Raw genomic sequence first — 922,746 nt, 5'->3', positions numbered from 1 at the left:
GAAAGAGCATTTAAATAAACAGGCATTGTTGATGTCAGCGTTTTACCTTCACCTGTTTTCATTTCAGAGATGTTGCCTTCGTGAAGTGCGATCCCCCCCATGAGCTGCACCTTAAATGGGTACATTCCTGTCACGCGGCGGGATGCCTCGCGAACCGTAGCAAATGCTTCCACCAACAGGTCATCCACAGATTGTCCTTTTTCAAGTTTTTCTTTAAATTCAATCGTTTTATTTCGTAAAGCCTCGTCAGATAATTTTTCAAAATCTTGAGCGAGAGCTTCGATTTCATTTGCCTTTTTTTCATATCGGCTGATCGTACGTTTCGTAGGATCAAACACTTTATTTAAGATTCCAAGCATATAATAACGCTCCTCTATTTCATGCAATTTTTCGGCATGTCCAAAAGTTTGACAGGTCCATATTTACCTGCATTTATCATACCATACCTTCTTTCATTTCCAAAGAATTTGCCATAATTTCGCACAAAAAACCCGCCCCTTTTGAAAGGAACGGGTTTACTTTATTTAGGTTGTTTTTGAATCAGCATCAACTGATGTTTAGGCGTTTGGCTCAATAAGTCCATATTTACCGTCATTTCGGCGATACACCACATTGGTCAAATTTGTCTCAGCATTTGTGAAAACGAAGAAACTATGACCTAACATGTTCATTTGGAGAATAGCCTCTTCACTATCCATCGGTTTTAAGTTGAAACGCTTTTGTCTGACGATTTCTGTTTCATCAATCTCTTCGTCATCTTGAACTGCTACTTCAGCCGTACCATTTCCTCCAGCAAATAAGTGCTTTTTGGCACCTTGCTCGCGGAATTTACGGTTTACTTTTGTTTTGTGCTTTCTAATTTGACGTTCTAATTTACTAGCTGCTAGGTCTACTGCATTGTACATATCCTCATTATGCACCTCAGCTCGAAGTGCTAGATCAGTCATTGGAATGGTAACCTCAACTTTAGATTCTTGATCGTTGTAAAACTTCAAGTTCACGTTGACTGAAGCATCGACGTCTGTCTCAAAATAACGCTCCAGCTTTCCAATTTTTTTCTCGACATGATCTCTTAGTGCAGGTGTTACATCGATGTTTTCTCCTCTGACATTGTAATTCATGTAAAGAACGCCTCCTTTAAAATTAAGGATATGTAAACCTATTTCTACTTTTCCCTCCTTTTCTCCTGCTCAAACGTAAAAAAAATGTGAATATTTATTGAAATTTGTCGAATTTTGCGGTGCTTCAACTGTTGCTTGATAGGTGATGAATATATATTCGGCTGATTCTTGAAAAAGACCAGCGCACGTTAAATGGTAAAAGATGAAATCGATGTTTTCAACGATTGAGATAAGGATTTTAAATCCTCCGCAGCGGCTTTCATCTCTTCATTGGCCGCTAACGATTCCTCAACAGCAGCAGACATGTACTCTGTCTCTTCTGAGTTTCGTTTGGCACCCTCTTCAATGACACCAACCGTTTGAGAAATTTCCTCTGTACTAGCAGAAATTTGTTCTGCAGTGGCTGACAGCTCTTCTGCTTTCATTGAAATATCACGAATAGATTCCAGGATTTCATGGAAGCTCTGTTCAGATAATTGTGATACTTTTACACCCTCTGCTACATCACGCTCAACCTTCGTCATCGATTGTGATGACTTTTCTGTATCTTTGTTCACGTTCTCGAGTAATTGACTAATTTGATCTGTCAGCTGACTAGATTCTTCTGCCAGCTTCCTCACTTCATCTGCTACAACTGCAAAGCCTCTTCCATGTTCTCCCGCCCTTGCTGCTTCTATGGCTGCGTTTAAAGCAAGCAAATTCGTCTGGTCAGCGATGGCATGGATGTGACCTAACAGGTCTTGAATGCCTGTAAACTGCGCTTGTACATGGGTCATTGTGGAATGGTGTTCATTCACAGACTCTTTAATAGAACTCATTTGTTTCACAAACTGTTGAATAAGGGCCGCGCCCTCTTCAGCCTTTTCAGTCACTGAAATTGAGTGACCCGAAACATCGGACGTGTGTACAGCTGCATTTTGCATGCCAGTCGACACTTCTTGAATCGCAGATGCAACTTTTCCGACCGCACCTGATTGTTCACGTGAAGCTTCACTGACCTGTTCAATCGAGCTAGATGTCTGTTCACTAGCCGATATCGTTTGACTGATGGTTTCCTCAAATTGAGCAGCAGAATCTGCAAGCTGTCTTGATCCACTTTGCACCTGCAAAATAAGCTGACGCAAATGAGCTGTCATTTGGTTAAAGGCTGTGCCGAGTTGACCAATCTCATTTTTAGAGGTCACTTCAATCTCTTCAAGGGTAAGGTCACCATCTGCCATCCTTCTTGCGGCATTTGTGACAGAAACAATTGGTTTTGTCATGCGATGAACGAATCTGATCCCAATCACCAAAAGGCCAACAATAATCGCTGCACTGACCAAAATAAGTGTAAGCAATAATTGATTACTATCTTGATTGAGCTGATTGATTTTTTGATCACGTTGTTTAAGCTGGTTTTGAGCGAATTCTTTTGTTAAGGTATGTATTTCTTGTTCGATAGGTTGTAATTCTTGACTGAGGCGGGTGTTGAATTCTTTTTGATTGTTAGTATTTAATGATATAAATAACCTTTTTGTGGATTCATAGTAGAGTTCATTCTTTTGAGATATCTTTTCTAATAATTGTTTTGCCCGTTTGACTGTACTAAGTTTTAAAGCATCTCCTGTTTTTTTATTAATATCAACATAAGTATCTTCAATTTTTTGTGAGATTTCCCTGTCTTGCATGACGACATATGTTTTGATCTGTGCTTCCTGTTTTTGCAGAAGCGTCTCTAATTCCAGCGAGGTCTGATAAAGCTTTACTTCCTTGCTTAATAGCGCTTTATAGGATTGATCTGTTTTGTAATAGAGATAGCTTGAGAATCCTAACATACTGATAAACAATACACATATGACAATAAGCCCAAATAAAAATTGATTTTTTAGTCTCATAATTTCCTCCGAATAGTCTGAATTGGACAAAAATTAATGAATGACATACGGCCTCATACAGGCATGTATTTCATCCATCCACTTTCTATATTCAGGTATAAAATATGATTTCAGGAATGATTGGAAATGATTTGAAGGGAATGTATAGAAAGCTAATATATCAAAACTTAAAAATAATTGATCAAACGAACGAATCGTTTTGGTAAAGTGTTCATTTTCAATAATTGAAAGCAGAAGAGGATGTGTTGTGTCTAAGTGAAAGAAGGCATGGATCAGATCATTAAAGATCCGATCCCCTTCTGTTTTGTCAAAATCCTTCTCAATTTCATCTAAATATTTTAGACCCTCTTCTATCGTATATAGAAGTTCATAATATGTGGTTAATAAAATATAGTCATTTGAACGATATGCCACAGGTCTCACCTATTTATTTCCGTTTATCGTAGTATACGCCGTCACTCGTTATGGGCTGGTATGGATTTTGATAATTCAGCTGTTTTGTTTTCTTTTTTTGAATGGCTTGAATATCTGCTTTTATCCCATTTTGGATAACCGTTAATTGTTGCGCCATCTGTTGATCTGTTTGTATGATTTCTCGGATTTTCTCTTTTTCTTGATCCGTCAATTCATGCTGTATATCTCTCATTAATTCATCTCTCTCAATTAAAAAGGCTTCAAAGTCTTCAACCAGTGTCTCACTTTGCGGATTTTCCGATATTGCGGCTGCCATTTTTAATGTTTGATCATGCAGCTGGTCCACAATACTCATAGAGAGCCCCCGATAGAGTGGTGACGGCCTTTTCGATCGGTTTGAATGACTTCCTTCCATGCATCACGGAAATCAGTTACGTACTCTTCTACTTCATTTAATATCTCTTCGTCATTTTGAAGATTGGCTTCTATCAGTCTGCGATAAATGTAATCATACATACTTGCCATACTCTTTGATACGTCATAGGAACGATTTAAGGTGACATTTAATTCTTGAATGATGTTTTGAGCCTTTTTCAGGTTCAAGTTTCTCGTTTCTGCATCTTCTTTTTGAATGGCATGCTTCGCTAGTCTGATGAACTTTAAGCAGCCTTCATAAAGCATAAGCGTCAACTCGGCAGGTGTTGCGGTCTCAATAGAATTTTTCTGATAGGCGGCATAAGGGTTCTGTATTGCCATATGTTATAAACCTCCAATTATTGTCCAAGCAGTTGAGAAAGGTAGCCAGATTGGTTGTTTAGCTTTTGAATTGCACTATCCATGGCGTTAAACTTTTTGTAGTAACGGGCTTCAACCATTTTTAAACGATCTTGGAATGTACTCATTCGTTTTGTCAAAGAATCAAGGTCCTTACCAAGTCCGTATTCCTTTAATTCCATTGTTGTGCTGCCAGCCTTTTTTTGAATGCTTTTCGAAAAGTCTGATAAGGAATTTTTGACACGATAGATGATTCCTTGTTCTTGATATTGCTGCTGTGCTTTGTCTTTATCTTTTGAATCCACATTTAAACTACCCGAGATAAACATTTGTCTGACTTTCTCCGGGTCTTCTTCAATGGCTTTTCTTAATTTCTCTACTCCATTACTATCCTTACTAAATTCCAGCTTTCCGCCATCTTTATACTTGGATGATGTCTCAATACCGATTTGTGTGAGTTGGATTTTATTCGCATCACTTGTCGTAATATTAGCATACAAATCATTTCTTATTTTAGAGGCACCAGATCGTAAAATGGAATCACTTCTCAGCAAGCCAGACTTCGCAGTCGTTTCCCATAGCTCTATTTCTTTTTCAGACATCCCTTTTTTCTCTTCAGCCGTTAATGGCTGATAGTCTCTGTTTTTCTTTTCATTGACTTTACCATTAATCTGCTCAACGAGCTCATTGTATTTATCAACAAATTGTTTAATTTTATCAAAGATTGCATCTACATCTGTTGAAACGTTTAAGCTGACAGGCTGATCCGTTGTTCCTTTAAGTTCGTACGTAATATCAGCCTGTGTGAATGTATTGTTGTTATTTTCCATTTTCAGGCCATTAATCTCGTATTGCGCCTTCTGTCCTTGAGTGGTCGCAACTAATTTGTTATCTCCATCTACTTGGAAACCTAATTGCGTTAAAAATGAAGCTGAATTGCCATCAGCTGCTTTAATACTGACACCCTCACCAGTTGTCCGAGAAGTAAGAGCAATTGTATCCACGTAGTTAGTGCCATCAGAGATTTGGCCTTTGTAAGCCGTCACACCTAATTGCGCGTTGTTTAGCTTTTTCACGATGTCATCGATTGTATCGGAATCAGAGGTATTGATCGTCACCATTTTCGGTTTTGTTGCATCTGGTGTCGTCACTTCAAACGTAAACGTGCCATTTGCTGGTGTAAATCCAGATGTACCAGAGGATTTGAAGACAGAAGCTGTCGCTAGTTGAGTGACATGAATAGAGCCAGAGGTCGCATTTGTTGATCCAGTTGCTGTGACAGCAGATTCATTAGAACTTGTCACTTTTTTTGCGCCATATGTACTTGGGCGCGTTAAGTTTAAACTGTTGATCAAATCATCTAATTCTTTGATTTTCGAGTTAACCTCGCGATAGCTGTCTCTTTGCCATTCAAGTGTTTGTTTTCGGCGCGTCATTGTATCAAGTGGTGCTTGCTCCGTTTTCATCAGCTTTGATACGATTTCATCAATATCGAACACATTTGAAAATCCAGTAATACGATTGACCATTATTTATGTTCTCCCTTCATTTACATTCTTTTATCTACAAACAAACCGACAATCTCTGTCATTGCCGCATAAAAATCAAGCCATTCCTTGGAAGGAATTTCTCTAATGACTTCTTCTGTTTGGTTATCTACGACTTTGACATAATATTCATTGAGTTTTTCATGTAATTCGAATTGAAGATGAAATTGAGTAGGCTCAATGAGCTTGTTTGCCCCTTGAAGCGTTTTTTCAATTTCTTCTTTTGAAATAACCTTGCCATTTGCTTGTGAGTCAGAGTTTACATTGTCATTCTGGTTATTAGAAACACGGGTTTGAAATGCATCGATAATTGGCTCTAGCGATGTCAACTTACCAACAGACATAATTATTCAGCTCCTGTGCTTTAATCTATCTTTTATATCGGCTTTGAATTTGCAAATTAAATATAGATGGACCGATTTGTTAAAGTTTCCTATAGATCATGAACATCTGTATAGTAACGCTTTCACACGGAGAAGGACAGCTGAATGCGATAAAAAAATCCTCACTTTTTTTGTGAGGATAATTGAGAGAGGAGATCTAAGGATAAACTCGCAGCACGATTGTTCTCTTCTTGGATAGACAGGTACACTTCTTTCCTGTGAATATCGATGTGCTTAGGAGCCTCAATCCCGACTTTCACTTGATCGCCTTCAATTGAAATAATCTTGACTTCAATATCATCGCCTATTTGAATCGACTGGTTTAATTTACGTGACAGCACTAACATGAGGATGCCACCTCTAACAAATGTTTTGTATGATAGGCTGAATCATGCAGAATCACCTGCTTGGCTTTCATGTTTTTCCGGTTCACAATAATAGGCGCTCTTAAATTGGCTGTTGTTTTTTCAATAGATGATTCCATTGTTAAAATAACCATTACTTCCACATCATTGGCATCTTCTACTTCCAGAATGTCTACAACCGTTTCGTCTAAATCAAATTCGTATTGATTGAAGAATAAAAATGGGCTGCTGACAATAAAGCCTAATGCCGAGTTTTTCAATGATTGAAGAACTAAAAATGGAGACTCTTCTGATAAAGGCAAAATGACAAACTGTTTTTGATCCAGAAATCCTGGTATCCCGTTAGAGAAGTTAATGATTTGCTCCTCTTTGATTGTCACTTCACCATGGTATTTTGTTTGAATGATCATAATTCACGACCTTTTTCGTTTTTCTTAACTATACCTTATCACCATTTTGGCCCGTTTCGTCAACTTCTATTTTTAACTCTGGGTATTGTAACATATCAATATTGACCTTACCTGGCTGGTAGTTAACGATTGGTTTATGAGGTGTTGCCTCTATGATAGCTTTTTGTGGCTCCACATCTATTTGAAGCTCAGAAGGCTGATAGTGAATTTTCACACTAAAGAATGAAGGTATCACACCAATGGTGAATTGTTTTGCTGGAGGACTGCCATTGATTTTGGCAAACTCAGCAATCGCATTCCCACCATTCTCGATCTTGATGAGTTCACTTCCTTCTTCCGCTCTTCGCCCCATTCCTTCTCCAACAGCACGCTTCCCCTCAGCTGCCCATTCCTCAGAACGTCTAAAAATCGACTTAATGTCCATATCGGCAAAAGCCTCGGTTTGATCAATGGTTAATTTCGAAGGTGTCCTTTTGATATCCATGACAGCTCGTGGCTGCTGAATCTCAAGGTCCGCTCGTGGCTGCTCTACTTCTTGCCGGGAAGGAGTTGTCGACATTTGAAGCTTTGCATAGGTTTGCTGCATTAACAATCTCGGGATTTGCATATGTTCACCTCCATGATGCAAAAAAGCACCCATCGGATGCTTTTTATTATCTTAAGAAATCAACAAGGGATGGCTGAATGACTTTAGCTGTTGTCGCTAAAGCTGCTCTATTCACCGTCTCTTGTTGAAGAAGATCAAGAATTGCCTTTTCACTTTCAACATCTTCATTATCTGATTTAGCATTTTTCAGTACTTCGAATTGTGAAGTCAAACGACTTCCTACTAAGTCAACACGATTCGAACGCGCTCCTAGATCAGATCGTTCAGCACTCATCACTTCTTTAAACTGATCGATACTTCCTAATGCATCATCAGAATTCGCGAACGTTCCATTTTTCAATGAGTTTTCTAAATCAGTCAGCATTTCAATGACATTTTGACCGCTGGCCTGTCCACCAAACGCTGAGATTGGATTTGAGTTTACATTTAAAGTGATACCATCAGAAATATTCGCTTGAACAGCATTCGCATCTGTATAATTTTCGAAGTTAAATGTATACGTACCGTCTGCATTCTCAACAACTGGTTTGACATTTGTATTCGTCCCATTAAATACGAACTTACCTAGCATTTGAGTGTTCATTGCATCAATGATTTGATTCTTCATCTGACCAATTTCTACTCCAATAGCTGCTAAATCTTCGGGCTGCTTTGTTCCGTTTGCCGCATCAAGCACTTTATCTCGTATATTTGACATAATATCAATGATTTCAGTGACACTTGTTTCAGATGTATCAATCCAGTTTTGTGCTTCATTTAAGTTATTTTTATATTGTTCATTTCGAAACAGAGCTGTGCTATATTGAAGGCTTTTTACTGCTGCAACAGGATCATCAGACGTTTTCGTGAAACGTTTGCCTGTTTGTGCCTGCTCATTAATTTTAGAAAGTTTTTCATAACTTTTACTAATATTTCGAAGTGAGTTTTGAGAAATCATACCTTGTGTGACTCGCATCCGTTATCCCTACCTTCCTACGACACCCATGCCGTTTATTACCTTATCCAATACTTCATCTTGTAATGTCATAATTCTCGCAGCCGCATTATATGCATGCTGAAATTGAATCATATTCGTCATTTCTTCATCAATGGAGACAGCGCTAGTCGACATTCTACGTTCATTGGCTGAATTGACAAGAGCAGCTGAACTGCTTTCAAGCGTCATGTTCTTTTTCCCTTGTACTCCCATCTCAGCAATGACATTTTGGTAATAATCCTGAATTGTCGTTGTATTGCCGCCGATTGGCAACTTTAAGTCTTGTATATTAGCTAACTTCGTAGCATTCGAACCGTCACCTTGTGTTTGATTGAGAGATGCTGCAATATTATCTGTTGATGCTAAAATGACATCGCTCACTTTAATACGAGCTGCCAAACCTTTATTCAACTCATTGTTATTCTCGATATCAAAAAAGTCTTGTCCACTTGCACCAGTTAACGTGTACCCCTGCTTATGTACATCGTTAAATGTATCCATGAAGACTTTTGCTACTTCATCCAGCTCTGCAAGCATATCTGGGTACATGCCTTTTTCTGCACCATTTGACATGTATCCGTAAGCTTCAACAAGTGCTTTTACTTTTCCGTTCACTTGTAATTGATCCGCTGCAATGGTTGTTGTTCCGAATTGAAGAGAATTAACAAGTCCCGTTGTATTATCGTAAGAGATTTGCAGTTCAGACTTTTCGTTCGTAATACCATTCAAAATGTTTCCTGCGGATTGTCCATTGGCACCGATAATGTCGATGTTGACAGTTCCTTCAGCAATTTTGAGCGCATTACCGCCAGGTGGATTGTAGCTGACCTTAATATCAACAAGTGAGGATAATTGATCTACCAAAGTATCACGTGTATCATAAAGATCATTTGGAAGATAACCATTTGGCTCAACTGCTGCAATCTGTTTGTTCACTTCATCTATTTGAGATAAAAGAGTGTTTACATCTTTGGCCGTTGAATCGAGTTCGGTTTTCAAATTCTTTTGTATCGTTGTTAAAGAAGAATTGAGCAGACGGAATTGATCAACTAAAGCCTGTGCACTTGTTTTAACAACTGTACGTGCAGAAGCCGTATCAGCATTCTTTGATTCCGATAAGACCTGTAATGATTTCCAAAGGTTATCAAAGGCTCTGTTCAAGCCTTCATCCGTCAAATCATTCATAACCCCTTCCATCTGTGAAAGAGCATCTGACTTCGTTGCGTAGTAAGATAAGTTATTATTATGATCTCTATATTGTAGATCTAAAAAGCTGTCTCGAATTCTTTCAACCGTTCCAACTTGTACACCTGTCCCCATTTGACCATACGTCTTGCCATCATAAACAGAAATGACTGGATAAGGATTTTCTGCTTTAAAGGTCACTCTTTGTCTTGAGTAGCCCTCCGTATTGGCATTGGAGACGTTGTTTGATGTGACATAAAGCCCTGCACGCTGGGCTGTAATTCCTCTTTTTGCCGTTTCTAATCCCATGAATGTAGAACCCATTGGTATCCTCCTTGTTTACGCCTTTGAATCAAACAAAGCCCTTTGCTGTTTAGGCTTTGAACTCTCAAGACCATTTTGTCCGTAATTCATATTTTCTTTATTAGGGTTAACCAACTCGAATGTCAGTGAAATAAATTGAAGTGACTGCTGAATAAGCTGCTTGTTCAGTTCATTTACATCTTTTAGTTCCACCATGATGTCATTTAGTTTCTCATATAATGAAATGAGCTCTTCTTGATCTGTACCTTCAGCCTTTTCGATACATGCAGTGATGGTTGGCGATTGATCACTTTGTAAAAATTGAACGGTCGCTTCAATTCGTTTTTCTTCTAATTGAGAAATGGCCTGAATATACTTTTGCTCTAAATTCAGAACCTCTGAAAGAGCATCAATCTCATTGCTTTTCAGCATTTCTGTTTTATCCTTAGACAGCTTTAAAAGCTGTTCATGCAAACCATAGAGACGATGCAGTTCTTCAATAATTATTTTAACTGACATTCACGCTGCTCCCTTTTGTTATTGTTGTTTATAAAAATTCAGCATTTTATCTGCAATGCCTTTTGTATCTACTTGATATGTTCCGGCTTCAATGCTTTTTTTAAGTTGGTCTATTTTATCTTGGCGTTCTCTCATAATATTCGGCACCTTTTGCATTTCGATTGCCTTTTTAGAAATTTCGACTTTATCAGTTGATTTTGCTTGATTCGATTGCAACGTTTGTTTCTCATATGTTTTCTTGTAAGGATTTACTGGTTGTGTTCCATATCGATTAATTTTCACGGGATTCCTCTCGCTTTCCGTTACAGTCTGTCTTGATTCTATCCATTTTATCGACCAAACTGCAACTTAGTTTAGGGAATCAGTCGTTTTTAGGATTAATGGCATAATAGGTGTCTTTTTTCCTAGATTCAATCTCCCTTTTACGCTCCTCTTCCTGGTTCATTTGGCTGATTTGCGAATGAATATCCTGTTCACATTGGCTGCATAGCTTGTTTTTCCTGATCGCTTTGCCACATCTTTCACAAGGGTAATTAATATTCGGAAATTGACTAATTTGCAGTCTTTTCAAACGAATAAATTTCAAGATTAATTCTTCATCAACTTCTGTTGCATCTACTATTTCAGCAATGGTTGATTGTCTATTACTTTGCTTCCTCAAGAATTTATATACGATATCAAAAGAACGTTCTTCTTCTTCATAGCATTTGTTACAAACCGTTTGGATGGTGGTTTTTAAAAATAGCTGATTACATTGTGGACAGTTTGCCAATTGATTCATAACCAAAACCCCTTACGTTATTTTCTTTACTTATTATCGGTTAATTATCATGATTTTTAACTACGTATCAACGTAAAAGAAGAAACACTTTTGGCACCTGCGTCTTTCAAAATTCTTGCCGCATCATAAATGGTTGCTCCCGTTGTATAGATATCATCAACTAATATAATATCTCTTTGAACAATCACATTTGTTTGCTTTATTTGAAACAAACCTTTTTGATCTAGGCGTTCATTTTTCTTTTTTTTGGACTGCTTACTTTGATGTATTTTCACGAGTGGCTGCAATATCGGCTTACCTATCAAGGAAGCGATGATAACGGACTGATTAAACCCTCTTTCTTTTAGTCTTTCATTACTTAAAGGGATCGGGATCAGCAATGGGTCTTTTATGCAGAAGGAACGTTTAAATGCTGCTTGTACATCTCGTTTAAACAGCTCAACTAAAGCCGTATCACCCCGAAATTTAAAGCGGGCAAAGACATCTTTCATCAACTCGTTGTAGATATAAACTGACCTATTTTTTATAAGGACTTTAGTAGAATCAATGCGTTCATTCCATCTATCACAGTCTTGGCACATTTGATCATTTGACTGCGCTCTTCCGCAGGTTGGACAAATAGGACGCTCAATCTTTACTAATTGATTCTTACATGCTACACAAAGACGCTCATCATTTAATAGAAGTAATGATTTCCATGTAAAAGCATGCACAAAATGTCCATCGCAAATCGGGCAAATCAATTGGTTTCCTTGTTCAGCAGCAGGCGATTTTCACATCTTGGAAATGCGGAGACTTTGGAAGCTGCTTCTGTCAGAATGACCAGCATAGCAGTATTCTTCTGTTTATCCACCATCTCAGATTTACTGTAAGATATTTTATCGATATCTGTTATATATTGTGGTTTCACTTGATTCAGTGAAATTGCTAATACATCTTCCATACACTTTTCACAATGACAAATCATGTTTAATTGGTTGAGATATTGATAGAGAATTTCCTTGAGTAGTATTTCTTTTGCATTGAGTAGCATATTTTGTCTCTCCTGCCATTTGTGTATTGTGAATATAATGTACCATGATTTAGTTGAAGCCACACTGTTTTTCAGTAAACTCTTTTGCAGCCGTATCATTCATTTTTACGATATGATTCTTTGCTTGTTTCATACTTCTCGTTAAACCAAAATGAAAAAGGAAAACATCTCCTGTACAATAATCGGGATGTCTGCCCACTCTTCCAGAAATCTGAACAAGTGCACTCTCTGTAAAAATAGTAGATTCCGAACCTAGTACCCCTACTTGAACATTTGGTATGGTTACGCCTCTTTCTAAAATAGTGGTTGTAACTAGTACATCGTATGCGTAATCTCTAAAGTGCTGAACCTTTTGTTTCCTATCTGGATCATCGGCAGATACTCCCTCTACGTTTAAGGAGTGTTCTCGAAGAATCTTCGTTGCCTTCTTCATGACAGCAATAGAAGGAACAAAAAGTAATACTCTTCTCTTATTGGCAATATGTCTCTGCATCCAATTCATCACTTTAGAAGGAAGCTGCTTCTTTTTTAATTTCTTTTTCCAATGTCCGATCCATTGAAAGGTCGGGACGGGTAATGGTTGCTGGTGAAAACGCAGAGGAATTTTTATCGCTTCCAGTTTTCCACGAGAAACCTCTATCGTCATTTTTTTAGAGGGTGTCGCACTTAAATATATCCTAACCCCTCCGTTCTTTCTCATCGCCTTTAGAACAGCAAATTGGAGACGTTCATCCATTGAATAAGGGAAGGCATCGACTTCATCTACAATAAGCACATCAAATGCATTTTTGTATCTCATCAGCTGATGGGTTGTAGCGATTACAAGCGGTGCTATTTGAAACCTTTGTGAACTGCCTCCATAAAGTACGGCTATTGTTATCCCTTGAAATGCTTTTCTAAGCCGTGGTTCAAGTTCAAGCACAACATCTGTTCTAGGTGTCGCAATACAGACACTCATTCCTTGGTTTAACGCATATTCAATTCCATGAAAAAGCACTTCCGTTTTCCCTGCCCCACAAACCGCCCAGACGAGTAGATCAAATTTGTTTTTAATAGCTTCGATCATTCTTTCTGATGCTCTTTTTTGTCCTTTAGACAACTCTCCCTGCCATGTTAATTCGGCTCGATATGCTTCTACCATTTTTGGACCCGTCCATTCATAAAGAAATCCACATTCAGTTGCTTTTCCCATCATGATGCATGACCTACAGTACACACAATCCTTTTGACACTCTTCACATGGAGAGTGAGCAAAGTACCGCTTGTGTGATACACCACACCGGTAGCATGTAAAACCATCTGCTTTCCTCTCAATGGCAGGTGTTCGATTAACTAAGCCTTTCTCCTCCAGCCAATCTAAATTGGACTGTGCGCACCTTGTTTCAACAGTGAGCAGATGGCGTGAATACAGATGCCGCTTTAGTTCCATTGCTTTGTCCATGTTCAACTTCACCAAACACCTTTCAATTGATGTTTGCCTATTATGCGCAAAGACATGACCTTTCGTCCAACAGGTAAAATAAAAAAACAAAACCCCTTTTCCATAAGAAAAGAGGTTTTTTAGGATTTATCTAATCACCCAGCCAAGAGCTAAAGAGCCTTCGCCTAGGTGGGTGCCGATCACGGCTCCAAAGTAGCTTTTATAAAATTCAACATGAGGATATTTTTCTGATAAGTGCGCAATTAATTCTTCTGCTTCTTCTTCTCTATTACCATGTATCAGTGTTGCTCTCATCGGAACACCACGTGATGCATCTTCATCAAATAATTCAAAAATACGTGAAATGGCTTTTTTACGTGTGCGAATCTTCTCAAAAGGAACAATTAGCTTGTTGTCAAAATGCAGAATAGGCTTTACCTTTAAGAGGCTTCCAATAAAAGCCTGAGCACCATTTAATCTGCCGCCCCTTTGCAAATGAGTTAAATCATCTACCATAAAATACGCCCGCTGACTTTCTTTCAGGTAGTTTAGATGGGCTAACACTTCTTCTAAAGAAGCACCCTCTTGGATTTTTTCAGCAGCTTCTAACACATAAAAACCTTGTGCCATACAGCTTGTTTCTGTATCAAACGGATAAATGTCGATCCCGTCAACTAGATCATTCGCTGAGACAACACTATTATATGTTCCACTAATTCCACTTGAAAGGTGAATACTAATCACGGCATCGTATGTTTCCCTTAGTTTTTCATATAAGGCTATTAATTCACCGAAAGCAGGTTGAGAGGTTGTTGGAAGATCTTTGTGTTTTTTGATTTCTTCATAATATGTCTTCCAGTCCATTTCTATTTCTTCACGGTATGATTCGTTGCCAAAGATGACGTTGAGGGGGATCATATGAATATCATGTTTATCACGCAGCTCTTGTGGTAAATAAGCAGTACTGTCTGTTACAACGGCTATTTTCATTCTTAAATACCTTCCTTATTTGTTAAGATACTCTTTTTTATTTTAAAAGAATGATCATTTTTTCATTAGGTTTATAATAGTAATCAAAAAAGCCTGCCTAATCAATAGGCAAGCCCGCTATATCCGAAAAAGACTCCTTATACCCCTGCCTATTATTTCTCTCCAGCTAAAATGTGAGAGAACAAAAATAGGCGAAAAAGGCATACTTGTCCGGAACATTATCTCATTTCTACCCAACCGTTTTTAATAGCTACAACAACAGCTTGTGTACGGTCGTTTACATTCATTTTTTGCAAAATGTTACTCACGTGGTTTTTGACTGTTTTCTCACTAATAAAGAGCGATTCACCGATTCCTCTGTTGCTCTTTCCGTCAGCTAACATTTGAAGAACTTCACATTCACGTCTAGTTAAGATATGAAGTGGTCTGCGAATTTCAGGATATACCTCGTGCTGTGGATGTGCTGAAACGCCACTAGTCGCTAGGCGTCGGAATTCATTTACTAAGTTATGAGTGACTTTCGGATGTAAATAAGAGCCTCCGTCAGCTACAACTTTCACTGCTTCGATGAGTGTGTCTGCATCCATTTCTTTTAACAGGTAGCCTCTCGCCCCTGTTTTCAATGCATGTGTTACATAGTTTTCATCGTCATGAATAGATAGAATAATGACTTTTGATTCGGGATAAAGCTCAACAAGCTGCTTTGTAGCCTCAACACCATTTACATTCGGCATATTAATGTCCATAATGACAACATCCGGATGATAGTGTTCTACGATACGTGCAGCTTCGTCACCGTCGTCTCCTTCTGCAACTACTTCAAAAGTAGGTTCAAAATCTAAAATCCGTTTTACACCTTCACGGAATAATTGGTGGTCATCAATAATTACAATATTTACTTTAGTCACAAGCTACGCCTCCCCATGTTTATTGTTCTACACCTGAACTTTATGGTCAATATGTCTTTTGACTCTATTTTACAATTTTATTTTGCAATGTTAATGGCACGCGAATCATGATGAATGTCCCTAGACCTATTTTTGAGTCTATGGTCATTTTACCTTCCAGTAAGTCTACGCGTTCTTTCATACCAAGTAAACCGAAGGATTTGTTTTTGTTTGTTTTCACATCTTTCATATCAAAGCCTTTTCCATCGTCTTTAATAATTAAGGTCACAAAGTCTTTCGTTACTTCTACTTTGACAGAGATTTCTTCAGCTTCAGAATGCTTTAATGAATTTGTGACAGCTTCTTGGGCTAGTCTAAACAGTGCCACTTCAAATTGAGAAGCAATTCTTTCGCTTTCTGTATCACCTAGGCATTGGAACGTAATTTTGGTTTTCCCATCATATTCTTCAATTGTGTTTAAGTATTTTCTCAGTGTCGGAATCAGACCCAAATCATCTAAAGCCATCGGTCTTAAATCATAAATGATTCTTCTCACTTCGTACAGTGCATTTCGCACATTCTGTCTGAGACTTCTAATTTCTTTAAAGCCTTCTTCTGTACCGCGGTCTCTAAAAATTCGTTCAATTAATTCGGAACGCATCATCACGTTTGCCAGCATTTGAGCAGGGCCGTCATGAATTTCCCGAGACACTCTTTTGCGTTCTTCTTCTTGGGCTTCAATAATTCTGAGACCAAAATCTTGTTTTGCCTGAGCATCTTCAAGTAAAACGCCGACCTGGCGTAAATCCTGATTGAGATAGTTGAGAACCACTGTAATCTGACTCACAAGCGTTTCAGAACGTTCAATGACGTCTTGTAAGCTTAATAATCGTCTTTCCAGATCGTCTCTTCTTTCTCTCAGCTGCTTCTCACGCTGCTGGATCATGGTGAGTTCCACTTGCAAGTTATGTGCTTTTTCGTAGGCCTCACGGATTTCTTCTTCGCTAAATTTGTTGAAGTTTCTGCTAACCTCAGATAAGCGATTTCTAGCATGTCTTGTATGGACTTCCAGCTTGTCCCCAAAATCAATTACTTCGTTTACTTGCTGCTTGATTTGCTTGAGCTCTTCTACTAGGCTTTCATATTGTTGACGGGACTGTTCGCCTATTCTAAATACTTCGTCCTTGCTGCCATCAACTGTACTTAGCATTTTCATGATGATTGAATCCAATAATTTCGGATCCATTTTGGGTGTTGTCATGGCTTTTCCCTCCCGTAACAGTGATGTCATCTTTTTTTATTATAAATGTCATTGATCTGCATTTTATGTCGAATTATAATGAAAGAATGCGTATAAATCATGAAGTTTTTATGACGACCCTTTTTCCGCTCCTATCATCATAACAAAATACGCTGTAAAATTCTAAAACCATTGCAAATTTTCACTAGTCTTACAATTTGCTTCAGGAGGGTATGTCTTTTGCTGAATCGCTATCTTACAGTAAAAAGTCGTGGCGAGCATGAGATCGTCATTGAAAAATCACGTTTTATTTGTCATATACAGCGTGCTGTCTCAGAAGAAGAAGCACAAGCATTTATACAATCCATTAAAAAACAACATTGGAATGCCACACATAATTGTTCAGCCTATCTCATTGGTGAACATGACCTGATTCAAAAGGCGAATGATGATGGTGAACCAAGCGGTACAGCAGGTGTGCCAATGCTTGAAGTGCTAAAAAAACGGAAGCTGAAAGATACAGTCGTTGTGGTCACTCGTTATTTCGGCGGTATTAAGCTTGGTGCCGGTGGATTGATTCGTGCCTACGGAAAATCTGTATCAGAAGCTATCAACCATGTTGGTATGGTAGAGCGCTGTTTAATGCGTACAATGCACACAACAATAGATTATACATGGCTTGGAAAGGTAGAGAATGAGCTTAGAGCCTCATCTTTTCAGCTAAAAGAAATCCATTATGCAGAAGATGTTATTTTTGAGACATATGTCGAAGAAACACAAACAGAGCAGTTCATTGAGTGGATGACTGAACTGACAAATGGAAAGAGCGTTACAAAAGAAGGCGAACTGATTTATTTAGAAAAGGACATTGGTCCGATAAAGGAGACAGATGAATGGCACAACGAGTAAAAGTGCGTGTACGAAAGAAAAAGAGTAAGAAGAAGAGAATTATCAAACGTATTCTGGTCTTATTTTTGCTTCTTATCATCTGCATGGGCGGATTTGCAGTATATAAAATCGTCAATACTCTTCAAGCTGCTGACAAAACATATGATGAACTAGACCGCGGAGAGAAATCGAAGCTTCGTGATGCTGTCATTGATATTAAGAAAAAACCTTTCTCTGTACTATTTGTCGGAATTGAGGATTATGCCACAAAGGGTGATCATGGCCGTTCAGATTCACTCATTGTCGCAACGATTAATCCCCAAGACAAAACGATGAAAATGGTTAGTATCCCTCGTGACACACGCGTACAGCTTGCAAGTGATACGACAGGCAGTAAAGAAAAGATCAATGCAGCCTTTGCTAAAGGTGGTAAAGACGAAACGATTGAAACTGTCGAACAATTCTTGCATATTCCGATCGATAAGTATGCAACTGTTGATTTTGACGGATTCAAGGATGTCATTGATGAAGTTGGCGGAATTGATATTGATGTTCCATTTGACTTCAATGAAAAAAGTGATGTTAAAAAATCGAAAAAGATTTACTTCAAAAAAGGCAATATGCATTTAAACGGAGAAGAAGCTCTTGCTTACGCACGGATGAGAAAACAAGATCCACGCGGTGATTTTGGACGGAACGATCGTCAGAAACAAATTTTACGTGCAATGATTGATCAAATGGCGAAGCCAAATAACATTGCGAACGTCGATAACATTGCTAAAGAAGTCAGTGATCACATTACGACCAATTTCCGTATCACAGAAGGTCTTGCGCTTCAGCAAATCTACAGCGGATTTAAAGGAGACGACACAGAAACGCTTTCTATTAAAGGATCAGACCTTTATTTAGGGCCAAATCGCACGTATTACTTTGAACCAGATCCAACCAATCTAGCTAACGTACAAAATGAATTACGGACGCATTTAAAGCTTCCTGCTGAATCTTCAACTGAAACAGATTCACAAACCAATCCGTCCTCTGGTGAAACAGGGTCAAATGATACAACTAACTCTACGACCAGCACACCTGGACAATAATAAAAACAGCCCAGTTCCTAGGAACGGGCTGTTTTTTACTGTCTTTTGACCATTCGTTTATAAAATTTCGTAAATGGTTTGAACTCTTCATTCACCAAGCCTGTGACTTCCGCAATCACTTGCATGAACATGACCAGTAAAAAGATAATGATCAATGATAACCAAATGGTGGCGCTTGTCAGCAAAATCGCGCTTAAGCTAAAGATTAAGCCAATCATGTAAATCACGATGACAGCCATGCGATGAGACAAGCCAAAAGCCATTAGTCTATGATGAATATGAGATTTGTCAGGTGCTGAGATCGGCTGTTTGTTTAATATTCGTCTAATGATGGCAAAGGTAGTATCGAAAATAGGGACACCTAAGATGATCACTGGGACAACAACACTAAACAAAGTGACACTTTTGTATAGCCCTAATAGTGACAGTACCGAAATCATATAACCTAAAAAAAGCGAACCGGTGTCACCCATAAAAATCTTCGCCGGATGAAAGTTGTAAAAGAGAAAGCCGATGGTACTGCCAATGACAACAAGTGATAAAGAAAGAATCAGAACTTTATCAGCTGAAAATGCCATCACGGCAATTGTTGATAAACCGATGACAGAAATACCGGCAGCCAGTCCATCAAGGCCGTCAATTAAATTAATGGCATTCGTAATTCCAACAATCCATAACACGGTTAGGGGATATGCCATCCAGCCTAACTCAATTCGATCTGTTAAGAAAGGAACAGAGAAAAAGTCCATTTTTAAGCCTGTGCTTACAATCAGGCAAGCAACAAGAACTTGTACGAGAAATTTAAATTTTGCACTCAAATTATATTTATCATCAAATATACCTAGAATGACGATGAGTACGGCACCAACTGAAATTGCTGTAATTTTATTATGTAGAAACAGCCCGCCTGCTAATGCTCCAGCCGCTACCCCAATAAAAATTGCCAAACCGCCCATTCGAGGCATTACTTTATCATGAACTTTTCGTTTATTCGGCTGGTCCACTGCACCAATCTTAATTGCAAACTTTTTGACGATTGGTGTCACAATTAAAACTGTAGCCAGAGAGACAAAAAACGCTAATAAGGCGCGTTCGTAATCCATAGGTCAGTCTCCTTCTAAATTGAAATCTGTATTTTGTATATTGGCCGCTCTTTCCATTATACAATTGAATAGAGGATGATCACAAGCTCCCCCTGTGAAGAAGAAACAAATAAAAACGCACAATCCCTGATGAATTATGCGTTTTCTTTAATATTCGTTAGTTCTACCATGTTTGTGAACAGCGTGTGCCAATCTTTTTTCTTCGCACGGCTTTGTCTTAGATGTCTATAAGTCATGTCGTCTTTTTTGCTGATCACTTTTTGGCAGGCTTCTACGAAGAGCGCAGGATCCTCGCCCTCTAAATATTCATACACATCATTCTCTTTTAGCCTCTCCGTTGACGGAAGATTTAAACCGACAACCGGTATTCCTGCGGCTAAAAATTCATACAGCTTAAGCGGGAACACGGCTTGATTGTAAGGAGATTGTTTATACGGCATCATGCCTACATCAATCAGCTTCATATACGCAGGCACTTCTTCCGGTGCAACAGCACCTGTCCAAATCACATTCGGCAGTTTAAGTGCATGCTGAAAAGATGGATCGCCATTTGTTCCATCCGGACCGACAAATAAAAATGTCCAATCAGGCTGCATGCGAGCAGCTTCTGCTATCATGTCAAAATCGAGCTTCGGCTTGATGCCTCCAATAAAACCTAGAACGGTTCCGCCTCTTCCTTGCAGCACATCCTCCTTACACGGAAGATTGCTTTTCGCAAACACATCATACTCGACGCCATTTTCCACTGTAAACACATCTTTCGGTTCACCCATAAGACGTTTTTTGATTTGGTCGTGTAAGTATTGAGAAGAGCATGTAATGCTGTGTGCGTATTTGATGATTCGATTTTCTGCTTTGACAATGACACGCTGCCTCATATAAGAAAGCAAATTATTTTTGCCGCTTATAGGCTCTCCCCACAGGTCACTGCAATCATAGACAATATGTTTCCATTCAAATAAAGAAGATAAGAGCGGAAAGCCCGGAAACGTATACCATAAGCAAACAGCGATTCCCTTCTTTTCCTCCTGCCGCAAATGCTCAAGAAGAGGGGACAATTTATGAATATAGAACATGTCTTGATATCGGCCAAAGCGGAAAAATTTGCTCTTGAGCACATCAGGAATGGTCATTTGCTTCATTCGATCGGTTATGGGCTGAAAGGGAGCTGTATGACGGGATGCAGATGGGCATACCCAGATGACCTCTTTCGTTTCTGGATCAGATGCTAGAAACTCCGCCAGTCGATGCCGTCTGTACCTCAGACCGTCCTGTCCCCATTCTCCCGTCGCTACGATAACATGTATGATCGAGTCTGCTTTCACCTTTATCACCTTTTTTCCCTTCTGTTTATAAGCGCTTCTTCACAGCATTTGTCGCATAGTGCATAAAACACCAAGATGCTTTGACAAAATGAAGCTGCTCAATTTCTCTGTAGACGAACCACGTTTTCTTCGCTGCTTTCCACTTGTTACTAGAGATCGAGTTTCCAACGATCCGGTATTCACTGAGCGGTTCACTCATCCCATAGGCTGTAAATCCTCTTTTTAATATGGACAGCCACGTAGCTAAATCCTGTCTCGTGCGGATATTCGGCATTTCTACATGTCCTATCTTCTGTACATCAAGCATCACCGTTAAACAGCCGATAATGGTGTTTTTCAAGGCTTCATCATAGGTTAATCTCGCTGGTGCAGTGACGGTTTTTTCTAACGGTTCTCCATTTTCTGCAATGATGTCATATGCCGTGAATGTAAAGGCATAATCGTTTGTCAGCATGAAGTCTACCTGCTTTTCGAGCTTCGTCTCTTTCCACTTATCATCACTGTCTAAAAAAGCAATGAAGCGGCCTTTTGCCTGTTTGATGGCTGCGTTTCTAGCGATGGCGGCTCCCCCATTTTGCTCTAAATAAATGACGTTGATTCTGTCGTCTGCTTCACTTAAGTCCCCAAGCAGCTTCCTTGTTCCATCTGTTGAACAATCATCTGCGATGATCAGTTCCCAATTAGAATAGGTTTGGGCAAGGACGGAATGAACTGTATCCGTTAAATAACGTTCCGCATTATAGGCCGGTGTAATGATTGATACTAACGGTTGATTGTTCACCTAAGACTCATCTCCAGTTCATCATTAAGATTCTTTGAACACTTCGGGTAAGACCACAAACATGAGCGAGATGCTAAAGCCAATGACAAGTCCAAGCAGTGCCCGCTTTTTCGCTGACATGCCTTTATTGCCTTCATCAAGAACTTGAGTAGGATCAACAATCTTCGCCTGCTTCATTCCAAGCTTTGTAGACTCCAATTCATATAAAAATCGTTCTTTATCGACTTTGGAATCGTTGCTGACAGATTCATCTTCTAGAGCAGATAATCTACTTTCAATCACCTGCTGCCTTTTTGTAAATAATGCTTTGTCTTGCTTTAGAAATGTATCCGACACCTGCTTCACGACAGCTAAAGCATGATCCTTATCAGCATCTGTGAAAGACAGCTGTAATTGTGTATCTGATTGATTTGTGAGGATGAGGCGGCTTTTCACATCCTGTCTTTCTTCTTCTTTCACATCACTGAGTGCTTCATTCAGAAATGCATCGCTTTTTAATAGAGATGTCACTTCTGCGATATTGTTATACACTCCGTCATCATATTTACCAAGTGTTAGGGTAACGGCAGCTGTGTAACTAGACTGCTGCGCAGTTCCTTTGGCAAAAAAGAATCCAAAAGCGCCTAATACGACAGGCAGCAGCACAAGCCATACGATATACTTTTTGATTCGCTTCCCTATTCTAGATATGAAACCAGACATGTTCATTCTCCCAACATTGACGTATTTGCTTTTTCACTAGTGTAGCCATACCAGCGCAGCATCACACACGGTTTACCAAGTCTTAAATCGTTGTTTATTTTTCAACATATTCACCGCTGCGATTACGAGTCCTAAAAAGACCCAGTGGAAATATAAATTCGAGACAGAACTAGGACTAATACTTGAAACGAGAAAGCTCAGCATGGCAGCAAACAAACCTTCAATGATCATTTTTGCTGATCTTGTTTCAGCCCATTGGTATTGTTTATATAGCGTGAACATGAGATAAGCGTAGACTGAAATATAGCCCAGCATGACCGCAAACCCAAAGTTCGTCATCACTTCCAGCAGCCAATTGTGCACTTCAACGACTTGATCTGTATCAAAGATCGAAAAGTGGGCTAAGTAGTAAGATACATTCCCCGCTCCGACACCGAACCCGTATGAATCCGTAAAGAAATGCCATGCATTTTTGATCAAATTCGCTCTCGCAATGTTGGATGGGAGTGGTTCACTAAAAGAATGCGCGACCTGAGAAGCGAGAAACAAGTCATAAAAGACTGAATAAATCTTGGCTGAAAAAACAGCGATACAGATAACACCAAGTCCGCTTGCTGCGATGAGTGACCACTTTTTGAGAAAGCGCGGCATTAGCAGCCACACATAAATGGCCACTCCTGCAAATATACCAAGCAGGCTGGCGCGGGATTCTGTTAACAAAATGAGATACAGTGCTGCGATGGCACCAAATAATCCAAATGCTTTGATATAACCATTTTTCATTTGCCTCATACACGCTAAATACAAGAAAAAGCTAATGGATAAAAACGTCGCAAAGTCATTTTGATTAAAAAAGACAGCTGTAGGATAGTGCTGTTTATACGCGGGCCCAAGATACAATGAAGTATTCGGTAAATGGTTCAAAGTAAAGTGATTATAAAACCCTATCCCCATGACAAATACAGTCATGATGAGCCAAATGCTATAAAAGGTGACCACTTGATCCATTCGCTGAATGTACATGACCACAAGAAAGACAAATCCCATCCCCATTGCAAGCAGGGACATATATTTGAGACCGTCTGTGACCGAATGAGCCCACAGCAGTGAGATGAGCCCGTAAAGAAACCATGCAGCGAAAAAACCAAGAATCCCTTTTACACGAATCTGCTGCCACTGCGATATGTACGTCCCCTTATCTCTCATCCGCCATATAAATAAAGCAAAGGCAGCAATGAGCATAATACGGTAGAGAAAAAGACTAAAGAACCCGGCACTAATTGAAAAGAAAGCGTTGTTGAGAAAGGTCAATGCAATTAAAAGATAAATGGCTGACATGAACACTTGCTCACCGTTCATATATAGCTTCATCAACACGAGAAAAGCTGTCAGGACCAAAAGCAGGACCGGAATGGCGACGATCTTTTTTAACCCGGCGGGCTGCGCAGACGCCATTTGTACAAGCCCTAGCCCTGCTGCAAATAATATACATCCGATCATGATTTGCCATGCTGTTTGTTTCACACTCATACCCATTTTCCTCCTAAGCAACCCATCCGATTTGAGGGATTAAGCCTTGACTTCCTGTTTATAGTAGGAAATGGTACGAGCCAAACCTTCCTGTAAACTCACAACAGGCTCCCATGCTAAGACTTGTTTCGTTTCCTCATTTGCCAATGTACTATGCACGATATCTCCTACACGCTGCGGCTTGTAAATCGGTTCAAGCTGTGAACTCGTTACCCGTTTCATCGTTTGAAACAGTTCATTTACAGTAATGGAATCACCACACGAGATATTTAAACAAACGTTTGATTGGGCTGTTAAAGCCGCAACATTCGCTGCCGCTAGATCACCCACATAGATAAAGTCTCTTGTTTGTTCCCCATCTCCAAAGATAAAAGGGGCCTCATCCTTTGCAAACTTATCAGAGAAAATAGAGACAACTCCGCCTTCGCCAAGTGCGTCTTGGCGCGGACCATATACATTGCTGTACCTGAGAATACAATAGTCCACATCATAGAGTGATTTTGCCATTTCTAAATACCGCTCTACTGTCAGTTTTGCTAAGCCATATGGTGAACCAGGTTTCAGCCGGTGAGCGGTGTCTACTGGCAGATACACCGGGTCTCCATAGACAGCTGCTGATGAGGCAAAGATGACTTTTTCCACCCCTGCTTCAGCCGCAGCTTTCATGACGTGCAGAGATCCTTTGATATTGACCTCTTCGTCATAAACAAAATCCTGAACGGAAACAGCTACACTTACTTGTGCTGCTAGATGAATGATATAATCCGGTGCGATTTGTTTGATCAAATCAATCGTCGCTGGCTTTGTGACATCTGCCTCTATGCATTGCACGGAAAGATGGGCAATATTTTCTCGAGATCCAGTTGAAAAGTTATCAAGAACGATGGGCTCATAGCCTTTTTCTAGTAAAGCCTCTACCGTATGTGATCCAATAAATCCGCTTCCCCCAGTAACCAATACTTTCTTCATCCAAGCTCCCCCTGTTATTGTGCCTTCGATACCAATTCTGCTTCCCATACACTTGGGCGGCCAATAGACTGGTAAATAAATCCTCTCTCTTTCATTTCTGCTGGATCAAACAAATTCCTTCCATCAATTACAATCGGTGAACGAAGCAGCTGCTTGATCTGGTCTTTATCCATCTTCTGTACGTCGTCCCATTCTGTTAGGATGAGACAGGCATCTGTGTCTTTTACTGTGTCATACAGGTCCTTGCTGAAGACCGCCTGCGGGCCAAGCTCCCGTTCAGCTTCTACATAAGCAATCGGATCATAGGCTTTCACAAAAGCACCTAGCTCTCTCAGCATTGGGATAATATCTAATGCAGGCGCTGAACGCATATCATTCGTATTCGGTTTGAATGCGAGGCCTAAGACAGAAATGGTTTTTCCTTTAATATCACCGAACACACTCATCAATTTGCTGACAAGGTGGGCTCTTTGGTTGTTGTTCGTTTCAATGACAGATTCGATCAGCTTGAACCGGTACCCGGATGTTTCGGCAATTTTGAGAAGAGCCATCGTGTCTTTCGGGAAACAAGATCCCCCAAATCCAATGCCTGCTTTTAAAAATTTATGCCCGATGCGGCTGTCTAATCCAACTCCTTCACTGACTTTTTCAACGTCAGCGCCTACCCGCTCGCAAATATTTGCAATGTCATTAATAAATGAGATTTTTGTGGCAAGCATGGCATTTGCAGCATACTTAATCATTTCAGCACTTTCTAAGTTGGTCTCCACAACCTCTGTTTGAAACGGATCATGCAGCCTTTTGATGATGGTAGAGGCATGAGTGCTTGTCGAACCAATGACCGCCCGCTCCATATTCATCGTGTCTTGAATTGCAGAACCTTCCCTGAGAAACTCTGGATTGGATACGACGTCAAAAGGATATTTGCTGCGCGATGCCTTTTCAACAATGGCTTGAACGAGACGGCCTGTTCCAACGGGCACTGTGCTTTTATTGACGATGATTTTATAGCCATTCAGATGTTCACCGATCGTTTGAGCGACGGCTTTCACGTACGTTAAATCTGCTTCCCCCTGTGGTGTCATCGGTGTCCCTACGGCAATATAGATAATCTCTGATTCCCTAATAGCGGCAGGAATATTCGTTGTAAAAAACAGTCTTCCTTCTTCTGTATTCTTTTCAATCAATTCCTTTAAACCTGGTTCATAAATGGGAACGACACCACTTTTTAAGCTGTTGATTTTTGATTCATCGATGTCACAGCAGATGACACGATTTCCGATATCAGCAAAACAAGTACCCGATACTAACCCGACATACCCTGTTCCAATCACAGCAATTTTCTTCAACATTTTTCATCCTCTCAGTAAAAGCATATTGTCCGTTCCAAGCTGTTTATCTATCTATCATTCTTTGCACATTTCATCTTGTTTAAACGATCGATGTTGATTGATTGAGCACCTTCTCATATTGCTGAATGAGATGCTTCGCGTTATGTTCTGATGAATATTCTGTATGAACCATTTCATAAAGATCGTTCTTCACTTCTTCATTCCATCTGTTTTCATAAAGGCAGGCGTGAATCGCCTCTTTCAGCTGACTCGTCGAACGTGGTTCAACAAGCAGATGTTGATAGGTAGAAAATAAGGATGGGAGACCACCAACCCGTGTTGCAATGACAGGTACTTTTAAAGCGAGCGCCTCTAGAACGACGGTTGGCATTCCTTCACTGTAGGACGGGAGTGCAAACAGATCAGCTGCCATTAAGTAGTCTCTCACCTGCTCATTCGGCACCTGCCCTGGGAGTATAATAGATGCTCCAGCTCGTTCTGAGAGCTCCTTTGCAAGAGGGCCTTTTCCAACAAAGACTGCTTTCACACCATTCATGCTGCTGACAGCATCAGCCAATTCAAGCAAACCCTTCTCTTTCACTAAACGCCCGACGAAAACAACGAGCTTATCTTGAAGCGGTAAACCTAAGTGCTTTCTAATGCCTTCTTGATCTTCTTCTGTTATGGAAAATGATTGGAGCGGAATACCAAGCGGAAGACATTTTGCTTCTACCTTCGTCATCTCATTTGTCTTTTTAGCCAGCTCCTCACTCACTGTCAGAACAGCAGATGCCTGCTTCACCGCCGTTTCAAAAGCTGCCTGTGCCCCTTTGCTATAGCTCGGATATACGTTCACATCACTGCCGTGCAAGGTCAGAAGATAAGGGATTTGCGTTTCTTTCTGAATAACAGCCGCAGCTCCGCCAGACGGCATGGCAAAGTGCGCATGGATAAAATCTGGTGACAGCTGATGACGCTGCATTGCTCGGAGAACGGAAGCCGCTATTCGTTTACTCGGCTGCGCCCATTTCAGCTGTCCAGGGAGCGCTGGATAAGGCGGTCTATATACCGTTACTCCGTTCCTCACTTCCTGTTCAGGCAGATCTCTTCTCTGCCGATAGGATGCCTTCAGCATCCGTAATACCGGCGGATTCACTGGATTCGGACAAATAACAGTCACTTTTATTCCTTGTTTGAGCAGCTCCTGCACTTGCGTTTCATGAAATACGCCCTCACTCGGATGTTTTTCACTAGGATATACACTTGTCAGCCATAGCACCTTCATGACGAACGACCTCTTCTCAATAATTTGCCTGCAGACTGCGGATACATTTTGATGAGCAGCAAGCCATACAATGCAGCACTGACACAAACAGTCAGTAGTAATTGAAGTGAAATATCTGCTGATGTCAGCTTCATCCCTTGATGTAAAGCTACCGCACAGACAGCCATGAGCAGCGTCATGACAGCGGGCTTTCCAAGTGATTTTAAATACACCTTCATATCAAGCTGAATGACATATGCCATGAGCCATCTGCCGACAATAAAGTTGAGCAGGCTGACACCTGAATAGATCCAAGCTACTGTGAGCAGACTGCCTGTGCTGACGCCTGCATATAATGCGCAGCCATACACGATAAGCATCCCCGTATCCCAATAAAAGGCTAAGTCCGCTCTCCCTTTTGCAAGAAGTATTGAACCATTTGGATTCATCAGCACTCGCAGAAGGCCGACAATGCACAATATATTTAGAACCGGAACCGCTACTAGCCATTTCTCTCCAAACACGACTTCTATAAAGCTATCTGATACAGCAGCAAGGCCGATTAATAATGGAAAACTAACCAATGCGAGCATATTCGTCATACTTAGGAAGCCCTCTCGCAGCATGGAGTGATCACGCTGACTTTTTGCGAAAACTGGGAAAGCCACCCTCGTCACAATCGGATTTATCTTCAGCACGGGAATCGTCACAATTTGATACGCCAAGCTGTAAATACCTAACGCTTCCGCTCCAAGAAACCGGCCAATTAAAATCATGTCGATGTTCGATCCTGCTCGGTTGACCAGTCTGGATGCGAGCTGGAATGCACCGAATGAGAAAAATTCCTTCACTTCTCCTAATGCAAAAACAGGTGCTGGGCGCCATTTCCTCCAATAAGCCGCTGCATACATGAGACCTTTTCCTGATTGCAGCAGCACTTGAGAAATGACATAGGCGACAATCGGATTCATGAAGAAGGCGAAAACGAGTAAAACGAGCAGTGATATGATGGTTGCAATGGTTTCAATTGTGCTTAATGTTTTAAAGGCTAAGTCTTTTTGCATCATATACTGGTACTGCTGGCCAATCGGTGCGATCAGAAACATGATCGATAATAGCTTGAGCAGACCCTCTAGCTCTGGCCGGTTATAAAAAGCGGCTATCATTGGGCTTAGCAGGATGAGCAGACAAAACAAGATAATCCCTGTGAGCAGGTTGATCCAATATAATGTAGATAATTGACGTTCTGTCGTTTGTTCCTTTTGAATGATCGCTGCCCCAATTCCTAGATCAAGTAAAATCTGCGTAAATATTGTGACAGTTGTGATCATGCCAACGAGTCCAAACTCCTTGAGTGACATCACGTTCCCTAAAAAGGCGAACTGTGCAATTTGGATGATGGTGATGATCAATGCGGACAAGCTTGTCCATTTTGCCCCGCCTAGCATGCGTTTTTTCATACTTGCCATTTCTCTTCCCTACTTTACTTATCTGGCTCCGTCACCAGTCATGATGACTTTTAACGTTTTTACCATAATCTTCGTGTCGAGAGAAAATGTCAAGTTTTGAATATACTGTAAGTCGTGTGTTAATTTTTCACTTGGACTCATTTCATATCCGCCATTTACTTGAGCAAGACCTGTCAGCCCCGGCTTTACCGTCAATCTTTTTGTGAAGCCTGGAATCGTCCGATTAAATTCTGCGGTAAACATCGGTCTTTCTGGACGAGGACCTACGATACTCATTTCTCCTTTTAACACGTTGATAAATTGCGGAAGTTCATCAATTCTTGTTTTACGGATGAATGCCCCCACTTTGGTGATACGCGGGTCATTTTTTTGAGCCCATTTCGCTCCTCCGCTTTCTGCGTCAGTTCTCATCGATCTGAGCTTCCATAATTTAAAGTAAACACCGTCTTTCCCGACCCTTTCCTGCATATAAAAGGCTGGCCCTGGTGTTTCCAACTTAATCAAAAGAGCAAACAGCAAAATGATTGGCGTACTCAACATCAATCCGATGAACGAGAACATTAAATCTATGAAACGTTTTGCAAATAAATAACGAACCATATGTTCTGTTAAGGCAAAAGAGTGATTTCGTCTCACTTCATATTCTCTGTAAAGATTCATCGCTTTTTCTGCACTCACTGACTTGCACCTCACCATTCAAAGTAGTTGTTGTGTAAAGAGATGTTCTATGAAAGTCAGTTTAGCAGAGCAACATTAAGCAAATGTAAATGCGCTGTTAAGTCTTGTAAAACTATGTTAAGAATGTGCACTTATATCAAGTTATGCCCTTTTCAACGTAAAAAAGACCCGCAATTCTGCGGGTCTCCAGGTCTTTTCTTTATTTTGCTTTTACAGATTCGATCGTTTTCAATCGAAGTGTTCCGTTTGCATCTTTTGTATAGGTTACTTTTACTTTTGATTCTTCTTTTAAGCTGTTCACTTGTTTAGAAAATGTATTTCCGAATTGAATAGCTACTTCTTTTCCATCAATGTTGACAGCAATTGTATGTCCATCAGCCAAACCGACATATGTGCCTTCTTTGGTGACTTCATTTTTCTTACTAGTCGTTGATTCTTTCTTTGTTTTAGAGTCACCTTTTGAGTCAGCTTTTGATTGGTCTTTAGCAGGTTCTTCTTTTGTGATTTCTTTGCTTGAGCTGTCTTTTGCCTCTTCATCAGATTGACTTGCTGGCTCTTCTGTTTGAGCAGCTGTTTCTTTGCTTTGATCATCTGATTTTTCATTTTTTGATGATTGATCTTCTGATTTTTCGTCCGCAGCCTTATCTTTGTTTTGATCGGCTGCTTCGGTTGTTTCTTTTTTGCTGTCTTCCTTTTTGTTATCGCTTGATTGATTTGTTGTGCCGCACGCTGTGAGCATTACACCTAGAAGCAATACTAGAAACGGCATTGTGATTAATTTTTTCAAAATCGTCACCTCTTCATGATTTGTCGGTTTGCTGTCGTTTGAAGATTTATGTGTAAACCATTCACCTTCTATGTTTCAATTATAACAAACATAACCAAAAATGAAATGTATTTTTAACTTGACACTTCTTTTATCGGTTCATTTTGCGTCAAAGTAATTGGACACACCAGTCGCAATTCCAGAAGCCAGCCGATCCTTTGCAGCAGATGATTTTAAAATACTCGCATCAATTGGGCTTGTCACAAAGCCGGTTTCTAGCAAAATACTCGGCATTTTGGAATATTTGATGACGTAGAACCCTGCTGTTTTCACTCCGCGATCTCTTGTTCCAAGGGCGCTGACCATTCGAGGCTGAACCTTTTGTGCCAGCTTGATACTATTAGCAGCCGCATATGTCGTATCATAATACGCCTCTGTCCCATTCGCACGGCTGTTATCATTTGCGTTGGCGTGGATACTGATGAATATATCTGCACTTGCCTGCGCTCCTTTACTGACACGTGTCTGCAAGGAGTCAAATGTATCAGATGTTCTCGACATGACAGTAAGGGCACCCGCTTGATGAAGCCTCGACTGAAGCTTTAATGCGACTTCTAAATTAATGTTCTTTTCAAGCAGGCCATTCCCTATAGCTCCAGCATCCTGCGCACCATGACCCGGATCAATAAAAATCGTTTCGCCTAAGACCGCATTTTTCAACTGCATGATGACATTCGTTTGAATGGTTGATATTCCGCCTACCACAGTAAATGCTGATATCTGTTTTGTTCCAATGACTTTTCTGATAGCATTCGGCACCGTTTGGGCGTCTGTGAGCAGAAGAGTTTGTCCCTGTTTCGCTGCTATACTTGCCGCAGCTGCTGCATCTGCATAGGCATACCCTTGACTCATAAATGTTTGACTTGTCTTCATTGGATACGTTTTAGCAATTTGGGCAGCCGCCTCATACCGATTGGCTCCGCTTATTCTGACTGGTGATGGAAGCTTTTGAAAAGTGGGTTTATTAACACTCGCTTCTCCGCCGATCACAATGGTCCGCTTGACCGCTTTGTTTTTTAATAGATTGGCTGTTTCTTGGCGCAGCCCTTTCGCATCTGTTAATAAAATGGGATAGCCTTGTTTGGCAGCGTAAGGAGCAATCGCGACAGCATCAGCATAAGCAGAACCATTCACGACGACAGCCGCACTAGCACTCTTCATGTGCTTAGCCACATTTGCCGCCAATTCATAGCGGTTCTTTCCTTGAATACGGGATACGGATAGATTCATCGCTTTTAACTGCTTCACGACTTTTTCAGAAATACTCGCAGTCCCGCCAAGAATCGTTACCCGCTTCGTTTTCAGCTGCTGCAACACTGTCTTTACTGCACCTGAAAGACTGCCAGCATTCGTTAACAGGACTGGGGCCCCTTGCTGATAGGCATAAGGCACAGCACTCAGGGCATCTGCATAAGCATCACCGCCCACAAGCACAACGGCAGGCGCTTCCTGCCAGCCCCTTTTTGCGGCATTTACCGCGACCTCATACCGATTGCTTCCTTCTATCCTCGATACAGTGTGCTGAGCAAAAACGGATGGTGTATATAAACATAGTGAAATAGCAATCAGTAAAATACATTTGATATCCACACGCATGAAGTCAACCTCCTTGGTTTGAACCCTTCACCCAAGAACTTCATGAACTTTTAAAAAAGGCTGCCGAGTACGTTCTCGAGCAGCCTAAGAGGAGTATCTGAGGCACCCCTCAGGTTTGTGTTTTCTTATCTAAAATAACCTGACACACCGCTTGAAATACCTGACGCTAATCGATCTTTATACGTAGCAGATTTCAAGATGTTTGAATCAACTGGACTGGAAACAAAACCAGTTTCCAAAAGAACGCTCGGCATCTTAGAATATTTAATGACGTAGAAGCCAGCTGTTTTCACACCACGGTCTCTTGTGCCTAGTGCACTAACCATTTTAGGCTGGATGTTTTGCGCCAGCTTCAGGCTGTTTGCAGCCGCATAGGTTTTGTCATAATACGTTTCTGTTCCATTTGCACTGCTGTTATCATTTGAGTTCGCATGGACACTGATGAAGATATCTGCATTTGCTGACGCACCTTTGCTCACTCGTGTTTGAAGACTATCAAATGTGTCTGATGTTCTTGACATGGTCACAAGTGCACCAGCGTTGTTTAATTTCGTATTTAAACGCTTTGCTACATCTAAATTCAAATTCTTTTCATATAATCCGTATCCTACAGCTCCTGAATCATGCGCGCCATGACCTGGATCAATGAATACTTTTTTACCAACAGCTGGGTTTTTCAACTGGTTCACAACAGTTGGTGTCACTGTATTTGTACTGCCTACGACAGTAAATTTGGTGATTTTTTTGCTGCTCACTGTTGCTCTTGTTACTTTTGGCAGCGTCTTTTCATTTGTTAGAAGCAAAGCTTTGTTTTGTTTCGCTGCAATTCCTGCAGCAGAAGAAGAAGTGGCATAACCAAATCCTCTTCCTACATAGGTATTATTGACGCTCATATTATACTTTTTCACAATATTTGCCGCGACATCATAACGAGTCGAGCCTTTGATTCGTGTTGGAGATTTCAATTGGTTATAAGCGGCTTTTGTGACGTAATTCTCTCCGCCGACTACAATGGTTTGTTTCACATTGCTTGCTTTTGCAACAGAAGCGATTTCAGAGCGAAGTCCCTTTTTATCTGTGTATAGAATTGGGAATCCTTTTTGAGCTGCTACAGGTGCAATCGCAATCCCATGTGCATAGAAAGAACCCTCAACGACAACGACGCCTGCTGGCTTGTTCATTTTTTTCGCGATATTGGCAGATAGCTCATATCGGTTTTTCCCTGAGATACGCTGTGTGGAGATGCCCATTTTCTTCACTTGGTTGACCACGTTGTTTGACACACTTGATGTGCTGCCTAAAACGATCACCGTCTTTGTTTTTAATGAAGTTAAGGCTTTCTTTGTATCACCAGAAAGGCTTTTACTGTTAGTGTAAAGAACTGGTCCATTTTTTTGGTGTGCAAGTGGAATTCCTGCTGTTGCATCTGCATACGCAGTTTTCCCTACTAAAACGACTGTACTTGCAGTTCCCCATCCTTTTTTCGCTACGTTTGCCGCTACAGCATATCTGCTCCCGCCATCAATTCGTGAGACTGAATTGTCTGCCAAAGCTGTTGGAACGATAACGAAAATAGCGATGAGGCTGAGGATGGCTGTTTTCATCAATGAGCGCATCTTCTATGTCCTCCTTTTACCCTTTAATAGTTTGTTAGTTTTGTTCCTGGATAGTAGAACGAGAGTATGGAAGAATATGAGTTTCCAGATTCAGCTCTCGCTTTGGCTCCGTATTGGCTCATACCAATGCCGTGGCCATACCCTTTTCCTGAAATCGTGAAATCATTTGTATTGTTTTTGACTGACGCAAACGTGCTTTTCACCTTTGTTGCGCCCATAACGGATCTAAACTCGGTCATTTTCATACTTGCCGTTGTGCTTTTGTTTACCGAATATGTGCCTGTTTTGTTTTTCAGATGGTATGTCAGTTTGATCGATACCGTCTTCGCTCGTTGGCCTTTTGTTTTCCCTGAGAACGTCAGGCTTGAGATCGATGCGATTTTCATATCAGATGCAGCGGTTTCTTTGTTTTTGAGCAGCCATGATTTAAGGCCTGCAAGGTCAGCTGCATTTGTCTCTTTTGCTTTAGACCATTGAGATGCTGCTGTGCTAGCAGTCAATGTCGTGCCTAGTTGTTTCTTAGAGAGTTTCAGTGTCCATGGATTGACTGGATCTTTTGGATCCTTTTTGGCCACTAAGTATGGCAGTGCATTTCCCCATACTTCTTCACTTGCCTCTGTATAACCGCCATTGCTAGAGTAATAGGTTGCTGAAATGAGCTGATTGTTATATTTCAGAACCTTTCCTTTTGTAGCATCGACAGCTTTTGTCGAATTTGTGTACCAGTTATATCCCCCATATACTTGGAAGGCTGTTGTATCAGGGACGACTTTGCCAATACTTTTCACCGAATACGTTCTAGCGGCAACCGCCTGTGCTTTTAACGCTTCAACATTCCAGCTTGCAGGCATTTCATTTGGTACTACACCTTTTAGATAGTCTTCAAATGGAATATTTTCGAGAGTCGGCCTGATATACCCTGATTCAATTGCAAAGTTTACACTGCCTAAGTACGGCTTTCCTGCAATTTGAAGGACATTTTTTGTTGAATATTTCTCAGGAACAACTCTTACTGTGTTATACGTCTTTATGCCTTTTAATGAAATTTTTCCGTTAGAAATATTCAATTGGTAGTTTTGATTTTTTTTCAGATAGACTTGTTTGGCTAATGAATTTTTCAAGCTATCTTTAATTGCACTTGTGCTGCCAGCAAGATGATAAGCATATGTACCTTTTTCCTTCAACAGTGCTTTTAAAGATGCTGTGACAGAATCGGGTTTCACATACACAACGGTACTGTTAGATTTTGCAGCCAATTGCGACAGCGGCATAGCATAAATATAGCTAGAGGCTTTTGCCAAATAAACTTTATCTGCATTAATATTTAATTTTTTTATAATATTCACAGATAATTCATAGCGATTGGCACCGCTGATTCTTGTCACCTGTGAGGTTTTTTTGATTTGATTTTCCACTTTTTGACCAGTGCTTTTCGTACTGCCGATGATGATCACTTTACTTGGCATTCTATAAGACGGAATGGAATCTTTTTTTGTTAACAGGATAGGGTATCCCTTTCTCGATGCGTAGGATGCAATGGCAATCCCATTCATAAATGAGTTCCCGCCGACAACGACAGCTTGCTTATAGTTACCCATTTCTTTAGCGATTTTTTGGGAGATTTCAAACTTGTCTTTTCCACTAATACGTCTGACTTTGCCATACTTTTTAATAGATTTCTCAGCAGCTGTTGAAATACTTTTCGTATTTCCGATAATCAGGATGTTATCCGGCTTCATTTTCTTCAGCTGGTTTTCTGTTGTTTTCGTCAGCTTTTCAATATTCGTATACAAAATAGGTGCGCCCAGTTTGTATGCTAACGGTGATACAGAAATCGCATGATCAAATGCATCTCTGCTCACAATGACAACAGTTGATGGATTTTTCCAGCCAGCAGATGCAATACTGTTGGCTACTTCGTATCTATTTTTGCCGTCATATCTTTTCGTTACAGCAACATTTGATCCTGATAGCTTGTATTCTCCAGTTGTTGAAATATCCATGCTTGTTTTGTTTCCGATATAATTAGATAATTTCACCGAAATTGCCGAGCTGGCCATGGCAGACTGAAGGGGTGCAATTAGTAGAGTCAGTGTTATTAGGACAATAAGTGTAATGCCTGTTTTCTTCAATTTTGTTCATCCCGCCCATCTTTTTTACTTCTGTTTTTCAATCTTCTGGATTTCCTTTTGACCACTGTCATTAATAAAGTAAGAGATTTCTACTGTGTCTCCTGGTTTAAATTCATTTAACACATCTTTAAAATTATCCGTAAATTCATAGCTTAAGGTCGTGTTCACTTTTTTCACTTCGACTGTATGTGCATCAGCCATTCCAATAAATTCAGCTTTCTCTTCCAGTACCTGAGGAGTTGAACTGCTTGTCTTGTTTTCTCCTGAGGACTGCTCAGCCGTTCCACATGCTGTGAGCACGATACCTAGTAGCAGTATTAAGAACGGTAAAACGACGATTTTCTTCATTTTTTTCACCTCATGTCTTTGTATCGTCTTATAACTTATTATTTTAAGGTAAATTTAAGGTTTTTTGAAACCTTTTTTTTGTTACAACGTCTATATCTAGGTTCAGAGTAAAAAAATAACTTGTTTATCAAGATTCGTAAACCTATAATCATGGAAGAATCATAGAAAAGGTGAGGGACATTATGAGAGCTGAAAGAAAAAGAAAGAAGAAAAAGGTTCTTTGGATTGTTTTATCGATTATTGGCTTATTCGTATTAGCAACTGGCGGATACGCATATCATCTTTGGAACACAGCAGCATCGACCGTCGCAGGCATTCAAGAGAATTTAAAGAAGTCAGATAAGCGTGACAAAGATGTCGATTTAAGTAAGAAAGACCCGATTTCTATTTTAGTCATGGGTGTCGATGAACGAAAAAATGACCGAGGTCGTGCAGATACATTAATATACATGACAGTAAATCCGAAAACGAAAACGACCGAGATGGTGAGCATCCCGCGTGATACGTATACGAAAATTGTCGGAAAAGGCACAATGGATAAAATCAACCATTCCTATGCATTCGGCGGTACACAAATGGCAGCAGATACTGTAGAGGAACTTCTTGATGTACCTGTTGATTACTTCGTTAAAGTCAATATGGAAAGCTTCAAGGATATTGTTGATACACTTGGCGGTATTACAGTAAATAGCACGTTTGCATTTAGCTATGACGGCCATTCATTTGGTACCGGAGAAATTAACCTGAATGGGGATCAAGCCCTTGCCTACACAAGAATGAGAAAGCAAGATCCAAAAGGTGATTTCGGACGTCAGCAAAGACAGCGTCAGGTCATTGAAGGCATCATTGCAAAAGGTGCAAACATTTCATCTATTACGAAATTCGGCGATATGTTCAAAGTCGTGGAAAACAATATGAAGACAAATATGTCATTTGACGATATGTGGACGATGATGAATGATTATCGTGATGCAAGACAGCATGTGGAGCAGCACGAACTGAAAGGATCAGGCACACGTATCAATAACATTTATTACTACCAGCTTGATGACAGCAGTCTTGCGGATGTGAAGAAGGAATTGAAGGAAAGTTTGGAGCAGTAAAAAAGAAGACTACATTTCTGTAGTCTTCTTTTTTTATGATTGAAATGGAACTGGTTTTTCTTCACTTAATCCAAAACGATGGAGGAGCTCTTCGACAATTCGTTTTGACGCTTGTCCATCACCATATGGATTAGACGCCTTCGACATGTTGTCGTACTCTTTCTGATCGACTAGCAGCTGTTTTGCCATGTTGTAAATGGTCTCTTCATCTGTACCTGCGAGTTTAAGCGTGCCAGCTTTCACACCTTCAGGGCGTTCTGTTGTATCGCGCAGCACTAATACTGGCTTCCCTAGAGAAGGCGCCTCCTCTTGAACACCGCCAGAATCCGTTAATATAAAGTGTGAGGCAGCAGCAAAGTTATGGAAATCAACGACTTCAAGCGGCTCAATTAAATGCACACGATCAAGATCACTGAATTCTGTCTGAGCCGCATCACGAACAGCAGGGTTTAAATGTACAGGGTAGACAACCTGAACATCTTCAAACTCTTCAACAATACGTCTAATTGCTCTAAACATGTTTTTCATCGGCTGGCCGAGATTCTCCCTGCGATGAGCCGTTAACAAGATCATTTTATCTGTGCCTATCTTCTCTAAAATAGGGTGCTGATACTGATCTGTAACCGTTGTTTGCAACGCATCAATCGCAGTATTCCCCGTCACACAAATCGTCTCTTCTTTTTTATTTTCAATTAAAAGATTCTGCTTCGCCTCATTTGTAGGAGCAAAATGAATATCGGCAATTGTGCCTGTCATTTGCCGGTTCAATTCCTCAGGGAACGGCGAGTATTTATTGTGTGTTCTTAAACCCGCTTCAACGTGACCGACTGAAATTTGGTGGTAAAATGCGGCCAAGCTTCCTGCAAAGGTTGTTGTTGTGTCTCCATGAACAAGGACAATATCAGGTTTTTCCTCTTGGAATAATTGATCTAGCTTCAATAGCGCATTTGATGTGATTTCAGATAATGTCTGGCGCTGCTTCATGATGTTTAAATCATGATCTGGCGTAATAGAAAAAGCCTCAAGGACTTGATCAAGCATTTCTCTATGCTGAGCTGTTACAGTAACAATCGAATTTATCTGTGGATGTTTATTCAGTTCAAGGACAAGTGGTGCCATTTTGATTGCTTCAGGTCTAGTACCGAAAATAGTCATTACATTTAGTTTTTTCACTTGTTTATGCCTCTTTCCAACAATACATATTGTTTTTATTATACAAAAGATCTCTTCGAATGATAAACTAACAATGCTAAAATTAATAAAATTTTCACAGATCTGATTGTTTATATTTACGATTTTCTATTAAAATTACTTTAAACATCATAAAATTATTTGATTACTTTTAAAAGTAAGGTAGAATTTAGTGGTATTCTCTTAATTTTCACATCAGTATTTAAGGACGGTGCAAAATACATTGAAAAAAGTACGTAAAGCCATTATACCAGCTGCAGGTCTCGGGACACGTTTCCTTCCTGCAACAAAAGCCATGCCTAAAGAGATGCTCCCAATCGTTGATAAACCAACCATTCAATATATTATTGAAGAAGCAGTTGAATCAGGAATCGAAGACATTATTATCGTCACTGGAAAAGGAAAAAGAGCAATTGAAGATCATTTTGATTTTGCTCCAGAACTTGAGCGTAACCTAGAGGAAAAAGGGAAAAAGGAACTGTTAGAAAAAGTAAGAAAATCTTCTAACATTGCTGATATTCACTACATTCGTCAAAAAGAACCAAAAGGTCTTGGACATGCTGTTTGGTGCGCACGCAATTTTATTGGTGATGAGCCTTTTGCTGTTTTATTAGGTGATGACATTGTTCAAGCCGAAACACCTGGGCTTCGCCAGCTGATGGATGAATATGAAAAAACTCTATCATCTGTCATTGGTGTTCAGCAAGTAGCAGACAGCGATACGCATCGCTACGGGATCATTGACCCTCTTACTCAAGAAGGACGCCGCTACCAAGTCAAAAACTTTGTTGAAAAGCCGCCGCAAGGAACAGCACCATCGAACCTAGCAATCTTAGGGCGCTACATTTTCACGCCAGAGATCTTTATGTACCTTGAACAGCAAGAGATTGGTGCAGGCGGAGAAATTCAACTGACAGATGCCATTCAAAAGCTAAATGACATCCAGCGCGTATTCGCCTATGATTTCGAAGGAAAACGATACGATGTCGGCGAGAAGCAAGGCTTCATTGAAACAACGCTTGAGTTTGCTCTTCAGGATGAAGAATTAAAAAAGAAACTCATTCCATTTATGAAACAGCTTCTCGAAAAAGAAGAAGTGAATTAAAGAAGCTGCCGACATCGGCAGCTTTCAGATTATTGGCAAAGGGCTAAAATGATCTTAATTTTAGCCCTTTGTCTTCTTTTCAGCGTGATAGAAAACCTTTGCAGTCTAGGAAGGGCGAGTACCGGAGCGGAGCGAATTGAAACATTCGTGAGCACCGGAGCGCAGACCTGACACCGAATGCGAGGGTTTGCCTACACGCTGAAAGCTGCCGGCATCGGCAGCTTTTTTATTTAATCACTGAAATAGTCAGTGTATGCTGTTCATTATCAATGACAAACAGGTTATTTTCGCCCTTCACTGCGAATTTCGTTCGTTTCTCATTCATCCAGACATTCTGTTCTGTCAGCCCAAGTGTGGAAGGTGAGATTGGCATAATGTCGCGAAACACAATGGTGTTTGCCTGCCCCTTTTGAATGACATAGTCGGTTTTCTCTGTGGTCAATCTCTCAATCGTATCACCTTGATCATTTTTGACTGAACTCAGCGTTTGCATTCTCTGTTTAAGCACAGATTCTTCTTTTCCAAGGAAAGAAAGTAAATACTCATACGAACCTGCCGATGCAGGCGATACATAGGAATTAAATTGTACTGGTCCAATAGATAATGACTTTAATTCCTCTGCATTTTGAAGCGCAGCAGATTTAACAAAATACGTTTCTGACGCTGTTTTAATTTGAACGATTTGTTTATTTTCAGCCACAGCCTGTACTTCTTGTCCAAATGGCAAAGTGACATCGGCCTTTTTTTTCATGGCTTGGTCTTTGTAAACCTTGAGTGGATCAGCCGTGACAATCACCTGCTGATCCACCTTTTTCATATCAGGCGATCCCTTGGTCTGCGGGTTCTTCGACTGGGGAGCTTCTGCCTTATGCGATGGGATTGCACCAAATGTCGCCAGTGTACGTAGCGGGCGATCTGAAAACATTGATAAGGCTAGCAATATCGTTAAGACCGCTAAAACTGTCACTTGAAATGCGGGTCCGAACAGTGAACGACGTTTTCCGTTCTCTTGATAGCGAGACACCTTTTCTGTCTTTTGTACGCCTTTTCTGCCTTCCTTATGTTCCATTTGGTATTTTTGTTTTTCTTTCTTAGAAAGCTTGTTAAACCAGTCAACAAACTCCTTATATTCCTTCACGACCTTTTTCGTATCATCAAACATGCGAAGCTCACCATAATGCATCCAAGCTACCCGATCACAGATTTTTTGAATTTGGCTAATGGAGTGACTGACAAAAAAGATCGTCTTTCCTTGTTCCTTGAATTCTGTAATGCGGTCCACACATTTTTGATAGAAGGTTTGGTCTCCAACAGACAGTGCTTCATCAATAATGAGGATATCTGGATCAATATGCGCTGAAATGGCAAAACCAAGACGTGATTTCATTCCGCTTGAATAGCTCTTAACCGGTTGGTCAATAAAGTCGCCAATATCCGCAAACTCAACGATTTTTTCATAAAGCTCGTCTATCTCTTTATTCGTCAATCCCATCATTAAGCACTTTAAGCGAATGTTGTCTTTCCCGCTTAATTGGTTGTTCAGCCCTGCTGCAATGGCGATTAACGAAGGCTGGCCGTCCATATCAATTTCACCACTTGTCGGTGGAATGATTTTCGCTAGAAGGTTCGACATTGTCGATTTTCCAGAGCCGTTAATCCCTACAAAACCAATTGTCTCGCCTTCATATACATCAAAGGACACATCACGTACAGCAAAAAAACCTTTTTCATTTTTATTAGGCAAAAACAGTCCTTTGATCTTATCCGACTGTTTTTTATATAGGACGTATTGCTTGGATACGTTTCGAAACGAAACCTTTAGTTTCATCGTATAATCTCCTTACTTTTTAAAGAAAATCGACAAATTTATCCCTAAATTTCATATGAAGCAATGAACCGACTGTTAAAAGAAGAAGCGTGATCAGCCAAAAATAAAGTGTGTATTTGACATCATGGAAGAACCATTCTCCCTTTAACAAACTATTTCTGAAACCATCAATAATGTAGAAAAGAGGATTCAGTCTTAAAATATCTCCAATCCACGCCTTATCTCCAGTAAGTTTCTCTGAAATATTCCAAAAAATCGGCAGCAAAAAGAAAAGTAATCGTGTCACGGATTGTAAAAGAAATTGATAGTCTCTCACGAGTACGCTAATCGTGGAATTAAACAAACTAAACGAAAACATAAACGCGATCATACAAATAAGATAGTATATATATTGTAGCCAATGCGTGTCAGGATAGATGCCATTGGAAATCAGCACAATCAGATAGACACCCATCATAACAAAGTAGCTGAACAAGTTGGACATAATCACCACAGACGGCAGCGCACTAATCGGAAAATTCATTTTTGATACCATATTAATGCGTTTAAACACACTGTTTGATCCATCAAGAATCGTGGGACTAATGAAGAACCAAGGGATTAATCCGGCAAGCATCCAGATGATAAATGGCACCTCCATGCCGCCAATGACAATCGGCTCTCCTCCGCGAATGCCCATACCAAAAACAAACCAGTAAGCCAGCATTTGAATCAATGGATTTAAAAACTGCCATAAAACACCTAAATAATTCATCTGATATTTTGATTTTGTTTCATAAACAGCAAGTCGCATAATCAGCGGAAATGAGCTGATTTGCTCCTTTAGTATCGTCAACATTGCGTTCATTCTAATCTTCCTTAGATATAAGTTTTTGGAATTACTTTTTTAAAAAGCACCGCTCATAATTGTAACAGATGTTGAGGAATATTTCACTTGTGGACAAAGTGAGTATAGCAAAGAAATGAAAAAAGGAGGCAACTACTCCCTCCTAGCTAGATTCAACCCTTGAGCTTTGACAACAAGCGAGTTAAGAAAGTTGAACTTTTTAATGAAATATTTCCTTTATCCGTCTCATAGAACTCTATCTGAAAAGGCTCTAATCTATACATATGATATAATTTTTCTGTCAATAAACTTTTTCTCAATCTAAAATGACGCTCCTGGGAATAATAAAATAAGTCATATGTTTTAAATCCTTCAAAGAAATGTTTCCAATTAATCTTGAATTCTGTGCTTGAAACCCTTTCCATAAAGATCTTTTCTTGTGTTATTCGATTTTTAAAATAAAATGCACCTGATTCTATTATTGGCCATTCTGTTAATATAAAAATACCTACTTCATTTAAAATCAACTGTTCTAACTTTACATCAATATTTTCAAGAGATAACTTTCCGTTACTAGTGAAAAATAGGTTGAACTTTGAATCTTTAAAGTTATTGAGTTTGTTCCTATACATTTTGTTAGAGATTCTAAATTTATCTTCCTTATTATTTCTTTTTACAATAATGTAAATATCGTATGTCGCAACTTGATTAAAATCTTTTAACGAAAGTTCTGCTTTTATTTTACCTGTATGATCTACAAACGCACTAACTACAGTCTTTTCAGTTAAATTATGCCTAGATTCAAATGAAATAAAGACACATGCATCATCAAATGATTTCGGAATGTCTATACCTTCGAATAAGACCTTTCCATCTTCAACGCCTATTTTATTTATTTTTATAAATTCTTCTTTTAACACTTTTATCTCAAATAATTCATCTGGTATGTCAAGTGTTTTATTTCTAAAAAACGGAAGAGACCAGTAGAATTTTCCATTATCTTTTATTACGTTTCCTTTTGGGTTACCAGCTAGATAATAAATCAATTCTTCATGCAAATCATTCAAAATAAAGTAAATATAAAGGTTACTTGTAATTCCTAAATCATTATCGAAAATATGATCAACTTTTTGTAAAATAGGCTTAATTTCTTTATAAAAAACGTGTCTGAATTTTTTGTCCAATACGATATTTTTAATTGGAAAGAATAAGCGTTCAATATTTCTTTTTAAAAACTCATTTTCAAGCTCTTTATCTCCATAAGCTTCAAAATATTGCATTTGGTATTTAAGAGATTCTATTCGATCTTGGAAATTACGTAAATCACCATTTAGCTGGGTTATTGATTTCTGAGTTGCTTCTTCTCCTCTTTTTCTCCAAAGATACACAACATCTGTGATGATGGCTATTTTCTTTGCATATAAAAATGCCTTGTGAACCATCGGACGATCCGCATATAGCATACCTGGAGGCATAAAACACTGATGTTCAAAGATCAATTCTCTGCGGAAAATTTTGTTCCAATAAAATCCATCATAAAAAATATCAGGGTAATCTTTCACGTGTTCGATTAACCTGTTTGTTTGCCAAACTTCTCTCTCTTTTTTATAAATAATTTCTTTTTGAACACCATTTATTAAAATATTCGGCCTTCCTATGACAATATCCGCTTCACTTCTTTTGGCTTCTAAATATAACTTTTCATATGCATCTAGTGGCAGTATATCATCTGAATCCATCAAGGTAATGTATTCCCCAGTTGCATATTTCAGCCCGTGATTTCCTGCATTAGCCCCACCACTATTTTTTTGATGAATTACCGTTATATTAGGGTATTTCTTTTCATATTCATTTAAAATTTCCGCACTATTATCGGGACTTTCATCATTCACTGCAATAATCTGCAAGTCAGGCAAGGATTGATTGACAAGTGAATCAAGGCACTCCTTCAAATAGTACTCTGTATTATAAACCAACACTACTACGCTTAGTTTATACTGGCTCATTCGATAGCTCCCCTCCTTGATTCGTTATTCTTTTTTTGTCTTGAACAGGATAATCCTCTAAAACTATTTTAATAATGGTACAAATTTGTTCTACTTCATCAGAGGTTAGTTCAGAATACATTGGTAATGCCAAAATACGATCACTCACATAACCTGCTACCGGTGTTTCATTTGAATTAAATGAATAACATCCAAAATCATTACATAGTGGATAGAAATATTTTCTAGTAAATAAATTATATTCTTTTAATACTTCATTTAAATAGTCTCTCATTTTTATATTTTCTAGTAAAATTGGAAAGTAAGAATAGTTATGCTGGACATTTCTATTAATTTGAACAAGGTTAATCCCTGGTATTTCTGAAAGATGTCTTTCATAAATATGATAAACTTCTTTTCTCTTTAAGATATCTTGATCAATTTCTCTTAGATTAACCAATCCCATTGCAGCTTGAAATTCATTCATTTTTGCATTAATCCCGATGTAATCTACCGTTTCACTGGAAGTAATACCAAAATTTTTAAAAGCTTTAAGTAGTTTTGTTAAGTCTTTTCGTTTATAGCACAACACTCCACCTTCTATAGAATGGAAAACTTTTGTGGCATGCATACTAAACATAGAAACATCACCATATTCTCCAATAAAGTTTCCATTCACTTTTACTCCGAAAGCATGTGCAGCATCATAAATAAGGGATATCCCATAATCCCTTGAGATTCTTTCTAATTCAACTACATCACAAGGATTCCCAAAAACATGTACCGCAACTATTGCTCTTGTTTTTTCTGTAATGAGGTGTTCAATTTGTTTAACATCAATATTAAATGTATTTGATTCAATATCACAAAAAACTGGTTGGAAACCAGTATTTTTTATTGCATGAATCGTAGAAGCAAAAGTAAAAGGGGTAGTAATAATTTCCCCATTTCCTTCTAATGTTTTCAGGGCTATTTCTAAAGCTAAATGACCATTAGTGAACAGTTCAAGTTCTGAAGCTCCTAAATAATTTTTAAGTTTAGTTTTAAACTCTTCATGTAAGGGACCGTCATTTGTTAACCAGTTATTCTCCCAAATATCTTTTATTTTATCAGTATACTCCTCAAATTTAGGAAGTTTTGGTTTTGTAACATGTATTGGTTTTGGAAATTTAAGTTGTTCTCCCATCTAACTTCTCCAATCAATTAAAGATTCTATTGAATCTACATCAAATACAGGGATGCCAGCAGCCTTAATTTGGTCCCTTTCACTAAAGGAATCATCGATAAATATAGAAGATATTTGGTTATCTATATATTTTGATTTTATATCCTCTTTTTCTAAATGAATGATACGATTAAATAGGTTTGCATTGATTCGAAGTTTTTCTAGGGTTTCTTTGATATTATGAATATGCTTTGTAATTAAAATAATTTCTTTATTACTATTAAAACACTGATATAAAAATAACATTAACAGTGGATTAACTTTGTCTTTATACGTTATCGTATCATCAAAATCAACATACACTCTTTGATAAGAGTACCGAATAGTAAACCGGTTAATTAGGGCTCGGTCTACTTCAAGGTCTACACCATTATCTTCTACTTTTATATCAAAATCCATCCGGTCATATAAACTAAGTAGTGGGAAATTAACACCTTTGTTACGATATAAAGCCATAGTTCCTGCAATACGTGGAGCCACTTCTAACAATTTGTAATTCCCATTCACATCTTCTTTAATTTGAAAAAACCACGCTCCTCTAAATTGAAGATGTTTGTTAATCTCATGAGCAATTTGTTTTGTCTGTTCATCCATTTGCAACGTAGCCGAATTCACGCTTATGCCACTCTTAATTCGTTTTCTTTCTCGTCTGCCAGCGTATTTAAGTTCTCCACTTTTATTCGTAAAACAATCTATCGTATATTCTTTACCTGGAAGATATTCTAGTATTAATAAATCAGATTGGTTATTTTTATAGAATTCTAACTCTTTTTTATCTCTTGCAAGAGCTATCCCTTTTGATCCTTGACCAACATCAGGCTTTAAAAAGACAGGAAAAATTTCAACTTCCTCTATTGTTTCGTACATTTTGGGCACAAAAGGTTGCTTTTTAAAAAACTCATATGTTTTCTTTTTAGATCTAGCAACCTCGCATGTCAATTGGTCAGATGTTACAACTAATGCTTTTATTTGTTTTTGATTTTGTGCTAATTTCAACACAACACTATCATGAGCTGGTAAAATAAAATCAATTTTATTTTCATCAATTAAATGATTCAATTTAACAATAAAGTCTTCATCATGTATATCCGGGACATTCTCTATATAATTTTTATATACATATTTACCATGATCAGCGACACTGGAAGCACCTATCAACTCAAAATCCTTAGAGAACTTAAGTGAATTGTGAATTTCTAAACCAATCTCTGAACCGCATGGGAACACTAGTACATTTTTCATCGTTACCTCCAATTATTGATTTCCAAACACTGTTTCGCTAACTAATTTGGCTGAATCTCCTTTTTCAAGGCTACAGTATTTTTGGTAAAACTCATTATATTTTTCTCTGTATTCATCTTCAATGTAATGTATATTTCTTATAGCATTGAACAACTGCTGCTGCTTTTCTAACACAGGACCAGGTAAATCCTTGTACATATCTAAGTAAAAGCCTCTAATTTCTTCTTTATAAAGTTGATAATCATATGCATAGAACAAAATTGGTTTTTTACTGTTTGCAAATTCAAAAAACACAGATGAATAATCAGTAATTAACATGTCAGAAATTAAATACAACTCTTGAATATCATCATATTTAGATAAATCAATGATTGATGAATGTTTATCTGGACTAAGAACTAAATAATCAGAGATTAAATGATGCATGCGTAAGATTAGTATATAATCATCACCAAACTCTCTTTGGAACTGCTCTAAATCGAATTTCATCTCAAATGAATGGTTCCAAGACCCGCTCAATTCATTGTCTCTCCATGTTGGTGCATACAATATTATTTGTTTATTTTTTGGGATGTTCAATTTTGTTTTTATTGATTCAATTCTTTCTTGTTTACTATTTTTATAAAAAATATCATTAGATGGATAGCCATTTAATATTATTTCTTTCTCAAACTTAAAAGCCCGCTGGAAGATATCTTTAGAGTATTCGTTTGCTGCTAATAAGTAATCCCAATTACGAGATTCTAAATAAAAATTTTCTCTAGCCATTTTTTCAGGCCCATCTACTTCTATGTCATACCCCAATCGTTTTAAGGGAGTTCCGTGCCATGTCTGGATATACACATTACCTTCCCTTTTTCGATGGACCGGAAAAATAATGTTATTAACCCAGTACTTAGAAAGCGCCAGATACCGATAATAATCTTCCTCTTCTCTATTTACTATAAGAGGATTTCCTGGAATTTCAGATTTTCCTTGATAGGACCATATAAACTGATACTCTTTATCATATCCATTTTCTAATAAGTATTCATAAATATATTTTGGATTTCCTGAATAACTTTTTCCTAAAAAACTTTCAAAGAAAATCATTTTTTTATTCATTGGCTGACTCTCACAAACGTTATTAAAAACAGTTTTGCCTCTAGCGATATTGTAAGTTTTCAGATATTGTTCATTATCGGTAAACCAAATTGCCAAACTTTCCTTTCCCATAGTTACATAAACAATGAGTTTATACTCATCTTTATAATCATTTTCAAGTAGATATCTATCTTCCTCTTTTGAGAAATCAGAGTAGCCTGTCATATCTATTAGCTCTTTATAACAAATTCGTCGACTACTATCTCTGATTTGTAAAAACAAATCCCATCTGCTATTGAGATCTAAATCTTGCTTTAATTTATCTATCATGATAATTTGTTTGAAATTATATTTATTTCCTTCTTGTGAAAAATTTATTGAGTAACCGAATGATTTATTATTATCTCTTCTTACTGCTATTAGTTCTAATTGGTTTACTTGATATTCATTTGAAAATTGAGTAACTTCACCTTCAATATAGAAATTAGAACCTACACTTTTTAAAGTGTTTATATACTGTGAAAAATTATTTTTTTTGAAATCGAAAGATAAATAACCGTTTTTCGTCTTAAAACTTTTAAATTTCAAATTTAAATCTTCCGAATATGAGATAAACCCCTGATTATTCAAACTAAAGGGAGTTCTTTTCCGTAAATATTTACTGTGTAATCTAAGACTAATATACACATCAAAAATTCCATTTTTACCAAAATCGGCTATATCCTCAAGATTGAAAATAGCTGTTCTATTTTTAATCTGACTATTCAAAAATCTACCAGTTTCTCTATCTTTCAGAATTATATACTTATGGGCTGGGAAAAGGCCTAAATTTTTAACAGAAAAAAGGAGTCTACCTTCTTTTATTTGAAGTTCTACTTTATGTTTATTTATTGTTGACTTAAATATTTTTATAAATAATTTTTTAATATCCATATTTAATCATCATAACCCCATCTCAATTTACATTTATCATCATTTAAAAAAGTAAAATTCCCCATCCAAACTACTGAATAGGGCACACCAATTAATTTATTAATTTACTTTCCCATAATTTTTTTGATAGTATTTTTTATATTCATCATCTAAAATATTCTGAAACCATTTAGAGTTATTTAAATACCAATCAATTGTTTTTATAATACCAGATTCAAAATGATACTTCGGTTGCCATTGAAGCTCCTTTTCAATCTTCGTTGGATCAATAGCATAACGTCTATCATGACCTTTTCGATCTTTCACAAAGGTGATCAATTCTTTGGTTATTTTTTTATCTACCTTTTCATTTAAGTAACCTATAATTTTATTCACAAGATCAATATTTGTTTTTTCATTATGTCCACCAATATTATACACTTCTCCAAGCTGACCATTTTTTATAACTAAGTCTACTGCACTGCAATGGTCTTCTACAAAGAGCCAATCTCTTACATTCAATCCGTCACCATAAACCGGAATTTGTTTTTTTTCAATACATTGATGTATAACAAGTGGTATTAATTTTTCTGGAAATTGAAATGGCCCATAATTGTTAGAACATCTAGTAATGTTTACAGGAAATTTATACGTATCAAAAAATGACTGAACCAATAAATCTGCTGAGGCTTTACTAGCTGAATAAGGGCTGTGTGGGTCTAAAGGTGTCTCTTCTGTAAAATAACCTTCATTACTTAATGAACCATATACTTCATCCGTTGAAATTTGAATAAACTTTTTTCCTTCTATATATGTATCTTCACCATTTTGCCAAAACTTTTTAGCTGTATTCAACAAATTCAGTGTACCAAGCACATTAGTTTCAACAAAAATGGTAGGATTTTCAATGCTCCTATCCACATGAGATTCTGCTGCAAAATTCACTACATAGTCAATTTCATTATTTTCAAAAATTTCATGCAATAAAGCCGAGTCATTAATATCACCTTTAATAAATTTATAATTTTCAACACCATCATAGTCTGTTAAGTTTTCGAGATTTCCTGCATACGTTAATTTATCTAAGTTGATAATTTTAATATCTATATATGTATCTAACAAAAATGCAATGAAGTTAGATCCTATAAAACCTGCTCCACCTGTAACGAGATAAGTTTTCATTATACTCTCCTTCATCATCTTATTTAAAAATGACTTCTTTATTTTCAGCTAGATCTAATAAGTAACTTCCATATTCAGTTTTTGATAAAGGTAATGCTAAGCGATAAAGTTGCTCTTCGTTTATGTACCCTTTACGGTAAGCAATTTCCTCCAATGATGCCACATATAGCCCTTGTCTATTTTGAACAGCTTCAATATAATTACTCGCTTCAAGTAAACTTTTATGTGTTCCAGTATCAAGCCAAGCCATTCCTCGACCCATAATTTCAACCTTCAGTTTACCCTGTTGCAAATAATACTCATTAATAGAGCTGATTTCAATCTCACCTCTCGCAGAAGGCTTCACATTTTTTGCTATATCTATCACTTTATTATCATAAAAGTAGAGACCCGGTACAGCATAGTTTGATTTAGGTTGTTTAGGCTTTTCTTCTATACCTAGAACATTACCGTCATTGTCAAATTGTACGACTCCATAATCTTCTGGATTTTTTACATAATATCCAAAAATAAGCGCACCTGTCTTTAAGTTCACTGCTTTATTTAATATTTCAGTCAACCCTTGACCATAAAATATATTGTCTCCTAGCACTAGACATACACTATCTTCACCAATAAATTCTTCTCCAATGATGAATGCATCTGCAAGACCTTTAGGCTCACTTTGCACCTGATAACTCAAGTGTATCCCCAAGTTTTCTCCAGTTCCTAAAAGACGTTTAAATTGTTCTAAATCACTTGGAGTAGTGATGATAAGAACTTCTTTAATTCCACTAAGCATAAGAACAGATAATGGATAATAAATCATTGGTTTGTCGTATATTGGAACTAGCTGTTTAGAAATACCTTTTGTAATAGGGTATAGCCTTGAGCCTGTACCACCAGCTAAAATTATTCCTTTCAAGATAATCCTCCTATAAAAAATTACTTAGAAATGTCAAAAGTTCTAGTAAAATAGCTTTCTTTAACTTGAATATCAGCTTTATAATAACATATACCTAATACAAAGTTAACATTATCTTGGAGGATAAATTACAATTTTAAATAATCAAACCAAAAAAAGCACTATTAAGGTGGTTTACATTTTGATTGATTCCCCTTAATAGTGCTTATCATTATTTATTATTCAAACACCACTTCCACGACCCGCTTCGAAGATTCTCCAGTCTCTAAGTAGCAGAATTTCTCATAAAACGGTGCGAATGATTCTGGTAGTGTAAAGGTCGGCTGTTCTGTTTCTCTTACCCAGTCAATGACACTTGCTGTCTCTTTCACAAGTGGTCCAGGTGCTTCTTGTTCAAAGTCGAAGTAGAAGCCTCTGAGCTTGTCTCGATATGTTTCAATGTCTGGCACATAGAACAACATCGGACGTTTGAGGTTTGCATAATCAAAGAACACAGATGAGTAATCTGTGATGAGCAGATCAGAAATCATATAAAGGTCTCTAATGTCTTCGTAATGGGAGAAGTCATAGGCAAAGCCTTCATATGGTCCTAAATCAAAGTTTTCAGCAACTAGATAGTGCATACGCAGAATGATGATATATTCATCTCCGATTGCAGCTCTCAGCTCATGCAGATCAAGGTCTAAATCAAATTTGTACTGCCCTTTTTTATAAAATTGGTCGTCTCTCCATGTCGGTGCGTATAAGATCAATTTTTTATCCAGCGGCAGGTTCATTTTTTGTTTCAGTGCTCTCATCGTTTCTTCATTGTTTTGATTGTGAAGGAAGTCATTTCTCGGATATCCTGACTCAATCATAGTCTTTTGGAATTGGAACGCACGTGTAAAAATTTCAGTCGAGTAGGCATTAGGAGAAATGAGATAATCCCAATTCGATGCTTCTTTCGTGAAATTCTTTTTGTATTTCTTCGTGTTTGTTCCAGGCATATGCACCTCGTCCATGTCCATTGCCAATCGTTTTAACGGCGTACCATGCCAAGTCTGCAAGTATGTTGTGTGATCTGGCTTTGGAACCCATAGCGGCAAACGGCTGTTTACGACCCAGTACTCAGCTCTTGCCATCGCAAAGATCCATTTCAATGACAGACGATTGATATAGTAGATTCCTTTTTCCTTAAACGGTGCTTCATGACCCTTTTTAACGCTCCAGATCAGCGTATATTCAGGGTGATTTTCTTTCATATACTCATAAATCCCACGCGGGTTACAACTGAATTGTTTTCCATTAAAGCTTTCAAATACAACGGTTTTCTTTTTCACAGACAGCTTACTCGCCAGCTTAAAGGTCGTTTTAAACGTTCTTGTCACAAGGCGGTTACGGACTTTTTTGATTTTGCCGATCTGCTTTTTGAATTTCTTCCATTTGCTTTTAACGTAATACTTCGCACGTGTCTTCATTGTGTAATCATTAATTCGTATGCCAAGCGTTTGTCTCTTTTTCTTTCGGTACACTTCATATCGAATCGGTACATCGTTTCTTTTATGGATTTGAACAAGTCCTTTGAGTTTGTTCGAGCGGTCTCCAAGCACTAAAGAAGTGGTTGTTAATGTTTCCTCTGCTCCGTTCACATCGCAGATAAATTCAAGATAGAAGCGATATACAAGGCGTTTGTTCAAGGAATAGGTCAATTCCTCTAAAGGAACTTCTGCTAAAAATTGATAAAGCTGTGGTACACGTTGATCTTCACGGTATTCGATCACTTCATCTTTTATATGGGTGATATTTACCGGAAAACGATGCTCAATTGGTTCTTCACCATTTTTCTTCAATAGAAGCTTTGCTTCTTTGATCTCATACGGATGTTCTGCACTTAGAACGCCTGCATAACCGGATAAAGATAACATACATCCTTTGTTGAGCTCGATATGATTGAATTTTACAACCTTCAGCTCACGTTTGATTTTCAAAGAAGCATTCCCTTTGTCTGTGCGGTATGGAATGATATACAGCATGGCGTCTTTATTTTCTAAAAAAGTCAGCTCAGGCTTTTCTATTTCCATTTTTAAACGGCGTTTATAGTATGACGTTTTCTCTTCAGATTCAATATCTGTATTGAGATCCGCTTCTTTTACTTCGTCTTCCTCTTCTTCTGAATCAGAATCATAGGCTGAGTCCTCAAGCTCGTCTTCATCCTCTTCTTTGTTAGTGCTCAGATAGTCCGTGACATACAAGTTATATGTCTGGCCTTGCTCTAACGCAAGCGGAAGCGATGTATCACTCAATACCAATTTGAATAGATTCTCTTCTTGATGAACAAGCGGAAGAAAAAGTTCTTGTTTTGACACTCTCTCCCTTATAAACAAATAAAATTTTCTTTCTGTTAATGGCATGTCATCGTCGATGCGAATGAGCATTTCTAGTTTATCATGTTGATTTTTTAACCCTTCAACGACACTCTTCTTATGAATTCCCTCTTCAATCATTAATCGTTAATCTCCTCTGTTTCAGAAATCTTACTGTTAGTGTATCGCTACTTCACTTTCCAAGAATAGTTTCCTTGTTTCGTTTGATACGACCATCCATCTAGCGATGAAGGTTTGTTGGTGAGCAACTCTTCATCTACCTTTAGGCGATGCAGGACTTCTTGCCGGTCTTCTGTCTTAAACCGGATGTAAAAATCAACATATTTCGTTTGGTTAATTTCAATGTTTTTCTTTGTTTGAAAATGGCCAATTGGAAAGCTGACTAAAAGGTTTTCATCGATTGTTTGAGAAATGATTTCAGCCCCATTCACTCGATCATATCCTGCAAAATCGATTTGTACATGATCCGCATGACTCATTTCATCTTTTAACTCAAGCTGAAGATGAAGAACATGGTTCTCAGAGCTTAGATCACGCAAGATCCATTTTGTACAATCTACAATCCTTCTTAGTTCGTCTTTACGCTCACGATTTTCGAGCATATGATAAAGTGCTGTATTCCAAACAGACATTTTACCAGAAGACATAATATAAAAACAGGCTTGTTCTCCTAAAACCTTCTCGACATCTTCTTTATGCTTAGTATCTCCAAAGAATACGGCATCCACTTGCTGTTTTCTTATTTGTTTAAACAATTCCTCATATTGGGGTTTCAGCTGATGCTGCTCTTCCTCATAATGTGCGTCATGCACAAATGTAGCATAATAAGTTGTTTCAGGCTGCTCAATTTTAAACAAATGGCGGTCTTGATCACGGTCTTCTGTGATCATCAATTTCAAACGGTCATTTTGTGATTGAATGCTGGACAGCCATAATTGTTTAATATCCGTCTTCTTTGTAAATGTTTGAATCCCTGTTTTTTTATACCAATTAATATGTCGAACCGGATTCTTTTTTACATCTCCATTGTAGATGAACTCCATATAAATACTGCCATCGTCATTGATCAGTTCCTCTAAGTATAGTGCACCTGTATGGGGAACAAAGCTTTGAACTCTGCATAAAACGCCCTGCCAATTATATTCTTCCCTTTTCACCAATTGCTGCTCTTCATTATATTGTTCAATATAACAAATGGGAGAAGAAGATCGTTCATATCTCGTCACTTGAATCGTGGATTCATCTGCAGGAATCACTGCTTCATTGATCGAATGCGATGATTCACCAACAATAAATTCCGAGTAACGTCTTTTACTACCGCTTTCCGGTAGAATATAGTGTTCATACACATTCAAGATGTCAACCTCAGGAGAAAAGATCTCTTCCATGCTGTGAATACGTTCCTTCACATTTGCATCATAATTCAAAGTTAAAATTGCAGTACGTTTATGTTGATCAGCTAATGGCTTTATTCTTGTCTTTAAAGACTTCGTTAAGCTCTCATCCTGTTTTGGTACATCACCCATAATAAAGTAGTAGTCCATATCAGGCATGTCAACTGATGTCATTGTTTCAAGTTGTTCAGGTTGATCTAATGTGTGTTCAACTTTTTTCTTCATCCAATTTTGAAACAAAGGAAGCTCTCCTTCATAATATTGTTGACTTACTCATTGTATTTTACATGAAAAAGTACTTCTTACCAAAAGATAAGAAGTACTTTTTTGATCTATTAAAGTCCAGCAATTTCTTCTTTAATTTGTGTTGTCGAAATGCCTTCGGTTCTCTTCAAGTACACGACATCGCAATGTTCTTTTAAGAAATCGAACTTGCCTTCCCAGTCATCTCCCATAACAAACACATCAATATCATGCTCTTGCACATCATGGACTTTTTGATCCCAGCTGTTTTCTGGAATGACTTCGTCAACATAACGAATGGTTTCAAGAATCAGCTTTCTATGCTCGTAACTATGATAAGCTTTTTTTGATTTTTGCAAATTAAACTCGTCTGTAGAAATGGCCACCACTAAGTAATCTCCAAGCTGCTTTGCACGTTCTAGCAGCTTAATGTGCCCCCAGTGTAATAAATCAAATGTACCGTAAGTAATAACTTTCTTCATTGCAAACATAAACTCCTTTCTTTCATCCTTATTCGTCTGCTTCAAGCAGTAATGTTATCCGTAATCCTATTATCATCGATCATTTTTTCGCTCTTCGGAAGTTCATTATATCACAACGCCTATGAAAGGTTAAGAAAATGTAAAGACAAACTATTTCCAATTTATTGGGCACAGAAGGGAAAGTCCGAAGAATCAATGTTTCACAAAGGATCGTCCATATGAATTGCTGAAAATGTCATGAAATTTAAAGGTTTGTAAAGTTATTGTTAATATTTCATGGAGCATCTATGATAAAATGATGAGTAGACAAAGATTGAATTTACAATGAACGTTCATAGATAACAAGATAAAAAGGAGGTCTAAACAATGCAAACAGAAGTGGTCTCTAACCTTTCTTATGTAAACGGCGACTTAGATGAATTTATCAGTTATATGAATCAGCACCATATTTCTCAGAGAAGAGGCGCCATGATTGCGACTGTCAATCCAGAGATAGGCTATGCCGTCATGAAGGATCATGCGTACCATCAAGTCGTCTCATCTGCGGATTATGTACTGCCGGATGGTATAGGCGTCGTATTGATGTCTCGCATGACCCAAAGTCCGCTTAAGTCAAGAATTGCCGGCTTTGATGTCTTCATGTCTATGCTTGATCTAGCAAACAAACAGTCTAAAAGAATCTTTTTATATGGTGCGAAAAAAGAAGTGCTTGAGGCTGTGAAACAGCGAATTGATACGGAATATCCAAATGTGGTCCTTGCAGGAAGCTGTGACGGATATCAAGCCGATAAACGTTTCGTAGCGAAGCAAATCGCGCGCTCGAAACCTGATATGGTGTTCGTTGCTTTAGGTTATCCAAACCAAGAGAACTTTATTTATGAATACCGCCATTTATTCCCGCAGGCTGTTTGCATCGGTTTAGGCGGAAGCTTTGATGTATTTAGCGGAACAGTGAAGCGTGCACCACGCTGGATGATTAAGACAAATACAGAATGGCTGTACAGATTGATTGTGAATCCATGGAGATGGAAACGAATGCTGAATATTCCTAAGTACGCTTTTGCCGTCTTAAAGGAAAGCAAAGGAAAAAAACGTTACTATCCTGAGCAGGTAAAGGATCAGACGAAGCAGCTGTGAGAGACTGATAAATGATGAATATACGCTCAATGATGATTTCATGTTACGCAGCTTTTATTTCTTTCATTGGATGGCTGATGAGCGGCGTGAAACCTCGTGAAAACCAGGTGACGCTGCTTGTTTCATTCCAAGAGAATGCTGCTGCTCTCATTCATACTTATCAACAACAGGCGAACATGACAATGAAGCTCACTGTCCTCTATACGAAGCATGCTTCTGCGATAGAAAAGGACGGGCCTCATCTGTCATTTCGCTATTTTCATGAAAAAAACCCTCTCCATCTCATTCAATGTATGTATACGATGTTTAAAAGCAAGGTTGTTGTGACGGATAATTACTTTCTCATGACGAGTGTGCTCAGAAAACGGCCTTCTACCACCTGTATTCAAGTTTGGCATGCCAATGGCGCTTTGAAAAAGTTCGGGCTTGAAGATGCTTCAAATTCTGGCCGGAGTCCACGTGACATCGAACGCTTCAAACGTGTTTATGCGTCTTTTGATTACATCGTGACAGGCTCAGATCACATGCGTGAGATTTTCAAGACCTCGTTTGGATTCAATGATGAACGCTTTTTACCAACTGGTGTACCACTGACGGATGTGTACTATGAACAGCCCCATCCTTCCTTGAAGCTGAAGGATGTTCCAAAAGGGAAAAAGATTCTGCTCTATGCACCGACTTATCGAGACTTTGCAATGGACGGTCTTGTCCTGCCTTTTTCAAAAGAGCAGTTGAAAACTGAGCTGAATGGCGAGTACATTCTGCTCGTCAAACTTCATCCTGCTGTCAAACATTTAGCGAAAGCAGAAACAGACGGTGAATGGATATTTGATGTGTCCGATCAGCCGCTCTATCCATTGCTTTGTGCTTGTGATGTCCTAGTGACAGATTATTCGTCGATTGTGTTTGAGTATGCACTGCTCGAAAAGCCTGTCTTGTTCTTCACTTATGACTTAGACACTTATCGGGAGAAACGCGGCTTAGTCGATCGGTATGAAGACCTCATTCCTGGAAAGGCCTGCGTCACTCAAGACATGCTCTTGCAGGAGTTTTTGCACCTAAACAGATCAACAAATAAAGAACGAATCAAAACCTTTGCTGAGGAATGGAACCAATATTCAAAGGGACAATCCAGTCAGCAGCTCCTCTCATTTATTGAACAGCAGCTGCTCTTACACAAAAAACGTCCGGCTTCTCATTAGGAAGCACGGACGTTTTTTTATTTGTTATACACCGGGATATCGTAATAAAGCGTATAGTCATCAAGCAGGTTATACAAACTAAACATGCGAGTCACTTGCTTTGAAGCCCAGCCAATATCTGTTGCATATTGATGAGTTGCTGCAGCTGACCAGCGCATTTTATAAATTGTATCTTGCTTGTATGTGGCATTATTGATATAACTGTTGCCAATGAATTTTGCTCCGCCAATAATGGCCGCCTCTGGCGTGAACCATTGTTGTTCATACGCATACTTTGCACCAAGATAATTCGGATTGCTGTCATATGCGCCAATGCCATACATGTTATATACTTTCTTTCCATTAAACATTGTACCATTCGCTAAAATGGAACTTCCGTTACCCGTTTCAAGCAGCGCATGAGAAATAAGATAAATTTCGTTGATATGGTACGTTTTTGCTGCTGTAATAAAGGCTTGTCCTTTACCCGCAAGAATCCCTTTTCCTGCTAAAATCTTTGAATTGACCTCTGCCGGATTGAGATTCGCAGTTTCAGAGAGTTTCAGAAATTGAAAATAAGATTGCGTGCCTTCGGCAATATTAGCTGGATCTACATATTTTTGCACCTCTGCTGCACTTGCATTTCTCCAGCCGAGGTTGATCCTGATCCAGTTTCCTTCTTTTCCAAGCTGTTTCACTTTTGCTCCTTTATTGAGCTGTGCCACAATGTTGCTTGCAGAGCTCGAATCAGGTGTAGAACGGACATTTAAACCGTCCGTATTCACTGTCGATGTTGCTTGGTCTACATATGGCGCATAAACATAGGCCGCACCATCTGTCTGTGGTGATACCTTCATTTGTTTATTTACCATCTCATTGACAGTAAGGTTGTAATTCGTTTGCATGACCATTGGACCATTTTTAATTTTTACAGCTGTGGCTGTCCAGCCATATTGGCTTTTCACAAAAGCAATGGCTTCATTTACAGTTGGTAACCCTGTAAATTGCTGCGTAATGTTGATTTTGTAAGTTGGTTTCGTTGTTGTTGTATACGCAGCAGTTTCATTCCGTTTTTTGAAAAATGCCATGCCTTGGTCACGAAGTGCAGTGGTTGAGATGACACCTGTTTTGATCTGAAATTGAGCATAATCGGCTGCGCCTGTTTTTTGAGCAGCTGCCTTCATTTTTTGTTTCGTCAAATAGCTAAGTGCTTGATTCAGTTTTGTCTGATTCACTGTCGGCTCTGTCGTGATACGGTATTGCTTGACCGCTTCTGTCAGCGTTTTTGTACTGCTGGCAATGCCATTTTTCTTGATGATCTCTTGAGCCTGCTTCACTTTACTTTGTTCAAATACAGGCGTTGTCTTGAGACTATACGTTTTGCTGACAGCTTGTCCCTTACTTGTCTTGATGCTGCTTGTCAGCTTCTGCGTTTTTAAGTATGCGGCACCTTTATTCACTTTCGCTTGGTCCACTGCTTGATTGACCACGAGTCGGTACGTGCTGTCTGATACCTTGCCTGTTTTTTTTGTTGTCGCAGATACTTTTTTCTTTTGGAAGAAAGCCGCTGCTTTTTTCGCTTGGTCATCTCCTAAAAGATTCCCCGTCACTACTTGATATGGCTGTGTAGAAGAAATCTTTTTGGACGTGTAGCGCCATTTCTTTTTCTTGAAAAAGGCCACCGTTTTTGCGTAAGCTGTATCGTTTAATTGATTGAGCTTCACGATATAATTTTTTGTTTTTCCCACTCGCTGCACAGTACCTGCAGCACCGGTTTGCTTCTTAATTTGAGCCGCAGCTGAAGCTGCTTGTTTGTTGTCTTTGAAATAGCCTGATTCCAAGCTGTAGACATTTTTTAAGGCACCTGTCTTTTGAATCTTCCCGCTAATCTTTGTTTCTTTTTGCAGCTGGGTAAGGAGCGTCTGTGCTTTAGACTGGCTTGCTTGTGCACCGGATGTGACGATGTAATACGGCTTACCCGCTGTCACCGTTTGAAGCACTGCATTTAAGCCTGATTCCTTTTGAAAACCTTGCAGAATGGTATTCGCCTTACTTTGTCCAACAATACCGCTTGAAATCAGCTGATACACAGTGCCAGCTTGCGTTTCGGTTTGGTATGTACTGGTGACGCCTGCCTGTTTTTGCAGCTCAGTTTGAATATTTTTCACTTTCGTTTCAGAATCGATGGTTCCTGATATGACCTGATAAGAAGGTCTGCTTTGATTGATGACTTCATAGGAGCTATTGAGCCCTGATGTTTTCGTTAATTCAAGTGAGAGCTTTTTCGCCTGACTTTCATCATTGACTGGGTCAGATACGACCTTTTGTAAAGGAAGTCGGTCACCTACTGGAGAGACCGTACCACTCATGCCCACTTCTTTTTTTAATGCAGCTGTGCTTGCATTCGCTGCTGCTTGCGACTCATATCCTGAAGCAGTGAGCTGATAGGTCGACGTATTTCCTGAGGTTTGATAAGTGGCTGTCCACTTTTTGTCTTTCTTCAGTGTTTCCACTGCTTTTTTCACTTCTGCTTCTGTTGTAAATACCTTTGAGGTGTTCATCGTATAAATGGATTGATCGACATAGGAGGCTGCTTGCGCTTCTTTACCCGTGTGTAATGTCATACTAAAGGCAGCTGCGAGTAACATAATCTTGATAGTTTTTTTCATGTTCCCTGTCCCTCTCTTAAATTTGCATAATAGCTTACTAATCTCTTTATCGACAGAATCACCTAATTATTTTAACAACTAAAGACTCAATATATTTATATCTATCTATGAAAAATGACATTTTCAGGATGTTTTTCCCCTAAATATCATTTCATCATCTTAACTTTCCATTAAAGATTCAGTATTTTATTAATTTCTCTTTAAAGATATGGTATCATATAGCATCATTTGTATTTTTTTATCGAATTTTTAAATTCCCTTGTCTGTATATTACAACAAATTCTTGACTTTTTAAAAAGGAATATTAAAAGGAGTCACAATCATGATTAAGAAGATCCTAAAACGGAACAAAAAGATTTTAAAAAGAAAAATAAACTTTCTAAAAGACCCTTTAAGAAATTTTATTAAAGATAAGAGACACCAAAGGAACAACCTATATGCATACTATTATCAACATCTTGATGTTGTTGATAAAACCGTACTTTATGAATCTAGAGATGGAAAAAGCATGACTGATAGTCCTTTAGCCATTTTTGAATATTTGCTTCATCAGCCTAATTTTAAAGACTATACTCACATTTGGTCTATTGAAGACTTTGAAACATTAAAACCAATTTTAAATAAGTATAGAGATGACAAAAACGTGATTTTTGTCAAAAGAAATTCTAAAGACTATTTGAAATATTTAGCCACTGCAAAATATTTAATCAATAACTCTACTTTCCAACCATTTTTTATATGTAAAGAAGAGCAAGTCTATATTAATACGTGGCATGGTACACCATTAAAGTATATGGGCTTTGATATTCCAGGAAATCCCGCACATTCTCAGAACGTATTAAGAAATTTTTTAAGCTCAGACTATCTTATTAGCCCAAATGAACATACAACAAGTATGTTCTTAAATAGCTATAAGCTAAAACACATTTTTTCAGGGAAAATAATAGAAGAAGGATATCCAAGAATTGATCTAACGTTAAATACTGACCCTCTCGCATTTAAAAAAAATCTTCAATCTTTTGGAGTTAGCCTATCTTTAGAGAAAAAAACTATTGTATATGCACCAACATGGAAAGGGACGAATGTTGGTAAGGTTAAAAATAATTTAACTCAGATCACTTCTGACCTGAATTACTTACAAGAACGATGCGGTCAAGAATATAATATTCTTCTTAAGCTTCATCCATTTCTTTATCACCAAGCAAGTCGATCAACGGAATTACAAGGCCGGCTTATACCGGATTTTATTGATACAAATGTGCTTTTAAGTGCGACCGATTTATTGATCACTGACTATTCGAGTATATTCTTTGATTTTTTAGTTACAAATAAACCAGTCCTATTTTATATGTGGGACGCAGATGAATATAACGAAGAACGGGGAATGTATTTTAATCTTGAAGACCTTCCAGGACCTCGTGTCTATAATATAAGAGATTTGGCAGAATCAATTGGTCGAATAAAGGAAATAAGTTTAGAATTCAAAACCAAGTATGAGCGGTTTAAACATGACTTCACAAAGTACGACGATGGTAAAGTGACTGAAAGAGTAGTTGAGGCTATCTTCAATAATGAGACTGAAACCGTTCGCTGCATCAATACTCATAATAAAGTGAAAGAAAAGATATTGATATATCCAGGAGGTATGAAAAATAATGGTATTACTTCCTCTTTCATTAACTTAACTCAAAATATTGATTATGATAAATATGATGTGAGTTGTTATATGAGTACACCAAACTCAAAAGAAGTATTAAATAATATTGCAAAAGTCAATAAAAATGTCAGATTTATCTTCAAGCCGGGCTTACCTGTATATACTCTGCAAGAAGTTTATAAAGATAAATTAATTCATAATCGCGGAGCAAAAGGGAAACTAGAAAAAAGACTCTATCCACAAGAAGCTTATTCCAGAGAATTCAAGCGCCTATTCGGAAAATCCACTTTTGATCATGTGATTGATTTTAGTGGCTATAGTTTATACTGGGCTAAATATCTTGTTTCTGCAGATGCGAAAACAAAAATATGTTTTATGCATAATGATCTTCTCTCAGATAGCGAAAGAACGATTAACGGTAAGAAACCTCATAGAATTAATCTGAGAGGTTTATTCACAATATATGATAAATTCGATAAGTTAGTGAGTGTCTCTAAAGGGACAATGGAGTTAAACAAACAGAATTTATCTCAATATGCAGAAGAAAGTAAATTTGATTATGTAATGAACTCCATTAACCCAGACAAAATTTTAGGAACAGAATTAACTTCTAGCGAAGAAGACGATAACAGCCTAATCATATCGAATAAACCTTTTAAATCCAGGGCTAAAATTTTAAGCAGTAAACACGATAAAATACTCCCTACATTAATAGAAAATAATTCCCACACTTTTTCAGCTAAAGAATTTGAAAATAAAGTGGTCATGATTACAAGAAAAGCTGTAACAAAACAAAACGAAGTTTTATACAAATTCACTTATGAAGATCATGTGGTGGGATGGTTGAATAAAGAAGCGTTTAAGATTCTACCAGATAGCATTATATGTGAAGAAGAAGTTCATAAACTAGCAGTGATTGCATCTCCTAAGCGCAATGATATTTGGTCAAAACCCTTTAAAACGAAGGGAATTAAAAAGGTTTCTTCTAGCCATCCATATAAGAACATTATGGTGGAAATAGATAGAGAAGCTAGAACTGAACGTTCCGTTTATAGCAGATTTTATATTAATAAACAACTAATAGGCTGGATAGATTCCTCAGCACTAAAAATACTGAAAAATTACGAAGTAAATGCTGATCTCCCTGAAGATAAACAAGCATTGATCGAAAAAGAAAAGCACACATTATTAACTGAAAATTACCATAAACATGAAGAATTTATTCACTCTTTGAATAATAGAACACTTTTAGAAAGAAATTTAAACAAGCAAATGAAGATTGTTCATACAGAAAATCATAAAGTATGGTCTAAAGCATATCCAAATTTCGGTTATGCTGAAGTCTGCAGCGCTGATCTCTATAAAGATGCGATCGTAGCTGTAACCAAGAGCCATAAAACCAACTCATCTACCTATTATCAATTTTCTTATGATGGAAAAGTGATTGGGTGGTTAAACGTAAAAGCATTTAAACAATTAGACCCTCAATCTATTTTAAATCGTAAAGAAGTGAGTTATTCTGCCTTGCTTCATTTGAATGAGTTTAAAATTTATAATAAAACAAATGAAAATACACGGTTTCAAGTCGTGGAAGATTATTATCTATATAATCAAAAAGAAGTTGATGTCACTGAAGAGGTCACCACACCTATATCAACATACTGTGCAATAGAGCTCAATAATGAAGAAATAGGCTGGGTAGATAAAAAAGCACTTGAAATCATCGAAATTCGCGGGTTCCAGATAAGAAATGAGTTTGTTCCTTATCCATCAAAACATCACTATAATTTTGTTAATATGGGACGCTTATCTCCAGAGAAAGGGCAAGATAATTTAATCACTGCGTTTAAGCAACATGTCGAAACAAACGCAAATAGCAGGCTATATATTCTCGGTGACGGTCCACTAAAGAATGACCTTCAAATGTTAATAGAACAATTTGAATTGCAAAACCATGTGTTCTTAGTAGGCCAAGTTGAAAACCCATTTACCATCCTAAAAATGTGTAATTGCTTTGTTTTATCTTCACATTATGAAGGGCAGCCAATGGTCCTTTTAGAAGCAATGACACTAGGAATGGATATTTTAGCGACAGATATCGTTGCCAATAGGACTGTTTTAGAGAATGGTAAATACGGAGCTCTAGTCAATAACAGTATTGATGGGCTTATAGAAGGTTTAAACAACTTTAGCTCTCAGACACACACGTCTTATGCTCCATTCAATTATAAAGAGTATAATAAAAAAGCAATGGACACTTTTTATAAAGTTCTAAACTAACCTTTCTATATTTGTAATAAAAAAGACTTTCAAGCTGACATGACAGCTTGAAAGTCTTTTCATTTTTATATATGCGACACAATCAGTTCACAAGATCCTTCAATTGAGAAGTTTCCTGTTTCAGCCGGTAGAATAAAATGAGCGCCCTTTGGCAGTGGATATGTGTTTCCATCATGCTCTAAAGACCCTTCTCCATGAATCACACTGCATAGCAAAAATGGATAATCCTGCGAAAGCTCTACTTTTTGATCAACTTCCCATTTATACACAGAGAAATATTCTGCTTCGACAAATGTACGAATGGTCACTCCCCGGCGCGTTTCAACTGATTCATCTGCATACCCGTCTACATGAGGAACCGTTGTGACATCAATCGCTTGCGCAAAATGAAGTTCACGTTCGTTGCCATCCTGGTCTTTTCGTTCATAATCATATACACGATAGGTTGTATCTGAGCTTTGCTGCGTTTCAAGGACAAGCGTTCCTTCGCAAAGCGCATGGATAGTACCGCTTGGCACATAATAAAAATCACCAGGCTTAATCTTCACCCGCCGCAAAAGACCTTCCCAATCTCCACTATTCATCATGGTGACAAGCTCAGTTCTTGTTCTTGCATTGTGCCCATAGATCATTTCTGCTCCTTCTTCGCAGTCAATGATATACCAGCACTCTGTTTTTCCAAGCTCGCCATTTTCATGTCTTTCCGCATAATCATCATCTGGATGAACTTGCACGGACAAGTCTTGGTTTGCATCTAATATTTTGGTTAACAGCGGGAAGCGGTCGCCTTCTATCCCCCCGAACAATTCTCTATGATTGTCCCAAAGTTCGATCAGCGTTTTCCCTTTATATGGACCGTCTTTCACGACACTTGGCCCGTTTGGATGAGCAGAAATTGCCCAGCATTCTCCCGTTTGATCAGAAGGAATATCATAGCCAAATTGATCCCTTAAGGCTGTACCTCCCCATATTCTCTCCTTCAATTCAGGCAGTAAAAAAATTGGTGACTGCTTCATTCAGGATGACTCCTCCCTTTGCTACCCTTTGATAATCTTTACCTAGCTTGATGAAAACTAGTAAGTCTCAACTTTTATTATGACGCTATCTAAAGAGAAGTCAATCCTTTCAGTACACCGAATGAAAACGATAACACAAAAAATGTTTTACCCTTTGACAGAGCCTGCGAGTAGCCCTTTGACAAAGTATTTTCCAAGAAGAATATAAACGAGTAGTGTCGGCAGCGCAGCCAATATCGCCCCTGCCATTTGGACGTTCCATTGCACAATTTGACTGCCTGATAGATTTTGCAAGGCAACCATGACCGGCTGATGCTCCGCAGTGGTCATCGTGACTGCAAATAAAAATTCATTCCACACATTTGTGAACTGCCAAATCGCCACCACAACAAATCCTGTGATCGAAAGCGGGAGAATCATATGTCTGAAAATCCCGATAAAACCTGCGCCATCCATTTTCGCCGATTCAATCATTTCATCGGGGATGCTCACATAGAAATTTCGGAACATGAGCGTTGTGATCGGAAGTCCGTATACGACATGGACAAGCACAAGCCCTGGAATTGAATTATACAATCCGACTTCACGCAAAAATTGAATGAGTGGGATCAGGATACTTTGATATGGAATAAACATCCCAAACAGCATCAGCGTAAAGACGATTTCTGATCCTTTGAAACGCCATTTTGATAATACATAGCCATTCATTGCACCTAAAACAGCGGACAATAAAGTAGCAGGAATGACAAGATAAAGAGAATTCATTAAATTGGGTGCCAGCTTTTCAAACGCGATTTGATAGCTTGAAAAATCGATAGTAGATGGAAGCGACCACATTCGCTCAAGGGTGACTTCACCTAATGGCTTCAAGCTTGTGACGAGCATGACATAAACAGGCATCAGAAAAAAGAGACTGCACAAAATCAATAAAGCATAAAGGACTGGACGGACAAACCATCTGGCTGTCATGATGAAGCCTCCTTCCGGCTCGACAGGAGATATGGCACGATAAAGACCGCAACAGAGATCAGCATGACAACCGCAATGGCGGCACCTCCTGCATAATGGTTTCCTCTAAAGGTCATTTCAAACATATACACGCCCGGAACATCCGTGACAAAGTTCGCACCCGGTCCTGTCATCGAGTAAATCAAATCGAAGATCTTTAAAGAAATATGAGCCATGATGATAACGACACTTGCAGTAATCGGTTTTAAAAGAGGGAAGATGATTTTCCAGTAAATCTGCCACTCCGTTGCGCCATCCATTCTAGCAGCCTCTCTTACTTCCTCTGGAATTCCTCGCAGACCCGCCAAATACATCGCCAGAGAGAAGCCTGTCATTTGCCAAACAGCTGCAATCACAACAGCAATCATGGCCGCAGGTACACCAAACTCAATTTTCCCCCAGACAAATCCGGCCAATATGTTCGTATCCGTATACCACTTAGGCTGGATACCAAGCGTTTTCAAAAATAAATTCACCCCAGTTGACGGGTTTAAAATCCATTGCCATACGACTCCTGTGACAACGAAGGATAGGGCCATCGGAAAGAAGAATAAATTTCGAAAAAGAGATTCCCCCTTGATCTTCTGGTCTAGTAAAATCGCAAGTGCGAGACCAGAGACAATGACCGCTCCAATAAAAAACAAAGTGAAAAAGACCGTGTTTCGAAGATCTGATTGAAAGCGGAAATCTTGAAACAGCATGACATAATTGCGAAGACCAGCGAAAGAGAAATCAGGAACAAGCGTGGTCCAGTTTGATAATGACACATATCCTGTCCAGCCAATAAAACCGTAAACAAAGATGAATAATAAAACCGCTGACGGGGCTAAAAAGAGCAGCGCCAGCAGCTGGTCTCCATTCCATTTTTTCCGCATACGTTTGACTTTGGGCACTGGTGTTTTTGTCATCGGCGGTGTGTCTATGCGCATGAAGCTACACTCCTTTTTAAAAAAGAGGCGGTGCCTAGCCGCCTCCTCCTTCGTCTTTATTTCATTGCATCTTTTAAAGATGAAACAAACTGACTGCTGTCTTTTTGTGTCACGAAGATATTGACGGCTTGATTCGCTTTTGTCACAAACCCTTCTTCAGCAGCTGAGCCATGAGCAAGAGACGGCGCCAGTTTTGACTCTTTAAATGCCTTCATCGCCGATTTTCCGTATTCATCATATTTTGATACATCTGCATCCACACGTGCTGGAATCGATCCTTTTAGCGGATTAAACGCATCCTGTCCTTCCACAGATCCTAAAACAGATAAGAATTTCTTCACGTTTTCTGGCTGTTTCACACCCTTTGGCAGTCCGAATGTATCGGTGATCACCATAAAGCTTCCTTCCGTTCCAGGAGTCGCCGTGTATCCAAAGTCTTGATTCACCTTCAAATCAAGATCATTCACAAAGTACCCCTTCGCCCAGTCACCCATGACATTCATTGCCGCTTCTCCTTTTGCCACGAGCTGTGAGGCATCTTGCCAGTTACGTGAGCTGTGATCATCATTGACGTATTCGAGCATACGTCCAAAGATGTCTGCCGCTTCCTTCACTTTTGCGTCATCCATTTTCATATCGCCAGCCCAAAGTTTTTGATAACCATCTGCACCTAATACACCCAGCAAAACACTTTCAAACAAATGAGTCGCTGCCCAAGGCTCCTTATCTCCAAGTGCAAGTGGTGTAATTCCTTTTTTCTTTAATGCATCTGCTGTTTTGAAAAATTCATCAAATGTCGTTGGCGGCTCTAAGCCTGCATCATCAAATACCTTCTTGTTGTACCAAAGCACATTGCCCCTGTGAATGTTTACTGGCACGGAATAGATTTTCCCATCTTTACTGACAAGGTCAATCAGTGATTCTGGAAATTTGTCTTTCCAGTCTTCTTTTTCATATAAATCATCCAGCGGCTCCATTTTGCCTGCCGCGACCCAGCTCTCATTCAGCTCCGCCCCGCCATGCACTTGAAACGTAGCAGGCGGGTCATTTCCTTGCATCCGGCTAGTCAGAACAGCCTTTGCATTCGTACCAGCACCACCTGCGACAGCTGCATTTTCAATTGGAATGTCTTTATTCTCCTCTTCAAACAATTGAATGAGTGCCTTCAGTCCGTCCTCCTCACCTGCTCCTGTCCACCAAGAGAAAATTTCAAGCTTCTCCGCTCCACCTTCTTTTTTTGCATCTGAGTTCGTCGATGAACTGCAGGCAGTGACGACAAGCATACAGAGTGCCAGCAGCGTAAATCCTAATTTGAGCTTCATAATTATCCCCCATCCCCATTTTGTAAGCGTTATCAAAATAAGTATAATGGCAGATCCTTGCTTTTTTTCAGGCAAATTTCTTCACTTTTTTATGAAATTCTTCATTTTTTTACGGCCTGATTTCGATATTCCTTCGGTGAACAGCCGACCATCTTCTTAAACACTCGGCTGACGTAATTAGGATCTGTATATCCTGCCTGATAGGTAATTTCTTTTAAGCTAAGCGAGCTGTCTATGAGAAGCCTTTTGATTTTATCCAGCCTGCAGGCTGTCACATACTCTTTAAATGTCAGACCAGTCTCGTCTTTAAATCGTTTTGTGAAATAGGTTGGACTTAAATCAACATAAGCGGCCGTTTGCTCAAGCGTGATCTGTTCACAATAATGCGTTTTGATGTAACGTTTTGCCCGTTCGATGTCATTTATGGTCTGGGTTCTCGCTTCATACACGTCAAATAGGTGTTCACAGCACTGGCGGCATTCAGCTGCGGTGCTGATTGTCAATATCGCTAGATCTGTACGGAGACGCGATTTGAAGAGAATCAACAGTTCTTTTACTTGTGACATCGTCGCGCCCTCTAATTGAAAGGCATCAAATAAAGCCAGCGCATCCTCTCTTCTCCCTTCTTCCAGCGCCTGCATCATGCTGTCTGCAAGCTCCGGCAAATGAATCAATGGACCGGGCTTCACCTCTGTTTGATAAAAACCATAACGAACAACGCCGCCACTCTTTTTTCGCTGATAATAGGAAAGCTTCGCCTCTGCTGCACTTTTCTGAAGGTGAAGCGGGTTTGAGACTGGATGCCCTATGCCAACGACAGGTGAAGGCTGACCGTTTGTCATGGCAGCTCGAATGGCTTGCAGCACCTCTGCCTTTAGTTGACCTGGTCCTTGCTGACTATAAATGAGGCATGTAAACAGTTCACTTCCCATCTGAATCGGTAACGTATGAAATCGTGCAGATTTCTGCAAATGAATGATTAGCTGATCTCCGCCTGTCCGCTGAACAGCGATGATCAGACCTGCTTCATATTCGGAAAATAGTTGTTGAAACTCCATGTCGGTATAAGATTGACCGTTCATGACATGGGCTTCAAGCCATTTTGACCGCTGATCGGCCGCTGCCGCCTGCCGCTGAGACGTCTCCTGCTGAATCTCTGCTGCTACAAATCGAATGGCTGCGATGGTTTCGTCTTTGTCAGCTGGTTTGACGAGGTATTGTTTCACCCCTTCCTGCATCGCTTGCTTGGCATAATCGAATGTATCGTAGGCTGTCAGCATAATGAATTTTGTATGAGGACTGATTACTTTGATCTGTTTGATCGCTGTCAGTCCATCCATTCCAGGCATCTGAATATCCATGAGCACAAGATGAATGGGCTCAGATCGCACAAATTCAACCGCCTTCTTTCCATTTTCCGCTTCTCCTGCTATATGACACTCTGGAAGCCATTCGGTTAAGAACTTCCGCATCGCTAGCCGTTCTATTTTTTCATCATCGACAATCAGCACGTTCAGCATGCCGGTCCCTCCTTCATCGGAATAGCCAATTGTATGGTGGTGCCTTCGTTTGGCTTTGAATCAATTTGAAGGGCATCTTGCACCCCGTAAAACAAGCGCAGTCTTGACATCACATTTCGAAGACCGATTCCTGTCGAGTGGCCTTTACTCAATATGTTCGGATCTTCCTCTTCTTTTTCTGACAGCAACCTTCTTTTCTCTTGTTCATTGATGCCCATCCCATTGTCCCGAATCCGAATCATCACATAGCCGCCTTCTTGATAGATCGAGAGCTCGACAAGTCCCTCTTCCTCCTTTGGCTCGACGCCATGAATAAAGGCATTTTCAACAAGCGGCTGTAAGGTGAGACTTGGGATATGTACAGATAAACACGATTCATCGATGGACGTTTTGCACGTAATACGATCGGCAAATCTCGTTTCTTGTATATGAAAATATTCTTTCACCACTTTCACTTCTTGATCCAATGTAACGGATGTACTGAGAGCAGACAGCGAATACCGCATCAGCGTGGAAACAGATTGAATCAACCTCGATGTGGCTTCCGCTGATTCTAAGTAAGCCATACGTGAAACGATATTTAATGTGTTAAATAAAAAATGTGGATTCATTTGATTTTGCAGCGTTTTTAGCTTCATGTCTTTGATTTTTTGATCCAATGCTGCCTTTTGTTTGATCTCTTCAATCATCATTTTCATCTCTTGCCGCATTCGCTGAAAGGCTTCATTTAAAACAGATATTTCATCCTTTGAGGTAACATGCAAATTCATTCCATCAAAATTTCCTTCTGAAACTTCTTTTACGCTTCGGGACAGATGAACGATTGGTCTTGATATCCCGCCAGCAATCATATACGCCATCCATAAGGCGACCCCGATTGATAACGTAAACAGGCACAAGGTAAAGAGCGCATAGGTTTGATGCCTTTTTTGAAGAGATTGATAGAGTACTTGATACTCAGATAATTCATCATCAAGCAAGGTCATCGTCTGCTCTTGTATATAGGAGGAGACGGTTCTCACTTCCTTCACACTTGCAGCATATTCTTCAATTTTCCCTTCTCTCACATGTGTCATGGTTGCATCACTTTCATTGATAAGCGTCCGCATCATATATTGATATTTTTCAATAGAAGGAATCGCCGCATGAAGACCGGCATCCTTTCGCAGCGCTTGATCGTATGATTTCATTTTCTGTTTTGACGTAAGGTATTCTTTGGCAAACTTCCGATCCTTTTCAATGGCATAGGCATTGACCTTTTCATACATCGTTTTCGCCTCTGTCGATATATCATTGAGCAGGAGAAAAGAACGGAAACTCCGGCTATATTCTGATGTGATTTTTGAACTGCTCCAGTAGACAAAAAAAGCGGCTATGTTGCCAAGAAGCACAAGGATTAAAAATGCCAATAACAGCTTACTTCGAATCCTTCTCATGGCTGCATCCCCTGCTTTCTGTCTGTTTGCTGAAGAGGCAGATCCCCGCGCCGGATCACACTCGTTCCCGTGTACTGAAGCGGTTCTTCTTTTTCACCTTTCTGCAAACGAACAAGCGATTCAACCGCTTGATAACCCATTTCATAAGGATGCTGCACGACCACGGCATCAATTGTCCCATCATCAAGCGCCTGAATCGTATCAGGCAATGTGTCAAATGCAAGCACATAAAAATCAGTGGACGATCGATACTGTGCGATTGCTTGAATGATGCCTGCACCATCTAATGCACTTGTACCATAAAATGCAGTGAGCTTCGCATGATCGTTTAATAGTTTATAAGCGGCACCTGAGGCACCTGACTTCGTAATGGCTGATTCTTCTATTCCAGCAATATGAATGCGTTTTTCAGCAGCAACGGCATCTCGAAAGCCCTTGACGCGCAGCTTTTGATGAATGGCATCCAGCCTGCCTGTGACAATTCCTACATACTGTTCACCTTTTGTATCTGCGATGAGTGCCTGCCCTGCGATAAATCCTGAATAGTAATTGTCCGTTCCTACATACACTTGACGTTTGCTCCCTTCTGCATCCGTATCGACGGTGACGACATCAATTCCTTTTTCCCTCGCCTTCTGAAAAAGCGGTTTGTATTTTTTCGCATCAAGTCCCTGCGTCATAATGCCATCAACATGCCCAGCGATGGCCATATCAATGGTTTTCAGATGATCGTCTACATCCGCTTGCTTTGGGCCCAAATATTCTAGATACACGTGATGAACGTCTGCCGCATCAGCCGCTCCTTTTTGTACAAGCTGCCAATATTCGTTATCAAGTTCCTCCGGTACAAGAACAAAATGATATTGATACGTTGACGCCGCTTTTTCGGAAGCGCTTTCAATTTTAAATAAATCTTGACCTAATAACGTTAAGAAGATGACAGATACCACACAAAATGTGAGAAATGCGCCCATTCCAATCCACTTAGATAATTTCACCGTATCCTCCTCCTTTCACTATTTCCGCATAAAAAAAAGAGCTGCTTATAAGCATACTCTCTCGACCTCTATAATTCCTTTGTCATAAATAAACTGTTTGGATCTTCTTGATATGTACCAAAAGGCGGACAATACTGAAATCCAGCGCTCTCATATAGTTTTCTTGCTGGTTCAAAGAAAGCCATTGCCCCTGTCTCTAAGCTGACACGTGTGTAGCCACGCCGTTTTGCCTCTTGGAGAAGATGATTCAGCATATACCTCGCTACACCTTTTCGCATATGAAGGGCGGCGGTTCTCATCGATTTGATTTCCCCATGTTCACTTGACAGTTCTTTTAACGCTCCGCAGCCAAGAAGCTCCTCTCCATCTCGCACACTCCACACGGTGACATCCTGTTTTTTCAAATCAGTTAATGGAAGAGCATGAATGCTTTCTGGCGGCGAATGCTCCTTCATTTCTTCTAGATGTGCGGTAATCAGCTGGTCAATTCGTCCATCCGTGAGTTCATCTTGTAGAATGTACATTTCCATCACTCCTTCACGCTCATTGTACGTGAAGAGTTGAAATTTCATCTGCTGTTATGTCAGATAAACGAACAAACAACCAGCATCCACGAGCCAATTGTTTGTTCGTTTGACAAGTATTTATGAGGAAAGAACGGCTTGTAATTCCTCTGCTGTACTGCTTTCAAGCTGACTTCCGACACCGACAGCCACCGCGCCTGCTTTGAGCCACTTTGGAACATCAGCTGGATGAATGCCGCCCGTAGGAATAAATTCAATCTCTGGAAATGGACCTTGCAGGTTTTTCATATAGGATAAACCGAAGGAGCCGCTTGGAAAAAGCTTGAGCAAGCAGTAACCATCCGCTTTCGCCTGCATAATTTCACTTGGGGTGAGAACCCCTGGTACATAGAGTGTGTCGTAAAATGAAAGATGTTCTCCAATCATAGGATGATATCCTGGACTAACGATAAACTGTGAGCCTGCCTCAATGGCTGATTGTGCCTGCTCCAGCGTCGTAATTGTTCCCGCTCCTACAATGAGATCCTGCTCCTCTTGGAAGGATGCGATGATGCGTTCAGCATTTGGCGTGGTATATGTCACTTCAATGGCACGGACTCCTTTTTTCTTTAAACGCTCAATCATTTCAATGCCTTCTGCTTCACTACCCGCTCTCACCACTGCAATCAATTTACAAGACGCTAGCTGCTTTTTAACGTTCAAACTTGCTGACTTTCCCATATCTCTCATCCCCTTTCATGTACTCCCGCCTTTGATATCGCTTGGCTTCTTTCATAAAAGCCTGAAGCTCCTCCCGGGAAGGCAGTCCTTCCTTATCGCCAGGTGACATCACTGCAAGTGCCCCGACCGCATTGCCTCTTGTCACGGATTTTTCATCTGATAAGCCGTCAAGCAAGCCGCTGATGACCCCCACTGCAAATCCATCACCAGCTCCAACTGTGTCTACGACATCCTGCACATAAAATCCATTCACAATTCCCTGACCGGCTGCACTTTTATAAAAGGCACCTTCTGCTCCTAGCTTAATGACCACTAGTTTCACACCTTTTTGCAAATAAACATCTGCAATCTCTTCTGGCTCGTGACAACCCGTGAGCCTTTGCCCTTCTGCAAGCCCTGGAAAAAACCAATCCACTTGCGAGGCGATATGATTCACCGTATGAATCATATCTTCCTCCTCTTTCCATAGCTGAAGCCGAAGGTTTGGATCAAATGAAATGGTTTTACCCGCTTCTTTCATTTCTTGAAGAGCATAAAAAGAAAACGCTCTCATTTCACTAGATAAGGCAGGCGGAATACCAGTCATATGAAGGTGGCCTGCCTGTTTGAAATAGGCGGCGGGAAAATCCCTTGGACTCATTGTGCTCGCAGCAGAGCCTTTCCGATAATACGTGACGTCAGGGTCTCCATCCAGCACTTTTGATTTAAGTAAGATACCGGATTGAGACCCATCATCTGAACGGAGCACTGCACTTGTATCGACCCCTTCTTTTTGAAGTTCTTCTAAAATAAATGTGCCAAGTGAATCTGCTCCGACTTTGCTCATCCATCCCACATGAAAGCCCAGCCGCGCCAAGCCGACAGCCACGTTACTCTCTGCACCAGCAAGCGCCTTTTGGAATGTATGCACTTGATGAAGCTCTCCGACTTCTTTTGCATAAAACATCGCCATTGATTCCCCAAATGTGACTGCATCCAATGCTTTCACTCATTTCTCCCCTTTCTCGGTACCGGTTTCAAGTTAGTTAAAAAAGAGAGAGCATGCACGTATGTATACTCTTCTCTGCCTATCCGATTATAAAGATTTCCTCACAATGATTTCTCCATCAAGCTGAATGGTTTGGGGCGCACTTTCATCCCCTTCTAGCCGCGTCTTGATTTTTTGCATGGCTGCTTTCCCCATTTCATGAGATGGCTGGGCGACCGTTGTGATTCCAGGGCCAATCAGCTTATACCATTCTGTATCATCAAACCCTGCAATGCCTATCTCTTTAGGAATCTTCATCCCAAGCTCTACAAGTTCACTAATCAGCTTCAGCATGAGTAATCCATTACCGGCTAAAATCGCTTTTTTCTGTTCGTTTGATTGTAAAAAACGAACAATCTCTTCGCGCATTTGTTCCTTTTGCTTTAAATCAATTTCTGCAATGATCGGCTTCTTATGTTTACTCAAGGCTGTCTGTTCATATGCTTCCTTTCGTTCTTCACGAGGGCTGATTCCATCGACAGGCTCAGTAAAGAAAGCGATGTGATCATAGCCTTTCTCATACATTTGTTGAAGCAGCCGGATTGTGATATCACGGTTGTTCGTGGTCACTGTGTCAACTTTCAGTTCAGGCAGTTTCCGGTCCACAAGAACAATCGGTACACCGTTTTTCTTAAAATCCTCAAGAATGTCATTGTTCTGTCCTGTCGTATTGATGATGAGCCCTTCAATATAATGTGCATTCAGCTTAAGAAGCATTTCCCGTTCTTTTTCTGGACGATTATCTGTGTTGCACACCATGATGCTGTATCCATATTCATCACAAATCTCTTCGACCCCGCGAAGTGTTGCCACTGAGAATGGATTCGTAATGTCGGCTACAATAAACCCAATGACCTTACTTTTTCTGACTTTCAGTCCTTGAGCGAGCTGACTCGGACGGTAATGGAGTTCCTCAATGGCTTTCTTGATTTTCTTTACCTTTTCTGAAGAAATTTCATTTGTTCTGCCATTGATATATCTGGATACAGTTGATTTCGAGACCCCTGCATAAGCTGCAACTTCGTTAATGGTCACTTTCGTTTGCTTTTTCTCTTTCATTCAAAAAACTCCCACAATTGATCTTCTCATTTGGTTCGAAACCGATTTCAAATAAACTTAAAAAGAGCATATCATAATTAAATGCATTTCAGAAGATTTTTTTGCATGATGAGGACAAAAATTCATCCAATTATATAAAAAGAAAGCGATTTCAAATTTACGGTTGACGGCGCACTCTTTTTCCTCTAAAATTTTCCTTGAAACCGATACCAAATAAATATCAATATTTGTTTCAGATGGAAAGGGAGGCTTATCCAAATGGAAAATCGTTATGCTGTACATCCTGAGCAGGTCAAACGTTTTACAACAGAGGAACTTCGTCGTCATTTTCATATTCCTACGCTTTTTGTTAGTGGTGAGTTAAAGCTCTATTACTCACATGAGGACCGCGTGGTGATTGGCGGAGCGATGCCGTCAGCAGAGCCGATCACACTAGATGCTGGAGACTTTTTACGGACGGAGTATTTTCTTGAAAGACGAGAAATCGGGATTGTGAATGTCGGCGGACAAGGAACGGTCACTGTTGATGGTGAGGCCTTTGTTCTGGAGCATAAAGATTTCTTATATATTGGTCTTGGTCACGAAGATGTACAGTTTGCTAGTTCATCAGGCGAGCAGGCCAAATTCTATTTAGTATCAGCCACGGCTCATAGAGCGTACCCTACGCAAAAAGCAGCTATCGCTGAATTAACACCCAACCACTTAGGAGAAGCAGCTGCCTCCAACGTACGAAACCTGTATCAAGTCATCCATGCAGACGGCATTCAAAGCTGTCAGCTTATGATGGGCATCACTCAGCTTGAAACCAATAACACATGGAATACGATGCCTGCTCATATTCATGATCGCCGGATGGAAGTGTACTTATATCTTGATATCGAAGAAGATGCACGTGTCTTTCATTTTATGGGAGAGCCATCTGAAACAAGACATCTTGTTGTGGCCAATGAGGAAGCAGTCATTTCACCTGCTTGGTCTATTCATTCAGGCTCAGGTACAGCGAATTATTCATTTATTTGGGCAATGGCAGGCGAAAACTATACGTTCAAAGATATGGACTTTGTCCCAATGGATCAGCTGAGGTAACGAGGGTGATGACAACTTCATATGTAGCGTCCCTCTTTTCCCTTGAAGGAAAAACAGCCCTTGTGACAGGTCCTGGAACCGGTATTGGGCAAGGCATTGCCGTGGCGCTTGCCAAATCAGGCGCAAATATCATTGGTACGTACCATCACACACCGCTTGAAGAAACAAAGGCACTTGTCGAACAGGCAGGCCGAACATTTCATGCGGTTCAGGTTGACTTTTCTAACCCTCAGTCTGCAAAGCAGGATGTCGACGCCATATTAAAGAAGCATACGATTGATATTTTAATCAATAATGCTGGAACGATCAAAAGAGAGCAGGCGGCTCACTATTCAGAGGAAGATTGGCATACGGTCATGGATGTGAATATCAACAGTCTCTTTTTCCTCACGCAAAAGGTTGGACAGCAGATGCTGAAAAACGGGCAAGGGAAAATCGTCAATATCGCCTCCCTTCTATCGTTTCAAGGCGGCGTCTTTGTTCCCGCCTATACAGCAAGTAAACATGCTGTCGCAGGGCTGACGAAAGCTTTTGCCAACGAATGGGCGCATCAGCATATTCAAGTGAATGCGATTGCACCTGGGTATATTGCGACCAATAACACACAAGCCCTTCGTGACGATGAAAATCGAAATGAAGAGATTCTCAAACGAATCCCCGCCGGGAGCTGGGGAAAGCCTGAGGATCTAGCCGGTGCGGCTGTTTTCCTTAGCTCACCAGCATCTGATTATATGAACGGCCACATTTTAGCCGTTGATGGAGGCTGGCTTGCAAGATAAACAGACGAGAGAATTCCTATTCGGGGATTCTCTTTTTTCTATTTGCATAATTCCCCACCTTCCGAGTCACTCTATAAAAAACATGTGATGAGGGTGAGGTATTATGAAAAGTCGTATTGAACAAGATATAGCGTCCGTCATTAAGCGTGTCAAAAGCTTTGCCGGAAGAAGTGATGATATCGTGTTCCACTCTTTTTCATTTGGTCCTTCCACTATTTCTGCATGTCTCGTGTACGTTGAAGGACTCACAGAATTTGAGATGCTTTCTAAGCAAATCATTTCACCAATGCAAAAGGAACTGGACATCACCGAGGTTGGTTCTACTACACTTTCCTCCCTTTCAAAAACGTTCTTTGGCATTCAAAATGATGTGCTGGATGATATGAACCTTGCCATCGAGCAGTTATATAGCGGCAGGGCTATTTTATTTGTAGATGGAGCGGCTCAAGCACTTGCACTCCATACAAATCTTTTTCAATTTAGGGAAGTAGAAGAGCCGCAATCTGAAGTTCTTGTAAGAGGACCACGGATCGGATTTATTGAGAATCTTGAAAAAAACACGGCTTTACTCCGTGAACGGGCAAACGACCCAAATCTTGTGATTCAAAAGGTGAGTATCGGTACTCGAAATAAAAAATCCGCTGCTCTTGTGTATGTTCGTGATATTGCTGATCCTAAACTAGTAGAAGATGTTCTATCACGCATGGCCGAAATCAAAATGGATGACATCCCTGAAACCGGCTATATTGAACAGCTGATTGAGGACAGTCACATCTCCATTTTTCCACAGATCCAAAACACAGAACGTCCTGACCGGGTGATTGCATCTGTGCTTGAAGGCAAAGTCTCGATTTTACTCGATGGGACTCCTTTTGCTCTCATTTTACCTATGACGCTTACAGCTTTGATGCAATCTCCAGAGGATTATTATCAGAGGTGGACAAGCGCGACTCTTTTGCGTTTACTTCGTTATATTGCCGTGCTGCTCACGATTTTTTTACCCGGCCTTTACATTGCACTTGTCTCTTATCATCCCGGTTTATTACCGACAAGAATGGCACTCACCATCGCAGGGAGCCGGCAGAATGTTCCCTTCCCTCCTGTTGTCGAAGCCATTCTCATGTCTTTTACGATAGAGCTGCTGCGGGAAGCTGGACTCCGGCTTCCAAGAGCCATCGGACAGACAATTGGGCTCATTGGCGGCGTTATTATTGGTCAGGCAGCTGTCCAAGCCAATATCGTCAGTGCCTTAATGGTGATTATTGTGTCGCTGACCGCACTGGCTGATTTCACGGCACCGTCATATGACTTTAGTTTCCCGCTGCGTATTTTGCGGTTTATGGCCATTTTTAGTTCAGCATTGTTTGGATTATATGGCTTAATCATGTGTTATTTATTTGTGCTTTGTCACCTGATGCAGCTAAAGACCTTTGGTTTTGACTATTTCACACCAGTGCTTTCTTCACCGTTTTCAGATTTAAAGGATACGTACGTTCGTTTACCAATCGGGCTATTTAAATCCAGACCGAAAACAGCAAAAATAAAAAATCTCAAAAGACAAGGAGATTAAACGATGTACAGACCTGAAAAGCTATCATTGTTACAAGTCACCATTCTGTGCAGCTCTACAATGATAGGCGCTGGAATTTTAACCATTCCACGCAGTTCTGCCAATTCAGGATACCCTGATGGCTGGATCATTGTATTAATACAGGGCGTCATCTTTGCTTTCGTTGCTTTTTTGTTGGGCTGGATTGCCGAAAAGAATGCACCAGACACCATTTTCGAGTCAAATACAAAAGGAGCGGGCGCATTCTTTGGCACAATCTTTAATTTAATGCTGATCGCCTATTTACTAGGCATTGTCGGCTTTGAGGCACGTGTCCTTGGGGAAGTGGTTCAGTTTTTCCTGCTGCAATCGACTCCCATGACCGTGATTGTGATGATTTTTTTACTCGTGGCGATCTATCATTTGAAAAGCGGTATCTTTCCAGTCGTCAAAATGGTGACCTATATTTATCCGATCACCATGGTCATTTACATAGCGCTCATGCTGTTTTGTTTAAAAATATTTGATTTTGATTATTTGCGCCCTGTGATGGCGCATGGTTTTAAAGATTTTAGTAACCTGTTCTCTCAAACCTTTATTCAATTTACAGGCTTTGAAGTCATTTTGTTTGTTGTCCCGCTCATTTATAAAGACAAATGGTCTAAGGCAAAATGGGCGGCTGCGATCGGGGTTGGGATTACTTCTCTTGTATATTCCCTCACACTCTTTATAGTGATTGGCTCCATGACCGTTGGTGAAACGAAATCTCTCACTTGGCCGACAGTTTCCCTCATTCAAGCGCTTGAACTTGAAGGGGTGTTTATCGAACGTTTTGATATTTTCTTACTGACGATCTGGACGTGCCAGCAGTTCATTTGTATGCTGGGCTTTTTCCAATTTGCGATTAAAGGCTGCTTCACCGTTTTTAAAACAACCAATATAACGAGACTGTTATGGCTGTTATTTTTGATTACATCAGCACTCTCACTTTTCCCTAGAAATATCAATGAAGTCTTTTACTACTCTACTTTACTCGGCTACGCATTGTTCGCAGTTTTAGCCATTCCTTTTATTACAGCTATCCTGCTGATGATTCGCAAAAAATGGGGAGGTCGTTCCGCATGAGAGGAAGGCGTGTAATGTTATTCTTTATTTCCTGCTGCCTTTTCCTTCTATCAGCAGGCTGCTGGGACTTAAAGGATATTGAAAAACTATCGTTTGTACGCGGTGTTGGCATTGATGAACAAGATGAGAATGGAGTTAAGCTGACCTACCAAAACCTTGTACCGAAAACGGGCGGAACACAAGAAGCCGATTCTCCCGGCTATGTGAATGTTGTCTCGAAGGGAAAAAATGTGCTGGAGGCTGTCAGTAATGTCGCCTTGAAGGACCCGCCGATCTATAGTGATCACCTGAAAATATTCTTGTTTGGCAGAAATCAAGCGGAGCATCACGATATTCAAGGAACACTCAATCATTTTATTCGTGATGATGAGGTTCGGCGCAGCAGCTATCTCCTCGTGTCACGAGGTGATGCGTCAAAAGTCATTAACCAAAAATTGAAATCACAGCAAAAGGTACCAGTTGAACATATCTTCGAAACATCAAAAAACCGAGACTTTAACGGAAAGATCGCACCGCCAACACGTATTGGACGGTCGTCTGATTACTTTCAGATGGGCGTTAGCTTCCTTGTGCAAAGTGTAGATGTGATCGACAGTGAAATTATTTATGATGGGGCAGGAATCATACATGGGAAAACGCGAAAGCTGATCGGTTTTATCCCAGCAAAAGATGTCCAATCTTTAAACTGGGTAATGGGCCGTATCACTGGCGGCGTTGTACCTGCCACCTACAAGGGTTATCCGATCACGTTTGAAATAAAAAAAGCAAAGACGAAGGTCGAGCCCTACCTGAAAGATGGAAAAGTTTCCTTTAAAATTAGCGTAAAAACAAATGGAAAATTGTCTGAGGATCAATATCCTCCTGAAAACTCATTCGATGAGCAATACATCAAACGATTTGAGCGGATCTTTGCTCGTAAAATTAAAGAACGCATTCAAAAAGCAGTTCATCATGTGCAAAAAGAAGTGGGTGTTGATCCCATATTTTTTAACCAGCAATTTCGTATGAAATATCCTGACTATTGGGATCAGCATGGTACCGAGTGGGATAGGCTATTCCAAGAAGCAGACATTGATTATGATGTCAAAGTCAGCATCTTGAATTTTGGTGCAGAAGGTGCAACGAAAAGCTTCAAATGGTAATGCAAAAAGGCGTCCGAAGGGCAGCTGCCCTCAGACTGTTGACAAAGGGCTAAAATGATCTTGATTTTAGCCCTTTCTCTTCTTTTTAGCGTGATAGAAAACCTTTGCATTCTTGGAAGGTCGAGCACCGGAACGGACCGAATTTGACATTCGTGAGTACCGGAGCGCAGACCTGACACCGAATGCGAGGGTTTGGCTACACGCTAAGGCGGTTATCCCGAAGGGGAGCCGCCTTTTTTACGCACGACAATGAGAAGCTGATACAAGGTCACATGGTCAGACAACGCTTTTGTTTGAAAGCCAAGTGACACTCCTATTCTTGCCACTTCGTCAAAAAACAATTGGACGTTTTGATCAATCTGTACATTGATCCGCTGCTCGATCACGCGTTCAAACAGATGGTCTGGGAAAAGCGCACGCATGGTGTTTGGTGTGAAGAACCGCATATGGGTTCGATCTAAAATTCCTACATCTTGATACGTAAAATCCCCTGTCATTAAAGGTAGAAGCACTTCTGCATGCATCATGTTAGGCAGGCAGCAAATAATGACACCGCCTGGCTTTAAAGATGCGTGCGCTTGTTCAATGATGTGCCAAGGATCTGACACGTGCTCTAAAACATCTGAAAAAATGACCGCATCAAAAAAGGCCTTTTTTTCTGACCATGGGTATTCATCCGCATTTGCCTCGATGACTTCTTCGTAATACGCCTTTGCGACTGCTGCTTTTAATGTATCCGCCTCTACCCCGTACATGTCAACAGACTGACGATTCATTAGTTCAAGCCCGGTAGCCCCTGCGCCGCACCCAACATCCAGCACGCGTGCAGCGTCCTCAGGGAGTAATTCCGCAAAATATGGATGAGGGGTGATCAAATTTAGATCTATGCCCCACTTATTTAAAAACCGAAGTCTGTTCTCAGTAAACAGTGCAGAGATGTTCGTTTCTTGATTGGCATTGAAGGTAGCATGACCATGATGATGCACAAAGGAATCATGCACAATTTGCAGCTGATATCCTTTCAGTAATGAACGTAAGCAAAGATCGTCATCCTCAAATGATCCATAAACGAACCGCTCATCAAATAACCCCACATCCTCGATCAGCTCTCTTTTCACGAGCAAGCAAAACCCTACAAGCCGGTGCACATATGTTCTCTGACCTTTTCTCTTAGACGTATACTCCTTAGCAAAGTCTGGGAGCTCCTTCACATCTGTATACGACGGCTGGACCATCTGGGGGCCGCTCACATAATTAGAGACTGGCCCAACCATCCCAATACGTTCTGATGCGAATAACGCCTCTTTTAATGGAGTAAGCCAGTTTTCCGTCACGATCGTGTCATTATTTAAAAAGAGAATGCTGTCTCCTGAAGCTTCTTTTGCCCCTTGATTACATCCCTTTGCAAAACCTTGATTCTCTTCATTATCAATGAATATCACATCTTCCAGCTCTCTTACATATTCCTTCGTGCCATCAGTTGACGCATTATCGACGATGATGAGTTCATATTGGTCGCTGCTCGTATGATGTTTAATGCTTTCGATACATGTTTTCGTTAAATGCAGTTCGTTGTACGTCAGCATGACAATGCTTGTTTTCCCTTTCATCTCATTTCCACCTTTCACCCGCCTGTTCCATATGTATGTTGTAGGCAGCACGTTCAGAAGATGAGGGAATGTCCTTTCTTGATTAAACGTTTGTTTAACATAGGAAAACCAGCTGCATACAGCAGCTGGCCATTGTTCACACCGTTTTTCCTTCGTCACCTGCGACGGCTCGATTTCTCTTTTTTAAATCTTCTTCAATTTCTTCAAGACTTTTCCCCTTCGTTTCGGTCACTAAGTATTTCACAAATAAGAAGGCGCCTACGCCGATGACCGCATAGATGAGGAAAAGATTACTGATGCCAATCGCGCTTAATAAAGCTGGGAATGTAAGCGAGATGATTAAATTTCCTGTATGAAGGAGGAAGGTCGAGACACCTGTACCGATTCCCCGGACATGTACTGGGAACAGCTCTGGGAGCATCACCCAAACGACAGGACCCCAGCTGACAGCAAAGATGACGATAAAGAGACCTAAACAAATAACGGTTGTCCACCCTGCAGCACTTGACCCCTCGAAAAATCGGTTGACCACTGACAGGACAATTAAACTAAGAACCATTCCCGCATTCCCAAATAGGAGCAGCGCTTTACGTCCTACACGGTCAATGATTTTGATGGCGACAAACGTCATGATGACATTCACTGCACCAATTCCGACAGTTCCTAAAATTGCCGCTGAATTCCCAAAGCCAACGCTTGTGAATGTTTTTGGTGCATAGTAAATGATCGTATTTGTACCGATAAACTGCTGTAGAAAGGCTAGGCCGACACCGGCGATCAATGCTGGGCGTACCCATGGCTCAAATAATTCCTTAAAACCGCCTTTTTCTTCACTTTCCGCCTTTTGAATATCTGAAATTTCTTCTTCAACTTCTTGCTTACTTTTTCTGAGTTTAGATAATATCTCCTTTGCACGGTCAGCCTGTCCGTGGACAAACAGCCAGCGGGGACTTTCCGGCATAAACAAAATCCCACCTAATAAAAGAACAGAAGGAACAACCGCAATTCCAAGCATCAAGCGCCATGCCTCTGCATCCGCTAAAGCGTAGTTCACAATATAGGCAAGAAGAATACCAAATGTGATCATGAGCTGGTTTAAAGAGGACAGTGCCCCTCGTGATTCCTTTGGCGCAAGTTCAGATAAATATAATGGAACAATCGTAGTCGAACACCCGACAGCAAGCCCTAGTACAATTCGGAATAAGACCATCACTTCCGTATTCGGGGCAAAGGCTGTACCAAATCCGCCAATAATAAACAAAATAGCTGCGGCGATGATTGCTTTTTTCCGCCCAAATTGGTCTGTCAATTTTCCAGAAAGAGAAGAACCAAGCATCGCCCCGATTAAAATCGAGCTGACGACAAGCCCCTCTGTGAACGCATTTAAACCTAAATCCTCTTTCATAAATAAGATGGCGCCAGAGATGACACCTGTATCATAGCCATATAAAGCACCGCCAAGGGCGCCGAAGAAATAAAGCCATCCATTCCGATTTTTCATATACATAACCCCACTTTTGTCTCTGTACTCTATGAAAAGTCATTTTCCTCACTTCCTGTCATTTCAAACATTTCGATGTTTTATGACAAATATATTTCATTTGTGTATATTTGAAACTTTTCACGAGAAGGAAACGTCAATTAAGCGTTAATGAAAAAAATGTCGCACTATATCCCGTTTTAAGGTATATTTGTTTTAGTTTGTAAGCAGAAAGAAGGACATCTTTACTATAAAATCATAGCGAGGGTTTAAAATATATGGATCAATCACGAAGTAAACGCAAAGGGAAAAAGCGTTTAAAACCATGGGTGAAAGTCACTCTATTTATATTTGGTATTCTTTTACTGACGACCGCTTCTGTTACTGGCTATGCCTACTACAAAGTAACAAATGCTGCCAAAAAGGCACAAGTATCTCTAGATCGCGGTGCACAATCTGTGAAACGGATTGAAGCATTCGATCCAGGAAAAGACAGCTTTTCTGTCTTGCTGCTTGGAATTGACAGCAGACCGGGCGAAACAGTGAAACAAGCACGAAGCGACGCAATGGTGTTAGCAACCATTAACCGCACAAATAAAACCGTTAAATTATTAAGCATTCCTAGGGACTCATACGTTAATATTCCAGGCCACGGTTTTGATAAAATTACTCACGCACACGCATTTGGCGGTGCAGATTTAACAGTGAGTACCGTTGAAGATTTACTAGATATTCCGGTTGATTTTGTCATCCAAAGTAATTTCGTAGCATTTAAAGAAATCGTCAACGAATTAAACGGTGTTCCTATTAACATCAAGGATGAGTACCTTGTGAAACAGATTAAAAAGGATACAAAAGGCAAGGTTGTGCTTCAAACTGGAACTCATACACTAGATGGTGATCAAGCGCTCGCTTATGTGAGAACGAGAAAAGCAGATAGTGACTTAATGCGTGGACAGCGACAAATGGAAGTGTTAAAAGCCATTTTCGATAAATCAAAATCATTAACATCTATTCCGTCATACGACAATATCATTGATACACTCGGTGATAATGTGTCAACCACGCTTTCTATGAAGGAGTTAGTCGGTCTTTTCCCTCTTCTGACTTCATTGAAATCGGTTGATACCATTCAGCTTAAAGGATCTGATTACCAGCCAAACGGAGTTTATTATTTCCAATTGGATCAAAACCAGCTGAACGAAGTAAAAACTGAATTGAAGAAGCAGCTTGAATTATCATAAATAGAAGCCTCCCCAAGGGGCGCTTTCAGATTGCTGACAAAGGGGTAAAATGAAGTTTATTTTACCCCTTTGTCTTCTTTTCAGCGTGATAGAAAACCTTTGCAGCCCTAGGAAGGGCGAGCACCGGAACAGAGCGAATTTGACATTCGTGAGTACCGGAGCGCAGACCTGACATCGAATGCGAGGGTTTGCCTACACGCTGGAAGCGTCCCTTTGGGGCGCTTTTTCTTATTTCCTTGATCATTCGCTCATTTTTGTTTAGCCTTGATAGTGAGGAATCAACCATCCTTTTTTTATGAGATTGAAGGAATTCGTACATACTTTGAAGAGGCTGTTGCATGAATGAAGGAGGATTTGACAGCGATGAAAAAAATGATTGCTATTGATTTAGACGGTACACTCTTAAATACAAAAAGTGAAATATCCGCTCAAAACCGAGAGGCATTGATTCGTGCGAAGAATGCTGGATATATTGTGACCATCTGTACAGGGCGGGCAACTTTTGATGTAAAGGAGCTGCTTGGCGATTTGGACATCCCCATTATTGCGGCAAACGGCGGGACTGTTCATACAGAGGGATACGAGCTCTTCAGCCGAATCACACTGGATCAAGAAGCAGGCAAGCGGGCCGCAAAGGCATTAGTGGAACGTAACATTTACTTTGAAGTCTATACAGATGATGCCCTCCTCTCTCCTTTTGATGGAAAAGAGAAGCTGAAAGCAGAATTTGATCTGATCGAAAGCGCAAACCCAAATGAGGATCTCGCTCATCTATGGGAAGGTGCCATGACGCAATTTAAACAATTCGGCATCAAACCAGTGGATGATATCCGTCAGATTTTTGAGTCGAATGAACCGACCTATAAATTACTCTGCTTCTCGTTTGATATGAACAAACTGCATGAAGCTCGAAGTCTTTTGGCAGATATGCCTGAGCTTTCATTGACCTCGTCTGGAAAACATATTATTGAGGTGCTGCCAAAAGAGTCTGGAAAAGGACATGCCCTGAAAAAGCTCGCAGCCCATTATGGTGTAGACCGCTCACATATTTATGCAATTGGCGACAGCCCAAACGATCTTTCTATGTTTGAAGAAGCAGGCCACCGCATTGCAATGGGGAATGCAGTAGATGTCATTAAAGAAAAGAGCACCTACATCACAAAAGGGAATCATGAAGATGGTGTCGCTTATTTTATTGATCTTCTTTTACAAAATCAATTCCATGAAAAAAAGACGCTTGTCTGATCAGCGCCTAGAGAGAAGTCCAGAAGTCCGATACAAGTACTGATCGGGCTTTTTCTTTATTTTTTGATTCTAACAGCCGTTTCGTATTTGTCCTTCCAGTACGTACTTGTTTTCATATTGGTCAAGACAACACCGTTTGAGACAGTGACATGAATGACTTGATTAGATCCTGCATATATCGCCGGCATCAATGATGTTCCGCTGAAGAAGACAAGATCTCCTGGCTTAAGCTCAGAACGTTTCACAGGTGTACCTGCTTTGACTTGACCTGATGCATAGCGAGGCAGCTCAATGCCAAGCACTTCTCGATACACATACTGTGTGAACCCTGCTGTATCAAATCCTTGCTTTGGGTTCGTACCGCCTTTGACATAAGGGACTTCGCCGATATACGTAGCGGCTTTTGATACGATAGGATCCTCTTTCGCAAGCTCCAGATCTGTTAATCGTTTCGCACCTGTCCATTTCTCGCGCCAATACGATTCAGACAAATAAGAAATTGTCACACTTTCAGAACGGCTTGCATGAATAAAGCGGTCGCCTCCAATATACATACCTACATGAGAAATTCCGGGCTTATATGTGTTGCTAAAAAAGACAAAATCCCCAGGGCGAATATCGCCTAATGCCACTTTTTCTCCAACGATCCACTGCTGTTCAGCACTTCGAGGTAAATAGATCCCAAGTGATTTTTCAAATAAATACTGTAAAAATCCTGAGCAGTCGAATCCAGTCTTTGGATCTGCTCCTCCAAATACGTAAGGAATACCTAAATAGGTCATCGCATCTTTCACAAGTGGATCATCAGAAATTTCTTGTGTGCCAGGCAGTCGTTTGACCGCATAAAATCGATCAGTCCAATATTTGCTTTTGCTGACATCTGTTTTCACCACACCTTGACTAAGCGTGATGTGGATGACCTGATTGTTACCAGCGTACATCGCCACATGTGTCGGGATATCCTTTGTTTCTTCAAGGCTTCGGAAATACACAAGGTCACCAGGCTGGGCTTTTTCCCATGATACCTTTTTTCCAATCTGGTATTGGTCGATTACCTTTCGCGGCAAATCAAATGTTTCTGATGTCTTGTACACGTATTGAATAAACCCAGATGCATCAAAGCCCGTTTTTGGATCGGTTCCTCCTTTATGATAAGGTGTTCCAATCAGCTTTTCCGCTTGCTCCAAAAGAGATGGTGTTTGAGCAGATACTGCTGATTGGGACATGAACATCAGCCCTACGAGCGCACACCCTCCAATCAACATTTCTTTCCATTTCATGATCCTTTCCCTCCTTTCTTCTATAGTTTCGGCATGACACCTTTCATTTTACACTCTATTTCGACAAAAAAAGAGCACGCGATATGCGTGCCCTTTATCCTTTTTAGGTTATTTACCTGCTTCCGCTTTTGACTGCTTTTGCTGTTCAATTTTCTGCATTTCAACCGAAATCTTTTGTTTTTCGTGATCTGTCAGACTATCACTAAATTTAAAAGCAGACATAAAGACAAAGACTAAAATTAACGCAACAAACGGCCAGCTTGCTTTTAGGAATTTCATTTCTTCTCTTTCCCTCCGTTTTCTTTTAAGTTTTTAACTTTATCAGCGTGATCTACTTCAAAGAAAATGTGTCCGTCTTTTTCTTTCCAATCCGCATTCGTCCCATTGGTCAGCATACGGATAATGGCTTTTGATTCTAGAGATCCTGCTTTTACTGGAGCAGGTGTTGCTTCTTTGATGTACATTGGGACAACTTCAAATGTCGCTTTTCCATCTTCATTCAGATGATACTGAACAAGTGCAGAATCACGTGTTCTTGACCAGCCTTGGTCAAAAATAAAGTTTCCTAGGCTATAGAAAATCGCCGTTCCATTATAGACTTCCATCGGTTCAAGAACGTGCGGGTGAGCACCGATAATGATATCAGCACCGGCCTTAGACATCGCTCTTGCCAATTCTCTTTGTCTGTCGTTTACTTCATTGTTGTACTCCTGTCCCCAGTGAGCATGAACAACGACAATATCTGCCTTTTCAGCAGCCTGCGAAATCATCGGAATAAAGATAGATGGATCGGCTGGCAGAATACCCGCCTGGCGATTCGTTGCTTTGAAATCTTTCCCATACACATCTGTAAAACCAAGTGTAGCAATTTTGACACCATTTACTTCTTTGTACGAAATGTTCTGCTTCGCATCTTGGAGGTTACGACCTGCACCTGTATAATCCATGCCAGTTTGTTCAAAGGCATTGATCGTGTTGTTCAGCCCTTTTTCACCATAATCTGCCGCATGGTTATTCGCAAAGTTTAAGACAGAGAAATTTAAATCCTTCAACGCTTGGACAGAATCTTCATCTGTTTTTAAATGAATATTCTTTTGGGCAGCCTGCTCCTTATCTGATGCGACTGGATGCTCAAAGTTTCCTGTCACATAATCTGACACATCAAAATATGGCTTGGCATAGCGAAAAAGATGCTGTTTTCCATAGCGTTCTGTTACTTTCTCTACGTTTCTACCAAACATAATGTCACCGACAAACGAAGCGGTCAGGATGTTTTCTGGATTCTTTTGTACAGTTGGCACTTGTGCTTTCCCGATAAACGTAAATAGAAATGTACAAGCAATAACGATCGGTAAAGCAATCAGTACATGTTTATTCGTCTTTTTCTTTTGGTTCTTTGTGATTTTCAGCAGCTTTTCCTGAAAGCTCAATTTTTTATTCATCATTGGACACACCTTATCTTAAAATAGATAGTAAACATACATGATGGCAAATGTTGCACCACTTAGAAGTAACGTGCTTCCAAGGGTAATCGTAAGACCTTGCTTTTGAATCGTATTCGCAATCAATCCAGGGACGATGATTCCGATTCCGCGGAATTCTGCTATTTCAAATGGGACCACTGGATAGAAGAAATCAAATATCAGTTTTAAGGCAATCCCTGTAATCAGCATCGCAGCAAACTTTCTGCGTCCGTATAAAATCATAAATTTTGATAGGCCAAAGCGAACGATCACATACGTAAGCAAGCTGACAGATAAGACGACTAAAATGAAGACTGGCTGGTTAAATACGAGCGCTAGATAACCTGGAACAACTAGCCCAGCTGGTACGATTCCTGTTTTTTCTGCAAAGATTAAACTAAGTAGAACACCTAAAATTAACGAGATATAAAGATCTGATCCGAACATTTTCTATATTTCCTCCTAGCTGACAAGCTGCTTAATTTTGTATTCTTGAATTTTTTCGATTAACGGTTCAGCGGCACCATGGATATTGCCGACTCCATAAACCACTCGATTATGAAGCTTTTTCTCAAGCATATTCATAATTTGTTCTGTAGATTGATATTCAAGGTTGTGTAAGTGGTCAGCCGGAATTTTCCCTTCCTCATATGCCTTCACAATTGGATCTGTTGTTTCACCAATTAAGACAAGGTCACTTGCTTCAATATAAGGAAGTACATCCTCCGCAAACTGGATCGTTCTATCTACACGATCCGCACGGCAGTTCATAATAATAATCGGTTCATCTGTTGGATATCCAATTTCTTTCACACGCTTCCAAATGTTCAATGTAGAGGATGCGTCATTTGCCGCGAATCCATTTACAAAGTGTCCAGGCGTTTTCGCGTCCATTAATGGAAGAATTCTCATCGCTCCTGGATCAGGCGGTGCATTTAACATTCCTCTGAATGCCGTATCTTCATCAATCCCTAATGCTTGGGCAACACCAAGTGCCAGTGAAGCATTATCTGGGAAAACCATGTACTCAAATTTCCGTAAAAACTCATCGGAAAACTTGGAATTATCTGCAACAATGACTTCTGTGTTGCGTTTTTTCGCAATCTCTTTAAAGAAATCCGTATATTCACTATCCGTAATAACCAAGTGTCCATTGTAAGGAATTGTCGCTGTAAAGGCTTCTGCTATTTCATCAAGTGTCGGCCCCATGACGTCCATATGGTCTTCAAGAACGTTTACGATCACGCCAATGTTTGCTTGAAGCAGCTCTTCCTGAAAGATAATTTGGTAATCTGGATTTACCGCCATACATTCACTGACGATGGCATTCGCTCCTCTTTCAACTGTTTCTCTCATAACTTCCTTCTGCTCTCCGATATTCGGTCCTTGCGGTTTCCTTTTAATCGGTTTCTCCTCTGGCGTATCCCAATAAATCATTCTTGCATCCGTTCCCGTTGTTTTACCGACAGTTTTATAACCTGCCTCCATTAAGATACCGGTTGTCAATCTTGTGACGGTAGACTTTCCGCGAATACCATTAATATTGACGCGCACCGGCAGGGCATCGATATTTTTCTGATGACGCTTCTTTTCAATAAAGCCAATCCCTAACATGATGACACAGGCTATAACGATTAACCACATCGCTTATCTACATCTCCTTTTTTTATGAGTGTGATATGTAAATTCAATCAACAGTATATCTGTTCAGCATAAAATCACAATCGGTATTATGTAACATAATCTTTCACTTCCTCGTATGCCAAATTCCTCTAATCAGAAGGCTTATTTGCCTACCCATCCTTTAAATGAAAAGGCCAAAAGGCGGACAAAAATCACTCTGAATTTCTACTGAATTTAAGAGAAAGCGTTACCATCAATGATCCGAAAATCTTTTGTCCTTTTCTCCCTAAATTTTTCGACAATTATTAAGATGTATTTTGAATCAATGTTTTAAAGCCCTCTCTTCTCTATAACATCAGTCATATCAGCACTTTAAATGAATAGTGCGTGTTTTGGAATGTTTTATATTTTTGAACGAACAGGTTAGAAAGTCATTCTCATTGGTCAGTTTGCTGCGTGTTGACCTATGACAAAGGTCACCTCTAAAAAAATCAAGTCATCTGCTTATTTTTAGGTCACAAAAAATTGGGATAAGATGTAAAATTTTGATCATTTCGGTGTACCTTCTTTTTACGATATTCGCACCTTATGACCTAAACAATGAAACATTATTCATTTGTTTTTATCAAGATTCATCATTTCTTAACATTTTTAATGTGAATTTAGTTGAAAGTTGTCAGCTCATGTCATGCTTTCCCCAAAGGAGACGAATAAAATTCGCTTCTCCGCTTACACTATGGTTAAAAAATCTGTGAGAGGAGGCTAAAGATGCCAAACACCAATGAGCAGACACGCCTGCATTTTTTATCAGGAAGCTTTGACGAGAAAATCCGTATCCTTAAAAAAACATTTCAGCAAAGCGGCGATTTTGAATACCGAGAGTTGATGGTGAATGAAACGAAATGTGCGCTGTTTTTTATTAAAACAAGAATAGATGAAGGAAAACTAAATGATTTCATTATCGGCAACTTGTTAGGCCCTCCTGGAAAGCAGGATTATACAAAATCTCTAAGCACACTTGAAACAGGCGACTTGACACTGATCACAGACAGTATTATTGCAGGAAGTATTGCCTTTCTTGATGAAAACTCCTCGCAAATCAAGCTGTTTGCTGTCGGTCAGCCGCCGTTGCGCTCTATTTCTGAACCTTCTTCTGAAAGTATTATCGCGGGCGCACATGACGGGTTTGTTGAAAGTCTTGATACCAATATCTACTTACTTCGTTCGCATTTAAATGATCGGAAGCTCGCTATTCAATATCATAAGGTCGGTACAAAATCGGAAACAAAGCTTGCAACGGTGTATATATCTGATATTGCCAATCAAGAAAAGGTCGAAGAAGTCAACAGACGGATTTCTTCTATTAAAGTAGACACACTGATAAGTCCTGGCTCTATCGTTGAAGCAATTGAGGAAGATTCATTTTCTATTTTCCCTCAGCTGATTGATACAGAACGTCCGGACAAGGTAAGATCTGCGATTCTTGAAGGCAGAATAGTCGTACTCATGGATGGCAGTCCAATGGCCATCATTCTGCCTATCACGTTCTTTAGTTTTTTTCAGTCGCCAGATGATTATAACAGCCGCTGGATTCCTGCCACGTTTATTCGTATTCTTCGTTATCTTGCCTGCATCATCGCAGTCATATTGCCATCTTTTTATATTGCTGTTATTGCGTTTCATTATGAGGTTGTCCCAGATGAACTAGCTATTACGATGAAGAACTCTATTATTGGCATTCCCTTTCCTCCATTGATAGAGGCTATGCTGATGGAGATCACAATTGAACTTATACGTGAGGCTGGGGTGCGTCTGCCTAAACCAATCGGGCAGACCATTGGCATCGTAGGAGGTTTGGTTATTGGGGATGCGGTTGTACAAGCAGGACTTATTTCGAATGTCCAAGTGATTGTAGTCGCTGTGACGGCTGTCGCTTCATTTGTACTTCCGTCGTTTGAAATGACGTCCACCATCAGGATGCTTCGTTTCCCGCTCATGTTTATGGCATCGATGTTTGGATTTGTTGGCATTTCATTTGGGCTCGCCATTATACTTATGAATTTATGCCGCTTAGAATCACTAGGGGTGCCATATTTATCACCTGTCGCTCCATTTAACTGGCAGGACTTAAAAGATACTGTGGTTCGACTCCCAATGTGGATGTACAAAAACCGCCCTGTTTATTTAAATCCGCAAAAGAACAAACAAATTGAACAACTGAGAGGGTGGGAAAAGAAAAATGAAAAATAAAATATCTCCACCTCAAGCTGTTTTTTTCATCATCCAGTCTCAAATTGGTGTTGGTATTTTAGCGCTCCCCCATTTACTGATGAAAGACATGGGACACGATGGCTGGATGGCGATAATTGTCGCGTGTTTTTTTATCCAGCTCATCAATACCATTTTTATTTATATCATCTACAAGTATCCAGAAACGTCATTTTTCCAAGTGCTGATTGAGGTCTTTGGAAAATGGATTGGACGCGCCTTGACCGTGCTCTATACGGTATACTTTGCCTCGGTCTGCATCGTAGTCCTTTCTATATTCACAAGGATTCTTGGCATATGGGTGCTCCCGCTCACACCAAACTGGGTGATTAACCTATTACTGATGATATGCATTATCTATATTGCAAAGGAGCAAATTACAGCCATTGTCAGGTTTAACTTTATCTTAACTCCCTTTTTGCTCACGCTCTCTCTATTGATGTTCTATTCATTGAAAGGAACCAATATTGATTACCTCCTGCCTTTCTTCCAAACGGATATCTCTCAATTTCAGCTTGGATTGAAGGATGTGGTGCTGTCAATGAATGGATTTGAGATGATTTTGATCATCTCTCCACTGATGAAGGGCTCCATTAAGGAACGATATAAAGTGATGACCATTTCAAATATATGCACGACGCTTTACTACCTATTTATTACTATAATTTGTTTTATGTTTTTCAGCCCGGCTGAGCTTGATGTGATTCCAAATCCTGTTTTGTATCTATTAAAAACCATTACATTCGGTGTCATTGAGCGGACGGATTTAATCTTTCTAAGCTTTTGGGTCTTTATCATTCTCGTCACACTGAGTAATTATCTGTACTTTTGTGCAAATGGTGTGTCCAGTATGCTGAAGAAAAAAAATCACAAAAAATATGTCTACTATTTCGCCATTTTGATTTATGCTGCAAGCTGTTTTCTTTCAACTGATAACTTTAGAATTCAGCGATTCAATGACTTTACCACCGTTGCACAATATTCATTTATTTACACACTTCCGATCATGATGGCCGTTATCATCTTGATCAAACACCGCAAAAAGAAGGTGAAATCACATGCATCATAGGTACATGTTGACGCTGCTTATGTGTGTTTCCCTCATTTTCATGCCTGGCTGCTGGGATCAAAACCTATTAAAAGACATCTCTCTCATATTAACTTCAGCTGTTGATCAAGGAGAGGATGACAATGCTAGGTATTCGATTACCTATCGAAAGGTGCAGCAGTCTCAAAGTATGCAGCAAGGGAATACTGGCAGTTATTTAACCACTGTTCTCACAACCGAGGCGCCTACTTTAAGAAAAGCAAGAAGCAACTTTAGCCGGAGTGTAGACCAAAAAATTGATATGTCGAAAATGAGGGTGCTGCTGGTCGGTGATGAATTTGCCCAAAACCGGCTGCTCCCTTACTTAGATATGTTTTATCGCGATCCCAAAAGCCCTTTGCTCGCAAACTTAGCAGTGGTGCAAGGAGGAAGCTGTGTAGAATTAATCAATTCTCTGCTCAAGGAGAAGCTCATTGTAAGCGACTATTTAAACAACCTGATCACTTCTGCATCACACTCCTCCCAAGTTGCACCTAAAAACATTCAAAATGTCCGGTCTAAAATGCTGCAAACCGGCGAGGACTTCACACTTCCGTTGCTCTACTACGATAAATCAAAAAAGTTAACGAGTGTGAGAGGGGTTGCCTTATTTGATAATGAGAAAAAAAAAGGTGAACTCTATGCTCAGGATGCCATTCTGCTCACTGTTATGGATGGTAAAATGGGCAAATATGCAAACTTCACGAAAAAAGTAAGAAGTGATATGAAATCAAAGGAAAACAATTACATCACCATTCAAGTAACCGATTCAAAGAGAGACATTAAAATTGTCAATCCTGATCACCGAAACGTAACCTTCTCTCTTGAGTTTGAATTCAACACCTCTGTTCTTGAATATCCGAAAGATAATTTAGATACAGATAAGAAAATCGAAATGTTAAATAAGAGGCTGTCAGCTATTTTGACAAAAGACGCTGAAAAAGTCATTGCAGCCCTGCAAGAAGCGAATTCTGACGTGCTAAGCCTTGGCAGAAAATATCGGGTAAAACACTATGATGAATATATGAAAATGAACTGGGTCACCGATTATCCGAAGGTGAAAATCATTCCAAAAATCAAAGTGAATATTACACAAACAGGTATTATTAGTTAAAGAAAAGGAAGAAGACATCTTTCTTTTCTTTTTTTATTTTTTTTAGATTGTCATTTCGATGCTTTCGTGATAATCTATGTGTGTAAACGGTTACACATTCATGAAGGGAGGCTCTCCATTGGCTACAATTAAAGATGTCGCAAAAGCTGCACAAGTGTCTGTTGCCACTGTTTCACGCGTGCTCAATGACACTGGATATGTTCATTCAGATACGAAAACCCGCGTGACACAAGCGATGCAGGAGTTGAACTACTTTCCCAATGAAGTGGCTAGATCCCTTTTCAAAAGAGAATCACGCTTAATCGGCTTAATCTTGCCTGATATCACAAACCCCTTCTTTCCTCAGCTGGCTAGAGGCGTTGAGGACGAAATTCATGCGCACGGTTTTCGGTTATTATTCGGGAACAGTGATGAAGATCGAGAGAAGGAGATGGCCTACTTACAAACCTTTAAACAAAATCAAGTGGTCGGTGTCATCGCAATCACAAATGAACCTGAATCAGATATATACAATGATGATGATCTACCTGTTGTGTTCTTAGATCGAACCGTTCCACATGCACCTTCTGTTTTTGCAGATGCTGCAGCTGGCGGGAAAATGGCCGCAATGGAATTAATTAGACGGGGCAGCCGGCAGATCACACTGTTAAAAGGACCTGCCCATCTGCAAACTGCGCGGCAGCGATTCAAAGGCGCACTCGATGTTCTCACGGATACAGGTGTCGACTTTCATGTGATGTCTAATGCTTCCTTTTCCTTTCAAGAAGCCCGAAAAAGCGCCAAAGCCCTGTTCCAGCTGTACCCTGAAACAGATGGGATCATTGCCAGCAATGACATCGTCGCAACAGCGGTCATACACGAAGCGCTTCGGATCGGAAAAGCCATTCCAGGAGACGTTCAAATCATTGGATTTGATGATATTCCGCAAAGTGAACTGCTCTTCCCTTCCTTATCAACCATTAGGCAGCCCGCCTATGAGATGGGAAAAGAAGCGGCACAGCTATTAATCAAAGCGATTCAGAAACAACCGATAGATCAACCAGTTATTCAAATGCCCGTCTCTTTTATTGAACGAGAGACCACAAGAAAGGTGGATTCACAATGAGTCATATTGTTGTAGTAGGAAGCTGTTCAATGGATTTAGTCGTCACATCAGATAAACGGCCAAATGCCGGTGAAACGGTGTTAGGCGAATCGTTTAAAACCGTCCCAGGCGGAAAAGGTGCCAATCAGGCGGTCGCAAGTGCCAGACTCGGTGCAGATGTATATATGGTCGGCCGAGTTGGTGATGACACTTATGGTCAGGATATTCTCAGCAATTTAGAAACACAAGGTGTCCGCATCTCATATATGAAACCGGTTACCGAAATGGAGAGCGGCACAGCTCATATCATTTTAGCGGAAGGTGATAACAGCATTGTCGTGGTCAAAGGGGCAAATAATGAGGTCACTCCTGACTATGTAAGTGATGCTCTTTCTACAATTGATGATATTGGGATGGTTCTCATTCAGCAGGAAATACCTGAAGAAACGGTCGAAGCGGTCTGCGCCCTTTGCAGTGAAAAAGAAATCCCTGTGATATTAAACCCTGCACCAGCCCGCAAAGTATCGCAGCAGGTTTTAAAGCAGGCTGCTTACATTACACCGAATGAACACGAAGCTGTTCTGATGTTTGATGGTCTGCCAATTGAAGATGCCTTGCGTCAATACCCTAACAAATTACTGATCACAGAAGGGAAAAATGGGGTTCGATATTTTGACGGATCGAAAGAAGTGTTAGTTCCAGGTGTACCTGTCGAAGCGGTCGATACAACAGGAGCTGGCGATACCTTTAACGGAGCCTTAGCTGTCGCCCTAACAGAAGGCAAATCCCTCTATGACGCGCTTGCCTTTGCCAACCTTGCAGCATCTATGTCCGTCACAAAGTTTGGCGCACAAGGCGGCATGCCAACAAGAAAAGAATTGGAGAAAAAGAAATGAAAAAAAACGGCATCCTAAACAGCCATATCGCCAAGGTGCTTGCTGACCTTGGCCACACAGATACAATCGTCATCGCAGACTGTGGTCTCCCTATCCCAGAAGGTCCAGTCAAAATCGACCTGGCGTTATCGATCGGCACACCATCTTTTCAGGAGGTCACCTCCCTCCTTCTTCAGGAAATGGCCGTTGAAAACATCACTGTAGCTAGTGAAATCAAAGCAGCCAATGAACGAGATCATTCATTTCTTAAGAAAGCGCTCTCAAATCCATTACATGAAGTAGACCACGAGACGTTCAAAGACATGACCAAACAGGCAAAAGCAGTCATACGAACGGGTGAAGCCACCCCATACGCAAACTGCATTCTTCATGCCGGTGTCATCTTTTAAAGGAGGAGCCAGATATGAACATTGAGATGCATAACATCCATAAGGCTTTTGGCAAAAATACCGTTCTCTCCGGGGTCTCCTTTGACCTCGTCACAGGAGAAGTCCACGCCCTCATGGGTGAAAATGGTGCGGGAAAATCAACTTTAATGAATCTGCTTACAGGTCTTTATTCTTTAGATCAAGGAACGATTCAAATCGACGGAAAAGAAACCGCTTTCAAAAATCCGAAGGAAGCGGAACAGCACGGCATTGCCTTCATTCATCAGGAGCTCAACATATGGCCGGATATGACCGTCTTGGAGAATCTATTCATCGGGAAAGAAATCTATACGAAGCTCGGACTGCTAGACACGAAAAAAATGAAGGTCCTCGCCCAGGCGCAGCTGGACAGGTTGTCTGTGAATCTCTCGCTTGATCAAGAGGCTGGCAGCTGTTCTGTTGGACAAAAACAGATGATTGAGATTGCAAAGGCATTAATGACCGATGCGAAGGTCATCATCATGGATGAGCCGACAGCAGCTCTAACGGAACGGGAAATTGAAAAGCTCTTCCAGGTCATTGAATCTCTCAAAAAAGAAGGAGTTTCGATCGTCTATATTTCTCATCGTATGGAGGAAATCTTTGCAATCTGTGACCGGATTACGATCATGCGTGATGGGAAAACGGTCGATACGAAAGCCATACCTGAAACGAATTTCCATGAAGTCGTCAAAAAAATGGTCGGCCGGGAATTGACAGATCGATATCCCGAGCGAACGCCTTCTACAGGAGACATTGTCCTTGAGGTGAAACAAGCGTCGAGAAAAGGACAATTTCACGATATCAATTTCTCAGTTAAAGCTGGAGAAATCGTCGGTGTTGCAGGCTTAATGGGTGCTGGCCGGACCGAAATGATGCGGTCACTGTTTGGCCTCGATCCTCTTGACCAAGGAGAAATATGGGTTCATGGGAAAAAAGCTTTGATTAAAAAACCAAGTGATGCCGTCAAGCTCGGCATCGGCTTTATCACAGAGGATCGCAAGGATGAAGGGCTGATGCTTGATGCATCCATCCGAGAAAACATCGGTCTGCCAAACTTAAAAAGCTTCTCTCCAAAGGGACTGATAGATAAGAAAACTGAACAGGATTTTGTCGATCTGCTCATCAAAAGACTAACGATTAAAACGGCTTCCTCTGACATTTCTGCCCGAAGCCTGTCTGGCGGAAATCAGCAAAAAGTTGTCATCGCCAAATGGATCGGCATACAGCCAAAAGTGTTGATTTTAGATGAACCGACACGAGGTGTTGACGTCGGAGCGAAACGAGAAATCTATCAGTTAATGAATGAATTGACCGATCGAGGGGTTGCCATTTTAATGGTCTCCTCTGAACTCCCAGAGATACTCGGGATGAGCGATCGAGTACTCGTCATTCATGAAGGAACCATCAGCGGGGAATTAGATAAAACAGAAGCTACACAGGAACGAATTATGACACTAGCTACAGGAGGGAAGTAACATGAAACCACTTACTTCAAATGGACGATTTGACCACATCATGCAAAAGCTTGGGCCATTCTTAGGACTCATCATCCTTGCCGCCATTGTTTCTATTTTAAATCCGGCCTTTTTAGAGCCATTAAACATCTTAAACTTACTGAGACAAATCTCCATTAATGCCCTCATTGCTTTTGGGATGACATTTGTTATTTTAACTGGAGGCATTGATTTATCTGTCGGTGCCATTCTCGCACTATCCAGTGCCTTGACTGCCGGCTTTATCGTGTCTGGCATGGACCCGATTTTAGCCATTATCGTCGGCTGTATCATCGGTGCCGTTCTTGGGATGATCAACGGTCTTTTAATTACAAAAGGAAAAATGGCTCCTTTTATCGCAACGCTTGCCACGATGACGATTTTCAGAGGTTTGACACTCGTTTATACAGACGGAAACCCGATTACTGGGCTTGGTTCTAACTATGCCTTTCAGTTATTCGGCCGCGGATATTTCTTAGGCATTCCTGTTCCAGCGATCACGATGCTTCTCACCTTTATCGTACTATGGGTACTGCTTCATAAAACGCCTTTCGGCAGAAGAACATATGCCATCGGCGGGAATGAAAAAGCGGCTCTCATCTCAGGCATCAAAGTACCGCGCGTGAAAATTATGATCTATTCATTAGCAGGCTTCATGTCTGCCTTAGCAGGTGCGATCTTAACATCTCGTCTGAATTCTGCACAGCCAACAGCTGGTACGTCCTATGAGCTTGATGCCATTGCTGCCGTGGTACTTGGCGGGACAAGCCTGTCCGGCGGAAGAGGACGAATTGTCGGTACACTCATCGGGGTGCTCATTATCGGTGTCCTGAACAATGGTATGAACTTACTTGGTGTTTCATCATTCTATCAATCTGTTGTGAAAGGGATTGTCATCTTGATTGCAGTCCTGCTAGACAGAAAGAAATCTGCTTAAGGAGGCAGCCGCTATGAAAAAATATCTGATTCTCATCCTGACTCTCTCATTGTTCATGCTTTCTGCCTGCTCACTTGAACCGCCGGAGTGGGCCAAGTCATCTAAGGATGGCAAGAAAAAAGACATCAAAATTGGGCTGTCGATCTCGACGTTAAATAACCCATTCTTCGTTTCTCTGAAAAACGGTGTGACAAAAGAAGCGAAAAAGCTTGGCATTGAAGTCGTGATTGCAGATGCACAAAATGATTCAGCTAAACAAACAAGTGATGTTGAAGACCTTATTCAGCAAGGCGTCGACGCATTGCTCATCAACCCAGCGGATTCATCTGCCATATCAACCGCTGTCGAATCAGCAAACGCTTCAGATATACCTGTCATCACATTAGACCGCTCAGCCGAAAGTGGAAAGGTAGAAGCACTTGTCGCCTCAGATAACGTCAAAGGCGGAGAAATGGCAGCTAAATTTATCATTGACAAGGTTGGCAAAGGAGCAAAAGTCGCTGAATTAGAAGGCGTACCAGGCGCTTCCGCTACACGTGAGCGTGGAAAAGGATTCCATCAAATAGCGGATAAAGATCTAAAAGTGACAGCAAAACAAGCAGCTGACTTCGACCGGACAAAAGGACTGAATGTCATGGAAAATCTCCTTCAAGGAAACCCTGACATCAAAGCCGTTTTTGCCCACAATGATGAAATGGCTCTTGGCGCACTAGAAGCGATTCAAAGTTCTGGGAAAGACATTCTTGTCGTTGGCTTTGACGGAAACGAAGATGCACTCAGCTCAATCAAAGCAGGAAAGCTCTCTGCAACAGTCGCGCAGCAGCCTGAGCTGATCGGTCAACTGGCAGTCGGCGCTGCAAACGACGTATTAAAAGGGAAAAAAGTACAAAAGAACATCGCAGCTCCACTCAAACTAGAACAGAAGAAATAAACAGAAAACCCCCGATTTCCCTTGGGGGTTTTTCCTATTACTGTGGTCTTTTCAGCACAAATGGCGTGCCTAAATGGGCATAATCATTACCTGCTAGGCGTGCGACTGGCTTCAGTTCATTAGTAGAAACATATCCTTTTTCTGCATCATAAACAGCCTCATCTAAATGTGCACATACAACCCGGCCAATGATATGATCGACCGTGATCTCCCCTTCATCATTTTGAAAAGTGAGATGCTTTTCCAGCTGACATTCAAATCGAATACGTGCTTCCTTGATCCCCGGCACTGAAATGACATGACTTTCTACTTGATGAAGACCGGTTCGTTCCAGCTCACTCTCTTCCCGCGGCAGCGTAGCAGCTGTTTCATTAATATCTTCTATGATGGCTTCATCACTCACATGAACAACAAACTGTTCCCTATCGATGATATGCTGCGCAGTATCTTTCATCTGACCTTCACGTCGTCCGATAGAAACCGCAATAAGCGGCGGGTGTCCGCTGATGACATTAAAGAAACTAAATGGTGCTGCATTGACGACATTTTCTTTAGATAGACTTGTAATAAACGCAATCGGTCTTGGAACGATAGATCCAGATAATAATTTATATGCCTCTTTTCGTGACAGCTGATCCATTAGCAATGTAATCAATTCAGGTACGCCTCCTTTTAATGTAACGACATCATACCATAACCCTTTCTCTATACCTCTTATTCCAGCTCGGTGCGATGCAGGATATGGTGGACCAGATGAAATAAAGCAGGATTATGATTTTCACGTCTATAGGAAATCGTCCATTCCGCCAGAAGCTGTTCATCCTCAATGGACCGATAGACAACATCCAGATTAAATAAACGCCGGGCTGATTTTGGAATCACTGCAATACCGATCCCTGCTGTGACAAGGCCAATGATCATTTGATATTCCGCCGCTTCCTGCACAATATTTGGAGAAAACCCGTACTTTTCACATAGCAGAACAAAGTGCTGATAGAGGGACGGCCACGATTCCTGTGATAAAGAAATAATCGGTTCATGACGGATATCTTCAATTGTGACCGTCTCTTGTTGAGCCAACCGATGATTTTTTGGAATCGCAAAAATACATTCACTCTGCTTCATCAAACGACTGACTAGCTCTTCATGCGGCGATGTAGGATGTAAAAAACCGATATCAATCTCACCATTTAACAGTGCCTCTAGCTGCTGCGGAACAGAAAGCTGCTGCAACTCGATACTGACAGAGGGATACAGCTCCCTGAATTCACGTACAACGGGCGGCAGAATATCATACGTCGCCGTTCCAACAAAACCTATGATGATTTTCCCCAGCTCTCCTCTTGCTGTGTGACGGGCATGATCAACGGCTTTATCAAGCTGTTGCAGCACTCCCCGAATCTCATGTAAAAAGACCTTTCCAGCTGCTGTTAACTCCACCACCCGCTTCGACCGGTGAAATAAAGGAAAACCCAATTCTTCTTCAAACTGCTTTATTTGCTGACTAAGTGGAGGCTGTGTCATATTCAACCGTGCGGCTGCTCTGCCAAAATGCAGCTCCTCCGCTACTGTGACAAAATACTGCAAATGTCTCAGTTCCATCCTTTCACTCCTCACACACTTATTCGTGAAACATATTAAAACCACGTTAAACATATATTGGAAAATTCATTTTATGAAATGTATAGTAAATCATATCATGAAAATATATTTTCATAAAAAATTTTACTTGCCGAAAGGAGTGCGGGGTAAATGAAATCTCAAGCACAACCCCTAACAAGACGAGGAGCAGAGTTGATTGTCGATACGCTGATTGCTCAAGGTGTGACCCATGTTTTTGCGATTCCAGGTGCAAAAATTGACGCTGTATTTGATGTATTAAAAGACAGAGGTCCAGAGCTTGTCCTATGCAGACACGAACAAAATGCAGCCTTTATGGCAGCTGCTGTCGGACGTTTAACCGGCAAACCAGGTGTTTGTCTCGTCACATCAGGTCCTGGTGCATCTAATTTAGCAACAGGTCTATTAACAGCCAATACAGAAGGTGATCCCGTTGTCGCAATCGCTGGAAACGTCATTCGTGCAGATCGGCTAAAACGAACTCACCAATCACTCGACAATGCGGCATTATTCAAACCAGTCACAAAATACAGCGTTGAAGTACAAGACGTAAACAATATACCAGAAGCATTAACAAATGCTTTTCGAGCGGCACAAAAAGGGCAGGCTGGAGCAGCATTTATCAGCTTTCCACAAGATGTCGTGACAGAACACACCACACAAACACCAGTGTCTGCTCACCCTTCTCCAGAATTAGGTCCTGCACCAGATGCTCTCATCAGTTCGGCTATCGCCAAAATTCAAAATGCACACTTACCTATTGCGATTGTGGGAATGAAAGCTAGTCGTCCAGCTGCTGCAAATGCCACAAGAGCATTATTAAAAACACTTGGTATCCCATTTGTTGAAACGTACCAAGGAGCCGGCGTTCTCTCAAGAGAGCTCGAGTCTCAATATGTAGGCAGAATCGGCTTATTCCGTAATCAGCCGGGTGACCTTCTCATTGAACAAGCAGATGTTCTTTTGACCATTGGCTTTGATCCAATCGAATATGATCCGAAGCTTTGGAATCTTCAGCCGCAGCAGCGTCAGATCATCCATGTAGATGACATGCAGGCAGATATTGACCATTTTTATGAGCCAGCGCTTGAGCTTGTAGGCAATATTTCTGAAACCGCCAAACATCTAGCGCATGACAGTGTTCCCCTTTCTCTAAGCAAAGAGAACATAGAATTAGTCACTGAATTACAGGAGCTATTAAGCGACATCGAAAAGACACCAGAAAGAGAAAGTCATCGATCTCACCCGCTGGATGTCATTCATACATTGAGACGTCTGATTCCTGATGACACGAAGGTCACGTGTGATATCGGATCTCACGCGATTTGGATGTCCCGTCACTTCCGCGTCTATGAACCGAACTCCTTCCTGGTGAGTAACGGCATGCAAACATTAGGCGTCGCATTACCATGGGCAATTGCGGCTTCTATAATGAATCCAGATGAAAAGATTATCTCGGTCTCAGGTGATGGTGGTTTTCTCTTCTCCGCAATGGAGCTAGAAACAGCAGTGCGGAAGAAAACAAACCTCGTTCACCTTGTTTGGAACGACAGCACATACGACATGGTCGCGTTCCAGCAGGAAATGAAATATGACCGCACATCCTGCGTTGAATTTGGGCAGATCGATTTAGTGAAATATGCGGAAAGCTTTGGAGCGACTGGACTAAGGGTCAACTCACCTGAGGAGCTTTCAACCGTCCTTCAAAAGGGTATAAACATAGAAGGACCCGTGATTATTGATATTCCGATTGACTATCAAGACAACCCTGACCTCGCCAGTCAAAAATGGCCAGAAGTCTTTCGCAAAAAACACGCAATGAACGTCAGATAAGACTTTGATACATTACATTAAAGGAGTGAGCGGATATGGGTATGATGCACCCAATGAATCAACAGAATGACACAAGACAGCATGGCAAACAGCAAGAGGTCTATCAAGTATCGACAATGACCTCCCTGCTGGAAGCCGTATACGATGGGGATTTCTCCCTCGCACATATTCCTGAACACGGTGATTTCGGCATCGGTACATTCAATCAATTAGATGGAGAGCTGATTGGCTTTGACGGCGCATTCTACCGGCTGCGCTCGGATGGAACAGCCACACCTGTCACCGATCAAGATTATTCACCATTCTGCTCTTTAGCATTCTTTGAAACAGATATCGTTCATCGAATTGATGCACCTATGACATCCAAAGAGCTGGAAGAAGAAATTGACCGCATTTTGCCAAGTAAAAATATCTTTTATGCGGTCCGCATTGATGGATCATTCAAAAAGGTTCAAACACGTACGGTTGAAAAACAGGAAAAACCTTACGTTCCGATGGTAGAAGCAGTTAAGTCACAGCCTATTTTCGACTTCGAGGATATTCAAGGTACGATCGCAGGTTTCCGTACACCGCAATACGCACACGGTATTGCGGTGAGTGGATATCATCTTCATTTCATTGATGAAGATCGAAGTGTTGGCGGACACGTATTTGATTACACCGTTGATCAAGTCACCATCCGCATTTCTCAAAAACGCCATATGAATTTACACCTGCCAAATACGCAGGAATTCTTCCAAGCAGACATTGATCGTGCTGATCTTGCACAGCAAATTGCCAGTGCAGAAAGCAGCCCGGATCAATAAATGAAGACACCCCGATGATTCCGGGGTGTTTTTTTATGCATAAAGATGATTTCTTACACGAAATGTTTTCGTTTCGATAGTAAATGATAAATCATCCATTCTATTCGCAATAAAATATGATAGAATATCAACAGAAGAAAGGTGGTTATACGGTGTCAAAAGACTATAGCATTCCAAACCTAACATTAGACGAAAGAGATAAACAAATTTTATCCCTATTACACGAGGACGGGCGCATGTCTTATACAGATCTCGGCAAACAGGTCGGTCTGTCACGTGTTGCCGTACAAGCCCGCATTCAGCAGCTCATTGAAGCAGGAGTCATTGAACGATTCACCGCTGTAATTAACCCCGCGAAGGTCGGCATTCATGTCTCTGTCTTCTTTAATGTAGAGGTAGAGCCGAAATTTTTAGAAGCGGTTGCCCTTCAGCTTGAAAAGGAAACAGCTGTCACAAGTCTTTATCACATGACAGGACCAAGTAAGCTGCATATGCATGGCATTTTTCAACATGAACAGGAAATGGAGACATTCCTGACAAAAAAGCTATACCCGCTAGAAGGCGTTGTCAGTGTGGACTGCCAAATGCTCATTAAACGATACAAAAGCCGCATGGGCATGAAATTGTAGACAGGAGTTGAACCACTTGCAATCATATATCGAACTCATTATCGCTATGGTACGAACCGGTATTCTCGGTTTTGGCGGAGGCCCTTCTGTGATACCGCTTATTCGCCATGAAGCGGTGGTGAAATACCAATGGATCAACGATGACGAATTCGGAGAAACACTCGCCATCGCCAATGCATTACCAGGCCCAATCGCAACGAAAATGTCAGCATACCTCGGCTATCGATTAAAGGGCGTATCTGGTGCAATTGTCGCCACAGCTGCTCATATTTTACCAACATGTCTCGCCATGGTAGCCCTTGTCACACTTGTCAGCGTCTTAAGCTCCTCACAAATCATTCAAAATATGATTGGCGCTGTGACACCTGTCATTGCTGTTCTGCTCGGGATCATGGCATATGAGTTTGGACAAAAAGCGCTGAAAGGCTTCGGCATGATCTTCGGAATCGCTCTATTCCTTCTTGCCTTTATTGGGCTGCAGGTGCTATCCATTCATCCAGGAATTATTGTCATGATCTTTTTACTTTATGGCGCCTTTCATTTTAAATTGAAAAATCGCTGGAATCGGCCAAATAAAGAGAAAGGAGTGTCTTCATGATGCTGATTCTCTTTTTATTCTGGGCATTCTTTTTATCCAATCTATTAGGATATGGCGGTGGCCCCGCATCCATCCCACTCAATTATGAAGAAATCGTCAATCATTTTCATTGGATGACGAACGAAGGATTCTCCAATATGCTGGCTTTAGCCAATGCACTGCCGGGGCCAATTGCTACGAAGATTGCAGCATATGTCGGCTATGACGTCATGGGCTGGCCAGGCTTTATCGTGGCACTGCTTGCAACTGTCCTGCCGTCTGCTGTTGGGCTGATTTTATTGCTCAAGCTGATTGACCGCTTTCGTCAATCTCCCGTCGTAAAAGGCATGACCTTATCCGTTCAGCCTGTTATTGCGATGATGATGCTTTTATTAACATGGGAAATCGGCGGAGATGCAGTGAAAGCCATCGGCTGGACGCAATCGCTCACCATTGCCGCGATCTCCTTTTTCTTCATGACCAAATTCAAGCTGCACCCTGCTTTTCTGATTGTGGCTGCATTTTTATATGGCGGATTCATTCTGCCGCATTCATAAAAACCGATAACATTCACTGTTATCGGTTTTCTTTTACATATAAATTGGAGAAACCGGCCTGCGCCCAATCGAATGATACTCGACCCCTGCTTGTTCTGCCGCTTCAAGTGTATGACAGTTTCGCCCATCGAAAATAAGCGGCCGCTTCATCCATTTCTTATAGGACGCAAGTGGAAACGACTGAATATCCGCCCACTCTGTTAATAGACAGACCGCATCGGCATCCTTGATCGCTTCTTCAATCGTCTGAGCAAATAAGACTTGATCCGGCAGCTCGCGAGCTGCACGCCGGGCAGCAACAGGATCATATGCCACTAGCTTCGCACCTAATTGATGGAGCTCATGAGCGATCGGAATAGACGGTGCCTCCCTCATATCGTCTGTATTCGGTTTAAAGGACAGACCAAGAAGCGCAATTCGCTTCCCTCCAAGAGCTGCCCCCAGCCGCTCCTGAATATTGCGGATAAAACCTGCCCGCTGCTCATTATTTACTTTGATGACAGCCTTTAACAGCTCAAAATCATGGGACACATGCCCTGCAATTTGGACAAGTGCATTTGTATCCTTTGGAAAACAAGAACCTCCATAGCCGATGCCCGCTCTTAGAAAGGAAGAACCGATCCGCTGATCAAGCCCCATTCCCTGCGCCACCCATTCAACATCAGCACCTGTTTTTTCACAAATGGAAGCAATCTCATTCATAAAGCTGATTTTTGTCGCAAGAAACGCATTTGATGCATACTTGATCATTTCAGCACTTTTACGGTCTGTTTTCACCAATGGAAGGTGGAAATCAGCATACATCTCCTCCAGCTGATCTAATACGGCTTTTGTTTCAGCCCCAATCACAAGCCGATCCGCCCGCAATGTATCTGAAATGGCAGAGCCTTCCCGTAAAAATTCTGGGTTAGATGCAATCGCTAGTGGCTCCTTCCGTCCTAATTCTTGATGGATCAACTGATCGATTTGATCTCCCGTTCCGACAGGCACTGTACTTTTCACCACAAGAATCGCACCTGACTTTGCTTTTAAGCCCATCTCTTTCGCAGCCTGAAACACATACTGTAAATCAGCTTGGCCATCTGCCTGCTGCGGGGTGCCGACCGCAATCATTAACACATCAGCCCGCGGGTAGGCTTCCGCTCCATTTATGTGAAAATGAATTCGTCCCTTCTCAAGGTTGCGTTTCAATAGCTCTTTTAACCCGGGCTCATACATTGGGGGAGTTCCCTGTTTCAGCTGCATGACCTTTCGGCGGTCAATATCAATACACGAGACATCATGTCCTGCCTCCGCTAAACACACACCTGTCACAAGCCCCACATACCCACAGCCTGCAATCGCAATATTCATGACACCATCAGCTCCCCATACTCCTTATGCTTGTAATGACATCGTATGCCGGGAGCTTTCATTCCATTCTTAAAAGCATACAAAAACCCCCTGCCATCACTAGCAGGGGGTTACTTTTATGAAACAAGACCATTTCGAATATGAGCAATCAGATTTTCAAGCATTTCTTTTGTTGTGACATCATTTGAATTTTCACCAATATCATGAGCGTACATCAAAATCTTTAAAAATTCTTCTTGATTTAAACCCTTATTATCCATGTCTGTATCCTTTCGAATCCACTAATTTCATTATTATATGCTGTAAGGTTGGTTTATGCAATACTCTAATACATCATTCGACAGCTTTTGAAATTTATGACCATTTTCATGAAAAACTTTTTTATAAATCCCCATTGAGCTATAATAAAAGAATTGGAATCTTTTACTTGGTTAGGAGCGGATCAAATGCTTCAGCACAACATCAATGAAGAAGAAATCAAACAAACTGCCGAACAGATTAAAGAACTTCTTCCTGCAACAGATGAAAACAAACAACTCATCAAAAAAGCATTGATTACTTATAGACAGGACAGCGTATATCGGCTCAAGCAAGAGTCTGATACCGAATGGTCAGCTTATGTACATGACGTCGTGGCAGCAAAAGTCCACCTTCATGTGCTGTTTCCTGTGAGAAGCAGCTGCTCATGTCCAGCAGATGGACTTTGCAAACACATTCTTGCTGTCTTCTTTTCGCTATACGCTCAAGTAGAGAGTGTGACCGGATTTACAGAAAATTGGTCAGAAAAGGATGAATTACAGCGCAGCAAAGAACTGATTCGCCAGCACTTCCAAGTGAAGCGCCCAGACGAACAATCCCTCCAAAGCTGGCTGACTTTTTTCCAAGAGGAATTTAACCTCTGGCTGAAACGGACAACGAAGCACCAGCAAACACCGCAGCATTTGTATTACGGCTATTTATCGATCCTAAAAAAACATGCACCTGCTTCACCTGAATTCAAGAGCTTGTATGCGATTCATACGTCTATCGATGTATGGCTTAGGCTTCATGAACTCATCGACCTCGGCCGGCTTGATGCCGAAAAAGACTTTTATTCCATGAATCCATATGTGGAACAGCTCATGAACACCATTTTCGATTCAGTGGATCATTTGAAGACATACGCCCTTTCCTTTTCCCTCGATCCGTTTCTTGAAAACACACCAACCGCCGTTCGCACACTTCTTCAAATCAATGGACCTTTCCAGCATGAACGAGTAGCGGTCTTTATGGAGATTTGGGGCACCATATTAAATAGAGGGAAATGGGTCAAAAAAGAAACAGAATTACTAAAGAATGCCCAGAAGAAAGAACAAACGGTTGAACGTACCATCGGGCTGATGCACATGGATTATTTACTGAAAGAAGACGACAGCCTCTTTCAGCAATTACAGCTGCTCAATGCTGATATGCTGCCAAATGTGCTCAATTGGCTGAAGGATCTCACCAACCGAAAGGACTGGAAGCGGCTTAAGCTCTGGTATCATGAAATCACCTATATATTAGAGGAATATTGCCAGCTCGACATTTCCTACAGAGAACTGCGGGGAGCCGTCAGTGATTTCTTCTTTTATTTAGATGCATACTTTAAGCAGACGAAGGATCATCATTTATATGAACGTTATCTTCAAATCTGTATGCCCTATGCGTTTACAGAATACAGTCAGCTATTGTATGCACAGCAGCGTTATGCGGAATGGATTGAGATTCACAGCCTTGTTGGTTTCTCCATTAGTGAACTGGAGAAGGATCTCATCAAACAGATTGCAAAAGAGGAGCCGGAAGCCCTCATTCCATCGTACCACCGTGAAATCTCACTGCTTCTCGATCAAAAGAATCGAAGTGCTTATCGAGAGTCTGTGAAAATGCTGAAGAAACTGCGCACGCTTTATCATAAAACGAAAAAAACCGCGATCTGGGAAAGGTATGTAAAGCAGCTGCAAGATTCAACAAAACGGCTGCGTGCGTTCCAAGAGGAAATGAAGAAAGGAAAATTGATTGATGACACGCCATAAACAAATTGTCATTCATGCAGAACAAACAGAAGATTTCTCTTTCACCATTTCAGCGCAAGCAGAGGACGGACACCCTGTTCCGCTTAATGAAATGAAGAGGCAGCTTTTCCAATGGCACGAATCTTCTTTCTACGGAACATTTTTAGAAGATGTCAGCTTTATTGGCACTCCTGCCTTCCTGTTAAGCCCTTGGATGACCGTTGAATTGCTAGGAAAAAATTCATTTAATACGTTTAGTCATGTGACATTAACGGATGAAACGGAACCACTGATGAAGACAGCCTCGACCATTTACGAATTCATCGAGGACGAAGATTTCGTTCCCGATTACGAGGCGTGGACAAAAGGCGAGCTTCGATTTAAAGATAAAGAAGGCCTATTAGATGGCTATACGGCTGATTGGTTCTCCTTTGCTGTACAGGATTACATTCAATATAATGATGCCTTGCAGCACAAATGGAACCGCATGACAGCACAATCGCCTGCGCTCTCATCCTTCCAAGGACATTTTTTAGATGAGCAGGATTTCCTGGAGACGATTGGCTGGATTGATGACGAGACGCCGTTCACTGTCGGCTTGCGCTTAAATGAGCCGGATTTTGACGGAGATGAATGGAAAATCGAATTGTTTTTGCGTGATAAGAAAAACAGCGACCTTCACTTTTTTGAAGGCATTCGTTCATTGAAAAGGTCTTGGCATCCGTATCAAGATAAAATTTCAAGAGAGATGGAACGATTCAGTCAAATTGTGCCTTGGCTTTCTTTCACATCCGGCACCACACTCATGTCAGAAGAAGAAGCGTGGCTCTTCCTATCTGAAGCAAGTGAAACACTTGTCAATATGGGCATTGAGATTCTGCTCCCATCATGGTGGCAAATTGTTAAAGACAGCACGATGATGTTAAAAGCAAGGATTTCTTCTACACCGCGAGGCGAATCGCATGTCGGAATGGAAGCATTAATGGACTTTAATTGGCGTTTTGCTACAAACGGCATTGAACTGACAGAAGATGAGTTCAACGAGCTTGTCCAAAGCAAACGACGGCTTGTTAATATTCGAGGACAATGGATCAAAATAGACCCTACCTTCATCCAGCAAATGAAAAAGTGGATGGAGCGTGCCGAAAATGAAGGACTTCACATGTCGGATATTTTGGCACGCGAACTGGCAGATCAAGAAGCATCCTCTGAATCGATTCCAGAGCTATTGGACAGTTCAGCATTTGCCCATATTCAATTTGAACTTTCATCGCAATTAAGAGGGCTTGTCCACCAATTAAATGATACGCACGAGCTGCCTTCCTACGAAATGAGTGAGTCCTTTAAAGGCACACTGCGTCCGTATCAGCAGCATGGTGTGAACTGGCTTTTATTTTTAAGATCTCATGGATTTGGGGCTTGTTTAGCAGATGATATGGGCCTTGGAAAAACGATTCAAATGATCGCGTATTTCACGTATTTGAAGGAGCAGGAGCAAAATGCCGCTCCGTCTCTCATCATTGCGCCGACCTCTGTTTTAGGAAACTGGCAGCGAGAGCTCGAAACATTCGCACCACATTTGAATGTTGCCCTGCATTACGGCCCAGCACGTCCACAGGGAGAGAACTTCACAAAAGCATACGAATCAACAGATATTGTCCTGACGTCTTACGGACTCTCACATTCTGATCGTGATGAATTAACGGCAGCAAAGTGGAATACCATTTGCTTAGACGAAGCCCAAAACATCAAGAACGCCCATACGAAACAATCGAGAGCGATTAGACAGCTCAAGGGACAGCATCACATTGCCCTCAGCGGGACTCCAATGGAAAACCGTTTGACAGAGCTTTGGTCCATATTCGACTTCGTTAACAAAGGATATCTCGGCAGCCTGACCAGCTTCCATAAAAAGTTCGTCCTTCCGATTGAAAAAGACCGTGAAGAAAAAAGAATTGAACAGCTGCAGCAGCTGATCAAGCCATTTTTATTAAGACGAACAAAACAAGATGAAGAGGTCGCCCTAAACCTGCCTGAGAAACTCGAAGAAAAAGAATTCATTCCGCTATCTGCTGAGCAGGCATCTTTATATGAACAGCTCGTGAAGGATACATTTGAACACATGGCATCATTAACAGGGATGCAGCGAAAAGCCATTATTTTAAGTATGCTTGGCAGACTCAAACAGATTTGCGATCACCCTGCGCTCTATTTAAAAGAGAGTGGAACAGATGTGAAACTGCTGAAACGTTCATTAAAAATGGATAAACTCGCAGAGCTGTTAAAAGCGATACATGAGCAAGGAGAAAGCTGCCTCATCTTTACGCAGTATATCGAAATGGGCAACATGATCAAGCAGCTGGCAGAAAAGATGTTTGGAGAACCGGTCCAATTTTTAAATGGCAGCCTCTCAAAACAAGAGCGGGACAAAATGGTGGACCGCTTCCAGAAGAAAGAATTCAACATCTTAATTCTCTCTTTAAAGGCAGGAGGAACAGGACTCAATCTAACCGCCGCAAATCATGTCATTCACTACGATAGATGGTGGAACCCTGCTGTAGAGAATCAAGCGACAGACCGAGCTTATCGGATAGGACAAAAACGATTTGTTCACGTTCATAAGATGATCACAACGGGCACCATCGAGGAAAAAATTGATCAAATGCTCGAAACAAAACAAACATTAAATGATCAAATTATCCAAAGCGAAAGCTGGATTACAGAGCTATCGACAAACGAACTAGAAGATTTATTTACCTTAAGTGCCGCCGCTCAATCATCTTAATCACAGCAAAAAGAGGACTTTTCTCAAGCTTAATGAAAAGTCCTCTTTTTTCATTTCATATAAACGTATGCTAAATGTTTAATTTTTTCAATGCAGATTTCACATTCATATACGTATTTAATTCACGGAAGTCCTCTCTCATTTCTCCCATTTTCATTGCAAGATTCGGTTTAATTCCTGTCACAATCAGCTCAGTACCCGTCATTAAAATCAAATCGTTCAGCTTAAAGATCGCATCTGCCACAAATGAATCCACTTCTAATAATCCGGACAGATCAACAATAAAATAATCATCCTTGGATTGAGAGATATAGGTGGAGACCGTTGAAATGATCTTATCAAATCTTGGCGCTGTTAACGTACCAATGATCGGTAACACAGAGATACCATCTTTCACCGGAACGATGGGGACAGAAATATTCAGCACTTCATCAATTGATTGCTCAAGAAGCTCCTGCTGTTCTTTCTCTTTCGTGACATCCTTTTGCAGACCAACGAAATAAAGACGTTTTCCTTCATTTTCATCAATCCAAAGAGGAGCGACACTTAACTCGTTCCAAAACATTTGTCCAGATTTTTTATAATTTTTCAGCTGAACAGTGACAGCCTCTTTGTTCTCAATGGCTGTTCTAATTTGTTTGAGAGCGATTTGCTCAGTTTCATCTCCTTGAAGGAAACGACAATTCTTCCCCAATACTTCGGGTTCTTGATAGCCTGTCATATCTAAAAAGCCCTTGTTCACATATATTAAAGGATTATCAGGTAAAGACGGGTCCGTCACCGTCAGGCCAACCTGAGTATAGTCCAAGGCTTCCTTGATTAAATGCAGATTTTCGGACTTATAAGATTCCAGCGCCATTCGTTTACTCTCCTTAATTTCCTTACAAGCGGGTTTTATTCATAATTAAATTATATGATGTTCCACATCAGGTGTAAATAGAAGTGGTTCTGAATTCCTCTTTTGTAGAATGCGCTTCTTCCTATGTGATTTATACTATGACATCTGATTCATCTATTTCAAAAGGTGCCGGATCATATGCGCCACACCATGTTCATCGTTTGATAACGTGACATGATCAGCGATTTCTTTTATATCCTGTCTCGCATTTCCCATCGCAACCCCAACACCAGCTGCTTGAAGCATCGATTCATCATTTAAACTGTCTCCTACAGCCGCTGCCCTACTTAAAGGAATACCTAGTCTTTCTGCCAGCCTTGTTAAAGCCTGCCCTTTAGACGCGTCCTTTGAACCAATTTCAAAGTTATGATCAGCTGAACTGACCAATGTTAAATCTGAATCATCACCAAACATATCCCATCCGGCTTTCAATCTGTCTTGAAAGAAAGAAAAACCTAAGATGTTGTAAAATGAAAGCTTTCGATCCTCATGAAACAATTCTTTATATGTATCAATATAAGAAAAACCCGACTGGCTGTATTGAACTTCTGCCGCTTGTTTTAAGACATTTTGATCCGTTTCTGGATTTGCACTTTTTAAGCGGTCCATTTCAATCGCAAGAAGCTCTCTGCCGCGATTCGGTGTGAAAATGGCTTCGTTTGTAAAGACTTCATAATAATAATCACGTTCTTCAAGCCATGATAATATGTGTTTAGCCTTTTCTTCTTGTAAAGCAGCTGAATGGTACACCTTTCCCGTTGGATCATGAATCACAGCTCCATTGGCACTAATCACCCAAGTATTCATACCAAGCTGATCAAAAATAAACTTCACATCAAAATACGCTCTCCCTGTTGAAACGACAACCTCAATTCCATTCGCAGCTGCTTCCTTTAATGCCTGCTCGTTTTCCTGACTCACTTTGTGTTCACTATTCAATAAAGTTCCATCTAAATCCGTTGCGATTAATTGAATGTTTGTCATTGTTCTCTCCTTTTTTTCTTTATTTTCAACCGACATACCGTTAACAAAATCCATCATCATTATGAAATGAGTATCCACTATTTGCAAGAGATGATCGGTTAAACAGTGAATAAAAGGGTATCCGGCCACGCGATATGACCGGATACACACAAAGGGGATTCACAAGGGGACACATGACCTATACAAAGAAGCATTGGGTTCTATTACGCAGTGTTCATATGCACAAGGCAGCATCTATCAGCTTTAGCTAGAGGGGGGCTTTCAGATGATAGACGTTACCTTTTGATTCTGGACTTGCCTCCTTTCCTTTCAGCTACCCCTAGTCTACGGAGAAAGGCCGTATCTGACAAAACATGAAAATGGCAAAATAGACCTTCAAATTGTCTATATCCTCGTTACTTTCTGTTATTTACCGCTTGCGTATAAAACATCATTTTGTTTTGTTTGATGAAATACTTATTTTTCATAAATTGATAAAAAATATCTGAATGAATCCAATTACTAGAAGGCATGTGAATATAATCAGATCCGTCCCACGCAAACCAATAAAAACAAAGCCGGCCATCATGAACCGACAGCTGAAACTCAAAGCAGTCCATTTGATCCTCGGTGACGTATTGAAACGTGAGTGACTCCCCTTCTTCCATATACACATCACAAAATGAAAGAATGTCTCCCCACGAATAAACACGTATATTACTCTCTGCCTTATCATCGCCTATATGTATGTTTCGCAATTGATAGGACTCCATAAAACATCTCCTTTCACTCATGTGCAGCTAGTTCTAAGCAGGCAGCGGTTTCATTTATACAGATGTTGTATGCTATAATGATACTTACGAATAATGAACGCTTGTGAGGTGATAAATATGAAAACCTTTAGGCTGATTGATTTAAAAATTGAACTTGATCCACAGCAAGATAAAATGTCCAGCATTCCCCTTCGTGACGGTTTAATCATTAATAAAGAAGACGGTGAAAATCACTGGATGATCGAGGCACTCATTCCAAAGAAACATAGACAGGTGTTTGAGGTGCTCTTTCAGCAGCACACAGAAGTGAAGATTCTTGTGACGATCACAAAAGAAAACAACCGCCCTGTTCATCTATCTGTCCAAGTCAAAAACATCGTTGCCTTAGAAGAAAACATTTCTGTATTACTCGATGGTAAAATGATTACAAATCGTTACAGAACAGAAACTGAAGAAGTATTAAAAGACCTCGTCAAAGAGGGGCTGTCAGGAGAAAAGCTGCTGGATGCTTTTAAACAAAACACATAAAAAAAGAGCGGGATCAGCCGCTCTTAGATTGTTGACAAAGGGCTAAAATGATCTTGATTTTAGCCCTTTTGTCTTCTTTTCAGCGTGTTTGAAAACCTTTGAAGTCTAGCAAGGGCGAGCACTGGAACGGAGCGAATTTCACATTCGTGAGTACCGGAGCGCAGACCTGACACCGAATGCAAGGGTTTGTCTACACGCTGAGAGCGGGGTCAGCCGCTCATTTTCTATTGCACATCTTTAGATTGGCTTTGATTTTTCAATAAATCTCTGATTTCAGTTAGCAGAACTTCCGTTTGATCCGGCGTTTCCACAACCTCTTCTTCCTCAACCTTTTTCCGTTTTAACTTATTCAAATAACGAATAAAGATAAAAATGGAAAACGAGATAATTAAGAAATCAACCACTGTTTGAATAAAGTTCCCATATAAAATTTGAGCAGCTCCGATTTTAATGGATAATCCGCTAAAATCATGCCCTCCAATAATAATACCGACAAGCGGCATAATTAAATCATTCACAAGAGAAGTGACAATTTTGCCAAATGCTCCCCCAATGATGACACCTACAGCCAAGTCAATGACATTTCCCTTGACGGCAAATTCTCTAAATTCTTTCAGCATCCTTTATCACCTTCATCTTTTTTTGTCTAATATGACGTTTTTTTGTCAAAATTGCAAGTCCTTGTCCGTTCTAACTGAACGTTTTTAAATAAAAAAGCGATTCATGCTTGATGAACCGCCAGGAAAATCATGATACTTTAGGACCGATAGAAAATGTCAGTTCTGCTTCACATGCCACTTCGCCATCTACTGTCGCTACTGCTTTTCCTTTTGCAACTGGTCCGCGGAGACGCGTCACTTCAACCTCTAAACGAAGCTGATCACCAGGCTTGACCTGTCTTTTGAAGCGGCAGCCGTCAATCCCTGCAAACAAACCAATTTTCCCTTTGTTTTCTTCCTTGCCTAACATAATCACACCAAAAACCTGTGCGAGTGCTTCTACAATAAGCACACCTGGCATGACTGGGTATCCTGGGAAATGGCCATTAAAAAATTCTTCATTCACTGTGACATTTTTAATTCCAACCGCTCTTTTTTCTCCATCAACCTCTAAAATACGGTCGACCAATAAGAATGGATAACGGTGTGGAATAATGTCTTGAATTTGCTGAGCATCAAGCATATCTTGATCTCTCCTTCTTTTCTATATCGCTGATCTTCATTTGATTCCTATAGAAGTATATTATGAATGCTGGCATTTTTCAATATTCGCCTTACGTATATGGTAAAAAATAGAATCTATCATTACCAATTGTCATCAAATATAATCCACACTACACTCATTGTTTTTTCACAAATATGGTAATATATATTACATCATTGATTGAATAAGAGGGTAAAAATGAATTTTATGAGCGATAAATCCATAAAAAAACTTCTCCATTCCTGGTATACAATGCTAAAGCATCGACATTTTTCGAAGGCTGAAGAAATCAAAAAAACACTGCTAAAATATAAACGTAAATTATCAAAAAAACAGGAGCTCTATCTTCATTATCAGCTGATGCTTTTCCGTCATCAGCTCTGGATGAATCAGACAGAGGACTTAGAAAAACTCAAACATGAACTGCTGCCTCACAAAGATGAAATGAACGAAGAACTGCAATATTATTTTTATTTCTTTCTCGGATTATATGAATCTTTAAAAAGTGATCAAAATGATGCGATTCATTATCTCGAAAAGGCAGAGGAACGGCTGCCATTACTTAAAGATGAGCTTGAGGAAGCAGAGTTCCATTTCCGTACAAGCGGTGTTTATTATAACAACCGTTACTCGTTGTTATCGATTCGTCATGTTCAAAAAGCCATGGATATTTTTGCAAAACACGAAGACATCCATAGCATCTATCGGTGTAAAATTGTGCTCGCTCTTAACTATAGCGACCAAAAGAAATATGAGGAAGCGGAAGATATTTTCATTGAGATTATTGATTACGTGAAAAAGATTGATGATCAAGAGCTGCTTGGTATCGTTTATTATGACGCTGGCTTTATTCAGTCGAGACAAAACCGTCACAAGGAAGCGCTAGAATACTTCAAAAAAGCGCTTCGTCTCCCAGCATACCGAAAGTCAGCACACTCCTATGTATCGTGCCTATACGAAACTGTGCGTTCCTGTTTTAAAGAAAATTTAACTGATGAAGGGATGAAGTATATTCAAAAAGGGCTGAAAGAAGCTGTTGCTTCCCAGTTTGATATATTAAGAATGAAGTTTCAAATCTTATCTCTTCTCTACAGCCAAACGCCAAAGGCAGATGAGCAAATCGCCACGCTCGTCACATGTCTTGAACGAAAAGAAGCCTGGATTGATCTTGAGGATCTGCTTGCTGATGTCTCAGATTATTATAAAAAAAAGGGCGACTTTGAGCGAGCCGCCTTTTTTATCATGAGAGGCTGATAACAGCCTGCTAATTATCGAATTGTATTAATTAATCCCAGCATTTGATCGCCCATCGTGATCGTTCTTGAGTTCATCTGATAGGAACGCTGAGTTGTCATGAGGTCTGTTAATTCTTTCGACATGTCCACATTTGACGTTTCCAGTGCACCTTGCTGAAGCTGAATCGCCTCTCGGTTTGCTCCATTTAGTGCTGTTAATGCGCCTTGATAAGTTCCGTCGACCGAGAACAAATTATCTCCTTCAGAGACAAGTGCTGAAGAATTATTGACTTGTACAACGCCTAGATTCACTTGCTGGTTCGGTTGATTATCTCTTGAAATCGCCGTAAGCCGTCCATTTTTATCGATTGAAATATCACGGAAATTCGCATTTAAGACGATCGCATTTCCGTTTTCATCAAGAATCGGATAGCCTTCGCTCGTGACAAGCTGCACTTGGTTACGGTTATTGCCCGGCTGTAAGTAAAGTGAACCATCTCTTGTATAACGGATATTACCGCCGGCGTTGACCTGCAAATACTGCGACGGCGCTCCGAATGCAACATCAAGATCACGTCCTGTTTCTTTAATAGAGCCTTGCAGCGAGTTAATGGACGCATTGACCATTGTCCCCGTTCCAAGCCTTAACCCAGCAGGTGTCAGACGACTGTTTGCCACCTGCTCATTTTTTTCATCTACCTGATTAAACTGCTGTCTGATCAGCTCTGAGAAACGGGTGTTTTTCGCGCGGTATCCTGTTGTTTCACTGTTCGCGATGTTGTTGCTGATGATATCAAGCTGCTTTTGCACTTCATTCATCGATACAGCTGCGTTTATCATCGTTCTAAGCATAAGAATCCTCCTTTCTTTTTCATTTCTTTATTAGTACACTCTGCCAATTTCATTCACTGCTTTTTCTAAGCTTTTATCATACGCCTGAACCACTTTTTGATTTGTTTCAAATGCTCGGTAGGCAGTTGTCATATCTGTATATGATTTCGTCACATCCACGTTTGACAGCTCCGATACGCCTTGGCTTAACGTATAAGACATTTGACCGTTATTGACTGCACTTGGCAGTGGCTGGTTATCAGCTGTACGGTATAAATCATTTCCTTCACGCGCTAGGTTTCTTGTATCCATCGCAACACGTACATCGATTTGACCAAGATTTTGGCCATTTTCAGACACAGTACCATCTGCATTCACTTTGAAATTCTCACTCTGAACCGTAATCGGCTGACCCGTCACGGAAAGAAGAGCGCGGCCATTAATGGTCAGCTGTTTTTGTGCGTTCAATGTAATGGAGCTGCTTTTCGTATAACGAACGCCTTCTGGTGTGTTGACCGCATAAAATAGCGCTGATTTCTGATTGGTCTCCGGATTGATCGGCACATTATTTTCAACTAGTGCTACATCTGTTGTTTGATCTGTTGTTTTTAAAGTTCCCTGTGTAAATTGAGGGATTAATTCCTGCATATATGTCCCAGTATTGATTCCACCAATCGGCGATTGCAGCGGAACACTAAAGCCTTTGCCTGAGGATGTTTGGAAACGTCCTGATTCCATTCGGTTCAGCAGCATTTCTGGAAATGCACGCATTGCCCCTTCATCCGCTTTATAGCCTGGCGTATTCGCATTTGCGATATTATTTGAAAGCATTTCTGTCCGCCGCTCTTGAGCGATCATGGCAGATGTTGCGGTATATAGTCCTTTTAACACGTGCTCACCTCATTCAAATTCTTTCACATGACCTAAACACAATCTTCTATGAAATATATCGGCTGATTAGCAGGGTTCTTTAATAAAAATCCCCCATTCTTTCTAAAAAGAATGAGGGAAATCATTAGCTGAGTTTACGCTTTGGCAGCTTGTCCATATTATCAAGCATCACACCAGTACCAACTGCTACACAGTCCATTGGATTTTCAGCAACGAAAACTGGTACTTTCAGCTCTTCTGCAAGCAATTGATCAAGCCCGTTTAGAAGAGCTCCGCCACCTGTAATGATGACGCCGCGATCGATAATATCAGCTGATAATTCAGGCGGTGTTCTCTCAAGAACTTGCTTCGCAGCCTGAACAATCGCAGATACAGATTCACGCAATGCTTCTTCTACTTCTTTGCTTGTGACGGTAATCGTTCTTGGTAATCCTGTCACCATGTCTCGTCCACGAATCGAAATCTCTTCGTGACGTGCGTCTGGGAATACCGTTGCAACTTGGATCTTAATATCCTCAGCTGTGCGCTCACCGATCAACAGCTTGTACTCTTTTTTAATGTAGTTAAGAATTTCCAGATCAAATTTGTCTCCAGCCATTTTAATAGAAGAGGCGGTTACAATGTCACCCATTGAGATGACAGCGATATCTGTCGTTCCGCCTCCAATATCTACGACCATGTTTCCACTTGGCTGAAAAATATCCATGCCAGCACCGATTGCTGCTACTTTTGGCTCTTCTTCAAGAAATACATGCTTACCACCGCTTTTTTCAGCAGCTTCTTTGATCGCCTTCTGCTCAACAGATGTAATGTTTGTCGGGCAGCAGATGAGCATACGCGGCTTAGAGAACAGCCCTTTCACATTTAATTTGTTAATAAAATGCTTGAGCATCGCTTCAGTTACTTCAAAATCAGCGATTACGCCGTCTTTTAATGGACGAATCGCAACAATATTCCCAGGCGTACGTCCAACCATACGTCTAGCCTCTTCTCCAACAGCCAAAACTTTCCCGCTGTTTTTGTCAAGAGCTACAACAGATGGTTCATTTAACACAATTCCTTTTCCTTTGACATGAATCAGTACATTTGCAGTACCAAGATCAATTCCAATATCCCTAGCAAACATCTATATATATCCTCCTTGAAAATCTGTTTCCATAGCAAATACCACATTCTGCCCTAATTATATATTCTATCATAATTTGCAGAAAAAAAGATATTTCTTTACAAAAGTCTTTACAAAATTTGTGGTTAGAAACTACCGATATGAGGAAGATATATATATCATGTTTATGAACAAAGAACTAAGCTTACTGTTTCACAGGCTCGCCTTCTAGAATTTCTTCTTTTTTATACTTTAACTTGGTGGCTTCTCCTCCTCGCAAGTGGCGGATTGATTTATGATAATCCAGTATCTCCTTCACTTCATTAGCCAGATCTGGATTAATTTCTGGCAGTCTTTCTGTTAGATCCTTGTGTACAGTACTTTTAGAGACTCCAAATTCTTTCGCAATAACACGAACGGTTTTCTTTGTCTCCACGATATACTTTCCTATCTTGATTGTTCGCTCTTTGATGTAATCGTGCACACCACTCGACCTCCCTAAAATGGATGTGAGAAGTGTGAAATGAGATCCGTATGAAGATTATCCATTTTCAGCGGCGCTTGTTCGTCGTAATTTCTCATCCATTAGGTAGTAAATGCCAAACACGATCCCTCACCTCAAACACTCTCTTTGTCAGGTTTGTAACAGTGTATTAGCTTTGAATAGGGAATATGCTAAAAATGAAGATGGGACAAGGGATTTATCAGAAAAGGCAAAACAAAAAATCATTTCGGGGCGCGAAAATTTTCACTTTACAAGAAAGGATTCAGCACGTAAAATAGAAAAGGTGAATTTATTTACCTAGCTAAATATTTAAAAAAGGTGAGCATATGGATACGTTAAATAGAGAGTGTTTACATCAAATACATCAAGGCGCACGACTGCTGTCTAAAAAGGCGAACGAAGCGCTTGCTGCTTATGACTTGTACATGTCCCAGTGGACTGTGCTTTTTTGTTTGGATACATTCGGCCCGAAAACCCAAAAAGACATCTGGACATATTTGAACGTCGAAGCACCGACCATCACCAGAACCGTCACCCGTTTAGAAGCAAACGGCTGGGTGAAACGCGTACAAGGAAAAGACAAACGCGAAAATCTGATCATAATGACAGATGATGCAAAAGCCCGTTTTGAAGAAATCAAACGCACGATGGAACAATTTGAAGAAGAATGTCTTTCAGATTTTACCTACGAAGAAAAACAACTCCTCCATACACTTTTACACAAATTATCAACTGAATAGGAAGTGACATACATCATGAACGAACGCATATGGACAAAAGACTTTATCATGATTGTCCTGGTGAATCTATTTACGTTCACCTCTTTTTATGCCCTTTTAACATTACTGCCCATTTACACAATGGATGAACTAAATGGAACAGAATCACAGGGCGGTCTCCTTGTGACGGTCTTCTTATTGTCTGCTATTGTGACAAGACCGTTTTCTGGAGCCATTATTGAGAAATTCGGCAAAAAACGGATGGCGATTTTCTCTTCTACAGCCTTTGCCTTACTCACTTATTTATACATCCCGATTGATCAATTCCAAACGCTTCTTATACTGCGTTTCGTACAAGGGATCTTTTTTAGTATTTTGACGACAGTCGCCAGTGCCATTGCGGCTGATATGATCCCGAAACATAAACGCGGGGAAGGACTCGGATACTTTGTGATGTCCATGAACCTCGCTGTTGTCATCGGTCCGTTTATCGCACTGAATCAAGTAGGAAAAATAGGATTTCATTCCTTATTTCTTCTCTTTTCCATTATCGTGACAATCGGAGCCGCTTTTACAATGCTGATTAGACAGCCAGAGCCTGAAAACGGCGGAAGCATCGTCTTCCGATTCACGTTTTCGCACCTGTTTGAAAAAGGCGCATTAAAAACAGCGGCCGTCGGTATTATTATTTCATTCTGTTATTCACCGATTATTTCATTTATTTCAGTATATGCAAATTCACTCCATTTGATGGGTGCAAGCAGTTATTTCTTTATTGTGTTTGCGGCTGCAATGCTTGGATCACGTCCATTTACAGGCAGACTTTTTGACCGAGTTGGAGCTCACGTTGTGATCTATCCTTCGATTGCCCTTTTTGCCATTGGTTTATGGATGCTGACAGCGACACATTCAGCCACAATGCTTCTTCTATCAGGCGCTGTGATTGGACTTGGCTACGGTTCGCTCGTGCCATGTTTACAAACACTTGCGATTCAGCACTCACCAGCTCACCGTACGGGGTATGCGACGGCAACTTTCTTTACTCTGTATGATACAGGTATTGCTGCTGGCTCATTTGTCTTTGGACTCCTTGTCAGTTTCACAGACTTTTCAAATGTGTACCTTATTGCGGGTATTGTTGTCTTACTGAGTATGGGCGTTTTTTATTGGAGCGAACGAAAACCTCAGGAAGCAAAAGCACAAAAGGTCTCCCTTTCAGAATAGAAGGAAAAGGATACTATTTTAAACTTCGCCGGAAACATGCTAAAATATAGGATATTTCAAATAGAGCATACAGGCTTTTTTGAAAAATAGTTGGCATTAAGCGAAAGTATAGGTGATGTTTTGAATTACGAATTGTTTAAAGTCATACACGGGATGGCTCACCATTCTGAGTTTTTAGATCAGGCCATGATCTTTATTACGAAAAAGGCCATTCTTGTGTACGCCCTTGTCTTATTGATTTGCTGGTTTTTAGGGAATCACAAATTTAAGAAGCATGTCTTCTTTTCCGGTGTAACAGGCATTGCAGCACTTATCGTCAACTTTGCCATTACATTGTTTCATTATGAAGAGCGGCCGTTTGTGGCGCATAAAGTCGACACACTCATCCCGCACTCAGCAGACGCTTCCTTCCCAAGTGACCATACAACAGGTGCACTGGCTCTTTCATTAGCCATTCGATCCCGTAATAAAAAGCTCGGCAACATCTTGCTCGTCTTTGGATTACTTACAGGATTCTCCCGCATCTGGGTCGGTCATCATTATCCATTTGATGTTTTAGGCAGCTTGGTCGTATCGATTGTGGTTGTCTTTATCATGAATAAATTATGGAAGTTCTTTGACTCTCCAATTGATCGCATCGTGACATTTTACGAGACAATTGTTGGGAAAATTTTCAGAAGGAAGACAAAGGATCAGGGCTCAGACCTGTCCAACCCTTAAGCGGCTTTGCGATAACGTGATGAAGATTCTTCTCTCACTTATCGCGCCGCTTTTTTTATTGGCTGTCTCCCTCTAACCATACTTGAAAAATAAAGACTGACACCTATGCCAATAAGAGAAATGATGATCAACGTCCAGCCTAATTGTGCAAAATGAGCACCAGCAATTTCATCCCCAAACAGCATACCAAGTACAGCAGACGACAGAATAGAGCCAAGGTAGCGGCATGTTTGAAAAAGTCCAGAGGACGTGCCAATCATTTGCTGAGGACTAGCCTTGAGCATCGCAGCTTGAAGTGCAACATTCCCAATCCCATAACTGAGCCCAAGCAGCGCCAGAACCAATCCTTTTCCCCATAATGGCGCAGGAATAAAAAAGAAAGTCATGGCAGACGCTCCAGCCAGCATCAATACAGCACTCGCTAAAACTGGATGGCGTTCATCCCCGCGATCCACCCACTTTCCAGTCAGCGGTGACACAATAATGCTCACCCCTGACATACACAGCATAAAAAGACCCGTCATCTCCACACGCCAGCCTAACTCATCCTGGAAATAACTCGGCAAACCAAAAAAGAGACAATAGAAAAAGATATTTAAGATGATAAATTGCACATATACAAGTGACAGCCGCTGCTCCTCCCTGAACATCCGTATTTGAATAAACGGTTCATCCACCTGATACTCCCACCAGATAAAAGCGCCTGCACTCAGGAGACAAAGAATGCCTTGAACATATTGAATGCCATCACTCAGTGATAATAAAAATGAAAGCAGGAGAACAATGCAAACGGTAAAAAGAAGCATCCCTGGTAAATCGAGCTTTCGCACGGTTTCGCCTATGCGCAGCTTTCTCTTCTTCTGCTCCTTCGGAAACAAAAATAGGCCGAGAAAGAAACTGATTAAAATAAATGGCAGATTCACTAAAAAGATAGCCGGCCAGCCGCCAATGGTCATCAGAAATCCGCCAAGCGTTGGCCCAAGTGCCGTCATCGCTGAAGCAAAAATGGATAATACCGCTAACGCCGAAGCCTGTCTTTCTTGAATATGATCCCGAATGAGTCCGACTCCAGAAGGATAAATGGCACTGCTTCCAATCGCCTGTAACAGACGGATCACAATCAGCACCGCAAACGTTGGGGCAAACGGCGCGCAAATGGCTGAGAGTGCGACAAGAACGAGACCGAATAAAAATAAGGTTCTCCGGCTCATCACATGATCCCCAATCCGGCCGCTCACCGGCTGTGTTACTGCACTAGCTAAATAAAAAGAAGAAATAAGCCAAGATACGGTCGTAAATGACAAACCGAATTCATGCTGAATTTGATGCAAGGCCAAAGAAATCATTGATGAATTCAGCGGATTCAACATCGTTCCAAAGGCAATAGCGGTTAAAAAAACTTTTCGATTGTCTCTCCACTTGTTCATACACTGACCTCCTTTTTGTGATCTGGCATGTTTTTTTCCAATCCTTTCGTTATTATGAGATTCATTTCCCTTTTTTACCCTAATCAATTCAAGTTCTCTCTTAGAAAAGCAAGACATACATTCTAAAAAGGACGATTGTTGGAATAACACATATAAAATTGAGAATATGAGGAACAAATGGTAAGATGCTACACATATTTAAAAGCCTACTTTCTCCTTATATGGAGAACGGCTGAAAAGGAGGAGAAGCTTATTATTAAAAAAAGACGGTTTTGGGTCCCAGCCCTTTTCTCAGTTGCAGTATTACTTCTGTCTTCGTGTGGTTCAAATGAAACAAATGGGAACGGAGATAAACGTAATTCTACAGCGAAAGGGTCGCCAATTTTGGAGGATGGAAAATTTATTTTTGCAGCTTCAGGTGAATTTCATCCGTTTAGTTATATGGATGGAAATCAGATGTCCGGCTTTGATATCGACGTAGGCAATGCGATTAGTGACAGACTAGGTCTCGAACCTATACAGAAGAAATATAAATTCGCAGGCATCGTCGAAGGCGTGAAAGCAGGTAAATTTGATGCGGCAGTTGCAAGTCATACCATCAATGAGGAACGAAAAAAACACGTCCTTTTTTCTAAGCCCTATTACTACTCTGGTCCGCAAATTTTCACAAGACCTGGAGCAGACATTCAACATGCTGATGACTTAAAAGAAAAAGAAATTGCTGTATCAAAAGGATCGTCCTACGCTGACATTGCAAAGGAACATAGCGGGCAAGAACCAAAATATTATGATAGTGATGTCGTCGCCTTAGAAGCACTGGCCAACGGAAAACACGATGCAGTCGTGACAGATTTCGCCACAGGTGCAGAAGCGATGAAGAAAAAATTGAAAATCACAGCGCAGGAAAGACTCGGACAAAGTGAGCAGGCAATTGCTGTATCAAAAGAAAATGAACAGCTCATAGAAGAGATCAACGATGCAATTGATGCACTAAAAAAAGACGGAACATTAAAACAAATTAGCGAAAAGTACTTCGATGAAGACATCACGGTCAAACAAGATTAAAACCACGATTGTGCGCCCTTTTTATAGGCGCACTTTCTTCAAATGGAGATGATTGTTTTGCCTACCCTATCACATTTTTTTCAGACGCTGATTGATTCTAAAGGTATTTTTTTAGAAGGAATGCTGATCACCTTACAGCTGACGGTGATCAGTATCTTCATCGGTATGTTCATCGGGCTCTTCTTTGCTTTATTGAAAATATCCCGCGTAGCCGTTTTCGGTTATATCGCCAATGCCTATATCTTTCTTGTGCGCGGAACACCACTGATTGTTCAAATTTTCATCCTATATTTTGGTCTCACAGAATTGAATATACCCGACTTCTGGGCTGCTTCCATTGCGCTTGCCTTTCATAATGGCGCCTATATAGCAGAAATATTTAGAGGGGCCATCCAATCCATCGATCAGGGGCAAAAAGAGGCAGGACGCTCTCTTGGCATGGGTCGTTTTTTAACAATGAGGCGCATCATTCTCCCGCAAGCGATGCGGCGTGCCCTTCCCCCTCTTGGCAACCAGTTCATTATCGGCTTAAAAGACTCATCACTCGCCGCCTTTATCAGTGTCAATGAACTATTTAACGTCGCCACCACGCAAGGCTCCAACAGCTTTGACAATATGACATATTTACTTGTTGTAGCCGTCTATTACTTAGTTCTTGTCCTGCTGTTAACATTCGCTGTCCAAACCTTTGAGAAGAAACTATCAGCCAGTGACCAATAGGAGGAGAAGCATGACAGAATCAAAGGAAATCATTCGTGTTGAAAAACTCAATAAATACTTTGGAGAGCTTCATGTTTTAAAAGATATCGATCTCACCGTATATGAAAATGATGTGGTCGTCTTAATTGGGGCAAGCGGTTCTGGAAAAAGCACCTTGCTCCGCTGTATGAACTTTTTAGAAATAAAAAATGACGGAGATATCATCATTGATGGCAGTCCTGTTCATCCAAAGCGCCATCAATTTAACGAAATGAGACAAAAAATAGGAATGGTGTTTCAGCATTTTAATCTTTTCCCGCACAAAACTGTGCTTGAAAATATCATCGAAGCGCCTGTTATGGTGAAAAAAACAAAGAAAGCGCAAGCCATCACTGAAGCCAGCGCATTGCTAGAAAAAGTAGGACTTGCGGATAAAGCCAACGTATATCCATCTAAACTATCAGGCGGCCAAAAACAGCGTGTAGCCATAGCCAGATCTCTCGCTATGAAGCCTGATGTCATGTTATTTGACGAACCTACGTCTGCCCTTGACCCAGAGCTTGTAGGTGAGGTGCTGCAAACGATGAAAAGCCTTGCAAAAGAAGGCATGACCATGGTCATTGTTACACATGAAATGGGCTTTGCGAAAGAAGTTGCCGATCGTGTCGTCTACATGCACGAAGGCCGCATCGTCGAAGAAGGTATCCCTTCAGAATTGTTTGATTCTCCTAGGGAGGAACGTACAAAACTGTTTCTCAGCTCCATTTTATAGGTCAAACGCCCTTTATTTTTAGTGCTTAACTTACGTTTTTGCTCATTTTTTACGAACTTTTCATCCATTTATATTGAACTTAACCAAAAAACCATGTCAGATAAACTTACATGTATATGTTATATATGACTTTTCTCTCTATAATGAAGAATTAAGAAAACAATTAATTCTGAATGATTCGGGGGAATGCAGCATGCAAATGGGTGATACAGTATTTATGTTCTTCTGCGCACTACTCGTGTGGTTAATGACACCGGGTTTAGCTTTATTCTACGGAGGACTCGTGAGAAGTAAAAACGTGTTAAGCACGACCATGCACAGCTTAACATCACTAGCGATCGTTTCAATCGTATGGATCGTATTCGGCTATTCCTTGGCATTTGCACCAGGCAATGCATGGATCGGAGGCTTAGACTGGGTGGGCCTGAAAGGCGTAGGCTTTGCGCCTGGGTCCTATAGTGAGACCATTCCACATTCATTGTTCATGATGTTCCAAATGACCTTTGCCGTCTTAACAACAGCCATCATTTCAGGTGCCTTTGCTGAACGGATTCGCTACTCAGCAGTCGTTGTATTTACACTTCTTTGGGTCACATTTGTATACGCTCCAGTCGCACACTGGGTATGGGGTGGCGGTTGGATTGGCGAGATGGGTGCGCTTGACTTCGCTGGCGGAAACGTGGTTCACATCTCGTCCGGTGTTGCGGGTCTTGTCGTGGCAATTGTGCTCGGGAAGCGTAAAGAAGCAGCAAGCTCTTCTCCGCATAACTTGATCTACACCCTTCTCGGCGGAGCTGTCATCTGGTTTGGCTGGTTTGGTTTTAACGTGGGTAGTGCCCTTACATTAGACAGCGTGGCCATGTATGCCTTTATTAACACCAATACAGCTGCTGCTGCAGGAATCATCGGCTGGCTGTTAGTAGAGTGGATGATCAACAAAAAACCGACCATGCTCGGCGCGATCTCTGGAGCCATCGCAGGGCTTGTCGCCATTACACCTGCCGCAGGCTTTGTTACACCGTTTGCTTCTATTATCATAGGAATCATTGGTGGGATCGTCTGTTTCTGGGGAGTCTTTTCACTCAAAGCCAAATTTGGCTATGATGACGCACTGGACGCATTCGGCCTTCACGGAATTGGTGGTACTTGGGGAGGAATTGCAACAGGACTTTTCGCCACAACTTCTGTCAATGACGGCGGAGCCAATGGCTTATTTTACGGAGATCCCAGCTTACTTTGGAAGCAAGTGGTCGCGATTGTTGCCACGTACGCTTTTGTTGCCGTTGTCACATACGTGATCATCAAAGTGGTCAATGTCTTCTTCAAAATTCGTGCAACCGAAGAAGAAGAATCAGTGGGTCTTGATTTAACCATGCACGGTGAAAAAGCTTATCAAGATTAAAGAAAAAGGGGTGTCTCTATGAGCAAAATGTATAAAGTGGAGATTGTCACACGTCCAGCTAATTTTGAAACATTAAAGGTGGAGCTTGGAAAGATTGGTGTCACCTCGATTACTTTTTCAAATGTACATGGCTGCGGCTTACAAAAGGGACATACAGAGCTATACCGCGGCGTCAAAAAGGAAAGCAACGTGTACGAACGATTAAAGATCGAAATCGTCCTAAGTAAAGTACCTGTCGAACAGGTCGTTGAAACAGCTCAAAAGGTACTTCGTACAGGCGAACCAGGGGATGGGAAAATTTTTATATATGAGGTAGCGAATACAATCAACATCCGGACAGGTGAAGAAGGACCTGCCGCCCTATAGTGTATCCTCCGCCGAGTGGCGGAGGATCTTTTTAAGCAGAAAAAAACCTCTGCGTATTTATATACACAGAGGACCTTGTAAGACATTAAGATTGTTTTGTTTCTTCTGACTGACTGCTGTCTTTAGAGGAATCAGAAGATTTTTCTTGATCAGAGGATTTCCCCTTCTCATCAGACTTTTCTTCAGATTTTTCTCCAGCTGGCTCTTTGGTCTTATCTTCAGCAGCAGGTTCCTTCGTTTTGTCCTCAGTCTTTGGCTGAGCAGGTTCTTTTGCTTGTTCCGTCACTTCTTGCGCTGCTTTTTCAATCGTAGAAACAGGCTTGTCAATGAAGCTAAGCGGATTAAGCGCTAAACCTTCCATACGAATTTCAAAATGTACATGGTTACCACTTTCAGCACCATATAGATTTTTACCAGAAGCACCAATGACATCATTCTGCTTCACTTCATCGCCTTCTTTGACACTCACTTGTGACAACGATTGATAAACAGTCGATAATCCATCTTCATGTTCAATTTCAACAACGTGACCGAGAACTGGATCTTTTTTCGCTTGAACCACTGTTCCACTAAGAGCAGCTGTGACATCAAACACTTTGCCATCTTTATCTGCAAGATCAATACCTTTGCTCAAGGTATAGGTGTTATTATAGTTTACAAGTGCTGCTTCTTTTTCTTTTTGATCAGCATCTGCTTCATAGAACTTTTTCACGACAGAAACATTATCAGAATTCTTGACCGGCATGGCAACATTTTCAATTGGCTTTCCAACTTCAACGGCATCATCACGCTGTTCTTGCCCTGTTTGATTTCCATCAGATAGTTGGTCTTTCACATCTTTTGACACAGCTTGATACCAAAGAACGGCTGTTAACACGACCGCTGCGCTGACCAAGTAAATAGCAGGGAATACCCAGCGCTTACGGAAAAATTGCTGAACTTTTGTGATTTTGGAAGTACGTTTCTTTTCTTCCTCTCTCATTTTTCATCACCTCAGCAACATTCTGAACACTTTTCAAAAAATATATACACACGAAATCATTTTTCTTTTTATTTTGCGCAAACACATCAATAATATGTATGATAAATGAAAAAAAGATGGGGGACTTAATTGTGAACACTTTCAACCGCATAGCAACAGAAGATGACCTCAAAGCGATTGTTGATATCTACAATTCAACCATTGCTTCTAGAGAAGTGACCGCTGATACAGAACCTGTATCTGTCGAAGACCGCCGGCAATGGTTTTTGAATCATTCCGATAAAAGACCTCTCTATGTGAAAACAGATGAGGATGGAAATATCTACGGCTGGCTGAGTTTTGAAACGTTTTACGGAAGACCTGCATACAACGGGACCGTTGAAATGAGTATCTATTTGAACCAAGACTATCGAGGAAAAGGCTTAGGCTCACTTTTCTTACAAGAAGCCATTGAGTTAGCACCCTCATTAGGCATTCGAACGTTACTCGCCTTTATTTTCGGGCACAACGAAGCCAGCATTCGACTGTTTAAAAAGCATGGCTTTGAGACATGGGGCCACCTGCCACGCATCGCAGAAATGGATGGCAGCAGGTACGATTTAGATATCCTAGGAAAAGAATTATAAAACGAGCGTCTCCCTGGCAAAGAGACGCTTTTTTATGACGCATGTAACAACTGTTCAAACTGTTTCGCATTTTGAAGAGATTTTCTTTGCAGAATGATACCATGTTCATCAATGTGAATCGCTTGTGGAACAACCGTTACTCCGTACAGCTCCATGATTTGTGAAGAACGAGTATACACAGCCTGGGACGGCAGCAATTCAAGGATCTGCGTATCATCCGCCTGCTCATCTCCATTAATAAAAATGAATTGAGTATCATCGCCAGCGATTTGCTGCTGCAGGTCTGCTAAAATACTTTTGCACGTCATACAAGTAGAGTTCACAAATAACAGCATCACAGCACTCCCGCTTTGAAAATATTCCTTCAAAATGACCTTCTCCCCTAAATGGGAATAGCTTCGAAATAACGGTGCAGGATCCCCCACATCCGCTTCCTTTAATTCAATTCCATCAAGGGTTTTGATTTTATTCATAAATTTTCCGATAAAACGGGCGAGCAAAAATATCACAGCAAGCTGAGCAATGACAATGAATAACACAATAATCAATAGAATATCTGTCATTTCACATCATCTCCTTCTATAAATAATTCAAATTGATTGATCCATTTTCGTTTAAACATTAAGATTTCTTGACCCACCGCTATCATGAAAGAGACAGCCACGGCAATGAGAAAACAAATAATGTTATATTGCCATGGAATGGTTTCTACATAGGGATGCACATAAAACAACCCGATCACAAGAGTCAGCATCGACACATTGCGAATCACAATTCCCCAATGAAGGCGTTCATTATCAAGCAGTCCACCACAGCCACAAGAAATATCACGATGTCCTCTCAATAAATTGAAGGTCACCGCTCCAGTATAAATACATAAAAGTGCTGTAAGACCAATCGCAGGTACAAGGGTCATGTGCCATACGAACAAAAAACCAGTACAAACCAATTCAACAGTTAAAAACAAATAAAACATGGGTGCCGTGAAAGAAGGAGGCAGCAGCCGATAAGCATTCATCTGCTGCATATGCGCCGTCTGTTTTTTTACTTTATCAAGCCATGCACCTGCAAAAATAATACCTAATAAATAGACACCTATGTAATAAAAGACACTCACCTTACGCCATCTCCTTTTGTTGAAATAATTGAGATTGTGCCTCGTAAAGCCTTTTGTACTCTCCGTTTAACACCATCAGTTCATCATGGTTCCCCTCTTCAACGAAAGCACCATCTTTCATTACGATTATACGGTCTGCTAAACGGGCAGCTCCCATTCGATGTGTGATAAACAAGACACCCTGATCCTGCGTGTGATCGAATAGCTTTCGAATGAGTGAAATTTCCGATAGTGGATCAAGAGCAGATGTCGGTTCATCTAAAATGATAAAATCACTCTCTCTAAAGAAGGTTCTAGCCATCGCGAGCTTTTGCCATTGTCCGCCAGAAAGTTCATGGCCTTCTTCAAAAAAACGGCCAAGCTGTGCATCATACATTTCTTCCATTTGATGAATTCTTTTCTCTATGCCTGCTTGCCGTGCAGCTGAGATCATCCGCTCTTCCTCGTCCATATGATCAATCCGGCCAAACCCGATGTTTTCTTTCACAGTGAACTCGTACTTCATAAAATCTTGAAAAAGAACAGCCATTCTCGCATGGTATGATTTTTTATGAATAGTAAGAATGGACTCACCATTGACTTTTTGCATATTCGGCTGATCTGGATCATATAAACCAGTCAAACATTTAATCAAGGTGGTTTTACCTGATCCGTTATCCCCCACCAATGCAATACGTTCCCCTTTATTGATATGAAAATGTATATGCTCAATGGCAGGTGTTTTCATATTCGGATAAGTAAAAGAGAGATTTTCAAGTGTAATGGACTGAATACACTCGATCTTTCGAAGCGATGCCCCTTCTTCTGTCTGTTCATGAATTTCTTCTTCTCTCTTTTGAAAAGCTCTCATTTCATCAACATAAAGACTTGTTTCATATAAACTAGAACATTCTCTTGTTAAGTCCTGAAAACCACTTTGGATGTTTTGCACCGCTTGCAGCACAGCGACAAATGTCCCGGCAGCTAATTTTTTTTGAAAAATAAGAAAGACAATGAAAAGACCGCAACATACATAGGCAAATGTCATAAGCAATCCACCCGCCATCTCCCAGCGAACTTGCCGTTTAAGCAGTTTATATTTTTCATCTGCACTTTTTACATAATGATCTTTCCATTTCTGAAGAAGGTAATTTCCGATTCCATATAAACGGATTTCCTTCAATGAATCTCTTTGTGCGACAAGATCGGACACATACATTTCTCTTCTGTCATTGGCAGTTAACATACGGTTTAATTGATAACGCGCTCCTCCAAAGAAAAGCTCAATCCACAAGACAGGCAGGGTAAACACGATCAGAATGACCGCCAAGCCCCAATGGATACCGATCATATAGATAAGAAGTGATACAACAGTAATCAATGCGCTCATGATGGTAAAGATGCTTCTAACCATACTCAGAACATGCTGATGACTGTTCATCACACGTTGACTTTCATTGTAAAAAGACGGGTGTTCAAATGTAATAAACGGCAGCCTGATCGCTTTTTGAAGCAATTCACCCTTCAAATGCAGACCAATCAAATTTGTCGCTTTCTGCTGGCTAAGCTGAAGAATGAATTGAAGCCCATATCCTAAAACCACAATGGCCATTTGCAGCCCAAATAACCACAAAACCTTTTGAATGTCTCCTGAAGACGTCATGAATAAAATAATTTCATTAATCAAAGTTTGAATAATCCAGACACTAGCCAAAGGCATAAAACCAACGATCACTTGGATCAACAAGGTTAAAAGAAGATAAGATCGGCTTCTTTTCCAAGTATAGGAGATTGCATATAAACAATGGTTCACTGTACTCATCAAACGCTCCACCTTACACCATTTAGTATAATTGACATATTTTTGATATTTGTATTATGATAGCTTTGCGTAACTTTACTCTGAGAGGACGATATACGATGAATTCAATCTTATTTTTACAGCTCACTCTTATTCTTTGCAGCCTGTTATTAACGATCGGAGTCATCATCTATTTAAAACAACAAATGGAACTGATCATCTTACCGATACAGCATGTTGGACAAAAACTTGTGCATCCGCTGCTTGAAAAACCATCACCTATTCCAGTGAATGATTTACTGCAAACCAACAGCAAGAAGCAGCTGCTTATTTTCACTGATACATCATGTCCGCATTGCATCCCATCACTTGAACAATTCCTAGAAACGAAAAAGCAGCGTAAATTAGACGTTTCATTTAGTATTTTGCTAAAGAATGGGCAAAAAGAGGATCAAGAATTATATCGTGATAATAAAACCAACATGCGAATTATCCCAGTGGACGAGCAAATGATAGACGCATTCCAAATTGAAGAATTTCCGTATTACATCATGATAGAAGAAGATGAAATCATCTCATATGCAGCACCTTTTCCAGATGGTCTTTATTCAAGGATACCGGCAAATAAAGATAAATGAGGCATGTGAAGACTATCAAACACATGCCTCTTTTTTTATTGTGGATCTGATTGAACATCTTGATCTTTTTCCCCTGCAGCAGCTTCACTCGCTTCACCTGAAGCCTGTTCCTCAGCTTGTTCAAACTCACTCCGAGCCTCGTTTGAAATGTCTACTTGGTCACCATGCTGATTCACAGTAACAGACGAAGAAGACGTCTCTTTTTGAGACTCTTTCTCTAGTTCCTTTAATTTAGAAACATGAAGTTCTAAATCTTTTCCTTGCTGAACTAAAGTAAGTTGTTGAAATAATGCCTTTCTCTCTTCTGGAGAATGGTCACCTTGAACAATTTGGGCCGCTTGGGTTAAAAAAGAATTTGATGTTTGACCCGCTTGACGCCTATTTGACGTCTGCATAGCATTTGTTAAGAATGAAATTGAAGATATGCTCATGCGCTCACATCCTATTAAATAAGATCCTTAGATTTAGCAGCCACATCTAACGCGTTCTTGACTAGTACAAATCTCACCTGTATCACGATCCACATAGTAACGGAAAGTTCCAACACCTTGAAGGAAACAAGTAGGTGCTGATTTGCATGAAGTGACTAATTTTTGCAAAATACATCTTGCAGCTGCAGGTTGAACATTGGTCATTTTGTTTAAGAAACGATCTAACATATGAATTCCACCTTCCAATTTTTATGTTAATACAACACAATAATAACCAATTACTAGACAACTAACAACATATTTTGATAAATTTACTAATTATTTTTTACTATCAATCTTATTTATGACATAATTTGTCGATATTTTTTATAGTAAATGTTACTTTTTTCTTATTCGAAAATAATTTATTTATCTGTAAATAATGAAGTGAAGATAGAAACATTTTAATTAAACAACATTCACTCTTCCTAAAGCACTACTTACTCAAGTATGATAAAGAGTGAATACATAAAGGAGTGAACACCATTGCAACAAACTGAGAAAATCATTCAATCTCTTCATTCAATCGTAAAGTGGGGAAAGGTTGGTAGTATCTTTCTCTATATTTCAGGCGGTCTTGCTATTCTTATTGGTTTTTGGCTTGTTCTTCCTGCAGCCCTTGGCGTCTTCCTCATTATGATGGGAGTCCATGTACAAAAATCTGTAAAAGCAGCTGAACAATTGATTCAGGCTCCTGATACTTCTTACGAAGAATTATTAGAACAATATGCTAAGATGATGAAAATGCAGACGCTATTTGCCATTTCAAGTATTGCCGCAGTTATTCTTTCATTCATTGCCATCGTTTTGATTCTTATATTAGGCGGGTTAGCCTTCCTCCAAGAAATTCCTTATGATGTCCAGCAGTATGAAGGTGATTACGAACAAGAACTCGGTGACTTTTATTAATGGAGAGGGGTATCAATGGTCGTTCGATACCCCTTTTGTTTATCATTTGGCTTTGATTATCCTCCTATGCTTGACATTCAGTCTTGATCACTTTAAAATACAAATCGTAACTATTACGAATTAAAGGAGGACCCTATTACGTATGCGCGTTAAAATTACCTTGGCCTGTACTGAAACAGGTGACAGAAACTATATCACAACAAAAAATAAAAGAACGAATCCTGACCGATTGGAGTTAAAAAAATATTCTCCTCGATTAAAGAAATACACCCTTCATAGAGAAACAAAATAAATTTTTAGATCATAAATCGTAATGATTACTTTTTAAGTGAGGCGGAAAACAAAATGATCGTTTTCAAAAGGACAAAAACAAATGAATAAGCTTATACCTGTTACAGTATTAAGCGGCTTTTTAGGAGCAGGAAAAACAACGATATTAAATCATGTACTTCAAAATCGTAAAGGGTTAAAAGTCGCTGTGATCGTCAATGACATGAGCGAAATTAATATTGATGCAGAACTAGTCAAACAAGGCGGCGAGCTTTCTCGATCAGATGAGAAACTAGTTGAATTATCTAACGGCTGTATTTGCTGCACTTTGAGAGAAGACCTGTTAATCGAAGTAGAACGCCTTTGTAAGGCGGGTAATATCGATTATATTGTCATTGAATCAACCGGAATTAGTGAACCAATTCCCGTCGCTCAAACGTTTTCTTATATTGATGAAGAAATGGGCATAGATTTGACCCGCTTTTGCCGGCTAGACACGATGGTCACAGTAGTAGATGCAAATCGTTTCTGGACTGATTTCCAGTCAGGAGAGAGTTTATTAGATCGTAAAGAAGCTGTTTCCGATGACGACGAACGAGAAATTTCAGATTTACTCATTGATCAAATTGAATTTTGTGACGTGCTGATTATCAATAAATGCGATCTAGTCTCACCCTCAGAATTAGATCGGCTTGAGCATGTGCTGAACAAACTGCAACCAGAAGCATCTATCATCAGAACCTCCAAAGGTAAAGTAAATCCAGATGACATTTTGAATACTGGTTTATTCGACTTTGAAAAATCAAGTGCTTCTGCTGGATGGATCAAAGAGATCAACGCAGGACATGCTCAGCATACGCCGGAAACAGAGGAATACCAAATTTCATCCTTTGTTTATGAAAGAAGACTTCCTTTTCATACAGGCAGGCTGAATAATTGGTTGGATCAAATGCCTGAGCAGATCGTTCGGGCGAAAGGTTTTACTTGGCTTGCCACACATCATGATTTAACCATTTTAATTTCACAAGCTGGAAAATCTGTTGCGATTGAACCAATTGCATACTGGATTGCTGCTTTGCCTGAGCAAGAAAAAGCACGGATATTAAATCAGGAACCAGAGCTTCTTGATGAGTGGGACGCAGAGTTTGGTGATCGCCATACAAAACTTGTGTTTATCGGTGTGGATTTGCCTAAAGCAGATATCATTCGCACACTTGATCAATGCTTGCTCACACCTGAAGAATTTGATCAAGATTGGACTACGTTTGAAGACCCCTTTCAATGGAAAATACAAAATTAGGCCAGGAGGGTTTTAATTGGCAAAGAAATCTAAGATTGCTAAAGAAAAAAAACGACAGCAGCTTGTATTGAAATATGCAGAATTAAGGAAAGAGTTAAAAGAAAAAGGGGACTATGAAGCTTTACGGAAATTACCTAGAGACTCTTCCCCTTCCCGCTTAAAAAACCGCTGTGAATTAACAGGCCGTCCCAGAGGTTATTTACGAAAATTTAAAATGTCTAGGATTGCTTTTCGTGAGCTTGCCTATAAGGGTCATATCCCCGGAGTGAAAAAATCGAGCTGGTAAAGAATGATTTGATCTTATCACAGCACTCGTAAAAGTAAAGCAGCACACAATGATGAAAAATCTATTTTCCAATCTTATCTCAATCTTTTCGAGGTGCAAAATAGCAAATTAAAAACCAGCAGAGATTCTGCTGGTTTTTTATAATCACTGAGTTCATAAGATAAAATGACCTGTTTCAAAAAAGAATTTTCAGCAACAATTATGACATTTTCTCTTCTTTTCAAAAATACATGATCATGATACTTTGTTGTCATTAACCACCGATGTATGACATCTCAACCTTTTTCTGATCTTTTTTCTGCTCTCTCTCAGCTGAATATTGGTCATGTCTATTCGACCATAATTCCTTTAACCTATTCGTTAATTCTTCATTATTTTTTGTCGTACGAATCATCTGTTTCAGATCAAAACCCGATGATGCAAACAGACATGTAAACAATTCCCCGCGTGCAGACAGCCTTGCTCTGTTACATGTTCCACAAAAAGCATCTGAAACGGAAGAAATAATGCCTATCTCTCCTGAACCATCTTTATAAAAAAATCGGTTGGCTACTTCACCTGTATATTGAGGAGGTTCTGGTTTGATAGGATATGTTGAATCAATTAATTCAATTATTTCTTTCTTTGTCATGACATGTTCTAGATTCCATTTATTCGTATTACCGACATCCATAAATTCAATAAATCTGAGAACGTGTCCTTCTTTTTTAAAGTAAGCTGCCATTGGTAAGACATCCTGATCATTCACACCTTTTTGAACAACCATATTAATCTTGATAGCAAGTCCAGCCTTTTTTGCAGCCTCAATGCCATCAAACACTTTTTGGATAGAAATATGCCTACCATTCATTTGCTTAAAACGGTCGGGATTTAATGAATCCAAACTAATGGTAACTCTATTAAGACCTGCTTTCTTTAACTGATCAGCATATAAAGGTAAAAGCGTTCCATTGGTTGTCATCGCAATGTCTTCAATCCCTGGAATTTTTGCGAGCTTTTCTATTAAGACAGGCAGATCCTTCCGCATTAAAGGTTCCCCGCCCGTAATGCGTATTTTTACCACACCTAGGTTCTTTGCAAAAAGGGTAGCAAGTCGTTCAATTTCTTCGAAACTAAGGAGTTCTTCTTTTTTCAAGAAAGGATAATCTGGTCCAAAAATTTCAGCAGGCATACAGTACGTACATCTAAAGTTACAGCGATCAGTTACTGATATTCTTAAATCGCGCAATGGTCGATGTCTTTTATCCAAAATACTGACCATACTTTGCCTCCTATTCTGTAATACGCTGAGGATGAGTGTAAATATTAAAGGACTTTCCTCTCACGAACCCAACTGTCGTAATATTTAATTCTTCTGCCATTTTAAGTGCTAGCTCAGTAGGTGCTGATTTTGAAATGACAATAGATACTCCTAGTTTTGCTGCCTTCAATAGAACTTCCGACGATATCCGGCCGCTAAACACAAGAATTTTATCTCTAAGTGGGATTCGCTGAAGTAAACAATATCCATAAATTTTATCTAAAGCATTATGTCTTCCTATATCAGTTCTAGTGATAAACAGCTTTTCCGTATCACACAGTCCAGCATTATGCACTCCACCAGTATGTTGAAATAATTGGCTTTCTTCTTGCAAACACTTCATGAGATGCATACAGGTTGCAGCAGAAACACTGATTCGATCAATGGCTGTTTTTGCCGTCTTTACATCTTGTAGAAAATAAAAGTGTCTTCCTTTCCCGCAGCATGAACCAATCACTCGCTTTGTAAAATCTGATGTATGAAATCCACTTGAGTGAACTAAATCAACATAGGCAAAGCCCATACTTTCATCTATTGTAAACCTTTTAATCTCATTTTCAAATCGAATGACCCCTTCTGAAGCCAAAAAGCCGATAACCAATTCTTTCAGATGTTCTGGTGAACAAACAAGTGTCACAAATTCTTCTCCATTCACCAACACAGTTAAAGGAAATTCTTCTACAATTTCATCAGTTTTGCAGGTAAATTGACCTTCACGGTATTGGTGTATGACTCGTTTCGTTTTAACAGAAGGATTCATTGTATGATCTTCCTTTCAACGCAAATTTAGTTATATGATCCAATGAAATTGTGATATTATTTTAAAAAGTCATAAAAATGTAACATATTTCTATCTTATCAAACTTCTTGATTGCTTTATATGGGGGGAACAAAATGAACAAATCGAAAAATCGCTGGCTCATCGCAGCAAGTGCTGTAGGAATTCATTTATCTATTGGGTCTGTTTATGCTTGGAGTGTTTTTACGAATCCTTTACATGAAGCCTTTCAGTGGTCATTAACAGAAATAAGTCTGACCTTCAGTATTGCTATTTTATTTTTAGGTTTATCTGCTGCTTTCATGGGACATTTCGTTGAAAGATATGGTCCAAGAGCATCCGGGCTCTTCTCAGCTATTTTCTTCGGCATCGGAATGACTGGGTCAGGATTCGCTGTCCACATGTCCTCACTGCCTCTCCTCTATTTATTTTATGGTGTTCTCACTGGAATAGGTTTAGGCGTAGGCTATATTGCACCTGTATCAACATTAGTTAAATGGTTTCCAGATCGCAGAGGACTTGCAACAGGTTTAGCTATTATGGGATTTGGGTTTGCTTCTCTTATTTGCAGCCCAATTATTCAATTTCTCATTGAAAAAGTAAATATCGCAAATACTTTTTATATTCTTGGAATCTCCTATTTTATCATCATGGTGATCTCATCTCTTTATTTATCTCCACCAACACCTGATGACGTCAAACAATTTGAAGTATTCAACACAAAGCAAAGAAAAATCCCTCAAGATTTATCACAGCTTACAGCAAATGAAGCGATCAAAACAAGACGTTTTTATTATTTGTGGCTTATGCTTTTTATTAATATCACATGCGGAATTGCTATTATTTCAGTAGCGTCACCTCTTGCTCAAGAAAGTGTTGGGTTCACTGCAGGTGCTGCAGCTACTCTTGTTGGCATTTTAGGTGCTTTTAATGGTTTAGGACGGATTGGCTGGGCATCGTTCTCAGATTATATAGGAAGGCCGAATACGTATACGATTTTTTTCAGTATACAGCTCATTGCATTTCCTTTACTTCCCTATTTAAAAGAACCGCTCATCTTTTCAATCGTCATGGCGATCATTTATACGTGCTATGGAGGAGGATTTGCTTCAATTCCAGCCTATATTGGGGATTTGTTTGGTACAAAGCAGCTTGGTGCCATACACGGTTATATTTTGACTGCTTGGGCCGCTGCTGGTTTAGCAGGACCACTATTTTCATCCTTCATCCGAGATATAACAGGTAATTACACACAAAGTCTTATGGTGTTTTCTGGCTTATTTTTCATCGCTTTTATCATATCACTTCTTATTCGGAAGGATATTCAGCAGCTGAGAGAAAAAAACCTACCAGCTTCTCCCTCTGTCTCAGCCCGACCTTAATTTGAATTTGACAGAATCACAATCTAAAGGTAATTTTTAGATATGAAAACGCTTTACAAAGTAATAGGAGGGTGATGATCTCATGGGGAAAACAAAACATAAGGGGCCTGTTAAACTCAATAAAAAACCCTCACCAAAGCTATGGGCCTCTTTTGCACCAATGGGGCTTGGCAAAGTAAAACCAAAACACATTCGAGATACGATGAAAGTGGCATGGGAGAACAAAGATAACCTTCCCTACGCGTACCGTATTTTAACGCAGGGCGTTTGTGACGGCTGTGCCCTTGGTGTCTCAGGACTGTATGATCAAACGCTCGCAGGACCTCATATATGCACCACAAGACTAAATGTGCTTCGTCTTAACACAATGCCAGCTATTGATCCAAAATGGTTTAAAGATATTCATCAGCTAAAGCAAATGGACAGCACCTCTCTTCGCAAGCTTGGGCGAATTCCTTATCCATTGATCCGAAAAAAGGGGGACAATGCCTTTACACGTATTTCTTGGGATGATGCATTAGATCAAATTGCAGCTAAAATCCAATCAATTGATAAACGGCAGCTTGCTTTCTATTTAACCGCCAGAGGAATTACAAATGAAGTTTATTATACCGCTGCAAAGGCAGCTCGATTTATGGGGACAAATCATATTGATAATGCTTCTCGCATTTGCCATTCACCGAGTAAAACCGCTCTTAAACGGTCCCTTGGCATCGGTGCCTCAAGCTGTAATTACAGTGATTGGATTGGAACGGATGTATTAATTTTTTGGGGATCTGTCGCAGCAAACAATCAGCCTGTCTCCACTAAATATATGTACGCTGCTAAAAAGAAAGGGACAAAAATTATCGTCATCAATCCGTATAAAGAGCCAGCCATGGAAAAATACTGGGTTCCTTCTATTCCAGAAAGTGCTTTATTCGGCACAAAAATCGCAGATGATTTTTACCAAGTCAATATAGGCGGCGATATTGCGTTTATGAATGGCGTCATCAAGCATTGGTTTGACATGGAGCAGCATGCTCCCCATTCGGCTCTTGATCACGAATTTATTCAAAACCACACAACAGGCATACAGGATTTAAAGCAGCATGTCGCACAGTTGAAGTGGGAAGACCTAGAAGCATCATCAGGTTTATCAAAAGAAAGAATGAAGGAATTTGCGATACTCCTGGCCAATGCTAATTCAGGCGTTTTTATTTGGAGTATGGGCCTTACACAGCACCGCTTTGCAACTGATAATATATCACAGGTTGCCAACCTTGCCATGCTGCGAGGATTCATTGGCAGAAAACATTGTGGTGTCATGCCAATCCGTGGGCATAGCGGCGTCCAAGGTTCCGGTGAGATGGGTGCTGATCCATTCGTTTTACCGGGTAGTGATTTTGATGAAGAGAATATTGAAAGAATTGAACATATATGGGGTTTTGATATTCCTAAATGGCATGGTGACACCATTGGGCAATCCTTTGAGAAGATGGCTCTCCCAAAAGACCATCCACAAAAACTCAAAATGCTGTTTACGAGTGGCGGAAACTTTTTAGAAACGATGCCAAATCCAGAAGCGATCGAAAAAGCATTATCTGAACTTGAACTCCGTGTCCACCAAGATATCATTTTGAATACATCTACGCTGGTAGAAGCTGAAGAAGCGGTGATTGTTCTGCCTGCTATGACAAGGTATGAACAACCAGGCGGCGGCACATCAACCAGTACGGAACGCATGGTATATTTCAGTCCAGAAATTGAAGGACCTCGTATTGAGGAAGCAAGAGCAGAATGGGATATTTATATTGATCTTGCGAAAAGAGTCCGGCCAGAAGATGCCGAGCTAATTCATTTTGAAACAGCTGAAGACATTCGTCGTGAGATTGCGATCGCCAATCGAAACTATGATGGCATCCAGCATTTACGTCATAAAGGAGACTTATTTCAATGGGGAGGCGCTTGGCTATGTGAAGATGGAGTGTGTCCAACACCAGACGGCAAGGGACATCTTCTGCCTGCCCAGCTGCCTCAATACCGAAAAACCGAGGGGCATTTCAATATCACGACAAGAAGAGGAAAGCAATTCAACTCTATGATCTATAGTGAAAAGGATGCCTTTAATGGTGGAAAACGTCATTCTATCCTAATGAATGAAGAAGATGCAAAAGAGCTTTACGTCCAAGAAGGTGATCCAGTTGTTCTCTTTAATCAATATGGGTCCTATCAAGGAGTGGCTCAATTCGGAGAGTTGAGACGTGGCAATATCGCTGTTTATTGGCCTGAAGGAAACGTTTTAATTCCTAAAGGTGTGTATGAGAGCTACTCACAGATTCCCGAATATAATACGGCTGCCATATTAGAAAAAGCTGAAACCTTCCATGCAAGAAAGGATCAGCATTACGTGGAGAAACGAATTGATGAATTAGAAACGACTTTGAATTGATCGTCAACTTAAAAAACAGCTGGGGTGTTTCCCCCAGCTGCTATTTCATTCTCTACCGACCAAAAGCGCTCGCTTCTTGTTGAAGAATGCGGTTCAATTCTTCAGCATTTGCAGCCGGTTGATATTGTCCTCCACCCGCTTTTGCAACAGATTTTAGACTTTTTGCTTCTTTTTCATTCACGTCAAAGCCAATGATATTGACGATTGTATCAATTCCGTCTTCATGTAATTCCTTTGCTGCTTGTGAAGGGCTTCCACCACAAGTTTCTTCACCATCACTGACCACATAAACAATATTTTTCCCTTCAGCCTGGTGATCTTCAAAATCTTGTTTCGTATCAGTTAATGCTTTTGCAAGTGGTGTCCAGCCAGTTGGCTTATACACATTTAGTGCTTGCTGAAATGTTGATGGCTCATATGAACCAAATCCGTAAACGGCTTCAGAACTTGAACAAGAAATGGCTTTCCCTGCATTTTTATTGGTTCCTTCATGACCAAAAACGCGAAGCAGAACTTGTGTATCTTCTGATAAAATGCTCGCAAAGCTTTGAATAGATCGTTTGGCAATATTGATTTTCTTTTCACCTTCAACTGATTGTGCCATGCTGCCGCTTAAATCGAGTAATATCACCACATGAGCAGGCGGCTCTTGTTTTGTTACAGCATGAGCTGGTGAAGAAAGAAGCAGGACAAGACTAGCCAAAATGGTTAATATGATATTTCTTTTCATCAATAAAAACCTCCATTTTTTACTTTTGTACAGAAAAAGAGAAACGAAAGCATGAATCAATCGTTTCCCTTTTGTTCAGCAAGTTATTCGTGTAGTTTTAATGATTCTGCTGATAAGATAGAACCCATTTCTTTACCAGTGCTTGCTTGGTAGTAATGGCCTTTACCAGCTTTGGCTACTTGCTTCAATTGACCTTCATAGCCATCGTTAAAGTCTAACCCGATCACATTTACAACAGTTGATCCTTTTGAGTTATGCAATTCTTTTGCAACTTTTACTGGATCTCCGCCACAAGTTTCTTCACCATCAGTGATTAAGTACACAATATGCTTTGTTCCTTCAGTAAGCTGCTCATCCGCTTGCTTTGCATTTTCAAGTGCACGTGCAATCGGTGTCCAGCCATTTGGCCCAAGTCCGTTTAAAGAGTTTTCGAAGCTGTCTTTTTCATAAGGCTGTACGCCATAAACACCTCTAATGACTTCACATGATTGAGCTTTACCTGAATTTTTGTTGTTTCCTTCAGAACCAAACAAGCTCATACGAATTTTAGCGTCTTTTGGAAGTGACTGAGCAAATTTAAATACCTCTTGTTTGGCGAGATCAAATTTGCGCTCTCCCTCAACTTTTCTTGCCATGCTTCCACTTGCATCAAGCAAGATTGTGACTCTTACATCTTTATTATGTTTTTTGACTGTAGATGCTTCTGCAAATACTGGTGAAGAGATTGACATAGATAATGTCAATACAGCTAAGGTTACGAGTGAGAATACTTTTTTCAACATAATTTTCCTTCCTCCTTATGTATTTAATTGAAGCATCTTAATCGTAAAATATTCTGTCTTGGAATGGTATAGGACTCGGTCCCTTTTTCTCTTTCATCAAAATCACTAAAATTCTGTCAGATGTCTAGATATTTTCACCTAACGTGCCAATTATCCTCTCGATTTCTCCTCCTTTTGAGGGGCTTTGTATCGGCCATCAGTTCTTATCGGGACGTAAATGTTTAAGTTTTCCTTCGGTGCGTCTTAAGTCGCAATTTGTCACATTCTGTTCAAACCTCTTTGAACACAAAAAAAATACCTCATTTCTGAGGCACCTTTGCTTTATTATTTTTTAGCCATATACGTGTTGAGAAAACGATCGGCCGATTCGATTTGAATTCCTTTATAATAATGTTTCACGATAGCATCTACTTTCTTGCCTGCCTGCGCCATATAATGCGCACCATATTGACTCATGCCTACACCATGACCATATCCTTTTGTTGTAATCACAATCTGCTGGCCTTGGCGTTCCCATGTGAAATCCGCTGAATGAAGGCCTAGTGATTCCCGAATGTCTCGGCCTGACAGCGTTTTACCATTGATCACGGCTTTCGCTACCTGGTTTCCTGGTGTCCGTTCTACAATCTGTCCGACCTGAGACTGCTGAGTGAGTGTCACACCTAATTTTTGTTGAAATTCACTCACCGAGATGGTTTTCTTGTTTTGAAATTTTGGCGATTTTTCGTCCCATTTACTTGAGACACTTTTCAAATAGGGGATTTCGTTTTTCCAATAGGCTTCGGCGTTTTCCGTTTTTCCGTTACTTGTTGAAAAGAATGAAGCATCAATTGGTTTCTCGTCATAAGTCAGCACTTTTCCTTGTGTGCTGGCGACCGCTTCCGTGACCTTTTTTAATTTCCAATTGTACGCTTTCCCCCAAATTTTCTTGAGTTCCTGTTTGTTTTTGTAAACTTGGAACATTTGGGTATCATCTACAAGAGAGCCCTTAGGTGATTTGACAGTCTTATCACTGATCATTTGTCTGACGATATACGTTCTTGCTGCGAGCGCCTGTGCCTTGAGTGCTTCCATTTCAAAATCAGCTGGCATTTCAGATGCTACGACACCGATCACATACTCTTCTAAGGGGATGTTTTCTACCTGCTGATGAGCTGAGCGATAGACGGGGATAGCGACGGGTGATTGCTTCAATTTGACTGAACTCTTCACTTCTTTTTTAACTGATGGTTCTGCTGCTACGTGCTGGCTGGCCGCCGGCTTCCCTTGGAACGTCGGCAACACAAGTAATGTTGGAATCATTAAAATGATGATGCATATTCCTGCGATTGTCCATATCATTGGTTTCATATTTGGCTGCCCCCATTTGTCATTGAATCTCTTTTATACTATGGGCAGGGACAAGCTAATATGACAGCTTCTTTCATTTAGTGGACAAGTCTTTTATGAAGGTATGGAGCTTGTTCTTCGATGGATTTTACTGTTCGTCTGTATGAATAAAATTTAAGATGGTTGGATACACTAATGATAAGCTTCGTGAAATGAAGCATTCTATGATTCTAAAAAAAATCAGCATGCCCAATGGACACACTGATTTCTTTCATGATTAAGCGTTCAGATCTGATACAACTTGTTCTTGTGTCACATCTGCTGATTCATCGTTGACTCTTTCAATATCTGCACCGATTGCTGCAAGCTTTTGGTGGAAGTTCACATAACCACGGTCAATATGCTTCAACTCAGTGACGCGTGTGTGACCTTCTGCCACTAATCCAGCAAGTACAAGTGCTGCTCCTGCTCTTAAATCAGTCGCTGCCACTTCAGCACCTTGAAGTTGAACCGGCCCATTGATAATGACAGAGCGACCCTCAATTTTAATATCGCCATTCATGCGGCGGAATTCTTCAGCATGCATAAAGCGGTTTTCAAACACCGTTTCTGTGATCATGCTTGTTCCGTTCGCACGAAGCAATAGCGCCATCATCTGAGATTGCATATCCGTTGGGAACCCAGGATGCGGCATTGTTTTTAGATCGATTGGCTTGAGCTCAGATGGTCCAATGACTCTTAAACCTTCTTCTTCTTCAATGATCTGAATACCCATTTCTTCCATTTTTGCGACAAGTGATGTCATGTGCTCTGGCACTGCGCCTTTTACAAGAACATTTCCTTCTGTAATGGCTGCTGCCACCATAAAAGTACCTGCTTCAATTCTATCAGGGATGATGTTGTGTTTTGCACCGTGAAGTGTTTCCACACCTTCAATTTTGATTGTACCAGTACCAGCACCGCGAACCTTACCGCCCATGGCATTGATGTAGTTTGCTAAATCAACAATTTCAGGTTCTTTTGCTACGTTTTCTAAAATTGTTGTGCCTTCAGCTAATGCTGCTGCCATGATGATGTTTTCAGTTGCCCCTACACTTGGGAAATCCAAATAGATTTTTGCACCTTTTAAACGGCCATTTACTTCAGCCTCGATGAAACCATTACCTACTTGAATTTTAGCTCCCATTGCTTCAAAGCCTTTTAAATGCTGATCAATTGGTCTTGAACCAATCGCACAGCCTCCAGGTAATGCAACTCTTGCATGACCTGTTCTTGCTAAAAGTGGTCCCATGACAAGCACGGATGCTCGCATTTTACGGACATACTCAAACGGAGCCTCAGTTTCTAGTGCATGAGATGCATCAACTGATACTTCGTTATTTTCAAAATGTACTTCTGCTCCTAAATGACGTAACACTTCATTGATTGTATATACATCGGAGAGCGTAGGTACATCACAAATTACGCTTTTTTCTGTACTTGCTAACAAAGATGCAGCGATAACTGGTAAAACGGCATTTTTTGCGCCTTCTACTTTAACTGTGCCGTTTAACTTTTGACCGCCGCGGACGATGATTTTTTCCAAGGTCTTCCCCTCCGCGTCCCAAATTCTCTATATTAATATTCAGTCGTTACGATTGGTGTGCCAACCGTAATCGTATGATTTTCGTTCATTTCCGAACTTCTGATGGCAATTTGAACATTCATTTTATCATTTGAAGTCATAATGAACTGTTCCCACTTATCTGTGTAAGCGGAAAGCGACACAAAATTAGACTCAACGAGATACTCAACTGGTTTTGCTTGAAATTCATTTGCTAACGTTTCAGCTTTTTTTTGCAAAACAACATCCATCATACCATTTACATGACCATCGAGACAAGTAAAAATTACAATTTTCTCTTGTAATATGCTTTTTGCATGACGTACGAACTGATCATATGTATGCTCCCAGGTATTCAGTGGGCGAGCACCTTTTTGCTCATATAATAAATACGACTTTTGATTGGATTTTGTGTCGGTCTTCACGAGTAAAATTTTCGATTCTGTATCATTTTTTTCATCTTTGTAAATTCCTGTGACTTTGGTGACATGTTTCTCTTTTTTTTCGGTCCACTCATATTGTCGTAGTTCGTCTTTCAAACGTTTCACTTTTTTTGAAAATTGTTCGGATGAAATATCTACATTTGTTTTGGCATGAAGGGTCCACCCATCGACTTCAATTTGCTGGTTTTTCAGACCTTCTGCTATTTGAGCGAGCGGAGAAGATTCTTCCGCACGAACTCCTTGAATCATCAGAACAAAAAAAAGAATAAACGCAAATAATGGCCAACCTTTCAAATACTTTCTCACTTGTCATTCCCCCTTGCTACAAGTGTTGCCGCAAGGAGGTCAATGCATACGTGGAAAAGTCAACAAAAGGCGAGCCTTTTGACCCTTCCTTTTACGTTCCCGCAGAAGGCCCTGACCAAACCTTTTATGTTAGAACATATAAGGAATTTGTCTAGAGAAGTTTAAGTAATCAAGGAAGAAATTGCTGACCGCAGATGCGATGGCAATGGTAATGAGCATCATCAGCAGCCTTGCTTGAACAATTTTCCCTTTTTTAATGAGTGGATCAATATTTACAGCAAGCAGTGCCCACCATGTAACCGCGATAAAAAATAGGTGGATCACAATGCCCACGATTGCTTGTTGTCCTACGTCTTCCATACAGTTGAATCCTCCTTTTATTTATTTCTGTAAAGGAAAACTCCCTTTCATTATATCCTCGAAAATCGGAAAGATGAATCATTTGGAAAAAAGAGCTACATTTAGTGTGAATCCCCTCTTATCCTGATGCTAAGGAGATGATATACTGCGTGTGGAAGGAGCTGAACACATTGAAAGATTCTTTTCCTGACTTTGTTGATTTGTACGGAGAACTGGTTCCCTCATTTGATCATGAATGGGAGGCCATTGCTTTCTACTTTGATTATAGACAGACACAGCTAGAAGAATTAGCACAATTGTGTCATTTTCATAACATTTCTTTGGATCACTCTGAGGAAAGCCTGTATCAGTTAGAATCACTATACTTCGATGCATTGACTAAGCAGCTGTTCGCTGAGTGGAAAATGCCAATAGATGCATTAGAAGCGATGATGAGTGTGTATTTAGGAGAGGTTGTCATTCGTCATCATTCAGATGCTGACTGGGTGGTGCGGCCTTATATGGACTCTCCGCACAAATATACGCTTGGTTTACGCAGAAACAATAAAACCTGGCATTGCAGTACGCAATTTTGCGAGAACTTATATCTAGAAAAGCAAGCATCTCATCCTTATGTGTCGATGTATCAATCTCTCATGTCATCCTAAAAAAACCTTCTTATCATTGTGATAAGAAGGTTTTTCTGTTTTATTTCCCTGCTACATTTAAACGGTTTAACGCCCGTTTTAATGCGAGTTCCGCCCGGCGTACATCACTTTCATTCGGGTGGTTCAAATGCTCTTCAGCACGCTGTTTCGCTGATTTAGCACGATCGACATCAACTTTATCTGATGTTTCAGCGGCCTGAGCAAGAATCGTTACTTGTTCAGGGCGGACTTCAACAAATCCGCCACTTACTGCAACCAATTCAGTTGATCCACTATGTTTTAAGCGAACTGCACCGATTTTTAGCGGAGCAACCATTGGAACGTGGCCAGCTAAAATACCAAGCTCACCGCTTTCTGCTCTTACACTGACCATTTCCACATCCGCTTGATACACTGGGCCGTCGGGAGTAACGATATTGACTTGAACGGTCTTCATGCTTTTACCCTCCTAAGGACCAGATTAGGCCTCTACACCCATCTCTTTGGCTTTTTCAATCACTTCTTCAATGCGTCCAACTAAGCGGAATGCATCTTCTGGAAGGTGATCGTATTTACCAGACAAGATTTCCTTGAAGCCTTTAACAGTTTCTTTCAATGGCACATAAGAACCCTTTTGGCCAGTGAACTGCTCTGCTACGTGGAAGTTTTGAGATAGGAAGAATTGAATACGACGCGCTCTGTGTACCACAAGCTTATCGTCCTCAGATAATTCATCCATACCTAAAATGGCAATAATATCTTGAAGCTCTTTATAACGCTGCAATGTTTGCTGCACTTCACGCGCAATCGCATAATGCTCTTCACCAACAATCTCAGGTGCAAGTGCACGAGATGTTGAAGCAAGAGGATCAACTGCTGGGTAAATACCCATTTCAGTCAGCTTACGCTCAAGGTTTGTCGTTGCATCAAGGTGAGCGAACGTAGTTGCTGGAGCTGGATCCGTGTAGTCATCCGCAGGTACATAGATCGCTTGAATCGATGTAACCGATCCTACGTTTGTAGACGTGATACGCTCTTGCAGCTGACCCATTTCTGTTGCAAGTGTCGGCTGATAACCTACCGCTGAAGGCATACGTCCAAGAAGGGCTGATACTTCAGAACCTGCTTGTGTAAAACGATAGATGTTATCGATGAAGAACAATACGTCTTGACCTTGTTCATCACGGAAATGCTCTGCCATTGTCAAACCAGTAAGGGCAACACGCATACGTGCACCTGGCGGCTCGTTCATTTGGCCGAAGACCATGGCTGTTTTCTCGATAACGCCAGAATCTTTCATTTCGTAGTAAAGGTCGTTTCCTTCACGTGTACGCTCTCCAACACCAGCGAATACAGAAATACCACCGTGTTCTTGTGCGATGTTGTTGATCAATTCTTGAATCAGAACGGTTTTACCTACACCGGCTCCACCGAATAGACCGATCTTTCCACCTTTGATGTAAGGAGCAAGCAAGTCAACAACTTTGATACCTGTTTCAAGAATTTCAACTTCTGTAGAAAGTTGATCAAAAGAAGGCGCTTGTCTGTGGATTGGATCTCTTTGAGCTTCCACACCAAGTGGCTCATCTAAGTCAATGTTATCTCCCAGTACGTTGAATACACGTCCAAGTGTTACGTTACCAACTGGTACTGAAATTGGTTTTCCAAGGTCTACAGCTTCCATACCGCGCTTCACACCGTCTGTTGATGCCATCGCGATGGTTCTCACTGTATCATCACCTAAATGTAGTGCTACTTCTAAAGTTAAGTCGATATCAACTTCACTTTCGCTTTCCGCTTTATGCGAAACTTTGATCGCATTATAAATCTCAGGCAAGTGACCGTCTTCAAAACGAACGTCTACGACTGGTCCCATGATCTGACTGATGCGTCCTGTTTTCATTGCATTCCCTCCTGACAATTATTTCTATTCTAAGGCAGCTGCTCCGCCGACAATTTCTGTAATCTCTTGTGTAATCGCTGCTTGACGAGCACGGTTGTAAGAGAGTGTCAGGCTGTCGATCAATTCTTTTGCGTTGTCTGATGCACTCTTCATTGCTGTCATTCTTGCAGCATGTTCACTTGCTTTGCTGTCAAGAAGCGCACCGAAAATCAAACTCTCTGCATATTGAGGAAGGAGAACTTCAAGAATCTCTTCTTCAGAAGGCTCAAACTCATAAGATGCGGAACGTTTATTTGGTGTCGCTGCGGCCGAAAGGTCCGTTAGCGGCAATAATTTCTTCTCTGTTACTTCTTGTGAAATCGCACTGACAAAGTGGTTGTAGAACATGTAAAGTTCATCAAACGCTTCATCAGAGAACATTTGAACGGTACTGCTTGCTAATTCTTTAATATCAGCAAACGCTACTTCGTCTCCAAGCCCTGTTACTTCAGAAATAACTGGAATACCACGCTTTTTGAAGAAGTCGCGTCCGATTTTACCAATGACAATCACCGCATATTCATCAGCGGATTGATGACGAGATTGAATGGTTTGGTAAGCGGCACGCAAAATCGAGCTGTTAAAAGGTCCTGCAAGCCCTCGATCAGATGTAATGACGAGATACCCTGTTTTCTTGACGGGTCTTGAAAGAAGCATTGGGTGCTTAGCACTTGTTCCAGTTGCGATTGCAGCAACCACTTCCTGGATTTTCTCCATGTAAGGAACAAAAGACTTCGCATTGTTTTCAGCACGATTCAGTTTCGCAGCTGATACCATTTGCATCGCTTTTGTGATCTGACTCGATTTTTTCGTTGACGTGATCCTTGACTTTATATCGCGTAATGAGGCCAAAGATTTCACCACCTTTTTTCAGGAATCCGTGTTCATTTACGTGAAAAGAGAGAAAAAGAGAATCTTTTTCTCTCGGAAAGATTACTAATTAGTTGCTTGGTGCAAACGTACGTTTAAAGCCTTCGATTGCTGTATTCCACTCTTCATCAGCAGGCATATTTCCTGTTTGAGAGATTGTATCAAACAAGCCTTTATGGTTTTCTTCAATGTACAAGAATAACTCAGCTTCAAAACGTTTAACATCAGCAATGGCAACATCGTCTAAGTATCCTCTTGTTAGTGCGTAAAGAATCGCTACTTGTTTTTCAACTTTAAGCGGTTTGTTCAAGTCTTGTTTTAAGACTTCAACTGTTCTTGCACCACGGTTTAATTTCGCTTGAGTTGCTTGGTCTAGATCAGATCCAAACTGAGCGAATGCTTCAAGCTCACGATAAGAAGCAAGATCCAAACGAAGTGTACCTGCTACCTTTTTCATCGCTTTGATTTGTGCAGAACCACCTACACGGGATACAGACAATCCTGCGTTTACCGCTGGACGTACGCCTGAGAAGAAGAGGTCAGATTGTAAGAAAATCTGTCCATCTGTGATGGAAATAACGTTTGTTGGGATATATGCAGAGATATCGCCAGCTTGCGTTTCTACGAAAGGCAATGCTGTGATAGAACCGCCACCCTTTTCATCACTAAGCTTCGCTGCACGCTCTAATAAACGAGAGTGAAGATAGAAAACATCACCAGGGAATGCCTCACGACCTGGAGGACGACGAAGCAATAATGAAAGCTCACGGTAAGCTGCCGCTTGTTTAGAAAGGTCATCATAGACAACAAGTACGTGCTTGCCGTTATACATGAATTCCTCACCCATCGTTACACCTGCATAAGGAGCAAGGTAAAGAAGTGGAGCTGGCTGTGATGCAGAAGCTGTGACAACGATTGTGTAGTCAAGCGCACCATGCTTACGAAGTGTTTCAACAACACCACGAACCGTAGATTCTTTTTGTCCGATGGCTACATAAATACAGATCATGTCTTGATCTTTTTGGTTTAGAATCGTATCGATGGCAACAGATGTTTTACCTGTTTGACGGTCACCAATGATCAATTCACGCTGTCCGCGGCCGATTGGAATCAAGGCATCAATTGCTTTAATTCCTGTTTGAAGCGGCTCATGTACAGATTTACGATCCATAACACCAGGTGCTTCACTTTCGATTGGACGTGTTTTGCTTGTTAAAATTGGACCTAGTCCATCAACAGGCTGACCAAGCGGGTTCACAATACGTCCGATTAATTCTTCACCTACTGGAACCTCCATGATACGACCTGTACGTTTTACGTCATCACCTTCACGGATATCTTTGTAAGGTCCTAAAATAACGATACCTACGTTAGACTCCTCAAGGTTTTGAGCCATACCCATTACACCGTTAGAGAACTCAACCAGCTCTCCTGCCATAATGTTGTCAAGGCCATGTACACGCGCGATACCGTCCCCTACTTGAATGACTGTACCGACATCTTTTACTTCAATTTCTGATTGATAGTTTTGGATTTGCTGCTTTATCAGCGCGCTAATCTCTTCAGCTTTGATACTCACTAAGGTTTCACCCCTTCTAACGATTTTCGCCTGCAAGCTGACGTTCAATGCGGGAAAGCTTTCCGCTCACACTGCCGTCATAAATGCGGTTTCCGATACGGATTTTCACTCCGCCTATTAGATCCTTGTCAATCACATTTTCTACACGCAGTGATGTGACTCCGGCTTTTTTGGCAAATACTTCAGATAAAGATTGAATTTCAGCACCGCTTAGCGGTTTCACTGAATACACGATCGCATCGTCTATTTGTTTCGTGCGGTTTGCTAGTTTCACAAACTCAGACGTCATTTCAGAAAAAATATTCGTGCGTCCACGGTCAATCAGTAAATACATTGTGTGCAATACATAAGTAGAAACACCTTTGAAAGCTTCGGCAATCAAATGTTTCTTTTTGTCTGCCGTAATCTTTGGATGAACAAGGAAGTCATTTAGCTCTTGATCAGCCTTTAGAACTTTTTTGATCTCATTCAGCTCTTTTTCAGTTTCGTCTACTGCCGAAGAAGCAAGAACGATGTCAAAAAGAGCAGAAGCGTAACGCTTAGAGACAATAGTTACGCTCATCGGCTTTCGCCTGCCTCTTTAAGGTACTCTTGAATCAATTTCTCTTGTGCCTGCTCATCAAGTTCTTTTTCAATCACTTTAGATGCAATCAGCACAGATAGTGATGCAACCTGCTCACGCAGTGCAGCCACAGCTTGTTCTTTTTCTTTCACGATTTCAGTTCTAGCAGACTCTTTCAAGCGCTCTGATTCTTGACGTGCTGCTTGAATGATCTCTTCTTTTTGCTTCTCACCAATCTTTTTCGCATTTTCGATGAGTGTATGTGATTCTTCGCGTGCTTCTTTCAATAAGACACGTTGTTCTTCAAGAAGCTTTTCAGCTTGAACGTGCTTTTGTTCAGCACTTGAAATTTCATTTCCTATATAATCTTCACGCTGTTTCATAATACCTAATAAAGGTTTAAGCGCAAATTTCTTTAAAAGTGCAAGCAAGATGAGCATAGCGATAAGCTGGAATAACATATCACCGGCGTTGAAGCTTAAGCCCCCTGCTCCTAAAACCACTGGTAACTGAGACATTTAGTACGGCAACTCCCTTCTTTAAATAATATGTTAAGAAACAAAACATAAAGGAATGGCGAAGTTTCGAACTAATCTGATCTTCGCCATTAAAATTCATATTAGAACGCTTCTCACATATTAACCAAAGAATGCCAAGAATGCGATAACGACAGCGATAATTGGAAGTGCCTCAACTAAAGCGACCCCGATGAACATAAGTGTTCTTAGTTCTCTACCAGCTTCTGGCTGACGAGCGATTCCTTCAACTGTTTTAGATACGATTAGACCGTTACCAATACCTGCTCCTAGTGCTCCTAAACCGATTGCAATTGCTGCTGCTATTAAATTCATTAAAAAGCTCCTCCTTTAAAATAACGTCCTTTTTGGACTCTCAATTTTTTAGTGTTCGTCGCTGACTTTATGGGAAATGTACACCATTGTCAGCATGGTGAAGATAAATGCCTGGATTGTTCCGACAAACAAACTGAATGCCTGCCATACAATCATCGGCACGATGGCACCTAATGTACCAACGATACCAAGCGCAATGTTTTGCGTGTAGAAATTAGTCGCAAGTCCTGCAAGTAAACCAAGAAGAATCTCTCCAGCGAAAATATTTCCATAAAGACGCAAACCAAGTGTTAACGTGTTTGCAAATTCTTCAATGATTTTCAGCGGCACTAAATATGGGATTGGCTTGAAGAAGTCTTTCGTATATTCCTTGACTCCTTTTGCCTTGACACCGTAGAAGTGTGTAAGTCCCATGACCATAATTGCTAGTGTCATTGTGATTGCAGGATCAGCAGTTGGTGATTTCCACCACAAGTTGTGATCGACCGTAATCGAGAATGGCAGTCCAAGCATGTTTGAAACAAATATGTACATGAGTAATGTAACGCCAAGCGCTAGAAATGGGGCTCCTGTTTTCATGTCCATCGAACTACCTATGATATTTCGAACAAAATCAACGATCCATTCCATGAAGTTCTGCGCCTTAGTCGGACGAATAGACAGAACACGAGTAGTCAGCACCGCTATGAGAAGAACGATGATACTAGCAATCGTAATCATGAGAACATTGGATAAGTTGAACGTTAACCCTAAAAATTCTGTAGTTTTTGAACTGTGACCCAAAGAGTATTCACCTCTCTTCCATAGTAGAACGTTTAAGTTGAATGAAGGAATCTATCATAATGACAGGATATATTGTCATTAATCCTATAACAACACCTGCCAGATGAACTTCATTAGGGTAACGCCAAGCAATCGCTACTGCGAGAATCGCGTTGGCCCACCTGGCTGTACTTCCCATTGAACGAATGGATTTTCCTTTTTTAACCGCTCGATCAAAAGCGTGCATTCTCCGTATAAGTAGGAATAAATTAAAGAAAGCAAAAATTGTGCCGATAATGAAACCAAGAAACAGTGGTTTAAAACCAGGCATGGCATAGCCAAACACAAAAATTGCCAATAGATAGAACATGTATTTACTCTGTCTGCGGAAAATCGCGTTTGGATCGTTCATTCATCTGACTCCCGATGAAAAGTATTGTAAAAAAGGTGATAAATGGTGATGAAAACTGCGTAGAAGACGCTGATGATAAGCCGTCCTATTCGAAAAAAATCAATCACCCATCGGTCTAATTGCACAATCAGACTTGAAATCTTTAGATCTATGGGATGCTGCTTCATTCGTTGATACAAACCCTGATTATTAAAGGGTTCACAATGAGGATTAGTAGAGTGCTATAGGCTATGAAAACCTTACCATAATACCCTCGTTTAGCATACAATAGCGTCTATGATGTGTCAATCGGTTGAAAGTTAAAAAACTTTTCTATAGTGATAGAGCACACAAAATGTTCACAATTTCATCAAACTTTAGGAGAGATGTGACATTCATTGAAAAAAACAGCCAATGTTCAGTATACATTGATTTTTCTAAGAACGGTATCAACCGTTTGTCATATATTTCAAAAAGCCCACATGCACGTTTGCATGTGGGCTTTTATTAAGACTTTCTTATTTCGTTCCGTACATACGGTCACCAGCATCACCAAGACCTGGGATGATGTAACCTTTTTCGTTTAGTTTCTCATCTAATGCTGCAATGTAGATATCAACATCTGGATGATGCTTTTGCATTTCTTCTACACCTTCAGGGGCAGCAATCAGACACATGAAGCGAATGTTTTTCGCACCGCGTTTTTTCAAGCTGTTTAACGCTTCGACTGCTGAGCCGCCAGTTGCAAGCATTGGGTCTACTACGATAAATTCACGCTCTTCCACATCAGATGGAAGCTTCACATAATATTCAACAGGCTTTAATGTTTTCGGATCGCGGTATAAACCGACATGTCCCACTTTAGCAGCTGGAATGAGTTTCAAAATCCCGTCTACCATTCCAAGACCTGCTCTTAAAATTGGCACAACACCGAGTTTCTTCCCTGAGATCACGTTTGATTTCGCTACTTGTACAGGTGTTTCTACATCTACCTCTTCAAGCGGTAAATCTCTTGTAATTTCAAATGCCATTAATGTTGCGACTTCATCCACTAGCTCTCTAAATTCTTTTGTTCCTGTATGAACGTCACGAATATATGTAAGTTTGTGCTGAATAAGCGGGTGATCAAATACATAAACCTTTGCCATTGCTTGCTACAACTCCTTTTCTGTCATCTTCCGGTGAACTTTGCACACTTCCTACAATTCTACATAAAAAGACATCATCTTTCAATATGATTCGCAAATCCTACAAAAAAAACCCACATGCCAAAAATAGGCAAATGGGTCTGTTTTTTAATAATCTAATTCGTTATATAGAGGGAAACGGGCAGTAAGATCAGATACACGCTTTTTCGCCTCTTCTAATTTCGCTTCATCTTCATGATGTTTTAGCGCAAGCGCAATAATGGAACCGACTTCTTTCATCGCTTCTTGATCGAAACCGCGGCTTGTTACTGCTGCTGTCCCTACACGTACACCACTTGTGACAAATGGTTTCTCTGGATCATAAGGAATTGCATTTTTGTTCACTGTAATACCAATTTCGTCAAGAACGTTTTCTGCAATTTTTCCTGTGATGCCAAGAGAACGCAAGTCGATAAGAACAAGATGGTTATCTGTTCCGCCAGATACAAGCTGAATATCTTCAGATAAAAGAGTTTCAGCTAGTTGTTTTGCATTATCAATAACGTTTTGTGCATATGTTTTGAAATCTCCGTTCAATACTTCACCGAAAGAAACAGCTTTTGCAGAGATGACATGCATCAGTGGTCCACCTTGAATACCAGGGAAGATTGATTTGTCGATCTTTTTACCAAACTCTTCACGGCATAGGATCATTCCGCCGCGAGGTCCGCGTAATGTTTTGTGAGTTGTCGTTGTCACAAAATCTGCGTAAGGAACTGGATTTGGATGAAGACCTGCTGCAACAAGACCAGCAATGTGAGCCATGTCGACCATAAAGTAAGCACCGACTTCATCAGCAATCTCACGGAACTTTTTGAAATCAATTTGTCGTGGGTATGCACTTGCACCCGCAACGATCAATTTCGGCTTATGTTCACGTGCTTTTTCAAGTACATCTTGATAGTCGATATGCTGAGTTTCTTTATCTACACCATATTCTACAAAGTTGTACTGTACACCACTAAAGTTTACAGGGCTTCCGTGTGTTAAATGCCCGCCATGTGATAAGTTCATGCCCAGCACTGTATCGCCATGCTCAAGAATTGTAAAGTATACGGCCATGTTCGCTTGAGCACCTGAGTGAGGCTGTACGTTCACATACTCAGCGCCAAAAATTTCTTTTGCGCGGTCACGTGCGATATCTTCTACAACGTCTACATGTTCACAGCCGCCATAGTAGCGTTTACCAGGATAGCCCTCAGCGTATTTGTTTGTTAATACAGAGCCCTGTGCTTCCATGACTGCTTCGCTTACGAAGTTTTCTGATGCAATTAATTCGATTTTGTCCTGCTGGCGTTTCCGCTCTAGTTGAATTGCTTTGAATACTTGTGCGTCTTGCTCAGGTAAATGTTTCATCAGCGAAATCCTCTCCAATCTATTTCCATTCGATGTTTTCACCATCTCATTGTACACGGTTTTTGAGTAAAATGTAAAAGTTTTTTTTGGAAAATCGACTTCTTTTTTATGAAAACCCGAATATTTAAGTGGTAAAGCGTCTTCATCATTCAACATTATATTAGAAATATATCGAAGCTATGATCTTGTATAAACGGCTCGTTCTCCGCCAATCAGCTTCGGACGCGTTTTCGCAAAAGTCACATGTGCATGTCCTAATTGATGACGACTGAGGCGGACAGGTACAGCGACTCTCTTTAAGTGCATCCCAATCAATGTATCGCCGATATCTATTCCAGCATGTGCCTCAATAGATTCGACTAATACAGGATGTTCCATTTGCTGATACGCATGAGCCGCCATCGAACCACCTGCCTTACGGACAGGGACTGCAGCTACAATCTCCAGGTTAAAACGGAAAGCCACTTCTTCTTCAACAACAAGGGCACGATTCAGATGCTCACAGCATTGAAAAGCGAGCTCAATGCCGGTCTCTCGTCTTAACTGATCCAATTCTTGATAGATGGACGCAGCAATTTGCTCACTTCCTGCAGTACCAATATGCTCACCAGCCACTTCTGACGTACTGCAGCCAATGACTAAGATTTGCCCGGCACGCAATTCAACTGTTTGATGAAACTCTTTTAACATTTCAAGCCAATCTTGACCAATGTTCATGTTAAGCGCTCCTTATAGGTGCTTTTCTTCGTAATCAGCAATTTTGCCAATCCGCACAGCATGGCGTCCTGCTGTAAACTCTGTCGTCAGCCAAATGTGCGCAATCTCACGTGCTAATCCCGGTCCAATCACTCGCTCTCCCATCGCAAGAACGTTCGTATCGTTATGTTCCCTCGTTGCTTTTGCACTAAATGTATCATGTGCTAATGCACAGCGAATTCCTTTTACTTTATTTGCCGAGATACTCATGCCGATGCCTGTCCCGCAAATTAAAATGCCGCGGTCGACTTCTCCATTTGCCACCATATTGGCTACAGGGAAAGCATAATCTGGATAGTCTACAGAACCTGATCCACATTCACAACCCATATCAATGTATTCAATCTTCAATTCATCCATCAGTTGTTTGATTTCTTCACGAATATTCGTTCCACCGTGATCGGATGCAATGGCTACTTTCATCGGGCAATTCCTCCTAAGGGTGAGTTGATCTGTTAAGTCTTACTTTCATTCTTTATTCACAGTTATATTTTAACCTCTGCCTAGTCATTTGCAAACAAAAGCAGAAAAACCGTTGACGCAACGGTTTTACATGTTATCTATGATGATGATCTTTTTTCAACTTCTCAGCGAGCTGATACAGCAAGACTTCAAGTTCATCACGAGTTTCCTGATAAACAGAAAGACTTCCTCCAAACGGGTCGGATACATCGCCTTCTGTTCCTGTCGCAAATTCCTTTAAAGTGAAGACCTTGCCTTGTGCATGCGCATATTGCTCTGCAATCAACTGTTTATGCTGCATCGTCATCGTGAAGACGTAATGAGCTTCGCGCAGAAGATCCTCTGTCAATTTTGATGATGAGTGATTCAGTGGAATGCTTTTCTCAAATAATGCTTCGACCGCTTGAGGAGAAGCCTTCCCTTCATCAGAGGCAAAAATGCCCGCTGATTTCACAGTGACCTCTAAACCTTTTTCATCTGCAATTGAAGCAAAAAGGGCTTGAGCCATTGGACTTCTGCATGTATTTCCCGTACAAACAAATAAGATTTTCATCTTTCGCCCTCCTTTTCTTCTATTATATAGCATTTCATTCTACATGTTATGTAAGGAGACTGGCTAGAGCGGAAATAATAATTTGATACCAAAGGCTAGTAAAATGATTCCGCCAAGCGCGCCGCTATATGAACCAACCCATGACCGAACCTGTTTACCGAGTAATAAGCCGAGCCATGTGAGGAGCATACTAAAAAAACCAAACAATAAAATAGTCATCCACACTCGAGAACCGTAAATTCCGAGGCTTAAACCAACGGAGAAGCTGTCTAAACTTACACTTGTGGCAAAAAGAACGAGACCAGCCCCAACAGGTGCGATAAAGGGCTTATCCTCTTTGCGGATAGAAGCAACGATCATTTGCAGTCCCAGCACCAAAAGCAGCGCCCCGCCGATATAGGTGGCAAGAAGACCGAGCCATCCAGATAAGAGCTGACCTGTCAGCATGCCAAAAAGCGGCATAAACATATGAAATATTCCAATAACAAGTCCAATATAAATGATCTGGCGGAACCTCAGCTGAATCATCCCCATACCAAGTCCAACCGAAAAAGCATCCATCCCAAGTGCAAAAGCCATGATGCTGAGTGTCAGCAATTCACCAGCTAGTTCGTTCATGTAAATCCCCCTTGGACACACATTCTTCTTTAACCTATGTTTGTCCAAGAAAGGTTAGAACTATTGGAACGATGGGAGTGTACGCCCTCCTGCGGCTTTTTGCAGACGGTTCATAATGGCAGAACCGACTCCCTGCTCCGAAAAGGCTTCTGAAATGATCAAGTCTACATCTGTTTCATCAAATTGTCTCAGTACTCGATAAAGGTTTGCAGCAACCGTTTCAGGTCTTTCTCTCCATCCACAGCTGTACACAACATCTGCCGCAAACAGCGATTTCTTTTCTTCTGTTGTGAGCACTCCGACTTTTAAACCTTCAGCTCTGTATTTCTGAATGTGACGCTGCATGTCTTCATCACTTCCATGAAAGATATACATCTGGGCTTCAGGTGCATAATGTGTGTATTTCATTCCCGGCGATACAGGCGCCTCGTCCTTTTTTGTCAGCCCCGGGTCCACACTCACCGTTCCGACTACCTCTTCTAATGCTTCTTTTGTAATCCCGCCTGGTCTTAAAATCACCGGGGTCTCACCGACACAGGATACAACCGTTGACTCAACGCCAATTCCAGTTGAACCGCCATCCACAATCCCAGCGATTCTCCCTTGGAGATCACTCGCTACATGGTCAGCTTGTGTTGGTGAAGGTTTTCCCGAACGGTTGGCACTTGGTGCAGCAATTGGCAGACCAGCTGCTCGGATGAGCTCAAGCGCAATGGGATGGTCAGGCATTCTCACTCCTACTGTGGATAAACCTGCTGTAACCTGCTTTGATAAAGTGCCTGGCTTACACGGAAGAACGATGGTTAAGGCGCCCGGCCAAAAGGCATCCATCAGCGCCTTCGCTTTTTCGCTTTCTATTTGTGCAAATTCGTGAAGCTGCTGAACCTCCGCAATGTGAACAATCAACGGATTATCACTCGGACGCCCTTTCGCTTCATAAATTTTCATCACGGCTTCTGTCTCTTTTGCATTTGCCCCGAGTCCGTAAACGGTCTCTGTCGGGAAAGCAACCACTTCATTTTGCTGCAGCAGATCGGCCGCCTGTTTAATTTGTGGATAGTATGTGGATAAATCCTTTTCTAAATCCACAGACCACCTTTTTGTATTTAACATCATACAAACTCCTTTTAAAAAAGATAAAACTGTTGATATATCTCAATTATCCTTTTGAAAGTATAAAAGATGATGATCAATAAAACAAGCGTTGTCCACAATTTGTGGACAACGCTTGTTTTGTAGTGGATAAGTATGTGTATAAGTCCATCATTTTGTGATTAACTGCCTTTTTTTTGCAGGACCACAGCCTGTTCTTTCCCCAATGTCTCTTTTGCATGCGCGGAGCTCCACATGCTTTCTGGAATTTCCTCTAAAGGTGCGAAACCCATTAGTGCCAAAAAATCATGGGAGGAGGAATGGTTTGCGACGACATAAAAAGTATCCACACCCATTTTTTCTCCGAGCGTTTGAACACTTTGGAACAAAGAGACAATGTGTCCCTGACCAAGCTTATCTGATATGACAAGAGACCGCAGCAATCCCTCTTGTTCATTGAGCTGTTCAAGACCTAAGCAGCCTGCCAGCTGACCGTCCGCATCTTCCATCACAACAAATGTCGTACGATCCGTAAGCGTTACTCCGCCTTTCGCTTGTCCTTTTTCAAGAAAAGCATTGATCGCCGGGATATCTTCTTCTGTGGCTATTCTTAATTGATAATACATGCTTTCACCTCTTTTTGATCCTCTTACTTCAACTCTATGAGGCAAAAACCGATTTATACCTTTTTTAAGAGAAAAGACTAGAGACCCATTCGAACAAAAAGAACTTCACTTCACCTGTCTCTTCTTCCTCTTCTTTCACCACTTCATTGACAGACTCTTTCGTTTGCTGCGCTGTCACTTGTTTATCATCATCCCCTTCTGGTGAGGCGATGGCTTCTCCGTTTGAAAAATCAATAAAGCAGAGCGGCGGAAATAACACACACCACCAGTTGGCTCCATCCCCTTCTCCAAGCGTAATTAAAATGGCTTCATATTTCCCAGCAGGGTAAACGAAATTTCCATAGAGCTTTGTTGGAAATGAAGCTTTTTGAAAACTGACCGATACGGATTGATCAATATGCTGTTCCTTCAATTTCGCTTTGGCGATACGATTGATTTCTGGCAGCTTTGATCGAATAACACGTCTTGCTTCTTCAATGGATGTGAGGTCTTTGACCCACTCCGTCATATTGGCATTGACCTCGTCACGAATACTTCTTTTCACATCCTGATCGGCTGAACGATCACTATTTGCTAAAATGCGTAATCGAATCGCTTCATCTGGTATGACAACAGGCTGATTTGCAGAAGCAGCCGCTGTCTCCTCCTTGCCAAGGTTTGCAAAAGCACCGCATAATAATAGAAACATATAAAGACAAATCATCGTTTTACTTTTCAACATTGTGTGTTCCCCCCACTTTTTCTCTTCGCTACAAACATTGTGTCCAGGAAACTCATCTCATAAACAGTCAACATGATTTTTTTAATAGATTATGAGTCAAAACAAAAAAGTCGTTCTCATTAAGAACGACTTTTCAGTGAGGATTGGTAGTCAGAAGGGTACAGTCTCCCATCCCAATCTCGGCTGATTTTTAAACCAGATTCAGTTTTGATGACAGTCATGGCCCCTTTTTTCTCGATTTCTTTTTTGACCTTTTCTTTTTGATCGATAAATTGAATCACCATTTCATAGTTAAATTCAATTCTGTCATCGCTTTCATCTGAAGGCGTAAACATAATTTTCTTCAGCTTAATTTGACAATCTTGATCCTTTGCCGCTTCTAATATGCTCGGGAACATGCTGTCTTGTGTATATTCTTGATATTCATGTTCGGTTAAATAAACCTTCAGCTTCTCTTTCATGTCAGATAGGTCATCCGTTCGATTCACTGTGTATTGTGCTTTTTTATAGCTTTCTCCAAATGCTGCTGCCTCTTTTTTAAAGCTCGGTTTACCACAAGCACTCACAATCAATAGTACACTGACGATGACCAACACCATCGCATACCTTTTGTTCACACCATTCGCTCCTTCAAAACAAATTTATGTAAAAAATCATGATCAGAATGTTCATTCTTCTATATTATACGTTTCTCTTTTACCATAAGTTTCATCTTTACATAATAAAATAGTCCGGCTTTATTCAGCCGGACTTTCCGTTTTGAATGTGCGCGCAAACAGCTCGATCTTTTCCATTAATATCTTTGACGATGCGAACATTTGCTTTAGGAAATGCCTGCACGAGAAGCGCTGTGACATCTTGACCTTGCGTATGTCCAATTTCAAAGACAACAACTGCCTGCTCACTCAGCACACTGTGAAGATCACGAACGAGACGCTGATAAAACCACAAGCCATCACGGCCGTCAGTCAGCGCATTGACCGGCTCATGTTTCGTCACAACCTCAGACAGACTGTCCATTTCTTCCGCCGCAATATAGGGTGGATTGGAAATAAACACATCCACTTTGATGCCTTGAGCTATAACCGGCTCAAGTAAATCTCCATGTAAAAATTGAACGTCTGCACCGAGTGCTTTTTGATTCCGCTTTGCTACCGCAAGAGCTTCATATGAAATATCAGTCGCTGTGACAGATAGTGATTTTTTTTCAAGAGCCAGCGTAATCGCAATTGCTCCGCTTCCTGTGCCAACGTCAACTGCTTTGAGCGGCTGATCGGGCGGGAAGACGTCACCTACCAAATTGAGCGCCGCCAAAACAACTTCTTCCGTTTCAGGACGAGGAATAAGGACATGCTTGTTCACCTCGAAAGGACGTCCGTAAAAAAATTCAAGACCCGTTAAATGCTGAACAGGAACACCCGCTTTATGCTGTGTAACAAACTTACTGAACAATTGATCTTGCTCTTCAGGCAGCGAATCATGAAAACGTGCAAGAAGCTCACTTCTGCTCCAGCCCAGCACATGCATCAAAAGAAGCTCTGCTGCATTTTGATCTCTACCGGCTTCCGTTAACAAAGAAGAAGCCCATTTAAGGGCTTCAAAAATTGTTCGTTGTTTATTTTGCATTTTGAAGCTTTCTTGCTTGGTCTTCCATAATTAATGCATCAATGACCTCGTCAAGTTTTCCTTCTAAAATTTGATCAAGCTTTTGAATCGTCAACCCGATACGGTGATCTGTTACACGGTTTTGCGGGAAGTTGTACGTACGGATACGCTCTGAACGATCCCCTGTTCCAACCGCAGATTTACGCGTTTGATCATATTCAGCCTGTGCTTCACGCTGGAATTTATCATAAATTCTCGCACGCAGTACTTTCATGGCTTTTTCTTTGTTTTTGATTTGCGACTTCTCATCCTGACAGGATACAACTACACCTGTTGGAAGGTGAGTTAATCGAACTGCAGACATGGTCGTATTGACACTTTGTCCGCCAGGTCCGCTAGATGTGAAAGTATCTACACGGATGTCTTTTTCATGGATATCAATTTCAACTTCTTCAGCCTCAGGCAGTACAGCAACTGTTGCTGTTGATGTATGAATTCGTCCGCCTGATTCCGTTTCCGGAACACGCTGCACGCGGTGTGCGCCGTTTTCAAACTTTAGTTTGGAGTAAGCGCCTTTCCCGCTGATCATAAAGATAATCTCTTTATAACCGCCTGTGCCTGTGACACTCGCTTCCATCACTTCCGTTTTCCAGCCTTGCATTTCAGCATAACGGCTGTACATGCGGTAAAGGTTTCCGGCAAAAAGAGCAGCCTCTTCTCCACCTGCTGCACCACGAACCTCTACAATAACGTTTTTGTTGTCATTCGGATCTTTCGGGATCAGCAAGATTTTCAGCTCGTCTTCTAAACGTTCCGTTTCCTCTGTGAGCTCTGAAATTTCTTCTTTGACCATGTCGCGCATCTCGGCATCCAGCTTCTCTTCCAGCATTGCTTTCGCATCATTCAGCTGGTCGTATGCCGCACGATATTGTCTATATACCTCAACAGTTTCTTGAATATCGGATTGCTCCTTTGAATATTCACGAAGCTTCGTAGTGTCGTTCACCACTTCAGGGTCACTTAAATATTCATTTAGTTTTTCATAACGTTCTTCAATTGATTTTAAACGGTCTAACATGGTCTTCACCTCTGTTTTGTGCGTAACAGTCTAATTATAGTATAGCGGGGTATGACAGTCAAAAAAATTTCCAAAACATTTGATTTTCTGCAATTTTTCACTAGAAAACACGATCTTTGGCGATTGGTTACTTGTTTTGTCTAACGTGAAGGAACAGGTCCTCCTTAAAGAGAATGGTACTTGTAATTGAAAAAAGGGAGGGCATTTGGTTTGAATACAAATGAGGTTGCAAAAGAAATTGGTGTTTCTTCAAAAACGATTCAGCGTTGGGTCAAACAGCTCAACATCCCTGTCGCCCGGAATGAACTTGGACATTATGAATTTCATGAAGATATTCTGCAGCTGCTCAAAGAGGTCAAACACCAAATGAGTGAAGGCGTGATCCTCCAAGACATTCAACTGCCAATCCATAAGGAAACCGTTCGTCAATCAGCACCTGCTGTCGAAACTGATGTCTCCATACAGCGGATTGAAGCATTAGAAAAGCAAGTGAAAGAGCTTATTCAGCAGCAATTACACGTCACTGATGTAGAAGACCGCCTGCAAGAGCTTGAACGGAAACTGGCTAAAAAAGCAGATGAAGGTGTATCGTATCAGCTGCTCCAGCACCGCAGGGAAATTGAAGATTTATCCACTAAATTTGACCGCCTCGCCGCAACCTTGAAACAACCGTCACAAGTAGAAGAAAAAAAGGAAATCGCACACCCTGACATCAAAAAAAAGCGTGTACTCTTCCCTCTGTTTCATTCATTTCGTTAAGAAAGGCTGCCTCGATAGGCAGCCTTTTTACTATATTATACGGTAAGTGCAATAATGATCGGTAATGTGATGAGTGACATGATGGCACTGATGACAAATGCGGATGCAGTTTCCGCCTCTTGTTTTTCAAATCGTGTTGCGATCATCGCTGCAACAGCTGAACCTGGGAAGGCTACAAGTAATACAGCTTTTGTAATTTCATCCGCCGAAAGACCCATAAGAACAGCAATAAAATACATAAGTATTGGTTGTACAGCTACTTTTAGCAATGCAATGCTGAAGGCTGGCAAGCTTAATTTAATTTTGCGGATACCAACAGTAACACCGACTGCGAATAGTGCAACCCCTGATGTAACGCTGCCAATTTCCTCTAACATTTCATGTCCGATTGCAGGAAGTTTAAATCCTAAAAGAACAAGAATGATACTGGCTAACGGTGCTAGTGCAAGCGGCTCTGATAAACCGTGCAAAATTGCTTTTGTCGTCATTTTTAGGAAGCTTTCGCCGTCTTTTGTTTTTCCTTTTGTTTTTTCACCGACAGTTGACACAATAATTGCAATTGGATCAAGCATTGCATTTACAACTATTCCGGTAATCGCAATCGGAATTGCAACTTCTTGAGCCCCAAATAAACTGCCCAAGACCGGAATCCCCATAAATGCAAAGGTCGGTTGTGCTGAGTTTAACGAGAAAACAGAAGAATCTGTTAAATCATATTTAAAAGCAAATTTCGTAACTAAAAGGATAATGATATAAAAACCTACAATTCCGAAAATCAATGCAACGAAAAATGGAATTTGACTATAGAATTTATCTTTTGGTGTTGACAGAATACTGGCGATAAAGTGCGCTGGTAAAGCATACTTTGTAACAAGTGTACTTACACCTTTTGCAGATTTAGCGTCATAGCTGCCGAAGTGTCCTGCGAACCAACCCAGCGCGATAACGAAAAAAATCGGTGCTAGGAGGATCAAAATATTTAAAAAGTCCATCTTACTATTCCTCCTTAAATCCTTTACATGTTTCTTTTTTTATAGCGGCATTGCTTAGATTACCCGAAGCAATGCCGCGTTACACATTTTATTATGCTCTTACAATTTTTTTATATTCAGGAATCCACATTGCATCTTTCACAGCTTGTTCGATGTTGTCAGGCGTTCTTCTTGCGACACCATCTTTAATTGCTGCTTTCGCTACTTCAACAGCCACATGAATTGACACTTCTTGCAATTTATCAATACTTGGCAGTAGACCAGCACCTGGTTTCTCATGATCAACCATTTCAGCAATTGCATTTGCAGAAGCAACGAACATGCCTTTTGTGATGATTTTTGATTCTGTTACGATTGAGCCAAGACCAAGTCCAGGGAAAACGAACGCATTGTTTGATTGTCCGATTTCATGTTCAATTCCGTTATACTCAACGTTTTCGAACGGGCTGCCAGTTGCAACAAGTACACGGCCATCAGTCCATTTGAATAAATCCTCTGGCACTGCTTCAGCAAGCGGTGTTGGGTTAGACATCGGCATGATCACTGGACGCTCTGTATGAGCTGCCATTTCTTTAATGATTTCTTCAGTGAATGCGCCGCCTTGACCTGATGTACCAATAAGAATTGTCGGCTTCGCTTGGCGAACAGTTTCAGCAAATGAGATTTGTCCTTTTTCATCGCGTGCCCAGCCTTCTACTTCATCAGAAGTACGAAGGTATGGTTTTTGGAAATCAAGCACTTCATCTTCAAATTGATCTGTTAGCAATCCTCTGTAGTCTAATGTCCAAAATGCATTGTTTGCTTCTTCTTCTGTTAGACCTTCAAGAACCATTGTGTCACGCATTTGGTCTGCAATTCCGATACCAGCTGATCCAGCTCCGAAGATGACAACACGGTGATCTTTCAATTGAGTACCAGTTTTCTTGACAGCTGCAAGAACACCCGCTAAAGTAATGGCACCAGTACCTTGAATATCATCGTTGAACGTTAAGATGTTATCGTTGTATTTTTTCATGATGTTACGCGCATTTTTGTTTCCAAGGTCTTCCCAGTGAAGCAATGCTTTCGGGAAGAATTTAAGTGCTGCTTTCACATAAGCATCAATGAACTCTTCGTATTTCTCACCTTGTACACGTTTGTGATGGTTCCCGATGTATAATGGATCATTCAATAATTTTTCATTGTTTGTTCCAACATCTAATACAACTGGAATCACGCGGCTAGGATCAATACCTGCTGCAGCTGTGTAAACAGCTAATTTACCGATTGCGATGTTGATACCACCAACACCCCAGTCACCAATTCCAAGAATACTCTCAGAGTCAGTTGCAACGATGAGATCAATATCTCCAGCAGTTGCGTGCAAGTTTTCAAATGCTTTCTCGATGCCGTCAATGTCGTCGATTGAAAGATAGACACCATGAGGTCTTCTGTATTCATGGCTGTATTCTTGAATCGCTTCACCAACAGTTGGTGTGTACACAACCGGAAGCATTTCACGAAGCTTTTCTGTTAGAAGCTTGTAGAACAATACTTCGTTACGGTTTTGTAAATCACTTAAGTATACGTTTTGACGAAGACGATCCGGCTGTGCTAGAAATTGCTTGTACGCTCTTTCCGCTTGCTGTTCTAAAGTCAGAACCGTTGGAGGAAGTAAGCCTTCTAGTCCAAGCTCTTGTCTTTCTTCTTCAGAGAAAGCAACGCCTTTGTTCAACGTTGGAATCGATAATACATCTTTACCTGTCAAAGTGGTTTCGAGGTACCCTTCTTTTGTTTTCTTCACGTTGTTCATCAAAAACTACCCTCTTTCTAAAATATAAATAAAGTGAACTATTAATTCAAAGAACGATTAAGGAGAAAAATCCTTAATCAAAAAAAATATGACAAGAAATCGAACTTTTCGTTTAAATGCTTTACACTACAGTTAGTCATTTTATGCCTGCTTATGACAAAACGCAAGCGTTGAAAATTAGATAATTTAATCGTAGTGTTATTTAATTTATTTAAGTACAAATGATGGGTGTTCATCCAAAATCTCGAAAAACGAAACACAGCGGCATTTGCTATTTTTTTAATTGTCAAGTGTTGTACCAACATCAAGTTTTGGTACTTCATGGTGATGTCTGCATCGTGCTTCGTATGATTCCTGCGCACCTACTAAAATAATAGGATCATCATAGGATGCGGGTTTACCGTCGATCAAGCGTTGTGTTCTACTCGCTGGGGAGCCGCATACCGAACAAACTGCTTGAAGTTTTGTTACAAGCTCTGCACATGCCATTAAATGCGGAACAACACCAAATGGCTCTCCTCTGAAGTCTTGATCCAGGCCTGCAACAATGACTCGGTAGCCTTGGTCAGCCAATTGAGTGACAATGTCAATGATTGTCTCATCAAAAAATTGCACCTCATCAATGCCAATGACATCGGTTCTTTCTGATATGTGCGTTATTATGTCTTTTGGTGAGGCTACTGCAATCCCATCTAATGATGAACCGTTATGTGACACAACTGAGCTTGTACTATATCGGTTATCAATCGCTGGTTTGAATATTTTTACTTCTTGTTTGGCAAAGGTGGCCCTTTTGGCTCTCCGAATCAATTCTTCCGACTTTCCAGAAAACATACTGCCGCAGATGACTTCAAGCCAACCGCTTTGTTTCATCACATACATAAGGTCTTCTCCCCCGTTTTAAAGTTCCATCAATCCACGTAAAAAAACAGGCAAGAACGGATTCCTGCCTGTTTATTGTATCTATTATTACTTAAGACCGTATTTTTTGTTAAAGCGGTCAACACGTCCATCAGCAGAAGCGAATTTTTGACGGCCTGTATAGAAAGGATGGCACTCAGAGCAAATCTCGATGCGTACCTCTTCTTTTACTGATCCAGTTTCAAACTCATTTCCACAAGCGCATTTGACTGTAGCTTTTTTGTAGTTAGGATGAATTCCTGTTTTCATCTACTGTCATCTCCTTCCGCCCTGAATCCAATTCGGAAACAGAGTTAATATCTCAGAAATAAATTCTGAAACGCACATGATAAAATTATAACAGTGAGAGTCTATGATTGCAAATGTATTTTTTCAAGGAAGCTATCTTCTTGATGCAGACATATTGGCTTGTTTCCATTCTTGCGTTAAAATATCGAAAAATTCTTGGTTTGTCTTTGTTTTTCTCATTTTGCGCATGAACTTCTCAGCGAAGTCAGGTGTATCTGACATCGATTTTCTCATCGCCCATAGACGATCAAGATGCTCTTTTGGCACAAGAAGTTCTTCTTTTCTCGTACCAGAACGGCGAATGTCGATCGCAGGGAAGATTCTTCTTTCGGCCAAAGAACGGTCCAAATGAAGCTCCATGTTCCCAGTTCCTTTAAACTCCTCATAAATCACGTCATCCATACGTGACCCTGTATCAACAAGTGCAGTGGCTAAAATCGTCAAGCTTCCGCCTTCTTCAATGTTACGCGCAGCACCAAAGAAGCGTTTTGGACGATGGAATGCCGCCGGATCAATACCGCCTGAAAGCGTTCGGCCGCTTGGCGGAATCACAAGGTTGTATGCACGAGCAAGCCTTGTGATGCTGTCCATTAAGATAATGACATCTTTTTTATGTTCAACAAGACGCATCGCACGCTCTAAGACAAGCTCTGCTACTTTAATGTGGTTTTCTGGTACTTCGTCAAAGGTTGAACTAACAACATCCCCTGCAACAGAACGTTCGATATCTGTTACTTCTTCTGGTCGTTCGTCAATCAAAAGGACAATCAGCTCTGCCTCTGGGTGATTTTCAGAAATGCTGTTGGCAATTTCTTTAAGCAAAATGGTTTTCCCAGCCTTAGGCGGTGCAACGATTAAACCACGCTGTCCAAATCCAACTGGCGCCATCATGTCCATAATTCTAGTAGACAGGTGATTAGGCTGTGTTTCAAGAATCATTTGGCGGTCAGGAAATAGCGGTGTGAGAGCAGGAAAGTGAACACGTTCCTTTGCTGATTCTGGGTCGTCCCCATTTACCGCTTCTACATGAAGGAGGCCATAGTAGCGTTCATTTTCTTTTGGAGGTCGTACCTTTCCAGACACTTTATCTCCATTTCGTAAATCAAAGCGTCTGATTTGTGAAGCTGAAATATAAATGTCTTCAGAACTTGGGGAGTAGTTAATCGGTCTTAAGAAACCAAATCCCTCAGACTGAATAATTTCAAGAACACCTTCCATAAATAAGAGATCCTCTTGCTCAGCGTTCGCCTTTAAGATGGCAAAAATTAATTCTTTTTTTGTTAGTTTGCTGTAATAAGAGATTTTGTATCGCTTTGCTAACTCATACAGCTCTTTTAATTTCATATTTTCCAAAGATGAAATCGAAACATCTTTCAATATGGACACCACACTTTTCTAGTCAATGTATTTCTTACAAATGCATGACCATTGTATTTGATTAGCTTTTAATTCCGTTGTTGTTGGAATGACCTCGCTCTGATGGTAACGCTCCCACTCGTTTTATCGTGAAAGATAGGAACAATGTGAAATAGAGCTTTGTCAACATAGAGAAGGATAATGAGTATATCGTCATGATGCGGCAGTATTTAAACTTTGTTGAAGCTTAAAAGAAGTAAATTCGCAGAAAATTTCGCAGCACTCTTTAGTTTTACCTCATTTGCAGAGAATATTCAACTTTAAAAAGAAAATGATATACATTTGACACCTATATGAAAAGCGGGTAATGAATACCCGCTTTCAGATTACGGACGAATGACAAGATTCGGTTTTTTCTTTAAGCTGTGTCTGCCGTCTACGAAACGAACCGTACCTGATTTCGCACGCATGACAACACTATGTGTTGTTCCAACAGAGCCTTTGAATTGAACACCTTTAAGTAATTCGCCGTCTGTTACACCTGTCGCTGCAAAAATGGCGTCATCTCCTTTTACGAGATCTTCCATTCTGAGGACTTTACCAACATCCAGCCCCATTTTCTCACAGCGTCTTAGTTCTTCTTCACTTTGAGGAAGAAGCTTACCATGAATTTCACCACCAAGTGCCTTTAATGCAACAGCAGAAAGGACACCCTCAGGCGCTCCACCTGAACCAAATAGAATATCAACACCTGTGTGATCAAATGCTGTATTAATGGCTCCTGCAACGTCACCATCATCGATCAGTTTAATTCTTGCTCCTGCTTCTCTCAGTTCAGCAATAATTTTCTCATGTCGATCTCTGTTTAAAATCGTTGCTACCACATCTTCAATATCTTTGTTTTTCGCTTTTGCAACAGCGCGAAGATTATCAATGACAGGCGCTTCAATGTCGATGCAGCCTACCGCTTCTGGACCTACTGCGATCTTATCCATGTACATATCAGGTGCATTCAGCAAGTTGCCATGATCTGCAACTGCAATGACAGCTAAGGCATTCCAGCCGCCGCTTGCCACAATGTTTGTTCCTTCTAATGGATCAACAGCGACATCCACGCGAGGTCCATATCCGTTCCCAAGCTTTTCCCCAATATAAAGCATTGGTGCTTCGTCCATTTCTCCTTCGCCAATGACCACTGTTCCCTTCATCGGAATGGTGTCAAATACATCACGCATTGCACTTGTTGCAGCATCATCCGCTTCGTCTTTTAATCCTCTTCCCATCCAACGGGCAGATTTTAATGCGGCTGCTTCTGTCACCCGTACTAGTTCCATCGATAAACTTCTTTCCATTTTTGTCCAAATCTCCTCTCACAGTCAAAGCCTTATGAATTTTGAAGTTCTTCTATTTCTTGGTCATTCAGCTTTTCACGCCAGATGGTTGCACCCAAGCCTTCAAGCTTCTTCTCAAGCAAACTATATCCTCTGTCTATATGTTCAAGCCCTGTGATTTCGGTCACACCGTCTGCCATTAACCCTGCGACAACAAGGCAAGCCCCTGCACGCAGATCACTTGCTTTGACCTTTGCTCCTTGGAGCTGCGTTTGTCCGGTAATAATAGCAGATCTTCCTTCGACCTTCATGTTTGCACCCATTCGACGCAATTCGTCAATGTGCTTAAAGCGGGCTGAGTAGATCGTATCTGTGACCACACTCGTGCCTTTCGCTTTTGTTAACAGCGCCGTCATCGGCTGCTGAAGGTCAGTCGGAAAGCCCGGATACACAAGGGTTTTGATATCGACAGGCTTGAGTCCTTCGTTTCTGCCAACGATCAGCATCTGATCGTTGCTCGTTTCAATGGTGAACCCCATTTCTCTAAGTTTCGCCGTAATTGATTCTAAATGAGTTGGGATCACATTATCAAGTACAACTTCATCTCCCATCGCTGCACCAGCTATTAAAAATGTTCCTGCTTCGATGCGGTCAGGGATGATTGAATGCTTACAGCCATGAAGAGATTCTACACCTTCGATTCGAATGACATCGGTACCTGCACCCTTGATTTTGGCTCCCATGCTTGCAAGCAGTGTCGCTACATCAATAATTTCGGGTTCCTTTGCAGCATTTTCAATCACCGTTTTTCCTTCAGCCAGTACGGCTGCCAGCATGATGTTGATCGTCGCACCTACACTGACAACATCAAGATAAATACGGGCTCCAACTAATTTTTCAGCGCGCAAATAAATCGCACCCTGCTCGTTTGTCACCTCGGCTCCAAGTGCTTCAAAACCTTTGATATGCTGATCAATCGGCCGAGGTCCTAAGTGGCATCCTCCTGGCAGTCCGATGACAGCCTGCTTGAATCTGCCCAGCATGGCCCCCATTAAATAATAGGATGCACGCAGTTTTTTCACTTTTCCATTAGGAAGCGGCATACTGATCATGGAAACAGGATTGACGACCATTTCACCTTTTTCAAAAGTGACCTTTCCGCCAATTTCTTCTAACAGATCTCGTAATGTGTCGATATCTGATATATGCGGAAGGCCTTCAATGGTTACTGGAGAATCAGCGAGAATCGTGGCAGGAATCAGTGCAACTGCACTATTTTTCGCACCACTAATATGTACGGTCCCGCGCAAGGGGTCACCGCCGGCAATGTTTAACTTTTCCATATTTGTCTCCCTTCTTAAAGAAGATCACTGTTGGAGTTATACTGTTTGTGGATGTCGCGCTTTAAAAGGTCTTGTCCAAAATTTAGCCAATATCAAGAGAAAGAATACAGGTTAAACGAAATTTGTCGGAAGAAAAATAATCGAAGCTTTGCGAGGCTGTGATGTTCTCTTCTTTGCACAAAACATTTCTTAGCGTTTATAAGGAAAACTGCGGCAAACGAGAGACAATCCCGCCTGCCACAATCACTTATTTATTCCAGTCTGCTAAAAATTGCTCAATGCCTGCATCCGTTAATGGGTGTTTCGTCAGCTGCTTGATGACTTTCAGCGGCATTGTGCCGATATGAGCACCTCTAAGCGCAGCTTCTGTCACATGCTGCGGGTGACGAATGGATGCAGCAATAATTTGTGTATCTAATCCATGAACATCAAAAATAGTTTTCACTTCGCTGATGAGATCAAGACCATTTTGGCCAATGTCATCTAAGCGGCCGAGGAATGGAGAGACATACGTCGCACCAGCTCTAGCTGCAAGAAGTGCCTGGTTTGCACTAAAAATCAATGTGACGTTTGTTTTAATTCCAAGGTCTGTTAATGCTTTGACAGCTTTAAGACCATCTGTAGTCATTGGAATTTTAACCGTGATATTTGGTGCGATGGCAGCAAGCTCTTTTCCTTCTTCAATCATTTCCTCTGCTTTTAGGGAAATCACTTCTGCACTGACAGAACCCGATACGACGTCAGTGATTTCACGAAGGCGGTCGTGGAATGATACGTCCTTTTCTTTCGCTACTAAACTAGGGTTTGTTGTGACGCCTGCTAAAATGCCAAGCTCGTGCGCCTCTTTGATGTCTGCAATATTTGCTGTATCTACGAAAAATAACATAACTGTGCCACTCTCCTATCAATAAATTGTCTGAAATGTAAATTTGATTGCGCTTTCTCAAGATATGGAGAAAACCGCCTGTGACTCAGGCGGCTTTCGGTTCTCATCAAATTATGCTTGGTTAGAAGAACCAAATTCGCGCATTTTGCCGATAACAGTCGCTTTAATTGCGTCACGAGCTGGTCCAAGATATTTACGTGGATCATACTCTTCTGTTTTTGCAGCAAGTGTTTCGCGTACTGCTTTCGCAGAAGCAATTTGGTTTTCAGTGTTTACATTGATTTTTGCTGTACCAAGTGAAATTGCACGCTTGATGTCAGCAGTTGGGATACCTGTTCCACCGTGAAGAACAAGTGGAAGACCAGTTGTTTTACCTATTTCTTCCATTTCAGCGAAACCAAGGTTTGGTTCACCTTTGTATGGACCATGTACTGAACCTAGTGCAGGTGCAAGGCAGTCAATACCAGTTCGTTCTACAAGCTCTTGGCACTCTTTTGGATCAGCATAAATAACGCCCTCAGCGATGACGTCATCTTCTTGCCCACCAACAGTTCCAAGTTCAGCTTCTACAGACACACCATGGAAATGTGCAAGTTCAACGACTTTCGCAGTTGTTTCCACATTCTCATCGAATGGGTGGTGAGAAGCATCGATCATGACAGAAGTAAATCCTGCATGAATCGCTTTTGCACAAGATTCAAAGCTTGAACCGTGATCTAAATGAATCGCAACAGGAACTGTTACATTATATTCTTCGATTAACGCTTTAACCATTGCGACAACTGTTTTGAAGCCGCCCATGTAGCGTCCTGCTCCTTCAGATACTCCTAAAATAACAGGAGATTTCTCTTCTTCAGCAGCTTGTAAAATCGCTTGCGTGAATTCTAAGTTATTTAAGTTAAACTGTCCAACAGCGTAACCTTTTTCCTTTGCGTCTTTCAACATTTCTGTCATTGAAACTAAAGGCATGATGAAAAATCCTCCCTATGTAGCTAATTTGCTTGCTAAAAAAAGCTCTCCACCCTAGCATGACCAGAATTTCTCGCCATATGTAAACTTTCAAAGTCAGATCGCTTTCTTCTTCTTTTCTAGAATACCAATTATTCGACAAATCGGCAACAGAATGACTCGATTCAATCATTTCCATCTAGCCATTTGTTTCAAGCGGCAGGTATTCTTTGACAGCATCTCGGATTTCATCAATATCAAAAGGCTTAGCGAAGTGCGTCAAGGCACCGAGTTCTTTGGATTCTTGGATCATATCTAATTCACCATAAGCTGTCATAATGATGACACGGATGTCTTCATCAATTAATTTCATTCGTTTTAAAATTTCGATACCATCCATTCCGGGAATTTTCATATCAAGCAGGACAAGGTTCGGTCTATGGTTTTTCACAATATCTAATGCCTGAAGTCCATTGGCAGCTTGAAAGGTTTGATAGCCTTCTTTATGAAACACTTCATTCAATAATATTCTAATACCGTACTGATCATCGACAATTAAAATTTTCTCATTCATCTGTTACACCCCATTGCTTTCATTTTTCGCCATAAAAAGAGCTGTTGTTAAATAATTCTGTTTGATTTTCACATTTCCTTTAATTATAATAGTTTACTTTACGACATTTTCTGAGCATTTTTCCTAATATTCTCTTTATATTCTATTATAAAATGATCTGACCGAAGGAGGAAATGAGTCTTGTTAAAAATTTTTACGACCCAGTTATCAGGTATTTTTTCACGTATTGGAGAAAAGCAGGCTGAAGCGATTGAGGACGGTGCACGCCTTCTTGCACAGGCCGTTGTCAGTGGACATGCCGTTTATTTTCACGGGAAGAATGAGCTGGCTGCTGTCGCCTTAGAGGCATCTGAAAGCAAGGAGCCGTTTCCCGGTGCGAAAGTACTCCCGCTCGATCAAAAGGAGCGCAGCTTACTTCATCCAAGTGACAGAGTGCTGTTATTTTATTCAGACCCAGAAGATCAAGAAATTCAATCTCTTGTAAAAGAACTGCACGAACAAGGTATGCCCATTGTTGGTGTAGGGCCGGCACAAAAGGAGCCTTCCACGATTGAAGAGCATTGTGATGTCCACATTGATTTTCAGCTCAAGAAACCGCTTGTGCCCGCTGAAGATGGGACAAGGTTTGGTTATCCGGCTTTAATGACCTGCTTATACGTCTACCACGCTCTATCGTTTACTGTGAAAGAAATCGTAGAGGAATATGAATAAAAAAACTGCCGAGAAGTGATATTCTCGGCAGTTTTTTGTTTTATTTTGATTCAGATGCTTGAAGTGAAGCACCAACGAAATCTCTAAATAATGGCTGTGGTCTTGTCGGTCTTGAGACGAATTCTGGGTGGAACTGAGAAGCTAGGAACCAAGGGTGATCCTTCAGCTCGATAATTTCAACAAGACGTCCATCTGGGCTTGTACCAGAGAAGACAAAGCCTGCTGCTTCCATTTGCTGTCTGAATTCGTTATTAAACTCGTAGCGATGACGGTGGCGTTCGTAGACCACTTCGTCATTGTATGCTGCAAATGCTTTTGAATCTTCATTTAATTTACAAGGATATAGACCGAGACGAAGTGTTCCGCCTAGATCATCTACATCCTTCTGTTCTGGAAGAAGGTCAATGATTGGGAATGCTGTTTCAGGATCAATTTCCGCTGAATGAGCTCCCTCAAGCCCTAATACGTTTCTTGCGTATTCGATAGATGCCACTTGCATTCCTAAGCAGATTCCGAAGAATGGCACTTTGTTTTCACGAGCATATTGTGTGGCAATGATTTTCCCTTCTACTCCGCGGTCTCCGAAGCCTCCAGGAACAATAATACCGTCAACATCTTGTACGAAATCAGCGATATTCTCTGCTGTCACTTCTTCTGCATTGATCCATTTAATTTGAACATCTGCATCAAACGCATAACCAGCATGACGAAGTGATTCAACGACAGAAATATAAGCATCTTGCAGCTCAACATATTTCCCTACAAGACCAATTGTGACTTGTTTCGAAAGGTTTTGCACTTTATCAACAAGCGCTGTCCACTCCGTCATGTCCGCATCTTGGCAGTCAAGTTTCATATGTTCACATACTAGCTTGTCCAGCCCTTGTTTTTGTAAATCAAGCGGAATGGAGTATAGCGTATCTGCATCCTGACATTCGATAACAGCTTTTGTATCAATATCACAAAATAGCGCAATTTTGTCCTTCATATCTTGTGCCAGAGGCATTTCCGTTCTGACCACGATGACGTTTGGCTGAATACCAAGACTGCGAAGTTCTTTTACACTATGCTGTGTTGGTTTTGTTTTCAATTCACCCGCTGCACGGATGTAAGGAACGAGGGTACAATGAATGTACATCACGTTTTCACGTCCGATGTCACTCTTCATTTGACGAATGGCTTCAAGGAATGGAAGGGATTCGATATCTCCTACTGTTCCGCCGATTTCTGTAATGACCACATCTGCACCCGTTTCTTTTCCGGCACGGTACACGCGGTCTTTGATTTCATTTGTAATGTGGGGAATGACCTGTACTGTTCCACCTAAGTAGTCACCGCGGCGCTCTTTCTTCAGAACAGTAGAGTAGATTTTACCAGTTGTGACGTTGCTGTACTTATTTAAGTTAATATCAATGAAACGCTCGTAGTGACCTAAGTCAAGGTCTGTTTCAGCACCATCATCTGTGACAAAAACCTCACCGTGCTGGTATGGACTCATTGTCCCTGGGTCTACGTTGATGTATGGATCGAATTTTTGAATGGTGACATCCATCCCTCTATTTTTCAGAAGGCGGCCTAACGATGCTGCCGTGATTCCTTTTCCAAGTGAGGAAACAACTCCTCCTGTTACAAAAATATACTTTGTCATTTCGTATGCTCCTCTCTTTTTTACCCTTGCATGTCTACACATGCACAGCTTCATCCTTTTTAGAGTGTATCCCTAAATCTCTTGAAAAATAAGAAAGCTCCCTTTCAAATAAATGAAAGGGAGCGTAAATGAACGTATCTTTACGTACTCTTTTTTAGAGAGCCCAAAATACATACTACATAGTTCGCTCTCGAAAGTCAAGACGGTTTTGTCCTGTTTTGAGGACCGGTTTGAGAGGGTTATTTGTCTTCCTCATCATCGTCTAAATCGTCTTCATCAATCTCCGTTAAGCCGTCATCATCTTCATCATCATCTTCGTCGAAGTCTTCAATATCTTCATCAATTTCTTCATCATCGTCTAGGTCGAGATCATCGTCGTCTTCAACAAGATCAAGGTCTTCTTCAAGCTCGTCGATTTCTTCTTCCTCTTCGATCTCATCGAAGTCTTCTTCAACGACAGCTGCTTTTGCTTTTTTCTTTTTCGCTTTTGTTTTCACAGCTGGCTGAACTTCTTCTTCGATTTGATCAACTGGATACCAGCTGCGAAGTCCCCATCTCTGATCACCTAACGAAATAAAGCGGCCATCTATATTTAAGTCTGTATAGAATTGAGCAAGTCGATCATCAAGATCGGATTTTTGTATTCCTTGCAAACGGATAATTTCATCTATTAACTCGGAAAACGTAATTGGTGTTTTGCTGTCTCTGAAAATTTCATAAGCAAGTTCAACTAAAGACATTTGTTTGAGCTGTTCCTGTGAGTATTCTTTCAAACTCAAGGTCAGACACTCCCTTTCTATTACATGTATGTATCCATTTATCAGTGAAATAATAAGTATTTATACCTTATTCTTACGACAAACCATACCTCTCATTATAAACAAATTAGGGGAGTTTATGCCACCTTTATTGATGTTAATTTTTGATTTTTCTCAAGGGGAGCGCCTAGAGCTTCATCATCCGCGTTAAATTGGACTAGATCTTGTGTACGGCATGCTTTTTGTCGTTCCGTTTTTTCTCGTCTATTTTAAAATGGGATGTTCTGAATGAGTGAGATAACGACAGGAATCGTGAATAACATTCCAGCAGACATGAGTACGATTAGTTTTCTGCGTCTGTTTTCTTTTTCTTCCTGCTTTTTTGGAGATTTCGAAAGCTCCGCGGACACCATGATCCAAATAACCATCGTGACGATTGCCAAAATGGCCATAAATGTTGAGTTCATCATCATAACCTCCATATCGATATTTTCCCTAATTTTAACATAACGCGATGGTGATATGGATGAACATTGAAAATTTGAAAACTGCATGACGAACGAAAACAGACCACCTCACGTTCAGGCGGTCTTTGCTTGTTTTCTACATATCTAGCAGTTTCCTTGAGATGACCAAACGCTGGATTTCCTGAGTTCCTTCATAAATTTGAGTGATTTTTGCATCACGCATGTATCGTTCGACTGGGTAATCCTTTGTGTAGCCGTACCCGCCGAAGATTTGAACTGCTTCTGTCGTTACTTTCATCGCTGTATCACCAGCAAAGAGCTTGGACATGGCTGATTCCTTTCCATACGGGAGGCTTTTCGTTTCGAGCCATGCCGCTTGGTAAGTAAGCAGCCTTGATGCTTCAATCGCTGTTGCCATATCAGCCAGCTTAAAGGCGATCCCTTGCTGCTGAATAATTGGTTTGCCAAATTGTTTACGCTCCTTGGCATACTGAACCGCCGCATCAAGAGCGCCTTGAGCAATCCCAACTGCCTGTGCAGCAATGCCGTTTCTGCCGCCATCGAGCGTCATCATCGCTATTTTGAACCCTTCTCCTTCTGCACCGAGCCGGTTCCTTTCATGGATTCGGCAATCTTCAAAACGAATTTCAGTTGTTGGCGATGAGCGTATGCCCAGTTTGCTTTCCTTTTTGCCAACGGAAAAACCAGGTGTCTCTTTTTCTATAATAAAAGCGGTTGTATTTCGAGATGCAGCTTCTTGGTCTGTTACGGCAAACACAATATAATAATCTGCTATGCCTCCATTTGTAATAAAGATTTTCGCCCCGTTCAGGACGTATTCACTGCCTGCCTTTACAGCCGTTGTCTTCATTCCGCCAGCATCTGAACCAGAACCGCTCTCAGTAAGTGCGTATGCTCCTATCTTCTGCCCTTCTGCAAGCGGCTTTAAATAGGTCTCTTTTTGTTCATCTGTTCCGAAAGTATAGATTGGCCATGAAGCAAGAGATGTATGAGCGGACAGCGTGACACCTGTAGACGCGCACACTCTTGAAAGCTCCTCAACTGCTATGACGTAGGCTAAATAGTCACTGCCGATTCCGCCCACGTCTTCCGGCCAAGGGATACCCGTTAAACCGAGCTCTGCCATTTTGCGAAAAATAGATGGATCATATGTCTCTGTTTCATCTCGCTCTGCTGCTGTTGGCTCCACTTCATTTTTCGCAAAGTCTCTCACCATTTTTTGAATCATTTCATGTTCGTCACTTAATTGGAACTGCATCTTGAGCCACCTCGTTTCATATTAGCTGTTTACAGATGACCAGCCTTTGAATTTCACTTGTTCCTTCATAGATTTCACAAATTTTCGCATCACGAAAGTAACGTTCTGCTTGATAACGATTCGTATAACCATCCATGCCTAGCAAATGGAGCGCTTCTGTACTGATCTCCACCGCCGTTTTTGACGCAAACAGCTTTGCCATTGATGCTTCCTTTGTGACTGGACGATTTGCCTCTTTGAAAGAAGCCGCTTGATAGACGAGCAGTTTGGCCGCCTCAAGCTTCGCCGCCAAATCACCCAGCCGAATGGTCGTTTCAAGACCTGCTGGATGCTTCTTTAAATAGGTCACTGCCTCGGTTAAAGCGGCTTCTGCAATGCCAAGGCTTTGAGCCGCAATTCCAATTCTCCCTGCATTTAGGCTGGACATAGCAATTTGAAAGCCTTCTCCTTCTGCACCGAGCAGCTGATCTTTTGGAATCCGCACGCCATCAAAATGAAGCGTGACTGTTTTTGAACCGTGCAGTCCCATCTTTTCCTCATCTTTTCCAATCGTAAATCCCGGCGTATCTTTCTCGACAATGAACGCCGATATATTTTTTCTCGCAGATGCCGGATCGGTCACCGCAAAGACAAGATATAGCTCTGCTTCTCCGCCGTTTGTGATAAAGATTTTCGTCCCATTTAATACATAACCGCCGCCTATCTGCTCTGCTCTTAACTGAATACTGGAGGCATCTGATCCAGCCTTTGGTTCAGTCAGACAAAAGGCACCCAGCTTCTCTCCTGATGCAAGCAGCGGGACATAAGTTTCTTTTTGTTCTTTCGTTCCAAAAGTCAAAATAGGCATCGTCACAACAGATGTATGAACGGACACAATGACACCGATGGTCGCACTCACTTTCGATAATTCATGGATCGCGATGATATACGTTGTAAAATCTGCACCTAAGCCTTGATACGAAGCTGGTATTGGAATTCCTAGATAGCCTTGCCGTCCCATTTCACTTAAAATTTTTTTTGGAAACCGGCCTTGTTCCATCGCTTCTACTTCAGGGAATATACGCTGGCGTGCAAATTCTGCTGTCTGTTCTCTCCAGAGACGCTGTTTATCCGTAAGCAAAACATCCATCTTGACTCCCCCTATGAGTGGTCGTGGTATGTGTAAAAACCTCTCTTTGTCTTTTTGCCCAGCCAGCCTGCATTCACGTATTTTTTCAAAAGAGGACAAGGTCGATATTTGCTGTCTCCAAGTCCCTCGTGAAGGGTATTCATAATAAATAAACATGTATCAAGTCCGATGAAATCAGCTAGACGAAGCGGCCCCATTGGGTGATTCATCCCAAGTGTCATCACACCATCAATGCTTTCTGCATCTGCCACACCTTCATATAGGGTGTAAATGGCTTCATTGATCATTGGCATCAATATTCGGTTTGATACAAACCCTGGGAAGTCTTCCACTTCAATTGGGGTTTTGTTTAATGTCTTCGCTGTTTCATAAATAACTTGATATGTGTCATCACTCGTTTGCAGCGCTCGAATGACTTCAACCAGTTGCATGACAGGAACTGGATTCATAAAATGCATGCCAATCACTTTCTCCGGTCTGCTCGTCACAGCTGCTAATTCTGTGATCGACAAGGAAGACGTGTTTGTCGCAAATATGGCCTCCGCCTCTGCAAATTGATCAAGTGTTTCAAAGATTTGTTTTTTGACACTCATTTGTTCTGATGCAGCTTCTATGACTAAATGAGCCTGTTGTACGTCTTGTAAATCTGTGGAAACGGCAAGCCGCTGCGTAATATCTCGGACTGCCTGATGTGCCAGCTTTCCTTTTTCTGCGCGCTTCGTCAGTTGTTTGGTCATGGAGGAGATCGCTCGATGAATCTGCTTTTCTGATGCATCATGGAGCAGGACTGTATAGCCTGACTGAGCAAACACTTGGGCAATGCCTGATCCCATTTGACCGGCTCCAACGACCATAACGGTCTCTTCTATACTCATCAAAAAGCGCCTCCCTTTTCATCTACCTTTATCATGATCGCATCTCCTTGACCGCCTCCACTGCAAATCGCCGCAATGCCAATGCCTCCGCCTCTTTGTCTTAACGCATGAATCAATGTCAATATGATACGTGTTCCGCTTGCCCCAATCGGATGACCGAGTGCGACAGCCCCTCCGTTGATATTCATTTTCCGCCGGTCGATCCCGGTTATTTTTTCACATGCCAGAGCCACAGCTGAAAAGGCCTCATTGATTTCAAATAAATCGATATCCTCTAGACGTTTTCCTGTTTTCTTCAAAAGCTTCTCGATGGCAAAGGCTGGTGTTTTCGGGAAATCCTTCGCCTCTACAGCAACTTGAGTATGACCGAAAACGACTGCCATTGGCTTTACGCCATGCTGCACAGCATACGTGTCTTTCATTAGAAGAAGTGCACTTGCACCATCATTGACACCTGGTGCATTTCCAGCGGTGATGGTACCTTTCTGATCAAAAACAGGCATGAGCTTTGACAGCCGTTCATATGACGTATCACGCCGCGGAGATTCATCTTCTGTGATCAGCCGTTCTCCCGTTTTTGTTTTGACGGTGACGGGGGTGATTTCATGTTGAAAAAAGCCACTTTTTTGCGCTTCGATGGCCCGTTCGTGACTTCTGAGTGCCCACAGATCCTGCTCTTCCCGCGTGATGCCAAGCTCCTTTGCAGCCATACTTCCATACTCACCCATATGAACGCCTGTAAATGAACAGGTTAACCCATCTAAAATCATCGCATCTTGTACTGCACCATCTCCCATTTTGTAGCCCCATCGCGCTTTTTTTAGCAGATAAGGAGCGTGAGACATGGATTCCATACCGCCCGCCGCGATGACCTCAGCATCACCGGCTCGAATGATTTGATCTGCCGTGCTCACACTGCGCATGCCTGATGCACAGACTTTATTGATGGTTTGTGTTGGAACAGACCAAGGAAGATCAGCATATCTTGCTGCTTGCCTTGAAGGAATCTGCCCTTGCCCTCCTTGTAAAACACTTCCCATAATGACCTCATCTATTTCATGAGAACCCGAAACTCTTTCCAGTGCAGCCTTGATCGCTATACCGCCTAGTTCTGCGGCAGTCAAACCACTGAGAGTGCCGCCTAGTTTTCCAAATGGTGTTCTTGCTCCAGATACAATGACCGTCGTACTCATGTATGCCCCTCCCTGTTTGTTACCGCTTACATATCGTTTAGGCAGCCGATGAAACAGTGCCATGGATAAGCCGATGAACATCCTATTCATCGGCCTGTCATGTTTACGACACCTGCTTTCCAGCCTCACCAAACACTGATTTTTCAAGAAGTTCTGCGACATCAAATGTGCCTACCTGCTCCTCTACTTCCTTCGCCTTCGTCCCATCTCCCAGCATCGTTAAGCAATAAGGACACCCTGAGCTGATGATGGACGGCTGGACCTGTAACGCCTGCTCCGTTCGTGCAGTGTTAATCCGGGTACCCGTCTCTTCTTCCATCCACATTAAGCCCCCGCCTGCACCGCAGCACATACCAGTTTCACGGTTGCGCTCCATTTCTTTCAGCGTCACACCTGGAATGGCTTTTAAAATGTCTCTTGGCGGGTCGTACACTTCGTTATATCTGCCTAGGTAGCAAGAGTCGTGGAAGGTAATCACTTCGTTCACTTCATGTACAGGTGTTATTTTCCCTTCTTTCACTAACTCTGCCAGTAATTCAGTATGATGGTACACTTCTGCCTCAAGTCCGAAGTCTGGATATTCATTTTTAAATAAGTTATAGGCGTGTGGATCAATTGTGACGATCTTTGTGACGCCGTTTTTCTGAAATTCTTCAATGTTTTTTGCAGCAAGCTCTTGGAATAAAAATTCGTTTCCGAGTCTTCTTGGCGTATCGCCTGAGTTTTTCTCTTTATTGCCTAGGATGGCAAAGGATACTCCCGCTTCATTGAGGAGCTTTGCAAAAGCAAGTGCAATCTTTTGGCTTCGATTGTCATATGCCCCCATTGAACCAACCCAGAATAAATAATCAAAGGTTTGCTCTGCTTTTTTCAGCTCTTTCACTGTCGGCACATGCACATCTTCTCTCAGTTCACGCCAATTTTCTCTTTCTTTTCGGTTCAACCCCCACGGGTTCCCTTGGCGCTCAATGCTTGTCATGGCACGCTGTGCATCTGCGTCCATTTTTCCTTCTGTTAGCACAAGATATCTGCGCATATCAATAATCTTATCAACGTGTTCATTCATGACAGGGCATTGGTCTTCACAGTTTCGGCACGTCGTACATGCCCAGATTTCTTCTTCTGTAATGACCTCTCCAATAAGAGAAGGATGATATATAGAGCTGGCAGCCGATTCTTCGGCACCTGCTCCTCTCGCCTGCAGTGCCAGCTGGTTTCCTGTTGTCTGCTTGAAGGCAAGCTGCGGGACCCAAGGTGTCTTTGATGTAATAGCGGCCCCTTTATTGGTTAAATGATCTCTTAACCTTAAAATCAAATCCATCGGAGACAGCATCTTCCCTGTCCCTGTAGCCGGGCACATATTCGTGCAGCGCCCGCATTCCACACAGGCGTAAAGATCGATGAGCTGAGACTGACGGAAGTCTTCAATTTTTCCCACACCGAAGGTCTCTTGTGTCTCATCTTCAAAATCGATTTTTTGCAGCTTGCCTGGCGGGTCTAATCTGCTGACAAATACGTTCACAGGCCCTGCAATCAGATGAGCGTGCTTTGACTGAGGAACATAAACTAAGAATGTCAGCAAAATAAGAAGATGCACCCACCATGCGGCATAAAAAACAATGGCAGCCGCCAGAGGTGAAATTCCGCCCAGCAAGAAAGCAATACTAGAAGCGATTGGCTCAGTTGGTGATAGAGAGTGTCCATGCCAGATGATGTTCATGCCGTTCCCAAGTAACACTGTCAGCATTAAGCCGCCAATAAATAAAAGCACTAGACCCGATTTGAAGCCTCGTTTTAAACGGACAAGCTTCTCCACGTATCTTCTATGGAACGCCCATACAACCGCCACTAAAATGAGAAGTGTGACAATCTCTTGGAAAAACGTAAAGACGCCGTACACCGGACCTAAAGGAAGCCCGCTGTCTGGAATAAGCCCCTTCAGAATAAAATCAAGGGCTCCGAACTGTACAAGGATAAATCCGTAGAAAAACAGCACATGAATGATGCCGCTCTTCTTGTCCTTTAATAGCTTCTTTTGCCCAAATACGTTGACCCAAACACGCTCTAAACGTTTCTTCATGTCTTGTTGAAACTCTTCTTTTTTACCAAGACGAATATAAGCCGCTCGTGTTCGAATGAGATAAACAAACAAATACAGAGCGTAAGCGGTCACCGCCGCAAATGCGATCAAGTTGATGATTAAAAGGCTATTCATCTTGCTCCCCCTTTCATTCCCCAAAACCCACTTTGTTCCGTTTCCATGTTGTACCTCTATCATAAATAATGAATGAGTATTCAGTCAATATTTTTTACATGTTTGGGTACACTATTGAAATATGCAAAAAAGGAGGAAGTTTCATGATCGCATTAATCATCCTACTCGTACTCATTGCCATCGTTTTGCTCGTCATGTTAGACCTTTATATGGGAAAGAAATATTTTTCTACTCACGCATTTGAACGATCTTTTGACCAAACAAGCGGCGATGCCGTCTTTTATCATGATGGGGAACCATTTTTCGATCAGCTGCTTACCGATATACAGCAAGCCTCTTCTTCTATTCATATGATGTTCTTTATTGTAAAGAACGACAAGATTGGTCAAAGGGTCTTACAAGCATTGAAAGCCAAAGCGGAGCAAGGAGTTTCCGTCTTTTTGCTGACCGACCGATTAGGCTCCTACTCGTTTGATCAAAAGTCGATTGACATGCTAGAAAGAAGCGGCATTCAATTTTACTTTTTAAATAAGCCTCGTTTTCCTTTTTTGATTTACCGTTTAAACATGAGAAATCACCGTAAAATCACAGTGATTGATGGAAAGATTGGCTATATTGGCGGATTTAATATAGGTGATGAATATGTTGGGAAGAAAGGCCGGTTTGGCATTTGGAAGGATTATCATTTGCGGATGACTGGACAGGTTGTCGCAGATCTCCAGCATGTGTTTCTGAATGATTTGTACCGGTCGTCTGGTATTCATCAGCTGCAATATGAGGTTTTCCCTGCATTGGAACCGGGAACATTACAATGCACAACACGTGCGACTGCTGGTTTTTCTTTAGAAGCTCTATTTCTCCAAGATATTCAGCAGGCGAGGAAACAGATCATCATCTGTACGCCTTATTTTATTCCATCAGCTCCTCTTCTGGAGGCGCTACTTGATGCACGAAAGCGGGGCGTCACAGTTGAAATCATCATTCCAATGAAAGCGGATCATCCACTTGTCAAAGAGGCTGGCTTTCATTATTTGAAGGACCTGATTGCCTCTGGATGCCTTGTTTATCGTTTTTATAAAGGATTTTATCATTCGAAAGCCATTTTGATTGATCACAGCCGCTGTATGATCAGTACTGCGAATTTTGATAAACGCAGCTTGTTTTTTAACGAAGAAGTAGACGTGGCCATTGATGATCCCACCTTTACTGCACACGTAGAGGAAAAGATTCGGGAGCATATGGAAGTTTCTGAGATCCTGACAGAAGAAACATTGTCAAAGCGCCCGCTTTTCACACGGCCGCTTGAGTGGGTTGCCGCCATGTTCTCGTATTTTTTATAAAGGAGATGACGTATGCGTTATCGATTTGGTTATGTATCCAATGCCGTCACCTTGTGGGAAGCTTCTCCTGCCAAGTCGCTGACGTTTGCTAGATACAGCAAGCTCTCTAAGGAAGAAAGAAAAGAGGCTTTATTGCGAACAACGAAGGCCAATCTCGTGAATACATTAAGAACGCTTTATTTCGCCATTGCTCATGATATCCCGCTTTACCGTTTTTCAAGCTCGATCGTTCCTCTCGCGACCCATCCCGAGGTGTGCTGGGACTTTGTGACACCTTTTCGCAAAGAATTTCTTGAGATAGGCAAGTTGGTGAAACGGCACGGGTTACGGGTGAGCTTTCACCCCAATCAATTTACCTTGTTTACCAGCCCAAAACCTTCGATTACAGAAAATGCCGTCATCGATATGACGTACCATTATCAGATGCTTGAGGCAATGAGGCTCGAAAAGGAAGGCTACATGAACATTCATGTAGGCGGGGCTTATGGCGATAAAGAATCGGCTCTTCAACGCTTTGATGAAAATATCAAACAGCTTCCGGCTCATATCAAGGCGAGAATGACACTTGAGAACGATGACAAAACATATACGTCGCTGGAAACGCTTGGTGTATGTGAAAAGCATGACATTCCATTTGTTTTTGATTACCATCATCACGTGGCAAATAAAGATGATGATGCCGCACTCGATGACATCCTGCCAAGAATGTTTGACACTTGGACAAAGACTGGCATTCCGCCCAAAATCCATTTGTCTTCACCTAAATCAGAAAAAACTATACGCAGTCATGCAGATGGAGTAGATACGAACTTTGTCTTACCGCTTTTTCAAGGATTAAAACCGTATGGTCGTGATGTAGATTTCATGATTGAAGCAAAATTAAAGGATCAGGCTCTTCTCCGTCTAGTCGAAGAGCTGTCTGCAATAAGAGGCAATAAACGAACGGGCGGGGGAACCATTGAGTGGAAATCATAGAGAAAGGTTTACCTTTGTGCAAATGGGGGTAACAAAGCTATTGTGAGAAAGTAATTAACAGGAGGATATGAAGATGTCTCAAATCTATTCAATCCGAATCGCTGCAAAAGCGTTGAATTTACATAAGCTTATTTCTCTTTATGAAAAGTGCCAGCAGGCTCAGCATCGTTTATATGTGTATTCTAAAAAAACAATGTGCAGCATTAAGAACATCGTAGAGCTTGAAACCTTCAGGCTCACTCATTTAGAATCTGACTACTTAATTGTCGTAGAGGGGAAAAAAGCGCAAGACCTCCTACAGCCATTTGAAAAAGAGAAGGTTTCATAAAGAAGAGCAGCCGGCGGCTGCTCTTTTGCTATATCCACTCTTTTGTTAACCAAACTTGTTTGGAATCTGCATCCATTTTCACTTTTGCCCCGATTGGCATCGTAAGCATCGGGTGCGTATGGGCACAGTCAAAATCAGCGATGAGCGGTCTTTTTATCTCCCCGAGCACCTCAAGTAAAATCTCGTAAGGTTCTTTGCCCGTCCCTTCGTCATCAAACAGCTCATGTTTTCCTAAGAGAATCCCAGATACCCGTTCAAACACTCCATTTACTTTCAATAAAGAGAAGTTCTTTTCTACAACCGAAGCGGTTTTCATACAATCTTCAATGAGAAGGATGTCTCCTTTTTGGATGGCTGGCATGAACTCACTTCCCCAAATGCCGTACATCGCATTCAAGTTCCCGCCGATCAATCTGCCTTCTGCCTGTCCCTCTATGACGCACAGCCAATCATTTGGACGCTGCTTTTTATCACCCGTCTTTTCTTCCCAATTGATTCGTTCATCTGTCCAAAAAGGCGGTTTTTCAATCTGATAAGGAATGGTTTGATGGGACATCAGGATGTCCTCAAACGACTGATATGTATAAGTGACAAACGGTTCAAACTCGCCAAAAGAAGGAACAAGCGCCGGCCCGTAGAAAACAGGCAGTCCCGTTTTTTCGTACGCCGCTAGTAGAATCGCTGTCGCATCTGAATAACCGATCATGATTTTTGGATGTTGTTTCAGCAGGTCAAAGTCAAGATAAGGCAGCAAACTATTTGAATTCGTCCCGCCAATCATTGACATGATGCACGCCAAGTCCTCTCTAGCCATCAGCTCATTCAGCTCATCTGCTCGTTCTTGAATTGTACCTGAACGGTAGTGATCCTTTTTCCTTGTTAATGATCCTGGTACCACAATGAATCCTTTTTGCTCAAGCCACTTCTTCGCCCGCTGATACCTAAGAGGCGAGGTCGCTGAAGCAGGACTGGAAGGTGAAAAAATACCGATCTTATCGCCCTTTTGTAATCGCTGAAGCCCCTTCATTCCATCAGATCCTTCCTACACGCATTTTTTCTATCCTAACAAAAAAAGCCCTTTATCAAAAGGGCTTTCTCTTTAATGACCAAACTGCGCTTCATGCAGTCTGCTGTATACGCCGCCCATTTGAATCAGGTCTTGGTGGCGGCCTTGTTCTTGGATGCCTTCCTCTGTTACGACGATGATACGGTCAGCGTGTTTAATTGTTGCCAGGCGGTGGGCAATGACGAGTGATGTCCTGCCGACAGCCAGTTCGCTCAGTGCATCTTGTATGGCTTTTTCTGTTTCTGTATCGAGTGCTGATGTGGCTTCATCTAAAATAAGAATCGAAGGATTTTTTAGAAACATCCTCGCAATCGACAGGCGCTGCTTTTGACCTCCCGACAATTTGACGCCGCGCTCGCCTATGACTGTATTTAATCCTTCTGGGAAACGCTGAACGAGTTCCTCTAAATGCGCACGACGTACAGCCTCCCAAATCTCTGCATCGCTGGCTTCTAGATTGCCGTACGCAATGTTTTCACGAATGGTGCCTGAGAATAAAAAGACATCCTGCTGCACAATGCCGATCTGCTGTCTTAAAGAAGACAGGGTCATCGATTTTGTACTCACACCATCAATTGTAATCTCCCCTTCATCCACATCATAAAAACGTGGCAGCAGGCTGCAAATCGTCGATTTCCCGGCTCCTGAAGGCCCGACAAACGCAACAGTTTCTCCTTGTTTAATCTTCAAATCGATGTCCTTTAACACCTTGCTGTGCTCATCGTAGCCAAATGTCACGTTTCGATATTCAATTTCACCTTTCAATCCGAATACATCACGAGCTCCTTCTGTATCCTTCACATCTGGCTCTGTTTCAAGTAAGTCGACATAGCTTTTAAAGCCCGCAATTCCTTTTGGATACATTTCAATCACCGTGTTGATCTTATCAATCGGTCTGAATAAGACGTTTGTAATCAGAACAAACGCGATAAATCCACCTGCCGTCAATTGCCCCTGCAGAACAAACCATGTCCCTGCTAGAAGGACAAACAGTGTCACAAGACGTGTGAGTATATAACTGATTGACCCGTTAACCGACATGATTTTATATGAAAGAAGCTTCGCTTTCCGAAAACGGTTGTTGTTTTCAGCAAAACGCTTTTTCTCGAAATGTTCGTTGGCAAAGGCTTGAACAAGACGAATACCGCCAATATTGTTTTCAACCCTTGCATGAAAATCTCCAATGTCATTGTTCAGCTGTGTAATCGCCTTCGTCATCTTCTTATTAAAATGAAGGGCAAGCCAGATGATGACTGGCATGATCAGGAAGGTTAAAATAGCAAGCTGCCAGTTAATCATCAGCATGACAGCAAAGGCGCCAAGAATCGTCATAATCGCAATAAACAAATCCTCAGGTCCGTGATGAGCTACCTCACCAATGTACATGAGGTCATTTGTCATTCGAGACATAAGCTTACCCGTTTTGTTGTTATCAAAGAACTTAAATGAGAGACGCTGAAAATGATCAAACAGCTTCTTCCTCATATCTGTTTCAATATTGATGCCAAGCATGTGTCCCCAATACGACACAATAAATTGCATAACCGAGCTGAGTGCATAAATGATAAACAGAGCAAGTGCGGTCCAGGCAATAACCGTCCAGTTCCCTGTTGGTAATAAGGTATCAATGAAGTAGTTCACGATCAGCGGGAAACCTAGTTCCATCAGTCCAACTGCGACAGCGCAAAAGAAATCTAAAAAGAACAGACCGCGATAGGGCCTGTAATAGGCGAAAAAGCGTTTTAGCATATGTAAAAGAACCTCATTTCCTCTATAATTGATAATCATTTTCAATTATAGAGGAATCCTCTTCAAAATACTAGATCAGGAAATGATTTCTTTGACTGGAAATCCTCATAATACGCCAGAAAACAACCGAGCAAATGATTCCTTCAACCGCTCTTTTAAGCCTCTTTTATAAAAATGAACAGGACCCATTTGCTCACATTCCTTCATATCTTCCTCATAGTGGGCCATCAATTGCTCAATTGGCTTTTTCGCGGCTGTAAAGACATTGACCTCAAAATTGAGCTGAAAGCTTCTCATATCGACATTCGCGGTGCCGACAGAGGCGAGTTCTCCATCTGCGATCATCACCTTTTGATGCATAAACCCTTTTTGATAGTGATACACCTTGATTCCCTCTTTTAGAAGCTCAGAAAAATAGGATCGTGTGGCATATTGCGTGAGAAAGCCGTCATTGATCTCCGGTACCATCACCCGCACATCCACCCCTCTGGTGGCAGCGATTTTGAGCGCAGTGCGAATCGATTCGTTTGGTACAAAGTAAGGTGTGGCAATCCAGACAAATTGTTTCGCATTAGAAATGAGGGCATCATATAAATCACTCATACTTTCTTTCATATCAGGTCCAGTTGGTACCACCTGAATGACATCCTCGCCTGTCACAGAATGCGGCGTATGATACCTCGGATCATCAATTAACACTTCATCTGATACATACTCCCAGTCCAGCATAAAAACGGAGTGAAGGGTCTGCACAGCCTCCCCCTTTAACATGGCATGCGTATCACGCCAAAAGCCGATCTTTTCATCCCGTCCTACGTATTCCTTGCCGACATTTAATCCTCCGACAAATCCTGTCTCTCCATCAATAATGACGATTTTTCGGTGATTTCGGAAATTGAATTTTTGATTAAAGAATCCATATTTTAAAGGCAGAAAAGGAGCGACCTTGACCCCTGCCTGCTTCAAGCGTTTAATATCTTTTCGGGAGAAGCGGATGCTGCCTGCCGCATCATATATGAAGCGGACCTCTACGCCTTCTTTCACTTTTTCAATCAAAATCTCCATCATCCGATGGCCAAGGAAATCAGATTTAAACATGTAATATTCAATATGAATGAATGATTTTGCCTTTTTTAGCTCTTCAAAAATTCGGGGAAACGTCTCCTCTCCATTTTTTAAAATGTCCATATCACTATTTGTGTTCACATGCATGCCTGTGGCTTTTTCTGTGTAATGAAAAAAAGCACGCTGATTATCGGTTAAACGTGATTCATCCGGCTTGCTCTCAAGCTCAGAGATTCTTCGTAATTTCTCGCGGTTATACATTCTCTTTGATTTAAATAAATGGCCTTTTACATAGAGCTGTCCTGAGAACAGATAGAACATATAGCCAATGATCGGGAAAAAAATCAGCACATACATCCATAACAGCGTGTGCTGTGATGTACGGTTCTCCAGCATAAGTGAGATGATACTAAATAAAATAATGGCGATATAAATCGCTGCGTACAGCTGAACGCTCCATGCCGGTACAGGCCACCAATACACCACATATGCCCCGAATATCATAAAATATAAAAATAAAAATTCCAGTCTTCTCTTTTTCACATTCTCCGCCCTCATTCTGTCTTTTTCTCTTCCATACCCTTTGCACAGCTTGTATGAAACGCACGCCCCATTCCTTTCTCCTAGCCTTTACAGACTTTCGCTATTTGATCCGATATAATGGAGAAATATGTGATGGAAAGGAAGATTTGTTTATGCATACACCCTCACCTTTAAAAAAAGGCGGCCATATTCGTGTCATTGCCCCAAGCCGAAGTGCCAGCATTTTATCAAAAGAAGGAATTTCTCAAGCGAAAAAACGTTTAGAGTCTTTAGGTTTCACTGTCTCTTTTGGACAGCACGTATTTGAATGTGACATTCATTCCTCATCGTCTATTGAACACCGTTTGTCTGATCTGCATGAGGCGTTCGCAGATGATGAGGTCGATGGTATTTTGACATCAATCGGAGGCTTTAACTGCAATGAGCTTCTGCCTTATATTGATTACGACTTGATCCGTCAGCATCCTAAAGTCCTTTGCGGCTATAGTGACATCACTGCACTTGCCAGCGCCATTACAGCGAAATGTGATATGGTGACATATTCTGGTCCCCATTTCTCAAGCTTTCAAATGAAGCAGGGACAGGAGGAGCAGACCGCTATGTTTCAAGCTTGCTTGATGAACGGCGGCGAACCGTTTGATGTGATTCCTTCGACAAAATGGAGTGATGACGCGTGGTATCTAGATCAAGCGAACAGGCAGTTTCATCCGACGAAATGGAAAATATATCAGGAAGGAACAGCTGAAGGCACCTTGTTTGGCGGAAACCTTTGTACACTAAACTTACTGCAAGGGACATCGTTTATGCCGAATGTAAAGGATGCGATCTTATTTGTCGAAGATGATGAGTTGGTGTTCCCTGAAACGTTCGCCAGAGACCTTACCTCCCTCTTGCAGCATGCAGAAACAATCAAAGGGTTGATCATCGGGCGCTTTCAGAAGAAATCCAACATGACAGAGGATCACTTAAGATTCATCCTAGATAAGCATCCAATGCTCAAACACATCCCAGTGATTTACGACGTCGATTTCGGACATACACAGCCAGTCTTCACCTTCCCGATTGGCGGAAACGTTCAGCTAGCGTGTACAAATGGAGACGTGAAGCTGCGCATTCATTCATAACGAAAGGCAAAAGCACCGAATATGCGGTGCTTTTTTCTATGCCACCATCTTTTTTAAAATTTTTTTAGAAAAAGTGATCCAACCTTCCATCCCCTTCGTTAAGTAGATGTAAAAAGAAAAGAGAGGAGGCAAAAATATGTTTTCTGATGTACTTAGCCAATTATTCGATTCTATTTCTAACATCATAAACACACTTGGATAATTTCATTTGACGCACACATACTACATGCTTACCGAAGGGAGGCACACTCTATGTTCTCTGATGTACTTAGCCAATTATTTGATTCTATTTCTAACATAATTAATACACTTGGATAATTTTCAAAACCCGCTGTCTCTTGAGGATAGCGGGTTTTTTATGTAAAAAAGCCCCACTCATACAATAGAGTGGGGCTTTCTTTCATTTCATTACATCTTCTCCGGAGCCGATACACCAATTAATTTTAATGCATTAGCAAGCGTGATTTGTGTTGCTTTCATGAGTGAAAGACGTGCTGTTGTTTTTGTTTCATTTTCTACATCAATGACCTTCTCGGCGTTGTAGAAGCTGTGAAGGGCTGATGCTAGATCATAGATATAGTTTGTGACGCGGTGTGGAATACGCTTTTCTGCTGCTTCTGCTACAACTTCTGGGAAGCTGCCAATGATTTTCAGAAGATCGTATTCTTTTTCCGATTGAATGTGAGAGAAATCGGCTTTTTCAAGGTTCGGTTCATAGCCTTTTTCTTCACCTTGACGCAGCATGCTGCAAATTCTCGCATGTGCATATTGTGCATAGTACACAGGGTTTTCGTTAGACGTAGAAATCGCTAAGTCTAGGTCAAAGTCCATATGTGTCGCCGCACTTCTCATCGCAAAGAAATAACGAGTCGCATCTAAGCCGACTTCTTCAATCAGATCACGCATTGTGACGGCTTTTCCTGTACGCTTACTCATCTTCATCTTTTCACCGTTTTTGTAAAGATGCACAAGCTGAATAATTTCTACTTCAAGCTTGCCAGCTGGATATCCAAGTGCTTGGATCGCCGCTTTCATTCGAGGAATATAGCCGTGATGGTCAGCTCCCCAAATGTTAATGAGCTGATCAAAGCCTCTGTCCAATTTGTCTTTATGATATGCGATGTCTGGAAGCAGGTAAGTGAAGCTGCCGTCTTTTTTAATCAGCACACGGTCCTTGTCATCGCCAAAATCAGTTGAACGCAGCCATGTTGCGCCGTCTTCTTCAAAGACATAGCCTTTTTCACGAAGTGTTTCCAGCGCTGGTTCGATTTTTCCGTTTTCATATAAAGAGGTTTCTGAATACCATACATCAAATGGAACACGGAAATTCTCAAGGTCTACACGTAATTTCTCTAATTCGTATTTCAAGCCGTATTCACGGAAGAACTTCATACGCTCTTCTTCCGGTTCATGCACGAAACGGTCACCAAATTCATCCGCAAGCTTTTGTCCAATGCCTTTGATGTCTTCTCCTCTGTAGCCGTCTTCAGGCATTTCTTTTTCAAGACCGAGTGCCTCAAAATAACGTACTTCTACAGATAAAGCGAGGTTATTGATTTGATTCCCTGCATCGTTGATATAGTATTCACGGCTCACATCAAACCCTGCTTTATCAAGGATGTTGCAAAGAGAATCTCCTACAGCTGCTCCGCGAGCATGTCCAAGGTGAAGGTCACCTGTTGGGTTGGCTGAGACGAATTCGACTTGCACCTTTTGACCGCCGCCTGTATTCGTTTCGCCATAAGCTTCTTTTGCCTCAAGGACAGCTGGTATGAGCTTTGTTAAATACTGATTGTTCATATAAAAGTTAATGAACCCTGGACCTGCGATATCCAGTTTTTCAATGGAAGCTTTCCCTTTATCAAACGCATTGACGATGTCTTCTGCGATTTGACGAGGTGCTTTTTTCGCAATGCGGGCAAGCTGCATCGCCATGTTGGTAGAGTAATCACCGTGAGTTTTGTCTTTCGGCACCTCTAAAAGGACATCTGGCACCTGGCTTTCATCGGCAAGTCCTGCTTTGACGACTGCCGCTATGATTTCTTCTTTTAACGCATCTTTGACCTGTTCTGCGATATTCATGAACGTAAATCCTCCTTATACGAAATCGATAATGTATGTAAATGCTTTTGATCTTCTCCTGTCAGCATATCGTACGTAATGTGCAGCAGTCCCTTGTCCACATCGAGATCAATACCATGTGTGTGCACATCTAACTGAAGTGTACCGAATGGCATCGTGTAATGTGTGACGGTCGTTTCTCCAATAAGAAAGCGCTGCTTCATTTGAATAGCCCCTGATCTCATGACAAAAATTTCTTTTTCACTCATTTTCACAACGGTTTTTACTTGACCCATTTCATGTTCTTCATGGTAAGTGAGATACGTTTTGTCATTCTTCTCTTGGTACGTTCCAGTCGTGCGGAATTCGATCGTTTCAGCCGGCTCCGTCTCTGGTTTCATCACTGACTTTACATGAATTGAAATTTGGTTTTGTGTCATTTTGCACTTCCTTTGCTAAGACCCGTTTAACTAAAATAGTATACCATAATCATGATCGCCTATCATACCATCATTTCTCTTCTTCACGGCGATTAAACTTCGTTTTTGATCTTCAGCCATGCCTTTAGAAAAAAAGAAAAATGAAACTGACCAATAAGACAAGTCCAGCCTTTACGCCTAAGTCTTTTCTTTTCATTAAGTAAAAAAGAGCCTGTATGCCTGAACTTGCCAAAAATGCCTGAAAAAAATCAAATGGTGCGATTTGATCCTTTTTAAATACCACCTGCATGAATAACGCAATGGCTGTCAGATAGAAAAAGCCTCGATCGTGAAACAGCCCCAGCATCTCTTCCTTTGCTTCCTTTTTCGAAGCAAAAACAGGCGGATCAGCTGCGAGCTCTCGTTTCAGCGTGAGAAAACCTGCCCCTAACACACATAAAGCGAGGACCACCATCAATATGGACGAAAACATGAGCTGCCTCCTTTATTTTTTGACCAATGTAAAAAAAGAGCTTGTCCCTGAGATGACAAGCTCCTCTATCAACTGATTATTTCACAAACCCAAGCAGCATTTCGCGTAAAAGCTTACTCGCTGTATTCGCTGTTTGGTCAGAGTGATCATATACAGGTGCTACTTCGACAAGGTCTGCCCCGACGACTTGGACGTCAGATCCTGCAATTGCATGAATGGATGCAAGCAGCTCTTTTGATGTAATACCGCCAGCATCTACCGTTCCTGTACCAGGTGCATGAGCTGGGTCAAGTACATCAATGTCGATCGTCACATACACTGGACGCCCTTTTAGCTTTGGCAATACTTGCTTCAATGGCTCCAATACTTCAAATTTAGAAATGTGCATCCCCGCTTCTTTTGCCCATTCAAATTCTTCTTTCATTCCAGAACGGATACCGAAAGAGAATACATTTTCAGGTCCAATCAGTCCTGCAACTTTACGAATCGGTGTTGAATGTGAAAGCGGCTCACCCTCATATTCCTCACGAAGATCCGTATGTGCGTCCATATGGATGATGGCCAAATCAGGATATTTCTTATACATCGCACGGAAAACCGGCCAAGACACGAGATGCTCGCCGCCCATTCCTAATGGAAACTTTCCTTTTTCTAAAATGCTGTCGACATACTCTTCAATTAAATCTAAGCTCTTTTGTGCATTCCCAAAAGGAAGTGGGATGTCACCCGCATCAAAGAATGGCACCTCATGCAGCTCACGATCTAAATAAGGGCTGTATTCCTCTAAACCGATCGATACTTCACGAATGCGGTTCGGACCGAAACGTGAACCTGGGCGGTAGCTGACTGTCCAGTCCATCGGCATGCCGTATAAAATGACCTTTGCATCTTCCCATGTCGGATGACTTCCAATAAACACTTTTCCTGAATAAGCCTCGTCGAATCTCATACAAGATTCCTCCTTTTACGCTTCAAAAAATGCGCAAACCGTCATTTGCGCATGTCCATTTCGCTTGATTTATTTGATTAAGTCGCTCACAAATTTCGGCAGAACGAATGCCGCTTTGTGCAATTCTTTTGTGTAATATTTCGTCTCAATATCAAAGAAACGGCTGTCTTCTACAGCAAGTGGATCATATTTTTTAGAACCGATGGTGAATGTCCAAAGACCGCTTGGATACGTTGGAATATTCGCTGTGTAAAGCTTCGTAATTGGGAAAATTTCTTTTACATCACGCTGCACATTTGTAATCAGCTCAGGTGTGAACCAAGGGTTGTCCGTTTGTGCAACGAAAATACCGTCTTCTTTCAGTGCTTTTGCGATTCCTGCGTAAAATCCTTTAGAGAACAGGTTCACAGCTGGTCCAACTGGCTCAGTAGAGTCAACCATGATCACATCATACTCGTTGTCAGCTTCAGCAATGTGCATAAAACCGTCTCCGACTTTGACATCTACACGAGGATCGTCTAGTTTTCCAGCAATAGAAGGAAGGAATTTCTTCGAGTATTCGATGACCTTTCCGTCAATATCAACAAGTGTCGCTTTTTTCACACTTGGGTGTTTGAGGATCTCACGAATGACACCGCCGTCTCCTCCGCCTACGACAAGAACATTTTCCGGGTTTGGATGAGTGAAAAGAGGAACATGTGCCACCATTTCGTGGTATACAAACTCATCTTTCTCAGATGTCATCACCATGCCGTCTAAAAACAGCATATTGCCAAACTCTTCTGTTTCCACCATTTCTAAATGCTGAAAGTCTGTTTGTTCTGTGTGAAGGGTTTTGTTCACCTTCAATGTAATACCAAAATTCTTCGTTTGCTTCTCTGTATACCAAAGTTCACTCATTGTTCATCTTCCTCTCATCCAATAATAAAAAAAATCTATTGTTAGCGCCTTTTATCGGCTATGACTATATCGATTGTCCAAGAAAAAAGTATAGTGGATTCATATCAAATTGTAAAGAACCGCATGAGTTCTCTTTATTTTTAAAGCACGCTCCCTGCAATCGCTTGTTTAAAACGGTTTTCTTTGTTCCATACTGATAAAAAACCGTCAAAATGGGGGCTTTGCATGGACACAATCATGAGTAATAAAAAAATCCGCATGACCGTGAAAACGATTCGAGCCTGTTTTTTTATCGGCTTGCTCGCTTTTCTATTTGCAGGCACTGTCTTTTTGACGATTCTGTTACTTGCCAAATGGCAAGGTGCCCCTTCTGTACAAGTTCCCCAATCCACGACCATTTATGCAGCCGATGGCTCAAAGCTTGGAGAATCCAGCTTTGGAGAAAAGAGATATTGGGTGCCCTTAAAGGAGATGTCCCCTCATATCAGACAGGCAGTTGTCGCTGTTGAGGATAAAACCTTTTATGAGCATCATGGCTTTGATATAAAACGGATGGCGGGTGCTGCGGTGGCCGATATTCGTGCCATGGCAAAGGTACAAGGTGCCAGCACGATCACCCAGCAATATGCACGAAATTTGTATTTAGATCATGATAAAACGTGGAAGCGGAAGTGGAATGAAGCCTTTTACACGATTCGTTTAGAGCAAAACTATACAAAAGATGAGATTTTAGAAGGATACTTGAACACCATTTATTATGGTCACGGAGCGTACGGCGTGGAAGCAGCGTCACGTCTGTATTTCGGGAAAAAGGCGAAAAATTTAACCCTCGCTGAATCTGCCCTTCTTGCCGGTATCCCAAAAGGGCCTTCTCTCTATTCCCCTTATGTGAATGAGGAGAAAGCCAGCGCAAGAAAGAATATGATTCTGAAGCAAATGCAAGAGGATGGCATGATTACGAAAAAAGCAGCCGATGACGCTGCGAAAGAAAAACTGTCCTACCGCCCTTTGCAAGAGAAGCAGCTGCAAGCAAAGCAAGCCCCGTATTTTTATGACGATGTGATTCGAGAGTTGAAACAAAGCTTGGGGTTAACAGAGGAACAGATTGAAACCTATGGGCTTCATATCCAGACTACCCTCAATCCAGAATTACAGAAAATCGCAGAAAAGACGTTAAAAAACACGATGAATTCCAAATCAGATATCCAAATCGGCTTTGCTGCCATCCATCCCCAAACAGGGCATGTACTCGCCCTCATAGGCGGGAGAGATTATGAGAAAAGTCCATTCAATCGGGTGACACAAGCAAAAAGACAGCCCGGTTCAACCATGAAACCCCTTCTCTATTACATTGCCTTACAAAACGGGTTTACACCCGCAACCGTCATGCGCAGTGAGGAAACGGTTTTTGAACTGGACGATCAAGGCAGCGGTGCCGCTTATTCACCAAGCAATTATCACGGCTATTACGCCAATGACGGCATTACAATGCTTCAAGCTTTAGCGCTGTCTGATAATATTTACGCTGTGAAAACCCATCTATTTTTAGGAATGGAGCAGCTTGTACGTGCTGGTAAGACATTTGGAATCAAGGAAAAACTAGATCAAGTACCATCTCTTGCCCTAGGCACGTCTCCTGTGAAACCAATTGAAATGACCAATGCTTACGCCATGCTGGTCAATGGCGGAAAACGCGTCAAGCCAACCTTTATTACGAAAGTAACCGACGCAAAAGGCAATGTGCTTTTTGAAGAGAAACAAAAACGAGAACAAATCCTTGATGAAAAAGCAGCATTTGTCACCACCGACATGATGTCAGGCATGTTCAATGATCAATTAAACGGTTATACAAGTGTCACTGGCCGCACCATTATAAAGGACCTTACAAGAACATACGGAGGAAAATCAGGGACAACAGGAGCAGACAGCTGGATGATCGGCTTCTCTCCCCAGCTCGTCACAGGTGTATGGACAGGCTATGATAAAGGCCGCACCATTGACTCAGTCGAAGAAACGGCCTATGCGAAAAAAATATGGGCTTCCTTTATGGAATTAGCCCTCTCGAAGCAGCCAGCCTCCTCCTTCATGCCGCCAGATGGTGTCAAAGGGGTATATATCAATCCAAAAACCGGCGACCTCGCAGGTCCAGGATGTGAATCAAAGGTATTCACCTATTTTATAGAAGGAACGGAGCCGACAGGTGTCTGCTATGGCGCTGAGGACAAAGCCTCTGAACAGGAACCAGTTCAAGATCAAAAGCCAAAGAAATGGTGGGAAAAGTGGCTGAAACGTTAAAAAAGACATGAAAAACCCCGAGATCGATATCTCGGGATTCTCCATGTCCTAGCTTTAACACCAGTTTACTCAAAAAACGGATGGAATTGGTAGACATCCGCCAATCTTCACAAAAATTTCACAATTATTCAGGGACAGCCAATCCTTCTTTTAATTCATCTGTAGATGCGTCCCATAGCGCTTCATTATGCCCCTTCAAGAAATCCGCCAGCACCTTTTTGGATACGTCATCCATATGACTCACGACGATTTTTCGCTTCATCGATTTATCCATTAAATTCACATGCTCTGGAAGTGACTTATACCCGCGGCGGATCGAACGGTCAACGGTCATTTCACAAGCCGTCACACCAGCATAATATGGACCTTCTTCTCTGCGGTCAATCGTCACCCATACGAGCCAATACGGTTTTCCGTTCGGCACTTCTTCTTTTGTTTTCAAAAATTTAATTCCTTTTTCGACGGCACTTCTTGCATGCATAGCACCAATATCAATGACAGCTTCCTTTTCTTCTACATCAATGATGACTGGCGAGATATTATCAAGGCTGAGGGCGCCTGCTCCAAAGCCTCCATGTCCGTCGGTTGCATCTGTTTTTTTAATGATGTTAAAACCAATTGGTTTCTTCTTTTTACCTTCCATTCTTTAAACCTCCTAAAGCAGCGGCTTCAAAATAAGATTAAACCAGTATATGATTTGATCCCGCATTCCGATCAATGGACCAAAAACAAACTGTCCTAGCGGTGTGATCACGAATATAAGAAAAATAATGATCCCATATTGTTCAAATTGCGTCATTTTCGCCCGAATACGGGGGCTGACGACGTCCTCAATAATTCGATACCCATCCAGCGGCGGAAGCGGCAATAAGTTAAATAGGAACAAGATGACGTTTAAGTTAATAAAGATCTGGAAGAAATAATCGACTCCCGGCTCAAAGCGCATGATCCACTCCCCGCCATATTTCTGAAGAAGCACATACACAAAAAAGCCCAAAAACGCCAGCACTAAGTTACTTAATGGCCCCGCAATGGAGACACAAATCCCTGCTAAACGCGGTTTTTTAAAATGGTAACGATTCACTGGTACAGGTCTCGCCCAGCCAAACCCCGCCACAAAGATTAAAATCGTCCCGAATACATCGAGATGCTTCAGTGGATTTAACGTGAGTCTCCCTTGATTCTTAGCCGTCGGGTCTCCGAAACGGTACGCAACATATGCATGCGCCAGCTCGTGCATCGTAAATGCGACAACAAGCGTAATGGCGACATATGGAATAAGTTCTAATGGATAAACAAGAAATTGGTTCAAAGGCATGAATCCCTCTTTCTTTCTATACAATGATTTACTTCATTCAGTATACTATAAGAAGTCCCTTAAACTAAAGGGAAGCGTAGCATTAAAAGGAAAAAGGAGGTTTTCGCCATGCCGATTGTCACCGTTCAAATGCTTGAAGGAAGAACAGACGAGCAGAAAAGAGCTCTTGTGGAGAAAGTTACTGATGCCGTTGTTGAAACAACAGGCGCAGGTGCAGAAAAAGTCTCTGTTATTATTGAAGAAATGAAAAAAGAACACTATGCCGTAGCAGGAAAGCGAATGAGCGATCTGTAAGCATCTAAAAAGGACAAACACTCAATGTGTTTGTCCTTTTGTCTTATTTTATCTATACCACGCTTTGTTACGGTTCACTTGATTTTTATGAGCCGCATCGAAGAAATCGACTGTGTAAGAATAATCATAATTCATTAGGCAGACAATGCCGCTTCCTTGAGGGTCGTGCGGTAAGCCAAAGTTATGACCGTATTCATGCGTAGCAGCTTTTGCAGTGTTCGCTGTTCCTTGATCAAGGTTAACGGCGAATGCACTTCCGCTTGGTGCACTATTATAGACATAAGCGATTCCGCCAGCATCAAAGTTTGGATTTGCTGTAAATCCAGTGACAAAGTCATATCCTCTGCCATCAAAGCTGCGCGCAAGGTTAGACAAAATTTGCTCTGCATTTGATCCCGAAGACGTCCATGACCCTACTGCTTGTACGACAAAGTCCACATCATGATCACGGTTAAACGTGACATCTGCTTGCTCGATGATGCTGACAATCCGTGTTTGCCAGTCACTATATTTCGCACGATACTGCGCATCAGCAACCGCATAGACAGTGACCTTCTGACTGCCTGTACTTGCTTTTGTTGAAATTGAATCTCCTGTATTGGCCTTAAAGGTTCTTGAGCCTACCTGCTTACCAGACTCATCTAATACCTTTGTTGTCACATCTCGTTCAATTGGAGGTGCTGTCGTCAAATCTTTAAAATCCTTTGCTTTTGGCAACCCCTCACTAATATGGGTTTCGAACGGCGCATGACCATGATCATGCCCATGACCTGCACTCGCTACTGGTGCTGAAGCTGAACTTACCCCCGGTAACAAACTACCTACCAATAAAAATGACAAAAAGACTGAACGCTTTTTCATTCCTATCCCTCCTTTGTTTTTCACAAAGTTATATATTCACTGAAAATTCACCATTTTCCTTCTATTCAGTCAAAAACAGGGAATTAGATGCACAGGAAGAAAGTCGAATTACGTCATTTTCACTAATTTTTCGGATATTTTGACACACATTTCATCGAAAAATAGCGCTTTTGGTCTGGGTCATTTACTTAGTAAACACCCAAGTTTTTAAGAAATAATGTCATGGGCCTCATGTCACATCTGAAAGAAACAAAAAATGATATTAGAAAAGATAAAGTCACACTTTACTGATACCAATTATACTTCTCTGCGATTCTGCCTTATGATGAAGAACATAAAACATTGCTACCTCAAAGCAGAAGGGACGATCGGCATGTCTGGAAAAAAGCACATACAATTTGGTTTAATGTTACATGGCCCAGGGGGTCACATGAATGCATGGAAGGATGAATCGGTTCCAGCAGATGCAAGTGTTAACATTGATTATTATCAAGCGATGACCAAAAAGGCAGAATCAGCGGGTTTCCGTTTTGTCTTTGTCGCAGATGGCTTATATATTCATGAACATTCGATTCCTCATTTCTTAAACCGATTTGAACCATTAACCATCTTATCTGCGCTTGCCACAGTCACGAAACAGATTGGACTTGTGGGTACTGTTTCCACTTCATACAGTGAGCCCTTTACCATTGCCAGGCAATTTGCTTCCTTGGACAAATTAAGTAAAGGCCGGGCAGGCTGGAATGTTGTGACTTCCCCGTTAGAGGGCTCTGCTGAAAATCACATCATCCGTTCGCATCCTAGCCACTCACTTCGATATGAAATTGCTGAAGAGTATTTACATGTAGTGAACGGGCTTTGGAGCTCATGGGAAGAAGATGCTTTTATAAGAGATCGATCGACAGGTGTCTTCTTCGACCGAGATAAATTGCACACTTTAAACCATCATGGGAAGCACTTTTCTGTCAAAGGTCCCTTAAATATTGAGCGATCTGAACAAGGGCAGCCCGTGATTTTCCAAGCAGGTGCTTCAGAGGCAGGAAAAGATCTAGCCGCAAAAGAAGCAGACGCTGTATTTACAAATGCCGATTCACTTGAAAAGGCAAAAGCCTATTACCGCGACGTGAAAAATAGAGCTGAAGCGTTTGGTCGAAAATCATCCGATATCAAAATATTCCCTGGCATCCACCCGATTACAGGAAAAACAGTCGAAGAAGCAGAAGAAAAATATGAAGCCATTAAACATCTCGTCTCTATTGAAGAAGCTCTGCATTATTTGGGCCGATTCTTTGACCATTTGGACTTCAGTCAATTCCCGCTTGATGAACCTTTTCCGGATATAGGTGACGCTGGGTCAAACAGCTTCCAATCCACAACAGAGTCCATTAAGAAAATGGCCAAAGATCAAAACCTGACCTTAAGAGAAGTTGCTTTACAAGTGACCACCCCAAAAAGTGCCTTTTTCGGCACTTACGAACAAGTAGCTGACAAATTAATTCAATGGATCGAAGAGGATGCCGCAGATGGATTTATTTTTGGCGCTCCAATTTTAGCTAGTGGTTTATCCGAATGGACGGAGCACGTCATTCCGATATTAGTTGAAAGAGGATATTACGACCCAAATTATCCAGCTCATACCCTTCGCGAAAACTTAGGTCTGCCGATGAAGAAGAATCAGTTTCTGAAACAAACAGTGAAATAAATTTGAAAGAGGGGCTAGCATAAAGGCTAACCCCTCTCTTTTTATGATGGTTGGTGCTGGTGCAATCGACTTTCAATGAGATCAATAAACTGGAGCACAGCTCTTCCAGGCGTATCATTTGTTTTCCTCAATAGACCAACTGGCGGGGAAACTTGAATGCCCTTTATTTCTAATACCTTCGTACCAGGGAGTGTAAAAGAATGAGCCGTTCGTGTAAACAGAGATACTCCTAAGCCCGCCTGAACATAGTGTTTATGGGACATGCTGCTAGTAATCTCTAATTTCTTGTAATTTGTCCCAATGACATCGACGATTTGTTGTTCAATTTGGATACGGATGGGGCAATTGTGAGGTGTGAATAGTATAGTCTCATTTTCTAAATCAGTTACCTCCACTGCATCTTTTTCCGCCAATCGATGGGAAGACGGGACCAGCAGGACGATATCATCTTGAAAAAGCGGCTTATAGCTATTTTCCATCGAAGCTTCTGGTGCGCCGCAAATCGCAAAATCAATCTCATCATGGGAAAGCAAGGAACTCAATGTATTAGCATCTGCTACTTGCACAGAAAATTCTACATTCGGAAATCTTTCCTTGAATTCTGCAAGGAGCGCCGGGAACTCTAAACTAGCAGTAGGCTCAGAAACACCGATGCGAATGAATCCTGCAATGCCCACTTCTAAATCTTGGAGCGTTTTCGTCAGTTTCTCATATTCATTGAGTAAAGAATTGGCTCTTTCATAAAAAAGCTGTCCTGATGCTGTTAACTTTAAGGTCTTCCCTCTCTCTAGAAGCTTCTCTCCAATTTCCTCTTCTAAATGCTTGATGTGCAAGGTAATGGTTGGCTGAGAATAATTCAGTGCTTCTGCTGCTTTTAAAAAATTCCCATATTTCACGATGGTGGCAAAGGTGCGGATCGCACGAATCTCCATAAAACCCCTCTTTTCTCTATATTTTAAATAACTGAATCGTGTATTTATGATTACTAATTATACTTTTCAATTGGTTTGCCTTATTATAATTTATAATATCAACCAATCCAAGTTGTTTAGAAGGAATTATGTGAAATGGAGGAGACGAATTGACGAAAGTAACGATTATAGCAGGCGGACATTCCGTCCAATCTCGATTAACCGGTGTTCTGCATCATGTTCAGCAGTATTTAACGATCAATGGAATCGATGTACATATCATTCAAGTTCACCAGCTGCCTAGCAGCGCATTAATACGTGCGGACTTTTCAAACGAAGAGGTTGTTAAGGCCATTGAACTTGTGAATGAGAGTGACGGTGTCATTGTGTTAACGCCTGTCTACAAAGCATCATTTTCTGGTATTTTAAAAACGTTTTTAGATTTACTTCCACAGAAAGCGTTACAAGGAAAACCCGTCCTTCCGTTCGTTTTAGGAGGAACCTATGGTCACCTGCTCGTCATTGAATATGCTCTTAAACCGATTATTCATCAACTTGGTGCAACGGTTGTTCAATCTGGCGTGTATGTCGTGGATCAACAGGTCACAAAGCAGGAATCAGGTGATTACTTACTTGATTCAGATGCCACAAACAGGTTAAACCTCGCATTATCTCAATATCAAAGTCTGATAGGAGGAACAGCCAATGTCGTTCACCCTTAGTATTCTTGATCAAAGCCTTGTCGGTGAAAACGAGAACGCAGAGACGGGCATTCAGCATACTGTCAGATTAGCTGAAGCAGCGGATCAGCTTGGCTATCACAGGTTTTGGGTGTCTGAACATCACAATAACCCTCAAGTAGCAGGTTCTTCCCCTGAAGCTCTTGCCGGCTATCTCTTAGCAAAAACAAACAACATACGAATTGGGTCTGGCGGTGTCATGCTTCAGCATTACAGTCCGTTCAAAGTGGCTGAAACATTTCACGTCCTAGCATCATTAGCGCCTGGAAGAGTCGATTTAGGTGTTGGGAAAGCACCGGGAGGACTGAACCTATCGACACAAGCTCTTCAGGAAGATTATCAGGCGTCACGAAAGGATTTTTCTCAAAAATTAGTAGATCTCAAAACCTATCTGACGGAACACACAAATGAATTGAATGCTCAGCCCATCCCTCGTTTATCACCTGACATGTTCCTTTTAGGGGGAAGTATAGAGAGCGCTGAATTTGCAGCAAAACTTGGTATCTCCTTTGTCTTTGCCTTCTTCATTAATGGAGATGAAGCCTTATTAAAAGAAGCAAGAGAGACCTTCCAAACATATCAGAAAGCGGGCACCCGCCAGCAGTTCCTTCTTGCCATCACCGTTTCTGTAGCCGATGATCCCGAACAAGCACTTTCGCATATCAAACAAAAGGAAACAGTAAAGGTCTCCTTTTCCGATGGAAGAAAGCTGAATGTCACATCGTTAGAGGATGCAGAAAAACTGGTGAAAGAGACGGAGAAGGAACAGTACAACATTCACGTACAAAAAACCGGCTATACCGCTGGCACAAAAGAAACCGTTCATCACAGGCTGTCTGAGCTAGCCGAGTCATACGATATCAATGAATTCATCGTGCTGTCGCCGATCGTAGATATTGATAAAAGGATCACGTCTATCACTTTATTAAAAGAAGCACTTGATCAAGAACAAACAAACCAAAAATCAATCAATCAAGAGGTGAACGTCTAATGTCAAACAGTCAAAAAATCATTTTATGGAGCAAAAATGGATGCAGTTATTGCAAGGACATTCAATCCTACTTCAACGAACAGCAGATTCCTTTTTCAACGATTGATGTCACAGAACATGATGATTACAGAAACATTTTAGAAGCAAAATACGGTGTCCGCTATGTGCCTGTAGTTGAGATCAGTCATGATCCCCACCTGTATCAAGCATTGCTGAATCCAGATATCGAGACTTTAAGAAAAGCATTAATCTGACATTACATTTTGAATGGAGGTTTGTCATGAGTCGAGATATTTTTCGCATCGCTACCGAAGAAGATGCGCCAGCTTTTTTAGAATTGCTGTCCAGTGCATTTAAACCGCTTGGGGAAATGGGCATCGATTGGCCATCCACAAACGCCACACTTGAAATGGTCACAGAAAACATTACACAGTCCGCTGCCGTTGTATTAGAACGAGACGGCCGGCTCATCTCAACCATCACCATACGTTTTCCTTGGGAGAGCACTCAGCCGGTCTCAGGCTATCCATTTGTCTGGTGGTTTGCGACAGCTCCTGATTTAGCCGGTCAAGGGATTGGAAATAAGCTGCTCGATTATGTAGAAAACACCTTGCTCCGGCAGACATATAAAGCGCCTGCATATACACTGGGCACTTCTGGCCGGAAACACCCTTGGCTTTTAGAGATGTACGAACGAAAAGGATATACAAAATATATTGAACGCGAGGCTGAAAATGGAGATTTAGGTGTTTTGATGTATAAAGTCCTTATCCCTGAACGCTTTGATCCAGCCATTCTAGGGGCACCACCCGCAGAAGAAAAAGTCGAAACGACTTCTACATAGGAGGTGATTCAACGTGGGTGAGTTTTTCAAATGGGAGTATGTGGTCACACTCTTTCCTAAAGTATTATCAGCCCTTCCAACAACCTTGCTAATTGTTTTATTTGCCACTTTGATTGGCAGCTTTCTTGGATTCATCCTTGCTTATTTTCGAATTGAGCGCATTCCTGTTCTGCATCAACTCAGTGCAGTCTATGTCTCATTTATTCGCGGGACGCCTATCCTGGTTCAAATGTTTATTGTCTTTTATGGTCTGCCAGGTGTGCTCGCAGCAATTGGCCTTGATATCTCCATGTGGAACAAATTGATCTTTCTTTATATTACATATGGACTCAATACAGCTGCCTACTTTTCAGAAATATTCCGATCAGCCTTATCAAGTGTTCCAGCATCTCAATATGAAGCGGCTGCCTCAATTGGGCTGACGAAATGGCAGATTTATAGAAGAACGCTCATTCCTCAAGCAGGAAGAATCGCGCTCCCGAATATTGGCGTGGCCATTGTCAACTTATTACAAAATACCTCCCTCGCCTTTACACTGGGCGTGATGGATATTATAGGAAAGGTCCAAACATTAGGGGCTTTATACTATCGCGTATTAGAAGGATACTTTATTGCTGCCGTCATTTTTATTATGTTAAGTATGATGCTGGAAAAAGCGTTTGACCTATTAGAAAAACGGATCAATACACCGAAAAAAAGAAAACAGCGTCAGACGACATTCGTTTCCTTAAAAAGACCCGAAACGGCCTTCACAGTCGAAAAGCGTGCGAAGTAAAACGAGGAGGATTTCACATGAAAAATAACAAACAATTCAAAAAACATTACATCATCGGTCTGCTTACACTTGGCTCATTGCTGCTTACTGCCTGCGGAAATACGGAACAATCGAATGAAGTCAAAGCAGAAGCAGCGAATAATGATCCAGATGCGAAAGAAATCATCGTTGGCACAGGGAACGCTTACCAGCCTTTCGTTTACTTAGATGAAAACGGTCAATTAACAGGCTATGAGAAAGCTGTATTAGATGAAGTGGATCAGCTGCTTCCACAATATAAGTTTAAATATGAATCCTTTGAATTTAAAAATATTCTGCCCGCTTTAGATGCTGGTAAAGTAGATCTCGCTGCCCATCAATATGAAATCAATGATGAGCGCCAGAAGAAATATCTATTTGGAAAAGTTGGCTACACAGACTATACAAGCTATGTCGTTGTTGATAAAGCATCTGGTCATGATTTTCAAAGCCTTGACGATTTGGCTGGACACAAAGTGCACACCTCTACAGGAAGTAATTTCGCTTATCTTCTAGAGCAATATAACGAAAAGCATGATCGGAAAATTGACATTGTCTACGGAGATGGCGGGAACGAAATTCTCGTCAAAAACCTTCAAAATGGCACAGTCGATGCGGCCTTGCTCACAAAGTATGACGTCAACAAGCTAAACAAACAATTCAATGCCAATCTAGTCACCTCTGGAAAGCCTGTAAACGTATCTAAAACGTATTATCTATATCAAAAAAACAATACAAAACTTCAAAAAGACATTGATCAAGCATTACAAAAACTGATCGATAACGGCAAGCTCGCTGAATTGTCTAAGAAAATTTTGGGCGGAGACTTTACTACATCATAAGAAAGGAGCGATCTGAGTGAATTTTGATGTTGCCTTTATGCTGCAGGCCTTTTTAGCCGCACTTCATTATTTGCCAACGACGCTGTTATTAGGCTTTCTCCCGCTATTATTTGGCTCAGTCTTTGGATTTGGTATTGCCCTTATCCGTTTTTATCAGGTGCCTGTATTGTCTCCATTGTTCAAATGGTTTGTGGCTATTTTTAAAGCAATTCCTGTTGTCCTCATTCTGCTCGTATCTTATCTTCTTTTTTCCGATTCACTGGATCATTTGGCTGCATCTCTTTCTCTTCAGATTCGTTTCAGTGATTTGGACAGACGATGGATTGCCATTTTCGCTCTTACTTTATATGCCGTAAGCGGGTTATCTGAAATATTTCGAAGCTCTCTTGCATCTATTCCAAAGGGGCAATTCGATGCTGCTCTATCCGTTGGTTTCACCAGCAAACAAGTCTTACGAAGGGTCATCATACCGCAAGTCTTTCCCATCGCCCTTCCACTTTTGAACAACATGCTGATCAGTTTAATCAAAGCCTCTTCTCTCGTCTCTATGGTGTCTGTGGTCGATATTTTAAACGGCGCTTTAATCAAAGCCAATGCGAACTATCGTTATCTTGAAGCCTACATCGCCGTTGCTCTGATTTACTGGGCACTGTGTGCCTCTATCGAAGCCATTACAGCCGGATACGAGAAATATGGACTCAAAAACAAAAGGAGACGATTGGCATGATTGACATCAAACAGGTGCATAAAGCGTTCGGTAAAAACCAGATTCTAAAAGGAATTGATTTAACGGTAGAAAGAGGCGAAGTGGTCGTCATTTTAGGTCCGAGCGGTTCTGGGAAATCAACCTTTCTGCGATGCTTGAATTTTCTTGAGCGTGCGGATCAAGGAGAAATCAGCATTGATCAAACGACCGTCAAATTCAATCAAGCAAGGCCTAAAGACATTCTCGCACTTCGCAGAAAAACCGCCATGGTCTTTCAGCAATACGATTTATTTCTTCATAAAACAGCAATTGAAAACGTCATGGAAGGTTTAGTCATTGCCCGTAAACAACCGAAAGATCAAGCCTATGACACAGCTCTCCAATTACTCACAAAGGTCGGATTACTGGAGAAAAAGGATGCCTATCCGCATCAATTATCCGGCGGACAGCAGCAGCGAGTCGGCATTGCACGGGCACTCGCTTTGAATCCAGAAGTCATTTTGTTCGACGAACCGACCTCTGCATTAGATCCCGAACTTGTAGGAGAAACGCTTGATGTCATTAAACAGGTAGCACAAACCGGGGTCACCATGATCATCGTCACCCATGAGATGAGCTTTGCCTATGATATTGCCGACAGAGTCATTTTCATGGAGGATGGGGTCATCGTCGAATCAGGTACGCCGGAAGAAGTCTTTGAACAGACGAAAGAAGAACGTACAAAACAATTTTTAGCGAGATTCTCTTATCACCATTCATAAAATACAAGTCGATCCATGCGGTCGGCTTGTTTTTGCGCAAAATAAAAACCAGTCTGTTCTAGCCATCAGCCATCACACACTGGTTCTTCTCGTTAGTTCAATTCCTTCAACTGATCAATATAAGCAAGGGCCGCCTCAAATTCTTCGTCCGTATAGCGCTGCTTGCTTTTAATAGTAAAGACCTTTTCCTTTACCTCATCTTCTGGCAGGTCATCAAAATATAAAATCGTTGAGACAAGCTCTAGGAAACGGGACGATTGCTCGTTCATCTGCTGCGTCAGCGCTTTGAGGTCAGGCATGTCCACTTCACACTGATCGAGAAACTCTTTCCCATTGTCCGTCAGCGAATAGCGATATTGATAGTATCCGCCCTTTTTTTCCTTCATTTCGTCCAAGAATCCAAGGTTGCACAGCTCTTCGATTCTGAGCGTCAACTCCTCTGAATAGGGGCCATAAAAATGAAAATCGTATTTCTCGTAAAAAGGCAAATCTAGCTTCTTTGCTATGTAAATCATCTTTTGCAGCTTCTTCCGTCCAACGATTTCCCCTGATTCAGAGAATACCTTCATCAACTTTGCATGCTCTTTCAACAAATTCCCGACATCTCCTTTTTCAGTACTTCCTTATCCCAAACCAAGCAGCTTCATGATCGCCTTCTTTTCTTCAGCTTTTTCCGACATATCTACAATTAAGTCCATCGGGAAATAAAGTTTATGATCGGTTCTTCGTTTACCGGAAATGGCGTCAACAATATCTGACTGTCTCGACAGTTCTTTAATATGACCACTTTGCGTCAAAAGGTGGATTGGCAGCCTCTCTTCTTCCTCCCCTGGTCTGTAGAAGTCATAGGGCAAGTCAGAGGAAGAGTCGACCACTAAATAGTAGTCAGGATCAATTCCTGCTTCCTTGAACAAGGCGGTCAGCTTGAAATATTTCGTCATTTCTTCATTTGGATTAAACTCTGTATATTGGAACAATCGGCGGTTCATAAAACGGCGGCACAAATCAGCCAGCACGTGATCTTCTTCATCTTCCCACGCCTGAAAATAAAATAAGACAATGGATTCATCCAGCTTAATATAGTCCTCTGTGGTGACATTCCCCTCAAAGATTGAATAAAAGTGAACTGGGGCATGTGTAAAAATATAGCCAGTTTCATGCAGCTCTTTTGCCCGATGAAGGATTTTCGTTAAAATCACTTCCGCACTTCGTGTCACTGGATGGAAATAGACTTGCCAGTACATTTGATAGCGGCTCATAATATAATCCTCAACCGCATGCATCCCGCTCTGCTTCATCACAATCTGATCTTCTCTCGGGCGCATCACACGTAAAATACGTTCCATATCAAAGTGGCCGTAGCTGACGCCTGTATAGTAGGCATCACGCTGCAAATAGTCCATACGGTCGGCATCAATTTGACTTGAGATCAAACTGACCACCTGTTTGTTTTGATACGTTTTGGCAATGACTTCAGCCACATGCTTCGGGAAATCATCACTCACCCGGCGGAGCACTTCATTGACTTCCGTCTGCCCTAAAATAATATCTCTAGTAAACGATTCATGGTCTAAGTGGAAGACCTTTTCAAAGGAATGAGAAAATGGACCATGTCCGAGGTCATGAAGCAAGGCAGCACTAAGTACAAGCTCGCGCTCTCCTTCATCCCACTCAGGCCGCCCTTTAAACACATCATCCACAATTCGTCTCACAATCTCGTATACACCGAGTGAATGATTGAATCGGCTGTGTTCTGCACCATGAAACGTCAAATAAGTAGTTCCTAGCTGTTTAATTCGTCTCAGGCGCTGAAACTCTCTTGTTCCTATTAAATCCCATATTAATGCATCCCTTACGTGAACATAACGGTGCACAGGATCTTTAAATACCTTTTCCTCAGATAATTTCCCTTTTGGATACGCCATCGTTTCGTCCCTCTTTTTTTAAGACGTGTTTCTATTATATCGGGTAATTTTCCCCGAAAACATCCTTGAATTTGCTGGTGAATGTGTTCTCAAAGATTGCACGGACGTAAAAAGCCCGACCTGACAGGGACGGACCTCTTTTTAGGTCGACTGAACACATTCAGTGACATTTATTTGACTTTTTTTTGCACCTTTTCGAGTAATTCATCTTCTGTTGGTGCGGATAATGGGCGATTGTTCACAAACGCAAAAGCCTTTTTTCGTCCTGGACCACAATAGGATTGACAGCCGATCTCAATTTTTGCATCAGGATCAACCGATTTGAGTCGAGGCAATAACGTCTTTAGGTTCGTCGCATCACAATCGTCACATACGCGAAACTCATTAGCCATGGTCTTACGCTTCCTTTCAATGATGATACTTCATTCTATATGAAACAGTTGGACAGCCAATCATGAATAATATACCACCCAACATTGTACCTCGAAGCGGCTGGACTTGCAAGACGCTTTGCCGCCCCAATCATCCGCTTACATAAAAGCTAGTATTTTCCACTATCCTTTTAGCAAACTTGTATAAACCTTCATGAACTTGGCTAATCTAATACCATCAAATCATATGGGGGTTTAAACACATGTCAAAACAAAGACAAGATGCTTGGTCAGAGGAAAATGATCTCCTCCTGGCAGAAACCGTCTTACGTCACGTCAGAGAGGGCAGCACGCAGCTTAATGCGTTTGAAGAAGTAGGAGATAAACTGAACCGCACCTCAGCGGCATGCGGTTTTAGATGGAATGCTGTCGTCAGACATCAATATGAAAAAGCGTTGGCACTTGCCAAAAAACAGCGAAAACAACGGATGCGTGCACTTGGCAATGGCCAGCCAGCGAAAAAGCGATTACTTTATCAGCCGCAAGTAGAAGAAACGGTTACTCAAGAGGAATTCGCACAGGAACTGGAGCCAGCAAAGGAAGAAACCTTTGCACCAGCAGCTGAAACTGCTGAACAGCTTCAGTTTGTGGATCAAAGCTACAATGAAGAGTTAGCTAGTTTATCACATTTATTGTCACAGGCTTCTCATGCCCCAAATACCGCAGAGAAAAAGCCGGAAGCAAATCCATTTAGGCAGCATCAAGAATTAACCATCGACGATATCATTGATTTCTTACGCCGTTATGAAGGCGATGGTCAGCAATCCACTGCCTTACGTATGGAAAACAGCCGCTTAAAACGAGAAAACAATGAGCTTTCTCATAAAGTCTCGCAGCTAGAAGCTGAAGTGAAAAAGCTTGAAAAAGATCAGCTCACGATTCAAGAAGATTATGAAACACTCGTCAAAATCATGAACCGTGCAAGAAAACTAGTTTTGTTTGAAGAGGACGATAGTGCCGCACCAACCTTTAAAATGGACCGAAACGGCAACCTCGAAAAAATGGCAGAATAACAAAAAGTGCTCCCCGCCTCGGGAAGCACTTTTTAAATGCCCAAAAATAGCATCACACTAAAAAGGACATTGATCAAAAACACGAACATAAAAATATATCGGACCTGCCTTACTTGAAAATCACCAAATATAAAAATATAAAGACCTGCGATGCCAAGTGTCAGGACAGGCTGAAGAAATGACACTAAAAGCGAAATGCCGTAGCCGGCTCCCATGAGGACAGGAAGCCATAGTAAATAGAGGTAACCGCCATTTTTGGATTTCAAGAAACCACTCCCTCTCTTTCTTCTATCTGCTTGATTTCAGGCTGAACAAATTTGAGTCCGGCCATTGTGCGGCCGCGTCTTTGTGATGTCCAGACCGCAATCGCCCGCTGATCTATCAGAGATTCTGTGTCAATGGTGATCAGCACTTTGTCATGTAATTCAATTGAAGCTTCAGACTCGATTTTGCACCCAGATAAACTAATATCATGTATGTTCACCGGCACCTTCTCTTCTAACCGGCCCTCATAGGACAGCGTGCCTGCCACACCTTGCAAAGGTCTTCTCATCCATTTGCGCTGCAAGGCCTTTGGTACCTTCTTCGTTTTTCTTACAAAGCGGAGAAACGTCCGAACAGCATAGGATTTTTTCTCACGATCCGTTATGGATACATGCTCTCGTGTGAATAAAAAGCGGATCAGTGATAAATACTCTGATTTTTCTGTATCAGTAAAAGCAACACCAACCATCAGCCTGTCTCCCTCTGGATGGCTCCAAACCACATCACACGCCACACTTTCATCCTCTGAAAAGAACAATTGCGTTTGCCCTTGATAGAGAGAAGGAGCTTGATCAAGTGGAATGGATAGACGCGCACCTGAATCACTCATATCTAGTAGAAAACAAGCAATCGACTCATCTTGATGTTCAGAACGAAGCTGTCCCTCTTTTTCAATGACAAACCGCTCTGATTTTCGATAACGCGGACGATCAAACGCCACAATGAGTGCCATGAATAGACCTGCACCGTTATAAAGCACCCAAAAAATATTAATCAACGTGAGGTCAGCATTCATCGTCCCTTTTACCTTCACATCGTATCCTATTTTCACAAGGACAAGCAATGAGAGCAGCAAGAAGATCAAATGAGGAATCATCGTTTTCAAATGAAAATGTCTCTTGTCCGTTTGAATTCCCTTCGGTGTCACAAGAAATTCAACCCTCTTCTTCAAAAACAACTCACTTAAAGCCACACCAGCTAGATGGAATGCCATAGAGCTTTCGTAAATATGACTCCAAAACATACTTCTTTTTTGGTTCGACACCAGTTTAAACGCTAAATACGAACTAAAGAACGCCGGCAGCCAAAACATAAAAATGGACTGGAAATCTGCCCAGAAACTTTGAATACCAAACAATAAAAACAAAATCGGTGTAAGAATGTAAATCATTTTAAACAAACCGTTAAACCAATACACAATGCCATCTAAATAAAGAACTCGCTGCATAAGCGTTAAGCCGCGAACCTTCAATGGATTAAACTTACGGGCGCACTGAATGTTCCCTCTCGACCACCGGTCTCTCTGCTTTAACAGATCAAGCCAGCTTTCAGGTGCGAGCCCGACGGCTAATACTTCTCCGACAGACACAGATTTAAACTTCCCTTGGAGAAGCATTCCGGTCGCCATGTCTTCTGTAATCACTCCGGTAGCAAATCCGCCAATATCCTCTAAGGCCGTTCTTCTAAATACAGTATTACTCCCGACATACATCACAGCATTGAACCGATCCTTACCAGCTTGAAGGGTTTGCATGAAGAAGTCCTGTTCATTTGGAATTCGATCCTTCGAGAACATATTATATTGGAAAGGATCTTCGTTATAAAATGCTTGTGGAACTTGAACAAACGCAGTGGCTCCATCATGAAAGTAAGGCACTGTCTTTTCTAAAAAGGCAGGAAGGGGAACCATATCAGCATCAAGTGTGAGAATCAGCTCCCCATTCGTTTGAGACATCGCATGGTTTAAATTACCCGCCTTAGCAAACTTGTTATCCGTTCTTGTCAGATAATGAACACCAAACTCAGAAGCAAGCTGCTCTACAGACTCCCTCTTGCCATCATCACATAAATAAATGTGGACGCTGCCTTTTGGGTAAGAGAGATTCAAACAACCTGCAACCGTGCGTTTCAGCACTTCAATTGGTTCATTATATGTAGCTATGAAAATATCAACTGTTGGCAGCCTGTCAAGATCACTGATCGTGACTTGTTTCCGATTTGAAGGCTTCCAAACAAGTGTATAAAACACAAGCAGCTGTAAAAATCCAATACATTCACAGGCAACAAGCAAGATGCCCATTATCATATTAAATGTACCTTCATGCGGCAGTGTAAAGAAAAGACGCCAGCAAATATATGCGGCATTTGTTAACACACAGAGCACAATGATGATTTTTTTAACAGTAGAGGCCAAGGGCTGAATACGACACATCACATACAACACAGACAAAACACAAAGCATCAACAGCGGGTAATACGTGGTGAATAATGACAACAAATTTACCTTCTTTCTTACGCCATAAATGACTATCACATATAAAATTCCATAACAAAGGAGGGGATTCTTTCATAAGATTGCCCCTCCAAATCTATTCAAGTAGCCAAATCAACTATTATTTCCATAACCTATCTAACTGATTTGAATAAAAATCAATCGCTTTTCGATAACTTAAAATAGCAGGATCTTTTGTCGTTTCAGTTAAACAGTTCAGTAATATTTCCATCGCTTTGCTATGTTCTTTCAAATTATACAAAGTCATGGCATAGAACGTTTGAATGGCTTTGTTGTCCGGATAAGTTTCCATCCCTTTTAGGAATATCTGTTTTGACTTTTCATATTCTCCTAAAGTTCTGTATGTACTTCCTAACCCTAGTAAAGCGTCTTCTAGTTCTTCTGAAGACAATCCTAACTCAATGGCCCTTTCATAAAAAAAGACAGCTTGCCTTTCCTCACCTAACAGGTCATAACTCCAGGCACATTGATAATGAATAGAGGCATCGTTTGGATACTCCTCTACAAGATGAGACAGCATTTCATTTGATTCTTGAAGATGTCCACTTTCTCGAAGTTCAATGGCTTTCTCAAGCTTTGTTTTCATCACTTCACCTCTACTCTTTTCAAGATGAAAAGGCTGATGTTACGAAAACACCTTTTCATTCCGCTCAATCATCCGCGTCATGTTTTTCTCAAATTCCAGCTGTTCTTCTGCGTTCAGGCCCGAGGATGTTAGCTGATCACTAAGCTTTTGAAGCTCCTCTAGTAATAAACGCATGAGCAGCGTACAATCAATCGGTTCACCGATTAATTCTGATAAAGATGCCATCGTATCCGGCTGTATATCAGGAAATACTGCCTTCACTTCTTGCCGTTTATCCTTTAAGGCGGCGTCATAAAAACGGCGGATCAAGTCGGCACGTTCACGCCCGCTTCCATCTGCACACAAATAAATTTGCACAGCGACCCCACCGCGTAATCTACGCTGAGAAATGCCTGCAAATTTCTTTCCATTAATACTTAAATCATAGCTGCCTGGACAATATGAGCCGACAATTTCATAGGCTTCAATGTCCACCTCATACATCGACAGCATCCGGCGGATCAATTCCACCATCGCATCATACCCGCGGTCAATATCAATGCCCTTCTTTTGTTCCGCAAAGATTAAAGACACATTCAGTACACCTTCATCCAGCACCACAGCAAGACCGCCTGAGTTGCGCACAATTACGCGATAGCCCTCTTCCTCAAGCAGCTTTACGCCATCTTGGAGGAATGGAAGTCTTGTATCCTGAATCCCAAGCACAATCGTATTGTGATGCACCCAAGAACGGGCAGTCGCTGGTGAGAGGCCTTTCCCCACCGACGCGCAAAGCGTATCATCCATCGCAAAGGATTGCTTCGGGTCCACATAAAGACCAAGACTCGACTGATCGATAATCCGCCATTTCGGCTGTGTCAGTAACTCAATAGGTTCATTTTTCATCTCCTGCATATCCTCTCGTACATAAACTGTGTTTATTATAACATGTGATGAATGGAGGGAGAATGCAAAAAGCTCTATGACATTTGGTGTCACAGAGCGTTTCAGTTGGATGATTTGGTTTTCTTGTTCTTGCTTTTCATGTTGAAATATACAGAGATATCATAACCACAAAACCAGCAGAAATCCATGTATTCCAAGGCAATGTGAACATCTCCTTTAAGAGATTACACTTCTATGATACAGCCCTCACTCACCCATTTCAGAAAGTTATCGGCCATCAGCTCTGCATGCTGAGGGTCCATTACACCAGCATCCACGATCCATATCTTTTTCTCCTCTTCAGCCAGCCGCATGAGAAATACTTGCCCGCCGCCATCGTCGCCAATCGCCACATAGCCGCTTGCATATTGCTGAACCTCCCATGTTTTATTGCGTTCCACCATGTCCTCGGTCCCGTATAGAAGCACCTCACCGCCAATGGAACATCCATTTGTCTGTTTCAGCAATTCCTTATAAGCACGGGGCAGCACCATGTTTAGCTGGGATTCTGCCTCTTTGATATGTATGTCACTTGCTGGTTTGTTCACGTGCAGATGTGGGATTTCAGGTAAATTGATCATTTTTAAGAGCCTCCTCTATTTTAAGCTGCTAATTTTTTCATCACCCTTTTATACAAACGAAGGAGCATTTTTAAAAGAAAATAGAAAATGACCACATCGAGTATAAAACCCCACAATAGAAATTCAAAAGTATGATGTCCGTGCAAAACTAGCCAATCAATAGGGAAACCGCGATAATCAGCATCTGAGTAAGAAACTCCTCTCAGCAAAGCTGTTCCTATAACAATCAGAATACTGATACTTAACAGCCAGTTGGATGTTTTTTTGTTTTTGTGTTGTTTATGTTCCATATGCATTCCTTTCTCTGTTTTGCAGCCCGATACAAGACTTGATTCCAGTACTACAGACAACCGTCCTATCTATTACAGCATTTCTTTAAGCAAACTCTCTGCTTTATGTAATTCATCTAAAAAGGGGTTTAGATAGTCATTATAACTATCCAAATAAGCTCTCACCCCGCCAATGATCAAAATCTTTTGGAGATCTTCATTATTCTGAATGATCCTTTGTGCATTTTTATATCTTTTGTATATTAATTGGAGAACACCTTGATTGATTTCTTGTGGATATTCTTTTTCTAGGATGTTGATGACGGTTTGGATTTGTTTCGTTAGTTGTTGTTTTTTGTTCATTGAACGCTCCTATTTTCAAGGTTTTATTTAAATCATTCAATGGTACTTTACTGTTAATAATATTTATTGAGCTTTGATATACACATGCGATATCATATTTCAGCCCAGACTGCCCCAGTTATGAACCTACAGAAACCAGTTTTGCCAACGATCAACTTGAAGCATATTTCACTAACTCATAAATAATAAAAAGGCCCTCTTACCGAGGGCTTGGATTTTAAAATTCTAAGATGTCAATAGTTACTCATCTGCCAATTCCCATACTTTTTGACCATCTACCAAAATCTTATTTGGTGGATCATCATAAAGAGATATCTCAACTAAAGAGCTTTTCTCTTGAATTAACCAATCGTATACACTGCCACTGTTTTCATTAGGATGAGATAGAATATCATTTACTTGGAAAGCAGCAGCAATATATTCTGTAAAATTAATATCATCTTCATCTAACATATTATTTGTTTCAAAAACTGTATCTAGTTTTCCTAAGATTTTCAATCCACTATTCCATTCCAAAACCATATCTTTTTTTTCATACTTTATTAATGTTCCAATCAAAGAATCATAACCCATTATTTACCTCCGATTCATCATTTTAAGGCCTCGCTGGTACGATGTGAGCACCATCTTTCCCATAATGTATCATTCCCTTAGTAGTCTCTTCATACTTTCCAGTATCAATATTATAGTATTTTCCTATCGCTTGGCCAAAGTCTATCCTTTCTTTATTCTTACCCAATTCTTTGCCTGTCCCTGCATATTTATCCAGCAATTCTTGTGCCTTTTTATTATCTCCGTAAAAAATGCTTTTCTTTTTTCCATTTGCTACTTCTTGCTTGTAATTTGGTGTTTCTGGAATATGTTTTTCTTGAGCTCCTGATTTTACTTTTGCAGGGAAACCATTTACTTCACGGTACGGTCCTTTTGGTACGGATTGTTTACCGTAAGTAGGTGTTTTAACCCTCTTCACATTCTTCCCTTGATCCAACCTAAAAACATATTTCCCAACCTTCACTATTTTCGTTATTGGGATGATAGAGGCGGCGGATAGGGCTTGATCTGTTCTGCTGATGTTTTGGCTAGTTTCTGGGTCTTTGCCAGTAACGGCTCGGTAGCCGTCGTAGATGCCGCTGTATTGTAGGATGATGTTTTCGGTGGTTGAGACGACTTCACCGTCTAATATGCGTTTAGCGTTGCCACGGCTGCGGCTTTCTGGAATTTTGTCGACTTCTTCTATTCTTATTTCGCCGTTTGTGATATACGTTCGGATGATTTGTTTATTGGCGTAAACGGTGTATCTTCCACCAATAAAGTCAATATCCGACGGATTCGTGACGACTTCATCTGCGATGTCGAATTCTTTTAACTTTTTAATGTCTTTTACGTTGTATAGTCTACCATTTATGACTCTGATGTCTCTATGAATCTTGTTTTTCCCGTTCACAGCTTCCTTTTGTAATGTCGTAAGCGATGGATCGTTTGCTGTGAATTGTTTACTGATGTTTTTATGGGTGTCATTCAGAACAACCGTCTCCACATTCGCCTGTTGTTTCTCTTTCAGTTTCTTCAGCATGATCATCATTGGATTGTCTTTTGGGTTATCTATTTTATCTTTCAATCCACTGATGGTGCTGCTTACTTTCACTTCTTTTCCATCTTTGAAAATAGATCCCTTTTGATAGCTCGTGATGTCGATTTTTGGGCCGGTGAACATGGTACTTAAGGTATCTATGTATTGCTTCATTGTTTGGAGGGAGCTTTTGGTTTCATGTAAAGCACTTGTCTGCTCCCGGTCAAATGCATGAAGCAAACCAATGGTTCTTGAGGTCTCGAGCCATGCCTTTTGATAGTTTTGCTGAAACACTGACTCGTCTACATTTGGTAAATGAACAATATGACCAACTCTGCCGATGGCATGGTTTACCTCTGATACAATTTCAGAAATCGTTCGTTCAGCTTTTTTTAAGCCTTGATCAAGATCATGTTCGATAAATGCTTGTGATATAAAGCCGTGCTCATTTGATTCTAGCGCGTGAAGAGCCTGCTTTGTGTTTTTCAATGCAGCGCTATATTCCTCAATGACGACCTGAAAGAATTGCAAGAAGGGAATATGGCATTCTGTATAAAAGGCGCGGATGGCTTGTCCCGCCTCTCCCTTTAGTGCGCCATCGAGTGAGATGATGTGATGGATTTGTTTTTCTAGGGAGCTGATTTGCTGTGACTGCTGCTTTAACGCATTCAGCGTTTGATCTATTCCGTTTATTAGCGCAAAGGCGTCAAGGGTTTTCATTGCGTTCTCCTTTATTTTCTTTTACTGCTGGAAGCAAGCGCCTTGTCCGTTTCAATCATGGTGTTCACCGCTTGTTCTGTTTGTACAAGCTGTTTCTGAAGAATGTCTATATAGGATGTACTTAATTCGTTCAGCTGCTGATTGATCTTTTCTAATGTATTTGCCGTCAGGAGCTGATTTCTTCCTTTGATGGTGGTTGGAAGGGCTGCATTCATTTGAGCGCCTGATTGTTTTGCATGCTGTAATACTCGTTTGACCTGACTGGCATCTATTTTAATTTCTCTGCTCATGTGACTACCCTCTTTTTTCTTCCAATTGTTGCTGCTTTTCTTTCTCTATTTTTCTTTCTACCGAATGGATTTCATGTTCTAATGAATGGATCTCTGATTTTAAGTCACTGATTTTCTCATCAATTCGATTCACTAGATTGGTCAGCTGTACAGCTTTTATTTCCTGACTAGCGGAAGCCATTTCGTCTCGAATGTCATCAAACGTGTCTGCTAAATGACCAAACCATGTATGTGATGTCAGATCTGGATGAGTGATTTTCTTGCTGGCATCTGACAGGGCCCATTTTGCCTCTTTGATTTCTTTGCGGCACATGTTGAGTTCGATGATTTGTTCTTTTTTGATAGATATATCTGCCTTTAATGAATACAAGGCTGCTTTATAACCGATGATTGCTCCAGATATGGTCAAACACCTCTATTCCTTAAATAGTCCTCCGTTATGTTACCATTTACTAGCACGAGAGGCATATGATTGAAAGTGAATTTACCAAAAAATGAATCGTGCGTATTGGGTTTTAATACCTATTTCTCGCGTACAAAAAAGCTGGATCCATTTACTGAATCCAGCTTTTTATTGCTTATTTGAGCGATTCACCTGCTGATGCTGATGGATGATCGCTAAATGAGGTGTCTTTCTTTTCAGGAATATAATGGAGAGAGAAACCAACAAGACTAAAAAAGGCACTTAGCACCAGTGTTGGGTTTTTGAATAGATTCGTACTCGCAATAATCATATCTCCCTTTTGCAAAAGAATCCCTAGTATTTGACCGAATACCAACAGGGCTCCTGACGTTAAGAACAGGACAAGCAGCACTTTAAATAAAAATTCCATCAATGCTCTCATGTGTTTCTCCTTTCTATACTGGAAGTATTCCCATTCCGATGAGCCAGCCAATTCCTACGATCGGCAGCATATAGTAGAGAATCAGAGGTATAAACGTTTTCTCTGGTCTGGCTCCTGCAAGACCAGAAGCAATGAAAATCGATCCTGATGCCGGCGGGGAAGCGCCTTCTGTCGATGAAAAAGCAAGAATGGCGACAACAGCTACAACTGGGTCCACTCCGACTGAGACTAAAGCTGAAAATGAGACAAGTCCAACAGCTGTTAACGTGGCTGTTGAAGATAATGGTCCAGCCACCAGCGTAACAAGAATACCCACAATGAGCACCATAAGCCATTTCGGAATGGTAAGTACTGATGTGATTTGCGTCAAATCTTCTGCGAGTCCTAATTCAGCAAGCACCTGACTAGCAGCAACAGCAAACAGCATCAAGGCGCCGATCGTTGTAAACTTAGGAATGGCCGACTTGAAAAACTGAGACCAATCTAGTGCAGACGCCTTTTTTCTTCCAATTGTTAAACTAATCAACATCATGAGAATCGGAATCCACGTAATTAAAGAAATTTGATCCATTGCCTCTGGTCCAATGTTTGGATTACTTTTTAAGTAGTTTGCCAGCGGACCTATTGTGATAATGATAGGAATCAAGGCACCGAAAAAAATAAAGATCGACTTCCACCCTTGTTTCACAGCTTCCCTAAAAGGAAGAATATCATCTGGCGGCATGGCCTGAATTTTATTCTTTTTCACCAGAATATACACCAGAATAAATCGGTATACGACTTGATACAGTCCTCCTATTAACAGGGCAATATATAAATCTCCCTCAGATACAAGGGCTGCAATTGGTGCAAACCCCAGCATGATAAACATTGAAGAGTTCGGAGGCAGTGCCGCCCCAAGTCCGCCATTCCCTGCTAAAATCGTAGCCGTATGGGTTCGGCTCCAGCCTGATTTAATCATCCAAGAGGCCGTGATAGAGCCAGTGGCCGCTGTGTTTGCAGAATTTGAACCTGAAAGAGCACCTAAGACTGCTGAACCTAACGTACTCATATAAGCCGCTCCACCAGGAAGTTTTCCTACAACCGAATTTAAGATTCGCAAGAGTGCATGAATTAATTCCAGCTTTTCGATTAAATAGGCCATGAATACAAATGCGACAGCTGCATAGAGCACCTCATATGTGGATGCAAATTTTAATCCATCCCAGAACAGTCTTAGTGCATCCAATCCGCCAAATAATGTGGTTGCAATAAAGCCTAATAGCATGGCTTCTCCCATATTCCGCTTCACGACGACATTCCATATAATGATGACAGCTATGAATACAATCAACGCAATAAAACCCATATCGTTTTTTCGCCTCCCCTTTGTTCAATAAAACGCTTACAATTTATTACCCCTGCTGCATGACGTCAATGACTTCTTCCCAGCTGGCCGGCTTTTTCCCATTAAACCGTTCAACGAATTGAAAGTCTGCTAATCTCTCAAGCTTTTGTTGTGCTGCCCGAGACATACTGGCATCAACCTCTGCTTCATCTAGCATTTCAATAGAGCCAAGAAGCTCGATCGCTCGTCTTTTTGCATGCAATGCACTCCCTGTCACAAGACGATTCATGGTCTCTTCAAAATTTTTGCTATCCATTGTATCGCTAAGTGAAGAAATCACTTGATGTTCCACATTGTACTTTTTTGAAATTTCCAAAAATTCAATCATGAGACCAACGATCCCCTTCATATAAACGCTTCTGATCAGCTTCAAGGCCGAAGCATCTCCTGGCTGGTCACTGATTTTTGTGATATTCATGCCATAAGCATTCATTACTTTCATGAATTGGTCAGTTCCACTGCCGCTTGCCGTGATCGGAACCTTGTGTTTGTTGACTGGAAGAGGTCCTAGCATGGCAGCATCTACGAATAGAGCTTTTTGCTTTTCAATTTCGTTTGCCACTTGTTTTTTGATGTCTGGTGTTGATGCCGATACATCTACATATAATTGATTCTCTTTCAAACTTCCCGATACGGATTGGGCCACTTCTAAGGTTTTATTCGCTGGCACAGCAGCAATGACAATATCAGATTTCTCAATGACTTCGCTAATACTGCTGGTTAATTGAACTCCTGTCTGCGATGCTTTTTCTTTCAATGCGCCAGCCAATTTCTCATTTTGTAATAGTACATCATACGCATAAAATTGGTCTAATCCTTCTGTTTTCAATCCTGTTGACAGCTCATATGCCGCTTCTCCATATCCAATAAAGCCTATCTTCATTACAGATTCCCCTATCCCTGATATTTTTTCATTCTGCCTTCCAGCCATGCCGGTGCTAAAAGACTGATGTCTTGCTTTCCTTCGTCCACATACTGTTGAATCGTTTTTAATCTTTGATTTTCATACGCTTGTTTCTCTTCTGCTAGCGTCAGCAGGTGTTCCGCCTTTTCCTTTGGAACGATGACCACTCCATCATCGTCAGCAATGACTAAATCACCTGGTGCTACTTTGACACCGCCGCACGAAATGGTTTGATTCAATTCCCCAGGACCATCTTTAAAAGGTCCGTTTGGCATAAATCCCTTACTGTATATTGGAAAAGCCAGCTCCTCTAAAGCGAGTTTGTCGCGAACAAGCCCGTCAATCACGATTCCTTCTATTCCTACAGCCTTTGCTGAATGTGCCATCAATTCCCCTAAATATGCATGACCCTTATGGTCTTTTCCATCAACAATCAGTACATCTCCTTCTTTTGCAGAGTAGATCGCTTGATGAAGAAATAAATTATCCCCTGGCCGTAAGCTGACGGTAAAAGCTGTACCTACTACATTCATACCTCTTGCAACTGGTTTGATTCGATGATCCATCGCACCGGTGCATCCCATCACGTCTGACAGCAAGGTTGAGTTAAGCTTTCTTGCCCGATCTATTAGATCATTTGACACGAATTGAACAGTACTCATTGTTTCCATCATCCCCTTTGAGTTACATTCATTACATTTAACTTTATATAAAGTAATATATATTACTTTTGTGATAAGATCATACCATCTCATTTTTATTTAGTAAAGCGCTTTCATAAAATTTTAAAATAAAAAAATGAGTCACCACACGACTAATGTGTTGTGTGATAACTCATTTTCGTTAACATATGATTGATTTGATCTAAACGTGGTTTTGTCCTTTCAGGATCATTAATGGCTAAGGCACTTAAAATGTAATCTACGATAAAGATAGCAGATACGACAGAGTTATGAGAGCCTACACTTGCTGAGGAACACGGTAATACATATTGTGCATACTTGGTTAGTGGAGAGCTGTAGCTGTCTGTAATTAAGAGCACTTCCACCCCATATGACTTCGCTGTCTCCAGCAAATCCTTCATACGCTTTGCATAGCGAGGATAGCTGACCGCTATAATGAAATCATCAGATTGAAAATGAACGAGTTCATCGACCCAGTCACTTTTGTCTGCATCAATATATTGACAGTTCCCCAGTAGGCGATTGATTCCTTGTGACAGATACTCTCCAACAGGTCTTCCACTTCGGACACTTGTACACAGAACCTGGCGGGAGCTGGCTATTTTTTCAACAATATGCTGAAAGGTTTCTTCCGTGATATTGTCTAAAGCATACTGGATATTTTGAAATTGCAGCTCGACATGATTATGCAGGAGCTTACTTTTATTTGAATGCTTGAGGTTCGCTTCAAGTCTCGTTTGAGGGGCAGCTTTATGCTTCATATTTGATTGAAGCTCTTTTTGAAGCTCGGAGAAACCGGAATACCCTACAGCAGCAGAGAATCTCATGATGGTAGCTGTACTCGTCCCTACTTTTGACGCCAATTTATCTACAGTTAAAAACGCGACCTCCATTGGATTTTGCACGATATAATCTGCAATTCTCCTTTGTGCCTCGGTTAATTCCGCGACCTTATGCTGAAGCTTATGTATTAAATCATCCATTATAGCACCTGCCCATTCTATCGGCTTTATCTACGATCAGATTTTTTCTTTTCCCCCTATATTGTACACATTTGTCATCAAAAAAACAGCCAGCACGAATCTATCGTACTGGCTGCCTTTGTTGAGATCATTATAGTGCTTGAGCTGCTGTGATAAGCGCAAGGTTGTAAACGTCTTCGGCGTTACAGCCTCTTGATAGATCGTTTACTGGCTGGTTTAAACCTTGAAGGATAGGACCTACAGCTTCAAAGTTACCTAAGCGCTGTGCAATTTTGTAGCCAATGTTTCCAGCTTCGAGGCTAGGGAAAACAAATACGCTGGCGTCGCCTTTGATGACGGAATCTGGCGCTTTTTTCGCTGCTACTGAAGGAACGAAAGCTGCATCGAATTGGAATTCTCCATCAAGTACAAGCTCAGGTGCCTTTTCTTTTGCAATGCGGACTGCTTCAGATACTTTTTCTGTTTCGTCTGATTTTGCTGAGCCTTTTGTAGAGAAGCTAAGCATTGCCACACGTGGTTCGATATCAAACATTTTGGCTGTGTTTGCACTTTCGATCGCAATTTCAGCTAGATCTTGGCTGTCTGGTGCAATGTTGATTGCGCAATCAGCAAACACATATTGCTCTTCGCCGCGAGCCATGATGAAGACGCCAGATGTTTTCTTTACGCCTTCTTTTGTTTTAATGATTTGAAGTGCTGGACGTACTGTGTCAGCAGTTGAGTGTGCCGCACCGCTCACAAGTCCGTCTGCAAGACCTTTATACACAAGCATTGTACCGAAATAGTTTTCATCTAGTAATGCTTTTCTTGCTTGCTCTTCTGTTGCTTTGCCTTTACGTCTTTCTACGAAAGCTTGTACAAGCTCTTCAAAACCTTCATATGTATGAGGATCATACACGTCAACACCATCAAGTGTAAGACCTAATTCTTTTGCTTTAGCTTCAACTTCTTGTTTTTTTCCTACCACAATTGGCTGCAATACTTTGCCATCTGCTAATTTTTGAACGGCTGTTAGAATGCGTTCGTCCATTCCCTCAGGAAAAACGATCTTTACTCCTTTACCTGCAACCTTTTCCTGAACTGTTGAAAAAATATCTGCCACTTCAATACCCTCCTTGATTTTACAAAAAAAGCGTTCTCTTTTAAGCATACTCTTCTTCTACCTAAATTCAAACTACCAACTTATATTATAGCGCTTACAAATTAAATTCTTATTTTTCAAACTAATTTAATCAATTTTGAGAAAAGCTGTTTTCCTCGTTCAAGTTTTGATCACATCTCCATTTGGACAAACTATGTTATAGTTGGAACAGATGGAAAACTGTTAATAGGAGTGAAAGAAATGAGCGAACAACATACAACAAATGAAGCAGCTCAAACACTAGATGGCTGGTATGCGCTGCATGATTTTAGAACAATCGACTGGACAGCTTGGAAGCTGCTGACAAGTGATGAGCGCCAAGCCATCATTCATGAATTCACAGGTCTATTGGAAAAATGGAAAACAGCTGAGCAAGATAAAGCTGGAAGCCAAACAATCTATAGTATTGTCGGCCAAAAAGCAGATATTATGCTCATGATTTTACGTCCGACAATGGAAGAACTAGGTGAAATTGAACTCGAATTCAACAAGACACGACTAGCAGAGTTTACGATTCCAGCTTATTCGTATGTTTCAGTTGTTGAGCTCAGCAACTACTTAGCAGGAGGCGGCGATGGGGGAGATCCTTACGAGAACCCGCATGTACGTGCTCGCTTATATCCAGAGCTTCCTTCTTCTCAATACGTGTGCTTCTATCCAATGGATAAAAGACGTTCTGGCAATGACAACTGGTACATGCTTTCCATGGATGAGCGTAAATCTCTTATGAGAAGCCACGGCTTAATTGGCCGAAGCTATGCTGGGAAAGTAAAACAGATCATTACAGGTTCTGTTGGTTTTGATGATTATGAATGGGGCGTTACCCTTTTCTCTGATGATGTGCTTCAATTTAAAAAATTGGTTTATGAAATGCGCTTTGATGAAGTCAGTGCACGCTACGGCGAATTTGGTTCCTTCTTTGTTGGAAACCGATTAGCAAACGAGCAGCTGGCGTCTTATTTCCATGTATGATAAACTCTTAAGGCTTCGGATCTCTCCGAAGCTTTTTTATGTATTTGTTTAGAAAGGTGATCACATCTTCATTTTCAGGATAAGTAAGAAACGAAACTAAACATGGCTCACAACAATGCAGTTAGGATGAACATCATTTTATTTCTTTAGTCTACTTTCAATAAATTGAAGTGTGTCAGCTGCTATTCTATTTCTAGATAGTACAATTCCAGCATGCCCACAACTGTATACGTGCCTTTTAGGTTGATTCCAACTATTCCACAGAGTATCAGCATCGTTTATGTCGATATACATGTCATATTTTCCTAATATTAAGAGTACATTTTCTTTTTCTACGAGAAGTTTTGCTTTACTAGGGTTCATAATATCCCAAGCTTTGTCGAGTTCTTCATACTTTATTCCATGTTCCTCCAGATCTCTTCGTATATACTTCCCAGGAAGAGTGTTCCAGATGGAATGCGCAATATTGTTCGCATAAAAAGCTGATACAACAATATTCACGTCTTTCTCGACTGTTGCTAATAAGTTTGTTAGCCACCCTCCTAAACTAATACCAACTACGATTATGTCCCCACCTTCATTTTCCTTGATCCATTTAATCAGCCCTCTAAGTTCAACAATAGCTTGCTGGGAGGATTGCACTGTTCGACTTATATTGGCGCTAATCATGTGTTCACCAGAATATGTTGAATTTTGTGGTTCCCTATCGAAATGATAAGGCAGCGTGTAGTAATACATATTCCAATCATAATGTTTAACGATCTTATCGTGATAAATCTTCTTGATTCTGTCGTATGAATCCATTCTCCATCCATGTACAAAGATTACATTAGGCTTGTGCTTTGACTCTTTTCGTAAAAACACTTCCCCAGAAACCTTGTCATTCTTATCTTCACCAGATTTGATGCTTGAATTAAAAGAAAATATTCCACTTTCTATGTTTGCTGTATGGTTGTTGATGTGAAATTGTAAATCAATAGGCTGAGCACTAAAAAAACGATCCCTGTTACCTACGTCAATAGGCGAATTATTATAGTGACTTTCTTTGCTTCTTGTTCTGTGCATATCCATTAATGCTGCATAATCTATTACTTTTAAAAGCTTCAAAAGAATGAACTCCTTTAATCTCAAATTATTACTATACGAATATTTCAGCATAAAAAGCTGAAAAGAAGACAAAGGGCTAAAATAAAAATCATTTAGCCCTTTGTCAACAATCTGAAACTTTTTATTTCACCACGGTCATTTTTGGCTCTTCTATTTGTTTCACACGTTCCTGAATCGTATGAGAAAAAGAGTGCTCTGACAAGACAATATGGGAGACGGTTTTTGTAAATCCAGACACTTCTTGAATAAAGGCTTCAATTTCTTCAAGAGAAGAAACTGACAGCTTAATGAAAAAGCAAGACTGCCCTGCCACTCGATAAGCAAAAAAGGCGCGTGGGTGCTCGTTCATAAAAGCCACAAAACGCTGATACTCCCCATTTAACACTGTAACTTCCAGCAGGCAGTCAATCAGAAGCCCTAATTTTTTATAATTGACCTGAACAGAATACCCTTCGATAATCCCTGCATCCTCTAATTTACGTACTCTTTCTGCTACCGCAGGTGCTGATAAATTCACTCGTTTGGACAATTCCCTCATGGATAAGCGGGCATCTTCTCTCAATTCATTTAAAATATGCACATCTACATCGGTGATTTTCATTCGTACCTCTCCTATCCAAAAATCGTTCCATTTGAAAAGTATTTTATGATAATACTTATGATACGAAATGTAAAATAAAACTAAATAATGGTAGAATTTATTTTAACGGAATTGAATGAAAAAGCAAGTATGGAGGGATCACTTGATGAAAGAATCTTTAGACAGCCAGGCTTCTAAAACATTTCCCATCACACTTGCCATTGCACTCACACTTGGCGTTTTTGCGGCGGGATCGGAAGAGCTGGTGATTTCACCACTGCTGCCTGATTTATCAAACTCCTTTCAGCACTCTCTTGATGTTCTCGCTCTTTCCATCAGCATTTATGGGTTAGCTGTGCTGGTTGGAGCTCCGCTGCTCGTTCCTTTAGGGGACCGGTATTCAAGAGAGCTGTGTTTGATTATTGGGCTGTCTTTCTTTTTGATTGGAACAGTGATGTGTGCTGCTGCCCCAAATTTGGCCGTGTTTTTTGCAGGCCGTGCTATTTCTGGGCTGGCGACTGGTGTATTTGTGCCAACAGCCTATGCTCTTGTGGGCGACCGGGTTCCATACGAATATCGCGGCAAAGTAATGGGACTCATTGTGTCAAGCTGGTCTCTTTCTCTTGTCCTTGGTGTGCCCATTGGCGCCTTTATCGGTCAAAGTTTGAACTGGCGCTGGACATTCTGGATTTTCGCCATGATGAGTCTCGTTGTCCTGCTGCTCGTCATCCTTGAATCTCGAAAACAAGTCGCAACAGTTAATCCGAAGGCACCTCAAGCTAGGGAGAAATCAGGCTCTTTATGGGGGGCTTTGAAAATCGAACGTGTACCTGCCTATTTGGCCGTGACATTTTGTAACATGCTTGGATTTTATGGCATGTACTCATTTTTAGGAGCTTACCTGCAAAGTCTGTTTTCCGGAGGGCAATCAACAGCTGGACTTCTAATCATGGCTTATGGTGTTGGCTTTTCCATGAGTATGTTTACTGGGAAATTAGCAGATTGGTTTGGCAAAACAAGGTCTCTTTTCTTTGTGCTGGGCGGCATTACGCTCGTTCTTGCCTTACTTCCTTATGCACCGTTCTCATGGACATTGCTCATTTTTGCTTTATTTATTTGGGGTGCCATGCAAAGTTTATCTGTCACGCTTTTGAGCACCGTCTTAAGCGACTGCTCCCAAACCCACCGAGGCAAAGTGATGGCTTTTTACAGCCTTGCTTCCAATCTTGCCGTTATGCTTGGGTCAGCTCTGATGGGACCTGTTTATGTCCATTTCGGCTATCATACGGTGGGGCTTGTATGTGCACTCATTACGCTTGTTGGTTTTCTCATCAGCTTCGTCAGCTATAAACGCGAAAAAACCTTACAGCAGAAACATAAAAATACATTTGAAACGTGAGCTCATTTCACTGCACATCTCGATATGTGCAGTTTTTTAGATCAATTTTTAATATCATCATAAAATACATTTTTTATAAATTTTGTTGACAATTGCCAATTTTATTTTTTATAATCTAGTAAAAATTTGAAAAAGATTGGATGGTAAACATGATCTTAAAGAATGATGTTTTTCATTTTAAAGAAGAGCCCATCGTTTCACCTAAGATGTTTACAGTCAATACATTAGGCCCTAAGGGGACAAGCAGTGAATATGCAGCAAAACATTTCATCTCTCATTCCACCACTACACTCGGCACTCATACGAAACTATCCCTTTATGACACATTCGAAACTTGCATTGAACATACTCTCTCTAACGCACTCCAATACACTCTCGTTCCACACGCATACGAAGGAATTAAACACTTCTACATGAGACCTGACCTACAGCTTCTACAAATATTCAGATGTGACACGCCCATGTATGGTTTGGCTGTCAGACCAGATTTCCCCTTTCAAGAACAAATGCTTCACCATTTAAAAATTGTTTCTCATCCTGCACCTGTGAATTTGATTCAATATTTTATTCATCAAAATGCTGAATTTGAGCTTGTCAATTCTACAAGTACAGCCGCACAAAAAGTAAGAGACGGCGAATTTGATTTCGCTTTAACCAATGAGGTGGCTAGAGCTACATACGGCCTCACCTTCATTCGAACATTTAAAAGCATTCCCATGAGCTGGTCTATATTCGGAAAAGGAGAGATGTAACATGACAACTGAACAAAAGGTGCAAGAATTATATTTTCCTCAAGCGAAAAAACGAGAATGGGATAATGGTGTCATCCAATATTCTACTGTCAGAGGCGATACGGAAGTGTTAATTTCACACGTCCCTCCTCACACGGTCATCGAACCTCATGAGCATCCAGAAGCACAAATCGGCATCGTATTAAAAGGCGAGCTTCAAATGACGGTCGGCCAATCGACCCAATTGCTCACCCCATTAGAATCAGCCTATATTGCACCACCATTCGTTCCTCACGGCGCATCGAATCTGACAGATGAAGAAGTGATCGCCATTGATATTAAGAGATTAAAAGATGGCGAAGAATATACGGCTCCTCCTACTTATTTCTTAGACATTTTCAAAACGCGTGATTTACTTCCTGGCATGGAAGTGACTTTTTTTGTGGAGGACTGGATGGAGCTTATGATTGCCAACATTCCGGGAAATGGCGGGGAAATGCCTTTTCATAAGCACCGCAATGAACAAATTGGGATTTGCATTAGCGGTGGGTACGATATGACGATTGAAGGCTTTACAGAAAAGATGGAATTTGGCACGACCTACTTCTGTGATCCAAAAGAAGATCACGGCGCCATTAATCCGAAGCCAGAAGCATCAAAGTCTATTAATCTCTTCTTCCCTCCACGCTATAACCGCTTAAAGCCAAAAGCGTCTAAGGTGAAGAAATGAACATTGCTGGAAAAGTCGTCCTGATTACAGGAGGTGCGTCTGGGATTGGGCTTGCCGCCGTCAAGCTTTTCCTTGAGCACGGAGCAAAAGTAGCAGTGGCTGATATCAATGAAGACAGCGGTAAACAACTCGTTGAATCATTGCCTCATGAACATGCTGCGTTTTTCAAAACAGATATTACGAATGAGTCTGACTGTCAAAAAACCGTTCAATCCGTGCTGAGCCAATTCGGGACAATTGATGTTTTGATAAACAATGCAGGCATCGAAATTGTCTCACCTGTTCACGAGATGACACTGGAAGATTGGAACCACATTCTACAGGTCAACCTGACTGGTGTATTTCTCATGAGTAAGCATACATTGCCGCATATGCTTGAGAAGAAAAGCGGAAGTATTATTAATACCGGATCTGTCGGAGGTCTCGTTGGCTGGCCTGACATTCCTGCATACAACGCAACGAAGGGCGGTGTCATCCAGCTCACCAAATCTATGGCGATCGACTATGCCGCTCATCAAATCAGGGTGAATTGTATCGCCCCAGGCATCATTGATACGCCATTAAATGAAAAATCCTTTTTAGACAATCATTCAGAAAGTCTTGAGGCTGTCAAAAAGGAAAAAGCAAAGGTGAACCCATTACTTCGTCTCGGAAAACCCGAAGAAATTGCGAGCGTGATGCTGTTTCTCGCCTCTGATCTATCCAGCTATATGACTGGAAGTGTTGTCACAGTAGATGGCGGTTACACCGCTAGATAAAAAGGAGTGCTTTCATTGAAGAAAAAAACCGTACTTGTCATCGCTGACTTAGGAGGATGCCCGCCCCATATGTTTTATGAAAGCGTGGCGTCATCTTATCATATCGTTTCTTATATCCCGAGACCCTTTGCCATTACAAAGGGTCACGCTGAACTAATCGAAAAATACTCCATTGCCGTCATCAAAGATCGTGATTATTTTGAGACACACCCTTCTTTTGAACACCCTGATTCTATTTACTGGGCACATGATGATTATCTGAAATCAGAGGAAGAAGTGGTAGATGACCTAGTCCGTGTGGCTTCCTTTTTCAAAGCTGATGCCATCACCACCAATAATGAATTATTCATTGCACCAATGGCAAAAGCAGCTGAGCGGCTGGGGCTGCGCGGCGCTGGGGTAAAAGCAGCTGAAATGGCACGTGATAAAAGTCAAATGAGGGCTGCATTCAACGCTGCTGGTGTCAAAGCGGTGAAAACTCAGCCTGTCACGACCTTAGCTGATTTCCAGCAAGCCATTGAACATATCGGGACACCGCTTATTTTAAAGCCTACATATTTAGCAAGCTCCATTGGCGTGACCCTTTTTCATGACAGAGCCGGCAGTGATGATCTCTTTTTAAATGTACAATCCTACTTGCAAACGATTCCCGTCCCAAACGCTGTGACATATGAAGCACCATTTGTCGCTGAAACGTATTTAGAGGGTGCTTACGAGGATTGGTATCAAGAGGATGGCTATTCTGATTATGTCAGTGTAGAAGGATTAGTCGTGGAGGGAGAATTTATCCCTTTTGTCATTCATGACAAGACCCCTCAAATCGGTTTTACAGAAACGGCCCATATTACTCCCTCGATCCTAGACAATGAAGCCCAACAAATCATCATTGAGGCAGCTAAGAAGGCAAATGAAGGGCTAGGCCTTGAAAACTGCGCGACCCATACAGAGATCAAGCTCATGAAAAATCGAGAAACAGGACTGATCGAATCCGCAGCTAGATTTGCTGGCTGGAATATGATTCCGAATATCAAAAAAGTGTTTGGGGTGGATATGGCCAAGCTGCTGATCGATGTATTAGTCGATGGAAAAAAAGCGGAGCTGCCAAAAGAGCTGCTTTCTGGACATACGCATTATATAGCAGACTGCCATTTGTACCCTCAGCATTTCAAAGAAAGCGGGCACATACCGGCAGAGGCCACACATATCACCATTGATCATATCCATATTCCTCAGGATGCTTTAGTTGGAGATACTGTGATCGTCAGTGAATCCGTCCCATCCAAAGGCACCTTTGTGGATCTATCTTTATTTGAAGCCTTTAACAGCATCGTGTCACTTGAATTAAAAGGGTCATCCTCACAGGATGTTGCCGCATCCATCCGCAACTTACAGAAGCAAGCTGCTATTCAGTTAATGGATGAATTAGTGAAGGGATAGAAAGAGAGGGTAACGTGGTGGAGATCTTACCATCTAACATAATTGAACGGCTGCCAGAACAGAAATTTGGAACCGTATTTGAGAAAATTGCGCAAAAAGCACAAAACGGAGCGAACATCATAAACCTTGGTCAGGGAAATCCTGATCTTCCTACTCCTGCACATATCGTAAGCGCCCTTCAAGAGGCAGCAGGCACTTTGCAATTTCAGCAATATGCACCTTTTAGAGGCTTCGACTTTTTCAAGCAAGCCATTGCAGATTTCTACAAAAAGGAGTTCGGCACTGAGATAGACCCACAGAAAGAAGTGGCCCTTTTTAATGGGGGAAAAACAGGCCTTTATGTCATGAGTCAGTGTCTGCTTGACCCTGGGGACGTTGCCCTCGTCCCCGATCCAGGATACCCAGAATATCATTCTGGGATCTTGATGGCAGACGCAAAGCCCTACTGCATCAAACTTGAATCGAAAAATGGCTATTTGCCTAATCTCTCTTCAATTGATCCGGAGGTGCTAAAAAAGGCAAAGGTTCTTTTCTTAAATTATCCGAATAACCCAACAGGTGCTGTGGCAAATGATGCATTTTTTGAAGAGACTGCTGAATTTGCCTCAGCTCACGGACTGCATGTCATTCATGATTTTGCCTATGGTTCATTTCATTATGATCAAAAACCAGTAAGCTTTCTGAACGCTCCTCTTGGGAAAAGCGTAGGAGTGGAATTATATTCTCTATCCAAGACATTTAATATGGCAGGATGGAGAGTCGCTTTTGCTGTAGGTAATGAGGACATCATCCAAGCCATTAACGCCTTCCAAGATCATGTGTTTGTCAGTATGTATGGCGGATTTCAACAAGCAGCAACCGTCGCCTTGCAAAGTGATGACAGTCACATACAATCATTAAAAGAGGTCTACCTTGAACGAATTCACTTCTTCATCCGTCAGGCAGAAAAACAGCTAGGATGGTCCATCGAACGTCCAGCTGGCGCCTTTTATTTATGGGCTCCAATCCCTGATGATTTTGAACATTCTCATGCATTTGCTGACTATTTACTCGAACATACTGATGTCGTTGTCACGCCTGGGGGTGTGTTTGGAGCACATGGAAGCCGTCATGTCCGCATCTCAATGGTTGCTCCAATTGAACAGCTTGCCCTGTTTATCGACCGGCTTCGCATCCTTCCGATTCGCTTTAATCAAAAAACCCGCATATAGCGGGTTTTTTATGCAGATTGTTGACAAAGGGCTAAAATGATCTTGATTTTAGCCCTTTGTCTTCTTTTCAGTGTGATAGAAAACCTTTGCAGTCTAGGAAGGACGGCTACCTTTGCGGAGCGAATTTGACATTCGTGAGCATCGGCTCGCAGACCTGACACCGAATGCGAGGGTTTTTTGATGCTATATACTTTTCATCGAACCACCATCGACAGATATTTGTTGCCCTGTAAGATAGGAGGCTTCCTCTGATGCGATAAAAGCGGCCAATGAAGCCATTTCACTTGCTGATCCCACTCGTTGCATTGGAATTCCTGACGCTACAGCCTGTACAGCTTCTTCCCGCGATAATGCCTGTTTACGCATCATGTTTTCGATAAATTGTTCATACCGATCTGTAGCAATAAATCCTGGGTTTAAACAATTCACTGTGATCCCTGAAGGTGCAAGCTGTGTGGCAGCATTTTTACTAGCATTGATAATCGCTGCATTCATCATACTGTTCGTAAACATTTGGTCACCGGGTTCCTTCCATAGGTTCCCGACAATTTGAATGATCCGGCCATACTCATGTCGTTTCATCATCGCTGCCGCACGCTTCATCGTATCAATGTACGCAATGGCTTTTTGAGAAAATACTGCCATCATCTGCTCGCTGTCACATGAATCAAAGGTATCCGGCTTCCCCCCTGGAATGTTATTAATCAACACATCCAGTCTGCCAAACTCTTTTTCTATTTCCGTAAAAGCCTCAGCCCTCACCCTATCATCTGACATGTCGCCACAGAAAAGAGCCACCGGCTCCTTTGTTTCTGCCATACGCCCAATGTGCTGCTGCGCATCTTCTAGCGAGGATTGATTTCTAGAATTGATGATGACCTTTACATTGTCTTGAGCGGCAAGCTTTATGGCGATGGCCTTTCCAATCCCTGTACTTGCTCCTGTTACAAATGCAATTCTTTTAGACAAACTCATCCACATCCCTTTTCTTATCAGCTTAGTACATATACATAAAATGACACATATAGAATGTATTTCAACAAAAAAAGACCTTTCTCCTGCGAAAGGCCCCCCGTTCTCTATTTAAATGTCGTTTCCCAATTAAACCCGATCGTTTCGTCATTCCAAGCGATTCTCTTTTCATCTGGGCTTTTCGGGTCATACGATTCTGTTGTGAAATACACAATTTGCAGCGGCGTCTCACCTAGTACACGATAGCCATGCGCGACACCCTTTGGGATGAGAAGCAGCATCGGATTATCTTCCCCCATATAATACACATCGGTTTGCCCCTTTGTGGGAGAGTCCTCACGCAAATCATATAACACGACCTGTGCATAACCTGCGGGGAAGAACCAAACGTCGTCTTGTTTTTCATGATAATGAAAGGCTTTGATCACGCCTGGAAAGCTTTTCGACCATGACGCCTGCCCAAAACGTTTCAGCATCGGTTCATCATCTCGAATGAGCTCTGCAAAAAAGCCGCGGTCATCACAATGTTTCATGAGTTTTTTCGTTTGAACACCATCAATCATTCTGTTGCCATCTCCCTTCTTTCTGCAAATATTCGTAAAGTGCATCCTTCCAATGCCTCGGCTGCCAGCCTGTGGCTTCAATCGCTTGAAGATCTAAGACAGAATAGGCTGGGCGAGGCGTTTGGAAGCCGTACTCTTCCGTGGAAATCGGCTCAATTGTGGCGGTCAGGCCGCTTTTCATCACAATTTCTGACGCAAAATCAAACCAGGAACAGCTTTCTCGATTACTGACATGATATACGCCTGCCTTTTGATCAAACAAATGAATCAAGGCCTCGGCTGCATCCTTTGTATAAGTAGGAGACCCTATTTGATCGTTCACAATGCGCAAATGATCCTTCGTTTCAGCGAGCCGAAGAATGGTATTCACAAAGTTATGCCCCTCATGTCCGTAAAGCCACGAGGTACGAATGATTTTCACTTCGTCTGACACAAGCTGAATCAATTCCTCACCAAGCTTCTTACTCTTTCCATAAATGGTTTGAGGATCTGCCTGTGCATCGATTTGGTAAGGGGTGTCCGCCTGCCCGTCAAACACATAATCTGTACTGACATGTAACACATCAGCGCCTGCGCGCTTTGCTTCCAGGGCTGTATAGTAGGCGCCAATGCCATTCACAAGATACGCCTTTTCCGTTTCTGTTTCACACTGATCAACAGATGTATAGGCTGCTGCACTGACAACAATATCAGGCTGAAAGTGTCTCATCGCATGTCTGACTGCCTGCTGGTCTGCGATATTGAGCATACTCCTCGTTAAGGCAATGACGGTCATGTCTTTATCCTTGAGCTGTCTGCTCAATTCTTTCCCTAATTGGCCGCCTGCACCAGTGATTAAAACTTTCATCCGTCACCCTTCTTCGCTCTGATCGTATTTGGTTCGATACCAATTGATCGTTTTTTCGATACCTTTTTCAAATGACGTCTCCTGCGTCCAGCCGAGCTCGCCTTTTAGCTTACTGGCATTAATGGCATACCGTCTGTCATGTCCTTTTCGGTCTTGAATAAACGCAATTTGATCATGACTGATCCCGAGCTGCGATAGAATGGTTTTGGTCAAATCGAGATTTGTTTTCTCGTTGCCGCCGCCAATATTGTATACCTGCCCGGCTGTGCCGTTTTCGAGCACCTGCTTCACAGCTCTCGCATGGTCCTCTACATACAGCCAATCGCGAATTTGCTGGCCGTCTCCATAAATCGGTATTTTCTCTCCATTGACTGCTTTTCTAATAATCGTCGGTATTAATTTTTCCTCATGCTGATACGGTCCGTAATTGTTGCTGCATCGTGTAATCATCGCGGGTAATTGGTGAGTGTGGATATAGGATTTCACAAGCAGGTCTGAACTTGCCTTGCTTGCTGAATAAGGATTATTCGGTGAAAGTGGTGTTTGTTCTGTGAAAGCAGGATCATCTGGCTCCAAATCTCCATATACTTCATCTGTTGAAATATGAATGAGCTTTTTCGCCTTTCCTTTTAAGACCGCTTCAAGCATACGATACGTTCCGAGGACATTTGTTTGAATAAAAGGCTCTGCCGATTCAATGCTGCGATCAACATGCGATTCTGCCGCAAAGTGAATGATCGCATCATAGACTTCGTCAAATGCTTGATCCAGCTCATGCTGAAGGGTAATATCCCCTTGAATAAAACGAAAATGAGACAACTTTAATAATTCATCCATCTCCTCTGGATGACTGGCATACGTTAATTTATCAAAAACGGTGAGCCGGACATCTGCATCCTGAAGCATCAGCTTCACAAAATTCAGTCCGATAAAACCCGCTCCGCCTGTAATTAAATAAGACTTCGTCATTCGGATCCCTCTTTTTTCTTCATCGTTTCAAACATCTTCGCAGATGCTTGGTGGAGAGATTCATGTGTTCCTGCATCAATCCACCACCCTTTTAACATATCATAGGTCAGCTGGCTATTTGAGATATAGAGATTGTTCACGTCTGTAATCTCTAATTCGCCTCGATCTGACGGCGAGATTCTCTCAATATATTGAAAAACTTCTTGATCATAAAAATAGATGCCCGTGACGCAGTAGGATGAGCGCGGATGCTCCGGCTTTTCCTCTATTGATAGAATCTGTTGACGCGTGGCATCAATTTCTGCAATGCCAAACCGCTTTGGATCTGCCACTTCTTTCAACAGAACCTTGGCTCCACTTTCTTGCTGCTGAAAAGCTTCAACAAAAGGGCTTAGCGAATCCTCAAATACATTGTCACCAAGCATCAGCACAAACTTCTCCTTTTCTACAAAGGGCTTTGCATAGGATAAACCGTCTGATATCCCAGACGCTTCAGGCTGCACCTGATATACGATGTTCATCCCAAGTTCCTGATCGCTTTCAAACAGCTTCTGAAACAGGGGGATTTGTTCTTCTTGTGATATGACCATCACATCTAAAATCCCTGCTTCCTTCAATTTGAACAATGACCAATAAATCATCGGATATGGACCAACCGGCAATAAATGTTTATTGAAAATCTTCGTTAAAGGCGCCAGTCGTGATCCCTTTCCTCCTGCTAAAATAACTCCCTTCACATCTACACATCCTTATGTTCTTTTTGGTGATGATTCATGAGGTGTATAAGAATGTTTTTCACTCGTTCAGTTCCTTTTCCATCAATGAGTGTCCGTCCATTGAGATGGATACTCCTGCGGAGAAAGTAGCTGCTGGACAGTCTTTCCACAGCGCACCGTATATCTTTTTCATCCACAAGTTCACCTAATCCAAGATGGCGGCAGGCTCCCTTTTGCGCAAAACGAGCGGCTGTCACTGCTTGGTGGTCTACTTGTGAAAGGACAATACTGGGCACTCCGATACAAACTGCCTCGTATAATGTCATCCCGCCAGCAACTATTGCCAGATCAGCTTCCGAGAGACGCGCAGGTAATTGATCTGTATGACGAATGAATTGAATATGCTCAGCCTCTATTTGTTCCTCGATGCGGGAGGCTTTTCCTGTAACCGCTAGAATGTGTAAGTGGTCAGCTTCGAGGAGTGCTGATACAGCCTTTGATAACAATCCGCGCGGGTCACTGCCCCCAAGGCTGATGACCACCTTTTTGCATTCTTTTCGAACCTCATATGTGTCTTTTAATCGGCTTATCTCTTGATCTAACAATAAATAAGGTGTTCCATAAAAATATTCTGTCCCATCTACTTGCATGTGCTTTTCGTCCAGACCACCATAAATGCCGTTCACGACAGCATCGGCAAGCTGACAGGCTTCTGCTCTTTTTTCTTCGAATAAGACCAGCCTTGCAGGGCCGGAGGACGCTTTGACCAATCGAAGAAATTGAAGGTCACAATCAAGTACATCAATCAACAGAAGAGCAGGATTCAGCTCTTTTATGTCCTGCTCCATCTGAAGGAATGCCTTCGACTCTTGCACCAAATGAACGTGCCAATCTGGACCTGAGAGCATTTCTACACAGATCTGTTCATTTGTATAGAAATATAAGTCGTTTCCTTCTTGAAGCAGTTTATTTGCCAGCCGTTTCATTCTGACGACATGCCCCATCCCTCTTAAAAAACCACCATACACAACAATCATGATTTTCTTGTTCATTCAGCATCCTTCTGTTTCACAAATTGATTCAACCGAACAATATCAGGATCTTGTTCGCAAATGGTGATGAGCTCAGCTGTCGGCACAGCAATGGAGCCACCGGCTTTCTCTAATAAATGGGTGGCAAACACGTAATCTTCTTCTGTATCTATCGTGAATCGATAAGCAGGATATGCAAGTTCTTTGGGCGGTGTGAATAATTGCAGATGAAATTGCTCAGGATGCTTTCTGATATAGAGCGTGACATGCTCACGCTCTGGCTGCGTAAGGGGAAAATTGTCGATTTCACTTAAAATTGGTGCGTTGATCATTTCCCCGGAAATACCGAGTGGCGTTCCAGTCGTATACGTGTAATCAGCCTTCTCTTGTCTATGTTTTTCAAGCATTTTCGACAAAAGGACCGGATCTATAAATGGGTTATCTCCCGTTAAACGCACAATGGTTTGCGGTTCAAAATGCCGGACAATCTGCGCAAATCGCTGCAGTACATCCGTCTCACTGCCACGAAATACTTTACAGCCCTTTGATAAACAATAATGAGCCAGCAGATCATCTTCTGCCTCAACTGTTGTGGCGATCATGAGGTTCTGCGTTTTGTGATTGTAATGAGCTGATTGCTTTACCCGTTCAACAATCAGGTCGATCAGCGCCATACCGCCGATCGGTTTCATCACCTTTTTTGGCAGCCTTGTTGAGCCCATTCTCGCCTGTATGACAAAGAGCACATCATTGATCATTTGACGTCTCCTGCACGAGTACATCTTTCCACGAAACCCCTGTATGGGCTGGGATATCTCTGACTGCCTTTGCGCCAAGTAAAACCGCCATATACCGCGGATGCAGACCTTGGCTTTTTTGTCCTGGGCGTAACACGGCTAGATTTTCCGCAGTCAATGTCTCGCCCTTTGCAATGCCTTTTGTCGTAAAAATTCCTCGATACGCAAATTCACGAATCTTGCCTTCAATGGCTGTTGTTGTTTTATAAGAACTGCCAAGGAGCTCCTCTGGCACTGAATGAGTGTCAGCTTCTGTTAGATTCCGCTGCTTTTCTGCCGCTCGAATATGCTGAACCATTTCCTTCAATTCTTCAGGATCAAGAGCAAAGGAATGATCAGCCCCAGGTAACGTTTTATCGACAGTAAAGTGCTTTTCAATGATTGCTGCCCCAAGCTTCACAGCGGCCACAGGCGCTTCAGTTGGATGCTCACTATGATCAGAAAAGCCAATGACTGCCTCGGGAAATGCCGCAGCTAAGGTTTGAAGCACACGCAGGTTCGTGTAAGCTCTAGGTGCTGGATACTTTGCTACGCAATGCATGATAGCGACCTGCTGATTATTTTGCTCGCTTGTAATTGCCTCATATGCTTCATGGACATCTGAAATGGTTGCCCCGGCTGTTGAAAAAATGATGGGCTTTTGAAAAGATGCCGTGTGACGCATAAGAGGCAAATGATTGATTTCATAGGATGCCAGTTTGAAAGCCGGCGGATCGGTTTGATTTAATAGATCCGCAGATTCTTCGTCACACACTGTGCTTAAAAATATCAGGCCTTTTTCCGCGCAGCGTGACAATAACACCGGGAGCCATTCTGGCGGCAGCTCCATTTGTTCCACTAAAGAAAAAATGGACACCTCTTCTCCCTTGGCTGTTTCGTACAAACCCGGTTCCTTTTGATACATCCGATCAGCTTGAAACATTTGAAACTTCACCGCATCGGCACCTGCTTCTTTTGCCACATCAATTAAAGCAAGCGCCTGATCCAGTTTTCCATCATGGTTAATGCCTGCCTCTGCAATGATAAAGACAGGCGCACCATCCCCCACTTTGCGATCTCCAATATAGAAATGCGCCATCTTACCTCTCTCCTTTTTTCGGCCACACATGGTAATACAAGAAGGCATTTTTTGTTCTAAAGCCCAGCTTTTCGTACAGCTGAATCGCGGTTGTGTTATGCATCTGAGTTCCGGCAGACATAAACCGATGACCTCTCTCATAAGAGGCATTTATGATTGCCATAACCAGCTTTTTTCCGATCCCTTTTCCTTGTGCATCCGGTCTAATGGACAATAAATCAAGTACCAGTTCATCGCCCTTTGCCACCCCTTGAATCAAACCAATGACTTCATCGTTCACCTTTGCCGCGAGATTGATCTCTGCACGTCCGAGTAAATTGTTTCTCATCCATTCCTGAAAGAAATGCTGGACGGCATTCTGATCTAAAAAAGGATCCAGTGCATACCGGCTTTTCATAAAAGCCTGATGAGCAAGTGACACCGCCTCATCGTAATCCTTTTCATCCGGCAGACTGATGACCACATCTTCATCTGTAGCTGGCATCTCCATTTGAACAGGCGGCGCCTCAAGACGAGTGAGACCGCCCACATAGTACACATGTGACAGCCTTTGGACGATGCGGTTTTTTTCAACATCCGCCGCTTCAAGTCGTAAAAAGAAAAAATCGCATTTTTCTGTTCTCATCCAATTGATGAAACGCTCCATCAATTCCTGAAAAGCAGGAGCTGACTCAGCTTCCGCAAACTTCACATGAAAAATGTGCTGGTCAAAAATGCCGCTTTCCCATTTTGACCATTCATATAACAGGACCGCTTTGAGCTGAGCGCCATTGACAAGAGCAAATTGCTTGAAGCCATTCATTTGTTCCGCTTGTTGACCGTATTTCTCCAGCCAAGCGGCCAGCACCTGATCATCTACAGCATGAACGACCTTCATAATGTTGCCTTCTGTTCTTTTAAAATAGACAACACCGCTGTGATAACATCCTGCACATCTTCATCTGTCATACTCGGATAGAGCGGCAGTGAGAGCGTCTGCTTGTAGTATGCGAGTGACTTAGGGAAATCCTCTGGTGAATAGTGATACGTTTGTTGATAGTATGGATGCAAGTGAACAGGGATAAAGTGAACACTCGTGCCGATTTTATATTCCTTTTGCAGCTGATCAATCAGTTCATCACGCGTGATGAATGCTTCTTTTGGATTTACTTGCAGTACATACAAATGCCATGCATGTCTTCCTTCTTGATGTACAGGCGGCAGGATCAGGCCCGCTTCTTTTTGAAAAGCCTGATTGTATGCTTTCGCAATCTGTTCTCTCCGTGCCTGCATGTCATCCAGACGGCTTAGCTGAACAAGCCCTAACGATGCCTGCACGTCAAACATGTTCATTTTATAGCCTGGTTCCTCGACCTCGTAATACCACGTTCCTTTTTCTCCATAACGATTCCACGCTCCCTTGCTCATCCCATGGAGCGCTAGTCTTCTAATCCGAGCCGCAAGCGCATCATCATTTGTTGTCAGCATGCCGCCTTCACCAGTCGCTAGATTTTTCGTTGCATAAAAGCTAAAAGCGGTCGCATCACCAATGGATCCAACGGGCTGACCGTGGTACGTTGTGTAAAGAGCATGGGCAGCATCTTCAAGTACAAATAGATCATACTTTTTGGCAATCGCTAAAATCCGGTCCATATCGCACGATTGACCAGCAAAATGAACAGGGACAATTGCTTTTGTATGTGGTGTAATCGCCGCTTCTAGTTTCTCTGCATCCAGATTGAGTGTCGCTGGATCAATATCGACAAATACAGGCGCTGCTCCAGTATGGATAATCGTATTGGCTGTTGCGCAGAATGTCAGAGGGGTTGTAATCACCTCATCCCCAGTCCCAATCCCTCTTGCCTTTAACGCTAAAAATAAAGCAGCCGTACATGAATTGACAGCGATCGCATGTTTTGCACCGGTCAGCTGCTGAAATTCTTCTTCAAACTGTCTTACTTTTGGTCCCGTTGACAGCCAGCCGGACTTTAATGTTCTAATGACTTCGTCAATTTCTTCCTGCTCAATGAAAGGCAGAGCATAAGGAAGAAATTGTGCTCTCTTTTTTCCCATATCGCTTGCACACCCCTATCTTCATCTCTGAAAATCCATACCAGTTTTTGTTTTGAGCAGAGAAAGCAGAACATCGGTAGATCGCGCATGCGGATAATGTTGTTTAATGAACTGAGCTCCTTGCTGTTTTGCCAGTTTCATCTCTTGTTCATCCGACAAAATACGAATGGCTTTCTCAGCTAGTTCAACAGGGTTTTCCATATGATAACTGCCAAGCGACTCGTAATATGGGTATCTTCTGCCTTCTGTCATCTTCCCGATCAGCACACTCTTTTCAAAAAGCATGGCTTCAAGACCCACTGTTGATGTGAGCGTAATCACGATATCCACATATGGCAGCAGATCATACAGGTCAATTTCTTTTTTAATCAATTTCACATGATTTCCCGCTCGTTCAATAGACACATAGTCATTTAATCGATTTCGAGCTATTTCCCAAGGATGCGGCTTCATGATGAGCTGAATGTCTTTCCGTTTGGCGATCGTTTTAAGAACATCGCCATAGAAAGCCTCAGAAAATGGCTGCGTTGCCACAAGCACGGTCTTTTTAGCCGGGCTGAAATTCAATTTGCGAAAGATGAGATCCTGTTGAAGCGGCGTTCGCTCCTTCACCAAATCAAACCTCGGATGACCTGTGATCTCCACCTGTTCCGGCTGACAGCCTTTGTCTACATACCAGTCCTTTTCATACTTTCCAAACACCCCATGGCAAGTCGTAAAAATCGGTAAAAAGGCTTCGTCTCCCATAAGCGCGCCGTGCTGAAGACAGATACTCGTAAGCTGGCGTTTCACTGTTTGCAAAGCGAGTACGCGGCTGTAAACATCCTCCGTCGTTCCAACAATGACAGCTGCAATCGGCTGCATTTGAAATAACACTTCTATCTGGTCAATGACATCAATAAATTGCACAATGTCCTTCCGTAGTTTTTCTCTAAAAAAGACATTGCCAAAGACAGGGTGGTGAGCGTAAGGTTTAAGGAGAGCATTTGCTTTTTCAATATATTCAGCATGGGCTTCTTTATTAACCTCTCCGGCTAATTCCGGCTTACTGATGACAGGTAATCCGAAATAATCCGCCTTCTTCCAGCGAGCGAGCACCACCGTTTGGTTTGGATGGAACCGGGTGTAATTTTGTTCAGTAAAACGCAGGTGTTCAAAGTGAAGCAATACCTTTCCATTCGCCGGACGATAAGAGATACGCTTGATCTGCTGCTTATGCTGATCAAAAAATGGCTGAATCTCTTCCGGTAATGGACAAGCGGTTGTCAGTTCTTGACCGAACGCTTCATCTTCCATGCGTTCCCTCACTTCAGGACTAATATATTGATAAAAATTACTGATCAACCCAAGAGGAATTTGCTTGTAGGACAAATCCTTCATCAGATTCACATACTCAAAGTACACTTGCCAATAATGATGAATATAGTGCGACACTTAGGTCACCTCCCATATCTTTGTTTTAATATACTGCGGAGCTCCCAGCAGGTAGACTGCTCGGGAAGTGCTTGAATAAAGGCACTTTTCTCTTCTTCTGCCAGCTGATAATGAATGGACTGTTCTGTGATGTAATTTATATCTAATATTTCATCAAAGGGATAGAACGGATAAAAATGATTTAACCGAAAAAAGAAACGGGCATCCCCTATTCGATAAAAATGCGGACTCTCGTCCCAGTAAGACCCAAATTCAGCATGAATTTTTGATAAAATGGATGCACGATGTACAACCGAGCAATGATCTATGGCACAGGGGGCATTCCATTGCACTGTTTGCGCTGGCCGAATTGTTTCCTTCACTGGCTCTTTTTTGCTATTTAAATAGATCACTTTAGAACTAGAATAGACAATATCTTTATCTGGATTGGCATCTAGATAATGAGTGAGCTTCTCTAAACGGTCCGGGGCGTAGACATTGTCATCTGTGGCATAGGAAATATACTCGCCCTTTGCCAGTTCTAATGCTTGATTAATAAGCACGGCGTAGCGAGTTTTCGCTGTTCTCTCTTCCAGCGTTTTGACACCGCTTTGGATAAAATGAACGCGGGGATCTTTGCGAAAGGGCTCAATCGCGGCAAGGGTTTTTTCGTTTGATCCATCATCCATGATAAAAAGTTCAAAGTCTGACAGCGTCTGGTTCAAGACCGCTTCAATCGATCTGCCGACGTAAGCCGCCTTGTTGTAGCTCGTCATAATGACAGTTACTTTTGTCAAAGTTTTCACCTCGGTCTCTTTCAAACTATGTTTATCATATGTGTCTCCTCTTAAAGAGACTGTAGAGTGACCTATTTTTTATAAAATTGTATTTTTTTATTGATCTAGCTTTGAAAAATGCGAACTTTTTGGTAATATAAGTAATCATTTGTGTGTATTAAAGGAGTAAAGAACATTGGAAGCTATGAAGAATGATCACTCCCAAGAAGAGGAAGTAAAAGGATTTTTTCGATTTTTTAAAATTTTCGTCGCGACAAAAACGATTATTCGCTCATATCGACATTCCAATATTCCAATTTGGCTGATGATGCTCCTTGCAAGTATCGCCGGTACGGGCTGGATCTATGAAGGGTATTTTAGCGAGTATATGGGCAATCATATTCCATTCCCTTTTATTCTGTTACAAGGAGCGGGATATGGTATTTTGGCAGGCAATATGATTCTATTTTTCGGTGTCCTCCTGATCAAATGGTTAGGCCGTCTCTTTTTCGGCTGTCAAACGGCGTATCGGGATATACTCAAAGCCTGCACACTGACGGTCTTTTTCCCTTCTGCTTTATTTTCACTTACTTGGATTTTCACAGTTGGGATGCTCGGTCCGTATACGTTTGTTAAAATCTCACCATATTTAGATCAGCATTATGAAGTATGGTATTATCTCGATCTTTTAACTCTTACGGATGTATATGCAAAGACGTGGATATTTGGAATGGCTGTTTTAGGCATTGTCGCTGTGATGAAGCTCAGATTATGGCAAGCCTTCATCATTATGATCACACCGCCTGCCGCGTTTTTTCTCATCGTGACACTTTTATTTGATGTTCAGCACGCTGTAAACTGGATCATGTAAATAGAACGAGTACCGATAGAATGTGAAGCTTTGTCTACACACTGAGGAATTGCATAGCAGTTCCTTTTTTTCGTTCAATGTACATATTCTTCCCTCCTGTCTCATAGTGTGAAAGAGAGAAAGAATGCTATGGAAACAACAGGTGCTTTAGCGCCTTCTGTTTAGAACACCATGAGGAAAGAGGAGGAACGTTATGAAATTGAAAAATCAATTTGGGCAAGGTTCGGGTTTCGAAGGTCAAGATTTTCGCCAGCAACAATTTGGAGCAAATCCGTATCCTGCGCAGCAGATGGGTTATTCAGTCCCTCCCCAAACGCAGGGTCAAATGCAAGGACAAATGCAGCAGGGGTTTTCGCCAATGCCGTCTACCGGTACTTCACAAGGAGGCCAAGGAACACCGGGCGGCGGTCAGCCATATCAAATTCCTTCTGGACCGGTTTACCAGCAGAATGTCACCGGACAACTGCCTATTGAGCAGTCCTATATTGAAAATATTTTACGATTGAACCGCGGCAAGGTAGCCACGATTTATATGACGTTTGAGGCGAGTAAAGAATGGAATTCGAAGATTTTTAGAGGCGTTATTGAAGCTGCAGGACGTGACCACATTATCATTAGTGATAATAAGACAGGAACACGATACTTACTATTAACGATCTATCTTGATTACATTACGTTTGATGGAGAAATTCAATATGATTATCCATATTCGATGTCAACATATTCTCCGAGATAACGTCAAGCATGACAAAAGCAAGGCTCAGGTGCCCTTGCTTTTTTCTTTTGTCTAGGTTTTTGTCACACCTCTGGGGTGCTGCTCATAAGATGCCTAGTAGTTTTTATCAAAAGCCTAGAGGTGACATCAATGACTGTTGAGCTGGATTATACATCACCAAATGTCAAATTTTCATACGATCTAAATCAAAGCCCCCTTGTGAAATACGATCAGCATAACCTGATTAATGTGTTAGGAAAAAAACAATTAAACTCGTTGGATCGAGTGTCCCTGCTGGATATATATTTGAGTAAAAGCAAAGTCGTAGAGCCTCATTATCATCAAAATGCCGCAGAGCTTGTTTATTGTATAGCCGGTTCTGCTGCCGTATCAATACTGAATCCATTTACAAAAAAACTGCATACCTACACCATCACACCTGGACAGGTAGCAAACGTGCCTCAAGGCTGGTGGCACTATGAAGTCGCTCTTCAAGACAGAACTCATTTGTTAGCCATTTTTAACGCATCTACACCTGAAGTGATCCTAGGCTCAGACCTTCTCACCCTCACCCCTTCTCACATCATGGCCCATACTTATTGCATGAACGAAACACAGTGGAAGCAGGCGATAAAGCCGGTGAAACCAAGCGTGTTTATCGGACCATTTTGCCACCGGGAAGAAGAGGCTCAAACGCATCCTGTCCCTCCATCTCACTACGTCCCTTATTATCAAGCACCGCCCAACTATACCCCTTACTGGAGTTAAGAAAAAAACCGATGCCCCTATGAGAGCATCGGTTTATAAATTTTTTGCTGCTGCTATGACCAGCATGATCCAAGAGGCAATAAACGCCACTCCGCCAATGGGGGTAATGGCACCTAGAATCTTCACCTGAGTCAATGCCAGCACATAAAGGCTTCCTGAGAAGAAAAGGATGCCTGCAAGCATCACCCAGCCAGCGGTTGGAACTAGGGAAACACCTGATAGCTTATCTGCAAGAAAGGCGACAATAAATAGTCCTATCGCATGGAACATCTGATATTGAACACCTTTATTCCATATTTCTATATATTTTTCAGGGATTTTCCCTTCCAGACCGTGCGCACCGAAGGCTCCGAGCCCAACAGCTAGCAACGCATTAATCGCACCTAAAATGAAAAATAGTTTCATTCGTCATTCTCCTTATCTCATCAATTATGTTTATCATAGCGCGGGTGAAGGGCGACATTCAACTTTCCCATTACGTTGACACGAGATTGTCGGATTTCTTTTTCTTTCGTAACAAGACTTGATCGACCACGATCGCAATGAGTGTGCCTAGAACAAGACCGTTGCTTAATAATGAAATGAGCACTGGATGCATGCCTTTCAAGGCCCCCTGAGGCACAAACATCGCCCCTACGCCTGCTAAAACAGCAATCCCAAGGACAAAGCGAATCCGCGGGACTTCTTCTTTCTCATACTGATCAAACTCCGACATCGCAATCCCAATCATAGAAGAGAAGACCACAAAGTTTACAGCCAGCCCCACAGGTGATGGCAATGCAGAGAAAAAGCTCATGAGCAGCGGAAACAAACTAATGAGAACAATAAGCAGACTTCCTATGAAAAAAGGCTTTCTCGAAGGAATTTTGGTTGTCTGGATAAATCCCGCTGCCCCCGAAATAGGTACTGGCGCAATCGCACCGATGAGCCCGCTCAGTAAATGACCAAATGCTGCGACAAAACCAGCAGGGCGTGCTCTCTTCCGCTCACGCAGTTCACCAAATGCCTTCACTGAGCTTTCCACAATTCGAATACTTGCCAGCATGTTCACAATGAGTAAAATCGTTATAAAAAAGGACGTGACAAGCAATCCACTGTCAAAGACCGGCATGCCGAATGGAAACAGCTTCGGAAACTCGATGATTTGTTCTGGAATTCGAACCGGCTTCGCCAATCCGAGTAGAGCGAATAACAGCCATCCGCCTGCAAGTGCGAATAACACAGAAAACTGCCTCAAGTAATGCCATTTAGAGCGGCTGATCATGAAAGTGAGGATAATAATCAAGATCGATAAGCAAAAGACAAGCCCGTCCACCTGATTTCCCCGATAGCCGATGCCCATCAGCCCTTTCATGATTGGCTGACTTAGCTGCACAACAAGCAGCAGCAGGTAAATGCCTGTGACGACTGGCGTAAATAAAGACGCGAGCCAATTGATGATTTTAAATAAACTAAAAATAAAAAAGAAAACAGCACTAAAAATTAAAGCCCCTTGTAATGCTTGCAGGGTTTCAGGATACGTCGCAAAGATTGTACCTGTCATGCCGGCATAAAGGGTATACACACCCCACCAAAGCCCTGCTGGACTTTCATTGATCGGCAGCATATGGCCGCATAAACACTGCACCATTGCCACAAGACCAAGTGAAAAGAAAGTACTTTGAATTAACTCCGCCGATTGCACTTGGTTCAATTCAAATGCTTGTGCAATCGCAATTGGTACGGCAATAGAAGCTGCGATAAAAAATGCCATCCACTGAATGGCGCCCAAAAATAGTTTCAAACCGATCACCTTCCCTTTGTCGTGACAAGACCATTAAAAATCAAAAATAGAGTCGCCGTTCCCGTCCTTCTCTTTTTGACCCTCATCATTTTGCTGAAATTTCTTCGCACCACTTGTTCCCATTAGTTTCTCCAGCATGGCTTGATCTGTAGACACAGATGGTGCTGATGGTGTATGTATCGATGGAGGTGGTGAAATGACCGGCGACTGCGGCATTTGCACCTGTGATGGTGCATCGAGAATGACATCACATAGTGAAGAAATGGCCGCCACTTGACGTTTCACCTCTTCATCATTTCCACTTTGTTTTGCTTTTTGAACCGCTTCCTCCATTTTTTGAAGCAGGCTTGATATATGAATATTCAAGGGTAGACCCTCCAATCTAAAAAAATCTCTTTTCAACATTATTTTACCAAATGAACAAACCAAATGGGTTCATTTTTTCAAAGCAGTGCGCTCACGACTCTCTTATTTGACCCGTCATCTTCATTCACACATAATAAAAGAAACAACATCGTCTATGAAAGGATTGAATAATGGACAAGCTCACTGCTCTATTTCAGAAACAAAAAGTCTTTCAGAAGCCAGCGGTTCAAGAACGCATCCGCATTCTTCAAGACTTAAAAGCAGCCATCAAACAGCATGAAAAGGATATTTTACAGGCCTTAGCCCATGATTTACATAAATCCGAACAGGAAGCCTATACAACAGAGATTGGGATCGTGTATGAAGAAATCAATCATACCATCAAGCACCTTCACAAATGGGCGAAGCCAAAACGCGTGAAAACACCGCTGACTCATATCGGATCAAAAAGCATGATCATCAAGGAACCTTATGGAAGTGTGCTCATCATTGCTCCTTGGAACTATCCTTTCCAATTGGCCCTTTCTCCATTAGTCGGTGCGATTTCTGCGGGAAATGCCGTGATTTTAAAACCGTCTGAGCTGACGCCGGCAGTCTCACAAGTGATCAGCACGATCATGAAACGTGTATTTCAAGAAGACCATGCGGCTGTCGTAGAGGGCGGTGTTGATGTCAGTACAGAGCTGCTGAAACTGCCCTTTGATTATATCTTCTTTACTGGAAGTGTGGCAGTTGGCAAAGTCGTCATGGAAGCCGCCGCAAAGCATTTGACCCCTGTCACACTTGAGCTTGGCGGAAAAAGTCCCAGCATCGTCATGCCTGATGCCGACATCAAGCTGGCAGCGAAGCGGATCACCTTTGGAAAATTCACCAATGCAGGGCAAACCTGCATTGCACCAGATTATTTGCTCGTTCATGAATCCATCAAAGAGGAACTTTTGCGAGAAATGACGGCCTGTATCCGTGACTTTTATGGTGAACATCCAGAAACACATCCGTACTTTGGAAAAAATGTCAGCCAGCGTCATTTTGACAGGCTTACACAATTTCTATCAAATGGAACGATCGTCACAGGTGGACAGCGCAATGAACAGGAGCTCAAAATCGCTCCGACCATTTTAGACGACATCACATGGGAAGATCCCGTCATGCAGGAGGAAATTTTCGGACCGATTCTGCCTGTCATGACCTTTGATTCTCTGCATGAGGCAGTTCATATGATCAAAGCAAGGCCAAAGCCGCTTGCACTTTACTTATTTACGACAAGTAAAGAAACAGAATCCTATATTCTAGACAACCTCTCATTTGGCGGAGGATGTATCAATGACACGCTTATGCATGTCGCTACACCTTACCTGCCATTTGGAGGCGTCGGCGAAAGCGGCATGGGACGATATCACGGGAAGGACAGCTTCTTTACTTTTACGCATGAAAAAAGCGTCCTGCGCCAAACCAATCGCTTCGATCTTTCCTTCCGTTATCCAAATGCGAAAAACGGACTCGACTTGGTTCGTAAATTTTTAAAATAAACAGGACGAAGGGGCCCTCCCCTCGTCCTTTTTTCATTCGATATCCTTGATACACCAATTGATTTCTTCGGTTCCCATTTGCTTTAAATACGCGTTTACCTTTGAAAACGGACGGCTGCCAAAAAAGCCGTTTCTTGCAGAAAAAGGACTTGGATGAGGTGACTCAATGATGTAATGCTTGTTTTGATCAATGCGTTCTTTCTTGTTTTGAGCATGTCTTCCCCATAACACAAAAACGACGGGCTGCTCACGCTTATTCAGCACATCAATCACGCGGTCAGTCACTCGTTCCCAGCCCTTGCCTTTATGAGAATTCGCCTCGCCCCTTCTCACGGTCAGCACAGTGTTTAAGAGCAGCACACCCTGCTCTGCCCAGCTGACAAGTGAGCCGTGGTTTGGAACAGGACAGCCAAGATCATCCTGTAGCTCCTGAAAAATATTTCTCAAAGATGGCGGGTGTTTGACGCCCGGCTGAACAGAAAAGCTTAATCCATGTGCCTGCCCTGGGCCATGATAAGGGTCTTGTCCTAAAATCACCACTTTGACCTTTTCATATGACGTCAAATGAAGGGCACGATACACGTCATCTGGTTTTGGAAAAACGGTCTGCGTGCGATATTCTTCCTTCATCCATTCACGTAATTCCTGATAATATGGCTGTTCAAATTCACTTTTCATCACAGCCCACCAGCTATCATTTAAAAATGGCTTCATTGTGGTTTTCCTCCTTCTACTTGCTGCGCTAGTCTGGAAATCATCGGTTTTCCATCCCACACAATCTCACTCTCTGATTCTCTTTTTTTCATCGCTGGTTCTTCTAATAATATCGCAAAGTTTGCTGTCGGCAGGTCGCCCAGTTCATGCTTTTCACTTAAATCATCTAAGTAGTTCTTCCTTGTTTCGCCCAGATCACTAGACTGATTTCCACCGCCGTCAAAAAACGCATAGATCACGCTCGCAGCTGGCACTCGTTTGACTCGGGCATGCTGTGATACACGTAAAAAGAAGTCCCAGTCCCAATAATGATGCATCGCTGGATCAAAATAGCCAATCTCATCGTGTATACAGCGTTTGTACATACTGCCCGAAGGAACATATGTAGAAAAGACACGCATATCCTCAATATCCGCTGTATAAGCAAACAAACGTCTCGACAACGGGAAACGGGTCGCGCCTTTTTCTTCAAATGACACAATTTCTGCATCAGAAAAGACAAAATCGGCATCCTCCAGCGCCTTACTCATGCGTTCGATATGACAAGGTGTGAAGTAATCATCGTCGTCACTCAACATGATGACGTCACCTGTCAGCTCTTGCACTCCCACATTTCTGGCATTCACATGCTGGACATTCTCATCTAAATGAATCAAGCGGATCGGAAGCTCAGGGTAAAGTTCCTGAATGATGTCGACTCGCTCTCCTGCATCATTGACGACGACAATTTCAAAAGGCTGTACGGTTTGTCTTGTAATGGATTCAAGTAGCTCGCACAATGCGCTGAGCCGGTTATGTGTCACAATTAATAAGGAAATCTTCATATGCAACTTACTCCTTTAATAGATTCGTCTTTTTCCATTAAAACATAAATTGACTTTCTTCTCATGATATAAAAGGCGGTTTGATTTGACGGGAAAATGGGAATTTTTGATGAAAAGGAGTGATCATGATGGAATATATCACGGTGGAAAATAGTAAAGAAGCAAAAAAGACCATTGACCACATTCATTCATCGGGTTCAACAAAGGATGCTGTTTTTGTTTTTGCGTACGACCCAGAACGCTCTGATACCATAACGGAGTATACAGACGCCAAAAGCATGACTGCGGTCGATCAAGGGATTTTGGATCAAGTCGCCAATGTCATTCGCACTCGGGATGATGAATTGATGGCCAAAATGATGTCAGCTGGCGCCGATCAAGAATTAGCCTTAACACTTTTAGATGAACTGAAAAAAGGGAAATTGGTGATTTGGAAAAGATAAGAAAAAGAGGCGTTCCGAAGAGAGGAACGCTTTTTTATGCCGTTTCATTGTGATAAATGGAAAAGCTGATTATAATAAGGGATAGAACAATAACTGTTACACATCACATTGGAGGTTCAGCAACTATGTCTATGAATAAAGCACTCACCATCGCAGGTTCGGATTCAAGCGGCGGTGCAGGTATCCAAGCAGATTTAAAAACGTTTCAAGAAAAAAACGTCTACGGGATGACAGCTTTAACCGTTGTCGTTGCAATGGACCCACATAATCATTGGGATCATCAGGTGTTTCCAATTGATACGGCGACGATTCGTGCGCAGCTCTCTACCATTGTAGAAGGCATTGGTGTAGATGCACTGAAAACGGGTATGCTTCCTACCGTAGACGTGATCGAGCTTGCAGCTGACACCATCAAAACATACGACCTTAAAAATGTCGTCATTGATCCTGTTATGGTTTGTAAGGGTGCAAACGAAGTCCTTTACCCAGAGCACGCGGAAGCACTGCGTGAAAAGCTCACGCCACTGGCAACCGTTATCACACCTAACCTTTTCGAAGCAGGTCAATTAAGCGGAATCGGCGAGATTAAAACGATCGAACAAATGGAAGAAGCAGCAAAACGCATTCACGAACTTGGTGCAAAGTATGTGGTCATCACTGGAGGCGGTAAGCTAAGCGAAGACAAAGCCATCGATTTGCTTTATGATGGACAAACCTTCGAACGCCTTGAAACAGATAAAATTGACACTGAATACACACACGGCGCAGGCTGCACATTCTCAGCAGCAGTCACAGCTGAACTAGCGAATGGATCAGACGTGAAAGAAGCCATCTATGCAGCAAAAGAATTCATTACGGCTGCCATCAAAGGCTCTTTCCAGCTAAACGAATATATCGGACCAACAAAGCATTCTGCTCATCGTTTTGACAAATAAAACAGAAAAAACCGATTCGCCTTGTTAGTAGGTGAATCGGTTTTTGTTTATCGATTATCGAAAGCTGCGTCTCTGTGCAAACAGCCAATCTGTTAAGCCTGGCGTCTCATAAGCAGGCGTCCATGATGCATGGTCATATCCATACTTGCTTGCGTATTCCGTATAAAGCGGCTGGCCGCCAGCTTTTTGAATAGCTTGAATTGTATTTCTCGCATAGCTGATAGGGATAATGGAATCATCTTCTGCATGAAATGCCCATATTGGCTTGTGTGCTAACATTCCTGCCTTGCTTGGATCTGCACCCCCCGCAATAGGAATCATCGCTGCAAACAAACGAGGATATGTGATGTTCAACTGGTACGTGCCAAATCCCCCTTGTGATAAACCCGTCGCATAAATCCTTTTCTGATCAATCTGATAAGAAGTTAACACATGCTGAAGGACATCATAAGCTTTGTGTAAATCTGGTGAAAATTGAAACACGTTCGTCAGATCAATTTCATTTTGCGAATTTCTTGTTAATGCAAAGCCTCCATCGACAGCATTTCGCGCCTGAGGTGCAAGTACGTACGAAGGATGTTTCTTTTGGACTTCAGGGGAAGCCCATAAAGCTGCACCATCATTCGCAAGTAACTGCTTTTGATTGTCTGTTCCCCTCTCCCCGCCTCCATGTAAGAACAGAACTAGAGGATAGGCTTTACCCCTCTTACGGTTTTTTGGAATATACAGACGGTAAGGCATTCCTTTGTATTCGAAAGATAAAAAAGATGATGCAATGTCCTCTCGTGTGACAAAGCGATAATTGTACGTAGACGTGGAAAGACGGTGGTTTTTCTTGTAAACGCTTACTTTTAAAGTCGTATCAGTTTCGATATGAATGGGCTTTTTGTATAACTGACTTTGAGTAGTCGGCTGGCTGCCATCTGTTGTGTAATAAAGAGAAGCTTTTTGAACGTGAGAATGCAGAGCGACCTCTTGTGAACGATAATATTGACCAGATGGGACTGAAGCCGTTGATGCAACATATGACGTATGATTTCGGGCAGAAGAAACGGAAGGAAAAAGAAAACTCATAGAAAATAGGACAATAACAAAGGTGATCAGGCATTTCTTGGTTGTATGGTTCATATTGTTCCTCCTGTACATGCTCAGATGAATTTTTATTTATTATTGATCATGACAATAGAAATGTCAACGCTTTCATTTAAATTTCTGAATAATCAGGCAGAATACAAAAAAGCGTACCCGCACGCAGGTACACTCTTTTATCCATACATGAATGCCTATTTTTGCTGATCGGACTCTTTCGCCATTTTTCGAATAAAGGCTTCAATGGATTCAACAAATAAAGCGTATTCTTTCATTTGTTTATACGTATCTGACAGCTTCTCTTTCACTTCTTCCTGCTCTAAAGAAGGTTCACCGAGAATAGATTGAACTTGAATGAGCAATTCTTTATATTCTTCACGTTTATCTTCAACATGATCTGCCATTGTCTCCAAGCGTTTTCTAGTCGTCGGCTGCTGTTTTGAATTCAAGTAAACAACCCCTTTTTTTGTCCTACCGCATTTGGATAAACGTCAGCCTCAGCTGTATATATTTTAAAATGATACCATATTTCCACCTGCTATCATATATGTAAAACGTCATCAAACCGCTTTAGGCCAACCTTGTATATACACGCTATAGGCTTTAAGATACAGGCTGATCTCACTAGAAAAAAGCAGATCATTGATCTGCTCAGATTGTAGAGAAATTATTTTTCAAGCCGGATTTCCCCTATTTCCTTCTGACTCTTTAAGGCAGTTCTTTTTGGCTCAAATTTCATAGCGAATACTAAAATAAAAGCGATTATTAAAATAATACTTAAGAAAATCAAACCGGCTTGCATTTTTCCTGTATAATCTTTTAGCCATCCAACTGCATAAGGGCCAACAAACCCTCCTAGATTTCCAATTGAATTAATGACTGCAATTCCAACAGCTACTGTGGCTGGACTCAATATCATAGTTGGTAATGACCAAAAAGGACCTTTAAAACAATACATGGCTGCCAATGAAATGGTGATGAAAATCATTGCAATAAATGGATTGGCCACCATTCCTACACTGAGTAACGTTAAACCAGCTACGAGTAACGGTAAAGCTGTGTGTATACGTCTTTCACCAGTGCGATCTGAGCGTCTTGACCAGTAATTCATGACGATTGAAGCAATAATGTAAGGGATTGTAGCAATGAAGCCGATCTGGGTGTTTGATAAATAGCTAGATAATCCTTTAATAATTTGAGGCATCCAATAACCAACGCCCAGTGTACCTGCAGTATATACAAAGTAAATTAAGGAGAGGTACCACAGTTTAGGATCAGTCAAGGCCGTTTTATGACTAGAGGTTTTTTGGCCTTGCTTTTCTCTTAGCTCCTCGTCCTTTCTTAATTCTGACATCAACCAATTTTTTTCTTCAGCTGTTAACCACTTTGCTTGTTCTGGCCGGTCTGTTAAGTAGAAATATGTAACAAACCCTAAAATAACAGCAGGGGCGCCTTCGATAATAAACATCCAACGCCATCCAGGCACATTCATCCAATGAATATGATCAATAATTAAGGTAGAAACGGGAGCTCCTATAATATAAGAAACTGCGATTGCTGTCATAAACATCGCAATTGTACTTGCTCTTTCTTTAGCTCGGAACCAATAAGTAAGGTATAGTATAATGCCAGGAAATAGACCTGCTTCTGCTATTCCAAGAAGGAATCTAATGATATAGAGCTGGGTAGCATTCTGAGCAAACCCAGTTGCCATAGAAATAATTCCCCAAGTAAAGAGAATCCTAGTAATCCAAACCCTTGCCCCAAATTTTTGCATTAAAATATTACTTGGTACTTCAAAGAGAAAATAACCAATAAAAAAAATACCTGTCACAAGACCAAACATTTTACTTGTTAGTCCTAATGCTTCATTCATTTCCAATGCAGCATATCCCACATTTGCCCTGTCTAGATAAGAAATAATATAGAGTAAAAATAGTAACGGGATAATTCTTCGTGTCACCTTTCGAATCGTCATCTTTTCGAAATTCAATTGAGAATTTTCCATTCAAATTCCTCCTTTTAAAATAATAAAAAGAAATTTTGATAACGCTTACATTTAGAAAATAAAGAGATACTCTTACGGTTCTGTAAGATGTGTAAGAGTATCTCCATTTACTCTTCTGTTGTTTCCTCAAGATAGCGAACAAAATGAAAACTTTCTTTCATCGTGTCAAAAATGTTTATTTTCAACTGATATTGCTCTCAATGTCTGGTTTACCGTTGAAAATTAAATGTTTCGGTTGATAATTAATGTTACCTAATACGGTATCTCCATCTACATCGGGAAAAGCAGTCTCTGTAGAAGTAGAATCTAGAACAACAAGGTGATGTGGAGTAAACGTAAAATCGTCAATTCCTAACAATTTAGGAGCTGTTACCAGAACTGCTCTAAAAGCTTCATCTAGAGACAGTCCACCTACAATCATTTTAGAAATGATGTAGCTCATGTTATAAACAGGGTATTTTCTCCATGACGCGCTTGTTAAATCTGTACTGATCGTATCTGGTTTAATTCCCTCAGCTAAGCATTTATAAAAAACATTCCAATTAAAGTGTTTTCTACCGTGACCGATATCTAATACTATTCCTCTTTCTACTGCAGCTAGAAATTCTTTTTTTACCTTCCCGGCGGTATTTAACACGTTTCCATCCCTTCCTTGAAATGGATGAGTGAGAATGTCTCCTTTATTAAAATATTGTGTTACCTCTTCAATATCTAGTTGAGTTTCAGTTAAATGAACCATCATTCGTAAATCAGTTCGATCGGCTGCTTCTCTTGCTAAGCGTAATAAAGACCGATCAGTCGTTTTGTCCACCTGACCTAAGCGAATCTTAATTCCTAATAAACAATCATCAGCTAAAGATGCTACTTCAACAATTCGATCCAACGAAATACTTTCTGGCTTGGTTGGGTTAGGGTTTGGGTGATTGGTTAGCCCTTCTGGTAAAGCTGATAACCAAGAACGAACTGTTAACGGGCTGTTTTCCCAGTAACGATTTGCTTCCTCCCATCCGTCATAGCCAAAAGTACCTGCGTCCCCAACTGTAGTTACTCCTGAGGAGAGATATTGTTTATCTGTCACACCAATCTCTGCTCCTGGTGCCCATACATGACAATGAAAATCGACTAGTCCCGGTACAATTAAGCTAGATTCAGATAAATGAATATCCCTATCATCCTCATGAGTAACTGTGATGCTTGTAGACTGATTTGGAATGAACCCCTTTTCTGACCAAATAGAACCGCCTTTAAAATTCCATACTCCCATGCAAATACACCCCTTAACTTACTATTGATTTAATAGATTAATTTATTTCATTGTTTGCAAAAGCAACTTCTTTACATGCCTTGATAACATCCAACCACTGGTGCTAAATCACTGACCAACATACATCCTCTTCTTTTTGGATAGTGGAAACAATCAACTAAGTAGAATTTTTAATCTGTTCACTGCCATACACACCGATAAGATAGCGCTTTCAAAAATGGAATTAATGACGCAACCCCTATCTTCGACAACTTCCGTTTTAGAGACAGAGCGCCCCGCCCCTCACCATTATTTATCTTGTGTAATAAACATTACTATATTTTATATAAAAGTAATGTTTATTACCAATAATTTAAATGTATGTTATCACTCATAATTAATAAAGTAAACCTTTTTTATAAAGAACATAAGATAAAGTAAAACGAACAGTGAAGCACATGGGAAAAATCGCTTTAACTGATAGTTATCGAGAAAAAATAATGAATTGATGGCGAGGGAGATGTAGACGGTGTGATTACCATTGGTCAAAAAGCAAAAAAACAATGAAAATAAAAATTCCACTTATGATCAGTGGAATAAGATGCAAGGCTTTCTTTGGCTGAAGAAGCTAATAACGTCAAAACATCGATTAATCCTGAGGAAGGCTATGTTAGTTTTCAAAACTGATTGGTCAAAAGAAGCAGAACTATTTAAACGGGCTGATATGATTGAAGTTAAATTTGGATAATGTACTTTTGCAGGAAAGGGTGGAAAAATTTCAGCTGAAAATTTAACAAGGAAAATGAGGATGCGGTATTGGGGTACCCAATTTCCCGCACCTCGCTTATCTGATAGAGAAATGTATTCTACATCGCATCTTTCTCTTTCAATTTCACATCATATTGATCATCACTTGTAGGATACGGATCAACGACCTGCTTCTTTTTGTAAATGCCATGTCTTCAATTTCAGCTTTGTTTCATTTCTTCCACTAATGGAGATCGATTTATTTCCCGGGGAAGGAAAGTAACGTGCAGTAAAAACTTCTCGGCCTCCGTTTACAAAAATCTCAATCGACGATGAATCAATAAAAATATGAAGATCGTGTAATTCCTCTATTGCTGCTTCACGAACTTCCTTTGATCGATCTTCAAATCGATCCCGCTCTAATGTCAGCTTCCCTTCCTCTTTATCATAGATGATGCGTGCAGCTGCACGGATACAGCATTCAAACCCTTTTTGTGTGTCAATTTGATCAATGAATACCTCTGCGCTCGTAATATCATCTACAGGGATGGAATGAACAGAACGTTTAATATGAAAAATATGCTCTTGTTCATTGGTCCGCATGGATTGGAGTTCACTTACTGGTTTTTGAATGAGATGTCCGTCATCATCTAAACGGAGCTCTCTAGGGATCGTGAGGCAGTGTATCCATTGATAAGAAATCGTCGGATGATGCTCTTCTCCTTGATCAGGGACCCCCATCCACCCGATTAAAAGGCGTCTGCCTGATTCATCTAGAAAGGTTTGCTGCGCATAGAAGTCAAAACCGCGGTCAAGCTCCTCAAACGCTCCGTGTGTATATTGATAGGAGTGATCATCCAATGTACCAACAAAATAGCCTGATTGATGTGTATTGTGATATTTTAAGCCATCCGGCTTGAGCCCTTGCGGTGACACAATCAATACATCCCGGCCGTCCAATTCAAACAGGTCTGGACACTCCCACATATAGCCAAAATTTTCTAAACCATTCTTTCCGCTGCCTGCAATCGTGCCTTGAAACGTCCAATTTTCTAACGTATCAGAGGTAAATAAGACAAGGTGTCCTTTCAGGTCTAAGCTTTGTGCACCAAGGACCATGTACCACTGGCCATTTCGCTTCCATACCTTTGGATCTCGAAAATGGGCGGTGAATCCTTCCGGCAGCGTCGCCACGACACCTTTTTTCTGAAAGTGAATACCGTCCTCTGAAACAGCTAAACATTGATACGTCTCACGGTTCCCTTGTTCATCCCGAACGTTTCCAGTGTACATCACATGCATCTGCCCATTGTTTATAAATGCACTGCCAGAATAACAGCCGTTTTGATCAAACCAATCACTTGGGGCAAGAGCGGCTTCTTCGTGCTGCCAATTGACTAGATCTGTCGATGTATAATGCCCCCAGAATTTTGCACCATGCCCCGTTTTGAATGGCTGCCACTGATAAAAGACGTGGTAAGTTCCTTTCCACTGAATCAACCCATTCGGATCATTTAAAAGACCAACTGGCGGCATCAAATGAAAATGCTGCCGGTACACATCCTTTTTGACCAAATGCTCATAGTTTCGAATACGGTCTGCTATCTTTTGACGAAGTGCTGCGTCAGTTGTTGTCATGACTGTGACCACTCCTTGATTATTTTTCGACTTCTTTTACTTTAAAAATGATGGTGAGAATAAATGAAACAGCAACAGCGATTAACATACCAATCACATAATTGACCACATTCTGAACACCGAATGGTGCTGCAATCGCAATCATCGGAATGCCTGTTAAACCATAAGCATTGGCGGCTACCTTCGTGAAAACGACGAATGCCCCGCCCAATGCGCCTCCGATCATCGCCGCAATAAATGGTTTACGATAGCGGAGATTTACACCGAATATGACAGGTTCAGTAATTCCTAAAAAAGCAGAGAAGGCAGCAGGAAGGGCAATTTCTTTTGTTTTTGCACGCTTGGCTAGGAAAAAGACAGCCAATCCTGCCCCGCCTTGGGCGACATTGGACATTGCCCAGATCGGCAGCAAATAGTTACGCCCAATATCATTCAGCAATCCTGCCTCAATCGCATGGAAGCTATGATGAACCCCTGTGAGCACAATTAAAGAGTAAGCACCGCCGAAAATGAGTCCTGCTAAGAACCCTGCATGGTCATAAATAAACGTCAGTGCATTCGAAATCCCTGTACCAAGCATTCTTCCAAGCGGTCCAACTGCAATAAACGTCACAAATCCAGTGACAATTACCGTCACAAATGGGGTCACAAGTAAATCAATACTGTTCGGAACGACTTTTCTTAAATTCTTCTCAACAAGACACATGATATACACAGTCAATAACACTGGAATGACCGTCCCTTGGTAACCAAGAAGAGCAATATCAACATTGAATAAATGCATATACTCTGGATTTGCTTCCGTCAATCCCCACGGATTAAGCAGATTCGGGTGAATCATAATTCCCCCAATGACAGCCCCTAAATACGGATTTCCGCCAAACTCTTTCGCTGCACTGACCCCAATTAAAATCGGTAAAATGATAAAGGCTGCACTTGAGAACATATCAAGCATTTGGAAGATCGCAGAGCTTGGGTCAGCCCATTTGAAAGCTTTCATCATACCTAAGAGACCCATTAATAAACCGCTCGCAACAATTGCTGGAATGATTGGTACAAAAATATTCGATAATGTCTTTGCAAAACGCGCAAGTGGATTCATTTTTTGTTTCACTGCTTCATCATGGCTGACAGGCTTTTGTTTCTCGTCGCCGGTCTCAAGACCAGTCTCACGAGCAAATGGTTCATACACTTTGTTGACAGATCCCGTTCCAAAAATGACTTGAAATTGTCCTGAACTTGAGAAAGCCCCTTTCACACCTTCAAGTTCTTCAATGGCATCTTTGTCAATCAAATCCTCATTTTTCACCACCAATCTGAGTCTTGTTGCACAATGCGTAGCACTAATGACATTTTCTTTGCCGCCTAACAGTTTTGTTAATTCTTTGGCTGTTTTTTGATAATTCAAGTTGTCTCCCCCTTTTTTAAAGCAAAAAAGACCTAAAATTCACCAACGAGTAAAGGACATACACGTCCCCTCGTTACGCAAATTTTAGGTCTTGCCTGCCTGACAGTCACAATCCCGCGATATCAAATTTTGATGACGCTTTCATCATAGTATAAGACTGTGACATCGTCAACCTCTTTTTTCAAATCCAATGACCCATATACACTAATAAGAGTAGTGTGCATAAAAAAAAGCCTGCATGCAGGCATCACAATTAAACCAATTCGGCTTCCTGCAGACGCTGGACATGCAGCGTGATGTAGCCGATCTCCGATTCAGGGAGATGAAGTCCATATTCATCTTTTAACAGTTCAGCGAGTCCAAGTGCACACCGGTAAGCCGTATCATACTTTGTTTGGATAAAAATCAGCATGTCATCGTCCATGATTTGAAATGCCTCATTCGATTCCAACCTGCCTAATGCATACCTCAAATGTGTCACAAGCCGCTGATAGGAAATACTATCCTCATCAATTGAATGCTGAAAATAGCTTTCAATATGCTCGATCATTTCTTTAATCATCGTTGTATATTTCACGGTCTTTTTCATGGACTCCGTATTCATTTTGGCCGTATGAATATGAAGTGCCACATATCCTGCCTCATCGTCCGGCAGTTCAACCCCAAGCCGCTCCTTTACATAACGAATGGCATACTTTCCAATCTCATATTCCTGCTTATATAAGACTTTGATCTCACCAAGCAATTTATTATATAACACAATGCCTTTTTGAAGGCGTTCAATGGCGAAGGACAAATGATCAGTCAGTGATATGTGGATGTGATCACTGAGCGGCATCATGAGTTTCCCCTCTGCATAACTGATGATATGCTCTGCCACCTCAATATGCGCCTCTGGCAATGTGGCAAGAATTTGTTTGAATTTCTCATTTTCTTCACGCACAACAAAGATTTTCTCTATTTTTTGAAGAGGAATGACGTCATTTTTCCCCTTCTGAAAAGCAATTCCGGGTCCCATCACAATTTTCTCCTGATCATCCTCCTTCACAACCACTGCGTTGTTATTCAATATTTTATATATCTTCAAGGGGTATCCTCTCCCAGCAGATAACATTTCTTATGTGGGATTTTACCCTGTTTCACTTTTTCTGTAAAGGTAAGAGCGGACCAGCACGCGCCTCTCGCATCGCCTTCTCTTCAATCATCATCAGACTTTGAGTAAACCCCATCTCTGCCCTGCGTTTCTTCTTATGTTCTTCTGCCAGCTTCTCCAGCTCTCTCTCTTTCACTACTTGAAAGAATCCGGCATCCACCGCGGCCGCCTGAAACCCTTGCTGTTTCATCATCACACCAGGGTTCACAAGCACATTCATCATGAAACCAAACCATACGCTCAACCAGTTTTTTAATTTCTTCACTGAACATCCCTCCGCTTTTCTTAGAATCTAGCAGCTCTAGCAAAACAACTGCTCCTATCATATCCCGAGAAAAAAGAGAGGTTTGTCACAATCTGGGTGAAAAAACCAACTAGTTTTCAGAAGTTTTGTTGAAAAGTGCAGAAGATCATCATGTACTTGGATGTTCCAATGAAAATTTTATGCACACGCTATCCCAAAGATAAGCACACCTTATCAACAGGGTTTATCCACATATCAACACCCTCTTACTAGATTTTGTGTAAGTTCATTTTTTATTTTCCATATATGTATCTGAATAATCGAGTTATCAACAGACATTTGTGCATAAGTGCGACTTTATAAACAAAATAGTTCTTTATAACTATGTAAAATAAGACCATTTTAGTAAAGGAATTGTTTTCAACGTATTGAATACTTAATAACGGGCAGTGAATCTTTCCTATTTATCCACAAAAAGAAAGGCTATCTCCCTAAAAACACAGCTAGAAAGGGGAAAATTAATGAAAAAGGTCATATCTCGTTCTTCTGTTCTATTGTTCTCCACTATTTTTATTTTATCCACATTCTTTACCGGTCAACAGGCTGCTGCTGCTCCATCTAACAAAAAGATGGAACTAGAAAAAGCAGAAATCTTCGGTGAAATCAATGTCAACTCGAAAAAACAAACCACTGTCATTGTTGAATTAAAGGAAAAATCCTTAGTTGAAGCCAAGCAAGAAGGCGAAGCACAAACAAAAGCCTCCCTCAAAAAATCTCGAACAAAAGTAAAGAACGCAGCACTCAAAGAGGTAGATAAAGCGAGTGTTCGTCAAGAATATGAAAAAGTCTTCTCTGGTTTCTCTATGAAACTTCCTGCAAACGAAATCCCGAAGCTGCTCGCAGTTGATGGAGTAAAAGCCGTTTATCCGGATGTTACATATAAAACCGATGAAGTGAAAAAGGAAAGCATCCAGCTTCCAAACGAAGATGTCTCCCCGCTTATGGATAAGAGCGCTCCATTTATCGGTGCACCAAAAGCATGGGATGCCGGCTATTCTGGAAAAGGGGTCAAAGTCGCTGTTATTGATACTGGAGTAGACTATACCCACCCAGATTTAAAAGGAAACTTCGGTTTATACAAAGGCTATGATTTTGTTGATAATGATTATTCTCCGCAAGAGACACCTAAAGGAGATCCTAGAGGTGAATCCACAGATCACGGGACCCACGTCGCAGGAACGATTGCAGCAAATGGACAAATTAAAGGTGTCGCAAAGGATGCCACGCTTCTTGCATACCGTGTACTTGGACCAGGTGGATCTGGAACAACTGAGAACGTTCTTGCAGGCATCGACCGGGCTGTTACTGACGGAGCAGATGTCATGAACCTCTCTCTTGGAAACAGTGTCAATAACCCTGATTATGCAACGAGCATCGCACTTGATTGGGCCATGTCTGAAGGTGTTGTGGCTGTTACTTCGAATGGAAACAGCGGTCCTAATAACTGGACTGTCGGTTCTCCCGGCACGTCAAGAGAGGCCATTTCTGTCGGGGCAACTCAGCTTCCGTACAGCCTTTACAATGTGAAATTCCCGAATTATTCTACTGCAAAAGTCATGGGCTACTACCAAGAGAGTGATTTAAAAGCGCTTGACCAAAAACAAGTCACACTCGTCCAAGCAGGAATCGGTGACGAAAAGGCATTTGACAACATTGATGTTAAAGGAAAGGTGGCCGTGATTGAACGTGGTGCTATTGCCTTTGTGGATAAAGTCGACAATGCAAAAGCCGCTGGTGCAATCGGCGTTGTGATGTATAACAATATCGATGGAGAGATTCCAGTCGATGTACCAGGTCTCGCACTTCCTACAATTAAGCTGTCAAAAGCTGAAGGAACAGCGCTTGTGAAAGCCATTGAGGCTGGAAACGATACAACGGCTTTCTCCATTCAATTTGTCAAAGAACTTAGTGAGCAAGTCGCTGACTTCTCATCCCGCGGACCGGTTGTGGATACGTGGATGATTAAGCCTGATCTATCAGCACCCGGTGTCAGCATTGTGAGTACGATCCCAACGCATGATCCTTCTCATCCTTACGGATATGGTTCTAAACAAGGAACAAGTATGGCATCTCCGCATGTGGCAGGAGTTGCAGCGATCATTAAACAAGCAAAACCATCGTACTCAACTGAACAAATCAAAGCATTGCTGATGAATACAGCAGAAAAACTATTTGACGCAAATGGCAGCCCATTCCCTCATAACACACAAGGAACAGGCAGCGTTCGTATCATCGAATCACTTCAAGCATCTTCTATCGTTTCTGATGCGAGCTATTCATACGGCACTTTCTTAAAGGAAAAAGGTGTTCAAATCAAAACGAAGAAATTTAAGGTAGAAAACCTTTCAAAAGCACCGAAAACGTATACCATTGATTACAAATTCAATGGCAGCGGCATTAGTACAAACGGAACGAAAAAAATCACCGTCAAAGGGAATTCCACTGGATCCTTTACTTCCGCAGTACAGGTGAATTACGGAAAAACCAAAAAAGGCACGTACCAAGGCAGCATCACCATTCGCGAAAATGGCAAAAAGGTCACAGAAATCCCTACTTTATTGATTGTGAAAGAGCCAGATTATCCGCGCGTCACTTCTGTTTCCGTAGAGCCTGACAACCGTGCTGGAAGCTATGTCATTAGCAGCTATCTGCCTGGCGGCGCTGAGAACCTTGCATTCCTTGTTTACTCGACAGATGGAGAGTATTTAGGTGAAGCTGGTGTTTATCAACATGTTGATAAAGGCGAGCACCGCGTAAAATGGAATGGCACAATCAATCAAGGCCAGAAGCTTGAAGCTGGTGAGTATACAATGCTTGCTTATGCAAGTTTGAAAGGAAAATCAGATACCGTACAAACGAAGGAACCTTTCGAAATTTACCCTGAATAAATGTGAATCACAAGAAAAGCCTTGTATGAGCGGATAAGCTCATCAAGGCTTTTCGATCATATATGGAGGAAAGAGAAATTTTGATATTGCTATGGATCGTTTCTTTTTTTACTGCTTTTTTTCTGACGATCACCTTGGTTTATTTTCTAAGCCTTTTACATACGAAACAGCCTCGTCCTTTTCATCAAGCATGCGAGCTGTCTGTTTATACTTCGTGTATCTACCCGCTCAGCCTGCTCGTGTCAGCCGCCTTCTTCCTCACCATGATACTTCTTTTCCCCTTTTATTGGCTGCGTGGACGATAAATATACATACGTTATGCATCAAATACTTCTTTTAATAAACGATACGATGTGAGCCGGTCTTGCATGTCATGTGTGATGGTCACTGCGATCAATTCATCTGTCCGATAAGCCTTCGCGAGTGTGGTCAGCTGCTTTTTCACAGATGCTGGTGTTCCAACGACCATCCTTTGACGATTGGCAGCCACTCGTTTTTGTTCATATGGACTGTAGGAATAGCCCCGAGCTTCTTCATATGAAGGAAAACGGCTAAGATTCAGACCCTGTTCATTGGCGAGTAAAGATAAATCTAAGCTGACAGCCAGTTTTTCTGCCTGCTCCTCTGTTTCGGCACATAAAACAAAAACTGCCAGACTAACACGCGGCTTATCACCAAATACTGAAGGTTCAAATCGGTTGATATATTGCGCCACAGAGTCTTCTCCGCCTTCACCATTAATAAAAAGAGCAAACGTGTAGCCTGCACCTGCTTTCGCCGCAAGCCTTGCACTCCCTCCAGAAGAACCAAGCATCCATACTTCCGGCGCAGTCTCTATCTTCGGAGAAGCAGTCAAATGAGGCAGCGGGTAAAATTCATCCGCTAGGTCATGTAAATAGACCTTCAATTCTTCTACCTGCTCTGGATATTGGTCGCCTAGACGCTTTCGCTCACCATGATGAAGGGCAATGGAGGAAATGGGCATACCACCAGGAGCACGTCCAATTCCAAGATCGATTCTGCCAGGAGCCAGTGCTTCGAGAACCCTGAAGTTCTCTGCTACTTTGTAGGCACTGTAGTGGGGAAGCATGACGCCGCCAGAGCCAATGCGTATGTGCGACGTAACGGCTGATAAATGCCCGAGGAGCACCTCTGGACTAGATCCTGCAAGCCGATTAGAAAAATGATGTTCTGATACCCAAAAACGGTGATAGCCCCACTTTTCCGCCTGCTTCGCCAGTTCAACCGTCTGCTTCAGTGCTTCAGCAGGCGTTGCGTCTCCAATCAAAGGAGATTGATCCAGTATACTTAATTTCATCATGCTGCACCTCTTACAGAAATCCCCCTCTCTTAAATGGAAAGGGGGATTTCTTATTTATTTTCGATTAAAGCCCTTCTCTTTCACAAATTCTCCAAGGAAGGCACGCTTTGGCTGACTAAAGCCTCGCAGCATCTGCTCAGACCAAGTATCTTTTCTCTCGCCGTTTGTTCGTTCTTCATAATATGCCGAAATACGATCGTCGTATTCTTTTAAATAACGATCCACATGCGCTTCATCTTGCTGATATGAATTTTCATGATATATGAGTTCAACTGGCAGCCGTTCCTTTTGTGACGACTGGCTGGCTGGATGACCAACAGCTAGACCGAATAACGGCAGCACATAAGAAGGCGTTTCAAGCACTTCAGAGACTTCTCTCAGCTGATTACGCAGTCCGCCAATATAGCAGATCCCAAGTCCCATTGATTCTGCAGCAACACTGACATTTTGTGCAGCCAATGCCGCATCGATGACACTAATGAGAAAGGCTTCCGTATTCTCAAGCGCCTCCTGATGATTCTTCCCTGCTTTTTTTGCAATATGATCATGGCGTTTCAAGTCTGCACAGAAGACAAAGAAATGCCCGTTCTTCTCAACGTATGGCTGATTCCCAGCCAGTTCAGCAAGCTTGGCCTTCTTCTCCTGATCTGTCACACCAATAATACTATACGCCTGTACATAGCTTGATGTCGAAGCAGCCTGTGCACTTTTGATTAGTGTCAGCACCTCTTCTTCTGTCAAACGCTCGTCTGTAAACGAACGGATGGATCGATGATTTAATATGGTTTCTATCGTTTTATTCAATTCGAAGACCTCCTTCACTTCTTCTATCATAAGGCAAAGACATAGGGATTTTCAAAAATTAAAACTCGCATAAAAAAAGACAGCCTATGCTTAGACTGCCCTTACCTGTTTTATTTAAATAAATAACTTTGATATTTCGTTAATTGAACACTTGCGTTATATGCGATCCCGAATCCAATGAGAACGGACAAGACAGAGCTTCCTCCAAAGCTGATAAATAAGAGCGGAATCCCTGTTACCGGCATCACGCCTATGTTCATCCCAATGTTCTGGAACGTATGGATCACAATCAGCGCTGTATATCCTACGCAGAAGAATGACGCAAATCGGCTATAAGGATGTATTCGGTCAATCAGTACGACCAGCCGGTAGATCAAGAAGAAGAACATGATCACAACAAACGCACAGCCGATAAAGCCAAAGGCTTCACCTATAATGGAGAAAATCATATCCGTTTGTGCTTCAGGAACATAGACCTTTAAGTTTTTAATGCCATTCCCAAAAATCTGACCTGCACCAATGGCCATAATCGCCTGCTCCACTTGATATTTATCAGATCCAGATGCATCCTGCGTCTGTGCTTGGTTGGCTGACGTAGAGCTATCAGGCAGCCAAGCTGTAATCCGGTTAATTTGGTACTGTTGAATGCCGATTGTTTTCGCAAAATCAGGGAAGAGAATGATGACGGCTAACACAGCGGCAACCAATAGTACAACCACTGAACCGATGAGAGAGATCAGTTTCCAATTGACCCCTGATAAAAACACCATCACGACAACAATAAACATACAGACCGCCGCCGTCCCTGCATCCTGCAAGAAGATCAGTCCTACTGGTACAGCTGCCACTCCGGCAATTTTTAATAGAAGGAAAATATCATCTTCTAATGTCCGTTTTCCTCTAGGGCTTGACTTGCCGATGACAGATGCGAGCATCATAATCAAACCAATTTTCATGAACTCTGAAGGCTGAAATGTCCCTATTCCAGGTAACACAAACCAGCTTTTCGCCCCGTTTTTAATTGGAGCAAAATCATGACCTCCGATTTGTGCAGGAGCAACTTTCAGAAAAAGTAACAGCAGTATGCCGCCTATAAAAATATACAGACTTAGCTTCTCTAATTGCTCCAAATCAAAGTAATTTATGGCTACAATACATATAACTCCGACCATGTAGTAAATAATCTGTCTGGTCCATGCATTAGATCCATACTGCCCAAATTGACCCGCAGCATAAATCGCAATGACACTGATGGCAAAGAAGGCTAAAAATATAAAAATCAAATCTCCTTGATAGTAAGGAGATGTATTCTGCTTGTTCATGAACTAACCACCCTTATTACAAAACATAAAAGCCCTTATTTATATTAGATTGAAATTTTCACAAAATCAACTCACCTTAAATATGACGGAAGATACATCCGAAAGGTTCCATTCATTTTTCAAAAAATGAAATACTTCTCATCCTAACAATAGGAAAAAATTCCTTTACACTCTTTTCATTCAACCGATCTTAAGTCCTTTAAAAAGATTATTTTACAGATTTTAAGGGGAAAATTCAATGACCTATGTGGCAAGAAGACAAGTAAACATCAGATTAGCATAAGCTGCAATGAGGATTGAGGAATAAAACCATTTTGTATGGAATAAGGCCCATTTTCCAATAATTGCGTTTACTTCAAAGTCAATTGTGGTATAATACCTGTAACAAAATGTTCACAATATCTCCTAAAAACAGACACAATTGCATCCTGACCTCTCATTTGATTTGAACATCAACTTAAAAAGGAGTTGGATACGATGGATATGTTCTTTGCGTACCTATGTATTGCAACGGCTACACCCCTGTTTTTATGGCTGGAAAACAGAAAAATTGCATTAGCTTCTATTCCACCCATTATGATTATGTGGATTTTCTTCGGTCTTTACATGACAAGCAGTTTATCTCCAGCAGGACATACCTTCATGATCGCATTCTTTGCCATTAACGTGATTTTGGCTCACATTGCAGCGTTCCTCATCTACGGACTTCCATTCATTCGCAAAAGATTCAGCAGCAGATAGATATCACCCAACTATTGGAAGCGTTATCACCATCATGATAAAAACCACTCACCTTCAAGAGATGAGTGGTTTTTTTATTATTTCTCTGAATGCTCAGACTGCTTTGGCGCAGACGGTGAATAACCGTCTTTACTGTTCTCTCCGTGGCTGTAGTGAGCCGCAAAGATCCAAACAGATCCGATGACGAAGATAATCGCACAGAACAGACCAAACAAAGTATTTCCGACTTGAACAGTTCCGTTCTCGCTCTCTGTCATGTGCATAAACATGAACAGCTGCAAGAATGCTTGAATGAACGCAAAACCAAAGATAATCCATAGTTTTGCGGAACTGCCAATTTCAGCTCCAATGGCAATCCAGAATGCTAAGATTGTCAGCACAATGGAAAGGATGAAGCCAACTACGTGTTTCCAAGGGAAGTGTTCGTGCTCTGCTGAGGAATGTGTTTTTCCAGCCATATCACAAAAGCCCCCCTAATCCGATCAAGTAAACAGCTGTGAAGATGAAAATCCATACAACATCAAGGAAATGCCAGTATAGACTTGAGATGAAAATCTTCGCTGCTGTTTGTGGAGTTAATCCACGTTTTTTAATTTGGAACAAGATCCCGGTAATCCAGAAGATACCGATCGATACGTGTAGTCCGTGAGTTCCTAAAAGTACAAAGAATGCAGACCAATACGCACTTGTATGGATGCTCGCACCCTCATGTACATAATGGAAGAACTCAAAAATCTCAAATCCAACGAAGCCTGCACCTAGAAGCAGTGTGAGAATCGTCCAAATGACAACCCCTTTTGTACTTCCACGGCGCATTTCATGAACGGCAATCCCGCATGTAAATGAACTAACCAATAGCAGGAATGTCATGATCAATACAAGCTTCATATCAAACAGCTCAGCTGGTAAAACGCCGCCAGCTGTTCTGCCATGTAGAACAAAGTAGGTCGCAAAAAGTGTTGAGAATAACACGATTTCCGCGCCAAGGAATATCCAGAAACCAAGGATGTTTAAACGTCCGGTTTCAGACTGATATTCAAGCGGTGCATTTGCATAGCTGCTATCATTATGTCCCATTACTTCTGCGCCTCCTTATTCTTTTTCTCTGTTTCAATCACTTCTTCAACAGGAATATAGTAGCCATTGTCATATTCGAATGAACGTAAAATCATCGTTGCGAATACACCAATCAAGCCAATAACGCCAATCCAGTACCATTCAAATACAAGACCGAATGCACCAAGTCCAAAGAATGCAGACATGATCAGCGGTCTGCCTGAATTATGCGGCATGTGAATTTTCTTAAATTCTTTTTCAGGATGAACGACCACATTGTTTTGCTTCCAGTGATGGAATGCATCTGGTGTAGTCACTTCTGGAAGTGCTGCAAAGTTATAATGCGGCGGAATTGCAGAAGATGTCGCCCAGTCAAGTGTACGTCCTTCTCCCCAGCTGTCTCCAGACACTTCACGTTTTGAGTGTCTCCAGCTGTAGTAAATATTGTAGCAAAGGATGATGAATCCGATGCCCATCATAAATGCACCAATTGTTGAAATAAAGTTTAGTGCAGTCCAGCCATCTTCTGGTCCATACGTATAAATACGTCTTGGCATTCCTTGCAGTCCTAAGAAGTACTGCGGGAAGAAACAGATGTTAAATCCGATCATGAATACCCAGAAGAACCATTTGCCGATTCTTTCGTTTAACTTGTATCCAAACATTTTTGGATACCAGAAAACAAGACCAGCAAAACAAGCAAATACAGTACCTGCGATTAATACATAGTGGAAGTGGGATACAAGGAAGTACGTGTTATGGTACTGGTAATCCGCAGCTGCCATCGCAAGCATAACCCCAGTTACACCACCGATTACGAAGTTCGGGATGAAACCAAGTGCCCAAAGCATTGGTGATGTAAAGCTGATACGGCCTCGATACATCGTAAAGAGCCAGTTAAAGATTTTCACACCTGTTGGTACAGAAATCGCCATTGTTGTAATCGAGAAGAATGAGTTAACCGCTGCACTGTTCCCCATTGTAAAGAAGTGGTGAACCCACACAAGGAAACTAAGAACAGAGATTGCCACAATCGATACAACCATCGCTTTGTAACCAAACAACTGCTTTCTTGAGAACGTCGCAAATATTTCTGAGAAAATACCGAAAGCCGGAAGGATAACAATATATACCTCAGGATGTCCCCAAATCCAGAAAAGGTTCGCCCAAAGCATCGGCATACCGCCTGCTTCGAGTGTAAAGAATGCAGAACCGAATAAACGATCAAATGTCATAAGTGCTAAAGCAACTGTTAGTACAGGGAATGCAAAAACGATGATGACAGACGTAATCAATGTTGTCCATGTAAACATTGGCATACGCATAAGTGTCATACCTTTTGTACGCATTTTTAAGATGGTCACCATGAAGTTAATACCTGTCATAAGTGTACCAATACCTGCAATTTGGAGCCCGAGCAAGTAGTAGTTCTGTCCAGGTCCTGGTGAGAAATCATTTCCGGCGAGCGGCATGTAACTCGTCCAGCCTGCACTTGGTGATCCTCCAATAACGAAGGAAATGTTGAACAGCATTGCTCCGACCATGAATGTCCAGAAGCTAAGGTTGTTCAAGTAAGGGAATGCAACGTCACGTGCACCAATTTGAAGAGGAACAACGACGTTGATTAAACCAATTAAAAATGGCATCGCCATGAATAGAATCATGATCGTACCATGCGTTGTAAAGATTTCATTATAGTGGTTTGAATCTAAAAACGTATTATTAGGAAGCGCCAGCTGCGCGCGCATCATCAGTCCGTCTACCCCACCGCGGAAGAACATAATCACAGCAGCAAGGATATACATGATTCCAAGCTTTTTATGATCAACTGATGTCAGCCATTCTTTCCAAAGCCATTTCCACTTTTTAAAGTAGGTTAAAACAAACACAATGGCAATGGAAGTGAGAGCGATAGAAATTTGCGCACCAAGAATTAATGGGTCTCCAGTTACAAAAAACTCATCCCATTTTAAATGCATAACGGCCTCCTCCTTTCCTTAGTCAGTTTATTCTTTTTCTAGTTTACTTTTATAGTTCTTCACATTCTCGAAAGGATCTGTCTTGGAATGCGGAGAAACTGATTGATAACCTAAACGTTTGCGTGCTTGGAGTGCATATTCAGAATCCTCTCCATGCTTCGCAAAGGATAAATGTGTTGATGAGAATGTCTGCACATCTGCAGCATCAGGAAGCATCAAGTAGTCATACGTTTTCTTCGTTAACTTTGGTGCTTCTTTCTTCGTTTTGTTTACCCATTTATCATAGTCAGACTGCGTCATCGCATTGACTTTGAATTTTTGCTGAGCAAAACCAGGGCCTGTGAAGTTGGCGTTTCTTCCTTGGTATGTGCCTACTTCATCAGCTTGAAGATATTGTTCCATTTCCATTCCAGCCATCGCGTACTTCTCCCCGCCTAGCTGAGGAATCCATAGTGATGCCATTGTATCAGCGGAAGTGATTTTAAATAAAACCGGCTGATCTTTTGGAATGTTTAAGTAGTTCACTGTCTCAATATTTTCCTCTGGATAACTGAAGATCCATTTCCAATCGACAGCTGTCGCATAAACGACAAGTGGATCTTTATGGCTTGTTGCTTGAGGTGCCTCTTCCAAAGAGTAAATTGTTTTTACAGTTGGAATCGAAAGGGCAGCAACGATTAATATTGGGATCACTGTCCAGATAACTTCTAGAAGCGTATTCCCGTGAATTTCTGGATTATAAGAGGCGTTTCCAACGTCCTTACGCTCACGGTATTTAACCAAAATGATGGTAAACAGTACAAATACCGCACCAACGATAAAGAGCATAAATCCGATAGATAAAAGGATTAAGTCTTTTTGCTGTGCTGCGACTGGCCCTTTAGGGTCTAAAACAGCGATATTGCTGCAACCTCCTAATACAAACACGCTCACGAGCATCGCTAATAAAAGCATAGGTTTAATGGCTCTGAACAAGAAGATCACCATCCTTCCTTAAATAATGTATAAATTGCTGATTAATTGTGAAAAGCCATCTGCCTTCGAAAACTTTTCTTCCCTTTGTAATGCTATCAAAATCTGTTTGAGTTAGCTTCCCTTTTTTCAAAAGTTCATTTATTTTTCATCAGATTTCTTTCAAAATGTCATAAATTCGACATAAATTTATATTATTGCACACACAATGAATTTCTAGGATTTTGAAAAGTTGAGAGTTGAAGGCAAAGGACAAACAATCAAGAACTTTGTCAAATTTAGGTTTACCACAATAAAAAAGTTTGGTCAAATTTCAATTTAACTTAATGAAATTTTATCTAGGTAAACAATTTCGAAATAGGTATCCCCACATTTAACAAAAACCTTACTTATTTTAACGCAAGTTGACAAGAAAAGAAAGTGTCGATCCTCTGACTATGCGGTGTAAGAATTGGCAGTCATGATGAATATGTGGAATCTCGCTAAATGAATTCCAGCAAAAAACCGGCTCAGCGCCGGCATTTTACAGTTATTCATCTCTTACTAAAATATCAGGGCGTCTATAGATGTCCCCTTCATGTTCAATGTCAATGTATGTCCACTTGCCTGTATAGGTTAAAAAGCGGTTCCCCTCTTTCTCTACGACCATCGTATCCTCTGACTTCAATCCAGGCAATGAAGGGTTCCAAGTAAAGACTTGATGCAGCTGAACTTCTTCTTTCGATGAAGGAACTGCAATGATTTCTCTAGATACAAAGCCCGTTTTTCCCCCTTGATGAAGCTTTTTCCAGCTATCAGGGAAGCCCTCTTTTTCATACTGAGCAATACCTGCTTTCAATACATCTTCCAATGTCTTACCAGGACGCGTGGCGGCATTCATGACCGTGTCAATTCGTGCAAGCCGCTCTTTGTTCTCTTCAAGCTCCTTTGGAAGCTGACCGAAGTAAACAGACCTTGTGACATTCGCCACGAGTCCATGCCGTTCAGCGCATAGAACAACAAGCGCATGCTTTTGAAGTTTTTTGTCCGTCGGAATTGGATGACGGTATTGATGAATCCGGTCATCTGTTGCCACAAGCAGTACCTCTATCGTCATTCCCTGCGCGATCGCTTTATGAGCCGCAAGCGAAGCGATTTCGTGCTCCGTCTGTCCTGGAACGATTTCTTTACAGACACTCTCTACAATGACCGCTGTTTCATGACAGAGCGTTTCATATTGGCGGAGCTGTGATGCGGAAAGAATGGATCGGACTTGCGACAAATCCGGCTCGATCCATTCAAATCCATCCATTTGAATGTCTGACCCGATTCGTTTGTCTTTTGTGAGTGTTTGAATGTGTGCCGTATCATCCTCAAACCAATCCATCGTCACCACTTGAAAGGGGTGATCGATATACGCCATCTCTTCTTCAATGATCCGCTTTTCTTCCATTTGATTCACAATGAGGACGATGTCGTCTTTTAACACGAGCAGCTTGCACACGCCCTCTGGTGTATTTAACACAATGTGATTTCTTCTTCCTCCTGTCAGCCAGGAGAAGTTATTACGCTTTTGAATCAAGACACCGTCGAGCTGTTTTTCTTCCATTAATGTTCTTACTTGTTCAATCATCTAATCACCTGCCTATATGAGTGTATGAATGAAACGTTTAAAAGCTGTTTTCCCTCGATCGGTTCTTTTAAACACACCCGCCTGTGAGAGAATACGAGAAAAAATCATGCCGACTTCTTTTTGTAAAATGGCTTCTGTATCGTCCTCTGTAAAAGTGTTCTCTTCAAGCAGACGCTTTGCCCATGTTTCGTGTTTCGTGATAGCAGGGCGGGCTTTGATTTCTTCAAGGGGGTTTTTGGATAGCAGTGCTTCTTTTAATTGGCTTAATTCCTCTGCTAATCTACCAGGAAGTACTGCAAGACCCATCACTTCAATTAAACCGATATTCTCTTTTTTAATATGATGGACTTCTTCGTGCGGGTGGAAAATTCCATCTGGGTGCCGCTCGTTTGTACGATTATTACGCAGCACTAGATCTAATTCATAGTCATCTCCATGGCGGCGTGCAATTGGTGTAATGGTATTATGCGGCGTCTCTCCTGTATAAGCTAGCAGCTCCACTTCTTCATCTGAATACATTTTCCACTCGTTTAAGATAAAGTCTGCTGCGTCTGCAAGCTTCTGCCGGTCGCTGCTTCGAAGGCGGATGACAGACATCGGCCATTTCACAATTCCAGCCCTCACATCCGGAAAGACATTCAGAGAAAAGACATCTTCCACCTCCGCTTTCGCCATCGGAAATTCATGCGCACCGCCCTGAAAATGGTCATGACTTAATATACTGCCCCCGACAATCGGAAGATCGGCGTTCGATCCGATGAAATAGTGCGGGTATATATATATGAAAGAAAGCAATCGTTCAAAGGTCTTTTTTGTGATGCTCATCGGCTCATGTTCGCCTTTGAACACAATGCAATGCTCGTTGTAATACACATAAGGTGAAAATTGTAGAAACCAAGATTCATCTGTGAGTGTCACAGGAATGATCCGGTGATTCTGTCTCGCTGGATGGTTGATCCGCCCCCCAAACCCAACGTTTTCTTTACAAAGGAGACAAAGAGGGTATTGTTTTTGACTAAGCTTTTTGGCTTCAGCGATTGCTTTGGGGTCCTTTTCCGGCTTCGATAGATTAATTGTGATCTCCAGCTCGCCATCATCTGTTGGTGTAAACCACTGCACATTTTTGGCGATTCTGCCTGTATGAATATAGTGTGCGTGCTGCTGCATTTCATAGAACCAGCTTGTAGCCGCCTCTGGCCCTTCATGCTGGCGTTTCTCTTCAAACTTTGCGTAGATGACACTTGGAGGCGCCACCAAGCATCCCATGATTCTCGCATCTAGTAAATCGCGATACGTATCCGTCCCCTCAGGGATAAGGCCAGTCTCTACTGCCCAATCCAGCATCGGCATTAAGATGTCTTCAAGCCCCGCATCCCCTGAGACTGTTCTTGGCTCAGCTTCATCCAGCCCAAGCACCTCAAGCAGCCGATTTCTCGTATAATCGATATCTAGTGGTGTGATCAGCTCTTGATTGATTCCGTATTGAATCAGCTGTTCCAGTTTTTCAAAAATATCAACCGCCATTCTCTCTGTCCCCTCTCTTGCCTGCCTGTTATGCGTTATTACCTCTGGTAGCCGTTTGGATGCTTCTGAAACCAATCCCACGCACTTTGAATGATGGTATGAAGGTCAGCATATTGAGGAGTCCACCCTAATTCTTGCAGCGCTTTTTCAGAAGAAGCAATCAGCTTTGCTGGATCTCCCGCGCGTCTATTAGCCACCTGTGCTGGGATCGCATGCCCCGTAACGTTTCTAACAGCATCTACTACCTGTTTCACGGAGAAACCTGTGCCATTCCCTAAGTTGTATGTTGCACTTCCTTTTCCAGCGCGCAGACGATCAACAGCTAAGATGTGCGCCTCCACTAAATCCATCACATGTATGTAATCCCTAATACACGTGCCGTCCTCTGTCTCATAATCATCACCGTAAATCATGATCTGATCTCGTTTTCCTAAAGCGACTTGCAGAATGATCGGAATGAGGTGTGTCTCAGGCTGATGATCCTCTCCGACAAGTCCTTCTGTATGAGCACCAGCTACATTAAAGTAGCGAAGCACGACGTATTCTATTCCATATGCCTGCTCAGACCACTTCAACATTTTTTCAATCGCTAGTTTCGTTTCTCCATAAGGATTGGTTGGGTTCGTCTCATCCGTTTCAACGATCGGTACACGTTTTGGCTCACCATACGCAGCAGCGGTTGAAGAGAACACAATGTGTTTCACATCAAATTCATTCATCACCTGAAGTAAAGCTGTTGCTCCTCCAACGTTGTTGTTATAGTACTTTAGCGGGTCTGTTACACTCTCACCGACAAGTGAATCTGCGGCAAAGTGCATAACCGCTTCTATTTGATGCGTTTTGAAAACCTGTCTTAAAAAGTCTTGATCTCGTAAATCGCCCTCTTCTAAAACAGCTCCCTCCAAAACAGCTTCTTTGTGGCCTGTCTGCAAATTATCCACTACCACCACTTGTTCGCCTTTCGCTAAAAGAGCCGCTACCGCATGACTGCCAATGTACCCTGCTCCCCCACACACTAAAATTGTCATTACACTTCCTCCTTCGTAAGTTCTCTTGCGCCGCCTCCAATTCCAGCTGTGTAAAAAGAGGCGTGAATGCCCGTCTTCTCTTGATAAATCGCACTCGTTTCTTCTATAAATGATGTCAGCTGCTTTTCTTTCACAATACTGATCGTGCAGCCGCCAAAACCTGCACCAGTCATACGGGAGCCAATCGTCCCAGGATGAAGCCAAGCGGCTTCTACCAGTGTATCTAGTTCAAGTCCAGTCACTTCATAATCATTCTTTAAAGAAAGATGAGATGCCTTCATAAGGGCGCCTAGCTTTTCAATTTTATCATCTTTCAAAAAATTTATCGCTCTCATCGTCCGCTCGTTTTCTGTCACCACGTGTCTTGCACGACTACGGCATATTTCATCCTGAATCAAGTGGGCATGCTCGGCAAATTCATCTGCTGTGAGCTCACATAAGTGGGCAAGATCGATTTCTTTTCGTAAATCGTTTAAGGCCGATTGACACTCTGACCTGCGTTCATTGTATTTGGAGTCTGCCAGTGTCCGCTTTTTGTTTGTATTGGCAATGACAAGCGCCAGCCCCTCTTGCCGAAACAGACTGTATTCAAAATCAAGGGTGTCGCAATTGAGCAAGATGGCGTGATCTTCTTTTCCAAGAGCGATTGAAAACTGATCCATGATGCCGCAATTGACGCCAATAAATTCATTTTCTGCACGCTGCGAAAGGAGGGCAAGATCGACATTTGAAACGCCAAATGAATGCCATTCATTGATGCAGACGGCGGTGACAAGCTCGATGGAGGCAGAGGAAGACAGACCTGCGCCATTGGGAATATTGCCGCCGTATACAATGTCAAAGCCTTCTTCTATCTTCATCCCTGCTTCGATAAACTGACTGAACACACCCTTCGGATAATTCGCCCAGCCGTCCGACTCCAAGTAAGCGATTTCAATAAGGTCAAATTCTTTCACACCATCGCCATCAAAGTTCAAGGAATACATTCTCACACGGCCATCTGACCGCTTTGCACATGCTGCATATGTACCAAGAGTGAGCGCACAAGGGAATACATGACCTCCATTGTAATCTGTATGTTCACCAATCAAGTTCACTCTTCCCGGGGCAAAAAAATAGCGAAGTTCTTCTCTATCCCCAAATTGCTGGTGAAATGCCGTGCGTAACATATCGATCATATCCATTCCCCTTTTCTCTTCTGATACTCTTATTTTAGTTGCCTGAACATCGTAAGTTCAATGGTAAAAAAATCGTTAAAAAATACCCTTTTTTTGCTGTGAATGGTACGATGTGATATGAGGTGTACCATGATTCAAAATAGAAAAAGGTTGTTTTTTGCTGTGAAGGAGGTTTTCCAATTTGAAGAAGGAAGCATTTGCATTTCGTTTTCACCATTCTGATGTTACATTGCCGGCACAAATATGGTCTGTTGGCTGGGAGGTTCAATCATCTTCGTTATACAGTTGGAATGGCGTGGAGCGGAAGGATCAGGGCAAGTGCATCTTTCAGCTCACACTGTCTGGACACGGCATGATTGAAATCGGACAGAAGCGGTTCAAAGTCTTGCCGGGACAGGCCTTTCTTGTGAAAAGTCCAAGTGCCTATCAATATTATTTTCCAGAGGACAGTGAGCATTGGGAATTTCTCTATTTGACGCTTTATGGGGAAGCCTGCGATCTTTGCTTTGACCAATTTATTGAACAAGGAAAGCAGGTCATGCGTTTTCATCCTAATTCCAAACCGATCCGCCTGCTGAAGAAAATTTATGATGAAGCCAGTGAAAGACGGATTACCAATCCATTTGAGGGGTCTAGCCTTGCTTATCAATTTGTCATGGAACTGTATTCATATTTGCCAAAGCTTGAGGGACAAATGGAGAAATGGCCTGAGCCCATCGTCCAAGCGGCCTTGTTTGCCAGCCATCATTTTCACGAGGAAATTGGCCCAGACGATATGGCAGCTGCGGCACGTTTATCCAAAAGTCATTTTACGAGAGAATTCAAAAAGGCCACTGGCTTCACACCTATTCATTACTTAACCAATATCCGGTTAGAAAAGGCGGAAACATTATTAAAAACAACGAAATACTCAATTGAAGAAATCGCCATACAGTGCGGCTACCGAAATGCGAATTACTTGAATAAAGTCTTTCGAAAGAAAATCGGCATGTCTCCAAAGCAACTGCGGGAAACAAGCGATGCATAATAAAAAGCAGCCGCTTCATCATTGGCTGCTTCTTTTACGCTTTTGACAGGTCAACATGAATTCTCCCTTGTCTTAAAACAATGGTCATTTGCGTGTCAGGGGTCATTAAGTTTTCTAAAATGTCCGTTGCTGTTTGAAGCGCAATGTCCATTCGGTTGATCTTTTCCTTATCTTGTTCCGAAAACGCTTCTGGATGTGCGGTCATTTCTTTGACTAGCCTCAGCACTTGTTCATGCTGCTTTTCTGTTTGTTGATATATGGCATCATATAAGTCGTCTGGCCTGCTGCTCATTTCACATCACCTATCTTTGTTTTATGTGTTAAATCGCATCTTCTTTTGTTTTCTTGAAGACGAACCACTTACTGGCGACATAATTGACCACCACAATCACAAAGTTGACGAGAATTTTTGCGACGGTTTCATTGAGCGCCATTTGGCTCACAAATAAAATCATCAGCCCCAGATCTACACCTAGAGACATGAGACGGACACTAAAAAATGAAGAAAGCTCACGCATGAGGCTTTTTGTGTCACGAGCCTTTTGCTTGAAGACATACTTCTTATTGGTGATATAAGCAAAGAGAACAGCAAATACCCATGAAACAACCGTAGCTGTTTTGTAATCCATGGAAAACATCTCAACGAATAAATAGAAGCTGACGATATTGACAATGGTTGTACACACACCCATCACAAGATACATGACAACTTCTCGGTACTTTTGAAAAAGGCTATACATGTCTTTCTTCATTCCTTCTTGGTGGTTTCTGTTTCTTTTAGAATACCATCTTGAGAAGAACTTCCCAAACGATCAATATGTACGTCGTGCAAAAGATGAAATTTGTTCTACTCGATGGCAAATGTCAACGCAATTGGTTTATATGAGTCAAATGTTTTAGGTCTTTATCATTATTTTAATTTATAATCTTTCAACTGACTTTACAATTGTTTATTATTAGAAGTAAGATTTCAATATTTATGGGTTTTTTAGTCATTTTTTTAGGAACGTGGTAGGTGATAGATTTTACAAAATAGGTTAAATGTCATCATTTTTCGACAAAATTTATTTTGCGCTGTTTTTAACCACACGTACAGTTACTAGACGGTTTGTTCAAGTCATTGGTTGCAGTGAATATGTCTTATTGAACTGGAGGATATTATGGATACGCAAGTGAAAAGAAGAGTTGACGAAGAGTGGGTTTATTTGATTGAGGAAGCGAAAAAAATTGGACTAGGCATCGAAGAAATACAAGCTTTTTTAACATCCAACGGTGATCAGAAGATGATAAACAAACCGTAAATCAACGCCGTTATCCTTTGTCTTTCAGACTGCTTTGGCTAAAAGTTCTGACCTGTCAATTGACCTTTTGAAAATCCTTTCATGACGATACGCTACAATAGTTGAACACCTCTCCATACCAATCCCTTCCACTCAATGGGGTTCTGTCTTTCTATATTAGGAGGACAGTCCGTTTCCTGTTCTTTATATGATCCCTTTTTAGCCCCCATTCATGAAAATTGTCCTTCTCTCGTTATAAAACCAAGCTGCCCACCCATATATTAAGCATGAAAACAATGAGAAAGCAGAAAGGTGGGTAGAGCGTGAGTTCAGGTTCCCTTTCGTATTATCACCAAAAAAAGGATCAGTATTATCATGGGGTAAACCCAGTCATCGTCAGTCGTGTTCGCGCGGAATGGACGTCTTTATTAGATATCGGATGCGGCACAGGCAAGCTTGGAAAAGTCCTGAAACAAAAGGGCCGGACCATTTATGGCATTGAGTCATTTGAAGATGCAGCAAAAGAGGCTAAGCAAGAGCTGGATCATGTTCTCTGCGGAAATATTGAACAGATGGCTCTCCCTTATGAACATGAACAATTTGACTGCATTATTTTCGGAGACGTCCTCGAGCATTTATTGGACCCTTGGGCCGTTTTAAAAAAGGTGAAACCCTTTCTTAAAAAAGAGGGGGCCATCCTGTCATCTATTCCAAATATCGGCCATATTTCAACGGTTTTAGAATTACTTGCCGGCAGATTTACTTATACAGATGCAGGGTTAATGGATCAAACACATTTACGTTTCTTCACCCTTCACGAAATACATGCACTCTTTCATTCAGCGGGTTTTCGCATTCGCGAATTCGAGGCCATTCGCGTACAGCATCCATCCTATGCAAGCGTGTTGAATGATCTACATGAATTACTCATAAAACATGGCATTCGTTCTGATTTTCACGAGGCCGCTACAGCCTATCAATATGTGGTCGAGGCGGTTCCATTCAATGAGTAATCCCACCATCCTGTTTGTTTTATGTGTGAACGATGAATCGATGTTTCAAGCTTGCTTCCGGCAGCTCGCTTCACTTCCGGCTCCTCATGGATATCATGTGGAGGTCTTACCAATCAGACAGGCATCAAGTATGACCTCTGCATACAATGAAGCTATCACTCATTCAGCTCAGTTTAAAATTTATCTCCATCAGGATACTTTGATTGTCAAACAGCATATGCTGCTTGAGCTCATCCCCCTTTTTTTACAACATCCATCACTTGGCATGGTTGGAGTGATTGGAGCAGAAAGCATGCCTGACAATGGAATTTGGTGGGAGAGTTCTGATTGCAGGGGAAAAGTCATTGAATATCGCCATGACACCTATCAGCTGCTTTCGTTTGAAAGTGGCCGTCAGCTGCCCGAAGCGCAAGATTATATTAAAGCTGCGGCCATCGATGGTCTCTTTATGGCGACACAGTATGACGTAAGATGGCGTGAGGACCTCTTTGACGGCTTTCATTTTTATGATGTCTCGCAGTCCTTCGAATTCACTCAGCAGGGCTATGAGGTTGGGATTGCAAGACAAGAAGAGCCTTGGTGTATTCATAAATGCGGAGATCATTTTGACGCAGAAGCGTATGAAAAAGCGAGACAAACATTTCTTGCAAATTATCGATAGAAAGCACCCTTTTCGGGTGCCTTTTTTATGATATACTGTCATAAACAGCCAGATCGTCTCATATGCATTGGAGTACCTTGTCCCTAATTCGTACAAAGGAGGAAACAATGGCAGACAAAAAAGTTCATTATAAGAAGGTTGCCGCTTCAGAGGATTTTCGAAAACTTCTTGAGGAAAAACGCAGATTTATCGTACCGATGACGATTTTCTTTTTTCTCTTTTACTTTTCACTTCCGGTTGCTACATCCTACTTCACCTTTTTGAACACACCGGCAATTGGCGCGATCTCATGGGCTTGGTTATTCGCCCTCACACAATTTGTTATGACCTGGGTTTTATGTGGACTTTATGCGAAAAAAGCAGCTAAGTTCGACAATTATGTAAGCGCTTTAAAAACTAAATCAAGAGGTGATGACGAATGAGCATGACCGCTTTTATTTTGTTCGTAGCGATCGTAGGACTCACATTGGTCATCACATATTTTGCTGCGAAAAAAACAAGCAATGCGAGTGATTTTTACACAGCAGGCGGAGGTCTGACTGGGTTTCAAAACGGCCTTGCCATTGCTGGCGACTATATGTCCGCTGCATCATTTTTAGGGATTGCTGGAATGATCGCGTTAAATGGATTTGACGGATTTTTCTATAGCATTGGTTTTCTAGTAGCGTATCTTGTCGTTCTTTACGTTGTGGCTGAACCGCTACGAAATCTAGGGAAATATACAATGGCCGATATGATCGCTGCACGATTTAAGCGCCCTGCCATTCGAGGGGTTGCCGCCTTTAATACTATTACAGTCTCCACTTTTTATATGATTGCACAGCTTGTTGGAGCAGGTGCATTAATCAAGCTGCTTCTTGGCATTGATTACTGGATTGCAGTGCTGATCGTGGGTGTCCTGATGACCATTTATGTCGTGTTTGGCGGCATGATTGCCACCAGCTGGGTACAGATTACAAAGGCTGTGCTTCTCATGCTTGGGACGTTAATTATTTCTCTGCTTGTGTTTGCAAAGTTTGATTTTAGTCTGCTGAAGATGTTTGAACAGATGAAAACAGCGACCCCGCTTGGTGAATCGTTCCTTCACCCGGGAAATAAATATGATGTGCCTTTAGAAACCTTGTCTCTTAACCTCGCCTTAGTGCTTGGGACAGCAGGTTTACCGCACATTTTGATCCGTTTTTATACAGTAAAGGATGCGATTTCCGCGCGAAAATCGGTTCTTTCTGCTACTTGGATCATCGGGATTTTTTATTTAATGACAGTCTTCCTTGGCTTCGGCGCTGCTGCCTTTGTTGGAACAGAAGCGATCACGGCAGCAGATGCAGCAGGAAATATGGCCGCACCTCTTCTGGCACAAGCCCTTGGAGGAGATTTATTATTTGCCTTTGTTTCCGCTATCGCCTTTGCGACCATATTGGCAGTGGTGACTGGTCTTGTTTTATCCGCCGCATCAGCTTTTGCCCATGACTTTTATAGTCAGATTATCCGCAAAGGAAAAGCGAGTGAGCGGGAGCAAGTGAAGGCGGCGCGCTTTGCTTCAATCGGCGTGGCGATCCTCTCTATCATTCTTGCATTATTTGCCCAGTCCTTAAACGTTGCTTTTCTTGTGTCTCTTGCCTTCGCAGTGGCGGCAAGTGCGAATTTACCTTTGATTATTTTCACAGTTTTTTGGAAACGATTTAACTCTACGGGCGCCATCGCAGGAAGCTTAACAGGCCTTCTGAGCGCACTGATCATCGTCTCGCTCAGCCCAAGCGTCTGGGACCCGTCAGGAGCAGCCATCTTCACAGGAGAACCGCTCATCCCGCTGTCGAACCCTGGGATTATCTCGATTCCACTCGGATTCCTTGCCGCATACTTAGGCACGATATTCTCGTCTGAAAAAGCAGATGAAGACACCTTTACGGAAATTCAAGTAAAGGCACATACAGGCATGCATATGGATACTGATTCATAAAGAAAAGCCGGCTGCTTAGCCGGCTTTTTGTGTTCTTCTATTCAAGTCTCAGTAAGGTATAAATTGGCTTTTTAACTTATTTTTATACTTCTCTAATCTGGCAACCCTTCTAAACGTGATTAGAGAGCAGCATGTAATGAGAATTAACAGAATTTCATGAACTTCCCCTCTGTTATCCACCACACTCTTCATTCCTATCCCTCCTCGTAATGAATCTATTTATAGTTATGTATTTCCTGCAAGATGTCATTCCCATGTTATCATGTTATACACATACTGGAAATTATTTAAAACGACATGAAAGAAGTGGGATGACATATGCAAAGGATTTATTCTGCAAAATGTTTATTTGAATCCATCTCAACGCCAAGCAGTATACCTGATAAAATCTTTGAAGAACGAATTGTCTTGGTAAAAGCTAAAAACCGACGTAAAGTGAAGGAAAAAGTCGAACAAGGCTTTCCAGAAGAAACCTACGATAATGCAGAAGGTGGACAAACCATCATAAGATTAGCAGCCATCCTAGATATCTTTGAGCTCGTAGATCACTTAGAACAAAAATCACTACACTTGAGTGAAGTGTACAGCCGCCACCTTGTTTTTGATAAAGAAACATCTGCTCAAGAGGCAATTGAGGCATATTCTTTAGACAAATAAAAAAGCCGGCTGCTCAGCCGGCTTTTTAATAGCGCTGGAATAACTCTTGGTTTTTCGGAACGTTTTCTAAATAAACGATCTTCCCTTGGTCGTCCAGCTCTGCGATATCAATTCCTTCTGCTGTATAGACACGGCCATCCGAAAGCTTTCCGCAAACAGCCCAGTTTGTTTCATACTTTCCGTCTTCTCTTTTAATCCACCCATCCCACATATGCTTAATGTCTTCATGCACGTGGAAAAACGTGTTCAAAAACTGTGTGAATGCTTGGATACCAGGCTTTTGTGCGCCATTTAAGACAATCATGACATCGTCAGAAAACAATGCCAGCAATTCATCCAGTTGCTCCTGCCCTTTTCCTGCTTCATCATATCGGCGAAAATACGTATCGAGCACTTCCATGTTCATTCTCCTTTATTTACCTGTCATTTCGAAAACAATCGAACTAATGTGATTGTACACAATTGTTTCTCTCCTGTCTATTTTTCCAGACATAAGAAAAGACATGAATTGATATAATCCATGTCTTCTTCAAGTTAAAGGGATGCTTTTTCTGCTACAACAAGTGATTTCAGCTCTTCTGCTGCTTTTTTAGGATCGGGGCTCTGGCTAATGGCGCTAATGATGCTCACACCATCTGCCCCAGCTTGTATCACTGGTGCAGCGTTGTCGTATGTGATCCCTCCGATACCAACAATCGGAATCTGAAGGCCATGACGGCGGACTTCAGTGATCAAAGACACCCCCTGGACACTGCGTGTATCCTTTTTCGTTTCCGTTGGATAGACTGGGCCCATCCCGACATAATCTGCTCCGTCCTTCATGGCTTGTTTCACTTCATCTAGGTTATGCGTCGACACGCCTAATATTTTATTCCCGATCCTTTGTCTGACGTCTTTTGCGTTTGTGTCTTCCTGTCCAACATGAACGCCATCTGCATCAAGATCAATCGCTAGCTGTACATCATCATTCACAATAAAAGGAACATTTGCTTCTTGGCAAAGCGCTTGGATTTGACGAGCCAATTGTTTCTTCTCTTCACCTTGCAAGGCTTTTTCACCCTTTTCACGAAATTGAAACATGGTGATTCCGCCTTGAATGGCCTCTTTCACAACATCAAGCGGCAGTCTCGTTGTATTCGCTGTTCCCATAATAAAATAAACCGATAATTGCTGTTTGATTTGCTGTTGATCAGCCTTTGTCATGTGAAACTCCCCCTATTTTCCCTAGTGTCAGCACATCTTCGCAGGTTGTGTGTGATAGTGCGTTTAACAATTCCATTTGAAAGGTTCCCGGTCCTTGATCCTTTGCGTGCAGAGCTGCCCTTTCAGCGGCGACACCATAAAACAGCAATGCAGCTACCGACGCATGAAGCGGCTGTTCACCCGCTGCACAAAATGCTCCGATGACAGATGTCAGCAAACAGCCTGTTCCCGTCACCTTCGTGAGCCATTCATGTCCATTATGAATGGACAGCACCTCATCTCCATCTGACACCACATCGACTTTCCCTGTGATCACCACTATTGTCTGAAGTGCAATGGACGCTTGTTTGGCTAATGCCGCTACATCTCCATTGGCGGCTTTCGCATCAACGCCTTTTGACTCCCAGCCATCCACTCCAAGTAAATGAGCCACTTCAGCAGCATTTCCTCTGACAACGGTGATTTTCACTTTCTCTAACAGCTGTTTAGCGGCATTCGTTCGAAACGTTGTCGCACCGACGCCGACAGGATCTAACAAAACAGGTACACCTTTTTTATTGGCGGCTTGTCCAGCGAGAATCATGGCTTCCACCGTTTCCTTAGTCAATGTGCCAATATTAAGCACTAGTGCATCCGCTAATTGCGCCATTTCAGCTACTTCTTCTTTGGCGTTTGCCATGACCGGAGAAGCACCTAAAGCAAGCAGTCCATTCGCTGTAAAATTCGTCACGACTTGATTGGTGATATTATGAACGAGTGGATTTTTCTCTCGAACTTTCTCCAATAATTGAGACGCGCAGCTTGTTTTCATCTGTATCGTCCTCCCTTTTACTCTGCATCCCACACGTAGGATTTCGTATGCTTTAACCATTCTCTTGCCGCAAACGACAAATAGCGGTCCTTTCGCCAAATGACTCCTAAATGCCACGGGATCGACGGGTTTAAGGAAATGACCTTTACCTTTTCAGGATCAAGATCACGGCAGATTCGTTCTGGCAGAAGTCCAATCCCTAAGTTTTCAGCTACCATTTCACTAATGAAATCCCACTGAGACGTTTCATAAATGACATTTGGCCGGAATCCCGCATTCATACATTCATTCAAAATCCGGCTGTGCAGAACAAAATCTTCTCTAAAGAAAATAAAAGACTCTTCCCTTAAATCAGCTAAATGTACCTCCTCACGACCAGCCATCGGATGGGATGGATGCGTCACGAGCTTCATGTTCTCTTTAATAATGGTGTACGTATGAAAAATTTTATCATTTGCAGGCAGAACAATGACACCAATATCTAACGACCCATCCTCGACCCCTTCCTCTACTTTAATAGAGCCGTGCTCGACCAATTGAAATGTGACATCTGGATATTGCTGGCGGAATTCCCCCATGACATTCGGGAAGAAACTTGACCCAATCATCGGCGGCAGTCCGATTCGGATATGCCCTTTTTTCACATTCATTAAATCATTTAACTCGCTCGTTAAATTCTGAAATGATTGTGTGATTTCACTCGCCTGTGTATACATCGTTTGGCCAGCATCAGTCATTTCAACCTGCCGGCCATTTCGGTAAAACAACTGCACCCCCAGCTCATCCTCCAGGTTTTTGACCATTTTGGAAATGGTCGGCTGTGATACGTATAGGGACTGCGATGCTTTCGTGAAGCTCTTTAACCTTGCCACTTCTAAGAAATATGTTAAATGTCTGATGTCCACTTGCTTCATCCTTCCTATAGACAAAAGGAATAATAACTATTCGATATATGTATTTTACCTATAACTAAACGTGCTGTACACTTTAAAGTAAGCTCATCAATTGAACGTTGTCATGTTTTTGTGAAATAGTGAACAATTTATATAGAAAAAGGAGTGAACAGAAAGTGAAATTGCTCAAAAAGCCGCTGATTGCTGCCCTTCAGATTATGGCCTTGTTTATTTTTGCGAAATTCATGAATGTGCTGGCGGCCTTTTTGCATTTAAGAATTCCGGGCACGATCTTAGGCATTCTTGTCATTTTCTTATTACTTCATTTTAAGATCATTCAATTAAAATGGATAGAACTTGGCGCCGTATGGCTGCTCGGAGAACTGCTGCTTTTCTTTATTCCATCAGCAGTTGGTGTCATTGATTATGGAAAACTGCTTTCTCAATCTGGCACAAGTATTGTCCTTGTCGTCTTAATTAGTACGTTTGTGGTCATGCTCTCGACTGGTATCATGACGCAAATGATTGCGAAACGAAAGGAGCGGAAAAAGCTATGTTAGTTGGCGGATTATTTCTGATTTTAACAGTTCTTTTATATCTCGGATCAAAAGCGGTATACAAACGGCATCCGAAGGTCTATGTCTCACCATTACTTGTGACCCCGCTTGTACTTGTCGTCTTGCTGTTAATCGTCAACATTCCTTACGATGCTTACAATCAAGGCGGGAAATGGCTCACGAATATGCTGCAGCCTGCGACTGTTGCTTTTGCCATTCCTTTATATAAGTATTTTCATATCCTGAAGAAGCATGCAGTGGAAATTATTTTGAATGTGGCTTGCGGCTCTGTCATTGCGATCTTATCAACGGCATTTATCGCCAAGTTGTTTCATCTGGACACAGGTCTTATTGAGAGCCTTGTCCCAAGATCGGTCACAACACCCGTTGCGATGAGTGTGTCAGAAATGATCGGCGGTATGCCATCCGTTACGGCTGTGTTTGTCATTTTAACCGCACTGTTTGGGTCGATCATCGGTCCAATGGTGATCCGTTATTTCCGCATCGATAATGACATTGCCATGGGCGTCCTGCTTGGAACAGGTGCACACGGGGCAGGAACATCGAAGGCCTTTGAAATGAGCTCCGTCTCAGGGACGATCTCAAGTGTATCGATGATTATTTCAGCCATTATTACATTATGTGCAGCGCCTATCCTTATGTCGTTTGCCTTATAAAAAAAGCTATTTCCCTTATAGGAAATAGCTTTTAGATTGTTGACAAAGTGCTAAAATGTTCTTTATTTTAGCACTTTGTCTTCTTTTCAGCGTGATAGAAAACCTTTGCAGTCTAGGAAGGACGAGTACCGGAGCGGAGACCTGACAACGAATGCGAGGGTTTGTCTACACGCTGAAAGCCATTTCCCTTATTGGAAAATGGCTTTTTCTTATGCTTGTATGAAGACAACCTTTAAATAGTTCCCTTCAGGATAATTCTTCGTTGTACGGAAATCCTCAGGAAGGGTATATTCTTCAAGTATCCGATAGGTTTGCCCTGCTTCTTTAAAAGCCTGCGCAATAAACCCTTTAAATTTCTTCATGCCAAACGCACTGCTATTCGTTGATGCCACAATGACGCCGTTCTCAGCTGTGATTTGGATGGCTTCTTTTAATAGCTTCTTATAATCCTTCGCTGCACTGAATGTGTGCTTTTTCGTCCGCGCAAAGGAAGGCGGATCTAAGATGACGAGATCATAGGTCCAGCCTTTTTTCGCTGCAAACGGAAAATATTTAAAGACATCCATGACTTTGATATCCTGCCCGTCCACATCAATATCATTGACTTCAAACTGCTCTGATGTTTTTTTCAAGCTGCGGTTTGCAACATCCACACTTGTCGTACGGCTCGCTCCGCCAAGCGCAGCTGCCACTGAGAAAGCACCTGTGTAAGAAAACGTATTGAGCACAGTTTTTCCTTTTGCATAACGGTCTCGGATCGCTTTTCTCACATGGCGCTGATCAAGGAAAATGCCCGTCATCGCGCCATCATTCAAGTAAACCGCCACGTTCATGCCGTTTTCTTTCACGATGAGAGGAAATTCACCTTTCTCTCCCTTCACAAAATCATCATCTTCTATATACTGCCCTGATGTATCAAATCGTTTCTTTTCATAAATGCCTTTATAGTCTGGATATACTTGCTCAAGTGCAGCCAATACTTCTGCCTTTAATGTATAAACACCTTCGCTATACCATTGGATGAGGTAGAATCCGTCATAATGATCAATCGTGACGCCGCCAATTCCATCACCCTCTCCGTTGAACACACGGAAAGCGGTCGTATCTGCATCACGAAATAAATGCGTTCTGCTTTTTGCTGCCTGCTCAAGCCTAGAGACAAAAAAAGCTTGATCTATTTTTTCGTTCGCATCAAAGGTTAGTACCCAGCCGATTCCTTTATTTTGTACACCGTAATACCCTTTTCCTAAAAAAGCACCTCGCTCATCCACCCATTCAATGAGCTCGCCTTCCCTTACACTGTTCACATGCGATACTGCATCTTTGGATATGAGCGGATATCCCTTTTTCACTTGTTCTGCGAATGTTTGTTTTAATGAGATTTTTTTCATGTGTGTCATCCTTATCCTAAATTGACTCTCTCTATCCTACCATATGAATGTATACGTTACTTCTATTATGATAAGATGAGGAGAAAAATATCAACATGACATAGAGGAGGCACTTCTTTTGACGACATTACGCTTAGATCATACAGGTATTATGGTTTCGAATATTGATCAGTCCATTGATTTTTATGAAAAAGTGGTGGGCATGAAATTAAAGGACCGCATCACTCATACAAATGGAATAATTGAGCTTGCATTTCTCGGTTTTAAAGATGAAACCGAAACGGAAATTGAGCTCATCCAAGGCTACAGCAGTGACCTGCCATCTGAAGGGAAGGTCCATCATCTTGCCTTCACAACAGACAACATTCATGCTGAATTCAATCGTATTCAAAAGCTGCAAATTGAATTAATTGATGAAGAAATCACGACATTACCAAATGGATATTGCTACTTCTTTTTCAGAGGGCCAGACCAAGAGTGGATCGAATTCTTCCAGCGCTAATATTTCCTAGGAAATGGGGCCGCTAAATCTCCCCCCATTTATTCATAAAGAAAAGAGTAAGAGCATATACATGCCCTTACTCTAAGATTGTTGACAAAGGGCTAAAATGATCTTTATTTTAGCCCTTTGTCTTCTTTTCAGCGTGATAGAAAACCTTTGCAGTCTAGGAAGGACGAGCATCGGAGCGGAGCGAATTTGACATTCGTGAGCACCGGAGCGCAGGACTGACAACGAATGCGAGGGTTTGTCTACACGCTGAGAGTAAGAGCATATACATGCCCTTACTCTTTTTTATAACACCTTACTAAGAAATGATTTTGTACGCTCATGCTGCGGGTTTCCAAAGAGAGCTTCTGGTTTGTCTTCCTCGACAATATATCCGCCATCCATAAAGATGACACGGTCTCCCACCTCTCTTGCAAAGCCCATTTCATGTGTGACCACAATCATTGTCATACCTTCGACAGCTAATTGTTTCATTACAGCTAATACATCCCCTACGACCTCAGGATCAAGAGCTGATGTCGGCTCATCGAATAATAGTACTTTCGGATCCATTGCCAACGCTCTCGCAATGGCGACACGCTGTTTTTGCCCACCAGATAATTGGTTAGGATAGCTTTGGGCTTTGTCTTTTAAGCCGACTTTTTCAAGCAAGTCTAACGCTTTTTCGATTGCTGCCTTCTTCTCGATGCCTTTTACCTTTATCGGTGCAATTGTGATGTTTTCTAAAACGGTTTTATGAGGGAATAAATTAAAGTGCTGAAACACCATGCCTACTTCTTGTCGTACTTTATTAATATTCACTTTTGGATCAGTAATCGTATGTCCGTGGACAATGACTTCTCCAGCCGTGATATCTTCTAATTTATTGAGGCATCTTAGAAACGTGCTTTTCCCTGATCCAGAAGGACCAATGACACACACTACTTCCTTTTCCTCGATGACTGCATTTATATCCTTTAACACTTCGTGATCGCCAAAGGATTTCTTTAAGTTTTTCACCGTAATCATACTCATTTGATATCAAATCTCCTTTCTGCGTAGCTAGCCAGTAGAGAAAGTAAATAAATGATCACGAAATAAATGACACCGACAATGAGCCAGACATTCAAAGGATCAAATGTAGCCGATGCTTGAACTTGTCCTCGCTGCATAATATCGGCAATTCCGATAATAGATAAGAGAGATGTATCCTTCAAGCTGATGATGGCCTGGTTTGTAATAGCTGGGAGCATGCGGCGGAATGCCTGCGGAAGGACGATAAAGCGCATGTTTTGCCCCCCTGTAAAGCCTAAAGAGCGCGCAGCTTCTGTTTGTCCTTTATCAATAGACTGAATCCCTGCACGAATAATTTCTGAGAAATAAGCCCCTGCATTAATTGCTACTGTAATAATCCCTGCGGGTACTCGATCAAGCGAAATGAATTCAAGTGTATTCAAACCAAAATAAATGAAGAATAGCTGTACGATAAATGGTGTGCCTCGAATGGCATTCACAAAGATGAGTGCGATGAAATTTAAGATTTTAAATGGTGACAAACGGAATAATGCCACAATTAAACCGATGATAAACCCTAAAATGATGGCAACAACAAAGATATATAAAGTGGTTTGCAAACCATCCATTAAATACGGAAATGCATTAATAATTGTATCCATGTTTCTCCCTCCCTAATTCACATACGGCTGACACATAAAGAAAGCGCGCTCGGAGCGCGCCTCGCTTGTGTTATGACTTCAAATATTTATCAATAATTTTGTCATATTCACCGTTTTTCTTTAGGTTCTTAAGGCCTTTATTGATCTTCTTCAATAGGTCTTGGTTTTTCCCCTTCATGACAGAGATACCATACTGGTCTCCATTCAAGCGGTCTCCAACTGTTTTCAATTTTAAATCTTGTTGTGCGATCGCATACGTAATGACAGGATAATCCTCAATTAAAGCATCTGCATTTCCGTTTGATACTTCCTGGAACATAGATGGACTGTCATTAAATTGAACGACTTCATACCCATATTTATCTGCGTTATCAGATGCGAACTTTGCACCAGTCGTCCCGTTTTTAACAGCTAGCTTTTTCCCCTTTAAATCATTAATAGATTTGATGCTGCTGTCCTTTTTCACAACAACTGTCAGCCCAGCGTCGAAGTAAGGATCTGAGAAATCTACTTTCTTCTTACGCTCATCTGTAATACTCATCCCGCCCATTCCAACATCAAGCTGTCCTGCCTGCATCGCTGGAATGATTCCTGAGAAGTCCATCGCTTCAAGCTTCACTTTGAAACCTTGGTCTTTCGCGATTGCATTAATTAAATCAACGTCTATCCCTTCATATTTACCGCCCTTTTCAAATTCAAATGGCGGATAAGTTGTATCGATCCCAATTTTATATGTGCCTTTGCCTTCTCCCGAACCACTGTCCGATTTTGATCCACAGGCTGCCATGACAAGCACAACAATTAGTCCCATGATCAATAACATCGATTTCTTCATAAAACACGACCCCCATTGTCAGTTTTGTCTAAATATTCGCAATAACAATATTACTATACCACGCTAAAGCTATAGTGTGTGATGTTTTTTATCAATACCAAAGATCCATACAATTCTAGATCAATAGTCTCTTTAAATTTTACTTTTTTGCGAATAACTCATTTTATTCTAAAAGAAGAGTGATTCACAATTATAATGTGAGATAATCTCACAAAAAAACGAGGCAGTGCCTTGATAAATGATGTTTTTTCCTTGCATATGAAAGCAATATCAATAACTGCCTCCCTCTCTTTATTGATATTGTAATATATTTTTTCCAAAACCCTCTTTTTACCTAAAAATATGTAAGCGTATACAAAATGGGTGATGACTCCCTATTTCTTTCACTACTGGTTGAATTTACATCAAAAAACATGTTTTACAAACTGCAAGAGAGAGCTTAAAATATAAGAAGATACTGGAATATGGAAAGTTGATTCAGAAGAACGGATATTGATAGATGAGGAAAGGAGGATATGAATTGGCAGAAGCAAGTGTTTTGTCGTCCGTTGATGTAGCGAATATGCTCAATGATTGGTATGTCATGATGAAAAAAAGAGAAATACAAGGTGCCATCCAGTTAAAAGAAGACATTCTTCAAGCATTTGATCGAATGGAAGAAAATCAAGACGTCTTACTTTACTATCAACTGCTAGAGTACCGTTTTAAAGATCTAATAGAAGATACAGCTTCGTTAGATCATAGTCTTTTTGTTGATGAAAATGCCATCCGTACGGATGATATGCTCAGCTATTATTTCTATTTCTTTAAAGGGATGTACGAAATGCGAAGAGGCAATCAGGATACAGCATTTCACCATTTAAAATTGGCCGAGGATAAATTAGATCTCGTACATGATGACATTGAAAAAGCCGAATTTCATTATAAAACAGGGTGTCTTTACTATAATATTAGGTCCACGCTTCTCTCCATCCACCACTTAAAGATGGCTTCATCTATTTACGACGCAGATCCATGTTATGTAAAAAAATCAATCAGCTGTCAAATGATGCTTGCTTTGAATTATGCGGATCAGTCGAAATATGATGAGGCAGAAGCGTTGTTTGAAGAAGTGATTCATTCACTAGAACAGATGGAAGATCCAGATTTACTTGGCCACGCCTATTGCAATGCAGCATTTATTAAGAGTCTAAGAAATGAATACAGTGAAGCTGTGCCGCTCCTAGAAAAGGCTTTAATGATAGAGACATTCGAAACTTCTTCTCCAGGCGGCTATTTACTCGCCATGTATGCCTACACAAAAGCACTATTTAAGCTGAAAAAGCCTGGTTTGTTCCACTACTATGTACAGCTTTCACTTCAAAAAGCAGAAAATTTAAAACAACGAAACATTTCACTTAAATTATCCATTTTAGAAACACTTATGATTCAGCCAGACAACATGATTGAGCAAATCAAGGCTTATTGTGATCAATTAGAATCGATGAATTTCCTTGTCGATCTTGAAGCTATTTGTCAGGATGCAGCAGCTTACTTATTGGATCTTGGGCTTCATGAAGAATCCTCTTATTTTAGAAACAAGGCGTTGTCCTTAAAAACTTGTTAAGAAAATGGAGTGATGTATGATGAAGAAATGGCTCATCACAAGTGCGATTTTAACGCTCTTAATAACAGGTGTTTCTGTTGGTACTTCCATTCAAAAAGACAGTCAATCTGCACAATCTCAAGATATCATTCAAAAGAGGGACCGTGGAACCAACCCTTAATATGAAAAAAGCAGCTGTGATTAAAACAGCTGCTTTTTTATGTGCTAATCAATTTCTCGTTTAATATTTTGCATTTTCTCATCTAAGTAATGGGCAATATCTGCGGCTTCCTTCAGTTCATCGGTCAGCTGATGAGGAACATCGTTTTGCAGTTTATAATAGATTTTATGCTCTAGACTTGCCCAAAAATCCATCGCAATGGTCCGCACTTGAATCTCAACCTTCACATGCTCCACGCGATTCGTTAAGTAAACAGGTATCTCCACAATTAAATGAAGGCTTCTGTAGCCATTTGGTTTCGGATGTTGAATGTAATCCTTCACTTCAAGAATCTTTAAATCCTCTCTTTGCCTCAATACATCCATAATGTTATAGATATCTTGAATAAAAGAACAGATGATGCGGACACCTGCGATATCATGGATATGCTCCTTGGCACATTGTGTCGTGATGTCGCATCCTTTTCTTGCTAGCTTATTCACTATGCTTTCAAACGATTTGATCCGTGATTTTGTATGCTCTATTGGGTTGTGTCCATGGATTAAATTATACTCCTGGCTGATAATCGAGAACTTTGTATCCATTTCATCTAACGCAAATTTATATACTAATAGTTCATTTTTCCAGTCTTCCATGACATTTTTCAAATCTTCTACATGAGTTGCTGACATATTCATTTTCTTTGTCATCTCCTTTTGGGAAGCGGCGGCTGCACCGCTTTCCGTTTACTAGACGAAAAGAGGACTCGAATGGTTTTAAAAAAAACGCAGTTAGCCTCGTTGTTTGTAATATGTCAGCGCCAGAGCAAGGGCCAGCACAGAACCCTTCACAATATCCATTGCATAATAAGGGACAGACATCATCACAAGCCCATTTTGTAAGATCCCGATGAGTACAGCCCCGATAAAAGTACCAAATGCGTTTGGCTTACCTTCTCCCATGACGGAAAAACCGATAAAAGCAGCCGCTACTCCATCCATTAAATATGGTGCACCAGCATTAATTTCTGCTGTCATCACCCTTGATGCGAGCACGATACCGCCGATCGCTGCAAATAACGCAGAAAGCAAATAGGCCGCAATTTTATATTTGTTCACATGAATGCCAGATAATCGAGCCGCTTCCTTATTCCCACCGATGATGTACATGAATCGGCCGTGCTTTGTGTAGGTCATGAAAACATGCGCAAATAGTACAATGGCAGCCATAATAAGAATGATATATGGCACCTGTCCAATTTTGCTGAAAAAGGCAGGAATCGTTCCCGTTGAGAACGTACCATCAGGCAGCACCATATTTTCAGAAATGGTCGCCCCTTTCGTATACGTTTGAGCCAGCCCTTGAATGATAAACATCATGGCTAATGTCATGAGCATATCTGGAATTTTCATTTTGACGATCATCCATGCATTTAACAAACCAACAATGATAGAAGCCGCTAGTGCAGAGAGGATTGCAATCAGTGGGTTTTGCGAGAACCATACGAACATAGAAATGACAATCGCATTTGATAGCGTAGCGACTGATCCGACTGATAAATCAAAGCCGTTTACTGCCAATGAGATGGTTAAGCCCACCGCAATGATGGTCACAATTGAGATAGACCGTAGAATATTGATGATATTTCCTGATTGCAAAAACGCTGGATTCGCTGCCGCAAATACCACAATCAACACGACAATGGTTAAAATCGTCCCATATCGATAAAAGAAATCAAATAGATGAAAGGATGGCCGCTGTTTTTTGACTTGCTGCACAGGGGCTGGAATTTGTTGTTCGCTCATGATTGTCCTCCTGTTGAATGATATAAAAGCTCCTCTTCTGTCGTCGGTGCGGTCATTTCCCGGGCAATGCTGCCATCATATAACACGTATACTCGGTCAGCGATACCTGCAATTTCTGACAGCTCACTCGACGCATAAATGACAGATTTTCCGCGGGCGGCAAGCTCTGCAATCAAAGTGAAAATATCTTTTTTCGCTCCAACGTCTACACCTTTGGTTGGTTCGTCAAAGAGATACACATCTGCCTCAGCCAGCAGCCATTTTCCGATAGCAACCTTCTGCTGATTTCCACCAGATAGATCCTTCACCTTTGCTTCAAGAGACGGCGTTTTGACACCCAGCCGTTTGACGATTTCGTCTGCTTCCCGCTTTTCCTTCGAACGATGTAAGAAGCTGAATATCCGTGAAAATGAATGAAGACTTGCAGCCGTTAAGTTCCACCCCACGCTCTCTTCGGTCAGAATCCCTTCTTTTCTCCGCTCTTCCGGCACAAGGGCCATTCCAGCTCTCACCGCTTGATGAGGCGATGTGATGCGAATGGTTTGACCATGAAGCTGCACGGTCCCCGTCTTTTTTTCTGAGGCACCGAAAAGGGCTTTGCACAATTCTGTTTTACCAGCACCGACAAGTCCTGCGATCCCGAGAATTTCTCCTTTTTTGACATAAAAGTGAATGTTGTTTAATTTATGTTGATCGTTTAGCTCTTTCACTTCAAGCACAATAGGTGCATCTTTCAGTGGCCTGCGAGACGGGAATTGCTCCTCTAATGGTGCACCTAGCATTTCTTCAATGACCTGCTGTGGATTTGTGTCTTTGACAAGGTGAGCTGCGACATCCGTTCCATTTCGCATCACAGTCAGTTCATCACAGATGGTGAAAATTTCAGGCATGCGGTGAGAAATAAACACGATCCCCGTCCCATTCTGTTTCAACCGATTAATCATTGAGAATAATTTGCTTGTTTCTGCATGACTAAGCGGAGCCGTTGGTTCATCTAAGATTAAAATGCTGCATTTAATGGAAACGGCCTTGGCAATGAGCACCATCTGTTTTTCGGCAAGGGTCAGATCGCTGACAAGTCGTTTTGTGGAAATGTCGATGTCCATTTCTTTTAATAGCTGAGCCGCTTTGCGATGCAGCTCTTTCCAGCTGACAAATGTTTTTTTCTCAATCTCATGCATCATCATATTCTCACCAACAGTTAAGTAGGGAACAAGAGCCGTATCCACTTCTTGATGGACCGTCTGCACACCATATGAGGATGCATCCTTTGGGGTTTGAATGGATGCCGCCTGGCCATTAATGTGGATGGTTCCGTCGAAGTGCGAATGAGCGCCAGAAAGAACCTTCATTAACGTTGACTTCCCAGCTCCATTTGCTCCAATCAGTGCATGGACCGTCCCTTTTTTTAATGTGAAATTCACTTGATCTAACGCTTTGACCCCTGGAAATTCAATTGAAATATTCTTCATACGAACAAGCGGCGCTGTCATAGGTGTCCTCCTTCTCTTGATATCATCTGAAAAACGAAACACCCTCTATGGATAGAGAGTGCACGTCGCTTATTTTGTATAATGCTTCTTCAAGGTCTTCATCCAATCTTCCTCAAAAGCAGTCGATGAACCGAATCCCTTCACTTCGTCTGCAAGATTGACCATGTTAATGGCTTTTCCTGCTTGTTGAAGCTGCTTTTGCGAGATGAGAGAGGCCTCAAGGTCATAGGAAGATGGTGTTTTCTCACCAGCTATTTTCTTCGCAAGAATCCTCACGTCGACTGCGCCGATGAGCTTCGGATCAACCGCCGCTGTGTACTTCCACGGACTGTCCTTCGCCGTCATTTCTTGAAGATCCGCATTTGACACATCAATTCCGTAAATCTTCACTTCTGTTCTTCCTGCTTCCTTTAACGCTCTTGCTGCCCCAATGGCAAAGGCATCCCATGTGGCGAAAATAGCGTCCAGCTTGCCCTTTGGATACTTATTCAGCATGGCTGCTACTGCATTTTGCGTTTGAACAGACGTATCAGAGGAGGCAATACCAAAGCGGTCAAGCTCCTTAATCCCTGAATGTTGTTTAAGCGTTTCTTGATAGACCTTATTTCGTCTCACCATTGGCGGGAATCCATCTACCCAGAGGTACGCGATATTTGCTTTTCCTTTAAAATCAGACACGAGTGCATCCAATGATTTTTTTGCTAATTGTTCGTCATCTTGAGACGTCACTGTGACCCCTTTGATGTTCTTCAGCTTAGGATTCGAATCAAATGCTACAACTGGAATGCCTTTCGCTGTGATCTTTTTCACATCAGCGACTGTCGCATCGTCGTCCCCGTGAGAGATGATAAAGCCATCATAATTTTCTTCAAGCGCCTGAGAAATGGCATCATGGAACTTCGCTGTATCTCCATTTGCGGTGTAGACATCCACCGTAAAGCCGAGTGCTTCCCCTTCTGCCTTGGTCCCAGCTAGAAATTGAGCTGTATGATCGTCTCCTCCAATTTTGCGGATGACTTTAATTTTTGCCCCCTGTCCCTTTGCAAATCGCTTCGGTACATTGTCAAAGGAAACCTTTTCGTTCGTATTTGCCTTTGAGCCTGCACTTGATCCGGTGCCGCAGCCTGTTAACAGGACGGTTAATGCCGTTAATAAGACAAGAAATGATGTAAAATGCTTACGCTTCATTGCTGTTCCTCCTCAAGTTGTTTTTATTTTTCACATCGGAAAACTAGGTAAAAAAGTGGAAATACGCCTGTAAAACAGGCATTTGATTCGAAAAAGAGACGAAAAAAAGCCTCTCTTGGAAAGAGAGGCTTGATCACCGTTGCATGAAACATGTATCGGGAAGTCTTCCTCTCTTATCTGTCAAAGCTGTAACAGCTTTGCAGGAATTAGCACCAATTTCTAAAATAGAAACGGTTGCTGGGCGTCATAGGGCCAGTCCCTCTGCCTCTCTTGATAAGAGATCCGTTATGAAATTTGTTTTCGTTGAAATGTCTTCTTTACTTTAATGTGATGTCACATCAATGTCAATGACTTTTTTGAAAATTTTTAAAATAACATCAGCTTCCGATGATTTTCTTCGCAGGTGATGATTTCTTCAGACGGAAATCATATTTTTTCTCATTCACAAATTGCGGATTGAGATGTGCTGATCCTTTATCTTGACCGCTTTTAGAGAGATACGTTTTGTAGCCTTCCATCCATTTCCCGCGCCATACCCACTGTGATGCTTTCGCACCTTTTCGGTCATCATAAACGTTTTTCTGGAAGGTATTCTTTTGGTTCACTTGATAAAGATTCACGACTAAGTAATGCGAAGCACTAGCTGTCATGATATTATTCGTGATTCGATTGTTCACTGCTTGATACTGCATCAGCAATTGACCGCCCTCTAAGCCGGCTGTGTCATTTTTGTACAAAGTATTATGTGAAATCGTCGTATTGGTTGTACCGCCCCGCTTCTTATCATAGCCGCCAATAGAAATGCCTGTATAACGGTTCAAATACACTTGATTGTGTTCGATGCGGATGCGGTCCGCCATTTTTCCTTTATGTTCGCTTGTGACTTCAATCCCCAAATCATTGTGATGTGAGATGTTATGATCGATCACAATGTCTTTTCCTCCATCAACATAAATTCCGCCAGCGGAGATGTCGCTGCCATAGGCTGGGTTCCCTGCACTCGTAATCTCATATACTTTGTTTCTAGAGACGACACCATTTCTGACTTGATCATACTTTTTAGAGGGTGCTACGTTCTCATAACCAATTAAATCAATGCCAATATTATCAGTGTGCCGGACCGTGTTATGTGTCACACGGAACTTTTTGACGTTTCCATTTAGCACAAGCGCTTCACTGAAGCCCAGCTTTAATTTTTCAACGGTATTTCCTTTGATTTCAATGTCTTCAATCGCTGCAGGAGCTTTTGTCCCATAGACAGCAATTCCATGTGCATTTCCATTTTCATGTTTCGTCTGAATGTCATACACTCGGTTATTAAGCAATTTGACGCCTTTGCCGCTTCCTTTGATGAAAATACCAACTGGTGTCAAATCTTCTTTATTCGTCTTAAGATGTCCTACAGTCAGGCCTTTGAGGGTGATGTAGCTCTTTTGATCGATCGTGACAAGACCGCCATCGGCTTGATTTCCTTTAAGGGAAGCCCCGCTAATCACAGGTTTTTCTTTTCCATAAGCTTGAAAGACAACGGGCGCTTTCTTTGTTCCTGAATGGCGGACAATCAATTTTTCTTTGTATGTACCGCCTCTCATGTAAATGGTTGCCCCAGCCTTCGCCATACTTGCCGCTTTTTTCAGCGTACGGAAAGGTTTTTGCTTTGTTCCCGGGTTTTTGTCGTTTCCGTTTACCGCTACGTAATAGGCTGTGCTTTGCTTAGCTCCAGCCTCATCTGTCATCGCCTGACAGCCAAAGCTGATCACGGTCATGAATAAAATGAGTAAAATGCCTGGTATCGCTCGTTTCATCTTGTTGTTTGCTCCTTTCCCTTCTCTTCTTCCTTTATCGGTTAAAAAAAAGAGGATTAAAATATGACGATGTCCCTTGCAATGTACTAGTCAAAAGGTGTATGGTTGAAAGAATATCTTACAGGAAAACCATTCGTTTTTAAATTGTCAGATTAATCAGTTAATAATGCATTTGGATTTTATTTCTTTTTTAAAAAGGGGTGACATGAGCCAAACTGACAGCAGAGAGAAGGAAAGCGCTTTAACAGATTTTTCTTGTCTGAATTACAGAAAACCTATTGCTAATATTTTGTGAAGGTATAGAATAGAATCATAATTATTTCATATTATTAGAATTTTCAAATAATCAAACAGCAAGGAGATTTACAATGCCAAAACAACCCATCCGCGTTGAACTTAGTTCAACAAAAAAACCAAAACCTCAATCTGATCAACTTGAATTCGGAAAAATCTTCACAGATCACATGTTTGTGATGGATTATTCAGTTGATAAAGGCTGGTACGATCCAAGAATTATCCCTTATCAGGCCATTCCAATGGACCCAGCTTCGATGGTCTACCATTATGGTCAATCTGTTTTTGAAGGCTTGAAGGCTTATGTTTCTGAGGATCAAAAAATTCTCTTATTCCGTCCGGAAAAAAACATGGAACGCTTAAACAGATCCAATGACCGCCTGTGTATTCCGCAGATTGATACAGAAACAGTATTAGAGGGCTTAAATGAACTCATTCGCATTGATAAGGATTGGGTACCTGATGCAGAGGGCACTTCCTTGTATATTCGTCCATTCATTATTTCCACTGAGCCGTATTTAGGTGTTGCACCGTCTAGCACGTATAAACTGCTCATTATTTTATCTCCAGTGGGATCATACTATAAAGAAGGCATTCATCCGGTCAAAATTGCAGTTGAAAATGAGTTTGTCCGTGCCGTTAAGGGTGGAACAGGAAATGCCAAAACAGCTGGAAACTATGCCTCAAGCCTTAAGGCACAGCAAGTTGCTGAAACGAAAGGATTTTCACAGGTTCTTTGGCTTGATGGGGTCGAGAAAAAATACATTGAAGAAGTCGGCAGCATGAATATCTTCTTTAAAATCAACGGAGAAATCGTGACGCCTGAATTGAACGGCAGCATTTTAGAAGGCATCACACGTAACTCTGTGCTTGAGCTGTTAAAGCATTGGGGAATTCCAGTAACAGAGCGCAAAATTTCAATTGATGAGTTAATTGAAGCACATCAATCTGGCGAGCTTGAAGAAATTTTCGGGACTGGAACGGCAGCCGTCATCTCTCCTGTAGGAGAATTAATTTATCATGATCAGCCATATGTGATCCAAAATGGTCAAACAGGCGAAGTATCGAAGAAATTATACGAAGCCATTACTGGCATCCAAAAAGGGACACAGCCAGACATCTTCGGCTGGACAGTTGAAGTTGACTCAGTCGTCAAGCAAGCATAAGCATATAAAAGAACCTTTCATTCATGAAGGGTTCTTTTTTGTTTATCCACCTCTCCTTCATCCCTTATAATGGTAAATACACATGAATAAGGAGAGTGATGGTATGTTTTTTACTTATCTACTAGCGTTCTTTGGGATCTGCATCGGGTCGATGATCGTCGCTACTGGTTTCGACGATTCACCGTTCCTCACCCGGTTTCTATTTAAGGCTCTTGGAATCTCTATCCTTGCTCTTTCCATTACATTTGTAAAGATCAGACGAAAGAAGTTGCAGAAAAAAAAGCGAAATAGACTTAGTTGACCAATCTGCTTCCCATCAAATTGTGCACCAAAACAAGACCGATACCCCAACAATCGCCCCTGCGTATATCCACTGTTTCCTTTTGATGCTCCGCTTTTTTTCGATCAGTAAAAAGATCTCTGGCAAAAAGATGATGATGATTTCTAGGATAAAGACAAGATAGTAAACAAGCGGCATCGGCTGGAAATCAAACTTTCTTGCATCTCCTCCAATCGTTGCGAAATACATCAACAGATTGGTCACGGGAATGGTAAAACAAACGAGCAGGCGGAGAACATAGATCCACACATATTCCTTATGCCGAATGAGGCCAACAAATGAAGCAATAAGGCCATACAAAAACAAGATCACTGTACCATAACTCATGACAGGCTGTACGACAAACCCGTAAAACATTAAACCAATTGCAACCATATTCCAACAGTCCTTTCTTTGAAGCCATACATGCTGTTTTTTTCTATCATACACTTCTTTCTCCAGTTTCCATATGGGGCAATCATAAAAAATGACCCCATTAAAGGGGCCATTATGTGTTAAGCATTGACTGATTTGAAGAATTGCGGTAAATGCTCGCGATGTGCTTCAAGCATTTCATCTAAAATTTGCTTTGCAATTTCGTCAGATGGAACGAGCGGGTTGATGGTCATTGCAACAAGAGCCGTCTCGTAATCTCCAGTCACAGCCGCTTCTGCTGCCACACGCTCGAATGATTTGATTTGTTGAACGAGCCCTCTCACAGCTACAGGCAGATCACCTGTCGCTATTGGTTTTGGTCCATCCTTCGTAATGATACAGTTTACTTCAACCGCTGATTCAGCCGGAATGCTGGCAATCGCCCCTCTGTTCACTGTATTGACTGGTTGAATGTCGTGCTTATCATTATAGATGGAGCTGATTAAGTTACAGGCCGCATCGCTGTAATATGCCCCGCCTCTTTTTTCGAGCTGCGGTGGTTTAATCGACAAATCAGGATCTTTATAGAGCTCAAATAATTCCTGCTCGACCTGCTGTACAACCTCTGCTCGTGTTCCTTTCTCTTGAGCCGCCTTTTGCTCTTCTTCCAGCATATCTTTCGTTTTATAGTAATAGCGGTGATACGGACATGGGATGACCCCTAATCCTTTCACAAAAGAAGGCTCCCAGTTTTTCGCTTCAATGTTTCTCATGGACCACTGGCTGTTCGGATTTCCTAGTTCATCAAGCACTTGATCCATAATGCTGATCCCGTCTAAATATACGTCTAATCCATAGACCATGTGGTTGAGACCGGCAAACTGTACTTCGATGCGTTCAACGTCTACATCAAGCGCCTTGGCAATCCCCATTTTGATCCCAATCGGCACATTGCATAGACCAACCACTTTTTTTAGATTCGTGTAGCGTAAAACAGCTTCTGTGACCATGCCCGCTGGATTTGTAAAGTTCACAAGCCATGCGTCTGGGCAAAGCTCTTCCATATCCTTCACAATGTCTAAAATGACTGGGATGGTCCGAAGGCCTTTAAATAAACCTCCTGGTCCGTTCGTTTCCTGACCGATGACGCCGTATTTAAGCGGTATTCTTTCATCCTTTGCCCGTGCTTCCAGCAGTCCTACACGAAATTGTGTCGTCACAAAATCTGCATCCTTCAAGGCTTCCCGGCGATCAAGAGTCAGGTGTACCTCAATCGGCAGACCCGCTTTTTCAACCATACGTTTCGCCAGAGCGCCTACGATGTTTAACTTTTCCTGACCCGCTTCAATATCCACAAGCCATAATTCCTTTACAGGTAATTCATGATATCGTTTAATAAACCCTTCGACGAGCTCAGGCGTATAGCTCGATCCACCGCCTATTGTGACAATTTTGATTCCTTCTTTCATGAATTGACACCTCCGAGTTGCTTCATTTTTTCATGGAGCTCGATGATTTCCGCTGCGAGCTCCTTGACAGTCATTGCGTTCATAAGATGATCCTGCGCATGAATCATTAAGAGGCTAATATCCGTCTTTTCGCCCCTGATTTCTCCTTGGATCAGCTCTGTCTGTGCGTGATGCGCCTCATTTAACGCGTCTTGTGCTTCCTGCAATTTTTGCTTCGCCCCATCAAAGTTTCCTTGTTTTGCACATGTAATGGCCTCCATCGCGGAGCTTCTGCCATTCCCGCCGTGCAGGATGAGTTGAAACACAATTTGTTCCATTTCCATCGGCCGCATCCCCCTTGTTCCCTCTATTACATGCTGACGACATTTTCATCAGTTGATGCTTTTGTTTCTAGCTCACTTTCTTCTTTCAATTTCTGCTTATCCCACATTCTAAAGAATGGATAGTATAGAGCAAATGACAGCGCAAGGTTAATCAGCTGCATGACAGCACCAGAGATTTTGCCGCCTGTGGCAAGATAGCCTGAAATGATTGGCGGCATGGTCCATGGGACAGCGATCCCTGCCGGTTTTGCCACAAGCCCTGTGCTCATTCCGATATATGTGGTAATGATCATCATGATTGGCGTAAGGATAAACGGAATGAGGAGCATTGGGTTCATCACAATCGGCATTCCAAAAATGATCGGTTCGTTGATGTTAAAGATGGCTGGCCCAATGGCAAGGCGGCCAAGCTGTTTCATTTGTTTACTTCTGGCACGTAAGATCATGGTCAGCACCAAAGCAAGCGTTGCGCCGCTTCCGCCGACGTTGATGAAGATTTCAAAGAACTGCGCTGTGAAAATATTCGGCAGCACTTCTCCTGCTTGGAATGCAAGGCGGTTCTCATCCATTGCACCGAGCCAAATTGGCCCCATGACGCCCCCGACAATGGTAGCTCCGTGAATACCACATGCCCAGAGGAGCATTTGCACACCCATCGCAACGATACTGCCGCCTAAGCTGCCACCAAGAATCGATAGTGGTGTGCCAATTAAGACCGTGATGATATTATGAATACTCTCAAAAGGTGTCATCTCAATCACAAGTCTAGCGACCCAGATCAGTGTGATGACCACAAAACCTGGAATAAGTGCAATAAACGATTTACTGACTGCTGGCGGTACACCATCAGGCATTTTAATGACGATGTTCCGCTGAACAATAAAGCGGTAAATTTCAGTTGAAAGCATGGCAATAATCATGGCAACAAATAAGCCTTTACTGCCCATCAGTGTGACAGGAATTCCCCCGCCCACTAGGATAGCTTCTGTTGAGCCTTCAGGTGTGAAAGGTACTTGATATGGTGTAGCCAAAAGGAAAGCCGCAACAGCGATCGCACCAGATGATAGTGCATCAACGGCATACTTTTCAGCAAGCCTGTAAGCAATCCCAAAGGTTGCAACGAGTGCCATAATGTCAAAGGTTGCATTCACAGGATAGGATAGTTTCGTGGCCCATTCTGCTCCAAAGATACTTGCCATAAAATCGCTGTATCCTGGGATCGGAAGGTTGGCTAAAATGAGAAACAGTGAACCGACAATAATGAGAGGCATGGTTAAAACAATTCCGTCACGCAATGCTTGTAAATGTCTTTGAGCGGCAATCTTCCCTGCAAACGGCATGACCTTCTCTTCTAGAAATCGGTTGAATCCATTCATCCCCTCCGCCCCCTTTATCCGTTCACTAACTGTTCAGCAGATTTTAAAACCTCGGCGCCATTACATACGCCATAATGCACGGTGTTAATTACGTCTACTGGTATTCCTTTTTCTTCTCCGAGCTTTTTCATTTGTGGTAATAAATATCGAACCTGAGGTCCTAATAAAAGCACATCGGCTTGATCAATATGATTTTTCGCAGAATCTCCAGATACTGCCCAAATACGATATTCTTTTCCTTGTTCTTGTGCGCTTTTCTCCATTTTTGTGACAAGTAAGCTTGTGGACATACCTGCTGCGCAAACCAATAAGATGTTCATGTGTAAACGCCCCCTTTTCAAAGTGTGAAGCTATTCTTTACACATTCATCATATTATGAAACCGCTTTCATAAACACCCATACTTTTTCCTTTAGGAAGCGGAAAAAGTTAAGATCACACAGTTAGTTCTTGTACGAAGGTGCCTTTTTATACATGATATCAAGCATGTCTTCAAATGTATCACAGGCGATCAGGTGCTGAATGAATTTCACATTATGCACAAGCTCCCCAAGCAGACGGTACATGCCTTTTAAATCTTTGGCATTCTCTTTTTCGACACAAAGCAGGCAGACAAATTGAACCTTTTTTTCTCCCCAAATGATTGGTTTTTCTAATGTACATATCGCCCAAAACGTCTCATCTGTCAGCGGCGTCATCGGGTGCGGGATCGCTGTATAATGTCCGAAAGAGGTAGGGGCAGCCTCTTCCCTTTCCATGACAGAGGGTGAGAGCTCTGCTGGCGCTAAGCCCATATCGATGACTTTTTGCGTTAAAAAGGTGATGACCTCTTCCTTTGTTTGAAAGGCGCGTTTTGTAAAAACCAATTCCTTTTTCATATATTGAGAGGCCAATGTCACCCTTGTTTCACTCGTCAGGGCTTCTTCAATTTTTAAAAAATCACCGCCTCCCAAAATGGTGTTCACTTGAATGACTGGAACCGGTAAATCCATATGAATTGGGATCGTTGAAATAATCAAATCCAGGGCATGCAAAGAGACATGCGGAAGCGAATACAGCTCTGCTGTTCCTAAAATGGTCAGCTTTGACCCGAATTGTGACCGCAAACGATCCTGCAGCAGCCTTGCACTCCCTGCACCAGACGCACAGACAATGAGACACCGCTTCGGCGGGATCTCCATTTTCCTCCGCTCTAAAGCCGCACCAAAATGAAGCGCCATATATCCGATTTCATTCTCATGAATACTCAGCCCCTCCTCTTCTTCAAGGACCCTGCTGGCGATAATCCCCGCTTCAAAAGCAAGGGGATACCCCGCTTTTATTTCATCAAGCATCGGATTTCTTAAGTTCATTCCATATTTACATCGGTTTATCGCAGGCTTTAAGTGCAGACTCAATCCAATCATTAGTTCCGTATCGCCGGCTAAATCAAGCTGCAATTTTTGATCAATGGCCTTCAGCATGAGCTGTACAAGCCGGCTCGTGTCATCATCTACAATTTGTTTTTGACCGCTCGAGGAAAAGGACTGTACCATTTTGGCTGTTCCTAGCAAATGAATGGTGATATAGACGATTTCCTCTTGTGGAAATGAGACATCCAGCAGCCCTTCTAGACGCTCCACCATTTTTTTAGCGACCTTGTATTCCTTTGCCCGCGGAATATCGTTGATTTCCTCTGGAAGAACAGATACATAGTTTCCGTGTCTAATTCGTTTGCAGGCAATGGCAACATGAACGATTAAATTATTCATGCAAATGTCTGATAGATTCATGCCTTCCTCATTGATATAATCAATCATTGTTTTCTGAATCAATTCGAGTTCATGCTTTGGCAAAATCGTGACCGCTGTGTTCAGGATCGTTTGATAAGAACGACGTTCATTGAATAAATACTCTGACATGCAATAACGGATTTTCATCTCTGATCCCTTGATCCGGCAGCCTTTGCTCGGCTTCGCTTCCAGCTTCAGATCAAAGGGCTCCAGCTTACGTTTGACCGATTTCACATCGTTGCTCATCGTTGATTTACTAATAAACAGCTGCCCCTGTAAATCCTCAAGCTTCACATAGGATTCTGCCAAAAGAAGCCTTTTTAAAATATACCGAACACGCTCCTCTGGCAGCACAGCAAACGGCTCTTCCTGCTCGACCTCCTCCTTCATAAAACGGCGAAAGGCATTCTCATCGTTGATCAACAGCTCATAGCCAGCTCCTCTAACAGCTGTTACAGCCGCTTGGTAAGGGGCAAGACGGTCGTTCAGTTCCTTGATGTCTGTACGAATGGTGCGGCTTGTCACTTGTAAACTGGCAGAAAGTGCAGCGCTTGTGAGCGGGGTCTCAGCTGCCATGAGCTGACTTAAGATGTGCGCCAGTCTTTTACTCAGCATCAGATCGGCCTCCTTATGTAGGGATGGAGAATCTGCCTTGTCTGGACAGGTTGTATACGCTTGCAGTTCTCTTCATTACTCATATTCTACTGAAATGAAATAAAAATTGCCAACTCATTTATATGACAAATGCCCCTATTTATACAACTAACCATATCTAATGTCCTATGAATCTTTTTGGAAGATACTTGCGAAAACCATGAAAAAAAGGCGTACACCTTCGTGTATCCGCCTTCTTTATGAGGAGACCTGCTGCGTAAAGACAACCAATCTTTTTTCATGCGTACCTGCTGCATGATCAAATGTCCCTGTACAAGTGATTAAATTGAGATTCCGTGTAAAGGCGTATCCAAAAAACGCATTGGGCTTCTCTTTACGCGGATAGCTTCTTACTTTTATGACTTCAAAGGTTCGCTTTTTTCCTGATGAGGACGTGACGATCACCTTGTCTCCCTTTTCTAGCTCCTTTAATCGGTAAAAAACAGATGGACCCCATTTATTATCTACATGGCCATTCATAACGGCATTCCCTTTATCTCCTGGCTTTGGACCATCTTCAAACCAAGCCGTATTGTCTGTATCTTGAGGGACACCCATACTGCCATCCTTTGATAAAGCTGTTTTCTCCACCTTTGCTTTGACATCAATCGCAGGAATGGCAATTTCAGCTGGGACAATACCAGAGGGCTCATCTTTTAATGTATCGTGTGAGTGGCTCTGTTTCTCAGCTTGACTTGTAGTCATTTCATTAGAAGCTGGTATGTTTTTTGAGGATGACGATTCATCCATTGCCTGGGATGAACAGCCTGTGATGATGAAAAGCGAAAGAATACTGAACAGCCAATTCTTCATCTAAGCCGGCCTCCTTTTGAAGAAAGGAACGGCACGATTGTGCACGTTCCCGCCTGTTTTTATGAGTTAGAATTTGATGCCTTACGGCGAATGAGGAAGAATGCACCTGCCACGCCGCCTGCTAGGATCAAACTTGCGATCATTCCCGCAAATGCTTCATAGGACATGCCTAAAGGACCGGCTGTGCCTCCCATACCTGTTTTCGGCATTTCATTAGGCATGTTGGATTTGAACAGCTCGGGATGCTGATCAACAATTGCTGCTGCGACATCCTGTCCAACCATGAACATATGACCGTAAGCCTCTCTCACTGTCGGATAAAGCTGATCATATTCGCCATTATGATAAGACGTATATGTTTTGATCAGCTCATCAATATGTGTTTTCAAACCAGCCTCCAAATCAGCTGCCTTTAAACGTCCATCTGTTGCTTGATCTAGGAATTTCGCTTGCTTCATTCGATACGCATCTAAATCTTTGACAGCCTTTTCTTTTGCTTGATCATCCCCTGATGCATCCGCATTGACATAATCAACTAAGTAACCGATATGGCTTGACCAAATGTCTTTGAATTGTTTTCCTGCATCCTTACCATAAACGGATGCAATCGCATCAGATAAATCATTTGTGTTTTCATTTAAAGCCGCTGCTGCTTGCTCAAAGTCCTTGCTGCCATCATTTCCTTTTTGCATGGCAACTACCGCAAGTGCCAAATGCTCTGAGAACAAGTAGTTTAAATCTTCACGAAGATCCGCTGCTGGTGTATCTACTGACTTTTTATCAAATTTCCCAGGAAATTGATCTGTGATGGCCCAAGACACGCCTTTTCCTACCTCAAACATATGATGAATGGATTTTCTAACCGTTTCATAGGTCGTATCAAAATCCTTTTCAGTGTAGCTGTCAAATGCTTTTAGCAGTTCATTCACATGCATCTTCAAACCTTCTTCAAGCTCACTTGCTTTTAGTCTGCCGTCTGTTGCTTGATCGAGCATATCGGCTTGTTTCATTCGATATTGATCAAGCTGCTTCATCGCTTTCTTTTTACCTGCATCATCTTTTTTCGCTGTGGCTTGTACATAGTCAACAAAGTAGCCGATATGACTTGACCAAATGTCCTTGAATTGTTTGCCTGCTTTTTTTCCATACACGGAGGCAATTGCATCTGATAAGTCATTCGTGTTGTCATTTAAAGCCGCCGCTGCTTGATCGAAGTCTTTACTGCCATCAATTCCTTTTTGCATCGTGATCACTGCTAAATAGGCATGCTCTGAAAACAGCTGATCTAGTGCTGCTCGAAGATCTGTTGCTTTATTTGACACCTCTTGTGACGAAGACGTCTTCTTCGCCTCCCCATGCATATGTCCTTCGTGTGCACTTGCGCTATGAGCCGCTGGGAATAGTAACGCTGCGCTCAGTGGAATGGTTAACATTGCTTTCTTCATGTTCATTTTTTATTTCCTCCTCTTTCCGTTTGTTATGTACTTAACGGAGAGAGGGATGAAATGGATCATTCAATTCTTTTATTTTTTCTTACAACGCAGGATCTGTATGTTTGCATAAAAAAAAGCCGGATTATCCGGCTGATACGTTACGACGTTTAGATGCTTTTCGCTCTTTATATATTTTTCTCACCAATGGGTAAATCACAGGTGCCCATTTGACAATTTGTTTCAGCCATTTTTTCATATTTCTCCCGCGCCTCCTTATTGTCATTCTTAAAGGACGATTCCCCATCTTGTCATGAAATAAACAGGTGCGGGAGAGCAGGAGTTAAATCACGCCTTGTGCGATCATGGCATCTGCCACTTTGCGAAATCCTGCAATATTTGCTCCAACCATGATGTTCCCTGAGTGTCCATATTCGTCTGCTGTCTCTGTACACTGACGATAGATAGATTGCATCATCTGTTTCAGCTGAGCATCTACTTCTTCAAATGTCCAAGATATTCTTGCACTGTTTTGTGCCATTTCCAGTGCTGATACACCTACTCCTCCAGCATTGGCCGCTTTTGCTGGCGCAAACAAAATACGATTCTCTTCAAATACTTTGACCGCCTTAAGAGTGGATGGCATATTGGCTCCTTCTCCTACAGCGATGACACCATTTGCCACAAGCTGCTGTGCATGCGCCTCTGATATTTCATTTTGTGTTGCACATGGCAGCGCAATATCACAAGGAACGGACCAAATTTGTTCGCAATCTTCAATTAATTCAGCATGCGGATGAATGTCTATGTATGCCCCAATCCGCTGATTCTCGACTTCCTTCAGCTGCTTGATGGTCTCAAGTGCAATCCCTTGAGGATCATAAATCGCTCCGCTTGAATCACTGCAAGCCACAACCTTACCACCTAATTCGATTACCTTTTCCATTGCATAAATAGACACATTTCCTGAGCCCGATACAACAACTGAACGCCCTTCAAATTGGAGCCCATGTGCTTTCAGCATTTCCTCCATGAAGTACACCAGTCCGTAACCTGTCGCCTCTTTTCTCGCTAAGCTTCCTCCGAATCCAGGGCTTTTCCCCGTGAGTACACCCGCTTCATAAGCACCACGCATTTTCTTGTACTGTCCGAACATATAGCCAATTTCGCGTGCTCCTACACCAATATCACCTGCTGGCACATCTTGATCAGGTCCAATATACCGGCCGAGTTCACTCATAAAGCTTTGAACGAAACGCATGATTTCTCCATCGGACTTCCCTTTAGGGTCAAAATCCGATCCGCCTTTCCCTCCGCCAATCGGCATACCAGTCAGTGCGTTTTTAAAGATTTGTTCAAACCCTAAAAACTTGATAATGCTTGCATTGACGGTTGGATGAAAACGAATGCCTCCTTTATAAGGACCGATGGCACTATTGAATTGAACCCTAAACCCTCGATTAACTTGTACTTTTCCCTCATCGTCTACCCATGGCACTCGAAATACCACCAATCGCTCAGGCTCAATGAGTCGTTCTAAAATGCCCTGTTTTTCATACTCTGGGTGCTTCGCAAAGACTGGGACGAGTGATTCTAGAATTTCTTTTACGGCTTGCTGGAATTCCTCCTCGCCGGGATTTCGTTTTTCCACCTCTTCTAACACACGGTGGATGTAGCTTTGTGCTGTTTGTGCTGCTCGATCTAAGGTCAACATGTCGCATCTGCCTCCTTGTAGATATCTCCACACATTTAATTGTTAGATTTTCTAACGCATATTGAGATTAATTTAACACCAATTGTAAAATCTGATCAATATTGATAACAGATGAAAATGATGCCGAATTGAGATAGATCAAGCAGCCGCAGCGATTGTCTTAAAAAGAAGCGCTCAAGGAATGACTTATGTGCTAGAAATGAACACACGGATATTTCTCGTCCCGTTTTCTTTGACAAATACATGAATCATGCTGAATTTCTAGCTGGTTTTCCATTGAAAAAAGGGTCAAAAGTTTGATCGGATACACTCAATCTTTTCGGAGCTTTCCGCCTCTTTTTCGATCAGGTAACACAACACAAAGCCAATATAAAATAGAAGACGATGGAAAGTTAATGAGACCGACAATGCCCCAGAACCATTTGTAACGCCCTCTTTTCTTTGCATCCATAAATAAAAGAAAGCCCTGTGCAAACAATAACGGCAAGACGCACAATAAGATGATCATTTCCGTCTGACTCATAAGGAAGACCCTCCTTTGATATGTTGATATTCCTTGTAGCCAACAATAAAGCAGATGGGTACGCTCACTATTTGGAGAAGAATGAAGATGATAGGCAAATGGGTAATGGCAGCTGCAAAGAGTGCCAGAATGGTCAAACTGATCAGAATGTATGCCAGTACTTCTTGTTTAAAACGCCTTTTCTCTTGTTCCTTCGCCTGTTTCAGTATCATCATGACAGCCTGCTCACTTGGCTTTTCCACTTCAATTTGTTCGTCTAGCTGCCGCAGCTCTTCTTTTAAACGTTCGGTCAAACGATCTTCCTTCATAAATCCCACTCCTTTCGAATTTTCTTTAATCCATGATGAACCCTCGATTTCACAGTGCCTTCTCTCATTCCGAGCATTGAAGCAATTTCTGGATAGGTAAAGCCATAATAATAGTGCAGAATAATCGGTGCTCTCTCCTGAGCCTTTAATTCATTTAAAGCATCCCACATGTCATGCCATGTGTTCCCCTTTTGCTGAACTTCCCATTTAAAGCGGCGTATGGCCCCCTGATTCGCTTTTCCTTCTCTCATTTGTTCACGTTTTCTTTTCTTCTGGTGATCTAAAAATTGCCTAGATGCAATCGAAATGAGCCAGGTTGAAAATAAGGCATCTCCTCTAAATGAAGAAAGTTTCATATATGCTTTCAGCATCGTTTCTTGCATGATTTCCTCTGCCAGCTCTTGTTGAAGGGTCAGCTTCAACATATATCGGTAAAGAAAGGAATAGTGATGCCGATAAAGGGCTGTAAACGCGGCATCATCCCCCTGTTTTGCCCGCTGAATCAATAATGTCTCTTCTGTCTGCTCCAAACACGCCCCTCCCTTCTTTTCTTCTCTTATTCATGAGACGACACGGATGACAATATCGTTTAAAATAGATCTTATTTTTTAGCATATCTCCTATAATTCTCATTTCATATCCAATTTTTTCTTATGTAATGATTATGGCATTCCTTCTTCTCTAACAAAATGATGCGTTCGTAATCATCTTGATTTTCTACCAAACGGAGAGGCTCCTCTCCATAATCATGATGTCATCCTCATACCTATCGTCAATGGTCCTTATCTCATGAAGATGAAAATGAAATAATCATTGGCTTAGCTTCCTAGAAAATCATGGAATACGCTCCTTCTATTCTTAGCCGATGATACCTTTTTGCATGCTATGCTCTTCCTACATTCCAAATGAGGCGATGCTTGTGAAGAAAGGAGGATTGGTTGAATCACAGCTTATTTTGGAAACGTTTTCATTAAAAACAAAATAGAATGGAGATGTTGAATTTGAAGAGAAAAGTTCCAATGTTAGCCGGCGTGTTAGCTGTCGGTCTCGTCACTTCATTATTTGCACCAAACGGGGAGGCAAAGGCAGCAGCCAAATTCCCAGAAAGCCCTTCTATTATGGCCAACTTTAATCAACAAGGCTTCTCCACATTAAATGGCGGCACAACAGGCGGTGAAGGCGGTAAAACTGTGACAGTCAAAACTGGAAATGAATTATTGGCTGCCCTCAAAAATAAAGGAACAAACGAAAAATTAAAAATTGTTGTCGACGGGACGATTACCCCCTCTAATACATCAGCCAATAAAATCGATGTGAAAGATACGAATAATGTCTCGATTGTCGGTAAAGGGACGAACGGCGAATTTAATGGCATTGGCATTAAAGTATGGCGTGCCAATAACATCATCATCCGCAACTTGAAAATCCACCACAGCAAAATCGGTGACAAAGATGCCATCGGGATTGAAGGCGGTTCTAAAAACATATGGGTCGATCATAATGAACTGTACAACACATTGAATTCTGGGAAAGATGACTACGATGGTTTATTTGATGTGAAAAATGACTCTGACTACATTACCTTCTCGTGGAACTATGTACATGACAGCTGGAAAACAATGCTTATGGGCAGCTCCGATAACGATAACTACAATCGAAAAATTACGTTCCACAACAACCGCTTTGAAAACCTAAACTCTCGTGTACCGTCTATGCGCTTCGGGGAAGGACATGTCTATAACAACTATTATAAAGGCATCCTGACAACTGCCATTAACTCACGTATGGGCGCGAAAATGAGAATTGAACACAACGTGTTTGAAAACACCAAAAATGCGATCGGAAGCTGGGACAGCCGTCAAGTTGGAACATGGCATGTCATCAACAACTCGTATATTAACAGCACAGGCAGTCTGCCAACGTCTTCAACAGGTACGTATAACCCTCCTTATAACTACTCTTTGCTTAACGTGAACAATGTTAAATCAGAAGTGATATCAAATGCAGGTATTGGGAAAGTAAACCCTTAAACCACAAAACGTTCGGGCAGAGATTTCCTGTCCGAACGTTCTTGTCATTTCATTCATTTATATTGTAGAAAACGGACGATCCATTTCATACAGCTTTTGATAACGCGTGTTTTCTTTTAGTAAATCCTGATGCTGACCCTGCATCTCAATGCGCCCGTCTTCAATAAACATGATGCGGTCACACGCCTCACAGCCAGTCAGGTGATGGGTAATCCAAATAACTGTTTTCCCTTTTAACACACGGAAGATGGTTTCAAGCAATTCACGCTCTGTCCGTGGATCAAGTCCAACAGTCGGTTCATCTAATACAACAACCGGCGTGTCCTGAAGCAATATCCGAGCTAACGCCATACGCTGTCTTTCTCCACCTGAAAATCGAACCCCTGTCTCCTGAACACCTGTATGATAACCTTCTGGCAAAGACTCAATGTAATCATGCAGCTGCACTTGTCTTGCTGCTTCTTTTACCTGTTCTTCTGTCGCCTCTGGAGATCCTAAACGAATATTGTTTAAAACAGACGTATCGAATAAATAAGGCTGTTGATTGAGCACAGACACATAGGCAGACACCTTCTCTTGAATGCTTTGAACCGGCTTTCCTTGAATGCTGACAGCTCCTTGGTTTGGAACGACTGCTCCTTCTAACAATTTTAAAATGGTCGATTTGCCTGCACCGCTTTTTCCTAAAAGCGCGAGTGATTCCCCTTGCTTCAGAGAAAATGACAGGTCTTGAAGGACATAATGTTGCGTGTCATACCGAAAGGACACTTGATCAAAACAGACAGCTTCATCGTGAGAAATAGTTGACTGATCCACTGCCTCGTTCTCAGTTTCTCCTTCATATGACTGCTTTTCATAATGTTGCAACCTGCTGACAGCATGCTGGTAGACGGGAATATCACCTGCCGCATCTGACAGTGGAAGAAAAGCTTCTGTTAATGGAAACAGCACAAGTACAAAGGCTGCAATCAGTGTGTGTGACATGGATCCTGACTGAACGACGGAGCCGCTCCAATACACGACAAGCACGACAGCTCCCCCAATCAAGAGCTGTGCAAAAAATTGACGCACGCGGATAAATCGATGTTTGGCTGCTTCAAGCGCTAACAGCTGCGCTTCTTTCTGTTCATAACCATCCACAAAATCTTTCTGCCTGCCGCTGAACAGCCAGTCACTAACGCCCATGACTGCATCTGTTAAATGGCTGTACAGCTCATTTCTGCCTTTTTTCATTTGAATTTGTCTTGCCCGGTTCACAAGCACTGTGACATATGGGAAAACGAATACGAGAAGTGCCATATAAAGCAGCATTAGTCCAGCAAAAGGCCATGAGAAAAGGCCAAGTGCTCCAATGGATGCGGCATATAAAAGCAGTGCACCGATAGATGGAAAGATGGTTTTTAAATAAGCGTCCTGCAATCTCTCCACATCATCTGACAAGAGACCAAGCATTTCACCTGTCCCCAGCTTTGTCTGTTTGGCACTTCGTTCAGCCATGTCATACAGGCGTACACGCATTTTTTCAATCATTGTCAAAATGAGCTGATGGCTCGCCAGCCTTTCTGCATAACGGGCAGCAGAGCGCGAAATACCAAAGGTACGTACAGCCACGATTGGGACGTAAACCATTAATATATTTTCAGGTCTTGTCGCAGCTTTTGAAATGAGAAATCCCGACGTATACATCAGCATAGAAGCAGAGAATACCGCAATGGCTCCTAAAAATAAAACCAAGGCAAACAGCTTTTGATTCTCCTTGATATAAGGTATAAACCAGCCTTTACTGACCATGTGTGACCGCCCCCATTTGCTCCTGTACCAATTGATAATACACGCCTTTTCTTTGCATTAATGATTCATGTGTCCCCATTTCTGCGACGGTCCCTTGATCCATGACAATGATTTCATCCATGTCCGGCATCCAATGGAGTCTGTGTGTCGCTAAGAACACAAGTTTATGTTCAAACAGTGGAAGCATTGTTTTCTTCAGTTCATACTCTGTTTCAATATCGAGGTGCGCTGTTGGTTCATCTAACAGCATAATGGACCGCTGGCCTAGCACCGTTCGCGCAAGCGCAATTCTTTGTGCCTGTCCGCCGCTTAGCTCTCTTCCCTGTTCTCCAATGACTTCATCCAAGCCATTTGGCAGCTGCGTAACCAGCTGAGATAAGCCAGCCTCATGCACAGCTCTTTCCACTTCTTCGTCTGTTGCATTCGGTTCATAAAAACGAATGTTTTCTCTTAATGTCATGTGAAATAAATAGGGATGCTGCGGCATATAGACAACTTCCTTTTGCCATTCCTTCATCTGTAAATGAACAAGCGGCTGGCCGTTTAGTGTAATTTGACCCGAAGACGGTTCAACAAAGCCGCCGAGGACATCGGTTAATGTCGATTTTCCTGAACCACTGGCACCAATGATGCCGATTTTTTTCTTCCCTTTGACAGTCAGATCCACATCCTGAATGGAATAAGGGGCATGTGCATCATGCTGAACACAAACATCCTGCAGGGTGAGCACGGATTGTTCATCCCACTTATTCAGCTGCACAGATTGTGTCTCCTGCGCGCGGAAGCCCTTTTCTTCTAAAATGACCTGCATGGCTTCATTCGCTTCTTTTCCATTTAACGTCGCATGATAATCATTTCCTACTTCACGTACTGGCAGGAAATACTCCGGCGCCAGCATAAGCGCCGTCAAAGCCGGCAATAACAGAAGCTCTCCTTCAATTAATCGCAAGCCAAGGAAAACAGCGACGGTTGCAATCGATAGCATGGAAAAGAAATCGAGGGCAAATGATGACAGAAAGGCGACCTTCAGTGTGCTCATCGTCGCTTTTCGATATCGCTTTGACACTTCCGCAATATTACGGGAGTGTTTTTTGCTGATCCCTAAGTAACGCAGCGTCTCAAGCCCGCGGAGAGAGTCAGTAAAATGATTGGATAATTTCTCATACGATCTCCATTGTTTGGCCGCTTTACGCTGAGCAACAAGGCCTAACAAAATCATAAAAATAATTAAAATTGGCAGTGTCACAATTAAAATGACGGCTGATGTTTCATCTAATGTCCACACATAGATAAGGACCATTGCCGGAATGACTGCCATGTTCACCATTTTCGGCAAAAACAGCTGTAAATACTGACGGTATTGAGCAATTCCTTCCATTGCTAATGTGACAAGCTTTCCTGTCCCTTTTTTCTTTGCAAAGGCAGGCCCTAATCGAAAGAGTTGGTCTAGCAGCTGTTTTCTGACGTCTGCTCCAATTCGGGAAGAGTAGGTAAACATGACCTTCTCCCGAATCAAGGTGAGACCGTGCCGCACAAGAAAGGCAGCAAGAAACAGCAGGACATAAGGCGTTGCCTGCGAGAGGCTTTTCCCGTCAAACAGCGTGGTAATGGCATGTGCCAGCCACTGTGCTTGGAAAATAATACTTGCTCCTTGGATGAGTGACACAATACCTAAGAGGGCAAGAAGCCCTCTCATTCCTTTTAATTGAAGCAAACGTTTATCCATTAGTAGGTCATTGGCTCCTTACCGCTTACACGTTTACGGAAGACGTAATAGCTCCAAATTTGATACCCAAGCACAAAGGGCAGCAATGAGATGGCAACAATCGACATCACCGTTAGTGAATAAGATCCAGATGCAGCGTTTTGAATGGTCAGATCAAATGTATGGTTGATTGAACTAATCATGACGCGCGGGAACAATGCAGTGAAAAGCAGAGTCACTGTCAACATGATGCCTGCGCCAGTGAATAAGAATGTCCAGCCATCGCGTTCTTTTCTCATCAAAACAAGAGCTGCAACATAACAAATCACAATCAACATAGTTAACGGAATGGTGATCATCGGGCGTATGGTATAAATGTCTGTTTCAATAATGGACACACCGACAAATATAACAAGAACGGGCAATGCAATGAGCAGGACACGCTGCCCAAGTTTTCTTGCACGATCTCTTAGATCACCCTCTGTACGAAGTGTGACAAAAATCAATCCGTGCAGAAGGCAAAGAACCGTCACAGCTACCCCGCCGATAACTGAATAAAGATTCACAAAGTCCGTAAAACCAGCGTACATGTTCATGTCTTGATCAATTGGCATCCCGCGTAAAATACTCGTGAATAACACACCGAGCAAAAACGGCGGAAGCAGACTGCCAAAGAAAATAATCCAGTCCCACGTCTTAATCCAAGAGGCTTTCTCAACTTTCCCTCGGAATTCAAAGGCGACTCCCCGCCCAATGAGCGCTAAGAGGAGAACCGTAAACGGAATATAGTATCCGCTGAACATCGTGGCATACCAGTTAGGGAATGCAGCGAAAATAGCGCCGCCAGCTGTAATCAGCCAGACCTCATTCGCGTCCCAGAAAGGGCCGATCGTATTAATTAAAATGCGGCGCTCGTGCGCATCCTTTCCAAGCAGCTGCATGGACATCCCGACACCAAAATCAAATCCTTCTAAGAAGAAAAATCCAACAAACAATACTGCGACAAGAATAAACCAAAGCTCGTTAAGATATGCCATGATATGCGCCTCCATCAAATGGATCTGTAGACAGGTCCGTTTCATCCTTTTGATCTGTATTCCCTTCAGAATGTGCACCTTTTTTAATTTCTCGAATGAATAAGTAGGCAAGCACAATGGCAAGAATCAGATAAATCGTCGTAAAGCTAATGACTGAGAATAACAGCATGCCATACGATACGTTCGGTGAAATCGATTGAGCCGTCGTCATCATCCCAAAGACCGTCCACGGCTGACGCCCAATTTCGGTCATGATCCAGCCAGCTGAGTTCGCAATAAACGGGAACGCAATCATCCCTACCATGAAGCGTAAATACCATTTGTTCTTTTCGAGTTTCTTTTTAAAGCTCAAGTACAAGCCAAGCATACTAGCAAAAATCATCAGCATTCCGGCACCGACCATGATTCTAAAGCTCCAGAATGTTGTTTTCACTGGTGGGATATAGTCTCCAGGGCCAAACTTGGCTTCATATTCTTTTTGAAGTGTCAGCATACCTGGAACATCTCCACTGAACTTCGAATAAGCCAAATAACTTAAAGCAAACGGAATATTGATCTCCGCAGAGTTTTCTTTTTTATCTGTGTCAATGTTGGCAAATAACGTCCAAGCCGCTGGATCTCCACTATCCTTCCAAAGGGCTTCACTTGCTGCCATCTTCATTGGCTGTGCTTTCATTAGATGCTTCGCTTGATCATGTCCAGAGAACGCTACACCAATACCAGCAATTAAACCAAGGATCATGGCAATCTGGAATGACTTTTTAAAAAATACGATTTCTTGTTTTTTGACCATTTTATAGGCACTAACTCCTGCTATAAAGAATGCTCCCGTTGCAAGCGCACCAAACACAACGTGTGGGAATTCAACCCATAGCTGAGGATTCGTGACCAGTGCACCAAAGTCATTCATTTCTGCACGGCCATTTTTCATCACAAATCCGACTGGCTCCTGCATAAATGCGTTTGCTACTAAAATCCAGAATGCTGAGAAGATCGTAGCAATTGAAACAACCCAAATACACAATAAATGAATCTTCTTTGGCAGACGATCCCAGCCGAATATCCAAAGTCCAATAAATATAGATTCAAGGAAAAAGGCCAAAAGCGCTTCAATAGCAAGTGGTGCACCAAATACATCACCGACAAACCTTGAATAATCTGACCAGTTCATCCCAAACTGGAATTCCTGCAGAATCCCTGTTACCACACCTACTGCAAAGTTCAGTAAGAACAGGTGACCCCAAAACTTCGCCATCTTTTTATAGATGTCTTTTTTCTTGACGACATAAAGGGTCTGCATCAATGCAACGATAAACACCAAACCTATTGACATAGGAACAAAAATAAAATGAAATAATGTCGTTGAAGCAAATTGAAATCTTGCTAAAAACAGCTCACTCACAGCCTTACATCCTCCCTTACTTTCACATGCCGAACGATTCATGCTCACCATTTCACAAAATATTCACTATTTGTTCAATGTTTCACAAATAAAAGCCCATTTGAAATGGTTCACTCGGTGAAATTTTACTCTTGATTTTCATTCGGTTAGTTATTTATACCTGTACTTTACACCCATACGCTTCAAAAATAAAGTAAATTTTACCTAAAATTTGGATGGTATTGTGTCAGTTGTTTGAATACTTTGTCAAGAATATGTGACGGGAAATAAACAACCGCAAAAAAAATAGCGCTGCATGTGAGCCGCAGCGCTTTGTTTCTATTTTAAGCTTTTTGCTGTAAAGCAGGTCTCGTGACTTGTACTTCATAGTACGTAATTTTGTTTTTTAATAGGCCTTCAGGTTTCGCTTTTCCATGTGCGTGTGCATCTCCAAATGCCTGAGATTTTGTCCAGTTCACAAAGTCTTCTTTTCGATTCCAGCGGGTATGAATGGTCACTTCATCATAATCGGTTGTCTGCTGTGTGACCCATACTTCCATGCCTAAAAATCCTTCCATGAATTCTACTTGTCCCTGCTTGTTAAAACGCTTGACGAGGTGGTCTGCACTGCCTTTTTCTACTCTAACCTGGTTGTTTACAATGATCATGTTTGATTCATCTCCCTTTTGTTGTTGGATCGAAGCGATTGGGATAATGAGCGGATGCTCTCCATCTAAGTGAACCTCTGCCTGAATCCCAAAAACCTCTTTGAAAAAGTTTTCTGTTAATACTTCGTTTGGTGTCCCTATTTGGTATACCTGACCACGCTTCATCGCAATCAGGCGGTCACAATATTTTGCTGCCTGCTGCAGGTCATGAAGAACCATTAAAATGGTGATCCCATGCGTTTCATTCAGCTGTTTGAGCAGCTCCAGTAAATCAAGCTGATGCGCAATATCTAAGTAAGTGGTAGGCTCATCCAGAATAATCGTCTCTGTCTTCTGAGCCAGTGCCATGGCAATATACGCCTTCTGCCTTTCTCCACCTGACAATGTATGCAGCATCCTGTTTTCATTCACGCGGCTATTTGTCACATCAAGCGCCCACTCTATCGCTTCCTGATCTGTCTTCGAGCTCTTTTTCCAGATCGAACGATGCGGACTGCGTCCAAGTGCGACCAGCTCACGTACTGTCATCGATGGGATGGCCGTTCTCGTCTGCATCAGAACGGCGATTTCCTGTGCAATCTCCTGTGCAGTCATTTCTTTTTGCGGTATATCGTGAATATAAATCATGCCGCTTTCAATCGACGTAAGGCGTGCGGCCGCTTTAATAAACGTCGACTTCCCTGACCCATTCGGTCCAATAATTCCTGTTACACTTCCTTTAGGCACAGCTGCTGAAATAGATGACAATCGAAAGCCTCCTTGACTGAGGCTCACGTCATCCATCGCAATCACATCCAACTTAACCCCTCCCTTTCTTTTTTAATAAATAGAGGAAGAAAGGTGCACCGATACAGGCAAGCAGAATACCAACAGGCAGTTCAACCGGTGTAAACCATACCCGTGCTGCTGTATCAGCAAAGACCACAAGTACGCCGCCGCCAAGCATTGAGATCGGCAGCAGGTACCGGTAGTCATCTCCAATTAAAAGACGGATAAAATGAGGGACGACAAGACCGACAAATCCAATTAAACCGCCCACGCTTACAGCTGCACCCGCCAAAAGCGCCGCCAGTGCAATTAAGAAAAATCGGGTTCGCTCGACTCTAAGGCCGAGCAGCTGCGCTGACTCATCACCAAGCAAAAGGAGATTTGCCGGCTTGATCGCAAAAAAACAAAGACACAATCCAGCAAGCGCATAGGGTGACACAAAGCTCAGATGATGCCAGCTCCGTCCATTTAATCCTCCTGATAAAAAAGGCAGAACAGCCTGCACACGCTCACTATAAAGCACCATCAGCCCATTCATGACTGCACCAAGCAGGGCATTAACTGCCACACCCGCTAGAATCAACTTCAGTGGTGAAACTCCTTGATCAAATGACAAAATATACACAACAAGTGCCGCTAATAAAGCGCCAAGGAAGGCAGCCGCTGGAAGCAGATATGTGAATTGCGGAAACACAATCATGCTGAGTACAGCAGCTAACCCACCGCCAGCGGTCACACCGATGATGCCAGGGTCAGCGAGTGGATTTCGAACGACTCCTTGTAAAATTGCCCCTGATGCTGCGAGACAGGCCCCGACGATGAAACCTATGAGAACGCGCGGCAGGCGTAAATCCATGACGATTTTTTCATGGACTGGCTGGCCTGTTCCCGTCAAAGCAGCGATTAAATCTGGCAGCGATAATTGAACAGAACCTAATGCAAGCCCTAGGCATATGCCCACACCTAGTGAGAAAAGCAGTCCCGGTATAAGCCATCTCCGTCTCGACTGTCTTTTTTGAAAATCTAACTCTGCATTCACCTTCATGATGACAATCGCTTCAATCTCTTCTCTAGTTCATCGATCGCCTTTATAACGTCTGCGCCTGGGTTCGTCCCGAATAAATCACTAGGCAGAATCTCCACGCGGCCATTTTTGACAGCTGATACGTCGTGCCATGCTGCATTCTGTTTCATTTCACTCATAAAGCCCGCTTTCACATCGTCAGGATTGCTGTGTGTCATGAGCAGAATGAGATCAGGATCGGCTTCGATCACCTTTTCTGCATTGATTTGGGCGTATTGAGGGAATTTTTCGAGTGCCGGTTCATTCTCAGCGATGTTTGCACCCCCAGCGATGTGCAGCAAATCTCCACTCAAGGATTGAGGAAGTGCCGCCATATATGTGCCGGGTGCACCGTACACAACGAGTGTTTTCACTTTTTTCTTAGGCTGCTTGACTTGCTTTTTCCGCTCATCAATTTGATCATTGAGTGCTTTAGCCTTTTGCTGTTTCCCAAGTAAATCCCCAAATAACGAGATTTGACGCTGGATGTCCTTCACTGAATTGGCGCTTGTCAAAAGAAGCTGTGAACCAATTCCTTCTATTGTAGAGATGTCCTTGCTGTTTAATTGTTCATTTCCAAGCACCACATCAGGCTTTAAGCTTGTGATCAGCTCTACATCAAATTGATGCGTTGTGCCAATCGTTTGTACAGACTTTGCCTTTTGTAAGCTGTCTGGTAACTCGGCGGTTGGCCGGCCGACCGCCTCACCGCCTAAAGCATACAAAATACTCATGTCCCCGGTCGACAATGCGACGATACGCTGCGGGGATTCATCAAACGACAGCGTTCTTCCGGTAAAATCCTTTATCTTCAGCGCTCCTTGCCCGCTCCCTTTCTCTACAGGTGCTGCCTGACTGCATCCGCCAAGGAGAAGCATCAAGACGAGTCCCGCCAAGATCACATATGAAAATTTCAACCGTCTGTCTCTCCTTTTCTAGTAAACTTTCTTTAGCTTTGCCTGTACCACGAGACGCCCGTTTTTAGGTGCTAGCACATGATCACAGGTCGATAAGGTGAGGATGAGATCATCTGTAGACACGTCTGTCTTCGTTTGATAGATTGATTTCTTCCGCACAGCTTGCAAGTAATGCGCGTATTCGCCAAGATCTTGAAAATCGGTTTGAATATAGTCGAAGTCAACCGTCGTTTCATACACAGCAAAAATCTCCGCTTCATAGCTTTGATACAGTGTATCGTACTGAAATGTCCGGTGCTCTTGGAAGAAATCTTTTTTTAGATAGTTTGTGAGTCCAGCGAACATGGATCCATCCCTCATCCGATGGCCGTACACCACTGTATTTGGGCTTTCATGCAGGACATCATTACGATAATCCATAAAGATACTGCCTGCCCGGGTGTCGTTTTTTAAATAATTGCGAGTTAAGTAGAACGCATTATCGTGAGATTGAACAATCGGATACTGAATCATCGTGTCTTTCATATTGATCCAGCCGACAATGTCCTCATTCACCTTCCGCAGCTCATCAAATGACGAACGGATCTTTCCCGGCGCCCGTTTTTCAGTCATTTCTTCTTCATGTCCATACATCGTCTGGGCCTTTGCAAGCACCTGGCGATTTTGATAATAACCGAAAAGTTCGAAGCCGATGGCTGTACCGCTATAAATAAATACTCCTAAACAAACGATCGTCAGCATCCGCTGCCAGAGCCGTTTTCCTCGTTTCACACTATCTCACCTGCTTTTTGCACAGCTTATATACCAACAGGCACGATGTACATCCCTGTTTCTGCATCCTGTCTAATCGTGACAGACACATCATAAATGTGCCGCACGTTTTCCTCTGTTAACACATCGTTTGGCTGTCCTTCACTGATAATCTGTCCATCCTTCATCGCTATGATGATATCGCTGTAGCGGACAGCCTGATTCATGTCGTGCAGCACCATGACAATGGTTAATCCATGCTTGGCATTCAGCTCACGAATCAGCTCAAGAATGTCAAATTGATAGTAGATATCCAAATAGGTTGTCGGTTCATCTAAGAAAAGGATTGGCGTTTTTTGCGCAAGTGCCATCGCAATCCATACACGCTGCCGCTCTCCACCTGACAGTGAGGCGAGCGGCACCTTTCGTTTTTCCGTTAGCTTTGTACTGGACAGCGCCCACTCTACCGCTCTCTCATCCTCTTCCTTGTCTCCTCCGCGCATCGTCTGGTAAGGCGTTCTGCCAAAGGCCACGACCCGTTCGATCGTTAAATCAAGCGGCGCCTCATTTTGCTGATGGACGACAGCGAGCTTTTTTGCCAGCTCCTTTGGCTTGAACGCATTCAGCGCATGCCCGTCTAAGTGAATTTGCCCTTTATTTGGACAATGATTATTCGCCATTAAGGAAAGCAGTGTGGATTTTCCCGAGCCATTTGGACCGATAATGGTTGTGATTTTTCCCTTTTCAATCTGTGTCGTGACCGATTGAACGATGTCCTTCTGCTGGTCATATGAGAATGACACCTCACGAATGTCCATGGAGACGGTCCCCCCTTCTTAATAAAAAGATCAGAAACGGCCCGCCAATCACGGCCATGATCGTAGAAGCAGGAATCTCATTTGGTGCCACAAGCGTCCTGCCAAGCGTATCAGCCGTCAAAATAAGCAAAGCCCCGCTTAACGCAGAAAATGGAATCAGTACCCGGTGATCTGAGCCGACAAGCCTTCTTGAAATGTGCGGAATGAGCAAGCCGACAAAGGCTATCACACCCGCTACTGCAGCTGTCACCGCCGCAAGTAAAACAGCTGTGATGGAAATCAAAAGGCGCATTCTGGTCACACGCAATCCTAAATTTTTCGCTGTCTTGTCCTGAAGAGCCAGGAGGTTGCACCATCTGCTGAAGAAGAGTGCAACGACAAGGCCGACGACACCATAGACACCGATTAATCGGACATCTCCCCATGTTTTCATCGTGAGATTCGACTGTCCCGACTGATTAATCGTGATATTGAAATAGCTGCAAATGGTCACAAATGCTTCAGCCATTCCAGTAAACATGGCATTGATCGCGATCCCAACCAAGATCATGCGGATCGGGCTTAAACCACCTTTCCAAGACAGAACATACACGAGGAAACACGCAATAGCCCCGCCTAATACCGAAAATAAAGGGGAGTAGAAATAAAATTGAGGAAGCGCTGTAATCGCCATTAATGAAAAGAAGCTGGCTCCTGATGAAATGCCAATGACTCCGGCATCAGCTAACGGATTCCTCATGACTGACTGCAGCAGTACACCGGAGACAGATAAGGCGGCCCCTGTAAACATCGCGATAAGCATGCGGGGAATTCTCAAATCTTTAATGATTTCTACCTGTGCATGTTGACCGGTGATGAGCCCTTCTAATAATTCAATTGGGGTGACATGAATGCTCCCAGTAATGGCTGAATAAATAAACACGCAGACCAGTAAGAGACTGACTATCAGAAATAAAATCCCTGTTTTTTTCATCTTGAACGTCCTTTTATCATTAAGATTCGCCGCTTATGACGGATACAACATACGAGTCAATTCATCTAATGCTTCTGCTGCCTTTAAATTGCCTGTTGTCCCAAATAAGCTTTCTTCGAGGTCATACACCCGGTTTTGTTTAACCGCATTGAAATGTTTCCAGATGTCATTTGTTTTGAATTCTTCATCAAACATGCGAACGACTTCGTCTGGCATCCCATGTGCGGCCCGGAGAATGATATCTGGATTGGCTTTTTGTAAATATTCCGTATTGGATGCCAAATACTCCATTTTCTCGCCTCCCACAATATTCTTTCCTCCTGCGATACGCACAAGATCACCAATATATGAATTCTCTGTCGCCACCAAATAACTGCCTGGCACACCAAGTAAAATCAGAACGGACGGCTTACGTTTTCCTTTCGTCTTCTCTTGTATGTCTTTCTTTTTTTGCTCAAACTCAGACACAATGCGTTCAGCCTGTTTCTTTCTGTCATACTGATCTCCGAGCTTCGTGATAGCCTTCTCCATGTTAGCCATGCTCTCTAGATTTAAGTATGTGGCAGGGACACCTGCTTGCTGAAAGGGTGTCTCTAAATCATATTGAAGGGTTGTGACAGACAGGACATCTGTCGGTTGAAGTGATTGGATGATTTCCATATCCGGGCTCATTGGGTTGCCGACTTCCGGCAGTCCTTTGTAACGAGCTGGCAAGGGTTTTTGACTTGTTGGCACCCCGACAAGATCCACCTCTAAAGCATCCATGATCTCCGCAGCAGCTACAGTCGTTGCTACAATGCGCTCACTTGATTCTGCGCTTTTTTTGCCTTTTGCTGAGCTTTCTGCTGACTGTGAGCAGCCCGATAAGATCACGCACACACTGAGAGCGGCGATCAAGGTACATAACATTCGATGCTTCAAAAACAGAAGCCTCCTTTCGAAAAAAGAGAGTGGATGCGCCGACATAAATGGCGCATCTCACTTAAAATAAACGATCTATCTTGTCCGTGTTTGATATTTTCTGACGAGTACGAATAACGACCCGCCGAATAAAAGAATATACACCCAAAGCAGAGAGGTATCTCCCGTTTTCGGATTCAGCTGTTCAGAATCAGATTTGGTTTGATCATCTGTTGGAGTAAATGTCATCTGCTCTGCACCCGTTTCCTCTGGTGCTACATTCTCAAGTTGAGTTGTTTGAGAATCGTGATCATTTGGATTTTTGACAAAGCCAATACTCTCATCGTCTCCAATGACCGTTGAAATTCCGCTTCCCTCACCGAGAGCGATTCCTTTTGTGTCATAGACAAGTTTGACATCGTACTGCTCATGGTAGTTCGCAGCTGGAATATCAATTTTTACGCGTGCAGCCTGAGCTCCACTTAAACTTTTTGCTTCATATTGAATGACACGTGTATCTGCTTTTTGATCTGTTTTCGCGACAAGTGTCTCTTCAAACTTTCCGCCTGTCCCTACTTGGAATGACGTGATCGCTGAGCTGTTCTTCACTGTATATGAAACGAAATGTCGGCCATTTTTCACAACCAGTGTCGCAGGGCTCACGACGTAATCGTTCATGCGAGAAAGCTCATCCTTGTCTGCTTTCTTCATTGAGAAAGGAAGTTTGTATACACCATCTTTTAGCTGAGCCGTCTCTTGATTAGCTCCGCTGTTATTTGTTTCTGGTGATGGTGTGTTTGGTTTTGGTGTTTTTGGTGTTTCTGGTGCTGCTGGTTTTTCTTCCTCTACCTGCCCGTCTTTAACTGGAGCGATACTCTTTGAATCAAATTGAAAACGAATATCGTAGGTTTGATCATAGTTAGCGGCCGCTACTACAATGTGTACTTTTCCTTTTACCGCTTTTTTCAAATCACTTGCATCAAATGAAACCACTCTTGTATTCTTCGCTTCATCTGTGCTGACTGTCTTTGCTTCTTGATAAGAACCGTTGTGCTCTACTTTTAAAGAATCGACAGACTTATGGTCCTTTACCGTAAAGGAAATGGTTTGCTTTCCATTTTTGACGGTTAAGGATGCGGGATGTGAGAAGTATTGATTCATTCGAGATGCCTCATCTGTATCCCCTTTTAGCACACTGTAATTAATACGATATACGCCATCTTTTAATTGATTTTGCGCGGAATCATCTGGTTTTGTGCCATTGTTATTGCCTGGTGTTGTCGGTTGATCATCTGGCTTTGTGCCATTTTGATCATCCGGCTTTGTTTCGTTATCGTTTGGCTTTGTACCGTTTTGATCATCCGGCTTTGTTTCGTTATCGTCTGGTTTTGTACCGTTTTGGTCATCTGGTTTTGTACCGTTTTGGTCATCTGGTTTTGTTTCGTTATCATCTGGCTTTGCAGGTGTAACGAGTGTTAAGCTGCTTTGATCGAATGCAAACTGTACGTCATATGCTTCGTCATAAATAAAGCCGCCTAAATCCCAGTAAATTTTCACCCAGCCGTTTAATTTTGCTGATAAGTCGGCGACATCAAATTTGATCACACGTGTATTGGCTGTTTCGTCCTCACTGACCGTTTCAGTGGTAACGAGAGCACCATTTTGTTCAACCTTGAAATCTGTTATTTCTTTGCTTTGCTTCAGTGTGACATAGGCTGTTTTCTTGCCATTTTCCACAATGAGCTTGGCTGGCTTTTCTGTATAGGTATCCATCATGGACGCTTCTGTGCTGCCATTTTTTAAAATGGTGAATCCAACTGTGTATTCACCATCAACGAATGATGCCGCTTGAGCTGTTCCTTGAGGAATCTGAAACGCAGTCAACAAACTGAATAAAACGAGCAGAATGGCTGCCTTTAGATGAAAAAGACGTTTCAAATGGTGACACTTCCTTCCGTTAATGCTTGATGATCCACTTTCTTGCTAAAAACCCGCCTGAACATAAGACAAGCACAAGGAGCCACCCTGTCTGGTTTGTATCACCAGTTTGAGGATTCTCTTCTTGTTTTGTTGTGGATGAATCAGATGTTTTCGTTGATTCTTTTGATGGCTGCTGCTTTTCTGCCTCACCCGCTGATTTGTTTGTGCTGTTAGACGAAAGTGACTTGATGCTGCTTTCATCGAATTTCAGCTGAATGGTGTAATCATGATCATAATCAGCAGATTTCACAGTGACATGAATTTTTGACTTGATTGGTTTAGACAAGCTCTGTGCTTGGAACTGAACAATCCTTGTGTTGGCTTTTTTATTGGTTGAGAGAACCGTTGTATCGACATAGCCGCCATTTCCGGGTACTTTAAATTCCGTCACCCAGCTGCTATTTTTAATGGTCATTTGTACTGTCAGCTTCCCGTTTTTGGCAATCACTTTTGCTGGCTTCAGCCAGTAATCATTTGCCATGGAGACCGCATTTCCTTCAGCCTTGAGCACATTATAGTTGACGGAGTATGTACCATCCTTTAACGTGGCAGCCTGTGCGTTTGAAAAAGGCAGCATAAATGCCAATAATAAAGCGGTCATGAAGACTGATAGCCTCATCATTTTTTTCATCAAGCGAATTTCCTCCCTTTTTATTGAACAGATGCTGCATCAAACTTGAGACGAATGTCGTAATTACCTGTATATCCGATGGCCGGTACAGTGACGCTCACTTTTGCTGGTACGACTTCTGTCAGGCTGTTCACGTTGAATTCTACTGTTCTCTTATTCGCAGCTGTATTTGTACTGATTACCTTTGCATCTTTGTAGACACCTTGATCGAGCGTTTTAAAGCTAGTGATCCAAGAACTATTTGTTAACGTAACTTGTGCTTTGATTTTTCCACCCTTCACGACAAGCTTGGCTGGTTTTTCAAAATACGTATTCGCTGTTGAAGTCGAATCGCTATCTGCCTTCCAAACCACATATTGTGCTGAATGTTGACCATCTGCTAAACCAGCTGCTGATGCTGAGCTAATCGGGGCTAGAGCAAATAATAGAACAAAACTAAAAAACAATAATGCGTGTGATGTTGAACGAATGACTTTCATATGAACCCTCCTAAATGATATTGATAATTATTCTCAATAGACAATAAAAAAAATAACCTTTATAAGTGCTGGAACACACTTATAGATGATTATGATAATCATTATCAATCGAGTTGAAAAAATAAATCTTTGCTTCTTAAAAGCCAAAGATGTCTGTTTCTAAATGATGTATTGACACGTGTTTTAGGCAATCTGTCCCATTCATGATTCCATGGCATGACCTCCATTCCATTACAGGGAAAAGAACCCTCTTCTTCTTGATCTTATATGATGGGTGAATTTATTGTCAACATCATTTTTCATACTATTGACATAGATTTCTGGAAAATCACACAAAAAAATTTCGATCAGACACACTGATCGAAATGGATTAAGAAGGAACATGTTCCTCTATTTTGCTGTTTTTACGATCTAAAGACCAAGCATACATTTCACGAATAATCGCTTCAATTTTCTTCCCTTGAACTGTTAATTCGTATTCAATCCGCACTGGAATATCGGGGTATACCTTTTTCTCAACAAGTCCCTCAGCTTCTAAATCCTTCAGCCTTTCTGATAGTAATCTTCCGCTGATGTTCATTTCATTTTCAAGCTGACAAAAACGCTTAGGCCCTGTCAGAAGCTGATTGATGATGAGAATGACCCACTTCTTGCCTAGAATCTCCATGGCATCTGTAATTGGGCAGCCATCTACTTGAGCCATATCTTACTCCCTCCTGCTTTTTTCTCTTTTTTTCATTATAACACAATTAATTACTTGAAATAAGTCACTAACTATTATATAGTTTAGTTACTAAAAGTAACAAGGTATTCATTTTTTATAGATTTTCAAAAACATTTGAACATGCCGATGCATATATCATGAAGGAGATGACCGAGCTTGAAGACAATTGAGCAGCTAAGGCTGGGTGTGACAGAATTACATGTGTCCAGCTTTGATCGTTCTTTACCTTTTTATACAGACATTTTAGGATTTACTATATTAGAAAAGACAGATTCCGCGGTGACACTTGGCAGCAATGCAAAGGAACCGATCCTTTTGTTAAAAGAGAATGCACAGCTCAAAGAAAAGCCTGATCATGAGCCAGGTCTTTATCATTTTGCTGTTTTATTACCTACCAGAAAAAACCTGGGCACATGGCTGGCACATGTGATCAAAAAAGGCTATCCTTTAATTGGAGCAAGCGATCACTTTTTCAGTGAAGCCATTTATTTAAGTGATCCTGACGGCATTGGCGTAGAAATTTATGCTGACCGTCCTCAGGACATTTGGGTAGGTGAGCATGGAGAACTGAAAGGTGGCGGAAATGCACCGCTTGATGGAGATGGTCTCCTGCAAGAAGCCGCTGATACCACATGGGAAGGACTCCCTGCGGGCACAGTCATGGGACACTTGCATTTCCATCTCAACCCAGAAGAAGCAGATTCCTTATATGTCAATACGCTCGGTTTTCATATCCGAATGGCTCCACCAGCAAGCCTATTTATCGCCGCTGGTGTGTACCACCACCACCTTGCCTTTAATGCATGGGGACGCGGACGAAAAGGAGCCATTGATCCACGTTTTTCAGGAATTAGAAGCTATACACTGGTTTTTCCAGAAGAAGCAGACAGACAATCCGTCATCGAACGTCTGACAAAAGCAGGCACTCAAGTCAACACGACAGGAAAAAGCAGCGAATTTGTTGATCCATTTGGCGTTCTCGTTCGTTTACAGATTGAAGAAACAGACTAAAAAGAAGGTGCAGAATATGGACAAACACACAGAGCTTAAAACAGCCATATTAAAAGATAAAATCAAACGAGTACAGCAAGAAGACGGGTATATATATATCACTGGACCCATTAAACTGCCAGTGAATTTAGACGGCAGAACCGTCATGTTCAACTGGTATTCATGGTTAAAAGACGATGGAAAAGAGCCATTGTCAGATGAAGCTTTAATTGAAAGCCTTTCGTCCCGCCAGCTTGCTGATCATCAGCAGTCAAGCGTTCTTGTATATGGGGATTTTGAGCAAGCTGATGAAGCCCTTATCCGCATGCATTCCATTTGCCACACAGGCGATATTTTCGGAAGCAAGCGCTGCGACTGCGGATTCCAATTGAAGCAGTCTATGCGAATGATTGAGGACAATGGAGCAGGAGCTCTGTTTTACTTAGCCAATCATGAAGGCCGCGGCATTGGTCTTTTCAGTAAAGCCATGGCTTATATTCTTCAAGAAAACGGCTACGATACAGTAGAAGCGAACGAAGCTCTTGGTTTTGAAGATGACACACGTCAATACGAAGAAGCCATTGCCGTTCTTCAAACACTTCGTACAAAACCGGTCAGACTCATTACCAATAACCCGAAAAAGACAGATGCGATCAGCCATGCAGGTTTATCTCTTTCTGGACGCATTCCACTTTGGGGAGATGTCTCTGAATTTAACGAAAATTACTTGCAGACAAAAATCAACCGCTCAGGTCACATGAAGGCGGAGCAAGAGGTGCGTACGATTGCCACATCATGAGCGATATATGAAGCTAGCCCTTGATAATGCACGGGCAATGAAAGGTCAGACATCTCCGAATCCGCTCGTCGGGGCTGTGATTGTGCGAGAGAATGAAATTGTTGGAGTCGGTGCTCATATGAAAGCCGGTGAACCGCATGCTGAAATTCATGCACTCAACATGGCCGGAGACAAGGCAAAAGGAGCCACCATTTATGTGACCCTTGAGCCTTGTTCTCATCATGGCCGCACAGGCCCTTGCGCGGAAGCACTTGTGAAAGCCGGCGTCGAAACTGTTGTCGTGGCGGCACTTGATCCGAATCCGCTTGTCGCTGGCCGCGGGATTGCCATTTTACAAGACGCCGGCATACAAGTCATCACGGGCGTACTTGAACAAGAATCCATTCTGATGAATGAGGTATTTAATCACTTTATTACGAAAAAAACACCTTTCGTGACGCTCAAAGCGGGCATTACCTTAGATGGAAAAATCGCCTCTGCCACGTCTGACAGCAAGTGGATTACATCTGAGACATCCCGTTATGATGCTCACCATATCCGCAGTATCAATGATGCGATTTTGGTCGGTGCTCAAACCGTCATTCACGACGATCCATCATTAACTGCGCGGATTCCAAATGGGAACAATCCGATTCGAATTGTCTTAGACTCTAAGCTGTCAACACCACTGACAGCAAAGATCGTCACTGATCAGATGGCACCTACATGGATCTTTACAACAAAGCAAGCCGATGAGGAAAAACGAGCGGCTTTAGAAGAAGCTGGCGTCCGTGTCTTCATGACAGACAGCGACACGCGGGTGCCCCTGCAAGAAGTGCTTCAAGTACTGGGAGAAAAAAATGTCTCGTCTCTCATGATTGAAGGCGGCGGCCAGATTAACGCCTCGTTCTTAGAACAACAGCTTGTAGATAAATTGGTCATCTATATGGCGCCTAAGCTCATTGGCGGACGTCTCTCCCCTTCCTTTTTCGGAGGCGAAGGCATACGCCTCATGAGTGATGCCATTGAACTGGATCAACTCGCCGTAGAACCACTCGGAAAAGATATTAAAATAACGGGCTATCCTGTTTATCAATAACAAATAGGCTGTCGAGATTTCCTCGACAGCCTTATTATTGTCTTCTAGTCTTTCCTCTCTAAAAACTCAATTCGATTCCCAAAAGGATCTTCTACATAAAACCGATTGGCTCCCTCCAATGGCTCATCTTCTCTTATACGAATGTGATGCTTCAATAATGCCTCTTTTAATTCCGATAGACTCTTTACAAGAAAAGCCGGATGAGCTTTCTTTGCAGCTTGAAAATGTTCCTGAATGCCAATGTGAAGCTGATGATGACCGCATTGAAACCAGACGCCTCCACGTTTAGCTAGATTACTAGGCTTAGGGATTTCTTCCATTCCTAAAATTTCACCAAAAAACAAACGAGCTTTCTCTTCACTGCCTTTTGGGGCAGCTAGTTGAACATGGTCGATTCCAAAAAAGTTTGACATATTCCCCTCTCCCTTTCTTTTCTCAATTGGTTTTTCTATGTAGGGTTTCTTAAGTTTTTGCGATGCTGAGCAAATTGAATTGTTTTTGAGGTGTTTCTTACGATGTAGGGTTTGAATGACAATTTTAAAAAACAGAACTCCCCTGATAATGAAAGTTCTGTTCATTTAAGTGTCTCTTGAAATGACATTTGAAACTAAGACATATCATGCCAAGGTGTATGTGCGGTGATTCATTTTGGTGAAACTTGTCGTAAAATGTTCCATGTGAAACATTGATCGTTACTTCCCTTCGACCAGCCTGCCAAAGCTTTCTGGTGAAAGTCCCGGTGAAATGCGGACGCGGTGCAAGGACATCATGCCTTGTTCCTTCTTCGCATGTCCTGGTTCAGTGGTGACAGCCATTTGGTATCCGGCTTCCTTCGCCAGCTTCAACGTCTCTTCATTATAGCGCCCGACAGGATAGCTGACCATTCTCGTCCGCTGAGAAAATCGCTGATCGAAGAATGTCTTTGATCCTTTTAATTCCTCTTCCTGCTGCTGCTTTGATAATCGATTGAGCTCTAAATGATGAATTGTATGACTCTCAATCGATATCCCATGTGCCATCATCTCATCCATTTGCTCATCCGTTAAGTGATTAGGACGGCCAATGGATTGCTCAATCATGAAAATCGTTGCTTTCATTTCATACTGCTTCAAAACAGGAAATGCCTTTGTATAGTTATCCGTATATCCATCATCAAATGTAATGAGGACACTCTTCTTACTTGGCTTCGAATTTGTTGTGAAAACGCGGTACGCCTCTTCTGGCGACAGTGTGACATAGTCGTTGTCCTTCAGCCATTTCATATGAGATGCAAATTCGTTCTTTGGCACACGTAACGAGTTGCCGCTTGAGATACTGTGATACATCAAAATCGGAAGCTCGACCGGCTCCTTTTCCTTCATCCAATTTTGTGTCTCTATCCCTGCTGTTTCTTTTTTCTGCTGAATGTCTTTTGTTTGTAATGGACCCTTTTCCTCTTTGACGACTTGCTGGCTTCCTTCCAGCTGCTCCTTCATTCCCATACAGCCCGAAATGAGCAGCACCATAAGACCAACTGTCATCAGCATACATGTTTTCTTCATTCACCAATCCTGCTTTCTCTTTATCTACTGAATGATTATAACAGAAATTGGTTATTCATTGACATCTATTTTGACAGGGTATTCATTTTTTTACACATTTCGATCATTTCGATGGCGAGCAGATGAATGGTCTCTGTTGTGAGCATTTGATCTTCTGCGTGTATCAGCAGTAAAGAAAACGGAAGCTGTTCACCTGCCGCTTCTTTTTGAATCAGCGACAGATGCAGGGTGTGGATGCTTCGAAACGCTTCCTCCCCTTTTTCGATCAACTGCTGCGCTTTTTCAAAATCATCAGCTCTTGCTAGACGAATCGCTTCTACATAATGACTTCTTGCCTCGCCTGCATGGGCAATGATTTGAAAGGCTGCTCCCTGCATTTCCTCTAATACCGTCATCTGCTTCTCCTCCAATTATTCAAGATTCATTTGCTAGTTTCAGTGCATGCTCTAGAATTTTTTCTCCGTTTGCTGTTCCGTATAATCTCACATTGACGACATCGACAGGTATTTGATAGGGTGCCGCCGTTTTTTCTGCTGCTTTTTTCATAAAACTTACTTGCGGTCCAAGTAAAATCGCCTGTACATCCTCTCCATGCTCTTCTAGTTCATCCGCAATGGCTCCTTCAGGTATAGCATAAATATAGTAATCCAGTCCTTTAGCTTCTGCAGCAGCCTTCATTTTCGACACCACAATGGACGTCGACATTCCTGCTGCACAAGCGAGAATGATTCGTTTCATATCCCATCACTCCTATTGATAAATGACTTCTGTTTCAACCTGCAGTTCCCTTGTTTTGATTAATGTCTGATACCAATACGCAGACGCTTTCAACTGACGATTTCGTTCATTCTCCAGCTGGATTTCGACTAATCCGTAGCGGTTTTTAAAGGCATTCATCGGCGAGACATTGTCTGTAAATGCCCAAAGCATATAGCCTGTGCAATTCGATCCTTCTGCTTTCGCTTGAAGTGCCCGCTTCAAATGCTGGCTGATAAATGAAATGCGATACTGATCATCAATGATACCGTCTTCTGTTTTAAACCGTTCTTCCTTTTCGACACCCATGCCATTTTCGGCCACAAACCACTCAATATTTCCGTATTCTTCTTTTATCCTCATCCCCATATCATAGACAATCTTCGGGTAGATTTCCCAGCCTCTGAAAGGATTCATTTTTCTCCCTGGAAGCTCAAACATATCGTAATAATAGGAAGGATGAAAAGGTGTTCCTTCGTTCCAAGCCTTACTCGGTGCCTTGACACGATGCGGATAGTACAAGTTAAGCCCAACGACATCCACCGTATGATTCTTGATGATCTGAAGCTCTTCCTCTGTGGAATCGAAAAGAATATCATGCTTTTTCAACACATCGATCAGTTCCTCTGGATACTCCCCTTTGATGGAAGGATCTAAGAACACTCGATTAAAAAACAAATCATACATACGTGCGGCTTCTTGGTCATGAGGGGCAGACGATCTTGCATACGTCACTTCTGGATTGAGAATCACGCCGATTTTGGCTCCTGCCGATTCCTTCAAACCCATCTCCTGAAACAGTTTCACTACTTTTGCTGTTGCCAGTGCTTTATGATAGTTCCACTGCATCCATTTCTTCGTATTTTGCTCAAACGGATATCGGATGGCATCTAGATAAACACGTGTCTGGACAACAATCGGTTCATTAAAACTAAACCAATGCTTGACCCGGTCCCCGTAGCGCTCAAACACCTTTTCCGCATAGAGAACAAACAGCTCGACGACATGCTTTGATGACCAGCCGCCGTACTTCTCAAGCAAAACGGCAGGAAGCTCATAGTGCTCTAAGCAAAACATTGGTTCTACACCTGCTGCGATTAATTCATTGATCAGATCATCAATGTAACGAGCATAGGCCTCATCCACTATCCCATTCTCGTAGTCTATGAGAAATCTCGACCAATTGATTGATGTCCTGTAATGTGTCAGCCCAATCTCTTTCATTAAGTCTACATCTTCAGGATAGCGCTCGTAAAAGTTTGTCGCACCAGCCGGTCCATAGCCTTCGTGCCACACGTGATATCCTTCCTTATACCATAAGTCGATGTACGAGTCCTGATGCGCCCGCTTTCCCTTCCATCCCTCGGTCTGCCAAGCAGAAGCCGCAGCACCTAGGATAAAATCACTTGGAATCTCGATTTTTTTCATGTCGCCGCCTCCCTTTCCTGCGTCTGAATGTTTATTCTGAATCTGGTGCCGCTTCTGGCTTGCGGTTAGACAAGAGAACAAAGGGTAAATAGATGAAAATAGCCACCACAATACAGATAAGCTGTGTGATGACAGCTCCCATACTGCCAGCGGTGGACAGCCATGCATTCACAAGCGGTGGTGTCGTCCACGGCACCATCACGACCGCTTTTCCAGCGAATCCTGTGGCCGTCGCAATATACCCAATCGTACCTGTCACAAGCGGCGTGACGATAAATGGGATCGCCATCACAGGATTTAGCATCACGGGTAATCCAAAAATAACGGGTTCATTGATGTTGAACAGTCCGGGTCCAGATGAGAGCTTGGCAATGCTTCGCATCTCTTCCCTTCTCCCAGCAATAAAAATCGCAATCAAAAGACCAATGGTCACACCTGAACCACCGATGCTCATATACACATCCCAAAACGGCATCGTGATGATATTCGGGATTTCTTTCCCTTCTTGAAATGCTGTCATATTCACTGCAATCGATCCTAATAAGAGCGGCTCCCGGATCGGCTTAATCATCTGGTTGCCATGAATGCCGATCACCCAGAAAAATTGCGCCACAAACATTAACGTTAAAATCCCAGGCAGCCCCTGTACAACACTTTCTAACGGGCGCTGCACCACGTTATACACTGCTTCATGCAAATAAATGCCTGTCAAACGATGAAATGCAAAGCCGAATGAACTAATGATCGTAATTGTAATGATCGATGGGAAAAGTGATGAAAAAGATGTCGCCACATTCGACGGAACCGAATCCGGCATCTTGATTTGAAGCCATTTCACCTTGGTCAGCTTACAAAAAATCTCCACAGATACGATCGCAATGATCATCCCTAAAAATAAGCTTTTTGGATCGGAAAATTGTCTTGCCAGCACGTCTACAACCTCACGCATCGATCCATCGACTTCAAGAAGAAGTGTCGTTGGAATAACAGATATAAATGAAATCAATGCCATCAACCCTGGGAACAGAGATTTGTGCCCGTTGATTTTCCCAAGCTCAATCCCAATGAGGAACACAGCCCCAATGGTTAAAAAGTTCAGCGTGGCATAATTGATTGCCTTCATAATAGGCTGAAGCTCTGCTAAAAACCTGAATATCTCAAAATGAGCAAGCCCTGTTTCTGGGCTCATGATCATATTCGCGACCAGCACAGCAAAAGCTCCTGTAATGATGATCGGCATCAGTGTGACAAATGCCTGTTTAATCGCCATAATATATTTCTGGTTAGTGATGCGATAAGCCACATGCCCCATGACATCTGCCGCTTTCTCCTTGAAGCTCATGATCCGTCTCCCCCTTTGCAAAAACTCGTGATCATCCTCCTTTTTGATGTTATTTTAAAAGCGCTTTCATTAACATCTAATCTTTTTCCTCACAGATGCGGAAATGGGTGCCGCGTTTTTTCATTTGGCTGCTCCAATACTTGAAGCGCAGCTGTCAGTTCTTCAAATGAAGCAGCTTTGATGAGTTGCTCCACCACTTCCTTCCGTTCTGTCAGCCGCACAAGAAATTGATAAAGCGACTGTAATTCTTTTTGATACGTCTTCTGAATACTTAACAAGCATACGACTTGTACTCGATCTTCTCCCCACAGCACCGGCTTTTTCAACGTACAGATCGCACAAAACGTGTCATCTGTTGCCGGTTTAATTGGATGAGGAATCGCAACCAAATGACCAAAAGATGTGGGTGACACTTGCTCTCTTTCTAGCAATAATTGTTCAAACTCGTCTGGGATTCGCTGCTGCTCCTTTAGCACGTTCACGAAAAATTGAAGAACCTCTTCCCTTGATTGGAAATCTTGCTGAAAAAATGTCAGAGCCGGGGTCACATACCGCAAAACCCCTGTATCCTGTGAATTCTGCACAAATCGTTTCAGCCTCACAATATCATCGTCAGTTAGAATCGTATGTACATCAATTACTGGCACCGGCAATGTATTCTGAAGCGGAATGGTACTAATAATAAAATCAATGCATCTCAAATCATACGAAGGAAGTTCCCCGACACTTGCAGTTCCAGCGATCTCCAACCTTCCGCTAAAAGCCGCTGTGAGCTTATGAAGAAGAAGCTGACTGCTGGCGACACCCGTCGCACACACAATAAGGCATGTCTTTTTTACATGCTGTGATTTTGTCCGCTCGATTGCAGCCCCAATATGGAGCGCTAAATACCCAATCTCATCCTCAGGGATCTCAACACCCTCTTTTTCTTTCAGCCATCTCCCCATATAGACACCCGCCTCAAACGCAATGGGATAATGCCTTTTAATGTCTGGTAAATAAGGATTTCGAATGTTCATATCGTATTTAAAACGATGAATGGCGGAACGTAAATGAAGACTTAATCCAATGATCAGCTCCTTATCAAACTGAATATCAAGTGCCATGTGCTCCTCTACATAAGCAAGCAATTGGTGAGTGAAACGAAAATGATCTTCTTCCAGCAGATGAAATAGCGTGTGACCAGCCTCTCCATATGCCATCATCTTTGCCCCCATTAAGTGAATCGCGATGTACGCCATTTCAGATAACGGAAAATCAATCGCTAATACGCGGCGAATATCTTCTGCCATTTGTTGAGCTAACTGGAAAACTGGCTGCACTTGAATTTCTTTCAATTCCGCTTCTGGCATCTGAACCAGCTTTTTTTCTTCAATTCGTTTGCATGCAATGGCAATGTGGGTCACTAAATTACTTAAACCGATTTCTGATAGATGAAGTCCGGTGGCTTTTGTACGTGAGCGCACGATGTCCTGAATCAATTGATATGTTTCTTCAGGTAACAGTGCAGAGTTCGCGTGCTCCTGCTGAAACACATGCTCTGCCATACAATATCTTAATTTCATTTCATCGCCTGTCAGACGCAGGCCATATTTAGGCCGGTGCGATATAGAAAGTCCATGCAATGAAAACAAGTGCCTGACAGCTTTCAAATCATTTTTCACTGTAGATTCACTCACAAATAATTCCTCTGCCAATCCCTCTAATTTGATATAGTCTTCTGACAAAAGCAGCCTTTTTAATAGATAAGCCACACGGTCCTCAGGCTGATTGGGAATGGACGGTTCCTTTTTCTCATTCCTTTCTCTCAGTGACGTTTTCAAAAATGTACGAAATGCTCCATAATCTTCAACGCTCAATGTATACCCTGCCCCGCGTTTAATATGCAGTGCGGCACCATGTTCTTCTAAGATCATTTTAAGCGCTTTCATATCTGTTCGGATGGTTCGTGATGTGACTCCGATCACACGGGCAATTTCTTCACTTGTCAGTTCCTGCTCCGCTTGCATCAATCGTTTCAGAAGCTCCTCCTGACGTAGAGATAGCATGGGCTCTCCTCCCTTGGCATTTACTTTTGCCTATCATCATAAACGAAAATAGAACTCTTTGCCCAGTTTTTCTTTCAAATCGGGAACCTTGATATAGCTCATTCGTATGAATATGAAACTAGAGGAGGGATGCTTTTATGTTTGTTGTCATTATCATATTAGCTTTTTTAGGAGCCATCATTGCCAGCTTGTTCGCATCAAATGATAAACGTGCATCTGCTAAGCGTTCTGCACATCATAGTTCAACGACAAATACTTATACTGATTCGTATACCCATCACGCTTCTGATGCCTCCTGCGGGAGTGATTCAGGTGATAGCGGCGGTGGTGGATGTGACTAAACAAAAAAACAGCCGCCCTTTTATGAGACGGCTGTTTCATTTATGGTTTTAAAGAGCTTTCCAGCCCCGTTCAATCAAATGTTTAACATCCTTTGCAAAATCCTCGCCCTTTTCCATCACGTCCTGAGCTCTTCCTGCAAAATTACTGGCAACGGCCAGTTCCATTTTTTTCAATTCAAAGTGCATAATTTTTTGGTCAATCTCTGTAATATATTTTTCATATTCATTGTTGACGATGTCGTGCATCACACTGTAAGCGTCTTTCCGATGATGATGAAAGTCGGTTCCTCTCTCACCTTTCCATGACGAATCTAGAGCAGGCTTCTTGATCTCTTTGATATCTGACTGGGCAAGATCTTGTTCTGTTCGAATATTGCTTTTGGCTGTCTTTAACCGAGAGATCATTTCGTCAAATTCTGCACGTTTGTTCTCAATTCCCATATGCAGATGGTGCAGCATCTCGGATAAACTCATGTCATCCACCTCTATCTGACCTCATACGAAAGCACGGCGTGAGCGCCTTTGGAAACCATCGATTCACTTGATTTTTCCAATCCTGACATTTCTATCGTTCTGCTTTCATTAAGTATAGTATAAGGCGAAAAGCCTCAGGCTTAAATAGGGAAAAGGTGTCCTTTTAGTGACGCGTTTGGAAGAAAAACGGAATAATACAAGGTCTTACACCCCGCATTTTATATGAGTCTTTAAGACTATAATTTACATTGTGTTCATGGTACCCATAAATAAAAGCGATTGTGCTGATTATTTTGCAGCAATCGCTTCGTCTTGTTCTTTTAATGTTTTCACGTTAGAACGTGTATCCTGAACATTTTTAATTAAGGCTTCTTTAAAGCTTGAGACCATTTCACTCACTTCTGCTTCACGTGCCGTCCACTTGGTTACAAATTCAAGGCTGTTTTCACCCGCTTTATCTGCTGCTTTTTTCATCGCTAAAGCTTCGACTGCTTGGGAGACTTCATCTAGTTTATCCATGACTGTTTGGTAGTTTAACTTAATTTGTCCCATTGTGATATCCTCCAGATTTGTTCAGCATGAAGCTCTCTTACAAGCTGCTCCATGCTTTTGAGATCAAGCGTTTTGCGTCCTCTACTGCGTCTTCTCCTTTTTCAGCAAGACGTGCGGCGTCTCCAGCTAAGGAACTAGCAAAGGATAACGCAGCTTGTTCTGCTTCTAATGTACTGATTTTGAATTCGATACGGCTCACGTAGCGTGGGTATTGATCATTCACGATCGTTTGCAGCGCATCATGTGCTTCATTTCGGTCTGTTTTGAAATCCTGGCTTCGCTCACCTTTCCAAGAGGCCCCAAGCTTTGGCTGCTTGATTTGCTTTAAATCTGCTTCTGCCGCATCTTGTTCACGTTCAACCTTGCTTTTCGCCTTTTTGAGTCGAGCGATTTTCTCTTCAATTTCTGCTTTTTTATTTGAAATGCCACCGTTAAGGGCAGACAGCATATCCGATAAGCTCATATGGGTTCCTCCTCCTGTCAAAAAATAAAAACGCTGCTTAGAGTCCCTCTAAACGAGCGTAAGGTGAAATAGCACTTTTTCCAATATTGTTATTATAAGGTTCAAAGACTCATGTTTGAATAGGGATTTGTACCCTTTTTATGGGATAAATATGCTTTCATTCTGCTTCACACTACCTCTTTTGACCTCTTTTATAGGAAGTCAAAGTTCCTATCCATTTGCTATTTGTCACATATAGTCTTTCGGTCCTAGGACAAACAAAGCCGCCCCCGTAAAGGAGCGGCTTTTGCAAACGCTTATGAGGCCGATTCTTCTCTTTCTTGTTGACCTTTCACGTACCAAATGAATTTACCCGTATATCCGTAAATGATCGCAAGACCAATGGCAACAAAGCTCAACCACATAAATGGTAAATAAGAGAATGTCGATACGCCAAGAATTCCTGCCATGTAAATACCGTTATCTGACCATGGAACCATCCCTGAGGTCATTGTTCCACCAACCTCAGCGTTTCTAGATAGAACGCGTCTGTCTATTTTTAATTTATCGTAGCTTTTTTCCATAATTTTCGGTGTAAGAATTAATGAAACGTACATTGCACAGCCAAAAATGTTTGCGAAGAACGCAACAACCAGTGTAGATAGGGTGACATTTCCTGCATTATATAATTTCTTCTCGAAAGTAGCGACAATAACTTTTAAAACACCTAGATATTCAAGCACTCCACCAAAACCCAGTCCAAGAATAATCACCACTAAAGATCCAAGCATATTTACAATACCGCCACGATTTAACAGCGTATTTAAGAAATCTACATCTGAATTAATAGAGAAGCCATTGTATGCTGATCCAATCGCATCTGCTGGATTCATTCCTTGGAAAGCCATGGCCCATATCGACCCTAAAAGAGCACCAGTAGCAATAACAGGCAATGAAGGTTTCTTAAATACGAGCAGTAATACAACCACTACTGCTGGAATGATCATCCAAATGTTGATGGTGAATGTATCATGAAGAGCATTTTTCAAAAATTCTACTTTACCTTGATCAATGTTACGTCCGCCATACATAAAGCCTGTAACCGTAAACATAATCGCTGTAATCACAAAGGCTGGTATGGATAAAACCATCATTGCTCGAACATGCGCCAGCACGTCCACTTTTGAAAGAGAAGAAGCGAGCACTGTACTATCTGATAATGGGGATAATTTATCTCCGAAATACGCACCAGATAGAACGGCCCCTGCAACGATCGGAAGTGGAATACCTAGGCCTTCACCAATTGCGATCATCGCAATCCCAGCCGTTCCAACCGTACCCCAAGAAGTTCCTGTTGCAACGGACATGATTGCACAGATGACAAGTGTAGCTAATAAGAAAATATTAGGATGAATAAACTCTAAACCGTAGTAAATTAACGTTGGTACAACTCCACCGGCAATCCATGTTCCTACAAGTGCACCTACTGCAATTAAAATTAAAACAGCTTCTAAACCATTCGATATCCCTTTTGTGATTGCATTTTGAAGATCCTTATAAGAATGCCCCAATCGAATACCTAAAGCAATAACCATAAACCATGAAATAAACAATGCTAGCTGAATATCTAATTTGAAGTAAAGAGTAAATGATAAAACAATTGCTAAAAACAAGCCAAGTACTGCTACGACTTCTAAAATAGATGGTAGACGTGGTGTTTTCATTGTGTTTCCTCCCTTTGTGCGTGCGTTAAGCGTTTTCAAAATATTGTGAAAAAAGTGTGTCAATTCGAAAGAAAGTGAATTGCCTGTTTTTCTCTTTTTCACAGGCAATTCCACATATTAATAAAATAAAATTTTTGATATTATTATCGCTCTAGGAGCTCCGCACCCGCAATACCAGGCTTTGTCATCTCAAATGGATTTAAGATAATATCAAGTTCTTCTTCCGTTAAAACATCGTACTGCAAGCAAAGATCTCTGATCGATTGACCTGTTAAAATGGCTTCTCTTGCAATTCTAGCGGCTGCTTCATAGCCTAAGTGAGGGTTCACAGCAGTGATCACGCCTGCACTTTTTTCTACATATTCTTTCAAACGTATTTCATTTGCTTCAATGTCCGCTAAGCAATGGTCTGTGAATGAGCGGAATCCGTTATTCATTATACTAATAGACTGAAGCAAATTAAAGACTAAAACAGGCTCCATCACATTTAACTCAAGCTGGCCTGCTTCAGAAGCCAGACAGATCGTATGATCGTTCCCAATGACTTGGAATGCGATTTGGTTAATGAGCTCTGCCATAACTGGATTGACTTTCCCAGGCATAATGGATGATCCAGGCTGGCGGGCTGGCAATGCGATTTCAGCAAGACCTGCGCGCGGACCAGATGCCATTAAACGAAGGTCATTGGCAATCTTAGACATGTTCATCATGCATACTTTTAAAGCGGCAGATACTTCTGTGTAAGCATCTGTATTTTGCGTTGCATCCACGAGATGCTCTGCGCCTACAAGAGGAAGACCAGATATATCAGCGAGCTTCTTCACCACGATCTCAATATAACGAGGATCTGCGTTTAAGCCTGTCCCAACAGCTGTTGCACCCATATTGACTTCATATAAATGCTGCTTTGATTGGTTGATTCGTTTAATATCACGGCTCAGCACACGGCTGTAAGCTTCAAATTCCTGTCCCAAACGGATTGGAACAGCATCCTGAAGGTGCGTACGTCCCATTTTGATCACATGATCGAATTCTTTCGCTTTCTTTTGAAAGACGTCCTGCATGACTTGCATCGTTTCAAGCAGAATGTCTAACTGCTTGAGCACAGCAATATGGATCGCCGTTGGGAATGAATCATTCGTTGATTGCGACATGTTCACATGTGTGTTTGGGCTTAAATGGATGTATTCACCCTTTTGATGTCCCATGATTTCTAGCGCTCTGTTTCCAATCACTTCATTTGCGTTCATATTCATAGACGTTCCTGCGCCGCCTTGAATTGGATCGACAATAAAGTACTCGTGCAGTTTGCCTTCAATGACTTCATCAGACGCTTGAACGATAGCATTTCCAATTCCCTCATATAAACGTCCAACTTCCATATTGGCTTGAGCTGCTGCTTTTTTCACGATGGCAAAGGCTCTAATTAGTTCCTCGTGCATCCGATATCCTGTAATCGGGAAATTCTCTTTTGCACGAAGGGTTTGAACCCCATAATACACGTCTGCTGGAATTTCTTTTTCACCAAGAAAATCCTTCTCATAGCGATAAGTTGCTTGAACCATCTCTTATGACCTGCTTTCTATAGAATAATTAAATCACTAAATCTTCTGCGATTGGCGTTTCCATAATCTTTTTGACTTCTCTTGGATCTGTTGTTTTGCCTAGTGCCCACATCAGTTTCGGCACGATAGCTTCTGTATTCATATTTCTTGAACGTGCCACCAATTCTTGATTGATCTTGCGTCCTACCTCATACACACTCATGTCTTCTCCTTCTTCAAGACACTGAGTGGTGATGACCACAGAAATGCCTTCTTCCAGCAATTCGTTGATCTTTTCTAAAAGGTTTCTTCCTTCGAAAGGAATTCCGCCGCTGCCATAGCTTTCAATGACGACACCTTTGTACATGCTTTTGACTGCATCTAAAAACTCAGGCTTCAGGCCTGGGTGCAATTTTAACAGACACACATCTGTGTTCAAGGATGCATCTAATTTAAGCGGTTTCATTGGTGTTCTTTTTACTTTGCTATTGTATTCAATTTGATGGTTTTCAATTGATGCAATATATGGGTAGTTAATGCTTTCAAATGCATCGTAGCTTTTCGTTCTTAGTTTGATCGCACGTGTTCCTTGGATGACCCTGCCATCAAACACGACATACACGCCGCCAACACCGTCACATGCAAAGCGAATTGCATCTGTGATGTTTTTCTTCGCATCTGTTTTCTTAAAAGTAATCGGAATTTGTGAACCTGTAATCACGATCGGCTTATCAGGATTTTGCAGCATATAAGACAGCGCTGCTGATGTATAGGCCATTGTATCGGTTCCGTGTGTAACGACAAACCCGTCATACTGATCATAATTCTCATAAATGGCCGTTGCGATATCAACCCAGTATTCAGGCTGCATATTTGTACTATCTATACTCATTAGGGACTTTGTGTCCATTGTATATTCTGCATTAATTTCGTTTAAATAGCTCAAAAGATCCTCAGCTTTAACACCTGGAGCTAAACCATTTTCACTCTCTACAGATGCAATCGTCCCACCAGTCGTTAAAAGCAATAATTTCTTCAACAGGTCCACCTCTTTCGTAAAATTACTTCGTTTGTCACACATATTATAAGCTAGCTTGTGCTATTCTATAATATACGCTTTACGCGTACCTTCATTGCCATTATAGTCACATAACGCGAATTAATCAAGAAATTGTTACGCATAACGCGTACATTCTATGTCAAAATATGATATACTGTTGTTGTAAATAAAGGAGCGTTCATGTATGATACTCGATCGTTTAACCACCCTTAGAAAAAAGAAAAAATGGTCTCTCCAGCATACGGCAGATCGCCTAGGTATCGCCAAAAGCACCTATGCCGGTTACGAATCTGGGTACCGACGACCTTCGCTTGAAGCAGTGAAGCTGCTGGCTGATTTGTATGATACGTCCATTGATTTTTTACTTGGTAGAACGGACGAGCCAGAGATACAACGCAAAATCTCTGATATCAAAATTGAACTGACGGAAGCAAAAGAAGGAACCATCCATGTAGACGGCGTTCCCCTAAATGATGAAGAAATCAAACAGCTTGTTGCCTTTATTCGGGCGAAAAACACTCTAAAAGTATAAACACAAAAAAGAGAGGCACCTTATAAACAGGTGCCTCTCTTTCCTTTTCCAATCAGTTTTTTGATCAATATGGAGAAGACAGCTGGCTTAATTCCTCTAGCCGCCGCTTCGCTTCTTCTTTATTAAACGAACTATAATAGCGATAATTCTCCTCATCTAAGATGCGGTAATGCTGACTAAGTACATTTTGCTGAAGGCGAAACGTGCCTTTTTTGACAGACGTCCTCCACCAAACCTTTCCGCCAATCGTGCGCTCAACTGATAGATGTAGTTCATCATGTGCCACAACTTCCAAAATCTCAAGCGGGTCATCCCCTAGTGTCCCTTTCAGAATGTCACTATCTCTGAATAATGCACATACGGCCGCGGATTGCGTCCAATTGAGACGCAGCCTGTTTTTTTCAACCTGCTGTAAATGCCGTTTCGATAGACCAAGTACCTCTGCCATGCGATCCTGCGTATAATCCTTTTCTTTTCGAATCCGTGCCATTTGTTCTGTGACGAGGTCGATTACCATCTCTTTATCCATCTCTCATCACCTCTCCGAGTGTTCAGCCTTTACTGACATCATACACGATTTTTTCGAAAAAGTGGCGCCTCACCCTATAGAATTCTGACAAAAACAGTTTAGTCGGTCTTCTCTTCTCCCTGGCCATGCTGCTGTCTCCAATTTTCTTGGGCTGCCTGATGTAAATATGGATAGATCTCCTGTTTGACGGTTTGCTCAAATACTTCTTCATCTAAAATGCTGTACGCCGGAATTTTGATCAATTTCCCATCTACTTTCCGAATGAGCACATCCATGAAAAGAAATCCTCTTACACTGTAACGATGCCTGCGCATGTCAATTGTTTGAATATCTTGAAAAGGGATTGTTCGCTCCCGATGCAGCACAGCGCCATTCTCTCCGCGCTGAATGCGAAAAATCACATTTCCCCTCTTCGTAAAAGCCGGCAAAATCATCAAAAAGGAGATCCAGCCATAGACAATACCTAATAGCCCGCCTAAAAATAAAAACAATGTATAGTTCGATTCAAATGTAAGGGCTTCTGAAAATAACCAAATACCGATGATACCGAAGCCGCCCGTTGCTAAGAATGCCCATACTCTTAAAAAAGGTCTGCTCCTTACTTCTATTACTTCACTTGGATTCAAGCGTCATTCTCCTTTTCTCCATTAGAATATAGAACGTAACCCGTCTAGATGAGCCGTCTCAATGCGAAATTCATTTTCTTTTATTCCTGATACAAGCCACGATTGGTTCTCACCTGGAATCACAAATATCATGGACTCCACATCCGGCGTATTATTTTTGTCATAGACGACCTTCATGAGGGAGTCCATCTTTCCTTTTCTCGTCTGTACATCAGAAACAAATGCCTTCACGAGCTCTTGATTCTCAGCTTTATTCAGAAAGGACGGCCACTCATTTTTCGCTTCGCTTGCTTGCTCTAACAGCATTTCAAATTCCTCTGCCTGCAGGCTGATAACAGGTTCAGGGTGATCATTCATCTGTATGTTGAAAAAGGCTGTCACTTGCTCCTCTGCCTGCTGATCGCCGTTCAGTTTGCGAATCTGATGCACTTGTTGATCATAAAGCGTATGATGCGCATATACTCCCGCCTGTGTTGTGTGAAAGGAGGTACTGACTTCTTCATCTGTGTCTCCAAATTTAGATGCCTTGATCGTGTGAGAGGCATCATTCATCGCCTGGATGAAATGACGGTATTCCGCTTTATAACGGTATTGTCTGTTTCGAAATTCCAGTACACCTTTTGCGAGCAAAGAGCGGCACGCAATTTCAAATAAAAACCCCAAGCGCTCGTCCTCTACTTCAGGATAATAGGCCTCCTTTAAGGACATCCCTTGTTCAAAATAGCCTTCACTGTAAAAACTAAAGATGAGTTCCTCAATACTTAGACTTAGCTGATCCAACTTGATCTCTCCTTATCCAAAAGAAAATGCACCCTTAAAGAAATCGCCTGCACCCTTTATGAGCGAATCTGCGGTTTCTTTTGTTTTTTCTATTCCTTTATGTATCACCTGATTTGCCTGATCAATGGTATCATTGACTGCTTTCACACCTTGACCCGCCAGTTCGAATGCTTTTTTCCCTTTATCCACGACCGCATGAATCGGGTCCTTTAATTTCACTGCAACCTGTTCAGCAAAACCGGATGTCAGCTTGGCGACTTTTTCTCCAATAAATCCACCTACTGCTGAACCAATGGCTCCGCCAACAACAGTTCCAATCGGACCTGCAAAGCTTCCAAGAGCACCGCCCACAACGGCACCTGCGACAGAACCGCCAGCGATAAAGACCGTATTGTTCACTGCATTTCCAACAGCCTTTGCATTTTCACGCTTAAGGACTTCTGGCTGATCACCGAATTCTGCATAGTTTTCGGCTATTTTCAATCCACAGCCAACCGTTTCTGTTGCACCAGTGACAACCGTTGCAATGATGGCATTTCCTTTCGCAAATCTTGCACCATTTTTCAGAACAGACTTGATCGCAGCCGTGTCCTTCCAATTGATACTTCCTTTTGTAAAATCACGGACACTGTTTGTGAACGCAACTGTATCGTCAGGATAAAATTTTGTGAATTTCTTATGGACCAAGTCAGCCATTGGCCAGTTCGATCGTTTTAATAATTCTTTTTTACTCAGCCAAATCCTTGCTAACCGATCAAATCTCGTTCCTTCTACCCGGCTGGTCAGATCAAGCAGCAGCTTTGAATGCTGCGCTGCATATCGGCCATTCTCTTTAATGAAGGTCGTCATCCCAAGCCCGTAATATTTCGCCTGCATCATCAAGATTCCAGCTAAGCTCGTGAGTGTACCATATTGATCATAAATGCTGTACATTTTGCGCAATATATCATCTGCTTCAACCATTTTATCCGTTGCATGACGAATCGCAATATCATCACTGCTCAATTTACTGATTAATGCTTGTCCTGCTCCCCATGCATCCCTGACACCAGAAAAACAGCTTCTATACCGAGGATCGCAGCCTAAAATCAGCCCGTCCAGTTCACTATGTAAATCGCGGTGCTTCGTTTCAATGGCTGACAGCTCGCCTACAAAATCATTCGCCAGCCCTGTCAGCTGATCTGGATCAACCACAATGTCACGTGCCATCACATCATCTCCCTTCTCGGTTTCTTTCTCTCCGTTCTTCTCGTCTCTTTCGCTCAAGCTCTTCCATTCTGGCAATTTCAGCTTTACGCTCCTCAATTTTGACCGCTGCATCCCGCAGTTCCTGACTTGTTTCAAGCAAATCCTTTTCAAATTGATCATAGCGTGCCGTTGTTTCTTCAAAGCTTTGATCAAATTTATCCCTTGCTTCTCCCTGCCAGCCTGATCCAACTGCCTTCAGCCGATTCTCCAGCAGCTGCTTTGACTGCCGAATCTCATCAGCCGCTTCCTGAAACTTTTGAGCGAGTGCCAGCGTTTGACTAGAATCCAACTTTCGCACCCCTTTCTCCCAATTTAACGTACAAATGGATGATTTTATATGTCCTCATTATAAATAAAAAGACACCCAAAAAAATCACCCTAAAGAACCATTCAGCACATCACTTAAGGAAAGTAGGCCTTTTTCCTCTCTAATTGCCAGAGAAAGCCTTTCTTGTTATGAAGCGCATTCAAGACGTGATAAAATGGACGTATTCTATAAAAGGAGTGACGTTTAGATGAAAGAGGAAATGATTCAGCGTTTCACAAGTTATGTGAAGGTAGATACGCAGTCGGATGCAGATAAGGAAAGCTGCCCATCTACTGATGGACAATTGAACCTGGCGAGACAGCTTGTTGAAGAGATGAAATCCATTGGGATTCAAGAAGTGACTATGGATGAAAACGGCTATGTCATGGGAACGATCCCGTCTAACACAGACAAAGACGTGCCGACCATTGGCTTCCTGGCTCATATCGACACAGCCACTGACTTCACCGGCAAAAATGTAAAGCCACAGATTCATGAGAACTATCAAGGCGGCAACATTACCTTAAATGAAGATCTACATATCGTTTTATCTCCACAACAGTTTCCAAATTTACAAAAGTACCAAGGACATACGCTGATCACAACAGATGGCACAACCCTGCTTGGTGCAGATAACAAAGCTGGTATCGCAGAAATTATGACAGCTATGCATTACCTTATTGAACACCCAGAAATCAAGCATGGAAAAATCCGCGTCGCTTTTACGCCAGATGAAGAGATTGGCAGAGGGCCGCACAAGTTTGATGTTGATGCCTTTGGCGCTTCCTATGCGTACACAATTGACGGCGGACCGCTTGGCGAGCTGCAATATGAAAGCTTCAACGCAGCGGGCGCGAAAGTATCCATTAAAGGAAACAACGTCCACCCAGGAACAGCAAAGGACAAAATGGTCAGCGCTGCGAAAATTGGGATGCTCTTTCACAACAAACTGCCTTCTGACGAATCTCCGGAGTATACAGAAGGCTACGAAGGCTTTTTCCACCTGACGAAATTTGTAGGGGAAGTAGAAGAGGCTGAGCTTCAATATATTATCCGTGATTTTGATAAAGAGAAATTCAACAATCGCAAGGCACTGTTTGAAAAAATAGCAAATGACTTAAAAGCCACCTACGGAGAAAACAGCATCACCCTTAGCATTCAGGATCAGTATTATAATATGAGAGAAAAAATTGAGCCGGTGAAACATATTGTAGACATTGCTCATGAAGCTATGGAAAACCGCTCAGTAACACCGGTCATTGAACCAATTCGCGGCGGCACAGATGGCTCCCAGCTTTCATATAAAGGTCTCCCAACACCAAACATCTTTACTGGCGGAGAAAACTTCCACGGTAAATATGAATTTATTTCCGTTGAAAACATGGTGAAAGCAACCGAAGTTATCGTTGAAATTGCCCGTTTATTTGAAGAAAAAGCATAGACATGTTTACAACCGTTCCTGTTCGGGAACGGTTTTTTAATAAAAGTTTACAATTTTCTGAAACTTTTATGACACTTGTTCGTACTAATAGAGACAACCCCAGAAAAAATTCTTCTTGACGAGTGAAATAACTGGAAATATAATAGTTAAAAACAACCAGTATTTTAGACCTAAAATAGCAGATCGAATGAACCTTAAGAACTAAACCGATTCTGCTGCTTATTTTCAGTTATAAACATCACTCACCCTGTCTACACTTAAAGAATAGGATGAATTGGAGGAATGTCATATGATGATTTTATTGATTATCGCTTCACTTTGCTGCTACTTACTATTCTCTTTCAAAAAAGATAACCGCACCCAAAAAAGAAAAAGCGCAGAGCTTTCGGAGTTTGAAATCTTTCGTATGCGCCGCCACTACAACGGAAAACGCCGTCACCCACTAAACGATGCACCTAAACAAGTATAAATCCAAATAAAAGAGCCTCATGAGGGGCTCTTTTTGTTGAATAAACAGCAAAAAACGACCAGATTCAGTGGTCGTTTTTCTTATTATTTATATACCTTCGCAGGAACTTGAATCATAGGAATTCCTACATAGTAAGGTGAAATTTCATATGGCTGGAAGACAACAGCAATTCCCTTTTTCGTAAAGTAATACTGCGTGTTGTAGTTGATTTCAATATCACTTTTTTTCAGGTTCGCATAGAATTTGCTTTTATGTTTCTTTGTGTAGTTATAAATATAATCTCTTACTTTCGTACGCTTTTTCTTTGTTTTCACAACATCTGTCAAGAACAGCTGCTTTGTTTTTTTCTTTGTTAACACATAGTTCATGCTGGAAACCATCGTGTCTCCGTGCATTCCCCCATCATTCATGTAATCATAGTTTAAGATACTTAATTTCTTCCCATTGTTAAATTTCGTTTGAAACGATCTCTCGTACGTGATCTTCCCAAAGCCTTCTTTTTTCGCTTCGTCCTTTAAGTACAAGTAAGTAGAATAAGAAAAGGCGATATCTTCTTTTAAATCACGATTGATGGTTTTCATATGCGCCTTGCTTAGGTTTTTCACCTGTGCATATTTGAACGTTTTTTTCTTCTTATAATAGTGTGTACTTATTTTTGCTTTTTTTGCTTGTTTGGCATCCGCAGATCCAACTGGCGCAAACAAGGAAACAATCAGTGAGAAAATGAGCAGGCTGATCGTTAGGCCTTTCTTCATTGTCATAGTAAAAACCCCCATTTTTGTCTATTACCAAATGAGTATACCATGACAAAAGAACCAAAAGAAGTATTTTTTCCATATTATTCTTCATTTTTCCACATCGGGTTTGTTTACCGTTTTCATAAGTTCCTGTATGCTTAATGTAGAATGCTAGATGAAGTGTGGTGTTTATCATAGAAGAGAATATTTTTAGTCACATTCGGACGACGTTTCATAGTTTGTCCCCAACCCAGAAAAAGATTGCCAATTACATTTTACAAAACCCTCAGAAAGTTGTGCTTCATTCTATAAGTGCACTCGCTGCTGAATGCAGCACAAGTGAAACGACGATCTTTCGTTTTCTAAGAAAAATTGGCTATGAATCGTATCAAGTGTTTCGTGTCCATGTCGCACAGGATATCGCGACCAATACACCTCAATCCATATACGGCGAGATCGAGGCAAGCGATAGTGTAGCTGACATTAAACATAAGGTCATAGAGTTAACAACAAACTCTATCCAAGATATGAAACATATTTTAGAGGATCATGCAGTCACACAATTCATTGAACACATGAAACAGGCACATAAAACCGTCTTTTTTGGAGCAGGTGCGTCCAGCTTTATTGCTGGTGATGCTTATCATAAGTTCCTGCAGCTTGGTTTTGAAGTGAGCCTATGCAGTGATCCGCATATGATGAATATGATTGCAACACACGCCACGGAACACGATTTTATCGTCGCAATCTCCCATTCAGGAGAAAGCAGAGAAATTCTTGACGCCGTACAGTTTGCAAAAGAAAAAGGGGCAAAGGTTGCTTCTATCACCAGCTATCCGAAATCTGAGCTCGCAAAGCGGTCTGACTTTCATCTGCTTAGCTCTTCCAGAGAGACAACCTATCGATCGGACTCCATGATCTCCCGTATCAACCAGCTTGTGATCATTGATGTACTATATGTCTCCGCTGTTTTAGAGCTAGGACCAAATGCCATTGAAAACGTGAAACGATCTCGATTAGCCGTAGCTAAAAATAAAACATGAACGCAAAAGACCGGAGCAGATTCCGGTCTTTTTTTGTGACTTTTTTCATATTTTCCGTTGACACGTTCCTATCACGTCATGTACATTAAATGAACAATAGTTTATTTCCTACTATTAAATTTAAAAGATAGTATATATACTAACATAGAGAAAAGAAAGCGCTTTTTGTAAGGGTTTTCTATATAGGAGGCGGACAACGTGACAAAGAAAATTGGATTCATTGGACTAGGTATTATGGGAAAACCTATGGCACTCAATCTATTAAAAGCCGGTCATACTTTGACGGTTTATGACCTAAATGAGGAAGCGATTCGATCGTTACAAGAAGCCGGAGCAAAAGGTGCTGTTTCAGCAGCTGAGGCAGCTTCTGAAAGCGATATCATCATCACAATGCTTCCTAAAGGAGAGCATGTAGAGGCAGTTGTTTCAGGTGATCATGGCATTTTAACGACAGCCGCACCTGGCACTGTCATCGTAGATATGAGCTCAATTTCTCCTGTCACCTCCAGGGCTTTAGCTGCTCTTGCCAAACAGCATCAGGTGGAATTTATCGATGCACCTGTCAGCGGCGGAGAACCGAAGGCAATAGACGGAACACTTGCCATCATGGCTGGCGGCGAAGAATCCATCTTTGAGCAAGTGAAGGATGTCCTGCTTGCGATGGGTACTGAGGTCGTATTAGTTGGGGCAAATGGAAGCGGGACAACAGCGAAGCTAGCCAATCAAATCATCGTCAACTTAAATATTGCCGCCATGTCTGAGGCGCTCGTTCTTGCCGCTAAATCAGGCATTGCCATAGATAAAATGTATGAAGCGATCCGCGGCGGGCTGGCAGGAAGCGCCGTTCTCGATGCAAAGGTTCCTCTCATTTTAGAACGAAATTTTGAACCTGGCGGACGCATCGACATCAACTTGAAGGATTTAACCAATGTCATGGAAACTGCTCATGATATCGGTGTTCCTCTCCCGCTTTCTAGTCAGTTGCTTGAAATCTTCCACGCCCTCAAAGCGGACGGAAAATCTGGGCTTGATCATGGCGGCATTGTTCAATATTACGAAAAAATGGCTCATGTCGAAGTAAAGAAAGGATGAGATGGTCATGAAACAAAGCACTGACATACTGAATGCCATTCCGAAAGCAGATTCAAAGGCCATTCAATCAGCATACGAACAAGCACTGAGCAGCTTTCAGCATAAAGTCATTGTATTAGACGATGATCCAACAGGGATTCAAACCGTACATGGCGTCTCTGTTTTCACCGATTGGTCAGAAGAAAGCATTGAAGCTGGTTTTCTTGAAGACAGCTGCATGTTCTTTATTTTGACCAATTCTCGCAGTATGACAGAAAAAGAAACTGCCGCTGCGCACGAAACAATCGCAGCAACCATTGTAAAGGTGGCTGAACAGCTTAATCAGGACTTCATCATTGTCAGCAGAGGGGATTCTACTCTTCGCGGACACTTTCCGCTTGAAACTGAAGTACTCAAAACGACCATTGAACAGCAAAGCTCCCGCCAGTTCGATGGTGAAATCCTTCTTCCTTTTTTCCAAGAAGGTGGACGCTTTACGATCGACAATATTCATTACGTACAGGAAGGACACGAATTAATACCTGCTGGTGACACAGAATTTGCTAGAGACCGCACATTCGGATTTCAATCATCTCATCTTGGAGAATGGATTGAAGAAAAGTCAGAAGGAATGTTCACAAAAGAGACTACTACCTACATTTCGTTAGCTGATCTGAGGGCTTTACGCATTGATCAAATAAAACATCAGCTCATGGGTGTGAAGGATTTCAAAAAGGTGGTTGTAAACGCGGTGGACTATGACGATGTCAAAGTCTTTGTCACCGCTCTCATTGAAGCCATTCAAGCAGGTCAGCAGCTGATGTTCAGAAGTGCGGCGGCGCTCACAAAAGTACTTGGCGGTATAGAGGATCAAGCCTTATTAACAAGAGATGACTTGATAAAAGAAGAAAGCCCGCATGGTGGTCTCATTATGATCGGTTCTCATGTAAAAAAAACAACAGAACAATTAAAAGCACTGCAACAAAATAAAGAGGTGGCTTTTATTGAATTTAATACCCACCTCGTGTTAAAGCCTGATGCCTTTCGCGAAGAAATTGACCGCGTCATTCAGCAAACTGAAACACTGTTGGCAGCTGGTCAATCTGTGGCTGTTTATACAAGAAGAGAACGGCTTGATCTTGGGGATGATCGCCAAGAGGAAGAACTAAAACTCTCTGTACAGATTAGTGATGCTGTGACAAGTATTGTCCAGCGTCTCACCATTCGTCCTAAGTATCTTATTGCCAAAGGTGGAATTACCTCCAGCGATATTGGGACAAGAGGCCTTAGCGTGAAACGTGCGACCGTGGCAGGTCAAATCAAACCAGGTATCCCTGTTTGGCAAACAGGAGAAGAAAGTAAATTCCCTTTCATGTCTTATGTGATTTTCCCGGGAAATGTTGGGGCAAAGGATACGTTAAAAGAAGCTGTAGACATACTTGAAGGATAAGGCATAGGGGGTGTTTGCACCCCCTTATGCACCACAAAGGAGGAAAGATCATGTCATTAGTGTTTATTGGACTTGGCGTTTTGTTATTGCTGTTACTCATGGTTGTCTTTAAGTTAAACGCTTTCATTTCTTTGATTATTGTCTCTTTAATTGTTGCTGTGTTAGAAGGGATGACACCACTAGAAGCGATTGCTTCCGTCGAAAAAGGACTTGGCAGTACGCTCGGACACCTGGCTCTCGTTCTCGGTTTTGGAGCGATGCTTGGTAAATTGATGGCTGATTCTGGCGGTGCTCAGCGTATTGCGATGACACTCATTGACCGATTTGGCATCGGAAAAATCCAATGGGCGACGATGCTGACTGGATTTGTGATTGGAATTGCTCTATTTTATGAAACCGGATTCATTATCTTAATTCCATTGGTCTTTACGATCGCTCAAGCTGCAAGTCTTCCTGTGCTTTATGTGGGTATGCCGCTCGTCGCTGCACTCATCACCACACATGGCTTCCTCCCTCCTCACCCAGGACCGACTGCCATTGCGAATGTCTTTCAAGCAAACATGGGACAAACCTTATTGGTTGGGATTATTTTAGCGATTCCTGCTGTTTTAGTAGGCGGACTTCTGTTTACGAAACTATTTAAAAAAGATCAGTTGCACGCACATATCCCAAAGAACTTATTTAATCCAAAGGAATTCACAGAAGAAGAAATGCCTAGCTTCGGCATTAGCATTTTCACCGCTGTTTTGCCTGTATTGCTTATGACATTCAGAGCATTTCTAGAAATTTTCTTCCCATCCTCCCCATTGCTGCCAACCGCTGAGTTTTTAGGTGAACCGGCGATTGCACTATTAATTTCAGTGCTGCTTGCCATCTACACGTTTGGGCTTGGAAGAGGAAAGAGCATGCAGGATGTGATGAAGTCCATCACGGATTCTATCGGCTCTATTGCTATGATTCTATTAATTATTGCAGGAGGAGGCGCCTTTAAACAGGTGCTCATTGATAGCGGCGTCGATCAATACATTGCAGGGATCATGCAAGGAAGCACACTTTCTCCCCTGCTTCTGACTTGGCTCATTGCTGCTGTCCTTCGTGTCTCTTTAGGATCAGCCACTGTCGCCGGTCTCACGGCGGCCGGTATTTCTGCACCACTGATTGGCCTGACAGGTGTCAGCCCTGAATTAATGGTGATCGCAACAGGTGCCGGAAGTATTACATTCTCACATGTGAATGATGCGGGTTTCTGGATTTATAAAGAATACTTTAACCTATCAATGGCTCAAACCTTTAAAACGTGGACATTGATGGTCACCGTGCTTTCACTTGTCGGACTAGCTGGTGTTCTTGTTGCTGATTTGTTCATGTAGGAAATTAAATTGTAAAAATCATTGACTTTTTCTCGAAAAGGTTGAATAATTATGTTTATTAAGAAAATTGAATCAAAAGGTAACCTTATTAAGAGTGGTGGAGGGACTGGCCCTGTGAAACCCGGCAACCGCTGTTCCTAGGAACAGAATGGTGCTAATTCCTTAAGCAAGCATATGCTTGTTTGAAGATAAGGCAGAGTTCTCACAGTATATGATGCTCTTCCTTATCCAAGGAAGAGCTTTTTTATTTGATTTTTTAACCTGAAGAAAGAAGGGATTCAGCATGACACAAGTACAAACCATTGGAAAGAAAACAACGAAACCGCCATTCCGCGCAGATCAAGTAGGAAGTTTACTTCGTTCAGAGCGCATCAAGGAAGCACGCAAGCAAAAAGCAGACGGTACGCTGACAGCAGAGCAGCTTCGACAAATTGAAAACGAAGAAATTACACGTATTGTAGAGAAGCAAAAAGAAATTGGGTTAGAGGTTGTCACAGATGGTGAATTCAGACGTGCATGGTGGCATTTTGACTTTCTTGAAGGACTCGATGGGGTTGAAGGATTTGAAGCAGATCAAGGCATTCAATTTCATAACACGACGACAAAAGCTAGAGGGATCAAGGTAACAGGCAAGATCGATTTTACAGATCATCCAATGCTGGAGGATTATCGTTTCCTGCACAGCATCGCTGGTGATCATACGGCTAAAATGACGATTCCAAGTCCAAATATGCTCTTTTTCCGTGGAAAGCTTGAAGAAGGGGTGTATGACAGCTTAGAGGAATTCCACCATGATGTGGCACAGGCATATAAGAAAGCCATCCGTGCTTTTTATGATGCAGGCTGCCGCTACTTGCAGCTGGACGATACAGCATGGGCAGTGTTCTTTTCTGAAAAAGGCCACGAACAAATCAAAGCCTTTGGCCGTGAAGAAGATGAACTTCGTGAATCGTTTGCGAAGACAATCAATGAAGCTGTTGCCGACCGCCCAGAGGATTTGGTGATCACGATGCACATTTGCCGAGGTAACTTTAAATCGACATGGGCAGCTGAAGGTGGTTACGAAGCAGCGGCAGAAACAATTTTTGCCGGCTTAGATCTTGATGGTCTCTTTTTAGAGTTTGACGACGATCGTTCTGGCGGATTTGAGCCCCTTCGATATGTGAAGAACCCAAACCTTCAAATCGTACTAGGCCTTGTCACTTCAAAATACGGAGAGCTTGAGCCAGTTGAACAGATTAAAAAACGCATTGAGGAAGCGGCTCAATATGTAGACATTAACCAAATCTGTTTGAGCCCACAATGCGGATTCGCCTCAACAGAGGAAGGCAACCTGTTAACAGAAGAGCAACAATGGGAAAAGCTGCGTCATGTGATTGAGATTGCAGATCAAGTATGGTCTTCTTAGTCCCTCAAAGACGAAAAAAAGACAAACCGCAGTATGAGCGGTTTGTCTTTTTATTTTTATGCATCCAAATGTTCACCATTTGTCGCAATCACTTGTTTATACCAATCGAAGCTTTTCTTTTTCTTTCTATCTAATGTACCGTTTCCTTCATTATCACGGTCAACATAAATGAAGCCGTAGCGTTTTTTCATTTCAGCCGTTGATGCGCTGACAAGGTCAATTGGGCCCCAGCTTGTATAACCGATCAGGTCTACTCCGTCTGCGATGGCTTCTCTCGCCTCTTGCAAATGGCTTCTGAGGTAATCAATTCGATAATCGTCTTGAATGGATCCGTCTTCTTCTACTTGATCCACAGCACCCAATCCATTTTCTACGATAAACAATGGCTTTTGGTAGCGGTCATACAGCTGATTCAGTGTTGTACGAAGTCCTTTCGGATCAATTTGCCAGCCCCAATCACTTGCTTCTAGATAAGGGTTTTTCACACCTTCAAATAAGTTACCACCAGTCACTTGTCCAAGAACCTCTGGATCTGTACTTGTCACAAAGCTCATATAATAACTGAAGCCAATATAGTCCACTGTATGGTTTCTTAAAATGTCTTCGTCCCCGTCTTGGAACTCAATGTTGATGTCATTTTCAAGGAAATAACGTTTCATGTAACCTGGGTAATAACCTCTTGCCTGTACATCTGAGAAGAACAATGTTTTACGGTCTTGCTCAATTGCAGCAAACATATCTTCTGGTCTTGAGCTGTACGGATAAGTTGTCATCGCTGCAATCATACAGCCGATTTTTGCATCAGGAATGATTTCGTGTCCTGCTTTGACAGCTAAAGCACTTGCAACAAATTGGTGATGCGCTGCTTGATATTGAATGCTTTTCTCGTCATCACCCTCTTCAAATACAAGTCCGCCTCCAGTGAAAGGCGCATGTAATACAACGTTGATTTCATTAAAGGTCATCCAATATTTCACATTGTCTTTAAAGCGAGTGAACAATGTCTTCGCGTATGTTTCATAAAGATCGACAAGCTTACGGTTTCTCCAACCACCGTAGTTTTTCACAAGTGCAAGCGGCATTTCATAGTGAGAGATAGTGACAACTGGCTCAATTCCATGCTTATGCAGTTCATCAAATACTTTTTCATAAAAAGCGAGGCCTGCTTCATTCGGTTCCGCATCGTCACCATTTGGGAAAATACGCGGCCAAGAAATGGATAGTCTGAAGCACTTGAATCCCATTTCTGCAAAGAGTGCAATATCTTCTTTATAGCGATGGTAGAAATCGATTGCATCATGATATAAGTTAAGGTCTTTCATTGATTCATCGAATGGATGCATAATACCATTTGGTGATACATCAGCTGTCGATAAGCCTTTTCCATCTTTATTATAAGCACCTTCAATTTGGTTGCCCGCAACAGCGCCGCCCCATAAGAAACCTTTAGGAAATGTTTTTTCTAACTTGTTCATGTTGAATACCCTCCTCTTTTTCTTCTACACTGACTGTAAGCAGTGTCTCTTTCACTGTAATCGCTCCATCTGTTTTCGCATCAACTTGTGCAAAATCGTTTGTGTTGGTGACAATAACAGGTGTGGTGAGATCATAGCCTTCTTGCTGAATGCCCTCGATATCAAATTCAATAAGCACATCTCCTGCTTGAATAAGATCACCTGACTGCACATGACTTGTGAAATACTTTCCGCCAAGTTTTACCGTGTCAATCCCGACATGGATGAGAAGTTCTGTACCTTGTTCACTCTTCAAGCCAATAGCATGTTTTGTGTGGAAAATGGTTTCAACCTTGCCGTTGAACGGTGCTACAACACGCCCAACTGCTGGTACAATGGCTGCACCTTTACCCATGATTTCATTAGAGAATGTTGCATCATTTACTTGATTGAGCGGCTTTAATTGACCTTCAAGCGGGCTTTGTACCACTTCATTTTGAAGTGCTGCTGTGTCTTTCTTTTCTTCTGGTTTGTCTGCTTTTGTATCATCTTTCACTGGTACATCTTTGAATCCTAGAACAAGTGTCATGATCGTCGCTACAACAAATCCGATCACTAAACCGATGATTGAGTAGACAAATGTTGGCCCAATGAATGTTGGAAGACCTGGGAGGCCTGCTGATCCAGATATCACATAGGATTTTACTTTAAAGATTGACATGAATACGCCGCCTGCTGCTGCACCAATGAGGGCTGCAAGGAACGGTTTTTTCAATCGCATGTTCACACCATACATAGCAGGTTCAGTAATTCCCATTAAGGCTGTGATACTTGTAGACATCGCCAATGATTTGAACGTTTTGTTTTTTGATCTTAAGAAGACACCGAATGCTGCGCCTGCTTGTGCCATATTCGCTACAAACATCATTGGAAGAATGTAATCAAAACCGTTTAACGTAATGTTGTTGATCATGATTGGAAGCAGTGCATAGTGCATGCCCGTAATGATCAATGGTGACATGAATCCGCCGATCAAGAGTCCGGCCAAAAGACCTGCATGTTTAAACAATAAATCAATTCCACCTGAAAGGCCATTTCCGATAATACCACCAAGCGGTCCAACCGCGATGAGCATAATTGGTACAACGACAAGAAGTGTGACCGTTGGAACAAGGATGATCTTTAATGATTTCGGACTATATTTTTCTGCAAATCTTTCAACATATGAGCCGAGCCAGATGGTAAGCAGAATTGGAATCACCGATGAAGAGTACACAACGGCAACCACTGGCAAGCCTAGAAATTCTGTATTTCCTGCGCCCAGTAAAGCGGTTAACTGCGGGTGCAGTGCTGCTGCGGCAATGGCAGCCGCGATATACTGATTTGTGCCAATTTTTTTGGCTACGCTTACAGCTAGTAGAATCGGTAAGAAGTAAAAGGCTCCGTCTCCGATAGCTGTTAAAATGGCATACGTGCTGCTTTTATCTGATATCCACTGGAACGTGAGCATCAGTGCCAAAATCCCTTTGATCATACCGGCTCCAGCGATAGCCGGAAGAATCGGTGTGAAGACACCAGAGATAAAATCGAAAAGCTTTGATATCACATTTTGCTTTGACGCTTCTTCTGTATCGCTTGACTTTACATCAGCTGATAGACCTGAGTCAGCAATCATCGCTTGATAGACATTTGAGACATCATTGCCAATAATGACATGATATTGACCTCCGCTTTGATTCACGCCCATGACGCCGTCTGTTGATTGCAGCTTCTCTTTATCCGCCTTGCTTTCATCGTATAAGTTGAAGCGAAGTCTTGTCATACAATGCGTAACTTGCTTAACATTCTTTTCACCGCCGACAAGTTCTAGCACTTCTTTTGCTGTTTGTTTGTGGTTCATTGTATTACCCTCCAATCGTTGATTTAATCTTGATATAGAAAAAACCTAAACATCCATTAATGTCTGAGAAATAGCAATTCAGACATTAATCGATATTTAGGTTTTGCCTGCTTAACCAGTAACAATCCTTCATAGCGATTGATCGTTATTTAATTTTTATAAGACTTTAGATATAAAAAAACCTAAATCATGCCTTATCAAAGATAGGGACAATGATTTAGGTTTTGCCTGCTTGACCAGTAACAATCCTAAAAGATTGTGGGTTATTTAGTTTATAGTTATAAATTATCATGTTAATTTTGTGATGTCAACGCTTTCTTTTTAAATTTATTTTCTTTTTATTACTCTGTCTATATGCAAAGTTAAATATAGCATTTCATCTTCTATGAGACTTCGGTTGTATTCTTTTTGAACATAATCGTTAATTTTTTCTGCGCACTGAAAAGCTGCGGTGTTTTTCTCTTTTACCACTTCATACAAAAACTCATTTTGATTTTCCATTTGTGTTTCGTTAAACAGACGCTGACCAAAAAACTTCAAATGCGTCACAAAACGGAAATAATTTAATGATTCCTCGTCCAAATCAATTTGAAAGTGATACTTAACAATGTTTAAAATGTCTTGAATGAGCTTGGTGATTTGAATAACGTTTGGCATTTCCTCATTGAGCTCTGCATTGACAATATGCATGGCAATAAAGCCGGCTTCATCCTCAGGAAGATGGATGCTCAGCTTGTCCTCAATGATCCGAATGGCTTCTAAACCGCATATAAACTCATCTTTATACAGCCGTTTGATTTCCCAAAGCAAGGCATTTTTGATGTCCATTCCTTTTTGATGACGTTCAATGGCAAAGGTGATATGATCCGTCAGCGTCACATAGATGCTGTCATTTAAATTTTTGTTAAGGGTTGTTCTCGCATGCTCAATAATCGCCTCACACACTTGCATATACTCGATTGGAATATCATAAAGCAGGGTTTTGAATTTTTCTGATATATCTTTATTTTGAATTGAAAATACTTTTTCGATACGTTCTTCGTCAATTGGGTCTCCGCTTTTCTTTTGAAACGCGATTCCTCTGCCCATAATGACCAGCTCGTGCTGCTCGTCATCATACGCACTGACAACATTATTATTAATTACTTTCGAAATAATCAATTGATACCCCCCAGTACATTCCGCTTTTTCGAGCATTTTATCGTTGATTCATATGTCATGTTATTATTATTTTCAAAAAAGAGGACTTTAAGATGATTTTACATTTTTTTTTGATCCGGTCAACTAGAAAGAATGACATATTACCTCTCAAAAATGACGAAATAGGGGCAAAAAAGTCTAAAAACATACACAAAAACACTCTATAAAGAGTGTTTAAAGTGTGTTTTTTACAAAATCAGGAGCAATCCCAATTATAGACGACGTTCTCGAAATTTTTTCGTTTGAGGTCTTCTGGTTTGATAAAAAAGTTGGCGATTCCACAATCTCCCCACAACATATCTACTTCATCATCTGAGTCAATTTGCAATAACAGAACGGTATGTTCTTGATCTTCATAAGTACGCGGGTCTTCTTGTGTAAACCCTGGATACCCGCCCAATTTGTGACCAAAGCCACTCGCTGTTTCATAGAATTCATCTAGCAAGGTATCTGCTTCATCACCATCAATACCAACTGCATCTTCGAAAAGGTCCCAGCTATGCTTTCCTGTGACTTTTTCAAAGCGGAAATCTCCTACACTGATCGTTTCGCTTGCTAATTCACCTGTAATTGCGCCTTCCTTCGTAACGGGAAAATAAAAATCGTCTGGAATTTTCACAAAAGAAAAATCGGTCAATAACTCTTCTTCTGCTAAGAAAGGTTCTTCAATAAATTTGATCCGGAAATCTATTTGCTCTGTTTTATGGTTAATATTCATCCCATAAAGATCATCATGCATAGAAATAAAGACTTGCAAAAGTCCTGTTTCTGGATAATCTTTCAGCTTCGGCAGCTGGCCGAAATTAATTTGTGCCAAAAGTTTCATCGGATGTCCTTCGCCGTCAACTGGATATTCATCGTTTTTGGGGAAGTAAGGATCACCAGCTATTTTGCTGTCGTATGGTCCTGTTTTTCCTTGTTTCATCTGCAATTGAATCATTGGTTTTTCAGTTTTATCTAACAATGGACGGTAGGGTGCTAGTATTTCCTGCAGCTTCGGTGATTGTGTCACGATGATCTTCCTCCTTATGAATAAAAACTACTCTCTTTTTCTATCATACAGAAGTGTATCCTGCCTGTCAGCGATAAAACGGTCATGATCCTAACAAGTTTCTCACCTTGAAATAACAAAAAAACCTCCGATTCAGCTGGAGGTTTTGTCATTCTTTATTTTACTTGATAGTTCACTAAGTCGTTTGCCAATGATTTCATTGTTTCGTTTGTTTCGTGAAGGCCTTCAATAATTTTTGTAAAAGTGCCTACTAGCTCTGCCTGATGCTCCGAGGAAGCGACAATTTGGGCAATTTCTTCTTCCATTCCTTTGATCGATCCCTGCACATCTTTTAGGGCTGTTTCAATATCAGTCGTCGCCTGTTTCGCGTGAGTTGACAGCTTTCTCACTTCTGTTGCGACCACTCCAAAGCCTGCGCCTGCTTCTCCCACTCTTGCAGCTTCTATTGATGCGTTAAGTCCAAGTAAGTTCGTTTGATCAGAGATACCTTTAATGAGATTAGACACTTGATTGATTTTAGAGGAATTTTCGACAGTGGTTTTCGTATTTTGTAGAATTTGTTCACTTGTCGCTTGTAGTTCCTCTGAATGTGCGGCAACCTGCTGGACCATTGCGACTAGTTTTTCGGAAGCTTCGTTGCTCTCCGTCATGATGTGCTCTAATCGTTGTTGATTCGTTTGGTCATAGGCCACACAGAAGGCAGCAACCACTTGACCTGATTCATCAGTAATTGGAACGGCTACGATATCCATTGGAATCCCGTATACTTCTTTCGGAATTTGGATAAACGATGGTTCTCTCCCATTTTTCAGCATCGCAAAGTTTTGGAATCCAGGATCTACTGTATCACCAGCTTTAAATCCTAAATCAATATTCCCATGTTGCTGATAATAAAGAACCTTCTCTTTCCCTAAAACAGAAAAGGTTAGCTGTTCTCTCATAGCAAGTCCAATGATTGGTAAAGCGTCTATTATGTTATCGATTCTCTGTGACATTCGCTTACGTTCATCCTCTCTTTTTCTCAGTACACCTTCTTTATCGGTTCGTTATATGATCTATTACAGCCTGTAATGTGTACTAATATCAATCAAATGACCTAAGACATATAAAAAGCCCACATTCTATCTAGTGAATGTGGGTGTTTTTTAAAAAAAGTAAATGCACATAAAGACACTGATACCGATGAGAAAAAGATACATATAGTCAATCCATGAGGTGCTGATGATATGATAATACGTTCGCTCTCTCGTCCCTGTGAAGCCCCTGGCTTCCATCGCAATCGCTAAGCGCTCTGATTTTCGTACGCCTTGTGTAAAAAGGGGTAATGCATAACGCATAAAGGCTTTCCAGCTGTTTTTTTGCTTGTAGCCTCTGATTTTATGTGCAGCTTTCATTTGTTTTAATTCACTTTGAAATAACGGAATAAATCGGAAGCCGGCAAGCATTCCATACGCCCATTTTGGGGACATTCGGCATTGGTGAATCAGACTCATCATAAATGCCGTCAAATCTGTTGTGGACGTAAAAAGGAGACCAAATGTCACAAATCCAAGCATTCTGAAAGCAATGGTGAGCCCATTTCTTAAGCTCTCCTCTGTGATATGAAACCACGCCCACTTCCAAACGGTATGATCCCCCTTGCCGAAGGCCGCCATCATCCAGAACACGAGAATAAAAAAGAGCAGATAAGGGACAAGCCTTGTAACGAGATACTTCATATTCCATCCACCTAAAACAAATCCAATGCCAAGAGCAAACAGCCAAATGATAAAGGTAGTTTTAGGGTCAGAAATCGCCATAAGACAGCACATCGCAAGCAGGTGAGCGAGTAATTTCATGACTGGATTCACAGTGGAGAGAAAGGAGTGATTACTTTGCAATCGTCAGCACGTCCTTTCTTTCAGCCACATAGCGGTAATGTAAGGGAACTCTCAGCTGATAAGCATCAACAAGTTCCTGATTTGAAAATAAATCATAAGGGGTGCCATCATACACATGCTTCCCTCGATGAAAAAGAAGCACTTGATCGGCACACTCATCGACAAGCTCCATATCATGTGTGACCATCACAATGGTAGTGCCTTGGCGCTGACGCTCTTTCAAACGCCTCATTAATTCATTCGCCGTTTTTTCATCCTGCCCGAAAGTCGGTTCATCTAACAGCAATACATCTTGATCAAAAAGGAGCATCGTGGCAACACTCAATCTTCTTTTTTGCCCTAAACTTAAGGTGAAGGGATGTGCATTTGCATGCTTCTCTAAACCGAACTCTTTCAGCAGCTGAACCGTTTTTTCTTGTACGACTGATTCTGGCCAGTTTCGCTGTCTGCCGCCAAAGGCAATTTCATCGAAAACTGTGTCTTGTATAAATTGAAGCTCCGGATTCTGAAACACAAAACCTGCTTTTTCATAGAGTAGTCGGTCAGACCATTTTTTAAGGTCTGTTTCTTTTAAGAAAATATGACCTTTTTTAGCTGGCTCTAAGCGGATCAAATGTTTGAGACATGTACTTTTACCGCTTCCATTTTCCCCAATAATCGCCACCCAGTCTCCTGCCTTGATATTCAGCTGAAGGTTACTCATAATCCGTTTTTTCCCGTAGCTTAATTGAAGATCGTCTGTACGAATCATTGTCTTTCGGCTGATTGACGGCATTTCTTCATGCTGCTCTTTTCGTGCTTCAAAGGTTTGCATAAAGGTTTGACTTAGTGGATGAAATGGATCTTGAATAATCGTGGACCATTTCTCGGGAAATAATTTTGGCCGCCAAATCCCTGCCTCTTTCATTTCTTCCTCATATGTCGTGAGCACATCTTTTGGAGATCCATCTGCTAAAATGCTGCCTTGATGATCTAATAAAATCACCCGGTCCATCCATTCGATGACTCCGTCAAGCACATGCTCTACAAAAATCATGGTCTGCTGCTGATCGGCTGCAAGCTGCTGCAGCAGTTGAAATATCTCCATTCTACCTGCCGGGTCAAGCTGTGCGGTTGGTTCATCAAAGAATAGAACATCCGGCTGTAATGCTAGTAAACAAGCAAGTGCCAATCGCTGCTTCATGCCGCCAGATAAAGTGTGAATCTCTGTATGCGGATCGACATCCAGTTGGACTTTTTGCATGAGCTGCTGAATGATGTCATCCATCTCTTCACGAGGGACGGAACGGTTCTCTAAGCTAAAAGCAATTTCTTCATTGACGCGGTGCATACAAAACTGAGAGTCTGGATCTTGAAACATCACACCTGTATGTCTTTGTAACACCACTTCGCCCTGCATGTCTGCTTCCACATGCTCTGGAATGATTCCAGCCAGAACCGAAATGAGCGTAGATTTCCCGCTTCCGCTCGGTCCTAAAATAAGCACCTTTTCCCCTTTTTGAATCGTAAGAGAGACTTGATGCAAAACTGGCTTAGGCTGTTCATAAAAACGGACAGTCAGATCATTGCACGCGAGAAATGAATTCATGCTGTTCACCTTTGTTTCGTTTTTCTTTCATGATGGCATATTGATTGAGTACACCAGTTTTGGATAGTGCGTCCACCACCACTTTCGCAAGGCATCCACCAAGTATCATTCCACTAATAATTTGAGTCACAAGCGTCATAAGTAAAACTTGAGGCGTGTAATAACCAAAGCCATTTGCCACGAGACTGTACGCCATCGCTCCGATAGCGGCAAAGGCACCAGCCAGCATCAGTGTCCACATGCGATACCGTTTATAACCAAAAAGAGCGAAGGCGATTTCTGCCCCAAGTCCTTGGCATACACCAATTAGCAGAGCTGAAAGTCCAAAATGGCTGCCTGTCAATAATTCCACAGCCGCGGCGGCTGTTTCCGCAATCAGGGCAGCCCCCGGCTTTTGAATGATATATGCAACGATTGGACTGGCAATGACCCATATTCCAAACATGATGTTGCCTCCTGCTGGGCCAACAAGTGCTGTAATCGGTAAGTATAGCGTGGACCACCCTAAATAGATCACACCGCACGCAACGGATAAAATCACCGCAAGGACGACTTCTTTCATCTTCCATGTCATGATGAATGCACCTCCAGTTGAACTGGCCACTCTTCAACAGTAAAGGCCATCTCCCAAAACTTGTACTCAAGCTGGCAGCTTAAGATAAAGTGCTGTTTCATTTTTCCCTTTTCCTTCTCACTTGCTGCTTCCGCCAACTGATCAAGCCGCTTGCAAAGCTCACCTGTAACAGAATCGGTTAATCCTCCATAAAACGTGATCCACTCATAAAACGGATGTGACGGGTCTGGCTGCACATCTGTGAGCATTCGTTTCCCTATTTCCCAATATGTCCAAGGACATGGAAGCAGGACAGCGATGATTTCACCAAGCGTGCCTTCTTGTGCGACTTGCAGCATGTGATGAATATAGTGATGAGCACTCGGAGCCAATGAAGCACCTTGAAGCTCATCATATGCTACTCCTGCCACTCGGCAAAGGTTTTGATGAGGGTGTGTCTCACTATCAAGGACAAAAGCCATTTGTTGATGGAAAAAGGAAATGTCCTCTCTGTCTGTACATCTGCTAATGGCTGCCGCATAAATTTTAATAAAGGCATTTAAATATTCTGCATCCTGTTTGACATAATGAATGATCTGTTCCTTTTCGAGTTCTCCTACTGCAAGTCCTCTCACAAACGGATGCTGATAAATCGCTTCAAATAGTGGTTCTGCTTCTTGTCTTAATTGAGTTGAAAATGTCATAAAAAAAGCCTCCTCTTCTTCAGTTGAATAAATGAAAAAGCCACCCCAAATGGAGCGGCCTTCTTATCGATTCAATCATGAATAAGACAAGGTCCAGCTCCACTTCCCTCCGCTAGTACGAACTAGATCAGGTTCAAAGGGTCCAAGATTTTCTCTTGTCTCAGTCATACATGACTCCCCTAGTGGACTTTTGTCATTTAATTATCTTTACTCTACACATGTGGCGATTTGATGTCAACCGTCTTTCTTAATTCAACGTTCTGATTGTTGGCAGCTTCTCAATCCCTGCAGCATAATAGAAATTCAACACACTGAAGAAATCAATCGGCTTTCCTGTTTTTATATCTACAGCTAAAATATGATCACCGTAATTTGTCAAATCATCAATATCTAAACGCCTTGGCGTTGTCTTCCCGAGAGTATCAACAAAGCTACTATGGTAGTACTGCCCGCTAGCAAACGATGATTCATGATACATAAATAAAGTCTCCACATCTAAGTAGACGAGAATGGCCTCAGAGGAACTTGCGTATGGAGCGGAGTACGACACTGGTGCCGAAATACTTTTCACTTTCACACTGTCAACAGAATGAGTTCTCTGTTCATATTTTCCATCATATGAGAAGTAAAACACACGCTCCCATTTATAATCGGCGGTCTTAGATTGTTTGTTATACACTTTTGTACCATTTGCGAAAACATCCCCATTGGCATACGAAGCAACAAAGTATTGCAATGTTGATGACAGGGATTCAGCACCTGTGAAATTTGGTGGGTTTTTTGCATTCACCTGTAATGTATATGAGTCTCCAAAGTCTCCACCGCTTGTAATACCAAACGCATAATCACCCGCTGGTAGATTGCTTAACGCAAGCAGACTGCCTGCCGGTTGAATCAGATCCGTTGGATAGGCTTGTCCAGCTTCATAATCAATAACAAATAATTGAACGAAATAATCAGCATTTGGAGAGGTAATCCTACTGATAAGTGCCTGAGGGGACGTTGTACTTAAAAACCATAAATCAACTGGATCTTCCTCGTTTAAAACTGCCGATTGATTAATAGCTAGCCCATCAATAGAGCGAACGGCAGACGTCCGCATCTTTCCATCTGCAGCCGCTTTTCGTTTAATACTTATTCCCTTTTTCTTATCTACTTTAAATGATTTTTTTACTTGCTTCTGTTGAACCGCAGTCCCTTTATCCTGCTTTTCAAACGACTCTTGCACTTGCTGAATCGCTTTTTCCGTCAGGAGTGATTGTTTTCCATTTGATTTTGGTGCTTCTTCTGCTTTTAATGCTGGTGAAAACAAACCTGTTGCGACAAGTAAAACAGACAGTAGAGCGGCGGTGATTTTGACATAAAATGCTTTCACAGGAACATCCCCTTTTTCCTCATTTGGGTTTTTTACCCTGTGATTATTTTACCATTATTCTAATAATTGTTTTGGTCTTTTTTAGGACATTTTTATAACAAAAAAACCAGCCGCATGAGTGACGGCTGGTTTTTGATCGTTTTATGAAATAGTTTTGACAAACAAGCGTGCTGTTTCTGCACTTGATCCTGGGTTTTGTCCAGTAATGATTTGTCCGTCAACTACAGCAAATGGCGCAAAGGCATCTCCTTTTTCAAACGATGCCCCCTGCTCACGAAGTTTTGTTTCCAATAAAAATGGAACCTTTGATGTCAGCTGAACGGCATCTTCTTCTTCGTTTGTGAAGCCTGTGATTTTTTTGCCTTCGATAAATGATTTGCCATTTTGGTCCTTCACATCAACGAATGCTGAAACGCCATGACAAACGGCTCCGATCGCACCATTTTTATCTGAAACCGCTAAGATCGCATCTGCTACCAGCTGATTAGACGCAAAGTCGATCATAGGACCGTGTCCTCCAGCAAAGAAAATGCCGTCATAATCAGATGGATTTACATCTGTAAGCGCCTTTGTGTCTTGAAGTAATTCATACACATCTTGATACTGCGCTGGGACACCTTCAGGAATTGAATTTTTGTCAATTGGTACAGTGCCACCTTGAATAGAGACAATTTGTACTTCTAGTTCATTTTCTTTAAAAATATGAAATGGCTCTGCCAACTCTTCTAGCCATAAGCCTGTTGGATGTCCATTCATTTCCGGGCTGCTTGTCGATACTAATAACACTTTCTTACTCATCTTGATCATCCTTTCGATTTAACCTGTGGCTATTTTATATTTTGCACAATTAAATATCAAGCAATATGACTTTAGACCAGCTCATTATGTTATACCCGATTTTCTAAAAAATATGGTATGACTCCAAATCTAATCAATATGTCACATTCTAATGGTAGGGAATTTCATGTAAAATTGTCATTGAGTGATATAATATGAGGAAAGATTGACAGATCTCTCGACACATGAGGAGATTTTTAAAGGAGTGGAAAAGAGATGAAAACCTATTCGATTGTGATGATCATCATCACGCTCTGTATTATATTGGCCGTCTTTTTGATGAACCTAACGGGGGTCATGTACGGAAAAATCATTTTGGCCGTTGCCGTTGCCCTTTGTCTAACATCCATTATTCGTTTGATGGGTCTTCGAAAAAGATAAAAGCCGCCCTCACTAGGGGCGGCTTTATTTAAGATTAGATCGCCAGCATCAGTGCAATGAGTGCAAGCAGCGCTGGTACTCCTTGTTTGATGATAATTGATTTATTGGATGTTACACCGCCAAATACTGCTGCGATGAGTACACAAAGAATGAAAAACAGCTGAATCATATATCCAACGGTATTCGATCCAAGAATGAGCCCCCAAATGAGTCCTGCAGCTAAAAACCCGTTATAAAGCCCCTGATTGGCAAACATGACTTTGACATTTGGATCTTTTTGCAAGTGTTCTGGCAGCTTAAAAGACCTCTTCGCCATCTTTGATTCCATAAAAAACATTTCTAATAACATGATGACAATGTGTTCTAATGCGACAATTCCTACTAAGATCATTGCTAAAATATTCAATTTAGTTAATTCCTTTCTGATAGACGTTCACGAATCTCTATTTTGTCCGTGTATAAATCAAAGTCTTGTATTAATTCTAGCGCTTCTGTAAAGCGGCTTTGTGGAATGTCTTTCATTTTTCTCACGCCGAATTCCTTTTTAATAAAAGCCATGATGGTATTGATATGAAGCTTACCGTGTCCATCATACTCCAAATGGCTGCAAAAAGTCTGCATCGTCCCTCGAATCACCTTTAATTGCTTGGCAGTGACACAACTCATTGGTAACGCTCATCCTTTCCTTTGTTTTAACAGCTAAAAAGAATCATGGTTGAAAGAAAAACCTTCCAGTGTCTATTATATAATGGTTTCATTCGGATATCAAAATAAAAAAGAACAGACATTCGATTAAAAAACCAATTGTGTCCTCACAATCCTTTTCTCACATATCAAAAAGCCGGATTCAACGGTAGAATCCGGCTTTCTATTTAGTTACTTTTCGAAATTAATACCTTTCCAACAGAACGATCCTTACTTTGTCCAACGACTTTAAAGGATAATCCATATGTCGGTACATCGCGTCCTGCATCTGGGTTATTTGGATTCACATAGTTCGTTTTATCACTAAATGTACGAGCCGGGCGAATGTAGCGATCTTGCAAAGTTAAGCCCGTTGTTGCTGTATAATCTATATTCAGTTTCGTACTTGGATTCAAAGAGAATGCTGCATCATGTACTTGGAACCCTGTGGCGGCAATGGAACCGTCACTCCATTTTAATACTTGCTGATCTGCATCTACTACGCCAAGGAAGCCGTTCCCCGGATGCTTTCCAACCCAGTTATCACTGTATGATTGATCGACATACCATACGACCAAACCGTTATTATAGCTCATCAGACTTGCACCGCGTTTAATATGCTTTAAGCCTTTATCGACATCAGCATAAGAGCGCCACTCTAGTAAATAGTATTGTGCTGCATATTGTTTTCCATTAGATTTTGAGAACCCATTAAAAGTAAAAGTAGACGTACCTTCGGCATCATCTGACCATACTTTCGTTCCATCTGCTGTGACGTTCAGATCATCTACGAATAAGCCTGGAAGTGAATAGCCTGCATCAGTTGTATAACGGAATTGCAGGTCGATTTTTTTCCCTGCATAAGCAGACAGGTCAAAGGATGCATCTACCCACCCGTCTGACTTTCCGTCGATACCATTGCCTTCGTTTGCACCTGCTTCATTTCGATCATTCGTGATGTTACCCGCGATGGTCTTCCATTGATCAGTCCCTGTTTCACGAACTTCTACATACGCATAATCATAATCTTCTTCAATATCGTACCATGCTTTAAATGTCAGCTCTGCTTTGCTACCCTTCGACAAATCAATACCTGTTGTCGTCATGGTTGCATTCAAATTGTCACCCGTTCCGCTAAAGTACGAATATTTCCCTTGAGCAGGTGTCGTGACGACAATCTCTTTATCTGGTAAATCGACTCGAACAGCATCATGGTTCGTTCCTTTTGTTGCTGCTTCATCAATTAATACTGTTTTGCTTTTCTTTAATGTTTTACCATCGATGGTTTGTCCAGATAGCCAGTTGCCCCCATGCAGATTTTGAAGCATTTCTTTCGCATATGGGCTAAAGCCTGTTGGCTCCGTACCAGGAACTTTACCTGCCCAGCTTCCGCTTGACATGATCGACCAGTAAGAAACGGGCTCTCCTCTGCCTGTGTACTGTGTATCGTACTCGTCAGGAAGACCAAGATCATGTCCAAATTCATGTGTGAACACACCTGCTGCGCCATCTTCAGGCTCGATGGTGTAATCCAATGCACCTAATTTTCCGCCTTGTCCGACTTCAGATTCAGTGTCCGGAATTTCAAAAACATCACCAAGTGACCAGCGGTGGGACCAAATTGCATCAGCGCCAAGTTGTCCGCCGCCTGCTTCTTCACCTACACCGGCGTGAACGACCATCAAATGATCAATAATGCCGTCTGGCTCGTTATAAACACCGTCGCCATCAATATCATAGCGGTCCCATTGATCATACTCGCCGAGATCAACATTCGGATCTTTTGCTGCTGCTTCGAGTGCTTCTTTCACCAATTCGCGCGGTCTGCCGTCACTGCCTGAATCGTCAGGTACGTTCCCGCCGTAATAAGCTGCTTCATGCTTCGCTGTATACCATCCTGCAACTGTTCCACTGACTGTGTAACTGCCGCCGGACTGCTTTTCATAATATTGCTTCATGGATACTTTTCGTTTCCCATCTGGACCGATGTAGCCATTTTTCCCGAAAAGCATATCTTGGTAGTGCTGTTGATCGTACTTGTCATAGTACATATCAGTCTCTTCTTTTTTGATACTATTATGCTTATAATCTTTAAAATCTACTAATAAAACCAATACCTTATCATTGCGGACGTCACCTTTATACTTTTCCTTTTTGACCGGTTTTACTTGATTGCCTTCTTTTCCTTTATGTTTCTTTAACTTTTTCTTTTTGGCAAGTTTGTTATGTACCTCTTGTTTATATTCTTTCAGGAATTCAGGCTCTTCTGTTAAAGTGCTGGCACTTTGTTTCATAGCCGATTCTTCTTTTTTCTTTAGATAGTTCTTTAATGCTTTTTGGGTTTCTGCCTCATTGGCATTCTTTTTAATCTTTCCTTGTTTTTTTAAGGCTTTGATGAGACGGTCTTCATTCACGACACTTGAGTCAAATGGAATACCTGAATAATGACCGCCATCTGAGGATGTTGATTTTTCTGTGGTGTGGGCAGATAGAGGGGTGCTGAAAGCTGTCAATGTGCCTAAACTCAGGAAAGCAGTTAGTGCAATTTTCGTCCATTTCCCTTTTTTCATATTGGTTCCTCCCTAATTTGGTAATAAATAATATCTAATTCTAGCATATTCCAATATACTTAAGTCGAAAAACATTTTATTTTCAGAAATTTTGTGGAAAATGCACAATACGGGATTGAAATGGGTGGAACCATATGTCGAAAATAAAAGAACCCTAGACGATAACCGCCTAGGGTGTTTGTTGTTTTTCTATGAAAGCTGCTGGCCTTGAAAGGCAACCACGTCAAGTGGAGCGGCTAAGAATTCTTTTGCCTTCGCTACGAAAGCCTGGAAATGAGCACTTGCATTATGGCTCTGAACCGCAGCGTCATCTTTCCACACTTCTACCATTAAAAAGGTATTTTCCTTTTCTGTATCCTTGAACAGCTTGTAGGAAACATTGCCTTCTTCAGCCTGTGAAGCTTTCATTAATTCGTTGATTTCTTCTAAAAATACGTTTTCTTTTTCTGGATGAATGGTCATCCCTGCATGAATAATAATCATGTGATCGTCTCCTTTTGATAAGATATTATTTCCACTCAGCAATACGTTCTACCGGTAAGCGGTAAGATGCATAGCCTTCGTCAGCAGCTTTCCCAATTGATAGCAGCATGACTGGTACATAACGTTCTTTATCCCAGCCAAATGTTTCAGCGATGACTTCTTTATCAAATCCGCCAATTGGATTTGTATCATAGCCATGTGCACGTGCAGCAAGCATAAGCTGCATAGACACAATTCCACCGTCAATTAAAATTGTTTCACGGTTCACTTGCTCTGGTAGAACCTCAAAGTGTGCAGTTAGTGCAGCAATTTGTCTTTCTTTCACTTCTTGCGGCATGTAGCCATGCTCTACTGCTTTTGAATAAATTTCTTCTAAGTATTCATCGCTTTTCATATCTGCAAATACTGCAATGACAGCTGCTGAAGTTGACACTTGTGTTTGGTTGAATTTTGCAAGTGGTGCAAGCTTTTCTTTTCCTTCTGGGCTGTCAATGACCATGAAGCGCCAAGGCTGTGCATTTACTGATGATGGTGCAGTTGCTGCTTCTTCTAGAATCTCTGTCATTTCTTCTTTGCTGATTTTCACAGATGGATCATAATTACGAATAGAGCGGCGCCCTTTCATAATTTCCATAAAATCGTTTGTTTTTAATGTTGTAGCCATGTGTAACACTCCTTTAGGTTGTTTGAATCTTTTCGATGTTTTGTTGGATACGGATGAGCACATCAGTGAGAAGCCTTCGTTCTTCTTCACTTACGTTTTCAAGCATTTCTGAGATAAATCGTTCTTTTTCTATTTTAGAAGCTTCGATTCTTGTTCTGCCTTCGTCTGTTAAGCGGACAAGTGTGACTCGATTATCTTCTGGTTTTCTTCTGCGTGTGACCATTCCTTTTGTTTCTAGCTGTTTTAAGTGACGCGTCACAGCTGCACCATCAATATTTACTTTTTTCTGCAAATCTGATTGGCTGATTTCATCGGCTTGGAATAACAGCGATAGCAACTCAAGTCTTGATTGGCTGATGCCCGTGCATGCTTCGAACTTCACGCCCATCATACGGTTCACGCACTGTAAACGATATAATACCTCTGCCTCTTCAGAGCAAAATGCAGTCAATGCCATCCCCTCTTTTCTATTCAGAAATCAATTACTTGATATATCAATCATTGACTCGTCAATTAATATACACCCATTGTTTGATGATTGCAAGAGGTTTGTTTCATAAAGTGAATTTTTTTATTTCAATAGAAAAAGACGAGCCTAAAATGACCATAAAAAAAGACAAAAGCGACGAATCACTTTTGTCCTTTTTCTTTATTCAGTAATGACCGTGTGAATCAAAGTTGGTGCATCGGCATGATCAGCGATGCGGATGTTGTCATAAATTTTCTCTATGACATTTGCAACATCTTCACGATTCGCATGCAGAGTCACAAGTGAATCTCCTTTTTCAACACGATCGCCCACTTTTTTGTTCAGCATGATGCCGACAGATAGGTCGATATCGTCCTCTTTTGTAGCGCGTCCTGCTCCAAGAATCATCGCTGCAACGCCGATTTCGTCCGCGACGATTTCAGCTACGACACCTGATTCTTTGGCAGGTACTTCGATTTTGTAAGGTGCTTGCGGCAGTTTTTCAGGCTGATCCACAATCGAGCTGTCTCCACCTTGGTTTTCTAAGAATTCCTTGAATTTCTCAAGTGCTTTGCCGTTTTTCATCACTTCAATCAGCTTTTCTCTTGCTTCATCAAGTGTGTCTGCTTTTTTCGCAAGAACGACCATTTGACTTCCTAATGTGAGCACAAGCTCGTTTAAGTCTTCAGGACCTTCACCTCGAAGTGTGTCAATCGCTTCTTTCACCTCAAGGGAATTCCCAATCGCTAATCCTAGCGGCTGAGACATGTCAGAGATGACCGCCATTGTTTGTCTGCCTACGTTGTTTCCGATGCGAACCATTGCTTTTGCAAGCTTCTCAGAGTCTTCTGGTGTTTTCATGAAAGCACCTGCGCCTGTTTTCACATCAAGTACGATTGCATCTGCACCAGCAGCGATTTTCTTACTCATAATGGAGCTTGCAATGAGCGGAATTGAGTTAACAGTTCCTGTCACATCACGAAGAGCATACAGCTTTTTATCAGCTGGTGTCAGGTTGCCTGATTGGCCAATGACCGCTACTTTATGACGGTTGACGAGCTCGATGAATTCGTCTTTTGTAATTTCTACGTGGAAGCCTTTCACCGCTTCAAGCTTGTCCACTGTACCGCCCGTATGCCCAAGGCCGCGCCCAGACATTTTCGCAACAGGTACATCTAGTGCCGCAACAAGAGGAGCGAGTACAAGCGTTGTTGTATCGCCTACACCGCCTGTTGAGTGCTTGTCTACTTTAATACCGTCAATGGCAGACAGGTCAATTGTATCTCCTGAGTTTGCCATAGCGAGCGTTAAGTCTGCACGTTCTTGATCCGTCATATCTTGGAAGAAAATCGCCATAGCCAAGGCACTTGCTTGGTAGTCAGGAATTGTTCCATCCGTATAACCTTTGACAAAGAAAGAAATTTCCTCTGAAGATAATTCTTTTCCGTCACGTTTTTTCGCAATGATATCTACCATTCTCATTGTTTTCACCATTCCTTTTTTTAAATTAGAAAATTAAACCGACAACGCCTGCTGTTAAGAAGCTGACAAGAGTTGCACCGAATAACAGCTTTAATCCAAAGCGTGCGACAACGTTTCCTTGCTTTTCGTTTAAGCCTTTGACTGCTCCAGCAATGATACCGATAGAAGAGAAGTTCGCAAATGATACAAGGAATACAGAAATGATCGCTTCTGTACGAGCACTGAATTGGAAAGCATCACCGGATAGAATTTGCATTGCCACAAATTCGTTCGATACCATTTTGGTCGCCATAATGCTTCCTGCTTGTACCGCTTCGCTCCAAGGAACTCCAACAATGAACGCGAATGGAGCAAAGACATATCCAAGTACATCTTGGAAAGAAACACCGATTGCAGCTGTAAAGATACCGTTAATCATCGCAATTAATGCAACGAATCCAATCAACATTGCAGCAACAACAATTGCTACTTTGAAACCATCCATAATGTATTCGCCAAGCATTTCGAAGAAGGATTGTCTTTCTTCCTCGACCACTTCAAGCATGTCTTCATCCTTAGAAACTTCATATGGATTGATGATTGATGCGATAATAAATCCACCAAATAGGTTCAGCACAAGTGCTGTAACCACGTACTCTGGTTTAATCATTTGCATGTACGCACCAACAATCGACATCGATACCGTCGACATTGCAGACGCACATAATGTATAAAGACGCTGCTGAGGTAATAATCCAAGCTGTTTCTTAATAGAAATAAAGACTTCTGATTGACCTAAAATCGCAGACGCTACTGCGTTGTAAGATTCTAACTTCCCCATACCGTTTACTTTACTAAGCAAATATCCGATTCCGCGTACGATAAGCGGAAGAATACGCCAATGCTGCAGGATACCGATTAACGCCGAGATAAAGACGATCGGCAGTAAAACATTGATGAAGAAAGTGGACGCATTATCATTCATTAACCCGCCAAATACAAAGTTGATTCCTTCGCCGGCATAGCCTAGAAGCATTTGGAATCCTTTTGCAAAGCCTCCGACTAGGAAGTTTCCAACACCTGTATTGAGCAGAATATAACCTAAAATAAATTGCAGTACAATCATGACAATTACTGGACGGAATTTCACTCGTTTTTTCCCATTACTAGCCAGCCATGCAATGGCGAGAATCACTAGCAAACCGATGATACCAATGACGTATTTCATGTTTTTCCTCCTTGAATGAATTCGTTTACATTAATGCGCTTGTATGGAACAAAGCCTATTTCGTAAACAAAACGCGGAAGAAATTCCCAGAAGTGAGATCCTTCCGCATATGACTTTTTCATCATTTATGAGTCATGAATGTTATCCTACCATAGGATCGTATGAATTAATAGTCTTTCGAAGGAGCTGATTGATCCCCTTTAATAATGGAAACGCCTGCACTAGCGCCAATACGCGTAGCACCTGCTGCAGTCATTGCCTCAACGTCTTCTTTTGTTCTCACGCCGCCTGATGCTTTCACACCGATGTCAGGCCCTACTGTTTTACGCATTAATGCGATATCCTCAGCCGTTGCACCGCCTGTACTAAATCCAGTCGATGTTTTTACAAAATCAGCGCCCGCTTTTACTGAAAGCTCACAAGCTTTGACTTTTTCTTCATCAGTAAGTAAACATGTTTCAATAATGACTTTTACTAATGCTTTGCCTTTTGCTGCGTCTACAACTGCACGAATATCTTGTTCAACCACATCATATTCGCCGTCTTTTAATGCCGCAACATTGATGACCATGTCCACTTCTGTTGCACCGTTTTCAATCGCATCCTTTGTTTCGAATGCTTTCACCGCTGTTGTACTCGCGCCTAACGGGAAACCGATGACTGTACATACATCAACACCTGTTCCTGCTAGTTCTTTCGACGCAAGAGATACCCAAGTTGGGTTCACGCAAACAGATGCAAATTGATGGGTCTTTGCTTCTTCAAGTAACTGCATAATTGCAGCTCTAGATGTATCTGGTTTTAGTGCTGTATGATCAATGAGCTTTGCTATCGTCATGCTTCACACTTCCTTTTAATTATGATACTTTCATCATATATGACGGATGAACAATTGTAAACACGGTTATGAAATTTTGTTCATCTATTTTGTGACATTTAAAAGAGCCCTCGCTGTGTGCTGATCGATGATCAATACATTCGCATATTTTCCTCTTAGTGCACCGTGTATAGAAGCCACCTTTCGATGACCTCCAGCGACAAGAATGGATCGTTCTTTTGTCCTTAAATCATCTAGTTCCACACCAATGGTGCGATTGTTAATGGCTTCACTGCAAATGCGTCCATCTTGATCATAAAAACGCGAGCAAATGTCTCCGACACTGGATTCCTTAAGAAGCGCTTTTTCCTCTTCACGGAAATAACCTAGTCTAAACAAAAGCGCCTCATCTCTTACCGTTCCAACAGTAAACACAGCGATATTCGCCTGCTTGCCCATTTCAATAATTCGCTGAATATGTCTGTCCTGCTCAACCATTTCCTTGACGGCTGCACTATCAAATACAACAGGAAGCGGCAAATAGCGCGGTGCTGTTTGAAAGGCCTCAGCAAACAGCTGGATGGTTTCCGCAGAATATGTATTCACATGAGAGTGGCTGATTCCGCCCTTGAGCTGGACAACCTCTACACCTTTTACCTGTTTAGGTTGCATCTTTTGTGCAATTTGATACATAGTCGTTCCCCAGCTCACGCCAACGATATCGCCGTCTTTCACCGTCTCTTGCAAGTAATCTGCACCAAATCGGCTCAAATAATCGGTGATGGTTGGATAGTCGTCCTTTGGCGAAAATACCACATGAGCTTCGAGCAGATCATATTTTTCCTTGAGCAGTGAAGAAAGTTCATTTAAATCCTCAAACGGATCCATCACCGTAATCTGGACGTACCCCTTCTCTTTCGCATATTGAAGCAGCCGAGATACAGTCGGTCTCGACAGGTCGAGCTGTTTGGCAATTTCCTGCTGGCTGTAATCAGACAAATAGTAAAGCCTTGCCGCTTCAATACTCAGCTGTTGTTTCTCTCGATCCATTCATACGCCCCCTTTTTTCTTCTATCATAACAAATTGTTCACCTCACCATGCACAAGTGTTCATTTGAAGAAAATTGTATAAGCAGCATGAAAGGTCTCATTTTTTTCTAATGTTTGAATACCAAACTTCTCTTTATACTGCCCATTTGTCCCTTCCATATCGGCGATGCCATACCACGGCTCAATACAAACAAAAGGAGCCATCGTTCCTTTTTCTTGATCATAAGGCGACCAAATGCCAACGAAAGGAAAGCCAGTGAGATCGACCTCAACCCCGTGACCTGCTCTTGAAGTCAATGACACTCGATTGATATGGCTAAAGATCATCGCATCATGCTGAAAAAGCTCTGGGCGAAGCTGGATCGGCTCAAGCTGAATGCCTTTTTCTTTCTCCCTGACAAGTGAATTCCGCAGTTCATATTGCACAGGGAGATGTTCAGTGGAAGGTGTCAATGTGAGTGAATAATCTGCTGTTTGCTCGCCTTCAACAAGCGGCATACGAAATGCTGGATGCCCTCCAATAGAGAAATACATCGTATCCTCTCCGTCATGATCAATTTCCCAGGAAATCATCAGTCCATTTTCCAATAGTTCATAACGAATTCGTGCTGTAAATTCATATGGGTATTGCTTCACGTGCCGGCCTCTTGATTCATATTGAAAGGACACCGTATGCTTCGTTTCTTCATATAAATCAAAATTGACATCACGCAAAAATCCATGTTGCGTGAGCTCAAAGGTTTGATCGTCCATCTTGTATTGATCATTCATTAATCGCCCAACAATCGGAAACAAGACAGGCGACACCCTGCCCCAATAAGCTGGGTCACCAGACCACATATAGTGACGCCCACTTTCCTTGTCGAGCACCTCCCTGACTTCCGCTCCCTTTTCATGAATCTGAATCAATAACTGATCATTTTCGATCGTTCTCATTCAACACATCCCCTTTCCTTCTACTTTTATTATGACAGGGATTTTGGTTTTGAGTATCAAATTCGACATCTCTTCACCCACCAATTCCTTTTTCGTATAAAAAATTTAAAAAAAGACAGAAATTCGCCAACAAAATGTAATGCTGAATCGTCTAATCTTATATAAAATAAAAGAATCGTTGTTCTTTTGGATGAACAACAAAAAGAAGCGTTTGACATTGATGGGGGATTCATTTTCATGAACAGCAAGGAAAATCGTTTTCGTTATATTTTAGGATTAGATGGACTAAGAGCCGTTGCTGTATTGGCAGTCATTGCTTATCACTTACATATCGGACCCGCAAGCGGCGGGTTTCTTGGCGTTGATTTGTTTTTTGTCATTTCTGGTTACTTGATTACGACGATCTTGTTACATAAACAGGATTTAGGCTATCAAGAGCTTTTGCCATTTTGGATGGGACGGATTAGAAGGCTTCTACCAGCTGCTTACATTATGATTTTTATAACCGTCAGCTGGTGTGCGATTGCTGGTTCAAACGCATTATTGTCCATTCGTGGCGATGCCATATCGTCCTTTTTTTATGTCAGTAACTGGTGGTACATTTTTCACCAGCTTTCTTATTTCGATAGCTTCAGTGCTCTATCTCCGCTGAAAAATTTATGGTCTTTGGCGATAGAAGAACAATTTTATATCATTTGGCCGGTACTGTTGATTGCAGGACTGAAATGGGTAAAAAACAGATCCCATCTGCCTATGATCACCTTTGGACTAGCACTTGTCTCCGCCTTATGGATGGCGATTCTTTATTCACCAGATACCGATCCAAGCAGGGTTTATTATGGGACAGATACTCGTGCATTTGCGCTTCTGATTGGGTGCAGTTTGGCATTTGTATGGCCTATGCAAAGACTATCCAGCAAAAAATTACTTCCTGTTGGCAGACGTATTTTACATATTGCCGGGTTCGGTTCGTTTGCGATTTTCCTTCTTTGTGTTTATGCAGTGGACGATTTCGACGGCTTTCTCTATCAGGGCGGCATGCTTTTATTCTGTCTGAATGCGGCCATTTTAATTGCGTGCGTCTGCCACCCTGCTAGTCTTATAGGGAAATGGCTGTCGTTTCAGCCGCTCGTCTGGCTTGGTAAGCGGTCTTATGGTATTTACCTGTGGCATTATCCCATTATCGTACTGACCACACCGGTCATTGAAATTGGACAGCCTTCCATCGCGCGTGTTACATTGCAGTTCATCGCCATTTTACTAGTTGCTGAGGCTTCCTATCGCTTCATTGAACAGCCGATCCGCCAGCATGGCTTCAGACAATATTTTGCCTCTTGGTCTATTTGGAAAAAAGGAATTAAACAATGGTCTACATCTAATAAGGTGTTCCTAGGAATCACCGCAGCTCTTTTGATCTTATTTATCATTGGCATGTCTAACTCGTCCTCTTCATCCCCACATGTGAAGGAAGTGACACAAATTAAGACAGCACCGAAAAAAACAGCCGATCCATCGGAATCAAAAGCGAAGAAAAAGAAAGAAAAGCACGAGAAAAAAGCAGTTGATCAAAAACAATTTCACCAGGTCCTTGCTATTGGTGATTCTGTCATGCTAGACATTGCGCCAAATCTTGAAAAAGCATATAAACAAATCACCATCGATGGGAAGGTTGGCAGACAGATGAACGAAGCCGTCAGCATCGCCCCTCAATACACATCATTTAATCAATCTGATGCCGCTGTTATCATTGAACTTGGCACAAATGGTTATTTTACTGAGGACACGCTGAAAGAATTCATTCAAAACTTTTCAAAGGCACATATTTTCCTAGTGAATACAAGGGTTCCAAGGTCATGGGAAAATGATGTGAATGCGGTCATTCAGCGAGTGGCTGATCAACATCAAAATGTAACGTTGGTTGATTGGCATTCAGCCGCTACTGGACAGCCATCCTATTTTCAGCCTGATGGTGTGCACCTTTCAAAAAAAGGATCTGACACATTGACACAGCTCATCACAGCGAGCATCAAGAAAAAAGGGGATGTGTCGACGTCATCATAAAAAGACTAGCAGAATGCTAGTCTTCTTTTATGCCGTCAAAAGGCTGGCCCTCACCTCTAATGCCTGCTCTTTCTTTGTTTTTTGATCCATCAAAGCAAAATAACCGTTCTCAAATGTTAGTGAAAATAATTCTTCAATATGAAAAATTCCTGGCTGAAACCGCCTGCTCAATAAATGCAGAGCCGCAGCACAGGCGACTTGAGCCGTTGCTTGAGACTCGTCGTGCCCTTTTATTCCAAGCGCTGCATGATGAACCTTTTTCCCATCCGTCCCTGTCACTTCCACTTTGACCGCATATTGATCTGTTCCCACTTGAGAAGATTGAATCATTGAAATGGCTCGATCCTTCATCTTCGGTAATGTAAGGAACGACGTCAGCCCAAGGCTCCTGGTGAGAGCCAATGCCCCCGTCGCTAGACGTGAATCAAAACAAAGCCTTGTCGTCACAGATGGCACATGAAGTGTTGAAGGCAATGTCTGTTGATCAGAGAAGGGGAATCGATAGGCATACCGCTTTCCAAGCTGTCCACCAAAGTTGATTTGTCTCCCTCCAGTAAAGCTTTTCACTCTTTTTCGCTGTTGATGCTCAGTGAGCTCATAATCAGTATGGACATGATCAATGGTCCATTCAATCGCGGCTTTTCCATGCTGATCACCCATCCCAAGCATAATCCCAATATCTATTTGATCCACTGCTGAGAGCATCGATGCCGCTTTCGCAGTTAATAAATTCGTAAGACCGGGCGCGAGACCTACACTGAGCAAAGCCGTTGCACTGATGTGCTGCTGGTCCAGCTGTGCCATCTGCTCCATATACATCCCCTTGGCAGAAATATCGATATAATCAATGCCTGATCGCAGAACAGTTTCCGCAAATGACGTGTCTTCTTGATCGAGACACATGATCACCAGCTTTGTTTCATTCATCCAGTCAGAATCAAATGGCTGACTAACATCTAGTTTGTAAGGACGAACTCTGCCTTTTGTCTGCTGTGAAAATTGTTCAGCCTTCTCATAGCTTCTGCCTGCCGCAACAATTTGCCCTGGGTACACTTCACTTAACTGAAAACATATTTGCTGGCCGACATGTCCATAGCCGCCAATCACCATCACCTGTGATCCCATCTCTCATCCGCCTCTCTAAAGCCTCGCTTGCAAACAAGCCCTTTGATCATTCCTGCCTGAAAATAGGGTCTGATGTCTCGAAAGCCCGCTTCAGTTAAATGTTCTCTCATCTCCTCCTCAGGCACAGGATATGTCGCATGTCCCAGTCTGTCTTTAAAGGACGAAAACACTTCTTTTGCCAGACCTTGCCGCTGCATGAAAAGAGAAAGCATATGAAGCTCCTGCTGAAATGCGCTCGAATTCATCTCTCCTTGTATAAATGCCAGTACAAGCGGGGCCCCTGGTTGAAGCCTTCGGGCAATCTCCTGTAAAAATGGCAGCCGATTTTCTACAAAATGAATCACGAGCAGACTCACCGCTGCATCGTAAACAACTTCAGCAGACACCTTGTTTAATGTGGTCTCATACCAAGTGAGGCGCGCCTCCATCTGAAACTGCGAAACCCGCTGTTTCGCCATATCCAGCATAGAAGCAGACGGATCGACTCCTGTGATGAACCAATCTTCTTTTCTCTGAAGCATATTGATGATCTCTTCGCCCCCACCCGCTCCGATAGTTAGAATACGAGAGGACGCTCCCTTTATTTCAGTTTCTAATACATCTACTGTTAACTCATGTAAAAGGTGATAGCCGGGTACTTTATGTGAAATCGTTGCTGCGTATGATTCAGCAACTGGATCGTGCCAATGCTGGTTTCCTTTCATATGATTCTCCTCCAGTTCCTTTCCGCTTTCCATCGTTTCCTGTACACTAACGATATGACATCTTTATTGTAAAAAGAGACACCAGAAAACACGATCCCTAAAAGTGGGGATTTTTGAGGAGGAGATCATGTGGTCAATCCAGCCACTCATTTTCAGCAGTTGAGACAGCACATTCGGGACGAGCTTGCTGCCGTCCTTGATTTTGATGCCGCCTGTATCACGACCATCGATCCAGCCACTCTCCTCTCGACAGGTTCCTTCACAGATGAACCGATCGAAGAAATTCATGACCAGCTCTTTCAAAATGAATTTTTAAAAAAGGACGTACACCAGCATGAGTTTCTAGCCAAAGGCCCTGTTCATGCTGCAAGTCTCGTCCAAAGCGGAGAATATCGGAGCAGCGCGCGCTATCAGCATATTTTGTTACCTAACGGTTGGTCTGATGAATTGCGGGCAGCTCTTGTGATTCAAGGGGAATGCTGGGGGATTGCCAGCCTTTATCGTCTAAAGGACAAGGAACCTTTTCAAGAAAAAGATATCCAAGCGGTCATCGAACAAACGCCCAGACTCGCAGCCAAGTTAAGAGATGAACTTTTCAAGAAAACAGATACTGAAGAAGACGCGGCGGCGGAGCAACAAGGATTCCTTATTCTTTCGCACGATTACAACCTTCTTTATGGAAATGAGACAGGTCTTCATTGGCTTCAGACTTTTCAAGCCTTTGAACAAATCCATGACAGGGCGATCATGCCACGCCCGTTCAGAGCATTAGGCGCTAAACTTTTATACGGCGGCAGCGATCAAACAGCAGCAAGCATGACAAGAATGCCTACGGGGCTTTTTCTTTCCCTTCAAGCCTTTCGATTAGCGCAGGCAGACGGGCAGGAGGAGGCTGTCATGATTCACATCAAACGAGCCCAAACAAATGATATTCTTCCTTATGCGGCGAAAACGTACAGGCTAACAGAAAGAGAGATGAACGTCCTCGACTGCTTATTAAAGGGCCAGTCGACAAAAGAAATTGCCAGTACGTTATTTATTTCAACCCATACCGTTCATGATCATGTGAAAGCGATGCTGCAAAAGACGAACTTAAACAGCAGACGTATGCTTGTTTACTTTTTCTCCAATATATAAAAAAAGCGGCTACCGCACTGGCAGACCGCTCTTTTCTTATTTTCCTAAAACCAGCTCATGCAGGACATGTGCTACTCCGGATTCATTATTAGATTTTGTTACAACATCTGCTACGGCTTTGACATCATCAATGGCATTTCCCATAGCGACGCCGCAGCCCGCAAACTCTAGCATTGATACATCGTTCCCGTTGTCACCAATAGCCATGACTTCTTCACGGGCAATTCCCAGCTCCTTCGCTAGAAGCTTCACGGCATTTCCCTTACTCACTTCAGGATGCAGGATTTCAAGAAAGAAATCTGTACTTTTCACCATCATATACTTTTCCTTCACTTCAGATGGGATGGCTTGTATCGTTTTTTCCAAACGTTCTGGCTGATCAATATACATCATCTTCGGAAGTCTCATCGATGAATCTGCCTCTCCAACAGGTAAATATTTAAGCGGCAGTTTTGTTAAGTAGGATTCAAGCACTGTGTATTCACTAATATCGCGATTTGGTGTGTATAAATTGGCTGAATCGAAATAATGCATCGGTGTATCCAGCTGACGGCTCAATTCATATAAAGAAGTTAAGTCATCATGGGATAATGTCAGCTCTGACACTACTTCATTTGTATGGCTGTTTTGAACAAGCGCCCCATTATAGGCGATTACATAATCTCCCTCTTGATCAAGCTGAAGATCAGCTAAATAGCGATTCACCCCGCCAATTGGCCGGCCTGTACATAAAACAATTTTAATTCCTTCTGCCTTTGCCTGTTGAATGGCTTCAAACACTTCATCCGGCACCATATGTTGATCATTTAATAACGTACCATCCATATCAATTGCGACTAATTTATACATTCACTGGTCCCCTTTTCTCAGCAAAAACGTGCTGTCACTATTTTGAGTCATCTTTTATATGATGACAGGTTATTTCATTACTATTTACCTATTTTAGCCTATCGTTTTTTCTTCACGCTGTCTACTTGTTCACATCTGTAACAAATATCACATGGTTCTACTCTATTATAACGTATTCCATTCATCGTGCTGATCCCCATTTGAAACAAGTAAAATAGAACAATTGTTCACTATAGAATGTTTTGAAACTAGCAAATCTAATTGTATGATGGATAGCAAAGAAAGGAGGTGCAGGGAATGATTACGTTTACGAGAGGTAAATTGTCAAAAATGTCTGGTGTACATATTGAAACCATTCGTTTTTACGAAAATGAGGGGGTGCTCCCAGAGCCAAAGAGAGCACATAACGGCTATCGTTTATATGATAAAAAATATGTACTCATGCTATCATTTATCACCGAAGCGAGAAAGCTAGATTTCTCCCTTAAAGAAATTCGTGAAATTATCAAATCACTTTTCGAAAAACAGTCAAAAACAGAAGCTGAACAGCTGCTCGAGCAAAAAGTTGAAGATATTCAACACTCCATTCACGAGTTAAAAAAGAGGAAGGCTGCCATTCAATTGTTAACAAAGCAAACATTAGCAAACATTAGCTGATTGTAAGGGCTGCCAAAGGTGTGCCGGTGATTGTCACTGGCACCTCTCCGCCCAGGTACGTAAGTACACGTTCAATGAAAACATCGGTTATACTAGAGACAGCTAAACGAGTGGAAGGGGTTTTGAAGAATGAACATCGCAACCATCGGAACAGGTATCATTGTGGAAGGCTTCCTGCAAGCGGTTGAACAGCTCGAAGGTGCTTCTTGTCACGCTGTCTATTCAAGAAAAGAAGCAACAGCAAAGAAGCTCGCAGACAAATTTGGGGTACAGACAACTTATACGGATCTAACCGCTATGCTAGAAGATCCACACGTAGAAGCCGTTTACATCGCTTCACCGAATCGTTTACATAGCGAGCATGCAACGAAAGCATTGAAACACGGAAAACATGTGATATGCGAAAAGCCTTTCACCTCTAATGTTAAAGAGCTGGAAGCCTTAATCGCTCTCGCAAAGGAAAAGCAGCTTCTCCTATTTGAAGCCATTACAACCGTTCACATGCCAAACTATCATTTAATCAAAAAGCATCTTCATCAATTAGGTAAAATTAAACTGGTTCAATGCAACTATAGCCAATATTCAAGCAAATATAATCAGCTGCTTGCCGGCGAAACGCCAAATGTCTTTAACCCTGAGTTCTCTGGAGGAGCACTGATGGATATTAATATCTATAATGTCCATTTCATCATGAACCTCTTTGGATCACCGGAGCAGGTCCGCTATCAGGCAAACCGCCATCCAAACGGTATTGACACATCTGGTGTTTTGACGTTCACTTACAATGATTTTATTGCGACAAGTGTCGGCAGTAAGGATACAAGCAGCATGAATTTTGCATTGATTCAAGGAGAAAAAGGCTTCATTCATGTAAAAAATGGGGCGAATGGCTGCGAGGAAGTGCTGCTGCATGTTGATGACAGGGTCATCTCACTCAATGCACAAACGAATCCAAACCGTCTGTATTATGAGGCAGAAGCTTTCCAGCAGATCATTGAAACAAAAAATCATGAACAGTGCTATGCATGGCTTGATGAAAGTCTCTCAGTGATGAAAATCCTTGACGCCGCAAGAAAAGATGCAGGTATTGTTTTCCCAGCAGATCAATTTTAATGAAAAAACCGCCTTCTACGAGAGGGCGGTTTTTGACGTTTAAATGCTCTTTGAAAACGCCACAAGACGCTGAGACATGTGATTCACCTCATCGACTGCAGCATTCACTTGCTCTGTTAAAGCAGCCTGTGTTTGCGTAAGAGCTGTCATATTTGAGATATTATCAAGAATTTCATCAATTTGTGTTTTCATTTCCGTTAAACTAGATTCGATATTTTCCGTTGCATTGGCACTATGCAGCGCCAGCTTCCGTACTTCATCTGCAACAACAGAGAAACCACGTCCCTGTTCACCAGCTCTAGCTGCTTCGATTGCAGCATTTAGACCAAGCAGGTTCGTTTGGTTCGCCACTTCTTTGATTAAGTCAGAAATATTTTTCGTCTCATCAGCACTATTTTTTGCTAGATTTGCGGCAGATGTTGACTGCTCTTGAGCAACAGCAAGCTCCTGTGCTTGATTTGTCACAGAACTAATGCCCGATACCATCTCACTAATAGAACTTGAAAGCTGTTCTACTTGTGAAGCCATTTCATTTGCTGTTTTCTCTTTGTTTTTTTCTAACGTGATGTCACGAATGGTTCCTGCCACACGAAGAGGCACACCTTTTTCATCACGAATGGTTTCACCACCAGCATGATACCAGCGGTACTCACCATTTTTACTTTGTAATCTGTAATCAATGTCGAATGGTGTGCGGCCAGAGTGGTCATTTAAATGATCTGCAAAAGCTTGAAGAGCCATTTCTTGATCCTCAGGATGCAGACGATCGCTCCAGCTGCTTAACACGTTCGGGAAATCTTTTTCGTCAGTAAAGCCAAGCGTTTTTCTGAACTGCGGAGACCACCAGAATTCGTTACTTGGATTGACTGGATCGCCAGCCTCTACCACCATGTCCCAAGGAGCTTCGACAAGCGCACGGTTGATTAAGTCATATCTTGTGACGAATGCTTGCAGCTCTTCTTCTTTCATTTTCTGATCATGAATATCAAAAAGAGCTCCCGCCACACGAAGAGGGACACCATTTCGATCACGAACGGTCGTTCCAGTTGCTTTGAACCAGCGATAATCTCCGTTTTTCAACTTCAAGCGATATTCGATATCATATGGCGTACGCCCTGAATGATCCAATAAATGCGCAGAGAATGCATTTAATGTATATTCTTGTTCATCCGGATGTATTCTAGATGCCCAGCTGTCTAATAAATTCGGAAAATCGTGCTCATTTTGAAAGCCGATCATTCTGCGGAATTCATCCGTCCATGTGAATTCATTTTTTGGATTGACCGGGTCTCCAGCGATAACGACCATATCCCATAAGCCAACTTGAATGGCTTTTGTCACTAAATCCATCCGCATTTGAATATTTTCATTGGCATCCTGCATCTTTTGCAAAGCTTCATTAATTTGCGCTACCGCTTCTATCGTTTGGCTAGAAGAAAATGCAGCAGTATCTAATCTTGCTGAAAGGTCTCCTTTTTCGATTCTTTCTATTAATTGGCTGCTTTCACTCAGAAGGAGTCCAGCCGATGAATCATTTGCTTTTCTCTTAAACATCTTTCATAACTCCTTTCAACTCTAACGTTCTTGAAATATTTTACAGTTATAAACAATTCTTTATTAGGACTTTAGTAATACAAATGATATATCGACAAAAACTGAAAATTGTTTATGTCATAAATAAGGCAAATGTTCATTTATTTGAAGTTTCATTTTTAGAATATGGATGAAATAAGGTAATTATGGATATAAATATATGTTTTGATAGAATCAACCTCTATTTTTGTCTGAAAAATCTCTTTTTTTATATTGACACTGACGTCTTGAAAAAAGAAAATGGAACATAAGCATTTTTAAAAAAGGAGAACGTCATGAGCGCGAATCAGGAGCAACAAGAATTAAAAAAGCTTTTATCACCGCGTCACATTCGCATGATTGCGATGGGCGGGGTCATTGGTACAGGAATCTTTAAAGGAAGTGCCGATACAATTGGTTTAGCAGGTCCTGGGGTCATCTTTTCCTATGTATTTGCCGGATTGCTGCTCCTCATTGTGATGGCAGCATTAGCCGAAATGGCCATTGTTTATCCGGGAAACAATCTTCGCGACCTTATACAAATTGCGCTTGGTCAACGTTTTTCATTTGTTGTCGGCTGGGTTTACTGTTTTATGTGGCTCACTGTATGTGTCATTGAGATTATTGCAGCTGGCAGTCTGCTTCAATACTGGCTGCCGAACGTACCGCTATGGTCACTATGTTTACTTTGCTCCCTCTTAGTCATCGGAATTAACTTAAATAATGTAAAATACTTTGGTGAAATTGAGTTTTGGTTTGCTGGAATGAAGATTTTCGTTATTATTGTTTTTATTATTCTCGGTGCAGCATTATTATTTGGGATCATTCCAAACGAACAAAGCACACCAGCGCTTACCAACTATCAAAACTTCGTCCCGAACGGATGGGGTGCGATCTTTGCATCACTTTTAGTGGTTATTTTCTCTTATGGAGGCTCTGAATTGATCGGGCTGACCATTACTGAAACAAAGGATGCGGAGAAGGTCTTGCCTGGAGTAGTCAAAAGTATGATGTGGCGGATTATTTTATTTTACACATTACCGATTTTGATCATCTGCGGACTCATTCCTTGGAATCAAATTGACCCAAATAACAGTCCTTTTGTCCAAGTCTTCTCTGCTGCTGGTATGCAAGGCGCCTCTCACTTCATTAATTTCGTATTGATTACAGCTGTTCTATCTGCGGCGAATTCCGGAATTTATGGAACGACGAGAATGATTCATTCTCTGGCTAAATCAGACGGCGGTCCGAAAAAACTGGCACAGGTCAACAAAAGAGGCGTACCCATTTTAAGTTTATGGGTTACCGTTCTATTTCTTCTCATCGGAACATTTTTTGCTTACTTATATCCAGACCAAATTTTCAGCTATATGCTGGCTATTCCTGGTTTTGCTGTTTCACTCATTTGGATCAGCATTTGTATGGCTCATCTGAAGCTGCGTCCAAAATATCCACAGGAACCGTATTTCAAGGTGTGGCTGTTTCCGTATTTGACTTTATTTGCAGGTCTTGTACTCAGTTTGAGCTTTGTTTTGTTCCTATTCAGACAAGAAAACCTGCCTAGCTCCATTATCAGCATCGGCTTCTTAGTCGCTGCCATCATCGCTTCATTCTTAATGAAAAAGAAGGCTTAAACGCCAAAACCCGCCGAAATGGCGGGTTTTTTCATGAACTGCTATCTTCTGTTACCTCAAAATCAACCGATGCTTTTGGGATGCCATTGATAATAATCGTTAAAGTATGGGTTCCCTCATAGTGCTTTCTCGTCGTCATATTCTGAAAGGACTGTGACCTGACGAATTCTCTATGTAACGCTGAACTTGTTTCAAACTCTGTTATTTTAAAAACCTTTTGATTGCGGGTACCCCGAGCTTTGACATAGTCTATGGCATACTCTACACGCAGCTTTAGTGGCTTATCAGCCTGAAGTGTAAATTGAAAGGTCATTTTCTCTCCAATACGAATAGGATCTTGAACTACCTCCAAATCCGTTACTTGAACAGATGGATCATCCCCATAGCCAAACAAAGCCATGATATCTGGATCGCCTTTTTTTAGTAAGGTTCGGGATGCATGTTTAATGATCCAGTTCGTATGTTCATTCGTTCCATACCAGCTTTTAGCCGTCTTCTTCATCAGATCAGGCTGAATCGCAGAAATGTCATTTAAGTGGTTTGCTACACTTTTTTGCACATAGCGCGCTGGGTCCGACTTCAAGTTTTCTAAAATAGGCAGCGTAACAGAAGGGTCCTTTTTAAGCGCAGGAACAGTTAATCCCCATGGCAAACGTGGTCTGCTTCCTTCACTAGCCAGCCGCCGAATATGCTCATTTTGATTTTGTGACCATACGAGCATTTGCGCCAGCATTTTGTCTTGATCCTGAATCAGAAAAGGCCGAACGGCAAATTCAGAAGTGGAGAAAGGCGTAAAGAATTCGAGCGCCTTGATCGAGATATCCCAATGTGCTAGACCGTACGTTTCGACGTAGTCTGGAAATACAAGCGCACTAAGTCCTGAAAAATGCGGGGCTGTCTGACGCAGCACCTCAATTGCCTGCTCATAATCCTTAGACAGACAAGCATGCATCGATTCAGTGACTCTTTTCATTCTGCCTTTTAACTCAAGCTGCTGCCAATCCTTTTGAAACACAAGCCGTTGGAATTTTTCAACATCAAATCCGGTCGACGCTTGTGCAAGTTTCTCCGCTAATTCTTCAATAAATAATTCATGATAAACATGTTTTAATGGTTCGATCGTGTCCGCCTCCCACTTATCAGTACCTTCATTTTACCCCAATCTGAAAAAAGTGGTATTGCCACAAGCAAAAACAGCCCAATTCCGCAGAACCAGGCTGTTGTGTTTCGCTATATAAACATATTAATGATCATAATAAATGCAATGGCACTAACGGAAATGATCGTCTCCATAGCCGTCCATGTCAAAAACGTTTCTTTAATGGTCATACCAAAATACTCTTTGATCAGCCAAAAACCAGAGTCATTGACGTGAGACAAAATCAACGAACCCGCCCCTGTAGCTAACACTAGAAGCTCTCTGCTCACATCCGGCATAGATGCAGCAATCGGTGCGACAATACCAGCTGCGGTCATCATGGAGACCGTAGCAGATCCTGTTGCCACACGAATAACAGCAGCAATCAGCCAGCTAAGCAATATTGGCGAGATCGGCGAGTGTTTGGCTAAATCTGCAATATAATCACCAACACCCGAATCGATGAGCACATTATTGAAAGCCCCGCCTGCTCCAATGACAAGCAGAATGGAAGCAATCGGTCCTAAACATTCATTACTAAAGGAAAGCACCCGGTCACGGCTCATCCCTTGCACAAAGCCAAGACTGAAGAAAGAATACACCGTTGCAATCAACAGTGCTGTAATTGGATCTCCAATGTACTTGAATATCTGAAACCATAAACTGTCCTCTGGTAAAATAATATCCGCCAGTGTGGCAAGAAGCATTAGAATCACTGGCACCAAAATCGTAAACATCGTATTTGCAAATCCGGGAAGTTTGCGATCTTCATTGCGTTCAGTAAATTGCTTTCTCAGCAGCTCTGGAACTGGTTTATGAATCCGCTTTCCAATCCACTTTCCATACAGCGGCCCAGCAATAATAGCTGTCGGCAAACCGACAATAATGGAAAAGAAAATGGTTTTCCCCACGTTGGCATGATAAATGCCGACAGCTGCCATAGCAGCTGGATGAGGCGGCACAAGACCATGAACGACAGACAAGCCAGCAATGAGCGAAATCCCAATTGTCACGAGCGAGATGCCTGTTTCAATCGCAATCGTAAACAATAAAGGAATGAGAAGAACGAATCCGACCTGGAAAAAGACAGGTATTCCCACAATAAAGGCAACAAACATCATCGCCCAATGCACATTTTTTGTCCCAAACCGGCCGATTAATGTGTGAGCGATTCGCTCAGCTCCACCTGATTCAGCCATCATTTTCCCAAGCATGGTTCCAAGCGCTAGAACGATGGCCAGCAATGATAACGTATTGCCTAACCCCGTTTTAATGGATTGAATGATTTCCTGCAGGTCCATCCCTGTGGCAAAGCCGACTAACATAGAGGTAATAATTAAACTCACAAACGGATTCAACTTAGCAACTGTTATGAGGATGAGTAATAGGACAATTGCCGCAATCACGATGAATAAAAGCATGCTCTCCCACCTTTTCCCTGATGTTTAATGATTTTGTTTTAATTGCAGCGCACTAATGACATCAAATTCATCCTTCAGTTTGTCATAGAGACGCTCATATAAATAAAACATTTCTATGTATGTTTCATTGTTCTCCATATTTGGTTCATGACGGGCAGAGATTCGAATCCAATCTTGAACCTCTTCTATCTCTTCCATATAACCTAAACTATGAAGTGCGAGCACAGCCGCCCCAAGTGCTGATGCCTCGTAGCTTTCTGGGACAAGTACTTCCCTTCCCATTGTATCCGCTAAAATTTGCCGCCAAAGCGGAGATCGCGCAAATCCGCCTGACGCCCTGACATCCTTAGCTGAACCGGTTAAATCCCTTAAGGCAACACCGATCGAGAAAACACTCATGATGACGCCTTCTAACACAGCTCTTATAAAATGCTCCCGCTTATGCTGAAGACCAATCCCAAAGAAAGTGCCTCTCGCATTTGGATTCCAATAAGGTGCACGCTCACCTGTTAAAAATGGCAGAAACAGCAGCCCCTCTGAGCCGGCTGGAACTTTTTTTGCAATATCAATCATCAGGTCGTAAGGGTCCACTCCAAGGCGCTTTGCTACCTCCACCTCCGAGGAACCAAATTCATCCTTCAGCCATCTCAGCATGATCCCGCCATTATTCGTCGGTCCTCCAACCACCCAATGCTTATCAGTCAACGCATAGCAGAACGTTCTTGATTGCTCATCTGTTATTGGTTTGTCCACGACCGTACGGACTGCACCGCTTGTCCCAATCGTGACAGCCACCTCACCTTTTCCAATTGCGCCCACACCTAAATTCGCTAGAACCCCATCATTCGCACCAACCACAAATGGTGTATCTTCCGCAATGCCCATTCTTAGGGCAATCTCTGGCTGAAGACCTCTCAGCTGATGCGTCGTGGAGACAAGTTCAGACAATTGACTGGCATCAATTCCAGCAATGCGAAGCGCCTGCTCATCCCATTGAAGCGTTTCCAAACGGAACAGTCCCGTTGCTGAAGCGATTGAATAATCGACGACATACTGACCGAAGAAATGATAAAGAATATATTCTTTAATGGAAATAAATTTCGCTGCCCTTTTGAAGACATCAGGTGCCATTTCCTTGATCCACCGTATTTTTGAAAGCGGTGACATTGGATGGATCGGCGTGCCGGTTCTTTTATACACTTCGAAGCCGTCCATGTCTGAAGTGATTCGCTTCGCTTGCTCTGCACTTCTGTTATCTGCCCAAATGATACTGTTCGTTAACGCCTTGTCATCCTTATCCATCACAATCAAGGAATGCATCGCTGTACTAATCCCGATGCCTATGAGATGTTTTGCATCAAATGCTGCTTTCGTCAACGCACCTCTTACACTTGCAATGACAGCTTCTAATATATGTTCAGGGTCTTGTTCAACCCATGCTGGCTGGGGCTGAATGAGATCATAAGGAACCGAATGTTTTGCTATCACTTTCCCCTGTGGTCCAAACAGCACCGCCTTTGTACTTGTTGTTCCAATATCCAAACCAATTACCGCCTGGTTTCCCTTCATCTGTATCACGCCCAATCATTGATTTGAAATCATATTTATTGTTTTGATATACCTGTTAAATCCCATTATAGGAATAATTTTTTCGACATTCAACGACTGAAAAGAAAATTATTTTCACTTAAAAGCTCACAATCGTTACCACAACGGCATTTTTCACTAATAGAAAAATTTATTTTTGAAACCATTACACCCTTTTTTGTGAAATGGTTTCTCTCATTTGTTTTAAATTTGTTAAAGTTTCCTGCTGCCTTAAGTGTGCAAGGGCAAAGTATAGTACGTCAATGACAGTGAGCTGAGCAAGTCTTGCAGACATCGCTTCTGTTCGAAAAGCCGTTTCTTGCGTCGAAGTATACAACGTGACATCGGCAAGCTGGCTCAATGGAGAGCGCTGATAGCTTGTAATACCGATGGTTTTCGCTCCTTTTTCCTTTGCTGTTTTCATCGCATCGAGTAAATCTTTATTACGGCCAGAATGAGATATACCGATCACTGTACTGTGCTGGTCGAGAAGACCGGCAGACATCGCTTGGAAATGAGAATCGGTGTGAACAATACAGTTGATACCTGTCCTCATAAATTTATGAAAAGCGTCTGTTGCAATGAGGCCGGACCCGCCACTCCCATAAAACTCTAAGCGCTTTGCTTCATGAATGATTTTTATCGCTTTTTCTACATCCTCTGGATTCAACAATTGAAAGCTATCCTTTAATGCGGATATATTCGCCTGAAAAACCTTTTGCATAAAAACAGCTGTATCATCATCAAGACTCATTTCTTCATCTACATAATCAGGCTTTGTTTGATCTATTTCCTGGGCAATTGCAATCTTCAAATCTTGAAAACCCTCAAATCCAAGCCTTTTACAAAGACGAAAAATCGTTGCCTCTGAACTCGCTGTCTTTTTGGCAAGCTCGACAATAGACAAATGAATAATGTCGCCAGGTTCACTCGTAATATGTTCTGCAATTCCTTTCAGCTTTGGCGGCAATCCTCTGCTTGCTGCGCGTATTTTTTCAATACTACTTAAACTGACAGAAGCCAATTGACTTCACTCCTCCCTTATTTATGTGAGCGCATACATTTCCTCATGTTCCCATCTTATAAAAAAGAAGCCTGTTTGCACAGACTTCTTTTTTATGAATTCATCGTTTTGATCAATAAATCAAAAAAAGCTTCAGCATCTACATCGGTACACACTTGGACATTACGCTCTTTCTCCCACTGGTGCTGAAAATCACAGATCATTTGACCGTCACAAAACTCACTCTTCGTCTCCACTTCTACATGAAAAGCCTGTGTGCTTACAAGCTCCTTGTTAATGGCAAGACTTACAGCAAGCGGATCATGCATGGCACACGCCCACACACCATTGCGCTCAAAATAGCGCTGGCGGTAAATGCTTGTACTCTCTCTGATGTAAGCTGCCAACGTTTCATTTTGAATGGCATCGATTCTCTCATCCGTTAACAAGACCTGTCTCGTGACATCTAACCCCACTTGAGTCAATGAAGGGAACCCAGCATCCAGCACCAATTTCGCTGCTTCTGGGTCCGCATATGTATTGAATTCCGCAACTGGTGTGACGTTCCCCTGCCCCTTCACGACACCACCCATAAAAATGACTTCTTTCACATGATGAATCAGCTCAGGGCATTTTTTCACCGCAAGGGCTAAATTCGTTAAAGGTCCTGTCAACACAAGCGTGACCTGCTTCGAATACTGCAGCACTTGTTCAATGATAAAATCAGGCGCAAAACCAGCATCTGCTGTTTTCTTTAGCCGGACATCCTTTAAAGCACCGCCAATTCCATCCTCTCCGTGCACCCGATGTTCATAATGAGGTGCTCTTAAAAGAGGGGTTGCTGAACCTTTGATGACAGGAATGTTATCTGCCTCAACCAGCTCAAGCACTTTACACGTATTCAATGTAGCCGCATCGACAGACACATTCCCACACACAGTAGTAATCCCCAAAATATCAAACTGCTTACTTTTCACTGCCAGCAAAATCCCAATCGCATCATCGATTCCAGTATCTACATCTAAGATCAATTTCTTTGTATTTGCCATGGGTGAAATCTCTCCCTTGTTTGTAAGTGTTGTTAGGTGAATGATAGCATATGCCTGTTTCAACTATTTGGGTAATATTAGAAGGTTGATCTTATTACTCTTTTTCTCCAATGTCTTTCAGATACTGTTCCCGTTCTTTTTCTGAAAGACTATTTAGAAAATCTTCTTTTACTTGAGGATCAAAGTCATCCCAGTTCTCAAAGCGATCTGATAAATCAGGGGAATGACTCATCGAACCTATTTCATTAGATTTGTATATTAATGATGCAGAAAAATGGTATTTATCAGGCTCATTATTTATATATCCATCAACTGTGACATAACCCATAGGGCTTATAGATACATTTTTTTTAAATGTGATGGTTCTGATAAAATTGTGAATATCTTCTTCATGTAAACGTTCTTCAATTTTTGGTTTCATCTTTTCTGCGAATTTTTCTACCTTTTCTTGATCACTTTTCTCTTGCACTACTTCATCTGAAAAACTCTGATGAATGTACTCTACAACAAACACAGTTACGAAGATGACGGCGACCACAATTATGATAGAAAATTTCAATGTATTTCTCATGAAAAGCAAAAACTCCTTAATATACTTTAAATCAGTCTACCAATGAATTTGACAAAATAAAAACAGGTAGGCTAGTACCTGTTCTACTCTTTTTCTCCAATGTCTTTCAGATATTGTTCGCGTTCTTTTTTAGATAAACTATTCAGATAGTCTTCTTTCACTTGAGGATCAAAATCATCCCAGTTCTCAAAACGATCTCCTAGTTCTGCTGAATAACTCATCGAACCGATTTCTTTTGTTCTATACTTTAATGAAGCGGAGAAATTGAATTTTTCTGGCTCATCATTCACATATCCTCTAACTACAATAAAACCCATCGGACTAATGGTCACTTCATTTTCAAAAGTGATATCCTTTATAAAATGATGTATATCCATTTCATGTAGATCTTTTTCGATTTTCGGTCTCATTTTTTTTGCAAATTCTTCTGCCTTTTGTTGTTCACTTTTCTCTTTTTCTTGCACTGTATTCTTTCCTCCTGAATCATTTGGCTTACTTAGTTTTTTATTTTGAGAAATTAATGCAGATATTGAAATAATTATTATGATAGCCAAAACAATTAAAAACTTTACTGTATTCTTCATTAGTAACAATAGCCACCTTTTAAATTTTTAATCATGGGCTTAATCTCCTCACACTTACAATAGAAATTTATCAAAATCTATAATATAATTATTAAGATAAATATTACAGGAGTGACATTTTTGTCTAAAAAAACATCCGAATTTCAACTTAACGATCAAGACTATATCTTAATATCAGAAGAATCCTATAAAATAGAAAATTATAACACATCCAAAATAATTAAATTAAACGACGGAAAAATCATGCACGTAATTGACTACAAAGAAACTAGAAACGGCCTTAATGCACTAACCCTTGTCTCAAGAGAAGATTATCGTATTTCAAACAAAGGAAAAGACCTCACCAAAATCAAAAACGCAGTCATCGCTTACCGTGGTTCTGAACCGATTGGTGCAGGCCAATATAAAGATACCATTAAAAAACATGGAAAAAAAGAGTCAGATGATCTTCTTTCTACCATTTTGACGAAGCTGCCTCCTTTTAGTCGATCGAAGGGTTCACAGGAAGTGACGACTAAGTTGACTACAGGCACAACCACCTATACAAATGAAATTGTTCAAGATTGGATGGTTTCGGACACAAAGTATCTGATTAAAAATATTCCATTTGAGCATGGTGCAGAGAATCAAATGGTTCAAGCGGATCGATATGCGAAAGAAATACATAAGAAAATGCCGAATGCCAAAATGTATGTGACAGGTCATTCACTCGGCGGGTCAAATGCTTCCTATGTTCTTGTCAAAAACGACTTTATTCAAGGCGGGGTCACCTTTGAGAATCCAAATATTTACCCAAATCTATCGGATGGTCTACAGGCTAAAGCATTAAAAGGCGATTACCGCAGTAGATTAACAGAATATATTAATCTCAATGACGGGCTTTCTCTTTTAAATCGGCATACGACAGAAATCGGTCGAGTGAAAGTGATGTATGATGCCGCTCTCCCCGAAGGCGTCGATTACTCCGAGGACTCCTCAAAAGCCGTCCAATTCATGAAAGACCTCCTCAATCGGGCAATGAGTGTAAATCCTTCACTGGATGCGAATTTATTCCTTGAAGCAATCGCTGGCAGCCATGGATTAGATCGTTATACCTTTTCGCCAGACGGCTCCGTTCAAACCATTGATGATATGTTGAGAAAAAATCCTTCACTTACCACAGCCATGTTACATCAGTTGAGTCAATCAAATGTTGATCCTCATAGTGTGGTGGCGATTTTAATTAAGTCCCACGTTCTCATGAACACAGGGCGTAAATTCTCGACATATGCCGATCACCATATGCAGCAAATCATTCGTAAAATTGAGAAACTCGATGACAAAGTGGATCAATCTGTAGAACGGGTACGCTCAAGGTATAAACAAATTGTTGGCTTTGGTTCTTATGATCAGCTGACGGCTTCAGATGTGGATGCTGTGATTCGCCACTTAAAAACAGAGGGTCTTGAGAATGAGTTCTATTCGGTCAAAAAGTATGATAAAGCGATTGATAACGCTATGAATTTAAAAAGATGGCTGGACTCAATATCAGATGATATGAGCGAGCTAGGAAAACAATACCACGATGCAGATACGACCCTGGCAAAGAACATGGGTATTTCTTAAGGAGTACGATAAATGGAATTTTCAAAGAAACAACCAACAGATGCAGATCGTTTTTTGCAAAGAATGACAGATACGCATACATCAAGCTCCATCTTCTCAAAAGCAAACTTTGACACGGAAGACATGACACCAGCAGAGCTGGCAGCTTTGAAAGCAAAGATCAAAGAAGAACAGAAAACAGCACTTATCAGAGCCATCCGGCATCAGCTTCAAAATGAATTTGCAGAAGATCGCCAAGAAGCGGAAAAAATTTTAGATCTAATTGACGACCTTCTGGTCAAAGTGTATAAACAACAACAGCGCATCCATACGCATATGTCAGGTGAAGCCATAGACGCCTTAATAGAAAAAATTGAACAAAGACTCAAGTTTTACGAACTGAAAGAAGATGTTCAATGTGCCATCAACTCGATTGGCATTTAGATGAACCTTCCATCCAATGAATCTTTTCCCCTCCTCACTCGTATATACTAAAAGAGTGATTGATTTGAAAGGAGATCTGTTTGTGGGATATATTTTGTTATTTTCGGTAGTGATCGGTCTTGTCTTGACCCTTTTGCTCACACCGCTCAGGTTGATCGTTAGAAAGAAAGGGACAGAACAGCAGGTGCCGCTCATGTGGATTGCAGGCCTTGCTTTGCTGTTCATAATCGGTATTTTTGTATTCTATTACATCACCAATTTAGATCGTAACCCTTCATCTCTATGGCTGATTGGTCTTGTTGTGACAGCAGCAGGCGCCTTTTTGTCAGTAGGATTGGAGCGTAAGATCAAAGGTGTGCTGTTTCTTATTCTATTGCTGCTCGGTGTTTACATGGCGACAGCTTTCCTATTCAATGCGAATGAGAAATTTGATGTCTCGAAAATGGATCAAAAAGTAGAAATCAAAGCGTTTGATGAGACAGAAACACCTGCGAGTGTACCGCCTCAATTTGCTCGGAACAAAATGAAGAAATCGTTTGGACAGGTTCCAAACACAAGCTACTATGAGCTTGGCAGCTTGCAAATTCAGAAGGTCAACGGTGAGTATGTATACATCGCTCCAGTGGAGTTCTCGGACTTCTTTAAATGGATTCGTGCAGGCAGCACGCCGGGTTATTTTACATTAAGTGCGACCGACTCATCTGCTAATCCAAAATTCGTGAAAACAGAGATGGTCTATACGCCTTCCTCCTATTTCAACAAAGAAATTGAGCGGCATATCCGTCTCCAGTACCCAGATTTGATTTTCTACGGCGGTACACAGCTGGAAATCAATGATGATGGCAAGCCTTATTACATTCAAACGTATGGCGATTTCATCTCTGCCCGAAACGGCTTTAAAGCTTCCGGTGTGGTCGTTGTTGATGCCAAAACGGGTGCGACGAAGAAATATGCCCTAGATCAAGTACCTGCCTTTATCGACGGTGCTGTTTCACCAGAGGCGGTCAGTCTGCAGAACAGCTATTTCGGAAACTATATTCACGGGTTCTGGAACAGTATGTTTGGAAAGTCAGATGTCAAGCTGCCTTCCGATGAAGGAACAGAAGCCAATGTAAGCCCAGTGTTTGATTCAAAAGGAGATATGTATTACTTCACAGATTTCACAAGTCCGAAAGAGGGCGTTGATTCCATGCTCGGATATGCCCTGACAAATGCCCGGACAGGAAAAGCGACTTATTATACCGGAAATCTTGAAGAATCCTACATGGATTCTCAGGGCGCTCTGCAAATTATTGAGAAACGATTCATCGAGAAAAAATGGAAAGGGCGCATGCCGATTCTCTATAATTTCTATGGAGAAGCCAGCTGGCTCACACCTGTTCTCGATTCAAATGGATTCCTGCAAAACTACTTTATCGTTTCTGCAGCCAATCCAGAAATCGCTGCGTATGCTTCTACACCAAACGAAGCACTGAGAGCCTATAAGACAGCTCTTCAAAAGGGCGGCGGTACCGTTAACAGTTCCTCTAAGCAGGAAAAGAAAGAAGCGGCAGGGAAGGTCAAACGAGTCTACAAAGAAAAGACCGGTGATTATACAACCGTCACCTTCCTGCTAGACGATGGAAAAAGCTACACCATGTCATCTGAAAAGGAACCTCTCGTCATTTATTTAAAAGAAGGCGATCAGGTCACCATGAAATATACAGATACAGGTGAGATTTTCCTTCCAGTTGATGAAATCAAAATTAAAGGGTTATAAAAAAGACGTTTCTCCTACTGAGGAGAAGCGTCCTTTTTCTCTTTCCTTAACAATTCAACGAGCAATTCCTTATTTTTATTTCCCCCGGTCATCGGTGACTCGACATAGGAGAACTTTCGTTTGAAATCCATGCCTCTGACAGAAATAACAGCTAATTCACCGCCAATGCTGCCTCGCTGGAGGACATATTTAGATAAAACAGAAAGACCCATTCCATGGATCACAGCTTCTTTAATCGCTTGATTGCTGCTAAAGGTCACAAAGGTTCGTGCTTTCAGTCCATTTGATTTCAGGACATGCTGTAAATATTCTCCTGTCCCTGATCCCTCTTCTCTCGTGATCCATGTTTCGTTTTGTAATTGATCAATGGTGACATCTTTTCTCTTGGCAAAAGGATGATCTAATGGCGCCACAATATAAAGCTCGTCCTCTAGAAAAGTTTCTACAGAAAGCTCTTTGTCATTGGTCTGTCCTTCGATCAAACCAATGTCAACATGGAATAAACGGACATGTCTAGCGATCGCCTCTGTATTATCAATGACCACCTCAATATCAACATGCGGATAGAGCTGATGAAATTCCGCCAATATTTGCGGCAGCACATACTCACCAATTGTGAAACTCGCCCCGATGGTCAGCTTTCCTCTTGCCAAATGATGATGCTCATAAATGTCCTGCTTCGCCTGTTCATAGAGACGAATGATTTGTTTTGATCGATGGTACAGCATATCCCCAGTTGGTGTAACGGTTAATTGCTTTGGCGAACGATTCAGCAGAACGGTCTGGAATTCCTGCTCCAAGTTCTTAATATGAAGACTGACACTCGGCTGAGAAATCCGCAGTTTTTGGGCTGCTTTTGTAAAGTTCTTCTCCTCCACCACTGTCACAAATGTCTTCAGTGCATCGTAATACATCGGTCCCTCTCCTATCAGAAATCTTAATCCAACACCTTACCTATATATATCTTACTAATTCCTTTCCAGCACGTAAAGAACCGCCTAAACGAAAACAATTTAATAAAAATATTTACTAATTTTTTTAAAGACTCTATACTAAGAGGAGATATTTTCTATAGGAGGTGCTGATTTGGCAGCTAAAATAAAGGACATTGCAGAAAAAGCAGGCTTATCCATTGCAACGGTATCACGCGTACTAAACCAAGATCCCAACCTATCTGTCACCGATCAAACACGCGAAAAAGTATATGCCGCCGCAGAAGCTTTGTCCTATCAAAAGAAGACATTCAAGCATTCATTAAAAAAAATCGCCTTTCTCTATTGGATGACCGAGAAGGAAGAGCTTGAAGATATTTATTTTAAATCCATTCGACTCGGCATTGAGGAACTCACCAATACTCGGAGTCTAAATGTTACCGCTTACAATCCGTCTGATGGACTTCAATCCATTGATCCTACTACAGAAGGAATCATCGCCATCGGCCGATTTAAAACGTCAGAGCTTGACCAATTACATGCAATCACTCCGCACATTGTCTTTATTGATACGACGCCAGATGAAGACCGTTTTGATTCTGTAAAGCCGAACCTGAAACGAATTGTTGAAAAGATCATCGATTCTTTTATCGAAAAAGAGCACACATCTATTGGATTCATTGGCGGCACAGACCTTGATCTGAATACGAATGTGCATATTCCAGATATTCGTGAAACGACTTTCCGTGAATACATGATGACCCGCAATGTGCTTGATGAGCGATTGGTCTATATCGGCCACCATTTCTCAGTAGATGAAGGCTATTCGCTGATGATGAAGGCGATTGACGAGCTTGGTGATGATCTGCCCACCGCTTTTTGTGTCGCTAGTGATCCTCTTGCCATCGGCTGCTTACAAGCATTAAATGAGCGAGGATTTTCTCTGCCGAACCGCGTCAGCGTCTTTAGTATCAACGATATTCATGTGTCTCAATATGTGTCACCGCCGCTCACCACGTATCATATCCATACGTCATTACTTTGTGAGACAGCGATCGATTTACTTTTAGAAAGACTTGTGGACGGCAGAACACTACCTAAAACTGTGCTAATTGCCTCCGAACCTGTCTTTCGGAAAAGCACCATATAATCAACTGGAAGCCCCTCCTAATGTGGAGGGCTTCTTTTCTCTCTATACGAGTAAAAAATTTTACTTAATAAATTTAATAAAATATGTTTACTTTTTTTACTTAAGTTGATATTCTCACATTAAGAAAGCGTTTTCTTATCATCTGTGAAAAAAGAACGAGAGGGGATTACCAATGAAAAAGGGAAAATGGGCGACATTATCAGCAGTTGTCGGTACTGCTGTGCTTCTGCTTTCAGCATGCGGGCCAGGAGATGACAATTCAAGCGGGACTCAGCCAGCATCTACAGGTACAAAGACCTTGCTAGTATGGGAGGATGTTAAAAAGTCTGATGGGATTCAAGACGCTGTAAAAGAATTCGAAAAACAAAACGATGTGAAAATCAAAGTGGTCGAAAAAGCGTATGCCGACCAAATCGAAGCTCTCCGCCTTGATGGAGCAGCTGGGACAGGCCCAGACGTCATCACGATGCCTCACGATCAAATTGGATCAGCCGTCACTGAAGGACTATTACAGGAAATCAAACCTGATCAAAAAGTGATCAATTCCTTCACAGACGAATCCATTCAATCACAAACGGTAGACGGCAAGCTGTATGGCCTTCCGAAATCTGTTGAAACGACAGTGCTTTTCTATAACAAAGACCTTGTCAAAAAGGCACCAACTACACTTGATGGCTGGTATGACCTTTCGAAAAAGCTGACAAAAGACGGGAAATACGGTTTTGTTGCGAAATGGGATGAAATTTACTATGCACAAAGTGTGTTAGGTGGATCAGGGGGCTATATTTTCAAACAGAAAAGCGACGGCTCTTATGATGTCAATGACATTGGTCTGAACAACGATGGCGCCATCGAAGGCGGAGCATACATTCAAAAATTCTTTAGCGAAGGACTTTTCCCAAAAGGCATCATTGGTGAACAAGGAATCAATGTCCTCAACTCCTTATTCACAGAGAAAAAGGCGGCAGCTGTCATTTCTGGTCCATGGTCATTTGGTCCATATAAAGAAGCTGGAATTGACTATGGCGTAACAGAGCTGCCAACACTCCCGAACGGAAAGCATATGAGCTCATTCTTAGGTGTAAAGAGCTACAACGTCTCCTCTTATTCTAAAAATAAAGAACTTGCTGAGAAATTTGTTGAGTTTATCACGAATGAAAAAAATTCGAAGAAGCGATTCGAAGTGACAGAGGAAATTCCACCAGTGAAAAAGCTGATGAAAGATCCAATCATTACTAAAAACGCCAATGCAGATGCTATTTCAAAACAAACGAAATATGCCACACTGACACCGAACAACCCAGAAATGGCAGAGGTGTGGAAGCCGATTGACAGCGCATTAGGTCTCATTGCAACCGGCCGGACAGATGTGAAAAAGGCATTTGATGATGCCGTCAATCAAATCGACTCTCAAATTAAAGCAAATCACTCTAAATAATCATCAAACACGGGTAGCCTTTACGTCTATCAAGCTGCCCGTATTTGATCTAATTTCATATGAAGTAGGTGTTAGACGTGACGGGTAACCTTGAACTAGACCGCACACACATAGTGGAATCAAAGACACACCGGAGACGGGCGCTAATGTTCTCCTTAATACCCGGGATGGGGCAGATATACAACAAGCAGTACGGCAAAGGGGCACTTTTTTTCCTGTTCGGCGTCTCTTTTTTCATCGTATTTTATGATTTATTCAATATTGGCTTTTGGGGGCTGTTCACCCTTGGTACGATGCTGCCTCGTGACAATTCTGTTTTCCTTTTGGCAAAAGGGATAATTGCCCTGTTAACAGCTGGTTTTGGTATCGGTTTTTACGTACTCATGATGCGTGATGCTTTTATGAACGGAAAGAAACGTGATCAAGGGGTTCCGCTTCATTCCATCCGAGCTCAATATCATCAGCTTATCGACCAAGGCTTTCCTTACTTAATGAGCACTCCTGCTTTCTTTTTACTTCTTTTTTCTGTTGTCTTTCCTATTATGTTCAGCTTTGCGCTTGCCTTTACGAACTACGATTTATACCACTCGCCTCCTGCCAATCTGATCGATTGGGTAGGGATCAAGAACTTTCAAAATATCTTTTCAATTGATATTTGGAGAGACACCTTCATTGATGTACTTGGCTGGACCGTCGTATGGACATTGGCTGCGTCCACCCTTCAATGTGCCCTCGGCATCTTTCTAGCGGTTCTGCTTAATCAGAAGGATTTAAAAGGAAAAAGGTTTTTTAGAACGATTTTGATTCTTCCTTGGGCTGTTCCGGGTTTTGTGACCATTTTGGTGTTTGCCGGACTGTTCAACGATACATTTGGAGCCATTAACAACACACTTTTTGCATCGATTGGAATTGATCCAAAACCATGGCTGACAGATCCATTTTGGAGCAAAATTGCCCTCATTGCGATGCAGACTTGGCTTGGATTTCCTTTTGTTTTCATTATGACAACTGGTGTTTTGCAGGCGATTCCAGAGGATCTATACGAAGCTGCGACCATTGATGGGGCCAACTTCTTTCAGAAATTCCGGTCCATCACGTTACCGCTTGTCCTTTATTCCATTGCGCCTATATTAATCACACAATATACGTTTAACTTTAACAACTTTAATATCATCTACTTATTTAATGGCGGAGGACCGCCTGTGGCTGGCTCAACTGCTGGGGGAACGGACATCTTGGTTTCTTGGATTTACAAACTCACGATGCAGTCTTCTCAATATGCACTCGCTGCCGCTGTCACGATCTTACTTTCAATCTTTGTCATCGCCATTGCACTCTGGCAGTTTAAGAGAACGAATTCATTCAAAGAGGAGGACATGATGTGATATGGGATCAAAACAAAACAAGCTCATTCGCCTGAGCATCACTTATTTTATCCTTTTCATTGCCTCCATTTGTATTCTATATCCACTGCTTTGGACGATTGGTGCTTCTTTTAATCCTGGGAACAGCCTCATGAGTACAAGCATGTTTCCGAAAAATCCAACGTTCAGCCACTTTACCGAGCTGTTCTTCGGTCAGGGGGCACTTTATGCAAAATGGTATTGGAACTCAATGAAGATCAGTATTGCCACCATGCTATTAACGCTGATTCTTGTCAGTTTTACAGGCTATGCGTTTTCCAGATTCCGCTTCAAAGGACGGAAAAATGGGCTGATGCTCTTTTTGCTGCTGCAAATGATTCCTCAATTTTCAGCGCTGATAGCGATTTTTGTTCTTGCTCAAATGCTTGGACTCATTAACAGCCACCTTGCCCTAATTTTGATTTATGCAGGTGGACAAATTCCGATGAATACGTATTTAATGAAAGGCTATCTTGATGCGATTCCAAAGGATCTCGATGAATCAGCCAGAATGGACGGCGCAGGGCATTTTCGGATTTTCATCCAAATTATTATGCCGCTCGCTAAGCCCATCTTAGCTGTTGTCGCAATCAACTCATTTACAGGTCCACTGGGTGATTTCATCATTTCCAGTGTCATTGTCCGCTCACCCGAAATGTATACACTCCCAATCGGTCTGTACAATCTTGTGTCAGACAAAATGGGTGCCAGCTACACGACCTTTGCAGCCGGGGCTTTACTCATTGCGATTCCAGTCGCTTTATTGTTTCTTGTTTTACAAAAACAATTTGTATCCGGCCTTACACAAGGCGGGACAAAAGGATAAGGGGAGATTTGATGAAGAAATGGTTGCTTGTCACTGTTGTCGTTTTCTTTCTGATGGGATTAGGTATTCTGCCTGAAGCAAGGGCCGAAACGATTTCTGTGAAACCGATCAATGGCCTGCAAGGTGATTTCATCAAAGGGGCTGATATCTCCATGCTTGCAGAAGTGGAGAGAAGCGGCGGCAAATACTACAACCAGAATGGACAGCAGGTTGATCCGCTTAAGCTATTAAAGGATAAAGGCGTCAACTATGTGCGTATCAGACTGTGGAACCATCCATATGACAATCAAGGCCGTGCCTATAACGGCGGCACAAATGATCTCAATACAGCCATCGCTTTATCAAAACGCGCAAAAGCACAAAACATGAAAGTGCTGCTTGATTTTCACTACAGTGATTTCTGGACTGACCCCGGTAAACAATTCAAACCGAAAGCGTGGGCATCCCTCTCACAAAGCGATTTAGAAAAAGCGGTCGGCACTTACACAGGCGATGTGCTCAAAGCGATGAGAGCGCAAAATGCCTTGCCGAATATGGTTCAGGTCGGGAATGAGTTGAACTCAGGTATGCTGTGGCCAAACGGAAAAAGCTGGGGTGAAGGCGGTGGTGAATTTGATCGGCTCGCTGCTTTGCTAAAGGCTGGCACAAATGCCGTCCGCTCAGTCGATTCAAACATTAAAATCATGCTTCACCTTGCACATGGCGGAGACAATGGTGCATCCCGCTGGTGGTTTGATGAAATCACAAAACGAGGCGTCTCCTTCGATACGATCGGTTTATCTTATTACCCGTATTGGGACGGCGGATTTAGCGGTCTTACGTCCAATATGAATGATATTAGTGCCCGCTATAACAAAGACGTGATCGTGGTGGAAACCGCTTACGGCTTTACGACAGCTAACGGTGACAACCTAGATAACTCATTTAATCAAGACTCTGTCAATACAGCCGGCTATCCCGCCTCACCTCAAGGCCAGGCATCTTTTATACGAGATCTATCCGAAAAGATTTCACAAGTAAACAACAAGCGCGGAAAAGGGTTCTTTTATTGGGAGCCGCTTTGGATTCCAGCGAAAGGTGCTCCGTGGTCTAGTCAATACGGGCTGGCTTATATCCAAACAACCGGTACTGTCGGAAATGCGTGGGAAAATCAAGCGATGTTTGATTTCAACGGAAAAGCACTGCCTTCTCTTGATGTATTTAAACAAATGACACCGTAACTAAAAGGATAGGACGTGACAAAATGGGAAAGCGTTACCCACTCGTTCACCCAAATGTGAAAGGCTTTTTGCATGGTGGCGATTACAATCCAGATCAATGGCTCCATATGCCAGAGATCATTGAAGAAGATTTTCGATTAATGAAGCTTGCACACTGTCAAACATTCTCCATTAACATTTTCGCATGGAGTAAGCTAGAGCCAGCAGAAGGTCAGTATGACTTTGCATGGCTGGATGACATCATGGACCGCTTGGCAGCGCAGGGGGCTCACGCCATTCTCGCAACGCCAAGCGGAGCAAGACCTGCTTGGCTGTCACAAACATATCCAGAAGTATTGCGCGTCGAAGCGAATCGTCAGCGTAACTTACATGGACTGCGCCATAATCATTGCTTCACCTCTCCGGTTTATCGAGAAAAAACGAATACACTCAACCGGCTGCTGGCGGAACGCTACAAGGATCATCCAGCACTAATCATGTGGCACATTTCGAATGAGTACGGCGGCGAATGTCATTGCGATCTTTGCCAGGAAGCATTTCGAGACTATTTGAAAGACAAATACAATCATGACCTTGAGGCTTTGAATCAAGCCTGGTGGACTGGATTTTGGAGCCACACGTATAGTGATTGGTCACAAATCGAGTCACCTGCACCGCACGGAGAGCACATGATTCACGGCATGAACCTGGATTGGAAGCGCTTTGTCACAGCACAAACAATCAATTTTTACAAAAATGAAATTGAGCCGCTGCGGGAATTGACACCTCATATCCCAGTAACCACGAACTTTATGGGCGACTATCCGCATATGCGTCCATTCCTTGGTCTGGATTATCATCAATTTGCAAAAGAGGTCGATGTGATCTCATGGGATAGTTATCCTGCTTGGCATAGCGGCAGAGAAACAACGTCCGAATTAGCATCAAATGTCGCCTTTGTACATGATTTGTATCGTTCATTAAAGGACGGACAGCCGTTTCTCGTCATGGAGAGTACGCCGAGCCTTGTGAACTGGCATGAAGTGAACAAGGTCAAACATAAAGGCATGGCACACCTTTCTGCCATGCAGGCAATTGCCCACGGATCAGACTCCGTGCTTTATTTCCAGTGGCGGCAAGGCCGAGGCGCCTCCGAGAAATTCCACGGTGCCGTTGTCGATCATTCTGGTCATGAACATACGCGTGTGTTTCAAGAGGTGGCTGATCTAGGGAAACAACTGGAGCAACTGCACCCAATTACGGGCACATCCGTTCAGCCAGAGGTTGCCATCATTTACGATTGGGAAAACCACTGGGCCATTGATGATGCGCAAGGCTTAAATAATACAAACAAACGCTATGTAGAAGCTTGTCAAACTCACTATCGAAGCTTTTGGAAAAAAGGCATCCCTGTTGACATTGTCGGAATGGAAAAGGATTTCTCATCCTATCGTGTGCTCATTGGGCCAATGCTCTACATGATCAAACCAGGTGTTGCAGAAAAAATTGAAGCCTTTGTCAAAGAGGGCGGAATTTTTATCGCGACTTACTGGAGCGGCATGGTCGACGAAAATGATCTCTGTTTCCTCGGAGGTTTTCCTGGTCCTCTCCGCCATGTCCTTGGCATTTGGGCAGAGGAAATCAACACATTGATGCCAGATGAACATGTGTTAATGACCACAGGGAATGGACGCACCTATCATGTCGGACAATACTGCGAATCCATTCATCCTGAAACAGCCTCTGTGTTAGGGCACTTTGAGAATGGCTGCTACGAAGGACAGCCAGCTCTAACTGTCCGTTCATTAGAAAAAGGGAAAGCATACTATATGGCCTCAGAAAATGAGCAGGCTTTTTACGATGAGTTTTACGAAGACCTTATCGAAGGTATTGGCATAAAGCCTGTCCTATCGACTGCAATTCCAGAAGGAGTCAGTGTACAAAAGCGAACAGACGGTACGCAGGACTATGTGTTTTTGATGAATTTTACAGAAGAGCAGCAGAACATGTCACTAGATTCAGAGGCAAGCTATGAGAATATGCTGACAGGGCAACATGTGCCTCAAGAGCTCCAGCTTGATCCTTACGAGTACATGATTATGAAAAAATAGATTGAACGAGGCGTCTACTCATTGGACGCTTCTTTCATTTTAGTAAGTCTAAATACCCTTATATATTCATGTATTTTATATTTAAATTTGAATCTTTATATTTTATCTAAATTTTTTGACATGTTTCATCCTGCGCCAATACTGGTTTCATCATCCTTTTTCACCATTTTATAGGTATGAAAGCGGTTGCCTAATACTCATATTTTTGATACCCTTTTTTTCAATGCAGATATGGGACTGCATTGTGATAAAAAGAGCAAGAAAATGTAAACGGTTTATTGTAGGGGGAGGGACTTATGTTAACGTTTGTGGGATTGTTGATTATTTTAACGATTGTTGTATTGCTGATTTGGGGGAAAGCAAGTCCAATTGTTGCCATGGTCATGGTGCCTTTAATCGGGGCATTCATCGCAGGATTTGGGATTAATGACATTCAATCATTCTTTGAAGAAGGGATTATCAAAGTACTGCCAGTGGCGACCATGTTCATCTTCGCCATTTTATTTTTTGGCATTTTACAAGATACAGGGTTCTTTGAACCTGTAATTAAAACTTTAATCAAGCTGACAAAAGGAAATGTTGTCACAGTTGCAATGGGAACTGCTTTGATTGGAGTTATTGCACACTTAGACGGAGCAGGGGCTACGACCTTTTTATTAACTGTACCTGCGCTGCTTCCACTTTATAAAAAATTACATATGAGTCCTTATTTACTGCTGTTATTAATCGGGACGAGTGCCGGATTAACCAATATGATTCCATGGGCAGGACCGACTGGACGGGCAGCAAGTGTCTTGAATATAGACCCCTCTGAACTCTGGGTGCCGCTCATTCCAATTCAGCTCATTGGCGTTGTGCTCGTATTAGGAATGGCATTCATTTTAGGAAAAAGGGAAGAAAAGCGAATTCGGGTGAAAATTGCTGCAAATGAAATAGCTGCAGTTCAACTAGAAGGCGCAGATTGGGATCGTGCCATTCAATCTATTAGTGAAACTGGAGACGCCTCTTTAAAGCGTTATCATCTCATTTGGGTGAACCTTGTTCTGTTTTTGTGTGTTGTGGTACTTCTCGTATTGAACGTGATGCCTGCAAGTTTTATGTTTATGATTGGCCTGTCACTGGCACTATTGATTAACTTTCCGAATGTGAATCTGCAAATGGAAAGAATCAAGGCACACGCACCTAGTGCGCTGATGATGGCGGCTGTCATTTTCTCTGCAGGGTCGTTTTTAGGAATTCTTGAAGGGACAGGGATGCTGAAAGCCATTGCGGTGGACAGTATTCACATTTTACCAGCCTTCTTGCTGCCATTTTTACATATCATTGTTGGGATGCTTGGAGTGCCGCTTGATATGCTGACAAGTACAGACGCCTATTATTACGCCCTTCTGCCAATTGTTGAATCCATTACATCTGAAGTTGGCGTAACAGGCACTTCTGCGGCATATGCCATGATGATTGGAAACATCATCGGAACCTTTGTCAGCCCGCTTGCTCCCGCAGTTTGGCTCGCTGTAGGTCTTGCAGGGGTTGATATGGGGAAACACATCCGCTACTCCTTCTTTTGGATGTGGGGATTCAGTATTGTCCTTCTGTTCGTAGCGATGCTGATTGGCATCATTTAAAAAGAAAGACATGCGCTGTTGGGCGCATGTCTTTTCTTTCATTATGAAGGATATTCATTTGTGTGAATGTCTGTATTCGGCTTTCTAATAAGAGACATCAACCCAATGATAAACAATAGAACCATTGGAGCGAATGCAAAACCGATTGTTCCAATTAAAAGAGTCACTGCAGACACCAAGAAAAGAATACCAGAAAGCACGGCACGGCGATCAGTTTTTAAGAAAATCACACCTACAATCGACAGCACAGCCGCAATTGCGGAAACGACCATAAACTGAGTACCAAATGCATTGACAGAAGCTTGAAGCGTTTCAATCGGCAAGGTTTCTCCTTCCTCTTTTAACACTTCATTGATTTCATCATAAAATGATGGACCCACAGAAAGGATTAATGCCCCAAACCCGACACCAATGGCATTGAGGACAATGCTAATAATCCCCATAATTTTTTCACCTTTACGTTTAATCATGTGTAAACCTCCTAAAAAATTTAATTAACCTGTTTTCACTTCACGCTTTTGGAAGACGATTAAGGCGATGGCTAAGAAAATAGCCCAATAGATGACTAGAACTGTTAGTGAGAATCCTAGAGACATACCTTCGATAAAAGTAGGTGTGTCCGCGAAATATTGTACAGGATCGTTGGCAAACAATAAGTATTTCGCCCAATCAAAGAAGAACATCAAAATGCTTGTGATGGATGCTCCAACAATATAAGCTAACACACTAATTGCAATAGAAAGGGCCTCACTTCTAAATACCGTTGAAATGGCAAAAGAAAGTGTTCCTAGTACAACAAACATAGCACAATGTGCCAAATAATATGAAACCATATTTGCAAGCTGAGATTGTTCAATGACTTTACCATTTTGATAGGACAAATACACATAATCATGATTGAGTCCAAAGAAGATCGCACCTAGAATAAATGACAAGATAAATAGAACCGCGATCAGAAATAGAGAGTAAAGTTGAACGGTAAAGTATTTAGATAAAAGAATTTTCATTCTTGATGGTGGACGAATGAGTAATAATTTAATTGTACCATGCTTATATTCAGCCGAGACAATCGTCGCTGCAATGATAATCACAAATACACCGACCAGCTGAAGCAAATCAGCATTGATCTTCACATAAGCCCAGGCATTTTTACCGAATTGATCGGCAGGAGGTAAATTATGTTTGATCCGATACTCATTGATCGCTATATCGTTTTCAAGGGATCTTTTATAAAATCCTATATTATCCTCTTTCAATTCTTGCTTCTTTGCTTTATTGATCGATTGCAGCTCAGTCTTCCAATCACCTGAAGCTTGATCTCCGTCATTTGTTTTCACTGCAAAGATCAACGTGGCAACCATACCTAAAACAAGAAGTCCAACCATAATCCAAGTACCAACACGATAACTAATCTTCATCCACTCGTTTTGAATGAGGCGAATCATACGTCTGCCTCCTTTTTACCTGTTAAGCTTAAGAACTTATCTTCTAAGGTTTGTTTTTCGATTTTGATTTCGTACAAATGAATAGACGCGCTGCTCAAATGACGAATTAATTCTGGCATTTTTTCTTCTAGCATAGAGAAGAACAAGTACTGCTCCTCTTCTCTTACAGTGACGCCTTCCTCAAATGCACCAATGAGCTTCTGTGCTTCTTCAAGCTCCCCGGCCGCTACCTTCATTCGATAATTAACCACATCATCCTGCTTCGTTTCAGCACGCTGATCCTCAATTGCAATCAGCTTTCCTGTTTGGATAATCGCAAAGCGATCACACATCAATTCCATCTCTGACATGAGGTGACTTGAAACAATAACAGCAAGCCCTTCTTCCTTCGCAAGCCTTCTCAAGTAATCTCGTATCATTCGAATCCCCTCAGGATCAAGTCCATTGGTCGGTTCATCTAAGATTAGCAGCTTCGGTCTATGTATGAGTGCCTGCGCAATGCCCAATCGCTGTTTCATTCCTAATGAAAATGTACGCACACGCTTATGTTTCACATGCTGTAAGCTGACTAGCTCTAACAGCTCATCAATTCGCGCTTCATCCACTTTCCCATTCATTCTGGCAAAGTGAACAAGATTTTGTCTTGCCGTTAAATGATTATACATTTCTGGGTTTTCAATAATGGCACCGACATCTTGGATGGCATGCTGATAGGAGGTTTGAATACTATGACCATTAATCAGAATGTCACCAGATGTAATAGGAGAAAGACCGACCATCATACGAATGGTTGTGGTTTTCCCTGCACCATTTGGTCCTAAGAAGCCAAAGACTTCGCCCGCTTGGACAGAAAAGCTCAAGTCTTGAACAATCTTTTTCCCGCGAATATGTCTAGATACATTATGCAGTTCTAAAACGTTCGTCACGTTACCTCTCCTTCTTTGTCTAAGTATCATCTATCATTCTATTTCCTGATAAACACCATGATCCGTCAAAAATAGAAGAACACTTCCATATGGTACAGCAATGCCCAAAAGTTGTGAAGGGGATTAGCCAAAATTTAGCGAATCATCTGCCTTTTTTAAGGTAGGGTTAAGAAAACTGCGGATTTTTATGTGAAAAGAGGCTTGATTTTTTAAAAAATGAACCTTTTTCAACAGGTATATATGTATGGAATTTCGTTTGAGATTATTCCTTTCACCTATAAATAAAGAAAAGAGGCCTCTTACTGACAGCCTCCTTTCATACATTATATCTTTTTCACAAACTCTGATTTTAATTTCATTGCGCCGAAGCTAGGAATTTTACAATCAATATTATGATCGCCTTCAACTAAACGAATTCCTTTGACCTTCGTTCCTATTTTCAAAACGGATGATGAACCTTTTACTTTTAGGTCTTTAATGACAGAGACCGTGTCTCCATCACTTAACAGATTCCCATTCGCATCTTTTACCACAAGCTGTTCCTCTGCCGCTTGTTCTTGTTCAAGTGACCATTCATGCGCACATTCAGGACAAATCAGCAAACTGCCGTCCTCGTATGTATAAGGTGAGCTGCACGAAGGACAATTCGGTAAATTAGACATTTTTGTTTCCTCCAACTTTCTACATCATTTATATCGATTTTACCACATTTCTATAAAAGGAATGTGATAGAAAAGGAAACATTTTTCATCGTTTACTTCTTTCTTCCAATTTTTAACGCAGCCGCGATATTCCGAGCTGTTCTTTCTACATGAAGATCCGCATCTTGTATCGCCTCAGAAAGAGAGGTAATACCTGGAACAATACTAAACAGTGCATCAATTCCATGATCGTGTACGACTGCACTGTCTTTTGCAAGAGAGCCTGCGATGCCAATCACAGGCAAATTATACTGCTTCGCTGCTTTGGCTACGCCGATTGGCGTTTTTCCATAAATGGTCTGCCGGTCAATTCGGCCTTCTCCCGTAATAACAAGATCTGCCCCCTTGATGACGTCATCAAAATGAACAGCCTTCAGCACAATATCGATTCCTCTTTGTAAATCCGCTTGTAAAAAGCCTAATAAACTCGCACCAAGTCCTCCTGCCGCTCCTGCCCCTGCTGCATCTCCAAAGGATACATTGAACTGCTTTTCAGCTACTTGTGCAAAATGAGCCAGGTTCTTGTCTAACACTTGAACCATTTCTTCATCTGCTCCCTTTTGAGGGCCGAAAACAGCAGACGCTCCTCTCTCACCTGTTAAAGGATTATCCACATCACAAGCCGCCTCCAGCCGGACGGATTGCAGTCTTGGATCGAGCCCAGATAAATCAATTGAAGCTAATTGATGAAGCGCCCCGCCCCCTGACGTCAGGGAATGTCCTGTTTTATCAAGGAAAGCTGCACCTAATCCTTGCATCATCCCAACACCGCCATCATTTGTTGCACTTCCGCCAAGCCCAATCATCACATGCTTCGCTCCTTTATCCAGCGCTGCAAGTATTAATTCTCCAGTTCCTCTTGATGTGGTCCATAACGGATTACGTTTTTCTCTCGGAACTAGGTGTAAACCAGAAGCTGCAGCCATCTCTATGACAGCAGTCTGACCATCTCCTAACATGCCAAAAAAAGCATCCACAGGCTCACCAAGCGGGCCCGTGACCACTTGATTGACAATGTGCCCGCCCGTCGCATCAACCAACGATTGAACGGTCCCCTCTCCTCCATCTGCCATTGGCAGTTTGATATACTCTGCATTTGGCAAAATTGAACGAAATCCTCGTTCAATGGCACATGCTGTCTCATAAGCAGACAAACTTTCTTTAAATGAATCTGGTGCAATCACAATTTTCATCCTAAAGCCCCTCTTTTCTTGTCATGTCCTCAGCCAAACAGCTGGAAAACGCCAAAAATAATGGTCGATACAACGGTTAACGTCAAACCGATTAACGATTCAAAAGGCATGAGCTTCAAACGCTCTTTGATATCCATTTGAACACTTCCTGCTGTTGCATGGAAAAAGCTCCCGTGCGGCATATGGTCAAGCACTGTTGCGCCAGCATGAATCATAGCTGCCCCTGAAAGAGCAGATACACCAAGCCCAATCAGCGTTCCGCTAAACACACCACTCGCTACCGCTGTTCCTGCTGTTGTCGAAGCGGTCGCGGCTGACATAAATATCCCTGAAGTTGGCGCAAGTAAATATGGAGGTAAACCCGATGCATCCAGTGCCTGAATAAACACATCTTTTAAGGAAGAGTTCGATACGATTCCTGCTAATGTACCTGTCCCTAATAACATGATCGCTACACCTGACATTTTATGAAGCCCCGACATCGCATAATCATTGAGAAATTTCCCTTTTTTCATGAAAAGAGCACCTACAATCCCTCCAATCGGTAAAGCGATCATTGGGTCTATATTGATTTGAAAAAGCGGTCTTAAAGCCAACAATAAAATGGTAACCAGCGGACCAGCCAGTGCTTGAAAAAAAGCAGGTATTTGAACTTTACTTTGCCCAGTTTCCTCTTCAAGAACGGGCGTCCCTTTGTTTGCAAGCTTTTTAGCTAATACATATGTAACAGCCAACCCGAACACAGCCGGAATGACACCAGCAGCCATCATTGAAGTCAGAGGTACACCAAAAGCGTCTGAAGCGGCAATAGCATTCGGATTCGGTGACATGATATTGCCTGCCTTCCCGCCTCCAATCATAGCAAGGAGAATCCCCGTTTTTGAGAGCTTTGCGCGTTTGGCAATGGCAAGGGCGATGGGCGCTACCGTAATAACTGCAACATCTACAAAAACACCCACTGTAGTTAAAATCATCGTTGCAAGTGCGAGTGCTAATAGTGCCCTTGCCTCTCCAAGCCTTTTCACGATGGCATCAGCGATAGATAACGCTGCACCCGACTCAATGAGAACACCAGCCAGTACACCTGCAGCCATAATTCTAAGGACAGCCGGAATCATGTCCTTAGCACCTTCCATCATGACGTTGACGGTCTGAACAATATCTACACCGCCAACCAAACCGCCTATAAATGCACCTGCCAGCATGCCATAAGCCGGTGATACTTTTTTTAGAATGAGAACAATCGCGATCACAAGCGCCGCCATGGCTCCCAGAGTACTTACCGTCACATCTCCACTCATTCTCAATCCCCCTAAAAATATCTTTCTCCAATTGTAAGCGTTTACCCAAAGGGATTGTGTTGTGAATCCGGATGAACTTTTCTCATTTATCACTCTACTCAATTGTGCATTTGCACAATCAAGATAGTTGATTCATTAGCTGCGCCATATAAAGCTCGATTAACTGTTTTACATGACGAGGGTCTTTTCCGGTCAATTCTTGAATTTTGTCTAAACGATAACGCAATGTATTCCGATGAATAAATAAACGATCAACAATTTTTTGCAAATCACCGCCCTCTTCAATGTAAATCCTTAATGTATGGGCGAGCTCTGCTTCTTGTGTCAAAGGCTTGTAAAAGTCAGTCCATCGACTTTTCTTTTCAGCAATTCCCGCAATCATGAATAAGCTTTCCAGCTGATAAGACTCAAAGAGATACATACTTTCTTCCGGATTAAGAACCTTCCCTAACCTCAGGGCATCTCTCGCACGCTGAAAAGAAATTGGCAGCTGGCTGATGTCGTCAGCGACAGTCCCTATCCCCACTAACACTTGGCCTCCTACTGCTTTTTGCATTGTTCTTTGCAGATGACCTGCCACCTGCTTTAATCGATGTTCAGGTATGGGCTGACTTAAAAGAATCAATTCATGACAAAAGGTCATGCCAAGTAAATCATCCGCCTTCTTATCATATTGAATCGCATGCATCAATTTATGAACAGCATCCTCTGAGGATGGAACTGGCTGAAAAACAATAGCCATTCGGCGCTTGTCTAAATCCATCCCCAGCCAAGCAGCTCGATTTTTTAGCTGATGATCCCCAACATCAGAATATGAAACCAACTGATTGACAATTTCACTTTCTAGTCGATGACGCCATTGAACCCGCTCAAGCAGAAAAGATTGCTCTAACACCAGTTCAGCTGCCATCTTCACCAGCTCGGCATGATGCCGAATGTCCTCTGGCTCACCAGTAATCCCAATCACACCAACTACTTGTTCATGGAAGCAAATAGGCAAGTTAATCCCGGGTTTCACTCCTTCCAAGCGCAAAGAGGTCTCCTGGTCAATTTCCACACTGTTCCCGCTTGTCAGCACAAGTCGTGCACCATCATGTTTCTGACCAATCCTGTTTCGTTCACCAGAACCAATAATGACACCATCAGCATTCATCACATTGATGTTTTTATGTAAAATATGCATCGTACGTTCAACCATTTCTTGAGCCAATTCACTGGTCAAAAATTGCATTTGCCATCTCCCCTGAAGGTTTTTTCATTCAATGTATCATAGTGTCTTTGAACAATAAATGCAAAGTGTTTAAAAACCAGCCATTGACAAAGACACCCTGAAAAGTGTTTAATCAAATCAAAGGACCGACCGACAGTCTAGTTAAAAGAAAGGATGGCTTTATGAGAACCGTTAAACATCCTGAGGAACGTAAAAATGACATATTAAACGCAGCAGAAGCGCTTTTTTCAACCAAAGGCTATCAGAAAACAACGATTATTGACATATTAAAAGCCGTTGGCATTGCAAAAGGCACCTTTTATTACTACTTTGCATCCAAAGAAGAAGTAATGGATGCCATTATTGACAGGATCATCAAGGAAGATATCATCGTAGCAAAGCGTATTGCGGCTGAGCCAGACCTTCCAGTCGTTGACAAACTATTTCGTATCATCATGGCGCAATCACCTCAGCAAGGAAGCCATAAACAGGGCATGATCGATCAGTTCCATCAGCCTTCTAATGCAGAAATGCATCAAAAAAGCTTAATCAAAGCCATTAAAGAACTATCACCAGTGTTGGCAGATGTCATTCAGCAAGGTGTAGAGGAAGGGACATTCAAAACGAAGTATCCGCAAGAGACGGTTGAATTTCTTCTTGCTTCTGCACAGGTCATATTTGATGAAGGCCTTTTTCAATGGACAGCCGAAGAAAGTATACAACGCGCTTTAGCTTTTATTGATATACTCGAATCCTCATTGCATGCAGAAAAGGGGAGCTTTTCCTTCCTGCTGAAGCGATTATCTGGAGAGCCGGATGAAAATAATCAGTGATTGGTCACTTCAATACCAATCCTGCATACATTATAGACTGACGGTCGGTCTAAAAGGAGAGTGATATTTATGTCTTTGTTATCCAAAAGAGGGTCATCCCACTTTATATACCTCGTTCTCGGACAGATTATTTCCGTTTTCGGATCTTCTCTCATTCGGTTTGTTCTATCTTTACACGTACTGGATATGACGCACCGAGTTGATTTATATGCCTTACTTTTCGCATTATCCAATATCCCGCTCCTTCTCTCTCCCTTAGCTGGTGCAATCGCTGACCGGTTTAACAGAAGGAACTTAATGATTTTATTTGATGTCCTCACCGGCATAATGATTCTTGCCTTTTATTTTTGGTTATTCTCGGGAAATGATTCACTCTATATGATCGGAGCTGTCATGATACTGCTTGGCGTGATGAGTACGTTCTATGCTCCCGCTGTCATGTCCAGCATTCCACAGCTAGTGAAACAAGAGCAATTAGAACAAGCAAACGGCATCGTCAATGGCGTTCAGGCACTTTCAGGTGTTCTCGCACCGATTATCGGAGGAGTTTTATACGGAATGATTGGAAGCCAATCCATCATAGGTGCAAGTGCCATCGTATTTTTTCTATCAGCTTGCATGCTTTTAAGGTTAGACATTTCCTTCTCCCCTAGTCCGCTGACAGAGTCTATGGGCAAAGTACTCATAAAAGATATGAAACAGGGATTTTCTTATATTGGCAGCCAGCCATTTTTAAAAAAAGCCATGCTGCTTGCTGCAATGTTAAATTTCATCCTTACACCATTTTTTATCGTAGGGGGGCCAATCATATTAAGGGTCACAATGAAGAGCAGTGACATCATGTATGGAATAGGCATGGGCTTGATTGAATTCGCTGTCATCGCAGGCGCTCTGCTAGTTGGACTTGTAGCGAAGCATTGGCTCATTCCTACTTTATATCGCTGGCTTCTTGTCATCGCGCTCATTTTACTGCCTGTGGCGTTCTCAACATCCAAAACAGCTCTTCAATTTGGCACTTATCCAGCTTATTTTCTCTTTTTAGCAGGATGTCTTCCAATTGCTATGCTGCTAACTATGATCTCAATCGTTGTGATTTCACATGTTCAAAAGAAAACACCAAATCATCAATTAGGAAAAGTGATGGCCAATCTGACAATGGTTTCTCAATGTGCTGCTCCGCTTGGCCAAATGATGTATGGATTCTTGTTCAATACGTTTTCAGCCACCATGTATGTGACGGTGCTCATCGTTAGTACTTTCATGTTTGCACTAGCCTGCTTAACAAAAAATCTGCTTCAGCATGAAGGAGAATCAGCCTCATGAGATTAGCGTTTATAAAGAAAGACTTAACCCGTCACCGTCTTATTTCAATTGGCTTAACCATTTGCATCATGATGACTTCATTTCTCGCAACAAGTGCAGCTCAAATGATCGTACAGCTGAATGGTTCCATTTCTAACCTGCTTCATTCTGCCAAAGCGCCAGACTTTGTCCAAATGCATGACGGCGGCCTAAATGAAAAAGACATTGATGCATTTTCAAACAAGCAATCCATGGTAAAAGCCCATCAAATCGTTCCAATGATACCAATTGAACATGCAAACATCAGGTTCGGATATGAGCCTGCCAAAGCAGGTGTGATGGATCATTTATTTGTGAAGCAAAATCGCAATTTTGATTTTCTTTTAAATGAACAAAACGAAAAGCTCACTGTCAATAAAGGTGAAGTGGCTGTCCCAATTTATTTTCAACAAAAGTATCATCTCAACATAGGTGAAACGTTATTGATTGAGAAAGGAGCTAATCAATTTTCCTTTCGCATCAAAGCATTCTTGCGAGATGCGCAAATGAACCCCAGTCTTGTCAGTTCAAAAAGATTTCTTCTTCATAACGAGGATTGGGACGCAATAAATCAAGTGTTTCAACAAAAAGAGTACCTAATCGAATTTTTACTACATGATGCCGCGCAGACAGATGCTTTTCAAGCAATCTATCAATCAACACAGCTGCCACAACAAGGTCCAGCTGTCACACTACCTTTACTGCGTATGCTGAATGCATTGACAGATGGAATGGTCATTGCCATTCTCCTGCTTGTTTGCCTGCTGCTCATCAGTATAGCCCTTCTCTCTCTCCATCTTGCTATGACGGCTTCTATAGAAGAGGATGAACGTGAAATTGGCATACTGAAGGTGCTTGGGATCCCATTAACAAGAATCAAGCAATTATACGTTGGTAAGTATGCCGTGCTTGCTTGTGCAGGTTGTATAGCAGGATATGTGTTAACGCTTATATTTGGTGATATGTTTACGGCCAATATTCACCGATATATGGGGAATCAGCCTTCTTTTACTCATTGGTTAATCCCGCTTTTTGTTTCTATTGCGACGGCAATAATCGTCATCTCTTGCAGCTATGCTGTCCTAAGAAAGTTTGGTCAAATATCAGCTGCTCAAGCACTTCAAGGCGTTATCAATTCACCGGGTCATAAGAAAAGAATACCTATGCACCTCAAGAAAAGCAGGTTCATACCGATCAATATTTGGCTTGGTTTAAAAGACCTGATATCACGAAAGAAGTTGTACACGACGATTTCTTGTATTATTGCACTCTGTACATTTTTAATGCTCATGCCTATTCAGCTATGGCATACCTTACAATCACCAAATTTCATCACATACCTTGGCTCTGGTAAAAGTGACCTTCGAATAGATATACGCCAAGGAAATCATCTAGCGAAAAAGACAAACGAGATAGAATCAATGATTCGTGAAGATCAGAGCATACAAACAGCAGCCATCTATGAAACGACTTCTCTTCAGGTGAAATCAAGGGAGAACACATTAGAAACGCTCTACTTAGAAACAGGTGAGCTCTCAGAATTTCCCCTCAACTATTTACAAGGACGGCAGCCTTTAAAGAATGAAGAAATTGCCTTATCCGTATTAAATGCAGATTCACTTCAGAAAAAGATAGGAGAAAGAATCACTCTCGTAAATAATGGGCATGAAATCCAAAGAACGGTGACAGGTATTTATCAGGACGTGACCAATGGAGGCAAAACAGCAAAAGCAATATCACAGCCATTTCCTCAAACAGCTCTTTGGCAAACCATTCAAATTCAACTAAAGCCAGGAGTAAATATTGCAGAGAAAAAGACAATATTTGAAAAAAAGGTATCTCCTGCAAAAGTGACAGATATGAATGAATACATTCATCAAACGATCGGCAGCACCGCAGCTATTGTAAAAGTCATTGCATCTTTTGCTGCATTAGCTGCCTTTGGAACCTCCAGCTTAATGCTATTCATGTTTCTGCACATGTTAAAGGCGAAAGATTCGAGCCGAAACCACATGTTAAGAACAATTGGATTTTCTATAACAGATATAACATCACAATATATAACAAGCTTTATCGTTGTTCTCTCTTTTGGCGCATTTATTGGAACAATCGCAGTCAATACCATTGGTCCTGCTTTGATGAGTGTCGGTGGAGCATCATTAGGGGCGTCGAGCCTTCAGTGGCTGTCACCACAATGGGTGTCGTTTGTGTATCCACTCACACTATTTATGGTCAATTTAACTTTGATCGCCTGGTTATCGAAGACGTTTTTTTCTAGTCCAACGACAAGGCAAACACTTTTATAAGGAGATGTTTCACATGGAACACTTGATTGAAACGAAGCGATTGTCTTTGCATATCAATTCATTAAAAGGACAAAAACAAACGATTCTTAAGGATATACATTTATCGATAAAGCGTGGGGAATTCGTGACCATTATGGGGCCTTCTGGATGTGGAAAAACATCCTTACTTTATCAGCTTAGCGGCATAGAAACAGCTTCAACAGGAGAGATCAAATATAAAGGCCAAACACTATCAGAAATGACAGACAAACAGTTAACTGCTCTGCGCTTAACAGAGATGGGGTTTGTCTTTCAGCACAGCCACTTATTAAAAAATCTTAATCTATTTGACAACATCATTGCAGCAGCTTATTTAGCAAAGAAAAAGCCAAGACAAGAATTGAATGAACGAGCTCAATATTTAATGAAAAAACTTGATATTGATCATTTGGCAAATAGATATTTGACAGAAGTATCAGGAGGACAGCTTCAAAGAGCCGCTATCTGCCGAGCGCTCATGAATGAACCAGACATACTTTTCGCTGATGAACCAACAGGTGCTCTTAATTCCAGTACAACGAAGGAAGTGATGAATATTTTTTCAAGAGTCCACTCTGAAGGAGCAACACTGCTGCTTGTCACACATGACCCTAAGGTGGCTCTTCGTTCTGAAAGGATCATGTTTATGAATGACGGAGAAATTGCAGACACTTTACAATTAGGAAGATATGATTACTCAACTGCCGAGAACCGAGAAATGAAATTAAATCGATGGCTGCAAGATTTAGGTTTTTAATTTGAGTAAAAACAGGCAGGAAACTGCCTGTTCTACTTTTTCTGGCACTCAAACGAGTAATCCATAGACAAACTATTTGTTTCTAAGATGATTTTGCCGCCAGCTTGCTGACAAGATTCTGTCAGCAGCTCAATTTCTTTGCTATAAAAGTATCTCTTTGACATATAAAGAGTCACTAAAACAAGTAACAGAGTCGTGATAATGATTGTGATTTGTCTGTTTAATCTTTGAAAACTTTTTTTCATTTCAACATCCTTTCTAAAAGGTCAGAGTTTGTGTTTAATACTTACTTTTGTCTGCATCTATCAGTTTCTTATCTCATGATCTAGCAACATCATACCTGATTTTCTTTCATAGATCGACCTTCCATTTTCCCTCTGAAATAGCTAAAATTTCTTTTATTCCAAATATACGAGTGATATTTTCATACATTATCATAAAATCCATTGTAAATTTCCCTTTTTAGACTTCTAAAAAGAGATTTTATTTATTTGTGCTAACAAGTAAGCACACTTACAATATCGTACATCGCATGTATGACCATAGGTCCTTTTTATTACCTCTTGTCAATCACCTCACCGAAACGATTATATTTTACCAAAAATTGTGATATCGTTTTTTGTGAAACAGGTGAAAGGAACTTAAAGAGGTGAAATTTCCATGGCTATCATTTCTGCTGAACAGGTGGGGAATCGTTTAAATGATTGGAGAATTGCAATTCGCAAGCATGATGTACACAGTGCAAAAGCAATGTATACAGAAGTAAAGGAATTACTTCAAAAAATGGAAGAAAATCAGGAGGTCTTGACCTATTACTCATTGCTAGAAGGCAAGTATAAACTCATGTTATATGAACGTAGAGGGACAAAACTGAAGGAACAGACAGAGCCAGATTGCCCCTCTAAAACAAACGACTTAATTGAATACTATTTTTACCTATACAAAGCCCTTTACGCTTCATATAAAAGAGACTATGCATCAGCCATTGGACTGTTTAAAATTGCCGAGAAAAAACTACAACACATTCCTGATGAAATAGAAGTAGCAGAATTCCATACGAAAATCGCCAACTTATATATGCTTCTTCGTCAAAGCCTGATTTCTCTACACTATATTCAGAATGCTATTGATATTTTCAAAAGTCATGAAGGATATGAGAGAAGACTAGCTGCAGCCTTTGTCATCGCCGCTGCTAATTATATGGACATTGGTGACTTTTTAAGAGCAGAAGACTACTACAAAAAAGCATTACACATCGCAGACAGTCTCAACGATCATTTTCTAACATCACAGCTTTATCATAATATCAGCATTTTGTACGCCGAAGCTGGCGAATCAAAAAAATGTATCGATGCCCTAGAAAAGGCTCTTAGTGATGAAGACTATCTCTCTTCGTGTTACTTTCATCACTCCATGTACATGTTAATGAAAGAGCTGCTTTCTATCGATGAAAGGACACAAGCTCTCTATTACTTCGAATTGGTGAACCAAAAACATGAATCAGAGAAATGCCCCATCTATACAGCAAAAATGAATTTGCTTTACCATCTATATTTCACTGAAGATATGGCTCAAAAAGCTCAAGCCTGTTTCGATGAAATCAGCATTCTTAAAAAATTAAAAGATGCTGAAGGAGCCTGTGAATTAAGTGCATTAGCTGCAAAACACTTTGAAGAGCTGGGAGCAATTCATCAAGCCTATCTCTTTTTAAAGGAAGCTGATCGCATGAAACATCCTATCATTGACTGGGGGAATTCTAATGAAAAAAATGAGTTTATTGATTATCACTTTGACCATCGTTGTTTTAGGACAAACAGGGGCTTTCAATTCATTAAATGATGAAAATCCTGGTACAACAGAACGACCTATCGGAACTTAATATAAACATTGGTCATACAAAGAACCACTCGCCTCATCATGGCAAGTGGTTCCACATTTATTTTAGTTGCTGATAAGATATGAGGCGGTGTATATGTACCGCAAGATAAGTAAGCTCATCATTAGGAATGACGATACTATGCACCTGTTTTATATAGTCTTTGATCTTAAAAGCAACATCCATCGCTTGGGGATACAAGTGTGCAATTTGTTCAAATAACTCATTTTCTTGATCTGATAATAATTTATCAGCATAAAATCGTTCTACGAAAAATTTCACATGTGTAATGAACCGGCTGTAATGAATATTCTCCTGATCCATTTTCATATTCAATGTATAGCGCACAAGATTGACAATACTCCCGATCATCTTGGCATATTTCATACCATCTTTCGAATCGGATTCTTCACCTAATGCGTTAATTAAGTGAAAGGCGATATTGGCAGCTTCTTCTTTTGGTAATTGTATGCCCAATGTGTCATTGACTAACTCAAGTGCGTAATTCCCTACTTCAAATTCTTCTGTATAGTAATTTTTGATTTCCCAATACACACGATTCGTAATATTAATATTCTTTTTATGTCGTTCAACTGCAAAATTCAAATGATCCATTAAGGTAAAATAAACGCCTGAATTTAAAGTTGAGTTTAAACGTTTTTCTGCATATTGGACGATTTGCTGAGTTAAATCGATAAACTCCTGAGGCATTGAATCTAACAATTGAAGAAATTCTTTTGCTCTCATGTTATCGACTGACATAAAGACTTGGTCCGCTTTTTTCTCTTCTATCATTTGACCTGGTTTCTGTCCATATCCAATTCCTCGGCCGAACAAAACCATCTCCTGTTGGTTCTGATCTTCAGCCAGGACCACGCTCGAGTTTAAAACTTTTTTGATTTTAAACATCGTCATCACCTGTTTTCATGATTGTGGTGTTCAATCAAGCAATTCACCATTTGTCTCAATGACTTTTTGGTACCAATAAAATGAGTCTTTTCGAGATCGTTTTAATGTCCCGTTCCCGTCATCATCTTGATCTACGTGAATGAAGCCGTAACGTTTTGACATTTGTGATGTACCTGCACTAATAATATCAATCGAGCCCCAGCTCGTATATCCAAAGAGATCGACGCCTTCTTCAATGGCTTCTCTCATTTGACGGAAATGCTCTTTGAAATAGTTAATACGATAGTCGTCATGGATTGAGCCATCACTTTCAACTACATCCTTTGCACCCATGCCGTTCTCGACAATGATAAGAGGTTTTTGATAGCGATCATACAATTCGATTAAAGAAATTTTCAGACCAACCGGATCAATTTGCCAGCCCCAGTCAGTTGAAGGAAGATAAGGGTTTTTGACTCCACGAATGGTATTCCCTTCTGTCTCTTCTAATCCTTCTTGGGCTGATTCCGTTAAAGACATATAATAGCTAAATGAGATAAAATCTACTGTGTTTTCTTTTAAAATGGTAAGATCATCTGCTTCCATTTGAATATGAATATCTTTTCTCTCCAGCATACGCTTGATCAGTGGTGGATACTCGCCAAATACCTGAACATCTGCATAGAAATAGTTTTCTAAGTTTTGTTTCAAAGCTTGTTCCACATCATTCGGGTGGCACGTATGCGGATACGTTGTCAATTTTGTCAGCATACATCCTACCTGGCTTCCTGAGATGATACGATGGCAATCTGCTGTTACGAGAGCAGATGCGACAAATTGATGATGAAGTGCTTGATACACCGTCTCCTCTACTTTTCCTTCTGGGCAGCGATCAGGAATAATTCCCGCTGTAATGAAAGAGTGGCGGTGAATACTATCAATTTCATTAAAGGTGAGCCAATATTTCACATCATCTTTATAACGTTCGAAACAAACATTGGCGAACTTCACAAAGAGGTCGATTACTTTTCTTTCCACCCAGCCGTTGTATTTCACACTAAGCGCTAAAGGCATTTCATAATGAGAGAGTGTCACGATCGGTTCTATGTTGTGTTTTTTCATTTCTGCAAAGACACGATCATAAAATTGCAGCCCTTTTTCATTCGGTTCCGCTTCTTCTCCAGTAGGGAAGATACGACTCCATGCAATAGAAATGCGAAGTGTTTGAAATCCCATTTCTGCAAAGAGGGCCAAATCCTCTTTATAGTGATGATAGAAATCAACACCTCTGCGTTTTGGGTATTTTTTATCGTCTGGATCTTTCATCGCACGATCTATATTTTCAGTGGTAACAGCAAGATGACCTTCATAATCTTCTACACTCAAGTTGGAACGGTACATTGCAATATCTGCAACAGACGGTCCCTTTCCATCTATATTCCAGGCGCCTTCTGCCTGGTTAGCAGCAATAGCGCCGCCCCATAAGAATCCTTTTGGAAAACCTTTGATTTTTGTCATATAATTAGCCTCCTAATTGTGTGACAACCATCAATGTATCTTGACGATTGACCTCTTGTAATGGCTGTACCTGAATATCATATTGATCTGTATTTGTGACTACAGCAAGTGTTACTGGATCATATCCTGCTTCCATGATTTTTTCTAGATCAAATTCAATCAATAAATCACCCGCTTGAACACGATCTCCAGCCTGCACTTTTGGATGAAAATACTGTCCTTCCAACTGAACGGTGTCAATGCCGATGTGGAATAATACTTCAACTCCTTGGTCCGTCTTCATACCAAGTGCATGGTTTGTTTCAAACAGCAAGGTTACCTCACCATCTACTGGTGCATAAAGTGCTCCTTTTGAAGGTACAATGGCAATTCCTTCTCCCATGATCTTTGAAGAGAAAATATCATCTTTCACTTCAGATAGAGAGATCATTTGACCAATCACAGGGCTTTTGAATGTTTCTCCTGCTCCAATTTTTTCAGCAAACCCAGAATGGTCCTTTGTCTTTTCTTCTACAGTTCGATCTTTACCTAATACAAAAGCAGCGATAAAGGCGACAATAAACGAAATGACCGCTCCAATGATAGCAAACATCAAATTTCGCGGGAGCTCATCTGATATAAACATCGACATGCTTGCTAATCCAGGGCCAACAAGCACAAAGGCTTGTATACCAACTAAACCAATGAAAATTCCGCCAACAAACGAACCAATCATAACACTTCCAAGAACTCGCTTATTTTGAAGTGTCACACCATATAACGCCGGCTCTGTGATGCCAAAAAAGGCTGATATTCCTGCCGAAATGGCTGTTGATCTGAGTACCTTGTCTTTTGTTCGAAGTGCCACAGCAAAACACGCTCCACTTTCCGCAATATTATGCGCAAGTGATGCCGGTAAATAAAGTGCTTCTTTCCCAAGGGTTCCCATCGTTGTGACTGCATAAGGGACCATTGCTTTGTGCATGCCTGATGCAACCATGAATGGAAGGACCGCTGCTAAAATTGCGACAGCTACCCAGCCTACCGTATTAAACATTGTAAGAATAATAGATGAAAAACCTTGCCCCGCTGTAAAACCAATCGGTCCTAACAGAAGTAGCGTAACTGGTACAGTAATGACCAATGACATCATCGGAACGAAGAAAATTCGAATTGGTTTTGGTGAAAACCGAGTAAAGAATTTTTCCATTTGCGCGTAAAGCAATACAGAAAGAATTGCCGGAAACACTTGATACGCATAAGCTATATTTTTTACATCGAATGACAGTAATTGTGCACCTTCTGTAAGCATCGCCGTCATGTTCGGCAGAAGGAGCGCACCGACTGCTGATAGTGCGACCAGTGGGTTTACTTTTAGTTTATTCGCCGTTGTTACAGCAACTAGTAAAGGCAGAAAGTAAAGTGGTGCATCACCTACCATGTTCAGTATTTGATAGGTTTGCCCCTTTGCATCCATCCAGCCTAATAAAGAGAAAAGGAGAAGAAATGATTTTAGAATTCCTCCGCCTGCGATAGCTGGTACAAGCGGCTGGAAGACACCGACAATGAAATCTAACAGAACTGTGCCTGCTTTTCTTTTTTCTTTTGGCTGATTGGATGGCACGTCTTGGCTTGATGAGCTGCTGCCTATTAAACTTGTTACCTGTTGATACACTTCAATGACGTCATTCCCAATAACTACTTGGCATTGTCCTGACATTCTGACGGCTATAACACCTGGTGTATTTTCTAGTGCTGGTACATCTGCTTTTTTCTGATCGATTAGTGTGAAGCGAAGTCTTGTTGAACAGTGCTCAAGGTGCGCAATGTTTTCTTTGCCGCCTACATGCTGTAAAACGTCTTTGGCAATTTGTGCGTAATCCATTTTTTCTCCCCCTTTTCTCATACACGAGACCTATATTTTGGCAATAAAAAAAGGACCTAAAACGACAAATAATAGAAATTCATCGTTTTTAGATCCTGCCTGCATGACCAGTCACATGTCTAATTTATTCATATTGGATTTGTTTTTAGTATATATTGATTATATGAAAGCGTCAACATTTATTTTTCTAAAAATTATTAAGGTCTATATACCCAAATTGCTCTTCTTTCATTGTTGAAGTAACCTTCCTCTTTTTTTATACGATAAATATCCTTTTATCATTCACCACAAACTACTTCCATCTAAAAACCAGATAAGTTTAAAATGACCCATCTGGTTTATCATCATCTATTTTTTCTTTTCTTCAGCCTGCTTTTTGAATGCTTCCGTTTGTTCTTGATATTCCTCTTTCGTGACAGCTTTAAATTCTATTGTACCGCCTGCCATTTTAAAAGGAAATTTAATTGATGTTGCATCTCGATCAGTTTCCCCTAAAATAAAACCCTTTTCAATTGCAGGATAAGTACTCAAATCAAACATTATCCCATCTGAAACACCACCGGCTGTATGTTTCGTTTCTTTATATGGTTCATCACCATCTCCTGGGACCGTTCTCATAATAAAAGAACCTGCCCATTCAGACTGCATATACATCCGTTTTACTTTTAGAAATAGCTGGTATGAACCATCCTCCGCTGTATACAGATAACCATAAGCGCCTGTTACTTTCTTAATAAAGTTTCTTACATAATCATGGAATCTATTCTCAGAGTCCTCCATCAGTTCATCATATCGGTCATGAATGTCCTTTTGAACAGCTCGTAGTTTATTTTGATCAACTGCTTTGTATGTGATGCTTTTCTTTTCACCTTGTTTTTTCACAGAAAGATGTTTTTCAGCAGGGTGAACTTTATATGTGACCGTCTCTTTTCCTTGCTTCACTTGAAATTCGTAACCGTTTTCAACAGTTTTTCCAGTTAATTTATATTTGTTGATAAATAGATTAGGATCAAAATGTCTTTTTGGGTTTTCCTCCAAAATGGTTTCATTCAGATACCCTGTGACTTTCCCTTTTCTCTCCGTTACCTTGAACCAGTTCACTTGATCCTTTGTCTTATATACAAACGCGTAAGATTGGTTCAATACACTCTTTTTTGCATTTACTTGATATGCTATCCAGCTGACAGCACCGATGACTAGTACCGTTAAAATTGCCACAATCCAGATTTTCGATTTATTCATATATACCTCCTCTGATCATTGATCTGACGGATTTTTATTTTTTCTATCAATATATGAGTGATGCATCTCCTAGCGATCTCTTCACCTCCTTCATTGAATTTTTTCTAAAACCCCCTTGTATCACCATTGGATATCGCATATTATATATCTATATGATATATCTTTTAGATAGGTGTGCTGATATGAAAAAATACAATGATACGACGTATGCGATTTTAGGTATTTTAACGACTGATTGTAAGTCAGGGTACGAAGTGAAGCAATTAATTGATAGAAGCCTGCATCATTTTTGGAAAATCAGTTATGGACAAATTTATCCAGCTTTAAAGTTAATAGTCGAGGAAGGCCTTGCGGAAGTTTCACCTGCTGCTACTTCTGGCCGCTCAGACAAGCGGGAATATCATTTGACTGAAAAAGGACTGGATACGTTAAGAGAGTGGCTGGCGCAGCCGCTCGATCAGTTACCAACAGAGCGTAATGAGGTGTTATTAAAGTTATTCTTCGGTCAATATCTTTCGTTTGAGAAAAAATTGGTGCTTTTACAGGATTATGAGCGGCAGCTCCGTATTCGTTATGAGACATATGTTGCGATTGAACAAAACATTCAAGAGCTGTATCCAGATGAAGCGGATGCGAAGTATTGGCTGTTTACTTTAGATTATGGAAAAAGAGTGGCTCAAGCAGGAATCGATTGGTGCGTAGAAACACTTCATTTGATGAAGAAGGAAGGGTAAATGAATGAAAAAAGATATACGTGCTGGCAGATTTACAACGGACAATTCTGATTCGATTGTTGTGTTCATCATCGGAATGAGGATCAACAAACGCTGGGCCATTCATCAATGGCTGCCTGTGTTCATGGCGATGCCTGGCATGATCAAGGAGCTGTATACCCATCAAGATGAGCTTGGGTTTCTTGGAACAGAGAATTACTTCGGATTACGTACGACAGCGATGATTCAATATTGGAAATCAACAGATGACCTCCTTGCCTATGCCAAGATGGAGAAACATTTGGCTGCTTGGAAAGAATTTAACCAAAGAGCACGAAATAATGACGCGGTCGGAATTTATCATGAAACGTACCAAATTCAAGCCGGCTCGTATGAATCCATTTACGTGAACATGCCTTCCTACGGACTGAGCCAAGCGAAATCTCCTATTTCAATCAGTAAAGGACAACAAACAGCGAAGGAACGTCTGAATACAACAAATTCCTAGAGAACGATTCTCTAGGAATTTCTTTTTGTAACGGTCACAAAATGCTTTAATATGCGGGCTGTTAATCCCCATATGGTGTAGTTTTCGTAATCATAAAACCATTCCTCAATCGAACGGCTTCCCCAGCTGTATTTTTCACCATTCATGATTTTTTCATAAGGGAAATCCTCTCCTGGTGTTGGCTGAACGGATACATGATGTAAGTACGGCTCATATTGGCTGAGCCATGATAGAGGCACGGTAAAAGTCTCCTCTACTTCTTCTTGATTAAAGGAGTGTTTCACTTTTTGCTCATCAATGATACCGACATATGGGTACACCACGAAGGATGGAGAAGCGATATAAGGACTAAGCTGTCCAAGGATCTCGACCGATTCTGGCGGAATTCCCAGCTCTTCATGTGTTTCTCGCAGTGCAGCTTCCTGTGCAGTTTCGCTGCCGTCAAGCTTGCCCCCAGGAAAGCTAATATCCCCCGGCTGTTTTCTCATGGTCAGCGATCTTACCTCAAATAATATATGCCATTCTCCATTTACTTGCACCAAAGGGATAAGGACTGCTGCTTTGAACGCTGTCTCTTCTCCAATGAACAACGGTTGTGATTGATGTAAGTCATTTTTTAATTGATCAATGAACACGGACATCACCTGTTTTCTGTTTCTCTTTCCTTTAGCGTATCATGGTTCACCTTTTCAATAAAGATGATCTTTCTGACAATTATTTTTATCATTTTGACAACTTTACTTGTCAAAATGAATATAATGCTTTACAATCAAGGAAAGATTTCAATCAAAATTGAGGTGACAGAATGAAAAATCGGTTAAAAGAGCTTCGTGCGCGTGATGGTTTAAATCAAACTGAGCTTGCAAAGCGTGCAAAGGTCTCTCGTCAGACCATCAGCTTAATGGAACGAGATGAATTAATGCCGTCTCTCTTGCTCGCTGTTAAGCTTTCACGTATTTTTCAGGAACCCATTGAACGTATTTTTCTATTCGAGGAGGATGAACTATCATGAAAACTATATACAAAATGCTCTTGGGTGCTCTCCTTGGCTTTCTCGGTGCTTACTGTCTGCTGGCAGCCGAATTTGAGATGACACTTCTTGATATTGCATTTGAAGCGACTCTTGTCATCAGTGGATTGACGATTTTATTGATTATTTATTGTTTTTCAGGGATTTCACGTATGAAAAAAAGAGTGTCTCTTTCGGTTTTTGGAGATGAGGAGGATGAACTGGAGGCAAAGCAATATCGGACCTTTACTGATTTGACTTTAGCCAATACGGTGAGTACGATTTTGTCCATTATTGCAATCGGTATAGCCATCGTCACCGAGCAGCCACTCTGGCTGATTCTCGTCAATGCTGCTTTATTTATGGTCACCATTATCAGTTCTTATGCAGCGATATCCGTTCTTAAACTTGTCTATCCTAATCGCAATCTGCCAAGTCCGTCCGACAAAGACTATAGTAAAAAGCTGCTCGCCATTTCAGACGAAGGGGAAAAGCATGTGATGCTTGGCGGACTGTTTCACACGTATCAAATGATGAATATCCTATTGACCAGTGCCATGTTTATTTTGATTGTGTATTCCCTTGGAGCCAATCACTCTCAGCTGTTCTCGATCATGGTGATTGGACTTGTTTTGATCATTTTGAATGCAAATTATGTGCTGAGGATTAGAAATCGTTAAATGATAAAAAGCACAGCGTTATCTAAATGCTGTGCTTTTTTTCGTCCGTTACGATGCACGGCGTTTCTTTCGTGCATAAATCAAAAATAAGAAACCAAACCATACCGGTGTCAATAGCAGCGCTGGACGTGTTGCGTCTGCGAAGAGCATGATCACGAGAATGGCTGCAAAGAGCGCAAGAACACAAATGTTCACAAAAGGTGTGAACGGTGCTTTAAAGGTAGATGCTGTATGCAGTTCAGGCTTTGTTTTTTTATATTTCAAATGACAAATTAAAATAATACTCCATACCCAAATGAAACAAATGGCACTGATCGTGGTAACAATACCAAAGGCTTGTTCGGGAATCAGCTTGCTTAAAAGTGCACCGACCGATACCACAATCGTTGAAACGAATAGCGCATTACTTGGGACCGCATTCTTGTTCAAACGTCCAAAGGAAGCCGGCCCCTGCTTTTGATGACTGAGATTATACAAAATGCGGCTCGTCGAGAACATGCCGCTATTACAAGCTGATGCCGCAGACGTCAACACAACAAAGTTAATGAGCCCCGCTGCTACTGGTATCCCAATGAGTCCAAAGGTTTTTACAAAAGGACTTTCTGATGCACTGAGCTCAGTCCATGGGTTAATACATAGTAAGACAAAGATCGCACCCACATAGAAAAATAGAATTCTTAATGGAATCTTATTAATCGCAGAAGGGATATTTTTTTGCGGATTGGCTGTTTCTGCTGCGGACACACCAACCAGTTCAACTCCCACATACGCAAAAATCACCATCTGGAATGACAACAAGAAGCCTGTGACACCATTCGGGAATAACCCGCCATGAGACCATAAATTCGTTACTGTCACCGGTCCGGCATCTGTTTGAAAACCAATGATTAAAAGAACAATTCCAACCCCGATCAATAATAGAATCGTAATCACTTTAATGAGTGCAAACCAAAATTCCATTTCTCCAAAAAGCTTCACCGTTAATAGATTCAATCCTAGTAAAATCAACAAACATATGATGGCAGGAATCCACTGCGGGATGTCAAACCAATACTGCACGTACACCCCGACCGCAATGACATCTGCCATCGCTGTCATAATCCAGCAAAACCAATATGTCCACCCTGTCACAAAGGAAGCCCACGGGCCGAGATAGTCCTCCGCAATATCGGTTAATGACTGATAGCCTGCCTTCGATAAAAGCAATTCTCCGAGTGCCCTCATGACAAAAAAGATGGCCATTCCGACAATTAAATAAGCAAAAATAATTGAAGGACCTGCCAATTGAATAGCTTTTCCAGATCCTAAAAACAACCCTGTTCCAATGGTTCCGCCAATGGCAATCAATTGCACATGACGGTTTGATAAATCTCGTTTTAATTCTTGTTGAGCCAATGCTAACACCCTCCTACGACACGATCTTATACTGAAATAATGAACCTTTTAAAAAAGTCCATAAAAAAAGAGATTGGATGCGCTCCAATCTCACGGTCATAAAAGAATAGCAAAATAGAGAAAAGTAATACACGGCATCATCCATGCATCACAAATACAATATTTCGTACTCTTCTGTCCTTTTGCCTGAGATTGTGAACCCTTCGGCGCCGCACATACATGCGGTCTCTCCAGAAGCTGCTCCTGCTATAGTGTGACCCACAGCAATCATAGCCTTCGTTATTTAATTAAAATGTTGCTATTTCTGAATAATTTCATATTTTACGCCTCATTCAGAAAGCTGTCAATGGTAATCTTTTATGATTTACAGCGGTACGCATATGTCTTCACTTCATCAATCCCCCCTGATTCATGTATAATAAATCAAAAGATGTTCGGCTCGTTTGATGGAGAAATCCCTCTTGATCATGAACAAAGTTAAGCAATCCATGGAAGTTGGTGAAGATAAATGAAAAAAATGAACAAACAGCGTGTTACATTACAGGAAGTCGCCAAGCATGCTGGTGTCTCGACTTCAACGGCATCACTCGTTGTTCGAAATAATCCTAGAATCTCTGAAGCCACTCGAAACAAAGTACTGCAATCCATGGAGGACTTAGGATACGTATACGACCGCGTTGCTGCCAACATGCGGTCAAAAAGCTCAAATATCGTTGGTGTGATTGTGACGGATATTTCTAACACCTTTATTTCGGAGTTTTTAATTGGCGTACAAACCACGCTTGAATCGCTGGGCTATACTGTTTTACTTGGTACAACCTTTGACAGTGTTGATAAACAGGAGCGGCTCATTTCCACTATGGTAGAGCATCGTGTAGGCGGGATTATTTTAAACCCAGCTTCGAAGAGTTCTGCTCGAACAGTCAAACAATTAAATCAAATTCGCACCCCAAAAGTACTGGCAAATCGTGAATTATCAGACGTGCAATGTGATTATGTCGGTGTTGATTATGAACAAGGTACTTGGATGGCGGTTCATCATCTTCTTCAAAAGGGACATCGACGCATCGCCTTTTTAGGCGGCATCAAAACCTCTTCGACTTGGATTGAGCGGATGAAAGGTTTCAAAAGAGCTCATGACGAAGAAAATGTGACGATTGATGATTCTCTTATTATTGATATAGTACCTACTCGCGAAGGCGGGAAAGAAGCACTCGCCCAAGTGATGGATCAGCCCGAGCCCCCTACTGCTATTTTTTGTTTTAGTGACTTAGTCGCTTTTGGAGTCATTCAAGCACTGTCAGCAAGAGGCATCCAGCCTGGTGAAGATATTGATGTGGTTGGATTCGATAATGTTCCCGAGGCGGAGATGTACCATCCACCGCTCACTACTGTTTCCTCCTTCCCCCGATCCATCGGGGTAAAAGCAGCGAACCTTTTATATCATAAAATGAACGAGCAGGATGAAGAGCTGCAGCGATTGATTTTAAAGCCTCAACTTCATATTAGAGAAACCTCTCCCTCATCATGAAAAAAGAGAATTGCGTGCAGCAATTCTCTTTTTTTATTGATCAAGTCAACTATTTCTTTGTTTCATTTTTCTTTTTTTAAATCACAAAGTCATAAACTTGACACATTTAAAATGCAGGAGTATATTTATCTCGTTGCTTCTTTTAGTATATCGTTATACCTATTTCATCCTATCGTTATTTCTAGCAAAAAACAGTTAAAAGTGACTTTTTATGATTCTGATCAAATCATGAAGTTTTACTTCCTAATCAAGGCTGTTATTATTTTTTACATTTTAGTAGAACGATGTACTCGATTGAAGAACAGATGAATATTCATTATTTTTTTCATCAATCACATATAAGGGGTGTTGTGATGGGCTTCATATTATTCATTTTTAAGGAAACAATAACAAAGGGTATACAAAGAATTTGACCTTAAAGGGGTTTCAAATATAGGAGTGGGAACATGAAAAATCCTTATATAAAATCGTCACTTGGCATGTATTTAAATTACTTCATGCTTGGCATGATCAATATTATTGTAGCTTCCAACATGGACAGCTTATCTGAACGCTACCATGTAGATATTCCGAAAATCAGCTTGCTTGTATCGGCGATCGGAATTGGTAAACTCATTGCGCTCTTTTTCTCAGGCCGGTTAGCCGACAGCTGGGGACGTAAGCCTGTCATTATTACAGGAAATTTTCTTTACTTATTATTCTTAATCGGTATTCCAACGACAACAAGTTATACACTGGCATTTATCTTTGCGATCTCAGCAGGGATTGCCAACTCACTGCTTGATTCAGGAACCTACCCTGCTTTGACAGAGTCATTTCCGAAAAAAGCAAGTTCGGCTTCTGTATTAGTAAAAGCGTCTGTATCCATTGGGGCGACTGTTCTTCCATTTATCTTGGCGTTCCTAGTGTCACATGATATCTTCTGGGGCTGGGCGTTCTTTGGACTAGGGCTTCTTTATTTACTCGTAGGGATTTACTTAATCTTTATGCCATTCCCGAACCATAAGCAAGTTTCTTCACAAGAGGCTCTTCCAGTACAGGACCAGCTGAAGGAAGAACCAAAAATGCTTGGCGAAGGTTTAGCTGTTGTACTTATGGGTTTCACGTCGACTGCATTGTTTGTCGTATGGCAGACATGGCTTCCGCAGCTCGGGTTAAAATTAATCGGACTTGGCACAGAACAAGCCACACAGCTTCTATCTTATTTTAGTATTGGTGCACTTGTATCTGTTCTATTGCTTTCAGTAGTCTTAGATAAATTCATTTCACCGATTATGGTGGCGATCATTTATCCAATTGGTGCGTTCCTTGCAATGCTTTCACTTTTCCAAATCGAAACGTACAGCATTGTTATTGTCAGCACCTTCTTCTTAGGACTATTTACAGCGGGAATCTTCCAGCTGGCGATGAGTATTATGATGAAATTGTTCCCGACAAACAAGGCAACGGCTTCATCCTATGTCAACATTGCGGCAAGCTCAGCGTTTATTCTCGTGCCGCTCATTACAAGTGGATTGGTCAGCACGTACGATATTAAAATGACGTTATTTTTCGATATGATCATTGCGGTTATTAGCGTATTACTAGCGGTCTTTGTTCTTGGACGCATGAAAAAATTATTTAGATAATTAAAGGAGATGTCAATCATGACAAACATACATGAACGTAATATTGATGGAAAAACAAAATTAGTCGGTCTTCTTGCTACACCAATCGGGCACAGCCTTTCACCACGTATGCATAACCTTGGCTATACACTAACAGGTATCAACTATGCTTACCTTGCATTTGAAGTAGGGAATGATGAACTAGAAGCAGCCGTAAACGGTATGAAAGCAATGGGTGCAGCTGGATTTAACGTCTCTATGCCGAACAAAATGAAAGTACTGGATTACTTAGACGAACTAGATGATTCTGCAAGATATACACGTGCTAGTAACACTGTAGTGAACAAGGATGGTAAGCTCATCGGCTACAACACAGATGGTCTTGGATATGTGAAAAACTTGATTGAACATGGCGTTGAATTAGCCGGCAAGAAAGTCACACTAGTTGGCTCTGGCGGCGCTGCGACTCCGATCGCAATTCAGCTTGCACAGTCCGGCATTCGTGAAATTAGTATTTTTGCTCGTAATGATCAATACTTTGTTCAAGCAGAAGAAAATGTAAATTACATCAACAACGAAATGAAATCCTTCGGTGTCAAAGCAAACATTTTCCCGCTTGAAGACAAAGACGCGTTCCGCCGTGAAGTAGCAGAAAGTGCGATCCTGGCAAATGGGACAAGCCTTGGCATGAAACCACTAGATCAACTCAGCATTATCGATGATACACTTGATGTACTTCGTGAAGATTTGATCGTGACAGATGTTGTATACAATCCGCAAAAAACAAAGCTTCTTGCGCAAGCACAGGAAGCTGGCGCCAAAACCATTAACGGTCTTGGAATGATGCTATGGCAAGGTGCACTTGCTTACAAACTCTTTACTGGTGAAGATATGCCAATTGATCAAGTAAAACAAATTCTGTTTGAAAATGACCGTTTCTAAAACAAAAAAAGACAAAGGGCTAAAATGATGATCATTTTAGCCCTTTTTTTCTGTTTAGCGTGATAAGTTACGGAGCGAATTTGGCATTCGTGAGCACCGGAGCACAGCCCTGACAAAAAATGAGAGGGTTGCCTACACGCTGAGACGACTTCCTGAATGGAGGTCGTCTTTTTTTTAATCATGTACCATAACTTGACGGTAGCGATACAGGATATACAGTGCGCCAATAATGGCCGCAACAGCCACAACTGCATCGAACATAAAGATTTGTAAAATGGACGCGTGACTCTGAATTAAACCTGTTACGACCGGGATGACGACAGCTGACACGCCGCCCGCTGTGGAGATAATCCCAGTCATCGTTCCTTTGTTTTTCCAGAAGAATTCAGCCATCACAGTTAACGTCAACTGAAAAACTCCTGCTGTTGAAAATCCCAATACAAAAGCATTGACGGTTCCTATGACTGGGGATTTCACGACCAAGAGCACACAAATGGAAGCAAGTGTAATGATTGGATAGATTAGCAGTACAGTGACCGGACGGACAAAGCGGCGCAAAAGAAACGCAAGCATCACGACGGACAGCAGCCCGCCCATGCTATAGTAACTAAGCAGTTTCACAGCACTGCCCGATGTCATCCCCAAGATGGCCTCACCGTACGTAGGAAGCCAAATTTGCGGCAACGCATACAGTCCATTTGACGTAAAGCTGATCACAATCAGTGCGATCCCTTCTCTCCAAAATGTAGGCTCTGTCGAGAAGCGCGGAAGTCCGTCATGCTCCGTTACCTGGACTTGCTCCACCTTGCGATGATTCGGAAATGGCAAGGTCCACAGCATCAAGACATTCACAAGATAGATCAGAGCAGGAACAAAAAATGCCATTCCATAAAACAAATCATGCTCTGCTAAAAAGTAAATTGCCAGTGGCAAAATGGTTGCCCCAATGGATATAAAGGCCTTCACCATCACATTCGCAGACCCCGAGTTTTGCGGAAAAGCCTCCATTAAAGCAGGATACGTTCCTGCATCCATTGCCGAATTCGCAACCCCTGCCAAAATCGCAAATGCAAACGCGATTTGATAACTCGGAGACAATGGGATTCCGATGAGGAACACCGCCATCAGCACACCAGAAACCAAAATGACCGGCTTTCGCCCAAAACGATCTGACAGTACGCCTGATAACCCATACGTGAGCACCCTGCCAATGCCAAGCGCCGAAATCATATAACTAATTCCCGCACTATTGGTATCTAACTGTTTGATTAAAAATGGCATATTTGAAGCCAAAATAATATTGACCATACCTAATAAAAAATAATTAATATACAGACTAGAAGCCGTTCTCACATACGGATTCCTCATCCTGACACACCCCTTAACACCATCGCAATGAAGTGACAAATAATGGTTACGCTTACAAGATCTCATATGTGAGGAAGAACAGCTTTGCAGCCTTCACGTTCATACATCTCATCATGTCATGCAGCTCACAGCTTACACGCCCTTCATGTATCAAGCATTTCTTCAATTTTTCACTGCTCTTATTTTATACGAATGCGAAAGGTAAAGATAGTGAATTGCTTAAATTTGAAGGGAATTCATTGATCAAGCGTATGACACCATCGATAAAAAAAAGGAGTGGTTCATTCCACTCCTTAAATGATGTCTCAATTCTGTACATCGTTCATTTTCAATCCATTTTGACGAATGACTTCTTGATACCAGTAAAAGCTTTTTTTACGTGTTCGATTTAATGTTCCGTTTCCATCGTTATCTTGATCCACATGGATAAAACCATATCGCTTTTCCATTTCTGATGACGAGTAACTAATTAAATCAATAATTCCCCAGCTAGTGTAACCCATTAATTCGACTCCATCCTCAATGGCTTCTAACATCTGCTGGAAATGCTGCTCATGATAGCTAATCCGGTAGTCATCATTTATCTTTCCATCCTCTACCTTATCGTATGCACCTAAACCATTCTCCACAATAAACAGTGGTAGTTGATAGCGGTCGTATAAGTCATTTAAAGAGATACGAATTCCAATCGGGTCAATCTGCCATCCCCATTCACTCACTTCTAAATATGGGTTTTTCACTCCACCTATTGTATTGCCGCTGACAGTTTCCATGCCTTCACTATTTTCAGTAGCAACCAAGGAATTGTAGTAGCTGAATGAAATAAAATCAACAGTATGCACCTTTAGTAATTCGTCATCTCCCAGCTGTTTCTCAATGTGAATGTTCTTTTCTTTGAACAGTCGATTGATAAAACGTGGATACTCACCGCGCACCTGTACATCTGTGAAAAACATATTGAACTGATTGTTCTTTGATGCCTTTAGAACATCCTTTGGATTACAGGAATACGGATATGTTGTTAATTTCGTCAGCATACACCCTATTTTTGCCCCCGGGATCATCTCGTGACAATATTTAACGGCCAACGCACTTGCAACAAATTGATGATGCAATGCTTGATAAACGGCCTGTTCTACATTGTCAAAGCGCTCTGAAACGATTCCACCGCTTGTAAATGGATGTCGGACAATACTATCAATTTCATTGAAAGTCAGCCAATACTTGACTTTATCTTTGTATCGATCAAATACCACTCGACTAAATTTCACAAAGAAATCAACGACAATGCGATGAGACCATCCTCCATATTGATTCACTAAATATAGCGGCATTTCGTAATGAGATAACGTGACGAGTGGTTCAATATCATGTTTCTTCATTTCATCGAATAGGCGGTCGTAAAATAATAATCCCGCTTCATTTGGCTCTTCTTCATCACCGTTTGGAAAAATACGTGTCCATGCAATCGAGACACGTAACGTCTTCAATCCCATTTCTTTGAACAACGCCATATCTTCCGGATAACGATGATAAAAGTCTACACCTCTTCGTTTCGGATAACCTTCAGCGGTATCTGCACGCATCGCTTGCTGAATTTGTTCTTCATCCACTTTATTGTGCTTTTTATAATCAGACTTACTGAGACCTTTTTTAAAGATCGCCACATCAGCAGTCGATAACCCTTTTCCGTCTACATTCCAAGCACCTTCTGCTTGGTTTGCCGCAATGGCGCCACCCCATAAAAAACCTTCTGGAAATTTCTTGATTTGATTAGACATGTTTCTTCCTCCTCAAGACTATGTGTTATTTCTTTGAACCACTCGATTGACATGAATAATTAAATACATTTTTTCGTCATTGGATATCGTGTAATCAACATTTGTTTTTATATATTTCTCGATTTTCTCCACACATTTTACTTCTTCAGGGTATTTTCTCATGATTTGATCGATTAGATCGTGATCATCTGTTTCAAGCATTTTATTCTCAAGCAAACGCTGAACAAAGAACTGTAAATGTGTTAAAAACCTGGAGTAATTAATCGTATCTGTCGGAATGTCGATCTTATAATGCATTTTGATAATATTTAAAATGTCTTTGACCATATTGGTCATCATCACGATTTGATTTAAATTATCTTTGGTCTGCTGCGCATTTACTAGATGAAATGCAATATTCGCCGCTTCTTCTTCAGGCAGCTGAATGCCTAACTGTTTTTCAATCAGCTCTAGTGCATGCAGACCAATGCTAAATTCCTCGGGGTAAAATTTCTTTACTTCCCACAGCAGGCGATTTTGTATCGTTAAATTTTCCTTAAAGCGCTTCGTAGCCATGAAAAGGTGATCGGTTAAAGAAATATAAAGATGCTCATTTAAGTGTGTAGATAAACGGCGCTTCGCATAGGATATAATCTCATCTGTCATGATTAAAAATTCCTCTGGGGTCTCCCGCATAAGCTCAGCTAAATCATTAGAAGTGCTCTGATCTTCTAGCACATAAATCTTTTGAATATCAGACTCTTGAATAAGACTGCCTGGCTTATTTTTAAATCCAATGGCTTTACCCATTACGATGATTTCCTTACCGTCATCTCTTTTAGCGAGAACCACACTGGTATTCAGCACTTTTATAATTTCCATACCATATCACCTTCCTGGTTACATTCAAACTCAATTTATAAGACAGTTAAAAGTGGCTGCTGATGACCAGAAACAGGATTCGTTTTTCCCTCTTGGGGTAAAATTTCTAAATAATCAGCTGTATTTGTAATAATGACTGGTGTTGTTGTGTCATAGCCAGCCTTCTGTATATTCTGTTGATCAAATTCAATCAGAAGTTGACCTAGTTTTACTTTATCACCTTTTTGAACATGTGAAGTAAAATATTGTCCATTTAAGTTCACGGTATCAATACCAATATGAATCAGAACTTCCACACCAAGGTTGGATTTTAGACCAATGGCATGATTTGTATGGAATATCATTTCCACTTGTCCATCAAAAGGAGCGAATACTTTCCCTTCACTAGGTTGAATCGCTGCCCCTTTCCCCATCACTTCTTCAGAGAATACTTTATCATTCACTTTTGCTAAAGGAATGATGTCTCCTTTCATCGGTGCATAAATGACTTCACGATTTCTTGTGCTTTCTGATGTGGAGACAGGCTCGTTTTTCTTCTCGATGTTTTCAGTTTCTGCATCTTTAAAGCCGATGATGTAAACAGCAATAAACGCAACGACCGCTGAAACGACTGCACCAATAATGGCAAACGTAAAGTTTGAAGTCCCTTTTTCAATGAAAATCGGCATTGTTGCGATACCAGGTGAAACCATGACAAACGCCTTTAGCTTAATCAATCCTACAAATATACCTGAAACCCCTGCTCCAATCATACATGCGAGTAATGTTTTCTTAAGTTTTAAATGAACGCCATATAATGCAGGTTCTGTTATACCAAATAAAGCAGAAATTCCTCCGGACATTGCAATTTGTTTTAACTTAGGGTCTTTGGTTTTAAAGGAAACAGCCAAAGCACCTCCACCTTGCGCAAAGTTAGCCGCTAGCATGGCCACCCCGATAAGAGCATCGTATCCAGGCGAAGCAAGAGAAGCGATAACAACTGGATAGAACACCTTCTGCATCCCAAACATGACGATAAAAGGTAAGAAAACGGCTAAAATCGCAACAGCTGCCCATCCCGCAGTTTGCTGGATCCATAAGACCCCTGCGGCTAAACCTGCACCAAGATACATACCAAGCGGTCCTAAAAACAGTAAACCAATCGGAGCAACAATGATCATTGTGATTAAAGGAACCATAAAGATTTTGACCGGTCCCGGTGATAATTTATCTGCCAGCTTTTCTACATAAGACATCAGCCAAACAATGAGTATAATCGGAATGACCGATGAGCCATAAGAAACAGCTTTCAGTGGAATACCCGCAAAGACAACTGGATCCCCGCTGCTAAACAAGGCTGTTAAGTTAGGATGTAGCAATACCCCTGCCAAAGCCATCGATACCATAGGGTTTGTACCAAATTTTTGTGAGCTTGTATAGGCTAACAAAATAGGTAGGAAGAAGAACGCTGCATCTGAGATGATTTTCAATACCAAATAGGTTTGGCTGTCTTCTTTCATCAAATTCAGCATCGGCAATAAAATCAGTAAAGCCTTCAACATCCCTGCCCCAGCGATCGCAGGGATGATCGGTGCAAAAATGCCAGTGATTAAATTGGCAAAACGATTGAAATATCCTTTCAAGCTATGATCTTTGTTCTGTACAATTTGTCCGCTTGCTTCTGGATTTTGATCAATCAGTTTTGCAAACTCTTTATATACATAACCAACATCATTGCCAATAATAACTTGATACTGACCTGCCGTATCTGCTACTTGAATGACGCCATCAAGGCGACTAATTTCTTCAGAGTTTGCGAGTGAGGAGTCTTTTAAAGTCAGCCTTAATCTCGTCATACAGTGGATGGAGTTTTGAACGTTTTCACTTCCACCAATATGTTTAAGAATGTCTTGAGCTAAGTCTTTATGGTTCATTAAAGTCACCGCTTTCATTTTTGAGTATAGGCGCTCAGGCAACAAAAAAAGACCTGGATTGGGTGGGATTATACAAATACAGATATCCCATCCAATCTAGGTCTTGCCTGCCGAACAGTAACACGCCTTATTGAATGTACGCATTATTCTATTTTTAACTTTTCATCGTTTCATGAAACCGCTTTTAACATGTTAATATCTTTATAGTAATGAATTCTTTTAACAAAAGCAATATTTTTCTTACAAATCAAATAATAAATTTATTAAATATAGATCAAAGAGCACTAATATATCATCTAATCGTACCTATTGAAGATAAATGGTATTGTCATGCTCTTTCAAATAAAAACCGTCTAAACTAAAAGCCCCCAAGTACTTAACTCATAAAAATATTCCGTCCGTTCAATGCATAATCCAAAATGAAGATCCTCTGTGACTAACATAAAATCTCCATATCCACTTGAAAATTTCGTTTGCTCAAGAAGCTGGTTTACATGGCTAAACACTTCGTTCACGTTTACTAAAAGAGCTTCAATTTCATGCTCTCGAAAAAACATGATTCTAGCTTCTTTGGAATAACGTTCTGCATTCTTGACCAATTCCTTTAACATTTGTGTAGACTTTTTTATATGTTCTTGATAGTTATCCCCATGTATTTGAATCTTATTTTCTCTTGCATAAAGGAAAGGAAACACCTTCTGACAAAACAATTGATTTTCTTCGATATCTAAAAAGGGGTGTTCTGGAAGTGTCATGTAGCTCAATTCGTTCATTTAGTGCTTTCTTCTGCTTTTTCTTTTTAAGGTTTCGATTTTTGTTTTTCTGTTGTTATTCATAAAAATCAACTTAACAATCCTCGTTTTTTTATACTATCATCACAAGAATTATCTAATAAAACAATCCATTTGTTCAAATTAGGACTTTTTTCTCAAATGGGTACAACCCTTACCACGCTTTCATCGTCACCCTCTTCTTGTCAATTAACCGAAAATCAAAACACTTGTAATCTAAACAGTTACAGCATATAATTTCTCTGATTTCTTAATTCACATAAGAAGAGTTCATAAAAGGGGGATTTTTGATGGAGATTAAGGCGGCTGTCATTGAAAAACAAGGGGATGATTTTGTATTTGAACAACTAAAGCTAGAAAACCCAAAAAGTAATGAAGTATTAATTAAAGTGGTCGCAACTGGAGTTTGTCATACAGATGCTGTAGCTCGCGATATGGGATTATCACCCTTCCCTGTAGTTTTAGGCCACGAAGGAGCTGGAATTGTAGAAGCTGTCGGAGATGGTGTCAAGTCCGTTAAAGAAGGAGATCATGTTGTCTTATCATTTGCTTCTTGTGGAGAATGTGAAAACTGTTTAGCTGCACATCCTACTAGCTGTATGCGGTTCAATGAACTAAATTTTGATGGCAAGATGGAAGATCATACAAACAGAATACACAAACACAATCATGCAGTTTCTACTTTCTTTGGACAATCTTCATTTGCCACATATGCAGTTGTTAACGAACGAAATGTCGTTCAAGTAGAGAAAGATGTTGATTTGGCTCTTCTTGGACCATTAGGTTGTGGAATCCAAACAGGAAGTGGAACCGTTTTAAATAAATTAAAACCTGAATTTGGTTCGACAATTGCTGTATATGGCTGTGGAGCAGTCGGATTAAGTGCCATTATGGCTGCGAAAATTGCAGGCTGTAAACAAATCATTGCGATAGATGTACATGAAAACCGATTAGCACTTGCCAAGGAATTAGGTGCTACAGATGTCTTTAATGGAGCAAAAGTAGATGCTGTACAAGAAATTAAAAAAATAACAAACGGTGGAACTAATTATGCTGTTGAAACAACGGGTGTACCACCTGTTGTTCGTCAATCATTACATGCTCTAAAACCGCTAGGTGTGTCCGCAGTTGTTGGAGTCACACCAAAAATGGAGTTTGATGTCCATAACGATATCATGGCTGAAGGTAAGACATTAATGGGTGTCATTGAAGGCGATGCAGTTCCTAAGTTATTCATTCCGAAGCTTATTGATTTCTATAAAAAAGGGTTGTTCCCATTTGATAAGCTAGTGAAATTTTATGAATTCGAAGATATCAACCAAGCCTTTGCTGATTCGAAATCTGGTGCCGTTTTAAAACCAATTGTGAAAATTAGCTGAACTTGACAATAAAGAACCTTCCAGAGTGGAAGGTTCTTTTGTTCATCCTAGCCTATTAAAGTTCGAGAAATAAGATACTTAATAGGTATTTTCTTTATACAAAATAGATATTTCCCCTCATAATATATCATCATTATAATTAAATAATGGTTGAATTTTGATAGATACAAGGGGGAATCATTGTGGATGTATTCGCAAAAAAAATAAATCAATATATTGATGGACAATGGAGAAAAGGTTCATCAAATAAAATTCAGAAAGTTTATAACCCTTATACTTCAGAGGTCATTGCTGAAGTAAATATAGCTTCAGAAGAGGATATTCACGCAGCCTATCAAGCTGCAAAAGAAGCTCAAGAGCATTGGGGAAAAGTATCAGCTTCTGAAAAGATAAACGTGCTTGAAAAAGCATATCAGTTTTTTGAAAAACATAAAGATGACATAGTAGAAACGCTGAGTAAAGAAGCAGGAAGTTCCTTCGTGAAAGCCAATATTGAACTCGAAGCTACCATGAATGTTTTGAAACAATCAATGGATTATCCACACCAACTAGAAGAGAGATTAGAACTTCCTGCTTTAATAGAAAACAAAACAAATTATGTCTATCGAGCACCTATAGGGGTAGCTGGAATTATCAGTTCATTTAATTTCCCTCTTCACTTATCTATGCGCTCTATTGCTGTTGCAATTGCTACAGGAAATTCAGTTGTACACAAACCAGACATGCAAACAGCATTATCAGGTGGTGTCGTCATTGCAAAAGCGTTTGAAGACGCTGGTCTGCCAAAAGGGGTTTTCAACTTAATCCTGACCAATACAAAAGAAATTGGAGACTCATTTATCGAACATCCAATTCCAAAAATCATCTCTTTTACAGGTTCAACTGGCGTTGGGCGTCATATTGGTTCAATTGCGGGGAAAAACCTGAAACGAACAGCCTTAGAGCTTGGTGGAAACAATCCGTTTATTGTATTGGAAGACGCAGACATCGACCAAGCGATAAACGCTGCAATTTTCGGGAAATTTTTACACCAAGGGCAAATCTGTATGATTATTAACCGTATTCTCGTTCATCGTCATCTTTATGATACCTTTATTCAAAAATACACTGAAAGAGCAGCTTCATTAAAATGCGGGAACCCAGTAGACCCTTCTGTAGTGATTGGGCCTCTCATTAATGAGAAACAAGCTGATCATGTCATGTCGATCATTGAAGAAGGAAAAAATGAAGGTGCCAAATTAGTGTTAGAAGGAAAAAGAGAAGGAAATCTGATAACTCCGTTTGTATTTGCAGATGTCAATAACGACATGAAGATTGCACGCAGTGAGATATTTGGTCCAGTTGTTTCTATCATTCCTTTTGACAATGAGGAAGAAGCAATCCATATCGCAAACGACAGTGAATATGGTTTAAGCGCTGGTATCTTTACAGAAAATATTGAAAAAGGGATTACATTAGCAAGACGCATTGAAAGCGGAATGGCTCATGTGAATGATCAAAGCGTAAATGATGACAGCCTGGCGCCATTTGGCGGGGAAAAGGCTTCTGGAATTGGTCGTTTTGGGGGCCAATGGGCTCTAGAAGAATTCACCCGAGTCCAATGGGTTTCTGTACAAAATCAACCAAGAAAATATCCTTTCTAAGAGAAAAAAGGGATGGGCTTAACTAAGCCATCCCTTTTACTTATTCTTTCATTTCTTTCACTGTTTGTTCCCAGCGTTCAATGACTTCTTTCTCATTGAATAAGTCGATGTTGATGCCGGAGGTTATTTGTGCATATTTTGCTGCATCTTCTCTAGCTAAAACAACCTGAGCAGAGAATCTTTCTCTTACATAATGACTGTCAGGCGTCTTATCTAGCCTTTTCAAAAACAGTCTAATATAGTGAACCTTTCCTTGACATACCATTACCAAAGTCGCTTTCTGCGTACGAATGATATTCGATGTAGTCGTTGTATTTGGCCATAAACCAATTCTTAATTCTTGGCAGTCTAATGCAACAATTTCCCCCACACTAATCATCGCATTATGTGGCCAGCCATCCTCTCCTACAGTCATTAGCATCATCACTTCATGTTGTTTATCTGAAAGCTCTTTTCCATTCAAGAACTCAAATACCTCAGTAGACAATTCCGTTTTACACATGCTAACACCACCTTACTTTCACCTATTAGACGATACTGAGCCAAGATTCATTTTGATCGCTATTTTTTGCTAAATAAGAAGATCTCTAATCGAAAATAGAGATCTTCTTATTTGTACATTAATCTATTAATTTTGGTATAGGCGGAATTTGATCTAAATCTTTAAATTTAGTCGAATCCAACTTGAAACGTTTGTCATATTTTTCGGGATCTGTGATATTAGGGCCTTCCGTATTTCTCCAAGATAGGGTACAAGTATCACAAATATATACTTCCCAAGCATCCTTAACAGGAGATTTTGTTAATAAGCTTACTTTTTCAGATTCACATCTCGGACACTTCATTATTTATTTCCTCCCTTTTTCATTAAATCACGGAGAATTGCAGACCATTCGTCTGCTTTTTCTGGCGTAGCCAATAGTTCAGTATCTCGGGCAATATCAGGTGCAATCGGAGTTGTCGCATCAATGACTAGCTTTGTGTGCATACCAGCAGGGTCAGAAGATGGATCTAATGGCATTCCAGGCGCATATGGAATTTTGAACACATCTTTGTCTGGACGTACCCGAGTGGTTAACGCCCACATCACTTGCTCTAAATTAAATGGATCAACGAATTCATCTACGATAATCGCTATTTTCGTATAAGGCATTCCGTGAGGAGTTGATAATAGCCTCATCGCAACCGCCTTACCGTATCCACCTAACCGAGATTTTGTAGATACAATAGTTCCTATACCGTGTGTATACATTGCGTTTACTGCCTCAACTTCAGGGAAGTCACGCTTTAACTGTTTATACAACGGTAAACTTGTATTTAAAGCCATTAAATAATCAATTTCTGTCCATGGCATACCTAAGTATAAGTTTTCAAATATTGGATTTTGGCGGTGAGTGATTTTAGTGATTTTTACAATCGGCTGCAAACGTGCTCCTGAATAACTTCCAGGAAATTCGCCAAATGGACCTTCTATCTCTCTTTCACGAGGCATAATGTATCCCTCTAAAACAACCTCACTTCTCGCTGGAATATCTAAATGACCATGCTCGCTTTTCGTTAATTCAATTGGTTCTCCTTTTAAAGCTCCTGCAAAATCATATTCGGATTGAGCATATTCTATTGGTGTACTAGCCATAAAGCTCAAGACAGGATCGTTACCTAAGCAAATGGCAATTGGTAAAGGTTCATTTTTTTCTTCTGCATGTTTTAGATGGACCGCTATATCGTGAAATGGAAGCGGCTGAATTCCTACTTTATCTTTGCCCTTTACTTGAATGCGGTAAGTTCCAGCATTTTGTTCCTCATAGCTTTCAGGCTTATTAGGGTCCTTACTAACCACAAGCGCTTTAGAAATATAAAAGCCCGCATCGAATTCATTAATACGAAACAATGGCAGCACATCAAATAAATTGATATCTTCCTCAATTACAACCTCTTTCACTGGTGCATCTTTTTTATCTACCCAAACAGGTTTAATCGGAAATCTATCCCAAATTCTCTCTAATTCAAAAAACTGTTCTTTAACCGGTGTATCCTTGTCCATGTTAAGCATCAAGGCATGATTTTGCCATGAACCGTGTACATTGAGGACAACAGGCGTTTTATACCCTTTCACTTTTTCTACAAGAACAGCTGGTGCATTCTCCATATCCGGGGCAGAACGGCCAATCGCGCTTAAATCTGGTTCAGGCATGACTTCATCCTTAATACGAACTAGTTGATTTTCTGATTCTAGTAAATCTAGAAACTCTCTTAAATCTCTATAGGACATGGGAAATCCTCCTATTCAACATTTTTTTAAGTGATGCATTTTCCCTTACATCATCATTGTACGCCCCATCTTATGATATTAAAAATATCTATTAAATATTTAAAATATACCTTAAAGGTATGTTTTTTTAACTGAAATGAAAATCAAATACAAAAGGCTCGTCCTAAAAGGACGAACCTGATTGAAAAAGCCTCTCAAAAACATCTTTTGATCCAATTACTTCGCTTTTTGTATACCATCCCATCTCTTAGCTTCTGATAATTGAATACCAAACTGATCTAAGGCTCTGTAAACAATGTGGTTAACAATATCATCAATCTGTTGAGGATGATTATAAAAAGCAGGCATTGGAGGAAAAATGATAGATCCCATTCTTGATAATGCCAACATATTTTCAAGATGAATATCATTAAGAGGTGTTTCACGGGTCATCAATAACAATTTTTTTCTCTCTTTTAAAATGACATCAGCAGCTCGCGTAACAAGATTGTCTGCCAGCCCCATTCGAATTGATGCAAGAGTTTTCATACTACAAGGTGCAACAATCATTCCATCTACTCTAAAGGATCCGCTTGAAATTTTCGCACCTAAATCCTTATATGAATATGTGAAATCAGCTAATTCTTCAACATCCTTTACTGTGTAAGATGTCTCAACATTTATGGTTGCGGCTGCCCATGAAGACATGACCAAATGAGTTTCAATATCTGTGTGTTTGAGAATTTCTAGAAGACGAATACCAAAAATGGCTCCTGTCGCACCAGACATTCCAACAATAATCTTCATATACGCTTCACCTTCTTTAATATTCATGATTCATATCTCTAAATAAAGTATACTCCCCAGTTTAATATATTGATAATATTCATATTGTTTATATATAATACTTACAAAGTATAAAAAGACAGGAGAAGACATATGGATATTCGACAACTGCGATATTTTATAGCCATTGCAGAACAAGGTACAATCTCTAAAGCTGCAGAATTCCTGCATATGGCTCAGCCGCCACTTAGCAGGCAATTAAAAATGATGGAGGATGAATTAGGTGTTGTTTTATTTGAAAGGAATAAAAAGAAGAAAGTCACTCTAACCGCTCAGGGAGAACTATTTTTAAAAAAAGCTAGGGAAATAGTTTATAGCATGGAGGATGCTATTCATGAAATTAAAGAATTTAGTGAGGAAATAAGCGGAACTCTTTCAATTGGTTCTACTATTTATTGTGCACCGATTTTACTTTCAGCTCTTACCGAATTTAGGAAAAAGCATTCGCATGTTAAATTTAATATTTGGGAAGGAAACTCTGCTCACTTAATGACATTATTGAATAATCGGCAAATTGATGTTGCGATTACAGGAGGACCTTTTCCTAAAAAAGATATGAAAGTGAAAAGTTTGTATACAGATCCTTGTGTATTAGTTGTCCCTAAAGAATATAAGATAGATGAAAAAGAAATCAGCATACAAACGCTTTCTGACATTCCGCTTTTATTACTTCGGCCAACAGAGGGTGTAGGATTGTTTGATCAAATAGTGGATACATTTCAACAGTTAGAATTAACGCCTAATATATTATGTGAATGTCACGACTCTGCTATGTTATTAAGTTTAGTCAGAAAAGGATTCGGGGCGACAATATTACCTTTATCTATGGTAAATCATCGACTTACGAAGGAATTTAAAAAGATCTCCATTCAAGATGATCCATGGGTTTCTGATCCTTCATTAGTTTGGAGATCAAATAGCTACTTATCAGCTTCGACAAAAGAGTTTTTGAAGTTTTTTGAGGAACAGAGCAACTACACCGGCTATTAAGTATAGAGAGTCTGGGTGACTCCATACAAAAAAACCGAACGAGCGATAACCATGCTCATTCGGCTCTCTATTATTTTTCTTTACACTTCTTCACCGTTCGTTGCGATGACGTTTTGATACCAAGTAAACGAATCTTTTTTAAGGCGCTTCATTGAGCCGTTTCCTTCGTTGTCGCGGTCAACGTAGATCATGCCGTAGCGTTTTTTCATTTCACCTGTTGTGAATGACACGATATCAATGATGCCCCAAGGTGTGTAGCCAATAAGGTCGACACCGTCGTATTCAATGGCTTTTTTCAGTGCTTCGATATGAGAAGCGAGATATTGAATTCTTTCTGGATCGTGAATAGAACCGTCTTCTTCCACTTGATCTATTGCACCAAATCCATTCTCTACGATGAATAACGGGATTTGATAGCGATCGTAAAAACGATTCAATGTATACCTTAAGCCTGTCGGGTCAATGGACCAGCCCCAGTCACTTGATTTGATATAAGGGTTATCTACACCATGCGGCAGGGCTCCGTTGACAATGTCTCCGTTGTGATCAGACACCGTATCACTTTTAACCGTTGTCGACATGTAGTAACTAAAGCCTAGATAATCCACTTTCCCTTTTCTTAAGCTTTCTTCATCGCCTTCTTCAAATGGAATATGATAGCCTTCGCGTTCAAATTCTTTTAATGCATAGCTCGGATAGTAGCCGCGCACCTGTACATCTGGGAAGAAATAGCGCTGTCTCATATATTCCTCTGCGAGCATGACATCCTCTGGATTTGAGGAATACGGATAGATTGGCACGTGAGAAACCATCGCTCCAATTTGGAAATCAGGATTGATCTCTTTTCCTTTGGCTACTGCCCATGCACTTGCTAGTAATTCATGGTGTCCTGCTTGATACATGACTTCTTTGGCATTTTCGCCTTCTTTGACTGATACCCCTGAATTTGTCCAAAGGAATAGTGGGTTGTTGACATCCATTTTGTTATTGATTTCATTAAATGTCATCCAGTATGTGACCTTGTCTTTGTATCGATTGAAGCACACTTCTGCGAATTTCGCGAAATACTCAGCGACTTTTCGGCTGCGGAACCCGCCGTACTCTCTTGCCAAATGAAGCGGCATCTCAAAGTGAGACAGTGTAATCACAGGCTCGATGCCATGCTTGAGCAGTTCATCAAAAACATCATCATAGAACTGTAAACCTGCTTCATTCGGTTCCGCTTCATCTCCCTTAGGGAAAATCCGGCTCCAGCCGATCGATGTACGTAAGCATTTCAAACCCATTTCGGCAAACATTGCGATATCTTCCTTATAACGATGGTAGAAATCGATCGCTTCATGGTTCGGATAAAATTTATCTTCTTCTATCGTTTCAGTTATTTGTCTCGGTACTCCATGAGCACCTGCTGTCATCACATCTACAACACTTGGACCTTTTCCTGCTTCATTCCATCCACCTTCAAATTGATGCGCAGCTAATGCGCCGCCCCATAGAAAATCTTTTGGTAAAGTCATAATTCATTCCTCCTATTTCACAATTGTGATCATGATATCCGTTGGCTGACATGTCGATTGTTCTTCTACAATCACGTCTTCGTACGCTTGTGTATTGGTGATGATGACGGGTGTGATTGTTTTTAATCCTTTGCGTTCAATGGCTTCTTGATCAAATGTCATCAACAAGTCACCCTTCTTCACCTTGCTGCCTTCTTTGATATGAAGAGTAAATGCTGAGCCATCTAGGGAAACCGTATCAATTCCTACATGAACAAGTAACTCCACACCGAATTCTGAACGCAGTCCAATCGCATGCTTTGTTGGTGCAAGCATGACGACACTGCCGTCAAACGGTGCATACAGCTTATTTTCTGTTGGTTCAATCGCAAACCCTTTACCCATCGCCCCCGAGCTAAATACAGCATCCGGTACTTCAGATAACGGGAGCACTTTCCCTGCAAGCGGTGCAGGAATAATTTCTTCATTGTTCATCGAAGCATTCATTTTTTCTCCAACTTGATCTTTATCAGATGTTGCACCAGCTGTCTGTTCCACTGTATCTTCCCCATAACCAAACATTTGAATGAGCACAACTGGTAAGATCAGCGCAATTGCGACACCAATCAATATGCCGATGATCGAAGTTGGATAATCTGAACTAATTCCGTTTACAATCGTCAGTGGACCAGGCAACCCTGCATACGCAAAGTAATAAGGCGTAAAGAAGCTGGCAGCAATCGCACCGACCGCTCCAGATATACATCCGAAAATAAATGGTTTCTTGAAACGCAAGGTGACCCCATAAATCGCAGGCTCTGTAATTCCAAAGAGACCCGTGATTCCCGCTGAAACCCCGACTTTTCGTGTTTCGCGGTTTCTTGCTTTTAAAATAACCCCTAACACTGCGCCAACCTGAGCGATAACAGCGATGGTTTGATATGCCTGGAAGGAGTCACGTCCATATTGTTCAAAGTTGGCGAGCACCATTGGTGTGATGCCCCAGTGAACACCGAAAATGACAAGCACTTGCCAGAAACCTCCGATAATGGCGCCTGCTAAAGCTGGGACATGTTCTGCTAAAAAGTTGTATCCGTTTGCAATCCCGTTTGCACCGGCTGTCGAGAGAGGACCAATTAATAGAATGGTTAACGGAACCATGACGACCATACAAATAAATGGGACAAATAACGGTTTGACCACCTCGTGAATACGTTTGTTTAAAAATCTCTCTACATATGAAAGGATCCATACCAAGAATAGCGGCGGCAAAACAGAGGACGTATAAACCGTTTCAGATAACGCTATGCCTAAAAAAGTAACGCCTTCCCCTGATGCCACGCGTCCAGCAATCTCCGTCCAAGCCGGACTGACAAGCGCTGCTGTACACGCTACTGCGATATACATATTCGTTTTAAAATGCTTGGCAGCTGTGATGGCAATAAAGATAGGCAAGAACGTAAACGGCGCCCAGGAAATAAAGCTAAAGACTTCATACGTTCCCGTTTTCGAGAAACTTGGAAATAATAAATTAATGAGGATAAGTGCACCTTGTAAAATACCAGCGGCGGCCAAAATATACACAAATGGTGCAAACACAGCAGACATGGTCGCGATGACACGATTCAGCACCGTTCCCTTGTTTTCATTTGGCTGATCATCATCAGACGGCTGCAGCTGAACAAGGCTGGAAAAATGCTCGTATACCTCACCAACATGCTGACCGATGACAACCTGAAATTGACCGCCGTTTTCCACCACGGTAATGACGCCAGGCATTGCATTAACTGCTTCCTTTGCCTTTGGATTCGAACGTTTCAGAACCAAACGCAGCCGCGTGGCGCATCTTGCAGCACTCACCACATTTTCTTCTCCGCCAACTGCCTCTAAGATGTCTTCTGCAAGCTTTTGATAATCCCTCACTTTTGACATATAAACCCCCCTTTATCACTGCTAGTATATGTACATTATAATTATACCGGTACAATTTATCAATACATATATAATTTCAATTAGCATATCAAAGGAAATTTGGTATGTGCTATAATACAAGAACAATAAATCGTGAAAACAAAGAGGAATGGCCATGTTAAAGTATCAACAAATTGCGAGCGATATTGAAAAATATATTGTCACCCATGAGCTGCAGCAAGGGGATAAGCTCCCTGTACTCGAAACACTCATGAGCCAATTTGCTGTGAGCAAAAGTACCATTATCAAATCGTTAGAATTACTCGAAAAAAAAGGAATTATCTATCAAGTGAGGGGCAGCGGCATCTTTGTTCGAAGACACCGGCGCAAGGGCTACATCAGCCTTTTATCCAATCAAGGTTTTAAAAAAGACTTAGAGGAATTTCAACTGACATCAGAGGTTTTAATGCTAGACACCATCAAGCCGTCCGAAGAAGCTGCACTTAATTTGAATATTGAACAAGACGAGGATGTTTTTTATCTAAAACGCATTCGTTACATCAATGGACAAACCTTATGTTTAGAAGAATCCTATTACCGAAAAACCATCATTCCCTATCTCAACACAGAAATTGCTGCCGACTCTGTTTTTAAATTCGTCAGTGAAGGTTTGGGGCTCAAAGTCGGTTTCTCTGATATGTACTTACAAGTAGGCAAATTGAATGAAACCGAAGCGACGCACCTCGGCCTCAAACAAGACGATCCCGCTCTCCGCGTCGAGACGGTCTTTCATCTCACAAACGGCCAGCCCTTCGACTTTTCGAAAATCACCTATAACTACATGCAATCCCAATTTTTTATTCAAGCGAATAATTATTATGGGTGATGGACGGAAAAAGCCCCTCATAAGTTGAGGGGCTTTTTGAATACAATTCACTTGTAATAGTTATAATCATTGAACGTCGCGATCATATCTTCTTGTGTGCCGTTCTTCCCGCGATTTGTATTAAAATATAATGTTCCGTCATCGAAATCAACAGCTTCTATTTCAAAAAGAGTAAATGCACTGCTCGTAATTCGGAATGAAAGGTCTTTTCTAGTAAACAACTCTTTTGAAAAATCTTTTGCGGGTGTTTCCTTTTGCTCTTTCAGCATTTGATTGATATTTAACGGGTATGTGAGAATGACACTCACATTAGAAGCTCCGCCGTTGGAGTCTGGCTTAGATAATGGTACATATAATGTTCCTTGATAGAAAGAAATACCTTGAAGAATGTACTTAGAAACATCAACCACTGATTGATTTACAATCGCTTTCGTATAATTTAATGTAAACGTTGCCTCATATTCAAATTGTCCTTTTTGGTCGTTAAAATTCCCAATAAAAAAGCGATTCCCAGACCTTACAATAAACTTGTCCGCTCCAACAGAATATGTGATACCGCTAATTGATAAATTCGCCCCTTGGTATTGAAGGACATAGGATTTAGCCACTTTGTACGTATTTTTCTTCGTGTTTACACTTAACTTCACTATCTTTTTTACATACTTTACACCATCAGACATAGGCGCTACATATAAGCTAACTTGATCATCACCTTTTTGAGCTTTCACAGCTAAGTCATTGGCATGTCCTAAGTCATTGCTAGTACTGTTGGTGTCAGAGTTTTTAAGAAGCTTAACAGTTCTATTGCTCGACGAGCTGTTCATTTTAATAGCGTACAATTGCGTCAAGTGGTTTGCCGTATTTATTTTTGCAGCATAAATCATATTATTATTACGATCTACAGCCATCCCTTGCATAGAAGTGTAGAACCCAGAACCTGACATTGCAGAATACGTTGTATACGTGTTGAAATATCCGGATTGTGCCTGAACAGTCGCGGACCACATACTGCTGCAAAGGATGACAGCCATTAGGATAAAATTCTTTACTCTTTTCAATATAAACACTCTCCTATCATTGGAATTTATGTCGTTTGGCTATTAAAAATAAAATCGTCACCATAGAAATGAATGACGATTTTTTTTAAATGGTAAGATTAAACTCTACTTTTCAGCTTTAAACGTCTTTACCGTCTTACTGCTTTCCGACATGCCTTTCCCAGTGACGGTGAAGTGGAGTTTTCCTCCCTTAGCGCCTAGTTGTTTAAAAGTGACTTTTACAACTTTGCCTTTAGTAGCTGTTGACTTCGCAATAAGCTTTCCTGAAGAATGATAGATTTTGACAACATCTTGATTTGTGAGTTTACTGACCGTGACCACGTCTTTTTTCTTTTTGTTGTTTACGATGTTGATTTGGTTGCTTTTTAACGAAGTAGACGGCTCACCTTTAAAGGAAATAGCTTGCTTTCCGCTTTCCAGCAACTTATCACTGCTGCGTGTGACATACACTTTACCGCTCTTAGTTCCTACTTGTTTGACGTACAACTTGATGGATGTACTGTTAGCTGGTTTTGATGTGGCTAGTAATTTCCCGCTTGTTGAGTAGACTTTAATCACATCTTTTTTCTTCAATTTACTCACTGTAATGATGTCATTTTTATTTTTAAGATTATTGATTTTGACTTGGTTGGCTTTTAAAGAATCTGACTTTTCACCCTGATAACGAATTGGTACTCGATTGCCCTCTTTTAAACCCGGCTCTTTTATACTGATATAAAGCGTTCCACTTGTTTGACCCAATTGTTTGATGGAAATTGCCATGTTCGAACTTGAAGCAGTCTGCTGGGCAACCGCTTTACCGCCAGATGCTTGTTTAAATATTTTGATGACTGATTGCTTTTTGATTCCTTTTATCGTCACCGTATCATTTTTCCCTTTGTTGTTTGTCACCTTCACTTGAGATGCTGCAAGTGGAGATGTGACGACTTTTTTGACGGTGACAGTAGGCAGGGTGACCTTTCTATTTCCGCTTAACAACGTGATCGTTACTTTGGACCCTTGTTGTAATTTCCCAGTTTTTAATTTGAAATCTTTTCCAGGCGTAATAGGGAATGGTCCAAATTTCTTTTTCATTGTGCTAGCGCTGAGTTTCGACATTGCTTTTATTGTGTTATTCGCTGAATCAGATTGCACCTCTACAACAGCTTGATTACCAAACGTACTTATGCCATTAATGGTATCACTTGAATCATCGATTTCTTCCACGAAAACTTTCTGTACATCTTCCTGAAATTGATCCGTTTCACTCGGATTATCAGCCATGAACGACTTGACTGTAATTAAGTCACCGCCGATTAACTTTGAAACAGGAACATCATAGACGCCCTTAGAGTCTGTCTGACCTTCCCCAATGACTTTGCCATCTCCATCTAAAATATGAATCATACTTTCAGGAGTTGCGGTCCCGCCCACTGAAGTTGAAAGCTGAGTAAATGGATCAATAGTTGGAGCAGTTGATCTCAGTTGGAAAGTGGTCTCATGCAAAGCATTATCATAAGAGGGTTCCAACACTTGAAATTTACTTTGATTTAATGATTTTATTGAGTTTTTGTCCAAACTCAATTCAAAGTTGCCATCACCATCTGCAGTCATCGATTGAATGATGTCACTTGATTTTTGATTTTTAAAGACGATCTTTGCATAAGGAATTCCCGTTTGGCCTTTCACTGATTTAGACCATTTTGTCGTAGGAATAAGTGAGATTTTCTTAGGATTCACAATTTTTTTGTAAACGTCGATATTGTTACCAGTCGTCATTTTCACTGTTAGGAATGTACCTGCACTTAGGGCAGGCAGCTTTAAATGAATGGCATCATTAAATGTACCTGAAGCAATCACTTCGCCATCTTTCATGACCTCTACTTTTGTGTTCTTCACTGTTTTCCCAGTTAGCTCCTGAGAAGTATCATAAATCGGATCTAATGAGCTAAAAGATTCCTTGAAAACATACACTTTGTTTGAAGCAAGCATTGTTCCATTTTGATCATATGTATCTAACTCCAACGTTTGACCTGAACTAAAGTTCAAAGAAAACAACTTAAAGTTTCCGTTACTATCTGCTTTTGCGTAGTGCATATATTTAGATTTCCAGTTACTCGGAACACCCCAATCTACGAGTGCAACGATTGCGTTTGGCGCTGTTTTACCTGTCAGATAATTATCACCATATTGATAACGATCGACTGTTGTTTTCGTTCCACCCTCTGTGGCACTCACACTTTCTTGAATAGGAAAACTCAACATCATCACACATAGAATAGAAGCTACTAATTTCAGGACCATTTTCATAAATATATCCTCACTTTTCCTATTAATGTTTTTATATACAAATATTATACATTTCATCTAGTATAGATACAAGAGCTAATAACATGACTAAAGACTTATCAAAATACCAATTTAATAGGTACAGTGAACCCTCCTCTCTTACATGAACACTTCCGATTTAAACCATCAAAAAGATTCATTTTACGAATGCATCAAACAAACTTATGATAAACATAACAAAAATGTGTAGGAGGGTTCGTCAGATGAGAGACATTAGGGTGTACCACGTCGATGCGTTTACAACTGAGAAATTTGGAGGAAATGCCGCTGGGGTAGTGTTGGATGGTGAGTTTTTAACAGAGGATGACATGCAGAGCATCGCCAAGGAGTTGAATTTACCGGAATCCGTCTTCTTGCTTCCTGCCCAAGATAAGGAAGCCGATTATCGCGTCAAATACTTCACACCGACGGAAGAGGTCAATTTTTGCGGGCATGCGACTGTTGGATTGACTTGGCTTCTGGCGACGGAGCTAGGGTTGGCTAAAGAGCGTTCAGGGGTCGTGTTAGAAACAAAGATCGGCAATGTGCCTGTAGTATGGCACGAAGAAAATAGCAAGGTCGTTGATGTGGAAATGACGCAGGTGACACCGAAGACACGAGATTTTGTCATCGATTTAGAAGAGCTTAGTGACATGCTTGGTGTGAGCAGTGACCGCCTTGATCCTTCCTATCCTATCAAATTAGCAAACACCGGTAACTGGCATCTTCTTGTTCCGATGAAGGACCAACAGGACATTGATCAAGCGGCACCAAACTTAGCGGCTTTAGCTAGAATGAATAAAGAGCATGGCATCTCGACAACCCACCTTTATACGTTCCACCCCTCAAAAGAATGCGATCTTTATACGAGGGATTTTGCACCTGGGATTGGTATACCCGAAGATCCTGTGACGGGGGCAGCAAACGGGGCGTTGGCTGGATATCTTTATTTGGAGGGTATCATTTCTCAGCAAGAAATCACTCGCCTGAACATTGCCCAAGGGGATGCCATCGGCAGACCTGGCATGCTTCGTATCACAGTCATTCCGAATGAATCAGAGCCGGTGATCAAAGTGGCAGGCGCAGCTGTCATCACGATCCGCGGCGTGTTGACTTTATAAAACATCAGCTTGAATGGGAGATATCCTGTTCAAGCTGATACTATTTAAAATGAGTTTTGACCGTTTCGATCCATCTTTTGGCCGATGGGGAAGCTGCTTTGAATGATTTGAGCGCCAGGTTAACCTCACGAAAGACGCTCGTCTCCAGTGGAATGACTTTCGTATGAGGTATGTACGGCGGCAAAACTAATTTTGGAATGATCGTGACCCCAAGCCCTTCTTGAACCATAGAAATAAGCGTATTGTTGTCTTCAATTTCAAACAAAACATGAGGCTTCACGCCGCCTCTTTCTTTTAACAGCTTCTTAACGAGTATGTCACAGCCCGCTTTCGGCATGATAAAGGCTTCATCATGTAACGAGTCAACTTCAATCACTTTCTTCGTATGAAAGCGATGATTCTCTTGAATGAGCACCACCAACTCATCCTGAAAAAGTGGAACGGTCTCGAATTCCCTCGATGACTGCGTTAAAAAACCAACATCAACCGTGCCTGAAGCGATCCATTCCTCAATCTCCTCATAACCACCCTCATATAACTCCAGCTTGATATGCGGATAGCTTTGCGTAAAACGATGAATAAGGCGTGGAAGGACATTTGAAGAAAAACTAGGGAATGTCCCAATCTTGATGCTCCCTACTTCCATTCCTTGAATTAGCGCCGCCTCTTGCTCAAGCAATGCCGCATGATGCAAGATTTGCCGGATATGCGGCATCACCCGCTCACCTGCGTCCGTTAACGAAAGCCCGTTTCGATTCCGCCGAAGCAGCACAATCCCGAGTTCCGACTCAAGCTTCGCAATATTATGACTCACCCCAGACTGCGTCAGCCCAAGCTTCTCCCCGGCTTTTGTAAAACTGCCGCATTCGACGACTGTTAGAAATACTTTGTATTGGAATGTGATCAGTGTGCTCACCTCGTTGTTCATATGATAAATAGAAAAGTATACTGCTAGATAAAAAGCTCATTTGGTTTTTCCCATTATTACAAGTAAATCAAAGACTTCTATCTCTCTATGAAAACTCAACATGTCTAATTTGTCGAGGAATTCAATATTCACTTATGATCACTGAGATATTTTGCTAAATTTATGATACGATAATAGGCAAAAAGACTACAGGGGCTAGCTAAATGAGTGAACTTTTTATTGAAAAACGCGATTTTAATACAAATCACATTCTTTCTTTACGAACAACCTTATTCCATAATCAACCTATTGTCTACATTCTTTATGATGAAAAGAAGAAACCATCTGCTTATATTGGCCAGTCAGTCCAAGCTAGCAGACGATTGAAGGATCATTTAAAAGACCCAAAAAAGAACAAATTAACTAAAACAATTCTGATCGGACATAAACGATTTCATCAATCCGCATCTTACAATATTGAGACAAATCTCATAAACTACTTTATTGCAGAAAATCGTTTCCAATTAAAAAATGTTAGCCAGACACGATCGAGGGAAATGCATCATTATTATCAAAAAGATTTTTACAATGAAACTGTTTTTAAAGAGATATGGGAGCAACTTCAAAAAGAAAAGATCGTTAGTAATTCAATTGAAACCTTAAAAAATAGAGATATTTATAAACTTTCTCCCTATAAAGAATTATCACCTCAACAAGTAGAAATTAAGCATGAAATCTTATCTTTTTGTAAAGAGCATATCAAACAGTCAGGTCACCATGTGATTTCGATAGAAGGTGATGCAGGAACTGGGAAGAGTGTTTTACTGAGTTCTCTTTTTAATACGATTCAAGATTTATCAAATGATATGGACTCTGTCTTAAACAAAAAGAACAATTATTTACTTGTGAATCATGCGGAAATGCTTAAAACATATCAAAACATCGCAAAGAGTCTGCCAAACCTGAAAAAGAAACAAATTATGAGACCAACCTCGTTTATTAATCAGATGACAAAGTCAGGTGAAATGGCTGACATCGTGTTAATTGATGAAGCCCACCTTTTATTAACAAAAGATGATAAGTACAATAACTTCCATTACCAAAACCAACTAGAGGAAATTATCAAACGAAGTAAAATAACCATTGTCATTTTTGATCCAAAGCAGGTACTCAAAATTAAAAGCTACTGGAATGAAAAATTACTCGAGGAAATTACAAATAGATATCATGCCAAGACTGTAAAACTCACAGAACAGATGCGTATGCATGCTGATACTGGTACGTTGAAATGGATTGACCAATTTGTGTCAAAACAATTGTTACCTTTGCCTATTAAACAGGATTCTTTCGAACTTAAAATTTTTGAGGAGCCGGAGAAATTTAAAACTGCCATTCAGCAGAAAGATAATGAGGTAGGTCTATCCCGCATTGTATCTACCTTTGACTTTTTACATAAAAAAAATGGAGCTGCCTATATCGTAGATGAAGCTGGTATTAATATGCCTTGGAATTTTACAAATGATAAATGGACATGGGCTGAACATGCCGATTCAATTAGAGAAGTCGGCTCAATCTATACGGTTCAAGGATTTGATTTAAATTATGTCGGTGTCATACTTGGTCCTTCTATCAGCTATGATGAAGAAAAGGATGAACTTCTCATAGACACGTCAAATTATAAAGACACAGGTGCATTCACATCAAGAAGTGACATGTCTCCAGAGGAAATCAAACAGGCAAAAGAAAAGATTATACTAAACTCGATTAACGTTTTGATGAAGCGAGGCATTCACGGGCTTTATATTTATGCAACAGATGAAAAATTGAGAAGGAAATTACAAGAGATAAAAGAGGGAGGCAAATATGACGGAGATCAAAGATTTAATACATTTAATTAACCAATTTAGAGATGATCGAAACTGGAGACAATATCATAACCCAAAAGACTTGGCCATCTCAATCTCGATAGAAGCAGCTGAACTGCTTGAAGACTTCCAATGGAAAAGTAATGAAGAAGCTCTTGAGGCGAACGAAGAAAATATCCGAGAGGAAATAGCCGATATTTTAATATATTCACTAATGCTTTGCTCAGATCTTCATCTAGATGTGAAAGAAATAATTGAAGAAAAATTAATAAAAAATGGAGAGAAATATCCCATTAAAAAGTAAAGAAACATGATTCGTTCTAAATTATTAATGAAGAAGAGTGATGTCCTATCACTCTTCTTCATTTCATTATACTTTAAGAATATATTTGTCTAATTCGTCGTTGCCGACGACGAAGACCTAGACGCTGCTTCATCAGCTTTCACACAATCAATCGCAACAACGAGCGCAATCATCACAGGCTCCATTTCTTCTTTCAAAATATCAACCTTATAGCTGTCACCCCAAGTAAACCATTCCTTCTTCACCTGACCGATCACTTCGCCATTCTGCAGCACTTGGAAATTCATATCCCACCAGTTACCTTGCACTTCAATCCCAGCAGCATCAATTGAATATTTTGCTTTAAAGAACGTAAACTCTTTTTTAATCGTCAATACCTCTTGACAACCAACTTCTACTAAAAACTTCGGTAAAAAGGTAAACATTTTCTTCGTAATCATAGCGATTTTATCTCGTTCTGTATTCAAAATGGTGAACGTCTTCGGCATCTTCATAAAGCTGCCCTCAACCACATACACATCGTTCTCCTGCTGATCTTTTACCGTAAATCTGCCGCTCAGACTAAATACTTTCTGCTTCATGTAAAGCTGTTTCATATGTACCTCCGATTCAGTTCAAAAATTTATCCGTTCTTACATTACCTCTGATTATACCAAAAAATAGAATGTACAAAAAACCACCTGATAGCAGGTGGTTTTTGATTACTGATCCATTTTCAGAGATTCTTTTTCATATGTTTGAAAAGCTTCTTCCATTCCCATAATGACTTCTTTAATTTTGACATAACCTCTTGTGTAAGGAATAGAATCTCTAATCTCTTCCCACATAAAATGATAGAATTTCAGGTCATCCGTTTCACACATCACAAAATCTGTGTAATCCTTGCCTGGAAGAGCTTCAGCATCAAAAAAGCGCACCGTCACATGTTCCTCATATTTCTGCATCAACTCTTGCAACGAAGCCGCATGGATTCTTCGCTCCTCTCGTGGTAAAGCAAGCCAAGAAGGATAGAACTCTAATAAAACAACCATCATATATTTCATCATCATACCCCCGATTCTTCTATGATGTGATGATTGTACGTCAGTTCTGAGAATGTGCATTAACATAGGTTAATGTTCAGCAGGATGGAGCAGCCTGCTCAGCGAAACCGGAGAAATACCGATATATGAGGCAATATGATATTGAGCGATACGTTGATGTAACCCGGGATATTTCAATAAAAACGCCTGATATCGCTCAATGGCTGGCAAATATAGCAGTTCCCTCTCACGCTCTTCCTTTCTCGTATACAGCCTTTCTACACTAACCCGAACAAACCGCTCCCACATATGACTTCTGTCCATCAACAATTGAAGCAGATCATACGGAATTTCAATCACGATCGAATCCTCCATCGCTTCAATCGAATAAGGAGAAGGCTGCCCGTTGATCATACTTGCATAAGAAGTAGCAAAATCATCTTCCAACGTAAAAGCCACATTGTACTCCCTTCCATCCGGTAACAAATAGAACAGACGGAAGAGCCCCGTTATGCAAAAATAAGCATGCTTCACCGGATCGCCAGCCTTGATCATACATGTACCTGCTTTTAATTGTTTAATCGTTGTTCCTTCTTTGAAGGCTTGCCAATGATTTTGTTCGATTGGATACTTGGATATTTTGGTTTTGAAAGTATCGCATGGGTCAGTTATTTTGTCCATCTATTTTTTTACCTCCTAATAAGGAAAACTCAAGCCTACTTGGGGATTGTTTTTATTATTAATGCTAAAAATAAGTCTGTCACAATACGTGATGCAAAAAAAAGTCTCGTTTGAGGGAAATTACTCAAATGAGACTTTTTTTAGTGTTTATTTAATACCCATTTACAAAGTAAGCAATGGTTTCTAATTCATCTTCTTTCAGTTCTCTGTTCACGTAATGTTGATATTCTTTCGTGATTTTCTGCTTATCTCCACCACATTGATCAGTGAATTTCGCTATCATCCGAAGTTTGTCTGTTTCCTGACGAAACTCCTTTTTTGTCCACGGTCTTTGGTGTGAAGGAATATACGTATCAGCATCAAAAGCTTCTAACTCATCTAAAAGACGCAATATTTCTTTCACCGTATAATGAACTTTTTCGGCATACATTTTCGGATAAATACAATCACCAAGAAAAAGGATTTTCTCTTCTTTCACATACACGATCACGGAATCAGCAGCATGATCGCCTCCAACATGTTGCACGACACAAGTAACCCCGCCAAGATCAATTTCCATCCGCTGGTCAAACGTCACTTCCGGTAAAACGACCTGAATATCTCGATGATCCTTATATTCTTCCTTAATGGCCTTCGCGCAAAACTCAATCTCCGTTCCTTCCCTCACCCGCTCATCAATTGCCTCATCAGACCACGAAAACGGAACAAGCTTCTCCATTTCCTTTCTGGTCTTTGCAGAAGCAATCGAAACCGAATCAGACAGCGCAGGCAGACCAAAAATATGATCCCAATGCCAATGCGTGAGGACAACCAGATCGGGCTTGGCGCTCTCGTGTTTTAAGGTTTCTTTTATGAAATATTTTGCATGATCTTCTGAGTTACCAGCATCGATCATTAATGTTTTGTTATTGCCTATGACCATGCCTAGGATAGGGCGGTCGGTAAGTGATACTGGTGTGATGTACCAAAAACTCTGACCTATTTTTTTAATTGAGTGCAAAGGTGCTTCCTACTTTCTGTCATTATTTTTTAAATTGAATCACGTTTTTCCCCATCGTTCTACTGTTTAAGTATATCGAATTTCATTACTCGAAGTAGCACGCGAAGCCAATATTGTTACAATGATCGCGATTGCAACGCCTAAAGCACCTGCCCAAGTAACGGAAGATAGAGAAACCCTCTCTACAAAGATACCTCCAATAGCTGCACCTGCAGCCATCGCCAATTGCATCATTGACTGATTGAGACCTAATAGTATACCTGATGACTCTGGCTCCATTGTAGCTAAGTGATATTGTTGAGTCGGGCCAGAAGACCATGCAGCAAATGACCATAATATTAAAATGAGCAATACTCCAACATAAGAATGCGTAACTAGTGAGAGCAATATGAGCATGATGACATGTAATGTCATTCCACTAATCAGAGTAAAATTCACACCCCATCGATCGGTACTAAATCCACCAAACTTTGACCCAACTAGACTAGCAATCCCGAATACGAGGAGAACTCCACTCAGCAATTTGTTGCTTACACCTGATATATTTAAAAGGTAAGGGGATAAATAGGTATAGGCAATTGAATACCCACCAAGCCAGAAAAAGGTGATGGCTAATCCCAACACTACTTTTGGTTTTTTAAAAAGAGCAAGTTGTTGAATTAAAGGTACAGGTTTATCCCCTTGGATTTTTGGAATCGTAAGAGAAATTATCACCATGGCTAATAATCCGAGTAAGGCTATTCCTCCAAATACAGCTTTCCAACCGAAGAAATCACTAGTCATTCTGCCTAGTGGGACTCCAATGATCAATGATGCTGTAAATCCCATTACTACTGTAGCAATAGCGGTACCTTTCTTACCTTTTGGTGCAATTTTTTCAGCAATTGTTAATGCAGTAACTACGACCATCCCCGCTCCAAGAGCCATAATAATTCTTGATACAATAAATAATTGATACCCAGGGAGGACGAATGCAAGAATATTACCTAGAATAAAAACGCTAAGTGAAAATAACATTAACTTGCGTTTATTCATTCCCGATGTTAAAGCCATTAATACTGGGGTGAAGATGGCATACACAAGAGAAAAAATCGTAATTAACTGGCCAGCTGCAGCTATTGTAATTCCTAATGATTCAGAAATATTATCCAAAATACCAGAGATGATATACTCTGATGTACCAACTAAAAAACTGACAATAGCTAAAATGTAAATCTTTACAGTGTTTGACAATGTAGATCACTCCTTATATATAATACATTCACATATCTAGAATTGTTAATATGTATGGACAAAAAAACATATTACGATAAGTCGATTTGTATTTAATAAATGAAACTGAATTCTGATGTATGAATTCAGTTCATTTATTAAATATTTTTTTCTAGAATCTCAGCAATTTGTTTTATGGCATTTTCATCTCTTTTATAATACGTGTATTTACCTATACGCTCTGTCGTAATTAAGCCAGCTCGTAGTAAAATTGAAAGGTATTGAGATGCTGTTGATTGCGTCATTTTCAATTTATCTGTTATTTGACTAACACATACCCCTGTAGTATTCATATCAATCCCTTCATGGGGTGTAAAATGACGATCAGGTTCCTTTAGCCATTGTAAAATTTGCAGTCTTGATTCATTGGATAAGGCTTTGAAAACTTCTATTGGCTCCATACAAATCATTATATCGATAAATAACGATATGTCAACACGTGTTGTTTGAGATTCCTTACAACTTTCTGTTTTCATTCTTCCTCTGGTACGGTTCACCGTGATGCCTTTACATGCATTGAGATTACGCTGTCTCACGCGGTACGTTCAAAAATGGTAAATGGGTAATAACAAAAGATGTAGCGAATGCTTCTCCATTTCCTTTCTTGTCTGTGCAGAAGCAATCGAAAGCGTATTAGGCATCGCCGGCAGACCAAAAATATGATCCCAATGCCAATGCGTGAGGACAACCATATCGGGCGTGGCGCTCTCGTGCTTTAAAGTTCTTTGGATGAAATAGTTCGCATGATCTTCCGAGTTACCAGCATCGATCATTAAGGTTTTGTTATTGCCTACAACCATGCTTAGGATGGGGCGGTCGGTGAGTGATACTGGTGTGATGTAGGAGAAGGTTTGGCCTAATTTTTTGATTGTGTGCATGGTGTGCCTGCTTTCTAATATTTTTAGATTTTATCCCTATTAAGTCGTTATGCGATGGCAAATCAAATCTTATTTCTTTAATAATTGTTTGGCTAACTTTCGATCTTCTTTATCCTTCGTCTTCACGGAAATATGTTCAATCAATTCTCTTGTGGCAGCTTGCTGCGCATGCATACGAAGGAAGCCATTCCTTTAATACACATTTTAATTGACAACCTCTTTTTACAAATCCTATAGTTTTTAAGTAACCTATAGTTTTTGAATAATCTATAGTTAACTAAGATTAATTAAGGTATAATTGTACATAACAAGTTAATTGGAGGGTTAATTATGTCTTTAATGTTCTACCCTGAGAGGACTGCATTTATTGATGCCAGCTTTCCCCATCCACCTAACACCCAATATAGAATCAGTGTTGGTGTGGAAAATTGGAATGGAGTCTTTGTTCCAGTTCAAAAAATACAGATGGTCTACAATGGAAAAGTATCAGGCAGAAAAAGTCCTTCTTATCCAGTTGATAGCGATGATTTTGTTAAAGTATATACACAATTATTAGCTTTAATTAATGAGGCTAATTTTGAATCTCAAAAAGCAAAAGAGGTAAGTAAATGAAGAAAGTAAAATTTATAGACTTATTTGCAGGCATAGGTGGTCTACGGTCAGGATTTGAACAAGCATTTTCTGAGAATAATATAGTTCCAGAATGTGTATTTACTTCTGAAATTAAAAAGCATGCAATTAAGGTATTAGAAGAAAATTATTCACATGGAATTTTTGCTGGAGATATTACAAAGGTTGATGTTGATGAAATTCCCGATTTTGATTTCTTGTTAGCTGGCTTTCCCTGTCAGCCATTTAGTTCTGGCGGAAAACGTCTAGGCTTCTCGGATACTAGGGGCACACTATTCTTTGAAATAGAGCGTATATTAGAAGCAAAAAGACCCTATGGTTTCTTACTTGAAAACGTAGAGGGTATGGTTAAACATGATTTAGAGAACCCCAAAGATAAAATGGGTAAAACTTTGTCAACTATTATTAATGTTTTAGAAACTTTGGGATATAAAGTTACTTGGAAGGTTTTAGACTCAAAAGATTTTGGACTTGCTCAGTCTCGGAAGAGAATTTTTATTGCAGGAACAAAAAAAGAAGAAATATCTCTAGAAAATTTCGCTAAAAGTTCAGGCAAATTACAAGATATACTGTTGAAAGGTCTTCCAACCAAGGAAAGTAATTTTACTCAAATGCTTTTCAAGAATTTTAAACCCGAGGAATTATATGGAAAATCCATCAAAGATAAACGTGGTGGAATAAATAATATACACAGTTGGGATATAGGTCTAAAAGGAGAAGTTTCCTCAGAACAAAAAATATTACTTGGACTACTCCTCAAGGAGAGACGAAAAAAACACTGGGCAGAAAAAAAGGGGATTGATTGGATGGATGGTATGCCCCTTACACTTGAAGAAATTAAAACTTTTTACCCTCATGAAAATCTAAAAGAAATGCTCGAAGACCTAACTGAAAAAGGTTATATAAAGTTAGAACATCCTAAATCTCTAGTTGAAGAATTCCGAGAAAATGGAAGTGTTGTAAAAGTTCGCAAACCTAATCCAAATATAGAAAAGGGATATAATATTGTTACTGGAAAACTAAGCTTTGAATTTAATAAAATACTTGACCCAAATGACCTAGCTCCTACTATTGTTGCAACTGATGTATCCCGCCTCGGAATTGTAGATGGTGAAGGAATTAGGCAACTTACGTTACAAGAAGGTTTGAAATTATTTGGCTTTCCCGATAACTTTAAATTTAACGTAAATGAAGATGAAGGATTTGATTTACTTGGTAATACTGTGTCAGTTCCAGTCGTTAAAGCTATTTGTAAAAGACTCTGCCATTCATATGTTTCAAACTCTTTAGAGGTTACTCACATTTAATTTTAGCCCATCCTTTTGGATGGGTTTTTTTGACTACTCCGCTTAATATGGTAGAATCACTTTATAGCACAATCTACTTCATTAAGGGGGAATTAGTTTGAGAGCACAAATTAAACAGCCAAAAAAAATGAGCTTCGATGAATTTAAACAAACATACAGTCCATTCTTTATTGATGAAAATTATGAAAATCTAGTGGATTCCGAAATCGATAGTATTGTTGATTCTTTATACAAAAACATGAAAGAAATAGGTACTATTGAAGGTCTAATGGACTATATTCAGAGTGATGAAGAATCTTTAGCAAACATTTTAAGTCTATTGGGTTTTTCAGCAGAAAAATTTATGCGAATTACATCCATGTTTCGTATGACACAAGGTGATAATTTTAACACTGAATGGAAGCTCCCTCAAATTAGAGCCAAAATGTTAACTAATAGTGCCTTTGCAAATAAAATTTGTAGATTATTGTTAAATGGTGCATCTGATGAAGAATTCTCAGATACAATTCCTAAATTTTATTTAGACAACTTGATACTAGATGAAAGAACCTTACAACAACTAACAGATAAAAAACGTCTTAAAAGGCTAGTTAAACAAAAAAGAGATGGTAAATACAATAATGACGTAGGTGACAGGGTTGAAGACCTAATTGAGGCACGCTTGATTAAACTTGGTGAAAAATATGGAATTACATATGAAAGGGAAAAGTTTGTTCCTTGGATAGCAAGAAATATGGATTTTACTATACCTAACAATAATGATCCATACGTAATTATTGAAGTTTCTTACCAAATTACCACATCAAGTGCTCAAACAACTAAGAGAGAAGTTGAAGTTAAAACATCAGAGGAAATCCGTAGACATAACATTCAGAATGGGAAAGACATTGCTTTTGTAAACTTCATCGAGGGTGGAGGCTGGTTAGGACGTCAAAGTGACATGAGAAAGTTGGTACATTGTTCAGACTATGTTATAAATATTAACACCCTTGATATGCTAGAATCTATAATTGTTAAACATGTTCCAGATAAGTTTTTTACTAAGGAAAAGCCCGAATTAATTGATTAAATAAAATAGACGGTCTAGGTGACTGTCTATTCTATTTGTTTTCTTATTTTATGGTTTTCTCACGTTTTATAAGAAAGAATGTGGAATAATCCACCACTGCCACTTAAAATATCAACACACCCCCTTTAAGTAGGTTTGCGTGTATCCCTCACTTTTGCAAAAATCTTCACCAATTGGTCAAGTGAATTATTGTCATCAGTATTATGTGGAGACAGTTCCCGCATTTCTCTAATTAGTTCATTTGCCCTAGCATCGAGACGGGTCAGTGCCTCTTCAATTCTCGTTATCAATCTGAAATCTGGTCTTTCTTTTTCAAGTTGCACCGTATAACGTTGCATAAGGCGACGAGTACGGATTTCAAATATCTTATACCTTCCCTTAACTTGCTTGTTAATGTCCTCTGGTATCATTTCATAAAGTTCCTTTTCATCATATAGCAAGGTATCAAAAGAAATTATTTCGTATTCACCAGTGACAATCGCATTTTTATTACCTTTTAGGCTTTCTCTATGTTTCTCCTTATTTTTAGGTCCTGTACTTTTACCACCATGAAGCCGACAGCGACCATTTTTCAAGGGTGTTTTTTTAAACGGTGTTCCTTGCCTCGTTTTAGCTCCGCATATCTTTTTTTCCACATTTCCACCTCCAGACCTCTATTCATGGGGTATCGTTTAAAAAAATGAGGGGGAGCAATTCGCTCCACCCTATTTATCTATACTCACTTTGTAATACCTTATTTAAATGTTGTTCATCAGCTATTGCTTTCGTTTGCTCTAATCGTTGGTTAAATTCTCTTTCAAGTCCTTTTTCTCTAATAAATGCTCTATAAAGTAGTAGCTCAGCTGACCGTTCAAATACAATTGCTTCTAGCTTCTCCATGTCGTTCATGTTCTCTAAAAATAGCTTTGTGTATTCTTCAGGTGTAAAAATCTCATTTCCCTCCTACCAAAATGACTTCTATCATACTCTTCCCCAATTAATCTTTTACTTTCTCAAAGCCTAGATTAAACAAGTTTATAGTCATATAATTATTCTCTCTCATTGAATATCTATTTAATAGATTTGTTACCTCTTTGGGATTCTGCTTAATATAGTTATAAATAGACTCAATACTTTCTAATAATTCTTGCTCAGTTAAATCTTCGTCATAAAAAAGTTCACACCATAACTTTTGGTTTTCAATAATTATAAATTCTCAAATGATGTCCTTTTGCGAAAGGGTAATTATCAGCATTTTTCTTTAATGCCTTACAAACTTCGTCAATGCTTTCATTGAATTCTTTTTTTGAGACTTTTACTGGACTTGTACTTCTAACCTCAATTACCACATGACTTCCGACTACTGTAATCATTAATCCCACCTCCTCTCTTTCGGCTACACAAAATATATAAGAAAATAAATGAATTTTTTAATTAAGAATAAAAAAAACAAGCTCTTTTTGAGCTTGTCTTCGAATTTATTAACTTAAATGAATTTACCATTTACCTTAACTGTTTAAGTTTGTTTATATGTATTGTTAATTCAATTTTCCTGTTTACCATCACTTATGATAAGGCTCCCCCCGAACAATCCGAAACGCCCGATAAATCTGCTCCACCAACACCAGCCTCATCAACTGATGCGGAAACGTCATCCTCGAAAACGACAGTTTCTCATTCGCGCGCTGCATGACGGCGTCGCTTAAGCCAAGGGATCCGCCTATGACGAAACATACTTTGCTTTTTCCGTATGTTGCCAGCTTATCTATTGTATCGGCTAATTCTTCGGAAGTTTTCATTTTTCCTTCGATGGCGAGGGCGATGACGTGGGCGTCGGGGTTGATTTTGCTTAGGATGCGTTCGCCTTCTTTGTCTTTGATGATTTTCATGTCTTGATCGCTGAGATTCTCGGGTGCTTTTTCGTCCGCGAGCTCAATGATCTCGATTTTTGCGTAAGCCTGTAATCGTTTTGTATATTCGGCTATGCCTTGCTTTAAATATTTCTCTTTTAATTTTCCTACTGTGATAATTGATATATTCACAGGTCATCCCCACCTTAAAAACAAGTTATTCATATAAGTTATCAACAATTGTGGATAAAATTTGTGTATTTTGTGTCCGATCATTCGTTCCCCACTATATATATTGCAGGTTCATCGCACAATTCACAGGCTGTGGATAAACTGTGTGTATGTTCGATTTTTCTGAATTCCGGCGGCGTTTCATGATCATCTATGTACATGTCTAATACGGTATCTATGTGTTCTGCACACGCATAAAATGTTTTGTTCATAAGTTTCTGATTCCTCCAATATGTTCTCTGGTTATTCACAAGTGTTTCGCTCATTGTCCAATATAACCGATTTATTCACATGTTAATAGTCTTTTACCATTTCCCACATCTTTTATCCACAAACCAACAAAAAAGCCTCCACTCCTGTGAAGGCTTCTTTCTATAAAAATGGATTATAAAATCTCGTTCCTCTAACAAATGTAATCACAAGCGACACAATTAGCACCACACCAACAAACAATAACGCCGCATAATCTGCTTTTTGAAAGTCTTTTGCCGTAAACCATGTGCGCTTTTTATGCTTTCCAAACCCGCGCAGCTCCATTGCATTGCTGATCGTTTCAATCCTCTCCAAGCTGGAGAAAATCAGCGGCATGACAATCGATAACGCATTTTTGATTCGTTTCCCCAATTTTTCATTCTTCGATAAATCAATGCCTCTTGCTTGCTGAGAAATCGCGATCGTGCGAAAATCCCGCTGAATATCTGGAATATAACGAAGAGCAATCGCTACAGCATACGAAATCCGGTAGCTGACCCCAATTCGGCTGAGAGATGAGGCAAATTCACTTGGATTTGTTGTCACAATAAATAAAAGCGCTGCTGGCATCACGGTCACGTATTTGAGCGTAATGTTCAACTGATAGAAAAGCTGTTCAAGTGTGACATTGTACCAGCCTGCAATATGAAACAGCTCGTGCTTTGCTCCGTAGATGGCGACACCTTGCTGGGGTGCAAAGATGTAAATGGCGATGTTATTGATCACTAGGAAAATCGCCAGGACAATCACCACGAAGGAAATATCACGAAATCGTACGTTCGACATCTGAAAGAATACGATACTGGCGGCTAACATAAAGACTAATACGCCTGTATCATACGTGAGCATCGCTGCGGATGACCAGAGGATAAAGCAAATGAGTTTGGTTGCACCTGTCAGCCGGTGAATCGGTGACGGGCGATCGATATAGGACAGCATGTCTACAGCCATGTCATTCGTTCCTTTCTGTCAACCTCAATGAAGCGATCCACGAGTTCATTTGGATTCGGCCAATCTGCTTTCAGCGCCAGTTCATGCAGCGACGTTTCCTTTAAGCTCGCCTTTTGGACAAGCAGCTGATCTGTCAGCACTTTGGCTGGTCTATCATCTGCGATTTTTTCTCCATCGGAAATAACAATGGTTCTTGTTGTGTATTCGAGCATCAAATGCATATCATGGGTGATCATGAAAATCGTGACTCCCTGCTGATTTAATTGCTCTAAAAACGTCATCATCTCTGTGTAATGTTTAAAGTCCTGTCCTGCTGTTGGTTCATCTAGGATGAGGATTTCTGGCTCTAAAACCAGAATAGACGCGATGGTGACGCGTTTTTTCTGCCCAAAGCTGAGGGCTGATACCGGCCAGTTCCGAAATGGATACAGTCCGCATACTTTCAGGACTCGCTCCACCCGTTCCTTGATCTCTTCTTCCTTTACACCTCTTAAAACGAGACCAAGAGCAACTTCATCAAAGATCATTTGTTTTGAAATCATTTGATTTGGGTTTTGCATGACGACGCCAATTCGTTCGGAGCGCTGTTTGATCGTATCTCCTGTGATGTCATCACCATTTAAAAGAATTGAGCCTTTCGTTGGCCTTTCAAATGCACAAAGCACCTTAGATAATGTCGTCTTGCCTGCACCATTGGCTCCTGCGATGCTGATCATTTCTCCTTTTTTGACAGTAAAAGAGATGTTGCTCAGCGTATTTGGTCTTGTTGGATAGTCAAAGCTCAGCTCGCGCACTTCTAGTAAATCCTCTGCTGTATTCTGCTCGACTGATGGCTCAGACGCTTCCATCCACTGCTCGATTTTCATTTTTTCCTCATCATTTAAGGTAAGATGCTGTAAATTGGCAATTTGATCTCCTGCTTCAATCGGAATGCCTGCATATTTCATAGCTTTTACATATAAAGGCTCACGTAAATAAGCCGCTTCTAAAACATTTGAGGCGAGCAATTCATCTGGGGTCATATCCGCTGCAATCTTTCCTTCATTGACAACGATGATGCGGTCCACATGACGGAAGAGGACGTCCTCTAATCGGTGCTCAACCATCACGATGGTTTTTTTCGTTTGTTTTTGCAGCCGGTCAATAAGGTCGATGACTTCTTTGCCTGTTGCGGGGTCAAGGCTTGCAAGTGGTTCATCAAACAGTAAAATGTCGACATCGTTGACAAGTACGCCCGCAATAGCGACACGTTGTTTTTGCCCGCCTGACAGCTCATGCACGGACGATGCCAGCTTGCCGTCTACCTCTGTTAATCTAGCTGCTTCCTCGACACGTGTAGTCATTTCTTCGCGTGTGACTTGATCATTTTCAAGTGTAAATGCGATGTCCTCTCCAACGGTCAGCCCGATGAATTGTCCATCGGGGTCTTGAAGCACCGTTCCGACAAGCTGTGAGAGGGAGAAAATGTTCTCTTTCTCTGCATTTTTCCCGCCGATGTGAAGCCTTCCTTCCATAGAACCTTTATAAGACGCAGGAACTAGCCCATTGATACAATGGGCTAGTGTGCTTTTTCCCGATCCGGACGGGCCTGCGATGAGAACTTTTTCTCCTTCATAGATGGTCAGGTTGATATCCTTTAATGTTGGTTCTGCCTGACTGCGATACTTGAATCCGAAATGTTCGAATTGAATCATCGGTTTCTTCATTTATGTGTTCCACCTTGCTTCATGATGTTTCTTTCGATAGGCTGCCGCTTTTGCTTCTCGTTTTCGCATAAGCTGCAATGATGATGGTTCCTAGTACACCAACTGTAATGATGTTTGAAATCCCTGCCACAATGCCTTGAACAAACACTTTGTTCGCAGGTTCTGCATAGATCACAATGTCGAGTACAGGAGCAATGATAAACCAGCCTAATGCCTGTGCGCCTGCTTGTACGGCGTTAAAGAGCGTGATTTTCTTCCAGCCGAAGTCTCCCTCTTCTACTTTTAAACGGTTAGAAATAAAGCCAATCAATAAACCAACCACACCCGATACAATAATCCAGCTCCACCAAGGGCCAAATGTGGTCGCATCTTTAATGAGATGGCCAATAAAACCAATCAGTGCGCCTGCAACAGGACCAAATAGCACGGCCATTAATGCAAGGAATGCGTATGAGGTTTCAATTTGTGTATTCGGAATTCCAGTTGGAATAGAGACGAATCGTCCTAGAATCACAAAGACGGCTGCGCCAATTCCAATAGCAACGACAGTTTTCGTTGAAAGTTGTTTTCCTGCCATGATGTATCCTCCTCTTATTCGTATATAATGCGCGGAGCTTTGCGAATCGAAAGGCGCCAGCCTGTGCCTGTACCGATGTTATAAGCCTTTGCAAATGACCCTTGATTGATCGCCACGCCTAAATGGTCGAGTGAATTGACATATACGAGTGGTTCGCCTACCTTTAAGTCGGCAAAAGATCGTCCATAGGTCATGATATTTTTATACACATTTTTTGGCCCGTTGGCAATGGTAACTTCTATTGCATCCCCATAATTAATTGAAAGCTGTTCAAATAGCGTGTGATGAATGTTTGTCCAAAGGTTTCCGAACCTCACATCTAAAATATCAATCGTGCCTGTGATCACATCTTCTTCCGCGTAAGCCTGTACGACTGGCAGATGGATAATATCATCAATATTCGCCTTTGGCCCAACCTCTTCAAAAGAAATCACACCTGATGCAATTCTCGCCCCTGTATAAGCGTAAATGTCTCTCCCGTGGAATGTATGTGATTTTCCCGACTTTGGCAGCCGGTTAATGGTTTCATCTAAATAACGGGCTTCCACAATGCCAATATCCTGCGCGACGTGCGTGAGTGTCCCGTTATCTGGGGTAATAATATAGTGTGAACTTGTCGTTTTGATGACAAGACTTTTTCTCTCTGATCCAACGCCCGGGTCAACGACTGAAACGAATACTGTCTCTTCCGGCCAGTATGTGACGGTTTGAAGCAGGCGATAAGATGCCTCCCAAATGTCATACTGCGGAATATTGTGTGTTAAATCGAAAATGCGGATGCTGCTGCTGACCGTATTTGCCACTCCGTACATTGCACTGACAGCTCCATCATCAATGCCGAAATCTGATTGTAAAACCAATGCATGTTCACTCATGTCAATCTCCCTTTCATTTGAAAAAATGGATGTGGTGTTTCACGTGGAACATTTGAACAATTGTATGAAAAAAGTGGACAATAAAAAATACCCCATCCTTATCTTTGAATCATAAGGACGAGGTATTTGTCTCGTGGTACCACCTTTATTTACTGTTTGCTCGCGCTAAACAGCCTCTACAAGTACAAAGCTCCAATCTGGCTCATATACTGTGGTTTTGATAACGAGTACCAACTCTCGTCGTCACCTACTAATATCATAGATATGTTCAGCACGAGGCTCAGAGACCATTTTTCGAATCATTATTTTTGCTTCTTTTCAGCTGCCGAAGCTCTCTGTGGAAAAATTGATGATTGTACTTTCTCTCGTCATTGCCTGTATAACTATCTTGAATTAAAGCTATCATACATGATGTTTTTTGATAAATCAAGATATTTTTCTGAACATTTTTAAAAATGAGTCAACTGGTGCTGGAAGAGTCTTCTTTTTATGAAATTTAAACAAATGTTAAAGAGCAAGATATGGTCTCTTTCTTTTCTAGGGGTATAATAAAGGTGAAGGGAGGTACAGCATGTGTGGACCATTTGTATGAATGAGTTTAAGCAGCTCTTCAAAAGCACAAAATCTATTTTAACAATTGTTATTATTTTCATTTTATCTACTTTTGTTTCGAGTCTTCCGTTTATCGCTGCTCATCAGGAAAAATGGGAGCTGGCAAAGGATCCTTATTCTATTGGGAATGAACTGGTGATTTTTTTATTTGGTTTCTTCCTCATTTTTTTGTTGTCTCATGATATTTTGAGCCGCGAGATTCATTTGAAAACCATTCGTTTTCTCGTCAGTAAAACAACCCGTTTGAATATTATCATCGGGAAATATCTTGGACTGATGCTGTTTTGGCTTAGCTGTATTATGACGACATACGTCCTGAATATGGTGATTTCACACCGTTTTCTGTTCTCAGATGCCTTAAAAATCTTAACCTTTATCAGTGTCGGTATCTCATGTGCTTTATTTTTGTCCATGCTCTTTCCAACACCGCAGAAATCAATGTTTGTCGGCATGTTATTTTCCTTTCTTTTCCCAATCGTCAGTATGGTTTCTGTTCTTTCTTCAGAACGAATGATTCATTGGTTCCAATATATGACGCCTTATTATTATGCGCGCTGGAGTGAACCGCTGACCTATGTCCTAATGAACACGGCATTGACCGTTATCTTACTCATTGGAACTGCACTGCTGTTTCAAAGGAGGGATGTGTAGATGCTTCATACAAAAGGGCTCACAAAAAAATATCGTACAAAAGTCGCGATAGATCAAATTAACCTTCATGTCCATCAAGGCGATATCTTCGGACTCATTGGACCAAAGGGGTCTGGTAAAACGACGTTTTTCAATATCATTACCGGCATCTCCCGCCCGACCTCTGGTACGTTTACAGTGATGAATAAGCCTTCGCTAAAAAAAGTGAGACAGCATATCGGTGTTCTGCCTGAATATACGGATTTATATGAAGGTCTTACAGCTCTTGAGCATATTGCCTATTTATCAAAAATCACCGGAACACGCCAGAAAACGAGTGATTATGAAGAACTGCTCGAATTTGTTGGTTTACATCACCATCATCAGGAGAAGGTCGGTGCCTTTACACCTGGTATGAAGAAACGACTCGGAATGGCGCAGGCCATCGCCCATCAGCCGGAATTTATTTTACTCGACGAGCCTTTTGCCGATATTGATGCAGATTCGATCTTGCACATCCAGCAGGTCATTGAAGCATTAAAGGATGAAGGAAAAACCGTCTTTTTAACAGCTGACCGCCCAAGGTTCACCAATAGTATTTGTACCAAAACGGCGTTCATTTCTGAAGGAAAATTAGTGTCCCCACATACTCATCCTCAAGAAAAAACCATCACATCCTCAAACATACGTGCAACCTTCAAGCATGCATGGATTGATGATGAGGTGAAACCTGTTCTGACGCAGTACCTACAAACTGTCGGAACAGATCTTGTGATCAGTGATGACGAGACCTCATTGTTAATTCGTTCAGAAGCTCAAGTTCCAGCGATCATTCGCGCTTTCGTGAAATGCAAAGTCGATTTATACAGAGTCACAGCTCAGGATGCCATGATGTCCTCATAAAAAAGTACCGTACGCTTTCTGCACGGTACTTCTTCTTTTTTATAAAGGTTTACTCATATAAATACCAGTTTCTTCAAATCCTGTTTTCTCGTACAGCGAACGAGCGATTTGATTGTGAGCAAAGACATGGAGCGAGAGCTTTTGAACACCTAATGACTTTGCCTGCTCCTCTAATGCAGCAATGGCCTGCTTTGCAAAGCCTTTTCCTCGATAAGCTTCAAACAAAATAAAGTTATAAATAAATGCTTCGTGCTGTGGGTGATTCGGGTCATAGCAAAGCCAAACCCAGCCAATCGCTTCATCTCCGTTTAAGAAATTCCACAGCTCATGATGCTCTGTCTGAAGGCCTTCTGGAAGCAGCCTGTCAAATTGTTCTTCTGCGTTCGCAAGGGATTCTTCCTTTTCCCATGTCCCTGCGAGTACCTTTTCTTCCGCGTACCGCTGAATGGCTTTCTCCATCAATACATCGTAATCAGTTTGTGACATCCGTTGTAGTGTAATCAATCGTACCGCCCCCTTTCCTTTATCATATGATGAGCATGCAAAAAAAACCAGTCCCTTGCTGGAACTGGTTAGCCGCCATATCGGTCGGTTTGAGAAAGTTTGATCTCTGCTGATTTTTTCTTTCCGCTTCGGTAAAACTGCACCTTTACCTTGTCGCCGACCTTCTTTTGATATAAATACTTACGAAGATCTACGATATTCTGTACACTCTTGCCATCAAAGGAGGTCACGACATCCAGCTCTTTTAGTCCCGCTTTTCCTGCTGGAGATAAAGGCTCAACACTCATGACAACAACCCCAGATGTCACCTTGGAGGGCAGCTTCAATGTTTCCTGCCAGTGATAGCTCGCAATATCTGCTAATGATTTCATGCCGACGCCAAGATACGGACGCTTTACCTCTCCGTAGCGCTCTAAATCCTCTATGACAGGGATGACCAGATTCGCTGGAATAGACAGCCCGATTCCTTCTACCTCTGATTCAGCAATCTTCATTGAGTTGATGCCAATTACTTTTCCGTCCATATTGATCAAGGCACCACCGCTGTTTCCAGGATTGATGGCGGCGTCTGTTTGCAGTACTTCTGCATTCCAATCCGTCTGTCCATCCCCATTTGAGTCAACAGGAATCGCTCGCTCCGTGCCTGAAATGACTCCTTGTGTGACAGAGCCTGCGAATTCAAGCCCTAATGGATTTCCAATGGCGATGACTGGCTCACCCGGCTTCACATGATCTGAGTTACCGAAGGCTGCCGTTTTCTTGATTTTATCACTTTTGACAGTGAGAACTGCTAAATCCATGAGCTGATCGCTGCCGACAAGATTGGCACTAATTCTTGTCCCGTCATGAAGGCTCACTTCAAGCTGGTTGGCGCCTTTGATGACGTGATGGTTTGTGACAATATAAAACGTGTCACCCTTTTTCTTATAGATCACACCTGACCCGCTGCCTGCTTCTCCGCCTTCCTCCCAAAAGCTCGACTTTTGGATATTAATGACGCCGACTACCGTATCTGACATATTAGACACGACTTTCGTGACAGCATCATTGACGTTTACATTCACAGTCTTTAAAGGACCCTGAGATGTTTGTCCATCACCGTTCTGCTGCCATCCAAAGGGACTGCCGCTCTGTCCAGATACATAGGGGAAAAAGAATCCCATTAAAAAAGCTCCTACCAATACACCGATCAAACCAGAAAGAAAATATCCTTTTCTGCTTCGTCTCGGCTTCCACTCTACATCGCGATAATCCACTATGTTTCCTTCCTTTCAGTGAATAGATGATGTATATAGTGTTGGTAAGAAGCTCTTATCTTAATCATACGTTTATAAAAATCATACGGCGCAAAGCGGGGTTGCTTTTTTCGGGTCCGTATCAAATAAATCAAAGCCGTCCCCCACAACAAAGCCCTTCATTTCAAGCGTCTGCTGGACCGCCATACGGGCTAAATCCTTCATGTTGTTGTCTTGACTCAAGTGAGCCAAATAAATGCGTGAGGTGGCATCTCCAATGACATCTGTCATCGCAAGAGCAGCATCTTCATTTGATACATGTCCGACATCACTCAGTATTCTGCGCTTAATGCTCCAAGGGTATCGGCCCATTTGCAGCATCCCGACATCATGATTGCTCTCAAACACAAACGTATTGGCTGACTTAATAATGCCTTTCATACGGTCACTCACATAGCCTGTATCTGTCATGAGGGCAAGTTTGCGCCCTCCATAATGGAACACGTAAAACATAGGCTCTGCCGCGTCGTGTGAGACGCCAAATGACTCGACATCAAGACCGCCAAAGGATTGAACGGTCTCCATATCAAAATGGAATTTCTGCTCTGTATCAATCTTTCCGATATGAGACTCCATTGCTTTCCATGTTTTCGCATTTGCATAGACAGGAAGCTTGTACTTTCTTGCCATGACACCAAGCCCTTTAATATGATCGGAGTGCTCGTGTGTCACAAAAATACCGTCCAAGTCTTCAGGCTTGCGGTCGATTTGACCAAGCAGCTCGACCATCTGTTTGCCGCTTAAACCAGCATCCACCAAAAAGGCATGCTCGTCTGTTTCTAAATAAAAAGCGTTCCCCGTACTTCCGCTCGCTAGTACACTGAACTGCAAGCTCATGTTCTCTCACTCCATTGAAGATTTGTCATCTTTCTCTATATGATCAAGTGTTGAGCCATCAATAGCATTGATCAAATATTCTTCTTCTGTCTTTTTCTTTGAACCTGCCGATACGCCTTCAAGCTCCAACCGCCATACAGGAACCATGACTTGCGTGCTTGCCCCTGGGTATTGCGTATAGTAGCCAAGCTCTACCTTTTTCACGGTCGTATTTTGGCTCAGCATATTTTGCGTATATAAGTCCTTCACGGTTTCAAGTGCTGGGACAAGGGTTTCTTTTCTCACTTCATTAATCGATGTCACCATCGACTGCTGATAAGAGACGACTTCGTTTTGATCATTGAGATTTAAGGTGATTTGCCCGATGGTTTCGGTGTCATCAAGACCTTCTTGGAAGATGTATTTCCCTTTATACGTTTGGAAAAAGACGATTTTCCCTGTCTCTTCATCTATATTCCACAGCTTATAATTTTTCCCATCCAGCAAACGCTGGTTCACAAGGTTCGTCGCCGCTGTTTTTATATCCTTTTTCGGCAAGGCAACAGGCTTGTTGAAGGTCATTTCAAGCAGCGTAACAGGATCATCTTTGTCTGTTTTCGGGAATGTGCTTTTCGCCTTTTGATCAGCTAATCCGTCGACATCCTTTTTTGTATATTGCTTCTTTTCAGCTGTAATGCGGTATCCAATCTTCGCCTCATCTGATAGATTGCCATATTTGATCCCGTCTGCCTTCATTTCTTCCAGCGTATCCGTTTTTTCGATAATCGCAAAATGATCGGTTGACCGTTTTTCAAAGTATTGAAAACCTAGAAAGATATCGAGAACGAGAAAGGCTAGGATAAAGATCGTTTTGGTCTTATTCCACTCCATGATTCTCGCTCCCCTCTGTCAAAAGATCATTCGATAGAATCACGGTTTTGCCGTTATACTTCATACACCATACAGGCTCCAGCCAGACAAACATTGCTTGATCTTGATCTGATGTAGTTGAAGCAGCTTGATATGCAGGGAAAATCTGTTCAATTTTCTCCAGGTCATCATATTTCGTCTGCTTGATGATCAAGTCCTTCAGCTCTGTCCCGTTCATCAGCTTGACCTGCTCACTTTGACTCGCTTTATTGCCAAGAATATAGTTTGGTCGCTTGTAACTCAAAATGTCATCATTCGCCCATTGGACTTCAAGGGAGGTCATCCCAAATGGATGCTTTGTACTGTTGACGATCGGCAGACCGTCCATAAACATATTAAAGGACAGCTGCTGGTTGCTGTTGATACCAAAGTATTGATAGTCATCAGTAAAGCTTCCCGTATCATTGAAATATTTCACGCTTCGCTTAATCAAATCCCCCGTTTGGAAAACAGTGCTGGAATTGATATTGCGGTGCTGATATTGAATGCGGTGGTCTTTTTGATTGGCTTCAAGGCGGCTTGTGCCATCTGTGTACACCGTCCGGTTTAAATTAGATTCCTCACCGACAAGGCTCGGGTCCGTAAACAGTGCATCTTTGAATTTGTTTGTCTTAATCGTTTCGATAAAGAACATTTTTGCTTCAAGCTGCTTTTGCTTTCTCGGAAGAAGGAAATCTCGTTTAGAATTCGTTGAGAATGTATAAAGATCATAGCGCGGCATCTCGTTTTGAGCGGCTGCGATACTGTCCATTAGATTACGGTAGTTGGCGGACTCAATTGTCAGCTCAAGCACCGTCTCCTTGCTGTATGAGACCAAATACACTTTTTTATTGGCCTTATCCTGCTGGGCGAACGGCACGATCATCCGATCAAACGAGTTGTATTCAATGGACTTGTTCGGCCATTTAAAGAGCGCTTGGAAAATATCAATCGGAATCGGATCATTGAATACAAGGTCCAATGTCTTCCCTTGTCCTTCGCGTCCATAGAAGAAATTCTTAAATTTCTGCTCGGAATATTGATCTGACACATCATTAATCTCTTTGACATCCCAAAGGCTCACATCATTCCAAAAGTTTTGAAAGAGTTCCTTTTGATCCACTTTAAAATGCTCTCCATTTGAATGGATGAACATCTCGCGCGGCTTCACGACATCAATGAGACTTCTAGGCTCGTCGCTTGAAATCTTCTTCGTTTCCACGACCTGTGTGCCGGTATCTGCCTGATCCTGCATGACGGGCTGGAACATCCAGATATTCCACGTAAATACAAGACTGATCGCAATTAGGATTGTCAATATTATGGTTTTAAAGGTCTCACGCTTCATCCCAATCATCCTCTTGTTCTTCATTGTACGGAAGGGTAAAGGTCACCGTTGTCCCTTTTCCTTCAATGCTGTCAGCCCAAATATCTCCGCCATGAGCTTGAACCATTTCTTTTGCAATCGCAAGACCCAGGCCGGTTCCGCCAAGCTTTCTTGTTCTTGCTTTATCTACCCGATAAAAACGTTCAAAGATTTTATCCATATCCTTTTTCGGAATACCGATTCCTTCATCTTTCACGCTGAATAACACAAGGCCTTTCTCTTCATCCAGATCAACGGTAAACGTGATGTGTCCGCCCTCTGGTGAGTATTTCATGGCATTGGAAATGATATTATCGAGCACCTGTGTAATTTTATCTTGGTCGATTTCCACATATACTTCACGCTGCGGCAGATTGCGGATAAAATCGACATGCTGTTCCTTCGTCATTTCAAAACGATCAATGACAAGCGAGATAAACCTGATAAAGTTCGTCCACTCACGGTTGAATTGATAATCCTTGCTGTCGAACTTAGACAACTGCAGCAGGTCATTGACAAGCCGGATCATGCGCTCAGTTTCATTTTGTGTGACACTAAGGAATCTTGGCGCAAGCTCTTTATCACCAATCGCACCTTCAGCCAGTGCCTCAAGGTAGCTTCGCATCGTTGTCAGCGGTGTGCGCAGCTCATGCGATACGTTCGCGACGAATTCACGGCGCTCAGCATCAATTTTCTCCTGCTCTGTGACGTCATAAATGACCGCAATTAAGCCATCAATTTTCCCATGCTCTTTCTGAATAACGGAGAAATTAACACGCAATACAGACAGCTGGTCTTCGCGTTCAATTTCTATCAGCATCGAATCTTGATTTTCGACTAAATCTTCAAATGTATGAGTTTCCTCTAAGCCAAGCAAGGACGTAATCGGCATCTCTAGTGCTGTTTCACGTGAAACATTTAACAGCTCTAATGCAGGGCTGTTTAATAGAATAATCGCACCGTTTTGATTCGTTGCGATGACACCGTCCGTCATATAGGCAATGACAGAAGAAAGCTTTTTCCGCTCCCCCTCCGTCATCAGCTGAGCTTCCTCCAGCTCTCTCGTCAGATGGTTAAAGGTTGTCGCAAGCTGGCCAATCTCGTCATGCCCATACTTTCGGACCTTTCTGGAGAAGTTCCCTTTGGCAAGCTCGATCGCTTGCTTTCTCATATCTGAAATAGGATGAGTGATCGTTCTGAAGATGAAAATACCAAGTAGAGCAGTCGTCCCAAGTGCAATCAGTGTCCCAGTTGCCAAAATGGTGTTAATGGTTCTCATTTGGTTAAACACACTTTCCATTGAAGACACAACATAAATCACACCAACGGTCTCTTGATTCTCATTTTTTACGGCTGTCGCAGAAATACGCACCCTTTTATTTGACTCAGGGTCATAGAATTTTTTCTCATAGTCTTTGCCAACCGCGAAAATACGGCTAATGATTTGATCAGTGATTTTCTTGCCGGCAATCTCTTGGCTGCCGTTATTTACAGAGGCAATGACCTCTCTGCTTTCGTCAATATAGCTGACTTCAGAGATTTCATTTGACTCATCTTTGTTGTTAAAATCGTTTAATATCTTTTGAGCATCCTCTTTTAATTCTGCCTTGCTTTTCGATGAATCTTGTTCTAGGTAATACGATAACGAGTAGATTCGCTGATTCAAGGAATTATCATATGAATTAATTAAGGACTGCTCTAGCTGCTTCACAAAGTACACGCCAATGATCTGCATGGCGACGATGATCAGCAGCACGTAAATCAAGGTCAATTTGAAGTGAATCGAGCGAAAAAAACCTACTTTACTCATAAGAATCTTAGTCCTGCTCTGGGTTTCTTAAATAGTAGCCGACGCCTCGTCTTGTCACAATCCAGCTCGGATGGCTAGGATTGTCTTCAATCTTCTCACGAAGACGGCGGACTGTGACGTCTACTGTACGGACATCTCCGAAGTAATCGTAGCCCCATACAGTTTGCAGCAAGTGCTCACGTGTCATGACTTGTCCGATATGTTTCGCTAAATAATGAAGCAGTTCGAACTCACGGTGTGTCAATTCAATCGTTTCCTCGCGCTTAGACACCACATACGCATCTGGATAAATGACGAGTGATCCAACCTCAATATCATTTGATTCAGATTCTTCCTCCGTCTGCGGAGCAGCGGTTTGTCTTCTCAAATTCGCTTTCACGCGGGCAAGCAGCTCACGCGTGCTGAAAGGTTTCGTCACATAATCATCTGCGCCAAGCTCAAGGCCGATAACTTTATCAATTTCAGAGTCTTTTGCTGTCAGCATGATAATCGGCATATCATATTTCTTTCTCACTTCACGGCATACTTCAACACCATCTTTATTCGGCAGCATAATGTCGAGCAGAATAATGTCCGGCTTGATTTCTTCTACCATTTCAAGGGCTTCGTTTCCATCATATGCACAATGAACCTCATAGCCCTCTTTCCTTAAATTAAATTCCAATATATCAGCAATCGGTTTTTCATCATCTACGACAAGAATCTTTTTTTCCATTGTGATTTCCTCCTGCATTTTTAGCATCTATGTCATTCCATTTTGCATCTCACATTACACCTTTTCCGTTTGCGAAAAAAAGGCTCACTGTCTATTATAACGTTTTACGAGGCAAAGATAAAAATAATAACGGCTTTCTTTTCTAGTAAACGTTGGATAGGAAGGAGCCGCTCAAAGAAATTGATGACTTTTTCCTTTTTTATTGAAACTTTTCCAATCACCAGCCGTCTATATAGATGTAACGTCTTCTTCTTATGGAGCCGGGCCCTACCTAGGTCCGGCTTCTCCCTTTTTATGCATTCTTTTCATAATAAAAACGCACCTGCGATTGCAGATGCGTTTGGAAGTGGCTCGGGACGGAATCGAACCGCCGACACACGGATTTTCAGTCCGTTGCTCTACCAACTGAGCTACCGAGCCATCATCAAAAAGATGAATATGTATAAATGGCGGTCCGGACGGGACTCGAACCCGCGACCTCCTGCGTGACAGGCAGGCATTCTAACCAACTGAACTACCGGACCTCAGTAACTTGCCCGAAAAAGCAATCGTGGTGCTCCTTCAAGCAAGTGAGGAAAAAATTAGCTTAACGCTAAAGTAAATCAATGACCCGTACGGGATTCGAACCCGTGTTACCGCCGTGAAAGGGCGGTGTCTTAACCGCTTGACCAACGGGCCAATACATGGTGAGCCATGAAGGACTCGAACCTTCGACCCTCTGATTAAAAGTCAGATGCTCTACCAACTGAGCTAATGGCTCTCGGTTTGTGAAAAGTAAATCTGAAGAAGTTGTATTGCGTCAAACCAATCGCTTTAAAAAAGCTGGAACATCGCATCCTAACAAGTTTCAGAGACCTTTGCAACAACGAGATTTATAATATCATAGAATAATTACATATGGCAATACGTTTTTCGACATTTTTTAAAAAAAGTGTCGGATTTAAATATCTCCTATCAAAGCCCCCACTTCTGCAACCGCCTTCATTTGATACGCCTTTTCGAGTGACCTCTGCCTACTCAAGCACATAGACACGTTTCAGGCCGCTCAAAAATGGCTATACATGAAACAAGTGACATTGTCATTGAAAAAGGAGGAAGCAGTATGAGTTCATTCAAATTAGGAGATAAAATGCCCAACTTTTCACTTCCAACAATACAGGGCGAACACATTGATTTCGACAAACATTTAGAGGAGCATCAAAGCTGGCACCTGATCGTTTTCTTTAGAGGATCCTGGTGTCCGGTATGTGTCGAAGAATTAAAAGAGCTCGAACAGCAGCAATCATACTTTCAGGACAAGGATATTCACTTGATGACGATTTCAACGGACAACCCTGATGACTTGAAGGCATTTGCGGATAAAGAGGGACTGTCCTTCCCGATCATGTATGACCATGATCTCACGTCATTAAAAGCATATGAAGTCCACTATCACGGGGAAGATGCCCCATATGAAGACCACGGGGTGCACGGTGAGCCCGCTTATTTCTTATTAAACGAAAAAGGTCAAGTGCTCTATCAGCAAAGACAAACAAGTCCGTTTGGCAGACCGCACGCCAACGAACTACGCAAAATCATCCAGTACATCCGTAAAAATTTAAAAGGCCAATATAAAAGCCTGAAGTAAGGAAAAAGCCCTCGTAATGAGGGCTTTTTTTATGAACGCTTTTTATTATATAGCCAATCTGCGGTGAAAAAAACAAAGAGACCCGCCATGAGAATGACAAAAGTGACGGGTGGTTTATTACCCTGGAAATACATGTACAGCGCATGCCCTCCTAATGCGAGAAGATAAAAGACAAATGCTGTTACAGCTGCTTTATGTGTATTCGCTTGTTCTCTTTTCGTCATTTTTTTAAAAAACATTGTGTCTATCCCCTTTATGCTGCTTTTTTCATCGTCATCCGGCGAAGTGCCCGTGAACGGATATATTCCATTGGCCCGATTCCCCAGACGTTTAAGCAGCAAGTTGAAATCGCGATTTGCAGAAGTGAAATCAACAGCCATGCCAATACAATAAGAGGCGCATTGATTTGACCGCCGAGCCCCAATCCCCAGCTATAAAAAAGAATGGAACAGATGACATTTTGCAGGATGTAGCAGCTAAGCGCCATTTTCCCTACATATTCAAACCAATTCCACATGAACCATGACTCAGTGCGTGCGAGGAGCTCCGCAATGACAGCTATATAGAAAATAGAGAGGAATGGTGAAAAGACGTAGCGCACCACAAATTCCACTAGATCGTTCGGTACAAAAACTAGTGCATTCAGCGGCAGACCAATCCACAGTCCGATTCGGAACAATATTTTCCGGAGAGATTGTCCGCGTTCATTTGCATAAAATACACCAGCTCTCATCATCCGCACACCTAATAAAAACAGAAATGTGTTCATTGGAATGATAAAAATCGCTTCTGCTCGGTACATGAAGAAGTATTGTAACCGTTCTTGAACCTGCGAGATCCATGTCTCTGGCAGCTGCTCTTCCAGCGCCGGTTCACCGATTTGATCATCGGACGCTGACTCCATTTCAGAGAAGGAGTACAGCATCAGACATGACATAACGAGCAGATGAATCACACCTGAAAAAATCATGCCCTTTTTGATGCGCCTTCTGCCTCCCCGTACAATGTAAGCCACAAACAGCCCAGTAACGGCATAGCTCATGAGCACATCATATTCCATCACAAGCGCAAAATGGACAAAGCCTTCGATGAATAAAAATAAAAGAATCCATAAATAAGTACCCGGCCAAGTCGTGTTTTTCCTTTTTGCCTGCTGGTATTTCAACTCCAATCCAACACCAAACATGATCGTGAGCAGCGAGAGCATTTTTCCATAAACGAACATGGAGACAAGACTTTCTAGAAAACTGCCATTTTCATATTCATCTGCAATCTGATCTGTCGCAAAGGTATCTCCTGCATACGCAAAAAACCAGACGTTCGTTCCCAAGGTGCCTAGTATAGCAAAACCTCTTAAAATATCTAATAATCGTATTCTTTCTTTCACTAGAACGCTCCTTCCCTCCTATACAGTTATCATATTTTGGTAATGACCGGAAGACTGCTCTACTGAAATTAAGAAATATTTAAACAAAAAAACACCAGTAAAATGTGTCATTTTACTGGTGCGTCATCAATCTATTCTTATGGACGGTACACGCTGCGGACAACGTTCGTTTGTGAACGATCTGGTCCGACTGAGAAAATGGAAAGTGGAATACCTGTTAATTGTGAAATGCGCTCTAAATAATGACGGGCATTTGCAGGCAGCTCACTTAAGTTCTTCACGCCTGTAATATCCTCTGTCCATCCTGGCATTTCCTCGTAGACAGGCTCACATTTCGCTAATTCATTTAGGCTTGCTGGGAATTCCTCTGTGATTTCTCCATTCAATTTATAAGCGACACAGATTTTCAATTTTTCAATCCCTGTCAGTACATCAATTGAGTTAAGAGATAAATCTGTAATTCCGCTCACACGGCGTGCATGACGGACAACAACGCTGTCAAACCAGCCGACACGGCGCGGGCGTCCAGTTGTCGTACCGTATTCACGGCCAACCTCACGAATTTGATCGCCAATTTCATCATGGAGTTCTGTCGGGAATGGGCCATCTCCAACACGTGTTGTGTACGCTTTTGACACGCCGACCACATGTTGAATTTTCGTTGGTCCTACGCCAGAACCAATCGTCACGCCTCCAGCTACTGGGTTAGATGACGTCACAAATGGATATGTCCCTTGATCGATATCAAGCATAACCCCTTGTGCTCCTTCAAATAACACGCGGCGGCCTTCATCTAGTGCATCATTCAAAACAACAGATGTGTCTACGACATATTTTTTCACTTGCTGGCCATATTCATAATACTCGTCTAAAATATCTTCAATCTTGAAGCCTTCTGTGTCATACATTTTCTCTAAAAGACGATTTTTCTCTTCTAGATTACGTGCAAGCTTCTCTTCAAATACTTCACGATCTAATAGATCTGCGACGCGGATACCGACGCGGGCTGCTTTGTCCATATAAGCTGGTCCGATTCCTTTTTTCGTCGTGCCGATCTTGTTAGCCCCTTTCCGCTCCTCTTCTACCTCGTCCAATTTTAAATGGTAAGGAAGAATAACATGGGCTCTATTGCTGATTCTGAGGTTATCTGTACTCACATTCCGTTCGTGAAGATACGCAAGCTCAGTGACCAACGCTTTAGGATCAACCACCATTCCATTACCGATGACACAAGTTTTCTCTTTATAAAAAATACCGGATGGAATGAGGTGTAGCTTGTATGTCACTCCATCAAATTTGATCGTGTGACCTGCATTGTTTCCCCCTTGATAACGGGCAATCACCTCTGCATTTTCTGAAAGGAAATCGGTAATTTTCCCTTTCCCTTCGTCACCCCACTGCGTACCTACTACGACTACTGAAGACATATCGTGCACCTCCGTTAACCTTTCAAAACGTTATCTCTTTCAAACACATTTATTTTATCAATGCACAACGAAAAAGTCAACGCTAAATCCGAACATTAATATCTCGAAATCAAATTTTGTTCGTTTTAAATATGAGAAAAAGCGCTTTACTCACATCTTCAGCGCTTAAAAAGGGAGATTTTGAGTAAAACCAATGTTTTTGATAGTTCTTACTTTCTATTGATTTTCAATTAAATGAATCATCGAATTTGCCATAAAGTCTGGTGAATACGGTCTACCTGTCCTCAGCCACCATTCAGCCGTTCCAACGTAAGCAGAAATAACGAATTGCTTCTGCATGTCGATAGGAACGATATGCGGATCAGGCTTTGAGCCTGTAACCCCCTCTTTCCCCAAAGAAAAGCTTTCTTCAAAAAAAGCCCGAACCGTTTCATGAATATTGAGCTCTCGCCCTCGTTTCAAGAGAATTTGATACTCCTTTTCATGTTCTTGCAAATGCTGATAAAATCGAAAAATATATACATATGCCGGATGCTCTTTTTCTAAATCATCTTCTTGTACAGGCGCAAAAATGGCACACTTCATCACATCAAACATCTCATCCATCACCTGCTGGGCAAGATCAAATTTATCCTCATAATGCTGATAAAAGGTCGTGCGGTGGATGCCTGCCGCTTTGGTCAAATCCTGTACAGAAATCTTCCCCCATTCTTTCTCGTTTAATAACTGAAATAATGCTTTTTTTAATTGCTGCTTTGATTCCGTTGCGCGCTTATCCCCTCTGTAGCAATCCGCCACAAGCCGCTCTCCCCTTCCTATTTTCTTCAACAGATTTCGCTTTTCTGTTGGTTGAATCCTCCAGGCTGATGAATTAACTTTAATCTAACACAATGAAAAAAAGGCAGCATCTGACAACCTATAAGGAGTGATGATCATGGAAACAACGTCCCCAAGTGCCGTGCAAAAAACGTTATTAAGAGGAAAAAACAAGCAGGACCCATATCACCCATTTGATTGGTATGCCAACATGCGCCAGACATCACCTGTTCATTTTGACGAAGCCAGCCGAACGTGGAGTGTATTCACCTACGAGGAAGCCAAGCGCGTGACAATCGATAAAGATACCTTTTCGAGTCAGCCTCCTAAAAACCAGCGGAAGCATTCACTGATGAAAACAATGGTGATGATGGACCCTCCCAATCACACTCGCATCCGCTCCATTGTCAGCAAAGCCTTTACCCCTCGAGTCATGAAATTGTGGGAGCCTCGTATTCATGAATTAATGGATGAACTGATGGCACAACTTGAAGGAAAAAAAGAGATTGACCTAGTGCAAGACATTTCCTATCCGCTTCCTGTCATTGTCATTGCAGAGCTTTTAGGTGTGCCGTCAGAGCATAAACAATCTTTTAAAGAATGGTCAGATATTCTCGTCAGCATGCCTAAAAGTGAAAGTGAGAAGGATGTAGCTGAATGGCAGAAAACACGTGACAAAGGGGAAGCTGACATGATGGCGTTTTTTGCAGACACCATTGAAAAGAAACGTCACAACCTTGGTGATGATTTGATTTCTCTCATTATTCAAGCGGAGGAGAATGGAGACAAACTGTCAGCGGATGAACTCATTCCATTTTGTAATCTTCTTCTTTTAGCCGGCAACGAAACAACCACCAACTTGATCTCCAATATGATGTTCAGCTTGTTAGAACAGCCGGGTGCATATGAAGCGCTCGCCCAATCTCCTGAACTCATCCCACGTGCGGTGGAAGAGGCTGTCCGTTTTCGTGCACCAGCTCCTGCAATCGTTCGTTATGTCACAAAAGATACAGAGCTTGGAGGGAAAGTGTTGAAAAAGGGAGACAATGTGATTGTGTTTCTTGCTTCCGCCAACCGAGATGAGCGTCAATTTTTAAACGCACATGAATACGATATACACCGCCACCCTAATCCTCATATTGGTTTCGGGCACGGTATCCATTTCTGTCTTGGCGCACCACTGGCACGTCTTGAAGCATGTACAGCTATAAAGATTTTCATAGAACGATATGAGGCGCTAGAGCTCCTCTCTTACGTTCCGATGACCAGCAGCAGCATGTATGGACTGAAAGAGCTGAAACTGCGTGTCACACCTCGTTCATAACAGAAAAGACTCCCGGGCATGGGAGTCTTTTTTTAAACAGGGGTAATACCATCTGTGTTCATCAGCACAACTCGATACCCATCTGGGTCTTCAATGGTTGCTCCTCCCCGGTCCCAGTATGGATTCGTTGAGGTGACATGCCGTCCGCCAAATGAGATCAATCTCTCTTTCATTTGCTGAAATTCCTCTGCATCCGGAATATAGAAAACAAGCAGCTGTTCTGGATGCGGGACGGGCAGGCTGTCTTCTTCTTCATGTTTGGTGATTTCTAAATGAACATGCTGGTGAGGCAGCCCGAGCATCACACCATCGTACCCTTCATGTTGATCAAATGAGCCTATTCGTTTGAGCCCTAAGCCTTCTTCATAAAAGGAAACAACCTCTTTCATGTTGACGGTTGGGCGTGTGATACGTAATTGAGCGGCTTCAAACTGTTGAAATTTCATCAGTCTTCACTCCTTTTCTCCTTTTAGTATACGCTCTCTCTTTTTCTCTCTCCTCCTCATTTTGATTGTTTTTTCAATCATTCTTTCGATGTAGATCAATCAAAAAAGCCCAGCTTCTTGAGCTGGGCTTTAAGCACCGGGCGGAACACCCGCATCGTCAAATCTTCTTTCCAGGTTGACGAATTTGTTATATTCTTTGACGAACGCCAGTGATACTGTACCAACTGGACCGTTACGCTGTTTGGCAATAATGATTTCAATAATGTTCTTATTCTCTGATTCTTTGTCATAGTAATCATCACGATAAAGGAATGCCACGATATCGGCATCCTGCTCGATACTTCCTGATTCACGAATATCAGACATCATCGGACGTTTGTCCTGACGCTGCTCTACCCCGCGGGAAAGCTGAGACAAAGCAATAACCGGAACTTCAAGCTCCCTTGCCAGCGATTTTAATGCCCTAGAGATTTCAGAAACCTCTTGCTGACGGTTATCGCTTGAGCGTCCGCTCCCTTGAATGAGCTGCAAGTAGTCAATCAAGATCATGCCAAGACCATTTTCTTGCTTCAATCGGCGGCATTTCGAGCGAATTTCACTTACTCTAATTCCAGGTGTATCGTCAATGAAAATCCCACTGTTCGACAGCGAGCCCATCGCCATTGTCAGCTTGCCCCAGTCCTCTTCTGTCAGATTACCGGTTCTTAGGTTCTGTGCATTGATATTCCCCTCCGCACAAAGCATACGCATAACGAGCTGCTCCGCACCCATCTCTAAACTAAAGATGGCGACACTTTCGTCCGTTTTGGTCGCGACATTTTGGGCGATGTTCAATGCGAAGGCTGTTTTCCCTACTGATGGACGGGCCGCTACAATGATTAAATCATTTCGCTGGAATCCAGCTGTCATTCGGTCAAGCTCAGAGAAACCCGTTGGAATCCCTGTGATATCGCCTTTGCGGTTATGAAGCTGTTCAATATTATCGTATGTTTGAACAAGAACGTCCTTAATGTTTTGAAAAGCTCCTGAGTTTTTACGCTGCGCCACTTCCATAATGGTCTTTTCAGCATCACTCAACAGGTCTTCTACTTCATCCTCACGCGTATACCCATCCTGTGCAATGGTTGTCGCCGTACGGATCAGACGTCTTAAAATGGATTTCTCTTCTACAATTTTTGCATAGTATTCAATGTTTGCGGCAGTTGGGACAGAGTTCGCAATGTCGGTTAAATACGAAATCCCGCCTACCTCTTCTAGTAAATCTGTATTGGCAAGCTCAGATGTCACCGTGACAAGATCGACCGGTTCTCCTCTATCGCCAAGTACAAGCATCGCATTGTAAATCTTTTGATGCGACATTCTATAGAAATCCTCTGGAATTAATACCTCAGAAGCGAGCGTTAGCGCGGATGGTTCTAAAAAAACAGCACCTAATACGGCCTGCTCGGCTTCTATATTTTGCGGCGGCAGCCGGTCATCGAGAAGTTCCGTCATGCCAAGCACCGTCCTTTCATAAAAAAATACGCTACTCATCATTTTAACATTTTCATCAATAAAAAAGTGAAAAACATCGACTATAGTCAAAATTACCATGAGGATGTTTTGTTGAACAGTGAAACAACGCCCTTCAATAGAAAAGACCCCGTAACATCAATTGTTATAGAGTCCTTCTGTATCACTAATGGAATTTGAATTTGTGTCGTTCACACTTGTGGTCGCTCCTACGTGGCATGTTCGCGTGCGTTTTTCTAATCTATCGTTTTCTTAACTCCATAATTTTCTTTTTGCCCAATGTCTTGTAAGGAGCCGTTTTGGTAACCAATAGATAACACCAAATCGGGAATAGAATCAAACCCGTTTTTCGCTAGGTCAAATAGCTGTGCACCGTAATGTGAAGCGGCAATTCGTGCATTTTCTGCTGTGTATGGGTTTTTCAGGAGATCTTCTTTGTATATATCAAAAATATTCGTTCCTTTATCCGTTATAAATTGACCGTTTACAATACTTAAATCTTTTAAATTGTAGCCTGTAACCGTTTTGATTTGGTTGACAAGATGGAACTTTGCCAGAGAATCAGGTGTGAATTGAGTAGAATCATCATTTCTACTTTTCATAATATGGAAAAATAGTTCTCTTGTATTGTTGGTTGTATTTAATAAGTCTTCTATTTGTTTCATCAACGATTCGTCTTTTGAACCACCCACCACTAATTTGAAATTATTCGGGTCAATGGTAAAAGTGAGATTTGTATTTTTAGGAATGGTTATACCGTTTTTAGAGAATAAATCTTGTAATTGTTCGTTCACTTTTTGGCGATTGAGTATTTTCTTTTCTACACTTTCTTGGGTAGGATCGTACCGTTTTTCATTACGGAATGCGGCATCATTAGAATTATAATGCCCTCCTGTTCCACTATTAGCCCATCCAATTTCAATAGAGTAAGCCGCCTCTCTTTCCGGTTTGGTTAAATCATTTCTGAAATAAGGGGAGTTTGGATTTCGATACTTATCAAATATATGGCCATGAGGATCTTTGAAACGTTTATTTTGTTCATTTATTTTTTGATATTTTTCATCTAATATTTTCATTCGTTTATCAGCTTCGGTCATCACCTCATTTGTACTTTTAATAGCTGATTGACCTTTATAATCGATTCGGTTCTGATTGTTTGAAACACCTGCCGTGTATGACGTATTAATATTCATTTTGATTCTCCTTTTTTAAAAAAAATAGTGATTATTAAATATATCGGCATTTCAGTTAAAATTTGTTAGTTTTGATCCGATATAGTAATTATTACAAGGAGGGTTAAAATATGACAAATACTATCTTTAAACGTTTTTTATTACCTGCATTGGTATTAGTGCTTGTTGCTATTTTTTTTGCACCTAATTCAGCGGAAGCGGCTATTACGGGGAATAACAGCCCTAACACAGCCAGCTCAATGGGATATTGGAAAAATAGTCGTTCAGATACGACAATCTTACCTGAAGGTGAAAATGAAGCGTATTATCAGTTTACGATCAATAAGGGTGAAAGGGTTTATGTACGAAGTTCATATAATAAGCAATATACGGGGATGAAAATCGAGGTGTACAATTCGAAATATTCTGATGGGAGATCTAGAGTCATTAACCCTGATTCAATTACACCCTTTATTTTTGCTAATACTGATGAAGTTACTTCAACTTCAGAAACTTACTTTGTGAAAGTGACCCGTGGTACATATACAGGGAATATGTACTTTACTGTTTCTATCCAAGATCGTATTAAATCTGGAAATGGGACATTCAATTTTACGGGGACTGCTACCAACTTGGGGAATTCTTCTTTAAATTTTTTAGGCGTTGATTCTTCTATCATTACAATGGATTTAACGAACAATTCTTCTATTCCTAAAAATGCAATCGTTAAATCGATTTCCACAACTAGTACCCAATCGCCTAACCAAGGAAATGTCACACACAAACTGATGGCTGATATAAACAAAATTTGGAACGAATCTATTTTTTCATCTGCAACAAGTGGTTCTTACCGTATTTCTCTGGAAGATCAATTAAAAGTCGCGCAAAAATGGAGCTTTAAGTACAACGCAAAGGCTACAGCGAGATCTACTATGAGCAATGTCAAAGCCGATATCCGTTACGAATATGATGTCACAGATGGATTCTAATTGAATGGTGTTTGCAGACAAAAAGTAAGGGGACATCCCTTACTTTTTTAATTGACGCATTTTTGATGCTATGTGTTATTTGGCCAACTTTAAAACAGCACCGTCCTTCCATAAGAAATACGCTGCTCATAAAAAGTGAAAGTGTTAATGGTGTTTTTGCTGGAGGGCGTGTTGAAAGAGGAGGATGGTGATCATATCGGTGGCCCGCTGGTATAAATCCCATTGTTCATAGGCCGCAAATGTCATCCGTATTTCATGTAATGATTGCTTCATTTCATGATATTCTTCCACTGTAAACGAATTTTTCAGTTTGAACTGATTTTCAAGCAGTTTCAGCCTCAGCTTTCCTAATGTGGTTTTCATTCTGCCTACATTCCCTTCGATCTTGTCTTCCTTAGAAAATTGTATATGAATTTACACACGATATTGAATAAGTTGTGAGATATGATCACCAGCTTTTCGAAAAATTCTCCTCTTTTTCCCTAAAAATACAAGAAGGTCTATAGACTTATTTTTCCTCAAAATGATTTCAAGAAGAAAAACCTATATATATTCCTGAATCAAACAGAAGAAAATGGTAAATATCCCGAGACGGTCAAGGTCTTTTGGCATTTCTCCTCTTTTTAAATGACTCAGTCCGGCATTCCCTATTTCCATTCATTTGGTAGTTATTTAGTCCTTTATTTTCATAATATTTAGATTAAATTATTAACTACACGACTTAATGAACATTTGACTTCGTAATTGATAACCATTATCATTTGATTTGCTTGCGTGATAATTGAGAATCATTTTCATTTGAAGGAACCATTCTTCAATCTCTACACTCATCCTATATCCGCAAGCCTGCTTTTATCAGCGTATGAGAGTCAATTTGAGGAAGGGGATTTTTTACACATGTCCAAACGCCCTGAAGGAATGGGTACTGAGGATTCTCTTTTCGGAGAAAGCCGTCCTTTTTTTATACCTGGGACGGAGCAGCTGGATATCACAGCACACCCATACAGACTTTTTATATTTAAACCGAATACTACTCCTCCAGCGGCTGGTTTTCCAGTCATGTACGTGCTTGATGGGAATTCACTTTTTGGCACAATGGTCGAAGCCATTCGTTTACAGTCAAGAAGACCCGAAAAAACAGGTGTTGTACCTGCCATCATTGTTGGAATTGGCTATCAGACAGACGCGCCCTATCATCCGCTCAGGCATTATGATCTCACTCTAACCGGCCCTGACGCTTCCATTGGTGGCAGAAGAAAGGATTTCTCCACCCATACATATGGCGGCGCCTCTGCGTTCTTTTCTTTTTTAGAAAAGGTTGTAAAGCCTTATATCGAGCAGCGCTTTCCGATCAACCAGAGTCGTCAAACACTGTTTGGGCACTCTCTTGGCGGTCTTTTTGTATTACACACACTATTTGAGCACCCTGATGCTTATCAGACATATATTGCAGGCAGTCCTTCTATCCACTGGAACAAAAAATTATTTTTAGAAAAAGAACACCAATTCATCAATCATATACGTCAGGTGCCTATGGATGTCAGGCTGCTTGTAGGTGTAGGTGAGTTAGAAAAACATCATCCGTGTCAAATGAATGATCATGCAAATTCACTAGCAAATCGTATGCTGCCTTTATCCTCATATGGCTTGCATACAGCCTATCACGAGTTCCCTAAAGAAGGACATACATCCGTTTTACCGGTGCTGATGAATGACGCTTTTCGTTTTGCACTCTATCATGATGATCCTTTCACACCCACAGACATGAAGGAAAGGCAGTGAACACATGAAACACAGTGGTCTATCTCAAAAAATTGCCCTGATCACAGGCGCAGGACAAGGTATTGGACAAGCAGTCGCAAAAAGACTAGCCGAAGAAGGTGCGATTATTGCAGCAGTTGACGCAAATGAAGATCAGCTGCAAAGCACCGTCCAGCAAATGAATGATGAAGGCATACGTGCCTTTGCCTATCCATGTGACATTACCGATCAAGCATCTGTTCAGCACATTGTCGATCAAATTGAAAAGCAGCTTGGGCCCATTTATTTACTGGTCAATGTAGCAGGCATTCTCCGAATGGGTTCTATCGACCAGCTTAGTGCAGACGACTGGCAACAAACTTTCGCAGTCAACACACATGGTGTCTTTTACGTTTCTCAAGCTGTCTCCAAATACATGATAAAAAGATCAGAAGGGGTCATTGTGACTGTCAGCTCTAACGCTGGTGCCATTCCTAGAATGAATATGGCTGCCTATGCCGCTTCAAAAGCAGCAGCTACTTCATTTACAAAAACACTTGGATTAGAACTTGCTGCCCATGGAATCAGATGCAACGTTGTCTCCCCTGGCTCTACCGCAACACCTATGCAATGGGCTTTATGGCCTGATGAACAAGGAGAAAATCAGGTGATTAAAGGTTCATTAGAGACGTATAAAACCGGTATTCCTTTACAAAAAATCGCTGATCCTCAAAACATCGCTGATGCAGTCATTTTCTTTGCATCTAAGCAATCCAGTCATATTACGATGCAGAATCTCACGATCGATGGCGGCGCAACACTCGGAATCTAGCATTTCATTCAAAAGGAGGCCTTTTCATGAAACATTCATTATTGTCGTCCGAAGAAAAAGGACAATTGCTTCAAGACTATCAGCCAGGTGCTTTTTTCCTTGCTTCCCCTAAACGCACGATACTTGCCGAAGGGATTTTCCAGCATATTGAAACCAATCAGCTAAATGAACTATCCACAAGGGTAGCGCACGTATTTGACGATGCCAAACAAGCTGGTATCCAAACACCGATTGTGGCTGGTGCTGTCCCGTTTGATCCGGCACAGCCTGTTCGTTTAAATGTGCCATTCCATGTACAGTTTAGTGATCCACTCGAATTTCATCAAGGTGATGAGGAATCAGAAGTGGCATCGCTATCCTATGAGGTGACACCTGTCCCTTCTCCTGAAGTCTACATGAATGGTGTGAACGAAGGGTTAGCTAAAATTGAAAAAGGAGAGCTTAGCAAAATCGTCATTTCTCGATCTCTCTATCTCAAATCAGATCAAGACATTCATACGAAAACAATACTCGAACGACTGGCTCGTCATAATACGAATGGCTATACGTTTGCTGCAAATGTAGCTGATCCGAAGTCTTCCCAAAAGCGCACACTTCTTGGGGCAAGCCCTGAGCTGCTCCTTTCTAAAACCGGTTCATCTGTGATTTCCAATCCACTCGCTGGTTCCCGGCCGCGCAGTTCAGATCCAGTAGAAGACCAGCGTCGCCGCGATGAACTCCTTACTTCAGCGAAGGATTTACACGAGCATGCAGTGGTTGTTGAAGCTGTCACTAAAGCGCTTTCTCCTTACTGTCATACACTAGATGTGCCTGCATCACCATCCGTCATACAAACTGAAACGATGTGGCATTTATCTACTGTCGTGAAAGGAGAACTAGCAGATGACAGTGTATCCTCAATAGATTTAGCGCTTAGCCTTCATCCAACACCTGCAGTATGCGGAACACCTACAGCAGATGCACGTGAAGCCATTCAAGCGATTGAACCCTTCGATCGAGGATTTTTCACAGGAATGATTGGTTGGGCAGATGCAAATGGTGATGGTGATTGGATTGTCACCATTCGTTGTGCAGAAGCTGAGGGTCACTCCCTCCGCCTCTTTGCTGGCGCAGGAGTGGTCAAAGGATCTAAGGCAGAAGAAGAGCTAGCCGAAACATCTGCAAAATTTAACACGATGCTTCGTGCGATGGGCATCCATCAGCTATAAAAATACATAGGAGATGACAAAAACATGTTTGTTCAACCACCTACATGGCCAGATGAATTTGCAAAACACTACCGTGAAAACGGCTGTTGGCGCGGGGAAACCTTTGGCGGTATGCTTCGTGAACGAGCCGCATCGTTAGGAAATAAAACAGCAATTACATACGCTGATACGCACATGAGCTACCAAGAACTTGATCAGCGCGTCAGCAGTCTTGCCGCCGGTTTTCATCAGCTTGGAATTCAAAAGGGAAGTCGAGTTGTCGTACAGCTTCCTAACATTCCTGCTTTTTTTGAAGTCATTTTCGCTTTATTTCGAATCGGTGCTTTACCCGTCTTCTCTCTGCCATCTCATAGAAGCAGTGAAATCACTTATTTTATTGAGTTTGCTGAAGCAGACGCATATGTCATACCAGATATCGATGGCGGCTTTGATTATCGATCACTCGCACGTCAAGTGAAAGAAAAGCTTCCCTCATTACCTCATGTCATTGTTGCAGGGGAAGCTGAGGAATTCCTTGACTTGAATGATCTGCGCAAGGACCCAGCACTTGATCCTCAAATTCATGTAGAGGCAAGCGATATTGCGTTTCTTCAGTTATCTGGAGGCAGCACAGGCCTTTCAAAGCTTATTCCTCGTACACATGATGACTATATTTATAGTCTTTGGAAAAGCAATGAGGTATGCGAACTCACACAAGATAGTGTGTATCTAGCTGCACTTCCAGTAGCGCACAACTATCCATTAAGCTCGCCTGGGGTCCTTGGGACGTTATACGCAGGCGGAAGAGTCGTTCTTGCACCTGGATCAAGCCCTGATGTCGTCTTTCCACTCATTGAAAAAGAACGGGCGACTATTACCGCTGTCGTTCCACCTATCGCATTGATTTGGCTAGAGGCTGCTCCTCATCGATCAGATGACTTATCAAGTCTTGAAGTCTTACAAGTCGGTGGCGCTAAATTCAGTGCTGAAGCAGCAAAACGAGTGACGCCTACACTTGGATGTAAGTTACAGCAAGTTTTTGGCATGGCAGAAGGTCTGGTCAACTATACCAGATTAGATGATCCTGAGCATGTCATGATTCATACACAAGGACGCCCGATGTCTGAATATGATGAGGTACTAGTGGTAGATGATGAGGACAAGCCCGTCCCGCATGAAGTGGCTGGACATCTTTTAACAAGAGGACCTTATACGATTCGCGGCTACTATAAAGCCGATGAACAAAACAAAAAAGCATTTACACCTGATGGCTTTTACAGAACAGGTGACATCGTGCGACTAACCAAAGAAGGAAATGTTGTTGTAGAAGGCAGAGACAAGGATCAAATCAATCGTGGCGGCGAAAAGGTTGCCGCAGAAGAAGTTGAAAACCATTTACTTGCGCATCCTGACATTCATGATGCCGCCATGGTATCCATGCCGGATCCATTTCTTGGCGAACGCTCATGTGCCTTTGTTATTGCGAAAGGAAACAACAAACCAGCACCGCACATCTTAAAATCATTTCTAAGAGATCGCGGACTTGCAGCCTATAAAATTCCTGACCGCATTGAATGGATCGATGCGTTTCCACAAACAGGTGTAGGCAAAGTCAGTAAAAAAGCATTAAGAGAATTAGCTGCAATCCATACTGCCAACGTATAAAAAAGAGGAGTGAAAACCATGGCAATCCCTACTATTCCTGCATATCCAATGCCAAGCACACAAGATTTACCCGAAAATAAAGTGAACTGGATACCTGATCCGAAACGTGCTGTTCTGTTAATACATGACATGCAGCAATATTTTTTAAATGCATTTCAACAAGATACTTCTCCGATCACAGAGTTAGTTCAACATATTGAACAATTACGTGATACATGCAATGAACTTGGCATTCCAGTCGTCTATACAGCGCAGCCTGGTGACCAAGACCCGAAGGATCGTGCCCTATTAACAGATTTTTGGGGACCTGGACTTGGTGATGATGAAGCATTGACAAAAATCATTGATCAGCTTGCTCCATCTGAGGCAGATACAATGCTGACAAAATGGCGTTATAGCGCATTCAAAAAATCTAATTTTTTGGATATCCTTCAAGAAGGCGGGCGCGATCAACTGATCATTACTGGTGTATATGCACATATTGGCTGTATGCTGACAGCCGCAGAAGCATTCATGCTCGATATTGAAACTTTTTTTGTCGCTGATGCCGTCGCTGATTTTTCACTTAAGCATCACAAAATGGCGATGACCTATGCAGCTGAACGCTGTGCGGTCACCACAACGACAAACCAAATCATTCGTCGTTTAACAGGACAGGAAGCAGAAAGTGATGACCTCTCCTTTGAGTCCATTGTTCATCAAGTAGCTGAGTATCTCCAAATCGAGCCGAATGAAATACCGCTTGACGAGAATCTCGTCTACCTTGGGCTTGATTCAATTAGAATGATGAGCCTAGCGGAAAAGTGGAGGCAGCAAGGAGCGACAGTCAATTTCGTTGAGCTTGCAGCAAATCCAACGCTCGCTCATTGGCGGACTCTTCTTTTCACAGAAAAACAGCCATCTATCCCAAATATCGATTACTTGTAAAGGAGGTATAGACCCTTGTCGATCCAGTCAGTCGATTCATTCCCACTAACCGGTGCCCAATCAGGCATTTGGTACGCGCAGCAGCTTGATCCAGCTAATCCTATTTTCAATACAGCTGAGTATATAGATATTAAAGGTCCTATTGATCCCATACACTTTGAAGCAGCCATTAGAAAGACTGTCTTAGAAGCAGATTCCTTGTATATGCGCTTCGTTGAGGATACTGACGGTCCAAAGCAATGGTTCTCATCTAAGAAAGAGATTCCATTCCAATTGATCAATTTACAAAATGAAAAACAGCCGCTTGATGCGGCTAAAGCATGGATGAAGGCCGATCTTTCAACGCCAGTCTCTTTAGAGAAAGATATATTATTCCGTGAAGTACTTTTTCAGCTTGCTGACGATCGATTTATCTGGTATCAGCGCATTCATCACATTGCCATTGATGGATTCGCCTTTTCGCTCATTGCACGCCGTGTTGCTGAGGTCTATTCAGCCCTATCGAAAGGGACACCTGTGCCTCCTCAAACATTTGGAGCCTTACATGACGTAGTCCAAGAGGAGCTCACCTATCAACAGTCCAATCGGTATGATGATGATCGAGCATTTTGGAAAAATCGCTTCGCTGATCAACCGGAAATTGTCAGCCTTGCTGAGCTTGCCCCAAGAACGTCGGATCATTTTATCCGCAAAACGGCTAGCTACAATGCCGATAAGGTAAGCAAAATGAAAAAAAATGCTCAGGCCTTCGGTAGTACGTGGCATGAAATGATTCTTGCAGCATCCGCTTTATATATGCATCGTATGACTGGTGCACACGATATTGTTTTAGGATTACCTGTGATGATGCGCCTTGGATCTTGCGCCTTACAAACACCCGGAATGGTGATGAACCTGGTACCACTTCGTTTAACATGCAAACCAGAAATGACACTCTCAGCACTTGTTCGCCAAGTATCTGACGAACTAAAAGCCATTCGCCCTCATCAAAGATATCGTCACGAGAACATGCGGAGAGACTTTAAACTCATCGGAAGAAATCAGCGATTATTTGGTCCACAGATCAATATCATGCCATTTGATTATAATCTCGTGTTCGGTCAGAGCATTGGCCAAGCACATAACCTTTCAGCAGGACCCGTGGATGATATATCGATCAACATATACGACCGCGCGGATGGGAACGGATTTCAAATCGACTTTGATGCAAACCCTGCCGTTTACAAAGAGCAAGCAGTTGACGCTCATCAGCAGCGTTTTCTTCAATTGCTGGAGGAAATAACCGGACTAGAGGAAGATCAGACGATCAGTCAATTCAACCTTCTTTTGTCTAAAGAAAAAGAGAACATCCTCAAGCACTGGAATGATACAAAACGAGAATTACCACAGGAATCTTTACGGGAACTATTTGAAAAACAGGTGAGCAAAACACCACAAGCAAAAGCATTACAGTTTGAAGGAATTACTTTGACCTATGAAGAGTTGAATAAGCGGGCTAATCAATTAGCTCATTATTTGAAAAAGCATGGCATTGGACCAGAACAATTTGTCGCAATTGCTCTGCCTCGATCCATCGATATGGTCGTAAGTCTATTAGCCGTCGTCAAAACGGGAGCGGCATATCTGCCATTAGACCCTGATTATCCTAACGATCGTGTCGCCTATATGCTAGAAGATGCCAAACCGGCGTGCTTGCTCACAATCAAAGAAACAGCAGACGGTTTGGATCATCCGCACATCGTTCAGCTGGATGATGCAACTGTTCATCAGGAGATAGCAGGCAGTCCGCATCTCAATCCGACCTGGAGCGAGGGCTCTCCACATCACCCGGCTTACATCCTCTACACATCAGGATCGACAGGCAAACCAAAGGGTGTTGTTGTAACAAAACGAAATGTGATCAACTTTATATTGTCCATGCAAGATTCATTTTTATTAGATCAAAAAGACCAGCTTTTAGCAGTAACGACCATTGCCTTTGATATTTCCGGGCTGGAAATGTTCCTCCCGCTTTTACATGGGGCTGCTATTTTATTGGCAAAAAAAGAAACCATACAAGAACCAGCAAAGCTTTCAGACATGATTCGTTCTCATCATGTCACAATCATGCAGGCAACACCAACGTTGTGGCATGCGTTGGCAGATGAATACCCTGACGTGATAACAGGTATGCGTGTTCTTGTTGGAGGAGAAGCACTCCCTGCTTCCCTTTTGCACACATTGCAATCTCTTCAATGCGACATTACTAATTTGTACGGACCTACAGAAACGACGATTTGGTCTACGATGGAAAATGTCACAGCACACCGGGAGAATAGCGGGCCGGCAATCGGTAAACCCATTTGGAATACGAGCATTTACATTTTAGATGAAGGACTAAACCCAGTCCCAGCAGGATCAATCGGTGAACTTTATATTGCAGGTGAAGGAGTATCCAGAGGATATCTTGGACGATATGATTTAACGGCAGAACGCTTTGTCGCTGATCCATTCGGCACAAAAGGCACGAGAATGTATCGTACCGGTGATTTAGCCAGATGGCGTGAAGATGGTTCAATTGATTATATCAGCCGTGCCGATCATCAAATTAAAATCCGCGGCTTCCGTATTGAACTAGGTGAAATCGAAACCGTGATGATGCAGCACCAATCCATAAAGCATACATCTGTTATCGTTCGTGAGGATCAACCTGGGCAGCAGCTTCTTTGTGCGTATGTTGTGCTGACAGATGGCTCTTCTCTGCACCCTTCAGAGCTCAGGCAGTTTGTGGCTTCATTACTTCCTGACTACATGGTGCCCTCTGCTGTTGTCGTGCTGCCAGAACTTCCACTTACACCAAACGGTAAAATCGACCGCAAAGCATTACCTGCACCAAATATGTCTTTAGTTAGTTCTGAGCGTACACCTAGAACACCACAAGAAGACATGTTATGTAGTTTATTTGCAGAAACCCTTGGTCTATCTCAAATTGGCATAGATGATAGTTTCTTTGACTTAGGAGGACATTCCTTACTCGCCGCTCGTCTGCTCAGACGTATACGCGATACACTCGGTGCAGACCTAAGCATGAGTACCATTTTTGAATCTCCTCGGGTTGCTGAGCTTGCGCAGCACATTGACAAAGCGAAGGACATTCGGCCCCCGCTTCAGGTTGAAGACAAGCCAGATGAAATTCCATTATCCTTTGCCCAAAAACGACTCTGGTTCCTTCATTGCCTTGAAGGGCCAAGTCCAACTTACAATATTCCACTTGTCATTCAACTGACAGGTACACTAGATCAAACAGCTCTAATTGGTGCACTGGCAGATATCACTGAAAAACACGAAACCCTTAGAACCATTTTTCCAGATAAGAATGGCATGCCAAGACAGGTCATTTTACACCCGAAAAGTGTTCAGCCTGAACTCCATGTCACAGCTTCAAGCGATCAACAAATTGAGAATCAGTTAAACGAAGCCATTCGCTATAGCTTTCAGATTGAAGAAGAACCTGCACTTCGAGCTGAATTATTCACGCTTGATGCAAACCGATCCGTACTGCTTCTATTGCTGCATCATATCGCTGGTGACGGCTGGTCGCTTGCACCACTGACGCGAGATTTAGCTGCTGCTTACGAAGCCCGTATACAAGGAAAATCTATTTCCTTGCCAGCGGAACCTGTTCAATATGCTGACTATGCTATTTGGCAGCAGAAACTGTTGGGCAGTGAAGAAGAGACGGATAGTCTATTTGCCAAGCAGCTCAGCTATTGGAAAGGTGCCTTACATGACCTGCCTGAAGAACTCGAGCTTCCTTACGACTTCCCGCGTCCACAGGAAGGAAGCTTCAACGGTGCGACGATAGACTTTACGATTGAACCCGCTTTACATCAGAACCTCCTTGAGCTTGCAAAGCAGCATCAGGTGAGTTTGTTCATGGTGCTTCAAGCATCACTTGCAGCATTACTGACACGCCTTGGGGCCGGTACAGATATCCCAATCGGCAGTCCAATTGCTGGACGGAATGACGATGCACTTGACGATATTGTCGGCTTGTTTGTGAACACACTAGTATTACGTACCAATACAGATGGTAATCCAACCTTTAGTGAGCTATTGAAGCGAGTGCGAGACGTTGACTTAGCAGCCTACGAGCATCAGGATCTGCCATTTGAACGTCTAGTCGAAATCCTAAATCCAACCCGGTCCAGATCACGAAATCCATTGTTCCAGGTCATGCTAGCCTTCCAAAATACACCGAAGGCGGAAATGAAGCTGACACAACTTGATTCAAATCTCTACGTAAAACCAGTAGGGTCAGCTAAATTTGATCTGACCATCGAATTAGCAGAACAAAGAACGGAAACTGGGTCAGCAGCGGGATTAAGAGGATTGTTTGAATTCAGCACAGATGTATTTAAACAAAGCACCATTCGAGCAATCGCTGACAGAATGAAGCGTTTTTTAACAGAGGTAGCTGAGCGCCCACACCTGCCGATTGGTCAAGTGAACATTTTATCAGATAAAGAGCAGCAAACATTTCTCCCTGACAAAAAGACAATTGCTCAGTTAGACCAAGCACACAGTCTCCCGGCCTTATTTGAAAAAACGGCGCAGCAATATCCTAATCGGGTCGCAGTAACGGATGGCAAGAGGCAGCTGACCTATGAAGAGTTAAACAACAAAGCCAATCGTCTTGCTCATTTATTAATAGAAAAAGGCGTTGGACCAGAACAGTTCGTTGCACTTGCCCTACCTAGATCAATCGACATGCTCGTAAGCTTATTAGCCGTTCATAAAGCAGGCGCAGCCTATGTTCCGCTTGATCCTGATTACCCAGCAGACAGACTGGCATACATGATACAAGATGCCAAACCCGTTTGCAGCATTACAACAAAAGCAGATGCAATGCACCTCCCTGCTGATTGCGATTTGATTTTGTTAGACGAAAAAGAAACGAGCGATCAATTGCTGACTATGCCAAATCACAATCCGGCTGATATTGACAGAATTGAGCCGCTATCTTCTCTGCATCCGGCCTATATTATTTATACATCCGGTTCTACAGGGAAACCAAAAGGAGTGGTCATCCCACACCAAAATGTCATCCGTCTTCTGACATCTACTGAACATTGGTTCCATTTTGATGAAGAGGATGTTTGGACAATGTTTCATTCATATGCCTTTGACTTTTCAGTATGGGAAATTTGGGGACCACTTTTATATGGCGGCAGGCTTGTCATTGTACCTCATACCATCTCTCGCTCTCCAGAAGAGATGCTGCAGCTTCTAGTCGAGGAAGGTGTGACTGTGCTTAATCAAACACCTTCTGCCTTCTATCAGCTCATGCAGATAGACAAGGAACAACAAACACTAGGCCAAGCATTATCACTCCGCTATGTCATCTTTGGCGGTGAAGCATTAGAGCTTAGCAGATTAGAAGATTGGTACAGCCGTCACTCAGACTGTAAGCCAAAGCTAGTTAACATGTACGGCATTACAGAAACCACCGTACACGTTACGTACAATGAACTCAATCGAGATATGATCACAAAGAACTCCAGCAGTTTAATAGGTGAACCGATTCCTGATTTACACGTTTACGTACTAGATGAATACTTGCAGCCTGTTCCCCCTGGGACGACAGGTGAAATGTATGTAGCTGGAGCTGGCCTTGCAAGAGGTTATCTAGGCAGACCTGACCTGACATCAGATCGATTCCCTGCCGATCCTTATGGCGCACCTGGCACAAGGATGTATCGCACAGGCGACCTTGCGCGCTGGACAGAAGAAGGGGCTCTTGATTACATCGGCAGAGCTGATCATCAAATTAAAATACGCGGCTTCCGCATTGAACTTGGAGAAATCGAAGCCGTTCTGGCACGCCATGATGCGGTTGCACAAGTGGCCGTCATGATGCGAGAGGATCAGCCTGGCGACAAACGCCTAGTCGCCTATATTGTCCCAACTGAAGAAAACCGTTTCGATACAGAGACCCTTCGTCATTTTGCAGCAGCCAGTCTTCCTGATTACATGGTGCCCGCGGCATATGTACAGATTGACGCCATGCCGCTTACAGCAAACGGGAAGCTTGATCAAAAATCACTGCCAGCCCCTCAATTGCATTTACAGCAAGCGGATGGCCGCGGCCCAAGAAATCCGAAAGAGGAAATCCTATGTCATCTCTTTGAAGAGGTGCTTGATTTGCCTAAAATCAGCATAGACGATCGCTTTTTTGACATTGGCGGGCATTCCTTACTTGCGGTTCGTTTAATCAGCCGCATTCGTGATGCACTTGGTGTCAAACTAAGTATCGGAACATTGTTTGAAGCACCAAATGTGGCAAGTTTGGCAGAGAAACTAGAAACAGGAAGCGATGAAAATGCGCTAGACATCTTGCTGCCGCTGCGAACAAATGGAGAAAGGTATCCTCTCTTCTGTGTTCACCCAGCTGGTGGTCTTAGCTGGTGCTATGCCGGTCTCTTGAATACATTAGAGAAAGACATCCCTATTTATGGATTACAGGCACGAGGAATCGCAAGAAAAGATGACTACCCGCACACACTAGATGATATGGCTGCGGATTACATCAAGCACATCCAAACGATTCAGCCAAAAGGCCCTTATCATCTTCTTGGCTGGTCACTAGGTGGAAACGTTGTACAGGCAATGGCTACACAGCTCCAGCAGCAAGGTGAAGAAATCGCACTCGTTGCGATGCTGGATGCCTATCCAAATCATTTCTTACCGATTAAAGCAGCACCTGATGAAGAAGAAGCACTAATCGCTCTTCTTGCGCTCGGCGGTTATGATCCAGATACCTTAACAGGTGAACCGCTCACGATGAAAAGTGCCGTCGACATTTTGAAAAAAGATGGCAGTGCACTAGCAAGCTTAAGTGAAGATGCCATTAGAAATCTAAAAGAAACCTATGTGAATTCAGTTCGATTGCTCGGAGAATATCAGCCAAAAACTTATCAGGGAGACATATTATTCTTTAGATCTACCATTATCCCAGATTGGTTTACACCAATTGATCCCGAAGCATGGGCACCTTATATCAACGGAACAATTGAACAGCACGACATTCATTGCCGGCACAAAGACATGTGCCAGCCTAAACCCCTAGCAGAAATTGGTGTCATCTTAGACAACGCACTGCATCGGGTCAAACAAAAGCACTAAGAATAAAGGAGAGATGACAAATGACAAATCCCTTTGATCGTGAAGACGGTGTATTTCTTGTGCTGGTCAATGAACAAGGACAGCATTCACTTTGGCCATCATTTGCACCAGTGCCAGATGGATGGGAAAAGGTCTTTGGTGAAGACACTAGAAATGCCTGCATCGATTATATCCAGACACACTGGCAGGACTTGCGGCCATTAAACTTAACAAAAGAACCGGCGCTAGCACATGGAAAAACGGAATAAATCATCGCACCCTGATCTCCATCAGGGTGCTTTTTTGACAGAATAAACATCACCATCTTTCAGCTCTTTCTGCTACAATTTAATTGAGAATGTTTATCAATCAATAAGAGATCAGGTGGTTTTATGGGAAACAACAATCAATTACGTACATTGGCAAATGCCGAACAATTCATCTATCGATTAACAGATACTGAAAAAATAAATAATGCAGAGCTTCCACATACGGAGCAGCAGCTATCAGATACATTCTGCCTCCTCTTCAGCATAAGCGGCAGCGGTTTACTCACATTGAACGATCAAAAATGGCGATTGAAACATCTGACACTCTATACGATCATGCCCGGGGAAACATTTATGTTGAAAACAGAGCCTTATCAAAAACACGAGCTCTATCTGTTTCGCTTTCAGCTCTACACGCTGCAAGATCAAAACATTGGAGAAGTATCAACTGAATACGCCCGTCCTTTACTAAATAAATGGCAATTTATCGATATTAGTTCGATTGAACACATTCATTCTTTACTGTCCGATATGACAGAGGAATGGCAAAGACCTGAATCCATTAGTTTTTTTAAAAGCCAAACTCTTTTTCAGCAGCTCATTATGCAGCTTTTCACACTGCATAAAGAAGATATTTGTGACACGGCACATGCCCTTTTCCAAACAAAACAATATATCGATCAACATTCCGAAGAACCCCTCAGCCTGACAAGTCTATCTCATATGGCTGGCATCAGCTCTAATCATTACAGTGAGCTATTTAAAAAGCATTTTGATGTGAGTGTTACTGATTATATCACCAAGAAAAGGATGGCTAGAGCAAAACAATTAATGGCAAAAGGCAACGCAAAGCTCAAAGACATTGCACTGGAAATCGGCTATCAAGATCCGTATTACTTTAGCCGCATCTTTAAGAAAAAAACGGGCATGACCCCTTCTACTTATATGAAAAGCCGTCAGCGGAAAATTGCAGCCTATGGTCATTCTATACTCGGCCAGCTCACACCCATTCATATCATTCCATATGCTGCCCCTCTTCACCCTAAATGGACAGCACATGATTTTGAGCATCATGCAGAAGAAATTCCGATTCACCTGAGTGCACATCGGATCAACGAGCACGCTGAAGCCAATTTACAGCTATTAAAGGAAACAAAACCTGAGCTGATCATTGCCAATGAACATGTGACAGAGGAAGAAAAACAAGTGTTAAAAACCATCTGTCCTGTTCACTTTGTTCCATTCACACAATTGGATTGGCGCACTCAATTCAGACAAACAGCTATGTTCCTAAACGAAGCGAAGGAAGCAGAAGAATGGCTGATTCATTACGAGGAACTCGTCATTCAAGCGAAAAAGGCATGCCTTTTTGATCATCCACCAAAAACCGTCCTGCCTCTACGAATCTTTCAAGATCAGCTCTACTTGTCTGTAAATCGCACCATGTCCGAAGTGATTTTTCATGACATTGGTCTTCTGCCAGCGTTTCAGAATGACGGCCAGCTAATAGAAAAAAAAATCAGCATTCGCTCTATACAACAGCTAGATCCAGACGCCATCTTCCTCTTCCTGCATAAGGAGCCAAAAACCATTGCTTTTTATCAAAAGTTAAAGCAGCAGGAGGCTTGGCAAAATCTCAAAGCTGTGACGCAGCAAGCCGTCTATCCGCTCACTTCTGACCCTTGGCGTGAATACACAGCAGCCAGTCATCAACGAGTCATTCAGGACCTTTTATCTTTTTTTCCGTAAAAAGTCCATCATTTGACAGATATTTGTCTATGGATAAAAGGACGAAAGCCTAATACAATCTTTAATTGAGAACAATTATCAGTTAAAGGAGAAAACAAATGAAAAAATGGTTCGCATTGCTTATCCTTTGTATCATGACGATCACCGCAGCAGCCTGTGGTGCTGCAGAAAATAAACCTGCTTCAAACACAACCAAAAGCAAGTCAGCTGAAGCAACAGAAACAAACATCAATTACTTAGATCAAACGTACAAACTCAAAACGCCAGTGAAACGAATTGTCATTGCTGGAAGTCTTGAATCAATGGAAGATGCAAAATTACTTGGTATCGAGCCTATTGGTGCTTCTACTGTAGGCGGCACATTCCCTGAATTATTTAAAGACATCACAGCGAAAACAGAAGGCATCGGGGAAAAAACAGAACCGAACCTAGAGAAAATTTTAAAACTAAAGCCAGATGTGATACTCGGATCAACAAAGTTCCCACCTACAACAATTAAAAAATTGGATAAAGTCCAAACGACGATCCCAGTATCCCATGTCTCTTCTGACTGGGAAAGCAATCTTTTATTGCTCGGTGAACTGACTGGAAAGAGTAAAGAAGCCAAAAACATCATTTCTGATTATCAGAAAGATCTCAAACAAGCGAAAGAAACCCTGAAAGACAAAAGCAGCAACAAAACAGCTGTCATTTTACGCATTAGACAGGGCGACCTGTACGTATATCCTGAAGACGTATACTTCAACTCTACTTTATATGGGGACTTAGGATTTACAGTACCAAGTGATATCAAAAAAGCCAAAGCACAAGCATTGATTTCATTGGAGCGCCTAGGCGAACTCAATCCTGACTATATTTTTGTTCAGTTCTCTAAAGAGGAAAACTCATCGAATCCAAATGCATTGAAAGACTTAGAGAAAAATAAAATTTGGACAAGCCTAAAAGCTGTGAAAAATGGGCACATCAATGAAAATGTTGTTGATCCTATGCTTCAAGGAGGAACAGCACTAAGCAAAACAACCTTCCTTGATAAGGCCGTCAAATGGTTAGATCAAAACAACTAAAAAGATGATTGTTGACAAAGGGCTAAAATGATTAGCCCTTTGTCTTCTTTTCAATGTAGTTGAAAACCGTTAGGAGAGGATACACATGAACGGAACGTTTCTATATGACGAGTTTAACGGGCGTCAGCTTGATATTTACCTTCCACCGGACACCTCTATTGATGTTCCAGCTGTCTTTGTACAAGATGGCTCTTCTTTGTTTAGAACACACCTGCTAGAGATCGAAAGAATGATCGAAACGAAAACCATCTCGCCAATTATCATCGTCGGCATACACCCCTTCAATCGACTTGACGAATATACACCATGGAAGGCGTCATCACTGCGATCTGGGTTCCCTGACTTTAAAGGCGAGGCACAGACGTATGTGTCATTTTTAGCGAATGACTTACTCCCATATATCAAAAGAGAATATCCAGTTGAAGAGACCGGTCATGAACATAGCCACGTAGGTGCTTCATTAGGTGGACTATTTGCTATTTATACCTTATTCATGCACCCTGACCTTTTTAAAAACATCGCGTCGATCTCCGGGTCATTTTGGTATCAAGATTTTCTATCGTTTGCTAAACAACAAAGCATTCAGTGTGTGGATCACCTTGTCTATTTGTCTGTAGGCAGTGAAGAAGGGAAAGGCAAAACATCTGCTCAACAGCACATGCCTTTATTCACCGAACAACTACATGACCTTTTATTACAGAATGGGATGCAGGAATGGCAGCTGCAATATCACATCGAACAAGGGGAGGGCCATCATCTGAAACAATTTCAAAAAAATTTCTTGTCCGTCCTAAAGTGGTTTTATAAAAGAGAACGCTAATTTTTTATCAGCATGGCACAAAGCCGATATGATATATTGGAACGTATAGATTGAAAGAGGAGGGATTTGCGCATGAGACCTTTACAAATCTCAGCCGATACCGCACAAAAGCTTGCTGCATCACTCAATGTACCGTTAGAACAAATTATGCATATGCCGCAGCATATCTTATTAGCTAAATTAGCGGAGCTTGAACAGAAGAAAGATCGTTCTTCTTAAAGAAATAAAGGAGTTTACATTCATGGAACAACAACTAGAAAAATCAACATTACAACCTCGCAGTACAGGACAAACCATCCTGCTGATTGCTGGGATTTTGCTCATTGCATTTAATCTTCGGCCTGCCATTACATCCGTTGGCCCTGTGATCGGCGCGATTCGTTCCGATTTACAGCTTTCAAATGGACTGGCAGGTTTTCTCACGACTTTACCACTGCTTTCATTCGCATTGCTTTCTCCAATTGCACCTAAAATCGGAAAACGACTTGGCAATGAACGAACCCTCTGGCTTGGACTTGCTGTCCTTCTCTTTGGGATTGTGATTCGCTCATTTGGCACCATCACCTTCTTAATGATTGGAACAGCACTAGTCGGCGTTGGAATTGCGATCTGTAATGTGCTCTTACCGGGGCTTGTGAAGCATAAATTCCCTGCACATGCAGGCTTGATGACAAGTGTATATACGACTTCAATGTCCGTCTTCGCTGCACTTGCATCAGGTGTCAGTGTTCCGCTCAGTCATACGATGCCTGGCGGCTGGAATACATCATTCCTTGTATGGGCTGGACTTGCCCTTCTCGCCATGATGGTTTGGGCGCCGCAGCTTCTTCATCAGAATACAGCGGCCGTCAAAAGCATCTCGCTCACAGAGCAGCCGATATGGCGTTCACGTGTCGCATGGCAAGTGACCTTTTTTATGGGCCTGCAATCATTCCTTTTCTATAGCAGCATCGCTTGGTTTCCTGATATCTTAACATCACATGGAATGAACCTGTCGACAGCTGGCTGGATGCTGTCCATTATGCAGTTTGTGGGGCTGCCATCTACCTTCTTAACGCCCGTTTTTGCAGAAAAATTAAAAACACAAAGACCGCTTGTCGCCGGCCTTGTCCTTGTGTATTTACTCGGCATGATTGGACTTCTTCTCGGAGGATCGACGCCTATCCTTGTCATCTCTGTTCTATTGATCGGCATTGGACAAGGGGCCAGTATCAGTCTTGCCCTCACATTTATCGGTTTACGTACAACCAATATGGAACAAGCAGCTGCCCTCTCTGGAATGGCGCAGTCTCTCGGTTATTTATTAGCTGCTGTTGGGCCGTTCATGATTGGTATCCTTTTTGATTCCACACAGACATGGACACCAGCAATTATCATCTTTATCATCATCCTATTTTTCATGTTTTTATCCGGTATGCGTGCCGGACGCAGTGTCTATATTTCAGATCCTTCATAAAAAAAGAACCCGCCTCCTCGTGAGACGGGTTCTTTTCTGCTTATGCCTGCTCTGTCACATGTACCTTTAACGTTGCTTGTACCTCTGGATGAAGCTTCACCGGTACATTTGTGTAACCTAATGCACGGATGGCGTCATTCAGCTCGATTTTGCGCTTATCGAGTTTAATTTGATGATCTTTTTGCAATTTATCAGCGATTTGTTTGCTTGTAATCGAGCCAAACAAACGGCCGCCTTCACCTGATTTTGCAGTGAGTTCCACTGTTAACGCCTCAAGTGTTTCTTTTAATTGTTTTGCTTGTTCAAGCTCTTGGATGGCATTCTTTTTCTCTTTGTTTTTCTGCCCTTCCAATGCACTTAGGTTCGTTGGAGTTGCTTCAACAGCTAATCCTTGTTTGATGAGAAAGTTGTGAGCGTATCCGTCAGCTACATTCTTGACTTCGCCTTTTTTCCCTTTGCCTTTTACGTCTTTTAGAAAGATGACTTTCATCTTTGAACCCCTCCTTCGAAATATTCGTCTATGGCAGCCTTTAATTTCCCTACCGCTTCTTCAATGGTTATACCATAAATCTGGGTAGCAGCGTTAGTCAAATGACCGCCGCCGTCTAATGCTTCCATAATAATTTGAACGTTGATATCCCCTAATGATCTAGCACTAATGCATACCGTGTCGTCATCTCGTCTAGCGACAGCAAATGACGCTTCTACCTCACTCATTGACAACAGGGAATCCGCTGTCTGGGCAATCGTAATTTGATCATAATACTCCGACCTGTCAGATGGTAATGAAGCAATGGCCACCTGATTTTGATACAGCTCTGTATGCTGAATGAGTTTTGCTCGTTTAATGTAATGATCAACTGTTTCTTTTAAGAACTTTTGCACAAGGACAGGATCTGCTCCCTTTGCACGAAGGTAAGATGCTGCATCGAACGTTCTTGACCCCGTTCTCAAAGAGAAACTCTTCGTATCAACGATGATCCCAGCCAGAAGCGCAGTCGCCTCAATCATGTTAATCCGCAATTTCTTCGGCTGATACTCTAAGAGCTCTGTCACAAGCTCTGCTGTAGATGAAGCATACGGCTCCATATAAACAAGTAAAGGATCACGGATAAATTCCTCGCCGCGTCTATGATGATCAATGACCACGACATTTTCAATCTTATTCAGCAGCCGTTCCTCCATGACGAGAGAAGGTTTATGTGTATCCACGACCACAAGCAATGTATCATCCTTTGCAAGCTCCATTGCTTCCTCTGGCGTGATAAAACGTGACCAAAGCTCTTCATAATTTTTAATTTCACTAATTAAGCGTTGAACACTGTCGCCAATCTGATTGGCATCAATGACAATATAGCCTTCTTTTCCATTAGCCTGGGCGACCTTTAAAATCCCAATGGATGCACCGATCGAGTCCATATCTGGGAACTTATGTCCCATGATCATGACATTACCGCTTTCAGATACAATTTCTTTTAAAGCATGAGAAATGACCCGTGCGCGTACGCGTGTCCGTTTCTCCATTGGGTTTGTTTTTCCACCGTAGAATTTCACTTTTCCATTCGGCTGTTTAATGGCGACCTGATCCCCGCCTCGTCCGAGGGCAAGGTCAAGACTCGACTGCGCAAGTGCTCCAAGCTCTTTCAAAGAAGGAACGGAGGCACCGATCCCGATACTCAGAGTGAGCGTCGCACTATGTGCCCCTGTTTTCTCACGTACCTCGTCTAAAATGGAAAACTTCGACGCTTCAAGCTCAGCTAAAATGCTCTCATTTAGAACCGCCATAAATCGTTCAGACGAAATTCTCTTCAGGAAAATACCGTATTCTTGTGCCCAATTGTTGAGCAGAGACGTCACTTCACTATTAATAGCGCTGCGCACTTGATCATCAAGGCCCTGCGTGACATCGTCGTAGTTGTCTAAAAAGATATAAGATAAAACCGTTCGTTCATTTTCGTACTGTCTTTCAATCTGCACCTGTTCTGTTACATCAAAGAAATATAAAAGGCGCTCTGACCGTTTAATAATGACTTTGAATTTCCGATCATTCAGCGTCACATTTTCGGTCTCAACCTCTTGTTTAATAAGAGGCACAATGGACTCGAATGTATCGTACAAGGATCTGCCGACAAGTGTACTTTCATGAAAGCATGAAGCGAGAAATGGATTGGTCCATTCGATATAATACTGATCATTAAACAGCATAATACCAATTGGCATCTCCATTAACGCTTCTTCTCCAACCTTTTTGACTCGATAGGATAATGTTGAAATATATGAATCAATCTCTTTCTGCACTTGCGTATCTGCCCACTTTAAGAAGTAGAGCACACCTGCAAGGACGAAAAGACCAACTGCTCCTATGATCCAATTAAAATAAAGGTTGAGGAGGACTGTGATCACCGCAAGAACAATTAACGCGAAGATCGGATACTTGATGACAGGTTTTCTATAGAAGCTTGGCACTGATATCAACTCCTCAACATTCAGAGTGAATTATTTGTTTTTTACTTTTTCTCTCAAATCAAAGCCTATGTCAGCAATCCCTATAATCCGCACAATCACACCGATTGGCGGAAAGAAAACCGTGAACACAACAGCGAAAATGGGTACCGCTTTTGAGATGTTTTTTTCATGGCAATAATAGAAGAGAAAAGAAAATCCCTGAATAAGCACCAGTATAAATAAAATTTGAAACGCACTCGTTTGAACGAGCCATAAAAAGCTGCCTTTTTCCGTCTGAATCAGCATCAAAAGCAATGTGAGTAAATAATACCATACCATGCTTTTTGGCAGCCGCATATCCTTAAATTTCTTCAAGGACGGCATGTCTGAAACAAACCGTTTGAGCAATGGCCGCACGAACCAATGATTCACAAAAGTCATCAGCGTGACCAAAATCAATAAAGCTACAGGTAAAGCACTTAATGCCGTATCCTGCATCTCTTTAAACTGTTTGAGCTGTTTGGCTATGTCCTTTTCAGAAGCACCGGATTGCTTTAAAACACTCTCTACCATCGGCATCATTTGCTCAATCGACTCATTCGCAATATTCATGATATCGATTTGAAAGAGCTGAACACTGACAACAAAGGAGATGAGAATACTGAATAAATAAATCAGCGCACCTGTAATGATGGCATTCCCAGGCTGCCTTCTGCTGTAGAAAACACCCATGCCTAATCCGACGGCAATTAAGATAGGTGCACTCATGAGCCCAGCCATAGACCCAATTAAAAAGCTGATCACTATCCCAATAGCGCCAGCAGCAATTCCTTTTTTCAAGCCGTGTCTGATTGTATAGAGGATGATCGGAATCGGAGCAGCTAGAAAGAAAATAATGGATAATAGCGGCACATATAAATAAAACAGCATCATGACCGCGAAAATACTCATCATGATTGCGCCCTCTACTAACGCTTTTGTTTGTTTCACACCTTCACCTCTATCCAATCCTTTTTCTATATCTTGCTCAATGTGTACTTCTATGTATACGTATGATGTCAGCTCCATCATGTCTTGCCCCAACCTTTATTTTACCATAGCGGCAAATCTCAAGTAAAATGCAGGCTATCCTAGGAGCGTTTCACGTGGAACACCGATATGGAATCGCACATGCAAGTTTTCAAACAGCATGTTACAATTTTTTAGATTATTCTTAGCTATAAACCCTGAATTCAAGGTCAAAAGCTGTTAGAATAGAAACATCATCAATAAATGTAAGAAGGAGAATTCACATGGGAAAAACACTCGTATTCGGACACAAAAATCCTGACACAGACACGATTTGTTCTGCTATTGCTTACGCTGATTTGAAAAACAAAATCGGCACTGAGGCAGAAGCCGTCAGACTTGGAGAAATCAATGGAGAAACACAATACGCATTAGATTTCTTTAAACAAGAAGCACCTCGTTTCATTGAAACGGCTGCAAATGAAACAAAGCAAGTCATTCTTGTCGATCATAACGAATTCCAGCAAAGTGTAAGCGATATTGATCAAGTACAAGTAACTGAGGTTATTGACCACCACCGTATTGCCAACTTTGAAACAAGTGAACCTCTTTACTATCGTGCAGAGCCTGTAGGCTGTACAGCAACGATCTTAAACAAAATGTATAAAGAAAACCAAGTGACGATTGAAAAAGAAATCGCTGGTTTGCTTTTATCTGCGATCATTTCTGATTCCTTACTATTCAAATCCCCAACATGCACACAGCAAGATATTGATGCTGCACATGAGCTTGCAAAAATCGCAGGGGTAGATCCAGAAGTTTATGGCCTAGACATGCTGAAAGCAGGCGCTGATCTAAGTCAAAAAACGGTTCAAGAATTAATTACACTTGATGCAAAAGAATTCGCACTAGGCAAAAGCAAAGTGGAAATTGCACAAGTCAATACAGTAGATATCGCTGAAGTGACAGCAAGACAGGCTGACATTGAAGCGAAAATTAATGAAGTCATTGCAGCAAAAGGTCTTGATCTATTTGTTTTAGTCATCACAGATATTTTAGAAAATGACTCCCTTGCTCTTGCACTCGGTGCAGAAGCAGCAAAAGTAGAAAAAGCATTTAACGTCACACTTGAAAACAACACAGCTTTACTAAAAGGTGTTGTATCAAGAAAGAAACAAGTCGTACCTGCACTGACAGATGCACTTTCTTAATAAAACACGACAAGACTGCTGAATTGTTCAGCAGTCTTTTTTGTCTGTCTTCTTTTTAATGAATGTACGTATCACTCACGAGAATATCCTTTAGCACGCTTGTTGGAATCGTAAATTCAACAACACCCATGTAGCCAGGCGCCACATCATATTCATTAAAGGAAATCACAAGCTTCCCTTTTGAATTGATATAGAAGTTTTGATCCGGCTTAATTTTCTTAAATGGTTCCGCCATATCTTCCTTGCCAATCCAGTATGATTTGTCTGAATCCTCTTTCATCTGTTTCTTCATTTGTTCTTTAATATTTTCACTAATCACATCAATATAACGATCATCTTTAAACAGGCTTGGTAATGTAATGAGTACATGGTTTTTCTTATCCACCGTATCATACGTCATTTCTTCTGCCGCAGAAGCCTGAGTCGTCACCTTGTATCGACCTAGTGAGAGAATTTGATCATTGTTTGTTCTCACTTCATAACCGCTCTCAACACTTAAATGACCATTTTTATAACCCTTTGTTTCCTTTTCAAAATCTTGATACAGCTTTTTGTTTTCAGCTAAATATTTTTGATTCAGGCTGTCTTGTAATGTTCCGTCCCCAAGTCCTGAAACGTGTGGTGTTTTAAGATCAATATTCGTTCCTTGATCGCTCTTTTTAAATTCTGTAAACGTCACAACTTTCACCAGCTCGCCAATGACAGGTACCTCTGAAATTGCTCTTGCTGCCTGTGGACTGACATTAACAGTTGTGACAAAAAGAGCTGCCGCCGCAACAAGTCCTATGGTCCATTGCTGAAAATGAGGTTTTTTATTTTTTCTTTTTAACGTTCGTTCAACCATCGCATCATATTCCGGTGGAATAGGAATTTCTAAATATTCATCTTTTAAATGTTCCAAATACTTATCCATTTATATTTCCTCCTGTGATAATTCTACTTTTAAAAGCCGCAGTGCCTTATATAATCTTGTTTTAATGGTGTTTTCATTTTCATCGAGAATCTGGGCGATGTCCTCTAGTTTTAAATCTTCAAAGAATCTCAAAATAATGATGACTCGATACATCTCAGGCAAATCCTCTATAGCCCGTTTGACGTCTTGATCCTCGTATACATCTGATTCGCCCTGAGATAAGAATTCAAGCGTATCATCATCTGTCACTTGCACCCGCTTCTTCTTTCGTAAAAAGTCTAGGGCAGCGTTCACCACGATTTTATAAAACCAGCTATGCATCTTGCTTGCATCCTCTAATCGGTGAACAGATTTGAGTGCTTTATGAATGGCCTCCTGAACAACATCCATAGCATCTTCTGGGTTTTTGACATAACTATAGGACAACCGATAAAAACTGTGTTTATGCTCCATGACGTAATCCGCAAATTGATCGTCTATTTTTCGTTTCTTCATTTTACAAAGAGCTCCTTTATCTTAAATGCGCATCTGTTATTTCTTACATTGGATAGACGCGCACCTTTTGAAAATAGTTTGCGCTCGGTTATTTTTTTAACATGTCTCGCATTTACGTTCCTATACAAAAAGAGCGAACCTGATGGGGTTCACTCTTTCCATGCGGATAGTGTTTGATGGACAAACTGTTTTAGTGGAGAAAGCGGATGAATGATAGGAACGCCTGTCTCCCGCTCCACCTGCTTTGCCGCATGAACCATCGAAAGCTGCATCACGCAAATGTCTCTGCCTTTTTGCTTCATACATCTTCTCAGCTGTTCCTTGATTTGTTCATCATAGGCTTGCATATCACCGTTTAGGCAGAGATGAAAGACATCCTCCATCACAACCATTTCTCCTTCAACCTGTTTGCCCCGCTCTGTGGCATATGATTCAAGCCGCTGCATCGTCCCATCCACTGTATCTGGGTTGGAAAACACCAGTTGAAGAGGACCCTTTTTCTCACAAATCAGCTCAAATAACGGTTCATCGATCGGAACAATCGGTTGTTTGAAAAGGTGCTGCTGATCACCTAGAGCAGCAATGTATTGTGTACACGTGAGCAGAATGAGATCGGCTTCACTTTCTTGCCTTAATCTGTTGATTGCATACGTTTGCTGCATGTGGTGATCAAATGCAGGATCTTGTGTGGCGCGTTCTATAAATGATGAATCGACCATGTGATGCAAATCAACATCTGTATCAACAAAAACATCTTCTATATATGACTGATTGGATGGATGGGCGTGAAGGCAGTGTAATCGAATCATCTGGTTTGCTCCTCGTGAAAGTTTTCAATCATTATATCAATCCTTGTATGAAATAGGGAGAAACATGACCATATTGTTAGGGAGATATTGAAGGAGGGATTCGAATTGAAAGAAGATCAACAGCCTAAACCATCTTCAGAGTCAGAAGAAACCTTAACAAATCGGCAAGGTCATCCAGTAACAGACAATCAAAATATGAGAACTGTTGGGAATAGAGGACCCACTACGCTTGAAAACTACGATTTCCTAGAGAAAATCAGTCATTTTGATCGTGAACGCATCCCTGAACGTGTCGTTCATGCACGCGGTGCTGGAGCTCACGGTTATTTTGAAGCCTACGGCACATTCGGCGATGAACCCATCTCCACCTATACGAGAGCGAAATTGTTTCAGGAAAAAGGGAAAAAGACGCCTGTTTTTGTTCGTTTTTCTTCTGTGATTCACGGCGGGCATTCGCCAGAAACATTACGCGATCCGAGAGGGTTTGCGATTAAATTTTATACAGAGGAAGGCAACTGGGATCTCGTGGGGAACAACCTGAAAATTTTCTTTATCCGAGATGCTTTAAAGTTCCCTGATTTGGTTCATGCCTTTAAGCCTGATCCTGTCACCAATCGTCAGGACGGCGAGCGTATTTTTGATTTTGTCTCACAATCGCCTGAGGCGACGCATATGGTGACATTTCTCTTTTCACCATGGGGCATCCCCGCAACATACCGGCACATGCAAGGCTCAGGTGTCCATGCGTACAAATGGGTAAACCATGAAGGAAAAGCGGTACTGGTCAAATATCATTTTGAACCGAAACAAGGTATTCGCAACCTGACCCAAGAACAGGCGCAAGCCATCCAGGGAGAAAATTTTAACCATGCCACACAGGATTTATATGAAGCCATTGAGCAAGGAGATCATCCTGAATGGGAGGTATATGCACAGATCATGGAAGATGATGCCCACCCTCACCTCGACTTTGATCCGCTTGATCCGACAAAGCTTTGGTACAAGGATGACTATCCATGGAAACCAATCGGACGGATGGTATTAAACAAAAATCCAGAAAACTATTTCGCAGAAGTCGAGCAGGTTGCCTTTGGGACTGGTGTACTCGTAGACGGTTTGGACTTCTCGGATGATAAATTGCTACAAGGCCGCACCTTCTCCTACTCTGACACGCAGCGATATCGTGTAGGACCAAACTATTTACAATTGCCGATCAATGCACCGAAAAAGCATGTCGCCACCAATCAGAGAGACGGACAAATGGAATACCATGTCGATCAAGGCAAAGGGCAAAATCCCCATGTGAATTATGAGCCGTCGATCCTCGGGGGATTAAAAGAAGCCAAACAGGACGGAAAGGATCATACGCCTTTTGTAGAGGGTGAAGTCAAGCGAGAAGCCATTGACCGCCCAAACAACTTTGGACAAGCGGGAGAAACGTATCGCCGTTTTAATGATTGGGAGCGTGAGGAACTGATTAAGAACTTAGTCAATACTCTTGCGACATGTCAAAAGGACATTCAAGACCAAATGATTGAAAACTTTACAAAAGCAGATCCTGATTACGGAAAGCGTGTCGCTGACGGCTTAAAAGCCTTTAAACAAGAGCAGCCAAGTGGACCTATCGGCTCTACAGGCGCTGCTCAAGCCGTGGACGAAGCCATCAACAACAGCACACCATCAGATCCTTATTAATGAAAAAAGAATGCAGCGGCGAGGCTGCATTCTTTTTGTATACATCTATTAAGCGTTTTGACCTTTTTTGATCCATTCTGCTACATTGACTGTACGTTTTGCCTGATGTTTCACAGCTGCTTCTGCATCCTCTTGGATTTTTCCATTTTGGTCAACAGTGACACTTACGCCATAAGGGTTGCCCCCTGCACCGTATAAGGAATCATCTGTGTATCCAGGAGCGGCAATAATGGCTCCCCAGTGGAACATCGTCGTATAAAGGCTGAGAACCGTCTGCTCCTGTCCACCATTTGCGTTTTGAGCAGATGTCATCGCGCTCACTGCTTTGTTTGCTAATTTACCTTGGAACCATAAGCCGCCTGTCGTATCTAAGAACTGCTTCATTTGAGCTGGCAGGTTACCGAAACGTGTCGGCATGCTAAAGATGATAGCATCTGCCCACTCTAAATCACTTAATTGAACCTCTGGCACATCCTTTGTTTCGTCTAAATGTGCTTTCCATGCTGGATTTGAAGCTACAACTGCTTCTGGTGCCAATTCAGCAACTTTTAATACTTTGACTTCTGCGCCAGCTTCTTTTGCTCCAGCTTCAGCCCATTTCGCCATCTGATAGTTTGTACCTGTTGAACTATAATAAATAATCGCTAATTTTACGTTTTCCATTTGTTCCATCTCCTTTGGTTTATTTTGCCCAAAAAGCTTCTGTAAAAATCCCACCTGTATTCCCCACCTTATTTAAAATTGACGACGATACCATAAAGCCGCAGCATCGACTTCTTCTCTCGTTAACTGATGTCCACGGTTTTCCCAATGAAGGGTAACCGATGCGCCTGCACCCTGCAGCAATTGCTCCAGCTCCTGTGATTCCTCTGGACGGCACATTGGGTCATTTTCACCAGCTGCTATAAAGACTTGTTTCCCCGCTAATGAAGGCAATGAAACCCCGCGTCTTGGCACCATTGGATGATGCAGGATGGCGCCTTTTAGGGCATCTCCATAATGGAATAGCAAGCTTCCAGCAATATTCGCCCCATTGGAATATCCGATAGCCACCACATTGTGGCGATCAAACCCATATTCATTAGCTGCTTCGCCGATAAATGTATATAGTTCCTCTGTACGTTCAATCAAATCCTGCTCATCAAATATACCCTCTGCCAAACGTCTGAAAAAACGCGGCATGCCGTTTTCTAATACATTTCCTCTCACACTAAGAACAGATGCATCAGGATCTACTATCTGTGCAAGCGGCAATAAATCTTCTTCCGTCCCGCCAGTTCCGTGCAGTAATAACAGAACAGGTCTTTGTTCATTCTTTCCTTTTCGAAAAAGATGCTTCATCATGAATCTCCTTTCCCTTTCACTTCTCTCACTTCAATTGGAAGCACAATTTGTTCAATCTGACTGCGCTGCGCCTCATATTGCGGTGGCAGTTTCAATGCTTCACCCATTGTTTCCACTGATTCGTCGTGTGCAAACCCTGGGGGATCTGTGGCAATCTCAAATAATATGCCGCCAAGCTCTTTAAAATAAATGGCATTGAAGTAATTTCGGTCTTGCACAGGTGTCACGTGGTACCCGCTTTGAGCAATATGTCTTTGCCAATCTAATTGGTCCTGATCATCTGTTGCTCTCCATGCAATATGGTGCACTACCCCAACACCCATACGTCCTCGTGGAACAGGCATCTTATTCACATCGATCACATTGCCTATTTCACCAAACGAACGGAATCTCACATAGTCTCCTTCTTCTCCAACTCGTTCAAGTCCCATCGTCTGCTCTAGCAGCTGCATCGTTTGCTCCGGCTGTGATGTTAATAAAACAGCTCCGCCAAATCCTTTAATGGCTACATCTGGTGTGACACCATTAAATGTCCACTCGTTTTGCTTTCCTTCTGCACGTTCTACTAGCTCAATCAATAAGCCGTGTGGATCTTCAAATGAGAGAAAAGCTTCACCAAAGCGTTCAACCGTTTCATAAGAGACATTGAACTGCTCAAGACGATCCTTCCAGAAAGAGAAAGAGCCTGTCGGTACAACATATGTCGTCACGCCCACTTGACCTGCACCAATTTGACCTTTTTGTGCACCCGGCCAAGGGAAAAACGTAATAATTGTCCCTGGAGAGCCGCCTTCATTTCCAAAATATAAATGGTATGTGCCCGGATCATCAAAATTCACGGTCTTCTTCACAAGACGAAGTCCTAAAACACCTGCATAAAAATCAACGTTCTCCTGAGGATGACCCACAATTGCTGTAATATGGTGAATTCCTTCTGTTTTTTTCACTTCTCATGACCTCCTATTTGAAGTAAACAAGCCTTTATTCATTATGCCTTTACTAACATCTTTATATTATCTCGAATTCGAGATATTAGATCAAAAAAATATATTTATCTCGAATTAAGGATATGATGTTTTTAAGTAAAAGTCAATGATTTTTGTTTTTCTTTTAAAAAAGCAGAGCTGCTTTGCATGAAACAGCTCTGCTCTTCCTTAATTATTGCAGCAATTTTTTCTTTTTTAAATAGGCTTTTGCTACCTGGAATGCATCCTTCCCCTTCACATTGACTTCATAATTCATTTCTCTCATCTCATCGTCTGTGATTTGACCCGCAAGCTTATTGAGAGAGGTCTCAATCTCAGGGTATTCAGTTAATGTCTCCTGCCTGAGCAGCGGTGCTCCTTGATATGGCGGGAAAACATGCTGATCATCATCAAGCACCTTTAATTTGTATTGTCTCAATTCACTGTCTGTCGAATACGCATCGACCAAATTGATATCCCCTTTCTGAATCGCTCGATAGCGAAGCTTCGGCTCCATCGTTACGACATCATCAAAGGAAAATTGATAGGTTTTTTGAATGCCTCGATACCCATCCTGACGATCAGAAAATTCTAAGGTGAATCCAGCTTTTATACGATTTTTAATCTTACCTAGATCTGAAATGTTGGACACCTCATATTGATCAGCCAGTGACTGCGGCACGGCTAAAGCATACGTATTGTTGTATGCCATGGGCTCAAGAAGGCGGAGCTGAAAGGACGATTCCAATCCGCGCCGCGCTTGCTCATACACTTTTCTTTTATCTGTGCTTTTCGCTGTTTCTTTGAGGAATTCAGATATCGCTGTACCCGTAAACTCAGGATAAATATCAATATCACCAGAGCGTAAAGCCTGAAAAACAAAAGACGTCTTACCAAGACCGGGCTTCAGGTTCACTTGAATATCTGTATCCTGTTCAATTAAAAGCTTATACATCGAGATCAAAATTTCAGGCTCTGATCCTAACTTTCCGCCAATGGTGATTTCTTTCTTTTCTTGCTGAAACAGCGAGGGGGCAGCGACAACTGCTCCTGCAATCAGAGCAAAAACAGTCACAGAAATCACAGTCTTTTTAAAGGAAATTTTCTCAAAGGTTCGCAGCACCACATCAAATAAGAGTGCAAGTAAGGCAGCTGGTATCGCGCCAATAACAATGAGCGACATATCATTTCGATCAATTCCCAGCAGGATTAAGCTTCCTAATCCCCCAGCTCCGATCAGTGCTGCCAGAGTGGCGGTCCCCACAATGAGAACCATCCCGGTTCGGATACCCGCCATGATGACTGGCATAGCAAGAGGAAGTTCCACCTTTAATAACCGTTTGCGATGATTCATCCCCATAGCAAGCGCCGCTTCTCTCAGAGAAGGATCAACCTCCTGAATGCCTGTATATGTATTTCTTAAAATAGGGAGTAAGGCATAGACCACAAGCGCAATAATCGCAGGCACTTGCCCAATCCCCACGAGAGGAATCAGCAAGCCAAGCAGTGCAAGCGACGGAATTGTTTGCAAGACAGCCGTCACCCCAATGATCCATTCCGCTAGCTTTGGAACCCTCGTTAAATAGATACCTAATGGAATAGCAATCAAAATCGCTAAAAATAAAGCAATAAAAGAAATTTGAATATGCTCAAGTAAGGCGTGCCCCAATTGTTCTTTTCGTTCCCATAACACACGAGTCCAATCATTCATGTGACTCACCCCTCTCTTTAGGAGAATCAGCTAAAAACTGAATCACCGCTTGACGATTCACTAGTCCAATCCGCTCCCCATTCTTTTCAACAGCCAATTCCTCGTGCTTTGCCAATTGAGACAAGACTTCATCCAGTGTGGCTTGTGCTGAGACCGCCTCATAGCCTAAAAGAGCTTCGTGAGCTATTGCTTGAGTCAAAGTCTCCAGTTCGAATGCTTGATATCCCACATGACGGACAGCCCCTGAAACAAACTCCTGTACAAAAGCATTAGCAGGTTGTTGAACCAATTCCTCAGGACGTCCGATCTGCACTACTTTTCCTTCATTCATCACACAAATCCGATCACCCAGCTTCATCGCTTCCTGCATATCATGCGTCACAAAAACAATGGTCTTTTGAATACGGCGCTGCAAATCAAGCAGATCATCCTGCAATTTCTCCCTCGTTAGTGGATCTAACGCACTAAAAGGTTCATCCATCAGGACAATCTCAGGATCAGCTGCAAGTGCACGTGCCACACCGACACGCTGCTGCTGTCCACCAGATAGCTCTGCTGGCTTTCGATGTCGATACATAGCAGGATCAAGCCCGACCATCAACATGAGTTCATCGACACGCTGATTGGTCTCATTCCGGCTCCACTGTTTGAGCTCTGGCACCACAGCAATATTTTCTTCTATGGTCATATGAGGAAAAAGTGCAATTTGCTGCAGAACATAACCGATATCCCAGCGAAGCTCATACATATCATAATCACTTACTTTTTGACCCTTTATGTAAATCTCACCTTCTGTAGAAGAAATAAGACGATTGATCATTTTCAATGTCGTCGTTTTCCCGCTGCCACTAGGTCCAATCAATACAAAAAACTCACCTTGCTGAATCTCCAAATCAACAGATTGAACGGCATAGCGCTCATCAGAAAATTGCATCGATACCTTTTTAAATTCAATCATCTTCCCACGCCCTGACTGCAATTATTTTCTAGACTACCAATATGACAGATCAACCTCATATTTGTATAGAATAAACTGTCACTTTTACATACTTCCCCTAGGTTGATTGCCAAAAACAGCTCTAGCAAAAATAGATGAGTTTCTTAGTGAGACAAATAAAAAAAGCGAAGAGCTCGAGGCTCTCCGCTTGTAAGTCAACGACTTACTCACCAGTAACGTATGGAAGTAATGCCATTTGACGTGATTTTTTAATCGCTAATGTCAATTTACGTTGATACTTAGCGCTAGTTCCTGTTACACGACGAGGTAAAATTTTACCACGCTCAGAAACAAACTTTCTAAGAAGATCAACATCCTTGTAATCGATGTGCGTGATGCCGTTAGAAGTAAAGAAACATACTTTACGACGTTTCGCACGACCGCCTCTGCGTCCACCTGCCATTTGTTTTCACACCTTTCCTTTAGTCATTTTTTCAGATCAATTAGAATGGCAAATCATCATCGGAGATGTCAATCGGTTTACCATCGTTCGCAAATGGGTCATCATTGAAGCTATTTCCCTGATTACGATTTTGGTTGTTTTGATTGCCATATGGATTTTGACTTGGTTCATTTCCAAATGGGTTCTGATCGTTTTGGCTACCGCCATAATACTGGCCTCCGCTATTGCCACCGCCGCTGTATCCACCTGAACCAGCACCGCCGCTCTTAGGCTCAAGAAATTGAACACTTTCAGCTTGAACCTCTGTCACGAAGACACGCTGTCCTTGCTGATTTTCATAGTTTCTTGTCTGCAAACGACCGTCTACACCGGCAAGACTTCCTTTTTTCAAGAAATTAGCCACGTTCTCGGCTTGTCTTCTCCAAGTAACACAGTTAATGAAATCGGCTTCACGCTCTCCAGATTGATTCGTAAACGTACGATTCACAGCTAGAGTAAACGTGGCTACAGCCGCACCATTAGGCGTGTAGCGAAGCTCAGGGTCTTTTGTTAGTCTTCCGACCAATACAACACGGTTTAGCATATTGAAAGACCACCTTTAAATATATATTTCAATGATTTATACTTCTTCTTTAACAACAATGTGTCGAATGATATCGTCACTGATCTTAGCTAAGCGGTCAAATTCTTGAACTGCTGCAGCGTCAGATTGAACGTTTACGATTTGGTAGAAACCGTCACGGAAATCATTGATTTCGTATGCAAGACGACGTTTACCCCAATCCTTTGTTCCAGTGATCTCCGCACCGTTAGAAGTTAACACGTTATTGAAACGCTCGATAACTGCTTTTTTAGCCTCATCGTCAACTGTTGGGCGGATGATGTACATAACTTCGTACTTTCTCATCTGATTGCACCTCCTTTTGGTCTAAGCGGCCCTAAACGGGCAAGGAGCAATAAATTATATTACTCACAATTGTATATTATAACAAATCACTTGGCCTATGACAAGAACCTATACATTAAAACGGAAATGAATGACGTCTCCATCTTTCACTACATATTCTTTACCTTCTAGACGGACTTTTCCAGCCTCTTTTGCAGCAGACATGCTTCCGCCAGCAAGTAAATCTTCATATGCAACCGTTTCAGCACGAATAAACCCACGTTCAAAGTCCGTATGAATGATTCCAGCACATTCCGGTGCCTTCATTCCTTTTTTAAACGTCCAAGCGCGTACTTCCTGCTCTCCTGCTGTGAAATAAGTAGCTAAGCCAAGAAGTGAATAAGATGCTTGAATCAGCTGATCTAGTCCTGACTCTTTGATGCCAAGCTCTTCAAGGAACATCTGCTTCTCTTCTCCTTCAAGCTCTGCAATTTCAGACTCGATCTTCGCACAAACGACGATGACTTCAGCGTTTTCACCAGAAGCAAACTCACGGATTTGCTGCACATATTCGTTGCCGTCATGATCCGCTACTTCATCCTCACTCACATTTGCTACATAAAGAACTGGTTTAGATGTAAGTAAATGAAGCTGTTTCACAAGCTTTTGCTGCTCATCAGTAAATTCTACAGATCTTGCCGATTTCCCAGCTTCAAATGCGTTCATTAGCTTCGACAAAATCTCAAATTCAGCTACTGCTTCCTTGTCCTTTTGTTTTGCAAGCTTACTCACACGAGCCAAACGCTTTTCAACTGTTTCTAAATCAGCCAAAATCAATTCAAGATTAATCGTTTCAATATCTGACACCGGATCAACCTTACCAGCTACGTGTGTAATGTTATCGTCTGCAAAAGCTCTGACCACGTGACAGATCGCATCTACTTGACGAATATGAGAAAGGAATTTATTCCCTAAACCTTCACCTTTAGATGCACCTTTGACAATACCCGCGATATCAGTGAATTCGAAAGCAGTGGGAACTGTCTTTTTCGGCTGCACCAATTCTGTTAGCTTTTGTAAACGCTCGTCTGGAACCTCTACAATTCCGACGTTTGGATCAATGGTACAAAACGGATAGTTAGCAGACTCCGCTCCAGCCTGTGTAATTGCATTAAATAGCGTTGACTTCCCGACGTTAGGTAAGCCAACAATACCAGCTGTTAAAGCCATTCTTTCATCTCCTCTATATCAAACGTGCTCGTTATACTGCGTAATATGAACCTAGAGCAATTATAAGTAGGTTTACATGAAAAGACAAGCTAACCATCATGCATTTTCAATAGAAGAAACTTCGTCAAAAAGAATAAATCAATGCTTTAAAACGGGAAATTGCACCTGGCTCTGCTGTAGAAAAAACAAATTTAATGAAAAAAGCATGAGGCCTACTTAAGTAGTTGGCTCCTCATGCTTGACGAGAATTTTCTTCATTTTTCGTTCAAAATCTCTTCTTGGAATCATCACGCTGTGTCCGCATCCTTCACATTTAATGCGGATATCCATGCCCAAACGAATGACCTTCCACCGATTGGCACCACATGGATGGGGCTTTTTCATTTCAACAACATCATGTAACCCAAACGCTTTGTCTGCCATCAGCCTTCACCTCTCCTGCTCACTTCATTGCATCTATTGTACAAAAAAACGGCGATGGAGAGCAATGCACAAAACAAAGAGTCTCTTTCAATCGTTCATCCTATTCTTTATTAAAGAAAAAACCCTTCTTTTAGATCATTTTATTTGTGACCAATAGTTACTTAAACTCCGCTTTTTTTCAATATTGTCACAAACACTGTAGGTCAAAAGGTTTTTATTGGTAGAACGCTGTGGTTTTTCCATATTTTTTGATTTATGATATCTGCATAAATGTTATGTGAGGGAGCAGGTACGATGGTCAATCGAAAGGATAGATTAACTGATAAAGAATATAAAATCATATCCGATCATGCTGGAAATCTCGACAATTACCAGCAGCACCATACGATAGAAATAGGGCAGCAAACGCTCACTGTCCACGATTTTCTAAAGATCGACCATAAATTATATGGTTTAACAATGAAGCCAGAACAATCAGATGAATTCATCGTCGCTTTTCACTGTCCACTGCCAAACCAAACGACGGTGACATCACCGCAAGATGTACACAACGCAGCTCAGACATTGCTCAAAACAGATTATGCCTATCCAATTGAAAGAAAATCCCTTGACGGCAATCAAGATCATGTCTTTTTTAAAGGGAAGGAATACATAGAGACAGTCTGTCAGAAGCATCCAAATGCAGGTATCTATCTCACTGGACAAGCCCTTGCCGGTGCTGTTTGTGCTTATGTTGCAACAGAACAGCCAGCTGTCAAAAAAGCCGTCACCTTTGACAGTCCAAATATATGGAGCAGCCTGTCACCTTCGATTCAGCAAAAGGCGAATCAAGGTCAATATACACACATGTTGACTGAATATATTCAGCCTAGTCATTACGTCGGTTTACTCAATCGTCATGATCAAGGAATTGGACAAGTCAAGTACACCGTACCGCCACGCCAGCAAGACTCCGTCCAAGAATCCGTGAAATACAAAAAAAGAGAAATTGACACCTTTTTAAAATCAGCTTTTACATCTATGAATATAGAATGGAACGAATCCTTTGATACAAATGCTTTTTTAGCTCTCGTTTCAGGAGAATTCAAAGTAAAAGGATATTCATTCCATCCGAATGGATCCGCCCGTATTTTAGATGAACAGCTTGATCATAATACAAGTTTTACAGCCATGCTGCTGCAAGAAATTCATTCTGGACGAGCATATGCACAAAACGGACTTGAAATTATCATAAAATCCCATTTACTGAAAAATTCATCCTATGATCTACAAAGTATTATTGAACATGAAGTGCACACTGTATTTGGAAAAATCGATGGAATTGATGAAAGCGTAAAAGACGCCGTCCATCATGTAAAACAAGAGCTCAAAGGACTCGTCGGCTTTGGACACTATGATTTATTAAGTCATAGTGATGTGGAAGCACTGGTAGAGGAAGTTAGGATGGAACAGGCACATTCTTCCTTTTATTCACACGAAAAACAACTGAATGCCTTGTACACCCTGAGGGATTACGAACAAGAGCTTTCTGCCCTTTCAAGACATATGTACACAATGGGTGATGACTACGCCAAGGCAGATAGACGCCTTGCGGTGCAAATGGGTATTCATTAAGAAAGGAGCCATCGCATGATCAATCAAAATAAACCTCCTAGTGACGCCCAGCGTTTCTTGCAAAATGTGAGTGCCCGCCGCTCCATGTCTGTATTCGAAAATCAATCGGCACCACACACGCAAACACAGTCTCCTGAAGAAATTGCCGCCATTCAGGCCATGCGCAGAGAGGGGCAGCGAAAGGATCTAAAACGGCTGCTCAAAATGCGGCTGCACGACGAATTAGCAAATACTCGTGTGCACTTGGAGTATCAATTGTCTAAAACAGAAGATATGATAAACCAGACAACCATTGTCAAACAACATATCTCCCAGCATTTAAAGGGGCAGGCCATTTCAGAATTAGAGGATCGTCTCCAGCGTCTCAAGCAAATGCCTGTCTATGATGATATCAAAGAAGCTATTGATTCAATTCAAATAAAATAAAGCACGCTCTTAAAAAGAGAGGTGCTTATTTTATTTTATCAATATAATTTTTAGACCGAGAAAATATCTTTTTACTTAAAATCGGGTATAGCATTAAACAGACGAGCAAATACAGATTCAACAAACTATAAATCGGATACAAGAAAGCAATCAAATCGGCAAATCCAAGAGAGGTTAAAGGTGCCATCAAAAGAAGCATCACCAATACAACCAGCCAGCGGGGCATTCGTACAAAAGAAAGCATCCGGCTGGATAATCCAAATAAACCTGCTGCCGTCGTTGTATAAATCGCTAGACAAAGGACAACGGTCATAAATACAAACAAAGACGTCGGCGCCCCTTCTAATACTGTAAACAAAGGAATTCCCTCTGCTGAAAGGCTTCCAGAAATATCAACCAGTATTTCGTTATACACATACGAGATCACACCAAAAATGAGACCGCTTAATATGCTCGCCACTTTGGCTTCCCCAAGCCCCTTCATTTCTTTCCCAACCGAAGACAGCACAGCGACAACAGATAATATATTCAAAGAAGCAAAGACAATGCTGGCTGGCCAATTGTACTGCTGTCCAAAATCAATCCGCCACATATGATCATGGTTCATATAATAAAAAACAAACGCATAGATGAGCCCTGCCACCAAAATTGGTATAATGAAAGCATTCACAGATAAAAGCCCTTTCACATCCCAGAAAAAAATCATAAATGAAAACAAACAGAACGCGCCGATGCCTACCCAAAAAGGCACATGATACATCTCAAGAGTCACTCCGCCTCCGGCAATCATGACCGTCGTTGTCGTGAATAAATAAAGGACAATTAACACGTCATACACCTTAGCCAGCCATGGACCGACAAGCCGTTCCAGCACTGGCACAAAGTGATCGGCACGCACCTCATAACTGATTTTTAACACCACATAGGTAGACAGCATAAACATCAATGTAAACAGTAGAATGGCTAGTCCACTATCAATGCCAAAAAACTGCCAAATTTCTTGACCGGAAGCATATCCCGCTCCTATTAAGCTTCCTAAAATTAAAAGCGTCCACCTTGAACCAGCCTTCCACACAATCATCACCTCATAGGTATAGAATTAAGCTTGTTTCCGTATACTGTTACTAACTACTATGACAAGGAAGTGAGACCTATGAATAGCAAGAACGGTCTTTTTTTTAGAAATAGGGTGAAAGAATACGTGTCCCATACGGATACAAATGCCATTCAACAGCTTAAAAGTATTTTATTCTCGCATCTTCAGAAAGCAGGAAAAAGACCCGTTGCCATCGTCTGTATTGGAACAGACCGCTCAACTGGCGACTCTCTAGGTCCACTTGTTGGTACAAAGCTTTCAGGTCTGGATTTGAAAAAGCTTCATGTATATGGAACACTCTCTGACCCAGTGCATGCAGTCAATTTAAAAGAAAAGCTCGCAGAAATTGAACAAGCTCATAAAAACCCGTTTATTGTAGCGGTTGATGCCTGTTTAGGAAGAGTGAAAAGTGTCGGTTCCTTTCAAATTGGAGATGGGCCGTTAAAGCCTGGAGCTGGTGTGCAAAAGGAGCTGCCAGAGGTAGGAGATATTCATATTAATGGGATCGTCAATGTGAGTGGTTTCATGGAATACTTCGTTCTCCAAAACACACGTCTTCATCTAGTCATGTCTATGGCCAATACACTTTCTGAAAGTCTATCTCACATTGACCAAATGGATTGGACGAGAGAAAAAAGACGGTCTCTCTTCACCCCTATTCAAAATATCACTGGGAGAATATAAAAAAGACCATCTCGTATCAAGATGGTCACTCTGATGATTCCCTCGTAGAAAGCAATTCAAGAATTCTTTCTAAATCTTCATTGGAGAGAAATTCAATCTCAATTTTTCCTTTTTTCTTCTGTTTCTTGATCGTCACTGAAGTACCAAAGTAGTTTTGTAAGAAAGACTCTCTTTCTTTCAACACTCGATCCTTTGGTGCTTCTTTTTTCTTTGTTTCACGTGGAACATTTTCGTTTAACTGCTGAACAAGTTTCTCAACCTGACGTACGTTTAACCCCTCATCCACGATTTTCTTTACCAAAGGCGCCAGCTTCTTTTTGTTCTTTAAGCTAAGCAATGTCCGGCCATGTCCCATTGATAACGTTCCATTTGCAATCAGCTTTTGGATGTCATCTGGTAAAGTCAATAGACGGAGATGGTTCGCAATATGCGGTCTACTTTTCCCTAATCGCTTCGCTAATTCCTCTTGCGTCACACTGAGATGATCCAGCAAGGACGCATAGGCTTCCGCTTCCTCTAGTGGAGATAGATCCTCACGCTGCAGGTTTTCTAAAAGGGCAATTTCTCTCATCAGCGTTTCTGAAAACTCTCGAACGATCGCAGGAATTGTTGTCAGACCAGCTTGTTGTGCTGCGCGAAAACGGCGTTCACCTGCTACAATGTCATATCCTTTAATCGATTTACGAACAATGATTGGTTGTAAAACACCGTGCTGCTGAATCGATTCTTTCAGATCAGACAACGCATTATCATCAAACGTTTTCCTTGGCTGATACGGATTCGGACGCAGATCCTTTAATTTGATTTCTTCAACCGTTTCTTCATTTGAGTCTACGTTGTTAAATAGTGCATTAATACCCTTTCCAAGACCTTTAGCCATTCGCATCCACTTCCTTTGCTAAGTCTAAATAGACATCTGCACCTCTTGAACGTGGATCATACAAGATAATCGGCTTCCCATGACTAGGCGCTTCACTCAGCCTCACATTTCTTGGAATGACAGTCTGATAGACTTTATCTCTAAAGTACTTCTTCACTTCTTCGATAACCTGAATCCCAAGGTTTGTTCGGGCATCAAGCATTGTCAGCAAGACACCTTCAATGGCAAGATCGGTATTTAAATGTTTCTGCACGAGACGAACTGTGTTTAACAATTGGCTCAATCCTTCAAGCGCATAATATTCGCACTGAACTGGTATTAAAACGGAATCGGATGCAGTTAACGCATTAATCGTCAGCAGTCCAAGTGATGGCGGGCAGTCAATAATCATATAATCATAATTCTGCTTAACAGATTCAAGTGCTCTCTTCAGCCTCACTTCACGTGAGATTGTAGGCACAAGCTCTATTTCAGCCCCTGCAAGCTGTATCGTCGCAGGAATGACATCAAGATTTTCGACCTCTGTCGTCTTAATCACATCAAGAACATCTGCATCATCAACTAAAATATCGTACACACACTTCTCTACGTCGGCCTTCTCAATCCCAATACCACTCGTGGCATTGCCCTGCGGATCAATATCAACTAACAACACTCGTTTGCCTATGTATGCTAAACACGCACCCAAATTAACAGAAGTTGTCGTCTTCCCGACGCCGCCCTTCTGGTTGGTAATCGCTATGATTTTTCCCACGATGTCACCCACTTTCAACTTAACAAGTTTCTCATTCATTCATACTTCCTATTCTATCAAAAAAAGTATGAAACGTTTGCTTTTTTTGTTTCCCTATTATAAATTCGTCAGTGAATGTGCCTTTTCGTACATAAAAGGACAAATGAAAACACACCTAAAAAGTATATTGATATATCTTTTTCAGTGTCGAAACTTAAATTGTAAGGCATTTGCTCACATTTGCTTTGGACTAGGTGATTGTGTGTTCACAAGTCTTAAATGTCTCGCAAGTCATAGTTCTTCGGATCAACTTCAGCAATCATCAAGTGGATCGTCCCCTCTTGGTGCGAATGCTGAACAGTCACTTCTTTAGAAATAACACTATGTTTCATCATAATTTTGTCATTTTATTTGCAAAAGCAAACAGTAAATAACAAATGATAACAAGAGTAAAAGAAAAGATTTACAAAAAAAGCTGACGAGTGGCGCTCATCAGCTTTTTTCTATTTAGGGATTCGAATCGTTAATTGGATATATTCCTCAAACTCTTCTTCCTCGGTATTTATCTTAAGTCCGCTGTCTTCTACCATGTGGAGAGACTGACGAATGGTATTCATCGCAATTCGTGTATCACGACTAAACGCCTTACGTTTTGGCTTCGGTTTGCGATCTGTTTTTTGTTCAAGCATCTTCACTACACGCTCTTCAGTCTGTTTCACATTCAACTGCTTTTCGATGATTTCCTGCAATAGCGCGATTTGTAATTCTGGAAGCTTTAGGGGCACAAGTGAACGTGCATGCCTTTCAGAGATTTTTTTCTCTAAAATGGCCTGTTGTACCTCTTCAGGCAACTTTAAAAGTCTTAATTTGTTTGCAACAGTTGATTGTCCCTTGCCTAAACGCTGAGCAAGCGCCTCTTGTGTTAAATCATGAAGCTCTAAAAGACGTGCATAAGCATGAGCCTCTTCAATAGAAGACAGCTCTTCTCTTTGCAAATTTTCAATCAACGCCACAGATGCCGTTTCCGTATCAGTAAAATCTTTTATAATAGCGGGGATTTTCTCCCATTGAAGAGTCTGTACCGCTCTCCAACGTCTTTCGCCGGCGATCAGTTCATATTTTCCCTCTTCTTCTGTTGGTCTAACAACAATAGGTTGGATAATGCCATGGGTATGAATCGTCGTGGCCAGCTCTTGTATCTTTTCTTCTGAAAAAATGGTGCGTGGCTGAAAACGGTTTGGCATAATTGTGTCGACCGGGAGCTCCTGTATCTCTTCCTTTAATGTATCATGCTCAGCAATCTCTGCCTCTATTTCGGTTTCACGCTCAGGATGTTCTTTGTCTCCAAGCCCGAAGAAGCGTGAGAGTGAATGCTTCATGAACCTACACCACCTTTAAAAACTACCTTTTTATAATTCTATTTTCTCATGTTTTTTCCTTCTGTAAAATCATAAATATTGAAGAAAAACCGACCTTTTACATGATCAACCTTCTATTGGTGATTTATTAGGTGTTCCTGGTTTTCTAGGATATTTTTTTGGTGTTTGCTTTTTCTTTTCAATGACAATGATGTTCCGTTCGCTTTCTTCTAAAGGAAGAACAAAGGAATGCTTTTCAACTACCTCTCCTCCGAGGACTGTGACGGCTTTTTTCCCTGCTTGCATTTCTTCATCAGCGGCAGATGCTTTTAAGGCAACAAACAATCCTTCCTTTTTCACTAGAGGCAGACATAGTTCGCTCAAGACGGATAAACGCGCAACTGCTCTAGCAGTGACAAGATCATAGCTTTCACGCTTTTCCTTACGTTGCCCAAACGTTTCCGCACGATCATGATAAAAAGTAGTATCTTGTAAGTTTAATCCTTTTGCTAACTCATTGAGAAACGTAATTCGTTTCTGTAGAGAATCAACAATGGTCACATGTAGATGAGGGAAACAAATTTTAAGAGGAATGCTTGGAAAACCAGCACCAGCTCCAATATCACAAATGGTCGTCACTTTGTGAAAATCAATAAAAAATGCTGCTGATATTGAATCATAAAAATGCTTTAAATACACTTCTTCCTTTTCAGTAATGGAAGTTAAATTCATTTTCTCGTTCCATTCTACAAGCATGCGGAAGTAGGTTTCAAATTGTTCAAGCTGCACAGGAGAAAGAGTGATCCCTTTCTCCTCTAGTGCTGCTGTAAATTGTTCAATGTTCATGCCGACATCCTTTCTATTCTGCTATCTTCGCAATACGCCCCTGCTCTAAATATACTAAAAGGATAGAAATATCAGCAGGGTTAACGCCTGAAATACGAGAAGCCTGTGCAACAGAAAGCGGTCGGACTTCTTTCAACTTTTGTTTCGCTTCAGTTGCAATTCCTTTGATGGCGTCATAATCAATACGATCAGGAATCTTTTTGTTCTCCATCTTTTTCAGTTTTTCAACTTGCTGGAGTGACTTTTCAATATAACCTTCGTATTTAATTTGAATCTCTACCTGCTCACACACATCGGAAGGAAGCGGTGTTTCAGCAGGAGCTAATTTCACAACAGATTCATAATTCATTTCTGGACGCTTCATCAAATCGCTTGCACGAATGCCGTCCTTCAGCTCACTTCCGCCGAGTGAACGAATAAATTCTTGAGTCTCTGCTGTTGGTTTAATGATGACAGAATATAAACGTTTTTTCTCTGCTTCAATGGCTTCTTTTTTCTGCTGGAATGCTTGGAATCTTTCATCAGAAATTAATCCAATTTGATAGCCAAGTTCAGTTAATCTTAAATCAGCATTGTCATGACGTAGAAGTAGACGATACTCAGCACGTGATGTCAAGAGACGGTAAGGTTCATTTGTTCCTTTTGTGACAAGGTCATCGATGAGAACACCGATATATGCATCAGATCGGCTTAAAATGACTTCTTCTTTACCTAATGCTTTTCTTCCTGCATTAATACCTGCCATAATCCCTTGACCTGCTGCTTCCTCATAACCAGACGTACCATTGATTTGGCCGGCTGTATATAATCCGGAAATTTTCTTCGTCTCAAGTGTAGGCCACAACTGAGTAGGCACAATCGCATCATATTCGATGGCATAACCCGCTCTCATCATTTGTACATTCTCGAGCCCCGGGATGGTTGAAAGCATGCGCTGCTGTACATCCTCCGGAAGACTTGTAGACAATCCTTGAACATAAACTTCCTGCGTATTACGACCTTCTGGCTCTAAGAAAATTTGATGTCTCGGTTTATCATTGAAACGAACCACTTTATCTTCAATAGACGGGCAGTATCTAGGACCAGTTCCTTTAATCATACCTGAATACATTGGAGAACGGTGAAGATTCTCATCAATAATTTGATGAGTCTCTAAACTCGTGTAAGTTAACCAGCATGGCAGCTGGTCAGTAATATATTCAACCGTTTCATAGGAGAACGCCCGCGGTACATCATCACCTGGCTGAATTTCTGTTTTACTATAATCAATCGAGTGGCTATTCACTCGAGGAGGTGTTCCTGTTTTAAAGCGAACCAAATCGAATCCTAGTTCTGCTAAATGATCAGATAATTTAATAGAAGGCTGCTGGTTATTTGGACCGCTTGAATACGAAAGGTCTCCTAAAATAATGCGGCCTTTTAAGAAAGTCCCTGTCGTTAAAACAACAGATTTCGCACGATAGTTCGCCCCTGTTTGAGTAACAACACCCTTACATTCATCATCTTCTACAATTAAATGATCTACCATACCTTGCAGCATTGTCAGGTTTGGTTCATTTTCCATTGTTTTTTTCATTTCATGCTGATATTGGAACTTATCTGCTTGCGCTCTTAATGCACGAACAGCAGGTCCTTTCCCCGTATTCAGCATGCGCATTTGAATATGCGTCTTATCTATATTTCGTGCCATTTCCCCGCCTAGAGCATCAATTTCTCTGACGACAATCCCTTTTGCGGGGCCGCCTACGGACGGATTACATGGCATAAAAGCAACCATATCGAGGTTGATAGTCAATACAAGTGTTTTGGCGCCCTGTCTTGCAGAAGCAAGAGCAGCCTCAACTCCAGCATGACCGGCACCCACGACGATCACGTCATAATTGCCAGCTTCATAACCCATTTCTAATGTTCCTCCCTTTACTTTCCTAAACAGAATTGAGAGAATAACTGATCAATCAAGCTTTCATGAACAGCATCCCCAATAATTTCACCTAGCTGTTCCCAGCAGCGTGTTAAATCTATTTGAACTATGTCGATCGGTACGTCCATTTCAATTCCTTCAAGAGCATCCTCAATGGATTGTTTTGCTTCCTGAAGGAGAGCAATATGCCGCGTGTTACTTACATACGTTAAATCTCCACTTTCAATTGAACCCGTGAAGAATAGTGATTGAATCGCGATCTCAAGCTCATCAATCCCCTTTTCTTGTAATAATGATGTAGTAACCACCGGACGATCCTTCGCTAACTGCTTGACCTTTTCGATATCAAGCTTAGGCTCAAGATCTGTCTTATTCACGATCACGATGATATCCATCCCTGAGACGGCCTCGAATAGTTTGATATCCTCTTCTGATAATTCCTCGCTATAATTGAGCACAAGTAAAATCAGGTCAGCTTCTTTTAAGACCTGTCTAGATCGTTCAACCCCTATACGCTCAACAATGTCCTCCGTCTCACGTATACCCGCAGTATCGACTAAACGAAGCGGTACACCTCTAACATTTACATATTCCTCAATGACATCTCTTGTTGTTCCAGGAATATCCGTAACAATTGCTTTTGTTTCCTGTACAAGACTATTCAACAAGGAAGACTTCCCAACATTCGGTCTTCCAATAATGACAGTAGATAAGCCCTCGCGCAGTATTTTCCCCTGCTGAGAAGTCGTTAGCAGTGACTCAATTTCCTTTTTCACTGATGTTGCCTTTTCAACTAAGACTCGATGCGTCATTTCTTCAACATCGTCATACTCAGGGTAGTCAATATTGACTTCAACATGGGCCAGTGTTTCCAATATCTCGCCGCGAAGTCGTTTAATCAAACCGGAGAGGCGTCCCTCCATTTGAGTAATCGCTACATTCATCGCACGATCTGTCTTTGCGCGAATCAAATCCATTACTGCTTCAGCCTGCGAAAGATCAATTCTTCCATTTAAGAAAGCTCGTTTTGTAAACTCACCTGGCTCCGCTAATCTTGCTCCTTCTCTTAAAGCAAGCTGTAGTACTTTATTGACCGTTACAATTCCGCCATGGCAGTTAATCTCAATAACGTCTTCTCTCGTAAATGTTTTTGGCGCTCTTAATACGGACACCATGACCTCTTCTATTACTTGCTCAGTGCTAGAATCCACAATATGACCATAGTGAATCGTATGGGAATCCACCGATACAAGTTTTTTCTCCTTAGGACCTTTATACATCCGATCAGCAATCTGTACGGCATCAGGCCCGCTTAAACGAATAATCGCAATTGCTCCTTCACCCATCGGTGTCGAAATTGCTGCAATTGTATCCATCACTCATTCACCTCTTTCTCTACTTAATAGACAGTCTGTTATCTATTAAATGGACATTGTCCATCTCTATATCAAAAACGCTTAATCCAAAATTTAAAGATACCATAAATGAAAGCGAAGTGAAAGTATCCCCTATCTAATTATCCACAGCTTTTCATCTTATCTATTTTAACACTTAACTTATCCACATGTGAATAACGACGTTTGAAACTTGTCTTCACATCTTACACCTAAATCCAATAAATTTAAACGCCCTGATCCCTTTACTTACTTGTAAAAATGGCATTTTCCACTCATATCACACACTCATTTTTTAGAAATAAAGGATGAATCCTCTATAAAAAGCAATTTTTCAATAAAAAAAGACTAAAATCCAGCTTTGCTGAATCTTAGTCTTTCTGCTATTTTTTATACAGCACCACAACATGACGTTTGCTGCCTGTATCTTCAGATGCCGTTGCAAGTTCTTTAGAGAATGCAGCAATCGCATCATGAACAATTTTTCGCTCATTCGAAGGCATAGGTTCTAAATGAACCTTTCTCTTCGTTTTTAAAACCCGATTTGCTGTCTTGACGGCATATTGTTCAAGTGCTTCTTGTCGTTTCTTCCTATAATCGCCAATATCAATTGTTATATGATGATACTGATCAGAATAACGATTAAACACTAACTGTACCAACGTTTCTAAAGAGTACAATGTTTGTCCTCTTTTTCCAATCATTAATGACGTTTTATCTCCATCAATGTGAAAAGAAATCTTTTTCGGTTCCTGTTTGGAAATAATCTTTGCTTTAGGATCAATCGTTTTAACAATTTTATCTAAATACTGTGTAGCTAATTTAAGTGCATTTACCTTTTCTACTAACTTGACCACAGCTTGTCTTTTACCAAATAATCCTAAAAACCCTTTATTTCCTTCATCTACTATTGTGATTTCTACTTCTTCTTTTAGTAGCTGAATTTGTTTAAGTCCGGAATCTACTGCTTCTTCGATTGTGCGACCGACAGCAGTTATTTCCTTCATTTTTTATTCCCGCCTGCTTTTTCTTTTGTATCAACTTTTACTTGAGGCGTTTTAATCACCAATGTTTGAATGATCATGAAAATGTTACCTACAACCCAATACAATGAAAGTGCTGCTGGGAAACTAATTGCAAACACAATGATCATAATCGGCATCACCCATAGCATGATAGCCATTTGAGGGTTGTCCGAAGGATTTCCAGCCATCATCAGCTTTTGCTGAATGAAAGTAGCTACACCCGCAATAATCGGTAATAGGAACAATGGATCTGGGCTGCCTAAGTCAAACCATAAGAATGTATGCTTTTTAATTTCTGCTGTTCTCATAATTGCATGATAGAAACCAATTAGGATTGGCATCTGAATTAAAATCGGGAAACAGCCTGCTAATGGATTGACGCCATTTTTTTGAAAAAGGGCCATTGTTTCTTGCTGTAGCTGCTGCTGTGTTTTTTGATCTTTAGAGCTGTATTTTTCACGAAGCTTTTTCAATTCAGGCTGTAATGCTTGCATCGCTTTTGTACTTCTTAACTGTTTAATCATTAATGGTAAAATAAGCAAGCGAATTAACAGTGTCACAATAATAATCGCTACACCATAGTTCTCACCAGTTAAGTTTGCCATATACGTGATTAATTGAGATAGCGGGTAAACAATATAAGAATTCCAGAATCCCTTACTATCTGATGTAATTGGTTCATTGATCTGTGTACATCCTGCCAATAGAACCAATACGCCAATCAAGCTAAATATTAGTAATAATCGCCTTTTCAACAAGATTCCTCCCATTACTTCAAACTTTATTTAAGTTGGAATTGATTACGAAAGTGACTCACCTATTCAGTATGGTAACATTTTTTCTTTGCAAAGTGGTGGTTTCATTTTAATTCACTAGATGAAGGAAGCGCTTTTAAAAATTGATTCAACGAAAGTTTCTATTACGAAGACTTTTTCGGTTGTTGTTGATAAACAGCGGATTTTCTAAATAAATGTTGGAGAGACTTCTTTGTTTCTTCAAAGGTCAATTCACTCGCTGGTTTTCGTGCAATGACAATGTAGTCTTTTTCTTGCTTTAACTTATGACCTTCCTCTAAAAACACCTGACGGATCAGTCGTTTAATTCGATTTCTTATCACTGCATTACCAATCTTCTTACTGACAGACAATCCTAAACGCAGTTCATCTTGATTTGGTTGATCCAGCTGGTAAATAACGAATTGGCGATTCGCCATTGATTGACCTTTTTTGAACACCTTTTGAAACTCTTCATTTTTTTTTAGCCTGTTTCGCTTCTTCATGTTTTCTTCCACTCCGATAAAAACTGACAGTTCATTTACGATTTTATGTAAAAAAGACCACTGACATTATTCAGTGGCCTAAGCTGATAATTTTTTTCTACCTTTGCTGCGGCGTCGCTTTAAAACTAGACGTCCGTTTTTAGTACTCATACGGCTGCGGAAGCCATGAACTTTACTACGCTTACGGTTATTTGGTTGAAACGTTCTTTTCATTTATGACACCTCCCTGAGGAATAGCTGTTTAAGACAGTCTAACTCATTATATTTGTGTAACCCATCGATTGTCAATATCAATGATAAAACTCTTATTATCAACCTTATTAGCATAACATAAGTTATCAAACGAAGAAACCTTCTTTTTCAGTTTCCAGCATTTTATTCTTTTTTTCCTCCTAAAAGACCTTCAAAACAAGGATGTGGATATTTTTCCGGCATATTTAGACTATCCACATCCATTATCGACATTTTTTTCACACAAATAACCGATGTGGATAATTATTTTTCAACAGGCTGTAAAGTGTGTGGATAAGTTTGTGACACCCATTGCACCATCTTGTTTATTTTGATATTATATTTGTGTTTTAACTCTTAATTAGTTATCTGGCCTATTTATATTATCCACAATTTGTGGATAACCTGTGGAAAGTTATTACACAGCCTGTTGAATTGTTTATCCACAGCTTGTGTAATTTGTCGAAAAGACGTTTTTCTACTATATTAATTGTTTTCAACAATGTATGTGCACGAATGGTGATGACCATTTGCTCTTTTTCGTGTTCTATAACAGTTTGATACTGGTCATTTTAAAAAGAAAAGGAGGGGGGAGAAGCCTTATGGAAAATATTTTGGATCTGTGGAATAAAGCACTTCAAAAAATAGAGACAAAATTAAGCAAACCCAGTTTTGAGACATGGATGAAATCGACAAAAGCCCATTCTCTTCAGGGAGATACGCTTACAATTACGGCACCTAATGAATTTGCTAGAGATTGGCTCGAGTCAAGATATCTTCACTTAATTGCTGATACCATCTATGAACTAACAGGTGAAGAGCTCAGCATTAAATTTATTATTCCTCAAAATCAGGACGAAGAGGAAGCCATGCCAAAGTCTCCTATCAAAAAAATGTCTAAAGAAGAGCCCGTTGACATTCCACAAAATATGCTGAATCCAAAATATACATTTGATACTTTTGTTATTGGTTCAGGCAACCGTTTTGCTCATGCCGCTTCACTTGCAGTCGCGGAAGCACCAGCAAAAGCATATAACCCGCTTTTTATTTATGGGGGCGTTGGTTTAGGAAAGACTCACTTGATGCATGCGATTGGTCATTACGTGATCGACCATAATCCATCAGCCAAAGTGGTCTATCTATCATCTGAAAAATTTACTAATGAATTTATCAACTCAATCCGAGATAACAAAGCTGTCGACTTCCGTAACCGCTATCGGAATGTAGATGTGCTTTTGATAGATGATATTCAATTTTTAGCAGGAAAAGAACAAACACAAGAAGAGTTTTTCCATACATTCAACACACTTCACGAAGAAAGTAAGCAAATCGTCATTTCTAGTGACCGGCCTCCGAAAGAAATTCCGACACTTGAAGACAGATTACGCTCTCGATTTGAATGGGGCTTAATTACAGACATTACCCCGCCAGATTTAGAAACGCGTATCGCGATCTTGCGAAAAAAAGCAAAGGCAGAAGGCTTAGACATTCCAAATGAAGTCATGCTGTACATTGCCAATCAAATCGACAGCAACATTCGTGAGCTGGAGGGTGCTTTGATTCGTGTCGTTGCTTACTCATCTTTAATTAATAAAGACATTAATGCAGATCTAGCAGCTGAGGCGCTAAAGGACATCATTCCTTCATCGAAGCCAAAGGTCATTACAATTAAAGATATTCAAAGAATTGTAGGTCAGCAATTTAATATTCGATTAGAGGATTTCAAGGCGAAGAAACGTACGAAGTCAGTTGCTTATCCAAGACAAATTGCCATGTACCTCTCTAGAGAAATGACCGATTCCTCTCTGCCTAAAATCGGAGAAGAATTTGGCGGTCGTGATCATACGACTGTCATTCATGCTCATGAGAAGATTTCGAAATTAATCGTTGAAGATGAACAGCTTCAGCAGCATGTCAAAGAGATCAAAGAACAATTAAAATAACCAAGCTGATATAATAAGTACGGGAAAATGTGAATAACTAGAGCATAGTCATACACAGTCTGTCCACATGTGGATAGGCTGTCTTTCCTTTCTTTTTCTGGACTTATCCACATATTCACAAGCCCTACTATTACTTCTACGATTTTTATTAATAAAATATATATACATGTCATTAAGAAAATTTAGGAGGACCACTATGAAATTCACGATTCAAAAAGATCGTCTTGTCCAAAGTGTCCAAGATGTATTAAAGGCCGTATCCTCTAGAACAACGATTCCTATTTTGACAGGGATTAAAATTGTTGCGTCTGATGAAGGGGTTTCTCTAACAGGAAGCGATTCTGATATCTCAATTGAATCTTTCATCCCTCAAAGAGATGGAGATTTAGAGGTTATCACCATTGATCGTCCGGGAAGTATTGTGCTTCAAGCCCGCTTCTTTAGTGAAATTGTAAAGAAACTGCCTATGGCTACTGTTGAAATTGAAGTAGAACAAAATCATCTGACCATTATCCGCTCTGGTTCAGCGGAATTTAACCTAAACGGCTTAGATGCTGAAGAATATCCGCATCTTCCACAAATTGAAGAGCATCATGCATTTCAAATTCCGACAGATCTGCTTAAAAATTTAATTCGTCAAACTGTTTTTGCAGTGTCCACCTCAGAAACACGACCTATCTTGACAGGTGTAAACTGGAAGGTCGAAAAAGGTGAATTAATATGCACGGCGACGGATAGCCACCGTCTTGCTTTAAGAAAAGCGAAGTTAGATATTAACGAGGAAAGTTCGTATAATGTCGTGATTCCAGGGAAGAGTTTAACAGAGCTAAGTAAAATTCTTGATGATGGACAAGATCTTGTGAGCATCGTGATTACAGAAACACAAGTTCTTTTTAAAGCACAAAACGTCCTGTTCTTCTCAAGATTGCTGGATGGTAATTATCCAGATACAGCTCGTCTGATCCCGCAAGAAAGTAAAACGGATGTCGTAGTCAACACGAAAGAGTTCCTTCAAGCCATTGATCGTGCATCACTTTTGGCAAGAGAGGGACGTAATAATGTCGTGAAACTGTCAGCTGATCCTGAACAAAGCCTTGAAATCTCTTCTAATTCACCTGAGATCGGTAAAGTGGTGGAGACGGTTCAAGCAGATGAGATTAAAGGGGAAGATCTTAAAATCTCCTTCAGTCCAAAATATATGCTGGATGCGTTAAAAGTATTAGAGGGAACAGATATTCATGTAAGCTTCACTGGTGCAATGAGACCATTCCTGCTGCGTACGCCGAATGATGATTCTATCTTGCAATTGATTCTTCCGGTAAGAACGTATTAATTCAATCTAAAATGGCTGCTGTGTGAGTGCACAGCAGCTTTTCTTCTCGATTTCCATGCTTTCTTTCATCCCAGTTCGCTTTCCCCCTTTCCTTCTTGTCTTGTTTTTTAGTACAATTAGATATTAGTGATATTGAAAGAGGTCGATACAATGCCTAATCTTATAACCATTGAAACGGAAATGATTACTTTAGGGCAGTTTTTGAAATTAGCCGAAGTCATCCAATCTGGCGGAATGGCAAAATGGTTTTTAAGTGAACATGAGGTGTTCATTAATCAAGAGCCAGATAATAGACGGGGACGCAAACTGTACCCAGGAGATGTTGTCGAGATTGAAGGTTACGGCGCATTTCAAGTTGTGAATTAGAAACGGGTGACAATACATGTACATTCAAAGTCTGGCGTTAACTTCATACCGAAATTATGAACACACCGAGCTTCAATTCGACAATAAGGTGAATGTCATGATCGGTGAGAATGCCCAAGGTAAAACGAACTTGATGGAAGCGATCTATGTATTGTCGATGGCAAAGTCTCATCGTACGTCAAATGATAAAGAACTTATCCGATGGGACCAAGACTATGCTAAAATAGAAGGTAGAGTCATTAAAAAAAATGGTCCACTCCCAATGCAGCTCGTGATCTCAAAAAAAGGGAAAAAGGGCAAAGTCAATCACATTGAACAACAGAAGCTCAGTCATTATGTTGGTGCGTTAAACACCATCATGTTTGCGCCAGAGGACTTAAGTCTTGTGAAGGGCAGCCCGCAAATCCGCAGAAGATTCCTCGACATGGAGATTGGACAAGTTTCTGCTGTCTACTTGCATGATTTATCGCTCTATCAAAAAATCCTCTCACAGCGGAATCATTACTTGAAACAATTGCAGACAAGAAAGCAAACAGATCAAGCGATGCTGGAGGTTTTAACAGAGCAGTTGATTGATGCGGCAGCGAAAGTTGTCAAAAGACGACTGACTTTTACGAAACAGCTTGAAAAATGGGCCCAGCCGCTGCATTTTGGGATTTCTAGAGAGCTAGAAACACTCACGCTCCAATACCAGACGGCAATAGAGGTATCAGAAGCGTCAGACTTGTCGAAAATAAAGAATAGCTATGAAGAATCGTTTCAGAAACTAAGAGACAGAGAAATAGACCGAGGGGTGACACTGTGGGGACCTCACAGAGATGACCTGCTTTTCTTTGTGAATGGTCGGGATGTTCAGACATATGGCTCTCAAGGGCAGCAAAGAACAACAGCTCTTTCACTAAAGCTGGCAGAAATTGATCTGATACATGAAGAAATCGGAGAATATCCCATTCTTCTACTTGATGATGTGTTATCTGAACTTGATGATTACAGACAGTCTCATTTGCTCCATACCATTCAAGGTCGTGTACAGACCTTCGTCACTACAACAAGTGTTGAAGGCATTGATCACGCCACCCTGAAAGAAGCGGAAATTTTCAGAGTAGCCAGTGGAAAAGTAATTGACTGATAAATGAGGTGTGAGTCTTGTATATTCATTTAGGTGATGATTGTGTTGTTTCTACACGAGAGATTGTCGCAATTGTTGATTACAAAATGAGGTCGTCTTCTGTTGTAGAAGAATTTCTACAAAAACAAGAGAAACATATCATTTCGTTATCACAAGGGACACCCAAATCCATTGTCGTCACAACTGAATCTGTTTATTACTCTCCTCTTTCCTCAAGCACGCTCAAAAAACGTGCTTCGTTTGTGGTTGAAATTGAAGTCTAAAAACTCAATTCATATAAATATATCGTTTAAGAAAAGTGTAGGTGAATGTACGTGGCAATGGAACAGCAACATAATAGTTATGATGAAAATCAGATACAGGTGCTTGAAGGACTAGAAGCTGTTAGAAAACGTCCAGGAATGTACATTGGGGCAACCAATGCAAAAGGACTTCACCATCTTGTATGGGAAATTGTCGACAACAGTATTGATGAGGCATTAGCTGGTTATTGTACAGACATTACAGTGCAAATTGAAAAAGATAATAGCATTACAGTAAAAGATAATGGCCGCGGGATTCCTGTTGGAATTCATGAGAAAATGGGTCGTCCTGCTGTAGAGGTCATTATGACTGTTCTTCACGCTGGCGGTAAATTTGACGGGAGCGGTTATAAAGTATCTGGCGGTCTGCATGGTGTAGGGGCATCTGTTGTAAATGCATTATCTACTACCTTAGACGTGACCGTATACCGTGACGGAAAAATTCATTATCAGCAGTTCAAACGCGGAGTTCCAGTGGGAGATTTAGAGGTTATTGGTGAAACAGATGTAACCGGGACAACCACTCACTTTGTGCCAGACCCAGAAATTTTCAATGAAACCATTGAATTTGATTATGATACACTTGCCAACCGTGTGCGAGAGTTAGCTTTCTTAACAAAAGGTGTAAACATCATCATAGAAGACTTGCGTGAAGGCAAAGAGCGGAAAAATGAATACTGCTACGAAGGCGGTATTAAGAGCTATGTAGAACATTTAAACCGCTCAAAAGAAGTTGTTCATGAAGAACCTGTGTACATCGAAGGTGAGAAAGACGGAATTACGGTTGAAGTGGCATTACAATACAACGATTCTTATACAAGCAATATCTATTCCTTCGCCAACAATATCAACACGTATGAAGGCGGAACACACGAAGCTGGCTTTAAAACTGGTCTAACGCGTGTCATCAATGATTATGCTCGTAAAAATGGCGTATTCAAAGATGGGGATGCGAATTTAAGTGGTGAAGATGTGCGAGAAGGCTTAACAGCCATTATCTCCATCAAACATCCAGACCCTCAATTCGAAGGGCAAACGAAGACAAAGCTTGGGAACTCAGAAGCGAGAACCATCACAGACTCCCTTTTCTCAGAAGCACTTGAGAAATTCTTACTTGAAAATCCTGATTCTGCGAAAAAAATTGTGGAAAAGGGACTGATGGCGGCTCGTGCAAGAATGGCTGCCAAAAAGGCTCGTGAGCTGACAAGACGTAAAAGTGCGCTGGAAGTCTCCAGCTTACCTGGGAAACTGGCGGACTGTTCTTCTAAAGATCCTTCCATCTCTGAGCTCTATATTGTAGAGGGAGATTCTGCGGGCGGATCTGCTAAGCAAGGCCGTGATCGTCACTTCCAAGCGATTTTACCGTTAAGAGGGAAGATTCTAAACGTAGAAAAAGCTCGTCTAGATAAAATTTTATCGAACAACGAAGTTCGTGCAATGATTACAGCGTTAGGAACTGGAATCGGAGAAGACTTCACTTTAGAGAAAGCACGCTATCACAAAGTTGTGATCATGACAGATGCCGATGTAGATGGAGCGCATATCCGAACGCTTCTCTTAACCTTCTTCTATCGTTACATGCGTCAAATCATAGAAAACGGTTATGTGTATATTGCGCAGCCGCCTTTATATAAAGTGCAGCAAGGAAAACGTGTGGAGTACGTGTATAACGATAAACAGCTGGATGAGCTGTTAAAATCACTACCTCAAACACCAAAGCCTGGACTCCAGCGTTATAAAGGTCTTGGAGAGATGAATGCTACTCAGCTTTGGGAAACAACAATGGACCCTGATGCGAGAACACTTCTTCAAGTCACACTTGAGGATGCGATCGATGCTGATGAGACATTTGAAATGCTGATGGGAGATAAAGTAGAGCCGAGACGGAACTTTATCGAAGAAAATGCACAATACGTGAAAAACCTTGATATTTAGATGAATCCCTCCTGAGAACAACCTTATTTCTTGTTTGGAATAAGGTTGTTTTTCAAGAAACAGGGGTGTGAAACGAATGACCTGGTTTTCCGTGTTTTCGTTGATTTTCTAGTAAATTAATGTGTATAAAGCCGAGATTATTGATATAATGGAGAATAGTCTTGTGAAGATAAATACATATTTTACTCCCACATAATTTATTTCATGTGATACGTAAAGGGAGGTTCTTATAGTGAGTGAACAACATACACCAAATGTACGTGAAGTGAATATTAGTCAAGAAATGCGTACGTCCTTTTTAGATTATGCAATGAGTGTTATTGTTTCGCGTGCATTACCAGATGTGCGAGACGGATTGAAGCCCGTGCATCGAAGAATTTTGTATGCGATGAATGACCTAGGTATGACAAGTGATAAACCATTTAAGAAATCTGCACGTATCGTTGGGGAAGTTATCGGTAAGTACCACCCTCACGGTGACAGCGCTGTATACGAAGCGATGGTTCGTATGGCGCAAGACTTCAACTATCGAAATATGCTAGTTGAAGGACACGGGAACTTTGGTTCTGTCGATGGAGACAGTGCAGCAGCGATGCGTTATACTGAGGCGCGTCTATCAAAAATTTCAATGGAGATCCTGCGTGATATCACCAAGGATACGATTGATTATCAAGATAACTACGATGGCAGTGAAAGAGAACCAATCGTTATGCCTGCTCGATTCCCGAACTTATTAGTCAACGGGGCAACAGGTATCGCTGTAGGGATGGCAACCAACATTCCGCCTCACCAACTAGGTGAAGTGATTGATGGGGTGCTGGCGATTAGTCAAGACCCAGAAATGACAACACAGGAACTAATGGAGATCATTCCAGGACCAGACTTCCCAACTGCGGGACAAATCATTGGTCGAAGCGGAATCCGTAAAGCATATGAAACAGGCCGTGGCTCTATTACATTACGTGCAAAGTCTATCATTGAAGAAACATCCAGCGGTAAGCAGCGGATTGTCATCAATGAAATTCCATATCAGGTCAACAAAGCCCGTTTGATCGAAAAAATCGCTGATCTTGTGCGTGATAAAAAGATCGATGGCATTACAGATCTGCGTGACGAGTCTGATCGTAATGGAATGCGGATTGTAATTGAACTGCGAAGAGACGCGAACGCCCACGTTCTATTAAACAATCTTTATAAACAAACGACACTCCAAACATCATTTGGAATCAACTTATTGGCACTTGTCGATGGACAGCCGAAAGTCTTGTCCCTCAAACAATGTCTTGAATATTATCTAGAGCATCAAAAAGTGATCATTCGCAGAAGAACAGCATATGAACTTCGTAAAGCTGAAGCAAGAGCTCATATTCTAGAAGGTTTAAGAATCGCTCTTGACCACTTAGATGAAGTCATTTCATTAATTAGAAGCTCTCAAACTGCTGAAATCGCGAGAAATGGCTTAATGGAGAACTATAGCTTGTCTGAAAAACAAGCTCAGGCCATTCTTGATATGCGTCTTCAGCGCTTAACTGGATTGGAAAGAGAAAAGATAGAAGAAGAATATAAAGGACTTGTTGATTTGATTGCTGAGTTGAAAGCCATTTTAGCAGACAATGAGAAAGTTCTTGAAATCATTAGAGAAGAATTAACAGAAATCAAAGAACGTTTCAATGATACACGTCGTACTGAAATTGTGACGGCAGGTATTGAAACAATTGAAGATGAAGATTTGATTCCTGTTGAGAACATCGTGATTACGCTGACTCATAATGGTTATATCAAGCGTCTGCCTGCATCAACATACCGCAGCCAAAAAAGAGGCGGTAAAGGTGTTCAGGGCATGGGAACCAATGAGGATGATTTCGTAGAACAGCTGATTTCAACATCTACCCATGATACGATTCTCTTCTTCTCTAATAAAGGGAAGGTCTATCGTGCGAAGGGATATGAAATTCCTGAATTCGGACGGACGGCGAAAGGGATTCCGATTATTAACCTGCTTGAAGTAGAAAAGGGAGAGTGGATTAATGCCATTATTCCAGTAAGCGAATTTGATGAAGATTCGTATCTCTTCTTTACAACAAGACACGGTGTATCAAAACGAACATCATTGTCTCATTTTGCCAACATTCGAAACAATGGACTTATCGCTCTAAGTCTTCGTGACGAAGATGAACTGATGGCTGTCCGTTTAACCAATGGAGAAAAACAAATCATCATTGGAACGAAAAAGGGTATGTTGATTCGTTTTGACGAGACAGACGTTCGTGAAATGGGACGTACTGCGGCCGGCGTAAAAGGAATTACGCTTTCTGAGGATGACATCGTTGTCGGTATGGAAATCCTTGAGCCAGATGCAAACGTATTGATCGTAACCGAGAAAGGGTACGGTAAATTAACCCCTGAAAAAGAATACCGTGTTCAAAGTCGGGGCGGTAAAGGTCTTAAAACATGTAAAATCACGGACAACAATGGTCCGCTTGTCGCAGTGAAGGCGACGAATGCTGAAGCTGAAGAGGACTTGATGATTATTACAGGAAGCGGCGTGATCATTCGTATGGCCGTTTCAGACATTTCGACAACAGGTCGAGTCACTCAAGGTGTCCGCCTGATTCGTCTTGGTGATGAAGAACATGTCGCTACAGTGGCGTTAGTTGAACAATCACAAGAAGATGATGAAGAGAATAGTGAAGAAAACGTAGAAACTATAGAGTCAGATCAAGAGCAATCTGAGTAAAAATAAAGCCGGTTCTTCACCGGCTTTATTTTTTTCTAAAAAAACATGAGTTTTTTTGAAATTTATAATGCTTTTTTCATAGATATGTGTTAATCTTTCAAAGGAGCAAAAAGAGGCTCTATTTTTTATCTCTTTTACAGTGAAAACTTCTTAAAAAAATAAAATGTTTTTCAAGAAAAATGTTGACTGTTGATAGAGATATATGATATATTTAAGTGGTCGCTTTGAGAGAGTGACACACAAGTTCTTTGAAAACTAAACAAGACAAAACGTACCTGTTAATTCGAGTTTTTATAAAAAAATCCTATGATACTTCATAGGTAGTCAGTCAAACGCTGACGAAAAACAAAACTTCGGTTTTGTACTTTTTCGGAGAGTTTGATCCTGGCTCAGGACGAACGCTGGCGGCGTGCCTAATACATGCAAGTCGAGCGGACAGAAGGGAGCTTGCTCCCGGATGTTAGCGGCGGACGGGTGAGTAACACGTGGGTAACCTGCCTGTAAGACTGGGATAACTCCGGGAAACCGGAGCTAATACCGGATAGTTCCTTGAACCGCATGGTTCAAGGATGAAAGACGGTTTCGGCTGTCACTTACAGATGGACCCGCGGCGCATTAGCTAGTTGGTGGGGTAATGGCTCACCAAGGCGACGATGCGTAGCCGACCTGAGAGGGTGATCGGCCACACTGGGACTGAGACACGGCCCAGACTCCTACGGGAGGCAGCAGTAGGGAATCTTCCGCAATGGACGAAAGTCTGACGGAGCAACGCCGCGTGAGTGATGAAGGTTTTCGGATCGTAAAGCTCTGTTGTTAGGGAAGAACAAGTGCGAGAGTAACTGCTCGCACCTTGACGGTACCTAACCAGAAAGCCACGGCTAACTACGTGCCAGCAGCCGCGGTAATACGTAGGTGGCAAGCGTTGTCCGGAATTATTGGGCGTAAAGGGCTCGCAGGCGGTTTCTTAAGTCTGATGTGAAAGCCCCCGGCTCAACCGGGGAGGGTCATTGGAAACTGGGAAACTTGAGTGCAGAAGAGGAGAGTGGAATTCCACGTGTAGCGGTGAAATGCGTAGAGATGTGGAGGAACACCAGTGGCGAAGGCGACTCTCTGGTCTGTAACTGACGCTGAGGAGCGAAAGCGTGGGGAGCGAACAGGATTAGATACCCTGGTAGTCCACGCCGTAAACGATGAGTGCTAAGTGTTAGGGGGTTTCCGCCCCTTAGTGCTGCAGCTAACGCATTAAGCACTCCGCCTGGGGAGTACGGTCGCAAGACTGAAACTCAAAGGAATTGACGGGGGCCCGCACAAGCGGTGGAGCATGTGGTTTAATTCGAAGCAACGCGAAGAACCTTACCAGGTCTTGACATCCTCTGACAACCCTAGAGATAGGGCTTTCCCTTCGGGGACAGAGTGACAGGTGGTGCATGGTTGTCGTCAGCTCGTGTCGTGAGATGTTGGGTTAAGTCCCGCAACGAGCGCAACCCTTGATCTTAGTTGCCAGCATTCAGTTGGGCACTCTAAGGTGACTGCCGGTGACAAACCGGAGGAAGGTGGGGATGACGTCAAATCATCATGCCCCTTATGACCTGGGCTACACACGTGCTACAATGGACAGAACAAAGGGCTGCAAGACCGCAAGGTTTAGCCAATCCCATAAATCTGTTCTCAGTTCGGATCGCAGTCTGCAACTCGACTGCGTGAAGCTGGAATCGCTAGTAATCGCGGATCAGCATGCCGCGGTGAATACGTTCCCGGGCCTTGTACACACCGCCCGTCACACCACGAGAGTTTGCAACACCCGAAGTCGGTGAGGTAACCTTTATGGAGCCAGCCGCCGAAGGTGGGGCAGATGATTGGGGTGAAGTCGTAACAAGGTAGCCGTATCGGAAGGTGCGGCTGGATCACCTCCTTTCTAAGGATATATGGAGCAGCGTACGTTTTCGTCTTGTTTAGTTTTGAAGGAACTTGCAAAAGATCCTACAACATCATATCTTCGATATGAAAGATGGGCCTGTAGCTCAGCTGGTTAGAGCGCACGCCTGATAAGCGTGAGGTCGGTGGTTCGAGTCCACTCAGGCCCACCATCTTCTATTAAATCGGGGCCTTAGCTCAGCTGGGAGAGCGCCTGCCTTGCACGCAGGAGGTCAGCGGTTCGATCCCGCTAGGCTCCACCAACGTGTTCTTTGAAAACTAGATAACAATAAGTAATACATTCACATTGAATGCAATGCAAAGTTCATCACACATAGTGATTCTTTCTAAAGTAAGAAATGGTTAAGTTAGAAAGGGCGCACGGTGGATGCCTTGGCACTAGGAGCCGATGAAGGACGGGACGAACACCGATATGCTTCGGGGAGCTGTAAGCAAGCTTTGATCCGGAGATTTCCGAATGGGGAAACCCACTGCTCGTAATGGAGTAGTATCCATACTTGAATACATAGAGTATGAGAAGGCATACCCGGGGAACTGAAACATCTAAGTACCCGGAGGAAGAGAAAGCAAATGCGATTCCCTGAGTAGCGGCGAGCGAAACGGGAACAGCCCAAACCAAGAGGCTTGCCTCTTGGGGTTGTAGGACACTCTATACGGAGTTACAAAGGAACGATATAAGCGAAGAGGTCTGGAAAGGCCCGCCAAAGAAGGTAACAGCCCTGTAACTGAAATGTTGTTCTCTCCAGAGTGGATCCTGAGTACGGCGGAACACGTGAAATTCCGTCGGAATCCGGGAGGACCATCTCCCAAGGCTAAATACTCCCTAGTGACCGATAGTGAACCAGTACCGTGAGGGAAAGGTGAAAAGCACCCCGGAAGGGGAGTGAAATAGATCCTGAAACCGTGTGCCTACAAGTAGTCAGAGCCCGTTAACGGGTGATGGCGTGCCTTTTGTAGAATGAACCGGCGAGTTACGATCCCGTGCAAGGTTAAGCAGAAGATGCGGAGCCGCAGCGAAAGCGAGTCTGAATAGGGCGCATGAGTACGTGGTCGTAGACCCGAAACCAGGTGATCTACCCATGTCCAGGGTGAAGTTCAGGTAACACTGAATGGAGGCCCGAACCCACGCACGTTGAAAAGTGCGGGGATGAGGTGTGGGTAGGGGTGAAATGCCAATCGAACCTGGAGATAGCTGGTTCTCTCCGAAATAGCTTTAGGGCTAGCCTCAAGGTAAGAGTCTCGGAGGTAGAGCACTGATTGGACTAGGGGCCCCTACCGGGTTACCGAATTCAGTCAAACTCCGAATGCCGATGACTTATCCTTGGGAGTCAGACTGCGAGTGATAAGATCCGTAGTCGAAAGGGAAACAGCCCAGACCGCCAGCTAAGGTCCCAAAGTATACGTTAAGTGGAAAAGGATGTGGAGTTGCTTAGACAACCAGGATGTTGGCTTAGAAGCAGCCACCATTTAAAGAGTGCGTAATAGCTCACTGGTCGAGTGACTCTGCGCCGAAAATGTACCGGGGCTAAACGTATCACCGAAGCTGCGGACTGTTCTTACGAACAGTGGTAGGAGAGCGTTCTAAGGGCTGTGAAGCCAGACCGGAAGGACTGGTGGAGCGCTTAGAAGTGAGAATGCCGGTATGAGTAGCGAAAGACGGGTGAGAATCCCGTCCACCGAATGCCTAAGGTTTCCTGAGGAAGGCTCGTCCGCTCAGGGTTAGTCGGGACCTAAGCCGAGGCCGAAAGGCGTAGGCGATGGACAACAGGTTGATATTCCTGTACCACCTCCTCACCATTTGAGCAATGGGGGGACGCAGGAGGATAGGGTAAGCGCGGTATTGGATATCCGCGTCCAAGCAGTTAGGCTGGGAAATAGGCAAATCCGTTTCCCGTGAAGGCTGAGCTGTGATGGCGAGCGAAATTTAGTAGCGAAGTTCCTGATTCCACACTGCCAAGAAAAGCCTCTAGCGAGGTGAGAGGTGCCCGTACCGCAAACCGACACAGGTAGGCGAGGAGAGAATCCTAAGGTGATCGAGAGAACTCTCGTTAAGGAACTCGGCAAAATGACCCCGTAACTTCGGGAGAAGGGGTGCTTCTTAGGGTGTTAAAGCCCCGAGAAGCCGCAGTGAATAGGCCCAGGCGACTGTTTAGCAAAAACACAGGTCTCTGCGAAGCCGTAAGGCGAAGTATAGGGGCTGACGCCTGCCCGGTGCTGGAAGGTTAAGAGGAGCGCTTAGCGTAAGCGAAGGTGCGAATTGAAGCCCCAGTAAACGGCGGCCGTAACTATAACGGTCCTAAGGTAGCGAAATTCCTTGTCGGGTAAGTTCCGACCCGCACGAAAGGCGCAACGATCTGGGCACTGTCTCAACGAGAGACTCGGTGAAATTATAGTACCTGTGAAGATGCAGGTTACCCGCGACAGGACGGAAAGACCCCGTGGAGCTTTACTGCAGCCTGATATTGAATGTTGGTACAGCTTGTACAGGATAGGTAGGAGCCTTGGAAACCGGAGCGCTAGCTTCGGTGGAGGCATCGGTGGGATACTACCCTGGCTGTATTGACCTTCTAACCCGCTGCCCTTATCGGGCAGGGAGACAGTGTCAGGTGGGCAGTTTGACTGGGGCGGTCGCCTCCTAAAATGTAACGGAGGCGCCCAAAGGTTCCCTCAGAATGGTTGGAAATCATTCGCAGAGTGTAAAGGCACAAGGGAGCTTGACTGCGAGACCTACAAGTCGAGCAGGGACGAAAGTCGGGCTTAGTGATCCGGTGGTTCCGCATGGAAGGGCCATCGCTCAACGGATAAAAGCTACCCCGGGGATAACAGGCTTATCTCCCCCAAGAGTCCACATCGACGGGGAGGTTTGGCACCTCGATGTCGGCTCATCGCATCCTGGGGCTGTAGTCGGTCCCAAGGGTTGGGCTGTTCGCCCATTAAAGCGGTACGCGAGCTGGGTTCAGAACGTCGTGAGACAGTTCGGTCCCTATCCGTCGCGGGCGCAGGAAATTTGAGAGGAGCTGTCCTTAGTACGAGAGGACCGGGATGGACGCACCGCTGGTGTACCAGTTGTTCTGCCAAGGGCATCGCTGGGTAGCTATGTGCGGACGGGATAAGTGCTGAAAGCATCTAAGCATGAAGCCCCCCTCAAGATGAGATTTCCCATTCCGCAAGGAAGTAAGATCCCTGAAAGATGATCAGGTTGATAGGTCTGAGGTGGAAGCGTGGTGACACGTGGAGCTGACAGATACTAATAGATCGAGGACTTAACCTATATTCTAATGTGAAGCATGAACATTGTTATCTAGTTTTGAGAGAACATTCTCTCCATCAGGTTTGGTGGCGATAGCGAAGAGGTCACACCCGTTCCCATACCGAACACGGAAGTTAAGCTCTTCAGCGCCGATGGTAGTTGGGGGTTTCCCCCTGTGAGAGTAGGACGCCGCCAAGCTTTTATAAGGATCAGTTCCATTTGGAACTGGTCTTTTTTGTTTTTTCTTCTAACAGCATCATGATGTAAGCTGGGAACTTCTCTTCTGCAATCTCCATGTAGCGTTCAATCATGACGTAATCATCGCTAATGTATTGAGAAAGCAGCTCGTACCACCATTCTGTTTCGTAGCGGGCAATCATACTAAGGTTATACATCAATAAGTAATGGCTGATGATCTCAGGAATCCCTAGAAAAGCATCTCGTGTTGACGGTATAAACCATTGATCCATTTCTAAATCATAATGAAGATGAGTAGCAAGTGCTGGGTTTTCTTCAAGAAATACATCGAACGTCAATTGTTTAGCCTCTCTCTGTTTGAGTTTCCAGCTTGTATGGAACTCAAAGTATTCAATAAACCGTTCAGCAGACATGTTATAAAGTAATGGAATATGATCTTGAATCATCATTCCGTTAGCCTTTTCCACTTTAACTAATGTCGAGGGCTGCTTTTGAAACTCAAGAACATGACTCATTTCAGGTATTTTTGACAGGAGATGGATCATCGTAAATCGCTCATCTTCAAGACCATTTAAATGAAATAGATGCTTTAACACATGCATACACAGCCCATTTCTTTGGATTTTCACTTCATCTTCACTAAAACGGTAATGCTGTTTCTTTCTCTTCCTTGATGTTACGCCATGAGCTAAAACAGAGGTTTGAGAAGGATAATGGGGATCAACTGTCAGCAAACACGCTTTTAGCAGCTGCGCCATTCCATAAAACAATAAAATGGGTTTAAGTTCTAGAGGCGCGATCGCTGCCTGTTCATAGAACGTATGGCCATGTTTTAGAAAGTAAATAAATCGTTCACAGTTTTTATAGGCTTGCTGGTTTGCATCTTGAATGTTCCGTTTCTCATATTGTTGAAATAGAAACTTTTGGGAGGTTTCGAGCGAATAAAAACGTTTTAAATCCTTCCATCCTGAACTTTTCATGTTCTTCCTCAACTCTCTTTATATTTTCTAAAAATTGCAACTGTTTGTTGCTTCCTTGACATGCTGTTTCCTAGTTGATAATCTACATATAATATTTTGCCGAAAAGAGGGGGATTTACTAATGTGGGAAAGTAAATTTTCAAAAGAAGGTTTAACGTTTGACGATGTTTTGCTTGTTCCAGCAAAGTCTGAAGTACTTCCGCGTGATGTCAATTTATCAGTGGAGCTAACAAGCACATTAAAGCTTAACATTCCAATTATCAGTGCGGGAATGGACACAGTGACGGAATCACAGATGGCGATCGCAATGGCACGTCAAGGTGGTCTTGGTATTATTCATAAGAACATGTCCATTGAACAGCAAGCAGAGCAGGTGGATAAAGTAAAACGCTCAGAGCGCGGCGTTATTACAAATCCATTCTTCTTAACACCAGAGCATCAAGTATTTGATGCAGAGCATTTAATGGGTAAATACCGTATTTCGGGTGTGCCAATTGTCAACAACGAACAAGACCAAAAGCTTGTTGGTATTATTACGAACCGTGACCTTCGTTTTATTTCGGATTATTCAATGAAGATTAGCGACGTGATGACAAAAGAGGAACTTGTGACAGCTTCTGTTGGTACAACGTTAGAAGAAGCTGAAAAAATCCTACAGCAATACAAGATTGAAAAATTACCTCTTTTAGATGACGAAGGAACACTAAAAGGTCTCATCACAATCAAAGATATTGAAAAAGTGATTGAATTCCCTAACTCCTCTAAAGATGCACATGGCCGTTTAATTGTTGGTGCCGCTGTTGGTGTCACTGGCGATACAATGACACGTGTGAAAAAATTAGTCGAAGCCAATGTGGATGTCATTGTCATTGATACAGCACACGGTCATTCTCAAGGTGTTCTAAACACTGTATCGAAAATCCGTGAAACGTATCCTTCTCTTAACATCATTGCTGGTAATGTTGCAACAGCTGAAGCAACAAAAGCATTGTTTGAAGCAGGAGCAGATATTGTGAAAGTCGGTATCGGACCAGGATCTATTTGTACAACACGTGTTGTTGCAGGTGTCGGTGTACCACAAATCACAGCGATCTATGACTGTGCAACAGAAGCAAGAAAACATGGTAAAGCTATTATTGCAGATGGTGGAATTAAATATTCAGGTGATATCGTGAAAGCATTAGCATCTGGCGGACATGCTGTTATGCTGGGAAGCCTTCTAGCTGGTACATCTGAAAGCCCAGGAGACACAGAAATTTTCCAAGGTAGACGCTTCAAAGTTTATCGTGGTATGGGTTCTGTCGCTGCAATGGAAAAAGGAAGTAAAGATCGTTACTTCCAAGAAGATAATAAAAAATTCGTTCCTGAAGGTATTGAAGGCCGTACACCATACAAAGGGCCAGTTGTTGATACAGTGTATCAACTAGTTGGCGGTATTCGTTCTGGTATGGGCTATTGTGGAACACAGGATTTACGCACTCTTAGAGAAGAAGCACAGTTTATTCGTATGACGGGTGCAGGACTTCGTGAGAGCCATCCACATGATGTACAAATTACAAAAGAATCACCAAACTACACAATTTCTTGATAAATTGTGACAATCAAATTACATTTGACAGGGTCTATGACTCTGTCTATTTTTTTTGTCTTTATTGTGATAAAATTTATACTGTTGTGTTGAAACAAGCCCTTGTGGATTACATATATATGAAAAACGTCGAAAAAAGATGAATACGGAGGTATGACGATTGAACAGCAAGATGATGAAACAGCTTATGGTCTCTATCCTTGCATTGGCATTGATTGTTACAGCATTTACACCAATGTCCAAAGCAAAAGCGGCTGAAGATCCATTCAGTGTGAATGCGAAAGCAGCGATCCTTATTGAAGCTTCTACAGGTAAAATTCTTTATAGTAAAAACGCAGATCAAAGACTGCCTATCGCAAGTATGGCAAAAATGATGACAGAGTATCTATTACTAGAGGCGATTGCTGAAGGCAAAGTGAAATGGGATCAAAAGTATACGCCAGATGATTATGTATACGAAATTTCTCAGGACCGTAGTTTATCTAACGTTCCTTTGAGAAAAGATGGCTCGTATACAGTGAAAGAACTTTATCAAGCAACGGCTATTTATTCTGCAAATGCAGCAGCGATTGGTTTAGCGGAAGTGATCGCTGGATCAGAATCAAAATTTGTTGAAAAAATGAACGCAAAAGCGAAAGAACTTGGTTTAACAAACTACAAATTCGTGAATGCAACTGGTCTGGAAAATAAAGATTTACATGGCCAACAGCCAAAAGGTACAGGTCCTGATGAAGAAAGCGAAGTATCTGCAAAAGATATGGCATTGCTTGCACAACATCTCATCAAAGACCATCCAGAAATTCTTGAAACATCAAGTATTGCGAAAACAAAGTTCAGAGAAGGCACAGACGATGAAATGGACATGCCTAACTGGAACTTCATGCTTAAAGGACTTGTGAAGGAATATAAAGGTGTAGACGGTCTGAAAACAGGATCTACAGATTCAGCCGGTTCTAGCTTCACAGGTACAGCAAAACAAGGTGACATGCGTGTCATCGCAGTCATCTTGAATGCAAAAGGTAATCTTCATACAGCACGTTTCGACGTGGCGAAAAAACTGTTCGACTACGCGTTTAAAAACTTCACGATGAAAGAAATGTACAAAAAAGGTCAACAAATCAAAGGGCATGAAAGCATCGAAGTGGATAAAGGCAAAGACAAAGAAGTACCCGTCGTCACGAAAGAAGCATTTTCTGTACCAGTAAAAAATGGTGACGAGAAGAGCTATAAAGCAAAAGTAAATATCGAGAAAAAGAACCTAGAAGCTCCTACTAAAAAGGGAACGAAGGTTGGCATGCTGACGACTTCTTATTCTGGTGATGAGAAGGACTACGGCTATTTGAATAAAGACCAATCAGGTGTTGAGCTTGTGACGAAAACAGGCGATGAAAAAGCAAATTGGTTCATCCTTGCAATGCGTGGTGTAGGTGGTTTCTTCGCTGGCATTTGGGGCGGAATCGTTGACACAGTAAAAGGTTGGTTCTAATAAAAAAACTGCTCTCTATACATGAGAGCAGTTTTTTTATCGTTAAAAGAAGAGCGATTGCTTCTGATTTTGAGGAGTGGACAAGGCTTGCTGAAAAATATCACATAACTTTTCCACGCCCTCGGTCAATGCTTTTTCATTCACATAAGAAAAGCTGAGGCGGATATAATTCTGTTTCGGTTCCCCAGGATAACAGACAGAGCCAGGCAAAAAGGTAATTTGCTGTTTACGTGCCTCATGCAACAGTGCTCGTGTATCAACCCAGGAAGGGAAGCTAAGCCATAAATTGAGCCCGCCCTGTGGAATTTGCCACGTTACATCTTTCGGTGCATGCTTCGTTAACACATCCATCATCAAATCGCGTCTCACTTTCAAGGCGGTCCTTAGCTTCTTCGTATGATCAATCATTTTCTTTGATGTCAGAAACGGTAATATGGCCTTTTGTGTGAGGAGAGGGCTGCCTAAGTCATTATTGGCCTTTGCAGCTAATAAACGGTTAAATATCGAGCCTGACGCTGTGATAATCCCGATTCTGCATCCTGGAGCCAGTGTTTTACTTAACCCTCGTAAATAAATGACATGTCCATCATGATCCAGGCTTTTAATAGGTGCTGGCGGCTTCTTTTCAAAATAAAGCTCACGATATGGGTCATCTTCTACAATGAGACAATCTATGCTTTGAGCCAGTAAAAGAAGTTGTTTTCTGCGTTTCATTGACATACTGGCCCCTGTCGGACTGTGAAAAGTAGGAATCGTATAGATGAGCTTCGGTTTATATTTATCACAAATGCTTTGAAGCTGCTTCATGTTCATCCCTTCATGATCGACAGGGACGGTAATGATTCTTGCTCCTCTGCCCATAAAGACATCGATAGCCCCTGGATAGGTCGGTGCTTCCATAACGACCACATCATCCGGTCCAATAAACGTACGTGCCACCAAATCAAGCCCTTGCTGAGACCCACTTGTTACAAGAATATTTTCAGGTGTAGATGGCACATCCAACTTTTCTAAAAAGGACTGAATGACCTGTCGCAGCTGAAGATCACCTTGTATTTCTCCATACTTTGACATGATTTGAGGATGTCTGGCTAGTACATGCTGCATTTCTTTTTCTAAATATCGGTTTGGCAAAAGCCCTGGATCGATCATAGAGGAAGAAAGGTTAATGGCTTCTTCGACATAGTGATACTGAGCGAATTGAGACCGTGGTAAATAATCTGGAATCGACAACTGCCAATCGAAAGAGGTAGATGATGGAATCGGGATCTCTGCCTGCTCTTGCTGCTCATTCACAAAAGTTCCTTTACCTTGCACCGTTGTTAAATATCCGTCGTCTTTTAAACGGGTGTATGCCTTTGCTGCCGTGACAAGACTCACATTCAGCTGCTTAGCTAAATCACGGACAGTCGGCAGCTTTTCTCCTTGCTGAAGCAAACCCGATTGAATGTGATCGATGATTGAAAAGTAAATTTGATTTGAAAGAGATGTATCAGAGTGTCGATGGATATCAATATGCATGAAACCCCTCCAAAGAATGCAAAATTGTTATACATGAATTTTAATTGTTATAGCTGTATTATAGCATGTAAATCATACTTGAAAGAGAAAATGACATGTTTTTAGCTGGAAATCCTTTGTTTACAAGGGTTTATCCTTATTTCCCGTTTGGTTGAATTGTTATACTATTCTCTTTATTGTTATACTTTCTCGCTTGTATGATAAAGATGTTGAATCAATCGAATAGACAAATGGGAGGAAACTATTGTGAGCAATAAGGGAACTGAACGAGTGAAACGTGGAATGGCAGAAATGCAAAAAGGTGGCGTCATTATGGATGTCGTCAATGCTGAGCAGGCAAAAATTGCAGAAGAAGCAGGTGCGGTTGCAGTCATGGCACTAGAACGAGTACCAGCTGATATCCGTGCAGCAGGCGGTGTTGCCCGTATGGCAGACCCAAGAATCGTAGAGGAAGTACAAAATGCAGTAACGATTCCAGTCATGGCAAAAGCACGTATCGGCCACATCGTCGAGGCTCGTGTTCTTGAAGCACTTGGTGTTGATTATATCGATGAGAGTGAAGTGCTGACGCCCGCAGATGAGGAATTCCATTTAAATAAAAATGAATACACAGTACCTTTTGTTTGTGGATGCCGCGACCTAGGTGAGGCAACCCGCCGTATCGCAGAAGGCGCTTCTATGCTTCGTACAAAAGGAGAGCCTGGGACAGGCAACATTGTAGAAGCTGTTCGTCATATGAGAAAGGTTAATGCTCAGATTCGTAAAGTATCAGCCATGAGTGAAGATGAACTGATGACAGAAGCTAAGAATCTTGGTGCACCTTATGAATTATTGCTGCAAATCAAAAGAGATGGCAAGCTGCCAGTTGTGAACTTTGCGGCAGGCGGAGTTGCGACACCAGCAGATGCTGCGTTAATGATGCAGCTTGGAGCAGACGGTGTATTTGTCGGATCTGGTATTTTCAAATCAGACAATCCAGCTAAATTTGCAAAAGCAATTGTTGAAGCAACGACTCATTTCACAGATTACCGTCTCATTGCAGAACTTTCAAAAGAGCTTGGAACAGCTATGAAAGGAATTGAAATTTCAAATCTACTGCCAGAAGAACGTATGCAAGAGCGTGGCTGGTAATTAAGGGAGCGCAAACGAACATGCTGACAATTGGTGTACTAGGGCTTCAAGGAGCGGTGAGAGAGCATATTCAATCGATTGAAGCCTGCGGCGCAGAAGGAAAGATTATTAAACGCGTAGAAGAGCTAGAATCCGTTGACGGTTTGATTATCCCTGGTGGAGAAAGTACGACGATGAGAAGACTCATGGATACGTACCAATTCATTGACCCGATCAAAGCGTTCGCTGCTCAAGGGAAACCGATTTTCGGGACATGTGCCGGTTTGATTATGCTGGCAAAGCATATCGAAGATCGAGAAGATGCTCATCTTGGACTGTTAAATGTATCTGTTGCACGGAATTCTTTTGGCAGACAGGTAGACAGCTTTGAAGCAGATTTAGAAGTAAAAGGACTGGATGCGCCGTTTACAGGGGTATTCATCCGTGCGCCTCATATCATCAGCGCAGATGATAGCGTAGAAATTATGGCTGAATATGATGGCAGGATTGTGATGGCGAAAGAAAACAATATCTTAGGCTGCTCCTTTCATCCAGAGCTGACTGACGATCACCGGTTAACACAGCTGTTTGTAGACATGGTGAAGTCCTACAAAACGAAGCTTGCTGTATAAAACGGTTGAAAAGAGATAAAACTTATAGTACATTAAAAACACAATCAAAGATCGAAAAAGCGTTGACGGGAAATAGTAAGAAGCCCCTCTTTCTCAGAGAGCCGATGGTTGGTGAGAATCGGTGAAAGATGCATTCTGAATCCATCCTTGAGCGAAATGCTGAAACAAGAGAAGTAAGCATTTACGGTGATACCGTTACAGAGGAAAGAGGAAAGCATGCTTCTGCATGTTTTCAATCAGGGTGGCAACGCGAGAGCTCTCGTCCCTTTCATGGGATGAGGGCTCTTTTTATTTTTCGATAAAAAAAGGAGTGTTATACATGCTGGATATTAAACAACTGCGCACGGACTTTGATCAAATCAAAGAAAAATTAGCACACCGAGGCGAAGATTTAGCGGATTTTGATAAGTTTGGTGAGCTAGATCAAAAAAGAAGAGAATTAATCGGGAAAACAGAAGAATTAAAGAGCCGAAGAAATGAAGTATCACAGCAAGTAGCTGTTCTAAAAAGAGAAAAGAAAGACGCCGATCACATTATTCAAGAAATGCGTGAGGTAGGAGATGAGATCAAGAAGCTGGATGATGAGCTAAGAACAGTAGAAGAAAGCCTGCAGCACATCCTGTTCTCAATTCCAAATATCCCTCATGACTCTGTACCAGTTGGTGAAACAGAAGACGACAACGTGGAAGTGAGAAAATGGGGCGAACAGCCAGCCTTCTCATTTGAGCCGAAACCACATTGGGACGTAGCTGATGAGCTCAACATCCTTGATTTTGAACGTGCAGGAAAAGTGACAGGAAGCCGTTTCGTTTTTTATAAAGGGCTTGGCGCACGCTTAGAGCGCGCATTGTATAACTTTATGCTTGATTTACATGTGGATGAGTTTGGTTTTACTGAAGTGCTTCCACCTTATATGGTCAACAGAGCAAGTATGACAGGAACTGGGCAGCTTCCAAAATTCGAAGAGGATGCCTTTAAAATTCGCGAAGAAGATTACTTCCTCATTCCAACAGCCGAAGTGCCGATTACCAACATGCATCGTGACGAAATTCTCGATGGTGAACAGCTGCCAATCAACTATGCAGCATTCAGTGCTTGCTTTAGATCAGAAGCTGGATCTGCCGGCAGAGATACACGCGGACTCATTCGTCAGCACCAATTTAACAAGGTAGAGCTCGTGAAATTTGTCAGACCAGAAGATTCTTATGAAGAATTAGAGAAACTAACAAATCAAGCAGAAAAAGTTCTTCAGCTATTGAACCTGCCATACCGTGTCATGAGCATGTGTACTGGAGATTTAGGCTTCACAGCTGCGAAGAAATACGATATCGAAGTATGGATTCCGAGCCAGAATACGTACCGTGAAATTTCTTCTTGCAGTAACTTCGAAGCATTCCAGGCAAGACGTGCAAACATTCGTTTCCGTCCAGAGCCTAAAGCGAAGCCAGAACATGTCCATACATTAAATGGATCTGGATTAGCAGTAGGAAGAACCGTAGCGGCTATTTTAGAAAACTATCAACAAGAGGACGGCACAGTGATCATTCCAGAAGTACTGCGTCCTTACATGGGAAATAAAGAAGTGATGAAATAAGATGCCGTCAAGGCATCTTATTCTTTTTACCAAAAGTCCTACAGTTTTCCTGAATTTAGCCGATAAAAAGAGTAAAAGCTTCTAGGAAAGAAGGAATAACCTTGAATAGGCTTGACTATTATGTTGAAATGGCTCAATTACTTAGAAAGGTACTAGATGAAAGTATTCTTTTCGGCATCACGGATACAGAGAAGGTACTTTGTTATTACCCGTCTAACACAATAGATTTTGGTATGAAAGTTGGGGACCCATTGAACCCAGAAGACCAAAATGTGGCGACGACATTAAGAGGACAAGAATATGACGGTTACTTACCAGAATCACTATATGGTTATGAAGTTGCTGTAAAAGGTTACCCGATTTTTGATGAAAATAGAAAAGTCATCGGCTCGTTTTTAGTGGCATTTACATATCATCGTGAAAAAAAATTAAGCGGTTATATGGAGCAAATCAATAAAGTAGCGAAAGAACTCCAAGGTGGAATTGAGCAAATTGCTGCACATTCACAAGAGCTGGCTGCTACAAGTTTAGAAATAAGCGAACAGGCAGGAAGAGCAGAAGAGAAATCTGCGAATATTGAAGAAGTCGTCAAAACCATTGGCGGGATTGCTAGACAAACAAATCTGCTAGGTTTAAATGCTGCAATTGAAGCTGCAAGAGCAGGTGAGAATGGAAAAGGGTTCGCTGTCGTGGCTGATGAAGTGCGTAAATTATCAGATGGCTCGAAGGAAGCGGCTGAAACCATTAATACTTTTTTAAAAGAAATCCAAGACAGCATTGGCACTTTGTCTGAAAACATCTCACAAATCAGCAGCTCAACAAATGAACAAGCCGAACAAGTGACAGACTTTACGAAGATTATCGAATCATTAAATGAGTTTAAAGTAGAGATGAATCAGTTTATTGAAGAAATGAGACAGGATACAAAATAGATCAAGAGCAGCCATCAATTGCTGCTTCAGCGTGTAGACAAACCCTCGCATTCGTTGTCAGGTCTGCGCTTCGGTGCTCACGAATGTCAAATTCGCTCCGCTCCGGTGCTCGTCCTTCCTAGACTGCAAAGGTTTTCTATCACGCTGAAAAGAAGACAAAGGGCTAAAATCAAATCATTTTAGCCCTTTGTCAACAATCTGGAGCAGCCGTCAAAGGCTGCTTTTTTATAGGCAATTATCATGCCGAAATCACAAATTGAATTTTTTTTCGAAAAGATGTTGACTTCAAATAAAATGATATGGTATATTAATTCTTGTCGATACGGAGGAATACCCAAGTCCGGCTGAAGGGATCGGTCTTGAAAACCGACAGGGGTGTCAAAGCCCGCGGGGGTTCGAATCCCTCTTCCTCCGCCATATTGATTTTTTACCTTAGTTGAATTGAACGCAAGCATAAAAATTGGAAATTGTCAAACCGCTGCATTTCGCGAATGCAGCGGTTTTTTTATTTTGTTTTAGAGCGATTTTTTTGAATAACAGAAGCGATTTCATGAAGAATGGGATCAAGTGAACTTTCATCATGAAATAGGTCGTAATCTTCAATATTAATTTTAATCACTGGGCATAAATCAAATTGTTCGATCCACTCTGTGTATCGAGTGTACATTTCTTCCCAATAAGCCCGGTCAGTTTGAGTTTCCATCTCTCTGCCGCGTTCTTCAATACGATGTAAAATATGATCTAAATCCCCGTGCAGATAGATGAGGACATCAGGGTGAGGGAAGTAAGGTGTCATCACCATCGCCTCAAATAGGCTTGTGTACGTTTCATAATCGACCTCAGACATCGTACCTTTGTCCGCATGCATTTTTGCAAAAATGCCAGTGTCCTCATAAATGGAACGATCTTGTACATATCCTCCACCAGATTCAAAAATCCGCTTTTGCTCCTTAAAACGCTCAGCTAGGAAATAGACCTGTAAGTGGAAGCTCCATCTTTGGAAATCTGAATAAAAAGGCTCTAAATATGGGTTATCATCTACTTTTTCAAGAGACGTTTGAAACCCTAGCTTGTCTGCTATTGTTTTGGTCATAGTGGATTTGCCGACACCAACAGTCCCGGCAATTGTGATGACTGCGTCCTTTGGTATTTCGATCTTGTTCATAGCACTTGCTCCTTTATGTTCTGTACAATTTGCTGGTAATCTTGCTGTGAGGAAACGAAGTCTGTATGATCTCCTTCAATTGTAATGATAGGAAGCCCTGGCTCAGTCTGTTTTAAATGTTCAATGGCCAGCTCATAATCTTCAATGAGTGTTTTTAAATAAGCTGGGTCAATGTCTTCTTCAAAAGAGCGACCTCTCATCTGTATTCTTTCAAGTAAGGTGGGAAGGCTGGCTTTTATATAGATCATGGCATTTGGTTTAGGAAGATCATCTGTTAGCAGGTGATAGATCTTTCTGTATTTATCCATGTGCTTTTTGGATAATGTTCTTTCTGCAAATATCATATTTTTATAGACGTGATAATCAGTGACAACCGGCTGCTGTTTACTCACATAGTTTTCTTCTATTGATTCTAATTGTTTGAACCGATTGCATAAAAAGAACATCTCAAGCTGAAAGCTCCATTGTTCCATATCTTCATAAAATTTATCTAAGAATGGATTTTCTTCTACAATCTCTTTTACTAAAGGGAATTGAAATTCCTTCGCAAGCATTGTAGCCAAAGTTGTTTTTCCGGCTCCAATTGGGCCTTCCACTGCAATAAAAGGGGCAGGATACATAGGCGTTCTCCTCTATCTATAAAGTTAAAGTTGTCAAACCAATGTATATTGTACCATACCCCTTCTAATAGATAGAGTGAATGGATTACGATGTCGTTCTTTTTTCAATATTAAATTGATCTGATAATAAGAGCCAATTTTGTGGGAAAGATAGACCTAATTTCCAATAAGCAATTCCGTTCAATTTTAGCTCTTTGATGAGGTTGAATTTTGCTTGAATCGATCTAGCATCTTCGAACCAGACCTCATGCTCTTTGTTGTTGGCATCTGTATAACGAAAATGAGGTGCTTGTGCTGTTTCGTCGTATAGGATAGAGACATTGTGTTGTCTAGCAAGTGCAATTGCTTGTTGAGGACTGACGGCTTTGGCGATGGGGCCGCCCTGGACGAAAGGAAGTGTCCAATCATAGCCATATAAATTTTGTCCCATTACAATTTTATTGGCCGGTATGACAGTCAGTGCATATTCAATGACTTGGCGGACAGGTCCAATTGGAGAGACAGCTTGTGCAGGGCCGCCGCTGTAGCCCCATTCATAGGTCATCAACACAACATGATCGACGACCTTACCAATCGCTTCATAGTCATGGGCTTCATACCATTTGCCCTTTTGCTGGCTACTTGTTTTTGGCGCCAGTGCAACAGATATTGTCCATCCTTCTTGATGGAAGCGGACTGTTGCCTCTCTTAAAAATTGAATATAAGCATCTTTATCAGCAGGACGTAAATATTCAAAATCAAAATGGATTTCCTTGAATTGATACTTTTTGGCAACACGAACAATTTCATTTAAAAATGTCGTTTTGACAGATTGGTTAGTTAAAAGAATACGCCCAAGTTCATCACTGAATTTTTCATTCTCTAGATTTGTCACCACCATGGTTAATACAGTTCTGTTCTGAGCGGCAATCTGAGGTAGTTGGTCTAACGCTGGTTCTCGCAGTGTTCCATCTCTTTGTGCTTGAAAACTAAAGACGTCTAAATGGGTTAAGTATGGAGAGGCCTCTCTAGCTGCCTGCTTTAGGTTTTCACTGACTTGATTTCCTCGTGGTTCAATATAAGCATTGGAATTGATGTTCCTTTTCGGCCTTTGTGGAATATAGAGCAAGAAGCGAATAGGTAGTATTGCTTCAGGTCGAATTCTATTCACACGTGCCAATTCTTCTACTGAGATTTGAAATCGTCTTCCAATTTGATATAGTGTGTCATTTTGTTTGACCTCATAAAATTGACCTCTAATGGGAATGACAATTGTTTGTCCAATGACGAGTTGATTTGGTGTTTCGATTTCGTTAGTACGGATGATTTCATTAACTGTTGTTTTAAAACGCATGGCAATGTCGTTTAAAGTATCTCCTCTTTTGACAACATAAATTTGAATAGTCAACGCCCCCTTTGTTATTGCTAACAATTTATGAGGGTTATGGCGAAATCATGTTTGATTTTCATTCGTGATCTCCTTAGCAGTGGTGATTTTTGCTAGAAGAACGTTCTCCATCATCGTTAAAGCGTAGTCGTTATCTCTGTCGTCGTTTGAAGCGATACAATCTTTAGGTACAATTAGATTGTATTCTCGCATGTATGCGTCATTTGCAGTGAACAAAACGCAAATGTTTCCGGCAATTCCAGTTAGAATAATGTCCTCGACGCCTAATTCATTTAAGAGGGTCTCTAGTGCAGTACCATAGAAGGCAGAATGCTTTGGTTTAATTAAGAAGTAATTATCTTTAGATGGTGCCATTTTCTCTAAAATAGGAGCGCTTCTTTCGTTTTTGCATGTTTCCAGAACAGCTTGGATATCAGCCTTCCAAAGTCCGTAGTGATCGTTGATATAAATGATTGGCCAATTTTCCTTGAAAGCATGTTGTTTAAGAGCTAAAATTTTATTGGTCATTTGCTCTGTTTTTTCTGCAAGCACATGACCCATTTCAAAATCAAAATTATTAATCATGTCGATAATAAGCAGCGCCTTTTGGTGCTTTGACAAAATAAAACCCCCTTTAAAAGATTGTGATAATATGTTAACCTCAATTTCCTTTTAAAAAACATGAAAAGAGAGCCGTGCCATGACGAAAGATGAACAATTTATGCAAGAAGCAATTTCTGAAGCCTTAAAAGCAGAACAAATAGGGGAAGTGCCGATCGGTGCCATCATTGTTGTTGATGATCAAATTGTGAGCCGCGCTCATAATTTAAGGGAAAGTGAGCAGCGTGCAATTGCACATGCAGAATTACTTGCCATTGATGAAGCGTGTAAAGCGGCTGGAAGCTGGCGTTTAGAAGATGCTGTGCTTTACGTTACGCTTGAGCCATGCCCGATGTGTGCGGGTGCTATTGTTCTCTCTAGAGTGAAAAAGGTCGTTTTTGGTGCATACGATCCAAAAGGTGGATGTGCAGGTACTTTAATGAATTTGCTGGATGATGAACGGTTTAATCATCAGTCTGAGGTCATCGGTGGTGTACTTGAAAATGAGTGTGGTGAGCTGTTAAGTCAGTTCTTCCGAAATCTCCGTCAGCGAAAGAAACAAGCCAAAAGTAAATGAATGGGTGTCGTTTGCAATTTAAGCTATAAGAAGGTATACTTATGTCTGCGTCACTAACAATTTAATATTCATTTTGCCGTGCTAAGCGGGGAGGTAGCGGTGCCCTGTACTCGCAATCCGCTCTAGCGAGGCCGAATCCCTTCTCGAGGTTCGTTTACTTCAAGGTCTGCCTTAAATAAGTGGTGTTGACGTCTGGGTCCTGCGCAATGGGAATTCATGAACCATGTCAGGTCCGGAAGGAAGCAGCATTAAGTGAAACCTCTCATGTGCCGCAGGGTTGCCTGGGCCGAGCTAACTGTTTAAGTAACGCTTGGGGTAGCGAATCGACAGAAGGTGCACGGTAAATCAATATTAAATGTTAACTCATCTAGTTTATCTAGGTGAGTTTTTTGTTGCTGTTCAAAGAATAGCTCAACTGTTTTGGTTATACAAATAGATAAAAAGTCTTTTTGGCGCCATTTGCATTTTTCACTAATCATAACTAGAACTGGTGTTCTGTTTGGGGTCCCAGGTCTTTTCGCAAAGCTAGAAAATACGTTTTTAATGCATGGAAAGTAGAAAATCTCTAATTGAAATCATCTTTTTGGCATATTAGAAAATAAAGGTGTGCTTTTGAATTGATCGGTGCATCATGTATAATGAAAAGGATGATAAATGGAGGAGGGCGTATTTGTGAGTTATCAAGCTTTATATCGAGTGTTCAGACCTCAAGTTTTTGAGGATGTTGTTGGACAAGAACACATCACAAAAACGTTGCAAAATGCCCTTTTGCAGAAAAAGTTTTCTCATGCTTACTTATTTTCAGGTCCTAGAGGAACAGGTAAAACAAGTGCTGCCAAAATCTTTGCTAAGGCAGTGAACTGTGAAAAGTCACCTGTTAGCGAGCCGTGTAATGAATGTGATGCCTGTAAAGGGATTACAAACGGTTCAATTTCAGACGTGATTGAAATAGATGCTGCCTCGAATAACGGGGTAGATGAAATCCGGGATATACGTGATAAAGTGAAATTTGCTCCTTCGGCGGTTACATATAAGGTTTATATTATAGATGAAGTACATATGCTCTCTATCGGTGCATTTAATGCCCTCCTTAAAACGCTGGAAGAACCGCCTGCTCATTGTATCTTTATTTTGGCTACCACAGAGCCCCATAAGATTCCTCTTACCATCATATCTCGTTGTCAGCGATTTGATTTTAAGCGAATCACGACCAAAGATATTGTTGGAAGAATGGAGAAAATTGTAGATGCAGAAGGCCTAAATGTACAGGAGGGCTCGCTCGAGATCATTGCTAGTGCAGCTGATGGCGGTATGCGTGATGCACTAAGTCTCTTGGATCAAGCGATCTCATTTAGTGGTGAACAATTGACAATTGACGATGCGCTGCTCATTACAGGAGCTGTATCTCAGCATTTCATTAGTCAGCTTGCTGAAGCAATTTTTGATCAAAATATTGCCATAGCGTTAGATACTTTAAATGAATTGCTCCAGCAGGGGAAAGATGCTGCTAAATTAATAGAGGATATGATTTTTTACTTTAGAGATATGCTGCTTTATAAAACGGCACCAGATCTCGAAGGTGTCCTTGAAAAGGTAAAGGTCGACGAAAGTTTCGTCTCGCTTTCAGATCGTGTGACACCTCAGTTTCTATATGAAACAATTGAAGTCCTGAATAAAAGCCACCAAGAAATGAAATGGACAAATCATCCAAGGATTTTCTTCGAGGTAGCTGTTGTAAAGCTGTGTCAGTCAACGGCAGGATTGACACAAGGGCATGCTGACGCTGATTTAACGGCGCTAACAGATAAAATAAACAGGCTGGAACAGGAACTATCGAGGCTAAGAGCCGAAGGTGTACCAATGTCTCCATCTCATAGCTCTCAAGAAAAAAAGGAAGCGCCTCGACCACAAACGAGTAACAAAAATGGCTATCGTGCACCTGTCGGACGAATTCATGAGATTTTGAAAGAAGCGAAACGGCCTGAGTTAGAAAAAATTAAAGGCAAATGGGGAGAGCTCCTTGCCCAGTTGAAACAACAGAATAAGGTGTCTCACGCTGCGTTATTAACGGATAGTGAGCCAGTTGCGGCTGCTTCGCATGCCTTTGTATTAAAATTCAAGTTTGAAATACATTGTAAAATGGTTGCTGAAGATAAAAGCGGTGTTCGGACCAATCTTGAACAACTGCTAGAGTCTATGTTAGGAAAAAGAGTGGAATTAGTTGGCGTTCCTGACGCTCAATGGGGTAAAATAAGAGAAGAATTTTTAAGAGATCATCAGCCGGATGAACAAGCAGATGGTCAGGGAACTTCTTCTGAAGAGGATCCGTTGATTGCGGAAGCAAAGAAATTAGTAGGAACTGATTTAATTGAAATTAAAGATTAATAAAAATGAAAGAGAGTGGTGTTCATATGCGCGGTGGAATGGGAAATATGCAAAAAATGATGAAACAAATGCAAAAAATGCAAAAGGATATGGCTAAGGCTCAGGAAGAGCTTGCAGAAAAAGTCCTTGAAGGTACAGCTGGTGGCGGTATGGTCACTGTAAAAGTAAATGGACAAAAAGAAGTCGTTGATGTAGCAATTAATGAAGAAGTTGTTGATCCAGAAGATATCGATATGCTTCAAGATCTTGTCCTTGCTGCGACAAACGATGCATTGAAAAAAGTCGATGAGCTAACGAATGAAACGATGGGTCAATTCACAAAAGGAATGAACATGCCAGGTTTATTCTAGGAGGAATAACTGAAGATGCAATATCCTGAACCAATATCAAAGCTGATTGACAGCTTTATGAAATTGCCAGGAATCGGACCGAAAACTGCGGTCCGTCTGGCTTTTTTTGTTCTTAGTATGCAGGAAGATGTCGTACTAGATTTTGCGAAGGCGCTTGTAAATGCAAAGCGTAATTTAACTTATTGTTCGGTATGCGGTCATATCACAGACCAAGATCCTTGCTATATTTGTGAAGATACAAGAAGAGATCAATCTGTTATCTGTGTAGTACAGGATCCAAAAGATGTAATCGCAATGGAAAAAATGAAAGAATACAACGGCTTATATCATGTGCTTCATGGTGCCATTTCGCCAATGGACGGAATTGGACCGGAGGATATTAAAATTCCTGATCTATTAAAAAGATTGCAAGATGATCAAGTGACAGAGGTGATCCTTGCAACGAATCCAAACATTGAAGGAGAAGCAACAGCCATGTATATCTCCAGATTGTTGAAACCATCAGGAATTAAACTCTCTCGCATTGCTCACGGACTTCCAGTAGGCGGGGATTTAGAGTATGCGGATGAAGTTACACTGTCTAAGGCTCTAGAAGGCAGACGTGAGATGTAGGAAGGAGAAGTACGGTACATGGGTTTTCTTCGCAGAAAATCAATTCGAAAAGAATTCGATGAGATATTAATTCAACAGCTTTTTAAGCAAAAGGAAGAATGGAACAGACAAAAAAAGCTTGTCGCAAATAGCGTTGAGCCTTCACCGGACATTCTATTCGAATTAAAGCTTGCTCAAGCGAAGTACTTTTTCTATCTGAGAGAAGCGAAAAAGAGGAATTTACGTTTAAACAACTGGAAATAGCAGGTCTATTATACATAGTCCTCTCATATGCTTGTACTATTCATATGAAGAGGAGATGAGAGGATTATGGAACCTGTTATTGTGATCGGGTCAATTTTGCTAGCTGTGCTATTGTTGTTTATGTCAGGTGTGCAGGCGAATCCATTCAAATGGTTAGGGCTTATCGGAGTGAAGTTTGTGGCAGGCGCTCTTTTTTTATTTTGCCTCAACCTATTTGGCGAGAGTCTAGGCTTACATGTCTCTATTAACCCTGTAACGAGTGGAATTAGTGGTTTATTGGGTATTCCGGGCGTAGCAGCTTTAATCGTCATTGAAAAATTTATTATTTAATGAAAAATATTATTGACTTTGATTCGATAGGGTGGTAAATTAATATACGTCGCTGATGACGAAGAAACGAAAAAACATAATAACAAAAAAGTTGTTGACACTAACAACTTGGATGTGATAAGATGTTCTAGTCGCTTCTGAAGCGGTAAACAAGTTCTTTGAAAACTAAACAAGACAAAACGTACCTGTTAATTCGAGTTTTTATAAAAAAATCCTATGATACTTCATAGGTAGTCAGTCAAACTGGCGAAAAGCAAAACTTCGGTTTTGTACTTTTTCGGAGAGTTTGATCCTGGCTCAGGACGAACGCTGGCGGCGTGCCTAATACATGCAAGTCGAGCGGACAGAAGGGAGCTTGCTCCCGGATGTTAGCGGCGGACGGGTGAGTAACACGTGGGTAACCTGCCTGTAAGACTGGGATAACTCCGGGAAACCGGAGCTAATACCGGATAGTTCCTTGAACCGCATGGTTCAAGGATGAAAGACGGTTTCGGCTGTCACTTACAGATGGACCCGCGGCGCATTAGCTAGTTGGTGGGGTAATGGCTCACCAAGGCGACGATGCGTAGCCGACCTGAGAGGGTGATCGGCCACACTGGGACTGAGACACGGCCCAGACTCCTACGGGAGGCAGCAGTAGGGAATCTTCCGCAATGGACGAAAGTCTGACGGAGCAACGCCGCGTGAGTGATGAAGGTTTTCGGATCGTAAAGCTCTGTTGTTAGGGAAGAACAAGTGCGAGAGTAACTGCTCGCACCTTGACGGTACCTAACCAGAAAGCCACGGCTAACTACGTGCCAGCAGCCGCGGTAATACGTAGGTGGCAAGCGTTGTCCGGAATTATTGGGCGTAAAGGGCTCGCAGGCGGTTTCTTAAGTCTGATGTGAAAGCCCCCGGCTCAACCGGGGAGGGTCATTGGAAACTGGGAAACTTGAGTGCAGAAGAGGAGAGTGGAATTCCACGTGTAGCGGTGAAATGCGTAGAGATGTGGAGGAACACCAGTGGCGAAGGCGACTCTCTGGTCTGTAACTGACGCTGAGGAGCGAAAGCGTGGGGAGCGAACAGGATTAGATACCCTGGTAGTCCACGCCGTAAACGATGAGTGCTAAGTGTTAGGGGGTTTCCGCCCCTTAGTGCTGCAGCTAACGCATTAAGCACTCCGCCTGGGGAGTACGGTCGCAAGACTGAAACTCAAAGGAATTGACGGGGGCCCGCACAAGCGGTGGAGCATGTGGTTTAATTCGAAGCAACGCGAAGAACCTTACCAGGTCTTGACATCCTCTGACAACCCTAGAGATAGGGCTTTCCCTTCGGGGACAGAGTGACAGGTGGTGCATGGTTGTCGTCAGCTCGTGTCGTGAGATGTTGGGTTAAGTCCCGCAACGAGCGCAACCCTTGATCTTAGTTGCCAGCATTCAGTTGGGCACTCTAAGGTGACTGCCGGTGACAAACCGGAGGAAGGTGGGGATGACGTCAAATCATCATGCCCCTTATGACCTGGGCTACACACGTGCTACAATGGACAGAACAAAGGGCTGCAAGACCGCAAGGTTTAGCCAATCCCATAAATCTGTTCTCAGTTCGGATCGCAGTCTGCAACTCGACTGCGTGAAGCTGGAATCGCTAGTAATCGCGGATCAGCATGCCGCGGTGAATACGTTCCCGGGCCTTGTACACACCGCCCGTCACACCACGAGAGTTTGCAACACCCGAAGTCGGTGAGGTAACCTTTATGGAGCCAGCCGCCGAAGGTGGGGCAGATGATTGGGGTGAAGTCGTAACAAGGTAGCCGTATCGGAAGGTGCGGCTGGATCACCTCCTTTCTAAGGATATATGGAGCAGCGTACGTTTTCGTCTTGTTTAGTTTTGAAGGAACTTGCAAAAGATCCTACAACATCATATCTTCGATATGAAAGATGGGCCTGTAGCTCAGCTGGTTAGAGCGCACGCCTGATAAGCGTGAGGTCGGTGGTTCGAGTCCACTCAGGCCCACCATCTTCTATTAAATCGGGGCCTTAGCTCAGCTGGGAGAGCGCCTGCCTTGCACGCAGGAGGTCAGCGGTTCGATCCCGCTAGGCTCCACCAACGTGTTCTTTGAAAACTAGATAACAATAAGTAATACATTCACATTGAATGCAATGCAAAGTTCATCACACATAGTGATTCTTTCTAAAGTAAGAAATGGTTAAGTTAGAAAGGGCGCACGGTGGATGCCTTGGCACTAGGAGCCGATGAAGGACGGGACGAACACCGATATGCTTCGGGGAGCTGTAAGCAAGCTTTGATCCGGAGATTTCCGAATGGGGAAACCCACTGCTCGTAATGGAGTAGTATCCATACTTGAATACATAGAGTATGAGAAGGCATACCCGGGGAACTGAAACATCTAAGTACCCGGAGGAAGAGAAAGCAAATGCGATTCCCTGAGTAGCGGCGAGCGAAACGGGAACAGCCCAAACCAAGAGGCTTGCCTCTTGGGGTTGTAGGACACTCTATACGGAGTTACAAAGGAATGATATAAGCGAAGAGGTCTGGAAAGGCCCGCCAAAGAAGGTAACAGCCCTGTAACTGAAATGTCGTTCTCTCCAGAGTGGATCCTGAGTACGGCGGAACACGTGAAATTCCGTCGGAATCCGGGAGGACCATCTCCCAAGGCTAAATACTCCCTAGTGACCGATAGTGAACCAGTACCGTGAGGGAAAGGTGAAAAGCACCCCGGAAGGGGAGTGAAATAGATCCTGAAACCGTGTGCCTACAAGTAGTCAGAGCCCGTTAACGGGTGATGGCGTGCCTTTTGTAGAATGAACCGGCGAGTTACGATCCCGTGCAAGGTTAAGCAGAAGATGCGGAGCCGCAGCGAAAGCGAGTCTGAATAGGGCGCATGAGTACGTGGTCGTAGACCCGAAACCAGGTGATCTACCCATGTCCAGGGTGAAGTTCAGGTAACACTGAATGGAGGCCCGAACCCACGCACGTTGAAAAGTGCGGGGATGAGGTGTGGGTAGGGGTGAAATGCCAATCGAACCTGGAGATAGCTGGTTCTCTCCGAAATAGCTTTAGGGCTAGCCTCAAGGTAAGAGTCTCGGAGGTAGAGCACTGATTGGACTAGGGGCCCCTACCGGGTTACCGAATTCAGTCAAACTCCGAATGCCGATGACTTATCCTTGGGAGTCAGACTGCGAGTGATAAGATCCGTAGTCGAAAGGGAAACAGCCCAGACCGCCAGCTAAGGTCCCAAAGTATACGTTAAGTGGAAAAGGATGTGGAGTTGCTTAGACAACCAGGATGTTGGCTTAGAAGCAGCCACCATTTAAAGAGTGCGTAATAGCTCACTGGTCGAGTGACTCTGCGCCGAAAATGTACCGGGGCTAAACGTATCACCGAAGCTGCGGACTGTTCTTACGAACAGTGGTAGGAGAGCGTTCTAAGGGCTGTGAAGCCAGACCGGAAGGACTGGTGGAGCGCTTAGAAGTGAGAATGCCGGTATGAGTAGCGAAAGACGGGTGAGAATCCCGTCCACCGAATGCCTAAGGTTTCCTGAGGAAGGCTCGTCCGCTCAGGGTTAGTCGGGACCTAAGCCGAGGCCGAAAGGCGTAGGCGATGGACAACAGGTTGATATTCCTGTACCACCTCCTCACCATTTGAGCAATGGGGGGACGCAGGAGGATAGGGTAAGCGCGGTATTGGATATCCGCGTCCAAGCAGTTAGGCTGGGAAATAGGCAAATCCGTTTCCCGTAAAGGCTGAGCTGTGATGGCGAGCGAAATTTAGTAGCGAAGTTCCTGATTCCACACTGCCAAGAAAAGCCTCTAGCGAGGTGAGAGGTGCCCGTACCGCAAACCGACACAGGTAGGCGAGGAGAGAATCCTAAGGTGATCGAGAGAACTCTCGTTAAGGAACTCGGCAAAATGACCCCGTAACTTCGGGAGAAGGGGTGCTTCTTAGGGTGTTAAAGCCCCGAGAAGCCGCAGTGAATAGGCCCAGGCGACTGTTTAGCAAAAACACAGGTCTCTGCGAAGCCGTAAGGCGAAGTATAGGGGCTGACGCCTGCCCGGTGCTGGAAGGTTAAGAGGAGCGCTTAGCGTAAGCGAAGGTGCGAATTGAAGCCCCAGTAAACGGCGGCCGTAACTATAACGGTCCTAAGGTAGCGAAATTCCTTGTCGGGTAAGTTCCGACCCGCACGAAAGGCGCAACGATCTGGGCACTGTCTCAACGAGAGACTCGGTGAAATTATAGTACCTGTGAAGATGCAGGTTACCCGCGACAGGACGGAAAGACCCCGTGGAGCTTTACTGCAGCCTGATATTGAATGTTGGTACAGCTTGTACAGGATAGGTAGGAGCCTTGGAAACCGGAGCGCTAGCTTCGGTGGAGGCATCGGTGGGATACTACCCTGGCTGTATTGACCTTCTAACCCGCTGCCCTTATCGGGCAGGGAGACAGTGTCAGGTGGGCAGTTTGACTGGGGCGGTCGCCTCCTAAAATGTAACGGAGGCGCCCAAAGGTTCCCTCAGAATGGTTGGAAATCATTCGCAGAGTGTAAAGGCACAAGGGAGCTTGACTGCGAGACCTACAAGTCGAGCAGGGACGAAAGTCGGGCTTAGTGATCCGGTGGTTCCGCATGGAAGGGCCATCGCTCAACGGATAAAAGCTACCCCGGGGATAACAGGCTTATCTCCCCCAAGAGTCCACATCGACGGGGAGGTTTGGCACCTCGATGTCGGCTCATCGCATCCTGGGGCTGTAGTCGGTCCCAAGGGTTGGGCTGTTCGCCCATTAAAGCGGTACGCGAGCTGGGTTCAGAACGTCGTGAGACAGTTCGGTCCCTATCCGTCGCGGGCGCAGGAAATTTGAGAGGAGCTGTCCTTAGTACGAGAGGACCGGGATGGACGCACCGCTGGTGTACCAGTTGTTCTGCCAAGGGCATCGCTGGGTAGCTATGTGCGGACGGGATAAGTGCTGAAAGCATCTAAGCATGAAGCCCCCCTCAAGATGAGATTTCCCATTCCGCAAGGAAGTAAGATCCCTGAAAGATGATCAGGTTGATAGGTCTGAGGTGGAAGCGTGGTGACACGTGGAGCTGACAGATACTAATAGATCGAGGACTTAACCTATATTCTAATGTGAAGCATGAACATTGTTATCTAGTTTTGAGAGAACATTCTCTCCATCAGGTTTGGTGGCGATAGCGAAGAGGTCACACCCGTTCCCATACCGAACACGGAAGTTAAGCTCTTCAGCGCCGATGGTAGTTGGGGGTTTCCCCCTGTGAGAGTAGGACGCCGCCAAGCTTTTATAAGGATCAGTTCCAGTCGGAACTGGTCTTTTTTGTTTTTTAAGAAAAGGAACAAACACTCGATCTGACATGGATACATATACTAAACTACCATCTAAAACATTCTTAATTTTGTATACAATTGAAAGCGCTAGGGCATACTGAAGCTATAAGTGGAGGTGTCACAATGAGCAAAAAAGAGCGAGAAGCGATTTGTTTGATTTGTGAAGAGAAAAAAACAAAGGGAATTTATTTATATCATCAGTTTTTGTGCCGAGAATGTGAGCGAAAGTTAATTTCTACATCGACCTCGGATCCTAGCTATGCCGATTATGTTAGAAAGCTTAAAAATCTTCATACGCCGCCTTTGTATTCATAGACCATTTAGATGGTCTTTTTTTATGAGCCATGAAGGATTAGGCCTGTTTTTTGGAACTTAGTTTGGACATCATCCGTAATTAATAATAAGATAAACAGAGAGCCTGATTATTCATAGGAGTCGATGAACATGAAATCAATTTTTTATACTTTTATATGGGCCATCCTCTCTACTTTTTTTTCGCTTGTGATTTTAACCGTCAGTATTGGGATTTTCCATCATCATGTTGGATTATCGATACTGTATGCGATGATGGGGTGGGGCGTGATGTTTGCAGGGAGCAGATGGGTTGCTTTCCAGTTGTTTTTAAAGAAACACGGACTGTCTCGTAGTGATTATGTATATATCAAACAGCATTTAAAAGAAGCAGGACAAAAGCTCGTACGTTTAAAGAAGGCTTTATTTGCTGTGAAGAACGTACAGACGATCAAACATAATTATGAAATTCTTCGACTTGCACGACGAATCTATACGATTACAAAAAAAGAGCCGACCCGATTTTATGATGCACAGCGTTTTTATTTCGAAAGCTTGGATTCTGTCGTTGAACTAACTGAAAAATATGCACTATTGTATAATCAGCCTGATCGCAGTCATGAGCTGGAAATGACACTGAGCCAAACTCGAGTGACGCTGACAGAGCTGCAAAAGCAATTGACGAATGATTTGCAACAAGTATTAGGAAGAGACATAGAAGCCCTCCATATTGAGCTTGAAGTGGCAGATAAAATGATAAAGAAATAATGAAAGGAGTCAAATGCAATGAAACCAGAAGATCACATCACATCATCACCTGCTTCCACTACAGATCTTCAGTTTCGGGTGTTTGATACCTTATCTGATGAGGAGAAACAAGAAGCCATACAGCGTGCCGAGCAGATCCCTGACAATCCGCAAAAGCTGCTTTTCTATGGTACACGTGTTCAGGAACGATTGTTGGAGCAATCACAACAAATGATGAAATACGTTGAGAAAAAAGATATCGATCAAATAGGAGACGTGCTTGAGGCTTTTTTGCAGCAGCTGCATATAGTAGAACCTGAGGATTTACTGCCAAAGAAGCAGGGCTTTTTTTTGAAGTTGTTTCAGCGGGAGAAGCGTTCTACTCAGGAAATTATATCGCGTTTTCAACATGCAAAATCACAGATCGAGAGATTATCAGCAAGGCTTCGTTACGCAAAAGGCGGATTAATCTCGGACCATATGTTATTAGAGCGTTTATTTGAAGAAAATCAAACTTTTTTCCAAGAGATGACGCTGCAGGTTGCAGCAGTTGAAGCGAAGATGACAACTTTAGAGAAGCAGATCATATTAGAAACCGAGCAGACTGGTCATCGGACTATAGAGGAGCAATTGATGAATCAGGAAGTCAATGCAGAAGATTATATGGAGAGGCTGAAGGAACGGAAATATGATTTGCTGCTAAGCCGGCAAATTGCTTTGCAATGTAATGCCCAAATACGAATGATCCAGCATACAAATCATACATTGGCCAATCACATTCAATCCACTGTTTTTGCGTCTATTCCTCTATGGATCAACCAAATGTCGATTGCGTTAACGCATATTCAGCAGCGTGCCAATTCAGCTCTTGAGAATCGAATTCAAAAAACATATGAAAAGGTATCAAAGCAGCAGGGTGAGCTTCTTGAAGAGGCAGCTTCTGCACCTATAGATACGTTGAAAAAGGTTCAACGCCAATTAGCCGAAACCTTACAGGAAACGTTACAGGTGAAAGAGCATGGAAGCCAAGAGCGAGCTCAATTGAAAAGCAGCATGTATGAGGCAGAACAGCAGCTGACGAATCACCAACCAATAAAGGAATGAGAATCCATCTTTCGGTTCCTTTGTATGAACGTTATAATAGACATAAGATATCGTTAAAGTGAAAAGGGTCGATTTGTTTGAAAACACCTTTATATATAGCATTAGTACAACATGCGGAAAAGAAGCCTTATTCTTTTCACGTTCCAGGACATCACAATGGAGATGTCTTTTTTGATGAGGCACGGTCTTATTATGAGTCAATTCTTCAGCTGGATGTAACAGAGCTTGAAGGATTAGATGATCTCCATAATCCAACTGGTGTGATTCAAGAGGCTGAACATTTATTGGCAAAGCTATATGGTTCAGATCAAAGCTTTTTCCTTGTGAATGGGACAACTGTCGGAAATTTAGCGATGGTGATGGCAGCCTGTCGTGGGGGAGATGAGATTTTCGTCCAGCGAAATTGTCATAAGTCTGTTTACCATGCGGTTGAGCTTGCAGGAGCAACGCCTATTATGTTAGAAGCTGAGGTAGATCCACACCTGCATGTTCCAACACATGTGACGGATGAAACAGTCAATAAAGCTATAGCAAAACATCCTAATGCCCGGGCGATCGTTTTGACTTATCCGAACTACTACGGTCATGCAGCTAATTTATCAAAGCTGATTCACATGTGCCACGAAGCGGGTATAATCGTTTTGGTTGATGAGGCACATGGTGCACATTTTGTATTAGGCGGCGCTTTTCCTCCATCTGCTCTTTCCTATGGAGCTGACGTGGTGGTACAATCAGCACATAAAACCCTTCCGGCAATGACGATGGGATCCTACCTTCATCTTCAGGGGGGGCGAATGGATGCAAAACGGTTGAAAACATTCCTCACGATGCTTCAAAGCAGTTCTCCATCCTATCCAATTATGGCCTCATTAGATGTGGCAAGAGCTTATGTCGAGGAGATCAAGAAAAAAGGGATCTTGGATGGAATCATGAAAGGGCTGGCAGAGCTGAAAAATGAGTTCAACCGAATACCTCAGCTTGAAGTGGTCGAGTCTGAATGGCTTTCTAACGATCCATTAAAATGTGTCATTCGATCAACAAAAGGGCTGACTGGTTATGAACTAAAACGAGTGCTTGAGTCAGTTGAGGTTCACCCAGAGCTTGCAGACGAACATCAGGTTTTACTTGTCTTTGGCTTAGAACAGAAGAAGGATATTCCTTTTAAACGGATAGAGCAGGTCCTTAATCAAAGCGATTCATTGCTCAAAGGAAAAGATCATATCCAACGTGAGGCGCTGACGATTGAGAACGATGATTATAGACAGGGTATAGAAGCCGTTTCATTTGAACATGCAGCAGGCCGGGTTAGTGCAGAATCTGTTATTCCATATCCACCGGGTATTCCTTTGATCGTTAAGGGAGAGCGTATTGAAAGCGATCAAATTGCTGCTTTAAGCCGTTTGCTTGGACATCAGGTTCATGTTCAAGCCAGTCAGGTGATTCATCAGAGAAAATTATATGTTTATATAGAAGAGGAGACACTATGAGCGGTATGTTTATTACGTTTGAAGGGCCGGAGGGTGCCGGAAAAACGACAGTGATTCAGAAAGTGTATGAAGAAATGGAACGCCAAGGATATGCAGTGATGGCGACACGTGAGCCTGGCGGCATTGACATTGCAGAGCAGATTCGTGAAGTCATTTTAAATGAAAAAAACACAAAAATGGACGCGAAAACAGAAGCTTTGCTGTATGCAGCCGCAAGAAGGCAGCATTTGGCTGAGAAGGTAGAACCGGCATTACAGCGCGGGCAGACGGTTTTATGTGATCGTTTTGTCGATAGCTCCCTTGCTTATCAAGGCTATGCGAGAGGGCTTGGGATTGAAGAAGTAAAGTCAATTAACGACTTTGCTATTAATGGCACGATGCCGCAATTGACCATTTATTTTTCTATTACACCTGAGGAAGGGCTAAAGCGAATTGATGCCAACCAGGGAAGAGAAAAGAATCGATTAGACATGGAGACGCTGAATTTCCACCAGCTGGTCAGAGAAGGTTATGAACTGCTTATTGCACAATCACCAGAACGATTCCGTGTAGTGGATGCGTCTCAGCCGATGCAGGCTGTCTATGAAGAAGTCCTTCAATTGATTCAGGACACATTAAAGCAAAATCAAATATGACCTAATTCCCAATCGTTGTTATAATATAGAGGAAGACATCGGCATGTCATCTGTGCCTAAAATAAAGGAGGCCAATCAAATGAAATTAATTGTTGCCGTTGTACAGGACCAAGATAGCAGCAAGTTGTTGAAAATATTGACTGAACATCATTTCGGCGTGACAAAATTAGCTTCAACTGGTGGGTTTTTAAAGTCTGGGAATACGACTTTTATTATTGGTTGTGATGATGTCCGGGTGGATAAAGCATTGCAGCTTATAAAAGAAAATTGCCGTAAACGTGATCAAATGATCGCGCCTGTATCCCCAATGGGTGGAAATGCAGATTCATACGTACCATACCCTGTTGAGGTTGAAGTTGGCGGAGCTACTGTCTTTATTCTGCCAGTTGAACAATTTCATCAATTTTAAGGATGGGTTGCTGTGAAAATTAATCAAGATATGCGGCTGCGCTTAGAAAAGCGTGAACTTCAAGCGATGAAAGGAAACCAGACATCTGCCTCCTTCAAAGCTTCGATGGAGACGCAAAGCGGCAAACTGCGCTTAGAACAGCTGACGGTCATGCTAAGTGATATCGAAGTGTTCGGTAAAAAGCTCGCAAAGTCACGAAACCTTAAGGATTTGGCTAGGTTTAAAGGACTGGTGAAGCGCTTTGTGAAAGAGACAGTCGATAATGGTTTAAATATAGAAACATCAAGAAGTTTTGACATTTATGGCAACACACGTACACTCGCTTTAGTCAAAGCGCTGGATGAAAAGCTGATTGAATTAACAGAGGATATGATGAATCAAGAGAAACCATCTATTGATTTGCTTGAACGTATTGGAGAAATAAAAGGTTTATTGATTAACCTTTACACATAGAGAGTGATAACATGGCAATTAGCTGGGATGACATGAATGATTTGCAGCCGCGCGTCATGCGGCTGATTTTTAATAGTATTGATAAAGACCGACTTGCGCATGCCTACTTATTTGAAGGAAAAAAAGGGACAGGAAAACTGGATGCAGCGATGCTTTTGGCTAAGAGCTTTTTTTGTTTGGAATCAGGAGTGAAACCATGTGAATCCTGTCAAAACTGCAAAAGGATTGCATCAGGAAACCATCCCGATTTACATCTTGTACAGCCCGATGGCCAATCAATTAAGAAGGCGCAAGTGCAGGCACTGCAAGAGGAATTTACAAAAGCAGGTGTAGAATCTCACCGGAAAATGTATATTATTCTTCATGCGGACAAAATGACGGTCAATGCCGCGAACAGTTTATTGAAGTTCCTAGAGGAGCCTAATCGGGAAACGATGGCGGTTTTAATCACTGAGCAATCGCATAAAATGCTGGATACGATTATTTCAAGATGTCAGATGCTCAGCTTTCAGCCGCTGCAGCCACAATCCTTGGAGCAGCAGCTTTTACAAGAAGGCGTATCTCAGCATCTCGCAAGGCTTTTGTCGAATTTAACCAATAATTTGGCTGAAGCACTCGAATTAAGTCGAAATGATCAGTTTGCAGAGTCTAGAGCGAAAGTGATAAAATTGTATGAAGTCTTACACCAGCGAAAAGAACATGCATTTTTTTATATACAGGATCAATGGATGCCTTTTTTCAAAGAGAAAGACCTTCAAGAAACAGGTCTGGATATGCTTTTATTTATATATCGTGATGTATTGTCGATTCAAATAGGAAATGAAGATAAAGTCATTTATCAAGACTTATTCCAGACAATGAAGCAGCATGCGCTGCATTCCACACAGCAGATGGTGACCAGCCAGATCCTTGCTGTACTAGAAGCGAAAAAGAGACTTCAATCCAACGTGAATGCCCAAGGGCTGATGGAGCAATTGGTGTTGATGTTGCAGGAGGGATAAGCTTGTACAACGTAATTGGTGTTCGCTTTAAAAAAGCGGGCAAAATCTATTATTTCGATCCTAATGGATTTCATATAGAAAATGATAGTTGTGTCATTGTAGAAACGGTCAGAGGGGTTGAGTACGGACAAGTGGTCATCGCTAACAAAAAAGTAGATGAACACGATGTGGTTCTCCCTCTGCGTAAAGTCATTCGTGTAGCAGACGAAAGAGACCGGCTCATCGTTGAAGAAAACAAAGAAGCAGCGATGACAGCCTTTGATACATGTCTTCAGAAGGTAAGTGAACATGGGCTAGAAATGAAACTGGTTGATGTTGAATTTACATTTGACCGAAACAAGGTCATCTTCTACTTCACAGCGGATGGCAGAGTCGATTTCCGTGAGCTAGTGAAGGACCTTGCATCAATCTTCAAGACGAGAATTGAACTTCGCCAGATTGGTGTAAGAGACGAGGCAAAAATGCTTGGCGGAATTGGTCCTTGCGGGCGAATGCTTTGCTGTTCGACATTCTTAGGAGACTTTGAACCAGTGTCTATTAAGATGGCAAAGGATCAAAACCTGTCGTTAAATCCTACAAAAATTTCAGGACTTTGCGGCCGTTTGATGTGCTGCTTGAAATATGAGAATGATGAGTATGAAACAGCGAAAGAACAATTACCGGATATCGGCGAAACGATTCAGACGTCAAATGGCTCTGCAAAGGTAGTAGGGCTCAATATTTTAGAACGAATTTTGCAAGTTGAATTAACCGGGCAAGAAAAAGTGATAGAATATACATGGGAAGAATTATTACAAGAAGGCGTTGTATCTGCACAAACAACTGAGTAACGAGGTGTGCCACCTTGGATAAAAAGGAACTATTTGATACGGTGATTAATTTAGAAGAACAAATTGGTTCTCTTTATCGCCAGTTAGGTGATTTGAAAAATCATATCGGTGAAGTGATTGAAGAAAATCACCAGCTGCAGATGGAGAATCAGCACTTGCGTGAACGTCTGGATCAGTCCGATCGAGACAAATCGTCTGAGGCAGAGAATGATTCTGCTCAGAAGCCAAGTCATTCTGATATAGGAGAAGGTCATGATAACCTGGCCCGGTTATATCAGGAGGGCTTCCATATTTGTAATGTACATTATGGGAGCATTCGTAAAGAGGGAGACTGTTTGTTCTGTCTGTCATTTTTAAATAAAAAATGAGAAAAGGCTTCCGCTGAATCGGGAGCCTTTTTCACAGGAAAAGAAAGGATACATCATGGTTTCGTTAAGAGAAGATGAACGTTTAGATTACTTGCTCGCCGAAGATATGAAGATTATACAAAGTAAAACTGTGTTTGCCTTTTCATTGGATGCAGTGTTATTAGCTAAATTTGCGTATGTTCCGATCCAGAAAGGGGAGATCATTGATCTTTGTACCGGAAATGGCATCGTGCCATTGCTGCTTTCAACTCGTTCTAAGGCCTCGATTACGGGTGTTGAAATTCAAGAACGGCTGTTTGATATGGCCAAAAGAAGTGTGGAGTATAATCAACTTGAGCACCAGATCGAATTGATTCGTGGTGACTTGAATGATATGCCGGAACGCTACGGCAACCATAAAGTTGATGTGATTACATGTAACCCGCCATATTTTAAAACACCTTCTAAGGATGAAATCAATGAAAATGAATATTTGGCGATTGCACGGCATGAAATTCATTGTACATTAGAAGATGTCATTCGTGTTTCTTCCACGCTGCTAAAGCAAGGGGGGAAACTGGCGATGGTTCATCGACCAGGACGGCTGCTTGAGATTGTAGAATTAATGAAGAAATACCGAATTGAGCCAAAACGAATTCAATTTGTTTATCCCAAACAAGGGAAAGAAGCCAATACCATCTTGGTAGAGGGCATAAAAGATGGAAAACCAGATCTGAAAATTCTCCCGCCTCTTTTTGTTTATGGGGAAGACCAGGAGTATACAGATGAAATCAGGACGATACTGTATGGAGAAGCATAATCATTATTTCTATGTATTAAAATGTGCAGATGGCAGCCTGTATGCGGGTTATACAAATGATTTACAAAAAAGATTGATGACCCACAATAGTGGAAAGGGAGCAAAGTATACAAGAGCGAGACGGCCGGTTGAGCTTTTTTATCATGAATGTTTTGCAACCAAAAGAGAAGCCATGCAGCAAGAATATCGTTTCAAAACGTGGACGAGGAAAAAGAAAGACATTTATATAGAAGAAATGCGAATGGAAAAGGAGGCGGCACATGAAAAAGACACAGAAAAGCTTTGATGGTCAATCTGATATGGGCATTCTTTATCTCGTTCCAACCCCGATTGGAAATCTAGAAGATATGACGTTCCGCGCGATACAAACGTTAAAAGATGTAGATTATATTGCCGCAGAAGATACAAGGCAAACGAAAAAGCTTTGTCATGTATACGAGATTGATACACCATTAACGAGTTATCATGAGCATAACAAAGACAGCAGCGGCCACAAATTAATCGAATGGCTAAAAGAAGGGAAAAATATCGCTCTCGTGAGTGATGCCGGTTTACCGACGATTTCAGATCCAGGGGCTGAAGTGGTTCGAGATTTTACTAGCATCGGAGGCTATGTCATTCCGTTACCTGGCGCAAATGCTGCATTAACGGCACTCATTGCATCAGGAATCGCGCCTCAGCCATTTTTCTTTTATGGTTTTCTCGACCGTCAAAAAAAAGAAAAGAAAAAGCAGCTTGAAGCCTTGAAGAAACGCCAAGAAACGGTCATTTTCTATGAAGCGCCCCATCGATTAAAAGAAACGCTGACTTTGATAAAGGAAGTGTGGGGAAATCGGAACATCGCAATTACGAGAGAACTGACGAAAAAATTCGAAGAGTTTATTCGTGGAGATTTAGAGTCTGTGCTGACATGGGCTGCGGAGAATCAAATCCGAGGTGAGTTCTGTCTTGTGGTACAAGGAAATGATCAAGCTGAAGAAGAGCTAAATGAAGAAGCATGGTGGACGTCCTTATCTGAAAAAGAACATGTGATCCATTACATAGAGGAAGGGTTAACGTCGAAAGAAGCTATTAAACGTACAGCTGTCGAACGTGGTGTGCCAAAGCGCACGATATACGATGCCTATCATATTGAACAATAAAGAAAGGTTCTTGCAAACGGTGCAAGAACCTTTTTTATATGAACCTTATTTTTGTGATTGAAGTTGGTTTTGGATTTCGTTAATGATTTGCTCTGCACCTTCACGGCTAAGAACTAATTTACCATTAGCAAGTTTAAGGTTATCGTCTGATACTTCACCTGTTACTTGGCAAGTCATGTTTGGTTTATATTTTTTTAGGATAATTTTTTCATCATCAACATAAATTTCCAAAGCGTCTTTTTCAGCGATTCCTAGCGTACGGCGAAGTTCGATTGGAATCACCACGCGTCCTAATTCGTCAACTTTACGTACAATACCTGTAGATTTCATCTTCATTCTCCTCCCAAAAAGAACTTATTCTTAAAATAATATTATCTTCGTCATTATTCGACAAATTCCTTACATTCCTAGCATAACAAGGTTTCCATAAATCGTCAATCATTTTGTTTACTATTGTTTGTAAAATATGACTCTTAAAGTCAAAAGACCTTGAAACTACTGATGTATAAGGATTTTGTAGGCTTTTTCTATGAAAATGTAAGAAATGACGAGTTCAGATTAACAAGACTTTTGCCCTAATTTAGCCAATTGTAAATCTGGAAATAGATTTCATACGACAATATTCGACAAAATGTCGACGGGTTTGTCGTTTTTTTGAAAAACTCATCTTTTTCGTTCATTTCATCTTGTTCTATGTATATATGCTTGATCTTAAAGGCTAAGATGGTATCATAGAGAAAGCACAAGTGCAAAATTGAATGAATTGATCTGACACATTTTCATGTAATGATGATAACCGCTCTCGTCCATTGGGCGGGAGTTTTTGACATTTACACACACGCAGGAGGTTCCGACATGCCAGAAAAGAAAAAAACGTTTTATCTGACAACACCTATTTACTATCCGAGCGGAAAATTACATATTGGACATGCTTATACGACAGTAGCAGGAGATGCTATGGCTCGTTATAAACGTCTTCAAGGCTATGATGTGATGTATTTAACAGGTACAGATGAGCACGGACAAAAAATTCAGCAAAAAGCTGAAGAACAAAATATCACACCGATCGAGTATTTAGATCCAGTTGTTGAAGACATTCAAACATTATGGAAGAAACTCGACATTTCTAATGATGACTTCATCCGTACAACGGAAAAAAGACATACGAAAATCATTGAGCAAGTCTTCCAAAAACTGCTTGATCAAGGCGATATTTATTTAGATCAATACGAGGGCTGGTACAGTATTCCTGATGAGACATTCTATACGGAAACACAGCTTGTTGATGTTGAGCGTAATGAGAAAGGGGAAGTCATTGGCGGGAAAAGCCCTGACAGCGGCCACCCTGTTGAATTAATTAAAGAGGAATCATATTTCTTCCGCATGAGTAAGTATGCAGATCGTTTGCTCGACTATTACGAAAAGAATCCATCGTTTATTCAGCCTGAATCAAGAAAGAATGAAATGATTAATAACTTCATTAAACCAGGTTTAGAGGATTTAGCAGTATCAAGAACAACCTTTGATTGGGGAATTAAAGTTCCTAACAATCCAAAGCACGTCATTTATGTATGGATTGATGCGTTATTCAACTATTTAACTGCGATTGGCTATGGAACAGATCAAGATGAAAAATACAAAAAATATTGGCCTGCCAACGTACATCTCGTAGGGAAAGAAATTGTACGTTTCCATACGATTTATTGGCCGATTATGCTTATGGCATTAGATCTGCCTCTGCCGAAACAAATTTTCGCACACGGCTGGCTGCTCATGAAAGATGGCAAAATGTCTAAATCAAAAGGGAATGTGGTAGATCCGGTCACATTAATTGATCGCTATGGTCTCGATGCCCTTCGTTATTATCTGCTTCGCGAAGTACCATTTGGTGCGGATGGTGTGTTTACACCAGAAGGATTCGTGGAACGTGTAAACTATGACCTTGCCAATGATTTAGGTAACTTGCTTAATCGTACAGTTGCGATGGTACAAAAATATTTTGACGGCACTTTAAGCAGCTATAAGGGTCCTGTTAATGAGTTTGATGAAGAGCTGAAAGCAGTCGCTGAGCAAACAGTCAAAGCCTATGAAGAGGCGATGGAAAACCTTGAATTCTCTGTGGCTCTTTCAAATGTTTGGACATTAATCAGCAGAACCAATAAATATATTGATCAAACAGCTCCATGGGTGCTGGCAAAGGATGAAACAAAACGAAAAGAACTGCATTCTGTTATGTATCATTTAGCAGAATCACTTCGAATCACAGCAGTACTCTTAACGCCATTCCTAACGAAAACACCCGAGAAAATCTTCTTCCAGCTTGGAATTGAAGAAGAGAAGCTCAAAAGCTGGGACAGTATCCTATCATTTGGTGCGATTCAACAAGCGACGGTACAAAAAGGAGAGCCTTTGTTCCCGCGTTTAGAAGTTGAAGAAGAAGTAGCCTACATTAAAGAAAAAATGCAGGGAAGTGCACCTAAGGTAGAAGAAGAGAAAGTGGAAATCGAAGAAACGGAATTACCTGAGCTGGGAGCAGAAATTGCATTTGATGATTTCTCGAAAGTCGATCTTCGAGTTGCACAAGTATTGGAAGCAGCTCCAGTTAAAAAAGCGGATCGTCTCTTAAAGCTTCAGCTTGATTTTGGATTTGAAAAAAGACAAATAGTTTCTGGGATTGCCAAGCACTATCAACCAGAGGAATTAGTAGGGAAGAAGCTTGTTTGCGTAGCGAATCTTACCCCAGTTAAACTCCGAGGGGAAATTTCCCAGGGAATGATTTTAACTGGAGAAACTGGCGGGAAATTGCAGGTTCTTGAAGTAGATCAATCTCTAGCAAATGGAACAAAAATTTTATAAATCAACAAAGGTGTTCCACGTGTAACATTTCGTCGAACACCTTTTGTTTTTTAGAAGAATTGTCGAAAGGAGCAATCAACCATGTTATTTGATACACATGCCCACTTAAATGCAGAACAATACAATGAAGACTTAGAGCAGGTGATCGAAAGAGCGAAAAGCGAAAAAGTTGAGAAAATCGTGGTGGTAGGGTTTGACCGCCCAACAATTACGAGAGCGATGGAGTTAATTGAAGAGTATGATTTCATATATGCAGCTATCGGCTGGCATCCAGTCGATGCCATTGATATGACAGATGAGGATTTGGCTTGGATCAAAGATTTATCTCAACACGAAAAAGTGGTTGCGATTGGAGAAATGGGTCTGGATTACTATTGGGACAAGTCGCCAAAAGATGTGCAAAAGGAAGTCTTTAGACGCCAAATTGCTCTTGCGAAGGAAGTGAATCTTCCAATCGTTATTCATAACCGTGACGCAACGGAAGATGTCGTGACGATTTTAAAGGAAGAGGGAGCAGCTGAGGTTGGAGGTATTATGCACTGCTTTACTGGCAGTCTGGAAACTGCAAAAGCGTGTATGGAGATGAACTTTTATATTTCATTCGGTGGACCCGTGACATTTAAAAATGCCAAAAAGCCAAAGGAAGTTGTAAAGGAGATACCAAGTGACCGGCTCTTGATTGAAACAGACTGCCCTTACTTAACGCCAGTGCCATTTAGAGGGAAACGTAACGAGCCAAGTTATGTGAAATATATCGCAGAACAAATTGCGGAGCTGAGAGAAATCAGCTTTGAAGAGCTTGCTGAATTGACAACAAAAAATGCAAAAAAAGTTTTCCGTATAAACTGACAGTATATGATGTCAATCCTTGTTTAAGCTTGTCCAATTGTGAAACATAACGAAAAAGTTCTACACGTTTGCGCCTCCTCATAGGATAAGTTGTCGATAAGTCTTTCTTCCCTTCCTTCCATAAATCTCCCATAATAGGTTTACAATCGAGCATTTTTGTACAGTGGGTGGAAGGGTTGACAGGTTTTGAGATACTCTATATAATCTCTCCGAGGAGAAGGAGGCGTTTTTCATCGTACAAAAAATGAAAAATCTGTTTTCTGTTAAGCTAGGAAAAGGCAAGGTTTTATTACTAGTTGTTTGCTTGCTTTTAGCTGGAACTGGAACGGCTTACGGTGCGCATGAGCTCACTAAGCAGTCTATTACCATTTCAATCAATGGTAAAGAGAAGACAATTCGTACACATGAAGAGACAGTAGCTCAGCTGCTTTCAGACCTTGGAATAAGGGCCAAGGCGGAGGATCATATCTCTCCAAGTCTAAATACAAAGATTCAAGACAACATGAACATTGTGTATGATGCGGCTATACCGGTTCACCTGACCCTAGATGGGAAAGAGAAAACGATATGGACAACAGATCAGACGGTTGGAGCATTATTGAAGAATGAGAAGATAGATATTGGGAAGCACGATCAAGTAACTCCAGGAAAGAATGACAAGTTAAAAAAGGATATGAATCTTGTGGTTCAGCAGGCCTTCCAGGTCAGCTTAAATGATGGAGGAAAAGATAAAAAAGTGTGGACCACTTCGACTACGGTCGCTGACTTTTTAAAGCAACAAGAGCTGAAGCTCAAGAAGCACGATAAGATCAAGCCTGCGTTACATAGTAGCCTTTCTAAAAAGAGCGCAGATATAAAGATCACTCGGGTGGAAAAGGTCACCGATGTAGTGGAAGAGAAAATTGCTTTTGATACCAAACATAAAAAGGATCATTCTCTTGAAAAAGGGAAAGAGAAGGTACTTAAAAAAGGTGAAGAAGGTAAATTGAAGAAGCACTATGCCATTGTGAAAGAAAACGGCAAAGTGGTGTCTAAAGAATTGATTAAAGAAGTGACCGAAAAAGATAGTAAGGACCGTTTAGTGGCCATTGGTACACAAGTGACCAAAAAGGAGCCTACAGCGTCCCCTGCGGTTTCGCGAAGCAATGAATCGTCAGGAAAAGAATTTTATGTAGCGTCAACAGCCTATACAGCGAGCTGTGCTGGATGTACGGGCAGAACGTCTACTGGCTTTAATTTAAAAGCAAATCCAGGTGCAAAGGTCATAGCAGTTGATCCGAGTGTCATTCCGCTGGGCTCAAAAGTGTATGTGGAAGGCTATGGTTATGCCGTTGCATCAGACACTGGATCTGCTATAAAAGGGAATAAAATTGATGTGTTCGTCCCAAGTAAGTCGGCAGCTTATCAATGGGGAAATAAACGAGTGAAGATTAGAGTACTCAAATAAACACATCAAATCATTTATATGAACAGAGGGCTTTGCGCACCCTCTGTTTTTTTGGTTATAATAGAAGCACTGTTTTCTAATTAATTAGACGCAAAAGCAGCATGAAAGGTTTCGTTTTTTTAACCAAAAAATGTAGATTGTTTTTGCAAGCGGAGGAATACATGAAAATCAAAGAAATCATTGTGGTGGAGGGTCGTGATGACACTGCCAGAGTGAAGATGGCGGTGGATGCAGATACGATTGAAACAAACGGATCTGCCATTGGCGATACAGTCATTCAACAAGTGCGTCTTGCTCAGGAGACGAGAGGCGTCATTATTTTAACAGATCCCGATTTTCCTGGTGAGAAGATCCGTAAAACCATCGCAGAGGCGGTTCCTGGCTGTAAGCACGCTTTTTTGCCAAAACATCTTGCGAAGGCGAAGCGGGATAAAGGAATTGGTGTCGAGCATGCTTCCTTGGACAGTATTCGGGAATGTCTTGCCCATGTCCATGAAGAAATGGAAGAATCGGAAAGTGACATTACATTAGACGACTTATTTGACGCAGGCCTTATCGGTGGCGAAGCATCGAAACGCCGCCGCGAACGACTAGGAGTGCTTTTAAATATAGGATATACCAATGCGAAGCAGCTGCAAAAGCGCCTTCACATGTTCCAAATAACCAAACATGATTTTATTGCGGCCTTAAAGACCGTCATGCAGGAGGAAGCCGATGAATAAAGATATTGCGACACCCGTCAGAACGAAGGAAATACTGAAGAAGTACGGTTTCTCTTTTAAAAAGAGCTTAGGGCAGAACTTCTTAATTGATACAAATATTTTAGATCGCATTGTCGATCATGCAGAGGTTACAGATGAGACCGGCGTCATTGAAATTGGGCCTGGTATCGGCGCATTGACAGAGCAGCTCGCTAAACGTGCAAAGAAAGTCACCGCTTTTGAAATCGATCAGCGTTTATTGCCTATTTTAAACGATACGCTTTCTCCATATGATAATGTCACGATCATTCATCAAGATGTATTAAAGGCGGATGTGAGAAAGGTCATCGAAGAAAATTTTGCTGACTGTAAAGAAGTGATGGTTGTAGCCAACCTTCCGTATTACGTGACAACACCGATTATTATGAAATTGCTTGAAGAAAACCTTCCATTGAAAGGGATTGTGGTCATGCTGCAAAAAGAAGTAGCAGATCGTATGGCAGCTGTACCTTCATCTAAGGAATACAATTCACTGTCTATCGCAGTTCAATTTTACACGGAAGCAAAAACGGTGATGGTTGTGCCTAAAACGGTTTTTGTTCCTCAGCCAAATGTCGATTCGGCTGTGATTAAGCTGACTGTTCGTGAAACGCCTGCTGTTTCAGTAGAAAATGATGCGTTTTTCTTTCAATTGATTCGAGCGAGCTTTGGCCAGCGCCGGAAAACATTGATGAATAATTTGATGAACAATCTACCTGATGGAAAAAAACATAAAGCCATCATCGAAGAAGCACTTCAAACAGCAGATATTGATGGAAAGCGCCGCGGAGAATCATTATCCATTGAGGAATTTGCCCGTTTGTCGAATGTTTTGCAAAAAGCCCTTTCGTAAGGGCTTTTTTCTTTTGCTTTTCACCACTTCAACTGTTCGGGCATAGGCTAGAAAGAACAGCACATATGAAAGAAGAACATGTTTAGTGCAAGACGATACCAACAGGATATGAGCCTGATTGTGGAGTGAAAAGCATGCAATTTCAAATAGGAGATATGGTGACGAGGGCATCCTATCAAATGGATATTATGTTTCGAATCATTCGAATTGATGAGACAGATCAGCACGAAGCCACTGCCATATTGCATGGGAATGAAGTGAGGCTGATTGCTGATGCTAAGATGTCGGATCTCGTCTTGATTCAAAAAGAGGAGCAGCTGACAAGGGAAAAGGACGACGAACGGAAAATTAACGAATCGCTCGACTTACTAAGACAGGATTATCAGCTGCTACGTGAAAAACAAGAGTATTATACTTCTGGACAATATCAGCATCAGGAACAGTATTTTCACATGCCTGGAAAGGTCCTTCATTTAGATGGAGATGCTTCATACTTAAAGAAATGCTTAGATGTATATGAACGAATTGGTGTACCTGTGTACGGAGTGCATTGTCATGAGAAGAAAATGCCAAGCGTGATCGATTCGTTACTTGATCAATATCGGCCTGATATATTGGTCATTACAGGGCATGATGCGTATTCCAAGCAAAAGGGCGGCGTAAATGATATTGGTGCCTATCGCCATTCTCGTCATTTCGTTGAAACGGTTCAAAAAGCAAGAAAGAAAATTCCTCATTTAGATCAACTTGTGATCTTTGCAGGCGCCTGTCAATCTCATTTCGAATCATTGATCCAGGCAGGTGCCAATTTTGCAAGCTCACCTTCACGTGTGAACATTCATGCGCTCGATCCCGTGTATATCGTTGCGAAGATCAGCTTCACTCCATTTGTAGATCGAATCAATGTGTGGGATGTGCTTCGTAATACATTAACAAGAGAAAAAGGCCTTGGAGGCATCGAGACGAAGGGTGTTCTAAGGGTAGGTATGCCATATAAAAAAGATCATGAATCGACATAACCCGACTGATTTCAGTCTGGTTTTTTTTATGGTCAAAAAGAAATTTCAATAGGATACATAATTCACCGGAATTTGAGAAAAATAGGGAGGAGAAAAGGTAGAAGTTTGTCAAAATTATTTTGTTGACAATGGCTCGTGTTGGTTGATATAATTTAATTTTTATTTGACAAAAATGGGCCGTTGTTGTATAATTATCTCAGTGAGGTGGATGCAATGGCGAAGACTTTGTCCGACATCAAAAGATCGCTTGATGGTAACTTAGGTAAACGTTTGACGTTAAAGGCTAACGGAGGCCGCCGTAAAACAATTGAGCGTTCGGGCATTTTAGCTGAAACGTACCCTTCTGTATTTGTGATTCAATTAGATCAAGATGAGAATTCGTTTGAAAGAGTTTCTTACAGTTATGCAGATATACTGACTGAGACGGTCGAATTAACGTTCGATGATGCCGCTAGCTCAGTCGCCTATTAATGGGCAGTGAACTTTTTGTTTACTGCTTTTTGTTTTGCCTTTTTTTCTGAATGGGAGTCTGTCCATTTTTTGAAAGGGGTAAAAGAAAGGATTCGATACAAAATAAGAAAGCCACAAAAGCAGTGGTACTGATTCGAATTCTCGACTAAAGGGGCTGTTTCGTTTGGGTAGACGCCGAGGCATTATGTCAGATGAGTTCAAATACGAGCTGGCAAAGGATCTTGGATTTTATGATACCGTCAAAAATGGAGGCTGGGGAGAAATTCGTGCGCGTGACGCAGGTAATATGGTCAAACGTGCCATCGAATTAGCTCAGGAGCACATGGCTCAGGATGAGAATCAACGATAGAAAAATGGTCAGGGATACCTCGGGTGTCTCTGGCTTTTTTTGTTGAAAAAGTCAGTGTGCTAGGCGTGAAAGCCAATATTCATCAGATCCATCAAATGTGATACAATATTGATACTTATGTTTAGATGGAGAAGTAGGTGAAATGTTTGCGTATTTTAGAAAAAGCACCGGCAAAAATTAATCTCTCACTTGATGTTCATGGAAAAAGACCGGATGGATATCACGAAGTGGAGATGGTGATGACAACAATAGACCTTGCAGATCGACTTGAGCTGACGGAGCTGGACAAAGATGAAATCCGTGTATCATCTCATAATCGATTTGTGCCAGATGATCAGCGTAACCTGGCTTATCAGGCGGCTAAATTACTCAAAACAAGGTTCGGTATTCAAAAAGGGGTATCGATTGTCATCACAAAAGCAATTCCTGTTGCAGCAGGTTTAGCTGGAGGCAGCAGTGATGCTGCAGCAGCGCTTCGCGGTTTAAACCGTTTGTGGAAGTTAAATCTCACGTTAGATGAACTGGCTGAGCTTGGAGCGGAGATCGGCTCAGATGTGTCTTTTTGTGTACACGGAGGCACAGCACTAGCGACAGGACGTGGAGAGAAACTAAAGCATATCGCGACACCACCGCATTGCTGGGTGATTTTAGCGAAGCCGGTGATTGGGGTATCTACAGCTGAAGTTTATAGACAATATGACGCAAGCAAAGTAGAACACCCAAATGTACAGCGTATGATTGAAGCCATTGAAGCGAAAGATTATAAAGAGATGTGCGGCTCACTCGGTAACGTTCTGGAGTCTGTGACATTAAAGATGTATCCGGAAGTAGATATGATCAAAAGACAGATGAAGCGTTTCGGTGCTGATGCTGTATTAATGAGTGGAAGCGGCCCAACTGTGTTTGGCTTGATTCAATATGAATCGAAGGTACAAAGAATATATAACGGACTGAGAGGATTTTGTGATCAAGTATACGCTGTCCGCATGATCGGCGAACAAAATGCCCTTGATTAAATCCGTATATTAAGTTATATTATTCATAAATTATTCGGGTTCTGGGGGTAAGTTCATGAAGTTTCGTCGAAGCGGCAGATTGGTGGACTTAACAAATTATTTGTTAGCCCACCCGCACGTACTAGTACCTTTAACTTTTTTTGCAGAACGTTATCAATCTGCAAAGTCCTCCATTAGTGAAGACTTAACGATTATCAAACAGACCTTCGAACAGCAGGGAATAGGCACATTGCTTACTGTACCTGGCGCTGCTGGCGGAGTGAAATATATTCCAAAAATACACCTAAAAGAAGCAGATGACGTAGTAAACGATATCGGAGAGGCATTATCAACTCCTGAACGTGTACTTCCTGGCGGTTATTTATATTTAACCGATGTTTTAGGCAATCCATCGATTCTTGCGAAAATCGGTAAGCTGTTTGCGACCATCTTTGCGGATCGTGCGATTGATGTCGTCATGACAGTTGCGACAAAGGGTATTCCGATTGCCTATTCTGTTGCGGGTTATTTAAATGTCCCTGTTGTAATCGTTAGAAAAGATAATAAGGTAACCGAAGGATCAACTGTCAGTATTAATTATGCGTCAGGTTCTTCTAACCGAATTCAAACCATGTCCCTTGCAAAGCGCAGCTTAGATAAAGGCTCCAATGTGTTGATCATTGATGACTTTATGAAAGCGGGCGGAACCATTAACGGCATGATGAATTTGCTTGAAGAATTTAATGCAAATGTTGCAGGGATCGGTGTTCTTTTAGAAGATGAAGGCGTAGATGAACGTCTTGTCGATGAATATGTCTCGTTGTTAAAGCTTTCAACCATTGATATGAAGCAAAAAATCATTGAGATCAATGAAGGCAATTTCCACGAGTTTTTTCATTCGAAAGCGTAAGCTTTGATTAAACATGTATTTGAATGGGAGAGATTGATATGACAAAAGTTGTTCAAACCAAACATGCACCAGCAGCCATTGGACCTTACTCTCAAGGAATTATTGTCAATAACATGTTTTACAGCTCAGGACAGATTCCATTAACTCCAGTTGGAGATTTTGTCAATGGAGATATTAAAGAACAAACTCATCAAGTGTTCCGTAATCTTGAGGCTGTACTTGAAGCAGCAGGTGCTTCCTTTGAAACAGTCGTGAAAGCAACTGTTTTCATTAAAGATATGGAACAATTCGCTGAAGTGAATGAAGTGTACGGTGAGTATTTCCATACACATAAGCCAGCTCGTTCATGTGTGGAAGTGGCAAGACTTCCAAAGGATGCGCTTGTAGAAATAGAAGTAGTTGCATTAGTAAAATAAACAGGCACTCTCAATGAAAGCCGTTTGGTTTCATCATATGCAGGAAAAGACATCATCATGATGTCTTTTTTTATGCTGAAAATGTAAGCGCCGTCACCAATATGACAAATAATGTATAAATATCCCGATATTTCAAAAAAAGTTTAAAAAAAGAGCAGGAGAATTACCACGATCGTTGAATACCTAAGTAATGCTTTTATATTGGGAAAAGGTGGTGAACTACTGTGGAAGTTACTGACGTAAGATTACGCCGCGTGAATACCGATGGTCGCATGAGGGCGATTGCATCCATCACGCTGGACCACGAATTTGTTGTTCATGATATTCGTGTGATTGATGGAAACAATGGGTTGTTTGTTGCAATGCCTAGCAAACGCACGCCTGATGGAGAGTTTCGCGATATTGCACATCCAATTAATTCAAGCACTCGGGGTAAAATCCAAGATGCTGTTTTAAATGAATATCATCGCTTAGGCGAAGAGGAAGAAACAATTGAATATGAAGAAGCTGGAGCTTCTTAATCATACGTGAACCTAAAAAGACAGCTTTAAGAGAAAATGAATGTTTTCTTTTAAATGCTGTCTTTTTTGCGTTCTTTCTCTTGTTTCTTATGTGTTTCATCTGTTAGAAAATTATTGTACTTCCTGATGTATCCTTGAAATCAGTCCTTATTTAGGATATATTTTTCTATGGATAATAGGGATATTGGAGGCCAATCAATGGATAAGCGGTTCGCAGTGATTTTAGCAGCGGGAAAAGGAACGAGAATGAAGTCGAAGCTATATAAAGTACTTCATCCAGTTTGCGGAAAGCCAATGGTCGAGCATGTGGCAGATGAAGCGTTAAAGCTTTCTTTAGCCAAGCTAGTGACGATTGTCGGTCATGGAGCAGAGGACGTGAAAGAGCAGCTTGGAGACAGAAGTGAGTATGCACTTCAAGAAGAACAGCTGGGAACAGCCCATGCCGTCAAACAAGCAAAGTCGTTCCTTGCGCAGGAAAAGGGAACAACCATTGTCATTTGTGGTGATACGCCCTTATTGACAGCGGAAACAATGGAAGCCATGTTAAGCGAGCATCAAAAACATCAAGCGAAAGTCACTATTTTAACAGCACATGCGGATGATCCGACAGGCTATGGCCGTATTATTCGTGACGAAACAGGTGCTGTCGTGAAAATTGTCGAGCATAAAGATGCGAACGATGCAGAGCGTCAAGTGAATGAAATTAATACAGGGACTTATTGCTTTTCAAATGAAGATCTCTTCCGTGTGATTGAGCAAGTGTCGAATGAAAATGCACAGGGTGAATACTACTTGCCAGACGTCATTGAAATTTTAAAAAATGAAGGGCAAACAGTTGCAGCTTATCAAACGCCGCATTTTGAAGAAACACTTGGAGTCAATGATCGTATCGCTCTATCACAAGCAGAGCAATTCATGAAGCGACGTATTAATCATCAGCATATGAAGAATGGTGTGACCTTGATTGATCCTGAGAACACGTATATTTCGCCAGATGCTGTCATCGGCGAAGATACAATCATTTATCCTGGGACGGTCATCAAAGGGAATGTAAAAATCGGTGCAGACGCCACTATTGGGCCAAACACTGAGATTGTTGACAGCATCATCGGAGATCGAACAGCCATTAAGCAATCTGTCGTCTGCGATAGTGAGGTTGGAGTCGATGTGACAATTGGACCGTTCGCTCATATTCGCCCGTTGTCGAAAATTGGCGATGAAGTGAAAATCGGGAATTTTGTCGAAATCAAGAAAACAGTTTTCGGTGACCGCAGCAAAGCATCTCATCTAAGCTACATTGGAGATGCAGAGGTCGGAACTGATGTAAACCTTGGCTGTGGTTCCATTACAGTCAACTATGATGGGAAAAACAAATTCTTAACGAAGATTGAAGACGGCGCCTTTATTGGCTGTAATTCAAATCTCGTTGCACCAGTCAATGTCGGAAAAGGGGCATATGTTGCAGCCGGTTCAACGGTTACAGAAGATGTACCGCAGGATGCATTGTCTATTGCTAGAGCAAGACAAGTCAATAAAGAAGATTATGTGAAAAATATTCATAAAAAATAATCCAAATACCCGGAGGTTTACCATGTCTAATCGTTATGCTGATGCGAATTTAAAGATATTCTCTTTGAATTCAAACCCTGAACTTGCCAAAGAAATTGCCGATCGTATCGGAGTTGATGTAGGAAAGAGCTCTGTTAAACGCTTTAGTGACGGTGAAGTCCAAATTAATATTGAAGAAAGTATCCGCGGCTGTGATTGCTATGTCATTCAATCAACAAGTGCGCCAGTCAATGAGCATATTATGGAACTGCTCATTATGGTGGATGCGCTAAAACGCGCTTCTGCGAAAACTGTCAATATTGTGATCCCTTATTACGGATACGCACGTCAAGATCGTAAGGCAAAGCCTCGTGAGCCAATCACTGCGAAGCTTTTTGCAAACTTGCTTGAAACAGCAGGTGCTACACGTGTGATTGCACTTGATCTTCATGCGCCGCAAATCCAAGGTTTCTTTGATATTCCAATCGATAACTTAATGGCTGTGCCAATCTTAACAAACTATTTCGAACAGAAGAACTTGAATGATATCGTTGTTGTGTCTCCTGACCACGGTGGTGTGACACGTGCGCGTAAAATGGCAGACCGCCTGAAAGCGCCAATCGCAATTATCGACAAACGCCGTCCAAAGCCAAACGTTGCTGAAGTCATGAACATTATTGGTAACATTGAAGGCAAAACGGCCATTCTAATCGATGATATCATTGATACAGCTGGTACTATTACACTTGCTGCAAATGCACTTGTGGAAAATGGAGCGGCTGAAGTCTATGCTTGCTGTACGCACCCAGTATTGTCTGGACCAGCAGTAGAACGTATCACAAACTCTAAAATTAAAGAATTAGTTGTGACAAACAGTATTCAATTAACTGATGACAAGAAAGTTGGAAAATTCATTCCGCTTTCAGTTGGGCCTTTGCTTGCAGAAGCCATCATCCGTGTACATGAAGAAGAATCTGTGAGCTACCTTTTTAGCTAATTTTCTTATTAAAAAAGGCCCTAGGCATCAAGCTTGGGGTCTTTTTGCTTTCATCAATCACAGTGAAACATGTTTAAAATGATTCGGTTATGGGTAATTATGAGAGTAGTGACAAAAAAGAAATAGGATGGTGCTGAATATGGCAACTTTAAAAGCAAATAAAAGAACTGATTTCAAACGTTCCACACTGCAAAAAATCCGTCATTCAGGACACGTTCCTGGTGTCATATACGGAAAAAATACAGACAGCCTGGCTGTTTCATTAGACAGCATCGATTTATTAAAAACCTTACGTGATGAAGGGAAGAATACAATAATCACCTTAGACGTGGGTGGTGAAACGAAATCTGTAATGGTGACAGAATTACAAACAGATCCGTTGAAAAACGAGCTTGTCCATGCTGATTTCCAAGTCGTTGACTTACAGCGTGAAATTGAGGCAGATGTACCAATACAGCTGATTGGCGAGTCTAAAGGGGTAAAAGATGGCGGTGTGCTTCAGCAGCCACTATTTGAACTATCTGTTACAGCAAAACCAAAAGACATACCGCAGAATATTGAAGCTGATATTACAAACTTAGAAGTCAATGATGTCTTAACAGTTGCTGATCTGCCTGTTCAGTCATCTTATCAAATCAATAACGATCCAGAAGAAGTCGTGGCATCCATTCTGCCGCCTCAGCAATCAGAGGTTCCTGAGCCAGATAGCGAAGAGGAGCCGCAAGAGCCTGAGGCCATTAAAGAAAAGGATGACGATGGAGAATAACTGGTCATTTTAGAGACGTAACCCTCCCGCGGTTGCGTCTTTTGTGCTAGAATGAAAAGAATTCATACGTTTTTACATGAGGCAATCTGATTGGCTCATTTTTTAGGCGTGTGCTGTGTGACAAAGGAGGTTATTGGTTTCATGATTGCATTCGTTGGATTAGGCAATCCAGGAAAAGAATATGAAAAAACAAGACATAATGTCGGGTTTATGACAATAGATGAATTATCGAAAAAATGGGACATTCCTTTAAATCAATCAAAATTCCATGGACAATTTGGAACTGGGTTTGTTTCGGGGCAAAAGGTTCTACTTGTAAAGCCGCTTACATATATGAACTTATCAGGAGAATGTGTGCGTCCGCTGATGGACTATTACGATATTCCCCTTGAACATTTGAAAGTAATTTATGATGATCTTGATTTGCCAACTGGCCGGATTCGCTTACGTACAAAAGGAAGTGCAGGCGGGCATAATGGAATCAAATCATTGATTCAGCATTTAGGTTCTCCTGAATTTGACCGATTCCGTATCGGCATTGGGCGTCCTCAAAACGGCATGAAGGTCGTTGATTACGTACTAGGACGTTTTTCAGAAGAGGAACAGCCTGACATTGCATCAGCCATTCAAGCGTCTGTTGAGGCCTGTGAAGCAGCTTTAAAAAAGCCATTTTTAGAAGTGATGAATGATTTTAACAAGAAGGTATAAGAATGATAAGCAAAGCACATACTGATCATAAAATCTCAGCATGGGAGGATCACGTATGGCTTTGCATTATTACTGCCGCCACTGTGGTGTAAAGGTCGGCAGTCTAGATGAATCCGCTGTCCAAAGTGAAGCACTTGGATTTCATCACTTAACAAATGAGGAAAGAAACGATATGATTTCTTATAGGGAAAATGGTGATTTACATGTACAAACCATTTGTGAGGATTGCCAAGAGGCGCTCGAAAGAAATCCTGATTACCATCAGTATCATACTTTTATTCAATAAAAAAGCTTTGGTGTAGATATTAGACCAAAGCGTTTTTCTGTTTTAAACAAACAGGGAGGAGGAGCCAAATGAAAAACATACAATTATTTATCAAACAAAGTGATGATTTTCAGTCCATTTTTAATGGGCTAAAGGAAGGGTTAAAAGAACAGCTGCTTGCCGGACTATCAGGCTCCGTCAGATCTTTATTTACAGCCGCGATATCAGACGAACTTAAGCGGCCAATGTTTATTGTGACTCACAATTTATATCAGGCGCAGAAGGTAACAGATGATCTAGCAAGTGTGATGTCGGATCGCTCGGTTCTTCTTTATCCTGTCAATGAACTCATCGCTTCAGAAATTGCAGTGGCCAGCCCTGAGCTGAGAGCACAGCGTTTAGATGTCCTGAATCGACTTGCAAATGGAGAAAACCCTATTATCGTCACTCCCGCTGCTGCGGTCCGCAGGATGCTTCCGCCAGTTGAGCTCTGGAAGGAGAGTCAGGTCCATTTAAAGATCGGTGAAGAAATTGATTTGGAGGCGTTTTCAAAACAGCTCGTACAAATTGGTTATGACCGGACGTCAATGGTTGCTGCGCCCGGAGATTTTAGTGTGCGCGGAGGAATTATCGACATCTATGCGTTAACGGAAGATCATCCAATCCGTATTGAACTGTTTGATACAGAAATAGACTCCATTCGAACGTTTCATTCAGATACACAGCGTTCATTAGAAACCCTTCAAGAAATCAAAATAGGTCCGGCAAAAGAGTTGATTGTGAGAGGGCCTGAACGTGTGAGAGCCATTGAACAGCTTGATCAAGGGCTGGCGAAGAGTTTAAAGAAATTCAACTCAGATCAGCAAAAAGAGCTGCTTCATCAAAATATTTCTGCTGATCGCGAGAAGCTGCTAGAAGGCATCGTGACACAGGAAATGACGAAGTATCTGTCCTATTTCTATGAAAAGCCTGCTAGTTTGCTAGATTACACTTCGCAGGATACGATTATTATTTTAGATGAAATCAGCAGAATTCAGGAGATGGAAGAACAGCTTGAACAGGAAGAAGCTGATTGGACAATTAGTCTGCTTGAAGAAGGCAATATTCTTCATGATTTATCTCTTTCTTTCCCGTTCCAAGAACTGATCAATCAGCAATCGAGGTCCATTCTGTACTACTCCTTGTTCCTGAGACATGTCCAGCAGACAAATCCGCAAAATATCGTCAATGTATCTAGTAAGCAAATGCAGAATTTCCACGGGCAGATGAATGTGCTGGCGAGTGAAATCGAACGCTATAAAAAACAGCAATACACGGTTGTCTTCTTAGGTGCTGATGAAGAACGGACAGAAAAGCTGTCGTCTGTTCTGCATGATTATGACATTGAAGCCGCTCTTGCTAAACCGGACGCTGAGCTTGTAAGCGGACAGGTGTATATTTTACAAGGTGAGCTCCAAACAGGCTTTGAACTGCCGTTATCCAAAATTGCTGTGATCACAGAAGGTGAACTTTTCAAGAAACGTGTGAAAAAGCAGGCGCGTAAACAAAAGCTGACCAATGCAGAGCGAATCAAGAGCTATTCAGAGCTTCAAGTCGGCGATTATGTGGTGCACATTAACCACGGGATCGGTAAATATTTAGGAATTGAAACGCTTGAAATCGGCGGCATTCATAAAGATTATTTAAATATTCATTATCAAGGAAGCGACAAGCTTTATGTACCGGTTGAACAAATTGATCAGGTGCAGAAATATGTAGGATCAGAAGGCAAAGAACCAAAGCTGTACAAACTAGGCGGCAGCGATTGGAAACGCGTGAAGAAAAAAGTTGAAACATCTGTACAGGATATCGCAGATGATCTGATTAAGCTGTACGCAGAACGTGAGGCAAGCAAAGGATATGCCTTCTCGCCTGACCATGAGATGCAGCGCCAGTTTGAATCTGCGTTCCCTTACCAGGAAACAGATGATCAAATCCGTTCGATTCACGAAATTAAACAGGATATGGAGCGGGAGCGTCCAATGGACCGTCTGCTTTGTGGAGATGTGGGTTACGGAAAAACGGAGGTGGCCATTCGAGCGGCCTTCAAAGCCATTGCTGACGGGAAGCAGGTAGCCCTGCTAGTTCCGACAACCATCTTAGCGCAGCAGCATTTTGACACAATCATGGACCGATTCCAAGACTACCCTGTCAAAATTGCGCAGCTGAGCCGTTTCCGTACAAGAAAAGAAACAACCGAAACGTTAAAAGGGCTGAAAAACGGAACGATTGATATGGTCATCGGCACACACCGTCTTCTTTCAAAAGACATCGTCTACAAGGATTTAGGGCTGTTAATCATTGATGAGGAACAGCGTTTTGGTGTGACGCATAAAGAGAAAATTAAACAGATGAAAGCCAATATCGACGTACTGACATTAACGGCTACGCCAATTCCGCGTACGCTTCATATGTCCATGCTTGGCGTGCGGGATTTATCGGTTATTGAAACACCGCCTGAAAACCGATTCCCTGTTCAAACCTATGTGGTCGAGTACAATGGTGCTTTAGTCAGAGAAGCGATTGAGCGAGAATTAGCACGCGGCGGTCAAGTGTACTTCCTTTACAACCGTGTTGAGGATATTGAACGAAAAGCAGATGAAATCTCCATGCTAGTCCCAGACGCAAAAGTCAGTTATGCGCACGGGAAAATGAGTGAGAACGAGCTGGAATCAGTGATGATCAATTTCCTTGAAGGTGAATCAGATGTATTGGTCAGTACCACCATCATTGAAACGGGAGTCGATATTCCAAATGTGAACACACTCATCGTCCACGATGCCGATAAAATGGGGCTTTCTCAGCTGTACCAGCTAAGAGGACGAGTCGGGCGTTCGAACCGTGTTGCTTATGCTTATTTCACGTATCGAAAAGATAAAGTTCTTTCTGAAGTTGCGGAGAAAAGACTTCAAGCTATTAAAGAATTCACAGAGCTCGGATCTGGGTTTAAAATTGCGATGCGTGATTTAACGATTCGAGGAGCAGGGAACTTACTTGGTGCTCAGCAGCATGGCTTCATTGATTCAGTTGGATTCGACCTCTATTCTCAAATGCTGAAAGAAGCCATTGAGGAAAGAAGAGGCGATACAACGGCTCAAGATAAATTCGAGCCAGAAATTGATCTGCAAATTGATGCTTACATCCCAGACACTTATATTTCGGATGGCAAGCAAAAGATTGAAATGTATAAACAGTTCAGAGCAATTGGCTCGATTGAAGAGCGAAAAGAGCTTCAGGATGAAATGATCGACCGATTTGGTGAATATCCGCAAGAAGTGGCTGACTTGTTTACGATTGCGACAATGAAGGTGTACGCTGTTCAGGAACGTGTCGAGCTGATCAAGATGGAGAAAGGCATTGTCAGACTTACCCTTGATGAGAAAGCAAGCAGTGAAATCGACGGTCAAAAATTATTTGAGCTCGGCAGTAAATATGGACGTGAAATCGGGTTAGGAATGGAAAGCAGCAAGCTGATTATTTCTGTCCAAACGAAAGGCAAGAAGACCGAGGAATGGCTTGAGGTTGTTCTTAACATGCTTCGAGGCCTTCAAGATGTGAAAAAAGAAACCATTCCATCTTCATAAAATTTTGTTTGTCTCTCGTGTATATTACGTTTGATGTGACGGATACTAAACTCAGGGTCAAGTGGTGAATGTTGCATAAAGTGGACGCTTTTGTTCCATTCACCCAACACATCATCAAACGAAAGAGAGGCAGCAGTGAATGAAAGCAACTGGAATTGTACGCCGCATCGATGATCTAGGTAGAGTGGTTATTCCGAAGGAGATTCGCAGAACATTGCGCATCCGGGAAGGAGATCCGCTTGAGATTTTCGTCGACCGCGATGGAGAAGTGATTTTGAAGAAGTATTCGCCGATTAGTGAGCTAGGAGACTTTGCGAAGGAATATGCTGATGCATTATTCGACAGTCTGGGTCATTCCATCCTGATCTGTGATCGAGATACGTATATTGCTGTATCCGGCAGTTCGAAAAAAGAGTACTTAAACAAATCCATCAGTGATTTACTTGAACGAACAATGGATCAGCGTAATTCTGTGTTAGAAGAAAGCAAAAAAGAAATTCAACTTGTCGATGGTATTGATGATGACGTATCTTCTTATACCATTGCACCTATTGTTGCAAACGGAGATCCGATTGGCGCCGTCGTCTTATTTTCTAAAGAGCGTTCAATGGGAGAAGTGGAGCATAAAGCGGCAGAAACGGCAGCTGGCTTCTTAGCCCGTCAAATGGAACATTAGGTCTAATAACTCTATATCATTTTGATAAAACGAAAGAATGCCGATGAAATCATTTGATTTTGTCGGTTTTTTATATGGGATGAAACAAAACGTGAAATATGCCGTCTACTCCTTAGAAAGGAACGTCTTTTCATTCACGTATGATATAATGAGTGCGTTTAACTGTAGATCTATTTTAAAGGAGTCATCCATGAAAAATGCTGTGAATCAGCCGCACTGGCTTTTCCAGGGTGCGGTGATTTTGACCATCGCAGGCTTGTTATCAAAGGTACTAAGTGCCGTTTACCGTGTCCCATTTCAAAACATCGTAGGGGACACAGGATTTTATATTTATCAGCAGGTATATCCATTCCTTGGCATTGCCATCATGCTTGGCACAACAGGATTTCCTGTCATGGTGTCCAAGCTTTTGAGTGAGCATGGGGAAGAGAATCGACGGATCATTTCAAGGGTATCCTTGGTATATATCACATTACTGAGCTTAGTCTTATTTCTTTGCCTTTACATAGGAGCAGGCACAATTGCGAGCCTTATGGCAGACAGTCAATTAATTTTGCTCATCCAGATGAGTGCTTTTGTGTTTCTATTTCTGCCGCTCACTGTGATGCTGAGGGGCGTTTTTCAGAGTGACGGTCTGATGCTTCCAACGGCTGTTTCTCAATTAGTTGAGCAGCTCATCAGGGTAGGCGTTCTGCTTGTTTTATCCTTTTATTTCGTGAGACACGGCTATTCGCTTTATGAAACAGGGGCAGGTGCGGTATTCTCTTCTATTGCGGGAAGTGCGGCCTCGCTCATTTTGCTTCTTTTCCTTTGGCTGACCTATCGAAAGCAGTCTGCTGCAAGTATGTCAGGCAAACAGGCGACACTTCAAAAAAAAGATGTTTTGAAGAGTTTGGTGCTGTATACATTGACGATTTGTGTCAGCGGTTTGCTCATTTTATGGATGCAAATGATTGATGCCTTTCATCTGTATGCATTGCTGCGCAGCGAGGGTCTCAGTGAAGCGGCGGCAAAGGCGGCAAAAGGTGTGTATGACCGAGGTCAGCCGTTCTTGCAGCTAGGAACGGTGTTTGCCATCAGCATCGGAACCTCTCTTGTGCCATTTTTATCGGCAGCCATGAGGAATGGAGAGCATGAAACGATACGGCAAAAAGTTCGGTCATCGGTTAAGACCACGTCGGTATTAGGGATTGGATCAGCGGTTGGACTGATTTGTATTTTAGCACCAGTAAATACAATGCTTTTTCGTAATGATTTAGGCACCGATGCCTTGCAAATATTCTGTATATCGATTGCCTTTACGTCGATTGCCATTACGCAGGCGGCTTTACTGCAAGGGCTCGGGCATACCGTGTATCCAGCTGTTGTGGTGGTCCTCAGCGTGCTGGTGAAATGGATTCTAACGATTGCGCTTGTTCCGTTATTTGGCATCCACGGGGCCGCATGGTCAACTGTATGTGGTTTTCTCACAGCAGCCTTGCTCAATGCCGTTTATTTGAAGCATAAAGGATGGATTTCATGGAGAGAGCTGTTCCCAGTAAAAATTCTTTTATCAGCCGCCTTCATGGCTGTGGTCTTAATAGGATATCAGACTCTGTTTTCATGGGTTATCCCCTTTGAAAAACGTCCGTTTTCCGTTTTAGAGAGCCTGACATCAGTTTTTATTGGTGGTTTCGCCTTTTTATATAGTATTCTTAAGCTAGAAGTATTTACGGACGAGGAATGGAGACTCATTCCATTAGGAGAAAAGATTTTATATTTTAAACAGATGAGAGGGAATCAAAATGGCAGGTAAGATTACCGTCGTCGGTCTCGGGGCAGGCGACATGGATCAGCTGACGCTCGGTGTATATAAGCAGCTGAAGCAGGCGAAAGAAGTATTTATGAGAACGCAGGATCATCCGCTTACCGCAGAGTTGATGCAGGAGGTCCCATCTCTCACCTTTTTTGATGAAATTTATGAAAAGCACGATCAGTTTGATCAGGTGTATCAGGAAATTACCGAAATATTATTTGCAGAGGCAGCGGAAAAAGACATTGTGTACGCAGTACCTGGTCATCCATTTGTAGCAGAAAAGACCGTACAGCTGCTCGTCGCTGAGCAGAAAGAGCGCGGGATTGAGGTGTCTGTCGCTGGTGGACAAAGCTTTCTAGATGCGACATTCAACTCCTTGCAGATTGACCCCATCGAGGGACTACAATTCGTTGATGCAGGGGATATGAGAGCGGATGATCTGAAATTAACCCAGCATGTCCTGATTTGTCAGGTATATGATCAGATGACAGCTTCGAATGTGAAACTCACGCTGATGGAAAAGCTCCCTGACGATTATGAAGTTTATATAGTGACAGCAGCTGGAAGCAGTCAGGAACAGATTACTGCCGTTCCTTTATTTGAACTTGATCGAGATGTGACGATAAATAACTTAACGAGTGTTTATGTTCCTCCGATTCAAGATGAACAGCTGCTTTATCAACAATTTGACACCTTCCGTGACGTTATACGTACATTAAGAGGTCCGGGCGGCTGTCCATGGGATCAAAAACAAACCAATGAGTCACTCAAACCATATTTAATTGAAGAATGCTATGAACTGCTTGAAGCGATAGATGAAGATGACCCAGATCATATAGTGGAAGAGCTCGGTGATGTGCTGCTGCAGGTATTACTTCACGCTCAAATTGGAGAAGATGACGGTTATTTCTCTATTGATGACGTCATCCAGCATGTCACAGAAAAAATGATTCGGCGACACCCTCATGTGTTTGGTGACACGAATGTTTCTGAGGCAGCAGACGTGGTCGCCAACTGGGAAAAAATCAAGCAGCAGGAAAAGCCAGAGCGCGCCGCTTCTATTTTACAATCGATTCCGGCGACACTTCCAGCACTAACAAAGGCATATAAACTCCAAAAGAAAGCCGCCAAGGTGGGCTTTGATTGGACAGATGTTCAAGATATTTGGAACAAATACGAAGAAGAAAAGCAGGAATTTCTCGTTGAAGTGGCAGAGAAGACGGACGAAGGTGCAACGAAGCAGATGAAAGATGAATTTGGAGATCTTTTGTTTGTTCTCGTCAACATTGGTAGGTTCTATCACCTAGAGCCTGAAACGGCACTCGCTTCTGCCAACACAAAATTCATGCGGCGCTTTCAGCATATCGAACAAAAAGCAAAGGACATGGGCCGTTCATTAGATGACTTAACGCTAGAGGAAATGGATGACCTATGGAACGATGCGAAACGCATAGAAAGAGGTGAACATACATGAGATTAGATAAATTTTTAAAAGTGTCCCGTTTAATTAAAAGAAGAACATTGGCAAAAGAAGTAGCTGATCAAGGCAGGATTTCTATTAACGGAACACAGGCGAAAGCAAGCTCTGACGTGAAAGAAGGAGATGAGCTCCAAATCCGCTTTGGTCAAAAACTAGTAACTGTTCAAGTCAACGAGTTAAAAGACACGACGAAAAAAGAAGAAGCGGCTGGCATGTACACTGTGCTAAAAGAAGAAAAAACAGCAGAATAGGGCTTGTTCTAAATGCCCCTTTTATCACATACAATGCAGTAACATGCAAGTATGAGATATGGGGGATGTATAAATGAATCAATATTATAATCAACCTCAAGGCACGAAGCTGTCATCAGAAGCGGAGCACAATGTCACAATGCGAAACAGAAAGCATTTAGATATTACCGGTGTCAAACAAGTGGAAAGCTTTGATAGTGAAGAATTTTTGCTTGAGACGGTCATGGGGATTCTTGCCATCCGCGGAGAAAATCTGCAAATGAAAAACCTAGACGTCGAAAAGGGCGTTGTGTCGATCAAAGGGCGTGTCTTTGATTTAATCTATGTGGATGAGCAGCACGGGGAGAAAGCTAAAGGATTTTTTAGCAAGCTGTTTAAATGACGCTGACAGTCCAGTTTTATACGATGCTTTCCATGGCGGCGATGGGCATCTGGCTGGGCGCATCGCTTGATACGTACAAGCTGTTTGTGAACCGGGAAAAAACAGCAAAATGGCTTTTGGCTATACACGATCTCCTTTTTTGGATGGTACAGGGTCTCTTATTCTTTTATGTTCTGCTGCTGACAAATGAGGGAGAATTCAGGCTTTATATTTTTCTAGCCGTTGCTCTTGGTTTCTCGATGTATCAGGCATTGATGAAACAGTTGTATCTTAAGATTCTCAAGTTTATCATGATGTGTGTATATCAGACCGTTCTCTTCCTGAAAAGGCTGGTCATGTCGATTGTCTTCCAGCCGATCCGCTGGATGATCACATTGGTCATAAGTGCTATTCTGTTCTTGCTCCACTCGCTCTTACGTCTAGTTCGTTTTACGTTTCGGCTCGTGTGGAAGGTGCTGTCGATTGTTTGTTATCCGCTCATCTGGTTACTCAATGTGACCATTATTCATCGGATTCCCGAAAAATGGCGAACATCAATGAGATTGTTTTTCTCAAAAGGAGCAGGAATTTTACAAGGGGCCAAGAAATTATCTGGTACCATCAAAACGAAATGGAAACAATTCTGGACAAAGTAAGAGAGGAGGCCTTCAACCTTGAACAAGAGAAAAAGAAATATCGCACAAATTCAAAATGATTATCAAAAACAAATGGAACAGCAAGCACAGCGCTTAAAACGCAAACGTCGCGGACTCCTTAGAAGGCTTACCGTGTTTGGTGTGATCGTGCTCATGTTTGCTGTCTTGGTGACAAGTGCCCTCTGGTCGCAATCGTCTTCACTAAAGGAAAAAGAAGAGAAGAAGGTTGCGCTCGAAAAAGAGTTGAAGCAATTACAAACAAAGCAGGAAGATATTTCTGATGAAATTAAGAAGCTGAAAAGCAAGGAATACGTACTCGAACTGGCACGACGGGACTATTATATGTCCAAAAAAGGCGAAAAAATCTTTGATGTGGGCAATAAGAGCGATTAGCCTTGTTGACACTTAAAATTCAGTTTATGTATAATTGAACAAATGAGATTTTTTTATAAGTCTAAGGAGGAGCACTTTTTTTATGTCGATTGAAGTTGGCAGCAAGTTACAAGGGAAAGTTACGGGCATTACAAATTTTGGAGCTTTTGTGGAGTTGCCAGGCGGTTCAACTGGTCTCGTTCATATCAGTGAGGTAGCCGATAACTATGTAAAAGATATTAATGAGCATTTAAAAGTCGGTGAACAAGTTGAAGTGAAAGTGATTAACGTTGAAAAAGACGGTAAAATCGGCTTGTCCATTAAAAAAGCAAAAGATCGTCCTCAACAACAATCAAGACCGAGCAGAAATGATTTCCGTCCGAAGGAATCGTTTGAACAAAAAATGAACAAATTCTTAAAAGATAGCGAAGATCGCTTAACATCTTTAAAACGTAACACGGAATCAAAACGTGGGGGGCGCGGAGCAAGAAGAGGTTAACTTGTTGCTGCTTTCTATATATTTTCACAACAAAGCATCTGCTGTTCAGCAGGTGCTTTTTTTATGATGCATCCGACATTTTTTGAGATTTCGTCATTTAATTTAAAACTTTCTATTGACGGACAAGCGAATCCTTTGTATTATAGTTCTTGTGCTTCTTAGCGCATTTTCATTATGGCGGTGTAGCTCAGCTGGCTAGAGCGTACGGTTCATACCCGTGAGGTCGGGGGTTCGATCCCCTCCGCCGCTATCCTTTTAACTAGAACATAAAGCAAGGCCCGTTGGTCAAGCGGTTAAGACACCGCCCTTTCACGGCGGTAACACGGGTTCGAATCCCGTACGGGTCATCTTCGAAACAGCTTTCTATAGGAAAGCTGTTTTTTTGTGACTTCGTAAAATTCTGATGAAAGACATCGACTTTCATGAAAGTATGCCCCTTTGACGAATAAAGCGTCGAACGTTTTATGGAAATGACAACTTCTTTTGACAAAATTTCTTTTTCACCTTCGCTATAATGACAAGCAACGAATATCAGGTGGGGGATGAGAAGATGGAAAAACTAGAAAGAAGAACTGATTTAACAGGAGCGGGGTTTGAAAGAATCAGTGCGGGGTTAAAAAAGATGAAAAACCTGTTTCTTCATCACACGCATTCTCTTTTTTTCTATAAAGGGTTTATTTATGTTGTTCTAGGCTTTTTATTAGGACGAGCCTTTATATTATCTGAAATTATGCCGTTTGCTCTGCCTTTCTTTGGCTCCATGCTGCTTATTAAAAGAGATAAGGCGATGCTTGCTTGTCTAGCATTACTCGCTGGGGCGATGACGATATCACCTCAAAATGCATTGTTTGTGTTTGCGTCGCTGCTCATGTTTCTCCTTATGTCAAAGGTCGTTTCTTTCATCATCAAAGACCCAGTGAAAACATTACCGGTTGTCATTGTTCTCTCGATGCTGATCACCCGAGGAGCGTTTGTTTACCTAGAGCAAGGTGCTGTGCAAAGCTATGATTACGTCATGGCGGGTGTCGAAGCAGGACTTGCCTTCATTTTGACACTGATTTTTCTTCAAAGCCTGCCAATTTTTACAGTCAGGAAAATTAAACACTCTTTAAAGGTCGAAGAAATTATTTGTTTTATGATTTTAATTGCCTCAGTTTTAACTGGCCTTGCTGGGATCTCATTTCAAGGGATGCAGGCAGAGCATATTTTGTCACGTTATGTAGTGCTGACATTTGCCTTTATTGGTGGAGCCAGTATTGGTTGTACGGTCGGTGTTGTGACAGGATTAATTCTCGGTCTCGCAAACATCGGAAACCTTTATCAGATGAGTCTTCTTGCCTTTTCAGGCTTACTAGGTGGATTGCTGAAAGAAGGGAAGAAAGCAGGGGCAGCCATCGGCTTAATTGTGGGTTCCTTACTCATTTCACTGTACGGAGAAGGTTCAGCAGGTCTCATGACCACACTGTATGAATCACTTATAGCGGTTGCGCTCTTTTTGCTCACGCCACAATCAGTCACTTCCAAGGTAGCGAAATACATTCCTGGTACGGTAGAGCATGTACAGGAGCAGCAGCAATACGCTCGGAAGGTACGAGACGTGACAGCAAAAAAGGTAGACCAATTCTCTAATGTATTTCATGCGCTGTCTGAGAGTTTTGCGACATTTTACGAATCCATTCCTGAAGAGAAGAAGCAGGAAGAGGATGTAGATCTTTTTTTAAGTACGATCACAGAACGATCCTGTCAAACGTGCTATAAGAAAAATAAATGCTGGGTGCAGAACTTTGATACAACCTATGAACTAATGAAACAAGTTATGCATGAATCTGATGAAAAAACGTATGAGCATAACCGAAAATTGAAAAAGAAATTTAGTCAGCACTGCTCAAAATCAAAACATGTCGAGGAATTGATTGAAGAGGAGATCGCTTACTATAAAGCCAACCAGACACTGAAGAAAAAGGTCCAAGACAGCAGACGTCTTGTAGCTGAACAGCTGATGGGAGTCTCGCAAGTGATGGAGGATTTTTCCCGGGAAATAAAACGAGAAAGAGAACAGCATTTTATTCAGGAAGAGCAGATGATAGAAGCGCTCCAGCACTTTGGCATTGAAATCCAGCAAGTAGAAATCTATAGCTTAGAGCAGGGAAATGTCGATATTGAAATGAGAATCCCATATTGCCAAGGGCATGGGGAATGTGAAAAAATCATTGCTCCAATGCTTTCAGATATTTTAGAAGAACAGATTTTAGTCAAAGCAGAGCAGTGTGCAGAGCATCCAACAGGCTATTGTCACGTTGTATTTGGCTCTGCTAAATCATATCGAGTGGCTACAGGTGTAGCTCATGCAGCAAAAGGCGGAGGACTGGTATCTGGAGACAGCTACAGCATGATGGAGCTTGGTGCGGGCAAGTATGCTGCAGCTATTAGTGATGGAATGGGCAATGGAGCACGGGCTCATTTTGAAAGCAATGAAACGATTAAGCTGTTAGAAAAAATATTGGCGTCAGGTATCAATGAAAAAGTGGCGATTAAAACCATTAATAGTATTTTATCTTTACGAACGACGGACGAGATCTATTCAACATTGGATTTATCGATCATTGATTTACAGGATGCGAGCTGTAAGTTCCTCAAGATTGGTTCAACACCCAGCTTTATTAAAAGGGGTGATCAGGTGATGAAGGTACAAGCAAGCAACTTGCCCATCGGTATTATTGATGAATTCGAAGTCGAGGTTGTGAGTGAACAAATGAAGGCAGGAGATCTATTGATTATGATGAGTGACGGCATTTTTGAAGGGCCGAAGCATATTGAAAATCATGATCTTTGGGTGAAACGGAAAATGAAAAGCTTTAAAACAGAAGATCCGCAAGAAATTGCTGATTTATTAATGGAAGAGGTTATTCGAACAAGAGCAGGCCAAATTGACGACGATATGACAGTTGTTGTCATCAGGCTCGACCACAACACACCAAAATGGGCTTCCATTCCGACCGGTACATTCTATCTTGAGAAACAAGAGATTTCTTAAAATATCGTATAATATGAATTTCTTCTGGCGATGATGGGGATATAAGCATTCAGTTACAATCCCAGGAGGAATGAAGATGCGAAAAGGTCACGTCAACCAAATCTTATTGATTACAGATGGCTGCTCAAATCACGGGGAAGATCCGCTTGCGATTGCCTCATTGGCAAAGGAACAAGGGATTACAGTCAATGTCATTGGCATTATGGAAGAAAACAGACACGATCATGAAGCGATGAAGGAAGTTGAGGGAATTGCTCTCGCAGGCGGAGGTATCCACCAAGTTGTCTACGTCCAGCAGTTATCTCAAACCGTACAAATGGTCACGAAAAAAGCGATGACACAAACCCTGCAAGGTGTTGTGAATAAAGAATTGCAGCAAATTCTCGGCAAAGATGCTGAAATTGAAGAGCTTCCACCTGATAAGCGCGGGGAAGTAATGGAGGTTGTCGATGAGTTAGGAGAGACGGTTCACCTTCAAGTACTCGTGCTTGTTGATACAAGTGCAAGTATGAAACCGAAGCTGCCGACCGTCAAAGAAGCACTCATCGACCTTTCCATCAGTTTAAATTCAAGAATTGGAGAAAATCAGTTTGGGATGTGTGTATTTCCCGGGAAAAACTCAGATGCTGAAATTGTATTGAATTGGACGCCTCGATTCGATTCATTATCATCTATTTTCCCAAAACTGACCACTGGAGGAATCACCCCAACGGGACCAGCGCTTCGGGAAGCACTTCAGCATTTCAAATCAGTGCGTTCACGCAAAGGGCTGCTTGAAGCAAAGGAAGAGCATAATGATGAATTCGGCTTCTAACATCCCGTTAGGCACGGTGATTCAAGGGAAATGGCACCACCATCATTACCGTATTGTAAAAGAGCTTGGAAAAGGGGCGAACGGTGTTGTCTATCTGGCCGAATCGCCACATGGGCAAGCGGCCCTTAAAGTGAGTGATGACAGTATGCTCATTGCATCTGAAGTCAATGTATTAAAATCCTTTTCAAAGGCTCCTGTGAAAACCATGGGGCCTTCTTTTTATGATATGGATGATGCGATTTATCCCGGTATGCCTCAAAAACGCTCTTTTTATGTGATGGAATATGTCAGAGGCCCATTATTGCTTGAATTTGTGAAACAAAAGGGTGATGAGTGGATTGTGGTTTTAATGATTCAGCTTTTATCCAGCTTGGCTCATTTACATCAGGAAGGTTGGATTTTTGGTGATTTAAAGCCGGATAATCTCATTGTTTCTGGTCCCCCTGCCACGATCCGGTGCATTGATGTAGGAGGAACGACGAAAGCGGGCAGGGCAATTAAGGAGTATACCGAGTTTTTTGATCGAGGCTATTGGGGATTCGGTACACGAAAAGCTGAACCAACTTATGATTTATTTGCCCTGACCATGGTGATGGTCAACTGTGCGTATAAGAAAGAATTCAAAAAAGGAGCAGAGCCAGATAAACAGCTTTATCGAGCCATTGAAGGACATCCTTTATTAAAGCGATATGAAAGGGTGTTAAAGGCTGCTCTACAAGGTAAGTATCAATCAGCAGCAGACATGAAAGGTGCGATGCTGAAAGAAGGACAGCTGATTGCATCAAGAAAATCGCGTCAAAAGAAGCAGCAGCAAAAAAATGCGCCAAAACCTGCTGTTAATCAAAATCAACAAGTGACTTCACGATCGCGGACTGCAGCAGCAAAAAGAACGTCAGTACGTAAAAAATCAGGCGGGCTTTTTGAAACCATTCTTATCGTATGCAGTGTACTCGCTCTTTACTGTGCATATGTGGTTTTGTTCCTGTTGTAGAGCTGTAAAAAAGCAGGCTTCTTCTTTGCTTGGAGCTACTGAAAGTGATAGGATATGTATATCTTTAAATTACCTGCTCTTTGTGAGGAGGAAGTTGTGAATAGAATTGAATCTTTTTTGAGAAAACATGATGTTTACCTTGAAAATACGACAGTCATTGTCGGGGTTTCCGGCGGACCGGATTCCATGCTCTTACTGCATGAACTTAACAAGCGTCGCAAAAGTTCCTATCAGCTGATTGCAGCCCATGTAGATCACATGTTCAGAGGAGAAGAGTCCTTTGCTGATTTGGCGTTTGTTGAGGCTTACTGTAAGGAGCACGAGATCCCTTTTGAATCGTCCCGCATACAGGTCACCCAATATGCAAAAGAAAACCGCTTAAACAAACAGGCAGCTGCAAGGGAGTGCAGATATGCTTTCTTTCGTCAATTGATGGAGCAATACAACGCTCAATTTATAGCGCTTGCACATCATGGAGACGACCAAGTAGAAACAATGTTGATGAGACTTGCGAGAGGGACTGTTGGTATTGGACTTGCGGGTATCCAAGCAAAACGTCCCTTTCAAAATGGGTGGCTGATTCGTCCGCTCATTGGATACTCTAAAGACGACGTGCTAAAAGCTTGTGAAAAAGAACATGTCCCCTATGTCATTGATCAGAGCAATTACACAGATGACTACTTGAGAAACCGGGTAAGAAGACACATCCTTCCTGTGTTAAAAGAAGAGGCACCTCATGTACATGAAAGCTTTCAGTTTGTAAGTGACATGCTGACTGAGGATGAGCAATACTTGCAGGGTTTAACAAAGGAACAAATGAACCAAGTGATAACGAGTCAATCGCCTAAACAAATTGAGATCAAAACGAAGCCTTTGCTTGACCTGCCTTTGCCTTTACAAAGAAGAGGCATTCAACTAATATTAAACTATCTTTATGAAAACACTCAATCAGCGTTTTCAAACCAGCATATTCTAGGGACTTTGGACTGGTTATCTCATACCGATCAACCGTCTGGATCATTAGATTTGCCAAAGGGTTTACAAGCTGTCAAGTCTTATGATTACTGTATGTTTACCTTTGAACGATCGCATGTATTAGACCAGTCTTATGCTCTTCACTTAAATGTTGAGCTCGGAGAAGAGCTTTTTCTCCCAAATGGACAGTCTATCGTCGTATCAAATCATGTTCCGAAGGATGCACGGAACGGAAACCATTTTTTCTTGCTTCAAAAAGATCATGTTCGTCTCCCTTTGATCATTCGCTCACGAAAAAATGGTGATCGAATCAAACTTAAAGGGATGAATGGATCAAAAAAGGTGAAGGATATATTTATTGATAAAAAAGTGCCTCTTGCAGAAAGAGACAGCTGGCCGATCGTCACTGACTCGGATCATCAAATCATCTGGATCCCAGGTCTGAAAAAATCTGTTTTTGAAGAAATTGATATGACAAACAGCGATCTCATTGTATTACAATATAGACAGCACGAAAATTTGTAGGGGGCAAGCAAAAGCATGAAACAAGATATTGAAAAGATTTTGATCTCAGAAGAAGAGATCCAGCAAAAAGTGAAGGAACTGGGTGCAACATTAACCAGCGATTATGATGGTAAATTTCCCCTGGCTATTGGTGTTTTGAAAGGTGCTCTTCCATTCATGGCAGACCTGATCAAACACATTGATACATATTTAGAACTTGATTTTATGGATGTATCTAGCTACGGAAAGTCTACCGTATCTTCTGGAGAAGTAAAGATCATTAAGGATCTAGATACTTCTGTTGAAGGAAGAGATATTTTGATTATGGAAGATATCATCGACAGTGGGTTAACTTTGAGCTATCTGGTAGAGCTTTTCCGATACCGTAAAGCAAATTCCATTAAAATTGTGACATTGCTTGATAAACCAAGCGGCCGCAAAGCAGACATCAAAGCAGATTATGTTGGATTTGAAGTGCCAGATGCATTTGTTGTCGGCTATGGATTGGATTTCGCTGAACGTTACCGAAACCTCCCGTATATTGGAGTGTTAAAACCATCTGTTTACGAAGGCTGATCAGCATACGTATACATGAGGTTATTGGTTGTGTTGGAATGATTTTCTATGATACTATTGAACATAGTTGTGCTTACTGTGGGAGGAGGTAAGGAATGAATCGGGTTTTTCGTAATACGATTTTTTATATACTTATTTTATTACTTGTGATAGGGGTCGTTAGTTGGTTAGGATCCCCAAATCAAAAGCCTGAGAACATGTCTTACAGCAAATTTTCGCAAAATCTAAGTGCGGGAAAAGTGGAGAGTATCTCCATTCAGCCTGTAAGAGGGGTTTATGAAATTCGTGGTCAATTAGATGGCGCGAAGAAAGATCAATTCTTCATTACCCATGTTCCAGATGGTCAAGGTGTTGACCAAATTTACAGTGCACTGAAGAATACAGATGTAAAAGTAGAACCAGCACCTGAAACAAATGGATGGTTGCAAGTTCTGACAACCATCATTCCGTTTATCATCATCTTTATCTTGTTCTTCTTCTTATTGAACCAAGCTCAGGGCGGCGGAAGCCGAGTCATGAACTTTGGTAAGAGTAAGGCGAAGCTTTACACAGAAGAGAAGAAACGTGTGAAATTTAAAGATGTTGCCGGTGCAGATGAAGAAAAGCAAGAGCTTGTAGAAGTGGTTGAATTCCTGAAGGACCCACGTAAATTTGCGGAGCTTGGCGCAAGAATTCCTAAAGGGGTTTTACTAGTAGGACCTCCAGGTACAGGTAAAACATTGCTTGCAAGAGCATCTGCAGGAGAAGCAGGCGTTCCTTTCTTCAGCATCAGTGGTTCTGACTTCGTCGAGATGTTCGTCGGTGTCGGTGCATCACGTGTACGTGATTTATTCGAAAATGCGAAAAAGAATGCACCTTGTTTAATCTTTATTGATGAGATTGATGCAGTGGGTCGTCAGCGTGGAGCCGGTCTTGGCGGTGGTCATGACGAGCGTGAACAAACGCTTAACCAGCTTCTTGTTGAAATGGATGGTTTTAGTGCCAACGAAGGTATTATTATCATTGCTGCGACAAACCGTGCAGATATTCTAGACCCTGCATTGCTGCGTCCGGGACGTTTTGACCGTCAAATTACGGTTGACCGCCCAGATGTTATTGGCCGTGAAGAAGTACTGAAAGTTCATGCGAAAAACAAACCGCTTGATGAGACAGTCAATTTAAAAGCCATTGCAAGCAGAACACCAGGGTTCTCTGGAGCAGATCTTGAGAACTTACTAAACGAAGCAGCACTTGTTGCTGCCCGTCAAAACAAAAAGAAAATCGATATGCGTGATATCGACGAAGCGACTGACCGTGTCATCGCTGGGCCGGCGAAGAAAAGCCGCGTCATTTCGAAGAAAGAACGCAATATCGTCGCTTACCATGAAGCAGGTCATACCGTCATTGGTCTTATCCTAGACGAAGCGGACATGGTGCATAAAGTAACGATCGTTCCTCGTGGTCAGGCAGGCGGATATGCGGTTATGCTTCCAAGAGAAGACCGTTATTTCCAAACGAAACCAGAGCTTCTTGATAAAATTGTCGGCTTGCTCGGCGGTCGTGTTGCAGAGGAAATTACGTTTGGTGAAGTAAGTACAGGTGCTCACAACGACTTCCAGCGTGCAACAGGCATTGCAAGAAGAATGGTCACAGAGTTCGGTATGTCTGATAAGCTTGGTCCGCTTCAATTCGGTCAAGCACAAGGAGGTCAAGTATTCCTTGGCCGTGATTTCAACAATGAGCCGAATTACAGTGAAGCGATCGCTTACGAAATTGACCAAGAAGTTCAGCGTTTCATTAAGGAGAGCTATGAACGTGCGAAACAAATTCTCACTGAGAATAAAGATAAGCTAGAAATCATCGCACAAGCCCTTCTAGAAGTTGAAACATTAGATGCTGAGCAAATTAAATCTCTTTACGAAACTGGAAAGCTTCCAGAGCGTGTATACGCAGATGACGAAGAGAAAAACGATGATGTGAAAGTAAACATCAAGAAAAAAGAAGATGAGGAGATCTAATCTCCTTCTGTGAAAGCTGCCGGGATCACCGGCAGCTTTTTTTATTTCGATTCATGAATGGATCGGTTTCGAATTGTTTACAAATGGAACTCAATTCGTGTATGGTATGATAGAAAGTCGAAAAATGCTCTTTTTGAGAAACTATTCAAAGTGGTGATGAAGTTGTTACTCGTGATAGATGTAGGAAACACAAATACCGTTTTAGGTGTTTATCATAATGGCGATCTAAACTACCATTGGCGAATTGAAACAAGCCGTCATAAAACAGAAGACGAATTTGGTATGTCCATCAGGGCTTTATTTGATTATGTGGGGCTGATGTTTGACCAAATAGAAGGAATTATCATCTCGTCTGTTGTCCCGCCAATGATGTTTGCACTTGAAAGAATGTGCGAAAAGTATTTTCACATAACTCCCCAAATTGTAGGGCCTGGAATGAAGACTGGATTAAACATTATGTGTGACAATCCAAAGGAAGTCGGGGCAGATCGAATTGTCAATGCAGTAGCAGCAATTCACCTATATGGGGCGCCTCTTATTGTGGTAGACTTTGGAACAGCAACAACCTACTGTTATATCAATGAACAAAAACAATACATGGGTGGAGCGATTGCACCGGGTATTACCATCTCAACTGAGGCTTTATATACAAGAGCGGCGAAGCTGCCGAGAATTGAAATTGTCCGTCCTGATCACATTGTTGGAAAAAACACTATCAGTGCGATGCAATCCGGCATCCTTTATGGATATGTTGGTCAAGTCGAGGGAATAGTGAAACGGATGAAGCAGCAAGCCAAACAAACACCGAAAGTCATTGCAACAGGCGGTTTGTCTACATTAATTGGAAATGAATCAGACTGTATTGATATTGTCGATCCGTTCCTTACATTAAAAGGACTGCAGCTCATTTATGAACGTAATCGTGTCGGTGTATTATAGGAGGTTTAAATTAAATGGATTACTTAGTTAAAGCGTTAGCATATGACGGAAAAGTCCGCGCATATGCTGCAAACACAACAGATACAATCAACGAAGCACAAAGAAGACATCACACGTGGCCGACTGCATCAGCAGCGATTGGCAGAACGATGACAGCAACAGTCATGATGGGTGCTATGCTGAAAGGTGAGAATAAGTTAACTGTCAAAATAGAAGGCGGTGGACCAATCGGCGCCATTATTGCTGATGGAAATGCAAAAGGCCAGGTACGAGGATATGTCTCAAACCCACAAGTTCACTTTGACTTAAATGAACATGGCAAACTGGATGTTAGACGTGCAGTCGGAACATCTGGAACGTTAAGTGTTGTCAAAGATATCGGGCTGAAGGATCACTTTACAGGACAAACGGAAATCGTTTCAGGTGAAATTGGAGATGACTTCACTTATTATCTTGTTTCTTCTGAGCAAGTGCCTTCCTCTGTAGGCGTAGGCGTCCTTGTCAATCCAGATAATTCGATCCTCGCAGCAGGCGGTTTCATCATTCAATTGCTGCCTGGTACAGAAGATGCTGTCATTGAAAGACTAGAAAAGCGCCTGTCAACCATTGAACCAATCTCTAAACTCATTGAAAAAGGGATGACACCAGAAGAAATATTAGAAGAAGTACTCGGTGAAAAACCTCAAATTTTAGAAACTGTACCTGTCGAATTTTCTTGTAACTGCTCAAAAGAACGCTTTGCAAATGGCATTATCAGCCTAGGGAAAGCCGAAATTGATGATATGATTGAACAAGACGGACAAGCAGAAGCTCAATGCCATTTTTGTAACGAAACGTATGTATTTACAAAAGAAGAGCTAGAGGAGCTACGTGAAGAATTAACCCGCTAAGCTCTAAGCAGCGGGTTTTCTTTTTAGATGGAAAGGAGACGAAAGATGAGACTAAAAGCAAGAGTGGTATGGACATTTATCCTCGTGTTGCTCATGATTAATGCCGTTGTCATTGCATATGTATTAACAAAGTCACAAATGTCACAGGCTTCTTCTAACGGGAAGAGCGGTGAAGAAATTGCGTCGATTGGAAAAGAGAAGGTGACGCGTCAAGAATGGCTAAAGAAAATGGAAGACCGCTACGGAAAGGCGACACTTGAGCAAATGATCAATCAGAAGGTGGTCAATCAGCTTGCCAAGCAAAACAAGCTGGAGGTGTCTTCAAAAGAGATCAATCGTGAATTGCTCATGCTCAAAGCGGTGTCTAATAATTTCTATGAAGATGGACATACAAGTGAGAAGGAATGGAAAGATCAGATTCGTTATCAAATTTTATTAGAGCAGCTTTTAACGAGAGATGCCGTCGTTTCTGAAAAAGAAGCGAAATCGTTTTATGAAAAAAACAAGGACTTATATCAATATGATGATTCATACCGCATTCGCCATATCGTTGTGAAGACAAAGGGCGAGGCTGAAAATGTATTGAAAGATTTAAAAGGTGGATCTAGCTTCGAAGCTGTGGCAGCTGAACGTTCAATCGACCGTTACACCTCACCATACGGCGGAGATCTTGGATTTGTGACAGAAGAGCAGGAAAGTATCCCAGCCCTATACATACAAGAAGCTCAAAAGCTTCAGCCAGATGAATGGACGAAAGAGCCGATTCAGACCAAAAACGGGTATGCCATTATTCAGTTAAAAGAAAAATTAAATGGCCGCTCTTTCTCCTATGACGAAGTCAAAGATCAGATTAAAAGACAGATCGCCATGGAAGATCTAGGTGAAAAGGCGAATGTTAAAACCCTGTGGAAAGAAGCAAAAGTCACATGGTTTTACGATGGCGAGCAGGACTAAAAGCATTGACAAAATTTTTTGAAATTGATAATTTAATATTAATACAATAAAATTACTCGGAGATAGAGGTGTTAGTGATGGCTCGTATTGCAAATTCAGTTTTTGAACTAATAGGAAATACACCAGTCGTTAAATTAAACCGTTTAGTAGATGAAGACAGTGCGGATGTCTACTTGAAACTTGAATATATGAACCCAGGCAGCAGTGTCAAAGATCGTATTGCTTTAGCAATGATCGAAGATGCTGAAGCAAAAGGAACATTAAAAGCCGGCGATACGCTTATTGAACCAACAAGCGGAAACACAGGAATCGGCCTTGCAATGGTAGCGGCTGCTAAAGGAATCAATGCGATTTTGGTTATGCCGGACACAATGAGTCAGGAGCGCCGCAACCTTTTACGCGCTTATGGTGCGGAGCTTGTCTTAACACCAGGTGCAGAAGGAATGAAAGGTGCCATCAAAAAAGCGGAAGAATTAGCAGAAGAGCATGGTTACTTCATGCCTCAGCAATTTAGCAACGAAGCCAATGCGGAGATTCACCGCCGTACAACTGGGAAAGAAATTCTTGAACAGTTTGACGGCGAGCTTGATGCATTTATTGCAGGTGTTGGTACGGGCGGTACAATTACAGGTGCTGGTGAAGTCCTAAAAGAAGCCATCCCATCCATTCAGCTTTATGCAGTAGAGCCGACAGATTCCCCTGTATTGTCAGGCGGGAAGCCAGGTCCGCATAAAATTCAAGGAATTGGAGCAGGTTTTGTTCCTTCAATCTTGAACACAGAAATATATGACGGCATCATCCAAGTGAAAAACGAAGATGCATTTGAGCTTGCAAGAAAAGCAGCGAAAGAAGAAGGAATCCTTGGCGGTATTTCTTCTGGAGCAGCTATTTACGCAGCGCTTCAAACAGCGAAGAAGCTTGGTAAAGGGAAAAAGGTTCTGGCAATCATCCCAAGTAATGGTGAGCGTTACCTCAGTACACCGCTTTATCAATTCGATTAAACCAATCACCCCAGCATTTGCTGGGGTTTTTTCATGAATTCTGAAGATGGAAAGCAAATACTATTTTCTAAATAAATTGGATTGCATTACAATAAGGTTAATGAAAATGAAAAAGGATGATAACATGACACAACGCAGGCCGATGGGCATCAAAATTCCTTTTACGAAAGATGCATTTTTGAAAAGATACGAACAATTAACTGCTCGTGAAACACATCATGTGCTTCTTGAAAGTGCACGCGGCGGTTCATATAGCATCGCTGGTATTCACCCGATCGCTAAAGCAAAGGGGAAGGATGGGATGACGACCATCCATTATCAAGATGAGGTGCTGTTCAAAGAAGGTGATCCATTCAGAGCGTTTACGGATTGGTTTCAAACTCTTCAAACTGAAACAAACGACGAATACCCCGACTTCCAAGGTGGAGCAATTGGGTTTTTAAGCTACGATTATGCTAGATACATCGAGCATTTTAAAATGCTGGCGATTGACGACCTTCAAACACCAGACCTTTATTTCCTCGTGTTTAATGATGTTGCAGTCTTTGATCATAAAGAGCACGCGCTGTGGCTGATTACTCACACAGAGGAAACGGAATCAGTGAGTAAAGCGAACCAAAGGCTTGAAGAATGGAAGCAAAAATGGACAAGCTCTTTTGAAGAATCAGCACAATCACCTGTAAATGAATTTTCCACAGAATTTGTACCAGCAGCACCTTTCACTGAAGAAACCTTTGGAGAAGCAGTAGAGAAAATTAAGCAATATATCGCAAACGGTGATGTGTTCCAAGTGAACTTATCCATCAGACAAGATGAACAGCTTCATACTCATCCGTATGATTTATACAAAACGTTACGTCAAGTAAATCCATCTCCTTACATGTCTTACTTGCATACGCCTGACTTCCAGATTGTTTGTGGATCTCCAGAGCTGCTGATTAAGAAAAAAGGAACTCAGCTAGAAACAAGACCAATTGCCGGAACAAGATCACGAGGCAAAGACGACGCTGAGGATCAAGCGCTGGCAAAGGAACTCATTGAAAATGAAAAAGAACGTGCAGAGCATGTGATGCTCGTTGATCTTGAGCGGAATGACCTTGGACGCGTATCCACTTATGGATCCGTAAAAGTGAACGAATTTATGGCGATTGAGAAATATTCACACGTGATGCATATTGTATCAAATGTACAAGGGGAGCTGCGTGATGAATGTGACGCGGTAGATGTCATGAGAGCTGTATTCCCAGGTGGAACGATTACAGGTGCTCCAAAAGTGAGAACAATGGAAATCATAGAAGAACTTGAGCCAACAAGACGTGGGCTTTATACTGGATCTATAGGCTGGTTTGGATTCAATCAAGATATGCACTTTAATATCGTCATTCGTACTGCGTATTGTACAGAAGGAAAAGCCTTTATGCAGTCAGGTGCGGGGATCGTCATTGATTCTGTCCCAAAACACGAATATAAAGAATCGATTAAAAAAGCCTATGCAGTGAAAAAAGCATTACAGCTGAGCAAAGAAGAGACTATTTTGAGTTAGAGGTGAGCAGAGTATGATTTTAATGATTGATAATTATGATTCATTTACGTACAACCTGGTTCAGTATTTAGGTGAGCTTGGAGAAGAATTGATCGTGAAACGGAATGATCAAGTAACCATTCAAGAAATTGAAGAGCTCAAGCCGGATTTTCTTATGATTTCCCCAGGGCCATGCAGTCCTGATGAAGCGGGAATTAGTATGGAGGCGATCAAGCACTTTGCAGGAAGCATTCCGATCTTCGGCGTGTGTCTAGGTCATCAATCCATCGCACAAGTCTTTGGCGGGGATGTCGTTCGAGCAGAGCGCTTAATGCATGGTAAAACGTCAGAGATTAAACATGACGGAAAAGGCGTTTTCACAGGACTTCAAAATCCGCTCGTCGCAACGAGATATCATTCGTTAATTGTCAAAAACGAGACGCTGCCAGAGTGCTTTGACGCAACAGCCAGCACAAAGGAAGGCGAGCTCATGGCGATTCGCCATAAAGAATTGCCGATTGAAAGTGTGCAATTCCATCCTGAATCGATTATGACGTCCTTCGGAAAAGAAATGCTGAAAAATTTCATTGAAACCTATCGTAAAAAGGGGCATGAAGTAAACGCATGATCATTTATCTGAACGGTCAGTATATAGAGGAGAAAGACGCGACTCTTTCTCCTTTTGATCATGGTTTTCTATATGGCATCGGTGTATTCGAAACATTTACCAGCCTGGCAGGACAAGTCTTCCTGTTAGATTGGCATCTTGAAAGGCTCAATCAATCATTACGTGACCTTTGCATCGAATCCACAATAGAGAAACCATTTGTACTCGACATCATTCATACTTTACTGAATAAAAACCAAATAGCCGGCGGCCATGCGAGAATTCGCTTGAATGTTTCTGCAGGCAGAGGCAATGGGTTTTCTGCAGATTCTTATGAAGAGCCTGTCGTTTTTGTCATGATCTCTCCATTCCATCCTGAATCTATTTTGGATGAGAAAAAGGGAGTCATTCTTCAAACAAGAAGAAACACACCAGAAGGACCAAGACGCCTCAAGTCTCATCATTATATGAACAACCTGCTCGCGAAAAGAGAAGTGGGGAATGACCCGGGGTTAGAAGGAATCTTTTTAACAAAAGAAGATGATGTGGCAGAAGGCATTACCTCGAATATATTTTGGCGAAAAGATGATGTGATCTATACACCGTCACTTGATACAGGCATTTTAAATGGGGTTACTCGTCGATACTGTATGGAAGCGCTCCACACTATGGGGGCCTCCCTAAAGGAAGGACAATATCCAGTCTCGCATTTGCTCTCAGCTGATGAGGCGTGGATGACCAATTCTGTTCAGGGAGTTGTACCTTTCGGGAGTATAGGAAACATCCACTTGTCCAAAAACAGCCGGACCATCTCAACAAAGTTAAGAATGCAATACACAAAAGAACGTCAAGACCATAAAGAGTAGGTGGACACAATGACACAACAATTGATAAAACAGCCTAAAATCATACAGGCCAAGCATCACACCCTTAGTTATGAAGAAAAGACATTGGTCATGGGCATTTTAAATGTCACTCCTGACTCTTTTTCAGATGGAGGAAAGTTTAATCAAGTAGATAAAGCACTGGCTCATGCAGCGCAGCTGATAGAAGACGGAGCGCATATTATTGATATTGGCGGAGAGTCGACTCGCCCGGGAGCGGCACTTGTCTCGGAAGAAGAAGAGCTTTCTAGGGTCATTCCTGTCATTGAGAAGATCACAAAAGAATTAGATGTACCTATCTCTATTGATACGTATAAAGCCCGTGTCGCAGATGAAGCGGTGAAAGCTGGAGCTTCCATCATTAATGATGTATGGGGGGCGAAGGCAGATCCCCAAATGGCACATGTGGCAGCGAAGCACAATGTCCCAATCATTTTAATGCACAATCGGCCAGAACGAAACTACACACATCTGATTTCAGATATGATCGCCGATTTGAAAGAAAGTGTCCAAATTGCCCAGCAAGCGGGTGTCCGCGATGACATGATGATATTAGATCCAGGTGTAGGATTTGCGAAAAATAAAGAGGACAACCTGAAGGTCATGAATGAACTCGAACATTTTTGTCACCTTGGATATCCACTGCTGCTAGCTACATCTCGAAAACGATTCATTGGTGCTGTCTTAGACCTGCCACCTGAAGAACGTACTGAAGGAACAGGTGCGACGGTTTGCCTTGGAATTCAAAAGGGCAGTGCGATGGTCCGTGTACATGATGTAAAAGAAATAGCAAGAATGGCAAAAATGATGGATGCCATGCTGAATAAGGGAGGCGCTTATCATCGATAAAGTATATGTAAACGGAATGGAATTTTACGGGTACCACGGTGTATTTGCAGAAGAAAATAAATTAGGGCAGCGATTCCGCGTGGACTTAATAGCTTCACTTGATTTAAGTAAAGCCGGACAAACTGATGACCTCAATGAGACCATCAACTATGCAGAGCTTTATCAAATCTGCCAAAGCATTGTAGAAGGTGAGCCGGTCAATCTCGTTGAAACACTGACAGAAAGAATTGCAAACCAAGTGTTAAAGGACTTTCCGACAGTTCAGGAATGTACAGTGAAGGTGATCAAACCAGATCCGCCAATTCCAGGACACTATCAGTCCGTTGCAATTGAAATGACGAGATCGCGTACATGAATAATACAGCATACATCGCATTAGGCTCAAACATAGGTAAAAAAGAAACCTATTTAAGAGAAGCCGTCAAAAAACTGCATGAACATCCAGAGGTTCAAGTGGAATTAATCTCATCGATATATGAAACAGCACCTGTAGGCTATGAAAACCAAGATGACTTTTTAAACATGGCCGTAAAAATTACCACTTCACTTCGTCCAGAGGAGCTGCTGTCTCTTACTCAGAAAATCGAGCAGGAGTTAGGCAGAACCAGAGAAGTGAGATGGGGTCCGCGAACGGCTGACCTTGACATTTTACTTTATAATCGTGAAAATATTGAAACAGAACAACTTGTAGTGCCGCATCCTAGGATGTACGAACGTTTATTCGTTCTTGTCCCGATGAGTGAGATTTGCCCAGAAATCGGCGAAGTACAAATAAATGCCGTAACAGACCAAGAAGGTGTAAGCATATGGAAAAAGACATGTGGGGTAGAAGAATTCGTGCATACCGAAAGCTAAAAGGGTATACTCAGGAAGGGTTCGCGAAAAGACTGGGCATCTCTGTCTCTGTCTTAGGGGAAATTGAGCGAGGCAATCGATTACCAACAAACCAATTGGTTGGTCAAATAGCAGATGCTTTAAATATAACGGTGGAAGAACTTTCACCAATTCTTGAAGAAGAAAGGAGGGGGAAAAATGTTTAAAATCGGAGATATCGAGATTAAAAACAAAGTAGTGCTCGCGCCAATGGCTGGTGTGTGCAACTCTGCTTTCAGACTGACCGTGAAAGAGTTTGGAGCGGGCTTAGTCTGCGCTGAAATGGTCAGTGACAAAGCGATCCTGATCAACAATGCGAGAACAATGGGTATGCTATACATTGATGAACGGGAAAAGCCTTTGAGCCTTCAGATATTTGGAGGGGAAAAAGACACACTCGTCGAAGCGGCAAAGTTTGTAGACCAGAATACCACAGCTGATATTATTGATATCAACATGGGCTGTCCTGTACCAAAGATTACGAAATGTGATGCAGGAGCGAAATGGCTCCTTGATCCAAACAAAATTTATGAAATGGTCTCTGCTGTCGTAGAAGCTGTAGACAAACCAGTGACAGTGAAAATGAGAATGGGCTGGGACGAAGACCATATCTTCGCTATCGACAATGCTCGTGCTGTAGAACGAGCAGGTGGACAAGCGGTTGCGCTTCACGGACGGACACGCGTGCAAATGTACGAAGGAACAGCGAATTGGGATATCATCAAAGAGGTTAAACAATCTGTTTCAATTCCTGTCATCGGCAATGGCGATGTCAAAACCCCTCAAGATGCAAAACGTATGCTTGATGAAACGGGTGTGGACGCTGTCATGATCGGAAGAGCCGCACTTGGAAACCCGTGGATGATTTATCGCACGGTTCATTATTTAAAAACGGGTGAACTGAAAGAAGAGCCAAACGTACGTGAGAAAATGTCAGTATGCAAACTTCACTTAGACCGACTCATTGACCTGAAAGGTGAGCATGTGGCTGTTAGAGAAATGAGAAAACATGCGGCATGGTACTTAAAAGGGGTCCGCGGCAACGCTGACGTAAGAAACCAAATCAATCAAAGTGAAACGAGAGCGGAGCTTGTACAAGTTCTTGATGACTTTACGATCGAAGCCGAGGCAAAAGAGCTTCAAAGTATAAAAGTAGGATAAGACTATCTTTCTTTTTGTAGCTCACTGCTAGTTGATGTACTGGCAGTTTTTCTGCTTTTCTCTGCAAAATACATTATTGGAGTGATATAAATGAGTAATGAAGGGCTTAATAACGAAGAATTAAATGACCAATTCCAGGTCAGACGTGACAAAATGAATAAAATGAGAGAAGAGGGTATCGATCCATTCGGTGAACGATATGACCGCTCTCATCAATCTGCGCAAATTATCGCTGAATATGACGAGTTTTCTAAAGAAGACTTAGAAGGAAAAGCGGCTCAAGTGACAATCGCTGGACGTATGATGACAAAGCGTGGAAAAGGAAAAGCTGGCTTTGCGCATATTCAAGACTTAGAAGGACAAATTCAAATCTATGTTCGTAAAGATAGTGTAGGGGAAGAAGCTTACGAATTATTTAAAAGCTCAGACCTAGGCGATATCATCGGTGTAACAGGAACTGTTTTTAAAACAAATGTAGGAGAACTTTCTATTAAAGCGACTAGCTTTGAGGTTCTGACAAAAGCACTTCGCCCGCTTCCGGATAAATATCATGGATTAAAAGATGTTGAACAACGCTATCGTCAGCGCTACCTGGACCTCATTGTAAATCCAGAAAGTAAGCAGACGTTCATTATGCGAAGCAAAATCATTCAATCAATGAGAAGATACTTAGATTCTAAAGGATACTTAGAAGTTGAAACACCAACAATGCACAGCATTCCTGGTGGTGCATCAGCGCGTCCTTTCATTACTCATCACAATGCACTTGATATGCCGCTTTATATGCGTATTGCGATCGAGCTGCACTTAAAACGCCTAATTGTCGGTGGTCTAGAGAAAGTATACGAGATTGGCCGCGTATTCCGTAATGAAGGTGTATCGACTCGTCATAACCCAGAATTCACTATGATTGAGCTGTATGAAGCATACGCAGACTACAAAGACATCATGAATCTGACTGAAAACTTGATTGCTCATATTGCCCAAGAGGTGCTGGGAACAACAACCATTCAATATGGAGAAGATGAAATTGATCTCAAACCTGAATGGAAGAGACTGCATATGGTTGAAGCGGTTAAAGAAGCAACAGGTGTAGACTTCTGGCAGGAGATGTCTGTAGAAGAAGCAAAACAGCATGCTGCTGATCATGGTGTTGAAATCACGAAAAATATGACAGTAGGTCATATTATCAATGAGTTCTTCGAGCAAAAAGTAGAAGAAACATTGGTTCAGCCTACATTCATTTACGGACATCCAGTGGAGATTTCTCCATTAGCTAAGAAAAATCCTGAAGATCCTCGCTTCACAGATCGTTTTGAGTTGTTTATCGTACGCCGTGAACACGCAAATGCATTCACAGAGCTAAACGATCCAATCGATCAAAGAGAACGTTTTGAAGCACAATTAAAAGAACGTGAAGAAGGAAATGACGAAGCACATCTAATGGATGACGATTTTGTTGAAGCATTAGAATACGGCATGCCTCCAACAGGTGGTTTAGGAATCGGGATCGACCGATTAATCATGCTTTTAACAAATTCTCCATCAATCAGAGATGTACTACTTTTCCCACAAATGAGAAACCGCTAATACATCAATCAAAGCGCCATTTTATCTATGGCGCTTTTTATTTTTCATAAAATGAAACTTTTTTTAAAAAAACTATTGCAAGGAAAGAATTCAGATGGTATATTATTATTCGTTGCCGCAAAACAGCAACGAGGTTAAAAAAAGAAATTGAAAAAAGTTCTTGACTTTAACCGACACGAAATGTTAAGATATTAAAGTCGCTTAAGAGCGATAACGAAAATGATCTTTGAAAACTAAACAAGACAAAACGTACCTGTTAATTCGAGTTTTTATAAAAAAATCCTATGATACTTCATAGGTAGTCAGTCAAACTGGCGAAAAGCAAAACTTCGGTTTTGTACTTTTTCGGAGAGTTTGATCCTGGCTCAGGACGAACGCTGGCGGCGTGCCTAATACATGCAAGTCGAGCGGACAGAAGGGAGCTTGCTCCCGGATGTTAGCGGCGGACGGGTGAGTAACACGTGGGTAACCTGCCTGTAAGACTGGGATAACTCCGGGAAACCGGAGCTAATACCGGATAGTTCCTTGAACCGCATGGTTCAAGGATGAAAGACGGTTTCGGCTGTCACTTACAGATGGACCCGCGGCGCATTAGCTAGTTGGTGGGGTAATGGCTCACCAAGGCGACGATGCGTAGCCGACCTGAGAGGGTGATCGGCCACACTGGGACTGAGACACGGCCCAGACTCCTACGGGAGGCAGCAGTAGGGAATCTTCCGCAATGGACGAAAGTCTGACGGAGCAACGCCGCGTGAGTGATGAAGGTTTTCGGATCGTAAAGCTCTGTTGTTAGGGAAGAACAAGTGCGAGAGTAACTGCTCGCACCTTGACGGTACCTAACCAGAAAGCCACGGCTAACTACGTGCCAGCAGCCGCGGTAATACGTAGGTGGCAAGCGTTGTCCGGAATTATTGGGCGTAAAGGGCTCGCAGGCGGTTTCTTAAGTCTGATGTGAAAGCCCCCGGCTCAACCGGGGAGGGTCATTGGAAACTGGGAAACTTGAGTGCAGAAGAGGAGAGTGGAATTCCACGTGTAGCGGTGAAATGCGTAGAGATGTGGAGGAACACCAGTGGCGAAGGCGACTCTCTGGTCTGTAACTGACGCTGAGGAGCGAAAGCGTGGGGAGCGAACAGGATTAGATACCCTGGTAGTCCACGCCGTAAACGATGAGTGCTAAGTGTTAGGGGGTTTCCGCCCCTTAGTGCTGCAGCTAACGCATTAAGCACTCCGCCTGGGGAGTACGGTCGCAAGACTGAAACTCAAAGGAATTGACGGGGGCCCGCACAAGCGGTGGAGCATGTGGTTTAATTCGAAGCAACGCGAAGAACCTTACCAGGTCTTGACATCCTCTGACAACCCTAGAGATAGGGCTTTCCCTTCGGGGACAGAGTGACAGGTGGTGCATGGTTGTCGTCAGCTCGTGTCGTGAGATGTTGGGTTAAGTCCCGCAACGAGCGCAACCCTTGATCTTAGTTGCCAGCATTCAGTTGGGCACTCTAAGGTGACTGCCGGTGACAAACCGGAGGAAGGTGGGGATGACGTCAAATCATCATGCCCCTTATGACCTGGGCTACACACGTGCTACAATGGACAGAACAAAGGGCTGCAAGACCGCAAGGTTTAGCCAATCCCATAAATCTGTTCTCAGTTCGGATCGCAGTCTGCAACTCGACTGCGTGAAGCTGGAATCGCTAGTAATCGCGGATCAGCATGCCGCGGTGAATACGTTCCCGGGCCTTGTACACACCGCCCGTCACACCACGAGAGTTTGCAACACCCGAAGTCGGTGAGGTAACCTTTATGGAGCCAGCCGCCGAAGGTGGGGCAGATGATTGGGGTGAAGTCGTAACAAGGTAGCCGTATCGGAAGGTGCGGCTGGATCACCTCCTTTCTAAGGATATATGGAGCAGCGTACGTTTTCGTCTTGTTTAGTTTTGAAGGATCATTCCTTCAAAACATGTCTCTAGCGAGACAGGATTGTTCTTTGAAAACTAGATAACAATAAGTAATACATTCACATTGAATGCAATGCAAAGTTCATCACACATAGTGATTCTTTCTAAAGTAAGAAATGGTTAAGTTAGAAAGGGCGCACGGTGGATGCCTTGGCACTAGGAGCCGATGAAGGACGGGACGAACACCGATATGCTTCGGGGAGCTGTAAGCAAGCTTTGATCCGGAGATTTCCGAATGGGGAAACCCACTGCTCGTAATGGAGTAGTATCCATACTTGAATACATAGAGTATGAGAAGGCATACCCGGGGAACTGAAACATCTAAGTACCCGGAGGAAGAGAAAGCAAATGCGATTCCCTGAGTAGCGGCGAGCGAAACGGGAACAGCCCAAACCAAGAGGCTTGCCTCTTGGGGTTGTAGGACACTCTATACGGAGTTACAAAGGAACGATATAAGCGAAGAGGTCTGGAAAGGCCCGCCAAAGAAGGTAACAGCCCTGTAATTGAAATGTTGTTCTCTCCAGAGTGGATCCTGAGTACGGCGGAACACGTGAAATTCCGTCGGAATCCGGGAGGACCATCTCCCAAGGCTAAATACTCCCTAGTGACCGATAGTGAACCAGTACCGTGAGGGAAAGGTGAAAAGCACCCCGGAAGGGGAGTGAAATAGATCCTGAAACCGTGTGCCTACAAGTAGTCAGAGCCCGTTAACGGGTGATGGCGTGCCTTTTGTAGAATGAACCGGCGAGTTACGATCCCGTGCAAGGTTAAGCAGAAGATGCGGAGCCGCAGCGAAAGCGAGTCTGAATAGGGCGCATGAGTACGTGGTCGTAGACCCGAAACCAGGTGATCTACCCATGTCCAGGGTGAAGTTCAGGTAACACTGAATGGAGGCCCGAACCCACGCACGTTGAAAAGTGCGGGGATGAGGTGTGGGTAGGGGTGAAATGCCAATCGAACCTGGAGATAGCTGGTTCTCTCCGAAATAGCTTTAGGGCTAGCCTCAAGGTAAGAGTCTCGGAGGTAGAGCACTGATTGGACTAGGGGCCCCTACCGGGTTACCGAATTCAGTCAAACTCCGAATGCCGATGACTTATCCTTGGGAGTCAGACTGCGAGTGATAAGATCCGTAGTCGAAAGGGAAACAGCCCAGACCGCCAGCTAAGGTCCCAAAGTATACGTTAAGTGGAAAAGGATGTGGAGTTGCTTAGACAACCAGGATGTTGGCTTAGAAGCAGCCACCATTTAAAGAGTGCGTAATAGCTCACTGGTCGAGTGACTCTGCGCCGAAAATGTACCGGGGCTAAACGTATCACCGAAGCTGCGGACTGTTCTTACGAACAGTGGTAGGAGAGCGTTCTAAGGGCTGTGAAGCCAGACCGGAAGGACTGGTGGAGCGCTTAGAAGTGAGAATGCCGGTATGAGTAGCGAAAGACGGGTGAGAATCCCGTCCACCGAATGCCTAAGGTTTCCTGAGGAAGGCTCGTCCGCTCAGGGTTAGTCGGGACCTAAGCCGAGGCCGAAAGGCGTAGGCGATGGACAACAGGTTGATATTCCTGTACCACCTCCTCACCATTTGAGCAATGGGGGGACGCAGGAGGATAGGGTAAGCGCGGTATTGGATATCCGCGTCCAAGCAGTTAGGCTGGGAAATAGGCAAATCCGTTTCCCGTGAAGGCTGAGCTGTGATGGCGAGCGAAATTTAGTAGCGAAGTTCCTGATTCCACACTGCCAAGAAAAGCCTCTAGCGAGGTGAGAGGTGCCCGTACCGCAAACCGACACAGGTAGGCGAGGAGAGAATCCTAAGGTGATCGAGAGAACTCTCGTTAAGGAACTCGGCAAAATGACCCCGTAACTTCGGGAGAAGGGGTGCTTCTTAGGGTGTTAAAGCCCCGAGAAGCCGCAGTGAATAGGCCCAGGCGACTGTTTAGCAAAAACACAGGTCTCTGCGAAGCCGTAAGGCGAAGTATAGGGGCTGACGCCTGCCCGGTGCTGGAAGGTTAAGAGGAGCGCTTAGCGTAAGCGAAGGTGCGAATTGAAGCCCCAGTAAACGGCGGCCGTAACTATAACGGTCCTAAGGTAGCGAAATTCCTTGTCGGGTAAGTTCCGACCCGCACGAAAGGCGCAACGATCTGGGCACTGTCTCAACGAGAGACTCGGTGAAATTATAGTACCTGTGAAGATGCAGGTTACCCGCGACAGGACGGAAAGACCCCGTGGAGCTTTACTGCAGCCTGATATTGAATGTTGGTACAGCTTGTACAGGATAGGTAGGAGCCTTGGAAACCGGAGCGCTAGCTTCGGTGGAGGCATCGGTGGGATACTACCCTGGCTGTATTGACCTTCTAACCCGCTGCCCTTATCGGGCAGGGAGACAGTGTCAGGTGGGCAGTTTGACTGGGGCGGTCGCCTCCTAAAATGTAACGGAGGCGCCCAAAGGTTCCCTCAGAATGGTTGGAAATCATTCGCAGAGTGTAAAGGCACAAGGGAGCTTGACTGCGAGACCTACAAGTCGAGCAGGGACGAAAGTCGGGCTTAGTGATCCGGTGGTTCCGCATGGAAGGGCCATCGCTCAACGGATAAAAGCTACCCCGGGGATAACAGGCTTATCTCCCCCAAGAGTCCACATCGACGGGGAGGTTTGGCACCTCGATGTCGGCTCATCGCATCCTGGGGCTGTAGTCGGTCCCAAGGGTTGGGCTGTTCGCCCATTAAAGCGGTACGCGAGCTGGGTTCAGAACGTCGTGAGACAGTTCGGTCCCTATCCGTCGCGGGCGCAGGAAATTTGAGAGGAGCTGTCCTTAGTACGAGAGGACCGGGATGGACGCACCGCTGGTGTACCAGTTGTTCTGCCAAGGGCATCGCTGGGTAGCTATGTGCGGACGGGATAAGTGCTGAAAGCATCTAAGCATGAAGCCCCCCTCAAGATGAGATTTCCCATTCCGCAAGGAAGTAAGATCCCTGAAAGATGATCAGGTTGATAGGTCTGAGGTGGAAGCGTGGTGACACGTGGAGCTGACAGATACTAATAGATCGAGGACTTAACCTATATTCTAATGTGAAGCATGAACATTGTTATCTAGTTTTGAGAGAACATTCTCTCCATCAGGTTTGGTGGCGATAGCGAAGAGGTCACACCCGTTCCCATACCGAACACGGAAGTTAAGCTCTTCAGCGCCGATGGTAGTTGGGGGTTTCCCCCTGTGAGAGTAGGACGCCGCCAAGCTTTTATAAGGATCAGTTCCATTTGGAACTGGTCTTTTTTGTGTTTTTGAATGACTTGCTTCTATATAATTAGGTTCGTAAAATGAGAATACTTTTTTCCCTCGATGATTGCTAAATTAAATTAAACTTTACGTTCCTTCAATTTAACATTTCAGTCATTATATGAACCATCAGTTCAAATTATTAAGGGTCAACATTAAAAGCATATAAAACCTCTCCTTGGACTAAATAGATGATGTATAGGGACACGAGATAGAAAGGCATCACACCCCAAAGGGATAGTCGGCCATTGTTAAATCTTTAACTTAAAAGGAGAGAAAAGAATACTAATATTATTTCTTCTGTTAAAAACTTTATATCGATGATAAAGCTGTTGAGTGTTTGAAGCAGCAGAAAAAATGATATGAAATGATTTTTGTTGAAAATAGTAAAGACCAGTCATTATTTTTACGCTTTTTAGGCAAAAAAGATTTCTCAGAAAAATAAAATAATAACAGAATTCCTTTTTTGAATGGTTTTTATCCGAAGATATATGAAATAAAACAAGGGTATGAAAGCTTCGGAATTGCTGTTTTTGCAATGATAGAGCCTTATTAGTGCTCTTTTTAACAAAAAAACATAAAAAAATGAAAAAAAGGCTTTTAAAATGATGAGACAAGTGGTAAAATTCTTTAGGTGCCTTAACGAAAAGATGAAAAAACAGCTTTAAAATAAATTCAAAAATTATTTCAAAAAAGTCTTTACAAACAATATCTTATCGTTATATAATACTATTTGTCAGATCGAGAGACACTTCGAAACGACACAATATGGAGGATTAGCTCAGCTGGGAGAGCATCTGCCTTACAAGCAGAGGGTCGGCGGTTCGAGCCCGTCATCCTCCACCATATTTATTCTTACATAATGTTAGGATAGATAAAGCCGGTGTAGCTCAACTGGTAGAGCAACTGACTTGTAATCAGTAGGTTGGGGGTTCAAGTCCTCTTGCCGGCACCACTTTCATATGGTAAGATAGACAAGTCGCTTTAAAAGCGAGCCATTAGCTCAGTTGGTAGAGCATCTGACTTTTAATCAGAGGGTCGAAGGTTCGAGTCCTTCATGGCTCACCATGTTTCATGCGGGTGTGGCGGAATTGGCAGACGCGCTAGACTTAGGATCTAGTGTCTTTATGACGTGGGGGTTCAAGTCCCTTCACCCGCATTGCCAAATAAAATAAAGAAATCCTGTAATGCGGAAGTAGTTCAGTGGTAGAACACCACCTTGCCAAGGTGGGGGTCGCGGGTTCGAATCCCGTCTTCCGCTTATACCATCCACGCCGGGGTGGTGGAATTGGCAGACACACAGGACTTAAAATCCTGCGGTAGGTGACTACCGTGCCGGTTCAAGTCCGGCCCTCGGCATTATAAATAAGCGCCCGTAGCTCAATTGGATAGAGCGTTTGACTACGGATCAAAAGGTTAGGGGTTCGACTCCTCTCGGGCGCGCCATTAAGATCGGGAAGTAGCTCAGCTTGGTAGAGCACTTGGTTTGGGACCAAGGGGTCGCAGGTTCGAATCCTGTCTTCCCGACCATCTTTTATGGGGCCTTAGCTCAGCTGGGAGAGCGCCTGCCTTGCACGCAGGAGGTCAGCGGTTCGATCCCGCTAGGCTCCACCAATATGATCTTTGAAAACTAAACAAGACAAAACGTACCTGTTAATTCGAGTTTTTATAAAAAAATCCTATGATACTTCATAGGTAGTCAGTCAAACGCTGACGAAAAACAAAACTTCGGTTTTGTACTTTTTCGGAGAGTTTGATCCTGGCTCAGGACGAACGCTGGCGGCGTGCCTAATACATGCAAGTCGAGCGGACAGAAGGGAGCTTGCTCCCGGATGTTAGCGGCGGACGGGTGAGTAACACGTGGGTAACCTGCCTGTAAGACTGGGATAACTCCGGGAAACCGGAGCTAATACCGGATAGTTCCTTGAACCGCATGGTTCAAGGATGAAAGACGGTTTCGGCTGTCACTTACAGATGGACCCGCGGCGCATTAGCTAGTTGGTGGGGTAATGGCTCACCAAGGCGACGATGCGTAGCCGACCTGAGAGGGTGATCGGCCACACTGGGACTGAGACACGGCCCAGACTCCTACGGGAGGCAGCAGTAGGGAATCTTCCGCAATGGACGAAAGTCTGACGGAGCAACGCCGCGTGAGTGATGAAGGTTTTCGGATCGTAAAGCTCTGTTGTTAGGGAAGAACAAGTGCGAGAGTAACTGCTCGCACCTTGACGGTACCTAACCAGAAAGCCACGGCTAACTACGTGCCAGCAGCCGCGGTAATACGTAGGTGGCAAGCGTTGTCCGGAATTATTGGGCGTAAAGGGCTCGCAGGCGGTTTCTTAAGTCTGATGTGAAAGCCCCCGGCTCAACCGGGGAGGGTCATTGGAAACTGGGAAACTTGAGTGCAGAAGAGGAGAGTGGAATTCCACGTGTAGCGGTGAAATGCGTAGAGATGTGGAGGAACACCAGTGGCGAAGGCGACTCTCTGGTCTGTAACTGACGCTGAGGAGCGAAAGCGTGGGGAGCGAACAGGATTAGATACCCTGGTAGTCCACGCCGTAAACGATGAGTGCTAAGTGTTAGGGGGTTTCCGCCCCTTAGTGCTGCAGCTAACGCATTAAGCACTCCGCCTGGGGAGTACGGTCGCAAGACTGAAACTCAAAGGAATTGACGGGGGCCCGCACAAGCGGTGGAGCATGTGGTTTAATTCGAAGCAACGCGAAGAACCTTACCAGGTCTTGACATCCTCTGACAACCCTAGAGATAGGGCTTTCCCTTCGGGGACAGAGTGACAGGTGGTGCATGGTTGTCGTCAGCTCGTGTCGTGAGATGTTGGGTTAAGTCCCGCAACGAGCGCAACCCTTGATCTTAGTTGCCAGCATTCAGTTGGGCACTCTAAGGTGACTGCCGGTGACAAACCGGAGGAAGGTGGGGATGACGTCAAATCATCATGCCCCTTATGACCTGGGCTACACACGTGCTACAATGGACAGAACAAAGGGCTGCAAGACCGCAAGGTTTAGCCAATCCCATAAATCTGTTCTCAGTTCGGATCGCAGTCTGCAACTCGACTGCGTGAAGCTGGAATCGCTAGTAATCGCGGATCAGCATGCCGCGGTGAATACGTTCCCGGGCCTTGTACACACCGCCCGTCACACCACGAGAGTTTGCAACACCCGAAGTCGGTGAGGTAACCTTTATGGAGCCAGCCGCCGAAGGTGGGGCAGATGATTGGGGTGAAGTCGTAACAAGGTAGCCGTATCGGAAGGTGCGGCTGGATCACCTCCTTTCTAAGGATATATGGAGCAGCGTACGTTTTCGTCTTGTTTAGTTTTGAAGGATCATTCCTTCAAAACATGTCTCTAGCGAGACAGGATTGTTCTTTGAAAACTAGATAACAATAAGTAATACATTCACATTGAATGCAATGCAAAGTTCATCACACATAGTGATTCTTTCTAAAGTAAGAAATGGTTAAGTTAGAAAGGGCGCACGGTGGATGCCTTGGCACTAGGAGCCGATGAAGGACGGGACGAACACCGATATGCTTCGGGGAGCTGTAAGCAAGCTTTGATCCGGAGATTTCCGAATGGGGAAACCCACTGCTCGTAATGGAGTAGTATCCATACTTGAATACATAGAGTATGAGAAGGCATACCCGGGGAACTGAAACATCTAAGTACCCGGAGGAAGAGAAAGCAAATGCGATTCCCTGAGTAGCGGCGAGCGAAACGGGAACAGCCCAAACCAAGAGGCTTGCCTCTTGGGGTTGTAGGACACTCTATACGGAGTTACAAAGGAACGATATAAGCGAAGAGGTCTGGAAAGGCCCGCCAAAGAAGGTAACAGCCCTGTAATTGAAATGTTGTTCTCTCCAGAGTGGATCCTGAGTACGGCGGAACACGTGAAATTCCGTCGGAATCCGGGAGGACCATCTCCCAAGGCTAAATACTCCCTAGTGACCGATAGTGAACCAGTACCGTGAGGGAAAGGTGAAAAGCACCCCGGAAGGGGAGTGAAATAGATCCTGAAACCGTGTGCCTACAAGTAGTCAGAGCCCGTTAACGGGTGATGGCGTGCCTTTTGTAGAATGAACCGGCGAGTTACGATCCCGTGCAAGGTTAAGCAGAAGATGCGGAGCCGCAGCGAAAGCGAGTCTGAATAGGGCGCATGAGTACGTGGTCGTAGACCCGAAACCAGGTGATCTACCCATGTCCAGGGTGAAGTTCAGGTAACACTGAATGGAGGCCCGAACCCACGCACGTTGAAAAGTGCGGGGATGAGGTGTGGGTAGGGGTGAAATGCCAATCGAACCTGGAGATAGCTGGTTCTCTCCGAAATAGCTTTAGGGCTAGCCTCAAGGTAAGAGTCTCGGAGGTAGAGCACTGATTGGACTAGGGGCCCCTACCGGGTTACCGAATTCAGTCAAACTCCGAATGCCGATGACTTATCCTTGGGAGTCAGACTGCGAGTGATAAGATCCGTAGTCGAAAGGGAAACAGCCCAGACCGCCAGCTAAGGTCCCAAAGTATACGTTAAGTGGAAAAGGATGTGGAGTTGCTTAGACAACCAGGATGTTGGCTTAGAAGCAGCCACCATTTAAAGAGTGCGTAATAGCTCACTGGTCGAGTGACTCTGCGCCGAAAATGTACCGGGGCTAAACGTATCACCGAAGCTGCGGACTGTTCTTACGAACAGTGGTAGGAGAGCGTTCTAAGGGCTGTGAAGCCAGACCGGAAGGACTGGTGGAGCGCTTAGAAGTGAGAATGCCGGTATGAGTAGCGAAAGACGGGTGAGAATCCCGTCCACCGAATGCCTAAGGTTTCCTGAGGAAGGCTCGTCCGCTCAGGGTTAGTCGGGACCTAAGCCGAGGCCGAAAGGCGTAGGCGATGGACAACAGGTTGATATTCCTGTACCACCTCCTCACCATTTGAGCAATGGGGGGACGCAGGAGGATAGGGTAAGCGCGGTATTGGATATCCGCGTCCAAGCAGTTAGGCTGGGAAATAGGCAAATCCGTTTCCCGTGAAGGCTGAGCTGTGATGGCGAGCGAAATTTAGTAGCGAAGTTCCTGATTCCACACTGCCAAGAAAAGCCTCTAGCGAGGTGAGAGGTGCCCGTACCGCAAACCGACACAGGTAGGCGAGGAGAGAATCCTAAGGTGATCGAGAGAACTCTCGTTAAGGAACTCGGCAAAATGACCCCGTAACTTCGGGAGAAGGGGTGCTTCTTAGGGTGTTAAAGCCCCGAGAAGCCGCAGTGAATAGGCCCAGGCGACTGTTTAGCAAAAACACAGGTCTCTGCGAAGCCGTAAGGCGAAGTATAGGGGCTGACGCCTGCCCGGTGCTGGAAGGTTAAGAGGAGCGCTTAGCGTAAGCGAAGGTGCGAATTGAAGCCCCAGTAAACGGCGGCCGTAACTATAACGGTCCTAAGGTAGCGAAATTCCTTGTCGGGTAAGTTCCGACCCGCACGAAAGGCGCAACGATCTGGGCACTGTCTCAACGAGAGACTCGGTGAAATTATAGTACCTGTGAAGATGCAGGTTACCCGCGACAGGACGGAAAGACCCCGTGGAGCTTTACTGCAGCCTGATATTGAATGTTGGTACAGCTTGTACAGGATAGGTAGGAGCCTTGGAAACCGGAGCGCTAGCTTCGGTGGAGGCATCGGTGGGATACTACCCTGGCTGTATTGACCTTCTAACCCGCTGCCCTTATCGGGCAGGGAGACAGTGTCAGGTGGGCAGTTTGACTGGGGCGGTCGCCTCCTAAAATGTAACGGAGGCGCCCAAAGGTTCCCTCAGAATGGTTGGAAATCATTCGCAGAGTGTAAAGGCACAAGGGAGCTTGACTGCGAGACCTACAAGTCGAGCAGGGACGAAAGTCGGGCTTAGTGATCCGGTGGTTCCGCATGGAAGGGCCATCGCTCAACGGATAAAAGCTACCCCGGGGATAACAGGCTTATCTCCCCCAAGAGTCCACATCGACGGGGAGGTTTGGCACCTCGATGTCGGCTCATCGCATCCTGGGGCTGTAGTCGGTCCCAAGGGTTGGGCTGTTCGCCCATTAAAGCGGTACGCGAGCTGGGTTCAGAACGTCGTGAGACAGTTCGGTCCCTATCCGTCGCGGGCGCAGGAAATTTGAGAGGAGCTGTCCTTAGTACGAGAGGACCGGGATGGACGCACCGCTGGTGTACCAGTTGTTCTGCCAAGGGCATCGCTGGGTAGCTATGTGCGGACGGGATAAGTGCTGAAAGCATCTAAGCATGAAGCCCCCCTCAAGATGAGATTTCCCATTCCGCAAGGAAGTAAGATCCCTGAAAGATGATCAGGTTGATAGGTCTGAGGTGGAAGCGTGGTGACACGTGGAGCTGACAGATACTAATAGATCGAGGACTTAACCTATATTCTAATGTGAAGCATGAACATTGTTATCTAGTTTTGAGAGAACATTCTCTCCATCAGGTTTGGTGGCGATAGCGAAGAGGTCACACCCGTTCCCATACCGAACACGGAAGTTAAGCTCTTCAGCGCCGATGGTAGTTGGGGGTTTCCCCCTGTGAGAGTAGGACGCCGCCAAGCTTTTATAAGGATCAGTTCCATTTGGAACTGGTCTTTTTTGTGTTTTTGGGAGGTTTGGCACCATATAAATGTGGAAATAATATTGTTAGTTGAGCGATTATCTTGAAAAATCGATCGAAAAAATTTATAGTAAGATTAAAGTCAAATATAGTCAAAGTCAATGGAGGAGGAGGCGGAGTGGCACAAAATATTTCTGATATCATCGAGCAGTATTTGAAGGAAGTCTTGGATCAGAACGGTCGAGAAATATTAGAAATTAAACGCAATGAAATTGCAGATAAGTTTCAATGCGTACCTTCACAAATTAACTATGTTATCAATACACGCTTTACGAGTGAGAGAGGCTATATCGTTGAAAGTAAGCGTGGCGGCGGTGGCTATATCCGCATCATTAAAGTCAAAATGAATGATGAAGTCGACTTATTGAACAATATTATTTCCCAAATATATCATCGTTTATCACAGGCTGCATCTGATCATATCATCATGCGTCTTGTTGAAAATAACATTTTATCTGAAAGAGAAGCTAAGATGATGATAAGTGTCATGGACCGTTCTGTATTGCATATTGATTTACCTGAACGAGATGAACTGCGGGCTCGGATGATGAAAGCGATGTTAAATGCTTTGAAATTAAAGTAAAGCGGGTGAAAAGATTGATTTGTCAAGAATGTAATGAGAGACCAGCCACTTTTCACTTTACGAAAGTTATAAATGGAGAAAAACAAGAAATGCACATATGTGAACAATGTGCAAAAGAAAACAGTGATTCATATGCTATGAGTGGAAACCAAGGTTTCTCGATTCACAACTTATTATCAGGCTTATTGAATATTGATCCTAGCTTCACCACAAGTGCTAACAAGGGCTCGTCTATTTTTCACGAAGCGAAAGAAGTGGATCAATGTCCTAAGTGTGGCTTAACCTTTCAGCAGTTCAGAAAAACAGGCCGATTTGGCTGTGCAGAATGCTATCGTACATTTGATCAGTATCTGAACCCTGTTTTACGGAAAGTCCATAGTGGAAATACAGTCCATAATGGAAAAGTCCCTAAACGAATTGCCGGCAGCCTGCATGTCCGCCGGAAACTTGAGTTAATGCAACAAGAGCTGAAGCAGCTGATTGAACAGGAAGAGTTCGAAAAAGCAGCGGAAGTTCGAGATCAAATTCGTGCATTAGAGCATGAGCAATCTCAGCAGAGGGAGGGAGATTAACGACATGTCGCTCCAGCATTTTATTCAAGACGCTTTAAGTCAGTGGATGAAACAAAAAGGACCAGAAAGTGACATTGTTCTAAGCAGTCGTATCCGGCTAGCACGCAATCTAGAGCATGTTCGTTTCCCAACTCAGTTTTCTCAAGAAGAAGCTGAAGCTGTTCTCCAGCAATTCGAACAAAAGTTTGCTAGCCAGGAAGTGAAGGACGTTGGAAACTTTGTTCTGATTCGAATGAATGAAACGCAGCCTTTAGCAAAGAGGGTGCTTGTTGAAAAGCATTTGATTAGCCCCAATTTAGCTGAATCGAGATTTGGCGGGTGCTTGCTTTCTGAAAATGAAGAAATCAGTGTGATGTTAAATGAAGAAGACCATATTCGAATCCAATGCTTATTCCCTGGTTTTCAGCTAGCCAATGCACTAAAAGCGGCTAATCAGGTAGATGATTGGATTGAAGAGCAAGTGGATTATGCATTTTCTGAAAAGCGAGGATACTTAACAAGCTGTCCGACCAATGTAGGTACAGGTATTAGGGCTTCGGTCATGATGCATTTACCGGCATTAGCGCTCACAAGACAAATGAATCGGATTATTCCGGCCATTAATCAATTAGGTCTTGTGGTCAGAGGAATTTATGGTGAGGGCAGCGAAGCAATAGGGAACATCTTTCAAATATCAAATCAAATGACACTTGGTCAATCAGAAGAAGACATTGTAGATGACTTGAATAGTGTGACCGCTCAGCTCATTGAACAAGAGCGATCAGCACGAAAAGCGTTATATCAAACATCTAAAATTGAACTTGAGGACAGAGTGTACCGTTCTTTAGGGATTTTGGCCAATTGTCGTATGATTGAATCAAAGGAAACAGCAAAGTGTTTGTCAGATGTGCGGCTTGGAATTGATTTAGGTATCATTAAGGGGCTTTCAAGTAATATACTGAATGAACTCATGATTTTGACCCAGCCTGGCTTCCTTCAGCAATATTCAGGAGGAGCCTTGGAGCCAAATGAACGAGATATAAAACGAGCAGCGATCATAAGAGAAAGGCTGCGCTTAGAAATGCATAGGAATGGACAGGAGGATGAAACGATATGATGTTTGGAAGATTCACTGAAAGAGCTCAAAAGGTATTAGCACTTGCACAAGAAGAAGCCATTCGCCTAGGCCATAAGAATATTGGTACTGAGCACATTTTACTTGGCCTTGTACGTGAAGGTGAGGGCATCGCTGCCAAAGCGTTAGAAGCACTGGGCCTTGTTTCAGATAAAATCCAAAAAGAAGTCGAAAGCTTGATTGGAAGAGGGCAAGAGGTGTCTCAAGCTATTCCTCATTATACGCCTAGAGCGAAGAAGGTCACTGAGCTTTCAATGGATGAAGCAAGAAAGCTAGGTCATTCCTATGTAGGGACAGAACACATTCTATTAGGTCTTATTCGTGAGGGAGAGGGTGTCGCTGCCCGTGTCTTAAATAACCTCGGAGTGAGCTTAAATAAAGCACGTCAGCAAGTCCTACAGCTGCTTGGAAGCAATGAAACAGGTGCATCTGCGGCCGGCTCTAATAGCAATGCAAATACACCAACACTAGATAGCTTGGCAAGAGATTTGACAGCTATCGCAAAAGAGGACAGCTTGGACCCTGTCATTGGCCGAAGCAAAGAAATTCAACGTGTCATTGAAGTTCTAAGTAGAAGAACAAAAAATAACCCTGTGCTGATTGGTGAGCCTGGTGTTGGTAAAACAGCCATCGCAGAAGGTCTTGCACAGCAAATTATTCATAATGAAGTACCTGAAATCCTGCGTGATAAACGAGTGATGACACTAGATATGGGAACAGTTGTAGCTGGTACGAAATATCGTGGTGAATTCGAGGATCGTTTGAAAAAAGTGATGGACGAAATTCGTCAGGCAGGAAATATCATTCTCTTTATCGATGAGCTTCATACGCTCATTGGTGCTGGTGGAGCAGAGGGTGCAATTGATGCATCTAATATCTTAAAGCCATCCTTAGCACGTGGAGAGCTTCAATGTATCGGAGCGACAACGTTAGATGAGTACCGTAAATATATTGAAAAGGATGCTGCGCTTGAACGACGTTTCCAGCCAATTCAAGTCGATCAGCCGTCTGTTGATGAAAGTATTCAAATCTTAAGAGGGCTTAGAGACCGGTATGAAGCACATCACCGTGTGTCCATTACAGATGAAGCAATTGAGGCGGCAGTGAAGCTGTCTGACCGTTATATTTCGGATCGTTTCCTTCCAGATAAGGCGATTGATTTAATTGATGAGGCAGGTTCGAAAGTCCGTTTACGTTCGTTCACAACACCGCCTAACCTAAAAGAACTAGAGCAAAAGCTGGATGAAGTACGCAAGGAAAAGGATGCAGCAGTTCAAAGTCAAGAATTTGAAAAAGCAGCTTCTCTTCGCGATACAGAGCAGCGTTTGCGTGAAAAAGTAGAAGTCACAAAGAAATCATGGAAAGAAAAGCAGGGACAAGAGAATTCAGAGGTATCTGTAGATGATATTGCAATGGTCGTTTCCAGCTGGACGGGAGTTCCTGTTTCGAAAATTGCTCAAACGGAGACAGATAAGCTTCTGAATATGGAACAATTGCTCCACTCTCGTGTGATCGGACAGGATGAAGCGGTTGTCGCTGTAGCAAAAGCTGTGAGACGTGCTCGTGCTGGCCTGAAAGATCCAAAACGTCCAATCGGTTCCTTTATCTTCTTAGGACCTACAGGGGTTGGTAAAACGGAGCTTGCAAGAGCACTCGCTGAGTCTATTTTCGGTGATGAAGAAGCAATGATCCGTATTGATATGTCTGAATACATGGAGAAACACTCTACATCCAGACTTGTCGGATCACCTCCAGGCTATGTCGGCTATGATGAAGGTGGACAGCTGACTGAAAAAGTGAGAAGAAAACCTTATTCTGTCGTTCTTTTAGACGAGATTGAAAAGGCGCATCCAGATGTATTTAATATCTTGCTGCAAGTGTTAGAAGATGGTCGTCTGACTGATTCTAAAGGACGTACCGTTGACTTTAGAAATACGATTTTGATCATGACATCAAACGTTGGAGCTAGTGAGCTGAAGCGCAATAAATATGTTGGCTTTAACGTGCAGGATGAAGGTCAAAATTACAAGGATATGAAAGGCAAAGTGATGGGCGAGCTGAAACGTGCGTTTAGACCTGAGTTTATCAACCGTATTGATGAAATCATTGTCTTCCACTCGCTTGAGAAGAAACATCTAAAAGAGATCGTGTCTCTCATGTCTGATCAATTGACAAAACGATTAAAAGAACAAGACCTATCAATTGAATTGACGGAAGCAGCAAAAGCGAAGATTGCCGACGAAGGTGTAGATCTTGAGTACGGTGCGCGCCCGTTAAGAAGAGCGATTCAAAAGCACGTGGAAGATCGACTTTCTGAAGAGCTTCTGAAGGGCAATATTGAAAAAGGTCAACATATCGTATTAGATGTGGAAGATGGAGAAATTGTCGTAAAAGCGACGGCTGCTACGAACTAATATAGTAAGAAAAAAGTGTGAGGCATACCAGCAAGGTGTATGCCTCCCTTTACTTATTTTCTGACCAGTATAAGGAGTTGTATTCTTCAATCTATGGCTAAGACAAAATCAAAATTTATATGCCAATCGTGCGGTTATGAGTCAGCCAAATGGATGGGGAAATGTCCAGGCTGCGGCACGTGGAACAGTATGACAGAAGAGGTCGTTCGCAAAGAGCCGGCAAACCGCCGAAGTGCTTTTAATCATTCTGTTCAAACCATTCAAAAACCTTCACCTATATCTGCAATTGAAACATCCGAAGAACCCCGAATTAAAACGAATTTAGAAGAATTTAACCGAGTGTTAGGAAGTGGAATTGTCAAAGGCTCTCTTGTTCTCATTGGCGGAGATCCTGGGATTGGGAAGTCCACATTATTATTACAAGTATCCGCACAGCTCTCAGACAAAAATCAGAATGTGTTATACATATCTGGTGAGGAGTCCATTAAACAAACGAAGCTAAGAGCGGACCGCCTTGGCATTGAAAGCGCCTCTTTACATGTTTTGGCTGAAACCGATATGGAGTATATAACGTCTGCTATACAGGAGATGAAACCTGCTTTTGTTGTGGTGGATTCGATTCAAACCGTTTATCAAAGCGATATAACGTCAGCTCCCGGTTCTGTATCTCAAGTAAGAGAATGTACAGCACAGCTGATGAAAATTGCCAAGACAAATGGTATTCCTATTTTTATCGTTGGTCACGTGACCAAAGAAGGCTCGATCGCAGGTCCACGCCTTTTAGAGCATATGGTGGACACAGTTCTTTATTTTGAAGGCGAGCGTCATCATACGTTTCGTATCTTACGGGCGGTCAAAAACCGATTTGGTTCAACGAATGAATTGGGAATTTTTGAAATGAGAGAGGAAGGGCTCACGGAAGTATTAAACCCTTCAGAAATCTTTTTAGAAGAGCGGTCGGCAGGTGTATCTGGTTCGTGTGTTGTTGCCTCAATGGAAGGAACAAGACCCGTACTTGTCGAGATACAGGCGTTAATTTCCCCGACAAGCTTTGGGAATCCGCGCAGAATGGCCACTGGCCTTGATCATAATCGAGTGTCGCTCCTCATGGCAGTTTTAGAAAAACGCGTGGGGCTGCTGCTGCAAAACCAAGATGCGTATTTAAAGGTCGCAGGCGGTGTGAAGCTTGACGAACCGGCGATTGACTTAGCCATTGCCGTCAGTATTGCATCAAGCTTTAAAGACGCAGCGCCGCATCAAGCGGATTGCTTTATAGGAGAGGTCGGTCTGACGGGAGAAGTCAGAAGAGTATCAAGAATTGAACAGCGAGTGCAGGAAGCTGCGAAACTAGGATTCAAGCGAATGTTTATTCCTCAAGCGAATATAGACGGATGGAAAAAGCCGAGAGGGATTGAGTTAGTTGGTGTAGAAAATGTAGCGGAGGCACTTCGAATTTCACTAGGGGGATCATAGAAATGGAAAAAGAGAAAAAAGGAGCGAGAGAACTCGATCTCTTAGATATTGTACAGTTTGTAGCACCAGGAACACCTCTGCGGGCAGGGATTGAAAACGTCCTGAGAGCCAATACTGGCGGTCTCATTGTTGTTGGTTATAATGACAAAGTAAAAAGTGTGGTAGATGGAGGATTTCATATTAATTCTGCCTTCTCCCCAGCACATTTATATGAATTGGCAAAGATGGACGGGGCCATTATTCTTAGCGATTCTGGTCAAAAAATCTTGTATGCGAATACACAGCTGATGCCAGATGCAACCATCCATTCATCGGAAACAGGCATGAGGCACCGTACGGCTGAACGTGTAGCGAAGCAGACAGGCTGCTTAATCATTGCCATTTCTGAACGGAGGAACGTCATTACCTTATACCAAGGGAATCGTCGTTATACGCTGAAAGATATTGGCTTTATTTTAACAAAAGCCAACCAAGCCATTCAGACACTTGAAAAATATAAAACCATTTTAGATCACGCCATTTCTGCGTTAAGCGCCCTAGAATTTGAAGAGCTTGTGACCTTTGGTGATGTATTATCCGTGCTGCACCGCTACGAAATGGTACTCAGAATCAAAAATGAAATCAATATGTATATCAAAGAGCTCGGAACAGAAGGGCACTTGATCCGTCTGCAGGTCAATGAGCTGATTACAGATATGGAGCAGGAAGCGGCTTTATTTATCAAAGATTACGTGAAAGAAAAGATCAAAGATCCGTATGTGCTGCTGAAACAACTTCAAGATATGTCGAGCTTTGAGCTTTTAGATGATTCCATTCTGTACAAGTTACTTGGATATCCAGCTTCTACAAATATTGACGAATATGTGTACACAAGAGGATACAGGTTGCTCCATAAAATCCCTAGACTGCCAATGCCAATCGTCGAAAATGTAGTTGAAGCATTCGGTGTGTTAGATCGAATTATGGAAGCGGATGTACAAGAATTGGATGAAGTAGAAGGAATTGGAGAAGTAAGAGCGAAAAAGATAAAAAAAGGATTAAAAAGGTTACAAGAAAAACATTACATTGACCGTCAGCTTTAAGAAGAGAAATTTTTCTCTATTACGGTTAAAAATGGATGAATATGGGTATATTAATGATGGTTTTGTTTTCTGTTGCTCATGATAGGAAACTTAAACATATATTAATGTCAGATGAAGGTGGATTGACAGATGAAAAATAAAGGAGGTGAAGGTATGTTAAAAAGAATCGTTCAGGCGTTTTTTATCATTTTGGGTGCAGTTGTGGGAATTTTTATTATTCCAGAGTTATTTCTGCTTTTAAATGCAAAGGACATACCTTTCATAACAAATGCTTACTCTTCAGCACTAATAGGAGCCTTTGTGTTCTTCATCATTGGTAAATGGTGCACAGGTTATGTGGTAAATTGGGTAAAATGGATCGAGGATTCTCTCTTGAAGGCGCCTCTTCCTGATCTTATATCTGGAAGTTTCGGTTTAGTATTTGGACTTATTCTAGCATATCTTATTGTAAACGTGATCCCGCTAAACAATATCCCATATCATATTTTTGGTACCATTATTCCGATTTTCCTGGCTTTCTTTTTAGGATACCTTGGGTTTCAGGTAGGGTTTAAGAAGAAGGATGAAATGATAGGGCTGTTCTCCCGATCTGCAAAGGTCAGCAAGAAAAAAGGAGCAGCTGATGATGAACCTGAAATAGAAGATAAAAAGCTGAAAATTTTAGACACAAGTGTTATCATTGATGGAAGAATCGCAGATATTTGCCAAACTGGATTCTTAGAAGGCGTTATGGTCATTCCTCAATTTGTGCTCGAGGAATTACAGCATATCGCAGACTCTTCAGATGTATTAAAGAGAAATAGAGGCCGAAGAGGTCTTGATATTTTAAATCGTATTCAAAAAGAGTTGGATATCAAAGTTGAAATTTACGAAGGTGACTTCGAAGACATTCAAGAGGTTGATAGCAAGCTTGTGAAGCTCGCTAAATTAACTTCAGGTGTTGTTGTGACCAATGATTTTAATTTAAATAAAGTATGCGAACTTCAAAAAGTAGCAGTGTTAAACATCAATGATCTAGCCAATGCCGTTAAACCGGTTGTACTGCCTGGGGAAGAAATGAAGGTACAGGTCATCAAAGATGGGAAAGAGCATAACCAAGGTGTTGCTTACTTAGATGACGGTACGATGATTGTGGTCGAAGAAGGACGCAATTACATTGGAAAAGACATCGATGTGCTCGTCACTAGTGTGCTGCAGACTGCTGCTGGAAGAATGATTTTTGCGAAGCCAAAACTTCTGGAGAAGGCGCTCTAAAGGGAGAACGAACATGTATTATGAAGTAGTTATTCCGGCTGCGGGGCAGGGGAAACGAATGAAGGCCGGCCGCAATAAGCTTTTTATTGAGCTGAAAAGAATGCCGGTCATCATTCATACATTAAAGGTGTTTGACGCTCATGCGCAATGCAAACGCATGATCCTAGCGATCAATGAAGAGGAGCGTCAAGACTTTGAAAGGCTACTCAAGGTACACGCTTTTCAAACGCCTGTTTCACTTGTCACTGGCGGTGAAGAACGTCAGCAAAGTGTATACGAAGGATTAAAGGCTGTGAAAGATGCGGACATCGTGCTTGTTCATGATGGGGCAAGGCCTTTTATTAAGCATACACAGATTGACTTGCTCGTTAAAGCAGCGATTGAAAAAGGCTCCGCAGTTGTGGCGGTACCAGTGAAAGACACAATCAAACGCGTTCAAGAAGGCAAAGTGGAACAAACCATTGAACGTCAGAGCTTGTGGGCAGTCCAGACCCCACAAGCTTTTCGTCATTCTATTTTAAAAGAGGCGCATGAATATGCTGAGCGGACAGGCTTCCTTGGAACAGACGACGCCAGCCTAGTTGAACAATTACATGGCGAGAATGTGTATATTGTCCAAGGAGACTATACCAATATTAAGCTGACAACACCGGATGATTTATTGGTTGCCAAGGCAATTATGGATGCGGAAAGAGGGTACTAGATCATGTTGAGAATAGGACAAGGCTTTGATGTACATCAATTAACAGAGGGGAGACCTCTAATTATCGGCGGGGTCACCATCCCTTATGAAAAGGGACTGCTAGGGCATTCAGACGCTGACGTACTGCTTCACACGGTGGCAGATGCATGCCTAGGTGCGATTGCTGAAGGAGATATCGGCAGACATTTCCCAGACACTGACCCTGAGTTTAAGGATGCAGATTCTTTTAAATTATTGCAGCATGTGTGGGCACTAGTGAAAGAAAAGGGCTACACACTTGTGAATATTGACTGCACCATCATGGCGCAAAAACCCAAAATGGCACCTTACATTCAGCCAATGTGTGAGAAAATTGCAGAAGCACTTGAGGCAGATGTCACACAGGTGAATGTCAAAGCAACAACAACAGAGAAACTCGGATTTACAGGAAGAGGCGAAGGAATTGCTTCTCAGGCAACAGTGCTTCTTCAGAAAAAGTAAAATCCATTTTGATGAGAATGGGTTTTGATGATAAAATACGTTTATAAAAAATTGGTGTCAGACAACATGATGCAGATGAAAGGAAGTTAAACTCATGGGAAATGAAGTGCGTGTTCGTTATGCACCGAGTCCAACTGGTCATTTACATATTGGGAATGCTAGAACGGCTCTTTTCAACTATTTGTTCGCACGCAGCCAAGGCGGCAAATTTATTATTCGAATCGAGGATACGGATCAAAAGCGTAATGTAGAAGGCGGGGAGGAAAGCCAGCTTCGCCACCTGCAATGGCTCGGTATTGATTGGGATGAGAGCATTGATAAAGATGGCGGTTACGGTCCTTACAGACAATCAGAGCGTAATGATATTTACAAAAAATATTATGATGAGCTGTTAGAGAAGGACTTGGCGTATAAGTGCTATTGTACGGCAGAAGAGCTAGAGGCAGAGCGTGAAGCACAAATCGCCCGCAGCGAAATGCCTCGATATTCTGGTAAATGCAGTCATTTATCAAAAGAAGAAGAGGACAAGCTGATTGCTGAAGGAAGAGAGCCAAGCATCCGCTTCCGAGTACCAAAAGGAGAAATCATCAAATTTGACGACATGGTCAAAGGTGATATTTCATTTGAAACAGACGGCATTGGTGATTTTGTTATTGTGAAGAAAGATGGTACGCCAACTTATAACTTTGCAGTAGCTGTGGATGATCATTTGATGAAAATGACTCACGTTCTTCGCGGAGAAGATCATATTTCAAATACCCCTAAACAAATCATGATTTTTAATGCATTTGGCTGGGATGTTCCGCTATTCGGACATATGACGTTGATTGTGAACGAGAACCGTAAGAAATTAAGTAAACGTGATGAATCGATTATTCAATTCATCGAGCAATATAAGAATTTAGGCTATTTACCTGAAGCCCTGTTTAACTTTATTGCATTACTTGGATGGTCTCCAGTAGGCGAAGAAGAACTGTTTACAAAAGAGCAATTCATCGACATTTTCGATGTGAACCGACTTTCTAAGTCACCAGCTCTATTCGATATGCATAAACTAAAATGGGTGAACAACCAATACGTGAAAGCACTTGATCTTGATCAGGTTGTGGCACTAACACTTCCGCATCTTCAAAAGGCAGGCAAGGTAAGCGAGCAGCTGACTGAAGAAGAAAACACGTGGGTACGTAAGCTTATTTCTCTGTATCACGAACAATTAAGCTACGGAGCAGAAATTGTTGAGTTAACAGAGTTGTTCTTTAAGGAGCAAATTGAGTATAATCAAGAGGCAAAGGAAGTTCTAGCAGAGGAGCAAGTACCTGAAGTTATGGCATCTTTTGCAGGTCAGCTTGAACAGCTTGAGTCTTTCACACCTGATGAAATTAAGGCTGCCATTAAAGCGGTACAAAAAGAAACAGGGCATAAAGGCAAGAAACTATTCATGCCGATTCGTGTGGCTGTCACAGGACAAACGCATGGCCCAGAACTTCCGCAAAGTATTGAATTGCTAGGTAAAGAAACGGTATTAAACCGCATTAAACAAATATAAAGAAATCGTTGCGAGGGAGAAGTACAATGTACTCGTCCATCACAGAAAGAGTCTCCACCGGCTGAAAGAGACTTATGGGAAGACATTGGAAATGCACCCTCAAGACCCTTGAGGAACACGTATGTTAGTATGCAAGGGCGGTACCCTCCGTTATGGGATTAAGTTGAGAAGGCTGCAAGATAATTGGCTTTCTAAACAGAGTGGAACCGCGTTTTCAAAACGTCTCTGTCATATGGCAGAGGCGTTTTTTATTTGTCCAAAAAAAGAGAGCAAGTCCTAAGAGAGATTGATGGGGAAGAACGGGGGGAGCATGTGTTTTTCAAAATGCTGAAAGAAGATATTGATACTGTGTTTGATCAAGATCCTGCTGCTAGAAGCTATATTGAAGTAGTGCTAACCTATTCAGGGCTTCATGCGATTTGGGCTCACCGTATTGCGCACGCATTTTATAAGCGTAAGCTGTATTTTATTGCGCGGATCATTTCTCAGGTCAGCCGTTTTTTCACAGGGGTGGAGATTCACCCAGCGGCAACCATTGGCAGGCGGTTCTTCATTGATCACGGCATGGGCGTCGTGATCGGGGAAACATGTGAAATTGGAGACAACGTCACTGTTTTCCAAGGCGTGACATTAGGGGGAACAGGGAAAGAAAAGGGAAAGCGGCATCCGACCATTTTAGACGATGCCCTCATTGCGACAGGTGCCAAGGTGCTTGGTTCTATCACGGTTGGAAAAGGGTCCAAGATTGGTGCAGGGTCGGTCGTGTTAAAGGACGTCCCGGATCATTCCACCGTTGTAGGTATACCTGGGCGAGTCGTCGTTCAAAATGGAAAGAAAATCAATCGTGATCTCAATCATCAAGATTTGCCAGATCCAGTTTCTGATCGTTTTAAAGAATTGGAACGAGAAATGGAAAAGCTAAAAGGTGAGCTGGCTTCATTGAGCAGAAAGGAAGAACAATCATGACAATCAATATTTATAATACATTGACACGTAAGAAGGAAGAATTTGTCCCGCTTGAGCCAGGAAAGGTCAAGATGTATGTGTGCGGACCAACCGTTTATAACTACATTCATATCGGGAATGCTAGACCTGCTATTGTTTATGACACTGTACGTAAGTATTTGGAATACAGCGGTTACGATGTGAACTTTGTATCAAACTTTACAGATGTGGATGATAAACTCATCAAAGCAGCCAACGAACTCGGAGAAGATGTGCCGACAATTGCTGACCGGTTTATCCAGGCCTACTTCGAAGACGTCAGTGCACTAGGGTGCAAAAAAGCAGACCTTCACCCGCGAGTGACGGAAAACATGGATGATATCATTGCGTTTATTGCGACATTGATTGAAAAAGGCTACGCCTATGAAGCAGATGGCGACGTGTATTACAGCACACGCTCATTTGAAGGCTATGGAAAGCTTTCTCACCAATCAATTGATGAGCTGAAGACAGGTGCCCGTATTCGTGTAGGTGAAAAGAAACGAGATGCACTGGACTTTGCTCTTTGGAAGGCTGCAAAGGATCAGGAGATCTCTTGGGATAGCCCGTGGGGCGAAGGACGCCCAGGCTGGCATATCGAATGCTCGGCAATGGTCAAAAAATATTTAGGTGATACGATCGACATTCATGCTGGCGGGCAGGACTTAACATTCCCGCACCATGAGAATGAAATTGCCCAATCTGAGGCTTTGACAGGGAAGCCTTTTGCGAAGTATTGGATGCATAACGGGTATATTAATATTGATAATGAAAAAATGTCAAAATCACTTGGCAACTTTGTGCTGGTGCATGACATTGTGAAAGAACAAGATCCTGATGTGCTCCGCTTCTTTATGTTGTCGGTTCACTATCGTCACCCAATTAACTACTCAATGGATTTATTAGAAAGTACAAAGAGTGCGTTTAACCGACTCAAGACATCGTATGCGAATTTACATCATCGTCTTGAGAGCAGCACGAATATCACGGAAGACAATGCTGAATGGCTGGCAAAAGTTGAAGAGCAGCGTGCGACATTTATTTCTGAAATGAACGATGACTTCAATACGGCAAATGCAATCTCTGTTTTATTCGAATTAGCGAAACAGGCGAATTATTATATGGAAAATGATCATACTTCGGAGGAAGTGATCAAGGCATTTATCGGCTTGTTCCAAGAAATTACGTCTGTTCTTGGCTTCTCATTAGAAGAAAAGCACACGCTTGACGAAGAGGTTGAAGCGTTAATTGAAAAACGTAATGAAGCTAGAAGAAATCGTGACTTTGCCCTATCTGATCAAATACGTGATCAATTAAAGAGCATGAATATTGTGTTGGAGGACACTCCTCAAGGTACTCGCTGGAAAAGAGGAGAATAGGCAATGTTGAATTTTGAAAAGCTGAAAGACGGTAAACAGCTGAACGGACTTGCGCTAGCTTATATGGGTGATGCCATTTTTGAAGTATATGTGAGGCATCACCTCCTCCAAACGGGGGCGACAAAACCAAATGAGCTGCACAAACGAGCAAGCAAAATTGTTTCAGCAAAATCACAAGCTGCTATTTTATTTACGCTTCAGCAGCAAGGTTTTTTCACTGAAGCAGAAGAAGCGGTGCTGAAAAGAGGAAGAAACGCAAAATCAGGCACAGTGCCTAAAAACACAGACGTTCAAACGTATCGTTATAGTACAGCGTTTGAAGCGCTCATGGGTTATTTATTTATCGAAAAGCAGGACGAACGCTTAGAAGAGCTGATTGGTCAGGCGATTGAAATCGGAACGTCAGGGAGGAAGACAAATGAGTCAGCAACATGATTATGTCATTGGGAAAAATGCAGTGATTGAGACACTGAAGTCAGATCGGGAGTTATACAAGCTCTGGATGGCAGAAAACACTGTAAAAGGACAAGCCCAGCAGGTCATTGAACTCGCTAAAAAGCAAAATATCACCATTCAGTATGTTCCGAGGAAAAAGCTTGATCAAATGGTTACAGGTCAGCACCAGGGAATCGTTGCACAAGTAGCAGCATATGAATATGCAGAATTGGACGATCTGTATCAAATCGCTGAAAAGCGGAATGAACAGCCTTTCTTTCTGATTTTAGATGAAATTGAAGACCCGCATAATTTAGGATCTATTATGCGTACGGCAGATGCTGTAGGTGCACACGGGATTGTCATTCCGAAAAGGAGAGCAGTCGGTCTAACAACAACAGTTGCTAAGGCATCCACTGGAGCAATCGAGCATATTCCAGTCGCTAAAGTAACCAATCTTTCAAGAGCCCTTGATGAAATGAAAGAAAGAGGAATCTGGGTTGCGGGAACAGATGCGTCTGCTAAACAGGATTACAGACAATTTGATGGTACAATGCCGCTGGCTCTTGTGATTGGCAGTGAAGGAAAAGGAATTGGCCGATTGATTAAGGAAAAGTGTGATTTTCTAATTAAACTGCCTATGGCCGGGAAGGTTACTTCGTTAAACGCATCAGTTGCCGCTAGTCTATTGATGTATGAAGTGTATCGAAAACGTTATCCGTTAGGAGAATAGAGATGGATATCCTCTTAGTCGATGGATACAACATGATAGGTGCATGGCCTCAGCTGCAGCACTTAAAGGAAAACAGCTTTGAAGAAGCCAGAGACGTGCTGATTCAACATTTAGCAGAATATCAAGCATACACAGGGTATCGAGTCATTGTCGTATTCGATGCCCATATGGTCAAAGGAATTGAAAAAAAGCGGACTAATCACCGAGTAGAGGTCATCTTTACGAGAGAGAATGAAACGGCGGATGAGCGGATTGAAAAACTGGCACAGGATTTGAATAATATTCGGACGCAAATTCATGTGGCAACCTCAGATTTTACGGAACAATGGGCTATTTTTGGACAAGGTGCTCTTCGGAAGTCGGCTCGTGAGCTTTTAAGAGAGATTGAAGTGATAGAACGAAAGATTGAAACGAGGGTCAAAAAGATTACTTCTGATAAACCAGCATCTAAGATTGAATTGTCAGAAGATGTATTGAAAACGTTTGAAAAATGGCGGCGTGGGAATCTGGAATAGCTTGACGATATTTCAACCATTAATGTATAATATTTCTATCTAGGTGCGGTCGGGGGGATCGAAGTGAATCTAAACAACAGCAAGGGTAAGTCCATCAGAGAGCAATTTTGCCAGTTGGAAGATGAACAAGTCATTGAAAGGGTTCATGTCGGAGATAGTGATGCGCTAGATTATTTAATAACGAAATACCGCAATTTTGTACGTGCAAAAGCAAGATCTTATTTCTTGATAGGAGCGGATCGAGAGGACATTGTCCAAGAGGGAATGATCGGACTTTATAAGTCTATCCGCGATTTCAGAGAGGACAAGCTTACTTCATTTAAGGCTTTTGCAGAATTATGTATTACCCGCCAAATTATCACCGCAATTAAAACAGCTACTCGCCAAAAACATATCCCGTTAAATTCCTATGTATCATTAGACAAACCGATCTACGATGAAGAATCGGACAGAACTTTATTGGATGTCATTTCCGGTGCTAAAGCGCTTAACCCAGAAGATTTAATCATTAGCAAAGAAGAATTTGATGATATCGAAATGAAGATGGGTGAACTGCTAAGCGAGCTGGAAAGAAAGGTACTTGTGCTTTATCTTGATGGCAGATCCTATCAGGAGATTTCTGAAGATTTAAACCGTCATGTGAAATCAATTGATAACGCACTCCAAAGAGTAAAGAGAAAATTAGAGAAATATTTAGAGCTTCGCGAGATTAGTCTCTAATCAAACCTATATTGACAGCTTTTTCGACACTGTGATAAGGTACTAATGAAATGATGTCGAGAAAATAGGTGTAAAAATGAGGAAAAAGATTACTCTAGCCTGTAAAGACTGCGGAAGCCGCAATTATACGACAATGAAAAGTGTTGCTTCAGCAGCTGAAAGATTAGAAGTTAAGAAATATTGCAAGACTTGTAATTCACATAAAACACATTTAGAAACGAAGTAAGATTTGCGTTCTTTAATCTGTGGAGGTCTTTTACATGCGTATTATCAGTTTCTTAAAAAGTGTCGGAAAAGAAATGAAAAAGGTCAGCTGGCCAAAGAAGAACGAAATGGTCCGCTACACAATCACTGTTATTTTAACAGTCGTATTCTTTGCCATCTTTTTCTCTTTTCTTGATATAGGAATCTCACAATTAATCGAATTAATTCATTAATACTTGAATAATGGTCTGCTGAACGTGCTATAATAGATCATAATATGACTTGCCAAAAAACCCGTTTTACGGGTTTTTTCAATTGCTTGAAAATATTTACCGGTACTCGAGATTCGTCAAATAGACATTACGAAATGTGGGGAGGGAAGGACTAAATAGTCCTGAACGAAAATGGAAAAGAATTGGTATGTTGTGCATACGTACTCTGGCTATGAAAACAAAGTAAAAGCGAACTTGGAAAAGCGTGTTGAATCAATGGGCATGCAGGATAAAATCTTCCGCGTCGTCGTACCAGAAGAAGAAGAAACTGATATTAAAAATGGTAAGAAAAAAGTTGTCAAAAAGAAAGTATTCCCTGGCTATGTCCTAGTGGAAATCGTGATGACTGACGACTCTTGGTATGTCGTGCGTAATACACCGGGTGTCACTGGATTCGTTGGATCAGCTGGATCAGGCTCAAAGCCGACTGCGCTGCTGCCAGGCGAAGCTGAAACCATTCTGAAGAGAATGGGTCTTGAAGAACGCAAAACAGAAATCGACTTTGAACTAAAAGAAACAGTTAAGGTCATCGATGGACCATTTGCTAACTTCACTGGCTCTATTGAAGAAATTGACTACGATAAAAGCAAAGTCAAAGTATTCGTTAATATGTTTGGTAGAGAAACACCTGTTGAACTTGAGTTCACACAGATCGATAAATTGTAATTCAAAAGAGCTTGAAATGAGTGTATAGAAGTGGTAATATAGCAAAGGTACGTCTTGAGTTCACTCAAGATCGCTAGCTAGTTATTTCGTCATTCATATAAAGAATGAAGTTGTTGAGTGGGAGGGGGATTCCCCTATTACCACATCACGGACTTTAAGGAGGTGTGTCTCGTGGCTAAAAAAGTAGTTAAAGTTGTTAAATTGCAAATTCCTGCTGGAAAAGCTAACCCAGCTCCACCAGTTGGACCTGCACTAGGTCAAGCCGGTGTTAATATCATGGGATTCTGTAAGGAGTTTAACGCTCGTACAGCTGACCAAGCTGGTCTTATCATTCCTGTTGAAATTTCGGTTTTTGAAGACCGTTCATTTACATTTATTACTAAAACTCCACCTGCTGCAGTTTTACTTAAAAAAGCAGCTGGTATTGAGTCTGGTTCTGGTGAACCTAACCGTAATAAAGTGGCAACTGTTAAGCGTGATAAAGTTCGCGAAATCGCGGAAACAAAAATGCCTGACTTAAACGCTGCTAGCGTTGAATCAGCTATGCGCATGGTTGAAGGTACTGCACGCAGTATGGGTATTGTCATCGAAGATTAATTTTTTGTCTTGTTGGGTTGCGAGTTTGGTTTTGACAAGTTCGCAACCCTTATTCGTGGGAGGTTATTCCGCTAAAACCACATAAGGAGGATTTTTATAATGGCTAAAAAAGGTAAAAAGTATGTAGAAGCTGCTAAGCTGATCGAACGTACTAAAGCGTATGATGTAGCTGAAGCTGTTTCTCTTACAAAAAAAGCAAATACAGCGAAATTTGATGCGACTGTAGAAGTTGCTTTTCGTTTGGGCGTAGACCCTCGTAAAAACGATCAACAAATCCGCGGTGCAGTTGTACTTCCTAACGGAACTGGTAAAACTCAACGCGTTCTTGTGTTCGCTAAAGGCGAAAAAGCAAAAGAAGCAGAAGCTGCTGGAGCAGACTACGTTGGAGATTCTGATTACATCACTAAAATCCAACAAGGCTGGTTCGATTTCGATGTAATCGTTGCGACACCTGACATGATGGGTGAAGTTGGTAAGATCGGTCGTGTTCTTGGACCAAAAGGTCTTATGCCAAACCCTAAAACAGGAACTGTAACGTTCGAAGTTGAAAAAGCAATCAATGAAATCAAAGCTGGTAAAGTAGAATACCGCGTTGATAAAGCTGGTAACATCCACGCGCCAATCGGAAAGGTTTCTTTCGAGGACGAAAAGCTTGTTGAGAACTTTGCAACAATCTATGACACAATCCTTAAAGCAAAACCTGCAGCGGCTAAAGGTGTATACGTGAAAAACGTTTCTGTTACATCTACTATGGGCCCTGGCGTGAAAGTGGATCCATCTTCTTTCTCTGCAAAATAATTCTTGACTTATGACAACCATTTTGATAATATCAAAATGTTGTAAAATAGAATAATGTCCATTTATACCGTAGACAGCAGGGGCCTTATGGCTTAAATAACCCGCCGAGGTGTATATGTCACAGTCTTACGTTAACGTATGCTTGTATATACAGCCTCCATGTCTTAATGGAGGCTTTTTATATGGAGAACCGTTCGTTAGGAACGTGATGGCCTGATCGGTATAAGTGTTACACAAAGAATGTACAGGAGGTGTAACCATGAGCAATGCAATCGATACTAAAAAAGTTGTCGTTGATGAAATTACTTCTAAATTTAAAGATAGTATGTCTACTGTCATTGTAGATTACCGCGGTCTTTCAGTTTCTGAAGTGACTGAACTTCGTAAACAGCTTCGTGAAGCTGGCGTAGAATTCAAAGTTTACAAAAACACTTTGACTCGCCGTGCAGTTGAACAAGTTGAACTAACGGGTTTAAACGATTTCTTAACAGGTCCAAACGCTATCGCATTCAGTAACGAAGATGTTATCGCACCTGCGAAAATCATCAACGAATTTGCGAAAAGCCACGAAGCTTTAGAAATCAAAGCTGGTGTCATCGAAGGAAACGTAGCGACTGTAGAAGAAGTGAAGGCTCTTGCGGAACTTCCGTCTCGCGAAGGCTTACTTTCTATGTTGCTTAGCGTTCTTCAAGCTCCAGTTCGTAACCTTGCTCTTGCTACTAAAGCAGTTGCAGATCAAAAAGAAGAACAAGGCGCTTAATGCGTACTTTACGTTTACGTAAAAAAACTTAAAATGGAGGAATTACAAATGGCTTTAAATATCGAAGAAATCATTGCTTCAGTTAAAGAAGCAACTGTACTTGAGTTAAACGACTTAGTAAAAGCAATCGAAGAAGAATTTGGCGTAACTGCTGCTGCTCCTGTAGCTGTAGCTGCTGGTGGCGGTGCTGCTGCTGAAGAAAAAACTGATTTTGATCTAGTACTTGCTGGTGCTGGAGACCAAAAAATCAAAGTTATCAAAGTGGTTCGTGAAATCACTGGTCTTGGCTTGAAAGAAGCTAAAGAACTTGTTGACAACACTCCAAAACCACTTAAAGAAGGTATTGCTAAAGAAGAAGCTGAAGAACTTAAAGCTAAGCTTGAAGAAGTTGGCGCTTCTGTAGAAGTTAAGTAATCTTCGCCTAATCTTTTGGGAAAGCTCGCTTTTACTGGCGGGCTTTTTCTTTTCTAATCTCCTGAAACGATTGAATCCAGAGGAGGTCCATTCACAATGAGTGACCACTATTATACGGAAAAGCCATCAGTGAAAAGCAATAAACAGACATGGGACTTCACCTTGAGAAACCGTACCTTTACTTTTACAAGTGACAGTGGAGTGTTTTCTAAGAAAGAAGTCGACTTTGGTTCAAGGCTTTTAATTGAAGCTTTCGAAGAACCTGACTTGGATGGCGATGTCTTAGATGTCGGTTGCGGTTATGGACCGATCGGCTTATCGTTAGCAAACGAAATGACTAGCCGTACCATTCATATGATTGATGTGAACGAAAGAGCAGTCGAACTTTCAAAGGAAAACGCTAAACATAATCGCATTGATAATGTCCGCATCTATCAAAGTGATTTGTTCTCGAATGTTCATTCCTCAGCTGCTTTTGCCTCTATACTGACCAATCCCCCAATACGGGCAGGGAAGAAAGTTGTACATGCGATCTTTGAAAAAAGTGCTGATCATTTATTGCCGGAAGGTGAGTTGTGGGTGGTTATTCAGAAAAAGCAAGGTGGGCCATCTGCGATTGAAAAATTAGAGCAGCTCTTTGGAGAAGTCGAGGTTGTACTGAAAAAAAAGGGCTACTATATAATCAAAGCTAAAAAAGTTTGACGCAGTTTCCTAGCTGTGTTAACATTATAAAATGCCAATGTGTATATTTTGCTTGATAGGCTTAAAAAACAACTATTTTGTATAAATTATGCATACTTGGGAAAACTAATAAAATCGGTATTTGTTTTTGGATGTGGTTTTCTTATTTTAGAAACCCTTTTTTCTTTTGTCTTGTAAAAGTATTTCTTTACTGACATTTGAAAGACAGAAATACTTTTTACACATATAATACGCATGATTTGAGGGGTGAATCAGTTGACAGGTCAACTAGTTCAGTATGGACGACACCGCCAGCGCAGAAGCTACGCACGCATAAGCGAAGTGTTAGAATTACCAAATCTCATTGAAATTCAAACCTCTTCTTATCAGTGGTTTCTTGATGAGGGTCTTAGAGAGATGTTTCAAGATATATCCCCAATTGAGGATTTTACTGGTAACCTTTCTCTTGAATTCATTGATTACAGCCTAGGGGATCCTAAGTATCCTGTAGCAGAATCAAAAGAACGTGATGTAACTTACTCTGCTCCACTAAGAGTAAAAGTTCGTTTAATTAACAAAGAAACTGGAGAAGTAAAAGACCAAGATGTGTTCATGGGGGATTTCCCAATCATGACAGACACAGGTACTTTTATCATTAATGGTGCGGAACGTGTAATCGTTTCTCAGTTAGTGCGTTCTCCAAGTGTATATTTCAGTGGTAAAGTAGACAAAAACGGTAAAAAAGGTTTTACTGCGACTGTCATTCCAAACCGTGGCGCATGGTTAGAATACGAAACTGATGCGAAGGATGTAGTCTATGTACGCATCGATCGCACACGTAAGTTGCCGGTTACGGTTCTTTTGCGTGCTCTCGGCTTCAGCTCTGATCAAGAGATTCTTGACCTCATTGGCGAGAATGAATACTTACGCAATACGCTGGAAAAAGACAATACAGAGAATGCAGATAAAGCACTTCTCGAAATCTACGAGCGCCTCCGTCCTGGAGAGCCGCCAACTGTTGAAAATGCGAAAAGCTTGCTAGACTCTCGCTTCTTCGATCCGAAGAGATATGACTTAGCAAATGTTGGACGCTACAAGATTAATAAGAAGCTTCATATTAAAAATAGACTGTTCAATCAAAAATTGGCTGAAACGTTAGTTGATCCTGAAACAGGTGAAATTCTAGCAGAAAAAGGTCAAATTTTAGACAGAAGAGTTCTTGATAAAGTTCTTCCATACTTAGAAAACGGCATCGGATTTAGAAAGCTTTATCCTAATGGTGGCGTAGTAGAAGATGAAGTAGAACTTCAATCTATTAAGATTTATGCACCGACTGATCAAGAAGGCGAGCAAGTGATCAACGTGATTGGTAATGCATATGTAGAGGAAGCTGTGAAAAACATCACGCCTTCTGACATCATTGCATCAATCAGTTACTTCTTCAACCTTCTTCATGGTGTAGGTGACACAGATGATATCGACCACCTTGGTAACCGTCGTCTGCGTTCTGTAGGTGAACTTCTGCAAAACCAATTCCGTATTGGTTTAAGCAGAATGGAGCGTGTTGTTCGTGAAAGAATGTCGATTCAAGACACAAACACGATCACACCTCAGCAGCTGATCAACATTCGTCCTGTGATCGCTTCTATCAAAGAGTTCTTTGGTAGTTCTCAGCTTTCTCAGTTCATGGATCAAACAAACCCGCTTGCTGAATTGACGCACAAACGTCGTCTGTCAGCGCTTGGACCGGGTGGTTTGACACGTGAGCGTGCAGGAATGGAAGTTCGTGACGTTCACTACTCTCACTATGGACGTATGTGTCCGATTGAAACACCAGAGGGTCCAAACATTGGTTTGATCAACTCTCTATCTTCATTTGCAAAAGTGAATCGCTTCGGATTTATCGAAACACCTTACCGCCGGGTTGATCCTGAAACTGGTAAAGTGACACCGAGAATCGATTACTTAACTGCTGATGAAGAGGATAACTACGTAGTAGCACAAGCGAACGCTATATTAGGTGAAGATGGTTCGTTTATCGATGATAATATCATTGCTCGTTTCAGAGGGGAAAACACCGTTGTTCCTCGAAACCGCGTTGACTACATGGACGTTTCGCCAAAGCAGGTTGTTTCTGCAGCGACAGCATGTATCCCATTCTTAGAAAACGATGACTCTAACCGTGCTCTAATGGGAGCGAACATGCAGCGTCAGGCTGTACCTTTGATGCAGCCAGAATCACCGATTGTTGGTACAGGTATGGAGTACGTATCAGGTAAAGACTCTGGTGCTGCTGTCATCTGCCGCTACCCAGGTGTTGTAGAACGTGTAGAAGCAAAAAATATTTGGGTTCGCCGTTATGAAGACGTTGACGGACAACAAGTCAAAGGAAACCTAGACAAATACAGCTTGCTGAAATTTGTCCGCTCTAACCAAGGGACTTGCTACAACCAGCGTCCTATCGTAAGTGTTGGAGATGAAGTCGTTAAAGGAGAAATCCTTGCAGACGGACCTTCTATGGAAAAAGGTGAATTGGCTCTAGGACGTAACGTTATGGTCGGATTCATGACTTGGGACGGTTACAACTACGAGGATGCGATCATCATGAGTGAGCGCCTTGTAAAAGATGACGTCTACACGTCTATTCATATTGAAGAATATGAATCAGAAGCTCGTGATACAAAGCTTGGACCAGAAGAAATCACTCGTGATATTCCAAACGTTGGGGAAGATGCTTTACGCAACCTTGACGAGCGCGGAATCATCCGTATTGGTGCAGAAGTAAAAGACGGAGACCTTCTTGTAGGAAAAGTAACGCCTAAAGGTGTAACTGAACTAACAGCTGAAGAACGTCTATTACATGCAATCTTCGGTGAAAAGGCTCGTGAAGTTCGTGATACGTCACTGCGTGTTCCACACGGCGGCGGCGGAATTATCCACGATGTAAAAGTCTTTAACCGTGAAGATGGAGATGAATTACCTCCAGGTGTAAACCAGTTAGTCCGCGTATACATCGTTCAGAAGCGTAAGATTTCTGAAGGTGACAAAATGGCCGGACGACATGGTAACAAAGGGGTTATCTCTAAAATCCTTCCAGAAGAAGATATGCCTTATCTTCCAGACGGAACACCGATCGATATCATGTTGAACCCTCTAGGGGTACCATCTCGTATGAACATCGGTCAGGTACTTGAGCTTCATATGGGTATGGCTGCACGTTACCTTGGCATCCACATTGCGTCACCAGTATTTGATGGTGCGCGCGAGGAAGATGTTTGGGAAACGCTTGAAGAAGCAGGTATGTCCCGTGATGCGAAAACAGTCCTTTATGACGGTCGAACTGGTGAACCATTCGACAACCGTGTATCTGTCGGAATCATGTACATGATCAAACTGGCTCACATGGTTGACGATAAACTTCACGCTCGTTCAACTGGACCATACTCACTTGTTACGCAGCAGCCACTTGGCGGTAAAGCTCAGTTTGGTGGTCAGCGTTTCGGAGAGATGGAAGTATGGGCACTTGAAGCTTACGGTGCAGCATATACACTTCAAGAGATCTTAACAGTTAAATCGGATGACGTTGTGGGTCGTGTGAAAACATACGAAGCCATCGTCAAAGGGGATAACGTACCTGAACCAGGTGTCCCTGAATCATTCAAAGTGTTAATTAAAGAACTTCAAAGTTTAGGTATGGATGTCAAAATCCTATCTGGCGATGAAGAAGAGATAGAAATGAGAGATTTAGAAGACGATGAGGAAACGAAGAAAGCAGACGGATTAGCGTTATCTAATGACGAAGATGCTGCAGACCTCGCACCTGTCGATCTTGAACGTGACGCAGTCACAAAAGAATAGAAGAAACGATTAGAGCAAGTGACTAGGGTATAACCCGAAGATTAAAAGGGAGGTAGGCCCCTTGCTAGATGTGAACAATTTTGAGTATATGAACATCGGTCTCGCATCACCTGATAAAATCCGTTCTTGGTCTTTTGGTGAAGTGAAAAAGCCTGAAACGATTAACTATCGTACACTGAAACCTGAAAAAGATGGTCTCTTTTGTGAACGTATCTTCGGACCGCAAAAAGACTGGGAATGTCATTGTGGGAAGTATAAACGCGTTCGGTATAAGGGTGTTGTATGTGACCGTTGTGGTGTAGAAGTAACACGGGCAAAAGTCCGTCGTGAGAGAATGGGGCATATCGAACTGGCTGCCCCAGTTTCCCACATTTGGTATTTCAAAGGTATCCCAAGCCGTATGGGTCTTGTTCTTGATATGTCACCACGTGCGTTAGAAGAAGTGATCTACTTCGCTTCTTACGTCGTGACAGATCCGGGCAACACACCGCTTGAGAAGAAACAACTTCTTTCTGAGAAAGAATTCCGTGCTTATTTAGATAAATACGGTAATACATTCCAAGCAGCTATGGGTGCAGAAGCAATCAACAAACTTCTTCAAGATATCGATCTTGTAAAAGAAGTAGATACACTGAAAGAAGAGCTGAAAACTGCTCAAGGACAGCGCCGTACACGTGCGATCAAACGCCTTGAAGTGTTAGAAGCCTTCCGTAACTCAGGAAACAAACCATCTTGGATGATTCTTGATGTACTTCCGGTTATTCCGCCAGAATTACGTCCAATGGTTCAGCTTGATGGTGGACGTTTTGCTACTTCTGACTTGAACGACCTTTATCGTCGTGTCATCAACCGTAACAATCGTCTGAAGCGTTTATTAGATCTTGGCGCGCCAAGCATCATCGTTCAGAACGAGAAGCGTATGCTTCAAGAAGCTGTCGATGCCTTGATTGATAATGGACGTAGAGGCCGACCAGTAACAGGACCAGGAAATAGACCATTGAAATCTCTTTCTCACATGCTGAAAGGGAAACAAGGACGTTTCCGTCAAAACTTGCTTGGTAAACGTGTTGACTATTCTGGACGTTCAGTTATCGTCGTAGGACCACATTTGAAAATGTATCAGTGTGGACTTCCGAAAGAGATGGCTCTTGAATTATTCAAACCATTCGTGATGAAGGAGCTTGTTGAAAAAGGATTAGCTCACAACATCAAGAGTGCGAAGCGTAAAATTGAGCGCGTGCAGCCGGAAGTATGGGATGTTTTAGAATCAGTTATTCGTGAGCATCCAGTCTTACTAAACCGTGCACCGACTCTTCACAGACTTGGTATTCAAGCGTTTGAACCTACACTTGTGGAAGGACGCGCAATTCGTCTTCATCCACTTGTATGTACAGCCTACAACGCTGACTTTGACGGTGACCAAATGGCGGTTCACGTACCATTATCTGCTGAAGCTCAAGCTGAAGCTCGTATCTTAATGCTTGCTGCTCAAAACATTTTGAATCCGAAAGATGGAAAACCAGTTGTTACGCCATCTCAGGATATGGTGCTTGGTAACTACTACCTTACACTTGAGCGCAAAGGTGCTATCGGAGAAGGTATGGTCTTCAAAGATACTGACGAAGCCCTTCTAGCTTATCAAAATGGTTATGTGCATCTTCATACACGTGTAGCTGTTGCAGCTAGCTCGTTGAAGAATGTCACATTTACTGATGAACAGCGTTCTAAATTGTTGATTACAACAGTTGGAAAATTGATCTTTAACGAAATCTTACCGGAATCATTCCCATACATGAATGAGCCGACAAAGAGCAATATTGAAGAAAAAACGCCTGATCGTTTCTTCCTTGAAAAAGGTGAGGATGTAAAAGCTGCGATCGAGAAACAAGAAATCAATGCGCCGTTCAAAAAAGGTATTTTAGGTAAAATCATTGCGGAAATCTTTAAGAGATTCCATATCACTGAGACATCTAAAATGCTTGATCGCATGAAAAATCTTGGTTTCAGATACTCTACTAAAGCCGGTATTACGGTTGGTGTTTCTGATATCGTCGTACTAGATGATAAGCAGAAGATCCTTGAAGAAGCACAAGCAAAAGTAGATAACGTTATGAAGCAATTCAGACGTGGTTTGATTACTGAAGAAGAGCGTTATGAGAGAGTTATTTCAATCTGGAGTTCTTCTAAAGATGTCATCCAAGGTAAACTGATGAAGTCCCTTGATGAAGTCAACCCAATCTACATGATGAGTGACTCTGGAGCGCGTGGTAACGCATCTAACTTCACTCAGCTGGCTGGTATGCGTGGTCTGATGGCCAACCCGGCTGGACGTATCATTGAACTTCCGATTAAATCTAGTTTCCGTGAAGGTTTAACCGTATTGGAATACTTTATTTCCACTCACGGTGCGCGTAAAGGTCTTGCCGATACAGCCCTTAAAACAGCTGACTCAGGTTACCTCACGCGTCGTCTCGTTGACGTTGCACAGGATGTCATCATCCGTGAAACAGATTGCGGTACAGACCGTGGAATCTTGGCGAAGTCCATTAAAGAAGGAAATGAAATTATTGAGAAACTTGAAGAACGTCTGATCGGACGTTTTGCAAGAAAACCAATTGTTCATCCTGAAACAGGCGAAGTCATTGTAGCCGAAAACGAACTAATTGATGAAGATAAGGCACTTGAAGTAGTTGAAGCAGGAATTGAGGAAGTATGGATCCGTTCTGCATTTACATGTAACACGCCTCATGGTGTATGTAAACGATGCTACGGCCGTAACCTTGCAACTGGTACTGACGTTGAAGTCGGTGAAGCAGTTGGAATCATCGCTGCACAATCAATCGGTGAGCCAGGAACACAGCTTACAATGCGTACGTTCCACACCGGTGGGGTAGCAGGAGACGATATCACACAAGGTCTACCTCGTATCCAAGAGCTATTTGAAGCGCGTAATCCGAAAGGGCAAGCGACAATTTCTGAAATTGATGGTGTCGTTGCTGAAATTAACGATGTTCGTGACAAGCAGCAGGAAATTGTGGTTCAAGGCGAAGTTGAAACTCGTTCTTACACAGCTCCTTACAATGCACGTCTGAAAGTTGTTGAAGGTGACAAAGTCACTCGTGGTCAAGTACTGACAGAAGGTTCGATCGATCCGAAAGAACTTCTTAAAGTGACTGACATGACAGCTGTTCAAGAATATCTGCTTCATGAAGTACAAAAAGTATACCGTATGCAAGGGGTAGAAATCGGAGATAAGCACGTAGAGGTAATGGTTCGCCAAATGCTTCGTAAAGTGCGTGTCGCTGATGCAGGGGATACAGACGTATTACCAGGCACACTTCTTGATGTACATCAATTCACTGAAGCGAACAAAAAAGTACTATTCGAAGGCAAACGTCCTGCAACAGGCCGTCCAGTTCTTCTTGGTATTACAAAAGCTTCGCTTGAAACAGACTCATTCTTGTCTGCTGCATCCTTCCAAGAAACGACTCGTGTCTTAACAGATGCGGCGATCAAAGGAAAACGTGATGAACTGCTTGGCTTGAAAGAGAATGTTATCATCGGTAAACTTGTTCCTGCTGGAACGGGAATGCCAAACTACCGTAAAGTTAAGCCGGTTTCGCAAGTGCAGCCGTCTGACGACATGGTTCCTGTAGAGTAATCTTTTTCGTGAGATTCCTATAAAATCATCAAAAAATGGTGAAGGATGTCAAGATAATCTGTCATACGATATTGACATCCTTCTGCCATGATGATAATATAACCAAGGTGCTCAAAATAAAACCTGTTACTTTGGAGGATATTCGATGTCTTATGATAAAGTATCACAGGCTCAATCCATTATTATTGGTACGAAGCAAACAGTAAAAGCTCTGAAACGAGATTCAGTAAAGGAAGTCGTCGTAGCGAAAGATGCTGATCCTGCTTTAACCGCTAGTGTATTGAAACTAGCGCAAGAGAAGGGTGTAGACATTTTAGTGGTAGATTCCATGAAAAAGCTCGGCAAGGCCTGCGGAATTGAAGTTGGGGCAGCAGCTGTTGCCATTATGTTATAGCGTACTTGTTTTGTTTTTGCATGTATAAAATGCAAAAGCATTGTTTTTTGCCTTTTGATGAACCACCTGGGTATGTGGGTTATAAAAAAAGTAATGAAGGGAGGAATAACAACATGCCTACAATTAATCAGCTAATACGCAAAGGACGCGTGAGTAAAGTTGAAAACTCAAAGTCTCCTGCACTTAACAAAGGATACAACAGTTTCAAAAAAGAGCACACTAACGTAACATCTCCACAGAAGCGCGGGGTTTGTACTCGTGTCGGTACAATGACACCGAAAAAACCAAACTCAGCACTACGTAAATATGCTCGTGTACGTTTGTCTAACCTGATTGAGGTAACAGCTTACATTCCTGGTATCGGACATAACCTACAAGAGCACAGTGTAGTACTTATCCGTGGCGGACGTGTAAAAGACTTACCGGGTGTACGTTACCACATCGTTCGTGGTGCGCTTGATACTGCCGGAGTTGACGGTCGTATGCAAGGACGTTCTAAATACGGAACAAAACGCCCTAAACAAAGCAAATAATACAAACAAACATAAGGGTTTTTAGAAGTTGATATCAGATCAGTGGAGTCAGGTAACTGACAATGATATTTGAGATGAGAGACAGATAGAAATCCTTTTAAAAGAGAAGGGAGGCTATTCAGATGCCACGTAAAGGTCCTGTAGCAAAAAGAGACGTATTACCAGATCCAATTTACAATTCTAAACTTGTATCTCGTTTGATCAACAAAATGATGATCGACGGTAAAAGAGGAAAGTCACAAACAATCCTCTACAAGTCTTTTGATATCATCAAAGAACGTACTGGTAATGAAGCGATGGAGGTTTTCGAACAAGCCTTGAAAAACATCATGCCAGTTCTTGAAGTTAAAGCACGTCGTGTAGGTGGAGCTAACTACCAAGTTCCTGTAGAAGTTCGCCCAGACCGTCGTACTACTTTAGGTCTTCGCTGGTTAGTAAACTATGCTCGTCTTCGTGGAGAAAAAACGATGGAAGAGCGTCTTGCTAACGAAATCCTTGACGCAGCTAACAACACTGGTGCTGCTGTTAAGAAACGTGAAGATACACACAAAATGGCAGAAGCGAACAAAGCATTCGCTCACTACCGCTGGTAGGATTTATACCAAACTAAAAAAACTATTCCCTAATGAGGAAGGAGAAATTACCCAATGGCAAGAGAGTTCTCCTTAGACAAAACTCGTAATATTGGTATCATGGCTCACATCGATGCCGGTAAAACGACAACGACTGAGCGTATCTTGTACTACACTGGTCGTATCCATAAAATTGGTGAAACTCACGAAGGAGCTTCACAAATGGACTGGATGGAGCAGGAGCAAGAACGTGGTATTACAATCACTTCTGCTGCTACTACAGCACAATGGAAAGGTTACCGTGTAAACATCATCGATACACCAGGACACGTAGACTTCACTGTTGAAGTTGAACGTTCTTTACGTGTACTTGATGGTGCGGTTGCTGTCCTTGATGCACAATCAGGTGTAGAGCCACAAACTGAAACAGTTTGGCGCCAAGCAACAACTTACGGAGTACCTCGTATCGTATTCGTTAACAAAATGGATAAAACCGGTGCGGACTTCCTATACTCTGTAAGCACATTAAGAGATCGTCTTCAAGCGAACGCTCATGCAATTCAATTGCCGATCGGCGCTGAAGATCAATTCGAAGGAATCATCGACCTTGTAGAAAACGTAGCATACTTCTACGAAGATGACCTTGGAACTCGCTCTGATGCACAAGAAATCCCTGCTGAGTATAAAGACAAAGCTGAAGAGCTTCGCAGCAGCCTAATTGAAGCTGTCGCTGAGCTTGATGAAGAGCTTATGGAAAAATACCTTGAGGGTGAAGAAATCACAATTCCTGAATTGAAAGCTGCAATCCGTAAAGGAACGTTGAATGTTGAATTCTACCCAGTTCTTGTTGGTTCTGCTTTCAAAAACAAAGGTGTTCAGCTTGTACTTGACGCTGTGCTTGACTACCTTCCTGCACCAACTGATGTTGCTGCAATCAAAGGTATCCTGCCAGATTCAAATGAAGAGGTTGTTCGTGAGTCTACTGATGACGCACCATTCGCAGCTCTTGCGTTTAAAGTTATGACTGACCCTTATGTTGGGAAACTAACTTTCTTCCGCGTATACTCTGGAACACTTGATTCTGGTTCATACGTGAAGAACTCTTCTAAGAACAAGCGTGAACGTGTTGGACGTATCCTTCAAATGCACGCTAACAGCCGTGAAGAAATCTCTACTGTATATGCAGGGGATATCGCAGCAGCTGTAGGTCTTAAAGATACATCTACTGGTGACACTCTTTGTGACGAGAAAGATCTTGTTATCCTTGAGTCTATGGAATTCCCAGAGCCAGTTATCGATGTAGCTATCGAGCCTAAATCAAAGGCTGACCAAGATAAAATGGGTATCGCTTTAGCTAAACTAGCTGAAGAGGATCCAACATTCCGTACACAAACAAACCCTGAAACTGGTCAAACGATCATCTCTGGTATGGGTGAGCTTCACCTTGATATCATTGTTGACCGTATGAAGCGTGAGTTCAAGGTTGAAGCTAACGTAGGTGCTCCTCAAGTTGCGTACCGTGAAACATTCCGTTCTGGTGCAAAAGTTGAAGGTAAATTCGTACGTCAGTCTGGTGGACGCGGTCAGTTCGGACACGTTTGGATCGAATTCGAACCAAACGAAGAAGGCGCAGGCTTCGAATTTGAAAATGCAATCGTCGGTGGGGTTGTTCCACGTGAATACATTCCAGCAATTCAAGCAGGTCTTGAAGATTCACTTGAAAATGGTGTATTAGCTGGATTCCCATTAATCGACATCAAAGCAAAATTATTTGATGGATCTTACCACGATGTTGACTCGAACGAAATGGCGTTCAAAATTGCTGCATCTATGGCATTGAAAAATGCTGTTAGCAAATGTAACCCAGTTCTACTTGAGCCAATGATGAAAGTGGAAGTCGTTATCCCTGAAGAATACATGGGAGACATCATGGGTGATATCACATCTCGTCGTGGACGTGTAGAAGGTATGGAAGCTCGCGGTAACGCTCAAGTTGTTCGCGCTATGGTTCCACTTTCTGAAATGTTCGGATATGCAACTGCACTCCGTTCTAACACACAAGGACGCGGTACTTTCACTATGCACATGGATCACTACGAAGAAGTGCCTAAGAGCATCAGTGAAGAAATCATCAAAAAAAATAAAGGTGAATAATTGATTTTGCCTTTAAACTAAAGTATAACTACTATTGAAGATCAGAAAGTGAGAGGTAACTCTTCACTTTCTATCACTCTATACCAAATACAATGAACCTTTAAGGAGGATTTTTAGAATGGCTAAAGAAAAATTCGACCGTTCCAAATCGCATGCTAACATTGGTACAATTGGACACGTTGACCATGGTAAAACAACTCTAACTGCTGCTATCTCAACAGTTCTTCATAAGAAATCTGGTAAAGGTACAGCTATGGCTTATGACCAAATCGATGGTGCTCCAGAAGAGCGCGAGCGTGGAATCACAATCTCAACTGCACACGTTGAGTATGAAACTGAATCTCGTCACTATGCACACGTAGACTGCCCAGGACACGCTGACTATGTTAAAAACATGATCACTGGTGCTGCTCAAATGGACGGCGCGATCTTAGTAGTATCTGCTGCTGACGGTCCAATGCCACAAACACGTGAGCACATCCTACTTTCTCGTAACGTAGGTGTACCTTACATCGTAGTATTCCTTAACAAATGTGACATGGTTGACGATGAAGAGTTACTTGAACTTGTTGAAATGGAAGTTCGTGACCTTCTTTCTGACTATGACTTCCCTGGTGACGATGTACCAGTTATCAAAGGTTCTGCTCTTAAAGCTCTTGAAGGAGATGCTGATTACGAAGCAAAAATCTTTGAACTTATGGATGCGGTTGATGAGTACATCCCAACTCCAGAGCGTGACACTGAGAAGCCATTCATGATGCCAGTTGAGGACGTATTCTCAATCACTGGTCGTGGAACAGTTGCTACTGGTCGTGTTGAGCGTGGACAAGTTAAAGTCGGTGACGAAGTTGAAATCATCGGTCTTCAAGAAGAAAACGGTAAAACAACTGTTACAGGTGTTGAAATGTTCCGTAAACTTCTTGACTATGCTGAAGCTGGTGACAACATCGGTGCACTACTTCGTGGTGTATCTCGTGAAGATATCCAACGTGGTCAAGTACTTGCTAAACCAGGTACAATCACTCCACATAGCCGTTTCAAAGCTGAAGTTTATGTACTTTCTAAAGAAGAGGGTGGACGTCATACTCCATTCTTCGCTAACTACCGTCCGCAGTTCTACTTCCGTACAACTGACGTAACTGGTATCGTACATCTTCCAGAAGGTACTGAAATGGTAATGCCTGGCGATAACACTGAGATGGAAGTTGAACTTATCTCTACTATCGCTATCGAAGAAGGAACTCGTTTCTCTATCCGTGAGGGTGGACGTACTGTAGGTTCTGGCGTCGTTTCAACTATCATTAAGTAATAAACATATAAAAGAGACTCCTTGCAAAAGGGTCTCTTTTTTTGCTTTTCCAGATCAGAACGGCTACTATAAGCTATAGAATCTAAATGGAACCGAGAGGATCGCTGGAATGGCAAAGACATATTTGAAAAAATGGTTGATCGGCGGGATTGACCAATGGATTATGATGAAAGAAGACCAGACGAGTGAATCGAAGCCTGTACTTTTATTTTTACACGGCGGGCCCGGCTCGGCTCAAATCAGTTATATTGATTCCTTTCACGAGGAACTTGATCAGGACTTTACAGTTGTGCATTGGGATCAGCGGGGCGCAGGACTTTCTTATCAAAAGAATCTTCCTGATGCATCGATGACCATTCAACAATTTATTGAAGACACGATTGAACTGACCGAGAAGATCCTATCTTATCTAGGTCATTCAAAATTGTATATTGCGGGATACTCGTGGGGATCATTAATTGCCATACAAGCAGTACATAAGCGTCCAGATCTATATCATGCTTATTATGGGATTAGTCAGGTAGTAGATGTGTTAAAAGAAGATATCGTTTCGTACGAGCTTCTATTGAAGAAATACCATCGCAATCGGCTGTTTACTGGGTGTCTTCGATTACTGACTCCTCCTCCATGGAAACGAACATCAGCTCATGCCTTGTTTTCACTATATAAAGAATTCGCAAGCGTAGGTTTCACACATAGATGGAAGCCGGTTTTTCAAATGCTAAAAGGGTTTCTTTTTAGTAAGCAATATCAGCTGAAAGATAAATGGAAGTTCATAAAAGGGCAGAAGTTTAGTCAAGACAAGCTATGGAATCAGCTAATGAATGAGAGCATTCAATACCGAGTTTCTACTATATTAATACCGTGCTACTTTCTCATCGGTGATCACGATATGATTACACCAGCTGCTGTATCAAAACCATATGTTGATCAATTAAAAGCACCAATCAAAGAATGGTTTACTTTTAAAGAATCTGCACATTCCCCGCATATTGAGGAGCCAGATGAATTTATACGCATCATAAGAAAGACTGCTATACATCATCTTCAGGGAAAGCTTGATTTATAGGCTGAATCCCTGTATAATATGAAAAGTGTGCAAATCATAAATTTATCCGATTTATTATTGCAACACGCAGGCCAATTTGGTACAATAGTGCATGTTGGTCTTTGACTGCGATGAAGTGAGAGGTTGCTGACACACCCGGCCGCTTTGCCATGGCGAGGTGATCAGGTTTTTCTCACGGAGAACTGTCTAACGTAAGTAGGCGAAAAGGAGGGAAAATAATGGCAAAACAAAAAATTCGTATTCGTTTAAAAGCATATGATCATAGAATTCTTGATCAATCTGCTGAGAAGATTGTTGAAACGGCTAAGCGTTCTGGTGCTAGTGTATCTGGTCCAATCCCGCTTCCAACTGAAAAATCAGTTTACACAATCCTTCGTGCGGTGCATAAGTACAAAGATTCTCGTGAGCAATTTGAGATGCGTACTCACAAACGTCTAATCGACATCGTGAATCCAACTCCACAAACAGTTGATGCACTTATGCGTTTAGATTTACCATCTGGTGTAGATATCGAAATCAAACTTTAATTCAAATAGAAAACACATATTATAGGAGGTGTGACTAATGACCAAAGGAATCTTAGGTAGAAAAATTGGTATGACGCAAGTATTCGCAGAAAACGGTGATCTTATCCCTGTAACTGTTGTTGAGGCTGCTGCTAACGTTGTTCTTCAAAAGAAGACTGTTGACACGGATGGCTATGAAGCAATCCAAATCGGTTTTGATGACAAACGTGAAAAGCTTTCTAACAAACCAGAGAAAGGCCACGTTGCTAAAGCGGAAACTGCTCCTAAGCGCTTCGTAAAAGAATTACGCGGTGCGGAGTTAGATGCGTATGAAGTTGGTCAGGAAGTCAAAGTTGATATTTTCGCAAATGGAGATATCGTAGATGTAACAGGAACATCAAAAGGTAAAGGATTCCAAGGGGCTATCAAACGCCACGGACAATCACGCGGACCAATGACTCACGGTTCACGTTACCACCGTCGTCCTGGTTCAATGGGACCTGTTGATCCAAACCGTGTATTCAAAGGTAAACTTCTTCCAGGTCGTATGGGCGGAGAGCAAATCACTGTCCAAAACCTTGAGATCGTTAAAGTTGATGCAGAACGCAATCTTCTATTGATCAAAGGAAACGTACCAGGAGCTAAAAAATCTCTAGTAACTGTAAAGAGTGCAGTTAAATCTAAATAACTCTCTTAGGAAAGGAGGAAACAAGTCATGCCAAAAGTAGCATTATTTAACCAAAACGGTTCTACTAACGGTGAAATCGAATTAAACGCTTCTGTGTTTGGAATCGAGCCAAACGAAAGCGTAGTATTCGATGCTATTCTTATGCAAAGAGCTTCCTTACGTCAAGGAACTCACAAAGTAAAAACTCGTTCTGAAGTACGTGGCGGAGGTCGTAAACCTTGGAGACAGAAGGGTACAGGTCGTGCTCGTCAAGGTTCTATCCGTTCACCACAATGGCGCGGAGGCGGTATCGTATTCGGTCCAACACCACGCAGCTATTCTTATAAATTACCTAAAAAAGTTCGCCGCTTGGCTATCAAGTCAGTATTGTCTTCTAAAGTAATCGACAACAACATCATCGTTCTTGAAGATTTGACTCTAGATGCAGTGAAAACGAAAGAGTTCGCAGGCATCCTTAAAGGATTATCTGTTGAGAAGAAAGCGTTGATCGTCACTGCGGATGCAAACGAAACAGTTGCTTTATCTGCTCGTAACATCCCTGGAGTAACAGTTGTTGAAGCTAACGGTATCAACGTTCTTGACGTTGTCAACCACGACAAACTTCTGATCACTAAAGCAGCGGTTGAAAAAGTAGAGGAGGGACTTGCATAATGAAAGATCCTCGTGATGTTCTAAAGCGCCCTATCATTACTGAACGTTCTGCTGATCTAATGACAGAGAAGAAGTACACGTTCGAAGTTGATGTCAGAGCTAACAAAACAGAAGTGAAAGATGCTGTTGAAGAAATCTTTGGAGTGAAAGTTGAGAAAGTCAACGTTCAAAACTACAAAGGGAAATCAAAACGCGTTGGACGCTACACTGGTATGACTAGCCGTCGCAGAAAAGCGATCGTGAAATTAACTGCTGACAGCAAAGAAATCGAAATTTTTGAAGCGTAAATCTTAAAAAGAAGGAGGGAAATTCAAAATGGCGATTAAAAAGTATAAACCAACCAGTAATGGTCGTCGTGGCATGACTACTTCAGATTTTGCTGAAATCACGACTGACAAACCAGAAAAATCGTTGCTTGCACCGCTACACAAAAAAGGCGGACGTAACAACCAAGGTAGATTGACTGTTCGTCATCAAGGTGGCGGTCACAAACGTCAATACCGTATCATCGACTTTAAGCGTGATAAAGACGGTATACCTGGACGCGTTGCTACAATCGAGTATGATCCAAACCGTTCAGCGAACATCGCTCTTGTAAACTATGCAGATGGTGAGAAACGTTACATTCTTGCTCCGAAAGGAATCCAAGTTGGTACTGAAGTTACTTCTGGACCAGAAGCTGACATCAAACCAGGTAATGCTCTTCCACTTATCAACATCCCAGTTGGTACAGTTGTGCATAACATTGAATTAAAACCAGGTAAAGGTGGACAATTAGTTCGTTCTGCTGGTACTTCTGCTCAAGTTCTAGGTAAAGAAGGTAAATACGTTCTTGTACGTTTGAACTCAGGAGAAGTTCGCATGATTCTTTCTGCTTGCCGTGCGACTATCGGTCAAGTTGGAAACGAGCAACACGAATTAATTAACATCGGTAAAGCTGGACGTTCTCGCTGGAAAGGCGTACGCCCAACAGTTCGTGGTTCTGTAATGAACCCTAACGATCACCCACACGGTGGTGGTGAAGGACGCGCTCCAATCGGACGTAAATCACCAATGTCTCCATGGGGTAAACCGACTCTTGGATTCAAGACTCGTAAGAAAACCAACAAGTCTGATAAATTCATTGTACGTCGTCGTAAAAACAAGTAACGGGGTTGTCTACGGTTCATTTAGGACCGTAGTTCAATCACGAAGGGAGGTTCCACAATGGCTCGCAGCTTAAAAAAAGGACCATTTGTTGATGATCATTTGATGGCTAAAGTCGAGAAATTGAATGAAACTGACAAAAAGCAAGTCGTAAAAACTTGGTCTCGTCGTTCTACAATTTTCCCACAATTCATCGGTCACACAATCGCTGTCTATGACGGACGCAAACATGTACCTGTTTTCATTTCTGAAGATATGGTAGGTCACAAATTGGGCGAATTCGCACCAAGCCGTACTTACAAAGGTCATGCTAGTGACGATAAAAAAACAAGACGCTAATGAGAGGAGGCTTTTAAATGCAAGCTAAAGCTGTCGCAAGAACAGTCCGTATTGCTCCTCGTAAAGCACGTCTAGTAATGGACCTGATCCGAGGTAAGCAAGTAGGAGAAGCAGTTTCTATCTTAAACCTTACACCTAAGGCTGCTTCACCAATTATTGAAAAAGTATTAAAATCTGCTATCGCAAACGCTGAGCACAACTACGAGTTGGACGCTAACAGCCTAGTGATTACTCAAGCATTCGTTGACGAAGGTCCAACACTTAAGAGATTCCGTCCACGTGCTATGGGTCGTGCGAGCGCAATTAACAAACGTACTAGCCACATTACAATCGTTGTATCAGAAAAGAAGGAGGGATAATCCGTGGGTCAAAAGGTAAATCCAGTAGGTCTTCGTATTGGCGTCATTCGTGATTGGGAATCTAAATGGTTCGCAGGAAAAGATTACGCTGACTTCTTACATGAAGACTTGAAAATCCGTGAATTCATCAGCAAGCGTTTGTCTGACGCGTCTGTTTCTAAAGTAGAAATCGAACGTGCTGCAAACCGCGTAAATATCACAATCCACACGGCTAAACCAGGTATGGTAATTGGTAAAGGCGGATCTGAAGTTGAAGCACTTCGTAAAGCTCTTAACAGCCTAACTGGCAAACGTGTACACATCAACATTCTTGAAATCAAGAGAGCAGATCTTGATGCTCAGCTAGTTGCTGAAAACATCGCTCGTCAACTTGAAAATCGTATTTCATTCCGTCGTGCACAAAAACAAACAATCCAACGCACAATGCGTGCTGGAGCACAAGGAATCAAAACAATGGTTTCTGGTCGTCTTGGCGGTGCAGATATTGCTCGTTCTGAATATTACAGTGAAGGTACTGTTCCATTGCACACACTTCGTGCTGACATCGACTATGCTACTGCTGAAGCTGACACTACTTATGGTAAGCTTGGCGTAAAAGTATGGATCTATCGTGGAGAAGTCCTTCCAACTAAGAAGAATACTGCGGAAGGAGGAAAATAATATGTTATTGCCAAAACGCGTGAAGTATCGCAGAGAACATCGTGGAAAAATGCGTGGTCGTGCAAAAGGCGGTACTGAAGTACATTTCGGTGAGTACGGTATCCAAGCTCTTGAAGCTTCTTGGATCACAAACCGTCAAATCGAAGCTGCTCGTATTGCTATGACTCGTTACATGAAACGTGGCGGTAAAGTTTGGATTAAAATTTTCCCTTCTAAGCCATACACAGCTAAACCTCTAGAGGTCCGCATGGGTTCCGGTAAAGGTGCTCCAGAAGGATGGGTAGCTGTAGTAAAACCGGGCAAAGTTTTATTTGAAATTTCTGGCGTGTCTGAAGAAGTTGCTCGTGAAGCTCTTCGTCTTGCATCTCACAAATTGCCAATTAAAACGAAGTTCGTAAAACGTGAAGAAATTGGTGGTGAATCAAATGAAAGCTAATGAAATTCGTGACCTTACCACTGCTGAAATTGAACAAAAAGTAAAGTCTCTTAAAGAAGAACTTTTCAATCTTCGTTTCCAATTAGCGACTGGGCAGCTTGAAAACACTGCTCGCATTCGTGAAGTGCGTAAATCAATCGCACGCATGAAAACTGTGATTCGTCAAAGAGAAATCGCTGCTAATAAATAATAATTAGAGGGGAGGCCCCGCAAACATGAGCGAACGTAACCAACGTAAAGTGTATCAAGGTCGTGTTGTTTCTGACAAAATGGATAAAACCATCACTGTTGTAGTTGAAACATACAAAAAGCATTCACTTTATGGCAAACGTGTAAGATACTCTAAAAAGTTCAAAGCACATGATGAAAACAACCAAGCAAAAATCGGAGACATCGTAAAGGTCATGGAAACTCGTCCTTTATCTGCGACTAAACGCTTTCGTCTAGTTGAAGTTGTCGAAGAAGCCGTTATTATCTAATAAAGTTCGGATTTCTTTTTCCGAAAGGAGGTAACATTAATGATTCAACAGGAGACTCGTTTAAAAGTAGCTGACAACTCTGGCGCACGCGAAGTACTAACGATTAAAGTTCTTGGTGGCTCTGGACGTAAGACGGCTAACATCGGTGATGTCATTGTTTGTACGGTTAAACAAGCAACACCTGGAGGCGTTGTCAAAAAAGGTGAAGTTGTGAAAGCAGTTATCGTTCGTACAAAGAGCGGAGCTCGCAGAAACGATGGATCTTACATCAGTTTCGACGAAAATGCATGTGTCATCATCCGTGACGACAAGAGCCCACGTGGAACTCGTATCTTCGGACCAGTAGCACGTGAACTTCGTGAAAACAACTATATGAAAATTGTTTCTCTAGCACCAGAAGTACTTTAATGAATACAATCCGCGACTCAAGGAGGTGCGATTAAATGCATGTTAAAAAGGGCGATAAAGTAGTGGTTATCTCTGGTAAAGATAAAGGTAAACAAGGTGTCATCCTTGCTGCTTTCCCTAAAAAGGAACGTGTTTTAGTAGAAGGTATTAACCTTGTGAAAAAACACTCTAAACCAACCCAAGCTAACCCTCAAGGCGGAATTTCTGAACAAGAAGCGCCGATCCACGTATCAAACGTAATGCCGCTTGATCCTAAAACGGGTGAAGTGACACGTGTTGGGTATAAAGTTGAGGACGGAAAGAAAGTCCGTGTAGCGAAAAAATCTGGGCAAGTTCTAGATAAATAGTAAATAAGGAAGGGAGGTCTTTCTCATGAACCGCCTTAAAGAAAAGTATGTAAAAGAAATTACACCTGCATTAGTTTCTAAGTTTGAATACACTTCAGTAATGCAAGTGCCAAAAATCGAAAAAATCGTGATCAACATGGGTGTTGGTGACGCCGTTCAAAACGCTAAAGCAATCGATACTGCTGTTGAAGAATTAACGTTTATCGCTGGTCAAAAACCTGTCGTTACTCGTGCGAAGAAGTCTATTGCTGGATTCCGTCTACGTGAAGGAATGCCAATCGGTGCGAAAGTAACACTTCGCGGAGAGCGCATGTATGATTTCCTTGATAAACTTATTTCTGTGTCTTTACCACGTGTACGTGACTTCCGCGGGATTTCTAAGAAATCTTTCGACGGTCGTGGAAACTACACGCTTGGTATTAAAGAACAGTTAATCTTCCCAGAAATTGATTACGATAAAGTAACAAAGGTCCGCGGTATGGATATCGTTATCGTTACTACTGCCAATACGGACGAAGAAGCACGTGAGTTATTAACTCAAGTAGGTATGCCGTTCCAGAAATAATCAATGAAAGGGAGGCGAAATCGTGGCTAAAAAGTCTATGATTGCGAAACAACAACGCAAACAAAAGTTTAAAGTTCAAGAGTATACGCGCTGCGAACGTTGTGGACGTCCACATTCAGTTATTCGTAAGTTTAAACTTTGCCGTATTTGTTTCCGCGAACTTGCATATAAAGGACAAATTCCTGGCGTTAAAAAAGCCAGCTGGTAATCCCCATAAATGGGAAGGAGGTTATTAAATAATGGTTATGACAGATCCGATTGCAGATTTGCTGACTCGTATTCGCAATGCGAACATGGTACGTCATGAGAAGCTAGAAGTACCGGCTTCAAAAATCAAAAGAGAAATTGCTGAAATCTTAAAGCGTGAAGGTTTTATCCGTGACGTTGAGTACGTCGAAGACAGCAAACAAGGAATTATCCGTTTGTTCCTTAAATACGGCCAAAACAACGAACGTGTTATCACTGGTCTTAAAAGAATCAGTAAACCTGGTTTACGCGTATATGCGAAATCAAATGAAGTACCACGTGTACTTAACGGACTTGGAATCGCAATTATTTCTACATCACAAGGTGTTTTATCGGACAAAGAAGCCCGTGCTAAACAAGCTGGTGGAGAAGTACTTGCTTACGTATGGTAAAAAAAGTTTAAGATGAATGGAGGTGCTTGGTATGTCTCGTATAGGTAAAAAACTAATCGAGATCCCTTCAGGAGTAACTGTGACAAACAACGATAACACAGTGACAGTAAAGGGACCAAAAGGTGAACTAACTCGTACATTTCACCCTGATATGGAAATTAAAATTGAGGACAACGTCTTAACTGTAAGCCGTCCGTCTGAAAATAAAGAACACCGTGCATTACATGGTACAACACGTAGCTTGATTGCAAACATGGTTGAAGGTGTATCTAAAGGTTTCGAAAGAGGTTTAGAACTTATCGGTGTCGGTTACCGTGCAGCTAAATCTGGAAACAAACTTGTTCTTAACGTTGGATACTCTCACCCAGTTGAAATCGTTCCTGAGGCTGGAGTTGAAGTAGAAGTTCCATCTCAAACGAAAGTAATCATTAAAGGTATCGATAAAGAGCGTGTAGGAGCTCTAGCTTCTAACATCCGCGCTGTCCGTGCTCCAGAGCCTTACAAAGGTAAAGGAATTCGTTACGAAGGTGAATTCGTTCGCCGTAAAGAAGGAAAAACTGGTAAGTAAGATCGCTTAAAGTGAAGAAAGGAGTGACTCGGATGATTACGAAAACTAGCAAAAACGCTACTCGTCTTAAAAGACATGCTCGTGTTCGTGCGAAACTTTCAGGTACTGCTGAAAGACCTCGCCTTAACGTTTTCCGTTCTAACAAGAATATCTACGCTCAAGTAATTGATGATGTTAACGGTGTAACACTTGTAAGTGCTTCTACTCTTGATAAAGAGTTAAAGAGCGAGAATAGTTCTGACACTGCAGCTGCTACTAAAGTTGGCGAACTTGTTGCAAAACGTGCTGTTGAAAAAGGAATCTCTAACGTGGTATTTGACCGCGGAGGATACCTATATCATGGACGTGTAAAAGCTCTAGCTGAAGCTGCTCGTGAGGCTGGACTTAAATTTTAATAAAAGAAGGAGGGACACATCCGAATGAGTCGTATTGACCCAAGCAAATTAGAGTTAGAAGAACGCTTAGTTACGGTTAACCGCGTAGCGAAAGTTGTTAAAGGTGGACGTCGTTTCCGTTTTGCAGCTTTAGTTGTTGTCGGTGACAAAAACGGTCATGTAGGTTTCGGTACTGGTAAAGCACAAGAAGTACCAGAAGCGATCCGCAAAGCTGTTGAAGATGCGAAAAAGAATTTAATTGAAGTACCAATGGTTGGAACTACAATTCCACATGAAATCATCGGTCGATTCGGTGCAGGAAACGTTCTATTGAAGCCTGCTTCAGAAGGTACAGGAGTTATCGCTGGAGGCCCAGTGCGTGCGGTACTTGAGCTTGCTGGTCTAGCTGATATCCTTTCTAAATCTCTAGGTTCTAATACACCGATCAACATGATCCGCGCAACACTTCAAGGTTTAAGTGAGCTTAAACGTGCTGAAGATGTAGCGAAGCTTCGTGGAAAATCTGTAGAAGACCTGTTAGGATAAGGAGGGAACAATAATGGCAAATAAATTAGAAATTACCCTCAAACGCAGTGTAATCGGTCGCCCTGAAGATCAGCGTGTCACTGTTCGTACTCTTGGTCTTAAGAAAACAAACCAAACAGTCGTACATGAAGACAATGCAGCGATCCGCGGCATGATTAACAAGGTGTCTCATTTAGTTTCTGTTAAAGAACAATAAAACATTTTTAATCGATAAGGAGGTGCCCAAATGAAACTTCATGAATTGAAGCCTTCAGAAGGTTCACGTAAAGTACGCAACCGTGTTGGTCGTGGTATTGGATCAGGTAACGGTAAAACTTCTGGTAAAGGTCATAAAGGTCAAAACGCTCGTTCTGGCGGCGGTGTACGCCCTGGTTTCGAAGGTGGTCAGATGCCTTTATTCCAACGCCTTCCAAAACGTGGTTTTACAAACATCAACCGTAAAGATTACGCGGTAATCAACTTAGACAGATTAAACAGTTTTGACGAAGGAACGGAAGTAACTCCTGAACTTCTTCTAGAGACTGGTGCAATAAGCAAGTTAAAAGCAGGAGTAAAAATTCTTGGCAACGGTAAATTAGAAAAAAAATTAACTGTAAAAGCCAATAAATTCTCTGCTTCTGCGAAAGAAGCGATTGAAGCTGCTGGCGGTACAGCCGAGGTGATCTAACTTGTTTAAGACAATCTCCAATTTTATGCGCGTGAAAGATATACGGAATAAGATTATATTCACACTTTTAATGTTAGTCGTCTTTCGTATAGGTGCTTTCATCCCTGTGCCTAATGTGAACGCCGAAGTTCTCCAGGCACAGGATCAAATGAGTGTTTTCGGAATCCTCAACACGTTTGGGGGCGGGGCACTTTTCCAATTCTCCATTCTTGCAATGGGGATTATGCCGTATATCACTGCTTCGATCATCATTCAGCTCTTGCAGATGGATGTTGTTCCGAAGTTTACTGAGTGGTCAAAGCAAGGAGAGGTTGGCCGCCGAAAATTAGCACAATTCACAAGGTATTTTACAATTGTTCTAGGATTTATCCAGGCGTTAGGAATGTCATATGGATTCAACAATATGGCAGGAGGCATGCTGATTGAAAACCCTGGTGTTTCAACGTATCTCTTAATTGCGGTCGTACTTACTGCGGGAACAGCATTTTTAATGTGGCTGGGTGAGCAGATTACTGCTCACGGTGTTGGTAACGGGATTTCGATTATTATCTTTTCCGGTATCATCGCTGGTATCCCTCAAACATTAAAACAAGTGTACGCTCAACAATTTGTAGGTGGAGATGGACAGCTGTTCATGCAAATCCTTAAAATTGCCCTTATTGTAATTGCCATTCTTGTCATTGTTATCGGTGTTATTTACATTCAAATGGCAGTGAGAAAGATTGCAATTCAATATTCAAAAGGAACTGGCCGTGCACAAATGTCTGCTAGTCAAGCAACGCACCTTCCATTGAAAGTGAATCCAGCAGGGGTGATTCCAGTCATCTTTGCCGTTTCTTTCATTATTACTCCGCAGACGATCGCATCGTTCTTCGGAACCAATAATGTGACAACTTGGATAACCAACAACTTTGACTATACTAAGCCAATCGGTATGACGATTTATGTAGCACTGATTGTTGCTTTCACATATTTTTATGCCTTTGTCCAAGTCAATCCTGAACAAATGGCTGAAAATCTGCAAAAGCAGGGTGGCTATATCCCGGGAGTTCGTCCAGGGAAAATGACTCAAGATAGAATTACGAGCATTTTGTACCGACTCACGTTTGTGGGCGCCATTTTCTTAGCCGTGATTTCAATACTTCCTATCTTTTTCATTCAATTCGCTGGATTACCTTCCGCTGCACAAATTGGCGGCACAAGTCTTCTCATTGTTGTAGGTGTTGCACTTGAAACAATGAAACAGCTTGAAAGCCAATTAGTGAAACGAAACTACCGTGGATTTATGAAATAAAACAGAGGGCTGGGCAGCTGCCCAACCTCTCTAAGTAAGGAAGGGGAAATCCGAAATGAACTTAGTCTTAATGGGGCTTCCGGGTGCTGGTAAAGGCACTCAGGCAGAACGAATTGTTGATGATTATGGGATCCCTCATATCTCAACAGGAGATATGTTCCGCGCTGCTATGAAAGAGGAGACACAACTTGGGCTCGAAGCAAAATCCTTTATCGATAAAGGAGAGCTTGTTCCTGATGAGGTCACAATCGGTATTGTTAGAGAAAGACTTGGCAAAAATGATTGTGAACAAGGTTTTCTTCTGGACGGATTTCCGCGAACAGTCGCTCAGGCTGAAGCTTTAGAAGAAATTCTAAAGGACCTTGGCAGAACGATTGATTATGTCATTAATATTAAAGTCGATAAAGATGCTTTGATGGAGCGTCTGACTGGCCGAAGAATTTGCAAAAATTGCGGAGCAACATATCATTTAGTATTTAATCCACCTGCGAAAGAAAATGTTTGTGACAAGTGTGGAGGCGAGCTTTATCAACGTGCAGATGATAATGCAGAAACCGTTTCGACTAGACTTGAAGTGAACTTAAAGCAGACTGAACCTTTACTGAACTTCTATTCAGAAAAAGGATATCTTGCAAACATTGATGGTGCGAAGCACATTAACGATGTATATGCAGATATCAAGGACCTGCTTGGAGGATTAAATAAATGATTATCTGTAAAACTCCTCGCGAGCTTGAGATTATGAGAGAAGCTGGACGTATTGTCGCACTGACTCATGAAGAGCTGAAGAAACATATAAAACCAGGTATTTCGACAAAAGAATTGGATCAAATTGCCGAACGTTTTATTACAAAGCAGGGTGCAATCCCATCTTTTAAAGGGTATAATGGTTTTCGCGGGAGCATTTGCGTTTCGGTGAATGAAGAACTCGTTCACGGTATTCCTGGTAAACGGGTTTTACGTGATGGTGACATCATTAGTATCGATATTGGCGCAAAGTTAAATGGCTATCATGGTGACTCTGCTTGGACTTATCCAGTTGGGGTAATCAGTGATGAAGACCGCAAACTACTGGAAGTCACAGAGGAATCTCTATATAAAGGCTTACAGGAAGCAAAGCCAGGCGAACGTCTGTCGAACATTTCCCATGCCATACAAACGTATGTTGAAAATGAAAATTTTTCAGTTGTTAGAGAATATGTTGGACATGGGGTCGGACAGGATCTTCATGAGGACCCTCAAATTCCTCATTATGGTCCGCCCAACAAAGGCCCGCGGCTAAAACCTGGAATGGTGTTGGCCATCGAACCGATGGTGAACGCAGGCAGCCGATATGTGAAAACATTGGCTGATAACTGGACGGTTGTAACGGTTGATGGGAAAAAGTGTGCTCACTTTGAGCATACGATTGCGATTACAGATACAGGTTTTGATATACTGACTAAGATTTAGGTCTTCACTGAAGCCTTTCAGGCCCAAATCGGGCAGGTTGTCTGTATAGTCCAAAGAAAGAACAAGATCAGTATACAGGTGTCATCGGCATGTTCGTTGGCTGCCATGTACTAATCGCAGACGGAGAAAAGCGTAAATTTCATTCTCCTAAGAAAAAATATCAATCATATAACCTTTTATGATTGCGTATCTCCGGAAGTTCAGAACAGTATATTCAAAACAGGTCGGGTGATAGATGGACAATTGAGAGATTCTCATTTGGACATTTGTCAGAGAGCAAGTTACTGATTTGAAGAAGGGAGAACACTTGAATGGCGAAAGACGATGTAATTGAAGTGGAAGGTACTGTAGCAGAAACTTTGCCAAATGCAATGTTCAAAGTTGAACTAGAGAATGGTCATACAGTTTTGGCTCATGTATCAGGAAAAATCCGTATGCACTTCATTCGCATTTTACCTGGAGACAAAGTTACGGTAGAATTATCTCCATATGACTTAACTCGTGGTAGAATTACGTACCGTTACAAATAAAGCAACTCCGGAAGAAGGAGGTTGGAAACACATGAAAGTGAGACCATCTGTTAAACCTATCTGTGAAAAATGTAAAGTGATTCGCAGAAAAGGAAAAGTAATGGTGATCTGTGAAAACCCAAAACATAAACAAAAACAAGGCTAATAACAAGGAGGTGCCCAAATCATGGCTCGTATTGCTGGTGTAGATATTCCACGTGATAAACGTGTTGTCATTTCTTTAACATATGTTTTTGGAATTGGTCGTACGACTGCGCAACAAGTCCTTAAAGAAGCAGGTGTTTCTGAAGACACTCGCGTTCGCGATCTAACTGAAGACGAACTTGGTAAAATCCGTGATATCATTGACAAACTTAAAGTAGAAGGTGACCTTCGTCGTGAAGTTTCACTTAACATTAAGCGTCTAATTGAAATCGGAAGCTACCGCGGAATCCGTCATCGTAGAGGACTTCCTGTTCGTGGACAAAACACAAAAAACAACGCGCGTACTCGTAAAGGTCCGCGTCGTACTGTAGCTAACAAGAAAAAATAAGTAAAGGAGGTAGTTAAAGAATGGCTGCTGCTCGTAAACAAAATACGCGTAAACGTCGCGTGAAAAAGAATATTGAAGCTGGAATCGCTCATATCCGTTCCACTTTCAACAACACGATTGTAACGATTACTGATGTTCATGGAAACGCAATTTCTTGGTCAAGTGCTGGTGCATTAGGATTCAGAGGTTCTCGTAAATCTACTCCTTTCGCTGCACAAATGGCTGCTGAAACTGCTGCTAAAGGTTCTATCGAACATGGTCTTAAAACACTTGAAGTAACTGTTAAAGGTCCTGGTTCTGGTCGTGAAGCTGCAATTCGTGCACTTCAAGCTGCAGGTCTTGAAGTTACTGCAATTAGAGACGTAACTCCAGTTCCTCATAACGGATGCCGTCCACCAAAACGTCGCCGCGTGTAATTTGTTTGTATAGATTTTGTGTCCCTGTCAATAATGGGTTATGATACAGTTATTTATGAGACGAATACACGACTCGTTGCCTGAGCACATACGGGACTAAACAATGAGGAATTTCGGATGGAATCTCATATGATTCTATTCGAGGTTTCGACGTTTTGAAGGAGGGTTTTATTAGATGATCGAAATTGAAAAACCAAAAATCGAAACGGTTGAAATCAGCGACGATGCCAAGTATGGCAAGTTTGTCGTAGAGCCACTTGAGCGTGGATATGGTACCACTTTAGGGAACTCCCTTCGTCGTATCCTTTTATCCTCACTTCCTGGTGCAGCTGTAACATCGATCCAGATAGATGGTGTCTTACACGAATTCTCAACGATCGAAGGCGTGGTTGAAGATGTTACAACGATTATCTTAAACATTAAAAAGCTTGCACTCAAAATCTACTCTGAAGAAGAGAAGACGCTTGAAATTGATGTACAAGATGAAGGTACTGTAACAGCTGCTGATATTACACACGACAGCGATATTGAAATTTTAAATCCAGATCTTCACATCGCAACTCTTGGCAAGAATGCGAGCTTCCGTGTTCGCTTAACTGCACAAAGAGGTCGCGGGTATAATCCTGCTGATGCAAACAAAAGAGACGATCAGCCAATCGGTGTGATTCCGATCGACTCAATCTATACACCTGTATCTCGTGTGACTTATCAAGTGGAGAACACCCGTGTTGGGCAAATCACAAACTATGATAAACTAACACTAGATGTATGGACTGATGGAAGCACAGGACCGAAAGAAGCGATCGCTCTAGGTTCTAAGATTTTAACTGAACACCTGAATATTTTCGTTGGGTTAACTGACGAAGCTCAGCATGCTGAAATCATGGTTGAGAAAGAAGAAGACCAAAAAGAAAAAGTGCTTGAAATGACAATTGAAGAGCTTGATCTTTCTGTTCGTTCTTACAACTGTTTGAAGCGTGCGGGTATTAATACTGTTCAAGAGCTTGCTAACAAGACAGAAGAGGATATGATGAAAGTTCGTAACCTTGGACGTAAATCTCTTGAAGAAGTGAAAGCGAAACTAGAAGAACTTGGACTGGGTCTTCGTAAAGACGATTGACTAGTTTCATTGTGAACTAGGATTTTCGTGTGTTTTTTATTCATACAGCATCTCTAATTAAGGAGGGGACATCACATGGCATACAGAAAGCTAGGACGCACTAGTGCACAACGTAAAGCAATGCTTCGTGACCTAACGACTGATTTGATCATCAACGAACGCATTGAAACAACTGAAACACGTGCGAAAGAACTTCGCTCTGTAGTTGAAAAAATGATCACTCTTGGCAAACGCGGAGATCTTCATGCTCGCCGTCAAGCTGCAGCTTACATTCGTAATGAAGTAGCTAACGCTGAAACAAACCAAGATGCACTTCAAAAATTATTCGCTGACGTTGCAACTCGCTACGAAGATCGCCAAGGTGGATACACTCGTATCATGAAGCTTGGACCTCGTCGCGGCGATGGCGCACCAATGGCTGTCATTGAATTAGTTTAATCACATATCGTGTATCTAAGAAAGGGCGGGACAGTTCATAACTGGATCTATGCCCTTTTTTAGGTACTACGGCTTTTTTTAGGAATAAGCAAAGAAGAGGTTGAGCTGAGAGGAGGTCCGGTAGAGATGGGGAAGACATTAATTGACGTAAAGGACATTGTATTTCGTTATCACAAGGATGCGGACAAGCCCGCTTTAGATCAAGTGTCACTGCATGTGAATCAAAATGAATGGCTCGCCATTGTTGGTCATAACGGTTCAGGTAAATCCACACTTGCCCGTGTGCTGAATGGGCTCATTTTACCGGATGCTGGTACGGTCAAGGTTGGAGAGATTGAGCTCAAAGAAGAAAGTGTGTGGGATATTCGCAAAAAGGTCGGAATGGTCTTTCAAAACCCAGATAATCAATTTGTGGGCTCAACGGTTCGTGATGATGTGGCTTTTGGTTTAGAAAATAACGGGGTTGAGCGGGAATTGATGATAGAACGTGTAGATTGGGCTGTCAAACAGGTCAATATGCAGGAGTTTCTTGATCAAGAGCCGCACCATCTATCAGGCGGGCAGAAGCAGAGAGTCGCCATTGCAGGTGTGCTTGCCGCAAGCCCTGACATCATGATCTTGGATGAAGCAACATCAATGCTTGATCCGATTGGCCGTGAAGAAGTGTTAGAGACTGTTAGACTACTGAAGGAACAAGGAACGGTCACAGTCATTTCCATCACACATGATTTAGACGAGGCTGCCAAGGCAGATCGCGTCATTGTGATGAATGGCGGGAAGAAATTTGCCGAGGGAACGCCAGAGGAAGTATTTGAACTAGATGAACAGCTGGTTCAGATTGGACTTGATCTGCCATTCTCCTATCGATTGAGCAAGCAATTGAAGCAGCATGGTGTGCCGCTTGCAAATGCCCATTTGACACAAGAAGGATTGGTGAAAGAGCTATGGACATTACGATCAAAGAATTAGAGCATCGTTATCAAATGAAAACGCCGTTTGAGCGTCTCGCTTTGTATGATGTCAATGCTTCCATCAAAGAAGGCAGCTATGTCGCTGTCATTGGTCATACGGGCTCTGGCAAGTCTACATTGCTGCAGCATTTAAATGGATTGCTCAAACCAACGAAGGGGAGCATTGCGCTTGGAGAGACAGTTTTACAAGCCAATAAAAAGCAGAAGGATATGAAACCCCTCCGCAAAAAGGTAGGCATCGTGTTTCAGTTTCCTGAACATCAACTCTTTGAGGAAACCATCCTCAAGGATATCTGCTTTGGTCCGATGAACTTCGGCGTTCCTCAAGCGAAGGCAGAAGCGAAGGCGAAGGAGATGCTGAAACTGGTTGGTCTTCCTGAGTCCCTATTATCTCGATCTCCCTTTGAACTAAGCGGCGGTCAAATGAGACGTGTGGCGATAGCAGGCGTCTTAGCCATGGAACCAGAGGTGCTTGTGCTTGATGAGCCGACTGCTGGGCTAGATCCACGCGGGCGGAAGGAAATCATGGACATGTTCTATGACCTTCATCAAAAGGCAAACCTCACCACGATTTTGGTCACACACAGTATGGAAGATGCCGCTCATTATGCGGATCAAATGATTGTGATGCATAAAGGGACAGTGAAGGCGACAGGTACGCCGAGAGAGTTGTTTGCCAATCGTACAGACATGTCTTCGTTTGGTCTCGACCTCCCAGAAACGATTAAGTTCCAGCAGACTGTAGAAGAAAAGCTTGGTATTACGTTTCCAAGGCCGCTTCTGACCATGGATGAAATGGCAGAAGCCTTAACAGCTCTTTATCAGGAGGACACGACATCATGATGGATAGTATGATTATCGGCAAATATGTGCCAGGTTCATCCTTTGTCCATCGTCTTGATCCAAGGACAAAGCTGTTATCAATTTTCTTTTTTGTCTTTATTGTCTTTTTTGCTAATAATTACATCACTTACGGGCTTTTAGGTGTCTTTACCATTCTTGTGGTGATGGTTTCTCAGGTGCCGTTATACTTTATTCTCAAGGGAATGAAGCCGATCCTATGGATTGTCCTGTTTACCTTTATTCTGCATATTTTCATGACAAAGGATGGCGCCTTGCTATTCCACTTTGGTTTTCTGAATATTTATGAAGAAGGTCTAAAGCAGGGGATCTTCATTTCACTCCGTTTTGTCTATCTCATCATGATGACGACACTTCTTACGTTAACGACAACGCCTATAGAAGTGACAGACGGGATGGAGAAGCTTCTGCACCCATTCCGTAAAATCAAACTGCCTGTTCATGAGCTTGCTCTCATGATGTCCATCTCTCTTCGGTTTATTCCGACGTTACTAGAAGAGACCGACAAAATCATGAAGGCACAAATGGCACGAGGCGTTGATTTTACAAGCGGACCTTTAAAGGATCGCCTGAAAGCGATCGTTCCTTTGCTTGTTCCGCTTTTCGTCAGTGCGTTTAAGCGTGCAGAAGAACTGGCGACCGCGATGGAAGCGAGAGGCTACCGCGGGGGAGAAGGACGGACGAAATACCGTCAGCTTGTCTGGGGTATGAAGGACACGTTCACGCTGCTTCTATTCATCCTGTTAACAGCGCTCCTTGTGCTGCTTAGAAATTAGGTGATTCCTAGATGAAGGTTAAATGTACCGTATCCTACGACGGGACACATTTTAAAGGCTATCAGGTGCAGCCAGGGCAGCGAACCGTTCAGACGGAGATAGAGTCTGCCCTTGCAAGAATGCACAAACAGGATGAACTGATTCCGATTGTGGCTTCCGGCCGGACAGACAGCGGTGTCCATGCAAAGGGACAGGTCATCCATTTTGACACCCCGCTCTCGATCCCGATGGAGAGATGGCCATTTGCCCTCAACAGCTTGCTGCCGGATGATATCCGTGTTCTAAAGGCTGAGGAGGTCGATGACTCGTTTCATGCCAGATTTGGTGTTGTTTCGAAGGAGTACCGTTATAAGGTCTCAACGGAAACACACCAAAATGTGTTCACGAGACAGTATGCCTGCCACTATCCTTACCGGCTGGATATCGATAAAATGAGAAAAGCTGCTGAGCACCTGATTGGGACACATAACTTTACAAGCTTTTGTGCAGCCAATACAGAGGTTCAGGACAAGGTGAGGGATATTTATGCCCTCGAGTGGAAAAACGTCTCAGACGGGCTTGAAATGCGTGTGAGAGGGAATGGTTTTTTATACAACATGGTGCGCATTATCGCTGGGACGTTACTTGAAATTGGTTCTGGTAAATTTCACCCTGAGGAGATAAAAGCCATGCTTGCCGCCCGAAATCGCGAAGCGGCAGGCAAGACTGCGCCTAGTCACGGACTGTATTTATGGGAAGTTTTCTATGACAACTAAACCAGGTGTAACATGTTCTTGACACAGGAAGCAGAAAGTTATAAGATATCATATGGTATGTATTTCAACCCCACAAATAAGCCCCGGAAGACTTATTCTGTGTTTTGAAATAGAACGTAGCATTTGATTCAAGGAAAATTCATTGATTTATTTAGGAGGGAAACTCATGCGTACAACACCAATGGCGAACGCAAGCACAATTGAGCGCAAATGGCTAGTTGTTGATGCGGCAGGCAAGACTCTAGGTCGTCTTTCTACTGAAGTAGCATCACTTTTGCGCGGTAAGCACAAACCAACTTATACACCACACGTTGATACAGGTGATCATGTGATCATCATCAATGCTGAGAAAATCGAATTAACTGGTAAGAAATTGACGGACAAAATTTACTACCGTCACACGATGCACCCAGGTGGTTTGAAACAAAGAACTGCTCTTGAGATGCGTACAAACTACCCTGAAAAAATGTTGGAGCTTGCTATCAAAGGTATGCTTCCAAAGGGTCCACTAGGTCGTCAAATGTTCAAAAAATTAAATGTGTACCGTGGTTCTGAGCATCCACATCAAGCACAACAACCTGAAGTTTACGAACTTCGCGGTTAATTATAAGGGAGGTTAACAATTTGGCACAGGTTCAATATTACGGTACAGGTCGTCGTAAAAGTTCTGTAGCGCGCGTTCGCTTAGTTCCAGGTGAAGGCCGTATCGTCGTTAATAATCGTGAAATTACTGAATACATTCCATTTGCTGCTTTAATCGAAGACGTGAAACAGCCTTTGAACATCACAGAAACAGCTAACAGCTACGATGTTCTTGTAACTGTTCACGGTGGTGGATTCTCTGGTCAAGCTGGAGCAATTCGTCACGGTATCTCTCGTGCTCTTCTAGAAGTAGATCCTGAGTACCGTACACCACTTAAACGTGCTGGACTTCTTACTCGTGACCCTCGTATGAAAGAGCGTAAGAAATACGGTCTTAAAGGCGCACGTAGAGCTCCTCAGTTCTCAAAACGTTAATCAATTTTATATTGTATGGACGTTTTACAAAGGTTTGTTACAGACAAACCATATAAAAAAAGCATCAGCATCCTGCTGGTGCTTTTTTTATTTGTGTTTTTTTCTGTTTGGAAACATATAAAATAGCATCATAGCAAGGTTTCTATTTAAAACACGAAGTCTATGGAGGGTGTCCTATGAATCTAACAACAGAAAGGTGTATCATTCGATCATTTGCTGAGGAAGATTGGCAGGATGTCTATGCTTATACATCTAATGAGACGGTGATGAAGTATATTCCGGAAGATGTATTTTCTAAAGAAGATGCGAAGGAATTTGTCAAAAATAATCGTCATGAAGATGCTAAGTATGTTGCTGTCCTTTTAAAAGAAGATCATACATGTATCGGGCATATCGTGTTTCATCCTTACTTTGGTGAGCACACTTATGAGATTGGCTGGGTTTTCAATCCTGCCTATCAAAACAAGGGATATGCATCAGAAGCGGCTTATGCTGTCCTGCATCATGGTTTTCACACGCTAAACTTACATCGGATTATCGCCACTTGTCAGCCTGAAAATGTGCCATCGTGGAGAGTGATGGAGAAAATGGGGATGAGGAGAGAGGGGTATTTTAAAAAATGTATACCACAAGGAAATGAGTGGTGGGATGAGTTTTACTATGCCATCTTACAAGAGGAATGGTTCGTGAAGAAGGCATGATAAGTCTTCATGATATGAAGTAATTCGCCATTCCAAATATCCCTTCGCTTTCGATGTTGATATAATCAGGTCAAATAAGCAGAAGAGGGAGGATCTTTGATGCACATTTTCTTATGATTGATTTTCCCAAGGGTACACACCGCCGCCTAGTTATGTGGTTAAAAAAGCAGCTGATCAAATTTTATAGAAGAACGGTTGCATTTGGCATTTTGGTAAGTGAAGATAGTTTCCATCCATCATAGGAGGTGCTTTCATTGAATTTAAATCAATTGACATTTAGAGAAGCTGTGCAAGAAGATCTCGACAAAATCATCTTCATGCTTTCAGATGATAAGTTAGGTCAAAAGAGAGAGCGTTACACTCGCCCATTATTAGAAAGCTATATCAAAGCCTTTCATTCAATCGATGCTGATCCAAATATTGAACTCATTGTTGCGTGTGACCAGAAAGAAGCAGTTGGTGTTCTTCAGTTAACGATGACGCCATTTCTTACGCATCAAGGAGGATGGAGAGCATCCATCGAAGGAGTACGCACGGCTTCGACTCATAGAGGAAAAGGAGTCGGCTCGCTGCTTATAAAGTGGGCCATTCAACGCGCAAGCGACCGCGGCTGTCATATGATTCAGCTGACAACAGATAAACAGAGGCCAGAAGCACGACATTTTTATGAGAAATTAGGATTTGAAGCCACTCATGAAGGAATGAAGCTGCATTTGCCCCATGAATAAGGATATCAAGAAGCGGAGGATTCATGTACCTCTGCCTTTTCGGTTCCTTTATTTGAAATATTTGTTATATTGAATATGTAAATCCTCTGTTATTTGGAAAGGAGAAACATGTTACTCATAATCGGTCTAATTGTCATATGTGTGGTCATACTTTACGTGGTGGTTCAAGTCTTGCTGTATAAAAGAGATATGAAGAAAACGAAGGAAGATCTTTTGATATTTGTCGCAAAAAACAAAAAGGACGTTTCAGTGACAATCATTGAAAATGATGATGTGATGTTAGAATGGAATGCTGATCAAAAAACACCACTTGCAAGTACGGTGAAATTAGTGGTTTTATTTCATTTCGTTAAAGCTGTATCGAGAGGCACCATCAAGCTAGAGGAAAAAGTGGCATTGTCTGATTTAGAGCGGTTTTATATTGATAGAACAGACGGTGGTGCGCACACGTACTGGCTGGAGGTCAATGATTTTTCTGAGCATGCGACTTTATTAGATATTGCCAAAGGGATGATGCAATTCAGTTCGAATGCTTGTACGGATTATTTGATTGACCGGCTGGGCTTAGAAAAGATCAATGATCAGATGAAACAAGCAGGTCTTACAGAACATGATGAACTCATGCCGCTGACGCCAATGATTTTGTGGTCCGCTTATGTATCTGATCGTCGGCGGGATGCATTCAAGAAAATGAGCGGCGTATCCGAAGAACAATACAAATCTCTAATGAATGAGATTTTTAATATCATGAAAAATGACCCAGAGCATAAAAAGGTGTTAGAAGGAAAAATGAAAAAAAAGAACTTATTAGGGTGGCGTATACAATCATTACTGACGCAAAAAATGACAAAGTCTACAACCAATGAATATACATATTTTATGAAACGTCTTCATGACGAGCTGTTAACAACAGAAGAAAAGAGTCTTTTTAGCCAAATCGTACTGGGAGAAACATTGAAAAAGGAGACAGATCAATATTTTTGGTATAAAGGCGGAGCAACATTGTTTGTTTTCACAGGTGCTTTATATCGAAGAACAGATACATCCTCTATCTCCATCTCTCTTTTTATCAATGATCCGAAAGCGAACAATTCTCACTGGATTGGGGAAGTATTCAACGAATTTATTCTTACTGCAGCAGTGGATCAAAACTTTCGACAACGATTGATTCAGGCTTTTACTAAATAATCATCAAAAAAACAGAGGGAGACTCCCCTCTGTTTTATTATTTCTGCATTGGAAACGCTTTGTATACATCTTGGCGTTTCTCTTTTGACTTCACAACTCCATCAACCAGTTCCTTTTGCCAAAGCGGTGTATCGTCTTTGTACTTTTTAAAAGGGTGAGGGAGCTTTTTTTCTAGCTGTTTTCTTTTAAACGTGACGGACGGCTCGTCTTTAGAGCTCATGTTAAGTGTCACTTGCTCTAGATTATCGACAAGAATAAAAAGTGCTAATGCATTATATAAGTAGTTTTTTTCAATGGTATCCTTCTTATCAAACCAAGATGCATCAAATTGTTCTTCTGTATAAGTGGCATTTTCCTTCACGCCATATGTTACTTTTAGTGCTTTTTCATCTGCGATTTCATACTCGCGAATCACGTTACCTGGAAGATCTGATAAAATAGCGCCGATTGCTCCGTTGTCTCCAATATAAGAATTTTTGTGCTTAGAAAGCTGTTTTAAGGAAATATCTTCTATTCCTTTGATGTCGCTTTCTTTCTCACTAGCTTGACTGCTGCATGCAGATAAGACGACTGTTAATAGCAGCAGGATATACATCCATTTCTTCATTGATTTTGCCCCTTTATCATTCTTTCTATATGTAAATGTCTATTTTATCACAATTTTCCATTCTGATCGTTCACAAGCCGTCATTTCCATTTACTGAACTGCATGTTTTGTTCAAACCAACGAACAATACAAAGAAAAAAGGAGTTCAGTCCATGGCAGAAGTGCTTTCATTTTATCAACTGAAAACAAAACGAGATGTCACGCTTGAAAAGAAGCTTTTGCGTACATTGTCACTTCAACAAGTAACGGCCGCTTCCGAGAAATTCACGAAGAAGCTGTTTCCATTTGCAGATGATCCAGCGGGTATTATGAGTGATGGCTGTATTGATTTTGCGATTGAAGCTTTTTTAGCTGGCGGAAGATACGGTGAGTCAAGTAAATACGGAGAATCGTTTGACGATATCAAGAAGCGATCCTCCCAGGAGGAAGCTGAGCTGATTGAAGAGCTCGCAGGGTGTTTGCAATCGTGGGGGAATATGTTCCGTATGGAGCGGAAGATGTCATGTTTATATCCATTTGCGAGAGATTTTTTAAGCATGTGGTGGCAGGAAGGCTTTCGTGAATCAGAAAAAAGACACAAGCTTCGGCTGCACTAAGCATATTTCCAGCCCTTGTCCCATATCTATAAAATAATGGTGTATGGGAGGGACAGGGATGAAAAGAAAGCTGAAGTGGACAGGGTTTTTAATTGGATTTATTGTCCTCTTATTCTTATTCAGGTTTCAATTTCTAAATGATGATTCATGGAAATCGTGGAATTTGCCTCTAAGCGGGAAGATCATCTATTTAGATCCGGGTCACGGCGGTCCAGATGGCGGGGCTGTGGGGGGAGAGCTGCTTGAGAAAGAGATTGCACTGGATGTCTCCATGAAGATACGGGATTATTTGCAGGAGCAGGGCGCGCTTGTTCTCATGACCCGAGAGGATGATTCTGATTTATCATCAAAGAATACAAGGGGATATGCCCGAAAGAAAGCGGAGGATTTAAGGAACCGCGTAAAAGTCATCAATGAGTCTGAAGCAGACCTCTATTTAAGCATTCATTTAAATGCGATACCATCCAACAAATGGAGCGGGGCGCAGACGTTTTTTTATGGAAAGTATGAAGAAAATGAAAAGGCAGCGAAGTTCATTCAGGATGAATTACGCAGAAATCTTGAAAACACAGATCGAAAGGCGAAGCGGATCAACGGCATTTATTTAATGCAAAATGTCACAAAGCCAGGAGCTCTTGTGGAAATTGGATTTCTCTCCAACCCGAAAGAGGCTGGTCAGCTGGCAACACCTAAATATCAGGATCAAATTGCTGCCTCTATTTATAAAGGGATTTTAAGATATTTAACAGAGCAAAAAGAGCCGCCTGAATAAGGGGCTTTTTCCTTTTGATCGCAGGCAAACAGGACAGACATTGTAAGGATATGTATGATATACTTGGATTGTAAACGAATTCAATAAAGGGTGAGGTTCTGCTATGATCGGACAAGATGATGTGAGAAAACTAGTTGGGAAGATGGACGAACCTTTCCTTCATATACCGCTTGGTGAGCTGGATGCCATCAAGGAAATCAGCCTAAAGCCTGAGAAAGAGCACGTGAGCCTAAAGGTGGCCATTGCCAAAACAGGCACTGCTGAGCAGATGAAGCTGCAGCAAGACATCGTACAAGCCTTGAAAGCAGCAGGCGCTAACACAGTAGGACTTCGTTTTGAGGAACTGCCTCAGGAAACACTTGAAAAGTTTATGCCATCACAAGATGAAGAAGAAACCTTGCTTAACTCTAAAAATCCTCCCGAGTTCTTAGCGATTGCGAGTGGAAAGGGCGGCGTTGGTAAATCGACTGTTTCTGTTAACCTTGCTGTAGCGCTGGCTCGTCTAGGGAAAAAAGTCGGGCTGATTGATGCTGATATTTATGGCTTTAGCGTACCGGATATGATGGGAATCACTGTCAGACCAACAGTTAAAGGGGAAAAAATTATTCCTGTGGAGCGCTTTGGTGTCAAAGTGATTTCAATGGGCTTTTTTGTTGAAGAAAATGCACCGGTTATTTGGAGAGGACCGATGCTTGGAAAAATGTTAAATAACTTCTTCCACGAAGTTGAGTGGGGAGAATTAGATTACTTACTATTAGACCTTCCGCCTGGAACGGGAGATGTGGCGCTTGATATTCATACAATGCTGCCTAGCTGTAAAGAAATCATTGTCACTACACCGCATCCAACGGCTGCCTTCGTTGCAGCAAGAGCAGGCGCAATGGCACTGCAAACAGATCATGAAGTGCTCGGTGTCGTTGAGAATATGAGCTATTATGAAAGCAAAAAAACAGGTGAAAAGGAATACGTCTTTGGAAAAGGCGGCGGGGACAAGCTGGCTGAAGAGCTGCGTGTATCAGTCCTTGGCCAAATTCCTTTAAGACAGCCTGATTGGAATGAGGATGATTTCGCACCTTCTGTCTATGATGCGAGTCACCCGACAGGAGAAGTGTATCAACACATTGCGAATAAAGTCATTGAACAATTAGCAGTGAAAGCATAATGAAAGCCCGAGTGGATGAACGCCACTCGGGTGATGTTTAACTGTCGCTTCCTTCGCTTCCTTGCGAGCCGGAATCACTGCCGCTCTCAGATGCTGCCTTTTTGAGCTCATCTTCGAATTTCTTCTTATAAAGAGGGCTGCTCAATGTTTCCGTAATGACTTTTTCTAAGTGCTTTCTAAACTCTTTACTTTTTACCAGTTCACCGTATTTCTTTTCCATCTCAGGATCTTTGAGAATATCCATCATCAGCTGTTGATAGTCAGGATCCTTCATTAATTGTTTTAACATTCTTTCATGCTGTTGCTGCATGGATTTTGCGAAAGTCTCGGCAAATTTAGAATCCTCAAAGACCTTCTTCCAGAACTCTTTGCCTTTATCAGAAGTCAGTGTTTTCTCTATGGTTTTTTTCACAGTTTGTTCATCCATTACCAAAGCTTCATTCATTGCCTCGTCATTTAATAACTGTTGAATGGCCTTTTTACCGTCATCTGTCTTTAATATATCGACGACCATTTTTTTTGTTTCGTCATAGTCCATATTAGATGAGGATTGGGTTTTGGGAGCACAAGCTGTTAGAGATAAAAGAAGAAAACAGCTCATTATACGCAAGATGCCTTTTGACATACTGTGGCTCCTTTCGTTACATGTCTTACTTTTAATATGAATGTTTCACGTAAATTTATACATAACAAAAATAGGGGTTGGATCAATTCAATGAAAAGTCGGGATTTAGTTCGTTTTTTCTTCTCTGTGCTAGCTGTTGGAGCGGTCATTACAAGCGTGGTAGGCTTTGCGCTGGAGTGGGGGAAGTATCAGAAGCTTTTTATATCGTTTGAAATTCTAGAGATCGCATCTGTGTTGTTTTGGTTCATTGGTGTGGGGATGATCTTTAGTGTAATTAGCCAAATGGGATTTGTTGTCTTTTTGACGGTGCACCGGTTTGCGTTAGAGATTTTCCGGTCTCATTCTTTATGGAATACCATTCAGCTGTTTCTTGTGATTTTTGTGCTGTTTGATTTAGCTTACTTGCGATTTTTGTTTTTCGGGGAGAATGATTCATTTCTTCCATACTTGTGGCTGCCTGTTTTTATCGGTGTGTTTGCATTGATCGTGGCTTACTTTAAACAGCAGCAGTCCTCTAAGAAAACTTTTGTTTCTGCAATGTTTCTCATGGTTGTCATCACGTCGTTAGAATGGTTCCCGGCGCTTAGAGTCAATGAAGAGGACTGGCTGTATTTAATGCTATTTCCGCTATTAGGCTGTAATGCGTTTCAGCTGTTAGCTATGCCGCGGTTTTCAAAAGCGAAAGCTACTTAACTTCTGATGACTTTGTTTTCGTATTGGAGATCAGCTCGCCAACTGTCACATTTTTTAAATTCTTTTCTTTTATTTGTTTCAAAATAGCGGGTAAGGCTTGAGCGGTTTGCGTTGCTGAATCTGAGGCGTGAAGGAGTACAATGTCTCCGCTTTTCATTCGATCATTTACATTTTGAACAATCTGGCCGACACCCGGATTCAGCCAATCCTGTGAATTGATGCTGTAATGAACAACGGTATAACCGTACTGTGTGGCAATTTTCAGTGCTGTTTCGTTAAACTGTCCAGTTGGCGGTCTTAATAGTTGAATGTCATCGAGTCCAAGCTTTTGAAATGTATTTTGTGCACGGACAAGATCTTGCTTGATTTCACTATCTTCAAGCTGGCTATAATTTTTATAAGCATAGCCGAGGCTTCCAATTTGATGGCCGTCCTCCCTAATTTGTTTCACGATATCAGGATGACGCTCGGCCCAAGAAGCAGACAGAAAGAAAGTGGCGTTCTTTATACCGTACTCTCGAAGGACATTTAAAATAGGAACAGCCTTCTCATCCCCCCAGCCAATATTAAAAGTGAGAGAGACATGTTTTGATGAAGTCTCACCTTTATAAATGGCTCGGGGTCCATGTTCAGTTTTAAATACCGACAGCGGCGGTGCCTTTTGTACATAAAAAAAGGTTGCAGCTGCAAGGGCTGCTACAAGAATAATGACAACTTGCTTCAGCCGTTTAATAGGCAACACATATAATCGACTCAATTCAAACACTCCTGCCTTGTCCAAGATTGTTACTTGATTGTATGCAGGACAAGGGTTTAAGATGCTTAATAAAACTATTTCAAAAAAAGTTTTGAAAAGGCGTTGACCGATAGAATGTTTTCGTGATATATTATTAATCGTCGCTGACACACAGTGACAAACACAAAAACGCTTCGGGAAATAAACTTGAAAAAAGTTGTTGACATAAGATGAAGCGAAATGTTATATTATTAAAGCCGCTAAGAACGGCGAAGATGATCTTTGAAAACTAAACAAGACAAAACGTACCTGTTAATTCGAGTTTTTATAAAAAATCCTATGATACTTCATAGGTAGTCAGTCAAACTGGCGAAAAGCAAAACTTCGGTTTTGTACTTTTTCGGAGAGTTTGATCCTGGCTCAGGACGAACGCTGGCGGCGTGCCTAATACATGCAAGTCGAGCGGACAGAAGGGAGCTTGCTCCCGGATGTTAGCGGCGGACGGGTGAGTAACACGTGGGTAACCTGCCTGTAAGACTGGGATAACTCCGGGAAACCGGAGCTAATACCGGATAGTTCCTTGAACCGCATGGTTCAAGGATGAAAGACGGTTTCGGCTGTCACTTACAGATGGACCCGCGGCGCATTAGCTAGTTGGTGGGGTAATGGCTCACCAAGGCGACGATGCGTAGCCGACCTGAGAGGGTGATCGGCCACACTGGGACTGAGACACGGCCCAGACTCCTACGGGAGGCAGCAGTAGGGAATCTTCCGCAATGGACGAAAGTCTGACGGAGCAACGCCGCGTGAGTGATGAAGGTTTTCGGATCGTAAAGCTCTGTTGTTAGGGAAGAACAAGTGCGAGAGTAACTGCTCGCACCTTGACGGTACCTAACCAGAAAGCCACGGCTAACTACGTGCCAGCAGCCGCGGTAATACGTAGGTGGCAAGCGTTGTCCGGAATTATTGGGCGTAAAGGGCTCGCAGGCGGTTTCTTAAGTCTGATGTGAAAGCCCCCGGCTCAACCGGGGAGGGTCATTGGAAACTGGGAAACTTGAGTGCAGAAGAGGAGAGTGGAATTCCACGTGTAGCGGTGAAATGCGTAGAGATGTGGAGGAACACCAGTGGCGAAGGCGACTCTCTGGTCTGTAACTGACGCTGAGGAGCGAAAGCGTGGGGAGCGAACAGGATTAGATACCCTGGTAGTCCACGCCGTAAACGATGAGTGCTAAGTGTTAGGGGGTTTCCGCCCCTTAGTGCTGCAGCTAACGCATTAAGCACTCCGCCTGGGGAGTACGGTCGCAAGACTGAAACTCAAAGGAATTGACGGGGGCCCGCACAAGCGGTGGAGCATGTGGTTTAATTCGAAGCAACGCGAAGAACCTTACCAGGTCTTGACATCCTCTGACAACCCTAGAGATAGGGCTTTCCCTTCGGGGACAGAGTGACAGGTGGTGCATGGTTGTCGTCAGCTCGTGTCGTGAGATGTTGGGTTAAGTCCCGCAACGAGCGCAACCCTTGATCTTAGTTGCCAGCATTCAGTTGGGCACTCTAAGGTGACTGCCGGTGACAAACCGGAGGAAGGTGGGGATGACGTCAAATCATCATGCCCCTTATGACCTGGGCTACACACGTGCTACAATGGACAGAACAAAGGGCTGCAAGACCGCAAGGTTTAGCCAATCCCATAAATCTGTTCTCAGTTCGGATCGCAGTCTGCAACTCGACTGCGTGAAGCTGGAATCGCTAGTAATCGCGGATCAGCATGCCGCGGTGAATACGTTCCCGGGCCTTGTACACACCGCCCGTCACACCACGAGAGTTTGCAACACCCGAAGTCGGTGAGGTAACCTTTATGGAGCCAGCCGCCGAAGGTGGGGCAGATGATTGGGGTGAAGTCGTAACAAGGTAGCCGTATCGGAAGGTGCGGCTGGATCACCTCCTTTCTAAGGATATATGGAGCAGCGTACGTTTTCGTCTTGTTTAGTTTTGAAGGATCATTCCTTCAAAACATGTCTCTAGCGAGACAGGATTGTTCTTTGAAAACTAGATAACAATAAGTAATACATTCACATTGAATGCAATGCAAAGTTCATCACACATAGTGATTCTTTCTAAAGTAAGAAATGGTTAAGTTAGAAAGGGCGCACGGTGGATGCCTTGGCACTAGGAGCCGATGAAGGACGGGACGAACACCGATATGCTTCGGGGAGCTGTAAGCAAGCTTTGATCCGGAGATTTCCGAATGGGGAAACCCACTGCTCGTAATGGAGTAGTATCCATACTTGAATACATAGAGTATGAGAAGGCATACCCGGGGAACTGAAACATCTAAGTACCCGGAGGAAGAGAAAGCAAATGCGATTCCCTGAGTAGCGGCGAGCGAAACGGGAACAGCCCAAACCAAGAGGCTTGCCTCTTGGGGTTGTAGGACACTCTATACGGAGTTACAAAGGAACGATATAAGCGAAGAGGTCTGGAAAGGCCCGCCAAAGAAGGTAACAGCCCTGTAACTGAAATGTTGTTCTCTCCAGAGTGGATCCTGAGTACGGCGGAACACGTGAAATTCCGTCGGAATCCGGGAGGACCATCTCCCAAGGCTAAATACTCCCTAGTGACCGATAGTGAACCAGTACCGTGAGGGAAAGGTGAAAAGCACCCCGGAAGGGGAGTGAAATAGATCCTGAAACCGTGTGCCTACAAGTAGTCAGAGCCCGTTAACGGGTGATGGCGTGCCTTTTGTAGAATGAACCGGCGAGTTACGATCCCGTGCAAGGTTAAGCAGAAGATGCGGAGCCGCAGCGAAAGCGAGTCTGAATAGGGCGCATGAGTACGTGGTCGTAGACCCGAAACCAGGTGATCTACCCATGTCCAGGGTGAAGTTCAGGTAACACTGAATGGAGGCCCGAACCCACGCACGTTGAAAAGTGCGGGGATGAGGTGTGGGTAGGGGTGAAATGCCAATCGAACCTGGAGATAGCTGGTTCTCTCCGAAATAGCTTTAGGGCTAGCCTCAAGGTAAGAGTCTCGGAGGTAGAGCACTGATTGGACTAGGGGCCCCTACCGGGTTACCGAATTCAGTCAAACTCCGAATGCCGATGACTTATCCTTGGGAGTCAGACTGCGAGTGATAAGATCCGTAGTCGAAAGGGAAACAGCCCAGACCGCCAGCTAAGGTCCCAAAGTATACGTTAAGTGGAAAAGGATGTGGAGTTGCTTAGACAACCAGGATGTTGGCTTAGAAGCAGCCACCATTTAAAGAGTGCGTAATAGCTCACTGGTCGAGTGACTCTGCGCCGAAAATGTACCGGGGCTAAACGTATCACCGAAGCTGCGGACTGTTCTTACGAACAGTGGTAGGAGAGCGTTCTAAGGGCTGTGAAGCCAGACCGGAAGGACTGGTGGAGCGCTTAGAAGTGAGAATGCCGGTATGAGTAGCGAAAGACGGGTGAGAATCCCGTCCACCGAATGCCTAAGGTTTCCTGAGGAAGGCTCGTCCGCTCAGGGTTAGTCGGGACCTAAGCCGAGGCCGAAAGGCGTAGGCGATGGACAACAGGTTGATATTCCTGTACCACCTCCTCACCATTTGAGCAATGGGGGGACGCAGGAGGATAGGGTAAGCGCGGTATTGGATATCCGCGTCCAAGCAGTTAGGCTGGGAAATAGGCAAATCCGTTTCCCGTGAAGGCTGAGCTGTGATGGCGAGCGAAATTTAGTAGCGAAGTTCCTGATTCCACACTGCCAAGAAAAGCCTCTAGCGAGGTGAGAGGTGCCCGTACCGCAAACCGACACAGGTAGGCGAGGAGAGAATCCTAAGGTGATCGAGAGAACTCTCGTTAAGGAACTCGGCAAAATGACCCCGTAACTTCGGGAGAAGGGGTGCTTCTTAGGGTGTTAAAGCCCCGAGAAGCCGCAGTGAATAGGCCCAGGCGACTGTTTAGCAAAAACACAGGTCTCTGCGAAGCCGTAAGGCGAAGTATAGGGGCTGACGCCTGCCCGGTGCTGGAAGGTTAAGAGGAGCGCTTAGCGTAAGCGAAGGTGCGAATTGAAGCCCCAGTAAACGGCGGCCGTAACTATAACGGTCCTAAGGTAGCGAAATTCCTTGTCGGGTAAGTTCCGACCCGCACGAAAGGCGCAACGATCTGGGCACTGTCTCAACGAGAGACTCGGTGAAATTATAGTACCTGTGAAGATGCAGGTTACCCGCGACAGGACGGAAAGACCCCGTGGAGCTTTACTGCAGCCTGATATTGAATGTTGGTACAGCTTGTACAGGATAGGTAGGAGCCTTGGAAACCGGAGCGCTAGCTTCGGTGGAGGCATCGGTGGGATACTACCCTGGCTGTATTGACCTTCTAACCCGCTGCCCTTATCGGGCAGGGAGACAGTGTCAGGTGGGCAGTTTGACTGGGGCGGTCGCCTCCTAAAATGTAACGGAGGCGCCCAAAGGTTCCCTCAGAATGGTTGGAAATCATTCGCAGAGTGTAAAGGCACAAGGGAGCTTGACTGCGAGACCTACAAGTCGAGCAGGGACGAAAGTCGGGCTTAGTGATCCGGTGGTTCCGCATGGAAGGGCCATCGCTCAACGGATAAAAGCTACCCCGGGGATAACAGGCTTATCTCCCCCAAGAGTCCACATCGACGGGGAGGTTTGGCACCTCGATGTCGGCTCATCGCATCCTGGGGCTGTAGTCGGTCCCAAGGGTTGGGCTGTTCGCCCATTAAAGCGGTACGCGAGCTGGGTTCAGAACGTCGTGAGACAGTTCGGTCCCTATCCGTCGCGGGCGCAGGAAATTTGAGAGGAGCTGTCCTTAGTACGAGAGGACCGGGATGGACGCACCGCTGGTGTACCAGTTGTTCTGCCAAGGGCATCGCTGGGTAGCTATGTGCGGACGGGATAAGTGCTGAAAGCATCTAAGCATGAAGCCCCCCTCAAGATGAGATTTCCCATTCCGCAAGGAAGTAAGATCCCTGAAAGATGATCAGGTTGATAGGTCTGAGGTGGAAGCGTGGTGACACGTGGAGCTGACAGATACTAATAGATCGAGGACTTAACCTATATTCTAATGTGAAGCATGAACATTGTTATCTAGTTTTGAGAGAACATTCTCTCCATCAGGTTTGGTGGCGATAGCGAAGAGGTCACACCCGTTCCCATACCGAACACGGAAGTTAAGCTCTTCAGCGCCGATGGTAGTTGGGGGTTTCCCCCTGTGAGAGTAGGACGCCGCCAAGCTTTTTATTTATATCCTTCCAATGGAAGAAGTTACTTTATCATTCCGCAGTAGCTCAGTGGTAGAGCTATCGGCTGTTAACCGATCGGTCGTAGGTTCGAGTCCTACCTGCGGAGCCATGCTTCCATAGCTCAGTAGGTAGAGCACTTCCATGGTAAGGAAGAGGTCAGCGGTTCGAGCCCGCTTGGAAGCTTTCCTCTATATATGTTGATATGGCAAGGTTTCTCGATGATGAGAAGGCTTTTTTTTATGTCTTTTTTTATTGTTGGGGACGAAATTTATGGCTATGTATAACAGGCGGCGTCTTGCTAATGATTTATTTATTGCCGATGGTGATATCTGAAGCGCGTATATGGGATGAATCAGGCGTAGCAGCAATAGAACGTATAAAGGAGATGTATCAAGCAAATGACGTTCAGGTGGACGTAGTTGGAATGGATACATCAAGTCAAAAGCTTGTGAAACAAGTGAATGGTTCTTAAAAAGGCCTTTCTGTCTGTTACAATAGAAAAGGTAAGAAAGTGAAGAGATGGAGGTGGCCGGCATGCTTGTGCGTTTGAATCAAGTGCTCGGCCGGATGATGCCGCTCATTACACCTTTTAGTGTGTTACTCGGTGTTTTGTTGGCGGCCTATTTAAAGGATTTTACGTTTTTGGTGCCATGGGTATTTGCTGTGATGACCTTTGCAGGGAGTTTGTCTTCTACATTTTCGGCTTTAAAGCATACGGTGATGCACCCATTACCTTTGATTTTATCGTTTATGATTTTGCACGTGTTGATGCCTCTTTATGCTTGGTCAGCGGGACATCTCATATTTGCGGGTGATGCTATGACGATCACCGGTTTGACACTTGCAATGGTGATTCCCACAGGAGTTTCTAGTTTAATATGGGCGGCAATGTATAAGGGGAATGTTGGGTTAACGTTATCCATTATTTTAATTGATACATTGCTTTCGCCATTGATTGTGCCAGCCAGTTTGTCACTTTTAGCCGGTACACAAGTTCATATGAACATGGTCGCGATCATGAAAGGGCTGTTTGGGATGGTGGTGCTTCCATCTATTTTAGGGATGCTCGTTCGTCACTATGCAAAGCCTGCTGTGACGAAAATGATCAGTCAGACACTGTCACCTTTTTCAAAAATAGGCTTGTTTGTAGTGGTGTCGATTAACAGTTCTGTTGTTGCGCCATACTTGCGTGAACTGGATGCCGCATTTTTTAGCAAGGCAGCGACTGTGTTTCTCATTGCGATGAGCGGATATGCGTTTGCATGGTTGATTGGAAAGACGATGAAATGTACTCAAGGAGAGATTGTGGCCATCGTGTATACGGGCGGTATGAGAAACATTAGTGCGGGGGCTGTGCTTGCCATTAGCTTTTTCCCGCCTGCTGTCGCTGTTCCTGTGGTGATTGGTATGCTGTTTCAGCAAGTGCTTGCTGCCTTGTTTGGTTTCTTACTCAATCGTTTTGAGCTGAAAGCACCTGCTGTGACCAAATCTTTCTCATGAAAAAACCTCCATCCTTTAATAGATGGAGGTTTTTTCTGTGATTTAATAGATGAGATATTTTTTCCGTTTCTTTTCGAATGTTTTGAGGTCGTGATGATAGCGTTTCATAATATGTTTGACGGAAGTCCCTTTATTGATTTCTTCTTTCATCCAGCCATTCCCGATGAGTTTGTCAAAGCTGCCTGTTTGAAGGAACTGAAAGTCATTAGGATATAGATCATGTATTGCTTTGATGATGGATAACCCCGTTTTCACCGCTTCGAAGGATGAGCGGTCTGTGACGTATAACTGCACACCATGAGATAGTGTACCGGCATGTTTAGAAAATGTGGGGGTGAATGACACAGGTCTAAATTGAACGCCTTTTAGTTTTAGCTGATTTAAGTGATCTGCCAGCTCGCTGCTATTGATATATGGTGCACCAATGAGCTCGAATGGTTTCGTCGTTCCTCTGCCTTCAGAGACATTTGTGCCTTCAATTAATCCTGTGGCAGGATATACAAAGGTACTATCCACTGTTGGCATGTTAGGGGAAGGAAGGACGAACGGCAGCTTCGTATCATCGAATGTCATGGACCGCTTCCAATTTTTCATTTTGACGACTGTTACATCAGCATTGATATGAAACTCTTTGTTAAACAGGTTTGCAAGCTCACCAGTAGTCATTCCATGTCTTAATGGGATTGGATAGAGCCCTACAAAAGAGGCGTATTCAGGCTCTAATACAGGTCCTTCTACTTTTAGTCCGCCAATGGGATTTGGGCGGTCTAGGACAACAAAGGGAATGTTGTTTTCCTTAGCAGCTTCCATCGCATAGGCCATCGTGTAAATATAGGTGTAATAACGAGCACCAACGTCTTGAATATCAAACAGCAGGACATCTACATTTTTCAGCATTTCAGGAGTTGGTTTTCTTGTTTTTCCATAAAGAGAGTAAACAGGAAGACCTGTTTTTTCATCGGTATAGGATTCGACGCCTTCTCCTGCTTGTGCATCGCCGCGCACGCCGTGTTCAGGTCCATATAAAGCAGTTAGCTTGATATTTGGATGTTCAAATAGGAGATCGACACTGCTTTTCATATTTGCATCAATGCCAGTCGGATTGGTAATGAGGCCAACCCTTTTCCCTTTTAGCCATGAAAGATTGCTTGAGAGTAGTGTTTCGATCCCTGTTTTGACTGCTGCTTTTTTTCCTTTTGTGTCTGTTCGTTCTTGATCTGCGGGAGAGGCGGCGGTCAATGTGCTCATCATGAGAATGCTTGCGAGTATGAAGCTTGCTGTTTTTTTCAAGAGAATCCCTCCTATTTGATCTGTTTCCCTTTCAAGTTGAGTCCATAGCCGAATGGGTAAAGGGTTTGATTTGGATGAGTGACAGATGGGATATCAACTGGCAGTTTCCCTTTAGGTGATGCAGCTCCAAATATCACTTCTAGTCCAGCAGGAATATTTGGCTGATTAAATTGTCCGTTTGAGTAGCCTTTAAAACCGTACACAGCTAGTAAGGCATCAGCTTCTTCAAAATTTGCCGCATCATAAGGGTTTCTAAGACTCATGATGACCATTTTTTTGTTTTGTGCTGCTGCTTCTTTCATGACAGCACGAGGGAAGGCGGTTGCCCATTTTTTCGGGTCCTGGACATTGTCATCAATTACGCCGTCATTCACAGCTGGGTCATTTTGGACAACGTAAGAGCCCGTGATGACATAGTCAGCTTCTTTTATTAGTTTGGCCGATTCTTTGGTGAACGTTTTATCCGCAAAAGCATATGACTGGATGCGTACAGGCTTGATCTTTTTTTGTTTCATGAGAGATTCGACTGTGACAGACATTGCTTTTGTCTGATCTTCGTAAGGTGCCATGACCACGATTTTGTCATTCTTTTTAGGCTTGAAAGGTAAGGTTTTTTTGTTGTTTTTAAGCAGGGTGATCCCTTCACGTGCCATTTTTTGTTCTGCTTTAAGGTGCGACTTTTTCCCAACGACTTGAGTGGCTTTTTTGATTTTTTTCTCAAGACTGATCGGTTTTTTCGAGGTAATAATGCCGCGTTTGATTTTTAATTGAAGAATTTTTTCGACAGATTCGTTGATCTGCGACATCGGAATCTCTTTCTTTAAAATCGCTTGTTTGACAGCATTGAATACATTCTCTAGGTTTTTCTCTGTTTTTAATGAGGTGACTGGTGCTGGCATGAGAGCGATGTCGACACCTGCCTTAATGGCCATCACAACTGCTTCTTCCTGTCCGAAATTATCTGCAATCGCTTTCATATTTAGAGCATCTGTCACAACAACACCTTGAAAGCCCATCTCTTCTTTTAATAAGTGTGTGATGACCTGTTTTGATAAGGTTGCTGGAACCATGATGTCCTCGCCATCTTTTTTACTTTGATACGTTGTGTCATCAATGGCAGGAAATTGAACATGAGCGGTCATGACCATATCCGCACCAGCGTTGATCGCTTGTTGAAATGGATACAGCTCAACCTTTTTTAAACGATCTAGGTCATGCTCTACAAGCGGTAAACCGTAGTGACTATCGACGGCTGTATCACCATGTCCCGGGAAATGTTTTAGTGTGGAAATGGTCTTTTCCTTTTGAAGTCCTTTCATGGTTTGAAGACCAAGTCTAGTGACAAGAGCAGGATCAGAGCTAAAGGAACGGACACCAATGACGGGGTTGTTTGGGTTATTATTCACATCAAGCACAGGAGAGAAATTTGTATTAATCCCTAAGGCGTTTAATTCTTTTCCAATGATTTTTCCTGTGTCATATGCATTTTTTTTGCTTCTAGAGGCACCAATCGACATATTTCCTGGGAAATGTGTTCCCTTTTGTAACCTTGTGACGATTCCGCCTTCTTGATCAATGGAAATGAGTAAAGGAATGTTTGGTGATGCTTTTTGAAATTCATGGGTGAGTTTCACGGTTTGCTTCGTATCAACGACATTCTCGGCAAATAAGATGACACCGCCTAGATGATATTTTTCTACAAGATGAGATACTTCGTTATTCATCTTTGTGAAGCCTGTAGGTGCGGATTCATTTTTTGTTTGCCAATTGCGAAAGTCTGGCATGAGCATTTGACCGATCTTTTCATCCAGTGACATGTCTTGAACCATTTGTTTGGCGGTGGGCAGAGAGGCAGAGCTAACCTTTTCCGTTGGAATGGAAGAGGTTAGCAGGGCCAAAACCAGTGCAGCGGGGAAGAGAGCTTTCAACATCGAATTCCTCCTTTTACTGAAAAGATTCGTAGATTGCGGTCATGATGCTTCCATAAGTACCAGTTGGGAACAGGTCACCTTCAAATTGATTAGGATTGGTTTCTGGTGAAACAACGGGTGAATGTTTCTTATTCGTCAGCAACACGACACCTAAATTGTGTTTAGGATCAATCAACGTCATGGTGCCGGTCCAGCCAGTATGCCCATAGGCTTCGTTACTTGCATATTTTCCAAACATCCATTCCATGTCAGTATGACCGTTTTTTCGCCAGCCTAGCCCGTAAGTTGGGTTCGTAGCAGAGGAGGCTGTAAAGAGATCGATAGAAGCTTGATCAAAGATGGTTGTTTTTCCATAGCCTCCTTTGTTAAGCATCAGCTGAAGCAGCACGGCCATATCTGAGGTGTTCGAGAAAAGCCCAGCGTGACCGGAGATGCCTGCCATTGAGTAATATGCTTTCTCGTCGTGTACTTCACCTAGCAGGGTGTACCGCCGGATGTTTTCAAAATCGATCACACTGTCTCGTGAATTGCCTAAACGTTCGGTTGCTGCAAAATGCTTCGGTTTGTACCCTTTTTGCAGTGGATTGAACATTGTGTGTTTGAGACCTAGCGGCCGATAAATCGTTGACTCGACATATTGATCAAGAGGCATGCCTGTTTTTTTCTCGATGATCATGCCTAGAAGCATGTAATCAATGTCACTATAAATGTGCTGGGTACCTGGCTTGTATTGCAGCGGTACCTTTGGCAGCCATTTCATCGTTGTTTTTCTGTCTTGAGAGAAAAAAGAGCCAGCTGATTCTTTGCTATAAAATAAGACACTGGAAGGGAGACCGGCAGAATGTGTGAGAAGATCCTTTATCCGAAGCTGATCTTTACCGGTTACCTTTGCATCAGGTTCATCCTGAAAATCTGGAAGGATGGTCTGTATTTTTTCGTTGACATCAAGTTTTTTCTCGTAGACAAGCTTTTGCAGGGCATAGTTGGTCGCATACATTTTTGTATTGGATGCCAAATCGAATAGTGTATCTTTTTTCATTTTTTTATACGATTTGAGTTCTGTTGTGCCATCATATTTTTGCCGGTAGCCATAGGCTTTTTGATGGACGATCTTTCCGTCCTTGATAATGATGAGAGCTGCTCCTGGAAATCCTTCTTTGATGTCATTTTGAATCATTTGATCAACCTTCCTCAGCTGCCTGGAAGAAAAGCCTACTTGTTCCGGTCGTTTTGCTTTTTTTAAGACGGGATATTCTTCAGGTGCTGTTTTAGACAAAGACGATACAGGATGGGAGCTAGTTGCAAATGTTTGTACTGGTAACCCAAGGAGCATGAACAGACATGTGATCAAAAGAAAACATTTCTTCAAGGTCTAGACCTCCTTATTGATTGTGATCCTCGAATTCAACAGCCATATCATCATGAAATCCAAATAAGTATGTGAAGAAAAATCCAGCAACATATGCGATAAATAGTCCAATTAAGTAAAGAAGCATTTGATGTGTGTGAACAATAAAGGTTAATGGAAGACCGGATACCCCGATGGCTTTCGTCGCAATTTGGAAGTAGGCTTGAAATGCGCCGCCGATTCCTGCACCAAGACAAGCGGTGAGAAATGGTCGTCCCAGCGGGAGTGTGACACCAAAAATGAGTGGTTCGCCAATGCCCAGCATCCCTGAAGGAAGCCCACCAGCAATGGCTCTTTTGAGCTTTTTCTTTTTTGTTTTCATATAAATGGCGAATGCAGCGCCCACCTGTCCTGCACCGCCCATAGCGAGAATTGGCAGAAGCGGGTCATCTCCAATTGAATTGATAAGTTCCATATGAATCGGTGTCAGCCCTTGGTGAAGTCCTGTTACAACAAGTGGGAGGAAGGTCGCACCAAGAACAAACCCTGCGAAAATACCGCCCATATTTAATAGGTAAGTCAGTCCTGAGGTGATGGCATCAGATATAAATCCTCCGACTGGCATGAAGACAACGTACGTGAAAATGCCTGTAATGAGTAGTGTGATGGTTGGTGTGACGATGATATCAAGTGATTGCGGGACGAAGCGTCTAATTCGGGTTTCCACAAGTGCCATAAAGATGGCGGCTAGAAGAACACCGATGAGTCCGCCTCTGCCTGGTAGAATATTTGTGCCAAATAACATAATGTCTGCGGAGGCTGGGTTAATAATGAGGATACCAGCTAATGCGCCTAATGCAGGAGAGCCTCCAAATTCCTTTGCGGCATTTGTTCCGACTAATATCCCGAGATAAGCGAAAAGGCCAGACCCTATAACCGTTAAAATAATCGCGGCTTGAGATTTTTCGTCAAGCCAGCCTGCTTGCACGATCGCTTTTGTTATCCCCGTAATAAGACCTGAGGCAACTAGTGCCGGAATGATTGGAATAAAAATGCTGGCAATCCGCCGTAAGAAGAGCTTGAACGGTGTGCGGTTCTTTTGTGAAATGGCTTGCTTGTTTTTTTGTGCTTCGTTGTTTAAATCATAAGAGCCAGAGGCATTTAGCAGCTGTTCAAACGCACTTGATACTTGGTTGACAACACCAGTTCCTAAAATGATTTGAAGCGTTTCTGCTTCGACGACGCCAATGACGCCATCGAGTTCTTTGATTGCTGTGATGTGAACTTTTTCATTGTCAATCGGTGTAATTCGGAGCCGTGTCATACAATGTGTATGCGAAGAGATATTTTCAGAACCACCACAGAGTGAAAGAATGTCTTTCGCCAACTGCTGATATTTCTTTTGATGACTCATGTTGAATCCCCCTTTGATTTTCGTTTCATGGAGCGGATGGCATGCCTTGTCTTGTCAATATATTGCGCTGTCTCTTCATATTGCCGGGAAGCTAAACTGAGGAACAAGACATCAATTAAGTAGAGCTGTGCCATTCTAGAGGAAGTGGCAGCACTGCGAAAAGGTGCTTCATTGGAACCGGACGTCGATAGGTGAACATCACATAAAGCAGAAACGCTTGTATGACCTGGATGCGTTAAAGCAATGGTTTTCACTTGATTGTCTTTTGCGAGCTGAAGGGCTTGAATGATGTCTAACGTTTCTCCTGAAAAGGATATACCAAACACAATGTCATTCTCTCCCGCATTTGCGATGACTGTGGATGCGATGTGCATGTCAGTGAAGGCTGTTGCTGCATAGTTAATTCTGAGAAATTTCTGCTGGGCATCAGCTGCGACGATGCCAGATGCACCAACACCGATAAAATGAATTTGATTTGCATGCATCAGTAATTGAACTGCCTTTTCTAAAGCTTCTGCATTTAAAATAGAAGCGGTGTCCTTAATCGATTGAATCGAGTTTCCTGCTGTTTTTTGAATAATGGATTGAAGCGGTTCATCTTGTTCGATATCTCTGTAGCCTTGTTTATCGTCATGCATCAAGTCTCCAGCGATCCGCATTTTTAAATCGTGATAGCCATCCAGCCCGAGGGATTTACAAAGGCGGATGACTGCAGAGCTGCTTGCGCCAGCTGCCTGACTAATTTCGTGTACTGTGCTTTTAATGACTTTGTCAGGATGGGCAAGGATGTAGTCTGCAATGATTTTTTCAGATTGGGGAAGCTTTGATTTGATTGTGTGTAGTAGGGTAAGTCCACCTGCTGACATGAGCTCTGCCTCCTTTAGGATTGATAACGTGAGATCGCTTTGTCGATATGGCCATTCGTTTTGTTGAGTAAATCTTTGGCGGTTTCCTTATCTGTGTTTGTTTGGAGCATGACGATGGCGGTTTTGACTTCTAAGTCTGCTGCTTCAAGAGTCTTTACGGCTTGTTCGTAGGAAGCGTTTGTCACATGTTGAATGATGGTGATGGCGCGTTCTTTTAATTTATGATTGCTGACTTTTACATCAACCATCAGGTTTTCATATACTTTTCCTTGTCTGATCATGACTGAGGTGGAAAGCATATTTAAAATCATTTTATGAGCGGATGCCGCTTTCATTCTTGTTGACCCAGTGATGGCTTCTGGTCCCACAATGACCTCAATGGCGCAATCTGCAAGCTCGCTAATTTCTGCTTGTTCATTGCAGCTGAGGGCTACTGTTTTTGCACCAATTGACTTTGCGTAGTTTAAAGCACCGATGATATAAGGTGTTCTGCCGCTTGCGGCAATACCGACGACTGTATCTTTTGATGTCAGGTGAATTTGTACTAAATCCTGTTTGCCAGCTTCTTCACTGTCTTCCACATCTTCAGCAGCTTGAGAAAAAGCAGAATCTCCTCCTGCCATAATTCCTACAATCACATCAGGTGAGACGCTATAGGTTGGGGGACATTCGACAGCATCCATTACGCCAATTCTGCCGCTTGTTCCGGCACCTAAATAAACGAGTCTGCCTCCATTTGAGATGGATTCATAGGCAAAGTCACTTGCTGTTTTGACATGTGGAAGTACAAGGTTGACTGCTTGAGCGACCTTCATATCTTCTTCATTGATCATCTGGAGTATTTCAAGCGGATCTGCTTGTGAAATTCCCATTGTGTTGGGGTTTCTTGATTCTGTTGTCAAAGAACGCAGTTGAGATGGCTGCATGTGACATACCTCCTTATTTCTTCATTTTCAGTATATTGAGTATGATATGAAATTTCAATATTATATTTGAATATTGAAATTATATTTCAGTCGAAATGTTGAACGAATAGGGAGTAAATAGTTAGAAAATAAAAAAAATAAAAATCCCCTTTACAAAAGGGGGACAACCTGTATATAATAACTTTTGTCAGCTTCACGGAAACAACAAACTTGACAAACTGGCCCGTTGGTCAAGCGGTTAAGACACCGCCCTTTCACGGCGGTAACACGGGTTCGAATCCCGTACGGGTCACCATAATGTGGAGGATTAGCTCAGCTGGGAGAGCATCTGCCTTACAAGCAGAGGGTCGGCGGTTCGAGCCCGTCATCCTCCACCATATGCCGGTGTAGCTCAACTGGTAGAGCAACTGACTTGTAATCAGTAGGTTGGGGGTTCAAGTCCTCTTGCCGGCACTGTTTTTTCTTTATCAATTCCATATGTGGAGGGGTAGCGAAGTGGCTAAACGCGGCGGACTGTAAATCCGCTCCCTCCGGGTTCGGCGGTTCGAATCCGCCCCCCTCCACCATTTTTGGGCTATAGCCAAGCGGTAAGGCAACGGACTTTGACTCCGTCATGCGTTGGTTCGAATCCAGCTAGCCCAGTTAAGACACCTTTTTGAAAAAGGTGTCTTTTTTTATGTTGGCAGAGTGAATGTATAACTATTCAAAATGTTGTTGAGTTGAGTCAGAAGGCATCAAGAAAGTAAAATATAATCATGAACGGAAAGGGGATGTACATATGGGAGAGGAAAAGAAGGTCACGATTGTCGGAGTTCCAATGGACTTGGGGCAAACGAGAAGGGGCGTCGATATGGGGCCGAGTGCGATTCGTTGTGCAGGTGTAAAAGAAAAATTGGAAACGCTCTCATTTGATGTAGAGGATCTAGGTGATATTCGAGTTGAACAAAGAGATGATGAGAAAGGTTTATATACAAGTGAAAAGCTAAAAAATTTGACGGAGAATGCTGGTGCGAATCGGCTGCTTGCTGAGAAGGTTGACAGTATTGTGCAGTCAGGTTCGTTTCCGCTCATTTTAGGCGGTGATCATAGCATTGCGATTGGCACTCTTGCTGGGGTATCCAAGCATTATGAAAACTTAGGTGTCATTTGGTATGATGCACACGGGGATTTGAATACGGAGGAAACGTCTCCATCTGGGAATATCCACGGCATGCCGCTTGCTGTCAGTCTCGGTCTTGGGCATGCTGATTTAACAAACATTGGCGGTTATTCTCCTAAATTGAAGCCTGAAAATGTCGTTTTAATTGGTGCTCGATCCTTAGATGAAGGAGAACGGGCATTGATTCGAGAGAAAGGCATTAAAGTATATACGATGCATGAAATTGATCGTTTAGGGATGACAAGGGTGATGGAGGAAGCCATTGCGTATCTAAAGGAAAGAACAGATGGTGTCCATCTGTCGCTTGATTTAGACGGACTAGATCCAGCGGAGTGCCCTGGAGTAGGCACACCGGTAGCGGGCGGCATTAGTTACCGGGAAAGTCATCTCGCAATGGAGCTTTTAGAGGAGGCGGGTATTTTAACGTCTGCTGAATTTGTTGAAGTAAATCCGGTATTAGATGAGAAAAATAAAACAGCAGAAGCGGCTGTGGCACTAATTGGATCGTTAATGGGTGAAAAGCTATTGTAGAGCGGGACTTGTTCCCGTTCTTTTTTGTTTTGGGAAAATTTAAGGATATGTTAAGGTTTTTACCGGTTGATAAGCGTAACACACTGTCAAAAATTTGTTACACTATTTTTTAGAGGAGAATGAAACCTTTTGGAAAGAGGTTCGTATACATAAAGACCGGTGAAGGCAGAGGTTGAATATACTATGGACACAATGATTAAAAAGAGAATTAAGCAAGTGAAAAAAGGCGACCAGAACGCATTTACGGACATCGTAGACCTGTATAAAGACAAAATTTATCAGCTGTGCTACCGTATGCTTGGGAATGCACATGAAGCGGAGGATATTGCGCAGGAGGCGTTTATTCGTGCCTATGTGAATATCGAAAGCTTTGATGTGAATCGTAAGTTTTCCACGTGGCTGTACCGCATTGCAACCAACCTGACCATCGACCGTATTCGCAAAAAAAAGCCGGATTATTATTTAGATGCAGAGGTGGCAGGAACAGAAGGATTAAATATGTATTCTCAAATTGCTGCTGATGGCATTTTGCCAGAGGATGAGGTGGTGTCTCTTGAATTATCGAGTACCATTCAGCAAAAAATTCTAAGATTACCCGACAAATATCGTTCGGTCATCGTATTAAAGTATATTGATGAACTCTCGTTAAAAGAAATTAGTGAGATTCTGAATATACCAGTTGGTACGGTGAAAACGAGAATACACAGGGGTAGAGAGGCTCTCCGGAAACAGTTGAGAGACCTTTGAGTGAGGTGATTTTGATGAGCTGTCAGGATAGAATCGTCCAGCTTATGCATCAGTATTTAGACGGGGACATTGAGCCCCAAGACGAAAAAGAATTAAAAAGCCATCTGCAATCGTGTGAGGAGTGCCGTACTCATTTTCAACAAATTGAGAAATCCATCGCGCTAGTGCAGAGTACATCTCATATAGAAGCACCATCTGATTTCACTGCAAAGGTGATGGCAGGTCTTCCGAAGGAGAAAAAGCGTGTGTCGGTTCAAAGATGGATCAAAGCTCACCCGCTGATGGTAGCCGCTGCCCTCTTTCTCATTTTGATGGGAGGCAGTCTGTTTACAAGCTGGAATACCGATCATAATTTCAGTGTGTCGAAGCAGCCGAATCTCGTCGTTGAAAATGATACAGTGACCGTACCTAAAGGGGAAACCGTAAAAGGTGATATCACTGTCAAAAATGGTAAGCTGATTGTAGAAGGCAAGGTTGATGGCAATGTCACCGTCGTCAATGGGGAACAGCTGACTGCTTCTGCCGGACAAGTCACTGGTCAAATTAATGAAATTAATGAAGTGTTTGATTGGATCTGGTACAAAATGAAATCAACAGCACAAAACGTGATGCGGGTCATTGGTCCAGAGGAGCAAAAGTAACTCAATCGGTTTAAGAGCAGTCTCTAAAGGGGGCTGCTCTTTTTCTATACATTGGTGAGATTCAAGCATACTAGCAAGTCAGCCAGATATGGCAACTATTTTCCTTGCTGAAACAAAATGTGGTATAATAGCCACGCTATGTATTGATACATAGGCTCTTTTTTTATTAAAAAATGCATCAAACGAAGAATAACTGAAAATTCTGGAGGACGAGGAAATGGCTTTAGGGGATATTCCTTTTTTGCAGTACCTCGGTAATGCTGTTGATATTCTCGTTGTTTGGTATGTGATATATAAATTAATGATGGTCATCCGCGGAACAAAAGCGGTTCAGCTTTTAAAGGGAATTGTGGTCATTGTTCTCGTCAGGATGGGAAGTGCGTATCTCGGTCTTAACACACTTCAATGGCTGATGGATCAAGCGATTACGTGGGGATTCCTTGCGATCATTATTATTTTTCAGCCAGAGCTAAGGAGAGCGCTTGAGCAGCTTGGGCGCGGCCGTTTCTTCTCAAGAAGCGGGACACCTGTAGAGGAACAGCAGCAGAAAACGATCGAGGCAATTACAAAAGCAATTAACTATATGGCAAAACGGAGAATTGGCGCGCTGCTGACAATTGAGCGCGATACCGGAATGAATGATTACATAGAGACAGGAATTCCTTTGAATGCAAAGGTGAGTTCAGAGCTGCTCATTAACATTTTCATTCCGAATACACCGCTTCATGACGGTGCTGTCATTATGAAGCGGGATGAGATTGCAGCTGCAGCTTGTTATTTACCGCTGTCAGAAAGCCCTTTTATCTCTAAGGAGCTTGGGACGCGTCATAGAGCGGCAGTTGGGATAAGTGAAGTGACAGACAGCTTAACTGTCATCGTTTCTGAGGAAACTGGCGGCATTTCTGTCGCAAGAAATGGTGATCTCCACCGAGAATTGACAGAAGAAGCGCTTGAAGAAATGCTGATTGCTGAATTTAGTAAGAACAGCAAAGATGCTTCCTCGACCAAATGGTATTGGAGGGGCAAGAAAAATGGATAAGATTTTGAATAATCGCTGGGCCGTTAAGCTTCTTGCATTGGTCTTCGCTTTATTGCTGTATGGTGCAGTCAATTCAGCGCAAGCGCCCACGCCGAAAAAAATCGGTGAATCCTTTTTCCCAACATCGACGACAGATGAAGCAACTTTAACCGACATTCCTGTTAAAGCGTATTATGATGACGAGAAGTACGTTGTCACTGGTGTGCCGCAGACAGTCAATGTCACGATTAAAGGATCAACAAGTGCTGTGAAAACAGCAAGACAAACAAAGAATTTTGAAATTTACGCAGACATGCAGAACTTATCGACAGGTACACATAAAGTGGAGCTGAAGGCAAGAGATGTATCGAAAGGACTCACACTATCGATTAATCCATCCGTGACGACTGTGACGATACAAGAAAAAACGACAGCTGAATTTCCTGTTGAAACTGAATTTTATAATCAAAATAAAATTAAAGACGGCTATTCACCTGAACAGCCCATTGTGAATCCGAAAAAGGTCTCGGTCACTGGATCAAAGGACGTCATCGACAAAATTTCTGTCATTAAAGCTTTTGTGAACTTAGAGGATGTCGATCAGCAAATCGAAAAAGAAGCGAAGCTCACTGTGTATGATAGCAGTGGGAATGAGCTGCCAGTCGAAGTAAGTCCGTCTGTGGTGGATATTACGGTCCCAATCTCAAGCCCGAGCAAAAAGGTCCCTTTTAAAATTGAGCGGACGGGCAGCTTGCCAGAAGGGATCAGCATCTCAAGCATTGAGACAAGCCCTAGTGAGGTCACAGTGTACGGCTCTCAAAAGGTGCTGGATGCACTTGATTTTATTGATGGTGTCAAGCTGGACCTAAGCAAGATCAAAGATGATACGGAGATTGATGCCGATATTCCCCTGCCAGATGGTGTGAAAAAGGTATCACCCGAAACCGTTAAGATCAAAGTGAAGGTTGCAACAGCTGAAGAAAAAAAGATCGATAATGTACCAATTTCTGTCGTGGGTTTGAGCAAGGATCTCACATCTGATTTTGTGAGCCCCTCCTCTGGACGGCTCACGTTAACAGCAAAGGGATCAAAGAGTGCGATTGATAAACTAAAGGCTTCAGATGTTGAAGCCTATATCAATGCAGGGGACCTGAACGAAGGAACCCATGAGGTCAAAGTTCAAGTGAATGGTCCTCAAAATGTGACATGGACATTATCGAGATCAAAGGTCAAAGTGAAACTCACTTCTACTGATACAGAGGATCAGCCGGCTTCGACGAATGATCGGAAGGATCAAAAAGATCAGCAAAATTCATCAACTGATGACGATGATCAGGGTGAGAAGAGTAAAGAAGAATCCACGCAAGATAAAGCAAAGAAAGAATCGAGTCAAAGACAGCGGGTCAAAGAAGATAAAAAAGAGGACGAAGCGTCCTCTTGAATGGTAAAAAAGGAGCGATTGAAACATGGGCAAGTACTTTGGAACTGATGGTGTAAGGGGTGTAGCGAATAGCGAATTAACGCCAGAGCTCGCATTTAAAGTTGGGAGATTTGGCGGCTATGTGCTCACGAAGGATAAAGAACGTCCAAAGGTACTCGTTGGTCGAGACACACGTGTATCTGGTCATATGTTAGAAGGAGCACTCGTTGCAGGCTTACTTTCAATTGGAGCTGAAGTGATGCGTCTAGGTGTGATCTCAACACCTGGTGTGTCTTATTTAACGAAGGCAATGGATGCAGAAGCGGGTGTCATGATATCTGCTTCACACAATCCAGTTCAAGACAACGGCATTAAATTCTTCGGCGGTGACGGCTTTAAGCTGTCAGATGAACAGGAAAATGAAATTGAGCAGCTGATGGATCAGCCAGTCGATCAATTACCTCGCCCGGTTGGAGCCGATCTTGGAACGGTGAACGACTACTTCGAAGGCGGTCAGAAATATTTGCAATTCTTGAAGCAGACAGCGGACGAGGATTTCACAGGTATTCACGTGGCGCTTGACTGTGCACACGGTGCAACCTCTTCTCTAGCGACACATTTATTTGCAGATTTAGATGCTGATGTGTCCACAATGGGAACATCACCAAACGGATTGAATATCAATGATGGTGTAGGCTCCACTCATCCAGAGGCACTTTCTGCTTTTGTGAAGGAGAAGGGTGCAGATATTGGTCTTGCGTTTGATGGTGACGGTGACCGTTTAATTGCAGTCGATGAAAAAGGTGATATCGTAGACGGCGATCAAATTATGTACATATGTGCACGTTATTTGAAGGATGAAGGCCGATTAAAGGATGACACCGTCGTGTCAACGGTCATGAGTAACCTTGGTTTCTATAAAGCGCTTGAGAAGCAAGGTATTAAGAGCATTCAAACTGCTGTTGGTGACCGCTATGTGGTCGAAGCGATGAAAAATGATGGCTATAATGTCGGCGGCGAGCAGTCAGGCCATTTGATTTTCCTTGATTATAATACGACAGGTGATGGCATGCTTTCTGCGATCATGCTTGTGAATACGCTCAAAGCGACAGGGAAAACATTATCAGAGCTTGCAGCGGAAATGGAAAAGTTCCCGCAGCTTTTAGTGAATGTGAAAGTGTCTGATAAATATAAAGTAGAAGAAAATGAAAAAGTAAAAGCAGTGATCCAAGAGGTTGAAAAAGAGATGAATGGTGACGGCCGTATCCTTGTTCGTCCATCGGGAACAGAGCCGCTTGTACGTGTCATGGCAGAGGCGAAAACAAAAGAGCTGTGTAATGAATATGTGGCTCGAATTACAGCTGTTGTGAAAGAAGAAATGGGTATTGAGTAATAGATGAAAGCAAACCGCTGGCAGCGGTTTGCTTTTTTTTGAATAAACGACATAATTGGATGGATCTATACGAATGATATAAGCGAGGGCAACTTGAAGCTGCCTTCATACATAGGAGAGCACATCAAAGGTAGAACGTGACAAGCCTCATCGCATATAGTGTATGGAGGTCTCACTTTCTCAAATGAAGGGGATCACCCGCTAAATTGTGATTGACGGAGGTCAGACCTTATAGTACAATCATCCTTGTGTTACTGGATTTTTATTCTATCAGGAAAGGCAGGGTAGATGTTCAGAAACTCTCTTATAATTATAGCGCCCGAACTAAGCGATCGGACGAAAGATGCTTAGTTGACGAGGATGGAGGTTATCGAATTTTCGGCGGATGCCTCCCGGCTGATCAAAAAAAGAGATCACAGCCGTAAGTGTTTCTTTAAAGCAAAGAGGTGACTCTTTGTACAAAGGGAATACACATGATCTCCCAAATTAAACATGTAGAGAGGGACGAAGAAATGTCCCTTCTATTTTAGTAGGCTTTCTTTGTCCCTTTCACATGATCGGGAGGAAGAATATTTATGTGTGGAATCGTAGGTTATATTGGTCAGAATGATGCGAAGGAAATCTTATTAAAAGGTTTAGAGAAGCTTGAGTACCGCGGGTATGATTCAGCAGGTATCGCTGTGGCAAACGAAGAAGGCGTACATGTGTTCAAAGAAAAAGGACGTATCGCTGAGCTTCGTGAAGTCGTGGATGCAAACGTGGCATCTTCAGCAGGAATTGGACATACACGCTGGGCAACTCACGGTGTACCAAGCCATCTAAATGCGCATCCGCATCAAAGTGCTTCTGGCCGTTTTACGCTTGTTCATAACGGTGTCATCGAGAACTATGTACAACTGACACGCGAATATTTACAAGACGTCACACTAAAAAGCGACACAGATACAGAGGTTGTTGTTCAAGTCATCGAACAATTTGTCAGCAGAGGTCTTGATACAGAGGAAGCTTTCCGTCAAACGCTTCTTCAACTAAAAGGCTCTTACGCGATTGCCCTTTTCGATAACGAAAACAAAGAAACAATCTATGTGGCGAAAAACAAAAGCCCATTATTGGTTGGTTTCGGCGAAGATTTCAACGTTGTGGCTTCTGACGCAATGGCGATGCTTCAAGTAACAAACGAATATGCGGAATTAATGGATAAAGAAATGGTCATTGTCACAAAAGACGAGGTTATTATTAAAAACCTTGACGGTGATATCATGACACGTCCTTCTTATATCGCTGAGCTTGATGCAAGCGACATTGAGAAAGGCACATATCCTCACTACATGTTAAAAGAAACGGATGAACAGCCGCTTGTTATGCGCAAAATCATCCAAGAATATCAAGACGAAAACGGCAAGCTGTCAGTCGCTGGCGATATCGCAAGCGCAGTAGCAGAAGCAGACCGCATCTACATCGTGGCTTGCGGAACGAGCTACCATGCTGGACTTGTCGGTAAACAATACATTGAAGACTGGGCAAAAGTACCTGTAGAAGTCCATGTAGCAAGTGAATTCTCTTACAACATGCCGCTTCTATCGAAAAAACCGTTGTTCATCTTCCTTTCTCAATCTGGGGAGACTGCGGACAGCCGTGCTGTACTTGTTCAAGTCAAAGAACTTGGTCATAAAGCATTAACGATCACAAACGTACCAGGATCTACGCTTTCTCGTGAAGCGGACTTCACATTGCTTCTTCATGCAGGACCAGAAATCGCAGTGGCTTCAACAAAAGCCTACACAGCACAAATCGCTGTACTTGCAATCCTTGCATCAGTTGCAGCTGAATTAAATGGTCAATCTCTTGACTTTGATCTTGTGAAAGAGCTTGGTATTGTAGCAAACGCAATGGAAGCCCTTGTGGATCAAAAGGATGAAATGGAACAAATCGCTCGTGACTTCTTCACAGTGACACGTAACGCATTCTTTATCGGAAGAGGACTTGACTACTATGTGTGCCTTGAAGGTTCACTGAAGCTAAAAGAGATCTCTTATATCCAAGCAGAAGGCTTTGCTGGCGGAGAACTCAAACACGGCACAATTGCTTTGATTGAAGAAGGCACACCAGTCATTGCCCTTGCAACACAAGAGCACGTGAACCTCAGCATTCGCGGTAACGTCAAAGAAGTTGTTGCACGCGGAGCAAACCCATGTGTCATCTCACTAAAAGGCCTAGAAGACGAAGGCGACCGTTTCGTCCTTCCAGCTGTACACCCAGCACTTGCACCACTTGCATCTGTTGTACCATTACAGCTAATCGCTTACTACGCAGCCCTTCACCGTGGGTGTGATGTGGATAAACCACGTAACCTTGCGAAGAGTGTGACGGTGGAGTAGGGATTAAATAAAATTGGATTTTTGATACCCCTTTAGATTTCATTTTCTAAAGGGGTGTTTTTGTGTCAAAAGAACTAGAAAATGATAAATTTGATCGTACGATGTTCTTTGATTCAGGGTACAATATTAGAAGGCTACAGTTTTCAGAACGTTTTTAAGTTGTATTAATAGCCTGGTTATCATGAGTAAGTACATTGCTAAACAAACCTTGCGCAAGCAATACAAGCTAATAGCTAATATATAAAAAAGGAAGAGAGAATAACTCATGACTAAACATAAAGTTTACACAATGAGCTTTGCAAAAATTTATCCTCTCTACATCGCAAAGGCAGAGAGAAAAGGACGAACAAAGGCTGAAGTCGATACGATTATTTGTTGGTTAACAGGGTACAGTCCAGAAGAGCTGCAGAAACAGGTAGATAAACAGATAGACATGGAAACTTTTTTTGCTGAGGCTCCTGAGCTTCATCCTTCCCGCAGTTTAATCAAAGGCGTCATTTGTGGTGTTCGGGTAGAGGACATTGAGGAAGAAACCATGAAAAACATTCGGTATATGGATAAGCTGATTGATGAGTTAGCGAAAGGAAAGAAGATGGAAAAGATTTTGCGAGGTTCATCATGAGAATAACAAGCAAGCCCAGTGAACTAACCTTCACTGGGCTTTTTTCTATCTTATAGATCAATCGATCGATAAAAATAAAATCCGTTTGAACGAATCCTCTCTTCATGTCGTCAAAAGAAGTAATACCAAAACAAATTGGCGTTTGAAAAGGAGTGGCGTGGATGGATGTGAAAATGATTTTACCTCTTATTTTGCTGCAAGCGATTTTGATGGTGATTGGTTTGTTTGATTTGTTGAAAAGAGATCCATCGAGAATTAGAGGAGAGGTGAAGTGGGTTTGGGCGTTGGTGATTGTGTTTGTGGCCAGTGTCGGTCCTATTGTGTATTTCATTTTTGGTCGTAAACATTCTTAGTAGGGGGGATTCGCTTGAATATGTTGGAGTGTTATGGGCTGACGAAATCGTATGGCCCGAATGAAGTTTTAAAAGATGTTTCGTTTTCTGTTGGGGAGGTTGGATGTGTTGGCTTTTTAGGAGCCAATGGAGCGGGGAAGACAACGACGATCCGGATTCTCACAGGGCTTGCTCGTCCTACTTCTGGGGTCGTGAAGGTGGCTGGTTTGGATGTCACAAAGGAGATGGATCAAATCAGTCATGTGATAGGGTATTGTCCGCAGCATCCTGCATTTTATCAGGATATGACGGGGCAGGAGTGGATGCATTGGGTTGGCGGGTTATTTCATTTAGAGAAAAAAATCATTCGCTCCAAAACAGAGGAGCTGTTGAAGCTTTGCCGCATATATGAGGCGAAGGATCGTGCCATTGGCAGCTATAGCGGAGGAATGAAGCAACGGCTTGCCATTGCGCAAGCGCTTATCAACAGCCCGAAGGTTCTCATCTTGGATGAACCTGTGTCTGCACTTGATCCAATGGGGAGAAAAGATGTTCTGACATTGATCGAGCGTCTGAAACAAGAAATGTTGATCTTTATGTCTACCCATATTTTAGATGACATTGAACGTGTGGCAGATCATATTATCATGATCAACAGTGGCAAAATTGAGATGTCTTCTTCCATGAAACAGATCAAAGAAGACTATATTCAGCCAGTGATTGAATTTCAATTAGAACAACAGAATACGAAACTAGTGGCTTTGTTAAAAGAGCGGGATTGGGTGGAGGAATGCTTTGAGACAGGAGATGCTTATCAGGTGCGAGTAAACGATCAACAAATAGCATTGAAGGAGCTGCCTCGTCTCATCACTGAATCTGGCGGTGTTCTCCTCCTTTATCGACTATCTAAGCTGACGCTTGAAGATATTTTCATGAAGGTTGTGAATGCATGATGATGTTGAAAAAGGAATTTAGGGAGTTATTTACTAGCTATAAAATCTTATTTGTTCCTATTATTTTTACGATTTTAATGATTACGCAGCCTATTACGCTCAAAATGCTTCCGGATCTTCTATCGAAATCAGCTAATTTACCTGAAGGGTCTACATTTTATATACCAGAGCCAAGTGCAGGAGAGGCTTTGGCGAGTGCATTGAGTAAATTTGATTCGCTAGGTGTGTTTATCCTGATTATGATCGTGATGGGGACGATCGCTGGAGAGCGTGCCTCTGGAGTGACCGCGATGATTATGGTGAAACCGATCAGTCGAACGAGTTACTATGTCTCGAAAATATGCGCCTATGCCTGTTTGACTTTGTTTAGTTTGGTGGTGGCGGTGCTTGCCTCTGTTTATTATGTGGACATTCAATTTGGTCATGTGGATTGGGTCAATGTGTTAAAAGGAACACTTCTTTATTATCCAAATTTATTGCTGATTGTAGTATCGACCATTTGTGCTTCGGCGTTCTTTCAACGTTCTGTCACAGCTGGCGGTGTGTCGCTTTTGATCAACCTTATTCTGTTTACCGTTCCTTCATTTTATGAAGAGACAATAGGGAAGTTTGCGCCTAAAGGCGTGACAAGTGCAGCCGAAGAGATGATTCATAAAGGGACTTATTCGGATCAGGCACTTACAAGTTTTCTAGGTGTATCGGTATTGATTGGTTTCTTTTTTCTTATCGGATGGTTTCTTTTTAGAAGACAAGAATTATAGCAGTATCTTCAGGTCTACTTTGAGCATAAAAATCTGAATACGGTTGAAAATTTGATATGATGATAAAAATTAACTGCATTTTCAGAAAAGGGGTTTTTATTTATGAGAACATCACGTAATCCTGAGACCATTCATCCGCCAGTTGCGCCATATACACATCAGATAGAAACAACCGGACCACAGCGGTGGTTAACTCTATCAGGTCAGGTGGGGATGGAGGCGGACGGGACAATTCCAGAGAGCCCGATGGAGCAGCTTGAACTAGCGTTAGAGAATGTGAAACGAAACGTAGAAGCAGCAGATATGGCCGTGGAAGATATAACGAAATTAGTATTTTATCTCGTAGGAGAGTTCGATGCTGAGAGCAGAAAACGAATCATGGGGCAGTTTTTAGGCGATCATCTGCCTTGTATGACGATGATTTATGTCGTGGCATTGGCTTCTCCTGCTTTTAAGGTAGAGGTGGATGCTTGGGCGTGTCAGGAGATCGTTTTAGTTGATGGAGCGGTTTAATAGATAAAAGATTGGGATACTGCAACCCAATCTTTTTTTATTTTGTACATAATATAATTTCTTTTTCCGTTGTTTATAGAATAGATTATCTCATTTCTATTACCTTGTTATCCTCTATATGGTAATATTAGGGTAATGAATTAGTGGGTCTAATGACATTTGTTTTTGATTTTATAACACACCATAGATAAGCATACATCACTCTAATCAAAAGGAGAGATTTGATGCCGTTCATGGAGGTTCAGAATGTAAGTAAACGATATAGCAATGGTGATGGGATAGAGGGTCTGTCATTTTCCATCGAAGCAGGTGAGGTTGTGGCACTGCTTGGGCCTAATGGTGCCGGGAAGACGACAACGATTCGGTGTGTAACAGGTCTATATAAACCAGATGGAGGGGAAATTCTCATAGAGGGTTTCCCGCCTGGTCATGCCCATGTCCAAAAACAAGTAGCTCTTATTCCAGATCAGCCATATTTGTATCCAGACTTAACGGCTGCTGAACATGTTCAATTCCGGGCACGTGGATATCATAAAGGCTTAAAACAGATCAAGGAAAAGGTATATGAAGCGTTGAAAGAAGTACATATGGAAGAGAAGATGAATGAACTGTGCGGAAGGCTTTCAAGAGGCCAAAAGCAGCGTGTCGTCTTAGCAGGAGCCATTGTTCAAGATGCCTCCCTTTTTATATTAGATGAACCGACTGTCGGGTTAGATATTCCATCAAAACAGTGGCTGTCGGATTGGCTGAGACAAAAAAGCAGTCAAGGTGGGTCGGTCTTTGTGTCGACTCATAGTCTGGAGTTTGTCCTTGATACGGCTAGCAGGGTTGTATTGATTCGAGACGGTGCCATCATGAAGAGTATGGGTGTTCCTCAATTAAAGGAAGAACAGGTTGAGTGGAGGGCAGAAGTTATTCAACTTTTGGGGGAGTGGTCAAGTGAATAACACACTCTCCCTTTTATGGATGAAATCTCAAAGGCGCTTGATCAATAAAAATCAAGAAAAGAAAATGCCTTTTCTGATCTTACTTCTTTTCATAGCGGCAATTGGTTTTCAGCTAAGCGCAGTTTTAAGTATGGGTGATTGGGATACAAGCGCAGCAGGATGGATCATTGTCTGTTTGTTTGTTCTTTATACGGGTTTTGGTTTGTTTACGAATCGGCTGCCTAGTCAGATGAACGATATCATTTGGTTATATGGAAATGGCGCTTCTTTATGGACGGTTGTTATCAGTGTGTGGATGTATCACATTTTCTGGCGAGGGGCTCTTCTCGTTATCTCTGCTTTGGCTGCGGACCTTCTTCTGTTTTTTATGACGCAGCAGTACCCGTTTCTGCTTGGCAAATCACTTATCCTGACAGGGCTGTTATGTTTGGTTGAAACTTGGATGATTGCGGTGTCTTGTGCTAGAAGCATTAGAGTATACAAGCGACTGCTCTTACTCGGCTTTGTATTGATGTTTTTCAGCTATGCACTGCTTGTTTTGAATCAATTAATGATGAAACAGCCCTCGTTGATGAACTTTGCTGATTCTTTGATGTTTCAATCTGGACGTATGATCGAAGAGTTCTCCATTCTTTCTGTCTTCATTTTTATTGGAGTGATGTTTCTATCCTTCATGATGATGTACAAGGCTAGTCATCGTTTAGAAATGAAGGAGTCTTTAGTCAAGGAGGCAGTATTTTGGGAGAAATTTGAGGGGAAACATATTCAATCAAGTCCAATCGTTCAAAAAAAGAGCAGGACATGGTGGGGACTTCCGGCATTAACGGGCAGCTGGGCTTTTCTTTGGATTGAATTATTGCTGATAAAAAAATATATGATTTTCCATGTACTATCTACTATGCTGTTAATTGGTACTTACTATGTTGTCTTTACTTATTTTTTAGATTGGCTGAATCTATTCTTGATCGTCATCGCGGCATCCGTTCTTTTTAGTTCATATTATGCAGGGATTGTAAGACACGCGCAAACAGGAGCGCTTTACCTTTTTCCAGGCGTTTTATATCAAAAAATCATTCTGTTAGAGGTGTTTCAAACCTTTTGGCTGTATGCTTTCTACTTGATTTCTCTTTATTTGGTTGAGATTCAGGATGTTTTGTATTGGACCTTATTTGGTGGAGGAGTTTATATATGGATTTTGGCCATACGACTCTTTGCCTTTATGCAGCCTCTGAGACGAGAAATGAGTTTTGCTTTGGCCGCCTATTATCGATCCTTGCTATTTGCGTCTGTGATCAGTGCTATGGTCATTATTAGTATTCATCTCATCACTGATGGCTTGTTGACTACAATTATATCTCTAGCGGCTGGGGCTGGATTTTATGTGCTTTGTTATCGATACCGTGCGGTTCATTAAAAAGAGGAGTTGATTGTAAATGAAACCAGAAAATAAGTTATCTCAATCAGTTCAACAATTGGCCAATACAAATGAAGTAACGATCGTTCAAGCAATAGGAGATTTAAGAAAATATGGAAAAGATGCAGTGCCCGTCCTTGTTGAGGCTTTAAAAGAAAAAGGCTCTCTGCGGAACATTGCAGCAGCTGTACTTGGTGAATTTGGAGCAGATGCGGGGGACGCAGCAGAACCGCTAGCTCGGCTATTAGAAAGTGACGAAGAAGATACAAGAATGGCCGCTGCCATGTCACTCATGAGGATTGGGCAGCCTAGCTTGCCATTCCTTCTGGCACTGGCTAAACATTATGAGGGACCTACTTGTTTCTGGGCATCATGGTGTATCTCTTGGATTGATCCATCAAAAATTGAAAAAAACATGTACGAGTGCTTAAAACAAGAACAAGAAAATCCAACAGGCAGCGTTACTCCTTTTGCTGCAGAGGAAGCTTTAGGGAAGATTATTGCTTTTCAGCTAAAGGAAAAGGGGGATGAATAGTGGAAACGCAGAAACTCAACTGGCCTGAGAATCTTCCTTGGATTTACCCTTCAGATCAAAGGAGTTTTTAGGGGCAGTTAATAGGTCGGAAAATGGGAGATACCGACTGGTTAGAAAAACATTCAATTGGTTAGTAAGTATCAAGGAGGAGAGAGTGTTGTTTCAATCAAACAAAGAATTAAAAAGAAACGTCATTTTTTTCGCAGGTGTTGGAGTGGTTTTGCTGATTTTAATAATGCTGAAATGGTTGCCGATTTCTGCAGACTGGGAAATGTCGTTGATTTTATTCGGTTTGGGAATTTTGTTTTATTTGAAGCGTGTGCTGCGAGAAGAAGAAAGTCATAAGTCATAAGTATTCAGTATGATACCTAGAATATAGATTCTAGGTTTTTTTATTAAATTTACCTTAAAACGAACTTTTTCACATGGGGATGGAAACCATTTTTTTAAAAGTGTGGTAGGATAAATATGCTTTATCTTTATATTGTCCGAAGGAGCTGTCGAGTTGAAGGGATCTAGGGTTGAGTTTATTGATAGTTTGCGTGGTTTTAGTTTATTAGGTATTTTGATTGTGAATATGCTTAATTTTCAATATGATTATGATTTTGAGAAAATGTTTGATTCGAGTTTTTGGGGACAGGAATTTGGTGTATATGTGACGGAAATTTTGTTCCAAGGGTCTTTTTATCCTATTTTTTCCTTTTTGTTTGGGTATTCTTTTATCAAGCTGATTGAATCGACGAAGGCTAAGGGACTGAATACGAATGCCATTGTCGTTCGCCGAGGTTTTGGTCTTATTGTGCTTGGGATGCTGCATTACATCTTTATTTGGAACGGTGACATTCTTCTTTATTATGGAGCTTGTACGTTTTTCTTGATGATGTTTTTGAGCAGCCGGATTAAAACAATGCTGATTTGGTCGGGTGTGTTAGGGGCGTTGTCTTTAGTTGTTGTGCCATATATGATGAAACTCGTTTATGGGAGCGATGAACTTTTAACTGATGTGTATGCGAAGGGAGCGTATGGGGATATTTTGCTCAGCCGGGTTACGGTTGAAGACGATATGCTGATTGTGACCATCATTCTGGCGATCGTGACCATTACGCTTATGCCGATACTAGGGTTTCTTTTCGGTACGATGATGGTGGGGCCGTTCGCATTGCTAGGTATGGTGATTGGTAAACGTGGACATCTGACAGAAGAAGATCGAGGTATGGCCTATCGAAAAGGCTGGGTCTGGATGATTGTCGTTGGGCTTGCACTAAAATGTGCAACGTTTATTGATGCGCCTTGGAGTGAATTTGTTATGATTTTCGGTGGATATGTGTTGGCGATCGGGTATATTCAAGCTTTTATTGTATTCTACTATTCGAAAGCAGCCCAAGGCCTTAAACGTCTGCTTGCAGGGCTTGGTCGTTTGTCCCTATCAAACTATTTGGCGCAGTCGATCATTTGTACAACAATTTTCTATTCTTATGGACTTGGTCTATTTGGAGAGATGGGGTCAATGTTTGGACTGCTACTAGCTCTCGGACTGTATACTGCACAGCTGTTCATCAGCTATCTCTATTTGAAAAAATGGAGAAGAGGTCCGGTGGAGTGGATGATGGGAAAATGGGTGTATTGGAGATAAATTTTTCGGGGAAGACCGCATAGCTGAAGAGCTGTGTGGTTTTTTTAGTTGAGTTGCAATCAAAAAATGGTTGATTATTCTTTTAGTGTGTATATAATGTATATATAGTGTATATACAATATTCCGTTCCAAACACCAGTACAGAAAAAAGAGGTTTTTATATGCAAATTACGATTTCAAACCACTCTAAGGAGCCCATTTATGAGCAAATTACGAATCAAATCAAATCGATGATTTTAACGGGGGAGCTGGCGGAAGGTGCGGCACTGCCGTCTATTCGAAAGTTGGCGAAGGATTTACAAATCAGCGTTATCACAACAAAGCGAGCATATGAAGAGTTAGAGAAGGCAGGTTTTATTTATTCGATTGTTGGTAAGGGATCATTTGTTGCTGAGCAAAACCTAGAGGTCATGAGAGAGAAGAAATTGAAGGTGATCGAGGAACAGCTCGGAGCCGTTGTCACAAACGGGAAAGAATTAGGTTTATCTTTTGATGAATTGCAGCAGTTATTAAAGTTTTTATATGAGGAGTGAGATGAGTGGAGCATGTGATTGAATTCAAAGGAGTATCGAAACGATTCAAAGATTTTTCCGTTCAGGATCTGGATTTACAGGTTAAGAAAGGCTTTGTCACAGGGTTTATTGGAGAGAATGGAGCGGGTAAGTCGACTACCATTAAAATGATCATGAATTTGTTAAAACCCGATTCAGGTGACATAAAGGTTTTTGGGTTGGATTATCAAACTCATGAAAAAGAGATTAAGGAAAGAATCGGATTTGTTTACGATGCCAATGTTTTCTTTCCAGGGTTGAATTTAAAGGACATCAAACGGATTGTGGCTCCTGCCTATAAACGCTGGGATGACCAGCTTTTTGATCAATATATTGAACAGTTTGGTCTGCCGCTGAATAAAGCGATCAAAACATTTTCAAAAGGGATGCAGATGAAGGCGTCACTTGCGATTGCGCTGTCGCATCATGCAGAGCTGATTATCATGGATGAACCAACTGCTGGTTTGGATCCGGTTTTTAGAAGAGAGCTGCTCAGCACGTTACAAGAATTGATGATTGATGGAGATCGGACGATCTTTTTTTCGACGCATGTGACGACTGATTTAGACCGGATCGCAGATTATATTGCGTTTATACAAAATGGAAGATTGGTCTTTCAACAGTCGATTCATGAAGTGGCAGAAAGTTATGCGCTTGTGAAAGGAAGCCTGGAGTTATTGGATCGAGACACAGAAAAGGCGTTTGTCCATATTCAGCGTACGGCAGCCGGATTTGAAGCGTTAACAGATCGGATTGATGAGGTGAAACTTATTTTTGGGGATGCTGTTGTGATTGAACCGGCGTCGCTTGAGGATATCATGTTTTATTTGAAAGGCGGGGTTGCGCATGTTTCATTTAATTAAGCGTGATGTTATTTTGCAAAAGAAGCAGTTACTTATTTTTATTCCGTTTATCTTATTTTTTATTTTCATGGATGTTCATCCAGTATTGACGTTTCTAGTCGCTAGTGTTTTCATTCCATTTAACACATATGCGTATGATGAAAAGGCAGAAACGAATATTCTATTAAACTCCTTGCCCTATACACGTAAAGAAATTATCGCATCACGTTATCTTGGCGCCATTTTCTATATGAGTATTGCGATCGTGCTGACAAGTGGTGCATTATTTGTGTTTGGGAAGCTGTTTTCGCTGTCAGATATTGCGATTGGCAGCGGGTTGTTTTTATTGTTCGCGGCGTGTACGTTTCCATTGTTTTATATCTTAAAGCCTGGTTATATCACAACGGCAGTGATCATTGGCTTTATCGTATTATCTGCTATGGGACCGCCTGTTGTTCTCTATTTAGCAGAGCAATTCAGTGGGATCACTGATTTTATCATGAACTTATCGATTCCTGTTTTATATACGGGGTCAGCTGTGCTGATTATGCTCTTCTACTTGCTGTCTTGGGGACTTTCTACTGCGATTTACCAGAGGAAAGTGTTTTAGGAAAAATAGCAGAAGCTGCTTTATGTTGATCATGATCGCAATATAAAACAAAACGCTCGTAGTGTTTTGTTTTATAGACCAAGAAGATGTTAGTGAGAATCCACCTGTGACTGGTTCTATGGAATGGAATCAAATTAATATGCAATTGTCTTAGATTTCCCTTCTCACAGTGAATCCCTTTATTTTAGAGTGCTGTTCGGCGGCAAGGGAACGGTATGGGTAGACGGGATTCGAATTGAGGAAATGGACGAAAAGACATCTACAATGATCAATATGGTGGAGGATTGATATTGTCGGATGTTCCTATGAATTTACAGTTTTAACTTGAGAAGACCGTGTGAAACGGTATCAGCTCGTAGAGAATCTTGTTTCTTTACGAGTTTTTTTAATATGAACCACCTAATAGAACTAATCGAAATTAACTATTTGGTGTTAAAGCATTTGTAGATATTATACAAGGTAACTGTGAGTTGAACATCAAAGTTTTTTGAAACCTAAGTTTTGTAATTATGTGCAGGTAGTCTTTTTGACGAAATGATTTAAAGGGCTTTTGATTTATTTTTTGCGTTTTATCTTATTGCTAACATAGTCTTTATCCTTATTTTACTTTCATCAATAGGTTGAATATAATGGTTTTATTTTACTATTTATTATATATTTTGTATGTAATGTTGAAATTATACAATTTAAGTGACAAAATATAAATAAGGGGGAGAAAATAATCAAAGAAAAGGGGAATACTTATGGGTTTATCGACACGTCAAAAACTATTCGGATTTGGTTTTATATCAATAATCGCAACAATCGTAGTAACGTCTGTTGCTTTCATCAGTGTTAGTCAAAACTTTTTAGTAGCGAAGCTTGGTATTGAAATAAGTACAGCTGAAACAATTGCAGATCTTATTATGGCAGGTGGAACAGTCGCAACTATTATTGGTATTGTTGGAGCAACTACAGGCGTAGGGCTTGCTTTAGCTGGAGCTATTGGGGCTTTAAAGGCAATAGCAAAAGCGCAGGGGAGAAAAGCAGTAATTAACTACTAATCTTTGTCTTCTCCCCCTATTACTCTATATTAGGTGATATTATATGAGGTTAGCTTTAATATTTGAAAAAATGTATTTTAGAAAGAAAATAGATGAAGCATCATTACCTCAATGGTTAGGTAGTGCTGCATATTTATTTCTATTTATGAGATACTTAATCATTTACCCAGCTATAGGTATTAGCTTATTTTTTGTTTTAAAGGCTGGATTATTAGACATATCACTAATCAGTACTATAGGTTGCTTCTTAGCAATTATTGATGCGAGAGATTTTCCTGCAAAAAATTATTTAGTTTACACTTTACATCAAAATATCGTTGTGAATAGAACAGAATCATATAGAAGAATTTATTGGCAGGTTTATTTTTACTATTTAGGTAAAATTATACTGAAATTTTTCTTGATATTTTGTTTGCCTATGTTCATGATTGGACATCTAATAGGAATCATCTCTTTGTTGCTAATAGTGATATTAATAATTTTAACAGTGATGAATCTTTCTTCTTATCAGTTTTATAAAAGCTACTTTCAAAAAGGACATGGCCAAAATGTGCGACTATTAAAGCTCATTTTAGTATGTTTTACTGTCTATATTGTATTGTTATCAATTTTACATCTTTTTAAGTCGGAAATTATCCAAATCTATAATCATTTACAATTTGATATATTCAACATCTTGACGGAACTGTTCATCGTCTGTTCGGTTCTGTTTATTCTGTCTATGATACTTCACTATTATAAGTTGGTTCGGAAAATTGGTAAAGAAGAAGTAAATACAAAAGAAGCTGTTGATCAGTATAGGCAAGGGTTTATAAAGTTGATTTTCTTTAACAAAGATATCTTGCTTTTAAAAAGGACTTACCATAATAAAATAAAGTTTTTAAAATATTTATATGTTCTGCATGTATGTTCATTAGCAACTATTCCGATGTTAGTTAAATTAATTTTGAAGAATAATTCTTATGTTATAGTATCCATCATATTTATAGCTGTGGCTTTCTCTAATTTTATAACCGATTACTTAAAAAAGGTTATGAGTCCTGATATTGAATTTTTTGCATTGCCACCCAATACTGCATGGAACATTTCTTTAAATGAAATATTAATACAGAAAGTTTACTTATATATAATTTTATCTGGGATACCAGTAATCTTTAGTGTCATCACAATGACCATCTTACATATTCCTTATCCAATCATGTTTGGTGTTGCTCTTTTAATTGTTTTTGTATTTATCAATATGGGGCTAGCCGCGACCATTGGTGCGATACTTTTCCCGAAGATAAATCCTGAGAGTGACTATGAAATAGGAAACTCCAGTAAAGCAGTCATGTTTGAAAATGTTTATTTGTACATAATCTCTGTTTTGCTTTCCTTTATTTTTATTATAGAGATTTTTAACGTGGAGATGCCTTTTCATTTAGGAAAGTACATAGTAACTTTAATTGTTATTCAGTTTTCTATTATCGTCGTCGCGGTCTTATATTTGAGAAATACCAAAGTGAAGGATGTGATTAAAAATGCAAGTTAAAGAAGCATCTTTTAGTTATGGAAATAGTCTGATCTTTGAGAAGATCAATTTGGAATTGAAACCGGGTGAGATTGTTGCGATAGTTGGTTCTAATGGTTCTGGTAAATCTACATTATTAAAGTGTATAGCAGGTATTTATGAGTTAGATAGTGGTGACATTACGAAAGAAGTCGAGGAAAATGTAGTGTTCGTGCCCGACGTTCCTAGATCGTATGAATATTTAACAGGATTTGAATATCTTGAGTTTATACAAGCTGTTTCTAAGAAAAGAGATGTTTCAAAAGTTCATGGTATTTTAAAGGACTATACTCTATATCCGAATAAGGATAAATTGATTAAACATTATTCTCACGGTATGAAACAAAAGTTAGCGCTTTGTGCCGCACTCATTAATGAAGAGATTCATTATTTATTATTAGATGAACCACTCACTGGTATTGATAAGAAAAGTCAAAAAGTAATCATTGAAAAGTTTAAAGAACTTACAAGCAAACAATGTTCCATTGTATTCTCAACACATCAAATCGAAACTTTAAGAGAGATATGTGATAAGGTTTTTTACTTAGAGGATCAGTATGAAGAACTTGTTTATAAATAAAATTAGACTTTCAGCAGTGTCCATTTTTTTATTTATCATTCTTCATGTAGTATTCGGGGGGATTGGTTTTATATTAACTAAAAAAGCACCCTCAGATATCATATATGTAGAGGATAGTATGTACCTTTATTTTACCAACAATTTTTTATACTGTATGGTTCTTGTCGCTGGCGTCGTCACAGCAGGCTTACTTACTACCTTTCTTATCGCTTCAAATGCATACTTGCTTGGAGTGACAATGAAGGGAGCCCTCTTATTAGGTCATGATGTTGGATACATTTTTTATCATATTTTGCATGGAGTGATTGAGCTTCCTGCAATCTACTTTTTCTTTAAAATTGGTATTTATCCAATGATTTTATTTTTAAAATACTTTGTTTTAGGTAACAAGTTTGACTTTTGGAAAGATGTTTATACAGTGATCAAAAACTTTATTTATGGGACAGTGTTGTTATTTTTGGCTGCTTTAGTTGAATTTTTATTATAGTGTATGTCTTAAGGAGATGAACATGTTAAAAAAAGAGAAGCTTTCATTGCTATTTATCTGGAGCTTAATTATCATCATTCATTTCATAGTGTCGCTTTACATTACAGAAGCTATTTCTGCCCCTTTGTTACAAGAGTCATCAATTAATGTAGGGGAAAATACTGTGATAGTAATGACAATTGTACTTTTAATTTTAGCATCATTCATTGATATTGTGATTGTTTCTTTACTCATTCATATTAGCTCTGTCATGATGAATATTAGAATAAGTATAATGAAAAGTTTTTTCATCGCTAGCTTATTTAATCTCATTTTGAATCTAAACCAAGTGATAAAAACTATTGCTTTATCAAACGCAAATAAATTAACAATAGAAAATTTCCCATCGAATATCTTCTTCAATCCATTCTTTTATCTAGGTTTAGTTGTTGTTGGTGTATGGTTAAGGTATTTTGAGAAGAAACCAATTTTACAAATCATTTTGATTGCGGTTGTCATTTGTGTATATAAATCTTTGTCTGTGTTTATTTAAAAGTACAAAAAGGGGATTTAATTTATGTCATCAAAGAGAAATTCGGATCTGATTTTTTATGTAGGTGTTGGAATCGTTATCTTACTTATTGCTTTTTTAAAGTTTAGCCATATTTCTGGTCCGATGGAGGTCGTGTTGATCTTAATCGGATTAATAATTTTATTTGCCATTAAGATTCTTACTAGAGAAAAAAAGAAGTAATGTCTTGGCAAACTATGTTTTAAAAATATAATGAGGGCATGATCGAATAGCATATTACATATAGATAGCTGTTTGATTATGTCTTTTTTATAATTGTTCTGTTGTCACCTATTAGAAAAAATACTTACTCTTGAAAATCTCTAAATCCTTTATATAAAAATAATATATTTAGAGAGGTTTTTTATGTCAGAATATTTTGTTAATAGTGTTTTCCTCAAAAAAACAATTGTTTTTTAAGGGTAGATTTATTATGATAATATACATCGAAAGATTGATGTTTCTCAATCAGAATGAAAATTCTGATTTTTACTTTTTATGTTGTTTGTTGATGAGGGGGAAGAAAAGTGGCTCAAAAGGAATTAAAGAGAGGGTTAAGTGCCCGCCATATTCAAATGATCGCTCTTGGCGGCACAATCGGTGTTGGCTTATTTATGGGGTCAGCGAAGGCCATTCAGTGGACAGGTCCATCGGTTCTTCTAGCGTACGCAGTGTGTGGTATTTTTATCTTTTTTATTATGCGTGCGATGGGAGAAATGTTATATCTTGAGCCGAGTACAGGGTCATTTGCTACATTCGGGCATCAATATATTCATCCGCTTGCAGGGTATATGACGGCTTGGAGTAACTGGTTCCAGTGGGTCATTGTCGGAATGTCTGAAATCATTGCGGTTGGGGCTTATATGAAATATTGGTTCCCAGAGCTGCCTGCGTGGATTCCAGGGTTAATTGCGATGATCATTTTAGGAGCAGCCAATTTAATTTCGGTTAAGTCGTTCGGTGAATTTGAATTTTGGTTTGCGATGATCAAAATTGTGACGATTATCTTGATGATTATTGCAGGTCTAGGCATTATTTTCTTTGGATTTGGAAATGGCGGGACGCCTATTGGTTTGTCTAATCTGTGGGCGCACGGCGGGTTCTTTACAGGTGGATTTACCGGGTTCTTGTTTGCATTGTCGCTCGTCATTGCTGCCTACCAGGGTGTTGAGCTGATTGGGATTACAGCAGGTGAAGCACAAAATCCAGAAAAGACGCTGACCAATGCCATCAAAAGTATCATCTGGCGTATTTTGATTTTCTATATCGGTGCGATCTTTGTCATTGTGACTGTGTATCCTTGGGATCAGCTGAATACCCTTGGCAGTCCATTTGTGGCGACGTTTGCGAAGATCGGGATTACAGCAGCGGCTGGTATTATTAACTTTGTTGTCATTACAGCAGCGATGTCCGGCTGTAATAGTGGTATTTTCAGTGCGGGCCGTATGCTTTATACATTAGGTGTGAATGGTCAGGCGCCTGCTTTCTTTACGAAAATTTCGAAGAACGGTGTACCTTATTTTGGGACATTCGCTGTGCTGATTGGTTTAGCGATAGGAGTGGTCCTGAATTATGTTTCTCCGCCAAACATTTTCGTCTATGTGTATAGTGCGAGTGTACTTCCTGGGATGGTGCCTTGGTTTGTCATTTTGATTAGTCATATCGGCTTCAGAAAGGCGAAGGGGGCAGCGCTTGATCAGCATCCGTTCAAGATGCCGCTAGCACCGTTTTCTAACTATCTTACAATCGGATTTTTATTAATGGTTCTTGTGTTTATGCTCATTAATCAGGATACGCGTATTTCTCTTATTGTAGCAATTGGGTTCTTGATTTTAGTGGCACTTAGCTTTTTTGTATTTGGAATTGGAAAACGAAAACCGATTGAAACAGCTTCTTCTGATCAAACGGTGAAATAATCAAAAGCGTTGCGGGATGGACCGCAACGCTTTTTTTATTTAGAGTGAAGCTTTTACACGGTTAAAGACATCTGGATAGTTGGTGAAAAGACCGGTAACGCCGTATTGCAGAAGACGTGTCATGTCTGCTTCGCTGTTGACCGTATATGGATGAAGGAGGAGTCCATGGCTTCTGACCTGCTGGACGTTTTCAGGTGTTAATGCTCTAAAATTCGGTCCGACCCCTACAGCGTACGTTTTGATGAAGTTGAGCTGATCGTCTGTGATCGATGCCATTTGTGCTCTGTCTAATAGTTGTACTTTTGGCAGGCGTGGAGCTAATTTCTGCAGCTTTAGCAGGCTGTTTTCACTAAAGGATTGAATGATGACCTGGCCTTTTCTTGTGTGTTTCCCAAGAAGGTGATGTTTCTTTAAGGCGGCCAATAGTTTTTCTTCCATTTGCGGATAAAGGTCTGGTTTTTTTGTTTCAATATAATAATTCTCTCGTTTGCCGAAATAGCGCAGCACCTCATCTAATGTAAGGACTCTCTGTCCGATATAGTTGGCATTTTGTCTGTCGGGATTTGCTTCGTTAAACCATGTACCAGCATCAAGCTGTTTGATTTCAGCAAGTGTGAGGTCTTTGACCCAGCCTGTTCCGTTAGTGGTTCGATCAACGGTTTCATCATGCATCACGATGAGATGTCCATCCTTTGTCATTTGAAGGTCGAGTTCGAGGTAATCTGCATTCATCTTTGTGGCGAGCTTGTAGGAAGCCAGGGTATGCTCTGGTGCATACCCTGATGCTCCGCGGTGTGCAACGGTTAAGATGCGATCTGGAGATAAAAGATGTTCATGTGCCGATACGGTGGCCGGCACCCACGCAAAAGACAGTAAAGCAAAAGAGAGCAACACGAAAGCAAGTAATCTACTTTTCTTCATATTTTAACCTCCTTTTACGGTAACTGCCTCCATCATAAGAAATAGATGTAAAGAGCATGTTGGGCGGATATGAATCTTTTATGTGATTTTCATTAAGCTTGCTCTACGCGCTTTCCTGTATTCCATGTCATGGCGAGAAAAACAATCGCAAGCACACAAGAACCAACCAGTAAAATGAAGCCTCCTGTCCAGTCATAGTGATCTACGACGACACCCATCATGGCATTGGCAAAGGCAGAGCCGCCAATGTAGCCGAAGAAGCCTGTCAGTCCGGCAGCAGTGCCAGCCGCTTTTTTCGGAGCGAGATCAATGGCTTGAAGCCCAATGAGCATAACAGGTCCGTAAATCAAAAAGCCGATGCTGATAAGGGCAATGTTATCGACCATTGGATTGCCTGCAGGGTTTAGCCAGTAAACAAGAACGGCAATTAACACCCCGGCCATAAAGATGACGCCAGCTGGTGCGCGGCGGCTTCTAAAGAAGCGGTCACTGATCCAGCCGCACAATAATGTACCGGGAATGCCTGCATATTCATAAAGAAAATAAGACCAGCGTGAATGCTCTGGTGAAAAGCCCTTTGCTTCTGTTAAGTAGGTCGGCGCCCAGTCAACGACACCGTAACGAACAAAGTACACAAACACGTTAGCAATGGCGATATACCATAGGAATTTATTGTTGAGTACATATTTAAATAAAATCTCTTTCACTGTTAATTCTTTTTCTTGATCCTCATAGTTTTGTGCCGGATAGTCATTTCGATATTCCTCGATTGGCGGAAGACCAGTGGATTGCGGGGTATCCCGTACGAGAAGAATGATCACGAAGGAGACGATAATGGCAATGATGGCAGGGAAGAAAAAGATACTTTTCCACGTCGCAAACAGCACAATTCCTAATGTGATAAGCGGTGCAAGAATCCCTCCGCCGATATTGTGAGCGACGTTCCAAATGGACATTTTCGTACCACGTTCACTAACCGAAAACCAGTGCGCCATCGTACGTCCGCATGGCGGCCACCCCATGCCTTGAAACCAGCCGTTTAAGAACATGAATAAAAACATGATCCATACACTGGACGTGACCCATGGAAATGAGACAAATAGGATATTGATAAGAGCTGATAAAAAGAGCCCGGCAGCTAAAAAGTATCTGGGGTTACAGCGGTCTGAAATCATCCCCATGATGAATTTACTAAAGCCATAAGCAATGGATACAGCTGCGAGTACAAAGCCTAATTCACTTTTCGTGAACCCCTCTTCCTGTAGATATGGAATGGCAAAAGCGAAATTTTTGCGCAGCAAATAGTAGCCCGCATACCCGATAAAGATGCCTAGAAAGACTTGCAGCCGCAGCCGCTTATACGTCTCATCTGTTTTGGCATCATCAAGCCTGTCGATATGTGGAGCAGGTTTAAACCATTTGAACATAAAGATCCTCCTTTTGTAGATGTCCGATTGACTGAAGCAAAAGTACGAGAATGGCTTTTGATCCTGTACCCTTTCAGAGACAAAAGAATTGTTAGCGCTTTCTTTTGTACTCCCATCATATCGGATGGAAGAGACGTTTATGATGAGGCTTTTGTCATAAATTTGGAAAAATGGTTCGTGGAGTAACAAAAAAATCCGCACAATGGCGGATTTTTCTTAGCTGCGGTTATAGAGACACATTAATTTTCGCAGATTTCTTTAGTTTTTCAATTTCTTTTTGTACTTCTTTCTGCTTTTCTTGAGATTCTAGCTGTTTTTTAATTTGTGATTTAACCTCTTTGTATTCTGGTACTTTTTGCTTTTGTTTTTTCATTTGGTCTGCGTATTGGTCATAGTACGCTTTGACATCTTTCTCAGAAACGGAGGCTGATTTAATTTCTTTGTCGACATATTGGCTGTATTTGATGCTGTCGGCAATGTCGCTTTTCAGCTGATCCAATGTGAGTCCGCTCTTTTTAAGTGCTTCTTCGAATTGAGCGTTGTCTTTAAACTGTTTCTTTTCTTCCTTTAGCTGCTTATCTATCTCTTTGTCAGAGGCTTTGAACCCCTTCTTCTCGGCATCTTGCAGGATGAGCTCTTGGCCTACGAGCGCATCAATGGTTTGTTTCTTGACTGCTTTTTCGCCTTCTTTAGAAGTTGGGTCTTGCCCGGACTGCTGAAGCTGGCCTTGAATGGTAGATAAGGCGCTATTGTATTCACTGCCTGTGATTTTGTCTTTGTTGACGGTCGCAACGACCTTTTGATCATCGATTTTTTGTGCGTCTAATTTCTTTTGCATTTCTTCCATTTGCTTTTGCTGCTCTTTTTGATCAGCCTGTGTTGTTTCCTTGTTTTTGGCTGAATCGTTTTGCTTATCTTGTTTGGCATCGTTTGACGAGCAGGCTGCAAGTCCAACAGATAACAAACAAGCGATGAGTGTGTATGATACCTTTTTCATCATTTTCTCTCCCTTCGGTATGAGAACGTCTAGTGCGCATTCTAACCGTTTTTTAGGAAAAATAAAACCGTACAGACAATTTGTTAGCGGATTGACATGTTTTTTATCTGTTTGTCCTCATTTTGTCTTCTCATAGTCATCTTATGACAAACTCAATTGTGGAATAATTGTTCCATCGCTTCGTCGATATCGGTGATTGGCTGGCGGCAGCTGTAGTTTTCACAAATATACACGGTGGTTTTTCCATCAATTGTTTTGTAATCTTTTGTAAAGGGCGCGAGCTTCGCTAATTCTTCCCCTGTTTCGGCAGTCAATATGATATCAAATGGCACGAAGCGTTTTTGAAGCGCCTGTAAAAGCTGTTCTTTTTGAGGGTCGCCGTTTTTTCCGAGAATGATGATTTCTCTTTTCGTTGCATATTGACTTAAGAGCCCTTGCAGAAACGCTGTATGACCGCTTGGATAGGACGAGACATCGACATAAAAGGCTTGGAACATCTGATGATCTAATGTGTCTAGCCAATCCTGACGTCCGGTCAGTCTGCTTAGCATGAGAAGGTGCTTGAGTGCAGTGCTGTTGCCAGAAGGCATAGCACCGTCGTACACTTCTTTTTCTCGAACGAGGAGCGATTCCGCATCTGATCCCGAGAAGAAAAAGCCCCCTTTTTCCTTGTCCCAAAACAGCTCAAACATGTTCTCAGCAATGGCTGAGGCTTTTTCCAGCCAATCTAATTCAAAGGTCGCTTCGTATAAAGACATATAGGCTTTTAGCATATGTGCATAATCCTCGATAAAGCCGAGATGCTTCACGTCACCTTCTCTGTAGCGGACCATGAGCCGCTCATGTTGAATAAGATGTGTTTCTAGAAAAGACATCGCCTGCTTCGCCATATGGATCGCTTCCTCTGCATCAAAGACCTTTCCTGCTTTGGCGAGAGCTGCGATCATCAGCGCATTCCAAGATGTGAGCACCTTGTCATCGACAAGCGGCGCGGGTCGCTGCTGTCTGACTGATTGTAAGATATGCTGGGCTTCTTGCAGCTTTGACCGAAGGGTTTTATCGTCGATCGAAAAAGAGGCCTTGATGTCCTCAAAAGAGGTGGAAATGGTATGAGGGATGTTTTCCCCTTCAAAGTTCCCCTCTTCTGTGATGTGATAGACTTCGCAAAATAAAGCGCCAAGCTCCTCCTCTAAATGGGTGATGATCTCATCTTTTGACCAGACGTAATATTGCCCTTCTTTCCCTTCAGAATCTGCATCTATCGCTGAATAAAAGGAGCCGCCAGAATTCATCATCTCTTGTTTAATAAATTGGATCAGGCGTTGGACAAGCTTTTTATATTCAGGTTTTGAGGTGAGCTGATACGCTTCTGTGTAAGCTTCCATCAACAGGGCATTATCATACAGCATTTTTTCAAAATGCGGCACAAGCCATTTTTCATCCGTCGAATAACGAGAAAAGCCTGACCCAACATGGTCGTATATACCGCCATTTGCCATCCCATCTAACGTTTTCGCGACCGCATATAACGCGTTCTCCTGTCCAGTCCATTCGTAATAGCGCATCAGAAATGAGAGCATATGAGGTGCAGGAAATTTTGGCGCGGAACCGAATCCGCCATACAGCGTATCAAAGCTGCTCATGAGCTGATAATAGGCTTTGTGAACTGCCTCTTGAGACAGTGTGTTTTCTGTCTGCCCTGCTGCTTTAATCCGCAGATTATTTGTCGCTTTCTCAGCCAATGATTCAATATGATCTCGGTCGTTATGGTACGCATCCAGCAATTGTGTCAGTGCCTCGATGAAGCCAGGACGCCCGTATGCACTTCTTTTTGGGAAATATGTCCCAGCATAAAAAGGCTTTTGCTCTGGCGTGACAAACACGTTCAACGGCCAGCCGCCTTGCCCCGTCATCATCTGACAAACAGACATATACATCGAGTCGATATCTGGACGCTCCTCACGATCGACTTTGATTGAAATGAAATGCTCATTTAAGATGTCAGCGACTTGTTGATCTTCAAAGCTTTCGTGTGCCATGACGTGGCACCAGTGACAAGTTCCTTTAGCTACCCATACCCAATCGATACGAAAACAGGTTTGTTTTCACGTTTCGCTTTTTCAAATGCTTCGTCTGACCATGTGTACCAGTTGACTGGGTTATAGGCGTGTTGGAGAAGGTATGGCGACTTTTCAGCGATTAATCGGTTGGGTTTATTGTTAGTGGGCATGGGATCACCTTCTTTCGATAAAGTTTCTTATCAGTATGGTCTTTCCAATATCTAATATACCAAATATCAAAAAAGAAGAGGTCTTTTAAGGTTAGCCTCTTCTTTTCTTTTTATAAGGTGATTCCAGACCTCAATTGGATAAAAGGCGACGTTCAACAATAGACATAAAAAAGTGAAGGATCATGCCTCCTAAACACACAGTTAAAATGGTTCCGATACCGATAGGACCTTTACATATATAAGCCAAAAATAAGAAAAAAGCATACAATACTGTTCTTGAAAATAGGAGGGTTCTTTTTGAAATATCTCGAATAATGAGTGTTAAATGATCGATAGGCGTTGATGCAAATTTTGTTTGAAGATAGATGGCTGTTCCAAGACCAATGAATACCAAACCAACTCCGAAACACGTCAGTTTGCTAAACCACATGCTTGTGTAGATGACATGTTTTATGAGGAACAACCACAGATCAATGCCTATTCCAGTCACGAATGCTGTAATCAAACCTAATAAAACAGGTTTTTTTCTTGTTAATATAGAGTTACAGAGTAAGATAATGACAGAGATAAGGACCTCCCAGCTTCCTACGGTAAGACCGACTTCTTTGGAAAGGCCAACCAAAAGGGCATCGAATGGGGAAGTACCTAGTCCTGATTGTATTGTTAAAGAAATGCCTAAACTTAATACGAATATACCTAGTCCGTAATAAACATACTTCTTTTTATTAGACATGATTTGTATTTCAAGATATTTCTTTTGTCATTAAGATGTGTGGAATTCCGTCTTCCATAAATTCATCTGAAGTAGTTTGATAGCCCAGTTTTTTATAAAAGCCTTCTGCATGTGTTTGCCCATGCAGCTTAATCTTAGAAATGCCTTTTTCTTGCATGATTTTTTCCAGCTCTCCAATGATGATTTTGCCTAAACCATACTTACGATAAGGTTTTAGGATACAGATTCTTTCCAGTTTACCTGTATGATCAACGATGCGCACACGGCCTGTGCCGACAGGCTGATTCTCATGATATACCAAGACATGCTGGCATTGTTCATTGAGTGTATCGAATTGATCGAACTCATCGGATTCAGGTACTTGCTGTTCTTCAATGAATACCGATTTTCTAATATCTTGAGCAACATGTAAATCATTTTCATTTGTTATTCTTTTTATAATCATTATTTACCAATCCTTTTCTGATATTAGTCTGGACTCTATAGCACGCGTGTGTTCTTATAAAAGTAAGGTTAAATTATTTTCGTTGTAATTGCAACAAAAAATAGGTGTAATTGCAACAAAAAACATGTGAGGAGTTTTGGGTGTGAACGACATTTTACGAGAGATCGGCATGATAGCAAGAGCTTTAGATTCCATAAGCAATATTGAATTTAAAGATTTGGACTTAACGAGAGGGCAGTATCTCTATCTTGTACGTATATACGAAAACCCCGGTGTTATACAAGATAAATTGGCTGAAATGATAAAAGTTGACCGAACAACGGCTGCGCGGGCAATCAAGAAATTGGAAATACAGGGATTGATTGAAAAACAGCCGGACAGACAGAATAAAAAAATAAAAAAGCTGTTCACGACTGAGAAAGGGAAAAAAGTTTATCCTTTTTTAAAAAAAGAAGAAGAACATTCTACGAAAGTGGCCTGTTCTGATTTTTCACCTGAGGAAAAGGAAACCATTTTTAAACTTCTTCACAGAGTCAGGAAAAATGTAGAACGGGATTGGGAAAATGTGAAGAAGGGAAACAAAAGGGACTACTAAAGTACAAATTTAAACTTTAAAAGTTTTAGAGCACATTATGTGGTATAGTCCCTTCCATAAAAATATGTAATGGCATCAGGGGCAAGTGGCGTAACCAATGCTGACTAGCACCGGTTTATTTTCACGCTTGGCTTTGTCGAAGGCTTCTTGCCCCCACGGGTACCAGTGAACTGGGTTGTGGGCGTGCTGAAGGAGGTAGGGTGATTTTTCATGGATGAGTGGGTTGGGTGTTTCGTTGTTTGGCATGGGTCACCTTCTTTCTAAATGTTTTTTTAAGTATTCTCTTTTCTCCATTTAATATATCAGATTGCTGAGACCCGTCATCATTTGTCTGTAAGGTATTCCTAAAATGAAAAAAATCAAGGGCTATAAACCCTTGATAGCTACATCAATCGTAATGTTTTAACAAGATGGCTGAATTATGTCCTCCAAAACCAAAAGAATTGGATAGCCCATATTTCAATGGAAGCTGTCTTGCTTCTAATACAACATCTAAATTGCAATCTGGATCTTGATTCTCTACATTAATAGTTGGCGGAATTACTCCTCGTCTCAAACTTTCCACTAAAGCAATGGCTTCTACTCCGCCGGCAGCACCAAACATGTGCCCCGTCATTGATTTGTTTGCTGTTGTTGGAATTTCACTTGAACGTTCACCAAATAATTTCTTAATAGCTAAAACTTCTGAACGATCACCTACTTGTGTACTTGTTGCATGAGCACTAATAACATCGATGTCATCTGTTGATATGTTTGCACTTCTCAATGCTTTTTTCATGGCTAAGTAGGCACCCTTACCTTCTGGGTGGGATGCTACCATATGGTGAGCGTCTGAACTAGCTCCATATCCCACTACTTCACATAATATCGGCGCATCTCTAAGAATCGCGTTTTCTAATGATTCTAATACTAAGATACCTGCGCCTTCACTCATAACAAATCCATCTCTATCTGTATCGAATGGACGGCTCGCTCGACTTGGGTCTTGGTTTCTAGTAGATAGTGCATGTGCGTTTCCAAAACTAGCCAAGGATATCTGTGAGACGGCAGCTTCTGCTCCTCCGGCAAATATAATATCTGCATCATCATTTCGGATCGCATTGAAAGCTTCGCCAATAGCGGTGTTCCCAATAGAACAAGCTGTGACTGGTGACAATGATGGTCCTTGTGCTCCTAATTTTATGCTGATTTGGGCCGCAGCTGCATTTGAAATCATCATGGGTACAAGGCTGGGACTTACTCTCGAGGGACCTCGTTTATCTAATACATTCACATGATCAACAAGCGATTGGATGCCTCCGATTCCTGACCCAACATATACGCCTAAACGTTCAAGATCAACTTGATCTAACTGTAATTGTGAATTTTCTAATGCTTGTTCGGCTGCTGCTAAGGCAAACTGACTAAAACGATCTAATCGTTTTGCTTCTTTTCTTCCTAATATTTTATCTGCATCGAAATCACGAACGATTCCCGCTATTTTTGTTTTATAATCAGTCGTATCAAAAGAATCAATGAGAGATATTCCCGATTGTCCTTTCATTAGCTGATTCCAAAAGCTATTTACATCATTTCCTAGTGGAGAAATAACTCCCATTCCAGTAATGACAACTCTTTTCATGATCATTCCCTCCTTGTTTTTATTAACTTTAGCCATTGTGTTATCCTATTACAAGTTGTTGTTTATCCTAGTATAATTAATACTCTTTTAAAGGGAGATCTGAATGAAACCTGAAACTAGACTTCAAGCATTATCAGAATTTCTAAAGAATCAACGTTCGAAAATTACGCCTCAAATGGTTGGTCTACCTGTAGGCACCCGCAGAAGAACACCAGGACTAAGAAGAGAAGAAGTGGCTCAACTAGCCGGTGTGAGTCTTACTTGGTATACATGGTTAGAGCAAGGAAGAGATATAAAGGTATCGACTTCGGTATTAGATGCGATTTCTCGTGCATTACAATTAAATAACGATGAAAGGAGATATTTGTACGCTTTAGCGTTAGAGGAAGGAGTGAAACAATCCTTTATCATTGAGAATGAGAAGGAAATCAGTCCGGCTTTAGTGAAAATTTTGCAGGAACTTCGTTATTGCCCAACGATTGTATCTGACAGAAGAAGTCAGATTGTTGGGTGGAATCAAGCAGCAGCTAACGTATTTTTGGACTTTGAACAAATCATCCCGGCAGAAAGGAATATCATACGCTTACTATTCGCAAGAAAGGAATTTAAAAGTTTAGCGGTGAATTGGGAGCATTTTGTTAGAGGATATATCGCCATATTTAGAACGTATTATGGACAGTATGTGGCTGATGACTGGTATGAGCAATTTATAGAAGAAATGGAGCAGGCATATCCTGAGTTTCGTAAAATTTGGAATGAAAATGAGATCAGCTATGCGCCTGAAGTATTAATTGAATTTCGTCATGCTAAGGCAGGTAAAATGTTGTTTAACCTAACTTCATTACAAGTGTATGGGGATACTGATTTAAGATGCAGCGTCTATACTCCAGTTGAGGATACTGAAACGGAGCTTAAGTTAAAACGTTTGATTGAAGGTTAGCTATTGTTTGGATGAAGTTATTGAGTGTATTTAATATAAAAAAGATCCTATGCAAATCAGTGAGAAGGGGCATAACCGATGCTGACAAGCACCGGTTTATTTTCCGTTTGGTTTTGTCGAAGGCTTTTTGCCCCCAAGCCTATATCTTCTCTGGTAAATGATGTTTATACATCTCGATAGCATCTGTATGTTCTTTTAAAACGCTCATTGTGTTTGGATGTGGTTTAACATATATCAAAGGATAGTCGACTTCATCTAATTCTTGTTGAGTATGAAAAGCTAATCTTTCATGATCAAGTGAGAATTGAGCATCAATTCCTGTTTTGTTGCCGCGAGAGTCTAATCGAATCCATTTATTAAGTGAATGAAAAAATACAGCATTTAATGCGTGAATACAATATCCTTTATCTGGCGTATCGAACAACATTAACCGCTGGTAACAGAAACCTGTGGGTATTCCTTGTGAGCGCAATAGAGCAGCTAATAGGTTGGACTTTGCATAGCAAATTCCCTCTTTATAAGTTAATACCTCAGATGCATGACAAGTCACTCGTTTGGATTGGATATCCCATGTATGGGGAATTTCATCTCGAACAAACTCATAGGCTGCTTTTGCTTTTTCTATTTCTGTCTGCAAAGGGTTGAAAAGTTCATTTGATTTTGCTCGAATAAGAGGATGAGAATAATCAACTTCAGCTAGTTCACATAAATAATCATCAAAATTTTTAGATTCACATGTCAAGTTCATGATAGTGTCTCCTTTTCTCTATACTTTTACCGCAGGAGGTCTATTTCTTCACCAACACATATTGTAAGTTTTCTAACTCAAACATATCAATCAGTTCATCGATCCCTTTAAAATCAATATGTTTTCCAAACCGTTTTTTGCTTAGGTCAATTTCTACATCCAATTGATCGTCCTTTTCTTTCGTTTCGAGTTCATTTAGACAAGAATAGATTTCGATGGTTTCTCCTTTTGAAAGCTCTTTTTCAATGAATTTAAAAAGTGCACGAAGAGAATGAATGATGTCTAATTCATAAACAAAAGGATGCGTGAATTTGTTTCTTACCGCTTCATAGAAGGGATCTAGATCATCAATGTGAATGCCTTCGAAATCCTCTTCTGTTTCAAATACTTCTATCAAAAGTTCTTCTTTTTGATAGGTTTTTGGCTTTTTTTGTTTCTTATCAAACATGTTGATATTGAGCTCAGAGAATGGTTTATAGGTAGGATTTTGACCAATGGTACCAAGCGGCAGTTCTTTGTTTGATCCAATATAATGCTGTAAAGTCATGGGCTGTCCTCTTTTCTTTCAATGATTTCTCGTTCGTTGATTATTTTCTTTTTATCAATAAATGGTGGAATGTGCAATTATTTTCACATACGTTCTCTACAAAAGAGATGGGCAAGTCGTTTGACTAAATACCTCTTAGGGTATACTATCTGTTCATAGAAAGATTAGAAAGGAGTACTTGTGAATGGAGTATAATCAACAGATGAAGAACCGTCTTCGTCGGATTGAGGGGCAGATTAAAGGGGTTCTTGCGATGATGGAGCAGGGAAAGGATTGCCGTGAGGTGGTGACGCAGCTGTCTGCATCACGCAATGCCATTGATCGGGCGATGGGTGTGATTGTGAGTACAAATCTTGAGCAATGTGTCCGTGAAAGTCTTGAACAAGGCAAGGATACGGAAGGTCTTGTGAAAGAAGCGGTTGAGCTATTGGTGAAAAGCCGGTAAGAAATTCTTCAGCCTTTGAAGGTTGACGGATTTTTTTACTTGTTATAATATACCCTTACCGGTATGTGTATATATTTTTTGTTTTCTATATACCCCCGCGGGTAATTGTGAAGGAGGAGCAAGATGGCAGAACAGAAAAAACGCACGACGATTGTGCTATTTAGTGGAGATTATGATAAAGCAATGGCGGCTTACATTATTGCCAATGGTGCAGCGGCCTATGATCATGAGGTGACGATTTTTCATACCTTTTGGGGGCTGAATGCCTTGCGCAAGGATGAAATGGTGCCAATGAAAAAAGGTTTTTTAGAAAAAATGTTTGGCAAGATGATGCCGCGCGGGGCTGATCGAATGGGCATTTCAAAGATGAATTTTGCTGGAATGGGCCCCAAAATGATTAAGCACGTGATCAAAAAGCACAATGCCATGACCTTGCCGCAGCTCATTGATATGGCGAAGGAACAGGAGATTAATCTCGTAGCATGTACAATGACGATGGACCTTTTAGGGCTGCAGGAGAAAGAATTATTAGATGACATTCAATATGCTGGTGTCGCCGCTTATTTAGCAGAGGCTGAAATCGGGAATGTGAATTTATTTATTTAGTGAGGTGATGAAATGATTCAAGCGATTTTGTTCATCCTGGTGATTGGCTTACTCGTGAGCCGGTTTCTTCCGGTTCGAGGTGTGAACCAAATGGATGCAGCCGATATGAAGAAAAGGCTGAAAAACAAAGGTCAACAACTCATTGACGTACGATCACCAGTAGAATTTCAAACAAACCATATAAAAGGATTTCGAAACATTCCTTTACCCCAGTTAAAAGAACGAGCTTCTCAGCTTGAGAAGAATGAAGAAATCTACGTGATATGCCAAAGCGGAATGAGAAGTATGCAGGCAGCGAAAATATTGAAGAAACAGGGATTTACTCATATTACAAACATCAAGGGTGGTATGAATGCTTGGCATTAAGCACGCATAAAAATATACCCCCACCCCTATATAAAGGAGGACATCATATGCAGCAACCAACAGTCATTTTAGATGCAAAAGGATTGGCATGCCCGATGCCGATTGTGAAAACAAAAAAACAAATGAATGAGCTTTTGCCAGGAGATGTGCTTGAAGTGCAGGCTACCGATAAAGGATCAGCAGCGGATTTAGCGGCTTGGTCAAAAAGTGCCGGCCACGAATTTTTAGGAACAAAAGTAGAAGGACAGGTGCTTCATCATTTGATACGTAAGGGTGGAGTGCAGAAGGAAGAGGGGGAGCCCATGATTTCGGAAATATCTTTGAATGCCTTTCAACAGAAGGTAAAAGAAGATCAATCTCTGTTTATTTTGGATGTACGAGAGCTGGATGAATACGAAGCGGGGCATATCCCAGGAGCTGTTCATATCCCGCTTGGTGAGGTGGAAGATCGTGCAGAGGAGTTAACAAGAGAATCGGACATTTATCTCATCTGTCATTCAGGCAGAAGAAGTGAATTAGCTGCGCAAAAGCTAAAAGAGAAAGGATTTCAACAATTAATCAATGTGGTGCCAGGCATGAATAGCTGGACAGGAGCCATTGAAAAATAGGAGCTGAATAAAACATGACGGTAAAAGCCATGACTGCAGAGCAGTTAACAAAAAAGATCGTGGGCAAAGAGCCGCTCTTTTTGCTAGATGTGCGAAATCAAGCAGATGTGCAGGACTGGAAGATTGAAGGGGAAGCAATCGTTGATATGAATGTGCCTTATTTTGATCTGCTTGACGGAGTAGAGGACCTTTTACAGCATATTCCTAGTGACCAAGAAGTGTTGGTGGTTTGTGCCAAGGAAGGTTCCTCTATCCTGGTGGCGGAGATGCTATCAGAGGCTGGCGTGCCTGTTCACTATTTGCAGGGCGGTATTAAGGCATGGAGTGAGCATGTCGAGCCAGTGAAGATCGGTGATTTAAGCGGCGGTGGAGAGCTGTATCAATTTGTACGGATGGGCAAAGGATGTCTGTCCTATATGATCATGTCCAATGGAGAAGCTGCGGTTGTGGATGCAGCTCGAATGACGGAGGTCTATATCGATTTTGCGAAAAAGCATGATGTCTCTGTGACGCATGTGATGGATACTCACCTTCATGCAGATCATATTTCTGGTGGGAAAAAGCTGGCTGAACTAACGAGTGCTACCTACTGGCTGCCGCCAAAAGATGCGGAAGAGGTAACCTTTGAATATGAACGTCTTGAAGAAGGACAGCGGATAACGATTGGAACAGCTTCTATCGATATTCAACCCATTTATTCCCCGGGACATACGATCGGCTCAACATCTTTTATCGTAGACAATCAATATCTTCTTTCAGGTGATATTTTGTTTATTGATTCAATTGGAAGACCTGATCTTGCTGGAAGGGCGGAGGACTGGGTAGATGATTTGAGAGAGACGCTTTATGAACGGTATATGGCGCTTTCAAAGGAATACATCGTTCTGCCTGCGCACTTCATGACCATAGAAGAAATGAATGAAGACGGCAGTGTTTGGAAGGAGCTCGGCTCACTTTTGAAAGAAAATCATGGGCTTCATATTGAAGATCAACATGTGTTTAGACAGATGGTGACGGAAGGTCTGCCTGCACAGCCGCATGCTTTTCAAGAGATTCGTCAAGCCAATATGGGGAAGCTGAACCCAGATGTGGAAGCGCAGCGTGAAATGGAAATTGGTCCAAACCGTTGTGCGATTCGATAATGTCCAATAAAATAAGAAAAGAGGAACAATCAAATGACATCTGATCAATTATTAGACGTAACAGGGCTCGCATGCCCAATGCCGATTATTCGAACGAAGAAAAAAATGAACGACTTGGCGGAAGGTCAAGTTTTAGAAATACATGCAACAGATAAAGGGGCTAAAGCTGACTTGGCCGCATGGGCGAAGTCAAGCGGACATGAATTGATCATGCAGACAGAAGAAGGTCACGTGTTGAAGTTCTGGATGAGAAAAGGGTCCTAAAGGATGTAGGGGTATCTGCTGAAGATCCCCTTTTCCTTTTGCAAAGGAGGAGACCAGCGTGGATTTTGCATTTTTGATTACTCTTTTTATCATCGGATGTATTGGTTCCTTCTTATCAGGAATGGTGGGGATCGGCGGATCTGTGATCAACTATCCCATGCTTCTTTATATCCCGCCTCTTCTCGGTGTGATGGCACTATCAGCACACGAGGTATCAGGGATTGGTGCCATTCAAGTGCTTTTTTCGACGCTGGGTGGTGTACTCGCTTATCGAAAAAGCGGATTTTTACATCGCTCGCTGATTTTATATATGGGAAGCAGTATATTGGCGGGCAGCTTATTAGGCAGTTATGTATCACATTTTATGCCGGAGAAAGGGATGAACCTAGTCTATGGAGTACTCGCCATTGTGGCGGTTATTCTCATGCTGATTCCGAAAAAAGGACAGCGTGCAGACGCAGAGGGAGAAGTCACTTTTCATAAAGGACTGGCATCAGGTATTGCCTTTGTGATTGGCAGTGTTTCAGGGGTATTAGGTGCAGGCGGAGCCTTTATTTTAGTGCCTGTGATGCTGTCTATTTTAAAAATTCCTGTACGGATGACGATTGCGTCGTCACTTGCGATTACGTTTCTTTCTGCGATAGGCGCATCGACTGGAAAGGTATTGACGGGTCAGGTCATGCTTCTTCCTGCTGTTGTGCTGATGGCGGCTAGTTTAATGGCAGCTCCGATTGGTGCGAAGGTCGGTCAGAAAATCAACGCCGTCTACTTGCAATGGGCACTTGCTGTGATGATTACGGCGACAGCGGTCAAAATTTGGCTGGATATTTTATAAAGAAAAGACCAACAAAGCAAACGTGTTGGTCTTTTTTATTTGACGTCATCGTGCTCGATATACGTTTCTAGTGCTGCGTGGTACTCTTTTTGATAATGAAGGTTGGGACATGTTTTCACGACTTTGCCTTGCAGGGCATTGGACTTTGAGACTTCTAATGCTGATTTACATTTAGGACAGCGTTCGGCAAAGAATGAGGGCCAGCGTTTCATGTATCACCACTCCAGTTAAAGTCTTAAAAACCGATTATATTAATATGAATTATAGGGGATCGTGCAGATGAGGTCAATGGGTGTTTGGGTCTTTTTAACAAAAAAAGAAGCATCGTGAGAGATGCTTCTTTATCGTTCATATTCTTAATAGGCTTTCGCCCAGAACACCATATCAGATGCAGGCTTGCCGCAGCAGACACATGTGTCAGAAATGGTTTCCTGTTCGAATGGGATACAGCGTGAGGTCGCGCCTGTTCTTTCTTTAATGTCGTTTTCACAGGCTTCATCACCACACCACATAGCTTTAATCAATCGATTTTCTTTTGAAAGAATGTGCTCAAAGTCTTCGATGGTGTGAGCTGTTGATGTTTTTTCATGTAATCGTTCTTTCGCCTTTTCGTACATCGTCCGTTGAATATCTTCAAGCGTGGATGTAATGGTTTGTTCAAGTGCATCTAACGTGACAGCTTGCTTTTCACCAGTGTCTCGTCTTGCAAGCATCACCTGTCCTTTTTCGATGTCCTTAGGTCCTACTTCGACACGTAGAGGAATGCCCTGCATTTCACACTCGTTGAATTTCCAGCCTGGCTGTTTATCGCTTGCGTCGATGTCAGCACGTGCGATATGGGCGAGGCGATCCTTTAATTCATAGGCATGGTCCAGTACACCTTCTTTATGAGAAGCGATTGGCACGATACGCACTTGGGTTGGCGCAATATTTGGCGGGAGGACGAGCCCTCTGTCATCGCCATGAACCATGATCATAGCGCCGATGATTCTTGTTGTGAAACCCCAAGAGGTTTGCTGGACATGCTCTAGTTTTCCTTCACGGTTTAAGAATTCGATGCCAAATGCTTTGGCAAATCCGTTCCCGAAGAAATGAGAAGTAGCAGTTTGAAGCGCTTTTCCATCATGCATCAAGCTTTCAACCGTATAGGTGAAGCGAGCGCCGGCGAATTTTTCCTTCTCTGTTTTTCTCCCTTTAATGACAGGAATGGCAAGGAGATCTTCGCAAAGAGAAGCGTAAGTGTGAAGCATTCTTTCTGTTTCTTCAATCGCTTCTTGCTCAGTCTCATGGCACGTGTGCCCTTCCTGCCATAGGAATTCAAGGGTTCTGAGGAAGGGACGTGTTGTCTTTTCCCAGCGGACGACATTGGCCCATTGGTTATATAGCTTCGGTAAATCACGGTAGGAATGAATAATGTTTTTGTAATGCTCGGCGAACAGCACTTCAGAGGTTGGTCTGACGCAGAGCCTTTCTTGTAATTCGGATTCACCGCCATGTGTCACCCACGCCACTTCAGGAGCAAAGCCTTCGATATGATCTTTTTCCTGCTGCAGCAGGCTTTCTGGGATAAAAAGCGGCATATAGACATTCTCATGACCCGTTTCTTTAATCTGGCGGTCAAGTTCGTCGCGAATATTCTCCCAAATTTTAAAGCCGTACGGCTGAATGATCATACTGCCTCTCACGCTTGAATAGTCGACGAGCCGCGCCTTTGTGACAACATCTGTATACCACTGGGCAAAGTCGTCTTCCATGCTTGTAATTTTCTCAACAAATTGTTTCTTTGACATTGCAGGTTCCTCCTTTTTTAAAACAAAAAAGCTGTACTTTAAGTTAGGGACCATTCCTGGTGGTACCACCCTAATTTAAAGCACAGCTTTACACTCAATCATGATAACGGTATGAACCGCTGTATGAAACAGAACTAAATCGGCAGGTTCACTTGAAGATGGCAGTAGGAACTTCTCAGCACCGTTCCCTCTCTGTTAAAGATCGATTCAAGCTACTATTCCAGATCTACGTTGATCCTTGTTCGTTGATTTTTCATCAGTTTACCTGTAAATGGGGGAGAAAGCAAGTTGTTCTGATTCCTTTTACGGCGCCTTTTGTGTAGGTAACGGAATGGCAGTATTTTTCTATTTTTACAGCTTGCGAGTTATGTAAGGCTATGCTAATATATTTGAAGAAAAAAATAGACTTGTATAACCTCAATAATATGGTTTGAGGGTTTCTACCAGGATCCGATAAATCCTGATTACAAAAGCGCGCTTTCCTTTTTTGTAATCAGGGTTTTTTTGTTTGTCTGCACCCTGTATCAAAAGTGAAAGCGATGATATACAGAAGGGATGTTAGACATGAACTGGAGAGTATATTTATTAGCCGTTTCTACTTTTGCGGTTGGATTAGTTGAGCTTGTGGTCGGTGGCATTCTGCCAAGTCTTGCAGAGGATTTGAATGTGTCTCTTGCAACAGCCGGACAACTCATTACGGTATTTGCGATTGTGTATGCCATTTCAGCACCCGTGCTGCTGACCGCGACAGCCAAAATCGAACGAAAGCGCCTTTATTTAATTGCGTTATTGGTGTTTACATTAGGAAATGTGTTCACTTATTTTAGTTCGACCTTTGCCCTTGTTATGATATCAAGGGTGTTGATTGCGATGAGTACAGCGCTTGTGGTGGTGTTATCTTTGACGATCACCGCCAAATTGGTGGAACCAGCGCATCGTGCAAAGGCATTAGGGCTGATTTTTATTGGGATTAGTTCTTCGCTTGTTCTCGGTGTACCGATCGGTATTTTTATTACAGAGAGCTTTGGCTGGAGAGTGATGTTTTTAGGAATCAGTATTCTTTCTGCCATATCGATGGTGCTGATTTATTTTCTATTGGAAAAAATGCCTGTTGAAAAAGTGACGCCTCTTAAAGAGCAGATTCGTTCTTTAGGGCATCCGAAGATTTTTAGTGCACACCTGATCAGTTTGTTTATGCTTGCTGGCCATTATATGCTTTATTCTTATTTCACTCCATTTCTGATGGAAGTTCTGCATATGACCCCGTTTTGGATTAGTATTTGTTATTTAATCTTCGGGCTTGCGTCGATAGGCGGGAATGGGCTTGGCGGCTGGCTGAGTGACAGACTGGGTTCAGGAAAAGCCATTTTGCTGGTGACAATAGCGTTTGCGGTTGTCATGTTTACCATTCCTTATACATCGGGGGTGTTCGCGCTCTTTATGGTCATGGTTGTCCTTTGGGGAGCGCTCAGCTGGGCTCTGACGCCTGCTTTGCAAAGTTATTTGATTCAAACAGATCCTGTTACGTCTGATATTCAGCAAAGTTTAAACACATCGGCCTTGCAAATCGGCATTTCGATTGGATCTGCGGTTGGCGGAGTCATGTTTACGATGACCGGTTCATCTGTTGATCTGGCTAAATTCGGTGCTGTGTTTGTACTGATTGCCTTTAGCTGTGCGGTGATTTCGCTTAAGAGACCGCCGCTTTATATGGATCGTCAGCATCATGCTGAATAGCTGCCTAAAGATAGGCAGCTTTTTTATGTTCATTTCAAATTCACACGAAAAGTACTTTCTATTCAAAGACCGCCATTTCGCCGATTGGTTGAAAGCCGGCACGCTGGTAAATATTTTTGCCGTCCGCTGATGCTTGTAAGATGACACACTTTTGTTTATTCTTTGTCTGGGTCAGAAGATAATGGAACATGTCACTGCCAAGTCCCTTTCCGCGGTGCTCTGCCCTTGTCATGACATCATAAATACCGTAGCTGTCGTTTGCCTCGAATAATAAGCCTGTTGTGACCGGCTTTTGGTGTTCATACCCCACGAACATGCGAGCTTTTGAGTGCAATGCTTCAATCGAAAAACGCTGGAAATAGTCTTCTAAGGCGGCGGCCTCAGTCGACCCTTTGAATAGTTCAATAAAGATATTTTTGTAATCAAAGAGCCTCTGCTCATCAAGTACTTCCTTGATTGTAAGTGATGAGGATGTGACTGGATCAATGTCACCTGTATGCTCAAGCATCATGATGGTATTGCGTTCGACCTCTTGAAGCTGATATTCCTTTAATAAATCAGCCCAATCAGAATGGAGTAAACGGTGATCGACCCATGTGCTGAAGATGAGTTTCTGTGACCGCATATGTTCAATGGCTGCTTTCACTTTTTTCGGATCTTGGATTTGAGCTGATGTTGGTAAGAGCAAATTGAACGTGTCAGTCGATATATGAGTATTTGATAGAACGAAATCGTCCGATGCAAGAAAGGTTCCGTTCACAGCAGAGGAAAACAGGTGTATCTTTTCTTCTAACTGGTGAATGGCCATTTGTTGTTCAGGTTTCATTTAGATCACCTTTTCATTATGATAAATTGGATGACATCCCCATGATTATAGCATGTGACAGGATGAGGGAAATCTAGTATAAAAGTGCATATGCGATTTTCAGGTCTGATGTCCTATTATTTTACTCACACCGACATTTCTTTTGACTCCATTCTTCATTATTAGTACCATTTTATTAACCAGTTAAGAGTGGAGGTTCAGATGGAAACAAAAGAGCAGATTGTATTAAAAGCGATTCAAGATCTGATTATGCATAGGGAAAAGAGACGGAATGATCCAACAGATCCACTGATTACCACGACTGATACACTCAAACAAGAATGGACACTCACACAGCTTCACATTTTATCGATGATTCAAGCCAATCCAAACGAATCAAATAATACATTTCTATCTCAACAACTAAAACTATCAAAGCCAGCTATTACAAAGGCTGTGAAAAAACTAATTGAAAAAGGCATGGTGGATTATTGCCACCGGCAAGGTGATAAGAAATCTGTCTATTATTCTTTGACAGAGGAAGGCAAGCAACTGGCGGCGCTGCATGATGAGTTACATGAAAATGCAGTCACGTCCTATTTAGAATTTCTTCAGCAGTTTCACGAAGATGAATTACAAGTGATTGAGCGTTTCTTAAAGGCTTGGAAAGAAAAGATATAGATAAAATTAACATATATTGACGTTATTCATGACCATGATGAAAGGGAGGGAGCTCATTGGAGAAAGAAATGATAGAAAATTATAAAAAATACGTATTCATCATGCCATTCGTAGGTTTGTTTGTCAGCTTGCTATTATTTGTTTATTTTTTTGGTATTGCAGGAGCTGGAGAACCGATTTGGGCTGCTGCTTTGTATTGTGCTCTGCCCTTTTTGGTGAATACGATATGTTTCTTGCCTGTATGTATTTATTTTAAAGTCAGCAAAAAAAATGAGGAACATGCGTGATTGTCGTCAGTGCTTGTCTTGCTGGGTTGAAGGTTCGTTATAATGGCAGTCATCGATTAGATCAGCGAATTGAAGAGCTTGTTCGGGAGGGAAAAGCAGTCACAGTTTGTCCTGAGCTCCTTGGCGGCTTCTCCACGCCAAGACCTCCCGCAGAAATCATTGGCGGAGACGGACATGATGTATTACAGGGCCTCGCCTCCGTGATTGATGTACACGGAAATGATGTCACGGAGATGTATGTAAAAGGCGCGAAGGCCGCGCTGGAACAGGTTCAGTCTCTGAAAGCGACGGCAGTTGTGTTAAAAGAGTACAGCCCCTCCTGCGGCAGCCGGATGATTTATCGCGGAGATTTTAACGGCAGAACAAAAGCTGGAGATGGTGTGACATCCGCCTTGCTCAAACAGCACGGAATTCAGGTATTCTCTGAGGAGGATGATTGGACTTCGTTGTTTTTATAGGTGTGGTGTGAATAGTAGGAGGAGTTAGGTTGAAAAAGTGGATGATTGGTTTAGTTGTCATTATTTTATTAGGAATTGGTATTTATTTTATAATCAATGCAAAAACATACTCTTTTGATGAAGTGGCCTCAATTGATCAAAACAAGGTGACTTCGATTCAAATTGAGCATGATAATGAGCGTGTTATGGTGGAAAAGAAAGAGGATATTCAAAAGTTACTCAAGGAATTTTCGGGTATGAAATTAAAGAAAACGAATGAAACTAAAAAAACTTCAAAAGAGTCTTATTGGATCAGAGTGTATGAGAATGAGAAGGAAACTTATGGTCTGACTTTTTACGATCAAACATTTTTAGAAACATATGATTTTTCTAAAACAAAAGATCAAACCAGCAAATATCAAATCGTTGACACCAATCAAGTTGATATAGGAAAATATATCAAATAGCTCAGCCAGAATGTCATGCATGATCAATAGAAAATTCGGGTATAGTGCTTGGTAAGTAAAAAGGAAGCGGAGGTTTGTTTGGATGAGTGGATTAACAGATACAGTCACATTAGCAAACGGAGTAAAAATGCCGAAGCTAGGCTTTGGTGTATGGCAGGTAAAAGATGGGGATGAGGCGGTAAATGCAGTCAAAGACGCTCTTGAAGCGGGCTACCGCAGCATTGATACAGCCGCAGCCTATCAAAATGAAGAAGGGGTAGGCAAAGCCATTCAGCAATCAGGTATCTCTCGCGATGATCTATTCATTACGACAAAGGTCTGGAATAATGATCAAGGCTATGAATCAACACTCGAAGCCTTTGAAACAAGTATGAACAAGCTGGGGCTAGATGTATTAGACCTTTATTTAATTCATTGGCCAGTTGAAGGCAAATATAAAGAAACATGGAAAGCGCTAGAGAAACTATATAAGGATGGACGCGTTCGAGCGATCGGAGTGTGTAATTTCCATCAGCATCATTTAGAGGATTTATTGGAAGAGGCAGAAGTTGTGCCAATGGTGAATCAAATCGAGCTTCATCCGAAGCTGACGCAGGAGCCTTTACGAGACTACTGTAAATCGAAAGGAATTCATGTAGAGGCGTGGTCGCCATTAGGCAGCGGGAAGCTTCTGAACCATCCTGTTCTCCAGGATATCGCGAAAAAACATGATAAGTCAGTAGCGCAAGTGATTCTTCGCTGGGACTTGCAGCATGGCATTATCACCATCCCAAAATCAGTGACGAAGAGCCGAATCATTGAAAACACACAAGTCTTCGATTTCGAGCTGTCCACACGTGAGATGGGTGTCATTGATCAGCTCAATGAAGATGAGCGCACAGGTCCAGATCCAGATAACTTTAATTTTTAATCGAAAGAAAAGCACAGGTGCGATGCCTGTGCTTTTTTTATTTAACAATTTTTTGAGGCTGATACGTTTTCAATGATTTGAATGGCGTCGACAATTTGCTCTATGGAATACTCTCCAATCAGGCAAAAGGTTTCGTCTGCTCGTGCAGCATGGCTTGCCACTGTTTTTGCGGCTTCTTCCAGCTGAGCTGTGATGCCAAGCTCACTCATATTTCTAGGTAATCCGAGTGTTTCATAAAGTTCAAGTAACTCTTCTACTTCACTCATTCGATTTTCCGCGGCAAGCTGGACAAGGATGCCATAAGCCACTTTTTGTCCATGTAACACATGATGCGTTTCTTCAATAAATGTCAATCCATTATGAACGGCATGGGCTCCTGCCATTCTTCCATAACGTCCCCCATAGCCTCCGACTGTTCCGGCTAACGTAATAATCGTATCTGTTACATCTGCAAATGCTTGTGAAAGCTGACCTGTTTTTAAGCTGTTAACCGCTTCTTCACTATGAGAAAGAAGAATGTCTCGAACATATACTGCCTGCTTTAATGCAGCATGCACCATGAGCGGCAAGGCGCCTTTTGTGTTACGAATAATCGCTTCCGCTTCATACCATTTTGCCAGCGTATCACCAATGCCGCTTTGAAGGTAGGAAAGAGGAGAGGAAAGCAAAAAAGTATGATCAATTACAGTGAGGTAGCTGGATCGTTTATGATAATCGACTCTCATGAAATTGCCCTTTTCATCATAAATGACGCTGAGTGGTGTAGAGGCAGCACAGGTGCCGGGAATCGTTGGTACCATGATAACTTCGATTTGAAGAGCGTCTGCAACTGATTTGGCGGTATCTAAAATCGTTCCGCCTCCGATGCCGATAATCACATCTGACCCGTTAAGCTCTTCTGCGATCCGTGTGACCGCATTGGGTGAACTGTATCCTTTGTGCTGAATGACAGGCCACTCAGTCGGCAGCTTTGTGTATTGTGAAAAAGCTTGGTAGGAATCATATCCTGTCACCACAGCAGGTGACTGAAAAGCAGATACAAGGGAATCTAGTTCATGATATATTCCCTTTTGAGAAATAAATTGGTTAGGACCGCTTCTGACAATATCTTCTGGCTGGATCATGGATCATCATTGCTCCTTTACTACATCATATTATTCATAAATCATCTCATTTTACAGAAAGTTCTGTCAAATAAATATGAGAAGAAAGACCCTTCCGTTTTATGGAATTGAGCCGCCGACATTGCCTTTAGGTATGTATTTCCTGTATGATAAAGAACGGTATGTTTTGATTAAATTTAAGAGGTGTTTATATAGATGGAAAAACAATATCGCGTTTTACTTTACTATCAATATGTCCCCATTGAGGACCCAGAGACGTTTACAGCAGAGCATTTAGCATTCTGTAAGGAGCTTGGTTTGTTAGGCCGTATCCTCGTATCAGCAGAAGGCTTGAATGGAACTGTTTCTGGAACCATTGAGCAAACGGACAAGTACATGCAAGCGTTAAAAGAAGATCCACGCTTTGCGTCTATGCCAATTAAAATTGACGAAGCAGATGGTCATGCGTTTAAAAAAATGCACGTCCGTCATCGGAATGAACTAGTGAACCTTAGCCTTGAGGATGATGTGAATCCGTTAGAATTAACGGGGAAACATCTTAGCCCGGTTGAATTTTACGAGCAAATGCAATCACCTGATACGGTTGTGATTGATGCACGTAATGATTACGAGTTTGATGTTGGTCATTTCAGAGGGGCAGTCCGTCCTGATATTGAGACATTCCGTGAATTACCTGAGTGGATTCGTGACAATAAAGAGATTCTTGAAGGCAAAAAAATCCTGACGTATTGCACAGGCGGCGTACGCTGTGAGAAATTTTCAGGCTGGTTAAAGCGTGAAGGCTTTGAAGATGTCTCTCAGCTCGATGGCGGAATTGTCACTTACGGAAAAGACCCAGAAGTACAAGGGAAGCTTTGGGATGGTCAATGCTATGTGTTTGATAATCGCTTAACAGTACCAGTGAATCAAACAGAGCATGTGGTTGTCGGAAAAGATTTCTTCACGGGTGAACCTTGCGAGCGTTATGTGAACTGTGCGAACCCTGCATGTAATCGCAAGATGATTGCCACTGAAGAGAGTGAGCATAAGTATATGCGCAGCTGCAGTCATGAATGCCGCACAAGCGAACGTAACCTGTACGTGAAACAGCACAATTTATCTGAAGAAGAAGTTCAAGAAAGACTAGCTGTCATTGAAAAAGAACAAGCGATTTCACAAGGATAGAGGGAACCCCCTTTATCCTTTTTTTCTATGCATGGCACGGGTTAGAAGGGAGAGGAGGTCATTTCCTCTATCTTTCTTGTTTTGTTTTTTTCAAAATAAGGGTAAAGGTAGTTATTCAGTCTAATAGATTGAACAGGTGAAAAAGCGCTTTCTTTTGAAATAAGCATGTTCGACTATTTCAGAAAATGGAGAATTGAGAGATAATATAACAGGCGAAAAAATGAGCAAGGGTAAAGGTTCATTAGAAGAAATATTTGCCAGTAAAATGAAAGTGAGCTGCATTGAAAGAAAGACGCTTGCTTGACACATGCTCTGTATTTTAATCGAAAGGTGTTATGAACATGAATCATTTGCATCGTAGGATGGGAACTTTCGCTTTAATGATGGTAGGTCTTGGCTCAATCATTGGTTCAGGATGGCTCTTCGGTGCTTGGCGTGCGGCTCAAATCGCCGGCCCTGCTGCTATTTTGTCCTGGTTGATTGGGATGGTTGTGATTTTATTTATCGCTTTGTCTTATAGTGAACTCGGATCGATGTTTCCAGAGGCAGGCGGAATGGTGAAATATACGCAATATTCACACGGATCTTTTATTGGGTTTATTGCAGCTTGGGCGAACTGGATCGCCATTGTTTCTGTCATTCCTGTTGAGGCGGTTGCTTCCGTCCAGTACATGAGCTCATGGCCTTGGGAGTGGGCAAAGTGGACAACCCATTTGGTCACAAAAGGGGTTTTGACGACAGAAGGGCTTATGGTTGCCAGTGTGCTGCTTGTGATTTACTTTCTGCTTAATTATTGGACAGTTGGGTTATTTTCAAAAGCGAATACATTCATTACTGTGTTTAAAATTGTCATTCCAGGATTAACAATTGGTGCGCTCTTATTCGTAGGTTTTCATAGTGAGAATTTTACTTCTGGAACAAGTATTGCCCCTAACGGCTGGGCGAGTGTGCTGACAGCTGTTGCGACATCAGGGATTGTGTTTGCCTTTAATGGCTTTCAAAGCCCGATTAATATGGCCGGTGAGGCAAAGAATCCAGGCCGGTCGATTCCAATTGCCATTGTCGGATCGATTTTCATTGCGACTGTGATTTATGTTCTTTTACAAGTCGCCTTTATCGGTGCTGTTGATCCATCTATGATTGTGAATGGATGGAGCCATTTGAATTTTAATTCGCCATTTGCTGACCTTGCCATTGCGCTTGGGATTAACTGGCTTGTTCTGATTTTATATGCGGATGCGTTTGTGTCACCTTCTGGTACAGGAATTACGTATACCGCAACAACATCTCGTATGATTTATGGAATGGAAAAAAATAAATACATGCCAAGTGTGCTTGGCCGTCTGCACCCTATTTACGGCGTGCCTCGTCCAGCAATGTTTTTTAACTTAGCCGTATCGTTTATCTTTCTGTTTTTATTTAGAGGCTGGGGTGTACTTGCTGAAATTATCTCTGTTGCAACGCTCATTTCTTATTTGACTGGACCAGTGACCGTCATGACGCTGAGAAAGACAGGGACAGATTTATATCGACCACTTCGAATAAAAGGACTCAGCATCATTGCTCCTCTCGGCTTTGTCTTCGCCTCATTGACGCTGTATTGGGCGAGATGGCCGTTAACAGGTCAGGTGCTGTTCATTATTCTCATCGGTCTACCTATCTATTTTTACTATCAAGCAAAAGCGAAGTGGAAAGGCTTCGGCCGCAACTTTAAAGCGGGTGCTTGGATGGTTGTGTACCTGCTTGTGATGATGACAATTTCCTGCCTTGGAAGTGACAAATTCGGTGGTTATAACATCATTCATTATGGCTGGGACATGGCACTTATTACAGTGGTTGCTCTGCTATTTTATATGTGGGCACTCAAAAGTGGATATGAAACAGAGTTTTTAGAGGATGCGAAAAAAATCAATGATGAGCTGCGTGCTTCTTCGCAAGAAGCCGCATCTTCTAAAGAATAAAGGAACGGCTGCCTGAACATTCCGGGCAGCCGTTTTTATTTGGATGAATGGTGCATCACATGCCGCTTCAGCCAAGTGGTGACGCCGCGCAAAATGGCCGCTGTGACAAGTGAAAAGAGCACATATCTCCAAAGCTGACCTAAGCCTTGTCCACTCAGCCAGAACACGATGCCTAGAATGATGAGGGTGAACATGAGCAAGAATAAAAATGATGCAGAACAGAAAAAAGCCTTCACAGAAGGTCACCTCCTCGGAGTATTGTATGCAGGCAATTGAAGGATCAGACCAGCTATGAAAGGGTAGAATCATGTTGAAATCTATTGCAAAAGTCAGATAAAAACGCCAAGTGATTTGACAGTTGTGTTAAGATGAGAGCATATTTTGTAAAGTTGTTGGTCATAGACGGAGGTGTTTGGAAATGCAGATACAAAAGGTTCTAAACAATAATGTCATTAGTGTCATAGATGAACAAGGAAAAGAAATCGTCGTCATGGGGAGAGGCATTGCGTTCCAGCGGCGTCCGGGGGACCCGGTGGACGAAGCGTTAATTGATAAAGTCTTTCGCCTAGAGGATCATTCTGTTCACGAGCGGATGAAAATGCTGCTTCAAGAGGTTCCGTATGATGTGGTCAAGGTAACGGAGGAAATGATCCAATATGCACATACAAAGCTGAACCGAAGATTAAACGAAAGTCTGCATGTATCGCTGGCAGACCACATTCATTACGCCATCGAACGGTTGAAGAAAAATCATCTGATTGAGAATTCGCTTATTTGGGAGATTAAACGCTTATACAAAGATGAATTTCTTGTGGCAAAGGACTGTCTTGAGATGATTGAAGAGCGTCTTCATATTGAACTGCCGGAGGATGAAGCAGGCTTTATTGCCATGCATATCATTAACGCAGAGCTCAATGAGGATATGAATACGACGGTCAATATCACAAAGGAAGTCAATGCTATTCTCACCATTGTGAAATATCATCTCAACATGGAATTTGATGAAGACTCACTCAACTTTTATCGTTTTCTCACGCATTTGCGCTTTTTCGTCCAGCGTCTGATCAATGAAACACTGCTTGTCAGCGAAGATCAGGACTTATATCAGCTGATTAAAGTGAAATATCCGAAAGCATACGATTGCGCAAAGAAAATCGCAGAATATGTCTATCAAACCTATCACCGAGATCTCACATCAGAGGAGATGCTGTATCTATCAATTCACTTGAATCGACTGATCAAACGAGAAAAATAAAGATAGATTTTAAAAGAAAGCGTTGACATGAGAAAAGGTGAGTGGTACTATTTGCTCATAAACATAAAAGAATACGGTTTCACAATGATCGTCTTAGAGGATTGTGACTGTTCGGCAGGCAAAACCTAAACGTTCACTGAAAAAGCGCAACAGCAAGTTGCGACTATTTTTGGTGCCCGTTTAGGTTTTTATTTTGCCCAAAAACGTATTTTTTTGAAAAAAAGGGGGTTTTTGTATGAGTTATCGTCAATTAGCAGAAGACATTATCAAACACATTGGTACAGAGAAAAACGTTCATTCATTGGTTCATTGTGCCACAAGGCTTCGCTTCACATTAAATGACAGATCAAAAGCAGATAAAGCGGCTATTGAAAAATTAAATGGCGTCGTCACAGTGATGGAAAGTGGCGGCCAATTTCAAGTGGTCATTGGCAATACAGTACCAGAGGTTTATCGAGAAATTGGAGAGTTTACGAATCTATTAGAGGATTCCGCTGCTTCATCTGCAAAATCAGGTGATGAGAGCACAAGCCTTTTCGGAAAATTCGTCGACATTGTATCGGGGATTTTCACACCACTTCTTGGTGTCATGGCGGGTGCAGGTATTTTAAAAGGTCTATTAGGCATCTGTATCAACGCGAAATGGTTATCTCCTGAAGATACGTCGTATCAAATTTTATTTGCTGCGTCAGACAGCTTGTTCTACTTCCTGCCATTATTGCTCGCATTCACTTCTGCTAGGAAGTTTAAAGCGAATCCGTTTGTCGCTGTGACGATAGCGGGTGCACTGATTTACCCAACCATTCAAGAATTGTCAAAAGGCGGCGGAGATGTGACATTCTTCGGGATTCCAGTCGTCTTAATGTCTTATACATCTACGGTCATCCCAATCATTTTGGCAGTGTTTGTCATGGGATATATCGAACGTTTCTTTAACAAAGTCATTCATGAAAGTGTCAAAAACTTTATTACTCCACTGATTTTGCTTGTCACGGTTGTTCCGCTGACACTCATCGTATTCGGACCATTTGGTGTGTATGCAGGGAATGGCATTGCAGCTGTTTTGCTGAAAGTATTCTCCTTTAGTCCTACACTTGCAGGTGCTTTAATTGCGATGGCTTGGCAGATTCTTGTCATCTTCGGTATCCATTGGGGACTTGTGCCAGTGATTTTAAATAATATCGCAGTCCATGGGAAAGATCATATCAAGCCGGCCACTGCGCCAGCTGTATTCTCACAAGCCGGTGCTTCCATCGGTGTTATGCTGAAAACAAAGAATAAAAAACTGAAATCATTGGCTGGATCGACAGCAGTTTCTGCTGTGTTTGGGATCACAGAGCCAGCTGTATACGGGGTTACGCTTCGTTTGAAAAAACCATTTATTGCAGCCGTTATCTCTGCCGGAGTCGGCGGTGCGATCATCGGTTATTCACAAAGTATTGCGATTGCGTCAGGCCTTCCAAGTTTACTGACACTGCCGATTTTCTACGGTCAAGGATTTACAGGGTTCATCATCGGAATCTCGGTGTCGTTCGTCCTTTCGATCATCTTAACCTATTTGATTGGATTTAAAGATCCAGTAGACGAAGATGAAACACCGGCAGCCGCTTCTGCACCGGCAATTGAAAACGAACATGGGGTCAAAGCCGCTCATGTGAAAAGTCCTTTAAAGGGCGAGGTCATCAAGCTGGAGGAAGTGCAGGATAAGGCATTCTCATCAGGTGCACTAGGAAAGGGTGCAGCCATCATCCCATCTGAAGGAAAGCTGTTTGCACCAGTCTCAGGAGTTGTGACAACGGTGTTCCCAACTGGACATGCGTATGGTCTAACCTCTGAAAGCGGAGCAGAAGTACTCATTCATATTGGACTGGATACCGTGCAATTAGGCGGAAAGCATTTTACCCCGAAGGTTGCTCAGGGGCAAACGATTACAGAAGGCGAACTGCTTGCTGAGTTTGATATTGAAGCTATCCAAGCAGCCGGCTTGTCCGTCACAACACCAGTGATTATTACCAATTCAGGTGAGTTTAGCGATATCATAGAAACAGAAGAGAAACAAATCACACCAGGACAATCATTTTTACATCTAGTTTAAACAAGAGGAGGAAGAAATCATGAGATATTCAACACTAGCATCATTTCCAAAAGACTTTTTCTGGGGCGGATCTACTTCCGCCTATCAGGTAGAGGGTGCATGGAACGAGGATGGCAAGGGGCCTTCTGTCATTGACATGAGAGCAAGTTATCCTGAAGGGACAACGGATTTTAAAGTCGCAAGCGATCACTATCACCGCTATAAAGAGGATGTGAAGATGTTTGCGGAAATGGGCTTGAAGGCTTATCGCTTTTCCATTGCGTGGACACGGATCATTCCAGATGGAGATGGGGAGATCAATCAAAAGGGGATTGAATTTTATCATTCTCTCATCGATGAATTACGCCGCTATGACATTGAACCTATCGTGACAATGTATCATTTTGACCTGCCTCATGCACTTCAAGTAAAGGGCGGGTGGTCTAACCGCGGGACAGTGGATGCGTTTGAACGCTATGCAGAGGTGCTATTCAAGGAGTATGGTCAGAAGGTGAAATATTGGCTGACCATTAATGAACAAAACATGATGATCTTGCATGGATCAGCGCTCGGTACACTTGATCCAAATTTAGAAAATCCGAAAAAAGAACTGTATCAGCAAAATCATCATATGCTCGTTGCACAAGCAAAAGCCATGACGCTCTGTCATCAAATGCTGCCTGAAGCGAAAATTGGACCGGCGCCAAACGTCGCGCTCATTTATCCGGCTTCTCCAAAGCCTGAAGATGTGCTTGCTGCGGCGAATTACAATGCGATCCGCAACTGGCTTTATCTTGATATGGCGGTGTTCGGCCGTTATAACAACCTTGCTTGGGCGTACATGAAAGAAAAAGACATTCTTCCTGTCATCGAAGAGGGAGATATGGATATTTTGAAAAGTGCAAAGCCAGACTTCATTGCCTTTAACTACTACACCTCACAAACGGTTGAAGCGAGTAAAGGAGATGGCAACGACGAATTTGCACGCGGTGGAGATCAGCATTTGAAATCAGGTGAAGATGGCGTCTACAAAGGCGGCAACAACCCATTCTTAAGTAAAAATGCGTTTGGCTGGGAGATTGACCCTGTCGGCTTCCGTTCAACGATGCGGGAGATTTATGACCGCTATCAGCTGCCGCTTATTATCACAGAAAACGGATTGGGTGCTTTCGACAAGTTAGAAGAAGATGGATCAATTCAGGATGACTATCGAATTGATTATTTAGAAAAACATATCGAACAAATCAAATGGGCGATCACAGACGGCGTCGAGGTATTTGGATACTGCCCGTGGTCAGCCATCGACTTAATCAGCACACACCAAGGATGCTCCAAGCGCTACGGATTCATCTACGTCAATCGCGACGAATTTGACCTAAAAGACCTCAAGAGAATTCGCAAAAAGAGCTCTTACTGGTATGAAACCTTGATACAGCAAAATGGAGACAACATCGGGAAGTAACATATGAATAAGCCAATCACCTCATGAGCGGGTGGTTGGCTTTTTTTCGTTCACTTTATTGGCAAGATCATATTGTTCGAGTTGTTCTAAAATGATAGCTAGATTTTAACAGCCTAATAAACTGTTTTCTTTTATAATCCGAAGAATATCACAATCCATTTCGCTGTTTAGAATGCTACATCAGTTGGTAGACCCAGGCAGCTTGTATTTTTAGTTTGGGCTTCTTTAGATTGTGGTGGGAATATCTTGCCCCATTGTTTAGGATTATGCATTTCGGCTTGTGTCATTTGTCTACCACACAAATTTTCACCAAAACGAAGTTCTAAAAAATAAAAAAATGATTGCGGACACCGCAACCAAAAAAGGAATTTTCTTGAATCTATCTTAAATCCATTGATACACTCATTTTAATTTGATAACCTTGATTTTGGAATTTAATACAAAAGGAGGAAATATAAATAAAATGTTCAAAAAAACACTTTTAATCCTAATTACCCTAGCTCTTGTCTTGTCAATATGGACTCCATTTTCATCAGAAGCATCAGCAGAAACACACTTTATCAATTCACAAGAATTAGAATCGTTAGTAACACCAACAGTTCTACAGAATGAACAAGCTACCAAAGAATTAGACGAACTTGAAATGAAAATGGGAGAATACATAGAAAACCTTCCATTTACAGAAAAAGAATTCGAAAACATGTCAGAGTCAGAACAAAATAAATTGATAGATCAATATTTCAACAATGAAGAATTTTTATCTTTAGAAAACCGAATGAAACAACTTGACTCCAAAAGTAATCAGAGTGAAATCACAACACAAGCACTACCAGTATTCTTCATACCTATCGCAATGACTGTTGGTCGAGTTGCTTTATGGGCTATTAGATCAAAAGGCGCAAAAGTTGCCGTAAAGTATTTGAAAAACAGAATAAAAGGTTTTGGTAAAAACTATGAAATTGGTTGGAACTACACAAATAAATATGGAAAAGTAACAAGCCTTGTTAAGGTATTCCATAAAAAGGGTAAAAAGAAAACACGAGTATTTGCAGTTGATAATGGAAAAGTCCCATTAAAACCGGGTTCAACCAAATGGTACTGGCATTTTCACGTAGCTCCAAACATCCACATACACCATGCACTTAGAGCATCAATACCAAGCAAACACAAAGCTAAAAAAGGTGAAACTATACTCCACTAGAAAAAAAGAAAAACCCTATTATAAGGGTTTTTCTTTTTTGGAATCGTATTCTTTAATAATATCAATTGGATCAATCGCATCATCGTCTTGTGTGTATTCCTCTACATAAGGAGTAATCAATTTCTTAAACCGCTTTTCATCATCCACTAAAGCAATACAAGTTTCATAACCCTCAAAATCAGATGGATATAAATGTGCAACAGAACTACCAGTTTCTAAAGCCTTATCAATTGCATTTCTTAATTCTAACAAACCTTTTCGATTCCCCAAAATCAATGCTTCCATGTGATGAGTTTCTTGAGCATATATATTACACATCTCTAAAATATCATCATCATCCACTTGAATAGACATACAAAAATCACCCCCAAAGTAAAATTTAGTCAATTATATAATTATTGATGCCAACATGCCAAGACCTCAAACGTCTCATTGGCTACTTTATCCTCATCTTCTTTAATCCTGATCAGATCTTCTTTATGGCTTCTAACAGCTTTTTATCTCTTTCAAGAAGGCTGCTTTGTAAGTATTCTTGCTGTTTTTCAACTTGCTGGAGTTTACAAATAACATCTAACTCTCTACTATCATTATACCCTGAATTTAATTAAATTTATAGACTGTTTCTCGCCCATATCTAGCCGTATACTGTTATACGCAAGTCAAAAACGATAAGGGGTGTGGCTGTATGAATGACAAGCAAAAGGTGTTAGATCCTGGGCCATTTTTTCATGGGACAAAAGCGGAGTTGAAGATTGGAGATCTGCTTGAACCGCTGCATTTATCCAATTATCAGGATAAAAAATCGAACCATATCTATTTCACCGGAACACTAAACGCGGCCAAATGGGGTGCTGAATTAGCTAGGTCTGATGCGAAAGAAAGAATTTATATTGTAGAACCGTTAGGCGAGTTTGAAAATGATCCAAATGTGACTGACAAAAGATTCCCTGGCAACCCAACACGTTCTTATCGATCGAAATCTCCGTTGAAAATAGTCGCAGAATTAGGCTCATGGGAAAGACATTCCGATGAAGAAATCAATCATATGCTGAGCTCCTTAAAAAAATTAAGTGAAGAAGGAAAAAATGTCATATACGATTGATGATACGTATATCTAAATAACACGATGGCCGCCTCATGAACTGGGCGGCCTTTTTTTGATCTTATTGAAACAACGCATCCATCAGCTCATTAAATGTTTTGGCTTGCTTGAGGGAGTGAATGCGGTCTGGATTGTCCAGTAAATCGACAGCCTTTTCAAAGAATTGGTTCATACAGGCAGCGTCATCCTTATGAATCGCTAATAAAAAGACAAGTGATACTTGGTCTCCCTGCCAGTCAATCGGCTGTTTTAAGCGTGCGATGGCTACAGAGGAGGTGCCTTCATTTGTGATGAGCGGGTGCGGCATTGCAATACCGCTGCCAAGATAGGTAGACGACATTTGCTCCCGCTCAAGCACCGAGGACCGAAAAGAAGACGATACTAGCTGATGTGCCTCTAAACGGCTACATAATGTGTCTAATACCTCATCTTTGCTGCTTAGATCAGCATTCATTAAAGTCAACCGCTCTTGAAAAAACGCCATCAGTTCTTTTAAGGGTGCCCCGTGTCCATTTAATAAATGAATAACTTCATTCACACGCTGTATATCGTGTTGTTCAAAAAAGGCGCTGACCTGAATGACTGGTTTCCCCTTTGGTGTGAGTGGAACGGTTGTGATGATGACGTCACACGGCAACGAGGTGCTCATGAGATAATCCTGATAGGAATAGAGCTCAACAATGTCAAGCTCGTGCTGAAAGGCTGACTTCAATTTAATTTCAAGCAGCCTTGCCGTCCCTAGTCCAGATCCGCACACGATAATGGCTTTCTTTTTTTGCGAGGTATCGAGCTGACTTCTTTCAAATGAAGCAGCGATATGCAAGGCAACATATGCGGCCTCGTCTTCATTTGGTGTGCGCACCAGCTGTAAGGCATTTAGTCCGCTGACAGCCAAATCAAACGGGTAAGGATAGGACGCTTTGATCTCATGTAAAAGCGGATTTTGTAATGATACGCCATATTGGATTCGATTTAATAGCGGCTTCATATGAAGCATCAAGTCTTGCTGCAGGATGTTGTCCTCAGCAAAACGATGGCCGCTTGTTTTCTCAATGTGCTGTAGAAAGACTGTAACCGCCTGCTGAACTTCTACTGTCGTCTGGTGCTGGGCGGCTTCTTTCCACGTTTGATTCGCCAGCAGATGCATGACTAAGTAATCTGTTTCATCCTCTGATAAGGTCACATAAAAAGTGTCACTCACCTGATGGATGATTTTTTGGGCAATTCTCATCAAAACTGGTGATCTTTGTGTGCGGGCGGTACTGGCGGATATCCGCTGGTTTTTCCGTGTTTGCTGAATCGCAATGGCTAAGTGAATGACTAAATTTTTTAAGGCAATATCTTTAATGAGCAATGACTCTTGATGCAGGTTCGTCAGGACAATCGATCGAATGGTTTCAAGAGAAATATCAGGAAAATGGAGTTGCTCCCGCTCGGTGATATGAGAGAGTGCAGGCTCTTCCTCAAGGAGTAAGTCTGCATAGCACGTTCTTTTTTGCAGCTCATCCCCTTCAATCTTTAAGCCAAATCCAGGCTTTGATACAAGGGTCATACCGTAACGGGCTAACAGCTCTCGTCCTTTTTTTAAATCACTGCTGACCGTCATGCGGCTGATAAACAGTTCTTCAGCCAGCTGGTCAATTTTTAAGTAATCTGATTGAAGCAGCAGCTTTCTCATCATAAATCGTACACGCTCTTCTGGCATGACGGGGACAAGAGAGCGGGCAGGAAGCTTTTGTTGATGAAGCCAAAGTAAGAAAGCGTCTTGGTCACTTGTTAAAAGAGTATACCCCTTTCCTCGAATCGTTTTAATCATAGCTCCAGCTTCCTTTAAATACTCATTTGCCTCCTTGATTAAATTGCGAATAGAGCGGTCAGATAAGCGAAAAGAGGCAGTGAGCTCCTCCAGCTTTACGAACCCCTTTGTTTCAAATAGCCGCTGAATCAGCTGATAGGTTCGAGGATCTGCCGTCATCATCATTGCGCGGCTCCTTGCGCCTGTAAGGCATCAGTTCCAAGAGCAATGGCGCCCATTAAACCAGATAATCCATCAAAGGATGGTTTTGTGATAATTTCATGTAAAGGCTTTGGCAGCTGCAAATAGCCGTGAAGCCGTTTGTCTGTTTCATCAAGAATAAGCGGCAGCATAGCCGGCTGTTTCATCACGCCTCCTCCTAAAATGATGCGTTCTGGTGAAAGGGTGAGCAGCAGGTTAGCGGTCATTTGACCGAGATAATAAGCATGAAGTGACCAAGCAGGATGATCCTCTGGCAGCATGGGTGCCAGTGTATGATAGCGTCCTTCTATGGCAGGTCCAGATGCCAGTCCCTCTAAACAATCATGATGAATAGGGCAGCAGCCTCCGTAGGTGTCATGAGGATGCCGCTGAACGGTGATATGACCCATTTCTGGATGCAGCAATCCGTGAATAAGGCGATGTTCAATATAGGCACCGCCGCCTATTCCAGTCCCAACGGTGATGTAGACCAGAGAAGCAGGCTTTTCTGCTTCAGTTGAAAAACGGGCTTCTCCGAGTGCTGCACAGTTTACATCGGTATCAAGCTTCATCGGGAGCCCGAGGGCTTGTTTTAAGGTAGAGAGGAAAGGGAATTGGCGCCAGGCTGTTTTTGGTGTATCTAAAATCGTCCCGTAGCTTGGGCTTTGCTCTTTCACATCGACAGGCCCGAATGCCCCAATTCCAATTGCATCGACACGATGCTTTGTAAAGTAATCGATCACTTGCCGGCATGTTTCATCTGGATTCCCTGTTGCAAAGGAAGTCATGTGTTCAATCGTTCCGTCTGTTGTTCCGTAGCCGCAGACAAATTTCGTTCCGCCTGCTTCAATGCCTCCAATTCGCATGATCAATGCCCTCCATTAAAGAGGGGCGGAATCCATTGGATCCCGCCCCTACATGTTCATTTTTTCTTTACAATGTAGGTTTGTACCTGACAAGGTGTGAGCGGTTCAATGTGTAATGATCCATGTTGTGCTTTGAGTATATGGCCTTCAGGTGTTTCTCCTAAATTCGCTGTTTCTCCGTGTTGTAGAGATGAACTATTGATTGAAGCGGCTGTTTGACGCGTTAAATATGGATTGAAGAGACGAATGACAATGCCTGTTCCGTGCTCTTCTTTTTTCAGAGCGCTTAGAATGGCTCCGTCTGTCTCGATGTCAAGCAGACTATAAGTAGATTGTAAGTCTTCTTTTTCATCTCGGAAAGAGAAAATTAAACGACCGTTTAAAAAGTCTGCCCGCTCGTAGCATTGAACAGGGGTGGTATACCGTTTGGCAAGCTGCGCTAAGTGTCCCTCGCTGACTGCGTCCTTGCTATAGTGCATTCCAAATGAGAATGACAGTGCACCTTGCAGCTGAGCGTCAGGTGTCTCCACAATTTTTTCACCAGATGCGCGGCCTGGACGGTAAAGAAGGTTTTCTTTCCCCATTTTTCCGAAACAGCGGAAGAGCGTATATGCGATCGTTGTGTAGTCTTCTCCTGTGATTTGGTATTCTCTCACGCAGTCCGTCAATAGAGCGACACCGTATGCTTCATCACGAAGTGCAGTAAAGGATTGCATCGGTTCAATGGTGATCGGTTTTTCTTCCCAATGTTCATTGTTCCACCATTCAAGCTCTTGCGTCAGCTCTGTTGGGCGTTCGATTGTCCCAAACTGCTGATCGCTCAGTGATACGTTTGATGCGATGCCTGTATCAAAGAGAACGCGCAGGCGATGATCTAACGCATGGTTGTCCACATCTACATGAAAACGGATGACAGCATCGTCTTTGTTTAATGTCACCTTCGCTGTGATCGGAAGTGAAGTCGAAGCCGATTGCTGAGAGCGCTCCTCTAGGTCATACGGGACAGTGAGCTGAAGCTGGATGGTCAGCTCTTGCTGCAGGCCGCTTTTAGCCACTGAGATGTCTGCTGATGAAAGATCCTTGGATGACATATACAGGTCCTCACGCGGGGGTGAATAGTTATAGGAATCCCCATCGTCTCCGTTGTCTTCAAAGATCATTTGCTCAGAGAATGTCCGGCCAGTTTGTTTATCTGTGATGTCCAGTGATCCGTTGTCATTTGCCGCAATGCGATAATACGTATTTTCAATTACGCGTCCTTCAGTTTGTTCCCATAGAGATTCGCTTGATTCATCGAAGACCATGCTGACCTGTGTATAACCAACTGACGGTAAGCTGGTGGCTTCAATCAGCAGAACGGCTTTCCATACTTGCTTTGGCATGTACACTTCTTTACTTGGGTTAAGAGAAATTTGCTGTGCCAGCACATAATCTGTGACATCGGTTTTGCTTTTCACTGTGTACTGAAGCGTTCGTCCATTGGCATCCTTTAGCGTAAATGGACGTTCTGTGATAAAGGTTTCGACTTCAATGACTTCAGAACGTTTTGAAGGCAGTGTATTGAACAACGTGAACGTGATTTCTTGCTCTGTTTGCAGTCGAATAGTGATGAGACGCATGTGCAAGTCCACAAGATTCTCAGCGATTTCCTTTGCCTGCTTGTAGCGGAAGAAGACATCTTGGTTTGTCGTGTCACTATTACAGCCGCCAATGCTGTCATGCGCTGCATTTTCAAACATGAGGTACCAAATATCGCGAACCGTATCATGCGGATAGTCGTGTCCAAGCGAATAGCTGATCGTTAGGATGGGCTCCATCACATTCACGAGATAGTTTTCAATTTGATTGTTTAAGATTTTTAAATCCGCTCGTGTTGAAAAGATCGATTTGTGAATCCGCATATGCTTCGCATGAATGAGCTCTCCGTGTAATGTCTCGAAAGATGTCCGCTCTTTTTTCACTGCTGCAATATAATCTTCTAAACTGCTGATTTGATAGTGATGCTCGTCAAGTTCATTGGCTTTTTCTAATAAGTCAGGAAGGTTTTTGCGAATCGGTGCTTGGTCAAAACCGTTCGGGAAATAGACATTCTTTGTGGTTGCCTTTGCTTGCAGCGCACCAATTTTTTCAGTTAAAAAGGCTTGTAAGTCCTCATCCTTCTCAGGGATATTTCCACCGTAGTAGTAGCCAAATGGCAGATTCACAGCAAATACTTCACTGCCGTCAGCGCCGCGCCAATTGAATTCAGTATGATTCGTCATATGGTCAGAAACGCCGCGCCAAAATGCTGTATCGACAATGCCGAAGCCTCGATAAATTTGAGGCATTTGTGCGGATTGACCGAAGGAATCAGGGACATAGCCGACTTTCATCACGTGGCCGAACTGCTGACAGCGTTCAATTCCATATTGCAGGTTCCGCACAATCGATTCACCTGAAATGACGAGCTGGTCGGTTTGGGTATACCATGGGCCAATGATGAGACGTTTCGCTGTGACAAGCTTCTTGATTCGATTCTCATCCTCTGGACGCCATTTCAAATAATCATCTAATAAGGATGCCTGGGCATCGAGCATGAAGTAATGGAATCTTTCATCTGTTTCAAGGGTATCTAAGATGTCCATTACGCTTTTCATTAAGTAGATACGGGAGCGGGAGGTGGTGAAATACCATTCCCGGTCCCAGTGAGTATGTGGAATCACATGTACATTGACAGTCATTGATCAACGACACCTTTCTTCGTTCAAATTATCCTTCTAGCACAAGGTCAAAATCGTCTTCTTCTTTCTGCTTTTGATCATGTTCCGGCGTTTTTGGCTCTTTTTTCTCAGAGAAATTCACAAGCAGGTTGGCGCCAATACCGATGACGAGTGCGCCAGTTAGAGCTCCGATTAAATAAGCCCACCAGTTTCCGACTGAGAAGAAGCCGTATAGCCCGCCAATTGGCGGCATGATGTCATGAACTCCTAATAATGCAGCGACCCCGCTTCCAACAGCACATGCGACAACATTGAGCGGAATCAATTTCAAAGGATTGACGAGGGTAAAAGGGATTGCCCCTTCCGTAATACCGATAATACCCATGACAAGACCGCCTCGTCCGGCTTCTCTAAAGGTTGGGGAGAAGTTGCGTTTTCGAATCAATGTCGCAAGCCCGTATCCAAGCGGTGGAATGACAATGGCAATATTGACGAGAATGGCAGGGAGATAGACGCCTGATAGGAAGAGTGCGTTACCAGCCATCCAAGCGGATTTATTCACCGGTCCGCCAAGATCGAAGCCAATCATCGCACCTAAAATCAGAGCGAGTGCGAGAGTGCTTGTTCCATCAGCGACCATGCCTTTGATCCATTCAATTAATGCCGTGTTCAAAGCACCTAATGGTCCGCCCAGCAGAACTGACATAAGAAGCCCTGTTAAGCCAACAGTAATGAGCGGCAGGATGAGCAGAGGGACGAGCCCGGCTGCAGAGCCTTGAATTTGAATTTTTCGTTTTACAAAAAGAGCAACATATCCTGCGAAGAAGCCTGCGATGACGGCACCAATAAATCCAGCATTGGTTGAGCTGGCGAGAGCACCGCCGATAAAGCCGGCTGCAAGCCCTGATTTATCCGCAATCGAATAGGCGATAAATCCAGCGAGCAGGACGTTCATTAAGCCAATACCTGTCCAGCCAACCTGCTCCATTAAATAAGCACCGTGCAGTATGCCGCCAGCATCTTTATAGGTGTTTAAATCTGAAACACCAAACCCTAATCCGACCAGTTTTGCTAAACCAACGATAAGTGAGGCGCCGATGATTACAGGAAGAATATAAGAAATACCGGTCATGAGATGGCCTTCAATGACTTTTAATTTTGCTTTCATTTTCTTTGCTCCTTTCTATATGGCATTGCTCATGTTTATTGAGATTCAGACTTTTTCTTTTCTACAAGTGCTACAGCTTTGGTGATGATTTGTTCGGCATTTTTTAAGGCTCGTCCGATTTCGACACGTACAGTGGGAATGCCTGAGAAGCGTTCCGCATCGTTAATATGCTGATTTGAGGCAATGATGCAGAGGTCTGCCTGCTGTGCTTCCTCTGCTGTAATGCCGTTCACCTGTCCCATAATCCCTTGCTGTTCGATTTTGATCTCGTGTCCGAGCTGTTTACCTGCATTTTCTAACGCTTTGGCTGCCATTGGTGTGTGAGCTAACCCTGCTGGACATGAAGTGACACCGACAATTTTCATTGTGTAATCCCCTCTTTCAATTGTTGTTCAATGACTTCGTAATAGTAATCAGCTGTTTGACCTGGTTGAATCTTTTCGATAAAAGCAGGTTCCATTAGGCTGGTCGCAATACCTGACAGTAATTTCAGGTGTGTGATATTTGCTTCCTCTAGTGGAACGAGCAGTGTAAATAAATAGCTTGTGGGCAAATCGTCGAAGCTTCCCCATTCAATGGGTTGTTCAAGTTCTAAAAAAAGAAGTGAAGCCGTTTGTACAGCGGAGCTTTTTGTATGTGGAATGGCGAAGCCTTGCTGAAGTCCTGTTGAGACTTCGTCTTCGCGTGTCAACAAATCTGCTAATAGCCCCGCCTGATCGTTTGTAATCTGAAGGTCTTCAGCTTTCTCGGAAATGTATTGTAAAATCTCATTCTTTGATCGTCCGTTTACTTGTGTGAAAACATGATCTTTTTGGAACAAGCTGATCCCTTCTCTCTCGTTTGTTAAGCGCTTACAAGTTGATTGTAATGTACTTTTCGTCATGGTTAAATAGCATCATTTTCCGTTTGAAATGGCAAAAAGTTTATGAAGCTATCTGTCTTGCTGACTGAATATCTCAAATCCTAGCTTAAAACGAGTTTAATTATGTAATAAACAGATTCTACTAAATGTCTTTCTGTGATATTCTTCCAAGGTATCATAAAAGATAAGGGGGTCTTTTCATGTTCAAAAAGCAGGTCAAATCCTGTGTGGCCGTACTCATGGCCATCATTCTATGTATGGCAGCATTACCTGAATACGAGGCAGCAGCTGCCAGTCATGGAACAAGTGTCAATGAAGCCATTGGGTTAAAAAATGGAGAAGTCATCTCAGGTACATTACAGAATGAAAAGGAAGAGTCGTGGTATCAAATCACGCCATCTGCACAAGAGGTGGCAAAACATACACATATGCAAATTTCTGTAAAAAGTAAACAAGTGCTGTCCGTATCGGTCTATCCAAGTAAGGACAGAGCGATGAAGGATGACACATATTCAAGATATCGCGTGGACACATCTAGCGGAGAAACAGAGATCAACTTCCCGCATGCATGGTCAGGTCCCTATTATGTCAAAGTGCTCTATTTAGGGTCGGAGGAAGACAGCCGTGATGAGGAAGAGGATGCGGTATTCACAATTGGATATAAAGGAGCTAACCTCCCGCCTTCTGAACCCGTTTTCCCTGAAGACGATGAGCCTGAAATCATCATTATAGAGAAAAAGTACGGGCGTGAAATTCTTCAATCGATTCGTACAATCGAAGATAAACGATTCAATGAAACGGCAGAAGGTCGGAAGCTTTCGCTTCTGCTCCAAAAGACAAAGCCGTTTCTCAAATCAAAGCTCATCAAACATCAAAAAGAGCAGCAAAAGGTATACAATCATCTGCTCACATTAAAAACACTGCTAAGTGACGTAGAGAAAAATGGTGCATTTAGTGGTCATATCGTAACAGAAAAAGAACAACAGGCGATTAGGTCCCTTTTTGATATGCTCAAAGATGCAAGTCCGGCTTATTTAAAAAAGGAATTAGAAGCCGTCAGTCAAAAAATTGGCATTGATCAGCTTGAAGGAAAATCAGCCGGTTATGTATTAGAGAAACAAAAGCTTGTAAAAGAAGAGAAGGTTAAAACGAATAAGATCATTTTTAAATTAAAGGATGGCCAAACACTTCAATCTGCGAAAAAGAAGATGAAAAGCTACGGCATCCAAGAAAACCGTGTGACATCACAGTCAGTCAGTCCTTTATTCAAAGGAATGTATGTCTATGATGTGCCAGCAGGGCAAGAATCAGCTGGAAAGACACTAAAAGCAGGCAAAGCGGTCATCAAAAGCACGGCAAGAAAGCTCTCCAGCATGCCGAATGTTGAATTTGCAGAGCCTGTTCAAACCTATCGTGCGCTAAGCAACGACGCGCAGTATGGTTATCAGTGGCCGCTAAAAAACAGTGCGCAAAACAGCGGAAAAAAAGGCGCGGACGTCAAATTTGAACAAATGAATACACTGATTGGCACAAGCAAAATGAAGCAAACATTAATTGCTGTTGTGGATACAGGTGTAGACAGCCGTTTGACAGATTTAAGCGGGACTGTTCGTACAGACTTAGGTGCGAATCTCATTGGACGAAACAAAGATGCGATTGATGACAATGGACACGGTACGCATGTGGCAGGCATCATTGCCGCAAAATCCGATAATCATTACTCAATGGCAGGTCTCAACCAACATACGGGCATCATTCCAGTGAAGGTGCTGGATGCTTATGGATTTGGAGATACAGAGCATATTGCACTTGGAATCAAGCATGCAGTAGACAAAGGCGCAAAGGTCATTAACATGAGCCTTGGCGGCTATTACAGCAGAGTGATTGAATATGCAATGAATTACGCTGCTCAAAGAAATGTACTAGTCGTCGTGGCGAGTGGAAATGATGGCATACCAGAAATGGGCTACCCTGCGACATCAAAATACGCAATGGCGGTTGGCGCAAGCAACCGTATGGATATTGCCGCTGAGTTCTCAAGCTATGGCAAAGGACTGAGCATGTCAGCACCAGGGTCGGATATTCCGAGCTTAATGCCTGATGGGAATGTCTCATACCTTAGCGGGACATCAATGGCGACACCATATGTGGCAGCAGCAGCAGGGTTACTGCTTTCTAAAAATCCATCCTTGAAGCCAAATCAAGTGAGAAATCTTTTACAAAGTACAGCAGATGACATCTCATTTAAATCTGTTGATGGAAAAGACGACGTTTTCTATGATGAAAATGAGGAGCCAATTGTCGATCCGAAAATCCCGGGTATCGATTGGATGACAGGACATGGGAGATTGAATGCATTTGCTGCATTAAGCGCTGTTGAACTGAATGCATCTGTGAGCAAAGTGGAGGATCAGCACCAAAAGGTGACAGGTAAAGCAAAAGCCGGCGCTGCAATTTCTGTGTATAGAGGCAAAACCCTGCTTGGAAAAGGCACAGCAGGCAAAAAAGGAACCTTTAGTGTGAAGATTAAGCATCAGAACAAAAACAAGGTCCTTCACATTAAAATTTCAAAAGGAAAGGCCGCTACGACGCTCAAAACCGTTGTGAAAAAAGGCAAAGCACCAGCTAAGCCGAAAGTGAGCAAAGTAACCGTCAAAAGTAAAGCGGTCAAAGGGACTGCGGGTGCAGGCTTGACCATTAAAGTGAAAAACAAATCAAAGAAAGTCATCAAAACAGTCAAGACCAATAGCAAGGGTGCATTTACTGCCCAAATAAAACCTCAGAAAGCCAAAACGGTTTTGTATGTGACTGCTTCAGATGTGAGAAAAAGAGAAAGCAAAGCGGTAAAAGTGGTTGTGAAAAAATAAAAAAAGACCTCCCTTTCTAATAAAGGGGAGGTTTTTTTGTTTTTAACTGGAAAAATACCAATTCCTGTCGATAGTAATATAGTAGGAAAAAAAAGGAGGATATATCGATGAAAAAAATCATGTTTGCTTTCTTTCTATCATTGCTTCTCGTATTCCCAAGCTTTGCACATGCTGAAGAAACAGGTGCAGTACCAGCTTCCGTACAAGTAACAAGTGTCACAGCAGCCGATAGTGGAATAGTGAATTACGGCTATGGCAGTAAATATCGCGTGGGTTCTTATTATCCAGCTACGTTTAAAGGAACACTAAAAGATGCAAGCGGAAATCTCATGCCTAATCAGCCGATCAAGCTTTATTTTGAAGCAGCGATCAAATCATATGCTCAAACAGCGACAGGCACAACAGACGAGTATGGGCAATTTTCACTGACGTTTCAAGTTCCTGCAGGTGCAGGCTACCAATCATACAATAATGCAGGCTGGTCAACACATTACTACGATATCGTTCCAGTGACGTTCACGTCAAACGACATCAAACTATCTTCAAATGTCACAAGTGTGTACCATTTGGCATATACATCACGTTACTAATCTCATAAAAAAAGATGTCACCAATCTGAAACTTCCCTTTCTAAAAAAAGGGAAGTTTTTTTGTTTTTTACTGGAAAAATACCAATATATGCCGATGATAATATTGTAGGAAAAAAAAGGAGGATTTATCGATGAAAAAAATGATGTTTGCTTTCTTTCTATCATTGCTTCTTGTATTCCCAGCCTTTGCACATGCAGAGGAAACAGGAGCAGCACCAGCATCTGTACAAGTAACAAGTGTCACAGCAAAAAATGGTGGAATGGCCGATTACGGTTATGGCAGTAAATATCGAGTGGGTCCGCGTTATCCAGCTACGTTTAAAGGAACCTTAAAGGATAAAAATGGTAAATTGATGGCTAATCAGCCAATCCAGCTTTATTTTGAAGCAGAGATCAAGTCATTGGCTCAAACAGCGACAGGCACAACAGACGAGAATGGACAATTTTCACTAACGATTCAAGTTCCTTCAGCTGCAGGCTACGATTATTTTGATAATGGCAGGTTTAAACATTATTTTGATGTCGTTCTAATCACGTTCACTTCAAACGACATCAAGCTATCTTCAAATGTCTCAAGTGTGTACCATTTGGCTTATTCAATCAATTCTTAACTAATCTGCTGGATGAGACGACTTAGCGAAAACCCTGTCGTTTTGATGGAAAAAAGGATGTCATCATGTGACATCCTTTTCTTTTTGTTAGCAAACCTGCTGGGCGGCAACCGAAAGAGTCGATAAACAAACACTCATCAGCCGTTATTCCCAGATTCGATCGAGCGTTTAACTTTTAATCTTGAGCTTTGATGGATAAGAACTTTCACACTTGAACTTTGATCCTTGAATGTTCAGCTTTGAGCTTTTATCAAGGATCATCCTAAGATGATCATCAGATGAGGAGGGAATGACCTTTCCCTCGGAGGTGTTTAGTTCTATCGATTTTCGGCTCACTAACAAAATCAATTAATCAATCTGTATTTTCGTCAGTGTATTGCTTTCAGATAAGGAAAAATCAACTTCCATTTGAAAATCTTCAATTTCTTTCGAAAGCTGTTCAATTTTCACTCGAAGGCGAAGCGGATCGATGATCACCGCCTCATTTTCAGCTAGAAAAGACTTCACAATCTCTTGGTTAGCAGCCGCTTGTGTCTTTCCATCTTTTCCAAACAAGGTCTCTAAATGCTGATCAAGTCTCTTTTTCACATCTTCATTCGTTTGTTCAGCTTTGTCGACCAGCTCTTTGTACACCTGTTTCATTTTCCGTAAATAACGAATATCGTAGTCTATCGACGTCTTACGTTCAATCGCTTCTGCCACCGTCATACGGACACCCGCCACATCAATCATTGTGGTCGCATTCGATACAACGATGGCCGATTTGATGGCATTTCGGCGTTTGATTAAAGCTTGAATCGATTGGTCATCAGCCTTCGCCTTTTTTTCAACTTCTTCTTGATTCTGAAATCCATGCTGTATATGTTTCCCGATCATCAATCCACCAAGTACGGCTTCATCAACAGTTCGGTTGATTCTCTTATCTAACATTTTCAGTTCACTTAATGCTCTTGTAATGGTCATTTCCATATTCACGACAACTCCCTTGGTTCATCCTGAAAATCATAGATTCCTATCATATACCAAAGTGTGCTTCTTTTACTAGCGATATCCTTTTTTGTCAGATGGTTTATATAGAAAAAAACCTGATGTTTATACACCAGGTTTTTCTCGTTTTTTCTGAATCCAAGCTGTCACGTAATAGGCAGCATAGCAGAGCGCAATGAAAGGAATGCCGCAGATAAGGGCAATCCGCTGATTTGGATCAAAGGCAATGCCGATGACAGATGCAAGACATAGAAGGAAGGCTGCAATCGGAACTACTGGATAGAGCGGTGTTCGAAAGGATAAATCATGAAGCTGTCCGCCTTCCTGTAAAAATCTTTTCCGAAACATAAACTGTGAGGCAGCAATCCCCATCCATACGACCACAACGGCCAGTCCAGAGATTGACACAAGGACAAGGTATACCGTTGCTGGTGCGATCACACTCGATAGCAAAGAAAGAATACCACCGATCATACTTAAAATGAGTGCATTCAAAGGAATTCCTTTTGACGTCAGCTTCGCTAGTTTTTTAGGAAGTGTTCGTTCCTCAGAAAGCGACCAAAGCATACGAGATGATGCGTATAATCCTGAGTTTGCGGCAGATAAGATCGCGGTCAGGATGACAAAATTCATGAAATCTGCGGCATAAGGAATCCCGATACGATCAAATACCACGACAAATGGGCTTTTGATCACCCCGGCTTCTTCTACTGGAATCAAGCCAGCTAAAACAACGATCGTTCCAACGAAAAACAGGACGAGACGCAGGACGGTTGTGCGAATTGCTCTTGGAATGGTCTCGTCAGGATTGACGCTTTCACCCGCAGCAATCCCAATCAACTCCGTACCTGAAAAAGCAAAATTGACCGCAAGCATCGTCATTAAAATCGGTAAAAAACCGTTTGGGAAAAGTCCGCCTTCACCAGTGAAATTAGAAAAGAACGGAGCGGCCTCACCGCCCTTTAATGGAATCAAACCAAACATTGCAGCTCCGCCAAGAATAATAAAGAGAATAATAGCCATTACTTTAATACTGGAAAACCAAAACTCTGATTCTGCAAAAAACTTGACTGTAAATGCGTTCAGTAAAAAGATGAGAAGAGCAAAAACACCACTCCACATCCAAACCGAAGTGTCTGGAAACCAGCGCTGCATTAATAGTCCTGCCGCTGTAAATTCCGAACCGAGTGCCACTGTCCACGTCAGCCAATATAGCCAAGCGACCGTATAGCCTGTACCAGGTCCAATGTATTTTGTTGCATACGTATGAAAAGCCCCTGTGACCGGCATTGCGACAGACAGCTCACCTAAACAAAGCATCACGAGGTAGACAATTAATGCCCCCACAAGATAGGCAAGAATGGTTCCCGCAGGTCCGGCCTGATTGATGGTATAGCCAGAGCTTAAAAAGAGCCCTGTTCCAATGACGCCGCCTAGAGAAAGCATGAACAGGTGCCGGCTTGTCATTTTTCGTTGGTATTGTTGTGACTGATCTTTTGCTTGTTCCATGTCTTCCCGCCCTTTTGCTTAGAAGTATGTGTGATGATTCATGATGCTATGATGTGGTTCGTTTTAAGATGTCATTAATATCTTCTGGGGTCGTCCGGCAGCAGCCGCCGATGATATGCGCGCCGTCTTTGTACCATTGATACGCACATTCGCCAAAAGTAAGATGTGACGTATCTCCGCTCCATACCTTTTCTTCAGGATCATATACTTCACCTGAGTTTGGATACACCACAATCGGTTTGCTCGTTCCTTTTTTCATCTCTTGAATGAGAGAAGTGATAAATTGCGGCGGCGTGCAGTTCACGCCGACAGCAGCGATTTGTTCATAAGGTTCCAGTGCTTGTACACATTCTCTGAGTAAATCTCCTTCACTAATATGACGGTCGTCCTTCGCGCTGAATGTAATCCAAGCAGATACCCCGCTGAATTCATCCTGCAGCAGCTTTGCAATGGCAGTTGCTTCAATCAGACAAGGAATCGTTTCGCAAGCAAGAATATCTGCACCCGCTTCTACTAATGCCTGAATTCTTGGTCTGTGAAAATCAATGAGAGCCTGCTTAGTAAGTCCGTAATTTCCCTTATATTCTGAACCGTCAGACAAATAAGCGCCGAATGGCCCCACAGATCCAGCGACAAATGGTTTTGTCCGCCCTTCACGACGCGCTTCATCCTGCCAAAAAAGATCGCGTGCTTCTTTCGCTAAAGAGACAGAGCGTTTCATGAGTTCAATCGCTTCTTCTTTTGTATAGCCTTTTTCAGCAAAGCCTTCAATCGTTGTTTGGTAGCTGGCGGTTGTTGCGCAGTCAGCACCTGCTAGGAAGTAGTCCAAGTGTACTTGTTGAATCAATTGTGGCTGTTCAATGAGTATTTTGGCTGACCATAAACGATCGTTTAAGTTACAGCCCTTTCGTTCAAGCTCTGTTGCTAATGCACCGTCTAAAATCAAAGGTGCGTGAGCCTGTAAACGGCTTTGAATAGGATTCATCGGAATCAAACAGCCTCCTTTTTAGATCGGATTTGATGGGTATGATATGAGGCAGTAGTTTAAATGACTAAAGCGTTTTTGTCAAGGAGAGGAAAAAGCATATTAGGGCGCGAAAACCCTGAAAACATGCAGGTTTTGATGCATAAAAATGCAGTCAAAATAATAGAAAACCAAGTCATTGACAGCCTCTAAAAAGAGATATATATTATGGAAAGATTGATTTCAGAAAGCTTCATCAAAAGGCGCCGTCTTTTGATTTTTATGTTGTCCAACGACTGTCTTCTTTCGTGCAGAAAGAGGGTTTTTTATATGCTTAAAAAAGGAGGAAAGAAGAAATTGAAAAAATGTGTAAAAGATATAGCGATGATTCTGGTTGGTTCTTTTTTATTTGCCGCAGCAGTAAATATGTTTGTCATTCCGCTTGAATTTGGTGAAGGCGGCGTAACGGGGCTGTCCATCATTTTTTATTATTTGTTTGCAATAGCACCGTGGCTGACGAACCTCGTGTTCAATGCCATTTTACTGCTTGTCGGGTATAAGTACTTAGACAAGAAAACCACAATTTACACCGTGGTTGCCGTCGCAAGTAACTCCCTATTTTTACATCTGACCACAACATGGGTCGTGAATGTACATGAAATGATTATTGGAGCAATTTTCGCAGGAATCATCATCGGAATTGGGATTGGTCTTGTGCTCAGAGCCGGTGGAACAACGGCGGGTTCTGCCATTCTCGGAAGAATTGCCAACAAGTATTTAGACTGGAACGTGAGCTATGCCATCTTGTTCTTTGATTTGATCGTTGTATTTGCTTCCTACTTTATTATTGGTGCGGAAAAATTAATGTTTACCATTGTGATGCTGTACGTGGGGACAAAGGTGATGGACTTCGTGATAGAAGGACTTAACACGAAAAAAGCAGTGACGATTATTTCTTCGTGCAAAGATGATATTGCCGAAGAAATCAATCACACCTTAGATCGAGGCGTCACGATTTTAAACGGACGCGGTCATTATTCAAAGGAATCGAAGGAAATTCTTTACGCAGTCATTCAAAAGCAAGAGCTCATGCGTCTCAAGAAAATTATTAAGAAAATTGATCGAGACGCATTCGTGGTTGTCCATGACGTACGCGATGTGTTCGGAGAAGGATTTGTGAATATATAAAAATGAAAAGAAGACAAAGAGCTAAAAGACCCTAAAATGGGTCTTTTTTTATTCTCTATACCTCTTGTCACACAATACTATGTAATGTATAGTATAAAGAGTTAGGAGTTGTAAACATGAATGCACAATTAAAAAAAGGGTTACTGGAATTTTGTGTACTGGCGGTATTAAAGAAAGGCGATTCCTATGGTTATCAAATCATTAAAGATATGTCCCATTGTATTGAGATTTCAGAATCGACATTATATCCAATTTTAAAGCGTTTAGAGCAAAACAATTATGTGGAGACCTATTCCCAGGAACATAACAGTCGATTAAGAAAATACTACCGCATGACAGAAAGCGGGCGGGAGCATATGGCGCAGTTTTTAGAGGAATGGGATCAGGTGATGGCGATTTACGACTTTATTTCTGGAGGACAGGGCAATGAATAAAAAAGAATTTTTGAGCAGCCTAAAGAAGCATCTGCATCTTCTAGGCGAAAAAGACAGTGATCGGTTTATCGAATACTACGATGAAATGATTGAGGATTATCAGGAAGATGGCTACAGTGAACAGGAAGCGGTTCATCAAGTCGGTCAGCCTGCTATGATCGCTGAAGGGATTTTGAAGGAACAAGGAATAAAAACCGTTCAGGTGCCGACGTTTGGAGAAAAAGCCACAAGACTCTCCATTCTCATTTTAGGCTTTCCGTTATGGGGCAGTATTCTAGCAACAGTCTTCCTGCTGATTCTTTCTGTGTATATGGTGATTTGGTGCATTCCGCTCGTGACAGGAACAGTGACGCTGGTTGGTCTGCTCGGCGGTTTTTGGAGCATCATTGGTTCTCCATTTATTTTTCAGGACGGTTTGCATGTAGTGGTGACGCAGATTGGCGTTGGTATTCTTCTATTAGGTGTCGGATTATTAAGCGGCATAGCCACGGCGTATTTGACTAAGCTATTTGTGCAAATGACTATTCAAACCACTAAGGCATTCATGGGAATGTTTAAAAAGAAGGTCGTGAGAGTATGAACGTGAATGATTTAAAAAAGCAATGTATCAAATGGGGGATCATCTTCACCGTTGCCGGAGGAATTGTCATGGCAATTGGTTTTGGAATATCAGGCTTTGATTTAGATGCATATCACAACAATGACCAGAGCAACGTGTTCCGCACCATCAATTGGAGCAAGCCATAATAAATGAAAAACCCGCTTATGCGGGTCTTTTTTTCGCTCGGGCCACAAAGAAGAAATAGCAGCAAAGTGCGCCTAGATCACAAAGCATAATAATCAGACCCATTGGAAAGGCTGTTTGGCTTCCGGCAAGTCCGACAAGAGGTGTCATGCAAGCGCCTAGCAGCATTTGCGCCACGCCGATCAGTGCAGCTGCACTTCCTGCATGCGCTCCGTGATGCTGCATCGCCAGAGACGGCGCAGAGGTGCCGACAATTCCAACGCTTGAGACAACAAAAAACAATGGAATCAGAATACCGTACAATCCTGCATCAATCGAGATCATGAAAAATAAAGTGACTCCCCCTAACGCAGCTGTCAGCAATCCAATGCGAAGGACTTTCTCTTCACCAATTTTCGCAGCAACTCGGGCAAATACTTGTCCAGCCGTGATGATTCCAAGACTATTTACCGCAAAGGCCGCACTAAATCCTTGTGGAGAAAGGTTGAAAATATCTTGAAGCACAAACGGTGAACCAGAAATATAGGCAAACATCGCTGCAAATACAAGACCTTGCGAAAGGGCATACCCAACAAAGAGACGATCACTGGCTAAAATTTTCATTGCACCTGCAATCTGTTGAAAGCCCCCGGTCTGTCTACGCTCCGCGGGTAAGCTTTCTTGCAGTGAAAAAATGGATCTCAGCAGCATCAATGCCCCGAGGATTCCTAGTAGTACAAATACACCCTGCCATGTTGTGAATCGTAAAATCTGTCCGCCTGCAATAGGTGCTGCTGCCGGAGCAACCCCGTTGACTAACATCAGCAGTGCAAAGAATTTCGTCATTTCTGATCCTTCATAATGATCTCGGACAATGGCTCGTGCAATGACAATGCCTGCTGAACCAGCAAGTCCTTGAATCAATCTAAGAAGAATGAACGTCCAAATCGATGTGACCACTGTACAAAGAAGGGATGCCGCAATAAAGATGGTCAAGCCAATCATCAGCGGTTTTCTTCTGCCAATCGTATCGCTGATCGGACCTGCAATCAGCTGGCCGAGCGCCAGTCCAATGAGACAAGCCATCAGACTTAATTGGGACAACGCCGTGCTTGCCTCAAAATCACGAGCAATATGAGGCAAAGCAGGTAAATACATATCCATTGCCAGCGGAGCAAGAGCTGTTAAAGATCCGAGCAATGCGGCAAGGAGAAATCGATTTTTTTTCGATTCTTGGGGATAAGATAAAGAACTCATATGATGACAACACTCCTCGTATACTTCCTCAACACAGCATAATGAATCAAGCGTTCCTTTTCAATGAAAAATTTTCAAAGATGATTCCGTGCAAAATGATTGATCTTTCGCATGAGACTCTTTACATTGAATGAGTAGAGAAAAGAGTAAAGGCTATTGCATGCAGTGATTGCATGATATGTATACCCACTAATAGAGAGCAGGAGGTGCTGACATGAAGCAGCAAGAGCTAATCATTCGTCAAGCAGTCAAAGAAGATCATGAGGCCATCACGCACGTGCTGATCAAATCCTATGCACAGTATGAGCCTCAATTTACAGAGGAAGGCTGGCAAAATTATTCTGCCGCGCTTGCAGCAGCTGTAGATAATCCGAACATGGAGCTGATGCTTGTGGCGGAACTTGACGGCAAGGTCGTGGGGACGCTCCAAATGTTCCGTTCATCAGAGCAAGCATATGACAAACCCGAAATGGGCATTACATCAGCCATCGTCCGGTTTTTAGGAGTAGATCCCGATGTGAGGGGAAAAGGCATTGCAGAGTCATTGCTGCGTAAAAGTATTGAACTGACGCAATCATGGGGCGAAAATGTCCTGTATCTTCATACATCTGATAAAATGCAGGCCGCCATTCGCCTATATGAAAGAATGGGCTTTGAGCGTGCGCTTGATAAAGAATTTGTGAACCAAAATGGGACGCATGTCAAGAGCTATCAATATGTGATCAAGAAAGAACAGCCGGCAGGTTCATAGTATAACGTGCAGCAAAAGGAAGAGCTTACCTCCATGGACAGCTCTTCCTTTTTTCGATTTACGCCCACAGTACCAGCGCCCAATATGATACCCCCCACGAGATTAAACCGAACATGACAAAGAATTTTAACATGCGCTCATAAGGAGACAGCTTTCGTTCTCTCTTCGTTTTCACCAGCTGCCAATAAAGGACATAACCACAAATCATGAGGATGATTTGTCCAAGCTGTGTAAAATTTTCAAGAATCGTGATTCCGTTCATTTATTTCACCTCGTCATAGGTCTTCCATAAGTAAATGAGGCAATCCTTTATTTCTTCAAAAAAAATCGGTGTATACTGGAAAGAGACCAAATGTTTAGAGGGAGTTGTGACATGTTATTTTCGCTGCATGCGGATCGTTGGGATGAAGTCATCGAGAGAAAAATCAAATACGATCAGAAAGTTGTGGAACATATCTGTCAGCTGTTAGACGCAAAGGAGCAGCAGGCTGTGCTGTTTCACAAGATTGAAGACCCGTTTACGATGAGGGCAGGTGAGGGTGCTCTAACCATTCCAAAAGGGAGCTATACGACCGCTTATTATTGGAAGGATCGTCCTTATAACATATATTTCTGGAGAGATGATCAAGGAAAGGAACTAGGATCTTATTTTAATATTGTGGGAGATACACAGTTCAACGGGCAGCTGGTCATGTTTGAAGACCTCATTATTGATCTTCTCGTTCTTCCGAATGGTGATGTCTTTGTGCTGGATGAAGATGAATTGCCGGAGAGTTTAGCGGATTTTGAACACGGTACAGTGCGGCGGGCATTAGAGAGCGTGACGGCTTCGTTAGAAAGCATTCTCGATCAAGTGAGGGCAGATGCCGAAGGGAAATATCATCACAGCTTGTTTGAGCCGATGTTGAGATAGAAAAAAACGATTCCTCGCTGAAAGGAATCGTTTTTTCTGTTAAACCTTAATACGGTTTAAACGTTTTTGTAAATTGGTTTTTGTTTTGGAGGCTTTTAGCTGTTTGACAGCGCTTTGAGCTACTGCTTTTGTTTTCTTTGTTCGTTTGGCTTCCGCTTTTTTGACCTTTTGTTTAGCGTCTGTCACTTTCTTTTGATAAGCGACTTGTTTTTTGACTTTGTCGAGCCGGTTTTGCAGGCTTGTTTTTTCTTTGCCTTTGTTTAGTTTTTTGATGGCCGTTTGAGCACTTTTAATAGCGCCCTGTGTTTTGTTCTTTTCGGCTGTTTTGACCTTTGCACGTGCCGAGCGGATATCAATGGCTGCTTGGACTTTCTTCACCCGTTCTGTGAGTGCTGTTTTTTGCTTGCTTGCAGTGAGCCGGCCAATTCTCGTTTTGGCTTGATTGACATCTGCCTGCTTTTTAGATGTTTCGGCTGTTTTGACAGCACTGGCCGCAGCCTTTAAAAAGGTGGATTGCGGCACATATTGCACGCGGCCATAGCCGAATTGTGGATCCTTCCCTTTTGCGCCAAGATCCACTGTATAGCTGCGCAATAAAGTGCGAAGCTGTGCATTTGTTTTCTTCGGATGAAGCTGCTTTAACAGTGCCAGCATTCCTGTGACATGCGGTGCAGCTTGAGATGTACCCGTTGCATACCAATATTCATTTTTCAAATAGGTACTGATGACGTTCTCGCCAGGAGCAGAAAATTCAATCCCTTTCCCTGTATTCGAGATAGACGAAAGTTTGTCTTTGTCAGTCGTTGCAGAAACGGCAATGACGCTATTGTAGGCGGCTGGGTAGCTAATATGATTCTTTTTCCCATCATTTCCGCTTGCAGCAACCACGAGCAGTCCTTTTTTATATGCTTCATCCACTGCTGAACGCAAGATGGGGATATTGTCTTCAAAGCCTAAACTTAAATTAATAATGTCCATCTTATTGGTAATCGCCCAATCGATGCCTCGAAGCAGACTATATAGGTCGCCTTCTCCCTTTTTATCTAACACTTTCACAGCATACAGCTTCACACCAGAAGCGACGCCAACTGTTCCATAATCGTTATTAAGCGCACCAATCGTGCCGGCGACATGTGTGCCATGTCCTTCATCATCTTTATAAGAGGATGTGTAGTTCACGAATGATTTACCGCCGGATACCTTTAAATCCTCGTGTGGGAAAATACCAGTATCTAATACGGCTACTTTTACATTTTTACCAGTCACGCCTTCTTTTATTGCTTGCTTTATATTTAGTTTTTGTAGATTGTAAGATTTTTGTACCAATACATCCTGATTAGTTGCAGCGGCTGTTTTCTTCACAGTTGAAGCCGCGAGTTTGACCTTTACGTTTTTTGAGACGTAAGCGATGTTTGGGTCTTTTTTGAGTGAGGTGACCGCTTGTTCATCTGCTGTCACAGCGACAGCGGGAAGATGTATGTACTGTGCGTTCACTTTCTCACTTTCCTCAATAGCTGTTTGTTTTCCTTTTTGATTTTTATAGACGATGATGACATCTGTTTCTTTTGGCGGTGCAGCTGCCTGCGAATGGAAAGGCAAAGCAGTTGTCAACGCAAGAAGAAACGCAATGACGATAAGTAATTTCTTTTTCAATGCGTGGCTCCTCTCATCCGATGACCTCGGTCTTTTTTCTCTATTATATCGGAGAAAGCAGATGGATGGGATAGTAGAATTGTCGTCTTGTTCAGAAAGTTATCTTTACAAGTAATCTGAAATTGAAATTCATAGAATTCTAGTAGACAATAGAGACAACATGATAAGAGAAAGAAGGACATGCTGATGAACGTAAAAGAGTATATGACGTATGATGCGACTGGCTTAGCAGCACTTGTGCGGAATAAGCAGGTAACGCCTGAGGAGCTTATGCAGGCGGCATTTGATAGATTGAATGAGGTCAATCCAGAACTAAACGCTGTGATACGGACGAGACAAGATCAAGTTTTAAAAGACATCAAGGAGTTACATGAGTATCAGCCATTTGCGGGTGTTCCGTTTGTGCTAAAAAATATATCGCAAGGGATTAAAAATGAACCGCTGACAGCAGGAGCGTTGCTGTTAAAGGATGTAAAAGCAAATTCGGATTCGCACTTTGTTGATCGGTTGAAGCAGGCTGGTTTTCTCATGATTGGACATACAAATACACCGGAATTCGGTTTAAGAAATGTGACGGAACCTGCTTTACATGGTCCAACGAGAAATCCTTGGAATACGGACTATTCTCCGGGTGGCTCAAGCGGCGGGACAGCAGCAGCTGTTGCGAGCGGTATTGTACCTGCTGGCGGAGCAAGTGATGGCGGTGGTTCTATTCGCATTCCAGCATCCTTTACCGGTTTGTTCGGCCTTAAGCCCACGCGGGGAAGAACGCCGGTAGGCCCAGGCGCAGGAAGGCAGTGGCAAGGGGCTTCCATCGACTTTACACTCACAAAAACAGTGCGGGACAGTGCAGCCCTTCTTGACCTTCTTCAAGTCATTCAGCCTGAAGCTGCTTTCCAAACCCCATTATACGATGGCAGTTATCAAGAGGATCTGGTGAAACGTACATCTTCTATGCGAATTGCTTACAGCGTAGAATCTCCAGTTGGCACGAAGGTCAGTGAGGAGGCGAAGAAGGCGGTTCAGCAAACAGTGAAATGGCTTAGTGAGCAAGGCCATCAAGTAGAAGAAGCCAAGCCGGAAATTGATGGGGTCCATCTCATGCAGCAATATTACGTGATGAACAGCGGAGAAATGTCTGCATTATTCACTTCCTTGGCTCGTTCGTTAGGGCGTCCAGTAAAGCCGGAGGAAACGGACATCGTAGCATGGGTGCTGGCGGAGGCTGGCAAGAATGTGACCGCTGCTGCTTATACAGAAAGTCTTGATGCGTGGGATCGGGCTGCTGCACAAATGGCGTCATTTCATCAAACCTACGATCTCTATGTGACACCAGCTACTGCCTACTCAGCTCCAAAGGTTGGTGAACTTATGCATTCAGATCAGGAAACAGCTGCACTTTTACGTGTGTCATCTCTTTCCATGCAAGCACAGCAGGATCTTATTTATGACATGTTCCTCAAGAGCCTGACCTACACCCCATTTACACAGCTTGCCAACTTAACAGGTCAGCCATCAATGAGTGTTCCTCTTCATCTCACTAGCGCGGGTATGCCTTTAGGGGTACAGGTGACAGCGCCTAAAGGAAAAGAGGACTGGCTGCTCAGGCTTGCGGCGGAAATGGAGACATCCTCGATTTGGAAAGGAACTAGTCAATTAAATCGATAACGCATGATAAGCGACTTTGGTCTATGGAGGGAAAAGAGTGTCACACGTGAGTACGAAGGACAAAATCATTCAAACGGCAGCACTTCTTTTACGTAAACAGGGATACCATGCGACAGGATTGAATCAAATTATCAGAGAGAGCGGCACACCTAAAGGCTCTCTTTATTATTACTTTCCAAATGGAAAAGAAGAGCTGGCCATTGCATCTGTTGAATACATTAGTCAAAAGGTCATCAATCAAATTGAAGAAGGCTTTGCCTATTCGGATGACCCATATATCGCCATCGATCGTTTTATGACAAAGATCATTCGAGGATTTATGGAGAAAGAAAGTGAAAGAGGGATTCCAATTGTCTTGCTGGCGGCAGAGTCCAAACCCGAAAACACACAGCTCCATGCTGCATGCAAACATGAAATGATCCGCTGGCAGGAGCTTGTAAAAGAAAAGCTAATGAACAGCGGGTATGAAGAAAACAAAGCGGATGAGCTGGCTTCTCTCCTACACTCAATGGTGATTGGGGGGCTATCGATGACCACTGCACTCAAGCAAACGACCCCTTTAGAACACGTAAAAAGTTACCTTAGACACTTATTTATGCGAGAAGAGTAAAATCTCTCGCATATTGTCTATCTATTATATCAATTGGTCTATATAATATAGATAGTTAATTAGTCATGAGGAGTGATGGGATGTCGGAGCAACCGCAATCGATCAAGCAATCCGAAGGTACCCCTTTTTATACCGTGTCTGGTTCCGGAAAGCTGTATGGGCTGGAGAATCAGCTTGTTCATATGCTGGCAGAAGCAAATCAAACGAATCAGCTGTTTGAGCTTGCCTTAATCACAGGTGGGAAAGGAGCTTATTTTCCTCTGCACTGTCATGAGCACTTATTTGAAACCATTTTTGTGCTGGAAGGAAAGCTTGAAGTGATGCTGGACGGTAAAAAATATATGGTAACAGCCTTTGATTATATTCATATCCCGCCCAAAACGATTCATGGCTACAGAATGCATAGTCACAAAACTAGGTTTATTTCATATACGTTGGGCGGACAAATGACAGATGTCTATCAGCAAATTGGAAAGAGACTTTTTCAAAATGAATATTCTTTGATGAATCATGCTTTCGATGCAGCCAGTTTTCAGCAGGCTGAAAAAGAAAGCGATATCATCCTGATGCATGGAATTAGAGAACTGTCCAATACAACGAGGCCCTCCGTTTTATTTCATAGTCAGCTTCCTCACGAGGTACAGCCTTATGTATTAGAGGCTGGTGAAGGGAAGCAATACATCATTGATGGTCAGATTCATGAGCTGATTGCAACAGTAGAAACAACAGGAGGCGGATTCAGTCATTTTGTGGTTGAAGGAGCGAAAGAGAAATATTTCCCGCCGCATTATCATCAAGTTCATACTGAAGCACTCTATTGTGTTGAAGGGAAAATGAACCTTCATTTGAACGGAGAGGATATTTGCTTGATGCCGGGTGACTTTGCCTATATCCCGCCGGATACGATTCACTCTTATGAATTTGTGTCTCATTCAAATAAAATTTTGGTTTTGCTGCTTCCAGGAGAAATTGAGCAGGTGTATGAGCAGTTTGAAGAATCTCCAAGCCCAAGTATCTGTCCTTATTTTATTCAAGAAGGGAATTTGATGTTCAATCGGGAGACTTCAACTCAATATGATTTGTTTTTTGTTGAAAAGGAATAATTGTGTAACGCGTTACACGACATCATGAGTCTGTCGAAACAATCGACGGGCTTTTTTGTTTTTTGCCTCCTCCACATAATTTTCTCATTTGATGAATGAACCATTCATTCAAGGTGAAGCTATGTAAAGATGACTTGAGCTAAAGGAGGAAATGCATGTGAGAGCTGTTACTTATCAAGGGAAAAATAGCATTGCAGTGAAGAAGGTAGATGCACCGTCTATTCAAGATCGGGAAGATGTGATTATACGGATTACATCAACATCAATTTGTGGATCAGATTTACATTTGTATCAGGGGAATTTCCCGCTTCCAATCGGCTATGTGATTGGGCATGAACCAATGGGGATTGTGGAGGAAGTTGGCCCGGATGTCACAGCTGTAAAAAAGGGAGACCGTGTCGTCATTCCATTTACGGTTGCATGTGGTAAATGCCAATATTGCGATCATCACTTAGAAAGCCAATGTGACAACTCAAACCCGCACTACGATTCGGGGGGACTTTTTGGATATAGTGAGAAATATGGGAATTATCCGGGAGGACAGGCAGAGTATTTACGCGTACCTTTTGGCAACTACACCCCGTTTAAGATCCCAGATGATTGCGAGCTGGAGGATGAACAATTGCTGTTCTTATCAGATGTCCTGCCAACTGCCTATTGGAGCGTAGAGCACGCAGGTGTGAAAAAAGGTGATACGGTCATCGTGCTAGGCTGCGGACCTGTTGGGTTAATGGCACAGCAATTTGCTTGGCAAAAAGGGGCAGAACGTGTGATTGCCGTCGATTACATTGATTACCGCCTGCGGCATGCAAAACGGATGAACGGCGTGGAAGTCTTTGATTTTACAGAAGATCCCGACATGGGAGAAACGTTAAAGGAGCTCACTAAGGGTGGAGCCGATGTTGTGATTGATTGTGTGGGAATGGACGGGAAGAAGTCCCCGCTTGAAAAAATTGAGCAAAAGCTCAAGCTCCAAGGAGGAACGATCGGACCCATTCAAATTGCCACAAAAGCCGTTCGCAAATGTGGAACAGTGCAGATGACGGGTGTGTACGGCGGCCTATACAACATGTTCCCATTAGGTGCTTTTTTTGCAAGAAACGTCACCCTAAAAATGGGCCAAGCTCCGGCGAGAGGATACATGTCAAAGCTTTATCAAAAAGTGACAAGCGGTGAAGTTGATCCTAGAGCGATTATCACACACAAATTGCCATTAGATGAAGCCGCTCATGCGTACCACATCTTCAATGATAAACAGGATGATTGTATAAAGGTCGTTTTAAAGCCATAAAAAAAGAGGCTTAGGAGTATTCCTAAGCCTCAGCGTGTAGACAAACCCTCGCATTCGGTGTCAGGTCTGCGTGCCGGTGCTCACGAATGCCAATTCGCTCCGCTCCGGTACTCGTCCTTCCTAGGGCTGCAAAGGTTTTCTATCACGCTGAAAAGAAGACAAAGAGCATTTAGCCCTTTGTCGAAAATTTAAGGGCTTAGGAGTAATTCCTAAGCCTTTAATGTGTGCTCGTCCATCATTTTTTCAATTAATTCAAAAAATGTCTTTTTATCTTCCTCTGAAAGGTGGTTGAATAATTGATTCACAAGCAGCTGGCGATTGTCGATCATTTGTTTAGCAATTTGTTCGCCCGATTCAGAGAGTTCAATCCACACAGTACGGCGGTCATTATTATTTCGAGAGCGGATAATCAGCCCTTCGTCTTCTAAGTGATTGAGAGCGGTTGTTGTTGCAGAGGGAGATAATGAAACTTCCTGCAGAATATTTTTCACAGTACATGATTGATGGCGGTAGATGATACGTAAAATAAACCCTTTGACATTCGTCACGTTTTTCGGAATATTTTCTTCATCTATTTGTTTCGTCGCCTTTAAATACTTCGTCAGTGCATGGTCTAACAAACTTGCCTCTAGCTCGAAATGTTGCATTCTCCATACCTCTTTTCCTATTGCATTCGCATTTTCCGATCAATTACTAGGTCTATCTTATCATAATAATCATCATGATTTAAACCAAAATGGAAGACGGCTATAAAATTACCTATATTATCAATTAATAAAAAGAACAATTCCAAATTGAAATGATTTTACTTTCAGCTGTTTTTATTTTAGAATGTGAATGAGATAAAATCTGCCAATCCAATTCACTGGAAATTGGCTATTGGAAATCAAACGTTTGGAGATGAAGATATTGAATACTCTACAGGCATTACTAAACGACAGAATGGAACGCTCTTCACAAATTGAAGCGGTAACTGGCGGAGGTGTGTCTTATACATTTGAAGAATATGCAAAACGCATCGACCAGCTTGCTCATTACTTACATCAAAAAGGAATTCGAAAAGGTGACCGCGTTTGCTTTATTTGTCAAAACCATCATCACTTTTCAACAATTATGCTGGCAGCCATTAAAGCAGGTGCAGTCGCAGTTCCGCTTAGCTGGCAGCTTACTTCATTTGAGCTGGAAGGTATTTTGAAAAAAGCAGAGCCAAAGGCTTTATTTTTTGACCGAGAATTCCGTGACATCATTGCTGCGGTGAATGTGTCTTTAGACAACTGCCTCATGGTGGAATCTGGTGTGAATGCGAAAACAACGCAGCTGTTTGAAGACATATTGGCTTCAAATGATGGCAGCGATCTTGCGGAAGAGGTATCAGAAGAGGATCTAGCGATGATCTTATTTACCTCTGGGACAACGGGGAATCCAAAAGGCTGTATGGTCGGACATGGACGAATCTATGAATTTTTAACAAGACGTGGGAATCGAGGATTTGACTTGAAAGGAAAGCGGTACTTGGCGAGTCACCCTCTGTATCATATGAGTTCAATTAATCACCTGATTGCCGCTGCGATTGAAGGGTATACGCTTGTTTTCTTACATGATGCAACACCGAAGCGCATTTTAGAAACAATTGAAAAAGAAAGAATTACGTTCATGATGGCTTTCCCATCAGCTTATACGTACATGCTGGAAGAAATGAAACGCGGTTCGTACGATCTTTCATCCTTTGAAATTGCGATTTCTGGCGGTACGAAGGTGCCGGTACGTTTGATTAAGGACTATAAAGAAGCAGGCATTCAGATGATGCATGGCTACGGAAGCACGGAAGCATGGGTTGTCAGTGCTTGGCATCCTGCGATGGGCGAGGATAAAATGGGCTCTGCTGGTAAAGTGGATCCAGATGTAGAAGTGAAAATCGTTCATCCTGAGACAGAGGAAACACTGCCAGCTGGAGAAATTGGCGAAGTCGTCATGAGAAGCCCATTTTATTTCTTAGGCTATTATCATCAGCCTGACGCTACTGCGAAGGTGCTCAAAGACGGCTGGTTCCATATGGGAGATGCAGGCTATCTAGACGAAGACGGTTTTCTATTTATCACAGGCAGATACAAAGATGTCATTTTATACGGTGGAGACAATATCTATCCTGACCAAGTAGAAGAAGTCATTGAACAAATTCCAGGTGTGATTGAATCAGCTGTCATCGGGGTGCCGGACAAATTATATGGTGAAGTGCCAAGTGCGTATATCGTAAAAGACGAATCGGCCGATTTCTGCGAAGAAGATGTGGTGAACTATTGTCAGGAACGTTTGGCAGATTACAAAGTGCCATCTATTCATTTCATCAGTGATCTGCCAAAAAACAAGCTTGGTAAAATTATGAAGAAAGATTTACGTGAATTGGTTGTGAATGCTTAGTACCTATTCTGCTATAATGAAATTTGAATGATTTTTTGTTTTTCTAACGTTTTGGAGGGAAAGGGTTTGCGACATATTCTTCGTAAGAAACACGTTCACGATTTGTTGGAACAGAGCAGACAGCAAAAGGTAAAGAAAACGCTGGGCGGGCTCGATCTCACGCTTCTTGGTATAGGGGCAGTGATTGGCACAGGGGTTATGGTGTTAACTGGTATTACAGCGGCTAAGGATGCAGGACCGGCTGTTATTTTCTCCTTTGCGATTGCAGCCATTGTGTGCAGCTTGGCAGCACTTTGTTATGCGGAAATGGCTTCAGCGCTTCCTGTATTCGGCAGTGCGTACATTTATTCATATACGACCATGGGCGAGCTTGTAGGCCATTTAATGGGATGGACCTTATTATCCGTCTATATGCTGACTGCTTCAGCTGTTGCCAGTGGCTGGTCTAGTTATTTCAACAGCTTGCTTGAGGGATTTGGAATTTCTATTCCGCATCAATTCTTAGCGGGGCCGGAGCAAGGCGGATATATGAATCTGCCGGCGATTATCATTGCTTTACTGATTGCGTGGATCTTATCTAGAGGAACGAAGGAAAGTAAAAAATTTAATAATATCATGGTGTTTGTGAAACTCGGTATTATTGTTCTTTTCATTGTAGTAGGCGGCTTTTATGTACAGCCAGCCAATTGGCAGCCGTTTATGCCGTTTGGCGCAGAAGGCGTCATTGCTGGTGCTGCTGCTGTATTTTTTGCCTTTTTAGGATTTGATGCAATTTCTGCTTCAGCAGAAGAGGTGAAAAATCCGCAGCGGAACCTGCCAATTGGGATCATAGGTTCATTACTTATTTGTACGATTATTTACATTGTCGTTTGTTTGGTCATGACAGGCATGGTGCACTATACACAGCTGAATGTCACAGAGGCTATGTCCTATGTCCTGCAAAGTGTACATCAAAATAGCGTGGCTGGTATTATTTCTGTTGGTGCGGTCATTGGATTGATGGCTGTGATTTTCGCCAATAATTATGCAGCAACTCGAATTGCTTATGCGATGGGCCGAGACGGACTTTTGCCTAAAGTGTTTTCAAAAACAAACAAAAGCGATACGCCTGTTGCTAGCATATGGATGATTGGCGGAATGACAGCTGTTATTTCAGGCTTTATTGATTTGAAGGATCTGTCCAACTTAGCGAATATCGGTGCGTTATTAACGTTTGCAATGGTCAGTTTATCTGTGCTTATTCTGAGAAAAACACATCAGCAGCTTGAGAGGGGCTTCAGGGTTCCTTTTGTGCCGGTTTTGCCGATTATATCAATGGGCTGCTGCTTGTTCCTAATGCTCAACTTACCAGGCCGGACATGGCTTTACTTTGGGGTTTGGCTGTTAATTGGTGTCGTCATGTACGCAGCGTATTCAAACAAACATAGTGAATTAGCGAAATCTTCATGAGAAAAAGGTGCAAATCCGTTGACGATTTGTGCCTTTTTTCATACGATTTGGGATAAGCTATAAAAGAGATGATGGACGGAACTAGAGGAGGATGAGGGATATGATTAGTGTTAGTCCTTATATTGTTGTAGAAGATGTGAAAGAATCTCTTCAATATTATCAAGGGATTTTTGGTGGGGATATTCAGATCTTAAATGAACATCAAGACCGTGTCCTGCATGCTGAATTGCATCTTGGGGAATCACTGCTTCATTTTTCAGATACGTTTGGACGCACACCAAAGCCAGAGAATCTTAGATTGATCATGCAGTTTGACAATGAAGAAGAACTAAAGGCTGTCTATGAAGCGCTGGAAGCTGATGGAGATGTACTGGTCGAATTACAGGATACCTTCTTTGGCGCACTTCACGGACAAGTACAGGACCGGAAAAATGGGTTGATCTGGGTTCTGAATTTTATGAAATAGAGTAAGACCTTCACCATAGTGAAGGTTTCAGCGTGTAGACAAACCCTCGCATTCTTTGTCAGTCCTGCGCGTTGGTGCTCACGAATGTCAAATTCGCTCCGCGCTAATGCTCGTCCTTCCTAGACTGCAAAGGTTTTCTATCACGCTGAAAAGAAGACAAAGAGCTAAAATAAAGATCATTTTAGCCCTTTGTCAACAATCTGAGACCTTCACCATAGTGAAGGTTTTTTTGTGAGTGTTTTTATTTTCTGAAAAATGGAAAATATGCTATGTTGGAAGAATAAAACGACAAGGAGAAGGGTGGCAAAGGAATGGAACAAATTGAGTTTCAATCAATCCAAACAAATGGTGTAACACTTCATACAGCAATGGCTGGACCGGAAAATGGCCCGCTGCTTGTGCTGCTTCACGGGTTTCCTGAGTTTTGGTATGGCTGGAAAAATCAAATCATCCCCTTGGCTGAGGCAGGCTATCGTGTTGTTGTTCCTGATCAAAGAGGCTACCACCTAAGTGACAAACCAGAAGGAGTCGAATCCTACGTATTAGATAAACTGAGAGATGATATTGTGGGTTTGATCAAGACGCTGAGCCCGAACCAAAAGGCGATTGTCGGCGGACATGACTGGGGCGGAGCTGTTGCTTGGCATTTGGCTTCAACCCGTTCTCAATATGTCGAGAAATTAATCATTGTTAATATGCCGCATCCGCGGGTGATGATGAAGGTTCTTCCTTTTTATCCGCCGCAGTGGAAGAAAAGCTCCTATATCGCTTTTTTTCAGCTTCCGAATGCTCCAGAGGCAGCACTTCAAGAAAATCACTTTCAAAAGCTGGATGAAGCCATCGGGCTGACGGCAAGGCCACATTTGTTCACGAAGGAAGATGTCTCAAGCTACAAGCTCGCTTGGACGCAGCCAGGCGCCTTGACCTCAATGCTGAATTGGTACCGAGCCATCAAAAAAGGCGGCTTTGAAAAGCCGATTTCCAAACGAATTCTCGTTCCTGTTCGCATGATCTGGGGGATGGAGGACAAATTTTTAAGCAGAAAGCTGGCGAAGGAAACGATAAAGATCTGTCCAAATGGCCAGCTGATCTTTGTCGATGATGCCTCTCATTGGATCAATCATGAAAAACCAGAAGTCGTCAACAAACTCATACTTGAATTTTTGACATAAAGAAAAAAGCTCTGATCAGTTGACCAGAGCTTTTTTGATTTATCCGATTTGGTTCTTTTTCAATGCAGCAGGTTCGTCGTTCCAGCATTCAATTTTCTCATTGTTTGGAACGGCATTTTTATAGAAAACAGGATCTTTGCCTTCTTTTTTCTGTCTCGTGTAATCCTTCAGTGCTGCGAAGGCGACCTTAGACAGCATGGTAATGGCGATGAGGTTGACGATGACCATGAGTCCCATGAAGAGATCGGCTAGACCCCAAACGAGAGGAACAGTGGCAACCGAACCGAACAGAACCATTCCAATAACGGCAATTCGATAGATGTTTAGCCAAATTTTGTTCGCTCCTAGGAATTCAATGTTCGTTTCCCCATAGTAATAGTTACCGATCAATGTACTGAACGCGAATAGGAAAATCATGATGGCAAGGAAGCTAGAGGCCCATGGTCCAATATGCTGACTAAGAGAAGCCTGTGTTAATTCAATTCCTTGCAGGTTTGTTGTTTTATACGCATCAGAAAACAGAACAAGGAAGGCTGTGCTTGTACAAATAATTAACGTATCTGTTAACACGCCGAATGCTTGGATTAATCCTTGTTTAACAGGGTGGCTTGTGACAGCCGTTGCTGCTGCGTTAGGTGCACTACCCATACCGGCTTCATTCGAGAAAAGACCGCGTTTAATCCCTTGTAATAAAGCACCGCCTAGCGTACCGCCAGCGAACTGTTCAAACCCGAAGGCGTGTTTCACAATCGTGCTGATGACACCAGGAAGTTCCGTGATATTTGTGACAATGACAAAGAACGCAATTCCGATATAAGCAACTGCAAGCACAACGACAATGTATTCAGAAGCCTTTGCGATCGCTTGGATGCCTTTGAAAATGATTGCTGCAATAATGACAGCCATCACAATACCGACGGTTAAACGGTCTAAACCAAAGGAGTTTTTAAAAGCGACAGAGATCGTATTTGATTGAACTGCGTTAAAGACGATTCCAAAAGAAATCGTAATCAGGATCGCAAATAAAATCCCCATCCAGCGCTTGTTTAACCCTTTTTCCATGTAATAAGCAGGTCCTCCGCGGAAGCCTGTTTTGTCTTTTACTTTATATACTTGAGCTAGTGTACTTTCAACGAAACTTGAAGCAGAACCGATAATGGCTACGATCCACATCCAAAAGATGGCGCCAGGGCCGCCAATGGCAATAGCGATAGCAATCCCTGTGATATTCCCTGTCCCTACACGTGCTGCCATACTGATGGCAAATGCTTGGAACGGTGATATTCCCTCTTTTTCTTTTCTTCCTTCTTTCAGGACACGCAGCATTTCTTTCATCATTCTCACTTGCAGGAAGCGTGTTCTATATGTGAAGTAGAGTCCAACTCCAAGTAACAGAGCAATCACAATATAAGTCCAAATAAAATCATTTGTATGTGTTAAATAAGATAGCAAAGCTTTTTCGTTCATAACATCACCTCTTCGAATTCATCACTGTTCTTTTTAAAAAATACTGAGATCCCACTCTTTAGCGAGCTTTTTCAGCATCATGACACCAGTAACACTATTTCCGCAATCGTCAATGGCAGGACCGTAAATGCCAATTCCACAGCCTGTCTGAAACGGGAACTCTCTTCTTGCGCTTGGCGGAACGCAAGCCATAATTCCTCCAGACACGCCACTTTTGGCTGGAACGCCTACGAAAGCAGCAAAATTCCCAGACGCATTATACATGCCGCATGTCAGCATCAATGCCTTTGTTAGTCTGGCGATATCCTTTGGGATGACTTGGACTTGTTTAAAGGGATGGTAGCCATCACTTGATATAATCAGTCCAATCAAGGCGATGTCCTCTGTTGTGACCTCGATGGAACATTGCTTTAAATACACTTCTAACGTGTCCTCGACATCCGATTCTAAATAATTGGTTTCTTTTAAATAATAAGCAAGTGCCCGGTTGCGGTGCGCAGTTGCCCATTCTGATTGATAAACCTCTTCATTAACAGAAGGACGCTTACCTATTAAGTTTTCGATTAAATCGAAAATATATGCTAGCTTTTCTGTAGAAGTCTTTCCGGGAAGGATGGAGGATACGGTAATAGCTCCAGCATTAATCATTGGATTAAAGGGCTTCCCTGGTTTATGCATCTCAAGACGGTAGATGGAATTAAATGCATCACCAGTTGGCTCTACATCTACCCGATCCAAGACGTAAGGTACGCCTCTTCCTAAACAGGCAGCTATAAAGCTGATGACTTTTGAGATACTTTGCAGGGTAAAGGGAACGTCCCAATCACCATATCGTACAGATGATCCATCTGGGCCTATCACGCTGATACCAAGTTGAGAGGAATTCACTTTTCCAAGTGCTGGAATGTAGCCAGCATTCTGTCCGTTTATGTGATACGGACGTATTTCTTCTGCCCATTGATCAACAGAAGACTGGCATGCGTGTTGTGTATTATTAGAAATTGTTGTTTTCATACGATTCCTCCAATCAAAAATCAAAAAGTACCCTATTGAATTGGCGGATGACAAAAAATGCGATCAACTAGGCACGAAAACATGTTACACATCTTCAAAGAACTTGTCATGCGCTGCTTGCACCACTCCTTTACACCTAAATATATGTACAAATGAAGGCATTGTCGGCGGAAAAACAAAAAGGGTTTTTAGTGAAAATTAAGAAAACGCTTACATATAGTTTCACTAAAATTATTCATTCAATTTATCTTGGAAACTACACAATCTGACGTAAATCTACAGAAAAACTTACAAATAAAAATCTGTCTGTCGACTATTGTCTAAACAATTCCTATTATTGTCGTCAATGATCAAAACACTGAATAGCTGAAAGGTCACCTTGCTGCCCCGGAGAATAGTCATAAAAAAGAATTTTGGAGATAAAAAGAGCGGTGAAAATTATTTTTTTGCACATTGTGAAGAAAAGAGTCTCCTTGTATACTGTGGCTATGCAAACAGGGGAAGGGATGTCAGTCATTTGAGTTTAAATCAGCTTGTCAAAAAGGACGCATTCATTTTAATTTTTATGATGGTCATTGTGCCGCTTGCAGGAGAGCTGAAGTTTTATCCTGTGAATGAGACGTTTCGCATCAGCTTTGGCGCACCTGCGTTTTTCTTTTGTTTATTACTCTTAAGAAAATCTAGACCGCTTTTGCCGGGGTTTTTAACAGGCGCAGCAATTGTGCTTTTTCGGGTTGGCTTAGATTTGATTCAGCAGAATGCTGATCTGGCTTCATCATTTTATCAGCAATTCCCAAGCTTCTTTTTCTATTTCACTTATGCTTTCCTGTTTTTTGCCGTCCGTACGGGACGCTTTAAACAGCGCTCTATTTTCATTGGGATCATCGGTCTAATGATCGAATTAGTTGCTGATTTTGTCGAGCTGTTTGTACAATTTTTAGTGTTTGATACAACGATGACCATATCAAAGCTGAGCGATATGTTCCTCATTGCGTTTGCTCACAGCTTTGTGGTGATCAGTTTTTTTAATATGATGAAGCTGTATGAGGCTCAATCAAGAGAGAAGCAGATCATGAAACAAAATGAGCATATGATGATGGTCATTTCGAATTTATATGAAGAAACGGTGCACTTAAAGAAAACGTTAAAACATACAGAGCATATTACGCAGGAATCATACCGGCTTTATCGTCTGCTGCATGAACACGAAGCAGGGAAAAAAGTGAGTCAGGAGCTGTTAAAGCTCGCAGGAGAAATTCATGAAGTGAAAAAGGACAATCAGCGAATTTATGCTGGGCTTTCAAAGCTCATTTCGAAGGAAAATATGCAAGATTACATGAAGGCGGAAGAGCTCGTTCAAATTGTCATCCGGATACAAGAGAAGTATGCTTTATCTCTTGGGAAAAATATCTCCTTTACATCTGATATAAAGGGCATTCATCTGCATGATTATCATGTGTTTATTTTCTTATCGCTGATTAATAATTTAATGGCTAATGCAGTCGAAGCAATAAAAGATACCGGGATGATCTCACTCGAATTGAAAGGAAGTCATGATAAAATAGAGATTCGGATTGAAGATGACGGACCGGGGATTCCTAAAAAAATGAGAGAGATTGTGTTTGATCCAGGTTACACCTCCAAATTTGATGCATTTGGAACGCCGTCTACTGGGATCGGCTTATCCTATGTGAGAGAGCTGGTACAAGAGCTTGGCGGTCATATTCAAATCGAACAAAAAGAAACAAAAGGTACAGCTTTTCTGCTTGTCCTTCCTATACAAAATTTAATACAGAGAGGGTGAGTGTATGCGATTCTTCATTGCAGATGATGATCGTGCAATACGCTCGATTTTAGGTCAAATTATAGAGGATGAGGATTTGGGAGAGGTCGTAGATGAAGCGGGTGACGGAGTTGGACTAGAGGCACACTCACTGAACCTAAAGAAAGTAGACATCCTTTTAATTGATCTTTTAATGCCTGCTAGAGATGGCATTCAAACCATTCGCCATATTCACCCTGAATTCAAAGGCAAGGTCATTATGATTTCCCAAGTAGAGGCGAAAGAGATGATGGCAGAAGCCTATGAATTAGGGATTGAATATTATATCCATAAGCCTGTCAATCGCATTGAAATCGTCAGTGTGATTCGAAAAGTCATGGAGCGTATCAAGCTGGAAAAATCGATTTACGATATACAAGCCTCCCTTCGCCACGTGCTGCCATTAGAGCCTGTGATTTCTCGAGGTGCGGGCGCTGGGGCGAAGAGAAGAACGATGAAAGAGGCTGGGGAATTCCTCTTATCCGAGCTGGGTATTGTCGGTGAGAGCGGCTCTAAGGATTTACTGGAGATACTCACGTACTTACATGAAACACAGTCAGCCAATTCTCATGAGGTCAATTTTCCGCCGCTAAAGCAGCTGTTTATCAAAACAGCCGAAAGAAAGCTGGATCATGGGGCAACCGATGTAGAAGTGATGCGGGAAGTGAAAGCGGCGGAGCAGCGGATTAGACGAGCTATTCACCATTCTTTGAATCATTTTGCCTCACTAGGATTAACAGATTTCTCAAATCCTAAGTTTGAGCACTACGCGTCGAAGTTTTTTGATTTTACCGATGTCAGCCAAAGAATGAAAGAAATGCAGAAGACATCTTCACCTTCAGGATCAACGGGCAGAGTCAATACGAAGAAATTCGTTCAAATCTTTTATTTTGAAGCAAAGCAGCTATTCGAAGGAATGAGCTGAGGAAAATTTGTTGGTATGATTGGAGAAAATAAACAGAGAAAGTCTGTCTTTCCTATGATCTATCGTGATCTTAAGATGTTTTTATAATTTAACTGATCATTCTGATTTTTCTTTTTTCTTGAAAATAAAACCCTCCTGTGCAATCGTTTGTTAAAATAGTGAGGTTAGACTAGAATGTCGGAGGTTTTATTTTGGGAAAAATTAAACGAAATGCGCTCTGCCCATGCGGAAGCGGAAAAAAATATAAACATTGCTGTGGTCAAAAATCAGGCGGAGAACAAACGTCTGAGCTTGTATTTAAGGAAGCTGTACAAGTTCAAAAGGATTTAATGAATTATGCTTTTTCTAAACATCAGAGAGCAATCAATCAATTCATTAATGAGTTTTCTTTCCTTGCAGATATGGATAAAGAAACGCAACAAATCTCAGTTTTTCATTTGAGTGTATGGGGCATCTTCTTCCGCCCATTAACTGATAAGAAGGAAACCATTTTTCAAGAATTCCTGACAAAGAAAGCAGAGGATATTACCCGTCCGAAAACAAGACAAGTAGTCCAGTCCTGGACAGACATGGAACCATCTTTGCTTTTATTAAATGAAAAAACGGACGAGTCTCTTTACTTTGAGAATATGGTAACAGCGGAGAAGGTTGAAGTAGATGTAAAACCTGATCAAACGGTACTGCCTGAGAAGGGAAGTCTCGTGCTTGGTTTTCCTGTTCAATTTGAAGAAAAAGCAGAGTTTTTTATTCAATATACGATGTTTGCGAAAGAGTTTACAGATTCTCTTCTTCTTCAGGTCCGCCAGCTTGTTGATGCATATGAAGCAAATGGAGGAGCGCGCAGCACATTTATGAGAGAGTCATTCCCTGATGTGCTGAAGTGTATGTTTGCGAAGCAAGAAGTAGAAGAGTCAGAAACACATGGTCAAACAGAAGGCGATGCAGGTCTATCAGCAGATCGTATGGACTGGGCAAGTGACGTTCAGCTGGAAACAGCTAAGCTGATTGAAGACGGAATGAAGGAGCACGGTGACCAGAGCCTGACAGATGGTGCTTTAACGGTTTGGAAAGCCTACTGTGATCAGAAATCACCTGTGATCCGTAAAGCAGCGTCATTTGCTGCGGGAATCGAATACTATATTCATTCACTTGCAAGCGATGCCCCGCTTTCTCAAGCACAAGTAGCGAAAAAGTATGGCATTAGTGCGTCTACTGTATCGAGCCGTTTTAAAGATATTGAAAAAGCGGTGAAAGAAGAGCAAGAGGCGACAGTATAATCTAAAAAAGACGCGGCACCTTCAGAGGCCAGCGTCTTTTTTTAGATTATCTCGTTTTAATAAAACCACTCATGTACTGCTCTGTATTATAATCGTTGAGGTCTATTTTCCATTGACCATCCCCATTACGTTTCATTTTCACTTCATATTCAGCTGGGCTGGAGACGGGAGGAAGTTTTTCGAATTCAGATGCGTACATGTTTAAGCTTTTTTTATACAATTCTTCTTTAGAACGGATTTTCCCGTTGTAAAACTCGTCTCTTTGCTTGTCTAGCTTGTCTTTTAAGTTAGAAGCATCAATGCCTGTTACTTGAGCGACAACCTTTGCTTCGTCATCAGAGATGGTTTTCACACTTGTTTCTACCTTTGCTTTATCCTTCATGGTGTTTTGAATGCGTTTGTACATCGACAGAATATCTCGGTCACTCACTTCATTTCCGTATATTCCTGCACTTCTTTTGAAGTCTTTTACAAACATCTCATGGTATTTATTGACGACATCCGATTGGTTGTCACCCGTTAAATCTGCGAATTCATCGTTCTTTTTATCAAAAACAATAATATCAGTATAAGCGGATAACGCTTTTGCTGGGTTATCCAGCTTTTTAGCTGAATCGAGTATTTTGTTTCCATCTAAGTCGATTTGGATGGAATCACTGTTTTTCTTGATGCTGTCCTGATAGACGAACTGATATTTTTTCCCTTTGTCTACTAGGAAATAAAGAGCTCCTGAAAGTGACTTGCCTTTGTTCAATGAACCAAGGTCAAGACGATCTTTGCTGCCGTAGAATTTTAAATCAGATACTTTGGCGTCGTCCTGATAAAGGGAGAAGTCAGAATTATATAATGAGAGGGCCTTGTCACCTTTGTTTGTGATCGTCAGGTTGACTTTTAGCACCAATTCATTGTCTCTCAAGGTAGTTGTTGAGTCTTCTGGTAACGTATATTCGTAGCTGTTGACTTTTACCTCTGCTGTTTTCGTTAACTTTTGATCAGCGTCGGTTGATTTGGCTGAGCTCTGGCAGGCTGCAGAGATGATCATCACGAATGAAATCATGAGGAGTGCACTTATTTTTTTAAGATTCACAGTTGAAGCTCCTTTGCTTTTCTTTCGTCATTTCATTCCCGCTATCTGACTAAGAAAAAAGAAACAGATAGATTGGTATATTCGGGTGTTAGAGGGGAAAATATCCTAATGACGATTTGCACTATTCATTCTATCGAAATTCATTCATGATGAGGAATAGGTTTCAGTCCCTATTTTTGATAGTTTTTAACACAATCACCTATAAAATAAGGAATTAAATAAGCATAATATACTAGTTAATAAGTATCAATTCATAGATTTATTTTGGGTTTTAAATGTTTTTTGTATAAAATTCTTGAAATGAAGGTAGTTTTTATTTCACGAGGCGGTGCCGGATGGCGAAGACGACAGCCTGTGTGCGGTCTTGTGCATTGAGCTTTTGTAAAATACGGTGCACATGCGTTTTTACCGTACTTTTGCTGATAAATAATTGATCAGCAATATCTTCATTTTTTAAGCCATAGGCCATTTGCTGTAATACATCGCGTTCACGTTCTGTGAATGATTCGTGAAGCAGATGCGTGTGATGTGTATCATTTGCCTGCTGAAGAGCTCGTGCCATCATGTGCTCAGATGCTGCCGTTCGAAATACAGATTCACCAGCAAAGGCGGTGCGGATGGCCTCAATTAATTCCTCAGGCATTGTATCCTTCAGCAAATAACCGACTGCCCCTGCACGAATTCCGTCAAAGACGTATTCTTCCGTATCAAAGGTCGTGAGAATCACAACTTTTACATCTGGATACTTTTTTAAAATGCGCTCTGTTGCCGTGATGCCATCCATTCCAGGCATTTGTACATCCATGAGCAGTACGTCTGGTGTGTTGATCGAGCAAAGCTCAACTGCCTCCTGACCGTCTGACGCCTCCCATATGACGTCAATATCCTCTTGAGCGCTTGCAATATAACGAAATCCTTGGCGGATCAGCGGCTGATCATCAATAATGCCAATCTTAATAGGGTTTGTCATGTCTCGGAGTCCTCCTTGATTGGAATTTGAATATGAATACAAAAGCCGTGCGGCTCGCGTATGGACGTCTTGAGGGAACCGCCTGCTGCGTCACACCGTGCCTTCATGCCTGACAGCCCAAAGCCAAATGAGATATCTTTTTCGCTGGTCAAATATCCATCGTCTTCAATGTTCATCATCAGCTCATGCTGATGGTTATATAGTGTAATGGTCATCGTAGTGGCCTTGGCATGGCGAATTGTATTGGTGATGGCTTCTTGTAAAATGCGATAAAGCAGCTCAGATACGGAGAGCGGCCACTTTTTATACGTAAGCTGCTCTGTATGAAAGTGAATGTCAAGCTCTCCCGATATCTCTCCTTGCTTGATGAGACTGCGAAGCCCGGCAAGTCCGAGACCTGCATCGTCTGACGCCATATGATGAACCACAGAACGAACCTCGGTGAGACAATTTTTAGAAATATTGATGAGCTCCTGAAACGTCTGCGCCATCTGCTCTGGTTCTTCCTGCTTTAAACGGTAGGGCAAAGACTGCAGCTGAACAATCATTGAGGTTAATTGGTGACCGATGCTGTCATGCAGATCGCGTGCAATTCTGCTTCGCTCCTCCAGCACTGCAAATTGGAGTGACTGAACGGTCGCTTCTTCAAGCTCCATATGCGCCTGCTTCAATTGTTCATGGGCTTCTGATAATTCCTTGTGAACCAATTGCAGTTCTCCGAAGTGTTCTTCCTTTAATTCCTGTTCACGCCGCCGCATTCTAGAAATCAAGACAAGTGTATACACAAGCAGTTGGAATAGCGGGAGAGTGATTACCATGTTCCAAGAAAAATCGTTTATATAATAGCTGACCCCACTGGTGAAAAAGATGAAAGCAAATAGATAGGGATGATGCGCCTCTGAAAAACGAAAAGCGATAAAGCCAATCATAAAAAAGGTCAGCCCAATGCTGTCTTGAATCTGACCTGTCACCACCCACAAGAGATGTGTCAGCACCCACATCAAGAGGAGTATGGAAAATTGCTTTTTAGGTGACAGCTTGCTTTTTGGAAAAAGACATAGGAGAAACACCAAATAGACGAAGGTGCGAAACACCAATTCGCCTATTGAAAGGGGCTCATACATTTGAATATACATATAGGTCAAAACAAGGCCTAATACGAATTTTCGCCTCATTTGACCTAAAAGCTTGAGTGGCTGCTGAAGGTTCATATCAAAAACTCCTGTCTGTCAGTTAATAGCAGCAGATGCCTTGATGCCCATATATCTCTTTAAAAGAATAAACCGCAATCCGATCATACTGCCGATTGGAAGGAATGTCAGGCCATTTGCGAAAATGATCAGGGAATGACCGCCATCCTGTACAATTGAACCTACTGTCATCCGGATAAGGATGATCCCGATGAAAAAAAGTGTTCCATAAAGTGAGCTGGCGGCATAAATACGTCCCGAGTGTTGATCAAATGTTACTTTGTATAGTTTACCTCTCCATAGCCCGATTGCAAAACCTACGAGTGCAAATAAAGTCATGACAAGCAGGCTTATCGCCGTGATTTCAATATGCTGAGTAATGGAATATGAGAGAAAGCCTAATAAAATGAGCGGCCCTATGAGAAATCTGACGGGGCGGATTTCCTTTTCTTTGCCTGTTCTCAAAAGCATAATAATAATAATGATGACAATTTGAATGGTCATGAGAAGATCTCCTTTTCGTTTTAGTCTATCTTCATCATACGCATCTTCTATTTTCGCGGCGTCCACCCGCAGGTTGATTTTTAGAGAGCGGTATACTTGAATGTTGGAAATGATTCGTGGGAAAATAAGGATGATTATGTAGATAAGGGAGATGAGCTTTTGAAAAAGGTAACGCTTGGACGAACTGATTTGCAGGTAAATCCGATAGGGCTTGGTACGAATGCAGTAGGTGGACATAATTTATTCCCAAATCTTAGTGAGGATGCTGGACGGGAGCTTGTGGAGACGGCTCTTGATCAAGGTGTCAATTTCTTAGATTCTGCTTTTATTTATGGGCTGGGCCGTTCAGAGGAATTAATCGGTGAGATCATTGCCAAAAGAGGCGGCAGAGAAAAGCTTGTCCTTGCGACAAAAGGAGCTCATAAGGAAGTAAACGGGCAAATTGAACTTGATAACAGCCGTGATTTCTTAAGAGAGCAGGTTGAAAATAGCCTGAAACGACTGCAAACAGATTATATTGATTTGTACTATATGCATTTCCCAGATGGACGTACGCCGCTCGAAGAAGTAGCAGGCACATTAAAGGAATTGAAGGACGAAGGGAAAATCAGGGCAATCGGTGCATCAAACCTTGATTTTGAACAGCTTCAAGCCTTTAACCGAGATGGTTACTTAGACGTGCTTCAATCAGAGTATTCTCTACTGAAACGTCAGGCAGAGCAGGATCTTCTTCCATACTGCGTCGAGCATGGTATTTCCTTTATTCCTTATTTCCCATTGGCATCAGGCTTGTTGACTGGGAAATTTACAAAAGATGCGACATTTGATGATATTCGAGCAAAGGACCCGCTTTTCCAAGGCGATGCATTCCTTTCAAATCTCGAAAAAGTAGACAAGCTGAAAGCCATTGCTCAATCAAAGAATGCAGAAACAGCACACGTCGCACTCGCTTGGCTCTTAGCGCAGGATGGCATTGATGCTATTATTCCAGGGGCAAAACGAGCAGACCAAGTGCTGCAAAACCTAAAAACAAACGATGTTCAATTAACAGAAGAGGAAATCAATCAAATCGATAAGATTTTCTCTTAACACTAAAAAAAGGTGCAGCTATGCACCTTTTTTTTATGACATGGTGAGAGGGATTTTGATGACGAGCCGCAAATTTGGAGAACGGTAAGTGAAATCAAGCGTACCGTCTGCCTTTTCTACAAGCTGTTGAATGATATACGTCCCCATGCCTTGATGATCGCCGCCTTTTGTTGAGCGGCCAAAAGTTTTGAACAAATGATCTAGCACGTGTTTTTCCATACCTTTTGTGCTGTTTTCACAATGGATTAAAAATAGTCCGCTCCGAATAGAGGTCGTGACCGAAATGCTGCCCTCTTTTCCGGCTTGCTTCGCTTCAATTGCTGCATCTAGGGCATTATCAAGCAGGTTGCCAGTAAAACTAACCTGATCCGCCTTTGAAAAGGGCAGCGATGAAAAGGGTGCTTGAAGGTCTAGTGAAAGTGCTATGTTCTCTTTCTCAGCCCGTTGGAAAAAAGGGTGCAAGGTTGAGGCCAAATAAGCATTTTCTCCTTTAATCCATGGGAAATGTTTGACGTATTGCTGAATCAAATCTTTGATCTCATGCTCGTCGTTCGACGCGGAAAAGGCATTTAAATGTCTGGCTGTTTCATGATGTTTACTGCGCAGTTCAAGAAGTAATTCATTGGTTCTTGATTCTGCGTTTATGAGCTCTTGAAGCCGTCCATTTAACTGTTTCTCTGTCTGCATCACCTTCAATGAGAGGATATCGACTGTCACCATGATGATGAGCGCCACAAGATAGGTCAGCTCATTCGGTTCCGTTAGAAACAGCAAAAGGCCTGTGCAGGTAATGAGAATAAAAGCGCCTAATATCATATCACCACTCGTATGAGGCAAAAATCTTTTGTACATAAAGAATGTATAAGCACACATCACGCAAAAGGTAAGAAGCCACAACACAGTTGATGATAGCGGCAGAAAAGCTTCAGCAGCTGCATGAAACGCAAGACCCAGCCATATGAGAGCATAAATGCGAAATCCAAGATAGAATGCGTTCACGTTTGTTCTCCTTAAAAATAGTATTTCTTAAAAAATTCTAATTGCTGCTTGGTCATCATGGCTTTTTTATCTGTACCTTCAAAAGACACGATATACGAATTTTTAGCATACGCCGAGAAATTCTTAATGTAATGAATATTGATAATAAACGATCGGTGGGAGCGGATAAAATCCTTTTCAGCCAGATCGCCCTTTAACTCGTTTAATGTCTGATAGGTCTGAATATCTCCTGTTGTTGTCACGATAGTTGTTGACCGGCCCGTTCGTTCAACAAAAATGACATCCTTTTTCTGCAGCACATGAATATCTGACTGCTGTTTAATGAGAAGCCGTCCATGAATGCTTTTCTCCTGCTTGGTGGACATATAACGCTCTAAGCATTTTGCAATTCGATCAGCTTGGTAGGGCTTCATAATATAATCATGTACATTCAAATCAAACGCATGGACTGCATAACCACTGTTTCCTGTCACAAAGACCACATCGACATTCAGTGCGTGAGAGTGAATAAGGTCCGCTAATTCATAGCCGGACATTCCAGGCATTTCAATGTCAGCGAACAACAGATCAATGTCTCCTTGTTTGACCTTCTCATATGCATCCTCTGCTGACTGCGTGACAAAGACAATGTCCACAGCCTCCATCCTGCCTACAATGGCGTGCAGCTTTTCTAAATCTACTCGGTAATCGTCGACGAGACCTACTTTTATCATAAAAATCACCTATGACTATTCTTATTATTTGTCTATTTTACCATTTGTTTTTTTGAAATAGATCATTTCAAGACAGAAAAAGGACGTTTCGCGACATTTTTGTATCAGGCAAGCGTTATTTTTTCTATCATAGACTTAGAAAGTTGAAAGGGGCGAACCACATGATTACTCTCAGCGATTGCAGCTGCTGGTTTAAAGATAAGAAAAAGGTCGTAAAAGCGATGAAACATATGACGTTCTCCGTGAAGGAAGGGGAAGTCGTTGGCATCCTAGGAGAAAATGGTGCAGGGAAAACGACATTGTTGCGCGCCGTAGCCACATTATTAGAGCCTACGCACGGATCAGTCACTGTCGCAGGCTTTGATACGGTGAAAGAATCAACAGAAGTGAAAAAGCGAATTGGTGTCTTGTTTGGCGGTGAGACGGGGCTTTACGATCGTTTGACGGCACGAGAAAACCTTGAATACTTTGGCAAATTGTATGGCTTAGATCAGCATGAAATCAAAGCAAGAATAGAGGATTTGGCAAAGCGTTTTGGGATGAGACAATACATGGATCGCAAGGTGAAAGGATTCTCAAGAGGAATGAAACAAAAGGTGGCGATTGCCAGAACCTTGATTCATGATCCTGACATTATTTTATTTGATGAGCCGACAACAGGCTTGGATATTACATCAAGTAATATTTTCAGAGACTTTATCCATCAGCTCAAGCAGCAAAATAAAACCATCCTTTTTTCAAGCCACATCATGGAAGAAGTCAGCCAGCTTTGTGACAGTGTCATGATGATTCATCAGGGAGAGCTTGTGTATAAAGGCACACTTCCAGAATTATATACACAGGAACAAAGTGATGACTTGAACTATATCTTTATGTCAAAGCTAGCTAGGGGGATTTCATAATGTGGAAAACCGTCTTTTTAAAAGAAATGACAGATGCGCTGAGGGATCGAAAAACGTTGCTCTTAACCGTGCTGATTCCTCTTTTGACGATGCTTGGGCTGGTGTTCTTTTATGAAAGCATGATTGCAGATCCAGGGGATAAAGCCTATACAGTCGCCATCAATGAACAGCTTCCAGCCGAAATGAACCAAATGATCAAAGAGGTGAAAAACCTAAACCTTGAAACATTTGATGATCCGCAACAAGCCGTCAAAGATGGGGAGGCAAATGCTTACCTGGAAATGCCGAAAGAAGCAGGTGATATGCTTCAGCATCAAAAGCCATTCGCCATTAAAATTCATGGTTATACGACAGATGATGATTCGGTGATCACGGTTCAAATGCTGCAATCATTGCTGGAGCAGTATCAAAATCAGGTGGTCGAGAAGCGTTTAGCAGCGGATCAAATCGATACGTCCGTTATTCATCCGTTTGAAGTTCAGTCTGTTGATGTAGAAGAAGGGGATGAAGGGGAAAACGGAGTGACCGCTATGCTGTTGTCAATTCTCCTTCCAATGATTTTGGTGACCTCCGTCATCTCAGGAGCTTTGCCGGCTGCGCTTGATATTGTAGCAGGTGAAAAAGACCGAAAATCCATTGAAGCCTTATTCCTGACACCGGCCAGCAGACTCCAGATTCTCATTGGGAAATGGCTCGCTGTCTCCATGTTCGGTATTTTAAGTGGGATTGTGGCGATCGGCATGCTGCTTCTATCCACTTTGCTCTTTACAGAAAAGCTGAAGCAAGCTCTGAACTTTGGTGATCAAATGTGGAGCATTATCGGTGTCATGTTTGCGGCGTTAATTATCTTCTCCTTCATGGTATCGATGATTGAACTGCTACTCAGTGTCGTTTCAAGCTCAGTGAAAGAAGCGCAATCGTACATGTCCATGATCATTACGCTAGGTGTGCTCCCAATGTTCTTTACCATGAGAGCAGGTGCAACGCAGCTAGATACGTATTACTTTGCGGTCCCATTCCTTAATATTCATGCGCTTTGTAAGCAATTGATGTTTGGTATCATCGATCCAATGTCAATCACTCTGACACTCGGCTCCTCAGCACTGGCAGTCGTTATCCTGTTTGTTATCGTCAGAAGCTTGTTTATGAAAGAGAAATGGATGCTTGCGAAATAAAGAAAGTAAAACTTGCAGATATATTCTGCAAGTTTTTTTATATTCAGAGATTCCTATAAAAGAGGCTCGCAATAGCAAGATGGAAGAGAAAATGATATAATTATCCTGATTTTACCAAAGGAGGTTTGGGCATGTCTTTTCAAACAGATGACGATGATGTGTTAGGACTATGTAATATATATGCTCAGCAAACACATCATTTTGAAGCCTTTATTTTGGGAAACAGGGTAGGTTTATTAGAATTAAAAAATGCAATAGACAAGGCTTTAGAAACCGGTAGTTCTACTGCAACGTTATTCCCTTCTGATTATGAGGGATATGAAGTCTATGTTGCTTTAGTAGATGATGAACAAAGGTTTGAAAAATTAACAACTCCTTATGTAGAGGAATACGCACAAGAGGAAGATGCGATTGATCCAATTGAGATCATTAAAGAATATGAAGCTGAAAAGGGGAATTCTTCTTCATGAAATATTCTCGTTATGAAAAAAAGCTGGACCTCACTATATTAATAGTAGCAGCCATTACTATATTTATGGTGGATATTCAGTGGGTGTGGCTATCGATTTTCTTGCTTTCTTCTCTGTATTTCGGAATCAAATATAGGAAACAACCGAAATAAATTAAGAAAAAACCCCCAGAATCGGGGGTTTTTCTTTAGTTCTTGATGAATTTCTCAACTAATGAGCTTGTTTTGTAGTCGTTCAAATCAAGTTTCCATTGGTCGATATCATTTTTCTTCATGTTCACTTCTACTGTTTCTTCAGAAGATGATGGTCCTAATTTTTTAAATTCATCTGGATAGATAGAAAGTAGATATTTCTGTGCATCATCATAAGATGCTGAACGGTTTTTGCTGTAGAACTCAGTAGCTTTCTCTTTCAAACGATCGACAAGCGGGCTTGCATCAATTGGTGTAAGAGTCACAGTCACGACAGCTTTATCACCACTGATCGCTTTTGTTTTTGTTGATACTTTTGATTTTTCAGCTAATGTTTCTTTTACTGCTTTTAAAAGCTTATCAAGGTTTTCGTCCTTCGCTGAGCTAGAAGAAATACCTGATGAAGTAATGTAACCTTGCTTGAATGATTTATCAAATTCGTTCACAACAGTTGATTTGTTATCACCTGTTAGTTTTTCGAAATCGTCGTTTTTCTTACCAAAAATCATCACATCAATATAAGAAGAAAGAGCTTTTGCAGATGCTTGTAGTGTATCTGCTTTTTTCATTAAGTCTTTTCCTTTAATATCGAATTCTAATGTTTTGTCATCTTTTTTCGATCCGCTTCCTGGCTCTGTGTAAACAAGCTGATAGTCCTTGTCTTTGTCAACAACAAAGAAAAGACCGCCTTTTGTTACTTTGTCTGCATTTAAAGAGCTTGAAGATAATACTTCGTTGTAGTCATCTGGAGAGATCGTAGATACCTGTGCGTCATCTTGGTAAAGCGTGAAGTTGCTTTTATCAACATTGAGAGGCTCTTTGCTGATATTTTTTACAGATACATTCACTTTTAGTACATACTGATCATCCTGTACAGATGTATCGTATTGAGGTGGTAATGTGTACTCAGCACTTTCTACCTTTACTTCTGCTGCATCAAGAGATTTTTTGGTATCGTTTTCTTTCGCAGCTGTTTTGTCTTTTCCACCACTACAAGCAGCAGCGACAACAGTTACACACAAGATCAGAAGAAACAGGGATAATTTCTTTTTAAACATGGCGTGTTTTCCTCCTCGGGTTTATGGTGAATTTCATTGAAAAGCTGTAGTTCATATCGTTCTTTTTGCACAAAAAGAAAAATACTGTATGTTTTTTACTGTAGAATGAAGCGAAAGTACTGTCAATACCTCAGTGCGTTTCCGAGGTTGATTGGCTTCAAGTAGTAAAAATGACACTAAGTTGAGAGGAGAAACTTGTAATTATTATTTGATATCTCCTATAGAAACTCAACATTTTATATTTTAAGGTTTTGAGTCGGATTATTGAATAGGTTCAAATGACTGTTTTTGAAGATGATGTCGCAATTAGAAGGATTTTTATGACTTGTAAATGAGTATATAGTAATGAATATTTCTTCCTGTTATGTGTATGGTTACTTGGTTTGAGTGTTGTTGGCAGCAAGACACATGTCCAGCAAATTTAGACAGGCTGCCGACACTGAACGTGCTTTTTCATGTCAAAATGGCAGTCATCTACACAGAAACGCTACATAAAATAAAAGAGAAACGAACTGGAGGTGGATGTATGGCAGTGGTAAGAGCGACAAGCTCTGATATTGATTTAATGGCCAGACTGCTGAGAGCGGAGGCAGAAGGTGAAGGAAGGCGAGGGATGCTGCTCGTAGGAAACGTGGGCATCAATCGACTGCGTGCGAACTGCTCTGACTTTAAAGGGCTGCGTACGATTCCACAAATGATTTATCAGGAGCATGCATTCGAAGCGGTCACGCATGGTTACTTCTATCAGCGAGCACGAGAAACGGAAAAAACACTTGCGCGGAGAAATATTAACGGAGAACGTTTTTGGCCGGCAAAATTCAGCCTTTGGTATTTTAAACCGCCTGGCGATTGTCCAGCGACTTGGTACAATCAGCCGTTTGTGGCAAGGTATAAGTCGCATTGTTTTTATCAGCCAACCGCCGAAACGTGTGAAAATGTTTATAACACCTTTTAGCTTGATGAAACGCACAATCCTCTTAGAGTACGAATGCAGAGGGTTGTGTTTTTGTTTTTTCCAAAATGGGTAACCATTGTGTATCAACAAGATGAAGCACGTGAATGGAGGAAATAAAAATGTATCAAGATTTAAAAGGGAAAACAGCCATTGTCACAGGCTCTTCAAAAGGAATTGGACAAGCGATCGCATTGCGGTTTGGACAAGAGGAAATGAATGTGGTTGTAAACTATAAAGGCGATGAAGATGGAGCTGAAGAGACCGTACAAGCCATTCAGCAGCACGGAGGTAGGGCGGTGAAAGTGCACGCAGACGTCTCAAAAGAGGAAGGTATCCAAGCTATCATGGATACAGCACTGGAGCATTTCGGTACAGTAGATGTATTCGTCAATAATTCAGGCTTCAACGGCGAAGAAGCGCTGCCGCATGAGATGACGCTTGAGCAATGGCAAAACGTCATCGATGTGAACATAACAGGTGCATTTTTAGGCGCAAAGGCTGCGCTCGCCTATATGATGGAGCATGACATCAAAGGGTCCATTTTAAATATTTCCAGTGTCCATCAGGAAATTCCGCGCCCGTTCAACGTTCATTATTCCACTTCAAAGGGCGGAATGAATATGATGACGAAGACGCTGGCTCTTGATTATGCCGAAGCAGGTATTCGAATCAACGCGATTGCGCCGGGTACCATGGCAACCGAATCGAATGATGATTTGCAGGACGAACAGAAAAAACAAAAGCAGCTTGAGAAAATTCCGATGAGAACCTTTGGTGAACCGAAGGAGATTGGAGCCGCTGCTGCATTCCTCGTTTCTAAGGAAGCGGCGTATATCACAGGCACCACCTTATTTGTGGATGGTGGAATGACACTTTATCCTTCTCAAATCAATGATTAATCCAAAAAACATCCGCCTGTTCAGCCGGCGGATGTTTTTTGTTCGTAGCGTTGTGCGGCTTTGGCCGGTTTGCCGAGCAGCATCGGGTACTTGCTCAGGAAGGAGATACATGGCACCATGAGCAGCAATGTGCCAATCGTATAAAAAAGTGTCCAAGAAAGCTGCGCTGTATCAGCAATATTGATACCAAGTCCATAAAAAACAAATGCTTTCATAATATCGATGCCGGCAAACTGCAAGACAAGAATAACAATAGAATTTCGTCCTAGGTACGTCAAAATAGGGGATGTTTTCAATTTAAAGCTTAAATAAATCACGGCAGCTGAACCGAGCAGAGCACATGCATAGAAAATAAAGAGATCACCGTAGTCGTTGACACGCATATCGATCCGTGAATTAAAGCTCTGCATGTAAGCCGTCAGCACAAGCAGACCTGTACATAAAAGAAGAGTTGGATCTGTTTTTAATTCCACAAACCACTGCTTTGCTAAAAATCCAATCGAATAAAACACAACAGCCGTCAAGGCAACATTGGCATTCCAAGGAAGACTTTGATCTAAAAGCAAGGTAGTAGCATATCCAGCACCGCCGCAAAAAACAGTCAGCAAGATCACGGCAGAGGGTTTTCCTTTTGTCAGTCGATGCATAAAGAAAAATAAAATCTCCACTAAAAAGAGCGTCGTTAAAAACCAAATCGCTGGGTTATGTGTGAGTCTTGCTTCATCTGCATTGGATATGAAAATACCTGTAAACGGAACGAAAGGGTCAATATCCGTTTGTCCCTTGAATGCGAAAAAACGGGTAACGGAGAACCAAAATACATACGTAATGATGGAGAAATAAAGATAGGGCAAGAGTAAGCTTTTGGCTTTTTTCTGAATAAATGACAGAGCAGGGGATGAGGATGATCGAAACATCATACCTGATAGTAAAAAGAAAAGCGGCATATGAAAAGAGTAAATGAACTGCTTGAGCGAATCTGGAATGGGCACATGCGCCATGACCACGAGCAGAATGCCGATTCCTTTCGCTGCATCTACCCAATCGAGTCTCTTTTTCATGTCCTGTCATCTCCTTCTTTCTCAGCGTTGTAAACCGTCCTTTGAATATGTACCTCTACTATATAAAAGGTACACCTCTTATGCGTTTACAGTTCGCTAACGATTAGAAGACACATTTGCGATCAGATGACAGATGGAAGGATTTTGACATCTTGATGTTACATTTCCCATTTTTTATGACAATGTAAAAAAGAAGCCTAGAAAGCTGGCTTCAAAATAATTCTGCTATTCGCTTGAAGGAACGCTGTTTTTCAATTGGATCAAAGGAATTGTTGAGAATCATGATGTCATCCGTTTGATAGCGGTCCATCAAGGTTTGTAATTGCTCTTTCACCGTTTCCTTCGAGCCGACAATCATCCGCTGGCGGTTTTGCAGCACTTTTTCCTTCTCCTGCGTGGTGTAGTGATAGGCATTTGCTTCTTCTATAGAAGGAACGCGGCTATCCAGTCCTTTTTCAACACGCAGCAGCCATAAATCTGTACTGCTGGCGATCCGGTCTGCTTCTTCATCTGTTTCACCGCAGATGACAAAGACGGCAAACATAGATTGTGGCTGGCTGGAAAAGACAGATGGAGAAAAGTGTGATCGATACGTCTCAAATGCTTGCTTGCCGCGTGCAGGATGGATAAAGTGGCCAAAAATATAGTTGATTCCAAGCTCCGCCGCCTGCACGGCACTGTTTTCTCCCAGTCCAAGCAGCCAAACCGGCGGATGAGCATCAACAAGCGGAGCAGCTTTCACGCCTGCGTGCGGATGACCAGAAGGCAGGCTGTCTGATAAGTAAAAAAGAAGGTCCTTCAGCTGGCGGTCAAACTGAGACAGGTCTTTATGCCCGCCGTCTGTCAAAGCGAGTCTCGTCCTTTCAATCCCACCCGGAGATTTGCCGACTCCGATCTCAATCCGTCCAGGATAAAGGGCTTCAAGCTGCCGCGTGACCTCTGCTACTTTAAACGGACTGTATTGAGGAAGTAAAATGCCGCCAGATCCGGTACGCAAGGTCGATGTATGAGACGCAATATGAGCCATTAATATTTCAGGCGCTGTACTAGCGAGCCCTCTTGTGCTGTGGTGTTCAGCGAACCAATAGCGCTCATACCCAAGTGTTTCAGCCAGCTGAGCCAGCTGCGTTGTGTGAATCAATGTCTCCTGCGCTGTCTGACCTTTAGGAATGGCGACTTGATCTAATATATGAAGTGATGGCATCATCAACATCCTTTCATCAACATGCTGAATATAAGTATAAAGAAATCCATGGATGGAAGGAAACGAAAGGGTTTAGCCTTTGATCACATGCTTTTATCTTTTCTATATCAACATATAAAACCACATCAATACGGTCCTTTTCAGCAAGAGCTGCTCATCGGGAACTTTCGACAATGTTTCACATGAAACAATTCATTTACGACATGAACCATTTTTAATATGCATCTTTCGTTAAAAAAATATAAAGTGTTTGAAACCTATCTTGAACATAGATCGTATATACTAGTAAATAGAAAAAAGAGTAAGAGGCTCCAATGTCATTTCATGAATTTTGTCGAATTTTCATGTATGATGATTTTAATAGGGTCCATCGCTTAATAAATAGATTTTTATTATGCTGGAGGAGTGATTGATTTGGCGATTACATTAGAAAAAGGTCAACGTATTGATTTAACAAAAGGGAAAACAGGGCTAACGAATATTCTTGTTGGACTTGGCTGGGACCCTGTATCACAAGGTGGCGGATTTTTAGGAAAGCTGTTTGGCGGCGGAGGTGGCGCTGATGTTGATTGTGATGCTTCAGTGCTTATGCTGAAAAATGATAAGTTTACGGAAAATAAAGATTTGATTTATTTTGGCAACCTAAAAAGTAAATGCGGCAGTGTTGAGCATACAGGTGACAACCTGACTGGTGAAGGAGACGGAGATGATGAACAAGTCCTCGTCAACTTGAGCAAGGTGCCGGGTAATGTGAATAAATTGGTGTTTGTCGTGAACATTTATGATGCCCTTAGAAGAAACCAACACTTTGGTATGATTCAAAATGCTTACATTCGCATTGTTGATCGTTCAAACAATCAAGAATTAGTGAAATATAATTTAAAAGATGATTATGCAGGAAAAACATCATTAATCGTCGGAGAGCTTTATCGTCACGAGAATGAGTGGAAATTTGCGGCTCTTGGAAATGGTACAAATGATGCAAAGCTTGCTGATATTACGAGAAACTATATTTAAACAGAAGGGAGAGGTTCCTAGTGGGAATTTCTTTAGCGAAAGGTCAAAAAATTGATTTAACAAAAACGAATCCGGGTTTAACAAAAGTAGTCGTCGGTCTTGGCTGGGACGTCAATAAGTATGACGGCGGACATGACTTTGATCTAGACGCAAGTGTATTCCTTTTAGATGCGGCAGGTAAAGCAAGCTCTCCATCTGACTTTGTTTTTTACAACCAAACAACTGGCGGAGGCGGAAGTGTCGTACATACAGGCGATAACCGCACTGGCGAAGGGGACGGAGATGACGAGCAGGTCAATGTTGATCTTGCAGCTGTACCAGCAAGTATTGAGAAGATTTCATTTGTCATTACGATTCATGATGCAGAAGCGCGCAGTCAAAATTTCGGACAAGTGTCTAACGCATATGTACGTATTTTAAATGCTGCATCAAATGAAGAACTCATTCGCTACGATTTGGCAGAGGATTTCTCAATTGAGACAGCCATTATTGTAGGTGAATTATACCGTCATGGCGGGGAATGGAAATTCTCAGCTGTCGGGTCAGGCTATCAAGGCGGCCTTGCACGCATTGCAACGGACTTTGGCTTAGATATCGGATAACGATCATTCCCTATTTTCAAAGACAGGAGAGATAAGAATATGGCGATTCAGCTTTCAAAAGGACAACGTGTCGATTTAACCAAAACCAATCCAGGGCTGACGAAAGTGATGATCGGTCTTGGCTGGGATACGAATAAATATTCTGGCGGAGCCGAATTTGATTTGGACGCTTCGGCTTTCTTGGTGGATGCAAACAATCGTTGTCAGCAAGATACAGATTTCGTGTTCTACAATAACCTTCAGCATCCGAGCGGCAGTGTCACTCATACAGGTGATAACCGGACGGGTGAAGGAGATGGAGATGACGAGCAAATTCTCGTTGATTTCTCGAAAATTCCTGCTAACATTGATCGTATCGGAATTACAGTTACGATCCATGATGCAGAGACGCGCAGCCAGAATTTTGGACAAGTCTCTAATGCATTTGTTCGTGTTGTAAATGAAGAGGGCGGGGAAGAATTGATTCGCTTCGATTTAGGGGAAGACTTCTCGATTGAAACAGCTGTTGTGGTATGTGAATTGTACCGACACGGAAGTGATTGGAAGTTTAACGCGATCGGAAGCGGATTCTCTGGCGGCCTTGCAGCTCTTTGTCAAAATTATGGGTTAGAAGTGTAAATAAGAGAAATAAATCAATTCAAGAGGTGCTGTCAAAAACTCATATGAGGGTCTTTTCCAAAGTGAGAAAGAAACAGCGATCAAGAATAACAGCAGGCGAAAGCCTGCTGATGCTTCTACACTTATAGGAGGAAAACCAAGTTGGAGATTTTGAAACATATGTTGGATACGTACGCCTCGTTTTTTGATTGGCATATGTGGGCAGAGGTATTAACAGACCCTGTCTCTTGGGGGCTTATTGGGACGCTTGTCGTGCTTGAAGGATTGTTATCTGCAGATAACGCACTTGTATTAGCTGTTATGGTGAAACATTTACCTGAAAAGCAGCGTAAAAAGGCATTAACCTACGGATTAATTGGCGCTTATTTCTTCCGTTTTCTATTCATTGGCGTAGGGATGCTGCTTATTAAGTTCTGGTGGATTAAGGTTCTCGGAGCTGCTTACTTAGCATGGCTTGTTATTAAGCACTTCTGGTTAGGTGACGGCGATGATGAAGCGAAGGAACTGAAAAAAGAAGGCTGGATGATTCGTGTATTTGGTGTGTTCTGGGCAACCGTTATTTCTGTAGAAATTATGGACCTTGCCTTCTCGGTGGACAGTATTCTTGCGGCATTCGCAGTATCTGAGCAAGTATGGATTCTGCTATTAGGCGGAATGCTTGGAATTCTCATGATGCGTACAGTGGCACAGTTATTCCTTGTCCTCATTGACCGTATTCCAGAGCTTGAGAATACCGCGTTTATTCTCATCGGGATTATTGCAATCAAAATGGGTTTAAGTGCTGCAGATATTGAAATTCCGCATCTTGCATTCTTTGCGATTATTATTCTAGCGTTTATCGGAACATTTATTGTTCATAAAATCAATAAGAAGAAACATCAAGATGTGACAAACGAAGCTGCGGCTTCAAAAGAAGAATAGGACGATCAAAAAGGAATGGAGTTGATTAGCGGCTCCATCCTTTTTTGAATCATCAAGTCATTTGTTCGATTTTCTCTCAACAACAGGAGGTGGCACAGCATGCGGTATTTTCAGTTTTTATCAGAGGCGAGGCAGCACGATATTTTTTTCAAACGGCCGGTGGCGATGCATTTGATGACGCCAAGGCACGTACTTGCGCATGCATTAGGTGCTACTTTGTATATGCCTGCGACAAGACAGGATATAGCAGACATGCTGCTGTCGCAGAAATATGAAGCGCTTTGCTCTGTTGTATTTTGTTTAGAGGATGCCATCGGTGATCAAGAAGTGGAAATGGCTGAACAGAATCTAGTGGTACAACTCGCCAAACTGTCGGACAAATTAACGCATACACCTGAAATGGCTGAACAAATGCCGCTTTTATTTATTCGGGTTCGTTCGCCGAAGCAGCTGCTCAAAATGGCAGATTTGCTTGGTCCATCTCTTCGTTTATTGACGGGTTTTGTATTTCCGAAGTGTTCTATTCATAATGCGAAGGATTATTTGGACAGCTTGAAACAGGCGTCAGCACAAACGAAGACAACGCTGTACGGTATGCCCATTTTGGAAACACCCGATTTATTAGAAAAAGAAACAAGATATACGGTGCTGTCTAAGTTAAAGAAGATCATGCTGAATGATGAAGAATATATTTTGAATATTCGTATTGGGGCAACCGATCTTTGCGGCTTATATGGCATTCGCCGTGATCGCGACACCACCATCTATGAAATCAGATTGATTGCAGATTTGATCACAGATATTATCAATTATTTTGGCCGTTCCTTTGTTGTTTCAGGTGCTGTATGGGAGCATTTTGGCCCTGCACGAAAGGAACAAAAACCATTTATCCGTGCGCTTTCTAAGGGCGGTGAGCTGTCCTTATCTGAATTCGATGACGTACAAGGTTTACTCAAAGAGACAAGACTCGATGTAGCCAACGGCATTCTTGGAAAGACAGTAATTCATCCAACACATCTCAAGCCAGTCCAAAGCATGTACGTTGTGACAAAGGAAGAGTACTTGGATGCATTAAGCATTTTGGAACATGCCGACGGCACAGTTGGCGTGATGAAGAGTGCCTTTTCTAATAAGATGAATGAAACGAAGCCCCATTACCGGTGGGCAGAGCACATATTAATTAAGTCAGACATTTACGGGGTGTTTCATGAAAATAGAAGCTATATCGACATACTCACAGAATCAGAAGCGGCATACGCTGAACATCTTGGAACATATGGAGGTTGAGCTTGACCTCAAAGAAGGTGCGCTCCAGCTGGAAAAAGAGCATCTTTTTGAGATGGCGGCAAGGGTGAACAAAAAAAGAGCCTTTTTATTCGTTAGTAAGGTGCTTGGAAAGCATATTCCCGTTCATCCGGTGAAACCGCTCCTTGTCTCGGGTCTTTTAGCGATGGCATATGCCAAAGAACAAACGGGAAAGATGCCCCCGCACCAAGATCTTCTTGTAGAGGCACTCAAGACGGATGATCACACGGTGTTAACGGCAGCCTATGAAACACTCAAAAAAGAAAAGCTTTCAGCAGGTAATAAGCCTGTCGTCATCGGCTTTGCGGAAACGGCAACAGCCCTTGGACATGGTGTGTATGATGTGATAGAAGGCGCATCTTACATTCATACGACACGTGAACAGCTGCTGGATCTTGACCCCTCGTTGGTATTTGAAGAAGAACATTCGCATGCAACAGATCAGCTGTGTTATGCAGACGAAGCATTCCTTCGCACAGACCGCCCCATCGTGTTAGTAGATGATGAAGTCACAACAGGTCGTACCAATATCAACATCATTCGTGACCTTCATGCAAAGTACCCAAGGCATTCTTATACCATTCTTTCCATTTTGGACTGGCGGACGGAGGAGCATGAGAAAGCCATGAGCCAGCTTGAAGAGGAGCTTGGCATTCACATTACATCTTTGTCTTTATTAAAAGGGCAGATGGTCTTTCGAGGCAAAACGCTCGATGAGCCAGCTTATTCGTATGAGATTGCGGAGCAAGAGAAGCAGCCAAGTCTCTCTTTTCACTCTCTTCAACCTTTCTTTAAGCAAGTGCCATATTCACTTTCTCATGCAACAAATTCGGCAGGTCATTCGCCATATATACATGAAACGGGCCGTTTTGGTTTAAATGCGACAGATACGGAAGCGCTCGACCAAGCAGCTGCCGAAGCGGGATTGAGGCTGCGGCAGGAACGCAAAGGAAAACAAACACTCTGCTTAGGGACAGGTGAGCTGATGTATGTGCCGATGAGACTGTCTGCACATATGGGGGAAGGCGTTCTCTTTCATTCAACGACGAGAAGCCCCATTCACCCAGTCGAAAAGGATGGATACGCTGTCCAAAATGGGTTTACCTTTATGAATCCAGAGGATGCCCGAATTCAGCACTACGTGTACAACATTCCAAAAGGTGAATATGATGATGTATTTCTCTTTTTTGAGAAAAAGGTTTCTCAGGAGGCATTGCTTCCGCTTGTTCATTTATTTGCTGAGCGGCATGTGAAGCATGTGCATATTGTGACTTTATCAGACGAGGTGAAGGTGAATGGCTAATGTGTATACAAAGATGGGGAGCTATCCAGAGCAGGATGTAACCTTCTTACTCAAAGATTTATCCTCTATAGAGATGGAGAAAAGTACAGAAGAGCGGGAGCGTTCGATTCAGAGCGGTGCGCATTATTCAGAAATGCTGCCAATTGAGTACAAACCAACGGCATCTTATATGACTTTATTCTATCAATCTCTTGAAGAAAGTAAGGAAAAGGTAGCAGAAGCAGTAGCTGTTGTAGCAGAACAGATTGTGAAAAAGCGAGGCTTCCAAACCGTACTTTGCAGCTTGGCGCGTGCAGGGACACCGATCGGGGTGCTGATTAAACGATATATTCGAAAGACGTATGGTGTCGATCTGCCCCATTACAGCATCTCTATTATTCGCGACCGCGGAATAGATGAGAATGCACTGCTTTATATGCTGAAAGAACATCCAGGTTTTGAAATTGCCTTTATCGATGGATGGACTGGAAAAGGTGCGATTTCGAAAGAACTACAAAAAGCTGTTCTTGATTTTGAAAAAAAGTATGGTGTGCGTCTCTCTAGTGAGCTGGCTGTACTGGCTGACCCTGGCTATTGTACACATGTATACGGCACGAGAGAGGACTTTCTTATTCCAAGTGCCTGCTTGAATTCAACGGTGTCTGGACTGGTTAGTCGTACGGTACTAAACAACCGCTGGATCAATGCCGATGATTTCCATGGGGCCAAGTATTATAAAGAGCTGCTTGATGAGGATGTGTCCAATCTGTATGTGGATACAATTGAAGAGGCATTTTCCAGCCTCGGACCAAATGTACAAGAGAAAGCAGAAACCATACTTACGCAAGGGGCGCCGGCAGATTGGCGGGGGATGGCTTCCATTGAAGCAATCGGTCAGGAGTTTCAAATTGAAAATACCCATTTGATTAAGCCGGGTGTTGGTGAGACGACCCGTGTGCTGCTTAGAAGAATCCCTTGGAAAATCTTGATTCAGCCTGGATCTCAAGAAAAGCTGAAGCATATTTTACTTTTGGCTGAGGACAGAGGTGTTCCTGTCATTGAATATGCCAATATGTCCTACACGTGCTGTGGGTTAATTCGCCCGCTGGAGCAAACGTCATGAAGACATATGCATTTGCCAGTGATTTAGACCGGACACTGATTTACTCACATCGAGTGCTTGAGCAGTATGCGTATGAAGGAGAGTATGATTTAGTTGAGGTGCTGGACGAACGCCCGCTTTCCTATATGTCTATTGAAACGAAAAAATCCTTGCAGACGATTCATCAATCAGGCTGGTTTATTCCAGTGACGACAAGAACAACCGCACAGTATGAACGAATCACCTTCTTTGAGCAAGAGCTTAAACCGGAGTATGCTGTCACAACAAACGGGGGCTGTATTCTTCACCATGGCAAGCCGCTTGAGGATTGGCAGGCCATTGTAGATGAGAGACTTAGAGAGTGTATGCCAGTCAGAGAGATGCTGAGGGCGATCTCCGAGCTTCCAGTTGCGGCATGGGTGAAGCGTACCCGTACAGCAGAGGGGAGATTTCTTTATTTAATTATGAAAGATGAGTATCTATCTCACATTCCGCTTGCTGAATTGAAGTTGTGGGGCGAGGAGAGAGGTTGGCAGGTTTCTCTTCAAGGACGGAAGCTTTACTTTATTCCACAGCCGCTTAATAAGTGGGATGCTGTTGCTTTTCTAAAGGACAGGCTGCAGCTTGAATACGTCTATGGTGCGGGTGATTCCCTGTTAGATGCAGGGCTCATTCGTCAATCAGATATGGGCTTTGCCCCAAGGCATGGAGAAGTTCTCGACTTTGACCCATCACTTGAGCCGACATCGGCATCTGGTATGGCCGCAGCGGATGAAATCACCGCTTGTGTCATCGAGCAGATGATGAACGTAAAAAAGCCTTCGATTCGATAGCAGAAGTAGAAGGCTGAATGATATGATAGTAGTAGCTTTCGAGAAAATATAGGAGAAAGGAAGGAGCGGCGTGAGTTATAAAGAAATCAATGTCACCCATACACGGGCGGAGCAGGAAGCCTGGAAAAACGTGCTGAAAAAGCCGCTCCCTGAAAGAGACGGTTATGTAAAGGACGAGCATACGTTGTCCTTGCCGCGTCTCGCCGCCCGGGTCCTTGGCACTCCGCATGATGCAACCGATTATTTTATTTATTTACATGAATTATACGAAACAGACGGCATGCATATTTTAAGTGAAACACTCAATCGTCATATTGAGCCGGAGCATTTTCAGGCGTTGCAGCGTATTCATTTGATTAACCAAGAAGAAAAGGGATTGTCCGTGAATCGCTTTGTGGCTTTTTTAGATGGTGAACAGCTGATTGTACGCCATCCAAACCCTGTGATGAACCGGCATATCCGACTTTCATTGATCAAGGTGTTTGAGCATTTCAAGCAGCTGCATGAAGGTGGATTTCAGCATCCCGATTTCCGCCGGGTTCTGCTGGATGTCGTGAAGTTTTCAAATAATCATCTAGGTCCATGGCTGAAGGAAGTCAATATAGAAGAAAAAATGCCGGCTGTCATTTGGTATGGAGAGGCGAATAAAAGTCAGCTTTATTTTCTTTACTATGTCATGCTGATTGGCTGTGATGTTGTGCTATTTCATCCAGAAGGCGAGGATTCGTTCCGCGAATTAGATCCAGAAGAAAAGCTGACTTTTATTGATCAGTACCCGGGAACTTCAAAGCTTGAGCCGTTCCCAACTGAAAAGCCTGAGAGGAAATCAACGGTGGCGTACCGCTCGACAAGAGAGCTTGAAGAGGTGCTTCACACGGAAGATTCAATGCTGTATAAGCCGTGGCAATTCAGAGATCATACTCCTCATTCCATTACGCTCAAGACAACGTATGATGAACTGTTTTTAATTGCAAAGGAACGATCCTTTATCCGTCCGAATTTCAAAGCAGACCGGGACACGATACAGATTCCGAATCTTTTTGCGAAAATGATGGGTGTCACACGAGACAAACGTGAATACTGGGATCGTATCCATACGTTAATGGAAGGGAAAGAAACGAAGACCATTCGCCATTTTCCTTTTACGAAAGAAGTGACATCGAATTATCAATTTCATTATCAGCATGCACTTTCTTCTACTGGCGAGATTGATCCTGGATTATTAATGAAAAGCAATGTGTGGCAGTTTTCTCATCTATATGAGGGCACGCAGCGTGCGATAGCAGAGGCGATATCTCGAATCTGTCAGCATCCGAAGCTATTAAAAGAAGGCAATGAGACCGAATTAGATGTCCGCATTTATTTATTCAAACAGGTTCTGCATATGAGTCAGGACCTCGTTGAACTGATTCAAACCTTTGATTATGCACAAACCGTACCGAAAGTGATTTTATACCATACGGAATATAATGGTGAGCTGACTCGCTCTGATGCGGCCGCCCTGATTTTCCTAAATGAAATGGGTGTGGATCTCTTCGTATATCATCCGGCGGGATATCAGTGTATCGAACGGTATATCGATGACCAATTATTTGATACCCATTGGCTTGATGAGATGGTCATGAACCAGGAGTTTAAAGAGCCGTCCATCGTTAGAAAGTTATTTCAATCCATTAAAAACCGATAAGGAGATCAAAGCTTATGACAAATACAAACGGAAATGACATCATTTCAATTGATAAAGAGGAAATCACGATTGAGAAAGCAGACGATATTCGCGTTCAGCTTCGAAATGAGCCAGAAGTGCAAAATATTGCGAGACAGATCGATGCGAAAAATCAGCTGGAATTGCTTGAATACGGAAAACAGCCGGCCGTTGAAATCTCTAAGTTCTCTGATCGTATCCTTTCAATGATGCGTTCAACAAGCGTCACTGACTCAGGAACAATGCTGACGCAGCTTGGCAAGATTATGGATCGCTTTGATAAAAATGATTTTGACGAACCGAAGGGTGGTTTGCTGTCAAAAATCTTTAAGCGCGGCGGCAGCATGATCGAAAAGATTTTTAGTAAATATCAAACCCTCGGTGCAGAAATTGAAAAAATTAATGTAGAAATTAGTAAATATAAAGATGAAATGACCAAATCGACTGTGACGCTTGAAGAAATGTATGAGCATAACATTCAATACTACATGGAGCTTGAAAAGTATGTCGTAGCTGGTCAAATGAAAATCGAAGAATTAAAGCAATTGGTTCCTTCATATGAAGAAAAAGCAGCTAGTGGAAACCAGCTGGCACAAATGGAGCTTGATACGCTTCGTAATGGCATTCAAGCGCTTGAAGAGCGTGTATATGATCTTGATATGGCGCGAATGGTGGCGCTTCAAACAGCACCGCAAATCCGTCTGCTTCAGCGTGGGAATACGAAATTAATCGGTAAAATCAACTCTGCCTTCATCATCACGATTCCAATTTTCAAAAATGGGATCATTCAAGCTGTTACAGCGAAGAGACAAAAGCTTGTGGCTGATTCTATGAGTGAGCTGGATAGAAGAACAAATGAAATGCTGAAACGAAATGCTGAAAATATTTCAAGTCAAAGTGTGGAGATTGCCAAATTATCTGGCCGTCCAAGCATCGACATTGAAACGATCGAATCTTCCTTTAATACAATTGTACAAGGGATGAAAGAGACGAAACAGATCGAAGAAGAGAACAAGCGATTACGCGAAGATGGAACAAAACGTATGCTTGAGCTTCAAGATAATATTAAGCGGGCTGCCCTGGAATCCTAAAAAACAAGCTGTCTGTAACTAAAGTTGCAGGCAGTTTTTTTATGAATTTAATTTAAATTTGAGAAAAAAGGTTTTTATGTGACCTTTTTCGGGTAAATCCTGTTCAGGGGAATGGTTCGCCCATGATTCAAAAAATCTGCTATGACGAGGATTCGGCTTATTTTTTAGCACAATTAGGAATTTCCAGTAAAATATTGTCTGATGAGAGGAAATACCCCGTAAAATATGTAGTTTATGAAGCATTCTATAGGATTTACGAGTAATACGGCGTATAAACTCTAATGACCAGACCTCTATATGGAATTCATACATATTGTGGGGAAATAAGCGAATTCTAAAGATTGTTCGCATCATAACGCTTATGTTACGGTTATAAAGATGCTAATTTGGAGGGAAAATATGAATTCTGAAGAGAGAAATATCAAAATCAAGATAAATAATGTATCTAAAATTTTCGGTAAAAATGCTAAAAAAGCATCTCAAATGCTTGAAAAAGGGAAAACAAAAAGAGAAATCCTAAAAGAGACCGGCGCAACTGTTGGTGTCAATCGAGCAAATTTTGATGTGTATGACGGCGAGATATTTGTCATCATGGGGCTATCAGGGAGCGGAAAGTCCACACTTGTGCGGCTGCTAAACAGGTTAATCGAACCAACCTCCGGAGAAATATTTATTGATGGGGATATGATAACAAATATGTCAAAGGATCAATTGCGTGAAGTGAGACGGAAAAAGATCAGCATGGTTTTCCAAAACTTCGCATTGTTCCCGCATCGTACAATTCTTGAGAACACGGAGTACGGACTTGAATTGCAAGGTGTAGAAAAAGAAGAGCGCCGCGCAAAAGCGCTTGAATCTTTAAAGCTTGTTGGACTTGAAGGCTTTGAAGAGCAATACCCAAATCAATTAAGTGGTGGTATGCAGCAGCGTGTTGGATTGGCACGTGCGTTAGCGAATGACCCTGACATTTTATTAATGGATGAAGCATTCAGCGCACTAGATCCATTAATTCGTAAAGATATGCAGGATGAATTGCTTGAGCTTCATACATCTGTAGGAAAAACGATCATTTTCATTACCCATGATTTAGATGAGGCGCTTCGTATTGGTGACCGCATTGTACTCATGAAGGACGGAAATATCGTTCAAATCGGAACACCAGAAGAAATTCTGATGAACCCATCGAATGAATATGTTGAACGCTTCGTTGAAGATGTTGACCTTTCTAAAGTATTAACCGCTGGTCATATTATGAAACGTGCAGAAACAGTTCAGATCGATAAAGGGGCACGTGTTGCACTCACGCTCATGAAAAACCTTGGGATTTCGTCTATTTATGCAGTAGATAAGAAAAAGCATTTATTAGGTGTCATTTCTGCCCAAGCAGCGAAAAAGGCAGCAGAAACGGGAGCGTCACTTGAAACTGTTCTTGATAAAGAATTTACGACAGTGTTGGAATCTACGTATTTGACAGAGATCTTTGATGCGGTATCTGATGCGAACATTCCGATTGCCGTTGTCGATGAGAAAAACAGAATGAAGGGCATTGTGGTCAGAGGTGCATTGATTGGTGCATTATCAGGAAATGATGAGTATATCAACATGTCTTCTAACAAGCTAGAGGAAATTAAAGCACAAGAGCCTTCTGCACAGGAGGTAGAATAAGATGTTTAGTATGAGTGATTTACCTAGAATTCCGTTCGCGGAATATATCGATCAATTTGTTGACTGGTTAACATTAACGTTTGGTGGTTTCTTTGATGGCATCACAAATGGATTATCAGGAACAGTAAATGGGATTGTGGCAGCACTTGGCGTCATTCCATCCATTATTTTAACCCTTATCTTTGCCGGCATTGCTTGGTGGATCAGTACAAGAGGAGTTGCTCTTTTCACACTTATTGGATTTTTACTGATCGACTATTTAGGCTACTGGCATCCAATGCTTCAAACACTTGCGCTCGTTTTGACCGCTGTGGTCATTTCCATCGTGATCGGGGTTCCGATCGGTATTTGGGCATCACAGAAGGAAACAGTGCGTAAAATTGTGACACCTATTTTAGATTTAATGCAGACAATGCCTGCATTCGTTTATCTATTACCAGCGATCTTCTTCTTTAACATTGGGGTTGTTCCTGGGGTTGTGGCATCGGTTATTTTCTCCATGCCGCCAACGATTCGTATGACCATTCTAGGTATTAAACAAGTACCAGCTGATTTAATTGAAGCAACCGAAGCATTTGGTTCAACGACATTCCAGCGTTTATTCAAAGTTCAGCTTCCGCTCGCAACAAAAACCATCTTAGCTGGTATTAACCAAAGTATCATGCTGGCTCTATCAATGGTCGTGATTGCGGCAATGGTAGGTGCACCAGGACTTGGTTCAGAAGTATATAGTGCGGTAACGCAGCTGAAAACAGGTATTGGTTTTGAAGCAGGTATTGCCATTGTTATTGTGGCGATTACACTTGACCGTATTACCCAAAACATTAAAACGAAAAAATCCAGGGGGAATGCTTAATGTGGAAAAAGTCTCTCTACATTGGGATGACCGCCCTGCTTGTCTTTTTACTAGCCGCTTGCGGTGCTCAGACAGATTCTAATGCGAGTGCAGCACAGCAGGTGAATAAAACCATTATCGGAATCGATCCTGGTTCAGGGATTATGGCACTGACAGATCAAGCGAAAAAGGATTACGGCTTAGAGGATTGGACGGTTGTGTCTGCATCAAGTGCAGCGATGACTGCAACGCTTAAAAAATCTTACGACCGTAAAAAGCCAATCATCATCACTGGCTGGAATCCACACTGGATGTTTTCCCGCTATGATTTAAAATATTTAGAGGATCCAAAAAAATCTTATGGTGAAGCGGAAGAAATTCATACCATTTCACGTAAAGGATTTGCGAAGGATCAGCCGGAAGCAGCCAAAATGCTTAGTCAGTTTAAATGGTCTCAAGATGACATGGGCGAAGTCATGATTGATATCCAAGATGGCGTGAAACCACAGGATGCCGCCATAAAATATGTAAAAAAACATAAAGACCAAGTGGCGAAATGGACAAAAGGCGTGAAAAAGTCGAATGGTGACAAAGTCAATCTTGCCTACGTTGCCTGGGATAGTGAGATTGCAAGTACCAATGTCGCAGCAGAAGTATTGCGTGAACTCGGGTTTAAAGTGACGTTGACTCAGGTTGAAGCAGGTCCAATGTGGACAGCAATTGCAACCGGAAGTGCGGATGCATCATTATCCGCTTGGCTGCCAAATACGCATAAAACGTATGCAGCGAAGTTTAAAGGAAAATATGATGACCTTGGTACAAGTATGAAAGGTCTTCGAATGGGTCTCGTTGTTCCGACTTATATGAAAAACGTCAACTCGATCGAAGATTTGAAAAAATAGCCAATTGTATAACAGTTCCCTTATAATAGAAGGGAGCATATGGAAAAAGCAGTCTGCTCAATAAGCGGCTGCTTTTTCTTATACATAAGGATGGTGGATGAGTTGTCGATGGTGGAAAAACCGATGATGATTTTCCTGCACGGCGGAGGCGTAAGCAGTTGGATGTGGCAGGAGCATATGGAAACTTTCAAGGAAACGTACGAATGCTATTCTCCTGATTTTATTGGTCACGGGACAAGAGCAAAAGAAACGTCGTTTTCCATGCGAGAAAGTGCCCTTGAAGTGATTTCATGGATGAAGGAGCATGCACATGGCCGAACGGTTATTCTGATTGGTTTCTCTCTAGGGGCACAGGTAGCCGTTGATGTGTTAGCGAGAGAGCCAGACATCGCAGACATCGCCGTCATCAATAGCGCCCTTGTGTTGCCATTACCATATCTCTATTTGATGGTAAGGCCCATTTTACCTCTTACATATCCGTTATTAAAGAAAGATTGGTTTATCCAGCTGCAAGCAGAAAAGATGGGACTTCCTAACGATGTACTGGGTCATTATGCGTCAGATTCGAAACAATTGCAAAAGAAGACTCTGCTTACGATGTTTCAAGAAAACCTTCATTACAAGCTCCCTGACACATTTCAACAAGCAAAGGCACGCATTCTTGTCACAGTGGGAGAAAAAGAAAAAGGCATCATGAAACGGTCAGCAAAAAAAATAACAAATTCACATCCGAAGGCAACAGGTGTCGTCGTTCCCGGTATTGGACATACATTTACTTTTGAGAAAAAAGAACTTTTTACAGAGATGATCAAAAGCTTTATAGAGGCACGTGCATTACCAGTGGAATTAAAGGAAATCCAGTAGCCGCGCTAATTAATATTTGAAGATGAGCATAAAAGGGGCGGTGGTCTCTTAGAATCTGTATGATATAGGTATAAAACGCTTTCAGTTTGTGAGCCATAGAAGGAGGAGCTATGAGTAAAAACTATATCATATTCGGGGCAAGTCAAGGATTAGGAGATGCTTTTGTAAAGGGTCTTCCTTCAAGTGGAGATACAGTTTGGATTGTGTCGCGAAGTGAACCAAGCAGCTTGAGCATAGATGACGGTGTACATAGAATTTGGCTGAAAATCGACTTATCTAGCCAAACGCATATCCCTTATATGCTCGAAGCACTGGAGAACAAGACGATTGATGTACTCATCTATAACGTCGGTTTATGGGAAAAACGAGGCTTTGAAGACGATTATTCCTTTGATCACGATCAGCCAGAGGATATTGCACATCTGATCAATGTGAATATCACCTCAACCATTACGTACATCCAGGCACTGCTTCCGCACGTAAGGAAATCGGAGAATGGAAAAATCATCGTCATTGGCTCAACGGCGGGACTCGATCATACAAACCTGCCGCAGGTCTCGTTTGTTGCATCTAAATTTGGCCTGCGCGGAATTGTGAATGCGCTGAGAGAGCATGTGAGAAAAGATAAAATATCTGTCACCTGTATCAATCCAGGAGAGCTGGCGGCGGAGGTCCCGTATGAAGATGGAGCCGAAAAGGCCATCACTCTATATGATGAAACGAGAATCCCTGTCCAGGATATTGTGGAGCTTGCGAGATGTGTGATTCATTTATCTAGGGTATCTTGCGTGAAAGAAATCAATGTTCCAGCTATGACAGATCTGAATGCATAATATAAAGCAGACCACCCGCCATGAAGAGAAGGCGGGTGGCTTTTTATTTTATGATGAATGTTGCTGGAGTGTTTGATAGACAGCCTCAGTCAAAATTTCAATGCCAGTAAAGATTGCAGAACGGTCGAAGGTCATATACGGATGATGAAGACCGGGCTTTAAATCACAGCCTAATCCGAGCATCGTGGATTTGATATGCGGAAGCTTTGCCGCATAAAAGTGAAAGTCCTCTCCACCTGTTGTGACGATCGGGGGATCAAGCTGCTCTTTGCCTAAAACCTGCTCAATCGCATGAGACATGAACTGGACAGCTTCCTCATTTAAGGTGGCGGCAGGCAGACGATGGTCTGTTGAAAGTGTAATGGAAGCGCCAAAGGCATCCGCTACAGAATGAACGGCTCTTTCAATTTCTTTTTCTAGTTCATCCATCACTTCGTTTGTTTGCGCCCGTACATCTAATGTAAAAGAAGCTTTGCCTGGGATGATGTTTGAGCTGCCCCCGCCAGCATGTAGATTGGTCATTTTGACAGAATGCGCGACTCTTGGATCGACATGGATATGCGCGAGTCTCTGCACAAGGGTAGAAGCCACTTCTATTACGTTGACGCCAAGGTGTGGACGTGCACCGTGCGCTTCCTCGCCAATAATGGTGCCGACATAATGATTACTTGATCCGTGCAAAATAGCAGGAGCGCAGCGTCCGTTTAATGTTTCTTGAATTGGGCGCACATGTACGCCATATAAGTAATCGACATCTGCCAGCACACCTTTTTCAATCATTTTCAGCGCACCGCCGCCTCTTTCCTCGGCAGGCTGAAAGATGAAACGGATCGTGCCATTCGGGCGTTCTTTTTCCTTTAATGCTATGAAGGTGCCAAGAGCCATTGTCATGTGTGCATCGTGGCCACATGAATGATTGGCTTGAAACTCACCATCTACTTCCTGCCAAAGTGCATCAATATCGGCTCTCACAGCGACCACTGGTGCGCCTTCTCCAATTTCACCGATCACCCCTGTACAGTCGTCAAATGTTTGAGTTTTGCAGCCCAATTTTTTCAATCTATTTTCAATATAAGCGGTCGTTTCTGTTTCTTCCCAGCTTATTTCTGGGTGGGCATGCAAGTGTTCAAAGATGTCTGTCACGGTTTGTTTCATTTCGTTTGTCAAAGTTGTCATGAGAAGCCTCCTTGCTGGCAGATAATCTGCCAAAACGTTATTTTAGTGAAATAATATTGCTCTTAAATATCAACAGTGTTTATAATATAACACATCATTTGATTATTCTGAAAATTAAGTGAAATTCCGATCGGGACAAAGGGGTTTTGACACATGAAAACTGCGACAGTATCAGCACCAGAGAAACAAAAACGAAAACTTCAAATGCCGGATGCGTATGTTCTCTTATTTATGATTGCACTGATTTGTACGATAGCAACGTATTTTGTACCAGCGGGTGAGTTTGACCGAAAGACATCTGGGGAGATCACAACAGCCGTTCCTGGCAGCTATCACCGTATTGATCAATCACCGGTGAGTCCAGTTGGCTTTTTTACAGCGATACAAGAAGGAATGGTAGGGTCCTCTTCTATTATTTTTCTGATTCTATTTACGGGCGGAACCATTGCCATTTTAGAGAAGACAGGTGCTATTAACGGGATGATTCACCATGTCATCAGCCGATTTCAAACGAAGCAATTATTGTTTATTTGTATTGTTGGGGGATTATTTTCAGTCCTTGGAACGACCGGAATTGTCGTGAACTCTGTCATTGGGTTTATTCCAATCGGCATCATTGTAGCACGATCCTTGAAATGGGATGCTGTAGCAGGAGCGGCTGTCATATACATCGGCTGTTATGCAGGGTTTAACGCAACGATTTTATCCCCATCTCCATTAGGTTTATCACAAACGATTGCAGAGCTGCCGATCTTTTCTGGTATTGGCCTGCGTGTCATTATTTATCTTTGTTTTCTTATTTCTAGTATTGTGTACATCTATTTATATACAAGACGTCTGAAGAATAAAGAAAAGGGAAGCATTCTAGGCGATCAATGGTTTCCTGCTAAGGGGCTTGGCGGAGCCGATGCGGAATCTGTGGACAAGCCTGCATTTACTGGCAGACATAAGCTGATTTTAGCGGTGTGCGGATTGTCACTTGGAGGTTTCTTATATGGCGCACTTCAGCTAGGCTGGACCGATAAGGAAATGGCGGGTGTGTTCATTTTTATGGCTATCGCTGCTGGACTGCTTGGAGGATTAGCAGCCAATGATATTGCCAAAACGTTTATTATTGGGTGCCAAAGCCTTGTATACGGCGCACTTATTGTTGGGATGGCACGCTGTATTTCGGTCATTTTAGAAAACGGAAAGCTACTTGATACAGTGGTTAATGGCTTGGCAAGTATGCTGACAGGCTTTAGTCCAATCGCTGGTGCGATCGGGATGTATATTGCGAGTGCGCTTCTTCACTTTTTGATTTCATCAGGGTCAGGTGAAGCCGTTGTCTTTATCCCAATTCTTGCGCCGCTGGCTGATTTAATGGGCATCACAAGACAGGTAGCTGTAGAAGCGGTAATGCTTGGCGAAGGGGTGGTCAACTGTATCAATCCGACTTCTGGTGTGTTGATGGCTGTGCTTGCTGCAAGTGGTATTCCTTATGTAAAGTGGCTGCGTTTTATGGTGCCGCTTGCCCTCATTTGGTTTGTCATCGGTCTTGTGTTTATTTGTATCGGGGTCATGATCAACTGGGGACCTTATTAATCATGTATGAAGCTGCCGAAGAGCGTTTGGCAGCTTTTTTCTTGTGGAAATATGTATGAAGCCAGCGCTTTGAAAGCACAATAAATGTTCACAAATTCGCTACATATATTTTTTGAGCAACCCCCTTGCAAAAGTTTGTGAAGTGTTGCACAATATGTATGTGAAATACTTCACATAACAAAAACAGCCTAGTTTTACTCAGGAGGATGAGATAAATGACAAACGAAAAAGTAAACAAAGTAGCCCTTATTGGAGCAGGTTTCGTCGGCAGCAGTTATGCCTTTACATTAATAAATCAAGCGATCACAGATGAATTGGTTGTCATCGATTTGAATCAAGACAAAGCAATGGGTGACGTGATGGATTTAAATCACGGAAAAGCATTTGCCCCGCATCCTGTGAATACATGGTATGGAGATTATGAGGATTGTAAGGATGCAGATATCGTCTGTATCTGTGCTGGTGCAAATCAAAAGCCAGGTGAAACAAGACTTGACCTTGTTGAGAAAAATTTAAATATATTTAAAGGCATTGTAGAAAACGTAATGAAAAGTGGATTTGATGGCATTTTCTTAGTTGCTACAAACCCAGTGGATATTTTGACATATGCGACTTGGAAATTCAGTGGTCTTCCAAAAGAACGAGTGATTGGCAGTGGTACGACGCTTGATACGGCAAGATTTAGATACATGCTCAGTGAGTACTTTGAAGCAGCGGCACACAACGTGCATGCGTACATTATTGGAGAGCATGGAGATACAGAGCTTGCTGTTTGGAGTCATGCGAATATCGGAAGTGTACCAATTACAGAATTAATGAAGAGAAATGATCAATACAAACAAGAAGACTTAGATGAAATCATGGAAAATGTCCGTCATGCGGCTTACCAAATCATTGAGAAAAAAGGCGCCACTTATTACGGTGTAGCAATGAGTTTAGCCCGTATTACAAGAGCGATTCTGCACAATGAAAACAGCATTCTAACTGTCAGCACTTACTTAGATGGAGAGTACGGAGCAGAAGATGTCTACATTGGTGTACCTGCCCTTGTGAATCGAAATGGCGCAACAGAAGTGATGGAGCTTGCACTGAACGATACGGAGAAAGAAAAATTTGCACACAGTGTGAATGTGTTAAAAGAGATTTTGGCTCCTCATTTTTAATCAATCAAAAGCAACCTATCTGAGCAGAAAAGGATGAATCACTATGTGGCAGCAAATATATGATCCGTTTGGTAATGAATTCGTCAGTGCATTGGTGGCAATGCTCCCAATCTTGTTTTTCCTTCTTGCATTAACCGTTTTTAAGCTAAAAGGTGTTTTAGCCGCTTGTTTTACCTTAATCGTCAGTTTTGTAACAGCTGTTTTCTTCTTTCATATGCCAGTTGAAAAGGCATTATCTGCTGTGCTGCTCGGTATATCTAATGGACTGTGGCCAATTGGATATATCGTCATCATGGCGGTATGGCTCTATAAAATTGCTGTGAAATCTGGTAAGTTCGATGTCATTCGTTCTAGTATTGCAGGAATCTCTCAAGATCAACGTCTTCAGCTCTTATTAATTGGTTTTAGCTTTAATGCATTTTTAGAGGGAGCTGCTGGGTTTGGTGTACCGATTGCGATCAGTGCCGCTCTCTTAACAGAGCTTGGGTTTAAACCGCTGAAAGCTGCGATGCTCTGCTTAATTGCCAATGCTGCATCTGGCGCATTTGGTGCTGTGGGCATCCCAGTGATTACAGGGGCGCAAATGGGCAATATGACGCCGCTTGCGTTATCTCAAACCCTTGTATATACGATCCCGTTTATTTCATTCTGTATTCCGTTTCTCCTTATTCTGATTGTAGATGGCTTCAAAGGAATCAAAGAAACTCTGCCAGCCTTGCTTGTTGTGAGTGGAACCTATGCCATTTTGCAAGCTGTCACAATGGTGACGATGGGTCCTGAGCTTGCCAATATTATTTCTGCATTAGCAAGTATGGGGATTTTGGCTTTATTTCTTCGGAAATGGCAGCCAAAACACATTTATCGAGAAGAAGGAGCGCCAGATATTGAACAGAAACAAACGTATCGCGGTGTTGAAATACTGAAAGCATGGTCTCCGTTCTATATTTTAACTGCTGTTATTACAGTATGGAGTCTGCCAGCATTTAAAGCATTGTTTGCTGTAGGAGGACCGCTTAACTGGACGACCATTATAGTGAAAATGCCGTTTTTACATCAGCAAATTGTGAAATTACCACCAATTGCACAAACAGAAACACCTATTGATGCGATCTTTAAAATTGATGTCATCAGTGCAACGGGTACTGCCATTCTGATTGCGGTCATGCTGACAGGGCTGTTTAGCAGACATATTACATTAACAGAAGGCGCTGTCTGCTTAAAAGCAGCGGTGAAAGAGCTTTGGATTCCTGTTCTGACTATTTGTTTTGTCATGGGCTTTGCCAACCTGGCGAACTTTGCTGGACTAAGTTCAGCCATTGGACTTGCTCTTGCCAAAACAGGCGATTTGTTCCCGCTTGTCAGCCCGGTGCTTGGCTGGATCGGCGTGTTTATTACGGGGTCTGTTGTGAGTAACAACGCCTTATTCGGTAACCTTCAAGCGGTCACTGCTTCTCAAATCGGCTCACAGGCAGGTTTGTTAATTGGGGCGAATACGACCGGTGGTGTGATGGCGAAATTAATTTCTCCACAATCTATCGCTATCGCTACAGCAGCTGTTGGAGAAACAGGGAAAGAATCTGAGCTCTTCAAAAAGACCGTGAAGTACAGTTTCATCCTGCTCGGTATTGTATGTATATGGACATTCATTCTTGCTCAATTTGTATAGGTTGATAGATTAGAAAAGACTGAGATCTCTCTCAGTCTCAGCGTGTAGACAAACCCTCGCATTCGGTGTCAGGTCTGCGCTCCGGTGCTCACGAATGTCAAATTCGCTCCGCTCCGCTGCTCGTCCTTCCTAGACTGCAAAGGTTTTCTATCACGCTGAAAAGAAGACAAAGGGCTAAAATCAAAATCATTTTAGCCCTTTGTCAACAATCTGAAAGACTGAGATTTCTCTCAGTCTTTTTCTTTATGTAGATTCTCTTGTCACGAGCCGGGTAGGCAGCTGGATATGTTCGCGCTGTAATGGTTTTTGGTCTTGCAGGAGGGCGATCATTTGCTGTACAGACCGCTGGCCAAGCTCTACGATCGGTATGTCAATCGTGGTGATCGTTGGAGCTGTCACCTCACATATGTCTTGGTTGTCATAGCCGATGACCGCTAGATCCTCGGGGATTTGATAGCCATATGAAATGGCCTGTTTAATGAGCCCTGCTGCGACTTGATCATTGCCGGTGAAAATGGCATCAGGCGCATTGTTCATGTGATGGATGACATCCATTAAGCGAAAGCCGTCTTCAATGGTAAAGGCCTCTCCAAACAGCCAATCATCTTGCAGCGGCAAACCGTGAGCAGAGAGTGCATCAAGATAGCCCTGTTTCCTTTGTTTCTGCGCTTCACTGCTTTCTGTATCAAAGCAAAATCCAATCGCTTTTCGCCCCGACCGAATCAAGTAGTCGACCGCTTTATAGGCGGCTTCCCGTTCATCGTATCCGATAATCGGGATGTTTGCTGTTTGATGATATTCATTTGCCATGACAATGGGGCCGTTTGTTAAATATGGCTCGATCTTTTCCCACTGATTTTCTAATGCCCCCAATATGACCCCATCGACTTCTTTTCTTTTCAATAATTGAAGCCCTTCAAGCTCTAATGCTTGTTGATAAAACGTCTGAAGCACGATGGCTTTATATCCTTGATCCAGGGCTTCCTTTGAAATGCCTTTAATCAATTGTGCAAAAAAAGGATGGTCCACAGCTGGAACAGACACAGCAATGGTTTTTGTCTGATGTGACCTTAGTGTGCGGGCTGCTGAACTCGGTGTATATTCCATTTCTTTCATCACCTGTAAAATGAGCTGCCGCTTTTCTTCTGACACATATGGGTGATGGTTTAGCACTCTGGAAACGGTGGTGGTTGAAACCCCGCAGCGTTTGGCAATTTCATAAATTGTACACATATTAACAAATCCTTTACACAAAGTTATTGTTCTGAAATCGATAACATCATTTACAATGTGAAACAAGTTAAATATTAACAAAAGGAATTGATTAATTGGAGGGAATGGAATGCAAATATTGACGAAGATATCAGGTAAAAGCAAGGATTATCTTCCTTTGCTGGATATGATCAATCAAGGTGTTCAAGTAAAGGCTGATTCAGTTGAAAAGCATCTAGCAAATGAAAAGCTGGTGACGTTCCTTGAGCAAGATATAGAGCGCACAGGTTTGGAAAAAATTCTCTTCCATTATAAACAAAATAAGGAAAAAAAGATACCGTTTCTGCCAGTTGACAAACTGATTTCAGAGGATGAAATCGATGATATTATGCTGGTGCTGAAGGAAGTATTGAGCTCTGGCCGTTTTACTTCAGGGCCATATATTCCGACGTTTGAAAAGGCGATTGCTGAGTACTTAGGGAAAAAATATGTCATTGCCACGTCAAGTGGAACAGATGCATTGATGATCAGTCTCATATCAGCAGGCGTCCATCCAGGAGACGAAGTGATTTTGCCAGCCAATAGCTTTGCTGCAACAGAAAATGCAGTGCTTGCCATTGGGGCTGTTCCGGTGTATGCCGATATCGATCCAGAAACCTACTGCTTGGCACCGAGTGAAATTGAGAAGCATATCACAGATAAAACGGTAGCCATACTACCGGTTCATTTATATGGAAAGCAAGCAGATATGAAGGTGATTTCGGCGATTGCGAAACAGCATGGGTTGAAAATCATTGAAGATGGCTGTCAAGCGATTGGCAGCAGCGGACTTGGTGCTTATGGAGATGGACTTGTTCTCAGCTTTAATCCATACAAAAACCTTGGGGTCTGCGGAAAGGCAGGAGCCATCGCTACAAATGATGAGGCACTAGCGGAAAAATGCATGGAGATCAGCTATCACGGATTTGAAGCTGGAAAGAAAAATGTCAAACGCAGTGACTACGGCTTTAATTCCAAAATTGATAATTTGCAGGCAGCGATCGGACTCGAACGAATGAAGTATCTAGGATTGCAAAACTTTAAACGTTTTTACTTAGCAAAGCGATACATTGATCAGCTGCAAACGCTTGAGGATGAAGGATATATGAAGCTTCCGAAGCTGACGGATGATCATGTATGGCATCTATTCCCGATCCGAGTACTGAAGGGAGACCGAGATGAACTGGCAGCGAAATTGTTGGAAATGGGCATAGAGACTGATGTCTATTACCCGATTCTATCGCATCAGCATCAAACAAATCTTGTTTCTCAAAAATATAGACAAACGACACTTCCACACACGGAAAAAGCAGCGCAGCAATTACTTCACTTGCCGCTTTATCCAGGAATGCCGCTGCAAGATCAGGAGAAGGTCATCGAGGGGGTTCAACATGTTATCAAGTCTTCCATTCAATAAAAAACTGCTGAATCAGCCGAAGAATCCGCAGTGGATCGTCTTCTGTGACTTTGATGAAACCTATTATTCTCACGGAATGACAGAGGAACAGAGAGAGGATATCAAGCGGCTGGAAGCCTTTGTAGCAGAAAAGAGTGAAGCGGGACAGCTCTTGCTGGGCTGGGTGACGGGAAGCAGTCTCGATTCTGTCACGAGCAAAATGAAAAAAGGCGGTTTTCATCAATTCCCGCATTTCATTGCGTCGAACTTAGGGACTGAGATTGTATATACGTCAGATGCTCATTTTGGACAGACAGATGCAGAGTGGATGAAGCGGCTGGATGCGCAGGGCTTTTCAGATGAAAAAATCGAAGACATCCTGGAAACCATCCGAGAAAAGGGAATTTCCCTTAGACCGCAAACGCAGCTGGGCAGCTCAGGGTATAAGAAGAATTTCTATTATCAGGAGCAGGATGAGCGGACGGATCTTCATCATCTATCATTTATCCAAACACTTGCTAAAGAGCGAGGCGTGGCAGTCAACATCAACAAATGCAACCCGCTTGCAGGAGATCCTGCGGATTGCTATGATGTCGATTTTTTACCAGTCGGAACAGGGAAGGATGAAATTGTCCGTTTTATGCTGAACCAATATGATTTATCGAAAGATCAAGGCTTTGCCTTTGGTGATAGCGGGAACGATTTGCGGATGCTTCAATCCGTCACGCACGGTTTCCTTGTCCAAAATGCGACAGCCGAAGCCAAACGGCACCATCACCAAATTTGTCATCATGGGTATGCAAAAGGAATCTATGAAACACTGAAAACAGTGATGTATAAACATGAGGAGGCACATTCATGAAGAAAATTGGAATTGTTGGAGCAGGGAATATTGCAAAAGCACATGCAAGAGCATTATCAACGATCAAAGGTGCAGAATTATCCGGTGTCTATGATTTGCACGAGTCAGTTGCACAGGGATTCATTAAACAGTACGGCGGACGTGTGTATTCAAGTATTGAGACACTGGCAGATGCATCTGATGGGTTGATCATTGCTTCTCCTAATTTTTGTCACAAGGACCATGCCCTTCAATCGCTAAGAGCAGGACAGCCGATTTTATGTGAAAAACCGATGGCTGTGTCGCTGAAGGAAGCGAAGGAAATGGTGGAGACAGCCAAACAGTTCCAAGTTCAAGCCAGTATGGGCTTTAACTATCGTTATTTATCCTTTGTGAATATATTGAAGAACTTGATTGCTAACGGTGAATTAGGCCGCATTTTAACCGTCAGAACTCATTTTAAGAAAAACAGTGCCCTTAGAAGAAAGACATTTTCATGGAGAGACAGCGGAGAAAGTCTGCGTACGAGCGGTGCATTAGGGGATCTTGGTATTCATTTGATTGATATGCTGTGGTACTTATTTGGCAGTGAAATGAAGAAAGAATCACTTAATACCAAGATGCTGACACACGTAAAGGAAAAAGAAGATAAAAAGGTTCAGGTGGATGATCATACCGAAATTTTCGGACAGATGGAAAATCAAGTGTTCTTTCATTTGGTGACATCCAAAAGCACGCAGCCTGAAGAATGTGGATTTAGTGTAGAAGTCGTTGGTCATGACAAGGTATTCAAATACCATACAAACATGAAAAACGAATATGAGATCAGTGATGGATTGTGTGTGGAACGTCATCAAATGCCGCAAACCTTGCTGACAGATCCGCCAAATGAATTTTACGGATGGTCCGATACATTCCGCGATCAGCTGATGCATTGGGTGAATACAGATCCATACCCATCTCATATGAAGGTCGCTGATTTTGAAGATGGGTATCGCGCACAGGCTGCGCTCAATACATGCTTTGAGAGGGAAGAGGCAGTTGTCTCTGCCCAGGCATATTAAAGAGGTGGAGCGGAGGATGTGATGACTCCGCTCCTTTTTAGAGGAAGTGAAAAGATGAAAAAGGTATTTTATTTTGGCTGTGTCTTTTATTTTTTTATTGGGACCATTCATGTGTTTTTTGGCAGCTTAACGCCTTATTTGCTGTCGAGTTACGATAAGGGTCCCGGGGAATTATCATCTTTAATTTTTTTTCAGTTTATTGGTTTTTTGACAGGTGTTCTGTTATCCCCCATTCTAGTGAGAAAAAAAGGCTATGGCGCTGTGCTGACGATGGGTCTTTTGCTGATGATCGGCTCACTTCTGCTGGGGCTGTTGGTGCCGGGCTGGACAACGCTTGTGCTGGCAGGTTTTTTTCTTGGGAGCGGCGCTGGCAGTCTTGAGACAACAGCCGGTGCGTATGTCATTTCGATGGCTAATAGTGCAAAGCGAATCAGTATTATGGAGGTCTTTTTTGGATTAGGTGCGCTGTTATTTCCGCTAGTGATTCTGCTGACTGTCACAGAACAGACATGGCAGTATGTGTTTTTATTTCAGGTGGGTGCGCTGACATTTTTCCTCATGCTCTGGCTGGTTTTTATGAACAAACTGCCTCATGGACAGATGGATGCTCCCTCCACAGGGGGGACGCGGAAACCGTCTTTACTTGTTGATCGAAACAATCGAATGATCGTGGTCATTATGATTTGCTTTGCCTTTTTCTACGCAGGAATTGAAACGAACTTTGCGAACTTTTTGCCGTCGATCATGCTGGAAAAAGGGGGAGAAAATTGGGGCCTCTTTGCGGTCTCTACTTTCTGGACAGCGATCGTCATCGGCAGAACCGTGATTGCGAGAAAAGCTGATCAGCTGCATCCGCTGCGTTTTTTAAAGCTAAGCGCATCACTTATGATTCTGCTGCTTGTGATATTCGCTCTGACAACCCACATCGCCGCGCAGCTGATCCTCATCTTTTTCATCGGCCTTTGCGCAGCTGGCATGTTCCCAATCGCACTGACAGCATCTGCCTTAATGATTGAAAATGCCATCGATGAGGCGACGAGTTATTTTATTGCAGCCGCGAGCTTAGGCGGAGCCTGCTTGTCCTTTTTGATTGGATTTAGTTTGGAATGGGCAGGAGCGGCAAGTGCCGTCTTTGTCTTTGCCTTCTTAGCTGTTCTTCTGTTTGCAGCTGCAATTCAAATGAATCGTTCTAAGAAAAAAGAAACGGTACACGCGCAGCAGTCGGCACTGAAAGCAGACCGCTAAGCGAATGACCCTACGGCTAGTCCACCTGAAATGATGACAAAGGACTTGTACTAAAACGCAGAAAGTTTGAATAACATGTACAAGTCAGCATCAAAAGGAGGACGTCTATGTGGCGGTGTTTTTTGGTTATATCTTTTTAGGGTTGTCACTTTCAGCGCCTGTTGGGCCAGTCAATGCAGCCCAAATCGACAGAGGGATTAAAAGTGGATTTTGGCATGCGTGGATTTTTGGTGTGGGGGCTATGGCTGCGGATATTGTCTATATGCTTCTCATCTATTTTGGTGTCGCCCAGCTTTTGACTGCACCTCTTGTCAAAACCTTTTTGTGGCTGTTCGGCTTTTTCGTTTTGACCTATACCGGCATTGAAAGTCTGCGTAAAATCAATTTGCAAGAGAGTCCGAAAAAGGACAGCGAAAACACATCAATTGGCAAATCGTTCATGACTGGATTTTTTATTTCTCTATCTAATCCGCTCAGTATTTTGTTTTGGCTTGGCATCTATGGCAGCATCTTAGCCAATACGATCGAAAAGTATGGAGCTTCCCAAATGCTCATGTACAGTTTGGCTATTTTTATCGGCATGCTGATCTGGGATTTCAGCATGGCGCTGCTTGCTAGTTCGTTCAGGCGTTATTTAAGTGAACGTGTTTTACATGGCTTATCCGTTCTTGCAGGTTTATCTTTACTTGGTTTCGGCGCCTATTTTGGGTATCAAGGAATTATGGCGTTGATTGGGTAGAAAAAAGACTGACATATTAAGTCTTTTTTGTAAGAATTGACAGAAATAACACATTCTTGAATAATGATGGAATAGAAAATGGTTTGAAGGAGCTTCTGCTATGCGTATGCTTTTGCCAGTATTCAACTATGTGTGTATGTTGATTTTATCAGTCATCACAGCAACGTTCGTTTATACGTTTTTATTCATGCCGCCTGAAGTGGGCTTTAGTTATGTGGAGATGACCAGTCTGTTCATTTTGCTCGCTTATGTCATTTTTGCTGCACCGATTCAGCTTGTTTTACACCGGCATCCTAAAAGGTTTCGAAGCCGTGACTTATTGATTTATTTTGTTGCGGCATGGGTGGTTTGTTCGGCTTTGGCTTTATGGATTGATTATGGGCTTGTTGTGTTCATCAGCTATAAAGTCTATCTGTTTAGCTTCTGCGCAGCCCTTATTTATTGGGTGCTGGATTCCGTCTTTTTGATGAAGAATCGATCGTAGGTATGACGGAAAGGCTCTCTATTAATTTACACTAGTCTGATCATACATAATAGAATAAAAGAAACAAATACCTGCTCAATTTGAAGGGAAACCCCATCTTGTCATGCGCTAGGAAAGTCTTGGAAGGACAGTCACAACAGCTATTTGCACCTCATAGGCTATGGAGAAGACGCTAAAACGAGGTGGAAGGAAATGGCCCAGCTGTATGCAAAAAGTTGCCTTGATCAAAATCTACGATCACTAGAAGAATGGAAGCAGGATGCTTTCACACAATTTGGCGAGATGGTAGGAGATGAAGCAGATACATTCCCTTGTGTACCCGGAAGACAGGGATTTTTTCTCGATCATTTACGCTATGGGTTTGTCGGTGACCCTAGGAAAGAGGAAGAAGTTGATGAATTAGCCCAGCTGCTGAAAGAATATCAAGGCTGTGCGAAAGAAACCGGTCAATATGCTTCATTTATTTGTTTTTTTGAAACACCGCAGGATTTAAAGGAAAGCTCGCTTGAAGAGTTTGAGCAGCAGTTTTGGTCGCTGCTTCAACGGCTGCATCAAAAAGATGAAGAACCGTGGCCTGAGGAGATTCCGCTAGATACTCATCATCATGAGTGGGAGTATTGCTTCCATGGTGAAGCGTATTTTATTTTGTGTTCCACACCTGCTCACAAACTCAGAAAAAGCCGCCACTTCCCTTATCTCTTGATGGCGTTTCAGCCTAGATGGGTGTTTGAGAAATTGAATGGGTCGACAAAGTTTGGACAAAAAATGAGCCAGCTCGTTCGCAAGCGGCTCAAAGCATATGATGAGGTCAGTGTTCATCCATCATTAAAATGGTACGGTGACCCGGCCAATCATGAATGGAAGCAATACTTTCTCCCTGATGAAGAGGCGGAGAAACCAGCCTCCGCCAAATGTCCATTTACTGCATTAAAAAACATGATGAAATTATGATGCGGTCTGATCCTGCTTCCACTTTTTCCTCATAAATAGCACCATGATGGCAATCACTGCAATGATCCCAAGGCTGATAAAAAAGCCAGGTCGTCCGCTTGCCTCTGTTAATGTGCCTGAAACGGCGGCTCCAATTAAGAGCAGCGCAAGAATCATTTCGCACGTTTGGCGAGTGGATGGCTTAGATAACTTTTTACTTGAGAACAGAATAAAGATCCATGTGTACAGCAGGGTAAGACCAGCTGCTGTTGTGAGATGCTCGTATATGTGTTTGGACAAAAAGAGTGCAAGCAGAATCGAGACAATTAAGCCAGCAGCAGTTAAGATAATCGAAGACCATCTTACATGAGATGGATCTTTTTGTTTAAAGCAAGCAGGTGCATCTTGATGCTCTGACATCGTGCCGAGCAGTGTTGTGACCGCATAGAGAGAGGCAACCAATGTCGAAAAACCGGCAATGATGAAAATACCATTAAAGATATGAAGAAAGATCGATAAATGAAACGGCTCTAATGAAGTAATAAATGGACTGCTGTTCTCATTAAAGGCTGTCACTGGGACAAGCAAGAGAGCAAGTCCGATCGAGACGATATAGATGACCGCTAGAATGATCAGCATGACACGTCCAGCCTTTGCCGCATCCTTCGGGTCCTTTAAATGAACCGCCATCAGACCCATGACTTCAATTCCCCCAAATGCATAAAACGCATAAATCAATCCATTCCAAAGACCAAGCGGACCAAGAGGCATCCATTCGTGATCTTTGTTAGGCAGATGCAGGGTCGGTTTATGTTCTGTCAAAATGCCGAATAACACAAGCACCGCAAGAATCATAAACAGAAAAATCGCCGCTGTCTTCAGTACCGCAAGAACATTTTCTGTCTTTTGAAAAGAAGAAAGCCCTATGATAATGACGAGCAGGGCAAGAGCGGAATAAATCGCAGAAAACACCCAAAGCGGGACAGAAGGAAACCAGTGGCGGGTAAATAGAGAAATGGCTGTTAACTGACTTCCGGTAATCAGCATTTCTGCAAACCAATACACCCAGCCATTGCTAAACCCTGCCCAGCGTCCGTATGCTTTACGAGCATAGGAACAAAACGACCCTTTATCAGGGTTATCGGCTGTCATCGCAGCTAAATGTTTAAAAACGAGATACGTTCCGACCGCAGCAAGCAAAAAGGAAATGCAGACGGAATAACCGGACTTTGTAATGGCGATGCTGGAGCCAAGGAAGAACCCAGTGCCAATTGTACAGCCGACTCCGATGAGAGAAAGCTGCCACCAAGATAAAGATTGTTCTTCTTTCAATGCAAGTGCAACACCTTTCTGTTTCAATGACATTAGCTTGTGACCGCCTCTTTTTTTTATACATGATCAAGGGGATATTTTGGGCATACTGTCATGGAAAGGAGTGCATGTGATGAACGGAGAATACGTCATTTTACCGAAGGGTAGACACGGCTTTCGTTTAGGAAAAGGCCAATGTATGCGAGTGGTTGATGTCGAAGGCCAGCAAGTAGCAGATGTGATGGCCTATCATGAAAAGGATTTTTATGAAAAATTTGACCAAGGTGCGACGATGGACAGCCTATTTTCATCCAAAGTGAAAAAAGGCGATAAGCTCTATTCTAATTTATATAAACCGATGTTTACGATCATTGAAGATACAGTGGAGTGCCATGATTTATACATGCCCGCCTGCCGGCAAGAGATGTATCAGCTTTTATACGGCCGGACGCACTTAGAGGTCATGCATACATGCTACGACAATTTGCGGACTGCTTTTGAGCCCTTTGGAATTCCAAAGGAGGATATGTACTATCCTTTTAATGCCTTTATGAATACAGTCATTGATGAAAAAGGAAAGCTGTCTGTGGAGCTGCCAAAATCGATGCCCGGTGACTACATTCGCCTGAGGGCTGAAATGGATCTCATTGTGGCCGTGTCTGCATGCCCTGCTGATATTGGGAAGTGTAATGGATCAAGCTGTACATCCATACGGGTAGAAATCGATTAATAAAGAAAAGGACCAGTCCATAAAGACGTGGTCTTTTTCACTTGTGAATGTTTGATCATCTAAGAAATAGGGGAACGTCTAACAAAATGCTCTTGATGAAAACATGGTATAATGAAGATTCAAAAAACGTTGTTAAATCAATGGATTGTGAGTAAAACCTGTTCTCTTCATGTAGAGGATGCTTAGGAGGAAAAGTGTATGAGTTTGCAGAAAAAGATCAGCCAAGAGTTGCATGTGCAGCCCTCAATTGACCCAAAGCAGGAGATCGAAAAACGGGTTGGATTTCTAAAGGAATACTTGAAAAAAACCGGGGCAAAAGGATTCGTTCTCGGCATTAGCGGCGGGCAGGATTCAACGCTTGCCGGACGTCTTGCACAGCTTGCTGTCAGTGAGCTTCGTCAGGAAGGAAAAGAGGATGCTGTCTTTATTGCGGTACGCCTTCCGCACGGTGTGCAGCAGGATGAAGATGATGCACAGCTCGCTCTATCATTTATTCAGCCAGACAAATCGTGGAAATATGATATTGCACCTGCCGTATCAGCATTCAGTGATCAATATCAAAAGGAAACGGGCGGACCATTGTCTGACTTTAATAAAGGGAATGTCAAAGCACGTATGAGAATGATCGCGCAATATGCTGTCGGTGGTGAGGAAGGATTGCTTGTCATCGGTACAGATCATGCAGCTGAAGCAGTAACCGGCTTCTTTACGAAGTATGGTGACGGCGGTGCAGATGTTCTTCCGCTCACAGGTCTGACAAAACGCCAAGGCCGGGCGCTACTCGAAGCGCTAGAAGCACCGGAACGCTTGTATTTAAAGAAACCAACAGCCGATCTGCTGGATGACAAACCTCAGCAAACGGATGAAACAGAACTCGGTATTACGTACAGTGAAATTGATGATTACTTAGAAGGAAAACCAGTGTCAGATCAAGCAGCAGAAGCGATTGAAAAGCGCTATGTTCAATCAGAACATAAACGCCAAGTACCCGCTTCCATGTTTGATGACTGGTGGAAATAAAAAAGAAACCTCTCCATTGATGGAGAGGTTTTTTTATGTTGAATTTCAATTGGGTTTGACAAAATAACCAAAAATTCATTAAATTAGTAGAACGATCTACTTAAGTCCATTTAACTAAATATCAATTTTTTTGATCAAAAAAAGCAAATATAATTAGTTCGATTCACTTAATTTCACTTCTATTGACAGTATTTTCAGAAAAAATAATTGACGAATAAAAAGAATGCGCTTACAATGAAACCACATTCCGAAAAGTGAAATTAGATTCCACTGGATGGAATAAAGGGGTGGTTCACCTCCAAATAAGAAGCTAAAGGAATGATTCACACAATGAAAAATCGAAGTGCACTGGAAATTTACAAAGAGGGAGGCGCTTGGTGGGAGACTGAGATTAGTCATATTCAAAAAAATTCAATTGAAATTCGAGGGTATCCGATTGAAGAACTGATTGGTGAATTGTCGTATCCACAAATGCTCTATTTACTGCTTGTTGGTGAATTATTGGATGCTTCTAAAGCAGCTCTTTTTGAAAGTGTTCTTGTCGCAGGTGCGGACCATGGACCAAGAGCACCATCTATTGCAGCAGCTAGAATGGCGGTGACTTGCGGCATTTCGTTTAATTCCTCTGTTGCAACAGGGGTGAATCTATTAGGTGACATTCATGGCGGAGCTGGAGAGAAGGCCATGTGTATGTTATACGAGGCCAAAGCGATCTACGATGATCAAAAGGATATACACTCTGCGGCAAAGCAAGTGTGTCAAACATGGTTAAATCGCAAGGAAAAAATCCCGGGAATCGGCCATCAGCTTCATGATGATGACCCGAGGGTGAGACGTCTATATGAGCTGAGTCACAAACATGTCCAGCAAGGTCTTATCAGCGGCACATATTTACGGTTAGCCGAAGCGATTAGACATGAGCTTGAACAACTGAAAGGGAAGAAAATCACGATGAATATAGATGGTGTATCTGCTGCCATCCAATGTGAATTAAACATTCCAGCAGAAGCAGCAAAAGGTATTTTTTCCTTATCCAGAGGAATGGGTATCGTGGCGCATGCATATGAGGAGCTGACAAAGGGAGCCCTCGTGAAAGGACCTTGTCCGAATGAAGAAAGATTGGTTCGTTATGCAGGACCTGAAACGCGGCACTTTAAGGAGGGAGAGAAAATTTGAGTAGTTTGAGAGCGTTGTCATATATAAATGGCGAGTGGCTTGATACCGGTCGTGTGAAAACAGATATCATCAATCCTTATTCAGGAGAAAGGATCGGTACATCCTATCTCGCCTCATCAGAAGACATAGAACAAGCACTTTCTATTGCGCAGCATGCTAAAAAACAAATAGCGGGAATATCGGCAATCGAACGCTCAAAGCTTCTAACAAAAGCAGCCACCTTGCTTGAAGAACAAAAAGACCATTTTGCAAAGCTTATTTCGCTAGAATTAGGCAAACCGCTTAAAAATACAAGAGATGAAGTCTCGCGATCAATCGAGACGCTGGCGCAATCGGCGGAAGAAGCGAATCGATTAATAGGTGAGACCATTCCTGGCAATGTATCATCGCGTGGACAGGGAGCAATGGCCATGACATTTAAAGTACCAGTCGGAGTTGTGCTGGCGATTACTCCTTTTAATGCACCGCTCAATTTAATTTGCCACAAAGTCGGTCCGGCCTTTGCGGGAGGGAATGTCATCATTTTAAAGCCCGCACCGCAAACATCAGCTGTTGCCACAGCGTTTGTCGAACTCCTTCTCGAAGCAGGATTTCCTGAGGCTGGATTGCAGCTTGTAATTGGCGGAGTCGATGCTGGGAAGCAGTTAGTCACTGATGAAAGAACGAATCTCATCTCTTTTACCGGTGGGGCTGCCGGTGGAGAACATATTACAACCTCTGCGGGATTAAAAAAGGTACTGCTCGAACTCGGAGGGAATGGCGCGACGATTGTTCATCACGATGCAGATATTGAACAAGCCGCATCCCTTTGTGCCAAAACAGGCTTTAGTAATTCTGGTCAAAGCTGTATCTCTGTTCAAAGAATTTATGTCCACCAAGAAATGATGTCGTCGTTTACTGATGTATTAAAACAAAAAGTAGAGCAGCTTGTCGTTGGAGATCCGCTGTCCAGTGAGAGTGATATCGGCTGTATGGTCGATGTTCAGGCCGCGCAGCGTGTTGAGGCGTGGATACAAGAGGCAGAGAGTATGGGTGCCCAGCTTTTATATGGGGGAAAAAGAAATGGAGCGAGCATCACACCGGCTATTTTGCTAAACCCTCCGAAACAGGCCAAGGTCGTCTGTGAGGAAGTGTTCGGCCCAGTTGTCAGCATTCTCCCATATGAGGAGCTGGAGGAGGCAATTAAAGAAGCAAATGATAGTCGATATGGGTTGCAGGCAGGGATCTTTACGAATCAGCTGGATGTGGCATTGCACGCAGCAAAAGAGCTTGAAACTGGCGGGGTTGTCATCAATGGGACATCGAATTTTAGACTGGATCATTGGCCTTATGGTGGGATTAAGCGAAGTGGCCTTGGAAGAGAAGGTCCGCGTTTCGCCATCGAGGAGATGACCGAAACCAAAATGGTCGTGCTTCCACAGGGTCTGTGAAAGGGGCGTTGGATGTGAATGCATTTCAGCAAAAGGTAAAAAGTGTGCAGACAGGTGGTCAGCCAATGATTTGTACGCCGCTCATCGGACAAACAAAGGAAGAATTGTTTCATGAGGTCGAGGTGTTAACTGAGAAGAAGCCTGATGTGATAGAGTGGCGGGCGGATTTTTTTCATCACCTTCATGACAAGGAACAAGTGATAGAAACCCTTAAGGGAATGGTAGAAAAGGCAAAGGGCATCCCATTTTTATTCACCATTCGTTCTGAAAAGGAGGGCGGCGAAAGTACATCACTTTCGGAATCTGAGAAGGTTTCTTTGCTTGCCGAGCTTTGTTCCACACAGCTTGTGGACGCCGTTGATTATGAATTGATGCATGATGTGACACATATACAGCAAGTCAGTCAGGCGGCGAAAAGAAATGGGGTCACCTTGATTGTGTCGTATCACGATTTCCAGCGCACCCCTGAGGTAGATCGTCTCGTGCAGTTATTCGTCAATGCAGAATCAGTCGGCGCCGACATCGCAAAGATCGCAGTGATGCCGCATTCCTATGACGATGCATTAACACTGCTCTCGGCGACCAGCCATGCGAAAAAGCAGCTGTCAATTCCCGTTATTTCGATGGCAATGGGGGAATACGGGGCTTTTACAAGAATGATTGGCGGACTTTTTGGATCTGTCATGACCTTTGCTGTAGGGAAAGAAAGCTCAGCTCCCGGGCAAGTGGCAATACAGGATTTGAACAATGTTCTATCTATTGTGTTTTCAAAGAATAAGTGAGTAGCAGATTCATAGCTGCACCGTGAGAGGAGAGAAACATGAAGAAGAATATTTCTACACAGGTTATCCAGTACTTAGAAAATCGGGGAGTCGAGCATATTTTCGGCCTCTGTGGTCATACGAATATTGCTTTTTTATCAGCGCTTGAAAAAAGCTCGATTCAATTTGTAAATGTCAGGCATGAACAGATAGCAGCACATGCAGCAGATGGTTATGCGCGGGCGAAGAAACAGACGGCTGTGGTTCTCAGTCATTTAGGTCCCGGACTCACCAATGCGGCAACAGGGGTAGCGAATGCAGCACTTGATTCCATTCCAATGGTTGTTATTGCAGGAGACGTCCCAAGTCATTACTACGGAAAGCACCCACATCAAGAGATCAATCTTCACTCCGATGCCTCTCAATACGAAATTTACCGGCCGTTTGTGAAAAGAGCATGGCGAGTCGATATTCCAGAATTATTTCCAGAGATTTTATCAAAAGCATTTCAGTTAGCTGAAAGCGGCCGTCCTGGCCCGGTGCTTATTTCTGTTCCAATGGATGTGTTCTCAAAAGACCTAGATGTGTCCTTGTTTGAACAAATTAACCAGCATACACACACCATTGAAAAACCTTCTATTGATGATCAAACGGCCAATCGGATATTAGATCGATTGCTGCAGGCAGAAAGGCCGCTTTTATATGTAGGGGGAGGCATTTTACTAGCTGATGCAGCTGAAGAATTAAAGGCATTCTCTGATCATCTAAGTATCCCTGTTGCCCATTCTTTGATGGGGAAAGGAGCGATGCCGGATGATCACCCAATGACGCTTGGAATGACAGGATTTTGGGGGACAAAATTTATCAATGATCAGTGCAAAGAAGCGGATTATATATTGGCTTTAGGCACTCGTTTTGCTGAAGCTGATGCGAGCTCGTGGGAATCAGATTATACGTTCCGCTTCCCATCAACCAAGCTCATTCATATTGATATTGACCCGAATGAAATTGGACGTAACTACCCTGTTGAAATTGGAGCAGTAGCCGATCTTAAGCAAGCCTTGACTGTACTCAATCGAGTGGCGAGAGAAAGACTGCCAAAAGGGCTGAATCGACCTGAATTGAAGAAGGAAATTGCGGCATATCGTAAGGAATTTCAGGCGAGCAATTTGACGAATGTTTTAGATGAATCCTTCCCAATGAAGCCGCAGCGTATTTTGCAGGAAGTGCGGGAAGTATTGCCGCCAGATGCCTTTATTACAACGGATGTTGGCTGGAATAAAAATGGGGTGGGACAGCAATTTCCTGTGCTCACGCCAGGAACCATTTTAACGCCAGGCGGTTTTGCAACGATGGGATTTGGAGCCCCTGCCGCACTTGGGGCAAAGATTGCCCAGCCTGACCGTGTCGTTGTGTCACTCGTTGGGGACGGCGGATTCGGTCAAAATCCATCCGTTCTCGCAACAGCCGTTGAAGAGAACATTCCTGTTGTGTGGATTGTGATGAATAACAGTGCCTTTGGCACAATAGCCGGCTTGCAAATGGCGCACTATGAAACGACGTACGGCACTGTTTTCAGAAAAGGTGGAGAAAGCTATTCACCGGATTTTGCTGCCATTGCGAGAGGTTATGGAATGAAAGGGATTAACATCACCTCTGCTTCTGAATTCAAAGAAGCTTTAGCTGAAGCGATTGCCTCTCAGGAGCCTTGCGTTATTGATGTAGTAATGAAAAATGATCCTGTTCCTACGGATGGACATTGGAATATTAATGATATTTATTCACCAAATTCAAAGCGCTCACATGTCAGCGTGAATTAAACATAACGAGGGAGGAATTAGCAATGAAAATTAAAGTATTGAATCCGTTTCAAGATGGGAACCCATTATGGTTAGGCTTAGATCGTCCAGAGGAGCAAATGATTCGTAAGGTATTTCAAACGATTACACCAGATACTGTTGGATCAGAGCATATGATGGCGGGTCTCACCATTTTTGAACCAGGGGAAGCAAGTTCAGTGCACAATCACCCGGGTTCAGAGGAATTTGATTTTGTGATTAAAGGATCTGGCGAAGTCATTTGTGATGGAGAAAGGCAGTCCTTTAAACAAAATGATTTCATGTTCATTCCAGACGGTGTCCCGCACCAGCATGTCAATACAGGAGATGAACCTTTATGGCTCATTTGGCTCTACACGCCGCAAGGGCAGCTTCCAAAGGATTAACAAACTGCACTGGTAAGCCCTCCTTTTGAATCATCAGGGCCTTCCGGGTCAATCAGAAAGATGAAAAGGGCTAAAATTAGGAATGATTTTAGCCCTTCATCACTTGAATGAAAGGGAGTCAAGCAATGAATATGAATACACCGCTCGAAGGAATAAAAATATTAGACGTCTCTACGATGATTGCTGCACCCTATGGCGCGGTGCTTCTAGGGGATTTTGGAGCAGAGGTCATCAAAGTCGAGATTCCTGGTAAAGGCGATACGCTGCGGCATGTTGGCCCTTTTGCAGATGGAGAACCGCTTAGATGGTCAGGTCTCTCACGGAATAAGAAATCCCTAACACTGGATCTGCACAAAGACGAAGCAAAAGACATTTTTAAAAAGCTTGCAGGTCAGGTCGATGTGCTGATTGAAAATTTTCGCCCTGGAACACTCGAAAAATGGGGAGTTGGGTACGATGTGTTAAAAGAAATCAACCCTCGTTTAATCATGATTCGTGTATCAGGTTATGGACAAACGGGTCCGTTTAAGGACAAGGCCGGATTTGGAACACCGGCAACGGCGTTTAGCGGCTTTACATATATTCAAGGGTTTCCAGACCGGCATCCAGTCAGCCCTTCCTTTTCTCTCACTGATTATATTGCTGGCATCTATGTGGCGTTTGCTACTGTGACAGCGATGTATTACAGGGATACACATCCAGAAGGAACTGGGCAAATGGTGGATTTGGCCCTCTATGAATCTGTGTTTCGTATGTTAGAGTTTTTGGTTGCAGAATATGACAAGCTTGGGAAGGTGCGTGAGCGTTCACCGGGGCTAAGCGGTCATTCAAGCCCTGCCGGTACCTATGAGACAAAGGATGGTCATTATTTGGTTCTTGTGACGAGTACAGATTCGACCTTCAATCGATTGGCAGAAGCGATGAATCGATTAGATTTACTAGAGAATGAAAAATTCGCGGTCAATGCATCCAGGCTGAAGCATAACAAAGAAATGGATGCGATCGTTTCGCAATGGATCGCGTCGAAAACAAGGGATGACGTATTAGAAATTCTAGATACACATGGCGTCCCTGTGAGCCCAATTTTAAGTATTCGGGATATTTTTGAACATCCGCAATTTAAAGCACGAGAGAATATTGTCGAGGTGCATCACCCTCGTCTTGGAAAAGTGAAGGTGCCTGGGATCATTCCGAAGTTTGAAAAAACACCTGGAAATATCCGTCACATTGCACCTGATTTAGGCGAACATAATTATGAGATTTTAACAAATATGCTTGGCTTAACAGAAGAAGAGTGTAAGCAGTTAGAAGAAAAAGGGGTTATTTAATACGCTCAACCGAACCGCACGCTGCGGAAACAAAGGAGGATGGTTATGAAAGTGCATTCAGAACTGAAGGGGAATGAATTGCAGCCCGCATATGTGAAACCAACGAAAGCCCGTTTTGGCATATTGATTCTGTTGTTTTTTATTACCGCTATTAATTATATTGATCGAGCCAGTGTGTCCATTGTTGCTCCTGCGATTCAATCTTCATTGCAATTAAATCCAGCCTTATTAGGCCTGATTTTTTCGGCATTTAGCTGGACATATACAGCGATGCAAATACCAGGCGGTTTTATTCTCGATAAATTTGGCTCAAAGGTAACGTATGGGATATCTCTCGTTACTTGGTCTATTTTCACAGGCTTACAGGCGTTTGCGAACAGCTTTGCTTTTTTATTCGGCTGCCGTTTGTTTATTGGGATTACAGAATCTCCCGCATTTCCTGCAAATAACCGTATTGTCACCACATGGTTTCCGAGGCGGGAACGGGCTTTTGCAACAGGAGTATACACAGCTGGAGAGTATGTGGGTCTTGCATTTGCGACACCTCTTCTTTTTTGGATCATGACGACTTTCGATTGGAGAACCGTCTTTATTACGGCAGGTGCGCTCGGTATCATATTTGCTTTCTTTTGGTACAAGTATTATCACGAACCGAAAGAGCATCCGAAGATAAATGAAGATGAGTTAGAATTAATCCGGCAAGGCGAAGGGCTGACAGTCGCATCACAGGAGAAGCTGAAATGGGCAGACTTTGCCGCCCTTCTGAAATATCGTAAATTGATCGGGCTCTATATTGGCCAATTCTCTGTTGCGTCTACACTTTTTTTCTTTTTAACGTGGTTTCCGACCTATTTGGCAGAGGCGAAAAATATGGCGTTTCTCAAGGTAGGTTTTGCTGCTTCTCTTCCTTATATTGCTGCATTCTTTGGGGTCTTGTTTGGAGGTTATGTGTCTGATTGGCTGCTTAAAAAGGGCGTATCAGTGAATGTAGCGAGAAAGCTGCCGGTAGTGGTTGGCTTGCTGATGACGAGTACCATTGTTTTAGCGAACTATACAACGAATCTCCCGATTGTGCTGACCATTTTATCCATCGCTTCATTTGCGCAAGGACTGTCTAATATCTCTTGGACGATGCTGTCTGAGGTGGCACCGCGGGAAATGGTTGGGCTGGCTGGCGGCGTATTTAACTTTTTTGCTAATTTAGCTGGGATCATCACTCCGCTGATTATCGGACTCATCGTGTCGGCGACAGGCTCTTACAATGGAGGAATTTTATTCGTCAGTTTAGTCGCATTAATCGGGGCATTGTCGTATATTTTTATCGTAGGTAAAATTGAACGTATTCAATTAAAACCATAGCGGGAAAGCAAAAGAGAACTCAGAGGTGAGTTCTCTTTTTTATGTATAAAAGATAACGGTGATGATCGCTGCACAGGCGATACCCATGCTGATATAAAGGCTGGCAAACCATATATTCCAGCGAGTGATACGGTAAGGATTGACCTTCATCAAATCAGCTAATAGGGAGACAGAAACATTAAAAGGACTAAACATGACAGTTGATGTGCCCGCAACGATCAGCATGATTGCAATGGGAAGAGCAGGCAGTTCAGGGATGACTGGTGCCATCATACTGACTAACAAAGCAAGTGAGACAAGCGGGTGAAAGCCGCAAAGGGCGGTAATCAGAAAATACAGCCCAATGACACAATAAACCCAAATCGCATGGTCTGATATACTGACAATAAATGCTTGAATCGGCTGCATACTGTTTGTGGCAAGGAGCATATCGACAAAGAAGCCAGCACTTAAAAATAGACACATATAGTTGGAGAGCTGACGGGTTCTTTCTTTCCAATGAGGGACAGAGACGGCGATATATTGTTTTCTTTTTTTAATGACAGAAGAGAATAATAGAGCAAATGGAATAATCGTCAGTACTACAGCGAATAAATAGCCTTTTCCAATCCATGCATCGACAAGAGAGACGACTGTCATAAAACCTAGCAGCATGAAAGCGAGCTGAAGGGTTTTTCGCTTAATTCGATGAGGATTGGCGTTTGTTTCTGAAGACTGAATGATGCTTGGTAATCGTTTGCTTTGATGAGAAAAAAGCATCCAATCTATCGCCAGCACGACGACCATTAAACCAAAAGTAATAGGTGCAATTTGATAATATTTTAGTTTGGTTGCATCAATGGTGACGCTTACCAGTACTTCAACAGGACTCCAGCTTAAACATAATGCATATGACCTTAAGAGATTGCGTGTATAAAGATGTTGTTTCACTTGTTCTTTTAGGGATTCGAGCGACGGTTTGAGCGATGTATATAGTAAAGGAATCGTTGCGATATTTAAAAACATGCCGAGAATATGAGTGACAAATGAACTCTTGCGATAAAGCTGGTTTGAGCTCGTTGTACGCAGCGTGAGCAGTTTATTTAATTGTGTATCGAAATGTCCAACATGTATGAGAGAATGAATAAAAGGCAGCATGAAAAAGAGAGAAAGCAAGCCCAGCATGGAATGAAAGTGAAGAAAAAACGTGTGCAATGGCTGGCCGGATAAGAAGAATAAGAACAAACCAATGATGAGAAATACAGCACCTGTTTTCAAATAAAGCCCATTTGCTTTCTTAAAAGAAATAGTGAGTGAAGCAGCGGCCAGCAGACCAACAAAATAGGAGAGTATGGGAGCAGGAAATAGTTGATGAACAATATATAAGCTAATAAGAAGTGTAAAAACGAGCAGGTACATGCAAATATCTCCTCCATCAAATACCTTCAATTGGTTTTATTCCGACTGGTGGAATTTGTTTTCTTTTAGTGGAACGTTTAAAATGGATTATAGCAAAATCGATCGTTGATGTCGATAAGAAATCAAAGGGGAAAAGGAGAAAATGAACATGGCTGATAAGAAGTCAAAAGAAGAATCAGGACTGCGTACAGTTCAGCGCGCCTTGGATATTCTTTATTGTTTTAGTGAAGAACGTCAAGAGCTGACGCTAACGGATATTTCAAAAGAGATGAATTTAGCAATGTCTACGACAACGAGACTGCTCAAGGCACTTGAAATGAATCATTTTGTGGAAAAGAATCAAGAAACAATGAAATACCGATTGGGTCAAAGGCTTTATCTCCTCGGATACATTGCAGGGAAGTCCATTAAATTGAGGGAACTGGCTAAGCCACTCATGTACTCACTTCGTGATGAAACAAAGGAAACCGTCAACCTGTATGTACTGGATTCAACAAGCAGGGTTTGTATTGAACAAGCGGAAGGGCTGCAATCGATTCGGCATCTTGTCAAGATTGGTGAGAAGCTGCCATTGTACGCAGGTGCAGGCGGAAAGGTATTATTGGCATTTCAAAGTGAAGAATTTCAACAAAAAGTATTAGCGTCTGAGGCTGATCATGTGATGAAGGGTGACTGGCAAAAGGAACGTAAACATATTCTTGAGACGTATACTTCTTGCAGTATCGATGAACGAGAGGTAGGATCTGCGGCAGTAGCGGCACCAGTCTTTAACATTCATGGGGAAGTGAAGGCTTGTTTATCCATATCTGGTCCAACCCACCGGTTTACTGAAGAAATCATTCCCCAGCTGCAGCAAAAAGTGAAAGAACAGGCACAGAGGCTTTCTGAACAGCTCGGCTACGTCGTCAAACACAATTTTTAAGATTGCCTATCTTTTCGCGCTCCATTTATCATATAATAGAAACATTATGTAGCATTCCTTGTCGTAGGGAGGACGTGTCACGACCATGAAAAACAATAGAGAAATTCCTGTAAGACAGCGGAATATTGTCCTCATTGGCTTTATGGGTGTTGGGAAAACAACCATTGGGCAGCTGGTTGCCAAAAAGCTATATAGAGATTTTATTGATGTCGATCAGGAGATTGAGAAAAATTACAACATGACGATTCCAGAGATGTTTCAGCAAAAAGGAGAAGCATTCTTCAGGCAGGCTGAAAAGGATTATATCGTCGATTTATGTGAACATACACAGCTCAAGATCGTCTCCCTTGGAGGCGGTGCATTCAAACAGGAAGAAATCAAACGCGCCTGCTTGAAGCATTGTACCGTTCTTTTCCTTGATCTATCGTGGGAGAATTGGAAGCAGCGGCTTGATATTTTAATCGAAAACCGTCCTGTTCTTCACAACCGGACGCTTGATGAGATGAAAGAGCTGTTTGAAGAACGCCGGGAGATTTATTCTCTTCATAACTCCAGAGTGGAAACAGATCATTTAGAGGCTGAGGAAGTCGCCAATTATATTGTGGACACACTCAAGCTTGGCTGGGATTTATATTCGAAATAAAAAAAGTCTACCGCTTAGGGTAGACTTTTTTCTATTGAATTCTATTCCTTCTTACATATGATGATGCTTTGACAACCAAAATGTATTTATCCTTTTTTTGGTGTGCGGCCGTTTGGAAAAAGCGGTGTTCCTACTTCAATCATTTCATGATGATGAGGTTTTTGATATAGATCATTTTCTTTTTTGGAAAAATAAAATAGTATATAAATTTCAATAAGAGTTTTTTGAATTATTATAATCTTTAAAAAATAATGTTGACATCTTCCGTGAGAACATTTTATGATTGTTTACGTAAACGCTTACCGTAAACGTTTACTATAACCGAATGGGGAGGAATTTGTTGATGAAAAATAAAGAAAAATGGAGCGGTGTGTTCCCGGCTGTCTTAATTCCTTTTAAAGATGATTATTCAATTGATGAACCTGCATTTCGCAAACTTGTTCGCTGGGTGGCGGAGCATGAAGGGATTAACGGGATCGTTGTCAATGGACATACTGGCGAGATTATGACCCTGCTGCCACATGAACGAGCTGAGGCTGTACGTATTGCAGCCGACGAATTAAAAGGGGAAGTACCTGTCATTTCTGGGGTTTCAGCTGAAGGGACAATTGAAGCGATCCAGCATGCAAAAGCCGTTCAAGAAGCTGGCGGAGAAGGTATCCTTCTCATGCCGCCGCATTCATGGCTGAGATTCGGTATGCAGCCTGAATCACCTGTCCAATTTTTTAAAGATGTTGCAGAAGCGATTGACATTTCAATCATCGTCCATCAATATCCAACTTGGACAAAAACCTCTTATACAACGAATCAATTACTAGAAATGTCGGAAATTGAGAATGTTGTCTCATTTAAAATTGGTCAAAGAGACATGGCACAATATGAAGTCGATGTGCGCGCACTGAAAAAGCATGCACCAGATGTATCGCTGCTCACATGTCACGATGAATATTTATTGCCAACATTAGTCCAAGGGATTGATGGGGCGCTTGTCGGTTTCGGCTGTTTTGTGCCCGATTTGATCGCTGAACTTGTGAAATGTGTGGAAGAACAAGACCTTGCAGCAGCTAATAAAGTGTACGATAGAATCTTTGAATTAAAGCATGCTGTGTATAAAATGGATGAACCTTCCTCTACCTCTCATCTGCGAATGAAGGAAGCGATGTTCCAGCGAGGTTTGATCAGCAGTTCGCTTGCTAGGAAGCCGGTATTACCTTTAACTCAAAAGGAAAAAGAAGAGATTCGCCAGGGCCTTCAAAGTGTTGGTTTGCTTAAGGAAAACGTCAGTAGATAACAGACCATTGATTTCATGATGAAGGTGAGTCAGGTTATAATAAAGAAAAACAACAGACTCCCGGAGGTATGAAATGTGTCAGTAAGTATTAAAGATGTCGCATTGAAAGCTGGGGTATCTATAGCCTCTGTTTCCCGAGTATTAAGTGGTAAACCAGGAGTAGGTGCTCAAACGGCTGAAAGAATCAAACAAGTAATTGATGAGTTAGGCTACCGCCCTAATTTAGGAGCGAGAGGGCTCGTTAAAAGAAAGACTGGGAATATCGCTGTAGTGGTTCCTCGCGGTTCATATATTTTGAATAATCCATTTTTTTCGACGATTTTAGATGGTATAGCGAAGGAATTAGATGAGACCGAATTCAATATGCTGATGTCATTTACATCTGTACAGCAGCAGCGATTACTTGAAACGCAGGCCGTAGATGGTGCCATTTTATTTTCTCCAAGAAATGAAGAATTGAGCATGGATTGGTTAAAAAGTTTGGCTATTCCCATTATCGTTGTCGGAAGTTACTTAGAGGATTCTCCATTTCCATGTGTCAGGCCAGATGATGAAGAAGGTGTGTGTCAATCTGTAACCGCCTTATTTGATAAAGGTCATCGAACCATTGGGCTGGTGAATGGTCCAATGAGTTCGATGCATAGTGTGAGGTATTACAAAGGATACGAGCGCACATTGAAACGTTTAGGATTAACAATGAACAAAGAGCTTGTGTTTGAGTTAGATGAATTTGATGGGGGAAAAGTAGTAGAAGTGGTTTCTCAATTTCTCCAAGGAAACCAGCACATGACTGGAGTTGTTTGCTCTTCGGATTTTTTGGCGATGGGGGTCATGAAGGCTGCAGATATCGCAAATGTGTCAATACCTCATGATTTGTCTGTCGTTGGTGCCGATGATGTGCCCATTGCAAGTTTTTTAACCCCTTCTTTATCTTCTGTTCATGTTGATTTAGTTGGAATGGGAAGAAAAGCTGTTTCTTTACTAGCACAGCTATTGGAAGGAGAACAGTTAGAGGCGATGGAGCATATTTTCCCTATGTACTATATAGATCGGGGCACCACGGGAACGCCAAAAAAGCAATGATAGATGCTGAAAACTCGTAAGATCGCTTGAGAATTTCACTTGATTTAAAATGTAAGCGATTTCTTTAGCGCTCTTCGGCATGTACTTTTGCATCATTTCCTCCAATAAGGAGGAGATACCATGACGTTAGAACTCAGTGGAAATTCAAATTCTCATGATGAGCAAGTTGTTGATAGAGCTTCACAACTATTGACTAGGATGGAAAGTGTACCTTTTTCGAGATGGCATTTAAAACCTCGTATCATTATGGGATCTGCTACTTTTTTTGATGCTTTTGATGCTCTATCTTTAGCGTTTGTTCTCCCGGTCCTCATCGGCATGTGGAATTTATCACCTGCACAAATTGGTCTTCTTATTGGGTCTGGTTATATAGGACAAGCGATTGGTGCTATTTTCTTTGGGTGGTTAGCCGAAAGGCGCGGCCGTGTATTTAGTGCTAAGTGGACGGTATTCCTCATGTCTATTATGAGTATCGCATGTGTATTTTCAGGTAATTTTATGGCCCTTTTTATTTTCCGTTTTATACAAGGGATTGGAGTCGGAGGAGAGGTGCCAGTAGCAGCCTCATATATCAATGAGTTGTCCCGCGCCCAAGGAAGAGGTAGATTTTTTATGCTTTATGAGATGATTTTTCCATTAGGATTAATGATCTCAGCTCAAATTGGGGCATTTGTTGTACCTAGCTTTGGGTGGAAATGGATGTTCTTGATTGGGGGCATTGGAGGTTTAATTGTCTTTGTATTCTTTTTCATGCTGCGCGAATCTCCAAGGTGGCTTATTTCGAAAGGCAGGTTAGATGATGCCGAAAGAATTATAGAAGAAATTGAAGCTAGTACTGACAAACGAATGCCTGTCGCAAAGCAAGTATCCAGCAGTACTGAAAAGGGCGACTGGAAAGAGCTATTTTCAACTTTTTACCGGAAAAGAACATTGATCGTATGGGGACTATGGTTTTCTGCCTACTTTGTATCGAATGGTTTAAATAACTGGTTACCGAGTCTTTATAATACTGTTTACCATTTGCCAGTTGGAGATTCATTAAGGGCAGCATCTCTCACAAATATTTTACAGACCATAGGGGTATTCGCCTGTGCATTTTTAATTGATAAAGTAGGACGAAAGCGCTGGGCAACCATTGCATTTGTATTAACTGGTGTTTTATTAACGGCTTTATGGATCAGCGGAGCGAATTCTCCAGAAAGCGTCATCTATTTAGGGTCCGCAGCTTACGGAATGATGGGAACAATTACCGTTCTTCTGTATCTGTATACACCTGAAATTTATCCGACACGTATGAGGGTGATTGGAACAGCATTTGCTACAGCATGGCTTAGGCTGGCCTCAGCGATCGCTCCTATTATGATAGGTTTTATTTTAGAGGTAAGCGGTGTTTCAACTATTTTTATTCTGTTTGCAAGTGTGACTGTAGTGGGAGCAATTCTTGCTTTTAAAATGATCGAAACGCGCGAAAAAGTATTAGAGGATATTGCGCCGTAAGTTACGCGTGCAGTGAAGAACTTATTCCAAAGAGGGTAGGTTCTTTTTTTATTCAGAGGATCTAAAATGCCTCACCTATCTTCGTTCAATTATCATATAATAGAAACATGATCTAGTCGTGAGGAGAGACGTGTCACGAACATGAAAAGCTACCTGTGAAACAGTGAAGATTAAAAAAGTCTACCGGAGATGGTAGACTTTTTCTATAAGTTCAATTCTTGATTCCCTGAATCAGTGCAGCTTTTAAACAGAAGGAAATGGGCTGATGCTGTGCATCGAATTGAAGCTGAAACAGCTGCTTTGTGTCAGAGTCTGTGGCTTGAAGGTGGGAAACGATCTCCTTTTGAACATTCTCTGGTGTACGTCCGCGTATGATCCAGTCCTGATAATCAATATGCAGATCCCAGTAACGAATATCTTCTTTAGTCAAATGGTTGTCAGCGAAGAGCTGTTTCCACTCTGATAACGAGCTTTCCCGCACATGAGAAGGGTCTCTCAGTCTATTTAGATGATTAATAAATGAATCCTGTGCAGGGTTTTCGGGTGCATAATGATCAACGAGGAGAAATTTGCCGCCTTTCTTTAAAACTCGACTGATTTCCGACATGGCTGCCGGAAGGTTTGGAAAGTGGTGAGCAGCAAATCGGCACGTCACTAAATCAAATGATTCATCAGAGAAGGGCAATGCTTCTGCGGCTGCCTGCTCAAAAGTAATATGTTTTAGATGGCGTTCTTCCGCGAGTGCTGATGCAACCTCGATCATTTTTTGTGTGACATCAATGCCGACCCCTTTAGAGATAACGTCTGAAAAGGAAAAAACGGTATGTCCTGCCGCACAGCCAATATCAAGTAAATGCTCATGACCCTTCGCATTTGCTGTTGATTTCATCCATTCCAGCTCTTCTCCGGCTGCAAATATAGGTGAATCTCGATAGTTCTCGGCATTTTGTGAGAATTGGTTCTCGGCTTTAGCATATGGATTCATTTCTTTTCCCCCTTTGTGGTCTCTTTATCGTAGAATTCCTTCTGTTATTTGTCTAAGACATAAAAGATATGACATGAATAGTTAAAACCTATGAGGTGATGAAAGTGGATATACGAATGATGGAATATGTCATTGAAGTGTACCGGCAGCAAAGCTTTACAAAAGCAGCAGATCAACTTCATATTGCACAGCCTTCTTTAAGCCAGCAAATGAAGAAGCTGGAAGAGGAATTAGACACACCACTATTTATTCGAAAGTATGGACAAGTAACGCCCACACCTCAAGGGAGACGATTCATTAAAAGGGCTGAGAATATTTTGAAGGAAAGAGATGATTTGCTGCGTGAAATGGGAGAAGCAGCTTATGAAATCGGGAGAGAGCTGAACATTGGAGCGCCAGCAGTCACAGGAGGATATGTCTTGCCTGGCTTATTAAAAACCTTTTGTCAAACGTATCCTCATGTTCACGTTCAATTGATAGAAGATTCACCTCGTGAGCTCGAAAAACTTCTATTGGCTGGAAAACTGGATTTGGCTATTTTATCTATGCCTGTCGAGCATGAATCATTGAAAATGAAACCAATGCTGACAGAGCCGCTCCTTCTTGCAGTTCCACAAACTGCTCAGCCTTCGTTATCAGAGGAATTGAACGAGATCATTAAGCGAGCAGGGCAAAAAGAAATGGTTCCCTTTCAACTTCTTGAAGGTATCCCATTTATTATGCTGAAAGAGGGATACGGTTTTCGGCAAGTGGTCATGGAACTGTGCCGTCATCACGGTTTTCAGCCAAAAGTGGCTTTTGAAACAAGTCATATTCAAACAGCACAGGCATTGGTCAAAAACGAACTAGGTGTGACCGTTGTGCCGAAAATGGTGGCACAAGAGGATAGGAACGGGGTCATTTATTTAAACATTGATTCATGCCCAACCCGAACTCTTGTGTTTGCATATGTTGAAGAAAGGTATTTAACGAAAGCCGCTCAAGCCTTCATGGACCTTTATCAGAACCAAGGAAAAGCTTAAACAAACGTTTAATTAAACGCAAACAGCAGGGGAGCACCCTGCTGTTTAATATAAGTCGAGACGCTGATCCGTCATAACCGGAATTTGCTGTCTGACTTCATCCACTAGCTGAAGATCAATTTCCGCATAATAAATGTCTTCGTCATCGCTTGTTTCAAGCAGGATGCGGCCGAGTGGATCAATCACCATAGAGTGTCCAGGGAATTCCGTGTCCCTGCTTGTGCCAGTTCTGTTCACAGCAATCATAAATGACTGGTTTTCAATCGCTCTTGCGATGAGCAGGCTGCGCCAATGGTCCACTCTTGCTGACGGCCATTGTGCCGTATTGACGAGCACCTTCGCTCCTTTGTTCACAAGTGTTCTGGAAAGCTGCGGGAAGCGGAGGTCATAGCAGATCATCGCACCAATTGTTACATCTTCACCATAGTCAAATAAACCAAGCTGATCACCAGCGGTTAAATAGTTGTGCTCATCCATTAGACGGAACAAATGAATTTTATCATAATCTAACAGAAGCTCACCTTGGCGGTTAAAAACATACATTGTGTTGGTGATGTTTTCATCTTCTGTCCGCTTATTTAACACACTGCCTGCGATGAGATACACTTGGTGCTTGCGGGCAAAGGAGGAGAAGAGCTGTTTGGTGCGTTCACCGTTTATATCCGCAAGCTGATCGGCTTGTTCAAGGGCGTAGCCGGTATTCCACATTTCGGGTAAAATGATCAGATCAGGCTGCTCGCGCACTGCTTCTTCTAAAAACGCTTCTGCTTTTTTAAAATTCACTTCAGGTTCTCCAATTTGTACGTCCATTTGGACAAGGGCGATTTTCATATGGGTTCCTCCTTTATTCGCTATATGTCATGTGAAAATCATGAATGTATGTAATGGTTTATTCTAGTCTTCAAGGCCAGTTTCTTTATCATAAAGGTTTCCATCACCTTTGCCAATAGAAATGTCAGAAGGTTTTGTTAAATGACTTTCTCAATCAAGAAATGAGTGGTATGATACTCATAACTAATAAAACAAAGGGGAATAGTATGATATGCAATTGTTCGATTTATCACTAGAAGAGCTAAAAAAATATAAACCAAAGAAAACTGCACGTCCTGATTTCTCAGACTTTTGGAAGAAATCGCTCGAAGAACTGCGCCAAGTGGAGGCAAAGCTAACACTTGAACCTTATGACTATCCAGTGAAAGGCGTCAAGGTGTACCGCCTGACGTATCAAAGCTTTGATCATTCTCGTATTGAAGGCTGGTACGCGGTACCAGATCAATCAGGTCCGCATCCAGCGCTCGTTCGTTATCATGGCTATAATGCCAGCTATGACGGCGGCATTCATGACATCGTCAACTGGGCGCTGCACGGCTATGCAACATTTGGTATGCTCGTCCGCGGTCAAGGCGGCAGTGAAGATCAGGCAGTGACACCAGGCGGTCACGCTTTAGGGTGGATGACAAAAGGTATTTTATCAAAGGAGACCTACTATTATCGCGGTGTTTATTTAGATGCGGTTCGTGCACTTGAAGTCATTCAGTCCTTCCCGGAAGTGGATGTATACCGGATCGGCGTGATTGGTGGGAGCCAGGGAGGCGCATTAGCGGTTGCAGCTGCAGCCCTTTCAGACATTCCGAAGGTCGTCGTAGCAGACTACCCTTATTTATCAAACTTCGAGCGTGCAGTAGACGTTGCATTGGAGCAGCCTTATTTAGAAATCAATTCATACTTTCGAAGAAACAGTGATCCGGAAGTGGAGAAAAAGGCATTTGAGACATTAAGCTATTTTGATTTAATCAATTTAGCTGGATGGGTGAAACAGCCAACATTGATGGCGATCGGTCTGATTGACAAAATAACCCCGCCATCTACTGTGTTTGCGGCATACAACCATTTAGAAGCAGATAAAGACCTTAAGGTATATCGCTATTTTGGACACGAGTTTATCCCGGCTTTTCAAACAGAGAAGCTCTCCTTCTTACAAAAGCATTTGCTCAAATAAAAGAACAAAGAGGCCGCTCTAGGAGGGCCTCTTTTTTAATAACTCGTATTTTGTCTCGTTTTTTCATCAGGCACTAACGCTGTGATAATAAGGGCAAGAGCTGTGATGATATGCAGGATGAATCCAAGTATCGGAATCCAGGCAAGGCACGATGTGATAATTCCAATGATGCTGCCAATCATTGGTCCTTGGTCTCGCTTCGATAAGACGAGTGTGATAATATGCAGAATAAGCATGACCATGAGCGGTGAATAGCCATTGCTAATAATAAATAGTCCTCCGATGACAGGGATGGCAAGACAGGCTTCAAAAATCCCGGTGATCCATTTCATGATGCGAGATAAAGACATGAGATCCAACTCCTTTTTCATATATGTCTTATTCGTATTTTACCAAAACGTGAAGAAGTCATGCAGAATTCTATAGAAAGAGTTGATGGATGATGAGAGAGAGGATCAAGGAAGAGTTGAAAATCATCGAAGAAACGTACGACGTAAAGATTTGCCTCGCGGTCGAATCAGGCAGCAGAGCATGGGGATTCCCCTCGACTGATAGTGATTACGATGTTCGTTTTTTATATGTTCCTCGAAAAGAATGGTATTGGGCGATGGAAGAACATCGTGATGTCATTGAACGGCCGATTGATGATGTGCTTGATATAAGCGGCTGGGAGCTTAGAAAGGCACTTCGCTTATTCAATAAATCGAATCCGTCCATCATGGAATGGCTGTCTTCTGACATCATTTATGCTGAATCTTTCTCTTTGGCAAAGCAGCTAAGAGAATTAAAGGATCGAGCGTTTTATCCCGCAGCATTGATGTATCATTACCTCAATATGGCGAAGCGGAATGAAAGCGGGTATTTACGAGGAGAGCAGGTGCGAATCAAGAAGTATTTCTATGTGCTTCGTCCGCTGCTTGCTTGTCAGTGGATTGAACGCTACCGAACGGTACCGCCGATGGACTTTTATGAACTGCTTGAGGAACTAGTGGAGGAAGGTCCGCTTTTAGCGGAAATCCATGAGCTGCTCAAACGTAAAATGGACGGAGAAGAAATGGATGTAGAGAACCGCCTCGCTTATGTCCATCCATTTATCGACAAAGAGCTCGCGCGATTTGATGAATTGGTGAAAAGCTACAATCAGCCGAAAGACAACCTGATGCAAGAATTAAATGAGCTGCTGCAGTCTACCCTTGATGAGGTGTGGGCGTAAGCAGGGAAGAGCCAGCCGGATCGCGGCAGGCTCTTTTTTATCTCTTATTGTGATAAAACCACAAAAAAAGTCAGAATTTTTGTCATCTTCAAATATTGTAGCGGACAGCTTATGAGCATTACAATAAAGACATAGCTTACAAAGAGTGGGAGGTGCCCTTTATGGAGTCGGTCACAAGAAATTTCTTCTTGTTTTTGTCAAAGAGCAGTCTCTTGAACCATATTGCTCGTAATTGGGGAAGTGCTGTTGCATCTAAGAAAATCATCGGAGGGAAGGATTTTGAGAGTGCCATCCCTGTCATCAAACGATTAAATGAACAAGGAATGGCCGTGACAGTTGATCACCTTGGTGAGTTTGTCACAAAGGCAGAGATTGCAAATGAGCGGACGACTGAGTGTATACAAACCATTCAGCGGATTGCTGAGGCGGGACTCAATTCTCACGTGTCACTCAAAATGACATCACTTGGCCTGGATATTGACGATGACCTTGTGTATCGCAATATGAAACGTATTTTAGATACGGCAGAGAAGCACCGTATCATGGTGACAATCGATATGGAGGATGAACAGCGCTGCCAAAAAACGCTGGACATTTTTAAAGAGATGAAATCTCAATATGAGTATGTCAGTACGGTCTTGCAGGCGTATTTGTACAGAACAGAAAAGGATCTTGATGACCTAAATGAGCTGCAGCCATTTTTAAGACTTGTAAAGGGTGCCTATAAGGAATCCGCCGAAGTGGCGTATCCAAACAAAAAAGACGTCGATCAGAATTATCAAAAGCTGATCGAAAAGCAATTGCTCTCAGGGAACTATACAGCCATTGCGACACATGACGATCGAATGATTGAGTTCACGAAAAATATTGTGAAAAAACACAATATACAGACTAGTCAGTTCGAATTTCAAATGCTGTACGGCATGAGATCAGAAACGCAGCAGGCACTTGTGAAAGAAGGCTATCAAATGAGGGTCTATACTCCGTATGGACGAGAGTGGTACGGCTACTACATGAGACGTCTTGCAGAACGGCCGGCAAACATTGCCTTTGCTTTAAAAGGGATGACGAAAAAATAATTTGAAACGGGAGCGTGACAATAATGACAACACCTTACAAGCATGAACCATTCACGGATTTTAGCCAGGAAGAAAACCGCAAAGCGTTTGAACAAGCATTAGCTAAAGTAACAGAATCACTTGGTCAAACCTATCCGCTCGTGATTAATGGAGAGAGAATCGAAACGAAGGATAAGATTGTTTCGATCAACCCAGCGAAAAAGGATGAAGTGGTTGGAACTGTATCGAAGGCCGGGAAGGAAGAGGCAGAGCAGGCGGTTCAAGCAGCAGCGAAAGCATTCGAGACATGGCGCTACACGTCTCCAGAAGAAAGAGCTGGCGTATTATTCCGAGCTGCGGCAAGCATTCGCCGTAAAAAGCATGAGTATTCAGCCCTTCTTGTCAAAGAAGCAGGTAAGCCTTGGAATGAAGCGGATGCAGATACAGCAGAAGCGATTGACTTCCTAGAGTATTATGCCCGTCAAATGCTGGAGCTGGCGAAAGGCAAACCAGTGAATAGCCGCGAAGGGGAACGCAATCAATATGTGTACACACCAACTGGCGTGACGCTCGTGATTCCGCCGTGGAACTTCTTGTTTGCAATCATGGCAGGAACAACAGTAGCGCCAATCGTCACTGGGAATACAGTTGTTTTAAAACCAGCGAGTGCGACGCCTGTCATTGCAGCCCGTTTTGTGGAGGAGCTTGAGCAAGCCGGTCTTCCAAAGGGTGTTGTCAACTTTGTACCAGGAAGCGGAGCAGAGGTTGGGGATTACTTAGTAGATCATCCGAAAACGAGTCTGATTACATTCACTGGATCAAGAGAAGTAGGGACACGTATCTTTGAACGCGCGGCAAAAGTGCAGCCAGGCCAGCAGCATTTAAAACGTGTCATCGCTGAAATGGGCGGTAAAGATACAGTGGTTGTTGATGAGGATGCAGATGTTGAATTAGCGGCTAATGCCATTTTCACATCAGCCTTCGGGTTTTCAGGTCAGAAATGTTCAGCTGGATCTCGTGCTGTCGTCCACGAGAAGCTGTATGACCAAGTGGTTGAGCGAGTGAAGGAAATCACAGAAACGAAAACAACAGCCAACCCACTTTCTGCGGATGTTTACATGGGACCTGTCATTGATCAAGCGTCCTTTGACAAGATTACGGATTATATCGAGGTCGGCAAACAGGAAGGCCGCTTAGTCACGGGCGGAACGAGTGATGATTCGGAAGGCTACTTCATCCATCCGACCATTTTTGCAGACCTTGAGCCTACTTCCCGATTAATGCAAGAAGAAATCTTTGGACCAGTCTTGGCTTTCTCGAAAGTTTCTAGCTTTGATGAGGCACTTGAGGTAGCCAATAACACAGAATACGGTTTAACAGGTGCTGTCATTACGAATAATCGTGATCACATCAACCGTGCGAAGCAGGAGTTCCATGTAGGGAACCTTTACTTTAACCGTAACTGCACAGGTGCCATCGTTGGTTACCATCCATTCGGCGGCTTCAAAATGTCAGGAACGGATTCAAAAGCAGGCGGTCCAGATTACTTAGCTCTGCACATGCAGGCAAAAACGATTAGTGAAATGTTTTAATATGGAAAAGCATGAACCTGCATTGACGGGTTCATGCTTTTTTTGCGCCTGCCTGCGACTTGTTTCTATACAAATCTGACTGGAAAGAAGTATGATAAATGTATCACTTAATCAGGGAGCAATCGGGATGGAAGAGATATTAGAAAAGCTTCATACATTTTTTGATGTCGATAAATTAATTGCATTTATTAGCGGATATTTAAAAAAACCAGTCATTTTAGAAAGCACAGAGTGTCAGCTCCTTGCTTATAATTCTTACAGCATTCAGCAGTTTGACCCAGTCAATCAGCAAACGATTTTCTCCAAGGAATGTCCGGGGTCTGTAGTCGATTGGTTAAAGAAAACAGGGGTAATCGAGCGGCTTCACAAGGAGTCAAAGCCTTTTTATGTGAGCGGTCATGACGAGCTCGGTTTTAATCGGCGGGTGGCTGTGAGCGCCAAGCATAAACAAGAGGTAGTAGGTTTTATTTGGGTGCAGGACATTGAGGACTCCCTTTCTCAGGAGGAGCTGCAATTTTTACACGAAGCTTCTTTTCAGGTTGGAAAAGTGATTTATAAGAATAAGAAACAGCTTGAGAAAAAGGAAGGCAAGATTGAAGAGTTTTTCAAAAAGGTCATGGATGATCATTTTTATACAGAAGAAGAGCTGAAATGGGAGGCTGAGAACTTAAGCATTCCGCTGCCAGCCGTATTTACCGTCATGGTTGTGCACGCTGCCGATAACAAAAGTGAGACGGCAGAAGATGTGAAGGATGTCATTCGAACGTATTTGCAGCTAGAGGATAAGGTGAATCACGTCTATTCGGTTCAAGCAGATATCGTCGTCATATTAGGCAGCCTGTCAGACCGGCACTCACCGAAAGCGACTGCAGCTGATGTCATCGCACATCTGCAATCGAAAACGAATGCACATCCTTCCCCTTTGTATATCGGGATGGGAAGAGAGTATCGTGATGTCATGAAAATGAGTACAAGTCGATTTGAAGCGATAGAGGTCGTGAAGGCAGTGAAAATTGTCGGAGGACAAGAACTAATTCCATATGATTACGAGAATCTGGGGGTCTTCCGGTTTTTAGACTCCATTTACAGCCATCAAAAAAAGAAAAACGACTTCAATCCAGATTTGTTACGCTTGAAGGAAAAAGACCGCGAGAGTCATACCTCGTTTTTAAAAACGCTGGAAGTCTACTTATTGAATAACTGCAAGCTAAAGCCAGCGGCAGAGCAGTTGTTTATTCATCAAAATACATTAAACTATCGAATGAAACAAATTTTTGACATGACTTCGATCGACTTAAGTCATTTTAGCCAGCGGTGTGAGTTGTTTATTGAATTGATGCTGATGAAAAAAGATCAATAATCATGATGGATTCCGCAGGTGCATAGGATCACCTGCGGGTTTTCATGTGAAATTTGAAAATGGCATACAACTGATGCATTTCGTTGTATGATAGATAAAGATTTTATGAGAAAAGTGAAAGGGGGGCCACCTTTGGGTTCAGTCACCTTAGCCATTTTGATTTTCATCATGACCCTCGTCCTTGTCATTTGGCAGCCAGGACGTATCACCATAGGATGGTCAGCATGTGGAGGCGCCATTCTTGCACTTGCCTTTGGCGTCGTTCATCTGGGCGATGTGTGGGAAGTCACGCAAATTGTATGGAACGCCACCTTTGCCTTTATTGGCATTATTATCATTTCGTTAATTTTAGATGAGATCGGTTTTTTTGAATGGGCTGCACTGCATATGGCAAAAGCCGCAAGAGGCAACGGTGTCCGCATGTTTATTTATTTAACATTGCTCGGCGCTGTTGTGGCTGCTTTTTTTGCCAACGATGGAGCGGCACTGATTTTGACCCCAATCGTTTTATCTGTGGTGAGAGCGTTGAAGCTGGATGAGCGCATGGTGCTGCCTTTTGTGATGGCAAGCGGCTTTATTGCAGATACAACCTCCTTGCCATTTGTCATTAGTAACCTGGTCAATATCGTATCAGCCGACTATTTTCATATTGGTTTTCTAGAATATACAGCGAATATGTTCGTGCCAAACCTTGTGTCGCTTGGAGCGAGTATGCTGGTTCTGTATGTGTTTTACCGAAAGCTTATTCCAAAAACCTACGATCTGTCACAGGCGAAGGAGCCGGCATCAGCTATTCGAGATATTCGCATGTTCCGCTTGTCTTGGTATGTGCTCGGCTGTCTGCTTGTTGGTTATTTTGCGGGGGAGCTGATCGGTGTTCCAGTGTCCATCATCGTAGGCGGGATTGCCCTTGCTTTCTTGTGGCTGGCGAGAAGAAGTCCGCAAGTGGCGACAAAGCGAGTGATCAAAGAAGCGCCGTGGTCCATTGTGTTTTTCTCGATCGGCATGTATGTCGTCGTATACGGACTGAAAAATGTCGGTCTTACAGAAATATTGGCGGCATGGATCGAACAAGGGGCATCACATGGCTTGCTTGCAGGAACGATGTTTATGGGCGTGCTTGCCGCAGTGCTGTCTTCTGTAATGAACAATCTGCCAACCGTTTTAATTGATGCGATTGCCATTGGCCATACAGATACAGCAGGTGTCATGAGAGACGGACTGATTTATGCCAATGTCATCGGCTCCAACCTTGGACCGAAAATGACCCCAATCGGCTCATTGGCGACATTGCTGTGGCTTCATGTCTTAAAGAAAAAAGGCGTCCATATCTCTTGGGGGGCTTACATGAAAGCCGGAATCATCCTGACCATCCCAACCTTGATTCTCACTTTACTTGGGTTATATGTGTGGTTATGGCTCATTCATTAAAAAAGAGCAGATCTCATTGATCTGCTCTTTTTTTTGCTACAGATATTTCGCATAGCGTTTTTCTAAAAAGTCCTGAAGCAATGAGACGACACTGCAAATGCCCCAGTAAATGAGTGCGACCAAAATATACATGGTCATATAATCGAATTCTCGTCCGCCTACAATTTTTGCTTGCTGGAAGAGCTCTGGTACAGTAATCATCGCTGCCAGTGAGGAAGCTTTGATTAAATCGAGCATGACATTGGTCAATGGCGGCAGGGCGATGCGGACGGATTGAGGCAAAATGACACCGCGCATCGTTTGCCAATAGCTGAGACCTAATGATTTAGCGGCTTCCACCTGTCCACTTGGAACAGAGGAGAGGGCTGCCCGGTTAATTTCTGCAATATAGGCAGCACTATTGAAGCTGAATCCAATAATGGCGGCAGTGACGGCTGTGAACTCAATGCCGATATAAGGGAACCCAAAATAAAGAATAAACAAAATCACCAGAATGGGCACGCCTCGCATGAATGAAATATACAGCCGTGCAGGCAGCCGAAGAATCCATGAATTCGCCATCCTGGCAAGAGCGATAAAAAAGCCAAGAATGGTACCAAAAAACATGCTCACAAAGGAAATGAGCAGCGTCAGCCAGATGCCTTTCATGACAAACGGAAATGACGCTTTTGCCAGTGCAGGATTAAATATATATTCTAAATGAATATCTCCCACGATTGCGGCTCCTTATTTGGAAATGTCGACATCTTCGACATCAGCATCAATTTTCTTAGAGACGTCTGCATGGTTAAAGAATTTCTCAGAAATCTTTTTCATTGTTCCGTCTTTTTTCATGTCGCCTAATACACGATTCAATTCTTTTTGAAGCTCTTTGTTGTCCTTCTTCATGACAAAACCTTGTTCATTCGGCATATATTTCAAGTCAGGGTGAATCGTAATATTTAGTTTAGGAAATGCAGCAAGAGCCAGTGTCTGTAAGTAATAATCATTTAGAATGACATCTGTACGGCCGTTTGCAACATCCTTTAAGTATTGCTCGTTTGTCGCATTATCATAAATGACTTCCTTTGCACCGTACTTACGGGCGACATCCATGTAAATCGTCGTGGCAGCACCTGCTGCTTTCTTTCCTTTTAAATCCTTTAAAGTTTTAATGCCGGATAAATCATCTTTCCGTACGATAGCCGTTCCGTAGGAATATTTATAAGGGGTTGAAAAGGCGAACTTGTCTTTTCTGTCATCTGTGATGTCGATATCATTTGCAGCGGCATCCACTTGACCAGAATTAATGGCGCTCAGCATCCCATCATAGCCCATTTCTTTAAATTCTACTTTTACATCAAGACGTTTAAACGCTTCTTTGACGACTTCTACTTCATAGCCAGTTAATTGATCCTTGCCGTTAGAAGTATCATGATAAGACGTTGGATAAAGGGTGCCTGAAGTAGCAACGACGATTTTCCCCTTCTTTTTAATTTGATCCCACTTTGTGTCTCCAGATTGAGATGAGCCTGATTGACTGCAAGCAGACATGATAAGTATGAAAGCAGATACAACAAGCATGATCCATATAGGTTTTTTATGATAAAAACGACTCATTTAAGAATCCTCCTCTATTTTTTATACAAAACAAAACATAGCACGCTTTTTCTGTTAGGACAACGTTTTCAGAAGAAAAGTGAAAAAGTAAGAATATTATAAGCAATTTGCGTGTTGAAATAATGTATAAAAAAGGAAAGTGAGCGCAAAATAAAGGCGAATAAAGGAGGGAACAACAATGATGAAAAAAATAAGTGGTTTGATCATCTTGTCGATGATGCTGTTATGTGGTTTTCATATAGAAACGGCTCATGGAGAAACACCTCAAATGGAAAAGCGTCCAGTGACACATCAAGTGAAATTAACAGCAGAACAACAAAAACAAATTGAAATCCTTGAGCAGCAAATTCTTTCTAAGCGAAAAGAAGTCATTGAGAAATATGTACAGTATGGTGTGTTAACAAAGGAACAAGGCACACACATCACGAAACGAATGGATGAGCATTACAATCACTTAAAGAATAACGGATTTGTTCCATTACTGAAAAAACCACAGCACCATCGCCCATAATAATGATGAAACCGGCAGCGACGTGCCGGTTTTTTTATTGTTGATCAAAAGGTGAGACTTTCTCCATCTTGAGGGACAAAAATGACTTGATCTGCATGATGCTCTTGAATGTAAGATTCTAAAGCAGCTCTTGTTAACAAGCAATGATTCACAGCTTCAAGATGACAGGCGACAATTTGAGCTTTTGGCTGAGAACGGTGGATGTCTAAAATTTCTTCCTTGGTCATTGTGATCGGATCACCTTCTAAAAATTGAGCAGCTCCGCTATTGACCACAATGACGTCTGGCTTGCATGTATTCACAACCTCTTTCGGTTCATCACACCAAATGGTATCACCTGCAATATAAAGGGTGGGTTCATCAGGATGAGAGAAAACAAAACCGCTCACCTGTCCCATCCGTTTCGCTGTTTCTCCTGTTCCATGCTGTCCGCCTGTACGTTTAATATGAACGCCGCAAATGTCCATTTCATCTTCAATGCATGTGACATGATTAAATCCAGCTTCTTCAACTTCTTTTCGGTCCTTCTCAGATTGAGTATAAATTGGCCCATCTTGAGCTAATTTCTTTTTTGCCTCATCGTCAAAGTGATCCACATGTAAATGAGTGAGTAAGACGGCATCTGGGTGTAACAGACTGTCTAAATTAATGTTTACAGGAAGCTCCACAATAGGGTTGTTCAAATGTTGATTGGCTGTATGAGGGAACGGTGGATATGTTCCTTTTGCTGCTAAAAAGGGATCGATTAAAAAAGTTGAATGACCATAGTGAAGGTATAAAGTAGCATTGCGAATGAGTGTGATTTTCATAAAAAGGCCTCCTTTTTTTCTGATTAAGTTTACAGTATATTAAAAGAGTTCTATGTGACAGAGGATCATGAAAGTCTTTCATCGGAAGGGCTTGATTTTTGAAAGAGGTGAGCCAATGCTAGATCAAACAGATATGAATATTTTAAAAGAACTATCAAAGAACAGCCGATTAACCATGAAAGCTCTAGGTGAAAAAGTTCATTTAACCGGTCAAGCTGTTGCAAATCGGGTGTTAAAGCTAGAAGAAGAAGGCGTGATTGAAGCATATACCATTTCAATTGATTGGCGGACACAAAAGACGATCCAAACCTTTTTGCAGCTCTATACCCGTAGTCATCATCATGAACCACTTCTGTCGTTTCTTTATGAAAAGGAAGAAATCAAGAATTTGTTCAAAATAAGTGGCGAGGGCTGTTATATGGCTGAAGGACATTTCTCCAGCCATGATGAACTTGATCAGTTTTTAACGGAGCTGACAAATTACGCAAATTACAAACTGTCTATTGCGGTTAAACGTCTCATTCATCAGTAAATAGAAGAGACGCAGGAGGAAAAGGAACGATGCAAAAATTAATCGAAAATCAAGCTGAACCGATGACAAAGGAAAGAATCAAAGCAGACTTGGTTCAACTTGGAGTGAAAAAGGGCATGATTTTATGTGTTCACTCATCTTTATCATCTATCGGCTGGGTAAACGGAGGTGCTGTAGCCGTCATACAAGCATTGATGGAAACCTTAACAGAAGAGGGGACACTGATTATGCCGGCACAAACGTTAGAGCTTTCTGATCCCGCCGATTGGATCGATCCGCCTGTTCCTTATTCATGGTGGAAATCGATCAAAGAAACAATGCCCGCATTTGACCCAGCCTACACGACGCCAACAGCAATGGGAAAGGTGGCGGAAACATTTTGGAAATACCCAGGTGTTGCGAGAAGCAATCATCCTCATTTTTCATTCACAGCCTGGGGAAAAAGAAAACATGAAATTTTGAAACAACATGCGCTATCCTTTGGATTAGGAGAGGATTCGCCTCTTGGCCGCATGTATGATCTTCATGCTCAAGTGCTGCTGATCGGTGCATCATTTGAGAGCATGACAGCTTTTCATCTAGCTGAATACCGAATCCCTCAGCAGGACCTCATGACAAGAGGAGCTCCTATTTTAGAAAATGGGTGGAGGGTATGGAAAGAGTACCAAGATATCATCACAAGAGAAGAACTATTTGAACAGATTGGCTATGATTTTCTGCAATCAGGAGGCATTCATCATCACAGTCACATCGGACTTGCCAATTCCTATTTATTGCCCATGAGAGAATCGGTAGACTATGCGGAAAAGTGGCTTGATCTATACGATCAGTCGTAATCTACACCGTTTGGAAATTTACATAATAAACGTCTTGATCAGGCTGCTGTGAGGTATAGCAAGTAAGCTGATAGTCTCCTTTTGGAATGGAGAAAGACAGCACATTGGCCATGACGCTTGTGATATAAACTTGATCACTTGTATGCGTAAAGGGCACTGTTATGGCTCTATCAACTGAGACTTGGGGCTCGTCGCTATTTAATGTCACAATAATAGACGCTTTTCCATTATTGACCCCTTCAAAGGAAACTCCTTGATCTCCAGTTGCATATCCTTGAAGAATGTCCTCATCTGTCCAATCAATGACAGGTGGTGTTTCGCTTCCGGTGTATACAGTGATTTGGTGGTAGGAGATAGATAGAGAATAAGCTTGGTTCAAGTGATTCATATAAAAAACTCCTTTATTTATGAATTTTTGTTGGAACGTGAATGATTGAAAGAGTGATTCTTGAGGAGAATGTTAGGCAGCAAGACGATTGTCGCCGTCTTGCGCTATTTGTTGTGGGATCTAGATGTGAAATTGCGAGACCATTGCTTTTAAATCTCCTGCTAAATGGGCGAGCGCTTCTGATGAAGCTGTTACTTCTTCCATTGCAGCAAATTGTTCTTCGGTTAAACCGGCTACTTGCTGTGAATGTTCACTCGTTAGTTTAACGCCTTCTGTAATAGAGGCAAAAGACTGTTTCGCATCGTTTGTATAAGCTGCGATTTTTTGTGATGCACTTGATAAATGCTTAATGCCATCTGCCATTTCTCTCATTGACTGCTGGATATCATGAAATGATTCCTCTGTATGAGAGATAAGAACAGTCCCTTGAGCAGCTTCCTCTCTTACTCGTTTGATGGCATTCGTCGAATGAGTCATCTCTTTTTGTATTTCAGAAATGAGGTGGGAAATCATGTTTGATGATGCTTGGGATTCTTCAGCGAGCTTTCTCACTTCATCTGCGACTACAGCAAACCCTTTTCCATGCTCACCTGCCCGTGCTGCTTCAATTGCTGCATTAAGAGCAAGCAGGTTAGTTTGGCTGGCGATATCTGTAATAACTTTGGAAATATGATCAATTTCAGCTGAACGTGTTTCCAACGCTTGAATCGCTGTACCGTTTTCTTCAATTGATTTTGCAATAGACGTCATTTGTGAATGAACTTCACCGATATTGTGTACACCTTTTTGGGCCACTTCTTGTGCGGAGTGACTTCTTGAAGCCATTTGTCCTGCATTTTCAGTGATGTTTGCCAGCTCGTTTGATACTTGAATCATCGTGTGCTCACTGGCTGTCATTTGAGCTGATTGTTCTTCTGATGATTGTGCTACTTCTTGGATCGTGTGGGTGATTTTTTCTGATGCTGCACTCGTTTCTTCTGCGCTAGCTGACAGCTGCTCAGAGGATGTGGCCACTAATTCAGACGTGTTCATGACATTTAAAATGGTTTGATTTAGTTTTTCACGCATCTTATTGAAATGACCAGCCAGGTCAGACAATTCATCACCGGCAGTATCCGTCACATTGATGGTTAAATTACCTTCGCCTGCATTCTTAATGGCAGAAGCCATATGCTTGAGACGTACCTGAATCCGCTTAGTGAAAATAGAAATAATGATGACCGAAACGATCAAACTTAATAAAAGGACGATGACAAATTTTATATAGAATGACTGGAGCATTTGTGAAATCATGCTTTGATTGGCGCCAGTATAAAAAATACCAATTATTTCGCCTGCTTCATTTTTGATTGGCATATAAGCCGTTTGATAATCTTTCCCGGCAACATTTGCAGTGCCGTAATAGTTTTCTCCTTTATCTAAAACAGTGGTCTTCACTTCAGGAGAGACTTCTGTACCTACAGCTCGTTTCCCGTTTAACAAGACATTCGTGGCAACACGGGTATTTCCTTGGAAAATCGTGATGGTATCACCGGTATATTCGGCTAATTGGTCAACCAATGTGTCATGATCATTGATTTGCGTATTTCCTTTGAATAACTTGCCCTCTTTAATCTGCCACGAGCCTGCTACTTTTTCATTCAGGTAGGCGTAGCCTAGTTTTAAATCACCTTTTGCTTTTTCAGTTGCCATTTGCTTGATGTTTTCTGTCATTTCGCGATTCACCACATAACCAACAACCGCGGAAAAGATGATGAGGACACTTAAAAAGATCAGCAAAATTTTGGCACCAAGCCTCAGTTTTCCCTTTTTCTTCATGCTTTTTGACTCCTTTAGGTATAAGGTAGGATATCCCTCCTTAAGGATTATCGGCATGAAAAAAGTGTTTAAA

General features: G+C 42.0%; 899 protein-coding genes, 27 tRNA genes, 15 rRNA genes, 1 other RNA gene, 4 pseudogenes, 5 riboswitches and 4 other annotated features (1 of these 955 cut by a window edge). Of the genes and pseudogenes, 486 read left to right on the top strand and 460 right to left on the bottom strand.

Annotation, left to right across the window (positions count from 1 at the left end; genetic code table 11):
- The 22 genes from secA to MHI60_RS10065 form a co-directional block, all read right to left on the bottom strand.
- Window positions 1-359, bottom strand: the beginning of a protein-coding gene (secA, locus tag MHI60_RS10170) for a preprotein translocase subunit SecA (RefSeq protein WP_095409666.1). The gene continues 2,167 nt to the left of window position 1, outside the view; only the first 359 of its 2,526 coding nucleotides appear in the window; its start codon is at window positions 357-359; its stop codon lies beyond the left edge, outside the window.
- Window positions 360-557: 198 nt separating this feature from the next.
- A complete protein-coding gene (gene raiA, locus MHI60_RS10165; RefSeq protein ID WP_024423608.1) occupies window positions 558-1,121 on the bottom strand; it encodes a ribosome-associated translation inhibitor RaiA in 564 nt (187 codons plus the stop codon).
- 188 nt (window positions 1,122-1,309) lie between these two features.
- Window positions 1,310-2,995, bottom strand: coding sequence for a methyl-accepting chemotaxis protein (locus MHI60_RS10160; protein WP_144472033.1), 1,686 nt, complete (start codon window positions 2,993-2,995; stop codon window positions 1,310-1,312).
- Between the two features lie 33 nt (window positions 2,996-3,028).
- Window positions 3,029-3,409 carry a hypothetical protein gene (locus MHI60_RS10155; protein ID WP_095409668.1) on the bottom strand — a complete coding sequence of 127 codons (381 nt, stop codon included), beginning with the start codon at window positions 3,407-3,409 and terminating at the stop codon, window positions 3,029-3,031.
- 13 nt (window positions 3,410-3,422) lie between these two features.
- The gene (locus MHI60_RS10150; RefSeq protein WP_095409669.1) at window positions 3,423-3,764 is read right to left on the bottom strand and encodes a flagellar protein FliT; all 342 of its coding nucleotides are present in this window, start codon (window positions 3,762-3,764) and stop codon (window positions 3,423-3,425) included.
- The gene (gene fliS / locus MHI60_RS10145; RefSeq protein ID WP_058837543.1) at window positions 3,761-4,165 is read right to left on the bottom strand and encodes a flagellar export chaperone FliS; all 405 of its coding nucleotides are present in this window, start codon (window positions 4,163-4,165) and stop codon (window positions 3,761-3,763) included. The genes MHI60_RS10150 and fliS overlap by 4 nt, the downstream gene beginning before the upstream one ends.
- Before the next feature lie 17 nt (window positions 4,166-4,182).
- Window positions 4,183-5,712, bottom strand: coding sequence for a flagellar hook-associated protein 2 (locus MHI60_RS10140; RefSeq protein ID WP_144472031.1), 1,530 nt, complete (start codon window positions 5,710-5,712; stop codon window positions 4,183-4,185).
- A 20-nt stretch (window positions 5,713-5,732) separates the two neighbouring features.
- On the bottom strand, window positions 5,733-6,074 hold the full coding sequence (gene flaG, locus MHI60_RS10135) for a flagellar protein FlaG (protein WP_144472029.1): 342 nt from the start codon (window positions 6,072-6,074) through the stop codon (window positions 5,733-5,735).
- Window positions 6,075-6,235: 161 nt separating this feature from the next.
- On the bottom strand, window positions 6,236-6,460 hold the full coding sequence (gene csrA, locus MHI60_RS10130; RefSeq protein WP_008360181.1) for a carbon storage regulator CsrA: 225 nt from the start codon (window positions 6,458-6,460) through the stop codon (window positions 6,236-6,238).
- The gene (gene fliW / locus MHI60_RS10125) at window positions 6,454-6,888 is read right to left on the bottom strand and encodes a flagellar assembly protein FliW (protein ID WP_075611996.1); all 435 of its coding nucleotides are present in this window, start codon (window positions 6,886-6,888) and stop codon (window positions 6,454-6,456) included. Before fliW ends, csrA begins: the two co-directional genes overlap by 7 nt.
- A gap of 28 nt (window positions 6,889-6,916) precedes the next feature.
- Window positions 6,917-7,495 (bottom strand): DUF6470 family protein, encoded by a 579-nt coding sequence (locus MHI60_RS10120; RefSeq protein ID WP_095409672.1) that lies wholly within the window; start codon window positions 7,493-7,495, stop codon window positions 6,917-6,919.
- Between the two features lie 46 nt (window positions 7,496-7,541).
- Window positions 7,542-8,450: a flagellar hook-associated protein FlgL gene (gene flgL / locus MHI60_RS10115; RefSeq protein ID WP_144472025.1), complete on the bottom strand. Its 909-nt coding sequence runs from the start codon at window positions 8,448-8,450 to the stop codon at window positions 7,542-7,544.
- A 9-nt stretch (window positions 8,451-8,459) separates the two neighbouring features.
- Window positions 8,460-9,980: a flagellar hook-associated protein FlgK gene (gene flgK / locus MHI60_RS10110; protein WP_144483665.1), complete on the bottom strand. Its 1,521-nt coding sequence runs from the start codon at window positions 9,978-9,980 to the stop codon at window positions 8,460-8,462.
- Window positions 9,981-9,995: 15 nt separating this feature from the next.
- Complete coding sequence (locus MHI60_RS10105) at window positions 9,996-10,478, bottom strand: flagellar protein FlgN (protein WP_144472023.1); 483 nt, start codon at window positions 10,476-10,478, stop codon at window positions 9,996-9,998.
- Between the two features lie 18 nt (window positions 10,479-10,496).
- Window positions 10,497-10,760, bottom strand: coding sequence for a flagellar biosynthesis anti-sigma factor FlgM (gene flgM / locus MHI60_RS10100; protein ID WP_095409676.1), 264 nt, complete (start codon window positions 10,758-10,760; stop codon window positions 10,497-10,499).
- A 79-nt stretch (window positions 10,761-10,839) separates the two neighbouring features.
- Window positions 10,840-11,259: a TIGR03826 family flagellar region protein gene (locus MHI60_RS10095; RefSeq protein ID WP_039181808.1), complete on the bottom strand. Its 420-nt coding sequence runs from the start codon at window positions 11,257-11,259 to the stop codon at window positions 10,840-10,842.
- A 56-nt stretch (window positions 11,260-11,315) separates the two neighbouring features.
- Window positions 11,316-12,002: a ComF family protein gene (locus tag MHI60_RS10090; RefSeq protein WP_186437285.1), complete on the bottom strand. Its 687-nt coding sequence runs from the start codon at window positions 12,000-12,002 to the stop codon at window positions 11,316-11,318.
- Window positions 11,999-12,292, bottom strand: coding sequence for a competence protein ComFB (locus tag MHI60_RS10085; RefSeq protein WP_041088040.1), 294 nt, complete (start codon window positions 12,290-12,292; stop codon window positions 11,999-12,001). The genes MHI60_RS10090 and MHI60_RS10085 overlap by 4 nt, the downstream gene beginning before the upstream one ends.
- Before the next feature lie 49 nt (window positions 12,293-12,341).
- Entirely contained in the window at window positions 12,342-13,739 is a 1,398-nt protein-coding gene (locus tag MHI60_RS10080; protein ID WP_144483668.1) for a DEAD/DEAH box helicase, read from the bottom strand.
- 120 nt (window positions 13,740-13,859) lie between these two features.
- Window positions 13,860-14,702, bottom strand: coding sequence for a DegV family protein (locus MHI60_RS10075; RefSeq protein ID WP_144483671.1), 843 nt, complete (start codon window positions 14,700-14,702; stop codon window positions 13,860-13,862).
- A gap of 218 nt (window positions 14,703-14,920) precedes the next feature.
- Window positions 14,921-15,610, bottom strand: a complete 690-nt coding sequence (degU, locus tag MHI60_RS10070; RefSeq protein ID WP_008348273.1) for a two-component system response regulator DegU — start codon at window positions 15,608-15,610, stop codon at window positions 14,921-14,923.
- Window positions 15,611-15,674: 64 nt separating this feature from the next.
- Window positions 15,675-16,850 (bottom strand): sensor histidine kinase, encoded by a 1,176-nt coding sequence (locus tag MHI60_RS10065; RefSeq protein ID WP_003213166.1) that lies wholly within the window; start codon window positions 16,848-16,850, stop codon window positions 15,675-15,677.
- A gap of 219 nt (window positions 16,851-17,069) precedes the next feature.
- Here MHI60_RS10065 and MHI60_RS10060 point away from each other — a divergent pair, with 219 nt between their 5' ends.
- Window positions 17,070-17,738 (top strand): YigZ family protein, encoded by a 669-nt coding sequence (locus MHI60_RS10060; protein ID WP_012011434.1) that lies wholly within the window; start codon window positions 17,070-17,072, stop codon window positions 17,736-17,738.
- Window positions 17,723-18,814 (top strand): LCP family protein, encoded by a 1,092-nt coding sequence (locus tag MHI60_RS10055; RefSeq protein WP_144483674.1) that lies wholly within the window; start codon window positions 17,723-17,725, stop codon window positions 18,812-18,814. Before MHI60_RS10060 ends, MHI60_RS10055 begins: the two co-directional genes overlap by 16 nt.
- A gap of 35 nt (window positions 18,815-18,849) precedes the next feature.
- On the opposite strand, the gene MHI60_RS10050 is transcribed toward MHI60_RS10055, so the two are convergent.
- From MHI60_RS10050 to MHI60_RS09980, 15 genes are all read right to left on the bottom strand, one after another.
- Window positions 18,850-19,917: an MraY family glycosyltransferase gene (locus MHI60_RS10050; protein WP_048237563.1), complete on the bottom strand. Its 1,068-nt coding sequence runs from the start codon at window positions 19,915-19,917 to the stop codon at window positions 18,850-18,852.
- 134 nt (window positions 19,918-20,051) lie between these two features.
- Window positions 20,052-21,248: a glycosyltransferase gene (locus MHI60_RS10045; RefSeq protein ID WP_272511011.1), complete on the bottom strand. Its 1,197-nt coding sequence runs from the start codon at window positions 21,246-21,248 to the stop codon at window positions 20,052-20,054.
- Window positions 21,249-21,267: 19 nt separating this feature from the next.
- Window positions 21,268-22,023, bottom strand: coding sequence for a glycosyltransferase family 2 protein (locus MHI60_RS10040; RefSeq protein ID WP_034281105.1), 756 nt, complete (start codon window positions 22,021-22,023; stop codon window positions 21,268-21,270).
- Between the two features lie 24 nt (window positions 22,024-22,047).
- Window positions 22,048-22,725: a hypothetical protein gene (locus MHI60_RS10035; protein WP_144483680.1), complete on the bottom strand. Its 678-nt coding sequence runs from the start codon at window positions 22,723-22,725 to the stop codon at window positions 22,048-22,050.
- A gap of 72 nt (window positions 22,726-22,797) precedes the next feature.
- On the bottom strand, window positions 22,798-24,255 hold the full coding sequence (locus MHI60_RS10030) for an O-antigen ligase family protein (protein WP_144483683.1): 1,458 nt from the start codon (window positions 24,253-24,255) through the stop codon (window positions 22,798-22,800).
- Between the two features lie 39 nt (window positions 24,256-24,294).
- Window positions 24,295-25,224 carry an NAD-dependent epimerase/dehydratase family protein gene (locus tag MHI60_RS10025; RefSeq protein WP_095409683.1) on the bottom strand — a complete coding sequence of 310 codons (930 nt, stop codon included), beginning with the start codon at window positions 25,222-25,224 and terminating at the stop codon, window positions 24,295-24,297.
- A 14-nt stretch (window positions 25,225-25,238) separates the two neighbouring features.
- The gene (locus MHI60_RS10020) at window positions 25,239-26,576 is read right to left on the bottom strand and encodes a UDP-glucose/GDP-mannose dehydrogenase family protein (RefSeq protein ID WP_144483686.1); all 1,338 of its coding nucleotides are present in this window, start codon (window positions 26,574-26,576) and stop codon (window positions 25,239-25,241) included.
- A 79-nt stretch (window positions 26,577-26,655) separates the two neighbouring features.
- Window positions 26,656-27,840, bottom strand: a complete 1,185-nt coding sequence (locus MHI60_RS10015) for a glycosyltransferase (RefSeq protein WP_144483689.1) — start codon at window positions 27,838-27,840, stop codon at window positions 26,656-26,658.
- Entirely contained in the window at window positions 27,837-29,288 is a 1,452-nt protein-coding gene (locus MHI60_RS10010; RefSeq protein WP_144483692.1) for an MOP flippase family protein, read from the bottom strand. The genes MHI60_RS10015 and MHI60_RS10010 overlap by 4 nt, the downstream gene beginning before the upstream one ends.
- Window positions 29,289-29,306: 18 nt before the next feature.
- Window positions 29,307-29,966, bottom strand: coding sequence for an exopolysaccharide biosynthesis polyprenyl glycosylphosphotransferase (locus tag MHI60_RS10005; protein ID WP_044140051.1), 660 nt, complete (start codon window positions 29,964-29,966; stop codon window positions 29,307-29,309).
- A 199-nt stretch (window positions 29,967-30,165) separates the two neighbouring features.
- Window positions 30,166-30,762, bottom strand: a complete 597-nt coding sequence (locus tag MHI60_RS10000; RefSeq protein ID WP_223251029.1) for a hypothetical protein — start codon at window positions 30,760-30,762, stop codon at window positions 30,166-30,168.
- A 129-nt stretch (window positions 30,763-30,891) separates the two neighbouring features.
- Window positions 30,892-32,388 (bottom strand): cell wall-binding repeat-containing protein, encoded by a 1,497-nt coding sequence (locus MHI60_RS09995; protein WP_144483698.1) that lies wholly within the window; start codon window positions 32,386-32,388, stop codon window positions 30,892-30,894.
- 125 nt (window positions 32,389-32,513) lie between these two features.
- Window positions 32,514-34,004, bottom strand: a complete 1,491-nt coding sequence (locus tag MHI60_RS09990) for an N-acetylmuramoyl-L-alanine amidase (protein ID WP_095409689.1) — start codon at window positions 34,002-34,004, stop codon at window positions 32,514-32,516.
- A 23-nt stretch (window positions 34,005-34,027) separates the two neighbouring features.
- On the bottom strand, window positions 34,028-36,136 hold the full coding sequence (locus MHI60_RS09985; protein ID WP_095409690.1) for a SpoIID/LytB domain-containing protein: 2,109 nt from the start codon (window positions 36,134-36,136) through the stop codon (window positions 34,028-34,030).
- 24 nt (window positions 36,137-36,160) lie between these two features.
- Window positions 36,161-36,484 (bottom strand): hypothetical protein, encoded by a 324-nt coding sequence (locus tag MHI60_RS09980; protein WP_024423640.1) that lies wholly within the window; start codon window positions 36,482-36,484, stop codon window positions 36,161-36,163.
- Between the two features lie 182 nt (window positions 36,485-36,666).
- Between MHI60_RS09980 and MHI60_RS09975 the strand changes: the two genes are divergently transcribed.
- Window positions 36,667-37,587, top strand: a complete 921-nt coding sequence (locus MHI60_RS09975; protein ID WP_095409691.1) for a LytR family transcriptional regulator — start codon at window positions 36,667-36,669, stop codon at window positions 37,585-37,587.
- 33 nt (window positions 37,588-37,620) lie between these two features.
- Here the strand turns inward: MHI60_RS09975 and wecB are convergent, their stop codons facing one another.
- The gene (gene wecB, locus MHI60_RS09970; protein ID WP_095409692.1) at window positions 37,621-38,760 is read right to left on the bottom strand and encodes a UDP-N-acetylglucosamine 2-epimerase (non-hydrolyzing); all 1,140 of its coding nucleotides are present in this window, start codon (window positions 38,758-38,760) and stop codon (window positions 37,621-37,623) included.
- Window positions 38,761-39,001: 241 nt separating this feature from the next.
- Here wecB and galU point away from each other — a divergent pair, with 241 nt between their 5' ends.
- Window positions 39,002-39,883 carry a UTP--glucose-1-phosphate uridylyltransferase GalU gene (gene galU / locus MHI60_RS09965; protein ID WP_095409693.1) on the top strand — a complete coding sequence of 294 codons (882 nt, stop codon included), beginning with the start codon at window positions 39,002-39,004 and terminating at the stop codon, window positions 39,881-39,883.
- A gap of 226 nt (window positions 39,884-40,109) precedes the next feature.
- On the opposite strand, the gene tagH is transcribed toward galU, so the two are convergent.
- The 11 genes from tagH to tagD form a co-directional block, all read right to left on the bottom strand.
- Complete coding sequence (gene tagH, locus MHI60_RS09960; protein WP_144472002.1) at window positions 40,110-41,711, bottom strand: teichoic acids export ABC transporter ATP-binding subunit TagH; 1,602 nt, start codon at window positions 41,709-41,711, stop codon at window positions 40,110-40,112.
- A gap of 19 nt (window positions 41,712-41,730) precedes the next feature.
- Window positions 41,731-42,558, bottom strand: a complete 828-nt coding sequence (locus tag MHI60_RS09955) for an ABC transporter permease (protein ID WP_095409696.1) — start codon at window positions 42,556-42,558, stop codon at window positions 41,731-41,733.
- A 152-nt stretch (window positions 42,559-42,710) separates the two neighbouring features.
- Complete coding sequence (locus MHI60_RS09950; protein ID WP_095409697.1) at window positions 42,711-44,543, bottom strand: glycosyltransferase family 2 protein; 1,833 nt, start codon at window positions 44,541-44,543, stop codon at window positions 42,711-42,713.
- A complete protein-coding gene (locus MHI60_RS09945) occupies window positions 44,530-45,708 on the bottom strand; it encodes a DegT/DnrJ/EryC1/StrS family aminotransferase (RefSeq protein WP_144483701.1) in 1,179 nt (392 codons plus the stop codon). The genes MHI60_RS09950 and MHI60_RS09945 overlap by 14 nt, the downstream gene beginning before the upstream one ends.
- The gene (locus MHI60_RS09940) at window positions 45,709-46,989 is read right to left on the bottom strand and encodes an ATP-grasp domain-containing protein (protein ID WP_095409699.1); all 1,281 of its coding nucleotides are present in this window, start codon (window positions 46,987-46,989) and stop codon (window positions 45,709-45,711) included. It lies immediately after the preceding gene.
- 12 nt (window positions 46,990-47,001) lie between these two features.
- Window positions 47,002-49,005, bottom strand: coding sequence for a CDP-glycerol glycerophosphotransferase family protein (locus MHI60_RS09935; RefSeq protein ID WP_144483703.1), 2,004 nt, complete (start codon window positions 49,003-49,005; stop codon window positions 47,002-47,004).
- Between the two features lie 99 nt (window positions 49,006-49,104).
- On the bottom strand, window positions 49,105-50,166 hold the full coding sequence (gene rfbB, locus MHI60_RS09930) for a dTDP-glucose 4,6-dehydratase (protein ID WP_095409701.1): 1,062 nt from the start codon (window positions 50,164-50,166) through the stop codon (window positions 49,105-49,107).
- Between the two features lie 19 nt (window positions 50,167-50,185).
- On the bottom strand, window positions 50,186-51,070 hold the full coding sequence (rfbA, locus tag MHI60_RS09925) for a glucose-1-phosphate thymidylyltransferase RfbA (protein WP_095409702.1): 885 nt from the start codon (window positions 51,068-51,070) through the stop codon (window positions 50,186-50,188).
- Between the two features lie 218 nt (window positions 51,071-51,288).
- Window positions 51,289-53,553 carry a CDP-glycerol glycerophosphotransferase family protein gene (locus MHI60_RS09920; RefSeq protein WP_144483706.1) on the bottom strand — a complete coding sequence of 755 codons (2,265 nt, stop codon included), beginning with the start codon at window positions 53,551-53,553 and terminating at the stop codon, window positions 51,289-51,291.
- Window positions 53,554-53,600: 47 nt separating this feature from the next.
- Complete coding sequence (locus tag MHI60_RS09915) at window positions 53,601-55,067, bottom strand: alpha-glucosyltransferase N-terminal domain-containing protein (RefSeq protein ID WP_144483709.1); 1,467 nt, start codon at window positions 55,065-55,067, stop codon at window positions 53,601-53,603.
- Window positions 55,068-55,162: 95 nt separating this feature from the next.
- Entirely contained in the window at window positions 55,163-55,552 is a 390-nt protein-coding gene (tagD, locus tag MHI60_RS09910) for a glycerol-3-phosphate cytidylyltransferase (protein WP_095409705.1), read from the bottom strand.
- A 366-nt stretch (window positions 55,553-55,918) separates the two neighbouring features.
- On the opposite strand from tagD, the gene MHI60_RS09905 reads away from it, so the two are divergent.
- Window positions 55,919-56,689 (top strand): WecB/TagA/CpsF family glycosyltransferase, encoded by a 771-nt coding sequence (locus tag MHI60_RS09905; RefSeq protein ID WP_144471996.1) that lies wholly within the window; start codon window positions 55,919-55,921, stop codon window positions 56,687-56,689.
- 11 nt (window positions 56,690-56,700) lie between these two features.
- Window positions 56,701-57,891 carry a CDP-glycerol glycerophosphotransferase family protein gene (locus MHI60_RS09900; protein WP_144483712.1) on the top strand — a complete coding sequence of 397 codons (1,191 nt, stop codon included), beginning with the start codon at window positions 56,701-56,703 and terminating at the stop codon, window positions 57,889-57,891.
- 17 nt (window positions 57,892-57,908) lie between these two features.
- On the opposite strand, the gene MHI60_RS09895 is transcribed toward MHI60_RS09900, so the two are convergent.
- Window positions 57,909-60,539, bottom strand: coding sequence for a glucosaminidase domain-containing protein (locus MHI60_RS09895; RefSeq protein ID WP_144483715.1), 2,631 nt, complete (start codon window positions 60,537-60,539; stop codon window positions 57,909-57,911).
- 322 nt (window positions 60,540-60,861) lie between these two features.
- Between MHI60_RS09895 and MHI60_RS09890 the strand changes: the two genes are divergently transcribed.
- Window positions 60,862-64,476, top strand: a complete 3,615-nt coding sequence (locus MHI60_RS09890; protein ID WP_144483718.1) for a CDP-glycerol glycerophosphotransferase family protein — start codon at window positions 60,862-60,864, stop codon at window positions 64,474-64,476.
- A 65-nt stretch (window positions 64,477-64,541) separates the two neighbouring features.
- Here the strand turns inward: MHI60_RS09890 and manA are convergent, their stop codons facing one another.
- The 11 genes from manA to MHI60_RS09835 all read right to left on the bottom strand — a co-directional run bounded on the left by manA (window position 64,542) and on the right by MHI60_RS09835 (window position 76,035).
- On the bottom strand, window positions 64,542-65,492 hold the full coding sequence (manA, locus tag MHI60_RS09885; RefSeq protein ID WP_048237582.1) for a mannose-6-phosphate isomerase, class I: 951 nt from the start codon (window positions 65,490-65,492) through the stop codon (window positions 64,542-64,544).
- Between the two features lie 147 nt (window positions 65,493-65,639).
- The gene (locus MHI60_RS09880; protein WP_044333316.1) at window positions 65,640-66,461 is read right to left on the bottom strand and encodes a carbohydrate ABC transporter permease; all 822 of its coding nucleotides are present in this window, start codon (window positions 66,459-66,461) and stop codon (window positions 65,640-65,642) included.
- Complete coding sequence (locus tag MHI60_RS09875; RefSeq protein WP_144483722.1) at window positions 66,458-67,429, bottom strand: sugar ABC transporter permease; 972 nt, start codon at window positions 67,427-67,429, stop codon at window positions 66,458-66,460. The genes MHI60_RS09880 and MHI60_RS09875 overlap by 4 nt, the downstream gene beginning before the upstream one ends.
- A gap of 56 nt (window positions 67,430-67,485) precedes the next feature.
- Window positions 67,486-68,751 carry an ABC transporter substrate-binding protein gene (locus tag MHI60_RS09870; protein ID WP_144483725.1) on the bottom strand — a complete coding sequence of 422 codons (1,266 nt, stop codon included), beginning with the start codon at window positions 68,749-68,751 and terminating at the stop codon, window positions 67,486-67,488.
- Between the two features lie 101 nt (window positions 68,752-68,852).
- Window positions 68,853-70,271: a response regulator gene (locus MHI60_RS09865; protein WP_144483728.1), complete on the bottom strand. Its 1,419-nt coding sequence runs from the start codon at window positions 70,269-70,271 to the stop codon at window positions 68,853-68,855.
- Window positions 70,265-71,707 (bottom strand): sensor histidine kinase, encoded by a 1,443-nt coding sequence (locus MHI60_RS09860; RefSeq protein WP_144483731.1) that lies wholly within the window; start codon window positions 71,705-71,707, stop codon window positions 70,265-70,267. The genes MHI60_RS09865 and MHI60_RS09860 overlap by 7 nt, the downstream gene beginning before the upstream one ends.
- Window positions 71,704-72,705, bottom strand: coding sequence for a sugar-binding protein (locus MHI60_RS09855; RefSeq protein ID WP_144483734.1), 1,002 nt, complete (start codon window positions 72,703-72,705; stop codon window positions 71,704-71,706). The genes MHI60_RS09860 and MHI60_RS09855 overlap by 4 nt, the downstream gene beginning before the upstream one ends.
- Window positions 72,706-72,773: 68 nt before the next feature.
- On the bottom strand, window positions 72,774-73,229 hold the full coding sequence (locus MHI60_RS09850; protein ID WP_034624591.1) for a GNAT family N-acetyltransferase: 456 nt from the start codon (window positions 73,227-73,229) through the stop codon (window positions 72,774-72,776).
- Between the two features lie 120 nt (window positions 73,230-73,349).
- The gene (locus tag MHI60_RS09845; RefSeq protein ID WP_144483737.1) at window positions 73,350-73,949 is read right to left on the bottom strand and encodes a bifunctional 4-hydroxy-2-oxoglutarate aldolase/2-dehydro-3-deoxy-phosphogluconate aldolase; all 600 of its coding nucleotides are present in this window, start codon (window positions 73,947-73,949) and stop codon (window positions 73,350-73,352) included.
- The gene (locus tag MHI60_RS09840) at window positions 73,921-74,901 is read right to left on the bottom strand and encodes a sugar kinase (protein ID WP_342502686.1); all 981 of its coding nucleotides are present in this window, start codon (window positions 74,899-74,901) and stop codon (window positions 73,921-73,923) included. Before MHI60_RS09840 ends, MHI60_RS09845 begins: the two co-directional genes overlap by 29 nt.
- Window positions 74,902-75,024: 123 nt before the next feature.
- The gene (locus tag MHI60_RS09835) at window positions 75,025-76,035 is read right to left on the bottom strand and encodes a LacI family DNA-binding transcriptional regulator (protein ID WP_144483740.1); all 1,011 of its coding nucleotides are present in this window, start codon (window positions 76,033-76,035) and stop codon (window positions 75,025-75,027) included.
- 258 nt (window positions 76,036-76,293) lie between these two features.
- Between MHI60_RS09835 and kduI the strand changes: the two genes are divergently transcribed.
- The 5 genes from kduI (at window position 76,294) to MHI60_RS09810 (ending at window position 81,716) form a co-directional block, all read left to right on the top strand.
- Complete coding sequence (kduI, locus tag MHI60_RS09830) at window positions 76,294-77,121, top strand: 5-dehydro-4-deoxy-D-glucuronate isomerase (protein WP_144471976.1); 828 nt, start codon at window positions 76,294-76,296, stop codon at window positions 77,119-77,121.
- 8 nt (window positions 77,122-77,129) lie between these two features.
- On the top strand, window positions 77,130-77,900 hold the full coding sequence (gene kduD, locus MHI60_RS09825) for a 2-dehydro-3-deoxy-D-gluconate 5-dehydrogenase KduD (RefSeq protein WP_186437287.1): 771 nt from the start codon (window positions 77,130-77,132) through the stop codon (window positions 77,898-77,900).
- Between the two features lie 103 nt (window positions 77,901-78,003).
- Window positions 78,004-79,470 carry a spore germination protein gene (locus MHI60_RS09820; RefSeq protein ID WP_144483746.1) on the top strand — a complete coding sequence of 489 codons (1,467 nt, stop codon included), beginning with the start codon at window positions 78,004-78,006 and terminating at the stop codon, window positions 79,468-79,470.
- 3 nt (window positions 79,471-79,473) lie between these two features.
- Window positions 79,474-80,574 carry a GerAB/ArcD/ProY family transporter gene (locus MHI60_RS09815; RefSeq protein ID WP_111290681.1) on the top strand — a complete coding sequence of 367 codons (1,101 nt, stop codon included), beginning with the start codon at window positions 79,474-79,476 and terminating at the stop codon, window positions 80,572-80,574.
- Complete coding sequence (locus MHI60_RS09810; RefSeq protein ID WP_095409723.1) at window positions 80,571-81,716, top strand: Ger(x)C family spore germination protein; 1,146 nt, start codon at window positions 80,571-80,573, stop codon at window positions 81,714-81,716. The genes MHI60_RS09815 and MHI60_RS09810 overlap by 4 nt, the downstream gene beginning before the upstream one ends.
- A gap of 212 nt (window positions 81,717-81,928) precedes the next feature.
- On the opposite strand, the gene MHI60_RS09805 is transcribed toward MHI60_RS09810, so the two are convergent.
- A complete protein-coding gene (locus MHI60_RS09805) occupies window positions 81,929-83,326 on the bottom strand; it encodes a bifunctional glycosyltransferase family 2 protein/class I SAM-dependent methyltransferase (protein ID WP_144471972.1) in 1,398 nt (465 codons plus the stop codon).
- Window positions 83,327-83,462: 136 nt separating this feature from the next.
- Window positions 83,463-84,827, bottom strand: coding sequence for a sugar porter family MFS transporter (locus MHI60_RS09800; protein ID WP_144471970.1), 1,365 nt, complete (start codon window positions 84,825-84,827; stop codon window positions 83,463-83,465).
- A gap of 257 nt (window positions 84,828-85,084) precedes the next feature.
- Between MHI60_RS09800 and MHI60_RS09795 the strand changes: the two genes are divergently transcribed.
- Complete coding sequence (locus tag MHI60_RS09795; protein WP_048237597.1) at window positions 85,085-86,050, top strand: LCP family protein; 966 nt, start codon at window positions 85,085-85,087, stop codon at window positions 86,048-86,050.
- A gap of 363 nt (window positions 86,051-86,413) precedes the next feature.
- Complete coding sequence (locus MHI60_RS09790; RefSeq protein ID WP_186318675.1) at window positions 86,414-87,295, top strand: Cof-type HAD-IIB family hydrolase; 882 nt, start codon at window positions 86,414-86,416, stop codon at window positions 87,293-87,295.
- Between the two features lie 56 nt (window positions 87,296-87,351).
- On the opposite strand, the gene MHI60_RS09785 is transcribed toward MHI60_RS09790, so the two are convergent.
- From MHI60_RS09785 to pgsB, 5 genes are all read right to left on the bottom strand, one after another.
- Window positions 87,352-88,575, bottom strand: a complete 1,224-nt coding sequence (locus MHI60_RS09785; protein ID WP_111290673.1) for a C40 family peptidase — start codon at window positions 88,573-88,575, stop codon at window positions 87,352-87,354.
- Window positions 88,576-88,683: 108 nt separating this feature from the next.
- Window positions 88,684-88,854, bottom strand: coding sequence for a hypothetical protein (locus MHI60_RS09780; protein WP_087976066.1), 171 nt, complete (start codon window positions 88,852-88,854; stop codon window positions 88,684-88,686).
- Window positions 88,851-90,017, bottom strand: a complete 1,167-nt coding sequence (locus tag MHI60_RS09775) for a CapA family protein (protein WP_111290671.1) — start codon at window positions 90,015-90,017, stop codon at window positions 88,851-88,853. Before MHI60_RS09775 ends, MHI60_RS09780 begins: the two co-directional genes overlap by 4 nt.
- Before the next feature lie 18 nt (window positions 90,018-90,035).
- Entirely contained in the window at window positions 90,036-90,485 is a 450-nt protein-coding gene (gene pgsC, locus MHI60_RS09770; RefSeq protein WP_007497520.1) for a poly-gamma-glutamate biosynthesis protein PgsC, read from the bottom strand.
- Window positions 90,486-90,500: 15 nt separating this feature from the next.
- Window positions 90,501-91,682: a poly-gamma-glutamate synthase PgsB gene (gene pgsB, locus MHI60_RS09765; protein ID WP_342502614.1), complete on the bottom strand. Its 1,182-nt coding sequence runs from the start codon at window positions 91,680-91,682 to the stop codon at window positions 90,501-90,503.
- 747 nt (window positions 91,683-92,429) lie between these two features.
- Between pgsB and MHI60_RS09760 the strand changes: the two genes are divergently transcribed.
- The 9 genes from MHI60_RS09760 (at window position 92,430) to rbsB (ending at window position 101,881) form a co-directional block, all read left to right on the top strand.
- Window positions 92,430-93,911, top strand: coding sequence for a spore germination protein (locus MHI60_RS09760; protein ID WP_095409731.1), 1,482 nt, complete (start codon window positions 92,430-92,432; stop codon window positions 93,909-93,911).
- Window positions 93,901-94,998 carry an endospore germination permease gene (locus tag MHI60_RS09755; RefSeq protein WP_095409732.1) on the top strand — a complete coding sequence of 366 codons (1,098 nt, stop codon included), beginning with the start codon at window positions 93,901-93,903 and terminating at the stop codon, window positions 94,996-94,998. Before MHI60_RS09760 ends, MHI60_RS09755 begins: the two co-directional genes overlap by 11 nt.
- Window positions 94,988-96,130 (top strand): Ger(x)C family spore germination protein, encoded by a 1,143-nt coding sequence (locus MHI60_RS09750; protein WP_095409733.1) that lies wholly within the window; start codon window positions 94,988-94,990, stop codon window positions 96,128-96,130. Before MHI60_RS09755 ends, MHI60_RS09750 begins: the two co-directional genes overlap by 11 nt.
- A 118-nt stretch (window positions 96,131-96,248) precedes the next feature.
- Entirely contained in the window at window positions 96,249-97,235 is a 987-nt protein-coding gene (locus tag MHI60_RS09745; protein ID WP_095409734.1) for a LacI family DNA-binding transcriptional regulator, read from the top strand.
- Entirely contained in the window at window positions 97,232-98,110 is an 879-nt protein-coding gene (gene rbsK / locus MHI60_RS09740) for a ribokinase (RefSeq protein ID WP_111290665.1), read from the top strand. Before MHI60_RS09745 ends, rbsK begins: the two co-directional genes overlap by 4 nt.
- Window positions 98,107-98,499 carry a D-ribose pyranase gene (gene rbsD / locus MHI60_RS09735; protein ID WP_095409736.1) on the top strand — a complete coding sequence of 131 codons (393 nt, stop codon included), beginning with the start codon at window positions 98,107-98,109 and terminating at the stop codon, window positions 98,497-98,499. The genes rbsK and rbsD overlap by 4 nt, the downstream gene beginning before the upstream one ends.
- A gap of 14 nt (window positions 98,500-98,513) precedes the next feature.
- Window positions 98,514-99,995, top strand: a complete 1,482-nt coding sequence (locus tag MHI60_RS09730) for a sugar ABC transporter ATP-binding protein (RefSeq protein WP_111290661.1) — start codon at window positions 98,514-98,516, stop codon at window positions 99,993-99,995.
- A gap of 1 nt (window position 99,996) precedes the next feature.
- Window positions 99,997-100,950, top strand: a complete 954-nt coding sequence (gene rbsC / locus MHI60_RS09725; protein ID WP_095409738.1) for a ribose ABC transporter permease RbsC — start codon at window positions 99,997-99,999, stop codon at window positions 100,948-100,950.
- 13 nt (window positions 100,951-100,963) lie between these two features.
- Window positions 100,964-101,881 carry a ribose ABC transporter substrate-binding protein RbsB gene (gene rbsB, locus MHI60_RS09720; RefSeq protein ID WP_024423679.1) on the top strand — a complete coding sequence of 306 codons (918 nt, stop codon included), beginning with the start codon at window positions 100,964-100,966 and terminating at the stop codon, window positions 101,879-101,881.
- Between the two features lie 37 nt (window positions 101,882-101,918).
- Here rbsB and MHI60_RS09715 read toward each other — a convergent pair whose 3' ends face one another.
- Both MHI60_RS09715 and alsR read right to left on the bottom strand, forming a co-directional pair.
- The gene (locus tag MHI60_RS09715; protein WP_186437296.1) at window positions 101,919-102,521 is read right to left on the bottom strand and encodes a flavin reductase family protein; all 603 of its coding nucleotides are present in this window, start codon (window positions 102,519-102,521) and stop codon (window positions 101,919-101,921) included.
- 74 nt (window positions 102,522-102,595) lie between these two features.
- On the bottom strand, window positions 102,596-103,483 hold the full coding sequence (gene alsR / locus MHI60_RS09710; protein ID WP_048237608.1) for an acetoin biosynthesis transcriptional regulator AlsR: 888 nt from the start codon (window positions 103,481-103,483) through the stop codon (window positions 102,596-102,598).
- 150 nt (window positions 103,484-103,633) lie between these two features.
- Between alsR and alsS the strand changes: the two genes are divergently transcribed.
- From alsS to MHI60_RS09685, 5 genes are all read left to right on the top strand, one after another.
- Window positions 103,634-105,334, top strand: coding sequence for an acetolactate synthase AlsS (alsS, locus tag MHI60_RS09705; protein ID WP_144483752.1), 1,701 nt, complete (start codon window positions 103,634-103,636; stop codon window positions 105,332-105,334).
- Between the two features lie 35 nt (window positions 105,335-105,369).
- On the top strand, window positions 105,370-106,140 hold the full coding sequence (gene budA / locus MHI60_RS09700; protein ID WP_111290651.1) for an acetolactate decarboxylase: 771 nt from the start codon (window positions 105,370-105,372) through the stop codon (window positions 106,138-106,140).
- 152 nt (window positions 106,141-106,292) lie between these two features.
- Complete coding sequence (locus MHI60_RS09695; RefSeq protein ID WP_024426311.1) at window positions 106,293-106,769, top strand: Lrp/AsnC family transcriptional regulator; 477 nt, start codon at window positions 106,293-106,295, stop codon at window positions 106,767-106,769.
- 46 nt (window positions 106,770-106,815) lie between these two features.
- Window positions 106,816-107,367: a chromate transporter gene (locus tag MHI60_RS09690; protein WP_051170135.1), complete on the top strand. Its 552-nt coding sequence runs from the start codon at window positions 106,816-106,818 to the stop codon at window positions 107,365-107,367.
- Window positions 107,367-107,903: a chromate transporter gene (locus MHI60_RS09685; RefSeq protein ID WP_144484303.1), complete on the top strand. Its 537-nt coding sequence runs from the start codon at window positions 107,367-107,369 to the stop codon at window positions 107,901-107,903. The genes MHI60_RS09690 and MHI60_RS09685 overlap by 1 nt, the downstream gene beginning before the upstream one ends.
- 33 nt (window positions 107,904-107,936) lie before the next feature.
- Here MHI60_RS09685 and MHI60_RS09680 read toward each other — a convergent pair whose 3' ends face one another.
- Both MHI60_RS09680 and MHI60_RS09675 read right to left on the bottom strand, forming a co-directional pair.
- A complete protein-coding gene (locus MHI60_RS09680; protein WP_144483755.1) occupies window positions 107,937-109,256 on the bottom strand; it encodes a UDP-glucose/GDP-mannose dehydrogenase family protein in 1,320 nt (439 codons plus the stop codon).
- Window positions 109,257-109,372: 116 nt separating this feature from the next.
- Complete coding sequence (locus tag MHI60_RS09675; RefSeq protein ID WP_003214884.1) at window positions 109,373-109,516, bottom strand: hypothetical protein; 144 nt, start codon at window positions 109,514-109,516, stop codon at window positions 109,373-109,375.
- Between the two features lie 186 nt (window positions 109,517-109,702).
- Between MHI60_RS09675 and MHI60_RS09670 the strand changes: the two genes are divergently transcribed.
- Window positions 109,703-111,310 (top strand): SWIM zinc finger family protein, encoded by a 1,608-nt coding sequence (locus tag MHI60_RS09670; protein ID WP_144483758.1) that lies wholly within the window; start codon window positions 109,703-109,705, stop codon window positions 111,308-111,310.
- Window positions 111,297-114,074, top strand: a complete 2,778-nt coding sequence (locus tag MHI60_RS09665; protein WP_144483761.1) for a DEAD/DEAH box helicase — start codon at window positions 111,297-111,299, stop codon at window positions 114,072-114,074. The genes MHI60_RS09670 and MHI60_RS09665 overlap by 14 nt, the downstream gene beginning before the upstream one ends.
- A 70-nt stretch (window positions 114,075-114,144) precedes the next feature.
- Here MHI60_RS09665 and MHI60_RS09660 read toward each other — a convergent pair whose 3' ends face one another.
- From MHI60_RS09660 to MHI60_RS09650, 3 genes are all read right to left on the bottom strand, one after another.
- On the bottom strand, window positions 114,145-114,933 hold the full coding sequence (locus tag MHI60_RS09660) for an STAS domain-containing protein (RefSeq protein WP_048237614.1): 789 nt from the start codon (window positions 114,931-114,933) through the stop codon (window positions 114,145-114,147).
- Between the two features lie 153 nt (window positions 114,934-115,086).
- Window positions 115,087-115,947, bottom strand: a complete 861-nt coding sequence (locus tag MHI60_RS09655) for a Cof-type HAD-IIB family hydrolase (RefSeq protein WP_222122337.1) — start codon at window positions 115,945-115,947, stop codon at window positions 115,087-115,089.
- A 404-nt stretch (window positions 115,948-116,351) separates the two neighbouring features.
- Complete coding sequence (locus MHI60_RS09650) at window positions 116,352-116,708, bottom strand: hypothetical protein (RefSeq protein ID WP_144471948.1); 357 nt, start codon at window positions 116,706-116,708, stop codon at window positions 116,352-116,354.
- A gap of 117 nt (window positions 116,709-116,825) precedes the next feature.
- Here MHI60_RS09650 and MHI60_RS09645 point away from each other — a divergent pair, with 117 nt between their 5' ends.
- Window positions 116,826-117,236, top strand: coding sequence for a YwpF-like family protein (locus MHI60_RS09645; protein WP_024423692.1), 411 nt, complete (start codon window positions 116,826-116,828; stop codon window positions 117,234-117,236).
- A 224-nt stretch (window positions 117,237-117,460) separates the two neighbouring features.
- Here the strand turns inward: MHI60_RS09645 and mscL are convergent, their stop codons facing one another.
- Window positions 117,461-117,856 (bottom strand): large conductance mechanosensitive channel protein MscL, encoded by a 396-nt coding sequence (gene mscL, locus MHI60_RS09640; RefSeq protein ID WP_024423693.1) that lies wholly within the window; start codon window positions 117,854-117,856, stop codon window positions 117,461-117,463.
- A gap of 127 nt (window positions 117,857-117,983) precedes the next feature.
- The gene (fabZ, locus tag MHI60_RS09635) at window positions 117,984-118,418 is read right to left on the bottom strand and encodes a 3-hydroxyacyl-ACP dehydratase FabZ (RefSeq protein WP_048237618.1); all 435 of its coding nucleotides are present in this window, start codon (window positions 118,416-118,418) and stop codon (window positions 117,984-117,986) included.
- Between the two features lie 219 nt (window positions 118,419-118,637).
- Here fabZ and MHI60_RS09630 point away from each other — a divergent pair, with 219 nt between their 5' ends.
- Window positions 118,638-119,693, top strand: a complete 1,056-nt coding sequence (locus MHI60_RS09630; protein ID WP_095409746.1) for a tetratricopeptide repeat protein — start codon at window positions 118,638-118,640, stop codon at window positions 119,691-119,693.
- A gap of 14 nt (window positions 119,694-119,707) precedes the next feature.
- On the opposite strand, the gene MHI60_RS09625 is transcribed toward MHI60_RS09630, so the two are convergent.
- The 4 genes from MHI60_RS09625 to spoIIID all read right to left on the bottom strand — a co-directional run bounded on the left by MHI60_RS09625 (window position 119,708) and on the right by spoIIID (window position 122,985).
- Complete coding sequence (locus MHI60_RS09625; protein ID WP_034281197.1) at window positions 119,708-120,526, bottom strand: flagellar hook-basal body protein; 819 nt, start codon at window positions 120,524-120,526, stop codon at window positions 119,708-119,710.
- Between the two features lie 30 nt (window positions 120,527-120,556).
- Window positions 120,557-121,396 (bottom strand): flagellar hook-basal body protein, encoded by an 840-nt coding sequence (locus MHI60_RS09620; RefSeq protein WP_095409748.1) that lies wholly within the window; start codon window positions 121,394-121,396, stop codon window positions 120,557-120,559.
- 124 nt (window positions 121,397-121,520) lie between these two features.
- Window positions 121,521-122,522, bottom strand: coding sequence for a cell shape-determining protein Mbl (gene mbl, locus MHI60_RS09615; RefSeq protein ID WP_007497573.1), 1,002 nt, complete (start codon window positions 122,520-122,522; stop codon window positions 121,521-121,523).
- 184 nt (window positions 122,523-122,706) lie between these two features.
- Entirely contained in the window at window positions 122,707-122,985 is a 279-nt protein-coding gene (gene spoIIID / locus MHI60_RS09610; protein WP_008343327.1) for a sporulation transcriptional regulator SpoIIID, read from the bottom strand.
- 347 nt (window positions 122,986-123,332) lie between these two features.
- Here spoIIID and MHI60_RS09605 point away from each other — a divergent pair, with 347 nt between their 5' ends.
- The 3 genes from MHI60_RS09605 to MHI60_RS09595 all read left to right on the top strand — a co-directional run bounded on the left by MHI60_RS09605 (window position 123,333) and on the right by MHI60_RS09595 (window position 125,669).
- Entirely contained in the window at window positions 123,333-123,746 is a 414-nt protein-coding gene (locus tag MHI60_RS09605) for a MarR family transcriptional regulator (RefSeq protein WP_144471946.1), read from the top strand.
- A gap of 15 nt (window positions 123,747-123,761) precedes the next feature.
- Window positions 123,762-124,949 carry an MFS transporter gene (locus MHI60_RS09600; RefSeq protein WP_064497932.1) on the top strand — a complete coding sequence of 396 codons (1,188 nt, stop codon included), beginning with the start codon at window positions 123,762-123,764 and terminating at the stop codon, window positions 124,947-124,949.
- 120 nt (window positions 124,950-125,069) lie between these two features.
- A complete protein-coding gene (locus MHI60_RS09595; protein WP_111290635.1) occupies window positions 125,070-125,669 on the top strand; it encodes an undecaprenyl-diphosphatase in 600 nt (199 codons plus the stop codon).
- A 38-nt stretch (window positions 125,670-125,707) separates the two neighbouring features.
- Here MHI60_RS09595 and MHI60_RS09590 read toward each other — a convergent pair whose 3' ends face one another.
- Complete coding sequence (locus tag MHI60_RS09590) at window positions 125,708-127,096, bottom strand: MFS transporter (RefSeq protein ID WP_144483763.1); 1,389 nt, start codon at window positions 127,094-127,096, stop codon at window positions 125,708-125,710.
- 177 nt (window positions 127,097-127,273) lie between these two features.
- Here MHI60_RS09590 and MHI60_RS09585 point away from each other — a divergent pair, with 177 nt between their 5' ends.
- The 5 genes from MHI60_RS09585 (at window position 127,274) to MHI60_RS09565 (ending at window position 131,400) form a co-directional block, all read left to right on the top strand.
- Window positions 127,274-128,161, top strand: coding sequence for a transporter substrate-binding domain-containing protein (locus MHI60_RS09585; RefSeq protein ID WP_144471942.1), 888 nt, complete (start codon window positions 127,274-127,276; stop codon window positions 128,159-128,161).
- Between the two features lie 42 nt (window positions 128,162-128,203).
- Window positions 128,204-128,881 (top strand): amino acid ABC transporter permease, encoded by a 678-nt coding sequence (locus tag MHI60_RS09580; RefSeq protein ID WP_080967770.1) that lies wholly within the window; start codon window positions 128,204-128,206, stop codon window positions 128,879-128,881.
- A gap of 10 nt (window positions 128,882-128,891) precedes the next feature.
- Entirely contained in the window at window positions 128,892-129,632 is a 741-nt protein-coding gene (locus MHI60_RS09575; protein WP_144483766.1) for an amino acid ABC transporter ATP-binding protein, read from the top strand.
- Between the two features lie 193 nt (window positions 129,633-129,825).
- Window positions 129,826-131,034 carry an ammonium transporter gene (locus tag MHI60_RS09570; protein ID WP_095409754.1) on the top strand — a complete coding sequence of 403 codons (1,209 nt, stop codon included), beginning with the start codon at window positions 129,826-129,828 and terminating at the stop codon, window positions 131,032-131,034.
- Between the two features lie 18 nt (window positions 131,035-131,052).
- Window positions 131,053-131,400 carry a P-II family nitrogen regulator gene (locus MHI60_RS09565; RefSeq protein ID WP_024423704.1) on the top strand — a complete coding sequence of 116 codons (348 nt, stop codon included), beginning with the start codon at window positions 131,053-131,055 and terminating at the stop codon, window positions 131,398-131,400.
- An 85-nt stretch (window positions 131,401-131,485) separates the two neighbouring features.
- Here the strand turns inward: MHI60_RS09565 and MHI60_RS09560 are convergent, their stop codons facing one another.
- Complete coding sequence (locus tag MHI60_RS09560; protein ID WP_144483769.1) at window positions 131,486-132,382, bottom strand: M23 family metallopeptidase; 897 nt, start codon at window positions 132,380-132,382, stop codon at window positions 131,486-131,488.
- A 131-nt stretch (window positions 132,383-132,513) separates the two neighbouring features.
- Between MHI60_RS09560 and MHI60_RS09555 the strand changes: the two genes are divergently transcribed.
- Window positions 132,514-133,008 carry a GNAT family N-acetyltransferase gene (locus tag MHI60_RS09555; RefSeq protein ID WP_223251030.1) on the top strand — a complete coding sequence of 165 codons (495 nt, stop codon included), beginning with the start codon at window positions 132,514-132,516 and terminating at the stop codon, window positions 133,006-133,008.
- Window positions 133,009-133,040: 32 nt separating this feature from the next.
- Here the strand turns inward: MHI60_RS09555 and MHI60_RS09550 are convergent, their stop codons facing one another.
- The 3 genes from MHI60_RS09550 to MHI60_RS09540 are packed head-to-tail and all read right to left on the bottom strand — an operon-like array spanning window position 133,041 to window position 135,926.
- Window positions 133,041-133,571: a thioredoxin fold domain-containing protein gene (locus tag MHI60_RS09550; protein WP_095409756.1), complete on the bottom strand. Its 531-nt coding sequence runs from the start codon at window positions 133,569-133,571 to the stop codon at window positions 133,041-133,043.
- The gene (locus MHI60_RS09545) at window positions 133,568-134,125 is read right to left on the bottom strand and encodes a MauE/DoxX family redox-associated membrane protein (RefSeq protein WP_144471939.1); all 558 of its coding nucleotides are present in this window, start codon (window positions 134,123-134,125) and stop codon (window positions 133,568-133,570) included. The genes MHI60_RS09550 and MHI60_RS09545 overlap by 4 nt, the downstream gene beginning before the upstream one ends.
- A gap of 1 nt (window position 134,126) precedes the next feature.
- Window positions 134,127-135,926 carry an ABC transporter ATP-binding protein gene (locus MHI60_RS09540; protein WP_144471937.1) on the bottom strand — a complete coding sequence of 600 codons (1,800 nt, stop codon included), beginning with the start codon at window positions 135,924-135,926 and terminating at the stop codon, window positions 134,127-134,129.
- Between the two features lie 98 nt (window positions 135,927-136,024).
- Between MHI60_RS09540 and MHI60_RS09535 the strand changes: the two genes are divergently transcribed.
- Window positions 136,025-136,543 carry a thiol:disulfide interchange protein gene (locus MHI60_RS09535; RefSeq protein ID WP_144483772.1) on the top strand — a complete coding sequence of 173 codons (519 nt, stop codon included), beginning with the start codon at window positions 136,025-136,027 and terminating at the stop codon, window positions 136,541-136,543.
- A 35-nt stretch (window positions 136,544-136,578) separates the two neighbouring features.
- Here MHI60_RS09535 and MHI60_RS09530 read toward each other — a convergent pair whose 3' ends face one another.
- Both MHI60_RS09530 and MHI60_RS09525 read right to left on the bottom strand, forming a co-directional pair.
- Complete coding sequence (locus MHI60_RS09530; protein WP_095409760.1) at window positions 136,579-136,974, bottom strand: hypothetical protein; 396 nt, start codon at window positions 136,972-136,974, stop codon at window positions 136,579-136,581.
- Between the two features lie 33 nt (window positions 136,975-137,007).
- A complete protein-coding gene (locus MHI60_RS09525) occupies window positions 137,008-137,202 on the bottom strand; it encodes a hypothetical protein (RefSeq protein ID WP_073978875.1) in 195 nt (64 codons plus the stop codon).
- A 297-nt stretch (window positions 137,203-137,499) separates the two neighbouring features.
- On the opposite strand from MHI60_RS09525, the gene MHI60_RS09520 reads away from it, so the two are divergent.
- From MHI60_RS09520 to rpsN (MHI60_RS09505), 4 genes are all read left to right on the top strand, one after another.
- Window positions 137,500-137,922, top strand: a complete 423-nt coding sequence (locus MHI60_RS09520) for a DUF5362 family protein (protein WP_095409761.1) — start codon at window positions 137,500-137,502, stop codon at window positions 137,920-137,922.
- Between the two features lie 142 nt (window positions 137,923-138,064).
- Window positions 138,065-138,214, top strand: a complete 150-nt coding sequence (rpmG, locus tag MHI60_RS09515; protein WP_003214771.1) for a 50S ribosomal protein L33 — start codon at window positions 138,065-138,067, stop codon at window positions 138,212-138,214.
- Window positions 138,215-138,295: 81 nt separating this feature from the next.
- Window positions 138,296-139,492 carry a GTP-binding protein gene (locus MHI60_RS09510; protein WP_095409762.1) on the top strand — a complete coding sequence of 399 codons (1,197 nt, stop codon included), beginning with the start codon at window positions 138,296-138,298 and terminating at the stop codon, window positions 139,490-139,492.
- A 16-nt stretch (window positions 139,493-139,508) separates the two neighbouring features.
- On the top strand, window positions 139,509-139,778 hold the full coding sequence (rpsN, locus tag MHI60_RS09505; protein ID WP_095409763.1) for a 30S ribosomal protein S14: 270 nt from the start codon (window positions 139,509-139,511) through the stop codon (window positions 139,776-139,778).
- 253 nt (window positions 139,779-140,031) lie between these two features.
- Here the strand turns inward: rpsN (MHI60_RS09505) and moaA are convergent, their stop codons facing one another.
- Window positions 140,032-141,039, bottom strand: coding sequence for a GTP 3',8-cyclase MoaA (moaA, locus tag MHI60_RS09500; protein ID WP_095409765.1), 1,008 nt, complete (start codon window positions 141,037-141,039; stop codon window positions 140,032-140,034).
- Window positions 141,040-141,049: 10 nt separating this feature from the next.
- On the bottom strand, window positions 141,050-141,838 hold the full coding sequence (gene fdhD, locus MHI60_RS09495; protein WP_144471931.1) for a formate dehydrogenase accessory sulfurtransferase FdhD: 789 nt from the start codon (window positions 141,836-141,838) through the stop codon (window positions 141,050-141,052).
- Window positions 141,839-141,972: 134 nt separating this feature from the next.
- Here fdhD and MHI60_RS09490 point away from each other — a divergent pair, with 134 nt between their 5' ends.
- On the top strand, window positions 141,973-143,238 hold the full coding sequence (locus tag MHI60_RS09490; protein WP_144483775.1) for an OFA family MFS transporter: 1,266 nt from the start codon (window positions 141,973-141,975) through the stop codon (window positions 143,236-143,238).
- 82 nt (window positions 143,239-143,320) lie between these two features.
- Window positions 143,321-145,669, top strand: a complete 2,349-nt coding sequence (locus tag MHI60_RS09485; protein ID WP_263639837.1) for an FdhF/YdeP family oxidoreductase — start codon at window positions 143,321-143,323, stop codon at window positions 145,667-145,669.
- Window positions 145,670-145,721: 52 nt separating this feature from the next.
- Here the strand turns inward: MHI60_RS09485 and MHI60_RS09480 are convergent, their stop codons facing one another.
- The 6 genes from MHI60_RS09480 to MHI60_RS09455 form a co-directional block, all read right to left on the bottom strand.
- Window positions 145,722-146,399 (bottom strand): VWA domain-containing protein, encoded by a 678-nt coding sequence (locus tag MHI60_RS09480; protein ID WP_144483781.1) that lies wholly within the window; start codon window positions 146,397-146,399, stop codon window positions 145,722-145,724.
- Between the two features lie 83 nt (window positions 146,400-146,482).
- Complete coding sequence (locus MHI60_RS09475; protein ID WP_039182096.1) at window positions 146,483-147,181, bottom strand: VWA domain-containing protein; 699 nt, start codon at window positions 147,179-147,181, stop codon at window positions 146,483-146,485.
- Between the two features lie 324 nt (window positions 147,182-147,505).
- Window positions 147,506-148,531, bottom strand: coding sequence for a stage II sporulation protein D (spoIID, locus tag MHI60_RS09470; RefSeq protein WP_144483784.1), 1,026 nt, complete (start codon window positions 148,529-148,531; stop codon window positions 147,506-147,508).
- Window positions 148,532-148,787: 256 nt separating this feature from the next.
- Window positions 148,788-150,095 (bottom strand): UDP-N-acetylglucosamine 1-carboxyvinyltransferase, encoded by a 1,308-nt coding sequence (gene murA, locus MHI60_RS09465; protein WP_007497616.1) that lies wholly within the window; start codon window positions 150,093-150,095, stop codon window positions 148,788-148,790.
- A gap of 32 nt (window positions 150,096-150,127) precedes the next feature.
- A complete protein-coding gene (locus MHI60_RS09460; RefSeq protein WP_095409771.1) occupies window positions 150,128-150,862 on the bottom strand; it encodes a YwmB family TATA-box binding protein in 735 nt (244 codons plus the stop codon).
- Between the two features lie 129 nt (window positions 150,863-150,991).
- Window positions 150,992-151,222 (bottom strand): DUF1146 family protein, encoded by a 231-nt coding sequence (locus tag MHI60_RS09455; protein ID WP_024423724.1) that lies wholly within the window; start codon window positions 151,220-151,222, stop codon window positions 150,992-150,994.
- A 170-nt stretch (window positions 151,223-151,392) separates the two neighbouring features.
- Here MHI60_RS09455 and MHI60_RS09450 point away from each other — a divergent pair, with 170 nt between their 5' ends.
- Window positions 151,393-151,869 carry a hypothetical protein gene (locus MHI60_RS09450; protein WP_024423725.1) on the top strand — a complete coding sequence of 159 codons (477 nt, stop codon included), beginning with the start codon at window positions 151,393-151,395 and terminating at the stop codon, window positions 151,867-151,869.
- A 40-nt stretch (window positions 151,870-151,909) separates the two neighbouring features.
- Here MHI60_RS09450 and MHI60_RS09445 read toward each other — a convergent pair whose 3' ends face one another.
- From MHI60_RS09445 to prfA, 21 genes are all read right to left on the bottom strand, one after another.
- Window positions 151,910-152,305, bottom strand: a complete 396-nt coding sequence (locus tag MHI60_RS09445; protein ID WP_003214592.1) for a F0F1 ATP synthase subunit epsilon — start codon at window positions 152,303-152,305, stop codon at window positions 151,910-151,912.
- A 24-nt stretch (window positions 152,306-152,329) separates the two neighbouring features.
- Complete coding sequence (gene atpD, locus MHI60_RS09440; protein ID WP_024423726.1) at window positions 152,330-153,751, bottom strand: F0F1 ATP synthase subunit beta; 1,422 nt, start codon at window positions 153,749-153,751, stop codon at window positions 152,330-152,332.
- Window positions 153,752-153,775: 24 nt separating this feature from the next.
- Window positions 153,776-154,642 carry a F0F1 ATP synthase subunit gamma gene (locus tag MHI60_RS09435; protein WP_144483787.1) on the bottom strand — a complete coding sequence of 289 codons (867 nt, stop codon included), beginning with the start codon at window positions 154,640-154,642 and terminating at the stop codon, window positions 153,776-153,778.
- An 88-nt stretch (window positions 154,643-154,730) separates the two neighbouring features.
- Window positions 154,731-156,239: a F0F1 ATP synthase subunit alpha gene (gene atpA / locus MHI60_RS09430; protein ID WP_048237642.1), complete on the bottom strand. Its 1,509-nt coding sequence runs from the start codon at window positions 156,237-156,239 to the stop codon at window positions 154,731-154,733.
- A 16-nt stretch (window positions 156,240-156,255) separates the two neighbouring features.
- Window positions 156,256-156,801, bottom strand: a complete 546-nt coding sequence (locus MHI60_RS09425) for a F0F1 ATP synthase subunit delta (RefSeq protein ID WP_024423729.1) — start codon at window positions 156,799-156,801, stop codon at window positions 156,256-156,258.
- Window positions 156,798-157,319 (bottom strand): F0F1 ATP synthase subunit B, encoded by a 522-nt coding sequence (gene atpF, locus MHI60_RS09420; protein ID WP_008354935.1) that lies wholly within the window; start codon window positions 157,317-157,319, stop codon window positions 156,798-156,800. The genes MHI60_RS09425 and atpF overlap by 4 nt, the downstream gene beginning before the upstream one ends.
- A gap of 120 nt (window positions 157,320-157,439) precedes the next feature.
- A complete protein-coding gene (gene atpE, locus MHI60_RS09415) occupies window positions 157,440-157,652 on the bottom strand; it encodes a F0F1 ATP synthase subunit C (RefSeq protein WP_003214968.1) in 213 nt (70 codons plus the stop codon).
- 48 nt (window positions 157,653-157,700) lie between these two features.
- Window positions 157,701-158,435 carry a F0F1 ATP synthase subunit A gene (gene atpB / locus MHI60_RS09410; RefSeq protein WP_024423730.1) on the bottom strand — a complete coding sequence of 245 codons (735 nt, stop codon included), beginning with the start codon at window positions 158,433-158,435 and terminating at the stop codon, window positions 157,701-157,703.
- A gap of 7 nt (window positions 158,436-158,442) precedes the next feature.
- Complete coding sequence (locus MHI60_RS09405) at window positions 158,443-158,826, bottom strand: ATP synthase subunit I (RefSeq protein ID WP_024423731.1); 384 nt, start codon at window positions 158,824-158,826, stop codon at window positions 158,443-158,445.
- Between the two features lie 497 nt (window positions 158,827-159,323).
- A complete protein-coding gene (upp, locus tag MHI60_RS09400; RefSeq protein WP_003214553.1) occupies window positions 159,324-159,953 on the bottom strand; it encodes a uracil phosphoribosyltransferase in 630 nt (209 codons plus the stop codon).
- Between the two features lie 147 nt (window positions 159,954-160,100).
- Window positions 160,101-161,348 carry a serine hydroxymethyltransferase gene (gene glyA, locus MHI60_RS09395; RefSeq protein WP_034281450.1) on the bottom strand — a complete coding sequence of 416 codons (1,248 nt, stop codon included), beginning with the start codon at window positions 161,346-161,348 and terminating at the stop codon, window positions 160,101-160,103.
- A gap of 177 nt (window positions 161,349-161,525) precedes the next feature.
- The gene (locus tag MHI60_RS09390; protein WP_039182113.1) at window positions 161,526-162,065 is read right to left on the bottom strand and encodes a TIGR01440 family protein; all 540 of its coding nucleotides are present in this window, start codon (window positions 162,063-162,065) and stop codon (window positions 161,526-161,528) included.
- A 12-nt stretch (window positions 162,066-162,077) separates the two neighbouring features.
- Window positions 162,078-162,527 (bottom strand): ribose 5-phosphate isomerase B, encoded by a 450-nt coding sequence (rpiB, locus tag MHI60_RS09385; RefSeq protein ID WP_003214714.1) that lies wholly within the window; start codon window positions 162,525-162,527, stop codon window positions 162,078-162,080.
- Window positions 162,528-162,660: 133 nt separating this feature from the next.
- A complete protein-coding gene (locus MHI60_RS09380) occupies window positions 162,661-163,119 on the bottom strand; it encodes a low molecular weight protein arginine phosphatase (RefSeq protein WP_144483789.1) in 459 nt (152 codons plus the stop codon).
- Window positions 163,120-163,182: 63 nt separating this feature from the next.
- Complete coding sequence (locus tag MHI60_RS09375; RefSeq protein WP_048237647.1) at window positions 163,183-163,737, bottom strand: manganese efflux pump; 555 nt, start codon at window positions 163,735-163,737, stop codon at window positions 163,183-163,185.
- Window positions 163,738-163,797: 60 nt separating this feature from the next.
- Window positions 163,798-164,850 (bottom strand): L-threonylcarbamoyladenylate synthase, encoded by a 1,053-nt coding sequence (locus MHI60_RS09370; protein ID WP_144483792.1) that lies wholly within the window; start codon window positions 164,848-164,850, stop codon window positions 163,798-163,800.
- A gap of 161 nt (window positions 164,851-165,011) precedes the next feature.
- The gene (locus MHI60_RS09365) at window positions 165,012-165,455 is read right to left on the bottom strand and encodes a general stress acyl- n-acyltransferase (protein ID WP_095409774.1); all 444 of its coding nucleotides are present in this window, start codon (window positions 165,453-165,455) and stop codon (window positions 165,012-165,014) included.
- Between the two features lie 64 nt (window positions 165,456-165,519).
- Entirely contained in the window at window positions 165,520-166,173 is a 654-nt protein-coding gene (gene spoIIR, locus MHI60_RS09360) for a stage II sporulation protein R (RefSeq protein ID WP_024426346.1), read from the bottom strand.
- 122 nt (window positions 166,174-166,295) lie between these two features.
- Window positions 166,296-166,775, bottom strand: coding sequence for a hypothetical protein (locus MHI60_RS09355; protein ID WP_048238026.1), 480 nt, complete (start codon window positions 166,773-166,775; stop codon window positions 166,296-166,298).
- 142 nt (window positions 166,776-166,917) lie between these two features.
- Complete coding sequence (gene prmC, locus MHI60_RS09350) at window positions 166,918-167,802, bottom strand: peptide chain release factor N(5)-glutamine methyltransferase (protein ID WP_144483795.1); 885 nt, start codon at window positions 167,800-167,802, stop codon at window positions 166,918-166,920.
- Window positions 167,792-168,859: a peptide chain release factor 1 gene (prfA, locus tag MHI60_RS09345; protein WP_048237652.1), complete on the bottom strand. Its 1,068-nt coding sequence runs from the start codon at window positions 168,857-168,859 to the stop codon at window positions 167,792-167,794. Before prfA ends, prmC begins: the two co-directional genes overlap by 11 nt.
- A 210-nt stretch (window positions 168,860-169,069) precedes the next feature.
- Here prfA and racA point away from each other — a divergent pair, with 210 nt between their 5' ends.
- On the top strand, window positions 169,070-169,618 hold the full coding sequence (racA, locus tag MHI60_RS09340) for a chromosome-anchoring protein RacA (RefSeq protein WP_095409776.1): 549 nt from the start codon (window positions 169,070-169,072) through the stop codon (window positions 169,616-169,618).
- Window positions 169,619-169,653: 35 nt separating this feature from the next.
- Here racA and MHI60_RS09335 read toward each other — a convergent pair whose 3' ends face one another.
- The 10 genes from MHI60_RS09335 to MHI60_RS09290 form a co-directional block, all read right to left on the bottom strand.
- Window positions 169,654-170,610: an AEC family transporter gene (locus tag MHI60_RS09335; protein WP_095409777.1), complete on the bottom strand. Its 957-nt coding sequence runs from the start codon at window positions 170,608-170,610 to the stop codon at window positions 169,654-169,656.
- A 91-nt stretch (window positions 170,611-170,701) separates the two neighbouring features.
- A complete protein-coding gene (gene malS, locus MHI60_RS09330; protein WP_111290594.1) occupies window positions 170,702-172,402 on the bottom strand; it encodes an oxaloacetate-decarboxylating malate dehydrogenase in 1,701 nt (566 codons plus the stop codon).
- 279 nt (window positions 172,403-172,681) lie between these two features.
- Window positions 172,682-173,284, bottom strand: a complete 603-nt coding sequence (locus MHI60_RS09325) for a thymidine kinase (protein ID WP_048237655.1) — start codon at window positions 173,282-173,284, stop codon at window positions 172,682-172,684.
- Window positions 173,285-173,371: 87 nt separating this feature from the next.
- Window positions 173,372-173,572: a 50S ribosomal protein L31 gene (gene rpmE, locus MHI60_RS09320; protein ID WP_003215407.1), complete on the bottom strand. Its 201-nt coding sequence runs from the start codon at window positions 173,570-173,572 to the stop codon at window positions 173,372-173,374.
- 132 nt (window positions 173,573-173,704) lie between these two features.
- Window positions 173,705-174,988: a transcription termination factor Rho gene (gene rho / locus MHI60_RS09315; protein WP_008354975.1), complete on the bottom strand. Its 1,284-nt coding sequence runs from the start codon at window positions 174,986-174,988 to the stop codon at window positions 173,705-173,707.
- 365 nt (window positions 174,989-175,353) lie between these two features.
- Window positions 175,354-176,319, bottom strand: a complete 966-nt coding sequence (gene glpX, locus MHI60_RS09310; RefSeq protein ID WP_012011567.1) for a class II fructose-bisphosphatase — start codon at window positions 176,317-176,319, stop codon at window positions 175,354-175,356.
- Between the two features lie 32 nt (window positions 176,320-176,351).
- Entirely contained in the window at window positions 176,352-177,641 is a 1,290-nt protein-coding gene (locus MHI60_RS09305) for a UDP-N-acetylglucosamine 1-carboxyvinyltransferase (protein WP_024423746.1), read from the bottom strand.
- 247 nt (window positions 177,642-177,888) lie between these two features.
- On the bottom strand, window positions 177,889-178,527 hold the full coding sequence (fsa, locus tag MHI60_RS09300) for a fructose-6-phosphate aldolase (protein ID WP_003215343.1): 639 nt from the start codon (window positions 178,525-178,527) through the stop codon (window positions 177,889-177,891).
- Window positions 178,528-178,638: 111 nt separating this feature from the next.
- The gene (locus MHI60_RS09295; protein ID WP_024423748.1) at window positions 178,639-179,496 is read right to left on the bottom strand and encodes a class II fructose-bisphosphate aldolase; all 858 of its coding nucleotides are present in this window, start codon (window positions 179,494-179,496) and stop codon (window positions 178,639-178,641) included.
- A gap of 178 nt (window positions 179,497-179,674) precedes the next feature.
- Entirely contained in the window at window positions 179,675-180,049 is a 375-nt protein-coding gene (locus tag MHI60_RS09290) for a response regulator (RefSeq protein WP_003214681.1), read from the bottom strand.
- A 180-nt stretch (window positions 180,050-180,229) separates the two neighbouring features.
- Between MHI60_RS09290 and MHI60_RS09285 the strand changes: the two genes are divergently transcribed.
- Window positions 180,230-180,760, top strand: coding sequence for a DUF2529 domain-containing protein (locus tag MHI60_RS09285; RefSeq protein ID WP_144483798.1), 531 nt, complete (start codon window positions 180,230-180,232; stop codon window positions 180,758-180,760).
- A 40-nt stretch (window positions 180,761-180,800) separates the two neighbouring features.
- On the opposite strand, the gene pyrG is transcribed toward MHI60_RS09285, so the two are convergent.
- From pyrG to MHI60_RS09245, 8 genes are all read right to left on the bottom strand, one after another.
- A complete protein-coding gene (gene pyrG, locus MHI60_RS09280; protein WP_048237659.1) occupies window positions 180,801-182,408 on the bottom strand; it encodes a CTP synthase (glutamine hydrolyzing) in 1,608 nt (535 codons plus the stop codon).
- Window positions 182,409-182,647: 239 nt separating this feature from the next.
- Window positions 182,648-183,187, bottom strand: coding sequence for a DNA-directed RNA polymerase subunit delta (gene rpoE, locus MHI60_RS09275; RefSeq protein ID WP_095409781.1), 540 nt, complete (start codon window positions 183,185-183,187; stop codon window positions 182,648-182,650).
- 248 nt (window positions 183,188-183,435) lie between these two features.
- Complete coding sequence (locus MHI60_RS09270) at window positions 183,436-183,633, bottom strand: hypothetical protein (RefSeq protein ID WP_144483801.1); 198 nt, start codon at window positions 183,631-183,633, stop codon at window positions 183,436-183,438.
- A gap of 136 nt (window positions 183,634-183,769) precedes the next feature.
- Window positions 183,770-184,912, bottom strand: a complete 1,143-nt coding sequence (locus MHI60_RS09265) for an acyl-CoA dehydrogenase (protein WP_144483804.1) — start codon at window positions 184,910-184,912, stop codon at window positions 183,770-183,772.
- A 16-nt stretch (window positions 184,913-184,928) separates the two neighbouring features.
- On the bottom strand, window positions 184,929-186,041 hold the full coding sequence (locus MHI60_RS09260; RefSeq protein WP_144483807.1) for an acyl-CoA dehydrogenase family protein: 1,113 nt from the start codon (window positions 186,039-186,041) through the stop codon (window positions 184,929-184,931).
- 11 nt (window positions 186,042-186,052) lie between these two features.
- Complete coding sequence (locus tag MHI60_RS09255) at window positions 186,053-186,916, bottom strand: 3-hydroxybutyryl-CoA dehydrogenase (RefSeq protein WP_095409785.1); 864 nt, start codon at window positions 186,914-186,916, stop codon at window positions 186,053-186,055.
- The gene (locus tag MHI60_RS09250; protein ID WP_144483810.1) at window positions 186,916-188,109 is read right to left on the bottom strand and encodes an acetyl-CoA C-acetyltransferase; all 1,194 of its coding nucleotides are present in this window, start codon (window positions 188,107-188,109) and stop codon (window positions 186,916-186,918) included. The genes MHI60_RS09255 and MHI60_RS09250 overlap by 1 nt, the downstream gene beginning before the upstream one ends.
- 103 nt (window positions 188,110-188,212) lie before the next feature.
- Window positions 188,213-190,324 (bottom strand): heterodisulfide reductase-related iron-sulfur binding cluster, encoded by a 2,112-nt coding sequence (locus MHI60_RS09245; RefSeq protein WP_144483813.1) that lies wholly within the window; start codon window positions 190,322-190,324, stop codon window positions 188,213-188,215.
- Window positions 190,325-190,467: 143 nt separating this feature from the next.
- On the opposite strand from MHI60_RS09245, the gene cls (MHI60_RS09240) reads away from it, so the two are divergent.
- From cls (MHI60_RS09240) to MHI60_RS09230, 3 genes are all read left to right on the top strand, one after another.
- Window positions 190,468-191,664 carry a cardiolipin synthase gene (cls, locus tag MHI60_RS09240; protein WP_144483816.1) on the top strand — a complete coding sequence of 399 codons (1,197 nt, stop codon included), beginning with the start codon at window positions 190,468-190,470 and terminating at the stop codon, window positions 191,662-191,664.
- Window positions 191,665-191,676: 12 nt separating this feature from the next.
- Window positions 191,677-192,639, top strand: coding sequence for a UV DNA damage repair endonuclease UvsE (uvsE, locus tag MHI60_RS09235; RefSeq protein ID WP_144483819.1), 963 nt, complete (start codon window positions 191,677-191,679; stop codon window positions 192,637-192,639).
- Between the two features lie 73 nt (window positions 192,640-192,712).
- Window positions 192,713-192,967 carry a hypothetical protein gene (locus MHI60_RS09230; protein ID WP_034281244.1) on the top strand — a complete coding sequence of 85 codons (255 nt, stop codon included), beginning with the start codon at window positions 192,713-192,715 and terminating at the stop codon, window positions 192,965-192,967.
- Window positions 192,968-192,995: 28 nt separating this feature from the next.
- Here the strand turns inward: MHI60_RS09230 and MHI60_RS09225 are convergent, their stop codons facing one another.
- From MHI60_RS09225 to cls (MHI60_RS09215), 3 genes are all read right to left on the bottom strand, one after another.
- The gene (locus MHI60_RS09225; protein WP_144483822.1) at window positions 192,996-193,994 is read right to left on the bottom strand and encodes a S66 peptidase family protein; all 999 of its coding nucleotides are present in this window, start codon (window positions 193,992-193,994) and stop codon (window positions 192,996-192,998) included.
- A 72-nt stretch (window positions 193,995-194,066) separates the two neighbouring features.
- The gene (locus tag MHI60_RS09220) at window positions 194,067-195,782 is read right to left on the bottom strand and encodes an ABC transporter ATP-binding protein (RefSeq protein WP_144483825.1); all 1,716 of its coding nucleotides are present in this window, start codon (window positions 195,780-195,782) and stop codon (window positions 194,067-194,069) included.
- 105 nt (window positions 195,783-195,887) lie between these two features.
- Window positions 195,888-197,390: a cardiolipin synthase gene (gene cls / locus MHI60_RS09215; RefSeq protein ID WP_238409401.1), complete on the bottom strand. Its 1,503-nt coding sequence runs from the start codon at window positions 197,388-197,390 to the stop codon at window positions 195,888-195,890.
- 152 nt (window positions 197,391-197,542) lie between these two features.
- Here cls (MHI60_RS09215) and MHI60_RS09210 point away from each other — a divergent pair, with 152 nt between their 5' ends.
- Window positions 197,543-198,514, top strand: a complete 972-nt coding sequence (locus tag MHI60_RS09210; protein ID WP_144471899.1) for a S66 peptidase family protein — start codon at window positions 197,543-197,545, stop codon at window positions 198,512-198,514.
- A 408-nt stretch (window positions 198,515-198,922) separates the two neighbouring features.
- Here MHI60_RS09210 and argS read toward each other — a convergent pair whose 3' ends face one another.
- The 5 genes from argS to speE all read right to left on the bottom strand — a co-directional run bounded on the left by argS (window position 198,923) and on the right by speE (window position 203,336).
- On the bottom strand, window positions 198,923-200,596 hold the full coding sequence (gene argS / locus MHI60_RS09205; protein WP_073978857.1) for an arginine--tRNA ligase: 1,674 nt from the start codon (window positions 200,594-200,596) through the stop codon (window positions 198,923-198,925).
- On the bottom strand, window positions 200,593-201,015 hold the full coding sequence (locus MHI60_RS09200) for a DUF1934 family protein (protein ID WP_003215400.1): 423 nt from the start codon (window positions 201,013-201,015) through the stop codon (window positions 200,593-200,595). Before MHI60_RS09200 ends, argS begins: the two co-directional genes overlap by 4 nt.
- A 124-nt stretch (window positions 201,016-201,139) precedes the next feature.
- Complete coding sequence (locus MHI60_RS09195) at window positions 201,140-201,487, bottom strand: hypothetical protein (RefSeq protein ID WP_144483828.1); 348 nt, start codon at window positions 201,485-201,487, stop codon at window positions 201,140-201,142.
- Window positions 201,488-201,563: 76 nt separating this feature from the next.
- Complete coding sequence (speB, locus tag MHI60_RS09190) at window positions 201,564-202,436, bottom strand: agmatinase (RefSeq protein WP_024423766.1); 873 nt, start codon at window positions 202,434-202,436, stop codon at window positions 201,564-201,566.
- A gap of 69 nt (window positions 202,437-202,505) precedes the next feature.
- On the bottom strand, window positions 202,506-203,336 hold the full coding sequence (gene speE, locus MHI60_RS09185; protein WP_025093862.1) for a spermidine synthase: 831 nt from the start codon (window positions 203,334-203,336) through the stop codon (window positions 202,506-202,508).
- A gap of 225 nt (window positions 203,337-203,561) precedes the next feature.
- On the opposite strand from speE, the gene MHI60_RS09180 reads away from it, so the two are divergent.
- A complete protein-coding gene (locus MHI60_RS09180) occupies window positions 203,562-205,631 on the top strand; it encodes a transglycosylase domain-containing protein (protein WP_095409793.1) in 2,070 nt (689 codons plus the stop codon).
- Between the two features lie 124 nt (window positions 205,632-205,755).
- Here the strand turns inward: MHI60_RS09180 and MHI60_RS09175 are convergent, their stop codons facing one another.
- Together MHI60_RS09175 and MHI60_RS09170 are read right to left on the bottom strand one after the other, a co-directional pair.
- A complete protein-coding gene (locus MHI60_RS09175; protein ID WP_039182196.1) occupies window positions 205,756-206,274 on the bottom strand; it encodes a YwhD family protein in 519 nt (172 codons plus the stop codon).
- Window positions 206,275-206,286: 12 nt separating this feature from the next.
- A complete protein-coding gene (locus MHI60_RS09170) occupies window positions 206,287-206,943 on the bottom strand; it encodes a site-2 protease family protein (RefSeq protein WP_263640242.1) in 657 nt (218 codons plus the stop codon).
- A gap of 114 nt (window positions 206,944-207,057) precedes the next feature.
- Between MHI60_RS09170 and MHI60_RS09165 the strand changes: the two genes are divergently transcribed.
- Window positions 207,058-207,243, top strand: a complete 186-nt coding sequence (locus MHI60_RS09165; protein ID WP_003214939.1) for a 2-hydroxymuconate tautomerase — start codon at window positions 207,058-207,060, stop codon at window positions 207,241-207,243.
- A 48-nt stretch (window positions 207,244-207,291) separates the two neighbouring features.
- Here MHI60_RS09165 and MHI60_RS09160 read toward each other — a convergent pair whose 3' ends face one another.
- The gene (locus MHI60_RS09160) at window positions 207,292-208,104 is read right to left on the bottom strand and encodes a zinc-dependent metalloprotease (RefSeq protein WP_024423771.1); all 813 of its coding nucleotides are present in this window, start codon (window positions 208,102-208,104) and stop codon (window positions 207,292-207,294) included.
- Window positions 208,105-208,477: 373 nt separating this feature from the next.
- On the opposite strand from MHI60_RS09160, the gene MHI60_RS09155 reads away from it, so the two are divergent.
- Window positions 208,478-209,806 (top strand): LLM class flavin-dependent oxidoreductase, encoded by a 1,329-nt coding sequence (locus tag MHI60_RS09155; protein WP_144483834.1) that lies wholly within the window; start codon window positions 208,478-208,480, stop codon window positions 209,804-209,806.
- Window positions 209,807-209,847: 41 nt separating this feature from the next.
- On the opposite strand, the gene MHI60_RS09150 is transcribed toward MHI60_RS09155, so the two are convergent.
- Entirely contained in the window at window positions 209,848-210,738 is an 891-nt protein-coding gene (locus tag MHI60_RS09150) for a LysR family transcriptional regulator (protein WP_048237680.1), read from the bottom strand.
- A gap of 149 nt (window positions 210,739-210,887) precedes the next feature.
- On the opposite strand from MHI60_RS09150, the gene ssuE reads away from it, so the two are divergent.
- Genes ssuE through MHI60_RS09110 form a run of 8 tightly spaced genes read left to right on the top strand, consistent with a single transcriptional unit; the run spans window position 210,888 to window position 216,394 of the window.
- Entirely contained in the window at window positions 210,888-211,439 is a 552-nt protein-coding gene (gene ssuE, locus MHI60_RS09145; protein ID WP_111292627.1) for an NADPH-dependent FMN reductase, read from the top strand.
- Window positions 211,423-212,448, top strand: a complete 1,026-nt coding sequence (locus MHI60_RS09140; protein ID WP_144483837.1) for an LLM class flavin-dependent oxidoreductase — start codon at window positions 211,423-211,425, stop codon at window positions 212,446-212,448. The genes ssuE and MHI60_RS09140 overlap by 17 nt, the downstream gene beginning before the upstream one ends.
- Complete coding sequence (locus tag MHI60_RS09135) at window positions 212,448-212,702, top strand: glutaredoxin family protein (RefSeq protein WP_048237683.1); 255 nt, start codon at window positions 212,448-212,450, stop codon at window positions 212,700-212,702. Before MHI60_RS09140 ends, MHI60_RS09135 begins: the two co-directional genes overlap by 1 nt.
- 26 nt (window positions 212,703-212,728) lie before the next feature.
- The gene (locus tag MHI60_RS09130) at window positions 212,729-213,292 is read left to right on the top strand and encodes a GNAT family N-acetyltransferase (RefSeq protein WP_144471891.1); all 564 of its coding nucleotides are present in this window, start codon (window positions 212,729-212,731) and stop codon (window positions 213,290-213,292) included.
- A 13-nt stretch (window positions 213,293-213,305) separates the two neighbouring features.
- Window positions 213,306-214,067 (top strand): amino acid ABC transporter permease, encoded by a 762-nt coding sequence (locus MHI60_RS09125; RefSeq protein ID WP_144483840.1) that lies wholly within the window; start codon window positions 213,306-213,308, stop codon window positions 214,065-214,067.
- A gap of 17 nt (window positions 214,068-214,084) precedes the next feature.
- Window positions 214,085-214,927, top strand: coding sequence for a transporter substrate-binding domain-containing protein (locus MHI60_RS09120; protein ID WP_144483843.1), 843 nt, complete (start codon window positions 214,085-214,087; stop codon window positions 214,925-214,927).
- Window positions 214,928-214,943: 16 nt separating this feature from the next.
- The gene (locus MHI60_RS09115) at window positions 214,944-215,654 is read left to right on the top strand and encodes an ABC transporter permease subunit (protein WP_144483846.1); all 711 of its coding nucleotides are present in this window, start codon (window positions 214,944-214,946) and stop codon (window positions 215,652-215,654) included.
- Window positions 215,651-216,394, top strand: coding sequence for an amino acid ABC transporter ATP-binding protein (locus MHI60_RS09110; protein ID WP_144483849.1), 744 nt, complete (start codon window positions 215,651-215,653; stop codon window positions 216,392-216,394). The genes MHI60_RS09115 and MHI60_RS09110 overlap by 4 nt, the downstream gene beginning before the upstream one ends.
- 92 nt (window positions 216,395-216,486) lie before the next feature.
- On the opposite strand, the gene MHI60_RS09105 is transcribed toward MHI60_RS09110, so the two are convergent.
- The 3 genes from MHI60_RS09105 to MHI60_RS09095 all read right to left on the bottom strand — a co-directional run bounded on the left by MHI60_RS09105 (window position 216,487) and on the right by MHI60_RS09095 (window position 218,711).
- The gene (locus MHI60_RS09105; RefSeq protein ID WP_034281252.1) at window positions 216,487-216,987 is read right to left on the bottom strand and encodes a YwgA family protein; all 501 of its coding nucleotides are present in this window, start codon (window positions 216,985-216,987) and stop codon (window positions 216,487-216,489) included.
- Window positions 216,988-217,017: 30 nt separating this feature from the next.
- Window positions 217,018-218,319, bottom strand: a complete 1,302-nt coding sequence (locus tag MHI60_RS09100) for an HD domain-containing protein (protein ID WP_007497716.1) — start codon at window positions 218,317-218,319, stop codon at window positions 217,018-217,020.
- Between the two features lie 170 nt (window positions 218,320-218,489).
- A complete protein-coding gene (locus tag MHI60_RS09095) occupies window positions 218,490-218,711 on the bottom strand; it encodes a DUF1450 domain-containing protein (protein ID WP_003215259.1) in 222 nt (73 codons plus the stop codon).
- A 242-nt stretch (window positions 218,712-218,953) separates the two neighbouring features.
- On the opposite strand from MHI60_RS09095, the gene MHI60_RS09090 reads away from it, so the two are divergent.
- The gene (locus tag MHI60_RS09090) at window positions 218,954-219,763 is read left to right on the top strand and encodes an RsfA family transcriptional regulator (protein ID WP_095409803.1); all 810 of its coding nucleotides are present in this window, start codon (window positions 218,954-218,956) and stop codon (window positions 219,761-219,763) included.
- A gap of 32 nt (window positions 219,764-219,795) precedes the next feature.
- On the opposite strand, the gene MHI60_RS09085 is transcribed toward MHI60_RS09090, so the two are convergent.
- The 17 genes from MHI60_RS09085 to pta all read right to left on the bottom strand — a co-directional run bounded on the left by MHI60_RS09085 (window position 219,796) and on the right by pta (window position 233,527).
- Window positions 219,796-220,029, bottom strand: a complete 234-nt coding sequence (locus tag MHI60_RS09085; protein ID WP_095409804.1) for a DUF5970 family protein — start codon at window positions 220,027-220,029, stop codon at window positions 219,796-219,798.
- On the bottom strand, window positions 220,026-222,302 hold the full coding sequence (locus MHI60_RS09080; RefSeq protein ID WP_144483851.1) for a glycosyltransferase: 2,277 nt from the start codon (window positions 222,300-222,302) through the stop codon (window positions 220,026-220,028). The genes MHI60_RS09085 and MHI60_RS09080 overlap by 4 nt, the downstream gene beginning before the upstream one ends.
- A gap of 118 nt (window positions 222,303-222,420) precedes the next feature.
- Window positions 222,421-222,906: a tetratricopeptide repeat protein gene (locus MHI60_RS09075; protein WP_144483854.1), complete on the bottom strand. Its 486-nt coding sequence runs from the start codon at window positions 222,904-222,906 to the stop codon at window positions 222,421-222,423.
- Window positions 222,907-222,945: 39 nt separating this feature from the next.
- A complete protein-coding gene (locus tag MHI60_RS09070; protein WP_144483857.1) occupies window positions 222,946-223,791 on the bottom strand; it encodes a lipoate--protein ligase family protein in 846 nt (281 codons plus the stop codon).
- 224 nt (window positions 223,792-224,015) lie between these two features.
- Window positions 224,016-224,411: an SMI1/KNR4 family protein gene (locus tag MHI60_RS09065; protein ID WP_144483860.1), complete on the bottom strand. Its 396-nt coding sequence runs from the start codon at window positions 224,409-224,411 to the stop codon at window positions 224,016-224,018.
- A gap of 20 nt (window positions 224,412-224,431) precedes the next feature.
- Entirely contained in the window at window positions 224,432-224,701 is a 270-nt protein-coding gene (locus tag MHI60_RS09060; protein WP_144483863.1) for a hypothetical protein, read from the bottom strand.
- A gap of 72 nt (window positions 224,702-224,773) precedes the next feature.
- Window positions 224,774-225,043: a hypothetical protein gene (locus tag MHI60_RS09055; RefSeq protein ID WP_095409809.1), complete on the bottom strand. Its 270-nt coding sequence runs from the start codon at window positions 225,041-225,043 to the stop codon at window positions 224,774-224,776.
- 240 nt (window positions 225,044-225,283) lie between these two features.
- Window positions 225,284-225,616 carry a hypothetical protein gene (locus tag MHI60_RS09050; RefSeq protein ID WP_144483866.1) on the bottom strand — a complete coding sequence of 111 codons (333 nt, stop codon included), beginning with the start codon at window positions 225,614-225,616 and terminating at the stop codon, window positions 225,284-225,286.
- Between the two features lie 22 nt (window positions 225,617-225,638).
- Window positions 225,639-227,333, bottom strand: a complete 1,695-nt coding sequence (locus tag MHI60_RS09045) for a T7SS effector LXG polymorphic toxin (RefSeq protein WP_144483869.1) — start codon at window positions 227,331-227,333, stop codon at window positions 225,639-225,641.
- Between the two features lie 11 nt (window positions 227,334-227,344).
- Window positions 227,345-227,623, bottom strand: a complete 279-nt coding sequence (locus MHI60_RS09040; RefSeq protein WP_144483872.1) for a YwqI/YxiC family protein — start codon at window positions 227,621-227,623, stop codon at window positions 227,345-227,347.
- A gap of 4 nt (window positions 227,624-227,627) precedes the next feature.
- Complete coding sequence (locus tag MHI60_RS09035; RefSeq protein WP_144484306.1) at window positions 227,628-228,026, bottom strand: DUF5082 family protein; 399 nt, start codon at window positions 228,024-228,026, stop codon at window positions 227,628-227,630.
- Between the two features lie 175 nt (window positions 228,027-228,201).
- Window positions 228,202-228,468, bottom strand: coding sequence for a hypothetical protein (locus tag MHI60_RS09030; RefSeq protein WP_041115477.1), 267 nt, complete (start codon window positions 228,466-228,468; stop codon window positions 228,202-228,204).
- Between the two features lie 13 nt (window positions 228,469-228,481).
- Complete coding sequence (locus MHI60_RS09025; RefSeq protein WP_048237701.1) at window positions 228,482-229,816, bottom strand: TRAP transporter large permease subunit; 1,335 nt, start codon at window positions 229,814-229,816, stop codon at window positions 228,482-228,484.
- Between the two features lie 46 nt (window positions 229,817-229,862).
- Window positions 229,863-230,738, bottom strand: a complete 876-nt coding sequence (locus MHI60_RS09020; protein ID WP_144483875.1) for a prephenate dehydrogenase/arogenate dehydrogenase family protein — start codon at window positions 230,736-230,738, stop codon at window positions 229,863-229,865.
- Between the two features lie 11 nt (window positions 230,739-230,749).
- Window positions 230,750-231,421 carry an RraA family protein gene (locus tag MHI60_RS09015; protein ID WP_095409816.1) on the bottom strand — a complete coding sequence of 224 codons (672 nt, stop codon included), beginning with the start codon at window positions 231,419-231,421 and terminating at the stop codon, window positions 230,750-230,752.
- 152 nt (window positions 231,422-231,573) lie between these two features.
- Window positions 231,574-232,425 carry a MurR/RpiR family transcriptional regulator gene (locus MHI60_RS09010; protein ID WP_095409817.1) on the bottom strand — a complete coding sequence of 284 codons (852 nt, stop codon included), beginning with the start codon at window positions 232,423-232,425 and terminating at the stop codon, window positions 231,574-231,576.
- A gap of 130 nt (window positions 232,426-232,555) precedes the next feature.
- Window positions 232,556-233,527, bottom strand: a complete 972-nt coding sequence (gene pta, locus MHI60_RS09005) for a phosphate acetyltransferase (protein WP_024423792.1) — start codon at window positions 233,525-233,527, stop codon at window positions 232,556-232,558.
- 240 nt (window positions 233,528-233,767) lie between these two features.
- Here pta and hemQ point away from each other — a divergent pair, with 240 nt between their 5' ends.
- Window positions 233,768-234,538 carry a hydrogen peroxide-dependent heme synthase gene (hemQ, locus tag MHI60_RS09000; protein ID WP_024423793.1) on the top strand — a complete coding sequence of 257 codons (771 nt, stop codon included), beginning with the start codon at window positions 233,768-233,770 and terminating at the stop codon, window positions 234,536-234,538.
- A gap of 138 nt (window positions 234,539-234,676) precedes the next feature.
- On the opposite strand, the gene MHI60_RS08995 is transcribed toward hemQ, so the two are convergent.
- Complete coding sequence (locus MHI60_RS08995; protein ID WP_144483878.1) at window positions 234,677-235,645, bottom strand: alpha/beta hydrolase family protein; 969 nt, start codon at window positions 235,643-235,645, stop codon at window positions 234,677-234,679.
- A 121-nt stretch (window positions 235,646-235,766) separates the two neighbouring features.
- The gene (locus MHI60_RS08990; protein WP_095409820.1) at window positions 235,767-236,246 is read right to left on the bottom strand and encodes an Lrp/AsnC family transcriptional regulator; all 480 of its coding nucleotides are present in this window, start codon (window positions 236,244-236,246) and stop codon (window positions 235,767-235,769) included.
- A 145-nt stretch (window positions 236,247-236,391) separates the two neighbouring features.
- On the opposite strand from MHI60_RS08990, the gene MHI60_RS08985 reads away from it, so the two are divergent.
- The 6 genes from MHI60_RS08985 (at window position 236,392) to MHI60_RS08960 (ending at window position 242,491) form a co-directional block, all read left to right on the top strand.
- Window positions 236,392-237,624 carry an MFS transporter gene (locus tag MHI60_RS08985; RefSeq protein WP_144483881.1) on the top strand — a complete coding sequence of 411 codons (1,233 nt, stop codon included), beginning with the start codon at window positions 236,392-236,394 and terminating at the stop codon, window positions 237,622-237,624.
- Between the two features lie 149 nt (window positions 237,625-237,773).
- On the top strand, window positions 237,774-238,376 hold the full coding sequence (locus tag MHI60_RS08980) for a bacilysin biosynthesis protein BacA (RefSeq protein WP_024423797.1): 603 nt from the start codon (window positions 237,774-237,776) through the stop codon (window positions 238,374-238,376).
- 1 nt (window position 238,377) lies between these two features.
- Entirely contained in the window at window positions 238,378-239,085 is a 708-nt protein-coding gene (locus tag MHI60_RS08975; RefSeq protein WP_144483884.1) for a cupin domain-containing protein, read from the top strand.
- Window positions 239,082-239,843, top strand: coding sequence for an SDR family NAD(P)-dependent oxidoreductase (locus MHI60_RS08970; RefSeq protein ID WP_144483887.1), 762 nt, complete (start codon window positions 239,082-239,084; stop codon window positions 239,841-239,843). The genes MHI60_RS08975 and MHI60_RS08970 overlap by 4 nt, the downstream gene beginning before the upstream one ends.
- Before the next feature lie 15 nt (window positions 239,844-239,858).
- A complete protein-coding gene (locus MHI60_RS08965; protein WP_144483890.1) occupies window positions 239,859-241,280 on the top strand; it encodes an ATP-grasp domain-containing protein in 1,422 nt (473 codons plus the stop codon).
- Window positions 241,281-241,297: 17 nt separating this feature from the next.
- Complete coding sequence (locus MHI60_RS08960) at window positions 241,298-242,491, top strand: pyridoxal phosphate-dependent aminotransferase (protein ID WP_186437288.1); 1,194 nt, start codon at window positions 241,298-241,300, stop codon at window positions 242,489-242,491.
- Between the two features lie 183 nt (window positions 242,492-242,674).
- Here MHI60_RS08960 and MHI60_RS08955 read toward each other — a convergent pair whose 3' ends face one another.
- The 12 genes from MHI60_RS08955 to MHI60_RS08900 form a co-directional block, all read right to left on the bottom strand.
- Entirely contained in the window at window positions 242,675-243,466 is a 792-nt protein-coding gene (locus tag MHI60_RS08955; protein ID WP_276553819.1) for an SDR family oxidoreductase, read from the bottom strand.
- Between the two features lie 104 nt (window positions 243,467-243,570).
- Window positions 243,571-244,026 carry a dTDP-4-dehydrorhamnose 3,5-epimerase family protein gene (locus MHI60_RS08950; RefSeq protein WP_144483896.1) on the bottom strand — a complete coding sequence of 152 codons (456 nt, stop codon included), beginning with the start codon at window positions 244,024-244,026 and terminating at the stop codon, window positions 243,571-243,573.
- Complete coding sequence (rfbD, locus tag MHI60_RS08945; protein WP_144483899.1) at window positions 244,019-244,873, bottom strand: dTDP-4-dehydrorhamnose reductase; 855 nt, start codon at window positions 244,871-244,873, stop codon at window positions 244,019-244,021. The genes MHI60_RS08950 and rfbD overlap by 8 nt, the downstream gene beginning before the upstream one ends.
- A gap of 3 nt (window positions 244,874-244,876) precedes the next feature.
- Entirely contained in the window at window positions 244,877-245,842 is a 966-nt protein-coding gene (rfbB, locus tag MHI60_RS08940) for a dTDP-glucose 4,6-dehydratase (RefSeq protein WP_144483902.1), read from the bottom strand.
- On the bottom strand, window positions 245,839-246,579 hold the full coding sequence (locus MHI60_RS08935) for a sugar phosphate nucleotidyltransferase (protein WP_048237714.1): 741 nt from the start codon (window positions 246,577-246,579) through the stop codon (window positions 245,839-245,841). The genes rfbB (MHI60_RS08940) and MHI60_RS08935 overlap by 4 nt, the downstream gene beginning before the upstream one ends.
- A 2-nt stretch (window positions 246,580-246,581) precedes the next feature.
- Window positions 246,582-247,610 carry a glycosyltransferase gene (locus MHI60_RS08930; RefSeq protein ID WP_095409831.1) on the bottom strand — a complete coding sequence of 343 codons (1,029 nt, stop codon included), beginning with the start codon at window positions 247,608-247,610 and terminating at the stop codon, window positions 246,582-246,584.
- Window positions 247,607-248,347 (bottom strand): glycosyltransferase family protein, encoded by a 741-nt coding sequence (locus tag MHI60_RS08925; RefSeq protein WP_144483905.1) that lies wholly within the window; start codon window positions 248,345-248,347, stop codon window positions 247,607-247,609. Before MHI60_RS08925 ends, MHI60_RS08930 begins: the two co-directional genes overlap by 4 nt.
- Window positions 248,337-249,464: an N-acetylneuraminate synthase family protein gene (locus MHI60_RS08920; RefSeq protein WP_144483908.1), complete on the bottom strand. Its 1,128-nt coding sequence runs from the start codon at window positions 249,462-249,464 to the stop codon at window positions 248,337-248,339. The genes MHI60_RS08925 and MHI60_RS08920 overlap by 11 nt, the downstream gene beginning before the upstream one ends.
- A 1-nt stretch (window position 249,465) precedes the next feature.
- Window positions 249,466-250,341, bottom strand: a complete 876-nt coding sequence (locus tag MHI60_RS08915) for a GNAT family N-acetyltransferase (protein ID WP_144483911.1) — start codon at window positions 250,339-250,341, stop codon at window positions 249,466-249,468.
- Window positions 250,338-251,516 (bottom strand): DegT/DnrJ/EryC1/StrS family aminotransferase, encoded by a 1,179-nt coding sequence (locus MHI60_RS08910; RefSeq protein WP_144483914.1) that lies wholly within the window; start codon window positions 251,514-251,516, stop codon window positions 250,338-250,340. The genes MHI60_RS08915 and MHI60_RS08910 overlap by 4 nt, the downstream gene beginning before the upstream one ends.
- A gap of 21 nt (window positions 251,517-251,537) precedes the next feature.
- Window positions 251,538-252,950 carry a CDP-glycerol glycerophosphotransferase family protein gene (locus MHI60_RS08905; RefSeq protein WP_144483917.1) on the bottom strand — a complete coding sequence of 471 codons (1,413 nt, stop codon included), beginning with the start codon at window positions 252,948-252,950 and terminating at the stop codon, window positions 251,538-251,540.
- Window positions 252,951-252,955: 5 nt separating this feature from the next.
- On the bottom strand, window positions 252,956-253,726 hold the full coding sequence (locus MHI60_RS08900; RefSeq protein WP_186437289.1) for a glycosyltransferase family 2 protein: 771 nt from the start codon (window positions 253,724-253,726) through the stop codon (window positions 252,956-252,958).
- 184 nt (window positions 253,727-253,910) lie between these two features.
- Here MHI60_RS08900 and MHI60_RS08895 point away from each other — a divergent pair, with 184 nt between their 5' ends.
- The 3 genes from MHI60_RS08895 (at window position 253,911) to MHI60_RS08885 (ending at window position 256,059) form a co-directional block, all read left to right on the top strand.
- Entirely contained in the window at window positions 253,911-254,576 is a 666-nt protein-coding gene (locus tag MHI60_RS08895) for a YIP1 family protein (protein ID WP_263640243.1), read from the top strand.
- Window positions 254,577-254,769: 193 nt separating this feature from the next.
- Window positions 254,770-255,312 carry a spore coat protein GerQ gene (gerQ, locus tag MHI60_RS08890; protein ID WP_095409838.1) on the top strand — a complete coding sequence of 181 codons (543 nt, stop codon included), beginning with the start codon at window positions 254,770-254,772 and terminating at the stop codon, window positions 255,310-255,312.
- A 129-nt stretch (window positions 255,313-255,441) separates the two neighbouring features.
- On the top strand, window positions 255,442-256,059 hold the full coding sequence (locus tag MHI60_RS08885; RefSeq protein ID WP_095409839.1) for a cupin domain-containing protein: 618 nt from the start codon (window positions 255,442-255,444) through the stop codon (window positions 256,057-256,059).
- A 33-nt stretch (window positions 256,060-256,092) separates the two neighbouring features.
- On the opposite strand, the gene MHI60_RS08880 is transcribed toward MHI60_RS08885, so the two are convergent.
- The 3 genes from MHI60_RS08880 to MHI60_RS08870 form a co-directional block, all read right to left on the bottom strand.
- Window positions 256,093-256,464, bottom strand: coding sequence for a DUF423 domain-containing protein (locus MHI60_RS08880; RefSeq protein ID WP_144483926.1), 372 nt, complete (start codon window positions 256,462-256,464; stop codon window positions 256,093-256,095).
- Window positions 256,465-256,534: 70 nt separating this feature from the next.
- Window positions 256,535-257,842 (bottom strand): purine/pyrimidine permease, encoded by a 1,308-nt coding sequence (locus tag MHI60_RS08875; protein WP_041115438.1) that lies wholly within the window; start codon window positions 257,840-257,842, stop codon window positions 256,535-256,537.
- 33 nt (window positions 257,843-257,875) lie between these two features.
- Window positions 257,876-258,208: a YwdI family protein gene (locus tag MHI60_RS08870; protein WP_039182322.1), complete on the bottom strand. Its 333-nt coding sequence runs from the start codon at window positions 258,206-258,208 to the stop codon at window positions 257,876-257,878.
- A gap of 170 nt (window positions 258,209-258,378) precedes the next feature.
- On the opposite strand from MHI60_RS08870, the gene MHI60_RS08865 reads away from it, so the two are divergent.
- Window positions 258,379-259,737: an aldehyde dehydrogenase gene (locus MHI60_RS08865; protein WP_144483929.1), complete on the top strand. Its 1,359-nt coding sequence runs from the start codon at window positions 258,379-258,381 to the stop codon at window positions 259,735-259,737.
- Between the two features lie 33 nt (window positions 259,738-259,770).
- On the opposite strand, the gene MHI60_RS08860 is transcribed toward MHI60_RS08865, so the two are convergent.
- The gene (locus tag MHI60_RS08860) at window positions 259,771-260,451 is read right to left on the bottom strand and encodes a uracil-DNA glycosylase (RefSeq protein ID WP_095409842.1); all 681 of its coding nucleotides are present in this window, start codon (window positions 260,449-260,451) and stop codon (window positions 259,771-259,773) included.
- The gene (locus tag MHI60_RS08855) at window positions 260,448-261,275 is read right to left on the bottom strand and encodes a glycosyltransferase family 2 protein (protein WP_144483932.1); all 828 of its coding nucleotides are present in this window, start codon (window positions 261,273-261,275) and stop codon (window positions 260,448-260,450) included. Before MHI60_RS08855 ends, MHI60_RS08860 begins: the two co-directional genes overlap by 4 nt.
- A 128-nt stretch (window positions 261,276-261,403) precedes the next feature.
- Between MHI60_RS08855 and MHI60_RS08850 the strand changes: the two genes are divergently transcribed.
- Entirely contained in the window at window positions 261,404-261,718 is a 315-nt protein-coding gene (locus MHI60_RS08850) for a general stress protein (RefSeq protein ID WP_144483935.1), read from the top strand.
- Window positions 261,719-261,843: 125 nt separating this feature from the next.
- Complete coding sequence (locus MHI60_RS08845; protein WP_024426411.1) at window positions 261,844-262,653, top strand: bifunctional hydroxymethylpyrimidine kinase/phosphomethylpyrimidine kinase; 810 nt, start codon at window positions 261,844-261,846, stop codon at window positions 262,651-262,653.
- Between the two features lie 54 nt (window positions 262,654-262,707).
- On the opposite strand, the gene MHI60_RS08840 is transcribed toward MHI60_RS08845, so the two are convergent.
- The 4 genes from MHI60_RS08840 to MHI60_RS08825 all read right to left on the bottom strand — a co-directional run bounded on the left by MHI60_RS08840 (window position 262,708) and on the right by MHI60_RS08825 (window position 267,014).
- Complete coding sequence (locus MHI60_RS08840; RefSeq protein WP_144483938.1) at window positions 262,708-263,781, bottom strand: chitobiase/beta-hexosaminidase C-terminal domain-containing protein; 1,074 nt, start codon at window positions 263,779-263,781, stop codon at window positions 262,708-262,710.
- A gap of 155 nt (window positions 263,782-263,936) precedes the next feature.
- Window positions 263,937-264,191: a hypothetical protein gene (locus MHI60_RS08835; RefSeq protein ID WP_024423823.1), complete on the bottom strand. Its 255-nt coding sequence runs from the start codon at window positions 264,189-264,191 to the stop codon at window positions 263,937-263,939.
- Between the two features lie 218 nt (window positions 264,192-264,409).
- Window positions 264,410-265,750 carry an MFS transporter gene (locus MHI60_RS08830; protein WP_144483941.1) on the bottom strand — a complete coding sequence of 447 codons (1,341 nt, stop codon included), beginning with the start codon at window positions 265,748-265,750 and terminating at the stop codon, window positions 264,410-264,412.
- A gap of 181 nt (window positions 265,751-265,931) precedes the next feature.
- On the bottom strand, window positions 265,932-267,014 hold the full coding sequence (locus MHI60_RS08825) for an amidohydrolase family protein (RefSeq protein ID WP_144483944.1): 1,083 nt from the start codon (window positions 267,012-267,014) through the stop codon (window positions 265,932-265,934).
- A 520-nt stretch (window positions 267,015-267,534) separates the two neighbouring features.
- On the opposite strand from MHI60_RS08825, the gene MHI60_RS08820 reads away from it, so the two are divergent.
- On the top strand, window positions 267,535-267,741 hold the full coding sequence (locus MHI60_RS08820; protein WP_144483946.1) for a hypothetical protein: 207 nt from the start codon (window positions 267,535-267,537) through the stop codon (window positions 267,739-267,741).
- A 179-nt stretch (window positions 267,742-267,920) separates the two neighbouring features.
- Here MHI60_RS08820 and MHI60_RS08815 read toward each other — a convergent pair whose 3' ends face one another.
- From MHI60_RS08815 to MHI60_RS08800, 4 genes are all read right to left on the bottom strand, one after another.
- Window positions 267,921-269,378 (bottom strand): sucrose-6-phosphate hydrolase, encoded by a 1,458-nt coding sequence (locus MHI60_RS08815; RefSeq protein ID WP_144483949.1) that lies wholly within the window; start codon window positions 269,376-269,378, stop codon window positions 267,921-267,923.
- 19 nt (window positions 269,379-269,397) lie between these two features.
- Entirely contained in the window at window positions 269,398-270,786 is a 1,389-nt protein-coding gene (locus tag MHI60_RS08810) for a sucrose-specific PTS transporter subunit IIBC (RefSeq protein ID WP_095409852.1), read from the bottom strand.
- A 253-nt stretch (window positions 270,787-271,039) separates the two neighbouring features.
- Window positions 271,040-271,873, bottom strand: a complete 834-nt coding sequence (locus MHI60_RS08805) for a PRD domain-containing protein (RefSeq protein ID WP_144471813.1) — start codon at window positions 271,871-271,873, stop codon at window positions 271,040-271,042.
- A 52-nt stretch (window positions 271,874-271,925) separates the two neighbouring features.
- Entirely contained in the window at window positions 271,926-272,204 is a 279-nt protein-coding gene (locus tag MHI60_RS08800; RefSeq protein WP_144483951.1) for a hypothetical protein, read from the bottom strand.
- Between the two features lie 500 nt (window positions 272,205-272,704).
- Here MHI60_RS08800 and MHI60_RS08795 point away from each other — a divergent pair, with 500 nt between their 5' ends.
- Window positions 272,705-275,131, top strand: a complete 2,427-nt coding sequence (locus tag MHI60_RS08795; protein ID WP_144483954.1) for a S8 family serine peptidase — start codon at window positions 272,705-272,707, stop codon at window positions 275,129-275,131.
- A gap of 316 nt (window positions 275,132-275,447) precedes the next feature.
- Here MHI60_RS08795 and MHI60_RS08790 read toward each other — a convergent pair whose 3' ends face one another.
- The 3 genes from MHI60_RS08790 to MHI60_RS08780 all read right to left on the bottom strand — a co-directional run bounded on the left by MHI60_RS08790 (window position 275,448) and on the right by MHI60_RS08780 (window position 278,578).
- Window positions 275,448-276,452, bottom strand: coding sequence for an LLM class flavin-dependent oxidoreductase (locus MHI60_RS08790; protein ID WP_342502682.1), 1,005 nt, complete (start codon window positions 276,450-276,452; stop codon window positions 275,448-275,450).
- A 54-nt stretch (window positions 276,453-276,506) separates the two neighbouring features.
- Complete coding sequence (gene nfsA / locus MHI60_RS08785) at window positions 276,507-277,256, bottom strand: oxygen-insensitive NADPH nitroreductase (protein ID WP_095409856.1); 750 nt, start codon at window positions 277,254-277,256, stop codon at window positions 276,507-276,509.
- A 110-nt stretch (window positions 277,257-277,366) separates the two neighbouring features.
- Window positions 277,367-278,578, bottom strand: a complete 1,212-nt coding sequence (locus MHI60_RS08780) for an FtsW/RodA/SpoVE family cell cycle protein (RefSeq protein ID WP_048237750.1) — start codon at window positions 278,576-278,578, stop codon at window positions 277,367-277,369.
- Window positions 278,579-279,055: 477 nt separating this feature from the next.
- Here MHI60_RS08780 and MHI60_RS08775 point away from each other — a divergent pair, with 477 nt between their 5' ends.
- A complete protein-coding gene (locus tag MHI60_RS08775) occupies window positions 279,056-279,319 on the top strand; it encodes a spore morphogenesis/germination protein YwcE (protein WP_008345491.1) in 264 nt (87 codons plus the stop codon).
- Between the two features lie 77 nt (window positions 279,320-279,396).
- On the opposite strand, the gene qoxD is transcribed toward MHI60_RS08775, so the two are convergent.
- The 8 genes from qoxD to MHI60_RS08735 all read right to left on the bottom strand — a co-directional run bounded on the left by qoxD (window position 279,397) and on the right by MHI60_RS08735 (window position 288,674).
- A complete protein-coding gene (qoxD, locus tag MHI60_RS08770) occupies window positions 279,397-279,777 on the bottom strand; it encodes a cytochrome aa3 quinol oxidase subunit IV (RefSeq protein ID WP_007497818.1) in 381 nt (126 codons plus the stop codon).
- Window position 279,778: 1 nt separating this feature from the next.
- On the bottom strand, window positions 279,779-280,396 hold the full coding sequence (qoxC, locus tag MHI60_RS08765) for a cytochrome aa3 quinol oxidase subunit III (RefSeq protein WP_008359616.1): 618 nt from the start codon (window positions 280,394-280,396) through the stop codon (window positions 279,779-279,781).
- A complete protein-coding gene (gene qoxB, locus MHI60_RS08760) occupies window positions 280,396-282,354 on the bottom strand; it encodes a cytochrome aa3 quinol oxidase subunit I (protein WP_144483960.1) in 1,959 nt (652 codons plus the stop codon). The genes qoxC and qoxB overlap by 1 nt, the downstream gene beginning before the upstream one ends.
- A 27-nt stretch (window positions 282,355-282,381) precedes the next feature.
- Complete coding sequence (qoxA, locus tag MHI60_RS08755) at window positions 282,382-283,338, bottom strand: cytochrome aa3 quinol oxidase subunit II (RefSeq protein WP_095410070.1); 957 nt, start codon at window positions 283,336-283,338, stop codon at window positions 282,382-282,384.
- A gap of 517 nt (window positions 283,339-283,855) precedes the next feature.
- Window positions 283,856-284,938: an aminopeptidase P family N-terminal domain-containing protein gene (locus tag MHI60_RS08750; protein ID WP_144483963.1), complete on the bottom strand. Its 1,083-nt coding sequence runs from the start codon at window positions 284,936-284,938 to the stop codon at window positions 283,856-283,858.
- Between the two features lie 12 nt (window positions 284,939-284,950).
- A complete protein-coding gene (gene galT, locus MHI60_RS08745) occupies window positions 284,951-286,462 on the bottom strand; it encodes a UDP-glucose--hexose-1-phosphate uridylyltransferase (RefSeq protein WP_095409859.1) in 1,512 nt (503 codons plus the stop codon).
- A 38-nt stretch (window positions 286,463-286,500) separates the two neighbouring features.
- The gene (gene galE, locus MHI60_RS08740; RefSeq protein ID WP_144483966.1) at window positions 286,501-287,490 is read right to left on the bottom strand and encodes a UDP-glucose 4-epimerase GalE; all 990 of its coding nucleotides are present in this window, start codon (window positions 287,488-287,490) and stop codon (window positions 286,501-286,503) included.
- Window positions 287,490-288,674 carry a galactokinase gene (locus MHI60_RS08735; RefSeq protein ID WP_144483969.1) on the bottom strand — a complete coding sequence of 395 codons (1,185 nt, stop codon included), beginning with the start codon at window positions 288,672-288,674 and terminating at the stop codon, window positions 287,490-287,492. The genes galE and MHI60_RS08735 overlap by 1 nt, the downstream gene beginning before the upstream one ends.
- A 175-nt stretch (window positions 288,675-288,849) precedes the next feature.
- Here MHI60_RS08735 and MHI60_RS08730 point away from each other — a divergent pair, with 175 nt between their 5' ends.
- Complete coding sequence (locus MHI60_RS08730) at window positions 288,850-289,695, top strand: AraC family transcriptional regulator (RefSeq protein WP_095409862.1); 846 nt, start codon at window positions 288,850-288,852, stop codon at window positions 289,693-289,695.
- Window positions 289,696-289,729: 34 nt separating this feature from the next.
- Here MHI60_RS08730 and MHI60_RS08725 read toward each other — a convergent pair whose 3' ends face one another.
- Together MHI60_RS08725 and MHI60_RS08720 are read right to left on the bottom strand one after the other, a co-directional pair.
- On the bottom strand, window positions 289,730-289,987 hold the full coding sequence (locus MHI60_RS08725; protein WP_048237758.1) for a hypothetical protein: 258 nt from the start codon (window positions 289,985-289,987) through the stop codon (window positions 289,730-289,732).
- A gap of 28 nt (window positions 289,988-290,015) precedes the next feature.
- Entirely contained in the window at window positions 290,016-290,447 is a 432-nt protein-coding gene (locus MHI60_RS08720; protein ID WP_039182392.1) for a GtrA family protein, read from the bottom strand.
- A 408-nt stretch (window positions 290,448-290,855) separates the two neighbouring features.
- On the opposite strand from MHI60_RS08720, the gene MHI60_RS08715 reads away from it, so the two are divergent.
- The 6 genes from MHI60_RS08715 (at window position 290,856) to MHI60_RS08690 (ending at window position 295,266) form a co-directional block, all read left to right on the top strand.
- A complete protein-coding gene (locus MHI60_RS08715; RefSeq protein ID WP_095409863.1) occupies window positions 290,856-290,996 on the top strand; it encodes an anti-repressor SinI family protein in 141 nt (46 codons plus the stop codon).
- A 302-nt stretch (window positions 290,997-291,298) separates the two neighbouring features.
- Entirely contained in the window at window positions 291,299-291,988 is a 690-nt protein-coding gene (locus tag MHI60_RS08710; RefSeq protein ID WP_095409864.1) for a class I SAM-dependent methyltransferase, read from the top strand.
- A complete protein-coding gene (locus MHI60_RS08705) occupies window positions 291,981-292,649 on the top strand; it encodes a glycosyltransferase family protein (RefSeq protein WP_144483972.1) in 669 nt (222 codons plus the stop codon). The genes MHI60_RS08710 and MHI60_RS08705 overlap by 8 nt, the downstream gene beginning before the upstream one ends.
- Window positions 292,650-292,756: 107 nt before the next feature.
- Complete coding sequence (locus tag MHI60_RS08700; RefSeq protein ID WP_048237766.1) at window positions 292,757-293,071, top strand: DUF485 domain-containing protein; 315 nt, start codon at window positions 292,757-292,759, stop codon at window positions 293,069-293,071.
- Window positions 293,068-294,609 (top strand): cation acetate symporter, encoded by a 1,542-nt coding sequence (locus tag MHI60_RS08695; RefSeq protein ID WP_024423846.1) that lies wholly within the window; start codon window positions 293,068-293,070, stop codon window positions 294,607-294,609. Before MHI60_RS08700 ends, MHI60_RS08695 begins: the two co-directional genes overlap by 4 nt.
- A 318-nt stretch (window positions 294,610-294,927) precedes the next feature.
- On the top strand, window positions 294,928-295,266 hold the full coding sequence (locus MHI60_RS08690) for a DUF4288 domain-containing protein (protein ID WP_144471794.1): 339 nt from the start codon (window positions 294,928-294,930) through the stop codon (window positions 295,264-295,266).
- A 25-nt stretch (window positions 295,267-295,291) separates the two neighbouring features.
- Here the strand turns inward: MHI60_RS08690 and MHI60_RS08685 are convergent, their stop codons facing one another.
- The 4 genes from MHI60_RS08685 to MHI60_RS08670 all read right to left on the bottom strand — a co-directional run bounded on the left by MHI60_RS08685 (window position 295,292) and on the right by MHI60_RS08670 (window position 298,185).
- A complete protein-coding gene (locus tag MHI60_RS08685) occupies window positions 295,292-295,666 on the bottom strand; it encodes a nuclear transport factor 2 family protein (protein ID WP_144483975.1) in 375 nt (124 codons plus the stop codon).
- Between the two features lie 134 nt (window positions 295,667-295,800).
- Window positions 295,801-296,469, bottom strand: a complete 669-nt coding sequence (gene thiE, locus MHI60_RS08680; protein ID WP_144483978.1) for a thiamine phosphate synthase — start codon at window positions 296,467-296,469, stop codon at window positions 295,801-295,803.
- Complete coding sequence (gene thiM / locus MHI60_RS08675) at window positions 296,456-297,280, bottom strand: hydroxyethylthiazole kinase (RefSeq protein WP_144483981.1); 825 nt, start codon at window positions 297,278-297,280, stop codon at window positions 296,456-296,458. The genes thiE and thiM overlap by 14 nt, the downstream gene beginning before the upstream one ends.
- 17 nt (window positions 297,281-297,297) lie before the next feature.
- Complete coding sequence (locus MHI60_RS08670; protein WP_039182411.1) at window positions 297,298-298,185, bottom strand: LysR family transcriptional regulator; 888 nt, start codon at window positions 298,183-298,185, stop codon at window positions 297,298-297,300.
- Between the two features lie 206 nt (window positions 298,186-298,391).
- Here MHI60_RS08670 and MHI60_RS08665 point away from each other — a divergent pair, with 206 nt between their 5' ends.
- Together MHI60_RS08665 and MHI60_RS08660 are read left to right on the top strand one after the other, a co-directional pair.
- A complete protein-coding gene (locus tag MHI60_RS08665; protein ID WP_029706423.1) occupies window positions 298,392-298,733 on the top strand; it encodes a CidA/LrgA family holin-like protein in 342 nt (113 codons plus the stop codon).
- Window positions 298,727-299,407, top strand: coding sequence for a CidB/LrgB family autolysis modulator (locus MHI60_RS08660; protein WP_024423852.1), 681 nt, complete (start codon window positions 298,727-298,729; stop codon window positions 299,405-299,407). Before MHI60_RS08665 ends, MHI60_RS08660 begins: the two co-directional genes overlap by 7 nt.
- Window positions 299,408-299,616: 209 nt before the next feature.
- On the opposite strand, the gene MHI60_RS08655 is transcribed toward MHI60_RS08660, so the two are convergent.
- Entirely contained in the window at window positions 299,617-300,798 is a 1,182-nt protein-coding gene (locus MHI60_RS08655; protein WP_342502681.1) for a class I SAM-dependent rRNA methyltransferase, read from the bottom strand.
- 118 nt (window positions 300,799-300,916) lie between these two features.
- On the opposite strand from MHI60_RS08655, the gene MHI60_RS08650 reads away from it, so the two are divergent.
- The gene (locus MHI60_RS08650) at window positions 300,917-301,300 is read left to right on the top strand and encodes a VOC family protein (RefSeq protein WP_095409872.1); all 384 of its coding nucleotides are present in this window, start codon (window positions 300,917-300,919) and stop codon (window positions 301,298-301,300) included.
- Between the two features lie 291 nt (window positions 301,301-301,591).
- Here the strand turns inward: MHI60_RS08650 and MHI60_RS08645 are convergent, their stop codons facing one another.
- The 3 genes from MHI60_RS08645 to MHI60_RS08635 all read right to left on the bottom strand — a co-directional run bounded on the left by MHI60_RS08645 (window position 301,592) and on the right by MHI60_RS08635 (window position 303,796).
- Window positions 301,592-302,320: an amino acid ABC transporter ATP-binding protein gene (locus tag MHI60_RS08645; protein WP_095409873.1), complete on the bottom strand. Its 729-nt coding sequence runs from the start codon at window positions 302,318-302,320 to the stop codon at window positions 301,592-301,594.
- Complete coding sequence (locus MHI60_RS08640) at window positions 302,317-302,961, bottom strand: amino acid ABC transporter permease (RefSeq protein WP_095409874.1); 645 nt, start codon at window positions 302,959-302,961, stop codon at window positions 302,317-302,319. Before MHI60_RS08640 ends, MHI60_RS08645 begins: the two co-directional genes overlap by 4 nt.
- Before the next feature lie 70 nt (window positions 302,962-303,031).
- On the bottom strand, window positions 303,032-303,796 hold the full coding sequence (locus MHI60_RS08635; RefSeq protein ID WP_144483985.1) for a transporter substrate-binding domain-containing protein: 765 nt from the start codon (window positions 303,794-303,796) through the stop codon (window positions 303,032-303,034).
- A gap of 520 nt (window positions 303,797-304,316) precedes the next feature.
- Here MHI60_RS08635 and MHI60_RS08630 point away from each other — a divergent pair.
- Together MHI60_RS08630 and MHI60_RS08625 are read left to right on the top strand one after the other, a co-directional pair.
- Entirely contained in the window at window positions 304,317-305,402 is a 1,086-nt protein-coding gene (locus MHI60_RS08630) for a Rap family tetratricopeptide repeat protein (protein WP_144483988.1), read from the top strand.
- 19 nt (window positions 305,403-305,421) lie between these two features.
- Window positions 305,422-305,562, top strand: coding sequence for a hypothetical protein (locus tag MHI60_RS08625; RefSeq protein WP_162860197.1), 141 nt, complete (start codon window positions 305,422-305,424; stop codon window positions 305,560-305,562).
- A 44-nt stretch (window positions 305,563-305,606) separates the two neighbouring features.
- On the opposite strand, the gene MHI60_RS08620 is transcribed toward MHI60_RS08625, so the two are convergent.
- From MHI60_RS08620 to MHI60_RS08600, 5 genes are all read right to left on the bottom strand, one after another.
- Window positions 305,607-306,239 (bottom strand): GTP pyrophosphokinase family protein, encoded by a 633-nt coding sequence (locus tag MHI60_RS08620; protein ID WP_025093809.1) that lies wholly within the window; start codon window positions 306,237-306,239, stop codon window positions 305,607-305,609.
- A gap of 93 nt (window positions 306,240-306,332) precedes the next feature.
- Window positions 306,333-307,346 carry an ABC transporter permease gene (locus tag MHI60_RS08615; RefSeq protein ID WP_144483991.1) on the bottom strand — a complete coding sequence of 338 codons (1,014 nt, stop codon included), beginning with the start codon at window positions 307,344-307,346 and terminating at the stop codon, window positions 306,333-306,335.
- A complete protein-coding gene (locus MHI60_RS08610) occupies window positions 307,343-308,839 on the bottom strand; it encodes a sugar ABC transporter ATP-binding protein (protein WP_144483994.1) in 1,497 nt (498 codons plus the stop codon). The genes MHI60_RS08615 and MHI60_RS08610 overlap by 4 nt, the downstream gene beginning before the upstream one ends.
- A gap of 69 nt (window positions 308,840-308,908) precedes the next feature.
- On the bottom strand, window positions 308,909-310,027 hold the full coding sequence (locus MHI60_RS08605; RefSeq protein ID WP_144483997.1) for a sugar ABC transporter substrate-binding protein: 1,119 nt from the start codon (window positions 310,025-310,027) through the stop codon (window positions 308,909-308,911).
- A gap of 170 nt (window positions 310,028-310,197) precedes the next feature.
- Window positions 310,198-310,307: riboswitch (SAM riboswitch) on the bottom strand.
- Between the two features lie 97 nt (window positions 310,308-310,404).
- Window positions 310,405-311,832: a right-handed parallel beta-helix repeat-containing protein gene (locus tag MHI60_RS08600; protein WP_144484000.1), complete on the bottom strand. Its 1,428-nt coding sequence runs from the start codon at window positions 311,830-311,832 to the stop codon at window positions 310,405-310,407.
- A 368-nt stretch (window positions 311,833-312,200) separates the two neighbouring features.
- Here MHI60_RS08600 and MHI60_RS08595 point away from each other — a divergent pair, with 368 nt between their 5' ends.
- Window positions 312,201-313,292 carry a branched-chain amino acid aminotransferase gene (locus MHI60_RS08595; RefSeq protein ID WP_024426445.1) on the top strand — a complete coding sequence of 364 codons (1,092 nt, stop codon included), beginning with the start codon at window positions 312,201-312,203 and terminating at the stop codon, window positions 313,290-313,292.
- Window positions 313,293-313,608: 316 nt separating this feature from the next.
- Here MHI60_RS08595 and MHI60_RS08590 read toward each other — a convergent pair whose 3' ends face one another.
- The 13 genes from MHI60_RS08590 to sigY form a co-directional block, all read right to left on the bottom strand.
- Window positions 313,609-314,007: a hypothetical protein gene (locus MHI60_RS08590; RefSeq protein WP_095410071.1), complete on the bottom strand. Its 399-nt coding sequence runs from the start codon at window positions 314,005-314,007 to the stop codon at window positions 313,609-313,611.
- Between the two features lie 119 nt (window positions 314,008-314,126).
- The gene (locus MHI60_RS08585; RefSeq protein WP_144484003.1) at window positions 314,127-315,455 is read right to left on the bottom strand and encodes a 6-phospho-beta-glucosidase; all 1,329 of its coding nucleotides are present in this window, start codon (window positions 315,453-315,455) and stop codon (window positions 314,127-314,129) included.
- Entirely contained in the window at window positions 315,452-315,778 is a 327-nt protein-coding gene (locus tag MHI60_RS08580; protein WP_144484006.1) for a PTS lactose/cellobiose transporter subunit IIA, read from the bottom strand. The genes MHI60_RS08585 and MHI60_RS08580 overlap by 4 nt, the downstream gene beginning before the upstream one ends.
- Before the next feature lie 26 nt (window positions 315,779-315,804).
- Window positions 315,805-317,154: a PTS cellobiose transporter subunit IIC gene (celB, locus tag MHI60_RS08575; RefSeq protein WP_024423868.1), complete on the bottom strand. Its 1,350-nt coding sequence runs from the start codon at window positions 317,152-317,154 to the stop codon at window positions 315,805-315,807.
- A gap of 14 nt (window positions 317,155-317,168) precedes the next feature.
- Window positions 317,169-317,474 (bottom strand): PTS sugar transporter subunit IIB, encoded by a 306-nt coding sequence (locus MHI60_RS08570; protein WP_024423869.1) that lies wholly within the window; start codon window positions 317,472-317,474, stop codon window positions 317,169-317,171.
- Window positions 317,475-317,596: 122 nt separating this feature from the next.
- Window positions 317,597-319,540, bottom strand: coding sequence for a BglG family transcription antiterminator (locus tag MHI60_RS08565; protein WP_144484009.1), 1,944 nt, complete (start codon window positions 319,538-319,540; stop codon window positions 317,597-317,599).
- A gap of 237 nt (window positions 319,541-319,777) precedes the next feature.
- On the bottom strand, window positions 319,778-320,392 hold the full coding sequence (locus tag MHI60_RS08560; RefSeq protein ID WP_095409884.1) for a class F sortase: 615 nt from the start codon (window positions 320,390-320,392) through the stop codon (window positions 319,778-319,780).
- 59 nt (window positions 320,393-320,451) lie between these two features.
- Window positions 320,452-321,843 carry a copper amine oxidase gene (locus tag MHI60_RS08555; RefSeq protein WP_144484012.1) on the bottom strand — a complete coding sequence of 464 codons (1,392 nt, stop codon included), beginning with the start codon at window positions 321,841-321,843 and terminating at the stop codon, window positions 320,452-320,454.
- Window positions 321,844-321,967: 124 nt separating this feature from the next.
- Window positions 321,968-322,081, bottom strand: a complete 114-nt coding sequence (locus MHI60_RS08550) for a hypothetical protein (protein WP_223251037.1) — start codon at window positions 322,079-322,081, stop codon at window positions 321,968-321,970.
- A gap of 84 nt (window positions 322,082-322,165) precedes the next feature.
- The gene (gdhA, locus tag MHI60_RS08545; RefSeq protein ID WP_111291606.1) at window positions 322,166-323,536 is read right to left on the bottom strand and encodes an NADP-specific glutamate dehydrogenase; all 1,371 of its coding nucleotides are present in this window, start codon (window positions 323,534-323,536) and stop codon (window positions 322,166-322,168) included.
- 310 nt (window positions 323,537-323,846) lie between these two features.
- Complete coding sequence (locus tag MHI60_RS08540; RefSeq protein ID WP_039182469.1) at window positions 323,847-324,059, bottom strand: hypothetical protein; 213 nt, start codon at window positions 324,057-324,059, stop codon at window positions 323,847-323,849.
- The gene (locus MHI60_RS08535; RefSeq protein ID WP_144484015.1) at window positions 324,056-324,367 is read right to left on the bottom strand and encodes a DUF5345 family protein; all 312 of its coding nucleotides are present in this window, start codon (window positions 324,365-324,367) and stop codon (window positions 324,056-324,058) included. The genes MHI60_RS08540 and MHI60_RS08535 overlap by 4 nt, the downstream gene beginning before the upstream one ends.
- The gene (gene sigY / locus MHI60_RS08530) at window positions 324,364-324,897 is read right to left on the bottom strand and encodes an RNA polymerase sigma factor SigY (RefSeq protein ID WP_144484018.1); all 534 of its coding nucleotides are present in this window, start codon (window positions 324,895-324,897) and stop codon (window positions 324,364-324,366) included. Before sigY ends, MHI60_RS08535 begins: the two co-directional genes overlap by 4 nt.
- A gap of 462 nt (window positions 324,898-325,359) precedes the next feature.
- Here sigY and MHI60_RS08525 point away from each other — a divergent pair, with 462 nt between their 5' ends.
- Window positions 325,360-326,397: a pectate lyase gene (locus tag MHI60_RS08525; RefSeq protein ID WP_240193778.1), complete on the top strand. Its 1,038-nt coding sequence runs from the start codon at window positions 325,360-325,362 to the stop codon at window positions 326,395-326,397.
- A 57-nt stretch (window positions 326,398-326,454) separates the two neighbouring features.
- Here MHI60_RS08525 and cydC read toward each other — a convergent pair whose 3' ends face one another.
- From cydC to MHI60_RS08450, 15 genes are all read right to left on the bottom strand, one after another.
- A complete protein-coding gene (cydC, locus tag MHI60_RS08520; protein ID WP_144484021.1) occupies window positions 326,455-328,188 on the bottom strand; it encodes a thiol reductant ABC exporter subunit CydC in 1,734 nt (577 codons plus the stop codon).
- On the bottom strand, window positions 328,178-329,914 hold the full coding sequence (gene cydD / locus MHI60_RS08515) for a thiol reductant ABC exporter subunit CydD (RefSeq protein WP_111291608.1): 1,737 nt from the start codon (window positions 329,912-329,914) through the stop codon (window positions 328,178-328,180). The genes cydC and cydD overlap by 11 nt, the downstream gene beginning before the upstream one ends.
- Window positions 329,914-330,930 carry a cytochrome d ubiquinol oxidase subunit II gene (gene cydB / locus MHI60_RS08510; protein ID WP_144471759.1) on the bottom strand — a complete coding sequence of 339 codons (1,017 nt, stop codon included), beginning with the start codon at window positions 330,928-330,930 and terminating at the stop codon, window positions 329,914-329,916. Before cydB ends, cydD begins: the two co-directional genes overlap by 1 nt.
- On the bottom strand, window positions 330,917-332,332 hold the full coding sequence (locus MHI60_RS08505; protein WP_111291610.1) for a cytochrome ubiquinol oxidase subunit I: 1,416 nt from the start codon (window positions 332,330-332,332) through the stop codon (window positions 330,917-330,919). The genes cydB and MHI60_RS08505 overlap by 14 nt, the downstream gene beginning before the upstream one ends.
- A 323-nt stretch (window positions 332,333-332,655) precedes the next feature.
- Window positions 332,656-333,777, bottom strand: coding sequence for a heme oxygenase (isdG, locus tag MHI60_RS08500; protein ID WP_144484024.1), 1,122 nt, complete (start codon window positions 333,775-333,777; stop codon window positions 332,656-332,658).
- A gap of 1 nt (window position 333,778) precedes the next feature.
- Window positions 333,779-334,792, bottom strand: coding sequence for an iron ABC transporter permease (locus MHI60_RS08495; RefSeq protein ID WP_144484027.1), 1,014 nt, complete (start codon window positions 334,790-334,792; stop codon window positions 333,779-333,781).
- Window positions 334,789-335,727, bottom strand: a complete 939-nt coding sequence (locus MHI60_RS08490) for an ABC transporter substrate-binding protein (RefSeq protein WP_111291612.1) — start codon at window positions 335,725-335,727, stop codon at window positions 334,789-334,791. Before MHI60_RS08490 ends, MHI60_RS08495 begins: the two co-directional genes overlap by 4 nt.
- 18 nt (window positions 335,728-335,745) lie before the next feature.
- On the bottom strand, window positions 335,746-336,498 hold the full coding sequence (gene srtB, locus MHI60_RS08485; RefSeq protein ID WP_144471751.1) for a class B sortase: 753 nt from the start codon (window positions 336,496-336,498) through the stop codon (window positions 335,746-335,748).
- A 26-nt stretch (window positions 336,499-336,524) separates the two neighbouring features.
- A complete protein-coding gene (locus MHI60_RS08480; protein ID WP_095409896.1) occupies window positions 336,525-337,295 on the bottom strand; it encodes an ABC transporter ATP-binding protein in 771 nt (256 codons plus the stop codon).
- Entirely contained in the window at window positions 337,282-338,268 is a 987-nt protein-coding gene (locus MHI60_RS08475) for an iron ABC transporter permease (RefSeq protein WP_095409897.1), read from the bottom strand. Before MHI60_RS08475 ends, MHI60_RS08480 begins: the two co-directional genes overlap by 14 nt.
- Window positions 338,269-338,301: 33 nt before the next feature.
- Complete coding sequence (gene isdE / locus MHI60_RS08470) at window positions 338,302-339,189, bottom strand: heme ABC transporter substrate-binding protein IsdE (RefSeq protein WP_095409898.1); 888 nt, start codon at window positions 339,187-339,189, stop codon at window positions 338,302-338,304.
- A 75-nt stretch (window positions 339,190-339,264) separates the two neighbouring features.
- A complete protein-coding gene (locus MHI60_RS08465; RefSeq protein ID WP_144484029.1) occupies window positions 339,265-341,106 on the bottom strand; it encodes an NEAT domain-containing protein in 1,842 nt (613 codons plus the stop codon).
- A 19-nt stretch (window positions 341,107-341,125) separates the two neighbouring features.
- Window positions 341,126-341,779, bottom strand: coding sequence for a heme uptake protein IsdC (gene isdC / locus MHI60_RS08460; RefSeq protein ID WP_095410072.1), 654 nt, complete (start codon window positions 341,777-341,779; stop codon window positions 341,126-341,128).
- Window positions 341,780-341,799: 20 nt separating this feature from the next.
- A complete protein-coding gene (locus MHI60_RS08455) occupies window positions 341,800-342,258 on the bottom strand; it encodes an NEAT domain-containing protein (protein ID WP_144484032.1) in 459 nt (152 codons plus the stop codon).
- Window positions 342,259-342,628: 370 nt separating this feature from the next.
- Window positions 342,629-342,961, bottom strand: a complete 333-nt coding sequence (locus tag MHI60_RS08450; RefSeq protein WP_095409901.1) for a helix-turn-helix domain-containing protein — start codon at window positions 342,959-342,961, stop codon at window positions 342,629-342,631.
- A 177-nt stretch (window positions 342,962-343,138) separates the two neighbouring features.
- Here MHI60_RS08450 and MHI60_RS08445 point away from each other — a divergent pair, with 177 nt between their 5' ends.
- Genes MHI60_RS08445 through ribD form a run of 3 tightly spaced genes read left to right on the top strand, consistent with a single transcriptional unit; the run spans window position 343,139 to window position 345,849 of the window.
- A complete protein-coding gene (locus MHI60_RS08445) occupies window positions 343,139-343,993 on the top strand; it encodes a VOC family protein (protein WP_144471737.1) in 855 nt (284 codons plus the stop codon).
- 16 nt (window positions 343,994-344,009) lie between these two features.
- Entirely contained in the window at window positions 344,010-344,771 is a 762-nt protein-coding gene (locus tag MHI60_RS08440; protein WP_095409903.1) for a GTP cyclohydrolase II, read from the top strand.
- Window positions 344,758-345,849 (top strand): bifunctional diaminohydroxyphosphoribosylaminopyrimidine deaminase/5-amino-6-(5-phosphoribosylamino)uracil reductase RibD, encoded by a 1,092-nt coding sequence (ribD, locus tag MHI60_RS08435; protein ID WP_095409904.1) that lies wholly within the window; start codon window positions 344,758-344,760, stop codon window positions 345,847-345,849. Before MHI60_RS08440 ends, ribD begins: the two co-directional genes overlap by 14 nt.
- Window positions 345,850-345,893: 44 nt before the next feature.
- Here ribD and MHI60_RS08430 read toward each other — a convergent pair whose 3' ends face one another.
- The 7 genes from MHI60_RS08430 to MHI60_RS08400 form a co-directional block, all read right to left on the bottom strand.
- Window positions 345,894-346,262 (bottom strand): VOC family protein, encoded by a 369-nt coding sequence (locus MHI60_RS08430; protein WP_144471733.1) that lies wholly within the window; start codon window positions 346,260-346,262, stop codon window positions 345,894-345,896.
- 279 nt (window positions 346,263-346,541) lie between these two features.
- Window positions 346,542-347,390 carry a polysaccharide deacetylase family protein gene (locus MHI60_RS08425; protein ID WP_095409905.1) on the bottom strand — a complete coding sequence of 283 codons (849 nt, stop codon included), beginning with the start codon at window positions 347,388-347,390 and terminating at the stop codon, window positions 346,542-346,544.
- Window positions 347,391-347,455: 65 nt separating this feature from the next.
- Entirely contained in the window at window positions 347,456-347,785 is a 330-nt protein-coding gene (locus MHI60_RS08420) for a PTS lactose/cellobiose transporter subunit IIA (protein WP_095409906.1), read from the bottom strand.
- A 19-nt stretch (window positions 347,786-347,804) separates the two neighbouring features.
- The gene (locus MHI60_RS08415) at window positions 347,805-348,128 is read right to left on the bottom strand and encodes a PTS sugar transporter subunit IIB (protein ID WP_024423899.1); all 324 of its coding nucleotides are present in this window, start codon (window positions 348,126-348,128) and stop codon (window positions 347,805-347,807) included.
- 12 nt (window positions 348,129-348,140) lie between these two features.
- The gene (locus MHI60_RS08410) at window positions 348,141-349,574 is read right to left on the bottom strand and encodes a glycoside hydrolase family 1 protein (RefSeq protein WP_144484035.1); all 1,434 of its coding nucleotides are present in this window, start codon (window positions 349,572-349,574) and stop codon (window positions 348,141-348,143) included.
- A 31-nt stretch (window positions 349,575-349,605) separates the two neighbouring features.
- Window positions 349,606-350,916, bottom strand: coding sequence for a PTS transporter subunit EIIC (locus MHI60_RS08405; RefSeq protein ID WP_095409908.1), 1,311 nt, complete (start codon window positions 350,914-350,916; stop codon window positions 349,606-349,608).
- 89 nt (window positions 350,917-351,005) lie between these two features.
- The gene (locus MHI60_RS08400) at window positions 351,006-352,964 is read right to left on the bottom strand and encodes a BglG family transcription antiterminator (protein ID WP_095409909.1); all 1,959 of its coding nucleotides are present in this window, start codon (window positions 352,962-352,964) and stop codon (window positions 351,006-351,008) included.
- 137 nt (window positions 352,965-353,101) lie between these two features.
- Here MHI60_RS08400 and MHI60_RS08395 point away from each other — a divergent pair, with 137 nt between their 5' ends.
- Window positions 353,102-353,305: a hypothetical protein gene (locus MHI60_RS08395; RefSeq protein WP_095409910.1), complete on the top strand. Its 204-nt coding sequence runs from the start codon at window positions 353,102-353,104 to the stop codon at window positions 353,303-353,305.
- Between the two features lie 48 nt (window positions 353,306-353,353).
- Here the strand turns inward: MHI60_RS08395 and MHI60_RS08390 are convergent, their stop codons facing one another.
- From MHI60_RS08390 to MHI60_RS08365, 6 genes are all read right to left on the bottom strand, one after another.
- Window positions 353,354-353,779, bottom strand: coding sequence for a DUF5082 family protein (locus MHI60_RS08390; protein ID WP_095409911.1), 426 nt, complete (start codon window positions 353,777-353,779; stop codon window positions 353,354-353,356).
- A gap of 288 nt (window positions 353,780-354,067) precedes the next feature.
- Window positions 354,068-354,331 (bottom strand): YwqI/YxiC family protein, encoded by a 264-nt coding sequence (locus MHI60_RS08385; protein WP_024423905.1) that lies wholly within the window; start codon window positions 354,329-354,331, stop codon window positions 354,068-354,070.
- A 37-nt stretch (window positions 354,332-354,368) separates the two neighbouring features.
- Window positions 354,369-354,794, bottom strand: coding sequence for a DUF5082 family protein (locus tag MHI60_RS08380; protein ID WP_144484038.1), 426 nt, complete (start codon window positions 354,792-354,794; stop codon window positions 354,369-354,371).
- A 296-nt stretch (window positions 354,795-355,090) separates the two neighbouring features.
- Entirely contained in the window at window positions 355,091-356,497 is a 1,407-nt protein-coding gene (nhaC, locus tag MHI60_RS08375) for a Na+/H+ antiporter NhaC (RefSeq protein ID WP_095410074.1), read from the bottom strand.
- Between the two features lie 143 nt (window positions 356,498-356,640).
- Complete coding sequence (aspA, locus tag MHI60_RS08370) at window positions 356,641-358,062, bottom strand: aspartate ammonia-lyase (protein WP_024423908.1); 1,422 nt, start codon at window positions 358,060-358,062, stop codon at window positions 356,641-356,643.
- Between the two features lie 28 nt (window positions 358,063-358,090).
- On the bottom strand, window positions 358,091-359,080 hold the full coding sequence (locus MHI60_RS08365; protein WP_024427527.1) for an asparaginase: 990 nt from the start codon (window positions 359,078-359,080) through the stop codon (window positions 358,091-358,093).
- Window positions 359,081-359,285: 205 nt separating this feature from the next.
- Here MHI60_RS08365 and MHI60_RS08360 point away from each other — a divergent pair, with 205 nt between their 5' ends.
- Window positions 359,286-359,633: a helix-turn-helix transcriptional regulator gene (locus MHI60_RS08360; RefSeq protein WP_039182556.1), complete on the top strand. Its 348-nt coding sequence runs from the start codon at window positions 359,286-359,288 to the stop codon at window positions 359,631-359,633.
- A 64-nt stretch (window positions 359,634-359,697) separates the two neighbouring features.
- On the opposite strand, the gene MHI60_RS08355 is transcribed toward MHI60_RS08360, so the two are convergent.
- The 5 genes from MHI60_RS08355 to MHI60_RS08335 form a co-directional block, all read right to left on the bottom strand.
- Window positions 359,698-360,162 carry a helix-turn-helix transcriptional regulator gene (locus tag MHI60_RS08355; RefSeq protein ID WP_024423909.1) on the bottom strand — a complete coding sequence of 155 codons (465 nt, stop codon included), beginning with the start codon at window positions 360,160-360,162 and terminating at the stop codon, window positions 359,698-359,700.
- Window positions 360,163-360,260: 98 nt separating this feature from the next.
- A complete protein-coding gene (locus MHI60_RS08350) occupies window positions 360,261-360,788 on the bottom strand; it encodes a YfjD family protein (RefSeq protein WP_144484041.1) in 528 nt (175 codons plus the stop codon).
- A 21-nt stretch (window positions 360,789-360,809) separates the two neighbouring features.
- Window positions 360,810-361,568, bottom strand: a complete 759-nt coding sequence (locus MHI60_RS08345) for a hypothetical protein (protein WP_095409916.1) — start codon at window positions 361,566-361,568, stop codon at window positions 360,810-360,812.
- A gap of 12 nt (window positions 361,569-361,580) precedes the next feature.
- Window positions 361,581-362,777, bottom strand: a complete 1,197-nt coding sequence (locus MHI60_RS08340; protein WP_144484044.1) for a glycine zipper domain-containing protein — start codon at window positions 362,775-362,777, stop codon at window positions 361,581-361,583.
- 4 nt (window positions 362,778-362,781) lie between these two features.
- On the bottom strand, window positions 362,782-363,105 hold the full coding sequence (locus MHI60_RS08335) for a WXG100 family type VII secretion target (RefSeq protein WP_024427532.1): 324 nt from the start codon (window positions 363,103-363,105) through the stop codon (window positions 362,782-362,784).
- A gap of 226 nt (window positions 363,106-363,331) precedes the next feature.
- On the opposite strand from MHI60_RS08335, the gene pepT reads away from it, so the two are divergent.
- Window positions 363,332-364,564, top strand: coding sequence for a peptidase T (pepT, locus tag MHI60_RS08330; RefSeq protein WP_144484047.1), 1,233 nt, complete (start codon window positions 363,332-363,334; stop codon window positions 364,562-364,564).
- A 289-nt stretch (window positions 364,565-364,853) separates the two neighbouring features.
- Entirely contained in the window at window positions 364,854-365,033 is a 180-nt protein-coding gene (locus tag MHI60_RS08325; protein WP_008345664.1) for a hypothetical protein, read from the top strand.
- 83 nt (window positions 365,034-365,116) lie between these two features.
- Here the strand turns inward: MHI60_RS08325 and MHI60_RS08320 are convergent, their stop codons facing one another.
- The gene (locus MHI60_RS08320) at window positions 365,117-365,794 is read right to left on the bottom strand and encodes a DUF3298 and DUF4163 domain-containing protein (RefSeq protein WP_144471717.1); all 678 of its coding nucleotides are present in this window, start codon (window positions 365,792-365,794) and stop codon (window positions 365,117-365,119) included.
- A gap of 161 nt (window positions 365,795-365,955) precedes the next feature.
- Between MHI60_RS08320 and MHI60_RS08315 the strand changes: the two genes are divergently transcribed.
- From MHI60_RS08315 to MHI60_RS08295, 5 genes are all read left to right on the top strand, one after another.
- On the top strand, window positions 365,956-366,813 hold the full coding sequence (locus tag MHI60_RS08315; RefSeq protein ID WP_186318668.1) for a MurR/RpiR family transcriptional regulator: 858 nt from the start codon (window positions 365,956-365,958) through the stop codon (window positions 366,811-366,813).
- Between the two features lie 198 nt (window positions 366,814-367,011).
- Window positions 367,012-367,905, top strand: a complete 894-nt coding sequence (gene garR, locus MHI60_RS08310; protein WP_144484050.1) for a 2-hydroxy-3-oxopropionate reductase — start codon at window positions 367,012-367,014, stop codon at window positions 367,903-367,905.
- A gap of 7 nt (window positions 367,906-367,912) precedes the next feature.
- Complete coding sequence (locus MHI60_RS08305; RefSeq protein WP_144484054.1) at window positions 367,913-369,334, top strand: four-carbon acid sugar kinase family protein; 1,422 nt, start codon at window positions 367,913-367,915, stop codon at window positions 369,332-369,334.
- Between the two features lie 50 nt (window positions 369,335-369,384).
- Window positions 369,385-370,704: a gluconate:H+ symporter gene (locus MHI60_RS08300; protein WP_144484057.1), complete on the top strand. Its 1,320-nt coding sequence runs from the start codon at window positions 369,385-369,387 to the stop codon at window positions 370,702-370,704.
- 82 nt (window positions 370,705-370,786) lie between these two features.
- A riboswitch (SAM riboswitch) is annotated at window positions 370,787-370,899 on the top strand.
- A gap of 88 nt (window positions 370,900-370,987) precedes the next feature.
- Window positions 370,988-372,112 carry a 5-methyltetrahydropteroyltriglutamate--homocysteine S-methyltransferase gene (locus tag MHI60_RS08295; RefSeq protein ID WP_144484060.1) on the top strand — a complete coding sequence of 375 codons (1,125 nt, stop codon included), beginning with the start codon at window positions 370,988-370,990 and terminating at the stop codon, window positions 372,110-372,112.
- A 56-nt stretch (window positions 372,113-372,168) separates the two neighbouring features.
- Here the strand turns inward: MHI60_RS08295 and MHI60_RS08290 are convergent, their stop codons facing one another.
- The 11 genes from MHI60_RS08290 to MHI60_RS08240 form a co-directional block, all read right to left on the bottom strand.
- Window positions 372,169-373,587, bottom strand: coding sequence for a glycoside hydrolase family 1 protein (locus MHI60_RS08290; protein WP_144484063.1), 1,419 nt, complete (start codon window positions 373,585-373,587; stop codon window positions 372,169-372,171).
- Entirely contained in the window at window positions 373,559-375,466 is a 1,908-nt protein-coding gene (locus MHI60_RS08285) for a beta-glucoside-specific PTS transporter subunit IIABC (RefSeq protein WP_095409924.1), read from the bottom strand. The genes MHI60_RS08290 and MHI60_RS08285 overlap by 29 nt, the downstream gene beginning before the upstream one ends.
- A 327-nt stretch (window positions 375,467-375,793) precedes the next feature.
- The gene (locus MHI60_RS08280) at window positions 375,794-376,627 is read right to left on the bottom strand and encodes a PRD domain-containing protein (RefSeq protein ID WP_048237864.1); all 834 of its coding nucleotides are present in this window, start codon (window positions 376,625-376,627) and stop codon (window positions 375,794-375,796) included.
- A gap of 235 nt (window positions 376,628-376,862) precedes the next feature.
- Window positions 376,863-377,678 (bottom strand): YwqG family protein, encoded by an 816-nt coding sequence (locus MHI60_RS08275; RefSeq protein WP_095409925.1) that lies wholly within the window; start codon window positions 377,676-377,678, stop codon window positions 376,863-376,865.
- A gap of 155 nt (window positions 377,679-377,833) precedes the next feature.
- Window positions 377,834-378,673, bottom strand: coding sequence for a methyl-accepting chemotaxis protein (locus MHI60_RS08270; protein WP_039182599.1), 840 nt, complete (start codon window positions 378,671-378,673; stop codon window positions 377,834-377,836).
- A gap of 150 nt (window positions 378,674-378,823) precedes the next feature.
- The gene (locus tag MHI60_RS08265; protein ID WP_095409926.1) at window positions 378,824-379,558 is read right to left on the bottom strand and encodes an energy-coupling factor transporter transmembrane component T; all 735 of its coding nucleotides are present in this window, start codon (window positions 379,556-379,558) and stop codon (window positions 378,824-378,826) included.
- Complete coding sequence (locus MHI60_RS08260) at window positions 379,548-381,146, bottom strand: ABC transporter ATP-binding protein (protein ID WP_144484066.1); 1,599 nt, start codon at window positions 381,144-381,146, stop codon at window positions 379,548-379,550. The genes MHI60_RS08265 and MHI60_RS08260 overlap by 11 nt, the downstream gene beginning before the upstream one ends.
- Window positions 381,121-381,720, bottom strand: coding sequence for an ECF transporter S component (locus MHI60_RS08255; protein WP_144484069.1), 600 nt, complete (start codon window positions 381,718-381,720; stop codon window positions 381,121-381,123). The genes MHI60_RS08260 and MHI60_RS08255 overlap by 26 nt, the downstream gene beginning before the upstream one ends.
- The gene (gene tenA, locus MHI60_RS08250) at window positions 381,717-382,403 is read right to left on the bottom strand and encodes a thiaminase II (protein WP_144484072.1); all 687 of its coding nucleotides are present in this window, start codon (window positions 382,401-382,403) and stop codon (window positions 381,717-381,719) included. The genes MHI60_RS08255 and tenA overlap by 4 nt, the downstream gene beginning before the upstream one ends.
- An 87-nt stretch (window positions 382,404-382,490) precedes the next feature.
- A riboswitch (TPP riboswitch) is annotated at window positions 382,491-382,594 on the bottom strand.
- Between the two features lie 56 nt (window positions 382,595-382,650).
- Window positions 382,651-383,778, bottom strand: a complete 1,128-nt coding sequence (locus MHI60_RS08245; RefSeq protein WP_144484075.1) for a hypothetical protein — start codon at window positions 383,776-383,778, stop codon at window positions 382,651-382,653.
- Between the two features lie 141 nt (window positions 383,779-383,919).
- Window positions 383,920-384,576 carry a type 1 glutamine amidotransferase domain-containing protein gene (locus tag MHI60_RS08240; RefSeq protein ID WP_144471698.1) on the bottom strand — a complete coding sequence of 219 codons (657 nt, stop codon included), beginning with the start codon at window positions 384,574-384,576 and terminating at the stop codon, window positions 383,920-383,922.
- Window positions 384,577-384,831: 255 nt separating this feature from the next.
- On the opposite strand from MHI60_RS08240, the gene MHI60_RS08235 reads away from it, so the two are divergent.
- A complete protein-coding gene (locus tag MHI60_RS08235; protein WP_003214630.1) occupies window positions 384,832-384,996 on the top strand; it encodes a hypothetical protein in 165 nt (54 codons plus the stop codon).
- 34 nt (window positions 384,997-385,030) lie between these two features.
- Here the strand turns inward: MHI60_RS08235 and MHI60_RS08230 are convergent, their stop codons facing one another.
- The 11 genes and pseudogenes from MHI60_RS08230 to MHI60_RS08180 form a co-directional block, all read right to left on the bottom strand.
- A complete protein-coding gene (locus tag MHI60_RS08230) occupies window positions 385,031-385,402 on the bottom strand; it encodes a DUF1304 domain-containing protein (protein ID WP_024423930.1) in 372 nt (123 codons plus the stop codon).
- 5 nt (window positions 385,403-385,407) lie between these two features.
- Window positions 385,408-385,662, bottom strand: coding sequence for an ORF6C domain-containing protein (locus MHI60_RS08225; RefSeq protein ID WP_048237887.1), 255 nt, complete (start codon window positions 385,660-385,662; stop codon window positions 385,408-385,410).
- Between the two features lie 206 nt (window positions 385,663-385,868).
- Window positions 385,869-388,250, bottom strand: coding sequence for an immune inhibitor A domain-containing protein (locus tag MHI60_RS08220; protein ID WP_144484078.1), 2,382 nt, complete (start codon window positions 388,248-388,250; stop codon window positions 385,869-385,871).
- 189 nt (window positions 388,251-388,439) lie between these two features.
- Window positions 388,440-388,733, bottom strand: coding sequence for a putative quinol monooxygenase (locus MHI60_RS08215; protein WP_024423933.1), 294 nt, complete (start codon window positions 388,731-388,733; stop codon window positions 388,440-388,442).
- Between the two features lie 25 nt (window positions 388,734-388,758).
- Window positions 388,759-389,397: a nitroreductase family protein gene (locus MHI60_RS08210; RefSeq protein ID WP_144484081.1), complete on the bottom strand. Its 639-nt coding sequence runs from the start codon at window positions 389,395-389,397 to the stop codon at window positions 388,759-388,761.
- 13 nt (window positions 389,398-389,410) lie between these two features.
- A pseudogene (locus MHI60_RS08205) lies at window positions 389,411-389,895 on the bottom strand (MarR family transcriptional regulator).
- 151 nt (window positions 389,896-390,046) lie between these two features.
- Window positions 390,047-391,348, bottom strand: coding sequence for a pyrimidine-nucleoside phosphorylase (locus MHI60_RS08200; RefSeq protein WP_144471694.1), 1,302 nt, complete (start codon window positions 391,346-391,348; stop codon window positions 390,047-390,049).
- A 25-nt stretch (window positions 391,349-391,373) separates the two neighbouring features.
- Window positions 391,374-392,555, bottom strand: a complete 1,182-nt coding sequence (locus MHI60_RS08195) for a NupC/NupG family nucleoside CNT transporter (RefSeq protein ID WP_144471692.1) — start codon at window positions 392,553-392,555, stop codon at window positions 391,374-391,376.
- Window positions 392,556-392,721: 166 nt separating this feature from the next.
- Window positions 392,722-393,393: a deoxyribose-phosphate aldolase gene (gene deoC / locus MHI60_RS08190; RefSeq protein WP_111291650.1), complete on the bottom strand. Its 672-nt coding sequence runs from the start codon at window positions 393,391-393,393 to the stop codon at window positions 392,722-392,724.
- An 84-nt stretch (window positions 393,394-393,477) separates the two neighbouring features.
- Window positions 393,478-394,422 (bottom strand): sugar-binding transcriptional regulator, encoded by a 945-nt coding sequence (locus MHI60_RS08185; protein WP_024427553.1) that lies wholly within the window; start codon window positions 394,420-394,422, stop codon window positions 393,478-393,480.
- A 60-nt stretch (window positions 394,423-394,482) separates the two neighbouring features.
- The gene (locus tag MHI60_RS08180) at window positions 394,483-395,358 is read right to left on the bottom strand and encodes an aldose 1-epimerase family protein (RefSeq protein ID WP_144484084.1); all 876 of its coding nucleotides are present in this window, start codon (window positions 395,356-395,358) and stop codon (window positions 394,483-394,485) included.
- Window positions 395,359-395,595: 237 nt separating this feature from the next.
- Between MHI60_RS08180 and MHI60_RS08175 the strand changes: the two genes are divergently transcribed.
- Complete coding sequence (locus MHI60_RS08175; protein ID WP_144484086.1) at window positions 395,596-397,419, top strand: acyltransferase family protein; 1,824 nt, start codon at window positions 395,596-395,598, stop codon at window positions 397,417-397,419.
- A 27-nt stretch (window positions 397,420-397,446) separates the two neighbouring features.
- Here the strand turns inward: MHI60_RS08175 and MHI60_RS08170 are convergent, their stop codons facing one another.
- Together MHI60_RS08170 and MHI60_RS08165 are read right to left on the bottom strand one after the other, a co-directional pair.
- Complete coding sequence (locus MHI60_RS08170; RefSeq protein ID WP_144484089.1) at window positions 397,447-398,544, bottom strand: saccharopine dehydrogenase NADP-binding domain-containing protein; 1,098 nt, start codon at window positions 398,542-398,544, stop codon at window positions 397,447-397,449.
- Window positions 398,529-399,248 (bottom strand): class I SAM-dependent methyltransferase, encoded by a 720-nt coding sequence (locus MHI60_RS08165; RefSeq protein ID WP_144484092.1) that lies wholly within the window; start codon window positions 399,246-399,248, stop codon window positions 398,529-398,531. The genes MHI60_RS08170 and MHI60_RS08165 overlap by 16 nt, the downstream gene beginning before the upstream one ends.
- A gap of 129 nt (window positions 399,249-399,377) precedes the next feature.
- On the opposite strand from MHI60_RS08165, the gene MHI60_RS08160 reads away from it, so the two are divergent.
- Window positions 399,378-400,385, top strand: a complete 1,008-nt coding sequence (locus tag MHI60_RS08160; protein ID WP_144484095.1) for a helix-turn-helix transcriptional regulator — start codon at window positions 399,378-399,380, stop codon at window positions 400,383-400,385.
- A gap of 36 nt (window positions 400,386-400,421) precedes the next feature.
- Here MHI60_RS08160 and yidA read toward each other — a convergent pair whose 3' ends face one another.
- On the bottom strand, window positions 400,422-401,234 hold the full coding sequence (yidA, locus tag MHI60_RS08155; protein WP_144484098.1) for a sugar-phosphatase: 813 nt from the start codon (window positions 401,232-401,234) through the stop codon (window positions 400,422-400,424).
- 297 nt (window positions 401,235-401,531) lie between these two features.
- On the opposite strand from yidA, the gene MHI60_RS08150 reads away from it, so the two are divergent.
- Window positions 401,532-401,891: a MerR family transcriptional regulator gene (locus MHI60_RS08150; protein WP_012011790.1), complete on the top strand. Its 360-nt coding sequence runs from the start codon at window positions 401,532-401,534 to the stop codon at window positions 401,889-401,891.
- Between the two features lie 129 nt (window positions 401,892-402,020).
- Window positions 402,021-403,004, top strand: coding sequence for a Gfo/Idh/MocA family oxidoreductase (locus MHI60_RS08145; protein WP_144471682.1), 984 nt, complete (start codon window positions 402,021-402,023; stop codon window positions 403,002-403,004).
- Between the two features lie 39 nt (window positions 403,005-403,043).
- Here the strand turns inward: MHI60_RS08145 and MHI60_RS08140 are convergent, their stop codons facing one another.
- Window positions 403,044-404,558, bottom strand: a complete 1,515-nt coding sequence (locus MHI60_RS08140; RefSeq protein WP_095409940.1) for a PAS domain-containing protein — start codon at window positions 404,556-404,558, stop codon at window positions 403,044-403,046.
- A 314-nt stretch (window positions 404,559-404,872) separates the two neighbouring features.
- Here MHI60_RS08140 and MHI60_RS08135 point away from each other — a divergent pair, with 314 nt between their 5' ends.
- Window positions 404,873-406,210 (top strand): amino acid permease, encoded by a 1,338-nt coding sequence (locus MHI60_RS08135; RefSeq protein ID WP_041108467.1) that lies wholly within the window; start codon window positions 404,873-404,875, stop codon window positions 406,208-406,210.
- Window positions 406,211-406,241: 31 nt separating this feature from the next.
- Here MHI60_RS08135 and MHI60_RS08130 read toward each other — a convergent pair whose 3' ends face one another.
- From MHI60_RS08130 to MHI60_RS08100, 7 genes are all read right to left on the bottom strand, one after another.
- Complete coding sequence (locus MHI60_RS08130) at window positions 406,242-407,183, bottom strand: hypothetical protein (protein ID WP_342502680.1); 942 nt, start codon at window positions 407,181-407,183, stop codon at window positions 406,242-406,244.
- Between the two features lie 257 nt (window positions 407,184-407,440).
- Entirely contained in the window at window positions 407,441-408,769 is a 1,329-nt protein-coding gene (locus tag MHI60_RS08125) for a GntP family permease (protein ID WP_039182672.1), read from the bottom strand.
- A 24-nt stretch (window positions 408,770-408,793) separates the two neighbouring features.
- Window positions 408,794-410,338: a gluconokinase gene (gene gntK, locus MHI60_RS08120; protein WP_144484104.1), complete on the bottom strand. Its 1,545-nt coding sequence runs from the start codon at window positions 410,336-410,338 to the stop codon at window positions 408,794-408,796.
- 184 nt (window positions 410,339-410,522) lie between these two features.
- Window positions 410,523-411,380, bottom strand: a complete 858-nt coding sequence (locus MHI60_RS08115) for a MurR/RpiR family transcriptional regulator (protein WP_048237914.1) — start codon at window positions 411,378-411,380, stop codon at window positions 410,523-410,525.
- A 92-nt stretch (window positions 411,381-411,472) separates the two neighbouring features.
- Entirely contained in the window at window positions 411,473-412,408 is a 936-nt protein-coding gene (locus MHI60_RS08110; protein ID WP_144484107.1) for a nucleoside hydrolase, read from the bottom strand.
- A gap of 94 nt (window positions 412,409-412,502) precedes the next feature.
- Window positions 412,503-412,979 carry a DUF1433 domain-containing protein gene (locus tag MHI60_RS08105; protein WP_144484110.1) on the bottom strand — a complete coding sequence of 159 codons (477 nt, stop codon included), beginning with the start codon at window positions 412,977-412,979 and terminating at the stop codon, window positions 412,503-412,505.
- A gap of 83 nt (window positions 412,980-413,062) precedes the next feature.
- Window positions 413,063-413,563, bottom strand: a complete 501-nt coding sequence (locus MHI60_RS08100; protein ID WP_073208025.1) for a DUF1433 domain-containing protein — start codon at window positions 413,561-413,563, stop codon at window positions 413,063-413,065.
- A 120-nt stretch (window positions 413,564-413,683) separates the two neighbouring features.
- Between MHI60_RS08100 and MHI60_RS08095 the strand changes: the two genes are divergently transcribed.
- The 3 genes from MHI60_RS08095 (at window position 413,684) to MHI60_RS08085 (ending at window position 417,350) form a co-directional block, all read left to right on the top strand.
- Entirely contained in the window at window positions 413,684-415,168 is a 1,485-nt protein-coding gene (locus MHI60_RS08095) for a DUF2974 domain-containing protein (protein ID WP_144484113.1), read from the top strand.
- 12 nt (window positions 415,169-415,180) lie between these two features.
- Window positions 415,181-415,591 (top strand): hypothetical protein, encoded by a 411-nt coding sequence (locus tag MHI60_RS08090; protein WP_095409948.1) that lies wholly within the window; start codon window positions 415,181-415,183, stop codon window positions 415,589-415,591.
- 82 nt (window positions 415,592-415,673) lie between these two features.
- Entirely contained in the window at window positions 415,674-417,350 is a 1,677-nt protein-coding gene (locus MHI60_RS08085) for a hypothetical protein (protein ID WP_144484117.1), read from the top strand.
- A gap of 14 nt (window positions 417,351-417,364) precedes the next feature.
- Here the strand turns inward: MHI60_RS08085 and MHI60_RS08080 are convergent, their stop codons facing one another.
- On the bottom strand, window positions 417,365-418,264 hold the full coding sequence (locus tag MHI60_RS08080) for a LysR family transcriptional regulator (RefSeq protein WP_024427566.1): 900 nt from the start codon (window positions 418,262-418,264) through the stop codon (window positions 417,365-417,367).
- A 172-nt stretch (window positions 418,265-418,436) separates the two neighbouring features.
- Here MHI60_RS08080 and MHI60_RS08075 point away from each other — a divergent pair, with 172 nt between their 5' ends.
- The 7 genes from MHI60_RS08075 to MHI60_RS08045 all read left to right on the top strand — a co-directional run bounded on the left by MHI60_RS08075 (window position 418,437) and on the right by MHI60_RS08045 (window position 428,034).
- Window positions 418,437-419,432: a LacI family DNA-binding transcriptional regulator gene (locus MHI60_RS08075; RefSeq protein WP_144484120.1), complete on the top strand. Its 996-nt coding sequence runs from the start codon at window positions 418,437-418,439 to the stop codon at window positions 419,430-419,432.
- A gap of 172 nt (window positions 419,433-419,604) precedes the next feature.
- Window positions 419,605-420,870, top strand: coding sequence for an extracellular solute-binding protein (locus MHI60_RS08070; protein WP_095409951.1), 1,266 nt, complete (start codon window positions 419,605-419,607; stop codon window positions 420,868-420,870).
- Window positions 420,871-421,016: 146 nt separating this feature from the next.
- Window positions 421,017-422,255, top strand: coding sequence for a sugar ABC transporter permease (locus MHI60_RS08065; protein ID WP_144484310.1), 1,239 nt, complete (start codon window positions 421,017-421,019; stop codon window positions 422,253-422,255).
- Window position 422,256: 1 nt separating this feature from the next.
- Entirely contained in the window at window positions 422,257-423,099 is an 843-nt protein-coding gene (locus MHI60_RS08060) for a sugar ABC transporter permease (RefSeq protein WP_012011808.1), read from the top strand.
- Between the two features lie 11 nt (window positions 423,100-423,110).
- The gene (locus MHI60_RS08055) at window positions 423,111-424,319 is read left to right on the top strand and encodes a glycosyl hydrolase 53 family protein (protein WP_144484123.1); all 1,209 of its coding nucleotides are present in this window, start codon (window positions 423,111-423,113) and stop codon (window positions 424,317-424,319) included.
- Window positions 424,320-424,342: 23 nt separating this feature from the next.
- Window positions 424,343-426,409, top strand: a complete 2,067-nt coding sequence (locus MHI60_RS08050; RefSeq protein WP_144484126.1) for a beta-galactosidase — start codon at window positions 424,343-424,345, stop codon at window positions 426,407-426,409.
- Between the two features lie 296 nt (window positions 426,410-426,705).
- The gene (locus MHI60_RS08045) at window positions 426,706-428,034 is read left to right on the top strand and encodes a citrate:proton symporter (protein ID WP_095409955.1); all 1,329 of its coding nucleotides are present in this window, start codon (window positions 426,706-426,708) and stop codon (window positions 428,032-428,034) included.
- Window positions 428,035-428,075: 41 nt separating this feature from the next.
- On the opposite strand, the gene MHI60_RS08040 is transcribed toward MHI60_RS08045, so the two are convergent.
- From MHI60_RS08040 to MHI60_RS08010, 7 genes are all read right to left on the bottom strand, one after another.
- Complete coding sequence (locus tag MHI60_RS08040) at window positions 428,076-428,504, bottom strand: DUF4064 domain-containing protein (RefSeq protein WP_095409956.1); 429 nt, start codon at window positions 428,502-428,504, stop codon at window positions 428,076-428,078.
- A 24-nt stretch (window positions 428,505-428,528) separates the two neighbouring features.
- Window positions 428,529-429,479: an ABC transporter permease subunit gene (locus MHI60_RS08035; RefSeq protein ID WP_144471659.1), complete on the bottom strand. Its 951-nt coding sequence runs from the start codon at window positions 429,477-429,479 to the stop codon at window positions 428,529-428,531.
- Complete coding sequence (locus tag MHI60_RS08030; protein WP_144471657.1) at window positions 429,476-430,405, bottom strand: ABC transporter ATP-binding protein; 930 nt, start codon at window positions 430,403-430,405, stop codon at window positions 429,476-429,478. Before MHI60_RS08030 ends, MHI60_RS08035 begins: the two co-directional genes overlap by 4 nt.
- Before the next feature lie 323 nt (window positions 430,406-430,728).
- A complete protein-coding gene (locus tag MHI60_RS08025; protein ID WP_034281410.1) occupies window positions 430,729-431,067 on the bottom strand; it encodes a zinc ribbon domain-containing protein YjdM in 339 nt (112 codons plus the stop codon).
- Window positions 431,068-431,159: 92 nt separating this feature from the next.
- A complete protein-coding gene (locus MHI60_RS08020; RefSeq protein ID WP_144471655.1) occupies window positions 431,160-432,299 on the bottom strand; it encodes a glycerate kinase in 1,140 nt (379 codons plus the stop codon).
- A 29-nt stretch (window positions 432,300-432,328) separates the two neighbouring features.
- Window positions 432,329-433,600 (bottom strand): GntP family permease, encoded by a 1,272-nt coding sequence (locus MHI60_RS08015; protein WP_095409961.1) that lies wholly within the window; start codon window positions 433,598-433,600, stop codon window positions 432,329-432,331.
- Between the two features lie 118 nt (window positions 433,601-433,718).
- Window positions 433,719-434,831, bottom strand: coding sequence for a sugar diacid recognition domain-containing protein (locus MHI60_RS08010; RefSeq protein ID WP_144471653.1), 1,113 nt, complete (start codon window positions 434,829-434,831; stop codon window positions 433,719-433,721).
- A 161-nt stretch (window positions 434,832-434,992) separates the two neighbouring features.
- Between MHI60_RS08010 and MHI60_RS08005 the strand changes: the two genes are divergently transcribed.
- From MHI60_RS08005 to MHI60_RS07990, 4 genes are all read left to right on the top strand, one after another.
- Window positions 434,993-435,643 carry a TetR/AcrR family transcriptional regulator gene (locus MHI60_RS08005; protein WP_144471651.1) on the top strand — a complete coding sequence of 217 codons (651 nt, stop codon included), beginning with the start codon at window positions 434,993-434,995 and terminating at the stop codon, window positions 435,641-435,643.
- Window positions 435,644-435,712: 69 nt separating this feature from the next.
- Entirely contained in the window at window positions 435,713-436,966 is a 1,254-nt protein-coding gene (locus tag MHI60_RS08000; RefSeq protein ID WP_095409964.1) for an MFS transporter, read from the top strand.
- Window positions 436,963-439,290: an ABC transporter permease gene (locus tag MHI60_RS07995; protein WP_144484128.1), complete on the top strand. Its 2,328-nt coding sequence runs from the start codon at window positions 436,963-436,965 to the stop codon at window positions 439,288-439,290. The genes MHI60_RS08000 and MHI60_RS07995 overlap by 4 nt, the downstream gene beginning before the upstream one ends.
- A gap of 13 nt (window positions 439,291-439,303) precedes the next feature.
- Window positions 439,304-440,065, top strand: coding sequence for an ABC transporter ATP-binding protein (locus tag MHI60_RS07990; RefSeq protein WP_144484132.1), 762 nt, complete (start codon window positions 439,304-439,306; stop codon window positions 440,063-440,065).
- A gap of 32 nt (window positions 440,066-440,097) precedes the next feature.
- On the opposite strand, the gene MHI60_RS07985 is transcribed toward MHI60_RS07990, so the two are convergent.
- The gene (locus MHI60_RS07985) at window positions 440,098-440,310 is read right to left on the bottom strand and encodes a hypothetical protein (RefSeq protein WP_111292057.1); all 213 of its coding nucleotides are present in this window, start codon (window positions 440,308-440,310) and stop codon (window positions 440,098-440,100) included.
- 415 nt (window positions 440,311-440,725) lie between these two features.
- On the opposite strand from MHI60_RS07985, the gene MHI60_RS07980 reads away from it, so the two are divergent.
- A complete protein-coding gene (locus tag MHI60_RS07980) occupies window positions 440,726-441,904 on the top strand; it encodes a Rap family tetratricopeptide repeat protein (RefSeq protein WP_144484135.1) in 1,179 nt (392 codons plus the stop codon).
- Between the two features lie 97 nt (window positions 441,905-442,001).
- Here the strand turns inward: MHI60_RS07980 and MHI60_RS07975 are convergent, their stop codons facing one another.
- The 4 genes from MHI60_RS07975 to MHI60_RS07960 all read right to left on the bottom strand — a co-directional run bounded on the left by MHI60_RS07975 (window position 442,002) and on the right by MHI60_RS07960 (window position 447,453).
- Entirely contained in the window at window positions 442,002-442,850 is an 849-nt protein-coding gene (locus MHI60_RS07975; RefSeq protein ID WP_144484138.1) for a PRD domain-containing protein, read from the bottom strand.
- Window positions 442,851-442,880: 30 nt separating this feature from the next.
- Window positions 442,881-444,347: a glycoside hydrolase family 1 protein gene (locus MHI60_RS07970; protein ID WP_144484141.1), complete on the bottom strand. Its 1,467-nt coding sequence runs from the start codon at window positions 444,345-444,347 to the stop codon at window positions 442,881-442,883.
- A gap of 4 nt (window positions 444,348-444,351) precedes the next feature.
- Window positions 444,352-446,211, bottom strand: a complete 1,860-nt coding sequence (locus MHI60_RS07965; protein WP_144471641.1) for a beta-glucoside-specific PTS transporter subunit IIABC — start codon at window positions 446,209-446,211, stop codon at window positions 444,352-444,354.
- Window positions 446,212-446,559: 348 nt separating this feature from the next.
- Window positions 446,560-447,453, bottom strand: coding sequence for a hypothetical protein (locus MHI60_RS07960; protein ID WP_095409972.1), 894 nt, complete (start codon window positions 447,451-447,453; stop codon window positions 446,560-446,562).
- Window positions 447,454-447,635: 182 nt separating this feature from the next.
- Here MHI60_RS07960 and MHI60_RS07955 point away from each other — a divergent pair, with 182 nt between their 5' ends.
- Together MHI60_RS07955 and MHI60_RS07950 are read left to right on the top strand one after the other, a co-directional pair.
- On the top strand, window positions 447,636-448,187 hold the full coding sequence (locus MHI60_RS07955) for a PadR family transcriptional regulator (protein ID WP_144484144.1): 552 nt from the start codon (window positions 447,636-447,638) through the stop codon (window positions 448,185-448,187).
- A 4-nt stretch (window positions 448,188-448,191) separates the two neighbouring features.
- Complete coding sequence (locus MHI60_RS07950) at window positions 448,192-448,674, top strand: DUF4188 domain-containing protein (protein ID WP_095409974.1); 483 nt, start codon at window positions 448,192-448,194, stop codon at window positions 448,672-448,674.
- 11 nt (window positions 448,675-448,685) lie between these two features.
- Here MHI60_RS07950 and MHI60_RS07945 read toward each other — a convergent pair whose 3' ends face one another.
- The gene (locus MHI60_RS07945) at window positions 448,686-449,309 is read right to left on the bottom strand and encodes a CoA pyrophosphatase (protein ID WP_095409975.1); all 624 of its coding nucleotides are present in this window, start codon (window positions 449,307-449,309) and stop codon (window positions 448,686-448,688) included.
- 170 nt (window positions 449,310-449,479) lie between these two features.
- Here MHI60_RS07945 and MHI60_RS07940 point away from each other — a divergent pair, with 170 nt between their 5' ends.
- Together MHI60_RS07940 and MHI60_RS07935 are read left to right on the top strand one after the other, a co-directional pair.
- Entirely contained in the window at window positions 449,480-449,686 is a 207-nt protein-coding gene (locus MHI60_RS07940; RefSeq protein ID WP_003215336.1) for a helix-turn-helix transcriptional regulator, read from the top strand.
- The gene (locus MHI60_RS07935; protein WP_144484147.1) at window positions 449,683-450,363 is read left to right on the top strand and encodes a DUF3169 family protein; all 681 of its coding nucleotides are present in this window, start codon (window positions 449,683-449,685) and stop codon (window positions 450,361-450,363) included. Before MHI60_RS07940 ends, MHI60_RS07935 begins: the two co-directional genes overlap by 4 nt.
- A 48-nt stretch (window positions 450,364-450,411) precedes the next feature.
- Here MHI60_RS07935 and MHI60_RS07930 read toward each other — a convergent pair whose 3' ends face one another.
- Window positions 450,412-451,758, bottom strand: coding sequence for an amino acid permease (locus MHI60_RS07930; RefSeq protein ID WP_144484150.1), 1,347 nt, complete (start codon window positions 451,756-451,758; stop codon window positions 450,412-450,414).
- A gap of 164 nt (window positions 451,759-451,922) precedes the next feature.
- Window positions 451,923-452,002, bottom strand: a riboswitch (glycine riboswitch).
- Between the two features lie 264 nt (window positions 452,003-452,266).
- On the opposite strand from MHI60_RS07930, the gene MHI60_RS07925 reads away from it, so the two are divergent.
- From MHI60_RS07925 to MHI60_RS07915, 3 genes are all read left to right on the top strand, one after another.
- Window positions 452,267-453,289 (top strand): LacI family DNA-binding transcriptional regulator, encoded by a 1,023-nt coding sequence (locus MHI60_RS07925; protein ID WP_144484153.1) that lies wholly within the window; start codon window positions 452,267-452,269, stop codon window positions 453,287-453,289.
- 446 nt (window positions 453,290-453,735) lie between these two features.
- Window positions 453,736-454,917 carry an MFS transporter gene (locus tag MHI60_RS07920; RefSeq protein ID WP_095409979.1) on the top strand — a complete coding sequence of 394 codons (1,182 nt, stop codon included), beginning with the start codon at window positions 453,736-453,738 and terminating at the stop codon, window positions 454,915-454,917.
- Window positions 454,918-454,935: 18 nt separating this feature from the next.
- Window positions 454,936-455,838, top strand: coding sequence for a quinate/shikimate dehydrogenase (locus tag MHI60_RS07915; RefSeq protein ID WP_144484156.1), 903 nt, complete (start codon window positions 454,936-454,938; stop codon window positions 455,836-455,838).
- Window positions 455,839-456,012: 174 nt separating this feature from the next.
- Here MHI60_RS07915 and MHI60_RS07910 read toward each other — a convergent pair whose 3' ends face one another.
- From MHI60_RS07910 to MHI60_RS07890, 5 genes are all read right to left on the bottom strand, one after another.
- The gene (locus MHI60_RS07910) at window positions 456,013-457,206 is read right to left on the bottom strand and encodes an MFS transporter (protein WP_144484162.1); all 1,194 of its coding nucleotides are present in this window, start codon (window positions 457,204-457,206) and stop codon (window positions 456,013-456,015) included.
- 305 nt (window positions 457,207-457,511) lie between these two features.
- On the bottom strand, window positions 457,512-458,987 hold the full coding sequence (locus MHI60_RS07905; protein ID WP_095409982.1) for a glycoside hydrolase family 1 protein: 1,476 nt from the start codon (window positions 458,985-458,987) through the stop codon (window positions 457,512-457,514).
- Window positions 458,988-459,005: 18 nt separating this feature from the next.
- Window positions 459,006-459,848: a PRD domain-containing protein gene (locus MHI60_RS07900; protein ID WP_144484165.1), complete on the bottom strand. Its 843-nt coding sequence runs from the start codon at window positions 459,846-459,848 to the stop codon at window positions 459,006-459,008.
- A gap of 35 nt (window positions 459,849-459,883) precedes the next feature.
- Complete coding sequence (locus MHI60_RS07895; RefSeq protein ID WP_095409983.1) at window positions 459,884-461,761, bottom strand: beta-glucoside-specific PTS transporter subunit IIABC; 1,878 nt, start codon at window positions 461,759-461,761, stop codon at window positions 459,884-459,886.
- Window positions 461,762-462,114: 353 nt separating this feature from the next.
- Window positions 462,115-462,534 (bottom strand): hypothetical protein, encoded by a 420-nt coding sequence (locus tag MHI60_RS07890; protein WP_263639868.1) that lies wholly within the window; start codon window positions 462,532-462,534, stop codon window positions 462,115-462,117.
- A 308-nt stretch (window positions 462,535-462,842) separates the two neighbouring features.
- On the opposite strand from MHI60_RS07890, the gene MHI60_RS07885 reads away from it, so the two are divergent.
- Complete coding sequence (locus MHI60_RS07885; RefSeq protein WP_095409984.1) at window positions 462,843-463,931, top strand: NAD(P)-dependent alcohol dehydrogenase; 1,089 nt, start codon at window positions 462,843-462,845, stop codon at window positions 463,929-463,931.
- A 182-nt stretch (window positions 463,932-464,113) separates the two neighbouring features.
- The gene (locus tag MHI60_RS07880; RefSeq protein ID WP_144484168.1) at window positions 464,114-465,574 is read left to right on the top strand and encodes an aldehyde dehydrogenase family protein; all 1,461 of its coding nucleotides are present in this window, start codon (window positions 464,114-464,116) and stop codon (window positions 465,572-465,574) included.
- Window positions 465,575-465,614: 40 nt separating this feature from the next.
- Here the strand turns inward: MHI60_RS07880 and MHI60_RS07875 are convergent, their stop codons facing one another.
- The 4 genes from MHI60_RS07875 to MHI60_RS07860 all read right to left on the bottom strand — a co-directional run bounded on the left by MHI60_RS07875 (window position 465,615) and on the right by MHI60_RS07860 (window position 468,632).
- Window positions 465,615-466,076 carry a pyridoxamine 5'-phosphate oxidase family protein gene (locus MHI60_RS07875; protein WP_144484171.1) on the bottom strand — a complete coding sequence of 154 codons (462 nt, stop codon included), beginning with the start codon at window positions 466,074-466,076 and terminating at the stop codon, window positions 465,615-465,617.
- A 118-nt stretch (window positions 466,077-466,194) separates the two neighbouring features.
- The gene (locus MHI60_RS07870; RefSeq protein ID WP_095409987.1) at window positions 466,195-466,419 is read right to left on the bottom strand and encodes a non-oxidative hydroxyarylic acid decarboxylases subunit D; all 225 of its coding nucleotides are present in this window, start codon (window positions 466,417-466,419) and stop codon (window positions 466,195-466,197) included.
- Window positions 466,419-467,846: a non-oxidative hydroxyarylic acid decarboxylases subunit C gene (locus tag MHI60_RS07865; protein WP_095409988.1), complete on the bottom strand. Its 1,428-nt coding sequence runs from the start codon at window positions 467,844-467,846 to the stop codon at window positions 466,419-466,421. The genes MHI60_RS07870 and MHI60_RS07865 overlap by 1 nt, the downstream gene beginning before the upstream one ends.
- Before the next feature lie 216 nt (window positions 467,847-468,062).
- Window positions 468,063-468,632 (bottom strand): non-oxidative hydroxyarylic acid decarboxylases subunit B, encoded by a 570-nt coding sequence (locus MHI60_RS07860; RefSeq protein WP_142946276.1) that lies wholly within the window; start codon window positions 468,630-468,632, stop codon window positions 468,063-468,065.
- 132 nt (window positions 468,633-468,764) lie between these two features.
- On the opposite strand from MHI60_RS07860, the gene MHI60_RS07855 reads away from it, so the two are divergent.
- Complete coding sequence (locus tag MHI60_RS07855; RefSeq protein WP_144484174.1) at window positions 468,765-469,661, top strand: LysR family transcriptional regulator; 897 nt, start codon at window positions 468,765-468,767, stop codon at window positions 469,659-469,661.
- 80 nt (window positions 469,662-469,741) lie between these two features.
- Here the strand turns inward: MHI60_RS07855 and bglA are convergent, their stop codons facing one another.
- Both bglA and MHI60_RS07845 read right to left on the bottom strand, forming a co-directional pair.
- Window positions 469,742-471,181, bottom strand: a complete 1,440-nt coding sequence (gene bglA, locus MHI60_RS07850; protein ID WP_095409990.1) for a 6-phospho-beta-glucosidase BglA — start codon at window positions 471,179-471,181, stop codon at window positions 469,742-469,744.
- Between the two features lie 9 nt (window positions 471,182-471,190).
- Complete coding sequence (locus MHI60_RS07845) at window positions 471,191-473,089, bottom strand: beta-glucoside-specific PTS transporter subunit IIABC (protein WP_144484177.1); 1,899 nt, start codon at window positions 473,087-473,089, stop codon at window positions 471,191-471,193.
- A gap of 154 nt (window positions 473,090-473,243) precedes the next feature.
- Between MHI60_RS07845 and MHI60_RS07840 the strand changes: the two genes are divergently transcribed.
- Entirely contained in the window at window positions 473,244-473,954 is a 711-nt protein-coding gene (locus MHI60_RS07840; RefSeq protein WP_095409992.1) for a GntR family transcriptional regulator, read from the top strand.
- A 47-nt stretch (window positions 473,955-474,001) separates the two neighbouring features.
- Here the strand turns inward: MHI60_RS07840 and MHI60_RS07835 are convergent, their stop codons facing one another.
- Both MHI60_RS07835 and MHI60_RS07830 read right to left on the bottom strand, forming a co-directional pair.
- Window positions 474,002-475,012, bottom strand: a complete 1,011-nt coding sequence (locus MHI60_RS07835) for a hypothetical protein (protein ID WP_186437290.1) — start codon at window positions 475,010-475,012, stop codon at window positions 474,002-474,004.
- Between the two features lie 105 nt (window positions 475,013-475,117).
- Window positions 475,118-477,301: an Ig-like domain-containing protein gene (locus tag MHI60_RS07830; protein WP_144484180.1), complete on the bottom strand. Its 2,184-nt coding sequence runs from the start codon at window positions 477,299-477,301 to the stop codon at window positions 475,118-475,120.
- A gap of 242 nt (window positions 477,302-477,543) precedes the next feature.
- On the opposite strand from MHI60_RS07830, the gene MHI60_RS07825 reads away from it, so the two are divergent.
- On the top strand, window positions 477,544-478,440 hold the full coding sequence (locus MHI60_RS07825; RefSeq protein WP_144484182.1) for a PhzF family phenazine biosynthesis protein: 897 nt from the start codon (window positions 477,544-477,546) through the stop codon (window positions 478,438-478,440).
- A gap of 40 nt (window positions 478,441-478,480) precedes the next feature.
- Here the strand turns inward: MHI60_RS07825 and MHI60_RS07820 are convergent, their stop codons facing one another.
- Window positions 478,481-479,356: a LysR family transcriptional regulator gene (locus MHI60_RS07820; RefSeq protein WP_263639870.1), complete on the bottom strand. Its 876-nt coding sequence runs from the start codon at window positions 479,354-479,356 to the stop codon at window positions 478,481-478,483.
- Between the two features lie 215 nt (window positions 479,357-479,571).
- On the opposite strand from MHI60_RS07820, the gene MHI60_RS07815 reads away from it, so the two are divergent.
- Window positions 479,572-481,245, top strand: a complete 1,674-nt coding sequence (locus MHI60_RS07815; protein ID WP_144471615.1) for a DUF2075 domain-containing protein — start codon at window positions 479,572-479,574, stop codon at window positions 481,243-481,245.
- Window positions 481,211-481,516: a nucleotide pyrophosphohydrolase gene (locus tag MHI60_RS07810; protein WP_144471613.1), complete on the top strand. Its 306-nt coding sequence runs from the start codon at window positions 481,211-481,213 to the stop codon at window positions 481,514-481,516. The genes MHI60_RS07815 and MHI60_RS07810 overlap by 35 nt, the downstream gene beginning before the upstream one ends.
- Before the next feature lie 89 nt (window positions 481,517-481,605).
- Here MHI60_RS07810 and MHI60_RS07805 read toward each other — a convergent pair whose 3' ends face one another.
- From MHI60_RS07805 to MHI60_RS07775, 7 genes and pseudogenes are all read right to left on the bottom strand, one after another.
- On the bottom strand, window positions 481,606-482,112 hold the full coding sequence (locus MHI60_RS07805) for an LURP-one-related family protein (protein ID WP_144484185.1): 507 nt from the start codon (window positions 482,110-482,112) through the stop codon (window positions 481,606-481,608).
- A 105-nt stretch (window positions 482,113-482,217) separates the two neighbouring features.
- Entirely contained in the window at window positions 482,218-482,559 is a 342-nt protein-coding gene (locus tag MHI60_RS07800; protein ID WP_095409996.1) for a darcynin family protein, read from the bottom strand.
- 69 nt (window positions 482,560-482,628) lie between these two features.
- Window positions 482,629-483,219 (bottom strand): Crp/Fnr family transcriptional regulator, encoded by a 591-nt coding sequence (locus MHI60_RS07795; RefSeq protein ID WP_144484188.1) that lies wholly within the window; start codon window positions 483,217-483,219, stop codon window positions 482,629-482,631.
- A 151-nt stretch (window positions 483,220-483,370) separates the two neighbouring features.
- Window positions 483,371-484,219 carry an MBL fold metallo-hydrolase gene (locus tag MHI60_RS07790; protein ID WP_144484191.1) on the bottom strand — a complete coding sequence of 283 codons (849 nt, stop codon included), beginning with the start codon at window positions 484,217-484,219 and terminating at the stop codon, window positions 483,371-483,373.
- Window positions 484,220-484,285: 66 nt separating this feature from the next.
- Window positions 484,286-485,452, bottom strand: coding sequence for an MFS transporter (locus MHI60_RS07785; RefSeq protein WP_342502679.1), 1,167 nt, complete (start codon window positions 485,450-485,452; stop codon window positions 484,286-484,288).
- A gap of 137 nt (window positions 485,453-485,589) precedes the next feature.
- A complete protein-coding gene (locus MHI60_RS07780; RefSeq protein WP_039182804.1) occupies window positions 485,590-485,892 on the bottom strand; it encodes a metalloregulator ArsR/SmtB family transcription factor in 303 nt (100 codons plus the stop codon).
- Between the two features lie 186 nt (window positions 485,893-486,078).
- A pseudogene (locus MHI60_RS07775) lies at window positions 486,079-486,369 on the bottom strand (MBL fold metallo-hydrolase); the annotation flags it as partial.
- 330 nt (window positions 486,370-486,699) lie between these two features.
- Here MHI60_RS07775 and MHI60_RS07770 point away from each other — a divergent pair.
- From MHI60_RS07770 to MHI60_RS07760, 3 genes are all read left to right on the top strand, one after another.
- Complete coding sequence (locus tag MHI60_RS07770) at window positions 486,700-486,981, top strand: hypothetical protein (protein ID WP_144484197.1); 282 nt, start codon at window positions 486,700-486,702, stop codon at window positions 486,979-486,981.
- A complete protein-coding gene (gene dcm / locus MHI60_RS07765; protein ID WP_144484200.1) occupies window positions 486,978-488,306 on the top strand; it encodes a DNA (cytosine-5-)-methyltransferase in 1,329 nt (442 codons plus the stop codon). The genes MHI60_RS07770 and dcm overlap by 4 nt, the downstream gene beginning before the upstream one ends.
- Window positions 488,307-488,403: 97 nt before the next feature.
- Window positions 488,404-489,375, top strand: coding sequence for a DpnII family type II restriction endonuclease (locus MHI60_RS07760; RefSeq protein WP_144484203.1), 972 nt, complete (start codon window positions 488,404-488,406; stop codon window positions 489,373-489,375).
- A 125-nt stretch (window positions 489,376-489,500) separates the two neighbouring features.
- Here MHI60_RS07760 and MHI60_RS07755 read toward each other — a convergent pair whose 3' ends face one another.
- From MHI60_RS07755 to MHI60_RS07715, 9 genes are all read right to left on the bottom strand, one after another.
- A complete protein-coding gene (locus MHI60_RS07755) occupies window positions 489,501-490,010 on the bottom strand; it encodes an HGGxSTG domain-containing protein (RefSeq protein ID WP_144484206.1) in 510 nt (169 codons plus the stop codon).
- 73 nt (window positions 490,011-490,083) lie between these two features.
- On the bottom strand, window positions 490,084-490,254 hold the full coding sequence (locus tag MHI60_RS07750) for a hypothetical protein (RefSeq protein ID WP_186437291.1): 171 nt from the start codon (window positions 490,252-490,254) through the stop codon (window positions 490,084-490,086).
- Window positions 490,255-490,553: 299 nt separating this feature from the next.
- On the bottom strand, window positions 490,554-490,727 hold the full coding sequence (locus tag MHI60_RS07745; RefSeq protein ID WP_186437292.1) for a hypothetical protein: 174 nt from the start codon (window positions 490,725-490,727) through the stop codon (window positions 490,554-490,556).
- A 189-nt stretch (window positions 490,728-490,916) separates the two neighbouring features.
- Window positions 490,917-491,396: a 23S rRNA (pseudouridine(1915)-N(3))-methyltransferase RlmH gene (rlmH, locus tag MHI60_RS07740; RefSeq protein ID WP_034621943.1), complete on the bottom strand. Its 480-nt coding sequence runs from the start codon at window positions 491,394-491,396 to the stop codon at window positions 490,917-490,919.
- A gap of 80 nt (window positions 491,397-491,476) precedes the next feature.
- A complete protein-coding gene (locus MHI60_RS07735; RefSeq protein ID WP_144484208.1) occupies window positions 491,477-491,647 on the bottom strand; it encodes a CxxH/CxxC protein in 171 nt (56 codons plus the stop codon).
- Window positions 491,648-491,807: 160 nt separating this feature from the next.
- Window positions 491,808-492,638: an energy-coupling factor transporter transmembrane component T gene (locus MHI60_RS07730; protein ID WP_095410003.1), complete on the bottom strand. Its 831-nt coding sequence runs from the start codon at window positions 492,636-492,638 to the stop codon at window positions 491,808-491,810.
- Complete coding sequence (locus tag MHI60_RS07725; RefSeq protein WP_144484211.1) at window positions 492,629-494,344, bottom strand: ABC transporter ATP-binding protein; 1,716 nt, start codon at window positions 494,342-494,344, stop codon at window positions 492,629-492,631. The genes MHI60_RS07730 and MHI60_RS07725 overlap by 10 nt, the downstream gene beginning before the upstream one ends.
- 19 nt (window positions 494,345-494,363) lie before the next feature.
- Window positions 494,364-494,921: an ECF-type riboflavin transporter substrate-binding protein gene (locus MHI60_RS07720; protein ID WP_024424020.1), complete on the bottom strand. Its 558-nt coding sequence runs from the start codon at window positions 494,919-494,921 to the stop codon at window positions 494,364-494,366.
- Window positions 494,922-494,935: 14 nt separating this feature from the next.
- Window positions 494,936-495,796, bottom strand: coding sequence for an S-adenosyl-l-methionine hydroxide adenosyltransferase family protein (locus MHI60_RS07715; RefSeq protein ID WP_111292031.1), 861 nt, complete (start codon window positions 495,794-495,796; stop codon window positions 494,936-494,938).
- Window positions 495,797-495,906: 110 nt separating this feature from the next.
- Window positions 495,907-496,177 (bottom strand) — a binding site (T-box leader).
- Between the two features lie 192 nt (window positions 496,178-496,369).
- On the opposite strand from MHI60_RS07715, the gene MHI60_RS07710 reads away from it, so the two are divergent.
- Both MHI60_RS07710 and MHI60_RS07705 read left to right on the top strand, forming a co-directional pair.
- Window positions 496,370-497,059 (top strand): ABC transporter permease subunit, encoded by a 690-nt coding sequence (locus MHI60_RS07710; RefSeq protein WP_095410005.1) that lies wholly within the window; start codon window positions 496,370-496,372, stop codon window positions 497,057-497,059.
- Complete coding sequence (locus MHI60_RS07705) at window positions 497,060-497,941, top strand: ABC transporter ATP-binding protein (protein WP_144484214.1); 882 nt, start codon at window positions 497,060-497,062, stop codon at window positions 497,939-497,941.
- Window positions 497,942-497,980: 39 nt separating this feature from the next.
- On the opposite strand, the gene MHI60_RS07700 is transcribed toward MHI60_RS07705, so the two are convergent.
- The 11 genes from MHI60_RS07700 to MHI60_RS07650 form a co-directional block, all read right to left on the bottom strand.
- The gene (locus MHI60_RS07700; RefSeq protein ID WP_144484216.1) at window positions 497,981-498,445 is read right to left on the bottom strand and encodes a GNAT family N-acetyltransferase; all 465 of its coding nucleotides are present in this window, start codon (window positions 498,443-498,445) and stop codon (window positions 497,981-497,983) included.
- A gap of 68 nt (window positions 498,446-498,513) precedes the next feature.
- Entirely contained in the window at window positions 498,514-499,701 is a 1,188-nt protein-coding gene (locus MHI60_RS07695) for a trypsin-like peptidase domain-containing protein (protein ID WP_034283587.1), read from the bottom strand.
- An 81-nt stretch (window positions 499,702-499,782) separates the two neighbouring features.
- The gene (locus MHI60_RS07690; RefSeq protein ID WP_024424026.1) at window positions 499,783-500,577 is read right to left on the bottom strand and encodes an MBL fold metallo-hydrolase; all 795 of its coding nucleotides are present in this window, start codon (window positions 500,575-500,577) and stop codon (window positions 499,783-499,785) included.
- 6 nt (window positions 500,578-500,583) lie between these two features.
- Window positions 500,584-501,447, bottom strand: a complete 864-nt coding sequence (gene yycI, locus MHI60_RS07685; RefSeq protein WP_111292028.1) for a two-component system regulatory protein YycI — start codon at window positions 501,445-501,447, stop codon at window positions 500,584-500,586.
- Entirely contained in the window at window positions 501,434-502,813 is a 1,380-nt protein-coding gene (yycH, locus tag MHI60_RS07680) for a two-component system activity regulator YycH (protein ID WP_095410009.1), read from the bottom strand. The genes yycI and yycH overlap by 14 nt, the downstream gene beginning before the upstream one ends.
- Complete coding sequence (gene walK, locus MHI60_RS07675; protein WP_024424029.1) at window positions 502,803-504,641, bottom strand: cell wall metabolism sensor histidine kinase WalK; 1,839 nt, start codon at window positions 504,639-504,641, stop codon at window positions 502,803-502,805. Before walK ends, yycH begins: the two co-directional genes overlap by 11 nt.
- A 7-nt stretch (window positions 504,642-504,648) precedes the next feature.
- Window positions 504,649-505,356: a response regulator YycF gene (gene yycF / locus MHI60_RS07670; protein ID WP_024424030.1), complete on the bottom strand. Its 708-nt coding sequence runs from the start codon at window positions 505,354-505,356 to the stop codon at window positions 504,649-504,651.
- 347 nt (window positions 505,357-505,703) lie between these two features.
- Window positions 505,704-505,776 (bottom strand) — tRNA-Phe (locus MHI60_RS07665).
- 27 nt (window positions 505,777-505,803) lie between these two features.
- Window positions 505,804-505,880 (bottom strand) — tRNA-Asp (locus tag MHI60_RS07660).
- An 82-nt stretch (window positions 505,881-505,962) separates the two neighbouring features.
- A tRNA-Glu gene (locus MHI60_RS07655) sits at window positions 505,963-506,034 on the bottom strand.
- Window positions 506,035-506,040: 6 nt separating this feature from the next.
- A tRNA-Lys gene (locus tag MHI60_RS07650) sits at window positions 506,041-506,116 on the bottom strand.
- A gap of 342 nt (window positions 506,117-506,458) precedes the next feature.
- On the opposite strand from MHI60_RS07650, the gene MHI60_RS07645 reads away from it, so the two are divergent.
- On the top strand, window positions 506,459-506,983 hold the full coding sequence (locus MHI60_RS07645) for a peroxiredoxin family protein (protein WP_144471598.1): 525 nt from the start codon (window positions 506,459-506,461) through the stop codon (window positions 506,981-506,983).
- Between the two features lie 29 nt (window positions 506,984-507,012).
- Here MHI60_RS07645 and MHI60_RS07640 read toward each other — a convergent pair whose 3' ends face one another.
- From MHI60_RS07640 to MHI60_RS07625, 4 genes are all read right to left on the bottom strand, one after another.
- Window positions 507,013-507,222, bottom strand: a complete 210-nt coding sequence (locus MHI60_RS07640) for a hypothetical protein (protein ID WP_095410012.1) — start codon at window positions 507,220-507,222, stop codon at window positions 507,013-507,015.
- Between the two features lie 14 nt (window positions 507,223-507,236).
- Complete coding sequence (locus MHI60_RS07635) at window positions 507,237-508,370, bottom strand: DUF418 domain-containing protein (protein WP_144484219.1); 1,134 nt, start codon at window positions 508,368-508,370, stop codon at window positions 507,237-507,239.
- Between the two features lie 137 nt (window positions 508,371-508,507).
- Complete coding sequence (locus tag MHI60_RS07630) at window positions 508,508-509,797, bottom strand: adenylosuccinate synthase (RefSeq protein WP_024424032.1); 1,290 nt, start codon at window positions 509,795-509,797, stop codon at window positions 508,508-508,510.
- 216 nt (window positions 509,798-510,013) lie between these two features.
- Window positions 510,014-510,595, bottom strand: coding sequence for a TetR/AcrR family transcriptional regulator (locus tag MHI60_RS07625; protein WP_144484223.1), 582 nt, complete (start codon window positions 510,593-510,595; stop codon window positions 510,014-510,016).
- Between the two features lie 136 nt (window positions 510,596-510,731).
- Between MHI60_RS07625 and MHI60_RS07620 the strand changes: the two genes are divergently transcribed.
- Window positions 510,732-511,937 carry a cytochrome P450 gene (locus MHI60_RS07620; RefSeq protein ID WP_144484226.1) on the top strand — a complete coding sequence of 402 codons (1,206 nt, stop codon included), beginning with the start codon at window positions 510,732-510,734 and terminating at the stop codon, window positions 511,935-511,937.
- A gap of 32 nt (window positions 511,938-511,969) precedes the next feature.
- Here the strand turns inward: MHI60_RS07620 and MHI60_RS07615 are convergent, their stop codons facing one another.
- From MHI60_RS07615 to MHI60_RS07605, 3 genes are all read right to left on the bottom strand, one after another.
- Window positions 511,970-512,383 (bottom strand): VOC family protein, encoded by a 414-nt coding sequence (locus tag MHI60_RS07615; protein WP_144484229.1) that lies wholly within the window; start codon window positions 512,381-512,383, stop codon window positions 511,970-511,972.
- Between the two features lie 129 nt (window positions 512,384-512,512).
- Window positions 512,513-513,877 carry a replicative DNA helicase gene (dnaB, locus tag MHI60_RS07610; protein WP_003214779.1) on the bottom strand — a complete coding sequence of 455 codons (1,365 nt, stop codon included), beginning with the start codon at window positions 513,875-513,877 and terminating at the stop codon, window positions 512,513-512,515.
- Between the two features lie 254 nt (window positions 513,878-514,131).
- Window positions 514,132-515,088, bottom strand: coding sequence for a DUF4885 family protein (locus MHI60_RS07605; RefSeq protein WP_144484231.1), 957 nt, complete (start codon window positions 515,086-515,088; stop codon window positions 514,132-514,134).
- 110 nt (window positions 515,089-515,198) lie between these two features.
- On the opposite strand from MHI60_RS07605, the gene MHI60_RS07600 reads away from it, so the two are divergent.
- Window positions 515,199-516,056, top strand: coding sequence for a hypothetical protein (locus MHI60_RS07600; protein ID WP_144484235.1), 858 nt, complete (start codon window positions 515,199-515,201; stop codon window positions 516,054-516,056).
- A gap of 144 nt (window positions 516,057-516,200) precedes the next feature.
- On the opposite strand, the gene MHI60_RS07595 is transcribed toward MHI60_RS07600, so the two are convergent.
- Window positions 516,201-516,419 (bottom strand): hypothetical protein, encoded by a 219-nt coding sequence (locus MHI60_RS07595; RefSeq protein ID WP_144484238.1) that lies wholly within the window; start codon window positions 516,417-516,419, stop codon window positions 516,201-516,203.
- A gap of 534 nt (window positions 516,420-516,953) precedes the next feature.
- Between MHI60_RS07595 and MHI60_RS07590 the strand changes: the two genes are divergently transcribed.
- The 12 genes from MHI60_RS07590 (at window position 516,954) to MHI60_RS07535 (ending at window position 534,908) form a co-directional block, all read left to right on the top strand.
- Entirely contained in the window at window positions 516,954-517,838 is an 885-nt protein-coding gene (locus MHI60_RS07590; protein WP_144484241.1) for an alpha/beta hydrolase-fold protein, read from the top strand.
- Between the two features lie 4 nt (window positions 517,839-517,842).
- Entirely contained in the window at window positions 517,843-518,628 is a 786-nt protein-coding gene (locus tag MHI60_RS07585) for a 2,3-dihydro-2,3-dihydroxybenzoate dehydrogenase (RefSeq protein WP_144484244.1), read from the top strand.
- Window positions 518,629-518,654: 26 nt separating this feature from the next.
- On the top strand, window positions 518,655-519,836 hold the full coding sequence (gene dhbC / locus MHI60_RS07580) for an isochorismate synthase DhbC (protein ID WP_144484246.1): 1,182 nt from the start codon (window positions 518,655-518,657) through the stop codon (window positions 519,834-519,836).
- Window positions 519,837-519,860: 24 nt separating this feature from the next.
- On the top strand, window positions 519,861-521,480 hold the full coding sequence (locus MHI60_RS07575) for a (2,3-dihydroxybenzoyl)adenylate synthase (protein ID WP_144484249.1): 1,620 nt from the start codon (window positions 519,861-519,863) through the stop codon (window positions 521,478-521,480).
- An 18-nt stretch (window positions 521,481-521,498) separates the two neighbouring features.
- A complete protein-coding gene (locus MHI60_RS07570) occupies window positions 521,499-522,407 on the top strand; it encodes an isochorismatase family protein (RefSeq protein WP_144484252.1) in 909 nt (302 codons plus the stop codon).
- A gap of 15 nt (window positions 522,408-522,422) precedes the next feature.
- Window positions 522,423-529,571, top strand: coding sequence for a non-ribosomal peptide synthetase (locus tag MHI60_RS07565; RefSeq protein ID WP_144484255.1), 7,149 nt, complete (start codon window positions 522,423-522,425; stop codon window positions 529,569-529,571).
- A gap of 20 nt (window positions 529,572-529,591) precedes the next feature.
- Window positions 529,592-529,819, top strand: a complete 228-nt coding sequence (locus MHI60_RS07560; RefSeq protein WP_095410026.1) for an MbtH family protein — start codon at window positions 529,592-529,594, stop codon at window positions 529,817-529,819.
- Between the two features lie 123 nt (window positions 529,820-529,942).
- A complete protein-coding gene (locus MHI60_RS07555) occupies window positions 529,943-531,568 on the top strand; it encodes a helix-turn-helix domain-containing protein (RefSeq protein WP_144471570.1) in 1,626 nt (541 codons plus the stop codon).
- A 98-nt stretch (window positions 531,569-531,666) separates the two neighbouring features.
- Window positions 531,667-532,632, top strand: coding sequence for an iron-hydroxamate ABC transporter substrate-binding protein (locus tag MHI60_RS07550; RefSeq protein WP_144471568.1), 966 nt, complete (start codon window positions 531,667-531,669; stop codon window positions 532,630-532,632).
- 85 nt (window positions 532,633-532,717) lie between these two features.
- Window positions 532,718-533,452 (top strand): alpha/beta hydrolase-fold protein, encoded by a 735-nt coding sequence (locus tag MHI60_RS07545; protein WP_144484258.1) that lies wholly within the window; start codon window positions 532,718-532,720, stop codon window positions 533,450-533,452.
- A 72-nt stretch (window positions 533,453-533,524) separates the two neighbouring features.
- The gene (locus tag MHI60_RS07540) at window positions 533,525-533,671 is read left to right on the top strand and encodes a YycC family protein (protein WP_064498621.1); all 147 of its coding nucleotides are present in this window, start codon (window positions 533,525-533,527) and stop codon (window positions 533,669-533,671) included.
- Between the two features lie 22 nt (window positions 533,672-533,693).
- Window positions 533,694-534,908 (top strand): MFS transporter, encoded by a 1,215-nt coding sequence (locus tag MHI60_RS07535; RefSeq protein ID WP_144484261.1) that lies wholly within the window; start codon window positions 533,694-533,696, stop codon window positions 534,906-534,908.
- 40 nt (window positions 534,909-534,948) lie between these two features.
- Here MHI60_RS07535 and rplI read toward each other — a convergent pair whose 3' ends face one another.
- Genes rplI through MHI60_RS07520 form a run of 3 tightly spaced genes read right to left on the bottom strand, consistent with a single transcriptional unit; the run spans window position 534,949 to window position 538,421 of the window.
- Window positions 534,949-535,398, bottom strand: coding sequence for a 50S ribosomal protein L9 (gene rplI / locus MHI60_RS07530; protein ID WP_008359128.1), 450 nt, complete (start codon window positions 535,396-535,398; stop codon window positions 534,949-534,951).
- Complete coding sequence (locus MHI60_RS07525) at window positions 535,395-537,374, bottom strand: DHH family phosphoesterase (RefSeq protein ID WP_048238316.1); 1,980 nt, start codon at window positions 537,372-537,374, stop codon at window positions 535,395-535,397. The genes rplI and MHI60_RS07525 overlap by 4 nt, the downstream gene beginning before the upstream one ends.
- 30 nt (window positions 537,375-537,404) lie before the next feature.
- Complete coding sequence (locus MHI60_RS07520) at window positions 537,405-538,421, bottom strand: YybS family protein (protein WP_342502678.1); 1,017 nt, start codon at window positions 538,419-538,421, stop codon at window positions 537,405-537,407.
- Between the two features lie 224 nt (window positions 538,422-538,645).
- Between MHI60_RS07520 and MHI60_RS07515 the strand changes: the two genes are divergently transcribed.
- On the top strand, window positions 538,646-539,572 hold the full coding sequence (locus MHI60_RS07515) for a manganese-dependent inorganic pyrophosphatase (RefSeq protein ID WP_073979340.1): 927 nt from the start codon (window positions 538,646-538,648) through the stop codon (window positions 539,570-539,572).
- A gap of 55 nt (window positions 539,573-539,627) precedes the next feature.
- Here the strand turns inward: MHI60_RS07515 and MHI60_RS07510 are convergent, their stop codons facing one another.
- The 3 genes from MHI60_RS07510 to MHI60_RS07500 form a co-directional block, all read right to left on the bottom strand.
- Window positions 539,628-540,485, bottom strand: a complete 858-nt coding sequence (locus MHI60_RS07510) for a DUF3298 and DUF4163 domain-containing protein (protein WP_144484264.1) — start codon at window positions 540,483-540,485, stop codon at window positions 539,628-539,630.
- Entirely contained in the window at window positions 540,486-540,980 is a 495-nt protein-coding gene (locus tag MHI60_RS07505; protein WP_034283625.1) for an RNA polymerase sigma factor, read from the bottom strand. It abuts the gene before it with no gap.
- Window positions 540,981-541,129: 149 nt separating this feature from the next.
- Window positions 541,130-541,789, bottom strand: coding sequence for an aspartate/glutamate racemase family protein (locus tag MHI60_RS07500; protein WP_144484267.1), 660 nt, complete (start codon window positions 541,787-541,789; stop codon window positions 541,130-541,132).
- 105 nt (window positions 541,790-541,894) lie between these two features.
- On the opposite strand from MHI60_RS07500, the gene katX reads away from it, so the two are divergent.
- Window positions 541,895-543,484 (top strand): catalase KatX, encoded by a 1,590-nt coding sequence (gene katX / locus MHI60_RS07495; protein ID WP_048238321.1) that lies wholly within the window; start codon window positions 541,895-541,897, stop codon window positions 543,482-543,484.
- A gap of 48 nt (window positions 543,485-543,532) precedes the next feature.
- Here katX and wrbA read toward each other — a convergent pair whose 3' ends face one another.
- The 10 genes from wrbA to MHI60_RS07445 all read right to left on the bottom strand — a co-directional run bounded on the left by wrbA (window position 543,533) and on the right by MHI60_RS07445 (window position 551,443).
- Window positions 543,533-544,147 (bottom strand): NAD(P)H:quinone oxidoreductase, encoded by a 615-nt coding sequence (gene wrbA / locus MHI60_RS07490; RefSeq protein WP_034283654.1) that lies wholly within the window; start codon window positions 544,145-544,147, stop codon window positions 543,533-543,535.
- Window positions 544,148-544,219: 72 nt separating this feature from the next.
- The gene (locus MHI60_RS07485) at window positions 544,220-544,828 is read right to left on the bottom strand and encodes an alpha/beta hydrolase (RefSeq protein ID WP_144484270.1); all 609 of its coding nucleotides are present in this window, start codon (window positions 544,826-544,828) and stop codon (window positions 544,220-544,222) included.
- Window positions 544,825-545,775 carry a ring-cleaving dioxygenase gene (locus tag MHI60_RS07480; protein ID WP_144484274.1) on the bottom strand — a complete coding sequence of 317 codons (951 nt, stop codon included), beginning with the start codon at window positions 545,773-545,775 and terminating at the stop codon, window positions 544,825-544,827. Before MHI60_RS07480 ends, MHI60_RS07485 begins: the two co-directional genes overlap by 4 nt.
- 211 nt (window positions 545,776-545,986) lie before the next feature.
- On the bottom strand, window positions 545,987-547,504 hold the full coding sequence (gene opuFB / locus MHI60_RS07475) for an osmoprotectant update ABC transporter permease/substrate-binding subunit OpuFB (RefSeq protein ID WP_144484276.1): 1,518 nt from the start codon (window positions 547,502-547,504) through the stop codon (window positions 545,987-545,989).
- A complete protein-coding gene (locus tag MHI60_RS07470; RefSeq protein WP_144484279.1) occupies window positions 547,497-548,462 on the bottom strand; it encodes an ABC transporter ATP-binding protein in 966 nt (321 codons plus the stop codon). Before MHI60_RS07470 ends, opuFB begins: the two co-directional genes overlap by 8 nt.
- 202 nt (window positions 548,463-548,664) lie before the next feature.
- On the bottom strand, window positions 548,665-548,904 hold the full coding sequence (gene rpsR / locus MHI60_RS07465; protein WP_008347556.1) for a 30S ribosomal protein S18: 240 nt from the start codon (window positions 548,902-548,904) through the stop codon (window positions 548,665-548,667).
- Window positions 548,905-548,944: 40 nt separating this feature from the next.
- Complete coding sequence (gene ssbA, locus MHI60_RS07460; protein ID WP_007497456.1) at window positions 548,945-549,487, bottom strand: single-stranded DNA-binding protein SsbA; 543 nt, start codon at window positions 549,485-549,487, stop codon at window positions 548,945-548,947.
- Between the two features lie 36 nt (window positions 549,488-549,523).
- The gene (gene rpsF / locus MHI60_RS07455; protein ID WP_024424058.1) at window positions 549,524-549,811 is read right to left on the bottom strand and encodes a 30S ribosomal protein S6; all 288 of its coding nucleotides are present in this window, start codon (window positions 549,809-549,811) and stop codon (window positions 549,524-549,526) included.
- Between the two features lie 108 nt (window positions 549,812-549,919).
- Window positions 549,920-551,020 (bottom strand): redox-regulated ATPase YchF, encoded by a 1,101-nt coding sequence (gene ychF / locus MHI60_RS07450; protein WP_048238325.1) that lies wholly within the window; start codon window positions 551,018-551,020, stop codon window positions 549,920-549,922.
- A 216-nt stretch (window positions 551,021-551,236) separates the two neighbouring features.
- Window positions 551,237-551,443: a DUF951 domain-containing protein gene (locus tag MHI60_RS07445; RefSeq protein WP_095410039.1), complete on the bottom strand. Its 207-nt coding sequence runs from the start codon at window positions 551,441-551,443 to the stop codon at window positions 551,237-551,239.
- A 294-nt stretch (window positions 551,444-551,737) separates the two neighbouring features.
- Between MHI60_RS07445 and MHI60_RS07440 the strand changes: the two genes are divergently transcribed.
- Both MHI60_RS07440 and MHI60_RS07435 read left to right on the top strand, forming a co-directional pair.
- Window positions 551,738-553,057 (top strand): hydrolase, encoded by a 1,320-nt coding sequence (locus MHI60_RS07440; RefSeq protein WP_342502677.1) that lies wholly within the window; start codon window positions 551,738-551,740, stop codon window positions 553,055-553,057.
- A gap of 15 nt (window positions 553,058-553,072) precedes the next feature.
- Window positions 553,073-553,483 carry a hypothetical protein gene (locus MHI60_RS07435; RefSeq protein ID WP_034283636.1) on the top strand — a complete coding sequence of 137 codons (411 nt, stop codon included), beginning with the start codon at window positions 553,073-553,075 and terminating at the stop codon, window positions 553,481-553,483.
- Window positions 553,484-553,508: 25 nt separating this feature from the next.
- Here the strand turns inward: MHI60_RS07435 and MHI60_RS07430 are convergent, their stop codons facing one another.
- Complete coding sequence (locus MHI60_RS07430) at window positions 553,509-554,564, bottom strand: hypothetical protein (RefSeq protein WP_144471547.1); 1,056 nt, start codon at window positions 554,562-554,564, stop codon at window positions 553,509-553,511.
- A gap of 72 nt (window positions 554,565-554,636) precedes the next feature.
- On the opposite strand from MHI60_RS07430, the gene yyaC reads away from it, so the two are divergent.
- Window positions 554,637-555,263: a spore protease YyaC gene (gene yyaC, locus MHI60_RS07425; RefSeq protein WP_144484285.1), complete on the top strand. Its 627-nt coding sequence runs from the start codon at window positions 554,637-554,639 to the stop codon at window positions 555,261-555,263.
- Window positions 555,264-555,288: 25 nt separating this feature from the next.
- Here the strand turns inward: yyaC and MHI60_RS07420 are convergent, their stop codons facing one another.
- The 10 genes from MHI60_RS07420 to rpmH all read right to left on the bottom strand — a co-directional run bounded on the left by MHI60_RS07420 (window position 555,289) and on the right by rpmH (window position 564,912).
- Window positions 555,289-556,143: a ParB/RepB/Spo0J family partition protein gene (locus MHI60_RS07420; protein WP_144484288.1), complete on the bottom strand. Its 855-nt coding sequence runs from the start codon at window positions 556,141-556,143 to the stop codon at window positions 555,289-555,291.
- The gene (soj, locus tag MHI60_RS07415) at window positions 556,136-556,897 is read right to left on the bottom strand and encodes a sporulation initiation inhibitor protein Soj (protein ID WP_008360890.1); all 762 of its coding nucleotides are present in this window, start codon (window positions 556,895-556,897) and stop codon (window positions 556,136-556,138) included. Before soj ends, MHI60_RS07420 begins: the two co-directional genes overlap by 8 nt.
- 482 nt (window positions 556,898-557,379) lie before the next feature.
- Window positions 557,380-558,255: a nucleoid occlusion protein gene (noc, locus tag MHI60_RS07410; RefSeq protein WP_024424067.1), complete on the bottom strand. Its 876-nt coding sequence runs from the start codon at window positions 558,253-558,255 to the stop codon at window positions 557,380-557,382.
- Between the two features lie 105 nt (window positions 558,256-558,360).
- Complete coding sequence (gene rsmG, locus MHI60_RS07405) at window positions 558,361-559,080, bottom strand: 16S rRNA (guanine(527)-N(7))-methyltransferase RsmG (protein ID WP_024424068.1); 720 nt, start codon at window positions 559,078-559,080, stop codon at window positions 558,361-558,363.
- A gap of 13 nt (window positions 559,081-559,093) precedes the next feature.
- Window positions 559,094-560,980 (bottom strand): tRNA uridine-5-carboxymethylaminomethyl(34) synthesis enzyme MnmG, encoded by a 1,887-nt coding sequence (gene mnmG, locus MHI60_RS07400; RefSeq protein WP_095410043.1) that lies wholly within the window; start codon window positions 560,978-560,980, stop codon window positions 559,094-559,096.
- A gap of 17 nt (window positions 560,981-560,997) precedes the next feature.
- The gene (mnmE, locus tag MHI60_RS07395; protein WP_048238331.1) at window positions 560,998-562,377 is read right to left on the bottom strand and encodes a tRNA uridine-5-carboxymethylaminomethyl(34) synthesis GTPase MnmE; all 1,380 of its coding nucleotides are present in this window, start codon (window positions 562,375-562,377) and stop codon (window positions 560,998-561,000) included.
- Window positions 562,378-562,778: 401 nt separating this feature from the next.
- A complete protein-coding gene (jag, locus tag MHI60_RS07390; RefSeq protein ID WP_095410044.1) occupies window positions 562,779-563,402 on the bottom strand; it encodes an RNA-binding cell elongation regulator Jag/EloR in 624 nt (207 codons plus the stop codon).
- Window positions 563,399-564,181 (bottom strand): YidC family membrane integrase SpoIIIJ, encoded by a 783-nt coding sequence (gene spoIIIJ / locus MHI60_RS07385; RefSeq protein ID WP_089374159.1) that lies wholly within the window; start codon window positions 564,179-564,181, stop codon window positions 563,399-563,401. The genes jag and spoIIIJ overlap by 4 nt, the downstream gene beginning before the upstream one ends.
- Before the next feature lie 158 nt (window positions 564,182-564,339).
- Complete coding sequence (gene rnpA, locus MHI60_RS07380; RefSeq protein ID WP_008360906.1) at window positions 564,340-564,699, bottom strand: ribonuclease P protein component; 360 nt, start codon at window positions 564,697-564,699, stop codon at window positions 564,340-564,342.
- Between the two features lie 78 nt (window positions 564,700-564,777).
- Complete coding sequence (gene rpmH, locus MHI60_RS07375) at window positions 564,778-564,912, bottom strand: 50S ribosomal protein L34 (protein ID WP_073208224.1); 135 nt, start codon at window positions 564,910-564,912, stop codon at window positions 564,778-564,780.
- A 620-nt stretch (window positions 564,913-565,532) separates the two neighbouring features.
- Here rpmH and dnaA point away from each other — a divergent pair.
- From dnaA to rrf (MHI60_RS07315), 12 genes are all read left to right on the top strand, one after another.
- On the top strand, window positions 565,533-566,873 hold the full coding sequence (dnaA, locus tag MHI60_RS07370; RefSeq protein ID WP_024424073.1) for a chromosomal replication initiator protein DnaA: 1,341 nt from the start codon (window positions 565,533-565,535) through the stop codon (window positions 566,871-566,873).
- A gap of 196 nt (window positions 566,874-567,069) precedes the next feature.
- Window positions 567,070-568,206, top strand: coding sequence for a DNA polymerase III subunit beta (gene dnaN / locus MHI60_RS07365; RefSeq protein WP_048238334.1), 1,137 nt, complete (start codon window positions 567,070-567,072; stop codon window positions 568,204-568,206).
- Between the two features lie 150 nt (window positions 568,207-568,356).
- The gene (yaaA, locus tag MHI60_RS07360) at window positions 568,357-568,572 is read left to right on the top strand and encodes a S4 domain-containing protein YaaA (RefSeq protein ID WP_048238335.1); all 216 of its coding nucleotides are present in this window, start codon (window positions 568,357-568,359) and stop codon (window positions 568,570-568,572) included.
- 16 nt (window positions 568,573-568,588) lie between these two features.
- Window positions 568,589-569,701: a DNA replication/repair protein RecF gene (gene recF / locus MHI60_RS07355; RefSeq protein ID WP_061406450.1), complete on the top strand. Its 1,113-nt coding sequence runs from the start codon at window positions 568,589-568,591 to the stop codon at window positions 569,699-569,701.
- A gap of 17 nt (window positions 569,702-569,718) precedes the next feature.
- A complete protein-coding gene (locus MHI60_RS07350; RefSeq protein WP_056766786.1) occupies window positions 569,719-569,964 on the top strand; it encodes an extracellular matrix/biofilm biosynthesis regulator RemA family protein in 246 nt (81 codons plus the stop codon).
- A gap of 57 nt (window positions 569,965-570,021) precedes the next feature.
- Complete coding sequence (gyrB, locus tag MHI60_RS07345) at window positions 570,022-571,938, top strand: DNA topoisomerase (ATP-hydrolyzing) subunit B (protein ID WP_111292035.1); 1,917 nt, start codon at window positions 570,022-570,024, stop codon at window positions 571,936-571,938.
- Window positions 571,939-572,170: 232 nt separating this feature from the next.
- Window positions 572,171-574,675, top strand: a complete 2,505-nt coding sequence (gyrA, locus tag MHI60_RS07340) for a DNA gyrase subunit A (RefSeq protein ID WP_144484291.1) — start codon at window positions 572,171-572,173, stop codon at window positions 574,673-574,675.
- Between the two features lie 366 nt (window positions 574,676-575,041).
- A 16S ribosomal RNA gene (locus tag MHI60_RS07335) occupies window positions 575,042-576,590 on the top strand.
- A 95-nt stretch (window positions 576,591-576,685) separates the two neighbouring features.
- Window positions 576,686-576,762: transfer RNA gene (locus tag MHI60_RS07330), tRNA-Ile, on the top strand.
- Window positions 576,763-576,776: 14 nt separating this feature from the next.
- Window positions 576,777-576,852 (top strand) — tRNA-Ala (locus MHI60_RS07325).
- 98 nt (window positions 576,853-576,950) lie between these two features.
- Window positions 576,951-579,881 (top strand): 23S ribosomal RNA (locus MHI60_RS07320).
- A 61-nt stretch (window positions 579,882-579,942) separates the two neighbouring features.
- Window positions 579,943-580,058, top strand: a 5S ribosomal RNA gene (gene rrf / locus MHI60_RS07315).
- The 16S, 23S and 5S rRNA genes sit together here with 2 tRNA genes alongside, the layout of an rRNA operon.
- Window positions 580,059-580,069: 11 nt before the next feature.
- Here rrf (MHI60_RS07315) and MHI60_RS07310 read toward each other — a convergent pair.
- Complete coding sequence (locus MHI60_RS07310; protein WP_048240379.1) at window positions 580,070-581,038, bottom strand: YaaC family protein; 969 nt, start codon at window positions 581,036-581,038, stop codon at window positions 580,070-580,072.
- 121 nt (window positions 581,039-581,159) lie between these two features.
- Here MHI60_RS07310 and guaB point away from each other — a divergent pair, with 121 nt between their 5' ends.
- Window positions 581,160-582,626: an IMP dehydrogenase gene (guaB, locus tag MHI60_RS07305; protein ID WP_048240380.1), complete on the top strand. Its 1,467-nt coding sequence runs from the start codon at window positions 581,160-581,162 to the stop codon at window positions 582,624-582,626.
- 160 nt (window positions 582,627-582,786) lie between these two features.
- The gene (locus tag MHI60_RS07300; protein WP_144473138.1) at window positions 582,787-584,112 is read left to right on the top strand and encodes a D-alanyl-D-alanine carboxypeptidase family protein; all 1,326 of its coding nucleotides are present in this window, start codon (window positions 582,787-582,789) and stop codon (window positions 584,110-584,112) included.
- Between the two features lie 42 nt (window positions 584,113-584,154).
- Here MHI60_RS07300 and MHI60_RS07295 read toward each other — a convergent pair whose 3' ends face one another.
- Entirely contained in the window at window positions 584,155-585,633 is a 1,479-nt protein-coding gene (locus tag MHI60_RS07295) for a PLP-dependent aminotransferase family protein (protein ID WP_144473139.1), read from the bottom strand.
- Window positions 585,634-585,879: 246 nt separating this feature from the next.
- On the opposite strand from MHI60_RS07295, the gene pdxS reads away from it, so the two are divergent.
- The 5 genes from pdxS (at window position 585,880) to MHI60_RS07270 (ending at window position 590,318) form a co-directional block, all read left to right on the top strand.
- Entirely contained in the window at window positions 585,880-586,764 is an 885-nt protein-coding gene (pdxS, locus tag MHI60_RS07290; RefSeq protein ID WP_047203776.1) for a pyridoxal 5'-phosphate synthase lyase subunit PdxS, read from the top strand.
- Window positions 586,765-586,784: 20 nt separating this feature from the next.
- Window positions 586,785-587,375 carry a pyridoxal 5'-phosphate synthase glutaminase subunit PdxT gene (gene pdxT / locus MHI60_RS07285; protein WP_098677510.1) on the top strand — a complete coding sequence of 197 codons (591 nt, stop codon included), beginning with the start codon at window positions 586,785-586,787 and terminating at the stop codon, window positions 587,373-587,375.
- A 53-nt stretch (window positions 587,376-587,428) separates the two neighbouring features.
- Window positions 587,429-587,645, top strand: a binding site (T-box leader).
- A gap of 49 nt (window positions 587,646-587,694) precedes the next feature.
- Window positions 587,695-588,969 carry a serine--tRNA ligase gene (gene serS / locus MHI60_RS07280; protein WP_039175845.1) on the top strand — a complete coding sequence of 425 codons (1,275 nt, stop codon included), beginning with the start codon at window positions 587,695-587,697 and terminating at the stop codon, window positions 588,967-588,969.
- A 101-nt stretch (window positions 588,970-589,070) separates the two neighbouring features.
- Window positions 589,071-589,901, top strand: coding sequence for a methyl-accepting chemotaxis protein (locus MHI60_RS07275; RefSeq protein ID WP_095407519.1), 831 nt, complete (start codon window positions 589,071-589,073; stop codon window positions 589,899-589,901).
- Between the two features lie 324 nt (window positions 589,902-590,225).
- A tRNA-Ser gene (locus MHI60_RS07270) sits at window positions 590,226-590,318 on the top strand.
- A gap of 88 nt (window positions 590,319-590,406) precedes the next feature.
- Here the strand turns inward: MHI60_RS07270 and MHI60_RS07265 are convergent.
- From MHI60_RS07265 to MHI60_RS07250, 4 genes are all read right to left on the bottom strand, one after another.
- On the bottom strand, window positions 590,407-591,066 hold the full coding sequence (locus MHI60_RS07265) for a deoxynucleoside kinase (protein ID WP_095407520.1): 660 nt from the start codon (window positions 591,064-591,066) through the stop codon (window positions 590,407-590,409).
- Window positions 591,063-591,686, bottom strand: a complete 624-nt coding sequence (locus MHI60_RS07260; protein ID WP_095407521.1) for a deoxynucleoside kinase — start codon at window positions 591,684-591,686, stop codon at window positions 591,063-591,065. The genes MHI60_RS07265 and MHI60_RS07260 overlap by 4 nt, the downstream gene beginning before the upstream one ends.
- A gap of 85 nt (window positions 591,687-591,771) precedes the next feature.
- Window positions 591,772-593,019 carry a glycoside hydrolase family 18 protein gene (locus tag MHI60_RS07255; protein ID WP_238409506.1) on the bottom strand — a complete coding sequence of 416 codons (1,248 nt, stop codon included), beginning with the start codon at window positions 593,017-593,019 and terminating at the stop codon, window positions 591,772-591,774.
- Between the two features lie 99 nt (window positions 593,020-593,118).
- Window positions 593,119-593,673 (bottom strand): isochorismatase family cysteine hydrolase, encoded by a 555-nt coding sequence (locus MHI60_RS07250; protein ID WP_095407523.1) that lies wholly within the window; start codon window positions 593,671-593,673, stop codon window positions 593,119-593,121.
- A 79-nt stretch (window positions 593,674-593,752) separates the two neighbouring features.
- Between MHI60_RS07250 and tadA the strand changes: the two genes are divergently transcribed.
- The 25 genes from tadA to rsmI all read left to right on the top strand — a co-directional run bounded on the left by tadA (window position 593,753) and on the right by rsmI (window position 612,754).
- Window positions 593,753-594,229 carry a tRNA adenosine(34) deaminase TadA gene (gene tadA, locus MHI60_RS07245; RefSeq protein WP_048240389.1) on the top strand — a complete coding sequence of 159 codons (477 nt, stop codon included), beginning with the start codon at window positions 593,753-593,755 and terminating at the stop codon, window positions 594,227-594,229.
- A gap of 76 nt (window positions 594,230-594,305) precedes the next feature.
- Window positions 594,306-594,570, top strand: an RNA gene (ffs, locus tag MHI60_RS07240) — signal recognition particle sRNA large type.
- A 331-nt stretch (window positions 594,571-594,901) separates the two neighbouring features.
- Complete coding sequence (dnaX, locus tag MHI60_RS07235) at window positions 594,902-596,614, top strand: DNA polymerase III subunit gamma/tau (protein WP_144486255.1); 1,713 nt, start codon at window positions 594,902-594,904, stop codon at window positions 596,612-596,614.
- Window positions 596,615-596,640: 26 nt separating this feature from the next.
- The gene (locus tag MHI60_RS07230) at window positions 596,641-596,964 is read left to right on the top strand and encodes a YbaB/EbfC family nucleoid-associated protein (RefSeq protein WP_008342011.1); all 324 of its coding nucleotides are present in this window, start codon (window positions 596,641-596,643) and stop codon (window positions 596,962-596,964) included.
- Window positions 596,965-596,979: 15 nt separating this feature from the next.
- Window positions 596,980-597,576 (top strand): recombination protein RecR, encoded by a 597-nt coding sequence (gene recR / locus MHI60_RS07225; protein WP_003218094.1) that lies wholly within the window; start codon window positions 596,980-596,982, stop codon window positions 597,574-597,576.
- Between the two features lie 18 nt (window positions 597,577-597,594).
- Window positions 597,595-597,819 carry a YaaL family protein gene (locus MHI60_RS07220; protein WP_095407526.1) on the top strand — a complete coding sequence of 75 codons (225 nt, stop codon included), beginning with the start codon at window positions 597,595-597,597 and terminating at the stop codon, window positions 597,817-597,819.
- A 66-nt stretch (window positions 597,820-597,885) separates the two neighbouring features.
- On the top strand, window positions 597,886-598,149 hold the full coding sequence (locus MHI60_RS07215; protein WP_034284261.1) for a pro-sigmaK processing inhibitor BofA family protein: 264 nt from the start codon (window positions 597,886-597,888) through the stop codon (window positions 598,147-598,149).
- Between the two features lie 274 nt (window positions 598,150-598,423).
- Window positions 598,424-599,972, top strand: a 16S ribosomal RNA gene (locus MHI60_RS07210).
- 95 nt (window positions 599,973-600,067) lie between these two features.
- Window positions 600,068-600,144: transfer RNA gene (locus MHI60_RS07205), tRNA-Ile, on the top strand.
- 14 nt (window positions 600,145-600,158) lie between these two features.
- Window positions 600,159-600,234 (top strand) — tRNA-Ala (locus MHI60_RS07200).
- Between the two features lie 98 nt (window positions 600,235-600,332).
- Window positions 600,333-603,263: ribosomal RNA gene (locus MHI60_RS07195) — 23S ribosomal RNA — on the top strand.
- 61 nt (window positions 603,264-603,324) lie between these two features.
- Window positions 603,325-603,440, top strand: a 5S ribosomal RNA gene (rrf, locus tag MHI60_RS07190).
- Window positions 603,441-603,611: 171 nt separating this feature from the next.
- Window positions 603,612-603,803, top strand: coding sequence for a sigma factor G inhibitor Gin (locus MHI60_RS07185; RefSeq protein WP_024425620.1), 192 nt, complete (start codon window positions 603,612-603,614; stop codon window positions 603,801-603,803).
- A 129-nt stretch (window positions 603,804-603,932) separates the two neighbouring features.
- Window positions 603,933-604,547, top strand: coding sequence for a 5-bromo-4-chloroindolyl phosphate hydrolysis family protein (locus tag MHI60_RS07180; protein ID WP_144486228.1), 615 nt, complete (start codon window positions 603,933-603,935; stop codon window positions 604,545-604,547).
- Window positions 604,548-604,565: 18 nt separating this feature from the next.
- Window positions 604,566-605,630, top strand: coding sequence for a toxic anion resistance protein (locus tag MHI60_RS07175; protein ID WP_144486230.1), 1,065 nt, complete (start codon window positions 604,566-604,568; stop codon window positions 605,628-605,630).
- A 77-nt stretch (window positions 605,631-605,707) separates the two neighbouring features.
- On the top strand, window positions 605,708-607,117 hold the full coding sequence (locus MHI60_RS07170; protein WP_144486232.1) for an aminotransferase class I/II-fold pyridoxal phosphate-dependent enzyme: 1,410 nt from the start codon (window positions 605,708-605,710) through the stop codon (window positions 607,115-607,117).
- Window positions 607,114-607,752, top strand: a complete 639-nt coding sequence (tmk, locus tag MHI60_RS07165; RefSeq protein WP_095407529.1) for a dTMP kinase — start codon at window positions 607,114-607,116, stop codon at window positions 607,750-607,752. Before MHI60_RS07170 ends, tmk begins: the two co-directional genes overlap by 4 nt.
- Before the next feature lie 79 nt (window positions 607,753-607,831).
- Complete coding sequence (locus tag MHI60_RS07160) at window positions 607,832-608,161, top strand: cyclic-di-AMP receptor (protein ID WP_024425625.1); 330 nt, start codon at window positions 607,832-607,834, stop codon at window positions 608,159-608,161.
- Window positions 608,162-608,173: 12 nt separating this feature from the next.
- Window positions 608,174-608,614: a YaaR family protein gene (locus MHI60_RS07155; protein WP_095407530.1), complete on the top strand. Its 441-nt coding sequence runs from the start codon at window positions 608,174-608,176 to the stop codon at window positions 608,612-608,614.
- 11 nt (window positions 608,615-608,625) lie between these two features.
- Window positions 608,626-609,615, top strand: a complete 990-nt coding sequence (gene holB / locus MHI60_RS07150; RefSeq protein WP_024425627.1) for a DNA polymerase III subunit delta' — start codon at window positions 608,626-608,628, stop codon at window positions 609,613-609,615.
- A 2-nt stretch (window positions 609,616-609,617) separates the two neighbouring features.
- The gene (locus MHI60_RS07145) at window positions 609,618-610,445 is read left to right on the top strand and encodes a stage 0 sporulation family protein (RefSeq protein WP_024425628.1); all 828 of its coding nucleotides are present in this window, start codon (window positions 609,618-609,620) and stop codon (window positions 610,443-610,445) included.
- A 14-nt stretch (window positions 610,446-610,459) separates the two neighbouring features.
- Window positions 610,460-610,813 (top strand): DNA replication initiation control protein YabA, encoded by a 354-nt coding sequence (gene yabA / locus MHI60_RS07140; protein WP_024425629.1) that lies wholly within the window; start codon window positions 610,460-610,462, stop codon window positions 610,811-610,813.
- Between the two features lie 55 nt (window positions 610,814-610,868).
- Complete coding sequence (locus MHI60_RS07135; RefSeq protein ID WP_048239534.1) at window positions 610,869-611,612, top strand: tRNA1(Val) (adenine(37)-N6)-methyltransferase; 744 nt, start codon at window positions 610,869-610,871, stop codon at window positions 611,610-611,612.
- The gene (locus MHI60_RS07130; RefSeq protein WP_041105706.1) at window positions 611,599-611,898 is read left to right on the top strand and encodes a GIY-YIG nuclease family protein; all 300 of its coding nucleotides are present in this window, start codon (window positions 611,599-611,601) and stop codon (window positions 611,896-611,898) included. Before MHI60_RS07135 ends, MHI60_RS07130 begins: the two co-directional genes overlap by 14 nt.
- Window positions 611,873-612,754 carry a 16S rRNA (cytidine(1402)-2'-O)-methyltransferase gene (gene rsmI / locus MHI60_RS07125; protein ID WP_144486234.1) on the top strand — a complete coding sequence of 294 codons (882 nt, stop codon included), beginning with the start codon at window positions 611,873-611,875 and terminating at the stop codon, window positions 612,752-612,754. Before MHI60_RS07130 ends, rsmI begins: the two co-directional genes overlap by 26 nt.
- Before the next feature lie 45 nt (window positions 612,755-612,799).
- Here rsmI and MHI60_RS07120 read toward each other — a convergent pair whose 3' ends face one another.
- Window positions 612,800-613,090 (bottom strand): AbrB/MazE/SpoVT family DNA-binding domain-containing protein, encoded by a 291-nt coding sequence (locus tag MHI60_RS07120; protein ID WP_087975202.1) that lies wholly within the window; start codon window positions 613,088-613,090, stop codon window positions 612,800-612,802.
- 519 nt (window positions 613,091-613,609) lie between these two features.
- Here MHI60_RS07120 and metG point away from each other — a divergent pair.
- The 134 genes and pseudogenes from metG (at window position 613,610) to MHI60_RS06450 (ending at window position 726,283) form a co-directional block, all read left to right on the top strand.
- Window positions 613,610-615,610 carry a methionine--tRNA ligase gene (gene metG / locus MHI60_RS07115; protein WP_095407532.1) on the top strand — a complete coding sequence of 667 codons (2,001 nt, stop codon included), beginning with the start codon at window positions 613,610-613,612 and terminating at the stop codon, window positions 615,608-615,610.
- Between the two features lie 81 nt (window positions 615,611-615,691).
- The gene (locus tag MHI60_RS07110) at window positions 615,692-616,459 is read left to right on the top strand and encodes a TatD family hydrolase (protein ID WP_048239541.1); all 768 of its coding nucleotides are present in this window, start codon (window positions 615,692-615,694) and stop codon (window positions 616,457-616,459) included.
- A 244-nt stretch (window positions 616,460-616,703) separates the two neighbouring features.
- The gene (locus MHI60_RS07105) at window positions 616,704-617,906 is read left to right on the top strand and encodes a G5 and 3D domain-containing protein (RefSeq protein WP_144486236.1); all 1,203 of its coding nucleotides are present in this window, start codon (window positions 616,704-616,706) and stop codon (window positions 617,904-617,906) included.
- 161 nt (window positions 617,907-618,067) lie between these two features.
- Entirely contained in the window at window positions 618,068-618,628 is a 561-nt protein-coding gene (gene rnmV / locus MHI60_RS07100) for a ribonuclease M5 (protein ID WP_017359323.1), read from the top strand.
- Window positions 618,621-619,499, top strand: a complete 879-nt coding sequence (gene rsmA / locus MHI60_RS07095) for a 16S rRNA (adenine(1518)-N(6)/adenine(1519)-N(6))-dimethyltransferase RsmA (protein WP_025093515.1) — start codon at window positions 618,621-618,623, stop codon at window positions 619,497-619,499. The genes rnmV and rsmA overlap by 8 nt, the downstream gene beginning before the upstream one ends.
- A gap of 134 nt (window positions 619,500-619,633) precedes the next feature.
- Entirely contained in the window at window positions 619,634-620,518 is an 885-nt protein-coding gene (gene yabG, locus MHI60_RS07090) for a sporulation peptidase YabG (protein ID WP_024427198.1), read from the top strand.
- Window positions 620,519-620,731: 213 nt separating this feature from the next.
- Window positions 620,732-620,989, top strand: coding sequence for a Veg family protein (locus MHI60_RS07085; RefSeq protein WP_024425637.1), 258 nt, complete (start codon window positions 620,732-620,734; stop codon window positions 620,987-620,989).
- 163 nt (window positions 620,990-621,152) lie between these two features.
- A complete protein-coding gene (locus MHI60_RS07080; RefSeq protein ID WP_144486238.1) occupies window positions 621,153-621,338 on the top strand; it encodes a small, acid-soluble spore protein, alpha/beta type in 186 nt (61 codons plus the stop codon).
- Window positions 621,339-621,484: 146 nt separating this feature from the next.
- Window positions 621,485-622,354, top strand: a complete 870-nt coding sequence (gene ispE, locus MHI60_RS07075; RefSeq protein ID WP_019743558.1) for a 4-(cytidine 5'-diphospho)-2-C-methyl-D-erythritol kinase — start codon at window positions 621,485-621,487, stop codon at window positions 622,352-622,354.
- A 55-nt stretch (window positions 622,355-622,409) separates the two neighbouring features.
- Window positions 622,410-623,243 carry a pur operon repressor gene (gene purR, locus MHI60_RS07070; protein WP_024425638.1) on the top strand — a complete coding sequence of 278 codons (834 nt, stop codon included), beginning with the start codon at window positions 622,410-622,412 and terminating at the stop codon, window positions 623,241-623,243.
- Window positions 623,244-623,281: 38 nt separating this feature from the next.
- Window positions 623,282-623,659: a 2-iminobutanoate/2-iminopropanoate deaminase gene (gene ridA, locus MHI60_RS07065; protein ID WP_144486240.1), complete on the top strand. Its 378-nt coding sequence runs from the start codon at window positions 623,282-623,284 to the stop codon at window positions 623,657-623,659.
- Window positions 623,660-623,883: 224 nt separating this feature from the next.
- Window positions 623,884-624,180, top strand: coding sequence for a septation regulator SpoVG (gene spoVG / locus MHI60_RS07060; RefSeq protein ID WP_008357439.1), 297 nt, complete (start codon window positions 623,884-623,886; stop codon window positions 624,178-624,180).
- A 198-nt stretch (window positions 624,181-624,378) separates the two neighbouring features.
- Window positions 624,379-625,749 carry a bifunctional UDP-N-acetylglucosamine diphosphorylase/glucosamine-1-phosphate N-acetyltransferase GlmU gene (gene glmU / locus MHI60_RS07055; protein ID WP_144486242.1) on the top strand — a complete coding sequence of 457 codons (1,371 nt, stop codon included), beginning with the start codon at window positions 624,379-624,381 and terminating at the stop codon, window positions 625,747-625,749.
- 22 nt (window positions 625,750-625,771) lie between these two features.
- Entirely contained in the window at window positions 625,772-626,725 is a 954-nt protein-coding gene (locus tag MHI60_RS07050; RefSeq protein WP_024425641.1) for a ribose-phosphate diphosphokinase, read from the top strand.
- Between the two features lie 139 nt (window positions 626,726-626,864).
- Window positions 626,865-627,491, top strand: coding sequence for a 50S ribosomal protein L25/general stress protein Ctc (locus MHI60_RS07045; RefSeq protein ID WP_024425642.1), 627 nt, complete (start codon window positions 626,865-626,867; stop codon window positions 627,489-627,491).
- Between the two features lie 141 nt (window positions 627,492-627,632).
- A complete protein-coding gene (gene pth / locus MHI60_RS07040) occupies window positions 627,633-628,199 on the top strand; it encodes an aminoacyl-tRNA hydrolase (RefSeq protein WP_034624433.1) in 567 nt (188 codons plus the stop codon).
- Window positions 628,200-628,254: 55 nt separating this feature from the next.
- Window positions 628,255-628,485 carry an anti-sigma-F factor Fin family protein gene (locus tag MHI60_RS07035; RefSeq protein ID WP_003217967.1) on the top strand — a complete coding sequence of 77 codons (231 nt, stop codon included), beginning with the start codon at window positions 628,255-628,257 and terminating at the stop codon, window positions 628,483-628,485.
- A 68-nt stretch (window positions 628,486-628,553) separates the two neighbouring features.
- Window positions 628,554-632,087, top strand: coding sequence for a transcription-repair coupling factor (gene mfd, locus MHI60_RS07030; protein ID WP_144486244.1), 3,534 nt, complete (start codon window positions 628,554-628,556; stop codon window positions 632,085-632,087).
- Window positions 632,088-632,226: 139 nt separating this feature from the next.
- On the top strand, window positions 632,227-632,763 hold the full coding sequence (spoVT, locus tag MHI60_RS07025) for a stage V sporulation protein T (protein WP_034284159.1): 537 nt from the start codon (window positions 632,227-632,229) through the stop codon (window positions 632,761-632,763).
- Between the two features lie 190 nt (window positions 632,764-632,953).
- Window positions 632,954-634,558 (top strand): polysaccharide biosynthesis protein, encoded by a 1,605-nt coding sequence (locus MHI60_RS07020; protein WP_144486246.1) that lies wholly within the window; start codon window positions 632,954-632,956, stop codon window positions 634,556-634,558.
- A complete protein-coding gene (gene mazG / locus MHI60_RS07015) occupies window positions 634,548-636,032 on the top strand; it encodes a nucleoside triphosphate pyrophosphohydrolase (RefSeq protein ID WP_144473118.1) in 1,485 nt (494 codons plus the stop codon). The genes MHI60_RS07020 and mazG overlap by 11 nt, the downstream gene beginning before the upstream one ends.
- A complete protein-coding gene (locus MHI60_RS07010) occupies window positions 636,029-636,289 on the top strand; it encodes an RNA-binding S4 domain-containing protein (protein WP_008341839.1) in 261 nt (86 codons plus the stop codon). The genes mazG and MHI60_RS07010 overlap by 4 nt, the downstream gene beginning before the upstream one ends.
- A gap of 73 nt (window positions 636,290-636,362) precedes the next feature.
- The gene (gene yabP / locus MHI60_RS07005) at window positions 636,363-636,671 is read left to right on the top strand and encodes a sporulation protein YabP (RefSeq protein WP_048239558.1); all 309 of its coding nucleotides are present in this window, start codon (window positions 636,363-636,365) and stop codon (window positions 636,669-636,671) included.
- A complete protein-coding gene (gene yabQ, locus MHI60_RS07000; RefSeq protein ID WP_039175923.1) occupies window positions 636,668-637,306 on the top strand; it encodes a spore cortex biosynthesis protein YabQ in 639 nt (212 codons plus the stop codon). Before yabP ends, yabQ begins: the two co-directional genes overlap by 4 nt.
- Before the next feature lie 18 nt (window positions 637,307-637,324).
- Window positions 637,325-637,699 carry a septum formation initiator family protein gene (locus MHI60_RS06995; protein WP_003217952.1) on the top strand — a complete coding sequence of 125 codons (375 nt, stop codon included), beginning with the start codon at window positions 637,325-637,327 and terminating at the stop codon, window positions 637,697-637,699.
- Window positions 637,700-637,781: 82 nt separating this feature from the next.
- On the top strand, window positions 637,782-638,177 hold the full coding sequence (locus tag MHI60_RS06990) for a S1 domain-containing RNA-binding protein (protein ID WP_008357409.1): 396 nt from the start codon (window positions 637,782-637,784) through the stop codon (window positions 638,175-638,177).
- A gap of 176 nt (window positions 638,178-638,353) precedes the next feature.
- Window positions 638,354-638,427 (top strand) — tRNA-Met (locus MHI60_RS06985).
- A gap of 25 nt (window positions 638,428-638,452) precedes the next feature.
- A tRNA-Glu gene (locus tag MHI60_RS06980) sits at window positions 638,453-638,524 on the top strand.
- A gap of 203 nt (window positions 638,525-638,727) precedes the next feature.
- Window positions 638,728-641,211 carry a stage II sporulation protein E gene (gene spoIIE / locus MHI60_RS06975; protein WP_058838225.1) on the top strand — a complete coding sequence of 828 codons (2,484 nt, stop codon included), beginning with the start codon at window positions 638,728-638,730 and terminating at the stop codon, window positions 641,209-641,211.
- A gap of 76 nt (window positions 641,212-641,287) precedes the next feature.
- The gene (locus tag MHI60_RS06970) at window positions 641,288-642,025 is read left to right on the top strand and encodes a VWA domain-containing protein (protein WP_048239564.1); all 738 of its coding nucleotides are present in this window, start codon (window positions 641,288-641,290) and stop codon (window positions 642,023-642,025) included.
- Entirely contained in the window at window positions 642,009-643,016 is a 1,008-nt protein-coding gene (locus tag MHI60_RS06965) for a serine/threonine protein kinase (RefSeq protein WP_095407547.1), read from the top strand. The genes MHI60_RS06970 and MHI60_RS06965 overlap by 17 nt, the downstream gene beginning before the upstream one ends.
- Before the next feature lie 96 nt (window positions 643,017-643,112).
- The gene (tilS, locus tag MHI60_RS06960) at window positions 643,113-644,516 is read left to right on the top strand and encodes a tRNA lysidine(34) synthetase TilS (RefSeq protein ID WP_144486248.1); all 1,404 of its coding nucleotides are present in this window, start codon (window positions 643,113-643,115) and stop codon (window positions 644,514-644,516) included.
- A 15-nt stretch (window positions 644,517-644,531) separates the two neighbouring features.
- On the top strand, window positions 644,532-645,071 hold the full coding sequence (hpt, locus tag MHI60_RS06955; protein ID WP_008357399.1) for a hypoxanthine phosphoribosyltransferase: 540 nt from the start codon (window positions 644,532-644,534) through the stop codon (window positions 645,069-645,071).
- 95 nt (window positions 645,072-645,166) lie between these two features.
- Window positions 645,167-647,068: an ATP-dependent zinc metalloprotease FtsH gene (gene ftsH / locus MHI60_RS06950; RefSeq protein ID WP_095407542.1), complete on the top strand. Its 1,902-nt coding sequence runs from the start codon at window positions 645,167-645,169 to the stop codon at window positions 647,066-647,068.
- A 162-nt stretch (window positions 647,069-647,230) separates the two neighbouring features.
- Window positions 647,231-648,007 (top strand): type III pantothenate kinase, encoded by a 777-nt coding sequence (locus tag MHI60_RS06945; RefSeq protein WP_024427185.1) that lies wholly within the window; start codon window positions 647,231-647,233, stop codon window positions 648,005-648,007.
- 14 nt (window positions 648,008-648,021) lie between these two features.
- Window positions 648,022-648,897 (top strand): Hsp33 family molecular chaperone HslO, encoded by an 876-nt coding sequence (gene hslO, locus MHI60_RS06940; protein WP_024425653.1) that lies wholly within the window; start codon window positions 648,022-648,024, stop codon window positions 648,895-648,897.
- Window positions 648,898-648,942: 45 nt separating this feature from the next.
- The gene (locus MHI60_RS06935; RefSeq protein WP_144473125.1) at window positions 648,943-649,851 is read left to right on the top strand and encodes a peptidyl-prolyl cis-trans isomerase; all 909 of its coding nucleotides are present in this window, start codon (window positions 648,943-648,945) and stop codon (window positions 649,849-649,851) included.
- A gap of 77 nt (window positions 649,852-649,928) precedes the next feature.
- Window positions 649,929-650,852 carry a cysteine synthase A gene (gene cysK, locus MHI60_RS06930; protein WP_024425655.1) on the top strand — a complete coding sequence of 308 codons (924 nt, stop codon included), beginning with the start codon at window positions 649,929-649,931 and terminating at the stop codon, window positions 650,850-650,852.
- A 124-nt stretch (window positions 650,853-650,976) separates the two neighbouring features.
- Window positions 650,977-652,395, top strand: coding sequence for an anthranilate synthase component I family protein (locus MHI60_RS06925; RefSeq protein ID WP_095407548.1), 1,419 nt, complete (start codon window positions 650,977-650,979; stop codon window positions 652,393-652,395).
- A 13-nt stretch (window positions 652,396-652,408) separates the two neighbouring features.
- Complete coding sequence (gene pabA / locus MHI60_RS06920; protein ID WP_024425656.1) at window positions 652,409-653,002, top strand: aminodeoxychorismate/anthranilate synthase component II; 594 nt, start codon at window positions 652,409-652,411, stop codon at window positions 653,000-653,002.
- Window positions 652,999-653,847 (top strand): aminodeoxychorismate lyase, encoded by an 849-nt coding sequence (gene pabC, locus MHI60_RS06915; protein WP_144486250.1) that lies wholly within the window; start codon window positions 652,999-653,001, stop codon window positions 653,845-653,847. Before pabA ends, pabC begins: the two co-directional genes overlap by 4 nt.
- A 9-nt stretch (window positions 653,848-653,856) precedes the next feature.
- Window positions 653,857-654,714 carry a dihydropteroate synthase gene (folP, locus tag MHI60_RS06910; RefSeq protein ID WP_095407545.1) on the top strand — a complete coding sequence of 286 codons (858 nt, stop codon included), beginning with the start codon at window positions 653,857-653,859 and terminating at the stop codon, window positions 654,712-654,714.
- The gene (gene folB, locus MHI60_RS06905) at window positions 654,707-655,069 is read left to right on the top strand and encodes a dihydroneopterin aldolase (RefSeq protein WP_144473130.1); all 363 of its coding nucleotides are present in this window, start codon (window positions 654,707-654,709) and stop codon (window positions 655,067-655,069) included. The genes folP and folB overlap by 8 nt, the downstream gene beginning before the upstream one ends.
- Window positions 655,066-655,569, top strand: a complete 504-nt coding sequence (folK, locus tag MHI60_RS06900; protein ID WP_144473132.1) for a 2-amino-4-hydroxy-6-hydroxymethyldihydropteridine diphosphokinase — start codon at window positions 655,066-655,068, stop codon at window positions 655,567-655,569. Before folB ends, folK begins: the two co-directional genes overlap by 4 nt.
- On the top strand, window positions 655,521-655,754 hold the full coding sequence (locus tag MHI60_RS06895) for a helix-turn-helix transcriptional regulator (protein WP_024425661.1): 234 nt from the start codon (window positions 655,521-655,523) through the stop codon (window positions 655,752-655,754). The genes folK and MHI60_RS06895 overlap by 49 nt, the downstream gene beginning before the upstream one ends.
- Window positions 655,747-656,748 (top strand): tRNA dihydrouridine synthase DusB, encoded by a 1,002-nt coding sequence (dusB, locus tag MHI60_RS06890; protein ID WP_144486252.1) that lies wholly within the window; start codon window positions 655,747-655,749, stop codon window positions 656,746-656,748. Before MHI60_RS06895 ends, dusB begins: the two co-directional genes overlap by 8 nt.
- 90 nt (window positions 656,749-656,838) lie before the next feature.
- A complete protein-coding gene (gene lysS / locus MHI60_RS06885; protein WP_034284259.1) occupies window positions 656,839-658,338 on the top strand; it encodes a lysine--tRNA ligase in 1,500 nt (499 codons plus the stop codon).
- A gap of 342 nt (window positions 658,339-658,680) precedes the next feature.
- A 16S ribosomal RNA gene (locus tag MHI60_RS06880) occupies window positions 658,681-660,229 on the top strand.
- 182 nt (window positions 660,230-660,411) lie between these two features.
- Window positions 660,412-663,342, top strand: a 23S ribosomal RNA gene (locus MHI60_RS06875).
- A gap of 61 nt (window positions 663,343-663,403) precedes the next feature.
- Window positions 663,404-663,519, top strand: a 5S ribosomal RNA gene (gene rrf, locus MHI60_RS06870).
- 810 nt (window positions 663,520-664,329) lie between these two features.
- Window positions 664,330-664,405: transfer RNA gene (locus tag MHI60_RS06865), tRNA-Val, on the top strand.
- Between the two features lie 33 nt (window positions 664,406-664,438).
- Window positions 664,439-664,514: transfer RNA gene (locus MHI60_RS06860), tRNA-Thr, on the top strand.
- Between the two features lie 37 nt (window positions 664,515-664,551).
- Window positions 664,552-664,627, top strand: a tRNA-Lys gene (locus MHI60_RS06855).
- Window positions 664,628-664,635: 8 nt separating this feature from the next.
- Window positions 664,636-664,718: transfer RNA gene (locus tag MHI60_RS06850), tRNA-Leu, on the top strand.
- Between the two features lie 30 nt (window positions 664,719-664,748).
- A tRNA-Gly gene (locus MHI60_RS06845) sits at window positions 664,749-664,820 on the top strand.
- 12 nt (window positions 664,821-664,832) lie between these two features.
- A tRNA-Leu gene (locus tag MHI60_RS06840) sits at window positions 664,833-664,918 on the top strand.
- Window positions 664,919-664,928: 10 nt separating this feature from the next.
- A tRNA-Arg gene (locus tag MHI60_RS06835) sits at window positions 664,929-665,005 on the top strand.
- A gap of 7 nt (window positions 665,006-665,012) precedes the next feature.
- Window positions 665,013-665,089, top strand: a tRNA-Pro gene (locus MHI60_RS06830).
- A gap of 8 nt (window positions 665,090-665,097) precedes the next feature.
- Window positions 665,098-665,173, top strand: a tRNA-Ala gene (locus MHI60_RS06825).
- A gap of 127 nt (window positions 665,174-665,300) precedes the next feature.
- Window positions 665,301-666,849: ribosomal RNA gene (locus MHI60_RS06820) — 16S ribosomal RNA — on the top strand.
- 182 nt (window positions 666,850-667,031) lie between these two features.
- Window positions 667,032-669,962: ribosomal RNA gene (locus MHI60_RS06815) — 23S ribosomal RNA — on the top strand.
- A gap of 61 nt (window positions 669,963-670,023) precedes the next feature.
- Window positions 670,024-670,139: ribosomal RNA gene (gene rrf, locus MHI60_RS06810) — 5S ribosomal RNA — on the top strand.
- A gap of 177 nt (window positions 670,140-670,316) precedes the next feature.
- A complete protein-coding gene (locus MHI60_RS06805) occupies window positions 670,317-670,781 on the top strand; it encodes a CtsR family transcriptional regulator (protein WP_003217184.1) in 465 nt (154 codons plus the stop codon).
- Window positions 670,782-670,795: 14 nt separating this feature from the next.
- Window positions 670,796-671,353 carry a UvrB/UvrC motif-containing protein gene (locus tag MHI60_RS06800; RefSeq protein ID WP_095407549.1) on the top strand — a complete coding sequence of 186 codons (558 nt, stop codon included), beginning with the start codon at window positions 670,796-670,798 and terminating at the stop codon, window positions 671,351-671,353.
- 4 nt (window positions 671,354-671,357) lie between these two features.
- Window positions 671,358-672,449 (top strand): protein arginine kinase, encoded by a 1,092-nt coding sequence (locus tag MHI60_RS06795; protein ID WP_144473080.1) that lies wholly within the window; start codon window positions 671,358-671,360, stop codon window positions 672,447-672,449.
- Window positions 672,446-674,881, top strand: coding sequence for an ATP-dependent protease ATP-binding subunit ClpC (clpC, locus tag MHI60_RS06790; protein WP_048240170.1), 2,436 nt, complete (start codon window positions 672,446-672,448; stop codon window positions 674,879-674,881). The genes MHI60_RS06795 and clpC overlap by 4 nt, the downstream gene beginning before the upstream one ends.
- 93 nt (window positions 674,882-674,974) lie before the next feature.
- Complete coding sequence (gene radA, locus MHI60_RS06785; RefSeq protein WP_025092231.1) at window positions 674,975-676,354, top strand: DNA repair protein RadA; 1,380 nt, start codon at window positions 674,975-674,977, stop codon at window positions 676,352-676,354.
- A 2-nt stretch (window positions 676,355-676,356) separates the two neighbouring features.
- Window positions 676,357-677,436 (top strand): DNA integrity scanning diadenylate cyclase DisA, encoded by a 1,080-nt coding sequence (gene disA / locus MHI60_RS06780; RefSeq protein WP_024425581.1) that lies wholly within the window; start codon window positions 676,357-676,359, stop codon window positions 677,434-677,436.
- 153 nt (window positions 677,437-677,589) lie between these two features.
- Window positions 677,590-678,690, top strand: a complete 1,101-nt coding sequence (locus MHI60_RS06775) for a PIN/TRAM domain-containing protein (protein WP_095407564.1) — start codon at window positions 677,590-677,592, stop codon at window positions 678,688-678,690.
- 13 nt (window positions 678,691-678,703) lie between these two features.
- Window positions 678,704-679,393, top strand: a complete 690-nt coding sequence (ispD, locus tag MHI60_RS06770; protein ID WP_003217158.1) for a 2-C-methyl-D-erythritol 4-phosphate cytidylyltransferase — start codon at window positions 678,704-678,706, stop codon at window positions 679,391-679,393.
- A gap of 3 nt (window positions 679,394-679,396) precedes the next feature.
- Window positions 679,397-679,873 (top strand): 2-C-methyl-D-erythritol 2,4-cyclodiphosphate synthase, encoded by a 477-nt coding sequence (gene ispF, locus MHI60_RS06765; protein WP_003216928.1) that lies wholly within the window; start codon window positions 679,397-679,399, stop codon window positions 679,871-679,873.
- Between the two features lie 94 nt (window positions 679,874-679,967).
- Window positions 679,968-681,419, top strand: coding sequence for a glutamate--tRNA ligase (gene gltX, locus MHI60_RS06760; protein ID WP_095407550.1), 1,452 nt, complete (start codon window positions 679,968-679,970; stop codon window positions 681,417-681,419).
- Window positions 681,419-681,649, top strand: a binding site (T-box leader). Its footprint overlaps the gene before it by 1 nt.
- A gap of 82 nt (window positions 681,650-681,731) precedes the next feature.
- Window positions 681,732-682,385: a serine O-acetyltransferase gene (cysE, locus tag MHI60_RS06755; protein WP_024425585.1), complete on the top strand. Its 654-nt coding sequence runs from the start codon at window positions 681,732-681,734 to the stop codon at window positions 682,383-682,385.
- Window positions 682,382-683,782, top strand: a complete 1,401-nt coding sequence (gene cysS / locus MHI60_RS06750; RefSeq protein WP_144486222.1) for a cysteine--tRNA ligase — start codon at window positions 682,382-682,384, stop codon at window positions 683,780-683,782. The genes cysE and cysS overlap by 4 nt, the downstream gene beginning before the upstream one ends.
- A gap of 3 nt (window positions 683,783-683,785) precedes the next feature.
- Window positions 683,786-684,217, top strand: a complete 432-nt coding sequence (locus MHI60_RS06745; protein ID WP_024425587.1) for a Mini-ribonuclease 3 — start codon at window positions 683,786-683,788, stop codon at window positions 684,215-684,217.
- Window positions 684,201-684,950: a 23S rRNA (guanosine(2251)-2'-O)-methyltransferase RlmB gene (rlmB, locus tag MHI60_RS06740; protein WP_034665632.1), complete on the top strand. Its 750-nt coding sequence runs from the start codon at window positions 684,201-684,203 to the stop codon at window positions 684,948-684,950. Before MHI60_RS06745 ends, rlmB begins: the two co-directional genes overlap by 17 nt.
- Window positions 684,951-684,952: 2 nt before the next feature.
- A complete protein-coding gene (gene rae1, locus MHI60_RS06735) occupies window positions 684,953-685,465 on the top strand; it encodes a ribosome-dependent mRNA decay endonuclease Rae1/YacP (protein WP_024425589.1) in 513 nt (170 codons plus the stop codon).
- A 63-nt stretch (window positions 685,466-685,528) separates the two neighbouring features.
- Complete coding sequence (gene sigH / locus MHI60_RS06730) at window positions 685,529-686,185, top strand: RNA polymerase sporulation sigma factor SigH (protein ID WP_008345424.1); 657 nt, start codon at window positions 685,529-685,531, stop codon at window positions 686,183-686,185.
- A 76-nt stretch (window positions 686,186-686,261) separates the two neighbouring features.
- Window positions 686,262-686,411 carry a 50S ribosomal protein L33 gene (rpmG, locus tag MHI60_RS06725; RefSeq protein ID WP_008356502.1) on the top strand — a complete coding sequence of 50 codons (150 nt, stop codon included), beginning with the start codon at window positions 686,262-686,264 and terminating at the stop codon, window positions 686,409-686,411.
- A 34-nt stretch (window positions 686,412-686,445) separates the two neighbouring features.
- Window positions 686,446-686,622 (top strand): preprotein translocase subunit SecE, encoded by a 177-nt coding sequence (secE, locus tag MHI60_RS06720; RefSeq protein ID WP_008345422.1) that lies wholly within the window; start codon window positions 686,446-686,448, stop codon window positions 686,620-686,622.
- Window positions 686,623-686,793: 171 nt separating this feature from the next.
- Window positions 686,794-687,327, top strand: a complete 534-nt coding sequence (nusG, locus tag MHI60_RS06715) for a transcription termination/antitermination protein NusG (protein WP_003217197.1) — start codon at window positions 686,794-686,796, stop codon at window positions 687,325-687,327.
- 171 nt (window positions 687,328-687,498) lie between these two features.
- Window positions 687,499-687,924 (top strand): 50S ribosomal protein L11, encoded by a 426-nt coding sequence (gene rplK, locus MHI60_RS06710; RefSeq protein ID WP_003216956.1) that lies wholly within the window; start codon window positions 687,499-687,501, stop codon window positions 687,922-687,924.
- A 99-nt stretch (window positions 687,925-688,023) separates the two neighbouring features.
- Entirely contained in the window at window positions 688,024-688,722 is a 699-nt protein-coding gene (gene rplA / locus MHI60_RS06705; protein ID WP_003217271.1) for a 50S ribosomal protein L1, read from the top strand.
- 49 nt (window positions 688,723-688,771) lie between these two features.
- Window positions 688,772-688,912, top strand: a sequence feature (ribosomal protein L10 leader region).
- 69 nt (window positions 688,913-688,981) lie between these two features.
- Entirely contained in the window at window positions 688,982-689,482 is a 501-nt protein-coding gene (gene rplJ, locus MHI60_RS06700) for a 50S ribosomal protein L10 (protein ID WP_024425590.1), read from the top strand.
- A 48-nt stretch (window positions 689,483-689,530) separates the two neighbouring features.
- Entirely contained in the window at window positions 689,531-689,896 is a 366-nt protein-coding gene (gene rplL / locus MHI60_RS06695; protein WP_008345418.1) for a 50S ribosomal protein L7/L12, read from the top strand.
- 96 nt (window positions 689,897-689,992) lie between these two features.
- On the top strand, window positions 689,993-690,598 hold the full coding sequence (locus MHI60_RS06690) for a class I SAM-dependent methyltransferase (protein ID WP_024425591.1): 606 nt from the start codon (window positions 689,993-689,995) through the stop codon (window positions 690,596-690,598).
- Between the two features lie 255 nt (window positions 690,599-690,853).
- Window positions 690,854-694,435, top strand: a complete 3,582-nt coding sequence (rpoB, locus tag MHI60_RS06685; RefSeq protein ID WP_007496297.1) for a DNA-directed RNA polymerase subunit beta — start codon at window positions 690,854-690,856, stop codon at window positions 694,433-694,435.
- A 61-nt stretch (window positions 694,436-694,496) separates the two neighbouring features.
- On the top strand, window positions 694,497-698,096 hold the full coding sequence (gene rpoC / locus MHI60_RS06680; RefSeq protein WP_144473084.1) for a DNA-directed RNA polymerase subunit beta': 3,600 nt from the start codon (window positions 694,497-694,499) through the stop codon (window positions 698,094-698,096).
- Between the two features lie 145 nt (window positions 698,097-698,241).
- Window positions 698,242-698,490 (top strand): 50S ribosomal protein L7ae-like protein, encoded by a 249-nt coding sequence (locus MHI60_RS06675; protein WP_024425593.1) that lies wholly within the window; start codon window positions 698,242-698,244, stop codon window positions 698,488-698,490.
- A gap of 113 nt (window positions 698,491-698,603) precedes the next feature.
- Window positions 698,604-699,023, top strand: coding sequence for a 30S ribosomal protein S12 (gene rpsL, locus MHI60_RS06670; protein WP_003216962.1), 420 nt, complete (start codon window positions 698,604-698,606; stop codon window positions 699,021-699,023).
- A 122-nt stretch (window positions 699,024-699,145) separates the two neighbouring features.
- On the top strand, window positions 699,146-699,616 hold the full coding sequence (gene rpsG / locus MHI60_RS06665) for a 30S ribosomal protein S7 (RefSeq protein ID WP_003216884.1): 471 nt from the start codon (window positions 699,146-699,148) through the stop codon (window positions 699,614-699,616).
- Window positions 699,617-699,670: 54 nt separating this feature from the next.
- A complete protein-coding gene (gene fusA / locus MHI60_RS06660; protein ID WP_048240166.1) occupies window positions 699,671-701,749 on the top strand; it encodes an elongation factor G in 2,079 nt (692 codons plus the stop codon).
- A 118-nt stretch (window positions 701,750-701,867) separates the two neighbouring features.
- A complete protein-coding gene (gene tuf / locus MHI60_RS06655; RefSeq protein WP_047203802.1) occupies window positions 701,868-703,058 on the top strand; it encodes an elongation factor Tu in 1,191 nt (396 codons plus the stop codon).
- Between the two features lie 109 nt (window positions 703,059-703,167).
- On the top strand, window positions 703,168-704,127 hold the full coding sequence (locus MHI60_RS06650) for an alpha/beta hydrolase (RefSeq protein WP_095407553.1): 960 nt from the start codon (window positions 703,168-703,170) through the stop codon (window positions 704,125-704,127).
- A 218-nt stretch (window positions 704,128-704,345) separates the two neighbouring features.
- The gene (rpsJ, locus tag MHI60_RS06645; protein ID WP_003156464.1) at window positions 704,346-704,654 is read left to right on the top strand and encodes a 30S ribosomal protein S10; all 309 of its coding nucleotides are present in this window, start codon (window positions 704,346-704,348) and stop codon (window positions 704,652-704,654) included.
- A gap of 37 nt (window positions 704,655-704,691) precedes the next feature.
- Window positions 704,692-705,321, top strand: coding sequence for a 50S ribosomal protein L3 (rplC, locus tag MHI60_RS06640; protein ID WP_024425597.1), 630 nt, complete (start codon window positions 704,692-704,694; stop codon window positions 705,319-705,321).
- Window positions 705,322-705,348: 27 nt separating this feature from the next.
- Entirely contained in the window at window positions 705,349-705,972 is a 624-nt protein-coding gene (rplD, locus tag MHI60_RS06635; RefSeq protein ID WP_007496312.1) for a 50S ribosomal protein L4, read from the top strand.
- Window positions 705,972-706,259 (top strand): 50S ribosomal protein L23, encoded by a 288-nt coding sequence (rplW, locus tag MHI60_RS06630; RefSeq protein ID WP_003217016.1) that lies wholly within the window; start codon window positions 705,972-705,974, stop codon window positions 706,257-706,259. The genes rplD and rplW overlap by 1 nt, the downstream gene beginning before the upstream one ends.
- Window positions 706,260-706,287: 28 nt before the next feature.
- Window positions 706,288-707,121, top strand: a complete 834-nt coding sequence (rplB, locus tag MHI60_RS06625; RefSeq protein ID WP_024425599.1) for a 50S ribosomal protein L2 — start codon at window positions 706,288-706,290, stop codon at window positions 707,119-707,121.
- Between the two features lie 57 nt (window positions 707,122-707,178).
- Complete coding sequence (gene rpsS, locus MHI60_RS06620; protein ID WP_003216920.1) at window positions 707,179-707,457, top strand: 30S ribosomal protein S19; 279 nt, start codon at window positions 707,179-707,181, stop codon at window positions 707,455-707,457.
- Between the two features lie 17 nt (window positions 707,458-707,474).
- Complete coding sequence (rplV, locus tag MHI60_RS06615; protein WP_007496316.1) at window positions 707,475-707,816, top strand: 50S ribosomal protein L22; 342 nt, start codon at window positions 707,475-707,477, stop codon at window positions 707,814-707,816.
- A 3-nt stretch (window positions 707,817-707,819) separates the two neighbouring features.
- Entirely contained in the window at window positions 707,820-708,476 is a 657-nt protein-coding gene (gene rpsC, locus MHI60_RS06610; protein ID WP_003217241.1) for a 30S ribosomal protein S3, read from the top strand.
- A gap of 1 nt (window position 708,477) precedes the next feature.
- Entirely contained in the window at window positions 708,478-708,912 is a 435-nt protein-coding gene (gene rplP, locus MHI60_RS06605; protein ID WP_003156478.1) for a 50S ribosomal protein L16, read from the top strand.
- On the top strand, window positions 708,902-709,102 hold the full coding sequence (gene rpmC, locus MHI60_RS06600; protein ID WP_003217155.1) for a 50S ribosomal protein L29: 201 nt from the start codon (window positions 708,902-708,904) through the stop codon (window positions 709,100-709,102). The genes rplP and rpmC overlap by 11 nt, the downstream gene beginning before the upstream one ends.
- 25 nt (window positions 709,103-709,127) lie before the next feature.
- Complete coding sequence (rpsQ, locus tag MHI60_RS06595; protein ID WP_003216906.1) at window positions 709,128-709,391, top strand: 30S ribosomal protein S17; 264 nt, start codon at window positions 709,128-709,130, stop codon at window positions 709,389-709,391.
- 39 nt (window positions 709,392-709,430) lie between these two features.
- Window positions 709,431-709,799: a 50S ribosomal protein L14 gene (gene rplN, locus MHI60_RS06590; protein WP_003216882.1), complete on the top strand. Its 369-nt coding sequence runs from the start codon at window positions 709,431-709,433 to the stop codon at window positions 709,797-709,799.
- Between the two features lie 35 nt (window positions 709,800-709,834).
- Window positions 709,835-710,146: a 50S ribosomal protein L24 gene (gene rplX / locus MHI60_RS06585; protein ID WP_008356538.1), complete on the top strand. Its 312-nt coding sequence runs from the start codon at window positions 709,835-709,837 to the stop codon at window positions 710,144-710,146.
- Between the two features lie 25 nt (window positions 710,147-710,171).
- Window positions 710,172-710,711: a 50S ribosomal protein L5 gene (rplE, locus tag MHI60_RS06580; protein WP_024425600.1), complete on the top strand. Its 540-nt coding sequence runs from the start codon at window positions 710,172-710,174 to the stop codon at window positions 710,709-710,711.
- Window positions 710,712-710,733: 22 nt separating this feature from the next.
- Window positions 710,734-710,919 carry a 30S ribosomal protein S14 gene (gene rpsN / locus MHI60_RS06575; RefSeq protein WP_008356542.1) on the top strand — a complete coding sequence of 62 codons (186 nt, stop codon included), beginning with the start codon at window positions 710,734-710,736 and terminating at the stop codon, window positions 710,917-710,919.
- Window positions 710,920-710,950: 31 nt separating this feature from the next.
- Window positions 710,951-711,349: a 30S ribosomal protein S8 gene (gene rpsH / locus MHI60_RS06570; protein ID WP_007496327.1), complete on the top strand. Its 399-nt coding sequence runs from the start codon at window positions 710,951-710,953 to the stop codon at window positions 711,347-711,349.
- Between the two features lie 31 nt (window positions 711,350-711,380).
- Window positions 711,381-711,917 carry a 50S ribosomal protein L6 gene (rplF, locus tag MHI60_RS06565; protein WP_048240164.1) on the top strand — a complete coding sequence of 179 codons (537 nt, stop codon included), beginning with the start codon at window positions 711,381-711,383 and terminating at the stop codon, window positions 711,915-711,917.
- A gap of 32 nt (window positions 711,918-711,949) precedes the next feature.
- Window positions 711,950-712,312 carry a 50S ribosomal protein L18 gene (gene rplR / locus MHI60_RS06560; protein ID WP_095407554.1) on the top strand — a complete coding sequence of 121 codons (363 nt, stop codon included), beginning with the start codon at window positions 711,950-711,952 and terminating at the stop codon, window positions 712,310-712,312.
- A 24-nt stretch (window positions 712,313-712,336) separates the two neighbouring features.
- Complete coding sequence (gene rpsE / locus MHI60_RS06555) at window positions 712,337-712,837, top strand: 30S ribosomal protein S5 (protein WP_007496332.1); 501 nt, start codon at window positions 712,337-712,339, stop codon at window positions 712,835-712,837.
- A 13-nt stretch (window positions 712,838-712,850) separates the two neighbouring features.
- Complete coding sequence (gene rpmD / locus MHI60_RS06550) at window positions 712,851-713,033, top strand: 50S ribosomal protein L30 (protein WP_003217067.1); 183 nt, start codon at window positions 712,851-712,853, stop codon at window positions 713,031-713,033.
- A gap of 30 nt (window positions 713,034-713,063) precedes the next feature.
- The gene (gene rplO, locus MHI60_RS06545; protein WP_003216888.1) at window positions 713,064-713,504 is read left to right on the top strand and encodes a 50S ribosomal protein L15; all 441 of its coding nucleotides are present in this window, start codon (window positions 713,064-713,066) and stop codon (window positions 713,502-713,504) included.
- Window position 713,505: 1 nt separating this feature from the next.
- On the top strand, window positions 713,506-714,798 hold the full coding sequence (gene secY, locus MHI60_RS06540; RefSeq protein ID WP_047203799.1) for a preprotein translocase subunit SecY: 1,293 nt from the start codon (window positions 713,506-713,508) through the stop codon (window positions 714,796-714,798).
- Between the two features lie 55 nt (window positions 714,799-714,853).
- On the top strand, window positions 714,854-715,507 hold the full coding sequence (locus MHI60_RS06535; protein WP_024425604.1) for an adenylate kinase: 654 nt from the start codon (window positions 714,854-714,856) through the stop codon (window positions 715,505-715,507).
- Window positions 715,504-716,250: a type I methionyl aminopeptidase gene (gene map / locus MHI60_RS06530; protein ID WP_003217210.1), complete on the top strand. Its 747-nt coding sequence runs from the start codon at window positions 715,504-715,506 to the stop codon at window positions 716,248-716,250. The genes MHI60_RS06535 and map overlap by 4 nt, the downstream gene beginning before the upstream one ends.
- Before the next feature lie 45 nt (window positions 716,251-716,295).
- Window positions 716,296-716,584 (top strand): annotated as a pseudogene (locus MHI60_RS06525) (RNA-binding protein).
- Window positions 716,562-716,780, top strand: a complete 219-nt coding sequence (infA, locus tag MHI60_RS06520; protein WP_003217190.1) for a translation initiation factor IF-1 — start codon at window positions 716,562-716,564, stop codon at window positions 716,778-716,780. Before MHI60_RS06525 ends, infA begins: the two are co-directional and overlap by 23 nt.
- 31 nt (window positions 716,781-716,811) lie before the next feature.
- Window positions 716,812-716,925 (top strand): 50S ribosomal protein L36, encoded by a 114-nt coding sequence (gene rpmJ / locus MHI60_RS06515; protein WP_003156543.1) that lies wholly within the window; start codon window positions 716,812-716,814, stop codon window positions 716,923-716,925.
- Window positions 716,926-716,946: 21 nt separating this feature from the next.
- A complete protein-coding gene (gene rpsM / locus MHI60_RS06510; protein WP_003217023.1) occupies window positions 716,947-717,312 on the top strand; it encodes a 30S ribosomal protein S13 in 366 nt (121 codons plus the stop codon).
- A 20-nt stretch (window positions 717,313-717,332) separates the two neighbouring features.
- On the top strand, window positions 717,333-717,728 hold the full coding sequence (rpsK, locus tag MHI60_RS06505; protein WP_003217231.1) for a 30S ribosomal protein S11: 396 nt from the start codon (window positions 717,333-717,335) through the stop codon (window positions 717,726-717,728).
- A 175-nt stretch (window positions 717,729-717,903) separates the two neighbouring features.
- Window positions 717,904-718,848 (top strand): DNA-directed RNA polymerase subunit alpha, encoded by a 945-nt coding sequence (locus tag MHI60_RS06500; protein WP_003217009.1) that lies wholly within the window; start codon window positions 717,904-717,906, stop codon window positions 718,846-718,848.
- A gap of 75 nt (window positions 718,849-718,923) precedes the next feature.
- Window positions 718,924-719,286 (top strand): 50S ribosomal protein L17, encoded by a 363-nt coding sequence (gene rplQ, locus MHI60_RS06495; RefSeq protein ID WP_003216944.1) that lies wholly within the window; start codon window positions 718,924-718,926, stop codon window positions 719,284-719,286.
- 126 nt (window positions 719,287-719,412) lie between these two features.
- A complete protein-coding gene (locus tag MHI60_RS06490) occupies window positions 719,413-720,255 on the top strand; it encodes an energy-coupling factor ABC transporter ATP-binding protein (RefSeq protein ID WP_144486220.1) in 843 nt (280 codons plus the stop codon).
- On the top strand, window positions 720,231-721,100 hold the full coding sequence (locus tag MHI60_RS06485; protein ID WP_144486218.1) for an energy-coupling factor ABC transporter ATP-binding protein: 870 nt from the start codon (window positions 720,231-720,233) through the stop codon (window positions 721,098-721,100). Before MHI60_RS06490 ends, MHI60_RS06485 begins: the two co-directional genes overlap by 25 nt.
- Window positions 721,097-721,894 carry an energy-coupling factor transporter transmembrane protein EcfT gene (locus tag MHI60_RS06480; protein ID WP_024425607.1) on the top strand — a complete coding sequence of 266 codons (798 nt, stop codon included), beginning with the start codon at window positions 721,097-721,099 and terminating at the stop codon, window positions 721,892-721,894. Before MHI60_RS06485 ends, MHI60_RS06480 begins: the two co-directional genes overlap by 4 nt.
- A gap of 11 nt (window positions 721,895-721,905) precedes the next feature.
- Entirely contained in the window at window positions 721,906-722,649 is a 744-nt protein-coding gene (truA, locus tag MHI60_RS06475; RefSeq protein WP_144486216.1) for a tRNA pseudouridine(38-40) synthase TruA, read from the top strand.
- A 166-nt stretch (window positions 722,650-722,815) separates the two neighbouring features.
- Window positions 722,816-723,253, top strand: coding sequence for a 50S ribosomal protein L13 (gene rplM / locus MHI60_RS06470; RefSeq protein ID WP_003217042.1), 438 nt, complete (start codon window positions 722,816-722,818; stop codon window positions 723,251-723,253).
- Between the two features lie 20 nt (window positions 723,254-723,273).
- Window positions 723,274-723,666 (top strand): 30S ribosomal protein S9, encoded by a 393-nt coding sequence (gene rpsI / locus MHI60_RS06465; RefSeq protein WP_095407558.1) that lies wholly within the window; start codon window positions 723,274-723,276, stop codon window positions 723,664-723,666.
- A 176-nt stretch (window positions 723,667-723,842) separates the two neighbouring features.
- Window positions 723,843-724,367, top strand: coding sequence for a GNAT family protein (locus MHI60_RS06460; protein WP_144486214.1), 525 nt, complete (start codon window positions 723,843-723,845; stop codon window positions 724,365-724,367).
- Between the two features lie 317 nt (window positions 724,368-724,684).
- A complete protein-coding gene (locus MHI60_RS06455; protein WP_144486226.1) occupies window positions 724,685-725,095 on the top strand; it encodes a GNAT family N-acetyltransferase in 411 nt (136 codons plus the stop codon).
- 171 nt (window positions 725,096-725,266) lie between these two features.
- The gene (locus MHI60_RS06450; RefSeq protein ID WP_263639897.1) at window positions 725,267-726,283 is read left to right on the top strand and encodes a class A beta-lactamase-related serine hydrolase; all 1,017 of its coding nucleotides are present in this window, start codon (window positions 725,267-725,269) and stop codon (window positions 726,281-726,283) included.
- 37 nt (window positions 726,284-726,320) lie between these two features.
- Here MHI60_RS06450 and MHI60_RS06445 read toward each other — a convergent pair whose 3' ends face one another.
- On the bottom strand, window positions 726,321-726,890 hold the full coding sequence (locus MHI60_RS06445) for a DUF4825 domain-containing protein (RefSeq protein ID WP_144486211.1): 570 nt from the start codon (window positions 726,888-726,890) through the stop codon (window positions 726,321-726,323).
- A 152-nt stretch (window positions 726,891-727,042) separates the two neighbouring features.
- On the opposite strand from MHI60_RS06445, the gene MHI60_RS06440 reads away from it, so the two are divergent.
- The 3 genes from MHI60_RS06440 to MHI60_RS06430 all read left to right on the top strand — a co-directional run bounded on the left by MHI60_RS06440 (window position 727,043) and on the right by MHI60_RS06430 (window position 729,420).
- On the top strand, window positions 727,043-727,486 hold the full coding sequence (locus MHI60_RS06440) for a DUF2521 family protein (protein ID WP_095407561.1): 444 nt from the start codon (window positions 727,043-727,045) through the stop codon (window positions 727,484-727,486).
- A gap of 58 nt (window positions 727,487-727,544) precedes the next feature.
- A complete protein-coding gene (gene cwlD, locus MHI60_RS06435) occupies window positions 727,545-728,258 on the top strand; it encodes an N-acetylmuramoyl-L-alanine amidase CwlD (RefSeq protein WP_034283867.1) in 714 nt (237 codons plus the stop codon).
- 103 nt (window positions 728,259-728,361) lie between these two features.
- Window positions 728,362-729,420, top strand: coding sequence for an Mrp/NBP35 family ATP-binding protein (locus MHI60_RS06430; protein WP_024425873.1), 1,059 nt, complete (start codon window positions 728,362-728,364; stop codon window positions 729,418-729,420).
- Between the two features lie 37 nt (window positions 729,421-729,457).
- Here MHI60_RS06430 and gerD read toward each other — a convergent pair whose 3' ends face one another.
- Window positions 729,458-730,045: a spore germination lipoprotein GerD gene (gene gerD, locus MHI60_RS06425; RefSeq protein ID WP_087975190.1), complete on the bottom strand. Its 588-nt coding sequence runs from the start codon at window positions 730,043-730,045 to the stop codon at window positions 729,458-729,460.
- Window positions 730,046-730,135: 90 nt separating this feature from the next.
- On the opposite strand from gerD, the gene MHI60_RS06420 reads away from it, so the two are divergent.
- Window positions 730,136-730,738 (top strand): KinB-signaling pathway activation protein, encoded by a 603-nt coding sequence (locus tag MHI60_RS06420; RefSeq protein WP_034283864.1) that lies wholly within the window; start codon window positions 730,136-730,138, stop codon window positions 730,736-730,738.
- On the opposite strand, the gene pdaB is transcribed toward MHI60_RS06420, so the two are convergent.
- On the bottom strand, window positions 730,731-731,495 hold the full coding sequence (gene pdaB / locus MHI60_RS06415; RefSeq protein WP_144486209.1) for a polysaccharide deacetylase family sporulation protein PdaB: 765 nt from the start codon (window positions 731,493-731,495) through the stop codon (window positions 730,731-730,733). The two genes, MHI60_RS06420 and pdaB, sit on opposite strands and share 8 nt — an antisense overlap.
- A gap of 376 nt (window positions 731,496-731,871) precedes the next feature.
- Between pdaB and MHI60_RS06410 the strand changes: the two genes are divergently transcribed.
- The 7 genes from MHI60_RS06410 to MHI60_RS06380 all read left to right on the top strand — a co-directional run bounded on the left by MHI60_RS06410 (window position 731,872) and on the right by MHI60_RS06380 (window position 738,218).
- A 16S ribosomal RNA gene (locus MHI60_RS06410) occupies window positions 731,872-733,420 on the top strand.
- A 182-nt stretch (window positions 733,421-733,602) separates the two neighbouring features.
- Window positions 733,603-736,533, top strand: a 23S ribosomal RNA gene (locus tag MHI60_RS06405).
- Window positions 736,534-736,594: 61 nt separating this feature from the next.
- Window positions 736,595-736,710: ribosomal RNA gene (gene rrf / locus MHI60_RS06400) — 5S ribosomal RNA — on the top strand.
- 42 nt (window positions 736,711-736,752) lie between these two features.
- Window positions 736,753-736,827, top strand: a tRNA-Asn gene (locus MHI60_RS06395).
- 1 nt (window position 736,828) lies between these two features.
- Window positions 736,829-736,901, top strand: a tRNA-Thr gene (locus MHI60_RS06390).
- 118 nt (window positions 736,902-737,019) lie between these two features.
- Window positions 737,020-737,190 (top strand): hypothetical protein, encoded by a 171-nt coding sequence (locus MHI60_RS06385; RefSeq protein ID WP_263639898.1) that lies wholly within the window; start codon window positions 737,020-737,022, stop codon window positions 737,188-737,190.
- Window positions 737,191-737,252: 62 nt separating this feature from the next.
- Window positions 737,253-738,218: a bile acid:sodium symporter family protein gene (locus tag MHI60_RS06380; protein WP_342502676.1), complete on the top strand. Its 966-nt coding sequence runs from the start codon at window positions 737,253-737,255 to the stop codon at window positions 738,216-738,218.
- Window positions 738,219-738,260: 42 nt separating this feature from the next.
- Here the strand turns inward: MHI60_RS06380 and MHI60_RS06375 are convergent, their stop codons facing one another.
- Genes MHI60_RS06375 through murQ form a run of 6 tightly spaced genes read right to left on the bottom strand, consistent with a single transcriptional unit; the run spans window position 738,261 to window position 745,993 of the window.
- Complete coding sequence (locus MHI60_RS06375) at window positions 738,261-739,508, bottom strand: DUF1343 domain-containing protein (protein WP_144486078.1); 1,248 nt, start codon at window positions 739,506-739,508, stop codon at window positions 738,261-738,263.
- Window positions 739,509-739,519: 11 nt separating this feature from the next.
- Window positions 739,520-741,439, bottom strand: a complete 1,920-nt coding sequence (locus tag MHI60_RS06370; protein WP_144486076.1) for a glycoside hydrolase family 3 protein — start codon at window positions 741,437-741,439, stop codon at window positions 739,520-739,522.
- 13 nt (window positions 741,440-741,452) lie between these two features.
- The gene (pbp4b, locus tag MHI60_RS06365) at window positions 741,453-742,808 is read right to left on the bottom strand and encodes a penicillin binding protein PBP4B (protein WP_144486074.1); all 1,356 of its coding nucleotides are present in this window, start codon (window positions 742,806-742,808) and stop codon (window positions 741,453-741,455) included.
- 13 nt (window positions 742,809-742,821) lie between these two features.
- Complete coding sequence (locus MHI60_RS06360; protein WP_144486072.1) at window positions 742,822-744,201, bottom strand: PTS transporter subunit EIIC; 1,380 nt, start codon at window positions 744,199-744,201, stop codon at window positions 742,822-742,824.
- A complete protein-coding gene (locus MHI60_RS06355) occupies window positions 744,198-745,067 on the bottom strand; it encodes a MurR/RpiR family transcriptional regulator (RefSeq protein ID WP_144486070.1) in 870 nt (289 codons plus the stop codon). The genes MHI60_RS06360 and MHI60_RS06355 overlap by 4 nt, the downstream gene beginning before the upstream one ends.
- Before the next feature lie 14 nt (window positions 745,068-745,081).
- Window positions 745,082-745,993 (bottom strand): N-acetylmuramic acid 6-phosphate etherase, encoded by a 912-nt coding sequence (gene murQ / locus MHI60_RS06350; protein WP_144472668.1) that lies wholly within the window; start codon window positions 745,991-745,993, stop codon window positions 745,082-745,084.
- A 220-nt stretch (window positions 745,994-746,213) separates the two neighbouring features.
- On the opposite strand from murQ, the gene MHI60_RS06345 reads away from it, so the two are divergent.
- The 31 genes from MHI60_RS06345 (at window position 746,214) to MHI60_RS06195 (ending at window position 771,118) form a co-directional block, all read left to right on the top strand.
- A tRNA-Glu gene (locus tag MHI60_RS06345) sits at window positions 746,214-746,288 on the top strand.
- Window positions 746,289-746,294: 6 nt separating this feature from the next.
- Window positions 746,295-746,370, top strand: a tRNA-Val gene (locus MHI60_RS06340).
- Between the two features lie 3 nt (window positions 746,371-746,373).
- Window positions 746,374-746,446 (top strand) — tRNA-Thr (locus MHI60_RS06335).
- A 28-nt stretch (window positions 746,447-746,474) separates the two neighbouring features.
- Window positions 746,475-746,559, top strand: a tRNA-Tyr gene (locus MHI60_RS06330).
- A gap of 4 nt (window positions 746,560-746,563) precedes the next feature.
- Window positions 746,564-746,635: transfer RNA gene (locus MHI60_RS06325), tRNA-Gln, on the top strand.
- Between the two features lie 136 nt (window positions 746,636-746,771).
- A complete protein-coding gene (rocF, locus tag MHI60_RS06320; protein ID WP_095407572.1) occupies window positions 746,772-747,683 on the top strand; it encodes an arginase in 912 nt (303 codons plus the stop codon).
- A 183-nt stretch (window positions 747,684-747,866) separates the two neighbouring features.
- Window positions 747,867-748,430, top strand: coding sequence for an RNA polymerase sigma factor SigW (sigW, locus tag MHI60_RS06315; protein WP_034324045.1), 564 nt, complete (start codon window positions 747,867-747,869; stop codon window positions 748,428-748,430).
- A gap of 14 nt (window positions 748,431-748,444) precedes the next feature.
- Window positions 748,445-749,071 (top strand): anti-sigma-W factor RsiW, encoded by a 627-nt coding sequence (gene rsiW / locus MHI60_RS06310; protein WP_081123889.1) that lies wholly within the window; start codon window positions 748,445-748,447, stop codon window positions 749,069-749,071.
- A 217-nt stretch (window positions 749,072-749,288) separates the two neighbouring features.
- The gene (gene cdaA / locus MHI60_RS06305) at window positions 749,289-750,110 is read left to right on the top strand and encodes a diadenylate cyclase CdaA (protein ID WP_008344027.1); all 822 of its coding nucleotides are present in this window, start codon (window positions 749,289-749,291) and stop codon (window positions 750,108-750,110) included.
- Entirely contained in the window at window positions 750,103-751,530 is a 1,428-nt protein-coding gene (locus tag MHI60_RS06300; RefSeq protein ID WP_144486068.1) for a YbbR-like domain-containing protein, read from the top strand. Before cdaA ends, MHI60_RS06300 begins: the two co-directional genes overlap by 8 nt.
- 25 nt (window positions 751,531-751,555) lie before the next feature.
- Window positions 751,556-752,902 carry a phosphoglucosamine mutase gene (glmM, locus tag MHI60_RS06295; protein WP_075612272.1) on the top strand — a complete coding sequence of 449 codons (1,347 nt, stop codon included), beginning with the start codon at window positions 751,556-751,558 and terminating at the stop codon, window positions 752,900-752,902.
- Window positions 752,903-753,477: 575 nt separating this feature from the next.
- Entirely contained in the window at window positions 753,478-755,280 is a 1,803-nt protein-coding gene (gene glmS, locus MHI60_RS06290; protein ID WP_003216893.1) for a glutamine--fructose-6-phosphate transaminase (isomerizing), read from the top strand.
- Between the two features lie 265 nt (window positions 755,281-755,545).
- The gene (locus tag MHI60_RS06285) at window positions 755,546-755,902 is read left to right on the top strand and encodes a DUF2200 domain-containing protein (RefSeq protein ID WP_144486066.1); all 357 of its coding nucleotides are present in this window, start codon (window positions 755,546-755,548) and stop codon (window positions 755,900-755,902) included.
- A gap of 161 nt (window positions 755,903-756,063) precedes the next feature.
- The gene (locus MHI60_RS06280) at window positions 756,064-756,255 is read left to right on the top strand and encodes a PLD nuclease N-terminal domain-containing protein (RefSeq protein WP_144486064.1); all 192 of its coding nucleotides are present in this window, start codon (window positions 756,064-756,066) and stop codon (window positions 756,253-756,255) included.
- 14 nt (window positions 756,256-756,269) lie between these two features.
- Window positions 756,270-757,187, top strand: coding sequence for an ABC transporter ATP-binding protein (locus tag MHI60_RS06275; protein ID WP_144486062.1), 918 nt, complete (start codon window positions 756,270-756,272; stop codon window positions 757,185-757,187).
- Entirely contained in the window at window positions 757,184-757,948 is a 765-nt protein-coding gene (locus MHI60_RS06270; protein WP_144486060.1) for an ABC transporter permease subunit, read from the top strand. Before MHI60_RS06275 ends, MHI60_RS06270 begins: the two co-directional genes overlap by 4 nt.
- Window positions 757,949-758,050: 102 nt before the next feature.
- Window positions 758,051-758,461: a RidA family protein gene (locus tag MHI60_RS06265; protein WP_144486058.1), complete on the top strand. Its 411-nt coding sequence runs from the start codon at window positions 758,051-758,053 to the stop codon at window positions 758,459-758,461.
- A 224-nt stretch (window positions 758,462-758,685) separates the two neighbouring features.
- Window positions 758,686-759,408, top strand: coding sequence for an ABC transporter ATP-binding protein (locus tag MHI60_RS06260; RefSeq protein WP_144486056.1), 723 nt, complete (start codon window positions 758,686-758,688; stop codon window positions 759,406-759,408).
- Window positions 759,401-760,822, top strand: coding sequence for a sporulation killing factor system integral membrane protein (gene skfF, locus MHI60_RS06255; protein WP_144486054.1), 1,422 nt, complete (start codon window positions 759,401-759,403; stop codon window positions 760,820-760,822). The genes MHI60_RS06260 and skfF overlap by 8 nt, the downstream gene beginning before the upstream one ends.
- Before the next feature lie 19 nt (window positions 760,823-760,841).
- The gene (locus MHI60_RS06250; protein WP_144486052.1) at window positions 760,842-761,357 is read left to right on the top strand and encodes a HEAT repeat domain-containing protein; all 516 of its coding nucleotides are present in this window, start codon (window positions 760,842-760,844) and stop codon (window positions 761,355-761,357) included.
- A 157-nt stretch (window positions 761,358-761,514) separates the two neighbouring features.
- Complete coding sequence (locus MHI60_RS06245) at window positions 761,515-761,709, top strand: hypothetical protein (RefSeq protein ID WP_144486050.1); 195 nt, start codon at window positions 761,515-761,517, stop codon at window positions 761,707-761,709.
- A gap of 153 nt (window positions 761,710-761,862) precedes the next feature.
- Window positions 761,863-762,990 (top strand): DUF418 domain-containing protein, encoded by a 1,128-nt coding sequence (locus MHI60_RS06240; RefSeq protein WP_144486048.1) that lies wholly within the window; start codon window positions 761,863-761,865, stop codon window positions 762,988-762,990.
- A 161-nt stretch (window positions 762,991-763,151) separates the two neighbouring features.
- Window positions 763,152-763,523 (top strand): GntR family transcriptional regulator, encoded by a 372-nt coding sequence (locus MHI60_RS06235; protein ID WP_003217079.1) that lies wholly within the window; start codon window positions 763,152-763,154, stop codon window positions 763,521-763,523.
- 5 nt (window positions 763,524-763,528) lie between these two features.
- The gene (locus MHI60_RS06230; protein ID WP_144486046.1) at window positions 763,529-764,404 is read left to right on the top strand and encodes an ABC transporter ATP-binding protein; all 876 of its coding nucleotides are present in this window, start codon (window positions 763,529-763,531) and stop codon (window positions 764,402-764,404) included.
- Entirely contained in the window at window positions 764,388-764,993 is a 606-nt protein-coding gene (locus MHI60_RS06225) for an ABC-2 transporter permease (protein WP_144486044.1), read from the top strand. Before MHI60_RS06230 ends, MHI60_RS06225 begins: the two co-directional genes overlap by 17 nt.
- A 743-nt stretch (window positions 764,994-765,736) precedes the next feature.
- Entirely contained in the window at window positions 765,737-766,036 is a 300-nt protein-coding gene (locus tag MHI60_RS06220; protein ID WP_144486042.1) for a circular bacteriocin, circularin A/uberolysin family, read from the top strand.
- Window positions 766,037-766,079: 43 nt separating this feature from the next.
- The gene (locus MHI60_RS06215; protein WP_144486040.1) at window positions 766,080-767,567 is read left to right on the top strand and encodes a hypothetical protein; all 1,488 of its coding nucleotides are present in this window, start codon (window positions 766,080-766,082) and stop codon (window positions 767,565-767,567) included.
- Window positions 767,557-768,165, top strand: a complete 609-nt coding sequence (locus MHI60_RS06210; protein ID WP_144486038.1) for an ATP-binding cassette domain-containing protein — start codon at window positions 767,557-767,559, stop codon at window positions 768,163-768,165. The genes MHI60_RS06215 and MHI60_RS06210 overlap by 11 nt, the downstream gene beginning before the upstream one ends.
- Window positions 768,143-768,652 (top strand): stage II sporulation protein M, encoded by a 510-nt coding sequence (locus MHI60_RS06205; protein WP_144486036.1) that lies wholly within the window; start codon window positions 768,143-768,145, stop codon window positions 768,650-768,652. Before MHI60_RS06210 ends, MHI60_RS06205 begins: the two co-directional genes overlap by 23 nt.
- A 22-nt stretch (window positions 768,653-768,674) precedes the next feature.
- Window positions 768,675-769,184 carry a hypothetical protein gene (locus MHI60_RS06200; protein WP_144486034.1) on the top strand — a complete coding sequence of 170 codons (510 nt, stop codon included), beginning with the start codon at window positions 768,675-768,677 and terminating at the stop codon, window positions 769,182-769,184.
- Window positions 769,185-769,729: 545 nt separating this feature from the next.
- Window positions 769,730-771,118, top strand: coding sequence for an amino acid permease (locus tag MHI60_RS06195; protein WP_024424432.1), 1,389 nt, complete (start codon window positions 769,730-769,732; stop codon window positions 771,116-771,118).
- A gap of 39 nt (window positions 771,119-771,157) precedes the next feature.
- On the opposite strand, the gene MHI60_RS06190 is transcribed toward MHI60_RS06195, so the two are convergent.
- The 7 genes from MHI60_RS06190 to MHI60_RS06160 form a co-directional block, all read right to left on the bottom strand.
- Window positions 771,158-772,039 carry a glycerophosphodiester phosphodiesterase gene (locus MHI60_RS06190; RefSeq protein ID WP_144486032.1) on the bottom strand — a complete coding sequence of 294 codons (882 nt, stop codon included), beginning with the start codon at window positions 772,037-772,039 and terminating at the stop codon, window positions 771,158-771,160.
- Window positions 772,040-772,131: 92 nt separating this feature from the next.
- Window positions 772,132-773,466 (bottom strand): glycerol-3-phosphate transporter, encoded by a 1,335-nt coding sequence (glpT, locus tag MHI60_RS06185; protein ID WP_024424430.1) that lies wholly within the window; start codon window positions 773,464-773,466, stop codon window positions 772,132-772,134.
- Window positions 773,467-773,692: 226 nt separating this feature from the next.
- Window positions 773,693-774,463, bottom strand: a complete 771-nt coding sequence (locus tag MHI60_RS06180) for a SurA N-terminal domain-containing protein (RefSeq protein ID WP_144486030.1) — start codon at window positions 774,461-774,463, stop codon at window positions 773,693-773,695.
- A gap of 152 nt (window positions 774,464-774,615) precedes the next feature.
- The gene (locus MHI60_RS06175; RefSeq protein WP_144486028.1) at window positions 774,616-776,502 is read right to left on the bottom strand and encodes a thioredoxin domain-containing protein; all 1,887 of its coding nucleotides are present in this window, start codon (window positions 776,500-776,502) and stop codon (window positions 774,616-774,618) included.
- Window positions 776,503-776,531: 29 nt separating this feature from the next.
- Window positions 776,532-776,693, bottom strand: coding sequence for a DUF255 domain-containing protein (locus MHI60_RS06170; protein WP_095407591.1), 162 nt, complete (start codon window positions 776,691-776,693; stop codon window positions 776,532-776,534).
- Between the two features lie 130 nt (window positions 776,694-776,823).
- Window positions 776,824-777,426: a YitT family protein gene (locus MHI60_RS06165; protein ID WP_144486026.1), complete on the bottom strand. Its 603-nt coding sequence runs from the start codon at window positions 777,424-777,426 to the stop codon at window positions 776,824-776,826.
- A 10-nt stretch (window positions 777,427-777,436) separates the two neighbouring features.
- Window positions 777,437-777,871 carry a GNAT family N-acetyltransferase gene (locus MHI60_RS06160; protein WP_095407593.1) on the bottom strand — a complete coding sequence of 145 codons (435 nt, stop codon included), beginning with the start codon at window positions 777,869-777,871 and terminating at the stop codon, window positions 777,437-777,439.
- A 142-nt stretch (window positions 777,872-778,013) separates the two neighbouring features.
- On the opposite strand from MHI60_RS06160, the gene MHI60_RS06155 reads away from it, so the two are divergent.
- Complete coding sequence (locus MHI60_RS06155) at window positions 778,014-778,466, top strand: MarR family transcriptional regulator (RefSeq protein ID WP_060698015.1); 453 nt, start codon at window positions 778,014-778,016, stop codon at window positions 778,464-778,466.
- A gap of 81 nt (window positions 778,467-778,547) precedes the next feature.
- Here MHI60_RS06155 and MHI60_RS06150 read toward each other — a convergent pair.
- Together MHI60_RS06150 and fabF are read right to left on the bottom strand one after the other, a co-directional pair.
- A pseudogene (locus MHI60_RS06150) lies at window positions 778,548-778,712 on the bottom strand (DUF255 domain-containing protein); the annotation flags it as partial.
- Window positions 778,713-778,854: 142 nt separating this feature from the next.
- Window positions 778,855-780,087: a beta-ketoacyl-ACP synthase II gene (fabF, locus tag MHI60_RS06145; RefSeq protein WP_144486094.1), complete on the bottom strand. Its 1,233-nt coding sequence runs from the start codon at window positions 780,085-780,087 to the stop codon at window positions 778,855-778,857.
- A gap of 103 nt (window positions 780,088-780,190) precedes the next feature.
- Between fabF and MHI60_RS06140 the strand changes: the two genes are divergently transcribed.
- Window positions 780,191-781,027 carry a helix-turn-helix transcriptional regulator gene (locus tag MHI60_RS06140; protein ID WP_095407597.1) on the top strand — a complete coding sequence of 279 codons (837 nt, stop codon included), beginning with the start codon at window positions 780,191-780,193 and terminating at the stop codon, window positions 781,025-781,027.
- A 139-nt stretch (window positions 781,028-781,166) separates the two neighbouring features.
- Here MHI60_RS06140 and MHI60_RS06135 read toward each other — a convergent pair whose 3' ends face one another.
- A complete protein-coding gene (locus MHI60_RS06135; RefSeq protein WP_144486022.1) occupies window positions 781,167-781,775 on the bottom strand; it encodes a transglutaminase family protein in 609 nt (202 codons plus the stop codon).
- Between the two features lie 40 nt (window positions 781,776-781,815).
- A complete protein-coding gene (locus MHI60_RS06130; protein ID WP_144486020.1) occupies window positions 781,816-782,322 on the bottom strand; it encodes a hypothetical protein in 507 nt (168 codons plus the stop codon).
- A 184-nt stretch (window positions 782,323-782,506) separates the two neighbouring features.
- Here MHI60_RS06130 and MHI60_RS06125 point away from each other — a divergent pair, with 184 nt between their 5' ends.
- The 7 genes from MHI60_RS06125 (at window position 782,507) to MHI60_RS06095 (ending at window position 786,588) form a co-directional block, all read left to right on the top strand.
- The gene (locus MHI60_RS06125) at window positions 782,507-782,767 is read left to right on the top strand and encodes a metal-sensitive transcriptional regulator (RefSeq protein ID WP_003217059.1); all 261 of its coding nucleotides are present in this window, start codon (window positions 782,507-782,509) and stop codon (window positions 782,765-782,767) included.
- A gap of 123 nt (window positions 782,768-782,890) precedes the next feature.
- Window positions 782,891-783,373, top strand: a complete 483-nt coding sequence (locus tag MHI60_RS06120) for a DsrE/DsrF/DrsH-like family protein (RefSeq protein WP_034283069.1) — start codon at window positions 782,891-782,893, stop codon at window positions 783,371-783,373.
- Between the two features lie 12 nt (window positions 783,374-783,385).
- Window positions 783,386-783,739, top strand: a complete 354-nt coding sequence (locus tag MHI60_RS06115) for a rhodanese-like domain-containing protein (protein ID WP_073203581.1) — start codon at window positions 783,386-783,388, stop codon at window positions 783,737-783,739.
- Between the two features lie 47 nt (window positions 783,740-783,786).
- On the top strand, window positions 783,787-784,347 hold the full coding sequence (locus MHI60_RS06110) for a sulfurtransferase TusA family protein (protein ID WP_144486018.1): 561 nt from the start codon (window positions 783,787-783,789) through the stop codon (window positions 784,345-784,347).
- Between the two features lie 14 nt (window positions 784,348-784,361).
- Window positions 784,362-785,489, top strand: a complete 1,128-nt coding sequence (locus MHI60_RS06105; RefSeq protein WP_144486016.1) for an MBL fold metallo-hydrolase — start codon at window positions 784,362-784,364, stop codon at window positions 785,487-785,489.
- A gap of 33 nt (window positions 785,490-785,522) precedes the next feature.
- Complete coding sequence (locus MHI60_RS06100) at window positions 785,523-785,753, top strand: sulfurtransferase TusA family protein (RefSeq protein WP_034621676.1); 231 nt, start codon at window positions 785,523-785,525, stop codon at window positions 785,751-785,753.
- Window positions 785,754-785,811: 58 nt separating this feature from the next.
- Window positions 785,812-786,588: a sulfite exporter TauE/SafE family protein gene (locus MHI60_RS06095; RefSeq protein WP_144486014.1), complete on the top strand. Its 777-nt coding sequence runs from the start codon at window positions 785,812-785,814 to the stop codon at window positions 786,586-786,588.
- Between the two features lie 35 nt (window positions 786,589-786,623).
- Here the strand turns inward: MHI60_RS06095 and MHI60_RS06090 are convergent, their stop codons facing one another.
- Window positions 786,624-786,800, bottom strand: coding sequence for a hypothetical protein (locus MHI60_RS06090; RefSeq protein WP_186437343.1), 177 nt, complete (start codon window positions 786,798-786,800; stop codon window positions 786,624-786,626).
- Between the two features lie 144 nt (window positions 786,801-786,944).
- Entirely contained in the window at window positions 786,945-788,378 is a 1,434-nt protein-coding gene (gene proS, locus MHI60_RS06085; RefSeq protein WP_144486012.1) for a proline--tRNA ligase, read from the bottom strand.
- Between the two features lie 387 nt (window positions 788,379-788,765).
- Window positions 788,766-788,865: riboswitch (purine riboswitch) on the top strand.
- Window positions 788,866-788,942: 77 nt separating this feature from the next.
- Between proS and MHI60_RS06080 the strand changes: the two genes are divergently transcribed.
- A complete protein-coding gene (locus tag MHI60_RS06080) occupies window positions 788,943-790,115 on the top strand; it encodes an MFS transporter (RefSeq protein WP_144486010.1) in 1,173 nt (390 codons plus the stop codon).
- A gap of 58 nt (window positions 790,116-790,173) precedes the next feature.
- Here the strand turns inward: MHI60_RS06080 and MHI60_RS06075 are convergent, their stop codons facing one another.
- Window positions 790,174-790,941 (bottom strand): GNAT family N-acetyltransferase, encoded by a 768-nt coding sequence (locus MHI60_RS06075; protein WP_144486008.1) that lies wholly within the window; start codon window positions 790,939-790,941, stop codon window positions 790,174-790,176.
- 201 nt (window positions 790,942-791,142) lie between these two features.
- On the opposite strand from MHI60_RS06075, the gene MHI60_RS06070 reads away from it, so the two are divergent.
- The 5 genes from MHI60_RS06070 (at window position 791,143) to MHI60_RS06050 (ending at window position 793,702) form a co-directional block, all read left to right on the top strand.
- A complete protein-coding gene (locus tag MHI60_RS06070) occupies window positions 791,143-791,601 on the top strand; it encodes a MarR family transcriptional regulator (protein WP_041106150.1) in 459 nt (152 codons plus the stop codon).
- Window positions 791,602-791,657: 56 nt separating this feature from the next.
- On the top strand, window positions 791,658-791,888 hold the full coding sequence (locus tag MHI60_RS06065) for a hypothetical protein (RefSeq protein WP_095407608.1): 231 nt from the start codon (window positions 791,658-791,660) through the stop codon (window positions 791,886-791,888).
- Complete coding sequence (locus tag MHI60_RS06060) at window positions 791,885-792,346, top strand: DUF523 domain-containing protein (protein WP_095407609.1); 462 nt, start codon at window positions 791,885-791,887, stop codon at window positions 792,344-792,346. The genes MHI60_RS06065 and MHI60_RS06060 overlap by 4 nt, the downstream gene beginning before the upstream one ends.
- Before the next feature lie 29 nt (window positions 792,347-792,375).
- Window positions 792,376-792,792 carry a DUF5301 domain-containing protein gene (locus tag MHI60_RS06055; protein ID WP_095407610.1) on the top strand — a complete coding sequence of 139 codons (417 nt, stop codon included), beginning with the start codon at window positions 792,376-792,378 and terminating at the stop codon, window positions 792,790-792,792.
- Between the two features lie 82 nt (window positions 792,793-792,874).
- Window positions 792,875-793,702 carry an aldo/keto reductase gene (locus tag MHI60_RS06050; protein WP_095407611.1) on the top strand — a complete coding sequence of 276 codons (828 nt, stop codon included), beginning with the start codon at window positions 792,875-792,877 and terminating at the stop codon, window positions 793,700-793,702.
- A gap of 41 nt (window positions 793,703-793,743) precedes the next feature.
- Here MHI60_RS06050 and MHI60_RS06045 read toward each other — a convergent pair whose 3' ends face one another.
- Complete coding sequence (locus tag MHI60_RS06045) at window positions 793,744-794,823, bottom strand: iron-containing alcohol dehydrogenase family protein (RefSeq protein WP_144486092.1); 1,080 nt, start codon at window positions 794,821-794,823, stop codon at window positions 793,744-793,746.
- Between the two features lie 198 nt (window positions 794,824-795,021).
- Between MHI60_RS06045 and MHI60_RS06040 the strand changes: the two genes are divergently transcribed.
- Window positions 795,022-795,990, top strand: coding sequence for a rhodanese-related sulfurtransferase (locus MHI60_RS06040; protein WP_039176148.1), 969 nt, complete (start codon window positions 795,022-795,024; stop codon window positions 795,988-795,990).
- A gap of 341 nt (window positions 795,991-796,331) precedes the next feature.
- Entirely contained in the window at window positions 796,332-797,951 is a 1,620-nt protein-coding gene (locus tag MHI60_RS06035; protein WP_144486006.1) for an APC family permease, read from the top strand.
- Window positions 797,952-797,986: 35 nt separating this feature from the next.
- Here the strand turns inward: MHI60_RS06035 and MHI60_RS06030 are convergent, their stop codons facing one another.
- Window positions 797,987-798,187, bottom strand: coding sequence for a hypothetical protein (locus tag MHI60_RS06030; RefSeq protein WP_144486004.1), 201 nt, complete (start codon window positions 798,185-798,187; stop codon window positions 797,987-797,989).
- Window positions 798,188-798,369: 182 nt separating this feature from the next.
- Here MHI60_RS06030 and MHI60_RS06025 point away from each other — a divergent pair, with 182 nt between their 5' ends.
- The 4 genes from MHI60_RS06025 to MHI60_RS06010 all read left to right on the top strand — a co-directional run bounded on the left by MHI60_RS06025 (window position 798,370) and on the right by MHI60_RS06010 (window position 803,943).
- On the top strand, window positions 798,370-799,206 hold the full coding sequence (locus MHI60_RS06025; RefSeq protein WP_041088833.1) for a PRD domain-containing protein: 837 nt from the start codon (window positions 798,370-798,372) through the stop codon (window positions 799,204-799,206).
- 235 nt (window positions 799,207-799,441) lie between these two features.
- The gene (locus MHI60_RS06020; RefSeq protein WP_144486002.1) at window positions 799,442-801,301 is read left to right on the top strand and encodes a beta-glucoside-specific PTS transporter subunit IIABC; all 1,860 of its coding nucleotides are present in this window, start codon (window positions 799,442-799,444) and stop codon (window positions 801,299-801,301) included.
- 19 nt (window positions 801,302-801,320) lie between these two features.
- Window positions 801,321-802,742, top strand: a complete 1,422-nt coding sequence (locus MHI60_RS06015; protein ID WP_144486000.1) for a glycoside hydrolase family 1 protein — start codon at window positions 801,321-801,323, stop codon at window positions 802,740-802,742.
- Between the two features lie 463 nt (window positions 802,743-803,205).
- Window positions 803,206-803,943, top strand: a complete 738-nt coding sequence (locus tag MHI60_RS06010; protein ID WP_144485997.1) for a hypothetical protein — start codon at window positions 803,206-803,208, stop codon at window positions 803,941-803,943.
- Window positions 803,944-803,961: 18 nt separating this feature from the next.
- Here MHI60_RS06010 and MHI60_RS06005 read toward each other — a convergent pair whose 3' ends face one another.
- Window positions 803,962-804,297, bottom strand: coding sequence for a hypothetical protein (locus tag MHI60_RS06005; protein ID WP_144485995.1), 336 nt, complete (start codon window positions 804,295-804,297; stop codon window positions 803,962-803,964).
- A 331-nt stretch (window positions 804,298-804,628) separates the two neighbouring features.
- Here MHI60_RS06005 and arr point away from each other — a divergent pair, with 331 nt between their 5' ends.
- Entirely contained in the window at window positions 804,629-805,045 is a 417-nt protein-coding gene (gene arr, locus MHI60_RS06000; RefSeq protein ID WP_024424404.1) for an NAD(+)--rifampin ADP-ribosyltransferase, read from the top strand.
- A gap of 61 nt (window positions 805,046-805,106) precedes the next feature.
- Here the strand turns inward: arr and MHI60_RS05995 are convergent, their stop codons facing one another.
- The 6 genes from MHI60_RS05995 to MHI60_RS05970 are packed head-to-tail and all read right to left on the bottom strand — an operon-like array spanning window position 805,107 to window position 812,657.
- Window positions 805,107-807,026, bottom strand: coding sequence for a BglG family transcription antiterminator (locus MHI60_RS05995; protein ID WP_144485994.1), 1,920 nt, complete (start codon window positions 807,024-807,026; stop codon window positions 805,107-805,109).
- On the bottom strand, window positions 807,023-807,907 hold the full coding sequence (locus MHI60_RS05990; protein WP_076840648.1) for an ROK family protein: 885 nt from the start codon (window positions 807,905-807,907) through the stop codon (window positions 807,023-807,025). The genes MHI60_RS05995 and MHI60_RS05990 overlap by 4 nt, the downstream gene beginning before the upstream one ends.
- A gap of 56 nt (window positions 807,908-807,963) precedes the next feature.
- Window positions 807,964-810,627: a mannosylglycerate hydrolase gene (gene mngB, locus MHI60_RS05985; protein WP_144472754.1), complete on the bottom strand. Its 2,664-nt coding sequence runs from the start codon at window positions 810,625-810,627 to the stop codon at window positions 807,964-807,966.
- A gap of 28 nt (window positions 810,628-810,655) precedes the next feature.
- Window positions 810,656-811,774 (bottom strand): PTS fructose transporter subunit IIC, encoded by a 1,119-nt coding sequence (locus tag MHI60_RS05980; RefSeq protein ID WP_024424401.1) that lies wholly within the window; start codon window positions 811,772-811,774, stop codon window positions 810,656-810,658.
- Window positions 811,775-811,809: 35 nt separating this feature from the next.
- Complete coding sequence (locus MHI60_RS05975; RefSeq protein WP_024424400.1) at window positions 811,810-812,139, bottom strand: fructose PTS transporter subunit IIB; 330 nt, start codon at window positions 812,137-812,139, stop codon at window positions 811,810-811,812.
- Window positions 812,136-812,657: a PTS sugar transporter subunit IIA gene (locus MHI60_RS05970; RefSeq protein ID WP_223250924.1), complete on the bottom strand. Its 522-nt coding sequence runs from the start codon at window positions 812,655-812,657 to the stop codon at window positions 812,136-812,138. The genes MHI60_RS05975 and MHI60_RS05970 overlap by 4 nt, the downstream gene beginning before the upstream one ends.
- A 179-nt stretch (window positions 812,658-812,836) precedes the next feature.
- On the opposite strand from MHI60_RS05970, the gene MHI60_RS05965 reads away from it, so the two are divergent.
- From MHI60_RS05965 to MHI60_RS05955, 3 genes are all read left to right on the top strand, one after another.
- The gene (locus MHI60_RS05965; RefSeq protein WP_144485991.1) at window positions 812,837-815,503 is read left to right on the top strand and encodes a S8 family peptidase; all 2,667 of its coding nucleotides are present in this window, start codon (window positions 812,837-812,839) and stop codon (window positions 815,501-815,503) included.
- Between the two features lie 107 nt (window positions 815,504-815,610).
- Window positions 815,611-816,093 (top strand): hypothetical protein, encoded by a 483-nt coding sequence (locus tag MHI60_RS05960; protein WP_144472760.1) that lies wholly within the window; start codon window positions 815,611-815,613, stop codon window positions 816,091-816,093.
- A gap of 131 nt (window positions 816,094-816,224) precedes the next feature.
- On the top strand, window positions 816,225-816,704 hold the full coding sequence (locus tag MHI60_RS05955; RefSeq protein WP_095407625.1) for an Ig-like domain-containing protein: 480 nt from the start codon (window positions 816,225-816,227) through the stop codon (window positions 816,702-816,704).
- Between the two features lie 348 nt (window positions 816,705-817,052).
- Here MHI60_RS05955 and MHI60_RS05950 read toward each other — a convergent pair whose 3' ends face one another.
- The 3 genes from MHI60_RS05950 to mmuM form a co-directional block, all read right to left on the bottom strand.
- The gene (locus tag MHI60_RS05950) at window positions 817,053-817,673 is read right to left on the bottom strand and encodes a hypothetical protein (RefSeq protein WP_048238197.1); all 621 of its coding nucleotides are present in this window, start codon (window positions 817,671-817,673) and stop codon (window positions 817,053-817,055) included.
- A gap of 123 nt (window positions 817,674-817,796) precedes the next feature.
- Window positions 817,797-819,200, bottom strand: coding sequence for an S-methylmethionine permease (gene mmuP / locus MHI60_RS05945; protein ID WP_144485989.1), 1,404 nt, complete (start codon window positions 819,198-819,200; stop codon window positions 817,797-817,799).
- Between the two features lie 46 nt (window positions 819,201-819,246).
- Entirely contained in the window at window positions 819,247-820,185 is a 939-nt protein-coding gene (gene mmuM / locus MHI60_RS05940) for a homocysteine S-methyltransferase (protein ID WP_144485987.1), read from the bottom strand.
- A gap of 336 nt (window positions 820,186-820,521) precedes the next feature.
- On the opposite strand from mmuM, the gene MHI60_RS05935 reads away from it, so the two are divergent.
- The 4 genes from MHI60_RS05935 (at window position 820,522) to MHI60_RS05920 (ending at window position 822,533) form a co-directional block, all read left to right on the top strand.
- Complete coding sequence (locus MHI60_RS05935; RefSeq protein WP_238409425.1) at window positions 820,522-821,352, top strand: YitT family protein; 831 nt, start codon at window positions 820,522-820,524, stop codon at window positions 821,350-821,352.
- 116 nt (window positions 821,353-821,468) lie between these two features.
- Window positions 821,469-821,786, top strand: coding sequence for a PadR family transcriptional regulator (locus tag MHI60_RS05930; protein ID WP_024424392.1), 318 nt, complete (start codon window positions 821,469-821,471; stop codon window positions 821,784-821,786).
- Window positions 821,779-822,366: a DUF1700 domain-containing protein gene (locus MHI60_RS05925; RefSeq protein WP_144485985.1), complete on the top strand. Its 588-nt coding sequence runs from the start codon at window positions 821,779-821,781 to the stop codon at window positions 822,364-822,366. The genes MHI60_RS05930 and MHI60_RS05925 overlap by 8 nt, the downstream gene beginning before the upstream one ends.
- Window positions 822,363-822,533 (top strand): hypothetical protein, encoded by a 171-nt coding sequence (locus MHI60_RS05920; protein ID WP_186318707.1) that lies wholly within the window; start codon window positions 822,363-822,365, stop codon window positions 822,531-822,533. Before MHI60_RS05925 ends, MHI60_RS05920 begins: the two co-directional genes overlap by 4 nt.
- 16 nt (window positions 822,534-822,549) lie before the next feature.
- Here the strand turns inward: MHI60_RS05920 and MHI60_RS05915 are convergent, their stop codons facing one another.
- On the bottom strand, window positions 822,550-823,767 hold the full coding sequence (locus MHI60_RS05915; RefSeq protein ID WP_095407630.1) for a multidrug effflux MFS transporter: 1,218 nt from the start codon (window positions 823,765-823,767) through the stop codon (window positions 822,550-822,552).
- Between the two features lie 214 nt (window positions 823,768-823,981).
- Between MHI60_RS05915 and MHI60_RS05910 the strand changes: the two genes are divergently transcribed.
- On the top strand, window positions 823,982-824,518 hold the full coding sequence (locus MHI60_RS05910) for a GNAT family N-acetyltransferase (RefSeq protein WP_095407631.1): 537 nt from the start codon (window positions 823,982-823,984) through the stop codon (window positions 824,516-824,518).
- A gap of 58 nt (window positions 824,519-824,576) precedes the next feature.
- Here the strand turns inward: MHI60_RS05910 and MHI60_RS05905 are convergent, their stop codons facing one another.
- Window positions 824,577-824,780, bottom strand: coding sequence for a hypothetical protein (locus MHI60_RS05905; protein ID WP_048238193.1), 204 nt, complete (start codon window positions 824,778-824,780; stop codon window positions 824,577-824,579).
- A gap of 111 nt (window positions 824,781-824,891) precedes the next feature.
- Between MHI60_RS05905 and MHI60_RS05900 the strand changes: the two genes are divergently transcribed.
- On the top strand, window positions 824,892-825,431 hold the full coding sequence (locus tag MHI60_RS05900; protein WP_144485983.1) for a DUF402 domain-containing protein: 540 nt from the start codon (window positions 824,892-824,894) through the stop codon (window positions 825,429-825,431).
- A gap of 39 nt (window positions 825,432-825,470) precedes the next feature.
- Here the strand turns inward: MHI60_RS05900 and MHI60_RS05895 are convergent, their stop codons facing one another.
- On the bottom strand, window positions 825,471-827,084 hold the full coding sequence (locus tag MHI60_RS05895) for a S8 family serine peptidase (protein WP_263639904.1): 1,614 nt from the start codon (window positions 827,082-827,084) through the stop codon (window positions 825,471-825,473).
- Between the two features lie 186 nt (window positions 827,085-827,270).
- Between MHI60_RS05895 and MHI60_RS05890 the strand changes: the two genes are divergently transcribed.
- The 4 genes from MHI60_RS05890 (at window position 827,271) to MHI60_RS05875 (ending at window position 831,756) form a co-directional block, all read left to right on the top strand.
- A complete protein-coding gene (locus MHI60_RS05890) occupies window positions 827,271-828,752 on the top strand; it encodes an amidase (protein WP_186437342.1) in 1,482 nt (493 codons plus the stop codon).
- A 37-nt stretch (window positions 828,753-828,789) separates the two neighbouring features.
- On the top strand, window positions 828,790-829,362 hold the full coding sequence (locus MHI60_RS05885) for a TetR/AcrR family transcriptional regulator (RefSeq protein ID WP_238409427.1): 573 nt from the start codon (window positions 828,790-828,792) through the stop codon (window positions 829,360-829,362).
- A gap of 80 nt (window positions 829,363-829,442) precedes the next feature.
- A complete protein-coding gene (locus MHI60_RS05880) occupies window positions 829,443-830,465 on the top strand; it encodes a quercetin 2,3-dioxygenase (protein WP_144485977.1) in 1,023 nt (340 codons plus the stop codon).
- Window positions 830,466-830,622: 157 nt separating this feature from the next.
- Window positions 830,623-831,756 (top strand): zinc-dependent alcohol dehydrogenase, encoded by a 1,134-nt coding sequence (locus tag MHI60_RS05875; RefSeq protein WP_095407636.1) that lies wholly within the window; start codon window positions 830,623-830,625, stop codon window positions 831,754-831,756.
- A 209-nt stretch (window positions 831,757-831,965) separates the two neighbouring features.
- On the opposite strand, the gene MHI60_RS05870 is transcribed toward MHI60_RS05875, so the two are convergent.
- Window positions 831,966-832,403, bottom strand: a complete 438-nt coding sequence (locus MHI60_RS05870) for a MarR family transcriptional regulator (protein ID WP_012008812.1) — start codon at window positions 832,401-832,403, stop codon at window positions 831,966-831,968.
- Window positions 832,404-832,665: 262 nt separating this feature from the next.
- Between MHI60_RS05870 and MHI60_RS05865 the strand changes: the two genes are divergently transcribed.
- The 4 genes from MHI60_RS05865 to MHI60_RS05850 all read left to right on the top strand — a co-directional run bounded on the left by MHI60_RS05865 (window position 832,666) and on the right by MHI60_RS05850 (window position 837,261).
- Entirely contained in the window at window positions 832,666-834,174 is a 1,509-nt protein-coding gene (locus MHI60_RS05865; protein ID WP_095407637.1) for an AMP-binding protein, read from the top strand.
- 66 nt (window positions 834,175-834,240) lie between these two features.
- Window positions 834,241-835,623, top strand: coding sequence for an amino acid permease (locus MHI60_RS05860; RefSeq protein WP_073203643.1), 1,383 nt, complete (start codon window positions 834,241-834,243; stop codon window positions 835,621-835,623).
- A 100-nt stretch (window positions 835,624-835,723) separates the two neighbouring features.
- Complete coding sequence (locus tag MHI60_RS05855; RefSeq protein WP_044333502.1) at window positions 835,724-836,089, top strand: VOC family protein; 366 nt, start codon at window positions 835,724-835,726, stop codon at window positions 836,087-836,089.
- Between the two features lie 311 nt (window positions 836,090-836,400).
- On the top strand, window positions 836,401-837,261 hold the full coding sequence (locus MHI60_RS05850; protein ID WP_024427419.1) for an alpha/beta hydrolase: 861 nt from the start codon (window positions 836,401-836,403) through the stop codon (window positions 837,259-837,261).
- A 39-nt stretch (window positions 837,262-837,300) separates the two neighbouring features.
- On the opposite strand, the gene MHI60_RS05845 is transcribed toward MHI60_RS05850, so the two are convergent.
- Together MHI60_RS05845 and MHI60_RS05840 are read right to left on the bottom strand one after the other, a co-directional pair.
- Window positions 837,301-838,728 carry an alanine/glycine:cation symporter family protein gene (locus MHI60_RS05845; RefSeq protein WP_095407641.1) on the bottom strand — a complete coding sequence of 476 codons (1,428 nt, stop codon included), beginning with the start codon at window positions 838,726-838,728 and terminating at the stop codon, window positions 837,301-837,303.
- Window positions 838,729-838,761: 33 nt separating this feature from the next.
- The gene (locus tag MHI60_RS05840; protein ID WP_095407642.1) at window positions 838,762-839,742 is read right to left on the bottom strand and encodes a glutaminase; all 981 of its coding nucleotides are present in this window, start codon (window positions 839,740-839,742) and stop codon (window positions 838,762-838,764) included.
- Between the two features lie 517 nt (window positions 839,743-840,259).
- Between MHI60_RS05840 and MHI60_RS05835 the strand changes: the two genes are divergently transcribed.
- The 3 genes from MHI60_RS05835 to MHI60_RS05825 all read left to right on the top strand — a co-directional run bounded on the left by MHI60_RS05835 (window position 840,260) and on the right by MHI60_RS05825 (window position 843,766).
- Window positions 840,260-841,546, top strand: a complete 1,287-nt coding sequence (locus MHI60_RS05835; RefSeq protein ID WP_095407643.1) for a sensor histidine kinase — start codon at window positions 840,260-840,262, stop codon at window positions 841,544-841,546.
- A gap of 4 nt (window positions 841,547-841,550) precedes the next feature.
- Entirely contained in the window at window positions 841,551-842,489 is a 939-nt protein-coding gene (locus MHI60_RS05830; protein WP_095407644.1) for a response regulator, read from the top strand.
- A 191-nt stretch (window positions 842,490-842,680) separates the two neighbouring features.
- Window positions 842,681-843,766, top strand: a complete 1,086-nt coding sequence (locus MHI60_RS05825; RefSeq protein WP_144485975.1) for an SEC-C metal-binding domain-containing protein — start codon at window positions 842,681-842,683, stop codon at window positions 843,764-843,766.
- Between the two features lie 46 nt (window positions 843,767-843,812).
- On the opposite strand, the gene MHI60_RS05820 is transcribed toward MHI60_RS05825, so the two are convergent.
- The 4 genes from MHI60_RS05820 to MHI60_RS05805 form a co-directional block, all read right to left on the bottom strand.
- On the bottom strand, window positions 843,813-844,853 hold the full coding sequence (locus MHI60_RS05820) for a DUF4352 domain-containing protein (protein WP_144485973.1): 1,041 nt from the start codon (window positions 844,851-844,853) through the stop codon (window positions 843,813-843,815).
- Between the two features lie 313 nt (window positions 844,854-845,166).
- Window positions 845,167-845,823, bottom strand: coding sequence for a response regulator transcription factor (locus MHI60_RS05815; RefSeq protein WP_144485971.1), 657 nt, complete (start codon window positions 845,821-845,823; stop codon window positions 845,167-845,169).
- Window positions 845,820-847,034, bottom strand: coding sequence for a sensor histidine kinase (locus MHI60_RS05810; protein WP_144485969.1), 1,215 nt, complete (start codon window positions 847,032-847,034; stop codon window positions 845,820-845,822). Before MHI60_RS05810 ends, MHI60_RS05815 begins: the two co-directional genes overlap by 4 nt.
- An 18-nt stretch (window positions 847,035-847,052) precedes the next feature.
- Window positions 847,053-847,517, bottom strand: a complete 465-nt coding sequence (locus MHI60_RS05805; protein ID WP_223250928.1) for a DUF1453 domain-containing protein — start codon at window positions 847,515-847,517, stop codon at window positions 847,053-847,055.
- A gap of 159 nt (window positions 847,518-847,676) precedes the next feature.
- Here MHI60_RS05805 and MHI60_RS05800 point away from each other — a divergent pair, with 159 nt between their 5' ends.
- Complete coding sequence (locus tag MHI60_RS05800) at window positions 847,677-848,606, top strand: aldo/keto reductase (RefSeq protein ID WP_024424368.1); 930 nt, start codon at window positions 847,677-847,679, stop codon at window positions 848,604-848,606.
- A gap of 33 nt (window positions 848,607-848,639) precedes the next feature.
- On the opposite strand, the gene MHI60_RS05795 is transcribed toward MHI60_RS05800, so the two are convergent.
- Together MHI60_RS05795 and MHI60_RS05790 are read right to left on the bottom strand one after the other, a co-directional pair.
- The gene (locus MHI60_RS05795; protein ID WP_144485967.1) at window positions 848,640-849,605 is read right to left on the bottom strand and encodes a GHKL domain-containing protein; all 966 of its coding nucleotides are present in this window, start codon (window positions 849,603-849,605) and stop codon (window positions 848,640-848,642) included.
- Window positions 849,606-849,616: 11 nt separating this feature from the next.
- Window positions 849,617-850,318, bottom strand: coding sequence for a LytTR family DNA-binding domain-containing protein (locus tag MHI60_RS05790; protein ID WP_095407650.1), 702 nt, complete (start codon window positions 850,316-850,318; stop codon window positions 849,617-849,619).
- Between the two features lie 161 nt (window positions 850,319-850,479).
- Between MHI60_RS05790 and MHI60_RS05785 the strand changes: the two genes are divergently transcribed.
- The 3 genes from MHI60_RS05785 to MHI60_RS05775 all read left to right on the top strand — a co-directional run bounded on the left by MHI60_RS05785 (window position 850,480) and on the right by MHI60_RS05775 (window position 852,865).
- Window positions 850,480-851,220, top strand: a complete 741-nt coding sequence (locus MHI60_RS05785) for an ATP-binding cassette domain-containing protein (RefSeq protein WP_003217123.1) — start codon at window positions 850,480-850,482, stop codon at window positions 851,218-851,220.
- Complete coding sequence (locus MHI60_RS05780) at window positions 851,220-852,395, top strand: ABC transporter permease (protein ID WP_144485965.1); 1,176 nt, start codon at window positions 851,220-851,222, stop codon at window positions 852,393-852,395. Before MHI60_RS05785 ends, MHI60_RS05780 begins: the two co-directional genes overlap by 1 nt.
- 131 nt (window positions 852,396-852,526) lie before the next feature.
- On the top strand, window positions 852,527-852,865 hold the full coding sequence (locus MHI60_RS05775; protein WP_095407652.1) for a hypothetical protein: 339 nt from the start codon (window positions 852,527-852,529) through the stop codon (window positions 852,863-852,865).
- Window positions 852,866-853,052: 187 nt separating this feature from the next.
- Here the strand turns inward: MHI60_RS05775 and MHI60_RS05770 are convergent, their stop codons facing one another.
- Window positions 853,053-854,114: a DUF4352 domain-containing protein gene (locus MHI60_RS05770; RefSeq protein ID WP_039176247.1), complete on the bottom strand. Its 1,062-nt coding sequence runs from the start codon at window positions 854,112-854,114 to the stop codon at window positions 853,053-853,055.
- 526 nt (window positions 854,115-854,640) lie between these two features.
- Here MHI60_RS05770 and MHI60_RS05765 point away from each other — a divergent pair.
- Window positions 854,641-855,069, top strand: coding sequence for a cell wall hydrolase (locus MHI60_RS05765; protein ID WP_024424361.1), 429 nt, complete (start codon window positions 854,641-854,643; stop codon window positions 855,067-855,069).
- 119 nt (window positions 855,070-855,188) lie between these two features.
- Window positions 855,189-855,968: a glucose 1-dehydrogenase gene (locus MHI60_RS05760; RefSeq protein WP_095407654.1), complete on the top strand. Its 780-nt coding sequence runs from the start codon at window positions 855,189-855,191 to the stop codon at window positions 855,966-855,968.
- 20 nt (window positions 855,969-855,988) lie between these two features.
- On the opposite strand, the gene MHI60_RS05755 is transcribed toward MHI60_RS05760, so the two are convergent.
- The gene (locus MHI60_RS05755) at window positions 855,989-857,029 is read right to left on the bottom strand and encodes an acyltransferase family protein (protein ID WP_144485963.1); all 1,041 of its coding nucleotides are present in this window, start codon (window positions 857,027-857,029) and stop codon (window positions 855,989-855,991) included.
- Window positions 857,030-857,240: 211 nt separating this feature from the next.
- Window positions 857,241-858,233 (bottom strand): LLM class flavin-dependent oxidoreductase, encoded by a 993-nt coding sequence (locus MHI60_RS05750; protein ID WP_144485962.1) that lies wholly within the window; start codon window positions 858,231-858,233, stop codon window positions 857,241-857,243.
- A gap of 414 nt (window positions 858,234-858,647) precedes the next feature.
- Between MHI60_RS05750 and MHI60_RS05745 the strand changes: the two genes are divergently transcribed.
- From MHI60_RS05745 to MHI60_RS05675, 15 genes are all read left to right on the top strand, one after another.
- The gene (locus MHI60_RS05745) at window positions 858,648-859,250 is read left to right on the top strand and encodes a TerD family protein (protein ID WP_024427228.1); all 603 of its coding nucleotides are present in this window, start codon (window positions 858,648-858,650) and stop codon (window positions 859,248-859,250) included.
- 20 nt (window positions 859,251-859,270) lie between these two features.
- On the top strand, window positions 859,271-859,852 hold the full coding sequence (locus tag MHI60_RS05740; protein ID WP_039176267.1) for a TerD family protein: 582 nt from the start codon (window positions 859,271-859,273) through the stop codon (window positions 859,850-859,852).
- 39 nt (window positions 859,853-859,891) lie between these two features.
- Window positions 859,892-860,470 carry a TerD family protein gene (locus tag MHI60_RS05735; RefSeq protein ID WP_034664245.1) on the top strand — a complete coding sequence of 193 codons (579 nt, stop codon included), beginning with the start codon at window positions 859,892-859,894 and terminating at the stop codon, window positions 860,468-860,470.
- A gap of 141 nt (window positions 860,471-860,611) precedes the next feature.
- A complete protein-coding gene (locus tag MHI60_RS05730) occupies window positions 860,612-861,391 on the top strand; it encodes a TerC family protein (RefSeq protein WP_095407657.1) in 780 nt (259 codons plus the stop codon).
- Window positions 861,392-861,490: 99 nt separating this feature from the next.
- Window positions 861,491-862,678 carry an HpcH/HpaI aldolase/citrate lyase family protein gene (locus MHI60_RS05725; RefSeq protein ID WP_144485960.1) on the top strand — a complete coding sequence of 396 codons (1,188 nt, stop codon included), beginning with the start codon at window positions 861,491-861,493 and terminating at the stop codon, window positions 862,676-862,678.
- On the top strand, window positions 862,668-863,999 hold the full coding sequence (locus tag MHI60_RS05720) for a phosphoribosyltransferase family protein (RefSeq protein WP_144486086.1): 1,332 nt from the start codon (window positions 862,668-862,670) through the stop codon (window positions 863,997-863,999). The genes MHI60_RS05725 and MHI60_RS05720 overlap by 11 nt, the downstream gene beginning before the upstream one ends.
- Window positions 863,992-865,101 (top strand): cysteine protease StiP family protein, encoded by a 1,110-nt coding sequence (locus tag MHI60_RS05715; protein ID WP_144485958.1) that lies wholly within the window; start codon window positions 863,992-863,994, stop codon window positions 865,099-865,101. Before MHI60_RS05720 ends, MHI60_RS05715 begins: the two co-directional genes overlap by 8 nt.
- On the top strand, window positions 865,098-865,913 hold the full coding sequence (locus MHI60_RS05710) for an HAD family hydrolase (protein WP_144485956.1): 816 nt from the start codon (window positions 865,098-865,100) through the stop codon (window positions 865,911-865,913). The genes MHI60_RS05715 and MHI60_RS05710 overlap by 4 nt, the downstream gene beginning before the upstream one ends.
- A 70-nt stretch (window positions 865,914-865,983) precedes the next feature.
- A complete protein-coding gene (locus MHI60_RS05705) occupies window positions 865,984-867,600 on the top strand; it encodes a YceG family protein (RefSeq protein ID WP_144485954.1) in 1,617 nt (538 codons plus the stop codon).
- Window positions 867,601-867,614: 14 nt separating this feature from the next.
- A complete protein-coding gene (locus tag MHI60_RS05700) occupies window positions 867,615-868,709 on the top strand; it encodes a toxic anion resistance protein (RefSeq protein ID WP_034283225.1) in 1,095 nt (364 codons plus the stop codon).
- A 399-nt stretch (window positions 868,710-869,108) separates the two neighbouring features.
- Window positions 869,109-870,374, top strand: coding sequence for a glycine/proline betaine ABC transporter ATP-binding protein OpuAA (opuAA, locus tag MHI60_RS05695; RefSeq protein ID WP_144485952.1), 1,266 nt, complete (start codon window positions 869,109-869,111; stop codon window positions 870,372-870,374).
- Window positions 870,375-870,384: 10 nt separating this feature from the next.
- A complete protein-coding gene (gene opuAB / locus MHI60_RS05690) occupies window positions 870,385-871,230 on the top strand; it encodes a glycine/proline betaine ABC transporter permease subunit OpuAB (protein WP_056766792.1) in 846 nt (281 codons plus the stop codon).
- Entirely contained in the window at window positions 871,230-872,111 is an 882-nt protein-coding gene (locus MHI60_RS05685; protein WP_144472804.1) for a glycine betaine ABC transporter substrate-binding protein, read from the top strand. The genes opuAB and MHI60_RS05685 overlap by 1 nt, the downstream gene beginning before the upstream one ends.
- A gap of 39 nt (window positions 872,112-872,150) precedes the next feature.
- Window positions 872,151-872,975, top strand: coding sequence for an alpha/beta hydrolase (locus tag MHI60_RS05680; RefSeq protein ID WP_095407665.1), 825 nt, complete (start codon window positions 872,151-872,153; stop codon window positions 872,973-872,975).
- Between the two features lie 110 nt (window positions 872,976-873,085).
- Window positions 873,086-873,808, top strand: coding sequence for an SDR family oxidoreductase (locus MHI60_RS05675; protein ID WP_095407666.1), 723 nt, complete (start codon window positions 873,086-873,088; stop codon window positions 873,806-873,808).
- Window positions 873,809-873,856: 48 nt separating this feature from the next.
- Here MHI60_RS05675 and MHI60_RS05670 read toward each other — a convergent pair whose 3' ends face one another.
- On the bottom strand, window positions 873,857-874,984 hold the full coding sequence (locus tag MHI60_RS05670) for a M20 peptidase aminoacylase family protein (protein WP_144485950.1): 1,128 nt from the start codon (window positions 874,982-874,984) through the stop codon (window positions 873,857-873,859).
- A gap of 153 nt (window positions 874,985-875,137) precedes the next feature.
- Here MHI60_RS05670 and MHI60_RS05665 point away from each other — a divergent pair, with 153 nt between their 5' ends.
- From MHI60_RS05665 to MHI60_RS05655, 3 genes are all read left to right on the top strand, one after another.
- A complete protein-coding gene (locus MHI60_RS05665) occupies window positions 875,138-876,568 on the top strand; it encodes a YfcC family protein (RefSeq protein WP_024424344.1) in 1,431 nt (476 codons plus the stop codon).
- Window positions 876,569-876,783: 215 nt separating this feature from the next.
- Complete coding sequence (locus MHI60_RS05660; protein WP_025092786.1) at window positions 876,784-877,731, top strand: L-lactate dehydrogenase; 948 nt, start codon at window positions 876,784-876,786, stop codon at window positions 877,729-877,731.
- Window positions 877,732-877,774: 43 nt separating this feature from the next.
- Entirely contained in the window at window positions 877,775-879,397 is a 1,623-nt protein-coding gene (locus MHI60_RS05655; RefSeq protein ID WP_095407669.1) for an L-lactate permease, read from the top strand.
- Window positions 879,398-879,640: 243 nt separating this feature from the next.
- Here the strand turns inward: MHI60_RS05655 and MHI60_RS05650 are convergent, their stop codons facing one another.
- A complete protein-coding gene (locus MHI60_RS05650; RefSeq protein WP_144485948.1) occupies window positions 879,641-880,630 on the bottom strand; it encodes a LacI family DNA-binding transcriptional regulator in 990 nt (329 codons plus the stop codon).
- Between the two features lie 109 nt (window positions 880,631-880,739).
- Between MHI60_RS05650 and MHI60_RS05645 the strand changes: the two genes are divergently transcribed.
- From MHI60_RS05645 to MHI60_RS05615, 7 genes are all read left to right on the top strand, one after another.
- Entirely contained in the window at window positions 880,740-882,065 is a 1,326-nt protein-coding gene (locus tag MHI60_RS05645; protein WP_144485946.1) for a DegT/DnrJ/EryC1/StrS family aminotransferase, read from the top strand.
- Window positions 882,040-882,906: an HAD-IIB family hydrolase gene (locus MHI60_RS05640; protein ID WP_144485944.1), complete on the top strand. Its 867-nt coding sequence runs from the start codon at window positions 882,040-882,042 to the stop codon at window positions 882,904-882,906. Before MHI60_RS05645 ends, MHI60_RS05640 begins: the two co-directional genes overlap by 26 nt.
- Entirely contained in the window at window positions 882,903-883,949 is a 1,047-nt protein-coding gene (locus MHI60_RS05635) for a Gfo/Idh/MocA family oxidoreductase (RefSeq protein WP_144485942.1), read from the top strand. Before MHI60_RS05640 ends, MHI60_RS05635 begins: the two co-directional genes overlap by 4 nt.
- A 54-nt stretch (window positions 883,950-884,003) precedes the next feature.
- On the top strand, window positions 884,004-885,194 hold the full coding sequence (locus tag MHI60_RS05630) for an MFS transporter (protein ID WP_144485939.1): 1,191 nt from the start codon (window positions 884,004-884,006) through the stop codon (window positions 885,192-885,194).
- Between the two features lie 109 nt (window positions 885,195-885,303).
- Entirely contained in the window at window positions 885,304-885,933 is a 630-nt protein-coding gene (locus MHI60_RS05625; protein WP_144472820.1) for a LysE family translocator, read from the top strand.
- 100 nt (window positions 885,934-886,033) lie between these two features.
- The gene (locus tag MHI60_RS05620) at window positions 886,034-886,417 is read left to right on the top strand and encodes a UPF0715 family protein (RefSeq protein WP_186437341.1); all 384 of its coding nucleotides are present in this window, start codon (window positions 886,034-886,036) and stop codon (window positions 886,415-886,417) included.
- 192 nt (window positions 886,418-886,609) lie between these two features.
- On the top strand, window positions 886,610-887,368 hold the full coding sequence (locus MHI60_RS05615) for a YqcI/YcgG family protein (RefSeq protein WP_144485938.1): 759 nt from the start codon (window positions 886,610-886,612) through the stop codon (window positions 887,366-887,368).
- Here MHI60_RS05615 and MHI60_RS05610 read toward each other — a convergent pair.
- On the bottom strand, window positions 887,363-888,712 hold the full coding sequence (locus tag MHI60_RS05610) for an amino acid permease (protein ID WP_046313762.1): 1,350 nt from the start codon (window positions 888,710-888,712) through the stop codon (window positions 887,363-887,365). The two genes, MHI60_RS05615 and MHI60_RS05610, sit on opposite strands and share 6 nt — an antisense overlap.
- A 79-nt stretch (window positions 888,713-888,791) precedes the next feature.
- On the opposite strand from MHI60_RS05610, the gene MHI60_RS05605 reads away from it, so the two are divergent.
- The 9 genes from MHI60_RS05605 to MHI60_RS05565 all read left to right on the top strand — a co-directional run bounded on the left by MHI60_RS05605 (window position 888,792) and on the right by MHI60_RS05565 (window position 898,686).
- The gene (locus MHI60_RS05605) at window positions 888,792-889,388 is read left to right on the top strand and encodes an urea carboxylase-associated family protein (protein ID WP_048238148.1); all 597 of its coding nucleotides are present in this window, start codon (window positions 888,792-888,794) and stop codon (window positions 889,386-889,388) included.
- 198 nt (window positions 889,389-889,586) lie between these two features.
- Window positions 889,587-890,408 carry an ammonia-dependent NAD(+) synthetase gene (gene nadE, locus MHI60_RS05600; RefSeq protein WP_024427249.1) on the top strand — a complete coding sequence of 274 codons (822 nt, stop codon included), beginning with the start codon at window positions 889,587-889,589 and terminating at the stop codon, window positions 890,406-890,408.
- Window positions 890,409-890,726: 318 nt separating this feature from the next.
- Window positions 890,727-891,584 (top strand): citryl-CoA lyase, encoded by an 858-nt coding sequence (locus MHI60_RS05595; protein ID WP_144485934.1) that lies wholly within the window; start codon window positions 890,727-890,729, stop codon window positions 891,582-891,584.
- Window positions 891,581-893,014 (top strand): aldehyde dehydrogenase family protein, encoded by a 1,434-nt coding sequence (locus MHI60_RS05590; RefSeq protein WP_144485932.1) that lies wholly within the window; start codon window positions 891,581-891,583, stop codon window positions 893,012-893,014. Before MHI60_RS05595 ends, MHI60_RS05590 begins: the two co-directional genes overlap by 4 nt.
- An 8-nt stretch (window positions 893,015-893,022) precedes the next feature.
- Window positions 893,023-893,796 (top strand): type I 3-dehydroquinate dehydratase, encoded by a 774-nt coding sequence (aroD, locus tag MHI60_RS05585; RefSeq protein WP_144485930.1) that lies wholly within the window; start codon window positions 893,023-893,025, stop codon window positions 893,794-893,796.
- A 38-nt stretch (window positions 893,797-893,834) separates the two neighbouring features.
- Window positions 893,835-895,595 carry a thiamine pyrophosphate-binding protein gene (locus tag MHI60_RS05580; protein WP_144485928.1) on the top strand — a complete coding sequence of 587 codons (1,761 nt, stop codon included), beginning with the start codon at window positions 893,835-893,837 and terminating at the stop codon, window positions 895,593-895,595.
- A 23-nt stretch (window positions 895,596-895,618) separates the two neighbouring features.
- On the top strand, window positions 895,619-895,999 hold the full coding sequence (locus MHI60_RS05575) for a cupin domain-containing protein (RefSeq protein ID WP_034283259.1): 381 nt from the start codon (window positions 895,619-895,621) through the stop codon (window positions 895,997-895,999).
- A gap of 125 nt (window positions 896,000-896,124) precedes the next feature.
- Entirely contained in the window at window positions 896,125-897,327 is a 1,203-nt protein-coding gene (locus tag MHI60_RS05570; protein ID WP_144485926.1) for a CoA transferase, read from the top strand.
- 45 nt (window positions 897,328-897,372) lie between these two features.
- Entirely contained in the window at window positions 897,373-898,686 is a 1,314-nt protein-coding gene (locus MHI60_RS05565; RefSeq protein WP_095407681.1) for an MFS transporter, read from the top strand.
- 39 nt (window positions 898,687-898,725) lie between these two features.
- Here the strand turns inward: MHI60_RS05565 and MHI60_RS05560 are convergent, their stop codons facing one another.
- The gene (locus MHI60_RS05560; protein ID WP_144485924.1) at window positions 898,726-900,084 is read right to left on the bottom strand and encodes a hypothetical protein; all 1,359 of its coding nucleotides are present in this window, start codon (window positions 900,082-900,084) and stop codon (window positions 898,726-898,728) included.
- Window positions 900,085-900,232: 148 nt separating this feature from the next.
- Here MHI60_RS05560 and MHI60_RS05555 point away from each other — a divergent pair, with 148 nt between their 5' ends.
- The 5 genes from MHI60_RS05555 (at window position 900,233) to MHI60_RS05535 (ending at window position 905,520) form a co-directional block, all read left to right on the top strand.
- Complete coding sequence (locus MHI60_RS05555; protein WP_144472844.1) at window positions 900,233-901,006, top strand: IclR family transcriptional regulator; 774 nt, start codon at window positions 900,233-900,235, stop codon at window positions 901,004-901,006.
- A gap of 85 nt (window positions 901,007-901,091) precedes the next feature.
- Window positions 901,092-901,649 carry a shikimate kinase gene (locus MHI60_RS05550; RefSeq protein WP_048238141.1) on the top strand — a complete coding sequence of 186 codons (558 nt, stop codon included), beginning with the start codon at window positions 901,092-901,094 and terminating at the stop codon, window positions 901,647-901,649.
- Between the two features lie 343 nt (window positions 901,650-901,992).
- Window positions 901,993-902,940, top strand: coding sequence for a dihydrodipicolinate synthase family protein (locus MHI60_RS05545; RefSeq protein ID WP_024424325.1), 948 nt, complete (start codon window positions 901,993-901,995; stop codon window positions 902,938-902,940).
- Between the two features lie 75 nt (window positions 902,941-903,015).
- Window positions 903,016-904,023 carry a LacI family DNA-binding transcriptional regulator gene (locus MHI60_RS05540; RefSeq protein ID WP_095407685.1) on the top strand — a complete coding sequence of 336 codons (1,008 nt, stop codon included), beginning with the start codon at window positions 903,016-903,018 and terminating at the stop codon, window positions 904,021-904,023.
- Window positions 904,024-904,143: 120 nt separating this feature from the next.
- Window positions 904,144-905,520, top strand: coding sequence for an MFS transporter (locus MHI60_RS05535; protein WP_144485922.1), 1,377 nt, complete (start codon window positions 904,144-904,146; stop codon window positions 905,518-905,520).
- Between the two features lie 211 nt (window positions 905,521-905,731).
- Here MHI60_RS05535 and MHI60_RS05530 read toward each other — a convergent pair whose 3' ends face one another.
- Window positions 905,732-906,505: a class I SAM-dependent methyltransferase gene (locus MHI60_RS05530; RefSeq protein WP_144485920.1), complete on the bottom strand. Its 774-nt coding sequence runs from the start codon at window positions 906,503-906,505 to the stop codon at window positions 905,732-905,734.
- A gap of 116 nt (window positions 906,506-906,621) precedes the next feature.
- Between MHI60_RS05530 and MHI60_RS05525 the strand changes: the two genes are divergently transcribed.
- Window positions 906,622-907,527, top strand: a complete 906-nt coding sequence (locus MHI60_RS05525; protein ID WP_144486082.1) for a LysR substrate-binding domain-containing protein — start codon at window positions 906,622-906,624, stop codon at window positions 907,525-907,527.
- A 45-nt stretch (window positions 907,528-907,572) separates the two neighbouring features.
- Here MHI60_RS05525 and MHI60_RS05520 read toward each other — a convergent pair whose 3' ends face one another.
- Window positions 907,573-908,358 (bottom strand): carbon-nitrogen family hydrolase, encoded by a 786-nt coding sequence (locus tag MHI60_RS05520; protein WP_144472847.1) that lies wholly within the window; start codon window positions 908,356-908,358, stop codon window positions 907,573-907,575.
- Between the two features lie 211 nt (window positions 908,359-908,569).
- Here MHI60_RS05520 and MHI60_RS05515 point away from each other — a divergent pair, with 211 nt between their 5' ends.
- Window positions 908,570-909,526: an acetylxylan esterase gene (locus MHI60_RS05515; protein ID WP_144485919.1), complete on the top strand. Its 957-nt coding sequence runs from the start codon at window positions 908,570-908,572 to the stop codon at window positions 909,524-909,526.
- A 35-nt stretch (window positions 909,527-909,561) separates the two neighbouring features.
- On the opposite strand, the gene MHI60_RS05510 is transcribed toward MHI60_RS05515, so the two are convergent.
- On the bottom strand, window positions 909,562-909,876 hold the full coding sequence (locus MHI60_RS05510; protein WP_095407691.1) for a hypothetical protein: 315 nt from the start codon (window positions 909,874-909,876) through the stop codon (window positions 909,562-909,564).
- Between the two features lie 92 nt (window positions 909,877-909,968).
- On the opposite strand from MHI60_RS05510, the gene MHI60_RS05505 reads away from it, so the two are divergent.
- The 5 genes from MHI60_RS05505 to MHI60_RS05485 all read left to right on the top strand — a co-directional run bounded on the left by MHI60_RS05505 (window position 909,969) and on the right by MHI60_RS05485 (window position 916,180).
- Window positions 909,969-910,739: a nucleotidyltransferase domain-containing protein gene (locus tag MHI60_RS05505; RefSeq protein ID WP_144485917.1), complete on the top strand. Its 771-nt coding sequence runs from the start codon at window positions 909,969-909,971 to the stop codon at window positions 910,737-910,739.
- Window positions 910,740-910,900: 161 nt separating this feature from the next.
- The gene (locus MHI60_RS05500) at window positions 910,901-911,818 is read left to right on the top strand and encodes a proline dehydrogenase (RefSeq protein WP_095407692.1); all 918 of its coding nucleotides are present in this window, start codon (window positions 910,901-910,903) and stop codon (window positions 911,816-911,818) included.
- Window positions 911,819-911,841: 23 nt separating this feature from the next.
- Window positions 911,842-913,389 (top strand): L-glutamate gamma-semialdehyde dehydrogenase, encoded by a 1,548-nt coding sequence (gene pruA, locus MHI60_RS05495; protein WP_024424316.1) that lies wholly within the window; start codon window positions 911,842-911,844, stop codon window positions 913,387-913,389.
- Window positions 913,390-913,516: 127 nt separating this feature from the next.
- Window positions 913,517-914,749, top strand: a complete 1,233-nt coding sequence (locus MHI60_RS05490) for a helix-turn-helix domain-containing protein (RefSeq protein WP_144485915.1) — start codon at window positions 913,517-913,519, stop codon at window positions 914,747-914,749.
- A gap of 132 nt (window positions 914,750-914,881) precedes the next feature.
- Window positions 914,882-916,180, top strand: coding sequence for an arsenic transporter (locus tag MHI60_RS05485; protein ID WP_144472857.1), 1,299 nt, complete (start codon window positions 914,882-914,884; stop codon window positions 916,178-916,180).
- Between the two features lie 36 nt (window positions 916,181-916,216).
- Here MHI60_RS05485 and MHI60_RS05480 read toward each other — a convergent pair whose 3' ends face one another.
- Together MHI60_RS05480 and MHI60_RS05475 are read right to left on the bottom strand one after the other, a co-directional pair.
- A complete protein-coding gene (locus MHI60_RS05480) occupies window positions 916,217-916,894 on the bottom strand; it encodes an amino acid ABC transporter permease (protein ID WP_034283291.1) in 678 nt (225 codons plus the stop codon).
- Between the two features lie 12 nt (window positions 916,895-916,906).
- Window positions 916,907-917,779, bottom strand: coding sequence for a transporter substrate-binding domain-containing protein (locus tag MHI60_RS05475; protein WP_142946723.1), 873 nt, complete (start codon window positions 917,777-917,779; stop codon window positions 916,907-916,909).
- Window positions 917,780-917,960: 181 nt separating this feature from the next.
- On the opposite strand from MHI60_RS05475, the gene MHI60_RS05470 reads away from it, so the two are divergent.
- The gene (locus MHI60_RS05470) at window positions 917,961-918,290 is read left to right on the top strand and encodes a YckD family protein (RefSeq protein WP_095407716.1); all 330 of its coding nucleotides are present in this window, start codon (window positions 917,961-917,963) and stop codon (window positions 918,288-918,290) included.
- A 44-nt stretch (window positions 918,291-918,334) separates the two neighbouring features.
- Here the strand turns inward: MHI60_RS05470 and MHI60_RS05465 are convergent, their stop codons facing one another.
- Window positions 918,335-919,099 (bottom strand): MBL fold metallo-hydrolase, encoded by a 765-nt coding sequence (locus tag MHI60_RS05465; protein WP_144485913.1) that lies wholly within the window; start codon window positions 919,097-919,099, stop codon window positions 918,335-918,337.
- Window positions 919,100-919,214: 115 nt separating this feature from the next.
- Between MHI60_RS05465 and MHI60_RS05460 the strand changes: the two genes are divergently transcribed.
- A complete protein-coding gene (locus MHI60_RS05460) occupies window positions 919,215-919,631 on the top strand; it encodes an Lrp/AsnC family transcriptional regulator (protein ID WP_048238129.1) in 417 nt (138 codons plus the stop codon).
- A 29-nt stretch (window positions 919,632-919,660) separates the two neighbouring features.
- Complete coding sequence (locus MHI60_RS05455; protein ID WP_144472859.1) at window positions 919,661-920,467, top strand: AAC(3) family N-acetyltransferase; 807 nt, start codon at window positions 919,661-919,663, stop codon at window positions 920,465-920,467.
- A 1-nt stretch (window position 920,468) separates the two neighbouring features.
- On the opposite strand, the gene MHI60_RS05450 is transcribed toward MHI60_RS05455, so the two are convergent.
- Together MHI60_RS05450 and MHI60_RS05445 are read right to left on the bottom strand one after the other, a co-directional pair.
- Complete coding sequence (locus MHI60_RS05450; RefSeq protein ID WP_144485911.1) at window positions 920,469-920,855, bottom strand: competence protein ComJ; 387 nt, start codon at window positions 920,853-920,855, stop codon at window positions 920,469-920,471.
- 120 nt (window positions 920,856-920,975) lie between these two features.
- Entirely contained in the window at window positions 920,976-922,673 is a 1,698-nt protein-coding gene (locus MHI60_RS05445) for a methyl-accepting chemotaxis protein (RefSeq protein WP_144485909.1), read from the bottom strand.
- Between the last annotated feature and the right edge of the window lie 73 nt (window positions 922,674-922,746).

It is taken from the genome of Bacillus sp. FSL K6-3200 (assembly GCF_038630485.1).
Classification (GTDB): Bacteria; Bacillota; Bacilli; order Bacillales; family Bacillaceae; genus Bacillus; species Bacillus safensis.
This window is presented reverse-complemented; position numbering and strand designations above follow the sequence as displayed.

Excerpts from the sequence above, each read along its gene's own strand:
- MHI60_RS10105 (WP_144472023.1), bottom strand. The coding sequence starts at position 10,478 with ATGTCAGTTAAAATAATTATTGAAGAACTGCATCGTCTCTATGGTTTG.
- MHI60_RS05490 (WP_144485915.1), top strand. The coding sequence starts at position 913,517 with ATGGAAGAGATATTAGAAAAGCTTCATACATTTTTTGATGTCGATAAA.
- rplM (WP_003217042.1), top strand. The coding sequence starts at position 722,816 with ATGCGTACAACACCAATGGCGAACGCAAGCACAATTGAGCGCAAATGG.
- MHI60_RS07640 (WP_095410012.1), bottom strand. The coding sequence starts at position 507,222 with ATGTTTTTTAAAAAAATGACGAAAAGAGAACAAGCGAATACACATAAA.
- MHI60_RS06120 (WP_034283069.1), top strand. The coding sequence starts at position 782,891 with ATGGCAGAACAGAAAAAACGCACGACGATTGTGCTATTTAGTGGAGAT.
- MHI60_RS05930 (WP_024424392.1), top strand. The coding sequence starts at position 821,469 with ATGAATGCACAATTAAAAAAAGGGTTACTGGAATTTTGTGTACTGGCG.
- MHI60_RS05640 (WP_144485944.1), top strand. The coding sequence starts at position 882,040 with ATGTTATCAAGTCTTCCATTCAATAAAAAACTGCTGAATCAGCCGAAG.
- MHI60_RS09380 (WP_144483789.1), bottom strand. The coding sequence starts at position 163,119 with ATGAAAATCTTATTTGTTTGTACGGGAAATACATGCAGAAGTCCAATG.
- MHI60_RS06360 (WP_144486072.1), bottom strand. The coding sequence starts at position 744,201 with ATGAGTCATCAAAAGAAATATCAGCAGTTGGCGAAAGACATTCTTTCA.
- MHI60_RS07050 (WP_024425641.1), top strand. The coding sequence starts at position 625,772 with ATGTCTAATCGTTATGCTGATGCGAATTTAAAGATATTCTCTTTGAAT.
- MHI60_RS07105 (WP_144486236.1), top strand. The coding sequence starts at position 616,704 with ATGAAAAATCTGTTTTCTGTTAAGCTAGGAAAAGGCAAGGTTTTATTA.
- MHI60_RS09630 (WP_095409746.1), top strand. The coding sequence starts at position 118,638 with ATGAATTTTATGAGCGATAAATCCATAAAAAAACTTCTCCATTCCTGG.
- gerD (WP_087975190.1), bottom strand. The coding sequence starts at position 730,045 with ATGTCAAAAGGCATCTTGCGTATAATGAGCTGTTTTCTTCTTTTATCT.
- MHI60_RS09530 (WP_095409760.1), bottom strand. The coding sequence starts at position 136,974 with ATGAGCATATCTTCAATTTCATTCTTAACAAATGCTATGCAGACGTCA.
- MHI60_RS06105 (WP_144486016.1), top strand. The coding sequence starts at position 784,362 with ATGACGGTAAAAGCCATGACTGCAGAGCAGTTAACAAAAAAGATCGTG.
- nusG (WP_003217197.1), top strand. The coding sequence starts at position 686,794 with ATGGAAAAGAATTGGTATGTTGTGCATACGTACTCTGGCTATGAAAAC.
- MHI60_RS07905 (WP_095409982.1), bottom strand. The coding sequence starts at position 458,987 with ATGTCTAATCAAATCAAGAAATTTCCAGAAGGTTTTTTATGGGGTGGC.
- MHI60_RS09940 (WP_095409699.1), bottom strand. The coding sequence starts at position 46,989 with ATGAAAAATGTACTAGTGTTCCCATGCGGTTCAGAGATTGGTTTAGAA.
- MHI60_RS06480 (WP_024425607.1), top strand. The coding sequence starts at position 721,097 with ATGATGGATAGTATGATTATCGGCAAATATGTGCCAGGTTCATCCTTT.
- MHI60_RS05850 (WP_024427419.1), top strand. The coding sequence starts at position 836,401 with ATGGAACAAATTGAGTTTCAATCAATCCAAACAAATGGTGTAACACTT.
- alsS (WP_144483752.1), top strand. The coding sequence starts at position 103,634 with ATGAAATCTCAAGCACAACCCCTAACAAGACGAGGAGCAGAGTTGATT.
- MHI60_RS07840 (WP_095409992.1), top strand. The coding sequence starts at position 473,244 with ATGTTAAAGTATCAACAAATTGCGAGCGATATTGAAAAATATATTGTC.
- MHI60_RS10150 (WP_095409669.1), bottom strand. The coding sequence starts at position 3,764 with ATGAGTATTGTGGACCAGCTGCATGATCAAACATTAAAAATGGCAGCC.
- MHI60_RS08430 (WP_144471733.1), bottom strand. The coding sequence starts at position 346,262 with ATGTCAAACTTTTTTGGAATCGACCATGTTCAACTAGCTGCCCCAAAA.
- MHI60_RS07120 (WP_087975202.1), bottom strand. The coding sequence starts at position 613,090 with ATGAAGATGAAATCTACAGGTATTGTACGTAAAGTTGACGAATTAGGA.
- MHI60_RS06225 (WP_144486044.1), top strand. The coding sequence starts at position 764,388 with ATGTTTCATTTAATTAAGCGTGATGTTATTTTGCAAAAGAAGCAGTTA.
- cydC (WP_144484021.1), bottom strand. The coding sequence starts at position 328,188 with ATGGTCAGTAAAGGCTGGTTTATACCTTATATCAAGGAGAATCAAAAG.
- MHI60_RS06300 (WP_144486068.1), top strand. The coding sequence starts at position 750,103 with ATGGATAAGATTTTGAATAATCGCTGGGCCGTTAAGCTTCTTGCATTG.
- MHI60_RS08000 (WP_095409964.1), top strand. The coding sequence starts at position 435,713 with ATGTCTTTGTTATCCAAAAGAGGGTCATCCCACTTTATATACCTCGTT.
- MHI60_RS08925 (WP_144483905.1), bottom strand. The coding sequence starts at position 248,347 with ATGATCAATGATGTGCTCTTTGTCATACAGGCGAGAATGGGCTCAACA.
- hpt (WP_008357399.1), top strand. The coding sequence starts at position 644,532 with ATGAAACAAGATATTGAAAAGATTTTGATCTCAGAAGAAGAGATCCAG.
- MHI60_RS07160 (WP_024425625.1), top strand. The coding sequence starts at position 607,832 with ATGAAATTAATTGTTGCCGTTGTACAGGACCAAGATAGCAGCAAGTTG.
- qoxB (WP_144483960.1), bottom strand. The coding sequence starts at position 282,354 with ATGCATTTAAAATGGGATGAGTTTTTTGTAACTGGAGACCCATTAATT.
- MHI60_RS06175 (WP_144486028.1), bottom strand. The coding sequence starts at position 776,502 with ATGGCACACGAAAGCTTTGAAGATCAACAAGTCGCTGACATCTTAAAT.
- pyrG (WP_048237659.1), bottom strand. The coding sequence starts at position 182,408 with ATGACAAAGTATATTTTTGTAACAGGAGGAGTTGTTTCCTCACTTGGA.
- MHI60_RS07795 (WP_144484188.1), bottom strand. The coding sequence starts at position 483,219 with ATGGACAAAATAACTGACCCATGCGATACTTTCAAAACCAAAATATCC.
- galT (WP_095409859.1), bottom strand. The coding sequence starts at position 286,462 with ATGGCGGTTGATATTTTTGAAAAACTGGAACAGCTGATTCAATACGGA.
- MHI60_RS07295 (WP_144473139.1), bottom strand. The coding sequence starts at position 585,633 with ATGCATATTGATATCCATCGACACTCTGATACATCTCTTTCAAATCAA.
- MHI60_RS09475 (WP_039182096.1), bottom strand. The coding sequence starts at position 147,181 with ATGTTGAAAAAAGTATTCTCACTCGTAACCTTAGCTGTATTGACATTA.
- ispF (WP_003216928.1), top strand. The coding sequence starts at position 679,397 with ATGTTGAGAATAGGACAAGGCTTTGATGTACATCAATTAACAGAGGGG.
- MHI60_RS09490 (WP_144483775.1), top strand. The coding sequence starts at position 141,973 with ATGAACAAATCGAAAAATCGCTGGCTCATCGCAGCAAGTGCTGTAGGA.
- jag (WP_095410044.1), bottom strand. The coding sequence starts at position 563,402 with ATGAAGGAAATAACTGCTGTCGGTCGCACAATCGAAGAAGCAGTAGAT.
- MHI60_RS07575 (WP_144484249.1), top strand. The coding sequence starts at position 519,861 with ATGTTTGTTCAACCACCTACATGGCCAGATGAATTTGCAAAACACTAC.
- MHI60_RS07800 (WP_095409996.1), bottom strand. The coding sequence starts at position 482,559 with ATGAAATATATGATGGTTGTTTTATTAGAGTTCTATCCTTCTTGGCTT.
- MHI60_RS08255 (WP_144484069.1), bottom strand. The coding sequence starts at position 381,720 with ATGACATGGAAGATGAAAGAAGTCGTCCTTGCGGTGATTTTATCCGTT.
- MHI60_RS08305 (WP_144484054.1), top strand. The coding sequence starts at position 367,913 with ATGAAACAAAGCACTGACATACTGAATGCCATTCCGAAAGCAGATTCA.
- spoIID (WP_144483784.1), bottom strand. The coding sequence starts at position 148,531 with ATGAAACCAATGATATGGACAATCGCAGGAATATGCATCATCATTTTA.
- kduI (WP_144471976.1), top strand. The coding sequence starts at position 76,294 with ATGGAAAATCGTTATGCTGTACATCCTGAGCAGGTCAAACGTTTTACA.
- MHI60_RS07585 (WP_144484244.1), top strand. The coding sequence starts at position 517,843 with ATGAAACACAGTGGTCTATCTCAAAAAATTGCCCTGATCACAGGCGCA.
- MHI60_RS05510 (WP_095407691.1), bottom strand. The coding sequence starts at position 909,876 with ATGTCTTTATCTCGCATCATGAAATGGATCACCGGGATTTTTGAAGCC.
- MHI60_RS06285 (WP_144486066.1), top strand. The coding sequence starts at position 755,546 with ATGACTAAACATAAAGTTTACACAATGAGCTTTGCAAAAATTTATCCT.
- MHI60_RS08395 (WP_095409910.1), top strand. The coding sequence starts at position 353,102 with ATGTTTGTTGTCATTATCATATTAGCTTTTTTAGGAGCCATCATTGCC.
- rbsC (WP_095409738.1), top strand. The coding sequence starts at position 99,997 with ATGAAACCACTTACTTCAAATGGACGATTTGACCACATCATGCAAAAG.
- MHI60_RS07505 (WP_034283625.1), bottom strand. The coding sequence starts at position 540,980 with ATGAAGAAACGAAAAATAGACGATCAATTTGCGGATTACGTCATGGAG.
- MHI60_RS08285 (WP_095409924.1), bottom strand. The coding sequence starts at position 375,466 with ATGAACCACAAACAAACAGCAAAAGAAGTGCTAGAACTTGTCGGCGGT.
- MHI60_RS05980 (WP_024424401.1), bottom strand. The coding sequence starts at position 811,774 with ATGAAAGCAAAATTAAAAGTCATTGAAGGCCATCTCATGACCGGTATT.
- thiM (WP_144483981.1), bottom strand. The coding sequence starts at position 297,280 with ATGAAAACAAGCTGCGCGTCTCAATTATTGGAGAAAGTTCGAGAGAAA.
- rplO (WP_003216888.1), top strand. The coding sequence starts at position 713,064 with ATGAAACTTCATGAATTGAAGCCTTCAGAAGGTTCACGTAAAGTACGC.
- fsa (WP_003215343.1), bottom strand. The coding sequence starts at position 178,527 with ATGTTATTTTTCGTAGATACAGCAAATATTGCAGACATCAAAGAGGCG.
- MHI60_RS09690 (WP_051170135.1), top strand. The coding sequence starts at position 106,816 with ATGGTACGAACCGGTATTCTCGGTTTTGGCGGAGGCCCTTCTGTGATA.
- MHI60_RS05780 (WP_144485965.1), top strand. The coding sequence starts at position 851,220 with ATGTGGAAAACCGTCTTTTTAAAAGAAATGACAGATGCGCTGAGGGAT.
- MHI60_RS10075 (WP_144483671.1), bottom strand. The coding sequence starts at position 14,702 with ATGAAAATAGCCGTTGTAACAGACAGTACTGCTTATTTACCACAAGAG.
- MHI60_RS07725 (WP_144484211.1), bottom strand. The coding sequence starts at position 494,344 with ATGAAGAAACCGATGATTCAATTCGAACATTTCGGATTCAAGTATCGC.
- flgK (WP_144483665.1), bottom strand. The coding sequence starts at position 9,980 with ATGGGTTCTACATTCATGGGATTAGAAACGGCAAAAAGAGGAATTACA.
- MHI60_RS09405 (WP_024423731.1), bottom strand. The coding sequence starts at position 158,826 with ATGAACGATCCAAACGCGATTTTCCGCAGACAGAGTAAATACATGTTC.
- MHI60_RS05790 (WP_095407650.1), bottom strand. The coding sequence starts at position 850,318 with ATGATAAAAGTAGGTCTCGTCGACGATTACCGAGTAGATTTAGAAAAG.
- MHI60_RS09455 (WP_024423724.1), bottom strand. The coding sequence starts at position 151,222 with ATGGAAGACGTAGGACAACAAGCAATCGTGGGCATTGTGATCCACCTA.
- rpsL (WP_003216962.1), top strand. The coding sequence starts at position 698,604 with ATGCCTACAATTAATCAGCTAATACGCAAAGGACGCGTGAGTAAAGTT.
- MHI60_RS06005 (WP_144485995.1), bottom strand. The coding sequence starts at position 804,297 with ATGTCTATTCAAGTGGATGATGATGATATTTTAGAGATGTGTAATATA.
- MHI60_RS09335 (WP_095409777.1), bottom strand. The coding sequence starts at position 170,610 with ATGGACTTTTTAAATATTTTGATCCTCCTAGCACCGATTTTTTTCGTT.
- mngB (WP_144472754.1), bottom strand. The coding sequence starts at position 810,627 with ATGACTGTCAATGTACATGTGATTCCACATACTCACTGGGACCGGGAA.
- csrA (WP_008360181.1), bottom strand. The coding sequence starts at position 6,460 with ATGTTAGTGCTGTCACGTAAATTAAACCAGTCGATTCAAATAGGCGAT.
- MHI60_RS08725 (WP_048237758.1), bottom strand. The coding sequence starts at position 289,987 with ATGAGCAGCAGGCCAGACGACTTATATGATGCCATATATCAACAAACA.
- MHI60_RS07310 (WP_048240379.1), bottom strand. The coding sequence starts at position 581,038 with ATGAAAAGTTCAGGATGGAAGGATTTAAAACGTTTTTATTCGCTCGAA.
- MHI60_RS08555 (WP_144484012.1), bottom strand. The coding sequence starts at position 321,843 with ATGAACATGAAGAAAGCAATGTTAACCATTCCACTGAGCGCAGCGTTA.
- MHI60_RS07445 (WP_095410039.1), bottom strand. The coding sequence starts at position 551,443 with ATGGCAGACAAAGCGTTTGGGTTACATGATGTTGTTGAAATGAAAAAG.
- rplR (WP_095407554.1), top strand. The coding sequence starts at position 711,950 with ATGATTACGAAAACTAGCAAAAACGCTACTCGTCTTAAAAGACATGCT.
- MHI60_RS08715 (WP_095409863.1), top strand. The coding sequence starts at position 290,856 with ATGGATACGCAAGTGAAAAGAAGAGTTGACGAAGAGTGGGTTTATTTG.
- MHI60_RS06355 (WP_144486070.1), bottom strand. The coding sequence starts at position 745,067 with ATGTCAGCAGGTGGACTTACCCTACTACACACAATCAAATCAAAGCTT.
- MHI60_RS08005 (WP_144471651.1), top strand. The coding sequence starts at position 434,993 with ATGAGAACCGTTAAACATCCTGAGGAACGTAAAAATGACATATTAAAC.
- spoVT (WP_034284159.1), top strand. The coding sequence starts at position 632,227 with ATGAAAGCAACTGGAATTGTACGCCGCATCGATGATCTAGGTAGAGTG.
- MHI60_RS05560 (WP_144485924.1), bottom strand. The coding sequence starts at position 900,084 with ATGTACCTGCTCGTTTTTACACTTCTTATTAGCTTATATATTGTTCAT.
- MHI60_RS09525 (WP_073978875.1), bottom strand. The coding sequence starts at position 137,202 with ATGTTAGATCGTTTCTTAAACAAAATGACCAATGTTCAACCTGCAGCT.
- MHI60_RS09485 (WP_263639837.1), top strand. The coding sequence starts at position 143,321 with ATGGGGAAAACAAAACATAAGGGGCCTGTTAAACTCAATAAAAAACCC.
- MHI60_RS09265 (WP_144483804.1), bottom strand. The coding sequence starts at position 184,912 with ATGCAGTTCCAATTAAGTGACGAACATGAAATGATTCAAAAAATGGTG.
- rplW (WP_003217016.1), top strand. The coding sequence starts at position 705,972 with ATGAAAGATCCTCGTGATGTTCTAAAGCGCCCTATCATTACTGAACGT.
- MHI60_RS06200 (WP_144486034.1), top strand. The coding sequence starts at position 768,675 with ATGTTAAAAAAAGAGAAGCTTTCATTGCTATTTATCTGGAGCTTAATT.
- cdaA (WP_008344027.1), top strand. The coding sequence starts at position 749,289 with ATGGCTTTAGGGGATATTCCTTTTTTGCAGTACCTCGGTAATGCTGTT.
- arr (WP_024424404.1), top strand. The coding sequence starts at position 804,629 with ATGAATGACAAGCAAAAGGTGTTAGATCCTGGGCCATTTTTTCATGGG.
- MHI60_RS08380 (WP_144484038.1), bottom strand. The coding sequence starts at position 354,794 with ATGAGCTTATCGGATATGCTGTCTGCCCTTAACGGTGGCATTTCAAAT.
- MHI60_RS08915 (WP_144483911.1), bottom strand. The coding sequence starts at position 250,341 with ATGAAGGTCGTTCATGCTGTAGATGATCAGGTGCTGGCCGCTTGGCTG.
- MHI60_RS08775 (WP_008345491.1), top strand. The coding sequence starts at position 279,056 with ATGGATATGTTCTTTGCGTACCTATGTATTGCAACGGCTACACCCCTG.
- MHI60_RS05515 (WP_144485919.1), top strand. The coding sequence starts at position 908,570 with ATGCAATTGTTCGATTTATCACTAGAAGAGCTAAAAAAATATAAACCA.
- MHI60_RS05565 (WP_095407681.1), top strand. The coding sequence starts at position 897,373 with ATGAAAGTGCATTCAGAACTGAAGGGGAATGAATTGCAGCCCGCATAT.
- MHI60_RS07970 (WP_144484141.1), bottom strand. The coding sequence starts at position 444,347 with ATGACAAAAATCAAAGGTTTTCCAAAAGGATTCTTATGGGGCGGCGCT.
- MHI60_RS07110 (WP_048239541.1), top strand. The coding sequence starts at position 615,692 with ATGTTATTTGATACACATGCCCACTTAAATGCAGAACAATACAATGAA.
- MHI60_RS07255 (WP_238409506.1), bottom strand. The coding sequence starts at position 593,019 with ATGCGTTTTAAAACAACAGTTAATGAAATCATCCGTACTAACGAAATC.
- MHI60_RS06165 (WP_144486026.1), bottom strand. The coding sequence starts at position 777,426 with ATGTCTAATAAAAAGAAGTATGTTTATTACGGACTAGGTATATTCGTA.
- MHI60_RS06140 (WP_095407597.1), top strand. The coding sequence starts at position 780,191 with ATGAAACCTGAAACTAGACTTCAAGCATTATCAGAATTTCTAAAGAAT.
- fdhD (WP_144471931.1), bottom strand. The coding sequence starts at position 141,838 with ATGAATCCTTCTGTTAAAACGAAACGAGTCATACACCAATACCGTGAA.
- MHI60_RS08210 (WP_144484081.1), bottom strand. The coding sequence starts at position 389,397 with ATGGCTACAACATTAAAAACAAACGATTTTATGGAAATTATGAAAGGG.
- MHI60_RS07570 (WP_144484252.1), top strand. The coding sequence starts at position 521,499 with ATGGCAATCCCTACTATTCCTGCATATCCAATGCCAAGCACACAAGAT.
- MHI60_RS05960 (WP_144472760.1), top strand. The coding sequence starts at position 815,611 with ATGAAAAAAATCATGTTTGCTTTCTTTCTATCATTGCTTCTCGTATTC.
- MHI60_RS07855 (WP_144484174.1), top strand. The coding sequence starts at position 468,765 with ATGGATATTCGACAACTGCGATATTTTATAGCCATTGCAGAACAAGGT.
- MHI60_RS08035 (WP_144471659.1), bottom strand. The coding sequence starts at position 429,479 with ATGATTCGCCTCATTCAAAACGAGTGGATGAAGATTAGTTATCGTGTT.
- MHI60_RS08010 (WP_144471653.1), bottom strand. The coding sequence starts at position 434,831 with ATGCAATTTTTGACCAGTGAATTGGCTCAAGAAATGGTTGAACGTACG.
- MHI60_RS07535 (WP_144484261.1), top strand. The coding sequence starts at position 533,694 with ATGGAACAACAACTAGAAAAATCAACATTACAACCTCGCAGTACAGGA.
- radA (WP_025092231.1), top strand. The coding sequence starts at position 674,975 with ATGGCTAAGACAAAATCAAAATTTATATGCCAATCGTGCGGTTATGAG.
- pabC (WP_144486250.1), top strand. The coding sequence starts at position 652,999 with ATGATCATTTATCTGAACGGTCAGTATATAGAGGAGAAAGACGCGACT.
- moaA (WP_095409765.1), bottom strand. The coding sequence starts at position 141,039 with ATGGTCAGTATTTTGGATAAAAGACATCGACCATTGCGCGATTTAAGA.
- alsR (WP_048237608.1), bottom strand. The coding sequence starts at position 103,483 with ATGGAACTGAGACATTTGCAGTATTTTGTCACAGTAGCGGAGGAGCTG.
- tmk (WP_095407529.1), top strand. The coding sequence starts at position 607,114 with ATGAGCGGTATGTTTATTACGTTTGAAGGGCCGGAGGGTGCCGGAAAA.
- MHI60_RS09975 (WP_095409691.1), top strand. The coding sequence starts at position 36,667 with ATGAGAGCTGAAAGAAAAAGAAAGAAGAAAAAGGTTCTTTGGATTGTT.
- atpD (WP_024423726.1), bottom strand. The coding sequence starts at position 153,751 with ATGAAAACAGGACGCATCAGTCAGATCATGGGACCAGTCGTAGACGTT.
- MHI60_RS09625 (WP_034281197.1), bottom strand. The coding sequence starts at position 120,526 with ATGCTTAGAACGATGATAAACGCAGCTGTATCGATGAATGAAGTGCAA.
- MHI60_RS08980 (WP_024423797.1), top strand. The coding sequence starts at position 237,774 with ATGATCTTAAAGAATGATGTTTTTCATTTTAAAGAAGAGCCCATCGTT.
- tagH (WP_144472002.1), bottom strand. The coding sequence starts at position 41,711 with ATGAAACTAAAGGTTTCGTTTCGAAACGTATCCAAGCAATACGTCCTA.
- MHI60_RS08660 (WP_024423852.1), top strand. The coding sequence starts at position 298,727 with ATGTTAGTTGGCGGATTATTTCTGATTTTAACAGTTCTTTTATATCTC.
- MHI60_RS07550 (WP_144471568.1), top strand. The coding sequence starts at position 531,667 with ATGAAAAAATGGTTCGCATTGCTTATCCTTTGTATCATGACGATCACC.
- MHI60_RS06965 (WP_095407547.1), top strand. The coding sequence starts at position 642,009 with ATGAATTCGGCTTCTAACATCCCGTTAGGCACGGTGATTCAAGGGAAA.
- MHI60_RS07780 (WP_039182804.1), bottom strand. The coding sequence starts at position 485,892 with ATGGAGCCAATAGAAGTTTTCAAAGCCTTATCCAATGAATCAAGACTG.
- MHI60_RS07890 (WP_263639868.1), bottom strand. The coding sequence starts at position 462,534 with ATGAACGAATTGAGCTACATGACACTTCCAGAACACCCCTTTTTAGAT.
- MHI60_RS09040 (WP_144483872.1), bottom strand. The coding sequence starts at position 227,623 with ATGAGCAGAGAAATTAAAATAGATGCCAGTCAGGTCAAACGAGTATTA.
- MHI60_RS08125 (WP_039182672.1), bottom strand. The coding sequence starts at position 408,769 with ATGCTTTTATTCATCGTGATTGCGGCAATTGTCCTATTACTCATCCTC.
- MHI60_RS06080 (WP_144486010.1), top strand. The coding sequence starts at position 788,943 with ATGAACTGGAGAGTATATTTATTAGCCGTTTCTACTTTTGCGGTTGGA.
- MHI60_RS08150 (WP_012011790.1), top strand. The coding sequence starts at position 401,532 with ATGATTACGTTTACGAGAGGTAAATTGTCAAAAATGTCTGGTGTACAT.
- MHI60_RS08195 (WP_144471692.1), bottom strand. The coding sequence starts at position 392,555 with ATGAAATACGTCATTGGTATCATCGGTTTGCTAGTGATTCTCGCCATT.
- MHI60_RS07510 (WP_144484264.1), bottom strand. The coding sequence starts at position 540,485 with ATGGATAAGTATTTGGAACATTTAAAAGATGAATATTTAGAAATTCCT.
- celB (WP_024423868.1), bottom strand. The coding sequence starts at position 317,154 with ATGAATGGATTCAACCGATTTCTAGAAGAGAAGGTCATGCCGTTTGCA.
- MHI60_RS05445 (WP_144485909.1), bottom strand. The coding sequence starts at position 922,673 with ATGAAGAAAAAGGGAAAACTGAGGCTTGGTGCCAAAATTTTGCTGATC.
- MHI60_RS05660 (WP_025092786.1), top strand. The coding sequence starts at position 876,784 with ATGACAAACGAAAAAGTAAACAAAGTAGCCCTTATTGGAGCAGGTTTC.
- MHI60_RS05500 (WP_095407692.1), top strand. The coding sequence starts at position 910,901 with ATGGAGTCGGTCACAAGAAATTTCTTCTTGTTTTTGTCAAAGAGCAGT.
- MHI60_RS07950 (WP_095409974.1), top strand. The coding sequence starts at position 448,192 with ATGAAAAAAGATATACGTGCTGGCAGATTTACAACGGACAATTCTGAT.
- MHI60_RS07865 (WP_095409988.1), bottom strand. The coding sequence starts at position 467,846 with ATGTCCTATAGAGATTTAAGAGAGTTTCTAGATTTACTAGAATCAGAA.
- MHI60_RS05555 (WP_144472844.1), top strand. The coding sequence starts at position 900,233 with ATGGCTGATAAGAAGTCAAAAGAAGAATCAGGACTGCGTACAGTTCAG.
- purR (WP_024425638.1), top strand. The coding sequence starts at position 622,410 with ATGAAGTTTCGTCGAAGCGGCAGATTGGTGGACTTAACAAATTATTTG.
- MHI60_RS05855 (WP_044333502.1), top strand. The coding sequence starts at position 835,724 with ATGATTAGTGTTAGTCCTTATATTGTTGTAGAAGATGTGAAAGAATCT.
- MHI60_RS06210 (WP_144486038.1), top strand. The coding sequence starts at position 767,557 with ATGCAAGTTAAAGAAGCATCTTTTAGTTATGGAAATAGTCTGATCTTT.
- glmM (WP_075612272.1), top strand. The coding sequence starts at position 751,556 with ATGGGCAAGTACTTTGGAACTGATGGTGTAAGGGGTGTAGCGAATAGC.
- glpT (WP_024424430.1), bottom strand. The coding sequence starts at position 773,466 with ATGTTCAAATGGTTTAAACCTGCTCCACATATCGACAGGCTTGATGAT.
- MHI60_RS10015 (WP_144483689.1), bottom strand. The coding sequence starts at position 27,840 with ATGAAGGTGCTATGGCTGACAAGTGTATATCCTAGTGAAAAACATCCG.
- pgsC (WP_007497520.1), bottom strand. The coding sequence starts at position 90,485 with ATGTTCGGATCAGATCTTTATATCTCGTTAATTTTAGGTGTTCTACTT.
- MHI60_RS08420 (WP_095409906.1), bottom strand. The coding sequence starts at position 347,785 with ATGACGGTATTAGAGGAAATGCAGGGAGCAGCCTTTCAAATCATTGCC.
- MHI60_RS09100 (WP_007497716.1), bottom strand. The coding sequence starts at position 218,319 with ATGGCGTATCCAAAAGGGAAATTATCTGAGGAAAAGGTATTTAAAGAT.
- MHI60_RS10065 (WP_003213166.1), bottom strand. The coding sequence starts at position 16,850 with ATGACAACACCCAAAATGGATCCGAAATTATTGGATTCAATCATCATG.
- MHI60_RS06485 (WP_144486218.1), top strand. The coding sequence starts at position 720,231 with ATGGACATTACGATCAAAGAATTAGAGCATCGTTATCAAATGAAAACG.
- MHI60_RS08425 (WP_095409905.1), bottom strand. The coding sequence starts at position 347,390 with ATGAAGAAAACATGTATGCTGATGACAGTTGGTCTTATGGTGCTGCTC.
- MHI60_RS08795 (WP_144483954.1), top strand. The coding sequence starts at position 272,705 with ATGAAAAAGGTCATATCTCGTTCTTCTGTTCTATTGTTCTCCACTATT.
- MHI60_RS08090 (WP_095409948.1), top strand. The coding sequence starts at position 415,181 with ATGGAATTTTCAAAGAAACAACCAACAGATGCAGATCGTTTTTTGCAA.
- MHI60_RS07910 (WP_144484162.1), bottom strand. The coding sequence starts at position 457,206 with ATGAGGAATCCGTATGTGAGAACGGCTTCTAGTCTGTATATTAATTAT.
- MHI60_RS05700 (WP_034283225.1), top strand. The coding sequence starts at position 867,615 with ATGACAAATACAAACGGAAATGACATCATTTCAATTGATAAAGAGGAA.
- MHI60_RS06380 (WP_342502676.1), top strand. The coding sequence starts at position 737,253 with ATGCTTGTGCGTTTGAATCAAGTGCTCGGCCGGATGATGCCGCTCATT.
- MHI60_RS07925 (WP_144484153.1), top strand. The coding sequence starts at position 452,267 with ATGAAAAAAATGAACAAACAGCGTGTTACATTACAGGAAGTCGCCAAG.
- rpmH (WP_073208224.1), bottom strand. The coding sequence starts at position 564,912 with ATGAAAAGAACGTTTCAACCAAATAACCGTAAGCGTAGTAAAGTTCAT.
- mmuP (WP_144485989.1), bottom strand. The coding sequence starts at position 819,200 with ATGGAACAAGCAAAAGATCAGTCACAACAATACCAACGAAAAATGACA.
- truA (WP_144486216.1), top strand. The coding sequence starts at position 721,906 with ATGAAGGTTAAATGTACCGTATCCTACGACGGGACACATTTTAAAGGC.
- rplQ (WP_003216944.1), top strand. The coding sequence starts at position 718,924 with ATGGCATACAGAAAGCTAGGACGCACTAGTGCACAACGTAAAGCAATG.
- MHI60_RS08990 (WP_095409820.1), bottom strand. The coding sequence starts at position 236,246 with ATGAAAATCACCGATGTAGATGTGCATATTTTAAATGAATTGAGAGAA.
- MHI60_RS09850 (WP_034624591.1), bottom strand. The coding sequence starts at position 73,229 with ATGTACATTCTACAAGATGAACTCACGGATGGACGAATTGACCAGCTG.
- MHI60_RS05845 (WP_095407641.1), bottom strand. The coding sequence starts at position 838,728 with ATGAACGAAAAAGCTTTGCTATCTTATTTAACACATACAAATGATTTT.
- cwlD (WP_034283867.1), top strand. The coding sequence starts at position 727,545 with ATGAAAAGAAAGCTGAAGTGGACAGGGTTTTTAATTGGATTTATTGTC.
- MHI60_RS07980 (WP_144484135.1), top strand. The coding sequence starts at position 440,726 with ATGGCTATCATTTCTGCTGAACAGGTGGGGAATCGTTTAAATGATTGG.
- MHI60_RS08055 (WP_144484123.1), top strand. The coding sequence starts at position 423,111 with ATGAAGAAATGGTTGCTTGTCACTGTTGTCGTTTTCTTTCTGATGGGA.
- MHI60_RS09895 (WP_144483715.1), bottom strand. The coding sequence starts at position 60,539 with ATGAAAAAAACTATCAAGATTATGTTACTCGCAGCTGCCTTTAGTATG.
- rpsS (WP_003216920.1), top strand. The coding sequence starts at position 707,179 with ATGGCTCGCAGCTTAAAAAAAGGACCATTTGTTGATGATCATTTGATG.
- MHI60_RS08535 (WP_144484015.1), bottom strand. The coding sequence starts at position 324,367 with ATGAAGGAAGATCGTTTGACCGAACGTTTAAAAGAAGAGCTGCGGCAG.
- MHI60_RS09250 (WP_144483810.1), bottom strand. The coding sequence starts at position 188,109 with ATGAGTACGACGGTCATTGTATCTGGAGCAAGAACACCATTTGGAAAA.
- MHI60_RS08355 (WP_024423909.1), bottom strand. The coding sequence starts at position 360,162 with ATGGATAAAGAGATGGTAATCGACCTCGTCACAGAACAAATGGCACGG.
- gntK (WP_144484104.1), bottom strand. The coding sequence starts at position 410,338 with ATGAAGGGAAACCAGGCGGTAATTGGTTTGGATATTGGAACAACAAGT.
- MHI60_RS06440 (WP_095407561.1), top strand. The coding sequence starts at position 727,043 with ATGGCAGAAGTGCTTTCATTTTATCAACTGAAAACAAAACGAGATGTC.
- MHI60_RS09245 (WP_144483813.1), bottom strand. The coding sequence starts at position 190,324 with ATGAATAGCCTTTTAATCATCAACTTGATCGCATTTGCGGCGGTGACC.
- MHI60_RS08825 (WP_144483944.1), bottom strand. The coding sequence starts at position 267,014 with ATGGGAGTATGGAATTTTAAAGGCGGTTCTATTTGGTCAGAAAAGGGG.
- MHI60_RS07545 (WP_144484258.1), top strand. The coding sequence starts at position 532,718 with ATGAACGGAACGTTTCTATATGACGAGTTTAACGGGCGTCAGCTTGAT.
- MHI60_RS05990 (WP_076840648.1), bottom strand. The coding sequence starts at position 807,907 with ATGCGAATTGGAGGCATTGAAGCAGGCGGAACGAAATTTGTCTGCGGC.
- MHI60_RS05525 (WP_144486082.1), top strand. The coding sequence starts at position 906,622 with ATGATGGAATATGTCATTGAAGTGTACCGGCAGCAAAGCTTTACAAAA.
- MHI60_RS08220 (WP_144484078.1), bottom strand. The coding sequence starts at position 388,250 with ATGAAAAAAGGGAAATGGACGAAAATTGCACTAACTGCTTTCCTGAGT.
- MHI60_RS10020 (WP_144483686.1), bottom strand. The coding sequence starts at position 26,576 with ATGTTGAAGAAAATTGCTGTGATTGGAACAGGGTATGTCGGGTTAGTA.
- secE (WP_008345422.1), top strand. The coding sequence starts at position 686,446 with ATGCGTATTATCAGTTTCTTAAAAAGTGTCGGAAAAGAAATGAAAAAG.
- rplJ (WP_024425590.1), top strand. The coding sequence starts at position 688,982 with ATGAGCAATGCAATCGATACTAAAAAAGTTGTCGTTGATGAAATTACT.
- MHI60_RS08590 (WP_095410071.1), bottom strand. The coding sequence starts at position 314,007 with ATGGTTGCAATTGGTTTAATGTTTTACGGGTTTGTCGTACAGCCTGTC.
- yycI (WP_111292028.1), bottom strand. The coding sequence starts at position 501,447 with ATGGAGTGGAATAAGACCAAAACGATCTTTATCCTAGCCTTTCTCGTT.
- rsiW (WP_081123889.1), top strand. The coding sequence starts at position 748,445 with ATGAGCTGTCAGGATAGAATCGTCCAGCTTATGCATCAGTATTTAGAC.
- rsmG (WP_024424068.1), bottom strand. The coding sequence starts at position 559,080 with ATGAACATTGAACAATTTACAGCAGCACTAGAGGAGAAAGGGATCACT.
- opuAA (WP_144485952.1), top strand. The coding sequence starts at position 869,109 with ATGAATTCTGAAGAGAGAAATATCAAAATCAAGATAAATAATGTATCT.
- MHI60_RS06675 (WP_024425593.1), top strand. The coding sequence starts at position 698,242 with ATGTCTTATGATAAAGTATCACAGGCTCAATCCATTATTATTGGTACG.
- rplD (WP_007496312.1), top strand. The coding sequence starts at position 705,349 with ATGCCAAAAGTAGCATTATTTAACCAAAACGGTTCTACTAACGGTGAA.
- MHI60_RS09810 (WP_095409723.1), top strand. The coding sequence starts at position 80,571 with ATGAGAGGAAGGCGTGTAATGTTATTCTTTATTTCCTGCTGCCTTTTC.
- pth (WP_034624433.1), top strand. The coding sequence starts at position 627,633 with ATGATTGCATTCGTTGGATTAGGCAATCCAGGAAAAGAATATGAAAAA.
- flgL (WP_144472025.1), bottom strand. The coding sequence starts at position 8,450 with ATGCGAGTCACACAAGGTATGATTTCTCAAAACTCACTTCGAAATATT.
- MHI60_RS06990 (WP_008357409.1), top strand. The coding sequence starts at position 637,782 with ATGTCGATTGAAGTTGGCAGCAAGTTACAAGGGAAAGTTACGGGCATT.
- rpsM (WP_003217023.1), top strand. The coding sequence starts at position 716,947 with ATGGCTCGTATTGCTGGTGTAGATATTCCACGTGATAAACGTGTTGTC.
- MHI60_RS08625 (WP_162860197.1), top strand. The coding sequence starts at position 305,422 with ATGAAGAAATGGCTCATCACAAGTGCGATTTTAACGCTCTTAATAACA.
- MHI60_RS08840 (WP_144483938.1), bottom strand. The coding sequence starts at position 263,781 with ATGAACCATACAACCAAGAAATGCCTGATCACCTTTGTTATTGTCCTA.
- MHI60_RS06015 (WP_144486000.1), top strand. The coding sequence starts at position 801,321 with ATGAGATATTCAACACTAGCATCATTTCCAAAAGACTTTTTCTGGGGC.
- MHI60_RS09150 (WP_048237680.1), bottom strand. The coding sequence starts at position 210,738 with ATGGAGATTCGTGCGATCCGCACCTTTGCCACCATCGTGAAATATGGG.
- MHI60_RS05570 (WP_144485926.1), top strand. The coding sequence starts at position 896,125 with ATGAATATGAATACACCGCTCGAAGGAATAAAAATATTAGACGTCTCT.
- MHI60_RS07220 (WP_095407526.1), top strand. The coding sequence starts at position 597,595 with ATGGGTTTTCTTCGCAGAAAATCAATTCGAAAAGAATTCGATGAGATA.
- MHI60_RS08475 (WP_095409897.1), bottom strand. The coding sequence starts at position 338,268 with ATGAAAAAAACAGGGATTTTATTTCTGATAGTCAGTCTCTTACTGGTC.
- MHI60_RS09870 (WP_144483725.1), bottom strand. The coding sequence starts at position 68,751 with ATGAAGCTCAAATTAGGATTTACGCTGCTGGCACTCTGTATGCTTGTC.
- MHI60_RS05595 (WP_144485934.1), top strand. The coding sequence starts at position 890,727 with ATGATTCACACAATGAAAAATCGAAGTGCACTGGAAATTTACAAAGAG.
- MHI60_RS10025 (WP_095409683.1), bottom strand. The coding sequence starts at position 25,224 with ATGAAGAAAGTATTGGTTACTGGGGGAAGCGGATTTATTGGATCACAT.
- aspA (WP_024423908.1), bottom strand. The coding sequence starts at position 358,062 with ATGGTTCAAGCAACTTATCGCTATGAGAAGGATTTTCTTGGTGAAAAA.
- atpF (WP_008354935.1), bottom strand. The coding sequence starts at position 157,319 with ATGTCTCAGTTACCAGTGGTTTTAGGAGCAGGGGGCTTAAGCTTCAAC.
- gdhA (WP_111291606.1), bottom strand. The coding sequence starts at position 323,536 with ATGTTGACCTTAGATCGAGCAGCACAAACAGCACAAAGCTACATCCAC.
- MHI60_RS09800 (WP_144471970.1), bottom strand. The coding sequence starts at position 84,827 with ATGAAAAATCGGAATGGATGGCTTTATTTCTTCGGCGCCCTTGGCGGT.
- MHI60_RS07045 (WP_024425642.1), top strand. The coding sequence starts at position 626,865 with ATGGCAACTTTAAAAGCAAATAAAAGAACTGATTTCAAACGTTCCACA.
- galE (WP_144483966.1), bottom strand. The coding sequence starts at position 287,490 with ATGACAATTTTAGTGTGTGGGGGAGCAGGGTACATTGGCAGTCATGCG.
- nadE (WP_024427249.1), top strand. The coding sequence starts at position 889,587 with ATGAGTTTGCAGAAAAAGATCAGCCAAGAGTTGCATGTGCAGCCCTCA.
- MHI60_RS07810 (WP_144471613.1), top strand. The coding sequence starts at position 481,211 with ATGACGGAGATCAAAGATTTAATACATTTAATTAACCAATTTAGAGAT.
- rocF (WP_095407572.1), top strand. The coding sequence starts at position 746,772 with ATGGGAGAGGAAAAGAAGGTCACGATTGTCGGAGTTCCAATGGACTTG.
- proS (WP_144486012.1), bottom strand. The coding sequence starts at position 788,378 with ATGTCAAAGAAACAATTTGTTGAGAAAATTACAAGCATGGAAGACGAC.
- MHI60_RS09820 (WP_144483746.1), top strand. The coding sequence starts at position 78,004 with ATGAAAAGTCGTATTGAACAAGATATAGCGTCCGTCATTAAGCGTGTC.
- folK (WP_144473132.1), top strand. The coding sequence starts at position 655,066 with ATGAATAATACAGCATACATCGCATTAGGCTCAAACATAGGTAAAAAA.
- MHI60_RS10085 (WP_041088040.1), bottom strand. The coding sequence starts at position 12,292 with ATGCTACTCAATGCAAAAGAAATACTACTCAAGGAAATTCTCTATCAA.
- dnaN (WP_048238334.1), top strand. The coding sequence starts at position 567,070 with ATGAAATTCACGATTCAAAAAGATCGTCTTGTCCAAAGTGTCCAAGAT.
- MHI60_RS08895 (WP_263640243.1), top strand. The coding sequence starts at position 253,911 with ATGAAGAATGATCACTCCCAAGAAGAGGAAGTAAAAGGATTTTTTCGA.
- MHI60_RS06035 (WP_144486006.1), top strand. The coding sequence starts at position 796,332 with ATGAATCATTTGCATCGTAGGATGGGAACTTTCGCTTTAATGATGGTA.
- murQ (WP_144472668.1), bottom strand. The coding sequence starts at position 745,993 with ATGCAGCCATCTCAACTGCGTTCTTTGACAACAGAATCAAGAAACCCC.
- MHI60_RS07915 (WP_144484156.1), top strand. The coding sequence starts at position 454,936 with ATGACAAACATACATGAACGTAATATTGATGGAAAAACAAAATTAGTC.
- tagD (WP_095409705.1), bottom strand. The coding sequence starts at position 55,552 with ATGAAGAAAGTTATTACTTACGGTACATTTGATTTATTACACTGGGGG.
- MHI60_RS09075 (WP_144483854.1), bottom strand. The coding sequence starts at position 222,906 with ATGAAAACAAAGCTTGAGAAAGCCATTGAACTTCGAGAAAGTGGACAT.
- MHI60_RS09135 (WP_048237683.1), top strand. The coding sequence starts at position 212,448 with ATGTCAAACAGTCAAAAAATCATTTTATGGAGCAAAAATGGATGCAGT.
- MHI60_RS08815 (WP_144483949.1), bottom strand. The coding sequence starts at position 269,378 with ATGACAACAACTGACGCAGCACTTCGTCAAAAGATAGCAGACCGTATT.
- MHI60_RS10010 (WP_144483692.1), bottom strand. The coding sequence starts at position 29,288 with ATGGCAAGTATGAAAAAACGCATGCTAGGCGGGGCAAAATGGACAAGC.
- MHI60_RS06020 (WP_144486002.1), top strand. The coding sequence starts at position 799,442 with ATGAGTTATCGTCAATTAGCAGAAGACATTATCAAACACATTGGTACA.
- MHI60_RS05950 (WP_048238197.1), bottom strand. The coding sequence starts at position 817,673 with ATGGAAATGACCATTACAAGAGCATTAAGTGAACTGAAAATGTTAGAT.
- MHI60_RS06370 (WP_144486076.1), bottom strand. The coding sequence starts at position 741,439 with ATGTTGAAAGCTCTCTTCCCCGCTGCACTGGTTTTGGCCCTGCTAACC.
- MHI60_RS09325 (WP_048237655.1), bottom strand. The coding sequence starts at position 173,284 with ATGTATGTGATGAAACAAAGCGGTTGGCTTGAAGTCATCTGCGGCAGT.
- MHI60_RS09980 (WP_024423640.1), bottom strand. The coding sequence starts at position 36,484 with ATGAAGAAAATCGTCGTTTTACCGTTCTTAATACTGCTACTAGGTATC.
- MHI60_RS07265 (WP_095407520.1), bottom strand. The coding sequence starts at position 591,066 with ATGAACAAGATCGAAATACCAAAGGACGCAGTCATCACAATTGCCGGG.
- MHI60_RS08145 (WP_144471682.1), top strand. The coding sequence starts at position 402,021 with ATGAACATCGCAACCATCGGAACAGGTATCATTGTGGAAGGCTTCCTG.
- MHI60_RS08565 (WP_144484009.1), bottom strand. The coding sequence starts at position 319,540 with ATGCTGAGTAAAAGACTGGCGCACATCTTAAGTCAGCTCATGGCAGCT.
- MHI60_RS06220 (WP_144486042.1), top strand. The coding sequence starts at position 765,737 with ATGGGTTTATCGACACGTCAAAAACTATTCGGATTTGGTTTTATATCA.
- mbl (WP_007497573.1), bottom strand. The coding sequence starts at position 122,522 with ATGTTTGCTAGGGATATTGGAATTGATCTTGGTACTGCAAATGTACTG.
- MHI60_RS08360 (WP_039182556.1), top strand. The coding sequence starts at position 359,286 with ATGATACTCGATCGTTTAACCACCCTTAGAAAAAAGAAAAAATGGTCT.
- MHI60_RS05505 (WP_144485917.1), top strand. The coding sequence starts at position 909,969 with ATGAGAGAGAGGATCAAGGAAGAGTTGAAAATCATCGAAGAAACGTAC.
- MHI60_RS05450 (WP_144485911.1), bottom strand. The coding sequence starts at position 920,855 with ATGAATCACTTGAACCAAGCTTATTCTCTATCTATCTCCTACCACCAA.
- MHI60_RS08975 (WP_144483884.1), top strand. The coding sequence starts at position 238,378 with ATGACAACTGAACAAAAGGTGCAAGAATTATATTTTCCTCAAGCGAAA.
- MHI60_RS07920 (WP_095409979.1), top strand. The coding sequence starts at position 453,736 with ATGAAAAATCCTTATATAAAATCGTCACTTGGCATGTATTTAAATTAC.
- MHI60_RS08885 (WP_095409839.1), top strand. The coding sequence starts at position 255,442 with ATGACTGTTGAGCTGGATTATACATCACCAAATGTCAAATTTTCATAC.
- budA (WP_111290651.1), top strand. The coding sequence starts at position 105,370 with ATGGGTATGATGCACCCAATGAATCAACAGAATGACACAAGACAGCAT.
- prfA (WP_048237652.1), bottom strand. The coding sequence starts at position 168,859 with ATGTTAGACCGTTTAAAATCAATTGAAGAACGTTATGAAAAACTAAAT.
- MHI60_RS09660 (WP_048237614.1), bottom strand. The coding sequence starts at position 114,933 with ATGGCGCTGGAATCTTATAAGTCCGAAAATCTGCATTTAATCAAGGAA.
- mfd (WP_144486244.1), top strand. The coding sequence starts at position 628,554 with ATGAAAAACATACAATTATTTATCAAACAAAGTGATGATTTTCAGTCC.
- MHI60_RS08180 (WP_144484084.1), bottom strand. The coding sequence starts at position 395,358 with ATGAGAACGATCGAAAATGATCAGTTATTGATTCAGATTCATGAAAAG.
- MHI60_RS09730 (WP_111290661.1), top strand. The coding sequence starts at position 98,514 with ATGAACATTGAGATGCATAACATCCATAAGGCTTTTGGCAAAAATACC.
- MHI60_RS06190 (WP_144486032.1), bottom strand. The coding sequence starts at position 772,039 with ATGAAGAAAAGTAGATTACTTGCTTTCGTGTTGCTCTCTTTTGCTTTA.
- MHI60_RS07730 (WP_095410003.1), bottom strand. The coding sequence starts at position 492,638 with ATGGCTGTAGACATGCTGTCCTATATCGATCGCCCGTCACCGATTCAC.
- MHI60_RS10050 (WP_048237563.1), bottom strand. The coding sequence starts at position 19,917 with ATGGATTACGAACGCGCCTTATTAGCGTTTTTTGTCTCTCTGGCTACA.
- MHI60_RS05965 (WP_144485991.1), top strand. The coding sequence starts at position 812,837 with ATGTTCAAAAAGCAGGTCAAATCCTGTGTGGCCGTACTCATGGCCATC.
- MHI60_RS07630 (WP_024424032.1), bottom strand. The coding sequence starts at position 509,797 with ATGTCTTCAGTAGTCGTAGTAGGTACGCAGTGGGGTGACGAAGGGAAA.
- MHI60_RS06250 (WP_144486052.1), top strand. The coding sequence starts at position 760,842 with ATGAAACCAGAAAATAAGTTATCTCAATCAGTTCAACAATTGGCCAAT.
- MHI60_RS05840 (WP_095407642.1), bottom strand. The coding sequence starts at position 839,742 with ATGAAAACAACAATTTCTAATAATACACAACACGCATGCCAGTCTTCT.
- MHI60_RS08640 (WP_095409874.1), bottom strand. The coding sequence starts at position 302,961 with ATGGATACAATTATTAATGCATTTCCGTATTTAATGGATGGTTTGCAA.
- MHI60_RS08540 (WP_039182469.1), bottom strand. The coding sequence starts at position 324,059 with ATGAGTCAGACGGAAATGATCATCTTATTGTGCGTCTTGCCGTTATTG.
- MHI60_RS07175 (WP_144486230.1), top strand. The coding sequence starts at position 604,566 with ATGAAACCAGAAGATCACATCACATCATCACCTGCTTCCACTACAGAT.
- MHI60_RS05770 (WP_039176247.1), bottom strand. The coding sequence starts at position 854,114 with ATGTTTAAAAAGAAATTATCCCTGTTTCTTCTGATCTTGTGTGTAACT.
- fusA (WP_048240166.1), top strand. The coding sequence starts at position 699,671 with ATGGCAAGAGAGTTCTCCTTAGACAAAACTCGTAATATTGGTATCATG.
- deoC (WP_111291650.1), bottom strand. The coding sequence starts at position 393,393 with ATGACGATAGCAAAGCTCATTGATCATACAGCACTAAAACCAGATACA.
- MHI60_RS08080 (WP_024427566.1), bottom strand. The coding sequence starts at position 418,264 with ATGTATTACGATGCACTGAAGACATTTGTGACAGTGGTGGAGGAGAAG.
- MHI60_RS06070 (WP_041106150.1), top strand. The coding sequence starts at position 791,143 with ATGGAAACAAAAGAGCAGATTGTATTAAAAGCGATTCAAGATCTGATT.
- rsmA (WP_025093515.1), top strand. The coding sequence starts at position 618,621 with ATGAATAAAGATATTGCGACACCCGTCAGAACGAAGGAAATACTGAAG.
- uvsE (WP_144483819.1), top strand. The coding sequence starts at position 191,677 with ATGCGTTATCGATTTGGTTATGTATCCAATGCCGTCACCTTGTGGGAA.
- MHI60_RS09090 (WP_095409803.1), top strand. The coding sequence starts at position 218,954 with ATGTCAAAACAAAGACAAGATGCTTGGTCAGAGGAAAATGATCTCCTC.
- MHI60_RS09295 (WP_024423748.1), bottom strand. The coding sequence starts at position 179,496 with ATGCCTTTAGTTTCAATGACAGAAATGTTGAAAGACGCAAAGGAAAAA.
- pabA (WP_024425656.1), top strand. The coding sequence starts at position 652,409 with ATGATTTTAATGATTGATAATTATGATTCATTTACGTACAACCTGGTT.
- rpsQ (WP_003216906.1), top strand. The coding sequence starts at position 709,128 with ATGAGCGAACGTAACCAACGTAAAGTGTATCAAGGTCGTGTTGTTTCT.
- rpsK (WP_003217231.1), top strand. The coding sequence starts at position 717,333 with ATGGCTGCTGCTCGTAAACAAAATACGCGTAAACGTCGCGTGAAAAAG.
- MHI60_RS09905 (WP_144471996.1), top strand. The coding sequence starts at position 55,919 with ATGCAAACAGAAGTGGTCTCTAACCTTTCTTATGTAAACGGCGACTTA.
- MHI60_RS07555 (WP_144471570.1), top strand. The coding sequence starts at position 529,943 with ATGGGAAACAACAATCAATTACGTACATTGGCAAATGCCGAACAATTC.
- MHI60_RS07940 (WP_003215336.1), top strand. The coding sequence starts at position 449,480 with ATGAAAAATCGGTTAAAAGAGCTTCGTGCGCGTGATGGTTTAAATCAA.
- MHI60_RS07600 (WP_144484235.1), top strand. The coding sequence starts at position 515,199 with ATGACAAATACTATCTTTAAACGTTTTTTATTACCTGCATTGGTATTA.
- MHI60_RS05830 (WP_095407644.1), top strand. The coding sequence starts at position 841,551 with ATGCGATTCTTCATTGCAGATGATGATCGTGCAATACGCTCGATTTTA.
- MHI60_RS08225 (WP_048237887.1), bottom strand. The coding sequence starts at position 385,662 with ATGAGTTGTGTCACTGCCAAGCAATTAAAGGTGATTCGAGGGACGATG.
- MHI60_RS06775 (WP_095407564.1), top strand. The coding sequence starts at position 677,590 with ATGTTAAAAAGAATCGTTCAGGCGTTTTTTATCATTTTGGGTGCAGTT.
- ftsH (WP_095407542.1), top strand. The coding sequence starts at position 645,167 with ATGAATCGGGTTTTTCGTAATACGATTTTTTATATACTTATTTTATTA.
- MHI60_RS09715 (WP_186437296.1), bottom strand. The coding sequence starts at position 102,521 with ATGGATCAGCTGTCACGAAAAGAGGCATATAAATTATTATCTGGATCT.
- MHI60_RS07185 (WP_024425620.1), top strand. The coding sequence starts at position 603,612 with ATGAGCAAAAAAGAGCGAGAAGCGATTTGTTTGATTTGTGAAGAGAAA.
- pruA (WP_024424316.1), top strand. The coding sequence starts at position 911,842 with ATGACAACACCTTACAAGCATGAACCATTCACGGATTTTAGCCAGGAA.
- MHI60_RS08045 (WP_095409955.1), top strand. The coding sequence starts at position 426,706 with ATGTTAACGTTTGTGGGATTGTTGATTATTTTAACGATTGTTGTATTG.
- MHI60_RS07735 (WP_144484208.1), bottom strand. The coding sequence starts at position 491,647 with ATGAACAAAACATTTTATGCGTGTGCAGAACACATAGATACCGTATTA.
- rplX (WP_008356538.1), top strand. The coding sequence starts at position 709,835 with ATGCATGTTAAAAAGGGCGATAAAGTAGTGGTTATCTCTGGTAAAGAT.
- MHI60_RS09155 (WP_144483834.1), top strand. The coding sequence starts at position 208,478 with ATGTCTGGAAAAAAGCACATACAATTTGGTTTAATGTTACATGGCCCA.
- MHI60_RS09030 (WP_041115477.1), bottom strand. The coding sequence starts at position 228,468 with ATGAGAGCATTGATGGAATTTTTATTTAAAGTGCTGCTTGTCCTGTTC.
- MHI60_RS08480 (WP_095409896.1), bottom strand. The coding sequence starts at position 337,295 with ATGGACATTCGTGAGGTGTCATTCTCATATGACCAGCAGAAGGACATC.
- MHI60_RS08690 (WP_144471794.1), top strand. The coding sequence starts at position 294,928 with ATGCAAAGGATTTATTCTGCAAAATGTTTATTTGAATCCATCTCAACG.
- fliS (WP_058837543.1), bottom strand. The coding sequence starts at position 4,165 with ATGGCAATACAGAACCCTTATGCCGCCTATCAGAAAAATTCTATTGAG.
- MHI60_RS07485 (WP_144484270.1), bottom strand. The coding sequence starts at position 544,828 with ATGATGAAGCATCTTTTTCGAAAAGGAAAGAATGAACAAAGACCTGTT.
- MHI60_RS08040 (WP_095409956.1), bottom strand. The coding sequence starts at position 428,504 with ATGATTAAACGTAAAGGTGAAAAAATTATGGGGATTATTAGCATTGTC.
- MHI60_RS10120 (WP_095409672.1), bottom strand. The coding sequence starts at position 7,495 with ATGCAAATCCCGAGATTGTTAATGCAGCAAACCTATGCAAAGCTTCAA.
- MHI60_RS09580 (WP_080967770.1), top strand. The coding sequence starts at position 128,204 with ATGGAGATGATTGTTTTGCCTACCCTATCACATTTTTTTCAGACGCTG.
- MHI60_RS09225 (WP_144483822.1), bottom strand. The coding sequence starts at position 193,994 with ATGAAGGGGCTTCAGCGATTACAAAAGGGCGATAAGATCGGTATTTTT.
- MHI60_RS08440 (WP_095409903.1), top strand. The coding sequence starts at position 344,010 with ATGGACAAACACACAGAGCTTAAAACAGCCATATTAAAAGATAAAATC.
- MHI60_RS08295 (WP_144484060.1), top strand. The coding sequence starts at position 370,988 with ATGACACAAGTACAAACCATTGGAAAGAAAACAACGAAACCGCCATTC.
- MHI60_RS09575 (WP_144483766.1), top strand. The coding sequence starts at position 128,892 with ATGACAGAATCAAAGGAAATCATTCGTGTTGAAAAACTCAATAAATAC.
- yycH (WP_095410009.1), bottom strand. The coding sequence starts at position 502,813 with ATGAAGCGTGAGACCTTTAAAACCATAATATTGACAATCCTAATTGCG.
- MHI60_RS08615 (WP_144483991.1), bottom strand. The coding sequence starts at position 307,346 with ATGAGCGAACAACAAATTCCAGCCCCTGTGCAGCAAGTCAAAAAACAG.
- MHI60_RS06050 (WP_095407611.1), top strand. The coding sequence starts at position 792,875 with ATGAGTGGATTAACAGATACAGTCACATTAGCAAACGGAGTAAAAATG.
- MHI60_RS06270 (WP_144486060.1), top strand. The coding sequence starts at position 757,184 with ATGATGATGTTGAAAAAGGAATTTAGGGAGTTATTTACTAGCTATAAA.
- MHI60_RS09210 (WP_144471899.1), top strand. The coding sequence starts at position 197,543 with ATGCATACACCCTCACCTTTAAAAAAAGGCGGCCATATTCGTGTCATT.
- MHI60_RS08735 (WP_144483969.1), bottom strand. The coding sequence starts at position 288,674 with ATGGATATGATCGATATGTTACGCACGGCATTTCACCAGCAATTTGGG.
- MHI60_RS09130 (WP_144471891.1), top strand. The coding sequence starts at position 212,729 with ATGAGTCGAGATATTTTTCGCATCGCTACCGAAGAAGATGCGCCAGCT.
- MHI60_RS05535 (WP_144485922.1), top strand. The coding sequence starts at position 904,144 with ATGACGTTAGAACTCAGTGGAAATTCAAATTCTCATGATGAGCAAGTT.
- MHI60_RS05635 (WP_144485942.1), top strand. The coding sequence starts at position 882,903 with ATGAAGAAAATTGGAATTGTTGGAGCAGGGAATATTGCAAAAGCACAT.
- MHI60_RS08300 (WP_144484057.1), top strand. The coding sequence starts at position 369,385 with ATGTCATTAGTGTTTATTGGACTTGGCGTTTTGTTATTGCTGTTACTC.
- MHI60_RS06040 (WP_039176148.1), top strand. The coding sequence starts at position 795,022 with ATGGAAAAACAATATCGCGTTTTACTTTACTATCAATATGTCCCCATT.
- MHI60_RS05805 (WP_223250928.1), bottom strand. The coding sequence starts at position 847,517 with ATGACCATTCAAATTGTCATCATTATTATTATTATGCTTTTGAGAACA.
- MHI60_RS05665 (WP_024424344.1), top strand. The coding sequence starts at position 875,138 with ATGAAAACTGCGACAGTATCAGCACCAGAGAAACAAAAACGAAAACTT.
- MHI60_RS09945 (WP_144483701.1), bottom strand. The coding sequence starts at position 45,708 with ATGGGAGAACAACTTAAATTTCCAAAACCAATACATGTTACAAAACCA.
- MHI60_RS09585 (WP_144471942.1), top strand. The coding sequence starts at position 127,274 with ATGGTAAGATGCTACACATATTTAAAAGCCTACTTTCTCCTTATATGG.
- MHI60_RS08270 (WP_039182599.1), bottom strand. The coding sequence starts at position 378,673 with ATGTCACAGAGAATCGATAACATAATAGACGCTTTACCAATCATTGGA.
- rpmD (WP_003217067.1), top strand. The coding sequence starts at position 712,851 with ATGGCAAATAAATTAGAAATTACCCTCAAACGCAGTGTAATCGGTCGC.
- glpX (WP_012011567.1), bottom strand. The coding sequence starts at position 176,319 with ATGGAAAGAAGTTTATCGATGGAACTAGTACGGGTGACAGAAGCAGCC.
- MHI60_RS09860 (WP_144483731.1), bottom strand. The coding sequence starts at position 71,707 with ATGAGAAGGATTCGAAGTAAGCTGTTATTGGCATTTTTAATCCTTGTG.
- MHI60_RS09560 (WP_144483769.1), bottom strand. The coding sequence starts at position 132,382 with ATGAGAGAGGAAGAAAAGAAACGTACTTCCAAAATCACAAAAGTTCAG.
- yabQ (WP_039175923.1), top strand. The coding sequence starts at position 636,668 with ATGACGCTGACAGTCCAGTTTTATACGATGCTTTCCATGGCGGCGATG.
- MHI60_RS09290 (WP_003214681.1), bottom strand. The coding sequence starts at position 180,049 with ATGAATGAGAAAATTTTAATTGTCGATGATCAGTACGGTATTAGAATA.
- guaB (WP_048240380.1), top strand. The coding sequence starts at position 581,160 with ATGTGGGAAAGTAAATTTTCAAAAGAAGGTTTAACGTTTGACGATGTT.
- MHI60_RS07645 (WP_144471598.1), top strand. The coding sequence starts at position 506,459 with ATGAGTTCATTCAAATTAGGAGATAAAATGCCCAACTTTTCACTTCCA.
- MHI60_RS09795 (WP_048237597.1), top strand. The coding sequence starts at position 85,085 with ATGGATCAATCACGAAGTAAACGCAAAGGGAAAAAGCGTTTAAAACCA.
- MHI60_RS07825 (WP_144484182.1), top strand. The coding sequence starts at position 477,544 with ATGAGAGACATTAGGGTGTACCACGTCGATGCGTTTACAACTGAGAAA.
- MHI60_RS07590 (WP_144484241.1), top strand. The coding sequence starts at position 516,954 with ATGTCCAAACGCCCTGAAGGAATGGGTACTGAGGATTCTCTTTTCGGA.
- MHI60_RS06745 (WP_024425587.1), top strand. The coding sequence starts at position 683,786 with ATGTTGAATTTTGAAAAGCTGAAAGACGGTAAACAGCTGAACGGACTT.
- MHI60_RS05550 (WP_048238141.1), top strand. The coding sequence starts at position 901,092 with ATGAAAAACAATAGAGAAATTCCTGTAAGACAGCGGAATATTGTCCTC.
- rpsR (WP_008347556.1), bottom strand. The coding sequence starts at position 548,904 with ATGGCAGGTGGACGCAGAGGCGGTCGTGCGAAACGTCGTAAAGTATGT.
- MHI60_RS09675 (WP_003214884.1), bottom strand. The coding sequence starts at position 109,516 with ATGGATAATAAGGGTTTAAATCAAGAAGAATTTTTAAAGATTTTGATG.
- MHI60_RS06215 (WP_144486040.1), top strand. The coding sequence starts at position 766,080 with ATGAGGTTAGCTTTAATATTTGAAAAAATGTATTTTAGAAAGAAAATA.
- MHI60_RS08580 (WP_144484006.1), bottom strand. The coding sequence starts at position 315,778 with ATGGAAATGGAACAAATTGTGTTTCAACTCATCCTGCACGGCGGGAAT.
- MHI60_RS07430 (WP_144471547.1), bottom strand. The coding sequence starts at position 554,564 with ATGATTGTGTGGAAGGCTGGTTCAAGGTGGACGCTTTTAATTTTAGGA.
- MHI60_RS05655 (WP_095407669.1), top strand. The coding sequence starts at position 877,775 with ATGTGGCAGCAAATATATGATCCGTTTGGTAATGAATTCGTCAGTGCA.
- MHI60_RS05810 (WP_144485969.1), bottom strand. The coding sequence starts at position 847,034 with ATGAACCTTCAGCAGCCACTCAAGCTTTTAGGTCAAATGAGGCGAAAA.
- MHI60_RS09835 (WP_144483740.1), bottom strand. The coding sequence starts at position 76,035 with ATGAAAGAGAAAAAGCAAACGAAAGTGACCATTAACGAAGTTGCAGCT.
- MHI60_RS07540 (WP_064498621.1), top strand. The coding sequence starts at position 533,525 with ATGAGACCTTTACAAATCTCAGCCGATACCGCACAAAAGCTTGCTGCA.
- MHI60_RS05685 (WP_144472804.1), top strand. The coding sequence starts at position 871,230 with ATGTGGAAAAAGTCTCTCTACATTGGGATGACCGCCCTGCTTGTCTTT.
- MHI60_RS08525 (WP_240193778.1), top strand. The coding sequence starts at position 325,360 with ATGTTGAATTTGAAGAGAAAAGTTCCAATGTTAGCCGGCGTGTTAGCT.
- MHI60_RS08405 (WP_095409908.1), bottom strand. The coding sequence starts at position 350,916 with ATGAGCTTCAAGGAGAAAGCGGCAGATGTCATGGGGCATGTGGCTTAT.
- MHI60_RS08830 (WP_144483941.1), bottom strand. The coding sequence starts at position 265,750 with ATGGAAAATTCTCAATTGAATTTCGAAAAGATGACGATTCGAAAGGTG.
- MHI60_RS09880 (WP_044333316.1), bottom strand. The coding sequence starts at position 66,461 with ATGACAGCCAGATGGTTTGTCCGTCCAGTCCTTTATGCTTTATTGATT.
- MHI60_RS08600 (WP_144484000.1), bottom strand. The coding sequence starts at position 311,832 with ATGAAACGAGCGATACCAGGCATTTTACTCATTTTATTCATGACCGTG.
- rpsH (WP_007496327.1), top strand. The coding sequence starts at position 710,951 with ATGGTTATGACAGATCCGATTGCAGATTTGCTGACTCGTATTCGCAAT.
- MHI60_RS08020 (WP_144471655.1), bottom strand. The coding sequence starts at position 432,299 with ATGAAAATTGTGATTGCACCAGATTCATTTAAAGAAAGTTTGTCTGCT.
- MHI60_RS08665 (WP_029706423.1), top strand. The coding sequence starts at position 298,392 with ATGGCCTTGTTTATTTTTGCGAAATTCATGAATGTGCTGGCGGCCTTT.
- MHI60_RS05675 (WP_095407666.1), top strand. The coding sequence starts at position 873,086 with ATGAGTAAAAACTATATCATATTCGGGGCAAGTCAAGGATTAGGAGAT.
- MHI60_RS06650 (WP_095407553.1), top strand. The coding sequence starts at position 703,168 with ATGGCAAAGACATATTTGAAAAAATGGTTGATCGGCGGGATTGACCAA.
- MHI60_RS09025 (WP_048237701.1), bottom strand. The coding sequence starts at position 229,816 with ATGGGTTTTATTGCGTTGATTGTATTCATAGCTGTCATCATTATATGG.
- MHI60_RS09650 (WP_144471948.1), bottom strand. The coding sequence starts at position 116,708 with ATGGAGTCCTATCAATTGCGAAACATACATATAGGCGATGATAAGGCA.
- MHI60_RS07035 (WP_003217967.1), top strand. The coding sequence starts at position 628,255 with ATGGCTTTGCATTATTACTGCCGCCACTGTGGTGTAAAGGTCGGCAGT.
- MHI60_RS07180 (WP_144486228.1), top strand. The coding sequence starts at position 603,933 with ATGAAATCAATTTTTTATACTTTTATATGGGCCATCCTCTCTACTTTT.
- MHI60_RS06535 (WP_024425604.1), top strand. The coding sequence starts at position 714,854 with ATGAACTTAGTCTTAATGGGGCTTCCGGGTGCTGGTAAAGGCACTCAG.
- MHI60_RS05970 (WP_223250924.1), bottom strand. The coding sequence starts at position 812,657 with ATGACGAAAAGTACATTACAATCAACTTGTAAGCGCTTAACAAACGAG.
- MHI60_RS05580 (WP_144485928.1), top strand. The coding sequence starts at position 893,835 with ATGAAGAAGAATATTTCTACACAGGTTATCCAGTACTTAGAAAATCGG.
- MHI60_RS07745 (WP_186437292.1), bottom strand. The coding sequence starts at position 490,727 with ATGATTACAGTAGTCGGAAGTCATGTGGTAATTGAGGTTAGAAGTACA.
- MHI60_RS08655 (WP_342502681.1), bottom strand. The coding sequence starts at position 300,798 with ATGAAAAAAATCTCATTAAAACAAACATTCGCAGAACAAGTGAAAAAG.
- MHI60_RS08320 (WP_144471717.1), bottom strand. The coding sequence starts at position 365,794 with ATGACAATGAAGAAAGGCCTAACGATCAGCCTGCTCATTTTCTCACTG.
- MHI60_RS06795 (WP_144473080.1), top strand. The coding sequence starts at position 671,358 with ATGTCGCTCCAGCATTTTATTCAAGACGCTTTAAGTCAGTGGATGAAA.
- MHI60_RS05645 (WP_144485946.1), top strand. The coding sequence starts at position 880,740 with ATGCAAATATTGACGAAGATATCAGGTAAAAGCAAGGATTATCTTCCT.
- MHI60_RS06235 (WP_003217079.1), top strand. The coding sequence starts at position 763,152 with ATGCAAATTACGATTTCAAACCACTCTAAGGAGCCCATTTATGAGCAA.
- MHI60_RS07435 (WP_034283636.1), top strand. The coding sequence starts at position 553,073 with ATGATCAATCAAAATAAACCTCCTAGTGACGCCCAGCGTTTCTTGCAA.
- MHI60_RS07440 (WP_342502677.1), top strand. The coding sequence starts at position 551,738 with ATGGTCAATCGAAAGGATAGATTAACTGATAAAGAATATAAAATCATA.
- MHI60_RS05900 (WP_144485983.1), top strand. The coding sequence starts at position 824,892 with ATGTTATTTTCGCTGCATGCGGATCGTTGGGATGAAGTCATCGAGAGA.
- rpsE (WP_007496332.1), top strand. The coding sequence starts at position 712,337 with ATGAGTCGTATTGACCCAAGCAAATTAGAGTTAGAAGAACGCTTAGTT.
- MHI60_RS08140 (WP_095409940.1), bottom strand. The coding sequence starts at position 404,558 with ATGTTTAAGAGAAAAGCAAATGATTCATCGGCTGGACTCCTTCTGAGT.
- MHI60_RS06445 (WP_144486211.1), bottom strand. The coding sequence starts at position 726,890 with ATGAAGAAATGGATGTATATCCTGCTGCTATTAACAGTCGTCTTATCT.
- MHI60_RS06490 (WP_144486220.1), top strand. The coding sequence starts at position 719,413 with ATGGGGAAGACATTAATTGACGTAAAGGACATTGTATTTCGTTATCAC.
- noc (WP_024424067.1), bottom strand. The coding sequence starts at position 558,255 with ATGAAGCATTCACTCTCACGCTTCTTCGGGCTTGGAGACAAAGAACAT.
- MHI60_RS06010 (WP_144485997.1), top strand. The coding sequence starts at position 803,206 with ATGTTCAAAAAAACACTTTTAATCCTAATTACCCTAGCTCTTGTCTTG.
- infA (WP_003217190.1), top strand. The coding sequence starts at position 716,562 with ATGGCGAAAGACGATGTAATTGAAGTGGAAGGTACTGTAGCAGAAACT.
- mscL (WP_024423693.1), bottom strand. The coding sequence starts at position 117,856 with ATGCTGAAAGAATTTAGAGAATTTGCCGTCAAGGGAAATGTCATTGAC.
- MHI60_RS05715 (WP_144485958.1), top strand. The coding sequence starts at position 863,992 with ATGGCTAATGTGTATACAAAGATGGGGAGCTATCCAGAGCAGGATGTA.
- MHI60_RS08560 (WP_095409884.1), bottom strand. The coding sequence starts at position 320,392 with ATGAAGAATTGGCTGTTCAGTATTCTTTCGCTTTTCATCATCACAGGC.
- MHI60_RS09365 (WP_095409774.1), bottom strand. The coding sequence starts at position 165,455 with ATGTATTATCAATTAAGAATAGCCACAGAAGAAGATATCCCGGCGATC.
- MHI60_RS06100 (WP_034621676.1), top strand. The coding sequence starts at position 785,523 with ATGACATCTGATCAATTATTAGACGTAACAGGGCTCGCATGCCCAATG.
- MHI60_RS05605 (WP_048238148.1), top strand. The coding sequence starts at position 888,792 with ATGAACGGAGAATACGTCATTTTACCGAAGGGTAGACACGGCTTTCGT.
- yabP (WP_048239558.1), top strand. The coding sequence starts at position 636,363 with ATGAATCAATATTATAATCAACCTCAAGGCACGAAGCTGTCATCAGAA.
- MHI60_RS05575 (WP_034283259.1), top strand. The coding sequence starts at position 895,619 with ATGAAAATTAAAGTATTGAATCCGTTTCAAGATGGGAACCCATTATGG.
- recF (WP_061406450.1), top strand. The coding sequence starts at position 568,589 with ATGTACATTCAAAGTCTGGCGTTAACTTCATACCGAAATTATGAACAC.
- MHI60_RS08415 (WP_024423899.1), bottom strand. The coding sequence starts at position 348,128 with ATGAAACGAATCATTCTCGCTTGTGCAGCAGGAATGTCGACGTCCATT.
- MHI60_RS06135 (WP_144486022.1), bottom strand. The coding sequence starts at position 781,775 with ATGAACTTGACATGTGAATCTAAAAATTTTGATGATTATTTATGTGAA.
- tuf (WP_047203802.1), top strand. The coding sequence starts at position 701,868 with ATGGCTAAAGAAAAATTCGACCGTTCCAAATCGCATGCTAACATTGGT.
- MHI60_RS09015 (WP_095409816.1), bottom strand. The coding sequence starts at position 231,421 with ATGAGTACTGTTCAATTCGTGTCAAATGATCTAATAGATCGGGCAAGA.
- MHI60_RS05720 (WP_144486086.1), top strand. The coding sequence starts at position 862,668 with ATGGAGGTTGAGCTTGACCTCAAAGAAGGTGCGCTCCAGCTGGAAAAA.
- rbsB (WP_024423679.1), top strand. The coding sequence starts at position 100,964 with ATGAAAAAATATCTGATTCTCATCCTGACTCTCTCATTGTTCATGCTT.
- MHI60_RS08130 (WP_342502680.1), bottom strand. The coding sequence starts at position 407,183 with ATGAAAAGAGTCACTGAATCGATGCATGCTTGTCTGTCTAAGGATTAT.
- gltX (WP_095407550.1), top strand. The coding sequence starts at position 679,968 with ATGGGAAATGAAGTGCGTGTTCGTTATGCACCGAGTCCAACTGGTCAT.
- dusB (WP_144486252.1), top strand. The coding sequence starts at position 655,747 with ATGTTTAAAATCGGAGATATCGAGATTAAAAACAAAGTAGTGCTCGCG.
- MHI60_RS05545 (WP_024424325.1), top strand. The coding sequence starts at position 901,993 with ATGAAAAATAAAGAAAAATGGAGCGGTGTGTTCCCGGCTGTCTTAATT.
- qoxC (WP_008359616.1), bottom strand. The coding sequence starts at position 280,396 with ATGGGACATAATGATAGCAGCTATGCAAATGCACCGCTTGAATATCAG.
- MHI60_RS07830 (WP_144484180.1), bottom strand. The coding sequence starts at position 477,301 with ATGAAAATGGTCCTGAAATTAGTAGCTTCTATTCTATGTGTGATGATG.
- isdC (WP_095410072.1), bottom strand. The coding sequence starts at position 341,779 with ATGAAAAAAATGATGAGGCTATCAGTCTTCATGACCGCTTTATTATTG.
- tadA (WP_048240389.1), top strand. The coding sequence starts at position 593,753 with ATGACGAAAGATGAACAATTTATGCAAGAAGCAATTTCTGAAGCCTTA.
- MHI60_RS05725 (WP_144485960.1), top strand. The coding sequence starts at position 861,491 with ATGCGGTATTTTCAGTTTTTATCAGAGGCGAGGCAGCACGATATTTTT.
- MHI60_RS05915 (WP_095407630.1), bottom strand. The coding sequence starts at position 823,767 with ATGAGTTCTTTATCTTATCCCCAAGAATCGAAAAAAAATCGATTTCTC.
- MHI60_RS10160 (WP_144472033.1), bottom strand. The coding sequence starts at position 2,995 with ATGAGACTAAAAAATCAATTTTTATTTGGGCTTATTGTCATATGTGTA.
- MHI60_RS08325 (WP_008345664.1), top strand. The coding sequence starts at position 364,854 with ATGATGATTTTATTGATTATCGCTTCACTTTGCTGCTACTTACTATTC.
- yycF (WP_024424030.1), bottom strand. The coding sequence starts at position 505,356 with ATGGAAAAAAAGATTCTTGTCGTAGATGATGAAAAACCGATTGCTGAT.
- MHI60_RS08685 (WP_144483975.1), bottom strand. The coding sequence starts at position 295,666 with ATGGAAGTGCTCGATACGTATTTTCGCCGATATGATGAAGCAGGAAAA.
- rplI (WP_008359128.1), bottom strand. The coding sequence starts at position 535,398 with ATGAAAGTCATCTTTCTAAAAGACGTAAAAGGCAAAGGGAAAAAAGGC.
- MHI60_RS05650 (WP_144485948.1), bottom strand. The coding sequence starts at position 880,630 with ATGTGTACAATTTATGAAATTGCCAAACGCTGCGGGGTTTCAACCACC.
- MHI60_RS05670 (WP_144485950.1), bottom strand. The coding sequence starts at position 874,984 with ATGACAACTTTGACAAACGAAATGAAACAAACCGTGACAGACATCTTT.
- MHI60_RS09165 (WP_003214939.1), top strand. The coding sequence starts at position 207,058 with ATGCCGATTGTCACCGTTCAAATGCTTGAAGGAAGAACAGACGAGCAG.
- MHI60_RS07875 (WP_144484171.1), bottom strand. The coding sequence starts at position 466,076 with ATGTGTAAAACGGAATTGTCTACTGAGGTATTTGAGTTCTTGAATGGA.
- tenA (WP_144484072.1), bottom strand. The coding sequence starts at position 382,403 with ATGACATTTTCAACTCAATTAAGACAAGAAGCAGAACCACTATTTGAA.
- glmU (WP_144486242.1), top strand. The coding sequence starts at position 624,379 with ATGGATAAGCGGTTCGCAGTGATTTTAGCAGCGGGAAAAGGAACGAGA.
- raiA (WP_024423608.1), bottom strand. The coding sequence starts at position 1,121 with ATGAATTACAATGTCAGAGGAGAAAACATCGATGTAACACCTGCACTA.
- mmuM (WP_144485987.1), bottom strand. The coding sequence starts at position 820,185 with ATGAATCCTATTCAAAGCCGTTTACAGGCTCACGCACCTTTGATTTTA.
- rbsD (WP_095409736.1), top strand. The coding sequence starts at position 98,107 with ATGAAAAAAAACGGCATCCTAAACAGCCATATCGCCAAGGTGCTTGCT.
- MHI60_RS08050 (WP_144484126.1), top strand. The coding sequence starts at position 424,343 with ATGGGAAAGCGTTACCCACTCGTTCACCCAAATGTGAAAGGCTTTTTG.
- hemQ (WP_024423793.1), top strand. The coding sequence starts at position 233,768 with ATGAGCGAACAACATACAACAAATGAAGCAGCTCAAACACTAGATGGC.
- MHI60_RS07720 (WP_024424020.1), bottom strand. The coding sequence starts at position 494,921 with ATGGCAGGAAAACAACTTTCAACGAAAACTGTCGTTGCTATTGGAATT.
- MHI60_RS05785 (WP_003217123.1), top strand. The coding sequence starts at position 850,480 with ATGATTACTCTCAGCGATTGCAGCTGCTGGTTTAAAGATAAGAAAAAG.
- dnaB (WP_003214779.1), bottom strand. The coding sequence starts at position 513,877 with ATGACGGAACTTCTCGATGACCGGCTGCCGCCGCAAAATATAGAAGCC.
- MHI60_RS09175 (WP_039182196.1), bottom strand. The coding sequence starts at position 206,274 with ATGGAAGGTAAAAAGAAGAAACCAATTGGTTTTAACATCATTAAAAAA.
- MHI60_RS08340 (WP_144484044.1), bottom strand. The coding sequence starts at position 362,777 with ATGGCACGTGACATTGTGGTTGATCCAGATCAGCTGACAGGGCTGGCG.
- MHI60_RS05760 (WP_095407654.1), top strand. The coding sequence starts at position 855,189 with ATGTATCAAGATTTAAAAGGGAAAACAGCCATTGTCACAGGCTCTTCA.
- MHI60_RS09270 (WP_144483801.1), bottom strand. The coding sequence starts at position 183,633 with ATGAACTCAACATTTATGGCCATTTTGGCAATCGTCACGATGGTTATT.
- MHI60_RS08920 (WP_144483908.1), bottom strand. The coding sequence starts at position 249,464 with ATGGCGCATTTCTATATTGGAGATCGCAAAGTGGGGGATGGTGCGCCT.
- ssbA (WP_007497456.1), bottom strand. The coding sequence starts at position 549,487 with ATGCTAAACCGTGTTGTATTGGTCGGAAGACTAACAAAAGACCCTGAG.
- MHI60_RS09805 (WP_144471972.1), bottom strand. The coding sequence starts at position 83,326 with ATGAAAGGGAAAACAAGCATTGTCATGCTGACGTACAACGAACTGCAT.
- MHI60_RS09935 (WP_144483703.1), bottom strand. The coding sequence starts at position 49,005 with ATGGATATTAAAAAATTATTTATAAAAATATTTAAGTCAACAATAAAT.
- MHI60_RS08290 (WP_144484063.1), bottom strand. The coding sequence starts at position 373,587 with ATGAACAAGTTAGAAAAAACATTTCCTAAAGGTTTCTTATGGGGCGGC.
- MHI60_RS08850 (WP_144483935.1), top strand. The coding sequence starts at position 261,404 with ATGGAATATATCACGGTGGAAAATAGTAAAGAAGCAAAAAAGACCATT.
- MHI60_RS07965 (WP_144471641.1), bottom strand. The coding sequence starts at position 446,211 with ATGGATTACGCACAAATTGCCAAAGACGTTTTACAGCATGTAGGCGGC.
- MHI60_RS09875 (WP_144483722.1), bottom strand. The coding sequence starts at position 67,429 with ATGCGCATAGACACACCGCCGATGACAAAAACACCAGTGCCCAAAGTC.
- MHI60_RS07135 (WP_048239534.1), top strand. The coding sequence starts at position 610,869 with ATGGTTTCGTTAAGAGAAGATGAACGTTTAGATTACTTGCTCGCCGAA.
- rplF (WP_048240164.1), top strand. The coding sequence starts at position 711,381 with ATGTCTCGTATAGGTAAAAAACTAATCGAGATCCCTTCAGGAGTAACT.
- MHI60_RS06430 (WP_024425873.1), top strand. The coding sequence starts at position 728,362 with ATGATCGGACAAGATGATGTGAGAAAACTAGTTGGGAAGATGGACGAA.
- rlmB (WP_034665632.1), top strand. The coding sequence starts at position 684,201 with ATGAGTCAGCAACATGATTATGTCATTGGGAAAAATGCAGTGATTGAG.
- MHI60_RS08620 (WP_025093809.1), bottom strand. The coding sequence starts at position 306,239 with ATGAATATGTCAGCAACTCATGTAGAAGATTTGAAAAATGTCATGGAA.
- speB (WP_024423766.1), bottom strand. The coding sequence starts at position 202,436 with ATGAGATTCGACGAGGCTTATTCAGGAAAAGTGTTTATTGGAAGTCAT.
- MHI60_RS07985 (WP_111292057.1), bottom strand. The coding sequence starts at position 440,310 with ATGAAAAAAAGTTTTCAAAGATTAAACAGACAAATCACAATCATTATC.
- glmS (WP_003216893.1), top strand. The coding sequence starts at position 753,478 with ATGTGTGGAATCGTAGGTTATATTGGTCAGAATGATGCGAAGGAAATC.
- MHI60_RS08605 (WP_144483997.1), bottom strand. The coding sequence starts at position 310,027 with ATGAAGCGTAAGCATTTTACATCATTTCTTGTCTTATTAACGGCATTA.
- recR (WP_003218094.1), top strand. The coding sequence starts at position 596,980 with ATGCAATATCCTGAACCAATATCAAAGCTGATTGACAGCTTTATGAAA.
- yidA (WP_144484098.1), bottom strand. The coding sequence starts at position 401,234 with ATGTATAAATTAGTCGCAATTGATATGGATGGTACGTTATTAAATGAT.
- MHI60_RS10095 (WP_039181808.1), bottom strand. The coding sequence starts at position 11,259 with ATGAATCAATTGGCAAACTGTCCACAATGTAATCAGCTATTTTTAAAA.
- MHI60_RS06075 (WP_144486008.1), bottom strand. The coding sequence starts at position 790,941 with ATGAAACCTGAACAACAAATGGCCATTCACCAGTTAGAAGAAAAGATA.
- MHI60_RS09775 (WP_111290671.1), bottom strand. The coding sequence starts at position 90,017 with ATGAATAAAAAATTGAGCTTTCAGGAAAAGCTGCTGAAAATCACAAAG.
- disA (WP_024425581.1), top strand. The coding sequence starts at position 676,357 with ATGGAAAAAGAGAAAAAAGGAGCGAGAGAACTCGATCTCTTAGATATT.
- mazG (WP_144473118.1), top strand. The coding sequence starts at position 634,548 with ATGGCAGGTAAGATTACCGTCGTCGGTCTCGGGGCAGGCGACATGGAT.
- holB (WP_024425627.1), top strand. The coding sequence starts at position 608,626 with ATGGCAATTAGCTGGGATGACATGAATGATTTGCAGCCGCGCGTCATG.
- MHI60_RS07975 (WP_144484138.1), bottom strand. The coding sequence starts at position 442,850 with ATGTTTAAAATCAAAAAAGTTTTAAACTCGAGCGTGGTCCTGGCTGAA.
- MHI60_RS09760 (WP_095409731.1), top strand. The coding sequence starts at position 92,430 with ATGCCAAACACCAATGAGCAGACACGCCTGCATTTTTTATCAGGAAGC.
- MHI60_RS09010 (WP_095409817.1), bottom strand. The coding sequence starts at position 232,425 with ATGGATGATTTAATACATAAGCTTCAGCATAAGGTCGCGGAATTAACC.
- MHI60_RS09600 (WP_064497932.1), top strand. The coding sequence starts at position 123,762 with ATGAACGAACGCATATGGACAAAAGACTTTATCATGATTGTCCTGGTG.
- MHI60_RS05925 (WP_144485985.1), top strand. The coding sequence starts at position 821,779 with ATGAATAAAAAAGAATTTTTGAGCAGCCTAAAGAAGCATCTGCATCTT.
- MHI60_RS06970 (WP_048239564.1), top strand. The coding sequence starts at position 641,288 with ATGCGAAAAGGTCACGTCAACCAAATCTTATTGATTACAGATGGCTGC.
- MHI60_RS08105 (WP_144484110.1), bottom strand. The coding sequence starts at position 412,979 with ATGAGAAATACATTGAAATTTTCTATCATAATTGTGGTCGCCGTCATC.
- MHI60_RS05880 (WP_144485977.1), top strand. The coding sequence starts at position 829,443 with ATGTCGGAGCAACCGCAATCGATCAAGCAATCCGAAGGTACCCCTTTT.
- atpE (WP_003214968.1), bottom strand. The coding sequence starts at position 157,652 with ATGAATTTAATAGCAGCAGCAATTGCAATCGGTTTAGGAGCACTAGGA.
- rfbB (WP_144483902.1), bottom strand. The coding sequence starts at position 245,842 with ATGACGAAGTCTTATTTAATTACAGGCGGAGCGGGTTTTATCGGACTG.
- MHI60_RS08390 (WP_095409911.1), bottom strand. The coding sequence starts at position 353,779 with ATGAGTTTATCCGAGATGCTGCACCATCTGCATATGGGAATTGAGAAC.
- MHI60_RS07130 (WP_041105706.1), top strand. The coding sequence starts at position 611,599 with ATGGAGAAGCATAATCATTATTTCTATGTATTAAAATGTGCAGATGGC.
- MHI60_RS05995 (WP_144485994.1), bottom strand. The coding sequence starts at position 807,026 with ATGATGATGACGGCAGATCCTCGAACCTATCAGCTGATTCAGCGGCTA.
- MHI60_RS09865 (WP_144483728.1), bottom strand. The coding sequence starts at position 70,271 with ATGCTGAACGTGCTGATTGTCGATGATGAAAAAATAGAACGGCTAGCG.
- MHI60_RS07085 (WP_024425637.1), top strand. The coding sequence starts at position 620,732 with ATGGCGAAGACTTTGTCCGACATCAAAAGATCGCTTGATGGTAACTTA.
- MHI60_RS09920 (WP_144483706.1), bottom strand. The coding sequence starts at position 53,553 with ATGATTGAAGAGGGAATTCATAAGAAGAGTGTCGTTGAAGGGTTAAAA.
- MHI60_RS09160 (WP_024423771.1), bottom strand. The coding sequence starts at position 208,104 with ATGAAAAAGCGTTCAGTCTTTTTGTCATTTTTATTGGTAGGTAGTTTG.
- upp (WP_003214553.1), bottom strand. The coding sequence starts at position 159,953 with ATGGCAAAGGTTTATGTATTTGATCACCCGCTTATTCAGCACAAACTT.
- MHI60_RS09095 (WP_003215259.1), bottom strand. The coding sequence starts at position 218,711 with ATGGCTAATGAGTTTCGCGTATGTGACGATTGTGATGCGACGAACCTA.
- MHI60_RS09990 (WP_095409689.1), bottom strand. The coding sequence starts at position 34,004 with ATGCGCTCATTGATGAAAACAGCCATCCTCAGCCTCATCGCTATTTTC.
- MHI60_RS08855 (WP_144483932.1), bottom strand. The coding sequence starts at position 261,275 with ATGAAGATTTCCTTATTAATTGTGACACATAACCGGCTCAGCGCATTG.
- MHI60_RS09685 (WP_144484303.1), top strand. The coding sequence starts at position 107,367 with ATGCTGATTCTCTTTTTATTCTGGGCATTCTTTTTATCCAATCTATTA.
- cysS (WP_144486222.1), top strand. The coding sequence starts at position 682,382 with ATGACAATCAATATTTATAATACATTGACACGTAAGAAGGAAGAATTT.
- MHI60_RS07705 (WP_144484214.1), top strand. The coding sequence starts at position 497,060 with ATGCTTCATACAAAAGGGCTCACAAAAAAATATCGTACAAAAGTCGCG.
- MHI60_RS08705 (WP_144483972.1), top strand. The coding sequence starts at position 291,981 with ATGAGTAATCCCACCATCCTGTTTGTTTTATGTGTGAACGATGAATCG.
- MHI60_RS05870 (WP_012008812.1), bottom strand. The coding sequence starts at position 832,403 with ATGCAACATTTCGAGCTAGAGGCAAGTTTGTTAGACCATGCACTGACG.
- qoxD (WP_007497818.1), bottom strand. The coding sequence starts at position 279,777 with ATGGCTGGAAAAACACATTCCTCAGCAGAGCACGAACACTTCCCTTGG.
- opuFB (WP_144484276.1), bottom strand. The coding sequence starts at position 547,504 with ATGAATGATTGGACTCGTGTGTTATGGGAACGAAAAGAACAATTGGGG.
- MHI60_RS05615 (WP_144485938.1), top strand. The coding sequence starts at position 886,610 with ATGGCCCAGCTGTATGCAAAAAGTTGCCTTGATCAAAATCTACGATCA.
- MHI60_RS07260 (WP_095407521.1), bottom strand. The coding sequence starts at position 591,686 with ATGTATCCTGCCCCTTTTATTGCAGTGGAAGGCCCAATTGGAGCCGGA.
- MHI60_RS07615 (WP_144484229.1), bottom strand. The coding sequence starts at position 512,383 with ATGAAATTTCAACAGTTTGAAGCCGCTCAATTACGTATCACACGCCCA.
- MHI60_RS07900 (WP_144484165.1), bottom strand. The coding sequence starts at position 459,848 with ATGGAAATTATAAAAGTGCTGAATACCAGTGTGGTTCTCGCTAAAAGA.
- MHI60_RS08065 (WP_144484310.1), top strand. The coding sequence starts at position 421,017 with ATGTTCTCCTTAATACCCGGGATGGGGCAGATATACAACAAGCAGTAC.
- MHI60_RS09510 (WP_095409762.1), top strand. The coding sequence starts at position 138,296 with ATGAATAAGCTTATACCTGTTACAGTATTAAGCGGCTTTTTAGGAGCA.
- MHI60_RS08910 (WP_144483914.1), bottom strand. The coding sequence starts at position 251,516 with ATGGGAAAAAAGAGAGCACAATTTCTTCCTTATGCTCTGCCTTTCATT.
- MHI60_RS07870 (WP_095409987.1), bottom strand. The coding sequence starts at position 466,419 with ATGAAGTGTCCGAGATGTGAATCTGAAAAAGTAAGCTTATTAACAAAA.
- rpmG (WP_008356502.1), top strand. The coding sequence starts at position 686,262 with ATGAGGAAAAAGATTACTCTAGCCTGTAAAGACTGCGGAAGCCGCAAT.
- dhbC (WP_144484246.1), top strand. The coding sequence starts at position 518,655 with ATGAAACATTCATTATTGTCGTCCGAAGAAAAAGGACAATTGCTTCAA.
- MHI60_RS10140 (WP_144472031.1), bottom strand. The coding sequence starts at position 5,712 with ATGGTCAATCGTATTACTGGATTTTCAAATGTGTTCGATATTGATGAA.
- mnmE (WP_048238331.1), bottom strand. The coding sequence starts at position 562,377 with ATGGATACAATTGCAGCAATTTCGACACCGATGGGTGAAGGAGCAATT.
- MHI60_RS09605 (WP_144471946.1), top strand. The coding sequence starts at position 123,333 with ATGGATACGTTAAATAGAGAGTGTTTACATCAAATACATCAAGGCGCA.
- MHI60_RS06500 (WP_003217009.1), top strand. The coding sequence starts at position 717,904 with ATGATCGAAATTGAAAAACCAAAAATCGAAACGGTTGAAATCAGCGAC.
- MHI60_RS08880 (WP_144483926.1), bottom strand. The coding sequence starts at position 256,464 with ATGAAACTATTTTTCATTTTAGGTGCGATTAATGCGTTGCTAGCTGTT.
- MHI60_RS05460 (WP_048238129.1), top strand. The coding sequence starts at position 919,215 with ATGCTAGATCAAACAGATATGAATATTTTAAAAGAACTATCAAAGAAC.
- MHI60_RS06130 (WP_144486020.1), bottom strand. The coding sequence starts at position 782,322 with ATGACTTTACAGCATTATATTGGATCAAACAAAGAACTGCCGCTTGGT.
- MHI60_RS08385 (WP_024423905.1), bottom strand. The coding sequence starts at position 354,331 with ATGGGACAAATTAAGTTAAACTACCAAACAGTCATGGATAAACTAGAT.
- glyA (WP_034281450.1), bottom strand. The coding sequence starts at position 161,348 with ATGAAACATTTACCTGAGCAAGACGCACAAGTATTCAAAGCAATTCAA.
- MHI60_RS09055 (WP_095409809.1), bottom strand. The coding sequence starts at position 225,043 with ATGAACAAAAAACAACAACTAACGAAACAAATCCAAACCGTCATCAAC.
- MHI60_RS06455 (WP_144486226.1), top strand. The coding sequence starts at position 724,685 with ATGCTTTCAGATGATAAGTTAGGTCAAAAGAGAGAGCGTTACACTCGC.
- MHI60_RS07805 (WP_144484185.1), bottom strand. The coding sequence starts at position 482,112 with ATGAAACAGCTTTACATGAAGCAGAAAGTATTTAGTCTGAGCGGCAGA.
- MHI60_RS06260 (WP_144486056.1), top strand. The coding sequence starts at position 758,686 with ATGCCGTTCATGGAGGTTCAGAATGTAAGTAAACGATATAGCAATGGT.
- MHI60_RS05465 (WP_144485913.1), bottom strand. The coding sequence starts at position 919,099 with ATGAAAATCACACTCATTCGCAATGCTACTTTATACCTTCACTATGGT.
- MHI60_RS06265 (WP_144486058.1), top strand. The coding sequence starts at position 758,051 with ATGAGAACATCACGTAATCCTGAGACCATTCATCCGCCAGTTGCGCCA.
- MHI60_RS06205 (WP_144486036.1), top strand. The coding sequence starts at position 768,143 with ATGAAGAACTTGTTTATAAATAAAATTAGACTTTCAGCAGTGTCCATT.
- rpmE (WP_003215407.1), bottom strand. The coding sequence starts at position 173,572 with ATGAAAACAGGAATTCATCCTAACTACAAAAAAGCTACAGTCAAATGC.
- rplP (WP_003156478.1), top strand. The coding sequence starts at position 708,478 with ATGTTATTGCCAAAACGCGTGAAGTATCGCAGAGAACATCGTGGAAAA.
- MHI60_RS09890 (WP_144483718.1), top strand. The coding sequence starts at position 60,862 with ATGATTAAGAAGATCCTAAAACGGAACAAAAAGATTTTAAAAAGAAAA.
- MHI60_RS06025 (WP_041088833.1), top strand. The coding sequence starts at position 798,370 with ATGCAGATACAAAAGGTTCTAAACAATAATGTCATTAGTGTCATAGAT.
- MHI60_RS08845 (WP_024426411.1), top strand. The coding sequence starts at position 261,844 with ATGTCTATGAATAAAGCACTCACCATCGCAGGTTCGGATTCAAGCGGC.
- rpmC (WP_003217155.1), top strand. The coding sequence starts at position 708,902 with ATGAAAGCTAATGAAATTCGTGACCTTACCACTGCTGAAATTGAACAA.
- MHI60_RS08455 (WP_144484032.1), bottom strand. The coding sequence starts at position 342,258 with ATGAAAGTCATTCGTTCAACATCACACGCATTATTGTTTTTTAGTTTT.
- MHI60_RS09120 (WP_144483843.1), top strand. The coding sequence starts at position 214,085 with ATGAAAAATAACAAACAATTCAAAAAACATTACATCATCGGTCTGCTT.
- MHI60_RS07815 (WP_144471615.1), top strand. The coding sequence starts at position 479,572 with ATGAGTGAACTTTTTATTGAAAAACGCGATTTTAATACAAATCACATT.
- MHI60_RS09790 (WP_186318675.1), top strand. The coding sequence starts at position 86,414 with ATGAAAAAAATGATTGCTATTGATTTAGACGGTACACTCTTAAATACA.
- rfbB (WP_095409701.1), bottom strand. The coding sequence starts at position 50,166 with ATGAAAACTTATCTCGTTACAGGTGGAGCAGGTTTTATAGGATCTAAC.
- map (WP_003217210.1), top strand. The coding sequence starts at position 715,504 with ATGATTATCTGTAAAACTCCTCGCGAGCTTGAGATTATGAGAGAAGCT.
- MHI60_RS08570 (WP_024423869.1), bottom strand. The coding sequence starts at position 317,474 with ATGAACATCTTATTGGTTTGCGCAGCAGGTATGTCCACAAGCTTACTT.
- yaaA (WP_048238335.1), top strand. The coding sequence starts at position 568,357 with ATGCCTAATCTTATAACCATTGAAACGGAAATGATTACTTTAGGGCAG.
- rpmG (WP_003214771.1), top strand. The coding sequence starts at position 138,065 with ATGCGCGTTAAAATTACCTTGGCCTGTACTGAAACAGGTGACAGAAAC.
- MHI60_RS09305 (WP_024423746.1), bottom strand. The coding sequence starts at position 177,641 with ATGGAAAAGTTAAACATTGCCGGCGGTGACCCCTTGCGCGGGACCGTA.
- MHI60_RS07715 (WP_111292031.1), bottom strand. The coding sequence starts at position 495,796 with ATGAGTGAACATGCATTGGTTTTACAATCAGATTTCGGCATTGATGAT.
- fabZ (WP_048237618.1), bottom strand. The coding sequence starts at position 118,418 with ATGCTTGATGCTCAGCAAATTCAAGACATTATTCCACACCGTTATCCA.
- MHI60_RS07955 (WP_144484144.1), top strand. The coding sequence starts at position 447,636 with ATGAAAAAATACAATGATACGACGTATGCGATTTTAGGTATTTTAACG.
- MHI60_RS06110 (WP_144486018.1), top strand. The coding sequence starts at position 783,787 with ATGCAGCAACCAACAGTCATTTTAGATGCAAAAGGATTGGCATGCCCG.
- MHI60_RS08410 (WP_144484035.1), bottom strand. The coding sequence starts at position 349,574 with ATGAAAAAAATCGAGATTCCAAGTGATTTTATCCTAGGTGCTGCGGCT.
- rplL (WP_008345418.1), top strand. The coding sequence starts at position 689,531 with ATGGCTTTAAATATCGAAGAAATCATTGCTTCAGTTAAAGAAGCAACT.
- MHI60_RS09255 (WP_095409785.1), bottom strand. The coding sequence starts at position 186,916 with ATGAGTATAGAAGAGACCGTTATGGTCGTTGGAGCCGGTCAAATGGGA.
- MHI60_RS08860 (WP_095409842.1), bottom strand. The coding sequence starts at position 260,451 with ATGAAGCCATTTTTAAATGATAGCTGGTGGGCTGTGATGAAAAGTGAA.
- MHI60_RS05710 (WP_144485956.1), top strand. The coding sequence starts at position 865,098 with ATGAAGACATATGCATTTGCCAGTGATTTAGACCGGACACTGATTTAC.
- MHI60_RS08635 (WP_144483985.1), bottom strand. The coding sequence starts at position 303,796 with ATGAAGAAATCGATGTTATTGATCATGGGACTAATTGTTGTGCTTGTC.
- spoIIE (WP_058838225.1), top strand. The coding sequence starts at position 638,728 with ATGGAAAAACTAGAAAGAAGAACTGATTTAACAGGAGCGGGGTTTGAA.
- MHI60_RS07895 (WP_095409983.1), bottom strand. The coding sequence starts at position 461,761 with ATGAACCATAAAGACTTAGCTCAAGACATTCTTAAACATATTGGTGGA.
- MHI60_RS09370 (WP_144483792.1), bottom strand. The coding sequence starts at position 164,850 with ATGTTAAATACAAAAAGGTGGTCTGTGGATTTAGAAAAGGATTTATCC.
- MHI60_RS08025 (WP_034281410.1), bottom strand. The coding sequence starts at position 431,067 with ATGTCTAATTTACCGAATTGTCCTTCGTGCAGCTCACCTTATACATAC.
- MHI60_RS08950 (WP_144483896.1), bottom strand. The coding sequence starts at position 244,026 with ATGATTGATGGTGTTCAAACGAAAAAACTCATGAAACATTGTGATGAC.
- yabG (WP_024427198.1), top strand. The coding sequence starts at position 619,634 with ATGCAATTTCAAATAGGAGATATGGTGACGAGGGCATCCTATCAAATG.
- MHI60_RS07560 (WP_095410026.1), top strand. The coding sequence starts at position 529,592 with ATGACAAATCCCTTTGATCGTGAAGACGGTGTATTTCTTGTGCTGGTC.
- manA (WP_048237582.1), bottom strand. The coding sequence starts at position 65,492 with ATGAAGCAGTCACCAATTTTTTTACTGCCTGAATTGAAGGAGAGAATA.
- thiE (WP_144483978.1), bottom strand. The coding sequence starts at position 296,469 with ATGACAAAGGCTGATCAACAGCAAATCAAACAGCAATTATCGGTTTAT.
- MHI60_RS07990 (WP_144484132.1), top strand. The coding sequence starts at position 439,304 with ATGGAACACTTGATTGAAACGAAGCGATTGTCTTTGCATATCAATTCA.
- rae1 (WP_024425589.1), top strand. The coding sequence starts at position 684,953 with ATGGATATCCTCTTAGTCGATGGATACAACATGATAGGTGCATGGCCT.
- hslO (WP_024425653.1), top strand. The coding sequence starts at position 648,022 with ATGGATTACTTAGTTAAAGCGTTAGCATATGACGGAAAAGTCCGCGCA.
- MHI60_RS09955 (WP_095409696.1), bottom strand. The coding sequence starts at position 42,558 with ATGAACGCAATGTTGACGATACTAAAGGAGCAAATCAGCTCATTTCCG.
- MHI60_RS08550 (WP_223251037.1), bottom strand. The coding sequence starts at position 322,081 with ATGAAAAAATGGCTGAAACAAATTGTCAAATGGGCACCTGTGATTTAC.
- MHI60_RS05815 (WP_144485971.1), bottom strand. The coding sequence starts at position 845,823 with ATGACAAACCCTATTAAGATTGGCATTATTGATGATCAGCCGCTGATC.
- MHI60_RS09070 (WP_144483857.1), bottom strand. The coding sequence starts at position 223,791 with ATGAAAAATGAACCTATTGAGTTACTGACACAGCCGAAATGGCGGATT.
- gyrB (WP_111292035.1), top strand. The coding sequence starts at position 570,022 with ATGGAACAGCAACATAATAGTTATGATGAAAATCAGATACAGGTGCTT.
- MHI60_RS07020 (WP_144486246.1), top strand. The coding sequence starts at position 632,954 with ATGAAAAATGCTGTGAATCAGCCGCACTGGCTTTTCCAGGGTGCGGTG.
- rpsG (WP_003216884.1), top strand. The coding sequence starts at position 699,146 with ATGCCACGTAAAGGTCCTGTAGCAAAAAGAGACGTATTACCAGATCCA.
- MHI60_RS07690 (WP_024424026.1), bottom strand. The coding sequence starts at position 500,577 with ATGAGCTTGCAGTTCAGTGTACTAGCGAGCGGAAGTACGGGGAACGCT.
- MHI60_RS08780 (WP_048237750.1), bottom strand. The coding sequence starts at position 278,578 with ATGAACAAGCAGAATACATCTCCTTACTATCAAGGAGATTTGATTTTT.
- MHI60_RS08450 (WP_095409901.1), bottom strand. The coding sequence starts at position 342,961 with ATGGCTCAAGTAGATGGCTGCCCAATTACAGATGCCATGGAGATTCTA.
- MHI60_RS10055 (WP_144483674.1), top strand. The coding sequence starts at position 17,723 with ATGGCACAACGAGTAAAAGTGCGTGTACGAAAGAAAAAGAGTAAGAAG.
- MHI60_RS06170 (WP_095407591.1), bottom strand. The coding sequence starts at position 776,693 with ATGCCCACTAACAATAAACCCAACCGATTAATCGCTGAAAAGTCGCCA.
- MHI60_RS09665 (WP_144483761.1), top strand. The coding sequence starts at position 111,297 with ATGACACGCCATAAACAAATTGTCATTCATGCAGAACAAACAGAAGAT.
- MHI60_RS08215 (WP_024423933.1), bottom strand. The coding sequence starts at position 388,733 with ATGATTATTATTCATGCAGGGATGACCATTCATCCAGAAAAAGAAAAC.
- MHI60_RS08955 (WP_276553819.1), bottom strand. The coding sequence starts at position 243,466 with ATGAGTTTGTCTAAAAGAATTGCATTTGTAACAGGAGCAAGTACAGGG.
- cydB (WP_144471759.1), bottom strand. The coding sequence starts at position 330,930 with ATGGCATATCTTAACGAGCTTTGGTTTATTCTTGTCGCAGTATTGTTT.
- MHI60_RS08695 (WP_024423846.1), top strand. The coding sequence starts at position 293,068 with ATGAGCATGACCGCTTTTATTTTGTTCGTAGCGATCGTAGGACTCACA.
- speE (WP_025093862.1), bottom strand. The coding sequence starts at position 203,336 with ATGAGTGAACTTTGGTATACAGAGAAGCAAACGAAGAATTTTGGTATT.
- cysK (WP_024425655.1), top strand. The coding sequence starts at position 649,929 with ATGGCTCGTATTGCAAATTCAGTTTTTGAACTAATAGGAAATACACCA.
- rplV (WP_007496316.1), top strand. The coding sequence starts at position 707,475 with ATGCAAGCTAAAGCTGTCGCAAGAACAGTCCGTATTGCTCCTCGTAAA.
- MHI60_RS09355 (WP_048238026.1), bottom strand. The coding sequence starts at position 166,775 with ATGGTGTTGGTCATCGTCAGTGTACTATTGATTGTGAGTGCTTGTGGT.
- gerQ (WP_095409838.1), top strand. The coding sequence starts at position 254,770 with ATGAAATTGAAAAATCAATTTGGGCAAGGTTCGGGTTTCGAAGGTCAA.
- MHI60_RS08260 (WP_144484066.1), bottom strand. The coding sequence starts at position 381,146 with ATGAATTCATTTCTCGCGTGCAATGATCTGACTGTCCGTTTTTATGAA.
- MHI60_RS08135 (WP_041108467.1), top strand. The coding sequence starts at position 404,873 with ATGAGCGCGAATCAGGAGCAACAAGAATTAAAAAAGCTTTTATCACCG.
- MHI60_RS06180 (WP_144486030.1), bottom strand. The coding sequence starts at position 774,463 with ATGAAAAAGGTATCATACACACTCATCGCTTGTTTGTTATCTGTTGGA.
- MHI60_RS08060 (WP_012011808.1), top strand. The coding sequence starts at position 422,257 with ATGGGATCAAAACAAAACAAGCTCATTCGCCTGAGCATCACTTATTTT.
- MHI60_RS08610 (WP_144483994.1), bottom strand. The coding sequence starts at position 308,839 with ATGACAGCGCCGCTTGTTCGTATGAAGAATATTTCAATTGAATTTCCA.
- MHI60_RS07885 (WP_095409984.1), top strand. The coding sequence starts at position 462,843 with ATGGAGATTAAGGCGGCTGTCATTGAAAAACAAGGGGATGATTTTGTA.
- MHI60_RS07960 (WP_095409972.1), bottom strand. The coding sequence starts at position 447,453 with ATGAATAAATCGAAAATCTGGATTGTGGCAATTTTAACGGTACTAGTC.
- MHI60_RS09845 (WP_144483737.1), bottom strand. The coding sequence starts at position 73,949 with ATGGGAAAGTCAGCAAGTTTGAACGTTAAAAAGCAGCTAGCGTCTTGT.
- ridA (WP_144486240.1), top strand. The coding sequence starts at position 623,282 with ATGACAAAAGTTGTTCAAACCAAACATGCACCAGCAGCCATTGGACCT.
- MHI60_RS09020 (WP_144483875.1), bottom strand. The coding sequence starts at position 230,738 with ATGAAGATAGGCTTTATTGGATATGGAGAAGCGGCATATGAGCTGTCA.
- mnmG (WP_095410043.1), bottom strand. The coding sequence starts at position 560,980 with ATGGGTTATGAAGCTGGCAATTATGACGTGATCGTCGTGGGTGCCGGT.
- MHI60_RS08985 (WP_144483881.1), top strand. The coding sequence starts at position 236,392 with ATGAAAGAATCTTTAGACAGCCAGGCTTCTAAAACATTTCCCATCACA.
- MHI60_RS06895 (WP_024425661.1), top strand. The coding sequence starts at position 655,521 with ATGGAAAAAGACATGTGGGGTAGAAGAATTCGTGCATACCGAAAGCTA.
- dcm (WP_144484200.1), top strand. The coding sequence starts at position 486,978 with ATGAAGAAAGTAAAATTTATAGACTTATTTGCAGGCATAGGTGGTCTA.
- malS (WP_111290594.1), bottom strand. The coding sequence starts at position 172,402 with ATGAACAACGTGAAGAAAACAAAAGAAGGGTACCTCGAAACCACTTTG.
- MHI60_RS09815 (WP_111290681.1), top strand. The coding sequence starts at position 79,474 with ATGTACAGACCTGAAAAGCTATCATTGTTACAAGTCACCATTCTGTGC.
- rnpA (WP_008360906.1), bottom strand. The coding sequence starts at position 564,699 with ATGAAGAAGCGAAACAGGCTAAAAAAAAATGAAGAGTTTCAAAAGGTG.
- MHI60_RS09050 (WP_144483866.1), bottom strand. The coding sequence starts at position 225,616 with ATGGGTTATGATTCTTTGATTGGAACATTAATAAAGTATGAAAAAAAA.
- rnmV (WP_017359323.1), top strand. The coding sequence starts at position 618,068 with ATGAAAATCAAAGAAATCATTGTGGTGGAGGGTCGTGATGACACTGCC.
- clpC (WP_048240170.1), top strand. The coding sequence starts at position 672,446 with ATGATGTTTGGAAGATTCACTGAAAGAGCTCAAAAGGTATTAGCACTT.
- MHI60_RS06420 (WP_034283864.1), top strand. The coding sequence starts at position 730,136 with ATGAAAAGTCGGGATTTAGTTCGTTTTTTCTTCTCTGTGCTAGCTGTT.
- nhaC (WP_095410074.1), bottom strand. The coding sequence starts at position 356,497 with ATGAAAACACCACGTCTACCATCTATTTTAGAAGTCGTAGCAGTACTT.
- MHI60_RS09550 (WP_095409756.1), bottom strand. The coding sequence starts at position 133,571 with ATGACAGATATTCTATTGATTATTGTGTTATTCATTGTCATTGCTCAG.
- MHI60_RS05765 (WP_024424361.1), top strand. The coding sequence starts at position 854,641 with ATGGCAGTGGTAAGAGCGACAAGCTCTGATATTGATTTAATGGCCAGA.
- MHI60_RS09750 (WP_095409733.1), top strand. The coding sequence starts at position 94,988 with ATGCATCATAGGTACATGTTGACGCTGCTTATGTGTGTTTCCCTCATT.
- MHI60_RS08185 (WP_024427553.1), bottom strand. The coding sequence starts at position 394,422 with ATGGATCGAGAGAAACAACAGCTGAGTATTGAAGCGGCAAGGCTTTAC.
- MHI60_RS09195 (WP_144483828.1), bottom strand. The coding sequence starts at position 201,487 with ATGTTTTCGTCCATATTGATGGTGGTCCTCGCTTTATGTGTGTTAGGG.
- MHI60_RS09425 (WP_024423729.1), bottom strand. The coding sequence starts at position 156,801 with ATGAGCGTAACTATTGTCTCTAAGCGTTACGCTTCTGCTCTTTTTGAC.
- MHI60_RS09840 (WP_342502686.1), bottom strand. The coding sequence starts at position 74,901 with ATGGCGATGTTTTATGCAAAAGAAGTCGGAGAGCTTCATCAAGTGCAT.
- MHI60_RS06460 (WP_144486214.1), top strand. The coding sequence starts at position 723,843 with ATGAATCTAACAACAGAAAGGTGTATCATTCGATCATTTGCTGAGGAA.
- MHI60_RS07420 (WP_144484288.1), bottom strand. The coding sequence starts at position 556,143 with ATGGCTAAAGGTCTTGGAAAGGGTATTAATGCACTATTTAACAACGTA.
- MHI60_RS06125 (WP_003217059.1), top strand. The coding sequence starts at position 782,507 with ATGGAGTATAATCAACAGATGAAGAACCGTCTTCGTCGGATTGAGGGG.
- MHI60_RS09390 (WP_039182113.1), bottom strand. The coding sequence starts at position 162,065 with ATGAACATTGGTCAAGATTGGCTTGAAATGTTAAAAGAGTTTCATCAA.
- serS (WP_039175845.1), top strand. The coding sequence starts at position 587,695 with ATGCTGGATATTAAACAACTGCGCACGGACTTTGATCAAATCAAAGAA.
- MHI60_RS05680 (WP_095407665.1), top strand. The coding sequence starts at position 872,151 with ATGGAAAAAGCAGTCTGCTCAATAAGCGGCTGCTTTTTCTTATACATA.
- MHI60_RS09950 (WP_095409697.1), bottom strand. The coding sequence starts at position 44,543 with ATGAGCCAGTATAAACTAAGCGTAGTAGTGTTGGTTTATAATACAGAG.
- MHI60_RS08170 (WP_144484089.1), bottom strand. The coding sequence starts at position 398,544 with ATGGGATCACAGGTGATGGTGATTGGCGGCTATGGACATGTCGGCCAG.
- MHI60_RS07230 (WP_008342011.1), top strand. The coding sequence starts at position 596,641 with ATGCGCGGTGGAATGGGAAATATGCAAAAAATGATGAAACAAATGCAA.
- kduD (WP_186437287.1), top strand. The coding sequence starts at position 77,130 with ATGACAACTTCATATGTAGCGTCCCTCTTTTCCCTTGAAGGAAAAACA.
- MHI60_RS10035 (WP_144483680.1), bottom strand. The coding sequence starts at position 22,725 with ATGTCTGGTTTCATATCTAGAATAGGGAAGCGAATCAAAAAGTATATC.
- MHI60_RS05520 (WP_144472847.1), bottom strand. The coding sequence starts at position 908,358 with ATGAAAATCGCCCTTGTCCAAATGGACGTACAAATTGGAGAACCTGAA.
- MHI60_RS08495 (WP_144484027.1), bottom strand. The coding sequence starts at position 334,792 with ATGAAGGTGAATGCAGAGTTAGATTTTCAAAAAAGACAGTCGAGACGG.
- MHI60_RS08200 (WP_144471694.1), bottom strand. The coding sequence starts at position 391,348 with ATGAGAATGGTAGATATCATTGCGAAAAAACGTGACGGAAAAGAATTA.
- lysS (WP_034284259.1), top strand. The coding sequence starts at position 656,839 with ATGAGTAATGAAGGGCTTAATAACGAAGAATTAAATGACCAATTCCAG.
- MHI60_RS05455 (WP_144472859.1), top strand. The coding sequence starts at position 919,661 with ATGCAAAAATTAATCGAAAATCAAGCTGAACCGATGACAAAGGAAAGA.
- MHI60_RS07605 (WP_144484231.1), bottom strand. The coding sequence starts at position 515,088 with ATGAATATTAATACGTCATACACGGCAGGTGTTTCAAACAATCAGAAC.
- rsmI (WP_144486234.1), top strand. The coding sequence starts at position 611,873 with ATGAAAAAGACACAGAAAAGCTTTGATGGTCAATCTGATATGGGCATT.
- MHI60_RS05955 (WP_095407625.1), top strand. The coding sequence starts at position 816,225 with ATGAAAAAAATGATGTTTGCTTTCTTTCTATCATTGCTTCTTGTATTC.
- wrbA (WP_034283654.1), bottom strand. The coding sequence starts at position 544,147 with ATGGAAAACGTAAAATTAGCGATTATTTATTATAGTTCAACAGGTACA.
- rpsF (WP_024424058.1), bottom strand. The coding sequence starts at position 549,811 with ATGAGAAAGTACGAAGTTATGTACATCATCCGCCCAACAGTTGACGAT.
- MHI60_RS08070 (WP_095409951.1), top strand. The coding sequence starts at position 419,605 with ATGAAAAAGGGAAAATGGGCGACATTATCAGCAGTTGTCGGTACTGCT.
- MHI60_RS05470 (WP_095407716.1), top strand. The coding sequence starts at position 917,961 with ATGAAAAAAATAAGTGGTTTGATCATCTTGTCGATGATGCTGTTATGT.
- MHI60_RS09645 (WP_024423692.1), top strand. The coding sequence starts at position 116,826 with ATGAAAACCTTTAGGCTGATTGATTTAAAAATTGAACTTGATCCACAG.
- flaG (WP_144472029.1), bottom strand. The coding sequence starts at position 6,074 with ATGTCTGTTGGTAAGTTGACATCGCTAGAGCCAATTATCGATGCATTT.
- MHI60_RS07470 (WP_144484279.1), bottom strand. The coding sequence starts at position 548,462 with ATGATTGAATTTAAAAAGGTATCGATGCAATTTTCTGATGAGCGCTAT.
- MHI60_RS07995 (WP_144484128.1), top strand. The coding sequence starts at position 436,963 with ATGAGATTAGCGTTTATAAAGAAAGACTTAACCCGTCACCGTCTTATT.
- rbsK (WP_111290665.1), top strand. The coding sequence starts at position 97,232 with ATGAGTCATATTGTTGTAGTAGGAAGCTGTTCAATGGATTTAGTCGTC.
- MHI60_RS08110 (WP_144484107.1), bottom strand. The coding sequence starts at position 412,408 with ATGGCAAATACAAAGAAATTGATCTTAGATGTAGATACTGGAATCGAT.
- MHI60_RS07845 (WP_144484177.1), bottom strand. The coding sequence starts at position 473,089 with ATGTCAAAAGTGAGGGATTATCAAAAGCTTGCAGAAGACATCTTAGAG.
- MHI60_RS09480 (WP_144483781.1), bottom strand. The coding sequence starts at position 146,399 with ATGAAAAGAAATATCATATTAACCATTTTGGCTAGTCTTGTCCTGCTT.
- MHI60_RS05755 (WP_144485963.1), bottom strand. The coding sequence starts at position 857,029 with ATGAAAAAGAGACTCGATTGGGTAGATGCAGCGAAAGGAATCGGCATT.
- MHI60_RS08750 (WP_144483963.1), bottom strand. The coding sequence starts at position 284,938 with ATGATTGAACAAGTAAGAACATTAATGGAAGAAAAACAGCTCGACGGT.
- MHI60_RS06925 (WP_095407548.1), top strand. The coding sequence starts at position 650,977 with ATGACACAACGCAGGCCGATGGGCATCAAAATTCCTTTTACGAAAGAT.
- MHI60_RS07520 (WP_342502678.1), bottom strand. The coding sequence starts at position 538,421 with ATGGAGCTGACATCATACGTATACATAGAAGTACACATTGAGCAAGAT.
- MHI60_RS09180 (WP_095409793.1), top strand. The coding sequence starts at position 203,562 with ATGGACACAATCATGAGTAATAAAAAAATCCGCATGACCGTGAAAACG.
- MHI60_RS09780 (WP_087976066.1), bottom strand. The coding sequence starts at position 88,854 with ATGAAATTCCTAAAAGCAAGCTGGCCGTTTGTTGCGTTAATTTTAGTC.
- MHI60_RS08175 (WP_144484086.1), top strand. The coding sequence starts at position 395,596 with ATGAACAGCAAGGAAAATCGTTTTCGTTATATTTTAGGATTAGATGGA.
- MHI60_RS06115 (WP_073203581.1), top strand. The coding sequence starts at position 783,386 with ATGATTCAAGCGATTTTGTTCATCCTGGTGATTGGCTTACTCGTGAGC.
- MHI60_RS06160 (WP_095407593.1), bottom strand. The coding sequence starts at position 777,871 with ATGATTATAAAAAGAATAACAAATGAAAATGATTTACATGTTGCTCAA.
- rplA (WP_003217271.1), top strand. The coding sequence starts at position 688,024 with ATGGCTAAAAAAGGTAAAAAGTATGTAGAAGCTGCTAAGCTGATCGAA.
- MHI60_RS08790 (WP_342502682.1), bottom strand. The coding sequence starts at position 276,452 with ATGATGAAATTAAGTATACTGGATCAATCTCCTTTGATTGGAGACGCA.
- MHI60_RS09900 (WP_144483712.1), top strand. The coding sequence starts at position 56,701 with ATGATGAATATACGCTCAATGATGATTTCATGTTACGCAGCTTTTATT.
- MHI60_RS09220 (WP_144483825.1), bottom strand. The coding sequence starts at position 195,782 with ATGCTAAAACGCTTTTTCGCCTATTACAGGCCCTATCGCGGTCTGTTC.
- MHI60_RS08100 (WP_073208025.1), bottom strand. The coding sequence starts at position 413,563 with ATGAAGAATACAGTAAAGTTTTTAATTGTTTTGGCTATCATAATAATT.
- ychF (WP_048238325.1), bottom strand. The coding sequence starts at position 551,020 with ATGGCTTTAACAGCTGGTATTGTTGGCTTACCTAACGTCGGGAAGTCA.
- MHI60_RS09755 (WP_095409732.1), top strand. The coding sequence starts at position 93,901 with ATGAAAAATAAAATATCTCCACCTCAAGCTGTTTTTTTCATCATCCAG.
- MHI60_RS05750 (WP_144485962.1), bottom strand. The coding sequence starts at position 858,233 with ATGCCATCACTTCATATATTAGATCAAGTCGCCATTCCTAAAGGTCAG.
- folP (WP_095407545.1), top strand. The coding sequence starts at position 653,857 with ATGACACAACAATTGATAAAACAGCCTAAAATCATACAGGCCAAGCAT.
- MHI60_RS09110 (WP_144483849.1), top strand. The coding sequence starts at position 215,651 with ATGATTGACATCAAACAGGTGCATAAAGCGTTCGGTAAAAACCAGATT.
- MHI60_RS06690 (WP_024425591.1), top strand. The coding sequence starts at position 689,993 with ATGAGTGACCACTATTATACGGAAAAGCCATCAGTGAAAAGCAATAAA.
- MHI60_RS05610 (WP_046313762.1), bottom strand. The coding sequence starts at position 888,712 with ATGTCATTGAAACAGAAAGGTGTTGCACTTGCATTGAAAGAAGAACAA.
- MHI60_RS08165 (WP_144484092.1), bottom strand. The coding sequence starts at position 399,248 with ATGAAAGGAAACCAGCATTGGCACGATCCAGTTGCTGAATCATACGCA.
- MHI60_RS09535 (WP_144483772.1), top strand. The coding sequence starts at position 136,025 with ATGAATTCAATCTTATTTTTACAGCTCACTCTTATTCTTTGCAGCCTG.
- rpsJ (WP_003156464.1), top strand. The coding sequence starts at position 704,346 with ATGGCAAAACAAAAAATTCGTATTCGTTTAAAAGCATATGATCATAGA.
- dnaA (WP_024424073.1), top strand. The coding sequence starts at position 565,533 with ATGGAAAATATTTTGGATCTGTGGAATAAAGCACTTCAAAAAATAGAG.
- MHI60_RS09670 (WP_144483758.1), top strand. The coding sequence starts at position 109,703 with ATGCTTCAGCACAACATCAATGAAGAAGAAATCAAACAAACTGCCGAA.
- sigW (WP_034324045.1), top strand. The coding sequence starts at position 747,867 with ATGGACACAATGATTAAAAAGAGAATTAAGCAAGTGAAAAAAGGCGAC.
- MHI60_RS09060 (WP_144483863.1), bottom strand. The coding sequence starts at position 224,701 with ATGGAACATAAACAACACAAAAACAAAAAAACATCCAACTGGCTGTTA.
- prmC (WP_144483795.1), bottom strand. The coding sequence starts at position 167,802 with ATGCAAAATAAACAACGAACAATTTTTGAAGCCCTTAAATGGGCTTCT.
- MHI60_RS09260 (WP_144483807.1), bottom strand. The coding sequence starts at position 186,041 with ATGGATGTTTTGCTTACGGATAAACAGCGTCTCTGGAGAGAACAGACA.
- ispD (WP_003217158.1), top strand. The coding sequence starts at position 678,704 with ATGTATTATGAAGTAGTTATTCCGGCTGCGGGGCAGGGGAAACGAATG.
- MHI60_RS08595 (WP_024426445.1), top strand. The coding sequence starts at position 312,201 with ATGCCAAAACAACCCATCCGCGTTGAACTTAGTTCAACAAAAAAACCA.
- MHI60_RS09540 (WP_144471937.1), bottom strand. The coding sequence starts at position 135,926 with ATGAGTACAGTGAACCATTGTTTATATGCAATCTCCTATACTTGGAAA.
- MHI60_RS07500 (WP_144484267.1), bottom strand. The coding sequence starts at position 541,789 with ATGATTCGATTACACTGCCTTCACGCCCATCCATCCAATCAGTCATAT.
- MHI60_RS09590 (WP_144483763.1), bottom strand. The coding sequence starts at position 127,096 with ATGAACAAGTGGAGAGACAATCGAAAAGTTTTTTTAACCGCTATTGCC.
- rfbD (WP_144483899.1), bottom strand. The coding sequence starts at position 244,873 with ATGAAAGTTTTAATCACTGGTGCAGGCGGCCAATTAGGGAAAGAATTG.
- MHI60_RS09140 (WP_144483837.1), top strand. The coding sequence starts at position 211,423 with ATGTCGTTCACCCTTAGTATTCTTGATCAAAGCCTTGTCGGTGAAAAC.
- MHI60_RS06385 (WP_263639898.1), top strand. The coding sequence starts at position 737,020 with ATGATTTATTTATTGCCGATGGTGATATCTGAAGCGCGTATATGGGAT.
- MHI60_RS05910 (WP_095407631.1), top strand. The coding sequence starts at position 823,982 with ATGAAGCAGCAAGAGCTAATCATTCGTCAAGCAGTCAAAGAAGATCAT.
- MHI60_RS09200 (WP_003215400.1), bottom strand. The coding sequence starts at position 201,015 with ATGACACAAAACCAAATTTCAATTCATGTAAAGTCAGTGATGAAACCA.
- MHI60_RS06090 (WP_186437343.1), bottom strand. The coding sequence starts at position 786,800 with ATGAAACGCTGGCCCTCATTCTTTGCCGAACGCTGTCCTAAATGTAAA.
- rpmJ (WP_003156543.1), top strand. The coding sequence starts at position 716,812 with ATGAAAGTGAGACCATCTGTTAAACCTATCTGTGAAAAATGTAAAGTG.
- MHI60_RS05735 (WP_034664245.1), top strand. The coding sequence starts at position 859,892 with ATGGCGATTCAGCTTTCAAAAGGACAACGTGTCGATTTAACCAAAACC.
- MHI60_RS07215 (WP_034284261.1), top strand. The coding sequence starts at position 597,886 with ATGGAACCTGTTATTGTGATCGGGTCAATTTTGCTAGCTGTGCTATTG.
- MHI60_RS08400 (WP_095409909.1), bottom strand. The coding sequence starts at position 352,964 with ATGCTATCTCTACGTCAGGAGGAGCTTCTGAAACGATTGATGCAAGCG.
- MHI60_RS09680 (WP_144483755.1), bottom strand. The coding sequence starts at position 109,256 with ATGAATATTGCGATTGCAGGCTGTGGGTATGTGGGGCTTGTGACAGGT.
- MHI60_RS06280 (WP_144486064.1), top strand. The coding sequence starts at position 756,064 with ATGGATGTGAAAATGATTTTACCTCTTATTTTGCTGCAAGCGATTTTG.
- walK (WP_024424029.1), bottom strand. The coding sequence starts at position 504,641 with ATGAGTAAAGTAGGTTTTTTTCGCTCGATTCACTTCAAATTGACCTTG.
- pgsB (WP_342502614.1), bottom strand. The coding sequence starts at position 91,682 with ATGTGGTTAATCGTTATAGCCTGTGTCATCATGTTAGGGATTGGCTTT.
- MHI60_RS07010 (WP_008341839.1), top strand. The coding sequence starts at position 636,029 with ATGAGATTAGATAAATTTTTAAAAGTGTCCCGTTTAATTAAAAGAAGA.
- MHI60_RS09445 (WP_003214592.1), bottom strand. The coding sequence starts at position 152,305 with ATGAAGACCGTTCAAGTCAATATCGTTACTCCCGACGGCCCAGTGTAT.
- MHI60_RS08865 (WP_144483929.1), top strand. The coding sequence starts at position 258,379 with ATGGACAAGCTCACTGCTCTATTTCAGAAACAAAAAGTCTTTCAGAAG.
- rplB (WP_024425599.1), top strand. The coding sequence starts at position 706,288 with ATGGCGATTAAAAAGTATAAACCAACCAGTAATGGTCGTCGTGGCATG.
- MHI60_RS05620 (WP_186437341.1), top strand. The coding sequence starts at position 886,034 with ATGCGTATGCTTTTGCCAGTATTCAACTATGTGTGTATGTTGATTTTA.
- MHI60_RS08720 (WP_039182392.1), bottom strand. The coding sequence starts at position 290,447 with ATGAAGAAAGACATGTATAGCCTTTTTCAAAAGTACCGAGAAGTTGTC.
- MHI60_RS07750 (WP_186437291.1), bottom strand. The coding sequence starts at position 490,254 with ATGGAGAAGCTAGAAGCAATTGTATTTGAACGGTCAGCTGAGCTACTA.
- rplE (WP_024425600.1), top strand. The coding sequence starts at position 710,172 with ATGAACCGCCTTAAAGAAAAGTATGTAAAAGAAATTACACCTGCATTA.
- MHI60_RS09375 (WP_048237647.1), bottom strand. The coding sequence starts at position 163,737 with ATGAACGAACTAGCTGGTGAATTGCTGACACTCAGCATCATGGCTTTT.
- MHI60_RS09065 (WP_144483860.1), bottom strand. The coding sequence starts at position 224,411 with ATGATCAATTTACCTGAAATCCCACATCTGCACGTGAACAAACCAGCA.
- MHI60_RS05530 (WP_144485920.1), bottom strand. The coding sequence starts at position 906,505 with ATGAATCCATATGCTAAAGCCGAGAACCAATTCTCACAAAATGCCGAG.
- rplN (WP_003216882.1), top strand. The coding sequence starts at position 709,431 with ATGATTCAACAGGAGACTCGTTTAAAAGTAGCTGACAACTCTGGCGCA.
- MHI60_RS08970 (WP_144483887.1), top strand. The coding sequence starts at position 239,082 with ATGAACATTGCTGGAAAAGTCGTCCTGATTACAGGAGGTGCGTCTGGG.
- cls (WP_144483816.1), top strand. The coding sequence starts at position 190,468 with ATGATCGCATTAATCATCCTACTCGTACTCATTGCCATCGTTTTGCTC.
- fliW (WP_075611996.1), bottom strand. The coding sequence starts at position 6,888 with ATGATCATTCAAACAAAATACCATGGTGAAGTGACAATCAAAGAGGAG.
- MHI60_RS08645 (WP_095409873.1), bottom strand. The coding sequence starts at position 302,320 with ATGAGTATGATTACGGTGAAAAACTTAAAGAAATCCTTTGGCGATCAC.
- MHI60_RS05630 (WP_144485939.1), top strand. The coding sequence starts at position 884,004 with ATGAAAAAGGTATTTTATTTTGGCTGTGTCTTTTATTTTTTTATTGGG.
- MHI60_RS07770 (WP_144484197.1), top strand. The coding sequence starts at position 486,700 with ATGTCTTTAATGTTCTACCCTGAGAGGACTGCATTTATTGATGCCAGC.
- MHI60_RS09570 (WP_095409754.1), top strand. The coding sequence starts at position 129,826 with ATGCAAATGGGTGATACAGTATTTATGTTCTTCTGCGCACTACTCGTG.
- MHI60_RS08930 (WP_095409831.1), bottom strand. The coding sequence starts at position 247,610 with ATGAACAAGAAAATCATGATTGTTGTGTATGGTGGTTTTTTAAGAGGG.
- argS (WP_073978857.1), bottom strand. The coding sequence starts at position 200,596 with ATGAATATCGCAGAACAGGTCAAAGATGCGTTAAAAGAAGAAATCATA.
- MHI60_RS05975 (WP_024424400.1), bottom strand. The coding sequence starts at position 812,139 with ATGAAAATTGTCGGTGTCACTTCATGTCCAGCAGGGTTAGCTCACACA.
- MHI60_RS09565 (WP_024423704.1), top strand. The coding sequence starts at position 131,053 with ATGAGCAAAATGTATAAAGTGGAGATTGTCACACGTCCAGCTAATTTT.
- MHI60_RS05775 (WP_095407652.1), top strand. The coding sequence starts at position 852,527 with ATGTCTTTTCAAACAGATGACGATGATGTGTTAGGACTATGTAATATA.
- MHI60_RS09995 (WP_144483698.1), bottom strand. The coding sequence starts at position 32,388 with ATGCGTGTGGATATCAAATGTATTTTACTGATTGCTATTTCACTATGT.
- MHI60_RS07935 (WP_144484147.1), top strand. The coding sequence starts at position 449,683 with ATGAAAACTATATACAAAATGCTCTTGGGTGCTCTCCTTGGCTTTCTC.
- MHI60_RS07860 (WP_142946276.1), bottom strand. The coding sequence starts at position 468,632 with ATGAAGATTATTGTTGGAATGTCTGGTGCGACAGGAGCCATTTTTGGT.
- MHI60_RS08235 (WP_003214630.1), top strand. The coding sequence starts at position 384,832 with ATGAAAACCTATTCGATTGTGATGATCATCATCACGCTCTGTATTATA.
- rplC (WP_024425597.1), top strand. The coding sequence starts at position 704,692 with ATGACCAAAGGAATCTTAGGTAGAAAAATTGGTATGACGCAAGTATTC.
- pdxT (WP_098677510.1), top strand. The coding sequence starts at position 586,785 with ATGCTGACAATTGGTGTACTAGGGCTTCAAGGAGCGGTGAGAGAGCAT.
- MHI60_RS07595 (WP_144484238.1), bottom strand. The coding sequence starts at position 516,419 with ATGAAAACCACATTAGGAAAGCTGAGGCTGAAACTGCTTGAAAATCAG.
- MHI60_RS09785 (WP_111290673.1), bottom strand. The coding sequence starts at position 88,575 with ATGAAATGGAAAGAAATGTTGATTGGAGGGTGTGCGCTCGTAGGGCTG.
- MHI60_RS09230 (WP_034281244.1), top strand. The coding sequence starts at position 192,713 with ATGTCTCAAATCTATTCAATCCGAATCGCTGCAAAAGCGTTGAATTTA.
- fabF (WP_144486094.1), bottom strand. The coding sequence starts at position 780,087 with ATGAAAAGAGTTGTCATTACTGGAATGGGAGTTATTTCTCCACTAGGA.
- rpiB (WP_003214714.1), bottom strand. The coding sequence starts at position 162,527 with ATGAAAGTAGCCATTGCATCCGATCACGGTGGAACGAATATTCGTGAA.
- metG (WP_095407532.1), top strand. The coding sequence starts at position 613,610 with ATGCCAGAAAAGAAAAAAACGTTTTATCTGACAACACCTATTTACTAT.
- MHI60_RS05475 (WP_142946723.1), bottom strand. The coding sequence starts at position 917,779 with ATGAGTCGTTTTTATCATAAAAAACCTATATGGATCATGCTTGTTGTA.
- MHI60_RS05905 (WP_048238193.1), bottom strand. The coding sequence starts at position 824,780 with ATGAACGGAATCACGATTCTTGAAAATTTTACACAGCTTGGACAAATC.
- MHI60_RS08700 (WP_048237766.1), top strand. The coding sequence starts at position 292,757 with ATGGCAGACAAAAAAGTTCATTATAAGAAGGTTGCCGCTTCAGAGGAT.
- MHI60_RS05890 (WP_186437342.1), top strand. The coding sequence starts at position 827,271 with ATGAACGTAAAAGAGTATATGACGTATGATGCGACTGGCTTAGCAGCA.
- MHI60_RS09045 (WP_144483869.1), bottom strand. The coding sequence starts at position 227,333 with ATGAAAACCCTTGACGCCTTTGCGCTAATAAACGGAATAGATCAAACG.
- cydD (WP_111291608.1), bottom strand. The coding sequence starts at position 329,914 with ATGGATAAACGTTTGCTTCAATTAAAAGGAATGAGAGGGCTTCTTGCC.
- MHI60_RS05920 (WP_186318707.1), top strand. The coding sequence starts at position 822,363 with ATGAACGTGAATGATTTAAAAAAGCAATGTATCAAATGGGGGATCATC.
- MHI60_RS08015 (WP_095409961.1), bottom strand. The coding sequence starts at position 433,600 with ATGAGTGGAGATGTGACGGTAAGTACTCTGGGAGCCATGGCGGCGCTT.
- yyaC (WP_144484285.1), top strand. The coding sequence starts at position 554,637 with ATGAATAGCAAGAACGGTCTTTTTTTTAGAAATAGGGTGAAAGAATAC.
- MHI60_RS07620 (WP_144484226.1), top strand. The coding sequence starts at position 510,732 with ATGGAAACAACGTCCCCAAGTGCCGTGCAAAAAACGTTATTAAGAGGA.
- MHI60_RS07515 (WP_073979340.1), top strand. The coding sequence starts at position 538,646 with ATGGGAAAAACACTCGTATTCGGACACAAAAATCCTGACACAGACACG.
- MHI60_RS08585 (WP_144484003.1), bottom strand. The coding sequence starts at position 315,455 with ATGAAAGAAGGAATCAAAATTGTCACAATAGGCGGTGGATCGAGCTAT.
- pepT (WP_144484047.1), top strand. The coding sequence starts at position 363,332 with ATGAAAGAGGAAATGATTCAGCGTTTCACAAGTTATGTGAAGGTAGAT.
- MHI60_RS10030 (WP_144483683.1), bottom strand. The coding sequence starts at position 24,255 with ATGAGTGTGAAACAAACAGCATGGCAAATCATGATCGGATGTATATTA.
- opuAB (WP_056766792.1), top strand. The coding sequence starts at position 870,385 with ATGAGTGATTTACCTAGAATTCCGTTCGCGGAATATATCGATCAATTT.
- MHI60_RS08240 (WP_144471698.1), bottom strand. The coding sequence starts at position 384,576 with ATGAGTAAGAAAGTGTTATTAGTATCGACAAGCAGCCCGGAAATGAAT.
- MHI60_RS06935 (WP_144473125.1), top strand. The coding sequence starts at position 648,943 with ATGAGACTAAAAGCAAGAGTGGTATGGACATTTATCCTCGTGTTGCTC.